At 70.4% G+C, this 922746-nt stretch carries 779 protein-coding genes, 1 tRNA gene, 50 pseudogenes and 1 riboswitch (2 of these 831 only partly in view); of the genes and pseudogenes, 380 read left to right on the top strand and 450 right to left on the bottom strand.

What is annotated here, in order from left to right; genetic code table 11:
* Positions 1 to 1416, bottom strand: partial view of an ISL3 family transposase gene (locus OG485_RS43450; protein ID WP_443048633.1) — the 5' portion only. 117 nt of this gene lie to the left of the window's left edge; the window shows 1416 of its 1533 coding nt (coding positions 1-1416); it begins with the start codon at positions 1414 to 1416; its stop codon lies beyond the left edge, outside the window.
* Positions 1417 to 1474: 58 nt separating this feature from the next.
* On the opposite strand from OG485_RS43450, the gene OG485_RS43445 reads away from it, so the two are divergent.
* Positions 1475 to 1774, top strand: a complete 300-nt coding sequence (locus OG485_RS43445; RefSeq protein WP_328663302.1) for a hypothetical protein — start codon at positions 1475 to 1477, stop codon at positions 1772 to 1774.
* Positions 1771 to 2082, top strand: coding sequence for a hypothetical protein (locus OG485_RS43440; protein WP_328663304.1), 312 nt, complete (start codon positions 1771 to 1773; stop codon positions 2080 to 2082). The genes OG485_RS43445 and OG485_RS43440 overlap by 4 nt, the downstream gene beginning before the upstream one ends.
* A 504-nt stretch (positions 2083 to 2586) precedes the next feature.
* Here the strand turns inward: OG485_RS43440 and OG485_RS43435 are convergent.
* The 9 genes from OG485_RS43435 to OG485_RS43395 all read right to left on the bottom strand — a co-directional run bounded on the left by OG485_RS43435 (position 2587) and on the right by OG485_RS43395 (position 13662).
* Positions 2587 to 2886: a hypothetical protein gene (locus tag OG485_RS43435; protein WP_328663306.1), complete on the bottom strand. Its 300-nt coding sequence runs from the start codon at positions 2884 to 2886 to the stop codon at positions 2587 to 2589.
* Positions 2887 to 3072: 186 nt separating this feature from the next.
* Positions 3073 to 3786 (bottom strand): ATP-binding protein, encoded by a 714-nt coding sequence (locus OG485_RS43430; RefSeq protein ID WP_328663308.1) that lies wholly within the window; start codon positions 3784 to 3786, stop codon positions 3073 to 3075.
* 83 nt (positions 3787 to 3869) lie between these two features.
* On the bottom strand, positions 3870 to 5429 hold the full coding sequence (locus OG485_RS43425) for a Mu transposase C-terminal domain-containing protein (RefSeq protein WP_328663310.1): 1560 nt from the start codon (positions 5427 to 5429) through the stop codon (positions 3870 to 3872).
* 24 nt (positions 5430 to 5453) lie between these two features.
* Complete coding sequence (gene cas6e / locus OG485_RS43420) at positions 5454 to 6092, bottom strand: type I-E CRISPR-associated protein Cas6/Cse3/CasE (protein ID WP_328663312.1); 639 nt, start codon at positions 6090 to 6092, stop codon at positions 5454 to 5456.
* Positions 6089 to 6898, bottom strand: a complete 810-nt coding sequence (cas5e, locus tag OG485_RS43415; RefSeq protein ID WP_328663314.1) for a type I-E CRISPR-associated protein Cas5/CasD — start codon at positions 6896 to 6898, stop codon at positions 6089 to 6091. Before cas5e ends, cas6e begins: the two co-directional genes overlap by 4 nt.
* Positions 6895 to 8049: a type I-E CRISPR-associated protein Cas7/Cse4/CasC gene (gene cas7e / locus OG485_RS43410; protein ID WP_328663315.1), complete on the bottom strand. Its 1155-nt coding sequence runs from the start codon at positions 8047 to 8049 to the stop codon at positions 6895 to 6897. Before cas7e ends, cas5e begins: the two co-directional genes overlap by 4 nt.
* Before the next feature lie 258 nt (positions 8050 to 8307).
* Positions 8308 to 8952 carry a type I-E CRISPR-associated protein Cse2/CasB gene (casB, locus tag OG485_RS43405; RefSeq protein WP_328663318.1) on the bottom strand — a complete coding sequence of 215 codons (645 nt, stop codon included), beginning with the start codon at positions 8950 to 8952 and terminating at the stop codon, positions 8308 to 8310.
* Positions 8952 to 10487: a type I-E CRISPR-associated protein Cse1/CasA gene (gene casA / locus OG485_RS43400; RefSeq protein WP_328663320.1), complete on the bottom strand. Its 1536-nt coding sequence runs from the start codon at positions 10485 to 10487 to the stop codon at positions 8952 to 8954. Before casA ends, casB begins: the two co-directional genes overlap by 1 nt.
* 304 nt (positions 10488 to 10791) lie before the next feature.
* The gene (locus OG485_RS43395) at positions 10792 to 13662 is read right to left on the bottom strand and encodes a CRISPR-associated endonuclease Cas3'' (protein ID WP_328663322.1); all 2871 of its coding nucleotides are present in this window, start codon (positions 13660 to 13662) and stop codon (positions 10792 to 10794) included.
* Between the two features lie 1521 nt (positions 13663 to 15183).
* On the opposite strand from OG485_RS43395, the gene OG485_RS43390 reads away from it, so the two are divergent.
* From OG485_RS43390 to OG485_RS43380, 3 genes are read left to right on the top strand one after another with little or no spacing between them, the layout of a single operon-like run.
* Positions 15184 to 15360 carry a hypothetical protein gene (locus OG485_RS43390; RefSeq protein ID WP_328663323.1) on the top strand — a complete coding sequence of 59 codons (177 nt, stop codon included), beginning with the start codon at positions 15184 to 15186 and terminating at the stop codon, positions 15358 to 15360.
* Positions 15357 to 16388, top strand: coding sequence for a TniB family NTP-binding protein (locus tag OG485_RS43385; RefSeq protein WP_328663325.1), 1032 nt, complete (start codon positions 15357 to 15359; stop codon positions 16386 to 16388). The genes OG485_RS43390 and OG485_RS43385 overlap by 4 nt, the downstream gene beginning before the upstream one ends.
* On the top strand, positions 16385 to 16855 hold the full coding sequence (locus OG485_RS43380) for a TniQ family protein (protein ID WP_328674188.1): 471 nt from the start codon (positions 16385 to 16387) through the stop codon (positions 16853 to 16855). The genes OG485_RS43385 and OG485_RS43380 overlap by 4 nt, the downstream gene beginning before the upstream one ends.
* 747 nt (positions 16856 to 17602) lie before the next feature.
* Here the strand turns inward: OG485_RS43380 and OG485_RS43375 are convergent.
* The 5 genes from OG485_RS43375 to OG485_RS43355 all read right to left on the bottom strand — a co-directional run bounded on the left by OG485_RS43375 (position 17603) and on the right by OG485_RS43355 (position 22952).
* A complete protein-coding gene (locus OG485_RS43375; RefSeq protein ID WP_328663328.1) occupies positions 17603 to 18097 on the bottom strand; it encodes a TIGR03668 family PPOX class F420-dependent oxidoreductase in 495 nt (164 codons plus the stop codon).
* An 85-nt stretch (positions 18098 to 18182) separates the two neighbouring features.
* A complete protein-coding gene (locus OG485_RS43370; RefSeq protein ID WP_326782937.1) occupies positions 18183 to 19463 on the bottom strand; it encodes an MFS transporter in 1281 nt (426 codons plus the stop codon).
* Positions 19460 to 20827, bottom strand: a complete 1368-nt coding sequence (locus tag OG485_RS43365) for an SUMF1/EgtB/PvdO family nonheme iron enzyme (protein WP_328663337.1) — start codon at positions 20825 to 20827, stop codon at positions 19460 to 19462. The genes OG485_RS43370 and OG485_RS43365 overlap by 4 nt, the downstream gene beginning before the upstream one ends.
* Positions 20824 to 21603: a phytanoyl-CoA dioxygenase family protein gene (locus OG485_RS43360; RefSeq protein ID WP_328663339.1), complete on the bottom strand. Its 780-nt coding sequence runs from the start codon at positions 21601 to 21603 to the stop codon at positions 20824 to 20826. Before OG485_RS43360 ends, OG485_RS43365 begins: the two co-directional genes overlap by 4 nt.
* Positions 21600 to 22952: a formylglycine-generating enzyme family protein gene (locus OG485_RS43355; RefSeq protein WP_328663340.1), complete on the bottom strand. Its 1353-nt coding sequence runs from the start codon at positions 22950 to 22952 to the stop codon at positions 21600 to 21602. Before OG485_RS43355 ends, OG485_RS43360 begins: the two co-directional genes overlap by 4 nt.
* Before the next feature lie 757 nt (positions 22953 to 23709).
* Here OG485_RS43355 and OG485_RS44185 point away from each other — a divergent pair.
* A pseudogene (locus OG485_RS44185) lies at positions 23710 to 23958 on the top strand (hypothetical protein); the annotation flags it as partial.
* A gap of 17 nt (positions 23959 to 23975) precedes the next feature.
* Here the strand turns inward: OG485_RS44185 and OG485_RS43345 are convergent.
* The 3 genes from OG485_RS43345 to OG485_RS43335 all read right to left on the bottom strand — a co-directional run bounded on the left by OG485_RS43345 (position 23976) and on the right by OG485_RS43335 (position 26356).
* Positions 23976 to 24383 carry a hypothetical protein gene (locus OG485_RS43345; RefSeq protein ID WP_328663343.1) on the bottom strand — a complete coding sequence of 136 codons (408 nt, stop codon included), beginning with the start codon at positions 24381 to 24383 and terminating at the stop codon, positions 23976 to 23978.
* Between the two features lie 249 nt (positions 24384 to 24632).
* On the bottom strand, positions 24633 to 25814 hold the full coding sequence (locus OG485_RS43340; protein WP_328663345.1) for an ISAs1 family transposase: 1182 nt from the start codon (positions 25812 to 25814) through the stop codon (positions 24633 to 24635).
* A 149-nt stretch (positions 25815 to 25963) separates the two neighbouring features.
* Positions 25964 to 26356, bottom strand: a complete 393-nt coding sequence (locus OG485_RS43335) for a hypothetical protein (protein WP_328663347.1) — start codon at positions 26354 to 26356, stop codon at positions 25964 to 25966.
* Positions 26357 to 26770: 414 nt separating this feature from the next.
* On the opposite strand from OG485_RS43335, the gene OG485_RS43330 reads away from it, so the two are divergent.
* The 3 genes from OG485_RS43330 (at position 26771) to OG485_RS43320 (ending at position 30548) form a co-directional block, all read left to right on the top strand.
* On the top strand, positions 26771 to 27280 hold the full coding sequence (locus OG485_RS43330) for an ISAs1 family transposase (protein ID WP_328674200.1): 510 nt from the start codon (positions 26771 to 26773) through the stop codon (positions 27278 to 27280).
* A 437-nt stretch (positions 27281 to 27717) separates the two neighbouring features.
* Entirely contained in the window at positions 27718 to 27867 is a 150-nt protein-coding gene (locus tag OG485_RS43325) for a hypothetical protein (RefSeq protein WP_328663349.1), read from the top strand.
* Positions 27867 to 30548 (top strand): FAD/NAD(P)-binding protein, encoded by a 2682-nt coding sequence (locus OG485_RS43320; protein ID WP_328663351.1) that lies wholly within the window; start codon positions 27867 to 27869, stop codon positions 30546 to 30548. The genes OG485_RS43325 and OG485_RS43320 overlap by 1 nt, the downstream gene beginning before the upstream one ends.
* A gap of 25 nt (positions 30549 to 30573) precedes the next feature.
* Here OG485_RS43320 and OG485_RS43315 read toward each other — a convergent pair.
* Positions 30574 to 31647, bottom strand: a pseudogene (locus OG485_RS43315) (RNA-guided endonuclease InsQ/TnpB family protein); the annotation flags it as partial.
* A gap of 69 nt (positions 31648 to 31716) precedes the next feature.
* Entirely contained in the window at positions 31717 to 31866 is a 150-nt protein-coding gene (locus OG485_RS43310) for a helix-turn-helix domain-containing protein (protein WP_328663352.1), read from the bottom strand.
* Positions 31867 to 31894: 28 nt separating this feature from the next.
* Between OG485_RS43310 and OG485_RS43305 the strand changes: the two genes are divergently transcribed.
* From OG485_RS43305 to OG485_RS43295, 3 genes and pseudogenes are all read left to right on the top strand, one after another.
* Positions 31895 to 32047: a YlcI/YnfO family protein gene (locus tag OG485_RS43305; protein WP_328663354.1), complete on the top strand. Its 153-nt coding sequence runs from the start codon at positions 31895 to 31897 to the stop codon at positions 32045 to 32047.
* A 78-nt stretch (positions 32048 to 32125) separates the two neighbouring features.
* A pseudogene (locus tag OG485_RS43300) lies at positions 32126 to 32398 on the top strand (zinc ribbon domain-containing protein); the annotation flags it as partial.
* Between the two features lie 499 nt (positions 32399 to 32897).
* On the top strand, positions 32898 to 33071 hold the full coding sequence (locus OG485_RS43295; RefSeq protein WP_326782971.1) for a DUF6059 family protein: 174 nt from the start codon (positions 32898 to 32900) through the stop codon (positions 33069 to 33071).
* Here OG485_RS43295 and OG485_RS43290 read toward each other — a convergent pair.
* Positions 33049 to 33846 (bottom strand): SDR family oxidoreductase, encoded by a 798-nt coding sequence (locus OG485_RS43290; RefSeq protein WP_328663359.1) that lies wholly within the window; start codon positions 33844 to 33846, stop codon positions 33049 to 33051. The genes OG485_RS43295 and OG485_RS43290 overlap by 23 nt on opposite strands.
* A gap of 143 nt (positions 33847 to 33989) precedes the next feature.
* Positions 33990 to 34699 (bottom strand): annotated as a pseudogene (locus OG485_RS43285) (FAD-dependent monooxygenase).
* Positions 34700 to 34767: 68 nt separating this feature from the next.
* On the opposite strand from OG485_RS43285, the gene OG485_RS43275 reads away from it, so the two are divergent.
* Entirely contained in the window at positions 34768 to 35466 is a 699-nt protein-coding gene (locus tag OG485_RS43275; protein WP_443048885.1) for an RNA-guided endonuclease InsQ/TnpB family protein, read from the top strand.
* Between the two features lie 76 nt (positions 35467 to 35542).
* On the opposite strand, the gene OG485_RS43270 is transcribed toward OG485_RS43275, so the two are convergent.
* Positions 35543 to 37660 (bottom strand): MMPL family transporter, encoded by a 2118-nt coding sequence (locus OG485_RS43270; protein WP_328663364.1) that lies wholly within the window; start codon positions 37658 to 37660, stop codon positions 35543 to 35545.
* Positions 37661 to 38122: 462 nt separating this feature from the next.
* Positions 38123 to 38458, bottom strand: a complete 336-nt coding sequence (locus tag OG485_RS43265; protein ID WP_328663366.1) for a hypothetical protein — start codon at positions 38456 to 38458, stop codon at positions 38123 to 38125.
* Between the two features lie 165 nt (positions 38459 to 38623).
* Here OG485_RS43265 and OG485_RS43260 point away from each other — a divergent pair, with 165 nt between their 5' ends.
* The 17 genes from OG485_RS43260 (at position 38624) to OG485_RS43180 (ending at position 55767) form a co-directional block, all read left to right on the top strand.
* Positions 38624 to 39085: a carboxymuconolactone decarboxylase family protein gene (locus tag OG485_RS43260; protein WP_326782977.1), complete on the top strand. Its 462-nt coding sequence runs from the start codon at positions 38624 to 38626 to the stop codon at positions 39083 to 39085.
* Between the two features lie 461 nt (positions 39086 to 39546).
* Positions 39547 to 40122 carry an IS607 family transposase gene (locus tag OG485_RS43255; RefSeq protein WP_328663368.1) on the top strand — a complete coding sequence of 192 codons (576 nt, stop codon included), beginning with the start codon at positions 39547 to 39549 and terminating at the stop codon, positions 40120 to 40122.
* Complete coding sequence (gene tnpB / locus OG485_RS43250; RefSeq protein ID WP_328663370.1) at positions 40119 to 41576, top strand: IS607 family element RNA-guided endonuclease TnpB; 1458 nt, start codon at positions 40119 to 40121, stop codon at positions 41574 to 41576. The genes OG485_RS43255 and tnpB (OG485_RS43250) overlap by 4 nt, the downstream gene beginning before the upstream one ends.
* Positions 41577 to 41756: 180 nt before the next feature.
* A complete protein-coding gene (locus tag OG485_RS43245) occupies positions 41757 to 42167 on the top strand; it encodes a VOC family protein (RefSeq protein WP_328663373.1) in 411 nt (136 codons plus the stop codon).
* Between the two features lie 131 nt (positions 42168 to 42298).
* Complete coding sequence (locus tag OG485_RS43240) at positions 42299 to 42820, top strand: helix-turn-helix transcriptional regulator (RefSeq protein WP_328674201.1); 522 nt, start codon at positions 42299 to 42301, stop codon at positions 42818 to 42820.
* Entirely contained in the window at positions 42820 to 43476 is a 657-nt protein-coding gene (locus tag OG485_RS43235; RefSeq protein ID WP_328663375.1) for a glyoxalase, read from the top strand. Before OG485_RS43240 ends, OG485_RS43235 begins: the two co-directional genes overlap by 1 nt.
* Before the next feature lie 74 nt (positions 43477 to 43550).
* The gene (locus tag OG485_RS43230; RefSeq protein ID WP_328663377.1) at positions 43551 to 43964 is read left to right on the top strand and encodes a VOC family protein; all 414 of its coding nucleotides are present in this window, start codon (positions 43551 to 43553) and stop codon (positions 43962 to 43964) included.
* A 172-nt stretch (positions 43965 to 44136) separates the two neighbouring features.
* Entirely contained in the window at positions 44137 to 44571 is a 435-nt protein-coding gene (locus OG485_RS43225) for a YdeI/OmpD-associated family protein (RefSeq protein ID WP_326782981.1), read from the top strand.
* Between the two features lie 253 nt (positions 44572 to 44824).
* On the top strand, positions 44825 to 45604 hold the full coding sequence (locus OG485_RS43220; protein WP_328663380.1) for an alpha/beta fold hydrolase: 780 nt from the start codon (positions 44825 to 44827) through the stop codon (positions 45602 to 45604).
* Positions 45605 to 45702: 98 nt separating this feature from the next.
* Positions 45703 to 46293, top strand: a complete 591-nt coding sequence (gene cysC, locus OG485_RS43215) for an adenylyl-sulfate kinase (RefSeq protein ID WP_442813916.1) — start codon at positions 45703 to 45705, stop codon at positions 46291 to 46293.
* A gap of 5 nt (positions 46294 to 46298) precedes the next feature.
* The gene (cysD, locus tag OG485_RS43210; protein WP_326790619.1) at positions 46299 to 47228 is read left to right on the top strand and encodes a sulfate adenylyltransferase subunit CysD; all 930 of its coding nucleotides are present in this window, start codon (positions 46299 to 46301) and stop codon (positions 47226 to 47228) included.
* A 2-nt stretch (positions 47229 to 47230) separates the two neighbouring features.
* Positions 47231 to 48559, top strand: a complete 1329-nt coding sequence (locus OG485_RS43205; RefSeq protein ID WP_328663382.1) for a sulfate adenylyltransferase subunit 1 — start codon at positions 47231 to 47233, stop codon at positions 48557 to 48559.
* Positions 48559 to 49665 carry an aliphatic sulfonate ABC transporter substrate-binding protein gene (locus tag OG485_RS43200; RefSeq protein ID WP_442813917.1) on the top strand — a complete coding sequence of 369 codons (1107 nt, stop codon included), beginning with the start codon at positions 48559 to 48561 and terminating at the stop codon, positions 49663 to 49665. Before OG485_RS43205 ends, OG485_RS43200 begins: the two co-directional genes overlap by 1 nt.
* Before the next feature lie 60 nt (positions 49666 to 49725).
* Positions 49726 to 50529, top strand: a complete 804-nt coding sequence (locus tag OG485_RS43195) for an ABC transporter ATP-binding protein (protein ID WP_328663385.1) — start codon at positions 49726 to 49728, stop codon at positions 50527 to 50529.
* A complete protein-coding gene (locus OG485_RS43190; RefSeq protein WP_326782985.1) occupies positions 50516 to 51454 on the top strand; it encodes an ABC transporter permease in 939 nt (312 codons plus the stop codon). Before OG485_RS43195 ends, OG485_RS43190 begins: the two co-directional genes overlap by 14 nt.
* Positions 51455 to 51945: 491 nt before the next feature.
* Positions 51946 to 53697: an ABC transporter ATP-binding protein gene (locus tag OG485_RS43185; RefSeq protein WP_328674202.1), complete on the top strand. Its 1752-nt coding sequence runs from the start codon at positions 51946 to 51948 to the stop codon at positions 53695 to 53697.
* 126 nt (positions 53698 to 53823) lie between these two features.
* On the top strand, positions 53824 to 55767 hold the full coding sequence (locus tag OG485_RS43180; protein WP_328663387.1) for a multicopper oxidase family protein: 1944 nt from the start codon (positions 53824 to 53826) through the stop codon (positions 55765 to 55767).
* Between the two features lie 113 nt (positions 55768 to 55880).
* Here the strand turns inward: OG485_RS43180 and OG485_RS43175 are convergent, their stop codons facing one another.
* The 3 genes from OG485_RS43175 to OG485_RS43165 are packed head-to-tail and all read right to left on the bottom strand — an operon-like array spanning position 55881 to position 58082.
* Positions 55881 to 56543 (bottom strand): sulfotransferase family protein, encoded by a 663-nt coding sequence (locus OG485_RS43175; RefSeq protein WP_328663390.1) that lies wholly within the window; start codon positions 56541 to 56543, stop codon positions 55881 to 55883.
* 18 nt (positions 56544 to 56561) lie between these two features.
* On the bottom strand, positions 56562 to 56993 hold the full coding sequence (locus tag OG485_RS43170; protein ID WP_326782988.1) for a carboxymuconolactone decarboxylase family protein: 432 nt from the start codon (positions 56991 to 56993) through the stop codon (positions 56562 to 56564).
* Between the two features lie 60 nt (positions 56994 to 57053).
* A complete protein-coding gene (locus OG485_RS43165; protein WP_328663392.1) occupies positions 57054 to 58082 on the bottom strand; it encodes a methyltransferase in 1029 nt (342 codons plus the stop codon).
* Between the two features lie 221 nt (positions 58083 to 58303).
* Here OG485_RS43165 and OG485_RS43160 point away from each other — a divergent pair, with 221 nt between their 5' ends.
* Complete coding sequence (locus tag OG485_RS43160) at positions 58304 to 58921, top strand: mycothiol-dependent nitroreductase Rv2466c family protein (protein ID WP_326782990.1); 618 nt, start codon at positions 58304 to 58306, stop codon at positions 58919 to 58921.
* A gap of 31 nt (positions 58922 to 58952) precedes the next feature.
* Here OG485_RS43160 and OG485_RS43155 read toward each other — a convergent pair whose 3' ends face one another.
* Both OG485_RS43155 and OG485_RS43150 read right to left on the bottom strand, forming a co-directional pair.
* Entirely contained in the window at positions 58953 to 59831 is an 879-nt protein-coding gene (locus OG485_RS43155; RefSeq protein WP_326782991.1) for an NmrA/HSCARG family protein, read from the bottom strand.
* A 104-nt stretch (positions 59832 to 59935) separates the two neighbouring features.
* Positions 59936 to 60664, bottom strand: coding sequence for an SDR family oxidoreductase (locus tag OG485_RS43150; RefSeq protein ID WP_328663395.1), 729 nt, complete (start codon positions 60662 to 60664; stop codon positions 59936 to 59938).
* A 352-nt stretch (positions 60665 to 61016) separates the two neighbouring features.
* Here OG485_RS43150 and hemG point away from each other — a divergent pair, with 352 nt between their 5' ends.
* Positions 61017 to 62498, top strand: a complete 1482-nt coding sequence (gene hemG, locus OG485_RS43145; protein WP_328663397.1) for a protoporphyrinogen oxidase — start codon at positions 61017 to 61019, stop codon at positions 62496 to 62498.
* Between the two features lie 151 nt (positions 62499 to 62649).
* Complete coding sequence (locus tag OG485_RS43140) at positions 62650 to 63516, top strand: RNA-guided endonuclease InsQ/TnpB family protein (RefSeq protein ID WP_328663399.1); 867 nt, start codon at positions 62650 to 62652, stop codon at positions 63514 to 63516.
* Between the two features lie 207 nt (positions 63517 to 63723).
* Here the strand turns inward: OG485_RS43140 and OG485_RS43135 are convergent, their stop codons facing one another.
* From OG485_RS43135 to OG485_RS43110, 6 genes are all read right to left on the bottom strand, one after another.
* Positions 63724 to 65475 carry an FAD-dependent monooxygenase gene (locus OG485_RS43135; RefSeq protein ID WP_326782995.1) on the bottom strand — a complete coding sequence of 584 codons (1752 nt, stop codon included), beginning with the start codon at positions 65473 to 65475 and terminating at the stop codon, positions 63724 to 63726.
* A 168-nt stretch (positions 65476 to 65643) separates the two neighbouring features.
* Positions 65644 to 65919, bottom strand: coding sequence for a hypothetical protein (locus OG485_RS43130; protein WP_328663401.1), 276 nt, complete (start codon positions 65917 to 65919; stop codon positions 65644 to 65646).
* Positions 65916 to 67358, bottom strand: coding sequence for an IS607 family element RNA-guided endonuclease TnpB (tnpB, locus tag OG485_RS43125; protein WP_328663402.1), 1443 nt, complete (start codon positions 67356 to 67358; stop codon positions 65916 to 65918). The genes OG485_RS43130 and tnpB (OG485_RS43125) overlap by 4 nt, the downstream gene beginning before the upstream one ends.
* On the bottom strand, positions 67355 to 67930 hold the full coding sequence (locus OG485_RS43120) for an IS607 family transposase (RefSeq protein WP_328663405.1): 576 nt from the start codon (positions 67928 to 67930) through the stop codon (positions 67355 to 67357). The genes tnpB (OG485_RS43125) and OG485_RS43120 overlap by 4 nt, the downstream gene beginning before the upstream one ends.
* Positions 67931 to 68040: 110 nt before the next feature.
* Positions 68041 to 69582 carry an alpha/beta fold hydrolase gene (locus tag OG485_RS43115; RefSeq protein WP_328663407.1) on the bottom strand — a complete coding sequence of 514 codons (1542 nt, stop codon included), beginning with the start codon at positions 69580 to 69582 and terminating at the stop codon, positions 68041 to 68043.
* 453 nt (positions 69583 to 70035) lie between these two features.
* Positions 70036 to 70767 carry a gamma-glutamyl-gamma-aminobutyrate hydrolase family protein gene (locus tag OG485_RS43110; protein WP_328663410.1) on the bottom strand — a complete coding sequence of 244 codons (732 nt, stop codon included), beginning with the start codon at positions 70765 to 70767 and terminating at the stop codon, positions 70036 to 70038.
* A gap of 471 nt (positions 70768 to 71238) precedes the next feature.
* Here OG485_RS43110 and OG485_RS43105 point away from each other — a divergent pair, with 471 nt between their 5' ends.
* Entirely contained in the window at positions 71239 to 72444 is a 1206-nt protein-coding gene (locus OG485_RS43105; RefSeq protein ID WP_328663412.1) for a ParB/RepB/Spo0J family partition protein, read from the top strand.
* Between the two features lie 35 nt (positions 72445 to 72479).
* Here OG485_RS43105 and OG485_RS43100 read toward each other — a convergent pair whose 3' ends face one another.
* A complete protein-coding gene (locus OG485_RS43100) occupies positions 72480 to 73424 on the bottom strand; it encodes an RNA-guided endonuclease InsQ/TnpB family protein (protein ID WP_443048887.1) in 945 nt (314 codons plus the stop codon).
* A 6-nt stretch (positions 73425 to 73430) separates the two neighbouring features.
* Positions 73431 to 73622: a hypothetical protein gene (locus tag OG485_RS44180; RefSeq protein ID WP_443048635.1), complete on the bottom strand. Its 192-nt coding sequence runs from the start codon at positions 73620 to 73622 to the stop codon at positions 73431 to 73433.
* Positions 73623 to 74303: 681 nt separating this feature from the next.
* Between OG485_RS44180 and OG485_RS43095 the strand changes: the two genes are divergently transcribed.
* The 7 genes from OG485_RS43095 to OG485_RS43065 all read left to right on the top strand — a co-directional run bounded on the left by OG485_RS43095 (position 74304) and on the right by OG485_RS43065 (position 82318).
* On the top strand, positions 74304 to 74633 hold the full coding sequence (locus OG485_RS43095; RefSeq protein ID WP_326783006.1) for a 4Fe-4S dicluster-binding protein: 330 nt from the start codon (positions 74304 to 74306) through the stop codon (positions 74631 to 74633).
* Positions 74630 to 76558, top strand: coding sequence for a hypothetical protein (locus OG485_RS43090; RefSeq protein ID WP_328663414.1), 1929 nt, complete (start codon positions 74630 to 74632; stop codon positions 76556 to 76558). The genes OG485_RS43095 and OG485_RS43090 overlap by 4 nt, the downstream gene beginning before the upstream one ends.
* 94 nt (positions 76559 to 76652) lie before the next feature.
* On the top strand, positions 76653 to 78155 hold the full coding sequence (locus OG485_RS43085; RefSeq protein ID WP_328663416.1) for a glutamine synthetase family protein: 1503 nt from the start codon (positions 76653 to 76655) through the stop codon (positions 78153 to 78155).
* Between the two features lie 72 nt (positions 78156 to 78227).
* On the top strand, positions 78228 to 79514 hold the full coding sequence (gene purB, locus OG485_RS43080) for an adenylosuccinate lyase (protein ID WP_328663418.1): 1287 nt from the start codon (positions 78228 to 78230) through the stop codon (positions 79512 to 79514).
* Positions 79515 to 79607: 93 nt separating this feature from the next.
* The gene (locus OG485_RS43075; RefSeq protein WP_328663420.1) at positions 79608 to 80216 is read left to right on the top strand and encodes a GNAT family N-acetyltransferase; all 609 of its coding nucleotides are present in this window, start codon (positions 79608 to 79610) and stop codon (positions 80214 to 80216) included.
* Positions 80213 to 81256 (top strand): C45 family peptidase, encoded by a 1044-nt coding sequence (locus OG485_RS43070; RefSeq protein WP_328663422.1) that lies wholly within the window; start codon positions 80213 to 80215, stop codon positions 81254 to 81256. Before OG485_RS43075 ends, OG485_RS43070 begins: the two co-directional genes overlap by 4 nt.
* Positions 81257 to 81394: 138 nt before the next feature.
* The gene (locus OG485_RS43065) at positions 81395 to 82318 is read left to right on the top strand and encodes a response regulator transcription factor (RefSeq protein ID WP_389287053.1); all 924 of its coding nucleotides are present in this window, start codon (positions 81395 to 81397) and stop codon (positions 82316 to 82318) included.
* 132 nt (positions 82319 to 82450) lie between these two features.
* Here OG485_RS43065 and pcaB read toward each other — a convergent pair whose 3' ends face one another.
* The 6 genes from pcaB to OG485_RS43035 all read right to left on the bottom strand — a co-directional run bounded on the left by pcaB (position 82451) and on the right by OG485_RS43035 (position 91703).
* Positions 82451 to 83866 carry a 3-carboxy-cis,cis-muconate cycloisomerase gene (pcaB, locus tag OG485_RS43060; RefSeq protein WP_328663425.1) on the bottom strand — a complete coding sequence of 472 codons (1416 nt, stop codon included), beginning with the start codon at positions 83864 to 83866 and terminating at the stop codon, positions 82451 to 82453.
* The gene (locus OG485_RS43055; RefSeq protein WP_443048636.1) at positions 83863 to 85890 is read right to left on the bottom strand and encodes an FAD/NAD(P)-binding protein; all 2028 of its coding nucleotides are present in this window, start codon (positions 85888 to 85890) and stop codon (positions 83863 to 83865) included. The genes pcaB and OG485_RS43055 overlap by 4 nt, the downstream gene beginning before the upstream one ends.
* Positions 85891 to 86126: 236 nt before the next feature.
* Complete coding sequence (locus OG485_RS43050; RefSeq protein ID WP_328674204.1) at positions 86127 to 87755, bottom strand: IS200/IS605 family accessory protein TnpB-related protein; 1629 nt, start codon at positions 87753 to 87755, stop codon at positions 86127 to 86129.
* Between the two features lie 365 nt (positions 87756 to 88120).
* Complete coding sequence (locus OG485_RS43045) at positions 88121 to 89593, bottom strand: FAD-dependent monooxygenase (RefSeq protein ID WP_328663427.1); 1473 nt, start codon at positions 89591 to 89593, stop codon at positions 88121 to 88123.
* A gap of 148 nt (positions 89594 to 89741) precedes the next feature.
* A complete protein-coding gene (locus OG485_RS43040; RefSeq protein ID WP_328663430.1) occupies positions 89742 to 91220 on the bottom strand; it encodes an FAD-dependent monooxygenase in 1479 nt (492 codons plus the stop codon).
* Between the two features lie 279 nt (positions 91221 to 91499).
* Positions 91500 to 91703: a hypothetical protein gene (locus tag OG485_RS43035; protein ID WP_328674851.1), complete on the bottom strand. Its 204-nt coding sequence runs from the start codon at positions 91701 to 91703 to the stop codon at positions 91500 to 91502.
* Positions 91704 to 91760: 57 nt separating this feature from the next.
* Here OG485_RS43035 and OG485_RS43030 point away from each other — a divergent pair, with 57 nt between their 5' ends.
* The 3 genes from OG485_RS43030 (at position 91761) to OG485_RS43020 (ending at position 95203) form a co-directional block, all read left to right on the top strand.
* Complete coding sequence (locus OG485_RS43030; RefSeq protein WP_328663405.1) at positions 91761 to 92336, top strand: IS607 family transposase; 576 nt, start codon at positions 91761 to 91763, stop codon at positions 92334 to 92336.
* Positions 92333 to 93748, top strand: coding sequence for an IS607 family element RNA-guided endonuclease TnpB (gene tnpB, locus OG485_RS43025; protein ID WP_328663432.1), 1416 nt, complete (start codon positions 92333 to 92335; stop codon positions 93746 to 93748). Before OG485_RS43030 ends, tnpB (OG485_RS43025) begins: the two co-directional genes overlap by 4 nt.
* Positions 93749 to 94120: 372 nt before the next feature.
* Positions 94121 to 95203 carry a methyltransferase gene (locus OG485_RS43020; protein ID WP_328663433.1) on the top strand — a complete coding sequence of 361 codons (1083 nt, stop codon included), beginning with the start codon at positions 94121 to 94123 and terminating at the stop codon, positions 95201 to 95203.
* A 150-nt stretch (positions 95204 to 95353) separates the two neighbouring features.
* Here the strand turns inward: OG485_RS43020 and OG485_RS43015 are convergent, their stop codons facing one another.
* From OG485_RS43015 to OG485_RS42970, 10 genes are all read right to left on the bottom strand, one after another.
* Positions 95354 to 96874, bottom strand: a complete 1521-nt coding sequence (locus OG485_RS43015; RefSeq protein WP_326783017.1) for an FAD-dependent monooxygenase — start codon at positions 96872 to 96874, stop codon at positions 95354 to 95356.
* A 129-nt stretch (positions 96875 to 97003) separates the two neighbouring features.
* Entirely contained in the window at positions 97004 to 98530 is a 1527-nt protein-coding gene (locus OG485_RS43010) for an FAD-dependent oxidoreductase (RefSeq protein ID WP_328663436.1), read from the bottom strand.
* 2 nt (positions 98531 to 98532) lie between these two features.
* Complete coding sequence (locus OG485_RS43005; RefSeq protein ID WP_328663438.1) at positions 98533 to 99477, bottom strand: aromatase/cyclase; 945 nt, start codon at positions 99475 to 99477, stop codon at positions 98533 to 98535.
* Between the two features lie 50 nt (positions 99478 to 99527).
* Entirely contained in the window at positions 99528 to 100316 is a 789-nt protein-coding gene (gene fabG / locus OG485_RS43000) for a 3-oxoacyl-ACP reductase FabG (RefSeq protein ID WP_328663440.1), read from the bottom strand.
* Positions 100317 to 100328: 12 nt separating this feature from the next.
* On the bottom strand, positions 100329 to 100598 hold the full coding sequence (locus tag OG485_RS42995) for an acyl carrier protein (RefSeq protein WP_326783021.1): 270 nt from the start codon (positions 100596 to 100598) through the stop codon (positions 100329 to 100331).
* Positions 100599 to 100659: 61 nt separating this feature from the next.
* Positions 100660 to 101874 (bottom strand): ketosynthase chain-length factor, encoded by a 1215-nt coding sequence (locus OG485_RS42990; RefSeq protein WP_328663442.1) that lies wholly within the window; start codon positions 101872 to 101874, stop codon positions 100660 to 100662.
* Positions 101871 to 103142, bottom strand: coding sequence for a beta-ketoacyl-[acyl-carrier-protein] synthase family protein (locus OG485_RS42985; RefSeq protein WP_328663444.1), 1272 nt, complete (start codon positions 103140 to 103142; stop codon positions 101871 to 101873). The genes OG485_RS42990 and OG485_RS42985 overlap by 4 nt, the downstream gene beginning before the upstream one ends.
* Positions 103139 to 103468 carry a TcmI family type II polyketide cyclase gene (locus tag OG485_RS42980; RefSeq protein WP_326783024.1) on the bottom strand — a complete coding sequence of 110 codons (330 nt, stop codon included), beginning with the start codon at positions 103466 to 103468 and terminating at the stop codon, positions 103139 to 103141. Before OG485_RS42980 ends, OG485_RS42985 begins: the two co-directional genes overlap by 4 nt.
* A 258-nt stretch (positions 103469 to 103726) precedes the next feature.
* Positions 103727 to 104425 carry an antibiotic biosynthesis monooxygenase family protein gene (locus OG485_RS42975; protein ID WP_326783025.1) on the bottom strand — a complete coding sequence of 233 codons (699 nt, stop codon included), beginning with the start codon at positions 104423 to 104425 and terminating at the stop codon, positions 103727 to 103729.
* A gap of 50 nt (positions 104426 to 104475) precedes the next feature.
* A complete protein-coding gene (locus tag OG485_RS42970) occupies positions 104476 to 105948 on the bottom strand; it encodes an FAD-dependent monooxygenase (RefSeq protein WP_328663448.1) in 1473 nt (490 codons plus the stop codon).
* Between the two features lie 166 nt (positions 105949 to 106114).
* Between OG485_RS42970 and OG485_RS42965 the strand changes: the two genes are divergently transcribed.
* Positions 106115 to 106585 carry a nuclear transport factor 2 family protein gene (locus tag OG485_RS42965; protein ID WP_326783027.1) on the top strand — a complete coding sequence of 157 codons (471 nt, stop codon included), beginning with the start codon at positions 106115 to 106117 and terminating at the stop codon, positions 106583 to 106585.
* Positions 106586 to 106676: 91 nt separating this feature from the next.
* Here the strand turns inward: OG485_RS42965 and OG485_RS42960 are convergent, their stop codons facing one another.
* The 6 genes from OG485_RS42960 to OG485_RS42935 all read right to left on the bottom strand — a co-directional run bounded on the left by OG485_RS42960 (position 106677) and on the right by OG485_RS42935 (position 113051).
* Positions 106677 to 107096 (bottom strand): pyridoxamine 5'-phosphate oxidase family protein, encoded by a 420-nt coding sequence (locus OG485_RS42960; protein WP_326783028.1) that lies wholly within the window; start codon positions 107094 to 107096, stop codon positions 106677 to 106679.
* Positions 107097 to 107488: 392 nt separating this feature from the next.
* Positions 107489 to 107647 carry a hypothetical protein gene (locus OG485_RS42955; RefSeq protein ID WP_326783029.1) on the bottom strand — a complete coding sequence of 53 codons (159 nt, stop codon included), beginning with the start codon at positions 107645 to 107647 and terminating at the stop codon, positions 107489 to 107491.
* Positions 107648 to 107681: 34 nt separating this feature from the next.
* Positions 107682 to 109160, bottom strand: a complete 1479-nt coding sequence (locus OG485_RS42950; protein ID WP_326783030.1) for a condensation domain-containing protein — start codon at positions 109158 to 109160, stop codon at positions 107682 to 107684.
* Positions 109161 to 109370: 210 nt separating this feature from the next.
* Entirely contained in the window at positions 109371 to 110192 is an 822-nt protein-coding gene (locus tag OG485_RS42945; RefSeq protein ID WP_328663453.1) for a 4'-phosphopantetheinyl transferase family protein, read from the bottom strand.
* Between the two features lie 136 nt (positions 110193 to 110328).
* A complete protein-coding gene (locus OG485_RS42940; protein ID WP_328663455.1) occupies positions 110329 to 112098 on the bottom strand; it encodes an acyl-CoA dehydrogenase in 1770 nt (589 codons plus the stop codon).
* Positions 112095 to 113051: an aromatase/cyclase gene (locus tag OG485_RS42935; protein WP_328663457.1), complete on the bottom strand. Its 957-nt coding sequence runs from the start codon at positions 113049 to 113051 to the stop codon at positions 112095 to 112097. The genes OG485_RS42940 and OG485_RS42935 overlap by 4 nt, the downstream gene beginning before the upstream one ends.
* A gap of 618 nt (positions 113052 to 113669) precedes the next feature.
* Here OG485_RS42935 and OG485_RS42930 point away from each other — a divergent pair.
* Both OG485_RS42930 and tnpB (OG485_RS42925) read left to right on the top strand, forming a co-directional pair.
* Positions 113670 to 114245, top strand: a complete 576-nt coding sequence (locus OG485_RS42930) for an IS607 family transposase (RefSeq protein WP_328663459.1) — start codon at positions 113670 to 113672, stop codon at positions 114243 to 114245.
* Complete coding sequence (tnpB, locus tag OG485_RS42925; protein WP_328663461.1) at positions 114242 to 115702, top strand: IS607 family element RNA-guided endonuclease TnpB; 1461 nt, start codon at positions 114242 to 114244, stop codon at positions 115700 to 115702. Before OG485_RS42930 ends, tnpB (OG485_RS42925) begins: the two co-directional genes overlap by 4 nt.
* Before the next feature lie 46 nt (positions 115703 to 115748).
* On the opposite strand, the gene OG485_RS42920 is transcribed toward tnpB (OG485_RS42925), so the two are convergent.
* The 5 genes from OG485_RS42920 to OG485_RS42900 form a co-directional block, all read right to left on the bottom strand.
* Positions 115749 to 116078: a toxin-antitoxin system HicB family antitoxin gene (locus tag OG485_RS42920; protein ID WP_328674205.1), complete on the bottom strand. Its 330-nt coding sequence runs from the start codon at positions 116076 to 116078 to the stop codon at positions 115749 to 115751.
* A gap of 123 nt (positions 116079 to 116201) precedes the next feature.
* Positions 116202 to 117452, bottom strand: a complete 1251-nt coding sequence (locus tag OG485_RS42915; protein ID WP_328663463.1) for a ketosynthase chain-length factor — start codon at positions 117450 to 117452, stop codon at positions 116202 to 116204.
* Positions 117449 to 118723: a beta-ketoacyl-[acyl-carrier-protein] synthase family protein gene (locus OG485_RS42910; protein ID WP_328663465.1), complete on the bottom strand. Its 1275-nt coding sequence runs from the start codon at positions 118721 to 118723 to the stop codon at positions 117449 to 117451. Before OG485_RS42910 ends, OG485_RS42915 begins: the two co-directional genes overlap by 4 nt.
* Positions 118720 to 119526 (bottom strand): thioesterase II family protein, encoded by an 807-nt coding sequence (locus OG485_RS42905; protein ID WP_328663467.1) that lies wholly within the window; start codon positions 119524 to 119526, stop codon positions 118720 to 118722. The genes OG485_RS42910 and OG485_RS42905 overlap by 4 nt, the downstream gene beginning before the upstream one ends.
* A gap of 94 nt (positions 119527 to 119620) precedes the next feature.
* A complete protein-coding gene (locus tag OG485_RS42900) occupies positions 119621 to 120442 on the bottom strand; it encodes an AfsR/SARP family transcriptional regulator (protein ID WP_326783038.1) in 822 nt (273 codons plus the stop codon).
* A 305-nt stretch (positions 120443 to 120747) separates the two neighbouring features.
* Between OG485_RS42900 and OG485_RS42895 the strand changes: the two genes are divergently transcribed.
* Positions 120748 to 120966 (top strand): hypothetical protein, encoded by a 219-nt coding sequence (locus OG485_RS42895; RefSeq protein WP_328663469.1) that lies wholly within the window; start codon positions 120748 to 120750, stop codon positions 120964 to 120966.
* 195 nt (positions 120967 to 121161) lie between these two features.
* Positions 121162 to 122100 (top strand): AfsR/SARP family transcriptional regulator, encoded by a 939-nt coding sequence (locus tag OG485_RS42890; protein WP_326783040.1) that lies wholly within the window; start codon positions 121162 to 121164, stop codon positions 122098 to 122100.
* A 116-nt stretch (positions 122101 to 122216) separates the two neighbouring features.
* Here OG485_RS42890 and OG485_RS42885 read toward each other — a convergent pair whose 3' ends face one another.
* The 4 genes from OG485_RS42885 to OG485_RS42870 form a co-directional block, all read right to left on the bottom strand.
* Positions 122217 to 123071 carry an AfsR/SARP family transcriptional regulator gene (locus tag OG485_RS42885; RefSeq protein WP_326783041.1) on the bottom strand — a complete coding sequence of 285 codons (855 nt, stop codon included), beginning with the start codon at positions 123069 to 123071 and terminating at the stop codon, positions 122217 to 122219.
* A gap of 450 nt (positions 123072 to 123521) precedes the next feature.
* Positions 123522 to 124139, bottom strand: coding sequence for a ScbR family autoregulator-binding transcription factor (locus OG485_RS42880; protein WP_328663473.1), 618 nt, complete (start codon positions 124137 to 124139; stop codon positions 123522 to 123524).
* 11 nt (positions 124140 to 124150) lie between these two features.
* Complete coding sequence (locus OG485_RS42875; protein ID WP_443048637.1) at positions 124151 to 125761, bottom strand: acyl-CoA carboxylase subunit beta; 1611 nt, start codon at positions 125759 to 125761, stop codon at positions 124151 to 124153.
* A 123-nt stretch (positions 125762 to 125884) separates the two neighbouring features.
* On the bottom strand, positions 125885 to 126097 hold the full coding sequence (locus tag OG485_RS42870) for an acyl-CoA carboxylase subunit epsilon (protein WP_326783044.1): 213 nt from the start codon (positions 126095 to 126097) through the stop codon (positions 125885 to 125887).
* A 262-nt stretch (positions 126098 to 126359) separates the two neighbouring features.
* Between OG485_RS42870 and OG485_RS42865 the strand changes: the two genes are divergently transcribed.
* A complete protein-coding gene (locus OG485_RS42865) occupies positions 126360 to 127355 on the top strand; it encodes a ScbA/BarX family gamma-butyrolactone biosynthesis protein (RefSeq protein ID WP_328663478.1) in 996 nt (331 codons plus the stop codon).
* A 658-nt stretch (positions 127356 to 128013) separates the two neighbouring features.
* On the opposite strand, the gene OG485_RS42860 is transcribed toward OG485_RS42865, so the two are convergent.
* Positions 128014 to 128652: a ScbR family autoregulator-binding transcription factor gene (locus tag OG485_RS42860; protein WP_326783046.1), complete on the bottom strand. Its 639-nt coding sequence runs from the start codon at positions 128650 to 128652 to the stop codon at positions 128014 to 128016.
* An 829-nt stretch (positions 128653 to 129481) separates the two neighbouring features.
* Here OG485_RS42860 and OG485_RS42855 point away from each other — a divergent pair.
* Positions 129482 to 130471 carry a ScbA/BarX family gamma-butyrolactone biosynthesis protein gene (locus OG485_RS42855; protein ID WP_328663480.1) on the top strand — a complete coding sequence of 330 codons (990 nt, stop codon included), beginning with the start codon at positions 129482 to 129484 and terminating at the stop codon, positions 130469 to 130471.
* A 79-nt stretch (positions 130472 to 130550) separates the two neighbouring features.
* Here OG485_RS42855 and OG485_RS42850 read toward each other — a convergent pair whose 3' ends face one another.
* The gene (locus tag OG485_RS42850) at positions 130551 to 131402 is read right to left on the bottom strand and encodes an NAD(P)H-binding protein (protein WP_328663482.1); all 852 of its coding nucleotides are present in this window, start codon (positions 131400 to 131402) and stop codon (positions 130551 to 130553) included.
* 198 nt (positions 131403 to 131600) lie between these two features.
* On the opposite strand from OG485_RS42850, the gene OG485_RS42845 reads away from it, so the two are divergent.
* Positions 131601 to 132269 (top strand): ScbR family autoregulator-binding transcription factor, encoded by a 669-nt coding sequence (locus OG485_RS42845; RefSeq protein WP_328663484.1) that lies wholly within the window; start codon positions 131601 to 131603, stop codon positions 132267 to 132269.
* On the opposite strand, the gene OG485_RS42840 is transcribed toward OG485_RS42845, so the two are convergent.
* The 4 genes and pseudogenes from OG485_RS42840 to mftG form a co-directional block, all read right to left on the bottom strand.
* On the bottom strand, positions 132262 to 133797 hold the full coding sequence (locus OG485_RS42840; RefSeq protein ID WP_328663485.1) for an FAD-dependent monooxygenase: 1536 nt from the start codon (positions 133795 to 133797) through the stop codon (positions 132262 to 132264). The two genes, OG485_RS42845 and OG485_RS42840, sit on opposite strands and share 8 nt — an antisense overlap.
* 264 nt (positions 133798 to 134061) lie before the next feature.
* Complete coding sequence (locus tag OG485_RS42835; RefSeq protein WP_328663487.1) at positions 134062 to 134463, bottom strand: DUF6009 family protein; 402 nt, start codon at positions 134461 to 134463, stop codon at positions 134062 to 134064.
* A 389-nt stretch (positions 134464 to 134852) separates the two neighbouring features.
* Positions 134853 to 136384 (bottom strand): annotated as a pseudogene (locus OG485_RS42830) (ISL3 family transposase).
* Positions 136385 to 136533: 149 nt separating this feature from the next.
* Positions 136534 to 138102, bottom strand: a complete 1569-nt coding sequence (gene mftG, locus OG485_RS42825) for a mycofactocin dehydrogenase MftG (protein WP_328663489.1) — start codon at positions 138100 to 138102, stop codon at positions 136534 to 136536.
* A gap of 176 nt (positions 138103 to 138278) precedes the next feature.
* Here mftG and mftA point away from each other — a divergent pair, with 176 nt between their 5' ends.
* The 6 genes from mftA to mftF are packed head-to-tail and all read left to right on the top strand — an operon-like array spanning position 138279 to position 143337.
* A complete protein-coding gene (mftA, locus tag OG485_RS42820; RefSeq protein ID WP_328663491.1) occupies positions 138279 to 138407 on the top strand; it encodes a mycofactocin precursor MftA in 129 nt (42 codons plus the stop codon).
* Between the two features lie 9 nt (positions 138408 to 138416).
* On the top strand, positions 138417 to 138698 hold the full coding sequence (gene mftB / locus OG485_RS42815) for a mycofactocin biosynthesis chaperone MftB (RefSeq protein WP_328663494.1): 282 nt from the start codon (positions 138417 to 138419) through the stop codon (positions 138696 to 138698).
* Positions 138695 to 139894 carry a mycofactocin radical SAM maturase gene (gene mftC / locus OG485_RS42810; protein ID WP_328663496.1) on the top strand — a complete coding sequence of 400 codons (1200 nt, stop codon included), beginning with the start codon at positions 138695 to 138697 and terminating at the stop codon, positions 139892 to 139894. Before mftB ends, mftC begins: the two co-directional genes overlap by 4 nt.
* A 48-nt stretch (positions 139895 to 139942) precedes the next feature.
* A complete protein-coding gene (mftD, locus tag OG485_RS42805) occupies positions 139943 to 141121 on the top strand; it encodes a pre-mycofactocin synthase MftD (RefSeq protein WP_328663498.1) in 1179 nt (392 codons plus the stop codon).
* A gap of 3 nt (positions 141122 to 141124) precedes the next feature.
* The gene (gene mftE, locus OG485_RS42800) at positions 141125 to 141856 is read left to right on the top strand and encodes a mycofactocin biosynthesis peptidyl-dipeptidase MftE (protein WP_328663500.1); all 732 of its coding nucleotides are present in this window, start codon (positions 141125 to 141127) and stop codon (positions 141854 to 141856) included.
* The gene (mftF, locus tag OG485_RS42795; protein ID WP_328663502.1) at positions 141853 to 143337 is read left to right on the top strand and encodes a mycofactocin biosynthesis glycosyltransferase MftF; all 1485 of its coding nucleotides are present in this window, start codon (positions 141853 to 141855) and stop codon (positions 143335 to 143337) included. The genes mftE and mftF overlap by 4 nt, the downstream gene beginning before the upstream one ends.
* On the opposite strand, the gene mftR is transcribed toward mftF, so the two are convergent.
* Genes mftR through OG485_RS42780 form a run of 3 tightly spaced genes read right to left on the bottom strand, consistent with a single transcriptional unit; the run spans position 143253 to position 144958 of the window.
* Complete coding sequence (gene mftR / locus OG485_RS42790) at positions 143253 to 143849, bottom strand: mycofactocin system transcriptional regulator (protein WP_328663504.1); 597 nt, start codon at positions 143847 to 143849, stop codon at positions 143253 to 143255. The genes mftF and mftR overlap by 85 nt on opposite strands.
* 24 nt (positions 143850 to 143873) lie before the next feature.
* Complete coding sequence (locus OG485_RS42785; RefSeq protein ID WP_328663506.1) at positions 143874 to 144536, bottom strand: 4'-phosphopantetheinyl transferase family protein; 663 nt, start codon at positions 144534 to 144536, stop codon at positions 143874 to 143876.
* On the bottom strand, positions 144533 to 144958 hold the full coding sequence (locus OG485_RS42780) for a hypothetical protein (protein ID WP_443048639.1): 426 nt from the start codon (positions 144956 to 144958) through the stop codon (positions 144533 to 144535). Before OG485_RS42780 ends, OG485_RS42785 begins: the two co-directional genes overlap by 4 nt.
* Positions 144959 to 145075: 117 nt before the next feature.
* On the opposite strand from OG485_RS42780, the gene OG485_RS42775 reads away from it, so the two are divergent.
* Both OG485_RS42775 and OG485_RS42770 read left to right on the top strand, forming a co-directional pair.
* The gene (locus OG485_RS42775) at positions 145076 to 146026 is read left to right on the top strand and encodes an ACP S-malonyltransferase (protein ID WP_328663507.1); all 951 of its coding nucleotides are present in this window, start codon (positions 145076 to 145078) and stop codon (positions 146024 to 146026) included.
* A 38-nt stretch (positions 146027 to 146064) separates the two neighbouring features.
* On the top strand, positions 146065 to 147549 hold the full coding sequence (locus OG485_RS42770) for an amino acid adenylation domain-containing protein (RefSeq protein ID WP_328663510.1): 1485 nt from the start codon (positions 146065 to 146067) through the stop codon (positions 147547 to 147549).
* 62 nt (positions 147550 to 147611) lie between these two features.
* Here the strand turns inward: OG485_RS42770 and OG485_RS42765 are convergent, their stop codons facing one another.
* The 7 genes and pseudogenes from OG485_RS42765 to OG485_RS42735 form a co-directional block, all read right to left on the bottom strand.
* Positions 147612 to 148508: a proline iminopeptidase-family hydrolase gene (locus OG485_RS42765; protein WP_328663512.1), complete on the bottom strand. Its 897-nt coding sequence runs from the start codon at positions 148506 to 148508 to the stop codon at positions 147612 to 147614.
* Positions 148509 to 148602: 94 nt separating this feature from the next.
* Positions 148603 to 154680, bottom strand: coding sequence for a type I polyketide synthase (locus tag OG485_RS42760; RefSeq protein WP_328663514.1), 6078 nt, complete (start codon positions 154678 to 154680; stop codon positions 148603 to 148605).
* Positions 154680 to 170108, bottom strand: coding sequence for an SDR family NAD(P)-dependent oxidoreductase (locus OG485_RS42755; protein ID WP_443048640.1), 15429 nt, complete (start codon positions 170106 to 170108; stop codon positions 154680 to 154682). Before OG485_RS42755 ends, OG485_RS42760 begins: the two co-directional genes overlap by 1 nt.
* 121 nt (positions 170109 to 170229) lie before the next feature.
* Positions 170230 to 175068 carry a type I polyketide synthase gene (locus tag OG485_RS42750; RefSeq protein ID WP_328663517.1) on the bottom strand — a complete coding sequence of 1613 codons (4839 nt, stop codon included), beginning with the start codon at positions 175066 to 175068 and terminating at the stop codon, positions 170230 to 170232.
* A 255-nt stretch (positions 175069 to 175323) separates the two neighbouring features.
* Positions 175324 to 182124, bottom strand: a pseudogene (locus OG485_RS42745) (SDR family NAD(P)-dependent oxidoreductase); the annotation flags it as partial.
* A gap of 54 nt (positions 182125 to 182178) precedes the next feature.
* On the bottom strand, positions 182179 to 183591 hold the full coding sequence (locus tag OG485_RS42740) for an FAD-dependent oxidoreductase (RefSeq protein WP_328663521.1): 1413 nt from the start codon (positions 183589 to 183591) through the stop codon (positions 182179 to 182181).
* Positions 183592 to 183632: 41 nt separating this feature from the next.
* Positions 183633 to 184823, bottom strand: a complete 1191-nt coding sequence (locus OG485_RS42735; RefSeq protein ID WP_328663523.1) for a DUF993 family protein — start codon at positions 184821 to 184823, stop codon at positions 183633 to 183635.
* A gap of 274 nt (positions 184824 to 185097) precedes the next feature.
* Between OG485_RS42735 and OG485_RS42730 the strand changes: the two genes are divergently transcribed.
* The gene (locus OG485_RS42730) at positions 185098 to 185553 is read left to right on the top strand and encodes an SRPBCC family protein (RefSeq protein WP_328674206.1); all 456 of its coding nucleotides are present in this window, start codon (positions 185098 to 185100) and stop codon (positions 185551 to 185553) included.
* Between the two features lie 107 nt (positions 185554 to 185660).
* Here the strand turns inward: OG485_RS42730 and OG485_RS42725 are convergent, their stop codons facing one another.
* The 12 genes and pseudogenes from OG485_RS42725 to OG485_RS42670 form a co-directional block, all read right to left on the bottom strand.
* Positions 185661 to 185858, bottom strand: coding sequence for a ferredoxin (locus OG485_RS42725; protein WP_328663525.1), 198 nt, complete (start codon positions 185856 to 185858; stop codon positions 185661 to 185663).
* 11 nt (positions 185859 to 185869) lie between these two features.
* On the bottom strand, positions 185870 to 187120 hold the full coding sequence (locus tag OG485_RS42720; protein WP_328663527.1) for a cytochrome P450: 1251 nt from the start codon (positions 187118 to 187120) through the stop codon (positions 185870 to 185872).
* Positions 187121 to 187157: 37 nt separating this feature from the next.
* The gene (locus OG485_RS42715; RefSeq protein ID WP_328663529.1) at positions 187158 to 188279 is read right to left on the bottom strand and encodes an NADH:flavin oxidoreductase; all 1122 of its coding nucleotides are present in this window, start codon (positions 188277 to 188279) and stop codon (positions 187158 to 187160) included.
* A 97-nt stretch (positions 188280 to 188376) separates the two neighbouring features.
* Positions 188377 to 189132, bottom strand: coding sequence for a thioesterase II family protein (locus tag OG485_RS42710; RefSeq protein WP_328663530.1), 756 nt, complete (start codon positions 189130 to 189132; stop codon positions 188377 to 188379).
* Position 189133: 1 nt separating this feature from the next.
* Positions 189134 to 190396, bottom strand: coding sequence for an LLM class flavin-dependent oxidoreductase (locus OG485_RS42705; RefSeq protein WP_328663533.1), 1263 nt, complete (start codon positions 190394 to 190396; stop codon positions 189134 to 189136).
* A gap of 24 nt (positions 190397 to 190420) precedes the next feature.
* On the bottom strand, positions 190421 to 190942 hold the full coding sequence (locus tag OG485_RS42700; protein ID WP_328663535.1) for a flavin reductase family protein: 522 nt from the start codon (positions 190940 to 190942) through the stop codon (positions 190421 to 190423).
* A gap of 5 nt (positions 190943 to 190947) precedes the next feature.
* Positions 190948 to 192264: pseudogene (locus OG485_RS42695) on the bottom strand (type I polyketide synthase); the annotation flags it as partial.
* 37 nt (positions 192265 to 192301) lie between these two features.
* Positions 192302 to 208333 (bottom strand): type I polyketide synthase, encoded by a 16032-nt coding sequence (locus tag OG485_RS42690; protein WP_328674186.1) that lies wholly within the window; start codon positions 208331 to 208333, stop codon positions 192302 to 192304.
* A 121-nt stretch (positions 208334 to 208454) separates the two neighbouring features.
* The gene (locus tag OG485_RS42685; protein ID WP_328663537.1) at positions 208455 to 209795 is read right to left on the bottom strand and encodes a methylaspartate mutase; all 1341 of its coding nucleotides are present in this window, start codon (positions 209793 to 209795) and stop codon (positions 208455 to 208457) included.
* Complete coding sequence (locus OG485_RS42680) at positions 209792 to 210292, bottom strand: cobalamin B12-binding domain-containing protein (RefSeq protein ID WP_328663539.1); 501 nt, start codon at positions 210290 to 210292, stop codon at positions 209792 to 209794. Before OG485_RS42680 ends, OG485_RS42685 begins: the two co-directional genes overlap by 4 nt.
* On the bottom strand, positions 210289 to 211536 hold the full coding sequence (locus tag OG485_RS42675; protein WP_328663540.1) for a type III PLP-dependent enzyme: 1248 nt from the start codon (positions 211534 to 211536) through the stop codon (positions 210289 to 210291). Before OG485_RS42675 ends, OG485_RS42680 begins: the two co-directional genes overlap by 4 nt.
* Positions 211533 to 213080 carry an AMP-binding protein gene (locus tag OG485_RS42670; RefSeq protein WP_443048889.1) on the bottom strand — a complete coding sequence of 516 codons (1548 nt, stop codon included), beginning with the start codon at positions 213078 to 213080 and terminating at the stop codon, positions 211533 to 211535. The genes OG485_RS42675 and OG485_RS42670 overlap by 4 nt, the downstream gene beginning before the upstream one ends.
* A 246-nt stretch (positions 213081 to 213326) precedes the next feature.
* Between OG485_RS42670 and OG485_RS42665 the strand changes: the two genes are divergently transcribed.
* Both OG485_RS42665 and OG485_RS42660 read left to right on the top strand, forming a co-directional pair.
* On the top strand, positions 213327 to 214175 hold the full coding sequence (locus OG485_RS42665) for a mycofactocin-coupled SDR family oxidoreductase (protein WP_328663542.1): 849 nt from the start codon (positions 213327 to 213329) through the stop codon (positions 214173 to 214175).
* A 53-nt stretch (positions 214176 to 214228) separates the two neighbouring features.
* Positions 214229 to 215002, top strand: a complete 774-nt coding sequence (locus OG485_RS42660; RefSeq protein ID WP_328663543.1) for a class I SAM-dependent methyltransferase — start codon at positions 214229 to 214231, stop codon at positions 215000 to 215002.
* Positions 215003 to 215076: 74 nt separating this feature from the next.
* On the opposite strand, the gene OG485_RS42655 is transcribed toward OG485_RS42660, so the two are convergent.
* The 3 genes from OG485_RS42655 to OG485_RS42645 all read right to left on the bottom strand — a co-directional run bounded on the left by OG485_RS42655 (position 215077) and on the right by OG485_RS42645 (position 219080).
* Positions 215077 to 215742 carry a DUF1707 SHOCT-like domain-containing protein gene (locus OG485_RS42655; RefSeq protein WP_328663545.1) on the bottom strand — a complete coding sequence of 222 codons (666 nt, stop codon included), beginning with the start codon at positions 215740 to 215742 and terminating at the stop codon, positions 215077 to 215079.
* A 76-nt stretch (positions 215743 to 215818) separates the two neighbouring features.
* Positions 215819 to 218452, bottom strand: a complete 2634-nt coding sequence (locus tag OG485_RS42650) for a helix-turn-helix transcriptional regulator (protein ID WP_328663547.1) — start codon at positions 218450 to 218452, stop codon at positions 215819 to 215821.
* Between the two features lie 340 nt (positions 218453 to 218792).
* Positions 218793 to 219080 carry a hypothetical protein gene (locus OG485_RS42645; protein WP_328663549.1) on the bottom strand — a complete coding sequence of 96 codons (288 nt, stop codon included), beginning with the start codon at positions 219078 to 219080 and terminating at the stop codon, positions 218793 to 218795.
* Positions 219081 to 219488: 408 nt separating this feature from the next.
* On the opposite strand from OG485_RS42645, the gene OG485_RS42640 reads away from it, so the two are divergent.
* The gene (locus OG485_RS42640; RefSeq protein WP_328663550.1) at positions 219489 to 220688 is read left to right on the top strand and encodes a macrolide family glycosyltransferase; all 1200 of its coding nucleotides are present in this window, start codon (positions 219489 to 219491) and stop codon (positions 220686 to 220688) included.
* A gap of 111 nt (positions 220689 to 220799) precedes the next feature.
* Here the strand turns inward: OG485_RS42640 and OG485_RS42635 are convergent, their stop codons facing one another.
* The 12 genes from OG485_RS42635 to OG485_RS42580 form a co-directional block, all read right to left on the bottom strand.
* On the bottom strand, positions 220800 to 221480 hold the full coding sequence (locus tag OG485_RS42635; RefSeq protein ID WP_328663552.1) for an NAD-dependent epimerase/dehydratase family protein: 681 nt from the start codon (positions 221478 to 221480) through the stop codon (positions 220800 to 220802).
* Positions 221481 to 221533: 53 nt separating this feature from the next.
* Positions 221534 to 222604 carry a Gfo/Idh/MocA family protein gene (locus tag OG485_RS42630; protein WP_328663554.1) on the bottom strand — a complete coding sequence of 357 codons (1071 nt, stop codon included), beginning with the start codon at positions 222602 to 222604 and terminating at the stop codon, positions 221534 to 221536.
* The gene (locus OG485_RS42625; RefSeq protein ID WP_328663556.1) at positions 222571 to 223947 is read right to left on the bottom strand and encodes an NDP-hexose 2,3-dehydratase family protein; all 1377 of its coding nucleotides are present in this window, start codon (positions 223945 to 223947) and stop codon (positions 222571 to 222573) included. The genes OG485_RS42630 and OG485_RS42625 overlap by 34 nt, the downstream gene beginning before the upstream one ends.
* A complete protein-coding gene (rfbB, locus tag OG485_RS42620) occupies positions 223947 to 224936 on the bottom strand; it encodes a dTDP-glucose 4,6-dehydratase (RefSeq protein ID WP_328663558.1) in 990 nt (329 codons plus the stop codon). Before rfbB ends, OG485_RS42625 begins: the two co-directional genes overlap by 1 nt.
* Entirely contained in the window at positions 224936 to 225817 is an 882-nt protein-coding gene (gene rfbA / locus OG485_RS42615) for a glucose-1-phosphate thymidylyltransferase RfbA (protein WP_328663560.1), read from the bottom strand. The genes rfbB and rfbA overlap by 1 nt, the downstream gene beginning before the upstream one ends.
* 2 nt (positions 225818 to 225819) lie before the next feature.
* The gene (locus tag OG485_RS42610; protein WP_328663562.1) at positions 225820 to 226764 is read right to left on the bottom strand and encodes an NAD-dependent epimerase/dehydratase family protein; all 945 of its coding nucleotides are present in this window, start codon (positions 226762 to 226764) and stop codon (positions 225820 to 225822) included.
* A gap of 2 nt (positions 226765 to 226766) precedes the next feature.
* Complete coding sequence (locus OG485_RS42605; protein WP_328663564.1) at positions 226767 to 227354, bottom strand: dTDP-4-dehydrorhamnose 3,5-epimerase family protein; 588 nt, start codon at positions 227352 to 227354, stop codon at positions 226767 to 226769.
* Positions 227341 to 228585: a macrolide family glycosyltransferase gene (locus OG485_RS42600; RefSeq protein ID WP_328663566.1), complete on the bottom strand. Its 1245-nt coding sequence runs from the start codon at positions 228583 to 228585 to the stop codon at positions 227341 to 227343. Before OG485_RS42600 ends, OG485_RS42605 begins: the two co-directional genes overlap by 14 nt.
* 98 nt (positions 228586 to 228683) lie before the next feature.
* Positions 228684 to 229910 (bottom strand): macrolide family glycosyltransferase, encoded by a 1227-nt coding sequence (locus OG485_RS42595; protein WP_328663568.1) that lies wholly within the window; start codon positions 229908 to 229910, stop codon positions 228684 to 228686.
* Positions 229911 to 230101: 191 nt separating this feature from the next.
* Entirely contained in the window at positions 230102 to 230842 is a 741-nt protein-coding gene (locus OG485_RS42590) for a TetR/AcrR family transcriptional regulator (RefSeq protein ID WP_328663570.1), read from the bottom strand.
* Between the two features lie 213 nt (positions 230843 to 231055).
* Positions 231056 to 231865, bottom strand: a complete 810-nt coding sequence (locus OG485_RS42585; RefSeq protein ID WP_443048641.1) for an ABC transporter permease — start codon at positions 231863 to 231865, stop codon at positions 231056 to 231058.
* Positions 231858 to 232847, bottom strand: coding sequence for an ATP-binding cassette domain-containing protein (locus tag OG485_RS42580; RefSeq protein WP_328663572.1), 990 nt, complete (start codon positions 232845 to 232847; stop codon positions 231858 to 231860). The genes OG485_RS42585 and OG485_RS42580 overlap by 8 nt, the downstream gene beginning before the upstream one ends.
* A gap of 318 nt (positions 232848 to 233165) precedes the next feature.
* Between OG485_RS42580 and OG485_RS42575 the strand changes: the two genes are divergently transcribed.
* The 3 genes and pseudogenes from OG485_RS42575 (at position 233166) to OG485_RS42565 (ending at position 235466) form a co-directional block, all read left to right on the top strand.
* A complete protein-coding gene (locus OG485_RS42575) occupies positions 233166 to 233423 on the top strand; it encodes a phosphopantetheine-binding protein (RefSeq protein ID WP_328663574.1) in 258 nt (85 codons plus the stop codon).
* A gap of 624 nt (positions 233424 to 234047) precedes the next feature.
* A pseudogene (locus OG485_RS42570) lies at positions 234048 to 234653 on the top strand (IS110 family transposase); the annotation flags it as partial.
* Between the two features lie 231 nt (positions 234654 to 234884).
* A complete protein-coding gene (locus tag OG485_RS42565; RefSeq protein WP_328663575.1) occupies positions 234885 to 235466 on the top strand; it encodes a TetR/AcrR family transcriptional regulator in 582 nt (193 codons plus the stop codon).
* Between the two features lie 360 nt (positions 235467 to 235826).
* Here the strand turns inward: OG485_RS42565 and OG485_RS42560 are convergent.
* A pseudogene (locus OG485_RS42560) lies at positions 235827 to 236259 on the bottom strand (transposase family protein); the annotation flags it as partial.
* A gap of 104 nt (positions 236260 to 236363) precedes the next feature.
* Here OG485_RS42560 and OG485_RS42555 point away from each other — a divergent pair.
* Positions 236364 to 237900, top strand: a pseudogene (locus OG485_RS42555) (ISL3 family transposase).
* A gap of 162 nt (positions 237901 to 238062) precedes the next feature.
* On the top strand, positions 238063 to 238833 hold the full coding sequence (locus tag OG485_RS42550; protein WP_328663578.1) for a polysaccharide deacetylase family protein: 771 nt from the start codon (positions 238063 to 238065) through the stop codon (positions 238831 to 238833).
* Positions 238834 to 239513: 680 nt separating this feature from the next.
* On the opposite strand, the gene OG485_RS42545 is transcribed toward OG485_RS42550, so the two are convergent.
* The 5 genes from OG485_RS42545 to OG485_RS42525 form a co-directional block, all read right to left on the bottom strand.
* Complete coding sequence (locus OG485_RS42545) at positions 239514 to 240263, bottom strand: transposase family protein (RefSeq protein ID WP_328663580.1); 750 nt, start codon at positions 240261 to 240263, stop codon at positions 239514 to 239516.
* Positions 240264 to 240377: 114 nt separating this feature from the next.
* On the bottom strand, positions 240378 to 241541 hold the full coding sequence (locus tag OG485_RS42540; protein ID WP_328663582.1) for a caspase family protein: 1164 nt from the start codon (positions 241539 to 241541) through the stop codon (positions 240378 to 240380).
* Positions 241541 to 241927 (bottom strand): effector-associated constant component EACC1, encoded by a 387-nt coding sequence (locus OG485_RS42535; RefSeq protein WP_443048884.1) that lies wholly within the window; start codon positions 241925 to 241927, stop codon positions 241541 to 241543. Before OG485_RS42535 ends, OG485_RS42540 begins: the two co-directional genes overlap by 1 nt.
* Positions 241928 to 242372: 445 nt before the next feature.
* The gene (locus tag OG485_RS42530; RefSeq protein WP_328663586.1) at positions 242373 to 242591 is read right to left on the bottom strand and encodes a hypothetical protein; all 219 of its coding nucleotides are present in this window, start codon (positions 242589 to 242591) and stop codon (positions 242373 to 242375) included.
* Entirely contained in the window at positions 242588 to 242791 is a 204-nt protein-coding gene (locus tag OG485_RS42525; RefSeq protein WP_328663588.1) for a hypothetical protein, read from the bottom strand. Before OG485_RS42525 ends, OG485_RS42530 begins: the two co-directional genes overlap by 4 nt.
* Before the next feature lie 377 nt (positions 242792 to 243168).
* On the opposite strand from OG485_RS42525, the gene OG485_RS42520 reads away from it, so the two are divergent.
* Positions 243169 to 243810: a uridine kinase family protein gene (locus OG485_RS42520; protein WP_328674184.1), complete on the top strand. Its 642-nt coding sequence runs from the start codon at positions 243169 to 243171 to the stop codon at positions 243808 to 243810.
* Between the two features lie 230 nt (positions 243811 to 244040).
* On the opposite strand, the pseudogene OG485_RS42515 reads toward OG485_RS42520, so the two are convergent.
* Positions 244041 to 245254, bottom strand: a pseudogene (locus OG485_RS42515) (RNA-guided endonuclease InsQ/TnpB family protein).
* Between the two features lie 248 nt (positions 245255 to 245502).
* Here OG485_RS42515 and OG485_RS42510 point away from each other — a divergent pair.
* Positions 245503 to 245970: a hypothetical protein gene (locus OG485_RS42510; RefSeq protein ID WP_328663590.1), complete on the top strand. Its 468-nt coding sequence runs from the start codon at positions 245503 to 245505 to the stop codon at positions 245968 to 245970.
* 444 nt (positions 245971 to 246414) lie between these two features.
* Here OG485_RS42510 and OG485_RS42505 read toward each other — a convergent pair whose 3' ends face one another.
* Positions 246415 to 247281, bottom strand: a complete 867-nt coding sequence (locus OG485_RS42505) for a bifunctional 5,10-methylenetetrahydrofolate dehydrogenase/5,10-methenyltetrahydrofolate cyclohydrolase (protein ID WP_328663592.1) — start codon at positions 247279 to 247281, stop codon at positions 246415 to 246417.
* A 21-nt stretch (positions 247282 to 247302) separates the two neighbouring features.
* Positions 247303 to 247388, bottom strand: a riboswitch (ZMP/ZTP riboswitch).
* Positions 247389 to 247671: 283 nt separating this feature from the next.
* On the opposite strand from OG485_RS42505, the gene OG485_RS42500 reads away from it, so the two are divergent.
* Positions 247672 to 248178: a hypothetical protein gene (locus OG485_RS42500; RefSeq protein ID WP_328674192.1), complete on the top strand. Its 507-nt coding sequence runs from the start codon at positions 247672 to 247674 to the stop codon at positions 248176 to 248178.
* Here OG485_RS42500 and OG485_RS42495 read toward each other — a convergent pair.
* From OG485_RS42495 to OG485_RS42485, 3 genes are all read right to left on the bottom strand, one after another.
* Positions 248120 to 248926, bottom strand: coding sequence for an IS5 family transposase (locus OG485_RS42495; RefSeq protein ID WP_328663239.1), 807 nt, complete (start codon positions 248924 to 248926; stop codon positions 248120 to 248122). The genes OG485_RS42500 and OG485_RS42495 overlap by 59 nt on opposite strands.
* A 969-nt stretch (positions 248927 to 249895) precedes the next feature.
* A complete protein-coding gene (locus OG485_RS42490; RefSeq protein ID WP_328674183.1) occupies positions 249896 to 250417 on the bottom strand; it encodes a hypothetical protein in 522 nt (173 codons plus the stop codon).
* On the bottom strand, positions 250398 to 251654 hold the full coding sequence (locus tag OG485_RS42485; protein WP_328674182.1) for a pentapeptide repeat-containing protein: 1257 nt from the start codon (positions 251652 to 251654) through the stop codon (positions 250398 to 250400). The genes OG485_RS42490 and OG485_RS42485 overlap by 20 nt, the downstream gene beginning before the upstream one ends.
* Positions 251655 to 251958: 304 nt before the next feature.
* On the opposite strand from OG485_RS42485, the gene OG485_RS42480 reads away from it, so the two are divergent.
* Positions 251959 to 252936: a hypothetical protein gene (locus tag OG485_RS42480; RefSeq protein ID WP_328674181.1), complete on the top strand. Its 978-nt coding sequence runs from the start codon at positions 251959 to 251961 to the stop codon at positions 252934 to 252936.
* A gap of 432 nt (positions 252937 to 253368) precedes the next feature.
* Positions 253369 to 254163, top strand: a complete 795-nt coding sequence (locus OG485_RS42475; RefSeq protein WP_443048883.1) for a helix-turn-helix domain-containing protein — start codon at positions 253369 to 253371, stop codon at positions 254161 to 254163.
* Here OG485_RS42475 and OG485_RS42470 read toward each other — a convergent pair.
* On the bottom strand, positions 254131 to 254643 hold the full coding sequence (locus OG485_RS42470) for a hypothetical protein (RefSeq protein WP_328674179.1): 513 nt from the start codon (positions 254641 to 254643) through the stop codon (positions 254131 to 254133). The genes OG485_RS42475 and OG485_RS42470 overlap by 33 nt on opposite strands.
* Positions 254644 to 254851: 208 nt before the next feature.
* Positions 254852 to 255562, bottom strand: coding sequence for a DUF4232 domain-containing protein (locus tag OG485_RS42465; RefSeq protein ID WP_328674178.1), 711 nt, complete (start codon positions 255560 to 255562; stop codon positions 254852 to 254854).
* Positions 255563 to 255897: 335 nt separating this feature from the next.
* Here OG485_RS42465 and OG485_RS42460 point away from each other — a divergent pair, with 335 nt between their 5' ends.
* The gene (locus OG485_RS42460; RefSeq protein ID WP_328674177.1) at positions 255898 to 256188 is read left to right on the top strand and encodes a hypothetical protein; all 291 of its coding nucleotides are present in this window, start codon (positions 255898 to 255900) and stop codon (positions 256186 to 256188) included.
* Positions 256189 to 256381: 193 nt separating this feature from the next.
* Here the strand turns inward: OG485_RS42460 and OG485_RS42455 are convergent, their stop codons facing one another.
* Positions 256382 to 256780, bottom strand: coding sequence for a hypothetical protein (locus tag OG485_RS42455; protein ID WP_328674176.1), 399 nt, complete (start codon positions 256778 to 256780; stop codon positions 256382 to 256384).
* Positions 256781 to 257314: 534 nt separating this feature from the next.
* Between OG485_RS42455 and OG485_RS42450 the strand changes: the two genes are divergently transcribed.
* Positions 257315 to 258238, top strand: a complete 924-nt coding sequence (locus OG485_RS42450; protein ID WP_328674175.1) for an immunity 49 family protein — start codon at positions 257315 to 257317, stop codon at positions 258236 to 258238.
* Between the two features lie 54 nt (positions 258239 to 258292).
* Here the strand turns inward: OG485_RS42450 and OG485_RS42445 are convergent, their stop codons facing one another.
* Entirely contained in the window at positions 258293 to 258724 is a 432-nt protein-coding gene (locus tag OG485_RS42445; protein ID WP_328674174.1) for a hypothetical protein, read from the bottom strand.
* Positions 258725 to 258777: 53 nt separating this feature from the next.
* Complete coding sequence (locus OG485_RS42440) at positions 258778 to 259410, bottom strand: hypothetical protein (protein ID WP_328674173.1); 633 nt, start codon at positions 259408 to 259410, stop codon at positions 258778 to 258780.
* 244 nt (positions 259411 to 259654) lie between these two features.
* Between OG485_RS42440 and OG485_RS42435 the strand changes: the two genes are divergently transcribed.
* Together OG485_RS42435 and OG485_RS42430 are read left to right on the top strand one after the other, a co-directional pair.
* The gene (locus OG485_RS42435) at positions 259655 to 260446 is read left to right on the top strand and encodes a PIG-L deacetylase family protein (RefSeq protein WP_328674172.1); all 792 of its coding nucleotides are present in this window, start codon (positions 259655 to 259657) and stop codon (positions 260444 to 260446) included.
* 74 nt (positions 260447 to 260520) lie between these two features.
* Positions 260521 to 260691 carry a hypothetical protein gene (locus OG485_RS42430; protein ID WP_328674171.1) on the top strand — a complete coding sequence of 57 codons (171 nt, stop codon included), beginning with the start codon at positions 260521 to 260523 and terminating at the stop codon, positions 260689 to 260691.
* A gap of 211 nt (positions 260692 to 260902) precedes the next feature.
* On the opposite strand, the gene OG485_RS42425 is transcribed toward OG485_RS42430, so the two are convergent.
* Together OG485_RS42425 and OG485_RS42420 are read right to left on the bottom strand one after the other, a co-directional pair.
* The gene (locus OG485_RS42425; protein ID WP_328674170.1) at positions 260903 to 261250 is read right to left on the bottom strand and encodes a hypothetical protein; all 348 of its coding nucleotides are present in this window, start codon (positions 261248 to 261250) and stop codon (positions 260903 to 260905) included.
* Positions 261251 to 261323: 73 nt separating this feature from the next.
* Complete coding sequence (locus OG485_RS42420) at positions 261324 to 262151, bottom strand: restriction endonuclease (protein ID WP_328674169.1); 828 nt, start codon at positions 262149 to 262151, stop codon at positions 261324 to 261326.
* 288 nt (positions 262152 to 262439) lie between these two features.
* Between OG485_RS42420 and OG485_RS42415 the strand changes: the two are divergent.
* The 3 genes and pseudogenes from OG485_RS42415 to OG485_RS42405 form a co-directional block, all read left to right on the top strand.
* A pseudogene (locus OG485_RS42415) lies at positions 262440 to 262613 on the top strand (IS5/IS1182 family transposase); the annotation flags it as partial.
* Positions 262614 to 262775: 162 nt separating this feature from the next.
* Positions 262776 to 263606 (top strand): annotated as a pseudogene (locus OG485_RS42410) (IS5 family transposase).
* Positions 263603 to 263950 (top strand): hypothetical protein, encoded by a 348-nt coding sequence (locus OG485_RS42405; RefSeq protein WP_328674870.1) that lies wholly within the window; start codon positions 263603 to 263605, stop codon positions 263948 to 263950. Before OG485_RS42410 ends, OG485_RS42405 begins: the two are co-directional and overlap by 4 nt.
* 460 nt (positions 263951 to 264410) lie before the next feature.
* Here the strand turns inward: OG485_RS42405 and OG485_RS42400 are convergent, their stop codons facing one another.
* The gene (locus tag OG485_RS42400) at positions 264411 to 265079 is read right to left on the bottom strand and encodes a Type 1 glutamine amidotransferase-like domain-containing protein (RefSeq protein WP_328674168.1); all 669 of its coding nucleotides are present in this window, start codon (positions 265077 to 265079) and stop codon (positions 264411 to 264413) included.
* A 568-nt stretch (positions 265080 to 265647) separates the two neighbouring features.
* Here OG485_RS42400 and OG485_RS42395 point away from each other — a divergent pair.
* Positions 265648 to 267474 carry an NUDIX domain-containing protein gene (locus tag OG485_RS42395; RefSeq protein ID WP_328674167.1) on the top strand — a complete coding sequence of 609 codons (1827 nt, stop codon included), beginning with the start codon at positions 265648 to 265650 and terminating at the stop codon, positions 267472 to 267474.
* A gap of 44 nt (positions 267475 to 267518) precedes the next feature.
* Here the strand turns inward: OG485_RS42395 and OG485_RS42390 are convergent, their stop codons facing one another.
* Positions 267519 to 268079 carry a hypothetical protein gene (locus tag OG485_RS42390; RefSeq protein ID WP_328674166.1) on the bottom strand — a complete coding sequence of 187 codons (561 nt, stop codon included), beginning with the start codon at positions 268077 to 268079 and terminating at the stop codon, positions 267519 to 267521.
* 102 nt (positions 268080 to 268181) lie between these two features.
* Positions 268182 to 269219, bottom strand: coding sequence for a LysR family transcriptional regulator (locus OG485_RS42385; RefSeq protein ID WP_328674165.1), 1038 nt, complete (start codon positions 269217 to 269219; stop codon positions 268182 to 268184).
* A gap of 187 nt (positions 269220 to 269406) precedes the next feature.
* On the opposite strand from OG485_RS42385, the gene snpA reads away from it, so the two are divergent.
* Positions 269407 to 270102 (top strand): snapalysin, encoded by a 696-nt coding sequence (gene snpA / locus OG485_RS42380; RefSeq protein WP_328674164.1) that lies wholly within the window; start codon positions 269407 to 269409, stop codon positions 270100 to 270102.
* Positions 270103 to 270266: 164 nt separating this feature from the next.
* Here the strand turns inward: snpA and OG485_RS42375 are convergent, their stop codons facing one another.
* The 4 genes and pseudogenes from OG485_RS42375 to OG485_RS42360 all read right to left on the bottom strand — a co-directional run bounded on the left by OG485_RS42375 (position 270267) and on the right by OG485_RS42360 (position 271395).
* Positions 270267 to 270419, bottom strand: a complete 153-nt coding sequence (locus OG485_RS42375) for a hypothetical protein (protein ID WP_328674163.1) — start codon at positions 270417 to 270419, stop codon at positions 270267 to 270269.
* Positions 270420 to 270536: 117 nt separating this feature from the next.
* A pseudogene (locus OG485_RS42370) lies at positions 270537 to 270917 on the bottom strand (integrase core domain-containing protein); the annotation flags it as partial.
* A pseudogene (locus OG485_RS42365) lies at positions 270886 to 271077 on the bottom strand (zinc ribbon domain-containing protein); the annotation flags it as partial. The pseudogenes OG485_RS42365 and OG485_RS42370, both read right to left, overlap by 32 nt.
* The gene (locus OG485_RS42360; RefSeq protein WP_328674850.1) at positions 271078 to 271395 is read right to left on the bottom strand and encodes a MerR family transcriptional regulator; all 318 of its coding nucleotides are present in this window, start codon (positions 271393 to 271395) and stop codon (positions 271078 to 271080) included.
* 60 nt (positions 271396 to 271455) lie between these two features.
* Between OG485_RS42360 and OG485_RS42355 the strand changes: the two genes are divergently transcribed.
* From OG485_RS42355 to OG485_RS42330, 6 genes and pseudogenes are all read left to right on the top strand, one after another.
* Complete coding sequence (locus OG485_RS42355; protein WP_328674162.1) at positions 271456 to 273141, top strand: ribonuclease J; 1686 nt, start codon at positions 271456 to 271458, stop codon at positions 273139 to 273141.
* Positions 273142 to 273666: 525 nt separating this feature from the next.
* Positions 273667 to 274021, top strand: a pseudogene (locus tag OG485_RS44175) (ISL3 family transposase); the annotation flags it as partial.
* Between the two features lie 1017 nt (positions 274022 to 275038).
* Positions 275039 to 275233, top strand: a pseudogene (locus tag OG485_RS42345) (ISL3 family transposase); the annotation flags it as partial.
* 184 nt (positions 275234 to 275417) lie between these two features.
* Positions 275418 to 275792 carry a transposase gene (locus tag OG485_RS42340; RefSeq protein ID WP_328674160.1) on the top strand — a complete coding sequence of 125 codons (375 nt, stop codon included), beginning with the start codon at positions 275418 to 275420 and terminating at the stop codon, positions 275790 to 275792.
* 118 nt (positions 275793 to 275910) lie between these two features.
* Positions 275911 to 276552 carry a DUF6461 domain-containing protein gene (locus OG485_RS42335; protein ID WP_328674159.1) on the top strand — a complete coding sequence of 214 codons (642 nt, stop codon included), beginning with the start codon at positions 275911 to 275913 and terminating at the stop codon, positions 276550 to 276552.
* A gap of 764 nt (positions 276553 to 277316) precedes the next feature.
* Positions 277317 to 277568 carry a transposase gene (locus tag OG485_RS42330; RefSeq protein WP_328674158.1) on the top strand — a complete coding sequence of 84 codons (252 nt, stop codon included), beginning with the start codon at positions 277317 to 277319 and terminating at the stop codon, positions 277566 to 277568.
* Between the two features lie 22 nt (positions 277569 to 277590).
* Here the strand turns inward: OG485_RS42330 and OG485_RS42325 are convergent, their stop codons facing one another.
* Positions 277591 to 278115 (bottom strand): SUKH-3 domain-containing protein, encoded by a 525-nt coding sequence (locus OG485_RS42325; RefSeq protein ID WP_328674157.1) that lies wholly within the window; start codon positions 278113 to 278115, stop codon positions 277591 to 277593.
* A gap of 30 nt (positions 278116 to 278145) precedes the next feature.
* Positions 278146 to 279051: a LysR family transcriptional regulator gene (locus tag OG485_RS42320; protein WP_328674156.1), complete on the bottom strand. Its 906-nt coding sequence runs from the start codon at positions 279049 to 279051 to the stop codon at positions 278146 to 278148.
* A gap of 137 nt (positions 279052 to 279188) precedes the next feature.
* On the opposite strand from OG485_RS42320, the gene OG485_RS42315 reads away from it, so the two are divergent.
* The 6 genes and pseudogenes from OG485_RS42315 (at position 279189) to ppk2 (ending at position 284435) form a co-directional block, all read left to right on the top strand.
* Positions 279189 to 280007: an inositol monophosphatase family protein gene (locus OG485_RS42315; RefSeq protein ID WP_328674155.1), complete on the top strand. Its 819-nt coding sequence runs from the start codon at positions 279189 to 279191 to the stop codon at positions 280005 to 280007.
* A 42-nt stretch (positions 280008 to 280049) separates the two neighbouring features.
* Positions 280050 to 280646, top strand: coding sequence for an NADPH-dependent F420 reductase (locus OG485_RS42310; protein WP_328674154.1), 597 nt, complete (start codon positions 280050 to 280052; stop codon positions 280644 to 280646).
* Positions 280647 to 280954: 308 nt separating this feature from the next.
* Positions 280955 to 282023 (top strand): annotated as a pseudogene (locus OG485_RS44170) (IS701 family transposase).
* Positions 282020 to 282256, top strand: coding sequence for a hypothetical protein (locus OG485_RS42295; RefSeq protein WP_328674153.1), 237 nt, complete (start codon positions 282020 to 282022; stop codon positions 282254 to 282256). Before OG485_RS44170 ends, OG485_RS42295 begins: the two are co-directional and overlap by 4 nt.
* Positions 282257 to 282333: 77 nt before the next feature.
* Positions 282334 to 283395: an outer membrane protein assembly factor BamB family protein gene (locus tag OG485_RS42290; RefSeq protein ID WP_328674152.1), complete on the top strand. Its 1062-nt coding sequence runs from the start codon at positions 282334 to 282336 to the stop codon at positions 283393 to 283395.
* A gap of 89 nt (positions 283396 to 283484) precedes the next feature.
* Positions 283485 to 284435, top strand: coding sequence for a polyphosphate kinase 2 (ppk2, locus tag OG485_RS42285; RefSeq protein WP_328674151.1), 951 nt, complete (start codon positions 283485 to 283487; stop codon positions 284433 to 284435).
* Between the two features lie 75 nt (positions 284436 to 284510).
* On the opposite strand, the gene OG485_RS42280 is transcribed toward ppk2, so the two are convergent.
* From OG485_RS42280 to OG485_RS42265, 4 genes and pseudogenes are all read right to left on the bottom strand, one after another.
* Positions 284511 to 284783, bottom strand: coding sequence for a hypothetical protein (locus tag OG485_RS42280; protein WP_328674150.1), 273 nt, complete (start codon positions 284781 to 284783; stop codon positions 284511 to 284513).
* 103 nt (positions 284784 to 284886) lie between these two features.
* A pseudogene (locus OG485_RS42275) lies at positions 284887 to 285012 on the bottom strand (kinase); the annotation flags it as partial.
* A gap of 142 nt (positions 285013 to 285154) precedes the next feature.
* Positions 285155 to 285997 carry a CAP domain-containing protein gene (locus tag OG485_RS42270; protein ID WP_328674149.1) on the bottom strand — a complete coding sequence of 281 codons (843 nt, stop codon included), beginning with the start codon at positions 285995 to 285997 and terminating at the stop codon, positions 285155 to 285157.
* A gap of 396 nt (positions 285998 to 286393) precedes the next feature.
* Positions 286394 to 286672 carry a hypothetical protein gene (locus OG485_RS42265; RefSeq protein WP_328674148.1) on the bottom strand — a complete coding sequence of 93 codons (279 nt, stop codon included), beginning with the start codon at positions 286670 to 286672 and terminating at the stop codon, positions 286394 to 286396.
* Between the two features lie 226 nt (positions 286673 to 286898).
* On the opposite strand from OG485_RS42265, the gene OG485_RS42260 reads away from it, so the two are divergent.
* On the top strand, positions 286899 to 288698 hold the full coding sequence (locus tag OG485_RS42260) for a S8 family peptidase (RefSeq protein ID WP_328674147.1): 1800 nt from the start codon (positions 286899 to 286901) through the stop codon (positions 288696 to 288698).
* 524 nt (positions 288699 to 289222) lie between these two features.
* On the opposite strand, the gene OG485_RS42255 is transcribed toward OG485_RS42260, so the two are convergent.
* Positions 289223 to 289558 carry a hypothetical protein gene (locus OG485_RS42255; protein ID WP_328674146.1) on the bottom strand — a complete coding sequence of 112 codons (336 nt, stop codon included), beginning with the start codon at positions 289556 to 289558 and terminating at the stop codon, positions 289223 to 289225.
* Between the two features lie 158 nt (positions 289559 to 289716).
* Here OG485_RS42255 and OG485_RS42250 point away from each other — a divergent pair, with 158 nt between their 5' ends.
* Complete coding sequence (locus OG485_RS42250) at positions 289717 to 291015, top strand: DNA/RNA helicase domain-containing protein (protein WP_328674145.1); 1299 nt, start codon at positions 289717 to 289719, stop codon at positions 291013 to 291015.
* A gap of 50 nt (positions 291016 to 291065) precedes the next feature.
* Here the strand turns inward: OG485_RS42250 and OG485_RS42245 are convergent, their stop codons facing one another.
* From OG485_RS42245 to OG485_RS42230, 4 genes and pseudogenes are all read right to left on the bottom strand, one after another.
* On the bottom strand, positions 291066 to 291704 hold the full coding sequence (locus OG485_RS42245; protein WP_328674144.1) for a hypothetical protein: 639 nt from the start codon (positions 291702 to 291704) through the stop codon (positions 291066 to 291068).
* A gap of 384 nt (positions 291705 to 292088) precedes the next feature.
* Positions 292089 to 292814, bottom strand: a pseudogene (locus OG485_RS42240) (class I SAM-dependent methyltransferase).
* 34 nt (positions 292815 to 292848) lie between these two features.
* Positions 292849 to 293193 carry a hypothetical protein gene (locus tag OG485_RS42235; RefSeq protein WP_328674143.1) on the bottom strand — a complete coding sequence of 115 codons (345 nt, stop codon included), beginning with the start codon at positions 293191 to 293193 and terminating at the stop codon, positions 292849 to 292851.
* A gap of 75 nt (positions 293194 to 293268) precedes the next feature.
* The gene (locus tag OG485_RS42230) at positions 293269 to 293934 is read right to left on the bottom strand and encodes a hypothetical protein (RefSeq protein ID WP_328674142.1); all 666 of its coding nucleotides are present in this window, start codon (positions 293932 to 293934) and stop codon (positions 293269 to 293271) included.
* Positions 293935 to 294164: 230 nt separating this feature from the next.
* Between OG485_RS42230 and OG485_RS42225 the strand changes: the two genes are divergently transcribed.
* Entirely contained in the window at positions 294165 to 294542 is a 378-nt protein-coding gene (locus tag OG485_RS42225; RefSeq protein ID WP_328674141.1) for a hypothetical protein, read from the top strand.
* A 109-nt stretch (positions 294543 to 294651) separates the two neighbouring features.
* Here the strand turns inward: OG485_RS42225 and OG485_RS42220 are convergent, their stop codons facing one another.
* Positions 294652 to 296304 (bottom strand): hypothetical protein, encoded by a 1653-nt coding sequence (locus OG485_RS42220; RefSeq protein WP_328674140.1) that lies wholly within the window; start codon positions 296302 to 296304, stop codon positions 294652 to 294654.
* Between the two features lie 517 nt (positions 296305 to 296821).
* Between OG485_RS42220 and OG485_RS42210 the strand changes: the two genes are divergently transcribed.
* The 5 genes and pseudogenes from OG485_RS42210 to OG485_RS42190 form a co-directional block, all read left to right on the top strand.
* Positions 296822 to 297661 carry an SMI1/KNR4 family protein gene (locus OG485_RS42210; RefSeq protein ID WP_328674139.1) on the top strand — a complete coding sequence of 280 codons (840 nt, stop codon included), beginning with the start codon at positions 296822 to 296824 and terminating at the stop codon, positions 297659 to 297661.
* 242 nt (positions 297662 to 297903) lie between these two features.
* Positions 297904 to 298203 (top strand): hypothetical protein, encoded by a 300-nt coding sequence (locus tag OG485_RS42205; RefSeq protein WP_328674138.1) that lies wholly within the window; start codon positions 297904 to 297906, stop codon positions 298201 to 298203.
* Positions 298204 to 298216: 13 nt separating this feature from the next.
* Complete coding sequence (locus OG485_RS42200; RefSeq protein ID WP_328674137.1) at positions 298217 to 298387, top strand: hypothetical protein; 171 nt, start codon at positions 298217 to 298219, stop codon at positions 298385 to 298387.
* A 66-nt stretch (positions 298388 to 298453) separates the two neighbouring features.
* Positions 298454 to 298930: a hypothetical protein gene (locus OG485_RS42195; protein WP_328674136.1), complete on the top strand. Its 477-nt coding sequence runs from the start codon at positions 298454 to 298456 to the stop codon at positions 298928 to 298930.
* A 194-nt stretch (positions 298931 to 299124) separates the two neighbouring features.
* Positions 299125 to 299289: pseudogene (locus tag OG485_RS42190) on the top strand (hypothetical protein); the annotation flags it as partial.
* Positions 299290 to 299373: 84 nt separating this feature from the next.
* Here OG485_RS42190 and OG485_RS42185 read toward each other — a convergent pair.
* Together OG485_RS42185 and OG485_RS42180 are read right to left on the bottom strand one after the other, a co-directional pair.
* On the bottom strand, positions 299374 to 300351 hold the full coding sequence (locus tag OG485_RS42185) for a hypothetical protein (protein WP_328674135.1): 978 nt from the start codon (positions 300349 to 300351) through the stop codon (positions 299374 to 299376).
* 950 nt (positions 300352 to 301301) lie between these two features.
* Positions 301302 to 301493: a hypothetical protein gene (locus tag OG485_RS42180; protein WP_328674134.1), complete on the bottom strand. Its 192-nt coding sequence runs from the start codon at positions 301491 to 301493 to the stop codon at positions 301302 to 301304.
* Positions 301494 to 301981: 488 nt separating this feature from the next.
* On the opposite strand from OG485_RS42180, the gene OG485_RS42175 reads away from it, so the two are divergent.
* The gene (locus OG485_RS42175; RefSeq protein ID WP_328674133.1) at positions 301982 to 302527 is read left to right on the top strand and encodes an RICIN domain-containing protein; all 546 of its coding nucleotides are present in this window, start codon (positions 301982 to 301984) and stop codon (positions 302525 to 302527) included.
* Between the two features lie 548 nt (positions 302528 to 303075).
* On the top strand, positions 303076 to 303525 hold the full coding sequence (locus OG485_RS42170) for a transposase family protein (RefSeq protein ID WP_328674132.1): 450 nt from the start codon (positions 303076 to 303078) through the stop codon (positions 303523 to 303525).
* On the opposite strand, the gene OG485_RS42165 is transcribed toward OG485_RS42170, so the two are convergent.
* Positions 303506 to 303799, bottom strand: coding sequence for a DUF1330 domain-containing protein (locus OG485_RS42165; protein WP_328674131.1), 294 nt, complete (start codon positions 303797 to 303799; stop codon positions 303506 to 303508). The two genes, OG485_RS42170 and OG485_RS42165, sit on opposite strands and share 20 nt — an antisense overlap.
* A gap of 188 nt (positions 303800 to 303987) precedes the next feature.
* On the opposite strand from OG485_RS42165, the gene OG485_RS42160 reads away from it, so the two are divergent.
* Positions 303988 to 304890 carry a LysR family transcriptional regulator gene (locus OG485_RS42160; RefSeq protein WP_328674130.1) on the top strand — a complete coding sequence of 301 codons (903 nt, stop codon included), beginning with the start codon at positions 303988 to 303990 and terminating at the stop codon, positions 304888 to 304890.
* A gap of 969 nt (positions 304891 to 305859) precedes the next feature.
* Here the strand turns inward: OG485_RS42160 and OG485_RS42155 are convergent.
* Positions 305860 to 306045 (bottom strand): annotated as a pseudogene (locus OG485_RS42155) (ISL3 family transposase); the annotation flags it as partial.
* Between OG485_RS42155 and OG485_RS44165 the strand changes: the two are divergent.
* A complete protein-coding gene (locus tag OG485_RS44165) occupies positions 305978 to 306307 on the top strand; it encodes a CPCC family cysteine-rich protein (protein WP_443048882.1) in 330 nt (109 codons plus the stop codon). The pseudogene OG485_RS42155 and the gene OG485_RS44165 overlap by 68 nt on opposite strands.
* A 262-nt stretch (positions 306308 to 306569) precedes the next feature.
* On the top strand, positions 306570 to 306926 hold the full coding sequence (locus tag OG485_RS42150) for a hypothetical protein (protein ID WP_328674129.1): 357 nt from the start codon (positions 306570 to 306572) through the stop codon (positions 306924 to 306926).
* Positions 306927 to 307173: 247 nt separating this feature from the next.
* Here OG485_RS42150 and OG485_RS42145 read toward each other — a convergent pair whose 3' ends face one another.
* The gene (locus tag OG485_RS42145) at positions 307174 to 307788 is read right to left on the bottom strand and encodes a PadR family transcriptional regulator (protein ID WP_328674128.1); all 615 of its coding nucleotides are present in this window, start codon (positions 307786 to 307788) and stop codon (positions 307174 to 307176) included.
* Positions 307789 to 307888: 100 nt separating this feature from the next.
* On the opposite strand from OG485_RS42145, the gene OG485_RS42140 reads away from it, so the two are divergent.
* Positions 307889 to 308350, top strand: a complete 462-nt coding sequence (locus OG485_RS42140) for a hypothetical protein (protein ID WP_328674127.1) — start codon at positions 307889 to 307891, stop codon at positions 308348 to 308350.
* On the top strand, positions 308347 to 309555 hold the full coding sequence (locus tag OG485_RS42135) for an FAD-dependent oxidoreductase (RefSeq protein ID WP_328674126.1): 1209 nt from the start codon (positions 308347 to 308349) through the stop codon (positions 309553 to 309555). The genes OG485_RS42140 and OG485_RS42135 overlap by 4 nt, the downstream gene beginning before the upstream one ends.
* A gap of 256 nt (positions 309556 to 309811) precedes the next feature.
* Here OG485_RS42135 and OG485_RS42130 read toward each other — a convergent pair whose 3' ends face one another.
* From OG485_RS42130 to OG485_RS42110, 5 genes and pseudogenes are all read right to left on the bottom strand, one after another.
* The gene (locus OG485_RS42130; protein WP_328674125.1) at positions 309812 to 309982 is read right to left on the bottom strand and encodes a hypothetical protein; all 171 of its coding nucleotides are present in this window, start codon (positions 309980 to 309982) and stop codon (positions 309812 to 309814) included.
* A 15-nt stretch (positions 309983 to 309997) separates the two neighbouring features.
* A complete protein-coding gene (locus OG485_RS42125; RefSeq protein WP_328674847.1) occupies positions 309998 to 310567 on the bottom strand; it encodes a tyrosine-type recombinase/integrase in 570 nt (189 codons plus the stop codon).
* A gap of 58 nt (positions 310568 to 310625) precedes the next feature.
* Positions 310626 to 311063, bottom strand: a pseudogene (locus tag OG485_RS42120) (transposase); the annotation flags it as partial.
* Between the two features lie 217 nt (positions 311064 to 311280).
* Positions 311281 to 315111, bottom strand: coding sequence for a tetratricopeptide repeat protein (locus tag OG485_RS42115; protein ID WP_328674124.1), 3831 nt, complete (start codon positions 315109 to 315111; stop codon positions 311281 to 311283).
* Positions 315108 to 315548, bottom strand: a complete 441-nt coding sequence (locus OG485_RS42110) for a hypothetical protein (protein WP_328674123.1) — start codon at positions 315546 to 315548, stop codon at positions 315108 to 315110. Before OG485_RS42110 ends, OG485_RS42115 begins: the two co-directional genes overlap by 4 nt.
* A 152-nt stretch (positions 315549 to 315700) precedes the next feature.
* Between OG485_RS42110 and OG485_RS42105 the strand changes: the two genes are divergently transcribed.
* Positions 315701 to 316285: a tetratricopeptide repeat protein gene (locus OG485_RS42105; protein WP_328674122.1), complete on the top strand. Its 585-nt coding sequence runs from the start codon at positions 315701 to 315703 to the stop codon at positions 316283 to 316285.
* Positions 316286 to 316387: 102 nt separating this feature from the next.
* Here the strand turns inward: OG485_RS42105 and OG485_RS42100 are convergent, their stop codons facing one another.
* Complete coding sequence (locus tag OG485_RS42100) at positions 316388 to 316978, bottom strand: HalD/BesD family halogenase (RefSeq protein WP_328674121.1); 591 nt, start codon at positions 316976 to 316978, stop codon at positions 316388 to 316390.
* Positions 316979 to 317389: 411 nt separating this feature from the next.
* On the opposite strand from OG485_RS42100, the gene OG485_RS42095 reads away from it, so the two are divergent.
* Both OG485_RS42095 and OG485_RS42090 read left to right on the top strand, forming a co-directional pair.
* The gene (locus tag OG485_RS42095) at positions 317390 to 319009 is read left to right on the top strand and encodes an endo-1,4-beta-xylanase (protein WP_328674120.1); all 1620 of its coding nucleotides are present in this window, start codon (positions 317390 to 317392) and stop codon (positions 319007 to 319009) included.
* Positions 319010 to 319600: 591 nt separating this feature from the next.
* Entirely contained in the window at positions 319601 to 320803 is a 1203-nt protein-coding gene (locus OG485_RS42090; RefSeq protein ID WP_328674119.1) for an IS110 family transposase, read from the top strand.
* Here the strand turns inward: OG485_RS42090 and OG485_RS42085 are convergent.
* The gene (locus tag OG485_RS42085) at positions 320795 to 321118 is read right to left on the bottom strand and encodes a hypothetical protein (RefSeq protein ID WP_328674118.1); all 324 of its coding nucleotides are present in this window, start codon (positions 321116 to 321118) and stop codon (positions 320795 to 320797) included. The genes OG485_RS42090 and OG485_RS42085 overlap by 9 nt on opposite strands.
* Before the next feature lie 321 nt (positions 321119 to 321439).
* On the opposite strand from OG485_RS42085, the gene OG485_RS42080 reads away from it, so the two are divergent.
* Together OG485_RS42080 and OG485_RS42075 are read left to right on the top strand one after the other, a co-directional pair.
* Positions 321440 to 322309, top strand: a complete 870-nt coding sequence (locus tag OG485_RS42080) for an IS5 family transposase (protein WP_328671395.1) — start codon at positions 321440 to 321442, stop codon at positions 322307 to 322309.
* A 75-nt stretch (positions 322310 to 322384) separates the two neighbouring features.
* Positions 322385 to 322714, top strand: a complete 330-nt coding sequence (locus tag OG485_RS42075; protein ID WP_328671396.1) for a hypothetical protein — start codon at positions 322385 to 322387, stop codon at positions 322712 to 322714.
* Positions 322715 to 322888: 174 nt separating this feature from the next.
* Here the strand turns inward: OG485_RS42075 and OG485_RS42070 are convergent.
* Positions 322889 to 323416 (bottom strand): annotated as a pseudogene (locus tag OG485_RS42070) (IS701 family transposase); the annotation flags it as partial.
* On the opposite strand from OG485_RS42070, the pseudogene OG485_RS42065 reads away from it, so the two are divergent.
* Positions 323410 to 323685 (top strand): annotated as a pseudogene (locus OG485_RS42065) (pyridoxal-phosphate dependent enzyme); the annotation flags it as partial. The pseudogenes OG485_RS42070 and OG485_RS42065 overlap by 7 nt on opposite strands.
* Positions 323686 to 323761: 76 nt before the next feature.
* Here OG485_RS42065 and OG485_RS42060 read toward each other — a convergent pair.
* The 4 genes from OG485_RS42060 to OG485_RS42045 all read right to left on the bottom strand — a co-directional run bounded on the left by OG485_RS42060 (position 323762) and on the right by OG485_RS42045 (position 326242).
* On the bottom strand, positions 323762 to 324523 hold the full coding sequence (locus OG485_RS42060) for an isocitrate lyase/PEP mutase family protein (protein ID WP_328674117.1): 762 nt from the start codon (positions 324521 to 324523) through the stop codon (positions 323762 to 323764).
* 7 nt (positions 324524 to 324530) lie between these two features.
* On the bottom strand, positions 324531 to 325343 hold the full coding sequence (locus OG485_RS42055) for an SDR family NAD(P)-dependent oxidoreductase (RefSeq protein WP_326790556.1): 813 nt from the start codon (positions 325341 to 325343) through the stop codon (positions 324531 to 324533).
* Between the two features lie 123 nt (positions 325344 to 325466).
* Positions 325467 to 325811, bottom strand: coding sequence for an ArsR/SmtB family transcription factor (locus OG485_RS42050; protein ID WP_328674116.1), 345 nt, complete (start codon positions 325809 to 325811; stop codon positions 325467 to 325469).
* A complete protein-coding gene (locus OG485_RS42045) occupies positions 325808 to 326242 on the bottom strand; it encodes an SRPBCC domain-containing protein (protein ID WP_328674115.1) in 435 nt (144 codons plus the stop codon). Before OG485_RS42045 ends, OG485_RS42050 begins: the two co-directional genes overlap by 4 nt.
* A gap of 307 nt (positions 326243 to 326549) precedes the next feature.
* Between OG485_RS42045 and OG485_RS42040 the strand changes: the two genes are divergently transcribed.
* Together OG485_RS42040 and OG485_RS42035 are read left to right on the top strand one after the other, a co-directional pair.
* The gene (locus tag OG485_RS42040) at positions 326550 to 327437 is read left to right on the top strand and encodes an SMI1/KNR4 family protein (RefSeq protein ID WP_328674114.1); all 888 of its coding nucleotides are present in this window, start codon (positions 326550 to 326552) and stop codon (positions 327435 to 327437) included.
* A gap of 178 nt (positions 327438 to 327615) precedes the next feature.
* A complete protein-coding gene (locus OG485_RS42035) occupies positions 327616 to 328011 on the top strand; it encodes a hypothetical protein (RefSeq protein WP_328674113.1) in 396 nt (131 codons plus the stop codon).
* Between the two features lie 25 nt (positions 328012 to 328036).
* On the opposite strand, the gene OG485_RS42030 is transcribed toward OG485_RS42035, so the two are convergent.
* The 14 genes from OG485_RS42030 to OG485_RS41965 form a co-directional block, all read right to left on the bottom strand.
* On the bottom strand, positions 328037 to 328909 hold the full coding sequence (locus OG485_RS42030) for an alpha/beta fold hydrolase (RefSeq protein WP_328674112.1): 873 nt from the start codon (positions 328907 to 328909) through the stop codon (positions 328037 to 328039).
* A gap of 87 nt (positions 328910 to 328996) precedes the next feature.
* Positions 328997 to 329476, bottom strand: coding sequence for a cupin domain-containing protein (locus tag OG485_RS42025; protein ID WP_328674111.1), 480 nt, complete (start codon positions 329474 to 329476; stop codon positions 328997 to 328999).
* Entirely contained in the window at positions 329473 to 330477 is a 1005-nt protein-coding gene (locus tag OG485_RS42020; RefSeq protein WP_328674110.1) for an alpha/beta fold hydrolase, read from the bottom strand. The genes OG485_RS42025 and OG485_RS42020 overlap by 4 nt, the downstream gene beginning before the upstream one ends.
* 65 nt (positions 330478 to 330542) lie before the next feature.
* Positions 330543 to 331331 (bottom strand): SDR family NAD(P)-dependent oxidoreductase, encoded by a 789-nt coding sequence (locus tag OG485_RS42015; RefSeq protein WP_328674109.1) that lies wholly within the window; start codon positions 331329 to 331331, stop codon positions 330543 to 330545.
* Positions 331332 to 331439: 108 nt separating this feature from the next.
* The gene (locus OG485_RS42010; RefSeq protein ID WP_328674108.1) at positions 331440 to 332243 is read right to left on the bottom strand and encodes an alpha/beta hydrolase; all 804 of its coding nucleotides are present in this window, start codon (positions 332241 to 332243) and stop codon (positions 331440 to 331442) included.
* Positions 332244 to 332472: 229 nt separating this feature from the next.
* Positions 332473 to 333570 carry an MBL fold metallo-hydrolase gene (locus tag OG485_RS42005; RefSeq protein WP_328674107.1) on the bottom strand — a complete coding sequence of 366 codons (1098 nt, stop codon included), beginning with the start codon at positions 333568 to 333570 and terminating at the stop codon, positions 332473 to 332475.
* A 167-nt stretch (positions 333571 to 333737) separates the two neighbouring features.
* Positions 333738 to 336857: an AAA family ATPase gene (locus OG485_RS42000; RefSeq protein ID WP_328674106.1), complete on the bottom strand. Its 3120-nt coding sequence runs from the start codon at positions 336855 to 336857 to the stop codon at positions 333738 to 333740.
* 114 nt (positions 336858 to 336971) lie between these two features.
* Entirely contained in the window at positions 336972 to 339869 is a 2898-nt protein-coding gene (locus OG485_RS41995) for a helix-turn-helix transcriptional regulator (RefSeq protein ID WP_328674105.1), read from the bottom strand.
* A 146-nt stretch (positions 339870 to 340015) separates the two neighbouring features.
* A complete protein-coding gene (locus OG485_RS41990) occupies positions 340016 to 340333 on the bottom strand; it encodes a hypothetical protein (protein WP_328674104.1) in 318 nt (105 codons plus the stop codon).
* 122 nt (positions 340334 to 340455) lie between these two features.
* Entirely contained in the window at positions 340456 to 341820 is a 1365-nt protein-coding gene (locus OG485_RS41985) for a hypothetical protein (RefSeq protein ID WP_328674103.1), read from the bottom strand.
* 11 nt (positions 341821 to 341831) lie between these two features.
* Positions 341832 to 341996 carry a hypothetical protein gene (locus OG485_RS41980; protein ID WP_328674102.1) on the bottom strand — a complete coding sequence of 55 codons (165 nt, stop codon included), beginning with the start codon at positions 341994 to 341996 and terminating at the stop codon, positions 341832 to 341834.
* Between the two features lie 488 nt (positions 341997 to 342484).
* Entirely contained in the window at positions 342485 to 343483 is a 999-nt protein-coding gene (locus OG485_RS41975) for a hypothetical protein (RefSeq protein WP_328674101.1), read from the bottom strand.
* On the bottom strand, positions 343480 to 344061 hold the full coding sequence (locus OG485_RS41970) for an RNA polymerase sigma factor (RefSeq protein ID WP_328674100.1): 582 nt from the start codon (positions 344059 to 344061) through the stop codon (positions 343480 to 343482). Before OG485_RS41970 ends, OG485_RS41975 begins: the two co-directional genes overlap by 4 nt.
* Positions 344062 to 345073: 1012 nt before the next feature.
* Positions 345074 to 346213, bottom strand: coding sequence for a PucR family transcriptional regulator (locus OG485_RS41965; RefSeq protein ID WP_328674099.1), 1140 nt, complete (start codon positions 346211 to 346213; stop codon positions 345074 to 345076).
* Positions 346214 to 346300: 87 nt separating this feature from the next.
* Here OG485_RS41965 and OG485_RS41960 point away from each other — a divergent pair, with 87 nt between their 5' ends.
* Both OG485_RS41960 and OG485_RS41955 read left to right on the top strand, forming a co-directional pair.
* Entirely contained in the window at positions 346301 to 347356 is a 1056-nt protein-coding gene (locus tag OG485_RS41960) for a ferredoxin reductase (RefSeq protein ID WP_328674098.1), read from the top strand.
* Between the two features lie 7 nt (positions 347357 to 347363).
* On the top strand, positions 347364 to 348482 hold the full coding sequence (locus OG485_RS41955) for a fatty acid desaturase family protein (protein WP_328674097.1): 1119 nt from the start codon (positions 347364 to 347366) through the stop codon (positions 348480 to 348482).
* Between the two features lie 252 nt (positions 348483 to 348734).
* On the opposite strand, the pseudogene OG485_RS41950 reads toward OG485_RS41955, so the two are convergent.
* The 9 genes and pseudogenes from OG485_RS41950 to OG485_RS41910 form a co-directional block, all read right to left on the bottom strand.
* Positions 348735 to 348908 (bottom strand): annotated as a pseudogene (locus OG485_RS41950) (SMI1/KNR4 family protein); the annotation flags it as partial.
* Between the two features lie 149 nt (positions 348909 to 349057).
* Positions 349058 to 349660, bottom strand: coding sequence for a sarcosine oxidase subunit gamma (locus OG485_RS41945; protein ID WP_328674096.1), 603 nt, complete (start codon positions 349658 to 349660; stop codon positions 349058 to 349060).
* Positions 349653 to 352910: a sarcosine oxidase subunit delta family protein gene (locus tag OG485_RS41940; protein ID WP_328674095.1), complete on the bottom strand. Its 3258-nt coding sequence runs from the start codon at positions 352908 to 352910 to the stop codon at positions 349653 to 349655. Before OG485_RS41940 ends, OG485_RS41945 begins: the two co-directional genes overlap by 8 nt.
* Positions 352911 to 352921: 11 nt before the next feature.
* Positions 352922 to 354154 carry a sarcosine oxidase subunit beta family protein gene (locus OG485_RS41935; protein ID WP_328674094.1) on the bottom strand — a complete coding sequence of 411 codons (1233 nt, stop codon included), beginning with the start codon at positions 354152 to 354154 and terminating at the stop codon, positions 352922 to 352924.
* A 209-nt stretch (positions 354155 to 354363) separates the two neighbouring features.
* Entirely contained in the window at positions 354364 to 356811 is a 2448-nt protein-coding gene (locus tag OG485_RS41930; protein ID WP_328674093.1) for a GcvT family protein, read from the bottom strand.
* A 216-nt stretch (positions 356812 to 357027) separates the two neighbouring features.
* A complete protein-coding gene (locus OG485_RS41925) occupies positions 357028 to 357996 on the bottom strand; it encodes an ABC transporter substrate-binding protein (RefSeq protein ID WP_328674092.1) in 969 nt (322 codons plus the stop codon).
* Between the two features lie 13 nt (positions 357997 to 358009).
* Positions 358010 to 360019 (bottom strand): ABC transporter permease, encoded by a 2010-nt coding sequence (locus tag OG485_RS41920; RefSeq protein WP_328674091.1) that lies wholly within the window; start codon positions 360017 to 360019, stop codon positions 358010 to 358012.
* A complete protein-coding gene (locus OG485_RS41915; RefSeq protein ID WP_328674090.1) occupies positions 360019 to 361107 on the bottom strand; it encodes a quaternary amine ABC transporter ATP-binding protein in 1089 nt (362 codons plus the stop codon). Before OG485_RS41915 ends, OG485_RS41920 begins: the two co-directional genes overlap by 1 nt.
* Positions 361108 to 361127: 20 nt before the next feature.
* Positions 361128 to 362597 carry an aldehyde dehydrogenase family protein gene (locus OG485_RS41910; protein ID WP_328674089.1) on the bottom strand — a complete coding sequence of 490 codons (1470 nt, stop codon included), beginning with the start codon at positions 362595 to 362597 and terminating at the stop codon, positions 361128 to 361130.
* 219 nt (positions 362598 to 362816) lie between these two features.
* On the opposite strand from OG485_RS41910, the gene purU reads away from it, so the two are divergent.
* Positions 362817 to 363689 (top strand): formyltetrahydrofolate deformylase, encoded by an 873-nt coding sequence (purU, locus tag OG485_RS41905; protein ID WP_328674088.1) that lies wholly within the window; start codon positions 362817 to 362819, stop codon positions 363687 to 363689.
* A 107-nt stretch (positions 363690 to 363796) separates the two neighbouring features.
* Here purU and OG485_RS41900 read toward each other — a convergent pair.
* Positions 363797 to 363913 (bottom strand): annotated as a pseudogene (locus OG485_RS41900) (5,10-methylenetetrahydrofolate reductase); the annotation flags it as partial.
* A 240-nt stretch (positions 363914 to 364153) separates the two neighbouring features.
* Positions 364154 to 365812, bottom strand: coding sequence for a choline dehydrogenase (gene betA, locus OG485_RS41895; protein WP_328674087.1), 1659 nt, complete (start codon positions 365810 to 365812; stop codon positions 364154 to 364156).
* A 151-nt stretch (positions 365813 to 365963) separates the two neighbouring features.
* On the opposite strand from betA, the gene OG485_RS41890 reads away from it, so the two are divergent.
* The gene (locus OG485_RS41890) at positions 365964 to 366761 is read left to right on the top strand and encodes an IclR family transcriptional regulator (protein ID WP_328674086.1); all 798 of its coding nucleotides are present in this window, start codon (positions 365964 to 365966) and stop codon (positions 366759 to 366761) included.
* A 9-nt stretch (positions 366762 to 366770) separates the two neighbouring features.
* Here the strand turns inward: OG485_RS41890 and OG485_RS41885 are convergent, their stop codons facing one another.
* The 6 genes and pseudogenes from OG485_RS41885 to OG485_RS41860 form a co-directional block, all read right to left on the bottom strand.
* On the bottom strand, positions 366771 to 367901 hold the full coding sequence (locus OG485_RS41885) for an aromatic ring-hydroxylating oxygenase subunit alpha (RefSeq protein ID WP_328674085.1): 1131 nt from the start codon (positions 367899 to 367901) through the stop codon (positions 366771 to 366773).
* A 130-nt stretch (positions 367902 to 368031) separates the two neighbouring features.
* On the bottom strand, positions 368032 to 369234 hold the full coding sequence (locus tag OG485_RS41880) for an NAD(P)/FAD-dependent oxidoreductase (RefSeq protein WP_328674084.1): 1203 nt from the start codon (positions 369232 to 369234) through the stop codon (positions 368032 to 368034).
* Positions 369231 to 369593: a bifunctional 3-phenylpropionate/cinnamic acid dioxygenase ferredoxin subunit gene (locus tag OG485_RS41875; RefSeq protein WP_328674083.1), complete on the bottom strand. Its 363-nt coding sequence runs from the start codon at positions 369591 to 369593 to the stop codon at positions 369231 to 369233. Before OG485_RS41875 ends, OG485_RS41880 begins: the two co-directional genes overlap by 4 nt.
* A 214-nt stretch (positions 369594 to 369807) precedes the next feature.
* Positions 369808 to 370004: pseudogene (locus OG485_RS41870) on the bottom strand (MBL fold metallo-hydrolase); the annotation flags it as partial.
* 108 nt (positions 370005 to 370112) lie between these two features.
* On the bottom strand, positions 370113 to 371075 hold the full coding sequence (locus tag OG485_RS41865; protein WP_328674082.1) for a hypothetical protein: 963 nt from the start codon (positions 371073 to 371075) through the stop codon (positions 370113 to 370115).
* A 106-nt stretch (positions 371076 to 371181) separates the two neighbouring features.
* Entirely contained in the window at positions 371182 to 372480 is a 1299-nt protein-coding gene (locus OG485_RS41860; RefSeq protein WP_328674081.1) for a hypothetical protein, read from the bottom strand.
* Between the two features lie 154 nt (positions 372481 to 372634).
* On the opposite strand from OG485_RS41860, the gene OG485_RS41855 reads away from it, so the two are divergent.
* A protein-coding gene (locus OG485_RS41855; RefSeq protein WP_328664961.1) for an IS3 family transposase occupies positions 372635 to 373797 on the top strand; the annotation gives its coding sequence in 2 pieces (ribosomal slippage) (positions 372635 to 372919 and positions 372922 to 373797; 1161 coding nt in all).
* A 655-nt stretch (positions 373798 to 374452) separates the two neighbouring features.
* Here OG485_RS41855 and OG485_RS41850 read toward each other — a convergent pair.
* Together OG485_RS41850 and OG485_RS41845 are read right to left on the bottom strand one after the other, a co-directional pair.
* The gene (locus OG485_RS41850; RefSeq protein WP_328674080.1) at positions 374453 to 375973 is read right to left on the bottom strand and encodes an FAD-dependent oxidoreductase; all 1521 of its coding nucleotides are present in this window, start codon (positions 375971 to 375973) and stop codon (positions 374453 to 374455) included.
* Between the two features lie 55 nt (positions 375974 to 376028).
* Positions 376029 to 376739 (bottom strand): TetR/AcrR family transcriptional regulator, encoded by a 711-nt coding sequence (locus OG485_RS41845; RefSeq protein WP_328674079.1) that lies wholly within the window; start codon positions 376737 to 376739, stop codon positions 376029 to 376031.
* Positions 376740 to 377128: 389 nt separating this feature from the next.
* Between OG485_RS41845 and OG485_RS41840 the strand changes: the two genes are divergently transcribed.
* From OG485_RS41840 to OG485_RS41815, 6 genes are all read left to right on the top strand, one after another.
* A complete protein-coding gene (locus tag OG485_RS41840) occupies positions 377129 to 378052 on the top strand; it encodes a TauD/TfdA dioxygenase family protein (RefSeq protein ID WP_328674078.1) in 924 nt (307 codons plus the stop codon).
* A 302-nt stretch (positions 378053 to 378354) separates the two neighbouring features.
* Positions 378355 to 379830 (top strand): MFS transporter, encoded by a 1476-nt coding sequence (locus tag OG485_RS41835; RefSeq protein ID WP_328674077.1) that lies wholly within the window; start codon positions 378355 to 378357, stop codon positions 379828 to 379830.
* 290 nt (positions 379831 to 380120) lie between these two features.
* Positions 380121 to 381833 (top strand): aldehyde dehydrogenase family protein, encoded by a 1713-nt coding sequence (locus OG485_RS41830; protein WP_328674076.1) that lies wholly within the window; start codon positions 380121 to 380123, stop codon positions 381831 to 381833.
* A gap of 55 nt (positions 381834 to 381888) precedes the next feature.
* Positions 381889 to 383451 (top strand): long-chain-fatty-acid--CoA ligase, encoded by a 1563-nt coding sequence (locus OG485_RS41825; RefSeq protein ID WP_328674075.1) that lies wholly within the window; start codon positions 381889 to 381891, stop codon positions 383449 to 383451.
* Positions 383452 to 383635: 184 nt separating this feature from the next.
* Positions 383636 to 383824 carry a hypothetical protein gene (locus OG485_RS41820; protein ID WP_328674074.1) on the top strand — a complete coding sequence of 63 codons (189 nt, stop codon included), beginning with the start codon at positions 383636 to 383638 and terminating at the stop codon, positions 383822 to 383824.
* Positions 383821 to 385410, top strand: a complete 1590-nt coding sequence (locus OG485_RS41815; RefSeq protein ID WP_328674073.1) for a GMC family oxidoreductase — start codon at positions 383821 to 383823, stop codon at positions 385408 to 385410. Before OG485_RS41820 ends, OG485_RS41815 begins: the two co-directional genes overlap by 4 nt.
* A gap of 246 nt (positions 385411 to 385656) precedes the next feature.
* On the opposite strand, the gene OG485_RS41810 is transcribed toward OG485_RS41815, so the two are convergent.
* Together OG485_RS41810 and OG485_RS41805 are read right to left on the bottom strand one after the other, a co-directional pair.
* Positions 385657 to 385890 carry a DUF5302 domain-containing protein gene (locus tag OG485_RS41810; RefSeq protein ID WP_328674072.1) on the bottom strand — a complete coding sequence of 78 codons (234 nt, stop codon included), beginning with the start codon at positions 385888 to 385890 and terminating at the stop codon, positions 385657 to 385659.
* Between the two features lie 162 nt (positions 385891 to 386052).
* Positions 386053 to 386291, bottom strand: a pseudogene (locus OG485_RS41805) (Type 1 glutamine amidotransferase-like domain-containing protein); the annotation flags it as partial.
* Between the two features lie 107 nt (positions 386292 to 386398).
* Here OG485_RS41805 and OG485_RS41800 point away from each other — a divergent pair.
* The 5 genes and pseudogenes from OG485_RS41800 to OG485_RS41780 all read left to right on the top strand — a co-directional run.
* Positions 386399 to 386722: pseudogene (locus OG485_RS41800) on the top strand (DUF4291 family protein); the annotation flags it as partial.
* 175 nt (positions 386723 to 386897) lie between these two features.
* Positions 386898 to 387536 (top strand): hypothetical protein, encoded by a 639-nt coding sequence (locus tag OG485_RS41795; RefSeq protein ID WP_328674071.1) that lies wholly within the window; start codon positions 386898 to 386900, stop codon positions 387534 to 387536.
* A 167-nt stretch (positions 387537 to 387703) separates the two neighbouring features.
* Positions 387704 to 387937, top strand: coding sequence for a hypothetical protein (locus tag OG485_RS41790; protein ID WP_328674070.1), 234 nt, complete (start codon positions 387704 to 387706; stop codon positions 387935 to 387937).
* 449 nt (positions 387938 to 388386) lie between these two features.
* Positions 388387 to 388671 carry a hypothetical protein gene (locus OG485_RS41785; RefSeq protein ID WP_328674069.1) on the top strand — a complete coding sequence of 95 codons (285 nt, stop codon included), beginning with the start codon at positions 388387 to 388389 and terminating at the stop codon, positions 388669 to 388671.
* A gap of 41 nt (positions 388672 to 388712) precedes the next feature.
* Positions 388713 to 389420 carry a hypothetical protein gene (locus tag OG485_RS41780; protein WP_328674068.1) on the top strand — a complete coding sequence of 236 codons (708 nt, stop codon included), beginning with the start codon at positions 388713 to 388715 and terminating at the stop codon, positions 389418 to 389420.
* Positions 389421 to 389789: 369 nt separating this feature from the next.
* Here OG485_RS41780 and OG485_RS41775 read toward each other — a convergent pair whose 3' ends face one another.
* Positions 389790 to 390518: a hypothetical protein gene (locus OG485_RS41775; protein WP_328674067.1), complete on the bottom strand. Its 729-nt coding sequence runs from the start codon at positions 390516 to 390518 to the stop codon at positions 389790 to 389792.
* 598 nt (positions 390519 to 391116) lie between these two features.
* On the opposite strand from OG485_RS41775, the gene OG485_RS41770 reads away from it, so the two are divergent.
* A complete protein-coding gene (locus OG485_RS41770; protein WP_328674066.1) occupies positions 391117 to 391482 on the top strand; it encodes a signal peptidase I in 366 nt (121 codons plus the stop codon).
* 254 nt (positions 391483 to 391736) lie between these two features.
* Here the strand turns inward: OG485_RS41770 and OG485_RS41765 are convergent, their stop codons facing one another.
* The 4 genes from OG485_RS41765 to OG485_RS41750 all read right to left on the bottom strand — a co-directional run bounded on the left by OG485_RS41765 (position 391737) and on the right by OG485_RS41750 (position 393869).
* Positions 391737 to 392144: a DUF3224 domain-containing protein gene (locus OG485_RS41765; protein ID WP_328674065.1), complete on the bottom strand. Its 408-nt coding sequence runs from the start codon at positions 392142 to 392144 to the stop codon at positions 391737 to 391739.
* Positions 392145 to 392349: 205 nt separating this feature from the next.
* Positions 392350 to 393018, bottom strand: coding sequence for a dihydrofolate reductase family protein (locus OG485_RS41760; RefSeq protein ID WP_328674064.1), 669 nt, complete (start codon positions 393016 to 393018; stop codon positions 392350 to 392352).
* Positions 393018 to 393524 carry an SRPBCC family protein gene (locus tag OG485_RS41755; RefSeq protein WP_328674063.1) on the bottom strand — a complete coding sequence of 169 codons (507 nt, stop codon included), beginning with the start codon at positions 393522 to 393524 and terminating at the stop codon, positions 393018 to 393020. The genes OG485_RS41760 and OG485_RS41755 overlap by 1 nt, the downstream gene beginning before the upstream one ends.
* A gap of 3 nt (positions 393525 to 393527) precedes the next feature.
* The gene (locus OG485_RS41750) at positions 393528 to 393869 is read right to left on the bottom strand and encodes an ArsR/SmtB family transcription factor (protein ID WP_326783178.1); all 342 of its coding nucleotides are present in this window, start codon (positions 393867 to 393869) and stop codon (positions 393528 to 393530) included.
* 333 nt (positions 393870 to 394202) lie between these two features.
* Between OG485_RS41750 and OG485_RS41745 the strand changes: the two genes are divergently transcribed.
* Positions 394203 to 395288 carry a phosphatidylinositol-specific phospholipase C domain-containing protein gene (locus OG485_RS41745; RefSeq protein WP_328674062.1) on the top strand — a complete coding sequence of 362 codons (1086 nt, stop codon included), beginning with the start codon at positions 394203 to 394205 and terminating at the stop codon, positions 395286 to 395288.
* 236 nt (positions 395289 to 395524) lie between these two features.
* Here the strand turns inward: OG485_RS41745 and OG485_RS41740 are convergent, their stop codons facing one another.
* From OG485_RS41740 to OG485_RS41710, 7 genes are all read right to left on the bottom strand, one after another.
* Positions 395525 to 396064, bottom strand: coding sequence for a GNAT family N-acetyltransferase (locus tag OG485_RS41740; RefSeq protein WP_328674061.1), 540 nt, complete (start codon positions 396062 to 396064; stop codon positions 395525 to 395527).
* A 129-nt stretch (positions 396065 to 396193) separates the two neighbouring features.
* A complete protein-coding gene (locus OG485_RS41735; protein ID WP_328674060.1) occupies positions 396194 to 396511 on the bottom strand; it encodes an SCO5918 family protein in 318 nt (105 codons plus the stop codon).
* A 94-nt stretch (positions 396512 to 396605) separates the two neighbouring features.
* Positions 396606 to 396809: a hypothetical protein gene (locus OG485_RS41730; protein WP_328674846.1), complete on the bottom strand. Its 204-nt coding sequence runs from the start codon at positions 396807 to 396809 to the stop codon at positions 396606 to 396608.
* A gap of 359 nt (positions 396810 to 397168) precedes the next feature.
* Positions 397169 to 398668, bottom strand: coding sequence for a DEAD/DEAH box helicase (locus OG485_RS41725; protein ID WP_328674059.1), 1500 nt, complete (start codon positions 398666 to 398668; stop codon positions 397169 to 397171).
* A 475-nt stretch (positions 398669 to 399143) separates the two neighbouring features.
* On the bottom strand, positions 399144 to 399347 hold the full coding sequence (locus OG485_RS41720) for a cold-shock protein (protein WP_103550103.1): 204 nt from the start codon (positions 399345 to 399347) through the stop codon (positions 399144 to 399146).
* Between the two features lie 445 nt (positions 399348 to 399792).
* Positions 399793 to 401139: an RNA-guided endonuclease InsQ/TnpB family protein gene (locus OG485_RS41715; protein WP_328674058.1), complete on the bottom strand. Its 1347-nt coding sequence runs from the start codon at positions 401137 to 401139 to the stop codon at positions 399793 to 399795.
* A gap of 244 nt (positions 401140 to 401383) precedes the next feature.
* A complete protein-coding gene (locus OG485_RS41710) occupies positions 401384 to 401773 on the bottom strand; it encodes a hypothetical protein (RefSeq protein ID WP_328674057.1) in 390 nt (129 codons plus the stop codon).
* Positions 401774 to 401954: 181 nt separating this feature from the next.
* On the opposite strand from OG485_RS41710, the gene OG485_RS41705 reads away from it, so the two are divergent.
* Positions 401955 to 402932 carry a threonine ammonia-lyase gene (locus tag OG485_RS41705; RefSeq protein WP_443048881.1) on the top strand — a complete coding sequence of 326 codons (978 nt, stop codon included), beginning with the start codon at positions 401955 to 401957 and terminating at the stop codon, positions 402930 to 402932.
* Positions 402933 to 402987: 55 nt separating this feature from the next.
* On the opposite strand, the gene OG485_RS41700 is transcribed toward OG485_RS41705, so the two are convergent.
* The 3 genes from OG485_RS41700 to OG485_RS41690 all read right to left on the bottom strand — a co-directional run bounded on the left by OG485_RS41700 (position 402988) and on the right by OG485_RS41690 (position 407735).
* The gene (locus tag OG485_RS41700; RefSeq protein ID WP_328674056.1) at positions 402988 to 404889 is read right to left on the bottom strand and encodes a glycoside hydrolase family 76 protein; all 1902 of its coding nucleotides are present in this window, start codon (positions 404887 to 404889) and stop codon (positions 402988 to 402990) included.
* Between the two features lie 297 nt (positions 404890 to 405186).
* A complete protein-coding gene (gene dacB, locus OG485_RS41695) occupies positions 405187 to 406794 on the bottom strand; it encodes a D-alanyl-D-alanine carboxypeptidase/D-alanyl-D-alanine endopeptidase (RefSeq protein WP_328674055.1) in 1608 nt (535 codons plus the stop codon).
* A gap of 314 nt (positions 406795 to 407108) precedes the next feature.
* Complete coding sequence (locus OG485_RS41690; RefSeq protein WP_328674054.1) at positions 407109 to 407735, bottom strand: SMI1/KNR4 family protein; 627 nt, start codon at positions 407733 to 407735, stop codon at positions 407109 to 407111.
* Positions 407736 to 407915: 180 nt separating this feature from the next.
* Between OG485_RS41690 and OG485_RS41685 the strand changes: the two genes are divergently transcribed.
* Complete coding sequence (locus OG485_RS41685) at positions 407916 to 408476, top strand: YceI family protein (RefSeq protein WP_328674053.1); 561 nt, start codon at positions 407916 to 407918, stop codon at positions 408474 to 408476.
* Positions 408477 to 408893: 417 nt separating this feature from the next.
* Positions 408894 to 409883: an ornithine cyclodeaminase family protein gene (locus OG485_RS41680; RefSeq protein ID WP_328674052.1), complete on the top strand. Its 990-nt coding sequence runs from the start codon at positions 408894 to 408896 to the stop codon at positions 409881 to 409883.
* Between the two features lie 162 nt (positions 409884 to 410045).
* On the opposite strand, the gene OG485_RS41675 is transcribed toward OG485_RS41680, so the two are convergent.
* The 3 genes from OG485_RS41675 to OG485_RS41665 all read right to left on the bottom strand — a co-directional run bounded on the left by OG485_RS41675 (position 410046) and on the right by OG485_RS41665 (position 411393).
* Complete coding sequence (locus tag OG485_RS41675) at positions 410046 to 410594, bottom strand: GNAT family N-acetyltransferase (protein WP_328674051.1); 549 nt, start codon at positions 410592 to 410594, stop codon at positions 410046 to 410048.
* A 123-nt stretch (positions 410595 to 410717) separates the two neighbouring features.
* A complete protein-coding gene (locus OG485_RS41670; RefSeq protein ID WP_328674050.1) occupies positions 410718 to 411155 on the bottom strand; it encodes a glutaredoxin domain-containing protein in 438 nt (145 codons plus the stop codon).
* A 22-nt stretch (positions 411156 to 411177) separates the two neighbouring features.
* Entirely contained in the window at positions 411178 to 411393 is a 216-nt protein-coding gene (locus OG485_RS41665; protein WP_328674049.1) for a hypothetical protein, read from the bottom strand.
* A gap of 141 nt (positions 411394 to 411534) precedes the next feature.
* Between OG485_RS41665 and OG485_RS41660 the strand changes: the two genes are divergently transcribed.
* Positions 411535 to 412329, top strand: a complete 795-nt coding sequence (locus tag OG485_RS41660) for an NAD-dependent epimerase/dehydratase family protein (RefSeq protein WP_328674844.1) — start codon at positions 411535 to 411537, stop codon at positions 412327 to 412329.
* A gap of 3 nt (positions 412330 to 412332) precedes the next feature.
* A complete protein-coding gene (locus OG485_RS41655) occupies positions 412333 to 412605 on the top strand; it encodes a hypothetical protein (protein WP_443048880.1) in 273 nt (90 codons plus the stop codon).
* Between the two features lie 51 nt (positions 412606 to 412656).
* Here the strand turns inward: OG485_RS41655 and OG485_RS41650 are convergent.
* The 3 genes and pseudogenes from OG485_RS41650 to OG485_RS41640 form a co-directional block, all read right to left on the bottom strand.
* Positions 412657 to 412779, bottom strand: a pseudogene (locus OG485_RS41650) (alpha/beta hydrolase); the annotation flags it as partial.
* A gap of 45 nt (positions 412780 to 412824) precedes the next feature.
* Positions 412825 to 413040, bottom strand: a pseudogene (locus OG485_RS41645) (transposase); the annotation flags it as partial.
* Between the two features lie 161 nt (positions 413041 to 413201).
* Positions 413202 to 413432 carry a hypothetical protein gene (locus tag OG485_RS41640; RefSeq protein ID WP_328674048.1) on the bottom strand — a complete coding sequence of 77 codons (231 nt, stop codon included), beginning with the start codon at positions 413430 to 413432 and terminating at the stop codon, positions 413202 to 413204.
* Positions 413433 to 413770: 338 nt separating this feature from the next.
* Here OG485_RS41640 and OG485_RS41635 point away from each other — a divergent pair, with 338 nt between their 5' ends.
* From OG485_RS41635 to OG485_RS41625, 3 genes are all read left to right on the top strand, one after another.
* A complete protein-coding gene (locus OG485_RS41635) occupies positions 413771 to 414349 on the top strand; it encodes a MarR family winged helix-turn-helix transcriptional regulator (protein ID WP_328674047.1) in 579 nt (192 codons plus the stop codon).
* Positions 414350 to 414371: 22 nt separating this feature from the next.
* Positions 414372 to 414785 carry a hypothetical protein gene (locus OG485_RS41630; RefSeq protein WP_328674046.1) on the top strand — a complete coding sequence of 138 codons (414 nt, stop codon included), beginning with the start codon at positions 414372 to 414374 and terminating at the stop codon, positions 414783 to 414785.
* Between the two features lie 1030 nt (positions 414786 to 415815).
* Entirely contained in the window at positions 415816 to 416196 is a 381-nt protein-coding gene (locus OG485_RS41625; protein WP_328674045.1) for an AfsA-related hotdog domain-containing protein, read from the top strand.
* 37 nt (positions 416197 to 416233) lie between these two features.
* Here OG485_RS41625 and OG485_RS41620 read toward each other — a convergent pair whose 3' ends face one another.
* The 5 genes from OG485_RS41620 to OG485_RS41600 all read right to left on the bottom strand — a co-directional run bounded on the left by OG485_RS41620 (position 416234) and on the right by OG485_RS41600 (position 419793).
* Positions 416234 to 416587 (bottom strand): hypothetical protein, encoded by a 354-nt coding sequence (locus OG485_RS41620; protein WP_328674044.1) that lies wholly within the window; start codon positions 416585 to 416587, stop codon positions 416234 to 416236.
* Between the two features lie 93 nt (positions 416588 to 416680).
* Positions 416681 to 417196 carry a GNAT family N-acetyltransferase gene (locus tag OG485_RS41615; RefSeq protein ID WP_328674043.1) on the bottom strand — a complete coding sequence of 172 codons (516 nt, stop codon included), beginning with the start codon at positions 417194 to 417196 and terminating at the stop codon, positions 416681 to 416683.
* Positions 417197 to 417329: 133 nt separating this feature from the next.
* The gene (locus OG485_RS41610; RefSeq protein WP_328674042.1) at positions 417330 to 418106 is read right to left on the bottom strand and encodes an ABC transporter permease; all 777 of its coding nucleotides are present in this window, start codon (positions 418104 to 418106) and stop codon (positions 417330 to 417332) included.
* On the bottom strand, positions 418103 to 419098 hold the full coding sequence (locus tag OG485_RS41605) for an ATP-binding cassette domain-containing protein (protein ID WP_328674041.1): 996 nt from the start codon (positions 419096 to 419098) through the stop codon (positions 418103 to 418105). Before OG485_RS41605 ends, OG485_RS41610 begins: the two co-directional genes overlap by 4 nt.
* 26 nt (positions 419099 to 419124) lie before the next feature.
* On the bottom strand, positions 419125 to 419793 hold the full coding sequence (locus OG485_RS41600) for a hypothetical protein (RefSeq protein ID WP_328674040.1): 669 nt from the start codon (positions 419791 to 419793) through the stop codon (positions 419125 to 419127).
* Between the two features lie 493 nt (positions 419794 to 420286).
* Between OG485_RS41600 and OG485_RS41595 the strand changes: the two genes are divergently transcribed.
* A complete protein-coding gene (locus tag OG485_RS41595; protein WP_328674039.1) occupies positions 420287 to 421069 on the top strand; it encodes a VOC family protein in 783 nt (260 codons plus the stop codon).
* Between the two features lie 245 nt (positions 421070 to 421314).
* Here the strand turns inward: OG485_RS41595 and OG485_RS41590 are convergent.
* A pseudogene (locus tag OG485_RS41590) lies at positions 421315 to 421761 on the bottom strand (hypothetical protein); the annotation flags it as partial.
* Between the two features lie 278 nt (positions 421762 to 422039).
* Between OG485_RS41590 and OG485_RS44160 the strand changes: the two are divergent.
* Complete coding sequence (locus tag OG485_RS44160; RefSeq protein ID WP_443048879.1) at positions 422040 to 422795, top strand: helix-turn-helix domain-containing protein; 756 nt, start codon at positions 422040 to 422042, stop codon at positions 422793 to 422795.
* 119 nt (positions 422796 to 422914) lie between these two features.
* Here OG485_RS44160 and OG485_RS41575 read toward each other — a convergent pair whose 3' ends face one another.
* Both OG485_RS41575 and OG485_RS41570 read right to left on the bottom strand, forming a co-directional pair.
* Complete coding sequence (locus OG485_RS41575; protein WP_328674038.1) at positions 422915 to 423547, bottom strand: response regulator transcription factor; 633 nt, start codon at positions 423545 to 423547, stop codon at positions 422915 to 422917.
* Positions 423547 to 424818, bottom strand: a complete 1272-nt coding sequence (locus OG485_RS41570) for a sensor histidine kinase (RefSeq protein WP_328674842.1) — start codon at positions 424816 to 424818, stop codon at positions 423547 to 423549. The genes OG485_RS41575 and OG485_RS41570 overlap by 1 nt, the downstream gene beginning before the upstream one ends.
* A gap of 197 nt (positions 424819 to 425015) precedes the next feature.
* Between OG485_RS41570 and OG485_RS41565 the strand changes: the two genes are divergently transcribed.
* Positions 425016 to 425753 (top strand): ABC transporter ATP-binding protein, encoded by a 738-nt coding sequence (locus OG485_RS41565; protein WP_328674037.1) that lies wholly within the window; start codon positions 425016 to 425018, stop codon positions 425751 to 425753.
* Complete coding sequence (locus OG485_RS41560; RefSeq protein WP_328674036.1) at positions 425747 to 428203, top strand: ABC transporter permease; 2457 nt, start codon at positions 425747 to 425749, stop codon at positions 428201 to 428203. Before OG485_RS41565 ends, OG485_RS41560 begins: the two co-directional genes overlap by 7 nt.
* A 61-nt stretch (positions 428204 to 428264) precedes the next feature.
* Here OG485_RS41560 and OG485_RS41555 read toward each other — a convergent pair whose 3' ends face one another.
* Entirely contained in the window at positions 428265 to 429122 is an 858-nt protein-coding gene (locus tag OG485_RS41555) for an oxygenase MpaB family protein (RefSeq protein ID WP_328674035.1), read from the bottom strand.
* Between the two features lie 422 nt (positions 429123 to 429544).
* On the opposite strand from OG485_RS41555, the gene OG485_RS41550 reads away from it, so the two are divergent.
* Together OG485_RS41550 and OG485_RS41545 are read left to right on the top strand one after the other, a co-directional pair.
* Complete coding sequence (locus OG485_RS41550) at positions 429545 to 430684, top strand: acyl-CoA dehydrogenase family protein (protein ID WP_328674034.1); 1140 nt, start codon at positions 429545 to 429547, stop codon at positions 430682 to 430684.
* A gap of 53 nt (positions 430685 to 430737) precedes the next feature.
* Positions 430738 to 431328, top strand: coding sequence for a hypothetical protein (locus tag OG485_RS41545; RefSeq protein ID WP_328674033.1), 591 nt, complete (start codon positions 430738 to 430740; stop codon positions 431326 to 431328).
* 95 nt (positions 431329 to 431423) lie between these two features.
* On the opposite strand, the gene OG485_RS41540 is transcribed toward OG485_RS41545, so the two are convergent.
* The 4 genes and pseudogenes from OG485_RS41540 to OG485_RS41525 form a co-directional block, all read right to left on the bottom strand.
* Positions 431424 to 432677, bottom strand: coding sequence for a MalY/PatB family protein (locus tag OG485_RS41540; RefSeq protein WP_328674032.1), 1254 nt, complete (start codon positions 432675 to 432677; stop codon positions 431424 to 431426).
* Positions 432678 to 432862: 185 nt separating this feature from the next.
* Positions 432863 to 434023: an NAD-dependent formate dehydrogenase gene (locus OG485_RS41535; RefSeq protein WP_328674031.1), complete on the bottom strand. Its 1161-nt coding sequence runs from the start codon at positions 434021 to 434023 to the stop codon at positions 432863 to 432865.
* A 104-nt stretch (positions 434024 to 434127) separates the two neighbouring features.
* Positions 434128 to 435060, bottom strand: coding sequence for a LysR family transcriptional regulator (locus OG485_RS41530; RefSeq protein ID WP_328674030.1), 933 nt, complete (start codon positions 435058 to 435060; stop codon positions 434128 to 434130).
* Positions 435061 to 435178: 118 nt separating this feature from the next.
* Positions 435179 to 435409: pseudogene (locus OG485_RS41525) on the bottom strand (M24 family metallopeptidase); the annotation flags it as partial.
* A 314-nt stretch (positions 435410 to 435723) separates the two neighbouring features.
* Between OG485_RS41525 and OG485_RS41520 the strand changes: the two are divergent.
* From OG485_RS41520 to OG485_RS41505, 4 genes are read left to right on the top strand one after another with little or no spacing between them, the layout of a single operon-like run.
* Positions 435724 to 436995, top strand: a complete 1272-nt coding sequence (locus OG485_RS41520; protein WP_328674029.1) for an ABC transporter substrate-binding protein — start codon at positions 435724 to 435726, stop codon at positions 436993 to 436995.
* Positions 436992 to 437933 carry a carbohydrate ABC transporter permease gene (locus tag OG485_RS41515; RefSeq protein WP_328674028.1) on the top strand — a complete coding sequence of 314 codons (942 nt, stop codon included), beginning with the start codon at positions 436992 to 436994 and terminating at the stop codon, positions 437931 to 437933. Before OG485_RS41520 ends, OG485_RS41515 begins: the two co-directional genes overlap by 4 nt.
* A complete protein-coding gene (locus OG485_RS41510) occupies positions 437933 to 438766 on the top strand; it encodes a carbohydrate ABC transporter permease (protein ID WP_328674027.1) in 834 nt (277 codons plus the stop codon). The genes OG485_RS41515 and OG485_RS41510 overlap by 1 nt, the downstream gene beginning before the upstream one ends.
* A 38-nt stretch (positions 438767 to 438804) precedes the next feature.
* Positions 438805 to 440001: an ABC transporter ATP-binding protein gene (locus OG485_RS41505; protein ID WP_328674026.1), complete on the top strand. Its 1197-nt coding sequence runs from the start codon at positions 438805 to 438807 to the stop codon at positions 439999 to 440001.
* Between the two features lie 70 nt (positions 440002 to 440071).
* On the opposite strand, the gene OG485_RS41500 is transcribed toward OG485_RS41505, so the two are convergent.
* On the bottom strand, positions 440072 to 440701 hold the full coding sequence (locus tag OG485_RS41500; protein WP_328674841.1) for a hypothetical protein: 630 nt from the start codon (positions 440699 to 440701) through the stop codon (positions 440072 to 440074).
* A 371-nt stretch (positions 440702 to 441072) separates the two neighbouring features.
* Between OG485_RS41500 and OG485_RS41495 the strand changes: the two genes are divergently transcribed.
* Positions 441073 to 441657, top strand: a complete 585-nt coding sequence (locus OG485_RS41495) for a TerD family protein (protein WP_328674025.1) — start codon at positions 441073 to 441075, stop codon at positions 441655 to 441657.
* A 172-nt stretch (positions 441658 to 441829) separates the two neighbouring features.
* Here OG485_RS41495 and OG485_RS41490 read toward each other — a convergent pair whose 3' ends face one another.
* Positions 441830 to 442732 carry a hypothetical protein gene (locus OG485_RS41490; RefSeq protein ID WP_328674024.1) on the bottom strand — a complete coding sequence of 301 codons (903 nt, stop codon included), beginning with the start codon at positions 442730 to 442732 and terminating at the stop codon, positions 441830 to 441832.
* 284 nt (positions 442733 to 443016) lie between these two features.
* Between OG485_RS41490 and pnuC the strand changes: the two genes are divergently transcribed.
* The 3 genes and pseudogenes from pnuC to OG485_RS41475 form a co-directional block, all read left to right on the top strand.
* Positions 443017 to 443625: a nicotinamide riboside transporter PnuC gene (gene pnuC, locus OG485_RS41485; RefSeq protein WP_328674023.1), complete on the top strand. Its 609-nt coding sequence runs from the start codon at positions 443017 to 443019 to the stop codon at positions 443623 to 443625.
* Positions 443622 to 444713, top strand: a complete 1092-nt coding sequence (locus tag OG485_RS41480) for an AAA family ATPase (RefSeq protein ID WP_328674022.1) — start codon at positions 443622 to 443624, stop codon at positions 444711 to 444713. Before pnuC ends, OG485_RS41480 begins: the two co-directional genes overlap by 4 nt.
* Positions 444710 to 444942: pseudogene (locus OG485_RS41475) on the top strand (NUDIX domain-containing protein); the annotation flags it as partial. The gene OG485_RS41480 and the pseudogene OG485_RS41475, both read left to right, overlap by 4 nt.
* A gap of 14 nt (positions 444943 to 444956) precedes the next feature.
* Here OG485_RS41475 and OG485_RS41470 read toward each other — a convergent pair.
* From OG485_RS41470 to OG485_RS41450, 5 genes are read right to left on the bottom strand one after another with little or no spacing between them, the layout of a single operon-like run.
* Positions 444957 to 446285, bottom strand: coding sequence for an LLM class flavin-dependent oxidoreductase (locus OG485_RS41470; protein ID WP_328674021.1), 1329 nt, complete (start codon positions 446283 to 446285; stop codon positions 444957 to 444959).
* A 37-nt stretch (positions 446286 to 446322) separates the two neighbouring features.
* Positions 446323 to 447375: an aliphatic sulfonate ABC transporter substrate-binding protein gene (locus OG485_RS41465; protein WP_328674020.1), complete on the bottom strand. Its 1053-nt coding sequence runs from the start codon at positions 447373 to 447375 to the stop codon at positions 446323 to 446325.
* 54 nt (positions 447376 to 447429) lie between these two features.
* The gene (locus tag OG485_RS41460; RefSeq protein WP_328674019.1) at positions 447430 to 448161 is read right to left on the bottom strand and encodes an ABC transporter ATP-binding protein; all 732 of its coding nucleotides are present in this window, start codon (positions 448159 to 448161) and stop codon (positions 447430 to 447432) included.
* Positions 448158 to 449051: an ABC transporter permease gene (locus OG485_RS41455; RefSeq protein WP_328674018.1), complete on the bottom strand. Its 894-nt coding sequence runs from the start codon at positions 449049 to 449051 to the stop codon at positions 448158 to 448160. Before OG485_RS41455 ends, OG485_RS41460 begins: the two co-directional genes overlap by 4 nt.
* The gene (locus OG485_RS41450; protein ID WP_328674017.1) at positions 449048 to 449944 is read right to left on the bottom strand and encodes a TauD/TfdA dioxygenase family protein; all 897 of its coding nucleotides are present in this window, start codon (positions 449942 to 449944) and stop codon (positions 449048 to 449050) included. The genes OG485_RS41455 and OG485_RS41450 overlap by 4 nt, the downstream gene beginning before the upstream one ends.
* A gap of 1197 nt (positions 449945 to 451141) precedes the next feature.
* On the opposite strand from OG485_RS41450, the gene OG485_RS41445 reads away from it, so the two are divergent.
* Together OG485_RS41445 and metX are read left to right on the top strand one after the other, a co-directional pair.
* The gene (locus OG485_RS41445; RefSeq protein WP_328674016.1) at positions 451142 to 452503 is read left to right on the top strand and encodes a bifunctional o-acetylhomoserine/o-acetylserine sulfhydrylase; all 1362 of its coding nucleotides are present in this window, start codon (positions 451142 to 451144) and stop codon (positions 452501 to 452503) included.
* Complete coding sequence (gene metX, locus OG485_RS41440) at positions 452500 to 453672, top strand: homoserine O-acetyltransferase MetX (RefSeq protein ID WP_328674840.1); 1173 nt, start codon at positions 452500 to 452502, stop codon at positions 453670 to 453672. Before OG485_RS41445 ends, metX begins: the two co-directional genes overlap by 4 nt.
* Before the next feature lie 356 nt (positions 453673 to 454028).
* Here metX and OG485_RS41435 read toward each other — a convergent pair whose 3' ends face one another.
* Positions 454029 to 455330 (bottom strand): RNA-guided endonuclease InsQ/TnpB family protein, encoded by a 1302-nt coding sequence (locus OG485_RS41435; RefSeq protein WP_328674015.1) that lies wholly within the window; start codon positions 455328 to 455330, stop codon positions 454029 to 454031.
* 28 nt (positions 455331 to 455358) lie between these two features.
* Here OG485_RS41435 and OG485_RS41430 point away from each other — a divergent pair, with 28 nt between their 5' ends.
* The 3 genes from OG485_RS41430 to OG485_RS41420 all read left to right on the top strand — a co-directional run bounded on the left by OG485_RS41430 (position 455359) and on the right by OG485_RS41420 (position 457867).
* Entirely contained in the window at positions 455359 to 456201 is an 843-nt protein-coding gene (locus tag OG485_RS41430; protein ID WP_328674839.1) for an NAD-dependent epimerase/dehydratase family protein, read from the top strand.
* A gap of 98 nt (positions 456202 to 456299) precedes the next feature.
* A complete protein-coding gene (locus tag OG485_RS41425; RefSeq protein WP_328674014.1) occupies positions 456300 to 456605 on the top strand; it encodes a hypothetical protein in 306 nt (101 codons plus the stop codon).
* Between the two features lie 158 nt (positions 456606 to 456763).
* Positions 456764 to 457867 carry a S8 family peptidase gene (locus OG485_RS41420; RefSeq protein ID WP_328674013.1) on the top strand — a complete coding sequence of 368 codons (1104 nt, stop codon included), beginning with the start codon at positions 456764 to 456766 and terminating at the stop codon, positions 457865 to 457867.
* A gap of 88 nt (positions 457868 to 457955) precedes the next feature.
* Here OG485_RS41420 and OG485_RS41415 read toward each other — a convergent pair whose 3' ends face one another.
* A complete protein-coding gene (locus tag OG485_RS41415; RefSeq protein ID WP_328674012.1) occupies positions 457956 to 458870 on the bottom strand; it encodes a helix-turn-helix transcriptional regulator in 915 nt (304 codons plus the stop codon).
* A 218-nt stretch (positions 458871 to 459088) separates the two neighbouring features.
* On the opposite strand from OG485_RS41415, the gene OG485_RS41410 reads away from it, so the two are divergent.
* From OG485_RS41410 to ku, 4 genes are all read left to right on the top strand, one after another.
* Positions 459089 to 460066 (top strand): aldo/keto reductase, encoded by a 978-nt coding sequence (locus tag OG485_RS41410; protein WP_328674011.1) that lies wholly within the window; start codon positions 459089 to 459091, stop codon positions 460064 to 460066.
* A gap of 49 nt (positions 460067 to 460115) precedes the next feature.
* The gene (locus OG485_RS41405) at positions 460116 to 461144 is read left to right on the top strand and encodes a zinc-binding dehydrogenase (RefSeq protein ID WP_328674010.1); all 1029 of its coding nucleotides are present in this window, start codon (positions 460116 to 460118) and stop codon (positions 461142 to 461144) included.
* 41 nt (positions 461145 to 461185) lie between these two features.
* On the top strand, positions 461186 to 462037 hold the full coding sequence (locus OG485_RS41400; RefSeq protein WP_328674009.1) for an aldo/keto reductase: 852 nt from the start codon (positions 461186 to 461188) through the stop codon (positions 462035 to 462037).
* A gap of 317 nt (positions 462038 to 462354) precedes the next feature.
* Entirely contained in the window at positions 462355 to 463113 is a 759-nt protein-coding gene (ku, locus tag OG485_RS41395) for a non-homologous end joining protein Ku (protein WP_328674008.1), read from the top strand.
* 121 nt (positions 463114 to 463234) lie between these two features.
* Here ku and OG485_RS41390 read toward each other — a convergent pair whose 3' ends face one another.
* The gene (locus OG485_RS41390; RefSeq protein ID WP_328674007.1) at positions 463235 to 463819 is read right to left on the bottom strand and encodes a helix-turn-helix domain-containing protein; all 585 of its coding nucleotides are present in this window, start codon (positions 463817 to 463819) and stop codon (positions 463235 to 463237) included.
* 115 nt (positions 463820 to 463934) lie between these two features.
* Between OG485_RS41390 and OG485_RS41385 the strand changes: the two genes are divergently transcribed.
* Entirely contained in the window at positions 463935 to 464771 is an 837-nt protein-coding gene (locus OG485_RS41385) for a DMT family transporter (protein WP_328674006.1), read from the top strand.
* Positions 464772 to 465013: 242 nt separating this feature from the next.
* On the top strand, positions 465014 to 465712 hold the full coding sequence (locus OG485_RS41380; protein ID WP_328674005.1) for a B3/B4 domain-containing protein: 699 nt from the start codon (positions 465014 to 465016) through the stop codon (positions 465710 to 465712).
* Between the two features lie 70 nt (positions 465713 to 465782).
* On the opposite strand, the gene OG485_RS41375 is transcribed toward OG485_RS41380, so the two are convergent.
* The gene (locus OG485_RS41375) at positions 465783 to 465968 is read right to left on the bottom strand and encodes a hypothetical protein (RefSeq protein ID WP_326783281.1); all 186 of its coding nucleotides are present in this window, start codon (positions 465966 to 465968) and stop codon (positions 465783 to 465785) included.
* Positions 465969 to 466307: 339 nt separating this feature from the next.
* On the opposite strand from OG485_RS41375, the gene OG485_RS41370 reads away from it, so the two are divergent.
* The 5 genes from OG485_RS41370 (at position 466308) to OG485_RS41350 (ending at position 471875) form a co-directional block, all read left to right on the top strand.
* Positions 466308 to 468884 (top strand): bifunctional serine/threonine-protein kinase/ABC transporter substrate-binding protein, encoded by a 2577-nt coding sequence (locus OG485_RS41370; RefSeq protein ID WP_328674004.1) that lies wholly within the window; start codon positions 466308 to 466310, stop codon positions 468882 to 468884.
* Between the two features lie 368 nt (positions 468885 to 469252).
* Positions 469253 to 469846, top strand: a complete 594-nt coding sequence (locus OG485_RS41365; protein ID WP_328674003.1) for a TetR/AcrR family transcriptional regulator — start codon at positions 469253 to 469255, stop codon at positions 469844 to 469846.
* Positions 469843 to 470679 (top strand): alpha/beta fold hydrolase, encoded by an 837-nt coding sequence (locus OG485_RS41360; RefSeq protein ID WP_328674002.1) that lies wholly within the window; start codon positions 469843 to 469845, stop codon positions 470677 to 470679. Before OG485_RS41365 ends, OG485_RS41360 begins: the two co-directional genes overlap by 4 nt.
* A gap of 133 nt (positions 470680 to 470812) precedes the next feature.
* Positions 470813 to 471385, top strand: coding sequence for a dihydrofolate reductase family protein (locus OG485_RS41355; RefSeq protein WP_328674001.1), 573 nt, complete (start codon positions 470813 to 470815; stop codon positions 471383 to 471385).
* A 313-nt stretch (positions 471386 to 471698) separates the two neighbouring features.
* On the top strand, positions 471699 to 471875 hold the full coding sequence (locus OG485_RS41350; RefSeq protein WP_328674868.1) for a hypothetical protein: 177 nt from the start codon (positions 471699 to 471701) through the stop codon (positions 471873 to 471875).
* 99 nt (positions 471876 to 471974) lie between these two features.
* On the opposite strand, the gene OG485_RS41345 is transcribed toward OG485_RS41350, so the two are convergent.
* Entirely contained in the window at positions 471975 to 472676 is a 702-nt protein-coding gene (locus tag OG485_RS41345; protein ID WP_328674000.1) for a Clp protease N-terminal domain-containing protein, read from the bottom strand.
* A 477-nt stretch (positions 472677 to 473153) separates the two neighbouring features.
* Positions 473154 to 473507: a hypothetical protein gene (locus tag OG485_RS41340; protein WP_328673999.1), complete on the bottom strand. Its 354-nt coding sequence runs from the start codon at positions 473505 to 473507 to the stop codon at positions 473154 to 473156.
* Between the two features lie 171 nt (positions 473508 to 473678).
* Here OG485_RS41340 and OG485_RS41335 point away from each other — a divergent pair, with 171 nt between their 5' ends.
* A complete protein-coding gene (locus tag OG485_RS41335) occupies positions 473679 to 475835 on the top strand; it encodes a hypothetical protein (RefSeq protein WP_328673998.1) in 2157 nt (718 codons plus the stop codon).
* Positions 475836 to 475906: 71 nt separating this feature from the next.
* Here the strand turns inward: OG485_RS41335 and OG485_RS41330 are convergent, their stop codons facing one another.
* Entirely contained in the window at positions 475907 to 476917 is a 1011-nt protein-coding gene (locus OG485_RS41330) for a sigma-70 family RNA polymerase sigma factor (RefSeq protein ID WP_328673997.1), read from the bottom strand.
* A 159-nt stretch (positions 476918 to 477076) separates the two neighbouring features.
* On the opposite strand from OG485_RS41330, the gene OG485_RS41325 reads away from it, so the two are divergent.
* Positions 477077 to 477661 carry a dihydrofolate reductase family protein gene (locus OG485_RS41325; RefSeq protein WP_328673996.1) on the top strand — a complete coding sequence of 195 codons (585 nt, stop codon included), beginning with the start codon at positions 477077 to 477079 and terminating at the stop codon, positions 477659 to 477661.
* Between the two features lie 39 nt (positions 477662 to 477700).
* Here OG485_RS41325 and OG485_RS41320 read toward each other — a convergent pair whose 3' ends face one another.
* Together OG485_RS41320 and OG485_RS41315 are read right to left on the bottom strand one after the other, a co-directional pair.
* Positions 477701 to 477886 (bottom strand): hypothetical protein, encoded by a 186-nt coding sequence (locus tag OG485_RS41320; RefSeq protein ID WP_328444084.1) that lies wholly within the window; start codon positions 477884 to 477886, stop codon positions 477701 to 477703.
* A 144-nt stretch (positions 477887 to 478030) separates the two neighbouring features.
* Entirely contained in the window at positions 478031 to 478363 is a 333-nt protein-coding gene (locus OG485_RS41315; protein ID WP_328673995.1) for an ANTAR domain-containing protein, read from the bottom strand.
* Positions 478364 to 478699: 336 nt separating this feature from the next.
* Between OG485_RS41315 and OG485_RS41310 the strand changes: the two genes are divergently transcribed.
* Positions 478700 to 479428, top strand: coding sequence for a hypothetical protein (locus OG485_RS41310; RefSeq protein ID WP_328673994.1), 729 nt, complete (start codon positions 478700 to 478702; stop codon positions 479426 to 479428).
* Positions 479429 to 479912: 484 nt separating this feature from the next.
* Positions 479913 to 480812, top strand: a complete 900-nt coding sequence (locus OG485_RS41305; RefSeq protein ID WP_328673993.1) for a hypothetical protein — start codon at positions 479913 to 479915, stop codon at positions 480810 to 480812.
* A 112-nt stretch (positions 480813 to 480924) separates the two neighbouring features.
* Here the strand turns inward: OG485_RS41305 and OG485_RS41300 are convergent, their stop codons facing one another.
* On the bottom strand, positions 480925 to 481830 hold the full coding sequence (locus OG485_RS41300) for a LysR family transcriptional regulator (protein ID WP_328673992.1): 906 nt from the start codon (positions 481828 to 481830) through the stop codon (positions 480925 to 480927).
* Between the two features lie 291 nt (positions 481831 to 482121).
* Here OG485_RS41300 and OG485_RS41295 point away from each other — a divergent pair, with 291 nt between their 5' ends.
* A complete protein-coding gene (locus tag OG485_RS41295) occupies positions 482122 to 482826 on the top strand; it encodes a type 1 glutamine amidotransferase domain-containing protein (protein WP_328673991.1) in 705 nt (234 codons plus the stop codon).
* Positions 482827 to 483054: 228 nt separating this feature from the next.
* Positions 483055 to 483822 (top strand): hypothetical protein, encoded by a 768-nt coding sequence (locus OG485_RS41290; protein ID WP_328673990.1) that lies wholly within the window; start codon positions 483055 to 483057, stop codon positions 483820 to 483822.
* Between the two features lie 140 nt (positions 483823 to 483962).
* Here the strand turns inward: OG485_RS41290 and OG485_RS41285 are convergent, their stop codons facing one another.
* On the bottom strand, positions 483963 to 484661 hold the full coding sequence (locus tag OG485_RS41285) for an HAD family hydrolase (RefSeq protein WP_328673989.1): 699 nt from the start codon (positions 484659 to 484661) through the stop codon (positions 483963 to 483965).
* 5 nt (positions 484662 to 484666) lie between these two features.
* A pseudogene (gene ribB, locus OG485_RS41280) lies at positions 484667 to 485275 on the bottom strand (3,4-dihydroxy-2-butanone-4-phosphate synthase); the annotation flags it as partial.
* A gap of 357 nt (positions 485276 to 485632) precedes the next feature.
* On the opposite strand from ribB, the gene OG485_RS41275 reads away from it, so the two are divergent.
* Positions 485633 to 486190 carry a hypothetical protein gene (locus OG485_RS41275; protein ID WP_328673988.1) on the top strand — a complete coding sequence of 186 codons (558 nt, stop codon included), beginning with the start codon at positions 485633 to 485635 and terminating at the stop codon, positions 486188 to 486190.
* 243 nt (positions 486191 to 486433) lie between these two features.
* Here OG485_RS41275 and OG485_RS41270 read toward each other — a convergent pair whose 3' ends face one another.
* Complete coding sequence (locus tag OG485_RS41270) at positions 486434 to 486952, bottom strand: ArsR/SmtB family transcription factor (RefSeq protein WP_328673987.1); 519 nt, start codon at positions 486950 to 486952, stop codon at positions 486434 to 486436.
* 99 nt (positions 486953 to 487051) lie between these two features.
* On the opposite strand from OG485_RS41270, the gene OG485_RS41265 reads away from it, so the two are divergent.
* Positions 487052 to 488293 (top strand): MFS transporter, encoded by a 1242-nt coding sequence (locus OG485_RS41265; RefSeq protein WP_328673986.1) that lies wholly within the window; start codon positions 487052 to 487054, stop codon positions 488291 to 488293.
* Between the two features lie 224 nt (positions 488294 to 488517).
* A complete protein-coding gene (locus tag OG485_RS41260) occupies positions 488518 to 490182 on the top strand; it encodes a beta-1,3-glucanase family protein (RefSeq protein WP_328673985.1) in 1665 nt (554 codons plus the stop codon).
* A gap of 118 nt (positions 490183 to 490300) precedes the next feature.
* Here OG485_RS41260 and hemC read toward each other — a convergent pair whose 3' ends face one another.
* Positions 490301 to 491233: a hydroxymethylbilane synthase gene (hemC, locus tag OG485_RS41255; protein WP_328673984.1), complete on the bottom strand. Its 933-nt coding sequence runs from the start codon at positions 491231 to 491233 to the stop codon at positions 490301 to 490303.
* A 283-nt stretch (positions 491234 to 491516) separates the two neighbouring features.
* Positions 491517 to 492107 carry a PepSY domain-containing protein gene (locus OG485_RS41250; protein WP_328673983.1) on the bottom strand — a complete coding sequence of 197 codons (591 nt, stop codon included), beginning with the start codon at positions 492105 to 492107 and terminating at the stop codon, positions 491517 to 491519.
* Between the two features lie 146 nt (positions 492108 to 492253).
* Here OG485_RS41250 and OG485_RS41245 point away from each other — a divergent pair, with 146 nt between their 5' ends.
* The 4 genes from OG485_RS41245 (at position 492254) to pntB (ending at position 497993) form a co-directional block, all read left to right on the top strand.
* Positions 492254 to 492916 carry a response regulator transcription factor gene (locus tag OG485_RS41245; protein ID WP_328673982.1) on the top strand — a complete coding sequence of 221 codons (663 nt, stop codon included), beginning with the start codon at positions 492254 to 492256 and terminating at the stop codon, positions 492914 to 492916.
* A gap of 32 nt (positions 492917 to 492948) precedes the next feature.
* Positions 492949 to 494640, top strand: coding sequence for a sensor histidine kinase (locus OG485_RS41240; RefSeq protein WP_328674838.1), 1692 nt, complete (start codon positions 492949 to 492951; stop codon positions 494638 to 494640).
* Positions 494641 to 494975: 335 nt separating this feature from the next.
* Positions 494976 to 496532 carry a Re/Si-specific NAD(P)(+) transhydrogenase subunit alpha gene (locus OG485_RS41235; protein ID WP_328673981.1) on the top strand — a complete coding sequence of 519 codons (1557 nt, stop codon included), beginning with the start codon at positions 494976 to 494978 and terminating at the stop codon, positions 496530 to 496532.
* A gap of 6 nt (positions 496533 to 496538) precedes the next feature.
* On the top strand, positions 496539 to 497993 hold the full coding sequence (pntB, locus tag OG485_RS41230; protein ID WP_328673980.1) for a Re/Si-specific NAD(P)(+) transhydrogenase subunit beta: 1455 nt from the start codon (positions 496539 to 496541) through the stop codon (positions 497991 to 497993).
* Between the two features lie 237 nt (positions 497994 to 498230).
* On the opposite strand, the gene OG485_RS41225 is transcribed toward pntB, so the two are convergent.
* The 3 genes from OG485_RS41225 to OG485_RS41215 all read right to left on the bottom strand — a co-directional run bounded on the left by OG485_RS41225 (position 498231) and on the right by OG485_RS41215 (position 501443).
* Positions 498231 to 499106 (bottom strand): PhzF family phenazine biosynthesis protein, encoded by an 876-nt coding sequence (locus tag OG485_RS41225; RefSeq protein ID WP_328673979.1) that lies wholly within the window; start codon positions 499104 to 499106, stop codon positions 498231 to 498233.
* 103 nt (positions 499107 to 499209) lie between these two features.
* A complete protein-coding gene (locus tag OG485_RS41220) occupies positions 499210 to 500619 on the bottom strand; it encodes a hypothetical protein (RefSeq protein WP_328673978.1) in 1410 nt (469 codons plus the stop codon).
* 233 nt (positions 500620 to 500852) lie between these two features.
* A complete protein-coding gene (locus tag OG485_RS41215; RefSeq protein WP_328673977.1) occupies positions 500853 to 501443 on the bottom strand; it encodes a chloramphenicol phosphotransferase CPT family protein in 591 nt (196 codons plus the stop codon).
* Positions 501444 to 501497: 54 nt separating this feature from the next.
* On the opposite strand from OG485_RS41215, the gene OG485_RS41210 reads away from it, so the two are divergent.
* The 9 genes from OG485_RS41210 (at position 501498) to OG485_RS41170 (ending at position 508330) form a co-directional block, all read left to right on the top strand.
* Positions 501498 to 502136, top strand: coding sequence for a TetR/AcrR family transcriptional regulator (locus OG485_RS41210; RefSeq protein ID WP_328673976.1), 639 nt, complete (start codon positions 501498 to 501500; stop codon positions 502134 to 502136).
* Positions 502137 to 502223: 87 nt separating this feature from the next.
* Positions 502224 to 502832, top strand: coding sequence for a TIGR03086 family metal-binding protein (locus tag OG485_RS41205; RefSeq protein WP_328673975.1), 609 nt, complete (start codon positions 502224 to 502226; stop codon positions 502830 to 502832).
* 226 nt (positions 502833 to 503058) lie between these two features.
* Positions 503059 to 503730, top strand: a complete 672-nt coding sequence (locus OG485_RS41200) for a HEAT repeat domain-containing protein (protein WP_328673974.1) — start codon at positions 503059 to 503061, stop codon at positions 503728 to 503730.
* Between the two features lie 3 nt (positions 503731 to 503733).
* A complete protein-coding gene (locus tag OG485_RS41195) occupies positions 503734 to 504738 on the top strand; it encodes a HEAT repeat domain-containing protein (protein ID WP_328673973.1) in 1005 nt (334 codons plus the stop codon).
* Positions 504739 to 504974: 236 nt separating this feature from the next.
* Complete coding sequence (locus OG485_RS41190; RefSeq protein WP_328673972.1) at positions 504975 to 505343, top strand: VOC family protein; 369 nt, start codon at positions 504975 to 504977, stop codon at positions 505341 to 505343.
* A gap of 489 nt (positions 505344 to 505832) precedes the next feature.
* Positions 505833 to 506408 (top strand): TetR/AcrR family transcriptional regulator, encoded by a 576-nt coding sequence (locus OG485_RS41185; RefSeq protein WP_328673971.1) that lies wholly within the window; start codon positions 505833 to 505835, stop codon positions 506406 to 506408.
* A 16-nt stretch (positions 506409 to 506424) separates the two neighbouring features.
* Entirely contained in the window at positions 506425 to 506835 is a 411-nt protein-coding gene (locus OG485_RS41180; protein WP_328673970.1) for a (R)-mandelonitrile lyase, read from the top strand.
* A 28-nt stretch (positions 506836 to 506863) separates the two neighbouring features.
* The gene (locus tag OG485_RS41175) at positions 506864 to 507478 is read left to right on the top strand and encodes a DUF4865 family protein (RefSeq protein ID WP_328673969.1); all 615 of its coding nucleotides are present in this window, start codon (positions 506864 to 506866) and stop codon (positions 507476 to 507478) included.
* Between the two features lie 153 nt (positions 507479 to 507631).
* Positions 507632 to 508330 (top strand): hypothetical protein, encoded by a 699-nt coding sequence (locus tag OG485_RS41170; RefSeq protein WP_328673968.1) that lies wholly within the window; start codon positions 507632 to 507634, stop codon positions 508328 to 508330.
* A 260-nt stretch (positions 508331 to 508590) separates the two neighbouring features.
* Here the strand turns inward: OG485_RS41170 and OG485_RS41165 are convergent, their stop codons facing one another.
* Entirely contained in the window at positions 508591 to 509328 is a 738-nt protein-coding gene (locus OG485_RS41165; protein WP_328673967.1) for a dienelactone hydrolase family protein, read from the bottom strand.
* 364 nt (positions 509329 to 509692) lie between these two features.
* A complete protein-coding gene (locus OG485_RS41155) occupies positions 509693 to 510673 on the bottom strand; it encodes an ArsR/SmtB family transcription factor (protein WP_328673966.1) in 981 nt (326 codons plus the stop codon).
* An 89-nt stretch (positions 510674 to 510762) separates the two neighbouring features.
* On the opposite strand from OG485_RS41155, the gene OG485_RS41150 reads away from it, so the two are divergent.
* Positions 510763 to 512079, top strand: a complete 1317-nt coding sequence (locus OG485_RS41150; protein WP_328673965.1) for an MFS transporter — start codon at positions 510763 to 510765, stop codon at positions 512077 to 512079.
* A gap of 134 nt (positions 512080 to 512213) precedes the next feature.
* Here the strand turns inward: OG485_RS41150 and OG485_RS44155 are convergent, their stop codons facing one another.
* Entirely contained in the window at positions 512214 to 513179 is a 966-nt protein-coding gene (locus OG485_RS44155; RefSeq protein WP_443048878.1) for an NUDIX hydrolase, read from the bottom strand.
* Here OG485_RS44155 and OG485_RS41135 point away from each other — a divergent pair.
* Entirely contained in the window at positions 513090 to 514058 is a 969-nt protein-coding gene (locus tag OG485_RS41135) for a helix-turn-helix domain-containing protein (RefSeq protein ID WP_443048877.1), read from the top strand. The genes OG485_RS44155 and OG485_RS41135 overlap by 90 nt on opposite strands.
* Here the strand turns inward: OG485_RS41135 and OG485_RS41130 are convergent.
* Positions 514010 to 514411, bottom strand: a complete 402-nt coding sequence (locus OG485_RS41130) for a hypothetical protein (RefSeq protein WP_328674836.1) — start codon at positions 514409 to 514411, stop codon at positions 514010 to 514012. The genes OG485_RS41135 and OG485_RS41130 overlap by 49 nt on opposite strands.
* A 133-nt stretch (positions 514412 to 514544) precedes the next feature.
* Between OG485_RS41130 and OG485_RS41125 the strand changes: the two genes are divergently transcribed.
* From OG485_RS41125 to OG485_RS41110, 4 genes are all read left to right on the top strand, one after another.
* Positions 514545 to 515462 (top strand): ADP-ribosylglycohydrolase family protein, encoded by a 918-nt coding sequence (locus tag OG485_RS41125; RefSeq protein WP_328673963.1) that lies wholly within the window; start codon positions 514545 to 514547, stop codon positions 515460 to 515462.
* Positions 515463 to 515611: 149 nt separating this feature from the next.
* The gene (locus OG485_RS41120) at positions 515612 to 516304 is read left to right on the top strand and encodes a DUF4232 domain-containing protein (RefSeq protein ID WP_328673962.1); all 693 of its coding nucleotides are present in this window, start codon (positions 515612 to 515614) and stop codon (positions 516302 to 516304) included.
* 145 nt (positions 516305 to 516449) lie between these two features.
* Positions 516450 to 517424 (top strand): NAD(P)-dependent alcohol dehydrogenase, encoded by a 975-nt coding sequence (locus OG485_RS41115; RefSeq protein WP_328673961.1) that lies wholly within the window; start codon positions 516450 to 516452, stop codon positions 517422 to 517424.
* Positions 517425 to 518162: 738 nt separating this feature from the next.
* Positions 518163 to 519641 (top strand): glutamate--cysteine ligase, encoded by a 1479-nt coding sequence (locus OG485_RS41110; protein WP_328674835.1) that lies wholly within the window; start codon positions 518163 to 518165, stop codon positions 519639 to 519641.
* A 76-nt stretch (positions 519642 to 519717) separates the two neighbouring features.
* On the opposite strand, the gene ltaE is transcribed toward OG485_RS41110, so the two are convergent.
* Positions 519718 to 520845 (bottom strand): low-specificity L-threonine aldolase, encoded by a 1128-nt coding sequence (gene ltaE, locus OG485_RS41105; protein ID WP_328673960.1) that lies wholly within the window; start codon positions 520843 to 520845, stop codon positions 519718 to 519720.
* A gap of 747 nt (positions 520846 to 521592) precedes the next feature.
* Here ltaE and OG485_RS41100 point away from each other — a divergent pair.
* The 4 genes from OG485_RS41100 to OG485_RS41085 all read left to right on the top strand — a co-directional run bounded on the left by OG485_RS41100 (position 521593) and on the right by OG485_RS41085 (position 531666).
* Positions 521593 to 522609, top strand: a complete 1017-nt coding sequence (locus OG485_RS41100; RefSeq protein ID WP_328673959.1) for an ArsR/SmtB family transcription factor — start codon at positions 521593 to 521595, stop codon at positions 522607 to 522609.
* A gap of 207 nt (positions 522610 to 522816) precedes the next feature.
* Complete coding sequence (locus tag OG485_RS41095; protein ID WP_328673958.1) at positions 522817 to 523248, top strand: hypothetical protein; 432 nt, start codon at positions 522817 to 522819, stop codon at positions 523246 to 523248.
* Positions 523249 to 523325: 77 nt separating this feature from the next.
* Positions 523326 to 524189, top strand: coding sequence for a hypothetical protein (locus tag OG485_RS41090; protein ID WP_328673957.1), 864 nt, complete (start codon positions 523326 to 523328; stop codon positions 524187 to 524189).
* A gap of 394 nt (positions 524190 to 524583) precedes the next feature.
* On the top strand, positions 524584 to 531666 hold the full coding sequence (locus OG485_RS41085; RefSeq protein WP_443048876.1) for a glycoside hydrolase domain-containing protein: 7083 nt from the start codon (positions 524584 to 524586) through the stop codon (positions 531664 to 531666).
* 158 nt (positions 531667 to 531824) lie between these two features.
* On the opposite strand, the gene OG485_RS41080 is transcribed toward OG485_RS41085, so the two are convergent.
* Entirely contained in the window at positions 531825 to 532508 is a 684-nt protein-coding gene (locus tag OG485_RS41080) for an LUD domain-containing protein (protein WP_328673955.1), read from the bottom strand.
* Positions 532509 to 532686: 178 nt separating this feature from the next.
* Here OG485_RS41080 and sigJ point away from each other — a divergent pair, with 178 nt between their 5' ends.
* A complete protein-coding gene (sigJ, locus tag OG485_RS41075) occupies positions 532687 to 533625 on the top strand; it encodes an RNA polymerase sigma factor SigJ (protein WP_328673954.1) in 939 nt (312 codons plus the stop codon).
* A gap of 84 nt (positions 533626 to 533709) precedes the next feature.
* On the opposite strand, the gene OG485_RS41070 is transcribed toward sigJ, so the two are convergent.
* Entirely contained in the window at positions 533710 to 536403 is a 2694-nt protein-coding gene (locus OG485_RS41070; protein ID WP_328673953.1) for a glycoside hydrolase family 5 protein, read from the bottom strand.
* A 503-nt stretch (positions 536404 to 536906) separates the two neighbouring features.
* Positions 536907 to 537341, bottom strand: a complete 435-nt coding sequence (locus tag OG485_RS41065) for a VOC family protein (RefSeq protein WP_328673952.1) — start codon at positions 537339 to 537341, stop codon at positions 536907 to 536909.
* A 208-nt stretch (positions 537342 to 537549) separates the two neighbouring features.
* Here OG485_RS41065 and OG485_RS41060 point away from each other — a divergent pair, with 208 nt between their 5' ends.
* On the top strand, positions 537550 to 538320 hold the full coding sequence (locus tag OG485_RS41060; protein WP_328674834.1) for a polysaccharide deacetylase family protein: 771 nt from the start codon (positions 537550 to 537552) through the stop codon (positions 538318 to 538320).
* 209 nt (positions 538321 to 538529) lie between these two features.
* Here OG485_RS41060 and OG485_RS41055 read toward each other — a convergent pair whose 3' ends face one another.
* Together OG485_RS41055 and OG485_RS41050 are read right to left on the bottom strand one after the other, a co-directional pair.
* Entirely contained in the window at positions 538530 to 538772 is a 243-nt protein-coding gene (locus OG485_RS41055; protein ID WP_328673951.1) for a hypothetical protein, read from the bottom strand.
* Between the two features lie 357 nt (positions 538773 to 539129).
* The gene (locus OG485_RS41050; protein WP_328673950.1) at positions 539130 to 540071 is read right to left on the bottom strand and encodes an alpha/beta hydrolase family protein; all 942 of its coding nucleotides are present in this window, start codon (positions 540069 to 540071) and stop codon (positions 539130 to 539132) included.
* Positions 540072 to 540255: 184 nt separating this feature from the next.
* Here OG485_RS41050 and OG485_RS41045 point away from each other — a divergent pair, with 184 nt between their 5' ends.
* Positions 540256 to 541860, top strand: coding sequence for a class I adenylate-forming enzyme family protein (locus tag OG485_RS41045; protein ID WP_328673949.1), 1605 nt, complete (start codon positions 540256 to 540258; stop codon positions 541858 to 541860).
* Positions 541861 to 541937: 77 nt separating this feature from the next.
* The gene (locus OG485_RS41040) at positions 541938 to 542780 is read left to right on the top strand and encodes a DUF4437 domain-containing protein (protein ID WP_328673948.1); all 843 of its coding nucleotides are present in this window, start codon (positions 541938 to 541940) and stop codon (positions 542778 to 542780) included.
* 57 nt (positions 542781 to 542837) lie between these two features.
* On the opposite strand, the gene OG485_RS41035 is transcribed toward OG485_RS41040, so the two are convergent.
* Positions 542838 to 544283, bottom strand: coding sequence for a dihydroorotase (locus OG485_RS41035; RefSeq protein ID WP_328673947.1), 1446 nt, complete (start codon positions 544281 to 544283; stop codon positions 542838 to 542840).
* Between the two features lie 224 nt (positions 544284 to 544507).
* On the opposite strand from OG485_RS41035, the gene OG485_RS41030 reads away from it, so the two are divergent.
* Genes OG485_RS41030 through OG485_RS41020 form a run of 3 tightly spaced genes read left to right on the top strand, consistent with a single transcriptional unit; the run spans position 544508 to position 548351 of the window.
* Positions 544508 to 545734, top strand: coding sequence for a CaiB/BaiF CoA transferase family protein (locus tag OG485_RS41030; protein WP_328673946.1), 1227 nt, complete (start codon positions 544508 to 544510; stop codon positions 545732 to 545734).
* Complete coding sequence (locus OG485_RS41025) at positions 545731 to 546555, top strand: cyclase family protein (protein WP_328673945.1); 825 nt, start codon at positions 545731 to 545733, stop codon at positions 546553 to 546555. Before OG485_RS41030 ends, OG485_RS41025 begins: the two co-directional genes overlap by 4 nt.
* The gene (locus OG485_RS41020) at positions 546552 to 548351 is read left to right on the top strand and encodes an MmgE/PrpD family protein (protein ID WP_328673944.1); all 1800 of its coding nucleotides are present in this window, start codon (positions 546552 to 546554) and stop codon (positions 548349 to 548351) included. Before OG485_RS41025 ends, OG485_RS41020 begins: the two co-directional genes overlap by 4 nt.
* Before the next feature lie 40 nt (positions 548352 to 548391).
* On the opposite strand, the gene OG485_RS41015 is transcribed toward OG485_RS41020, so the two are convergent.
* The 10 genes from OG485_RS41015 to OG485_RS40970 are packed head-to-tail and all read right to left on the bottom strand — an operon-like array spanning position 548392 to position 558614.
* Positions 548392 to 549285, bottom strand: a complete 894-nt coding sequence (locus OG485_RS41015; RefSeq protein WP_328673943.1) for an HpcH/HpaI aldolase/citrate lyase family protein — start codon at positions 549283 to 549285, stop codon at positions 548392 to 548394.
* Between the two features lie 7 nt (positions 549286 to 549292).
* Positions 549293 to 550456 carry an acyl-CoA dehydrogenase family protein gene (locus OG485_RS41010; protein WP_328673942.1) on the bottom strand — a complete coding sequence of 388 codons (1164 nt, stop codon included), beginning with the start codon at positions 550454 to 550456 and terminating at the stop codon, positions 549293 to 549295.
* Between the two features lie 3 nt (positions 550457 to 550459).
* Complete coding sequence (locus OG485_RS41005) at positions 550460 to 552286, bottom strand: acetyl-CoA acetyltransferase (protein WP_328673941.1); 1827 nt, start codon at positions 552284 to 552286, stop codon at positions 550460 to 550462.
* Positions 552283 to 552708 carry a MaoC/PaaZ C-terminal domain-containing protein gene (locus tag OG485_RS41000; protein WP_328673940.1) on the bottom strand — a complete coding sequence of 142 codons (426 nt, stop codon included), beginning with the start codon at positions 552706 to 552708 and terminating at the stop codon, positions 552283 to 552285. The genes OG485_RS41005 and OG485_RS41000 overlap by 4 nt, the downstream gene beginning before the upstream one ends.
* On the bottom strand, positions 552705 to 553217 hold the full coding sequence (locus OG485_RS40995) for a MaoC family dehydratase (RefSeq protein ID WP_328673939.1): 513 nt from the start codon (positions 553215 to 553217) through the stop codon (positions 552705 to 552707). The genes OG485_RS41000 and OG485_RS40995 overlap by 4 nt, the downstream gene beginning before the upstream one ends.
* Complete coding sequence (locus OG485_RS40990) at positions 553214 to 554311, bottom strand: RidA family protein (protein WP_328673938.1); 1098 nt, start codon at positions 554309 to 554311, stop codon at positions 553214 to 553216. The genes OG485_RS40995 and OG485_RS40990 overlap by 4 nt, the downstream gene beginning before the upstream one ends.
* Positions 554308 to 555744, bottom strand: coding sequence for an MmgE/PrpD family protein (locus OG485_RS40985; RefSeq protein WP_328673937.1), 1437 nt, complete (start codon positions 555742 to 555744; stop codon positions 554308 to 554310). The genes OG485_RS40990 and OG485_RS40985 overlap by 4 nt, the downstream gene beginning before the upstream one ends.
* Positions 555737 to 556969: a CaiB/BaiF CoA transferase family protein gene (locus OG485_RS40980; RefSeq protein ID WP_328673936.1), complete on the bottom strand. Its 1233-nt coding sequence runs from the start codon at positions 556967 to 556969 to the stop codon at positions 555737 to 555739. Before OG485_RS40980 ends, OG485_RS40985 begins: the two co-directional genes overlap by 8 nt.
* Complete coding sequence (locus OG485_RS40975) at positions 556966 to 558057, bottom strand: LLM class flavin-dependent oxidoreductase (RefSeq protein ID WP_328673935.1); 1092 nt, start codon at positions 558055 to 558057, stop codon at positions 556966 to 556968. Before OG485_RS40975 ends, OG485_RS40980 begins: the two co-directional genes overlap by 4 nt.
* Positions 558054 to 558614 carry a MaoC family dehydratase gene (locus OG485_RS40970; RefSeq protein ID WP_328673934.1) on the bottom strand — a complete coding sequence of 187 codons (561 nt, stop codon included), beginning with the start codon at positions 558612 to 558614 and terminating at the stop codon, positions 558054 to 558056. Before OG485_RS40970 ends, OG485_RS40975 begins: the two co-directional genes overlap by 4 nt.
* Before the next feature lie 498 nt (positions 558615 to 559112).
* Between OG485_RS40970 and OG485_RS40965 the strand changes: the two genes are divergently transcribed.
* The 6 genes from OG485_RS40965 to OG485_RS40940 all read left to right on the top strand — a co-directional run bounded on the left by OG485_RS40965 (position 559113) and on the right by OG485_RS40940 (position 566667).
* Positions 559113 to 560732: a hypothetical protein gene (locus OG485_RS40965; RefSeq protein WP_328673933.1), complete on the top strand. Its 1620-nt coding sequence runs from the start codon at positions 559113 to 559115 to the stop codon at positions 560730 to 560732.
* Positions 560733 to 560978: 246 nt separating this feature from the next.
* On the top strand, positions 560979 to 561986 hold the full coding sequence (locus OG485_RS40960) for a WxL protein peptidoglycan domain-containing protein (protein WP_328673932.1): 1008 nt from the start codon (positions 560979 to 560981) through the stop codon (positions 561984 to 561986).
* Positions 561983 to 563137 carry a hypothetical protein gene (locus OG485_RS40955; protein WP_328673931.1) on the top strand — a complete coding sequence of 385 codons (1155 nt, stop codon included), beginning with the start codon at positions 561983 to 561985 and terminating at the stop codon, positions 563135 to 563137. Before OG485_RS40960 ends, OG485_RS40955 begins: the two co-directional genes overlap by 4 nt.
* A 4-nt stretch (positions 563138 to 563141) precedes the next feature.
* Positions 563142 to 565292, top strand: a complete 2151-nt coding sequence (locus OG485_RS40950; protein WP_328673930.1) for a hypothetical protein — start codon at positions 563142 to 563144, stop codon at positions 565290 to 565292.
* Positions 565289 to 565978 carry a neocarzinostatin apoprotein domain-containing protein gene (locus OG485_RS40945; RefSeq protein WP_328673929.1) on the top strand — a complete coding sequence of 230 codons (690 nt, stop codon included), beginning with the start codon at positions 565289 to 565291 and terminating at the stop codon, positions 565976 to 565978. The genes OG485_RS40950 and OG485_RS40945 overlap by 4 nt, the downstream gene beginning before the upstream one ends.
* Positions 565975 to 566667 (top strand): neocarzinostatin apoprotein domain-containing protein, encoded by a 693-nt coding sequence (locus OG485_RS40940; RefSeq protein WP_328673928.1) that lies wholly within the window; start codon positions 565975 to 565977, stop codon positions 566665 to 566667. The genes OG485_RS40945 and OG485_RS40940 overlap by 4 nt, the downstream gene beginning before the upstream one ends.
* A 50-nt stretch (positions 566668 to 566717) precedes the next feature.
* Here the strand turns inward: OG485_RS40940 and OG485_RS40935 are convergent, their stop codons facing one another.
* A complete protein-coding gene (locus OG485_RS40935; protein ID WP_328673927.1) occupies positions 566718 to 567362 on the bottom strand; it encodes an isochorismatase family protein in 645 nt (214 codons plus the stop codon).
* Between the two features lie 175 nt (positions 567363 to 567537).
* Here OG485_RS40935 and OG485_RS40930 point away from each other — a divergent pair, with 175 nt between their 5' ends.
* Together OG485_RS40930 and OG485_RS40925 are read left to right on the top strand one after the other, a co-directional pair.
* On the top strand, positions 567538 to 567720 hold the full coding sequence (locus OG485_RS40930; protein WP_328673926.1) for a hypothetical protein: 183 nt from the start codon (positions 567538 to 567540) through the stop codon (positions 567718 to 567720).
* 16 nt (positions 567721 to 567736) lie between these two features.
* Positions 567737 to 568432, top strand: a complete 696-nt coding sequence (locus OG485_RS40925; RefSeq protein ID WP_328673925.1) for a hypothetical protein — start codon at positions 567737 to 567739, stop codon at positions 568430 to 568432.
* A gap of 12 nt (positions 568433 to 568444) precedes the next feature.
* Here the strand turns inward: OG485_RS40925 and OG485_RS40920 are convergent, their stop codons facing one another.
* On the bottom strand, positions 568445 to 569230 hold the full coding sequence (locus OG485_RS40920) for an IclR family transcriptional regulator (protein WP_328673924.1): 786 nt from the start codon (positions 569228 to 569230) through the stop codon (positions 568445 to 568447).
* Positions 569231 to 569491: 261 nt separating this feature from the next.
* On the opposite strand from OG485_RS40920, the gene OG485_RS40915 reads away from it, so the two are divergent.
* The 5 genes from OG485_RS40915 (at position 569492) to OG485_RS40895 (ending at position 576482) form a co-directional block, all read left to right on the top strand.
* Positions 569492 to 570856 carry a flavin reductase gene (locus OG485_RS40915; RefSeq protein ID WP_328673923.1) on the top strand — a complete coding sequence of 455 codons (1365 nt, stop codon included), beginning with the start codon at positions 569492 to 569494 and terminating at the stop codon, positions 570854 to 570856.
* 41 nt (positions 570857 to 570897) lie between these two features.
* Positions 570898 to 572181, top strand: a complete 1284-nt coding sequence (locus tag OG485_RS40910; protein WP_328673922.1) for an acyl-CoA dehydrogenase family protein — start codon at positions 570898 to 570900, stop codon at positions 572179 to 572181.
* Entirely contained in the window at positions 572178 to 573722 is a 1545-nt protein-coding gene (locus tag OG485_RS40905; RefSeq protein WP_328673921.1) for an aldehyde dehydrogenase family protein, read from the top strand. The genes OG485_RS40910 and OG485_RS40905 overlap by 4 nt, the downstream gene beginning before the upstream one ends.
* The gene (locus OG485_RS40900) at positions 573719 to 574921 is read left to right on the top strand and encodes an FAD-dependent oxidoreductase (RefSeq protein ID WP_328673920.1); all 1203 of its coding nucleotides are present in this window, start codon (positions 573719 to 573721) and stop codon (positions 574919 to 574921) included. The genes OG485_RS40905 and OG485_RS40900 overlap by 4 nt, the downstream gene beginning before the upstream one ends.
* Positions 574922 to 574997: 76 nt before the next feature.
* Positions 574998 to 576482, top strand: a complete 1485-nt coding sequence (locus OG485_RS40895) for an aldehyde dehydrogenase family protein (RefSeq protein WP_328673919.1) — start codon at positions 574998 to 575000, stop codon at positions 576480 to 576482.
* 232 nt (positions 576483 to 576714) lie between these two features.
* On the opposite strand, the gene OG485_RS40890 is transcribed toward OG485_RS40895, so the two are convergent.
* Positions 576715 to 577026, bottom strand: a complete 312-nt coding sequence (locus tag OG485_RS40890; protein WP_328673918.1) for a Dabb family protein — start codon at positions 577024 to 577026, stop codon at positions 576715 to 576717.
* 107 nt (positions 577027 to 577133) lie between these two features.
* On the opposite strand from OG485_RS40890, the gene OG485_RS40885 reads away from it, so the two are divergent.
* The 9 genes from OG485_RS40885 (at position 577134) to OG485_RS40845 (ending at position 586154) form a co-directional block, all read left to right on the top strand.
* Complete coding sequence (locus OG485_RS40885; RefSeq protein WP_328673917.1) at positions 577134 to 578888, top strand: nitrilase-related carbon-nitrogen hydrolase; 1755 nt, start codon at positions 577134 to 577136, stop codon at positions 578886 to 578888.
* Positions 578889 to 578954: 66 nt separating this feature from the next.
* Positions 578955 to 579761, top strand: a complete 807-nt coding sequence (locus OG485_RS40880) for a hypothetical protein (RefSeq protein ID WP_328673916.1) — start codon at positions 578955 to 578957, stop codon at positions 579759 to 579761.
* On the top strand, positions 579758 to 580744 hold the full coding sequence (locus OG485_RS40875; protein ID WP_328673915.1) for an alpha/beta hydrolase family protein: 987 nt from the start codon (positions 579758 to 579760) through the stop codon (positions 580742 to 580744). Before OG485_RS40880 ends, OG485_RS40875 begins: the two co-directional genes overlap by 4 nt.
* Before the next feature lie 84 nt (positions 580745 to 580828).
* Entirely contained in the window at positions 580829 to 582046 is a 1218-nt protein-coding gene (locus OG485_RS40870) for an aromatic ring-hydroxylating dioxygenase subunit alpha (protein WP_328673914.1), read from the top strand.
* A gap of 8 nt (positions 582047 to 582054) precedes the next feature.
* Positions 582055 to 582858, top strand: a complete 804-nt coding sequence (locus OG485_RS40865) for a hypothetical protein (RefSeq protein ID WP_328673913.1) — start codon at positions 582055 to 582057, stop codon at positions 582856 to 582858.
* Positions 582855 to 583820: a hypothetical protein gene (locus OG485_RS40860; protein ID WP_328673912.1), complete on the top strand. Its 966-nt coding sequence runs from the start codon at positions 582855 to 582857 to the stop codon at positions 583818 to 583820. Before OG485_RS40865 ends, OG485_RS40860 begins: the two co-directional genes overlap by 4 nt.
* Positions 583817 to 584716 (top strand): SDR family oxidoreductase, encoded by a 900-nt coding sequence (locus OG485_RS40855; RefSeq protein ID WP_328673911.1) that lies wholly within the window; start codon positions 583817 to 583819, stop codon positions 584714 to 584716. Before OG485_RS40860 ends, OG485_RS40855 begins: the two co-directional genes overlap by 4 nt.
* Positions 584713 to 585411, top strand: a complete 699-nt coding sequence (locus OG485_RS40850; protein WP_328673910.1) for a hypothetical protein — start codon at positions 584713 to 584715, stop codon at positions 585409 to 585411. The genes OG485_RS40855 and OG485_RS40850 overlap by 4 nt, the downstream gene beginning before the upstream one ends.
* Positions 585408 to 586154, top strand: a complete 747-nt coding sequence (locus OG485_RS40845; RefSeq protein WP_328673909.1) for a maleate cis-trans isomerase family protein — start codon at positions 585408 to 585410, stop codon at positions 586152 to 586154. Before OG485_RS40850 ends, OG485_RS40845 begins: the two co-directional genes overlap by 4 nt.
* 61 nt (positions 586155 to 586215) lie before the next feature.
* On the opposite strand, the gene OG485_RS40840 is transcribed toward OG485_RS40845, so the two are convergent.
* Positions 586216 to 586860, bottom strand: coding sequence for a hypothetical protein (locus OG485_RS40840; RefSeq protein WP_328673908.1), 645 nt, complete (start codon positions 586858 to 586860; stop codon positions 586216 to 586218).
* A gap of 60 nt (positions 586861 to 586920) precedes the next feature.
* A complete protein-coding gene (locus OG485_RS40835; RefSeq protein WP_328673907.1) occupies positions 586921 to 587886 on the bottom strand; it encodes a poly(ethylene terephthalate) hydrolase family protein in 966 nt (321 codons plus the stop codon).
* Between the two features lie 376 nt (positions 587887 to 588262).
* Here OG485_RS40835 and OG485_RS40830 point away from each other — a divergent pair, with 376 nt between their 5' ends.
* Both OG485_RS40830 and OG485_RS40825 read left to right on the top strand, forming a co-directional pair.
* Positions 588263 to 588550 carry a hypothetical protein gene (locus OG485_RS40830; RefSeq protein WP_328673906.1) on the top strand — a complete coding sequence of 96 codons (288 nt, stop codon included), beginning with the start codon at positions 588263 to 588265 and terminating at the stop codon, positions 588548 to 588550.
* A 180-nt stretch (positions 588551 to 588730) separates the two neighbouring features.
* The gene (locus OG485_RS40825; RefSeq protein ID WP_328673905.1) at positions 588731 to 589945 is read left to right on the top strand and encodes a glycoside hydrolase family 3 N-terminal domain-containing protein; all 1215 of its coding nucleotides are present in this window, start codon (positions 588731 to 588733) and stop codon (positions 589943 to 589945) included.
* A 185-nt stretch (positions 589946 to 590130) separates the two neighbouring features.
* Here the strand turns inward: OG485_RS40825 and OG485_RS40820 are convergent, their stop codons facing one another.
* A complete protein-coding gene (locus tag OG485_RS40820) occupies positions 590131 to 592548 on the bottom strand; it encodes an ABC transporter permease (RefSeq protein WP_328673904.1) in 2418 nt (805 codons plus the stop codon).
* Entirely contained in the window at positions 592545 to 593237 is a 693-nt protein-coding gene (locus tag OG485_RS40815; protein ID WP_328673903.1) for an ABC transporter ATP-binding protein, read from the bottom strand. Before OG485_RS40815 ends, OG485_RS40820 begins: the two co-directional genes overlap by 4 nt.
* A gap of 422 nt (positions 593238 to 593659) precedes the next feature.
* On the opposite strand from OG485_RS40815, the gene OG485_RS40810 reads away from it, so the two are divergent.
* Together OG485_RS40810 and OG485_RS40805 are read left to right on the top strand one after the other, a co-directional pair.
* A complete protein-coding gene (locus OG485_RS40810; RefSeq protein WP_443048979.1) occupies positions 593660 to 594922 on the top strand; it encodes a sensor histidine kinase in 1263 nt (420 codons plus the stop codon).
* Positions 594919 to 595632 carry a response regulator transcription factor gene (locus OG485_RS40805; RefSeq protein ID WP_328673901.1) on the top strand — a complete coding sequence of 238 codons (714 nt, stop codon included), beginning with the start codon at positions 594919 to 594921 and terminating at the stop codon, positions 595630 to 595632. Before OG485_RS40810 ends, OG485_RS40805 begins: the two co-directional genes overlap by 4 nt.
* A gap of 320 nt (positions 595633 to 595952) precedes the next feature.
* On the opposite strand, the gene OG485_RS40800 is transcribed toward OG485_RS40805, so the two are convergent.
* Positions 595953 to 597095, bottom strand: coding sequence for a winged helix DNA-binding domain-containing protein (locus tag OG485_RS40800; protein ID WP_328673900.1), 1143 nt, complete (start codon positions 597093 to 597095; stop codon positions 595953 to 595955).
* A gap of 325 nt (positions 597096 to 597420) precedes the next feature.
* Positions 597421 to 598878, bottom strand: coding sequence for a hypothetical protein (locus OG485_RS40795; RefSeq protein WP_328673899.1), 1458 nt, complete (start codon positions 598876 to 598878; stop codon positions 597421 to 597423).
* 188 nt (positions 598879 to 599066) lie between these two features.
* Between OG485_RS40795 and OG485_RS40790 the strand changes: the two genes are divergently transcribed.
* The 3 genes from OG485_RS40790 (at position 599067) to OG485_RS40780 (ending at position 601819) form a co-directional block, all read left to right on the top strand.
* Positions 599067 to 599717, top strand: a complete 651-nt coding sequence (locus OG485_RS40790; protein ID WP_328673898.1) for a hypothetical protein — start codon at positions 599067 to 599069, stop codon at positions 599715 to 599717.
* A 226-nt stretch (positions 599718 to 599943) separates the two neighbouring features.
* On the top strand, positions 599944 to 600759 hold the full coding sequence (locus tag OG485_RS40785) for a bestrophin-like domain (RefSeq protein WP_328673897.1): 816 nt from the start codon (positions 599944 to 599946) through the stop codon (positions 600757 to 600759).
* 142 nt (positions 600760 to 600901) lie between these two features.
* Positions 600902 to 601819, top strand: a complete 918-nt coding sequence (locus tag OG485_RS40780; protein WP_328673896.1) for an aminoglycoside phosphotransferase family protein — start codon at positions 600902 to 600904, stop codon at positions 601817 to 601819.
* Here the strand turns inward: OG485_RS40780 and OG485_RS40775 are convergent.
* Positions 601805 to 602599: a hypothetical protein gene (locus OG485_RS40775; RefSeq protein ID WP_328673895.1), complete on the bottom strand. Its 795-nt coding sequence runs from the start codon at positions 602597 to 602599 to the stop codon at positions 601805 to 601807. The two genes, OG485_RS40780 and OG485_RS40775, sit on opposite strands and share 15 nt — an antisense overlap.
* A gap of 227 nt (positions 602600 to 602826) precedes the next feature.
* On the opposite strand from OG485_RS40775, the gene OG485_RS40770 reads away from it, so the two are divergent.
* The gene (locus OG485_RS40770) at positions 602827 to 603549 is read left to right on the top strand and encodes a VOC family protein (RefSeq protein ID WP_328673894.1); all 723 of its coding nucleotides are present in this window, start codon (positions 602827 to 602829) and stop codon (positions 603547 to 603549) included.
* A 43-nt stretch (positions 603550 to 603592) separates the two neighbouring features.
* Here the strand turns inward: OG485_RS40770 and OG485_RS40765 are convergent, their stop codons facing one another.
* Positions 603593 to 604501 (bottom strand): EamA family transporter, encoded by a 909-nt coding sequence (locus OG485_RS40765; RefSeq protein ID WP_328673893.1) that lies wholly within the window; start codon positions 604499 to 604501, stop codon positions 603593 to 603595.
* 39 nt (positions 604502 to 604540) lie between these two features.
* On the opposite strand from OG485_RS40765, the gene OG485_RS40760 reads away from it, so the two are divergent.
* The 4 genes from OG485_RS40760 (at position 604541) to OG485_RS40745 (ending at position 606357) form a co-directional block, all read left to right on the top strand.
* Positions 604541 to 605065, top strand: a complete 525-nt coding sequence (locus tag OG485_RS40760) for a MarR family winged helix-turn-helix transcriptional regulator (protein WP_328673892.1) — start codon at positions 604541 to 604543, stop codon at positions 605063 to 605065.
* Positions 605066 to 605264: 199 nt separating this feature from the next.
* Positions 605265 to 605573: a hypothetical protein gene (locus tag OG485_RS40755; RefSeq protein WP_328673891.1), complete on the top strand. Its 309-nt coding sequence runs from the start codon at positions 605265 to 605267 to the stop codon at positions 605571 to 605573.
* A 149-nt stretch (positions 605574 to 605722) separates the two neighbouring features.
* A complete protein-coding gene (locus OG485_RS40750; protein ID WP_328444324.1) occupies positions 605723 to 605974 on the top strand; it encodes a hypothetical protein in 252 nt (83 codons plus the stop codon).
* 5 nt (positions 605975 to 605979) lie between these two features.
* Positions 605980 to 606357: a toxin Doc gene (locus OG485_RS40745; RefSeq protein WP_328673890.1), complete on the top strand. Its 378-nt coding sequence runs from the start codon at positions 605980 to 605982 to the stop codon at positions 606355 to 606357.
* Between the two features lie 84 nt (positions 606358 to 606441).
* Here OG485_RS40745 and OG485_RS40740 read toward each other — a convergent pair whose 3' ends face one another.
* On the bottom strand, positions 606442 to 606879 hold the full coding sequence (locus OG485_RS40740; protein WP_328673889.1) for a hypothetical protein: 438 nt from the start codon (positions 606877 to 606879) through the stop codon (positions 606442 to 606444).
* A gap of 181 nt (positions 606880 to 607060) precedes the next feature.
* Between OG485_RS40740 and OG485_RS40735 the strand changes: the two genes are divergently transcribed.
* From OG485_RS40735 to OG485_RS40720, 4 genes are all read left to right on the top strand, one after another.
* A complete protein-coding gene (locus tag OG485_RS40735) occupies positions 607061 to 608188 on the top strand; it encodes a MerR family transcriptional regulator (protein WP_328673888.1) in 1128 nt (375 codons plus the stop codon).
* Positions 608189 to 608489: 301 nt separating this feature from the next.
* Positions 608490 to 611087, top strand: coding sequence for a rifamycin-inactivating phosphotransferase (gene rph, locus OG485_RS40730; protein ID WP_328673887.1), 2598 nt, complete (start codon positions 608490 to 608492; stop codon positions 611085 to 611087).
* A 133-nt stretch (positions 611088 to 611220) separates the two neighbouring features.
* On the top strand, positions 611221 to 611751 hold the full coding sequence (locus tag OG485_RS40725) for a hypothetical protein (RefSeq protein WP_328673886.1): 531 nt from the start codon (positions 611221 to 611223) through the stop codon (positions 611749 to 611751).
* Positions 611752 to 611834: 83 nt separating this feature from the next.
* Entirely contained in the window at positions 611835 to 611966 is a 132-nt protein-coding gene (locus OG485_RS40720) for a hypothetical protein (protein WP_328673885.1), read from the top strand.
* A gap of 32 nt (positions 611967 to 611998) precedes the next feature.
* Here OG485_RS40720 and OG485_RS40715 read toward each other — a convergent pair whose 3' ends face one another.
* Positions 611999 to 612730 (bottom strand): ferritin-like domain-containing protein, encoded by a 732-nt coding sequence (locus OG485_RS40715; protein WP_328673884.1) that lies wholly within the window; start codon positions 612728 to 612730, stop codon positions 611999 to 612001.
* Between the two features lie 180 nt (positions 612731 to 612910).
* A complete protein-coding gene (locus OG485_RS40710) occupies positions 612911 to 613453 on the bottom strand; it encodes a nuclear transport factor 2 family protein (RefSeq protein ID WP_328673883.1) in 543 nt (180 codons plus the stop codon).
* Positions 613454 to 613470: 17 nt separating this feature from the next.
* Between OG485_RS40710 and OG485_RS40705 the strand changes: the two genes are divergently transcribed.
* Together OG485_RS40705 and OG485_RS40700 are read left to right on the top strand one after the other, a co-directional pair.
* Complete coding sequence (locus OG485_RS40705) at positions 613471 to 613713, top strand: DUF1398 family protein (RefSeq protein WP_328673881.1); 243 nt, start codon at positions 613471 to 613473, stop codon at positions 613711 to 613713.
* Between the two features lie 287 nt (positions 613714 to 614000).
* Positions 614001 to 614873 (top strand): SDR family oxidoreductase, encoded by an 873-nt coding sequence (locus OG485_RS40700; protein WP_328673879.1) that lies wholly within the window; start codon positions 614001 to 614003, stop codon positions 614871 to 614873.
* 95 nt (positions 614874 to 614968) lie between these two features.
* On the opposite strand, the gene OG485_RS40695 is transcribed toward OG485_RS40700, so the two are convergent.
* Positions 614969 to 615928 carry a LysR family transcriptional regulator gene (locus tag OG485_RS40695; protein WP_328673877.1) on the bottom strand — a complete coding sequence of 320 codons (960 nt, stop codon included), beginning with the start codon at positions 615926 to 615928 and terminating at the stop codon, positions 614969 to 614971.
* A 141-nt stretch (positions 615929 to 616069) separates the two neighbouring features.
* Between OG485_RS40695 and OG485_RS40690 the strand changes: the two genes are divergently transcribed.
* On the top strand, positions 616070 to 617314 hold the full coding sequence (locus OG485_RS40690) for an MFS transporter (protein ID WP_328673875.1): 1245 nt from the start codon (positions 616070 to 616072) through the stop codon (positions 617312 to 617314).
* A gap of 13 nt (positions 617315 to 617327) precedes the next feature.
* On the opposite strand, the gene OG485_RS40685 is transcribed toward OG485_RS40690, so the two are convergent.
* The 4 genes from OG485_RS40685 to OG485_RS40670 all read right to left on the bottom strand — a co-directional run bounded on the left by OG485_RS40685 (position 617328) and on the right by OG485_RS40670 (position 622973).
* Positions 617328 to 618806 carry a serine/threonine-protein kinase gene (locus OG485_RS40685; protein ID WP_328673874.1) on the bottom strand — a complete coding sequence of 493 codons (1479 nt, stop codon included), beginning with the start codon at positions 618804 to 618806 and terminating at the stop codon, positions 617328 to 617330.
* A gap of 46 nt (positions 618807 to 618852) precedes the next feature.
* Positions 618853 to 620376 carry a tannase/feruloyl esterase family alpha/beta hydrolase gene (locus OG485_RS40680; RefSeq protein WP_328673872.1) on the bottom strand — a complete coding sequence of 508 codons (1524 nt, stop codon included), beginning with the start codon at positions 620374 to 620376 and terminating at the stop codon, positions 618853 to 618855.
* Positions 620377 to 620597: 221 nt separating this feature from the next.
* The gene (locus OG485_RS40675) at positions 620598 to 622079 is read right to left on the bottom strand and encodes an extracellular catalytic domain type 1 short-chain-length polyhydroxyalkanoate depolymerase (protein ID WP_328673870.1); all 1482 of its coding nucleotides are present in this window, start codon (positions 622077 to 622079) and stop codon (positions 620598 to 620600) included.
* A gap of 183 nt (positions 622080 to 622262) precedes the next feature.
* Positions 622263 to 622973, bottom strand: coding sequence for a TetR/AcrR family transcriptional regulator (locus tag OG485_RS40670; protein ID WP_328673868.1), 711 nt, complete (start codon positions 622971 to 622973; stop codon positions 622263 to 622265).
* A 71-nt stretch (positions 622974 to 623044) separates the two neighbouring features.
* On the opposite strand from OG485_RS40670, the gene OG485_RS40665 reads away from it, so the two are divergent.
* The gene (locus OG485_RS40665) at positions 623045 to 624652 is read left to right on the top strand and encodes an FAD-binding oxidoreductase (protein ID WP_328673866.1); all 1608 of its coding nucleotides are present in this window, start codon (positions 623045 to 623047) and stop codon (positions 624650 to 624652) included.
* 26 nt (positions 624653 to 624678) lie between these two features.
* Here OG485_RS40665 and OG485_RS40660 read toward each other — a convergent pair.
* The 3 genes and pseudogenes from OG485_RS40660 to OG485_RS40650 form a co-directional block, all read right to left on the bottom strand.
* Positions 624679 to 624885 (bottom strand): annotated as a pseudogene (locus tag OG485_RS40660) (beta-1,3-glucanase family protein); the annotation flags it as partial.
* Between the two features lie 25 nt (positions 624886 to 624910).
* Positions 624911 to 625679 (bottom strand): annotated as a pseudogene (locus tag OG485_RS40655) (phosphotransferase).
* Positions 625680 to 625877: 198 nt separating this feature from the next.
* Positions 625878 to 626486 (bottom strand): hypothetical protein, encoded by a 609-nt coding sequence (locus OG485_RS40650; protein WP_328673864.1) that lies wholly within the window; start codon positions 626484 to 626486, stop codon positions 625878 to 625880.
* 428 nt (positions 626487 to 626914) lie between these two features.
* Between OG485_RS40650 and OG485_RS40645 the strand changes: the two genes are divergently transcribed.
* The gene (locus tag OG485_RS40645) at positions 626915 to 627223 is read left to right on the top strand and encodes a transposase family protein (protein WP_443048874.1); all 309 of its coding nucleotides are present in this window, start codon (positions 626915 to 626917) and stop codon (positions 627221 to 627223) included.
* A 30-nt stretch (positions 627224 to 627253) separates the two neighbouring features.
* A complete protein-coding gene (locus tag OG485_RS40640; protein WP_443048978.1) occupies positions 627254 to 627751 on the top strand; it encodes an ISAs1 family transposase in 498 nt (165 codons plus the stop codon).
* A gap of 159 nt (positions 627752 to 627910) precedes the next feature.
* Here OG485_RS40640 and OG485_RS40635 read toward each other — a convergent pair whose 3' ends face one another.
* The 3 genes from OG485_RS40635 to OG485_RS40625 all read right to left on the bottom strand — a co-directional run bounded on the left by OG485_RS40635 (position 627911) and on the right by OG485_RS40625 (position 631515).
* Complete coding sequence (locus OG485_RS40635; protein ID WP_328673858.1) at positions 627911 to 628780, bottom strand: class I SAM-dependent methyltransferase; 870 nt, start codon at positions 628778 to 628780, stop codon at positions 627911 to 627913.
* A 71-nt stretch (positions 628781 to 628851) separates the two neighbouring features.
* Positions 628852 to 629685, bottom strand: coding sequence for a PIG-L family deacetylase (locus tag OG485_RS40630; RefSeq protein ID WP_328673856.1), 834 nt, complete (start codon positions 629683 to 629685; stop codon positions 628852 to 628854).
* Positions 629686 to 630159: 474 nt separating this feature from the next.
* A complete protein-coding gene (locus OG485_RS40625; RefSeq protein WP_328673855.1) occupies positions 630160 to 631515 on the bottom strand; it encodes a beta-1,3-glucanase family protein in 1356 nt (451 codons plus the stop codon).
* Between the two features lie 275 nt (positions 631516 to 631790).
* Between OG485_RS40625 and OG485_RS40620 the strand changes: the two genes are divergently transcribed.
* On the top strand, positions 631791 to 632237 hold the full coding sequence (locus tag OG485_RS40620) for a hypothetical protein (RefSeq protein WP_328673852.1): 447 nt from the start codon (positions 631791 to 631793) through the stop codon (positions 632235 to 632237).
* 114 nt (positions 632238 to 632351) lie between these two features.
* Here the strand turns inward: OG485_RS40620 and OG485_RS40615 are convergent, their stop codons facing one another.
* Positions 632352 to 633746, bottom strand: a complete 1395-nt coding sequence (locus tag OG485_RS40615; protein ID WP_328673850.1) for an MFS transporter — start codon at positions 633744 to 633746, stop codon at positions 632352 to 632354.
* Positions 633747 to 634230: 484 nt separating this feature from the next.
* Here OG485_RS40615 and OG485_RS40610 point away from each other — a divergent pair, with 484 nt between their 5' ends.
* Positions 634231 to 634611, top strand: a complete 381-nt coding sequence (locus tag OG485_RS40610; RefSeq protein ID WP_328673849.1) for a hypothetical protein — start codon at positions 634231 to 634233, stop codon at positions 634609 to 634611.
* Between the two features lie 193 nt (positions 634612 to 634804).
* Positions 634805 to 635839 carry a helix-turn-helix transcriptional regulator gene (locus OG485_RS40605; RefSeq protein ID WP_328673847.1) on the top strand — a complete coding sequence of 345 codons (1035 nt, stop codon included), beginning with the start codon at positions 634805 to 634807 and terminating at the stop codon, positions 635837 to 635839.
* Between the two features lie 28 nt (positions 635840 to 635867).
* Here OG485_RS40605 and OG485_RS40600 read toward each other — a convergent pair whose 3' ends face one another.
* A complete protein-coding gene (locus OG485_RS40600; protein ID WP_328673845.1) occupies positions 635868 to 637235 on the bottom strand; it encodes an MFS transporter in 1368 nt (455 codons plus the stop codon).
* A 354-nt stretch (positions 637236 to 637589) separates the two neighbouring features.
* Here OG485_RS40600 and OG485_RS40595 point away from each other — a divergent pair, with 354 nt between their 5' ends.
* Both OG485_RS40595 and OG485_RS40590 read left to right on the top strand, forming a co-directional pair.
* Positions 637590 to 638531 carry a helix-turn-helix domain-containing protein gene (locus OG485_RS40595; protein ID WP_328673843.1) on the top strand — a complete coding sequence of 314 codons (942 nt, stop codon included), beginning with the start codon at positions 637590 to 637592 and terminating at the stop codon, positions 638529 to 638531.
* A gap of 427 nt (positions 638532 to 638958) precedes the next feature.
* Positions 638959 to 639306, top strand: coding sequence for a VOC family protein (locus OG485_RS40590; RefSeq protein WP_328673841.1), 348 nt, complete (start codon positions 638959 to 638961; stop codon positions 639304 to 639306).
* A 206-nt stretch (positions 639307 to 639512) separates the two neighbouring features.
* Here the strand turns inward: OG485_RS40590 and OG485_RS40585 are convergent, their stop codons facing one another.
* Positions 639513 to 640844, bottom strand: a complete 1332-nt coding sequence (locus tag OG485_RS40585; RefSeq protein WP_328673838.1) for a lanthionine synthetase LanC family protein — start codon at positions 640842 to 640844, stop codon at positions 639513 to 639515.
* Between the two features lie 237 nt (positions 640845 to 641081).
* Here OG485_RS40585 and OG485_RS40580 point away from each other — a divergent pair.
* Positions 641082 to 641420, top strand: a pseudogene (locus OG485_RS40580) (transposase); the annotation flags it as partial.
* A 264-nt stretch (positions 641421 to 641684) separates the two neighbouring features.
* The gene (locus OG485_RS40575; protein WP_328673837.1) at positions 641685 to 642926 is read left to right on the top strand and encodes an MFS transporter; all 1242 of its coding nucleotides are present in this window, start codon (positions 641685 to 641687) and stop codon (positions 642924 to 642926) included.
* Between the two features lie 113 nt (positions 642927 to 643039).
* Here the strand turns inward: OG485_RS40575 and OG485_RS40570 are convergent, their stop codons facing one another.
* Both OG485_RS40570 and OG485_RS40565 read right to left on the bottom strand, forming a co-directional pair.
* Positions 643040 to 644227 (bottom strand): cytochrome P450, encoded by a 1188-nt coding sequence (locus tag OG485_RS40570; protein ID WP_328673835.1) that lies wholly within the window; start codon positions 644225 to 644227, stop codon positions 643040 to 643042.
* The gene (locus OG485_RS40565; protein ID WP_328673833.1) at positions 644224 to 647343 is read right to left on the bottom strand and encodes an amino acid adenylation domain-containing protein; all 3120 of its coding nucleotides are present in this window, start codon (positions 647341 to 647343) and stop codon (positions 644224 to 644226) included. The genes OG485_RS40570 and OG485_RS40565 overlap by 4 nt, the downstream gene beginning before the upstream one ends.
* A 177-nt stretch (positions 647344 to 647520) precedes the next feature.
* Here OG485_RS40565 and OG485_RS40560 point away from each other — a divergent pair, with 177 nt between their 5' ends.
* The 3 genes from OG485_RS40560 (at position 647521) to OG485_RS40550 (ending at position 654032) form a co-directional block, all read left to right on the top strand.
* A complete protein-coding gene (locus OG485_RS40560; protein ID WP_328673831.1) occupies positions 647521 to 650667 on the top strand; it encodes a type I polyketide synthase in 3147 nt (1048 codons plus the stop codon).
* 582 nt (positions 650668 to 651249) lie between these two features.
* Positions 651250 to 653220, top strand: coding sequence for a non-ribosomal peptide synthetase (locus OG485_RS40555; protein WP_328673829.1), 1971 nt, complete (start codon positions 651250 to 651252; stop codon positions 653218 to 653220).
* Positions 653217 to 654032: a thioesterase II family protein gene (locus OG485_RS40550; RefSeq protein WP_328673827.1), complete on the top strand. Its 816-nt coding sequence runs from the start codon at positions 653217 to 653219 to the stop codon at positions 654030 to 654032. Before OG485_RS40555 ends, OG485_RS40550 begins: the two co-directional genes overlap by 4 nt.
* Before the next feature lie 295 nt (positions 654033 to 654327).
* Here OG485_RS40550 and OG485_RS40545 read toward each other — a convergent pair whose 3' ends face one another.
* The 3 genes and pseudogenes from OG485_RS40545 to OG485_RS44150 all read right to left on the bottom strand — a co-directional run.
* Positions 654328 to 655830 (bottom strand): SDR family NAD(P)-dependent oxidoreductase, encoded by a 1503-nt coding sequence (locus OG485_RS40545; protein ID WP_328673825.1) that lies wholly within the window; start codon positions 655828 to 655830, stop codon positions 654328 to 654330.
* 52 nt (positions 655831 to 655882) lie between these two features.
* Positions 655883 to 656360: pseudogene (locus OG485_RS40540) on the bottom strand (DUF2201 family putative metallopeptidase); the annotation flags it as partial.
* A 257-nt stretch (positions 656361 to 656617) separates the two neighbouring features.
* Positions 656618 to 656867 (bottom strand): annotated as a pseudogene (locus OG485_RS44150) (IS701 family transposase); the annotation flags it as partial.
* 289 nt (positions 656868 to 657156) lie between these two features.
* On the opposite strand from OG485_RS44150, the gene OG485_RS40535 reads away from it, so the two are divergent.
* The 4 genes from OG485_RS40535 (at position 657157) to OG485_RS40520 (ending at position 661947) form a co-directional block, all read left to right on the top strand.
* A complete protein-coding gene (locus OG485_RS40535; protein ID WP_328673823.1) occupies positions 657157 to 658764 on the top strand; it encodes a glycosyltransferase family 2 protein in 1608 nt (535 codons plus the stop codon).
* On the top strand, positions 658761 to 659741 hold the full coding sequence (locus OG485_RS40530; RefSeq protein WP_328673820.1) for a glycoside hydrolase family 26 protein: 981 nt from the start codon (positions 658761 to 658763) through the stop codon (positions 659739 to 659741). The genes OG485_RS40535 and OG485_RS40530 overlap by 4 nt, the downstream gene beginning before the upstream one ends.
* Complete coding sequence (locus tag OG485_RS40525) at positions 659738 to 661390, top strand: ArnT family glycosyltransferase (protein WP_328673818.1); 1653 nt, start codon at positions 659738 to 659740, stop codon at positions 661388 to 661390. Before OG485_RS40530 ends, OG485_RS40525 begins: the two co-directional genes overlap by 4 nt.
* A gap of 389 nt (positions 661391 to 661779) precedes the next feature.
* Complete coding sequence (locus OG485_RS40520) at positions 661780 to 661947, top strand: hypothetical protein (protein WP_328673816.1); 168 nt, start codon at positions 661780 to 661782, stop codon at positions 661945 to 661947.
* 59 nt (positions 661948 to 662006) lie between these two features.
* Here the strand turns inward: OG485_RS40520 and OG485_RS40515 are convergent, their stop codons facing one another.
* Positions 662007 to 662906 (bottom strand): LysR substrate-binding domain-containing protein, encoded by a 900-nt coding sequence (locus tag OG485_RS40515; protein ID WP_328673814.1) that lies wholly within the window; start codon positions 662904 to 662906, stop codon positions 662007 to 662009.
* Between the two features lie 140 nt (positions 662907 to 663046).
* On the opposite strand from OG485_RS40515, the gene OG485_RS40510 reads away from it, so the two are divergent.
* The gene (locus OG485_RS40510; RefSeq protein ID WP_328457500.1) at positions 663047 to 664057 is read left to right on the top strand and encodes an aldo/keto reductase; all 1011 of its coding nucleotides are present in this window, start codon (positions 663047 to 663049) and stop codon (positions 664055 to 664057) included.
* Between the two features lie 46 nt (positions 664058 to 664103).
* The gene (locus tag OG485_RS40505) at positions 664104 to 664535 is read left to right on the top strand and encodes an SRPBCC family protein (protein ID WP_328673810.1); all 432 of its coding nucleotides are present in this window, start codon (positions 664104 to 664106) and stop codon (positions 664533 to 664535) included.
* Positions 664536 to 664669: 134 nt separating this feature from the next.
* On the opposite strand, the pseudogene OG485_RS40500 reads toward OG485_RS40505, so the two are convergent.
* Positions 664670 to 665248 (bottom strand): annotated as a pseudogene (locus tag OG485_RS40500) (transposase family protein); the annotation flags it as partial.
* A 263-nt stretch (positions 665249 to 665511) separates the two neighbouring features.
* Between OG485_RS40500 and OG485_RS40495 the strand changes: the two are divergent.
* From OG485_RS40495 to OG485_RS40485, 3 genes are all read left to right on the top strand, one after another.
* Positions 665512 to 665970 (top strand): hypothetical protein, encoded by a 459-nt coding sequence (locus OG485_RS40495; RefSeq protein WP_328673807.1) that lies wholly within the window; start codon positions 665512 to 665514, stop codon positions 665968 to 665970.
* A gap of 605 nt (positions 665971 to 666575) precedes the next feature.
* Positions 666576 to 666719 carry a hypothetical protein gene (locus OG485_RS40490; protein ID WP_328673805.1) on the top strand — a complete coding sequence of 48 codons (144 nt, stop codon included), beginning with the start codon at positions 666576 to 666578 and terminating at the stop codon, positions 666717 to 666719.
* 213 nt (positions 666720 to 666932) lie between these two features.
* Positions 666933 to 667307 carry a hypothetical protein gene (locus OG485_RS40485; RefSeq protein WP_328673803.1) on the top strand — a complete coding sequence of 125 codons (375 nt, stop codon included), beginning with the start codon at positions 666933 to 666935 and terminating at the stop codon, positions 667305 to 667307.
* A gap of 88 nt (positions 667308 to 667395) precedes the next feature.
* On the opposite strand, the gene OG485_RS40480 is transcribed toward OG485_RS40485, so the two are convergent.
* Positions 667396 to 668064, bottom strand: a complete 669-nt coding sequence (locus tag OG485_RS40480) for a class I SAM-dependent DNA methyltransferase (RefSeq protein WP_328673801.1) — start codon at positions 668062 to 668064, stop codon at positions 667396 to 667398.
* A 207-nt stretch (positions 668065 to 668271) separates the two neighbouring features.
* Here OG485_RS40480 and OG485_RS40475 point away from each other — a divergent pair, with 207 nt between their 5' ends.
* A complete protein-coding gene (locus OG485_RS40475) occupies positions 668272 to 668664 on the top strand; it encodes a hypothetical protein (protein ID WP_328673799.1) in 393 nt (130 codons plus the stop codon).
* A 392-nt stretch (positions 668665 to 669056) separates the two neighbouring features.
* On the top strand, positions 669057 to 670820 hold the full coding sequence (locus OG485_RS40470; RefSeq protein WP_328673797.1) for an amidohydrolase: 1764 nt from the start codon (positions 669057 to 669059) through the stop codon (positions 670818 to 670820).
* A gap of 191 nt (positions 670821 to 671011) precedes the next feature.
* On the opposite strand, the gene OG485_RS40465 is transcribed toward OG485_RS40470, so the two are convergent.
* Genes OG485_RS40465 through OG485_RS40455 form a run of 3 tightly spaced genes read right to left on the bottom strand, consistent with a single transcriptional unit; the run spans position 671012 to position 672524 of the window.
* A complete protein-coding gene (locus OG485_RS40465; protein ID WP_328673795.1) occupies positions 671012 to 671281 on the bottom strand; it encodes a hypothetical protein in 270 nt (89 codons plus the stop codon).
* The gene (locus OG485_RS40460) at positions 671278 to 671778 is read right to left on the bottom strand and encodes a GntR family transcriptional regulator (RefSeq protein ID WP_328673793.1); all 501 of its coding nucleotides are present in this window, start codon (positions 671776 to 671778) and stop codon (positions 671278 to 671280) included. The genes OG485_RS40465 and OG485_RS40460 overlap by 4 nt, the downstream gene beginning before the upstream one ends.
* Entirely contained in the window at positions 671775 to 672524 is a 750-nt protein-coding gene (locus OG485_RS40455; protein ID WP_328673791.1) for a hypothetical protein, read from the bottom strand. Before OG485_RS40455 ends, OG485_RS40460 begins: the two co-directional genes overlap by 4 nt.
* A gap of 79 nt (positions 672525 to 672603) precedes the next feature.
* On the opposite strand from OG485_RS40455, the gene OG485_RS40450 reads away from it, so the two are divergent.
* Entirely contained in the window at positions 672604 to 673032 is a 429-nt protein-coding gene (locus tag OG485_RS40450) for a transposase family protein (RefSeq protein WP_328673789.1), read from the top strand.
* Between the two features lie 219 nt (positions 673033 to 673251).
* Here OG485_RS40450 and OG485_RS40445 read toward each other — a convergent pair whose 3' ends face one another.
* Positions 673252 to 674031: a hypothetical protein gene (locus OG485_RS40445; RefSeq protein ID WP_328673787.1), complete on the bottom strand. Its 780-nt coding sequence runs from the start codon at positions 674029 to 674031 to the stop codon at positions 673252 to 673254.
* A 50-nt stretch (positions 674032 to 674081) separates the two neighbouring features.
* Complete coding sequence (locus tag OG485_RS40440; RefSeq protein WP_328673785.1) at positions 674082 to 674720, bottom strand: hypothetical protein; 639 nt, start codon at positions 674718 to 674720, stop codon at positions 674082 to 674084.
* Between the two features lie 52 nt (positions 674721 to 674772).
* Between OG485_RS40440 and OG485_RS40435 the strand changes: the two genes are divergently transcribed.
* The 11 genes and pseudogenes from OG485_RS40435 to OG485_RS40385 all read left to right on the top strand — a co-directional run bounded on the left by OG485_RS40435 (position 674773) and on the right by OG485_RS40385 (position 685022).
* Positions 674773 to 675519, top strand: coding sequence for a hypothetical protein (locus OG485_RS40435; protein WP_328673783.1), 747 nt, complete (start codon positions 674773 to 674775; stop codon positions 675517 to 675519).
* Positions 675520 to 675534: 15 nt separating this feature from the next.
* Positions 675535 to 675990: pseudogene (locus OG485_RS40430) on the top strand (tyrosine-type recombinase/integrase); the annotation flags it as partial.
* A 13-nt stretch (positions 675991 to 676003) separates the two neighbouring features.
* On the top strand, positions 676004 to 676927 hold the full coding sequence (locus tag OG485_RS40425; RefSeq protein WP_328673781.1) for a hypothetical protein: 924 nt from the start codon (positions 676004 to 676006) through the stop codon (positions 676925 to 676927).
* Positions 676928 to 677002: 75 nt separating this feature from the next.
* A pseudogene (locus tag OG485_RS40420) lies at positions 677003 to 678124 on the top strand (IS630 family transposase).
* A 22-nt stretch (positions 678125 to 678146) separates the two neighbouring features.
* Positions 678147 to 678707, top strand: coding sequence for a histidine phosphatase family protein (locus tag OG485_RS40415; protein WP_328673779.1), 561 nt, complete (start codon positions 678147 to 678149; stop codon positions 678705 to 678707).
* 309 nt (positions 678708 to 679016) lie between these two features.
* Positions 679017 to 679751: pseudogene (locus OG485_RS40410) on the top strand (tyrosine-type recombinase/integrase); the annotation flags it as partial.
* Between the two features lie 385 nt (positions 679752 to 680136).
* Positions 680137 to 681318, top strand: coding sequence for a tyrosine-type recombinase/integrase (locus OG485_RS40405; protein ID WP_328673777.1), 1182 nt, complete (start codon positions 680137 to 680139; stop codon positions 681316 to 681318).
* Positions 681319 to 681506: 188 nt separating this feature from the next.
* Positions 681507 to 683840: a site-specific integrase gene (locus OG485_RS40400; RefSeq protein WP_328673775.1), complete on the top strand. Its 2334-nt coding sequence runs from the start codon at positions 681507 to 681509 to the stop codon at positions 683838 to 683840.
* Positions 683841 to 683859: 19 nt separating this feature from the next.
* Positions 683860 to 684285: a hypothetical protein gene (locus OG485_RS40395; protein ID WP_328673773.1), complete on the top strand. Its 426-nt coding sequence runs from the start codon at positions 683860 to 683862 to the stop codon at positions 684283 to 684285.
* A gap of 52 nt (positions 684286 to 684337) precedes the next feature.
* Positions 684338 to 684574 (top strand): hypothetical protein, encoded by a 237-nt coding sequence (locus OG485_RS40390; protein ID WP_064751485.1) that lies wholly within the window; start codon positions 684338 to 684340, stop codon positions 684572 to 684574.
* Positions 684561 to 685022, top strand: a complete 462-nt coding sequence (locus tag OG485_RS40385; protein ID WP_328673767.1) for a hypothetical protein — start codon at positions 684561 to 684563, stop codon at positions 685020 to 685022. The genes OG485_RS40390 and OG485_RS40385 overlap by 14 nt, the downstream gene beginning before the upstream one ends.
* Positions 685023 to 685091: 69 nt before the next feature.
* On the opposite strand, the gene OG485_RS40380 is transcribed toward OG485_RS40385, so the two are convergent.
* Positions 685092 to 685493: a DUF5958 family protein gene (locus OG485_RS40380; RefSeq protein WP_328673766.1), complete on the bottom strand. Its 402-nt coding sequence runs from the start codon at positions 685491 to 685493 to the stop codon at positions 685092 to 685094.
* 2 nt (positions 685494 to 685495) lie between these two features.
* Positions 685496 to 686122: a DUF6000 family protein gene (locus OG485_RS40375; RefSeq protein WP_024887607.1), complete on the bottom strand. Its 627-nt coding sequence runs from the start codon at positions 686120 to 686122 to the stop codon at positions 685496 to 685498.
* A gap of 101 nt (positions 686123 to 686223) precedes the next feature.
* On the opposite strand from OG485_RS40375, the gene OG485_RS40370 reads away from it, so the two are divergent.
* Complete coding sequence (locus tag OG485_RS40370) at positions 686224 to 686460, top strand: recombinase (RefSeq protein WP_328673763.1); 237 nt, start codon at positions 686224 to 686226, stop codon at positions 686458 to 686460.
* Between the two features lie 78 nt (positions 686461 to 686538).
* Here OG485_RS40370 and OG485_RS40365 read toward each other — a convergent pair whose 3' ends face one another.
* Complete coding sequence (locus OG485_RS40365; RefSeq protein ID WP_326783549.1) at positions 686539 to 687258, bottom strand: response regulator transcription factor; 720 nt, start codon at positions 687256 to 687258, stop codon at positions 686539 to 686541.
* Positions 687255 to 688076 carry a sensor histidine kinase gene (locus OG485_RS40360; protein WP_328673761.1) on the bottom strand — a complete coding sequence of 274 codons (822 nt, stop codon included), beginning with the start codon at positions 688074 to 688076 and terminating at the stop codon, positions 687255 to 687257. The genes OG485_RS40365 and OG485_RS40360 overlap by 4 nt, the downstream gene beginning before the upstream one ends.
* Before the next feature lie 156 nt (positions 688077 to 688232).
* Here OG485_RS40360 and OG485_RS40355 point away from each other — a divergent pair, with 156 nt between their 5' ends.
* Positions 688233 to 688943 (top strand): ABC transporter ATP-binding protein, encoded by a 711-nt coding sequence (locus OG485_RS40355; protein WP_328673759.1) that lies wholly within the window; start codon positions 688233 to 688235, stop codon positions 688941 to 688943.
* Positions 688940 to 691249, top strand: coding sequence for an FtsX-like permease family protein (locus OG485_RS40350; protein ID WP_328673757.1), 2310 nt, complete (start codon positions 688940 to 688942; stop codon positions 691247 to 691249). Before OG485_RS40355 ends, OG485_RS40350 begins: the two co-directional genes overlap by 4 nt.
* A gap of 909 nt (positions 691250 to 692158) precedes the next feature.
* Here OG485_RS40350 and OG485_RS40345 read toward each other — a convergent pair.
* The 5 genes from OG485_RS40345 to OG485_RS40325 form a co-directional block, all read right to left on the bottom strand.
* Positions 692159 to 693394 carry a DUF2716 domain-containing protein gene (locus OG485_RS40345; protein ID WP_328673756.1) on the bottom strand — a complete coding sequence of 412 codons (1236 nt, stop codon included), beginning with the start codon at positions 693392 to 693394 and terminating at the stop codon, positions 692159 to 692161.
* 970 nt (positions 693395 to 694364) lie between these two features.
* Positions 694365 to 695111, bottom strand: coding sequence for a phosphotransferase family protein (locus OG485_RS40340; protein WP_328673754.1), 747 nt, complete (start codon positions 695109 to 695111; stop codon positions 694365 to 694367).
* A 67-nt stretch (positions 695112 to 695178) separates the two neighbouring features.
* Entirely contained in the window at positions 695179 to 696132 is a 954-nt protein-coding gene (locus OG485_RS40335; RefSeq protein ID WP_328673753.1) for a phytoene/squalene synthase family protein, read from the bottom strand.
* 92 nt (positions 696133 to 696224) lie between these two features.
* The gene (locus tag OG485_RS40330; RefSeq protein ID WP_328673751.1) at positions 696225 to 697475 is read right to left on the bottom strand and encodes an RNA polymerase sigma factor; all 1251 of its coding nucleotides are present in this window, start codon (positions 697473 to 697475) and stop codon (positions 696225 to 696227) included.
* Positions 697472 to 697873, bottom strand: coding sequence for a YciI family protein (locus OG485_RS40325; RefSeq protein ID WP_328673749.1), 402 nt, complete (start codon positions 697871 to 697873; stop codon positions 697472 to 697474). The genes OG485_RS40330 and OG485_RS40325 overlap by 4 nt, the downstream gene beginning before the upstream one ends.
* 239 nt (positions 697874 to 698112) lie before the next feature.
* Between OG485_RS40325 and OG485_RS40320 the strand changes: the two genes are divergently transcribed.
* Positions 698113 to 698685 carry a MarR family winged helix-turn-helix transcriptional regulator gene (locus OG485_RS40320; protein WP_328673746.1) on the top strand — a complete coding sequence of 191 codons (573 nt, stop codon included), beginning with the start codon at positions 698113 to 698115 and terminating at the stop codon, positions 698683 to 698685.
* Between the two features lie 61 nt (positions 698686 to 698746).
* Here the strand turns inward: OG485_RS40320 and OG485_RS40315 are convergent, their stop codons facing one another.
* Complete coding sequence (locus tag OG485_RS40315; protein WP_328673744.1) at positions 698747 to 699457, bottom strand: gamma-glutamyl-gamma-aminobutyrate hydrolase family protein; 711 nt, start codon at positions 699455 to 699457, stop codon at positions 698747 to 698749.
* Between the two features lie 308 nt (positions 699458 to 699765).
* Here OG485_RS40315 and OG485_RS40310 point away from each other — a divergent pair, with 308 nt between their 5' ends.
* On the top strand, positions 699766 to 700968 hold the full coding sequence (locus OG485_RS40310; protein ID WP_328673742.1) for an RNA-guided endonuclease InsQ/TnpB family protein: 1203 nt from the start codon (positions 699766 to 699768) through the stop codon (positions 700966 to 700968).
* 50 nt (positions 700969 to 701018) lie between these two features.
* Here OG485_RS40310 and OG485_RS40305 read toward each other — a convergent pair whose 3' ends face one another.
* The gene (locus tag OG485_RS40305; RefSeq protein ID WP_328673740.1) at positions 701019 to 702509 is read right to left on the bottom strand and encodes an aldehyde dehydrogenase; all 1491 of its coding nucleotides are present in this window, start codon (positions 702507 to 702509) and stop codon (positions 701019 to 701021) included.
* Positions 702510 to 702626: 117 nt separating this feature from the next.
* On the opposite strand from OG485_RS40305, the gene OG485_RS40300 reads away from it, so the two are divergent.
* Complete coding sequence (locus OG485_RS40300) at positions 702627 to 702992, top strand: hypothetical protein (protein ID WP_328673739.1); 366 nt, start codon at positions 702627 to 702629, stop codon at positions 702990 to 702992.
* Between the two features lie 15 nt (positions 702993 to 703007).
* On the opposite strand, the gene OG485_RS40295 is transcribed toward OG485_RS40300, so the two are convergent.
* The 8 genes from OG485_RS40295 to OG485_RS40260 form a co-directional block, all read right to left on the bottom strand.
* Complete coding sequence (locus tag OG485_RS40295; protein ID WP_328673738.1) at positions 703008 to 704468, bottom strand: APC family permease; 1461 nt, start codon at positions 704466 to 704468, stop codon at positions 703008 to 703010.
* A 169-nt stretch (positions 704469 to 704637) separates the two neighbouring features.
* Positions 704638 to 705264, bottom strand: a complete 627-nt coding sequence (locus OG485_RS40290) for a TetR/AcrR family transcriptional regulator (RefSeq protein ID WP_326783580.1) — start codon at positions 705262 to 705264, stop codon at positions 704638 to 704640.
* A gap of 155 nt (positions 705265 to 705419) precedes the next feature.
* Positions 705420 to 706265 (bottom strand): fumarylacetoacetate hydrolase family protein, encoded by an 846-nt coding sequence (locus OG485_RS40285; RefSeq protein WP_328673735.1) that lies wholly within the window; start codon positions 706263 to 706265, stop codon positions 705420 to 705422.
* Between the two features lie 9 nt (positions 706266 to 706274).
* Positions 706275 to 707210: a 3,4-dihydroxyphenylacetate 2,3-dioxygenase gene (locus tag OG485_RS40280; protein WP_328673732.1), complete on the bottom strand. Its 936-nt coding sequence runs from the start codon at positions 707208 to 707210 to the stop codon at positions 706275 to 706277.
* Entirely contained in the window at positions 707203 to 708666 is a 1464-nt protein-coding gene (locus OG485_RS40275; protein ID WP_328673730.1) for an aldehyde dehydrogenase, read from the bottom strand. Before OG485_RS40275 ends, OG485_RS40280 begins: the two co-directional genes overlap by 8 nt.
* Before the next feature lie 34 nt (positions 708667 to 708700).
* The gene (locus tag OG485_RS40270; protein WP_328673728.1) at positions 708701 to 709507 is read right to left on the bottom strand and encodes an acetoacetate decarboxylase family protein; all 807 of its coding nucleotides are present in this window, start codon (positions 709505 to 709507) and stop codon (positions 708701 to 708703) included.
* A 22-nt stretch (positions 709508 to 709529) separates the two neighbouring features.
* Positions 709530 to 710738, bottom strand: coding sequence for an NAD(P)/FAD-dependent oxidoreductase (locus OG485_RS40265; RefSeq protein WP_328673726.1), 1209 nt, complete (start codon positions 710736 to 710738; stop codon positions 709530 to 709532).
* Positions 710739 to 710743: 5 nt separating this feature from the next.
* Complete coding sequence (locus OG485_RS40260; protein ID WP_326783586.1) at positions 710744 to 710932, bottom strand: ferredoxin; 189 nt, start codon at positions 710930 to 710932, stop codon at positions 710744 to 710746.
* A gap of 562 nt (positions 710933 to 711494) precedes the next feature.
* On the opposite strand from OG485_RS40260, the gene OG485_RS40255 reads away from it, so the two are divergent.
* Positions 711495 to 712850, top strand: coding sequence for a glutamine synthetase family protein (locus OG485_RS40255; RefSeq protein WP_328673722.1), 1356 nt, complete (start codon positions 711495 to 711497; stop codon positions 712848 to 712850).
* Positions 712851 to 712880: 30 nt separating this feature from the next.
* A complete protein-coding gene (locus OG485_RS40250; protein ID WP_328673721.1) occupies positions 712881 to 714197 on the top strand; it encodes a cytochrome P450 in 1317 nt (438 codons plus the stop codon).
* A 208-nt stretch (positions 714198 to 714405) separates the two neighbouring features.
* On the opposite strand, the pseudogene OG485_RS40245 reads toward OG485_RS40250, so the two are convergent.
* A pseudogene (locus OG485_RS40245) lies at positions 714406 to 715005 on the bottom strand (GNAT family N-acetyltransferase); the annotation flags it as partial.
* Positions 715006 to 715141: 136 nt separating this feature from the next.
* On the opposite strand from OG485_RS40245, the gene OG485_RS40240 reads away from it, so the two are divergent.
* Positions 715142 to 715867 (top strand): siderophore-interacting protein, encoded by a 726-nt coding sequence (locus OG485_RS40240; protein WP_328673720.1) that lies wholly within the window; start codon positions 715142 to 715144, stop codon positions 715865 to 715867.
* 221 nt (positions 715868 to 716088) lie between these two features.
* Positions 716089 to 716700 (top strand): DUF6197 family protein, encoded by a 612-nt coding sequence (locus OG485_RS40235; protein WP_328673718.1) that lies wholly within the window; start codon positions 716089 to 716091, stop codon positions 716698 to 716700.
* 105 nt (positions 716701 to 716805) lie between these two features.
* On the opposite strand, the gene OG485_RS40230 is transcribed toward OG485_RS40235, so the two are convergent.
* Positions 716806 to 717651 carry an NAD(P)H-binding protein gene (locus OG485_RS40230; protein WP_328673716.1) on the bottom strand — a complete coding sequence of 282 codons (846 nt, stop codon included), beginning with the start codon at positions 717649 to 717651 and terminating at the stop codon, positions 716806 to 716808.
* A gap of 146 nt (positions 717652 to 717797) precedes the next feature.
* On the opposite strand from OG485_RS40230, the gene OG485_RS40225 reads away from it, so the two are divergent.
* Positions 717798 to 718190 carry a winged helix-turn-helix transcriptional regulator gene (locus tag OG485_RS40225; RefSeq protein WP_328673714.1) on the top strand — a complete coding sequence of 131 codons (393 nt, stop codon included), beginning with the start codon at positions 717798 to 717800 and terminating at the stop codon, positions 718188 to 718190.
* 445 nt (positions 718191 to 718635) lie between these two features.
* Positions 718636 to 719292 (top strand): annotated as a pseudogene (locus OG485_RS40220) (IS5 family transposase); the annotation flags it as partial.
* Between the two features lie 226 nt (positions 719293 to 719518).
* Here OG485_RS40220 and OG485_RS40215 read toward each other — a convergent pair.
* Complete coding sequence (locus tag OG485_RS40215; protein ID WP_328673709.1) at positions 719519 to 719809, bottom strand: hypothetical protein; 291 nt, start codon at positions 719807 to 719809, stop codon at positions 719519 to 719521.
* 312 nt (positions 719810 to 720121) lie between these two features.
* Here OG485_RS40215 and OG485_RS40210 point away from each other — a divergent pair, with 312 nt between their 5' ends.
* Both OG485_RS40210 and OG485_RS40205 read left to right on the top strand, forming a co-directional pair.
* Positions 720122 to 720445, top strand: a complete 324-nt coding sequence (locus OG485_RS40210) for a DUF6191 domain-containing protein (protein WP_328673707.1) — start codon at positions 720122 to 720124, stop codon at positions 720443 to 720445.
* A 96-nt stretch (positions 720446 to 720541) separates the two neighbouring features.
* Positions 720542 to 721282: a VOC family protein gene (locus tag OG485_RS40205; protein WP_328673705.1), complete on the top strand. Its 741-nt coding sequence runs from the start codon at positions 720542 to 720544 to the stop codon at positions 721280 to 721282.
* Between the two features lie 146 nt (positions 721283 to 721428).
* On the opposite strand, the gene OG485_RS40200 is transcribed toward OG485_RS40205, so the two are convergent.
* From OG485_RS40200 to OG485_RS40190, 3 genes are all read right to left on the bottom strand, one after another.
* Positions 721429 to 721995 carry an AMIN-like domain-containing (lipo)protein gene (locus OG485_RS40200; RefSeq protein WP_328673702.1) on the bottom strand — a complete coding sequence of 189 codons (567 nt, stop codon included), beginning with the start codon at positions 721993 to 721995 and terminating at the stop codon, positions 721429 to 721431.
* 145 nt (positions 721996 to 722140) lie between these two features.
* A complete protein-coding gene (locus tag OG485_RS40195; protein WP_328673700.1) occupies positions 722141 to 722932 on the bottom strand; it encodes a maleylpyruvate isomerase family mycothiol-dependent enzyme in 792 nt (263 codons plus the stop codon).
* A 115-nt stretch (positions 722933 to 723047) separates the two neighbouring features.
* Complete coding sequence (locus OG485_RS40190; RefSeq protein WP_328673698.1) at positions 723048 to 724556, bottom strand: MFS transporter; 1509 nt, start codon at positions 724554 to 724556, stop codon at positions 723048 to 723050.
* A 113-nt stretch (positions 724557 to 724669) separates the two neighbouring features.
* Here OG485_RS40190 and OG485_RS40185 point away from each other — a divergent pair, with 113 nt between their 5' ends.
* The 4 genes from OG485_RS40185 to OG485_RS40170 all read left to right on the top strand — a co-directional run bounded on the left by OG485_RS40185 (position 724670) and on the right by OG485_RS40170 (position 727639).
* Positions 724670 to 725119: a MarR family winged helix-turn-helix transcriptional regulator gene (locus OG485_RS40185; RefSeq protein WP_328673697.1), complete on the top strand. Its 450-nt coding sequence runs from the start codon at positions 724670 to 724672 to the stop codon at positions 725117 to 725119.
* A 257-nt stretch (positions 725120 to 725376) separates the two neighbouring features.
* Entirely contained in the window at positions 725377 to 725544 is a 168-nt protein-coding gene (locus tag OG485_RS40180) for a hypothetical protein (protein ID WP_328673694.1), read from the top strand.
* Between the two features lie 281 nt (positions 725545 to 725825).
* Entirely contained in the window at positions 725826 to 726899 is a 1074-nt protein-coding gene (locus tag OG485_RS40175; RefSeq protein WP_328673692.1) for a glycoside hydrolase family 19 protein, read from the top strand.
* A gap of 203 nt (positions 726900 to 727102) precedes the next feature.
* Positions 727103 to 727639: a DUF2231 domain-containing protein gene (locus OG485_RS40170; RefSeq protein ID WP_328673690.1), complete on the top strand. Its 537-nt coding sequence runs from the start codon at positions 727103 to 727105 to the stop codon at positions 727637 to 727639.
* A gap of 170 nt (positions 727640 to 727809) precedes the next feature.
* On the opposite strand, the gene OG485_RS40165 is transcribed toward OG485_RS40170, so the two are convergent.
* Positions 727810 to 728628 (bottom strand): RNA polymerase sigma factor SigF, encoded by an 819-nt coding sequence (locus OG485_RS40165; protein WP_328673688.1) that lies wholly within the window; start codon positions 728626 to 728628, stop codon positions 727810 to 727812.
* Between the two features lie 410 nt (positions 728629 to 729038).
* Between OG485_RS40165 and OG485_RS40160 the strand changes: the two genes are divergently transcribed.
* The 3 genes from OG485_RS40160 (at position 729039) to OG485_RS40150 (ending at position 734217) form a co-directional block, all read left to right on the top strand.
* Entirely contained in the window at positions 729039 to 730535 is a 1497-nt protein-coding gene (locus tag OG485_RS40160) for a PepSY-associated TM helix domain-containing protein (protein ID WP_443048871.1), read from the top strand.
* A 326-nt stretch (positions 730536 to 730861) separates the two neighbouring features.
* Positions 730862 to 732733, top strand: a complete 1872-nt coding sequence (locus tag OG485_RS40155) for a GAF domain-containing SpoIIE family protein phosphatase (protein ID WP_328673686.1) — start codon at positions 730862 to 730864, stop codon at positions 732731 to 732733.
* Positions 732734 to 732924: 191 nt separating this feature from the next.
* On the top strand, positions 732925 to 734217 hold the full coding sequence (locus tag OG485_RS40150) for an aromatic ring-hydroxylating dioxygenase subunit alpha (protein ID WP_328673684.1): 1293 nt from the start codon (positions 732925 to 732927) through the stop codon (positions 734215 to 734217).
* Between the two features lie 53 nt (positions 734218 to 734270).
* Here the strand turns inward: OG485_RS40150 and OG485_RS40145 are convergent, their stop codons facing one another.
* The 6 genes and pseudogenes from OG485_RS40145 to OG485_RS40120 all read right to left on the bottom strand — a co-directional run bounded on the left by OG485_RS40145 (position 734271) and on the right by OG485_RS40120 (position 742524).
* Positions 734271 to 735485: an MFS transporter gene (locus OG485_RS40145; protein ID WP_328673681.1), complete on the bottom strand. Its 1215-nt coding sequence runs from the start codon at positions 735483 to 735485 to the stop codon at positions 734271 to 734273.
* Between the two features lie 408 nt (positions 735486 to 735893).
* Positions 735894 to 736466, bottom strand: coding sequence for a transcriptional regulator (locus OG485_RS40140; RefSeq protein WP_328673679.1), 573 nt, complete (start codon positions 736464 to 736466; stop codon positions 735894 to 735896).
* Between the two features lie 79 nt (positions 736467 to 736545).
* Positions 736546 to 738188, bottom strand: a pseudogene (locus OG485_RS40135) (helix-turn-helix domain-containing protein).
* Between the two features lie 109 nt (positions 738189 to 738297).
* A pseudogene (locus OG485_RS40130) lies at positions 738298 to 738495 on the bottom strand (helix-turn-helix domain-containing protein); the annotation flags it as partial.
* Between the two features lie 160 nt (positions 738496 to 738655).
* On the bottom strand, positions 738656 to 740719 hold the full coding sequence (locus OG485_RS40125) for a glycosyl hydrolase family 28-related protein (RefSeq protein WP_328673675.1): 2064 nt from the start codon (positions 740717 to 740719) through the stop codon (positions 738656 to 738658).
* Between the two features lie 215 nt (positions 740720 to 740934).
* Positions 740935 to 742524 carry an outer membrane protein assembly factor BamB family protein gene (locus tag OG485_RS40120; RefSeq protein ID WP_328673673.1) on the bottom strand — a complete coding sequence of 530 codons (1590 nt, stop codon included), beginning with the start codon at positions 742522 to 742524 and terminating at the stop codon, positions 740935 to 740937.
* Positions 742525 to 742718: 194 nt separating this feature from the next.
* Here OG485_RS40120 and OG485_RS40115 point away from each other — a divergent pair.
* A tRNA-Met gene (locus tag OG485_RS40115) sits at positions 742719 to 742792 on the top strand.
* A 279-nt stretch (positions 742793 to 743071) separates the two neighbouring features.
* Positions 743072 to 744061, top strand: a complete 990-nt coding sequence (locus OG485_RS40110; protein ID WP_328444456.1) for an aldo/keto reductase — start codon at positions 743072 to 743074, stop codon at positions 744059 to 744061.
* Positions 744062 to 744264: 203 nt separating this feature from the next.
* Here OG485_RS40110 and OG485_RS40105 read toward each other — a convergent pair whose 3' ends face one another.
* Positions 744265 to 747624 (bottom strand): S8 family peptidase, encoded by a 3360-nt coding sequence (locus OG485_RS40105; RefSeq protein WP_443048870.1) that lies wholly within the window; start codon positions 747622 to 747624, stop codon positions 744265 to 744267.
* Between the two features lie 433 nt (positions 747625 to 748057).
* Here OG485_RS40105 and OG485_RS40100 point away from each other — a divergent pair, with 433 nt between their 5' ends.
* Positions 748058 to 750358 (top strand): helix-turn-helix domain-containing protein, encoded by a 2301-nt coding sequence (locus tag OG485_RS40100; protein WP_328673671.1) that lies wholly within the window; start codon positions 748058 to 748060, stop codon positions 750356 to 750358.
* 145 nt (positions 750359 to 750503) lie between these two features.
* Here the strand turns inward: OG485_RS40100 and OG485_RS40095 are convergent, their stop codons facing one another.
* The 11 genes from OG485_RS40095 to OG485_RS40045 form a co-directional block, all read right to left on the bottom strand.
* On the bottom strand, positions 750504 to 751046 hold the full coding sequence (locus OG485_RS40095; protein ID WP_328673669.1) for a GNAT family N-acetyltransferase: 543 nt from the start codon (positions 751044 to 751046) through the stop codon (positions 750504 to 750506).
* Between the two features lie 106 nt (positions 751047 to 751152).
* Positions 751153 to 752016 carry a GNAT family N-acetyltransferase gene (locus OG485_RS40090; RefSeq protein ID WP_328673668.1) on the bottom strand — a complete coding sequence of 288 codons (864 nt, stop codon included), beginning with the start codon at positions 752014 to 752016 and terminating at the stop codon, positions 751153 to 751155.
* A 71-nt stretch (positions 752017 to 752087) separates the two neighbouring features.
* The gene (locus OG485_RS40085; protein WP_328673666.1) at positions 752088 to 752405 is read right to left on the bottom strand and encodes a hypothetical protein; all 318 of its coding nucleotides are present in this window, start codon (positions 752403 to 752405) and stop codon (positions 752088 to 752090) included.
* Positions 752406 to 752563: 158 nt separating this feature from the next.
* Positions 752564 to 753598 (bottom strand): 3-oxoacyl-ACP synthase III family protein, encoded by a 1035-nt coding sequence (locus OG485_RS40080; RefSeq protein ID WP_328673664.1) that lies wholly within the window; start codon positions 753596 to 753598, stop codon positions 752564 to 752566.
* Positions 753595 to 754248, bottom strand: coding sequence for an SRPBCC family protein (locus tag OG485_RS40075; protein ID WP_328673662.1), 654 nt, complete (start codon positions 754246 to 754248; stop codon positions 753595 to 753597). Before OG485_RS40075 ends, OG485_RS40080 begins: the two co-directional genes overlap by 4 nt.
* Complete coding sequence (locus tag OG485_RS40070) at positions 754220 to 756010, bottom strand: thiamine pyrophosphate-binding protein (RefSeq protein ID WP_328673660.1); 1791 nt, start codon at positions 756008 to 756010, stop codon at positions 754220 to 754222. Before OG485_RS40070 ends, OG485_RS40075 begins: the two co-directional genes overlap by 29 nt.
* Positions 756007 to 757023, bottom strand: a complete 1017-nt coding sequence (locus OG485_RS40065; protein WP_328673659.1) for a GlxA family transcriptional regulator — start codon at positions 757021 to 757023, stop codon at positions 756007 to 756009. Before OG485_RS40065 ends, OG485_RS40070 begins: the two co-directional genes overlap by 4 nt.
* A 203-nt stretch (positions 757024 to 757226) precedes the next feature.
* Positions 757227 to 757868 (bottom strand): class I SAM-dependent methyltransferase, encoded by a 642-nt coding sequence (locus OG485_RS40060; RefSeq protein WP_443048869.1) that lies wholly within the window; start codon positions 757866 to 757868, stop codon positions 757227 to 757229.
* A 68-nt stretch (positions 757869 to 757936) separates the two neighbouring features.
* Positions 757937 to 759145, bottom strand: a complete 1209-nt coding sequence (locus OG485_RS40055; protein WP_328673654.1) for a globin domain-containing protein — start codon at positions 759143 to 759145, stop codon at positions 757937 to 757939.
* A 318-nt stretch (positions 759146 to 759463) separates the two neighbouring features.
* Complete coding sequence (locus tag OG485_RS40050) at positions 759464 to 760021, bottom strand: hypothetical protein (RefSeq protein WP_328673653.1); 558 nt, start codon at positions 760019 to 760021, stop codon at positions 759464 to 759466.
* A gap of 4 nt (positions 760022 to 760025) precedes the next feature.
* Positions 760026 to 760640 carry a DUF4240 domain-containing protein gene (locus OG485_RS40045; protein ID WP_328673651.1) on the bottom strand — a complete coding sequence of 205 codons (615 nt, stop codon included), beginning with the start codon at positions 760638 to 760640 and terminating at the stop codon, positions 760026 to 760028.
* 262 nt (positions 760641 to 760902) lie between these two features.
* Here OG485_RS40045 and OG485_RS40040 point away from each other — a divergent pair, with 262 nt between their 5' ends.
* The 4 genes and pseudogenes from OG485_RS40040 to OG485_RS40025 all read left to right on the top strand — a co-directional run bounded on the left by OG485_RS40040 (position 760903) and on the right by OG485_RS40025 (position 762903).
* Entirely contained in the window at positions 760903 to 761199 is a 297-nt protein-coding gene (locus OG485_RS40040; protein WP_328673649.1) for a hypothetical protein, read from the top strand.
* Between the two features lie 135 nt (positions 761200 to 761334).
* Positions 761335 to 761586 (top strand): annotated as a pseudogene (locus OG485_RS40035) (maleylpyruvate isomerase N-terminal domain-containing protein); the annotation flags it as partial.
* On the top strand, positions 761528 to 761818 hold the full coding sequence (locus OG485_RS40030; protein WP_328674831.1) for a hypothetical protein: 291 nt from the start codon (positions 761528 to 761530) through the stop codon (positions 761816 to 761818). The pseudogene OG485_RS40035 and the gene OG485_RS40030, both read left to right, overlap by 59 nt.
* Positions 761819 to 762147: 329 nt before the next feature.
* Positions 762148 to 762903: a tetratricopeptide repeat protein gene (locus OG485_RS40025; RefSeq protein WP_328673647.1), complete on the top strand. Its 756-nt coding sequence runs from the start codon at positions 762148 to 762150 to the stop codon at positions 762901 to 762903.
* A gap of 64 nt (positions 762904 to 762967) precedes the next feature.
* On the opposite strand, the gene OG485_RS40020 is transcribed toward OG485_RS40025, so the two are convergent.
* Complete coding sequence (locus OG485_RS40020; protein ID WP_328673645.1) at positions 762968 to 763972, bottom strand: hypothetical protein; 1005 nt, start codon at positions 763970 to 763972, stop codon at positions 762968 to 762970.
* A gap of 183 nt (positions 763973 to 764155) precedes the next feature.
* Here OG485_RS40020 and OG485_RS40015 point away from each other — a divergent pair, with 183 nt between their 5' ends.
* Positions 764156 to 764506 (top strand): PRC-barrel domain containing protein, encoded by a 351-nt coding sequence (locus tag OG485_RS40015; protein WP_328673644.1) that lies wholly within the window; start codon positions 764156 to 764158, stop codon positions 764504 to 764506.
* Between the two features lie 114 nt (positions 764507 to 764620).
* Here the strand turns inward: OG485_RS40015 and OG485_RS40010 are convergent, their stop codons facing one another.
* On the bottom strand, positions 764621 to 765445 hold the full coding sequence (locus OG485_RS40010; protein ID WP_328673641.1) for an SDR family oxidoreductase: 825 nt from the start codon (positions 765443 to 765445) through the stop codon (positions 764621 to 764623).
* A gap of 157 nt (positions 765446 to 765602) precedes the next feature.
* Entirely contained in the window at positions 765603 to 766874 is a 1272-nt protein-coding gene (locus OG485_RS40005; protein WP_328674830.1) for a phosphatase PAP2 family protein, read from the bottom strand.
* Between the two features lie 380 nt (positions 766875 to 767254).
* On the opposite strand from OG485_RS40005, the gene OG485_RS40000 reads away from it, so the two are divergent.
* Complete coding sequence (locus OG485_RS40000; RefSeq protein ID WP_328673639.1) at positions 767255 to 768055, top strand: class I SAM-dependent methyltransferase; 801 nt, start codon at positions 767255 to 767257, stop codon at positions 768053 to 768055.
* Between the two features lie 35 nt (positions 768056 to 768090).
* On the opposite strand, the gene OG485_RS39995 is transcribed toward OG485_RS40000, so the two are convergent.
* Positions 768091 to 769119 carry a DUF6745 domain-containing protein gene (locus OG485_RS39995; RefSeq protein WP_443048868.1) on the bottom strand — a complete coding sequence of 343 codons (1029 nt, stop codon included), beginning with the start codon at positions 769117 to 769119 and terminating at the stop codon, positions 768091 to 768093.
* Between the two features lie 138 nt (positions 769120 to 769257).
* Entirely contained in the window at positions 769258 to 769584 is a 327-nt protein-coding gene (locus OG485_RS39990; RefSeq protein ID WP_328673636.1) for a hypothetical protein, read from the bottom strand.
* A 324-nt stretch (positions 769585 to 769908) separates the two neighbouring features.
* On the opposite strand from OG485_RS39990, the gene OG485_RS39985 reads away from it, so the two are divergent.
* Genes OG485_RS39985 through OG485_RS39965 form a run of 5 tightly spaced genes read left to right on the top strand, consistent with a single transcriptional unit; the run spans position 769909 to position 775196 of the window.
* On the top strand, positions 769909 to 770877 hold the full coding sequence (locus OG485_RS39985; protein WP_328673634.1) for an STM4015 family protein: 969 nt from the start codon (positions 769909 to 769911) through the stop codon (positions 770875 to 770877).
* Between the two features lie 37 nt (positions 770878 to 770914).
* Entirely contained in the window at positions 770915 to 772078 is a 1164-nt protein-coding gene (locus tag OG485_RS39980; RefSeq protein ID WP_328673632.1) for an STM4014 family protein, read from the top strand.
* Between the two features lie 58 nt (positions 772079 to 772136).
* The gene (locus OG485_RS39975; protein ID WP_328674829.1) at positions 772137 to 772943 is read left to right on the top strand and encodes an STM4013/SEN3800 family hydrolase; all 807 of its coding nucleotides are present in this window, start codon (positions 772137 to 772139) and stop codon (positions 772941 to 772943) included.
* Entirely contained in the window at positions 772940 to 774292 is a 1353-nt protein-coding gene (locus tag OG485_RS39970; protein WP_328673631.1) for an STM4012 family radical SAM protein, read from the top strand. The genes OG485_RS39975 and OG485_RS39970 overlap by 4 nt, the downstream gene beginning before the upstream one ends.
* Positions 774293 to 774299: 7 nt before the next feature.
* Positions 774300 to 775196: an STM4011 family radical SAM protein gene (locus OG485_RS39965; RefSeq protein ID WP_328673630.1), complete on the top strand. Its 897-nt coding sequence runs from the start codon at positions 774300 to 774302 to the stop codon at positions 775194 to 775196.
* A gap of 40 nt (positions 775197 to 775236) precedes the next feature.
* Here the strand turns inward: OG485_RS39965 and OG485_RS39960 are convergent, their stop codons facing one another.
* From OG485_RS39960 to OG485_RS39945, 4 genes are all read right to left on the bottom strand, one after another.
* A complete protein-coding gene (locus OG485_RS39960) occupies positions 775237 to 775962 on the bottom strand; it encodes a spermidine synthase (RefSeq protein ID WP_328673629.1) in 726 nt (241 codons plus the stop codon).
* Positions 775963 to 776131: 169 nt separating this feature from the next.
* Positions 776132 to 776929, bottom strand: coding sequence for a hypothetical protein (locus OG485_RS39955; protein ID WP_328673627.1), 798 nt, complete (start codon positions 776927 to 776929; stop codon positions 776132 to 776134).
* 39 nt (positions 776930 to 776968) lie between these two features.
* Positions 776969 to 777148 carry a hypothetical protein gene (locus OG485_RS39950; protein WP_328673625.1) on the bottom strand — a complete coding sequence of 60 codons (180 nt, stop codon included), beginning with the start codon at positions 777146 to 777148 and terminating at the stop codon, positions 776969 to 776971.
* A 307-nt stretch (positions 777149 to 777455) separates the two neighbouring features.
* Positions 777456 to 778199: a class I SAM-dependent methyltransferase gene (locus tag OG485_RS39945; protein ID WP_328673624.1), complete on the bottom strand. Its 744-nt coding sequence runs from the start codon at positions 778197 to 778199 to the stop codon at positions 777456 to 777458.
* 210 nt (positions 778200 to 778409) lie between these two features.
* Between OG485_RS39945 and OG485_RS39940 the strand changes: the two genes are divergently transcribed.
* Positions 778410 to 778940 carry a hypothetical protein gene (locus OG485_RS39940; RefSeq protein WP_328673623.1) on the top strand — a complete coding sequence of 177 codons (531 nt, stop codon included), beginning with the start codon at positions 778410 to 778412 and terminating at the stop codon, positions 778938 to 778940.
* A gap of 111 nt (positions 778941 to 779051) precedes the next feature.
* Here the strand turns inward: OG485_RS39940 and OG485_RS39935 are convergent, their stop codons facing one another.
* The 13 genes from OG485_RS39935 to OG485_RS39875 form a co-directional block, all read right to left on the bottom strand.
* Positions 779052 to 780056 carry a patatin-like phospholipase family protein gene (locus tag OG485_RS39935; RefSeq protein ID WP_328673622.1) on the bottom strand — a complete coding sequence of 335 codons (1005 nt, stop codon included), beginning with the start codon at positions 780054 to 780056 and terminating at the stop codon, positions 779052 to 779054.
* Between the two features lie 264 nt (positions 780057 to 780320).
* Positions 780321 to 780947, bottom strand: a complete 627-nt coding sequence (locus OG485_RS39930; protein WP_328673620.1) for a TetR/AcrR family transcriptional regulator — start codon at positions 780945 to 780947, stop codon at positions 780321 to 780323.
* A gap of 282 nt (positions 780948 to 781229) precedes the next feature.
* Entirely contained in the window at positions 781230 to 783149 is a 1920-nt protein-coding gene (locus OG485_RS39925; protein ID WP_328673618.1) for an FHA domain-containing protein, read from the bottom strand.
* A 469-nt stretch (positions 783150 to 783618) separates the two neighbouring features.
* Positions 783619 to 784422 carry an SAM-dependent methyltransferase gene (locus tag OG485_RS39920; RefSeq protein WP_328673616.1) on the bottom strand — a complete coding sequence of 268 codons (804 nt, stop codon included), beginning with the start codon at positions 784420 to 784422 and terminating at the stop codon, positions 783619 to 783621.
* Between the two features lie 79 nt (positions 784423 to 784501).
* Positions 784502 to 784732, bottom strand: coding sequence for a DUF397 domain-containing protein (locus tag OG485_RS39915; protein WP_328674828.1), 231 nt, complete (start codon positions 784730 to 784732; stop codon positions 784502 to 784504).
* A gap of 572 nt (positions 784733 to 785304) precedes the next feature.
* Positions 785305 to 786306, bottom strand: coding sequence for an ACP S-malonyltransferase (locus OG485_RS39910; RefSeq protein WP_328673614.1), 1002 nt, complete (start codon positions 786304 to 786306; stop codon positions 785305 to 785307).
* Between the two features lie 114 nt (positions 786307 to 786420).
* Complete coding sequence (locus OG485_RS39905; RefSeq protein WP_328674827.1) at positions 786421 to 787134, bottom strand: alpha/beta hydrolase; 714 nt, start codon at positions 787132 to 787134, stop codon at positions 786421 to 786423.
* A gap of 5 nt (positions 787135 to 787139) precedes the next feature.
* A complete protein-coding gene (locus OG485_RS39900) occupies positions 787140 to 788453 on the bottom strand; it encodes a beta-ketoacyl-[acyl-carrier-protein] synthase family protein (protein ID WP_328673612.1) in 1314 nt (437 codons plus the stop codon).
* Positions 788450 to 789778, bottom strand: coding sequence for a beta-ketoacyl synthase N-terminal-like domain-containing protein (locus OG485_RS39895; RefSeq protein WP_328673610.1), 1329 nt, complete (start codon positions 789776 to 789778; stop codon positions 788450 to 788452). The genes OG485_RS39900 and OG485_RS39895 overlap by 4 nt, the downstream gene beginning before the upstream one ends.
* Positions 789768 to 790574, bottom strand: a complete 807-nt coding sequence (locus OG485_RS39890) for an SDR family NAD(P)-dependent oxidoreductase (protein ID WP_328673609.1) — start codon at positions 790572 to 790574, stop codon at positions 789768 to 789770. Before OG485_RS39890 ends, OG485_RS39895 begins: the two co-directional genes overlap by 11 nt.
* Positions 790574 to 791044, bottom strand: coding sequence for a MaoC family dehydratase (locus tag OG485_RS39885; protein WP_328673608.1), 471 nt, complete (start codon positions 791042 to 791044; stop codon positions 790574 to 790576). Before OG485_RS39885 ends, OG485_RS39890 begins: the two co-directional genes overlap by 1 nt.
* 25 nt (positions 791045 to 791069) lie before the next feature.
* Positions 791070 to 791837 carry an SDR family NAD(P)-dependent oxidoreductase gene (locus OG485_RS39880; protein ID WP_328673607.1) on the bottom strand — a complete coding sequence of 256 codons (768 nt, stop codon included), beginning with the start codon at positions 791835 to 791837 and terminating at the stop codon, positions 791070 to 791072.
* A complete protein-coding gene (locus tag OG485_RS39875; protein ID WP_328673605.1) occupies positions 791830 to 792099 on the bottom strand; it encodes a phosphopantetheine-binding protein in 270 nt (89 codons plus the stop codon). The genes OG485_RS39880 and OG485_RS39875 overlap by 8 nt, the downstream gene beginning before the upstream one ends.
* Before the next feature lie 441 nt (positions 792100 to 792540).
* On the opposite strand from OG485_RS39875, the gene OG485_RS39870 reads away from it, so the two are divergent.
* Positions 792541 to 793155 carry a helix-turn-helix domain-containing protein gene (locus OG485_RS39870; RefSeq protein WP_328673603.1) on the top strand — a complete coding sequence of 205 codons (615 nt, stop codon included), beginning with the start codon at positions 792541 to 792543 and terminating at the stop codon, positions 793153 to 793155.
* A 198-nt stretch (positions 793156 to 793353) separates the two neighbouring features.
* On the opposite strand, the gene OG485_RS39865 is transcribed toward OG485_RS39870, so the two are convergent.
* Positions 793354 to 794670: an alpha-amylase family glycosyl hydrolase gene (locus OG485_RS39865; protein ID WP_328673602.1), complete on the bottom strand. Its 1317-nt coding sequence runs from the start codon at positions 794668 to 794670 to the stop codon at positions 793354 to 793356.
* An 11-nt stretch (positions 794671 to 794681) separates the two neighbouring features.
* Entirely contained in the window at positions 794682 to 795239 is a 558-nt protein-coding gene (locus OG485_RS39860; RefSeq protein ID WP_328673600.1) for a MarR family winged helix-turn-helix transcriptional regulator, read from the bottom strand.
* Between the two features lie 103 nt (positions 795240 to 795342).
* Between OG485_RS39860 and OG485_RS39855 the strand changes: the two genes are divergently transcribed.
* The 4 genes from OG485_RS39855 (at position 795343) to OG485_RS39840 (ending at position 799106) form a co-directional block, all read left to right on the top strand.
* Positions 795343 to 796962 carry an FUSC family protein gene (locus OG485_RS39855; RefSeq protein ID WP_328673598.1) on the top strand — a complete coding sequence of 540 codons (1620 nt, stop codon included), beginning with the start codon at positions 795343 to 795345 and terminating at the stop codon, positions 796960 to 796962.
* 119 nt (positions 796963 to 797081) lie between these two features.
* A complete protein-coding gene (locus OG485_RS39850; protein ID WP_328673596.1) occupies positions 797082 to 797663 on the top strand; it encodes a hypothetical protein in 582 nt (193 codons plus the stop codon).
* Positions 797660 to 798355: an alpha/beta fold hydrolase gene (locus OG485_RS39845; RefSeq protein ID WP_328673594.1), complete on the top strand. Its 696-nt coding sequence runs from the start codon at positions 797660 to 797662 to the stop codon at positions 798353 to 798355. Before OG485_RS39850 ends, OG485_RS39845 begins: the two co-directional genes overlap by 4 nt.
* Positions 798356 to 798506: 151 nt before the next feature.
* Positions 798507 to 799106: a maltokinase N-terminal cap-like domain-containing protein gene (locus tag OG485_RS39840; protein WP_328673592.1), complete on the top strand. Its 600-nt coding sequence runs from the start codon at positions 798507 to 798509 to the stop codon at positions 799104 to 799106.
* 441 nt (positions 799107 to 799547) lie between these two features.
* Here OG485_RS39840 and OG485_RS39835 read toward each other — a convergent pair whose 3' ends face one another.
* A complete protein-coding gene (locus OG485_RS39835; protein WP_328444570.1) occupies positions 799548 to 800042 on the bottom strand; it encodes a DUF4188 domain-containing protein in 495 nt (164 codons plus the stop codon).
* 79 nt (positions 800043 to 800121) lie between these two features.
* Between OG485_RS39835 and OG485_RS39830 the strand changes: the two genes are divergently transcribed.
* Positions 800122 to 800757 (top strand): MerR family transcriptional regulator, encoded by a 636-nt coding sequence (locus tag OG485_RS39830; RefSeq protein WP_328673590.1) that lies wholly within the window; start codon positions 800122 to 800124, stop codon positions 800755 to 800757.
* Positions 800758 to 800944: 187 nt separating this feature from the next.
* Here OG485_RS39830 and OG485_RS39825 read toward each other — a convergent pair whose 3' ends face one another.
* The gene (locus OG485_RS39825) at positions 800945 to 804697 is read right to left on the bottom strand and encodes an nSTAND1 domain-containing NTPase (protein WP_328673589.1); all 3753 of its coding nucleotides are present in this window, start codon (positions 804695 to 804697) and stop codon (positions 800945 to 800947) included.
* Positions 804698 to 804871: 174 nt separating this feature from the next.
* Here OG485_RS39825 and OG485_RS39820 point away from each other — a divergent pair, with 174 nt between their 5' ends.
* Positions 804872 to 806161 carry an acyltransferase family protein gene (locus OG485_RS39820; protein ID WP_328673586.1) on the top strand — a complete coding sequence of 430 codons (1290 nt, stop codon included), beginning with the start codon at positions 804872 to 804874 and terminating at the stop codon, positions 806159 to 806161.
* Between the two features lie 240 nt (positions 806162 to 806401).
* Here the strand turns inward: OG485_RS39820 and OG485_RS39815 are convergent, their stop codons facing one another.
* The 5 genes from OG485_RS39815 to OG485_RS39795 all read right to left on the bottom strand — a co-directional run bounded on the left by OG485_RS39815 (position 806402) and on the right by OG485_RS39795 (position 812690).
* The gene (locus tag OG485_RS39815; RefSeq protein WP_328673585.1) at positions 806402 to 808327 is read right to left on the bottom strand and encodes a glycoside hydrolase family 5 protein; all 1926 of its coding nucleotides are present in this window, start codon (positions 808325 to 808327) and stop codon (positions 806402 to 806404) included.
* Between the two features lie 553 nt (positions 808328 to 808880).
* Positions 808881 to 810527, bottom strand: a complete 1647-nt coding sequence (locus OG485_RS39810) for a peptidoglycan-binding protein (protein WP_328673584.1) — start codon at positions 810525 to 810527, stop codon at positions 808881 to 808883.
* A 639-nt stretch (positions 810528 to 811166) separates the two neighbouring features.
* Positions 811167 to 811769: a GNAT family N-acetyltransferase gene (locus OG485_RS39805; protein ID WP_328673583.1), complete on the bottom strand. Its 603-nt coding sequence runs from the start codon at positions 811767 to 811769 to the stop codon at positions 811167 to 811169.
* Positions 811770 to 811918: 149 nt separating this feature from the next.
* Positions 811919 to 812278, bottom strand: a complete 360-nt coding sequence (locus tag OG485_RS39800; RefSeq protein ID WP_328673581.1) for a hypothetical protein — start codon at positions 812276 to 812278, stop codon at positions 811919 to 811921.
* A gap of 100 nt (positions 812279 to 812378) precedes the next feature.
* Positions 812379 to 812690: a WhiB family transcriptional regulator gene (locus OG485_RS39795; RefSeq protein ID WP_328673579.1), complete on the bottom strand. Its 312-nt coding sequence runs from the start codon at positions 812688 to 812690 to the stop codon at positions 812379 to 812381.
* Between the two features lie 253 nt (positions 812691 to 812943).
* Between OG485_RS39795 and OG485_RS39790 the strand changes: the two genes are divergently transcribed.
* Positions 812944 to 813309: a nuclear transport factor 2 family protein gene (locus tag OG485_RS39790; protein WP_328673577.1), complete on the top strand. Its 366-nt coding sequence runs from the start codon at positions 812944 to 812946 to the stop codon at positions 813307 to 813309.
* Positions 813310 to 813418: 109 nt separating this feature from the next.
* On the opposite strand, the gene OG485_RS39785 is transcribed toward OG485_RS39790, so the two are convergent.
* Complete coding sequence (locus OG485_RS39785) at positions 813419 to 814411, bottom strand: Lrp/AsnC family transcriptional regulator (RefSeq protein WP_328673576.1); 993 nt, start codon at positions 814409 to 814411, stop codon at positions 813419 to 813421.
* A 171-nt stretch (positions 814412 to 814582) separates the two neighbouring features.
* Between OG485_RS39785 and OG485_RS39780 the strand changes: the two genes are divergently transcribed.
* Complete coding sequence (locus OG485_RS39780; RefSeq protein WP_328673574.1) at positions 814583 to 816025, top strand: MFS transporter; 1443 nt, start codon at positions 814583 to 814585, stop codon at positions 816023 to 816025.
* Between the two features lie 253 nt (positions 816026 to 816278).
* Here OG485_RS39780 and msrA read toward each other — a convergent pair whose 3' ends face one another.
* A complete protein-coding gene (gene msrA / locus OG485_RS39775; RefSeq protein WP_328673573.1) occupies positions 816279 to 816791 on the bottom strand; it encodes a peptide-methionine (S)-S-oxide reductase MsrA in 513 nt (170 codons plus the stop codon).
* A 323-nt stretch (positions 816792 to 817114) separates the two neighbouring features.
* On the opposite strand from msrA, the gene OG485_RS39770 reads away from it, so the two are divergent.
* Together OG485_RS39770 and OG485_RS39765 are read left to right on the top strand one after the other, a co-directional pair.
* On the top strand, positions 817115 to 818077 hold the full coding sequence (locus OG485_RS39770) for an MHYT domain-containing protein (RefSeq protein WP_328673571.1): 963 nt from the start codon (positions 817115 to 817117) through the stop codon (positions 818075 to 818077).
* 212 nt (positions 818078 to 818289) lie between these two features.
* Positions 818290 to 819105 (top strand): alpha/beta fold hydrolase, encoded by an 816-nt coding sequence (locus tag OG485_RS39765; RefSeq protein ID WP_328673569.1) that lies wholly within the window; start codon positions 818290 to 818292, stop codon positions 819103 to 819105.
* A gap of 56 nt (positions 819106 to 819161) precedes the next feature.
* On the opposite strand, the gene OG485_RS39760 is transcribed toward OG485_RS39765, so the two are convergent.
* Entirely contained in the window at positions 819162 to 819770 is a 609-nt protein-coding gene (locus OG485_RS39760; RefSeq protein ID WP_328673566.1) for an ATP-binding protein, read from the bottom strand.
* Between the two features lie 235 nt (positions 819771 to 820005).
* On the opposite strand from OG485_RS39760, the gene OG485_RS39755 reads away from it, so the two are divergent.
* Positions 820006 to 820602, top strand: a complete 597-nt coding sequence (locus OG485_RS39755; RefSeq protein WP_328673564.1) for a TetR/AcrR family transcriptional regulator — start codon at positions 820006 to 820008, stop codon at positions 820600 to 820602.
* A 75-nt stretch (positions 820603 to 820677) separates the two neighbouring features.
* Here OG485_RS39755 and OG485_RS39750 read toward each other — a convergent pair whose 3' ends face one another.
* Positions 820678 to 822339 carry a sigma-70 family RNA polymerase sigma factor gene (locus OG485_RS39750; RefSeq protein WP_328673563.1) on the bottom strand — a complete coding sequence of 554 codons (1662 nt, stop codon included), beginning with the start codon at positions 822337 to 822339 and terminating at the stop codon, positions 820678 to 820680.
* A 392-nt stretch (positions 822340 to 822731) separates the two neighbouring features.
* Between OG485_RS39750 and OG485_RS39745 the strand changes: the two genes are divergently transcribed.
* Positions 822732 to 824144 carry a DEAD/DEAH box helicase gene (locus OG485_RS39745; protein WP_328673561.1) on the top strand — a complete coding sequence of 471 codons (1413 nt, stop codon included), beginning with the start codon at positions 822732 to 822734 and terminating at the stop codon, positions 824142 to 824144.
* A gap of 138 nt (positions 824145 to 824282) precedes the next feature.
* On the opposite strand, the gene OG485_RS39740 is transcribed toward OG485_RS39745, so the two are convergent.
* The gene (locus tag OG485_RS39740) at positions 824283 to 824735 is read right to left on the bottom strand and encodes an iron chaperone (protein ID WP_328673559.1); all 453 of its coding nucleotides are present in this window, start codon (positions 824733 to 824735) and stop codon (positions 824283 to 824285) included.
* Between the two features lie 164 nt (positions 824736 to 824899).
* On the opposite strand from OG485_RS39740, the gene OG485_RS39735 reads away from it, so the two are divergent.
* Positions 824900 to 825490: a TetR/AcrR family transcriptional regulator gene (locus OG485_RS39735; RefSeq protein ID WP_328673557.1), complete on the top strand. Its 591-nt coding sequence runs from the start codon at positions 824900 to 824902 to the stop codon at positions 825488 to 825490.
* A gap of 40 nt (positions 825491 to 825530) precedes the next feature.
* Here OG485_RS39735 and OG485_RS39730 read toward each other — a convergent pair whose 3' ends face one another.
* From OG485_RS39730 to OG485_RS39720, 3 genes are all read right to left on the bottom strand, one after another.
* The gene (locus OG485_RS39730; protein WP_328673556.1) at positions 825531 to 826634 is read right to left on the bottom strand and encodes a sensor histidine kinase; all 1104 of its coding nucleotides are present in this window, start codon (positions 826632 to 826634) and stop codon (positions 825531 to 825533) included.
* Positions 826627 to 827391 (bottom strand): response regulator transcription factor, encoded by a 765-nt coding sequence (locus OG485_RS39725; RefSeq protein ID WP_328673555.1) that lies wholly within the window; start codon positions 827389 to 827391, stop codon positions 826627 to 826629. The genes OG485_RS39730 and OG485_RS39725 overlap by 8 nt, the downstream gene beginning before the upstream one ends.
* Positions 827392 to 827459: 68 nt before the next feature.
* On the bottom strand, positions 827460 to 828170 hold the full coding sequence (locus OG485_RS39720; protein WP_328673553.1) for a VanZ family protein: 711 nt from the start codon (positions 828168 to 828170) through the stop codon (positions 827460 to 827462).
* Positions 828171 to 828372: 202 nt separating this feature from the next.
* On the opposite strand from OG485_RS39720, the gene OG485_RS39715 reads away from it, so the two are divergent.
* Positions 828373 to 830724 (top strand): galactose-binding domain-containing protein, encoded by a 2352-nt coding sequence (locus tag OG485_RS39715; protein ID WP_328673551.1) that lies wholly within the window; start codon positions 828373 to 828375, stop codon positions 830722 to 830724.
* 87 nt (positions 830725 to 830811) lie between these two features.
* On the opposite strand, the gene OG485_RS39710 is transcribed toward OG485_RS39715, so the two are convergent.
* Positions 830812 to 831831, bottom strand: coding sequence for an aldo/keto reductase (locus tag OG485_RS39710; RefSeq protein WP_328673548.1), 1020 nt, complete (start codon positions 831829 to 831831; stop codon positions 830812 to 830814).
* A gap of 186 nt (positions 831832 to 832017) precedes the next feature.
* On the opposite strand from OG485_RS39710, the gene OG485_RS39705 reads away from it, so the two are divergent.
* Complete coding sequence (locus tag OG485_RS39705) at positions 832018 to 832611, top strand: TetR/AcrR family transcriptional regulator (RefSeq protein ID WP_328673547.1); 594 nt, start codon at positions 832018 to 832020, stop codon at positions 832609 to 832611.
* Between the two features lie 127 nt (positions 832612 to 832738).
* Here OG485_RS39705 and OG485_RS39700 read toward each other — a convergent pair whose 3' ends face one another.
* Entirely contained in the window at positions 832739 to 834196 is a 1458-nt protein-coding gene (locus OG485_RS39700; protein ID WP_328673545.1) for a PucR family transcriptional regulator, read from the bottom strand.
* A gap of 100 nt (positions 834197 to 834296) precedes the next feature.
* Between OG485_RS39700 and OG485_RS39695 the strand changes: the two genes are divergently transcribed.
* The 3 genes from OG485_RS39695 (at position 834297) to OG485_RS39685 (ending at position 837764) form a co-directional block, all read left to right on the top strand.
* On the top strand, positions 834297 to 835832 hold the full coding sequence (locus tag OG485_RS39695; protein ID WP_328673543.1) for a purine-cytosine permease family protein: 1536 nt from the start codon (positions 834297 to 834299) through the stop codon (positions 835830 to 835832).
* A 74-nt stretch (positions 835833 to 835906) separates the two neighbouring features.
* Positions 835907 to 836308, top strand: coding sequence for a YybH family protein (locus OG485_RS39690; protein WP_326783693.1), 402 nt, complete (start codon positions 835907 to 835909; stop codon positions 836306 to 836308).
* A gap of 16 nt (positions 836309 to 836324) precedes the next feature.
* Positions 836325 to 837764, top strand: coding sequence for a gamma-aminobutyraldehyde dehydrogenase (locus tag OG485_RS39685; RefSeq protein ID WP_328673539.1), 1440 nt, complete (start codon positions 836325 to 836327; stop codon positions 837762 to 837764).
* Between the two features lie 73 nt (positions 837765 to 837837).
* Here the strand turns inward: OG485_RS39685 and OG485_RS39680 are convergent, their stop codons facing one another.
* Together OG485_RS39680 and OG485_RS39675 are read right to left on the bottom strand one after the other, a co-directional pair.
* Positions 837838 to 838734 (bottom strand): polysaccharide lyase family 7 protein, encoded by an 897-nt coding sequence (locus tag OG485_RS39680; protein WP_328673537.1) that lies wholly within the window; start codon positions 838732 to 838734, stop codon positions 837838 to 837840.
* 33 nt (positions 838735 to 838767) lie between these two features.
* Positions 838768 to 840381, bottom strand: a complete 1614-nt coding sequence (locus OG485_RS39675; protein ID WP_328673536.1) for a sodium/solute symporter — start codon at positions 840379 to 840381, stop codon at positions 838768 to 838770.
* Between the two features lie 374 nt (positions 840382 to 840755).
* Here OG485_RS39675 and OG485_RS39670 point away from each other — a divergent pair, with 374 nt between their 5' ends.
* On the top strand, positions 840756 to 841385 hold the full coding sequence (locus OG485_RS39670; protein ID WP_328673534.1) for a ParA family protein: 630 nt from the start codon (positions 840756 to 840758) through the stop codon (positions 841383 to 841385).
* On the top strand, positions 841382 to 841606 hold the full coding sequence (locus OG485_RS39665) for a hypothetical protein (protein ID WP_328673532.1): 225 nt from the start codon (positions 841382 to 841384) through the stop codon (positions 841604 to 841606). Before OG485_RS39670 ends, OG485_RS39665 begins: the two co-directional genes overlap by 4 nt.
* Positions 841607 to 841715: 109 nt before the next feature.
* Here OG485_RS39665 and OG485_RS39660 read toward each other — a convergent pair whose 3' ends face one another.
* On the bottom strand, positions 841716 to 841976 hold the full coding sequence (locus tag OG485_RS39660; RefSeq protein ID WP_326783698.1) for a hypothetical protein: 261 nt from the start codon (positions 841974 to 841976) through the stop codon (positions 841716 to 841718).
* Positions 841977 to 842067: 91 nt separating this feature from the next.
* On the opposite strand from OG485_RS39660, the gene OG485_RS39655 reads away from it, so the two are divergent.
* Complete coding sequence (locus OG485_RS39655) at positions 842068 to 842601, top strand: GNAT family N-acetyltransferase (RefSeq protein ID WP_328673529.1); 534 nt, start codon at positions 842068 to 842070, stop codon at positions 842599 to 842601.
* Positions 842602 to 842749: 148 nt separating this feature from the next.
* Positions 842750 to 843664 (top strand): NADP-dependent oxidoreductase, encoded by a 915-nt coding sequence (locus OG485_RS39650; RefSeq protein WP_328673527.1) that lies wholly within the window; start codon positions 842750 to 842752, stop codon positions 843662 to 843664.
* Positions 843665 to 843699: 35 nt separating this feature from the next.
* On the opposite strand, the gene OG485_RS39645 is transcribed toward OG485_RS39650, so the two are convergent.
* Both OG485_RS39645 and OG485_RS39640 read right to left on the bottom strand, forming a co-directional pair.
* Positions 843700 to 844440: a class I SAM-dependent DNA methyltransferase gene (locus tag OG485_RS39645; RefSeq protein WP_328673525.1), complete on the bottom strand. Its 741-nt coding sequence runs from the start codon at positions 844438 to 844440 to the stop codon at positions 843700 to 843702.
* Between the two features lie 173 nt (positions 844441 to 844613).
* Positions 844614 to 845180: a TetR family transcriptional regulator gene (locus tag OG485_RS39640; RefSeq protein WP_328673523.1), complete on the bottom strand. Its 567-nt coding sequence runs from the start codon at positions 845178 to 845180 to the stop codon at positions 844614 to 844616.
* Between the two features lie 129 nt (positions 845181 to 845309).
* On the opposite strand from OG485_RS39640, the gene OG485_RS39635 reads away from it, so the two are divergent.
* Positions 845310 to 846245, top strand: coding sequence for an SDR family oxidoreductase (locus tag OG485_RS39635; protein ID WP_328673521.1), 936 nt, complete (start codon positions 845310 to 845312; stop codon positions 846243 to 846245).
* Between the two features lie 198 nt (positions 846246 to 846443).
* On the top strand, positions 846444 to 846815 hold the full coding sequence (locus tag OG485_RS39630) for a VOC family protein (RefSeq protein WP_328673519.1): 372 nt from the start codon (positions 846444 to 846446) through the stop codon (positions 846813 to 846815).
* 46 nt (positions 846816 to 846861) lie between these two features.
* On the opposite strand, the gene OG485_RS39625 is transcribed toward OG485_RS39630, so the two are convergent.
* Positions 846862 to 847638, bottom strand: a complete 777-nt coding sequence (locus OG485_RS39625; RefSeq protein ID WP_328673517.1) for a hypothetical protein — start codon at positions 847636 to 847638, stop codon at positions 846862 to 846864.
* Between the two features lie 279 nt (positions 847639 to 847917).
* Here OG485_RS39625 and OG485_RS39620 point away from each other — a divergent pair, with 279 nt between their 5' ends.
* Complete coding sequence (locus OG485_RS39620) at positions 847918 to 849009, top strand: PP2C family protein-serine/threonine phosphatase (RefSeq protein ID WP_328673515.1); 1092 nt, start codon at positions 847918 to 847920, stop codon at positions 849007 to 849009.
* Positions 849010 to 849330: 321 nt separating this feature from the next.
* Here OG485_RS39620 and OG485_RS39615 read toward each other — a convergent pair whose 3' ends face one another.
* The 3 genes from OG485_RS39615 to OG485_RS39605 all read right to left on the bottom strand — a co-directional run bounded on the left by OG485_RS39615 (position 849331) and on the right by OG485_RS39605 (position 853966).
* Positions 849331 to 849627 (bottom strand): hypothetical protein, encoded by a 297-nt coding sequence (locus tag OG485_RS39615; RefSeq protein WP_328673514.1) that lies wholly within the window; start codon positions 849625 to 849627, stop codon positions 849331 to 849333.
* A gap of 112 nt (positions 849628 to 849739) precedes the next feature.
* On the bottom strand, positions 849740 to 850156 hold the full coding sequence (locus OG485_RS39610) for a hypothetical protein (protein ID WP_328673512.1): 417 nt from the start codon (positions 850154 to 850156) through the stop codon (positions 849740 to 849742).
* 204 nt (positions 850157 to 850360) lie between these two features.
* Entirely contained in the window at positions 850361 to 853966 is a 3606-nt protein-coding gene (locus OG485_RS39605; RefSeq protein WP_328673511.1) for an NB-ARC domain-containing protein, read from the bottom strand.
* Between the two features lie 120 nt (positions 853967 to 854086).
* On the opposite strand from OG485_RS39605, the gene OG485_RS39600 reads away from it, so the two are divergent.
* A complete protein-coding gene (locus OG485_RS39600; RefSeq protein ID WP_328673509.1) occupies positions 854087 to 854689 on the top strand; it encodes a hypothetical protein in 603 nt (200 codons plus the stop codon).
* A gap of 128 nt (positions 854690 to 854817) precedes the next feature.
* Here OG485_RS39600 and OG485_RS39595 read toward each other — a convergent pair whose 3' ends face one another.
* Together OG485_RS39595 and OG485_RS39590 are read right to left on the bottom strand one after the other, a co-directional pair.
* Complete coding sequence (locus OG485_RS39595; RefSeq protein WP_328673508.1) at positions 854818 to 856008, bottom strand: MFS transporter; 1191 nt, start codon at positions 856006 to 856008, stop codon at positions 854818 to 854820.
* A gap of 241 nt (positions 856009 to 856249) precedes the next feature.
* Positions 856250 to 858853, bottom strand: a complete 2604-nt coding sequence (locus OG485_RS39590) for a PA14 domain-containing protein (RefSeq protein ID WP_328673507.1) — start codon at positions 858851 to 858853, stop codon at positions 856250 to 856252.
* A 159-nt stretch (positions 858854 to 859012) separates the two neighbouring features.
* Here OG485_RS39590 and OG485_RS39585 point away from each other — a divergent pair, with 159 nt between their 5' ends.
* The 5 genes from OG485_RS39585 to OG485_RS39565 all read left to right on the top strand — a co-directional run bounded on the left by OG485_RS39585 (position 859013) and on the right by OG485_RS39565 (position 864829).
* Positions 859013 to 860026 carry a LacI family DNA-binding transcriptional regulator gene (locus OG485_RS39585; protein WP_328444680.1) on the top strand — a complete coding sequence of 338 codons (1014 nt, stop codon included), beginning with the start codon at positions 859013 to 859015 and terminating at the stop codon, positions 860024 to 860026.
* 143 nt (positions 860027 to 860169) lie between these two features.
* Positions 860170 to 861270, top strand: coding sequence for an ABC transporter substrate-binding protein (locus tag OG485_RS39580; protein WP_328673506.1), 1101 nt, complete (start codon positions 860170 to 860172; stop codon positions 861268 to 861270).
* A gap of 1 nt (position 861271) precedes the next feature.
* Positions 861272 to 862855, top strand: coding sequence for a sugar ABC transporter ATP-binding protein (locus OG485_RS39575; protein ID WP_328673504.1), 1584 nt, complete (start codon positions 861272 to 861274; stop codon positions 862853 to 862855).
* Positions 862848 to 863810, top strand: a complete 963-nt coding sequence (locus OG485_RS39570; protein ID WP_328673502.1) for an ABC transporter permease — start codon at positions 862848 to 862850, stop codon at positions 863808 to 863810. Before OG485_RS39575 ends, OG485_RS39570 begins: the two co-directional genes overlap by 8 nt.
* The gene (locus OG485_RS39565; RefSeq protein ID WP_328673500.1) at positions 863807 to 864829 is read left to right on the top strand and encodes an ABC transporter permease; all 1023 of its coding nucleotides are present in this window, start codon (positions 863807 to 863809) and stop codon (positions 864827 to 864829) included. The genes OG485_RS39570 and OG485_RS39565 overlap by 4 nt, the downstream gene beginning before the upstream one ends.
* A gap of 184 nt (positions 864830 to 865013) precedes the next feature.
* Here OG485_RS39565 and OG485_RS39560 read toward each other — a convergent pair whose 3' ends face one another.
* Positions 865014 to 865883 carry a lamin tail domain-containing protein gene (locus OG485_RS39560; RefSeq protein WP_328673498.1) on the bottom strand — a complete coding sequence of 290 codons (870 nt, stop codon included), beginning with the start codon at positions 865881 to 865883 and terminating at the stop codon, positions 865014 to 865016.
* 450 nt (positions 865884 to 866333) lie between these two features.
* Between OG485_RS39560 and OG485_RS39555 the strand changes: the two genes are divergently transcribed.
* Positions 866334 to 866666 carry a deoxyxylulose-5-phosphate synthase gene (locus tag OG485_RS39555; RefSeq protein ID WP_328673496.1) on the top strand — a complete coding sequence of 111 codons (333 nt, stop codon included), beginning with the start codon at positions 866334 to 866336 and terminating at the stop codon, positions 866664 to 866666.
* Between the two features lie 53 nt (positions 866667 to 866719).
* On the opposite strand, the gene OG485_RS39550 is transcribed toward OG485_RS39555, so the two are convergent.
* Positions 866720 to 867802, bottom strand: coding sequence for a DNA polymerase III subunit beta family protein (locus OG485_RS39550; protein ID WP_328673494.1), 1083 nt, complete (start codon positions 867800 to 867802; stop codon positions 866720 to 866722).
* 101 nt (positions 867803 to 867903) lie between these two features.
* Positions 867904 to 869952 carry a serine/threonine-protein kinase gene (locus OG485_RS39545; protein ID WP_328673493.1) on the bottom strand — a complete coding sequence of 683 codons (2049 nt, stop codon included), beginning with the start codon at positions 869950 to 869952 and terminating at the stop codon, positions 867904 to 867906.
* 628 nt (positions 869953 to 870580) lie between these two features.
* Between OG485_RS39545 and OG485_RS39540 the strand changes: the two genes are divergently transcribed.
* Entirely contained in the window at positions 870581 to 872851 is a 2271-nt protein-coding gene (locus OG485_RS39540) for an FUSC family protein (RefSeq protein WP_328673491.1), read from the top strand.
* A gap of 160 nt (positions 872852 to 873011) precedes the next feature.
* Here OG485_RS39540 and OG485_RS39535 read toward each other — a convergent pair whose 3' ends face one another.
* The 4 genes from OG485_RS39535 to OG485_RS39520 form a co-directional block, all read right to left on the bottom strand.
* Positions 873012 to 873566, bottom strand: coding sequence for a TIGR03086 family metal-binding protein (locus OG485_RS39535; protein WP_328673488.1), 555 nt, complete (start codon positions 873564 to 873566; stop codon positions 873012 to 873014).
* Positions 873567 to 873595: 29 nt separating this feature from the next.
* Positions 873596 to 874105, bottom strand: coding sequence for an SRPBCC family protein (locus tag OG485_RS39530; protein WP_328673487.1), 510 nt, complete (start codon positions 874103 to 874105; stop codon positions 873596 to 873598).
* Positions 874102 to 874464 (bottom strand): ArsR/SmtB family transcription factor, encoded by a 363-nt coding sequence (locus tag OG485_RS39525; RefSeq protein ID WP_328673484.1) that lies wholly within the window; start codon positions 874462 to 874464, stop codon positions 874102 to 874104. Before OG485_RS39525 ends, OG485_RS39530 begins: the two co-directional genes overlap by 4 nt.
* 126 nt (positions 874465 to 874590) lie before the next feature.
* Positions 874591 to 875100 (bottom strand): molybdenum cofactor biosysynthesis protein, encoded by a 510-nt coding sequence (locus tag OG485_RS39520; RefSeq protein WP_328673483.1) that lies wholly within the window; start codon positions 875098 to 875100, stop codon positions 874591 to 874593.
* A 156-nt stretch (positions 875101 to 875256) separates the two neighbouring features.
* On the opposite strand from OG485_RS39520, the gene OG485_RS39515 reads away from it, so the two are divergent.
* Positions 875257 to 875835: a hypothetical protein gene (locus tag OG485_RS39515; RefSeq protein WP_328673481.1), complete on the top strand. Its 579-nt coding sequence runs from the start codon at positions 875257 to 875259 to the stop codon at positions 875833 to 875835.
* Positions 875836 to 875939: 104 nt separating this feature from the next.
* The gene (locus OG485_RS39510; RefSeq protein WP_328673479.1) at positions 875940 to 876386 is read left to right on the top strand and encodes an SRPBCC family protein; all 447 of its coding nucleotides are present in this window, start codon (positions 875940 to 875942) and stop codon (positions 876384 to 876386) included.
* A 126-nt stretch (positions 876387 to 876512) separates the two neighbouring features.
* Here the strand turns inward: OG485_RS39510 and OG485_RS39505 are convergent, their stop codons facing one another.
* Positions 876513 to 877817, bottom strand: a complete 1305-nt coding sequence (locus OG485_RS39505; protein ID WP_443048867.1) for an AI-2E family transporter — start codon at positions 877815 to 877817, stop codon at positions 876513 to 876515.
* 105 nt (positions 877818 to 877922) lie between these two features.
* Entirely contained in the window at positions 877923 to 878081 is a 159-nt protein-coding gene (locus OG485_RS39500; RefSeq protein ID WP_328673477.1) for a hypothetical protein, read from the bottom strand.
* A 53-nt stretch (positions 878082 to 878134) separates the two neighbouring features.
* Between OG485_RS39500 and OG485_RS39495 the strand changes: the two genes are divergently transcribed.
* Entirely contained in the window at positions 878135 to 880978 is a 2844-nt protein-coding gene (locus OG485_RS39495; RefSeq protein ID WP_328673475.1) for a SpoIIE family protein phosphatase, read from the top strand.
* A 133-nt stretch (positions 880979 to 881111) separates the two neighbouring features.
* Here OG485_RS39495 and OG485_RS39490 read toward each other — a convergent pair whose 3' ends face one another.
* A complete protein-coding gene (locus tag OG485_RS39490) occupies positions 881112 to 881939 on the bottom strand; it encodes an alpha/beta fold hydrolase (protein WP_328673473.1) in 828 nt (275 codons plus the stop codon).
* 377 nt (positions 881940 to 882316) lie between these two features.
* Positions 882317 to 883204 (bottom strand): GntR family transcriptional regulator, encoded by an 888-nt coding sequence (locus tag OG485_RS39485; protein WP_328673471.1) that lies wholly within the window; start codon positions 883202 to 883204, stop codon positions 882317 to 882319.
* 297 nt (positions 883205 to 883501) lie between these two features.
* Here OG485_RS39485 and OG485_RS39480 point away from each other — a divergent pair, with 297 nt between their 5' ends.
* Complete coding sequence (locus OG485_RS39480) at positions 883502 to 884935, top strand: cellulose binding domain-containing protein (protein ID WP_328673470.1); 1434 nt, start codon at positions 883502 to 883504, stop codon at positions 884933 to 884935.
* 87 nt (positions 884936 to 885022) lie between these two features.
* Here the strand turns inward: OG485_RS39480 and OG485_RS39475 are convergent, their stop codons facing one another.
* The 4 genes from OG485_RS39475 to OG485_RS39460 form a co-directional block, all read right to left on the bottom strand.
* Positions 885023 to 885949 (bottom strand): SGNH/GDSL hydrolase family protein, encoded by a 927-nt coding sequence (locus OG485_RS39475; RefSeq protein ID WP_328673467.1) that lies wholly within the window; start codon positions 885947 to 885949, stop codon positions 885023 to 885025.
* Positions 885950 to 886226: 277 nt separating this feature from the next.
* A complete protein-coding gene (locus OG485_RS39470) occupies positions 886227 to 886877 on the bottom strand; it encodes an acetoacetate decarboxylase family protein (protein WP_328673465.1) in 651 nt (216 codons plus the stop codon).
* Positions 886874 to 888586: a GMC family oxidoreductase gene (locus OG485_RS39465; protein WP_328673463.1), complete on the bottom strand. Its 1713-nt coding sequence runs from the start codon at positions 888584 to 888586 to the stop codon at positions 886874 to 886876. Before OG485_RS39465 ends, OG485_RS39470 begins: the two co-directional genes overlap by 4 nt.
* Positions 888586 to 889236: a TetR/AcrR family transcriptional regulator gene (locus OG485_RS39460; protein WP_328444730.1), complete on the bottom strand. Its 651-nt coding sequence runs from the start codon at positions 889234 to 889236 to the stop codon at positions 888586 to 888588. Before OG485_RS39460 ends, OG485_RS39465 begins: the two co-directional genes overlap by 1 nt.
* Positions 889237 to 889492: 256 nt before the next feature.
* On the opposite strand from OG485_RS39460, the gene OG485_RS39455 reads away from it, so the two are divergent.
* The 5 genes from OG485_RS39455 (at position 889493) to OG485_RS39435 (ending at position 895001) form a co-directional block, all read left to right on the top strand.
* Positions 889493 to 890830 carry a flavin-containing monooxygenase gene (locus tag OG485_RS39455; protein ID WP_328673460.1) on the top strand — a complete coding sequence of 446 codons (1338 nt, stop codon included), beginning with the start codon at positions 889493 to 889495 and terminating at the stop codon, positions 890828 to 890830.
* Between the two features lie 184 nt (positions 890831 to 891014).
* A complete protein-coding gene (locus tag OG485_RS39450; RefSeq protein WP_328673458.1) occupies positions 891015 to 891530 on the top strand; it encodes a SigE family RNA polymerase sigma factor in 516 nt (171 codons plus the stop codon).
* A gap of 8 nt (positions 891531 to 891538) precedes the next feature.
* Positions 891539 to 892066, top strand: coding sequence for a hypothetical protein (locus OG485_RS39445; RefSeq protein WP_328673456.1), 528 nt, complete (start codon positions 891539 to 891541; stop codon positions 892064 to 892066).
* Positions 892067 to 892371: 305 nt separating this feature from the next.
* Complete coding sequence (locus OG485_RS39440; protein WP_328674825.1) at positions 892372 to 893598, top strand: bifunctional glycosyltransferase family 2/GtrA family protein; 1227 nt, start codon at positions 892372 to 892374, stop codon at positions 893596 to 893598.
* 221 nt (positions 893599 to 893819) lie between these two features.
* Positions 893820 to 895001, top strand: a complete 1182-nt coding sequence (locus tag OG485_RS39435; protein ID WP_328674824.1) for a hypothetical protein — start codon at positions 893820 to 893822, stop codon at positions 894999 to 895001.
* Between the two features lie 57 nt (positions 895002 to 895058).
* On the opposite strand, the gene OG485_RS39430 is transcribed toward OG485_RS39435, so the two are convergent.
* The 3 genes from OG485_RS39430 to OG485_RS39420 all read right to left on the bottom strand — a co-directional run bounded on the left by OG485_RS39430 (position 895059) and on the right by OG485_RS39420 (position 897534).
* Positions 895059 to 895376: an antibiotic biosynthesis monooxygenase family protein gene (locus OG485_RS39430; protein ID WP_326783741.1), complete on the bottom strand. Its 318-nt coding sequence runs from the start codon at positions 895374 to 895376 to the stop codon at positions 895059 to 895061.
* Between the two features lie 85 nt (positions 895377 to 895461).
* Complete coding sequence (gene gap, locus OG485_RS39425) at positions 895462 to 896460, bottom strand: type I glyceraldehyde-3-phosphate dehydrogenase (protein ID WP_328673453.1); 999 nt, start codon at positions 896458 to 896460, stop codon at positions 895462 to 895464.
* Positions 896461 to 896577: 117 nt separating this feature from the next.
* Positions 896578 to 897534 carry a GlxA family transcriptional regulator gene (locus OG485_RS39420; RefSeq protein WP_328673452.1) on the bottom strand — a complete coding sequence of 319 codons (957 nt, stop codon included), beginning with the start codon at positions 897532 to 897534 and terminating at the stop codon, positions 896578 to 896580.
* Between the two features lie 405 nt (positions 897535 to 897939).
* Between OG485_RS39420 and OG485_RS39415 the strand changes: the two genes are divergently transcribed.
* Positions 897940 to 899112 (top strand): amidase domain-containing protein, encoded by a 1173-nt coding sequence (locus OG485_RS39415; protein WP_328673450.1) that lies wholly within the window; start codon positions 897940 to 897942, stop codon positions 899110 to 899112.
* 102 nt (positions 899113 to 899214) lie between these two features.
* Here the strand turns inward: OG485_RS39415 and OG485_RS39410 are convergent, their stop codons facing one another.
* Positions 899215 to 899580 (bottom strand): DoxX family protein, encoded by a 366-nt coding sequence (locus OG485_RS39410; protein ID WP_328673447.1) that lies wholly within the window; start codon positions 899578 to 899580, stop codon positions 899215 to 899217.
* Between the two features lie 106 nt (positions 899581 to 899686).
* Between OG485_RS39410 and OG485_RS39405 the strand changes: the two genes are divergently transcribed.
* Positions 899687 to 900064: a winged helix-turn-helix transcriptional regulator gene (locus tag OG485_RS39405; protein WP_326783746.1), complete on the top strand. Its 378-nt coding sequence runs from the start codon at positions 899687 to 899689 to the stop codon at positions 900062 to 900064.
* A 33-nt stretch (positions 900065 to 900097) separates the two neighbouring features.
* Here OG485_RS39405 and OG485_RS39400 read toward each other — a convergent pair whose 3' ends face one another.
* Positions 900098 to 901504 (bottom strand): FG-GAP-like repeat-containing protein, encoded by a 1407-nt coding sequence (locus tag OG485_RS39400; protein WP_328673444.1) that lies wholly within the window; start codon positions 901502 to 901504, stop codon positions 900098 to 900100.
* Positions 901505 to 901685: 181 nt separating this feature from the next.
* Entirely contained in the window at positions 901686 to 902303 is a 618-nt protein-coding gene (locus OG485_RS39395; protein WP_328673442.1) for a TetR/AcrR family transcriptional regulator, read from the bottom strand.
* Positions 902304 to 902553: 250 nt separating this feature from the next.
* Here OG485_RS39395 and OG485_RS39390 point away from each other — a divergent pair, with 250 nt between their 5' ends.
* Together OG485_RS39390 and OG485_RS39385 are read left to right on the top strand one after the other, a co-directional pair.
* On the top strand, positions 902554 to 904014 hold the full coding sequence (locus OG485_RS39390; protein ID WP_328673440.1) for a DHA2 family efflux MFS transporter permease subunit: 1461 nt from the start codon (positions 902554 to 902556) through the stop codon (positions 904012 to 904014).
* A 92-nt stretch (positions 904015 to 904106) separates the two neighbouring features.
* A complete protein-coding gene (locus OG485_RS39385) occupies positions 904107 to 904532 on the top strand; it encodes an organic hydroperoxide resistance protein (protein WP_328673437.1) in 426 nt (141 codons plus the stop codon).
* On the opposite strand, the gene OG485_RS39380 is transcribed toward OG485_RS39385, so the two are convergent.
* The 5 genes from OG485_RS39380 to OG485_RS39360 all read right to left on the bottom strand — a co-directional run bounded on the left by OG485_RS39380 (position 904519) and on the right by OG485_RS39360 (position 907636).
* Complete coding sequence (locus OG485_RS39380; protein ID WP_328673436.1) at positions 904519 to 905298, bottom strand: hypothetical protein; 780 nt, start codon at positions 905296 to 905298, stop codon at positions 904519 to 904521. The genes OG485_RS39385 and OG485_RS39380 overlap by 14 nt on opposite strands.
* Before the next feature lie 24 nt (positions 905299 to 905322).
* Positions 905323 to 905853 carry a chloramphenicol phosphotransferase CPT gene (gene cpt / locus OG485_RS39375; protein ID WP_443048866.1) on the bottom strand — a complete coding sequence of 177 codons (531 nt, stop codon included), beginning with the start codon at positions 905851 to 905853 and terminating at the stop codon, positions 905323 to 905325.
* Between the two features lie 65 nt (positions 905854 to 905918).
* Complete coding sequence (locus tag OG485_RS39370; RefSeq protein WP_328673430.1) at positions 905919 to 906089, bottom strand: hypothetical protein; 171 nt, start codon at positions 906087 to 906089, stop codon at positions 905919 to 905921.
* Between the two features lie 156 nt (positions 906090 to 906245).
* A complete protein-coding gene (locus OG485_RS39365; protein ID WP_328673428.1) occupies positions 906246 to 906866 on the bottom strand; it encodes a LysE family translocator in 621 nt (206 codons plus the stop codon).
* Positions 906867 to 906892: 26 nt separating this feature from the next.
* The gene (locus OG485_RS39360) at positions 906893 to 907636 is read right to left on the bottom strand and encodes a metallophosphoesterase (RefSeq protein ID WP_328673427.1); all 744 of its coding nucleotides are present in this window, start codon (positions 907634 to 907636) and stop codon (positions 906893 to 906895) included.
* Positions 907637 to 907800: 164 nt separating this feature from the next.
* Between OG485_RS39360 and OG485_RS39355 the strand changes: the two genes are divergently transcribed.
* Positions 907801 to 908421 (top strand): CGNR zinc finger domain-containing protein, encoded by a 621-nt coding sequence (locus OG485_RS39355; RefSeq protein ID WP_328673426.1) that lies wholly within the window; start codon positions 907801 to 907803, stop codon positions 908419 to 908421.
* Positions 908422 to 908488: 67 nt separating this feature from the next.
* Here OG485_RS39355 and OG485_RS39350 read toward each other — a convergent pair whose 3' ends face one another.
* The 3 genes from OG485_RS39350 to OG485_RS39340 form a co-directional block, all read right to left on the bottom strand.
* Positions 908489 to 908689, bottom strand: coding sequence for a type II toxin-antitoxin system VapB family antitoxin (locus OG485_RS39350; RefSeq protein ID WP_328674823.1), 201 nt, complete (start codon positions 908687 to 908689; stop codon positions 908489 to 908491).
* A 263-nt stretch (positions 908690 to 908952) separates the two neighbouring features.
* Positions 908953 to 909279 (bottom strand): carboxymuconolactone decarboxylase, encoded by a 327-nt coding sequence (locus OG485_RS39345; RefSeq protein WP_328673425.1) that lies wholly within the window; start codon positions 909277 to 909279, stop codon positions 908953 to 908955.
* A 342-nt stretch (positions 909280 to 909621) separates the two neighbouring features.
* Positions 909622 to 912009, bottom strand: coding sequence for an excinuclease ABC subunit UvrA (locus OG485_RS39340; RefSeq protein WP_328673424.1), 2388 nt, complete (start codon positions 912007 to 912009; stop codon positions 909622 to 909624).
* Between the two features lie 293 nt (positions 912010 to 912302).
* Here OG485_RS39340 and nhaA point away from each other — a divergent pair, with 293 nt between their 5' ends.
* Positions 912303 to 914204 (top strand): Na+/H+ antiporter NhaA, encoded by a 1902-nt coding sequence (gene nhaA / locus OG485_RS39335; RefSeq protein WP_328673423.1) that lies wholly within the window; start codon positions 912303 to 912305, stop codon positions 914202 to 914204.
* A gap of 17 nt (positions 914205 to 914221) precedes the next feature.
* On the opposite strand, the gene OG485_RS39330 is transcribed toward nhaA, so the two are convergent.
* The 4 genes from OG485_RS39330 to OG485_RS39315 form a co-directional block, all read right to left on the bottom strand.
* Positions 914222 to 915133, bottom strand: coding sequence for a GlxA family transcriptional regulator (locus OG485_RS39330; RefSeq protein ID WP_328673420.1), 912 nt, complete (start codon positions 915131 to 915133; stop codon positions 914222 to 914224).
* 10 nt (positions 915134 to 915143) lie between these two features.
* Positions 915144 to 915743 (bottom strand): cysteine hydrolase family protein, encoded by a 600-nt coding sequence (locus OG485_RS39325; protein WP_328673418.1) that lies wholly within the window; start codon positions 915741 to 915743, stop codon positions 915144 to 915146.
* A 303-nt stretch (positions 915744 to 916046) separates the two neighbouring features.
* Positions 916047 to 916400: an ArsR/SmtB family transcription factor gene (locus OG485_RS39320; protein ID WP_328673416.1), complete on the bottom strand. Its 354-nt coding sequence runs from the start codon at positions 916398 to 916400 to the stop codon at positions 916047 to 916049.
* Entirely contained in the window at positions 916397 to 916843 is a 447-nt protein-coding gene (locus tag OG485_RS39315; protein WP_328673414.1) for an SRPBCC domain-containing protein, read from the bottom strand. Before OG485_RS39315 ends, OG485_RS39320 begins: the two co-directional genes overlap by 4 nt.
* A gap of 341 nt (positions 916844 to 917184) precedes the next feature.
* Here OG485_RS39315 and OG485_RS39310 point away from each other — a divergent pair, with 341 nt between their 5' ends.
* The 5 genes from OG485_RS39310 to OG485_RS39290 form a co-directional block, all read left to right on the top strand.
* Complete coding sequence (locus tag OG485_RS39310) at positions 917185 to 917637, top strand: phospholipase (protein ID WP_328673412.1); 453 nt, start codon at positions 917185 to 917187, stop codon at positions 917635 to 917637.
* A gap of 245 nt (positions 917638 to 917882) precedes the next feature.
* Positions 917883 to 918563, top strand: a complete 681-nt coding sequence (locus tag OG485_RS39305) for a lipoprotein (protein WP_328673410.1) — start codon at positions 917883 to 917885, stop codon at positions 918561 to 918563.
* Between the two features lie 254 nt (positions 918564 to 918817).
* On the top strand, positions 918818 to 919318 hold the full coding sequence (locus OG485_RS39300; protein WP_328673408.1) for a three-helix bundle dimerization domain-containing protein: 501 nt from the start codon (positions 918818 to 918820) through the stop codon (positions 919316 to 919318).
* Positions 919319 to 919359: 41 nt separating this feature from the next.
* Positions 919360 to 920397 (top strand): polyphosphate kinase 2 family protein, encoded by a 1038-nt coding sequence (locus OG485_RS39295; protein ID WP_328673406.1) that lies wholly within the window; start codon positions 919360 to 919362, stop codon positions 920395 to 920397.
* Positions 920398 to 920475: 78 nt separating this feature from the next.
* Positions 920476 to 922746: the 5' portion of a cation-translocating P-type ATPase gene (locus OG485_RS39290; protein WP_328673404.1), read on the top strand. 453 nt of this gene lie beyond the right edge of the window; the window shows 2271 of its 2724 coding nt (coding positions 1-2271); the start codon lies at positions 920476 to 920478; the stop codon falls past the right edge of the window.

Here is a 922746-nt window from a genome sequence, read left to right as displayed (position 1 = left end):
GGTGAGGCCGGCGTTAACGGCGAGCAGGTCATTTTCGAGGCCGTTGGTGAAGCTGTGCAGGTGGGGCAGTGCTGCGGCGCGGGCGGTCGTGATCCACTCGGTGAGCTTCAGGTCGTTTCCCTTGGCTGGTTTCAGCAGGGTGGCGAAGACGTGTATGAGATCGGCGAGTTGGGTCATCTCCGGGCAGGCTGCGGTGATCTTCTCCAGCAGGGCCGTTTCCTTCGGGCGCAGGTTTTCGGGGTCGGTGAGCAGGAGGCGGCCGGCGTGACGTGGCGTGGTGACTGGTCGGTCGCCTTCGGCGCGGCCTTGGCTGAGGTAGCGGACCAGCAGATTGGCGCTGCCGGTGTAGCCCAGGTCTTGGATCTCGCGCAGCAGGTGGGTGACGGGGACGGCGGGGTCGGCCCGGCGTCGTTCGCGAAGGTGGTCGCGGTAGGGGTCGACGAGGGTCGGTCGGTAAGCGGGGGTGAGGCGCAGGGCCTGGGGTTCGGGCAGGCGGGCGTAGCGTTTGACGGTGTTCAGGGCCAGGCTGAGGCGGCGGGCGCATTCGAGCAGGCCGACGCCCTGGCCGAGGAGATCGTGGATCTTGTTCCAGCGTTCGCGGGTGGTCTGCTCGCGTATGCCGCCGGGGCGGGGCGGGTTGATGGTGGCCCAGCAGCCGGCATGCGCGCGGATTTCGAGCAGGGCCTTGTCGCAGAGATTCCGCCAGAGGTGCCAGCGGTCGCTGACCTGCACTGCGTCGGGCAGAGCACGGCGGATGGCCTCGGCGTAGGTGGCTGATCCATCCCGGCACACGACCTCGGCACCAGGATGTTTGCGCAGCCACTTCTCCAGGGTGTCCGCGGTGCGGTCGGGCAGCACGTCGATCCGCTCGCCGGTCTCGGCGTTGGTCACGATGGTGGCGTAGCGGTGACGTCGCTTGAGCGCGAAGTCATCCACTCCGATCACCCGTGGGACCGCCCGCCGGGGCAGCGGCAGGCGCCGCAGATGGTGCAGCGCGGTACTGCGGGAAACGGGCATGGCCAGCAGGCCGGCCAGGCGGGTCGCCGCCCGGCCGCATAACTCCCGTGCCACCTGGGCAATCTGCCCAGCCAGCCGTACCGTGCGGCGCTGATGGCGCTCCAGCAGTCCGGGAATCTGCTCGCGGAAGGTCTGCCGTCGGCAGCCCAGGATCGGGCAGGCCAGCCGTCGTACGCGCAGGTGAACGACGACCTGGCGGCCGTCGACCGGCACGTCCGCCACCGTCCGGAGGTGATACCCATGGGCCTTCGCCGTCGGCGATCCGCACACCGGACACGGCACCGCCACATCCCGAGTGCGGGCCGTGACCACTATCGCGTCACCGTCATCCGTCACGTTCTCGACGAGCAGCGCCGAAAGCCCGGAAAACACCGTCCCCACAAGGGAGTTGACATCCATCACAAGATCATGGACGGCTACTCGGCGTCACCACCGACTACGGGCCAGAGCCGCTCGTTTGACAGACCCCGACATGGCCCCGCAGGGGCGGCTGAACTGCATCCTGACCGAGGGAAAGCTGCGTGGGTTCGCTCCGTTCGGCGCGAAGACCCCGGTCCTGTGCTTCTCCGAGAGCCCGCCCGACCACCTCGCCCACCTCATCGCGGATAAGGGTTTCGCGCCTTGGGGGATTGTGACGACGCGCAGCAAGATCCTCGCCCGGGGAGGAGGCGCCGTCGCCTACCTGCCCAGGTCGGTCGCCGAAGACTTTCCCGCTCCCATCGCCATTGGGTGGTCTCAGTTCAAACGGACGGGGTGAACCGCGAGGACTGGATGCACGAGCGGGAGTGGCGAATCCCGGCAGGCGGCCAGGACGACATCAGCAACTACAGATACCACTCTCCGGGGTCGGTTCCCGGCATCCTGGTCGGGTCACCGGACTGGGAGCCTGACCGAGTGGCCAGCGAAACGCAGACAAACCACGAAACCGGTGAGCTCTACCCCTCCGGCGACCTGGTCCTTCCGGAAGCCTGGCTCACAGCGGAACGGTGGGTATGGGATGTCGGCACCAAGACGATCCAACGCCTCGAACCCCTGAAGAAGGTTGCGGCACCATGGCTGCCGTAGGAATCCGTCTTGGGTGCGGTTCCTCTTGAGGGATGTCTCACCTGCATAAACTGCAGCTCTGTCCGCGGCTAGAAGGTCGACCTGAGCGCTGGGTAGGACATCGCCGGGGGCTGCGGCATCCTCCGTTTCGATCATGAGCCAACACCTGAGCGTGACCTGCCGATTCCGAAATGATCTATACAGTCATCGGTTCGGTTGAGCTGGCAAACGCCCGGCTCAACCTGTCCCTTGGAAGGAGCTGCACCCTGCTCTCATCGGGTCCTGGCAGTGCGGCGGCGGCGCCTGCGGCTGGGAGTAGGTGACTTCGTCTGCGTCGGGACACGATTACAAACTCTGGATCCCCTGCTCCACCGCTTCGACGGCACGGCGCTGAACGTCGGGCGAGTGAGCGAGGCTGCGGATGGTGGATAGGACTCCACCCGCAATGCGCTGCACCAGCCCGCGGTCCGGTGTCGGGGCTGCGGCAGCCGTCTCAAGTTCTGCAACCCTGGCGAGCAGTTCCTGCTATTCGCCGGCGTCCGGGGTCAGGGCCGGCGTCATCTGCTGAACGAGGCTGACTGCGGCCAGGATCTTCGCCGGATCGACTTCGGTCTGGGTTGCCGCGTTCTGGGTGAAGGCACTGCTGTTGGCTGCGATGTTGCCGCTGTTCTCCTGGATGTGGAAGGTGACATTGCCGCTCAGGCGCGCCTGGTTGAGGTGGTCTTGCACGCTTCCTCCTGCCAGGGCGCAGCTGACGCCCTGGGTTGTGATCACGACCGTTGCAGGGTCGGTGCCGAGTGTTTCGATGAGGCCGTACTCTGCCAAATAGGCCAGGGTTTGCTGCAGTTCGGCGCCGGGGATCGCCGCTCCTGCAAAGAACGAACCGGGCGTCGCGAGGAACAGTCTCAGACCGTGTTCGGACCGGCACCGCCATTCTCACAGTCCCAAACGAGAACGATCGGGGCCTTGAGCTGGACGTGCACGCACCGCCGGGCGGTTCGGTCAGCTGCGTTACGGCGTGTGGCGGGTGGTGGGGTCGATGCGGCTGAGTACCCAGCGGATGAGGTCCTTGCTGAGGGCGAGGTCGGGGTTCTCCTCGAGTGCGTCGTGGAGGAGGACGGTGATTCTTGCCCAGTTCCGAAACGATCCGTGGCCGGCCATGTCATCGGCATAGAGGATCAGTTCGGGCTGCGTACCGGCCCAGGTCTGCTGGTAGGCGGGAATGACGGCCTGGACTTCGGTCGGCGTGAGGGGGCTGAACTGATACCAGTCGAGGATTCGGGAGTGCAGGGCCGGGTTGTTGAGGATCTTCTGCCGGGCGTTGCCGCTGCCGACGAAGATGACGGCCGCTCGGCGGGCGTCGTCGCCCCACAGGTTGCGGAAGTATTCCAATGCCTTCGTCCCGAGTCCTTGCACTTCATCGATGAGCAGGACGCGTGGCTCTGCTTCGAGTGCGTCTTGGATCTGCTGGTCGCAGGGACCGACGGACTGCGGTGGTTCTCCCGGCAGGTCGAGACGGCGCCAGAGCTGGGTTCGGATTTCGTTCATGTTGGCGCCGTTGTTGTAGCGCAGCCGGACGGTGGTTTCGGGGGCGCGGCGGCGTAGGACGGTGTGGACGGCGAAGGTTTTACCGAGGCCGACGTGTCCGTGGATGCAGACCATGGCGTTGTGCTTGATGGCCTTGAGGATGCGGGCTTCGGTTTCGGCTACGGCTTTGGTGGCCATGGCGTTGGCTCCGGTGAGACCCAGATAGTGGTCCTGGCTGGGTGGGGGGAGCTGGCTGGGGCGGGGCGAGGTCGTGGGGGTGCTCACGGCTGGTCCTCGGGGGGTGTCGGCGGCTGGGGTGGGCGTGCGGTGTTGGGGTTGAGGGGAAGGGTCCATGCGGCGTCTGGTTCGGGCAGTTGGATGAGGTCGGGCAGTGCCTCTGCTGCCGGGTCGAAGCCGTCGAGGGCCCGCAGGTGCTCGATGGCCTCTTCCTCGGGCATCACGTCCAGGGGCACGGGCGGGGCAGGGCGGGTTGCGGCTGCGTAGCGGGTGTTGCGGTTCTTTTCGGCCTTCTTCAGCTGGGCGCGCAGGCGGTCGGCTTCGCGTCGCCGGGCTCGTTTGAGGCTGAGTGTCTGTTCACGGGTCGCTTGTCCGGCCATGACGGCGGCGCCGAGGTGGCGGCCGGTTTGCGGGTCGTAGAGCTCGATGCGGTGGTCGTGGTGGGGGAGGTAGCGCAGGTCTACCTTTTCGCCGACGCGGCCGTGCATCCAGTCGGCGATGTAGTTGCGTTTGTGCCAGCGGACGCCACCGTTGTTGATGGTCAGGGGCTTGCCGTGGCGTTCGAGGGTGTAGGTGTGGAGGTCTTCGGCGGTGACGGTGTCGATGAGTGCGGGGTCGGCGTCCCACGCTTGGCGGGGAGTCTTGCCTTTCAGGCTTCTGGGGGTGTTCTCGTGGTTCCAGCGGTGGACCCATTCGAGGACCCGGCCGACGAACGCTTCGAAGTGGAGCAGTGGTTGGTCGGGGTCGACGGGTTTTCCGCCGAGGAGGGTGGGGGCGTGGGTGTAGCCGGGCATGCCGGCGAACAGTGTCTTTTTGATGGCTCCGTTGACTGCTTCGACGTTGCCTTTGCCCTCGGGGCTGAAGGGGGGCAGGGCGATGATTTCGGATCCCAGGACGCCGAGTGCTTCCTTGACTGTGGCGCACAGGAATTCTCTGCCGCCGTCGACGCGCACGTACGTGGGGATGCCGCCGAACGGCCCGTGGTGTTCGTCGATGAGGACGGCGTCGCGGATGGCGACGAGGACGCCTTCGCGGCTGGGGCGTTGCGGGCTGATGGCGAGTCCGCAGATGGCTGAGGTGGCGCAGTCGACGAAGAAGGTGATCCATGGTTTGCGGATGTGGCCGTCGATGCGGACTTTGACGCTGGCTTCGACGTGGTCGGTTTCCCAGGCGTAGTTGCGGTGGTGGCGGTCGCGTTCACCGGACACGTCATAGCCTCGGCGGGCCTTTTCGCCGCCGCGGAGGCCGGCGCGTATTCCGGGTGTGAGGGCTCTGTTCGCGGCGCGGTGGAAGGTGGGCAGGGACGGGACGAGGTGGCCGTCGGCGCGTAGTTCCCTCCATGCGGCGGTGGCGTTGCCGCGCCAGCGGGCAACCGCGTCGAGCATGAGCGGGGTGAGGACGAAGCAGGGGCGGTTTTGGGGTTGGTAGGTGCCGTTGTTGGCGCGGGCGTTGGCGAGCCAGCGGTCGACGGTGCGGGGGGCGACGCCGAAGGCGTCGGCAACACCGATGAGCCGGGAGCGGGTGAGCCGTTCTGACTGCTCGAGGGTGTAGAGCCGGTGGATGGCGGCAGCGCGCAGGGCGTTCTGGTCAGGGATTTTTGGCATGACGGATGTGATTTCTGGTTGGGGTCAGGCGGGGACGAGTGAGAGAAGGCCGGCTCCGTAGGTCTTTGCCCTGCCGATGCCGTTCTTCAGTGCGTGGGTGAGGAGGCCGGTGTCGGTGATGCAGGCGAAGCCGTCGAACTGGGTCAGCTTGAAGTAGGGGGCCGATCGTGCGAGGTGGGTGCGGGGAAAGGGCCTGGGGAGGGAGGAGATGGTGAGGGGTTCGAGTCCGGCGTCTGTGGCGCGGCGTTGCCACCAGGCGATGGCGTCGTCGCCGGTGAGGTGGGTGATTTTGCCGCGGCGTTTCCCGGTGACGGGGTGGCGGGTGGGGTTGCCTGCGGAGAGTGCGGTGGTGGGGGCGGCGGTGATGCGGTAGCGCATGGTGCGCCCGGGGATGAGGGAGTTCAGCAGGGGGGTGAGGTCGAGGGTGCGGGCTGTGCCGTAGCTGGTGGGCAGGGCGGTGAGGTCGGGTGTGTGGGCTGTTTGCACGAGAAGAGTGGGTCCGGGTTCTGCGCGGAAGAGCAGGCCGCCTGTGGCCCGGGGGGTGGGGCCAGCCTGGTCGGGGACCATGCGCATGAGGGTCTTGTGGAGGCTGTTGACGTCGGCGAGGTCGGCTCTGGCCGCTGGGTGGTGGGGGTCGATGGTGATGCGGGTGAGGCTGGTCATGCGGGTTCTCCGTGCACGTACGTGGTGAGGGCGTCGATCGGTCGGGGTCCTGTGCAGAGGTGGGCGGGCAGGTGCTCGGTGGTCATCCACAGGGGGCGTGGCAGGTGGCGTCGGGCATGGCGGGTGAGGTTGGTGGGTTCGCTGGTGCTTTCGCGGTCGGGTGGGGTGGTGGGGTCGGTTCCGGGGGGCGGGTGTTCCCAGACGAACGTGGTGGGCACATGGGTGTCGGTGGGGCCGGGGGGCGGGTTACGGGTGAGGGGGGTGCGGGTGAGGAGTTCGTCGACGGGGTCGGGGGTGCCTGCGTTGAGGACGAGGGGTTCGTCGGGCAGGCAGACGCGGCGGCCGAGGAACAGTCCGAAGCGGGGCCGTTCGAGGGTTTCGGCGATGTGGCTGATGAGGAGTTCGGGGCCTTCGACGGCGACGGTGAAGACGGCGCCGGTGAGGTAGTCGCGGTGGGAGACGAGTGTGGAGGCGGTGAGCTTGCGCCGGGTGCCGTCACCGGTAAGGAGGCTCTGGTCTTTGGGGTGGCCGCCGCCGACGGTGTGGAAGTCGCGGTACAGGGTGCCGGGCTGGTCGATGCGGATGGTGAGGGTCAGGTCGCGGTGGCTCGGGGAGGTGGTGTCGCCCGGTACCTGCAGGTGGGGGTAGGGGGCGAGGGCGTGTTCGCGGGGGCGGCCCTGGGCCGCGGCGAACATGCCGATGAGTGAGGAGCGGGTGGGGAAGGCGCACGTGTCGCGGTAGTGGAAGACGCCGCGTTCGCCGGAGGACTGCAGCAGGCCTGCCAGGCGCAGGACAAGGCCGGTCACGGCCGGTCTGCGGGGGTGAGAGCGGCGGTGGCGCAGGCGGCGGCGAGGTCATCGAAGGACGTGTGGTGGGTGCCGAGGTCCTTGATGGGCTTGGCGGAGGTGCCGGTATGTCCGTGGGCGACGAGGTGGCGGGTGCCGAGCAGGCGGGTGATGGTGGCGGCGTAGTCGGTGAGCGTCTGGCGGGCGGGGGCGGTGTAGCCGCCTTGAGGGGCGGCTTTGACTGGCTGTTCGAAGGCGGCGCCGTAGGACACGGAGCGGCGGTCGCGGACGGCGTAATAGACGAGGTCGGGGACGGTGTGCGGTGCGGTGGACGTTTTCTTGCCGCCCGGCATGCTCAGGATGAAGTGCCGGACGAAGAGCTCGACGAGGTTGTTGACCGTGTCGGCGGGGGCGCCGGATCCGAGGTTGTGGTGGAGGTCGGTGATGTTGATGGTCGCGAAGCGGTAGAAGAGGCTGGTGGTCAGGAACGCGGTCTGGAGATGGGCGCTGCCGGGGTCTCCGTCCTGGGGCAGGTCTTCCACTGTCGTGAAGAAGTCTGGCTGCGGGTCACTTTGGTGCACGGAGAAGGCGGGGGCCATCTGTACGGCTGCTTCGACGTGGCCGGCGGACAGCTCGGCGAGCATCCGCCCGAACAGGTTGATGCTCGCGGTGCGGCGAGTGAGGTGCGCGGCGAGGTCTTTGGCGGGCAGGACCGCGTCGATCTTCTTCTTGGGGGTGTGGTCGGCGAAAGCTTCTTCGAGTTCGGTGCGGTGCTTTTCGCACAGGGCGACAATGTCGTCGATGACGTCCGTGGGGAGGTAGAGCATGGCCTGGGTGCGGTAGCCCTCCTTCTCGTTGTGCTTCAGGCCGCCCTTCTTGGCCGAGTGGACGATCTGCGCCGAGGCGAACGCGGCGAGGTCCTCGGGCCACTGGGCTTCCTGCAGTTTCCGGGCGACGAGAGGCGGCACCATGCGGGTGCGGGCGGCGTGCTCGCCCAGGTCCTGTTCGACGTTGAGGCGGATGGGGCGCTTCCATGCCTGTGGCGAGACGAGGGCCCGGATCGCGTTCCCGAAGGAGATGGTCTTGGGGTCGCCGTCCGCGTCGCGGTTGAGGTTCGCCGCGGTCACGGGGTGGAGGATGTGCAGGTCGAGAAATCGTGCCGGGGTGTACATGGGTGTGCTTCTTTCACTGGGGTGGCGGGCATGGCGCTGATACGGCCCGCGGGGTACGGGGGTGCCGTGGGGTGCGTGAAGGGCCGGGACCGGTCTGTGTGGTGCCGGCCGGTCTGGGGGTTGGGCGGCCTGGGCGGTCGGGCGGGGCTGGAGGGGCACCGGACGGTTCCTCGGCGTGGACCGCCGGGCGGCCTGCACCGGGATGGTCCCGGTGGGGAGCGTCCGCCCGGAGGGGCGGGGCCGGTTGGGGCGGAGGTGTCAGGAGCGCCGGGGTTCGGGGGTGGCGAGGTAGAAGGCGTCGCGCCAGCGCAATCCGACCTGGTCACGCTGGTGGGGGCGTTGCACCAGGTCATGGAGGAGGACACCCCAGTCGGGGGTGATGCCGTCCTTCAGCAGCTGTGTGACAGGTGCGGACAGGCGGCGGTGCAACTGGTCGTCGCTGAGGCGGGTCAGGACGCTCAGGAGATCCTCGGTGCGCTCCGCTCCGTGGCCGGCTCGGTGTACGGCGGTGGCGAGGGTGGCGCCGAAGTTCGGCCTGGCGAACCAGGCCGCCGGATCCGGCGGCGATGACGCGGGGGCTGGTTCGACGGGGGCGACGAGGCGGACTTCAGGATCGTCTCCCAGGGTCGTGAGGCCGGCGTCGTCGTCCGGGTCGGGGCGCACGCCCGGGGTGTGGGCCTGGGGCCCGGCTGTCGCGATGAGGCTCGCGACGGTGTAGTAGGCGCGGCGCCCGGTGCGGTGTGCGGTGCGCCGGGCCAGGTAGCGGTCCATGGGGGCGCATTCCTCGACGGGCCGGCCCCTCCCTCTGCTGAGGCGGACGCGGACGCCGGGCTCGGTGCACAGGATGTGGACGTGGGCGACGAACGCGTCGCAGGAGGCGCGGTGTTCGGCTGCGGTGGGCATCAGGCAGCCTTCCGGGGTGTCAAGGGCTGGCGGTAGAGGTCCCTGATGGCATGGGCCACGGCGCGGCCCGCGGAGGCGTGACGGATCCGGGCGGCTTCGGTGACCTCGCGCAGGGCGGCCGCGGCCGCGGCCGCGAAGGCGGTGGGTGCCCCGGTGCCGGGCTCGTCCAGAAGCCGCCAGAACACCGTCTCGGCCCTCGGCCAGTACCGGGTCAGAGCCTTGCCCGCCCAGGGGGGCTGCGTGGTGCGGCTGCGGGTGACGGTGTCCCAGGCCTGTTTGGCGACGGTCGCCAGCCGGTGCGCTGCGTGTTCGGCCTCACGGCAGCACTCAGCGATGCGCTGGGCTTTGACCGGGTCGTGTTCCTGGGTCCAGTTCAGCAGGGGCCGGGTGAGGGCGGTGTACCACTGCCGGTCGATGACCTTGCCGTCCTGGTCGAATCCGTGGACGCGGATCCGCAGGCTGCGCCGCACGGGTTCGGGAAGGTCGTTGAGGGTATCGAAGATGGCCGGCCGGCGGTGCGTGCCGTGTTCATCCGGAGCCAGGAGCAGTGTCTCCAGGTCGCGCCACCAGGCGCGGGACGCGTCGGCGCGGCGGACGGTGCGGCGCCGGGCGACGTTCTTGCGTTCGGGGATGAAGCGGTAGGCGAGGTAGGGGTCGGTGGTGATCTGCTTGGGCTGCTGGGTGGCCCAGGTGATGTAGGCGTCGGTGACGGTGGTGCCGCCCTGGCTCGGCACGAGGAGGATCGCGTGCCGGCTCAGTCCGGTCAGTTGCCGGCCGGGCCAGGTCGGCGTGCGGGGTGACACCCCCGGGTCGGGCGGGGCGGGTTCTTCCCACGGGCAGGCGTCGGCGCCGGGTGGCTGCTCGTCGCCGGTGAAGGCGGGGACACCGGTGAGGAGCGTTTCGTGCAGGGTGCGGCCCAGGGGGTGGAAGGAGACGCTGGAGCGCAGGGGCCCGCTGGTCTGCTTCATGCTGGTGGCACCGTCCAGAGTGCGGGGGGTGCCTTTGCCGGAACGCCCGTAGTAGTGGTGGATGAGCAGGATCTGCAGGGCCTCGGCGGTGGGAACGGGTTCGGCGGTGTGGTGGCTGTGCGAGCTGAACCAGGACAGGTTGTTGCCGGCGGGACGCCCGGGCACGAAGACGTTGATGCCGGTGCTGTGGGGGCACTGGGTGCGCAGCGAAATGTCCTGGAGCCAGGGCCTGGCCTGGTCGAAGACGTCCCAGCCGTGCTGGTCGAAGTAGGCGTGGACGGCGTCCGGGTCGAAGCGGCCCTGGACCAGGCAGCGGCGGCGCAGAGCGTTCCACTGAGAGGCTGTGAGTTCGGGGTCGTCCAGGCCGGTGATCCGGGCGGTGATGGCGACCGCGACACGCAGCAGCGCTGAGGCTGCCGGCGGGTGGGGCAGGGCGAGATCGTCGATGCGGTGGGCGTCCAGGAACAGGGCCCGCAGGCCTACTTGGTCGTACTGGTGACCGGCGCGGACGTCGATCCAGGGGCTGTCGGCTGCGCTGAACGTGGCGGGCGGGGATAACGAGGGCAAGGGGGTGTCTTCCGGAAAGAGGGAGGACCGCGAGGAGGCGTGCGGGCCGCCGGGGCCAGGGCATGTTCTCGGCTGGTTTGCTGCTGCGGGGCAACGCGGCGGCCGGGCTGGCCAGCCGCGGCCGGTGCTGTGCAGGGGACATCGCAGCGCCCTTGTGGGGCGGAACGGTGTGCGATGAGCGACCGGGCGTTCGGTGATATGCGGCACAGCGAATCATGTCGCCACAGCGCTTCGCGACCGGTGAGAAAATCCGACTATCGAAGGGTGGCGTGATGCTTTCAGCCCCGAGTATTACGTGCAGTGATCATTGATGGTCTTTGCGGTGAAGGAGGCCGAGTTCTTCGTCCATGCGGAGCCAGTGATGGCCGAAACGCTGTTCACTCTCCCGTGTTGAAGAATCAGTGGGCAGCAGCACGGTGTCAGCGAGAAGAGGATGCTGCTTCCAGCTTTCGGGCGGCTGGTGCTGGGCGGAAGCACGGGTGACCCAGGCGGCCGGGACAGGCACTGTGTGTTCCAGGATGCTGCGCAGGTGGCTTCGGCTGAGGTGTTCCTGGTCCGGGAGCGGGAGAAGGCCGGCTGCGTCGAGAGTCAGGGTGCCGTCGGGGCTGCGGTAGCAGGGCAGCAGGCGGCGGGGCAGAATGCCGGGCCGGGTGGCCGCCTGGGCGGTGGTCAGGTGCTGACGGTGCAGGTCGGCCAGGGAAGAGACCCGTATCGCTGGGGGCGCCAGGTGGATCGCGCTGAGCTGCTGCTGACCACGGGTGCGGGTCTGGTGGGTGGCGGCCATCTGCCGCAGACGCGTCGTTTCCCCCGCGAAACCGGAGGTGACACCGTGGACCTGCTCGACGAGGGCCTGGACGTCGTCGGGTATGACGAGGGGTTCTTTCTCCAGGGTGAGGAGGAGCCGGGCGGTTTCGTGGAGGGTGACGGCGGGCTCGACCGTGCCCCATCCGGGCGGCAGAGCGGTCGCGCCGCGTGAGTTGACCGGGTTCAGCACCGTCAGCGTCGGGCTGTTGTCACGGTCCCACCAGGCGGGGTGGCGGTCCTGCCCGGCCCACAGACGGGTGAAGCGGCCCAGGCGCCCCAGGCGCTGCAACAGGCGTGCCAGAGAAGCGAGATCGCTGACCATCAGGTCGACATCAAGGTCCAGGCTCATGTCGAGGAGGCTGGTGGTGACGAAGACAAGGCGCGCCGGGCGCGGACCGGCGGGCCCCAGCCGGGTCCGGAGGTCCCGCAGCGTGCTCTGCCGTCGCCACCCCCGGACCCGGGCGTGGACGAGGACCAGGTCGTGCGGTGGGCCGGTCCATGTGCGGCGCAGGTACTGGTAGGTGTCCTGCGCGTCGGCGACGGTCGCGCACACCACGGCCGCGCATCCGCCGTGGCGGGTCACCGGCTGGAGCGTGTCTGCGATCACGTCCAGGCGCTCCCCCGGGTCGACGGTGCGGCCGGCCTGTTCCAGGCGCCGGTAAGTGACCGGTCGGGTGCGGATGTGAGCGGTCCTGCGCTGGGCGGCCCTTTGCCGGTCCTGGGCCGGTTCGGACATGCGGTGGGCGGTGGCGGTTGCCGCGTCCGCGAACAGCCACCCGGGGTAGCGGGGGGCGAACGAGGCGCCGTGGAGACCAGTTTGGCCGGCTCCGGACAGGTAGGCCCGTACCAGCTCGGTGGCGGTGGACGCAGGCATCGTCGCCGACAGCAGGACAACCGGGCAGTTCAGGGCTCCCAGCCAGTGCAGCAGGCGCAGCAACTGGAGCTGGCTGAACGGGTCCAGCGCGTGGGCTTCGTCGACCACGACGGTCTTGCCCGACAGGGCCAGCATGCGCAGCGCACTGTAGCGGACGGGCAGGACAGCCATCTGCGCCTGGTCGGTGGTGGAGACGGTGTACTGGGCCAAGAGCGCGTTGTCCGCTCCCCGCAGCCATCGGTCAGGACCGGCGGTGCCTGGGCCGGACTCTGTCTCGTCGCCGGCCGCAAAATCGTCCGGGCCGTCGGTGAACGGGGTGTCGGGTGGTCCGTCCAGAACGGACATGTCCGCCGGGGCCAGGCTTCGGCCGGTGTAGGCCTCGTTGAGGTCGCTGTGGTGGTGCACCAGCGTCACGGGAGCGTACTCGGGCCGGTGGGCGCGCACGTACCGGTCCAGGACCTCGTAGGCCTGGTCGGCGGCGGCCGTGGCCGGGAGCAGCCACATCACCCCCTGAGTGCCACAGTGCTCGTTGAAGATCCGCGCCATCTCCAGGGCGGTCACGCTCTTTCCCGCCCCCATGGCATCGGTGACCACCGCGATGCCACTCCCCCGCTCGGCGACCAGCCGCGGCAACTCCTCTATCACGGAAGCCTGAAGAGCGTTGGGTTCCTCAAGTCCCGGGTGGGCGGTGGTGAACGGGACCCGGTCCAATGCGAAGCGTGTAAGGCCAAGCCGCTCGACCTCCTCCTCGGCCTGCTGGCGGGCGTGACTGTAGTGCTCGGCAGCCCCGAAGGACGGAGTGTCCGCGTTGGGCACCCAATAGCGGCGCTGGCTCGCGACCCGGTCGGCCACCATCGTCAGACCCGTGCTCAGCACTGCGGCCTCGACCGACATCCGATCCGGAGCCTCGTCGACACCGAACAGGTGCCACAGCAGCCGGGTGTAGCGGCGGCGCAGGTCCTGCCACACCGGCCCACCTAGGGTGGCCTGCACCCGGTGGGCGGATGCCGCCCCGTCCACGTCGAGTTGCAGGAACCGGCCGTGGTGCCCGCCCAAAGACTGAGCAGCACGGACGGCGGGACTGTCGTTGCCGCCGACGGCGAATCCCAGCTCGCCCAGCAGATGCAGCCCCGCATGCATTGACGCGCGCGCGTGCGGCACGTGCACCACTGGCCCCATGTCCGCCAGCAGGTCCTCCCCCAGCCTTATGCGTACTGAGGACTCAAAGGACTGCCAACTCGGAATCAGCTTTCCGATGTCGTGCATGGCGGCCAGGAAAGACACCAGTGAACGCGCATGCTCCTGCGAGACGTTGTGCCCGGCGCCGATGACCTTACGTTGGCTCGGGGTCAGGAACCGGTCCCACAGCACCGCGGCCACCACACCCACATCGATCAAGTGGAACAGCAGCGAATACACCCTCAGCGTCGCACGATCGAACTTCCCGCAGGGACGACGGTTAATACCGTCGTACCGGGCATCCTCAGCAGCTCCCATCTCCACACGCTGCCGTCTCCCCGAACCCACAACAATATGATCACGCAAAATCGGAGCAACCAGCCTCGCGTCCACTACAATCCACGCTCCACCCGTACATCTCCTACGGGCTCAACCTCAGATGTGGCATCATTTCCTTTGCCGGTCGCGAGCAAATGACGGAAAAGTGCCCCAGATTACCCAGGCCAAGGAGGGTAGAGCCCGCGCAAGCGGGAATGACTCCTGCGGGTCACCCTCGACCGGGTCAAGGATCCCGTAGAGCCCGCGCGAGCGGGAATGACTCGGCCATATACTCCAAGTTCACTTCGACGCTGGGGTAGAGCCTGCGTGAGCGGGAGTGACCCAGACTTCCTGTCCAGGACGGTGACCGCCGCGCTGCAGATCCCACGCAAGTAGGAATGACCGGCCGGGAGCAAGTCCCTGAACCGGGGTGAAGTTGGAGCCCGCGCGAGCGGGAGTGACGCGCGGTCGCGCAGCTCAGGCGGTAGCGCATGGCGGTAGAGCCCGCATGGGCGGGCCTGACCCATAGGCCAAAGCCGTTGCGCCGGGCGAACTTGGGGTAAATCCCGCGCGAGCGGGAGCAACTCCGCTCCCTGGCTTCTGTCTTCAGACGCAAGGGCACAGCCCGCACACGGCTGGAGTAGCCTCGAAGTCGGGACTCGGTTGGCAACACCACCCCATCAAGCCCGCGCAAGCGGGGATGACTCGATCGCCGCCCTCTGGGAGGCAATCGGCTTCCGTTAGAGCCCGCGCGAGCGGGGATGACTCGATCTGGCGGACCTTGTGGGGGTTGAGGTGGACGTAGAGCCTGCGCGAGCAGGAGTGACGCGTGGTACCAGTCTTCGGTGGTGTGTTCGAGGACGTAGAGCCCGCGCAAGCGGGAGTGCCTCGCCCTCCAGCCACACCAGTGACTCCGGCCGATAGTAGAGCCCGCGCGATCGGGAGTGACGCGCCATCTGGGCGTACGCCCCGCCCGACATTCCGGTAGCGCCTACGGCGAGCGGGAGTGACCCAGACTTCCTGTCCAGGACGGTGACCGCCACGTTGCAGAACCCGCGCGAGCGGGAGTAACTCGCGCATGAGGCCGATCTTCTCGGCTGCCGGCCTCCGCCTCGTAAAGCCCGCGCGAGCGGGGGACACGGAACTCCAATCTTCGTCGTCGCAGGACTAGCACGCGAGGCTAACGCGGGTTCGGCAACAACCTGACCAAGTTCGCCGAGGCCATCCCTATCCGCCAGCCCAGCATGCCGGCCGATAGGGAGCCGTCGCGGCGGAACGGCACCCACAGTCCGGCGCGAAATCGAGTGGAGGCCATACTTGAAGACCACCTATAGAGCAAAGAGGCAGGTCACAGCCACCCTCGTATTGTGATTCTCGTGGAGCTGAACAGGCAATTCTCATAGCCATGCGTCAGCCATTCTCGTCCAATGTCAGGAGCAATTTCCCCACTTCCCCTGTATACAGACGCTCCTGGTACTCATCGAGAATGACACCTGGGTGAGAACTTCACGAGACAGGACCGTGAGAGTCAGCAGTGACGACGCACAGACCGGAGGCAATAAGGACGCCGAGGACAGTCTCGACGCCGTCGACGCCCGCACCCCTGTCGATGACGACAGCCACGCCGGTGGCGACGAGCCCCCGGCGCCGGCCCGATTCGCGCTGTACGACGCCTTCGAGGAGGCCGAGCACTGGTGACCAGCCCCGACACCACGCCCCCCGTCGAGGAAACGTCCGCGCAGGCAGTCACCACCTTCGATGCCTTCGCCCGCTTCGCCCACGCCGCCCCGCCCGCGCCGCCGCAGCCCGGCCAGAAACCGCGCTCGCTGGAGGAGCGCCTGGCCTACCACTCGCGGTTCGTCACCGTGCGCACCCCGGCCATCGAGACCCTGGCACGCCAGGTACGCACACTGATGATCCTCGGACGGCACCAGCACATCACCGCCCGGCCATCACTGATCGTCACCGGGCCGGCCACCACCGGCAAGACCACCGCGCTGCTGCAGGTCGGCCGGACCTGCCACCTCGCCCACACCCGCCGTGCCGCCCCGGGCGACGACAGTGTGCCGGTGGCCTATGTGCTGGTGCCGCCCGGCGCCACCGCCAAGACACTGGCCGGGGAGTTCGCCCGCTACCTCGGCATCCCCGTCACCACGCGCATGACCACCGCGCAGATCACCACGGCTGTCTGCCACACCTACACCGCGGCCGGGGTCAAGCTCGTGCTGATCGACGAGATCCACCGCCTCAACCCGCGCACCTCCACCGGCGCCGAGGCCGCCGACTGGCTCAAAGACCTCACCGAACGCGTCCCCGCCACGTTCGTCTACGCGGGCATCGACGTCACCGCCAGCGCAGTATTCTCCGGGGTGCGCGGGGCGCAACTGGCTGGGCGGGCCTCCCTGATCGACTGCGGGGCACTGCCCGCGCGGACCGGCGGCCGGGAGCCGTTCCGCGAACTGATCGCCGCTCTGGAAGCTGCCCTTGACCTGAGCGCGCACCGGCCGGGCAGCCTGCCCAGGCTGGCTCCCTACCTGCACGAGCGGACCGCCGGACGGATCGGCAGCCTGGCCCGCCTGATCCGCCAGGCCGCCATCGAAGCCATCCTGGACAGCAGCGAACGCATCACCAGAACACTGCTGGACTCCATTGCCCTGGACCACCTCGCCGAGGAGCACTACCGGCCCCGCACCTCCGCCCGCCGCGCCCGGCCCGGCAGCCGGTGACCACCCCCACCGCGCCCCGCCCCGCCGTGCGAGCCGCAACCATGTGGCCCACCCCGCCCGGCGCACTGCGCGTGAGGCCGCTGCCCCGCGAGGCCACCGCCTCCTACCTCACCCGCCTCGCAGCCGCCTACCACCTCAGTGCCGCCCAGCTCCTGGACGGCCTGCACATCACCACCACCGGCACCCCCGCCGCCCCGCCCGCCACCGAAATCCACCTCAGCAACGAAGCCGCCCGCCGCCTGTCCGGCTTCACCCGCATCCCGCCCGCACACCTCGCCCGCGCCCTGGCCCGCCGGCCCCCGCCCGCCGCCATCGGCACGGCCCGCGCCGCCACCGCCCGCTGGCAGCCCGCCCAGCCCGCGGTGCAGCCGCTGCCTGCGTGCACCGCCTGCACCGCTCACCGCAGCCCGCACAAAGCCGTCCCCGCATGGACCCACCCGGCACCCAGCCTGCCCCCACACCCCTGACACCCACCCAGCAGACCGCCTTCCTCCACGACCTCGCCAGCCGCCTCCAACTGCCCCGCCTCGCACCCGCCGACCACGACCTGCTCCACCAACGCCTCACCGCCCGCTGAACGGCCCACACCCCTTGCCGCCCCGACCCTCACACAACCGGCCGGCACCGGTACCTATAGGCGCGCCAACCACACTGAGCAACAACCGCCGCCCCACCCAGCTCACTGCGCAACACCAAACAGCCAGCTCAGCCCACGTACCACCCGTCACCGACCCCGCAGCCCCGCAACGACCGCCCCCGCAAAGCGAACACACGGCTCAGTACAACTGAACAACAGCACGTCACCATCAAGATCAATAAGCAAAAGCGTCAGCTACGCCACAGCCGCTGGCAGGCCATCACGAACAATGCCACCGATGTGTAGTCCGGTCAGGGAGACGGCCAGGCGGGCGTCTCGGGCTCGCTCCACCCTTCATCGAAGTGGTCCGCGTCTACCCGGAGGAGACGACAGCAGCGGGCCACCGGGTCAGGACAGGCGCCGGCCGCCGGAGGTGATCCAGGCGTGCGGCAGCCGGTGTCCGGGGCGGGAGGTGGGCCGGTGCTCGTTGCGCATGGGAACGCGGGCCGGCGGCTCGCTGCCGTCCGCAACGAGCGCGCCGTCCTCGTAGTGGAAGCCGACCTCCTTGTCGAGCCGAGCGGCGAGGGGTCGAAGTACGCCTCGAGTCGCAGCCTGGCAAAGCCGTCTTCAGCACCGGTCAAGCACGGCTGGACCGCAGCCATGACCGGTCGCGCCACGGGCGCCGTCGGCCGGCTTCCGCGGATCGCTCGCTGTACGCCCAGCCGAGCCAGTCCTTGATGTCGATGGCCACCACGGGTCCGCCGTCCTGGAGGTAGCGGGGGCCGTCGAACGACTCGTACTTCCGGTCCAGCAGGCCGAGCGCACGCGTGCGCTCCGGGCCCTCCTCGATCACCCGGGCGGTGCCGCGCAGCCGTACCCACCACGCCTTCAGCCAGTCCTCGTCGTAGCAGTCGGCCAGGACCGTGACCCGCTGGTCGCGGTCGAGGTTGCGCAGCCGCTTGGGCCGCGGGTTCCCGCTCTTCGGCTTGTCGGTCGGTGAGTAGAAGACGTCGCCGTCGACCACGAAGATGACGGGCACGACATGGGCGCGCCCGCGCTCGTCGACCGTGGCCAGCCGGACGGCCCGCTCGCCCTCGAACCGGCTGCGCATCTCTTCCTGCCCGAGTTTCATCGGAACTCCTTGTGTCTGGGTCCCTGGCGCTGGGAATGACGAAGTGGCTCACGGCGCCGGTCTGTCGCGCAGGTCCTGGGAGGGCTTATCGCCGCTCGATGCTCAGGAGCGGTTCCTGCCGCTCCCCGCGGTGCCGACGCCGTCGTACCAGCAGGATCAGGACCGTGCCGAGGACGGCGAGGCCGACGGTGGTCTGGCCGGACAGTTTGATGGTGTCCGACGCGCCGAGCGTGTCGACCAGGGGGCCGCCGAGCACCGCGCCCAGCGGGGTCGCGATCACGAGGATCGCGCTGCGGAAGGCGCTGAGGCTCACCAACTCCTCGATGGGTGCCTTCTGTTGCAGCAGGGTGATGGTCACCGGTCCGTAGGGTGCGTAGATCAGCCCGCCGAGGCCGAAGCCCGCGATGCCCGCGGCGAGCGTGCCGAACTGGGCGAAGGGGAGGATCGCCAGCCCCCAGCCGGCCACGATGCCCAGTACGGTCGGCCACAGCGGGAGCCGCCGCAGCGTTCCGGTGACCCAGGTCCCGATCACCGCGCCGACGCCGAACGCGCCCCAGATCCATCCGAGGGCGGTGGGGTCCCCGCCCATCCGCTCGGCCACGACAACCGGGACCGCCACCTCGATCGGCCCGTACAGCAGGTAGAAGACGAACGAGAGCGCGAGCAGGCCCATCAGCTCCGGGTGGCGGGCGAGGGTCCTGCCGCTGCGCCGCAACGGCACCGCGGGACGGCGCTCGAGGGTGCCGTCGCCGCGCACCCGGGCCGTCACGAGGGCGAGGTACAGATAGCTGACCGCGTCAGCGGCCAGCACCGCGGCCGGCCCGAACGCGACCGTGACCAGACCGGCCAGCGGCGGTCCGGTGATGAACGACAGCTGTTCCTGGCTGCCCACCAGCGCGTGGCCGGCCAGCCGGTCCTTGGCCGGCAGGGTCTCGGCGACGAACGTCTGACGGCCGGCGATCCCCCAGGCGTGCAGGACCGAGGAGATGGCGAGCAGGGCGATGTAGGTCGCGGTGTCCAGCAGCCCCGTCCAGTACAACGCCGGGATCAGTGCGAACAGGGCGCCGCGAAGGAGCGCGTTCACCAGGATCAGGCTCCTGGCGTTGCGCCCGCTCAGCCAGCGTCCCAGCGTGAGGGAGCCGATCGCGGCGGGCAGACTGTAGGCGGCGACGGCGAGCCCCACCACGAGGGACCGGTCGGCCGGAGCGGCCAGTTCGACGGCCAGCCACGCCACACCGACGAAGCTCATGCCGTCGCCGAGGAAGGAGACCAGAAATCCGGGCTGCAGCCGGCGGAAGTCGGGGTTGGCGAGACAGCGGGTGTAGCCCTCGGGCAGCACCCGCTGGATTCGCCGTACTGCGGTCATCGAACAGGCACCTCGGATTCGCTCGCCGCGCAGCGGAACCCGATCTCCGGGCTCCTGGTCACCAGCGCCTTGCCCGCCCGGCTGACCGCGGTGAGCAGCGCGGGGGGCGAACTCCACGCCCCGCCGCGGACACTGACCTCGGCCGACCACTCACCCCACAGGTCGCCCGGGTCCATGGTGCCGAAGCGTGGCTGGAGCGGGAGGCCGTCCAGGAACCGGGTGGACGTCCACTCCCACACGTTGCCGCACATGTCCCGGACGCCGAAGGGGGATTCGCCGCCCGGCAGGTTCACCGGACCGGTCAGCGCGGGCAGTTCGGCGAAGGACAGATCCGCGAGCCGGCGCAGCCACGCCCGGCGGTCCAGGACCGTCCCGGCGTCCTGTCCGAGTACCGAGTGCAGGCCCCGCACCAGCTCGGGCCGGAACTCGGCACCCCAGGGGTGGTGCCGGTGGTCGTCTCCCCGGGCGGCCCGCTCCCACTCGTCCTCGGTGGGCAGCCGCTTGCCGCACCAGGCGGCGTAGGCCACCGCGTCGTACCAGCTGACCCCGGTCACCGGGTGGTCGCCGGCGCAGCGGGGGTCGTCGGCGGTGGAGCGTGTGTGGTCGGTGTTCCTCGGCTCGTCCGGGTGGCACCACAGGTGGCCCTGGGCACCGACGTCGGCGACGAACGCGTCGTACTCGTCGTTGGTGACCGGGCAGGTGTCCAGGTAGAACCCCTCGACCGTGACCTCGTCCACCGCGGGCTCGCCCGGGTCGCCGAAGGAGTGTTCCCCGCCGGGGTGCGTCCCGCGGCGCAGCCGTCCGGCCGGGACGTGTCGCATCCCGTCCGGGGAGAGCCGGCTGGGCAGCCGGTCGGCCGACAGCGGGACGGGGAGGTCCTCCAGGACCGTGCCGGCCAGTGCCGTGTCGGCGAGCAGTGTCTGTGCCGAGGCGAGTGCGTGCGCGTCCGCCACCGTCACGTAGTTCCCGACGCCCGCGGCGATCTGGTCCGGTGACCGGCCGAGGACGGCCAGCAGGGCGTGCAGCGCGGAGGGGCCGCCTGCCGAGCGCAGGGCCGGTGTTGTGGCCAGGGAGGCGAGTGCGGGTCCGCGCACGGTCTCGTCCGGGTCGGCCAGTGCCCAGCCGACGGCCTCCGCCGCCAGTTCCGGGGCGAGCCGTACGGCGGCGGCCAGGGCCTGGCGCCGTATCCCGGGCGTGTCGTGCAGCAGGCCGACCGCGAGGCATTCTTCGAGCAGGTGCGGGTCGGCGAGCTGCTCCAGGGTGCGCAGGTAGCCGTCGAGCAGGGCGTCGCGTTCCGCCGTGGGCCCGTCGGCCCAGGCGGCGATCTGCAGGACTTCGGACGGAACGTCCGGGGTGGTGGTCATCGCGCGTCGGCCTCCGCTCCGGTGATCATCTTGGCGAAATCCTCGCCCGCCCGGTGGCTGTACGCCGTGCCCGCCGAGGGCTTTTGTCCCGCGGAGTAGTACACGTACAGCGTCGCCCGGCTGGTGTCGTCGAGCACCGGGCCGGAGTGGTGGAGGATGTTGTAGGTGTGGCAGATGACGTCGCCCGCCTCGGCTTCGAGCGGAAGTCCCAAGGTCTCCAGTCGCCGCGGCGGATACCGGTGGGATCCGGGCACGAGGATCAGGCAGCCGTTGCGGACGGTGGCGTCGTCCAGGTAGATGCCCACGTTCACCAGGGGGGTCAGCGGGAGGTCGTGCGGGAAGTCGAGGTGCCAGTCCAGCGCGCTGTAGGAGCTTCGCTTGCCCCGTTTCATCTGCCACACGGCTCCGTCGACGGCGTCCTCGAACCGCCATGTCGGGCTTCCCAGCAGGCCGGGGCCGAGCGCATCGAGTTTCCGGCGCTCGATCAGTTCCCGGGTGTCCGCGCAGTGCAGGGTGAAGTAGGGCAGCCGGTGCAGGGTCGCCCGGCCGTTCTCATCGTACGAGGGCTTGATCACCTGGTCGCGGTGCTCGGCCGGTACTTTCCCGTCGAGTGTGTCGCGCTCCAGGCGTTCGGCGTCGCGTTGGATGACCTCCACGTCCTGCGCGTCGAACACGCCGCGGTAGATGACGAACCCGTACTGCTCGTAGAAGGCGCGTTGTTCCGCCGTGACCGTGCCGTCGTAACGGAACCGCGGAATGCGCTGCGGCGAACTCACCGGATCACCCCTCGGAACCCGATCTCGTTGTGCCGGTCCGTGAAGAGGTCCTTGCCGCGGAAGTACGCCGTGACCTGCTCCCGCATGGAGGTCCACGCGCCACCCCGGATGACCACCGAGGTCTCCTCGGCCGTCGCCCATTCGGTGCGGGGCCTGCCGGAGATCATCGGCTTCATCCGGTCACGGGTGAAGAAGTTGGTGTCCGTCCATTCCCAGCAGTTCCCGACCAGGTCCGCGACGCCGTAGGGGCTGACGTTCCTGGGGTGGGAGCCGACCGGCACCGTGGTGACCGCGGGAGTTGTCTCGTCGAAGGTGCTCAGGGTGTCGCGCCAGTGCTCCAGGCTCTGCGCTTCGCCGAAGGAGGCACCGAACCAGCGCAGCGCGTCCGGGTCGAATTCGTCGCCCCACGGATAGAGGGATCCACTCTCGCCCCGTGCGGCCTTCTCCCATTCCAGTTCGGTCGGCAGCCGCTTGCCGACGTGAGCGAGGTAGGCGTAGGCGTCGAACCAGTCGACACCGGTCGCGGGGTGGTCGGGGCCGAACCGGGCGTCGCCGACGATCCCGCGGCGGTGGTCCTTGTCCTCGGGCTCATCGGGGTGGCACAGCGCGTGCTCGGCGGCCTGCGGGCTCTGCGCCCACTGGTCGTACTCCCGGTTGGTCACCGGGTACCGGTCGATGAGGAAGTCGGGCAGGTAGCGGGTCTGCCGGGGGGCCGCGTCGTCCACGTCGTAGAGCGGATGGACGACGTCGTCCATGCCGATTCCGGCGACGAACTCGGACGCGGGGACGAGCACCATGCCCTCGGGAACGGGACGGGGCAGGTTCTGCGGGTCGTAGTCCCAGTGTTCGCCCAGTGCGGTTCCCTGCGGCAACTGGCCGGTCCTGGTGTGCTCCCGCTCGATCTCCAGCCTGGCCGCGCGGTCTTTTGCGCCGAGGATCTCGTCCATCGCCTTGGCCACGACGGCGGCGCCGATGCCCACCGGCTTGGTGCTGCGGAACAGGCCGGCCTCGGCCGGTCCGGTGATGTGCAGCAGCTCCTCGTAGGCCTCGCCGATGCGGTTCCGGCCGGCGATCTTCGCGGCGGAGAACACGATGAAGTCCTCGTCGTCGCCGAGCAGCCAGACCAGGAATTCCCGCGCCGCGGGAAGAGTGGCCGTGAACGGCCCGACACCTTCGAGAACCGTCAGGCGGACATCCGCACGGGGGTGGGTCGCCGCCATCGCGCAGAGTTCTTCGATGACCTGGGGGTGCCGAAGTCCGGCGATCGTCTCACGCAGTTCGGCGCGTTCTTCGCCGGTCAGCGGTTCGTGCGATTTCTGCCATGCTTCCGGGGCCAGAAAACGATCCACCAGCCCGTTCAAAGTCTTCTGCTCGACGGCAAAACGTTCGTAACTCCACCTGTGCACTGATCCCACCTCGATTGCCACGGTCAGATATCCCTGAGGCCGAGAACCCTGGCCTGTGGAGGGTGCCAGCACCCTCCACAGGCCACAAGACCGCCCTGATCAGGCCGCCCACTTGAAGTACTTACCGGCCGGGCGGACACCGCCCTTTCGCTGCGAGCGCAGAGCGTTCCACTGACGAAGCGTCTTCATCTGATTCACCTCCTCGGATGGATCGGCAATCGAGTGGATCGACCATCCCGTCGAATGCTCGGCTCTGTCAAGTTCACGGTTTTTTCCGCGTTGTTGACGGGCTGAACATCTTGTTCAACTGCCGAGTCCCCACGGTTGAACAAGCAGGCCTGAACAAGCAGGACGGCGAACAGAATTCAATGGCCCACGATTTGAAAGGAGTGCGTTGTGCGAGTTCTCGTCGTGCCGTTTCCCTGGAAGGCGCATGTGTTCAACCTGGTGCCGCTCGCGTGGTCGCTGCGGACGGCCGGGCACGAGGTGCAGGTGGCCTGCTGACCGGATCTGCTCGACGCCGTCACCTCGGCCGGGCTGACGGCAGTGGGCGTCGGTCCCGGCGAGACGTCGAAGGTGCGCAGGCAGCGGGACCGGCGCCAGACGTCCGAGCGTGCCGCCGCGGCGAAACGGTCCCCGCAGTCTCGGACAGGTGCGCAGCTCTTGGTGCGAACATCCCGCGGACAGTCATCTCTAACATCGAGAACGGCAGGCGAACAAACGTGTCCGTGGCGGAGGTTCTCGTCCTCGCCAGTGCCCCAGGACAGGCGCCGGCCGCCCTCGTGTTCCCAGCCGGGTATGTATCCGAGGTGGAAAGCGCAACACCGTCGAGCGGGCTATCGACAAGTTGAAGAACTACCGGGCCGTGGCAACGCGTTACGACAAGCGTGGCCATGTGTTCCTCGGCACCGTCACAGCAGCCGCCCTGGCCCTCTGGATTCGCTCGTAAGGCCCGGTCGCGGCAGGTTACCCCTGTCCGTCTTCGGCCTCCCTGGCCTGGATGAGGGCTCTCAGACGTTCGTCTTCCGTCTGTGGCCAGGCCAGCGGATCCGCGTCGTGGGGTTCGCATCTCGCCTGCCAACGGGCCAGTCCACTGGCGATGTCGTCGAGCGAATGAATCCATTTGCCCTCGTCCGATATGCCGTGCCAGACGACTCCCGGACGATTCGGATCCTGGCACAGGTCGAAACCATGCAGATACTGCAGGGCCCCGAAGACCAAAGGAGCGAAACCGCGTTCTACCTCGTCTTCTACCCATGAGGCTGCCCATGAATGGACGGCCTCACGGATCACCTCACCCGCGGCCAGTGCTTGCCATCGAGCAGCCGCCTCCTCACGACTGGGCGGGGGTGGCGGCACCTTGAGATCGCTCATGCGTCCACAATCGCACCCCAGGTAGGCCAGCTGGATCGATCTGTTTCTTGATCGGCCGGACAGTTCTAGTTGAAGTTGCGGCGAGTGCCTTCTCGTAGCCGATGGGACTGTGTTGTCCGGGTCGGGAGTGACGCCGCCGGGTGTTGTAGCGATGAAGCCACCGGAACGCCGCCGGGCGGGCCTCGCGCTCGCTGGTCCAGCCCTTGGCGCCCAGGGCTTCGGCGTAGTCGCGTGATGCCCGGTTTGTGATCATCCGAGGCCGAGGAGCATGAGCGGGCGATGAGGGTTACGGGCGTTGTGGCGGAGGCCGGCCGCGATGTTCTTCGCTCCGGCTGTTCGGAGGGCTCCGATGGCGAGGTTGCGCCAGGTGGCCATGGCGCGGGGCGTGTTGCCGGTGCGCACTTGTGAGGCGTCCTCGGCGAAGGTGGTGTCGCGGACGTGGTGCAGGGCTTCGATCTTCCAGTGGTCCCGGACGAGTTGGGCGAACTCGGCCGGGGTGGCCTGCTCGGCGGTCAGGCTGGTGACGGCGTAGACGGTCTTGATGGTGGTCCTGCCGGTCTTGCGGTCGGTGCGTCGGCGCTTGATCTGGACGGCCTGGCGGGCTCCGGGGAAACGGAGGCTGTTCACGGTGGCGACCTTGATGCGGCGGATCTCCGAGCGCCCGTGGCCGATGCCCCGGGTGCGGCCCTGAAGCGGGATGTCCTTCCAGGGAAGGGACTTGAGCTGTCTTCGGAGCTTCTTCTGGTTGCCCTTGACGATCGCGATGTAGTGGGCTGCGCGGGCGAGGAGGTATGCGGCGTGCTCGTGCTGGGTGTGCATCGCGTCGCTGGTAACGACGGTTCCTGTCAGGTCGGCGACGCTGTCCAGCATGGGCTGGAAGCAGGTGATCTCGTTGGTCCTCTCCCCGACGTCCAGTTGAGCCAGGACCAGGCCGGTGGTGTGGTCGAGTGCGGCGAGCAGGTGGATCTTCCGGCCCTTCGCCCTGGCCGCGCCCCGCAGGCTCTTGCCGTCCACCGCGAGGCCGCGCAGCCCGGCCGGCTTCGGGCATCGGTCCGCGAGCCAGTGTCCGACGGCCCGGTCCAGCGCGTCGGCGTCGATGCGGCCCAGCAGTCGACGGACCGTTGTCTCGGAGGGCAGGACCCGCCGGGGCTGGAGCGGATCGGTGCGGGCGCCGACCCGCTCCAGCACGCGCGGCGGGGCATCGGCGATCCACTCGCCAACCGCCAGCAGCGAGGTTGCTCCGGCCAGCACAGCACACGCGGTGAGTGCGAGCACGACAGCCAGATGATGACGCACCCCGCGCGAATCACGCGGGTCCGGCACCTCGGCCAGCCGCTCCAGCAGGCCCGGGACCTCCTCTGATACGACCTCGGGATGCTCCCGGAGTTGGTCAAGGGCAGGCGAAATCAGCGATGATGTGTCGGCAGGCATGATCTTCCACTCGGATCACGGGGCGTATAGAACTCCATGATCTTGGAAGGCGTGCCTGTACTATTTCCCGCCCCACCGGAGCTGGCAGGCCACCACGAACCGGACGTCAGACGACTACCCCGAAACCCTGAGCGGATGATGGCGGGCGTTCAGAGATTCAGTGCGACCACGATCAGGATCACAGCTGGAATGATTCCGTAAATCAGTAGGCCGACCTCGCTCCAGTCAATGGGATGAACCCTCGCCCTGGCAGGTCTCCGTCTATCGTAGATCACTTGAACTTCGTCCCATCGCGTCAGGGGGACCTTCTTTCCTTCGCGAATAATGGTCGAGGCGCTGATCGCCTGGAATTCACCCTCGTGATCCACGAATATGAGCATGTAGCTGAAACTTCCCCCGGCCCAGCTCTCGCCGCGCCGCACCACCTCCGCCAGCTCCCCACGTCGTTTCAGCGTCCAAAGCGCCCACGGCCAGTAGAGCCCGAACACAAGGCATCCTGCCGCCACAGTGAGCAGGATTGACTGAACAATCAGGGTGTCCATGTCGTGAGCCTAGCGCCGTACAACACCGCGTGAGAAGCATGGAGGCACAGTGGCTGACCTCACAGGCCGGGGCAAAATACTTCAACGTGAAGCAGAAATAGCGGCCTTGTAGCCGACCCAGAAGGGTTGGCTACCCAAGTGGCTCGACGAACAGCTGAAGAAATAGGCGGCTGCGAACAACCGGCTCATCTATGAGAGCACGCAAGCTTTCAATACCGCCCCGAGCGCCCTCAACATCTCTCCCGAGATGATTACGGTGACGGTGCACGGGGTGAGCTTCCCCGGTGTCGAAATCTATAAGTTCCCGATCATCGGAAAGCTAGACAACAGCCCGCTCAGCAATAGAGTCTCGCGAACGTCGACAGCAGAATCTCGCCGATCAGCGCCAACTGACCGAGCGCCTGCAGCACCTCAATCGTCAAGGGCAACCAGAAGAAGCTCCGAAGACAGCTCAAGTCCCTTCCCTGGAAGGACATCCCGCTTCAGGGCCGCACCCGGGGCATCGGCCACGGGCGCTCGGAGATCCGCCGCATCAAGGTCGCCACCGTGAACAGCCTCCGTTTCCCCGGAGCCCGCCAGGCCGTCCAGATCAAGCGCCGACGCACCGACCGCAAGACCGGCAGGACCACCATCAAGACCGTCTACGCCGTCACCAGCCTGACCGCCGAGCAGGCCACCCCGGCCGAGTTCGCCCAACTCGTCCGGGACCACTGGAAGATCGAAGCCCTGCACCACGTCCGCGACACCACCTTCGCCGAGGACGCCTCACAAGTGCGCACCGGCAACACGCCCCGCGCCATGGCCACCTGGCGCAACCTCGCCATCGGAGCCCTCCGAACAGCCGGAGCGAAGAACATCGCGGCCGGCCTCCGCCACAACGCCCGTAACCCTCATCGCCCGCTCATGCTCCTCGGCCTCGGATGATCACAAACCGGGCATCACGCGACTACGCCGAAGCCCTGCCTTGGCGCCCTGCAGTGTTTCGCGTTTGAACGTTGCGTTGGACGACTCCGCGAGTGCGTTGTCGGGTGGGCGGCATGGAGCCGGGTGAGCAGGACGCGGGCGGCGGCGCATTCCTGGACGTCGGCGGGGGGTGACGAGCAGGTCGACCGACAGGCCGTCCTGATCAACGATCAGATGCCGTCTCCGGCCGTTGGCGAACTTTCCGCCGTCCCGTCCCGGCTGCTGCCCCACCGCGGCCCGCAGGCCGGGACCTCCTCTCCCCCCTCTTGCGGATACGGAGTTGCGTATGACCGGGGTTCACCTGCCTCGCGACCGTTCCTCGACCCGTGGTCGAGCGAGGTGCCCAAAGATGCCTCCGGGTGGGGGTGAGAGACCTCCGTTCGGCGTGAGGAGTGCATATGCGCAAGGTCGTTTCCCGTGACGGCAGCACGACCCCCTGCGAGAAGACGGGGGACGGCCCCGCGACCGCCCCGGCCGGCGGCACGGCGGGCGGGGGCTTCACCGGCGTCCGCACGGACGACGCCACGGGCGCGGGAAGTCGGCTCTGATGCGCCGCGTCGCAGTCGTCGGAGCCGGCGCGGCGGGGTCGCTCACGGCGGTCCAGCTGATGCGGCAGGCCGACAGGCTCGGCCAAACGGTCGGGATATGGCTGATCGACCCGGCCGGGCGAACCGGGCCGGGTGTCGCCTACGGCACGTCCGATCCGCGCCATCTCCTCAACGTGCCCGCCGGCCGCATGAGTGCCTTCCCCGACGACCCCGGGCACTTCCTGCGCTGGCTGACGGACCGGAACCCGCACGCCGCGCCCGGTGACTTCGTCCCCCGCCAGGTGTACGGGCAGTACCTGACCGACATCGTCGAGCGCACCGCCGACGCCTGCGGGCACGCCCGCCTGCACCGGGTGCGGGACGAAGTCGTCGCCGTACGCGAGCAGGGATCCGGGCCGGCTCTGCGGCTCGCCGGCGGCGGTGAGCTGCGGGTGGACGCGGCCGTACTGGCGCTGGGCAGCCTCGCCCCGGCACAGGACTGGGCCGGCGCCGAACTCAGGGAATCCGGGCGCTTCGTCGCCGACCCCTGGGCGCCGGGCGCTCTCGAGGGCCCCGCCGGGAAGGGGGACGTCCTGCTCGTCGGCACCGGTCTGACCATGGTCGACCTGGCCGCCACGCTGGCCCGCCCGGACCGTGTGGTGTACGCGGTGTCCCGCCACGGGCTCCTTCCCCAGGAGCACCTGCCCTCCGCGGCCCCGCCGGCCGAGGCGCCGCCGGACCTGGACGGTACACGCGGTCTCGACGCGCTGCGCCGCAGCGTGCGACGGCACCTGTCCGCCACCCGACGCGCCTGCGGGGACTGGCGCCCCGCCCTGGACGGGCTGCGCCCGTTGACGGCGGCGCTGTGGCAGCAACTGCCCGCGGCCGACCGGGCCCGCTTCCTCGACGAGGACCTGCGGACCTGGGAGGTGCACCGCCACCGCATGGCACCCGCGACCGCGGCCACGCTCCGCGGACTGCTGACGTCGGGCCTGCTGCGAACCGGCGCCGGGAAGGTGGCCGGTGCCGTGCCGGTCGACGGCGCGGTGGAGGTCGCCCTCAGCGACGGCACACGGCTGCGGGTCGGTGCGGTGGTCAACTGCACCGGCGCTCGGACGGGCCCGCGCGCCACGATGGATCCCCTGGTGCGCTCCGTACTGGAACGCGGATACGGCCGCACCGGCCCCGCCGGTCTGGGGCTGGACACCGCCGGCGACGGGCGGCTGGTGCCCGCGGCCGGCGCCCCGGCCCTGCGGCTGTGGACGATCGGGGCCGCGCGGCGCGGGAACCTGCTGGAGACCACCGCCGTTCCGGAGATCCGCGCACAGGCCGCCGAGGTCGCCGGCAACCTGCTGGACGTGCTCACCGACCGCCGTACCCCCGCACCGACCGACCACTACGGGCAGCGCCTGAGCACGTCGCCCGAGGCAGCGGAGCTGTACGACCGGGCCCTGAAACGCATCCTGGCGGGCAGCCTCGGCGCCGAGGAACTGCTGACCGAAGCCGTCGCCGTCGACCCGGACTTCGCCGTCGGCCACGCGGCTCTGGCACTGCTCAGCCACGAGCCCGGAGGCGCCGGGCAGACGCCCCCGGCGCTCACGTCCGCCCGACGGGCCGCAGCCGTACGGGCAAACGACCGCGAACGCAGCCTGGTCGCCGCGGTGGACGCCTGCCTGACCGGTACCGAGGAGCGGGGCAAAGCAGCCCTGTTGAGCCACATCGCCGACCATCCCCGGGACGCACTGGCGGTCAGCGCGGCTGTACCGACCGTCTCCTTCAACGGTGTGACCCACGCCGAGGAGGCATGGGCACTGGTCGAGGGGCTGTCGGGAACCTACGGGGACGACTGGTGGTATCTGGGGCAACTGGCCTTCGTCCGGCAGGAACAGGAGCGCTGGGAAGAGGCCGAGACCCTGGCCTCCCGGGCACTCGCCGCACAGCCCCGTGCAGGGCACGCCGTCCACGCCCGGGCCCACGTGTACTACGAGACCGGCGAGCACCGTGCCGGCCTGGCCTGGCTGGACGAGTGGCTACGCCGGCACGGAGACGGAGCGGGTCACCGTTCCCACGTCTCCTGGCACGCCGCCCTGCACGAGCTGTCCCTCGACAACCGGCCCGCACTGCTGCGCCGCTACCGCCGGGAACTCATCGCCTGCCAGGTGAGCGGGGGCCGACTGCTGGTCGACTCCGCCTCGATGCTGTGGCGGGCGCGCATGACGGACAGCTGGAGTGGCGATCTGCCCGTCGCCGAACTGCTGCACGCCGCTCCACAGCACTGGCTGGACGCACCGGCGACGAGCTTCGCAGCCCTGCACAGCGCGCTGGCCCTCGCCGCGGCCGGGAACCTCGACGCCCTCGGGCAGTTACGGGCCCACGCGCTGGCCCACCACCAGGCGGTGTTCGCGCTGGTGGTCGCTCCGCTGTGCGACGCACTGTCGGCCGTCGTCCGGGAGGACTGGCGGCAGGCGGTACGGCAGCTTCCGCCGCTGCTTCCCCTGCTGGCGCGCACCGGTGCCAGCAAGGCCCAGCAGGAGGTGGTGGAGGAGACCCTGCTGCACGCCCTGATCGCGGGAGGCGAGTACGATCGGGCGGCGCGGCTGCTCGCGGCCCGGCTGGACCGCCGCGCGTCGCCGCTCGACCGGCGGCGGCTGGACGCGGTGCGCGGACGGCGTGCGGGGTGGCGTGCTCCCGCGGTCATCTGAACTCCTCCTTGACATCCTCCCCCTCTTAAAAGAGGGGGATTCCAACCGAGGTGGGTTGGGGTTCACGGACGCTCGACCGCTGTTCGGGCGGTGTCGTCCCTCCGGAACCGGCTGAGCGCCGGGGGCGGGGAATCCCGCCCTGTCCTGCCGCGACGTTGATGGCTGCGTTGGTGTCCGCGTTGCAGGTGAAGCCGCAGAAGGAGCAGACGAACTCGGCTTGGCTCTTGCGCGAGTTCTTGTCGATCCAACCGCAGACACTGCATCGCAGGCTGGTGTAGGGGGCGGGGACGTCTTCGACCCGGCCCAGGGCCTTGTGCCCGGTGCGTTGGCGCAGCAGGCCCCAGCCCTGCGCGAGGATGGCCCGGTTCAGCCCGGCTTTCTGCCTGACCTGCTTGCCGGGCTGCTCGGTGGTTCCGCTGGCCGAGCGGGTCATGTTCTTGATGTTCAGCTTCTCGAACCGCACCAGACGGTAGGTGCGGGCCAGCATCGTGCTGGTCTTCTCGCACCAGTCCTTGCGCCGGTCGGCCTCACGGGCCTTGATACGGGCGGCCTTGGCGTACTCGGCGCTCTTGCGCTCGCTTTCCTTCAAGGCGCGTGCGGCACGTCGCTGGTGTTTGCGGACCTGCGCGCGTTCCTTCACGGTGAGCTGCGGGCAGTTCAGCTTCCGCCCGTCGGAGAGGGCGGCGGTGATGGTCACGCCCCGGTCGACACCGATGACCTCGCCCGTACCGGGCGGTGCGGCGACCGGTGCGGGGACGACCGCGAAGGCGATGTGCCACCGGCCGTTGCGCAAGGTGACACGGAACGTCTTCGCGGCGGGCAGGTCGGTCCGGGTGAGGCGGAAGCGGACCCAGCCGCAGCCGGGCACCTTGACCCGAGCCCCCCGCCGGTTCAGCTGGTGCACCACCACGGACCGGCCCATGACCTGCCTGCCGGTCTTCGCGTTCAGCTTCGGCGAGCCGTCCTCGGCCAACTCCCCCACCCGGTCGGTGCCGATGACACGAAAGCCCTCGTGCCGGTACTTCTTGCGCCAGGTCGGCTCACCGAACCCTGACATAAAGCGGGCACTCTTGGCCCGGGCGAAATCCTTCAGCGCCTGCTGCTGAACATCCGCGTTCCCACTGCCGAGCCACTCGCTCTCGCGCCGGGCCTCGGTGAGCTGACGGCACTACCCGGCGAAACCCGGCGCCGCCCTGCGGCCCGGATACCAGTGCGCGTGCTGCTCGACCGCCAGGTTCCACACGTACCGGGCGTGCGCACAGTGCAGCAACATCTGCTGCTCCTGCCGCGGCATCGGGTACATACGGAAACGTGACATGGGACCATTCTAGCTTCATCATGGTCCCATGAAGCATGTGAACCTGAGACTCCCCGACGATCTGCACGAGCAGGCCAAGACCGCCGCCGAGGCCGACGACCGCTCCCTGAACTCATGGCTCGTATCGCTCGTACGCCGCGCCGTCGCGGATGGTGAACGCCGTTCTGCCCAGGAGGCATAACGGCCGCCCCTGCCCCGCTACGCGGGAGCGGGCATTCACCCCGGCCCTAAAGGACCGGGCACCCCGCCCGGACCCCGGTGGTACGGACGTGGGGTGATCGCCGTCGACCGGTGGTTCCCCTCCTCCAGGCTGTGCTCCGCCTGCGGCACCCTCCAGGAGCGGATGCCGTTGAATGTCCGCACCTGGACATGCGGCTGCGGCACGGTCCACGGCCGGGACGTGAACGCGGCGAAGAACCTGCTGGCCGCCAAGCTGGCGGTGACAGCCTGTGGAGCTGGCGTAAGACCTCAACGGAGCACTCCGGGCGGGCAGTCGGCGACGAACCAGGAAACCCCACAGGGCGAGCCCTAGGAATCCCCCTCCCTCAGGAGGGAGAGGAAGTCAAGGCGTCCTCTCTTCGGCGGGTCGGCGGCCTTTTCGGCGTGTTTTCGATCTAACCGGCACGTGCCGCGTGCGACTGCGGACGCGGGAACGCAGTTGAACGCTTCCCGGGCGGCTCCGGCCGGCCCGTCCGGGGAGCTCGCCCGGCGTCGCCGCAAGCGTGGCGCGGCAGGGCCCGCCGGGTGGTCCGGGCCGTCCGGCGTGCGGTTGCGCGCGGCTGGTCCGCGCCTGGCCACCGGCCGCGCCGTCAGCCGACGGGTAAGGGCCTGCCCGGGCGGGACACCGGCGGAAGCCGGTTGCGGGCCGAGGCGGGCACGGACGGCGGTGGAGCGGTTCTCGACCGTGCTTGAGGCGGCTGTCCAGTGTTTCTCGGCCGCACCCCCGGAAGGTGGGCTGAACGGCCCGTCACCACGGCCCTGAAGTGAGGTCGGACATGATGCGTTCATTTGCCCGCCGTTGCCTGAGTGAGGTGTACAGCGCCTTGAAGGCATACGGCAGCTACTACACGGGGGTGGATCCCGAACACCCGGAGCGGTTCCTGCGGCTGGAGGACCCCGTGCCCGGACACCCGGAGCGGCTGTGCTGGGAGGTGCCGCTCACACCGGTGGAGCGGGCGCTCGTCAAGGAGCTGGAGCCGCGCTGAGCCCGTCTGCACCTGCGGATGAACGCCGCTGCCGGGGCTCTTGGGAGCCCCGGCAGCGGCGTTTGGGATACGGGCAGGCGCTCAGGCCGCCGAGCGCTCGGCGACGAACGCCTCCCAGGTGCGCTTGCCGATGTCGTTGTTCTTCAGTGCCAGGTTCTCGCCCGCGCGGTAGGCGTTGCCCGCCTTGCCGGGCATCCGCATGGGCATCAGCGGACGCCACTTGCCCTGGGAGTGCAGGTAGCTGCGCAGCAGGTCGCCCAGCGGCCAGTGCGGGGACCAGCCCGGCGGGCCGGCCGAGCGTCAGCTCCACGAGACGGGCCGCCACCTCACGCGAGTCGACCGGCTGGAACTGCAGACCGGGGACGGGCACGACCGGCATCTTCGACATCTTCTCGGCCATGGACCAGACAATGTCGTGGAACTGGGCGGCACGCAGCATGGTCCACGGGATGCCGGATTCGGTGATGGCCTTCTCGGCCTCCAGCTGGACCCGGAACCATCCGAGCGGCATGGTGTACGTGCCGATGACCGAGATGTGCACGATGTGCTGGACGCCGCCGGCCTTCTTCGCCGCGCGGACCAGGTTCTGGGTGATCTTGTCGTCGCCCTTGGGGCCGCCCGCCAGGTGCAGGATGGTGTCGACGCCGCGGATGGTGTCCTGGAGCCTGTCGCTGTTGTTGAGGTCGACCGCGTAGTGCTCGATGCCTTCACTGTTGTCGTGGAGGTGGCGGCTCAGAACCCGGACGTCGCGGCCCGCGGCGTGCAGCAGCGGCACGACGTGCCGTCCTAGGTCGCCCGTGCCACCGGTGACCAGAATGGGGGAGGTCATCGCTGCCTTGTCTCCTTCTTTGAGGGCAAGGTGTCCCTGCCGTTTCCTGAAATCGGTGCTCCGGCGCCCCGCAGGGCGCCGGAGCGGGACTAGACCTTCGCGGCGCTGCGGGCCGGACCGAACCATCGGCCGAGTGCCTGGGCGAGGTCTCCCCCGCCGTGCGCGGCCCAGGCGATGTGCCCGTCGGGCCTGATCAGCAGGGAACCGTCCGTGGCGGACTCCTTGGCCAGCTGCCGGTGAAGGTGTCAACCCGGTCCGCCCAGGCGGCGGCCGGCTCGGGGGCCGCGGCGGAGCCGTCGGCGCCGATGAGCACCCCCCGTGCCGGGCGCAGCAGTTCGGCCACCCGAACCCGGGTGCCGTCGGCCCGTTCCAGTTCACGGTCCGGGTTCAGCCTCAGGCCCAGCGGTCCGGCGGTGCCGGGTCCCATGTCGTAGCGGACGCCGAGTCCGCTCACCATGCCCGCGAAGTGCCCCGCGGCGGAGCCGTCGGTGACCAGTTCGCGCACGAGTGCGCGCAGCGGGTCCATCTCGGGACCGCTGAGGTAGAACATGGTCGCGGCGTGCGTGTTGCGCATCAACTGCTCGCCGAGCGGGTGCCGTTCGGCGTGGTAGGTGTCGAGCAGGCTGTCGGGGGCCGTGCCGTTCGCCACGGCGGCCGGCTTCCAGCCGAGGTTGGCCGCGTCCTGGATGCCCGTGCTCACTCCCCAGCCGGCGAGCGGGGGCGTGTCGTGGGCGGCGTCACCCGCGAGCAGGACCCGGCCGCTGCGGTAGGTGTCGGCTGGGCCACGGCCGTGGCCCAGCCGAGATCGACCTTGAGCTGCGCCGGGGTGCCCTGCGCGATGACGCTGCCGCGGTCCAGCACCACGAGGTGATCGGCCAGGTGGTCGGCCTCTTCCAGGTACTGGGTGGTCAGCAGGACCGTGGTGCCGTCGGCGACCAGTTGCTCCAGGACGCCGACCGGCGCAAGGACTGGTGCGAGAAGACCAGCACGATGCTGGCCCGCACCTACCGTCTGGTGCGGTTCGAGAAGCTGAACATCAAGAACATGACCCGCTCGGCCAGCGGAACCACCGAGCAGCCCGGCAAGCAGGTCAGGCAGAAAGCCGGGCTGAACCGGGCCATCCTCGCGCAGGGCTGGGGCCTGCTGCGCCAACGCACCGGGCACAAGGCCCTGGGCCGGGTCGAAGACGTCCCCGCCCCCTACACCAGCCTGCGATGCAGTGCCTGCGGATGGATCGACAAGAACTCGCGCAAGAGCCAAGCCGAGTTCGTCTGCTCCTTCTGCGGCTTCACCTGCAACGCGGACACCAACGCAGCCATCAACGTCGCGGCAGGACAGGGCGGGATCCCCCGCCCCCGGCGCTCAGCCGGTTCCGGAGGGACGACACCGCCCGAACAGCGGTCGAGCGTCCGTGAACCCCAACCCACCTCGGTTGGAATCCCCCTACTTTTAAGAGGGGGAGGATGTCAAGCAGACGAGCAGGCCGTCGCGTCAGGTCAGGGGAAGGGGCACACAAACGCAGCGGCCGTTCCTCAGCGCTTCGTTGGTCGACACCTCGAAGCGTGAGGAACGGCCGCCTGCGTCGTCCCGGGAAGAACCGCGGATCAGCTCGTCGAGTGACCCGCGACGTCACACCGCAAACTCAGACGGTGGACGGCGCTTCGGCCCGGCTCTTCGCGGACTCGTGCGGCGCCGTCTCCTGTGGCGTCAGGCCCGGCCGCCAGAAGCGCGGCCCCAGGTCCAGGGCCAGCGCCGGAACCAGCAGACTGCGTACCAGGAACGTGTCGAGGAGGATGCCGACCGCTACGAGCAGCCCCTGCTGCAGTGCGCTCACCGTGGGGATGGCCGCAAGGACGCAGAACGTGGCAGCCAGCACCACACCCGCCGACGTGATGACACCGCCGGTCACCGTTACCGCGGTGAGGATTCCCTCGCGGTGCCCGCGCAGCCGCACCTCTTCCTTTGCGCGTGTCATCAGGAAGATGGTGTAGTCGACGCCCAGCGCGACGAGGAAGATGAAGCCGAACAGCACCAGCCCGCGGTCGATCTTCGCGTGGTCGAGTGCGTGGAACAGCAGCGAGGCCGTGCCGACGGCCGCCGCGAACGACAGCACCACGGACCCGAGCAGCACCGCGGATGCGATGCTCGCCCGCAGCAGGATGAAGAGCATCACCAGCACCACCGCGAGGATCAGCGGGATCAGCAGCGTCTCCTCGTCACCCTGCGCCTCGGAGACGTCGAGCGCCACCGCGCTCTGGCCCCCGACGACCGCGTCGGCTGCCGGCCCGGTCGATCCGTCCAGCGCCGTCCTGATGTCCCGGACGGTGTCCTTGGCGGCCGCGGAGTCCGGAGCGTCGCGGAGCACTGCTGTCAGGTGCGTCCAGCCGCCCTTGGCCACCTGGGCGCTGACGGAGGACACACCGGGCACCTTGGCGACGACGGCCGTCGCGGATTCGGCCCCGGCGTCGCGGACGTACACATCCGCAGGAGCAGACGAGCCTGCGGGGAAGTGCTTGGCCAGAACCTGCTGGCCGGTGACCGAGTCGACCTTGCCGGTGAACTGCTCCGCCTGCGTCTGGCCGGTCTGTACGCCGGCGATGCCCAGCGCCATGACGCCCAGCACCAGCGCCGTGCCGATCCACACCGCGCGCGGGCGCCGTCCCACGGCCTCGGCGATCTTTGCCCAGGTGCCGTGCCCCTGCGCCGAGTTCGGGTCGTATCCCGCAGTGACGCGCGGCTTCACGGGCCAGAACACCCAGCGGCCCAGGATCACCAGCAGCGCCGGCAGCAGCGAGGTCATGGCGAAGAACACCAGGACCACACCGATGGCGACGACCGGTCCCAGACCCTGGGTGCTGTTCATGCTGCCGAACACCAGGCACAGCGACGCGATCGTCACCGTCGCGGCGGAGGCGGCCAGGGCCGGCAGCGAGCCGTGCACGGCCAGCGACATCGCCGTGTGGCGGTCTTCGTGCCGGTGCAGCTCTTCCCGGTAGCGGGAGATGAGCAGCAGGGCGTAGTCGGTGCCCACGCCTACCGAGAGCACCATGAGTACGTAGGCGCTCTGACCGTTGACCATCAGCCCCGCATGCTTGGCGAGGAGGTAGACCACGCCGCTCGCCACCTGGCTGGCCAGCCCCACGGTGATCAGCGGAATCAGCCACAGCACCGGGCTGCGGTAGGTCACGAGCAGCAGCAGCGCCACCACGCCGAGCGCGACACCCAGCAGCGCGCCGTCCATGCCGGAGTAGACCTCGGCGAAGTCGGCGATGCTCCCGGCCTCGCCGGTGATCTTGATGTCGAGACCAGCGGGGGCGCCGTCGGAGGTGAGCTTGCCGGCTTCGGTCACCTTGTCGGTGAGCACCTTGTTGTCGCTGGGCGAGGTGCGCAGCGGAACGCTCACGAAGGCCGCGACCTTGTCCTCGGAGACCACGGCAGGGGAGACCTTGCCGATGGCCACCTTGTCGGCGAGCCGGGCACGATCGCCGTCGATCCGGGACAGGTCGGCCTGGGTGAGGCCTCCCTCGCGGGCGTAGACGACGACTGCGGTGCTGGAGTCCTTGTCGGCGAAGTACTGCTCCGCGAGCTGCACCGCCTTGGTCGACTGGGCGCTCGACGGCAGCCATGCCTCAGGGTCGTTGTCCTGTACGTCTGCCAGGCCGGCGGCCAGCGAGCCACCGATACCCATGAGCAGGAACCACAGCACAAGCACGACCCACTTGGAGCGCCGGCCGGCGACGAAGGCAGCGTATCGGCTCACAACGGTGGGGGAAGGAACGGGCGGTGGAACCGTTTCTGTGGGGGATGGTGCCGGGGTCTGGATCGTCATGTGACGCTCACCGAGGGTCAGGAGCCGTGGAGCGGGGGCTCGTACGGAACTGGGTACACAAAGGTTCTTCACCAGAGGGATGGAGTCCTGGTGGAGCGTCCCTGGAGTTGGCTTGAACTCGGATTCCCTCGCCCGATGGCGGTCCGTTTCCGGCCGAATTCCTGACCTCAGCCTTATGCGGTCGAGCAGGGGGCGCGCTATGCGGGAGCTCAGCCCGGGAAGGGGCCCGGGGCGGCGCGGGGAGGATGGGGGCGGGGCGGTCGGACGAGAAGGATGGCGGCCGCGGAGCCGACGGGCCAGGTGGTCAGCGGTCTCCTGCCGAGGTGATGCGCCGGCGCCCCGGCCACCCACGGATGCACGGACGGACGGCCGGGCGCGGGTACGGACGGCGCGTCAGGCGGACGGTGTGCAGTCAGGGCTCGCGGCGGAACGTGGAGACCTGGATGCCCTGGGGGCGGCCGCGATCGCGGAGTGCACCGCGCGCAGGCCCCGCTCCGCGCCCTCCTTGGCGGCGGCGCGGACGAGGCGGCGGGCGGTGGCCCGGGCCCGGTCGCGCACCTCGCCGCTGCTGCCGATCCCGTCGAGCAGCACGTACGACCGGGTGCCGCGATAGGGGAACGTCGGGGTGAAATCGCACTGTTGGACCTGCCACCCGTCAGCTGTGCGGTCGCACAGGAACGCATGAGGTTCCTTGGAGCGGTGGCACAGGCACGCATGAGGCTCGCTCAAGCAGTGATACAGACGCGCATGAGGCTCCCTAATCGCCGCTGGTCACTGGAGGGGGCGTGCCGCCGCTCGAAAGGTTTGCCTCGTTCGCCGGTCCCCCCCGTAGGGCGGGATCCGTCAGTGTTGTGACGGACGGAAGAACGAAGAACACCACTGAGGGAGCACCCGATGAAGGCTCGTATGACGAACGCCGCCAAGGTTCTGCCGGACGCCATGAAGGGCATTCAGAACCTCTACAAGGCCATTCACCAGGGCGGGGTCGACCAACACACGCTGGACCTGGTGCACCTGCGCGCGAGCCAGATCAACGGCTGCAGCTCCTGTGTCCACGCCGGCGTCACGGGCGCCAAGAAGGCCGGGGAGACCGACGAGCGCCTGCACGCCGTCGCTGCCTGGCGCGAGGCGCCGTTCTTCTCGGACGCCGAGCGCGCCGCCCTGGCACTGACCGAGGCCGCCACCCGGCTGGCCGACCACAGCGGGCAGGCCGTGCCGGACGCGGTCTGGGACGAGGCCGCCGACCATTTCACGGAGCAGCAGCTCGCCGCGATCATCCTCATGATCGCGACGACGAACTTCTTCAACCGGCTGAACGCCACCGTCCAGGAGCCCGCGGGCGCCGCCTGGAGCTAGGCACTCCCCAGAGGCCGACAGGACGGCCGCGAGGCCGTCCTGTCGGCCGGTGCGCGGGGACGGGAAGGCGGGATCACGAGGGCCTCACGGATCGCGGCCGCCAGCGGTACGGAAGGCCTTCACCAGGAGCGCGGACGGGTGCTCGGGACCGCCCGCGACGAAGCTGCCGAAGCCCGCGAACACCGGAGGCGGGCCCGCCCCGAGAAACTCCGCCGGGCGTGCGCCGGGTTCCCAGGACGGCGGGGGGACGGCCGCCGGCAGCCGCACATCTCGTGTCCCTGGGGCCGGTCCGCGGGGCGGGGCACCACCGTGGAGTTGCAGCCGCGCGGGACCTAGGCGGCGGGGAGTCCGAGGAGCTGCCCCTGGAGAGCGGCTGACGGGGCCTCGGGGGCGACAACTGCCATGGATTTCCTAATCATTCATAGTCGTCTCTGGTCAGGCATCTCACGTAGCTTGGTTTTGTGAGGCTGTCGGAGTGGGCGCGTCAGCAGGGCGTGAGCTACCAGACCGCATGGCGGTGGGTGAGGGACGGGAAGATGGCCGTGCCGGTCCGTCAGGCGCCGTCCGGGACGTGGTTGGTCGACGAGGTTGCCGCCCCGTCGTCCGGGCGCGTGGTGGCGTACTGCCGTGTGTCGTCAGCCGATCAGAGGGCCGACCTGGATCGGCAGGCTGCGCGGGTGGTGTCCGGCGCGAATGGACTGGGCCTGGCTGTCGCGGAGGTCGTGGCCGAGGTCGGGTCGGGGTTGAACGGGCGCCGCCGCAAGTTGCACCGGCTTCTTGCCGACCCGGGTACGGCTGTGATCGTGGTTGAGCACCGTGACCGGCTGGCCCGGTTCGGTGTCGAGCACCTGGAGGCCGCGCTGTCGGCGTCCGGCCGGCGCATGGTCGTCCTCGACCCTGCCGAGACCGCGGACGACCTGGTGCGGGACGTCACCGAGGTGCTCACCTCGATGTGCGCCCGCCTGTACGGGCAGCGGGCGGCGAAGACCCGGGCCGCCCGCGCTGTGGCCGTGGCGACCGGCGAGGCCGCCGAGTGAAGAAGTTCCGGCCGCAGCCCGGGTTCGTGGTGCAGGCGTACCGCTTCGCGCTGGACCCGAACGCCGCCCAGGAGCACGCGTTGCGCTCGCACTGCGGTGCGGCGCGCGCGGCGTACAACTGGGCTGTCGGCTGGGTGACCGCGTCCTGGTGGCAGCGCCGGGCCGAGGAGACATACGGCGTCCCCGAGGGCACGCTGACCGAGTGGCGGCCGTGGTCGCTGCCATCGCTGCGCAAGGAGTTCAACGCCGCCAAGCACACGGACCCCCGGTTCGCCTCCTGGTGGGAGGAGAACTCCAAGGAGGCGTACTCCACCGGTCTGGCGAACGCGTCGGCCGCGTTCGACAACTACGCCAAGTCCAAGCAGGGCAAGCGGCGGGGCAAGCAGCTCGGGATGCCCCGGTTCAAGTCGAAGCACAAGACACGCCTGTCCTGCCGGTTCACCACCGGCACCATCCGCCTCGACGCCGACGGCCGGCACGTCACCCTGCCGAGGCTCGGAACCCTCCGCGTCCACGAGCCCACCGCCAAGCTCCTGCACCGCGTCCAGGCCGGCAGGGCGCGGATCCTGTCCGCGACCGTCCGCCACGAACGCGGACGCTGGCTCGTCGCCTTCCAGGTCGAGACCGCGCGGGACATCCGCCGCGTCGCACGCCCCGACGTCGCGGTCGGCATCGACCTCGGTATCAAGACCCTGGCCGTCATGGCCGACAGTGCAGGCGAGATCCGTGAGGTCCCCAACCCGCGGCACCTGAGCACCGCGCTGAAGCAGCTGCGCCGGGCCTCCCGCACCGTCTCCCGGCGCCGGGGCCCCGACCGCCGCACCGGGCGGAAGGCCTCCCGCAGGTGGGAAAAAGCCAACGCCCAGCGCAACCGCGTGCACCACCGGGTCGCGAACCTCCGCGCGCACGCCCTGCACAAGCTCACCACAAGCGTCGCTGGCGAGTACGGCACCGTCGTGATCGAGGACCTCAACGTCGCCGGCATGATGAAGAACCGGCGCCTGGCCCGGCACATCGCCGACGCCGGATTCGGCGAGATCCGCCGCCGGCTCACCTACAAGACCCGCCAGCGCCACGCCACCCGCATCATCGCGGCCGACCGCTGGTTCCCCTCCTCCAAGACCTGCTCCGGGTGCGGCGCGGTGAAAGCCAAACTGCCGCTGCACATCCGGACCTACGAATGCGACGCCTGTGGCCTGGTCATCGACCGGGACGACAACGCAGCCCGCAACCTCGCCGCCCTCGCGGCAATCGCAGCAACAGGTACCGGAGTGGCCGGAGACCTGGACACCCCCAAGGTGTCGAAGCCTCGTGGAGCCGACCACAAGACCCGCACCACCCGCCCCCGTCGCAAGGCAGGGACGGGGCGGGCAGGTGGCGCAACCCTGCCGCAGCAGCAGCAGCAGACGGAAACGGGAGACCGTACTCAAGCCGAAGCCCTGACGCTTTGGTGATGTGACGGACCTTCCGGGCCGAAATGCCCGGAATGCTGAGACCTGACTACGGACTCAGCAACGGCTCTGTCGCGGGGAGCGAGTGCGCTCCGCGTGACATGCTCGCGAACGTCCGGGCGTGTCCGGATCGGTCAGGAATCGAGAAGCTCGGTTCACGGAGCCGCCTCTAGCCTGCTCGCCATGGACATCACCATTCACACGGCTTCTCTGCCGCATGACGACCCGGACGCTTCGCTCGCCTTCTATCGCGACGTCCTCGGTTTCGAGGTCCGCAGCGATGTCGGCCAGGGCAGGATGCGCTGGATCACGGTAGGCCCGGCCGGTCAGCCGGGCACCTCGATCCTGCTGACACCGCCTGCCGCCGATCCCGGCATCACCGAGGACGAGCGCCGCATGATCACGGAGATGATGGCCAAGGGCACCTACGGATGGATCCTGCTGGCCACCCCGGACGTCGACGCCGCGTTCGAGAAGGTGCAGGCCGGTGACACCGAGGTCGTCCAGGAGCCGACCGAGCAGCCGTACGGCATCCGCGACTGCGCCTTCCGCGACCCAGCGGGCAACCTGGTCCGCATCCAGGAGCTTCGCTGAGCAGTGCGGGTACCGATGCAGCCGTGCGGGCCGACATCGCCACCGCCCATAAGGAACGCGGCGGCGCACCAGAGTGGGCACCCCGACACGTCGAAGGAAAACGAAGACGAAAGACGAAGGAGAGGGTTCTCATGTGCAAGCCTGAATGGCGGCGTGCACGCATCCAGGCGCAGCGCCTGGCTGATCTCGCGCGGCTGCGCCGCGTCCGCGACCGGATCGACAGGGAATACGCGCAGCCACTGGACGTGGAGGCGCTCGCCCGTGATGTGGACGTGTCCGCCGGGCACCTGAGTCGGCAGTTCCGGGCCGCCTACGGTGAGTCGCCGTACGCGTACCTGATGACGCGTCGCATCGAGCGGGCGACAGCGCTGCTGCGGCGGGGCGACGTCAGCGTCACCGAGGTCTGCTTCGCGGTCGGCTGCGCGTCGCTGGGCACGTTCACCACCCGCTTCACCGAGCTGGTCGGCATGCCGCCCGGGGCCTTCCGGCGCCAGGCGGCGGAAGCGGCGGCCGACCATGCCGATGCTGCGGGTGCCCCCCGCGATGCCGGGTCGGCGATCAAGGTGGAGGGGATGCCGGCGTGCGTGGCGAAGCAGGTCTCAAGACCGGTCAGGAATCGAGAAGCCCCGGCCGCCGCACGGCCCCTACGGTGATGGTCATGGCAACCACCACTTCCACCCCAGTTACCACGTCCATCGCGGCCGTCACCCTTGAGGTGGCCGACCTCGAGGCCGCCCGGCACTTCTACAGCGCCTTCGGCGTGGACACGTACCTGCACCTGCGGGCGTCCCAGGCGCACTCCACCGGATTCCGCGGCTTCACCCTGGCGCTCACGGTGTCCGGGCCGGCCACCGTCGACGGCTTCATCGGTGCCGCCGTGGACGCCGGCGCCACGGTCCTGAAGCCCGCCGCGAAGTCGCTGTGGGGCTACAGCGGCGTCCTCCAGGCCCCGGACGGGACGATCTGGAAGATCGCGACCTCGGCGAAGAAGGACACCGGCCCCGACACCCGCGAGATCGACGAGGTCGTCCTGCTGATCGGCGTCGAGGCGGTGAGGGCCACCAAGCAGTTCTACGTCGGCCGGGGCATGACCGTGACCAAGAGCGTCGGCAGCATGTACGTCGAGTTCGCCCCCGGTCAGTCCCACCCCGTCAAAATGGCGCTGTACAAGCGCCGCGCCCTGGCCAAGGAGGTCGGCGTCCCCGCCGACGGCACGGGCTCGCACCGCATCGTCCTCGGCAGCACCGCCGACGCCTTCACCGACCTGGACGGGTTCGTCTGGGAGGCTGCCGCCCCCACACCGTCCTGACCTTTGTCCCTGTGACAGCCGGGCCCCGGCCCGGATGTCCGACAGGTATACCTCTACAGCTCAAGGAGTACGACATGAAGGCACACGTCAGCTCGATCCTTCTCGGCGTTCGGGACATGGACCGGGCCAAGCAGTTCTACACCGAGGGGCTCGGCTGGAAGGTCCAGAGTGACTACGGCATCTCGGTGTTCTTCGAATCGGACGGCGCCTCGCCCGTCGGCTTCTACAGCCGCGAAGGACTGGCCGACCAGGTGGGCACGGACCATGAGGGCAGCGGCTTCAGCGGACTGGTCCTGACCTACGTCGTCCGCAGCGAGGCACGGGTCGACGAGATCATGGCGGAGGCCGCGAAGGCCGGCGCCACGGTCCTCAAGCCCGCCGGCGCTCTGCCGTGGGGCGGGTACGGCGGCACCTTCGCCGACCCGGACGGCTACGTCTGGAGTCTCGGCTTCAGCGCCCAGGGAACCGACCAGCCCTACGCCGAGTAGCCGCGGTTCCCTGCCTCACAGCCGTCCCGGACACGGCGATGGGCCGTGCGGGAAGCGGGAGCGGCCACCGGAGCCGGGCGGGCCGGATCCGCGGCGAGCCGGCAGAACAACAGGAGTTGACATCCTCCCGGGCCTAAAGGCCGGGGCACTCTCGCAAGATCAGAGGTAGATCATGAAGTTTCTGTCCCACGTCGAGCCGCCCGAGCCCATGCGGGGCCTGCTGGTTCCGCCCGAGGTGGTGGAAGCTCTCGGCGAGGGCTCGCGGCCACCGGTGACGATCACGCTCAACGGGCATTCCTGGAAGAGCCGGGTCGCCTTCCTGCGCGGCCGCCACCTGATCGGCCTCAGCCACGCCAACCGGCAGGCCGCGGGTGTCGAGATCGGCGAGGAGGTCGAGGTCGAGTTGGAGCTCGACACCGAGCCGCGCGTCGTCGTCGAGCCGGAGGATTTCGCCCGGGCCCTGGACGACGACCCGGTCGCCCGCGCCGCGTACGACCACCTCACGTACAGCCGCAAGCGCGAGCACGTGCGTGCCGTCGAGAGCGCGAAGATGCCCGAGACGCGCCGGCGGCGCATCGAGAAGGCCATCGCCACCCTGCGGGGCTGACCCGGGAGCAGGCCTCCGACGCCCTACGCACCAGCCGTTCCTCAGCGCTTCGTTGGTCGACACCTCGAAGCGTGAAGAACGGCTGTTTGCGTTCTCCCGGGAAGAACCGCAGGTCAGCTACTGGGCGCCGCCGGGGGCAGCAGGCGGTGCAAGCGGGCCGCTATCGGTTCTCGACCGGTTATGCACCGGCGCATTCGAAGCTGCAGACACAGGGCGAGGTGAGAGCACCTCCGGTCGGCACGAGGAGTGCGTGATGCGCAAGGTCGTTTCCCGGGACGGCACGACGATCGCCTACGACAAGTCGGGCGAGGGCCCCCCACTCGTGCTGCTCAACGGTGCGTTCCGCGATCACACGATCTTCGACGAGCTCGTTCCCGAGCTGGCGCAGCACTGCACCGTGTATGCCTACGACCGCCGCGGGCGCGGCCAGAGCGGTGACGCTCCCGAGTACGCCGTCGAGCGGGAGATCGAGGATCTCCAGGCGGTGATCGAGGAGGCGGGCGGCTCAGCGGCCGTGTTCGCCGGGTCCACGGGCGCGAACGTGGCGCTCCAGGCGGCGCTCGCGGGCACGTCGATCGCCAAGCTGGCTCTCCACGAGCCGTTCTTCCGGGTCGAGGGGTTCCCGAAGCCCCCGTCGAACTCCGCGGAGACGCTCCGGGCCATCCTGGAGGAAGGCGACCGGCGCGACGAGGCGGCCGAGTACTTCCTCGGCCCCGTCCTGGGCCTCACCCCCGACGATGTCGCGCAGTGGCGCAGGAGCCCGATCTGGGCGATGAACGAGGCGAACGCTCACACGCTGCTGTACGACGTCAAGATCTGCGGCGACTTCACCGTCCCGGCCGGCCAACTCGCCGGATTCCGGACGGAGACGCTGGTCCTCAACAGCGACAGCACCAGCGCCTGGCTGCGTGCGGCGGCTGCGGCGACCGCGGCGGCCCTGCCCAACGGCCGGGGCCTCGAGCTGCCCGGATCCTGGCACCGGATCGACATGGACGTGCTCGGCCGGACGCTGGTCGAGTTCGCCACCGCCTGAAAGGTCCCGCCGCCCCTGCCCGCGCCGACGCCCTGCAGCGCGGGGGACGTACGACCCATCCCTGAAGTACGCCATCTACCTCCCGGGAGAACATCACCGTGACCACGGCTCACACCCTGGCCGCCGGGGACACCGCGGAGGCGGCCCCGGCCGCTGCGCGCGGCGCCACCGTGTGGCTGACCGGGCTGCCCAGCGCGGGCAAGACCACTCTCGCCCGCACCCTCGCCGAGCGCCTGCGCGCCCAGGGACACGAGGTCGAGGTGCTCGACGGCGACGAGATCCGCGCGTTCCTCTCTGCGGGCCTGGGCTTCACCCGTGAGGACCGGCACACCAACGTGCAGCGGATCGGCTTCGTGGCCGGGCTGCTGTCCTCCCACGGCGTCAAGACGCTGGTTCCGGTCATCGCCCCGTACGCCGACTCCCGCGCCGCCGTCCGTGCCCGGCACGCCGCCCGCGCCACACCGTTCCTGGAGATCCACGTGGCCACCCCGGTCACGCTCTGTTCCCAGCGCGACGTGAAGGGCCTGTACGCCAAGCAGGCGGCCGGCGAGATCTCCGGTCTCACGGGCGTCGACGACCCGTACGAGGCACCTGAGAGCCCGGAGCTGCGCATCCAGACGCAGGGCCGCTCGGTGGCCGATTCCGCAGCCGAGCTACACACCTTCCTGACCGAGAGGGGCCTGGCATGACGACCATGACCCATCGCCTGATCGAGGCGTCGGGGAACCCCTTCGCGCTGACGCACCTGGACTCGCTGGAGTCCGAGGCGGTCCACATCTTCCGCGAGGTGGCGGGCGAGTTCGAGAAGCCGGTGATCCTCTTCTCCGGCGGCAAGGACTCGATCGTCATGCTGCACCTGGCGCTCAAGGCGTTCGCACCGGCACCGGTGCCGTTCGTGCTGCTGCACGTCGACACCGGTCACAACTTCCGCGAGGCCATCGACTACCGGGACCGCACGGTGGCGCAGCACAACCTGCGCCTGCACGTGGCCTCGGTCCAGGACTACATCGACGCCGGCAAGCTCAAGGAGCGCCCCGACGGTACCCGCAACCCGCTGCAGACCGTCCCGCTGACCGAGGCGATCCAGCAGCACAAGTTCGACGCCGTCTTCGGCGGCGGCCGCCGCGACGAGGAGAAGGCCCGCGCCAAGGAGCGCGTCTTCTCCCTGCGCAACGAGTTCTCCCAGTGGGACCCGCGCCGCCAGCGCCCCGAGCTGTGGCAGCTCTACAACGGCCGCCACGCGCCGGGCGAGCACGTGCGCGTCTTCCCGCTCTCCAACTGGACCGAGCTGGACGTGTGGCAGTACATCGCCCGCGAGAAGATCGAACTGCCGGAGATCTACTTCGCCCACGAACGGGACGTCTTCCTGCGGGGCGGCATGTGGCTGACCGCCGGCGAGTGGGGCGGCCCGAAGGACGGCGAGACGGTCGAGAAACGGCTCGTCCGCTACCGCACCGTGGGCGACATGTCCTGCACCGGCGCCGTCGACTCCGACGCCGCCACGCTCGACGCGGTGATCGCCGAGATCGCCGTCTCCCGCCTCACCGAGCGGGGCGCGACCCGGGCCGACGACAAGATGTCCGAGGCCGCGATGGAAGACCGCAAGCGCGAAGGGTACTTCTAGCGATGACCACCACCACCGAGCAGCTCAGCGCCACCACGCTGCTGCGCTTCGCCACCGCGGGTTCCGTGGACGACGGCAAGTCCACCCTGGTCGGCCGCCTGCTGCACGACTCCAAGTCGGTCCTCACCGACCAGCTGGAGGCCGTCGCACAGGTCTCGGCCGGCCGCGGACAGGACACCCCCGACCTGGCCCTGCTCACCGACGGCCTGCGGGCCGAGCGGGAGCAGGGCATCACCATCGACGTCGCCTACCGCTACTTCGCCACCGCCCGCCGCCGGTTCATCCTCGCCGACACCCCCGGGCACGTGCAGTACACCCGCAACATGGTCACCGGCGCCTCCACCGCCGACCTCGCGGTCGTACTCGTCGACGCCCGCAACGGCATGGTCGAGCAGACCCGCCGGCACACCGCGGTCGCCGCCCTGCTGCGGGTGCCCCACGTGGTCCTGGCCGTCAACAAGATGGACCTCGTCGGCTACGAGGAGTGCGTCTTCGCGAAGATCGCCGAGGAGTTCACCTCGTACGCCGCCACGCTCGGGGTCAAGAACGTCGTGGCGATCCCGCTCTCCGCGCTGGCCGGCGACAACGTCGTCGAGCACTCCGCCACCATGGACTGGTACGGCGGCCGGACCCTGCTGGAGCACCTGGAGACCGTCCCGGTCGGCAGCAACCCGAGAGAGGAGCCCGCCCGCTTACCGGTCCAGTACGTGATCCGCCCGCAGACTGCCGAGCACCTCGACTACCGGGGCTACGCCGGCCAGATCGCCTCCGGCGTGCTGCGGGTCGGGGACGCCGTCACCGTCCTGCCCTCCGGCCACACCACTGCCGTCGCGGCCATCGACGCGCTCGGCACGCAGACGGACGTCGCCTGGGCGCCCCAGTCCGTCACCGTCCGGCTCACCGACGACGTCGACGTCTCGCGCGGCGACCTGATCGCGGCCGGGGGCACGGCCGGGGCGCCCACCAAGGACATCGAGGCCAGCGTCTGTCACCTCAACGAGCGCCCCCTGCACGTCGGCGCCAAGGTCCTGCTCAAGCACACCACCCGCACCGTGCGCGCCGTGGTCAAGGACATCTCGTACCGGATCGACATCAGCACGCTCGAACGGCGTCCCGGTGCCGAGGGCCTGCAGGTCAACGACATCGGCCACGTCGTGCTGCGCACGGCCGAGCCGCTCGCGCTCGACCCCTACGCCGACAACCGCCGGACGGGCTCGTTCCTGCTGATCGACCCGGCCGACGGCACCACCCTCGCAGCCGGCATGGCGGATGAGCCCTTCGAGACCGTACGGCGCGCAGCCGAAGCAACCAACGAGGAGGACTGGGTCTGATGCACTACCAGACGATCGGGCGCGTGGCCATGGCGGCCGTAGCGGTGACCGCGGCTGCCGGACTGCTGTCGGGCTGCGGCTACGGCTCCAGTGCCGAGGCAGCCCCGGCGAAGCAGACCGACGGCGCCTCGGGTGCGAAGCTCTCCGCCGACACCGTGAAGATCGGCTACTTCCCGAACCTCACGCACGGGACCGCCCTGGTGGGCCTGCAGGACGGCCTGTTCCAGAAGGAGCTGGGGTCGACCCGGATCAAGTCCCAGTTCTTCAACGCCGGTCCAGCCGAAATCGAGGCGCTCAACGCCGGTTCGGTCGACATCGGCTGGATCGGCCCGAGCTCGGCGATCAACGGCTACGTCAAGTCGCACGGCACGTCCTTGCGGGTCATCGGCGGCGCAGCCTCCGGCGGTGTCAAGCTGGTGGTCAACCCGGCGAAGATCAGCTCGCTGGACGACCTCCGGGGCAAGAAGCTCGCCACCCCGCAGCTGGGCGGTACCCAGGACGTCGCCCTGCTCAACTATCTGGCGGGCAAGGGCTACAAGGTGGACGCGGCCTCCGGCTCGGGCGACGTCAGTGTGCTCCGTACGGAGAACAAGGTGGTGCCGGAGGCGTACAAGTCCGGCTCCATCGACGGCGCCTGGGTGCCCGAGCCGACCGCCTCCAGGCTGGTCACGCTCGGCGCGAAGGTCCTGCTGGACGAGAAGTCGCTGTGGCCGGACGGCAAGTTCGTGACCACCGACATCATCGTCTCGCAGAAGTTCCTGACCGCGCACCCCGACGTGGTCGAGGCCGTGCTGCGCGGCTCGCTGGCGGCCAACGCCTTCATCAAGGCCGACCCGGAGAAGGCGAAGGCCGACGCCAACCTGCAGATCAAGGCCGACACGGGCAATGCGCTGCCGCCCGCCATCCTCGACCCCGCGTGGGCAAGCATCGACTTCATCGACGACCCGCTGGCCGGCACCCTGCAGACCGGGGCCGACCACGCGGTCGCCGCGGGCCTGCTCGACAAGCCCGAACTCTCCGGGATCGTCGACCTGACCCTGCTCAACAAGGTACTCACGGCGGCGGGCCGGCCCGCCGTGGCGGACGCCGGGCTCGGCGTCAAGTGACGACCCGCACCCCGTAGCTCCGCGCAGTGCCCCCGTCCACGCCCGCAGGAGGTTTCCGCAATGACCACGGCACTGACCATCCCGAAGTGCGTCCCCGTCGTCGAGACCACGGACGACTACCCAGCGGTCCGGCTCTCGCACGTCTCCAAGGCCTTCGGCCGCCCCGGTGCGGGCTCCGTCGTGCTCGACGACATCAACCTGGACGTGGCCCCGGGCGAGTTCGTCACCCTGCTCGGCGCTTCCGGCTGCGGCAAATCCACCCTGTTGAACCTGGTGGCGGGGCTCGACGAGCCCAGCGCCGGAACCATCGACGTACCCGGCACCCGGCCGTCGCTGATGTTCCAGGACCACGCGCTGTTCCCGTGGCTGAGCGCGGGTCGGAACATCGAGCTGGCGCTGCGCCTGGCGGGCGTGCCGCGCGAGAACCGCAGGCCCGAGGCCGAGCGACTGCTGGAGCTGGTCCGCCTCGGCGGCGCGTACCGCAAGCGGGTGCACGAGCTCTCCGGCGGCATGCGCCAGCGCGTGGCCATGGCGCGCGCGCTCGCCCAGGGCAGCACCGTACTGCTGATGGACGAGCCGTTCGCCGCACTCGACGCCATCACCCGGGACGTCCTGCACGAGGAGATCACCCGGATCTGGAACAAGCGCAAGCTCACCGTCCTGTTCGTCACCCACAACGTCAGAGAGGCCGTGCGCCTCGCCCAGCGCGTCGTCCTGCTGTCGTCCCGGCCCGGCCGGATCGCCCGGGAGTGGCGCGTCGACCTGCCGCATTCGCTGCGGGGCGAATCCGCCGAGGTCGCGGCGCTGTCCATCGAAATCACCGAGCACCTGCGTGGGGAGATACGCCGCCATGTCCAGCACTGACACCCGGCCCGCGGCGAGCGGCCGCGCCGCCCGCCGCGACGGCGCGGGGGCCGGCCTCAACACGCTGGGGGCCGGCCTCGACGCACTGGGGGCCGGCCTGGACGCACTGGAGGCCGGCCACGCGCAGCGCGCCTCGTTCAGCCAGGTACTGAGGGCGAAAGTGCTGCCGCCGATCCTGGGCGTCGTGCTGGTCGCCGGTCTCTGGCAGCTCGCCTACAGCCTGCACCTGGCCAGCCCCGAGAAGCTGTCGAGTCCGGCCGACGTGTGGCACGCGCTCACGCTCCTCTGGAGCGACGGCACCCTGTTCTCCGTCATCTGGACCAGCCTCTGGCGCGGCGTCACAGGCTTCGTGGCGGCCGTCGCGATCGGTACGCCGATCGGCCTGCTCGTCGCCCGGGTCAAGCCGATACGGGCCGCCATCGGGCCGGTGCTGACGGGCCTGCAGTCGCTGCCTTCGGTCGCCTGGGTGCCGGCCGCCGTCATCTGGCTCGGCATCAACAACTCGGCCATGTACGCCGTGATTCTGCTGGGTGCGGCGCCCTCGATCGCCAACGGCCTGATCGCCGGGGTCGACCAGGTGCCGCCTCTGTTCCTACGGGCCGGTCGTACGCTCGGTGCGAACGGTCTGCGCGGCGCCCGGCACGTGCTGCTGCCCGCCGCCCTGCCCGGGTACCTGGCCGGTCTGAAGCAGGGCTGGGCGTTCTCCTGGCGGTCGCTGATGGCCGCCGAGCTCATCGCCTCCTCCCCCGATCTGGGGATCGGCCTCGGCCGCTACCTGCAGAACCAGCGGGAGTTCTCCGACATGCCGGGTGTGCTGCTCGGCATCATCCTGATCTTCGTCGTCGGCGTCGCCATCGACCTGCTGTTCTTCAGCCCGCTGGAGCGCCGGGTGCTGCGCAGCCGCGGACTGCTGGCAGCGCGCTGAGGCGCCCGTCCTCCAGCGGAACTCGACACGGTCCCGACGTCCTGTTGAGCACCGTTGCACAAGATGACCTCGGGCGGTTCCCCTACGAACGGAGATCGATATGGGCGCGAGGCCCAGGTCCGCTATGCGATTTCCATGGAAGACATTGGGCGAAGGCCTGATGTGGACGGGGTTTGCGCGGGGCGACATGTGTCCCCCCTGCGCATGGAAGGAATCCGCCGCCCTGCCTGCCGACCAGCCGTGCGTGCCACCGCTGCCAGAAGCGGAGCTCGCCCCATGGACGGCACTGGTCAGACAGCTGGGATAGGCACGACCTGGATCTGGTGACCACGCCGCGGCACATGCCCGTGTCCACGGCTCTCGTTCCGGCGCGGGGCCCCGGCGGCTTCAACTCCGCGGTCTCCTGCGTTTTGTCGACTGGAACTGACCAACAAGAGAAGGAGGCCAGGGTGAGCAGCGCCGGCTCGGGCACCACGCGTCCCCAGGCACTGATGAAAGACGGCCAGTTGCGACGCATCCTCGGGCTGTTCCGCCCGTACCGGAGGCAGCTGCTGTCCGTCGTATTGCTGGTCGCGGGCTCCTCCCTGGTCGCCCTCGTCAACCCGTTCCTGATCCGCGAGATCATGGACACGGCGCTGCCGCAGGACAGGCTGGGGCTGCTGTCCCTGCTCTCCCTCGGCATGATCATGGTGTCGGTCACCACCAGCTCGTTCAACGTCTGGCAGACGCACGTGTCGGCCACGGTGGGCCAGCTCGTCATGCACGACCTGCGCACGGCGGTGTACTCCCACCTCCAGCGGATGTCGCTGGCCTTCTTCGCGCGCACCCGTACCGGCGAGGTGCAGTCGCGCATCTCCAACGACATCGGCGGGATGCAGGTCACCATTACGACCACCGCCACGGCGCTGCTGTCCGACGTGACGGTCGTCATCGCCGCGACCACCGCCATGTTCCTGCTCGACTGGCGGTTGACGCTCGCATCCATGCTCATGCTTCCGGCATTCGCCTTGGTGAGCCGTCGCGTCGGGAACCAGCGGCGGAACATCACCCGTGACCGGCAGAGGCAGCTCGCCGAGCTGTCGTCGACCATGCAGGAGTCGCTGTCGATCAGCGGGATCCTGCTCAGCCACACCATGGGCCGTTCGCACTCCCTGACCGACAACTTCGCGCGGCAGTCGCGCAAGCTCACCGACGTCGAGGTGCGCGTCACCACCGCGGGCCTGTGGTACCAGTCCACGATCTGGATCGTCATAGCCTCCATGCCGGCGATGATCTACTGGGTCTCGGGGCTGACCTCGGACAACGGCCACATGGCCATCTCCATCGGCTCCCTGGTCGCGTTCACGTCCCTCCAGCAGAGCCTGTTCCGCCCGGCGCAGCGGCTGCTGACCGTCGGGATCGAGATCCAGGGCTCTCTCGAGCTGTTCGGCCGCATCTTCGAGTACCTCGACCTGCCCGTTGACATCGCCGAGCCCGAGCGGCCGGTCGAGCCGGCCGCCTTGCGGGGGGAGGTGCGCATGCGGGGGATCGGCTTCTCCTATGCGGGAACGGAGCAGCCGACGCTGGTCGGCGTCGACGTGACCGTCCCCGCGGGCCGCAGCCTCGCGATCGTCGGAGAGACCGGCTCGGGAAAGACCACGCTCAGCTACCTCATCCCGCGGCTGTACGACGTCACGGCCGGTTCCGTCACGATCGACGGGGTCGACGTACGCGACCTGTCCTTCGACACGCTCACGGCCGCGGTCGGCGTCGTCTCCCAGGAGACGTACCTGTTCCACGCCACGGTCGCGGACAACCTGCGGTTCGCCAAGCCCGACGCGACCGACGAGGAGCTGTTCGCGGCGGCGCGGATCGCCCACATCCACGACTATCTGATGTTGCTGCCCGACGGCTACGACACGGTGGTCGGCGAGCGCGGGTACCGGTTCTCCGGCGGCGAGAAGCAGCGGCTGGCGATCGCCCGCACCATCCTGCGCGACCCGCCGATCCTGGTGCTCGACGAGGCCACCAGCGCCCTGGACACCCATACCGAGCAGGCCGTACAGAAGGCCATCGACGCGGCCAGCGTGGGCCGTACCACCATCACGGTCGCCCACCGGCTGTCGACCGTCCGCAACGCCGACGAGATCATCGTGCTGGACCGGGGCCGGGTCTCCGAGCGCGGCACCCACGACGAGCTGCTCCTGCGCGGTGGCCACTACGCGACGCTCATCAACCGGGACACCGAGCCTGTAGCGGTCTGAAATCCGCCTCCCGGACGGCCTTGCCGAAGTGGCAGGGCCGTCCACCGGCGCCGGGCCCTGCCGGAAAGGCACGTCCTGGAGCCGAGCTCGAGTTCGACGAGAGCGGCCGCCCCTACCGTCGGGCGCATGGATCCCACAGCTTCCGAAACATTCGAGCCATCCGGGCCGAACCGCCGCACGCTGCTGCGTTACGGCGCCATGGCCGGGCTGGGCGCCCTGGTGACCGCCGCCCCCTTCTTCAAGTCAGATGGTGCGGCCGCCCTGACGGCCGGCGGGCCCGAGCCGACGGCGCCCGAGCTGAAGCTGACGAAGTTCAGGGATCCGCTGCGGGTCCCGCCGGTGCTGCGCCCCCGCGACCGCGGCGACCATGACGAGCTGACCGTCCGCATGCGCACCGCCGACGTCACCGTGCACTCGGAGATGCCGCCGGTGACGATGTGGACGTACGAGGGCGTCTACCCGGGCCCGACGATCCAGACGGTCAGCGGCCGTCCGCTGCGGATCGTCTGGGAGAACCAGCTGACGGGCAACATCCCCGTCAAGGCCGTCGACTTCGGCTCGACCACGGGCCGCTCACCCGACCCGCTCTCCAACTACCCTGGCACGTCGGGAACCCAAGTGGTCCCCGACGTGTCGGACCTGGCGCCGTGGGCCGCGGTGCACCTGCACGGCATGCTGACCGGCGGCGGCAACGACGGCTGGATGGAGAATCTCATAGGCCCGGGCGACGTGCAGTTGTCGGCCTATCCGAACAACCAGGCCGCGACCACGCTCTGGTACCACGACCACACCCACCACGTGAGCCGCTTCAGCGTCTACGCCGGGCTCGCGGGCCTGTTCCTCTCCCGCAACGAGGAGGAGGAGGCGCTCGACCTGCCCGACGGTGCCCGCGACGTGCCGCTGATCCTCAGCGACCGCAACTTCGACGTGGACGAGTCCGGTGCCCTCGCCGGCCGGCTGGTCCACAAGGTGGAGATGATCGGCCCGCAGCGGCTCATGCGTACCCACGCGGCCCCATACACCCTGGTCAACGGGGTGGTCTGGCCGTACCTGGAGGTCGCGCCGCGCTGGTACCGGTTCCGGATCGTCAACGCCGCGAACTCCCGGATATACCGGCTGATGCTGCTGTCGGACGGCCGGCCCGTCCCGGGTGCGCTGCGGGTGATCGGGACCGACCAGGGCCTGATCGACAAGCCGCTGACCGTCGAGGGGGCGCTCAACCTCTCCCCCGGCGAGCGCGCCGACGTACTGATCGACTTCAGCGCGTTCCGGGGGCAGGCCCTGAAGCTGGTCAACACGCTGGAGGGCATCGCGCCCGGTGCCTCCGACAAGCCCAACGACCTGCTGGAGCCCGACGTGATGCAGTTCCGCGTCGCGGACCAGCGCCCGTCCAACCGGTTTGTGCTGCCGGAGGTCATCTCGCCCACGTTCAAGCGGCTCACCCACCACGACCTGCCCCACGACGTCGCCCCCCGGTGGGTGGTCGTGGTCGGTCCCGGCTCGACGAACATTCCCGAGCTGTGGGAGATGGAGGAGATCGACCCGGCGGGGATCACGTTCCCGTCCCCCGGGACCATCCAGGTCCGGGACGCCGAGGGCACCGTCAAGACGCTGCGCAGGACGGCGATGGCGTACGACGACGGCAGGACGTTCACCGCCGCGCTCGGCAGCGTGGAGATCTGGAAGTACCTCAACCTCGCCGCGTCCCCGCACCCCATGCACATCCATCTGTCGCACTTCCAGGTGCAGTCCCGCGAGAACTACGACATCACCGGGTTCGACCGCGCCACCCGCGGCTCGGCCAGGCCCATCGCGTTCAAGGCCGCGGGGGTGCTGGAAGCGCACGAGCTCGGAGAGAAGGACGTCATCCGGGTGGGTACGGCGGGCCAGATCACGCCGAACGCCACGCTGGGCGAGCTGGTCACCGTGGCGGTCCGGTTCCCCGTCGTCGGCAGGGGCGTCCACCACTGCCACATGCTGGAGCACGAGCAGCACATGATGCGGCCCCTCGTGGTGTCGCCGGCCATCCATCTGCACGCGGGCGGCAACCACACACACGCAATGCCGTGAGCCCGCGCCGGTGATCGGCGCGGGCCCACGGGGCGCGCCCAGAACCCGAGAACGGCAGCCGGCGTCCGAGGACGCCGGCTGCCGTTCTCGTCGTGATGCCGGGACTCGCTGACTCAACCGGCAGGAACCGGGCCGGCGCCGGCTGCCTGGGCTATCCGCTGACGCATCTCCTCGGAGCTGTTGGCGCGCGGGAACTCCTCGTCGGGAACCTCGACCCCGAGGAACGCGCACAGCGGCTCCCACCCCTGCTGCACGTCGTACACGAGGACGTTGTCCGCGCCGAGGGCGCGCACGACGTCTTCGGTGTGCCGGTGGTAGACCTCGATGGCGTGGTCCTTGTCCGAGAACCGGCCGTCGAAGAGGCCCTCCCAGACCAGGGCGTTGACGACGCGGAACAGCCGGGCCTGCCGGGAGCCCGGCTCGGGCGGGTGCTCCATGGTCCGCAGCGCGAACTGGTACAGCGTGTCGTAGGTGCTCTTGTACCAGCCCTCGGCGTCGCGCACGGTGAGGACCACCCTGGTCCCGGGGAGCGCCTCGCTGATCTGCTGGTAGTAGACGGTGGAGGGACCGTCCACCGCGGAGGTGTAGCCGTCGTAGAGCGCGGCCCAGTCGGGGCGCTCGCCGTCGCAGATGATCCGCTCCCACCGGGCGAGGCGCTGTTCGTCGTCGACGATCTCGAACATGTGGAAGCAGGGCCCGAGGCCGAGCCGCTCCAGGGCCACCTGGAGTGATGTCGTGCCGGTCCGGCCCAGGCCGGCGTTGATGAGCTTCAACACGGTGATGTCTCCTCTTCCTCAGCGCCAGACCGCGTCGTCCTGGTGGGTGGCGACGTTCACCCTGTTCCAGAAGTTGACCAGACTGATGTGCATGATCAGGGCGCCGAGCTGCACGTCGGTGTAGTGCTTGGAGGAGTTCGCCCAGACCTCGTCCGACGGCGCGCTCCGGGCGTCGGTCTGCACGGTGACGGCCTCGGCCAGCTCCAGGGCGGCGCGCTCGGCGTCGGTGAAGGAGGGCTCGGTCCGCCACGTGTCCACCAGGGGCAGGCGCTTGTCCGCGGGCTCGGCCGGGAAGGTGTAGACCCGGCCGTTGAGCGCGGCGACGCGCAGCCGGATGAAGTCGAGGGTCGACTGCGGCACGCCAACCTTGCCGATGACCTCGGACAGGTCGAGCAGGGGCTGCAGGGCGCCGGGAACGACCAGGGAGGGGTTGCCCATCCGTTGAGCCATCGGGAGTTCTCCTGTGTGATAGCGGTGCGCTGGAAGGTGAGAGGACGCCGGACAGGGCCGTCAGACCGGGATCGCCTCGATGATCGAGATCGGTGACGCGGTGGGAATCACCCTGCTGATCTTGAAGCCCGCCCTGGCGAACAGCTCGGTGTACTGCGCGAGGGTGCGGTCCTGGGAACCGATCATCAGCATCAGCCAGAGGTCGATGGTGTGGCCGATGTGGCGCTCGTTGTTCTCGGGGAGCAGGTACTCGATGCAGAGCAGCTTGCCGTCGGGGCCGATCGCCTCGCGTGCGTTGCGCAGGGCGGTCAAAGCGTCTTCCTCGGAGAAGTTGTGGATGATGCGCTTGAACAGGTACGCATCACCGCCCTTGGGCAGCTTGCCGAGGTAGCCGCCGTGCTCGACGGTGCAGCGGTCCGCGACGCCGGCCTCCTCGAAGAGCGAGGCCGAGTCCACGGTCGCGATCTCGAAGTCGTACAGCACGCCCTTGGCGTTCGGCGCCTGCTGGAGGACCCCCGCCAGGAGGTAGCCGCGGCCGCCGATGACGTCCACGACGGTGCGGAACCGGGAGAAGTCGTAGGCGGCCAGGACCGGGTCGGTCTCCGACTCCGAGACCTTGCCGAACGCCTGGAAGAACGCGGCGGCGTAGGCGTGGTTCGCGTGGAAGAAGTCCAGCGTGCTCATGCCGCGCAGCTTGGGCAGGTTGGCCTCGCCGGTCTGCACGGTGGTGAGCAGGTGGCCCCACTCCTCGTGCAGCAGGGGGTGGCTCATCAGCTGGGCGAACTTCCGCATCGAGTCCTGCGCGTCCTCGCGGAGCTTGTTGGACAGCGCCGTGTTCTCGTACCGGCCGTCCGGACGGACCGCGAAGACTCCGTGGCCGGACAGCGCGCGCAGGATCCGGTGGGTCGCCCGCGGGTCGGCTTCGACCCGCAGTGCGATGTCCTCGGCGGAAAGCGGCGCGTCGGCGAGCACGTCGGCGATGCCGAGCCGGGCTGCGACGGAGATCGCCTGGGTGATGACGGCACCCTGAATCAATTCGAGCAGCGCGTAGGAATCCGACTGGTCGCGGACCTCGGCCGATGCGGACATCGCTTTCCCCTCAGAGTGTCTTTTCTCGGATTCCAGACGATAAGTCGACGCTTCTCTCCGCCGCAACCGGCCAAGTTTCTCACGTCATTGACAAGAATGTTCAACCGGGGAATTCTCGCGTTTGAACGGAGCCCACCTCTACTAACACTCAACCGGGAATCCGACCCCGCTTGTCAGGCTGTGCCGACCGCGAACTCGCAATCGCCTTGAGGAGGCCGACGTTGGCACACGACACCCCGACCCCGGTGGATTTCTGGTTCGACCCGAGCTGCCCCTGGGCGTGGATGACATCCCGGTGGGTCCTTGAGGTCGCAGAGCGACGGCCCCTGGAGATCCGCTGGCACATCATGAGCCTGACGCTGCTCAACGAGGGACGCGCGGACCTGGACGAGCGCTGGCACCGTGACCTGGCCCTGCGAATGGAGCCGGTACGGGTCTGCGCCGCCGCCGAGCACACGTACGGACCCGGGGCGCTGCGCCGGCTCTACACCGAACTCGGCACCCGGTTCCACCTCGACAAGGCGCCCAAGGAGCGGGCCACTTACGAGGCGGCCCTGGCCGCCTCGGGCTTCGATCCCGCCCTGGCCGACGCGGCCGGGTCCGACGCGTTCGACAGCGCGGTGCGTGCTTCGCACCACGACGGCATCGCCCGCGTCGGCACCGATGTGGGCACCCCCGTCATCGCCGTGGGGGGGGTGGCCTTCTTCGGACCCGTGGTGACGCCCACACCGCGGGGGGAGGCCGCGGTGAAGCTCTGGGACGGCGTGCTCGCGGTGGCCGAGACCGACGGGTTCTTCGAGCTCAAGCGCACCCGGACCCGGAACCCGATCTTCGCCTGAGCCCCGGCGTCCACCACGGCCGGCTCGGGCGTCAGCCGCGGGCCGCGACCGCCGGGGCGGTCCAGTTGTCCTTCAGCCACGCCTCCACGGAGACCAGGTTCGGCCTGTTCTTGCGCAGTTCGGTCAGGTCTGCCTGGAAACCGTCACGCTCGAACCAGTCGAACATGTTGGCCAGGTCCGGGCGACCCGCGCGCAGCGGCTCGATGGGCAGCTGCTGGAAGCGGGTCGGGATGCCGGAGACGGCCTCGAACGCCGCAGCCATCTGCGGCCCGGTCAGCTCGTCGCTGGCGATGTCGACCGTCCGGCCGATCCATTCCTGCGGGTTCTCGAAGGCGTCCGCGGCGAAGGCGCCGATGTCGCTCGTCGCCATGATCTGCACCGAGGTCTCGGGGTCGAGCCACATGGCCAGGACGAGCTCGCCCTGCCTCGCGCGGGGGGCGATGTCGAGGAGGATGTCGTGGAACATCGCCGGCCGCAGCACCGTGGTCGGCAGGTCGAGCGTCGCCAGGTACTGCTCACCCACCAGCTTGCTCTCGAAGTGCGGGACGCGGGTGTCCCGGTCCGCACCGCCGACCGAGCTGTAGACGAAGTGCTTCACCCCGGCCCGCACCGCGGCGTCGGCCACCGCCTTGCCCTGGCGGATCTCGGCCTCGACGCCGCCGGCGCCCCGGAAGGTCTGCACGCTGAAGACCCCGTACACACCCTCCGTCGCCGCCGCCAGCGACGCCTCGTCGTCCATGTCACCGCGGACGAGGACCGCGCCCGCCTCCTCCAGCGCCCGCGCCTGCGCCTTCTGCGGGTCGCGGACCAGGGCGCGCACGGAGAAACCCCGCCGCAGCAGCTCGCGGGCGACCGCCCCACCCTGCCGGCCGGTGCCGCCTGTCACCAGGATCGTCTCTGCAACCGCCACTGTCTGCCTCCATGTTGTGTGCCCGCCGGTCCTTGCCCGGCCCGGCTGTCAGGTGTGATGGCCGCGAACGGCCGAGGTCCCTCGCGGGATGGTGACGTTGCGCGCTACCACGGAACGGGGCCGTCGTCGGACAGGCACTGGCCCGACGGGCCGGCCTCGTCCAGCGTGGCGAGCCGGACGGCGATCTCCGCGCCCTCGGCGGGGGACCGGAACCCGCGGTTCTGGTTGATGTCGGTCGCCACCACTCCGGGGAGCGCCGCGTTGACCTTGATCGGGGTCTCCCGCAGCTCCTTCGCGTACGCGAACGTCACCGCGTTCAGAGCGGTCTTCGAGGACTGGTAGGCGATCATGTTGAGGCCCGCCAGAGGGCCGCTCGGAGCCGAGGCCAGGGTCAGCGAGCCCACGTGACTGGACAGGTTGACGATGCGGCCGGCCGGAGAACGGCGCAGCAGCGGCAGCATCGTGTGGGTCACGGTGACCACCCCGAACACATTGGTCTCGAAGACCTCCCGCAGGTCGACGGCGGTCGCCTCACTGGGCGTCCCGGTAAAGCCGCCCGCGATGCCGGCGTTGTTCACCAGGATGTCCAGGCGCCCGAACCGCCGCTCGATCTCGCGGGCCGCCTCCCCCACGGAGGCCGGGTCCGTCACGTCGAGCCGGAGCGGCACGGCCGTGACGCCTTCGTCTGCCAGCGCGTCGGCGGCCTGCTTGCCGAGCACCTCGTCCCGGGCGCCGATGAGAACGATGATCCCCTGCTCGCCGAGTTGCCTCGCAATGGCGAATCCGATGCCCTTGTTGGCGCCCGTGATGAGCGCGACCTTCTCGAACGGCACGTTTTTCCCTTTCGTGAGGTCCAGGTTCCAATGCCTCCGGAACGCCAATTCGCCGGATACGCGGAGGCGGCGAGCGGAACATCCTGCGCCCGGTTTTTAAGCAATGAATTAATACGTTCACGGTACGAAACGCAAATGCCCGGGCACCTCCGATGCTGCCGTCGAACCACCCTGTTCAAATGCCGAAAGCCCGCGGTCGAACAGCCGACCGGCGAGCAATCGCGAAAGATTCGGCCCGCCTTCAAGGCGCCCTCCACCCGGGGTCCGGGGCGCTCGGCCAGACTGCCCACGGCCTGTCTCGGCGCCGACCGTACGGGCCTTACGACACCGTAACCATGAAGGAGCTGGTGGAATGACTGGGAGCGAACAGGCTCAGGCGAGCGGCAAGCCCCACGTGGTCATCGTCGGTGGCGGGATCTCGGGACTGGCGGCGGCGTTCCACCTGCGGAACGAGCCGGTGCGCGTGACGCTCCTTGAGGCCTCGTCCCGGCTGGGCGGAAAGCTGCTGGTCTCCGACGTGGCAGGAGTCGCGGTCGACGAGGGCGCCGAGTCGCTGTACGCCAACCGCAAGAAGACCACCGGCCTGATCAAGGAGGCGGGACTCGGCGAGCAGATCATGTCGGCGGGCCCCGTCACCGCGTCGGCGATCTGGACCGGGGGCACGATCAGGCACCAGCCCGACCGTCAGTTCATGGGTGTGCCCTGCGACATGGACGACCTCGCCCGGTCCGGGGTGCTGTCCGCCGAGGGCGTGGAGCGGGCGCAGCAGGACCTCGTGCTGCCCTCGTTCGACCTGAAGGGCGACATCTCGGTCGCGTCCTTCGTCGGCGGGCGGTTCGGCCAGGAGGTCGTGGACCGCCTCGTCGAGCCGTTCCTCGCCGGTGTGTTCGCCGGGCGTGCCTCGGACCTCTCGTTCGAAGCCACCCTGACCCCGCTGGCGAGGGCGTCCCGCGATCACATCTCGCTCGCGGACGCGGCCGGCTCGCTGGTGCCGCACCTGCAAGAGGGCGAGAAGCCCCCGCCGGTGAGCGTCGCCACCCTCGAGGGCGGCTTCGGCACGCTGCCCGCGGCGATCGTCCAGCAGGTGCTGGACGCCGCGCCGGACACGGCCCTGCGCACCGGCACCCCCGTCCGGGACCTGACACGCAAGGGTGACCGCTGGCAGGTGACCGTGGGGTCGGCCACCGACTCGGAGGTCATCGACGCCGACGCGGTCATCATCGCCACCCCGGCCGGCCCGACGGGCAGCCTGCTCGCCGGGGTCCCGGGTACGTCCTCCGCTGTCTCGGCGCTCTCCGAGGTGCCGTACGCCAGCGTGGCCATGGTGACGCTCGCCTACCCGCGCACGGCGTTCCCGAGCGGGCTCTCGGGCCGCGGCTACGCCGGTTACCGGGTGCCGGCGGAGGAGGGGAAGGCCGTCAAGGAGGTCACGTTCACCACGGTGAAGTGGCCGCACCTGGCGGGCGAGGTGGAGATCGTGCGCTGCTCGCTCGGACGGTTCGGCGAGGAGCACCTGCTCCAGCTCGACGACGCCGACCTGGTCGCGCTGGCGACGGCCGAGCTCGCCGAGGCCACCGGCGTGACCGGTGTCCCGGTGGCGTCCCGCGTGAGCCGCTGGGAGAGCGCCCTGCCGCAGTACACCGTCGGCCACGTGGACCGGGTGCGGCGGATCCGTGAGACCGTGGCGACCCAGCCCGGACTCGCGGTCTGCGGTGCGGTGTACGACGGCGTGGGCGTCGGTGTCTGCATGATGACCTCGCGGAGGGCCGTCGACCAGATCCTCCCCGTCGTGAAGAAGGCTGCTGTAGCTGACTCGGTCGCAGTCGGGGTGTGAGCCCGAATCCACCTCGTTTCCTTCTCGTTTCCTTGCAGGGTGCCCCGGCCTTCAGGCCGGGGGTGAATGCGAGCCCCTGCGGAGCAGGGCAGAGGAATCGCCGTCAGGGCGATTCCTCTGCCCTGCTGGCGTCGAGGGCGATCTCGAGCAGGTGCAGGATCTCGGCGTTGAGCGTGTCATCGGCACCGACCGGGTGCCGGAGTTGACCGAGGACGGCTCACCGAAGCTGAACGCGAAGACCGGCAGGCAGGTCATGGGCCGCTCCGTGGTGGTGCACCAGCTCAACCGGCGGTGGGCTCGGGTCAAGGTGCCCGGCTGCGGCTGGGTCCGCTTCCGCCTCACCCGGACCGACCTGCCCGCCGCGAAGACGTTCCGTGTCACCTTGCGCAACGGCCGGTGGCACATCGCCTTCGCGGTCGTCCCCGCACCGGTCGCCGCACCGCCCGGTACGGGCGAGGTCATCGGTATCGACCGGGGCGTGACCATCACCGCCGCCCTCTCCGACGGGCGGAAGCTGAACTGCCCGCAGCTCACCGTGAAGGAACGCGCGCAGGTCCGCAAACACCAGCGACGTGCCGCACGCGCCTTGAAGGAAAGCGAGCGCAAGAGCGCCGAGTACGCCAAGGCCGCCCGTATCAAGGCCCGTGAAGCAGACCGGCGCAAGGACTGGTGCGAGAAGACCAGCACGATGCTCGCCCGCACCTACCGTCTGGTGCGGTTCGAGAAGCTGAACATCAAGAACATGACCCGCTCGGCCAGCGGAACCACCGAGCAGCCCGGCAGACAGGTCAGGCAGAAAGCCGGGCTGAACCGGGCCATCCTCGCGCAGGGCTGGGGCCTGCTGCGCCAACGCACCGGGCACAAGGCCCCGGGCCGGGTCGAAGACGTCCCCGCCCCCGGCGATCAGCCGGTGCCGGAGGGACGACACCGCCCGAACAGCGGTCGAGCGTCCGTGAACCTCAACCCACCTGGATTGGAATCCCCCTCTTTTAAGAGGGGGAGGATGCCACTGGAGTGATCCCGAAGTGATCACTCCAGTGGATTCGGCATGCGTGCGCCGGCTTACGGGCAGGACGAGAAGGGCCGTGCCCGGGCACGGCCCTTCTCGTCCTGCCCGTTCCGCGTCGCGGAAGCGGCGGTCTTCGTCGCGGCACCAGAAGATCCGGTCAGCGCTCGGATCGCTGACCGGATCTCTGATCGGATCCTGATCGGATCCCTGACCGCATCAGCGGTCCAGGATCGTGGCGAAGACCTCCGTCAGCGCCTGCTCCGCGTCCTTGCCGGCGCCGGTGCTGCGCCAGGCCACGTGCTGGTCGGGACGGATCAGGAGCGCGCCGGCACCAGTGATCTGCCGGACGGCCTCCCACCCGCCGTCCACGTCGGCGTACTCGGCGCCGTCGCCGATGCGGACCGCGTTGACCTGGACGGAGAACTTCTCCGCCACGCGTGCGGCCGCCTCGCTCCACGCCGTCCCCTCCGGGCCGGTGATCAGCGTGAAGCCGGTCCTGCCCGTCAGGTCGAGGGTGGACAGGCGCTCGCCGTCCCGGGTGATCCAGGCGTGCGGCAACCGGTGGCCGGGGCGCGACGTCGGCGTGTGCTCGTCGCGCATGGGGACGCGGGCCGGGCGCTCGGTGCCGTCGGAGACGACCGCTCCCTCCTCGTAGGCGAAGCCGATCTCCATCTCGAACGACTGGCAGCCGCCGCGGTGGGTGTCGAATATTTCCAGGGCCCGCGCCCGCACAGTGTCGCCGAGCGGGGACGGGTCGAAGTACGCCGCCAGACGCTGCCCGCGGCGCCCCGCCGGGATGTTGTGGCCGCCGCCGATGGCGTCGATGACCGCCTGGTGGTGCTGAGCGGCGGAGACCGCCCAGTCGACGTTCTCGCGGCCTACAGGCCGGCGCTCGGCCTCGTAGGTGTCGATCAGGCTCTCGGGCGCGCTGCCGTTCAGTACCGCAGCCAGCTTCCAGGCGATGTTGTGCGCGTCCTGGATGCCGGTGTTGAGGCCGAGGCCCACGGCGGGCGGCTGCTTGTGCGCGGCGTCGCCCGCGATCAGCACCCGGCCGACCCGGTACTTGTCGGCGAGGACCGCGTTCACGATCCAGTCCGTGATCTTGTGCACGGTCACTTCCAGATCCGGCACCTTCAGCACTTCACGGATGCGGTCGACGACCGTCTCGTTGTCCCAGCGGCCGGCCGGGCCGGGGGCCATGTGCAGGCCCCACTGCTCGCAGGCCTTGCCCCAGCTCGGACCCATCTCGATGAGGTTGACGGAGAGGTCGGGGTCCTCCGGGCTGAGGTAGTGCGTGATGAGCGTGCCCTCCTCCCACCACTGCGACAGGTCCGCGGAGAAGTACACGGTCGTCGTGTTGACGTTGCTGGGCGGGCCCTGCAACTCGATGCCGACCTTGGAGCCGACGAAGCGGCCGCCGTCGGCGCCGAGGAGGTACTGCGCCTTGACCGTGATGACCTCGCCGGTCTCGACGTTGCGCACCTCGGCGACGACGTGGTCGCCCTCGTCGGAGAAGTCGATCACCTCGTGGCTGAAGAGGATCCGCCCCGGACTGCGCTGCTCCGCGTGACGACGCAGGATCGGCTCCAGCCACATCTGCGGCAGCTTCGAGGGCAGTTCCGGCCCGGCCGCCCCGTAGCGCTCCGTCAGTTCGCCACCGCCGAAGGCGTCCATCTCATGGATCCGGCGAGCGTCGATCGGCCCGTCACCAGCGAACGTGGTCGCCCAGCGCACCTTGCCGAACTTGTCCAGCGGCGCCGCCTCCGCGAGGACGTCATCGCGGATCCCGTGCTGGCGGAAGATCTCCATCGTGCGCTGATTGAGGTAGTGCGCCTTCGGCACCCTCGACGTGTCCGCGTGCCGCTCCACGAGCAGGTGGTCGATGCCCTGGTCAGAGAGAAAGACGGAGGCGGACAGGCCACACCCGCCGCCGCCCACGATCAGGACCGGAACCTCGATTGACGTCATGTTCGCCCTTCCAGAATTCAGATGGCTTTTCCCGCACAGCCTGACAACGTCATCCGCAACCCTGGTCAAGAACGACTGGACTCCGAAAAGCCGCCGGCCGGTCACGCGGGTGACCGGCCGACTACGTGCCTCGGGGGAAGGGGTTCCTCCGGGGTTCCTCCCAGGTACTCAGCCGAGCCAGACGCCGTCGCTCATCAGCGTGCGTCCGGCCAGCTCGTTGGCCTCCCGCCAGGCCTGGATGCGCCGGGGCCGTACGCGGAAGTACTGGTAGGGCTGGTCGAGTTCGCGCGGGTCGAACCCGGTCTTGGCCGCGAAGGCGTCGGCCGTCCCGCCGAGTTCGGCGACGTCCACCGGCTCCGCGTCGCCGTCGACGATCACGACGTCGCGCGTCAGGCCGAGGCCGACGCGCACCCGGCCGTCCGCCAGCAGGTTGCGACCGGTCACGGAACCGCGCGGGGTCGAGATGAGGATGGCGGTCCCGTCCCAGAAGAACGAGAGTGGGATGAGGTGGGCACCGCCCGCCCCGTCCCTGTCTTGCGATGGGGGCGGGTGGTGCGGGTCTTGTGGTCGGCTCCACGAGGCTTCGACACCTTGGGGGTGTCCAGGTCTGCGGCCACTCCGGTACCTGTTGCTGCGATTGCCGCGAGTGCGGCGAGTGCGGTGTTGTCGTCCCGGTCGATGACCAGGCCGCAGGCGTCGCATTCGTAGGTCCGCACGTGCAGCGGCAGCTTGGCTTTCACCGCGCCGCACCCGGAACAGGTCTTGGAGGAGGGGTACCAGCGGTCGGCGGCCAGGATGCGGCAGCCGTTGCGCTGGGTCTTGTAGGTGAGCCGGCGGCGGATCTCCCCGAATCCGGCGTCGGCGATCCTGCGGGCCAGGCGCCGGTTGCGGAGCATCCCGGCGACGTTCAGGTCCTCCACCACGACGGTGCCGTATTTGGCAGCCACGGCGGTGGTGAGCTTGTGCAGGGCGTTGGCGCGGAGGTTCGCGATGCGGTGGTGCACCTTGTTGCGGACGGAGTCGGCCTTCTTCCACGGGGAGGAGGGCCGCTGTCCGGTCCGGCGGTCCGGACCGCGGCGGCGGGAGACGGTGCGGGAGGCGCGGCGCAGCTCCTTCAGGGCGCTGTCCAGACGCCTGGGGTTGGACACTTCGCGGATCTCACCGGTGCTGTCGGCCATGACCGCGAGAGTCTTCACGCCCAGGTCGATGCCGACCGCGGCTTCGGGCCGTGCGACGCGGACGAGGTCGCGTTTGACCTCGATCTGGAAGGACACGAACCAGCGTCCGCGTTCGTGACGGACGGTCGCGGACAGGATCCGCGCCCTGTCGGCCTGGACGCGGTGCAGGAGCTTGGCGGTGGGCTCGTGGACGCGGATGGTTCCGAGCCTCGGCAGGGTGACGTGCCGTCCGTCGGCGTCGAGGCGGATGGTGCCGGTGGTGAACCGGCAGGACAGGCGCGCCTTGTGCTTCGACTTGAAGCGCGGCGTCCCCATCCGCCGGCCGCGCCGCTTGCCGTTCTTCGACTTCGCGTAGTTGTCGAACGCGGCCGACGCGTTCGCCAGACCGGTGGAGTACGCCTCCTTGGAGTTCTCCTCCCACCAGGAGGCGAACCGGGGGTCCGTGTGCTTGGCGGCGTTGAACTCCTTGCGCAGCGATGGCAGCGACCACGGCCGCCACTCGGTCAGCGTGCCCTCGGGGACGCCGTATGTCTCCTCGGTCCGGCGCTGCCACCAGGATGCGGTCACCCAGCCGACAGCCCAGTTGTATGCCGCGCGCGCCGCACCGCAGTGCGAGCGCAGTGCGGCCTCCTGGGCGGCGTTCGGGTCCAGCGCGAAGCGGTACGCCTGCACCACGAACCCGGGCTGCGGCCGGAACTTCTTCACTCGGCGGCCTCGCCGGTCGCCACGGCCACCGCGCGGGCGGCCCGGGTCTTCGCCGCCCGCTGCCCGTACAGGCGGGCGCACATCGAGGTGAGCACCTCGGTGACGTCCCGCACCAGGTCGTCCGCGGTCTCGGCAGGGTCGAGGACGACCAGGCGCCTGCCGGACGCCGACAGCGCGGCCTCGAGGTGCTCGACGCCGAACCGGGTCAGCCGGTCACGGTGCTCGACCACGATCACAGCCGTACCCGGGTCGGCGAGAAGCCGATGCAGTTTGCGACGGCGCCCGTCCGGCCCTGACCCGACCTCGGTCACGACTTCCGCGACGGCCAGGACCAGTCCATTCGCGCCGGACACCACCCGCGCAGCCTGCCGATCCAAGTCGACCTTCTGGTCTGCTGACGACACGCGGCAGTACGCCACCACGCGTCCGGACGGCTGGACGGCCACCTCATCGACCAGCCACGTCCCGGACGGCGCCTGGCGGACCGGCACGGGCATCTTCCCGTCCTTCACCCACCGCCAGGCGGTCTGGTAGCTCACGCCCTGCTGACGCGCCCACTCCGACAGCCTCACAAAACCAAGCTACGTGAGATGTCTGACCAGAGACGACTATGAATGATCAGGAAATCCATGGCAGTTGTCGCCCCCGCATGGTGATCATGCGGGGCCCGGCTGACGACGGATCAGGCCGTCGGCGGCACCGGGTCCTCGGGCGCCTGGCAGGTGGCGTCGATGCCCCACGACGAGGTGGGACGAGTGCCGTCCCTCAGGTAGTCGCTGACGTAGGTGTTGAGGCAGGGGTTGTTGTTCGCCGACAGCGCCGAGCCGACGTTGTGGCCGCCCAACTCCATGATGAGACGGGAGTTGGGGAACCGGATACGCATGTCGAGAGCGCCGAACATCCCGTGTGCGCTGTCGTACTGCGGCTGCACCAGCAGGACGTTGGCGCTGCCGTTGCCGACCTGCGCCGGAGCCTGGGTCTGCACCGGCCAGAACGCGCACGGCGCGCTGTACCAGCCGTTGCTCCAGGTCAGGAGGTGGTTCCCGGCGGCGTACTGGCTGGCGAGGGTGGCGCTCCACACCTTCCAGTCCTTCGGCCACCGGCCGTCGGTGCAGTTGACCGCGTTGGTCATCGCGACGCGGTTCTGCTGAGGGAAGCCCGGGGTCGGGGAGTCGGCGCGCAGCGCCGTCGCGTCACCGCGCACCACGAAGTCGGAGAGTATCTTCGCGCGGCTCACCCAGGTCCAGCTGCGGTAGACGACCTGCTCGAAGACGTTCGCCCACTCGCCCGGTCCGATCTTGCCGTCGACCGGCGCCGCACGGAGGGCGTCCTGGCCCTTGTAGTAGTTCGCCTCGACCTCGTCGGCGGTCGTGCCGAGGTGGTAGACGGAGTCGTACTTGGCGACCCAGGCGAAGAAGATCCCGCCGTTGTACTCGGACGTGATGTTCTTGAACATCTGGTTCTGGTACCCCACGCCGCTGGGGCTGGGCACGCTGTCGAGCACCATGCGCTTCACCCGGGTCGGGTACATCGTCGCGTAGACCGAGCCGAGGTAGCCGCCCCAGTCGATGCCGTAGTAGGTGATCTGCTCCTGGCCGAGCGCGATCCGCATCTGGTCGAGGTCGCGCGCGGAGTCCTTGGTGGTGAAGTGGTTGAGCAGGTCGCCGTACTTGTCACCACAGCTCTTGGCGTACGCCTCGGCCTTGGACACGGCGTTCTGCTCGTCCTCGGCCGTCTTCGGCACGGGGTCGGCCAGCACCGGGTTGATGTAGGACGGGTCGCACACGATCGCCGGCTCGCTGGCCCCGACGCCGCGCGGGTCGAAGCCGATCCAGTCGTAAGCGGCGCCAACGTCCTTCGCCAGCCCGGTCGTGCCCTTGGCGTACCGGGTGGGCATGTCGCGGCTGATCGGGCCGGGCCACTGGCCGCGGTGCAGCAGCACGACGCCCTTGTACTGGTCGTCGATGACGGTGTGCTTGGCGCGGGTCAGCGCCAGCTTGATCTTCTGACCGCCGGGCTGGGCGTAGTCGAGCGGGACCTCCACCGAGCCGCACTCCAGGCCCTTGAGCAACGCACCGAGGTTCGGGTCGATGTCAGGACACGGCGACCAGGCGATTGTTCCCGTGGTCGGCGCGGCAGCCCCCTCGGCCGCCGCCACGGGCGTGACGGCCGGAACCGACAGGCCGATCACGATCACCGCATTTACCAATCCGAGCTTTTTCATGGATACCCCTTCTGGATGCACGGCGCACACAGCGTGGCAAGGGGGTCCTTGAAGCGGCTCGAAACCTGCTGGAGTCAGAATGAACCGATGAGCGAGCCGCAGACCGACGGGGACCACTACGTCGGCGGCGGCCGGCTGGTGGCCACCTTCACCGACCTCGACGGCGACGTCCTCGGGCTCATCCAGGGCTGATGCGGGGCTGATCCCGGGGCGCCTGCGAAACGGCCCGACCACTCACCACGCTGTCGGGCGGCGGCGCCGGCAACGAGGGCGGCCGGGTGGTGCCGGGACAAGGCCCGCCTCCGCCCTTCCGGCTTTTCTCAGCACGCGAACCGGAAACCCTGAGGGGAAATACGGCATTCCCGTCACCGGCGCCGCCGGGTTCATCGGATCACATGACTGAGAGGTTCGCCCGGGGCGGGGCACGTTCGGTGATCACCGAAGACCTGCGGGTCAGCGTCCGGCAGCGTGCACGAGTGCGTGATGAAGTCGTTGGTCGGGTGTGAATCCTGCTTCCCATTGCACGCCGACGGCGAAGGGGCGATCCGTGACTTCGACGGCCTCGACGGTACCGTCCTCCGCCCAGCCGGTGGCGGTGAGGCCGGCACCGAGCCGGTTGACGGCCTGGTGGTGATGGCAGGCCGTCACCGGCACGTCCTCGTCGAGGACACCGGCGATCCGGCTGCCCGGCTCCAGCTTCAACGGGTGGGAGCCGAGGGTGAAGGACGGCGTGTTCGGGCGGTGGCCATCGTGGCCCGTGACTTCGGGCAGGTGCTGGTGCAGCGTGCCTCCGTGCAGCACGTTGAGCAGCTGCATGCCGCGGCAGATGCCCAGCACGGGCAGCTCGGCGTCAAGTGCCGCCCGGATCAACACCAGTTCGGCGCGGTCGGCTTCCGGGGTCATCGCCCGCGTGCCGGAGTGCGGGTTCTCTCCGTACAGCGCCGGATCCACATCGGGGCCACCCGGGATCAGCAGGCCGTCGATCCGGTCCGCCATGGCCTCGACGCCGGGCAGCAGCGGAAGCAGCAGGGGCGTGCAGCCCGCCGCGGTCAGGAAGGCCAGGTGAGACTGGAGCGCGAAGCTGACGACCATCTCGCTGCCCTGGAACGTGACCGGCGCGGTCCGCGCACAGATCCCGATCACTGGCCGCCCCGTGCTCGCCGAACCATTCACGAATGATTTCATAGCCACCTTCATGGATTTCCGGGTTCAACTGAGGAAAGTAGGCAGATGCAACATCCGCTTCCGCGGAGAGCCATAACGGAAATAAAATAGCCGTTTACGTAAAGCGGCGGCCATCGTTCAAAACCGGGCAGGCCGACGCCTACTGAACGGAATGACCTTCCTGATATCACAGACGGGGACCCCTTTACCCGCGCTGTGGTTCACCGTCTCCCCCGGCACGCTCACCGCGAAGGTATTCGACCGCCTCGCCACACAGCCCGCCGCACGGTCCGCCTCGTGGCCCGCAGGGATGCTCGCACTCCGGGCGGCCGCCCTGCCGGCCGTCGCCGCGGTGCTGCCGCGGCGGGTGTCCGCCGGTCCGGCGGACACCCGCTGTCCTGCATTTCCAGGAAACTTCAATCTCCCCTCAACTGCAGCTGGAGCCCCTCCTGCGATGCTCATCGGCAGCGGCAGCAGAGAGGAAGTGAAGGAATGGCTCAGAGCAGCGCGCAGGCCATCTTGATCACGAACGCGTTCGGCTCCGTCAGGACGGAAGGCGTCGACGCGTCGGCCCGCAGCGAATTCGATCTGAAGAACCTCGAGCAGCTTCCCGCCTGCGACATCCTCGTCAACGCGCTGTCGGCGGGCGTGTCTCTGCGCCGGAGCGGCACGGACGCCGCGCACATCCAGCTTCTCGTCGACGCGGCCGGCTCGGCGGAGCTGCCGCCCGTTCTGGTCCAGATCGACGGCTACCGCATCATCGACGGCCTGCACCGGCTGGAAGCCGCCAAGCTGCGCGGCGACAGCAGCATCAAGGCGCGCTTCGTCGACTGTTCGAACTCCGAGGCGCTCGTCATCGCCATGAAGGCGAACGTCTCGCACGGACTGCCGCTGTCGAAGACCGACCGCGTGTCCGGAGCCCAGCGTGTCCTGAGTTCCCACCCGGACTGGTCCGACCGTGCCGTCGCCCGCATCACCGGGCTGAGCGCGAAGACGATCGCGTCGCTGCGCGAGAAGTCGAGTGAGGGAACACCGCTCGACGGCAAGCGCATCGGCCGGGACGGCAGGCGGCGTCCGGTGGGCCCGGGCGAGGGCCGGCTGCGGGCCGCCGAGTACATCGCCGAGCACCCGAACGCCCCGCTCCGTCAGGTCGCCCGGGAGACCGACGTGTCGCTCGGCACGGTCCACGACGTGAGCGCCCGGCTGCGGCGTGGCGAAAGCCCCGAGCGCAGCGGCCGCCGGACACCCGACGCGGCGGCGCAGCCCCTGCGATCCGTCCACCCCGCCCACCCCGTCCACCCCGTGCGGTCCGTACAGCTGTCCGGGGAACCGTCGCGGCCCGTCTCGGCAGTTCCCGGCGGCGCGGATTCCGGTGGCGCAGCCCATGTGCCGCTGCAGGTGGCACCGAGCATCGACAGCGCGCCGCAGCGTAGGGACCGCACCGACGAGATTCCGGCCTGGACGACGGTGGCGGCGAAGATGGCCGCCGATCCCACCATCCGCTACACCGCGGGCGGCCGGGAGTTCCTCCGCTGGATGCAGCTGCACGCCGCCGAGCCGGACGACGGCTGGCGGGAGCTGATCGACGTGGTTCCGGCCCACTGGCTCGGCGTCATCGCCCCGATCGCCGAGCGCATCGGCAAGGAATGGAGCCTGCTCGCCGAGGGGCTCAAGACCAGGCAGGACATGATGCCTTGAAACCTCCCCTTCCCTGAAGGGAGGGGATTCCTGGCTCAGGCCGCCTCCTGGAGCAGCGCTCCAGGAGGTCTTGCGCCCTCGACGCCAGTCGGGTCGAGACCGGCCCGGAGCAGCATCACGCGTGCGGAGTTCTTGTCCCTGGGGGACACGGTTTTGCACGCGGTGCAGGTGTAGGTGCGTTGTGACAGCGGCAGTGCGTGCTTGGTTCTCGCTCCGCACTGTGCGCAGTCCATGGTGGTGTGCGCGGGGTGCACGAGGCGGATGTCCCGCCCGTGCTTGCGGCCCATCTCCAGCAGGGCTTTCTTGGTGGCGCCGATGGCGGCGTCGGCGGCCTTGCGGGCCATGGTCGACTTGGCGAGGAACTTCGGCCGGAAATCCTCCACCGCGATGGCGTCGTGGTCGTGCACGACCTTCTTCGCCCATTTGCGTCCGGTGTCCTGCCGCTGCCGGGCGACCTTCTTGTGCGCCTTGGCGCGCAGGTGCTTCGCCTCGCGGTAGCCCTTCGACGCAGCCTGCCCCTTCTCGGGCCTGCGGCGGGCCGTCATCCGGTCGTACCGGGTCAGTTTCGCCCGGGCTTTCCTGCCGTGTTCGGGGTGGGGGAGGTCGTGGGCGTCCGAGGTGGTGGTGGCGGTCTGCTTCACACCCCAGTCGATCCCGATCACCCGGCCGGTGGCGGGCAGCGGCCGGACTTCGGCGGGGACGACGAACGAGGCGTACCAGTGGCCGAGGCTGTCGCGGTACACGCGCACGCTGGACGGCTCGGCGGGCAGGTCCCGCGACCACACCACCGTCAGGACGGTCCCGCCCGCGAGGTGCAGGCGCCCGTCCTTGAGCCGAAAACCCCGCCGCGTGTAGTTCAGCGTCGGATCACAGCCGTGCTTCTTCTTGTGCCCGGGCATCCCGGCCCGCTGCCTGACGGGCAGCCGATCCCTGATGTCCTTGAGCACCTTGGCGCGGGACCTGCCGAAGTCCCGGACGATCTGCTGCTACGGCACCGACGAACCCGCCGCCAGCCACGGCGTCATGGCACGGGCCCCGGTCAGCATCCTGTCCAGCACGGCGGGACCGCACTTCTCCCCCTCACGGTGGGCCTTCCTGGAACGCGCGACGCACTCGTTCCAGATCCACCGGCACCGGTCCCACTCCGCCAGCAGCGCCGTACGAGCCGTCGACGACACGCGAAGCCGGTACGTGTACCGGGCATGCCCGCCCTCACCGGCCCCCTTCACCCCCGACACCACGCCCCCTCCCACACATCCCGACTCCCGCTCACCCGGCTTCCACCACGAGACCGTACGTGCGGCACACGCACACCCGTACCCTCCTCACGACACAGCCACCACAACCAGCGAACGAGGGCACACATGTTCGCCTTCTCCGCCCGCGGCGGCCCCGCGGGCCCTCCGCGCCCCAGACACCGCACACGGCGACGCTCCACACTGCCGTAAGCAGGATGCGATTCCTCCCCGGCGTGAACGCCGGGGCATCCTCGCAAGAGTCAGGTGAAATGGAACCGGCTGAGCAGAGCGCTTTCTGCGATCCGTGCAAGGGCCAGGGGCTCACCGTAACGCTCCCGAATGCACTCAACGGCCCTTTCTGCTGCTGTGTCATACGCACCTCACAACGTGTAGATCCATCAGCAGCCTGCCGTGTACGCATCGCGCTCAGCTTGAGTGACGCCAGCGATCCGGGGCCGTCAGTTCTAAGAAACGCTCCTGCCCGGCCGGCGTGACGGCGTCCCGGGTGTGACGCTCCAGCACGCCCCGACCGGGGTTCAGGAGTTGGTCCAGAGGAACCCCGGATGCTCGAAGCGTCCGTTCGAGCCGTCATCGACACGACGCCTAAGGGGTCTCATGCCCGTGGAAAACAACGCTTCTTCAGATGTGCCGTCCGGGCGAGACCTGCGGATCGCCACGCGCAGCCGCGCCGGCAACTGGACCAAGCCCCCGCGCCGCATCGAGACGTCCGAGTGCATCACCTGCGACAGCTGCCTGCGCAGCTGCCCGGAACAATTCGGCGCGATCTTCGACCGCGGGCTCGACGTCGTGATCATCTCCGAGCTGTGCTCGGGCTGCCCCGTCTGCGTCCTGGAGTGCCCGGTCGACTGCATCTACGTCGACGAGGACTGGACGCCCACCGACGACGCGATGTGGAGCCACATCGCACTCACCGGGAAAGGCACCGCATGACCGCGCCCGTAGACCGCGAAGGATCCCGTCGAGCCGCCAACTCCCGCAAGCGCCAGAGCCGGCGGCCCAGCCGCCTGGGCCTGGCGGCGGGCGCCACGCCCAAGCCGGACCGGGTACGCGAGGAGGACGCCGGGTTCCCCGGGCTGCTGGCCCGGGTGTGGCGGAAGGCCTCGGCCGCCGCCGACATACGCGCGGCCCTGGACACCCTGCTCACGCTCGACGGACACGTGCCCGCGGAGGTCCAGGAGGGCGCCCTGCGCACCGCGGACGCCGCCGCGCTGAAGGTCGTCGCCGGCCTGTCCGGAGCCGCACGCGAACCGGCCGGGGCCGTCGCGGACCCCGCGGAGCGCACCGTGTTCCTCGGTGAGATCGGCCTGACCACCGGCGGCCGGGTCGTCGTCCGCGTTCCCTCCCAGCAGCCGCTCGCCAAGCAGCACACGCTGGTCGCCGGCGTGCTGCGGGTTCCGTGGACCCTGCGGCACCTGGACGACTACCAGCGCGAGGTGACGACGGCTCAGGAGCGGTTCGACCGCGACGCGGCCGACAGCCGCCGCTGGCTGGCGGAGCAGGGCCGCGAGGGTCGCGAGGCGCTGCTGGCGCAGCTGACCGAGGGTGCGCGGCGCACCGCCCCCTTCATGCTCTACGTCGAGGACAAGCAGTACACGAACTTCCGCGACACCAACACGGTCGTGGGCAAGACGCTGTGGCCGGGCCACCCGGACTGCGTGTTCGCCAGCCTGGCCGGCCTGCCGCTGGAGCTGTGGTCGGACCACGACGCCCTGCTGGTCGTGGGCATCAGCCTGCTCATCCGCTCGGCCGGGTACGGCCGCATCGAAGAAGTCAACGGCTCGCAGCTCACCCCGGAGAACGTGGGCCGGCTGCTGGAGCGCACCCGCCGCAACTACAACGGAGCCCTGGGCGGGGAGCGGATCCCCGCGGCCGGTCCCGACGCCGGCATCGACGCGCTGATGGCCCTGGCCACGGGGCTGGGCGCGCACCGCCCGGAGGTGACCCGCACCGTCCAGCTGTACCGCGAGATCCACGGCGCCCTGATCCACAAGGTGGAGAAGGTAGCGGCCCCGCACGGCAAGGTGGCCGCGGACCGGGACCGGCAGGTCACCGACCACCTGCGCGCCACGCTGCCCGTGGTCGGCGACCAGCTGGCCGAGCTGCGGCTCGCCGACGACGCCGACCCGGCCTGGCTGGCCCGCCCCTACGGCGAGTTCGGCACCGGTCTGGAGGCGGTCGTGTACGAGGCGGTCGCCGCCACCACCGCCGCGTTCAGGGCCGACTTCTCGATGAGCCGCGGCATCCGGTCGCTGCCGGAGCTGGTCCGCGCGCTGCGCGCGGAGGCCTGGGACGAGATCAGCGCCTGGGGCATCACGGACTTCTTCTGCTGCGTGGTCCCCGCGCAGGAGGCCCGGCGGCACTACGGCGACTCGCTCGCCACGCTCGCCGACACCGCCTGGGCGATGTCCTCGCGCATGCAGTACAACTCCTGGCACTTCATCGCCGGCAACCTGCCGCGGACCTCAAAGGTCCTGGAGCGCGACCACTTCGTGCCGCCCACCATCCCCGACATCGCCCACTTCTCCGACCAGCACCACCACGGGCACGTCAACAACATGGTGCGCTTCACGATCCGCAGCCCCCAGTCGGTCGAGGTGTGCGGCCGACCCTTCAACGGATTCATGGACCTGCGTATCGTCCGCGCCGACGGGGAGCCGTACACCGAGCAGGAGATGCTCGCGGCGCACCGGGTGGCCGCCTTCATCGCCCGGATGACGCAGCAGGCGGCCGCGCTCGCCGAGCAGGGGGAGCAGGCCGATGTGACGGCCTTCGACTCGGCCTGGCACTGGAGGTCCATCACCGGCACCCCGGTCGAGGGGGCCGCCCCGGAGCCGCCCCGGTCCCGGGTCGGCTAGCCGACTCCCCGCGGGCCGGCCGCCGGCCTGCGGGGACCTCCGTCGCCCCTGACACGCCCCCTGTCGACCTCCTGACGAAAGGACGCTCCCCGTCATGTATTCCAGATCATGGTCGACCCCTGCCACGGAGGGCAGCGTCGGGAGCCACGCGTTCGTCGCCGAACACGGGCTGTGGGACGACGCCCGGCTGGCGGCCGCCGAGCGGATCGGGGCGGGGCTGGACGGGATCGACTTCGTCCGTCTGGTGTGGGGTGACCCGCACGGCCTGGTGCGCTCCAAGACACTGACCGCCCGCACCTTCCGCGGGGTGCTGCGCAACGGCATGAACTACAGCCCCGGCCCGTTCCTGAAGGACACAGCCTGCACCACGGCGGTGGACTACCGGGGCGAGCACGGCATCGGCGTCGACGAGATCGCCGGCCTGGGCAACTTCGTGCTCGTGCCCGACCCGCTGACCTTCCTGGTGCTGCCTGGCGAGGGGGCGCGCACGGCCTGGGTGATCGGCGACGAGTACCTGCGCGACGGCCGCCCCCACCCGCTGTCCTCGCGGCACGTGCTGCACCGGGTGCTGGACCGCTACGCCGGCCGCGGGCTGACGCCCGTACTCGGCCTGGAGGTCGAGTGGTACCTGGCGCGCCGCCTGGACGACGAGCCGGGCAACGAGGGGAACGGCTTCGGCCTGCAGGGCCCGGCCCCGCGGGTGGCCGCGATGAACGCGGGCTACCAGTTCAACCTGGACGCCGCGTACGACACGGTCGCCCCGGTCACCGACCCGCTGGCCCTCGCCCTGCTCGGCCTGGGGCTGCCGGTGCGGTCGATGGAGCACGAGATGGGCCCCGGGCAGGTGGAGACCACGTTCGACCCCATGTCGGCGCTGGACACGGCGGACGCGATGCTCTTCTTCCGCGTCTTCACCAAGCGCTGGTGCGCGGCCCGGGGCCTGCATGCCTCGTTCATGTCGCAACCGGCGATCGCCGGGGCGGACCCGAGCGGCTGGCACCTGAACCAGTCCGTCCTGGAGACCGCCACCGGCCGCAACGTCTTCAGCTCCGAGGGCCTCTCGGTGGGGCTCTCCCCCACGAGCAAGGCGTACGCAGAGGGCCTGCGGGACTGGCTGCGCGACCTGTTCCTGCTGTCGGTGCCCACGGTCAACGGCTACCAGCGCCTGGGCACGCAGCACGCCCTGTCCCCGACCCGGGTGAGCCTGAGCCTGGAGTCGCGCACGGCCATGCTGCGCGTGGTCGGCTCGGGGGCCGGCGCGCACATCGAGAACCGCGTCGGCGAGCCGAGCGCGAACCCGTACCTGAACATCGCCGCCCAGCTCTTCGCCGGCATCGAGGGCCTCGACGGGCTCGCCGGGGGCTCGGCCGACGGGCCCCGCGAGGGCTCGGACGCCGTCCCGCAGTCCCTGCGCGAGGCACTGGAGGCGTTCACGGCGGGCCGGGCCGCCCGGCTGCTGGGCGACCCGCTGGCCGCCTGTCTGGCCAGGCTCAAGGAAAGCGAGGTGCGCCGGTACGAGGCCTGGGCCCTGCAGGCCGCCCCGGTGCCGGGCCAGGTCACCGAGTGGGAGCAGCGCGAGTACTTCGCGGCCTTCTGACGCCCGGGAGGCCCGACCACGACCACCGCAACCGCAACCGCAACCGCAACCGCAACCGACGAAGGCTGTCCCATGATTCCTCGTTTCACCCTGCCTGAGATGGCGCACCTCTTCTCGGACGAGTACCGGTACGAGACCTACGTCCGCGTGGAGATCCTCGCGACCGAGGCACAGGTGCGGCTCGGCCGCGTACCGGCCGCGGTCCTCGACGACATGCGCGCGGCCACGGCCCCGCTGCCGTCCCGGGTCGTGGAGATCCAGAAGGAACGCGACCACGAGGTGATCTCCTTCCTGACCGCGTACACCGAGCAGATGCCGGAGTCCTCCGCTCGCTGGGTGCACCTGGGCATGACCAGCTACGACCTGGTCGACACGGCCCTCGGCCTCACCCTGGCCCGCGCCACGGACGTGCTCACCTCCGCCGCCCAGCGGCTGCGCAAGGTGCTCGTCGACCGGGCCTTCGAGCACTGGGACACGGTGATGGTGGGCCGCACCCACGGCGTACACGCCGAGCCCACCACGCTCGGCCACAAGCTGGGCGGCTACGCCTTCGCCGTCGAGCGGTCCCTGCAGCGGCTGGCCGCCGCCCGCGAGGCCGTCGCCGTGGGCACCGTGTCGGGCGCGGTCGGCACGTACTCGCTGATCGACCCGGCCGTAGAGACGTACGTGTGCGAGCAGCTGGGGCTGGGCGTCGAGCCCTCCCCCAGCCAGGTCGTGGCCCGCGACCGGCACGCCCAGCTGATCCAGGCGGTGGCCGTGCTGGGTGCCTGCATCGAGCAGATCGCCCTGGAGCTGCGGCTGCTGCAGCGTACCGAGGTGCGCGAGGTCGAGGAGCAGCGCGTCGAGGCCTACCAGGGCTCCAGCGCGATGCCTCACAAGGCCAACCCGACGGGCAGCGAGCTGCTGTGCGGACTGGCTCGGCTGCTGCGCGGGTACGCCAACACGGCGCTCGAGAACGTGGCGCTGTGGCACGAGCGGGACCTGGCCCACCAGGCGGTCGAGAAGGTGCTGCTGCCGGACGCGCTGATGGTCGCGCACTTCCAGACGGTCAGGGCCGCGGACCTGCTGGAGAACCTGCGTATCGACACGGACCGCATGCGGGACTCGATCGCCGCCACGAACGGGCTGGTGTGCTCGTCGTCGGTGCTGGTGGAGCTGCTGGAGGCCGGCGTCGAACGCGACCAGGCCTACCGGGCGGTGCAGGCGGCGGCCAAGCGCACCGCGGAGTACGGGCAGAACTTCGGCGAGGCCCTGGCCGAGGAGGGTGTGCGGAGCAGCCCGCGCGAGCCCGAGGACTTCCTCGTCCACCACGACGTGGTGCACAGCCGGTTGGAGAAACTCCGTGTGCTGACGGACTGATCCGGACTGATCCCGGAAAAGCCCGACCCGGCTGTCCGGACTCGCCCCACCATCCTCTTGCCATCCCCTCTTCGCCCTATGGAGTCCCTCACCATGAGCTGGTCCGAGAAAGCCGCCACCACGCTGGAGAACGAGCACGTCCTGTTGACCCCGCTCAGCGAGGCGGACCGCGAGGGCATCCGCGCCGTGGCCCTCGACCCCGAGATCTGGCGCTACTTCACGGTCGTCGTCGGCGACGACGCGGACTTCGAGGCGTTCTTCGACTCGAACCTCGCCGAGCACACCGCCGGCCGCCGCGCCGTCTACGTGATCACCGACAGGAAGAGCGGCCGGATCGCGGGCAGCATGAGCCTGCTGAGCTTCGCCGAGAAGGACCGCCGACTGGAGATCGGGGCCTCCTGGCTGGGCCACGACTTCCGCGGCAAGGGCATCAACCACTGGTCGAAGCTGCTGCTGCTCCAGCACTCCTTCGAGGTGCTGGAGGCCGAGCGGGTGGAGTTCAAGACGGACGAGCTCAACGTCCAGGCCCGCAAGGGCCTGCGCAACATCGGCGCCACCGAGGAGGGCACCCTGCGCTCCTTCAACTACATGCCGGGCGGACGCCGCCGCGACGCGGTCTTCTACAGCATCCTGCGCGCCGAGTGGCCGCAGGTGCTCGACGCCCTCTCCCAGGGCCCGAAGAAGGCGGCCGCCTCCGCATGAGCGTCGCGTACGTCAAGGCCGCCGGCACCCCCTTCGAACTGGGCCGCACCCACGGGGCGGCACTCGCCGGCCCGCTGCGCGGCTTCCTCCGCGACGGCCTGGCGCGGCTGGAGCCCCTCACCGACCGGCCGCTGACGTTCGCCGGGCTGCTGCCGTCGATCACCACGTACCGCGCGGAGATCACGGCGGCGGTCCCGGACCTCGCCGAGGAGGTCGCGGGGCTGGCGGCGGGGGCCGGGATTTCCGAGGACGAGGCGTGGCTGCTGCAGCTGCGCCGCGAGGTCATGGGTTACACCGGGGTGCCGAGCGCTGGGGACTGCACGGCGTACGCGCGCACCGGGCCGGCCGCCCGGCCGGTGCTGGCGCAGACGGTGGACCTCAACGCGGACATCGACAGCCACATCGCGGTGCTGTCGCTGGCCCGGGCGGGCGGGCCGCGCCGGGTGACGGTGCTCAGCTTCGCGGGCCTGCTCGGGTATCTCGGCATGAACAGCGACGGGCTCGCAATCGGGCTGAACCTGGTGACCGACGGCCTGTGGCGGCCCGGCGTCACGCCGTACCTGACCATCCGCCACCTGCTGGACCGTGCCGGGAGCGTGGACGAGGCCCTGGAGATACTGGCCGGGCTCACCCTGTCCAGCTCGCGCAACCTGGTGCTGTGCGACCGGCGGCGCGCGGTGTACGCCGAGGTGTGCGGGACCGGGCTGCGGGTGACCGAGCCCGCCTCGCGGGAGGCCGTGCACACCAACCATTACCTGCACGAGGACTTCACCCCGCTCGACCGGCAGTCGGCCCCCGACCGCGTCAACTCCGACGACCGGCTGGAGGCCGTGACGAAGGGGCTGGCCGGACTCGACCCACAGGCCCCTGCGGAGGAGCACTTCGCGGTGCTGTGCCGGCCACCGGTATGCATCGCCGACCACGGGATCTACCGCCTGGAGAGGACGGTGGCCTCGGTGGTCATGCTGCCCGGGGCGGGCGAGCTGCACCTGCGGGCGGGCGACCCGAACCACGGCGCCACCGAGGTGTTCGCGGTGTAGGGGGCGGGCCGGCCGCGGACGGCGAGCGGCCGGGCGGACCCTGGACCGGCCCTGCACCAGGATTCGACCGCACACCGCTAGCGTCGGCGCGGGCGGCGGCCGAACCGGTCCGGCCTCGCCACGACCCCCGGGGGAGGCATGAGTCAGGTTCAGGCACAGGCACTGCCGGAGCACCAGACGTCCGCTCCACACCCCGAGCACGATGAGCCGCGGGCCCGCGCGCTGGTACGGGAGGCGTGGCCGCCGCGCCCCGGATCCTCTGGCGCGTGGCCCCCCGGCCAGCACGCGCCCGGCCAGAGGAGCCCCGTCCAGAGCGTGCCCGGACCGGGCGCCCTCGGTCAGACGTCGCCCCGCGACGGACTGGGCAGGGCCGCACCCCGGCCGGCGCCCGCGGTCTCCGGTCGGCACATCCTGGTCGTGGGCGCCGACGCCGGGGACGGGCTGTCGCACCAGCTGCGCCGACACGGCCACACCTGTACCAGGGCGGCCCACGGCGGCGCGGCCCTGCAGGCCTACGGCAGCGCCGACCTCGTCCTGCTCGACCTCGAACTGCCGGACCTGGACGGGCTGGAGGTGTGCCGGGCGATCCGGTCGGTCAGCCGGGTGCCGCTCATCATCGTCACCTCCCGCGAGTCCGAGATCGACTGCGTGCTCGGACTCCAAGCGGGCGCGGACGACTACGTCACCAGGCCCTTCGGGATCCGCGAGCTGCTGGCCCGGATCGAGGCCGTCATGCGCCGCACGCAGTGGCAGCCGACGGCGGCCGCGGGCCCGGCCCAGGAGATCCGGCACGGCCGGCTGCGCATCGAGGTCGGCTCCCGCGAGGTGACCGTCGACGGCGCGCCGGTCACCCTCACGCGCAAGGAGTTCGACCTGCTGTGCCTGCTGGCGCAGCATCCCGACACCGTCGTCCCGCGCAGGCAGCTGCTCCAGCAGGTGTGGGGCAACTCCTGGTCGCGCCGCACCGTGGACACCCACGTCAGCAGCGTTCGCGGCAAGCTGGGCAACCCCGGCTGGATCGTCACCGTCCGCGGCGTCGGCTTCCGCCTCGGCACCGTCTGACGCCTCGCCCCCGCGCCCGTGGACCGAATTCCTCCGGTACCGGAGGTCCGAGATCCACGCTGCTCCTGCGTCGTTTCGACCGTCCAGGAGGAACAGCCGGGCGCGGGGCAGGCGGGACTCTGCGGACAGCCCTCAGGTATCGGCGTCGAAGCGGCCGACGGCCAGCGCCCGGTCGACCAGCGGCCCGGCCGCACCGGTGTAACCGGCCGGGTCGAGCAGCGCGGTCAGCTCCGCGGGCGTGAGCACCCCCCGCAGCGCGTCGGACTCCGCCAGCACGGCGGCCAGCGGGCGGGCCGTCTCGGCCGACTGCAGCGACGCCCGCGTCAGCAGTTCCTTCGCGGCCACCTTGCCCAGCCTCGGGGCGAGCACGGCGGAGACCCGCTCGGAGACGAGCTGCCCGCCAGTGACCTCCAGGTTGACCGCCATCCGCTCGGGGCACACGGTGAGCCCGCGGACCAGCTCCACGGCGGTGTGCGCGGCCCCGCCGGTCAGCCGCAGCGCCTCGCGCAGCGGCTGCCACTCGGCGTGCCAGACCCCCGCCGACCGCTCGTCCTCGTGCGGCAGGCACTGCACGAGGACGGCGGCCAGCGCCGGGACCTGGAGGGCGGCGGAGCGGATCAGCGTCGAGAGCACCGGGTTGCGCTTGTGCGGCATCGCCGAGGAGGCGCCCCGCCCGGCCACCGCCGGCTCGGCCAGCTCCCCGATCTCGGTGCGGGCCAGAACCAGCACGTCGACGGCGATCTTCCCCAGTGCCCCGGTGGTGTGCGCGAGGGCCGCACCCAGGTCGGCGACCGGCGTGCGCAGCGCGTGCCAGGGGAGCACCGGTGCGGCCAGCCCGGTCTCGTCCGCGAAGGCGTCCACCAGCTCGGCCAGGACGGTCGCCGGGTCGGCGCCGTCGCCCGCGTACTGGAGGTAGCCGGCCAGTGTGCCGGCCGCGCCGCCCAAGGAGACCGGCAGGCCGCCCTCGGCCAGCCGCTCCAGCCGCTCGATGGATTCCAGGACCAGCTGGCGCCAGCCCGCCGCCTTCAGCCCGAAGGTGGTGGGTACGGCGTGCAGGGCGAGGGTGCGTCCCGCCATCGCCGTGTCCCGGTGGTCGGCCGCCAGGCCGGCGAGGGCGTCGGCCACCGCCCTGAGGTCCGCGACGATCAGCCGCAGGGCCCGGGTCGCCACCAGCATCGCGCCGGTGTCGAAGATGTCCTGGCTGGTGGAGCCGCGGTGCACGTACTCGGCCGCCTCCGGCGAGCGGGCCGCGACCCGCGCGGTGAGCGCCGCGACCAGGCCCACCACCGGATTGGCGGTCTCCCGCGAGGCCAGCGCCAGCTCCCTGGTGTCGAAGTCCGAGGCCCGGGCGGCGGCGGTGATCGCGGCGGCCGCCGCCGGTGGGACCGTGCCGCACCGCGCCTGGGCGCGGGCCAGCGCAGCCTCGGCGTCGAGCATCGCCTGGACCCAGCCGTCGTCGGCGACGGCGGCCTCGACGGGCGTGCCGGCCCGGACCGGGGACAGCAGCCCCGTGTCCGGGCCCGCGGTGCGGACGGCGGCCTGGCTCACGCAACCGCTCCCGCACCCGCGTTGCCGGACATCGCCGGCCCCGCCGCGACCGCCGGCGTCCCGGGCAGCCGCAGCGCGGGGCGCGGCTCCGGCAGCGCCAGCACCGCCGCCGCGATGGCGTCGGAGTCCTCCAGCGTCACCGAGCCCACGCCCGGCCGGATGCCAGCCGCGGTCACCCAGTGCACGGCCTCGGTGGGCACCCCGTACGCGAACCGTCTGAGGTGCGGCACCCCCTGCCCCTGGAGCAGGTGGTACGGGCGCTGCGAGACGGCCAGGCCTCCGGTCTCGTAGGACGAGCCGTCCGCGCCCGCGATGCGGTGGGTCCGGGCCTGACCGGTGCTCAGCAGCCGGTCCATGAGCGGATCGGCGGTGCGCCGCACGTCGATCTCCGGCAGTCGGGCCTCGATCAGCACTGTGGCCCGCACCCGCAGGTCGGCTATGTCCGGGGAGGTGCCGACGAAGGCCGCGCCCGCGGGGTCGAGGGGGTCGGTGGCCACCCGCAGCCCCGGACCGGTTACGTCGAGGATGCCCGCGTCGATCAGGGCGGCCATCTCGTCGATGCGGGAGGCCGGCGGACCGATCGACAGGAAGGCGTTGAGCGGCGTGTACCAGCGGTCGAGCTCGTCGCGGTGCGAGTGGGCGTCGAGGCCGCCGTGGTCGATCGCCAGACGCAGCTCGTTGCGCAGGTCCCGCAGCAGGTCCAGGGCTGCCTTGAACGGGCCGCTGACGTTGCCCTCCCGGGCCCGGCGCACGTCCTCGTCGAGGTAGCCGCGCAGCCAGCTGCGGAAGGAGGCCAGGTCCCGGAAGACCTGCCCGTCGTACGGCCGGGCGACCGTGTCCCAGTCCCAGCGCTCGTCGTTGCCGATACCGGCCGCGCTGAGCAGCAGGTCCTCGGCCTCGTCATCCCCTGCCTGCAGGAGCGCCTCCCCGAAGGCGGCCACCGCGGCCGGCTCCGCGCGCTGCGCGAGGAGCGTCTCGTAGTAGAGGGTGCGCACTTCCTTGGATATCAGCGGCCACAGTTCGGTGCCGAAGCGGATCGGCTCCCCGCCCCGTACCCGGGCGCGCAGGGACGCCACGAAATCGGTGGTCAGCAGCCGCGGGTGGTAGCGGCCGTGCGCGCCCTTCTCGTTCTCGCCGCGCGCCTGGTACGGCACGCCGCGGCGGGAGCCCGCGTACAGCCGCGGCTCGCGGCCCGAGGGGCGGTACACCAGGCGGCCGTCGACGCGTTCGAACAGCCCGCCGCGAGCGTGCGTGAACAGCGCCATGTAGTCGAAGAAGTTCAGGCCCAGGCCGCGCAGCAGCACCGTCTCGCCGGGGGCGACGGTGGACAGGTCGACGTCCGCAGGGTTGCTCGGCGCGATGTAGGTCAGCCCGTGCCGGGCGGCGTACGCGGCGAACTCCCGCTCCACGTCGGTCGGCCGCACCTGCACGTGGCCCTGCGCGAGCACCACCGCGCCCAGGCCCGTCAGCCGGGTGCCGTCCTCCAGGAGCACGGTCTGCGCCCCGCTGGGGCCCGTGCCGGGCTCGGCGTCCTCCAGGGCCACGGCGCGCGAGGCGTGCACACGGACGGTGGTGTTCGCGGACGCGCTCGCGGTCACCCGGCCGAACACCCAGGTCAGGTACTGGCCGTACAAGGCGCGGGTGGGGTATGTGTCCGGCCCGAGGTCCCGGGCCTCGGCGAGGGTCTCGTCGTCGTACGGCGTGCCCGCTCCGGGCGTCAGAGCGCTGGGGCCCAGCGCCTTGGCCCACTGGTACAGGCTCGGACCCTCCTCCAGCGGCCCTTCGATGGCCACACTGGTGTCGGTGTAGACCGTGACCTGACAGGAGACGGTGTTCATCAGGAGGTGCCGGGACTGGGAGGGCCGCCAGACCCGGCCGGAGCCCGGTGGGTCCGGTTCCACGATGTGCACGGTCAGCTGGTCCCAGCGGGGGGACTTCCGCTCCTGCGCACAGAGCCGTTCCAGTACGGACAGCCCGCGGGGTCCGGCGCCGACAAGGCACACTTCCATACGTCCGCTAGTCACGAAGCACTCCGCTCAGGAGACGGGGGACGGCTGGACCGCGGGGCCGACGCGTCGGCCCCGCCGGTGTGCCTGCCCGGCCTGCCCCCGGGGGTCAGGGTGGTGTCCGCCAACGGTCGGTCCCGCCGCTCAACCAGTGCTCGGATCCGAGTGGAAGACCGGTCCTGGACCGGTCTCGGGCGCCGTCCGGGCCGGTCGGGCACGCGTACGGGCCCCGTGACACGCGAAGAGCACCGTTCCTAGAGACTGAGCGGGAGTGAGTCCTGTTGCCAGGACTCATGCTCAGTCGAACGCCCCGGACGGTGTTGGGCGTTCTGGTTGACCGCGTTCGCTGCGCGTCCGGGCGGCACGGATCGTGTCCGTGGTCCGGGGATGCGGGGGCGGGTTTCCTCACGCCCCGGGGTGGCCGGTCGGGCCTGGACGGTCCGATGCCCGTACCCATCGCTCTGGTGGGTACGGGGCGGTGCCGTCCGACGCCGGATCGGATGCCCCAGGGCGCGCCTTCCGATGGCCACAGCGGCCGCGCCGTGGCGGGTGGTGTTCCTGGTGGTGCTGGTGAGGGGTTTCTGCCAGTGCTGGGCGCCCCACTTGCTGGTGTAGGCGGGGTCGACGGCGACCAGCGGGATGCCGAGGTCGGCGGCCATGGACACCAGGCGGGCGCGCAGCCGGGCCACGGGCATGTCGGAGATCAGTTTGCGGAACTTCTTTCGGCGGCCGTGTTTCTCCCGGCTGGTCTCGGCGGTGAAGTCGAGATCTTCCACCGCGATCGCCAGGCGGTGACGGGTGGCCCAGTGCAGCAGGCGGGTCAGGGCGTGGCGCACCTGGGCGTCGCGGTGGTCGGCGGTGCCGGACAGGTCGTAGTCGAAGCGGCGCGGGGCGCCGACCGGATTGCCGTGCTGGTCCAGCCGCCAGGCCGCGAGGTGGTCGGCGTTGGTGTCCACGCCGATCAGGCCGCCCGCCCGGACAGCGGCCAGGGGCATGCTGGGGGTGGGTGGGATGGTCCAGGAGGCGGTCAGGTACCAGCGTTGGCGCTGGACGTCTTCGTGGATGCGGTAGGCCACCGCCCGGTTGGTCCCGACCCGGTCCCGCCATGTCGCACCCCGGTGCGCGAACGACACCCTGGCCGCCAGGACGTAGCGGCCGTGCGGAGCGTTGGCCAGGGGGGCGAGCGGGGCCGGGAGCCGAATGCTCACCTGGCCGTCGGGGCTGACCCGGATCGTTTCGTTGCCGTACCGCTTGCCGGACTCACCGTCCGCCTGCAAAAACCGGCGCGACGCCTCCCACCGCGCACGCCATTGCGGCTCGGTGAGCTGCGCCTGCTCCAGGTGCTGGCGGCTGGTCAGCAGCCGCTTCCCGCCCCGCACCACCCGCACCCGCCCGGCCGCCCAGTCGGCCCTGGCCACAGCCAGCCGGTCCTCCAGCACCCGCAGCCGACGCGTCTTGGCATGCCACTCCCGCCGACTCCGATAACCACCAGCAGCCCGCTTACTGCCCTTCTCCCCGAGAGGCAATGACAGCCGGTGCCGGATCGTCTTCACCCCGACCTCGAGCTGCCGGATGTGCGCGGCCTGGCCACGCCGGGCCAACGCCCACAGGTCATGCGTGGCCTTCGTCAACGACCCCGCCCACCGCGACGACGACAGCCCGGTCAGCTCCCGCTTGCGCGACGCCCACGACTCGTTGTCGTGCTCCAGACCGGCCGCACACCGCAACTTGAGGTCCCCCGACGCCAGCGAACCCAGATGGCCGCCGACCAGCCGAAGCACCCTCTCGTCCCCGACCGTCAGCCCCTTGAGCCGGTCCCGGACCGCCACACCCGAGGGACCGGGCACCACGAACGACGCCCTCACCACCCGCAACCCACCCAACCCGCTCACCGCCAGCCCAGACCGGCCCAAACACCCCGTCACCCCACCCAACGATCACCACCCGCAAAAGGTCACCCATTCGAGACAAGAACCTCCGTTCCCCCTCGGACTTCGCGCGGACAGAGGTCGCCGACACTCACCCACTCACGCCAGAACATGCTTGCGCACAGTCAACGAGCAGCAGTTGCCAACCCCTCGCGTGGAGCGGGGGGTGCTCTCGGGCCGGTCCCGCGCAGCGCGGGCGCCGCCTGGGTGTTGGGGCCGCGCTCCGGACGCTGCCTCAAGCGTGCAATCTGCCGACAGCTCTTCACATTCCTCGAACGGGGAGATCAGCCCACACAGCAGATCAGCGCTGAAGAACTCGCTCAGACGGCTCCGAACCAGCGCTCCAACGCCTCATGCGGGCCGGCCTCGTCCGGGGCGGCCCAGGCGATGTAGCCATCGGGGCGGACCAGCAGCGCGTGCGGGGCGTCCGACACGGCCCCCTCGCCCTCGGCCCAGTCGCCGGTGACCGTGTCCACCCGGTCACCCCAGCGCGCCGCGGTGGCGCGCAGTGCGTCGGAGTCGGCCGCCGCGGGGGTCACGAACAGCACGCCGCGGGCCGGCTTGAGCAGGTCCCGCACGGTGGCGGGGCTACCGTCGGTGAGCTTGAGCGGGGTGTCGGGGCGCAGCCGCAGGCCGAGCTGCGGATGGCTGCCTGAGCCGATGTCGTAGCGCACGTCGAGGCCGGAGACCTGGCCGGCCAGGTGGCGGGCCACCGCGACGTCCTGGACGAGTTCCTGCATGACCGCGCGCAGCGGCTCCATCTCCTCGCCGGAGAGGTAGAGCTTGGTCTGGGCGCGGGTGTTGCGCATGAGCAGTTCCCCGACCGGGTGCCGCTCGGACTGGAAGGTGTCGAGCAGGCCCTCGGGCGCCCAACCGTTGATGGTGGCCGCCAGCTTCCAGCCGAGGTTGACCGCGTCCTGCACGCCCACGCTCATGCCCTGCGCGCCGGCCGGCATGTGGATGTGGGTGGCGTCGCCGGCCAGGAAGATCCGGCCCTTGCGGTACTGGGCGGCCTGGCGGGTGGTGTCGGTGAAGGAGCTGATCCAGCGGACCTCGGCGTCGTGCAGGCGCTCGCCGGTCATGTCCTGCCAGGCGTCGGCGATGGTCTCGAACGTGAGGCCGCTCTTGTCCTCCGGCGGCCGCAGCGACTCGTTGTGGATGACGATCCGGTGGACGCCGTCCTCCAGGTTGAAGGCCATGACCATGCCGCCGGGCACGCGCTCGCCGATGGGGCGCTGGCGTACGTCCGCCCCGACGATGTCGGCCATGTACATCCCGCGGGTGGGCTCCCAGCCGGGGAAGTCGATGCCGGCGAGCCGGCGGACGATGCTGCGCGCCCCGTCGCAGCCGACCAGGTAGCCGGCGCTCTCCTCGCCGCGGCCGGCGGGGCCCTCGTACTCGACAACGACGCCGTCCTCGGTCTCGCGGAAGCCGAGCACCTCGTGTTCGCGGCGGATCTCGACGCCCAGCTCCTTCAGCCAGCCTTCGAGGATCTCCTCGGTGCGGAACTGCGGGATGCCGCGGACGCTGAAGTGGTTGTCGTCCAGCTTGGAGAAGTCGATGTGGACCCCGCCGAAGTGGCCCTGGGCCCATTCGACGTCGCCGAAGCGCTCCAGCAGGCCGCGCTGGTCGAAGACCTCGGCCGCGCGGCGGGTGAAGCCCACGCCGCGGGACTCGCCGCTGGGCGCGGGGAGCTTCTCGAGGACGACGACGTCCACGCCGCCCAATTTCAGTTCGCCGGCGAGCGTCAGCCCGACCGGCCCGGCGCCGACGATGATCGCGCCCTTTGCCATGTCTTACTCCTCAAACATCAGAGCTGCCGCGCATGGGGCAGCGCCAGGTCGGCGGTGGTCAGGCGAAGAAGACCAGCAGGTACCGGCCGATCAGCTCCGGCCCCTCCTCGGGGGCGCGGGCGGCCGGGGGGTGTCATGCGGCGGGCCGTCAGACAGCCGCGGGCGCCCCGAACCAACGGGTGAGGGCGGCTTCGAGGTCGCCGCCTGCCGGCGCCACCCAGGCGATGTAGCCGTCGGGGCGGACCAGCACGGCCTGTGGGGCGCCCGGGTGGTCGGCCTCCTGGTCGGCCCAGGCGCCGGTGATGACGTCCACGCGGTCGGCCCAGCGGGCGGCGAGTTCGGCCGGGCCGCCGTCCCCGTCCGAGACGATGAGCACGCCGCGGCCTGCGTGCAGGAGCTCGGCGACCTTCGTACGGCTGCCGTCGGCGCGCTCGACGGCTCGGTGCGGGGCCAGCCGCAGCCCCAGGAAGGGGTGTCCCTCGGCGCCCACGTCGTACTTGATGTGCAGGCCGGAGACGCGGCCCGCGAGCCGCCGGGCGGCCTCGGGCAGGGTGACGAGTTCGCGCACGACGGCGCGCAGCGGCTCCATCTCCTCGCCGGCGAGGTACAGCATCGACATGGAGTGCACGTCCCGCATCAGCTGCTCACCGATCGGGTGGCGCTCGGCGTGGTAGGTGTCGAGCAGGGACTCGGGCGCCCGGTCCCCGAGCACGGCGGCGAGCTTCCACCCGAGGTTGACGGCGTCCTGGAGACCGACGCTGACGCCTTGGGCGCCGAGCGGGGCGTGGTCGTGGGCGGAGTCGCCGGCGAGGAAGACGCGGCCCTTGCGGTACTGGGCGGCCAGGCCGGTGGCGTTGGTCAGGGCGCACATCCAGGAGGCGGAGGCGCCGTGGATGTCCTCGCCGGTCATGCGCTGCCAGGCGTCGGCGAGCTCCGAGAACTCCAGCTCGCCCTCGCCGTGGTGCGGGCGGACGCCGGGCTCGTGGATGACGATGCGGTCCACACCCGGCTCCAGGGTGACGGACAGCACCATGCCGCCGCCCTCGATGCGCTCGCCGATGGGCCTCATGCGCACGTCCGCGCCGACGACGTCGGCCAGGTACATGCCGCGGGTGGCCTCGTCGCCGGGGAAGTCGATGTCGGCCAGGATGCGCACGGTGGACTTGCCGCCGTCGCAGCCGATGACGTACGTGCCGGTGGCCTCGGTGTACCCGTCGGGGCCCTGGAAGCCGAGGACCACGCCGTCCTCGGTCTCGGTCAGGGTGGTCAGGTCGTAGCCGCGGCGCACCTCGACGCCGAGCTCGTCGACCCAGCGGCCGAGCATGTCCTCGGTGACGGACTGGGCCAGGCCCATGATGCCGAAGTGGCTCTCGTCCAGGAGGGAGAAGTCGATGCGGACACCGCCGTAGTGGCCCTGCTTGCCCCAGCGGATGTCGCCGAGCCTGCCGAGCAGCCCGCGCTGGTCGAAGACCTCCGCGGTACGGCTGGTGAACCCAAGGCCGCGCGACTCGCCGCTGGGAGCGGGCAGCTTGTCGTAGACGACGACGTCCGCGCCGCCGAGCCGCAGCTCGCCCGCGAGCATCAGACCGACCGGCCCAGCGCCCACGATGATCGCGCTCTTTGCCATTTTCGATTCCTCCATACAGACGGTTGATCCTCAGAAAAGACCAGGGGGGTCGAGGGGCGGTGCAGCGGGACCGCAGGATCGCTCAGGCGATCCTTGAGGTCCGTTCCTCACCCGCGCGAGGCAACTGCCGGTGCGCGGTGTGCGGCGGGGCCGCAGCCGCGGCGGTGGAGAGGGTGGTCACGGCAGCTCCTTCAGGCCGTGCTCCGTCAGCAGGTCGCGGGCGAACGCGGGTTCGGCGGCCATGCCGTCGACGAGCTACGCAGGTGGGCGGGGAGCCCGTCAGGGGTCTCGGCCGGGTGCACGCCGGTCGAGTACGAGAGATGGACGCTGATGCCGTCTCGGTGGCGGAAGCGCATGGGCCTGCACCTCGGCGGGAGCGGTGGCCCGCTCGGGCGCGGCGCCGGCCGGGGTGCCGAGGAGGGCGTCCCCGGGCAGGGTGCACACGGCGCGCCGGTCTCCGGCGAGGGGGGCGACAACTGCCATGGATTTCCTGATCATTCATAGTCGTCTCTGGTCAGACATCTCACGTAGCTTGGTTTTGTGAGGCTGTCGGAGTGGGCGCGTCAGCAGGGCGTGAGCTACCAGACCGCCTGGCGGTGGGTGAAGGACGGGAAGATGCCCGTGCCGGTCCGCCAGGCGCCGTCCGGGACGTGGCTGGTCGATGAGGTGGCCGTCCAGCCGTCCGGACGCGTGGTGGCGTACTGCCGCGTGTCGTCAGCAGACCAGAAGGTCGACTTGGATCGGCAGGCTGCGCGGGTGGTGTCCGGCGCGAATGGACTGGTCCTGGCCGTCGCGGAAGTCGTGACCGAGGTCGGGTCAGGGCCGGACGGGCGCCGTCGCAAACTGCATCGGCTTCTCGCCGACCCGGGTACGGCTGTGATCGTGGTCGAGCACCGTGACCGGCTGACCCGGTTCGGCGTCGAGCACCTCGAGGCCGCGCTGTCGGCGTCCGGCAGGCGCCTGGTCGTCCTCGACCCTGCCGAGACCGCGGACGACCTGGTGCGGGACGTCACCGAGGTGCTCACCTCGATGTGCGCCCGCCTGTACGGGCAGCGGGCGGCGAAGACCCGGGCCGCCCGCGCGGTGGCCGTGGCGACCGGCGAGGCCGCCGAGTGAAGAAGTTCCGGCCGCAGCCCGGGTTCGTGGTGCAGGCGTACCGCTTCGCGCTGGACCCGAACGCCGCCCAGGAGCACGCGTTGCGCTCGCACTGCGGTGCGGCGCGCGCGGCGTACAACTGGGCTGTCGGCTGGGTGACCGCGTCCTGGTGGCAGCGCCGGACCGAGGAGACGTACGGCGTCGCCGGGGCGGAGCTGACCGAGTGGCGGCCGTGGTCGCTGCCATCGCTGCGCAAGGAGTTCAACCAGGCCAAAAAGACTGATCCGCGCTTCGCTGCATGGTGGGAGGAGAACTCCAAGGAGGCGTACAACACCGGTCTCGCCAACGCGTCGGCCGCGTTCGACAACTACGCCAAGTCGAAGAACGGCAAGCGCAAGGGCGCCCGGATGGGTGCGCCCCGGTTCAAGTCGAAGCACAAGGCGCGCCTGTCCTGCCGGTTCACCACCGGCACCATCCGCCTCGACGCCGACGGACGGCACGTCACACTGCCCAGGCTCGGCACGATCCGTACGCACGAGCCCGTGGCCGGGCTCCTCGCCCGTGTCCAGGCTGGGACCGCGCGCATCCTGTCCGCGACCGTCCGCCACGAACGCGGACGCTGGCTCGTCGCCTTCCAGGTCGAGACCGCGCGGGACATCCGCCGCGTCGCACGCCCCGACGTCGCGGTCGGCAGCACCGGCGAGATCCGCACCGTGCCCAACCCGCGGCACCTGAACAGCGCCCTGAAACGGCTCCGCCGGGCCTCCCGCACGGTCTCCCGCCGACGCGGCCCCGACCGCCGCACCGGGCGGAAGCCCTCCCGCAGGTGGGAGAAGGCCAACGCCCAGCGCAACCGCGTGCACCACCGGGTCGCGAACCTCCGCGCGGACGCCCTGCACAAGCTCACCACAAGCGTTGCCGGCGAGTACGGCACCGTCGTGATCGAGGACCTCAACGTCGTCGGCATGGTGAAGAACCGGCGCCTGGCCCGGCACATCGCCGACGCCGGATTCGGCGAGATCCGCCGCCGGCTCACCTACAAGACCCGCCAGCGCCACGCCACCCGCATCATCGCGGCAGACCGCTGGTTCCCCTCCTCCAAGACCTGCTCCGGGTGCGGCACAGTGAAAGCCAAACTGCCGCTGCACATCCGGACCTACGAATGCGACGCCTGTGGCCTGGTCATCGACCGGGACGACAACGCAGCCCGCAACCTCGCCGCCCTCGCAGCAACCGCAGTCACTGGTACCGGAGTGGCCGGAGACCAGGACACCCCCCGGGTGTCGAAACCCCGTGGAGCCGACCGGAAGACCCGCACCACCCGCCCCCGTCGCAAGGCAGGGACGGGGCGGGCAGGTGGCACAACACTGCCGCACCAGCAGCAGACAGAAACGGGAGACCGTACTCAAGCCGAGCCCCTAACGCTCTGGTGATGTGACGGACCTTCCTGGCCGAAATGCCCGGAATGCTGAGACCTGACTACGGACTCAGCAACGGCTCGGTACGAACGGACACGGACGACCTCCAGGGGCGTCGGACTGCGCAACGCGATGCCGGGCCAAGGATGCCCAGTACTTCGTCCCGAACGAACCGGTCTCCGGCCCACGTCGAGTGGCCGCCGAGCAGTTCTGGGCCGGCCGTCCGGCGGCCGCGGCGAAACTCCTGGGGCGTGCGAGGCGTCCGCCCCGCTCCAGATATGTACAAGTCGCTTTCCAGGGCGGGTCTATCCCTCTTCCTTACCGTGGCGGGACGGGTCCCTTCCGGCGGTTGGGACAGAGTTCTCGCTCTTGCCATGGAGGAACCACATGCCCGCTGTGCCGCCCCCCGAAGTCGTCCGCGCCGCGGAGAAGACCCGGGCGGACCTGCAGAAGCAGGTCCGGGAGTTGGCCCCGCCCCCGTTCGCCCTGCTCGAACTGGCCATGGGCTCCATGGTGACCCAGGCCCTGTACGCCGCCGCCGAACTGTGCGTGGCCGAGGCCCTGCAGGCCGGTCCGCGACCGATCGAAGACCTGGCCGCTGAGGTCGGCGCGGATGCCGAGGCGCTGGGCCGGGTGCTGCGCCTGCTCGCCTCCCAGGGCGTGTTCACGCGCCAGGACGACGGCCTCTGGGCGCTGACTCCGATGGCCGACGCGCTGCGCGCCGACCACCCGGTGACGATGCGCGACCTCTGTGTGCTGATGGGCCACCCGACGCACTGGGACGACTGGAACGGTTTCCTGGACTCGGTGCGAACCGGCGAGCCGAGCCTGCCGAAGCGGCGCGGAATGGGCGCCTTCGAATACCTCATGCAGAATCCGGAATACGGTGCGGTGTTCATCGGCGGGATGGGCAACATGTCCTCCACCGAGACCGCACCGGTCGTGGCCGCGTACGACTTCTCGCAGTTCGGCACGGTCCTGGACTTCTGTGGAGCCAACGGCGGGCTGCTGGCCGGCATCCTCGACAGCGCGCCCGGTACCAAGGGCATCCTCTCGGACCCGCGCATCGCCGCGAACGGCGCTGCGGAGTTCCTGGCGGCGCAGGGTGTCGCGGACCGCGTGGCCCTGGCCGACGGCGATCTGTTCGACCCGATGCCGTCGGGTGCGGACGCGTACGTCCTCAAGCACATCGTGCACGACTGGCCGGAGGAGCAGGCTCTGCAGATCCTCCGCAACGTGCGCGCCGCGATCAAGCCGGGCGGCAAGCTGCTGCTGGTGGAGATGGTGGTCCCGGAGGGCGACGGGCCGCACTCCGGCAAGCTCGTCGACCTGTGGCTGCTGCTGCTCGTGGGCGGCAAGGAGCGTACCCGGTCGCAGTACGCGGAGCTGGTGGCGAAGGCCGGCTTCAAGCTGGAGCGGGTCGTGGAGACCGCTGCGGCCGTCTCGGTCGTGGAGGCCATCGCGGTCTGACGCGCCGCCCTGAGCTGCCCCGGTTCCGCGTTTCCCCCGACGCGGAACCGGGGCTTTCCGCGTGCCCGCCCCGTACGTCGCCCCCCGCACGCCGGAGCCCCCGCCCCGCCGGTCGGACGGCGGGGCGGGGGCTGCGGCGCCCTGAGGTGGTCAGGCGGAAGCGGCTCCCAGCCACCGCTCCAGTGCGGCCGCGAGCCCTTGCGCGGGCTCGCCGGCCCAGGCCACGTACCCGTCGGGACGGAGCAGCAGCGCGGGGACGCCGACCAGTACGTCCGGGCCGTCAACCGGCTTGGCGGACACGGTGTGAACGTTGAGGCGGCCCTGCCAGCCGGCTGCCGTACGGCGCGCCCCGGCATCGTCGGCGAAGTCGAGCAGTACGGCCCGGCCCAGGTGCAGCAGTCGCGTGGTGCGCTGCTCGCCGTCGGCGCCGACCAGCAGCCGCGCCGGCATCCGGCGGCCGACCAGCGGGTGGGCGTCCTCACCTGCGCCGAGGTCGTAGCGGATGTCGAGGTGGCTGACCGCTCCGGCCAGGTGCCGCTTGACGTCGTCGTACCGGACCAGCTCGCCGAACAGCTCGCGCAGCGGGTCCGACTCCGCGCCGCCGAGGAAGACGATCCCCTGGGCACGGGTGTTGGCCAGCAGGCGGCGGCCGACCGGCCACCGCTCGGCGTGGTAGGTGTCCAGCAGCGCCGCGGGGGCGTCGCCGCGGACCACGGCGACCAGCTTCCAGCCGAGGTTGGCCGCGTCCTGCACGCCGGTGCTCAGGCCCTGGCCGCCGGCCGGCAGGTGGATGTGCGCCGCGTCGCCGGCCACGAACACCCGGCCCCGCCGGTACTCGGAGGCCTGGCGGGTGGCGTTGGTGAAGGAGGACACCCAGTCGGCGCCACCGTGCGAGATGTCCTCGCCGGTGATGCTCTGCCAGGCTTCCGCGACCTCCTCGAAGGTGACGGTCCGCTCGCGGTCGTGCGCCGGCCGGCCGTCGGGGCAGACAATGATCCGGTCCACGCCCTCGGCGAGCGGGGCCGCCATCACCATGCCGTTGCTCAGGCGCTCGCCGAGGAACCGCGGCCGCAGCGAGCAGCCGGTGACGTCGGCGAGGTACATGCCCTGGGTGGCGTCGGTGCCCGGGAACTCGAAGCCGGCCGCCTTGCGGACGCGGCTGGAGCCGCCGTCGGCGCCCACCAGGTACGCGGCGCGCAGCCGCTGCTCGTCGCCCTCGGGCGTACGGACGGTGATCTCGACGTGGTCCCCGTCGAGGAAGCCGCCGGCGAGCGAGACGAACTCCCAGCCGCGCCGGATGTCGGCGCCGAGTTCGGCGGCCCAGCCCTCCAGCACGGCCTCGGTCTGCCCCTGCGGGATGCCGCGGGCGCCGAAGTGGGCGTCCTCAAGGACGGTGAAGTCGAACTGGGCCCCGCCGAAGTGTCCTACGGGGCTGGTGGCGAGGGTCTCGCCCTGGCCGAACCGGGGCAGCAGCCCGCGCTCGTCGAACACCTCCATGGCACGGGCTGTGAAGCCCAGGCCACGGGACTGCCCGGTAGGCGCCGCCAGCTTCTCGATCACGACGACGCGAGCTCCGCCCAGGCGCAGTTCGCCTGCGAGCATCAGTCCGGTCGGGCCGGCGCCGACGACGATGACGTCGGTGTCCGCCGCTGTCCCTTCGCTCCCTTGCATGGGCTGTCCTTCCTGACAGTGGGGATCACTGGTGACTGGGTTGTGCGTGGGTGTGCGGCGGGGTGCGGACGTACATGTGGGGACGCAATCGTGGGGGGGATTGCGGACGTGCCCCCGCTCCGGGGACGCTCAGGGGGTCGGTGGGCGGGCCGGGCCGAACCAGCGGTCGAGCGCCTCGGCCAGCCCGACCTCGTCCCGGCCCACCCACGCCACGTGGCCGTCGGGCCGTACGAGAACGGCCCCCGGCTCACCGGGGAGCGAGCCGGGCTCCGGGTCGCCGGCGACCGCGGTGACCCGGTCGGCCCAGCCGGCGGGCACCCGTACGCCGGTCCCGTCCACGTCGAGCAGCAGACCGCCGCGGGCGCGCAGCAGCTCGGCAGTGCTGCCGCGCTCGCGCCCGCCGGACCGCACGACGGTGTGCGGCAGCCGGGCGCCGAGCAGCGGGTGCGCGGGGCCGGGCACCGGGTAGCGCACGTCGAGTGCGCTGATCATCCCGGCCAGGTGGGCCCGTGCCTCCTCCAGGCCGGTCAGCTCGACCACCAGCGCGCGCAGCGGCTCCACCTCGGGGCCGCCGAGCAGCAGCAGGGCCTGGGCCCGGATGTTCGCCAGGACCCGGCGGCCGACCGCGTGCCGCTCCTCGTGGTAGGTGTCGAGGAGGCCCTCGGGAGCCAGCCCGCGCACGGTGAGCGCGAGCTTCCAGCCGAGGTTGAAGGCGTCCTGCAGACCGAGGTTGAGGGCCTGGCCACCGACCGGCATCTGCCGGTGGGCGGCGTCCCCCGCGAACAGGACGCGCCCGTGCCGGTAGGAGGCGAGCTGCCGGGAGGCGTCGCCGAAGGAGTTCACCCACAGCGGGGTACCGCCGCTGATGTCCTCTCCGGTGACCCGCTTCCAGACGGTGGCGACCTCCTCGAACGGAGCGTCCGCGGTGCGCGGGCCGGCCGTCGAGCCGAACTCGTGGACCATGACGCGGGTGACGCCCTTGTCGTTGCGCCAGGCGATGGCCAGCCCCCGCTCCAGGCGCTGGAAACGCCGGTTGGGGATGTCGATGCCCTCGATGTCGGCGCGCAGCAGTTCCCGGCCGGCGTCGTGGCCGGGGAAGTCCACCCCGGTCAGCCGCCGTACGGTGCTGTCCTCGCCGTCGCAGGCGACCAGGTAGCGGGCACGCAGCCGCAGGACTCCGTCCCGTCCGACGGCCTCGGCCTCGACGTACTCGCCGACCTCGCCGGCAGCGACCAGTTCGTGGCCGCACCGGATGTTGACGCCGTGCGAGATCGCCCACTCCTCCAGGACCGCCTCGGTCTTGGTCTGCGGCACCTTCCACTGGCCCGGGTGGGTGCTGGGCAGGGTGAGGTCGAGCGGGAGGCCGCCGAAGTGGCCGCGCGGCTCGTGGGGCGGCGTGCCGACGTCGGGCAGCAGTTTCCGCGCGTCGAGGATCTCCATGGTACGGGCGTGCAGCGTGGAGGCCCGGGACTCGGTGGACGGGGCCTTGCGCTTCTCGACCACGACCACGTCCACGCCGCCGCGTGCGAGTTCGGCAGCGAGCATCAGCCCGACGGGTCCGGCACCGACGACCAGGACCTCGGTGCCGAGCCGGTCCGGGCGGCCCGCGCCGCCCGGTGCCGGTTCGGCACCGCCCGTTGCAAGGTCGGGCGCCATGCTCAGGAGGCCTTCGACTCGGCGTAGGCCTTCGCGTGCGCGAGGGTGGCGCAGCTGTTGGTGGACAGCGCCGTGTGCACGTACGCGCGGGCGTCGGCGACGGTGGCTTCGTCTCCGAGGATGCGCGCGATGTTCTCCGTGTTGAGGCTGACGGTGTGCTGCGAGGATGCGGCGGTGCCCTCGTCGGTCTCGACGAACGTCCACTCGCCGGTGTGCAGGGTCATCAGCGCCGGCAGGGTGACCTGCTTGTAGGCGATCTTGTCGTGGGGGAAGACCACCCGGTACGACTTGGTGGTGTGCACCGAGCCGTCCTTGGCGCGGGTGTCCATCTCCAGCTCCTGCAGGCCCGGGGTGTCCTCCTCGAGGCGCACCACGGCCACGTGCGGGAGCCGCTCGGCCCACAGCTGGGCCTCGTTGATGAAGTCGAACACGTCCTTGGCGGAGCCCGCGACCTGGACGGTGTCGGTGAAGGAGAAGGTCAGCTCCTCGGTCTCCGCGGCGTGCGCCGCCTCGACGTTGACCTTGAGCGCGGCCAGCTCGGAGGTGCTGTTCTTGTCTACCGCCTGCGCGATCCACAGCAGGTCGTGCGCGTCGTCGTTGATGGCGCTGTAGTCGTGCAACAGCCGGACGCGGGACTCCGCCTCGCCGAGCGGCTCGATGATCCAGGTACCGCCCATGTGCTTGACGGGCTCCGCCGGGACCTCCTGGCGGAAGGTGATGCGCAGGCCCGCCGGGTCCAGGGTGCGGCGCGAGGTCCAGTTCTTCGGCCGGCCGTTGGCGGTCGCCCAGATCCGGATCTTCTCCTCGGCGCCCCCGGCCTCGACCTGGTCCACGTGGATGGTGGGCGGGAAGATGCGCGGCCAGTTGCTCACGTCCGCGAGCAACTGGTACACGGCGGCGGCCGGGGCGCCGACGGTGATCTCGTGCTCGACCTCACGCGTGGTCATGACGGGTTCTCCTCAGGTGGTGTTCGGGGGGTGCGTGGGGGCGGGCCCTGCTAGAAGTTGCCCAGGCCGCCGCAGACGTTGAGCGCCTGCGAGGTGATGGAGGCGGCGGTGTCCGAGGCCAGGTAGCCGACCAGGCCGGCGACCTCCTCCGGGGTGGAGTAGCGGCCGAGCGGGATCTTCGCCTGGAACTTCTCGAGGATGGCGTCCTCGGAGGTGTCGTAGGCGGCCGCGTAGCCCTGGCGGACCTTCTGGGCCATCGGGGTCTCGACGTACCCGGGGCAGACCGCGTTGACGGTGATGCCGGTGGGGGCCAGCTCGTTGCCCAGCGCCTTGGTGAAACCGACGACGCCGTGCTTGGAGGCGGAGTACGGAGCGCCGAGGACGACGCCCTGCTTGCCCGCGGTGGAGGCGATGTTGATGATCCGGCCGCGGTCCTTGTGCCGCATGCCGCCGGTGCTGAGCACGGCGCGGGTGACGCGGAAGACGCTGTTGAGGTTCGTCTCGATGACGTCCTGCCACAGCTCGTCGGTGATGTCGGCGGTCGGTCCGCCGCCGGACCGGCCGGCGTTGTTGACCACGACGTCGACGGTGCCGAAGCGGTCGACGGCGGCCTGGACGAAGGCGTCCACCGAGGCGGTGTCGCGGACGTCGACGACCGCGCCGTCCACGTCCAGGCCCTCGGCCTGGAGCTCCTTGACGGTGGCGGCGATGTTGTCGGCGTTGCGGGCGCCGATGAACACCTTGTGGTTCTGCGAGGCGAGCAGACGCGCCGAGGCGAGGCCGATGCCGCTGGTGGCGCCGGTGACGACGGCGACCTTGGGGGTGGCGTGCTGGGTCATGTCCGGATCCCTTCAGGCAGCCGTGGCAGGCGCGAGCTGCATGTTGACGACGTCGATGAAGGTCCGCGGCGTGTGCGCGTCGTTGACGGCCTCCTCGTCGAGGGAGATGCCGCACTCGCGCTCGATGAGGCTGCCGGCCTCCAGCAGGGCGAGAGACTCGTAGCCGAGCACGTCGAACTCGGTGTCGAGGATGTCGCCGTCCAGGTCGACGCCCTCGGCCACGCCCGCGGCCTCCTTCAGGATGCGCTTGAGGTCGTCGAGGGTGAACGCCTTGGTGGCCATGGTGGAGTCCCTTTCATCATGATGCTGCGTGGGTGGTGGCGTACGTGCGGACGAGGCCGCCCTACTCGGCGGCGCGCACGACCATGGCGGAGTTGAACCCGCCGCTGCCGCGGGCCAGGACCAGCGCGCTGCGCACCGGTGCCGGGCGCGGCTGGCCCAGGACCAGGTCGAGCAAGTAGTCCGGGCACGGGTCGACGTGCACGGTGGGCGGGATGATCCCGTCGCGGATGGAGAGGAAGGCGGCGACCAGGTCCAGCGGGGCCGCGCCCGAGTACAGGCGTCCGGTCATTGTCTTGGGCACGGTCACCGGGACGGCCCGGGCTCCGAAGACGGCGGTGATCGCCTCGGCCTCGATGCGGTCCGGCTCGGGGTCGCCGGCGCCGTCGGCGAAGACGACGTCGATGTCGCCGGAGTCGACGCCCGCGTCGGCGAGGGCGAGCTCGATGGCCTTGCGCAGGCCCGGCTCGCGGCCGCTGCCGGGCCTGGGGTCCATCGTCGAGCCGTGGCCGGCGATCTCGCCGTAGATGCGGGCGCCGCGGGCGCGCGCCGCGTCGGCGTCCTCGGTGATGAGGATCGCGCCGCCCTCGCCGGGCACATAACCGCGGGAGTCGCGGTCGAAGGGCAGGTAGGCGCGGGCGGGCTCGTCGCTGGTGGACAGCTTGCCGGTGGACAGCTGGGCCACCCAGCCCCACGGGCAGATGGAGGCGTCGACGGCTCCGGTGACGATCAGCGAGGTGCCCTTGCGGATCTGGCGGCGGGCGTGGGCGACGGCGTCGAGGCCGCCGGCTCCCTCGCTGACCACGACGCCGGCCGGGCCCTTCATGCCGTTGCGGATCGAGATCTGGCCGCTGTTGACGGCGTAGAACCAGGCGAAGGACTGGTACGCCGAGACGTACTGGCTGCCCCGGCCCCACAGGCTCTGCAGCTCACCCTGGCCGAACTCGAAGCCGCCCGCGGCCGAGGCCGTGATGACGCCCATGTCGAACCCGGACATCTCCGCGGGGTCGACGCCCGCGTCCTGCAGCGCCCAGTCCGTGGCCACCAGCGCGAGCCGGGTGACCCGGTCGGTCTGCGGCAGGATGCGTGAGGGCAGGTGGTCCTCGGCGACGAAGCCGGGGACCTCACCCGCCAGGCGGGCGGGGTAACTTGACGGGTCGAAGCGGGTGATCCGGCCGATGCCGTTCTTTCCGCCAAGAGTCGCCGACCAGTAGTCCTTGACACCCAGCCCGTTGGGGGAGGCGATGCCGAGGCCGGTGACCACTACCGACGCGGTCATACGAGGTTCCTTTCAGGGCTGGCCAGCACCATGGCGCTCTGGAAGCCGCCGAATCCGCTGCCGACCGTGAGGACCGCGTCGACCAGCTGTTCCCGCGCGGTGACGGGGACGTAGTCGAGGTCGCACTCGGGGTCGGGCGTCGTCAGGTTGGCCGTGGGCGGTACGAGGTCGTACTCCATGGCCAGGGCGGACGCGGCGATCTCGATGGAGCCGATCGCGCCGAGCGAGTGCCCGACCATCGACTTGATGGAGCTGACCGGCGTGCGGTAGGCGTGGTCGCCGAGACTGCGCTTGAAGGCGGCCGTCTCGTGCCGGTCGTTCTGCTTGGTGCCCGAGCCGTGCGCGTTGATGTAGTCGATCGCCTCGGGGTTCATGCGGGCCTCGCCGAGGGCGACGTTGATGGCCTCGGACATTTCCAGGCCATCGGGGCGCAGGCCCGTCATGTGGTACGCGTTGGAGCGCGTGGCATAGCCGGCGATCTCGGCGTAGATGTGCGCGCCGCGCTTCTTGGCGCTCTCCAGCTCCTCCAGCACGAAGAAGGCGGTGCCCTCGCCCAGCACGAACCCGTTGCGGGTGCCGTCGAAGGGGCGCGAGGCGCTGTGCGGATCGTCATGGCGGGGGGTGGTGGCCTTGATGGCATCGAAGCAGGCCATCGTGATCGGGGAGATCGGGGCGTCCGAGGAGCCTGCGATCATCACGTCCGCCGACCCCTCGCGGACCAGCTCGACGGCGTAGCCGACCGAGTCGAGGCCGGAGGTACAGCCGGTGGAGACCACGGTGGAGGGGCCCTCGGCGCCCACGGCCCAGGCGACCTCGGAGGCGAAGGAGCTCGGCACCATGTGGTTGTAGAGGTGCGGGACCGCGTAGGCGTGGTCGACCAGGTCGAGCCGGCCGCCGTCACTGACGACCCGGTACTCCTCGTCGAGGCTCATCGTGGCGCCGACCGCGGAGCCCACGGTGACACCGATGCGGTGCGGGTCGATCCCGCCCAGCTCGATGCCGCTGTCGGCGACCGCGCCGCGCGAGGCGACCACCGCGAACTGCGCGGTCCGGTCCAGGCGGCGCACCTCCTGCGCGGTCAGCCCGTGGGCGTACGGGTCGAAGTCGATCTCGGCGGCCACCCGGGAGCGGAAGGGCGCGGGGTCGAAGAAGGTGATCCCGCGGGTGGCGGTGCGGCCCTCGCTCAGCAGGTTCCAGAACCTCTCCTTGCCGACACCACCGGGGGCGAGCACCTCGATTCCGGTGATGACGACGCGTCGGCGGGTCATGCGGACGCTTCCCAGTTGTAGAAGCGCGCGGCCATCGCGTCGGCCGGTGAGCGCCAGGTCTTGGGGTCGTAGGCCTCGATGAAGGGCTTGAGGTCCTGGCTGATCCCGACGAAGCGCGGGTCGCCCTTCGCCTGCTCGATCAGCTCGCCTCCGTTGTCCTCGTCGAAGTCCTGGAGGTGGAAGTACAGGCCCCGGTACGAGAACAACTGGCGGCGCCGCGTTCCCATGCGCTGGGGCATGTCCGTCGCGTCGAATTCGGAGAACAGCTTTGCCACATCGACGGACGAGGCTGCTGCCATCCGGGCGACAATCAACGTGCTGTGCATAAGGTTTGGCTCCTCAGCGTGTGCGCGGGAGAGCGCGGTGCAAACGCGGCCTGTGTGGCGGCCTGAATTCGCCACTGGCTTGACGGTCCCGCCTGGCGATAGCGCGCCGCACGGGGGATTCTCGAATTCCGCCGGAGCGGGTGCACAGTGCGCCTTCTCATGGATGGGGGGCACGTACGCGGGACGCCCGGCGCCCTGAGCGGGGTGCCGGGCGTCCAGGGCATTGCGGTCCCGTCGCGCCGTGGAAAGCGCGCCGGTTCACTCGCCGGCAGAGCGGGAGTGCACCACGGTGTACGAGTTGATGTACGGGGCGCCGGTGGAGACGGCGCGGACGCGGTTCTGGGCCTCCTGGCGCGCGGCGGACTGCTGCTCCGGGGCCTGGTCGCGGTAGGAGTCGTAGGCCTCCTTGCTGTCCCACTGCGAGTAGGAGACGACGAACTTGCCGTCCAGGCCGCGGGCGCGCAGGCCCTTGAGGACCACGTGCGAGCGGAAGCCGGGGACCTCGGCGAAGAAGTCCTGACCCTTGCCGAGGGCGTCGATGGCCTCGTCCTGGCCGTCGTCGGTCACGGAGAAGACGCCGAGGACGGTGTAGTCGTCGCGGTGCGGGCCGACCTCGACCTTGCCGTCGAGGGCGCCCGAGGTCAGCGTGTAGGCGACCTCGTTCTGCAGCAGCTTGATCGAGGTGGTGATCTCGCCGAAGACGGGGAGGGTGCGGTGCTTGAACTCCTCGCCCTCGTATCGCCGCTCCAGGTCCTCGCCGCTGCGCCACTGGATGAAGTTGGCGGTGCCCAGGCTGTCGACGCCCGCGTGCACGGTGCTGTTCATCCAGCCGTCGTACGTCGCCGCGTCGACGATCTTCCGCATCTCCTCGATCAGGCTGTCCTGCTTCTCAGGCGCGTCGGTGGTGAAGAGGTTGAGGACGGTCAGGTGCTTGTCCTCAAGGGAGATGAAAGGCATTCTTCTTCGCTTCCTGTGGAGGGTACGGACGGAGCGGGACGGAAAAGCGCTCAGCCGGCGGGACCGAACCAGCGGGTGAGAGCGTCGGTGAGGCCTTCGGAGCCGGCGCCTTCGGGCGCGAGCCAGGCGACGTAGCCGTCGGGGCGGACGAGGATGCCGTCCACCGGGGCGTCGCAGTCGGGCTGGTCGGCGCGGACCACCTCGACGCGGTCGGCCCAGCCAGCGGCCGCCTCGCGCAGGCCGTGGTCGCCGCCGAGTTCGAGGAGCACGGCGCGGCCGGCGTTCAGCAGCGCGAAGACCGAGGTCTTTTCGCCGTCGACGACGAGTTCCCGGTCGGGCAGGCGCCGGCCGAGCAGCGGGTGGTCGCCCGCGCCGACGTCGTGGCGGATGTCGAGGCCGGTGACCATGCCGACGAGGTGGCGGCGGACCGATTCGTGGTTCTCCACCAGCTCGGTGAAGACCTCGCGCATCGGGGTGATGTCGTCGCCGCCGAGGTAGAGGATGCGCTGGGCGAGCGTGTTGGTCAGGATCCGGGCCCCGACCGGGTGCCGCTCGGCGTGGTAGGTGTCGAGCAGGCCCTCGGGCGTCCGGCCCTGGATGTCCAGGGCGAGCTTCCAGCCGAGGTTCACCGCGTCCTGGATGCCCGCGCTCATGCCCTGCGCGCCGATGGGCAGGTGGATGTGCGCGGCGTCACCGGCCAGGAAGACCCGGCCGCGCCGGTACTCGGCGGCCTGGCGGCTGTTGTCGGTGGTGGAGCTGACCCACAGCGGCGTGGCGCCACTGATGTCCTCGCCCGTCAGGCGCTGCCAGGATGCGGCCACCTCCTCGAAGGTGATCGCCTCGGGGCTCTTGCGCAGAGGCTCGGCGCTGTCGAAGTAGATGACGCGGCTGCGGTCCGGGCCGATGGGAATGACCATCACCATGCCGCCGGGGACGCGCTCGCCGCTGAAGCGCGGGCGCAGCGGTACGCCGGCCACGTCCGCGAAGCGCAGCTCGACGGCCGGCTCGGTACCGGGGAAGTCGATGCCGGCGAGCTTGCGCACGATGCTGCGGGCGCCGTCGCAGCCCACCACGTGACGGGCGCGCAGGGTGAGGGTGCCGTCCGCGCCCTGCGCGGTGAGCGTCACGCCCTCGGCGTCCTGGGCCAGGCCGGTGGCCTCGACGCCGCGGCGGATCTCGGCGCCCAGTTCGCGCGCCCAGCCGCCGAGGACGCCCTCGGTACGGGCCTGCGGGATGCCGCGGGCGCCGTACGAGCCGCCTTCGAGCACCTGGTAGTCGAGCGGGACGCCGCCGAAGTGGCCGACCGGAATGACGCCGACCTCGCCGAAGCGGGCGATCAGGCCGCGCTGGGCGAATTCCTCGATGGTCCGCGCAGAAAAGCCGAGCGCCCGGGATTCCATAATCGGCTCGGCAAGTTTGTCAAGGACTATCACCGAGGCTCCATTGAGCCTCAACTCGCCCGCGAGCATGAGTCCGGTGGGCCCGGCTCCCACGACAATGGCATCTACATCAAAGGTGCTCATCCCGCCTCTTCCCACTGGTGTTCGGCCAGTATCACGAGGGCCCGGGCGGGGCGTAAAGACGGATTGATACAGACCTTCGACAATCAATGACAGAAAAGCGTCAGCAATGTCAGATCTTTGTCAGGCGGGGTTGCCCGGACGGGACGGGCCAGGCGCATTCTCAAGGATGACCTCCACCAAAATCCTCGAGGAATCCGGCACCGCAAGCCTTCTTGTGGCGGCCCTTTTGAACCGCTATCTGGTCTCCCTCGACGACGAAGAACTCGACGACGCCTGGGCGGCGGAGCTGTTCACCCCGGACGCGGTGGTGGCCTTCCCGCCGATGAGCCGGCACGAGGGCACCGAGGGCATGGCCGGGTTCCACCGCAAGGCCCTGTCGTCCTTCGCCGCCACCCAGCACCTGGGCTCCCCGGCCGTGGTCGTCCTGGACGGGGACCGGGCCACCCTCCGCGCCAACCTGATCTCCACCCAGGTGCACCACCCGCGCCACGTCCCGCCGCAGGGCGTGCTCGCGCCGCTGTTCACCACCGGCACCTTCGTCAACGGCGAGGCCCTGCGCACCCCCGTCGGATGGCGGCTGACCCTGCTGTCCTTCCGCCTGCTGTGGGCGGACGGCACTCCTCCGCCGGTCGCGTAGGCGCGCGCGATACGGGTGAGCGCGCGGCGCAGCCGGGAAGGCTGCCGCCGCGCGCTCGGGTGCCGGGGCTGCGGTGGTGCGCAGGTACTGCTCAGGTGTTGAGGGTCAGTACCCGGTCGACCTCGATCTCGATCACCACCCGGCCGGGCGGGTTCGGCGGCGCCGACCGGTACCGCTTGGCGTACCGCTTGACTCCCTCGGCCACCCGCTCAGGTTCGCGCACCACCGTGCCGGAGCCCTCCAGCGTGACCCAGGTGAAGCCCTGCACCTGGCAGATCGCCACCCGGCCGCCGGGGTCGGACAGCAGGTTGCGCGCCTTGCGCGAGGAGGCGACGGTCATGACCCGGACAAGGCCGGCCGTCCCGTCCCAGGTGAACCGTACGGGCGCCGTGTGCAGTGTCCCGTCGGGCCTGACGGTGGTGAGCACGCCCGCGTGCTCGGGGTCGTTGAGAAACGCCTCGACCGAGGGCGACACCTGCGGTGCGCCGGCGCGCTGCTTCGACAGCGACATCGGGTGATTCCTTTCTTTCGCTGGTGCTCGACGGCCGCGGCGAGGCCGGCGGCGCCGTCCCGCACGGGGGCGGACCCGGCGGTGGCCGACCCGGTCCGCCAGGCGGCCCGGGTCCAGGCAGGCAGCGTGCAAAAGACCGCTCGGCCGGGGCTGGAGCGGCGCTACGCGATGGATCGAGTTCCACTCGGAACCGTCTGGTTTCGGCCATGGGCCACCCAGAGGGCCGGGCCGACGGGGCGGCCGACGGCCGGATCCGCACCCCTCACGGCGAGCCGGACAACACGGCGCAGCCGCGCGACGCGAATGGTCGGGTGAGCGCAGAGGCGGGTGGAGAGCCGAGCGGAGAGAGGGCCGGCAAGCCGGTCGGCCGGTGGTGTCCCGTACGACACGGGCTAGTCGATACCGCGGACGATGGTGGACTCCTCGAGGAACTCCGTGTCGTCCTCGTCCACGCCGGCCAGCCGCAGCGGCGGCGCGACCCCCACCGGGACCAAGCCGAAGAAGAACATCTCGACCTCCCGGAAATCTTGCCTGATGTCGTAGGTGAACATGGGCGGCTCCTTCACGATGAGTCGTCCCACGGTGTCAAGACCCGCTAGGGATCCACTCGACGTCGGATCGCTCACCGATCGAGTGAAGGCGGAAGCGTGCCGCCCGCTGAGCGGCCGAGCCGCGCCGCTGGGCGATCCGCGGCGGCTCGTCCCCTTCGAGGACGGCGAGCACCTGGGCGAGCGTCGTCTCGGCGCTGGTGGCGGGCAGTTCGCGCAGCAGCCGCGCGCAGTGGCCGACCAGACGGACCGCATCGGCTCCGGACATCCGGGACCGGTCGTGTGCGGCGGTCAGCGTCAGCGAGCCGTCGGGGCCGCGCTGCGTGAGCAGGGCCACGGGGAAGGCGGTGTGCGCACCGCTCGCGTACAGCGGCTCGATCCGCACGCCGTGGTCGGCCAGCCCGGCGCGCAGCTCCCGCGGCGGGCGCGGCACGCTTCCGACGGCTACCAGGCTCGCCAGCAGCGGCCCGCCGCCCGTGGCCCGGCCGGTCCACTCGTGGATCTGCCCGGCGGAGACCCACTCGTACGCCGCCATGTCCAGCGCGCGGTCGCGCAGCACCGTCAGCAGCCGCCCCAGCCGGTGCGCCGGATCGACCTGGACGGACATCGGAAGGCAGTTGCGCATCGGCGCGGGCAGCCGCTCAACGGCCTCCAGGGCGATGCCGCGCCCTGAAACGGTGACGCCGAATCCGACCTGCGCGGGGCCGCTCAGGCCCGCGCCGCGATACAGCAGCATCGCCCAGACCGCCTGCAGTGCACTGGATTCGGGCACCGCCTGGGCCGCGGCCCAGCGGTACAGCCGCTCGGCCTCCTGGGCCGACAAGCGCGCCTCGGCGCGGCCGCAGCCGCTCTCCAGGGTGTCCGGGCCGGGCGCGGCGGGCAGCACGGCAGGCGCGCCCTCGGGTACCGTCCGGGTCCAGAACTCCCGTGCCGGGCCCGGGTCCTGGTGCTCCAGCCAGCGCGCCCAGTCGCGGATGTCGGGCCGCCTCTCCCCTCCGGGCAGCGCGCCGCCGGCCAGATAGGCCCGGTAGAACTCGTCCAGGAGGACGAACACGCTCCAGGCGTCCAGCAGTGCGTGGTGGAAGGTGAGCAGCACGCGCGCGGCGGGCGCCGGGTCGTCGACCAGGGTGACCCGCAGCGGTCCGGGGCCGCGCAGGTCGAAGCCGCGCAGCCGGTCGCGTTCCACCAGCTCGTCCCAGTCGACGGCGCCGGCCCGGTGGCGTACGACCTCGACGGCGGCCCGGTCGTGCAGGACCACGCGCGGCCACGGCTCCCAGTCGACGGCGGCGCGCAGCACCGTCTCCCGGTCGGTGACGGACTGCCAGGCTGCGGTGAACCGCTCGGTGTCCAGCGGTCCGCACCAGCGCCAGGACAGCTGCTCGACGTGGCGGCCGGTGCCGCGGTGCTCCAGTGAGTCCAGCAGCAGGTCGTGCTGCCACCAGGTCAGCGGCAGGGCGGAGCCTGCCTGGCGACCGCCTCGTCCCCGGCCCGCGCGCGGGCGGCTCGGCCTGGCCATGTGGTCGCCCTCCTCCGGTCCAGATCATCCCGTACGGGGCGCCCGGAACGCCGGGGGACCCGGAGAGCGGGGCGCCCGAGGGCGCGGCACTCCCGGGTCCACTGTGGAGCAACCCGCTGCCGGGGACCTGGCAGAGCGCTGGCGCGCCTCGAAGTCCGCCGCAGAGCGCCTCAAGCCCCGGACCCTCAAGCCCCGGACCCAGGCCGCAGGTCAGCTCGCGCTCTGGTTCATCGCCGACAGGAACCCCTGGTCGAGCATGGTCCCCACCGACGTGTCGTTGGCGGTGTACAGCCCCGCGTCGTGGCAGGCCGTGCTCAGCAGGTAGCGGCCCATCACCGGGTGCGTGGCGAAGCCCCACTCCCCCCGGGTCGCCGCGCTGCCGTCCGCGGCGTGCAGCCGCGCGCCCGTCAAGCCGGACTCCTTGAAGCCGAACTCCTTGAAGCCCAGCCGCAGCCCCTGCCCGAGCGCCTTGCTGTACGCCTCTTTGAGGGTCCACAGCTTCAGCGCGTACGGGACCCGCTCCGCCTCCGGCAACCCGGCGATCTCCGCCGCCTCGGCCGGGGTCAGGATCTGCGCCTCCAGCAGGTCCAGCCGTACGTTGCGGCCGGCCAGCTCCACGTCCACGCCGATCCGGCCCGTGCGGCTCAGCCCGACGGCCATCAGGTCGCCGGTGTGGGACAGGCTCAGCTCGATCTGGTCGAAGCCGCGCAGATAGGGGCGCCCTCCCAGCCGGTAGGCCAGGTCGAGGTACTCCGGCGGGATGCCGAGCGCCGCCGCCGCCGTGTACTTGATGAGCAGCCGGGCGGCCGCGAAGCGGTAGCGCACGGTGGCGTCGGGGGTACGCCGGTAGCGGTCCCAGTCCGGCCCGAGCAGCTCGCGCAGCCGGGGTGTGGTCAGCACGCTGGGCAGCCATTCGCTCCAGGTCGTGTGGACCACCGCGTTGCCGAGCCCGGTCAGGTTCTCCTTCACCCCGTGCCACGGACCGTGCGGCCGCGGCACACGAAGGGGGGCGGCGCATCTCACCTGGTCCATCGTCGTCTCCTGCGTGTAGTGCCGTCCGTCCCGGTCCCGCGGGGCGGACGGCGATCTGGCCGAGGCGTTCGTCCACCGCCCCGACACGTCTCCGGTGCCGTGACCCGAAGGCGGGCGGGCGAGGTCACCGCACGCCTCAGCCCGCCAGCGCCGTCCCGTACAGGTCGAGGCTCCGCCCCTCCCGGCACCGCTCCAGCACCTCACCGAGCACCGAGCCCACCACGCTCTCGGGAAGGTTCGGCACCACCGCCCCCAGCCGCCGCGCGATCCGGCTCAGCGCGAGCAGGGCCCAGGCGGGCTCCTCCAGGAACGATCCGGTCCCGGCCTGCCCCTCCCACATGCCGAGTACCGCCGCCGCCGCGAGCACCAGCGCGTACCGGTCGGCCAGCGCGCAGGCCTGCGCATCGAATCCGGTGCCGCCGACCGGCGCGCTCAACGCGGCGCACCGCGCCCTCAGCACCCTCAGCTCCGCCACGAACGCCTGCGCGAGCCCCGCCAGCACCGCGTGCGGCGACCCGTCGGCGTACCCGGAGCGCCCCTTCGCCAGCCGGCCCGCCGCGCCGACCAGAGTCGCCGTCAGCAGGTCGTCCGTACCGGAGTGCGCGAGGCGCCGGTGGTCGAACGGGGGCAACGGCGCCCCCGGTTCGAACAGCCCCGCCGGCGGCTCCGGTGTACGGAACCACGCCGTGCGCGCCAGCGCCGGCAGCTGCGGCACCAGCACCGCCTGGCATACGGCCGTCCCCGCGTGTCCGAGACCGGCCACCGGCAGGTCCCGTACGAGCTTCTGAAAGCCGCCGTGCAGCGGCCCGCGGTCGTACCCGCGGGCGCCGAGCACGGTCGCCAGCTCCTCCAGGTCCTCACGCAGCAGGTCCGGCATCGTGTACTTGACCGCGGCGGCCAGCAGGTACGAGTCCTCCGGCAGCAGGCTCATCGCCCGCAGCCCGGTGACGGCCATGCTGTCGCAGGCCAGCAGGTCCGCGAAGACCCCGGCGAGCACCTTTTGCCACCGCCGGGCAGGCCATCCGTCGGGCCGGTTCTCCACGGCCGCGCGCACCGCCTGGCGCAGCACGCTGTCCACGCCGGCCAGCACCACGCCCGGAATCAGACAGTGGCTGATCTGGAAGCTGCGCAGCGCCAGCGACACCCCTTCGCCGACCTCGCCGACCAGCGCCTCGGGTCCCGCGGCCACATCGGCGAATTCGAGTCCGGAGAAGTGAGCGCCGCGCATGCCCGGCATCTCGACCCTGCCCAGCCTGCGCACCTCGCCGGAGGCGGGCGGCTCGGGGCCGAGCAGCAGCACGGAGTGGCTGCGCGGACCCTCCTCGCGCGCGGTGCGCGCGTACACGACGAAGGCCTGGGCGCGGTGGGCGTTGATGACCGTGTCCTTGTGCCCGTTGAGCACCCAGCCGCCGTCCGGACCGGGCTCCGCCTCGACCTCGTTGCGCAGGATCGCGTTGGCGTGCGCCACCTCGCGGTGCACGATCGTGACCCGGCCTCCGTCGAGGAGGTGCGCGGCCAGCGCCCGGCGCTGCGGCTCGTCCCCCGCGGTCCACACCGCGCAGGCGGCGAAGAGCGAGGTGATGCCGAATCCGTAGCCGAGCGCGAGATCGCGGCGGAACAACGGGCGCAGTACCCGCGCGAGTTCCTCCAGATCGGTGAGCCGGCCGCCGAGGTCGTACGGGACGAACTCGGCGCCCAGGCCCGCCTCGGCGAGCAGTGCCTCGGTGGCCGCCGGCGCGTCGCGGGCCTCGTCGGCGCGCAGCAGCGCCAGGTGTCCGTGCGGGTTGTCCGGATCAAGGGGGTCGCCGAGGGCCGCCTCCAGCCGGGCGGCGCGCTCGGACGCGGTGGCGGGCGCCGCCTCACCTTCGTCCCGTGCGGGGACCATGGTGTCCTGGACCGCGGTCACAGGACGCGGATCGAGTCGATGGCGTACTGCGCGGCGTGGCGCAGTACGGACAGGCCTGCCTGGCCCATCGCCTCGCGCACGTGCCGGCCGGCGGCCACCGCGTCGGTGCCCTCGCCCAGCACGCTCTCCATGTTCTCCTCGCACAGCAGCACGCTGTGCCGGGCCGTCAGGTTCACCCCGGACTCGTCGGGCTCGATCGACCACTCGCCGGTGTGCGCGGTCAGCAGGGGCGAGGTCCGGGTCTGCTTGTAGCAGATGCGCTGGGTGCCCGGGAAGCAGATGCGCACCGATTCGGTGCTGTGCGCGCCGCCGTCGACGGACAGGCTGCCCATGGACATCAGCTGTACTCCCGGCTCGTCCTCGACCAGGTCGACCCGGTTGACGTGCGGGAGGCCGGCGGGCCAGTCCCGCGCCCGGTACAGGAAGTCGAACACCGGCTCGCCGGGGGCGTCGACCCGTACGGTGTCCTCGAAGGACCACACCAGGTCGTCCAGACGCGTCCAGCGCTCGGCGAGCTCGGCCAGCCGGTCCAGCTGGGCGCGGCTGTTGTCGCGGGTGACTTGCTCGACCCAGGCCACGTCCGCCGGCACGTCCCGGGCGACGGTGAAGGAGTGCTCCAGGGTCACCTTGGCGGCGTACTCACCCAGCGGCACCACCGTCCACACGCCGCTCATGGACCGCGTGGGCGCGGCGGGCAGGTCATGGGTGAACTCCACGCGCAGCCGCTCCACGTCCAGGTGCCGGCTGGACACCCAGGACTTGACGGTCTCGCCCGCGGTGACCCACATGCGCAACCGCTCCCGCTTCCCGTCGAAGTCGAGCTGCTCGACATGGACACAGGGCTGGAAGAACAACGGCCACCGGGTGGCGTCCGCGATCAGCCCGTACATCACTCCGGCCGGGGCCGCCGCGATCACTTCGTGGACCGTGCGGTGCACACGCGCATCCGACATCTTCCACACCCTCCTCATTCGTACGCCGGCCGGCTCCGACCGGCGGCGTCCGGGCTGCGGCGGGACTCCGACCTCCGCCCGGCACGGTGCCATCACTGCGCCGGTGACCTCGCACCGGCGAACCCGTCCGCCTGCCGCTGAGGGCCGCCGACAGACCTTGTCGTGCGGCGCTGGGCTGACGGCCGTACCCACGACACTGTCCGGAACCGCTCGCAGACCGCATGGGCTTGACTGGAGCGCGGCTCCAGCCACCCGCTGCGTCCGCCTCGATCCGAAGGCCCGGCCTCCCTTTTGGACGTACGCCGGTCTCGCGGGAGGGTTCGAGCCCCCGCCGCTTGAGCCGTCCTCGAGCCCGGCCGCCGAGACTCTCCGGGCGGAAGCTCAGGCGGCGTCGACCTGACGGACGACGCCTCCGGCGTCCCGGGCAGCTCCCCTTCCCCGGCCCGGCTCGTGACCGCCGCCCACCCGGCCACCCCCGTCCTGGTGGGCGGCTTCGGGCTGCGCGCCGCCGGGGTGTCCAAGACTTCCGCGGCACGGCGCAACAGGGGTGACAGCTGCTATGGATTTTCTAATCATTCATAGTCGTCTCTGGTCAGACATCTCACGTAGCTTGGTTTTGTGAGGCTGTCGGAGTGGGCGCGTCAGCAGGGCGTGAGCTACCAGACCGCCTGGCGGTGGGTGAAGGACGGGAAGATGCCCGTGCCGGTCCGCCAGGCGCCGTCCGGGACGTGGCTGGTCGACGAGGTTGCCGCCCAGCCGTCCGGACGCGTGGTGGCGTACTGCCGCGTGTCGTCAGCAGACCAGAGGGCCGACCTGGATCGGCAGGCCGCGCGGGTGGTGTCCGGCGCGAACGGACTGGTCCTGGCCGTCGCGGAGGTCATGACCGAGGTCGGGTCGGGGCTGAACGGGCGCCGCCGCAAGCTGCACCTGCTCCTCTCCGACCCGGGCACGGCTGTGATCGTGGTCGAGCACCGTGACCGGCTGACCCGGTTCGGCGTCGAGCACCTCGAGGCCGCGCTGTCGGCGTCCGGCAGGCGCCTGGTCGTCCTCGACCCTGCCGAGACAGCAGACGACCTGGTGCGGGACGTCACCGAGGTGCTCACCTCGATGTGCGCCCGCCTGTACGGGCAGCGGGCGGCGAAGACCCGGGCCGCCCGCGCGGTGGCCGTGGCGACCGGCGAGGCCCTCGAGTGAAGAAGTTCCGGCCGCAGCCCGGGTTCGTGGTGCAGGCGTACCGCTTCGCGCTGGACCCGAACGCCGCCCAGGAGCACGCGTTGCGCTCGCACTGCGGTGCGGCGCGCGCGGCGTACAACTGGGCTGTCGGCTGGGTGACCGCATCCTGGTGGCAACGCCGCGCGGAGGAGTCCTACGGCATCCCCGCCGACCGGCTCACCGAGTGGCGGCCGTGGTCGCTGCCCGCGCTGCGCAAGGAGTTCAACCAGGCCAAGAAGACTGATCCGCGCTTCGCTGCCTGGTGGGAGGAGAACTCCAAGGAGGCGTACAACACCGGCCTCGCCAACGCGTCGGCCGCGTTCGACAACTACGCCAAGTCGAAGAACGGCAAGCGCAAGGGCGTCCGGATGGGTGCGCCGCGGTTCAAGTCGAAGCGGAAGGCGCGTCTGTCCTGCCGGTTCACCACCGGCACCATCCGTGTCGACGCCGACGGCCGGCACGTCACCCTGCCCCGCCTCGGGGCGATCCGCACGCGCGAGTCCACTGGCGGCCTCCTCGCCCGCATCATGGCCGGGACCGCGCGCATCCTGTCGGCGACCGTCCGCCACGAGTGCGGACGCTGGTTCGCCTCGTTCCAGGTGGAGGTGAAGCGCGACCTCGTCCGAGTCACCCGCCCCCAGGTCGCGGTAGGCATCGACCTCGGTATCAAGACCCTGGCCGTCATGGCCGACAGTGCAGGCGAGATCCGTGAGGTCCCCAACCCGCGGCACCTGAGCACCGCGCTGAAGCAGCTGCGCCGCGCCTCCCGCACCGTCTCCCGGCGCCGGGGCCCGGACCAGCGCACCGGACAGAAACCCTCCCGCAGGTGGGAAAAAGCCAACGCCCAGCGCAACCGCGTGCACCACCGGGTCGCGAACCTCCGCGCGCACGCCCTGCACAAGCTCACCACGAGCGTTGCCGGCGAGTACGGCACCGTCGTGATCGAGGACCTCAACGTCGCCGGCATGGTGAAGAACCGGCGCCTGGCCCGGCACATCGCCGACGCCGGATTCGGCGAAATCCGCCGCCAGCTCACCTACAAGACCCGCCAGCGCCACGCCACCCGCATCATCGCGGCCGACCGCTGGTTCCCCTCCTCCAAGACCTGCTCCGGGTGCGGCACAGTGAAAGCCAAACTGCCGCTGCACGTGCGGACCTACGCATGCGACGCGTGCGGCCTGGTCATCGACCGGGACACGAACGCGGCACGAAACCTCGCTGCCCTCGCAGCAACAGCCTGCACGACTGGTACCGGAGTGGCCGGAGACCAGGACACCGCCCCGGCGGTGTCGAAGCCCCGTGGAGCCGACCACAAGACCCGCACCACCCGCCCCCGCCGCAAGACGGGGACGGGGCGGGCAGGTGGCGCAACCCTGCCGCACCAGCAGCAGACAGAAACGGGAGACCGTCCTCAAGCCGAGCCCCTGAAGCTCTGGTGACGTGACGGACCTTCCAGGCAGAAATGCCCGGAAGGCTGAGACCTGACTACGGGCTCAGCAACGGCTCACGCTTCCTCCTGGTACGCCCAGCCGGCCCCGAAGCCCGCGGCCGGCGCGCCCTCCACCTCGTTTCCTTGCGGGGTGCCCCGGCCTTCAGGCCGGGGGGTGAATGCGAGCTGCTGCGGAGCAGGGCAGGGGCAGAGGAATCGCCGTCAGGGCGATTCGTCGTCGCCTTGACGGCTTCGAGGGCGATCTCGAGCAGGTGCAGGATCTCGGCGTTGAGGGGCCGCCGGTCAGCGGGGGCCCGGGCGGTGAGCCGGGCGTGGAGTTCTTTGGGGATGCGAAGCGTGAGACTCGTCCGCGCCCTCCTCGTCAGCGCTCAGCCGGTCCGAAGCGGTCCGTGCGATCTCCCTCTCCGGCGCGTGCGGTCCCCGCGGCGCCGGTCCGTCGAGCCGCCGGTCTGCGAACAACCGGCCTGCCCATCCTTCCGCAGGCCGGCTCAGGCATCGGCCGCCCGCAACACCGCGGCCGAGTTGAAGCCGCCCCTGCCCCGCGCCAGCACCAGCACGGTCCGCAGCCCGGGCAGCTCCCGCGCCGCGCCCGTCACCAGATCCAGCGGGCAGTCCGCGGCGACCCGCCGCGTCCCGGTGGTCGGGGGCACCACCTTGTCGCGCAGCGCGAGCGCCGCCGCCGCCAGGTCCAGTGAGGAACCCCCGGCGCCCAGCCGGCCCGTCATCGACTTCGGCGCGGTCACCGGCACCCCGTGCGGCCCGAACAGCGCGGCCAGCGCCTCGGCCTCGGCCCGGTCGGCGGCCCGCTCCCCGGCTCCGTCGGCGAACACCACGTCCACCTGGTCCAGTCCCACCCGGGCATCAACCAGAGCGAGTTCGGCCGCCTCCTTGAGCCGCTCCTCCCCAGGCTCGCCGTCGAAGGTCGCCGCGTACCCGGCCACCACGGCGTACCCGCTGACGCCGCGCGCGGTGGCGGCCGCCGCGTCCTCCAGCACCAGCAGCGCGCCGCCCTCACCCACGACATGGCCGCGGGCCTCCGCGTCGAAGGGCCGGTAGGCCCGCGCCGGATCGGGGTCGGTGCTCAGCCGGCCGTCTGCCAGGTGCGCGGCCCAGCCCCAGGGGCACAGCGCCGAGTCGACGCCTCCGGTCACCATGAGGCCCACGCCCTTGCGGATCTCGCGCCGGGCGCGGGCGAGCGTGTCGATCCCGCCCGCCTGCTCGCTGACCATGGCGGAGGCGGGGCCGCGCAGCGTGTGCCGGATGGAGATCTCGGCGGTTCCCGCCGCGTGGAACCAGGCGAAGGACTGGTACGCGCTGACGTACTGGGCGCCCTTGCCCCACAATGCCTCCAGCCCTCGCTGGCCGAACTCGGTGCCGCCTGCGGAGCTGGCCGTGATCACGCCCGCCCGGTAGCCGGGCAGCGCGGCCGGGTCGGCACCCGAGTCCTCCAGGGCCTCCTTGGCCGCGACCAGGCTCAGGCGGGTCACCCGGTCGGTGGAGGGGAGCAGGCGGCTGGGGATGTGGTCCTCGTCGACGAAGCCGCGGATCTCGCCCGCGATCCGCACCGGGTAGCCGGAGGCGTCGAAGCGGGTGATCGGGACGATGCCGCTGCGGCCCTCCAGCATGGCGCTCCACCAGGCCTCGGTACCCAGCCCGTTGGGCGCGGCCACGCCGATGCCGGTGACCAGCACCCGGGCCCGGCTGCGCACGCCCCCGCTCGCGCCGTTGACGCCGCTCATGCCGTCTCCCGCAGCCGGGGCCGGGTCAGCACGGTGGCGGCGTGAAAGCCGCCGAAGCCGCTGGCGACGCTGAGCACCGTACTGGTGCGCTGCTCGCGGGCGAACAGCGGTGTGTAGTCCAGGTCGCAGGTCGGGTCGGGCTGGTGCAGGTTGGCGGTCGGCGGCACCGTACTGTGCTCGATGGCCAGCACGCTGGCCACCACGTCCAGGGCTCCGGCGGCGCCGAGCGCGTGTCCGATCATCGATTTGATGGAGCTGACCGGGACGCGCCGGGCGTGGTCGCCCAGTCCCTGCTTGAAGGCGTGCGTCTCATGCCGGTCGTTGTGCAGGGTGCCGGCCCCGTGCGCGTTGATGTAGTCCACGTCGACCGGGTTCAGCCGCGCCTCGTCGAGTGCCGCCCGGATGGCGTCGGCCATTTCCTGGCCGCCCGGCCGCAGCCCCGTCATGTGGTGCGCGCTGCTGTACGAGGCGAAGCCGGACAGCTCCGCGTACGCGTGGGCGCCCCGGCGGCGCGCGTGCTCCAACTCCTCCAGGATCACCACGGCCGCGCCCTCGCCGAGCACGAAGCCGTCGCGGGTGCGGTCGAAGGGGCGCGAGGCGGTGGCGGGGTCCTCGTTGCGGGGGCTGGTGAGGCGGATGCGGTCGAAGCAGGCCATGGCGATGGGAGAGATCGGTGCCTCCGCCCCGCCCGCGATCATCATGTCGGCGCTGCCCTCGCGGATCAGCTCGGCGGCGTGCCCGATCGCGTCCAGGCCCGAGGTGCAGCCGCTGGAGACCAGGCTGACCGGGCCCTGCGCGCCGCTGTCGCGGGCCACGGCGGCCGCCAGCGAGCTGGGCACGAAGTAGTCGTAGAGGCACTCGGCGGCCCGGGAGTGGTCGACGGTCCAGGTGCTGCCGAAGTCGCTCAGCAGCGCGTACTGGGTGGCGAGCCCGGTGGTGCAGCCTGCCGCGTTGCCCAGACTGACCCCGGTGCGCAGCCGGTTCCCTGCGGCCAGTACGGCGTGCAGGCCGCTGTCGGCCATCGCCTCCCGGGCGCTGACCAGCGCGAACTGGGCGGCCCGGTCCATGCGTTCGGTGTCGGCGAGGGTGAAGCCGTGCGCGGCGGCGTCGAAGTCGACCTCGGCGGCGACCTGCGAGCGGTAGCTGGCGGCGTCGAAGAGGGTGACGCCCCGGGTGGCGGTACGGCCCGAGGTCAGCAGGGACCAGAAGTTGGCGGTGCCGACGGCTCCGGGGGCCACCACGCCGACCCCGGTGATGACCACGCGCTTCACCGCACACCCCCCGCGCTCGCGCTCGCCGCGGTCCCGGCGGCATCCGCCGCCTCGTACTCGCGGCAGGCCTCGCCGACCAGGGCCGGCAGTACGTCCGCGCCCGCGAAGAAGTGGTCGCCGTCGACGGTGCGTACGGTGATCGGCCCGGTGGTCCACTGCCGCCACTCTTCAAGGGCGGCGGGCACGGCGAGCGGATCGTCACTGCCCGCGAAGACGAGCAGGGGCAGGTCCACGGATCCGCCGGTGACGGGGTCCAGGGCCGCCTGGCGCAGGGCTCGGGCCAGGCGCAGGTCGTCGCGCAGGACAGGCAGCACACTGCGGTGCCATAGCCCGCCGGGGTGGGCGGCTGCTCCCTTGGGCAGCGAGCCGAGCTCACCCAGGAGGGGCAGCAGCAGTTCGTCGGAGTGTTCCGCCGCGGCCACCAAGGCGGCACTGGCGTGCGGGGGCAGGCAGGCGCCCACCGCGAGGAACAGGGGCGGCGGCACCCCGGCGTCCGCCAGCGCCCGGGTGAGCGTGTACGCCACCAGGGCGCCCAGACTGTGGCCGTACAGCGCGTACGGTCCGGACCGGGCCGCCTCCAGCAGCGGAGGCAGCAGATCCGCCAGGAGTCCTGCGCGCTCGGTGATGCGCGGCTCCCGCCGCCGGCTGTCACGGCCCGGCAGCACCAGCGCCGCGACGTCCACGCCCGGCCCGGCCGCGCCGGGCCAGCGACGGTAGCTGGCCACCCCCGCGCCCGCGTGGGCAAGGCAGTGGAGTCGTACCCGCCGCCCCACCGCCCCCTCTACCGCCGTCAGCGAAGCCATCGGTCGCCCTCCTCAGGGAAGCTGTGCGGAAACGTTCGTCGTACGGCGCCGCCGCGGCCCGAGCCTCACCTGTGTGGCTTGAGTGGTGCTCGATTCAGGCTGCGTACAGATCGAAGGTCGAGGTGCGCCGCGGCCCGCTGGCCACGTCCAGGCGCGGGTCGACGGCGAGCATCGCCTGGTGCAGCCGCTGGAGTTGCGGCGAGGGCTCCACGCCGAGCTCGGCGATCAGCCGCTGGCGCATCCGGCGGTAGACGTCGAGCGCGCTGGCCTGCCGGCCCGACCGGTAGAGCGCGACCATCGCCTGCGAGTGCAGCCCTTCGTGCTGGGGGTGGCGGGCGATCAGGTCGGTGAGCTCGGCGATGAGTTCGATGTGCCGGCCCAGCCGCAGGTCGGCGTCGATGCGGCGCTCGCGGGCCACGAGGCGGCTCTCCTCCAGCCGCATCACCTCGATGTCGAGGATCGGGCCGACGCGTACGTCCACCAGCGCGGGCCCCTCCCACAGGTCCAGTGCCGCGCGCAGACACTTGGCCACCCGGGCGTCCTCGCCGTCCTCGTGCGCCTGCTGCCCCTCCGCCACCAGGCACTCGTACGCGCGCACGTCGACCGCCTCGGCCGGGATCTGGAGCAGGTAGCCGCCGTACCGGGTGGCGAGCACGTCCTTGGCCGAGCCGGGCGCGTCCGGGCCCATGGCGGTGCCCAGTCGGCGACGCAGCTGGAGGATGTAGGTCTGAAGCGTGGTCAGCGCGCTCTGTGGCAGGTGGGTGCCCCAGATCTCTTCCATCAGCGTGGACACGGGCACCACCCTGCCCGGGTAGAGCGCGAGCAGCGCCAGGATCTGGCGCGGCTTGCCCGCAGTCGGGACGACCGATATACCGTTGACTTCGACATTCAACGGACCCAGGACCTTGATCTTCATTATTCCCCTCCGCACTTTGCCGGCCGACTTCGGCAACAAGTCGGTGTTCGAGTTTTCAATAGTGTCGCCTTCCGGCCCTTCTTGTCTTTTCCGTCGACGGCGGACGAGTGGCACCATATCCTCCCCCGACCGTCGCATATGCAGAAATTGAGTGCGTCTTGAGCGACCTTCCAATGGGGCCGCCGGACCCGGCGCACAGGCAGCCGACACAGCGCCGAGAAAACACCGGCGTGTCATGTAAAGGCCCATATCGGCCGACCGAGTTCTCTTCCGGCGCCCTAGGCGGCGCTGTTAGGTTTCCGGCCATGGCAACGGATTCGACGGCGCGCAGCGCCGACCCGCTCACCCGCGGGCTGCTGAACCGACTCGCCCGGGACCAGGCCGCAGGCCCTGCAGCCCGGGCTGCAGGCCCGCCCGGGCTGCAGGGCCTGCCCGATCCGAAGACCCTGCTGCGACTGCTGAGCGCCTGGCATCGGCGCGGGGTGCAGGTAGGCTTTCCGGACCTGACCGGCGACCAGCCGTGAAAACGCGAGGCACCTGAATCCCCCTCAAGGAACACTCCACGACTCCCCGCGTACGGCTGACAAATCCTCCGCTGGCGCCGAGAAGCGCCTAGAGTCCGGTAAGAGCGAAAGGATCTGTCCGCGGCCATTTCTGAGTGAATGCCGAATACGGATCTACGGCCGCGTACTTGCCGACTCTCCCCGTGCGAGGATGAGATGGAGTTTGGGATCCTGGGTCCCGTCCAGGTCTTCGGCGAGCGCGCCGATATGCGGATCACGCCGGCCGGCGCCAAGCAGCGCGCCCTTTTGGGTACGCTCGTCGTGAAGGCCGGCCAGGTCGTTTCCCCGGACCGGCTCGTCGACGAATTGTGGGGTGAACATCCGCCCGCCAACGCCGCCAATGCCCTCCAGACCCATATCGCCCGGCTGCGCCGGCTGCTGCCCGTCCCCGCACCCGGTTCCGGTTCCGGTTCCGGCGAGAGCCACCACGAGTGGCTCGTGACCCGCCCGCTGGGCTACGTACTGCGCCTGGGCCGGGCCGGCACCGACGCCCAGCGCTTCCACCACCTCACGGCCCGGGGCCGCTCGCTGGCCGCCACCGACCCGGCCCGTTCGGCCGAGGTCCTGCGCGAGGCGCTGGCGCTGTGGCGCGGCCCCGCGCTGGAGGGCGCGGGCCGCGGCACCATCTGCTCGACCGAGGCATCGCTGCTGGAGGAGAGCCGGCTGATCACCCTGGAGACGCTGTACGACGCCTGCCTGCGGGCCGGCCGGGCCGGGGAGGTCGCCGGCGAGCTGGCGGAGCTGACGGCCTCTCACCCGCTACGTGAACGGTTCTACGAGCTGCTCATGACCGCGCTGTACCAGTGCGGGCGCCAGGCCGAGGCACTGGGCGTCTACGACCGGGCGCGACGCCGGCTCGTGCACGACCTCGGAGTGGAGCCAGGGCCCGTACTGCGCGGCCGTATGGAGTCGATCCGCCACCGGCAGGACCCGGCACTCGGAGAAACCGGAGAAACGGAGGGGGCGGCGGGCCTGCACCCGCTGGGCGCCGAGGTGGCCCGGCTGCGCCACCAGATCGAGGTCCTGAGCCGGCAGCAGCGAGAACTGACCGACCGCTTCGAGCAGCTGGCCACGGACCGCGCGGCGAGCCGCTGACGGCCGCCCTCGACGCCCCGCGCACAGCACTGAAGCCCTTCTCCCGACCCCCCGTTCGAGGGGTCGGGAGAAGGGCTTCAGTGGTCATGCCGCCGGCTGCCGCGAGGCCAGGGCGGTCAGTTCGTCCGCGCCACGAGCCGCCCGCCGCCGGCCCCCGCCGGAGCGGTCACCGGGAGAGTCGCCTTGGGCGGGGCCGCACTCTCGGGGTGCGCCATCAGGATGGAGCGCTGCAGCCTGCTCAGCGCGGCCGAGGGCTCAAGGCCCAGCTCGGAGACGAGCATGGTGCGCAGCCGCTGGTAGACGTTGAGCGCCTCGCCGCGTCGGCCCGAGCGGTGCAGCGCCAGCATGAACTGACCGTGCAGGCTCTCGTGCAGGCGGTACTGCTTGACCAGGACGGTCAGCTCCGACAGCAGCTCGCGGTGGCGGCCCAGGCGCAGATCCGCCTCGATGCGCTGGTCGAGCGCGCACAGGCGCAGCTCCTCCAGGCGCCTGACCTCCGTCTCGATCCGGCTCCCGGCCTGTACGTCGGTGAGCGCGGGACCGGTCCACAGCGAGAGCGCGTCCGCCAGCCGGCGCGCGGCGCCCTGGTAGTCGTCGGCGTCCATCGCCCGGTAGCCGGCACCGGCCCTGCGCTCGAACTCCCGGTAGTCGACGCTTCCGCCACGGGTCTCCAGGCGGTAGCCGCCGGGGAGAGTGGCCAGAATGTCCTTCGGGGTGCAGCGCTCGTTCTCGCCGTACGCCAGTGCCACGCCGATGAGCTCGCGCAGTTGCAGGACGTACGTCTGCAACGTGGTGCGCGCACTGCGCGGCGGGTTCTGCTCCCACAACTCCTCGATCAGCGTGGCCACAGGGACCGCATGGTCGGCGTGGAGCGCGAGCAGGGCCAGGACCTGCCGCGGCTTGGGTGCCGTCAGCGTGATCGACACCCCGTTTTCATGAACGGACAGCGCACCAAGCACTTCGATGTCCACGTTTTCCCCAAAGGTCGCCTGGAGCCGTTCCCGGCCTGCGCGTTTCCCGCGTTTCCCGCTGCCGGGGCCCGGGTGTGCAGCCAACCGGACCCCTTGATAAAAAAACAGCACGGTCGGTTTGTCAATCCCAGATGCCCATCTGGGGGGTCTGGCAGACTATTTCCAGCCACTCATTGACTCCATGACCACCCCAGCTGCTCCCATCCGGGCGCCAATTGACCTGTATTTCCAGGCAAGTCGGCGCACCGATCCAGCCGAACACCGGCGAAAGAGGGTCACCACGACATGTCCGAAACCTTCCCCACTGCCGCACGCAAGCGGCCCCGGCCCCTGCTCTTCGCGAAGAGCAGGGGCCATCTGCCGCACCTGCCCTCACCTGATGAAACGCGGTACATGGGCAGCCGGGGTCGAGATTTCATCAGCGAGCGGAAACAAACCGCCTGGTCTTTCCTAGTCGCCGGATGATCCTTCCGGTTCCAACGCCGCGAGGCGGTCCCCTGCCGCCAGCGCCGGCAGCAGCTCCCAGAAGCGGGCGATCGTACGCGGCATGAGCCAGACCTCTTCCCGGGAGCCGAGCGCCTCGAAGCCCGCGGTCGCGGCCACCACCGCGGTCACGGCGTTCTCCGGCGCCACCCCCGGCCGCAGCTCCCGCGCCTTCCCGGCCTCCGCCACGGCCTCCTCGACGCAGCACCGCCAGTGCTCACGCAGACCGCCGGGCGTCACACGGGCCGTGTCGCGGCCCAGCCCGAAACCCGCCCGCAGCACCACGTCCCCGCGCAGCCCGAGGGCGAGCCCGTGGGTCACATCGACCAGGCACTGGAGCCGGCCCGCCCCCTCCCGCGACGCCACCCCGGCGATGATCCGCAACCGGTCCAGCGCGGCGCTCTCCACGGCGTCGGCCAGGGCCGCCTTGCCGGCGAAGTGGAAGTGCAGCGCTCCGCTGCCCACTCCGGCCTGTGCGCTGATCACGAAGAGGGACGCCACCGCGAAGCCCTCGCGGCAGAAGGTCTCGGCGGCGGATCCGATCAGCCTCTCCCGCGTTCGCACCGCACGTTCTTGTTCGGCCATCGAGTGCTCCGTCACTGCGGGGGATTGCCGTGCTTGCGAGAGGGCAGGTCCGCGTGTTTGCTGCGGAGCATCGCCAGCGAGTTGATGAGGACCTCGCGGGTCTGGGCCGGGTCGATGACATCGTCGACCAGGCCGCGCTCAGCGGCGTAATAGGGGTGCATCAGCTCGGCCTTGTACTCCTTGACCATGCGCTCGCGCATGGCCTCGGGGTCTTCGGCCTCGGCGATCTGCTTGCGGAAGATGACGTTGGCGGCACCCTCGGCGCCCATCACCGCGATCTCGTTGGTGGGCCACGCGTAGGTCAGGTCGGCGCCGATGGACTGGGAGTCCATGACGATGTAGGCGCCGCCGTAGGCCTTGCGCAGGATCAGCGATATCCGCGGGACGGTGGCGTTGCAGTACGCGTACAGCAGTTTGGCGCCGTGGCGGATGATGCCGCCGTGCTCCTGTCCGACACCGGGCAGGAAGCCGGGCACGTCCAGCAGCGTGATGATCGGGATGTTGAAGGCGTCGCACATCTGGACGAACCGCGCGGCCTTCTCCGAGGCCTCGATGTCGAGCACACCGGCCAGCGACTGCGGCTGATTGGCCACCAGGGCGACCACCTGGCCGCCCAGCCGCCCCAGGGCGCAGATGATGTTGCGCGCCCAGCGCTCGTGGACCTCCAGGTAGTCGCCGTCGTCGACGAGCTCCTCGATCACCTTGGCCATGTCGTACGGGCGGTTGCCATCGGCCGGAACCAGGTCCAGCAGCACCTCGCTGCGGCGGTCGGCCGGGTCCGCGGACTCCGCGCGCGGCGGGTACTCGCGGTTGTTCTGCGGAAGCATGGAGAGCAGGTAGCGGACCTCAAGGATGCAGGTCTCCTCGTCGTCGTACGCGAAGTGCGCCACGCCCGAGGTGCCGGCGTGCACGTCGGCGCCGCCGAGGCCGTTCTGGGTGATCTCCTCGCCGGTCACCGCACGGACCACGTCCGGGCCCGTGATGAACATCTGCGAGGTCTCCCGGACCATGAACACGAAGTCCGTCAGCGCCGGGGAGTAGGCCGCGCCGCCGGCGCACGGGCCCAGCATCACCGAGATCTGCGGGATGACCCCGGAGGCCTTGGTGTTGCGCTGGAAGATGCCGCCGTAGCCGGCCAGCGCGGAGACGCCCTCCTGGATACGGGCGCCCGCGCCGTCGTTCAGGGACACCAGCGGCGCGCCGGCCGCGATGGCCATGTCCATGATCTTGTGGATCTTCGTGGCGTGCGCCTCACCCAGCGCGCCGCCGAAGATCCGGAAGTCATGGGCGTACACGAAGACCGTACGGCCCTCGACCGTGCCCCAGCCGGTGATCACACCGTCCGTGTACGGCCTCTTGGCCTCCAGGCCGAAACCCGTCGCCCGGTGCCGGCGCAGCTGCTCGACCTCCCGGAACGAGCCCGCGTCCAGCAGCAGCTCGATGCGCTCCCGGGCGGTCAGCTTGCCCTTGGCGTGCTGCGCCTCGGTCGCCTTCTCACTGGGGCCGCGCAGCGCCTCCGCACGGATCGCGTGCAGTTCCGCCACCCGGCCGCGCGCGTCCGAAGGCTCGGCGGTCACTTGGAGAATGTCATTGAGGACTGTCACTGTGCCTGCCTCCCTCATGAGCGCGGCCGGACTGCACCCAGTCGACAAACCGCTATGCGGTTTACATGAGGTGAGGGCTGGCACGCGCGTGAATCAGCGTTGGAAAAAGCGCCTGCCGATTCGCGGCCGGCGCTCATGGCTCTATCGCCAGCCGTACGGGGAACGCCACTCGCCGCCGGGGTCCTCGGGACGGCGCCACGACGGGACGGCGGGAAGCGGCTCCTGCTCACAGGTCACCGCCGTCCGCCCGGCCAGCAGTGAGCACAGCACGACGGCCACCGCGGCGAGTTCGTCATCGTCGGCCCGTCCGCGCTCGACCCGCAGCGCGAGGGGTGTGACGTCCGCTTCACCCATGTCCGCTCCTCTCGGTTCCGGCCACCGTCCGGTACCGCGCTACAGAGGCACTTCAGTGCCGCTCAAGAGGCGCCGGAGCAGGCGGCCCGAACCGCCACCCACGCTGTGAGCCGGAGAAGGGGCGGGCTGCGCACAGCGGTGCCACCGACCGCGGGCGGCGACGGCGAACGATCCCGTACGGAGGCTCCGATTCCTCTGGAAACCAAACCGGTTGCCCCCTATTTTCCTCCACAGCCATCTCCGTCTCGTTTCAGGGGGAGCGATGAACGCGAGCACGTTCCGGTTCGAAGGTCCGTCGATCGAGCACACGACGACGCAAGCCGCTCAGTCACCTTTCCGGTCGACCGAACCGCTTCACGGGCACCTGACCACCACGGTCCCCAGGGAACTGGTGCACCGGGCAGCCGTCGCCGAGGTCGTGCTCACCGGCTGGCAGCGCCTGGGCGACGCCCACTTCGCGATGACCGCCCAATGGCCGCGGGGCCACAGCTTCTTCACTCCCGTGAACGGAACCCACCACGACCCGCTGATCGCCGCTGAAACGATCTGCCAGGCCGGTGCCCTGCTCGCCCACGCCGAGTTCGGCGTTCCCTTCGCCCACCAGTTCCTGCTGGACGAGCTGGCCTTCACCGTGCGTCCCGAGGAGATACGGGTCGGCGGGACGCCCGCCGCACTGGACCTCGACGTCACCTGTTCGAAGATCAAAAAGCGAGGCCACCGGCTGGCCGGCATGTGTGTCGAGACCAGGGTGCTGCGCGAGAGGCGGCTCGCCGCGTCGGGACGGATCTCCTTCAGCACCATCACTCCGGCCGTGTACCGGCGGCTGCGTCCGCAGCGCGTCCTCGACGCCGGGGACCGCCCCCTCCCGCCGACGGCTCCGGTGGCCCCGGCCGCCGTGGGGCGCTTCTCACCCACCGACGTGGTCCTCTCCCCCACCGGCGAGCCGGACCGCTGGCAACTGCGCGTGGACACCTGCCACCCCACCCTCTTCGACCACCAGGCCGACCACGCTCCGGGCATGGTGCTCCTCGAGGCCGCCCGCCAGGCGGCGACCGCGGTCCTGGACAGACCCTCGATCCTGCCGCTCGGCCTCGACTGCGCCTTCATGAGGTACGTGGAGCTGGACCTGCCCTGCCTGATCGAGGCCCTGCGCCTGCCCAAGGCCGCGCCCGAGGACCCGGAGACGGTTCTCGTCACGGGCCGCCAGGAGGGCCGGCCCGTGTTCACCTCGACCCTGCGGGCCGCCCCGTTCGACTGACCGCGCGAAGAAATCGACAAGAACTCGCGCAATAGCCAAGCCGAGTCCGTCTGTTCCTCCTGCGGCTTCACCTGCAACGCCGACAAGAACGCATCAGTCAACGTCGCGGCAGGACAGGGCGGGATCCCCCGCCCCCGGCGCACAGCCGGTGCCGGAGGGGCGACAACGGCCACCGGCCGTCCGAACGCCCGTGAACCTCAACCCCTTTGGGTTGGAATCCCCCTCTTTCAAGAGGGGGAGGATGTCAACGAGACTCAATCCCTTGAGGCCTGCTACAGGATGGCTGGACCGCACGTCTGTCCGTGCGTCGCGATGTCCAGCGCGGCTGGTGGCCGGGTTTTGTTCGACGCGTTCGGGAGAGCGTTGCGGCTCTGCTGCGCTGATTGCCGAGCCGCCTCCTCAGCCGGAGCTCTCGCCCCTCCCGGTCCTCGCCAACGCCCGTCTCGATGCGTTTGCGGGGTGTCCGGAGGCGTCCCTCGCGTTGGCGACGCTCGCCGCAGCCGAGGGACTCGGCGGGCGAGGCAGTGCCGTGCCGCAGCCGGCCGAACGCGGCGGCGAGCACCGGCAGTACCTCGTCGCGCAGCAGTTTGTCCCGGCACAGGACCGCCGCGTCGAGGGAGCGGTCCCGGCCGGGTCCGGGCGGGACTGCACGCGCCGTCTATCCCGGGCGGGACGCCGCGGCCGTCGCACCACCGGGCTTCAGCCCGCTCAGGACGTCGGCCGAGGCCAGCCGGGGCAGCAACAGATCCCAGAACTGCACCAGCGTCTGCGCCGACGTCCACGTACGGTCGTCCGCGCCGAGCTGCTCGAAACCGACGGTCGCCGCCACCACCGTGACCGAGGCATCGGCGGCGGACACCCCCTGGGCGAGGACGCCTTCGCGCTCGGCGTCCTCGAGCACCTCCTCGACCCAGCTCTGCCACTGTCCGCGCAGATCCACGGCCCTGTCGCGGCGCGGCGGGCCGCTGCCCAACTCGAAGCCGGCCCGGACCACGACGTCCTGGTCCAGCCGCTCCATCAGGGCATGGGTGGCGTCGATGAGCCGCTGCAGCGGATCGGGGCTGCCCGTCTGCGCCGAGGCGGCGATCGCACGGACCACGGCGGCCGCCTCGTCCTCGACCCCGCGCGCCAGGGCCTGCTTGCTCTCGAAGTGGAAGTGCAGCGCACCATTGCTCACTCCGGCCCTCCTGCTGATGGAGGTGAGCGAGGCCACAGCGAAGCCGTCTCGTGCGAACACCTCGGCCGCCGCTCGCACCAAGGACTCGCGCGTGCGCGCGGCACGCTCCTGCTTCACCATCGACGGATCTCCCCTGACTGCGGTCGGCCGGCCGCACAGCGGACCGGCTCTCACGTTCGTGCCTGCTCGTGCGGCGCCTGCCGGGGGCGGGTTGCCGCGCCCGCGCGTGCACACGGGAAGACAGACCGGCGCGGTTCGCACGAGGCCCCGCGAGGGACCGGGCGCGTACCCGCAGGCGTGTCCGGGTGGTCGGCGCGGCCGCCCACCGAGCCGCGCGACACGGGCCCATGGGATCGGACTTGCGCTCCTCACTCATGGACCTTCGCGGCCCGGCCGACGAGGACGATGATAACAAACCGCACACGCGGTCTCTATTTTACCTGCGAAGATACAGCGAAGCCAGTGCCGCTTCGGCGCTGTTTTCCGATGCGCCGGGACGCGGATCCAGCCGTCGACGAAATCCGGCCACCGGCGCCTCCCCACCCACGGCCACCGCGCCTTCCCGCGGCGGGGCAACACCCGGACCACGGCCGGTTCGCTTCGCCCGGCCGCCGACGACCTGCCTTGATCAGGGTCTTTCCCTTTCCCCGAAAGACACCGTCGGACAGTCCGCTCGAGGGCGACTCGAGGGGCGGGCGGGTGACGCCTCCCGCACACCCCGTGGACCGCAGGTGGTCCACGGCGCCGCGACCGCGGACGGCTTGCCCGTTTCGGGTCGACATGAAGGGATACGGGCACTCCTCTGCATATTTGGAACTACTCGGTCCACATATTGCACATTGGAACTTCGCATTCCTTCTAGAAATTAAACCGGGTGGTATGTATCTTCCATGTCCTCGGGGATCCAGCACCCACATTCAGGCCAAGGCCTAGGCGGCTCGGGGGAACCATGTCTACGAGTACGTACCGCATGAACCGCGTGATACCCGGCATGACGGGTCTGGGGGGCCATGCAGCCCCCGCAGGAGGCGGCGTCCTCGCCCTCCAGCCTCTGACCAGTACTGTTCCCAAGGAACTCGTTCACCGCGCGAGCGTCGCCGAGGTCATGCTGACCGACTGGGCGCGCAGGGGCGATCACCACTTCGCCCTGGCCGCCCAGTGGCCTCGCGGGCACAGCTTCTTCACGAACGTCGACGGCTGCCACGACCCGTTGATCGCCGCCGAGACGATCCGCCAGAGCGGCTTGCTCCTGGCGCACGCCGAGTACGGGGTCCCGTTCGGCCACCACTTCCTCGTGAGCGATCTCAGCGTGGCGGTACGGCCTGCGCATCTGCGCGTCAACGGAACTCCCGCCTCGCTCGAACTCGACGTCAGGTGCCGTGACGTGAAGGAGCGCCGCGGCGAGGTGACGGGGTTCCGCATCGAGGTGGAGATCTACCGCGACGGCGACCTCGTCGCGACCGGAGGCGGCACGCTGACGTGCATCGCCCCCCGGATCCACCAGCGGCTGCGTGCCGTCCGCGACCCCGGCTGCGCGCGCGTCCTCCCGCTGACGGCCCCGGAGCCACCGCAGACCGTCGGGCGCATGTCCCCCATGGACGTGGTCCTCTCCCCCGTCGGCGAGCCGGACCGGTGGCAGCTGAGGGTGGACACCCGCCACCCCGTGCTCTTCGACCACATGGTCGACCACGTGCCCGGCATGCTGCTCCTCGAGGCCGCCCGCCAGGCCGCGGCGGCGACCCTGGGACACGCCCGCCTGCCGCTCGCCGTCGCCAGCGAGTTCCTGCGGTACGTCGAGCTGGACGCCCCCTGTGCGATCGAGGCGTGCCTGGTTTCGGGGACGGGCGAGGAGGGCGCGAGGACCGTGCTCGTCACCGGCCGGCAGGGCGGGGCGACCGTGTTCCGGTGCACCGTGACCATGGCCCCGCCCCTCCGGTGACCGCCCTCGGGCATCCGCTTCCCCCGGGGAGGCCGCAGCTCTTTGGGGGAAGCGGATGCCACTCGGGTCCGCCCGCCGGTCACCCGCCCGGTGCGAAAGCCGCCAGATGGTCCTCGGCCCACGCACCGAACGTGCCCGCCGGGCGGCCGGTCAGTGTGCCGACGGTGTCCTCCACCCCGGCCTTCGCGCCTGCGCGCTGGCGTTCCGCGCTCTCCAGCAGCGCTTCGACCACCGGCGCCGGATAACGGCGTGCGAGTGCGGCGCGCGCGTCGTCCGGGGTGAGTTCCTCGAAACGCAGCGGGACGCCCAGCAGCCGGCCGAGCTGCTGCGTCTGCCCGACCGCGGTGACGGCCTCGGGTCCGGTCAGCGTGTAGGCGCGGCCGGCGTGCCCCTCCTCGGTCAGGACGCGTGCGGCGACCTCCGCGACGTCCCTCGGGTCCACACAGGCGTTGCCCGAGGTCCCGTGCAGCGCGCGAACGGTGCGCGCGGACCGGACGGACGGCGCCCACGACAGGGCGTTGGAGGTGAACGCGCGCGGGCGCAGCAGGGTCCACTCCAGGCCGGAGGCGCGCAGCAGATCCTCGTTGGCGCGCTGCCAACGGGTGATGAGATCATCGGCCTGCTCGTCCAGCACCGTGGCGGCGGAGAGCTTCACCACCCGTTGCACTTTGGCCGTTCGTGCCGCGCGGACGAACCGGTCGTCGTCGTCACCGGCGACGCTGGTCGTGACGAGGAACGCCGTCCGTATGCCGTCCAGCGCCCTGGCCAACGATCGCGGATCCCTGTAGTCCCCGGCGACCGTCTCCGCCGTCGCGGCCGCCCCGGCCACCTTCGCGGGATGCCTGGCCATGATGCGGACACGCCGGCCGGGCGCAAGCCGCCCGAGCAGTTCCCGGCCCACCGTCCCCGTCGCCCCGGTCACCAGGATCACCGGGGGTCTCCTTCGCCCGCCGAGGCCACGCCGTCATGCGATCCGTCCATGGACTCCTGCTCCTCCGGCGATGCTTTTCCACAACTGATTGAATGTCGTACGGCTGGAAGGGGGTACGCAAACACCAAACAGCTGTAATATACAAACTGGACGGTTTTTTTATTGGGTCTCCGGGCTCATCGACAGGAGGAGGCCGGCATGGCGAAGCAGGAGCGGGCGGTCCGGACCCGGCACGCGATCCTCTCGTCGGCAGCCAGGATCTTCGAGGAACGCGGCTACCAGGCGGCGACCGTCAGCGAGATCCTCGCCAGCGCCGGAGTGACCAAGGGAGCCCTGTACTTCCACTTCCCCTCGAAGGAACACCTCGCCGAGGGCGTCCTGCACGCCCAGGACCTCAACGTGCCCATCCCCGAGCGCGCCTGCATGGTGCAGCAGCTGGTGGACACCGTGGTCCTGCACGCCTACCGCCTGCAGACGGACCCCATGGTCCGGGCGGGCGTCCGCCTGTCGCTCGACCAGCAGGCCCAGGGGCTCGACCGCAGCGGACCTTTCCTGCGCTGGAGCGAAGTGGGGGTCGAACTGCTGGACAAGGCCAAGGCCCAGGGCGAGCTGCTGCCCCATGTGGTGTCGGGCGAGACCGCCGACGTCCTGGTGGCAGCCTTCGCCGGCGTCCAGGCCATGTCCCAGGCTGTGTGCAATTACCAGGACCTGCCCCCCAGGGTCAGCGCCTTGCTGCGCCATGTGCTGCCCAGTGTGGTCCTTCCGTCCGTCCTCGCCTCGGTGGACCTCACCGCGACCAGGGGGGCCGCGGTCTACGCCGAGCTGCAGGCTCTGCACCCCGAGCTCGAGCCGGCACCCGTCAGCTGACCGCCCCGGCGAGGACACCGGCGGCCTGCGCTCCCGCGCCCCGGCCGAAGTACGCCGTCAGGGCGGCGGCCGGCCCGTCGGCCCCCGACGCCCAGGCGATGTAGCCGTCGGGCCGCACCAGCAGGGCGTCGCAGGGCAGTTGAGGCACCGGCTCGGCATGCACCACCCGCACCAGCCCGGCCCAGCCCCGGGCCTGCTCGGCATAGCCGCCGCTGCCGCCCCTGTCGCCGAAGAGCAGCAGCAGCGGGGACCCCTCGCGCAGCAGGCCGATCACATCGGCCGTGCCTTCCCGGGTCCGCAGGACGGCGTTGCGCAGAAACGTCCCTTCCCAGGGAGAGGAGTCCGCGGCGCGCGCGGGCAGCACGGTGTCCTGGGCACTGACCATGGAGGCCAGCACACCGCTCTCCCCTCCCCCGGCCAGCAGCTCGCCGAACAGGGCGCGCAGCGGGTCGAGTTCGGGGCCGGGCCGCATCAGGGCGAGCTGGGCGCGCGTGTTGTCGATCACCCGCTGGGCTGCGGGCCGGCGCTCCCGGTCGTAGGTGTCGAGCAGCCCCGCGCCCGCCCTGCCGCGTACCGTGAGCGCGAGCTTCCAGCCGAGGTTGACGGCGTCGAGCAGTCCGGTGCTCAGCCCCTGGCCACCGATCGGGAAGTGCACGTGCGCGGCGTCCCCGGCCAGCAGGATGCGCCCCTTGCGGTAGGAGGCGACCAGCCGGGAGAAGTCGCTGAACCTGCTCAGCCACCTGGGATCGCGCATCGCGATGCCCCCTCCGGTGATCCAGTTGACCTCGCGGTGCAGCTCTTCCAGCAGGAGCGGCAGATCGCGCCGGGTATGCGCGCCCTGGCAGTTGAGAGTCCGCAGGCGGACCGTTCCGCCTCCCACGTGCTTGGCGACGACCCAGCCACGCTCGGTGCGGTGCCACCCCGCCTCCAGGCCCACGCCCTCCCCGACGCGGACGTCGCCCGCCATCGCCGAGATGGTGGCGGGGTAGGTGCGGGAGGCGAAGCCCGCCTGACGGCGTACGAGGCTGCGCGCCCCGTCGGCTCCCACGAGGTAGCTGCCCGTGCAGAGCACCGCGCCGCCCGGCCCCTGCGCGGTGACGCTCACGCCGCCCGGCCCCTGCCGTACCTCCGCCACCCGGTGTCCGCGCAGGATCCGCGCGCCGGCGGCCCGGGCCCGCCCCTCGAAGTGGCGCTCGAGTTCTTCCTGTGAGCACTTCAGGATCGGCTGCGGCTCGGCGGGCGGGGCCGAGATGGCCAGCCCCGGGATGCCGGCGAAGTGGAACGGGCTGCTGACCGGCGCCGGGCCGTCGCCCTCCCCTTCGGTCACGAGCCCGGTGAGATGTCCGCGCCGCACGAGACTCTGCACCGCGCGGGCGTGCAGTGTGCTCGCTTTGGGGCACCGGGAGACGGCGGTCCGCGACTCGACCACCACGGTGCGCACTCCCTGCCCCGCCAGTTCACAGGCGAGGAGCATCCCCACGGGCCCCCCGCCGACGATCACCACTTGCCCTTGTACGCAGCGCACCATCCCGGACCTCCCCCAGTCGTGGACCAGTACACGAGCGGCGAGGCGAAGGAGGCTCAGCGCACCGGGCCTCGGCGTCCACCCCGTCCGAACAACGTCCCTCCTCCCCGCAGGAGTTGAGCTGCCCAGCTCACTCGTTCGTACGAGCGAAGAAAAATATACCGGGTGAGCGGTTTCTTTGCAACGGCGGTGCCGGTCCTGCTTCCCCTCACTGGAGGCGGCAGGCGCACACGGCCCCCGGGAGAACAGATCACCCGGGTCCCGCTGCTACAACGGCAGCGCGACGCCCGGCTCCCGCATCGCCGACGACGGCGGCCCGCCCTGCGAACGCCCGGTCCTGCACCCCTTGCCGCCCGGCGCCGGTGTCCGCGGACCGACGGCCTCGGCCGGCACCCCGGCCGCGTACAGGCCCTCGGGGCCGGTGTCGCGGTCGTGCGGCAGCAGCCAGAACACCCGGCGGCGGAAGGTGCCCGAAAAGCGGGACGGTTTGGCGCCGGGGCCCAGCAGCACGCAGCCGACCATGCGTCCGCCGCGGCGGCAGAGCGGCTCGCCGCGCCGCGTCGGCAACAGGTCCAGGCTCCACCGTACGCAGTCGAGCGTGCCGATACCCTCGAGCCGGACCAAGTCGGCCTCGGGAACGAGCTCGTCCTCAGCGATGAGAGCGCTCATACCGTCTCCTCGTCGGCGACCGGTCCGACGCCCGGGCAGTACGTGCGCCGGCCGGACAGGACCATCTCCTCGGGCGACGCCAGTCCCACCACCTCGCGGACCCGGGCCGCGAAGGCGCGTGACGAGACGACCGGGGCCCCTCATTCTGACACCACGCCTTGCAGGCAGCGTAGAGCCGCGCCCGTTCCGCTCGCAGGTCACCCTCCAGCCGGCAGGACCCGGCGAGAAAACGGCCGGTGCGGTCCTCGGCGTCGCCGGACCGATCTCCGCACTGCCCCACCCGCCCCCTCCACGCCCCACCGTCAACTCCTGCAAGCGCCAGCCCCGCTCCTTCGCCCCCACCCGCCACAAGGCTCTGGCCCGTAGTCGGTGGTGACGGTGGGTGTCTGTCAGGCGAGCAGGATGCGGTGGCGGAGGAGGTCGAATTCCGCGCGTCCGTGCATCTGCCTCATGATCCGTTTGGTGCGGGTGTTGACGCCTTCGGTGCGGCCGTTGTGGTAGGGCAGGGTGAGGCCGGCGTTGACGGCGAGCAGGTCATTTTCGAGGCCGTTGGTGAAGCTGTGCAGGTGGGGCAGTGCTGCGGCGCGGGCGGTCGTGATCCACTCGGTGAGCTTCAGGTCGTTTCCCTTGGCTGGTTTCAGCAGGGTGGCGAAGACGTGTATGAGATCGGCGAGTTGGGTCATCTCCGGGCAGGCTGCGGGGGTCTTCTCCAGCAGGGCCGTTTCCTTCGGGCGCAGGTTTTCGGGGTCGGTGAGCAGGAGACGGCCGGCGTGACGTGGCGTGGTGACTGGTCGGTCGCCTTCGGCGCGGCCTTGGCTGAGGTAGCGGACCAGCAGATTGGCGCTGCCGGTGTAGCCCAGGTCTTGAATCTCGCGCAGCAGGTGGGTGACGGGGACGGCGGGGTCGGCCCGGCGTCGTTCGCGAAGGTGGTCGCGGTAGGGGTCGACGAGGGTCGGTCGGTAAGCGGGGGTGAGGCGCAGGGCCTGGGGTTCGGGCAGGCGGGCGTAGCGTTTGACGGTGTTCAGGGCCAGGCTGAGGCGGCGGGCGCATTCGAGCAGGCCGACGCCCTGGCCGAGGAGATCGTGGATCTTGTTCCAGCGTTCGCGGGTGGTCTGCTCGCGTATGCCGCCGGGGCGGGGCGGGTTGATGGTGGCCCAGCAGCCGGCATGCGCGCGGATTTCGAGCAGGGCCTTGTCGCAGAGATTCCGCCAGAGGTGCCAGCGGTCGCTGACCTGCACTGCGTCGGGCAGAGCACGGCGGATGGCCTCGGCGTAGGTGCCTGATCCATCCCGGCACACGACCTCGGCACCAGGATGTTCGCGCAGCCACTTCTCCAGGGTGTCCGCGGTGCGGTCGGACAGCACGTCGATCCGCTCGCCGGTCTCGGCGTTGGTCACGATGGTGGCGTAGCGGTGACGTCGCTTGAGCGCGAAGTCATCCACTCCGATCACCCGTGGGACCGCCCGCCGGGGCAGCGGCAGGCGCCGCAGATGGTGCAGCGCGGTACTGCGGGAAACGGGCATGGCCAGCAGGCCGGCCAGGCGGGTCGCCGCCCGGCCGCACAACTCCCGTGCCACCTGGGCAATCTGCCCAGCCAGCCGTACCGTGCGGCGCTGATGGCGCTCCAGCAGTCCGGGAATCTGCTCGCGGAAGGTCTGCCGTCGGCAGCCCAGGATCGGGCAGGCCAGCCGTCGTACGCGCAGGTGAACGACGACCTGGCGGCCGTCGACCGGCACGTCCACCACCGTCCGGCGGTGATACCCATGGGCCTCGCCGTCGGCGATCCGCACACCGGACACGGCACCGCCACATCCCGAGTGCGGGCCGTGACCACTATCGCGTCACCGCCATCCGTCACGTCCTCGACGAGCAGCGCCGAAAGCCCGGAAAACACCGTCCCCACAAGGGAGTTGACATCCATCACAAGATCATGATCATGGACGGCTACTCGACGTCACCACCGACTACGGGCCAGAGCCGTTGAAATGGACACTCCCATCAACAGCGGATTCGCCAGATGAGCCAGTCAGCTTTTGATCCTCCACGCCTGACGGCTGCGGAGCTCCTTCGTCAGGAGCCCCGCCGTATCGCATGGGCGATGACCTCACCGATGAGAACTGCGGTCGCCGCGGGTCCACGGTGAGGGGCATCCGGGAGGATCGAGGTGTCCGCGATACGCAGTGCGCGGATGCCGTGGACGCGGCCGAACTGGTCGACCGCGGCGTGCTCGGCGTCGTCCGCCGGGCCCATCGGCACAGTGCCGCAGGTGTGTTGGGCAGTGCCGACCCGGTCACGGATCCAGTGGTCGAGGGCCTGATCGTCGGCGAGGACGCGCGGGGACGGGCCGAGCAGTCCGGATGAGAGGTCGGCCAAGGCAGGGGCGTCGAGGAGGGCAGCGGTGACCCGCACGGCCTCGCGCAGGCGTCGGCGGTCGTCTGGCGTGGCCAGGTAGCCGTAGTTGATGCACGGGGGCACGTCCGGATCCACGGACTGGATGCGCACGGTTCCCGTCGGCCGAGGGGTCAGGTCGGACACCAGGAACGGCAGCGGCGCGCCAGGGGCCCCGGTGGCTCCGGCGACGAGCCCGGCGATCGGGGTCAGGGACTGGAGGACCTCCAGGTCTCCCGGGCCTTCGCTCGCACGGCTGGTGGAGGTCAGGTGGAGGCAGCCACCGAGCCATGAGTCGGCTGGCTCGCCAAGGTCGTGGTGGGGGAGCCAGTCCAGGGCGAGTTGAGGGTGGTCGCTGAATCGGGCGCCCACGGCGGGAGCGTCGCGGACGACGGGGATGCCGGCGCGTTCCAGGCAGGCGCGTGGCCCGATTCCGGAGAGTTGCAGCAGCTGTGCCGTTGCGAAGGCTCCGGCGCTCAGGACGACGGAGCCGGCACCCATCGTGGTGTGCGCCTGATCGTGTTCGACGACGACGCCGGTGGCCCGGCCGTGCTCGACGACGACCCGGCGCACCCTGCAGCCGCCCAGAAGGGTGAGGTTGGGGCGGTCGAGGACGTCGGGCGTCAGATAGCTCAGTGCGGTGTTGTGGCGCACTGCGTCGACGGAGTTGGAGGGAACGGGGCCGAAGCCGGGCGGTCCCTGGTCGTTCTTGTCGGGGTCGGACGGAAAGCCGAGGGCGTACGCGGCGTCGCGGAAGGCAGCCGCGGCGGGGTGCCGCAGCGTGCCACGCCTGATCCTCATCGGGCCCCGGCCGCCGTGCAGTTCACTCGGGTCGTGGTCGAGGTCGGTCTCGAGTGCCCGCAGGTGGGGCAGCACGTTGTCGTAGGACCAGGCGGGATTGCCCGCAGCGGCCCATCGGTCGAAGTCCTCGCGCCGGGCTCGGACGAAGTAGCCCCCGTTGACCGTCGTAGAGCCGCCGAGGATCCTGCCCCTCGGGACTGACCACGGCCGCTCCGGCATGAGGTGCACGGGGGTGGCGCTGACGGCCGGATGGCCGGGCTGTGCGCCAGGGACCAGCCGTGCATCCAGCAGCGCCGGCCCGAATCCGGACGGGCCACGGGGCGTCTGCCCGGCCTCCAGCACCAGCACCCTGCGGTCAAGATCCTCGCTCAACCGCGCCGCGAGCACCGCGCCGGCGGCGCCTGTTCCCACGACGATGACGTCGGGGCGAGGGAACTCTTCCAGGGGCATGGGCGTGATCCAAGCCGAAGCCAACTGCCCCTCGCAAGAGATCAGTTCACCGTGGCGGAGCAAAATTCACAGGCGGCACACCTTCCCTTTCGGCACCGAATGCCAATATTCTCACGGGAGCCGACGGCTGCACGCACGTATTCCATACTCATGTCCCATGACTCAGGAAGAAGCGCATGCACGAGACCGAACCCGTCCCAGCGGCACCGGCCGACACCGGGGAACCGACGTCACCTGACACTCTGATCGAGGCCGACGACCTGGTCGAAGAGGTCTCGATCGACGGCATGTGCGGCGTCTACTAGTCCGCGTTCATGACTACCCTCGACCTCGATCGCGCCTGGAGCCTGCATCCACAGGTCTCGATACGGCCGGAACCCTTCGGCGCGCTGCTCTACCACTTCGGCACGCGCAAGCTGTCCTTTCTCAAGGACCGCGGACTGCTCGCGGTCGTCCAGGCGCTCGCGACGGCGCCCACCGCACGGGCGGCCTGCAAGGCCGCCGACATCGCCGACGGGGACATCCCCCGGTACGGGCGCGCCCTGGGCGTGCTGGCACAGTCGTCGATGCTGGTCGAAAGGACACCGGCCCAATGACCTCGACTCTCCCGAAAAACCAGCCCGGTTTACGTCTGGTGGACCTCTTCGAGCACGGCCTCGATGCCCCGATATGCCTGACCTGGGAGCTCACGTACGCCTGCAATCTGTCCTGCACCCACTGCCTGTCCAGCTCCGGCCGGCGCGACCCCCGCGAGCTGACCACCGACGAGGCCAAGGCCGTCATCGACGAGCTGGAGACCATGCAGGTCTTCTACGTCAACATCGGCGGTGGCGAGCCGACCGTGCGGCCCGACTTCTGGGAACTGCTCGACTACGCCACCGCCCACCGCGTGGGCGTCAAGTTCTCCACGAACGGCGTGCGCATCACCCCGGAGGTCGCGCGCCGGCTGGCCGGCAACGACTACATCGACGTACAGATATCGCTCGACGGCGCGACCGCCGAGGTGAACGACGCGGTGCGCGGGACCGGTTCGTACGACACGGCAATGCGCGCGATGCGCAACCTGTCCGATGCAGGGATGAAGAACTTCAAAGTGTCGGTGGTGTGCACCCGGCACAACATCCCGCAACTGGACGACTTCAAGGAGATCGCCGACCGGTACGGCGCGCAGCTCCGGCTGACGCGGCTGCGCCCGTCCGGACGCGGCGCGGACGTGTGGGACGAGCTGCACCCCAGGCCCTCACAGCAACGACAGCTGTACGACTGGCTGTTGGCCCACGGCGAGCAGGTGCTCACCGGCGACTCCTTCTTCCATCTGTCCGCGTACGGGCAGGCGTTGCCGGGGCTGAATCTGTGCGGCGCGGGACGGGTGGTGTGCCTGATCGACCCAGTCGGGGACGTGTACGCCTGCCCGTTCGCCATCCATGACGAGTTCCTGGCCGGGAACGTGCGCGGGCAGGGAGGGTTTGCGCGGGTGTGGCGCGACTCCGAGCTGTTCCACCGGCTGCGCCGGCCGCAGCAGGGCGGGGCGTGTGCTTCCTGCGCGTTCTACGACACCTGCAAGGGCGGCTGTATGGCCGCCAAGTTCTTCACCGGACTGCCGCTGGACGGGCCGGACCCGGAGTGTGTCCAGGGGTATGGCGAACCGCTGCTCGCCATCCGCGGGGCCGTACCGAAGCCGTCCGGCGACCATTCCCGCCGCCCTGTCGCCGTCGTCCGACGCCCGGACCTCGACCGGCCACCGGTCGGTCCCTGCGCCGAAAACCCGCTGGCGCGTACCCCGTTGGCCTGAGACCGGGCTCGCCCAGCCCTGCGGCCGCATCGGACAAGAGAAGGTTCCATGAGTAGAAATCCCTGGTTCGAGACGGTCGCCGAGGCTCAGCGGCGCGCCCGACGGCGTCTGCCGAACATGGTCTACGGAGCGCTGGTCGCCGGATCCGAGCGCGGCCGTACCCTGCACGACAACGCCGGGGCCTTCGCCGAGCTCGGCTTCGCGCCGCGCGTCGTCGGCCACCACGCCGAGCGTGATCTCACCACCACGGTTCTGGGCATGGAGTCGGCGTTCCCCGTCGTCATCTCGCCGACCGGGGTGCAGGGCGTCCACCCGGACGGCGAGATCGCCGTCGCCCGCGCGGCCGCGAACCGGGGCGTGGTGATGGGGCTGAGCTCGTTCGCCAGCAAGCCTGTGGAGGAGGTCACCGCGGCCAACCCCAACACCGCCTTCCAGATGTACTGGTCCGGCAGCCGCGACGCGATGGTGCAGCGTATGGAGCGGGCAAGGGCTGCGGGCTGCACGGCGCTCATCGTCACCCTGGACTGGTCGTTCTCCCACGGGCGGGACTGGGGCAGCCCCACCATCCCCGAGAGGGTCGACCTCAAGACGATGCTGAAACTCGCCCCGGACGTGCTGCCGCACCCCGGCTGGCTGTGGAAGTTCGCCCGGGCCGGGCGTCTGCCCGACCTGACCACTCCGAACCTGGCATCGCCGGGGGGTACGGCGCCCACGTTCTTCGGGGCGTACGGGGAGTGGATGCAGACGGCGCCGCCCACCTGGGACGACGTCAGCTGGCTGGCGAAGGAGTGGGACGGTCCGTTTCTGCTCAAGGGGGTCACCCGGGTCGACGACGCCAAGCGTGCTGTCGACGCCGGTGTCACCGCTCTGTCGGTGTCCAACCACGGCGGCAACAACCTCGACACCACCCCGGCCACCATCCGTGTCCTGCCCTCGATCGCCGAGGCCGTCGGCAATCGAATCGAGGTGCTGCTCGACGGTGGCGTGCGACGCGGCGGCGACGTCGCCAAGGCGCTCGCGCTCGGCGCTCGCGCGGTGCTGATCGGCCGCGCGTACCTGTGGGGTCTCGCCGCGAACGGGCAGGCGGGCGTCGAGAACGTCCTGGACATCCTGCGCGGCGGTCTCGACTCCGCGGTCCTCGGCCTCGGGCATGCCTCCGTGGGCGAGCTGGGCCCGGACGACCTGGTGATACCCGACGGTTTCGAACGCGTTCTGGGTGCAGGCTGAACCATGGCCACCGAACTGGTCCGCACCGCCTGGCCCGCGGTCCCCGCCGACGGTGCGCTCGTCCTCGTCCCGGTCGGCTCCACCGAGCAGCACGGCCCGCACCTGCCGCTGAGCACCGACAGCGTGATCGCCGAGGCCGTGGCCACCCGCGCCGCGGCACGTCTGCCCGGCCCGGTGCTGGTCGCGCCCACGATCTCGTACGGCAACAGCGGCGAGCACGCGGGCTTTCCCGGCACGCTCTCCATCGGGCACGAGGCACTGAAGCTCGTCCTGACCGAGACCGTGCGGTCGCTCGCGCTGTGGGCGTCGCGCACCGTCTTCGTCAACGGCCACGGCGGCAATGTCCGTGCGCTCGACGAGGCCGTCGGCCAGTTGCGGGCAGAAGGCCACGATGTCGCGTGGGCGGGGTGCGTCTTTCCCGGCGGCGACGCCCACGCGGGCCGTTCGGAGACCTCCGTCATGCTCCATCTCGCCCCCGGCGACGTGGATCCGGCCGCCGCTGCCGCCGGTGACACCCGGCCGATCGCGGAACTCATGCCCGAACTGATCGCCGGCGGCGTCCGCTCCGTCGCCCCCAACGGGGTGCTCGGCGATCCCGCCGGGTCGTCCGCGCGGGAGGGCCGCGAGCTCATCGACGCCCTGGTCGCCGCCACCGTCCGCCGTGTTGTCGCCGCGGCCCCCGACCGGCGCGGCCGGCTGACGGACCCGGCCCCGGCCGCGGCGGCGAGCCGATGAGCCCGCTCCCGCACGGATTCACCGTCGCGCTCGACCGTCACACGCTCGTCGTCGACGACGGCCGCGCCCTGCTCGGCGGCTCCCCTACCCGCCTGGTGCGCCTGACCCCGCGTGCCCGGGCGTTGCTGACGGGCCGCACGCTGCGGGTGCGCGACGCGGCCGGCGCCGCCCTCGCCGACCTGCTTCTGGAGCGCGGTCTCGCCCACCCGCTTGTCGATGCGCTGTCGCCGCACCCGGACCCGCGCTGCACTTATGTCGTCCCGGTCCGCGACCGACTGCGCCAACTCGACCGCCTGCTGGGCAGCATCGGCCCGGGCAGCGAGGTGATCGTCGTCGACGACGCCTCACGCGACCGGACCGCCATCGCGGCCGTCGCCGTCCGGCACGGTGCCCGGTTCGTGCCGCTGCCCGTGAACGTGGGTCCGGCAGGGGCCCGTAATGCCGGACTGCGGCTGGTCCGCACCCCGTTCGTGGTCTTCGTGGATTCCGACATCGTCCTCGCCCCGGACACCGTGAAAACGCTGCTCAAGCACTTCACGGACACGCGCGTCGCGATCGCCGTGCCGCGCATCGTCGGTCTGCGCACCCCTCGCTCGTCCCGCTGGATCGGCCGTTACGAGCAGGCCCGATCCTCCCTCGACCTCGGCGCGCACCCGGCGTCCGTGCGGCCCGGTTCCTTCGTCTCCTGGGCCAGCACCGCCTGCATGGTCGCCCGTGTGGACGCCGTAGCCGACGGCTTCGACGCGCGGATGCGGGTCGGCGAGGATGTCGACTTCGGCTGGCGGGCCGTCGCCCGTGGCTGGCGGCTGCGGTACGAGCCCGCAGCCGTCGCCGCCCACGAGCATCGCGTCTTGCTCGGCGACTGGTTCGTCCGCAAGGCCGTGTACGGGTCCGGCGCGCAGCCGCTGGCCGAACGGCATCCTCGGGCCATCGCCCCGGCGGTGCTGGCCCCGTGGAGCACCGCGTTGGTCATCGCCCTGCTGGCGCAGCGCCGGTGGTCGGTGCCCGCGGCCGCCGCGGTCTGCGGAGTGACCACACTGCGCATCGCCCGCAAGCTGGAGGGCACCGACCACCCCGTGTGGCTGGGGGCGCGGCTCACCGCCAACGGCGCGGTCGCCGCGCTCAGCCAGACGGGAGCGCTGCTCACCCGGCACTGGTGGCCCCTCACCGCTCTCGGCTGCGTGGTGTCCAGGCGGGTACGCCGTGCCGCGTCGGTGGCCGCGGTCGCCGACATCGTGCTGGAGCTCGGCCGGGGACGGGTGGGTCTCGACCCCGTCCGCTACGGTGTCGCCCGCCGCCTCGACGACCTCGCATACGGGGCGGGCGTCTGGTTCTCCGCCGCCCGGGGCCGCTCCCTCGCCGCGCTGCGGCCCCGGCTACTCCTCGGCGGCCGCGGTCAGAGGCCGGCCGCGAGCCGACGCAGCGTCGCGTCCAGCAGTGCGGGGAGATCCGAGCCGGGGTCGTCCAGCCACATCTCGTAGGCGGTGACGGCCGCCGCCAGGGCCGCGGCACCGATCAGCCGCGGCTCCAGCGCGGTGGGCGGCAGTCCGGCGCGGGCGGCCGCAAACTCCGTGACGACGGCCCGCCAGGAACGGAACCTCAGCGTGGAATCGGCCTGCAGCGCGGGTACCCGCAGGATCAGGTCCATGCGTCGGCGGTGCCACGGCACCGTGCCCTCGTCGAAGCTGTTGAACTCGATGATCATCGTGCGCAGCGCGTCCATGGCCGGCACGTGTGCGGGCACTGCCGCCAGCAGCTCCCGCAACCGGTCCAGCTGTCCTTCGAAGTCGCCCCAGACGAGATCGTTCTTGGAGGCGAAATACCGGAAGAACGTGCGGCGGCCGATGCCCGCAGCGGCCGCGATGTCGTCGACGGTGGTGTCGTCGAAGCCCTTCTGCTCGAACAGCTCGAACCCGAGCCGCTCCAGCTCGGCGCGCGATGTGACCCGCGGCCGCCCCGCACGCACCAGCCGTGCGGCTCGCGTCTCTGCCATGCCCGCAGGCTATCGGCCCGACCGTCAGATTCCGGCACCGATGGGGTGCCCGATCACGACCGACGTGAGCAGCAGGCCGGCGGTGGCGGCCCAACGCCCATGGAACATCTGCAGTCTGCCGCCGGCGTGCTCGGGGCCCGGCACCAGCAGGTGTGCGGCGAACGTGCCGTCGCAGGTGAAGACCAGGCTCGCCTCGGAGAAGTCGAGCGGGCGGCGGGTCAGCGGGAACCATGCCTTGTAGACGCTCTCCTTGGCGCTGAACAGCAGGCGGTCCGGGTGGGCCGCGCCGCTCATGCGCGCCATCCGTGCCCGTTCCTCGGAGCAGGCGATCGCATCGAAGACACCGTCCGGCAGCGGCAGGTCCGGTTCCGCGTCGATGCCGAGCGAACGCAGTTCGGCCGCGGGGGCGACAGCGGCGGCGCGGTAGCCGGCGCAGTGGGTCATGCTGCCCACCACGCCGTCGGGCCAGCGTGGTTCGCCCTGCGGTCCCGGCAGGAGGGCGACGGGCGCAACGCCCAGGATCCCCAGTGCCTCGCGGGCGCAGTGACGCACGGTGGCGAACTCACGCCGCCGTTCTACGACGGCACCGCTGATCCGCGCGGCCTCCTCGGGCAGCAGCACGGACTCCGGAGCGTCCTCGACGCTCCACGACACGGCGGCCTTGTCCGGCAGAATGCGCTCGATCACGAGACCTCCCGCGCCGCGCGAGCCGACCGGACCCGGCGCAGGACACCGTCCGGCATACCGTGCCTGCGCCACTCCCGCTGATATCCCAACGACACCTCCTGGAACGGCACCCCGTTGTGCGCGGTGGTGCGGAGGAGGCGCAGATGACCGTGGACGACGCCTTCGACGCGATGGCGCCGGTGCCACCCGGCGGTGGCTTCCGTGCCGCACCACTGGGCGGCCTCGGGGAAGCGGAGGATGTCTGTTGGGTGCCGGACCAGCGGGTAGTGGTTGACCAGCAGCAGCGGTACGTCCGGCGGGTAGGCGCCCTCGGGGGCAGGAGGACGCAGCCGCTCGGCGATGCGCCGGTTGTTCTCATGGCCGACATGCGGATCGCTGATCGCCCACAGAGTGCCGTGCTCCGTACCGTTCGCCTGGTTCACGGAACCGATAATGTTCACGGGCCCGGCGGCCCGACCACCCCTATCCGGGTCAACTACCGCCCCGACAAGGGCAACTAGGGGTTATTGGCACGCTCACCGCGACCGCAGACTGGCCTCATGAAGACTGAGAACCGGGAGAAGAGTGCCCTGGTGTTCCCTGGAATGGGGCCTTCCGCCTTCGGCGAAGCCGGCAGGTTCATGCTGGTGAATCCCTTCGCCCGGAGGCTCGTCGCAGCAGCGGACGACGTCCTCGGCCACTCCCTCTTCGACCGGTTCCGGGAGGCGGAGGGCGACTACTCCGTGCCCGCCCAGATCGCCTTCTTCGTGAACTGCGTGGCCCTCGCCGAGTGGGCCGAGGAGGAGACGGGCCTCGAACCCTCCTACGTCACGGGGCCGAGCTTCGGCGGCAAGGCCACCGCCGTGCGCTCCGGCGCGCTGTCGTTCGCCGACGGCGTCCGGCTGACCGAACGGTTCGCCCACTGCCTCGACGAGTTCTTCGCACGGGAGTACCCCGAAGAGGTCGCGACCCAGTCCTTCGCCCGCACCCCAGCCGCCGTGCTGGAGGAGATCCTCGCCGAACTCACCGCGCAGGGCGAGGAGTTCGAGGTCACCTGTGTGGTCGACGAGGACTTCCGCATGCTCACGCTGCGCGCGGACCGGCTGGAGTGGCTGCAGCAACGGCTGCGCGCGGTCGGCGGCCTGCCGCTGTACGTCATGCGGCCGCCCATGCACGCGTCGGCCTTCACCGCGTTGCGGGCCAAGGCCGACGAGGAGGTCATGGCGAGCCTGACGTTCCGGGACCCGACGCTGCCGGTCGTCTCCGACCAGGACGGCACACTGCTGACCACCGGCGAACAGATCAGGGACCTGCTGCTCGACTGCTGCACCCGCCCGGTCGCCTGGCCCACCGCGCTCGGCTCACTGCGCCGCCTGGGCGTCGGCACGCTGTGCGTCGCGGGCCAGGACGCCCTGTTCGGGCGCGTCGGCGCAGCGACCGAGAACTTCACCGTCGTCCCCGCCAACCCGCGGCTCGCGCTGCGCCCCAGACGCCGTCCCGCGGCGGCCTGAGCACGCCCCCCGGCTGCCCGTCACCTTCCGGAGGAACCATGACCCAGCAGCATTCCGGCGGCCTGCACCACCGCTTCCTGCGCGGGCTCGCCCACTCCGCCGACCGCCCCGCACTGCGCATCGGCTCCGAGAGAGTCACCTACCGGGAACTGCACGAGCGTGCCCTCGTCCAGGCCGGCTCGCTCGTCGGTGCAAAGGCGGTCGGCGTCCTCGCCGACAAGAGCGTCACCGCGTACGTGGGCGTGCTCGGCGCCCTGTACGCGGGGGCCACCGTCGTCCCCCTGCACCCCGACTTCCCGCCGCACCGCACCCGGCACATGCTCGAACTGTCCGGGGCCACGGCCGTCGTCGCCGACGAACGAGGACGTGGCGTCCTGGCCGGGCTCGGCGACGGCCTGCCCGTCCCGGCCGGCACCGACCCCTCCCGCGCGCTGACCGCACCGCTTCAAGCCGGGCCGGACGACACCGCGTACATACTGTTCACTTCCGGCTCCACCGGCCGCCCCAAGGGGGTGCCTCTCAGCCACGGAAGCACCTGTCACTACTTCCAACTCATGGACGAACGCTACGACTTCACGTCCGACGACGTGTTCTCCCAGACGTTCGACCTCAACTTCGACTGCTCCGTGTTCGACCTGTTCTGCGCCTGGGGCTGCGGCGCCACCGTCGACGTCGTCCCGCAGACCGCCTATCTCGATCTGCCCGGATACCTGGACCGGCGCGGGATCACCGTGTGGTTCGCCACACCCAGCGCCATCTCCCTCGTACGTCGCATGGGCGGCCTCGCGCCCGGAGCACTGTCCTCGCTGCGCTGGAGCTTCTTCGCCGGTGAGGCTCTGCGCACTCACGACGCCACGGCCTGGCAGAGTGCCGCACCCGGCTCGACGCTGGAGAACATCTACGGGCCGACCGAGCTGACCGTCACCATCACGCGCCACCGCTGGGACCCGGAGATCTCGCCACACCACAGCGTCAACGGGCTGGTCCCGATCGGCGCCGTGCACCCCGGCCACGACCATCTGCTCGTCGACGAGAACGACGCCGAGTCCCCTGACGAGGGCGAACTCCTTGTCACCGGACCACAAATGACCGCGGGCTATCTCGACCCCAGGGACGACGCGGGCCGCTTCGTGCACCGCGACGGCCGCCGCTGGTACCGCACCGGCGACCGGGTGCGCCGCCTGCCCGACGGTGAACTCGTCTACCTCGGCCGCCTCGACTCCCAGGTGCAGATCCAGGGCTGGCGCGTCGAACTGGCCGAGGTGGAGCACGTCCTGGGTGCGTGCGACGGCGTGGCGGAGGCGGTGGCGGTCGGTGCGAGCACCCAGGCCGGCACCGAACTCGTCGTCTTTTACACGGGGGATGTCCGCCCGGCGTCCCACCTCACGCGCTCGCTGAGGGAGTCGCTCCCCAAGGGAATGCTGCCGCGCCGCTTCGAGCACCTGCCCGAGCTCCCGCTCAACTCCAACCGCAAGGTCGACCGCAAGGAACTGGCCCGCCGGGCCGGCGAGTTGCTGGCGTGATGCCGTAGGCCGGCCGGCGGGTGGTCACAGGTTTGACCGACGAGCTTGGTTCAGCGGTGTGTTCACAGTCCCTTGAGGTACTCCGTCAGGACGTCGTGGAAGGTATCCGGCTCCTCCAGATGCGGCAGGTGGCTGGACTCCTCGAAGATCACCCAGCGCGCGTCGGGGATCAGTTCCTGGTACGGCCGCACCGCCCTGGGCGTGGCCTCGTCATGGCGTCCGGACAGAACCAGCGTCGGTACGACGATGTCCGGCAGGCAGTCCTCCACCCCCCAGTCCCGCAGGGTGCCGATCACATGGAACTCACTCGGCCCGTTCATGGCGTAGTACACCGTCGGGTCGTTGTAGACCTCGTAGAACGACGCCCGGTACTCACGCGGCCACGGCTTGAGCCGGCACACGTGCTTCTCGTAGAAGGGTGTCATGGCCTCGTAGTACTCCTCGCTGCTCGTGGTCCCGGCGGCCTCGTGGCGCAGCAGCGTCTCGTTGACGCCGGGCGGCAGCTGTGAGCGCAGCACTGCCATCTCCTCGAGCCACAGCGGGTACGAGGCAGGGGAGTTGGCGACGACGAGACCGCGCAGCCCCTTCGGGCGGGCGGCGGCGTGCCGGGCGGCGAGCAGGCCGCCCCACGACTGCCCATAGAGGATGTAGCCGTCGGCTATGCCCAAAGACCGCAGCAGGTTGTCCAGTTCGGTCAAGAACAGGTCCACGGTCCAGAAGTCCGGCCCGCGGCCGGGCAGATGGGTGGAACCGCCGTTGCCGATCTGGTCGTAGTGGACCACCGGCCGGCCGTCCTCGGCCAGCCGGGCCAGCGGCAGCAGGTAGTCGTGGGTGGAGCCCGGTCCGCCGTGCACGACGACCACGGGTGGCATCCCGCTGCCGAGGTTCCCGGTCACGCGATACCACGTCTTGTACTCGCCGAACGCGACCGTTCCCTTGGCGCTGGGGGTCAGTGACATGTCCCTCATCCACTCCGCGTGTTCCGATGGTCAGGCCCGTGCCGGGCAGCACTGCCACACGACCCTAGCCAGGCGCATGAGGCCGGGGCCGCCCCTAGAGCACCCCTGAAATCCACTCCTCGACCGTGTGAGCGGTGGCCTCCGCGGCCGCTTCGACAATGGTGAAGTGATCGGCGGGTACGGAGCGGTAGGTGTGTCCGGTGTGCCAGGGGCGGGCTTGCCATGCGTTCCCGGATTCAGGTTCGGGTTCGGTCCCGGCAGCGGATTCAGTCTCGGATGGGGATTCGGGGAGGAAGCTGTGCTCGGCTCCGACGAACAAGACCGGTGACTCGACAGCGTCGAGCGGGAACTGGGGCAGCAGGTCGAAGTAGGCCCGCATTGCGGACAGGCCCGTCGTGTTGAACAGGCCGTACTCCTCGTCGCGCGCCACCATCGCCGCCGACATCTGCCGGAACACCTGGGCCTGCATGCCTCCGCCGGCTTCCTGGGTGACGCGGTAGGTGTCCACGAGGACCACCCCCGCCGCCGGGGTCCGCAGTTCGCTCTCCAGACGAGCCGCGGTGCCGTAGGCGAGGAGGCCGCCGGAGGAGTAGCCGAGCAGGACGAACGGCTCGCCTTGCGCTGCTTCCAGCACGGACCGGGCGAGGGCCGCGGTCAGGGCGCCTACGGAGCCGGGCAGACGCTCCCCCCGCCGGAAACCGGGCGACGGCAGCGTGGCCACGAACCGTATATCTCTGAAGTGCGCGGCCAGCCGGGCGTGCTGGTGCACACCACCGGTCGCCATCGGTGTGCTCAGGCAGATCAGCCGTGGCCGGGCGGGCCCGTCGGCCAGCTTCACCGGCTCCAGCGGTGCGGTCAGCTCCTCGTACGTGTCGAACGTGGGGCGCAGGTCTGCCACGGCGCGCAGCAGGTTGAACGCCTTGGTGGTCTCGCCGGCGGCCACGGTGCCGCGGAACAGCCCGCTGACGGTGTCGGCGCTGTCGCCGCCTTCACCGTCACCATCGCCGGCCGGGGCGGCATATCCGTCACCCGCCCCTCTCTGATCAGTGACGTCCATCAGGGCCGTCAGCATTCGCGCCAGACCCGTCGGCGTCTTGGTGTCGAAGACTGCCATCGGTGGCAGGTCGAGTCCGGTGGCCTTGTTCAGGGCGCCGCGCAGTTCCATGGCGCTGAGCGAGTCGACACCCGCCTCGAGGAAGTCCCTCTCCGGGTCGATGGCATCCGCTCCATCCGGGCCGCGGTACCCGAGCACGTCGGCGGCGGTCTTCAGAACGAGGTGCAGCAGCGCGCGTTCCCGCTCCTGCGGTTCCAGCCGCGCCAGTTCGGCGCGGACCGCCGCCGCGTCGGTCCTGGTGCTCACGGTGCGGCGAACCGGGCTGCGGACCAGGCCGCGGAAGAGGTCGGGGAGTTCGGCGGCGTCGCCCGCCGCGTGAAGTGCCTTGACGTCGAGGTGGATGGGGACGAGGGCGGGCGTGTCCGGGAGGGTCGCCGCCGCGTCGAACAGAGTCAGCCCCTGCTCGGGGGTGAGCGCGTGCACGCCGGTGCTGTTCATCCGGTCGATGTCGGCCCGGCTCAGCTCGCCCGCCATGCCGTCGGCCCACAGCCCCCAGGCCAGGGACTGCGCAGGCAGACCCTGCGCCTGCCGGTGGGTCGCCAGGGCGTCCAGGAACGTATTGGCCGCGGCGTAGTTGCCCTGCCCCGGATTGCCCAGTGTGCCGGCCGCCGAGGAGAAGAGGACGAACGCGGTCAGGTTCTTGTCCGCGGTCAGCTCATGCAGATTCCACGCCCCGTCCGCCTTCGGCCGCAGCACCCGGTCCACCCGCTCCGGCGTCAGCGAAGCGATCACACCGTCATCCAGCACACCAGCCACATGCACCACACCGGAAACATCCACATCCGCGATCAACTCCGCCAACGCCTCACGGTCCGCCACATCACACGCCGCCACCGCCACCTCGGCCCCAAGGGAGGACAGCTCTGCCACCAACTCCCCTACCCCTGGAGCCTGTTCACCCCGGCGACTGACCAGCAACAGACGTCGCACCCCGTGCCTCGACACCAAGTGCCGGGCGAACAACCCACCCAACGCACCACTCGCACCCGTCACCAACACGGTGCCCCCAGACGAGAACACCGATGCGGACACCGTTTCCTCCTCCCGCGCCCCCGAGGTGCGCACAAGCCGCGCACCGTAGGCGACCCCGTCCCGCACCACGACCTGCGGCTCACCGGCCGCCAGAGCGAGAGCCACGGATACAGCAGTGTCACCGCCCTCGCCGACATCGACCAGCACGAAACGGCCCGGATCCTCCGACTGCGCCGAACGCACCAACCCCCACACCGCAGCCCCGGCCAGATCGCAGACACCCTCCCCCGGCAATCCCACCGCACCGCGCGTAACGAACACCAACCGCCCATCCACAGACTGCAGTTGCGCAAGCGCCCGACACACCGCCGTCCGTGCAGCCTCCGCGTCCACACCTGCCTCAGGGCGCAGCACCGTCACATCACCCGGCACCGCCCCATCGCCCCGCACACCCGCCAACCGCACCCAGTCCACCTGGAACAACGACTCATGAACCGTCGGCCGGGCCACCGCCAACTGATCTGGCGCGACCTCCCTGAGGACCAGCGAACCGACCGTAGCAACCGGACGGCCCTGCTCATCGGCAGCCTCCAACGCGATGCCTTCGGCACCTCGGCGCGACAGCCGCACCCGCAGCCGAGAGGCACCCGTGGCATGCAGCGACACACCGGTCCACGCGAACGGCAGGCGCGTAGCCTCAGCGCCGTCCGCCAGCAACCCCGTCGCATGCAGGGCCGCGTCCAGCAGAGCAGGGTGCACCCCGAACCCGTCGACGCTCGTCTCCTCGGGCAGTGCGACCTCCGCGTACACGTCCTCACCACAGCTCCAAGCGGCCCTCAGCCCTTGGAACACCGGCCCATACTCCAGACCAGCCTCCGCCAGCCCCTCGTACAGGCCCCCCACATCCACCGGCACCGCACCCGCTGGCGGCCACTGCAGCAGATCGAAGGCACCCTCGAGCACTGCCGTGGAGAGGGTTCCTGTGGCGTGCAGAGTCCACTGGACGTCGTGGGCGTCGTCAGCGCGACTGTAGAGGCGTACCGCACGGCGCGCACCGGATTCGTCGGGCTCGTCCACGACGACGTGGATGACGATGCCACCGTTCTCGGGCAGCACGAGCGGCGCTTGGAGCGTCAGGTCTTCCAGCCGCTCGCAGCCGACCCGGTCGCCCGCGGCGATCGCCAGTTCCACCAGGCCCGTGCCCGGGAAGAGGACCGTGCCGCCGACCGCGTGATCCGCCAGCCACGGTTGGGATGCCAGTTCGAGGCGGCCGGTCAGCACCACACTGTCGGTGCCGGCCAGTGACACGGCCGCGCCCAGCAGCGCGTGCCCGGCGGGCTCCAGACCGGCCTCGGACATTCCGCCCAACTTGGCCGCGACCCAGGACTCGGACAAGTAGTCCAGGGTGTGGAACCAGTAGCGTTGCCTCTGGAAGGCGTAGGTGGGCAGGTCTACGCGGCGTGCTCCGGTGCCCGCGTAGAACGCCGCCCAGTCGACCGACCCGCCCCGCACGGCGATCCGAGCCAGCGCCGAGACCACCTCAGTGGCTTCCGGCCGGTCGCGGCGCAGCGCGGGCACGAACTCCGCGTCCTCGGCGGACTGCTGTGCCATCGCGGACAGGACGGCGTCCGGGCCGATCTCCAGGAACGTGGTAACACCCCTCGCCGCCAACTCCCGCACGGCGTCGGCGAACCGGACCGTTTCGCGGACATGCCGCACCCAGTACTCCGGATCCGCCAACTCGGCCCCACCCACCTCAGCACCGGTCAGCGTCGAGACGATCGGGATGACAGGCTCACCGAACTCCACCTCCCGCGCCACCGCCCGGAAATCATCGAGCATCGGCTCCATCAACGGCGAATGAAACGCATGCGACACCTTCAACCGGCTCGCCTTACGCCCCAAACCCTCGAAGTACTCCTGGACCCGCAGAACTTCCGACTCGACACCCGAAACAACCACCGCCGTCGGACCGTTCACCGCCGCGATACCGACACCGCCGACACCGACCAGCAGCGGACGCACCTCATCCTCCGCCGCCTGCACGGCGACCATCGCCCCGCCCTCGTCCAACACCTGCATCAACCGGCCCCGCGCCACAACCAACCGCGCCGCATCGACAAGTGACAGAACACCCGCCACATGCGCCGCCGCGAACTCACCGACCGAATGCCCCGCCAGATAATCCGGCCTGACACCCCACGACTCAAACAACCGGTACAGAGCGACCTCGATCGCGAACAACGCCGGCTGCGCGAACTCCGTACGACTCAGAACAAGCTCATCCGCACCCCACATCACCTCCCGCAACGGCACATCGATGACACCCAGCACCGCATCGAAAGCCTCCGCGAACACCGGAAACGCCTCATAAAGCTCCCGCCCCATACCAACCCGCTGCGCACCCTGCCCCGCAAACAAGAACGCCACCAGACCCCTGGAGCCCCGCACGCTCCCCTGCACCACACCGGCCGACGCCCGGCCCTCCGCCAACGCACCCAAACCCGCCAGCAACTCATCCCGACCCGCACCCACCACCGCAGCCCGGACATCCAGCACCGCCCGCGAACCCACCAGCGAGTACGCGACATCGAGCGGGCTCAGGCCAGGGGCTGATTCGAGGTGCGCCTTGAGGCGTCGGGCCTGACCCTGCAGGGCCTCCGGGGTCTTGCCAGAGATGAGAAGGGACACGGCGGGGAGGATGCTGTGTTCGCCCGGGGCTTCCTCGGGGCCCTCCGCCGGGGCCTGTTCAAGGATGACGTGGGCATTGGTGCCACTGATCCCGAACGACGACACACCCGCACGCCGCGGACGACCCGTCTCCGGCCACGGCCGCGACTCCGTCAACAAACGGACATGCCCCTGCGACCAATCCACCTGACGGGTCGGCTCATCCACATGAAGCGTCGCCGGCAGCACACCACGCCGGATCGCCTCCACCATCTTGATGATCCCCGAAACCCCCGCCGCCGCCTGCGTATGCCCCATGTTCGACTTGATCGAACCCAGCCACAACGGCCGCTCCACCGGACGATCCTGCCCATACGTCGCCAACAACGCCTGCGCCTCAATCGGATCACCCAACGTCGTCCCCGTCCCATGCGCCTCCACCGCATCGACGTGATCCGCAGCCAACTGGGCATTCGCCAACGCCTGACGAATCACACGAACCTGAGAAGGACCGTTCGGCGCCGTCAAACCATTACTCGCACCATCCTGATTCACCGCAATACCACGCACCACCGCCAGGACCGGATGCCCATTGGCACGCGCATCGGACAACCGCTCCACAAGCAGCATGCCCACACCCTCACCCCACGCCGTCCCGTCCGCCCCGGCGGCGAAGGACTTGCAGCGACCGCTGCGCGACAGGCCCCGCTGCCGGCTGAACTCCACGAAGGTCTCCGGCGTCGCCATCACGCAGACGCCTCCAACCAGGGCGAGGGTGCAGTCCCCCGAACGCAGCGCGTGCGCGGCGGAGTTGAGCGCGACCAGGGACGACGAGCAGGCCGTGTCCATGGTCACGGACGGGCCCTCGAGTCCCAGGGCGTAGGAGACGCGGCCGGAGGCGATGGAGCCGGTGTTCGCGTTGGCTGCGTAGTCGTGGTACATCATTCCGGCGAAGACGCCGGTGGACGAACCCTTCAACGTGGTCGGGTTGATCCCGGCCTGCTCGATCGCCTCCCAGGCGGTCTCCAACAGCAACCGCTGCTGCGGATCCATGACCAGCGCCTCGTTCGGCGCGATACCGAAGAGCGACGGGTCGAAAAGAGCGGCTTCGTGCAGGAAGCCTCCCTCGCGGACGTACGTCGTACCCGAGCGCTGCGCCTCTGGGTCGAAGAGTTGCTCGGCGTCCCAGCCGCGGTCGGCGGGGAAGCCGGTGACCGCGTCCACGCCGTCGGCCACCAGCTGCCACAGATCCTCCGGCGACTCCACCCCACCCGGATAACGGCAGCTCATCCCGATGATGGCGATGGGTTCACGGAGCGTGGCAGCGAGCTTCTTGTTCTGGGCACGCAGCCGCTCGCCCTCCTTCAACGCCGATCGGAGCGCGTCGACGAGCTTGTTCTGATCAGAGCCGACCATTACAGATCTCCCGTTTCCCCGCTGCCGAGCGCCAGGCTGATGAGGCTTTCGGCGTCCATGTCGTCGATCGAGTCCTCCCAGGCGACGTCGGCCTCGTCCGACCCTGTGTGTACGTCGCCGACGCCGCCGAGTTCGAGCAGGACGTCCAGCAGTCCCGCATGCCGCAGCCTGGTAAGTGGGATGGCCTGCAGTACCGCGCGGATCTCGGCCTCGCCCGCCCCCTCGGCGTTGCCGTTGTCGCCCACGTCCGGGATCAGTTCCGCTCGCACGTGTTCGGCGAGCGCCCGGGCGTTGGGGTAGTCGAAGACGAGCGTGGGCTGAAGCCGCAGGCCGGTGAGACCACCCAGTACGTTGCGGAACTCGACCGCGCTGAGCGAGTCGAAGCCCAGCTCGCTGAAGGCCCGGTCCGGGTCGATGGCGTCGGCGCCCACGTGGCCGAGGATCGTCGCGGCGTTCGTCCGGACGAGGTCCAGTAGCAGGGCTTCCTGTTCCTCAGCGGCGTGGCCGGTGAGCCGCTGCTCAAGGGTCGCCTCGGCAGCTTGCCCGCCGCCCGCCGTCGCGGCGCGCCGGGCGGGCGCGCGGACCAATCCCTGGAACAGGGCGGGTAGTTCATCGCCGACCGCGGCGAGTGCCTTGACGTTCAGGTTCATCGGGACCAGTGAGGGTGTGTCCGGCAGGGTTGTCGCCGCGTCGAACAATTCCAGGCCCTGCTCCGCGGTGAGGAGATGCACCCCAGTGCTACGCATCCGGTCGCTGTCGGCCTGGCTCAGCTCTCCCGCCATGCCGTCGGCCCACAGCCCCCAGGCCAGGGACTGTGCAGGCAGACCCTGCGCCCGGCGGTGGGCAGCGAGGCCGTCGAGGAAGGCGTTCGCTGCCGCGTAGTTGCCCTGGCCCGGATTGCCGAGCGTGCCCGCAGCTGAGGAGAAGAGAACGAACGCGGTCAGGTCCCTGTCCGCGGTCAGCTCATGCAGATTCCATGCCGCATCCGCCTTCGGCCGCAGCACCCGGTCCACCCGCTCCGGAGTGAGGGAGGCGATGACGCCGTCGTCCAGCACGCCGGCCGCATGCACCACCGCCGACAACTCCACATCCGCGATCAACGCAGCCAACGCCTCACGGTCCGCCACATCACACGCGGCCACCACCGCTTCAGCACCCAGGGCGGACAGCTCCCCCACCAACTCACTGATCCCTGGGGCCTTTTCACCCCGACGGCTGACCAGTAGCAGACGCCGCACCCCGTATCCGGTCACCAGGTGCCGGGCACACAACCCACCCAACGCACCACTCGCACCCGTCAGCAACACCACGCCCTCGGACGAGAAGACGGCCGGAGCCTGCTCGGCCACCACCACCGGCGTACGTACCAGCCGCGCACCATAGGCGAGACCATCACGCACCACGACCTGGGACTCACCTGAAGCAAGCGCCAACGCCACCGCGGCGTCGCCGGCTACATCGGTGTCCACATCGACGAGGACGAACCGGCCCGGATCCTCCGACTGCGCCGAACGCACCAACCCCCACACCGCAGCCCCGGCCAGATCACGAACATCCTCACCCGCCAGCCCCACCGCGCCTCGCGTGACAAGTACCAACTTGCCATCAGTGGACTGGAGTTGGCCGAGCGCCTGGTGCAAAGCCGAACGAACCTCACCCGTGCCGACGCCAGGAGCGGAACGCAGCACCGTCACATCACCCGGCATCGCCCCATCGCCCCGCACACCCGCCAGCCGCACCCAGTCCACCTGGAACAGCGACTCATGAACCACCGACCGGCCCACCGCCAATTGACCCGGGGGAACCTCCCGCAGGGAAAGCGCGTCGACGCTCGCCACCGCGCGGCCGGCGCCATCGGCGACCTGTAGCGCGACCGACTCTCCCGCAAAGGTGAGTCTCAACCGCACCCGAGTGGCAGCCACCGCGTGGAAGGACACCCCCGTCCATGCGAACGGCAGCCGAGCGGAACCACCGTCGCTGCCCTCGCGCAGCCCGATCGCGTGCAGACACGCATCCAACAGGGCCGGGTGCACCCCGAACCCGTCGACGCCCGTCTCTTCGGTCAGTGCGACCTCCGCGTACACCTCTTCACCACAACGCCACGCCGCCGTCAGTCCCTGGAACACCGGCCCATACTCCAGACCAGCCTCCGCCAGCCCTTCGTACAAACCCTGCACATCCACCGGCACCGCACCCGCTGGCGGCCACTGCACCAGATCGAAGTCCGGCCGTGGACCGGCATGGGTGAGCAGGCCCACGCCGTGGCGCACCCACTGCTCGTCCTGGCCCTCGGCACGCGAGTGAATGCCTACATGTCGGGAGCCCGTATCGTCGGATGCTCCGACGGACACCTGGACCTGGACTCCGCCACGCTCCGGAAGCATCAGCGGCGCCTCGAGCGTCAGCTCCTCCAGTCGGCTGCAGCCGACCTCGTCGCCAGCACGGATCGCCAGTTCCACCAGGCCCGTGCCCGGGAAGAGGACCGTGCCGCCGACCGCATGGTCCGCCAGCCACGGTTGCGCGGAGGTCGACAGACGCCCCGTCAGCACCACACCGTCGCTGTCAGCCAGCGTCATGGCCGCGCCCAGCAGCGCATGTCCGGAGGCCCCGATCCCCATCTCGGACAGGGCGGTGCCCGTCTCGACAGTGCTCTCCTGCCAGTAGCGTTGCCTCTGGAAGGCGTAGGTGGGCAGGTCTACGCGGCGTGCTCCGGTGCCCGCGTAGAACGCCGCCCAGTCGACCGACCCGCCCCGCACGGCGATCCGAGCCAGCGCCGAGACCACCTCAGTGGCTTCCGGCCGGTCGCGGCGCAGCGCGGGCACGAACTCCGCGTCCTCGGCGGACTGCTGTGCCATCGCGGACAGGACGGCGTCCGGGCCGATCTCCAGGAACGTGGTAACACCCCTCGCCGCCAACTCCCGCACGGCGTCGGCGAACCGGACCGTTTCGCGGACATGCCGCACCCAGTACTCCGGATCCGCCAACTCGGCCCCACCCACCTCAGCACCGGTCAGCGTCGAGACGATCGGGATGACAGGCTCACCGAACTCCACCTCCCGCGCCACCGCCCGGAAATCATCGAGCATCGGCTCCATCAACGGCGAATGAAACGCATGCGACACCCTCAACCGGCTCGCCTTACGCCCCAAACCCTCGAAGTACGCCTGGATCCGCAAGACTTCCGACTCGACACCCGAAACAACCACCGCCGTCGGACCGTTCACCGCCGCGATACCGACACCGCCGACACCGACCAGCAGCGGACGCACCTCATCCTCCGCCGCCTGCACGGCGACCATCGCCCCGCCCTCGTCCAACACCTGCATCAACCGGCCCCGCGCCACAACCAACCGCGCCGCATCGACAAGTGACAGAACACCCGCCACATGCGCCGCCGCGAACTCACCGACCGAATGCCCCGCCAGATAATCCGGCCTGACACCCCACGACTCAAACAACCGGTACAGAGCGACCTCGATCGCGAACAACGCCGGCTGCGCAAACTCCGTACGACTCAGAACAAGCTCATCCGCACCCCACATCACCTCCCGCAACGGCACATCGATGACATCCAGCACCGCATCGAAAGCCTCCGCGAACACCGGAAACGCCTCATAAAGCTCCCGCCCCATACCAACCCGCTGCGCACCCTGCCCCGCAAACAAGAACGCCGCCAGACCCCTGGAGCCCCGCACGCTCCCCTGCACCACACCGGCCGACGCCCGGCCCTCCGCCAACGCACCCAAACCCGCCAGCAACTCATCCCGACCCGCACCCACCACCGCGAGACGGTGGTCCATGGTGGATCGGGCGGTGGACAGTGAGTAGGCGACGTCCACTGGTCGCACGGCCGGGTCGCTCTCCACGTAGTCGCGCAGGCGTTCGGCCTGAGCCCGCAGGGCCTCGTCCGTCTTCGCCGACAACAGCCACGACACGGCGGGGAGGATGCTGTGTTCGCCCGGGGCTTCCTCGGGGCCCTCCGCCGGGGCCTGTTCAAGGATGACGTGGGCATTGGTGCCACTGATCCCGAACGACGACACACCCGCACGCCGCGGACGACCCGTCTCCGGCCACGGCCGCGACTCCGTCAACAAACGGACATGCCCCTGCGACCAATCCACCTGACGGGTCGGCTCATCCACATGAAGCGTCGCCGGCAGCACACCACGCCGGATCGCCTCCACCATCTTGATGATCCCCGAAACCCCCGCCGCCGCCTGCGTATGCCCCATGTTCGACTTGATCGAACCCAGCCACAACGGCCGCTCCACCGGACGATCCTGCCCATACGTCGCCAACAACGCCTGCGCCTCAATCGGATCACCCAACGTCGTCCCCGTCCCATGCGCCTCCACCGCATCGACGTGATCCGCAGCCAACTGGGCATTCGCCAACGCCTGACGAATCACACGAACCTGAGAAGGACCGTTCGGCGCCGTCAAACCATTACTCGCACCATCCTGATTCACCGCAATACCACGCACCACCGCCAGGACCGGATGCCCATTGGCACGCGCATCGGACAACCGCTCCACAAGCAGCATGCCCACACCCTCACCCCACGCCGTCCCGTCCGTCGACGCCGCGAACGACTTGCACCGCCCGTCAGGAGCAAGCCCCCGCTGCCGGCTGAACTCCACGAACGCTTCCGGCGTCGCCATCACCGCGACACCACCGGCCAACGCCAGCGAACACTCCCCCGACCGCAACGCCTGCACCGCCAAATGCAACGCCACCAACGACGACGAACACGCCGTATCGATCGTGACGGCAGGACCTTCCAGACCAAAGACATAGGACACACGGCCGGAGGCAACGGATCCGGCATTCGTGTTGTCCTGATAATCGTGGTACATCATTCCGGCGAAGACGCCGGTGGACGAACCCTTCAACGTGGCAGGGTCGATACCCGCCCGCTCGAACGCCTCCCACGACGCCTCCAACAGCAACCGCTGCTGCGGATCCATACCAAGTGCCTCATTCGGGGAAATACCGAAGAAGGCCGGATCGAAGTCACCAGCACCGTGCAGGAATCCACCGTGCCTGACGTAACTCGTGTTCGGACGCTCGGAGTTGGGATCGTACAGCTCGTCGATATTCCAGCCACGGTTCGTCGGGAACTCCGACACCGCATCCACGCCGTCGGCCACCAGCCGCCACAGATCCTCCGACGACTCCACCCCACCCGGATAACGGCAGCTCATCCCGACGATCACCACCGGATCGTCGTCGGTGACAGCCACGTTGGTGACGCCGCCAGCGGTGTCGCCGCCGGTGCCGGTGACCTCTTGGAGCAGGTGCCGGGCGAGCACGACAGGGCTGGGGTAGTCGAAGACGAGGGTGGCGGGTAGGCGCCGGCCGACGGCCTCGCCCAGACCGTTGCGGAACTCGACCGCGCTGAGCGAGTCGAAGCCCAGCTCGCTGAAGGCCCGGTCCGGGTCGATGGCGTCCGGGCCCGCGTGGCCAAGAGTAGCCGCGGCCGCAGCCCGGACGAGGCCGAGGATCTCGACCTCCTGCGCCTCTGGGGACATCCCTGCGAGCCCCTGGGCCAGGGCGCTCACGGTGCCCGTCATACCACTGACGACACGACGGACCGGGCGGTGGACCAGGCCGCGGAAGAGTTCGGGCAGTTCGGCGCCACCACCCGCGCCGTTAAGTGCCTTGACATCCAGGTGGATGGGAAGGAGGGCGGGCGTGTCCGGCACGGTTACCGCCGCGTCGAACAGCTCCAGGCCGCGCTCCGGGGTGAGCGCGTGAACGCCGGCGCTGTTCATCCGGTCGATGTCGACCTGGCTCAGCTCGCCCGCCATGCCGACGGCCCACAGCCCCCAGGCCAGGGACTGCGCAGGCAGACCCTGCGCCTGCCGGTGGGTCGCCAGGGCGTCCAGGAACGTATTGGCGGCGGCATAGTTGCCCTGCCCCGGATTCCCCAGCGTTCCAGCAGCCGACGAGAACAACACGAACGCCCTCAGATCCTTCTCCGCAGTCAACTCGTGCAGGTTGAGGGCCGCGTCCACCTTCGGACGCAACACCCCATCCACCCGCTCCGGAGTCAGCGAAGCAATCATCCCGTCGTCCAGGACACCGGCCGCATGCACCACACCCGACAGGTCGACGTCCGCGATGAGCGCCGCCAGCGCCTCGCGATCGGCGGCGTCACAGGCGGCCACCCTCACCTCCGCGCCCAGAGCCCGCAGCTCCGACGCCAACTCCACTATGCCCGGGGCCCGTTCACCCCGACGGCTGACCAGCAACAGACGACGCACACCATGCCCGGACACCAGATGCCGGGCGAACAAACCGCCCAACACACCACTCGCACCCGTCAGCAACACCACGCCCTCGGACGAGAAGACGGCCGGAGCCTGCTCGGCCACCACCACCGGCGTACGCACCAGCCGCGCACCATAGGCGAGACCATCACGCACCACGACCTGGGACTCACCTGAAGCAAGCGCCAACGCCACCGCGGCGTCGCCGGCTACATCGGTGTCCACATCGACGAGGACGAACCGGCCCGGATCCTCCGACTGCGCCGAACGCACCAACCCCCACACCGCAGCCCCGGCCAGATCGCAGACACCCTCCCCCGGCAATCCCACCGCACCGCGCGTAACGAACACCAACCGCCCATCCACAGACTGCAGTACGGCGAGCGCACGGTGCACCGCCGAACGCACCGCCGCAGCGTCCGTGCCAGGGGCGACAGGCAGCACCGTCACATCACCCGGCACCAATCCGCCCTGCGGATTCTCGGGCAGTCGTACCCAGTCCACCTGGAACAGCGACTCATGGAACGCCGACCGGGCCACCGCCAACTGATCCGCCGATACCTCCCTAAGAACCAGCAAGCCGACCGTGGCCACCGGACGGCCCTGTTCGTCGGCGACCTCGAGGGAGACACCCTCGTCGCCCTCAGGGGAGAGCCGTACCCGAAGCCGGGCGGCGCCGGTGGCGTGCAGGGAGACCCCGGCCCATGCGAAGGGCAGGCGCACTGCCTCGGTAGCTCCCGCCAGCAGCCCGGTCGCGTGCAGGCACGCATCCAGCAGCGCCGGATGCACCCCGAACCCGTCGACACTCGTCTGCTCGGGCAGCTCGACCTCGGCATACACGTCCGCACCGGAGCGCCAAGCGGCCGTCAGCCCTTGGAACACCGGCCCATACTCCAGACCGGCCTCCGCGAGGGTGTCGTACATCCCGGCCAGATCGACCTTCTCGGCACCGTGCGGCGGCCATTGGGCCAGGTCGAAGGCGGGCGCCTGGGCTCCGGCGGACAAAAGACCGGTTGCGTGGTGCGCCCAGGGCTGCTCCTCGCCATCGGGGCGGGCGTGCACCTGCACCGAACGCGTGCCGTCCTCGGCGGCGTTGCCCACCACCACCTGTACGGCGGCCCCGCCCCGCTCCGGCAGTACCAGCGGCGCCTGGAGCGTCAGTTCCTCCAGTCGGTCGCAGCCGACCCGGTCGCCCGCGGCGATCGCCAGTTCCACCAGGCCCGTGCCCGGGAAGAGGACCGTGCCGCCGACCGCGTGATCGGCCAGCCACGGTTGCGCGGAGGTCGACAACCGGCCGGTCAGCACCACACCGTCAGTGACCGGCGAAGCCAGCACGGCACCGAGCAGTGGGTGCGCAGCCCGGTCCAGGCCGGCCGACGTGACTCCGCCGGCGTCCGCTCCCGCCCAGGCATCGGCCCAGTAGTCCAGGGTGTGGAACCAGTAGCGTTGCCTCTGGAAGGCGTAGGTGGGCAGGTCTACGCGGCGTGCTCCGGTGCCCGCGTAGAACGCCGCCCAGTCGACCGACCCGCCCCGCACGGCGATCCGAGCCAGCGCCGAGACCACCTCAGTGGCTTCCGGCCGGTCGCGGCGCAGCGCGGGCACGAACTCCGCGTCCTCGGCGGACTGCTGTGCCATCGCGGACAGGACGGCGTCCGGGCCGATCTCCAGGAACGTGGTAACACCCCTCGCCGCCAACTCCCGCACGGCGTCGGCGAACCGGACCGTTTCGCGGACATGCCGCACCCAGTACTCCGGATCCGCCAACTCGGCCCCACCCACCTCAGCACCGGTCAGCGTCGAGACGATCGGGATGACAGGCTCACCGAACTCCACCTCCCGCGCCACCGCCCGGAAATCATCGAGCATCGGCTCCATCAACGGCGAATGAAACGCATGCGACACCTTCAACCGGCTCGCCTTACGCCCCAAACCCTCGAAGTACTCCTGGACCCGCAGAACTTCCGACTCGACACCCGAAACAACCACCGCCGTCGGACCGTTCACCGCCGCGATACCGACACCGCCGACACCGACCAGCAGCGGACGCACCTCATCCTCCGCCGCCTGCACGGCGACCATCGCCCCGCCCTCGTCCAACACCTGCATCAACCGGCCCCGCGCCACAACCAACCGCGCCGCATCGACAAGTGACAGAACACCCGCCACATGCGCCGCCGCGAACTCACCGACCGAATGCCCCGCCAGATAATCCGGCCTGACACCCCACGACTCAAACAACCGGTACAGAGCGACCTCGATCGCGAACAACGCCGGCTGCGCGAACTCCGTACGACTCAGAACAAGCTCATCCGCACCCCACATCACCTCCCGCAACGGCACATCGATGACACCCAGCACCGCATCGAAAGCCTCCGCGAACACCGGAAACGCCTCATAAAGCTCCCGCCCCATACCAACCCGCTGCGCACCCTGCCCCGCAAACAAGAACGCCACCAGACCCCTGGAGCCCCGCACGCTCCCCTGCACCACACCGGCCGACGCCCGGCCCTCCGCCAACGCACCCAAACCCGCCAGCAACTCATCCCGACCCGCACCCACCACCGCAGCCCGGACATCCAGCACCGCCCGCGAACCCACCAGCGAGTACGCGACATCGAGCGGGCTCAGGCCAGGGGCTGATTCGAGGTGCGCCTTGAGGCGTCGGGCCTGACCCTGCAGGGCCTCCGGGGTCTTGCCAGAGATGAGAAGGGACACGGCGGGGAGGATGCTGTGTTCGCCCGGGGCTTCCTCGGGGCCCTCCGCCGGGGCCTGTTCAAGGATGACGTGGGCATTGGTGCCACTGATCCCGAACGACGACACACCCGCACGCCGCGGACGACCCGTCTCCGGCCACGGCCGCGACTCCGTCAACAAACGGACATGCCCCTGCGACCAATCCACCTGACGGGTCGGCTCATCCACATGAAGCGTCGCCGGCAGCACACCACGCCGGATCGCCTCCACCATCTTGATGATCCCCGAAACCCCCGCCGCCGCCTGCGTATGCCCCATGTTCGACTTGATCGAACCCAGCCACAACGGCCGCTCCACCGGACGATCCTGCCCATACGTCGCCAACAACGCCTGCGCCTCAATCGGATCACCCAACGTCGTCCCCGTCCCATGCGCCTCCACCGCATCGACGTGATCCGCAGCCAACTGGGCATTCGCCAACGCCTGACGAATCACACGAACCTGAGAAGGACCGTTCGGCGCCGTCAAACCATTACTCGCACCATCCTGATTCACCGCAATACCACGCACCACCGCCAGGACCGGATGCCCATTGGCACGCGCATCGGACAACCGCTCCACAAGCAGCATGCCCACACCCTCACCCCACGCCGTCCCGTCCGTCGACGCCGCGAACGACTTGCACCGCCCGTCAGGAGCAAGCCCCCGCTGCCGGCTGAACTCCACGAACGCTTCCGGCGTCGCCATCACCGCGACACCACCGGCCAACGCCAGCGAACACTCCCCCGACCGCAACGCCTGCACCGCCAAATGCAACGCCACCAACGACGACGAACACGCCGTATCGATCGTGACGGCAGGACCTTCCAGACCAAAGACATAGGACACACGGCCGGACGCGATGGCGCCGGTACCGCTGTTCGCGGCGTAGTCGTGGTACATCATTCCGGCGAAGACGCCGGTGGACGAACCCTTCAACGTGGCAGGGTCGATACCCGCCCGCTCGAACGCCTCCCACGACGCCTCCAACAGCAACCGCTGCTGCGGATCCATACCAAGCGCCTCGTTCGGGGAAATACCGAAGAAGGCCGGATCGAAGTCACCAGCACCGTGCAGGAATCCACCGTGCCTGACGTAACTCGTGTTCGGACGCTCGGAGTTGGGATCGTACAGCTCGTCGATATTCCAGCCACGGTTCGTCGGGAACTCCGACACCGCATCCACGCCGTCGGCCACCAGCCGCCACAGATCCTCCGACGACTCCACCCCACCCGGATAACGGCAGCTCATCCCGACGATCACCACCGGATCGTCGTCGAGGGCGGTGGCCGGTGCCGTCGCGGGCGCGTCCGTGTCCTGGCCAGAGAGCTCCTCCAGGATGTGGCGGGCTGCGTCGGCCGGGCTCGGGTGGTCGAAGACGAGGGTGGCGGGCAGCCGCAGACCGGTGTCCTCGTTGAGGCCGTTGCGCAGTTCGACGGCGGCCAGGGAGTCCACGCCGAGTTCCCGGAAGGCGCGCTCAGGCTCGATCGCCCGGGCGTCGGGGAAGCCGAGGACAACGGCCGCCCGGTTGAGGACCAGGTCGAGCAGTACCTGCGGGTGCTCTTCCTCCGGCAGCGCGCCGAGCCGCCGCTTCAGCGTGCCGACCTCGGCCCCGGGTGCGCCCGTGCTGCGACGCCGCCGGGCGCCTGCGGGGACGAGCCCGCGCAGCAGAGCAAGCATGTCCTCGCCCTGGGAACGCAGGGCGGCCATGTCGAACTTGACAGGGACGAGGGTGGTTTCGGTGGTGTGCCGCGCAGCGTCGAACAGCGCGAGGCCCTCCTCGGGGGTGAGCGCTTGGATGCCGCCCTTGGATATCCGCCCGCGCTCCGCCTCATCGAGGGTGTCGGCCATGCCGACGGCCCACAGCCCCCAGGCCAGGGACTGAGCAGGCAGACCGACCGACCCGCGGTGGGCGGCCAGGGCGTCAAGGAAGGTGTTGGCGGCGGCGTAGTTGCCCTGGCCAGGGGCGCCCAGGGTGCCGGATCCGGAGGAGAAGAGGACGAAGGCGGACAGGTTCTTTCCGACCGTCAACTCGTGCAGGTTGAGGGCCGCGTCCACCTTTGGACGCAGCACCCGGTCCACTCGCTCGGGAGTGAGGGAGGCGATGACGCCGTCGTCGAGTACACCGGCCGCATGGACCACTGCGGACAGGTCGACGTCCGCGATGAGCGCCGCCAGCGCCTCGCGATCGGCGGCGTCACAGGCGGCCACCCTCACCTCCGCGCCCAGAGCCCGCAGTTCCGACGCCAACTTCGCCATGCCCGGGGCTCGTTCACCCCGACGGCTGACCAGCAACAGACGACGCACACCATGCCCGGACACCAGATGCCGCGCGAACAAACCGCCCAACACACCACTCGCACCCGTCACCAACACCGTCCCCCCGGCCGAGAAGGCCGGGGCCCGCTCGTTCACCTCCAGGGGCATACGCGCCAGCCGGGCACCATACGCCTTGCCATCACGCACGACGACCTGCGGTTCGCCCGTCGCCAGTGCGAGGGGGACAGCAGCGTCCTCGCCCTCGCCGACATCGACCAGCACGAAACGGCCCGGATCCTCCACCTGCGCCGAACGCACCAACCCCCATACGGCAGCCCCGGCCAAATCCGTGACATCCTCACCCGGCAACGCCACCGCCCCCCGGGTAACGAACACCAACCGCCCCTCAGCCGACTGCAGTACGGCGAGCGCACGGTGCACCGCCGAACGCACCGCCGCAGCGTCCGTGCCAGGGGTGCTGGTGAAGACCGCGGCGGGCGGCTGAGCCTCGGACGCGCCCGCCGGGAGGGGGGTCCACTCGACGTGATACAGGGAGTCGTGGAAACCGCTCCCGGTGGCGGCCAGTTGCTCCTCAGAGATCGGCCGCAGCACCAAGGACTCGACGGTGGCCACCGGGCGCCCGTCGGAGTCGGCCAGGTCCAGGGCGACACCCGTACCTGTCGGCGTCAGCCGTGCCCGTACGGCGGTGGCTCCCGCCGCGTGCAGGGTGACCCCGGACCAGGCGAAGGGCAGCGCCGCCTGCCCACCGGTGATCCCGGTGAAGCCGACGGCGTGCAGGACCGCGTCGAGGACGGCCGGGTGCAGGCCCAGCCGCTCCGCGTCCTTGTGCCCCTGTTCGGGCAGGGCGACCTCGGCGTACACCGTGTCGCCGTCCCGCCAGGCTGCTTTCAGGCCCTGGAACACCGGGCCGTACTGGAGACCGAGGCCAGCGAGGTCCGGGTAGAGGCCGGTCGCGTCGAGCGGTTGCGCACCGGGGGGCGGCCACTGGGTCAGGTCGGCGCGTTCGCGGGCCGCGCCACGCGTCAGGACACCGGCAGCGTGGCGGGTCCACGGGGCCTCAGCGGAGGGGCGACCGTGTACGGTCAGCGATCGGGTACCGGAGGCGTCGGCCGCCGCGACGGCGACCTGTACCTGCACGGCACCGTGCTCGGGCAGGGCGAGCGGCGCCTCCAGGGTCAGCTCCTCGAGGACGTCGCAGCCGACCTGGTCGCCGGCGCGTACGGCCAGTTCGACGAAGCCTGTGCCGGGGAACAGCACGGTGCCACCGACCACGTGGTCGGCCAGCCACGGTTGCGCGGACGTCGACAGCCGACCCGTCAGCAGCACACCGTCGCTGTCGGCCAGCGTCACCGCGGCACCGAGCAGCGGATGGTCGGCGGCGTCGAGGCCGACGGAGGCGACGTCTCCGGCGCCGTTCTCGGGCGTGATCCAGTAGTGGCCGCGCTGGAAGACGTAGGTCGGCAGGTCGACCCGGCCCGCCCCGCGCCCGGCGAACACGCCCGCCCAGTCCACGGCCGCACCGCGCACGTGCAACTGTCCGACTGCCGCGAGAACGGCGCCCGCTTCCGGCCGGTTGCGGCGCAGCGCGGGCACGAACTCAGCGTCCTCGGCGGACTGCTGTGCCATCGCGGACAGGACGGCGTCCGGGCCGATCTCCAGGAAACGGGTGACGCCCTCCGCCTCCAGGACACCTACGGCGTCGGCGAACCGGACCGTTTCGCGGACATGCCGCACCCAGTACTCCGGATCCGCCAACTCGGCCCCGCCCACCTCAGCACCGGTCAGCGTCGAGACGATCGGGATGACAGGCTCACCGAACTCCACCTCCCGCGCCACCGCCCGGAAATCATCGAGCATCGGCTCCATCAACGGCGAATGAAACGCATGCGACACCTTCAACCGGCTCGCCTTACGCCCCAGACCCTCGAAGTACGCCTGGATCCGCAAGACTTCCGCCTCGACACCCGAAACAACCACCGCCGTCGGACCGTTCACCGCCGCGATACCGACACCGCCGACGCCGACCAGCAGCGGACGCACCTCATCCTCCGCCGCCTGCACGGCGACCATCGCCCCGCCCTCGTCCAACACCTGCATCAACCGGCCCCGCGCCACAACCAACCGCGCCGCATCGACAAGTGACAGAACACCCGCCACATGCGCCGCCGCGAACTCACCGACCGAATGCCCCGCCAGATAATCCGGCCTGACACCCCACGACTCAACGAGCCGATACAACGCCACCTCAACCGCGAACAACGCCGGCTGCGCAAACTCCGTACGACTCAGAACAAGCTCATCCGCACCCCACATCACCTCCCGCAACGGCACATCGATGACACCCAGCACCGCATCGAAAGCCTCCGCGAACACCGGAAACGCCTCATAAAGCTCCCGCCCCATACCAACCCGCTGCGCACCCTGCCCCGCAAACAAGAACGCCACCAGACCGTCGGAAACGGTGCCACGCAGGATCTCGGTGCGGGTCTCGTCGGCGGCGAGGGCGGTCAGCGCGGTCACGGCCGCGTCCCGGTCCGCGGCGAGGACGACCGCGCGGTGTTCCAGCGCGGTACGGGTGGTCGCGAGGGAGTGGCTCAGGTCGAGTGGGGCCAGGTCGGTGCGCTCGGCGACGTGGGCGCCGACGCGGTCGGCCTGGGCGCGCAGGGCGTCGGCGCTGCGGGCGGAGACGAGCCACGGCAGCGGGACGTCGGCCGGCCAGGCGAGCGGGGCCGGTGCGGGGGGCTCGGTGTCGTCCTGGGCGGGCGCGGGCGGCTCCTCCAGTACGAGATGCGCGTTGGTGCCGCTGACGCCGAACGCCGAGACGGCGGCCCGGCGGGGCTGCTCGCCGCGCGGCCAGGGGCGGGACTCGGTGAGCAGCTCGACGTTGCCCGCGTGCCAGTCGACGTGGGTGGACGGCCGGTCGATGTGCAGGGTGCGCGGCATGGTCTCGTGCCGCATCGCCATGACCAGCTTGATGATGCCGCCGACGCCGGCCGCGGCCTGGGCGTGGCCGATGTTCGACTTCAAAGAGCCCAGCCACAACGGCCGGTCCTCGGGCCGGTTCTGCCCGTACGTGGCGAGCAGCGCCTGCGCCTCGATCGGGTCACCGAGGGTGGTGCCCGTGCCGTGGCCCTCGGCCAGGTCGATTTGAGTGGCGGAGACGCCGGCGGCGCTGAGCGCCTCGCGGATGACACGCTGCTGGGAGGGGCCGTTGGGGGCGGTCAGGCCGTTGCTGGCGCCGTCCTGGTTGACGGCCGTGCCCTTGACCACGGCGAGCACCGGGTGGCCGTTGGCGCGGGCGTCGGAGAGGCGTTCGAGCACAAGGATGCCGGCGCCCTCGGCCCAGCCGGTGCCGTCGGCGGCATCGGCGTAGGCCTTGGCGCGGCCGTCGGCGGCCAGTCCGCCCTGCCGGGCCATGCCGATGAAGGGGCCCGGGGTGGACATCACCATGACGCCGCCGGCCAGTGCGAGGCTGCACTCGCGTTCGCGCAGTGCCTGGGCGGCAAGGTGGACGGCCACCAGCGACGACGAGCAGGCCGTGTCCACGGTCACCGACGGGCCTTCCAGTCCCAGGGCGTAGGAGACGCGGCCGGCGATGACAGCGGCGACGGCGGCCGTGCCCATGAAGGGGCCGGCCGCTTCGGGGGCGGCGTTGAGCAGGTCTCCGTAGTCCTGGAAACCGGATCCCGCGAAGACGGCGACCTGGCCGCCGCGCACCGAGTCGGCGGGGATACCGGCTCGCTCCAGGGCTTCCCAGGACAGCTCCAGCATCAGCCGCTGCTGCGGGTCCATGGCCACGGCCTCACGCGGCGAGATACCGAAGAAAGCGGGGTCGAACTCGGCCGCCCCGTCGATGAATCCGCCGCGCCGGGCGAAATCGAGGTCGGCGACGGAGTCCAGGTTCCAGCCGCGGTCGGCCGGGAAGGGGCCGACCGCGTCGACACCGTCGGCCACCAGCCGCCACAGCTCCTCGGGGGAGGTCACTCCGCCCGGGTAGCGGCAGCTCATGGCCACGATCGCGATCGGGTCCTGCTCCCTGGCCTCGTACTCCTGGAGCCTGCGACGGGTCTGGGCCAGGTCGGCGGTGACCCGCTTGAGGTACCCGAGGAGTTTCTGATCGTCAGCCATCTGCCCGCCTCGCAACGTCCTTGGGAATACGCACGGTTCCGGTGGTTCGCATGGATCCAGCCGTTTGCATGGATCCGGTGGTTCGAACGGTTCTCGTCATGACCGGTCGGGGCCGGTCCTGGTGGAGCGGGGCTGCTCAGGCAAGGCCGAGCTCCTTGTCGATGAAGGCGAGTACGTCGTCGGCGCTCGCGTCATCGGCGAGCTGCCCGTCCGGCGACGAACCCGCACCGCTCCCGGTGAGCCGGGCAGTGAGGACCTGCAGCCGGCCGGGTATGCGGTGCCGATCGACGTCCTCGGACGGCAGGGCGGCCAGGGTCTCCTCAAGCCGGTCGAGGTCCGCGAGGACGGCGAGGACGCCGCCGTCGGCGTGCGGACACAGCTCGCCGTGCAGGTGGGCGGCGAGCGCGTCCGGGGTCGCGTGGTCGAAGACCAGCGTGGCCGACAACCGCAGCCCGGTCGTTGCCGACAGCGCCTGTACGAGGCTGGTGGCGGCCACCGAGTCGAAGCCCAGGTCGGTGAAGGGCCGGGCCGGGTCAAGGGCGGCAGGTTCGTCGTAGCCGAGCAGGGCTGCCACGTGGGTGTGCACGAGGTCCAGGACCGCCCGGCCCTGCTGCCCTTCGGACAGCTCCTTCAGCCGCGCGGCGAAGTCCGCCCCGTCGCGGCCGGTGCCGCCCTGTGCCGGGCCCGCGTCGCGGGCGTCCCGGGCCTCGGGCACCGCGTCGACCAGCGGACGGGGGTGGGCCAGGGTGTAGACGGGGGTGAAGCGCGCCCAGTCCAGATCGGCGACAACGAGGTGCGCCAGGTCGCGGTCGAGGATGCGGCCGAGCGCGGCGGTGGCGAGGCCGGGGTCCATCGGCGGGGTGCCGATCCGGCTGAGCGCGGCGCCGAGTTCGGCGTCGACCATGCCCCCGTCCCAGGCGCCCCAGGCGACGGAGGTCGCGGTGGCGCCGCGGGCGCGGCGGGCACGGGCGAGAGCGTCGAGGCAGGCGTTGGCACTGCCGTATGCGGCCTGTCCGGTGCTGCCCCAGACCGCCGATCCGGAGGAGAACAGCACGAAGGCGTCCAGCGGGCGGTCACCGATGAGTTCGTCGAGGTGGTGTGCGCCGCCCGCCTTGGCGTCGGCGACGGCGGCGAACTCCTCCAGGCTCACGTCGGACAGTGGGGCGATGCGCTGCATGACGCCAGCCGCGTGCACTACCGCGGTCAGTGGCTGGTCGTCGGGGATGTCGGCAAGCAGGCGACGTACGGCCTCGCGGTCGCCGACGTCGCACGCCACAACGGTGGCCCGGGTGCCGCACGCGGCCAGCTCGTCGACCAGGTCGGCGACACCGTCGGCGTCCGGTCCGCGTCGGCTGGTCAGCAGCAGGTGTTCGGCGCCGCGGTCAGCGAGCAGCCGGGCCACGTGGGCGCCGAGTCCGCCGGTGCCGCCGGTGATCAGGGTCGTACCGCGTGGAGCCCAGGCACGGACGGCGGGCAGCTCGGCGAGCGGGGTCCGGACCATACGGCGGCCAAACACCCGGCCGCCGCGCAGGGCGAGTTGGTCCTCGTCGCCGGGCGCGGCCAACACCCGGCACAGCTGCGCCACGGTCTCGGCGTCGACGTCGGTCGGCAGATCGATCAGCCCGCCCCAGCGCTCGGGCAGGTCGAGGGCGAGCGAGGAGCCGAGGCCCCACACGGCCGCCTGCGCGGGGTCGGCGCTCTCGCCCGCAGGGGCGGCGGCGACCGCCTGGGCGGTGACGCACCACAGCGGGGCGTCGAGTGCGGCGTCCTCGAGAGCCTGCACGAGGGTGACGGTGGCCGCGGTGCCGCGCGACAGTGAACGGTGGCGTGGGTGGGGGCGCGCGTCGAGGCCAAGCAGCGAGAGGACTCCGGCCGGATTCGTGCAGGCGCGCAGCCGACCGGCGAGCTCCGGTCGCCCCTGGTCGCCGATCTCGAGCCGTACGGTCCGCACACCCTGCGCGGCGAGCCCCTCGGAGACGGCGCGGACGCGCGGATCGTCGGTGCGTCCTTCGGGCACGGCGAGCAGCCAGGTGCCGTCCGGTGCGGTGCGCTCGCCGGCGGGCGGCGTAACGGGCTGCCAGTCGACGCGGTAGCACCAGGAGTCCGTACGGGCCTCGTCGCGCTGTCGGCGTCGCCAGTCCTTCAGCGCGGGCAGCACCTCGCCCAGCGCCAGTGCCGGTACGCCCATCCGGTCGGCCAGCGTGACCGTGTCCGTCCGTTCCAGTGTGTTCCAGACGGCCGTGTCCACGGCGTCCGCGGAGACGGGCGTGGCACCGGCTGCCTCCGGGTCCCGCCAGAACCAGCGGCGCTGGAAGGCGTACGTGGGCAGGTCGACGACCCCGGCGCCACGCCCGGCGAAGAAGGCTCGCCAGTCGACGGTGACGCCTCGGCAGTGGGCCAGTGCGACGGCGGCGACCAACTCGGCCTCCTCCGGCCGGTCGCGGCGCAGTACCGGTACGAACTCAGCGTCCTCGGCGGACTGCTGTGCCATCGCGGACAGGACGGCGTCCGGGCCGATCTCCAGGAACGTGGTAACACCCCTCGCCGCCAACTCCCGCACGGCGTCGGCGAACCGGACCGTTTCGCGGACATGCCGCACCCAGTACTCCGGATCCGCCAACTCGGCTCCACCCACCTCAGCACCGGTCAGCGTCGAGACGATCGGGATGACAGGCTCACCGAACTCCACCTCCCGCGCCACCGCCCGGAAATCATCGAGCATCGGCTCCATCAACGGCGAATGAAACGCATGCGACACCCTCAACCGGCTCGCCTTACGCCCCAAACCCTCGAAGTACGCCTGGACCCGCAAGACTTCCGCCTCGACACCCGAAACAACCACCGCCGTCGGACCGTTCACCGCCGCGATACCGACACCGCCGACGCCGACCAGCAGCGGACGCACCTCATCCTCCGCCGCCTGCACGGCGACCATCGCCCCGCCCTCGTCCAACACCTGCATCAACCGGCCCCGCGCCACAACCAACCGCGCCGCATCGACAAGCGACAGAACACCCGCCACATGCGCCGCCGCGAACTCACCGACCGAATGCCCCGCCAGATAATCCGGCCTGACACCCCACGACTCAACGAGCCGATACAACGCCACCTCGATCGCGAACAACGCCGGCTGCGCAAACTCCGTACGACTCAGAACGAGTTCATCCGCACCCCACACCACCTCCCGCAACGGCACATCGACGACACCCAGCACCGCATCGAAAGCCTCCGCGAACACCGGAAACGCCTCATAAAGCTCCCGCCCCATACCAACCCGCTGCGCACCCTGCCCCGCAAACAAGAACGCCACCAGACCGTCGGAGCGGGACGCGTCGCTCCGTACGACGCCGGATGACGGCCGGCCCTCCGCCAGGGCGGTGAGCCTGCGGAGCAGTTCGGTGCGGTCGGTGGCGATGACGGCCGCCCGGTCCTGGAGGGCCGTACGGGTCGTGGCCAGGGAGTGGCCGAGGTCGAGAAGGGTCGGCCGGTCATCGGCTTCGGCACGGGCGATCAGGCGGCGCGCCTGATCGCGCAGGGCGTCTGGGCCCTTGCCGGAGAGGACGACGGGGACGATCTCGGCGGCGCCGGCGGTCGGCTCGTCCGGCGTAGGCTCCTCGGCGGGCGGCGCCTCCTCGATGATGACGTGACCGTTCGTTCCGCTGAAACCGAACGACGAGACCCCGGCACGACGCGGGCGCCCAGGGGTGGCGGGCCACTTCCTCGACTCGGTGAGGAGCTGGATCGCGCCTGCGGACCAGTCGACCTTGGCGCTGGGCTCGTCCACGTGCAGGGTCTTGGGCAGAACGCCGTGCCGCAGCGCCTCGACGACCTTGATGATGCCGCCGACGCCGGCCGCGGCCTGGGCGTGGCCGATGTTCGACTTCAAAGAGCCCAGCCACAACGGCCGGTCCTCGGGCCGGTTCTGCCCGTACGTGGCGAGCAGCGCCTGCGCCTCGATCGGGTCACCGAGGGTGGTGCCCGTGCCGTGCGCCTCCACCGCATCGACCTGGTCGGCGGTCAACTGTGCTGAGGCGAGGGCCTGTTGGACGACGCGGCGCTGGGAGGGCCCGTTGGGGGCGGAGATGCCGTTGCTGGCGCCGTCCTGGTTGACGGCGGAGCCGCGGACCACGGCCAGGACCGGGTGGCCGTTGGCGCGGGCGTCGGAGAGACGCTCGACGAGGAGCATGCCCACGCCCTCGCCCCAGCCGGTGCCGTCGGCGGCCTGGGCGAATGACTTGCAGCGGCCGTCGGGGGAAAGCCCGCGGTCCTGGCTGAAGCCCACGAAGGAGTGGGGGTGGGCCATCACGGTGGCGCCGCCCGCGAACGCGAGCGTGCACTCGCCCGAGCGCAGCGCCTGCACCGCAAGGTGCAGGGCGACCAGGGAGGAGGAGCAGGCCGTGTCGACCGTGACGGCCGGGCCCTCCAGACCGAGGGTGTACGCGATGCGGCCGGAGGCGACGCTGGCCAGGCTGCCGGTACCACCGCCGACGAGGTAGTCGTGGTAGACGGCACCGACGAAGACGCCGGTCCGGCTCTCCTTGAGCGTGACCGGGTTGATGCCCGCCCGCTCCAGGGCCTCCCAGGCGGTCTCCAGGAGCAGCCGCTGCTGCGGGTCGGTCTCCTTGGCCTCCTTGGGGCTCATCTTGAAGAAGTCGGCGTCGAAGTACCCGGCGTCGTGCAGGAATCCGCCCTCGCGGCTGTACGTCCTGCCGGGCTTGGCGGGCTCCGGGTCGTAGAGCGCCTCGGTGTCCCAGCCGCGGTTGTCCGGGAAGTACGAGATGGCGTCCCGGCCCGAGTCCACGAGTTCCCACAGTTCCTCGGGCGAGGTGATGCCGCCCGGGTAGCGGCAGCTCATGGCCACGATGGCGATCGGCTCGTGGTCCTTGGCCTCGGCCTCGCGCAGGCGGCGCCTGGTTTGCTGGAGATCGGCCGTGGCGCGCCTGAGGTAGTCACGAAGTTTGTCGTCGGTCCCCATCGTCCCCATCGCTCATGAACCAATCTCGAGGTTGTCCAGTGCCTGGAAGAGCTCGTCATCGCTGGCCGTGGTGTAGTCGTCGTCCGGCTGCCGTTCCTCGGCCGTGCTCCCCCGGGTGTCGCGCCAGGCGCGCAGCAGGGCCTCGATCCGGCTGGTGATCCGGTCGGTGTCCCCGTTCAGTTCAGGTGCGGCGGTCAGGACCGCTTCGACGCGGTCGAGTTCCGCGAGGAGCGGCTGGACCGGTCCGGCCTGTACCGGCGTGCCCTCCTGGAGCAGCAGGGTCGCAACCGCCTGAGTGTTGGGGTGGTCGAAGGCCAGGGTCGCCGGGAGGACGGTACCGGTGCGTTCCATGAGCCTCTTGCGCAGTTCCATGGCGGCGACGGAGTCGAAGCCAAGTTCCGTGAAAGCCCTGTCGGGCGCCACCGCGTCGGCCGACTCGTGTCCGAGCACGGCGGCGGCCTGTGCGCGGACCAGAGCGAGCGCGGCCCGCTCGCGTTCGCCGTCGGGCAGGGCGAGGATCTGCTGCCAGCGTCCGGCCTCCACGGCGACGTCGTCCGTCCCTGTGTCGACACCGTGGACGACCATGTCGGTGCCGGTGGTCTCGGCCAGCCAGTACGGGCGTCGTTGGAAGGCGTACGTGGGCAGGTCGACGCGGCGGCCGTGGGCGCCGGCGAAGAAGGCTCGCCAGTCGACGGTGACGCCTCGGCAGTGGGCCAGTGCGACGGCGGCGACCAACTCGGCCTCCTCCGGCCGGTCGCGGCGCAGTACCGGTACGAACTCAGCGTCCTCGGCGGACTGCTGTGCCATCGCGGACAGGACGGCGTCCGGGCCGATCTCCAGGAACGTGGTAACACCCCTTGCCGCCAACTCCCGCACGGCGTCGGCGAACCGGACCGTTTCGCGGACATGCCGCACCCAGTACTCCGGATCCGCCAACTCGGCCCCGCCCACCTCAGCACCGGTCAGCGTCGAGACGATCGGGATGACAGGCTCACCGAACTCCACCTCCCGCGCCACCGCCCGGAAATCATCGAGCATCGGCTCCATCAACGGCGAATGAAACGCATGCGACACCTTCAACCGGCTCGCCTTACGCCCCAGACCCTCGAAGTACTCCTGGATCCGCAGAACTTCCGACTCGACACCCGAAACCACCACCGCCGTCGGACCGTTCACCGCCGCGATACCGACACCGCCGACACCAACCAGCAGCGAACGCACCTCGTCCTCCGCCGCCTGCACGGCGACCATCGCCCCGCCCTCGTCCAACACCTGCATCAACCGGCCCCGCGCCACAACCAACCGCGCCGCATCGGCAAGCGACAGAACACCCGCCACATGCGCCGCCGCGAACTCACCGACCGAATGCCCCGCCAGATAATCCGGCCTGACACCCCACGACTCAAACAACCGGTACAGAGCGACCTCGATCGCGAACAACGCCGGCTGCGCGAACTCCGTACGACTCAGAACGAGTTCATCCGCACCCCACATCACCTCCCGCAACGGCACATCGATGACATCCAGCACCGCATCGAAAGCCCCCGCGAACACCGGAAACGCCTCGTAAAGCTCCCGCCCCATACCAACCCGCTGCGCACCCTGCCCCGCAAACAAGAACGCCGGCCCACGGCCGGTGGCCCGAGCGGCGTCGCGGACAGCGGTGGCGGGCAGGTCCCCTTCGGCCAGAGCGGTCAATGCGCGCAGGTACCCGTCCCGATCGGGGGCGAGGACCGCGGCGCGGTGCTCGAACGTGGTGCGCTCAACAGCAAGGGCGCGGGCGATGTCGCGGTCGTGCGCCGACGGCGCCGTGCCGAGCCACGCGGCGAGTTCCGCGGCCTGGGCGCGCAGGGCCTGCGGGGTGCGGCCGGACAGCAGCCAGGGGCGGCCATGGGTCGCGGGGTCAGGGTCGGTCTGCGTGGTGTCGGGTGCTGTCGGCGGTGCCTGTTCCACCACGACGTGGGCATTGGTGCCGCTGATGCCGAACGAGGAGACGGCGGCGCGGCGCGGGCTGCCGGTCTCGGGCCAGTCGCGGGCCTCGGTGAGCAGCCGCAGGTTGCCCGCCGTCCAGTCCACCTTGGTCGACGGGGTGTCCGCGTGCAGGGTGGGCGGCAGGATGCGGTGGTGTATCGCCTGGATCGTTTTGATGAGCCCGGCGACGCCGGCCGCGGCCTGTGTGTGGCCGATGTTGGACTTGACCGAGCCGAGCCAGACGGGCCGGTCCTCGGGCCGGTTCTGCCCGTACGTGGCGAGCAGTGCCTGCGCCTCGATCGGGTCGCCCAGGGTGGTGGCGGTGCCGTGTGCCTCGACGAGGTCGATGTCGGCGGGGGTCAGGCCCGCGTCGGCCAGGGCCTGGTGGATGACGCGCTGCTGTGCGGGGCCGTTGGGAGCCGACAGGCCGTTGCTCGCGCCGTCCTGGTTCACGGCCGAGCCGCGCACGACGGCGAGCACCGGGTGGCCGTTGGCCCGGGCGTCCGAGAGCCGCTCCACGAGCAGCAGGCCCACGCCCTCGGAGAAGCCGGTCCCATCGGCGTCGTCGGAGAAGGAACGGCAGCGACCATCGGCGGACAGGCCTTGCTGCAGACCGAATTCGACGAGGACTTCAGTGGTGGCCATCACGGTGACACCGCCGGCGAGGGCCAGTGTGCACTCGCCGGAGCGCAGCGCCCGGACGGCCAGGTGCAGGGCGACGAGCGACGAGGAGCACGCGGTGTCGACCGTGACGGCGGGCCCTTCCAGGCCGTATGTGTACGAGATGCGGCCGGAGTTGATGGAGCCGGTGGCTCGGGAGCGTGTGTAGTCGTGGTACATCACCCCGGTGTAGACGCCGGTGCGGCTGCCCTTGAGCGTGGCGGGGTCGATGCCGGCGCGTTCGAAGACCTCCCAGGAGGTCTCCAGCAGGAGCCGCTGCTGGGGGTCCATGGTGAGCGCTTCGTTGGGGCTGATCCCGAAGAACTCGGCGTCGAACTCGGCTGCGTCATGCAGGAATCCGCCGTTCCGGGTGTACGTCCGGCCAGGTGTCCCCGGTTCCGGGTCGTAGACGCCGTCGAGATCCCAGCCGCGGTCGGTGGGGAACGCGGAGACGGTCTCGGTGCCGTCGACGACGATCCGCCACAGGTCGCCGGGGGTCCGTACGCCGCCGGGGAAGCGGCAGGCCATGGCCACGACCGCGATGGGATCGTCGTCGGCGGTGGCTGTGGTGATGGGTGCCGCGGCGGTGGCCGGACCGCCGAGGGCGGACTCCTCGAGGTGCCGGGCGGCGGCGCGCACGCTGGGATGGTCGAAGACGAGCGTGGCGGGCAGGCGCAGTCCGGTCGCCGCGGCGAGCCTGTTGCGCAGTTCGACGGCGGTGAGCGAGTCGAAGCCGAGTTCTTTGAAGGCCCGGTCCGCCGCCACGGCGTCCGGCGAGTCGTGGCCGAGGACGTCGGCGACGTGGCCGCGCACCAGGTCCAGCAGGAATGCGTCGCGCCGGTCCTCCGGCAGGCGGGCCAGGCGGTCGGCCAGTGAGATGCCGTCCGTGCCCGTCCCGGCAGCCCGGCGGGCGGGAGCGCGTACCAGGTCGCGCAGTGGACCGTGCACGATGCCTTCGGCGGCGCGGGCCCGCAGTGCGGCCAGGTCGAGGACGAGCAGCAGGAGCAGCGGGTCGTCGAGAGCCAGCGCCTGGTCGAACAGGGCGAGTCCCGTGGCCGTCGTCATGGCGGGGAAGCCCTGGCGGCGCAGGCGTCCGATGTCGCTCTCGGCGAGGCCGCCGGTCATGCCGGTGGCCTCGGCCCACAGCCCCCAGGCCATGGAGGTGGCAGACAGACCGATGGCGCGGCGATGGGCGGCGAGGGCGTCGAGGAAGACGTTGGCGACGGCGTAGTTGGCCTGGCCGGCGGCGCCCAGGGTGCCGGCGGTCGAGGAGAAGAGTGCGAACAGGGCCAGGTTGTGACCGGCGGTGAGTTCGTGCAGGTGCCAGGCGGCGTCGGCCTTGGGGGCGAGGACCGTGTCCAGGCGTTCGGGGGTGAGGGCTGCGACGACGCCGTCGTCGAGGAGTCCGGCGGCGTGCACCACGGCGGTGAGGGGGTGGGCGTCGGGGACGGCCTCCACGAGTGCTGCCAGTGCGGCGCGGTCGGTGACGTCGCAGGCCGCGAGGGTCACGGTGACGCCGGCGGCGGCGAGTTCGTCGCGCAGCGCGGCGGCGCCGGGGGTGTCGGGGCCGCGGCGGCTGGTCAGCAGCAGGTGCCGGATGCCGTGTTCGGCAACCAGGTGCCTGGCGACGAGAGCGCCGAGGCCGCTGGTGCCGCCGGTGATCAGTGCGGTGCCGTTCGGGGCGAGCACGGGCGGCGCGGGGACCTGGCCGGTGTCGGCGGTGCGGACGAGCCGGGGGGTGTACAACATGCCTTTGCGCAGGGCGAGTTCGGGCTCCCCGGAGGCCACGGCCGCGCTCAGCGCTTGGCGGGAGGCGTCGGTGGCGTCCAGGTCGGCGAGGGTGATCCGGTCCGGGTTCTCGGCCTGGGCTGCGCGCAGCAGGCCCCAGGCGGGGGCGAGGGCAAGCGCGGGGGCGCTGTCGCCGGATACGGCGACGGCACCGCGGGTGACGACGACGAGGCGCGCGTCGGCGTACCGGTCCTGCTCGAGCCAGGTCTGGACGAGGTCGAGGGCGCGGCGGGCCGTGGCGCGGACGGCGGACGGCACGTCGGTGTCGGCGGGCTCGTCGAGCTGTACGTACACCGTGTCGGGGACGGGCTGTCCGCTGTCGAACTGGTCGAGGCCAGTGAGCGGTTCGGGGTGCGCGGGGCCGGTGGGCCCGGGGGCGGTCCGGTCGAGGGGCTGTTCGCTCCAGGTCAGGCGGTACGGCAGGGCGCGGCGTCCGGCCGCGCTGTCCAGCTGGCCGGCCGACACGGGGCGGGCGGTGATGGAGTCGACGCCGAGGACGGGGCTGCCGGTCGGGTCGGCGGCGTCAAGGGTGGTGTGGCCGTGGGCGTCGCGGACCAGGCGGACGCGCAGCGCGGTGGCGCCGACCGCGTGCAGCCGCACCCCGCTCCAGGAGAAGGGGAGAAGGGCCTCGCCCGCGGTGTCCTGGTCGGCCGCGACGAGTTCGGTGTGCAGGGCCGCGTCGAGGAGGGCCGGGTGCAGGCCGAAGGTCTGGGCGTCGGCGTGCGCCCGCTCGGGCAGGGTCACCTCGGCGAAGAGTTCGTCGTCGCGCCGCCAGGCCGCTGTCAGCCCCTGGAAGACAGGGCCGTAGGCATAACCGCGGCCGAACAGGCGCTCGTACGCGCCGTCCAGGTCGATCGGTTCGGCGCCGGTGGGCGGCCACTGCGTCAGGTCGGCCCGCTCCCGTCCGGCGTCCTGGGCGGAGCGTGCCGAAAGGGTGCCGGTGGCGTGCCGTGTCCAGGGCTGTTCGTCGCCGTCGGCGCGCGAGTGGATGCCGACGACGCGTCCGCCCGACGCGTCGGGGGCGTCGAGCAGGACCTGTACGGAGACTCCGCCGCGTTCGGGCAGGACGAGCGGTGCGTGCAGCGTCAGTTCGTCAAGGGTGGCGCAGCCGGCCCGCTCGCCGGCGTGAACGGCCAGTTCCACGAAGGCCGTTGCGGGCAGCAGCACGGTGCCGAGCGCCTCGTGGTCGGCGAGCCAGGGGTGGGTGTGCAGCGACAGTCGTCCGGTCAGCACGTGCCGGTCGGCCTCGGCGGTCTCGACAGCGGCGGCCAGCAGCGGGTGCTCGACGCCGGTCTGGCCGAGGTCGGTCACGCCGCCGCCGACGGTGGGGACCTTGCGCCAGTAACGCTTTCGCCGGAAGGCGTAGCCGGGCAGGTCGGTGGTGCGGGCGTCGGTGCCGTCGAAGAAGGCGGCCCAGTCCACGGGGGCACCGTGCACCCACGCCTCGGCCAGCGAGGTGGCGAACCGGGGCAGGCCGCCCTCGCCGCGGCGCAGCGAGCCGACCGCCGCGGCGGGCTTGTCCGCGGCGTCGATCGACTCCTGGACGCCGGTTCTGAGGATGTGGTGCGCGGTGGGCTCGACGAACAGGGTGCATCCGTCGCGCAGCAGCGCGCGCGTGGCCTCGTCGAAGCGGACGGTGCGGCGCAGGTTGGAGTACCAGTACTCCGCGTCGAGCCCGGCGGTGTCCAGGATGTCGCCGGTGACTGTGGAGTAGAACGGCAGCCGGGCGCTCTGGGGCGCGACGGGTGCGAGGAGGTGGATGAGTTCCTCACGGATCTCGGCCACGAAGTGCGAATGGGAGGCGTAGTCCACGGGGATGCGGCGGACCCGCACCTCTTCGTCGGTGAGTTCGGTGAAGAGCTCGTCCAGCGCAGTGTTCTCCCCGCACACGACTGCGGTGGACGTGCCGTTGACGGCGGCCAGTTGGAGCTGTCCGTCCCAGCGCTCCAGGCGGGCGGTGAGCTGCTCGGCGGGGATCGGCACGGACACCATGCCGCCCTTGCCTGCAAGGCGTTCCTTGATCAGACGGCTGCGCAGGGCCACGACGCGTGCGCCGTCCTGGAGGGAGAGCGCCCCGGCGACAGTGGCCGCGGCGATCTCGCCCTGGGAGTGCCCGACGACTGCGGCGGGTTCGACTCCATAGGAGCGCCACAGCGCGGCGAGCGAGACCATCACGGCCCACAGCACCGGCTGGACGACGTCCACGGCTTCCGGGTTGGGGCGGCCGGCCTCACCGCGCAGGACGCCGATGAGGTCCCAGTCCGTGAACGGCGCGAGGGCCGTGGCGCACTCCGTCATCCGGGCGGCGAACACGGGTGACTGGTCGAGCAGTTCGACGGCCATGCCCTCCCACTGGGAGCCCTGCCCGGGGAAGACGAAGACCGTTCTGGGTTCGCCGCCCGGGGCGGCGCCGGTCACCAGAGCGGAACTGGTGCCGCCCTCGGCGAGCTGTGCGAGCAGTGTGTCGCGGTCGGTGCCGAGGACGACAGCCCGGTGCCCGAGCCGGGCCCGGGTGGTGGCGAGCGACAGGCCGATGTCGGCGGGACGTTCGCCGGGCCGGTCCGCCAGGTACGTCCGCAGTTTCGCGGCCTGTGCCCGCAGCGCCTCCGCGCTCTTCCCCGAGACGATCCACGGGATCACCTCAGCGCCCACCCCGGACACCCCCCTTTGTTTCCACGTCGGATGCTCGCGTCAGTTCCCGGAACCAACGTGATCGTTCTTCTGTGCCTGTGCGAGTACGTCGCCGAACTCGGGGAACTGGGCCATGGCCTGATCAGCCGTCAGTTGTGGCAGACGCGGCCCCCGCAGGATCGCCAGTAGGTTGGCGGGGGCGAAGATCGCCAGGGGCGAGCCGGAGAGCGCCGCCGCGTTGAACACGGCCTCCGCAACCCGGCCGTTCTCCGCCGCGACCCTGGTGACCCGCTCACTGAGGCGCAGTTGGGCGGGGCCGGGGCGGCGCTTGGCGTTGGACTGGACGTCCGGGAAGAAGTGGTCCTGGGTGACGGCGGCCTGCCAGGGGGCGGTGGCGATCCTGGCCAGCGCCTTCTGCGCCTTGCGCGCGAGGCCGGGGCGCACTCCGTGGTGGCGGCGCACGGTGTCGCGCAGGGCAAGGGCCTGGAGTGCGGCCTGGGACATGCCGGTGCCGTAGTTCGGGTTGGGTGCCATGAGAGAGTCGCCGGTGGCGACGAAGCCCTCGGGCACCGGCAGTTTCTCGTAGTAACGTCGGCGGTTGGCCATGCCGCGGTAGGGGTGGATGGGGGAGTCGGGGCGGGCCGCGGCGATGAGGTCGGCGATGACGGGGTGGCGGGTCTCACGGGCGAACCGGGCGAAACCCTCCTCGTCGGTGGGCGGTACGGCGCCGCGGGTGCCGAAGAGGGTGACGATCCAGCGACGCCCTTCATTGGGCAGCAGCGCCGCGCCCCGCCCCGGCAGCCCGGTGCCCGCCTGGGCCTGGATGAGTACGCCGGGAAAGTCCTCGCGCAACCCGGCCGGCGCCTCGAAGACCCGGCTGGCGTAGGCGAATCCGCCGTCCACGACCTCCTCGTGGACCGGGGCGGCGCCGAGCTCGGTGAGCCAGGTCGGTGCCTGGGAGCGGCGCCCGGTGGCGTCGACGACGAGATCGGCGGCGAGGGTCTGCTCGGTGTCGGCCTCGCCGCGCACACGGACCCCGGTGACGCGGTCGGCGTCGCCGGTCAGTCCGGTGACGCGGGTGCCCTGCAGGACGGTGATCCGCCTGTCGGCGAGTGCCGTCCGGCGCAGCACGTGGTCGGTGAGGTCCCGGCTGCACAGCAGGACGTAGGCGGAGCTGGGGCGCCTGCGGAACCAGCCCTCGCCGGAGCGGGTCAGGTTGCCCGAGGGCAGCTCGCGCCGTTTGGCGCCGGCCTCGTGCAACTGGTCGGTGATGCCGGGCAGCAGCTTCTCCAGCGCTTCGACGCCGCCCCGCATGAACATGTGGTTGTGGTGTCCCTGCGGCAATCCGCGGCGGGGGGCCGGGGTGTCGGGGTACTGGTCGCTCTCCACGACGGTGACATCGGCATGCTCGCTCAGTGCGACCGCGGCGAGCACCCCCGCCATTCCGCCACCGAGCACTATTGCCCTGGTCATAGCCCGCTTCCTTCCTGAGCTGCCGATGGTCTCGATGGCTGTCAGTGCTCGATGCCGCAGGTGGCGAGGTAGGTCTTCATGCGCCGTTCGGCCAGCGGGGGGTCGGGGAACAGGCCGAGGGCGTCGGCGAGCCGGTAGGCGGTGGCCAGGTGCGGTACGGATCGGGCCGACTGTTCACCCCACACCATCCGGAAGTGGTCGGCGTGCCCGGCGAGCCAGCCGAGGAAGACCAGGCCCGTCTTGAAGAAGAGGGTGCTGCGCAGCGGTCCCGCGAAGACGTGCCGGTTCAGTTGGAGTGTCTCGTCGAGCAGGGTGCGGGCGGCGGCGGTGTCCCCGTCGTCCAGGGCCCGCAGCGCCTGGGCGGCGAGCGGCGCCACCGGGTCGAAGACGGGCGAGAGGGCGTCGCTGAAGCCCTGGTCGTCGCCGAGGATCAGCTCGGGGTAGCGGTCGGTGTCGCTGGTGTAGAAGCGGATGCCCTCGGGAAGGCGGCGGCGCAGTTCGATCTGGCGCTCCACGGTCAGGGGGGCCAGTTTGACGCCGTCGACCTTGTCCCGGTTGGCCTCGACCAGGGCGATGAGCGCTTCGTAGGCGGCGTCGGTGTCCTGGTGGCCGAAGTAGCCGGCGTGCTGCGGGATCCACTCCGGCAGGATCCAGTGGATGACCGCGGGGAGGCTCGACTGGCTCAGCAGGTTCCCGTAGACCTCGGCGTAGTCGTCGGCTCCGCGGGCGACGGCGGCGAGTTGGGGGCTGCACATGATGATGGGCTGTGCGCCGGCGGCCTCGGTGACCTCCAGCTGCTGCTCGAAGGCGGTGACGATGTCCTTGAGGGTGTGCTCGGCGAACGGGTCGAGCTGATCGGTCGTGATGGCAGCCGCCAGCCGTCCGCCGACGGCGCGCGCCTCGGCGCCGCTGCGCCGGATGAGTTCGGCGGCGCCGGGCCAGTCCAGGCCCATGCCGCGGTGGGCGGTGTCGAGCGCCTCCGCCACGGTGTAGCCGTGGTTCCACAGGTGGCGGCGGAAGGCGAGGGTGGCGTCCCAGTCGAGGCGCTGCTCGGGCGGCGGGCCGACCGGCGGTCCGAAGGGCTCGTTGGCTGCCAGGGGATCGCCGACCACGTGTGCGGTCGCCAGGACGGAGCGCTTCTTGAACGGGGCGCGAAGCGCGGTGAATTCACGCGGGGACACATTCGGCTGATACGGCGTGAGCGTACCGTCCGACTCCGGCAGATTAATCATCGCTTCAGCTCCGATACCTCACGGGAATCCACTGGCGATTCATTAGATCCAGTCGGGTGTCCGCCGCTCCAGCCGGTCGACCCCCTAAGTCCCTCACGTCTCCCCCTAGTTCGGGACTTCGTCTGCGGGCCCGGTACGAACAGGGGGCCGCCCGCCGCCGCATAGGGGGCTCTTCGTGTGGATCGGGACGCAAGGTGTGTGACTACATGGGGGTGCGGTCGGCCGGCTCGTCGCGTGCCGATTTCTCACTGACCGTCAGATGTGGAGGGTGACCATGTGGAAGTTCGAGCACAGCGTGGAGGCCAAGGCCGCCCCGGAGGCGGTGTGGGCCCGCTACACCGATCTGCCGTCCTGGCGTGAGTGGTACAACGACGTCAGCACGATTCGCGTCGAGGGCCCCTTCGTGTCGGGTGCCAAGGGTGTGATCGAGCAGGACCCGGAGCAGGGCCATCACCCTCAGCCGGTGCCGTTCACGCTCGTCGACGTGGTGGAGAACGAGGGTTTCACCCTGGAGTGCATGGCCCCCACCCCCGAGTCGAACATTCGTGACGAGACGTTCCTGCGCACCAGCCTGCGCGCCGTCGCCAACGGCACGGACGGCGTGACGATCACGCACTCGATCGTCCTCGACGGCCCGCAGAGCGCAGAAGTCGGCGAGGCCATCGGCAACTTCCTCACCACGAACCTCGTCCTGGGCCTGGAGCGCCTGGCCAAGGTGCTCGAGTCCTGACCCCTCGGCTCCGGCCGGCCGTACATCCCCCGCGGCCGGGCGGGTACGCCGACGGCCCGCACTCTCTCCCTCACAGGGGTGCGGGCCGTCGGCGTACGCGCCTGCGTTCACCTCTCGCCGACGGTGATGGCGGACACGGGGCAGAAGTCCGCCGCCGCCTCGGTGGCCTCATGCAGATGCGGGTCCGGCGTCTGCATGACCAGCACGACCCGGCCGTCCCGGGGGCTCTGGTCGAAGACGTCCGGGACGGCGAGGGCGCAGGATCCGGACCCCACGCACCTGCCGCGGTCCACGGTGACGCGCATCGTGCCCGGATTCACCAGGTCACGGGCAGCTGGTGCAGCCCGTAGATGTGACCGCCGTGCATGAACGACAGTTCCTCGAGCGGGGCGGCCAGGCGCAGCGTCGGAATCCTGGCCAGCAGGGCGTCGAAGACGATCTCCAGCTGAACGCGGGCCAGGTTCGCGCCGAGGCACTGGTGGGCGCCGTAGCTGAACGCGAGGTGGTTCTTGGCGTCGCGGTGGATATCGAAGACGTGCGGGTTCTCGAAGACGGCGCCGTCCCAGTTGGCGGCCCCGTTGCTGGCGATGACGCCCTCGCCGGCGCGAATGGTGATGCCGCCGACCTCGACGTCGTCGGTGGCCACGCGGACGGTCGCCGAGTCCGCGATGGACAGGAAGCGCAGCAGTTCGTCGACGGCCTTGCGGGTCAGGGACGGGTCGGCACGCAGCTCGTCGGCCGCTTCGGGGTTCTGCAGCAGGACGAGCGTGCCCAGGCCGATCATGTTGGCGGTCGTGTCGAAGCCCGCGACGACGAGAAGCCGGGCGATGGAGACCAGGTCGGCCAGTTCGAGTCCTGCGTCCTCCTCACGGTTCTTGGCGGCGAGGCGGCTGAGCAGGTCGTCGCCGGGGTTTTTCTCCTTCTCGGTGATGAGCCGCCCCAGGAAACCGTCCATCTCGGCGTACAGGGCAATGACGTCCTCCTGCGTGGACTCCCGGTTCATGGTGACCTCGGAGTACCGCCGGAAGTAGTCGATGTCCGCCGGATCGGCGCCCAGCATCTCGCAGAACAGCAGCGAGGGGACCGGTGCGGCCAGCTCCTTGACGAGGTCCGCGGGGCCCTCGCCGGCCAGCAGCGCGTCGATCCGTTCGTCGACGATCTCCTGGATGCGGGGGCGCAGGTCCTGGATGCGCCGGGCGGTGAACTCGGGTATCACCAGACGCCGTTGGACCGTGTGCTCGGGGGCGTCGAGCGCGGAGAACGGGAACTTGATGAACTGCAGGACCTCTTCGGGCACCGGGAACTGCAGCGGGTAGCCGGGGCGTTTGGCGTCGGAGCTCATCGCCGGGTCGCCCAGCACCTTCTTGACGTCCTCGTGCCGCGTGAGCAGCCAGGCCTCCTTGCCCGAGAGCTGCAGGCGGACCTTGGTCGCAGGGCTGTGCGTGCGCAGTTCGGCGTACTCGTGGGGTGTGCTCAGGGGGCACTTGCGCGTGAAGGGGAAGGGGAGCGCGGAGCTGCCCTCCCCGGCGGATGTCGGGCCGGTCTCGGCCTGGGCGACGTCGGTCATGGTGTGCGGTGTCCTCTCGGGCAAGGGGCCGGTTCGGTCAGGCGAGTGTGGCCAGGGACTGCGGGCTGAAGGAGGCCAGTTCGTCGGTGCGGCCGTCGCGAACCTTGGCGACCCATTCCGCGTCGCCGAGGAGGGCGCGGCCCACCGCGACGATGTCGAACTCGCCGCGTTCGAGGCGGTCCAGGACGCCGCCGATGCCCTCGGTGCCGGCACCGGTGCCCTCCGCGAACATCGTGACGTAGTCGCTGTCGAGGCCCACGGAGCCGACCGTGATGACCGGCTTGCCGGTCATCTTCTTCGTCCAGCCGGCCAGGGTGAGGTCGGACCCCTCGAACTCGGGGGTCCAAAAGCGCCGGGTCGAGCAGTGGAACGCGGTGACTCCGGCGTCGGTGAGAGGAGCGAGGAACGCCTCCAGCTCCTGCGGGTCGGCGGCGAGCTTCACGGTGAAGTCCGCGGTCTTCCACTGCGAGAAGCGCAGCACCACGGGGAAGTCGGCGCTGACGCGAGCCCGTACGGCCTCGATGATCTCCACCGCGAACCGGGTGCGGGCCGCCACGTCGCCGCCGTAGGCATCGGTGCGCTGGTTGGTGGCCTCCCAGAAGAACTGGTCGATCAAGTAGCCGTGGCCGCCGTGCAGTTCGACACCGTCGAAGCCCAGACGCTCGGCTTCGGCAGCAGCGGTGGCAAACGCCGCGACGACATCGTCGATCTGCCGCTGGGTCATCGGCTCGGTGATCTGCTGCCCCGGAGCGACGAGTCCGGAGGGCCCGATCAGGGAGGTGCCGGGGCCCAGTGCCTCCCCGGCAAGCGGGTCGAGGCCCACGTGCCACAGCTGGGCAAAGATCTTTCCGTCCTCGGCGTGCACCCGCCCTACGACCTCGGCCCAGCCCGCGAGAGCCTTGTCCCCGTAGAAGTGCGGCACGCAGGGGCTGTGCGTGGAGCCGGGGTGGTCGATGACAGTGCCCTCCGTGATGACGAGGCCGACACCGTGCCGCGCCCGGCGGGCGTAGTACTCCGCCACATCGGGCCCGGGAATTCCGTCGGGGGAGAAATTCCGTGTCATCGGGGCCATGGCGAATCGGTTCTTGATCCGCACCCCACCGAGGGTGACAGGCGTGAATATCGAATCCACGGAATAGCTGGCGGGCGCAGTGGACATGAATGAATTCCCTTCAGCACAGGCGGTCTTCCGATTGAAGCCAGGAAAGGAATGGCGCGGCCACGCGTTCGACCCCCTAAACGGCGTGGCCGCCCCCCTATCTCGCGCGCAGTGCGGTCTCGATGAGCGACATCACCGCCGGGGCATGGGAGTTGAGGAAGAAATGCCCGCCGGGGAAGACCTTCAGCTCGAACGCTCCGCTGGTGTGCCGCCGCCAGGCGTGCGCCTCCTCCGCGGTGACGTGCGGATCCGCGTCACCGGTCAGGACCGTGACCGGGCAGGTGAGTGCGGGGCCCGGCAGGTAGCGGTAGGTCTCCGCCGCCCGGTAGTCGGCGCGGATCGCCGGAAGGATCATGCGCATGATCTCCTCGTCGCCGAGCACTTGGGTGTCGGTGCCGTCGAGGCGGGCGATGTCGGCGATCAGCGCGTCGTCGTCCTTCAGGTGCACGCGCTCGTCGCGCACGGTCGAGGGGGCCCGGCGACCGGAGGCGAACAGGGCCCGTGGCGGGGCATCTTCGGCCTCCAGGCGTCGCGCGACCTCGAAAGCCACGGTGGCTCCGAGGCTGTGCCCGAACAGGACGAGCGGCCGCCCGCGCAGGGGCAGCAGCTCCCCGGCCAGCGCGTCGGCGAGTGTGGCGACGGAGTCGACGCACGGCTCGTGGCGACGGTCCTGGCGGCCCGGGTACTGGACCGCCAGGACGTCGGCCATGGACGACAACCGCCGCGACACCGGGAAGAAGTATGATGCCGAACCGCCGGCATGCGGCAGGCACACCAGGGTGGGGGCGCCCTGGGGGCCGGGGTGGAAACGCCGGATCCAGTCGCTGGTCCCCACGGTCGTGTCCGCGGTCATGTCAGGCCCTCAGCTCCGGTGCGATGACATAGTCCGCGACGTCCTCGGTGTGCTGCTTGCGGCGTGCGAGGGCGGCCTCGACAGCGGGGGCGAGCCGCTCGCGCCGGGCCTCGTCGACGGCGTCTCGGTGCGGCGCGAACTCCGGGAGCACCTCGGCACCGAAGAGCTCGAGCGACTCCATGATGTGCTCGTGCCGGTTCTTGCCGATCTGCACGGAGAAGATGATCTGGTCGACGCCGGCGGCCTCGTAACGGCGGATCATGTCGGTGATCTGCTCGGGTGTGCCGATTCCCCGGCGCAGCGAGGTGATCTGCTCCAGCATGTTCTTGACGTCCTCGGACTGCTCGGCGTCATCCCCTGCGGGCGCCACGGGTTCGCGGACGAGACCGACGCTCGCGCGGTTCTTCTGGAACTCTTCCCACACGCTGGTGCGGCCCGGCTTGTGCTCGCCGGAGATGTAGTAGTGCATCAGCGCGTACGAGAAGAAGTGGGCGCCCTCGAGGCCGCGGTCCAGGGCCGTCTCCTCGTCCTGGTGGCACATGAAGGGCAGCACGACGGAGAAGTTGGGGTTGACGGCACGTCCGATCGGCAGGCACTGCTCGGACTGGAGGGTGTCGTAATAGGTATCGACCCAGCCCTTGGCCTCCTCGGGAGAGACGAAGGAGAAGGAGAGCGCGCCCAGGCCCGCGCGGGCGGCGTCCTCGATGGTGGTGCGGGCGGAGCACGCGAGCCACAGCGGCGGGTGCGGGGTCTGCTTCGGCTTGGGCAGCAGGTTGCGCGGCGGCACCTCGGTGAACCGGCCCTTGTGCCCGGCGAACGGCTCCTCGGACAGCAGCCGGGTGACGACCTCGAGCGACTCGGCCCACTCGTCCTTCTTGGTCGCCCGGTCCACGCCGAAGGCGGCGAGCTCCAGCTGCGAACTGCCCGCGCCAGAACCGAAGTCGACGCGGCCGCCGGAGATCAGGTCGAGCGTCGCGAGGCGCTCGGCGACCCGCACCGGGTGATTCACTGCCGACGGGAGCTGGACGATGCCGTGGGCGAGGCGGATGCTGCGGGTGCGGGCGGCGGCCGCCCCGAGGAACACCTCGGGGGCACCGGAGTGCGAGTACTCCTCCAGGAAGTGGTGCTCGGTGGCCCAGGCGTAGTCCAGGCCGAGCCGGTCGGCCAGTTCGATCTGGTCCAGGGCCTCGTTGAACATCCGCTCCTCGCTGTCCTGCTGCCAGGGGCGCGGAAGCTGGTGGTGGTATATCAGTCCGAATCGCATGTCGTCTCCTGGGAATTGGATGGGTCAGACCACGGCCGGCCTGCGGAAGGCGGCGCGGTAGAACAACAGGGGGTCGGCCTCGTAGTCGCACGCCGCGAGATGCCGGACCCGGCCGATCACCAGCCAGTGGTCGCCGCCGGGATGCACCGCCTCCACGACGCAGTCGATCCAGGCGAGCGAGCCGGGCAGCGCGGGTGATCCGGTGACCGGCGCCGGGGTCCATTCCTGCCCCGCGAACTTGTCGGTCCCGCGCGCAGCGAACGATCGGGACAGTTGCTGCTGTGCGGTGCTGAGGACGTTGACGCAGAACGCCTTCGAGGGCGCGATCCGCGGCCAGGTCCCGGAGGTGCGGGAGACCGAGAAGGCCACCAGCGGCGGGTCGAGCGAGAGCGAGAAGAAGGACTGGCACGTGAGCCCGGCGGGTGCGCCGCCGTCGGCGACGCCGGTGATGATGGTGACGCCGCTGCAGAACCGCCCCAGTACCTGGCGGAACTGCGCGGAGTCGACACGGGGTTCGTGGAAGCCGATTCCGGCCGGGGCGGTCATGCGGCCGCCGGGGCCGGCGCCTGCTCGAGGATCACATGGGCGTTGGTGCCGCTGATGCCGAAGGAGGAGACACCCGCGCGGCGCGGCCGACCGGTGTCCGGCCAGGGGCGTTGTTCGGTCAGCAGTCGCACGGCGCCGGCCTCCCAGTCGACGTGCGGGGTCGGCTCGTCGACGTGCAGGGTCCTGGGCAGCACGCCCTCGCGCAGGGCCAGGATCATCTTGATCAGCGACGCGGCGCCGGCCGCGCCCTGGGTGTGCCCGAGGTTCGACTTGACCGAGCCGAGCCACAGCGGGCGGTCCGCAGGCCGGTCCTGTCCGTACGTCGCGAGCAGCGCCTGCACTTCGATCGGGTCGCCGAGCCTGGTGGCCGTGCCGTGTCCGTCGACCGCATCCACGTCCTGGTGGCCGAGTCCGGCCTGTTCGAGCGCCTTGCGGATGACGCGCTGCTGCGCGGGCCCGTTGGGGGCGGTGATGCCGCTGGAGGCGCCGTCCTGGTTGAGCGCCGCGGAGCGGATGACGGCGTGGATGCGCCGCCCGTTGCGGCGGGCGTCCGAGAGACGCTCGAGGAGCAGCATCGCGGTGCCCTCGCCCCAGCCGGTGCCCTCGGCGGCCGCCGCGTAGGACCGGCAGCGGCCGTCCCTGGAGAGGCCCTTCTGCTGGGTAAAGTACTGGAACGTCTCGGGGGCGGCCATCACCGTGACCCCGCCGGCCAGCGCGAGAGCGCATTCACGCTGGCGCAGGGAGCGAGCGGCCAGGTGGACGGCGACAAGGGAGGAGGAGCAGGCCGTGTCGACGGTGACCGCCGGCCCCTCGAGCCCGAGCGTGAAGGCAATCCGCCCGCTCACCAGGCTGCCGCCGGTGCTGGCGCCCTCGTACTCGTGGTACATGAGCCCGGCGAAGACCCCGGTGTCGCTTCCGTGCACCGACAGCGGGTCGATCCGGGCGTTCTCCAGGGTCTCCCACGCCGTCTCGAGGAGCAGGCGCTGCTGCGGATCCATCTCCTCGGCCTCGCGCGGCGAGATGCCAAACAGGTCGGCGTCGAAGTCGGCGGCGTCGTGCAGAAAGGAGCCCTGGCGGGTGACGGACGTCTTGGGCCCGCCCTCGGGGTCGTAGAGCGCCTCCACGTCCCAGCCCCGGTCGGTGGGGAAGTCGGTGACACCGTCACGACCGTCGAGGAGCATCTGCCACAGGTCCTCGGGGCACTCCACACCACCCGCGAAGCGGCAGGCCATGCCGATGACGGCAAGCGGTTCGACGGCCGCCTGTTCGAATTCGTCCCTCTGTCTGCGCAGCTCTTCGTTGTCGATCATGGAGGCGCGCAGCGCCGCCACTATCTGGTCGACTTCCATCGTGTCCGCCTCAGCCTTCGTCGCCATTGGAGTCGGCGGCTCCCAGAGCCGCCCGGACCAGGTCCTCCACCGCCATGTCCTTGAGGGCTCCCGCGTCGGGCCTGTCGTCGTCCGGCGCGGGTCCGCCCCGGTCCGGCACCCGGGCCGCCGGACCGGGGCTGGGCGGCGCCAGTTCCTCCAGCAGGAAACGCGCCAGGGCCTCGGAGTTGGGGTAGTCGAACATCAACGTGGCGGGCAGCCGGATGCCGCTGGCCTCGGCGAGGCCGTTGCGCAGTTCGATGGCAGCCAGCGAGTCGAGGCCCAGTTCGGTGAAGCCCCGTCGGACGTCGATCGCGGCAGGCTCGTCGTGCCGGACCAGTGCGACATGGACGCGTACGAGATCCAGTACGGTGCGCAGCCGCTCCGTCTCGTCGAGGCCGGCCAGGGTCTCGGCCAGGCCCGGCTTCGGCTCCGCCTGTGGCGCCTGCCCGGCCTGCGGGGCGGGCCGGGCCGGGCCGCCCGCGGGGCGCGGGGCGATGCTCGTGATGTCGCGCAGCAGGGCGGGCGGTTCGGCGGTCCGCAGGGTGCCGCGGTCGAGCCCGAGGGGGGCGAGCAGCGCCTCGTCGACGGTGAGGGCCAGGTCGAACAGGGCGAGGCCGTCGCGAGGGTCCATCGCCGGGATGCCGAGCCGGCGCTGTCGTTCGACGACGGCGTCGCCGAGTGCGGCGGCCATGCCGTCACCGGCCCACAGGTGCCAGGTCAGCGCGGTGGCGGGCAGTCCCTGGGCCCGACGGTGCCGGGCGAGCGCGTCGAGGAACACATTGCCCGCGGCGTAGGAGGCCTGGCCGCCGTTGTCGAAGTACCCGGTGGTGGAGGAGAACAGCACGAAGGCCTTCAGGTCCAGGTCCCGGGTGAGTTCGTGCAGATGCCAGGCCGCGTCGGTCTTCGGCCGCAGAACGGCGGCGACGCGATCGGCGGTCAGCGAGGTGACGAGGCCGTCGTCGACGACGCCTGCGGCGTGCACGACAGCGGTGAGCGGGTGCGCGGCGGGCACGGCGGCAAGGACGTCGGCGAGCGCGCCGCGGTCAGCCACGTCGCAGGCGGTGACGGTGACCTGGGTGCCCAGCGCGGCCAGTTCGTCACGCAGTGCCGCGGCGCCAGGTGCCGTCGGACCTCGGCGGCTGGCCAGCACCAGGTGCCGTACGCCGTGTTCGGTCACCAGATGCCGGGCGACCAGTGCGCTCAGACCGCCGGTGCCGCCGGTGATCAGCACGGTCCCTGTGGCGTCCCACGGCAGCGGGACGGCGTGGCCCGGCTGTGGCGCGGCCAGCCGCTGGACGTGCGATCGGCCCGCTCGCAGGGCGAGTTCGCTCTCCCCGGCGGCGGCCGCGGCGGCGACGACCCGCGCCGTGGCCTCGGTGCCGTCGGTGTCCAGGAGTACGAACCGGCCGGGGTTCTCCGCCTGGGCGGCGCGGACCAGGCCCCACACCGGTGCCTGTGTGACATCCGGGTCCTCGCCTTCGAGGACCACGACCGCGCCGCGGGTGGCGATCACCAGCGTGGAGTCGGCGAACCGCGGTTCGGCGAGCCACTGTTGGACCGCAGCGAGCACCTCCAGGGTGACCTTGCGGCTGCCTTCGCCCGCAGGGCCGGAGCCGGTCTCGACGGTGAGCAGGACGTACGGCGGGACGGGCGCCGCGGTGGTGTCGCGCACCGCGTCGAACGGCGGCAATGTCACGCCGTCCGGGGTGAGCGCGGGGCCCTGAGGCCAGGTGAACCGGAACACCGAGGCCTCGGTGTCCTCGGCCGGCGCCGCTAGGGCCTGCGGGGCGGCGGGCCGGGAGATCAGCTTCTCGACGGTGGCGACCGGCTGCCCGGCGGCGTCGGCGAGGTGCAGCCGGGTGACGTCGTCGCCGCCAAGTCGGCGCAGGTGGACGCGGAGGGCGGTGGCACCGGCGGTGTGCAGGGTGATGCCGCTCCAGACGAACGGCATCACCGTGTCGGCGGAGCCGTCCAGCAGGTCGACGTGGCTGGCCGCGTCGAGCAGTGCCGGGTGCAGCCCGAACCGGGCGGCGTCGGCGTGCTCGGACGGCGCAAGGGCCACCTCGGCGAACACGTCCGCACCGCGGCGCCAGGCCGCCTTCAAACCCTGGAAGGCCGGTCCGTAGCCGTAGCCTCGGGCGGCGAGTTCCGCGTAGGCGCCCGCCGCCTCCAGCGGTTCGGCGCCGGGCGGCGGCCACTGCGCCAGATCGAACTCCGCCGCGGCCTTGTCCGGCCGCACGGAACCGGACGCGTGCCGCACCCACACCCCGCAGGAGCCCTCCTCGCGGGAGTGGATGGTCACCGGACGCGTTCCGGAGGCGTCGGGGCCGCCCAGGACCACCTGGAGCTGGACGCCGCCGCGCGCGGGCAGCTCCAGCGGCGTCTCCATCGTCAGCTCGTCCAGCCGGCCGCAGTCGGCCTCGCCGCCGGCCCGGAGCGCGAGTTCCACGAACGCGGTGCCCGGCAGCAGCCTCCTGCCGCGTACCACATGGTCGGCGAGCCACGAGCCCGCTGCCGCCAGCCGACCGGTCAGTACCGCGCCGCCGTCCGGCAGCGACAGGACCGCGCCGAGCAGAGGGTGTCCGGCGTCGGCGAGACCGAGTCCGGCCGCGTCGGTGTCCGCGGGCTCCTGCGGTGTGAGCCAGAAGTGGCGCTTGTCGAAGGTGTACGGCGGCAGGTCGACCCGCCGCGCCCCCGGATACACGGCGGCCGGGTCGGGCCGCGCGCCGAGTGCCTGCAGCCGGGCCAGCGCGGCCGTGATCTCGCGGGCCTCGGGCCGACCGCGTCGCAGGGTGGGCACGAACTCCGCGTCCGGGGCGGACTGCTGCCCCATCGCGGTCAGCACCGCGTCCGGGCCCAGCTCTACGAACGTGCCGACCCCCGCGGACTCCAGGGCCCGCACGGCGTCGGCGAAGCGGACGCCTTCGCGGACGTGGCGGACCCAGTACTCCGGGTCGGCCAGCTCCTGTCCGGTGACCGGGGCTCCCGTCAGGGCGGAGACGACCGGGATCGACGGCTCGCCGTACGACAGGTCCTGCGCGACCGCACGGAAGGCGTCCAGCATCGGCTCCATCAGCGGCGAGTGGAAGGCGTGCGAGACCTTCAGACGGGTCGTCCTGCGGCCCAGTGCGGCGAACCGGTCCTTGATGCGCAGGACTTCGGCCTCGGCGCCGGAGACGACCACCGCGGTGGGGCCGTTGACCGCGGCGACACCGACCCCGCCGGTCAGCAGCGGACGTATCTCCTCCTCGGTGGCCTGCACGGCGACCATCGCCCCGCCCTCCGGCAACGCCTGCATCAGCCGGCCCCGTGCGACGACCAGCCGCGCCGCGTCCGCCAGGGACAGCACGCCGGCCACGTGGGCGGCCGCGATCTCCCCGATCGAGTGCCCGGCCAGCCAGTCCGGTCCGATCCCCCACGACTCCACGAGGCGGTACAGCGCCACCCCCACGGCGAACAGGGCGGGCTGCGCGAACTCGGTCCGGTTCAGGTCCAGTTCGCCCGAACCCCACATCACCTCGCGCAGCGGCAGATCCAGTTCGGCGAGGACGGCGTCGAATGCCTCCGCGAAGACCGGGAACGCCTCGTACAGTTCCCGGCCCATGCCCGTCCGCTGCGCGCCCTGCCCGGTGAACAGGAACGCCATCAGGCCGTCGGAGCGGTCCCGGGCGGTGGTGCTGCCGGGCCACGGGCCGCCCTGTGCCATGGCCAGCAGGGCGCGCAGCACCTCGTCGCGGTCCGCGGCGGTCAGGGCGACCCGGTGGTCGAGCGCCGCGCGTGAGGTCATCAGGGAGGCGGCGACGTCGATCAGGCGCAGTTCGGGGTCGGCCTCCAGGTGGGCGCGCAGTCGCTCCGCCTGGGCGGGCAGGCTCTGCGCGTTCTTGGCAGTGAGCAGGAGCGGGAGTACAGGCGGAACGGTGCCGCCCGCTCCCTCGTCCGGGGCGGCCTGCGGCGTCGGGGCCTGCTCCAGGATGACGTGGGCGTTGGTGCCGCTCAGGCCGAAGGAGGAGACGGCCGCCCGGCGCGGTCCCGTGCGCTCGGGCCAGGGCCTGCCCTCGGTGAGCAGCCGCACCGCACCGGCCGACCAGTCCACGTGCGGCGACGGCTCGTCGACGTGCAGGGTCCTGGGCAGATAGGCGTGGTGCAGGGACATGACCGCCTTGATCACGCCGCTGACGCCTGCCGCGGCCTGCGCGTGCCCGATGTTGGACTTGATCGAGCCGAGCCACACCGGCCGGTCTGCGGGCCGGTCCTGTCCGTACGTCGCAAGCAGCGCCTGCGCCTCGATCGGGTCGCCGAGCCGGGTCCCCGTGCCGTGCCCCTCGATCAGGTCGATGTCGGCTGGGCCGAGCCCGGCGGCGCGCAGCGCCTCTTCGATGACGCGTTCTTGGGAGGGGCCGTTGGGCGCGGTCAGGCCGTTGCTCGCACCGTCCTGGTTGATGGCCGAGCCCCTGATGACGGCGAGCACCCGGTGGCCCTTGGCCCGCGCGTCGGAGAGGCGCTCCACGGCGAGCAGTCCGATGCCCTCGGACCATCCGGTGCCGTCGGCCGCGGCGGCGAACGACTTGCAGCGTGCGTCGGGCGCCAGGCCGCGCTGCCGGCTGAAGTCCACGAAGATGTCCGGGGTGGGCATCACGGTGACGCCGCCCGCGAGCGCCATGTCGATCTCGCCGTGGCGCAGCGCCTGGCACGCCATGTGCAGGGCGACCAGCGACGAGGAGCAGGCCGTGTCGACGGTGATCGCGGGGCCCTCGAGTCCGAGCGTGTAGGCGATGCGCCCCGAGGCGATGCTGCCGGCGCTGCCGTTGCCGACGTAGCCGGCCAGGTCGTCGGGTATCGGCCCGGCCTGGGTGCCGTACTCGTGGTACATCGACCCGACGTACACGCCGGTGCGGGTGCCGCGCATCGTGGTGGGGTCGGCGCCGGTCCGTTCAAGGACCTCCCACGCGGCTTGGAGGAGCAGCCGCTGCTGCGGGTCCATCGCGAGCGCCTCGCGCGGCATGATGCCGAAGAACTCCGGGTCGAACTCGCCCGCGTCGTGCAGGAATCCGCCCTCGACGGTGTAGGTGCGTCCGGGGGTGCCGGGGTTGGGGTCGTAGAGGCGTTCCGGGTCCCAGCCGCGGTCCTGCGGGAACGGGGTGACGGCGGTGCGCTCCTCACGGAGCAGGCGCCACAGGTCGTCGCTGTCCCGTACGCCGCCAGGGAAACGACAACTGATGCCGACGATGACGACGGGGTCGTCGTCGGTGCCGGGAGCCGCCTCAGGCACGGTCCGGCCGAGTGCCGGGCGCGGGTCAGCCGCGACCCCGGCTCTGTCCTTGATGAGGGCGGCGACGGCACGGCAGTTGGGGTGGTCGAAGACGAGCGTGGCGGGCAGCCGCAGACCGGTGGCATCGCTCAGGGCGTTGCGCAGCTCGACGGCGGCGAGGGAGTCGAAGCCCAGCTCACGGAACGCCTTGTCGGGGCTGACCGCGTCGACACCGCTGTGTCCGAGGACGGCGGCGACCCTGGTGCGGACCAGCACCAAGACGGCACGGTCGCGTTCGGCCTCCCCCAGTCGGGCGAGGCGGGCGGCGTACGTGTCACCTGTGCCGTCGCTGCCGGTGCGGGCCGCGCGGCGCCCGGCGCCGCGGACGAGGCCGCGCAGCAGCGCGGGCAGCGCGTCGGTCCTGGCGTTCAGTGCGGCGCGGTCGATGCGGAGCGGGCTGAGCTGATGGGCACCGGTGACGAGGGCCGCGTCGAACAGGGCGAGGGCATCGTCGGCGGCGAGGGCGGGCAGGCCGAGTCGGCGCATCCGCTCCCGGTCGGCGTCGGTGACGGCGCCCATGCCCGTGTCGACGTCCCACATACCGAACGCCAGCGCAGTGGCCGGCAGTCCGGCGGACGCGCGGTGGTGGGCGAGGGCGTCGAGGAAGACGTTCGCCGCCGCGTAGCTGCCCTGCCCTGCGGCGAGTACGGTGCCGCCCGCCGACGAGAGCAGGACGAAGGCCTTCAGGTCCAGGTCGCGGGTGAGCTCGTGCAGGTGCCAGGCGGCGTCCGCCTTGGGCCGCAGCACAGTGTCGAAGCGGTCAGCCGTCAGGGACGTGACCAGGCCGTCGTCGACGACTCCGGCGGCGTGCACCACAGCCGTCAACGGATACTCGGCCGGCACACCGGCCAGCACCCGCGCCACCTGCCCACGATCCGACACATCGGCCGCCACGACCGAGACCTCGGCCCCCAGACCCTGCAACTCACCAACCAGCTCCGCCACACCCGGCGCATCCCCACCCCGCCGACCCACCAGAACCAGACGCCGCACCCCGTGCACCACCACCAGATGCCGCGCCACCAACGAACCCAGACCACCCGTACCACCCGTCACCAGCACCGACCCCTCACCACCCCACAGCGGCCCCCCGCTCTCCCCGGGGACCTCGGGAACCAGCCGGGGTACGGCCAAGGAGCCGCCGTGGACGGCGAGTTCCGGCTCGGGCACGGCAGCGGCCGCGGCCAGGACGGCGAGGGACTCGTCCTGTCCGTCGGTGTCGAGGAGCGCGAAGCGGCCCGGGTTCTCAGCCTCGGCGGCCCGCACCAGACCCCACACTGGGGCCTGCGCCAGGTCGAGGGTGTCTCCGAGGCGGGCCGCGACACCGTGCCGGGTGACGATGACGAGCCGGGCGCGGGCGAACCGCTCGTCCGCCAGCCATGCCCGCGCCATCGCCAGGGCGCGGGCGAACTGGGCGCGCGCACCAGACAGGACGTCCTCTTCGGCGAGCGTGCGCAGCGGCACGAGCACCGCGTCGGGCACCTGTGCGCCCTGGTCGACCCAGGCGCCGAGCGCGGCGAGATCAGCGAACTCCGGTACGTCGTCGCCGAGTTCGGGAAGTCCCGGCAGTCGCACGACGGATCCGGCGGCGTCCGGGAGCGGCATCCGCGTCCACGACGTGCGAAACACGGCCGCGTCGCGGCGGCCTCCGGCCGCGGTGAGCTGCTCGGAAGTGACGGGGCGCGAGACCAGTTCCTCGATGGCGGCGACGGGCTGCCCGGTGGTGTCGGCCACCCACATCGCGGACCGTTCGTCGCCCCTCAACCGGCTGATGCGGACGCGTAGTTCGGTGGCCCCTGCGGTGTACAGCGTGACCCCGTTCCAGACAAACGGAAGCAGCGTGTCGCCGTCCGCCGCGCCGTCGGCGCCGAGCAGGTCGACGTGCATGGCGGCGTCGAGGAGAGCGGGGTGCAGCCCGAAGCGGGCAGCCTCCTCCCGCGCCCGCGGCTCGAGGGCCACCTCGGCGAAGACCTCGTCGCCGCGCCGCCAGGCCGCCTTCAGCCCGCGAAACGCCGGCCCGTAGCCGTATCCACGACCCGCGAGCGCCTCGTACGCACCTGCCACGTCCAGCGGCTCGGCACCAGTTGGCGGCCACTGTTCCAGATCGAACCCGGCGGCCGGTGCGGTACTCGGCGTCACCGAACCCGAGGCGTGCCGCACCCAGGAACCGGAGTCGCCCTCGGCCCGCGAGTGAACACTCACCGATCGGGCATCGGCCGCGTCCGGGCCGCCCACCACGACCTGTATCTGGACCGCGGCGCGTTCCGGCACCACGAGTGGCGCCTCGAGCGTCAGCTCCTCCAGTCGGCCGCACCCAACCTCGTCGCCCGCCCGCACGGCCAACTCCACGAAGGCCGTGCCCGGTAGCAGCACGCTGCCCAGCACCACATGGTCGGCCACCCAGGAACCGTCGGCCGACAGCCGTCCCGTCAGGACGACTCCCCCGTCGGATTCGGGTGCGCCGACCAGAGCGCCGAGTACCGGATGGTCCACCGGGGTCAGACCAGCGGCACCGACATCGCCCGCTGCCGGGCCGGTGGCGTCCAGCCAGAAACGGCTGCGCTGAAAGGCATAGGTCGGCAGGTCGGTGTCGAGCACGACGGCGGCGGAGCTGCCGAAGTAGCCCGCCCAGTCGACCGAGGCGCCCAGTGCGTCCAACTGCCTGAGCGCCGAGGTGACTTCACGTGTCTCGGGCCGGTTGCGGCGCAGCACCGGCACGAACTCAGCGTCCTCGGCGGACTGCTGTGCCATCGCGGACAGGACGGCGTCCGGGCCGATCTCCAGGAACGTGGTAACACCCCTCGCCGCCAACTCCCGCACGGCGTCGGCGAACCGGACCGTTTCGCGGACATGCCGCACCCAGTACTCCGGATCCGCCAACTCGGCCCCACCCACCTCAGCACCGGTCAGCGTCGAGACAATCGGGATGACAGGCTCACCGAACTCCACCTCCCGCGCCACCGCCCGGAAATCATCGAGCATCGGCTCCATCAACGGCGAATGAAACGCATGCGACACCCTCAACCGGCTCGCCTTACGCCCCAAACCCTCGAAGTACGCCTGGACCCGCAAGACTTCCGCCTCGACACCCGAAACAACCACCGCCGTCGGACCGTTCACCGCCGCGATACCGACACCGCCGACACCAACCAGCAGCGAACGCACCTCATCCTCCGCCGCCTGCACGGCGACCATCGCCCCGCCCTCGTCCAACACCTGCATCAACCGGCCCCGCGCCACAACCAACCGCGCCGCATCGACAAGTGACAGAACACCCGCCACATGCGCCGCCGCGAACTCACCGACCGAATGCCCCGCCAGATAATCCGGCCTGACACCCCACGACTCAAACAACCGGTACAGAGCGACCTCGATCGCGAACAACGCCGGCTGCGCAAACTCCGTACGACTCAGAACAAGCTCATCCGCACCCCACATCACCTCCCGCAACGGCACATCGATGACACCCAGCACCGCATCGAAAGCCCCCGCGAACACCGGAAACGCCTCATAAAGCTCCCGCCCCATACCAACCCGCTGCGCACCCTGCCCCGCAAACAAGAACGCCTGTTTCCCCGTGACCGCCTCCGTGATCCCGTCTCCCGCCGCGATCGCCTCCAGGGCGCGGCCCAGCTCCGCCCGGTCGGCGCCGAGGGCCACGGCGCTGTGGTCAAGGGATGCGCGTGAGGTCACCAAGGCCCTTGCGATGATGGCGAGTTCGTCGTCGGGGACGGTGTCGAGGTAGGAGCGCAGACGCTGTGCCTGTGCGACCACCGTCTGCGGAGTCTTGCCCGAGATCCGCCACGGCAGCACCGGCACGGAGGTGTGGGGGGGCTTGGGTCGCTGCTCTTCGCCGGCCTCCTCGATGATGACGTGGGCGTTGGTGCCGCTGATCCCGAAGGCGGAGACACCGGCACGGCGCGGCCGGTCCGGGTCGGCGGGCCATTCCCGGGTGTGGGTGAGCAGTTCCACCGCTCCGTCGGACCAGTCGACCTTGGAGGTGGGCTCGTCGACGTGCAGGGTCCGGGGCAGGGTGCTTTCGCGCATCGCCATGACCATCTTGATGATTCCGGCGACGCCCGCGGCGGCCTGGGTGTGACCGATGTTCGACTTGATGGACCCGAGGAACAACGGGGTGCCGCTCTCCGGGCGCGTCCTGCCGTACGTGTTGAGGAGGGCCTGAGCCTCGATCGGGTCGCCGAGGGTGGTGCCCGTGCCGTGCGCCTCCACCACGTCGACCTGATCGGGCGTCATATCGGCGGCTGCCAGGGCCTGTTCGATGACGCGTTCCTGGGATGGGCCGTTGGGTGCGGTCAGGCCGTTGCTCGCACCGTCCTGGTTGATCGCGGATCCCTTGATGAGGGCGAGCACCCGGTGGCCGTTGCGGCGAGCGTCCGAAAGGCGCTCCAGGAGCAGCATGCCCGCACCTTCGCCCCAGCCGGTGCCGTCGGCGGCCTCGGCGAACGACTTGCAGCGGCCGTCCGTCGCCAGGCCCCGCTGGCGGCTCATGTCGAGGAACGTGTCCGGGGTCGACATCACGCTGACGCCGCCCGCGAGGGCGAGCGAGCACTCGGAGCCGCGCAGCGCCTGGATCGCCCAGTGCAGGGCGACCAGCGACGACGAGCACGCCGTGTCGACGGACACCGCGGCGCCTTCGAGGCCGAAGACGTAGGAGAGCCTGCCGGAGAGAACGCTGGCGAGACTGCCGTTGCCGAGATACCCGGCCACCTCCTCCGGTATCTCCGTCATGCGGGTGGCCCAGTCGTGGTACATGACGCCGGCGAAAACGCTGGTGTCGGTACCGCGTACAGAACGGGGGTCGATGCCGGCGCGCTCGAACACCTCCCAGGTGATCTCGAGGAGAAGGCGCTGCTGCGGGTCCATGGCCAGGGCCTCGCGCGGGCTGACGCCGAACGGCTCGGGGTCGAAGTCGGCGGCGTCGTGCAGGAATCCGCCCTTGTTGCTGGAACTCTTGCCGGAGACGCCCGGCTCGGGGTCGTAAAGGCTCTGGTCCCAGCCGCGGTCGGTGGGCCAGGGGGTGACGGCGTCGCGCCCCTGGGCGACCAGCTGCCAGAGTTCCTCGGGCGTGCTGACGCCGCCGGGAAAGCGGCAGCTCATGGCGATGACGGCGATCGGCTCGTCGTCGCGGGCGGGGGCGGCGGGCCGGGTGGGCCGGCGGGTGGCCGTGGTGCCGTCGTCGGTGAGCCGGGCGGCGAGGTGCTCCGCGAGCGCCTTCGGGTTGGGGTGGTCGAAGATCAGGGTGGCGGGGAGCCGAAGACCGGTGGCTGCCTTGAGCTGGTTGCGCAGCTCCACGGCGGCCAGGGAGTCGAACCCGGTCTCTCCGAAGGCGCGGGTCGCGGCCACGTCGGCGGCGCTGTCGTGCCCGAGCACGGCGGCCGCCTGACGGCGGACCAGGTCGAGGAGTGCCTCGGTACGTTCGGTGGCGGAGAGCCCGGCGAGGCTGTGGGCGAGGGCGTCGGCAACGGGGACGCTCTGCGCGGTGGCGGCGAGGGGTCGTGCCGGTGTGCGCACGAGGCGGGACAGCAGCGGGGGCACCCCGTCGGGGCGGGCGGCCAGGGTCTGCCGGTCGACACGGACGGGCACGTGCGTGGGGTGGTCGCTCGTCAGGGCCGCGTCGAGGAGGGCGAGGTTGTCGTCGGGCCCGAGGGGTTCGAGGCCGAGCCGGGTGATGCGCCGCAGGGCGGCCCGGTCGAGACGGGCGCCCATGCCCCGATCGCCGGTCCACAGTCCCCAGGCGAGCGAGGTGGCGGTGAGGCCCTGGGATCTGCGGTGGTGGGCGAGGGCGTCGAGGAAGACGTTCGCCGCCGCGTAGTTGCCCTGCCCTGCGCCGTCGAGGTATCCGGCGGAGGAGGAGAAGAGGACGAAGGCCTTCAGGTCCAGGTCGCGGGTGAGCTCGTGCAGGTGCCAGGCGGCGTCCGCCTTGGGCCGCAGCACAGTGTCGAAGCGGTCAGCCGTCAGGGACGTGACCAGGCCGTCGTCGACGACTCCGGCGGCGTGCACCACAGCCGTCAACGGATACTCGGCCGGCACACCGGCCAGCACCCGCGCCACCTGCCCACGATCCGACACATCGGCCGCCACGACCGAGACCTCGGCCCCCAGACCCTGCAACTCACCAACCAGCTCCGCCACACCCGGCGCATCCCCACCCCGCCGACCCACCAGAACCAGACGCCGCACCCCGTGCACCACCACCAGATGCCGCGCCACCAACGAACCCAGACCACCCGTACCACCCGTCACCAGCACCGACCCCTCACCACCCCACAGCGGCCCCCCGCTCTCCCCGGGGACCTCGGGAACCAGCCGGGGGGCGAGCAGGCGACCGTCCCTGACGGCGAGTTCGGGTTCGCCCGCGGCAGCCAGGGAGGCCAGCAGGGCCGGGTCGTCGTGGCGGGCGCCGGCGTCCAGGTCCGCCAGCACGATCCGGCCGGGATGCTCGGACTGCGCGGCGCGGACCAGTCCGGACACCGGGGCCTGGGCCAGGTCCACGATGTCCGCCGTGGACGTGGCCGCGGCGCCACGGGTCAGGACGAGGATCGGGGACTCGGTGTCGTCGTCGGCGAGGCGTTCGCGCAGCTGGTCGAGGACCTGGCCGAGGACGGCGCGCACCGCTTCGGGCAGGTCGGCCGCTCGCGTGGGTGTCATGACGGGGGCGACGACGGCGGGCGGGCGGCGGTCGTCGCGCTGGCCGGTCGGCCCCACCTCGTACCAGTCGAGGCGCATCGGCAGTTCGGTGTGCACGCGGCCGGAGCGCAGCGCGTCCTCGTCCAGCGGACGCGAGACGACCGCGTCGACGCGGGCGACGGGCGCACCGGTGCCGTCGTACAGGTGCAGCGCGGCGGCGTCGGGGCCGTCGGGCAGGATCCGTACGCGTACGGAAGACGCCCCGCGCGCGTACAGGGATACTCCGGTCCAGCTGAACGGTACCCGGGTGGCGGCGACGGCGGGCTGGTCGACGGCGAGGTCGGTGGAGTGCAGTACCGCGTCGAGGAGCGCGGGGTGGAGGGTGAACGCGGCCGCGTCGGCGGCCACGTCGGCGGGCAGCTCCACCTCGGCGTAGGCCGCGTCACCCGCGCGCCACACGGCACGCAGTCCGCGGAAGGCGGGGCCGTACTCGTAGCCCTGACCGGCCATCCGCTCGTACAGGCCAGTGAGGTCGACGGGCCGAGCCCCGGCCGGCGGCCACTGGCCGTGGCCGGGCAGCGGGGCCGGGGCGACGGCCGCGTCGGGACCGGCGACGGCGGTGGCATGCCGGGTCCAGGGCGCGTCGTCCGGGGCCGACTCGGGGCGGGAGTAGAACGTCAGGTCACGGCGGCCGGTGGCGTCGGGTGCGGAGACGACGACTTGGAGCAGCACGGCGCCCGTCCGGTCGAGGACGAGCGGAGCCAGCAGGTTCATTTCGTCGATCTGCTCGCAGCCGACCTGGTCCGCGGCCTGCACGGCGAGTTCGACGAAGGCGGTACCGGGCAGCAGGGTCGCGGCGGCGATGCGGTGGTCGGCCAGCCAGGGCTGGGCGGGGACGGACAGGCGGCCCGTGAGCACGGTGCCGCCGTCGCCGGCCAGCGGGACGGCCGCGGCGAGCAGCGGGTGGTCGAGTGCGAGCTGCCCGTGCGCGGTGGCGTCACCCGCCGGGGCGGGGGCAGCGAGCCAGAAGCGGCGGCCCTGGAAGGGGTAGGTGGGCAGGTCGACGTGGTGCGGGCTTATGGGGTACAGGGCGGCGAAGTCGACCGCAGCGCCCCGTACGTGTGCCTGGGCGAGAGCCGACAGCAGTTCGTGGACGGCGTCTTTTCCGCGCCGCTGCGCGGCGAGGAAGGCGAGGTCGTCGCCGCCGTTCTCGTCGGCGACGGCGGCGCGGGCCATCGCCGACAGCACGGCGTCCGGGCCGAGTTCGAGGAACGTGGTGACACCGGCGTCGCGCAGGGCACGCGTCCCGTCGGCGAAGCGTACGCTCTCGCGGACGTGGCGGACCCAGTACTCGGGGGAGCAGAGTTCATCGGCGGTGGCGATACGGCCAGTCACGTGGGAGACGACGGGGATCGTGGGCGGCCGGTAGTCGACGACGCCGGCCACCCGGCGGAACTCGACGAGCATGGGCTCCATGAGCGGGGAGTGGAAGGCGTGCGAGACTCGCAGCCGCTTCGTGCGGCGTCCCAGGTTCTCGAAGTGGGCCTGGACGCACGCCACTTCGGTGTGGTCGCCGGAGACGACGACGGCGTCGGGACCGTTGACCGCGGCGATGCTCACCCGCTCGCCGAGCAGCTCACGTGCCTCGTCCTCCGTGGCCTGCAGGGCGACCATGGCGCCGTCGGCGGGCAGGGCCTGCATAAGGCGTCCGCGCGCGGCGACGAGGATGGCCGCGTCCGCCAGGGACAGGACACCGGCGGCGTGCGCGGCGCTCAGCTCGCCCAGGGAGTGCCCGGCCAGGAAGTCGGGGCGCAGGCCCCACGACTCCACCAGCCGGAACAGGGCGACCTCGAGGGCGAACAACGCGCACTGTGCGTACTCCGTGCGGTCGAGCAGCGCGGCGTCGGCGGAGCCCTCGGGCGCGAACATCACGTGCCACAGGGAGCGTTCGAGCTGCAGGTCGAGATGGCCGATGGCGGCGTCCAGGGCCCGCCCGAACACGGGGTAGGTGTCGTAAAGCTCCTGGGCCATGGCCGGGAACTGGCTGCCCTGGCCCGTGAAGAGGAAGGCGAGCAGGCCGGGCCCGGCCGTCCCTCGGGTGACCGTCCGGTCGGGGGTGTCGTCGGCGACGGCGGTCAGGGCACGCAGCAGGTCGTCGCGGTTCTCCAGGACGACGACGGCGCGGTGCCGGTGCACGGCCCGGGTAGTGGCCAGGGCCCGGCCGAGCGCGGCGGGAGAGACGTCGGTCCGTGCGTGCAGCAGGTCCGCGAGGCGGTGGGCCTGGGCGCGCAGGGCGTCCTCGCTGCGGGCGGAGAACGCCAGGGCCGCCACAGGCCCGGGCGTCTCGTCCGCGGCGGGTCCCTCGGGGATTTGGGTGGCCGTCGGGTCTTCCCGAGGCGCCTCCTCCAGGATGACGTGGGCGTTGGTGCCGCTGATGCCGAACGAGGAGACACCGGCCCGGCGGGAGCCGGACGCGTCGGGCCACGGCATCTCTTCGGTGAGCAGCCGGACGGTGCCCGCCGACCAGTCGACGTTGGGCGTGGGCTGGTCCACGTGCAGGGTGCGGGGCATGACCCCGGCCCGTATCGCCATGATCGCCTTGATCACGCCGGCCACGCCCGCGGCGGCCTGGGTGTGGCCGATGTTCGACTTCACCGAGCCCAGACGCAAAGGCCGTTCGGCGTCGCGGCCCTGTCCGTACACGGCGATGAGGGCGCTCGCCTCGATCGGGTCACCCAGCGTGGTGCCGGTGCCGTGCGCCTCGACCAGGTCGACATCACCGGCGCCCAGACCCGCGTCGGCGAGGGCGGCGCGCACCACCTGCTGTTGGGCGCGGCCGCTCGGCGCGGTGATGCCGTTGCTGGCGCCGTCCTGGTTGACGGCCGTGCCCTTGACGACGGCGAGGACCCGATGGCCGTTGCGGCGGGCGTCGCGGAGCCTTTCGAGGACGAGGATGCCGACGCCCTCGGCGAAGCCGGTGCCGTCGGCGGCGGCCGCGAACGGCTTGCAGACTCCGTCGGGAGCCAGGCCGCGCTGGCGGCTGAAGGCGCTGAACGTGCCGGGGCCGCCCATGATGGCGACGCCGCCGGCCAGGGCGAGGTCGGACTCGCCGGCGCTCAGCGAGCGCACGGCCAGGTGCAGGGCGACCAGGGAGGACGAGCAGGCGGTGTCGACGGTGAGCGTCGGGCCCTCCAGGCCGAGGGTGTAGGCGACGCGGCCGGAAATGACACTGGGGGCGTTGCCGGTCAGCAGATAGCCGTCGAGTCCGTCGGGCGCCTCATGCAGCCTGGGGCCGTACTCCTGCGGCTCGGCGCCGATGAACACGCCGGTGCGGCTGCCGTGCAGGCGGTCGGGGATGACACCCGTGCGCTCCAGCGCCTCCCACACCGTCTCCAGAACGAGGCGCTGCTGGGGGTCCATGGCCAGCGCTTCGCGCGGTGAGATACCGAAGAAGTCGGCGTCGAAGTCACCGGCGTCGGCGAGGAATCCGCCGTGCCGTACGTAAGTGCTGGCAGGGGTCTGCGGGTCCGGGTCGTAGAGCCCTTCGAGGTCCCAGCCCCGGTCGGTGGGGAAAGGGTCGACGACGTGCCGGCCGTCGGCGACCAGCCGCCACAGCTGCTGCGGTGAGCGGACGCCGCCGGGATAGCGGCAGCCGATGCCGACGACGGCGATGGGCTCGTCGGCATCGGCCCGGCGGGCGACGGGCATGGTGCCGTGATCGGCCGGAGCGTCAAGTCCGAGCAGTTCGGTGCGCAGGTGGTCGGCGAGGGCGGCCGGGGTGACGTGGTCGAAGCCGACAGTGGGCGGCAGGGCGAGGCCGGTGGCGGCGCTCAGCCGCTGCTGCAGCGCGACCAGGGCGAGAGAGTCCAGGCCCTGTTCGCGCAGCGCCCGGTCCGCGGAGAACGGCTCAGTCCGCTCCGGGCCGGCCGGCCCCGCAGCGTCCTGGAGGACCTGCGCGGCGACAGTGCACACCAGGTCGAGCAGGTGGCGTACTTGCTCGCTCGGGGGCAGCGACTCGAATCGGGCACGCTCTAGGTGAGAAACAGGGCTTCCGTGCCCGCTCATCCGCATACTCCACACCCTGTTCTGGTGACATCGCAGAAGACTGGATCAGTGAATGGCCGGTGACAGAACCGGACTTGCGACTCTAGGTCGACGCAAAGGGCTCCCCCACCCCTATCCGCCCCTACCCCGGCCCTTCATTCAGGGCGAGTTCAGCAGAGCGCGGGTGGGTGGGGTCGTCGTAGACGGAGCGCAGGTGGAAGAGGTCCTCGAGCAGCTCAGCCGAGCCGGTCCTGCGGGCCGTGGCACGCTCGGCGATGCCCCGCAGCGGCAGGTTGCCGAGTTCGCTCCAGCGCAGCCGGCCGTCGGTGTCGATGCGGCTGCGGGCCCGGCCCGCGTTGTCGGGGTGGACGCAGTAGGGGATGTCGAGGAGTCCGCGGCGGAACGCGGCGAGCAGTGCCGCGCCGACGTCGTCGTGCAGGTCGAGGACCGTGTCGACCAGGGCGCGGGCCTCGGTGTAGACCTGGGACTCGGCGGGCTCGTGGCCGGCCGCGGCGTCCAGGGCCACGGCCCGCGCCACCGCGCCCGCGTGCTCCAGCGCCTGCACGTTCTCGGCGATGGTGGGAATGCGGTGTGCCTCGGCGACCGTCTTGACGATCAGGCGCGGCGCACCGCTGGTGACGGCGAGCGCGGCGGCCTGTCCGAGCAGGCGCCGGGCGCCCTGGGGGGTCTGCGGGTAGACCCCCATGTACGCGTAGACGACGATGTGCCAGTTCGGTGTGGGCAGCAGCTCGGCGCACAGCCGGCGCAGCGCCAGTACGGCTTCGTGGTCCTGTCCGATGTCGGTCTGCTGGGCGTAGCTCAAGGACAGCGAGCGGATGCCGTGCTGGGCGAAGAAGAGCGCTTCGAGCAGGCTGATCGCCACGAGCTGCGAGGGCGGGCACAGCTGGCCCAGCATGCAGCCGCCGAAGGTCTCCAGGTGCGGCTCGACGCCGGTCTCGCGCAGCCGGGAGTACATCTCGCAGCACTGGCGCCAGTTGCGTACGGATTCGTCCAGGGGCGTGCGCCCGTACGGCAGGCAGTACGACACCGGACCGCCCTCGGTCGCGTTCAGGCCCAGTCGGATCAGAGCGCGGAAGATGTCGATGGGGACGGCGGAGCCGTGGCGCACCTGGACCGGGAAGCCGTCGTCGCGGACGCCGCCGAGCAGTGCGGCCGTGGTGGCCACGGGGTGGCTGACCAGGGGGTACCCGTTGAGGTCTGTGCCCTCGCGCAGCGCGGTCCGCACCGCGGCCAGGTCGCCCACCCTCGTGTAACTGTCGAGTGTGAGCGTGCCGACGGTGGTGGCGGCGGCTCGCTTGGTGGCGAGGAGCCCGCGGCGCATCCCTGCCGGATCGCCGAAGCCCATGCGCGGTTGGACGACGAGGCGGTCGCGGGCTCCCCTGTGGCGTACGAACGCGCCGAAGTCCGGCGGGGCCTGGAGGGCGGCGGCGCCCAGCCCCGGCAGGGGCAGACCGTGCGTCATACGCCGATCCTGAGCGGGCCCGGTTCGGGCACTGCGGTCAGTTCGGCCCGCTGGACGGTGGTCAGGAAGCCGCGGAAGGAGGCGCTGGGGTCCTGGCCGTCCTCGAAGACCGCGTCGAATCCGGCGCGGGTCAGTTCACGCACCCGGCCGGCGCAGTCCGGTCCGTCGGTGCCGAGTTTGCCGCCGATCACGACAGGTGTCCGCGCGAGCGGTGCCTGGGAGCGCAGCGCCCGGATCGCGCGGATGCCGTCCTGGTAGCCGTGCCCGTTCACGCTGCTGATCACCACCATGTCGGGGGCGATGGCGGCGCATTCGGCGACCAGCAGCTCGTCGGACACGCACGGGCCGAGGTTGACCACGTCGTATCCGCATTCCTCGATGAGCAGTTGCAGGTAGACGAGATTCCAGGTGTGCGCGTCGGAGGCCAGTGAGGAGACGATCACGGTTCCTCGACTGCGCTGGGGTGTGCCGTGGGCAGGCACCGCTTCCGTGCTCACGGGGCCGCTCCTGTCGCGGGGTTGCGCACGTGCTCGATGCGCGTCGCGGACACCACCTCGCCACCGCTGACGGCGACCTCGACCGGCGCCGGACGCCCCAGGAACATCAGGAGGCTGGCGGTCGGACCGTAGGCGCCGGCGTTGGCCACCTGCACCAGGTCACCCGCCGTCAGGCCGGCCGGGACATCGATCTGCCGGCCCAGGACGTCGCCGGGGGTACACAGCGGTCCGGCCAGCGTGGCCTTCTCCGTGGTCGTGCCGACGGCGACATCGACCGAGACGGGGAGGAGGCGGCCGAGCCCGGACATGCCGCCGAAGGTGTTGATGCCCGCGTCGAGGACGACGAACTTCATGCCGCGGCTGACCTTGACGTTGCTGACGCGGGCGACGAGCGTCCCGCTGTCGCCGGACAGGTAGCGGCCCGATTCCACGGCCAGCCGGGGGCTGCCGGAGCGCCAGTTCGGGAAGTGCAGATCGAGGGCGGCTTCGAGTTCGCCTCTCAGCTTCGGGTAGCGGGCCCGCTCGCCGTGCTGGGCGTAGGGCGCGGAGAACCCGCCCCCGATGTCGAGGAGTTGCAGGGGGATGCCGAGGTCGTCCTGCACAGCCGCCGCCACGGCGAGGGTGTGGGAGAGCTCGTCGATCAGCGCGGCCTCGTCGCGGGCGTTGCTCTGGGAGAACAGGTGCAGGCCCCGCACGCGGGTGCCGGGGGTGGCGCGCAGTGCGTCGGCGAGGTCGCCGACGGTCTCGCTGTCGATGCCGAACTGCGTGGGAGTACCGGTCATCCGGATGCTGGTGGTGGCGCTCGCCGAGGCGCTGTTGATGCGCAGCAGGCAGTCGGCGACCGTTCCTTGGGCCCGTGCGGCGGCGCCGATGTGCCGCAGGTCGGACAGGGACTCCGCGGAGAAGGTGCCCACGCCCGCGGCGACGACCTCGGCCAGCTCGCCGGGGGTCTTTCCCGGGCCGGTGTAGAGGATGTCGGCGCCCGCGAAGCCCGCGGCCCGGGCGGCGGCCAGCTCGCCGGTCGAACTGATCTCGGCCTTACAGGCGGGGCCGTCGCCGTCGCGCAGGGCACGGGCCAGGTCGGGATGCGGATTGGCCTTGAAGGCGTAGAACACCTCGAAGCCGTTTGGCAGCCAGCCGAACAGGTCCCGCCGTGCGGCGCGGACCCGGTCGAGGTCGTACACGTACAGCGGGGTTCCGTACTGAGCGGCCAGTCGGCCCGGATCGGTGGAGGCGGCGCTCATTTCGCTCCTCCGTCGGGCAGGTCGAGCAGTCGGGCGAGTTCCTGGCGGGAGTTCTTGCCGTGCTGGGTGAGCGGGAAGGTGTCGAGGACCCGGCAGACGGCTGGCACCTTGGCCGGCTCCAGGCGCCGGGCCATTTCCTTGCGCAGCACGCCGGGTGTCAGGTCGCCCTCGACGAACAGCGCCAGGTCGTGCGTGTCGCCGGGGGGAACCGCGGCCGCCGCGCGGACACCGGGCACGTCCAGCGCGGCGGCCTCGATCTCCAGTGTGCTCATGCGGATTCCCTTGCGTTTGAACATGTCGTCGCGGCGCCCCTCGAAGTAGAGGTAGCCGTCGGCGTCGAGTCGGCCGTAGTCACCGGTGTGCAGGCGGGGCGCGCCCGTGACGGGATCGGAGCGGAAGGCGGCCGCGGTGACCTCGGGGGTCTTCCAGTAGCCGCGCATCACGTGCGGGCCGACGGCGACGATCTCGCCCACCTTGCCGACGGGGACCGGGCGCCCCTCGGCGTCCATGATCAGCACCTGCGTTCCCGGCAGTGGAAGTCCCACGGATCCGGGGCGTTCCGTGTCCGCCTCGGGCGGCATGACGGTGATGCGTTTGGCCTCCGTCTGGCCGTACTGGCGCACCACCTTGGCACCGGGGAAGTGGGCGCGCAGGGCTTCGATGGTGGCCTGGGGCAGGGCCGCGCCGGTGTTGGTGAACATCCGCACCGGGGCCTGCTCGGCCCCGTCCCGCGCGGCCAGGGTGACGATCATCGTGGCGAACGAGGGGACGAGCGGAACGACGGTGACGCCGGTCTCCCGCATCCAGCGCAGGATCGTCAGGTCCGACTCCCGCTCGGCGAGGACGACTTCGCACTGGACGGCGCAGGTCATCAGGACCTTGTAGAGCCCGTAGTCCCACGACATGGGGAACCGGCACAGCACCACGTCGTCACCGCGGTAGCCAAGGGCTTGGGTCAACGCCCGCGAAGCGAAGGTCACTTGGGCGTGAGGGCAGACGACGGCCTTGGGTACCGCCGTCGAGCCGGAGGTGTAGACGAGGGTCGCCACGTCGTCGGGACGCACCTGGGGGTCGGTGAAGTCGGCGCCCTGGGTGCGGAGTTCCTCGACGCGGGCCCACAGGACGCTCACCGGTTCCACGGCTGCGGCGCCCGCCTCGGCGAGCGTTCCGGCGCTCGTCTCGTCCCCGATGACCAGGACTGGCTGGGCGTTGTCCAGCACGTGGCGCAGGTGGAACGCCTTCATGGCCGGATTGAGCGGGACGAAGACCGCTCCGCACCGGGAGGCGCCGTAGAACATGGCGGCCAGCTCCCGGCCGGTCGGCACCTGCAGCGCGACGCGGTCGCCGCGGCGTACCCCGTGCTCCCGGAGCCACCGGGCGAACGCCCGGCTGTAGGAGGCCAGTTCGCGGTAGCTCCAGACGCCGTTCGCGTCACGGACCGCGGCGGCATCCGGCGCCTTCGCCTCGGCGTCGTTGAGGAGTTGGTGCACGAGTTCGCCCCGCGCCGACGACTCGACGCGTATTTCGTCATTCTCATCTGTCAGTTGCACGTGGCCGACCAACTCCGCGCCCTCCGCCTCATTGAAATCTGTGGGCCGGTACTGGGAAACAAAGGTCCGTAAACCCCCGGCGTCACGGTATGCGAGTCCCGGTGCAATCCCCACCCCTATCTCCCGCTCAGGGGGCGGCCGGCTCATGCTTAGGGGTGAGAGGCGTGTTGCGATCCCTGCCAACGCCTCAATAATGAGAACGTATTTGATTCCACGGACCGTGCCGAAAAAGGAGGGCCGATGGGCCGACTGACAGGAAAAGTAGCAGTAATAACCGGGGCGGGGCGAGGTCAGGGGCGCAGCCACGCGGTGCGGCTCGCCGAGGAAGGCGCGGACATCATCGCGATCGACCTGTGCGAGGACATTCCCATCGTGGAATACCCGCTGGCGAGCGCCGAGGATCTGCAGGAGACCGTCCGTCTCGTGCAGAAGACGGGGCGCCGCGTGGCCGCGCACCGGGCCGATGTCCGTGACCGTGCCGCGCTGCGGGCCGCGATCGACGCGGGGGTGGCGGAGCTCGGCCGGCTCGACGTCGTGGTCCCCAACGCCGGCATCCTGCCCATCGGCGCGGGCCGCCCCATCGCCGCGTGGGCCGAGACCGTCGACATCAACCTGTCCGGTGCTGTCAACACCGTGCATGCGGCGTTGCCGCACCTGGGCGAGGGCGCGTCCGTCGTCGTCATCGGCTCGATCGTCGGACTCCAGCCGGGGCACGGCGACGTGTCGCAGGCCGGGCCCGGCTTCGCCGGCTACCGCTTCGCGAAGCACTCGCTCGTCGAGTACGTCAACACGCTCTCCCAGCTGCTGGCCGCCCAGCACATCCGGGTCAACGCCGTGCACCCGACGAACGTCGACACACAGATGCTCCTCAACGACGCGGTGTACCAGGCGTTCCTGCCCGACAAGGAGTCCCCGACGCTCCAGGACGCCATGCCGATCTTCACCGGTATCCAGGCGATGCCGATCCCCTACGTCACCCCGGACGACGTCTCGCACGCCGTCGTGTACCTGGCCTCGGACGAGTCTCGCTATGTCACCGGCCTGCACCTCAAGATCGACGGCGGAGCCCAGGTCAAGCTCGGTCTGTAACATCGCGCCGCGTCAACAGCCTCCGGGCCGAGCCGAATTGAGGAAAGGACCTCATGAGCGAGAAGAAATTCACCGACCCGAAAATTGTGCCGCACGAGTCGGAGCAGGAGCGCTATGTACGTGAGCAGCTCACCAAGCTCTTCGTGGAAAGCCCGATACCCCCGAAATATTTGATCGACAATTTGCCGGTGTACCTTCGACGCCACCAACTCGCCGACTTGCTCAGCATGGACGCCCTGTACCGGATGCTGCCAGAAATTCCGGGAACCATCATGGAATTCGGTGTCCTGCACGGCCGGCATCTGGCCACGCTTACCGCGCTGCGCGCCATCTACGAGCCGTACAACTCTCTGCGGCGCATTGTCGGCTTCGACACGTTCACCGGATTCCCCGACGTCGAGGACGTGGACCGGGTCAGCACCAGTGCGACGCCGGGCCGGTTCGCGGTGCCCGACGGCGAGGTGGAGCACCTGCGCGAAGTACTGGCCGCCCACGAGGCCGGCGAGGTCTTCGGTCACACCCAGCGTTCCTTCGTGGTGCAGGGCGACGTACGGGAGACCGTGCCCCGGTACCTGGCCGAGAACCCGGAGACCGTCATCGCGATGGCCTACTTCGACCTGGACCTCTACCAGCCGACCAAGGAGCTGCTCGAGGCCATCAAGCCGTATCTGACCAAGGGCAGCATCCTGGCCTTCGACGAACTGGCCCATCCCAAGTGGCCGGGTGAGACCACCGCGCTGCGCGAGGTGTTCGGCCTGGACCACGCCCCGCTGCGGCAGCTGTCCACCCGCGAGTCGCCGGTGATCTACATGAAGTGGGGTGAGTGAGGCCGCACCACCGCGGGCCTCGGCATACCGACGGGCGCGGGCTCGGGCTGTACCGGCCGTGCGCCCGCCCCGGCTCAAGCCTCGAGCGTCGGCTGTTGCGTACGGGGATCGGCCGGAAGCTCCTGCGGTGCCCGGCGCGCGATCCCCACGCCACCCCAGAACGTGAACCCGGTGACGATCACGCGGGGTGCCGAAGGGTCGACGGTGCTGCGCACCGGGGTGCCGAAGCCGCCCATCAGCGCGAACCCGCGGGACACCACGTCCACTCCCGGCGGGACGATGACCTGCATGCCTCCCATGATCGCGAAGCAGCGCACCACGGTCTCCCGGCTCTCGAAGTCGGCGTCCCGCAGGTCGATCTGGCCGCCGCCCCAGAACGCCAGGGCCCGAAAGCGCCGTCCCACGGTCCACCGTCCGGTGCGGCGGAACCCGCCGAGGAAGCCGACGGCACCGGACGAGGTGCGCCGGCCGCCGATGCGGGAGCGCCAGTCGGTCACCGGGCCGCCGTCCTTGCGACGGGCCACCGCGCTGTCGCCCCGCAGGGGCAGATCGCCGGTGAGGGGGGCGAGGTCGGCGTGGACCCGGGCCCGGTAGGCTTGTTCGAGCCGCTCCTCGAACTCGTCCATGTCAAGGCGTCCTTCGGCGACGGCCTCCCGCAATTCCTCCGCTACCCGCTCCCGGTCGGCATCCGACACCCGCAGGGCCCGCGGCTCCCGCGGCTGTGACGACTCCACCGTCATGTCCACACCTCAATCGCTCAGATAGGTCGTCGCCGCACCTGTCCGGACTACGGAGACTGCTCCCGGGGCGCCTGCCTCAGGCGCCTTCCACGCACTTCAACTGCAGGTCGGCCGGCAGGTCCTGCCTCCTGCTGATGCTCAACTTCCGGTACACCCGCGTCAGATGCTGCTCCACCGTGCTCACGGTCACCCACAGTTGGGTTGATATCTCCCGGTTGGTGTAGCCCTGTGCGGCGAGCGTCGCCACGCGCTGCTCGGACTCGCTCAACTTGCCTCCCCTGTCGTCGTGTTGAGCCTGCCGGGGCACGAGGGTGCCGGCTTGGGGCGCGACAGTCAGGCCGGGCAGGATCTCTTCCTGCAGGCCCTGGGCACCACATGCCTGGGCGACGTTCCAGGCCCTGCGGTTGAGGGAACCGGCACTGCCCGCGTCCCCCTGGGACTGCAAGAGCCGCCCCAGGTCGGTCATGGCCTTGGCTTGCTGCAGCCGGTTTCCCCCGCGCCGCAGTTCCTCGACGGCCTGCTCCAGCAGCGTCTGCCCCTGCTCCGGGGTGGCGGCCATGGCCGCTCGCAGCCGCAGGGCCTCCCCGCGCAGTCGGGGGTGCCGGCCGTCGGGCAGGGCGAGCTGCTGTTCGATCAGCCGCTCGGCCTGCTGGGTCTCGCCCAGCCGCAGCAGCGCCTCGGCCGCGTCGGTGCGCCAGGGCAGGGCGAGCGGCCGGTCCATGGCCCAGGCGGTAAGCAGGCGGCCGGCGTCGAGGAACTCGTGCAGCGCCGCCGCGGCCTGCCCCAGCGCCATCAGGTGCTGTCCGTGGGCATACAGGTAGCCGGGCCGGAAGACCGTGTCGCACAGTAGCTCCGGTGCGAGCGTGTCGAGCATCTGGGCGACGTCGCCGTGCCTGCCCATGGCGGTGCGGGTCCCGATGAGGAGCGTGTGCGCGGCACCGGCGAGCACCGAACGGCAGCCGTCGGACAGCGCCCCCTTGGCCTGCAGTCCGCACCGTTCGGCCCCAGGCAGGTCGCCCAGGCGCAGCAGTGCCTCGCCGTGCAGCGTGGCGAAGAGCGAGACCCAGCCCGGGGCGTCGCGTTGCATGGCCGCCTCGGAAAGCCGCGCGCACCAGACGGGCACCTGGTCCAGCCGGTCCGACAGGGTGAGGGCGCGCAGCGCCCGGACGATGGACAGCACCGTTCCCTCCGACAGGGTGCTGTCCGCGAGGAAGTGTTCGTGTGCGGCGAGGTCCGCGCCGGTCTGCTCGGGCATGTCCCACAGGACGGCTCCGCCGTGGCGTGCCGCGATGTCGAAGGCGCCGTCCACGTCGCCGAGTTGTCCGGCCAGCCGGGCACTCACGTGGCGCGCCTCGGAGATCCGTCCCTGCGCTCTCAGCAGGCGGGCCAGCACGTCCATACGGCCGGTCGACAGCCCGCCCTCCTCCACCATGCGCAGCGGCACGGCCAGGTGGCGCTCGGCCGTATCGGGAGCGAACCGCCAGGTGATGGCGGCGAACCGGAGATCGATTGCCGCGCGTAGACCCGGGTCCTGGCAGGCCGCCCGCGCCAGTTCGAGGTAGCGGGCCGCCTCCCGGTGCTGCTCCCCGCCGATGAGCCGCTCCGCGTGCTCCCACAGTAGGTCCGCTGCCCAGGGCAGGTCCGTCCAGGACTCGTCCGACGTGTGGGAGGTCTCTAAGTGCCGTACGACCTCGGCGATGGGGGCGCCGGTGCGGTGCAGCAGCGCGGCGTAGCGTCGGTGCAGCCGGGCCTGGGCCACGGGATCCATGCCTTCGAGGACCAGCCGGGCCAGGCGCGGGTGGCGGTAGCGAAGGCCCGCGAAGATGCCGCTCGCGCGCAGCGCGGCGAGCGCCTGGGTGACCGTGGTGACCGGCAGCGCCAGCAGCTGGGCCACGTCCTCCGGCGGCGGGCCGCTCTGCAGGACGGCGTAGGCGCAGGCGACGTCGTTCGCCGCGTGGCCGCTGCGCCGCAGACAGGTCAGCACGGCCCGCGCGAACCTGGCCCCGGACACCGGGTCGGCGGGGGCCACCGGGTCTCTGTCGTGCAGTTCGTCGACGAGGGTCCTGACCAGAAGCGGGTTGCCGCCGACGGCGTCGCGCAGTTCCTGCGGCGTGGCGCCGTGCCTGGCGAGACCGGACTGGCGCCGCAGCAGGCTGTCGACCTCTTCGACGTCCATCTGCTTCAGGGTGATCCGCTCGACCCCGCCCCCGGGCGACACTCCGTCCAGCGATGCCGGGTAGGACCGGTCGAAGTAGGGAGACCTGGTCACGACCAGGAGCACCTGCTCCCGCGCGCCGTGCGCCAGGGTGCCGAGGTACTGGAGCGACGCCTCGTCGGCGTGGTGAACATCGTCGACGCACAGGACCACGGGCCGCTGTCGGCTCAGGGCGTCGATCTGTGCGCAGAACTCGTGGACGCCCGCCGGGGCCTGCGGTCCGAGGGCCGGGAAGCCGGCCGGCAGGCCCTCGCGCACACCGGCCAGCAGTTGCCGCAGTGCGCCCAGCGGGGTCCCCCGTTCGGCGGCCGAGCAGACTCCCGAGAGGACCAGGGCGCCCAGGGATGCGGCCGCGTTCTCCGTCTGCCTCAGCAGCGCGCTCTTGCCGTGCCCGGCGGGCCCTTCGATCAGGACGACTCCCGACCGTCGCTCCAGGAAACCAGCGATAACTGTCTCAAATATCTTGCGTCCAGCCTGAAATTCGGAAATTGCCATACCGTTCCCCCGTGACATTTCGATTCAGAACATCGCGAGTACAGCACCATTCGGCGAATTCATCAGAATGCGGCACGACGGCAGACCCGTGCCCGCCCAAACCTCACAGTCATCCCACAGCCCCCTGCAGATGCAAATGAGACACCACGCGCGCCGACCGGCACCATAGCTCCAGCGATGCTATAGCGCACCCCCGATCACTTCAACCATTGACCTGAACAAGAAGCCTTCAAGCCATCGGAGGGCGTGGAGTATACACCACACGCAGATAGTTTATGGCGCACTCAAAGCTGCTCAAGGGAAGGCCGGACGACGCCTCCCTCCAAGGAGAAGAAGCGGCTCAGACCTCCATGACGAGCCCTTCTTCCAGCAGGTTCTCCAGCCAGCAGCCGAGCACGACACGGACCCAGAGCGCGTCCATCGACCACAGCCGGCCCAGCTCCTGCGCGGCAGCCCCGAGCCGCCAGCCATGGCGCTGCAAAGTGATCCACATCACCGCCCCGGCGGGACCGCACACAAAGGCCTCCTGCCCGGACTCGTGGCGCAGTGTCAGCGAGCCATCACTCTCGATAGCGGCAACGACGTCATGAACGGGTCGCATGTTCCGCCACAGATCGTCGCTTTCCATATCCAATCTTTCATCGAGGTGACAGCGTCGACGGCGTCGACCCCAAGGGGCTCCCGGTCACGCCACCGACCGTCATGGTCACCGTGAGCATCCAACACATCACTCACCGAATGGCCGGACGTCAAGCGATCTCCCCGAAAGGCACCAGATTCAGCGGTTCGCCCGACATAAACGATCGATTTCCAGACAATGCCCCCAGGTAATCCGCCACTGACTTCATGTCCCCCGCTCCATCCCATAGGGGGTGCTAGGGGTGTGGCAACCGCCTCCCGCGCCGGTAGCTTCACTGTGGGTTCATCTTGATACTCCGCGTCCAGGCCCATGCAAAGCCGGCGCAAGCAAAACGGCGCGCCTTTGAATGGTTTATGCGCCGCACGCCAGTTCCCGATCCAAAAGATTGGACACCGCATGCCGCAGCACTTTCTCTTCCTGGTCATTCCCGACCACGGGCACATCCTTCCCAATCTGGCCGTCGTGGAGGAACTGACGCGTCGCGGCCACCGCGTCACCTTCGTCACCGGGGAGGAGGTGTCCGAGCCGGTCGGTGCCGCCGGGGCCACGGTGCTGCCGTACGCGTCCGAATACCGCTCGCTGAGTCACTTCGAGAGCGTCAACGAGGATCTGGGCTCCCGGATGCTCACGCTACTGATCGACGAGAGCGCCTCCATGCTCCGCACTGTCGATGCGGCGCTGGGCGACGACCGGCCCGACGTGGTCGTCTACGACTTCGCCACCTCGCACGCCGGCCGCATCCTGGAGCGGAAGTGGGGGCTGCCGGCCGTCCAGCTGTGCCCCGCGTTCGCACAGAACGAGAAGTTCTCCTTCGCCTCCGGTTTCGACGAGTCGGACAAGGGCGGTGTCGCCGACTACGCCGCTCCGCCGGTCATGGTGGAGGCGATCAACCAACTGGTGGCCGAGCACGGACTGGACGTTCCGTTCCACGAGTTCTTCCTCAGCATCGCCCAATCGAACCTAGTTTTCCTGCCGAAGGAATTCCAGATCCACGGCGAGAGCTTCGACGAGCGGTTCTCCTTCGTCGGACCGTGCATCAGCGACCGGAGCTTCCTGGGTGAGTGGCAGCCGCCGGCCAGCGGGCTGCCCGTCGTCCTGGTGTCGCTCGGGGCCACCTTCAGCGATGTCACCGGGTTCTTCGACGCCGGCATGAAGGCGTTCGCCGACGCGCCCTTCCACGTGGTCCTCACCCTGGGCAGCAGCATGGACCCGGCAGAACTGGGCGAGCTGCCCGCCAACATCGAGGCGCACCGCTGGATATCGCACGTCGCCGTGCTCGAACACGCCAAGGCGTTCGTCACCCACGGAGGCATGGGCAGTGTGATGGACTCGCTCAGCGCCGGCGTACCGATGGTCATGGTGCCGCACAGCCCCCTCGACCGTCCGACCGGCCGCCGGGTGATCGAGCTCGGTCTCGGCGAGGTGATCGCGCCGGAGGAGCTCACCGACCAAAAGCTCCGTGCCGCCGTGGACACGCTGCTCTCCGACGAGGAGACCGCGGCCCGGGCGCGCGCCATGCAGGAGCCCGTCCGCCGGGCGGGCGGCGCCACGCGCGCGGCCGATGCCCTGGAGCGCTCCGCGGCGTCCTGGGCCTGAAGCCTCCGCTCGCACGAGAGGGCCTGCGGCCGCTGCCCTTCGCACAGGCGGCGGCCGCAGGCCCTCTACCGTGAGCACGGCGCGACCCGGCGACGGGCAGGGCCAGCCGGATCAGTAGCAGGACACATACCGATCGAGCAGGCGGTCGAGGTGGCCCTCGCCGCCCAGTCTTTCGGCCACGGACGCCTCGGGCAGCAACTTGCGCAGCTTGTCGACGGAGACCAGGGTGCGCTGGCGGACGCCGTCGGCGGTCTCGTGCACGGCGGTGCGGCCCAGCCGCCGCTCGATGCCCCGCACGATGTCCTCGGCCGCGCAGGGTGTGCCACTGGCCACGTTGACGATCTCGTCCCGCACATCGGCGGTCAGCAGGCCGTCGAGTACGGCCACGAGATCCATCACGTCCAGCAGATCGCGGTGCGCGCCCCGGTGGACCCGGACGCGACCGGACCGGATCTGGCCCACCAGTGACGGCAGCAGCTGGTGCGCACGCTGGCCGGCGCCCATCAGATGGCTGGGCCGCAGCACCAGCCAGTGGGCGCCGGACTCGCCGACGACCTCCTCGACCCGGCGCTTGTGCCGGCCGTAACGGGAGGCGGACAGCGCGACGGTGTCCTCGCTCGCCGGGGCCTCCGTCGTCCCGTACATCGCCGAGGACGCGGTGGAGAAGAGCACCACGGTCCGTCCCGTCCGGTGGCAGCGGCGCGCCGTCTCGCGCACCAGGTCCAGCTCGCGCTCGAATTCCCCTTCCGCGGTGGCGTGGGTGGTGGACACCCCGGCAGCCAGGACAGTCACGGACGCGTGCCGGTTCCTGACGGAGGCGAGATTGCGTGCGAGAAACCCACGGCCTACGACCTCCATCGGTCCCCCGCTCTCCCTGCCCCGGCCGGCTCGCGCGTCGGCTCCTCGGTCACGGTGCGCGCCAGGTCGGCGATCCGTGCGACGAGCTCCGCCGTACGCCGCGCCCTGGCCGCCGTGACCTCGTGGCCCGGGTCCGCTCCGGACGCCTGCGCCCCACGCACCGCCGCGGCGAACGCGGCCACGACGGCCAGGTACTGGTCCTGCGGATCGAGCGCGGTGCGCCGAACCCCGTCCTCGTCCTCCACCCGCAGGAGCGGCACGTCGTCGGCGCCCACCGCGAAGGCGTGCTGCGTGTCCAGCCGCCCGGCGCTGCCCCACAGCTCGTACTCGGCTCCGTACCGGTTCCCGAACCCGAACGTCAGCGCAGCGGTGACACCGTCCGCACAGCGCAGCAGCGCGCTGCCGCCGATGTCGACACCGTAGTCCGGATCCCACCGCAGCACGGCACCGGCCACGGTCAGTTCGTCTCCCAGGAAGTACTGGGCCGCCCGTACCGGATACACCCCGGCGTCCAGGAGCGCCCCTCCCCCGAGGTCCGGACGGTGACGGATGTTGTCCGCGGGCAGCGAGGGGATGCAGAACGAACTGCTGAAGTGGCGGATCTGCCCGATGCCTCCCTGCTCGACGAGGGCCCTGGCCGCCCGGTGACGGTCGTGGTGCTCGAAGGCGTAGTTCTCCCGCAGCACGAGCCCGCGCTCGGCGGCGAGGGCGAACAGCTCCGTGGTCGTGTGGACTTCGGTGGTCAGCGGCTTCTCGGCCAGCACGTGTTTGCCGCTGTGCAGAGCGCGCCGGACCCAGGTGTGGTGCAGGGAGTTGGGCAGGGGTACGTAGACGGCGTCGATGTCCGGGCGGCTCAGGATCTCCTCGTAGCCGGCGTGGGACGAGCAGCCCCACTGTGCGGCGGTCCGCCGCGCACGCGCGGCGTCCCGGCCCGCGACCGCGGCGAGCCGGGTGTCGGGGCAGCCGTGGAGCGCGGGCACCATCCGCCGGCCGGCGAAGGAGGACGTCCCAAGGACGCCGACGGTCAGAGGTCGTACTGCGGCGGAGTCGGCGAGCACGTGAGCACCTTCTGTAGGCAGGTGATGAGGGTGCGGGCCTCGACGTTGAGGTAGTGGCTGTGCCGGATCAGTCCGGCCAGCTCGCTCACCGCGACCCAGCGGTGGTCGGGGGACGCGTGGCGTTCCGTGTCCGGGGGTGCCTCCACGAGCATGTACCGGTTGCGGGCGTGGTGGAAGCGGCCGCCCTCCTCGGACAGCACCGTGTCGAAGAGGATCCGGTCTTTCGGGGCTTGCACCAAACAGTCCAGGAACGGTATCTCGGGAGCAGCGGGCAGGGCCGCGTAGTTCTCAGGCGTGCACTGCACGGTGGGCCCCAGCTCCAGGACGTCGGCGGAGCCGGCCTCGACGCGCGTGCCGACCAGCACATCCGGGCCGTCCTCGGTTCGCCGGACCAGGAAGCCGGCGACGCCCACACCTCGGGGCGACAGCAAGGGCTGGGTCCAGCTGCGGACCTCGCGACCCTCCGTGGTGACATCGACGGCGATGATGTCGAAGAAGGCGCCGCCGTCGTGCGTGACGCGGTCGGGCAGCGTCTTCCACCCGGTCACCTGCGACAGCGCGATCCGCTCCGCAGTCACGTCGTGGCGGGTGCGCGCGTCGGTGATCCAGCTGAGCAGTTCGGTGCTCACCTCCCCGGGCCCGTCCGCCGTGCCGCCGAAGGCGAAGGGCAGACAGGCCAGCACACTGCGTGAGTCCATGTTGACGAGGTCGTCGAACTCCAGCAGGTGGTGCAACTGCCCGAGCGTGAGCCAGCGGAAGCCGTCGAGGACGTCGACATCGCCGGTGGCCTCGACGACGACATTGCGGTTGCGTTTGCGGTAGAACCACGAGCCCTGCTCCGACTGGCGGGCGTCCGCCAGTACGCGGGGGCGGCGCGGGCCGGTGAAGTAGTCGACGTACGAGACGGCTCTCCCGCTGTGCACCCGGCGGTAGTTGCTGCGGGTGGCCTGCACGGTCGGGGACAGCTGCAGCCCGCCGAAGTTGCCCGGCTCCATCTTGGCCTGCATCAGGAAGTGCAGGACGCCGTCGAACTCCTTGGCGACCAGGCCCAGTATCCCGATCTCCGGCTGGTGGATGATGGGCTGCGTCCAGGCCGGCACGGGACCGGAGTCCCGGTGCACGCGCAGGCCCTCGATGGTGTAGAAACTCCCGCTGTCATGAACGAGGTTGCCCGTCTGCCTCTCGAACGCCCACGAGCGCAGTTCGTCGAACGGGATCCGCTCCACGCGCGTGGTGTCGGCGGCCTGCTGCCGCTGCCACCACGCGCGGAACCCGTCCAGGGTAGAGGTCGGCGTGGCGAGGGTCGCGGCGGAGCGCGCGACGCGCTGCGCGAGCTGCAGCATCAGGCAGCCGCCTCCGCCCGATCGAGCAGCGGCTCCCACCAGTCGCGGCGGTCGGCGTACCAGCGCACGGTCCGGGCGAGACCTTCCTCGAAGGGGACGGCGGGGGCGTAGCCGAACTGCTCGGAGATCTTGGTGATGTCGACGCAGTAACGCCGGTCGTGACCCTGCCGGTCGGGCACCCGCTCGATCCGGCTCGGGTCGGCGCCGAACAGCTCCAGCAGCCGCTCGACCAGGACGCGGTTGGTCAGCTCGGTACCGCCGCCGATGTTGTAGACCTCGCCGGGCTTTCCGCCCCGGGCGACCAGGGCGATGCCCCGGCAGTGGTCGTCGACGTGCAGCCAGTCCCGTACGTGCAGGCCGTCCCCGTACAGCGGGACGGACTGTCCGGACATCAGGCGCGTGATGAACCGGGGGATGGCCTTCTCCGGAAACTGGTACGGGCCGTAGTTGTTGGAGCAGCGCGTTACGCACACCGGGAGCCCGTACGTGCGGTGGAAGGCGAGGCTCAGCAGGTCCGACGACGCCTTGGACGCCGCGTACGGGGAGTTGGGCAGCAGCGGCTCGTCCTCGGTCCATGAGCCCTGCTCGATGGTGCCGTACACCTCGTCGGTCGAGACGTGGACGAAGCGCCCGACGCCGCTGCCGAGCGCGGCCTGCAGCAGGGTCTGGGTTCCCAGGACATTGGTGCGCACGAACTCCGCGGCGCTGGCGATGGACCGGTCGACGTGCGATTCCGCGGCGAAGTGGACCACCAGGTCGGTGTCCGCCATCAGGCCTTCCACCAGCGGGCCGTCGCAGATGTCGCCGCGCACCACCGTGAGCTGAGGATGACCGGCCACAGGCGTGAGGTTGTCCTCGTTGCCGGCGTAGGTGAACTTGTCCAGGACCGCCACCTGGGCGCCCGCGAGTTCGGGGTAGCCGCCGCTCATCAGGCGGCGTACGAAGTTGGAGCCGATGAAGCCGGCTCCCCCGGTCACCAGAATTCTCATCACTCCCCCTGCTCCCGGCCGGACGCCAGGTCCATCAGATAGACGCCGTAATCGGACTTGCCCATGGCGACGCCCATGCGGTAGCACGCCCCCGCGTCGATGTAGCCCATGCGCAGGGCGATCTCCTCCACGCAGGCGATCCGGACGCCCTGGCGCTGCTCGAGCACCTGGACGTACTGACCCGCCTGCAGGAGCGACTCCGGGGTGCCGGTGTCGAGCCAGGCGAAACCGCGGCCGAGGTCCACCAGACGGGCGCGGCCCTGTTCCAGGTAGGCCGTGTTGACGTCCGTGATCTCGAGTTCCCCGCGCGGGGACGGAGCGAGGTTCTTGGTGATGTCCACGACGTCGTTGTCGTAGATGTAGAGGCCTGTGATCGCGAGGTTGGAGCGCGGCCGGGCCGGCTTCTCCTCGATGTGCAACAGACGCCCTTCGGTGTCGACCTCACCGACGCCGTAGCGTTCGGGGTCCTTGACGCTGTAGCCGAACAGCACGCACCCCGAGACGTCGCGCGTGGCCTCGGCGAGCAGCGCCGAGAAGTTGGGGCCGTGAAAGACGTTGTCGCCCAGGATGAGGGTGACGCTGTCGTTCCCGATGTAGTCGGCGCCGATGATGAACGCGTCGGCGATGCCCCGGGGTTCGTCCTGCTCGACGTAGTCGATGCTGATGCCGAGCCGCTCGCCGTCGCCGAGCAGGGCGCGGTAGATGCCGATCTGGTCCGGCGCAGAGATCACCAGGACGTCGCGGATACCCGCCAGCATGAGCACGGACAGCGGGTAGTAGATCATGGGCTTGTTGTAGACGGGCAACAGCTGCTTGGAGAGGGCGTGGGTCAGCGGGTGCAGCCGTGTTCCGCTGCCGCCTGCGAGGATGATTCCCTTCATCTTCACCAACCACCTAGATCCAGCATCGCTTTGAGCGATTCTTCGACGGTGTGGAGGGGCGACCAGCCGAGCAGGGTCCGGGCGCGGCGGACGTCGGCGCTAGTCCAGTCGCCGCCTCCGGCGCTCGACAGCGGCGTGCCGCCTTCCTTGACGGCCTCCGGCGGCAGACCGGCGGCGGCCACCATGCCGTAGACAAGGTCCCTCAGGTCGAGGGCCTCGCCGCGGCCTATGTTGACGGCTTGTCCGCTGGTGTCCGCGCGGCAGCGCACGGCCCGGCCCACGGCGTCGGCGACGTCGCGGGTGTCGACGTGGTCGCGGTGCGCGGGAGCGAGGGTCAGCTCGATGGTCTCCCCGGGCCCGGTGGTGCGGAGCCGGGCCGCCAGGGTGCCGAGGAAACTCTTGGGTGACGGGAACGGGCCGAAGACGTTCGCGACCCGCAGGGTGACCGCGTCGATACGGCCGGCCGCGGCGGCCTCGAGCACGGTGCGCGTTCCGATGAGTTTGGCGCGCGCGTAGGGCGTTTCAGGCCGGGTGTCGCGCCGTTCGTCGATGACGGTGCCCGGCGGCACCGGCCCGTACTCGTGGATGGTGCCGATGTGGACGAGCCGCGGGCGGCCGGCGGCGGCCGCCACTCCTTCGGTGACCAGACGGGGGATCGTGACATGGGCGTAGTCGAGTTCCTCGGCGGAGCGTTCCCAGGTGCCGCTGGCGTTGACCACGGCGCCGGCCCGCTCCTCGGTCAGCAGCGCCCCGATCTCGGGGCCGGTCATGCGCCCCAGGTCACGGGCGAGGAACCGGTGCTCGGCGACCTGCGGTGCGAAGGTCCGGGCGACAGCAACGACGTCGTGGCCCTGCTGTGCCAGCGTCGCGCAGATCTGCCGGCCCAGGCAGCCGGTCGCCCCGAGGACCACCACGCGCACACGCGGCGCGCTGCCGGTGGTGGACACCGCTACGCCTCCTCTTGCCGGACGCAGTCCTCGTAGCGCGGCAGCAGGCCCTGCGCGGTGATCTCCGCAAAGCTCGCCGCCGCGCGGTCACGGGGGGACAGGATGGGGTCGGACTGCGGCCAGGGCAGTCCCAGTTCGGGATCCAGCGGGTCGATGGCCAGCTCCTGGTCGGGCACGTAGCTGCTGCTGACCATGTATGCGAGGACCGTGTCGTCCTCCAGGACCGCGAAGCTGTGGGCAACGCCCAGCGGGAAGTAGACGCCGCCGAAGGACTCCGCGTCGAGCTCGACGGCGTCCCACTTGCCGAAGGTCGGCGAGCCGACCCGTACGTCGACCATGACGTCCAGGGCCCGCCCGGCCGCGCAGTAGACGTACTTGCTCTGCCCCGGGGGTGTCCGGGTGAAGTGCAGTCCCCGGATGACGCCCCGGGCAGAGCGGCTGTAGTTGATCTGGGCGACGGAGAACCGTTCGCCCACCGCTTGGAGGAAAGCGGGTTCCTGGAAGGGCGCGACGAACAGGCCCCGCTCGTCGGTGTGGACGTCGGGGGTGAAGGTGAACGCCCCCGCCACCGCCAGCTCACGCACCTGCATGGGCGTTGCCCCCCTTCCCCGGCTCGGCAACGACGCGCCGCAGGTGTGCCTCGAGCGCGTCGGCGGCGCGCGCGGTGCCGCCCGCGGTGCGCATGTGCTCCTTCATCCGGTCGACGTTGGCGCGGATTTCACCGTCGGCCGCGACGTCCTCCACGGTCTTGATCAGGAGCTCCGGGCCCAGTTCGGTGTGGTCCAGGCGACGGCCCAGCCCCAGCTCCTCGACCCGGCGGGCGGTGGGGCGGGTGTCGGAGGACTGGGGTATCACCACCATCGGAACACCGAGGCTCAGCGATTCGGTGACACTGCCGGTGCCGCCGTGGCTGACCAGGAGCCGGGCGTGTTCGAGCACCGTGCTGTGCGACACCCAGCGGTGCACCTCGATGTTGGCCGGCAGCGGGCCCAGTTCGTCCGGGTCGATGCCGTTGCCCACGGTGATCACGGCGTGCCACGGCTTGTCCGTGAAGGCGCGGACGATGGTGTGGAAGAAGTCCGGAAGTTCGTTGAAGATGCCGCCGAGCGAGACCAGTACCACGGGAAGGCCGTCGGCAGGGGGCTGCCATATGTCCATGAACATCCGGTTGTTGACGCATGGACCGGCGAAGACGAAGGTCTCGTCGAAGGTGTCGCCCTCGTACTGGAACTCCCGCGGCAGGTACACCAGCGTCAGCTCCTCGGTGGCCGTGAGGAATTCACCGGGCGGGGTGTCCACACCGTGCGAGGCGAGCAGTCCCGCGAGCGCCGCGAACCACTCCCCCATGCCGGCCGAGAGGGCTTGCGGCTTCTGCTCCTCCTGCCCGCCGTCGGCCGCCGGCGGCGCGTCGTGCATGGCCCTGTGCAGCGAGAAGTGCTCGTTGCTTGCGAACATGGGGTTGAGCTGCACGGCCGGCACGCCCCAGGTGCGGGCCAGTACGCGGCCGACGTGGAAGGCGAGCATGTCGTAGAGGACAAGGTCCGGCCGGTCGTCGGCCAGCCGGGCCTTGACCTCCTCCAGCATCGCGGTGCCGTCCTTGAGCACGGTCAGGGGGGTGTTGGCTCCGTCCCGGTCCTGGGTGAGGTTCAGCTTCTTGACGTCGTCGAAGGAGGAGCCGTACGTGATGACGTCGGCACCGGTGTGCCGGACGGCCTCGGCCTGGCTCTCCCCGGTCGCGAAGCTGACCCGGTGCCCCCGGCGGATCAGTTCCTCGACCACGGCCAGGTTCGGGAAGAGGTGCCCGGCGATGGGCATGCTCATGAACAGAACGTGCTGTCCCATGCGTCAGTGATCCAATCTGGGTGTGTTCCATGGCCGACGGGCACATGGCTGACGGGCAGGTGGGTGCCGCGGACCGGTCAGGCGAGGACCCGGCGCAGGTGGTTCTCGATCTCCCGGGCGGCACGGCGCGCGCCGCCCGCCTCCTGGATGTGGCGCTGCATGTCCCGCACAGCGGCGCGGATCCGTTCGTCCGCGGCAGTCTCCTCGACGGCCTTGCGCAGGGACTCGGGGGTGAGGTCGGCAGCGTCCAGGACGCGGGCGAGGCCGAGCTGGTCGACCCGGTGGACGATGGCTGCCGAGGCGTAGGACTGCGGGACCACCACCAGCGGGACCGCCTGGGTCAGCGCCTCCAGGACCCCGCCCATGCCGCCGTGGGTGACACACACCCGGGCGTGCTCCAGGACGGCGAGGTGCGGGACGAAGGTGTGGGCCTCGACGTTCTCGGGCAGCGGCCCCAGGGTGGCCGGGTCGACCCCCTTGCCGACGGTGATGACCACGTGGAACGGGGCGCCGGTGAACGCCTCCACCACCGACTTGAAGAAGTCGGGGCGGTCGTTGACGACGGTGCCCAGGGAGACCAGGACCACCGGCAGGCCGGTGTCCGGCACCTGCCAGGTCCCGAGGAAGCCGCGGTCGCTGACGCAGGGGCCGACGAAGGCGAAGCGGTCGTCGAAGAGCTCACCCGAGTACTGGAAGGCCTGGGGCAGGTAGACGACACCGAAGTCGGGCACGCGCGCGATCCATTCGCCGACCGGGGTGTCGATGCCGTTGTCCACAAGCATCGCGGTCGTCTTCGCGAACCACTGCTGCATCTCGGGCGGCATCGCGGCGGCGACGCTCTCGGTGGTGTCGACCGGGGCGTCCGACTCCTCCTGCGTGAACATGGCACGCATCATGTTGAATTTCTCGTTCGACGCGAACATCGGGTTCAGCTGGATCGACGGAAGCCCCCACTTCTCCGCGAGGACCCGGCCAACCTGCGCCGTCATGGTGTCGTAGAGAACCGCGTCGGGCCGGTCGTCCGTGAGCACCGACTCGGCCGCGGCGAGCATGGCCAGACCGTCGTCGTGAACGACCAGGGCCATGTCCGACTGCTCCGACCCCATCTCGAGCTGCTCCGGCCGGTCGAAGACGGAGTCGTAGGGCACGGCCGTGGCGCCGGCCGCGCCGACGGCGTCCGCCAGACTCGCACCCGTCGCGAAGGTCACGCGGTGCCCTTCGCGCACCAGTTCCTCGATGACCGCGAGATTGGGAAAGACATGGCCGGGCTGAGGCATGCTCATGAACAGGAGGTGCAGGCTCATGGGATCGGCTCCGTTGGCTGGGGGCAATGGAAAAAAGCCGACAGAAGGAGCACGCAATGCCCCTCACACAAGGTCAGGCTGTCTTCTTCTTTTCTACCCTGCATTGCCAACGCGAAGGGATACCCGCAGCCCCCTAATCATCACCCCCTCACCTCACCCCGAACCCCTATCAACCCCTTTTTGAGCCAGACTCACGCACGTGACTGGGCACGCTCACGAATAAGTACGTCCACACCGTCGAGAACCCGTTTGAGCGCGAAGATGAATTCGGTGTCCTGGTCGTCGGCGCTGTCGAACACGCCCGCCTTGATGGCCTTGTTGATCGCCGGGAAATGCTCCTTGTCGGCAAGCCTCTCGATCAGCCTGCGGTAGTCCATCATGATCTCGCCACCCGAGGCGCCCGCCTTCGCGAAGGCCTCGTACGTGCTGGCGAGCATGGCATCATTCCGGACGATTCCCGCCAGCAACAGAATCGTCGACAGTTTCTCCGCCTCGCGCAGGTTCACGTCGGCGAGGAAGGAAAGCCCCTGCTCGGTCCACGCGACCTGGTTGGGCGTGGACGGCGGGCCGCCGGTGGGGACATGGATCACCCAGGAGTGACGCCGCAGCACAGCCAGATAGGACCAACTCCAGTGCTCGAGACCGGCCCGCCAGCCGGCACACTCCTCCTCCGGCGCGACCGGGGGTCCGAACGCCTGGTCGACCATGAGCGGAAGCAATTCGTCCTTCGCCGACACATACCGGTAGAGGGACATCGTCGAGGAATTCAGTTCTCCGGCAATACGATTCATCGAAACAGCGCCGAGACCTGATTCTTCGGCGATCGTCACTGCGGTTCCGACGATCCGCTCAAGACTCAGAACACGTTTTGGACCCTTGGTGACCGGTTCACGCAGCCCCCAGGCCACTTCAATACTCGTCGGCAGGTTCACTCCGGTCTCCTTACCCATCATCCCTACTTTCTCGTTTCATGATGTCAATCGGAACCAGTCACAACGTCCTCAATCTATCCCGAGGCGAGTGGTCAGGGATACACGTGCCGGATCTGCAAACTACAGCACCGGTCGTCCGCGACGGGGGGCGCGGACGACCGGTGGTCTATGGACGGGGCGGACTTACCTACAGCGCACCGCACAGGACATGTGTTACGCGACCCGCTTCCGGAAGAGCCGGTCGGCGAGGACCGCCGACACCAGCAGGATGCCGGCGCACCAGGCGAGGGCCAGCCAGCCGTTGTTGCCGAGCGGCTGGTCGTTCAGCAGTCGCCGCAGGCACTCGATGACCGGGGTGACCGGTTGGTGCTCCGCGACCCCGCGCAGCCAGGACGGCAGGGTGGAGACGGGGACGAACGCGCTGCTCACGTAGGGGACGAACATCATGATGAAGGAGAACCCGCCGGCCGCCTCGGCCGTTTTGACCAGGAGTCCGAAGACGGAGGCGAGCCACGAGACTGCCAGCATGAACATCAACAGCACGCCCACCGCCTCGATCCAGCCCACCGCGTCGGCATCGGCACGGAACCCGATGAGCAGGGCGACGCCGAAGACGATCAGGGTCGAGACGACGTTGCGCGCGACGCTGGCCACCACGTGTCCGCCGAGGACAGCGGTGCCGCCGACGTCCATCGACCGCAGCCGGTCGACGATACCGCCGTTCATGTCGATGTTGACGTTCACGGCGGTGGCCGCCCCGCCCCAGCCGGCGCAGAGCAGGAGCACGCCGGGGACGACGTAGTTGACGTAGTCGCCTCCGGTGGTGTTCTTGATCGCGCCGCCGAAGAGGTAGACGAAGACCAGCATCAGCATGACCGGCATCATCACCGAGGTGATGATGGCGTCCAGGGCGCGCGAGGTCAGGCGGATGCACCGGCCGCTCATGGTGATCGCGTTCTGGACGGCGGCCGCCGGCCTGCCGGGGTGCCGCAACGCGCCTGCGGAAAGGGCCAGTTCAGACACCGGCGGTCTCCTTGTCGTTCTCGTTGGTGTTCTCGTTCTGGTGGCGCTGCGCGGGGCGGCCCGTCAGCGCGAGGAAGACGTCGTCGAGCGTGGCCGTGTGCACCGAGAAGCGGCTGACAAGGCGGGCCTGCGGGTCGATCTCGTCGAGCAGCGACCGCACGTGCGCCGCGCTGCCGTCTGTGGGCACGCCGATCGTCAGGCGGGAGCGGTCCTCGGTGGAGACCCGGCCGGCCAGCAGGCGCTGCCCCTCGTCGTAACCGGAGTCGTCGCCGAAGACGAGGTCGAGCCGCTGCCCGGCCACCCTCTGCTTGAGCTCGGCGGGGGCGCCCTCGGCGACCACGCGCCCGCCGTCGATCACGGCGACCGAATCGGCGAGCTGATCGGCCTCTTCCAGGTACTGCGTGGTGAGAAAGATGGTGACGCCCTCCCCCAGCAGACCCGTGATGACATCCCACATCGCCCGGCGGCTGCGCGGGTCGAGCCCGGTCGTGGGCTCGTCCAGGAAGATGACCGACGGGCGGCCGACGAGCCCCGCCGCAAGGTCGAGGCGGCGGCGCATGCCTCCGGAGTAGGTCGCGACCCGGCGGCGCGCAGCGTCCACGAGGTCGAAGCGTTCCAGCAGCTCCTGGGCGCGGCGGCGGGCGTCGCGCCGCGAGATGCCCGCCAGCCGGGCCGTCATCCAGAGGTTCTCCTCCCCCGTCTGCAACTGGTCCACGGCCGCGTACTGCCCGGTGAGACTGATGACGCGCCGCACCTCCCGCTGCTGCCGGCCGACGTCGAACCCCGCCACGCGGGCCTGCCCGCCGTCGGGGCGCAGCAGCGTGGACAGGATCCGTACGATCGTCGTCTTCCCTGCGCCGTTCGGGCCGAGCAGCGAGAAGACGCTGGCTTCCGGGACCTTCAGATCGACGCCGGTCAGGACATCCACTTTTCCGTACGACTTCCTGAGCCCAGCCGCCTCAACAGCCCAGTTACCGCCCATTCTCCGCCTCCATGACGCAGGTCCCGCACTGTTGCGTACGGGGCACGCACGTTCGTACTGTATACACAGTCTCCCCTTCGCGTACACGGTACGCTTCTAGCGTGCCTCATACGCAGTAACGCGTACAAGGTACACAGTACCGTCGGGGGCCGTCAAGCAACGCTGCCGCAGGGGCAGTTCACGTCAGGGGCACCAGGCCATGGATAGGGGTGCCCAGGGGCGCGCACGGCATGGATGAGGGGTTACGCGACATCCCCCACGGCCGTAGCGTCGGCATCCGGCGACCGATCGCTGCATGAATGGGTGGAGGCGAAACGTATGAGCACGGACTGGGGACCGGACTTCGAAGCGGTCCTGCGCGGCTTCCTGCCGTTTCTGGGCGAGGACGAACCACTGACCCCGCAGACCGATCTGCGCGACACGGGCCTTGACTCGCTCGGCACCGTGGAACTGCTCGGCAAGCTGGAGGCGCAGTACGAGGTGCGCTTCGTCGACGAGGCGCTCAGCCGGGAAACGTTCGCCACTCCTGGCACGCTGTGGGCCGCAGTGGCCCGGCTGAGCGATCCGGGCGCCTGAGCACCATGGATACCGCTCCCGAGGCCCAGTGGACCGCAACCGGCGGCCTCCGCTCACCCGGCGGTTCACCGACAACCAAGATCCCGTTTTCCATCTTGGCTGTGCCCGGAGCGACATCGGATCCGATCCCGGAACGGGTCCGGCCCCACCGCGGCCCAGCCACAGCAGTGGCCGGCGGACAAACGGTCCGCCCCGTCCCGGCGGGTCACCGTGCCCCATGGAGCAATCGCGCTCAGGACCGAAAAGTCACCCACCCCCGCGGCTACCGCGGCCTGAGACCCGATCGGCGCCGCGCAGACGGGGCACCCGCGCAGATTCACCCTCGCCTCCGCGGACCCGGAGGGAATGGCGCTGCTCGCCGTCGGTCCGGCCTGCAATGCCGTGCGGGACGACGTGCTCCACGTGTCGGCGGACTACGACAGCGTCCCCCCATTTACCTTCTTGGTAGCCCCGCAATGGGGCGCCCGGCCCTCGGAGTTGGCATGACTTTCTCCCCCTGCCGATCGCATGTCTTGGGGGGGTGGTGTCACCGGCTCCGGAGGCATCGACAGACCGCCGATCAGGGGCATGACCACCGGCTTCTTCGCAGGTCGGGAGGCTCTTCGTAATGTGGATGTGGCGCATGTGATCGACGTCAGTGACATCGGCGCTTTCCTCGGCCTGGACGTCGGCAAGGGCGAGCACCACGCCACCGCCGTCATCCCGGCCGGGAAGAAGGCCTTCGATAAGCGGCTGCCCAACAGCGAGCCGAAGCTCCGCGAAGTGTTCGGCAAACTGCAGGCCAAGCACGGCACCGTGCTCGTGGTGGTCGACCAACCAGCTTCGATCGGGGCTCTGCCGCTGGCAGTGGCCCGGAACATGGGCTGCCCGCTCGCCTATCTGCCCGGCCTGACGATGAGAAGGATCGCCGACCTCTATTCCGGCGAGGCCAAGACAGATGCCCGCGACGCGTTCGTCATCGCGGACACGGCCCGCGTCATGCCTCACACGCTCCGCTCGGTCGGCCTCCAGGACGAGACCATCGCCGAGCTGGAGATAATCACCGGCTTCGACGACGACCTGGCCGGCGAAGCAACCCGCATCAGCAACCGCCTGCGGGGCGTGCTGACGCAGATCCACCCGTCCCTGGACCGGGTCCTGGGCCCGCGCGTCCAACACCCGGCCGTGCTCAAACTCCTCGGGCCAGCGAGCACGAACGCGCAGATGCCGAAGACCCACAGCCGGCGGATGCCGCACGGCTCCAGGTCCGCGCCGATCGCGGGGACGACGAAGCAGAGGACCGAGACGTCCGCCGAGACGAGGAGCAGCGGCATCATGACGGCCATCGCGGTCCGTCCCTTGTGCTCCGCACGGGAGTCGGCGCCGCCCGGCGCCGGCTGGACGGTGCTCGCCGGGTTCGCCACGGGCCGGACCGTACGGGTGCCTTAAACGCTTGCAGGGATCAGGAGTTCGGTGAACGGCATGGGACATCGCGAGGCTCTGCTCGAAGGTGCCAAGCGCTGCCTTCTGGAGAAGGGCTTCGTGCGCACGACCGCACGCGACATCGTCAAGGAGTCGGGGACGAACCTGGCGTCCATCGGCTACCACTACGGTTCGAAGGACGCGCTGCTCGCGCAGGCATACGTCTCGCTCTCCGAAGGCACCTCCGACGCTTTCGACGCAGGCTCGGGACTCGCGACGCCGCCAGGGTCGCTGGAGCGGTTCCAGGAGGTGTGGGCGAACATCATCGGCACGCTGGGCAAGCCCGGTTCCATCTGGCCTCTGAGCATGGAGCTGGTGGTGATGGGCGACACGATGCCAACCGTGCGCGACTACGTGGCGGCGGCCCAGGGCGAGGGCGCCAGGGGTGTCATCCCGATGTTCATGGGGGGCAAGGAGCCGCCGGCCGACGACCCGTCCGTCGACACCCTGGGCAAGCTGTACATGACGCTGATGCTGGGTGTCATCGCGCGGTACACCTTTGACGCCGACTCGGCGGCCACCGCCGAGGAACTCACCCAGGGGATGCGCCAGTTGCTGGAGGCAGCCCGCAGGGCCGGGTAGATCCGGCGGGCCGCCCGCACATCACGCGGCCCCCTCGCGAACGAACCCTTCACACCCGCGACCGCGTCCAGGAGGTGGCCCCTCCTCGCACCGGCCGGGTTCGGACACCGGGTCTCACGCGACGAGCCACACCGCACGTGACGTGATCAGCCGCTGTCAGGACCCGGCCGGTGCGAGCCGGCCGAGCGCCACCTGCAGACGGCGCCGGCCGTAGCACGCCGGCCGGCGGAACAGCTCCAGCCGAGCCCGTGCCCTCGAGGCCCGACGCCTCCCGCGGAACAACCCGCGCTCGAGGCCCTGGAAGAACGACTCGGCGAGGGCAATGCCATGGCTCGAACCGACTCGGCGGGACACCGTCTCTGCTGAGGTGGGGGCAGCGAGGATGCCGTGTTCGCGTGCGGCGCGGATGTCATGGACGGCTCCGGGCAAGGCGGGTGAGGCTCATGGGAGACGTCCGGCCGGATCGGTGCGTGCCTGGACGTTTATGCCGTGATTTTTTGTGTTTGCCCGAGTGGAACGGCCGGTCGGCCGCGATCCGGTCGATGGGCAGGAGAGTGCCGTCGAGCAGGACGAACGCTTTCCTCGTCGCTTCGCGGACGGCTTGTTCGAACGTGGGTGCCAGGGCGGCCAGGAGGTCGACGGCTTCGGTGATGTACCGGTAGGCCGTGGTCGTGCCGATGCCGAACCCGGCTGCGAGCTGGGCGTAGGGCTGCCCGTTGCGCAGGTGAGCGAGGGTGAGCAGGGCTTGCCGGCCGACGCTCGACCGGCGCCGCCGGCTGCCTTCGGCGACACGAACGTGATCGAGCACTGGGTCTGTACGGTCAACGGCTCTGTCATGTAATCGGCTCTGTCATGTAATCGGCGGTGACGAAGCGTGATCAGCATCGTTGACATCGCATGCGAGACGTCAACTCCCTTGTGGAGACTGTGTTTTCAGGGTTGTCGGCGCTGGTTGTCGAGGACGTGGTGGACGAGGACGAGGTGATCCACGTGTCGGCGCGGACCCGCCAGGAGTCAGTACCGTGCCCGATGTGCGGGACGCCGACTGTGAAAGTGCATGGCTTTCATGGACGTACGGTGGCCGACGTACCGATGGACGGCCGTCGGGTGGTGGTGTCGGTGCAGGTGCGGCGCCTGGTCTGTACTGTGCTGGGCTGCCCTCGGCAGACCTTCCGCGAGCAGGTCCCCGGACTGTTGGAGCGGTACCAGCGCCGCACGACCCGCTTGGCTGGCCAACTCGGCTTCATAGTCAAGGAGTTAGCGGGCCGGGCGGGCGCCCGCCTGTCGCGATGCCTTGCTGTCGCGATCTCCCGCTCGTCCGCACTGCGGATACTGACGCGGCTGCCCCTGCCGCCGCTGCGCGTGCCAAGAGTGCTCGGCGTCGACGACTTCGCTCTGAAGCGGCGCCATCGCTATGCCACCATCCTCATCGACGTCGAGACCGGCGAACGGATCGACGTACTGCCCGACCGCAGCGCTGACACACTCGAGCGATGGCTGCGCGAGCATTCCGGCGTCGAGATCATCTGCCGCGACGGCTCGGGGGCCTACGGCGAGGCGATCCGCCGGGCTTTGCCCGGGCGCGGTGCAGGTCAGCGACCGCTGGCACATCTGGAAGAACCGCTGTGACAAGGCCCTGGCCACCGTCCGTTCCCACAGCTCGTGCTGGGCCACCGCCAACACGCCGCGTCCCGCGGGCGCGCACGAGCAGACCACCCGCGAGCGCTGGCACCAGGTCCACGACCTGCTCCGCAGGGGTGTCGGCCTGCTCGAATGCGCCCGCCGCCTCAACCTGGCCCTCAACACGGTCAAGCGCTACGCGCGGACCCGGGAACCCGAAAACTTGCGCCGAGCCCCTCGCTACCGGCCCACCCTGGTCGACCCCTACCGGGAACATCTTCGCCGGCGCCGTTTGGAAGACCCGGCCGTCCCCGTCAAGCAGTTGTTCCGCGAAATCAAGGAACTGGGTTACACCGGCAGCCTCAATCTCCTCTACCGCTACATCACCCAGGGCCGGGCCGAGGGCCACCGGCCCGTCACCACCCCACAGCGCCTGACCCGCCTTCTACTCACCCGCCCCGGCAGCCTGCGGGACAAGGACGCCGCGCTCCTTGGCGAACTCACTGCCGCCTGCCCCGAGATGACCGCCCTCGCCAAGCTGGTCCGCGAGTTCGCCGCACTCCTGTCCCCGGCCTCAGGCAACAAGACGGCGCTCACGAAGTGGATCACCGACGTGCGTGCCGCCGACCTGCCCTACCTGCACGCCTTCACCAACGGCCTCGAACTCGACCGCGCCGCCGTCGACGCCGGCCTCACCACCCCGCACCACAACGGCCGCACCGAAGGCGTCAATACACGGACCAAGAGAATCATGCGGCAGATGCACGGCCGAGCCGGGTTCCCTCTCCTCCGCCACCGCATCCTCCTCCAGTGATCGCCACGGAGTGCAACCACCGATTACATGACAGAGCCACTCGTTTGACAGTCCCAGCCGAGGTGGCGCCGCAGCTCACTTGAAACGTGCTGCACACACGTGTCCTGCCTCACTGTTGAGGCCGCTGGGCAACGCTTCCGGCGTCGAAATCTTCTCCTTTAGATGAAGATCCTTAAGAGGCGGCCTCACTTACTGATACTCCTGGCCGTGGTGGCGGCCGTGACGGTGATCGCCGTCATGGTCATCCAGGCGAACAAGATGGAGACTCTCTCCCCGCGTGAGGAGCGTGACCGTGCCGCGTCTGGAACAGCCGTACCGTCGGGGCAGGTGGACTGCCGGAAGGTCAAGTGCATAGCGCTCACCTTCGACGGCAACCCGGGCCAACCCACCGACCGGCTGATGGACCTCCTGAAGGAGTACAAGGCGTCGTCGACGTTCTTCCTTGAGGGCCGGCGCATCCATGAGTTCCCGGATGTGGTGCGCCGGATCGCCAAGGAGGGCCACGAGATCGGGGACCACACCTGGACGCATGCAGTGCTGACTGATGTCTCTGATACGCAGATCCGCGACGAGCTGCGCCGCACGGCACGCGCCATCTCCCGTATCACCGGCAGCGAGCCGACCCTGATGCGCCCACCCCAGGGCCGCACCGACAACCGCGTCTCCAAGGTCTCGAAAGAATTGGGGATGGCTCAGGTGCTGTGGACGGTGACCGCGAAGGACTACGAAACGAACGACACTACGCTGATCACCAAGCGCGTGCTCGCGGGCGCCGGCCGCGACGGGATCGTCCTGCTCCACCCGCTGCACAAGGGCACCGTGCCGGCCATGCCTTCCATTCTGAAGACGCTCAGCAAGCAGGGCTACACCTTCGTGACCGTCTCTCAGCTGCTCGCTCCGGCCAAGGCCGAGCCCGGCAAGATCTACAAGTGACTGACTGACGTGCGAAGCGTCCACCACCGGGAGACTTCAGTGCGGGTTGGGACGAGCAGGGCCCGCCGTAGTGCGGTGGCGTGACGGGCGCGGACCAGAGCCCGGTGAGCACGCGCCAGTTCTTGAAGTCAGCGAAGCCGTACTCGTTCGCCGGCCACGAGCTTGTTCGCCTCCTTCTGCGCGCGGCCAGCCGTCGGCCGCAAGCGGATCGGCTGTTGTCCGTGGGAGCGCGTGCTCATGGACTCTCAGACTTAAGCGGGCGCTCCAGGCCAGGCTGACTTCTGTCTATGGCTCCCGGCACTACACGCGGCGCGAACCGGGCAGACCGCACCGTCTGTTCAATTCGCAAGAGTGCGGAATCGGCCGTGCTCAGCCGTTCGGGATCCGACCTGGTCCGATCACGGGAAGACTCAGCCCCATAGGCAGTCTCGCGGAGCCGGGGGTGTGTAACTGTGGCCAAGAGTCGCAAGGGGTACTATCGAGCAGGGCACCACGTGAAGCCTTCCTCCCCCGCCAGCCGGTGGAAGAAGCCGTCCATGACCCTTGTCCTGGTGGTTGCTGTGCTGGTCATCGCGGGATGGAACACACTGTTCGGAAATGACTCCGACGGTTCCACTAACACACCCCGCCCCAACCCCTCCGGTGCTTCGGCATCTGCGGATCTTGGTCAGTGAGGTCTTTCAGCGTTGCCGCTCCAGGGTGAGGATGGCTGCGGCGATTGACGTCATTCGATTCGGGCTGCATCGGGATCGGCGGAAGATGCGCCAGGACTTCAGGCGTGCGATGCCGCGCTCGACCAGGGCCCGCGCCCTCGACAGCGCGCGGTTGACGGTCTGTTGGGTGAGCGTCAGTTCGCCTCCCGCAGGCCGTCTGGCCGGTGTGGTCACCCACGCGCCGGCACCGATGTAGGCGCGATCGGCGAGGATCGGCACTCCTTGGCGCTCGCAGATCCTGATGATCCGGTGGGCGCGGGCCGCGGTCAGGTCGTGGCAGCGCCCCGGCAGGGCCGGAGACAGCCACAGCACCTCGCCATGGAGGTCGGTGACCACCTGCACGTTCACCCCGTGCCGACGGTGCTTGGCCGAGTAGTCGGCCCGGCCGTCACCGAGGCGGTCGCACTCGGCCAGGGTGCCGTCCAGCAGGACGAACTCGGGGTCCGTCTCCCGCAGAGCACACAACAGGCCCGGGGCACGGGCGGCCAGCAGCTCGATGACCGCGCTGGTGTAGGCGTGCGCGGTGCCGACCGAGATGCCGAACCCGGCAGCGATCTGTGCGAGGGGCTCGTGCTTGCGCAGGTACACCAGAGCGACCAGGGCACGCTGGTGCGGTGGGAGCTTGCATCGGCGGTCACCCTCGCGGGTGACGATGAGCATGGTGACCCACTCGATGAGCGCATGGGGCAGGTCGAGTGCGGCAGGATGAGGGACCAACAGGGCTCCTCCGCCCATGGGTTGAGACTTCGAACACCTCCCTCAACGGCACGGGAGCCTTGTGCGTTGTGGCCAAGGTCGCTGTCACCCGATCGGTGCCCTCACTGAAAGACCTCAGTGAGTCCCGCCGCGTCGGAAGACTGAGAAGGGCCGCCGCCTCTTCCCCTTCCCGGGCCCGCTTGTGATGCTGGGAGGAGCTGCGGAGTCCTGCGGTTCGGCCGTGGCGGCCTGCTCTGAACGCAGCCGCTGCCAGACGTCCTGCCAGAGCAAGACCTGCTCGTCTGTAAGGCCGCAGGCCGAGAGGTAGGCGGACGTCGTGGCAAAGGTAGTGGGAAGGGCGGAGGCGTTGACCAGCCGGCCGACTGTGCTGGCCGAGGAAATGCGTCCCTCAGAGCGCTGGATAACTGCCTGCTGCGTCAGTCCGCTGACCTCGCGGACGGCCGCCAGGCTTGTGAAGTACCCGGTGACGGTACAGATCGAGCGTGGATCGGGCCACGGTCGCGAAGGAGCCGGCACGTCGGCTATCGCGGTCACGGGTGAGGCGGGCAGATCCGCACGGTTGCGCCCGAGGGCCACCTGAGCGCCGCTATTACGGTCTCTCGCCTGCGGAACGGGGTGCCCGCGGGCCTCCAGCGTCCGGCGCAAGTGCCGGTAGACGGCTCCGAGATCGAGCAGCGCTGGACCGCCAGGTATACCGAGGCGCAGTGTGTCGAGCAGGGCGCCGGTGAAGGCGGTGTGGGTGTCGCCGACGGGGGCCAGAGCGGTGCGGGTCTCGGCGGCGGCCGCCAGGAGGAAGCTGCCCTCCACCGCGGCTTGGTCGGCGAGTCCGGGTGCGGCGTTCATCCGCCCTAGAGCCCGGCCGCTGTAGCAGCAGTCCAGGATCACGACATGGCGCTCGGCCCGAGATTCCTCCAGCAGAACGCGGCGTAGCCAGTCGTAGGGCAGGACGGTTTCGATCCGGCCGGCCTGCGTGTGGGGCAGGGCCAGGCCGAGTTCGTCCTGCCCGTCGACCAGGCCGTGGCCAGCGAAGTAGACGATCAGTGTGTCGGTGGCGTCATGGGCTGCTTGGCGCACCGCGTCCATCACCGCGGACGCAGTCTCCGCGTTCTCGACGACACTCGCGTGCTGCGGCGACAGGTGCAGGGACAGCGGGCCGCACAGGAGCTCGGCCAGGGCCTTGAGGTTGTTGGAGACGGCAGGCAGCTGCTCGAGGTGCTGGTAGCGGCTTGTTCCCACCAGGACTGCACGCGATGCACCCGGGTCGGGCAGGACACTCATCACTCAGCGGCTCCGTCGGCCTGCGCCGCTTCAAGCGCTCGGGTCGCCCGCTCGATCTCTTCCTCGGAACAGTCGGTAAGGACGATGACCGTGCCGGCGCGGCGGATCTCCACGCGGGGGCGTTGTGGCTGGGTCCGGCGCCATGCCACCACGGCCATCACGAAGGAGGCCGCGCTCCACCCGTTGCCTGTCACCAGCTCAAGCACGTCAAGCGCCGTGCCCATCTCCCCCGGCCGCGGGACGCTGCCGTGCAGCTCAACCACAGCGGACCTGCGCGCTTCGGGATCCGACCTCAACCAACTCTGCAGCGAACGTAGTTCCCGCTCAGCGGACTCGACCCGCACCTCTAACCGCACCCCAGACCTCCCCGACTCCCCACGCCCCATCCGGACGACACTGCAGACCTGTCCACCTGCGGGCCCAGAGAATCCAACCCTGCCCACCGACGACCGTCGGACGTCACGTCTACACAGGCGGGCGGGACGTACAGTGCTGAGTGGCCAAGGCGATGCCCGCAACGTGTTGGGCCACTGTGATCCGGAGGGCATCTGGAGGGAGCTACCGGGTCAGCAGCGTGGCCGGGTGCGTGGTTTGGTCTGCACCTGCGGCAACAGTGCAGACGCCGACGCCGATGCCGATGCCGAACAGTCCCGGGTGACAGCAGATCAAGAAGTCCCGGCCGCACTGAAATAGACGGCGGCGCTGGCGGGGAAACTGCTGCCTGATCGTGCCATCCGGGGCCCCGGGCCCCGGATTTGTCTTTCGGAAGGGCCGCCCATGACGGACGGCCCTTCCGCGTTACCGGACATCCTGTGCGGGGCGCGCCGTGTGTCACGCACCGGGCACGTCGCGCAGCAGTTGGCGGAGGGCCAGGCGGTGGGCGAGGCGGGGTGCTGCGTAGGCGGTGACGACGGGGACGGCCACGGCGACGGACGGGGTGAGCGGGCCTATCCAGCAGGACATCAGCAGCATGCTGCTGGTCAGAACGGCGAGGGTGAGTGTGAGGGCCGGGTCGTGGTCGCGGTGCACAGGGTCTGCTTGTCTGCTCATGCTCGGCGCAGGCATCCGGACGGTACCTGGCCTCCGGGTACGACCCGCCGCAGGCTTCCGCCGCCGCACTCGTGGTACTGCGACGAGTCCCGGCCGACGGTGACGATGCACGACCGCACCCGCTCGCCCCGGCGCAGGTAGCGCACGATCGGCGAACGTGTCGTCGCGACCGGTCCCTCGTTCCACGCCTGCTTGCGCACGGCCACCTTCTGGACGGCCGGCCATGTCGATGTGCACGGTGCGAAAGCGGCAGCGGTCGGCGCAGCAGCGGACAGGGTGGTCGCGAGGAGGGCGGTGACGGCGGCCGCCGTGGTGAGCAGACGTCGGTCAGGTGCATAACTACTCGTTCCCGCGCGTTGACGTCACGCCCGCGCCCAAGGGCCGTTACGCCGCGCTGAAGGTCCGCGGCATCGCCGAGACCGGTGCGCAGCTCGACCGAAGGTCGCGGCCCCGGGTCTCCGCTGAACCGGGCCGCGTTTCCCTGCTTGCCATAGGCGATCACGCCGCCGTACATTCCCTGCACCCGGCTTGTCCGGCCGCTTCGTCTATCCCCTTTGAGCACATGAGGAGCGCCCGTATGACGGGTGTACTGGCGGTCGCAGGCGGCACCGCATCCGGCAAGTCCACCCTTGCCGAAGCCCTGTCGCTACAGTGTCCCGAGAGCGTGGCGCTGGTCCATCTGGACGACTACTACGTGCCCGCGCACGACCCCCTGATGGGTGTGTGGACGGTCAGTGCCGACGGGCACGCCGTCCTCGACTGGAACCATCCGGGGTCGATCGACGAGACAGCGGTGGCACACGCCATCGACGCGGCGCTGCTGCGCCCCGGCGTGCTGCTGGTGGTGGTCGAGGGCCTGTTCGCGCTGTCACTGCCGTCCGTGGTCCGGCGGGCGGCGTGGCGGGTGTACGTCGACACCCCCGACGACATACGCCTGGCCCGCAAGATCCTCCGGAAGATCGAGGTGCAGCGGCAGGACCCCCGGCTGTCCCTGCGCAACTATCTGCAGACCGGCAGGGACCGCCACGCAGCCCATGTCGCGCCCTCCCGGGCAGCGGCCGATCTGGTCGTGGACGGGACCGCGAGCGAGGCGGAGATGCTGGCGGCCGTCATGCCGCTGATCGGGCCGGCCCTCGCGCCGCCGTCCGCGGCGCCCTCGTGGGCACGGGGGGTGTGCGGTGTGACCCGTACCCCCGGGGTCCCGGTGTTCGCGCTGTGACGTGTCCCGGGGACACCGGCCCCGGCGAGGGACGCCGCGTGATCATCCTTGCGGCAACACAGCCCAACCCCCGGCGAGCTCTCAGATGGATCACGACCGATCCAGTTCACCTGCAGCCAGGCGAACTGCAGCGGCGACATAGCCCCGGCAGAGGGCGAGCCGATACCGGACGCGCCCCGGTCACAGGACTCCCGGTGACTCCTCCCCCGGCTGAAGCCGGAGGCTTCTCGTTACGCCGGGTTGGCGTTGCGACGGACCAGCCCGGCCCGTAGAACGTTGAGTGCTCCCACTGTGTCGGCGTGCGCTATATGTCCGCAGGCGACGCAGTGGAACTTCTCCTGTGTGGGCCGGTTCTCCTTGGCGGTGTGCCCGCAGTGGGGGCAGGTGCGGGAGGTGTCGCGGGGGTCCACGGCGATCACTTCCCGTCCGGCGCTTTCAGCCTTGGCGTGCAGAATCGTCAAGAACACCCCCCATCCGGCATCGTTGATCGACTTGTTGAGCCCGGCTTTGGCGGCCGCCCCGTTGGGCAGGAAGGTGCCCGGCCGGTCGGGGTCGGGCTTCGGGGCGGGGGCCTTGCTCATGTTGCGGATCTTGAGGTCTTCGTGCGCGATGACGTCGTATGCGCGGACCAGGTCGAGCGCGGTCTTGTGTGCGTGGTCGAGGCGCTGGCGGCGCACCTTGCCGTGGAGCTGGGCGACCTTGTCCACCGCGCGCCGGTGGTTGCCGGTGCGGTTCCCGGCCTTGCAGCGGGGGAACCGGGACAGGGCCTGCTGCGCAGCTTCGAGCTTGGCGGCCGCGCGGCGGCCGTGGCGCGGGTTGGCCACGAAGGCGCCGTTCGAGTCGGCGAGGAAGTTCGCGATGCCCAGGTCGATCCCGACCACGCTGCCGGTCGCGGGCAGTGGCTCCGGCTGGTCTTGTTCGACGCTGAGCACGACGAACCACTTACGGCCCTCACGCTTGACCGAGACGGTCTTGACCCTGCCGGGCACCGGGCGGTGCTGGTTGACCTTGACGTGGCCGATGCCCTGGAGGCGGACGCGGGTGACCGGGTCATGCGGAGTGGAGTTCCACCGGCAGCCGTCCCCGTCCTTCGGAAAGTCCACCGTGTCGAACCAGTTCACCCCGCGAAAACGCGGGTACCCCGGGATCTCTCCGGACTTGACCCGCCGGAAGAACGCCTGCATCGCCTTGTCCAGGCGGCGCAACGTCGCCTGCTGCGAGCTGAACGACCAGCGGCCCTGACGTTCAGGGTCGAACGCCGGATCTCCTTGAGCTGCGCGGACTGCATCCCGTACTTGACGGTGCTCTTCGAGACGTGCCGCCAGGCGTCACGGCGTTCCTGTAAGGCCCCGTTGTAGAGAGAGCAGTGATCGCGCAGCATCTCGGCGAGCGCCTGGGCCTGACGGACGGTGGGCCGCAGCAGGAACTTGTACGCACGGATCATCCAGCCCACCCCCTCCGGTCAGGCTGACTTGATCCTACTGTCTTGGCGTTTGTCACCACATCGGGAACCAGAAGCGCCCGGCATGACCGTCACCACACAAGCGCAGTGATCTCCGGCGCTTCGCGCCTCCAGACCGAGGATCGCATTCCCGTCCGACCTGAAGGCCGGGATTCCCTGCGAGAACAAGGGATGGCACGGGCCTACGATCTCGGGGATGGCCGGCCGTGTGTGATGTCGAGGGGGCGCTCATGGCAGAGCTTGTGCGGCAGCAGGATGTGGATGCCTACGTGGGCTTTCACGCCTTCGGGTTGCAGGAGTCCGGCGACGCGGATCTGCCGGTCCCCTTCCCGGACGACTTCAACCGGCGTGCGTTCCTCAGCACTCACCCGGGACGTCTGGACATCACCAGCGGTGGCCATACCCATACCGCCGTGGTCGGCGTCGAAGTGTGGGACGGGCCTCCGCCCCAGCAGGAACGGGCCGACTGGGATGAGGTGGCCGAGGCCGACTTCGAGTCGGCCAGTGGTCAGGTAGCCGTGTGGTCCATGCACACGGGCCGGATGGACGACCTGATCACGCTGGCGGATTCGGGCGGTTCGTGGCGCGTCCGGGTCCACTGTGCGGGCCGGGCCGAGGCCGCAGCCCTGTCGGAAGGCGAGGGCACCGGCCACGGTGTGGAGCGCTACCTCGTGCAGTTCTGGCCCGCCGAATCGTGAACCGGCTGCAGCGGGAGCGGCCGGTGCCAGGGTCGCTCCCGCCGCAGCGCAGGTCAGGTCAGGTCAGGTCAGGTCAGGTCAGGTGGCGATCTTCACGATGAAGCCGTCATCCATTCCGTCGATGATGCGGTTCTTGGCGTAGAAGCTCTTCAGGATGTTGCCGCCCCGTCTGGTTGTCGTCGCCCGGGATCGGCTTCGCGGAGAAGTTGAACTCTCTTGCCTCCGGGTCGTAGTAGTGCTCAGCAGCCCCTGCCCGCACCGGGCACGAGCCGAGGCACCCGCCTAGGCCGGCTGACACTCGGCGGATCCGCGTCCTCGGCGGCTCACCGCCCTCACGGGTGGCGAGCCGCTGTCAGAACGAACTGTCAGCCAGCCCGATTACGAGGTCTTCCATTCCGAGCGGGACCCTTCTGGCCTGGTGCCAAGGGGCTGCTGGTCAGGAGGTCATCGGTGCTGGATTCCGAGCTGGTTCGCGGCGGCGTCCACGGTCTGCGCCAGCAGGACGGCGATGGTCATCGGCCCGACGCCGCCGGGCACCGGAGTGATCAGACAGGCGCGGGTGCGGGCGGTGTCGAAGTCCACGTCGCCGACGTTGCCCGGGTTGTATCCGGCGTCGATCACCACCGCGCCGGGCTTGATGTCCTCACCCCGGATCAACCGGGGCCGTCCCACGGCCGCTACCACGACGTCTGCTTCCCGGACGATCGCCGACAGGTCCGCTGTGCGGGAGTGGCAGTACGTCACCGTTGCGTTCTTGGCGAGCAGGAGCATCCCGGCCGGCTTGCCAAGAATCGGGCTGCGGCCCACCACGACGGCGTGCTTGCCGGCGAGGTCGACGTCGTACGCCTCCAGCAGTCGCATGATTCCGCCTGGAGTGCAGGACATAAAGCCCGGCAGCGCGAAGCTCATCGCGGCGAACGAATGCATGGTGACCCCGTCGACATCCTTCTCCGGGGCGATGGCCTCGAACGCCGCTCGCTCGTCGATGTGTGGGCCGCAAGGGTGCTGGAGCAGGATGCCGTGCACGTCCGGATCGCCGGACAGGCCGGCGAGGGTGTCGATCAGTTCGGCGGTCGTGGTGGTGGCGGGCAAAGCGATGTGCCGGGACTGGATGCCCGCCTTCGCGCACCGCGCCCGTTTCATGCGGACGTAGGTGGCCGACGCGGGGTCCTCCCCCACCAGCACCGTCGCGAGACAGGGGCTGGTTCCCCCACGCCGTGAGATCTCTGCCGCCTTGACAGCAGCCTCTTCGATGATGCGTTCGGCGAGGTTGGTGCCGTCCATGAGCTGGGCCGTCCGAGTCGCGGACATCGTTGCCTCCAGGCGTTGCTGACCACTCGCCCAGGCGCACGGCAACGACGTCTCGTCAGACCGCTCCCCGGTGGTGCTCCACCTCAGCGCCAGTCACGGCCCACGCCACACTGTAGTAGACGCAGCATGCTCACACCGGTCAGCGTTCTCTTCCCAGTTGGGGAGCGACTCGCCACGGTCCGTCCCCTTTCCGGACCGACGTCCATTCTCGTCAGCGTTCCCGTGCCGCTTGCGCTCGACGATGGCCACTTGACATCCTCCCCCTCTTAGAGGTCGTTCTCTTTCCGAACCTTGTGTGCGGATTCCGCTGGTCAGACATGGGATGGCATCTGTCGCGGAAGTCTCGGCTTGTTGCCGGTCGAGATGTTGCGGGGGTGGCGGATGCCGTCGATGCGGGCGGTTCTGGAAGCGCGGCGGAAGGCCGCGGTGGTGCGGGTGGAGGAGCTCGAAGCCGAACTGGAGCGGGTGCGGGCGGACTTGGCGGACGCCGAAGAAGTCCTCAGGCGTCGGGTGATCGGGCTCGAGCAGTATCTGGAGGCGCTGGCCGAGGAGGAAGCGCCGGCCGTGGTGGTCGGCGGGCCGTCGCGGAAGAAGCCGGTGGGTCCGCGCCGTGCGGTGCCGCATCGGGAGAACGCGGTCGGGGTCGAGGATCTGTCGGTGGACTACCGGGCGGTGATGGCTGCCGCGGCGGAGGCCGGAGTCGAGGGGTTGGGTGCCCGGCGGACAGCGGTGGTACTCGGCTGGGACAGTGCCTCCGTCTCACGCGTCGAGGGTGCGAGAGCACGGTTGAAGAGGCTGGTGGAACGGGGCTGGCTGGTGGAGGCGAAGCCGGGAAGGTTCACGACGCCGCCGTCGGAACAGGTTGATCATGTCGGGCGGCCAGACGGCGGCTCATGAGTGCGATCATCGACCAGCGGATGACGGCTTCGCTGGTGTCGGTGCGTCGCTCGTAGTCCCGGACCAGACGCCGGCTGCGCAGGAGCCAGGCGAAGGATCTTTCGACGACCCAGCGGCGGGGCAGTGCCTGGAAACCTTGGACGTCCTCATGACGGCGGACGACGTCGAGGACGAGCCCGAGATGCCGGCTGGTCCAGTCGGTGAGGTGGCCGGTGTAGCCGCCGTCGGCCCAGACCCGCGTCAGCCGCCGAAAGCCCTCCTTTGCCGCGGGCAGAAGGATCCGGGCGGCGTCCCGGTCGGTCGTGGACGCCGGTGTGACCAGCACGTTCAGCAGAAGTCCGAGCGTGTCGGTGAGCAGATGCCGCTTGCGCCCGTTGATCTTCTTGCCCGCGTCGAACCCGCGTGAGGCGTGGGCGACGGTGGCGTCCGCCTTCACCGACTGCGAGTCCACGACCGCGGCACTGGGTTCCGGGCCGCGGCCCTCGCTGGTGCGGACGGCCTCACGGAGCCGTTCGTGCAACTCGGTCACGAGGCCGGCGTCCCGCCAGCGGGCGAAGAAGGCGTAGACACGCGGCCAGGGCGGGAAGTCGGACGGCATCGCCCGCCACTTGATGCCGTTGTCGACGAGGTAGCGCACCGCGTCGATCATCTGCCGGTGGCAGTAGCCCTCCGGTCGGCCGCCCCGGCCTGCCAGCCAGCCCGGAACTGGCAGCAGATCCTTCACCAGAGCCCACTCGGAATCGCTCATGTCCGAGCCGTACCGGGGCCGGCGATCCGGCCGGTCGGCCGCGTTCCCGAACCTGTGGGCGAGGCAGTCACACCCACGAGTGGACCAACTGGACTCGGCAACCGTGACCACGCGACACTTCGACAACAGGGCCTCTTGCTTCTCGCTGGACTCGACATCCGCGAGCTACCAAGAGGCCCTTCTTCCATGCCTGCACACAGAACAACTCACCCGAACCAGGCCCCTGTTCGAACCCCACCGATCACACGGCCGGATAGAGAACAGCCAGTTAAACGAGGGGGATTCCAACCCGGCTGGGTTGGGGTTCACGGACGCTCGACCGCTGTTCGGGCGGTGTCGTCCCTCCGGCACCGGCTGAGCGCCGGGGGCGGGGAATCCCGCCCTGTCCTGCCGCGACGTTGACTGCTGCGTTCTCATCGGCGTTGCACCCCCACCACCCGGTACCCCCGCAGCACCCGGGCCCCCACAGACCGCGCCCGCGCACATCCTGCCCAGCCTCGCCATCCCCCCTCCGTCCTCGCCTCCGTCGACCTCACCGAAACCAGAGGAGCCACCGTCCTCACCGAACTACAAACCCCCCACCCCACCCCCTAACCACCAACCCCACCAGCAACTCCCAGACGTACGGCGCCACGACGCCGCCGGCAGCCTGGGGAGGCCAAGCGCGTCGCCGAACTCGAAACGCCGCTCACACACGTCCGAGCCGGCAAAACCCTGCCGGTACCGGCGGGCGACATGATCGTGCAAGGCGAAGACCTCGGCACCTGGATCCGACGCAGCGGCTCGAGGAGGGCCGGGAGGTCGTGGGTCTGCGACTGGGTGGGGGTTGGACAACACCCGACGCAGAGCCGACAAGCTCACCCCCGAACGCCGTGCAAAACTCGACGAACTCGGCATGCCCTGGTGACGAGGCATTGGTCAGGCTGTTGGGGCAGGGGGTGCCTGTCGCATCCCTGACGGGTAATGGGGTCAGCGTTTGACGCGATTGCGGACGGCCAGAACCGCCAGGCCCAAAAGGATGGGCTCTGTCAGCCGGGAGGTCATCTCGATGTAGGTGCCGGTGGTGGTCAGCTCCTGGTCGGCGGAGCGGAACACGACCGAGTTCAGGACAACGTTCAGGGCCTTCTCGAAGCGCTCACCGGTGAACCGGTTCCCGGTGGGGTTACGCGGATCGTCCTTGCCGATCTCGAAAGTCACACGGCCGCCGCCCGACGGCACGATGCCGGTCGCTTCCTGCTTCGGGTCGTCGCGGGGGAGCCCGAAGCCCATGAGGAGCACGATCGTGGCCAGCATGGCCGCGGCGAGCCAGAGAAGGGCGCGGGAGGCGCGCAGGCCGTAGCCGGACAGCATCCAATAAGCGGCGAGTAGGCGCCTCTCGGCTGGAGGGATGTCATCGGCGTTGCGGCGCATCTCCATCTCGCCGTAGTAGAAGTCGGCTGCACCGGGCTCGTGCTTGCCGTCCTCGAACGCTTTACGCAGTGCCCGGTACACCGGGGCCAGCTGCAGCGGCCCGACGTGTGCGGTGTCGGTACCACCTGGTGTCCAGCCCGGGACGGCTCGCGGCCTGCGCGCGCCAGTGATGCTCTTCAGCGAGCAGACGACGACGAGTAAATCGCACGGGACGCCAGCGCTGCCAATGGAGGCCGGACGGGACTTCGGCGAACAGGCAGGCGCCCTCCAGTCGTACCTGGTCCAAATGCACCGTCCCGGTGAACAAGCATTCCGACAAGTCGACGTCGGCCAGCACCAGGTGCGCGGCGTCAACCCCGCGCAGCGACGCCATCCGCACCGCCGCATCGGGCCCATCCCCAAGGAGGGCCTCCGGCAACTGCGTGCCGCCGGCGAGTACGAAGGGATCCTGCTCTGCGGCGATCGTGAGCGGGTACTCGAAGACCGCGTGAGAGAAATCGACTGTGGCGTAGCGAAGACGCACCTCCGCCGTCGACGACCAGCGCGTCCGTCGGCATTCCAGGTGGCGGGCGGCGAACGAGAGATTCACCGGTCCGCTGAACACTGCCCCGGACAACACCAGCTTCGCGGCACAGACCAACGGTCCGAGTCTGGCCAACCGCTCGAAGACCGCCCGCTCGAATCCCGCATGACTCGCGAAGGCCGCCAGCTGGAACCATGCGGCGCTCTTGAAGGTCGCCGACCCGAAATGGGCATCGCCCCCGAAAGCCGCCGACCGGAACCAGGCATCGCCCCGGAAGGTCGCCAGGCGGAACCAGGCGTTGCCCCGGAAGGTCACTGACGCGAACCCGGCGTAGCCACCGAAGTTCGCCGAGCTGAATACGGCGCTGTTTTGGAAGGTCGCCGACCGGAACCAGGCGGCGCTCTCAAAGGTCGCTGACTCGAACCTGGCCTCACCATGGAAATTCACCGACTCGAACCCGGCATCACCCTGGAAAATCGCGGACCTGAACAGGGGGGCTCTCTCGAAGATCGCCGACTCGAACCTGGCCTCACCATGGAAGATCGCCGACCCGAACTGGGCATCACCCTCGAAAGTTGCTGACTCGAACCTGGCGGAGCCGAGACGGGGGTGTCCGGTTGCCGGGTCGCGGAGGGAGTCAAGGAGCGCATTGAGAAGAGGTTCGGTGAAGGAGGTGCCGCGATGGTCGACGTCGGAATCGGGGGCCAGGCTGGCCAGGTAGGCGTCGCGGTCGGAGTCATCCAGGTGGGCGAGGCATGCCGTGTGGCCGGGAATGTGGATGCCGCGACAACCCACCGGGTCCCCCGGAGTCGTACCGTGGCCACAGTGCGGCCAGTCAGGCGGAGTTGGAGACAGTGCGGGGTTCGGGTTCGGCATACCCGAAGGACGATCGAGCACAGTGAAGCAGTTGCAAGTCTTGCCCTCAGAGTGGCCCCCTGGTCCACTCTTCAGCCGTCGCCGACACTTGGCTGCTGTTTCCGGCGCATCAGATTCTCTGCGATTGCACGCAAGCCAGGCAAAGGGCTGGAAACCATCGCGTCAGCGGATGCCTGTTTGGGGAGGGATGGGCTGGTTGACCGGTCAACTGCGAGGGGGCTGTGTGGCACGGCGAGATTTCGAGAAGATCCTGGGCGAACTGGGCGAGATACGACGGGTAGTAAACGACTCTTCCAGCGGACTCGCAGGATTACGCAAGGACCAGGAAGACCTGCGCCGCAAGGTTCTGGAGACGGTCCAGCAGGGCACCACAGGACTGCGCGAGGAGAACCGGGAGCTGCGGCGCCGCCAGGAGAAGATGCTCACCGACCTGGCGGATGCGCGTACCGGGGTTGAGGCGTTGCGGCGGGAGCTCGCGCAGGCGTTCTCGCACATCGTTGGTACACCGGACCCGGCGGGCGCCGCAGAGCGCGGGTCGTCTTTGGAGCTTGAGCAGCGCGAACCGCGGCCGCTGGATGTGACGGACGTCGAGACCGGTAACGGGTGGAGGGAAGAGGCAGTGAACGAGATCCCTGGCCCGGTCAGTGACGGCGAGGAAGAACAGCGGGACCGGAACGGACTGCCGGAGGTCGTCACCGTGCCGGCAGCCGCTACACAGGTATCTCCGGCGGTTGGCGCCGCCCCGGCAGAGCCTTCGGTGGACCCAGCGGCCCCAGCCTCGGGGGATGCCGAACAGCAGCGCAAGGAGGACCACGCTCAGCACCTGGAGAGCGTGCTGCGGGCCGCAGCCATCGCTTCGGCCCGCGTGATCTGCCATCGGGACACGTGGTCGTTCCTGATCGAGCAGACCTCCCAGCACCCCCACTTCCGCCTCCCCGAACGCATCAACGACCTTGACGACGGAATGATCGAGACGTCTCTGTCCGGCCGCTCTGTCCTGGCTGTCCTGGTCACCATGCGCAAAGTCAGCGACGACTACGCCTCCGTCGACGAAGATATGGCCACCTGGGCCCTGGCCTGCGCGGTCTACCAACGCACCCAGCTCGCCGTCACCGACACCACCCACACCCGGCCCGACGGCGCCCAGGTCACCACCATTGTCCTCGACGACCGCCCCACAGCCACCAATCAGGCAGCCTGACCGGCCAGTCCAGGCCCCTGTTCGCTACCGGCCGCACGCGAGAGCAGCAGCCTCGCCGGGCGGCGGGTGTCAGGCGGAGCCACATCGCGTGATCGGCTGGCCGATTGCAGGAACGAGCAGAGCGCGTTGATTGTGGCCTTCACCCACTCCGAGCGTGTCCGTCAGCTCTGGAGATCGTTTCACCAGAGATCGCGTACACGGGCCCGAACCTGAAACGCGAGCGCTGAGGACTCTGGCTTCCGCTGCCCGATCCAGAGTCCTCAGCCGTAGCCCGGTCCCGTAACCGCTCTCACGGGACCGGACTACGTCCTCCGCGGGCGATGGGCGAAGAAGGTCTCGCACAGCGCCAGTACTAGTGCTGGATTCCTCTTTGACTGGGTATATGTCCTGGTGGCGGGGTAGTTGAGGGTGCCCGGGGGCGGGTGCCGGCCGATGGTTTCATGGGCACGACCGGGGCGTGACGGGGACGAGCGGGCCGTCGTTCGCAGGCTGTCGCGGGCACGGAAGGCTCCTCGGGATGTGGTGACGCGGGCCCGGATGATCGAGCTGAGCCGGTCGGGGCTGCGGGTCCCTGCGATCGCCGTGGAGCTGGACTGCAGCCAGAAAACGGTCCGCTGCCGGCTGCACCGCTTCAACCGCCTGGGCCTGCAGGGACTGGATGATCTGGGCGGGCAGGGCCGCAAGCGACGCATCACCGAGCAGGAACGATCCCGGATCATCTCCCTGGTCAAGACCGTCCCGCCGGGACGACTGCGGCGGGAGCCCGTCGGGGAACTGTGGGCCTTCGACGAGTCAGGACCGCCCGAGTGGACGCTGGATTCCCTGGCCGCAGCAGCACGGGCCGAAGGCACCGAGGTGGGTCGCTCACAGGTCAGACTCATCCTGCTCGCCGAGGGCGTGCGCTGGCGCCGCACCCGGTCCTGGATGCGCTCGAAGGACCCGGACTTCGTCCCAAAAGGACACGGATCATCGGCCTCTACACCCACCCGCCCGCCCGACGGTGATCTGCGCCGACGAGCTGGGGCCGGTGATCCCGCGGACCTTTCCGCCCGCACCCGCCTGGTCACCGGACGGACACCGGATCAAAGCGGAGCTCGACCACAGCCGCGGACCGGAGAAAACCTGGGTCTACGGCGGCCTGCGGCCGGCCGACGGCCAGGCCCTGACCATTGCGAGTCCTGCTTACGTGACGACCTATACCGACTCCTCGTACACATCGATCTCTGAGGGCCCACGAGCAAGCAACGGTCCGAGGTGCCCCTCCATGGCGGCGAGCCACTCGTCGAGGTCCGCATTGGCGTCGTGAAAGAACCAGGAGTCGAAGCTTCCCAGGGCGTCCAGGGCGGGTTCACACTCGTAGCGGAGTTCGCAGTGAACCTGTACGTAGTGGTCGTGCTCACCGTCGCCGTCACTGATGTCGAACTGTCGCGTGAGGTCCACAGTGAACATCGGTCGCCCGCTGAAGGCGTACGTGCCGTACTGGAAGAGCAAGCCGTCTGAGTCGGGTGCGGGCGCGGTGGCAAAGCGCTGCCGCCCGAATCGTATGAAGGCCAGCCATGCAGCTCGAGTGGTCAACTCGGTCTTCGTGGATCGCTCGACCTCCAGCTCGGCACGCATGAGATCGAGGGCTTCCTCCATCCGCGGTCTGTCGTGCACGCCGGCTCTCCTCGTTCTGTGAATCAGCACCTTAACCTCGTAGGGCCGCATCAAATCCAGCCCGGACCAGCGAGGCAGCCGCCTCCCGGCTTGCAACGCTCAGTCACGGCTGCACGGAACCTGCGCCAGAACCATTCTTGGTGAACAAAGCCAGCCTCCGGTGATCTCGCCGAGTCACTGGTCCGCTGACCGCCCGGGAGCCTTGCGAGTTGCCGGCCGTGGACGTGCGGGAAGGCGGTGACGCGTCACCAGCGGACCGTCAGAAGTCGTACGGCTTCTTGGCGTTCCAGTTCAGCACGTCGGCCTCGTTCCAGGTGAACTTCTGGTTCTGACCCTTGCTGACGACGGAGTAGGAGGGGCCGGGGCGACCGTCCTCGCCGCGCAGCGCGAAGGCGAGTGACTGCGCCGTGTGGTTCTTGGAGCCGTAGTCGAAGAGGTTCACCGCGCTGTATACCTTGCCTCCGGGCTGGAGCGTGATGTGCTTGTCGCCGCCCGGGGTGTCCTTCGTGGAGTGCGGCAGCGCGACGTTGTTGGTGTTCCAGTCGAGTACCACGGCCGGGTAGGAGGTGACCCAGCAGGGCTTGGTGCCCTCGTTCACCGCGGTGAGCAGCAGGTGGTCACCCTGCTGGCCGGCGAACCTGTGCACCGCGGTGACCAGCATCTCGTCTCCGCGGCACTGCTGGGCGCCGGCCGTTGTGCCCTTGCTCGCGATCTCCTGCGCCCCGCCCGCGGCGGTCGCCGAGGGCGCCCCTTCCTTGGTGTCACCACTGCTGTTGGCCTGCGCCGCGCTGCCCTTGGCGTCCCCGTCGGATGCGGACCGGCTCTGGGCGGTCCCCGCGCTGTGGTCGCGGCCCGCCGCCTTCGAGCCGCCGTCGGCGCCGCCACAGGCGGTCAGGCCCAGCGCCAGCGCGGCGGTGACGGTGGCCAGAGCGGCGGTACGGGCGGTACGACGGGCACGGTACGTGGTCATGATGAAAGATCCCCCGTGATCTGTCAGGACACGGCGCCTTCCCTTGCTTTCGCAGGGCGGCTGTCCGCATCGGCTGTTTCGCTACACCCCATGAGATGACGCCGGGACAAGCATCGTTCACCCGGTTCTGTCCGCATTCGGTAACAAGGCAACTGGGCCCAGACACACCGGTGTTCACGCCGTGCCCGTCAGTGGTGCAGCGCCTTCGGCTGCTGCGGCACAGAGCAGGGCCACCAGGCGCCCCCGCCCATCCGCGAAACGGTTCACCAGCGGTCCACCGCGCACGTGACCCCCGCGAAACCCAGACCGCTGCCGGGCGCGGCCACGTCTTCGGCGTGACCGAGGGGCCTGGATGCAGGACCGTCCTGGCGTTCACGCCCAGCCAGCCCGAGGAAGGCGTCGGCACGCCGGCCCGGGTCCGTACCAGCGAAGGCCCCGACGGCGACGTCGCCTTCGAGCGGAGCGCGGAACGACCGATAGGGCTGTGGGCCGAAGCCGGGGAGAACCTCCTGCGGATCGTGCCGCTGCTCGGTCCGGACGCGCCGCCGGCGGACGAACTCGAGGACTGCCGGTTGCGCCCCGGCTGCTACCGGCCCGTCTACGAGAGCTCTATCTCGCACACCTGATCGGGGCCGGTCCGATGCCGGTGATCGGGCTGTGCCGGCTGTGCGTCGAAGGCACCACGCTTCGCTCGTTGCGCCAGATCGACGTCCCTATGGACCCGCGGCAGCGTGCCGTCCTTGAGACGGTGGCCGCCGCCATGGCGTAGGCGGGTCGCCCTGCCGCCGCTCTGGAAAGGCCGTGAGAGTGAAGGCGGGGTCAGGACGCCAGGTCGAGTACAGCCCACACCTGACGGCCCTCGCCGGTCATCTCCGTCCCGCAGCTGGCCGCGCCGAGTTCACGCAGACGGGTCAGGACATCGTCGTCCCACGGCTGCGACGGATGGGGCTGGTGGCTGAAGGCCAGAACGAGTGCCTGATTGTTCTGCTCGGCGAGGTGGAGGCTGATGTGCCGGCCACCGTCCGCCACGACCGTGGTCACCAGGTGGCGTACCAGTGCTTCCAGCGCGTCCGGCGCCTTCAGGCCCCATTTGCCGAGCCGTCCGGTCACTTCGGTGAAGGCCTTTCCCGGCGCCCAGGGCTGCGCCTCCAGGGACCATGAGGCGCCCTGACGGTTCTTCATCACCGGTCGGCCCACGCGGCCGGACCGCTGAGACATGGGGAGCCCGGTCTGCGGCGGTGGCGGCGACGGCGGCTTCTTCGGAGGCGGAGGCGTCCTCGGCGGGTAGTCGGGGCGTGGCTTGATGGCCTCAGGCCCGGTATCCGGCTCCACGGCCACCCCCTTGCGCTCCCGCGTATGTGGTTACCCATCGTAGAGGCCCCATCAGCTCTCTGGCACGGTTCCACTCACATCCGCTGCAGGTCCTCGGCTGTTCCCGCGGCCGCACCTATGGTCAGCGGCGCCACAAAGGAGTCTGGTCCGTCACCACGGGGGGAGTGACGGACCAGACGTGGAGCCCACGATGACACAAGTCGCCTTCGGACGGCGCGCGTTCACTCTCAGCGGTAGGGGCTGCTCAAGCAGGGCGGCCGCCCGCCAGTAGGCGTCAGGCTCGCCCGTCCCACAGACGGCGCGGGCCGCCCTGGTGGACCAATGGTGACTGGCGTGGGCCGTCCGTGTGGGCCCGGGCCAGGAGGATCCGACGACTTGCTGGGGACTGCACTGTCGGTGGGCACTGCCAGGATGGCAGGCATGACGATCAAAGAAGTAGCACGTCACACCGTCGCAAAAGAGCGGATCGAGCAGGCCCTCGAGGACATGTGGGGTCGGGCCTTCGGCCGGTGGCACGAGATGCGCTACGGCGACATGCCGCTGCGGCGAGGGCTCAGGGAACTCGGCGAAGAGCTAGCCGACCACGTCGCCGTGCGCAGCGTCCGCGACCCGGCCCTGTGTACGCCCGACTCGCGCACCGCGCTGATCACAGCGGCGGAGTGCGCCCTGGGCGTGCTGAGCCTCGCGTGTTTCCCCGACGGCGACTTCTCGGTCCCTCTCCCGCTCGTGACGAAGACCCTCAGCAGCGAGGAGCTTCACTACGAGGAGGAGTGGGAGCCGGACCACCCGGTGACCACGGCACGGACGTGGACCGATGCGTTCACGTGGGCCGTGATCAGCGGCCTGATATGGGACCGGGACCGGGTGATCGGCCCCCTGCTGCGCGAGGACTATGCGCCCGCCATCCGTGACGGCGTTCCGTACTCGAAGCGGGAGTCGGTGTCGTACCCGGCCGATCTCGCCGAGATGGACGCCCTGTGCGACTACCTGAATGTCGTCCAGGGACGCTATCCCGGCGCACTTCCGGGGCCGGTGCCGCTGGGCAAGCCGGATGCTGCCGAGCGGGCGCGCGCGGCCGAACAGCTCGATGCGGCTGGGACACTGACTGGGGACCAGCGGCTGTTGCGCGTTCTCCTCGACGACGATCAGGACGCGTTCGAGCGGGCCCTTGAGGAACGGCTCGTGGCGCATCGCGAGAGCGTCGGGGCCGACCCGGCTGCCCGCAGCCTGCTTCCGGTGGGTGCCGTCACGCTGGCCGCCCTCGCCTGTCTTGCGCACGGCTGGCAATTGGGCATCCGGTCCGCCTATCTGCCCGAAGCGCTGGTGAGTGCCCCGCAGCAGTAGGCGGACGGCGCCGCGATGACGACCACGTTGACCGATCCCGTCGAACGGTCAGGCTCAGCCCTGTGGTGCCGGCTCGCGGTGCCCGACAGCGGAGTAGGCCTTGCCCAGCACTCCCGCGAGCTGCACGGCCGTCAAGGACGACTCGGCATACCGCTGGACTTCGTCGTCGCTCTGAAGCACCTCCCCGGAGACCTCGAGCAGGGCCAAAGCGGTCCGCATCTCCCCCGCGCAGCGGGTGAGGAAGCTGTAGATCCGATACGCCTCCAGCGGATACTCGATCCCCCGGTGCTGGAGGTCTGCAGCGAGCACAGCCAAGAAGTGGTCCGAAGCCGTCGCCCCGCTCCCGCCGGGCACCTCGCTGTACGTCTGGTACTCGATGACGGAACCAGCCTCGCCCAGCACTCCCGCGAGTTGCTCCGCCGCGGCGGAGGACTCGGCATAGCGCTGGAGCACACCGCCGAGAGGCTCACCCCGGTAGTCGGTCATCAGGAGACCCTGGTCCCTAAGACGTCAATTTCGCAGTCGTGCTCGAGCGCTGATCAAGAGCTGCTGTTGCGGGGCTCTGAAGGTCGGCGGTGCGTAATCTCGCGGACGGCCTGGCGAACTGCGCCTGGGCTGTCGCACCGGAGGACCCGGTCGCTGACCGGCTGGAGGAAGGCTGCCAGCGTTCGGCTGCTGTTGGCGCCGTCTCGCTCACGAAGCTGATCGGCAGTCCCCTCCGGCCGACGCCGGTAGCTGAGTGCGCCCCGGGCAACACGGCGAACGGAACGCAGATCCCAGTCCTGCCCACCGCGGCGCCGGTCTTCGGCCGCTCGTCCCAATACGCGCCATGCCGTGATGCGGGCCGGCAGGTCAAGCCAAAGGATCACGTCAGCGGCATCACGCAGGGGCGCGGTCCAGCCGGCGTAGAGACCATCGGCCACCCATCCGCCGGTCGCCGCGAGGCAAGCGGCCCGTTCCCTGCGCTGATCGTCAGAAGCCCGGACCCACTGCCAGAACGGCGCATTCTGCCCATCGGGAGGTGGGCTGTAGGCCACTCGGTCAAGGTCGTGATGTGGCAGTCCCAGCGCAGCCGCCAAGGAGCGCGCCAAGGTGGTCTTGCCGCTTCCAGGCCCGCCCACCACCAATAGCCGTTGCACCACGGCGTCGGTGGCCCTGTCCTCTGCCAGCATGCACGCACCCTACTGACCGAACCAAGAGCCCACGAAGTGATCGAACGAAAACCTTCGTTCGCGAGACACTCCGAACGTCCCCGCCGCCGATCCGGATCGGTGCAGCTCACCCGACGAGAAAGCCACCACGACGGCGAGGTCCGGCGAGGAGGGCAAGCCGTGTACTGGCTGGTTGCCCCTGTGTCGCACACCCGCCCGAGCCCGTATCGTCGATCCGCTCACGACAAGGAACGAGGTTTCTGCTTTGGCGACGTCTGCTTCCACGACCAGGTCTGCTCTGCCGTCGCTGCTCGGCGTTTTCGCCCACCCTGACGACGAAAGTCTGCTCGCTGGCGGTGTGCTCGCCCAGCATGCCGCCGCCGGTGCCCGCACGGCCGTCGTCACCGCGACCTGGGCCCAAGGCACCGCGCGGGCCGCCGAGCTCGCCGCGGCATTGACCGTTCTGGACGCGGGCGAGCCGCGCATGCTCGGATACGGCGATGCCCGTAACCCGTCCTCGGCGCCCGGCCGGCCCCGTTGGTGCGAGGTGAACCTGGACGACGCCGTCGCTCAGATCGTGGCGCACATCCGGCAGTTCCGTCCCGATGTCGTCGTCACACATGACGCGCTCGGCCAGCTCACCGGCCACCCGGATCACCGTCGAACCCACCAAGTGGTTCTGCTTGCCGTGGAGGCTGCTGGAATCGGCCGGATTCACCATGGGGCGGGTGAGCCATGGCGGACCCGAGCTCTGTACGGGGCCACGCACCCGCACTCCGCAATCGGCGACCTCGGGCCACTACTGACAGGCGTCGGCAAGACACTGCTCAGCATGGAGGACAAGGACGTGGCCGCGACCGTGGACGTGACACCCTGGCTGGCGCAGAAGTGGACCGCGATCTGCTCACACACCAGCCAGCTCGAAGGCCAACGCCCCCTGCCTGCACTGCTGGCCCGCCTCGATGAGGCAACCCGCGACCGAATCCTGGCCACCGAATACTTCACCCGTGCCAGCGCCGTCCCCGCTCCGGCAGTCTCGCACGTACTGTCACTGTGATCCCCGCGCCCGATCCCCATCCACGCTCCTGGGGTGCGCGGATGGAGTGAGCCCGCGCCGTCCACCGCGCCTCCATGGCTGACTGCCTCGCCCAGCGCGGCGACCTCGCCGCCGGCGCCGGAGAGCTGGCCGGCCTCTTCGGCGAGCCCACCCTCCAGGAGCAGTTCGACCAGGCCGGGGAACAGCTGCTGCTCGTCCTGGGGATGGAGCTGCTCCGCCGCCGTACCCGCCCGGCCGGACGGTAGAGGCCGCGTACCTTGTCTGGTCCTCCGGGGGGCGACGACCATCATCGGCTCAGCCGGTCGCATCCTCGGGCTCGGCGCCGGTTGCTCGCGGCTGTGGTGTCACCGGGAAAGCCGCGGGGCTGGCCGGGCCGTGGCTGTGCCACGGTCTACCGCGCCGGCCTCCTCGTCGCGGGTATCTGCCTCTGGTCCGCCCGCTGAACGAACAGGCAGATCACGGTCGGAGGCATTCTCCCTGCGGGTCGAAGCAGACGAGTGCGTGCTCACGAGCCAGCGCAGCGGCGTACTCGGACACCTCCTCCGCCTTGCCGTAGGACATGAGCAGGTACACCATCGGCCCCGATGCCTCCTCGATGACCGGCGGGGACGCCCATACGCTGCGAGCGACGTCGTCCGGATATCGCTCGACGAGCGCTTCCACGTAGGCCCTGATGCGCGGCACCGGAGGCACGGCAACGTCGTCCGACTCCAGGTAGCGCTCGTAGAGCTCGTCGTAGGTCGAGCCCGCTTGGTCGTCGTCGAGTGGACGGTCGCCGTCCCACACCGCAAGGTCATGGCTCACCAGCGCATCGTCGCAGGCAGCAGTTCCTTCGGACTCAGCAGGCCCTGAGATCGAACCGTCAACGCGACCCGCCTCAGGCCGCCAGCGGCTGCGCCTCCCACGGCCGCGGTCCCGCACCTTCCTGCCAGCGGCGCAGTTGCGGACCGTCGACGCACACGATGCCGCACTGCTCTGCGTAGTCGAGCGCGGGGGCGGTGAAGTCGCTGGTGGTGACCACGACGGCGACATCGGCGCCGTGAACGGTGAAGCAGGTGCCGCCGAAGCGCTGCAGGTCCTGCGAGCCGACCCGGTTGCCGTCGCAGTACCGCTTGCACTGGATGACGACCGAGCGCCCGTCGGGCGTCCTCGCCACGACGTCGGCGCCCAGGTCCCCGGCCCCGCCCACGACGTCCACGTCGAGACAGCCGTCGCGCCGACACAGTTCGGCCACCGCCTGTTCGAACTCGTCCGGGTCCAGGGCCTCATAGGCGATCTCCACCGTGTCCGCGGGCGCCTCGGGCACGGTCTCGGGAAGCAGGACGGTGGGGTCCGTGCCGAAGCGGCCGCCGCAGGCGCTGGCCCCGGCGGGGACCAGGCCGACGGCGGGATCCGGTGACGCCGCGTCAAGCGCTTCGACCGCCGTCTGCGTGGCTTCGTCCAGGGCTTCGGCCGCGCGGCGCGCAATCCTGGCCGCCGATATGCGGCGCTTCCCGCGGCAGCCGACCATGACGGCGCCGACGCCCATGAGGGCGAGCGCCACAGCCCAGGCGGGACGGTGCACCGCGGCCGCAGCCGCGGTGCGGGCGGCCGCGCCCACCAGAGCGAGGATGGCGGCGAGGAGGGCGAAGTAGAGGGCCGTCGCCCGGAGTTCGAACCGGTGGGAGCGGCGCGCGGTACTCCGGGCGCGTGCGGGAACGGCCATGGTGATGTTTCCTCCCCTGGGATGTCAACGAAGATCAATTCGCGTCTTCCCAGGCAGCGGCCGTTCTATCGGATTCCGTCGTGCACGCCTCTTGCGGCCCGAGGACAGGTACGGGCTCGCCGCCATCGGCAGGCACGTCGGGGTGGACCTGCGCGCCGGCATTCCGCGCCCGCCGGCACCGAGCGGAGCCACCGCGTCCCAGGCGGCCCCCGGAAGTCGACCGGCCGGCCAGGTCGCGGACGAGGCGATGTGCCCGATCACAAACTTCACCCCGTCGTTGACAACCTTGGTGGCAGACCGCCTGCCTTCAATCGAGAGGCGTACAAGGGGCGCAACACCGTCGAGCGGTGCATCAACCGCTTGAAGCAGTGGCGCGGAATCGCCACCCGCTACGAGAAGACCGCGACCACCTACCTGGCCGGACTCCATATCGCTGGCATCTTCCTCTGGTCAGCATCATGATCAGAACCTTGCAGCCAGCCCGAGGGATAAGCCGTGCGCGACAACTACCCGAACTTCTTAGAGGACGGTATGTGAGCGCAGAGGTGATTTGTCGTCACCTGAACGTGTGGCAGGACGGCATCCCGGTCGGTCGGCGGCCATGGGCGTGCTGGGCTGGTCGTCGTGAGCGAGCGCAAGCCCTACAAGACCGACCTGTCCGACGAGCAGTGGGCGCTGATCGGGCCGGTGATCGCCGCGTGCAAGGCCGCACACCCCTCGGTCAGCGGCCACCAGGGCCGGTAGGAGATGCGGGAGATCGTCAACGCGCTCCTCTACCAGGGCCGCACCGGCTGCCAGTGGGACCTGCTTCCGCACGACCTGCCGCCGCGCGGCGCGGTGATGTACTACTTCACCAAGTGGCGCGACGACGGCACAGACCAGACCATCCACGACCTGCTGCGCTGGCAGGTGCGGGAGAAGGCGCGGCGGAAGGCGGACCCGAGCCTGGTAGTGCTCGACACCCAGAACGTGCACGCGGCGGCCGGGGTTCCCGCGGGGTCGACGGGGCGTGATGCGGCAAAAAAAGTACCGGGCCGCAAGCGCGGCCTGGCCGTTGACGTGTTGGGCCTGGTGATCGCGGTGGTGGTGCTCACCGCGTCCGCGCACGACAACGCCGCCGGCATCGCGCTGCTGGACAAGGTCGCCGCCGACACCGACACCGTGGAGAAGGCCCTGGTCGACCAGGGCTTCAAGAACGCCGTCGTCGCGCATGGGGAGATGGTGGGCATCGAGGTGGAGATCGTCGAGCGCAACCCGGCCCAGACCGGGTTCGTGCCGATCCCCAAACGGTGGATCGTGGAGCGCGCTCTACGGGATCTTGATGCTGCACCGCAGGCTGGTGCGCGACTACGAGCACCTGCCGCGCAGTTCGGAGTCGCGGGTGTACTGGGCGATGACCGCAGTGATACTGCGCCGGCTGACCAGGCCACCGCTGCGGCCTGGCGCAGCACATGACCGGCGGGGAGCTGACCCTCGGGGCGGTGCTGGCGCGGCTGGAAGAGCGGGAACGGGAGATCGCCGCGCAGGCCGAGACGACGAGGGAGCAGATCGCGCAGCGGACCGTACGGCTGGACGAACTCGGCCGGACTGCCGAGGATGTCCGGATCACCCGCAAGACACTCCTGGAGCTGCCCGATCCGCAGCCGCCCGCGCCGCCGGCCCCGAAGCTGCCGGACCATCCGGCCTACCAGCAGATCATGGCGGTGTTCACCGCGGCCGACCACCCGCTGCGGGCACGCAGGTGTGCGAGGCGATGGACCTGGAGATCGCACCCAACAACATCAACAACACCCGCCTGAAGCTCAAGCGTCTGACCGAGCGCGAATCCTGGTCGAGGCCGAGCAAGGCTTGTTCACCCAGCCACGGCCGTAGCCGCCCGGCGACACCGCGGCCAGCCCGCTTACCCCTCCCGGAAGAGCGAAACGAACAATCAACTCACGTACCACCCTCTGGCAGCGGGCAAGCCGGCCATTTCTCGTCCCCTCGATCGAGCTGTTCGTCTTGGGCCCTCGTTCGCCCTGTGTGCGGCATGAACGGGTGCTTGCCGATCGCTACTGTCGGCAGCTAGTGCCCCGGCAGGCAACGTTTGCCCGTCAAGGAGCGGCGTCCGGTGCGTGCTCTCGGCGTGCCGGGTGCAAGCCCTCGTACTGGACGTACTTGGGCTTGTGCCCGGTGCGACGAGTGGGGGTCCCCCCTGCTCGAAGAGCTTGGGGGAGCGTGCCGGGCGTCGCGACGGGGCGAACGTTGCCTGCCGGGGCACTAGGAGGAGAACAGCTTCCAGTGCCCTTCGGAGACGACGTCGACGGTGCCGTCGGTCACTGTGATGGCGGTCTCGTCGTCGATCGCGTACGCCGGACCCGGGATCTCGGCCGCCCATCTCTCGGCGTCGGCCATGGAGTTCTCCGGCAGGAGCTCGTGATCCAGGTGCGGGAAGATCGAGAAGTCGACGATGCCCAGTGTGCTGTCGCCACCGGCGGGCGGCTTCCACTCGACGAAGTCCTCCCCGATACGGGGGGTCATCACCATGCTCCCGGCGCTCAGCCCCACCCAGACGGTCTCGCGCAGCGACGGCAGGAGATCCGCCAGCCCGGACTGCCGCATCCAGTGACACAGGTAAAGGGCGTCGCCGCCATTCACCAGCAGGACGTCTGCCTCTCGGACCCAGGAGACCCAGCGTTCCTCGTCGATGCTGGGCAGCGCGGTCAGCTCCAGCACTCCCAAGGACTTCCAACCCAGCTCACACATGGGTGTGGAGGACCGACCGGTGATGAAACGCCATGCCCCAGCAGGACTGCCCTGGGGGTGCCCGTACCCCGCAGTGGGGATACAGAGGGCGTTGGAGTCGGCGATCGGTTTGCCCAGTAGGTCGACCAGCGCATTGTGGATGCTCGTATTCTTGATGCCGGCGGAAGTAAGAAGAAGCCGCACGCTGCCCCCAGGTTTCGTTGGCGGGGCCAGACTACCTGCGACGGCCGCTCTTGTAGGGCTTGCGCTCGCTTACGGTGTTCAGCCCAGCACGCCCGAGCCCGCCGACCTGCTGGGATGCCGCAGTCCCATACGTTCAGATGACGACGAATCACCTGCCAGCCCACATACCGTCCTCTGAGAGCCCCGTTGACAAGACGAGGTGGGCTCGCGCCCAGCACTTTGGGCATGAAGTGTTCAAGACCCGGTGCATATCCGTCTGCACGGGTATCGAAGCGGTCTGTCGGTATGTGCAGGTCTGCCTGCGGCCACTGAGCGTCAGTCAGCGACATACCCAGATCAACGTCCCGTTGATCCAAACGAAACTGCCTAGGTTCGTTGAGACAGGACAGCCGCCAGGGCGAGCCGGTCAAGGATCAGTGAGACCGGACAGAGTTTTACGCGGTAAAACCTGCCTGGGTCGACTGGGCTTCCTGAGGCAGCAGCGCACGGACGTGTCTCGTCTCAACGAGCCGAGTCGGCGGCCGATTCGTCTCAACGAACCCTGACCCGCTCGACCGAAAGGCCCGCCGTGACGACACCCCCCACCACCGACCTCGACGAAGCCAGTGCCCTGCGCCACCAGCTCGCCGACCAGCTCGCCGAATCCGGCCACATCCGAACCCCCGCGGTCGACGAGGCCCTGCGCACCGTGCCCAGGCACGCGTTCGCCCCCGAAGTACCGGTCCAGAAGGCATACGCCAACGACATCGTCGCCACCCGCCACAGCGACGACGGCAGCACCATCAGCTCCATCTCCGCGCCCTGGCTGCAGGCCGACATGCTCGAAGCCGCCCGCATCCGGCCCGGCCACCGCGTCCTGGAGATCGGCTCCGGCGGCTACAACGCCGCCCTCGTCGCAGAACTCGTCGGCCCGGCCGGCACAGTCACCACCCTGGACATCGACCCGGTCGTCACCGACCGCGCCACCAGCTTCCTCGCCCAGACCGGATACGACCACGTCCAGGTGGTCACCGCGGACGCCGAGCACCTGCCCGTCGGCATCGTGCCGGACGGCGGCTTCGACGCCATCCTGGTCACCGTCGACACCTGGGACCTGACCTGGATCGACGCTCTCGCCGAGGGCGGACGCCTCGTCGCGCCGCTCCGTCTGCACGGATACCACTGGTCCATCGGCTTCACCAAGCGCGACGGGGTTCTGCACAGCGACGAGCCACTCATCGTCTGCGGCTTCGTCGCCATACAGGGCGACGGTGCCGGACCGGGCGACGACGTCCTCGGCCCGCTCACCGGACGCCGGATCCTGGACATCGGATCCGGAGCCGGCCACTACGCCGTCCACCTCGCCCGGACCCACGGTGCACTCGTCGACGCGGTCGAACTCTCACCCACCCAGCATCGACGCGCCACCGGACACTTCGGCGACGTGCCCGGCGTCCGGTTCCTGCACGCGGACGTGATCGAGCACCTTCAGCAGGCTCAGCCGTACGACGCCGCGTACGGCATCTGCACCCTCGCCGGAATCGACCCACACATCGCACTGCCCGCGCTGCGCGACGGGCTGCTCCCCGGCGCCCCGCTCGTCTTCTCCGCGCTGCACACCAACTGGCACGGCCATGGTCCCTCCGCCACCGTGACCCCGCGCCAGGAGACAGTCGGTCTCAAGGGAATGGAGCCGCTTCCGCTGCAGACCTGGGTGCTGACCGCGCAGGTGTGGGAAGACCTTCTGGCGGACTACGGATTCACCGTGGAGGCGATCACCCAGCTCCATGCGCCCGAGCCTGACAACCCCGTGATCTGCCAGCTCATCCAGGCCCGCCGCAGGACCGTCCTGCCCGCGCAGATCACCAGCCGTCCCCGCAGTCGTCGCCCGCCCGTCCCCCACGCGGCGATCGGGGTGGGCGCCATCGTCTACGGCGAGCGCGGTCTGCTCCTGGGCCGCCACCATCGCGGCACTCTTGAGCTGCCCGGCGGATCCGTCGAGGCCGGTGAACCCTTTGAACAGACGGCCGTGCGCGAACTGGCCGAGGAGACCGACCTGTCCGCACGTCCGGAGGACGTCACCCTCCTGGGCACCCTCGTCGATCACGTCGGCGACGTCGTACGCGTCACAGTGGGCGCCCTCGTCACCGCCTGGCAGGGCGAACCCGCCACCCAGCCCGACGAGAGCGTCGGCGACTGGGCCTGGTGGCCGCTCGATGACCTGCCCGACGGGCTGTTCGAGTGCAGCGCCCAGATCCTCACCGCCCGGCGCCCCGACCTTCCCATCGACCACCCCCCGGCGCACTTCAGCCCCTACGCCCGCCGTACAACACCGTCGTCCGACCTTGACGTGAATGTCCGTCCCCGCCAAGGCAGTTGGCCATCTCGCCAGCAAGAACGGCATCTCGGGCAGTGACAGGAGCGCCTTGGCCTCCACCGCCTCGAAGACCGACAACGGCTTCACACCGCCCAGCGGCCGGCACTTGCCGCGGTGACATCTGTGTCCTGCATGGTCTCTCGCGCAATACGCACAAACGCTAAAACGGCCTGCCAGAACGGGTCGTAGCAGTCGTTGAACTGCTGTCCGGCGTCAGATTCGCTCCGGATCATGGCCTCAAGGGCCCGATAGTTTCCCGATGTCGCCCGCCGCAGCCGATCCGCTGCCGTGGCCACCTCCTGTGGCCCCTCCAGTTCCACCACCCACACCCGATGCCGCAGGACGGCGTATTCATCGCGGAGCCTCAGGCGCAGGTCACGCAGAACGCGAAGCCGTTCGCGCTCGTCAGGACCTGCCTGGGCGTCGGTGATCTTCCAGTAGAGGTCCGCCATTTGCTGCGCCTGCTCGATGACATCCACGTATGCGGCCCGGCGCGCCGCCCGCGTGCGATCCGTCTGTTGGCTGCGCGCAGCCAACTCCGCTTGTATTCGAGCCGCCCTGGCCGTTCCCCGGCCCGTCACCCAGCTCGCAACGACAGCAGTGCCTGCCGTGAGCACTCCGACCCACAGTGTGTTGTCAGCCATCCGCACATTGTCCGCAGCCGAGCCGACCGCAAGACCACGTATCAGACCCGTCGGGCCATCTCCTGATGCGCAAAGACTGATCACGAGCCCGGATCTACCCAGTCACCGCACGGCTTTGCCCGTGCCGGTACCGTCCGTCGTGAGCACCCGCTCGGGCGTCTCCCGCGTGTCGGCGGTCCCGGGTTCACACAGGACTCGCGCGGCCTCCGGAGTACCCGAACGCTTCAACCATTCACGGTAGGCCGGTGCCTGACGGGCCGCCTCCCAGTAGGCGTCCACCAACTCGTCGTATCCGAGATCGAGTTCGGCCTCCGAGCGGGCGGCGAGCAGCAGTCGTACTCCTATCGGGTCGCCCTGCAGGGACCGGACGACGACATCGGATCGCGGGCGGGCGGTGGGCTGGCTGACCGTGACGACTTCGCCGGTGGCGGCCAGCGAGTACGCCGTGAGGTAGTCGCCGTGCAGCATGTCGGGCTCGAGCCCCGCGTCCCGCAGGACACGGCAGAGCGCGTCCCACTCGCCGTCGACCGTGGAGTCCACCATCCAGTGGTCGTCGGCCAGGTCGGCGAGCCGCACCTCGGAACGTTCCGCAGCCGGGTGGTCGGCGGCGAGCGTGACGAACTGCGGTTCGCGTTCGACCAGGACGCGTAGACAGAGCCCGGACGGGATGCACAAGGGACTGCCCTCGACCTCATGCACGAAGGCCAGTTCGAGCCACCCCCCGGCGACCATGCGCAGCAGGGAGTTCGCGGAGACATCCATCCGGAGTGTGGGTTCGGTGCGGGGAACACGGGCGCGCAGTCGGCGCAGCCAGCCGGGCAGGGCACGGCTGGCCGTGGCACCGATCCGCAGTGTGTACTCATCCGTGGCCCGGGCCACCGCCGCCCTCGTCTCCGTGACGATCGCGGCGAGTTCGGCGACGAGAGGCCTGGCGCGGCTCAGCACCGCGTGGCCCAGTGGTGTGGGACGGCAGCCCGTGCCCGCGCGGACGAAGAGCTGCGCGCCGAGTGCCTGCTCGATGCGGCGCAGTTGGGTGCTCAACGAGGGCTGTGCCACCCCGAGCTCACGGGCCGCCTTGTGCAGGCTGCCCGTGTCGGCGATGGCGCACAGGGCGCGTAAATGCCTCACCTCGAGCTCCATGCCGGAAGGGTAGGGCGACGCGGAGCGGCGCACCAGATGTTCAAAACGCGACGAAGCCTGACGAGTCGGCTCCCCGATAGCTCCGCGCTATCCCCGAATGCCATCATCCGCCACCCCCTTGGCCTCCCCGAGACTCCTGCTGAACCAATCGTTCACCACCCCACACGAACGAGTAGGAGCACCCCACATGCTGTCCTCCCGTATGAAGTCGAAGGCCTCCAGGAGACTTCTGGCTCTCACGCTCGGCCTCGGTCTGGCATCCGCAGCGCTGGGCACCGCGGTCCCGGCGAGCGCCAAGTCGGCGGACTCCGCCCCGGCCGGTTCCGCCTCCGCCGCGACGGCCCGGTACGCCGGCTCGGCCGAAGACACCGCCGGCAACAAGGCGTTCTTCGACGCCGTCCTGAAGTCGGTCGCCAAGAAGCAGGCGGCCAACCCCTCCGTGCAGTCGGTGACCGTCTACTACAACGCCTCCCAGGCGCCGACTTTCCGCTCCCAGATATCGAGTTCCGCCTCGATCTGGAACAGCTCCGTGTCGAACGTCAAGCTCCAGGCGGCCTCGAGCGGTGCGGACTTCACCTACTACGAGGGCAACGACTCGCGCGGGTCGTACGCCTCCACGAACGGCCACGGCAGCGGCTACATCTTCCTCGACTACGCGCAGAACCGGCAGTACGACTCGATCCGCGTCACCGCCCACGAGACCGGTCACGTGCTGGGCCTGCCGGACCACTACAGCGGTCCGTGCAGCGAGCTGATGTCGGGCGGCGGCCCGGGCACGTCCTGCACCAACCGCTACCCGAACACGGCCGAGCGCTCCCGCGTGAACCAGCTCTGGGCCAACGGCCTCGCGAAGGCCCTCGCCAAGCTGGAGAAGGCGCGCTGACCCAGCGTCCTGCACGTGTGTCGAGCGCTGCGCGCCGCACACTCGAGTCGAGCCGGTATGGGCCGTGGTGTGCCGCCACGGCCCATACCGGGTTCGTCCGGGTGCGGGCCGTGGCCCGACCGGGACACGACCCGGCCGGGCGGTGATCCGGCCGGACGCGTCGCTCAGGGCTGACGTCCGATGAAGGCGAGCAGACGAGTCTGTACGTCAGCGCTCTCGGGGACCTCGACCCGCGGCCCGTACTGCCCGCTCTTGCGCAGCACCTCGTTAGCGCCGAAGTAACGGGCGAGCGCGCCGACACCCTCCAGGAGTGCCACCTCGTTTTCGTTTTCCCGTGTCCAGGAAGGGCGGCAGACGAAGTACGCCCACGCCTGGCCCTCGCCGAAGGGCCGGCCGCCGTACTGAGGTTGGTCCCAGGGGGTGGACACCGCGTTTCACGCGACGAGTGACAGCGTACGTGACGTGATCAATTGCTGTTCGTACTCGGCTGGCGTGAGGTAGCCGAGGGCGGAGTGGCGGCGGCGCCGGTTGTCGTACGACGGCCACCTGAACAGCTCCAGCCGTGTCTGCGCCTTCGAGGTCCAGCGCCTTCCGTGCAGCAACTCGCGCTTGAGACCCTGGAAGAACAATTCGGCGAGGGCGTTGTCGTAGCGTGAGCCGACCCGGCCCATGCTGCGGCGGATGGCGTGCCGGCGGAAGACCTCGGCGAAGGCGGCCGAAAGCACACCCAGTACGTGTCTGCAGGCGGTGACTCCTCCCCTGGCTGAAGCCGGGGGCTTCTCGTTACGCCGGGTTGGCGTTGCGACGGACCAGCCCGGCCTGTAGAACGTTGAGTGCTGCCACCGTGTCGGCGTGCGCAATATGTCCGCAGGCGACGCAGTGGAACTTCTCCTGTGTGGGCCGGTTCTCCTTGGCGGTGTGCCCGCATTCGGGGCAGGTGCGGGAGGTATTGCGGGGGTCCACGGCGATCACTTCTTAAACAGCGCTCCTCGAGTCCGCCGTTCCGGTCTCGCGGCGGTATGCGGCGTTCAGCTGCTGGGCCTCTTCGAGCTGGTCCTCGAGGATGACGATGCGGCACGCGGCCTCGATCGGAGTGCCCCGGTCCACGAGCTCACGGGCCCGGGCCGCGATGCGCAGCCGGCAGCGGGAGTAGCGGCGGTGGCCGCCCGCGGAGCGCAGTGGGATGATCAGGCGGGCTTCGCCGATCGCGCGGAGGAAGCCCTGGGTGGTGCCGCAGGCGGCTGGTGAGACGGTCGTTGGCCTGCTGCCGGCACCGCTCGATCCGCTCGGCAGGAGGAAGAGATCGCCCAGGCAATGGATCACCCCGTTCCACTCTCCAGGTAACGTCCAGGTATGAGTCATCCGCACCCCGAGCTGAAAGCCGCTCCGCCCCTTCCTGAAGGAGGGCTGCGGGTCATCGCCCTGGGCGGCCTGGGCGAGATCGGCCGCAACATGACCGTCTTCGAGCACGCCGGCAAACTGCTCATCGTCGACTGCGGCGTGCTGTTCCCCGAAGAGACCCAGCCCGGCGTAGACGTAATCCTTCCGGACTTCACCTCCATCCGGGACCGGCTGGACGACATCGTGGCCGTGGTCCTCACCCACGGCCACGAGGACCACATCGGCGGCGTGCCCTACCTGCTGCGCGAGCGGTCCGACATTCCCATCGTCGCCTCCAAGCTGACGCTGGCGTTCCTGGAGGCCAAGCTCAAGGAACACGGCATCCGGCCGCGCACGGTGCGCGTGCGGGAGGGCGACCGGCGCAGCTTCGGTCCCTTCGACTGCGAGTTCGTGGCGGTCAACCACTCCATCCCGGACGGCCTCGCGGTCGCGATCCGCACCGGCGCCGGGATGGTGCTGCACACCGGCGACTTCAAGATGGACCAGTTCCCTCTCGACGACCGCATCACCGATCTGCGTGCCTTCGCCCGCCTCGGCGAGGAGGGCGTGGACCTGTTCCTCACCGACTCCACCAACGCCGAAGTACCCGGCTTCACCACCTCCGAGCGTGAGCTGAACCCGGCGATCGAGCAGGTGCTGCGCACCGCGCCGCGCCGGGTCATCGTCTCCAGCTTCGCCAGCCATGTGCACCGCATCCAACAGGTCCTGGACGCCGCCCACCAGCACGGCCGCAAGGTCGCCTTCGTCGGCCGGTCGATGGTCCGCAACATGGGAATCGCCCGTGACCTGGGCTATCTGAAGGTCCCCTCCGGTCTGGTCATGAACACGAAGGAGCTGGAGAAGCTCCCGGACCACAAGATCACTCTGGTGTGCACCGGCTCCCAGGGCGAACCAATGGCCGCGCTGTCACGGATGGCCAACCGCGACCACCAGATCCGTATCGGCAAGGGCGACACCGTCCTGCTCGCCAGCTCCCTCATCCCCGGCAACGAGAGCGCCATCTACCGCGTCATCAACGGGCTTACCCGGTGGGGCGCCCACGTGGTCCACAAGGGCAACGCCAAGGTCCACGTCTCCGGGCACGCCAGCGCCGGCGAACTCGTCTACTGCTACAACATCGTCAAACCCCGCAATGTCATGCCTGTGCACGGCGAATGGCGCCACCTGCAGGCCAACGGCGACCTCGCCATCCGTACCGGTGTCGACCCGGACCGGGTCATCATCGCCGAGGACGGCGTCGTGGTTGACCTCGTCGACGGCCGCGCGTCCATCACCGGGAAGGTCCCCGCAGGCTACGTCTACGTGGACGGGATGGAGGTCGGCGGCGTCACCGAAGCCTCCCTCAAGGACCGCCGCACGCTTGGGGAAGAGGGGGTAGTCACGGTGGTGGCGATCGTCGACGCCGACACCGGCGCCCTCGCCGAAGCCCCCGATTTCCTGGCCCGCGGCTTCGCCCATGACGACACCACCTTCGAGCCGGTCATCCCCGTCATCGAGAAGACCCTGGCCACCGCCGCCGACGAAGGCATCGGGGACGCGATCCAACTCGAACAGCTCATCGCCCGCGCCGTGGCGAACTGGGCGTTTCGCACCTACCGCCGCAGGCCCCTCATCATCCCCGTCATCATCGACGCCTGAGCCCCGGCAGCACGGCCCCCTGCCTGCCGTGCCCGGCCTCGCGAGTATCGAAGCCGGGCACGGGAGTCAGCAGCCGCCCTAGGAGTCGCCACGCAGTCGGTCGCAGCCGATGGCGCTTGGGCAGCGAAAGGGTGACATTGCCACCCGCTCCAATCCTGGCGGGCGCGGCACGGCGGCGGAACTCGTTCGTACGGATCTCACTCGAGTGTGTGCCGGGTCCCGGTGGGCCCGGCACATCTATTCGCTCAGTGGGAGTCGTTAACGGAGTGGCACGGGCCGCACTCGGCAGCATCCGCCCACAGCCCAACTTCTGGGCCGGGGGGAGCGGACGAGGGGTGTTTCGAGCCGGGTTCACAGCAGATCGCTCGTGTCGTACAGGCGTGCATACCACCAGGCGCCCCTGCGCCAGTCGACCAGGTGCAGGCGTTGCTGGCTGCGTAGGTGAGAACTGGCTCTGGTCCACTTCTTGTGGTCGCGTACGCAGCGTGGCTGTTGACCATCGTGCAAGGGCGGTCGATGTCGCCCGCGGGACGGGCCGGCGCCCGGATGGCTGATGCCTTCGGCGTGCACGTCAGCCGGAACACCCTCCTGAGGCTGATCACCTCACTGCCGGATCCATCTGTGGCCACGCCACGTGTGGTCGGCGTCGACGAATACGCCCAGCGCAAGGGCCCGGATCTATGGAACCGTGCTCGTCGACGTCGAAACACGCCGCCCGGTGGACCTCCTGCCAGACCGGGAAGCGGACACGCTCGCGGCCTGGCTACCCGAACGGCCCGAAATCGAGATCATCTGCCGGGACCGTGCCCTCTTCTACGCCGAAGGCGCCACCCGCGGCACCCCGCAAGCCCTCCAGGTCGCTGACAGATGGCACCTCTGGTTCTGTGCACGCGTTTGGACAGTAGTTGTTCAGCACTTCGGGCAGCACCCTGCTACAAGCCCAATTCGAACAGTCAGCAATCCGGCGGTGCGACAGGTCGTCGCGGGCGGGACGGTGACGCGCCCGCTATCGCACCGGAGCGGCGAGCACAACCCTGGCCTCCTGGATGAAGTTGCGCTGAGCCTGTTCCAGTGCCGTGCTGTGCTCTCCGAACATGCGGGCCCGCTGCGCGAAGTCCGCCGCGGGAAGACGCATTGCGTTCGCCTTCGCCGAGACTTCTTCGTGGATGTCAGAAGCCAAAGCAACCATGGAGTCGGGGCCGGTGATGGCCACCGCAGTCACCGCTCGCTTCAGTGCTTCCAGGGCAGCGTTGGTGGGAAGCCACAACTCCCGGTGGTCGGCATCGTCATCCCAGCCAGGCTGGACACGAGCAGCGATGATCGGGCTGAAGGTGGCCTCTACCTCGCCGCACCGATCAAGGACAGCCGCGAATGCCGCCTGCTGCTCCTCCCGTAGCCGGTGCCTTACATCGACGGCTTCTTGGTCACGCACCTGCCGCCGGACCAGCCGGCCTTGGACGAGCGCGCCTCCTAGTGCGCCCGCCAGCGTTCCAACAATCCCCAGTCCAGCAGCCCATACGGCTGCATCCCCCTGATCCATGCCATGCATCATGCCGCCCCAGCGGACAACGAGATGCCGCATCACACCGAGTGATGCAGCCTCCACTCGGATCGTGCAGGAGAGGCGGTGACGCGCATCACCGGTCTTCATCGGCCCGGATCGTGAATCGAACAACCACGGCTCCGGGTGCTGTTCATTTCGCCGAACAACTGCTGTCCAAACTCGGTTCTGGCACAGATCTTGGGGAGCGGTCGCGGAGAGTTGTCTTGGTGTTCGATTGTGAGGGGTCCGGTTCACGACCGCGTACGCCTTGCCGTCCAGCAGGCGGAAGTGACGCTCCATCAGGTCTCCGTTTTTCTCCGCCGCGGTCGGCCGTATCCGGTGACGGTGCTGGTCATGGAGACCGATGCGGTGTTCTGGGACTCGCTGGTGTTCGACGGGATCGACGACGTGGACGTCGAGGCGGTGACCGTTGCCTTCGGCACGGTCGACGTGGTGGCCAGAGGCCGGGCGGCCGGGGCGGCGTGTCCGGACTGTGATCGCTTCTCGGGCCGGGTGCACGACTGCTACCAGCGAAGGTTGAAGGATCTCCCGCTCGGTGGGCAGAGCGTCGCGATCATGTTGAAGGTCCGGCGTTTCATCTGCGATGCGGACAACTGCCCGCGCCGCACGTTCGCCGAACCGTTCAACCAGTTGGCCGCCCCGTACGCGCGGTTCACCACACGGCTCAGCCACGTCCTGGAGCGTGTCGGGCTCGCGCTGGCCGGGAGGGCCGGTGCCCGGCTGGCTCACACGTCACCCCACGGCCCTGAGCGAGGAGGACCGCGCCGATCTGAAGAACGTCCTGGCGCGCTGCCCGGAGCTGGCTGCCGCCGCCGGGCATGTCCGCGACTTCGGCGAGATCCTCACCAGCCGCCTCGGCGCAACGCTCCCGACCTGGATCGGCGCCGTCGAGGCCAGCCAACTGCCCGGCCTCACCAACTTCGCACTCCACTTACTCCGAGACCTCGACGCCGTGACAGCCGGACTCACCCTGGAATGGAGCTCCGGCAGCGTCGAGGGTGCCGTAAACCGCATCAAGAAGATCAAGAGGCAGCTCTACGGACGGGCCGGATTCGAACTGCTCCGCAAGATGATCCTGCTGCAATAGCCTCCGCGGCCATCAGGCAGCATGAGCCTGGCTCCCCCTCACGCCACGCGCATGGCCGGGAACACGGCGGCCCGGCAGGGACGACGAGCGGTACCGAAGTGAACGACGGAGGCAAGACATGAGGACAGACGCGGACATGGATTCGCTCCGCTGGGCGGTGGCCTGGATGTGCGTCACCTTTACCCGCGACCTGAGCCCCGAGGAGGTCTTCACCCGGTACGGGGCCGACCCGGACCAGGCACGCCTGCTCGACTGGGACACGGCCTCGGCCCTGGTCTCGGGCGACTCCGACGACGAGATGGTCTCGCTGCTGCGGTCCGGGAGGATCGGTGAATGGGCCTTCTGCGTCGAGGAGGAAGGTGGCATCGGCTTTAGGGAAAAATCGCTCGCGGAGTTGTCTCGCGGCACTGAGACGTACAGCCTGGCGACGACCGACGGAATCGACGTCTTCCAGTACTGGCGTGACGGCGAGTGCGTCGAGTACTTCGAGCCCGGCATGGAGCACACCCGGTCCGAACCGCTCGGCCCCTGGTGGGATCGGGTGGAAACGGCGCTCGCCGCGCACGAGCGCGAGGATGCCGGCATGGCACCTGCGGTGGCCCTCGTGCTGGACCACCTCGGCATCACACTGGACGACGCCACCCTCGCCGGGCCCTGGCCCAGCCTGACGCACGCCGAGGACGACGCGCCATCGGCGCCACTCGGCGACACCTACGCGGGCGAGGGACCGGTTCCGCCCGGGACTGTCGAGGTCTGGTAGGACCCCACAACCCTCCGATCACGGCGCTTGAGTTTTAAGATCGTCGATCTTAAAACTCAAGCGTCAGTGGTCACCCTCCGCGTTCGCTCCCCAAGATCTGTGCCAGAACCCCAAACTCGTGGACAAAGCCACACCTCTGGCAAACCTCGGCGAGGCCGTCGAGAAGTGTGTCTACCGGCACCGCGCCTGCCTGCGTCCTGCGCCTGAGCCACCAGAGGAGCCGCACCAGGCGCCGGAGTCGCCCGCGTCCTCGCCGTGGCCAACCGGCCACCGGTTCGCCGAGCGCACCCGTGCCAAGCACGCCACCGTCCACGCCCTGCTGGCCGCCGGACACAGCAAGCGGTCCATCGTCCGGCAGCTCGGCATGGGCCTCAACACCGTTCTCCGCTTCTCCCGCGCCACCGAGCCGGAGCGGTTGTTCACCGGCCAGTGGCAATGTCGCCCCGCCAAGCCCGACGCCTGCAAGCCCTGTCTCGACCAGCGATGGCAGGAAGGCTGCACCAACGCCTGGAAACTGTGGGAGGAGATCAAGGCACAGGGCTCCCCAGACGGCTACGGCAACGTTCGCGCCTACGTCAGCCGGAACCTACGCGGCAAGCCCCAGCCGGTCGGGCCCCGGCCGCCATCCGCCCGTGCGGTCAGCCGCTGGATCCTCACCCACCCCGACGCCCCGGCCGAGAGCGACCGGCTTCAGCTCAAGGCAGTACTGGCCGGCTGCTCCCGGCCTCGAAAGCCTTGCCAGCCATGTCCGTGCCTTCGCGGACATGCTCACGCAACTGCGAGGCGAACGACTGTCGGAATGGATCGCGTCCGCGACTGCCACCGATCTACCCAGCCTTCAGCGATGCGCCCGGCACCTCGAACGCGACCTGGACGCTGTCACTGCCGGCCTCTCCCATCCCTGGAACTCAGGCGTTGTTGAAGGCCACGTGAACCGGATCAAGATGCTGAAGCGGCAGATGCTCGGCCGCGCGGGATTCGAGCTCCCCCGCAAACGCGTTTTGCTCGCCAAGTGAGCTGTCACCAGGCCTGATCCGGCTACCTGTGTCCCTCGTCGATCCTGCGGGGCCTCACGCCGAGGATCAGATCCTCAAGGGCGTGCGGCATTGCCCCGAAGCTAGCGACCCAGCCCGCGACCAGGTAGATCTCACTGCGCTCATCGATACCGAGAAAGAATCGGCCGTGATCGAGCTCACCGAGCGGGAAGAGCTCTCTCCCCAAGGCGTCGCTCCACTCGGAGAACCGGTCATCCTCTCCCCACGCCAGCTCAGGGTCCAGTTCGAATGGCTCGCGGGCGCGGTTGATTCCCGGGCCACCGATGCTGACGGTCAGCCCCCCGAACTCCTGGAGAAACGTCTCCGCAGCATCGTGCATGCGGACGCCGACTCCTTCGAACATGGACCGCCAGCCGGCCGTGTCGACGCGCCTGCCAGCCGTCCACCCCGAAGCCTCCAGGACCTCAAGCACCTCCGGCGACCATTCGCTCATGACAGACCCAACTCCCGCCAACTTGAAATAGGAGGCGATCCCCGAGTGCGGCCCGTCGTTGATCTGATCGCTCACGAGGTCGGACGGCCGTGCTGACGGCGCCGACTACGACGCTCCGCACACGGCCAGCGCGGTTCGCGCCAGCCCGCGCAGCCAGACGTGGGCTGGGTCGGTGTCGTAGCGCTGATGCCACGACAGGTATACCGGTGCCGACGGCAGTTCGAGCGGGAGGGGGAGCACGACCAGGCCGAGGTCGGCGACCGCTGACCGCGTGGTGGCTTCGGGGACGCTGATCAGGAGATCGGAGCCGCGCGCGAACTCCAGCGCGGCCGCTTCCGTGGGCGCGGTCGCCACTACGCGGCGAGTGAGGTCGAGCCGTGTGAGGGCGTCGTCGAGGGCGTTGCTGAGGTTTCCACGTCGCGAGACGGTGACGTGTTCAGCGGCGGCGTATTGCTTTGCCGTGAGGGTCCTGACGCGGGTGAGGGGGTGCCCTTGCCTCACGACGATGACGAGGGGGGTCTCGCCCACGTTCTCGGCACGGATGTCCGGTGCGCTCGGGCGGTTGGCGTTCGCCTCCAGGTCGACCTCGCCGCGCCGCAACTCAGGTGTGTCGATGCTCGATTCCGCGACGAAGCGCAAGCGCACGCCTGGAGCCTGTCCGCGAACGGCCGCGAGGAGTGAGGGGCCGCTCAAGGCGACCAGGGAATCGTGCCAGCGGAGGGTGAAAGTGCGCTCCAGCGTTGCCAGGTCGAGTTCACTGCTCGGTGCCAGCACCCCCTGGACCTGGTGCAGCAGCTCGTGCACCTGTTCCCGGACGGCGATCGCATACGGCGTCGGGGTCATCGTGCGCCCCGTGCGCACCAGGATCTGATCCCCGGTCGCGTGCCGGATTCGGCCCAGACTCCGGCTCATCGCGGGGGCGGTGACGTGCAGGCGTGCGGCCGCCCCGGTCACACTCCCCTCCTCCAGCAGCGCGTCGAGGGCGGTGAGCAGGTTCAAATCCAATTGCATGCGAGTAATCCTAGCTGTGCTTGACATGCATTTGAAGTTAATGAAGGGGCTCTATACCTTCGAGGTGAGAGCGCAAGACGGAACGCACCGCCTGACCCGACCAGCCTCATCACCCCTCCTCACACGGGAGTACCGCCATGTCCGAAACGCTTCAGACCACCGACGTCGCCGCCTCCGACGCCGACCTGCTCAGCCAGACCGCGATCGCCGTGCGAGCGGCCGGATCGGCGCTGCGCGAGCGCTTCGGCGAGGTGGTCCGCTACCAGACCCGCGAAGAGCTGATGCACGCCCTCGCCGCCAACGACGACACGGCGCTCGACATCCTGCGCCCCGGCCTCACGCGCCTGCGCCCGGACGCCGGCTGGGTGGAGGACGAGCTGGACGGCGGGGCGCTGCCGCCCGGTGAATGGTGGGTCGTGGATCCGGCCGAAGGAAACGTCAACCACCTGCACGCCCTGCCGGAGTGGGCGGTGACCGCCACCCTCGTGCGCGAGAACCAGCCGGTGCTCACCGCGGTCCATCTGCCGCTGACCGGAGAGACCTACACCGCGCTCACCGGTGCGGGCGCCCACCTCGACGGCCGGCCGCTGCAGGTCTCGCGGACCGCGGACCTCGGCCTGAGCATCGTGGCCACCAGCCAGGCCCGGCCGGACGAGGACGAGAAGGTCGTGCGGCGCGTCGGCTCCTCGATCACCGCGATGCTCTTCGACGCGCTCGTCGTCCGCACCGCCGTACCCGCGACCCTGCACCTTCTGAACGTGGCCGCCGGCCGGATCGACGCCTTCTGGCAGTACTCCGGCGCCCGCGCGGACCTGCTGCCCGGGGCGCTGCTCGTCACCGAGGCCGGCGGGCAGATCTCCGACGCCGAGGGCCGCACCTGGACCCCCGAGAGCGAGAGCTTCCTGGCCGCCGCGCCCGGCGTCCACGCCGAGGCCATCGCCACGCTTTCACGCTGACCACGCACCACAACCTGCACGCACGAAAGGACCAAGTTCATCGTGACCACGATCGCAGTCCTCGGAAACGGCCGCGTCGGCGGCAACCTCGCCACAGCCCTCACCCGGGCAGGACATGAGGTGACCGTGGCGAACCGCGCTCCAGGCACCGCCGCCGACGCTGCCCGGACAGCCCAGATCGTCATCAACGCCACCCCTGGCGCGGGCTCGCTGGAACGGCTCGTCGCCCTGCGCGAGGAACTGCGCGGCAAGATCCTCGTCGACGTCTCCAACGCCACCGCCGCCGGCCCCGACGGACTGCCCGCCGACCTGCTCTACCCCGGCTCAAGCCTCGCCGAGCAACTCCAGGAAGCGCTCCCCGAAACGCACGTCGTCAAGACACTCAACACCATGCTCTTCCCGGTGATGACCGCGCCGGCCAACCTCACCCAGGCGCCCGACGCCTTCCTCTCCGGCGAGGACCCGCAGGCCAAGCAGACCGTCCGCGAACTGCTCATCAACCTCGGCTGGCGCAAGGAGTGGATCACCGACCTCGGCGGGATCCGGACCGCCCGCGCCACGGAGGCCGCGATACTGTTCGTACCGCACGTGATTCGATCCAGCGGATTCACACCCTTCGCGATCTCGATCGCCCGCTGATCCGCACGCAGTGCGCCGCCCCCTGCGGCCCCACACAGCGGTACACGGAGGCGGTACAGGAACCAGCGGGCCGCACCCGAAGGGCGTGCCACTTCGTATCGCGAGGCTAGCGGTGGTTTGTTGACGGCGGGTCATAGCTGCAGTAGGCCGGTAGCAAAGGAACGTCGTCTCGCCGCCAGGGGGCTCGTGATGACCCGTCGTGTGCCGTGTCCGCCCGCGCCTGGCCCGCTGGAAGCCTACGCCGCGCGCTTTGACGACCTGTTCTCCACGTTGGCACAGCGGCGTGGGTTCCGCGAGTACTTGACGGTCTGCTCCCGCCGCGGGACCGGAACAAGACGCTGACCTGTTTGGTCGGCACGGAGCCGGTGGTCGGCGCCCAGCACCGGTCGGTGCAGCGGCTGCAGTTCTTCTTGTCCGAGTCGACGTGGGACCACGAGAAGATCAACGCCCGGCGGGTCGAGATGCTGCTGGCCGATCCGGAGACCGCCCCGCACCCGGGCGGCGTGCTGGTGATCGACGACTCCGGCGGCCGCAAGGACGGGAGTGCGACGGCGCACGTGGGCAAGCAGTACCTGGGATCGGTCGGGAAGATCGACCGTGGCGTGGTCACGGTGACCACCTGCTGGGCGGACGAGCGCGTCTGCTACCCGCTGCACGCCGTGCCCTACCCCCCCCGCCCACCACTTCCCGAACGGGAAGAACGACCCGGGCTTCCGTACGAAGCTGCAGATCGGAGCCGCTCTGGCCCGGCAGGCGAAGGAAGCGGGAGTGGTCCTGCGGGCGGTGGCCGCCGACTGCGCCTACGGCGACCAGGACGGCTTCCGCCGTGAACTGGCCGATGCCGGACTGCCGTTCGTCATGGCGATCAAGCCCCGCCACGGCGCCTGGGCCTACGGCGACCAGGCGTACACTCCCGTCGATGCCGCCCGCGCCCTGGCCTGGCACGACCCGGACGAGCCAGGCGACTGGAGCGCGGTCACCCGCACCTTCCGCGACGGGCACACCACCACCTGGTGGGCCGCAGACGCGCACCTGGGCTGGTGGGGCCCCGACGGAAACGTCCGCCTGGTCGTGGCCACCACCGACCAGGCCACCCTGCCCGCACAGTCCACCTGGTATCTGGCCACCCGACCTGCCCAGGCCCGGCGGACCACGTGCGGCCGAGAGCCCGATCCAGCCGGCCGACCTGACCGAGATCGTGCGGATCTACGGTCTCCGGGACTGGATCGAGCAGAGCTGCAAACAAGTCAAGGACGAACTCGGATGGGCCGACTTCCAGGTTCGCTCCGACAGCGCCATCCGCCGTCACCAGACCCTCGTCACCTGCGCGTTCTCCTTCTGCTGGGACACCTGGTTCGCCCCACCTCCACGCGTTGACGACCAGGAACCGACCGCCGGTCGGGCAGAGAGGGGGCCGTCCGCCGTCCCATCAGCCCCACCCGGCCAGCTGGCCCAAGGCGATCCGGGCCGTCCGTGGCTGGCTGACGCCCTGGACCACGCTGCAACGCTACTGGCGAGCCTGGACAGCCAAGCCCCCGCCCACCGAACTCCAGAACCTGATCAACGCCGTCAGCACCGGAAGACCCATCGACCTCTACACCCCGGTCTAACAAACCACCGCTAGGCGGCCGTCCCGGCCCTGGGGCACCGTCGTCGGGGGGCGGGCCGCCCGTGGTGGGATGGCCCGATGATCCCCACAGTGCTCTGGGAGCGCGAACTGCACCAGCGGGGCGGCGTTTCCGTTTTCGTCGTGGGGCCGGACTGTGTCGTCCTGCACGAGCGGCACACCCGGCTGGTCTGCCTGGAGCGCGTCGACGGCGCTGTGCGCTGGGACGTCCCGCTCGGTACCTGGCCGCGCGGGATCGTCCTCGCGGGGGACCGCGTGCTGGTGTTGCCGCAAGCGCCGAACCTGCTGTCCTGCATCGATCTGCGGACGGGTGCGTCGCTGTGGAGCGCCCCGACACCGAGGTGGACGGGGAACCTCGCGGTCCACTCGGACACCGTGGTGATAGGCGGTTGGCGCGGCTACACCCCGATGAGTGGCCTGGACCTCGCCGACGGGGGCGTGCGGTGGACGACACCGTCGCCGGTGACGTCCGTACGGACCCTCGCGTGGGCCGGCGGGGTGCTGACCGGCAGCGGCTACGAGGCGGTTCTCCTCGATCCGGCCGACGGGAGCGACCTGGCTCGGTGGCGGCTGCCGCACCCGCTCGCGGGACCCGACGCGAAAGCGTTCGTCCCGGTGGATGCGGAACGGGTGGTGGCGGTCTGCGAGGCCTCGTCACTGGTGACCTTCGGGATCGGCGCGGACGAGCCCACCCGACTCGGATCCTACGATCCGTTCGGGGCGGTCGGGTACATCCACGGGTCGGTCTGGATGCTGCGGTCAGGCAGGGGGTTCCTCGCGGTGGATCCCGCCGACGGGACGTCGACGTGGTCGGTCGAGGCGGATCGGCGGATTGTGGTCGACCCTCTGCCGTACGCCGACGGCGTCCTGGTGGGGGATGCCAACGGCGGCATCCGGCGGTTGGGGCCCGACGGCCGGACCGTGGAGGGGTGTTCCCTGCCGGGTCGGCGCCTGGACGCGCTGGCCGCCGCCGGCGACGGCGGGCTGTTCTTCGCGGCGAAGGGCACCTTCGGCTCCTTCACCTTCAGCCCGAAAGCCCGGCGGCCGACCACATCCGCAGCCAGCGCGGGAGCCCTCTCCGTCCGCGAGTCCACTCGGCAAGATCCGAAAGAGACAGCCTAGGACTGACCTGCGGTTTCCTGGGAACCGCAGAGGACATATGCCGCGCTCCGGCGCGCAGGGATCACAGGTGCCGTGAAAGAGGTGGAGCGGTGGACGAGGCTCAAAGGGCGTTGCTGGACGGACTCACCGTGGACGAGAGCAGCCCGGAGCAGCCGGTGCTGCTGGACGGGGCCGGCCGGCCGATCGCGACGTGGCGGGAGAACTATCCCTACGACCGCAAGGTCCAGCGCAAGGAGTACGAGCGGCAAAAGCGGGTCCTGCAGATCGAGATGCTCAAGCTGCAGCGCTGGGCGAAGGACACGGGTGCCCGCCTGATCGTCGTCTGCGAAGGACGTGACGCCGCGGGCAAGGGCGGCACGATCCACCGGTTCACCGAACGGCTCAATCCCCGCAGCGCCCGCATCGTCGCCCTGGACAAGCCCACCGAACGAGAAGCGGGTCAGTGGTACTTCCAGCGCTACACCGTGCACCTGCCCTCACCGGGCGAGATCGTGTTCTTCGACCGCTCCTGGTACAACCGGGCGGGTGTGGAGCGCGTCATGAACTACTGCACAAAGGCAGAGTACGAACTGTTCCTCCAACAGTGCCCCCGCTTCGAGGAGATGCTCATCGAAGCGGGCATCGTGCTGGTGAAGTTCTGGTTCTCCGTCTCGCGAAGCGAGCAGCGCACCCGCTTCGCCATCCGCCGGGTCGACCCCGTACGGCAGTGGAAACTCTCCCCCACCGACCTCGACTCACTGGATCGCTGGGACGACTACACCATCGCGAAGATCGAGATGTTCCGTGCCACCGATACCGAACACGCGCCCTGGACCGTCGTGAAGAGCAACGACAAGCGCCGGGCCCGTCTCGAAGCCATGCGCAGTCTCCTCGCCCGCCTCGACTACACCAGCAAGAACACCGAAGCCGTCGGAACGCCGGACCCGCTCATCGTCGGCCCGGCCGACACCCTCCTCGAGCCGGGAGAGGAAGAGTCGGCCCTCTCCCCCACCCCTCTCGCGCCCCACGCCGAAGGCCCCGGACAACACCCTGGGCGATGACCCGCCCCGTTCACCGCCGTCGCGTGCGAGACACCCGAACCAACCACCCCCTCGCCGCACCGAGCTCCACCTTCATCAGCGCTCGGCGATGCCCCGGGCCCGCGCCCGGTGGAAGCTGCCCGGACGTTCCGGCTCGCCGCGCAGCACCGCGGCCTGGTGGTAGGTCGGCAGCACCCGCCCGGTCCGGCTCCAGCATCCCGTACGGGCCACCCAGCCCCGTTCGATGTCCTCGCCGGAGCAGTCGAAGTCACCGACCACGACAAGAACGGCTTCGCGCGGCCCCTGGGTGACGCGGTCGCGGACGACGTCGGCGTACGACTGGGAGCTGAAGCCGCGGACCACGAGCACCGGGACGCCCGCCTCGGCGAGCCAGCCGGTGAGCTGCTGGCGCAGGGTGTCCTTTCTCCACGGCTACGTACAGGGCGTGCTCCTGGCCCTCGGTGCGGTCGAGGCGGTACCAGTCGCGCAGCTGCGTCTCGTTGACGTCGTCGGCGATCGGCTTGGTGGCGTGCCGGGCGAGGGTTTCACCGAACGGCACGTCCAGGTAGTAGCCGTGGGTCGGGCGTTTGTTCGGTGCCCACCATTAGGGCCCTCACGTCTAATTCTTCTTTGGTGCCCCGGACTCGCGCAGTACCTGCGCCCTGGACAGAACGGCACCCACGCCGGCTGCGGCCTGCGTGATGGTCGGCGGGCCGTGACGGGCGTGGGTCCCGTGAGCGTCAGCGGGCCGTGCCGAAGTCCTGCGTCCAGTAGTTGCCGGGCTGCGCCACCCCCACACCGATCTCCTTGAAGCCGCAGTCCAGGATGTTGCGCTTGTGGCCGGCGCTGGCCATCCAGCCCGCCATGACCTGCTCGGGCGTGGAGTACCCGTACGCGACGTTCTCGCCGTAGGTGCTCCAGAGGTAGCCCGCGCGCGTGATCCGCTGTCCCGGGTCGGACCCGTCGGAACCGGTGTGCGACATGGTGTTGTGGCTCGCCATGTCCGCGCTGTGGGCCTGGGCGGCCTGCGAGAGCTTCGCGTTCAGGGCGAGCGGGGAGCAACCGACCTTGGCGCGCTCGCTGTTGACCAGGGCGACCACGCGGGCGACGGCGGGGGTCGCCGTGCCTGCGGCGGGAGCCGTGATGGTGGGCGGCTTCGGTGAGGCGGTCGTCGAGGGGGGCACGGCGGTCGGCTTCGGCGTGGCGGCGGTCCTCGTCGGGGCGGGCGGGGTGGTCGCCTTCGAAACGGGCGCCTTGGACTTCTCCGGGGCGGGCGCCTCAGTCCTGGGAGAGGTCGTCGGCGAGGCCGAGGGCGAAGCCGTCGCCGTGGCCTTCGCGGTCTGGACGTCCCGCCCCCGGTGCCTGTCCCAGGACTCCTTCCTCCCGTCCGTCCGGTGTCCGTCCCAGGACACTTTCCTCCCGTCCGTCCAGGGACCTCTGGACGTGGCGGTGACGGCCTCGGCTCCTTCGTCGCCCATGCACGCCATGGCGGCCGACGGCACCGCCACCGCGCCCATCGCCAGGACGGCGACGACTATGGGCCGGCGGCGCGTCTTCCTGCCGTGCTTCCGGTGGTTCCTCATGCGGACCTCGTTCGGTCGACTCTCCTTGCGCCTCCGGCGGGCTCGGTTTCGCACAGACACTGCGCTTGACCTGCGGGGACGCCTTGCGGGGCCGTCATTGTTAAAAGCCGCGGGAGGGCACGACAACGGGGGCTTCCACTACCTCGCCTAGTAGGCGAGGGCACCCTTGAATCCGGCCCGGGATTGTGCCGGGCCGCCGCGCCGGACGCCGACGGCGCCTCACACTCCGTCAGAAGGACGGCAGAGGCGGTCCGGCGGCTCGAGGCCGGTGACCCGGGCCGGTGACCCCGGCCGAGATGCCGCGTATGCCCGCTTCCGTATGCCAGATCCGCCTATATCGGCCACATGCCACGTACTATCGCGGCACGTTGATGGGGACCGGGCACGTGAGGGATGTCACTGACTCTCCCCACAACCCCTTCGGTACCCGGCGTGCGGGTGCCCGAGCCCGATCCACGGCCGGGCTGCGCTGCGGAGCCCAAGTGGGACGGGTTCCGGACGCTGGTCTCCGTCGCGCAGGGTGACCGCGCAGGCCGGATGCCGCCCGCCCTCGAGGGTGTGCCGGCGGCTGGGCAGCAGCACGGCCTGCCCGCCGGCGGGCTCGTCACCGAACTGCGGGCGCACCTCGGTCAGCCACCACGCCGGCAGCCGGTCCACCCCGTCGATGGCCGGCACCAGGTCGGCGGCGTACGCCAGGGCGCGGTCGACGTCGCCGAGCTCCCGGTGGATCCCGGCCCTCCGATGCCCGGAGTACGTCTTTTTTCAGCCATTCCCCTATAACGCCCCTGTACGGAAAGGTACTTCCGTACAGGAGCATGCGCCTGACATCTTGCATCCACCACTCGTTTCGTACGGCCCCGCCGGTGCCCTCAGCACGGCCGGGCCGTCTCCGGAGGACGCATTGATACCCCACATATCCAGCCGGACTAGACGCACGCTGGTCCTGGCGGCCACGCTCGGCGCCGCCCTCGCGTTCGGCGCCCCGGGCGCCCTCGCGGGCACGCTCCCCGTCGACCCCTCCCCCGCGCCGGCCGCCAAGGCCCACGCTCCGGTCGCCGTGCCGACTTCCCAGAGTGCGACCTGGGTGGCCGGCACGCGTGCCTACCTCGTGATCACCGCCCCCGGTGACAGTTCGGCGGTCCGCTCCGCGATCGCGGCCAACGGCGGCACCGTCTTCTCGAACTTCGACGCCATCGGCGTGATCGTCGCCCACTCGGCGTCCAGCGAATTCGCCGCCACCATGCGCGGCGTCGCCGGCGTGCAGCAGGTCGGCGCCACGCGCACCTCGGACGTCCCGGCCGACGCCTACAACCCGGCGCTCCCGGCCAATCCGGCCCAGGCCTCGACCCCGGCCGGAGAACCGGTCCGGGCCGACATGAGCCAGATCAAGGCCGACCAGGCCTGGGCCGTGAACCCGGGCTCCGCCTCCGTCACGGTCGGCATCCTGGACACCGGTGTGGACGACCAGCACCAGGACCTGGCGCCCAACTTCAACGCGGCCGACTCGGTCTCCTGCGCCTACGGCAAGCCCGACACCCGTGTCGGCGCCTGGCGGGACGTCGACACGCACGGCACCCACGTAGCGGGCACCATCGCCGCGGCCAAGAACGGCAAGGGCGTCGTCGGCGTGGCCCCCGGGGTGAAGATCTCCGCGGTCCGGGTCGCTGAGCCGGGCAACTCCTTCTTCTTCGCCGAGAACACCATCTGCGGCTTCGTCTGGGCCGGTGACCACGGCTTCAAGGTCACCAACAACAGCTACTACACGGACCCGTGGCAGTTCAACTGCCCGGACAACATCGACCAGGCCGCCATCATCGAGGGCGTCAAGCGCGCCCAGGAGTACGCCGAGGGCAAGGGCTCCCTCCAGATCGCCGCCGCGGGCAACGAGAACTACGACCTCGCCCACAAGACGACCGACTCCGCGAGCCCGAACGACTCGACGCCGGTCACCCGCACGATCACCAACGCCTGCCTCGACATCCCGACCGAGCTGCCGGGTGTGGTCACGGTCGCGGCCAACGGCACGGGTGTCACCAAGGCCTCGTTCTCCAACTACGGGCAGGGCGTCATCGACGTCGCGGCGCCGGGCAGCAACGTGTACTCCACCGTCCCCGGCGGCGGCTACGGCAGCAAGAGCGGCACCTCGATGGCCACCCCGCACGTGGTCGGCGTGGCGGCACTCATCGCCAGCGCCAACCCGGGCATCACCCCGGCGCAGATCCGCGCCAAGCTGGCCGCCCAGGCCAACGACATCGCCTGCCCCTCGGACAGCCGCTGCACGGGCACGACGGCCAACAATTCGTTCTTCGGCGAAGGACAAGTCGACGCCCTCAAGGCCGTCGGGACCACCCCGCCGCCCGGTAAGTACTTCGAGAACCTCGCGGACTTCGCCATCAACGACAACGCGACCGTGGAGAGCCCCATCGCCATAACCGGCGTGACCGGCAACGCCCCGGCCACCCTCAAGGTGGGTGTGGACATCAAGCACACCTACATCGGTGACCTGAAGGTCGACCTGGTGGCGCCGGACGGCACCGTCTACACGCTGCACAACCACGCCGGCGGCAGCGCCGACAACATCGCCCAGACCTACACCGTAAACGCCTCCTCGGAGGTCGCGAACGGCACCTGGAAGCTGCGCGTCAACGACAACGCCGCCTCCGACACAGGCACGATCGACGCCTGGAACCTGACCTTCTAGCGCAGGGCCCGGCAACGCCCACGTTCAACACGCACTGCGCCGGCGACAGCTCCTTGCCCGCGGCCACGGACAAGGCGGGCTGCGGTCTGTTCGGCCAGGGCTGCGAACTGCTGGGTGGCAGAGGGCATATGGGCCTCGGCAGCGGTGAACGCCGAGGTCGGGGCCCATATGCCGGAGACGTCCAGGAAGGCCGCGAACGGCCTGGGGCCGGCGTCCAGCTCACCGTGCGCCTCCCTGAGGAGCTGCAGGGCCGTGTCCGCGCTGACCGTACGGGCAGCGGGGCCGCGGCTGCGCGCGCCGCGGCCCCGAGGAGTGCCGGCCGACTCGACCTGCTGACACCCGCGCGGCTACGCAGAGGGCGCGGCCGAGGGTCTGACCGGCACCCCGAAGGTCTGTCCGGCCGCATCGAACCGCGGCAGGATCACCCGGCGACCTGATGGAAGCGCTCGCGGGCGCACCACCCCATCAGCCGTACGTGGCCCCAGCCCCAGGGTCTTTGAGAAGTGATCTTGCGTCTGGGTTTGTCAGGTTAGTCCGAGGGCGGTGAGGGGCCGCTGGGGATCGCGGCTGGTGTGGCGGAGGGCGGCGGCGATGTTGGTGCGGCCGTCTTGGCGGTGGACGCCGATGGCGAGGTTGCGTAAGCCGGCCATGATGCGGGGCAGGTGCCGGGTGCGGATCTTCGAGGCGTCTTCACCGAAGGTGCGGTCGCGGACATGGTGGAGCTGGTTTTCAATCTTCCAGTGGCCGCGGATCCAGGCCGCGAGTTCGCTGCCGCTGGCGGCTCCGGGCGGCAGGCTGGTGACCAGGTGGATCCGCTCGATCGAGAGCTTGCCCGAGCCCGGGTCCCGTCTCCAGCGCACGACCTGGAGGGCCTGGCGGGCGTGCGGGTGGTCCAGGTGCGCGGCTGCCCGAACCCCAGCTCACCAACGAGGCCGCCCCGGCACTCACGACCTCCCGCCGGCCCACCCTGGTCAGCCTGCTGCGCTGCGAGGGCCTGGGCGCGCCGGACACCGTACAGGTGGATGCCTTCGAAGGCATCCGGTGGGAGCCCTCCAGCCGGCTGCTCAACCATGTCGGATCAGAGTTGGAAGGCGCCAACACCTTCGCTCTGGTGGGCGACCAACAGGACGCGTTCGTACGGATCCGCGCCGTGGCCGCCCACCATCTGCCCGCCCGCGGCGAAAAACCCGTGCGCAAGGGAGACGGTGCGATCATCACCGTGAGCGGCGGCCCGGGCAGCGGCAAGACCGCCCTCGCCGTACGACTGCTCGGCCGCCTCATGCGCGACCACCCCGCGACGCGTCCCCGCTTCATCACACCATCCGGGACCCTGCGCGCCCACCTCCAAGAAGCCGTGCGCGGCCATAGCGCAGCCCGCGAACTATTCCCCGGCATCGGCGCCCTGCGCAGCACCGCACAGCAGGCAGGTGCCCTCGTCATCGACGAGGTACAACGCATCAAACGCAACGGCGCCGACGGGCTGCCACCGGATTTGACCGCAGTGATGAAACACGTCCCACTTGCCGTCATCTTCCTCGACGAACGCCAAATCATCCGGCCCGACGAGGGCACCACGGTCGACGAGATCCACACGGCCGCCCAGCGCCTCGGCCGAACGCACCACCACCACCTGGAACTCACCGGATCATTCCGCTGCGCCAGCTCAGCTGCCTACACCGCATGGGTCGACGCGCTCTTGTACGGCACACCTGTCCCCTGGACGAGACACACCAGCTACGACCTCAACCTCGCCGACGGCCCCTTCGTCCTCCAGCAACGGATCGATCGGGCTACCACCGCCGGGCGCAGCGCGCGTACCACCGCCGGATTCTGCTGGCCCTGGCCGCGCAACCGCCCCCGCACCCCCACGCTCCCCCTCGATATCCAGATCGATGTTCCTTCCCCCACCGGCCAGACACGCGTCTGGAAAGCCACGTGGAACGCCCGCGAAACCCTCACCGACACCAACGGCAACCCGCTCGCTCCGCGTAGCCAACTGTGGGCCACCCACACCGGAGGCCACCAGCAAATCGGCTGCATCTACACCGCCCAAGGCCTCGAATACCAGGACGCCGGCGTCATCATCGGCCCCGACCTCACCTGGGACCACGACCGCTGGAAAGCCCACCCCGACCAAAGTCACGACGAAGCCCTCCGCGACCTGCCCCCACAGCAGTACCTGCGCTACGCCCTCAACATCTACCGCGTCCTACTCACCCGCGGCACCCACACCACCCGTATCCCCGCCACCGACCCCACCACCCAGCGCTTCCTCGACCACCTCATCACCCAAGCCCCCGCTCACTCAGTCACATAACGGCAGGCGGGTCGTCACGTGGGCCACGTACCGGTGCAGCGGCAGAACAGCTAGTGAGGGTCAGCGACGGTGACGTTGTATGCGAGCGTCCACGGCTGGTATCCCTCGCGTCGGCACCGCACCCACAGCCGGACCGGCTCACCGTCATACCGGTCGCGCCAATACGTCCTGTCGGTCCAGGAAGGAGGAAGAGAATACTCCAGCGCCCGCTTGATCCACTCGCCCAGCTCCAGCGGGACGCCGGGGGACAGACGTCCGTCGCTCGTCGTGTTGTTAATTCCCGGACAGAAGCGGTACGGCCCCCAGATAGTCTCGACGATCCTCTGCTCCTCCATGCCGGCAAGGCCCACACCATGAACATAGCCGTCGTCGCGGATCTCGATCTCGACCGAGTCGAGACGCCCCAACGCAGGCGGCCCCTCGAACGTCAGCAGCAGACTCGCCCGACCACTGGCCGGTCCGAAACGTGTGATCGTGACGTCGAACTGCGGCGTCATCTCGTAGTGCCAGCGCTCCCGTTCGACCTCCGCCACCGAGTCCGCGGTCGCGTTCGCCCGCTCTGCGGCCCGATTGGATTGGTGAGCTGCCTCGTTCGCCGTACGCGAGATCATCAATGCGATCACTGCCGTGACGACACCGCCGACCGCGGAGACCGCGCTGAGGGCATCGGCCCAGGACACACCTGCCATAGCCCGGCACAGTATCCGGCTGCTGGGGCGCGCACATCGCATTCCGCGCCAGGCTCCTAGCTAGGCAATAGGCGGTCGGCGATCAGATGTCGGCAGGCGCCCTCGACCGCGCCGGTGGCGATCGGTGTCGGCGGCCGCTTGCTCTGCGCGTTCATCCGTACGCGGCTCTGTACGTTCACGTGTACGCCGACACCTAATTGGCAGCCGAGTCGTCGTGGGGCGCCGGGCGGCCAATCGATGGAGGCCACAAGCGGCAGAAGTTTGAAAGCCACGCCCAGCACCCCTGAGCGGGTAAACCATACGAAGGGCTCACCGCCTCCCGCAGAACAACGTAGTGAACTTTGAGCGTGTGCCATTGAAGTTTAAGTGGCGTGGATCACTGGATCAGGGGCGTCGTGCGAGGAAGACGAACTCTCTGCCTGGCCGGTCAGGCGCATCGCGCACGTCTTGCACCACTTAGCCGTGCGTAACCAGGTCCGTCTTGATCTCGTCTCGCTCTCGGAAGCGCAGCGTCGAATCCGAGATCAGCACCTGTCCGTCTGCTGCGAAGCCGTAGGTCCACCGGAAGGTGACCAGGGGCCAGTTCACGTCGATCAGCTGGACCCAGCTCTCGACGGAGCCGACCCCCGGGGTCTCCGTCACCCGGCAGGAGTTCTCGCGGGTCCACTCTTCCCAAGCGCATCTGGCCGGATCGCGGGTCTCGAAGACCAGGTGCCCGCCAGGCCGTAGCGCCTCGTAGGCTCCGCGCAGCGTCTTCTGCCAGGTGTCCGGATCAACGATTTCCTGGGCGACATTCGCTGTCATCGTCGCGAGATCGACCTGCAGTAGCGGGAGGGGTGTCGCGTCGCCGCTGATCCAGCGCACTCGCTCACTGCCCGGTTTGCCCCGGGCGACGTCGATGGATGCCTGGGCGGGATCGATGCCGACGACGTCGACCCCGTGGTCGGCCAGGAGGAGAGCGAACACCCCTGTGCCGCAGCCGATGTCCAGAACTTGGCGCGCCCCGAACTCTTCCACCATGCGGAGGTAGGCATCGAGATCGCTGCGGTCGGGGTCGAGGGGATCGTGGATCGCGGCGAGTCGTGGATGCCCGAAGCAGTCGTCAGCCATGCGGCCGAACGTATGCAGAGCCGGGCCCGAAGAGCTACTGAGATTCCCGGGACTCGGCTGGCTGAGGTTCTCGGGCGAGGGTGATGTAGAGCGCGGTGATGATGGTCAGGGGGATCCAGGTGTCGTGGTGGTCGAGGAAGTAGCGCCATGTCTCCGTGGGGGTCAGGCCCTGTAAGTAGTGGGTCTTGATCCTGCGGTAGTTGCCCTCCGTCATGAAGGCCCGCTCTGCGGGGTTGGGATCGGGGAAGCGCGGGCTGAGGATCCTTTTCAGGAGCCAGAGCGGGATGTTCCACTTGCCGGCGATCTGCCGCAGGCTGCCCTTGTTCCAGCGTGCGTCCCGTTTGATCAGCCCGGTCGCGTCGAAGCCGTTGTTCCTCAAAGCGACTTGGGCGGTCGAAGGACTACTTCCCGCTGTCGGTCTAAAACTGACGATCGCCGTTGACACCTGTCGGGGTCACGACGAGCGGACCGGGTATCCCGTCGCGCGGATCTCGTCACGGACGTCGGCGAGGGAGATCTTCGGGTTCAGGCGTCTGACGATGTCCTCGTCCAGCGGGCGCTGCTCGTAGATGTCCCGCACCGCGTCGAGGTCCACGGGCCGTTCGTAGTAGTCCTTCGCCCATGATCGGAACGCCTGCGGTGTGCGCTCGGTGAGCATCGCGAACATCCATCCGGAGCCGTCGGGATCCCTCTCCCCCTCGGGAAAGTCGATCCGGCCCGTGCGCCACCGGTCGTCCTCCTTCTCGCGCCACAGACAGCAGGTGACCATGGGCATGTCCTCGTCCTGGAAGGCCGGTTCCTCAACGGCGGAGCGGAACACCTCGGGCACCGTGTCCAGGACGCCGGGCCACACCTCGTCGTCCGCGTACGGGCTCATCGCCGACTCATGGTCGAAGCCCCGGATGTACGCACCGGCCGCCGAGAAGACCACGTCGTACTCGTCGCCGCCGCCGTTGCGCATCGAGAACCACTTCTCGCCCTCCCGTCCCTGCGCGCCGAAGGTGTAGTACCGATAGGCGCCGCCGTGATTGAGCACGGCCTCCGCGACGGCAATCGAGAGGCACAGGTCGTGCAACTCGGGCAGGTCAGGCAGCGAGGCCGCCACGTCATGAACAGTCATGACGTCATCCAAGCGCACACCACCGACAGCGCTGCCAGCGCCGTCGCGCGCCACCCCCAGCGCGGCGGACGGCAGGTCCGGTCGACCTGGGCTCGGTGCACGCGCGTCTCTGGCGACTGGAGCCCGACCCGCATTGTCTGGGCGGCTAGCGCGTACTCGCCAATGGCGCCGACGTCGGCGCCATCGCCCCGGTCCACCACCGCAAGACGGAGACTGTCCGCTGGACGGCCGTGCATTGGCGGCGCACCCTCGGACGCGGCCCGTCCCACACGGACCGGGACATCGCCGCCCGGGTCGCCATCGAGGCCGAAGAGACCTGGGTCCCGCTGCCCGACTTGGACGACGAGGCCTTCGCCCGGATCCCGGCCGGCTTGCGCAGCAACCTCTACGGCACGGCCAGCCAAGTCGACCTGCGGCGCGGACGGCTCGCCCAGGTCCAGCCCGGCGCCTACCGCCAGCAGCACGCCGCGATCGTCCAGGCGCGGCGTACCGCCACCGGCCGGATCCGCGGCCAGCACCTGGCCATCCTGCTCGACGCCGCGCGCGAGGATCTCGGCGCCCGGAACAGCACGCCGACTACCCAGTTGCCGCACCCGGCAGCGGTGTGACTCGACTGCGACACCCCCCCACATGGTTTGACCTGAATCGGCCCCGGGCCGCGTGCGTCCATACCGGCGCCCGACAAACACGCTGGCGCCAGGGACAGTGGCCCGTGCCTCAGGCCAGCAGGGCCAGCGCCGCGACCCACAGCACGGCCAGCGCCAGGGCCGCGGGCCAGAGCGGCCGCCCGCGCTCGGCCCCGCTGCTCTCCCCCGTCGGTCTGAGCCCGGGGTCGTCGCGCATGACCGTGAGCTCGGCCGCTAGCGTGTCGTAGGGATGGGTCAGGCCGCGCCGCCGCTCCAGCCACGTCCACTTCGGCGCCCTGACCGACCAGTCGTCGTCCCGCCAGCGCAGTTTCAGCTCGAAGGACTGACGGCGCACGGAGCGGAAGTCGTCCCACGGGATGTGCCGGGGACCGCGCAGCCCGGTGATCCACAGGCCCGTGCTGTCGGCCGTGATGCGCCAGGCGAGCTTCTGGGGGACGCGCACGGCGCCGTAGAGGCCGATCGCGGCGGCGAGGGCCAGCTCCCACGGGGACGGGCCCCAGTCGGTGAACCAGGCCCCGCAGAGCCAGCCGCCCCACTGCACCAGCAGCGCCGCCGCGAGCCAGTCGAGCCAGCCCGCCTGCCAGCGGCGCACCGGTACGGCGGGCCGCCCCGCGTGGCGCTCCCTGACCTGCTGCTCCAGACGGCGGCCGCGGGCCTCGCGGGCTTTCTGCCGGGTGATGCGCCGCAGGCCCGCGCCCGGGGTGAGCGGGCGGACCGGCCCCGCCGACCACTCTGTGAGCGGGGGCTGGGCCGGATCCTCGTCGGCGCTCACGACCACGACCTCGGCTCCGTCGAAGGGAGCTCCGTAGAGGACGGCCTCACGGACCGGGCCCGGGGTGTCGTCGTCCACCGCGTCGAACAGCCGCTCCAGTTCCTCGTCGGCCTCGTCGGCCTCGTCCGGCTCGTCGTCGGCCTCCTCGGTGTCGCCGTCGTACGACGTCAGTTCCACCGTGAACAGGGGGCGCCCCGCCGCGAGGTCGTCTGCCGCGTACACCTCCGTGGTGCCCTGCGCGTCGTCGCGCACGAGGACCCGCAGGACGGGCGCGGGGTCCCGGCGCAGCGCGACGGCGCGGTGGCGGCCCAGCCAGGCGGAGGCCAGCGCGGTGGCGGCAAGGCCGGCCAGGTAGCAGGCCACGATCCGGGAGCCGTCGCGGTCCTCGACCGTGCCCCACATGTCCGCGGTGGCGCCGGTGACGACGGCGAGGCCGAGCACGACGAGGCCGAGCGGGCACAGGAACCGGCCACGGCGCACCGGTGCGTCGGCGTCCGGGACGCGTGCCGTGCCGTCGGCCGCGGCCCGCAGCGCCCGTTCGAGCTGGGTGCTCCTGGCCCGCAGGCGCACGGCGACGGCGGTCCAGGACACGAGGACGACCAGTGCTCCGGCCAGGGTCACGGCCCAGGGCAGCGAGGGGGCCTCCACGGCGAGCCCGACGAGCAGCGCGGGCGCCCCCACCCAGACGAGCTCGGGCCGCGCGAGCACCCACAGGGTGTACGCGGCGAACCCGGCCGCGACGAGCGGCCACAGTCCGCCGAGCATCACGGCCCAGGCGCCCGCGCAGAGCGCGAAGGTGGTCGCCGCGGCGGCGACGGACCTGCGCACGGCCGGGAGGGTCCAGCGCGGCGCCAGTGCCGCCGACCAGTCGGCCGCCGGACCGGCCGTCCAGTCGCGGCAGCCGTCGGGTATCGCGGCCGCGGGCAGGCGCAGCGGCTCGTCGTAGGACACATGCACTCCTGGATCAGGTGGGAACACCGGCGGTGGCGGTGGCGGCCGGAGCCCGGCCGCCGGACGCCTCCGCCCGCGCTGAAGGGTGCCACCCTCTCGTACGGCCGCGCGGGTCGATCGCCTCAAGCCGTTGCGCAGGTGTACGGGAAGAGCGGGGTGCCGCCTCAGCCGACGGTCAGTAGCACCGCCGGCAGGACACCCCGGCGAGCGGGACCCATGATCTCGTACGTCCAGCGTACGGTCACCTCGCCCTGGGCCAGGGGATCCTTGGTTCCGACTGGGCCAGTTCACGCAGCTGCCGTCTAGAGACCTTCAATCGCTGAGGTCACGGCGCTTGGAGGTCGTGGCGGGTCTTGGCGATGAGGCCGTTGATGAGGCCGGGCCGGTACTGCCTCCGTCACCCGGAGTTTGCCGACCACCCGAAGCCAACGCTCCGTCGCCAGCGGTTCGTCGACATCCGACCCCGGTCCGGCACGGACCTGCGAATCCTGAGGTCCACTGTCGACGATGGCTGGTGGTGCATTGCACGGTCACTCCGCGCTACTCCGGTCCTCGTACGGTTCCTGCCTTCTTCGAGATCACCGCGACGGGCACCAACCCGGACGGTTCGCCCGGCCTGTCGTTCAGCCAGGCGGTTCCCGCCTCGGTCTACAGCCCCCGGCCGGGCTGGAAGAACCTGGGTACGGCCACGGACAGCCGCAATGGAAAGATCCGGTGCGACCCGTTGATTTCGATGAGAGGCAGAGACGCCATGAGTTGGTTGGACACTCTCAGGCAGCTCATGCCCTCCCATCCGGGAGCAGGGGATGTTGTTGATTGGACCGCGGTGGAGCGCAGTTGGGGGACAGGCTTCCCGAGCGACTACCAGGAATTCATCACGCTCTACGGAGAGGGGGCCGTTGACGACTACCTCAGCTTCCTCCTCCCGGAGTCCCGGGCGGCGGAGGGTGTCAAACCCACCTTCCAGGGAATGGAGGCGGAGACGCTCAACGCGCTGCATTTCTGGCAGTACAAGGCCCCCGAGGGAAGCCGGCAGAGCGGTTTGATCGCCTGGGGCGTCGACTCCAGTGCCGACATCCTGTGCTGGCGAGTGACCGGCAGCGATCCGGACGCCTGGCCGGTCGTCGTGTGGAACGAGGACGACGGAGTCTGGCTGGAGTATCCGTGCGGTCTTGTCGAATTCCTGTGCCGGGTTTTCCGCGCAGAGTTCGACGAGTGTCCGCTCGGTTCTGTCAACCTCTGGGGCAACGCGTCGCCCCCTTTCCTCCACCGCGACGAGGAGGCACGCCTGCGGAGTCAAGGTCTTGACCCGTGGACTGGGGAATCCGACCCGTTCGCCGACATGTTCAGCGACTGAGACGACTCGCACAGGATGGGGCGATGACCGTCTTCGGTCCACTGGCTTCTAGGGATCTTCAATGAGGACCCGCCATCCTGATTTCTGCTGGTCGGCGGGGCTGGTGTGCCGTCTCGGTGGGGTACTCGTGCTGGTCAGGGTGGAGATCGATAGCACGTGATCATCCGTCAAGGGCGTCTTCTGCGCTTCCCGGGTGCGGGCCCCGGCTGCTGCGTAGCTTCTGCGCGGGAGGGATCTTCATCGTGGACGTGCTGACGTGGACGGTCGAGCGGCGGGTGCGGCTGGCGGAACGCGCCGAGCTGCTGCGCAAGGAACTGGCGGGGATCGAGGCGGAGGTGGCCCGGCTGGAGGCCGCCGAGGTGGTGTTCGGGCAGTGGGCCGAGGCGACCGACGGTGGTGGGCGACGGCCGTCGGGCATCGTGTCGCCGGAGCCGGAGCCGGAGCGGGAGCCGGAGCCGGAGCGGGTGGTGGCCGGGCCGGGTGCGGGCGGAATGCGGCTGGTGCCGGACCGGGGGCATGGGGGCGGAGGTCCTGCCTCCTGAGTACCGGCGAATCATGGAGATCGTGGCCGGTGCGGGTGGGCCGGTGATGGCCAGGGACGTCGCGATCGCGCTGGGCCGGGACACGACGCCGGCGAAGGTGGAACCGGTCCGGGGGCAACTGCGCAAGCTCGCCGACCGGGGCTGGATCTCCCGGACCGGCGCGGGCCGTTATCTCCCGTGCTGACCGGCCAGGACGGCGGCGGACCGGCCGATTCCGGCCGTAACAGGAGCTCCCCCGGCGGGAGTTGGCGTGTGTGTGAAGACCCACCGCCCCGCCGAGGGCTCTGAGGAAGCTGTCTATCAGGTTCGCCTCCCGCTGTCGAAGCGAACCATTGATCTCGTCGCCGGCCTGATACGCAAGCGGCGCAAGGCGCTGGGCTCCCGCTGGCGCAAGCTCGCCCCGGGCGCCCAGGCGGTCGTCGTACTCGCCGTACTCCGCCACGACCAGCGCCTTGCCGACATGGCCGGCGGCAACGCCGTCGCCGCCTCCACCGTGCGTCGCTGGGTGAAGGAAGCGATCGAGCTCCTGGCTGTGCGGGCCCCGCGTCTGGACCGGGCACTGAGGAAGATCGCCCGCAGCGGCGGAGCCGTGGTCCTGCTGGACGGCACCCTCGTCCGCACCCGCCGTCGCACCGGGGTGGACAACCGGAAGAACTTCTCCGGCAAGCACAAAGCCCATGGCCTGCTGTTTCTCGCTCTGACCGATGAGAAGGGCAACCTGATCTAGATCTCCGCGGCCAGACCCGGCCGGTCCAGCGAGATCACCGCCGCCCGCCACAACAAGATCACCGGCCATCTGCGCGAGGCCGGACTCGGAGCCCTGGCCGACCTCGGCTTCGTCGGCCTGGACGACGACCCCGACGACCCGGTGATCATCACCGGCCGCAAGGCCCCCGCAACCACCGCCTCACCGACTCCGAGAAGGAAGCGAACCGCCTGCTCAACCGCGAACGCGCCGCCGTCGAGCACGGCTTCGCGAACCTGAAGTCCTGGCGCTTGCTCACCAAGGTCCGCATGAACGCCCGGCACGCGACCACCCTCCTGCGGGCCCTGCTCGTTCTGGCGAACACCGAAGTCCACAGGTGACAGGCGATCTCCCGCGGAAGATCACGCCCTTGACCGGCACGAGCACGTCACCGCGGGCCCACGCCAGCCCCGTGACCTGCAGAATCAGGATGAAAACATCTCTGTGACCGCCCCGAGGCGGCGCCGGGGCACAGGGTCCTGCGGGTTGTCCGGGACAACTCTCTCAGCAGGCAGGACGTCTCGGACAAGGTCGTGGGTGATGCGCTGGAGCATCTGGTCGTCGTGCTCGTTGACGGCCGCAACCTGATCCAAAGCCTGATCGATGTCGTCACCTACCGGATCACCGGACGAGACGGGTTCGGCGCGCCGACCGGCCGGCATCTCATCCTCGCCGACTGCGGCGGGGACGGTCGCGGCAGTACGCAGCCGGTCGAGTTCGTCGGTGAGCTGATCGGCACGGGCTTGCACCTGGGTGGCAAGCTCTTCGGCCTGGCGCTGCTTGTCTTGGGCGAACTTGAGTTCCTGCCGGGCGCGCGCGTCTTGCTCGCGGGCGCGGGCGAGCTGCTGCTGCGTCTGCTGCAGGGTATCGGGGGTGGCGCGCGCAGCACGGAGCTGATCACGCTCACTGGTCAGATCGGTGATCGTCCGTTTCAGGCTGCTGATCATCGAAAGGAGGACCATGACGAGTTTGGCGGAGTTTCCGGCTGCCTCGCGTAGCTCGTTCTGCTGTTCCAGGGAACGGGTGAGCCGGTCATAGACCTCGACCTGCTGGGTTCGGACCTCGGCAAGCTCCAGGGCCGTGGCAGATGGAGGCGGTGCTCGCCGTGGGGAGGGGTGGGCGGCTGCCTGCAGCAGCTCGCGGGCTTCGGTCAGGCGCCGATTGCGCAGCTGCGGTTCGGGGATCGTCGCGCGGATCAACGCGGTCACGAACGCCAGGTCGGGAACTCTTCCGCCCAGGTGCTCGCTGATTTTCGCCTTGGAATGGAGGATTTCACCTTCCAGTACCTTCAGGGTCTTGCCGCTGAAGTCGACTTGGGCGCGCAGGAAGACCGCCAGCGCCTCCGCCTCGGTGCTCTCGGCTCGAACCGGTCCCCAGGGTCTGCCTCCCCGCTGCCTCGCCACCCATACCCCCTTCCCTGAAGCCCAGTTGTCCACTCCGGTCCGGGACAACCGCCAGTTTTCCGGACCTTACCTGCGACAACGCCTCGGACGAGGGTGAACTACCCCAATGAGCGGCACAGTTTCCGCATCAGACCCGAGCGACCAGCCGGGCCCCTAGACCGAGGAGTCTTCTGTGCTGCCGCCTTGGCTTTCATTCCCCCGCGACGTGGGCGCGCTGCAACGTGTCCTGCTCGTCGCATTGCTCGCCCCTGCCGTGCTCGTTGCCCTCGCCGCGGCAGTTCCAGCCCTGGCCCTGTTGCCGTTCTTCCCTCGAGGCACCGACCGCGCCACCAAGCTCCTGAGCGCACACACTCGGTACCTGAGCACCCTGCTGACCGAAAGCCGGCCCGGCCCGTAGGCCGCACACGAGTGCGCCCGGGGAAACGCCGGTGAGCGCGCCCGGTCCCCGGCCGCGTCCGCGCCGCCCGCCCTTCCTCACCTCTCAACTCCGGCCAGGGACATGGGCAGAGCAACCGCAACGGGGACGTCGGCGGGCCGACCACGCAAAACCGCGTGGTGACCTGTGCGGACACGGGAACGGCCCTGTGGGCCGTTCAACAGTAGGCGCAGCCCCAGTCGCAACAGATAGGTGCAACACTTGCCGCAACCGCTGTTCTGAAGTTGATCTCTCCGGCTCTGCCTGGGCGTCTTCCGGCCCCACATGGTCCATCGAGCTCAATCGGGCGCGTTGCCTCGCAGAGCCCTTGGGCACGACTGGCTGGTGGCGCATCTTCCGAAAGGCCGCCCTCGCCGGCCGGTCATTCGCCAACCGCGACAACATCGAATACGCCACCACTCTTGCGACCGACCAGCTCAACTCCCGGGCCCAGCCCCTGGATCTGAGGCAGACCCGCACCGCCAACCCGACGACTACGACGCCGATACACGTACACCGTTTGAGGAATCCAGCACTAGCGGGGCAGACGGCCCACTGCGGCACGGAACCTCTCTCGTCCTGCCGTGACGCTCGCGTCCCACAGACCTGCGGCGCCACTGCTGAGCGAGAGCGACTGGAGCCGCCGTTCCTCGGAGAGAAGGCTGGCCCCCACCACGTTCTGGTCCAGCATCCCCATCGCGGTGAGCGCCGTATGGCCACAGGACACAGCGTCATCAACGCTTCCTGAGCTGTGGGCTAGCAGGGCATACCTCAGACTGAGGACAGCGAGGAAGGCGTAGGTGTCGGCGACATCGGTCCTGAACACCCAAGCTTGACGAGTTAAAGCCCTGAGATGTCTACCGCCTGGCCAGCACCCGAGGCCGTGCCGAACGCGCAGAAGCGGGCTGACCAACCGCTCCACCGCCTGGTCGGTAACCGCTGAAGGCCGGCCAGGCCAAGGAAGCCGAAAGGCGCCCCTTTGGGTGCGGTCCGCCCCAACCCGGACGGCGTGGACGAAGGCTTTGATCAGGGTCGCCCCTGAGTGCTCGCCGGGGGGAGGAGCGGAGGAATTGGTTCCGTCAACCCGGCGGGCCCGCTCGACGTGTCACGGCTCAAGTGGGCGGTGCAGGAGATCAGTTGCGTCCAAACTTATGCGATCATGAGCGGCGATTTCCGGCTGCTCGCCGGATTCTCCCTATTCGATTGCAGAGGACCATGAAGCCCACCGCGTTCGTCCGTGCCCGGCACGGCCTGCTTGTTCTTGCCGCCTCCCTCGGTCTCGTCTTCGGCCTCTCGGCCGTTCCGGCCCAAGCCGCGTCGTCTCTCTATTACCTGTCCACCGTCGAGATCCGCGTGGAGCACTCTGGCCAGTGTCTTGAGGTGGCGGACTGGAGCACGGCGAACGGCGCTGCCGTCCGCCAGTGGCCCTGCACCGGTGGCGCCAACCAGAAATGGCACCGCTACTCCTCGACGGACGTGCCCGTCGGGTCGTACTTCTACGTGAATGCCAACAGCGGCAAGTGCCTGGAGATCGGCGGCTGGGGGCGCAACAACGGTGCGACCGCCAACCAGTGGGACTGCCACTACGGCCTGAACCAGCTCTTCTACGGCCAGTCCGGTTTCGTCATGGACTACACGTACGTTCAGAACAAGTGCCTGGAGATAGCCGACTGGAGCACGCAGGCGGGAGCCCCCGCGCGGCTGTGGACGTGCACCCAGGGTGCCAACCAGAGCTTCGGCATCAAGGCCGTGGACTGGTAAGCCCCTGGGCGGGCGTCGGGCAGCCGCCCGACGCCCGTCCGTTCACGCGGATGAACAAGCCTGCCGCGCCGGGCAGGCACCTGTCAGACTCCGGGGAACCGACGCTCATCCAGCAGCCGTTCGTAGATCCTCTTCGCCGTATGGCGCCGCTTTCGCGGTGCGGTCAGATCGACCGTGAGGATGCCGTCGATCGCCAGCCTGAAGGGGCCAGTCGCGTTTCCTGTGGCTGCATCTTCTTCCGCGGTTTCGGCAGCGCCGACACCAGTGCCCTCTGCACGGTGTCGTAGCCGACGCCGTACTCCGTATGACCGCACGCAGCGGCAGGCCGGCCTTCGCACCACGGCGGATCGCAGTGTACAGATCGACCTTGGGCTTCGGCAGCACCCCGGCGTCTTGTCGTGCAGAACGCAACCACGGTCCCGAAGCAAGCACTCAAGTATTTCCAGAACTCGGTTCTGGCACACATTCTGTGAGGACGATCACCGGGCTTCTGCCACGGTGACGTACAGTCATCTGGAACCGTGGTGCGGTGTGATGACCTCATAGCGGTGCTGTTCCCGCACTTCAAAGCGGTTCTGGTAGAGCGGGTGTTCACGGAGTGCGGTGTGGTGCACATCGTTGTGAGAACCCTCGATGACGCTGCTCCGTGCCCGGACTGTGAACTTCCGTCGAATCGTGTGCACAGCTGCTACGAGCGTCGCCTGGCCGATAGTCCAATCGGCGACCAGCCGGTGCTGATCGAGCTGACCGTGCGGCGCTTGTACTACGGCAACGGCCTGTGCGAGCGTCGTACGTTCGTCGAGCAGGTCGCGGGGCTGACCTTCCGGTACGGGAGACGGACGCCTGCTTCGCGCCGGGTTCTGGAGGCCCTGGCCGTCGCGCTCGCAGGCCGTGCTGGCGCCCGGCTGGCCGTGAGCCGTCGTTCAGCACCGTGTGCGTATCAGGTGACGGATGTTCAGCGATGGCTGGGCCCGCCGGTCAGTCGATGCCTTCGATGATGCGGAAGTCGCGCTCGACGCCGTCGGGGAGGGTCACCAGCGCCTTCTGGTATGCCTCGCTCTCGTATGCCGCGACGGCCTGTTCAAAGCTGTCGAACTCGATCAGAACGACGCGTTGCGTGATTCCGGCCTCGTGGGCGACGACTCGACCGCCACGGGACAGGAGGCGCCCGCCCCCAGCCTGGACAGCCGGACGGGCCAGCTTGTCGTAGGCAGTCAGCCTCTCAGGGTCGGAAATGGCGGGGTAGACACTGACCCAGTAGCCCTTAGCCATGGAAACCTCCTGTGTTGGGCCGGACACGTCCGACTTCGAATTGACACTCAGATCGATCGATCCTGGCGACGGGTACTGCGGTCAGTTGAATCGTCATATGCGCAGGTTAGGGCTTGATGTGCGGTCGAGGGAAAGACCGGTACGGGATAGACTCAGAACGGTTCGTTATCAATCGGCAGGGAGGGCACGTGGCGCCGGATACGGTGAGCCTGCGGTACTTCCTGGTGCTGGCGCAGGAGTTGAACTTCACCCGCGCGGCCGCACGGATTGGTATCGCACAGCCCGCACTCAGCGCCCGGATGCGCCGATTGGAGGCGGAACTCGGTACGGCCCTGCTGGTCCGCAACACGCGTAGCGTCGTATTGACCACAGCCGGTGCGGCTTTGGCGGAGTCCGCGCCGCCCGCGCTGGCGGCGCTGGACCGGGCATGGGACACCGCCCGGAGCGCGGCGGCCGGTGAACTGGGCACGCTGCGCATCGGATACAGCCTCAGCGCCGGGGCCGAGACGGCACCGGCCCTGGTGAACAGGCTGATTCGCGGCAACAGCGGACTCGAGGTCGGCGCGGTCCCGATGGCGACACCGGAGATCTCCCCCGCGGTCGCCGACGGCCGCATCGATGCCGGGATCACCCGCGGTGAACAGCCGGGCCGTGGCGTGCGCCGGTTCCTGCTGCGGCGTGAGCGCGTCGGAATCCAGCTGGCGCAGCACCATCCGCTGGCCGAACACCCGGAGATCGAGATCGCCGACGCGGCCGCGTATCCGCTGCGACTCCCGGACCGTGTGGCCAACCCCGTGATCCACGATCAGCTGTCCGCACTGTTCCAAGACACCCGACCACACCCCCGATTCCACACGCCCGCAGTCGCTTTCGACATGTCTCAGCGCGACCTGCGCAACGGGGTCACCCTCGCCCCGGCCGGAGAAGCCGCGGCCACGGCACAACCGGCCGGTCTCACCTGGCGACCGCTGCGAGGCGCGCCCAGCCTGACGATCCACCTGGTCCTCCCACGCGAGCAGTCGCCGCTACACCGCCGCATCCGTGCCGTCGCCAAAACCCTGGCGCACGAGCTGCACTGGCTGCCGGACTGACGCGCAAGAGGTCAAGCGAGACGGACGCCTGCAATGGCGAGGCCGAAGACCTTGCGCCCGGCGGACTTCGCGGTGATGACGACGGCGGTCCTGCTGAATGTCCGACACGACCTCGCTACGCCGGCGGATCAGCATCCGATGACGGCCCCGGGTCCGGTCCGAGTCGGACACCGCGGCGATGTCCTCGCCCAGCCCGAGATCTCGGCGGATACCGCGCCTTCGCCGACGCCGAACCGGACAAGCACGGGTAACCGGCGGGAACGCCCGCCGTCAACGGCGTCCATGACGTCGGTCAATGCTTAGCGCCAACCACTGTTCCATTGCTTGGCTGCATAGGTGAAAACGAGGTTCTGGCACAGATCTTGGGGAGCGAACGCGGAGGGTGACACTTCGTTCGATTGCAGCGAGGGGCGGCGATCTCGGAGATCGTCAACGTTCACGCATTCTGGTCCACCACCAGCGCGCCGTCGCCCATTCGTTGTAGTTGGGTTCCGGCAAGGTGCGGCGCTCGAATTCCTCATCGATACGCGTGATCAATCGGCCCAAGTCCCGTTTAGCTCCGGGCGGAAGGTACAGCATCGCCCACTCCAGGTCATCACGGGCATCTCCCACCCCTGGCGAGTCAAACGCGGAGGCGTCCAGATAGCGTCCGGGCTCCTTGAAAACCCACTCGAAACACGAGAGTGCCTTGGCGACTGCGTTGGGCCACATCTCGTGGTCTTCGACCCGGCGGATCGCTGCACGAGTCCGCGCGGAGACCCCGGGGACCCTCAGAACCGGATACTGCCATCGTGGCCGCCACCGCTCTGCGCGGACGGCCTTGGGACGCCTACGCGGCATCGCCCTTTCGGATCAACATGAGGCCATCCTGCCACGGCTGGGCACCTGCGTGCGCGGGCTATATGCCGGCCGCATCAGGGGTTTCTACTATCCGGTTCTCGCGCAGCTCTTGTGGAACATCGCGGTGTGTTACTGGAGAAGGATCATCTTGCGGAGCAGTTCGAAGCCGGCGCGGCCGTAGAGCTGCCGTTTGATCTTCTTGATGCGGTTGACAGCGCCCTCGATGCTGCCGGAGCTCCAGTCGAGAGTGAGCCCTGCTGTCACGGCGGCGAGGTCTCGGAGCAGGTGGAGTGCGAAGCCGGTGAGGCCCGGTAGCTGGGCTGGCGGAGCGAACCGGCCGTCGTTGATCGAGGCCCGGGCGAACTTCAAGGAGTTCGGGGCCTCCGAGCAACGATTCGTGACCAAGGTCCGGACGCCTCTGGACGACGTGCCGCTGGATCAGAATTGGCGCCCCATCGCCCCGGACCGGGACCACTTCGAACCTCGCGGCAGGCAGGGGGCACTGCGGCCCGTCGACTGCACGGTCCTGTACTGGTGGTGCCATCGCGATACCGGATTCTGGCGCCGCAGCAGCTGAGGCGGTCAGCTGTAGGTTCGCATTCTCGGTGTCCTATTCTCACAGGCGGTGCCCCTTGCCCGGCCCAAAGGACACGGAAGTGAGACAAACGTGTCCTGTCGCAGTGCAGCTGGCGGATTCTCACTCGGTCTCATCCGAGCTGCCAGGTTCTCACTGCGTCGCGGTTGACCGCTGGATGTTCGTCTCCTCGAACCTTGGCTGGCCCGGCACCAGCAACTGGGGCCGCGCATGGACGCATCTGGGCAGGGAATACGGTGACGACGTGACGGAGACACTGCCCGCTGATGTGGCCCTCGTACTGGAGGCCGTTCTCGGCGAGGAAGATCCGGTCCACCTCGCACTTCGCCAGCAGGTGTCGCACATCCGTGTGCGAGAACGCTGCACGTGTGGGTGCGGCACCGCGTACTTCGATCTCGATACAGAAGCGGTGGAGCCAGCGCCGTCCGGGCCGGGCACTGTGGTGGCGGCCGAGGTCCAGATCTTCACGGAAGACGGAGAGTGCCCCGGCGAGGTGCTGGTCTTCGCGCAGGGCGGCTACCTCTCGTGGCTGGAGGTCTGCTCCTGGAGCGACGACATCGAGGTAACCCTGGCCACCGCTCAACGCTCGCTGCGTCCTTGAAGCGGGAGCCCTTCATCGAGGGCTGGCTCCGTTTCTGACCTGGGGCGGTCGGCTCGCAACCCACGCGGGATTCCGTAGAAGCCAGATGCACCGAGAATCCCGAACCGGGAGTTCTCATCCGACCTGGCAACCCCGCAGCTCAGCGCAAGATCCACAGACAAGCTCAATTCGACGGGACAAACGACTGGGGTTTGACCCCGCGAGAACTCAACGCTTCAGGCCGTCCCCGGACGCGCCGGGGGCGGGCTCACTGTTGCACCGGCCCCGCAGCGACGGCGTCCAGCTGTCCCTTCGACCACGAGAGCCTGCCGGCTCGCAGGTCTTCGACCACCGTGCGCACCCACTCCAGCTCCGCGGCCGTCACGGCCCGCAGGTACTCGGTCTCCAGGCGGGTGATGCGCGGCAGCCCCTGCTCCGCCTCAGCAGCCAAGGCCACGTCCAGTCCGTCGAGCTTCTCCGAGAGTGCGCTGACCCGCCGCTCCAGTACGCCCGCCATCTCTTCCGGCATGAGCAGCAGCAGATTCGACAGGGCGGCCGGGAACTCCGGGAACTCCTGCTTGGGCGCGGAGAGCATCTCCTCCAGCCAGGCGCGGGCGGTCTCGCGCCCCACCTCGGTGACCTCGTACACGGTCCGCTCGGGGTACTGCTGATCGCGCCCGGTCTCGCGGACGGCGATCAGCCCGTCGCCATTGAGTCGCTCGATCGTGCGGTAGAGGCTCGCACGCTGTCTGACGTTGACGACCTGCTCCTTGCCCCAGTCCTTGACCAGCCGCTGGATGCCGTACGGGTGCAGCGGTTTGTAGTGCAGCAGGGCCAGGACGGTCAGGGCGAGGGGGGAGCTGCGGGGAGCGGATGTGGTCATGGACTCGATTTTAGCCCCGGAATGACTAGTTGACGAGATACTAGTTTCAGTGCAACTATCAAATCGTCAACGCGACACCACCCCGAGAGGAACCACCGAGATGTCCCTCACCGAGCGCATCCACTCCGACCACGACCTCGTCAAGCACCTCGGCAACTGGACCGAGGCCGGCCACTTCGAGATCAAGGCCCGCCATGGCACCGCTGTCCTCGACCTCCGCTCCCCCGACCTCCCCGACGACGTCGAGATCCACCTCGACATGGACCGGGCCACGGTCAAGCTGCTCGTCGACGACGGCACCGCCGTCGACCACTGGAACCTGAGGTGGACCGCCCGCGGCAAGGTCAAGGACTCCCAGTCCTCATCCACCCACGACACGACGGCCGGCCGCCGTGTCCGCCTGTCCGGCTCCGCGACGAACAGCGAGATCCGCATCCACCGCGGTGGCATCGCGATCCTGTCGGCGATGTTCTCCCGTGCGTACGTCCAGGATGTGCGCCGCGCACACAAGAGCGGCGGCGTACCGACGATCAACGACCCTGCGAGGGGGCACCAGTCATGACCCGCATCGGCAAAGCCCGCACCGCGCTCGTCATCGGCGGCGGTATCGCGGGCCCGGTCGCCGCGATGGCCCTCCGCCAGGCAGGTATCGAGGCCACCGTCCACGAGGCGTACGACTCCACGGCCGATGGAGCCGGAGGCGGCATGACCATCGCCCCGAACGGCCAGAACGCCCTCGACACGATCGGCGCGGGCGACCTCGTCCGCACCATCGGCACACCGGTCACCGCCATGGGGCTACGGAGCTGGACGGGTAAGCACCTCGCGCAGTTCGCCCCGCCCTCCCGCCTCCCGTCCCCGCAGTTCGTCTGGCGCGCCGATCTCTACCGTGCGATCTACGACGAGGCGGAGCGCCGCTCCGTCCCCATCCACCACGGCAAGCGGCTGACCGGCACGACGGACACCGCCTCCGGCATCACCGCGCACTTCGCGGACGGTACGGAGGCGAGCGCCGATGTCCTCATCGGCGCCGACGGCATCCGCTCCACGGTCCGCTCCCTGATCGACCCGGCCGCAGCACAGCCGAACTACGCTGGCCTGGTCTGCTTCGGAGCGCGGATGCACCAGTCAGGGATGCCCTCCACCGACGGCGTCATGTACCTGTGCTTCGGCAAGCGCGCGTTCTTCGGCTACCAGGTCTTCGACGACTCCTCGGCGGTGTGGTTCGTGAACCTGCCCCACCGCGCCCCGATGACAGTCGCCGAGGCCCAGGCGATCGGCGCCAAGGAGTGGATGCGCATCCTGCGGACCGCCTTCGCCGACGACCGCACCCCGGCCCTCGAAATGATCAGCCGTACCGACGCCGACCAACTCCTCATCACCGGCCCGATGGAGAACATGCCGAGGGTCGCGAACTGGACCCACGGCCGTATGACCCTGATCGGCGACGCCGCCCACGCCGCCTCGTCCAGCTCCGGGCAGGGCGCCTCCATCGCCGCCGAAAGCGCCGTCGAACTGGCGCGCTGTATGCGGGACCTGCCCTACGACCAGGCTTTCGCGGCGTACGAACAACTGCGCCGCCCCCGCGTCGAACGCATCATCAAGCTCGGCGCCCGCACGAACAGCAACAAGACCGCGGGCCCGGTCGGCCGCGTACTGCGCGACCTCGTGATACCGGCGACCATGAAGCTGATCAACCCGGAGAAGATGGCCTGGCAGTTCGACCACCACATCGACTGGGACGCGAAGGCAGCCCCGCTCACGTGAACTCCAGCCCGTCCGCCGGGAACCGGCTGGTGCCCGTGCACAGCTCCAGCACCGCGCCTGGCGCCTGCCAGGTGGGGATCCGATCGGTCACCCCGGGCTATGGCCGCGGCCAGCTCCCCGTCGTTCGTCCAGACTCCTGCCGGACAGCTCGCAAGAGGACACGGAAGTGAGACGAACACGCGGCGACCGCCCGTGAGACGCAAGCATCGGTGCTGGTCAGTGTCACGCTATGGGCCAACAGAAACGAGAACCTACATCAGTCGGCTTGCTCGTCGAGGCGGGTCAGTAGCCCGTCGAAGATCTGCTCGCGTGCGACCTGCCCCTTGGCCACCGCGTCGTCCCGCTGGCGCTCGAGGGTCGGGCGGAACTCGATCGTGGTGACGAAGAACGTGCACGACTCGCAGATCGACTCGAAGTGGCAGTCCATCTCGACCGGGCGAGCTCAGTAGCCGTTGCCGAGCATCCGACGGTGCATTTCCCGGCGGAGCTTGCCCATCTCCGAACCCTCGGCGTCGGCCGGCAGTTGGCGCGGAGCGTCGTAGAGGGCCTCGGCCTTCTCCGAGACGGCGAAGTACTCGTCCGCGACCGTCCGGTCGGCGATCCGCGCGTAAACACGCGTCATGGACAACGACCGGTGATCGAGCAGTGCGGCGATGGCCTCCAGGGACATGCCTCGGTTGATCGCCTGGGTGGCCAGAGTGTGTCTGAGCTGGTGCGGGGTGACCCGGCCGAGACCGGCCCGCTCTGCGGCCCTGCGGACGGCCGTCTCGATGCGAGTTGCGTTGACCGGACGGCCGTGATCGGTGAACAGCAGGTTCGAACGCAGGCCCTCGGGCCGGTGCAGCAGCCAGTCATCCAGTAGCGTCTTCAGCTGTGGATGCAAGAGGACGTAGCGGTCGGTGTGCATCTTGCCAACCGGGACGCGAAGCCAGTAGGCGGAGCCGATCTGCACTACCGCGTCGACGGTGAGGCCGAGCATTTCGCTGCGGCGCATCCCGGTGCGAGCGAGGATCTCGATCGCGAGCCAGGCGAACGGATGGGTCTGATGCAGGTTCGGGTGACAGGTTCGGTCACGCGGCCTTGAGGGCCGGTGTGGTCATGACGGTTTCGTATTCGACGGGGGTCAGCCGGCCGAGTGAGGCTTGTCTGCGGCGTCGGTGGTAGGTCCGCTCGATCCAGGTCACGATCGCGATCCGCAGTTCCTCGCGGGTGGTCCAGCTCCGTCGGTCGAGGACGTTCTTCTGCAGCAGGCTGAAGAACGACTCCATGGCGGCGTTGTCGCCTGCGGCCCCGACTCTCCCTATCGAGCCGGCCATCCGGTGGCGGTCGAGCGCACGGACGAATTTCCGGGACCGGAACTGCGACCCGCGATCGCTGTGCAGAACACAACCGGCGACGTGTCCACGTCGGGCAACGGCGTTGTTCAGGGCTGTGGCGGCCAGACGGGACTTCATCCGCGAGTCGATGGAATAGCCGACGATCCGCTTGCTGAAGACGTCACGGACACTTCGACGTTCGGAAAAGATCACCTACCGACGGGGCCACTTCTCGGGGTGCCCGCCTCACCCGAGGAGAGGCCATGCCCGACTCCGCCTTCCCGCCCTACGTCGCGCCGGTTCTCGCCCGGCACGGTTCCTACTCCCCCGGTACGGATGGCTGCTCAAAACCCACCTCGCCGTGCGGAACAACCCGCACGTCTTCGCGACGCTCACGCTCCCTGGGTCGTCAGAGGCGGGTGGCCATCACGTGCGCGAGGCGCAACAGGTCGCGCACGCCCGGATTATCCCCGTCAGCCCGCACCAAAGCCGCGCGCTCGGCGTCGCCCAAACCGGCCGGCGACCGCCGCAACAGCGAACCGGGATGGTGCAGATCGTGCACCCGGGTCACGAACGCGAAGGAGCGGCGCCGCGGCGGCGCGTCCACGTCGAGCTGCCCGGAGTAGATGACGTGACGTCCGCCCGGCGCCGCAAGCACCGCGCGCAGGCGACGGGCGGAGCCGACGATCGCGGGCGGGGCGTCGACCGGGGCGAGACCCCGCCACGGGTCGAAGAAGCGGACCCGGCCCTCGGAGCCGGCGTGACCGCCGACCACGTCCCAGGCCGGGACCGCGCACAGCTGCGACAGCATCGGGGTGTCGCGGGACGCCACCGGCCGCATCCCGTCGGCGTCCAGCCGCCACAGCACCAGCCCGCCGTGCCGCCCCGCCGTCACGAGCGCGTCCTCCCCGGCGAAGACCAGCTCTCGTACCGGCGCGTGCTCCGCCGGTACAGGGGCCGCGTCCAGCGCGTGGCCGAGTGCGGCGTGGACGGCGATCAGGCGGTAGCCGTCGCACAGCACCATGCGGTCGCCCCTGGGGGTCACCGCCATCGGACCTCCGGTGCTCAGCGCCCACTGCCCGAGGTCGACCTGGCGCAACTCCCCGGTCGTCTTCAGGACCAGGACCTGCGGCGTGAGGGGCAGCGAGACCACGCATCCGTACGCCGTGGCCGCCAGGTGCGCCCCGGTCAACGTGCGGCTCTGCGCCAGCACCCGCGTCTCGAACGACGTGTGCCGGACCAGTTCCGCCCGGGCCGCGTACCCCTCGCTGCGGCGCAGCGCGACCACGTCCCCGGGGCCCAGGACGGCGAGCGACTTGTGGCACACGGGGCCGCGGTGGAGCACCGTCCGTGTGCCGGACTCCGGCTCAAGGGTCTCGATCACCTCGCGCGACTGCTCGTCCGGGTCGTCCGTCACGTGCGCGGTGGCCAGCACCTCGCCGCCGTGCCCGAACGCGCTGTGCGCCGCGGAGAACACGCCGAAGTCCTCGGGCAGCGTCCGGGTGGCCGCGCCGGCCGCCCCGTCTACGAGGGCCCGGGCGCGGCGCGGGGAGAGGGACCGCAGCCAGCCGAACAGTTCCGCGTCCAGCGGATGGTCCGGTGCCCCGGCGCGCCGCGGGATCCGGTGCGCGAGGTGCACCGCGTCGGTGAGGGGAGCGGAGCGGACGAGCTCCCAGTACGCCGGCCAGTCCCGCCGACGCGCGAGCCCGCTCGCCGTGTCCTCCAGTACCGCCGCCGACACGTGTGGCACGGGCAGCAGCTCCGGAAGCCACCCGTCCACCGCGATCCGGGCCTCCGGCACCTGCCGGCCCAGGGAGTCGGGGTCGAGCACCCGCCGCGGAACGTCGGCCTCCGGCTCCGGCGGCAGGCCCGCCGCCCGCAGCGCGCTGTTCTGCCGCGACACCGCGTCGCCCAGGGACGACATGTAGGTGGCGGGCGCGCGGTCGGCCAGCCGGCGCAGCCACGTCACCGCCTCCTCGCCGACCTCCACGGCCTCCCGGGGACGGTCTGCGTCGAGCAGGATCCCGTGCAGGCTCATCAGTGCCGTCGTCCACGCAGAGGTGTACCGGTGCGGATCGGCCTCGGCGAGGCGCCGGTTGAGCTCGGCCACCTCCCGCGCCGGCTCGACGGCCTCCACGTGGCGGCCGCGCGCGGACAGGTGCTCGCGCAACCGCTCCAGCGACGCGACGAGCGGCGTGTCCTCGACCAGCGCCCCCTCGCGCACCAACTCCCGGCCCAACTCCACCGCTTCGCGCAGGGCGACGTCCTCCGCAGGCGGACGGAACGTGAGGGCCGCCCCGTTGGACAGCGTGATCGCCAACCCCCGCCGCTGCCCCGGATCGTGGACGGCTGCCCTGCGGTACGCGCTCGCCGCCTCCTGGTTGGCCCGGTACGCCTCCTCCCACCGACCGGCCGACTCCAGATGCACACTGGCATTGGCCAGCGCGGTCGCCCGGTACGGTTCGTACCGGCGCAGATCGTCCCGGGCGAGACGGGTGAAGAGGTCCACCACGCGCTGCTGCGTCGCCACCGCTTCGTCGACCTCGCCGGTGCGGTGCAGCAGACCGGCGACGTTGGTCAAGGTGCGGCCGACGTGCTCCTCGTACGTCTCCGGATCGTCGGCGACCAGCTCCTGGAAAAGCTCGGCCCCGCGCCGCGCCGCCCGCAGCGCCTCCTCCGTGCGCCCCAGTTCGTGCAGGTCGTTGCCGTGTCCGGCGTGCAGCCAGGCGCGTTCGTGCCGGTCCGGTGCCGCCGCGATCCGGGACGCGAACAGCCGGACGTCGACGGCTGCCCGTCCCACCACGAGGTTCGCGGGGGTCGGGTGCGGCACGGCGTCCACCACGTCCTCCAAGAGCGCCGTCGTGATGTCGGGCAGTTCGGCCAGAGCGGTGAGCGCAGCGCCCCCGGCGGCCACGCCGAGGCCGGGATCGACGGCCAGCAGCGGATACAGGCAGGCGGGCCCGAGGTGCGGCCAGCGGCCCGCCGCCGCGATCAGCGTCGACACCCCCCGGGCGGGGCCGGAGCCGTACCGCAGCACGGCGCCCGCGGTGTCCGCCGCCCACGCCTGCGCCGGGTAGTCGGCCGCGTGGCCCGGCACGGTCAGCGCGACGAAGTCCTCCGCCAACCGGTCCGGATAGAGCGGTTCCAGGACCGTGCCGGCCACGCCCTCGGGCGGCGGATAGCAGACGCCGTGGTCCGCCAGCACGGTGGGCGTCGGCTGCCCGACCTCCAGCGCGTCCACCAGCAATGCTCCCTGCTCTCGCGGCTGCGCGCCGCTCAGGGAGGCGGCGAAGACCACCCGGTTCATGACCGCCGGGGACAGGGTGATCCGTCCCGCGCCCCGCCGGTCGTGCAGCAGCACCCAGCCCAGGTGCTCGCGGTCGAGGAGGTAGAGGGTGAGCCCCGCCAGATCGGGCGGGGCACGCCGACCCGAGGCCGCGGCGTCGATGGCGACCAGGGCGGCCATGTGCACGGCGAGCACCAGCCTGAAGTCGTCGTCGGCGAGATCGGGTTCGCCCGCCGGCGCTACGATCCCGTACCGCTCGGCGAAGGCGGCGCGTGCCGCACGGAACATCACCCCCCGCTCGCCCTGCCCGGCCGCCGGGCCGCTCGGCTCGTCCAAAGGCCCGAGGGCCTGTGCCGACACGTCGATCTGCTCACTGGCGAGCGCCCCGCGCAGCGCCGGCCACGAATCAGTGCCGCGCGCCAGCAGCAGGACGCGGGCGCGCACGTCCGGCCGGTGCAGCAGGGCGTTGCTGAACAGCCAGGTGAGGGTGGTCAGCGGCCAGCGATCCGCGTAGTCGACCAAGAGCAGGAGCCCGGCCGCACTGTCCGGCGTCAGGTCCTGGCTGCCGGGCGGCGGCAGCACGGTCCCGGGCCCCTCGACCGCGGTGACCACCTTCCAGCCCTGCCCGGACAACTCGGCGGCCAGCTGCTGGGCCAGCCGGGTCTTGCCCTGCCCGCCCGGCGCGTGCAGCCAGCGCGCCGCCCGCTGCGGACCGCCGGCGCACCAGGCGTGCAGCGCTCCCAGCTCGTCCTCCCGCCCGGTGAACGGCGCCACGGCGAACCGCGCGTGGAGCATCCGACTGGGCTGCTGCCGCAGCCACTGCGGATCCGCCTCGGGGGTCGGCGCCCACCGGCGCAGCACGTACAACGGCGTGCCGTCGCCGAACACATGGATGTCCGCGCCGACGACACCGTAGGCGAACCCGCCCGTCGCGCTGACGTGCTGCTCGCTCACGTCGCGCGGTCACCGCGGCCGGCGCCGGGCTCCTGATGGACGATCACGTTCCCACCCTGCGCGCCGAACGCCTGCCCGTGGTCGCGCGCCTCGACGTGCTGCACCCAGTGGCGCTGCTGGGCGGGCAGTTCGTCCTGCAGCCGCCGGGTCAGCTCACGCACGTCGTCGGCCACCTCCGGGTGCGCGCGAAGGAACTGCTCGAGCCGCAACTGCCACGCCGGTGCCAACTGCCGGCGCGCCGCCTCCGGATCCTCCGCCTCGGACACCAGCGCGGCCTCGCTCTCCAACAGCGCGACCAGCGCACCCTGTTCGGGTGCGTCATCCCGCCCGAACAGCCGCAGCAACCCGGAACGCGCGGCGCCCCAGGCGTCCGTCGCCATCGCGGCGACGAGCGTCGTCGAAGCGGCCGTCGCGACCGCCGCCAGGGATTCGATCATGGGTGTCCTCCCGTTGCCGTGCCCGCCCCATCGTGCCACCACGGCGCGGCCCGCGCCCGCGCCCTCCCCGATCAACGTGCCGCGGTTATATGGTGGTCGGCCGCACCACCGGGACAACGACACGGCGACGACGCCGTGGGCGAGGGGGCGTCGTGTGGCGTCGCAAGGGCCCGAACCGCACCGGCCTGCGCCGGCAGCTCCGCACGGCGCGCGTCCTGTTCGACACCGGCGACTTCGCCGCGGCGGAGGTGCTCCTGCGCCGCCTGCTGCCCGACTGCGAGGCGGAGCTGGGAGCGAACCACGGGGAGACCATCGGCCTGCTCAACCTGCTCGGCTCCACCCTCTACCAGCAGCGCAAGGCGACTGCGTCCGCGCAGATCGCCCGCGAGGCCACCGACCGTGCGGCCCGCGCCTGGGGCCCCGACGACCCCGCGACCCTCGACTGCGCTCACAACCTCGGCGCGGCCCTGGCCATCCAGGGCGACGTCTCCGCGTCCGTCGCGGTTCTCGACGACACCTGGCAGCGCCGCGCCCGCCGCCTCGGAGCCGCCCACGAATCCACCCTCACCACCGCCAACACCCTCGGCGCGACCCTCTTCGCCGCAGGCCTCCGCCGCGACGGCCTCACGGTCCTGCGCCGCGCCCACGCCCAGAGCACGGGCCTGCCGGCCGGGCATCCGGTGCGTGTGGACATCGCCGGCAATCTGCGGATCGCGGAACGGAACGCGGGCGGCTAAGACCGGGCGCCGCGCCCACCTCGTGGTCCGCAGCGGCACCCCGTCACCCGCTACATGGCAAGCAGCAGCCGATGCCAGGTCGGGCAGGCGGCGGCGCGGTCGTCACTCGTACATGCGTTGGGCGGAGCCGGTGGCCAGGGGCTGGTGGCCGGGCGTGGTGTAGGCGAAGTTCAAGACGGTTCGGCGCGTTCCGGGGCGACGCAGGCGGGTGACGCGGTGGGCGGTGCGATCGCTGCGCAGCAGGTAGGCATCGCCCGCGCGGTGGTGCAGCCGACGAGTGCCGGGGCGGTCCAGTGCCGCCAGGTCGGCATGTCCGGGGTGGATTTCGAGCAGTCCGCCGTCGGCCGGCTCCGGTGGCGCTTCGATGAACAGCACCACGGCGAACGGGTGGTCGTCCGTGTGTGCCCTGTGGGTGTCACCCGGGCGGTGCAGGATGTTCAGGACGTGCCGTTCGACGGGGTCGCAGACCGGCAGCACGTCGCCGCCGTGGACGCAGGACAAGGCAGCCAGCAGTGCGCTGTTGCGGTACAGGCCGGAGATGAGTGTGGATTGCGCGGCGATCTGTCGGCCTCCCAGAGTGGTCATGTGACGCGGGCTGTCGTCCATGCACGCCATGCGGAAGTCGCGGCGTACCGCGGCGGCCCCTAGCCTGGCGGTCTCCTCGCGCAGGACGCGCAGTCCCTCGGCGCTCACCAGGCCCATCGTTGGCCGTCACCTGCGGAAGAAGAAGAAGAAGAAGCAGACGACAATCGCGGACAGGACCGCACCGCCCACGCCGGACCTGGTGATGCGCGACTTCACCGCGGACACGCTGAACACTGAGGATCAGCCTCAGTTCATCCACCCACCCGCACCTGAGACAATGGCGATCAGTCACAGCGGGGCGGCGCGATCGGTCGCACACCGTTCTTGCCGCGGCTGGGGAGGGATGGTGCTCGGCGACGGTGTGGCCGAGGGGGGCGATGCCTTCGGAAAACAGACTGGGGATACGGAGCGTTGCTGTTCATGCGGTTACGGAAGAGTGCTGTCGCTGCGGTTGTGTGCGCCTTGCTCGCTGGTGTCTCGGGGGATTGCGCCGGCGCTTCCGCGCCCGCTCGGGGGCCTGTGGCGGACCTCCTGAACGGCCGGGACTGGGCCCACTTCGCTGGCGGGAAGCCCACCCGCGCAGGGGTACGCGTCACACACCTCGACCGGCGCATCACACGCCAGGACGGCACCGGTGGGCAGCCGAACCCGCCGGTGAACCTGCGCGGTCCCCACATGGTGTTCCGCGGGGACGTCCGGATCGAAGCGAGCCTGCGACGCACGGATGACACGGACGCCTACCTGCATCTGTACGGGGAGACGCCGGTCATCTACGACGAATGGCGCTACGAGCGGCGCGGCGTACGCATCGGCGTGGTCGGCGGGAGGCTCCGGATCGACCGCTGGGACGGGGACTCCGACAGACCTGCGGTGACCCGGACCCTCGGGGGCGGTCTGGGGCACGAAGTCCGCCTCGCCCTCGAAGTCCGCGGAAGCAGACTCGTGGTGGAGACCGACGGAAGGGTCGTGGGAACCGTTCCCGCGCGGGACGTCTTCGGCCGTGGCCGCATCTGGTTCGGCGCGGATGCGGGAGCCCACGGGAAGGGCTGGACCCTCAGCGATCTCCACGCGCAGTCACTGGGCCGGGGCCGGATGTCCGTCGTGGACGCGCCCGGCCTGCGAGTGCCCCGGTCCACCGACGCGATGCGTGATCTGGCGGCGGGGCTCCCCCGCCCGATCCATATGGGAACCGCCTTGGCCACAGGCCCCTTGCTGACTGACAGCGCCTACCGCCGGACGGCGGGTGAGGAGTTCTCCATGCTCACACCGGAGAACGACTTCAAGCCGCAGTTCGTCCAGCCCCGACGCGGCGTGTTCGCGTTCGCGGAGGGCGACACCTTGGTGGACTTCGCCAAGGCCAACAAGATGAAGGTGCACGCCCACACCCTCGTCTGGTTCGAAGCCCTGCCCGCATGGATGCGCGCCGAGATGACGCACGAGCAACGCAGGCGCGTCATGGCGGAGCACATACGGGCGGTCGCGGGCCACTTCCGGGGGAAGGTGGCGGAATGGGACGTGGTGAACGAGCCCATGTCCGACGAGGATGAGGACTACTCCACCGGCAACCGGGGCGTGCGGCCACAACTGTGGTTCGAAGCGATGGGTGAGCAGTACATCGACATCGCCTTCCGGACGGCCCGCGAGGCTGACCCGCACGCGGTGCTGTACCTCAACGAGTACGGGGTGGAGGAGGACGGTCCACGCTGGGATGCCCTCTACGCGCTGCTGATCCGGCTGAAGAAGCGGGGCGTTCCGATCGATGGCGTCGGTTTCCAGGACCACGAATACGCCGTCGGCGACCGTACCGACCCCGAGGTCTTCCGACGCAAGGTCCGGGCTTTGGCCGGGCTCGGCCTGAAGGCCCGGGTCTCGGAGGCGGACGTCCTCGTCGACGAGGACGAGGAGGACGTCCAGGCCCGCCAGTTGGCAGGGAAACTCGCCGTCTGCAGCGAAGAACCCAACTGCACCTCGTTCTCGACCTGGGGCTTCACCGACAGGTACGGCTCCACGGCCGACCTCCGGAACTATCCCCCGAGTCCGGGAAACGCCCTTCCCTGGGACACGACGTACGAGGCGAAACCTGCCTACTGGGCATTGCGTGACGTCCTGGACGACGCTCGCCGCTCAGGTACTGGGTAGGTACGGCGAACGCCCTTGAACGGCCAGTCGGAAAGCCACCGGTGAGATCGAGAACAGTCGCCTGGCCGCGACCGACCGGCACTGGGCGTTCGCCGCGCCGACCGCCTCACCCGCCGCGCGAGCGGCCCGGGTTCTCACCCTCCTGCACCACTTCCACCAGTCGGTCGAGCATGCTCTGCCACAGCGTTTTGCCCTGGTGTTCCGTCGTTTCAGCCCCCGTGGCGCCTGTGCGGGCAGCCGATCAGTACAGGCGCCGGTCGCATGCTGGTGGGCACGCACGATGGTGGAGTCCACCGAGTGTCCCAGTCGATCTCACCGGCAGCACAGGCATATCGGTCTGGCCGGAACGCCCCCCGTTACCGTCTTCGTGGCTCCGCAATGGGGCCTCCGGCCTTCGGGTCCGGTATGACTTCCCCCTCCTGTTGTTGATGATCCGGGGGGTGGTGTCACCGGGCCCGGAGGCATCGACGGACCGCTGATGAGGGGCTTGAGCACCGGCTTCACCCGAGCCGGAAGAGCTCTCCGTAACGTGGGTGTGGCAGCTCGGTGCCAAGGCAAGGCCGGACGAAAGCGTGATGGAGGGGCTCGCACGTGATCGACACGAGTGACATCGACGTCTTCCTCGGCCTGGACGTCGGCAAGGGCGAACACCACGCGACCGCCGTCACCCCGGCCGGGAAGAAGGCGTTCGACAAGCGACTGCCCAACACCGAGCCCAAGCTCCGCGAGCTGTTCGCCAAGCTGAAGGCCAAGCACGGAACGGTGCTGGTCGTCGTCGACCAGCCAGCCTCGATCGGTGCCCTGCCGCTGGCCGTTGCGAGGGACATGGGCTGCCCCGTGGCCTACCTTCCGGGCCTGACGATGCGGCGGATCGCCGACCTCTACCTGGGCGAGGCCAAAACGGACGCGAAGGACGCGTTCATCATCGCGGACACGGCCCGCGCGATGCCTTACACGCTGCGGGCGATCGACGGCGAGGACGAGACCATCGCCGAGCTGGAGATGATCGTCGGGTTCGACGACGACCTGGCCGGAGAGGCCACCAGGGTCGCGAACCGCCTCCACGGCCTGCTGACCCAAATCCACCCTTCGCTGGAGCGTGTGCTGGGTCCACGGTTGCAGCACCCGGCGGTGCTGGCCTTGCTGGAGCGGTTCGGTTCACCGTCCCAGATCCGCAAGGCCGGACGGCGGCGGGTGGTCACGCTGTTACGGCCGAAGGCCCCGCGGATGGCCGAGCGACTGGTCGAGGACATCTTCACCGCCTTGGACGAGCAGACCGTCACCGTTCCGGGCACCGAGGCAGCCGCGTTGATCGTCCCGAGCCTGGCCGGATCCCTGACCGCACTCATTGACCAGCGCAAACTCCTGGCCGGGCAGATCGAGGAACTCCTGGAGGCCCACCCTCTTTCGAAGGTCCTGAGGTCGATGCCGGGAGTCGGCGTCAGGACCGGAGCCCGCATCCTGATCGAGGTCGGCGACGGCAGCACTTTCCCGACCGCCGGCCACCTCGCCGCCTACGCCGGCCTCGCACCCGCGACCCGCAGTTCCGGGTCCTCGATCCGCGGCGAACAGCCCTCGAGACGGGGAAACAAGCAGCTCAAACGGGCCTTCTTCCTCTCCGCGTTCGCCGCCCTGGCCGACCCCGCATCGCGGACCTACTACGACAAGAAGATCGCCCAGAGCAAGCACCACACCCAGGCCCTGCTCTGCCTCGCCAGACGACGGGCAGACGTCCTCTTTGCGATGCTCCGCGACGGAACCTTCTACGAACCTCAGCCCGCCAGGTCAGGCTGAATCGCCGAGAGCCCGCCGTGCTTCAGTCCACAGCCGCTCGAACTCCTCCGCGGTGATCTCGGCCGCCTGCGGCTGGTCCTGCCAGCCGTCCATGAGACCTTCGGCGAGAACGCCGTACTGCCGTTCATAGCGGAACATCGCCGCGAGATCGGCATGATCACGCAAGTGCAGCACCTCTTCCAAGGAGGCCGCCATCACCGGACGCGAGTCCTGCCCCCGGACCTCAACCTGCCGCGCGGCCCAGCCCTCGTCATCGGCCTCGAAATACAGCCACAGATCTTCGTCCTCGTAGTAGGTGCGGAACCACGTCGTCATGCCGCAATCCTGACCCACGACCTTGACCAAAGAGATAGGGGCCCCCGCGATCCCGAACCGGCAACAGCCCACGTCAGGGCAGACGGAAGCACCTCCGGCGCGCACCGAAGGTGCGCTGGATCGCTGACCAGCCGAAACGCAGCTATCGCCCTCGGAAAGACAGCAGCTTCTGATGGTCACAGGTGCATGGTGTTGGTGTGACTGGGCGCTTCAACTGGCGGGTGAGCGCCTGTGTTGGCGGGGCTGAGCGACCCGCGTCTTGAGCTAGGCCGTGTTTTGGAAGTTGGATCGGTCCTCGCTTCACGCTGTGATGATCGCAGGGTGGGGCGAGGAGATCTTTCTGACGAGCAGTGGGCGGTGTTGGAACCGTTGTTGCCGATCACGGCTCTGGGACGACCGATGGTGGGTCGACGGAGACTGATCGACGGGGTCCGCTGGAGGGTACGGACTGGAGCTCCGTGGCGGGACCTGCCGCGGGAATACGGGCCGTGGCAGACGGTCTACGGATTCTTCCGGCGCTGGCAACGTGACGGAACCTGGGCGGCGCTGTTGACGAGGTTGCAGAGCCGTGCCGATGCGGCGGGGCTGATCATCTGGGAGGTCAACGTCGACTCCACGATCTGCCGGGCCCATCAGCACGCGGCGGGCGCCCGCCGCAACGGCAATGCTCAAAACGAATCGCCGGGAGGGTCACGCACGGAACCCCACGACCATGGTCTGGGCCGATCTCGTGGCGGTTGGACCACCAAGATTCATATTGCATGCGAGCAGGGACAACGGCCTCTGTCTGTGCTGGTCACCGCCGGGCAGCGAGGTGACAGTCCGCAGTTCAAGGCTGTTCTGGAGGGCATACGGATTCCTCGCCCCGGGCCAGGCCGGCCTCGAGTTCGTCCACTGCGGGTGCGGGGCGACAGGGCTTATTCGTCTCGCGCCAACCGGGCCTATCTTCGCAAGCGTGGTATCCGCTGCACGATTCCGGAGCGTGCTGACCAGGTCGGTCACCGCAAGCGGCGTGGCTCGGCCGGCGGGCGGCCTCCGGTCTTCGACCGGGAGGACTACAAGGCCCGGCACGCGGTCGAGTGCGGGATCAACCGGCTCAAGCGCAACAGGGCAGTGGCCACGCGGTTCGACAAGCTCTCGGTCCGCTTCGAGGCCACTGTGCTGATCGCAACGATCGGCGAATGGCTGTGACAAGGCCGGGGTGTCGGTACCGCATGCCATGCTGACGGCCGACAAGTTGAGCAGCGTGACGGGAGGGGATTGCCGATGGGGGCTCGCTTCTACGGCGCTGACAGCGAGAACGGTGACCGTATCGACGACCCGTCCGAGGATGCGCTGTTCATGATGATCAGCGACCTCAACGACACCGACAACACCTTCATCGTCGTCCAGCCCGACGCAGAAGACTCCGTCTGGTTCGCCTCAGTGGCCGTCCTCGACGAAGGAGGCTACGAAGTCGTCCTCCGTGATGCCAGTCGCCGCGAGCATGAGGTCACCACGTCGACCAGGATCGGCGACATTGCCCGCGACCTGACCTTCTGGTTGGCCATCCGCTCTCATCCCGGACGGCCAACCCCACCAATCTTCGACTTCTAAAACACGCCCTAGTACTGCAACGGTGTTTGTTCTGAGTGCTGGGCAGTTTTCAGGGGCTGTGTCCGCGTCGTTTGTAGTGACTGACGCGGGCTTGATGCTGGCGTCGTCGGCGCCATGTTGACCAGTGCAGGATGTGGTCGATGGGGGTGGGGCGGCGGTCGGTGAGGCGGGTGATCAGCCGTCGGATCTCGGCGAGGCTGAGGTGGATGAGCTGGGAGGATCCGTTTCTGCTTTCTCCGTGTCCAGCTGGCGGGCCCGCAGAACGGTGAGGCAGGCGTGGGCGGCCATCGCGAGGGTCATATGGCAGTGCCAGCCGGGGTAGCGGCGGACCTGGTAGTCGTCCAGGCCGCACTCCTGCTTCGCGGTCTGGAAGCATTCCTCGACCGCCCAGCGGCTGCCGGCGATGCGGATCAGCTGGTCCAGGGTGGTGTCGGCGGGGCAGTAGGCGATGTAGTAGGAGATCTCCTCGGGCCGGCTGACGCTGCGGCGGGCAATCACCCAGTGCCGGCGGTCTTCGCGGTGCCATGGGCGGACTTCGACGCGGGTCCAGTCGTAGATCCGCCGGCCATGTGCTCCCTCGCCGCAGGAACGGCGCTTCCACTTCTGCCGGGGCAGGCCGGGAAACAGGTCGTGGACGGGGTGGTCGAGTGCCCAGCGGGTGACGACGGTGTCGTGCCGGGTGGTGGCCATGACGTGGAAGACACCCCATCCCGGCCGTCCTGGACGACCTCCTCCAGGTCGCTGACGACGCCGTCCTGGTCAAGGAGGCTTCGATCATCGCCGGCATGAGGTTGCTGTTCGACCACGCCGGCCTCGTGGTCGAACCCTCGGCGGCACCGGGCGTCGCGGCGATCCTCGAAGACCGTGACCGGTTCGCCGGTCGCCGTGTAGTCACCATCGTCCGCGGAAGCAATGTCGATGTGGACACCTATCGACGCTGGGTCGGTGGGATGTCCGTCCACAGATCCTGACCATCGCTCCGAGGCACACGGCCACCGGCATCCGCAGGGGTGGTGACCTGCACCGGCCTGCGACGGTCGAGTGGTCCTACTTTCGTGTCTCGAGGAGGGGCTGGAGGTCGGTGTGCAGGTGATCGAGTGCGCTGCGGTACAGCTGGGGCCCGACGGAGACCCGGGCCACGCCGATGGCACCGAGTTCCTCCAGCGACCCGCGCTCGAGCGGAAAGCCGGCGTTCACCGGTGCGCCGACCTCCGCGACGATGGCCCGGAGGTCGTCCGGACCGGCTCCGGGAGGGAACACACAATCAGCGCCGGCCGACCAGTACGCCTCGGCCCTGCTGATCGCATCGGCACGCTTTCGGTTCTCGGCCAGAGGTGAGGTGGGGAAGAAGGAGTCGATCCGGGCGTTGATGACGAGCGGCACTCCGATACGGTCGGCGGCCGCGCGCATCCGGGCGATGTAGGCGGCGCGGACATCGACGTCGATCAGGCCTCCGCCGGCATGATCACTGTCCTCGATGTTGCAGCCGGCGACTCCGATCCCCTGCAGCAGCTCGACCAGTTCCTCCGGCGCCATCCCGTAGCCGGCCTCGGCGTCGACGGTGACCGGCACGTCGACGGAGGCTGCGATGCGTCGGGCGACGAACATCATCTCCTCCCTCGGAGCGCCCTCACCGTCGTCGTAGCCCAGAGCGGCGGCGATCGCGTTGCTGGCGGTCGCGACCACCGGGAACCCCGCCTTGACGACGGCGCGGGCGCTGCCCACGTCCCAGGCGTTCGGCAGTACCAGCGGAGCGCCCGGGATGTGCAGGGACCTGAGCAGCCTGGCCTTGTCGGCTTGATCGGACATGACGGGCTCAGTCGACCAGCGCGCCGGCGGAGAGATTGGCGACGGTGCCGGTCATGGCTCCCGCTCGATCCGACGCCAGGAACGCGGCTGTCTCTGCGATTTCCGACAGCGTAGGAAGCCTCTTCAGAAGCGTCCCTTGCACCATCCCCCCGCCTTCGAGCATCTCCTGGACCGACTGCCCGCCCGCTGCCGCCATCTGCTGGAAGAGGTCCTTGGTGTACGAACCCGCTGCCGGTGCATCGACGACAGCGTGTGGACGGATGCAGACCACCCGGATGTTGTCGGGTGCCAGCTCCGCGGCCAGAACCCGCGAGAAGGCCTCCTTGCCCGCCGCGCTCACGCTGTGTCCCAGGATGCCGCCCACAGCCAGTTTGGAACCCGGCTCGGACAACGTCAGGATGACGCCAGGACGCTCGCGGCCCATGTGGCGCGCCACAGCCTTGCTTGTGATGAACAGCGTCTGCAGGAAGCCGTCGATGGGCCGCATGAACTCCTCGAGCGAGAGATCCGCCAGCGAGGTCCCCTGGTCGTGCATGACACTCACGGCGCTGAGTGCGACGTCGATGCTGCCGGCCGTCGCCGCGACGTCTTCGGCGTGCTTTTCGACGGCCTGTTGGTCGAAGACGTCGACTTGCGCGGTCTCGACCTTCCCGCCGGTGGCGGCGATGTCGCGCGCCACGGCGTCGAGCTTCTCCTGTGTCCGCCCGGCGATGAAGACCCTTGCACCTTCCCGGGCGAATACCCGTGCGATTGCGCCGCCGATCGCGCCCCCGCCTCCGTAGATCACAGCGTTCTTGTCAGCAAGCAGCAATCCACTCATTGTGTCCTCCAAAGGTGACGGGTTCATTCACAGATGATGGGTTCATTGCGCGCGACGCAGCCAGGGGCGCCGACCTTGATCGAAGGGGTGGGCCAGAACTCTCTTCCGGGGGGGGCCGGACGGTCAGTCTCGGTCGTGCTTCTGTCGCTGGATCTGTTCCGCGATGCGCTTGATGCGGTTCAATCGCGCATCCCACGCCCTGCCGACCTCATTCAGTTGGCGGACCGCACGGGCGAGCTGCGCCTCGTCGACGTTGTAGCGCCGCTCGCGGCCCATCGGTGTCGCGTGCACGAGGCCGGCGCGATCGAGGACGGCCAGGTGCTTGGTGACCGCTTGGCGCGTGATCGGGAGACGATCGCTCAGACTGGTCGGCGTACCGACTCCTTCCGCGAGCAACAGGTCGAGCAGGCGGCGCCTGATCGGGTCGCCTATCGCCGACCAGAGTTCGTCGTCGACGGCGGCGGTCATTGCGCCTCCACGGAAGGGGCGTAGCCCTGCAGCTTGGGCAGGAACATGTCCCAACCGCGCTCGTGGTCGTGGAAGGCTTCCTCGAGCACGGCGGCTTCCCACCCCTTCTCTCGCCAGCCGCTCTCGGTGAGGCGCAGAATCGTGCCGTCACCGGAGGGCTCGAGCTCGATGGTGACCAGGAGGGAGTTGTCGGCAGCGGGCAGTTGCCCGTCTTCGGCGACCCAGCGGAAGGCGAACTTGCGCGGCGGATCCACGTCGACGACGACGATCCGCTCCACCGCGGCGCGGTCGCCCCAGACCAGTTCGCCGACCGCGCCCGGCGCGGGATCGAACGACGCGTCGTCGGACCACCACATCTTGATGTGCTCGGGACGACTCACGACATCGAACACGATCTCCGGTGCGGCATCGATCTGGATCTCGCGTTCCAATTTTCCGAACTCCACCACATACCTCCAATAAGCAACCATCGGTTGCGTATCACCCTAGCCCTCGCACTAGGGATACGCAACCTTGCGTTGCGCAAGGACCGCGAGGTCGGCGTAATAGAGCGCTGACCAGGCGACGGCGGAGTTCGACGTGCAGCGGCGCAGCGCGATGAGCCGCAAGGTCAGAACACGCCCGTTCGCTCTCCCTCACCACTCCGGACGGACTGCCGCGAACGGATCCGGACGAACGCTCCACCACCAGCCTGAAATCTCTTCGATCTCATCGCCGGGGGATGCCTATGCTCCCGCCATGGCCAATGCGAAGCCCAGCGCGGCGAACTGCGACCGGTTGGTCCGGCTCGTGCCGCCGCCGGCCGCGCCCGTGGACGCACACGGGGACTGGATCACCGTCGAGACCGTGATCGGTACCCGGCTGCCGAAAGACTACAAGCGACTTGTCGAAGCCTACGGCTGGGGCGAGTTCTGCGATTTCCTCTACCTCCGGACTCCGTTCGGAACCAACAAGCACAACGGTATCCAGTGGCAGATTCCCCGCCCCACGGGATCTCCGGAAGGGGACCCTGAGCGCTACCCGTATCCACTGCACCCCGCTCCGGGTGGGCTGCTGATCTGGGGCACCACCATGGACGCCGACCGACTCTGCTGGCTCACCGACGGGGTTCCGGAGCAGTGGCCTGTGGTGGTGTGGAGCAGCGAGGGCTGGTACGAGACCCATCGGATGGGCGCGGCCGAGTTTCTCGAGAGCTGGGCCGGCGGACGCGTGAGCTCCGGCTTACTCGGAAGCATGGAGCCGAACCTGGCGCCGTGGTTCAACGCCTTCCGTACCCGCACCCACCGGTGCCTGCGGCTGTCCGAAGGCCCCTTGTCCCACCCCGATCGGCTACGGATCCTGCGCGAGACGCTGGCTCCCACCACGGACCGGGGCTCGTGGCGCTCCGAGCACGACGAGGCGAGACAAGACCACTTCGCGATGGTCGATGCCGACTGGCTGCTGACCTACGACGCGTCCCGGCCTCACCAGATCCGAATCAACTTCCCACCCGAGGACGGCAAACAGGTTCGCCGGCGTCTCGTCGCCGCTGTTCGGCTCATGGGATGTGAGGTGCTTCGGATAACGACGGCGACCGGAACGACCCTGCCGTCCTGGGACGCGGCCACGGACGAGGACGAGGAGTAGCGGTCGAGCCGAGCCCGTGAGGGACAGAGGACGATCTCGGTTCCGCCCTCGTGACGATCGCGCGTCATCGACGGCTGGGCCGGGGCCGCCGAACAGGAGGACCCCAGGCCTGGCAGGAGGCCCCGGCCTGGGCCCCACGGACCGATCAGCGGGGCCGTGGCGCGGCGGGCGCGGCTGCGTGATCGGCGGGTACGTCCTCGACGCCGGAGCGATCCGGCAGCTCGTACAGGGCCGGCCGGCCATGGTCGCCCGCGTGGTCGTCTCGGTCGAGCGGATCCAGATCCTCCTGGTCCCGACCACAGCGCTGGCCGCCGGCCTGGTCGGCGGTGACATCTCGCCCCGCCGGCGCGGGCAGGCCGACGACGCCCTCGCCGCACCCGTCTTCGACTTCCACGACCTGGACCGCCCCACCGCGCCGGCGGTCTTGGAACTGGCGACCATGGCCGGCGTCGACCTCGCCACCGCCCACGCCGCCCACCTCGCCCTCCGCCGCCCCGGCCGGCCGGTGCTCACCGCCCACCCGGCCGAACCGCACAAGGTCCACCCCGGGATCGAGACCGTCGAACTCCCCTGAGGTCAGCCTCATCCGAACTCGACGGTCAGTCGGTCGCCTTGGCGGCCTGGACTATCAGGTTCTCGACCCGGCCGGGGTGGGAAAGCATGACCAGGTGGGACGCGCCGTCGACCACGACGGTGTGAGCGCCGGCCCTCCGGGCCATGAACTTCTCGGTCGCGGCCGGGATCGCCCGGTCGGCCCCGGCGACCAGGTACCAGGACGGGATCGTCTTCCAGGCCGGCACGCCGCTCGGCGCCTGGAGGGCGGCCAGGTCCACCGGGCGCTGCTGGGCGGCCAGCAGCTCGGCGTCGGATCCTCGCAGGTCGGCCGCCATGACGGTGCGGAACTTCGCCGGGTCGACGTATCCGTCCGCGCCGCCGCCGCCGGCGACCGCGTAGGGCCGGACGACGAGCGCCTCGCCGAGCTGGCTTCCGGGGTTGAGACCGACCAGCGCCAGACCGCTCTCGCCCTGGTCGGGAGCGAAGGCCGCGATGTACACCAGGGCCTTGACGTTGGCGTGCCCCACCGCGGCGTTGGTGATCACCTCACCGCCGTACGAGTGGCCGACCAGGACCACCGGCCCGGGGACGGATTCGAGGAGGCTGCTGACATAGGCCGCGTCGGAGTCCAGGCCCCGCAGCGGATTGGCCGCGGCGATGACCGGATAGCCGTCGTGCCGGAGCCGGGCGACGACCCCGCTCCAGCCGGAGGAGTCGGCGAAGGCGCCGTGGACCAGGACGACGGTGGGCTTGGGGGCGTGCCGGGCCTGCGCGGCCACCGCCGACGGAGCCGGTGCCGAGGAGGCCGGGGAGACGGCCGACACGGTGAGGACGGTGACGGCCAGGGCGGCCGGGATGGCCACGCGCCGGTGGAACCAGCGGTTTCCGTGCGGCGGGACTGACGGGGTTCCGGGCATGGCGGAGTCCTTCTCTTGGTAGGGCCGCCGGCAGGGCTGCGGCAGTGCGCGGCGTACGGGATCGCACGTCGCAGGGGTGGACGGCGGTCAGGCGGTCGGCGGCGGGCCCGCGACGCTCACGCGGAAGGACTCCGCGGAGGCGAGGATGTTCCCGATGTCGAAGGCGGGGGCCACGTCGTCGAGGCGGGTGGCGGGAGTGCCGTTCGCGCTGAACCACTCCTCGACCCGTGACGGTGTGAAGGCCACGGCGAGACGTGCGGTCTCCGAGCGGACCAGGTAGCTGTGGGGCACCCCGCGCGGTCCGAACGCGATCTGGCCGGGCTCGAGTTCGTGCCGCTGGTCGCCGACGAAGAACGAGACCTCTCCGTCGAGGACGATCCAGACCTCGTCCTCGTCCGCGTGGATGTGGCGCGGGGGCGCGTGGCCGGCGGTGTCGAAGAACTCCATGACGCTGAGGGCTCCGCCGGTCCTGCTGCCGGGGACCAGGATCCGGGCCCGGCCGCCGAGGAACCAGAAGGGTTCGCTGCCTGCTCCGGCGAAGGTGTTGTCGGGAAAGGGCGCGATCACGACGTGCGCCCGAGGAAGGAGAGCAGGAGTGCGGTCATCTTCACGGGGTGCTCCTCGTAGATCCAGTGGCCGGAGTCGGGGACGACGACACCGGTGACCTTCTTCGCGTACCGGCGGACCTGGTCGGGTACGGCCTCGCCGAGGCTGCCCGAGGCGCCGATCGCCAGGACCGGCATGGTCAGCTTCGTCCGCCGGTTGACGGCGTTGTCCTCGACGTCCTGAGGGAAGGTCCGGAACCACTTGAAGCTCGCCGACAGGTGGGCCGGGTCCTTCAGGGCCTCGGCGAACACGGCTGTGTCGTCGTCGGTGACGGAGCCCTTGCGGACTTCGAGGCTGTCGACGAACCCGCCCACCCACTGCTCTTCGCGGCCGGCCACGACCTTTTCGGGAAGGCCGTTGGCGAGGGAGAAGAAGCCGAAGTTCCAGGCGGCCGGGCCGGCGGCGGTCAGGGACGGGAACTCGTAGAGGCTCGCGTCCGGGATCGGGGCCTCGCTGAGGACGAGCTTCTTCACGTCGCGGGGGTGCGCGGCGGCGTAGGAGTAGGCGACCATCGAACCGATGTCGTGGCCGACCAGCCGGATGTCGTCGGCGCGCCCGATCCTGCGGAGCAGTGTGTGGACGGCTGCGGCCATCGACTTCTTGTCGTAGCCGTCGGCCGGGGCGTCGCTCTTGCCGGCGCCGGGCAGGCTGGGCGCGATGACGGTGTAGTGCTGGGAGAGCTCCGGCAGGAGGGCGCGCCACTCGTACCAGGTCTCCGGGTAGCCGTGGAGCAGGACGAGGGTCGGACCGTGGCCGCCGATCACGTAGTCGAGGCCGGCGGCCTTGTGCTCGGTGAACCCGGCCGGTACCAGGGGGGCGGCGGACGGGGTCGCGGTCTTGGTGTGCGGGGTCGCGGCGGAGACGGTGGCGGCGGAGAGGGTGGCGGTGCCGAGGCCGAACGCCGCGGCGATCGCGAGCGGTGCCAGGACGCGTGGCCGGAAGAAGGCATGACGGTGCTTCACAGGTGCTCCAGTTCAAGGGGAAGGCGTGGCTGTGGCGATGAGAGTGCTTGCGGCTGGGGCTGGGGTTACAGGGTGCTGACGAGACCGCCGTCGACGACGAAGTCGGAGCCGGTGATGTTCGCGGCCCGGTCGCCGGCGAGGAACACGACGAGGTCGGCGACCTCGTCGGGGCGGGTGAACCGGCCGGTGGCGGCGTCGGCGGCGGCCCGCTCGGCCACGGCGTCGGCGGAGCCGCCGGTGGCGGCGGCGACCGTCGCGGCGACCCCGTCGCGCGCCAGCCACAGACCGGTGGTGACGGGGCCGGGGCTCACGGTGTTGACGCGGACGCCCCGCGGGCCCACCTGCTTGGACAGGGACTTGCAGAAGTTCGACAGTGCGGCTTTCGACGCGCTGTAGTCGATCACGAGCGGGTCGGGCAGGAACGCGTTGACGGAGCTGACCGTCACGATGCTCCCCGCTCCGCGCTCCAGCAGGTGGGGAAGCGCGGCCCGGGTGGTGCGTACGGGGGCCAGGAGGTTGACGGACAGCGTCGCGGCCCAGTCGTCGTCGGTCACCGCGAGGAAGCCGTCGGTGCGGGGCCGGACGGCACCCACGTTGTTCACGAGAATGTCCAGGCCGCCGTAGGCGAAGGTCGCGGCGGCGACCAGCTCGGCCGGTCCTTCGGGCGCGGTCAGGTCCACCGCGACCGTGAGGACGTCGCCTTCGGCGGCCAGCGCCCGCAGCTCGGGGGTGATCTCCCGCGAACCGGTCACGACCCGGGCACCCTCACGCAGAAGTGCCCCGGCCACGGCGAGTCCGATGCCGCGGCTCGCGCCGGTGACGACCGCGGTCCTGCCGGTCAGGTACAGATCCATGCCAGGGCCCTTCGACGGTGCCGGTGCTGTCGGTGGAGTGCGGTTCGGAGGAAGCGCCGTTCAACGGAGGCTTCGTTCAACGGAGTTGCCGTTCAACGGAAGCGCCGTTCAGAGGGAGTGCCGCCGCAGCCAGTCCAGTGCGGTGTCGGCGACCTCGCGCCAGCCGCCGTCGATCGTCAGCGAGTGTCCGCGGTCGGGGAAGTCGGTGATGTCGGTGACGGCGTCGGAGTGCCGGTACTGCTTGAGGGTGGCCCGGACGACGGCCTCCGGCACCGTGTGGTCCTTGCCGCCGGTCATCAGCAGCAGCGGTCCGCGCGAGCCGTTGGCGGTGTCGACCTTGGCCGGCGAGTGCGGGTTGAAGTTGGCGGCGGCGGCCTCGAACAGGGGCTTGCCCGGGGCGGGGATCGCCCATCGCTCGAACAGCTCTACCGATTCCTCCTCGGACACGGCGTTGCCGAACGCGAAGCGGAACTGGTCGGCCGTGAGGGAGACCGCGCGGTGCTTGTTGCCAGGGTTCTTGAACACCGGCAGCGTCGCGCGCAGCGCGGACAGCGGCAGCGGGAGCACTCCCTTGATCTGGGCGGCGTCGATCGCGACGGCGGCGGCCGCCAGGTTCTGCCCGAGGAGCTTCTGCGCGATCATGCCGCCGAACGAGTGCCCGATCACGATGGGCTGGGCCGGCAGCTCCCGGATGATCGCCGCGTAGTGGTTCACCACCTCGTCGATTCCGTGGTCGGCGATGCTCTCGGGGTTGGCACGGGCCTCCTCGACGGTGCCGGGGTCGCCGGGCCAGCCCGGTGCGACCGGGGCGTAACCCTCCCGCTGGAACAGGTCGAGCCAGGGGGCCCACGAGCTGGCGTGCAGCCACAGGCCGTGGATGAAGATGACGGGGACGGGGGTCGGTGGCGTCATGACGACCTCTCGGTTCGGTCGGTGCGGTGGGTACAGCGATGTGATCGATACGGCGGTGCGGCCGGTACGGCCAGGTGTCCGGCGCCGGGCCAGCACACCACGGGGGCGAAGGCGTTCGTACCGGGGAAAGACCCCAGTGCGTCCGTGCCGGAATCGGGGGTGGACTCCGGAGTGGGGCCGGGGTGACGCGTCTGTTCCCACCCCCACCCCCGTCCCCCGGGAGCTGCGGCTACGGACGGGTGCCGAAGGGGCCCAGGAGCCCGGCGTCGATCCGCAGCGATTCGAGCATGGTGGCCGCGTTGTCGAGGGTGAAGACGTCGGCCGCGGCGAGGACGCCGGTGTACTTGGCGATCACCGGACCGGCCGCCTGCTGAGCGACGGCGTCCAGGTAGGTCTTGAAGATCGCCCAGGAGTTCCCGGACGGGCCGTACTTCTGGAAGAACGGCGTCGGGTCCAGGGACATCGCGGCCTTCACGCTGTCGGTGAGGTCGGCGATGTACCGCTTCTGCACGTCGCCGTCGGCGCGCACCCCGAGCCGGCCGAGGTGTCCGCCGACCAGGGTCGTCCAGGGGTAGCTCATCGCCGTGTCCTGGGCCTTCACCCAGGCGGGGATGTCCTGCGAGACGGCCAGGTTCTTGAACGGCACCCAGCCGGGATAGAGGACGTCCACCACCATCAGCGTCGCGTGGTCGGGCGCGTAGACGAAGATGTTGTCCGGGGAGTGGTTGGGGCCGTGGTGGGCGAGCTCCAGGCGTTCCCCGCCGACGCGCAGGTCGAAGTGGTCGTCGAAGGTCACGGTCGGGAGCGGCCGGTTGGGGTCGGCCTCCAGCCGGAGTAGCCGGCGGGTCTCGCTGTGCGCGATGCGCACGACGTGCTTGCCGAAGAGGTGGGCGGCGCCGATGTGGTCGGCGTGGGTGTGGGTGTACACCAGGTGGGTGACCTTCGGCGGCCGGCCGTTGGCCCGGGTGACCTCGGCGATGGCGCGCAGCAGGTTGTTCCCGATGGTCGGCGGCGCGTCGACGAGCACCACCCCTTCGCGGGTGCTCAGGAACATCGCCTGGTAGTAGGCGTCGGTCACCCAGTACAGGTTGCCCTTGATACGGCCGACGAAGTAGCCCTGCTCGTTGAGCGCGGGACCGGTCGCGGCGGTGGGGACCGGGGCGAAGTCGGGGAGATCCGTCGAAGCGGTGGAGGTGGCGGCGTGTGCCGTGCCCGGCAGTGCCTCGCCGACGAGGACGGCCGCGGTGGGGACCGCCAGCGCGGCCGTCGCGGTCCTGAGGAACGCGCGGCGGTTCGCGGTCGTGGTGGGGCGGGATTCCGGTGTCATGGGTCGGGGCCTTCCAGGGGGCCGGCGGAGTCGTCGGCGGCGGGTGCGGCGACCGCAGGACATCACCCGCGTTTCCTGGTTCGTATCGGGGAGAACCCCCAGTCCTGGCGCGCGCGCCCGGCCCCCGACCGGACTGGGGTGCCATCCGCCAGTGGCGGGCGACAGGCTCAGTTCTCGCTGGTCAGCAAGGAGTTGAGCTGTCGCCGGGAGGTGATGTCGAGTTTCCGGAAGATCTTGTTGAGGTGGTACTCGACGGTCGACTGCGTGATGAAGAGCCGGGTCGCGATCTCGGTGTTGGTGCTTCCGTGCGCGGCGAGGGTGGCGATGCGCCGTTCCTGCGGAGTGAGGTCGTGCTCGGTGAGGTCGTGCGGGGAGCGGCCGGCCCGCTTGCGGGGGTGCGCGCCGGTGGCGAGGAGCTCGGTCCGGGCCCGCTCGGCGAAGGCGGCTGCCCCCATGTCGGTGAACATCCGGTACGCGTGGCCGAGTTGGGTCCGGGCGTCGGTGCGGCGTTTGCGCCTGCGGAGCCATTCACCGTAGAGGAGGTGGGTGCGGGCCAGTTCGGTGCGTACCTGGGTGCGGTCGAGGAGGGTCAGGGACTGGGCGAAGTGGCGTTCGGTCCGGTCGTGGTCGGCCGAGACCAGGGCCCGGCAGCGTTCCAGGAGTCCCAGGGCCCAGGGCGTGCCGGCCGGCAGGGCGCGTTCCTCGAGGCGGGTGAGGGCCTGTCGGGCCGTGGGCCGGTCGCCAGAGCGGGTGGAGGCCTCGATGAGATCGGGCAGGGCGCGGGGGGCGCCTCCGGGGTTGTCGGCGTCGAAGGTGACGCGCGCGTGGGCGGCGGCCTGGACGTAGTGCCCCAGGCTGAGTTCGAGGACGGTCAGGCTGTTCCGGGCCCAGTCGGCCAGACCGCCGTGCGCGTGCCGGCTGGCGAAGTCGCGTACGAGGAGGTCCGCGGCCGTGCGGGCCGCCGATTCCTGGCCGCTCCAGGCCAGGAGCTCCACACGGTAGGCCAGGCCGGGGGAGGGCTGGCCGATGACGGCGGCGAGGTCCTGTGCCTCGTCCAGGCACGCGGTGGCGGTGGCGAACCGGCCGGCCCGGAGTTCCCAGGTGGACCGGACCAGCAGGGTGGAGCGCAGTGCTCCCAGCGCGCCGATGGCGCGCTCGTGTGCCTCCACGAGCCGGGCTGCCTCCGCGCCGCCGGTCTCGTCCCAGACCTCCTCGGCGGCGTAGAGGGCCAGGGTCGCCGCGCGTAGGCCGTGTCCGACCACGTCGGTGTCGCGTTCCAGGGCGGCGAGTGCGGCCTGGAGGAGAGGCAGGGCGGCCTGGTAGCCGCCGTGCATCCGCAGGGCGAAGCCTTCGAGGAGGAGGTCGGCGCTGCTGGGGAGGGCGGCCGGCTCAGGTGCCGCGGGCACGACCGCCGTGGTGACGGCCGGCGGGGCGGCAACTGGCGGGGCGGCGGCTCGCGGGGCGGCGAACGGTGAGGCCACGGTCAGCGTGGTCACGGCCGAGGCCTCGGCCGACGGGGCGACGACCGCTGGTGCCAGGGCCGCCGGCGCCGGAGCCGCCGGTACCAGGGCACGTGGGGTCACGGTCTGCGCGAACAGGGCGGGCGGTGCCAGAGTTGGCGGGGTCGCGGCCGGCAGGTTCGTGGCCACGGCCGGTGGGGTCGGGACCACGACCGGAGCAGGCAGCGCCGACGGGCTCGGGGCCAGCGGGCTCAGGGCGGGTGAGGTCAGGATCGTCACGCCGAGTTCCTCGCGGGTCGTCGCGTCGTGTACACCGCACAGCACGGCCAGGAGTCCTTCCAGCAGGATGGACCGGGCCAGAGCGCGGTCCGTGTCCGCGACCACGCCGGCCGCGGCCAGCAGCGGCGATCCCAGGCCCGCGAGCCGCCCGAAGTAGATGTCGGTGGTGGCCTGGGTGAGCAGGGCACGGGCCCGCAGGACGGTGTCGCCGCCGGCCAGGAGCGGCTGGGCCTGCGCGAGGAGGGACTGGGCGGTAGCGGGATCGCCCATCACGAGATGGGCTCGAGCGGCCTCGACGAGCCGCACCGCCCGGTTGGCCTGGGAGAGCTGTGCCGCTCGGGCCAGGAGGGCGGCCCGTTCGGCATAGCCGCCGCGCCCGCGGGCCAGTTCCGCCGCCGCGACCAGTTCGTCGGCCACCTCGTCGTCGAGCCCGACAGTCGCCTCGGCGCGGTGCCAGGCCCGCCGCTCGGGGTTGCGCAGTGCATCGCTGACAGCGGCGAGCGCGGCGTGGACGCGCCTGCGCTCACCGGCCGGGGCGCTGCGGTAGACGGCCGAGCGGATCAGCGGGTGCCGGAACTCCAGCAGCCGCCCGCCGGTGAGCACGCCCGCGGATACCGCCGCGTCCGCGGCCTGCGCGAAGACGCCCAGTTCCGCCGCCGCCCGCCACAGCAGCAGCGCGTCCTCGGGCGGCGCGGCCGACAGCAGTACCAGGAAGGTCCGGGTCTCCGGAGGCAGGCCCCGCACCAGACGTCCGAAGTGGTTCTCCAGCCGGGCTCCCACCGGCAGCGGTTCGAGCAGCGGGGCCGTCCCGGCCAGGTGCGCGGGGCTCAGCGCCTGGGCGCTCTCCATCAGTGCCAGGGGGTTGCCGCCGGCGTCGGCCACGATGCGCGCGGCCACCGCCGCGTCCACCCGCCCCTCCACGCTGTGCCCGAGCAGCTCGTGCGCCTGGGCGCCGGCCAGTCCGCCGACCGTCAGAGTCTCCAGCCCCTCGAACGCGCCTGGTCCGCCAGGTTCCTCGCGGCCCGCGACCACCAGGCCCAGAGCCTCCGCGCCCAGCCGCCGGGCCACGAACGCCAGCGCGTCGCGGGACTCGCGGTCCAGCCACTGCACGTCGTCGACCAAGCACAGCAGCGGCCGTGCCGAGGCGGCGTCGGCCAGCAGCGTCAGGGCGGCCATACCCACCAGGTAGCGATCGGCCCGAGGCGCGGCCAGCATCCCGAACGCGGAGGCCAGCGCCTCGTGCTGGGGAGCCGGCAGCGACTCCAGACCGTCCAGGAAGGGCCGCAGCAGACGGTGCAGGCCCGCGAATCCGAGCCGCGCCTCGGACTCCGTCCCGGCGGTGCGTACGACCCGCAGGTCGTTCGAGGTCTCAGCGAGGTGGTCCAGCAGCGTGGTCTTGCCGATACCGGCCTCGCCGACGACGACGAGCGCCGCGCTCATACCGTCACGCACGCCCGCGACCAGGTCGGACAGGACCCGCAGTTCCTCGTGTCGACCGGTGAGCGGAACCCGGCGGGTGCGGGCTCCGGCCCGGGAGCGTCCAGTCATTCCCCCAGCAGACCACCCCGGGGGCCCCGGGACCCTGGGGGCCGACCCTAGTGTGACCCCGACGTGCCGCCGAGACGCCGCCGACGTGCCGCTGCCTCCGCCGCTGCGATGCCGTCAGGGCTGCGGGGTCCGGAGCGCCTGTGCGAGGTGGCGGCGTGAGGTGATGCCGAGCTTGGCGTAGATGTTCGACAAGTGGTACTCGACGGTCTTGTGGGTGACGTAGAGCTCCGTCGCGGCCTCCTGGTTCGTCTTTCCGCCGGCGATGAGGTGGGCGACCGACAACTCCCGCTCGGTCAGAGCGAGTACGTGCTGCCGGGCGTGGGCGGGAGCGGTGAGTCCCATGGCGGCGAGGTCCGTCTCGCAGCGCCGCAGGAACGGTTCTGCCCGCAGGGCGTCGAATCGGTCGTGGGCCGACTTGAACCACCGTGCGGCCTCCCGCCGGGAGCCGGTCCTGGTCGCCACCAGGAGCCTGCCGTAACCGTGTTCCAGCATCGCGCGGAACAGCGGGGCGTCCTCGCCGGCGTCACCGGCCCCGCCGGTCTCGACGGGGCTCCCGGCGGCGTCGGGTCCCTCGGTGCCGTCCGTCTTCCCGCCCAGAGCCTGGGCGTAGATCGCCAGCGCCTCACGCGGCCGCCCCTGGGCTTCAGCGAGTTGGCCGCTGAGCCGGGCTCCCACGACCCGCAGATATCCACTGCCGTCGTAACCGCGCCAGAAGTCGTCGAGGGCCCAGGCGGCGGCCGCCAACCGTCCCGTCCCGGTGAGCGCTTCGACCAGCAGGGACTGCTGCCACAACCACAGGGGCTTGAACCGCAGGCGTACCCGATCACTCTCGGCCCCGGCCTCGGCTCCGGTCACCGGCTCGACCAGCGGAGCCAACGACCTCACCATGGCGGCGTGGTCACCCCGGGCCTGCGCCAGCACCGCCCCCGCCAGTCCGGCGTACACACGCTCCGCCGGTGGATCTCCCAGCATCCGGTTGATCCGCTCCAGGGCCTCGACGGACTCCTGGGCCGCCTCCCAGTGCCCGCGCCCCGCCTGTACGCACACGGCCGCGAACCACGTGGCCGCGTCGCCGAGGACGTGGTCGTGGGCCGCGGCGATCGCGAGCGCCCGGTCCGCCGCGCTCTCACTGGCACTCCAGTCACCCGCGAGGTACTCCACCACCGCCAGCAGCGACGACGACAGATGGCTGAGCTTGGACCCCGCGCCCAGCCGGTCGCGGTGCGCCACGGTGACCAGATCGGCCCGCGCCGCGGCCAGCCGGCCCAGGAACAGGTGCATGACACCACGGGTGGCCAGCGTCGCGAGCTGGTCGTTCGACGCCTCGGCGGCCTCGACGGGAAGGTGCGCCAGGTCCAGCAGCGCCGCACCGGGCCCCTGGTCCCACATCCGGCCCGTGGCCAGCACCGCGCGGATGAAATCGGACGTGCCCGCGTCGAGGTCACCGATCGCCAGCGTCTTGCCCGCGATGTCGGCCGTCCGCGCGCCCCGGCACTGCCGGATCGTGATGACGGTCAGAAACGTACCGGCCAGGAGCGCCACCCAGCTCGCGTCCGGATCGGCGAGCGCCTCCTGCCAGGCCTCGGTCAACCGAGCCTCGGCCACGGCCAGCCGGCCCTCCAGGAGGTCCATGACCCCCAGCACACAACTGCGCAGCGTTCCCTCCGCGCACTCCTCCACCTGCGTCCTCAACCGCACGGCGGCCCACGGCTGCAAGGTCAGCAGCCACTGCGCACAGGCCGTGAGCAGACGCCGCTCCCGTTCCAGGCGGTCGTCGGACAACGACGATGCCCACAGCAACCGGGTGGCGGCCAGGGCGTTGCGGCCGGCGAGGGCCTCGGCGTTCGCCGAACGCTCCAGGTCGGCCGCCAGAGCAGGGTCATCGGACGTGGCCGCGGCCACACGATGAGCCCAGGCCGCCCCCGAACCCACCACCTCGGCCGCGGCGGTGTGCAGCGCGCGCCGTCGCTCGGGACCGATCCCCGCGTAGACCGCGTCCCGCTGCAACCCGTGCACCAAGGCCACCGGCCCCACGGAATCCGCCGGCCACCACCGCACCAGACCCGCCGCCAGCGCCGGTTCGAGCGCCCGCACGGCGTCGTCCACCCCGGCCACCCGCGCCACACCCACCAGGGGGAACTTGCCGTCCAGCACCGCCAGCGCCTCCACCAGGGCCACCGAATCGGCGGGAAGGCGCCCCAGTGCGGCCCCGATCCCCGCCCGCAGCGACTGGTGGACCGGCCACCGCCGTACCGACTCGTCGCCCAGCACCTGAAGCGGTACCTCCGCCAGGACCGTGCGGACGTAGAGGGGATGGCCCTTCGTGTAGCCGTGCAGCCGTGTCACCAGCTCCGGTGTCACACGCACCGCCAACAGGCGCCGGGCCAACTGGTCGACCTCGTCCTGTCCGAGTCCGCCGACCTCGACCCGCGCCGCCCGGTCGACGGACCGCACCAGCCGTTCCAGCGCCTCCACGCTCTGCTCGCTGTCCGTACGGGTCGCCATCAGCACCAGCACCCGGTCGGCCCAGAGCCGGCGCACCACGAATCCCAGCACCTGCGAGGACAGCGGATCGGCCCAGTGCGCGTCGTCGACGACGACCGCGACCCCGCCCCCGGACTCCTGCAGCGCACCCAGCAGCAGCAACAACTGCCCGCCCAGGGCGTGGGGCGACACCCCCGCCGCGTCCGGCCGCGCCAGCAGCGGGAACCGGGCCGCCAGATCCCTGTCCACCCGCCTCGCCAGCTGGCTCAGCACACCACCGGGCAGATCGGTCTCCGAGGGATCGCCCACCGCCCACAGCACCGTGAAGTCCTCCAGCGAGGAGACCACCCGGCGTATCAGAGCGCTCTTGCCGATCCCCGCCTCACCCTCGACGACCGCCAGCCACGCCTCACCGCCGCGCACCTTGTCCACACACGCCGCGAGCCGCTCGGACTCGGACCGCCGCCCGACGAAAACCTCACGTTCATCGTTCGCGCTCGCGTCGGACGCACTGCCGGCCACGCTCATGCCTTGGTCTCCCAGAGAGGTCGGATCGGTGCGTGCGCCGCAGGTGCGAGCGAGATCATCTTATCGTCGACGCCATTGTCGGGGCGGGGAGTTGAGGAGTGATCCCACCGGTCGGACGCGTGCTCGTCCAGAGCTGAGCTTGCTGTTCAACCACCGGCGTTTGGCGGGGTCACGGCAACGGTGACCTGGGCGGTCCAGGACCCGGGTTCCCGGGGCGGATCCCAGGTCACGTCGACGCGTACTTCGTGGAAGTCGTGTGCGAGTCCCACCACCACGGCCACCGCGGCGGCCCGTGCCTTGGCTGGGCCGGCGTTGACCGGAACGTCGGCGAGGCGCCCGCAGAGCATCCCGCCTTCCAGGGTGAGGACACTGTGACGCCGGCCTTCCGGCGTCGCGAGCAGGACGATGCCCTTCGGCATACCGAAGGGCGGTCGTCTCTTCGTCTCCCGCTTTCGCCTCGCCATGGAGCCATCCAACCTCGTCGGGTTCCTGGCGGTTCAGGCGGGCGGGGCTCCTGATGAGTCGGTGATCCTTCTCGTCGGCAATGGCTCTACCGGTAAAGGCCGGTGCTCGCGCTGACCGGCCGTCACTCGGCAGCCGAGTTCTCCTTCCGCCACCTCCACCGCCAGAGCTCGTCGGCCCGGTGGTCGTGCTCGAATCCGTCACCGAGAGGCCCCACCCGCTCGATCGCCTCGGCAGTGCGCGGGTCGTCGCGCAGGGCGAGACCGTAGGCGGCTTCCAGACGCACGAGTTGGCTGTCCTCGCCGAGCAGCCCGGCCAGGACGTCGGCGACTGCGGACGTACGGTCCCGGGAGCCGGCCAGTGCCGCCACGGCCGCACCCCGTGAATCGGCATCCGGCTCCTCGGTCAGCAGGAGCAGCGCTCGGGTGATCTCCGAGAGGAGGTCGTCGTCTCGCATGCTCGCCGTACACGCCCTGAGCCGCACCTCGGCGTCCGGGTCGCGCATGAGGGTGAGCAGGGCGGCCCTGGCCGCCGGGGTGCGGGGAACGTCGTCCGCAGAGAGGGCGTAGGGCACTTCGCGGCGTACGCGCGGGTCGGGATGGTCGCAGTAGCGCAGGCCGATGGCTTCCTGGCCCGGATGGTCGCGGCCGGTGAAGGCGTCGAGCACCTTCGCGAGCATCTCGCCGTCCGTTTCCTCGGCCGCCCATGCGGCCAGGAGTTCGCTCTCCTTCTTCTCGTAGTAGGGGCTGGTGTCGAGCAACCCCCGCATCCGAAGGTAATCCACCACGAACCGGCGATGCGCCGGGTCACGGTCGTGACGATGGGCCACCACGGCCGACCAGGTCTCAAGGCTGCGGCGCTGGGTGAGGATCCAGCAGACCGTCGACCAGTTCACATGGTCCTCGTCATGCCGGCCGACAGCACGGGCGATCAGTTCGTCGACGGGGGTCAGGATGCGGAAGGCCCACTCCAGCGACGTCAGGATGGCCCCGTGGCCAGCTCGTACGTTCAGGCCGCCGAGTGAGACCAGATCGACCCAGTCGTACTCGCCGTCCTGAACGCGGACCGTCGTGGCCGGACCCGGCGCGCCCGTCCTGCGCCGCAGTTCCTCGACCGCGCCCGTCTCGTACCAGTCCCGGGCCAAGGCGAGCAGCCGTTCACGGGCGGCTTCCGAAAGTCGCAGCCGGGGCTCCTTGCCCAGCACCGCCGAGAAAACCGCCGGAGAGCCACTGTCGACGGCGCGCCACAGCGGCGTGGTCCCGTCTGGCAACACCCGGTCAGCATCCGCACCGCCCTCCATCAACGCCTCGGCCACCGGCGCGTCGCTAGCCGCCACGGCCCCGCACAGCACCGGCAGTTCGCCCACGTCGACCGCGTCCGGATCCGCGCCCCTGTCCAACAGATCCCGCACCGCCTCAGCGTCCCCCGCCCGAACCGCCGACCTCAGCCGACCGTCGAATTCCGTCTCGCCCACGCTTCCGTCCCCCATTCCGAATCACATCACCAGCCCGCCGAGGAGAGCCCGCGAGGCGGGCGGCGTACTGTGGCGGGAGCGACGATCAGGTGCCGGATGCGGTCCTGGTCCGTCGACCCGGCCCGCCAGCCCGGCACCGGCACCGGCACCGGCAGCAGATCCTTCACCAGAGCCCACTCGGTATCGCTCATGTCCGAGCCGTACCGGGGCCGACGATCCGGCCGGTCGGCCGCGTTAGCGAACCTGTGGGCGAGACAGTCACACCCACGAGTGGACGAACTGGACTCGGCAACCGCGCCCACGCGACACTTCGACAACAGGGCCTCTTGCTTCTCGCTGGACTCGACATCCGCGAGCTACCAAGAGGCCCTTCTTCCATGCCCGCACACAGAACAACTCACCCGAATCAGGGCCCTGTTCGAACCCTGCCGATCACACGGCCGGATAGAGAACAGCCAATCAGACGTAGCCCGGTCCCTGTAACGCTCTGGCAGGGACCGGGTTTCCTGTTTGTACGCCCGCTTCCACACCCCAAGAGATACGGTGGCCGGCGCAGAACGGACGGTCCCAGGCACGGTCGTCGTCCAGCTGCTCCCCCACAATGTCCTGCACCAGCCCTCCGCAGGGCACTGCGCCATGGCCTCATGTGGGACCCTTCACACCCGCTGGGTGAGGCTTGCTACGCCTCGGCGTGAACGATGGTGTCAGACCCTTCCGCGGCAACAACGCGGATCCCTTCCTCTTCATCGCAGAGCAGTGACGCGTGGCGCACACGCATCTCCCATTCCGGCGGCCAGCAGGTCGTGTCGTCCCAGAGGATTCCGTCCAGCAGCAGCCCTTCCAGCTGGGCGTTCGTGAGATCCGCGCCGACGAAGTCGTTGCTGGCCTGCTCAACTTCGGCGACAGCCTTCGCCAGAGCAGTCGCCTCTTCGCAGCCGCGTGCCAGATCGTCCATCAGGTCCTGGGCGATTGCGTTGACCCCGAACAGGTATGAGCGGCCAGCGGTTTCAAGCGCCTCGATGGTTGGGGCGAGTTCTTCGTCCAACAGTTCCCGGATGCTGTGGAGTTCACCGCTGAGCCGTTCGGCAGGGCTGGCAAGTGTTTCCTCCACAGCGCCGAGGTAGTCCGGGCGGTCAGGAAACTGCAGGCGCCGGTTCGACTCCGGCAGTTGAGAGATGCCTTCGAGATGGCCCCGCAGGTTGTCCAGCACGGTGTCCACGTGGCCCATCGGTTGTGCGGTGTCACTCAGAAGGTCACACAAGTCCTGGACGATGCGGACTGCGGCCCGCATGGCCTCGGCCAGGTCACGAGGCCAGTAGAGGCGCACCAGCCGCAACGCTTCCTCACGGTGCTTGACGCGAATGGCGGCGGGGCGGTGCGACAAGGCTCCCCGCTCGGTCAGATGGGCTTGGAGCGCGGTGTTGCGCTGGGCCAGGGCGTCGCAGACGTCCCTGGAGAGGCGGCGGTTGACGCTGGTCCCCAGAGTGCGGTGCGTCGCTGCCAGGAGGCGGTCCAAGACGAGATCCGGAGAGCGCAGTTCGGGCGGCCCCCCGAGAGCATTGAGACGGTCGTTCACGGCGACGCCGAGATCGTCGTGGACTGCTGTCAGCAAGGCTTCGAGGTCGTCGGTGTGGCGACGGTCGGCCCCGTCAGTACCGCGGGACTCGTTGCCGGTCATGCCTTCCCCCTCTCGTTGACGAAACGTCCTTCCAGGTGCAGGCCCTGCTTCAGGGCCGCTCGAGCGCGCGCAAGGTTTTGGCGGACGGCTGCCTGCGTGGTGCCCATGGCGCGCGCACTCTCCGCCGTGGTGAAGCCGTCCAGGTGCCAGGCCATCGCGGCGCGCTGCTTGGCCGGCAACTGCAGCAGTAAGGAGATCACTCGGCGTTGTTCTTCTCCGAGTTCGGCGGCGTGGGTCGGGGTGTCCCAACGCAGGCTCGTCTGCGGTTCCGGCAGATCCGCGCAGGTTTCTTCAAGTTTCACCTGCTGGCTCACCCAGGACCGCCAGGCGACGGTACGCAGCCAGGCACGGGGGTAGCTGATGGAGACGCCGGGGGCGCACATCTGGGTGAAGGCATCCTGGGCTGCGTCCTGGGCTTCGGTCCAGGACGCCCCGTGCAGGAGCAAGAAGCGGACGAGTGCCGGGTACTGCTCGTCATGCAGTACGCCGGCGAGATGGATGCCTGGTTGCGGGTCCGCAGTCCTCTCGAGGGGCTCGGCCAGATGGAGGTCAGTGCTGAGGGCGTCCTCCACGGTCATCACCCCCGGCACAGCCGTGTGGAACCGCGCCGGAACAGCGGTGAGCGGGGTGGGAAGCCAGAGCGGCCGATGAGGTCAGGCAGCGAAGCCGGTCAGTGTGCGCGGCCTCCGCGATGAGCGTCCTCTCCACGGACGCCTTCACCCTCCCCTGAGCGATCCCCACTATGCCCTTGACGACACTGACTGCCACGGTTACCACCGCTCCCACTATCACAGGCTCCATGCCGCACTCTTCCCTTTGCCAACGAGCACCCGGTTCTGCCGCGTGCACCACAACAGTGCTGATTTCTGGGCCAGTTGTGACATCCGGCTGGTCACGCGGGTGGAGCGCAGCATCGAGGGCTCCCCGACGCGTCACGCGTCCCGTACGAACGGCCCCGTACTCCCCGTTCCGGCCCGACCTCGATATAGCCCTGGCGGGTTGAGCTACCTGCTGTTGCCGGCGCCGCCCGAAGGCGCCTCCCAGGGTCGGTAGGCGCGCATGTCAGCACGCAGCCCGGGCGGTGCCCGCGGTCTCGGTCAGCCTCCCCGGTGCATTGTGAGCGCCGGCGATGAACGGCTCCGTGACCGCCGTCGTCCCAGTCCGTCGCAGCCGCACCCGCTTGTTGGGCCGCACCGGGAAGGGAGTGCCGCTCCTCACTCGTGCTCTGTCGGTATCGGCCGGACCGACGCGGGGCATGGCTGGAGTGCGGCTGTGTCCCGGTAGGAGCGGGTGCAGCGGGTGGCGGCGTCGAAGGTGAGGCCGAACCTGGTGGTCAGGGCGGTGTGGTGGGTGAGGAAGAGGTGAGGGTTGGCAGGGTGCGGCCAGCGGTGGCTGCGGTCGGCAAGGCAGGCGGCCAGGCGTAGGCGTACCGGTTCGGCCAGGCGGATGGTGCGGCCGGGCAGGGACAGCCGGCCGTCGTCGAGGCGGCGGGCGTCGTCCAGGGGCGGACGGCGGATCTCGCCGGGCGCAGGGCGTGGAAGGCAAGCAGGGCGGTGATCGCTGCGCGGTCGTGGACGGTCGGAGTACGCGTCAGCTGACCCGAAGACCGACCGCCAGCGTCAGTTCAAGAACCCGGTGTGGCGATGCGAGATCCGGGAACAGCTCCCGCAGCTGCGACATCCGGTACCGGACTGTCTGGGGATGGACGAACAACGCCGCCGCCACCTCGTCCCGCCTGCCCTGGTGCAGCAGCCACGCCCGCAGCGTCTCCTCCAGCCGCTGTGCGGTCGAGGCAGGCAAGGTCCGCAACGGTGCCAGGGCTCGGGCACGCAGGTCTGCGAACGCGTCCATGTCGGCGCTCAGCACCAGCTCGGGCAGGTGGTCCTCGGTGTCGCGAATATCAGAGGAGAGGGAACGCGCGCGTACGGCTCGTGCGTACGAGTCGGACGCACGAGTCCATGGCCGGGCCGGGCCGACCACGGCGGTGCGGTCGGTCAGCTGCCGCAAGAGACGTGATCGGTCGGCATCGGGGACGAGCAGCACACCGGTGGCGTCCGGCAGATCGTCGAGGACGAGGGTGCTCGGGTCGAGCGCGCGGTAGGCGGGCCGGGCCTGGGCGGCGGGCAGCAGGACCGCGGTCAGCGAAACCGGAGGCTGCCACCCGGCCCGTTGAACAGAGGCCAGCAGCACGTCCTGGCTCGCGCCGGCGAGGAGGTCGCGGGCCAGGTGTTCCAGGTGGCGCTCGTGGTCCCTGCCCCGGGCGGCCAGTTCGTCGGCGTGGCCCGCGGCGCTCGCGGCGGAGAGCTCGTCGATGTAGGCGAAGGTCAGCTCGGCGAACTTGGCGACCTCGGCGGCGGGCAGACCTGCGGGTACGGCACCCGCTGCCAGGCATCGCCAGGCCACGCGGGCGCCGACGCGGTAGGCGCTGAGCAGGGCGTCCATCGAACGGCCGTCGCGCACCTCGCCGCGGCCCAGCTCGTAGGCCGCGTCACCGGCGTCGCCGCCTGTGGCGTTCCCGCTCGCGCGGTCCAGGTAGTGCCCCAGGGCGGTGCGGACGGCTCGGCGGATGGTGGCGCCCATGTGACCCGAAAGGGCGTTGGCGTAGGGAGGGACCTCGTCGATGATCGCCTGGACGACCTCGTCGGCGGTGCTCTTCAGCGCGGCCCGAAGGGCGGTGACCGTCGTCTCATCCAGGGCCAGTTCGCTGGCCCTCCGGATTGCATGGCTCACGTTTCTATTCCCTGCGAACAATTCAGCCGACCAGATTTACGTCCTGCGGTCAGGACTTTACGCCTTGAGGCGCAGCAAGCTGGAGTCATGACGAGTACAGCCCTTCGCAGCAGGGCGTGGAAACTGCTGGAGATGGTCACGACGCCGCTGCTGCCGTCGGACTACCTCGACCTGGTCAGCCCGCTGCGTGCGGGCGCCGACCTGCGGGGGCGCATCGAGGCCGTGCACCCCGAGACGAGTGACGCCGCGACCATCGTGATCAAGCCGGGGCGGGGCTGGCGCGGCCACACGGCCGGTCAGTACGTGCGGATCGGGGTCGACGTCGACGGGGTGCGCCTGTGGCGCGCCTACTCCCTCACCTCGCCGACAGACCGCCAGGACGGCCGCGTCACGATCACCGTGAAGGCGATCCCGGACGGCAAGGTCAGCAACCACCTGGTCCGCAGGGCGAAACCGGGCACGCTGATCCAGCTCGACCAGCCGACCGGTGACTTCGTGCTGCCGCAGGCCAAGCCCGCCAAGGTGCTCTACCTGACGGCCGGCAGCGGCATCACGCCCGTGATGGGCATGCTGCGCGACACCGAGTTCGACGACGTCGTCATGGTCCACTGCGCGCCGCAGCCGCAAGACGTGATCTTCCGCAACGAACTGCACGACCTGGTCGCGGACAAGAAACTGCGGCTCACCGAGGTGCACACCGACACGGACGGCATGCTCGACATCGCCCGCCTCGACGAACTCGTGCCCGACTGGGCCGAGCGCGAGACCTGGGCCTGCGGGCCCGCGGGCCTGCTCGACGCCGCCGAAGAGCACTGGGCCGAGCACGGCGTCCAAGAGCGCCTGCACACCGAACGCTTCCGCCCCGGCATCGTCGTCGCCGGCGACGGCGGCGAGGTCACGTTCAGCGCCACCGGCAAGACCGTCGACGCGGACGGCGCCACGCCGTTGCTGGACATCGGCGAGGAGGCCGGCGTGCTCATGCCCTCCGGGTGCCGCATGGGCATCTGCTTCGGCTGCGTCACGCCGCTCAAGGCGGGCGCCGTCCGCGACCTGCGCACCGGCGAGATCACCGAGGCCGAGCCGGGCGTCCTCATCCAGACCTGCGTGTCCGCCGCGGCGGGCCCCTGCGACATCGAACGGTAGGAGCACCTTGACCGCCATCGACCCCACCGCCCACCTGACCGCGGAGCAGATCGAGGAGCTGGGCCGCGAGCTGGACGCGATCCGCGACGAGGTGATCGCCGGCCGCGGCGAGAAGGACGCCGCCTACATCCGCAAGGTCATCTCGGCGCAGCGCAAGCTCGAGCTGGTCAGCAGGGGCGTGCTGCTGTTCTCGATCTTCCCGCCCGCGTGGCTGCTCGGCACCGCCGGGCTGTCCGTGGCGAAGATCATGGACAACATGGAGATCGGCCACAACATCCTGCACGGCCAGTGGGACTGGATGCGGGACCCGAAGATCCACTCCACCACCTGGGAGTGGGATCACGTCTCGCCGTCCGAGCAGTGGAAGCACTCGCACAACGAGCTGCACCACACGTACACCAACGTGATCGGCAAGGACAACGACCTCGGCTACGGCATCATGCGCGTCGACGAGGACCAGAGGTGGCACCCGTTCCACCTCGGCCAGCCGCTGTGGAACTTCATCAACGCCTGCTTCTTCGAGTACGGCATCGCAGCGTACGACCTGGAGCTCGGCAAGAACCTGCACAAGCGCCGCCGCAAGAACCCGGAGTTCCGCGCGCGGGCCAAGGCCGTGGGCCGCAAGATCCGCAAGCAGGTGCTCAAGGACTACGTGATCCACCCGCTGCTGTCGGGCCCGTCGTTCCTCCCCACGCTCGCCGCCACGTTCACCGCGAACCTGGTCCGCAACGTCTGGACCCACTCGGTGATCATGTGCGGGCACTTCCCCGAGGGCGTACAGGTCTTCGAGCGCCGGTCGATCAGGGGCGAGACGCGCGGCCAGTGGTACCTGCGCCAGATGATGGGCTCGGCGAACATCAGCGGCAGCAAGGCCATGCACTTCATGACCGGCAACCTGTCGCACCAGATCGAGCACCACCTGTTCCCGGACCTGCCGAGCAACCGGTACGCCGAGGTCGCGGTGAAGGTGCGCGCGCTGTTCGAGAAGTACGAGCTGGAGTACATCACCGGCCCGCTGCCCAAGCAGGTGTTCTCCGCGTGGCACAAGGTCTTCCGGCTCTCGCTGCCGAACAAGAAGCCCAAGGTCAAAACGCCGGACCGCGAGCAGGAGCTCGTCGCCGCCTGATTCCCGGTATCGGTTCAGATCTCTCGGCCGTACCGGCGGCACCGCCGGGTCCGGTGAGATCCGTTGCGGACGGTGGGCGGCCGCGACGCCAGACCGTACGACACGGGATCCGGGGCAGTCGGTGCTCCGCGACGTCGGCACCACCACCGTGCACCCCTCGGCCGGTGTCCGCTCGCCCGCTGACCCGGATGAGTGGAATACCAGGTGGCCCTGCTCACGAGAACGGGTTCTGACTCGGGTTCTGTGGAGGGGTCACGGTGAGTGGGCGAGCCGCTGCCGCATCGGATGCGCTCGGAGCCGGGGTGAGGTGAGCTCCAGGGCCCGGTTGTCCTGTCCGGAAGCCATGCGGTCGAGCCATCGTTCCTACCAGGCCAGAAAGTCCGGGGCGGAGAAGACGTACGGGCCCCAGAAGCCGTCTGCGTTGCCTGGAGCCGCTGTTCATGGCCGACAGCGGTCACGGATACGTCAGGAACCCGCGCGGGTGCCGTCATTGAGGGCCGCGCGGTGTGGCGGGACCGCTCCTGCCCCAGGAGCCGGACTCGACGCAGCGGCATCGCCCACCCCGCCGAGGTCGCTCAGACGTACTCCGTCGCCGCGTCCAGCAACCAGTCCGCCAGATAGCCTGCGAAGGACGAACGGACCAGTACCCAGAACCCGGCCCTGGGTTCGTCCCGGGCGACCAGGACGACCTGCGTGCGGCCCAGGGTCGTCTGGGCGCAACGGCCGGAGCCGAAGGCCCTCGGATGCAGATCCAGCGCACAGCCGTGCGCCAGCAGATCGCGGGCGCGGGGACCTGCCACGAGGATCGTGGTGCGCTGGGCGGAGACGTCGGTGACGGAGACGGGCTCGTCTCCCGCTGCCTCCCGGATCCGGTGCTCCAGGTCCCGTTCGCTGCCGGTCGGGCCGGTCACCAGCCATTCGTCCGGACCGAGCCACAGCACGGTCGGTTCCCCGGCGCGTACGACGGTGTTGGGTTCGAGGGGCAGTTGCAGGCCCAGTGCGAGCCCGACGGCGTCCGCCGCCGCTCCCTTGGCGTCGAGGCGCAGGTTGATCTGGGCCAGGAACGGCAGTTCGGCCAGCCGGATCGCGCCTCCCGACGTGCGGGTCACGGCGGCCAGGCGGTCCGCGGCCTGCGACAAGGGGCTGCGGAGCGGGGCGGTCAGGGCGGTGTCAGCCATCGCGGCGGGCTCCCTCGGGGTCGTAGAGGACGGGGCTTGCGACGGTCACCGGGACCAGCCGGTCACCGACGGGGGCGTACAGCCGCTCGCCGATGCGGTCACGGCCGCCCTTGATCAGGGCGAGCGCGAAGGTCCGGCCGAGGGCGGCACTGCGGTAGCTGGAGGTGACGTGGCCGAGCATCGGGACGGGCGGTGCGGGCAGCTCGCTGTCGGCGACCAGGTGAGTGCCCTCGGGGAGGAAGACGGCCGGGTCCACAGGGAGCAGGCCGACGAGGTGCTTCCTGTCGGGGCGGACGGTGTCGGCGCGGGCGTAGGAGCGCTTGCCGATGAAGTCGGGCTTCTTCTTCGACACCGCCCAGCTCATGCCCAGGTCCTGCGGGGTGACCGTGCCGTCGGTGTCCTGACCGATGATCGGGTAGCCCTTCTCGGCACGCAGGACGTGCATGGTCTCGGTGCCGTACGGGGTGATGCCGTGCGGGGAACCGGCCTCGTGCAGTGCCTGCCACAGGGTGAGTGCTTCCCAGGGTGACACGTTGATCTCGTAGGCGAGTTCGCCGGAGAAACTGATCCGGCACACCCTGGCCCCGATGCCCGCGACGGTGGTCTCCCGCCATGCCATGAACGGGAAGTCGTCGTTGGCCACGGCCAGTTGGGGTGCCAGCGCGCCGAGGACGTCGCGGGAGCGGGGGCCGACGAGGGCGACAGTGGCCCACTGTTCGGTCACGGATGTGCAGTGGACCTTCAGTTCGGGCCACTCGGTCTGCAGCCACTCCTCCATCCAGTCCAGTACGACGGCCGCGTTTCCGGTCGTGGTGGTGACCAGGAAGCGGTCCTGGGTGAGGCGGATGACGGTGCCGTCGTCGAAGACCATGCCGTCCGGGCGGCACATCACGCCGTAGCGGATCATGCCGACCTTCAGGGTGCTCATCATGTTGGTGTAGAGCAGGTCGAGGAAGACGCCCGCGTCCGGGCCCTGTACGTCGATCTTGCCGAGGGTGGAGGCGTCCATGAAGGCCACGCCGTCGCGGGCGGCGGCGCACTCGCGCAGGACCGCGGCTTCCCTGTCCTCGCCGTCCTGCGGGTAGTACCAGGGGCGCTTCCACTGGCCGACGTTCTCGAAGAGGGCGCCGTGCGCGACATGCCACTCGTGGATGGCGGTCGTGCGGACCGGGTCGCTCAGGACGCCGCGGTCACGGCCGGCGAGCGCCGCGAAGGAGACCGGCGTGTACGGCGGCCGGAACGTGGTCGTGCCGAGCGCGGAGATGTCCACACCGAGCAGCTCGGCGACGACGCCGCCGGCCAGGAACCCGGAGGTCTTGCCCTGGTCGTTGGCGGTGCCCGCCGTCGTGTAGCGCTTGGTGTGCTCGACCGAGCGCAGACCGGCGCCGGCCGCCCGGGCCAGGTCGTCGACGGCGACGTCGCGTTGGAGGTCGACGAAGCGGGGCGAGCCCGGAGCACCGGGGACGACGTACACGTGCATCGCCGGCGTCTGCCGCGGCCGTGCGGCCACCGCCGGCAGGCTGGGCGCCTGCGGGGTGTAGCCCTCGGCCTCGATCGCGCGGGCACCGGCGGCGGCGCCCTGGGCCAGGACCTCGGCCGGATCCAGGGCACCGCTCGCGCTGCCCGCGACCTCGACCGCCTGCCGGCAGGTGTCCGGCACGAAGAAGCCCAGTGCCTCGTCGTACCGCAGCTTGCCGCCCGACTGGCTGAACAGGTGGGCCACCGGGTTCCAGCCGCCGGAGACCAGCAGCAGGTCGGCAGTGAACTCCCGCTGTCCTTCGGACTCTCCGTACGGGGCGACGGTCACCGCGGTCAGCCGCGCGTCGCCCTTCGTGCCGGTGACGGCGTGCCCGGCCATCACCTCGATACCCGCGTGCCGAGCGCGCTGCGCCCACTCTCCCGGTGCGGGGCGGGTGTCGACGATCGCCGCGATGTCCACGCCCGCGGCGGTGAGGTCCAGCGCTGCGTCGTAGGCACTGTCGTTGGTGGTGAGGACGACTGCACGGCGGCCGGGCAGCACACCGTGACGGTTGACGTAGGTGCGGGCCGAGGCGGCGAGCATCACACCGGGGCGGTCGTTGTCCGCGAACGCCAGCGAGCGCTCGTGGGCGCCGGTGGCCAGGACGACGCGACGCGCCCGGATGCGCCAGACGCGCTCGCGGGAGACGTGCTCGGGGGCGTCGGCCCCGAGGTGGTTGGTACGGCGTTCGACGGCGAGGAGATGGTTGTCGTCGTAGTAGCCGAAGACGGTGGTACGGCGCAGGATTCGCACCTCGGGGGCGTTGTCGAGCTGCCCGGTGACATCCGCCACCCAGTCGAGGTGTTCGGCCGTGCCCAGAAAGCTGCCGCCCGGCTCCGGTTGGTCGTCGGCGAGGATGACACGGGCTCCGCTGCGGACGGCGGCCGCCGCCGCAGCAAGGCCGGCCGGTCCCGCGCCGACGATCAGCAGGTCGCAGTGGGCGTGTACGGCGTCGTAGCGGGCGGGGTCCGGTTCGCCGGCGAGGCGGCCCTGGCCGGAAAGGCTGCTCGCGACCAGGCCGTCGTAGAGCTCGACGGTGGTCGCGGGGAGCATCGGCTCGGGGAAGGGCGCCTGGATCTGGACGACCGCGTTGGGCTCCTCCACACCGGCCGAGAAGATGCCGCGGGGGCGGCCGAGTCTGATGCTGGTTCCGGCCTCGATGACGCCGTTGGCGAGGAGGGCGGAGGCGAGGGTGTCGCCTCGGACGCCCTGGTACTCGGTGCCGTCGAAGGTGAAGGTGAGGGGGGTGTCTCGGTGGATGCGGCCGCGGGTGGGGTGACGGAACGGCTGGCCTGGGGCGGAGCCGCTGATGGAGGCAGCACCGCCACCGCTCCCGCCCGTCCCGTCCTGAAGGGGCTCCGTCCCCTGGACCGCCGTCGGCGGTGAAGGGGTCTTGTCCTCGGACTCCACCAGAGGTGGTGCCCCCGGACAGGCTGAGCGCACCGGGCGGGGCCCGGGCGCCGCCGGGCGTTCCTCACCCGCCAGGTACACCGCCAGGATCTCGTTCGTGGCCGTGTCCCGTACCGCGTTGAACCATTTGCGGCAGCCCGCCGCGTGACTCCAGCGCTCGGCGAACGGGCCCTTCGGGTTGTCGCGGAAGAACAGATAGCGGGCCCACTCCTCGTCGGTGAGGGCCGAGGGGTCCTCGGGGTAGGGCACGTGGGCCTGGCCGCCGTAGTGGAACTCGGCCTCGTCGCGGGGCCCGCACCACGGGCAGGGGATGAGCAGCATGGTCGGGCTCCCTAGTGGGCCACCGCGGCAGCGCCGTGCTCGTCGACGAGCGCGCCGGTGGTGAAACGGTCGAGCGAGAAGGGGGCGTTGAGGGTGTGCGGGGCGTCGTGGGCGATGGTGTGGGCGTAGACCCAGCCCACGCCCGGCGTGGCCTTGAAGCCACCCGTGCCCCAGCCGCAGTTGAGGTAGAGATTGTCGACGGGGCTGAGCCCGACGATCGGTGAGGCGTCGGGGCTGACGTCGACGATGCCGCCCCAGGTGCGCAGCACGTGGGCGCGGGCGAAGACCGGGAAGAGCTCGAGGGCCGCGGACATCTGCTCTTCGATGATGTGGAAGGCGCCGCGCTGGGTGTAGGAGTTGTACGCGTCGATGCCCGCGCCCATCACCAGCTCGCCCTTGTGGGCCTGGCTGACGTACACGTGGACCGCGTTGGACATGACGACCGTCGGGTGCACCGGCTCCAGCAGCTCCGACACGAGCGCCTGCAACGGGTGGCTCTGGACGGGGAGTTCGATGCCGGCCATGGCGGCGAGAACCGAGGTGTGGCCCGCCGAGCAGAGCGCGACCTTGCCCGCCGCGATGGGGCCGAGGTTCGTCTGGACACCGACCACGCGGTTGCCGACCAGCTCCAGGCCGGTGACCTCGCAGTTCTGGATGATGTCGATGCCGACGGCGTCCGCCGAGCGGGCCAGGCCCCAGGCCACGTAGTCGTGTTTGGCGATGCCGGCGCGCGGCTGGTAGGTGGCGCCCAGGACCGGGTAGCGCACGTCCGGTGAGATGTTGACGATCGGGCAGATTTCCTTGACGCCGTCCGCGTCGAGCCACTCCGCGTCCACGCCGTTGAGGCGGTTCGCCTCGACGCGGCGCACGCTGTCGCGGACGTCCTGGAGGCTGTGGGCGAGGTTCAGTACACCACGCTGGGAGAAGAGGATCGGGTAGTCGAGCTCCTCCGCGAGTCCCTCCCACAGCTTGAGCGCGTGCTCGTAGATGCCGGCGCTCTCGTCCCACAGGTAGTTGGAGCGGATGATGGTGGTGTTGCGGGCCGTGTTGCCGCCGGCCAGCCAGCCCTTCTCCAGCACGGCGACGTTGGTGATGCCGTGGTTCTTCGCCAGGTAGTGGGCGGTGGCGAGGCCGTGGCCGCCGCCGCCCACGATCACCACGTCGTACGAACGCTTCGGCTCGGGTGTGCGCCAGAGGAAATCCGGGTGGTCCGGGAGGTCGGTGCCTGGGGTGAGGGGGCTCATCGGACGTCTCCGTCTTCTGAAAGGAACGGATACAGCGGGTGCTCGGGGGCCGTCACGTTCATACGGCGTTCGCGTTCCTCTCGGCGGCTTCGACGACATTGGCGAGCAGCACGGCGAGTTCGCGGCTCGCGGCGGATCGCGGTGGTGGTCGTCTTGCCGTCCAGCACCTGAGCGGTCACCGACAGTGCTCCTTGTCTCGGAGTCGGCACTCAGCCACGGAGGCGGGACATGGTCGGGTCGAACAGGGGCTCCTCGGCGACGACCGCCTCGACGCGCCGGTCGAAGTAGCCGATGTGCACGGTGGTGCCGGGGATGGCGAGTTCCGCCGGGAGCCAGGCGTACGCGATGCCCTTGCCGATCGTGTAGCCGTAGGCGGCGCTGGTGACGTAGCCGACGGCGCGGTCACCGTCGTACACCGGTTCCTTGCCCATGACGACGGACTGCGGGTCGTCGATGGTGAGGCAGGTCAGCCTGCGGCGGACTTCGGTCCTACGGTGCTCAAGGGCGGCCTTGCCGATGAAGTCGCCCTTGTCGAGCCTGACGGCGAAGCCCAGGCCGGCTTCGTAGGGGTCGTGCTCGTAGGTCATGTCGGCGCCGAAGGACCGGTAGCCCTTCTCCAGCCGGAGGCTGTTGAAGGCGCCGCGCCCGGCGATGATGCCGCCCAGCGGCTTGGCCGCCTGCCACAGGGTGTCCCACAGCTTCTGGCCCAGGTCGGCGGTGGTGTACAGCTCCCAGCCCAGCTCGCCGACGTAGGAGAGGCGCATCGCGGTGACGGGGACGGAGCCGATGTGGGCGCGCTTGGCGCGGAAGTACTTCAGGCCGTCGTTCGAGAAGTCCGTGTCGGTGAGGGGCTGCAGGACCTTGCGGGCGAGCGGGCCCCACAGGCCGATGCAGCAGGTGCCCGGGGTGATGTCACGGACCTGGACCGTGCCTCCCCCGGCTACCGCTGGGAGGTGGCGGGTGAACCAGTCGAGGTCCAGGTTGCCGTTGGCGCCGACCTGGAAGAGGTCGCGGGCCAGCCGGGCGACGGTGACATCGCTGCGGATGCCGCCGTCCTCGTCCAGCAGGAGGGTGTACGTGACGGAGCCGACGGACTTGTCGATCTTGCTGGTGGACAGCCTCTCCAGGAAGGCGGCGGCACCGGGACCTGTGACCTCAAGGCGCTTGAGGGCCGTCATGTCGTACATCGCGACGCTCTCGCGGGTGGCCTGCGCCTCGGCGCCGACGATCGGGGACCAGTGGCGCGCGGCCCAGTCGTTCGGGGCCGGAATGGAACGGCCCTCCAGCAGGGTCGCGTTGGCCTCGTACCACTGGGGGCGCTCCCAGCCGTTCGCCTCCAGGAAGAAGGCGCCCAGCTCCTGCTGGCGGGCGTGGAAGGGGCTCGTGCGGATCGGGCGCGGGTCCCCGGACGGTTGGAGCGGGTGGAGTATGTCGTAGACCTCGACGAAGTTCTGGCAGCCGCGGGCCAGGACGTACTCGGGGGCGAGCTGGTGCGGTTCGAAGCGGTTGACGTCGCACTCGTGCAGGTCGAAGGACGAGCAGTAGCCGTCGACCAGCCATTCGGCCATGGCCCGGCCGACACCGGCGGAGTGGGTGACCCAGACGGCCTCGGCGACCCAGAAGCCCTTGACGTCCGGGGACTCGCCGAGGAGCGGCTGGCCGTCGGTGGTGAAGGAGAACAGGCCGTTGATGCCCTCCTCGACCTTGGCCTCGCGCGTCGCGGGGAGCAGGGACCGGGTCTCGGTCCAGGCGTCCTCGAAGTCGTCCTCGGTGAACTTCAGGACCGACGGCATCTCGTCGGCCTCGTCCACGGACAGGATGTCGTCGGCGGAGACCGGCATCGGGCGGTGACCGTAGTAGCCGATGCCGATGCCGTCGAAGCGGTCGCGGTAGTAGAGGTCGGCGTCCTGGTGGCGCAGGATCGGGCGCACCGCCTCCTCGGTCTGGCCCGCGAGCGCCGGCACCGGGCCGGTCCAGGCGAGTTGGTGGCCGAGCGGGGTGAGCGGAAGGTTCATGCCGACCATGCGGGCGATCTTCGGGCCCCAGATACCGGCGCAGCACACGACGAAGTCGGCGGGGATCTCCCCCTGGTCGGTGAGGACGCCGGTGACGCGGCCCCCGCTCTGCCGGACGTCGAGGACCTCGTGGCGGGCGAGGAAGCGTACGCCGCGCTCGGTGGCCCGGCGGATCTGCGCCTCTACCGCGAGGACGGCCTTGGCGAGGCCGTCGGTCGGGACGAGGAGGCCGCCGAGGACCTTGTCCGGGTTGACGAGCGGGTGCTGCTCGACGCACTCCTCGGGGCTCAGCAGCCGGGCCTCGATGCCCCAGGCGGTGATCCAGCCGTGCCGGCGGTGCAGCTCGGCGACGCGCTCGGGGGTGGTCGCCACTTCGAGGCCGCCGACCTGCAGGAAGCAGGGCTTGCCGTCGACGTCGAGGGAACAGAACTTCTCGACCGTGTAGCGGGCCAACTCGGTCATGGTCTTGGAAGAGTTCGTCTGGAAGACCAGGCCCGGGGCGTGCGACGACGATCCCCCGGTGGCCGGCAGCGGGCCCTGGTCGACCACGGTCACCTCGGTCCAGCCGCGCGCGGAGATCTCGTCGGCGAGGGCCGCTCCCACGACGCCTGCTCCGATGATCACCACTCGGGGTCCCGCCATCGCCGCACCTCCGAATCAAAACCGTCGAGTTGCTGTCTGCGCAACACCGTTCAGGTTGCGCAACTCAATGTGCCCGCCGCGGGGAGGGGGTGTCAAGGGGGCCGTGACGTCGGAAAACAGCCCGAAATACCGCCCTGAACACGGCAATGCCCGGCGGGCGGCGCGCACCTGCACGCACCGCCCGCCGGGCATGTCCGACCGGCTTGTGGCCTCGGCCTACTTGATCCAGGCGTCCACCTTGTCCTTGTTGGCGTCCACCCACTTCTTCGCCGCCGCCTCGTCGGACAGCTTGTCCTGGGCGATGTACTTGGCGACCGTGTTCTGGTCCTCGTTCGTCCAGTTGAAGTTCTTCACCAGGTTGTGTGCGGGGCTGCCCGACTTGGCGAACTTCGAGCTGACGATCTTGTCCAGGTTGTAGACGGGATAGTCGCAGGCGACCTTCTCCGCGACGGCGTCACAGCCGCTCGTGTACTTCGGCAGGGAGACCTTCTTCAGCGGCACCTCGGACAGGAACCACTGCGGCTCGTAGAAGTAGCCGATCACCCACTTCTTGTTCTTCTCGGCGTCCCGGAAGGACTGGATGAGCGCGGTCTCGCTGCCCGCGTACACCACCTTGAAGTCCAGCTTCAGGTTCTTCACCAGCGCCTCGTCGTTGGTGACGTACGACGGGTCGCCGTCGAGGAGCTGTCCCTTGCCGCCCGACTCGGACGTCTTGAACTCGGACGCGTACTTGTTCAGGTTCTTGTGGTCGAGGATGTCGGGGTGCGCCTTGGCCAGCCACGGCGGCACGTACCAGCCGATGATGCCCTTGTTGCCGGTCTCGCCGGCCTCGACCGCGGTCTTCTGCTGGGTGATGTACTTCTTCTTCAGGTCGTCGTGGCCCCAGTTCTCCAGGACGGCGTCGACCTCGCCGGTGCCGAAGCCCTGCCAGGCGATCTCTTCCTTCAGGTTCTTCTTGTCGACCTTGCAGCCGAGGTTGTGCTCGGCGACGTACGCGACGACCGCCGCGTCGGCCTCGTAACCCACCCAGGGATTGACCGCGAGGTTGAACGTGCCGCACTTGCCCGAGCTGCCCGCGCTGTTCGAACCCGAGGAGGAGTCGCCGACCTTCGCCCCGCCGCACGCGGTGAGGGTGAGGCCGAGGACGGCCAGGCCGGCCGCGCCGGCTCGCCAGTATCTTGCCATGGTGTCGTGCTCCTTAAGCGCCCGCGCGACGCGCCGCTGCCTGAGTGATCCGGTCGAACATGACTCCGAGCAGTACGATGGCGAATCCCGCCGCAAGCCCCTTGCCGTACAGCTCTCCCTGCGAGAATCCGGCCACGACGTCGTAGCCGAGGGCCCCTGCTCCTACCAGGCCGCCCACAACAACCATCGACAGCACGTAGATCAGGCCCTGGTTGGTCGCGAGCGTCAGGGCACTGCGTGACATCGGCAGTTGGACCTTGGTGATGATCTGCCAGGTGTTGCACCCGGCGGAGGTGGCTGCCTCCACGGTGGTCTCGGGCACGGCCCGGATCCCGTCGGCGATGATCTTCATGGCGACCGGCGCACCGTAGACGATCGCGGCGACGATGGCCGTGAAACGGGTGGCGCCGAACAGCGCGAGGAACGGCACGAGATAGACGAACGGCGGCATGACCTGGGCCGCGTCCAGGGTGGGCCGGATCAGCCGGTCCACGAGCGTGCTGCGCCCCATCCACACGCCGAAGACGACGCCGAGCACCATCACCAGCACCGTGGCGACGAGCGTCGAGGCCAGCGTCGTCATGCCGTCCGACCACACACCCGTACCGACCAGCAGGCCCACGCACACGGCCGTGGTGACCCCGGCCTTCCAACTGCCGAACACCACGCCCAGTGCGACCAGCACCGTGCCGACGAGCCACCACGGGGAGTCGGTGAGCAGCGTCTGGAACGGGTTGAGCAGGCCGTTGGTGACGGCGTCGCGGAAGGCGTTGGTCAGACCCGACAGGTTGTCCTGCGCCCAGTTGGTCGCGGTGTCCGCCGCACTCGCGATGTGGTGGCCGATCGTGCCGTCGCCGGGGAAGTCCGCCGCCCACAGATAGGTGTGCGACAGGTGGATCAGGACCGCCGTGACCACCGCGCCCGCGCCCAGCAGTGGCCGCCGCCACTTCACGAAGCGGTTCTTGGAACGCCGCGCGCTCTCCTCGCGGGCGCTGGCCGCGGTCGTGACCCGGTCCAGGACGATCGCCATGACCACGATGGCGAGACCCGCGTTGAAGGCCGTGCCGACGTCGAGCGACTGCAGTGCCTGGAGGACGTTCACACCGAGACCCGGCGCGTTGATCAGGGCCGCGATGGTCACCATGGCCAGGGCGGCCATGATGGTCTGGTTGACACCCATCACCACGGTCCGCCTGGACATCGGCAGCAGGACTTTGAGCAGGGACTGACGGCGGGTGGCGCCCAGGGACTCGGCCGCCTCGACGGTCGTCTTCGACACGTTGCGGATGGCGTGCGCGGTGATGCGGATCGTCGGCGGGGCCGCGTAGATCACGGTGGCGATGGTGGCGGACGCTCCGCCGATGAGGAAGAACAGGGTCAGCGGTGCCAGGTAGACGAAGGTCGGCATCGTCTGCATGAAGTCCAGGAAGGGCGTCATGATCCGGTTGAACCGGTCCGACAGCCCGGCCCACACCCCGAGCGGGATCGCGAACAGCAGGGCCACGAACACCGCGGAGAGGGTCAGGGCGAGGGTGTCCATGCTCTCCTGCCACAGCCCCTGCAGCCCGAAGAAGGTGAAGCCCGCCACGGCCAGCAGCGCGACCCGCCAGTTCCCCACGGCCCAGGAGACGTACCCGGCGATGCCGACGACGCCGAGCCAGCCGACCTGCGGGACCGGGCGGGCCCCCGACGGCTGGGAGATCAGGTGCTGGATGAAGGTCACCAGGTTGTCGATGACCAGCCGGATCTCGTTGAAGAAGTACAGGAAGAGCGGGTTGGAGTTGCGATGGGCGCCGACGGAGTCGTTGAAGTCGTTGATCCACCGGTGCAGACCGGTCAGATCCGCCGCCGCCAGCGGCAGGGTCTGCTTTCCGCGCAGGACGGCGAACAGCACCAGCCAGACGACGAGGATCGCGCCGATCACCATGGGCCGGCTGACCTTGCGCGCGCCCTCGGCGGGCGCGGCCGACTCCGCGACCTCCGTTTTTTCGGGTTTCTGGGATTTCTCGATGGCGACGGTCATCACGCGCCGCCTTCCGGCCCGGTGACCACCGCGAGGATCTCCTCGTCGCCGACGATGCCGAGCAGCTTGCCGTTCTCGACGACCTTGACGGGCTTGTCGGCCGTGAGCACCGCCCGGATGGCCTCCTTCACCACGACGTCCGGGCCCAGCTCGGGGCCGTCCAGTTCGTCGCCGTCCTCCCGCGCGCGCATGATCCAGCGCAGGGTGAGTACGTCGCCGCGCGGCACGTCCTTGACGAACTCGCGTACGTAGTCGTCGGCGGGGGCGCCGACCAGCTCGTCACCGGTGCCGCACTGGACCGTCCTGCCGTCGCGCATGATGAGGATGCGGTCACCCAGCTTGAGCGCCTCGGAGAGGTCGTGGGTGATGAACACCATCGTCTTGCCGACCTCGTGGTGCAGCCGGATGACCTCGTTCTGCATGTCCCGGCGGATCAGCGGGTCGAGCGCCGAGAACGGTTCGTCGAAGAGGAGTACGTCCGGGTCGCCGGCCAGCGCCCGGGCAAGGCCGACGCGCTGCTGCATACCGCCGGAGAGCTGGTCGGGGTAGGAGTTCTCGTAGCCGGAGAGGCCGACCAGTTCGACGACCTCGAGCGCCCGCCTGGTGCGCTCGGCCTTGCTCATGCCGCGGATCTCCAGGCCGAACGACACGTTGTCGACGACCCTTCGGTGCGGCAGCAGCCCGAAGTGCTGGAAGACCATGGAGAACTTGCGGCGGCGCAGTTCGCGCAGGCGCTTGTCGTCCGCGTCGCGGATGTCCTCGCCCTCGAAGACGATCTCCCCTGCGGTGGGTTCGATCAGCCGGGTCAGACATCGCACCAGGGTGGACTTCCCGGAGCCGGACAGGCCCATGACGACGAAGACCTCGCCGGGCGAGACCTCGAAGTTCACATCGCGTACGGCAGCGGTGCATCCGGTACGGTCCATCAGCTCGCGACGGGTGAGCCCGCACAGCTCCTCGGAGTTCGGTACCTGGTCCGCCTTCGGCCCGAACACCTTCCACAGCTTGCGCACGGATATGACCGGCGTGGGGGCCGAGTCCTGGGGCGTGCCGCGCCGCTGCGGCGCCTCAGCCTGTGCTGGGGTCACGATCGGCCTCTCTTCGGCGTTCAGCCGCGGAACCAGTGCTGCGGCCGGGGTTGGATGTTCTGCCAGATGTGCTTGGGCTCCCGGTACTCGTCAAGGCCGGTCGGTCCCAGCTCCCTGCCCACGCCCGAGTGCCCGAAGCCACCCCATTCCGCTTGCGGCACGTAGGGGTGGTAGTCGTTGATCCACACCGTGCCGTGGCGCAGTCGCCGGGCGACCCGCTGGGCCTTCCCGGCATCCTGGGTCCAGACGGCTCCGGCGAGTCCGTACTCGGTGTCGTTGGCGATGCGTACGGCGTCGTCCTCGTCGGTGAAGCGCTCGACGGTCAGCACGGGTCCGAAGGACTCCTCGTGCACCACCCTCATGTCCTGGGTGCACGCGTCGAGCACGGTCGGCGGGTAGTAGTAACCGTCCGCGAGGGCGGGATCGCCCGGCCGTTCGCCGCCGCAGCGCAGTACGGCACCCTCCGCGAGGCCGGCCGCGACATACGCCTCGACCTTCTCCCGGTGCTGCGCGGAGATCAGCGCGCCGGTCTCGGCCTCGGGGTCGAAGGGCCCGCCCAGTCGGATCCGCCGGGCGCGACGGACGACCTCGTCGACCAGGGCGTCATGGATCGAGTCCTCGACGATCAGCCGGGCGCCGGCCGAGCAGACCTGGCCCGAGTGCAGGAAGACGGCCGTGAGGGCGAAGTCGACGGCCGTCTCGAAGTCGGCGTCGGCGAAGACCACGTTGGGGTTCTTGCCGCCGAGCTCCAGCGCGACCTTCTTCACGGTCGCGGCGGCGGTGGCCATGATGCGCTTGCCGGTCTCCAGGCCTCCGGTGAAGGAGACCATGTCGACGGCCGGGTCCTCGCAGAGCGGTGCGCCCGCCTCGGGGCCCGTGCCCAGGACGAGATTGGCGGCGCCGGCCGGGAGCCCGGCCTCCTCCAGTGCCCGCATCAGCAGGATCGAGGTGGAGGGGGTGAGCTCACTGGGCTTGAGGACGATCGTGTTGCCCGCGAGAAGCGCCGGGGCGACCTTCCAACTGGCCTGCAGCAGAGGGTAGTTCCAAGGGGTGATGAGCCCGCACACGCCGATCGGTTCATAGACGACACGGCTGACGGCGTCATCACGACCGGTGTCGATCACCCGGCCGGCGTCCGTGCCCCCGATCCCGCCGTAGTAGCGAAAACAGGAGACGACGTCGGCGATGTCGTACTCGCTCTCCACCAGCCGCTTGCCGGTGTCCAGCGACTCGGCGCGGGCGAACTCCTTGGCGTCGCGCCCGATGAGGTCGGCGGTGCGCAGCAGCAGCACACCGCGCTCCCGCTCGGGGGTGCGCGGCCAGGGACCTTCGTCGAAGGCCCGGCGGGCCGCCGCGATCGCCGCCTCGGTATCCGGACGCGTCGCCTCGGACACGGTCGCGGCAAGCGCACCATCAGCGGGACAGCGGATCTCCCGGCGCCCACCGGCCACCGCGTCGCGCCATTCCCCAGCCACGTACAGGTCTGCCACTCGCCAAGCCCTTCAGCCGTTACGCGTTGCGCATCGTGCATTCAATTGCTTGTGGTGGAACACCATGGCGAACGCCACAGACCTACGTCAAGGGGTTGGCGGATGACGATTTCGCAAGGGGCCCATCGACCCTCCTCTCTTGACCGATGACCCCATCCACCCCAACCATGTTGCGCATCGCTCACCGAGTTGTGCAATACGCACCGACGGAGGCTGCACATGTCCCCTCGCCCGCAACCTGGCCGTGAGTACGTCCTCACCCTCTCGTGTCCTGACAGCGCCGGCCTGGTCCACGCCGTGAGCGGCTTCCTCGTCAGGAACTCGGGAAACATCCTGGAGAGCCGGCAGTTCGACGATCGACTCCAGGGCCGTTTCTTCATGAGGGTTCACTTCGACGTCTCCGACCCTGACGCGAATGCGAAAACTCTGCGTTACCGATTCGGTCCCGTCGCCGAGGCCTACCGCATCGCCTGGACCCTGAGCGAAGCGTCGACCCCGACCCGGACGCTGATCATGGTGTCCAAGTTCGGCCACTGCCTGAACGATCTGCTCTTCCGCCGGCACACCGGCGCCCTCAACATCGAGATCCCGGCGATCGTCTCCAATCACCGGGACTTCGAGAGCCTGGCGGAGACGTACGGCGTCCCGTTTCACCACATCCCGGTCACCAAGGACACCAGGGCCGAGGCCGAGGCGCGCCTGCTGGAGCTGGTCCACGACCTGGAGATCGACCTCGTGGTGCTGGCCCGCTACATGCAGATCCTCTCCGACGACCTGTGCAAGCAGTTCGAGGGCCGCGCCATCAACATCCACCACTCGTTCCTGCCCAGCTTCAAGGGCGCGCGCCCGTACGAGCAGGCCTACGCCCGCGGCGTGAAGCTCGTGGGGGCGACGGCGCACTACGTGACACCGGACCTGGACGAAGGGCAGATCATCGAGCAGGACGTGGTCCGGGTGGACCACTCGCTCGACGCCGGGGACCTGGTCACGGTCGGGCGGGACGTGGAGGCACAGGTACTCGCGCACGCGGTGAAGTGGCACAGCGAGAGCCGCGTCATGGTGGACGGCCACCGCACGGTGGTCTTCCGCTGAGCGGTACGGCATGAGGGGGCGGGGCCGGATTCCGGCCCCGCCATCGTCGTATACGAACCCGGGCGTCCTCCTGGACGAGGTGACCCGCTCCGGCGATCGGTTCGGTCGCCCGGCCGGTCCAGCAGCGCGCGGCGCCACCGTTCGGTCTCGGCGATCTGGTTGAACGTGAACACGTGCAGGCCCGCCACCCCGGCCGAGGGCGCGGTCAGCGCCTTCCCACTGCGGGCCGCGCGAGCAGCCGGTCGGGCGATTGACATGCTCCTCGCCCTGAAGGGCGAGGATTCTGGCCTCCTTGGCTGGTTGCCGTGCCGCTACGCGGCACGGTTTCCGGTCGGGAATCCGTGGCTTCCTGTTTCTTCGCGCTGTGCCGGGATCGCTGCTGGGTCGTCCTCGCGGGCAGCACCTCGCAGCGGACACTCGACAGCAGTGCCCGGAACCCTGTGGCGTCCAACGTCCGCCCGGCCCTACTTCCGGGCATCCCGGTATCGGTAGTACGCGGCCTTGGAGGCGGGCAGCGGCTCCTTGCCGAGGATGAGGTCGGCCGCCTTCTCCGCGATCATCATCACCGGCGCGTAGATGTTGCCGTTGGTGACGTAGGGCATCACCGACGCGTCGACGACGCGCAGTCCCTCCACGCCGTGCACACGCATGCTGGTGGGGTCGACGACGGACATCTCGTCAGTGCCCATCTTGCAGGTGCAGGAAGGATGCAGGGCGGTCTCGCCCTCCTTGGCGACCCAGGCGAGGATCTCCTCATCGCTCGCCACGGCCGGGCCGGGTGAGATCTCGCCGTCGTTGTACGGGGCCAGGGCCGGCCGGTTGAGGAGCTCGCGGGCGACCCGGATCGATTCGACCCACTCGCGGCGGTCCTGCTCGGTGGAGAGGTAGTTGAAGCGCAGCGCCGGGTGCTCCTGCGGGTCCTTGCTCTTGATCTTCACCGAGCCGATGGCGTCGGAGTACATGGGCCCGACGTGCACCTGGTAGCCATGGCCGCCGGCCGGCGAGGAGCCGTCGTAGCGGACCGCGATCGGCAGGAAGTGGAACATCAGGTTGGGGTAGTCCACGTCCTCGTTGCTGCGGGCAAAGCCGCCGGCCTCGAAGTGGTTGGTCGCGGCAGGGCCCTTGCGGAAGAGCCATTGCAGGCCGATGAAGGGCGCTCGCCACTTCGCCATGTACGGCTGCATGGAGACGGGCTGCTTGCAGGCGTACTGGATGTAGACCTCCAGGTGGTCCTGCATGTTCTCGCCGACGCCGGGCAGGTCGTGGACGACGTCGATGCCCAGGGCGGACAGTTCGGCGGCGTTGCCGACTCCGGAGAGCTGGAGCAGCTGCGGGGAGTTGATGGCGCCGCCGCAGAGGATGACCTCGCGGGCACGCACCTGTCGGACCTTGCCGCGGCGCCGGTACTCGACACCGACGGCCTTCTTGCCCTCGAAGAGGACGCGGGTGACCAGGGCCCGGGTGGTGACGGTGAGGTTGGGCCGCTTCTTCACGGGCTTGAGGTACGCCTTCGAGGCCGACAGCCGGCGGCCGCGGCTGACGTTGCGGTCGAACTGCGCGAAACCTTCCTGCCGGTAGCCGTTGACGTCGTCGGTGGGGGCGTGACCCGCCTCCTGGGTGGCCTTGAGGAAGGCGCCGAACAGCGGGTTCGTGGCGGGGCCGCGCTCAAGGACGAGGGGACCGTCGTGGCCGCGGAACTCGTCGTCGGGTTCGGCCGCGAGACAGTTCTCCATCCGCTTGAAGTACGGCAGACAGTGCGCGTAGTCCCAGGACTCCATGCCGGCCTCGGCCGCCCAGCGCTCGTAGTCCATGGGGTTGCCGCGCTGGAAGATCATGCCGTTGATACTGCTGGAACCGCCCAGCACCTTGCCGCGCGCGTGATAGATGCGCCGGCCGCCCATGTGCGGCTCGGGTTCCGACGCGTACTTCCAGTCGTAGAACCGGCTGCCGATCGGATACGTCAGCGCCGCGGGCATGTGGATGAAGACGTCCCACGGGTAGTCGGGCCGGCCCGCCTCCAGGACCAGCACCTGGCTGGCCGGGTCGGCGGAGAGCCGGTTCGCCAGTGCGCTGCCGGCGGATCCACCGCCGACGATGACGAAGTCGTATTGCAAGGGAGCCATGGTGCCTCGTCTCGCTCGCGCCGTAGATACGCGGGGCATGCTAGTACGGGTATCGCCATACGCACCAGGTTGCGAGCAACGCAACTTGCAAGGTCCACGTTTCCATGCCGTTGCTTGCGCCGCTGTTGTTTACTACGCGTATAGTTTCGCTATGAGCAACTACGGTCCCGACATGGAAACGACAGGTTCGCAGTCCGGCGGTGTGCAGTCCGTCGACCGCGCCATCAGCGTGCTGGAGATCCTGGCCCAGCGCGGCGAGGCCGGCGTCAGCGAGGTGGCCGCCGAGATCGATGTCCACAAGTCGACCGCGTTCCGGCTGCTCGGCGCCCTGGAGGCGCGCGGCCTGGTGGAGCAGGCGGGTGAGCGCGGCAAGTACCGCCTCGGCTTCGGCATCGTACGGCTGGCAGGCGCGGTCACGGGGCGCATCGACATCACCCAGCAGGGCCGCCAGGTCTGCGAGCGGCTCGCCGAGGAGATCGGTGAGACCGTCAACATCGCCGTGATGCAGGAGCGCTACGCGATCAACCTCTACCAGGTACGCGGCCCGGGGGCCGTCACCGCGCACAACTGGGTCGGCCAGCTGACCCCGCTGCACGCCACCTCCAGCGGCAAGGTCCTGCTGGCGCATCTGCCCGCCAAGGAGCGCACCGCGCTGCTGGCCGAGGCCGGCCTGAAGAAGGTGACCCCGCACACCCTGACCTCGAAGACGAAGCTGGAGAAGAACCTCGCCGAGGCCCGGGAGCGCGGCTACGCCTGGACCCTGGAGGAGCTGGAGGTCGGGCTCCACGCCATGGCCGCGCCGGTGCGCGACCGCAACGGCGAGGTCATCGCGGCACTCAGTGCCTCCGGACCCGCGTACCGGTTCACCGAGGAGCGCCTGCACGAACTCGCTCCGGTGCTGGTCAAGGGCGCGGAGGAGATCAGCCACCGGATGGGTTACCTGGGCTGACCCGCCCCACTACGGCCGGGGAGTACCGAGGCGCCCGTTCACCCAGTCGTGGAAGGCACCGATGTGGTGTTCGCTGGGCACCAGCACCCCGCCCTTGGCGTACATCCGGGAGCTCATCCCGGGCTGCGTGCGCTCGCACGCGTCGAAGTCCTGGCGGTTGACCCGGTCGAAGAGCTCCACGGACCGGCTGACGTCCTTGCCGCTCTCGACGACGTGCGGAAGATAGAGCCAGTCGCACTCGACGATCGTGCGGTCGACGGCCACCGGGTACATCCGGTGGAAGATCACGTGATCGGGGACGAGGTTGATGAAGACCTGCGGTTTGACGGTGATCGCGTAGTAGCGGCGGTCCTGGTCGTCGGACACGCCGGGTATGCGGTCCAGGCCCTCGGAGCCGTCGACGGTGAAGCCCTGGACCTCCTCACCGAACTCGGCGCCGTGGCCGACGTAGTACTGAGCGGCGTAGCCGTCGGCGAACTCGGGGAGCACCTCGGTGAGTTCGGGGTGGATCGTGGCGCAGTGGTAGCACTCCATGAAGTTCTCGACGATGAGCTTCCAGTTCGCCTTGACGTCGTAGACGATCCGCTTGCCGACCGCGAGGTTGTCGATGTCGTAGTGCTCGATCGACTCCACGTCGCCGAGCCGGCCGACGGCCTCGCCGATGACGTCGTCCTCGAAGGAGGGCGGGTTCTCCGCCAGGCAGACCCAGACGTAGCCGAGCCATTCGCGGGTGGCCACGCCGACCAGGCCGAACTCCGTGCGGCCGACGTCGGGCATCTTCATGAGGTTGGGCGCCGCGACGAGCTTGCCGTTCAAGTCGTAGGTCCAGGCGTGGTACGGGCACTGGAAAGCCCGCTTGACCTCACCGGACTCCTCCGTGCACAGCTTGGCACCGCGGTGCCGGCAGACGTTGAAGAAGGCCCGTACGGAGTTGTCCCGCGCTCGCGTCATCAGGATGCTCTCGCGGCCCACCTCCACGGTCCGGAAGGCGCCGGGCTTTGCCAGCTCCGAGGAACGCACGGCGCAGAACCACATCGTTTCGAAGATGCGCTCCTGCTCCTGGGCGAAGATCCCCGGATCCGTGTAGGAGGAGCCGGGGAGGGTGGCGATCAGGCTGTCCGGCAGGCTGGTCGAGGTCACGGTGCACTCCTCGGGAAGCGTCGTGGAGGGGCCATTCACGCGCCAGGAGGAAGGACTCCGGGCGGTGTTGTATATGGAGCAACGCTGCACACCATGCGCAACCGCAGCATGAAAGGACTCGAGGGCCGTGTCAAGAGCTCGCGGCGGCGAGCTGCTTGCGCCAGCGGGTGAACAACCGAGGCTGGTTCATCCCGAGCACGGCGACCGGAACTCCGGCACGCCGGTAGACGGCCAGGACGTCACGGTCGTCCGCGGCGCCCGCCTCGATGGTCACGCTGTCGGCGGCTGCCGCGTGACCGGCGAACTGGATCTTCACGCCGTACTGGTCGGACCAGAAGTACGGCGGCCGGGGCACGCCCGGTTCCACCGCACCGCCCGCCAGCAGCGTGGCGATGGCGGCATCGGGACGCTCGCGCGCACCGGTCCAGTGCTCGACGCGACGGTGGGCGCCCGCGCGCGGGTCGTACCAGTTGGCGCAGTCGCCGACCGCGACCACGCCAGCCAGGCTGGTGCGGCCGTCGGGACCGCACTTGACGCCGTTGTCGAGGTCGACGCCGGATCCGTCCAGCCACTCGACGCACGGACGCGCGCCGACACCGACGACGACGATATCGGCGGGGATGCTGCGGCCGTCCTCCAGCAGGACGGCGTCCACCCTCCCCCGGACTCCGTCCGGGGAGACCCCCATCCCGCTTCGCTCGTCCCCGCTCAGCCTCTTGACCACCACGCCGCACAACAGTCTTACGCCGTGGTCCACATGGAGGGCGGAGACGATGCCGCCCATTCGCGCGCCGAGGGGTCCGGCCAGCGGCGTCGGGGCCGCCTCGACGACCGTCACGTCCAGCCCGAGGGTGTATGCGGTGGAGGCGACCTCCGCACCGATGAAGCCGCCACCGATCACCACCAGCCGTCCGCCCCGGGCCAGTTCGTCCCGCAGGGCGCGGGCGTCGTCCAGGGTACGCAGGGTGTGCACTCCGGCCGGACCTTCGGACCCCGGCAGCGTGCGCGCCGCGGCGCCGGTCGCAATGACGATGCCGTCGGCGCGGACCTCCCGCCCGTCGGCGAGCCGGACGGCTCGCTCGGTGCGGTCGAGTCCGGTGGCACGAGCGCCGAGCAGCCACTCCGCCCGCAGGTCCTCGTCGTCCGTCTCCAGCGAGAGTTCCGCCTCACCCAGGGTGCCGGCCAGGAACTCCTTGGACAGCGGAGGCCTGTCGTACGGGCGGTGGAGTTCGTCACCGATGACGACCAGCCGCCCGTCATAGCCCTGCTTCCGCAGCGAGCGCGCCGCCGACAGACCGGCCAGCGAGGCGCCGACCACGGCGACGGTCCTCACGCGGAACCCCCGGCGAGCCGGGCTGCGACGCAGGGCGGCAGGTTGGGGGCAACTGCGGACAACCGGACGTGGATCACGCCGTCCTCGACGACGACCTCGTGCGTCCGGACCGGGAGCTTGGCCGGCGGTGAGTCGACCGCGCCGGTCCTCAGGTCGAACTTCGAAGCGTGCAGCGGGCATTCCACCTCACAGCCCTCCAGCCAGCCGTCGGCGAGCGAGGCGTCCTGGTGGGTGCAGGTGTCGTCGATGGCGAAGAGCTCGCCGTCCTCGGTGTGGAAGACCGAGACCGGCGGATCGATGTCGAGCCGGTGAGCCTCACCTCGCGGGAGATCCGCGAGACGGCACGCGGGAATCATCATGACACCTCGGTGCGTATAGCGAAACGGATTGCAGTGAGCGCAACGATAGTTTGGGGTCGGCCAGAACCCTTGTCAAGGCGTCCACAGGGCACTCCGAGACGTCCCTCAGGGTGCGCAACACGGAACTCGATCCATATGGAACAACAACAGCCCGCCATATCGGCTCGCGACGGACGCGAGCCGAGAGCGGGCGGTCGAAGGGTGCGAGTGGGCGTCAGAAACCGCGCCCGATCCACTCCTGGAGGTGCGGGGCCTCGGCGGCGACGGTGGCCTTCCCTCCGTGTCCGGTGTGCACGACGGTGTCGCCCGGCAGTGTCAGCGGCCGGTCCCGGATCGACTCGATGACGGTCGGGAAGTGACTGTACGACCGCCCCGTCGCCCCGGCCCACCGGCGAACAGGGTGTCGCCGCTGACCGCCGGTCGCCTTCGAACAGAGATCAACTACGCTGGCCGTCGCTGCATGACAACCGGTGTCCACGATCAAGGTGGAAGCCTCCCTGCGCTCAGGCACCGTCGGCGTTACGGGTTCCTCTGCTGGAGTAGGGCTGCCTGCGCCAGGGCCGCGGCTGTCCGTGTCCTGCCGAAGCGGAAGAGCATGGTGAGCAGCAGCCGATACCGGGAGGTCGGATGCCAGGAAAGGGGCTCGTGGCTCCGCCCGGTGTCGGACCGCTCCGGGCTGGTGTCGCCCCGCGGGCGTGCGGCGCCCAGCAGCAGTCCCGCCAGCGTTTCCGGGCAAGCGGGTAGCAGGGCGTATCTGGTGTGCTCCCAGGCATCGGGGGCTTGGGCGGCCTTCGGCCCGATGTACAGCCTCTCCGCCGGGACGGGAATACGGCAGTGCACCACCGCTGCGACACTCATCGCCGCTGTATCACCCAGCAGTCCCAGCACCGTGAGTCCATCACGGTCGGCTTTCAGGCCGAACTCCTCGGTGATCCCCCTGCGCGTGGCCCGGTGGAAGGCGTTGGACCCGACCTCGGCGACATCGCCCGGCTCCATTCCCTCCTCGAACGAGCAACTCCAGGTGAGTGGGTAGTACTTCACGAGGTGGCTGCGCCGGTTCACCAGGATCATGTTGTCCGCAGTCTCGATGACTCCATGCACCGTGGCGATATTGGGCACGGGAGCACGACTGCCGCTCAGCAGTGCGGACAGGAACGAGGCGCGTCCTCGGGAATCGCCGTGCAAGGCCAGGAACCCGGCCTGCACTCCTTGCACCTGGCCCCAGTCGGTCTGTGCCAGCTCGATCTCGGCCTGTCCTCGGGCTCCGGTTCGCAGGCGGTGTACCGCCACCTTGGGGTCGCTGCGCTCGCCGGGATGCCGCCCGCGCCATTCGGCCTGCCAGCGCGCCGTGAGCGTGTCCGCAGGCCAGCGGACCGTTCCGTTGTGCCGCACGGTGACCGACGGTGTCCGGCCCAGGTCGCAGGTGAGCAGGGAGTCGCACAGGTCGACTGCGCCGTCGATGACGGTCTTCGCGCTCCGCATGCCGACTGGACCTGCTGCTGCGCGGGCGAAGGGCGTACTCAAAAGGGTCGGGGGAAGGAACTCCGTCTTGTTGTAGATGTCCATTCTGCTTGAGCCTCCGGCCTGTTCATGTGGTGCCGCGTTGTGTCCAGGAGCCTCGTCTGCCTGCCTTCATCAGCGTGTTGACGATATGCGACCGATTGCGACCGCCTCTGATCAGTCGCTCGGCTGCCAGTCCGAATGCCAGGGCGGGTGCGGCAAACCCGAAGGTGTCTGCCGCACCGATGGCCAGCCCGGCTCCTGCCAGCCCGGCTTCGACAGCAGCCCAGCCAAGATGCCCGGACCCGTGCGCGGAGGCTGGGAGCTTCTTCCTGACAGCCCGTAGCAACGTGGCGAGGGCGTCGTCCGCCGCCGCCGCGTCAGCGGCCCGCAGCGCCGTCTGATACTCGTTGCGCCGGCGGGTCACGGCGTCGTCCCGCTGGATTTTCCCCATGTCCTGCCAGCTCAGTGCTCCGACTGCCGCCAGGTGATTCGACGCCAGGCCGGGGCCGGCGGGCGATGTGGACGCGGGATCCGATGGCTCGAAGAGAGCGTCCGTGGGACTCCCGAGGTACAGCCCTACGTCGGCCGCTTCGGGCAGGGACCGTGGGGATGCCCCGTCGGTGCCGAGCGTACGCTGCACCGCAGCGTTCCACGCCTGGGTCGCGGTGTTCCAGATCGCGGTCCTGTGCGGCGGGTTCGTCGCGTCGAGGTGGGCCATGAGCAGAGCTCTGCGGTGACGGTCCCACTCTCCCAGGTGGCCCTCCAGGTAGGCGAGCGTGCGTTCCACCGGGGCGTAGTCGTGGCCGGGGAGGCCCGGCAGCTCCGCTACTTCTTCGAGCACGTCGCAGTAGGAGCTGGGGCGGGCCATCGTACTGGTGCCCAGTGGCACCCCGGGTTCGCGGGAGAAGTGGTGCAGCGTCCATGCCACGGCCTGGAGCCTCTGCCGTAATGGACTGCTTTCCTGGTACAGCGCTCCCAGGGCGGTGCCCCGGGCGAACAGCGGCCCCGGATTGGCGTCCCCTCGTTCCAAGACCGCTTCCGACAGCCGGACCAGGGGCTCAGCAGTGTCGAACGACGAGGAGAGCCAGCCGGGCTCCAAGGCGCGCTGCAACCCGGTGGTGACCAGTGTGAACGGGTCGCTCCCAGACGGGGCGGCAGTTGTACAGCGCAGGAATTCGGGGCAGCCGCGCACGAAAGATCTGAAGTCATCGGTCTCGAAAAGTGTCTGCACCACAGGGCTGTCGATGAGCTGGACGTCGCTCAGCACCACCGTGTGCCCCAGCAGAGCCTGGATCTTCAGCATGACGGACAGCGAAAGATCCTGCGGTCCCCACTCGGACAACCGCAGATGCTCACCGTCAAGCCAGTAGGCGTAGATCTCCATGACTTCCCTTCCCAGCTGTACAAGTGAGCTACTTGCCGAATTTGATGACATGTCACTACGTGGCTGCGGTCAAGCCGCTACGGTTGGGTCTGCTGCACGATCGGGTGACATCTGAAGTGGCTTGCCCTGTGGGGCGGGTGGGAAGGATGTCGCTGTGCCCAAGCCTTATCCGGAAGAATTCCGCCAGGACGTCGTGCGGGTCGCGAGGAACCGCGGCCCGGGCGTGACGGTGGAGCAGGTGGCCGCCGACTTCGGAGTCCACGCGATGACGCTGTGGAAATGGATGCGCCGCGCGGACATCGACGACGGGACAAAGCCCGGGACGACCAGCCAGGAGAGCGCAGAACTGCGGGAAGCACGTCGGCGGATCAAGCTGCTGGAGCAGGAGAACGAGGTCCTGCGCCGGGCCGCGGCCTACCTGTCGCAGGCACATCTGCCGGGAAAAGGATCTACCCGCTCGTGAAAGAGCTGGCCGGGGACGGTGTGCCCGTCACGGTGACGTGCCGGGTCCTGAAGCTCGCCAGACAGCCCTACTACCGCTGGCTGGAGCGGCCGGTGACCGATGCCGAGTTCGAGCAGGCCGCTCGCGCGAACGCGCTGTTCGACGCCCACCGTGAGGATCCGGAGTTCGGCTACCGCTTCCTGGCCGACGAAGCCCGCAGCGCGGGATCCGGCATGGCGGACCGGACCGCCTGGCGGATCTGCCGGGACAACCGCTGGTGGAGCGTGTTCGGCAAGAAGCGCGGCCGGACCAAGAAGGCCGGCCCGCCGGTCCACGACGACCTCGTCCGCCGGGACTTCACCACCGACGGCCCGAACCGGCTGTGGCTCACCGATATCACCGAACACGCCACGGGTGAGGGGAAGTTGTACCTCTGCGCGGTCAAGGATGTCTTCAGCAAGAGGATCGTGGGCTACTCCATCGACGCACGGATGAAGTCCCGCCTGGCCGTCGCAGCCTTGAACAACGCCGTGGCCCGCCGAGAGAACGTCGCCGGGTGTGTTCTGCACAGCGATCGTGGATCGCAGTTCCGGTCACGGAAGTTCGTCCAGGCGCTCGACCGGCACCAGATCACCGGTTCGATAGGGAGAGTCGGGGCGGCAGGCGACAACGCGGCTATGGAGTCGTTCTTCAGTCTGCTGCAGAAGAACGTCCTCGACCGCCGGGCGTGGGCCACCCGCGAGGAACTGCGGATCGCGATCGTGACCTGGATCGAGCGGACCTACCACCGACGCCGCAGACAAGCCTCCCTCGGCCGGCTGACCCCCGTCGAATTCGAGACCGTCATGACCACACCGGCCCTCCAGGCCGCGTGACCCAACCTGTCACCCAACCCTGCATCAGACCCGTTCCCGCTCTCGAGTTCTCCGTCTGCCGGACGACCGCCGATGCCTTACGAGGCAGCGAACATCGGCTGTCGGACGTCCAGTTGGCTGATCCGACTCGCGAGGTCGATAGGACACGTGGCTTTCGCACCGGTCCGTTCAGTGTGTGACGCGCTCGCCCGGGCTGTGCGAGGAGGCTTGACAAGGCTGATTCCACAGAAGATGCCGATGCCGGCACTCGTACGCCGACAGCGTTCTCCTGGAGGGAAGTGGGCCTGAGTGGGGAATCAGACGGCGATCGCGGTCGTGACCACGGTCACGGTCACGACCGCGATCGGAATGACGATGGAGATGACCACGGCCATGGTGAACGAGGCGAACAGCCCGAACGCTTCGCGATCGGGGGCGTGTTCACTCGGCCCCGCCCGCTCCCCCCGTCCGCGGTGACCCGCTAGTGCCCCGGCAGGCAACGTTTGCCCGTCAAGGAGCGGCGTCCGGTGCGTGCTCTCGGCGTGCCGGGTGCAAGCCCTCGTACTGGACGTACTTGGGCTTGTGCCCGGTGCGGCGAGTGGGGGTCCCCCCTGCTCGAAGAGCTTGGGGGAGCGTGCCGGGCGTCGCGACGGGGCGAACGTTGCCTGCCGGGGCACTAGTTCTGGGGGTGGCCGAGCCAGCGGGTCGCGGCCTGCTGGAACGCCTCAGGGTTGGCGTCGGTATCCGCCCACGCCACGATGCCGTCCGGCCGGATGAACAGGGCGGTGAATCCGAGGTCGTTGCGCACCGGTCCGGCCGCGTACCGGATCCGCCCGTCCCAGCCCTTGGCCACGCTCTGCAGCGCGCGGTCGGCGGTGAAGTCGAGGACCACGCCCTCACCCCTGCTCAGCAGTTCACCGAGGCGGGTGCCGTCCGTGAAGCGGAAGTCGGGGGCGGTGCGGCCGACCAGCGGCTGCTCGCTGCCCAGGTCGTAGCGGTGGAACAGTCCCGACGTCTGCCGGTAGACGTGGGTCACCCCGTCGCGGGTGCTCATCAGGTCGAACACAAGCTTGCGCAGCGCGGGGGCGTTGGGACCCGGTTTCATGGCCGCCACCTGGGCTCGCGACCAGTCCAGGATCGCGGCGCCGACGGGATGGCGCTCGTCGGTGTAGGTGTCGAGCAGTCCGTGGGGCGCGGTGCCGTGCACGGTCGCGGCGAGCTTCCAGCCGAGGTTGACGGCGTCGCCGATACCGAGGTTGAGGCCCTGGCCCCCGAGTGGGGAGTGGATGTGCGCGGCGTCCCCGGCGAGCAGCACGCGGCCCTTGCGGTAGCTGGTCGCCTGCATCGCCCGGTCGGTGAAGCTGGAGGCGAGCTGCACGTCGGTGAGCGTCACGTCGGTGCCGGAGATGCGGCGCAGGACCGTCTGGAGGTGCTCGCGCGTCAGCGGCTGCGAGCGGTCGAAGGTGCCGCCGTCGAAGTCGTTCATGCCCAGGTGGCCTTCGAAGGGCGTGCGCAGATACATGCCGTTCGGTGTCAGGTTGAAGCCAAGCGGCAACTGCTGGGCATCGGCGAAGGTGACCTTGGCGACGTACCCGGTGAACAGCGGCTCGGTGCCGACGAAGTCGAAGCCCACGAGCTCGCGCACGGCACTGCGCCCGCCGTCGCATCCCACCAGCCAGCGACCCCGGTGTTCCTGGCCGCCGGCGGTGGCGGCGACGCCTTCGTCGTCCTGTGTCACAGCGGTGACGGGAACGCCGCGGATGATCTCCACGCCGAGGGCCGCAGCCCGCTCGGCCACCACTGTCGCGACCGCTTCCAGGCTCGTCATGAAGCCTTCCATCGCCGGGCTGGGCAGCCGGAACGGAAGTGCGGACGCGTCGATGCCGGCCGCGTCCAGGCCCATGCCCGCGAAATGAGACACGTCGCGGGGAGCGGGTGCCTCGCTCGCGTGGGGGTCGGCGCCGACCTCCTTCTCGTCGGCTCCCGAGGCGTCCATGATCGCTTCGAGCAGGCCGCGGCGGTAGAACGTTTCGGCAGAGCCGGCGTTCAGACCGCGCAGGCCGAACGGCAGCGCCTTCAGAGGCGAGGACGGTTCCTGGTCGCGTTCAAGGACCAGGACCGAGCAGCCGGACAGGGCCAGTTCACCGGCCAGGAACAGGCCGACCGGGCCACCGCCCGCGATTACCACGTCATGCATGAGAGTTTCCCGTCTGAAACGAAACAGGGGGCTGCCCGGCCGGATTTCGGGTGGGTCAGCGCAGGTTGGTCAGGCCGTCGAGGACGACGGCGATGCCGGTGAGGAACTGCTCGCGGTCGTCGTGCTCTCCCATCTGGCCGGCGATGGCGTGCATGAACGGGTGGGACTGGGGGTCGAGTTCCTGCCACGCCTGTGACGTGGCGTCGAAGAACTCCTCGCGGTCCGCCTCAGGGTCGATTCCTGAGGTGTCTCCCTCGATGCGGGCGTTCTGGCTGACCGCTCCGAGGATGTAGTGCACGAGCGTCGAGGCCGCGTCGAACCAGCGGACTTGCGGTACGCCCAGGGCGCCCACCTGCTGACCGAGCCTTTCGAAGATCCCCACAGTCACCGGGCCGGCGGGGTTGCGGATGATCTGGAGGGTCAGCCGCGTGGCGAGCCACTGGTGTTCGGCGACGGCATCGAACAAGGCCAGTGCGACGGCTCGGATCTCGTCCTCGGGCGAGGCCGCGGGCGAGGCCGCGGCCCGGGCGGGCTTGGCGGCCAGAGCGGCGGTGATGACGGTTTCCGTCGCCGTGTCCAGCAGCTCGTCCCGGTTGCCGACGTGGTAGTAGATCGCTCCCGACCCGGTGGCCAGGCGATCGGTCATCGCCCGGACGGTCAGCGCGCCCTCACCGCCTGCGTCGAGCAGGTCGATCGCGGTGTCGACGATCTGCTCCCGAGAGAGCACCTGGTTACGCCGCCGAGTGTGGCGTGCTCGTGTTGGCATGTCCCCAAATATGACACACTTGGAGCGTCGTACCAAATTAGATCAGTGAACCATTTTGGAGTGTCGTTCTATTTTGGAACGATGCACCAAATGGCCTGGCGGACTACGCCGCCCCTACTGGACGACAGTCCCGGGACGGTCGATGACGACCTCTACGACGACCTCCACGACGACGGCCGACCGGTGGAGATCACCGTGAACCCGCCGACCGGGCCTCGCGGCCGGCTCGCACCCGCATCACTCCGACAGCCGTCGGCAGCCGGCGCGACCGACGGCCCCGGCCCCGCGCGAAAGGCCCCTTCACAACGATCGCTCCAGGCCCTTGCCACCTCGCACCTCAATAACGATACTCCAGGTAACGAAATCCCGGTTGTCGTTCTGGAGAGCCCATGGACAGCGTCGTCACCCCTCCCGCGCCCACCCTCGGCAAGCCCCTGATGCACTACGGAAAGCGGGTGCTGGAGCGCACCGCGCCCGGTGCCGCCCCGACCGAGTACCGGCTGATGGGCATCCGCCCGCTCACCCCGCACATCGGTGCGGAGATCGCCGGCGTCGATCTGTCGCTCCCGATCGGCGAGGACCTCGCCGCGGAGCTGAAGCAGGCCCTGCTGGAGTGGAAGGTGATCTTCTTCCGCGACCAGCACGCCTTCGACCCGAGCTCCCAGCTCACGCTCTCCGCCCTGTGGGGCGCGCCGGAGCCCAACCCGTTCTTCCCCGCCGGCGACACCGCCGGTGTCTCGCGCCTGGCCAAGGACGCCATGGCCGTGGGCACGGAGAACATCTGGCACAGCGACCACTCCTTCATGGCCGCACCGGCCCTCGGCTCGGTCCTGCGGGCCGTCGAGGTCCCCGCCGCGGGAGGCGACACCCTCTGGGCGGACATGGGCGCCGCGTACGACAACCTCTCCGAACGGACGAAGGCCCGGATCGAGGGGCTCACCGCGGTGCACGACTGGGTGCCCAGCTGGGGCCTCACGATGACGGAGAGCCAGATCGCGGCGCACCGGGAGGCCCTGCCGCCCGTCGAGCACCCCGTGGTCGTACGGCACCCGCGCACCGGCCGCAAGCTGCTCTACGTCAACGAGCCCTTCACCACCCGGATCACCGGTCTGCCGGAGTCCGAGAGCCATGAGCTGCTCGGCGAACTGGTCCTGCAGGCCCGTATCCCCGAGTACCAGGTCCGCTTCCGCTGGCAGCCCGGCTCCGTCGCGATCTGGGACAACATCGCCACGCAGCACTACGCGATCAACGACTACTACCCGCAGCGCCGCGTCATGGAGCGCATCGCGATCGCCGGCGAGCCCCTGTCCTGAGACCCGTCGCCGGGGGCTCCCTGCCCGGACGCCCCGCTGCCAGGACGGGCACCCGCCCGCTTCCGCAGGCTTCCGCCCGGCCGGCCCACACCTACCTCGTCGGCCGGGCGGGCACACACGCGGCGGACGGCCCTCCGCGGCGGCCGGGCATGGCGTCCCGTCGCCGACCGCGTCCGGGCTGTCCTCCGGTCGGGTACCGGCCCGGATTCCCCGGCCGGCGTCCCCGGGGTGCCCCCGCCCCGCCTCCGTCCCGTGCCCCTCCCTCCGTCTCCCCATCCCGACCCGTCCCCCGCGGAGCCCCTGTGACCGACACCGACGTCGTACCCGCTGTGCCCGCCGCCCCTGTGAAGACACCACCCGACCAGCGCCGCCGCGCGTGGACCGTCACCGCGCTCCTGGTCGTCTTCATGATGGTCAATTTCGCCGACAAGTCCGTACTGGGCCTGGCGGCCGACCCCGTCCGCGAGGACCTCGGCCTGTCCGCGTCCGCCTTCGGACTCGCCAACAGCGCGTTCTTCCTGCTGTTCTCGATCTGCGGCGCCGCGGTGGGACTGCTCGCGGACCGCGTACGGCCCAAGTGGCTGCTGCTCACGATGGCCGTCCTGTGGTCCCTCTCCCAGGCACCGCTGATCCTGGGCGGAGGGCTCGCCGTGCTCGTCGCCTCGCGCGTTCTCCTGGGCGCCGCCGAGGGGCCGGCGTTCCCGGTGGCCCAGCAGACCACGCTGTCCTGGTTCCCCGACCACCGTCGTAACCTGCCCGGCGCGCTGATCGTGCTGGGGATCACCCTCGGAGTCCTGGTCGCCGCCCCGGTGCTGACCTGGGTCATCCACGAACACGGCTGGCGCACCGCGGTGGCGGTGGTCGCGGTCGCCGGCGCGGTGTGGGCGCTGCTGTGGATCCCCTTCGGCGGAGAGGGGCCCCACGCGGGGATACGAGGCAGCAGGACCCCGGAGCCGGTCCCGGCCGACGGCCCTGGTGCCGGTGCCGATCGGGAGGGCCATGGCTCCGATGCCGACCCGGCGGCCGACAGCCGCGAAGCGGACCGCGTGGCCGAGGCGGCGGAGGACGTGGCCGGGGCGGGCGGCGCCGCGAGCGGGACGCCGTACCGCCGGATCCTCGCGACCCGTACCTGGATCGGGGCCACGGCCGCCTACTTCGGCACCTACTGGGTGATCGCCTTCTGCCTGGTCTGGCTCCCCTCCTATCTCCATGACGGTCTCGGGTACTCCTCGGTCGTCTCCGCCCGGCTCCTCATGCTGGTCTGGGGGCTGAGCGGTGTCGTGGTGCTCGGCCAGGCCGGCCTGACCGGATGGCTGCTGCGTCGCGGGTCCTCGAGCCGACGGGCGCGCGGCGGGGTCGGCGGCGTCCTGCTGCTCGTCGGCGCGGGGGCGTGCCTCGCCCTGCCGGCGGCACCGGCCGGTGCCGCGACCGTCGTGCTCCTGGTCGCCGGATTCGGCTGCGCGGGGGCGATGGGCAGCGTCGCCGCCACCACCGTCGCCGAACTGGCGCCGGCCGACCGCCGCGGCGGGGCGCTGGGCATCATGAACGCCGTGGTGACCACCGCGGGTCTGATCGCCCCGACCCTGGTCGGGCATCTCGTGGACACCCACGGGACCGCGGGCTACCGGCAAGCGCTCCTGATCACCGGGGTACTGCTCCTGCTGGGCGGAATCGCCGCCCTCACGCTGATCGACCCGGCCCGCGACGCCCGGCTGCTGTCGGCACGCCGCGCCGACCCTCTCGCCCCGGACCACGACGCCCAGCGGCAGCTCGCCTGACGACCACTCCCGCGTGCCTCCACGGGCCCAGAGGAGAACACGGGAGGGGGCTCCGCGCCGCGAGCCGAATCCCATCCCGGATTCCCTGTCTCCCAGCGGCGCAGGCCTCTCCCGTCTCCCCGGCTCCCCGTCTCCTCATCTCCCCGGCTCCCCGGCTCCCCGGCTCCCCGTGAGCCGACCTCCCGGCCGGCGACGCGACACCTCCGCCACCGCTTCACCCTGCTTCCCACTCCCCCGCCCACCGATTCCCCCACCGCCTCCCCCGCTCCTTCCCTACCGCGAGGAATGACGTGAACCCCAGCGCCCTCGACACCTCCTGCCTGGACCGGGCCGTCGCCGAGTTGCGCGGCAGTGCCGCGTCCTGGTCCGCCGTCCCGCTCACCGAACGCATCGCGCTCCTCGAACGGCTGCTGCGCCGGGTGGACTCCGGCGCGGCCGAACTGGCCGCGGCCGGCGCCCGCGCCAAGGGCTACGCTCCTGACTCCCCGTGGGCCGCCGAGGACTGGATCGGCGGTCCGTGGGCCCTCGCGCAGAACGCCGCGGCGTATCTGCACGTGCTGCGGCGCGTCGCCGCGGGCCGCGAGCCGCTCGAGGCGAAGGCCGTGCGGGAGACGGCCGGCCGCACCCGCGTCGACGTGTTCCCCGCGACCGCCTGGGACCGGCTGCTGCTCAACGGCTTCAGCGCCCAGGTGTGGATGCGGCCGGGCGTCACCGCCGACGAGACGCGCGACCGCGCGGCAGGCCCGTACCGGGGCCGGCCGGAGCCCTCGGCCGTGGCCCTGGTACTCGGCGCCGGGAACGTCGCCTCCATCACCGCGCTCGACATCCTGCACAAGCTCTACGCCGAGGGCCAGGTCGTCGTCGCCAAGATGAACCCCGTCAACGCCTATCTGCGCCCCCACTTCGAGCACGTCTTCGCGGAGTTCGTCAGCCGCGGCTGGGTCCGCTTCGTCGACGGCGGCGCGGCCGAGGGCGGATACCTCGCCCACCACGAGGGCGTCGACGCGATCCACGTCACCGGCAGTGACCGCACGCACGACGCGATCGTCTGGGGGACGGACGAGGACGCCGGGCGCCGCCGACTCGAGGACCGGCCACTGATCGGCAAGCCCTTCAGCAGTGAACTCGGCGGGATCAGCCCGTGCGTCGTCGCCCCCGGCCCGTGGAGCGACGCCGACTTCCGCTTCCAGGCCGAACACATCGTCACCAGCAAGATGAACAACTCCGGCCACAACTGCATCGCCGGCCAGATCCTCGTCGTACCGCGCGACTGGGACGGCACCGAGAGGCTGCTGAACGAGATCCGCCGGGTGCTGCGCGCGCTGCCGTCCCGCGCCGACTACTACCCCGGGGCCCGCGAGCGCCTCGACGCCGTACTCGCCGCACACCCGCGGGCGGAGCGGTACGGCGACGGGTGCCGCTTCCTCGTCCCCGACGTCACCGACTCCGACGACGTCCTGGTCACCGACGAGGTCTTCGCCAGCGCGCTGGGCGTCGTACGGCTGCCGGGCGCGACCACGGCGGCGTTTCTCCGCAACGCCGTCGACTTCGCCAACGACCGTCTCCCCGGCACCCTCGGGGCGACCCTCATCGTGCATCCGAGGACCGCGCGACAGGACCGCGCGGCGGTGGACGCCGCCGTCGCCGACCTGCGCTACGGCACCCTGGGCGTCAACTGCTGGTCCGCGGTGGGCTTCCTGCTCGGCTTCACCCCCTGGGGCGCCTTCCCCGGCCACACCCGCCAGGACATCGGCAGCGGCGTCGGCTTCGTGCACAACGCGTTCATGCTCCGGGGCGAGGACATCGAGAAGACCGTGCTGCGTGCCCCGTTCACGCCAGCACCCCGCGGGCTCGTCACGGGCGACCCTTCGCTGTCCCCTCGCCCGCCGTACTTCGTCACCAACCGCACCGCGCTGACCACCGTGGAGCGCCTCACCCGCTTCACCACGGCGCCCAGTCCGCTGCGGCTGCCCGCCCTCTTCGCCTCCGCGCTGCGCGGCTGAGCCGAGCCCGACAGCCCGCACCGACTCCCGCCGACACCCCTACGGAGAACAGCCCATGCTCAACCTCGCCGTCATGCTGGAGAACAGCGCCCACGCCGTGCCCGACCGTACGGCGGTCGTCCTGGGCGACCGGCGGACGACCTACGCGGAGCTGGACACCGCCGCCCGCCAGGTGGCCGGCCTGCTGCGCTCGCGCGGCATCGAGCCCGGCGACAAGGTGGCGCTGTCCTGTCCGAACCTCCCCTGGTTCCCGGTGGTCTACTACGGCATCCTGAAGGCCGGCGCGGTGGTCGTACCGCTCAACGTTCTCCTGAAGGGCCGTGAGATCGCCTATCACCTGGCCGACTCCGACGCCAAGGCGTACTTCTGCTTCGAGGGCACCTCCGAACTCCGGACGGGCCAGGAGGGATGGGACGGGTTCAACGAGATCGAGAGCTGCGACCACTTCTTCCTGCTCACCGCGGCCCCGACCGAGACCTCCCCGATCCCGGGCACGCGGACCCTGACGTCGGCGCTGGCCGGACAAAGCACCGAGTTCGAGACGGTCGCCACCGAGGCGGACGACACGGCGGTCATCCTCTACACCTCCGGCACGACCGGCCGGCCCAAGGGCGCCGAACTCACCCACTCCAACCTGGTGCTGAACGCGCTGACCTGCCACAAGATGTTCGGTGAGGTCGGGCACGACGTCCATCTGATCGCCCTGCCGCTGTTCCACTCCTTCGGCCAGGTCGTGCAGATGAACGCCGGCCTCGCCGCCCGCGCGACGCTGGTCCTGCTGCCGCGCTTCCACGCCGGCTCGGCCCTCGCCCTGATGCGGCATCACGCCGTCACCTTCTTCGCGGGCGTCCCCACCATGTACGCGGCACTGCTCGCCGAGGACGTGCCCGAGGCGGATCGGGCGGAGATCGCCGCCAATCTACGGATCGCGGGTTCCGGGGGCTCGGCGCTGCCGGTCGAGACGCACCGCCGGTTCGAGGAGCGCTTCGGGGTCACCGTCCTGGAGGGCTACGGCCTGTCGGAGACGAGCCCCGCGGTGACGTTCACACCGCGCGGCGAGCCGGCGCGCCCGGGCTCCGTCGGCCGTCCGGTCTGGGGCGTGGAAGTGGACCTGATCGCCGAGGACGGCACGCCGGTGAAGGGTCCGGACGCCATCGGCGAGATCGTCGTGCGCGGGCACAACGTCATGAAGGGCTACTACGACCGGCCCGAGGCGACCTCCGAGGTGCTGCGCGACGGCTGGTTCCGCACCGGGGACCTGGCCCGCCGGGACGCCGACGGATGGCTCTACGTCGTCGACCGCACCAAGGACCTGATCATCCGCGGGGGCTTCAACGTCTACCCGCGGGAGATCGAGGAGGTCCTGCTCACCCACCCCGCCGTGAGCACGGCGGCCGTCCTCGGCGTGCCCCACGCCACCCATGGCGAGGAGGTCAAGGCCTGCGTGGTCCTCGCCCCGGGCGCCGAACTCACCGGGGAGGAGCTGATCGCGTGGTGCAGGGAGCGGATGGCCGGATACAAGTACCCGCGCCTGGTCGAGTTCCGCGAGGGGCTGCCCACCAACGCCACGGGAAAGATCCTCAAGCGCGAACTGCGGGACGCGCCCACGCCCCCCTGAGGGGCCCGCAGCACCTCGCTTCCCTGACGGCGGCCCAGCCGCGCGGCGGCCGGCCCCGGTACCCGCTCGGCGGCCGTCGGGGCCCGTTCGCCGGCCGATTCCGTGAACCCATCACCTCCAGGGGCCACCCCGTGGCACCGGCCCGGCCGGAAGCTCTGGAGCGAACCTCGACGAGGAGGACGTCATGACGTACACCGCACCACGCTCCGCGCCACCGTTCGGGCCCCGCAGGAGGGCGAGGTGGGTCACCTCTCCCGGCGCCGCCTCCCCCGGCCTCGCCGCCCGGCCGACGGCGGGAACGCTCGACCGTACGGACCGGAACAGCACGCCGCCCGGCCGCACGGACCGGGGCACGACCGGGGTGACCCGGTGAGCGCCCCGGAAAGCGCCGACTACGTCGTCGTCGGAGCGGGATCGGCCGGGGCGGCCCTCGCCGGCCGGCTGACCGGGAGCGGCCCGGCCTCGGTCGTCCTCCTCGAAGCCGGCGGCCGGGACCGGAAGGCGGCCGTGCACATACCCGCCGCCTTCTCCCAGCTGTTCAGGACCGAGCTCGACTGGGACTACTCGACCGCCCCGCAGCCCGAGCTCTCCGGGCGCCCCGTCTACTGGCCCAGGGGCCGGATGCTCGGCGGCTCCTCCTCGATGAACGCCATGATGTGGGTACGCGGATTCGCCGCCGACTACGACGAGTGGGGCGACCTGTGCGGCGCCGACTGGTCGTGGAAGGGCCTGCTGCCGTACTTCCGCCGCGCGGAAGGGGTCCTCGGCGCCACCGACCCCGACCACGGCCGTACCGGCCCCATGCGGGTCGAGCCGCAGCGCGACCCGAACCCGCACACGGCGGCCTTCCTCGACGCCGTCCGGGCACTCGGCCACACCGTCGAACCCGCCAACACCGCGACGCCCGACGGGTTCTCGCAGACCATGGTGAGCCAGCGGCGCGGCGCGCGGTGCAGCACCGCGGACGGCTATCTCAAGCCGGCCCGCCGCCGCCCGAACCTGCGGGTCGTCACGGACGCGCAGGCCACCCGCGTGCTCTTCGAGGACCGCCGCGCGATCGGCGTCGAGTACGTCACCGGGGGCGTCACGCGCACGGTGCTGGCCCGCCGCGAGGTCGTCCTGAGCGCGGGCGCGGTCAACACGCCCCAGCTGCTCATGCTGTCCGGCATCGGCGACGCCGGACACCTGCGCGAGCGGGGCATCGAGGTGCTGGTGGACGCCCCGCAGGTCGGCGCCAACCTCACCGACCATCTCATCAGCGGCCTCGCCGTCGACGCCGCAGACCGGACCCTGGTCGCCGCCGAGCGGCCCTCCGAACTGCTGAAGTACCTCACCCGCCGCCGGGGGATGCTCACGTCGAACATCGGCGAGGCGTACGGATTCGTCCGCAGCCGGCCCGACCTCGAGCTGCCCGACATCGAGATCATCTTCGCTCCGGTGCCCTTCCTCGGCGAGGGTCTCGTCAAGCCGCCGGAGCACGGGCTGACCGTGGGGGCGATCCTGCTGCGCCCCGAGAGCGCCGGTTCGGTCACCCTGGCCTCGGCGGACCCCTTCGCCAAGCCGGTCATCGACCCGCGCTATCTGACGGACCCGGACGGCGCCGACCGCGCGGCCCTGCTGGCCGGACTCGACGTCTGCGAGGAGATCATCGGCCGGCTCGCCGACCGCGGCCTGTCCAAGGGCCGCTTCCTCATGCCGCCCGGGGCCGAGGACATGCCACGGGACCGGCGCGACGCGCTCGCCCTGGCCGACCACGCCCACACGCTCTACCACCCCGTCGGAACGGCCCGGATGGGCCGCCACGACGCCTCCGTCGTGGACCCGCGTCTGCGGGTACGGGGAGTGCGGGGCCTGCGGGTGGCGGATGCCTCGATCATGCCGACGATCATCCGGGGTCACACCAACGCCCCGTCCATCGTGATCGGGGAACGAGCCGCGGATCTGCTCACGGCGGACTGAGGCCGACGAACCGGTCCTGAGCACCACGTGCTCACGGATGTCGAACTCAGCGTGGAGGCAGTCAGGACTTCGACATCAGCTGAAGGACGGAGGCGCCAAGGCGCTTGGCGGCCTCCGGCTTCGGGGGGACGAGGTCCACGGTGAAGATCTTCTCGACCGCTCGATGTCGCGGTTGGTCGCGGCGCAACCGGCCAGCGCCAGAAATCGCCTGACGCTGCCGAGTCCCGTCTTTAAGGCCGTTACGACTCAGCCACCGCTCTTTCGACGGAACGACCGCTGACTCGCGGCCGGGCCGTGCGCGCCGTGGACCTTCGACGTGTTGGTGCTCGTCGTGAGGGCGGCGTCCGCCTGCATACCACGCTTGCGTGCCAGAGCCTCCCGGAACTTGCGCTTCAAGTCGTCCTGGGCATCATCGTCGGGCGAGAGGGAACGGTCCTCGCCGTCTACCGGCTCTTCGGGCAATGGAGACTCTGCAGCCATGGTGACCTCCTGGTACCGGGCAGTGGGAACCACAGCTTGTCACGTCGGACACCGCACCCCGGTCCCCGGGGCGTCCGCGCCGCCCATCCCGCCCTCCCTCTCACGGTGAACAGCCGCAGCCGGAACGTCCCAGCCCAGCCTGCTGGAAGGCGCCGAGGAGGATCACTGCGCTTCAGGGAGCAAGCGGCACGGCAGGGCTCGCTCCGTGACTCCGTTCTCCCCATCCGGCTCGACCCGAAACAGCTGGGCCTGCGGCGTGCGGGTCACCGTTTCCGGCTGTCGTAGTGCGGGCAGACCGAGCCGGGCAGCAGGCCCAGTCCGTCCGGCAGAAACATCAGCGGTCCGAAGGAGTCGGTATGCGAACCTTCGGCCCAGCAGTTGGCGCCTGCAGACCGGCGGCACGTCGATCCTGATGCCGTGCCCGGTGACGAACGACCGCGCCCGCCGCGTCAGCCCTCGAGTACGGCATTGCTGAGCTGTCGCTCCATGAGACAGACGCTGCACGAGCGCCGGGCAGGAGACCGTTCTTGCCGTCGAGATCGATCGCGACGGCTTCGACTGGGCGCTGCGGCACGCCTGCCTGTCGAGCTACGTTCGCGGGCTTCATCCCGATCGCAGTACCTGGCAGCGTGACCTCAAGCGCGCACCGTCCCGCGGCCAGTGGGATCCCGAACGCGATCTGAACCTGCGTCCCTTGCCGTACCGCTCGCTGTAACTGGGGCTCTCGGGCAAGGCATAGTCGCGTTACGCGGACGAGTGGACCGTGTCCATCAGCGACGTGACTCCGCTCGCCCGCGAAATCCGCGCGCTCGTCAGCCGCGGCGATCCTGACCTCGTACGAGAACCATCACCAGGTCGTGGCCGCTGTCGGGATGCGACGCGAAGTCGATCCCTGGGAGTCCGCCCCCATTCGTGCCGCTCTCGCCGTTTCAACCGCAGTTCAGTCCATGTCTGGCATGAGCATGCTGGTGTGGCAGACTGCCTGATCGCGTGTGAGGAGGCGATCGGTGAGTAACCGGCATGTGCAAAAGATGCTGCGGCAGATGGCGAGCGGGGAGCCCGTTCAGGTCACCAGCGCCACGGCGTCCATGAAGAAGCTCGCCCGACTCGCTTTCATCGCCCAGCAGTTCGGGTACGAGTACGCGGACGCAAGGCAGGGCGGTGGGTCACAGGGCAACGGGTTCGTGATGCTGATCGTGCCCGACCCCAGCCCGCAGGCCCGGGCGCGTGCCGAGCAGAACCGGGCACGGTATCCGAACGCGAGCAGCGGGGGCGCACTGCCGGAGCTCGTGCCCGACGAGGTCGAGCTCCTCAAGGCGCGCATCGCGTTCGATCTTGCCGCCAGGTACACCGAGAAGCAGCTGACGGTCATCCTGGGTGTCGGCTTCAGCACGTTGGCCGTGTGCCTCGGCCTTCAACTCGGTGCGGACACCACCGCCGTGGTCGTCGCCGGGATCGCCTGGGCAGTGCTGATGGCCTTCGTACCCGTCGGGCTCGTCGTCAACCGGCGCTACAGAGCCAAGCACGTCGCCCGGCTGCAGGCCGCCGGGTTCACACCGGTGACCGAGCAGAGCGGGCGGCTTCGGTACGTTCCTCGGGGCGGGCAGCTTCCCGGGCACGGCAATCCGTTCGCCGGAGGGGCGTAGGGTTTCCGCCCACCGCCTGCCCGCGCGCGGGCAGGCGGTGGCCAGGCGGCAGGAGCCGGCGCGGGCCTCGATGCCGGTTTCTGGCGGCCCTGGCGATGAGTGCAGGTCTGCGGAGTGGTGCCCTGTTCACGCGGCCAGGCCAGGAATCGGTGTGCTGAGGTGATCCCGTGCCGCGGGCGGTCAGGCCCGGGGCGAGGTCCTCGCGGGCCGCGCGCTGCCGGAGTTGCCGCAGGCCGTGCCAGGTCGCGAAGCGGCGGGACGAGCTGCTGGTCCTCGTCCGGCTCGATGGCGTCCAGGGTGCGGCGGAGCCCGTTCTCGAAGAGCACCAGGTAGTGGTCCCGGTGTTCGAGAACCTGGTGCTGGACGAGCAAGTCGCGCAGGTGCGTGATGGACTGCGGTGATGGGTGGTCGCCGAGTGTCTTGAGATGCGGTGGCGTGGTCTCAGGGAATGCCGCAGCTAGTGGCTCCGCCGGGGCAGGTGACGCTGTCGTTGGACGCCGAGCCCGCGATCATCAGCACCAGGACGATGAGAGCCAGGATGATCACAGGTACGTTGTCTGCAGCCCAACCGCCGTTCTCGCGCGGAGGTTTCGGAGCGCTGGGCCGTGGGCTCGCAGTATCGCGTGCGGGCTCGGCACCAGGCCCGTCGTGCCCCTCTGTCACCATCAAGTCACCCGCCGTCGTTGTCCCTTTTACGATGACACGGCATCGGAGCTCACCCGTCAAGCCCCGTGCCGTGCGGGCTCTCCGGGAAGGTGGGCATCGATGGGTCGAACTGGTCAACTGCCTCTTCGTCCAGATAAAAAAGGGCCGCCGGTGGGAGACGAGGCGCGTGCGGGAGAATGAGGCCATGCTGGCCTACGTCTACCGCGTGACGAAGTACGATCCCGCCGACCGTGACGAACACGGGCACTACACCGGCCTGGAGGGCACCGGCAGCGACCACGGTGAGGTCGAGGCGGCGTATCTTCAGGCGGTCGCAGCGTTCGCCACGGAAACCGGCGTCGATCACCTGGCCATCCGTGAGCCGGGGTACCTTCCATCGCGCACTTCGGGCTCGAACCTCCGGTGGACGGCTACGGGCTCGACGGACTCTTCCCGCCTGCTCCCGACGCGCCTGCTCCCGACGCCGTAACTGGCCCGAGTCTTCCGCCCGGCTTCCACGACGGCGCGCAGGTGCCGCTCCGCACCGCGCTCGAACTGGTCAGGGCCATGCTCCGCGACAACGGGGCATGGTGCCGACTCGAAGTCGAGGACGTGTTCGCGGTGCACGTGGGCTGGGACCAGTACCTCTACATCGGCACCAACCGCCCTTGCGAGGAAGCCCTCGTCCGGATTCGTGCGACCGGATTGTTCCCTGAGCGCCTGACCTCTTCTCCGTACGACTTCGACCCCGAAGATGAGGGGGCAGGATTTCTGCGGCCGGGGGACGACGCCTTCTGGGACGGTCTGGGCGCGGCGGTTGCCTCAGGCCGCGCCGGGGTCCTGGAAGAGACGTTCGTCGAGGGTGCGACACGCTGGCACTCCCTCACCCTCGGCATCCTCGGTTCGGTTCGCGCCGGCCTTGCTCCGCGTGCCCGTCTGGCTGTGCGGCCGCCTTTGTCGTCCGACATCGACGCAGTTCTCGCTTCCTTCCCCGCAGACGGTCTCGTTGAGGGCGTCTGGCAGGACAAGGACGGCCGTCTCCACAGCGCCACCTGCGACGAGACCGGGTTCCCCGAACTGGCCTCCCGAATATCCGCGGCCTCCGCTGCCGTACTCCTCTGCGGGTATGAGGGCGAGGACCTGCCGCTGTATACCGCTGTCATGCCCGACAACGACGGCGTGGTACGGGCGCGTTGGCGGCCCGCACCCGCAGCGGACGACCAGAGCCGCAAACTCTGAGCCAGTCGCATTCCGGAGCATCCGGCCAGCCCGCCCGAGCCGCGCAGCGAGACCGAAATCCCGTGCCGATCACTGCGTTCCGAGATGATCGCTGAACCTGCGGCCCAACGGCCCATCAGCTTCTCGAGCTCCCTGGAACCCCGGTTCAGAGACACGCCAGATCCTGAAACAGGTCAGCCGCTCGGCAAGCGGCGCGTTCCTCGCGGGCGGTACCTCATTACCAGGCACGTAGCTGTGCCGAAGGACTCCCAGTCAGGCGCCGGACACCGCCGCACGGCGCCTCGCGGAGACGGCGCGTACCCGCCCCGGCTCCGACACCCTCGTCCCCGGCGCTCTTGGAGCGCTCCGGCGTACTGGTCCCCGCGCCGGTCAGGCGACGCGTTCCAGCCCTGCCCTCACCGACTGCCGGGTACCGTCCCGTTTGGTCGACTCGTAGGCGAAGTCCACCGTGTCGCCGGGGCGCAGCGTCAGGGTGATGCGGCCGTTCGGGACGCAGTTGCCGGACTGGATGCTCTCCCCGAGGGTCACCTGGTCCGTGCCGCCGACCGCGGTCAGGGTCACGGTGCCGTAGCAGTCGGAGGACTCCATCGAGTACTGGACGCTGCCGACCTGCTCTCGCAGTGTGCCCTGGTCGAGCTCCACGGTGACGCGGTAGTGGTCGGTGCTGGTGGCGTCGAGCTCCTCGGCGTAGCCCTGCCAGCGTCCGAGGAACTCCTCGGGCAGGCCGACGGGCGTCGGAGTGGTGGGGGTCGGAGTGGTGGGGGTCGGAGTGGTGGGGGTCGAGGCGGCCGGGATCCCGTCGGCTCCGCCGGACGCCGCGGGTGTGGTCGGCGGGACCGAGCTGCGGGGAGCGACGGAGGTGTCGGGTACGCCGGGCGCGTCGGGGGCGGGTGGCGCGTCGCCGAGCGACGGACCGGAGGCGCGTTGCTCCACATCGCCGCTCAGCTGTACGAACAGTCCGATCAGGGCCGCGACGATCGTGGCCGCGGCGCCGATCAGGGCCACGACGAGCGCGCTCCGGTGGGAGTCACCGCGGGCCTGACGGACCGGGCGCTGCGGCCTCGCGTAGGGATCCGGCGGGGACTGCGGTCTGGTCATGGCGCGCCCTCTGATGCGTGGTTCAGGGAAGATCAGGCCATATTGCCGTCCAGGCACCGCACTTGTGCGACTTTCAGGCAAATCTGATGAATAGATCATGTCGAATCGATTCGCCTCGCTCGCCGTTCCGCTGCGGTGCGCTCACCGGGTTCACGGACACCAGCCCCACCCCCTGGTCCGCCCGGAACGTGGTGGCGGCCGCCGCCTCGGTCACGACGGGTCCCGCCGGGATGTACGAGGTGGGTGTGGGCGGACGGCGCCCGGGGCCGCGCATGGAGCGCTTCCCGGTGATCGCCGGGCTTCGAACCGTCCCGAACCTCCACGGCGAGAGCAGCGAGAGCAGCGTGGCGGTGGGCCAGCTCGGCGGCGGTGGGTCGGCCGCCGTTGATCCGCCGCTACGTGAGGTTTCGCGTCATGATCAGCCGATTGGTCGGCTCCACCATGGCGAGGTATCGCCAGAAGATCCAGTTCTCCGAGATTTCGGCGCCCTGACCCTCCGCGACACAGCAAGCCCAGCCGCCTTCGGAAGGCTTTCCGGGGCACGGTGCCAAAGTTACGCCTGTGAGGGCCGACGTGGTCGGCTGCTACCTTCCGAGCCATGAACGACAGCGTGCATGTGGGCAATGCGGGCAGGGACGCGGCACTGGACCGGGGGTGGCTGCTGGGGCACTTCAAGGACGTCTCCGACCCTCGGCACAGCGAGGCGGTGGAGATCAAATGGGGCGTCCACCCGCAGGGCGATGAGCGGGCTCAGTGGGTGACGGGCGAAGGGCGCACCGCCCTGCTGGTCCTCATCAGCGGGCGCTTCCGGGTGGAACTGCCCGGACGCAGCGTTCTCTTGGCCCAGCAGGGGGACTACGTCGTGTGGGGCCGGGGCGTTGACCACTCCTGGTTCGCGGAGGAAGAGTCCGTGGTTCTGACCGTCCGGTGGCCCTCAGTCCCCGGCTACAAGGCGACCGATTAGGGCGATTCCGCCGCTATTCAAGTCCCCCATCGGTCCCCCTCCCCCGTCAGTCGGACGTCAGGACCGGTACCAGTCGTCTCCGCCGGCGCTCACCGCCCGGCCGCCGGGCCCGCCGTCCGTATGCCGAGGTCGGCATATCGAGCAGCAGAGTGGTCGCAGCGAACCATCAGCGGTTCGACCAACGCGTCTGCGTCTTCCATGGCACCGTCACCATCGCCTCGATGCGGCGTCGACTCCGTTCGTGACGCGTCGTCCTAGTGGCCGAGCTCGTAGTCGAACCAGATCCGGTGGGTGCCGTCCGTGTCGACAGCGATTCCGCCGGTCCCAGTGATCCTGGCCAGCGCACCCGTTCCGCTGGCCGGCACGATGACGAAGAACTCGCCCTCTCTCCCTTCGCCCAGGGTCGTCGCGGAGTGCGCAAAGTTGAAGGCGCCCGCCTGCTCATGGAGTGTCCCCTCGAAGGACTCCATGGCGACATACGTCCCCACCCCGTTGGACTGATCGAAGGCGGCGGTGAACAACGTGGTGGAGCGCCCGGCGACCTCGCCTTCGTAACGCTTCTCCATCGTGGCGACACCGACGGGGAGCGCCGTCTCGATTGCGGGGCTCGGTACCGGTGCCGGGGTGAAGTCGGCGACTGTGAACGTTCCTGAAGCTCGCATCCCCGGATCGTATGCCGCGCCACTGACATCGCCACTGCATAGCGACCAAGGCCACCGCCTCGTTCGACTACTCCCAAATCGGTCCGCTCACCGGCCTGGAGTCCGCCCAGCCGAGGGATGCGGCTGTACGCAGTGGCCGTGGTGGCCGGCCGATTCAAGCGTGTGCGCCGTCGGCGCTCGGTCGCCAGGGTGACCGGTGGCGCGGCTACCGCGGGTGCACGGCGTAGGTCAGGTGTGTCACCCGCGACGACGGCTCCGAACGGACCGGCTCCAGCGCGACCCTGGACGCGTCCACGCCGTCGAACAGACGGGTACCGGCGCCGAAAAGCACCGGTGACAGGGCGATCGAGAACTCGTCCACCAGGCCGGCGTTCAGGTGCTCCAGGATCGTCGCGCCGCCGCCGGCGATGCGGACGTCGCGGTCGCCGGCGGCCTCGCGGGCCTGGTCGAGGGCCTGCTCGATACCGTCGTTGACGAAGTGGAACGTGGTGCCTCCGGGCCGCTCCCACGGGTCACGCTCGGTGTGCGTCACGACGAAGACCGGGGTGTGGAAGGGCGCCTCCTCCGGCCATGAATGCTCGCCGAGGTCGAACATGCGCTTACCCATGACGCTCGCGCCGGTGCGCTCGAACGTCTCCCGCGCGATGTCGTTGTCGCGGCCCTCCTCGCCGCCCTCGCCGAACTTCAGGTTCTCCCGGAAGAACCGCAGCGGGAAGACCCACTGCTGCAGTTCCGTCCACTGCGCCATCCAGCGCTGCACGTCGGGGTCGTCCTGCTTGTCGGGCGCGAAGAGCTCGTCCTCGACGGGCACGGGCTCGGGCGCGATGAAACCGTCCAGCGACATCGACACGCTGAAGAAGACCTTCCCGGCCATCAGCCCTCCGCCCCCTTCCGAATGATCTCGGTGACGTAGGCCGCCAGGTTGCTCAGGGTCTGCCGGCCGCCCTCGATCGCGTGGTACTTCTCGACCGCCTCGTCGCGCAGTTCCTTGGTGGGGAACACCGTGTGCATCACGATCCGGGTCGCCGCGCCGACCGGGACGAACGTCAGGACCGACTCGAAGGCGTTCGGGTCGTCGCGGGACTCACCGTGCAGCAGCGCGATCCGCTCCGGCGGGGCGATCCGCAGCCAGCGGATCCACTCGGAGTAGTCGGTCCCGTCCGGCCCGTGCAGTACGAACACCCACTCGCCGCCCTCGCGGAACTCGAAGGACCGCGTGGTGGTGGTGAACCCCTCCGGACCCCACCACCGCGACAGATGCCGGACCTCGGTGAACGCCTCGAACACCAGCTCCCGCGGGGCGTCGATGACCCGGGAGATCACGATCTCCCGGTCGGCCGTCTCCGGCTCCGCCCGTGTTTCCTGCCTTGCCTCTGCCATCGGTCAGTCCTCCTGCCGTGTCTGCTTGAGGTCCTGCACGTAGGTGTCCAGCCGGTCGAAACTCTCGTTCCAGAACCGCTCGAATCCGCCGACCCATTCGTGGACCGGCCGCAGCCCCCGGGCGTCCAGGCCGTAGAGGCGCTGCTTGCCCACCCCGCGGACCCGCACCAGCCCCACCTCCCGGAGCACCCGCAGGTGCTTGGACGCCCCCGGCTGGCTCATCCCCAGCTCCTGGGCCAACTCGGTCACCGGCCGCTCACCCGCCCGCAGCAGCGCCAGGATGTCCCGGCGCTGCGGCTCGGCGATCGCGTTGAACGCGTCCGAGGTCGTCGCTGCTCGTGCCATGGCACCATCATATTCCTATATCGGAATACATCAAGCGGGCCACCATTCCCGTGTCCCGTCCATCGCCTGCCGTGAGGACGTCGAAGGCGCTCGGACCCTCTCCATCAGGCGCGGATGCCACCCACACACGAAGACCCACTGGGTCGCTTTTCAGCAAGTCTCATGCGCAGTCGCCCTGTTGTGGCACATTCCGCTCCGACAAGATCGGCCGGATTCGTAGCTGACAGCAGGATTCTCGATCGCGTTACGTGTCATGTCTCCGTCGATTCATGCACAGCCGTCACCGTCCGGACGGAGAGTCACCCCCACGAAGAAGGAGCCGTGACCGGTTCGATGAACCGCCGTAGATTTTCCTTGCGCCCGCTCGCCGCGCCGCGTACTGCGCTGATCGGCGTGCTGAGCCTGTTCCTGGCGTTCGGCGCCGCCGGAGGCGCCACCGCCTTCGCCGGGGACACGAACTCCTTACAGGTGTCCGGCACCACCACGTCCGGAATCCACAACACCTACGACCCCAGCGCGTTCACCTACCTCGCCCAGGGCCTCGACACCGGCACCTCGATGATCGAACTGGACGTCTGGGACGACTTCTTCACCCAGGAGTGGAAGGTCAGTCACAGCAGCCTGACCAGCAACGGCAACAACTGCGTCAACGCCTCCTCGGCCGCCGACCTGTACACCGGCAGTGCCAACAAGAACCTGGAGAGCTGCCTGGACGACGTCCGGGTGTGGCTCGGTGCGCACCCCGGCCACGGGCCGCTGATCATCAAGCTGGAGATGAAGGCCGGCTTCCAGGCCAGCCTCGGAATGAGCCCGGCCAAGCTGGACCAGTCGATCACCGCACACCTGGGCGGCCTGGTCTACAAGCCGAACGACCTGCTGAACAAGCCCGGCGGCGGCCAGTACGCCACCCTGGACGACGCGGCCAAGGCCGGAAACTGGCCCACCCGGGCGCAGTTGGCGGGCAAGGTACTGCTGGAGATCATCCCCGGCACGGTCGAGGAGAACAACCCGACCGACACCCTGTGGACGGACAAGGAGTACGCGACCTACCTGCGTGACCTGCACACCGCGGGCACCACCGCGCAGGCGAACATCTTCCCCTCGGTCCACAACTCCGCGTCGGGCGACCCGCGCAGCCGTTACTCCGACACGACGCTGCGGCCCTGGTTCGTGGCATTCGACGGCGACGCGGCCGGCTACATCAACAACGGCATCGACACGAGTTGGTACGACACCAACCACTACCTGCTGTTCATGACGGACTCGCAGAACGTGTCGCCGGCTCTCGACGACGTGAGCCCGTCGGCGTCCGACGCGTCGGCACGCGTCGCGCTGCTGGCGAAGGCGCATGCCACGGTCGCGTCGAACGACTGGCGGGGGCTGCCGGACGTGCAGTCACTGGTCCTGCCACGCGGCTGATCCAGGGCTGATCCAGGGCCGGCCCACGACTGATCTACGGTTCTGCCGCCACATCGCTCCGCCGCTCAACCCGCCGGGTGTCTCGGCCGGTCGGAAACACCGATCGGGGCACCCGGCTCGACGCCTGCTCCGAAGCCAGAGGTGACGCCCGGCATGCGCGCGGGCAAGTCGCGGTTACGGGCCGCTCGCGCTCGCGCATCAATGGGGAGGTGCTCCCCGGCAGTTGCGTCGCGAACTCAATCGGACGGCGTGGCCGGGGACCGCATGCCGAGCCACTGCTCGGCGCCCCAAGCCTCGAACCGCTCCACCTCGATGAAGCCCAGCTTCGCCGCGAGACGCATCGAGCGGACGTTGGCGGTCTGGGTGGTGAGCACCACCGGCTCGCCGGGAAGCGCGTCGGCTAGCCAGCCGAGTGCCGCCGCGCAGGCCTCGGCGGCGAACCCGGATCCCCACGCCCGCGGCAGGAACAGGTAGCCGAGATCGGTCTTCCCCGCGGCGGCCGGGCGACGGTCCGCTCCATTTCTCCTGAGCAGGATCTGACCGATCATCGACCCGTCGAGATCAACGACGAAACTCCCGGGCCACCGCTCGGGCACCCCGGACATCTCACGCTCGAGCTCGTCACGCGGCCGGGGGCCGCCGAGGTAGGTGTGCACCTCCGGCGAGGCGAGCAACTCGACGAACGCCGCACGGTCCCGGGGCTCGGGCTCACGAAGCACGAGCCTCTCGGTCGTGATCGGCTCAGGCGGCCATGCCATGGGTCCCAGATCTTCCATCCGCGCACGCTAACAGGTGGTCGAACGGCCCGACGGGAGGGACAGCCGTGACGAGGTAACGCCCGCTTGCGGCCGCCCGGTTGACGGGGTCGCCGGGCTACTTGCCTGGGCCGGGCTCGTGACGGTCTCTCAAGCCTGGGCGGGGAGGTGCTCGCCGCCGAGCAGCGCGGAGGCGTTCTGGAGCGGACTGAGAGCGACCGGGGGCGCGGCCACCTGCGGAGTGCGGCAGGTGAAGCCGAGGCGGGTCATGGCCCGGGTCACTTCCCCGCTCGTGAAATCGCGGCGGTCCTGACGGGTGATGACCTCGCCCACCTGCTTGACGGGGTAGTGGCAGCGACCGATGATCACGGACTCGCCCGTGATCGGCTCGGGCTTGATCCCCTTCATCGAGGCCAGCACTCCACTCTTGGAGAGGTCGAACGGGAAGCGGGCGATGACGCAGCGCATGGTGCCTCACAGGTAGCGGGAGAACGGGCCGGGTGGGGTCGAGCGTGAGTGGGCGCCGGGAACGGGCGGAACGTTCGAGGGGCCGGGTCGAGGGTCAGACCGGGGCGAGCACGTCCGGGTTGCGGCGGAGGCGGAGGACATCGCGTACGCGGAGCCGGTCCGAGTACGCGGACCCGTCGCGGACGGCGGTGAGCTGGGCCTCGGTGACCGAGTCCGTGCACTGGTCGTCCGCGTCAATGACGAGGAGATACCCGACACGGGCGCCCGCCATGACGGACAGGGCCACCTCGACGGTCATGTCCGCCCGTACCCGCGGTCCGGAGGCGTCCGCGTGTTCCGCGACGCCGGTGGGGAGGACATCTGCGGGGACGACACCAGCGGGGATGACACCACTGGGGACGACGACGGCGGGGATGGATCCCTCGGAACACAGCTGCATCCGAACGAGCGGCAAAGGTGACTCCTGCTGGGTGAGTATGGCGGGACATGCGGCGACCGACCGACGGCATCGTTCTCAGGAACGGGCCGTCGGCGTCATTCGTCGGCACAGGGCTTGGTTCGTCGGTTCCGGTCGCCCATGAACGGGCGACCGGGGACCGGTGGTGCCGGAGGTCGCCGCGGCGCCCGGACGGTGGTCCGGGCGCTGCGGCTTCCGCTCTAGGCCTGGGGGGTGCGACGCGCGGCGGTACCGGTGGGCCGGCCCTGACCGGAGCGGCCACGCCGGCCCCGGGAGGAGGCGGAAGCGGCACGGCGCGGACGCTCCGTGACCGGCGCGCGGATGACGACCGGCACGCCCGAGGGCGCCTGGGCGCCTGTGATGCGGCTCAGTTCCGCTTCTCCTGAACGCACCTGGCTGGTCTGCGGAGTGATGCCCGCGGCAGCCATCAGCCGAGTCATGTCGCGGCGCTGGTTCGGCATCACCAGGGTCACGACGCTTCCGGACTCACCGGCACGGGCCGTACGGCCGCCGCGGTGAAGATAGTCCTTGGGATCGGTCGGCGGATCGACGTTGACCACGAGGTCCAGCTGGTCGACGTGGATGCCGCGTGCCGCGACGTTGGTCGCCACCAGAACCGTCACGTGCCCGGTCTTGAACTGGGCCAGGGTCCGGGTGCGCTGCGGCTGGGACTTGCCGCCGTGCAGGGACGCGGCGCGGACGCCGCTGCTCAGCAGGTGCTCGGTCAGCCGGTCCACCGCGTGCTTGGTGTCCAGGAACATGATCACCCGGCCGTCGCGTGCCGCGATCTCGGTGGTCGTGCGGCTCTTGTCCGCCGCGTGCACGTGGAGGACGTGGTGCTCCATCGTGGTGACCGCGCCCGCGGACGGGTCGACCGAGTGGACCACCGGGTCGGTCAGGTAGCGGCGGACCAGCAGGTCGACGTTGCGGTCCAGGGTGGCGGAGAAGAGCATCCGCTGGCCCTCGGGACGCACCTGGTCGAGCAGTGCGGTCACCTGCGGCATGAAGCCCATGTCGGCCATCTGGTCGGCCTCGTCGAGGACGGTGATGGCGACCTGGTTCAGCCGGCAGTCGCCCCGCTCGATGAGGTCCTTGAGCCTGCCCGGAGTCGCGACGACGACTTCCGCCCCGCCGCGCAAGGCACCGGCCTGCCGGCCGATCGACATCCCGCCGACCACGGTGGCCATCCGCAGCCGCACGGAGCGGGCGTACGGGGTGAGCGCGTCGGTGACCTGCTGGGCCAGTTCGCGGGTGGGTACGAGGACCAGGGCCAGCGGCTGGCGGGGCTCGGCGCGCTGTCCGGCGGTACGGGCCAGCAGCGCGAGGCCGAAGGCGAGGGTCTTTCCGGAACCGGTGCGGCCCCGGCCGAGTACGTCACGGCCCGCGAGGGAGTTCGGCAGCGTCGCCCCCTGGATCGGGAAGGGGACGGACACGCCTTCGTGGCCGAGCGCCGCGAGCAGCGGCGCCGGCAGGGCGAGATCGGCGAACTCCTGCACGGCCGGCAGGGCGGGGGTGATCGTCTCCGGCAACGCGAACTCGCCCCGGGGTGCGGCCGGTTGACGTCCGTAGCTCTTCGGCCTGCCGGAGGAGCCGGAACGGCCGCCGGCGGAGGTGGCGCCGAAGCGGCTGCCGCCCCTTCTGGAGCCGCCGCCCTCGGTGCGAGTTCGGGCGAAACGATCGTTCGTACGTGTGCGGTTCATGCGGAACCTTCCTTGACCTGGCGCGTATCAAGGAATTCCCGCAGCCGATGAGCGGCGCAGAGAATCGCGAGAACGAGCCGACCGAAATTCGGCACCGAATCGTAGGACCGGTGAAGAATTCTCACGGGATGTCCTGCCGGATCGGCAGCGATGTCCCGAAAAACTGAAGAAATACGGAGTGAAGCGAAATGGCGTTCGTACGCGGACCTGGAATGAGGTCGGCAGCTGGCCCGAGGTGGGCCTGCGGCGGGAACGGGCCGGGCGCGGATCGGCAGCGAGTGAGACGCGGACCGGGATCAGTGCGGCGGCAGGAGGTCGGCGAGGACCCGAGCGGCGGCTCCGGAACCTCGCGGGCGCGGCGGCGGGGCGAACTCACCGCTGACTGCCGGGACGCTCGCGACCGTGCGACGGAAACGCGGCGAGCTGGGGCCCGCACCCCAAGGTGCGGGCCCCAGCTTCGCCGTGCGTGCCGGTGTCAGGCGGAAACGATGTTCTCCGCCGTCGGGCCCTTCTGGCCCTGCGCGATGTCGAAGGAGACCTTCTGGCCTTCCTGGAGCTCACGGAAACCGGAGCTGGCGATGTTCGAGTAGTGGGCGAAGACGTCGGCGCCGCCGCCGTCCTGCTCGATGAAGCCGAAGCCCTTTTCCGCGTTGAACCACTTCACGGTGCCAGTAGCCATGTCAATTCTCCTTCGGGACGGTGCTCGGGATCCGCACTGTGCGGACTCCGCGTCGCCGCGATGATTAACCCGCCGGAAATGACCGGATACACAGAAGAACACCACCCTGCAAGAACAGGGTGGATGCTCACAAGTTTTTGGGAACCACAACTGCAACTGGTCTCGACACTAGCACGGAACAGTAGATTGCGCGCTGTCAGCTATTTCACTCCGCCAGCTGATCAAGAAATCCTCATCGCGCCTGGAGCCGATTTCTCACGTCGCCGCCACAGATATTGGTTCACCGGGGTCACAGCGTTTCCGTTCAGGGACCATGCGGTGGAGCGCGGAAAATCTGACGAAAATCCAGTCCGCGCACCAGGCCCGGGTCGCGGGCGGCTCCTGGCGGCCAGGGGGCCATCTCGGCCAGACGAGAGATGACGCTCGAACCGCGTAGGTGTCCGCGTCACTCGATCCACCGCGCAGCGGCCTCATAGTTGACATCCTCCCCCTCTTGAAAGAGGGGGATTCCAGCCCGTGCGGGTTGGGGTTCACGGGTGTTCGAATGGCCGGTGGCCGTTGTCACCCCTCCGGCACCGGCTGTTCGCCGGGGGCGGGGAATCCCGCCCTGTCCTGCCGCGACGTTGGCTGCTGCGTTGGTGTCCGCGTTGCAGGTGAAGCCGCAGGAGGAGCAGACGAACTCGGCTTGGCTCTTGCGCGAGTTCTTGTCGATCCAACCGCAGACGCTGCAGCGCAGACTGGTGTACGGAGCGGGGACGTCCTCGACCCGGCCCGGGGCCTTGTGTCCGGTGCGCCGGCGGAGCAGGCCCCAGCCCTGGGCGAGGATCGCCCGGTTCAGCCCGGCCTTCTGCCTGACCTGCCTGCCGGGCCGCTCGGTGGTTCCCCTGGCCGAGCGGGTCATGTTCTTGATGTCCAGCTTCTCGAACCGCACCAGGCCGTAGGTGCGGGCCAGCATCGTGCTGGTCTTCTCGCACCAGTCCTTGCGCCGGTCGGCTTCACGCGCTTTGAGCCTGGCCGCCTTGGCGTACTCGGCGGTCTTTTGCTCGCTTCCCTTCGGGGCGCGAGCGGCACGTCGCTGGTGTTTACGGACCTGCGCGCGTTCCTTCACGGTGAGCTGCGGGCAGTTCAGTTTCCGCCCGTCCGAGAGGGCAGCGGTGATGTTCACGCCCCGGTCGATACCGATGACCCCGCCGGTGCCAGGCCCGTCGATGGGGGCGGGGACGACCGCGAACGCGATGTGCCACCGGCCGTTACGGAAGGTGACACGGAACGTCTTCGCCTTCGGCAGCTCAGAGCCCTTGCCCTTGCGGCTGAGCCGGAAGCGGACCCAGCCGCAGCCGGGCACCTTCACCCGCGCCCACCGCCGACTGAGCTTCTGCATCACCACCGAGCGGCCCATGACCTGCCTGCCCCTGGCGTTCAGCTTCGGTGAACCGTCCGCCTCGAACTCCCCGATACGGTCCGTGCCGATCACGCGGAAACCCTCGTGCACGTGCTTCCTGCGCCAGGTCGGCTCACCAAAACCGGAGGCGAACATGGCGTTCTTGGCTTTGGCGAAGTCCTTCAGTGCCTGCTGCTGCACATCGGCATTGCCAGCGGCCAGCCATGCGTTGTCACGCCGGGCCTCGGTGAGCTGACGGCACTGCTCGGCGAAACCGGGCGCCGCCCCACGGCCCTTGTACCAGTGCGCGTGCTGCTCGACAGCGAGGTTGTAGACGTACCGGGCATGCGCGCAGTGGCCGAGCATGACGCCCGCCTGCTCGCTCGTCGGGTACATCCGAAACCGTGCCATGACCGTGAACCTAGCCAACACGTTCCCCGACCGCCCACACCATCGACCGGCATCACCCGTGCGAGTGACCACCCCGGCCACCGACCCGCCCGACCACCGATCGCCAGCCACCGTCAAGCGACCACCGTCGACTCGGAGTTGCCGCACCTGCTCGAGATCCGTCTCGCCGCCGTCTCGTCCGAGACGCCGAATCGTCCTGCCAGCGATTCGGCTTCCCCCCGACCCGCTCCGCGGGAGCGGGCATTCACCCCGGCCCTGAAGGACCGGGCACCCTGCCCGAAAGCAAGGTGGTGGCTGGGCCGCTGTTGAACGCGATGGCCGCATCGGGTGCGTGCCGCCGAACCAGGTTGACCACTTGCTCAAGGAGTTCGACCTGATCGTCCGAGTGCCGCAGGCCACCGCCGACGGTGACGCACTCCCACGGATGCGCTCGCAGCGTGTCCGTGACGATGGTTTCCACGTCGTCACTTCCGTCAAGGCCGATGAGGCAGGTCTCCACGCCCACACCGTGTTCGGCGAACTTGGCCATTCCCGCCTCGATGGCCTTGGCCACCGGCCCGGAATCCCACGGCCCTGGTACCCGATACGGATCCAGCCCGATGACGAGGACGCGAGGGGAAGCAGCGGTGTCCATGTCCGGACGATACGCGTCGAACGACCCGCACATCAGGGGGCGACGTTCAAGCCGTATGACATGCCGACCCACAGGTCTTGACTCTTCCTGGCTCCGTCGAGTGCCCCCGAAGCTCAGGCAGCCTGGACTGCCGCGTCGAACCGCAGGATATGGACTGTCGCTCGCGCTACGCTTCCGCGTCGTGCAGACGCGCCTCGACATTGCCCGGATCCGGGCGGCCCGCCGGGTCATCGACCCGGTCTTCCTCGACACCCCGCTGTACCGCTGCGAGGCGCTGGAGCCCGGCCTCGGATGCGCCGTGAGCATCAAGCTCGAAACGGCGAACCCGGTACGCAGCTTCAAGGCCCGCGGCACCGAGGTGGTCGCGAGCCTGCTCGCCGAGGACGGCTCGCGCGCGGCGGTTTGTGCCAGCGCGGGAAATCTCGGCCAGGCCCTCGCGTGGTCCGGTCGCGGCCGGGGGCTCGAGGTGACGGTCGTAGCGTCACGCTTCGCGACGGTGGCCAAGCTTGACCGCATCCGCGCGCTGGGCGCCGGGCTGGAGCTGGTGGACGGCGATCACGAGATGGCGCGGGAGCGGGCGGCGGCCATCGCGCGCCGCGAGGGAATCCGGCTGGTCGAGGACAGCCTGGACATCGAGACCTGCGAGGGTGCGGCGACCATCGGTCTGGAACTGGTGGACACCGTGCCGTCGTTCGACACCGTCCTGATCGCACTGGGCGGCGGGGCGCTGGCCACCGGTGTGGGTCATGTGCTGAAGGCCCTGGCACCCGAGGTCGAGGTGATCTGCGTCCAGCCGCTGGGCGCACCGGCGATGACACACTCGTGGCGCGGGCGGCGCGTCGTCACCACCGACTCGACCAGCACGATCGCCGACGGCGTCGCCGGCCGGCATCCCATCCCGGCCGTCCTGGACGACCTCCTCCAGGTCGCCGACGACGCCGTTCTGGTCCAGGAGGAATCGATCATCGCCGGTATGCGGATGCTCCTCGACCACGCCGGCCTCGTCGTCGAGCCGTCGGCCGCGCTGGGCATCGCGGCGATCCTCGAGGACCGTGACCGGTTCGCCGGCCGGCATGTGGTCACCATCGTGTGCGGGAGCAACGTCGACGTGGACGCCTATCACCGCTGGATCGCCGCGGCTCCCGTCCACCGGTCCTGACCCACGCGGTTTTGAGTTCCGCCCAACGGTGGCACCGCCGGGCCGCGCGTGGCCCTCAACTCGACTGAGCCGGCGCCCCGTTGCTGTCGCCCTCCGGTCCTGCGCACGCCGTGAGCGCTCCGAGGGCGCCGGCCTGAGTGCGCCAGTCGGTCTGGTTGGGGAGGGTGCCGGCCCAGCGTTCGCCGAGGGCGTTGAGGGAGCTGCGGTCCCGGGCCCACAACGTGTCCGCCTGCTTCTGGAGATAGCCCTGGTAGGTGCTGGAGCCGGTCGCCTTCGCGAGGTCGGCGAGGTTCCGCACGAAGATGCCCTTGAACTGCTTCTGGTTGTCGTCGCAGGACGCCGGGCCGACGTCGCAGGACTCGGTGAGCACGCCGTCGCGGGTCAGCGCCGGGCTGCTGACGGCGGCGTCGGCCAGGGTCCGCGCGGTGGCCAGCAGTGAACCGTCCCCGGTCGACTTCCACAGCTCGGTGAAACCGCCGATGGCCAGCCCTTGGTTGTAACTCCACACGGTGCCGCCGTTGTTGGCGCAGGCAGAGGTCAGCCCGTCGTTCACCAGGCCGGAGGAGTTGATCATCCCGCTCGTCCTGAACCAGGCGGCGGCGGTTCTCGCCCGCTGGAGCCACACCGTGTCGCCCGGGATGCGCTGGTGCAGCGCGGTGGTCAGCCAGAGGTACTGGCCGTTCGTGACGGCGTTCTTGTAGGTGCGCTCCCGGTCCCACCACACCCCGCCTCCGCAGGTCCCGGGGTCCCAGTACTGCTGGACGTAGCCGGAGATGGTGACGGCCTCGTCGAGATAGCGGGAGTCGCCGGTGTAGTCGTACGCGTCGATCCAGGCGATCGCCCACCAGCCCGAGTCGTCGATGGACCGGCTGATGAAGTGGCCCTCGATCGCGTCGGAACCGCGCACGCCTGCGGCGAAGGTGCCCTTGTTACGGTCGTAGGTGCGCGCGACGGCCCAGTCGTAGTCGTGCGTGCCGGTCGTCCTGGCGAAGTCGACGAGCGAGGTGAGTGTGGCGGCGGAGTTCCACCAACTGCTGGGCCACCAGCCGTTGTAGGGGTCGTACGACGACATGAGCGCGTCCGCCGCGGCGCGTGTCCGGGTCGGCACGGGCCTGGCCCACACGGTGCAGCTGCCCTCCTGGTGGCCGGCCTCGCGGCCGCACGCGCGGACCGCACCACCGTAGAGGAGGCCGCGCGGATCGCGGGTCGCGTACATCGTCGTACGGCTGCCGGTGGCTCCCTGCGGGACGGCGGTGCGGCCGAGGGAGGAGCCGTCCGGCCAGGTCGAGCCGCCGTCCCAGGAACGGTCCAGCCAGACTTCGTCACCGCCGGCACCAGATTCGATACTGGCCCAGGCCATGGAGTTCTTCTGGTCGACGTGCAGCCGGATCGTGCGGCCGTAGAGCGTGGCGGACGGTACCGGCTGGTCGTCGCCGGACGCCCGGCCGGCGTCGGTGCGGTCGCAGAGTGTGTCGCAGACGGTGGGGTAGGTCCAGTCGGTGCAGCCGACGGCGGCGGCGTCGCCGCAGGCCCGGACCAGCCCGCGTCGGTGGTTGCGGGGATCGGTGATGTTGTACATCAGCGTTCTGGTGCCGGTCCAGGTGCCCGGGACGGCGGCCTTGCCGAGCAGCCCGTCCCAGGTGGCACCGCCGTCCCAGGAACGGTCGAGCCACACCGAGTCGCCCGTCACGCCGCCGTCGATGCTGGCCCACGCCATGTCGTCCGCGTCGGAGACGTGCAGTTCGAGGCGACGTCCGTTGAGTACCTTCGCCGGTACCGGAAAGCTCTCCTGCCGCGCCAGCGAGGGGTCCAGCGTGTCGCAGGCCAGTACGCACACCTGGGTGGCGGCGGCCGCGGGCGTCGCGGCCGGGAGGACAGCCGCACACGCGAGCACGCCCGCCGACAAGAAACTGAGGAACCGTGATCCGACAACGATGTCGGCGCTGCGCAAGGACACCGGAACTCGCCTCGATTTCACGATGGAGGATGCCGGGGCGGCGGGCGCGGCCGGGACCGACGGCGCTGTGGCGAGCCGAGCGGACAGCGGCCGAGCCTGGTCCGTACCTTCCTTCGAGGCAGTGAACTGGCTTGACGCATCCCTGTCAATGTCGCCAACAAGGGTTTCCCGTAAGGCAGTTCATGGTGTCAGTGACGGCGACCCGGTTGGTGCCAGGGTGCTGAGCGCACAGGGATCGCCTCCCTTTCGGACGGACCCCTGTGCGCTCGGCGGTCGTGCGGTGGTTTCGGCGGTGGGCTAGTGGTGCGCTTCGTCCGCCGAGGCCTGCTCCTGGAGGAGCGCGGTGATCTGGTTCACGTCGTTGAAGATGCCGATGAAGCTCTGGAGGTCCGGGGTGGAGGCGCCGTTGACGCCGACGAAGAAGGTCAGCAGGCGGCCGTCGTCGGTCTGCAGATAGCCCGCCTCGTTCTGCGCCGTGGCCGCGAGCTCCTGGTTCAGGTAGTCGTCACCGATGATCGTGCCGGGCTTGGCGAAGACCTTGCCCTTGGCCGGGCAGTCGGTGGTGCAGGAGATGCCGTTCGAGCCGTCGACGCCGAGGATCGGGAGCAGACTACGGAAGGCCTCGGCGTCGGGGGTGTGCAGCCAGTAGGCGAGGAGCTCGACGAGGCCGTTCGGGGTGACCCGCTCGGCCGGCACGCCGCCACGCCCGTCGGCGAGCTGGAACTGTTTCGGGTCGATCTGCGCGACGTTGGTGAGGAAGTCGTGCTCGATCGGGAACGCGTCGAAGCAGTTCTTGCTGCCGCGCGCGACGGCCATGTTGCACAGGGCCAGGTTGGCGCCGAGGTTGTGGCTGACCTTGAGGATCAGCTTGGCGTACTGGCTGTAGGGCGGGGAGACGTACGCGGCGACGCGGGGGGTGTTGCGGTAGGAGGCGGGCAGCTCCTTCTGCGGGTTGGGGCCGGTGGGCGGCGCGGTGACGGTGACACCGGCACGGGCCAGGGCCTCGATCAGCGCGGTGCGGCCGAAGGCGTTGGGGTCCTGGATGTTGGAGACCCGCAGCAGCGGCTGTGAACCGGCGGCGATGGTGCCCGAGAGGTGGATCTGGGTGCCGTCGGGCGAAGCGGTCACGTTGACGGAGGTGGTCCCCCCGCTGGAGACCGTCCGGACCGTGGAGGTGACGTGGTACGGCGAGACCTGCGGGCGCCAGAACAGCTTTGCCGGCTGCCCCGGCTTGGTCGGGGTCGTCAGCAGGTCGATCAGGTTGTCGTTGAGGATCAGCGGGGTGGGCTGCGGGCTCAACGCGGGAGGAGTGAACAGACGGGGGTCGATGATGACGTTGCCGTCGACCCTGGTGATGCCGGCGTCGCGGATCTGCCGGGCGATCTTGTTGATGCCGGCGAGCGGGTTCTCCGGGGTGAGGGTCGCGCCGGGGATCGCGGCCTCGGTGTGGTCGATGTCGGTGTAGTCGACCGACCCGTCGGGCTTGGTGCGCCCGCCCATGGTCAGGTCGCCCTGGGCGACCAGTGCCAGGTTCCCGTGCAGCGTCGACCCGGTGCGGGTGCCGGTCGCCATCACAGGGGTGGTGAAACGGTGGTTCGGGCCGAGGGTGTGCCAGGCGGTCGAGATGGTGACCAGCTTGACCGTCGAGCCGGGGACGAAGAACTGGTTCGGGAACTGGGAGTGGATCACCCGGCCGGTCTCCGGGTCCGTCTCCAGCACGCCCCACTGCGCGTGCTCGTAACCGGGCTTGTGCATGATCGCCTCGATGGCGGGCCCGAGGTCGTCGTCGTGCGCCGCCGCCGGGGTGCCGGCGGCTGCCGCCCCCGCCAGAAGCGCGAGTGTCGCACCGGCACCGGCCCAGGTCCGGAGCCGGCCACAGATCATCGGTCTCATGCGTTCCGCCATTTCTGGAGTCGAAGAAGCCGAGTCGAGGAAACCCGCATCGCACGGGCCCGACCCGCCCGGGCCCTGCTCGCCGGGACGCTCCTGCGGCATCGTAGGAACACGGACCGCGCACGTTTCCCCTGCTCGACGCCGCGCCGACAGCTTGGGGGAGAACTTCATCCGGTCGGTCGATCACCGAAGGCGACGGCACGGGGAGCCCTCGCGAGTGCCGTGCGCGGCGCGCTTGGTGCCGGGTCCGGTGACACGGCTGCCATCCGCAAACCTTGAGTGGCGTCGGCTGCTTCGTCGCGTCCGTGGCATCGGCCCGGTCGCGCTCACCAGCAGACCAGGTCCATGGACCGTCGAGCGAGCCGGTCCGTGAACGAGACGGGCCGACCGTCCAGGTTCAGAGGGAGGATCAGGTCGCAGGTGGCCCGGCCGTCGAACCACAGTGAGCCGCGGTGCGGACCGGTGACGACGAGCAGGGTCGAGAAGCCGCAGCCGTTCTCCTGGATGAATGCGGCGCCGGACGTCTTGCGCTCCTGGAACACCTCGTACTCTGCGTCCCACTGTTCCCAAGCCTCTTGGTAGGCGTCCTGGTCCTGTGCCGGCGGCTCGCGCGCGTCCAGCTCGTCTTCGTCCGCGCGGTAGGAGTCGGGATGAGGGAAGTCGGTGGTGAGCAAGCCGTAGTTGGTCCTCGAGTCCCCGTGCCAGCCCCATCCTGCCGAGGATCGGCACAGAGGGTTGACCGTGCCGCCGACGCTCCGCCGGAGCAGATACTCGCGGTACTGGTCCGGGAACGCGATGCCCAGCTCCGCCTCCGCTTCGCGGATCTCCGCTTCGGACAGCGGCATCGGCATCCGCATCGGGGAGGCGGCCTGTCTCGCGGATGGACTGCTGAACTCGTCGAAGCGCCTCCCCCGAGCAATGCGCCGGGCTTCCGCTGTCCAATCGGTCGTCACGCAGGTGAGGGTAATTGCCAGGGCAGTGCGGCGGGCCCGCTGGTGCTTACGGCCGGGCAGCCACGCCACGCCGTGGTGGCGGACACGCGCACAGCATGACCGATAGATTACGCATGTCCGTTATCTTCCTTCATTGCACGTATCTACTTTCCCGGCGCGCCGACCCGAGGAGCCCCCGCGATGACCGCGTTCCCCACCGACCTGTCCCCCCTGACCGGGCAGTACACCATCGACGTCTCGCACAGCCGGATCGGCTTCGTGGCCCGGCACGCGATGGTCACCAAGGTCCGCGGCGCGTTCAGCGAGTTCGAGGGCAGCGCGTCCTTCGACGGCGCCGACCCGTCGAAGTCGAGCGGCACGGTGACCATCGAGGCCAAAAGCGTGGACACCCGCAACGCCGATCGCGACAAGCACCTGCGCAGCAACGACTTCCTCAACATGGACGAGTACCCGCAGATCACGTTCGTCTCCACGGCCGTACACCGCAGCGGCGACAGCAGTTTCGACGTCACCGGAGATCTCACCATCAAGGGCGTCACCAAGCCGGTGACCATCCCCTTCAGCTACGAGGGCACCGCCACCGACCCGTTCGGCAACATTCGCGTCGGCCTGGAAGGCTCGGTCACCATCAACCGCAAGGACTACGGCGTCATCTGGAACGCCGCGCTGGAGACCGGCGGCGTCCTGGTGAGCGAGAAGATCCAGCTGGAGTTCGAGATCTCCGCGATCAAGGACGCCTGACAGGTCCCCGGCCCGCCGCCCCGGCGGAAGTTCGTCACCGCCGGTGGCCCGACGATTCCGCGGGCCGCCGTTCGCCGCTCGTCACGGGCCCGCACGCCGGTGACGAGCCCGCGACCCCGATCCAGCACCTTCCGGCGGCACACCGAGCCGATCTCGTACGATCCAGGTGGCCGGCGTACTCCCCGGATGGACCCCTCAGGCGTGAGGGCCGATGCGTGCGTGGATGGCCGAGCGGGAGCGGCGCTTGCCGGGCTGCTTCCCTCCTGTCGCACCCGCGGGTGGGCGACGTGTGCGCGTGGCGCGGAGGTCCGTGCTCAGGAAGGACCGCGTGTCGCAGCGGGGCGGCGGCGGGGCTGAGGCCGACGCTTGGGCGGTGCGGTCGTCGGCCGGATGACCGGCGTCAGGAGGCTGAAGCGCATGCTTGTTCTGGGCCGCTCGCAGGTCGAGTCACTGCTCAGCGTGGACGCGCTGATCGATGCCCTGGCTGCGGCGATGGCCGACTTCAGTGCGGGCCGCGCCTCGGTCCCCGACCGCGTCGCCGCCCTGGTGCCCGAACGCGATGGATTCCTGGCGGCCATGCCGGGCTTCCTGCCCTCGGCCGGGGTGCTCATGACCAAGCTGGTGTCCCTCTTCCCGCACAACGACGGGGTACGGCTGCCGACACATCAGGCGCTGATCGTGGCGTTCGATCCGGATACCGGCGAGCCTGCCGCACTGCTGGACGGTACGGCCATCACCGCGGCGCGAACCGGTGCCTGCTCCGCGCTGTCGGCGCGGCTGCTGGCCCGCGAGGACGCGACAGTGCTGGCCGTACTGGGCACCGGCGTGCAGGCCAGGTCCCACGCCCGTGCGATCTGCCGGGTCCGCCCGATCAGGGAGATCCGCGTGGCCGGCCGGGACCCGGCGAAGGCCGCCGCTCTGGCCGAGGAACTCTCCGCCGTACTGGAGGCCGAGGTCCGGGCCGTGGCCGGCTATGCCGAGGCGCTCGACGGCGCCGACATCGCCGCGGCGACGACGCACGCCGTCGAACCCGTGATCCGTCGTCCCTGGCTGACACCCGGCGTACACATCACCTCCGTCGGATTCAACCCGGCCGGACGCGAGGTCGACGACGCCACGGTCGCCGAGGCGCTGGTGTGCGTCGAATCGCGCCAAGCCGTGCTCGCCCCGTATCCCGCGGGCAGCAACGACCTGCTCACGCCGATCCGCGACGGCCTCATCACAGCCGATCACGTACACGCCGAACTGGGCGAGCTCATCGCCGGCAGCAAACCGGGGCGCACATCGCCGGACCAGATCACCCTCTACAAGTCGGTCGGCACGGCGGTGCAGGACGCCGCGGCCACGGCCCTGGTCGTCGCGTCCGCCCGCGAGCGGTCGATCGGCGAGCAGATCACGTTGCGGTGATGCCGCCGGACGGCCTTACCGGCCTTCACCGGCTTCCCGGATCCGCCACTGAAGAGCAGCCCAAGTCGCCACATTGGTCACTGCGCCGTGGGGAGAGCGGATCCACGGAGCTCCGTCCAGGTAGTGCTGTCGAGTTGCGCATCCGCGCTGTCGAGCACGAGCTCAATCGGACGGCGTGACCGAGAACCACACGCCGAACCACTGCTCGGCGCCCCACTCCTCAAACCGTTGTACCTCGGCGAACCCCAGCTTCGCCGCGAGGCGCATGGAGCGGTCGTTGGCAGTCTGGGTGCAGAGCACCACCGGCTCGCCGGGAAGCACGTCGGCGAACCAGCCGAGCGCCGCCGCGCACGCCTCGGCGGCGTACCCGTATCCCCACGCCTCCGGCAAGAAGAGGTAACCGAGATCGGCCTCCCCGGCATTCGGACGGGCCTGACTCCGATGCTCCGCGTCACGCCGGTTGAACTCGATGGTGCCGATCATCGCTCCGTCGAGCTCAACCACGAAAAAGCCGGGGCGCCACCCGGGCACCTCAGGCATCGCGCGCTCCAGCTCATCACGCGGTCGAGGGCCACCGATGTAGGTGCCCACCTCTGGCGAGGCGTTCAGCTCGATGAACGCGGCACGGTCCCTGGACTCGGACGCGCGGAGCACGAGCCTGTCGGTCCTGATCGGGGCAGGTGGCCAGGATATGGATCCGAGCTCAGTCATGCCGGCCAACCCAACCAGCAGGCTCGACAGCGATCAAGACGCGGCGACCGATCAAGCCACCGGCCCGGGCCCGGCCCTCACCAACGGGGTCGGGCCCTACAAGCTGACATCTCGAGCGTCTGATCACGTGGAAGGAGAGAGCTGTTCGCGCACCCATCGGGGATCGGGGTTGGTGTGTGGCCGGCCCGCCACGACGACGGTCGGGACGGTCTCGTTGCCGTCGTTGGCCGCCCGGACCGCCGCGGCGCCCGCCGGGTCCTGCCAGATGTTCACCCAGTGCAGCCGGCGTGCCCTGCGGCCCAGCCGGATGCGCAGTCGTATGCAGTACGTGCAGCCCGGACGCCAGAAGACGACCGGCCGGCCGTCGACCACGCTGCGGCGTTGTGCCTCCCGCGCACCGATCGACGTCGGGAAGATCAGGGGCGAGTTCACGGCCGCGAGCGCCAGGAACGCCGGCAGGAGTGCCGCGGCTGTACCGGGGTTCCCCTTGAGGATCAGCGCGGTCGCGACGACTGAGCCGCAGAGCACCAGCAGCGTCGGCAGGATCCAAACACGCATCATGATGACGAGACTATCGACGTTGTCACCCCGCCTTCGCCGGGTCGATCCCGTACAAGGTGGCTGCCATGGGCTCGCTCACGTCACACGCCTTCTGCCGGTCGGCCGGGACGGCCCACAGGGGTATCAAGCGTGACGCGGCTGACGAGGGGTCCATTCGCAGGTGGTGGCAGACATCGTTGATACGCAGGGCCAGGAGGTAGGCGTCACCGTTCTCGGTCCTTCCGGAGACCGCGGTCACCGTGTCCTTGGCGGCGACCAGCCGCTTGTCCTTGAGGAAGTCCAGGGCGCCCTGCGTCGTATGCGCACAACAAGCCCGCGTTCAAGTCTCCGCGCAGGTCATCGGCCGCCCGACGGTCCGGACACGCCCGGCTTGTCCTGGGTGTCCGGAGACCTGTCCGACCCGTCGTCCCTGCGTGGCACGGCATGCGAAACGGACGTCCTGATCCACCTCGCCTCCCGGGTCTCCGACAGCCCGGAGGCGTGCGAGGCCGTCAACGTGCACGGCACCCGGGCTCTCCTCGCCGAGGCCCGGCGCGCCGGTGTCGCGCGGATCGTGCACCTGTCCACCGCCGCGGTCTACGGGCCTGGCCCGCACCGTGGGATCGCGGTGGACGAGGTCTCCCCCGCCCCCGTCTCCCCGGCCGGCGTCACCCGGCTCGCCGGGGAGCGTCTCGCCCTGGACGCGGGGGCGGTCGTGCTGCGGCCCGGACTCGTCCTCGGCGCCGGTGACCGCTGGGTTGTGCCGGCACTGTCTGAGCTGCGCTCCAGGGTCCCGGCCCACTGGGACGAGGGCAGCGGGCTGCTGTCGGTGGTCGACGTCTCGGACCTGGCCCGGCTGATCGTCACGCTCGCCGGAACCGGCACCCCGGCGGGTCCCGCGGTGCACCACGCGAGCCATCCGGTGCCCGTCAGCAACCGCGACCTGATGGCCGCGCTCACGGAGGGCGGCCTGCTGGACCCGGTCACCGCCGACTGGCCCTGGGAGAGCTGCCTGCGGCGGCTGCGGGAGGTACCGGGAAGCATGAGCGAACGTCAGTTCTCGCTGCTGGCCCGCGACCACTGGTGCCGCAGCGAGGAGATCTGGCGGATCACCGGCTGCCCAGCGGGACCCGGACCATTGACCCGTCTCGCCGAGTCCGCGTCCTGGTACCGCGTTCATACGGCGGCCGGTTGAGGGATGCGCCGGTGTCGTACGGCGGTTGCCCGGCACCGGCGCGGGATCCGCTGCACCATCCCGGACAAGGCCGATCAGGCGCGCAACCGCAGAAAGCTCGGCTCCCGCGGCGGACGGCCGCCGCGTTTCGACCCGGCCGACTACCGCGAGCGCCGCGCGGTCGAGTGCGGGATCAACCGCCTCAAGAGGCATCGGGCCGTGGCCACGCGGTACGACAAACTCGCGGTCCGCTACGAGGCGACCGTCCTCGTAGCGGCCGTCAACGAGTGGCTGTGATCAGCGCAGTTGATACGAGGCGGCAAGGAATCCGCAAGCATGGAACTGCGGTCACACACCGGCTATGTCGAGGAGGATCTGCGCCAGTTCGCGTGGCTGGGAGAACATCGGCCAGTGGCCGGTGTCCATCTCGATCAGCCGCCAGCGCCCGGTGGTCAGCAGCTTGGCTACGTCGTCGGAGGAGATCTCGACGATCTCGATGCCAGGCCGCTCGGCGAGCCAGGCCGCGAGGGTGTCTGCCTCCCGGTCGGGCAGGAGGTCGATCGGACGACGTGTCTCGACGTCGACTAGCACGGTTCCGTAGATCTGTCCCTTGCGCTGGGCGTATTCGTCCACGCCGACCACGCGGGGCGTGACGGTGGGCGGGTCCGGGAGCGAGGCGATCAGCCGCAGCAGGGTGTTCCGGCTGACGGGCACTCCGGAGGCGTACGACATGCGGGCACCGGCCCGGCCAGCGAGCGCGACCACACCAAGTGGACCAGAACCGCCGGTGGGTGTGGGGCCTGCGGCGTACGCGGCCGTGGCGACGAGAGCGTCGTAGTCGGTCACGGTCCCGTCATGGTCGGGGCCGCTCGCAGTTCAATCGAAACGCCCCCTCATGGGAATACGGGCGTCATCGCCGGCTCGCAGTCAGCACCGCAGCCGGAGTCGAGCCACAGCGCTAGGCCGATCACCAGGAAGAGTACGGCGAGGATCGACACAAAACCGAGGCGCCAAGGCAGTTCCAGCGCTTCGGGGCCCCAGAGCCACCGTCTACCGATGACCAGCATGAGGACGGCGACGGGCAGGAGCAGACCTGCCAGGACATCCAGGAGCGCCGAAAGCACAGACAGCCTCCCTCGGGGAGCGCGGTGAACGACCGACAGTTGAGAGCGGCAACACCACGAGACTACGGCCGAGTCACTCCTTCCGGAAGAGATCAAAAAAGCACGCACTCAGAACTCCTGTCGGAATGGCTTCAGGCGTCGCCGGCAGGCGAGGGCGCATCCGAGGGTTCGGTCGGGAGAGCGGCTGCCGAGTCCAGGGTCGAGGAATGGTGGTCAGAACCAAGAGCAGTGCGCGGCGACATCGCCTGCTTCTCGTCCCGCGAGGGTGTGATCTTCGGGTTTGCGCGGCGGCAGTCTCTGGTGGTGTCGGCCCTGACAAAGTAGAGTGCGGCTTCATTATGAAGCAGGTACATAACTCTGGCAGCCTGGCCCGTGACCCCGATGGCCTCCTCTACGACCCTGGTGTCCGGGACTCCATGCAGGCGTTCGTGGCGGGGGACGACACTCTCGCGCTGGAGACGGCTGCGGCCGTCCGGTCGGCCTCGCAGGCGGTCGACCGGCTGCGTTCGCAAGGTGCGGGGGGACGTGGGCTCAGCGCGGGGGCGCTCGACGTCCTCGCACGACTGAGTACGGCCACGGACCAGGGGCTGAGCATCGGCGAACTGGCCCGCGCGGCAGGGGTGAGTTCCCGCAATGTCACCGGCCTGGTCGACACGCTCGAGCGTGACGGGCTGGCGCAGCGGGTCCAGGACCAGCACGACCGCCGGTCGGTACGAGCCAGGATCGCACCAGCCGGCCTCGACTGGCTGGACAACTTCCGCCAGCCGACACAGCGCGCCATGTCCGCCGTCTTCCAGGGCTTCACCGAAGACGAACTCGCCCGGTTCCGTGATCTGTGCCTGCGCATGGTCGAGAACCAGCAACGCATCGAGCAGTACCTGAACACGGCCCGGCGCGACGAGCCGCCGACCTCCTGAACCGACACCGACGGAGCACCGCATGACCACCGACTCCCGCAACACAGCCGCCCGACGTACGGTCAGGGCCTACCACGAGGCCCGGTTCCGGGGAGACGTCACCACGGCCGCCGCCCAGATCGGCGAAGGCTTCAGCTTCCGCAGCCCGTTCATCACCTCCGACAGTCCGACCGGTCACCTCGACGGCCTGGACGGGCTCCTGGGCATCGTCACCGGCGTGGAGCTGATCAGCGAGCTGTACAGCGAGACCGAGGCCACCCTGCTCTACGACGTCCACACCGCCCAGGCCGTCGGCATCACCCAGCACACGGCCGAGCACTTCCGCCTCCACGACGGCCAGATCACCTCGATCACGCTCATCTTCGACTCCGCCCCCTGGCAGGCCATCATGTCCGCGGCCGGCCCGTCCCACGAGGAGGCCGTCCCCACGGCGTGACCGGCCGCCTGTCATCACGACGGAAGGAATCGGCAACGGCAACGGCAACACCGAAGCAAGTACCAGACGCTCTCGCGACTCGGCTCCGGCAGCGATCACGGGGAGTCGTCACTGCGGGTCATGCCAGCAGGATCATCTTCCGTGGGCCGAGTCTTGGCCTGCTGCAGGGGATTGGTGCCCGTCTTGAGGCGGGCGGGCGCAGCGAGCAATGTGCCCGTGTCGTGTCCGGACTTCGTTCAGCCGTTGCTCGCGCCCACCGGGAGCGTTGCTTCGTCGAGCGCGGCACGGGCTGCCGTAGTGAAAATGCTGAGGCGCTCGGACACCAACCCCGTTGGCTGCTTGTTCCACGGACTCGGGCCCTTCGACTGCAAGAGCAGCCCAGGCTGCCTGGACTTCTCCCAGTCTGTCGTGTGCGGCTTGGAGCTGATGGCCGGCTTCCTCAACATCCGCGTTACCGATAAGAGCACGTGCAACGCCTTTCAGAGCGTTACGCGTCTCATGGGCGGGAGCGAGGAAGGCGCTGTAAGCGTCGCGCCGGGCCTGTCTGCGCCACTGTGCGTGGTCAACTCTGGCCTGGGCTCGTATCTGCTGACGGCTCGACCACCCGGATATGGCTGATGCAGAGACGGTTCCGAGGACGCCAACAGTGGCCCCCAGCAGTGCTGCGATTCCCTGGTCCACAGAGGGATTGTGCACTCTCCGGTTGCAGGCAGGAGCGGTGGGCGCCGAGCCGGGAGCCCTCCGCGTAAGCCCCGGCCCGGTCCCGGCAGATGATATGAACCAGTCCGTGCCCACCAGATCATCCGGGTCTGCCACCCGCTGCTGATGCCGTCCACCAGCACCACGTACGACCGTCAGCTGCGAACGGTGCCCCGAGCGCTCCGCAGTCAATCCCCCAATTGAGCAATCTCCGCGGTTTCCCCCGCAAGGTGCCAAAGTCGTTCGCCAGGTGCGCGAGCGGAGCGGCACCGGACACCTCGGGCCACTCCGGCCCGACCGGCGCAACGCCTTCTAGCAGCCCGGAGGAACCGTGCAGTCCGGTCGACAACAGCGGACCCCTCAGCCACCCCCGCCGGCCGCGCGCTCCGGCCGGGGCGGTCACACCTGGCAGTTGCGGGTCGACCCCAGCCACCCGGCGCTCTTCGACCATCCCGTGGACCATGTGCCCGCCATGCTGCTCCTCGAGGCCGCCCGCCAGGCCGCCCAGGCGGTGTGCGCCCCGTACCGTGTTCTGCCCATCGAGGTGCGCAGCGCCTTCCACCGCCCCGTGGAACCGGACCTCGCGTGTCACATCGCCGCGACCCCGCTGCCCCAGCAGGACGCGGCCGAGGACACGGCGATCCGGGTGACCGCCTCCCAGGACGGCACCCTGGTCTTCGACAGCCTGGTGGTGGCGGCCCTGTGCGACTGACCCCGGCGCGATGGGGCGCCTGAGCGTGGGGGCGGCCTCACCCGCGGGTGACGGTGACTCCGCCGAGCAGGCCCCAGGCGTCGACGCGGACCGTCGGGCCGCCCGGTTCGCTCGGGCCGTCGTCCTTGACCCCGCCGAGGCGGATGCCGTGCACCTTCACGGCGACGTCGGGGCGGACCCTGAGGCTGACGCCTCCGATCAGGCTCAGTTTGGTGATGCGCAGTTCGGCGCCGTCGGGGATGTCGATGCCGGTGAGGTCGACGTCGGCCCCTCCGACGAGCGACACGGTGAGAGTGCGCTCGTGCAGTGTCTCGCCCTCGAGTCGGTGACCGCCGATCAGGCTCACCTTGACGTCGGTCTTCCGCTGGTCGGTCCCACCCGTTTTCGTCATGGAAAGAAGGTAGGACCGGGGCATGGCGTTCCCCCAGTGCCCGGTGTCCGCCCTTTCGTATGACAGGTGTCATGCCGCCGCGGTTCGGGTGGGTCAGAGATCGTTGAAGGGAGCGGCGTAGGTGAAGGCACCGCGCAGGGTCGGCTCGTACGCCGCGAGGGGGCGCACCTGGAAGTGCTCGCCGTAGCCGGGGTCCGGTGGGGTGATGCCGTACCGCGTGCTGATGCGGAAGCCGTAGCGGCTGTAGTAGGCCGGGCTGCCGAGCAGCGCGACGAGTGGTTCCCCGAGCGCGTCCGCCGCGCCGAGCATGGTGTGGACGAGTGCGAGGCCGACGCCTCGGCGCTGGTGGTCGGGGTGCACGCTGAGCGGGCCGAGTGCCAGGACCGGGGCTGCGCCGACGTGTGCGCGGGTGCCGAGCACATGCCCGACGGCCTCGTCCCGATCGTTCACCGCCACGAGCGACAGTTGCGGCAACCAGCCGTCGCAGTCGCGCAGTTCGTCCAGCAAGGTGGTCTCGACGGGGGTCGTCGTCCCCTGCTTGGCGAACGCGGCCGAGGTGAGGGCGCGTACGGCGGGGATGTCGGTGGGCGCTTCGCGTCGGATCAGCACCGGCACAGTGTGGGTGTCGTGGTGGCGCGGGCGCAAAGGAATAACGGGCAGGGCGGCGCACTCCGGCGGGGTGCCGGGGTACGCCGCCCTGGGGTGGGACGGGGTCGTGTCGCCACGTCCGTGTGGGGCGGGGCTACTTGGGGTCGCGGTCGAACTGGGCCTTCGACCAGCGGTGTCCGAGGACGCTCAGGCCCAGGCACCAGGCCAGGGCGATCCAGCCGTTGTTGCCGATCTCGGTGCCCAGGAGGAGTCCGCGCAGGGTCTCGATGGCGGGGGTGAAGGGCTGGTACTGGGCGATCGGCTGGAACCAGCCGGGCATGGAGTGCAGGGGGACGAAGGCGCTGGAGATGAGGGGCAGCAGGATCAGCGGCATGGCGTTGTTGCTGGCGGCTTCGGCGTTGGGGCTGCCCATGCCCATGCCGACCGCGATCCAGGTGAAGGCCAGGGCGAACAGGGCGAGCAGTCCGAAGGCCGCCAGCCATTCCACGACGGTGGCGTCGGTGGAACGGAAGCCCATGGCAACGCCGACGGCGCCGACCAGGACGACGCTGACGACCGCCTGCAGCACGCTGCCGACAACATGTCCGAACAGGATGGAGCCTCTGTGGACGGCCATGGTGCGGAAGCGGGCGATGATGCCCTCGTTCATGTCGGTGGAAACGGATACGGCGGTGCCGACGACGGTGGAGCCGATGGTCATCAGCAGGATGCCGGGGACGATGTAGGCGATGTAGGCGGAGCGGCCCGCGCCGCCGCTCATGGTGTCGCCGAAGATGTAGACGAACAGCAGCAGGAGCATCACGGGGGTGAGCAGCAGGTTCAGGGTGAGCGAGGGGTAGCGGCGGGCGTGCAGGAGGTTGCGGCGCAGCATCGTGGACGAGTCGCGCACGGCGAGGGAGAAGGAGCTCATCGGACAGCCTCCTCAGGCTGGTCGGACTTGTTCGGCTGGTTCGACTTGTTCGGCTGGTTCGGTACGGTGCCGCCGGTCAGGGCGAAGAAGACGTCGTCGAGGTCGGGCGTGTGCACGGTCAGTTCGTCGGCCTCGACGCCGGCCGCGTCGAGCCGGTCGAGGACGGCGCGCAGTTCGCGCTGGCTGCCGTCGCTGGGCAGGTGCAGGGCGAGGGCCTCGTCGTCATGGGATGCGTCTCCCAGTGAGGCGGCGGCGGACCGGTAGGCGACCGGGTCGGTGAAGCGCAGCCGGACGTGTCCGCCGGGGACGAGCCGCTTGAGCTCCTCCGCGGTGCCCTCGGCGGCGATCCTGCCGTTGTTCAGCACGGCGATGCGGTCGGCGAGTTCGTCGGCCTCCTCCAGGTACTGGGTGGTGAGGAAGACCGTGGTGCCGCCGGCGACGAGCTCGCGGATGATCTGCCACATGTTGTGGCGGGAGCGGGGGTCCAGGCCGGTGGTCGGTTCGTCGAGGAAGATGATGCGGGGGCTGCCGACCAGGGTCATGGCGATGTCCAGGCGGCGCTTCATGCCGCCGGAGTAGGTGGAGGCGGGCTTCTTCGCGGCCTCGGTGAGGTCGAAGCGCTCCAGGAGCGCGGCGGCGACCCGCCGCCCCTCGGACCTGGAGAGATGGTGCAGGTCCGCCATGAGGAGCATGTTCTCCTCGCCGGTGATCAGGCCGTCGACGGCGGAGAACTGGCCGGTGACCCCGATCGCGGCGCGTGCGGCCTGTGCCTCGGTGGCCAGGTCGTGGCCGCCGACGCGAATCGGGCCGGAGCCGGGGTCGGGGGAGATCAGCGTGGAGAGGATCTTGACGGCGGTGGTCTTGCCGGCGCCGTTCGGGCCCAGCAGGGAGAAGACGGTCGCCTCGGGGACGGTCAGGTCGATGCCGTCGAGGACGGTCTTGTCGCCGTAGGACTTGCGCAGCCCGTGTGCGGCGATGGCCGGGTCGGTCATGGAGTGCTCCTTCGTCGAGGCGGCGGTCAGAGGCTGCGGGCGGTGATGTCGCCGTGGGCGGTGGTCGCGTGGATGGTCAGGCCGGGAGTCGCGTCGGCGTTCCTGAGCGTGTTGCTGACCCGGCCGAAGGTGGTGCCCGCGTCCAGCACCGCGGAGACGCCGGGGGCGGCGCCGACGGTGATGTTCCCCATCTGCGTGCTCAGCGTGAGCGTTCCGCGGGCGGCCTCGACGACGTTCAGGTCGCCCTTCTGGGTGCTGATCTCGGCGGGGCCGTTCAGGCGGCCGACGGTGATGTCGGCGTCGAGGCCGGTCAGGCGGACACTGTCGGCCTCGTCGAGCTTGACCGAGCGGTGGCCGCCCTCGAAGGTGACCTCGCCGAGCCGTCCCACGCCGCGGAACTCGGCGGCGGCCGCCTTCGCCTCGACCTGGGAGCCGGCCGGCAGCCGCACGGTCACCTCGACGGACCCGGACGGGCCGAGCAGCCGGTTCTTCGCCTCCGGGGCCTCGACGCGCAGGACACCGTCGGCGTAGTCGATCCGGACCTGTCCGGCCGCCTTCACGTCGCGGCTCTTGGCACGGTCGGCGGGCAGGACCTCGACAGTGGTGTCGGCGCGGTCGGCGGCGATGAACTGGATGCGTCCCGCGGGGATGTCGACGATCGCGGAGACGGGGGCGGGAGTCTCGAACTTCTGCATGATGCTCTCCTTGTCCGGCGTCGCGCGCCTTGGTCGGCCCGCTGTTTTCCGATGACAGAAACGCTACGTTGCATTCACTGATCCGGCAACATGCTTGTTGCGCCAAATGCCGATAACCGCAGGTGAATACTCGAAATTTGTTGCAACGACCCCAGACTTAACGCAACACCCCCTCACATGGCGCGTTGCAATGAATGAAGGTGAACGCTATGGCCGCGGGGTGTCGGCACGATCGGGGGCCCTTGGATCAGTTCTCGCACCCGGCCGCACTGCAGGGCCACCGGCCGCGACCGGTGGAGCTGTCGCTCGTCCCGGCCGCCGGGGCCAGGAAGGACCATGGGGCGCGGGTCGCGCTTTCGGCGCCGCAGTGGACCGCGGGTTGCTCCGTACGAGTGAAGCCCGCGGGGCCGCCGGTGGTTACGGGTGGCCCACCGCGGGCCGGGTCGGCATCGTTGCCCCCGCCCGTTCGACCGACGCCCCCGGAGGACTCCTCATGCTCGGCACAGACTTCAGCATCGGATCGCCCAACTGGCTCGACCTCGGCAGTACCGACACCGAGGCAGCCGCCGCGTTCTACGGCGCCGTCTTCGGCTGGCAGTTCGTCTCCGCAGGACCGGAAGCGGGCGGGTACGGGTTCTTCCAGATCGAGGGGAAGACCGTCGCCGCGCTCGGACCGCTCACCCAGGAGGGCGCGAAGTCCGCCTGGATGATCCACTTCAAGGCCGACGACATCCAGGCCACCGTCTCGGCCGTCACGGCCGGCGGCGGGACCGTCCGGATGGAGCCCATGGACGTCATGGGCGAGGGCCATCTGGCACAGGCCACCGACCCGCAGGGCGCCGAGTTCGCGCTCTGGCAGCCCGGCAAGACCACCGGACTCGATATCGCCTCCGCCCCGAACACACTGCTCTGGGCAGAGCTGCACACCCCCGACCCGCTCGCCGCCATCGCCTTCTACGAGGGCCTGTTCGGCTGGCGCAGCCAGGACATGCAGGCGCCCGGCATGACGTACCGGGTACTGAGCACCAAGGACGGCGACCAGCAGGACGCCTCCTTCGGCGGGGTCGCGCCGATCGGTGGCGGCGAAGGCGAACGGCCCCGCTGGGTGCCCTACTTCCACGCGGAGGACGCCGACGCCACGGCCACGGCGGCCACGGCGAACGGCGGGTCCGTCCTGATGCCGGCGGCGGACGTCCCGGACGTCGGCCGCATCGCCTGGCTCGCGGACCCGTTCGGCGCCGAGTTCGCCCTGCTGAAGCCCGACCCTCGGATGTGACACCCCGGCCCCGGCCGGCAGCCCTCTCGGCGGAGCGGTCAGGCGGCGCGACAGAGCGCCGCCTGACCCGCCGACGCCGTGACGCGGGCCGCGGGTACGGGGCGGGTGGCGCCGACGGAGGCCACGTCCGGCGCGAGGGCGTGGTGGACGGAGACCGCGTCCGACACGGAGTCACAGCGGACGGAGGCCATGTCCGACGCGGAGTCGCGGTGAATCGAGGCCGTTCCCGACGCGAGGTCGCAGCCGACGGAGGCCGCGTCCTGTGCGTGGCCACGTGTGAAGACGACCAGGCGCAGCGCCACGAACCGTGCGACACCGGCGAGCGCGGAGGCGGACAGATAGACGGCCTGCTCGAGCACCGCGCCGGGCGCCGCCACCAGCTGGTGCAGGACGAGCATCGCCGCACAGGTCACCGCGTAGGTGGCCGCGGCGGACCCGGCCGACTGCACATGCTGGCGCCAGGTCGCGTGCCCGCCCGCACCGAAGGTGAAGCGGGCGTGCAGTTCGGTGGCCAGGAGGGTGGAGGCCGCGGTGATCAGGGCATTGGCCGCGCCCCAGGGAATCCAGGCGGCGAGGGCCGCCACGGCGAAGCTGGAGGCGAGCCCCACTCCCCCGCCGCAGAGCACGAAGCGGGCGAAGGCGGTTAAGGCGCCGGGAGCGGCGGCCTGCCGCCGGCTCGGTGCTGTTTCCATGATCCCCACCCCTTTGTCCGTCCGCCCGACCCGCGAGACCCGCCCCGGCGCCGCTTCCCATCATTGTTTCCTACATCGGAAACGCTACGTTGCGTTCATGGATGCAGCAACTCATTAATTGCGAGTCTCCCTTATATTTACAGGTAAGAGGCATGAAATCGTTGCAATGGTTTGACTCTAACGCAACGACCCTCTCTCCATTTGTTGCAATGAGTGAGCCGTGAACGCTACAGTGAGGGGTACAGAGACCGCCGCGAGAAATCACCGAGGAGACCGCGATGCCGGGAGGCAGACTCACCCAGCAGGAACGCCAGCAGATCGCGCTGGGACTGGCCGATAGCCTCCCCTACGCCGAGATCGCCCGGAGCCTGGGCCGTCCCACCTCGACGGTCACACGTGAGGTGATGCGCAACGGCGGTCCCACCGCCTACCGCGCCAATCTGGCCCACCGCGCCACCGAACGCCGCGCCCACCGGCGCAGGACCGCCACCTCTCGCGGGCCGGAGTCGGTTCCCCAGCCGCACGGACGCGACGCCGAGGCCGTGGCCGAGTACGAGGAGACGTTCACCACCGTCCTCATGGGCTCCGGCCTGCCCAAGATCCCGGCCCGGGTGCTGACCTGTCTGTTCACCGCGGACACGGGCAGCCTCACCGCGTCCGAGCTCGCCCAGCGCCTCCAGGTCAGCCCGGCGTCCATCTCCAAGGCCATCACGTTCCTGGAGAGCCAGAGCCTCGTGCGCCGGGAACGCGACGAGGGCCGCCGCGACCGCTACGTCGTCGACGGCGAGCTCTTCTACCAGGCGACGATCGCCAGCGCCCGGGCCAACGACGAACTCGTCAAGACCGCCCGCCAGGGCGTCGCCGTCCTCGGCCGCGACACCCCTGCCGCCGCCCGTCTGGAGAACGTCGCCCGCTTCCTCGACTTCATCAGCGAAAGCATCACCCGCGCCGCCGAACAGGCCCGCGAAGTCCTCCACACCGGCCCTGGAACAACCCCGGACGACACCCCCCGGCCAAGTCCGGACCACGGATAGGCCACCGCCTCCATCCGCCACGGCCACGCGTCCGGGACGGGCGGGAGGCAGGCGGCCACGATTGATCCTGCTCGCGCAAAGGGCCGTTTGCGCGAGTCGCGGTCGGGTGGTGCGCGGGGTCAGGCCCGCAGGTAGGTGAGGACGGCCAGGACCCTGCGGTGGGTCCTGGCCGTCGGAGGCAGGTCCAACTTGGTGAGGATGCTGCCGATGTGCTTGCCGATCGCTGCTTCCGAAACCACCAGCTCCGTGGCGATCGCGCCATTGGACTTGCCTTCGGCGACCAGTGCCAGCACCTCGCGCTCGCGCGGGGTGAGCTGCTCCAGCGGATCGCGCCGACGGCGCAGCAACTGGCGCACCACCTCGGGGTCGATCACCGTCCCGCCGTCCGCCACCTTGTGCAGCGCTTCCACGAATTCCTCGACCTGGCCGACACGGTCCTTGAGCAGATAGCCGACACCCGATCCGTCTCCGGAGTCCAGGAGTTCCGCGGCGTACGTCCGTTGCACGTACTGGCTGAGGACCAGGACCGGCAGTGTGGGGCGCTTCGCGCGCAGCCGCACTGCCGCATGCAGCCCCTCGTCCTGGAAACCGGGCGGCATGCGTACGTCCGTCACCACGATGTCGGGGGCATGCTCCTCGACTGCGGCGACCAGCGCCCGCGCGTCCCCGACGGCTGACACCACCGTGTGACCGCAGCGGCTGAGCAGGCCGATGAGCCCTTCCCGCAGCAGCACGCTGTCTTCGGCCAGCACTACGCGAAGTGATCGGCCGACTTGGTCAACTGGCAAGGAAACTCCACACGCAACAGAGTCGGTCCACCCGGCGGACTGGTGAGGGCAAGTCTGCCATCCAGGACGGACACCCGGTCCGCGAGACCGGTGAGGCCGCTGCCCGCCGAGGCGTCCGCACCGCCGCAGCCGTCGTCGCGTACCTCAAGGAACAGGCGTCCGTCGCGATGACCGCCGCTCACCCGCGCGCGGTCGGCCCCGCTGTGTCTGGCGACGTTGGCCAGCGCCTCGCAGACCACGAAATAAGCCGCGGATTCGACCGCCCGGGCCGGTCGGCCCGGCAGCTGGAGGTCGACGTCGACGGGGACCACGCAGCGATCGGCGGCGTCGGCGACCGCGGCTTGAAGGCCGTAGTCCGTGAGGACCTTGGGGTGGATGCCGTGGATGAGCTCGCGCAGCTCCGCGAGCGCCATGCCCGCCTCCTCGTGGGCCTTGGTGAGCTGGTCGGCGAGCGGGCCGGGCGGGGCATCGAGGCGGGCCAGCCCGAGGGTCATCGTCAGGGCCACAAGGCGCACTTGGGCGCCGTCGTGCAGATCACGCTCGATACGGCGCCGCTCGGCCTCGAACGCCTCGACCAACCGGACGCGGGAGCGGGCCAGTTCGACAACCTCGGCGCCGAGCTCGCCCTCACGGGAAACGATCAGCAGCCGGGCCAGCTCGGCGCGGGCGCCCGCCGCGGCGCCGAGCACGTACGCGCACAGGGCCATCAGGAGCAGGCCCAGCACGGCGACACCGAACGCGGTTGGCCAGGTGGTGACCGTCCACTGCTTGAGCACCTTCGCCTCGCGCCCGTCGCCGACCGTGGCCATCAGCAGCGGGGTGGCGACCATGGACAGCGGGAAGATCAGGGCGACCGTGATCACCAGGGCGTCGACCGGCCACAGCAGCACGGCGAACAACAGAGCGTAACCGAGCTCCCGCCAGGTCGCCTGTTCGCGCAGCCGGGTGGTCAGCCAGGCCCATGGTCCCGGCGCGGCCGGCACCTGGTGCCGGCCGGGCACCGGGTCACGGTCGATCAGGCGCAGCCTGCGCCGCTCCACCTCGGCCACCGGGATCCCGCCGAGGGCGGCCAGGACGAGCAGCGGCAGCCCCACCAGGACGATGGCGAGCGCACCGCAGACCGCGGCCACGGTCACGATCCCCACCAGGACGGCGGCGCCGGTCATCACGCCGGTGAGCAGATACGCGGCTGAGCGCCAGGGCCAGGCCGACAACAGGAAGCCCGGCCGGGACATCGCCTGCCACACATTTCGATGGTGCATGTGCATGACCGTAAGTGGTCTCATCGGCCGGTTCCATCGGCCCGGTATCCGTATCGGGGGTAGGCCTGGCCCTACCCCCGGTCTCGTTCTGGCCTTACTGCGTCACGAGGGGCTTCCGGGGTTTCGTAAAGGCATCGACGAGCCGAGCAGCAGGTGCTGTGGGGGGACACATGACCAACGACGCGATCCGGTTGCGCTCCGTGACCAAGAGGTACAGCTCGGGCGGCACGTCCGTCACCGCCCTCGACCAGGTGTCGCTCGCCTTCCTGAGGGGGACGTTCACCGCCGTGATGGGCCCGTCCGGGTCCGGCAAGTCGACCCTGCTGCAGTGCGCCGCGGGCCTGGACCGGCCCACGTCGGGCTCGGTCGCCATGGGCGACACGGAGCTGACCGGCCTGAGCGAGACCAAGCTGACCCTGCTGCGCCGCGAGCGCATCGGCTTTGTGTTCCAGGCGTTCAACCTGCTGCCTTCGCTGACCGCCGAGCAGAACGTGGCCCTGCCGCTGAGGCTGGCCGGCCGCCGTCCGGGGAAGGCACAGGTGCGCGAGGCGCTTCAGCAGGTCGGACTCGGCGACCGGGCGCGGCACCGGCCCACGGAGATGTCCGGCGGACAGCAGCAGCGGGTCGCCCTGGCCCGCGCCCTGGTCACCCGGCCCGAAGCGCTGTTCGGTGACGAGCCGACCGGCGCGCTGGACTCGCGGACCGGCCGCGAGGTGCTGGCCCTGCTGCGCGGCCTGGTCGACCGGGACGGCCAGACGGTCATCATGGTCACCCACGACCCCGTCGCCGCCTCCTACGCCGACCGCGTCGTCTTCCTTGTCGACGGCCATGTCAACGGCGAGCTGATCGGCTCCTCCGCCGAGGACATCGCGGCGCGCATGACCAAGCTCGAGGCGGCGCCGTGCTGAGCACCACGCTGCGCACCCTGCGCACCCGCTGGGTCACCTTCGTCGGCAGTTTCGTCGCCCTCTCCCTGGGCGTGGCACTGATCGCCGTGATGGGGCTGGCCCTGGCCTCCTCTCTGGACGCACCTGACCGACGGCCGGAGCGGTTCGCCGCCGCCCCGGTGGTGGTCAGGGGCCAGGACACCCTCGAGGTTCCCGCCTCGATCGGCGACCGCGCCCAGAAGCTCGCACAGCCGCGTCCCGTGCCCGACGACGCGGTCGCGAAGCTGCGGCGCCTCGGGGCCGTCGTCGAGGACCGTTCGTTCACCGTTCGGCCCGAGCACGGACCCGCCGATCTGGTGGGCCACCCCTGGTCCACCGCGGCCTTCGCGCCGTACACACTCGACGGGGGACGCGCGCCCGAGGCCGCCGACGAGGTCGTCATCAGCGGTGACTGGGCCCGCCCGGGCACCCGGGTGCGGACCGACGGCGGAACCGTGCGCGTCGTCGGCACCGTGGCCGGGCCGGGCTTCGAGAACGCCGTGTTCACCACCGACGCCCGGGCCGCCGAACTGTCGCCGCGCAGCCTCCAGCTCGTGGTCGACGCCGACGCGGCGGCCGTGCGCGAGGCCCTGCGCGGCACCGAGGGCGTCCAGGTCCTGACCGGGGACGCGCGCCGGTACGCCGATGCCGACCCCGACCGGGACAGTGAGGCACTCACCGCGATGAACGCCATGTTCGGCACGGCCGGCGGCGTCACCGCATTCGTGTCGGTGTTCGTGGTGGCCTCGACCTTCGCGTTCGCGGTGGCCCAGCGGCGCCGCGAGTTCGGACTGCTGCGCACCGCCGGGGCGACCCCGGGGCAGATCCGCCGCATGGTCGTCTCCGAGGCGCTCGTGGTGGGTGTGCTCGCTTCGGCCGCCGGCTGTGTGCTCGGTTCCTACGGAGCTCCGAGGCTCGCCGAGTGGACGGTCGACGAGAGTCTCGCGCCCCGCTGGTTCACCCTCGGCGACTACACCTGGCCCTACCACATGGCCTTCTGCACGGGCCTGTTCGTGGCCCTGTGCGGCGTGCTGGCAGCATCCTGGCAGGCCGGTCGCACCGGTCCCACCGAGGCATTGCGCGAGGCGTCCGTGGACACCCGGGCGATGACGTGGGGCCGCCTGCTGTCCGGCGCGGCTTTGCTGATCACCGCCGCGGTGACGCTGGCCCTGGCCCTGGTGACGGACCCGGGCGACCTGCTGCGGCGCAAGACCTACGTCAGCCGGCCCATGCTGCTGATCACCGCGGGCGCGCTGCTCGCGCCGGTGCTGGTGCGGCCACTGACCAGGCTGATCGGCTGGCTGCCGGCCCAACTGCCGGGCGCAGGCGGGATGCTGGTGCGGGAGAACGCCGCCGCGGGGGTGCGCCGCACCGCCGCCGTCGCGGCGCCCGTGCTGGTCACGGTCGCGCTGGCGGGCTCGCTGCTGGGCGCCACCGCGACCCTCGCCGGGGCGAAGGCCACCGAGGTGCGCGAGCTGACGGCCGCCGACTTCGTCGTCACTCCGGCGGGCGACGCCGGCTTCGACAAGGCGACGCTGAGGCGGCTTCGGGCCGTGTCCGGTGCCGAGGTCTCGGCGAGCTCGTCGAGCGCCGTGTACGTCCTGGAGGACGGCGTGGCGCTCACCAGGTCCGACGCCAGGGCCGTCGAGCCGGGACCGCTCGCGGCGACGGCGCGTCTCCCGCTCGCGGCGGGGAAGGTCAGCGACCTGGACGACGGCTCGATCATCGTCAACGAGGAGTGGGAGAAACACACCGTGGGCCGGCGGGTGGACGTGTGGCTCGGAGACGGCACGAGGAAGTCCTTGAAGATCGCCGCGGTCATGACCGTCGGCACCGGCGACAACGGCGTCTACGTCACCCCGCGCAACGCCCCCGCCGCGCCCGTCGACCGGGTCGACGTACGCCTCGCGGACGGCGCCGACCGGGCCGTCGTGGCCACCGGTCTGCGTCAGGCGGTGCGGGCGTCGGGCGGGCAGGTCCTCACCAGGGACACCTGGGTGCGGGCGACGTACCCCGAGACCAACCGGACGACCCGGACGGGCTTGTTCCTGGTCCTCGGGATCGCTCTCCTCTACACCGGCATCTCGCTGGCCAACACGATGGTCATGGCGACCTCCGACCGGGTCCGCGAGCTGGCTGTGCTGCGGCTGGCCGGCGCTACCGGGTGGCAGGTGCTGCGGCTGGTGGGCGCCGAGGCGCTGATGGTGGTCGCGGTGGGCGGACTACTGGGAGCGCTGGTCGCCGGGATCAACCTGGTGAGCATGTGGAGCGCGCTGGGCCTGCTCTCCGTACAGGCGTCCATCGAGATCCCGTGGGCGGCGCTCGCAGCGGCCCTGGGTACCTGCGCGGTGCTCGCCGTGATCTCGGCGGTCGCTCCGGCCGTCCTCTCCCTGCGCCGCCCGGCGGTGGAGCTCGCGGTCGTACGCGAGTGACCTCCGGCCTGCGTCGGCCTGCCCGGGGGCGAGCCGGACGGGCTCGGTGGTGGACCCCATGTCACCTCGCCCCCAGCGGGCGGCGCGCGGCGGGATCGGTGCCCGGCCGGTGGGTGGCCCAGTAGGCGATGGCGAGCGTGCCGCTGATGCGGAGCGGGGGCGGGACGAGCAGCATCACGAACCTCACGGCGCGGGCGAAGCGCCGCAGTGCGCGTTGCTGCCGCGGGCTCCAGCCGAGGTGGAGCCGGTCGCGCAGGCGGGGTGGCATGGTGCCGACGGTGACCAGCAGCGCGTAGTGGGCGGCGATCCGGGCGAACGGCCGCCAGAGCGGGTCCGGGAGCAGGCGGAACGGCTTGGCGGGGTGGGTGAGTTCGTCGACGACGTCCCGAACGGACTGGTTGTACTCCAGCCGGTTGTCGACCATGTCGTCGTAGTAGGCGCTGAACGCCGCCCAGTCCGGGGGCAGATGGTGGTCCTTGAGGCCCCAGACCCGTCCGACGTCCCGCATCTCGCGGTAGTACTCCTCCGTTTCCTGTGCGGTCATTCCCTTGCCGAACAGGTTCTGTGCGTCGACGGGCCCTTTGACGAGGGTCGCGTGCACCCAGTGATAGGCCTCCGGATCGAGTGCGCGGTAGCGGCGGCCCGCGGAGTCGGTCCCCTTCATTCCGGCGTGCACCCTGATCAGGCGCCGCGCCTCTTCGGTGGCTGCGCGCTGCCCTCCGTAGATCACGATGCTCAGCGAGAACAGGGTGCGCATCAGCCGGGGCCAGGGTTCGGCGCGGAAGTTGCTGTGGTCCTCGACGCCGGCGCCGACGACGGGGTGTGCGACCTGGAGCAGGAGCAGTTGGGGCGCCATGAGCGTGGCGCGGGCGTCCCCGAAATATCGCCAGGCCGTTCCGCCCCGACGCGGTGCCCTCACTGTGGAGGACGTCTCAACTCCCTTGGATTGTACGGGGTTCGGCTGGGTGGGCAGGTGTGGCAGAGGAGCCATGACGCTTCCGTTTCTCCGTTGTGTCCGGAGTATTGACGCGCCCCGTGAAACAAGTCAATAGTTTTTGTATCTTCGACTCATCGACGACCTCCGAGAGCTCGCAGCCATCGCCCCCAGCCCTGCGAAAGGGACTCCTCATGAGTGACAGATGCGTCCATACCGGACCCATACCCAGGGGGCGGGTCGTCCGCACGGGAAACGCGGAGCCGTCCTGTTCGTCCCGTGCACCCTGGCCCACGGGCACCTTCGCGTCCAGGCGGGACGGCGACGAGGGACGGGTTCGGTCACGCTCAAGAAACCATGAGACACGCCGCACTTCTTGGTAACCCACCCGGAACCCGGAGGACCCCATGGGCACTCGACTCACCCTGGAGCAGGCCGACTTCGTCGCCGCCGTCCGCGACTTCGCCAAGCGCGAATGCGGCACGCGTGAACAGCGCGACGCACTGACCGGGCACGGCCGTGATCCGCACAACGCCGACGTCTACGCCAGGCTCGCCGACTTCGGCTGGCTCGGTGTGTGCCTGCCGGAGGAGTACGGAGGGGCGGGCGGCGGACTGGCCGACGCCTGCCTCTTCCTGGAGGAGACGTCCTACGGAATGGTCCCCGCGGGCGGTTTCACCACCACCGTGATCACCGCCAAGGCGTACGAGCGGTTCGGTACCGAGCGGCAGAAGGCCGAGGTGCTCGCCGGCGCCGTGCGGGGCGCGGTCCTCTCCATCGCGATGTCGGAGCCGGCGGCGGGCTCCGACGTGGGCGCGCTGAGCTGCCGGGCGCGACGAGGACCGGACGGCGACTGGCTGATCGACGGGCAGAAGACCTGGATCTCCAACGCCCATCTGGCCGACAGCATCCTGCTCGTGGCGCGCACCGGCGCGGCCAAGCACGCCGGCCTGACCATGTTCCACGTTCCCGCCGGCACGCCCGGGATGGAGATCCGGGGCATCGGCACCATGGGCGGCAGGGAGGTCAACGACGTCTTCCTCAGCGGCGTGCGACTGCCCGCGGACGCCGTCGTCGGCGAGGTCGACAACGGCTGGCGGCAGCTCATGGCCGGACTGAACCACGAGCGGCTCTTCCTCGCCGCCAACATGCTCGGCCTGGCCCGCCGGGCCTTCGACGACGCCGTCGCCTACGTCCGTGAGCGCGAACAGTTCGGCCGGCCCGTCGGCTCGTTCCAGGCGCTGCGGCACCGGATCGCCGACCTCGCCACCGAGATCGAGTGCACCCGGCTGCTGGTCCGGGAGGTGGCCGCGGACTGCGACGCCGAACCGGACCGGCTCTTCCCCCGCGAGGCGTCCATGGCCAAACTCAAGGCCACCGAGACCGCGAAGCGGGCCGCCCTCGAGGGCATGCAGATGATGGGCGGCTACGGCTACTCCACCGAGTACGACATGGAACGCCATCTGCGGGCGGCGGTCGTCTCCACCGTCTACGGCGGGACGAGCGAGATCCAGCGGGACGTGATCGGCAAGAGCTACGGACTCTGACGGACGATCCGCCCGGCGTCCGGAGTGTCAGTGGCGCGCTGTACGTTGCGGCCATGGGTGTCTATCTGGTCAGTGTCTGCGCGGAGGACTGGTCTACCGAGGGCGAGGACGGGTGGGGGGACATCGCCACGGCGCTGAACGACGAGCTGCGGCAGCAGGGGCTGCCGCCCTACGAGTCCGTACCCGAGGCGGCGGATTTCGTTCGCGGTTCGGGGCAGGCCTTCGAGGAGAAGATGAGTCCTTCGATGGACGGGTTCGTGGCGCTGTGCCGGGCTCACCTGTCCCGCGAGGACGAGGAGACCATCTGCGGCTGGACCGTACTGGTGCCGTTCCCGCTCGACGAGACGATCCGGCTGCCCCTCGGCTCCGGCTACACGGAGGCGTCGACCGTGGTCGCCGGCGCTCCCCAGGTACTGGCGATAGCCGAAAGGCTGGCGGCGGCCGTCGGCCTCCCGGCCGAGACACCACACATGTGCGACAACCTCGATCTGACCATGTGGTTCAGGGAAGGAGCCGCGGAGCGACTGGCCGCCGCCCGGCCGGGCCCCTGGAGCGATGACCTGGACGCGGCCTTCTACGTCGCCGTGTTTCTGCGCGCCGCCCAGCACTCGTTGCGGCGCGGCTGCCCCATGACCTACTCCTGACCTCTGCGCAGCGTTCCTCCACCCGCACGACGTGCGGGCCCTTGGCGATGGTCACGGCGTCCCGGAAGGCCCGGGCCACGGCTCGCGCACCGTACTCACAGCTTCTCGACGGCCGTGAGCAGGCGGTCCACGGCCTCGTCGACCGTGGAGCGGGGGCAGCCCAGGTTCACCCGCATGTAGCCGTGGCCCTCGGTCCCGAACTTCTGCCCCTTGTCCAGCCACAACCGGGCCCTGGTGAGCATGAACCTGTCCAGCGACTCGGCGTCCATCCCCAGTCCCCGGCAGTCCAGCCACGCCAGATACAGGGAGTCGGCCGGCAGGACCCGCACCTTGGAGGTCGCGGAGTTGACCGCCTGGGCGAAGTGCGCGTGATTGCCGCGCAGATAGGTGAGCAACTCCTCCAGCCACGGCTCACCGTGCGCGTAGGCCGCCTCGGCCGCGACCATGCCCAGCACGTTGACCAGCGGGAACACATTGCGGTCGTACTGGCGCTCCAGCTCTGCCCGCAGCCTGGGATCCGGCACGAGGACGTTGGCGCTCTGGAGACCGGGAAGGTTGAACGTCTTGCTGGGAGACGTGCAGGTGATGCTGTTGCGTGCGAACTCCTCGCCGAGCGAGGCGAACGGAATGTGTCTGCGGTCCGGGTTGAGGACGAGGTCCTGGTGGACCTCGTCGGAGATGACCAGGACGTCATGCCGGGCGCAGATCTCGCCCATGGTCCGCAGCTCGCCCTCGGTCCACACGTTCCCGGTCGGGTTGTGCGGATGGCTGAGGATGAACAGCCTGGTGTCGGGACGGATGGCGGCCTCGAACACCCGGGCGTCGAACCGGTAGCCGTCATCGGTCCGCCGCAGCGGCGCGAACGCGAGGTGACGGCCGTTCAACAGGACGTCCTCATGGAAATGTACGTAGACCGGGGGCTGGATGAGGACCGAGTCGCCCGGTGCGGAGAACGCCTGCACGACCGTCTTGAGCGTGGTGATGATCCCCGCGGTCTGCACCACCCACTCCCGGGGCACCTCCCAGCCGAACCGCTTGGCCTGCCAGCCGGTCACGGCGTCGAGGTAGCTGTCGGTCGCGCCCCCCGGATAACCGAAGACGCCGTGGTCCACGGCCTCGTGGAGCGCGTCGATCACCGCCTGGGGTGCCTTGAAGTCGGTGTCCGCGACCCACATGGGCAGCGGGTCGGCCGCGATCTCGTCGGGCGTCAGGAACTCGTGGGCACGGGCCCACTTCATGGAGTTGCTGCTCCTTCGGTCGACGACGACGTCGAAGATCGACCCTGTACCGGCCGCGGGGGTGCTCGGGGCTGTTCGCTCACGTCCGTACGGGCTGGTGTCAGGTGCCATGGCTGGATGCTAACCAAGGCGAGCGGCTCGTCGGACGACGCGCCACGACCCGCCACCCGCGCCCGGACACGGTCGCGGCCCCCGGCCCGCGAAGCCGGAACGGAGGCCGCCACCAGGGTGAAGTCACCGCCAGGTGCGCAGCGCCCGCACCGTGCCGGGACCGGTCCCACCGCGACCTCCGGGAGTCACTCGCTCACCGAGTAGGAGTGGGCACCCGTTCCGGCCAGCGCGCCGCCGTCGACGATCAGGTATTCGTCGCGGATCGGCCGGCCCGCGAACCAGCACTCCAGGATCTCCCGGGTGCCGGCCGCGTAGCGTGCCTGCGCGGAGAGGGAGGAACCTGAGATGTGCGGGGTCATGCCGTGGTGCGGCATCGTTCGCCAGGGGTGGTCGGCGGGGGCCGGCTGCGGGTACCAGACGTCGCCCGCGTAGCCCGCCAACCGGCCGCCGCGCAGAGCACGGTCGACGGCGTCCCGGTCGACGATCCTCGCCCGGGCGGTGTTGATGAGGTACGCGCCGCGCTTCATCGTGGCGAGCAGATCGTCGCCGAACAGACCCTCGGTCTCCGGGTGGAGCGGTGCGTTGACGGTGACGACGTCGCAGTGGGGCACCATGTCGGCCGCGCTCTCGTGGAAGACCAGGCCCAGTTCCGTCTCCACTTCGCGCGGCAGCCTGTGCCGGTCGGTGTAGTGCAACGTCACGTCGAAGGGCGCGAGGCGGCGCAGGACCGCGAGCCCGATACGGCCGGCGGCGACCGTGCCGACGTGCATGCCCTCCAGGTCGTACGAGCGGGCCACGCAGTCGGCGATGTTCCAGCCGCCGTCGAGGACGACCTGGTGGGAGGGAAGGTAGTTGCGTACGAGGGACAGCGTCGTCATCACCACGTGTTCGGCGACGCTGACGCTGTTGCTGAAGGTCACCTCGGCCACCGTCATGCCGTGGGCGACGGCGGCATCGAGATCGACGTGGTCGGAGCCGATGCCCGCGGTGACGGCGAGCTTGAGGTTCTTGGCGGCGGCGATGCGCTCCGGTGTGAGGTACGCCGGCCAGAACGGCTGGGAGATCACGACGTCCGCGTCGGCGAGCTCACGGTCGAAGACCGAGCCGTCGCCGTCCTTGTCGGAGGTGACGACGAGGGTGTGACCGGCTTTCTCCAGGAAGCCGCGCAGGCCGAGTTCACCGGAGACGCTGCCCAGCAGATGACCGGGGATGAAGTCGATCGCCTCGGGGGTCGGAGCGGTCTGGCCACCGGGGTAGCCGGCGATCGCGGGGACGCCGTCGCGGGCGTACTCGGTGGGGTATCCGTCGGTGGGGTCGTCGTACAGGACGCAGAGCACCTTGGCCATGTCGCGGCTCCTCAACTGGCATACAGGAAGGTGAAGTTCACGATCCCTGGCCTCGAACGGCCTGGTCAAAGCGATCCTCGCTATACCCGTATAGGCGGCGGCTATCAGGGGTGTCCGCCGAGGTAGGTACGCAGGAGTGCGTCCAGGGCACCCCGCACCCCCGCCTCGCGGGCCACCGCCAGCAGCGCTCCGGCGAGCACGGACGGTGGTTCGTCGGGGCCGACGACCAGGCCCACGCGCGGGCCGTGCGCGGGACCTTCCAGCGGCACCACCCGCATCCCGTCCGGCACACCGAACATGTGCAGCCACGCGTGCGAGATCACGCTGGACCAGCGTCCGCCGGGCAGGTGCGCGTACAGCCCGGCGACGGTGTCCGACTCGATCGCGGGAGCGGCCGTGGTTCCTTCGGCCGCGAAGCACTCGTCGATGATGCGGCGGTTGCGCATCCGGGACCCGAGCAGACACAGCGGGAGGTTCGCGGCCTGCGCCCAGCGGACGGTGGACAGCCCCGCGACCGGGCTGTCGACGGGAGTGAGCAGGACGTAGCGCTCCTCGTACAGCGGCAGCCGACCCAGGCCGGCCAGAGCCTCGTCGTCGAGATAGGTCATGGCCGCGTCCAGTTCGAACTCCGTCAGACCGTGTCTGATCTCCGCGGAGGACAGGGACTCGATGCTCACCCTGGCGAGCGGATGACTCTCGCAGAACGGGTTCGTCAGCAAAGACGCGGTGGGCAGCGCCGTCGGGATGACGCCCAGCCGCAGGGTGCCCGTCAGCCCGTCCCGCAGGGCCGACAGCTCCTGCCGCAGACCGTCACGTTCGGCGAGGATGCGGTGCGCCCACGCGAGCACCACCTCGCCCTCCGGGGTGAGGCCCTCATACTTGCGGCCCCGGCGCACGATCGGGACGCCCAGCTCGTGTTCGAGTCGGCGGATCGCGGCGGACAGCGACGGCTGGGAGACGAAGCAGGCCGCCGCCGCGCGGACGAAGTGACGCTCGCGGGCGAGCGCGACCAGGTATTCCAACTGACGCAGCAGCATGCGCGCCCCCTCAGGGTTCCGGTGCGCCGACGTACAGCTTCGGGCGGGCCGTGCCCGCCGCCGTCCCCGTGCATCACGCAGGGGGCGGCGAACCGGCCGCGCCACGAGCCTTTTGATCTCAGAGAGTGAGAAGTTCCTCGCAGAACCCGCCGAACCGGTGCTCCCGGTCGACGAGACGGATCTCCAGGATCCAGTGGCAGGTGCGGCCGGCCTTGCCGGTGCGGCGCAGCGGGGTGTCGTTGGCGGCGGTGATGTACGACTCCGTGTCGGCGCCGTCGATCACCTCGTGCGGGAACTCCCCGACCAGGTGTCCGGCGTGCCGGCCGCCCAACTCCCACCCGGCCTCGGCGCGCCTCGATCTCGGTGAAGAGCCGCACAGCCTTGGCCTGGGCGGCCGGCAGACGTGCCGCACGTGTGGGTTCGTCATCAGCCACACCAGCGAACGTACGTTCCACTGAACTGCGAAGTCAATCACATTGCACCGACGCGGGGCCGAACGCGTCGGCGAGCGAACGCCCGCCCCGGAAGGCCTTCTCCGCGGCCGATCGGATGACGGGTCGGTGAGGCGCGAGGGGTGATGCCGGTCACGGGCCTAGCCTGTCGCCCGTCCGGTCTTCCTCTGTCTGTCCGGATTTCTCGTAGTGGTCCGGAAGGAGTGTGGGCGTGGCGCTGTCGTCCGGCATCCGTGGCCTTCTACGGGTTCTGCTCGCTCTGTGCCTGGCGGCGGTTCTGCTCGCCGGCTGCGGGAGCGGAGGCGGCGGGCCGGTGACCCTCAACTGGTACAACTTCCCGGATGATTCCGGTGCGCTGGCCAGTGCGGCGAGCGCCTGTTCCAAGCAGTCCGGTGGGCGCTACCGGATCAGTTACAACAAACTGCCCCGTACGGCGGACGGGCAGCGCCAGCAATTGGTGCGCCGGCTGGCCGCCAAGGACGACACGGTCGACATCATCGGGCTGGACGTCACCTGGCCCGCCGAGTTCGCGGAAGCCAAGTGGATCCTGCCGTGGACCGGGAGCAACCGCGCCGCGGCCACCCGGGACACCCTGGAGGTCCCGCTGCAGACGGCTACGTGGAAGGGCCGGCTGTACGCCGTCCCGTACAACACGAACACCCAACTGCTCTGGTATCGCAAGGATCTGGTCCCCACGCCGCCCAGGACCTGGGCCGAGATGATCCTGATGGCCGGCCGCCTGGCGAAGCAGGGCAAGCCGCACTACGTGGAGATCCAGGGCGCGCAGTACGAAGGACTCACGGTCTGGTTCAACACGCTGGTGGAGAGCGCCGGCGGCTCCATCCTGAACGCGACCGCCACGGCTCCCAGGCTGGGCCCACCCGCCGTACGCGCGGCCTCCGTCATGAAGACCCTGGCCACCTCGGCGGCAGCCGACCCCTCCCTGTCCAATCAGATGGAGGACCAGAACCGGCTGGCCATGGAGTCCGGCAGCGCGGCCTTCGAGATCAACTATCCCTTCGTGTATCCCTCGATGAAGGCCAACAACCCCAAGCTCTTCGAGCAGTTCCGGTGGGCGCCCTACCCGGGGGTCGAGAAGGGCCGGCCGGCCAAGCCCACCATCGGCGGCATCGACCTGGCCATCGGCGCCTACACCCGCCACTCCGCGTTCGCCTTCGAGGCGGCGCTGTGCCTGCGGAACCGGCAGAACCAGTTGACCGCGGCGCTCGACGGCGGGCTCCCGCCCACGCTCCGCCCGCTCTACTCGGACCCTGCCCTGGTCAAGAACTACCCCTTCGCCTCCACCGTTCTGGCGGCCCTGGAGAACGCCAGCATCCGGCCCAAGACCCCCGCCTACCAGAACGTGTCCATCGCGATCTCGCACACACTGTCGCCGCCGAACGGGATCGAGCCGAGACCGGACGTGCAGAAGATCAGCGGCCAGATCAAGGACGCCCTCAACTCGAAGGGGCTGATCCCGTGACCCCGTCGGCTCCGACCTCCCCCAAGAAGGCAACGGGACCCAAGGACGGCCGTGCCCTGTCCGAAGGGGCCCGGCAGGAGCGCCGGTTGGGCTGGCTGCTGTGCGCACCGGCCGTGATCGTCATGCTCGCCGTCACCGCCTACCCCATCGTCTACGCGATCTACCTATCGCTCCAGCGCTATGACCTGCGCTTCCCGCAACAAGCGGAGTTCGTCGGCCTCAGCAACTACGGCGCCGTACTGTCCTCGGAGTTCTGGTGGCAGGCCCTGTGGGTGACGGTGTTCATCACCGTGGTCTCCGTGCTCGTGGAACTCGTCCTCGGATTCGCCCTGGCGCTGGTGATGCACCGCACCATCTTCGGCCGCGGGACGGTTCGCACCGCCATCCTGATCCCGTACGGCATCGTCACCGTGGTCGCCGCCTACTCCTGGCAGTACGCCTGGACCCCGGAAACCGGCTACCTGGCCAATCTCCTGCCCTCCGGTGACGCTCCCCTCACCGAGCAGTGGCCCGCCATCGGCCTGATCATCCTGGCCGAGGTGTGGAAGACCACCCCGTTCATGGCCCTGCTGCTGCTCGCCGGCCTCGCCCTGGTGCCGGAGGAGACGCTACGCGCGGCCCAGGTGGACGGCGCCGGAGCCTGGCAGCGCTTCTTCCTGGTGACCGTCCCCCTGATGAAGCCGGCCATCCTGGTCGCCCTGCTCTTCCGTACCCTGGACGCCTTCCGGATCTTCGACAACATCTACATCCTCACGTCCGGCGCGCACAACACCGGCTCGGTGTCCATCCTGGGCTACGACAACCTGTTCACCGCGCTCAACCTCGGCATCGGCTCTGCCATCTCCGTACTCATCTTCCTGTGCGTGGCGTTGATCGCCTTCGCCTTCATCAAACTGTTCGGGGCGGCCGCTCCCGGCTCTCAGGAAGGGGGACGCTGATGTCCGCCGCCGGACGACGACGGATGACGGGGTGGGCCCTGGTCAACATCATCGTGATCGTCTATGCCCTGTTCCCGGTCTGCTGGATCATCTCTCTGTCCTTCAAGGCCCCCAGCACCCTCACCGACGGCAGCTTCATCCCGACCAAGTGGACCTGGGAGAACTACCACGGGATCTTCCAGACCTCCGAGTTCACCCGCGCCCTGATCAATTCCATCGGCATCGCCCTGATCTCCACGGTGATCGCGGTGGTGCTGGGCACCATGGCGGCGTATGCCGTCGCCCGGCTCCGCTTCCCCGGCAAGAGCCTGCTGATCGGCATGTCGCTGCTGATCGCCATGTTCCCGCCCATCTCGCTGGTCTCGCCGCTGTTCAACATCGAGCGGATCATCGGCATCTTCGACACCTGGACCGGTCTGATCATCCCGTACATGACCTTCTCCCTGCCGCTCGCCATCTACACCCTGTCGGCCTTCTTCCGGGAGATCCCCTGGGACTTGGAGAAGGCGGCCAAGGTGGACGGGGCCACCCCGGCGCAGGCGTTCCGGCTGGTGATCGCTCCGCTCGCGGCGCCGGGCGTGTTCACCACCGCGATCCTGGTGTTCATCTTCTGCTGGAACGACTTCCTCTTCGCGATCTCGCTGACCTCGACCTCGGCGGCCCGGACCGTGCCGGCGGCCATCGCCTTCTTCACCGGGAGCAGTCAGTTCGCCCAGCCCACCGGTTCGATCGCCGCCGCCGCCGTGGTGATCACCATCCCCATCATCATCTTCGTGCTGCTCTTCCAGCGGCGCATCGTGGCCGGGCTCACCTCCGGAGCCGTCAAGGGCTGACCGGCGGCAGCCGTTCGTCAGGACAAGAAGGACCGACCGTGGCAGAGATCGTTCTCGAAGGCATCACCAAGCGCTACCCCGATGGTGCGGTGGCGGTGAAGGACGTCAACCTCACTGTGGGGGACGGCGAGTTCGTCATCCTCGTCGGCCCGTCCGGCTGCGGTAAGTCCACCACCCTCAACATGATCGCCGGGCTGGAGGACATCACCGAGGGCAACCTCCTGATCGACGGGCAGGTCGTCAACGACAGAAGCCCGAAGGACCGCGACATCGCCATGGTCTTCCAGAGCTACGCCCTCTACCCGCACATGAGCGTGCGCGACAACATGGGTTTCGCACTCCGGCTGGCCAAGGTGGACAAGGCGACCATCCGCGAGAAGGTCGAAGAGGCCGCCCGCATCCTCGACCTGACGGAGCATCTGGACCGCAAGCCCGCCAACCTCTCCGGCGGTCAGCGCCAACGGGTGGCGATGGGGCGGGCCATCGTGCGCGACCCGAAGGCGTTCCTGATGGACGAGCCGCTCTCCAACCTGGACGCGAAGCTCCGCGTCCAGATGCGCACCCAGATCTCCCGCCTCCAGCAACGCCTGGGGAGCACCACGGTCTACGTCACCCATGACCAGACCGAAGCCATGACGCTGGGCGACCGGGTGGTGGTGCTGCGCGGCGGATTGGTGCAGCAGATCGGTACCCCGCAGCACCTCTACGAGCAGCCCAAGAACCTCTTCGTCGCGGGGTTCATCGGTTCGCCCTCGATGAACTTCCTGCACGCCACCGCGGAGGGCGGACGCCTGCGCACTTCGGTGGGCGACCTCGAACTCGGCGACCGGCTGCGCCGCGCCCTCGAACGGCACGACGCCCCCAGGGACCTGATCGTGGGACTGCGTCCGGAAGCCTTCGAGGACGCCAACCTGGTGGACCAGGGCAAGGCCGGATCGGGGACGACCTTCAGCGTGGACATCGACGTGATCGAATCCCTGGGATCCGATGTCTACGCCTACTTCACCGAGGACGAATGGCAGCCCACCGAAACCTCCGAACTCGCCGAGCTCGCGGCCGACTCGGGAATCACCGACACCGGCGCGGGCGGGCACCAGATCGTCGCCCGCCTCAACGCCGCCACGCGGGTGCGCGAGGGCGGCCGAGCCCAACTCTGGGTGGACACCGCCCACATGCACGTCTTCGACCCGGCCTCCGGGGCCAGCCTGACCCGGTCCGACGAAGCTGCCGACTGACCCGGCGGGAAACACGTTTCGGCGCCGTGGACTTCGGACGGGGCTTCCGAAGCCCACCGCGCCACGAGGGTCAACGCAGCCAGCCGTGGTCGCGGACGATCGGCAGCCTCGCCCAGAGCCTGCCCAGGCCCAGTACGTCACCGGCGGCGACGGCGGCCAGCACGATCAGGGCGATGGCGTAGACGACGTGGTAGTCGACGAACGGGTTGGTGGACATGCTCGGCGAGCCGTCCGCGAGGTGCCTGGCGGGGGGCCATTCGGCGATCCACATCAGCCCCATCATCGCGGTGCCCGCGACGGCGGCGATCCGCAGCGCGACGCCCGCGACCAGAGCGAGGCCGATGGCGAGCAGGCCGAGCATGAACAGCCAGTCGGCCCAGGTGTCCCCCGCCCAGGAGTGGAAGGTGGACTTCATCGGTCCCGCCGCGACGGAGCCGAGGAAGCCCTTGGTCGGCGATCCGCCGTCGGTCCACCCCTTGCCGGACGGGGTGGCGTAGCCGAGGCCGAAGGTCTTGTCGAGGAAGGCCCACAGGAAGACGAACCCGGTGAGCAGACGCAGGGACGCGAGGGCGTAGGCCCGCGCGGTGCTCGTGTCGGTGCCTGCCGACACGTCCGACCCGGACGCGGCGGTGGTCCGGTTCCCGCGGGACGACCGCAGGTGGAAGCCGGAGCTCCGGCGAGGCTGCTCGTGCACGGCCATGGTGATGGTTCCCTTCGGGGCAGTGGGTTCCTTGTCTGACATCGCTCACTCTCGTCCCGGACGCCGGGCGGTACCGGATGCCGAAGGTCTGCGGCCGTTGGGCTGAACGGCCCTGTTTTCGGAGCCTGTTGGGCACTGTCCGACACAGCGGGCGGCCGGGCCGAAGCCGTTGGGCTCGGCACGTCGCCCAGCGGTGGACCAGAAGGCCGGACGACGGAAGGCCGGACGACGGAAAGCGGCACACGGGCAGGTGCTCTCGGACGCCCCGGAACTCCAGCGCGGCACAACTCGGGCCCCCAAGCGGGGAACCGATCGAGGACAAGGCACACTCTGCGAGGTGTAGTCCCTTTTCACCGGAGGATGGCCCACCCATGATCACGCTCACCAAGGAAGACGGACCCGCCGACCTGGACGGAGTCACTCGCCTGTCCATCGGGGTGTCCTGGGACGCCACGGCAGGCAGCAGCGGAGGAGTCGTGGGAATGCTCCGCCGCAAGAGCGGCACCGACCTGGATCTGATCGCCGTCGCCATGCACGGCCCGGACCCGGTACGCCTGGCCGGCCTCGATTCACTCGACCCCATGGGCAACGGCTCCCTGGTACACAGCGGCGACAACCAGACCGGGCACGGCGACGGCGACGACGAAACCGTCTCGGTGGAGTTCGCACGCGTCCCCGCGCACATCACGTCCATAGTGTTCGTCGCCGCCGCCTTCAAGAAGGGAAGCTCCTTCCAGAAGGCACGCAACATCAGTTTCAAGGTCTACGACGCGACCGGCGGCAGCACCCAGCAGGTCGCGGACGTCTGGCCCAGCCTGCTCACCCAGGACAACGCCTGCGCCGTGGCCAAGGCCGTGCGGGTCGACGGTGCCTGGAAGCTCGAAGTGATCAACGTGACGGGAAAGATCAAGCAGGGTGACGAAAGCGCCCTGATGCGCTTCGCGTTGAGCAAGTAGGCCTCGCACCGAGGCCGGTGCCGTACGGGCGCTCGCGTCAGCACCGAAGGGTCCGCGCTGTCGGCTGAGGCCGGCCGAAGAACGGAGCTTCGGCCATGACCCGCAAGCGAACCCCGGTCCGTGACGGCACGGACCGGGGGTGCGGGAGCCGGAAACCGAGGCGTCCGATGCTTCAGCCGTGCCGTGAACTCCTGCGACGCCCGGCAGGTGACGGAGGCCAGCTCAGGTGTGCGCCTGTCACCCGGGCGATGAACCGCAGGTGAGCGCCCGTGTTGCCGACGTACCAGAGCGGTCGCTCCGCCGCGGTCCAGACGTAGGCCGGCACACCCGCGTCCAGGAAGGCCATCAGCCGGGGTTCTTCGAGTGCGGCGGCCGAGAACGCGTACAGCGCCGGCAGCCGGGGGGCGATGACGCCGTAGTCGAGCATCCGGGCGACGGCGTGCTCGTCGAGGATCGTGTCCGCGGTGGGCAGGGTGACGGGGTACACCGCCGGAAAGGACCGGCCGAGGTCGAGAAACCACTTCACGGTCCGGTAGCGAGGATCCACCAGCCGTGGCCCGAGCGGGCCCAGCCACCCGAGCGCGAGGCGCGGCCGCACCAGCATGGCGTGGGTGAACAGCACCCGCAGCAGAGCGACGTTCATCATGAACCGCTCCACCTGCGACTCCGGAACGGCCAGGTCTTCATGGCGCAGATATCCGGCGACGATGCTGGCGTTGTGGGCGCGGTACCAGGCTGCGGGCGACGGGTCCCGCACGCAGTCCACCCAGTACTCGACGCTTTTGGCGCTCGCCTGCCCCGGGGCACCGGCACACAGGAGGCCCGCCTCCACCTTGTCCCTGAGGAGCCCCTCGTTCACGGAACGCCACCATGCGCTGCCCGGACGGTCACCGGTCCGCGGCGCGAGCACCCCGCGCGCCGCGGACCAGCGCAGAAAGCTCAGCTCGGCGTGACCGTACCGGCGCAGGGGCTCGGAGGAATGCGTGTAGAACTCCTGCGCCAGCGCCAGACGTCCGGGCACATCGTCCCGGACCAGCGCGACCCGCCGCTCCGCGCGCGCGGCTGCATCAGACATGACGATCCCATCGGGCCGGAGTCTCCCCCCACAGGATCGGTGACAACGGCGGATCCCGCTCCCCGTACGACGGCCGAGCCGCCCGCTCACGCCCCGGACGGAGTCGGGTTTCACTCGGTCAGAAGCCCCGGGGGCCGAGGTCGACGGGCCACGGCCACGACCGCGAGGGCGACCCGGCCGATTCCCCCGAGAGGCCCTCGCCGCCTCAGGCGTCGCGAGCCAAATCCCTTGCCCTCCACCCGTCCCGCTATTTATAGTCATGGCGACCATTAAGGAGTCGCCCCGTGAACTGGAACCTCAGCTGGACCGAAGCGCTCGGCTTCGCCACCGGCGCCGTCTGTGTCTGGCTGGTGGCCCGCCAGCACATCGCCAACTGGCCCGTGGGCATTGCCAACAACGTCTTCTTCATCGTGCTCTTCCTCCAGGCCGGCCTGTACGCCGACGCCGGTCTCCAGGTCGTCTTCATCGCGCTGGCCGCCTACGGCTGGTGGACCTGGGCCCGCGGCGGCGGACCGGCCACCGCCGACGCCCTGCCGGTGCGCCGTACGACGGGTGCCGAATGGATCTGGCTCGCCGCCGCCGGAGTGCTGGGCACCGCCGCCCTCACGCTGCTGCTGGACCGCGCCACCGACTCCACCGTCCCCTTCTGGGACGCGCTCACCACCGCCCTCTCCCTGGCGGCCACCTACGGCCAGTGCCGCAAGCTGCTGGAGTCCTGGTGGCTGTGGATCGCCGCCGACCTGGTCTACATCCCGCTGTACGCCTACAAGGGCCTCTACCTGACCTCCGTGCTGTACGTCGGCTTCCTCGCCCTGTGCGTGGCCGGCCTCGTCGGCTGGCGGCGCACCCTCGTGGCCGCCGCCCCCCGGCCCACGACGGCGGTGACCGCGTGAGTACCGCAGCCCGCCCGTACCGGCACGGCCTGGTGCTCGGCAAGTTCTATCCGCCGCACGCGGGCCACCACCACCTCGTCCGCACCGCCCAGGCGCAGTGCGACCGGCTGACCGTTCTGGTCTGCGCGGCCTCCGTGGAATCGGTGCCGCTCGCCGACCGGGTGGCGTGGATGCGCGAGGCCCACCCGGGGGCCGTGGTCGTCGGCGCCGTCGACGACCACGCGGTCGACCTGCACGACCCCGCGGTGTGGGACGCCCACATGGCGGTCTTCCGTACGGCCGTCCCGGATCCGGTGGACGCCGTGTTCACCTCCGAGTCCTACGGGACCGAGCTGGCCCGCCGGTTCGGTGCGGCCGAGGTCGGCGTGGACCTGGACCGCACCACGTACCCCGTCTCCGGCACGGCCGTACGCAAGGATCCGGTGGGCAGCTGGGCGTTCCTCGGCCCGGGCGTGCGCGCCGCCCTCGCCCGGCGCGTGGTCGTCCTCGGCGCCGAGTCCACCGGCACGACCACCCTTTCCCTGGCGCTGGCAGCCCACTACCGGGCGCGCGGCGGCGTCTGGACGGACACCGGCTGGGTGCCCGAGTACGGGCGCGCGTACAGCGAGGAGAAGCTCGCCGCCCTGCGGGCCACCGACCCCGGAGCCGACTGGGCCCAAGTGGAGTTCACCTCCGAGGAGTTCCCCGTCATCGCCCGCCGCCAGGACGACGACGAACAGCGGGCTGCCCGCCGCGGCTCCCCCGTACTCGTCTGCGACACCGACTCCTTCGCCACCGCGATCTGGCACGAGCGCTACCTCGGCTCGCCCAGCCCCGAGGTGGCGGCGGTCGCCGCCCGCACCCCGCGCCACCTGTACCTGCTCACCGACCACGAGGGTGTGCCCTTCGAGGACGACGGCCTGCGCGACGAGCCCCACCTGCGCCCGTGGATGACCGGCCGGTTCCGTGAGGAACTGGAGCGCACCGGCCGCCGGTTCCTGCTGGTCACCGGCAGCCCCGAGGAGCGGTTGCGCACGGCCGTGGCGGCGGTGGACGGCCTGCTCGCCGAGGGCTGGCACTTCGCCGACCCGCTCCCGGAGAACCGGTGACGGCCACTGCTCCGTACGACCCGTCGGCGCACGACCCTTCCGCGCACGAGCCCTTCGCGGTGACCGTCGACCTCGCCGTGCTCACCGTACGCGCGTCCGCCCGCACGTGCTGCTGATCCGGCGCGGCCAGGAGCCGTACGCGGGCGCCTGGGCGCTGCCCGGTGGCTTCCTGCTGCCCCGGGAGTCGGCCGAGGAGGCCGCCCGCCGGTGCTGGGCTGCCCCACCGGGCAGCCCAGCGGTCGGTCAGGCCCGGAACTGGTTCCCCGGGACCGGTAGGCCGTAGTGCTCGCGCAGGGTCGTGCCCTCGTACTCCTCGCGGAACAGGCCCTTGCCGCGCAGGATCGGCAGGACGTGCTCGGTGAAGGCCGCGAGGCCCGAGGGCAGGGCGGGCGCCATGATGTTGAACCCGTCCGCGGCCCCACCCTCGAACCAGGCGATGATCGTGTCCGCGACCTGCTCGGGCGTGCCGATGAACTCGAAGTGGCCGCGCCCACCGCCGAGTCGGGAGATGACCTGACGGACCGTGAGCTTTTCACGGACCGCGAGGTCGATGATCAGGTCGGCACGGCTCTGTGCGCCCTCCAGCTTCGGCCTGGCGAGGATGAAGTCCGGCAGGGGCTTGTCGAGTTCGAAGGCCGAGGGCTCGGTCTCGAACACGGCGGCCAGCTGGCGCAGCCCGTACTCCGGGACACGCAGTTCGTCGAACTGCCGGGCCAGCGCGCGGGCTTCGGACTCGGTCGAGCCGATGTACGGGACGATGCCGGGCAGGACGATCACGCCGTCCGGGTCGCGGCCCGCAGCCCTGGTCCGTGCCTTGATGTCCGCGTAGAAGGCGGCCGCGCGCTCGTAGGTCGTGTGAGCGGTGAAGATGGCCTCGGCGTGGCGGGCCGCGAAGTCCCTGCCGTCCTCGGACGAGCCGGCCTGGACGAGCAGCGGGTAACCCTGCGGCGGGCGCCGCACGTTGAGGGGGCCGGCCACCTTGAAGTATCTGCCCTGGTGGCCGAGCCGGTGCAGTCGGTCGGGGTCGGCGTAGCGTCCGCCGGCCTTGTCCGCGACGACGGCGTCGGACTCCCAACTGTCCCACAGGGCCTTGGCGACCTTGAGGAACTCGTCCGCGCGGGCGTAGCGCTCGGCGTGGCCGGGGCGGTCGTCGAGTCCGAAGTTGGCCGCCTCGTCCGCCCCTGCCGAGGTGACGATGTTCCAGCCGGCGCGGCCGCCGCTGACGTGGTCGACTGAGGCGAGCCGGCGGGCGAGGTTGTAGGGCTCGTTGTAGGTCGAGGAGACGGTCGCGATGAGGCCGATGCGGCTGGTCGCCTGGGACAGGGCGGTCAGCAGTGTGAGTGGTTCGAGCTGGCCCGGCGGCCGGAATTCGCCGGTTCCCATGAGTGCCGGGCCGTCCGCGAGGAACAGTGAGTCGAACTTGGCGCTCTCGGCGAGTTGCGCCAGCTCGATCCAGTGCCGCAGGTCGAAGTCCGCCCGGGGGTTGCTGTGCGGGAGCCGCCACGCCGCCTCGTGGTGGCCCGCTTCCATGAGGAAGGCGTTGAGGTGGAGCCTGCGCTGTGTCTGGGTCACGGGTTGTCTCCTTCGCTTGTCGAGGTGGATGGCGGGGTCAGTTGAAGGTCAGCTTGGAGCTGTCGTAGCCGGCGGGAAGGAGGTTGTCGGTGATGGACTCGAGGTCGACCTTCTTGGTGATCTGGCCTGCTTCCAGGAAGGCGTCCGCGAGCTTCTGCTCCAGTTCGATGTCCGACTTCTCGACCGGGGTCACTCTGTTGGAGTAGGCGGCCAGGGAGGCCTTGGCGTCGGCCAGCGGGATGCCCTGCTCCTGCGAAAGCGCCTGGGCGTATTTCTCCGGGTGCTTGATGGCCCAGGCGTACTCCCGGGAGAGCCTCTTCAGGGCGTCCGTGAGGGCCGCGCGCCTGGTCCTGTCCTTCAGCGACGTGTCACTCGCGACGTAGTAGCTGCTCGTCTGGTCGATCGGCGGGAGGCCCTTGACCAGGATCCGCGCGCCGTTCTTGACCGCGATCGCCGACTGCGGGTTCCAGATCGACCAGGCGTCGACCTTCCCGGTGTTGAACGCCGTGGCGGCGGCCGCCGGGTCGAGGAACACCAGTTTCGCGTCCTTGGGGCCGAGGCCGACGCTCTTCAGTGCGTTCAGGGCCAGTCCGTGGGCGGAACTGCCCTGCGGGACGGCGATCCGCTTGCCCTTGAGGTCGGCGGCCGTCCGCAGCTTCGAGCCCTTCGGCACGATGATGTTCTCCAACGCCTGGTCGGGCGTGAGCGAGCGGTTCACGGCGACGATCTTGAAGCCGTACTCCTTCGCCGCGCCGGTGATCGGGGGCACGTCACCGACGCTGCCCAGGTCTATGTCTCCCGACGCGGCGGCTTGCACGAGTGGTGGGCCGTAGGTGAAGCGGGCGAACTTCACCTTGTAGGGCGCGTTGTCGAAGACGCCGGTCAGTTTCGCCAGGGCCTGGCTGCCGTCACCGCCGTTGTCCCCGATGGTGAAGGTGTACTTGCTCCACTCGGGGTGCTTCTCGCTGCTCGCGTTGCCGGCGTTGCTCAGCGGCGCGGTGGTGTCGGAGGACGATCCGCAGGCGACGAGGGTGCTTGCGAGGGCGAGCGGAGCGGCCGCGGCGATGAGTCGGGAAGTCGTCTTGCGCATGGGATGTCCTGTGCTTTCTCTGCTGGGTAAGGGTGTCGGGGGATCTTGGGAGGGTCAGTGCTGCCCGGCGAGGCCGAGGTCTTCCAGGAGCCGGGCGCGGAGTTCCTCTCGCGCCACACTCGCTTCGCGGTCCGCGGCGGAGAGGTGAACGGTGTGTGCGGCGCCGATGCCGCCGTTGCTCATGACGAGGATGCGGTCCGCCAGAGCGATCGCCTCGTCGATGTCGTGGGTGACGAGCAGCATGGCGGCATGGTGTCTGGTGCGCAGGGCGCGCACGAGGTCGTGCATGCGCAGCCGCGTGATGGCGTCGAGGGCGGCGAACGGCTCGTCGAGCAGGACGAGTTCGGGCTCCGAGACCAGGGCCCTTGCCAGCGAGACCCGTTGGGCCTCGCCGCCGGAGAGCTCCTTGGGCCATGCCTTCTCGCGGCCCGAGAGTCCGACCTCGGCGAGCACGTCGCGGGCACGCTGGTCCGCGTCGGGTCCGTGCAGGCCGAGTGTGATGTTCCGCAGGACGCGCTGCCACGGCAGCAGCCGGTCGGCCTGGAAGACGATCGCCCGCTTCGCCGGGACCTCCACACGTCCTCCGTCGGGCCGGTCCAGTCCGGCGAGCAGCCGCAGAAGGGTGCTCTTTCCGCAGCCCGAGGGGCCGAGCAGGATCACCAACTCCCCGTCCTCGATGGTGAGATCGAGTCGGTCGAGTACGACCCGGTCACCGAACTTCCGGACGACCCGCTCCACGACGACGCCGGTCTGCCTGCGGAGGTCGGTCGCGACTGCGCTGCTCATGACGCCTCATAACTCGGGCGCCACCGCAGCAGCACCCGTTCGAGAGCCCGGACGAACTGATCGGCGAGCAGGCCGAGGAGCGAGTAGATCACCAGCCCCACGAAGACCTGGTTGGTCTGGAGATACGTCTGTCCCTGCGTGATGAGGAAGCCGAGTCCCTTGTCGGCGTTGACCGTCTCCGCGGCGACGAGTCCGAGGACGCTGTACGCGAGGGAGAAGCGCAGGCCGACCAGGAAACCCGGCAGCGATCCGGGCACCAGCACCCGCGTCACCAGACGCCAGGTGCCCGCTCCGGTCGTGCGTGCCATCTCGATGAGCCGCTGGTCGACGCCGCGGATCGCGGCGAACAGGTTGAGGTACATCGGCACGCCGGCGCCGAAGGAGATCAGCAGCACCTTGGTGAGCTCGTCGATGCCGAACCACACGATCATCAGGGGCAGTACCGCGAGCAGGGGGATCGTGTTGAGCACCTGTACAAGGCCGTTGAACAGATACTCGCCGCTGCGCAGCAGTCCGCCGAGGACTCCGGTGACGATGCCGACCGACAGGCCGATCGCGAGGCCGATACCGGCCCGCTGCAGGGAGACGGCCACATCCGGACCGAGCACGCCCTGCTGCCACAGATCGACGGCGGACCGCACGATCGAGGTCGGCGCCGGAGCGTAGGTCTTCGTCACCACGCCGGCCCGGGCGAGAACCTCCCAGAGCACGAGGATCGCGACCGGAGTCGTATAGATGCCCAGCGGCCAGCGCAGCCGGTCACGGAGTGCCGCGAGCGACGTCCGGCGGCGCGCGTCGCGCGGAAGGAACACCTCGCGTTCCGGCACTTTGCCGGTCGCGGCGTCCGGGCCCTTGAGAACGGCCGGCGCCGGAATGCGGACCTCGGTCATGCCGCCACCGCCGGCACACTGGTGTAGTGCGAGGCGTCACCGACGAGCTGTTCGCTACGGCGTCCGTCGACGCCGACCGGCACCTCTCCCGCGACGGTCACCCGGTTCAGGAGTCGCGGGTGGTCGTCGTAGTTGTCGACCGCGTAGTGCTGGGTGATCCGGTTGTCGAAAACGAGCAGTTGGCCGGGCGACCAGGTCCAGCGCAGGATGTTCTCCGGACGCGTCACGTACGACTGGAAGATGCGCAGCAGATCCGCCGAGTCGCTGTTCGGCAGACCGACGATCCGCTTGGCGAACCCGCCGATGAACAGGCCCCGTTCGCCGGTCAGCGGATGGACGCGTACGACCGGGTGCTCGGCCTCGTACGGCGTCGAGACGAAGGTCCGGTCGTACTCCCGCTGCTGTGCCGTCGCCCCCGCGGGGCGCGCGTAGTCGTACTGGTTGGTGTGCACGACGCGCAGCGAGTCCGCGAGGACACGCAGCGGTCGAGGCAGGTCGCGGTAGGCAGCGGCGGCGTTGGCGATGAGTGTCTCGCCGCCGTAGGGAGTGGTCACCAGGGACCTCAGTGTGGTGACCTGCGGTGGGTTGACGACGAAGGTGACGTCGGTGTGCCACTCGTTGGCCTTGGAGGTCTCGCTGTCGACGGCGAGCACGTTGGTCGTGCCGTCGGCGGCCGCCACGTTCGGGTGGGCGGTGGTGAGTTCGCCGAACCAGCGGGCCACGCGCTCCTGGCCGGAGTCGTCAAGGCCGACGTGGTCGAAGACGAGCGCCTTGTGCTCGTTGAGGGCGTCACGGAGTGCCGTGAGCGTGGATTCGGCCGGCGGCGCAGTGAGGTCGACGCCCTCGACCACCGCGCCGATACGGCCGGTGAGTTTTCGGATGGACACGGGCATGAGGTGGTCCTTCTCGGGGAGGTGGGCACGCCACCGGGTGCTGGGGATGGAAAACGGCAGCGACTGATCGCCTCGCGGACCGAACGGCCGGAGACGGGGCAGGTGTCGTGGTCACGACGCGGGGGCCGACGGCCCGTGGTCACCAGGAAGGGCGACCGTGCAGTACGAGCCGTTCGAGGGGCTGATGTCGGCTCGCCGGACCCGGGCGAGCCCCGTCACCGACCGCGGTCGGACCGACGGCTCACCCGTGCTTCAACGACTGGGAGGACCGTGTCGGCCCGCTCGTACAGCCTCCGCGCCCACGCGGGCCCCGCACTGCGGACGGTTCAGCCCGCAGCCGGGAAGGAGAGGAGGACGTGAGGTCGTGAAGCAGTCGCTCAGACGTCGGATGCGACGATCCCGCGCAACAGCAGCGCGGCACGGGCGGTTCGGTACCGCCTCGGTCAGACGCGCACCGTCGGTGCGTACCGACGGCTGCCGGGGACGATCAGCCGGGTCAGCGACAACAGAACGTACTGGCGACGTGCGCCAGATCGATGTGGCGCCGCCTGGTGAGGTCCACACGCGGGTTCATGAGACGGGAGTTCAGCAGACGGCCACCACGGTGGTCAAGAAAATCAGGGCGGGTCTTGCATGGCGGACACGGAGGGTTTCTCCGGTTGTTCGGCGGTGAAGTCGCGACGGGCGGCGCTTGCCCTTGACGCGTACGGCAGGAAATAGCGTGTGCGCGCCCGTTCGGCCCGTCGCCACCGCCGGGCCTTGCCCATCGACGCGGAGACCGGCCGCCTGACGTGTCTGCGCGCCCGCCTGGCACACCGGACCGGGCGGGCCTGAGCCTCTGCACGCCCAGAGGAGCGCGTCCGGCAGCCCTCGACCGCATGAAACACCGTCGTCCGGCTGGTTCCTGACGCTCCCGTGTGGTTACCTGGGCTCATGACCGTGCTCGTGACCCGCCGCCACGTCGATTACGTGCGTGTCACCACCACTGGTTGTCGCGCCGCGAGCTGACATCGCGCTCCGGCTTCTGACCAGCCTCTTCTTCACCGCCCAGCGCTGACCGCCGCCGCCGTACCGGCAGTGGTCCGAAGCGCCGCGGGTCCTTCACACGTCCACGGCACCGTCGGTCCCTCGCGCGTCCACGGCGCCGTGGGTCCCTCACGCCTTCCCGTTCTCACCCTCCGTACAGGGAGCAGCACCATGAGCCAGCCCATCGACTCCGTCACCGCCGGCCACACCCCCGAGGACGCACCCGCCGGACCTGACACCTCGGCATGGTCCTTCGAGACCAAGCAGATCCACGCCGGAGCCACGCCCGACCCGACGACCGGCGCCCGGGCGACGCCGATCTACCAGACGACGTCGTTCGTGTTCCGGGACACCCAGCACGCGGCCGATCTCTTCTCGCTGGCCGAACCGGGCAACATCTACACCCGCATCCACAACCCCACCCAGGACGTCTTCGAGCAGCGGATCGCCGCGCTGGAAGGCGGTGTCGCGGCCGTCGCGCTCTCCTCCGGGCAGGCGGCGGAGACACTGGCGATCCTGACGCTCGCGAGTGCGGGCGATCACATCGTCTCCAGTACGTCGCTGTACGGCGGTACGTACAACCTCTTCCGGCACACGCTCCCCAAGTTCGGTATCGACGTGTCGTTCGTCGACGACCCCGACGACGTCGAGGCATGGCGGGCGGCGATCCGGCCGAACACCAAGGCGCTGTTCGCTGAGACGCTGGGCAACCCGCGCGGCAACGTGCTGGACGTACGGGCGGTCGCGGACGTCGCACATGCCGAGGGTGTACCGCTGATCGTGGACAACACCGTCCCGACTCCGTATCTGCTGCGGCCCCTTGAGCACGGTGCGGACATCGTCGTCCACTCGGCCACCAAGTTCCTGGGCGGGCACGGCACGACCATCGCGGGTGTGGTCGTCGACGGGGGAACCTTCGACTTCGGCGCGCACGCCGAGCGGTTCCCGGACTTCACCGAGCCGGACCCGAGCTATCACGGACTGCGGTACTGGCCGGCCCTCGGCCCGGGTGCCTTCGCGGTCAAGCTTCGGGTGCAGCTGTTGCGCGACCTCGGCCCTGCGCTCTCCCCGCACTCCTCGTTCCTGCTGCTGCAGGGCGTGGAGACACTGAGCCTGCGCATCGAACGGCACTCGGCGAACGCCCAGGCACTCGCCGAATGGCTGGAGCAGCGCGACGAGGTGGCCGCGGTCCACTACCCGGGGCTCGAGTCCAGCAAGTGGTACGAGGCGGGCCGGAGGTATCTGCCGCGCGGCGCCGGTGCCGTGGTCTCCTTCGAGCTGCGGGACGGGGTGGAGGCGGGCAAGCGGTTCGTGGACGCTGTCGAACTGTTCAGCCATCTCGCCAACATCGGCGACGTACGCAGCCTGATCATCCACCCGGCGTCCACCACCCACAGTCAGCTGAACGACGAGCAGCTCGCCGCGACCGGCGCCTCACCGGGTCTGGTGCGTCTGTCGGTCGGCATCGAGAACCTCGCCGACCTCAAGGCGGACCTGGAGGCAGGCTTCCGCGCGGCCAAGGGCGCGTCCTGAACACCGTACTGACACCTCATCAGGAACCTCTCCCGCCGGCCACCGGTGCCTGGCGGGAGGGGGACCCGCCGGGGCGTCGCCGGTGGTACCGCCGCGAGCAGCCCCTTCCGCTGGAGGCGGGCGGCGAACTGCCGGGTGTGCGGCTGGCGTTCGAGACGTGGGGACGACTCGCGCCGGACGCCTCCAACGCCGTCCTCGTCCTGCACGCGCTCACCGGGGACAGTCACGTCGCCGGACCGGCAGGACCCGGGCACCCCACCCCCGGCTGGTGGGACGGGCTCGTCGGACAGGGGCGGGCCCTGGACCCGGACCGCTGGTTCGTCGTGGCCCCGAACGTCCTCGGAGGCTGCCAAGGCAGTACCGGGCCCTCGTCCCTCACGCCGGGCGGACGCCGCTGGGGCGGTGACTTTCCCTTTCTGACGCAACGTGACCAGGTGGCGGCCGAGGCCGGCCTGGCCGGCATGCTCGGCATCGACCGCTGGGCGCTGGTGGTCGGCGGTTCGATGGGCGGGATGCGGGCTCTGGAATGGGCCGTGTCGTATCCCGAACGAACCGGTGCGCTCCTGCTGCTCGCCACGAGCTCCTCGGCGAGTGCCGAGCAGATCGCCTGGGCCGACATCCAGCTGCGTGCCATCCGCTCCGACCGGGACTGGCTCGAAGGCAACTACCACGACACCGGCCGTGGCCCCCACACAGGTCTTGGCCTGGCCCGACGGATCGCCCATGTCACCTACCGCAGCGAGCCGGAACTCCATGTCCGCTTCGGACGTACGCCCCAGGGCGCGGAGGACCCCTGGAACGGCGGCCGGTACCAGGTCGAGTCCTACCTCGGCCACCACGCGGCCAAGCTGGTGAGGCGCTTCGACGCGGGCAGCTACGTCGTGCTGTCCGAGGCCATGAACAGCCACGACATCGGCCGGGGCCGTGGTGGGGTGCGCGCCGCTCTGCGGCGGGTGACCGCGCGCACCCTCGTGGCCGGAGTCGGCTCCGACCGCCTCTACCCACCGGCCCAGCAGGCGGAACTGGCGGGAGGCATCTCCACGGCTGACGGTCTCCGGCTGATCGAATCCCCCTACGGCCACGACGGCTTCCTCATCGAGGTGGAACAGGTAGCAGCACTCGTGGGTGAACTCCTTCCCCCGGAACGCGCCGATCGGGAACGGATCTGACGGTTCGTCGACTGGTTCGGCGAGGGTGCGCGAGGTGTGCGAGAAGCGGCCCGGTCCGCGGTGGACAGCCTGCTCAGATCGCGTCCGCGCGCGAGTGAGTGAGTGAGTGAGTGACAGAATCAGCAGGTGCGCTCGGAGCGGAGCAAAAGAGACCCTGCCGGGGTGGTTGCGGTCACCGGAAGTTCGGGCCGGGTCGGATCGGCTCTGGCAGCGGCTTTCGACGCGGCCGGCTGGGTGGTCCGAGGCCTGGACCGAGTGCCCGGACCTTGGACAAGTGCCGCCGCGCTCCACGCCCCGCACGTCGGGCGCGTGGCCGATGAGGAGTTCCGCGCCGTGAATTTGACATCCTCCCCCTCTTAAACGAGGGGGATTCCAACCCGGCTGGGTTGGGGTTCACGGACGCTCGACCGCTGTTCGGGCGGTGTCGTCCCTCCGGCACCGGCTGAGCGCCGGGGGCGGGGGATCCCGCCCTGTCCTGCCGCGACGTTGATGGCTGTGTTGGTGTCCGCGTTGCAGGTGAAGCCGCAGAAGGAGCAGACGAACTCGGCTTGGCTCTTGCGCGAGTTCTTGTCGATCCAACCGCAGGCACTGCAGCGCAGACTGGTGTAGGGGGCGGGGACGTCTTCGACCCGGCCCGGGGCCTTGTGCCCGGTACGCCGGCGGAGCAGGCCCCAGCCCTGAGCCAGGATCGCCCGGTTCAGCCCGGCCTTCTGCCTGACCTGCTTGCCGGGCTGCTCGGTGGTTCCCCTGGCCGAGCGGGTCATGTTCTTGATGTTCAGCTTCTCGAACCGCACCAGGGCGTAGCTGCGGGCCAGCATCGTCGAGGTCTTCTCGCACCAGTCCTTGCGCCGGTCGGCCTCACGCGCTTTGAGCCTGGCCACCTTGGCGTACTCGGCGGTCTTCTGCTCGCTTGCCTTCGGGGCACGTGCGGCACGCCGCTGGTGTTTACGGACCTGCGCGCGTTCCTTCACGGTGAGCTGCGGGCAGTTCAACTTCCGCCCGTCGGAGAGAGCGGCCGTGATCTTCACGCCCCGGTCGATACCGATGATCTCGCCCGTGCCGGGCGCCTCGATGGGGGCGGGGATGACGGCGAACGCGATGTGCCACCGGCCGTTGCGGCAGGTAACACGGAACGTCTTCGCCTTCGGCAGTTCAGAGCCCTTGCCGTTGCGGCTGGGCCGGAACCGGACCCAGCCACAGCCGGGCACCTTCACCCGAGCCCACCGGCGGTTGAGCTTGCGCACCACCACCGAGCGGCCCATGACCTGCTTGCCGGTCTTCGCGTTGAGCTTCGGCGAGCCGTCCTCGGTCAACTCCGCCACGCGGTCGGTGCCGATGACCCGGAAGCCCTCATGCCGGTACTTCTTGCGCCAGGTCGGCTCACCGAACCCGGACATGAAGCGGGCGTTCTTCGCTGTAGCGAAGTCCTTCAGCGCCTGTTGCTGCACGTCCGCGTTCCCAGCACCGAGCCACTCATTGTCGCGCCGGGCCTCGGTGAGCTGGCGACACTGCTCGGCGAAACCGGGCGCCGACCTGCGCCACCTGCGCCAGTGCGCATGCTGTTCGACCGCCAGGTTCCACACGTACCGGGCATGCGCGCAGTGCAGCAACATCTGCTGCTCCTGCGCGCACGTGGGGTACATACGGAACTTCGCCACGCCGTCACCGTAGTGACGCAATAACGCCATAACAGCGGAATGCTCACATTCACGCTTCACATCCCCGAAGAACTCCACACCCGGCCCACCGCTCAAGCGGCCGCCGACCGGCGGCCCCTCAACGCCGAGATCCTGCACCTACTCGAGATCGCCCTCGACGCCGTCAGGGCGACGACGAATCACCCTGACGGCGATTCCTCTGCCCCTGCCCTGGCTCCACAGGGCTCGCATTCACACCCGACCTGAAGACCGGGGCACCCTGCAAGGAAACGAGGTGGGTGTGACCGCAGAACTGCTCGACGACGCCGCCCGGTTCGACGTACGGCGTGTCCTCTACATCAGCAGCACGAGTGTCTACGGACACGCCCTGGTACCCACCGACCGCGCGGTCTGGGTGGACGAGCGGCTCATGCCGCTTCCCCGGGACATCTACGACGAGACCAAACTGGCCGCCGAGGACCTGGTCGCCGCCTGCGGCGTTTCCTCGGTCACGCTGCGCATAGCGCGATGCTTTCCCGAGCCGCTGCCCGTACGGGCCCGCCACCTGCTGCACCGGGCGGTCGACGTGGCCGACGTCGCGGCGGCGGGGGTGCTGGCCGTGACGCACTCCTCGGTGACCGGCAGGTTCAACATCTCCGGGCCGCACCCGTTTCGTCGAGAGGACTGCCTCGCCCTTCACCATGACGCGGGCGCGGTCCTCGCCGGCCGGGCTCCGGACGTCTTCGAGGCATTCCGCGACCGGGGATGGCGTGTACCGGACCGTCTGGACCGGGTCTACGACCCGACCGCCGCGGAGAACGCCTTCGGATACCGCCCTGTTCGCGGAGTCCGGCAACTGCTGCGCGATGCCGCCGACGGGCAGAGCCCATGAGCGGCCCGCGAGGCCGCGCGGCAAGACGGCGCCCGCAGCGGACGTCATAGAATTCAGGCGATCAAATCTCTGGCACGAGCGAACTGGTGGACATTGCCGTGACAGCATCAATGGCGTGCAGGAGGATCCTTTCTTTCGAAGCGGGATCCGTCTACGCGTGGGAAACCATTGAGGGCGCCACCGGGAACGTCCTGATCGATCCGGAGGCATCGGTCGCCCGCGCCTGCACGCCGGAGGGAACATCCCTCGGCGGGATGATCCTCGACAAGAACGTCGGGAACGTGGAGTACCCCGACCCGGACCCGGCACTCCGCCGTGCGTTCCTGATCGTCGCATCGGCGATCCTCCGGGAGGCGGAGCGGCAGGGGCGGCTGCCCGACAAGGTCACGCGTACCTACTGGTAGGCGTCACGTCACGACCCGGGAGGCCGCGCACTCCGGGATCGGCCGCGGGCACGGGACGGACCCGTCCCACGCCCCGCCGGAACCGCCCGCCCGCTGTGGTCGTCTTGTGCGCTGACTGTGTACGTGGCGGGGACATGGGGGAAGTTGTGACGCGGAACGTGACGAAGGCTGGTCTCCTGGTGGTGGCCATGGCAACGGTGTTCGGGGCCTCCGCCTGCGGCGGGGACGCCGGCGCGGCGGCAGGCGGGACGCCCTCCTCGCGCAAGGAGGGGGCGGCCGTGACGCCCTTCGGGGACAAGGCGTCCTCCGGCTGGGCGCCGACGTCGCACGGCACCGTGGGGACGTCGTCCGGGACCGGGCCGGCCGCGGCGAGGGCCACGACTCGGCAGGTGCCGTGGAATCTCGACATTCTCGACCAGCGGTCGCGGCCGCTCAACGGGAAGTTCACCACCACGGCCACGGGCAAGGGCGTTCACGTCTATGTGATCGACACCGGAATGGACATCGCCCACAAGGAGTTCGGCGGACGCGCCCGTCTCGGCGCCGACTTCGTGGGCCCGAAGGACTCCGGTGACTGCTTCAGCGAGGCAGGCACCGGCCACGGCACGTTCGTCGCGGGCGTCATCGGCGGGGCGAAGTACGGGGTGGCCCCCAAGGCGGAGCTCGTACGGGTCCAGGGCATCGTGTGCGAGAGCGAGGGCGGCGGCTCCCCCGCGGCGGCGGAAGCGGCCCTGGTGAAGTCGGTCAAGTGGGTCACCGCGCACGCGCAGAAGCCCGCGGTGGTGAACATGTCGCTCAACCTCGACCACCGGTCGACGGCTCTGGAGTCCGCCGTGAAGAAGATGGTCGACGCGGGGATCCCGACGGTGGTGTCGGCCGGCAACTTCCACGACGACGCCTGCAAGCACTCTCCGGCCGGTGTACCCGGCACGATCGTCGTGGCGGCCTCCACCTCGAACGACCGCGCGTGGACCGACAGCGGTTCCTACGGATCGGGCTACGGACGGTGCGTGGACCTGTACGCCCCCGGCCAGAAGGTGACCGCCGCCCTCGCCGGCGGCGGTACGACCACGGAGAACGACGGCGCGACGTCCTGGGCCGCACCGCACGCGACCGGCGTGATCGCGCTGTATCTGTCGGCACACCCCCACGCCACGGCTCACGAGGTTCACGTCTGGCTCGACCACACGGCCACCCGCGGTGTCGTCCGTGGCGTGCGCTCCGACACTCCCAACAGGCTGCTCAACGCGGGCGGCCTCTGACCGGTATTTCCGTCGCCCGTCTCACGCCGTGGCCTGGCAGCGCTGTCCCAGGAGCGTGGCATTTCCCTCAGGGGTATGAGGACTTCGACTACGTTCCAGTGGTCGTTCCAGTGGTTCTTGGAGCGGGAGCAGGTCGTTCCGCAGGCCGTGGTGCGGTCATGTCGAGGAGGAGCACGGCGTCGTGGTCGGGGCTGCCGGGTTCAGCGGTGTAGACGCCGATGCGCTGGCCGGGGGTCCCTTCCACGTGCAACGACTGAGACGTGAGGGTGAGCGTGCCGACCTGGGGGTGCCGGAACGTCTTGTGGGCGGGTTTGCGTCCGGTGACCTCGTAGCGTTCCCACAGTCCGGCGAAGTCGGGGCTTTTGAGGAGGAGTTCACCAACGAGGTTGGTGAGGTCGGGGGCGTCGGGGGCGGTGCCCGCGACGGCGCGCAGGCGGGCGACGCAGGCGGTGATCTGCCGGTCCCAGTCGGGGAACAGGTCGCGGGCCGCCGGGTGCAGGAACAGGTAGCGGGCGAGGTTGCGGTGCTTAACGGACCAGTCGTCCAGGCCCGCGTACAGGGCGAGGCCGCCGGGGTTCCAGGCGAGCAGTTCCATGCTGCGGCTGATGACGTACGCCGGGTTTGGGCGCAGCGACTCGAGCAGCAGTTTGAGATGCGGGCGAACGGTGCGGCTGGGTGCGGGCGGTGGTTCTGCGACGTAGCGGGCGGCCCGGGCGGCGAGCTCGCGCAGGTGCTGGTGCTCCTGATCGTCCATGCGCAACGCGCGGGCGAGGGAGTCGAGGACGGCGGGGCTGGGGCGGGTCTCCCTGCCACGTTCTAGGCGTACGTAGTAGTCGATGCTGATGCCGGCAAGGGTGGCCAGCTCCTCGCGGCGCAGGCCGGGAGTGCGGCGGATGCCGGCGCCGACGGTCAGGCCGGCGTGCTCGGGGCTGGTCTGGGTCCGGCGGGCACGCAGGTAGCGGCCCAGCTCGGCGCCCTCGCTGTGCGCGTTCTGGGATGCCATGACTCCAGTTTCACGCGCCGCGCATCCGCCGTGCAGCCGGGAAGGGGGCCCTGTCATTACCCCCGAAGAGCACGCCCTGCCACACCGGCGCGATCCGGGCCAAGGTGAAGGGGTAAGACGCCGACACCCCGAATGACGCGAGTGGTCGACGCGGGCACAGCCTGTCGGCCCGGACGACCATGAGATGTCGGGCGACACCACGATGCGAAGAGGGCGAGATGCGGTACATCAAGCTGCGTGACCTGGAGGTTTCCCGGATCGGGCTGGGCGCGATGGGCATGTCCCATGGCTACACCGGCTCCGGCACCGACGACGCGGAGTCGATCAGGACCGTGCACCGGGCGCTGGAGCTGGGCGTCACGCTCATCGACACGGCCGAGATCTACGGCCCCTACACGAACGAGGAACTGCTTGGACGGGCGCTCAAGGGTCGGCGGAACCAGGTGGTGTTGGCCACGAAGTTCGGACTGGTCTCGCACGGCGGAGAGGGCGCCTGGAATCTGGACTCCAGCCCGGCCAACATCCGCACCGCGGTCGAGGGCTCCCTGAAGCGGCTCGGCACCGACCACATCGACCTGTACTACCAGCACCGGGTCGACCCGAACACGCCGATCGAGGAAACCGCCGGTGCTGTCGGAGAGCTGATCGCCGAGGGCAAGGTGCGCGCTTTCGGGCTCTCGGAGGCCGGCCCGGACACGATCCGCCGCGCCCACGCGGTCCAGCCGGTGACTGCGGTCCAGTCCGAATACTCCCTGTTCACCCGCGGTATCGAGGAGCGCATCCTGCCCGTGCTGCGGGAGCTGAATATCGGCCTGGTGCCGTTCTCCCCGCTCGGCCGCGGTTTCCTGACCGGCACCGTCCGCTCCACCGACCAGTTCGACGAGAACGATTTCCGCCGCGACAACCCCCGCTTCACCGGCGAGAACTTCCAGCGCAACCTCGTACTCGCCGACCAGGTCAAGGCCCTGGCCGATGAGGCCGGTGCCACGCCCGGGCAGGTGGCGCTGTCCTGGCTGCTTGCCCAGGGCGACGGCATCGCCCCGATCCCCGGCACCAAGCGCGTCAGCCGGGTCGAGGAGAACACCGCCGCCGACGCCGTCACCCTGACCGCCGAGCAGCTCGACAGGCTCTCCAGCCTGCCGCCCGCCGCTGGCGACACCCACACCGAGGCCCAGGCCAGGATGCTCGAACGCTGACGCCGCCTCGACGCGACCACAGCCCACCGCCTGTTTGGAGCAACCCCTCATGCGTGCAGCAGTGTTGTACGGCGCCGGCGACGTCCGCGTCGAGGACCGGCCCGACCCGAAGATCGTCCAGCCGACCGATGCGGTGATCCGCGTGGTCGCCTCCTGCGTGTGCGGCAGCGACCTGTGGCCCTACGCGTCCATGCCCGCCACCGACACCGGCCGCCCCATGGGCCATGAGTTCCTCGGCGTCGTCGAGGACATAGGCACGGACGTGACCCGCCTCAAGACGGGTGACCTGGTCGTCGCTCCGTTCACGTACAGCGACAACACCTGCGACTACTGCGCCAAGGGCCTGCACATCTCGTGCCGCAACGGCGGCCGGTACGGATTCGACGGTGTCGACGGCGGGCAGGGCGAAGCCGTCCGCGTCCCCTACGCCGAGGGCACCGTGGTTCAGCTGCCGGTGGCCGCCGACTCCGCGCTGCTGCCCTCTTTGCTGGCGCTGTCCGATGTGATGACCACCGGCCACCACGGCGCCGTCACCGCCGGCGTCACCCACGGCGACGCGGTGCTCGTGGTGGGCGACGGCGCGGTCGGCCTGTGCGCCGTCATCGCCGCCAAGCGGCTCGGCGCCGAACGGATCGTGCTCGCCGGCCGCCACGAAACCCGCACCGACTTGGGCCGCGAGTTCGGCGCCACCGATGTGGTCGCCGAGCGCGGGGAAGAGGGCATCGCACGTATCCGCGAGCTGACCGGCGGCGTGGACAAGGTGATCGAGGCCGTCGGCACCCGCCCGGCCCTCGACACCGCGCTCGGTGCGGTCCTGGACGGCGGAACCATCAGCCGCCTGGGAGTCCCCCAGTACGAGCGGGGTCCGATCGGCCCGGCCGAGTTCATGCGCAACATCACCCTGGCCGGCGGCGCCAGCCCCGCACGCGCCTACGTCGAGCAACTGCTGCTCGACGTCCTGGACGGCACCATCGCCCCCGGCCGCGTCTTCGATCACACCTTCACCCTCGATCGGACACCGGATGCCTACCGGACCATGGCCGACCGCCAGGTCCTGAAGGCCCTCATCCGCCCCTGACCACCCGCTCCCACCCGCACAGCGCGAAGGATGTTCCGCTCATGCAGACCGTCACCCTCAACAACGCCGTCGAGATGCCGCTCCTCGGCTTCGGCGTCTATCAGATTCCCGCCGAGGACACCGAGCGCGCCGTCTCCGAGGCGCTCGCCGTCGGCTACCGACTGCTGGACACCGCCGCCGCCTATGGCAACGAGGAAGCCGTGGGCCGCGCCATCAAGTCCAGTGGTATTCCCCGTGAGGACCTGTTCGTCACCACCAAGCTGTGGGTCCAGGACGCCCCCGCGCAGGACAACACCAAGCGCGCGTTCGATACGTCCCTGAACAAGCTGGGCCTGGACTACCTCGACCTGTATCTGATGCACCAGCCCTTCGGCGACGTCTACGGCCAGTGGCGCGCCATGGAGGCCATCAACCGCGAGGGCTCGGCCAAGGCGATCGGCGTCGCCAACTTCTACCCCGACCGCCTGATCGACCTGATCGTCAACAACGAGATCGCCCCGGCCGTCAACCAGATCGAGACGCACCCCTTCTTCCAGCGCGCTGGCTACCAGGAACTCCTGCGCGGGCACGGGGTGCAGATCCAGTCCTGGGGCGGCTTCGCCGAAGGCAGGAACGACCTGTTCACCAACCCGCTGCTCGCCGAGATCGGCGAGGAGTACGGCAAGTCGGTCGCCCAGGTGGTGCTGCGGTGGCTGACCCAGCGCGGAGTCATCGCCATTCCGAAGTCCGTACGTGCTGAGCGGATGGCCGAGAACATCGACGTCTTCGACTTCCAGCTCACCGGTGAGCAGATGGCCCGGATCGCCACGCTCGACACCGGCAGCTCGCTGTTCTTCGACCACCACGACCCCGAGATCGTCACCTGGCTCGCCGAGCGCCGCCTGGACGTCTGACCCGCGCGTCCATTCGAGGGTCGAGCGACAGGCCGGGCAGAGGGCCGTTACTCGTCCCTTCCAGCGAACACTGAGAGTGACGTCTGGGCTGGTGATCGTTGTCCCCATGGCGGCCGGTGGCTGACGAGGCGCGGTGCTAGGAGACTGTCTATGGGAGATCTGCGTCACGTCTGAGCACTCGAAAGAGCGAACAGGCCGACCAGCCCGTCTCAGGTTTACGGCCGATCGGCCACCGGGTGCCCATCGGTCGTGAGATGTGGCCACGGAATCCGAGATCCCACAGTTGAAGTCCTCCGGGTCTGTCGCGGAGGTCTTCCATGCCCCGAACCGTCTGGTCCGGCGCCATCTCGTTCGGCCCGGTCACCGTGCCCATCCACGTGGTCAACGCCCGGGAGGACCACAGCATCCACTTCCACCAGGTACACCTGGAGGACATGGGCCGGGTCCGGATCCGCAAGATCTGCGAGATCGAGGCGTTCGTGCCGCTGGACTCCATCGACCCGATCCAGATCGGCGACGGCTACTACCTCCAGCCCGACGGCAAGGTGGCCGCCAAGCCCTACACGCTTCTGCGGAAGGCGCTGGAGCGTTCCTCGAAGGTGGCCGTGGCGAAGTACGCCTGGAGCGGCCGCGAGCGCCTCGGCCTTCTCCGGGTCCGCGACGACGTCATCGTCCTGCACGCGATGCGCTGGTCCGACGAGATCCGCGACCCCGCCGAACTGAAACCGGACGAGGTCGAGCTCACCGACGCGGAGATCGCCCAGGCGGAGCAGCTCATCGACCGGCTGACCCGGGACGACCTGGAAGGTGAGGAGTTCACCGACCGGTACACCGAGGCGGTGGAGCAGCTCATCGAAGCGAAACGGGAGCACCGCGAACCGCCCGCGGCCGAGGAGCCCGAGGAGGCGCCGGGGCAGATCGTCGATCTCATGGCCGCGCTCAAGGAATCCGTGGCCAAGGCCCGCAAGTCCCGGGGCGACGACGCCACGGTCCAGGACCTGCCCAGGAAGAAGACCACGGCCAAGAAGGCCGCGGCCAAGAAGACGGCGGCGCGAAAGCCGCGGCGCAGCGCCTGATACCTGGCCGGTGCCTGCCCGACACGTGGCCCATGCCTGAGGAGCGGGGGTGCCGGCTCTGGCGCCCCCGGTGGCGCGTCGGGCCAGTGCCACCGCCCTGTCGGGGCGTGCGGAACGCCGGTCAGGCCGTGGCGGCGGGACCGGGCGGGATGTGAACGGTCATGATCAGGTGGCAGGTCTGATCTCCTGAGCCGCGGTAGGTGTGGGGGGTGTCGCCCTCGAAGGTGGCGGTCTGCCCGGTCTCCATGGCGTACTCGGTGCCGTCGACGACGAGCACCATCTGTCCGGCGGTGACGCTGACGGTCTCCACGACACCGGCTTGATGCGGATGGCTGGGGTATTCCTCGCCCGGTTCCAGTTTCCAGCGCCAGACCTCGACCGGAGCCGGTCCCGAGGTGGTCAGCATCAGCCGCGCCTCGCTTCCCTTCTCCCCGGCCCACAAGGGCATGACGGCATCGGCGGTCACCACCCGGACGCGGCCTTCGGCAGGGCCCTCCATGAGTGCGGACACCGAGACGCCCAGGGTATCGGCGAGGCGGACCAGGGTGGCGAAGTTCGGGTTGCCCTGGGCCTTCTCCAGTCCGACCAGGGCGCCCTTGCTGACCTTGGCGCGGCGGCCGAGTTCGTCCAGGGACAGGCCGGCGCGGGTGCGGGCGGCTCTGACGTTGTGCGCGAGCGTCCGCAGTGCCGCTTCGGTCTCGGCCATCGGTCTCCCCTCCTGGCAGCGTTCATCGCACTGCACCACACAGTCGTTCGGTTGACCAGCTCCGGTCGGTGCGTTGTACGGTGTAGTCGTTCCATTGATAGTAAGGGATGTCCCCGTGATCGCTCTGCTGCTGGCCCTGGGCAGCTCTCTGGCCTACGGATGCGCCGACTTCCTCGGCGGCCTCGGCGCCCGCAAGGCCCATGTCCTGCGCACGGTGATGATCGCCGCGCCGGCCTCGCTCACCGTCGAGCTGCTGCTGTGGCCCTTCCTCGGCGCCTCCTTCTCACCGGCGACCCTCGCCTGGGGCGCTGCGTCCGGTGTCGCCTCGGCCGCGGCGTTCGCCCTGCTCTACCGAACGCTGGCGATCGGCCCGATGAACGTCCTCTCGCCCCTCACCGCTCTGATCTCGGCCATGCTGCCGGTGGGTGTCGGTCTGGTGCAGGGTGAGCAGCTGGGTCCGGCCGGGCTGGTCGGCCTGCCGCTGGCACTGGCGGCGGTGGTACTGGTCAGCGCCGGAGGCGGAGCCGGTACCGCGCGCCCGTCGCGTACCGCGCTGCTGCTGGCCTTCGGCGCCGGGGCCGCCATCGCGCTGCAGCTGATCTTCCTGCACCAGGCGCCCACGGACAGCGGCGTCGGACCCCTGATCGTCGGCCGTGCGGTCTCCTCCGCCGTCACCCTCGCCGCGGCAGGGCTGATGTACCGCCGCCTGGGCTCGGAGAAGCCCGCGTACGCGATGTCGGCGGCGGCCGGTGTGCTGGACTCGGTGGCCAATCTGCTGTTCCTGCTCGCCGCCCGGAGCGGCGACCTGGCCGTCGTCGCCGTGATCACCGCCCTGTACCCGGCCGGCACCGTCCTGCTCGCCCGCGGCATGCTCGCCGAGCGGATCCACCGCGGGCAGCTGATCGGCCTGGGCACCGCCGCCGTCGCCGTCGGCCTCCTCGCCGTCACCTGACCCCGTACACGCCCGGAAGGGATCCCGCATGTGCATCCAGCCCTGAGGCGCCGCCCTCGACGACGCCGAACGGCGGATCCGGATCGCCGACGGCCACGACTTCGGCATCCGTCGGCTCACCGAACGCGACACCGGCCTGGAGCCGCCCACCGCGGCCCGGCAGCCGCGCCGTCCGGACCGCGTCGGCCCCTGGAAACCCTGACCGCGCCCCTCATCCACCCCCACCCGGAACGGACCCCCGGATGACCACCTTCCGTATCGACCCCTCCGTCGCCGACGCCTTCCCCGGCACTCTCATCGCCGTCGTCACCGCCTCCGGCCTGCGCGGCGACGAACCCTGGCCCGCCACCGCCACCGCCCTTCAGGACCTGGAGCAGCGGCTCGCCGACGCCACCTGGCAGCCCGCGGACGAGAACGATCCGCGCATCGAGGCCTGGCACACCGCCTACCGGTCCTTCGGCACCAACCCCCGTCGCACCCGGCCCAGCGTCGACGCCCTCGGCCGTCGTCTCGCCAAGAAGGGAGCCCTCCCGCGCATCAACGCGGCCGTCGACTCCTACAACGCCGTCTCCGTGCGCCATGGCCTGCCCGCCGGCGCCTTCGACCTCGACCACGTCACCGGGGACGTCGAGATCCGCTACGCCGACGGCAGCGAGACCTTCACCCCGCTCGGCGAACCCGACGCCGTCGAGAACCCCCGCCCCGGAGAGGTCATCTACGCCGACACCACCGACGTGCTCACCCGGCACTGGAACCACCGCGACGCCCACCGCACCCGCGTCACCCCCGGCTCCACCCACGTGGCCTTCATCCTCGAAACCGTCCACGCCACCCGCGACGGACACCTTCTCAAGACGGCGGCCGAGGAGCTCCAGGATCTGCTCGCCCCGCACGCCGCGCGGACGACGGTGCACTACCTCAGCCCCGACACCGCCGCCTGAACGGGCGGGAGACGTGCCCGGTCCCGCGATGCCCCCGCACCTCGCGGTCAAGGCGGCGGAGTCCGAGTGCTCAGAGTGCCGGTTCGGGAAGCTCTCCGGGCTCGACCACGACGACCTCGACACGGGTGCAGCCGACCGCCTCCAGCGCACGCCGACGCCGCGTGGCGGAACGCTTGTCGTAACGGCCCGCGGACGCCTGCGACGCACCGTCCGGGTCGGTCCACGTCAGGCTGTACCGGCGCTTCGCAGTCGACATGCAGCCATTCCTCTCTGGCATCACCGGCTCACACGGGCGCACCCGGACCGGTTCACGGTTCATACGATCAAGCAGCTTCACATGCCGGGGACCTCACCGGAAGAACCATCGGGTGTGGCGGAAGTCATCGCTTCGCAAGAGAGCCCACTCCGCCGGCGCGTCCCGGGCCGACTGGTCCCGGTCCGGTGTCAGGGGCAGGAATTGGGGTGCCTCGCCGTGGACGCGGGAGGGGGCGCCGTCGCGGTCTACCGACAGGCGATCCCGACCCTCCCTCCCAGGAACACGATCAAGCCATTTCTTCCTTCACACGAACGGCACAACAGGACCTAGAGTGTGCGCGTGACCGAGCAGAACCCCGAACTCATCGCCGGCCGCTACCAGCTGGTCGAACGCATCGGCCAAGGCGGCATGGGCCGGGTCTGGCGTGGCGTGGACCAGCAACTCTTCGGACGGGAGGTCGCCGTCAAGGAGATCCTCTTCCCGCCGGGGATGGAGGACGCCGACCGCGCGACGCTGCTCGGGCGTTTCGCCGCCGAGGCTCGTGCGGCAGTCACTCTCAGCCACCCAGGAATCATCACGATCCATGACGTCGTGGAGCACCAGGGCGCCCCGGTGATCGTCATGGAGTTCATCCGCGGGCAGTCCCTGGCGGACGCCATCCGCGGGCGGGGCCGGCTGCCCGTGCAGCGAGTGGCCGAGATCGGGGCCGCCATGCTCGACGCGCTCGCCGAGGCGCACGAGGGGCGGATCGTCCATCGCGACATCAAGCCGGACAACGTGCTCCTGACCAAGGACCGGGTGGTCCTCACCGACTTCGGCATCGCGCACCTCGCGGACGCCACGACCAAGCTGAGCCACAGCGGGATCGTCATCGGCACGCCGCAGTACATGTCCCCGGAGCAGTTGGAGGGCAAGCGCCCGACCCCCGCCAACGACCTGTGGGCGCTCGGCGCCACCCTGTACCACGCCGTCGAGGGGCAGCCGCCGTTCGAGGCGGAAGGTCTCCACGCCCTGGCCGTGGCCGTCTTCACCCGCCCGCACCGGCCGCCGGTCCACGCCGGGCCGCTCGCGCCCGTACTGGAGGCGCTGCTCACGAAGGATCCTGAGCAGCGGATGGGCGCCACCGAGGCCGCCGGGCTGCTGGCGTCGGTGCTGCGCTCCTTCCCGGCCCGGGACGACGCGGCCGCCGAACCGGGGCCGGAGCACGAGCGCAAGCCCGAGCCCGGGCGCGGTCCCGCCCCGGACGCCGCGACGGAACACGCACCGCCTTCTGTGCCCCCGAAGCCCCGCAAGCCTCCCAAGGCCTCGACGCCGGGTACGCCGCATGAGCCCACGGTCCTGGACTCCGGGGCGACCCCGGCCGACTCCTGGCCCCGTATTCCGGACCAGGACCCCGTTCGGGACCATCACCCTGTCCCGGACCCGGACCTGGTTCCGGACGAGCCCCCCGTCCCGAACCAGGACTCACTCCCGAACCAGGATTCTGTCCGGGACCAATCACGCGTTCCGGATCGGGACCCCGTTCGGGACCTGCCTCCCGCCCCGGACCGGCCGACCGACCCGCCGTCGGTCCCCGTACCCACGCCCCCGACCGAGGACTTGGTCTGGCCGGGAACGACGGCCGAGATGGAGACGGGCGAGCCGAAGCCGGTACGGTCCCACGCTCTCACCCGGCGTTCCGTGGTTCTGGGCGCGGCACTCGCCACGCTCGCGGCCGGTTCCGCTCTGACCTGGACCCTCTCGGGTGATGACAAGACATCCGGCGGTGGCGGAGCTGCCGGCGGCGCCGCGGGTTCCGCCGTGACGGTGGTGATCGGAGTGGACGCACCGCTCACCGGCGGTATGTCCTCGATGGGCCTCGGCATCCGGAACTCCGCCGACCTCGCGGTCAAGACCGCCAACAAGAAGAAGCTCGTCCCCGGCGTCAAGTTCGAGATCAAGTCCCTCGACGACGCGTCCGACCCCGCCAAGGGCCAGGAGAACGCCGCCGGTTTCGTCTCCGACGCGAAGGTGCTGGGGGTCGTCGGACCGTTGAACTCCAGCGTGGCCCGGACCCTGGTGGCGCCCCTGGCCCAGGCGGACCTGGTCAACATCTCACCGGGCAACACCGCTCCCGAGACGACACTGGGCCCCGACTGGGCGGCGGGCACCAAGTCCCGTCCGTACGACACGTACTTCCGCACCGTGGCCACGGACGTGGACCAGGGTCCGTTCGCCGCCCGCTACCTCCACGCCGAGGGCGGCAAGAGCAAGGTGTACGTCATCGACGACAAGAGCCCCTACGGCACCGGCCTCACCGCCGGTTTCACGGCCGAGTTCAAGAAGCTCGGCGGAACCGTGGTCGGCGCGGAGCAGGTCGATGACGGCCAGACCGATTTCTCCGATCTCGCCGCGAGCGTCCGGGCCTCGGGCGCCGACGCCGTCTACTTCGGCGGCTACTACGACACCGCGGGACCGCTCTCCAAGCAGCTCAAGGAGGCTGGGGCCGACATCCCCCTCATGGGCGGCGACGGCATGTTCACCGAGGCGTTCCTCACGTCCGGCCCGAAGGCCGACGGCGACCTCGCCGTCAACATCGGCGTGCCCGCCGAGGAACTGGCGGGCGGGGCGGACTTCCTCGCCCGGTACCGCGAGGCCGGGTACACGGACGACGCCGGCTGGTACGGACCGTACGCCTACGACGCGACCTGGAGCATCGTCGAGGCCGTGAAGGCCCTCGTGAAGGCCAACGGCGGCGAGCTCCCCCGGGACGCCCGCGCGAAGATGCAACAGGCCGTGTCCCGGCTCGCCTTCGACGGGGTCACCGGCCGCGTCGCCTTCGACGAGTACGGCGACACCCGCAACCGGGCTCTGACGGTGTGCTCGGTGACCGGCGGCCGCTGGACCACCGTGACCAGCGGAGCCGCGCCCTCTTGAGTCCGACAGGCCCAAGGACCGGTACGAGTCCCTGTTCTCGTACAGCTACCGCCAGGTGGCGTGTAGCACCGAGCAACTACTCGGGGCCGCGGTCGCGTTGCTGGAGGCCGGCGAAGTCGGCGTGCGCGGTCTCGACGGCTTCCGGGTACGCCTGGGTCTTCTCGTGCTCGGCCGGCGCCCGGTAGATGCTGGAGAGGCTGTGGCACTGTCCCTAGCGGCGACCAGCGGGCATCCGCACGTACAGGTGTTGGTGCCCAGCCCTGATTCCCCGTCATCCGCAGCGGTACCTGTATGAATGCGCCCCTCCGCTTGGTATCCCTAGGACCCCTAGTTTATATCTAGATACCCTAGGATCTTGGGGGGGGCGCATGGCGCGGGCCGGGCTGACGGCGGAGCGGGTGACGGTCGCGGGCACCGAGCTGGCAGACGAGGTCGGGCTCGACCAAGTGACCATGTCACAGGTGGCGCGACGGCTCGGCGTGAAGGACGCGAGCCTCTACACGCACGTCCACAGCCTGGAGGATCTGCGCGGACGGATCGCGCTCCTTGCGGCGGACGAGAAGACCATCCGTATCGCGGAGGCGACCGCCGGGCGGGCGCACAAGGACGCGCTGGTCGCGTCTGCGAACGCCTGGCGGGAGTACGCCCACAGGCATCCGGTCCGCTACATGGCGACGCAGGCCCCGATCCGGATCGACCCTGAGCTGGCCGCAAAAGCGCCCGGACCACGGCGCGCGGTCGAGCGGACCCACGGCATGCTGCGCGGCTACGGACTGGCCGAGCCGGACCTGACCGACGCGGTCCGGTTGCTGCGCAGCACATTCCACGGGTTCGTCGCCTTGGAGGCCGCGGGCGGGTTCGCGCACCAGCGTTCGCCGCAACACTCCTGGGTCCGCGCCCTCGACGCCCTGCACACCCTCCTGGAGCACTGGCCCCCGTCCCGAGAAGGAGACTCCTCATGACCGACCCGACCATCGGCAGCCTGCGCGTGACCGGTGCGACGCTGCACTACGAAGTGCGCGGCCAGGGACCGCTCCTGCTGCTGATCCCCGGAGGGACGGGCGGCACGGCCTCCTTCGACGCCATCGCCGACGACCTGGCCGCCGAATACACCGTCGCGACCTACGACCCACGCGGCATGTCCCGCAGCACGCTGGACGACACGGAGGCCGAGCAGCGAGTGACCGAGCACGCCGATGACGCGTTCCGGATACTGGAACTGCTGTCGCCCGATGAGCCCGCCCGGGTGTTCGGCGCCAGCTCGGGCGCGATCGCCGCCCTGCATCTGCTCACCACCCGTCCCCAACGCCTCGAACGTGTCGTGGCGCACGAGCCGCCGGTGGTGGAGGTCCTGCCGGACGCCGCCGAGCACCGCGCGCTCATCGCACGCGTGCAGGCGACGTTCCACGCTCAGGGGCTCACGCCGGCGATGGCCGTGTTCGCTGCGGGTCTGAAGAAGGACGTCGACACCACCGAGCCGAAGGCCGAGACCAAGCTTCCGCCACAGGCGGCGGCGCGGGCTGAGCAAACGATGGCCGACCTGCCGTACTTCGTCGGGCGCATCGTGCCCGGCTTCATGTCCTACGCCCCGGACATCCCCCAGCTGGAGGCGCTGTCGGACCGGCTTGTGCTCGCCTGCGGCCAGGATTCACGCGGCGAGCTGCTCTACCGTCCTGCCGCTTTCCTGGCCGAGCGCCTCGGCACGGAACTCCAGCACTTTCCAGGCGGGCACACCGGCCTGACCACGCATCCCGCCGAGTTCGGCGAACTCCTTCGGAAGGCCTTCCGCGCCTAGCCCGTTTCGTGATGAGTTTCTGCGTGATCCGCAGTCAGAGGTCATGATTGGTGCGCTGCAGCCGAGAATGTGGTCGAAGCGCGCACCGACCGAATCCGCTGAGAACCGGACACGAGACACCGAGGAACCAGAGATGCGTACCCTGATCAGCACCGCTTTCATCTCGCTCGACGGCGTCGTGGAGGCCCCGGGCGGCGAGCCCGGTTACCGGAACGCCGGGTGGACCTTCAAGGACATCGATTTCCTCCCCGAGGCTTACGAGATCAAGGGCCGGGAGCAGAAGGAAGCCACCGCGATGTTGATGGGCCGGATCAGCTACGAGGCGTTCAGCCCGGTATGGCCCGGCATGGAGGACTTCGCCGACTACAAGGTGATGCCGAAGTACGTCGTCTCCAGCACCCTCGCCGAGGACGACCTGGTGTCGAACTGGGGCGAGACGACGATCCTGCGCTCGCTCGACGACGTCGCCGCGCTGAAGGACACCGAGGGCGGCCCGATCATCGTCCACGGCAGCGCCTCCCTGAGCCAGGCCCTTTCGGACGTCGGCCTGATCGACCGTTACCACCTGCTCGTCTTCCCGATCCTGCTCGGGGCGGGCAAGCGGCTCTTCAGCGCCACGGACAAGGACGCCCAGAAGCTCAAGCTCGTCGAGCACGAGGTCTACGCCAACGGTCTGCAGAAGAACGTCTTCGACGTTGTCCGCTGACAGGGTTCTCCCATTCGCTCTGCCGTCGCGTCCCCGGACGTGGCACTCGTGGGACAGGCCTGCTCAGCGGGCGTTGGATCAGCGCGCGGACCAGAGGAGGATGCCCGCGATGTGGAGCCCTGCCAGGTAGATGGTCGCGGTCTTTTCGTAGCGGGTAGCAATGCCGCGCCACTGCCCTTTTCCGCACGACCCCCCTCCGAACCCGCCGTACGAGTTTCCCGTAACGGGCTCTCCAGTGACCTATTTCGTGACGCTGCTGGTTGGCTTTCCTGAGCGGATCGTGTCATGGCAACGGGTGCAGACAACCAGAGTCTTGCGCCGTTTCTGCAGCACCGCCTACACCACTCTGAAGACCGTCACCAGTGGCGGCAAGGGGACGCTGAAGACCACCACCACGGCCAAGGCGGACGGCTACTACCGCTTCCTCTTCACCGGCACCTCCACCACCGGCCCGGCCACGGCGACGGGCGACTTCGTCGACGTCAGGTGACGATGCCGGACCGTTGCCGTTGCGGGGGCGGACCGACCCGCCCCCGCAACGGCACGGCAACGGCAACGGCAACGGCAACGGCAACGGCTGAGCGTGTCGCTACTGCGGGTCGCGCGGGGCGAGCCGTTCGACCTCGGTCCTGACCGTCTCGCGCAGTTCGTCCGGCGTGAAGCCGAGTCCGCGCAGGACCTGCGCCGCCGTGCTCTCCTCGGCGCGGATCAGGCCCAGCAGCATGTGTTCCGTGCCGACCCAGTCGTGGCCGAGGTCCACCGACGCCTGGCGCGCCTGTTCGATGGCCTCCTTGCTCTCCGGACGGAACGCGATGTGACCCCGCAGCGCCTTCTCCCCGGCCGGCGGCATCGCCTCCTCGATCACGTCGCGGACACGCTGCTCCGACTCGGCTTTCGCGAGCAGCAACTCGTACGCCATGCCCTGCGGTTCACCGAGCAGGCCGAGCAGGAGGTGTCCGGTGCCGATGAAGTCGTGCTTGTACGTCCGGGCGGCTTCCTGCGCCAGCACGATGCTGTGCCGGTTCAGGTTGGTGAACCGCTCGAACGGTGCGGGCGCGTGGCGTTGCTGGGCGGCCTGCTTGGACACCCCGATGGCGTCGCCGATCTGCGTCCACGACGCGCCGGTCCGCTTGGCCTTGCTGACGTAGTGGTCGATGAGCTGGTCACCGAGGTCGGACAGTGTCTGGGCGCGAAGTCGCGCTTCGCTGATGCGGGACAGTTCGTCGGCTTCGGGAAGTTCCTCGTCGAGTCGGGCGATCAGGTCGGCGAGGCTGATGTCGAGTGGACTCATGCGTCAATCTTAAGTTGACGATGCGGCATCGTCAACTTGTAATTGACGATGATCTCGGTTCTGCGCGGAGACCGCCGATCCGGCAGAGCGGTTCGCCCGCCGCGCACCGCGCGCGCCCACGAACGGGTCCAAGCCCGCAGACCACACCGCCCGCGGACCGCACCCGCCGACGCGACGCCACCGAACGCCCTCGCGCGCGACGAGCTCCCCTGATCCGACCGGTCGTCGGCGCCACGCCCTCCAGGCCGAACACCGCCCCAGGGGTGTAGAGAAGAACGCGTCCGGATGTCACCCCCAAGATCCTTGCCTTACCGGACCGATGCGCGGCGACCCACGGCATAGCGACTTCGTTCAAGCCATTCCGGTCCGGTGTTTCCGAATTTCGGTCAGGAGTTTCCGCATTCTGGTGCGCCGTGAACGGAATCGCGCGGGACTATCGCGGACGGCGACTCCGTGCCCATTTCCCGTACACCCGCGTCACGGTGTCCAGATGGCGAGCAGAGCCCCGCTCAGCGCTCCCGCGAGCGCGCCTTCCAGGGTCGCGCGCAGGCTCTGGCCGAGCGCACGCAGTCTGCCGTGATCGGCGCCCGGTTCGTCGGCCTCCCGCAGGATCCGACCGGCGATATCCCAGGCCAGCCGCCGCTGTTCGTCGTGCAGGCCCAGAGCGGGGAGGGCTTCGCCCACCGCCCGTGCGAACTCCGCGAGCCGGGTGATGTCCAGCGCCACCACCGGCTGATGCTGCACGACGGTGTTGTTGTCCCCGATCGTGAACGGCGCGGAATTGTCGCCTCCGATCTCCACGTGACAACCGGCATCGTTCTGCCCTGTCATGCGCATATCTCCATTGATGGTGAGGGCCGTGTGACGTCCCTGCCTATCAGTTGATCTCCGCCGCACGGAGTGAGACCGGGAATATTTCTCCGCCCTGTCCTGACCCCGTTATTCTCCTGGACCCGGGAGCCGAATTCCTCGGCGGAAACGTTCGACACGGAGAGTGGCGCGTTGGGCAAGGCCGAGAAGGATCAGCGCCCCTCGGGTGTCACGGTGCACGGCGACAACTCGGGCCCTGTCACGGTGGGGACGAACAACCTCGTCGTCGTCGGCGACCACTGCACGGTGACGAAGTACGGCGTACGGGAGCCCGTGGTCCGTCGGCGCAGCCGGCCCTCCGGCGGTGCCCCGCAGGCCGGTGAACCCGGCGAACTGCTGGCCAGGGACGGCGAACTGGCGGAGCTCGAGGACATGGCCGCCGCCGGGGTGCCCGTGCAGCTCGTGGGCGCGGCGGGTATCGGCAAGACCGCCTTGCTGGAGCGATTCGCCGCCGACCGTGTCGCGGCGGGCAGGGACGTGGTGTTCCTCGACGGCGTCGACTGTCATCCCGAGGACATCCGGCAGAAGTTGTTCGAGGCCTGCTACGACGCGGGGACGGACTACCGGCCGGCTCCCGAGCGCCTGGCGAAGCTGATGCGGTCGGTGCGCGTGCTGGTGATCGTGGACGGCTTCACCGGCACCTCCGCGGACCTGCACACACTGGTGCGCCTCCTGCCCTCCGCTTCTCTGATCGTCTCCTCGACCGCCCGAAAGGCGTGGAGTCATGGCCGGACCCTCCGGCTGTCCGGGCTGGGCCCCGGCCCGGCCCGCGCCCTCGTGGAGCGCGAACTGGGCCGGTCGCTGAGCGAGCACGAGGGCGTTGCCGTCGAGGAGTTCCGCGAGGTGGTGGACGGTCATCCGCTCGCTCTGATCCAGGCGGCCGCCGCGATGGGCGTCGCGGACCAGGGGGTGCCGGGCGATCCGCGCGAACTGGCCCTCGCCCTGGCGACGGGGCTCGGTCCGCAGGATCACGCCGTCCTCGGCGTCCTGCTCTGCCTGGAGGGAATCGCCGTACCCGCGGATGTGGTCGAACTCCTCTCCGGCACGGCAGCCCTGGCGGAGTCCGTCGACCGGCTTCGCCGGGCTCATCTGGTGGAGCAGCGGCCGCGTGGGCTTCGGGCGCTCCTGCCGGCCGCCCGGCTCGTGGCCGAGTCCGCGCGGCCACGGGACGGTGGCTTCGACGCCGGCGCGGCGGCGGGGGGACTCGCCGACTGGGCGTCCGGTTCGGAGGCACGGGCGATCGGCGATCTGGCAGCCGTCGCGGTACGGATCCTCGACTCCGCGGTGGCGTGCGGCGAGCACGCCGCCGCGATCGGCCTGGCTCGCTCCGTCGCACCGGCCCTGTGCCGGACGCTGCGGTGGGGAGCCTGGCGGCAGGTCCTGGCTCTGGGGCGGGCGGCCGCCGAGGCGGCGGGCGCGGCCGGGGACCTCGTGTACTTCGAGCGCGCCGAGGCGGAACGCAAGAGAGCCCTGGGGGCGGTCGCCGGCACGGTACTCGGGATTCTCGGCGGTGGCAGCTTCCTCGTCGGCCGTGGTCTCGCCACGAAGAAGCCCGTGGCCTCGGGCGCCAAGGGCTGTCTGCTGTCTCCCGCGGTTCTGGCGGGCGCCGTGGCCGTCACGATCGCCACGCTCATGGGCCTGCTCGGCTACAACAGCGGCTCGCCGTCGGCTCCCGTCTCCGGGCACGAACAGCCCCGCGCCGTCGAACTGCCCACCTTCGGGCAGCCGCCCACAGCCGCGACGGCCTCCGCGCGCCCCTCTCCCCCGCCCTCCACGGTCCCCGGCCGGCGCACTCGGCCGTCCCTCGACACGACCACCTGGCACCCCGCTCCCGTCGCCTCCTCCCCCGCACGCCCGCCGTCCCCGTCCAGGCCCGCCTCCCGTCGTACCCCCACGACGCCCGGAACCCCCAGGACCCCCACGCCCCATGTGCCGCCGTCCCCGAAGAACCCGCCCACCACATCACCGTCACCGCCCCGGCCGCCGAGCGTCGCGGGGTTCTGGGGCAGGGGCCGGTACCGGATCGAGTTCCCGCTGGACGCGGAAGACTCGACGTGGAACAACATCGAGGTCTCCTACGCCCAGGGCGACGGGACGTGGATCTGGCTGTACGACTGCTGGCCCGACGCCCCGGTCTCCGGTACAGGCCTCGGTTCCGTCGCCATGATGTGCGACATCGTCAACGAGGGTTCGCCCGGCGGGGCCCGGGTCACACACACCGCGGACGACACGGTCGAACTGGTCGTCGACGAACACCCGGATGACTCCGGCACCTACCACCGTATGTAGGCACCTACCACCGTATGCAGCGGGCTCCGACCGGCCACGAACCCCGTCCCCTCGCCCTCCGAGGGCTCCGGTCACCGGCTCGGGAGAGAGCGGGGCAGCCCGAACCACGGGAGCACACTGTTGTCGAATCGGGTCATGGCGCAGATCCGGTCACCGGCGAGCGTGAGGACGTAGAGGCCGACCCCGTGACTGATGCCGTTGGGGGCGCGCAGGTAGGCCCCGAAGGCCGGCTGGCCGTTGGCCCGCGACGGGACGAGGTCGAACCTGCGGCCGGCGTCGAACAGACCGGCGCAGAAGCGGGCCACGATGTCCCGGCCCTGGTATTCGAAGGGCATCGGTGGCATCGACATGAAGACGTCGTCGGTCAGGAGGGCCACCAGTGCCTCGACATCCGCGGACTCCCACGCGCGGACGAACCTCCCGACGATTCCTTCCTCGGCGGGTGAGCCGGCGGCGGGAGGCGGTTGGTGTCCGACGGCCGACGGCCGGCTGCGTCGCAGGCCGGCGCGGGCGCGCTTGAGGGCGCTGTTGACCGAGTCGACGGTCGAATCCAGCATGTCGGCCACTTCGCTCGCCCTGAACCCCAGGACGTCGCGCAGGACGAGGACGGCGAGCTGGCGGGGCGGCAGGGCCTGAAGTGCGGTCACGAAGGCCAGCGAGACGGATTCGGTCTGCTCGTAGCGGGCCTCCGGGCCGAGCGGCGCCTCGGCCGCATCCTCCAGGAGGGCGCCGGGAAACGGCTGCAGCCATACGATCTCGCCGAGCCGGGTCGGCTCGGGCGGTTCAACCCCTGGCACATTCCACTCCTTGGCCGGGCGCCGGGCGGCCGCGCGGCGCGCGTCGAGACACCGATGGGTGGCGATCCGGTAGAGCCAGGTGCGCAGCGAGGCACGCCCTTCGAACCCGGCAAGGCTCTGCCAGGCGGTCAGCAGTGTGTTCTGGAGAGCGTCCTCGGCGTCCTCGAAGGATCCGAGCATGCGATAGCAGTGCACCTGGAGCTCTCGAAGGTGTGGCTCGGTCAGCTCCCTGAACGCGTCACCGTCCCCGGCCCGCGCCCTTTCGATCAGTTCGGCTGCCGCCATCGTCACCGTCTCCTTCTTTCCGCGCCCTGCCGCGCCTCCATCCTGTACAGGCGCCGGCCGGGTGGAGAACTGGGCGGTCGGGCGGCGCCCAGTTCTCCACCCGGCCGGCGCCTGTACCTACGTGGCCGACGACAACGTCGGCGCGAGGAGGGATCGGACATGGGAAAGATCGTGATGAGCGGGCCGCAGAACGTCTCGCTCGACGGAGTGGTCCAGGACCCGGACGGCAAGGAGGGCTTCGAGCTGGGCGGCTGGTTCACCCGGTTCGGCGGTGAGGATCTCGCCGAGTGGAGCAAGATCGCGCTCGAGGAGGCGCTGGGCGCCGAGGCCTGGCTGCTGGGCCGCAAGAGCTACGAGTTCTTCGGGGAGCGGTGGCGGCCCCGGGGCGGCGAGCTGGCGGACCGGTTGAACAGCATGCCCAAGTACGTGGTGTCCTCGACGCTCGAAGAACCCGGCTGGGACAACTCGACGGTTCTGAAGGGCGACGTGGTGACCGAGGTCGCGAAGCTGAAGCGGGAGCTGGACGGGGAGATCGTCGTCCCGGCCAGCTACCGGCTCGGTCGTACGCTGATCGAGCACGACCTCGTCGACGAGGTGCGGATGGTCGTCTTCCCGGTCGTGCTCGGGGCCGGCGAACGGTTCTTCGGCGAGGCCCCCGGCACGAAGCCCCTGCGTTTGGTGGAAGCCAGGACCATCGGTGACGGCCTGGCCTTCCTCACCTACGAGTTCGTCCGAAACTCCTAGCCACCGAGCTGCCGGTGGGTGAGTCGGGCCCGGGGGGGGTCAGAGTGCCGGTTCGGGAAGCTCTCCGGGCTCGACCACGACGACCTCGACACGGGTGCAGCCGACCGCCTCCAGCGCACGCCGACGCCGCGTGGCGGAACGCTTGTCGTAACGGCCGGCCGAAGCCTGCGACGCACCGTCCGGGTCGGTCCACATCAGGCTGTACCGACGTTTCGCAGTCGACATGCAGCCGTCCTCTCTGGCATCACCGGCTCATGGAGGCGCGCCCCGGCCGGTTCATGGTCCATCCGGTCGAGCAGCTTCACATACCCGGAGCCGTACCGGAAGGACTGGCAGAAATTGATACCTCATGGCGCGGTCGGCGGGATGTCATTCCGAGGGCGCTTCGGGGATCTGGGTGGGGCCGTGGCGGTCGAGGGCGTCTTCCAGTTCGGCGCGGATGTCCGGGGGGATGTCGCCTTCGCGTCCCCAGACCAGGATCAGTTCGGCGACGTTGCGGAGCTTGATGTTGGTGTGCTGCGAGACGTCCTTCAGTACGGCCCAGCCCTGGTCCGGGGACACCCGGCCGAGAGCGACCACCATCCCGATGGCCTGGTCCACGACAGCGTGCGATGTGACGGCCTCCTTCAACTGCTGGACTTCCGCCTCAAGTTCGACAACGCGGTCACTGTCGTCGTGCGATGCACTGGATCCCGGTTCCATGAGCCCATCCTCCTGACTCGACCGGCGCGATGCCACCAAGGGCATGACGGCGGCGGCGCATGTCCGGGAACCCTCCCGGGAGTTGTGGACCAGCCTGCCTGTCGGCCCGACGCACGGTGTGACGGGGCCATGCCGTCGGCTCTCGCTTCCCCCGCAGCGCGAGCCCCAACCGTGGCGAGAACCACTGCCGCGGCGTACAACCATGTCGCCGATCTCTGATCGTTACGTCAAGCGACTCTAACGGGCTGGCAAAGTCCGCTGGTTGTGGGCTTGAATGCGGCTCGGCGCGATCGTTGTCGTGGACGCGCCCATGAAGACATGAGGGTGGGAACGAACGTGAAGTCAGTTCCGGGGCGAGTCCTGGTGGGTATCGGCGTGATGACGGCGCTCGCCGCGACGGCCGCGTGCGGCGGGCAGGACACCGACAGCAAGGGCAAGAGCGACAGCGGCAGCTCGAAGAAGCCGGCCGCCACGGCGAAGCCCGCCGCCGAGGAGGGGCTGAAGCCCCTCACCGAGGCGCAGTTGACGAAGGCCGTGATCACCAAGGCGGACCTCAAGGGATACCGCGTCGGCGACACTCCCGACGACGAGATCCCGGAGGTGAGCGTTCCCGCGAATCCCGCCAAGTGCCAGGCTCTCGCCGACATGTTCCTGCTGGGCACCGAGCCCGACGCGACGGCCCGTGTGTCCCGCTCGGTGACCAGCCTGACGGCGACGGATGCCACGGTGCTGCGCGTCGGTCTGCTCGCGCAGAAGGAAGCGGACGCCAAGAAGGTGGTCGCGGACCTGCGCACCCAGAGCGGGACGTGCAGCTCCTACGAGCACACCGACTACCACTACACCGGGGTCAAGCCCGCGAAGGCCCCCGCCCTCGGTGACGAGGCGGTGTCGTACACGATGACCAGCGACATCGACGGAACCAAGATCCCGGTGACCTACACGGTCGTCCGGAGTGGTTCGACCCTGGCCGTCTTCTACGCGATGAACGTCCTGGGCGAGAAGGCCCCCGAGGTGCCGACCAGTGTCGTCGAGGCACAGGTCACGAAGATCAAGAAGACCGTCTGACGGTCCCTGCCCCACACCCGCGAAGGGCCCCGCAGCATGGCTGCGGGGCCCTTCGCCGCAGGCACGCCCATCGCGTCGCGGCGGTCCGGCCCGAGGAAGCCGCGGGCGAAACCGTCCTGCCGATCATCACCGCCCCGTGCACGCGCGGGTTCTCGCACTGCGATCCGGTGGCTTCCCTCGAAGTGCGCGCGGCGCGCCGTACCGAGGAGACCGGCAACCGGGCAACGGCCGATACGACAAGGCCATTTCTGCCGAACCGGCCTTTAGAATCTGCCTGTTGATTCCCTCACGCGCCCCGGCATCCTGGCCCCTACGTCCCGACCCGACGTCCGCTCACGACGGCCGAGCACCTCGTCGGCTCCTGCCCCGCCCGCTCATGGCGTCCCTACGACCGCGCCACCCGTCGACGCCGCCACCGGTCGGCGTCGAGCCCAGCCGTCCCTTCCGCCATCTGACCGCACTCCCTACGACCAAGGAGCACAGGATGCAGGATCGGCCCGAGGATGTGCCTGCGCAGCCCCAGGCGCAGCCGTCACCTCAACCCGGCTCCACCACGCAGCCCGCGCCCGTCCCCGCACCTCAACCGCAGGCGCAGCAGCAGCCGTTACCCCAGCCAAGACCCGAACCCGTGCCGGGCCCGAACCAGAGCGCGACGCCGACGGTCACCTACGGGGCTCCTCTCGCCTACCCTCCGGCCCAGCAGTACGCGTACGGGCAACCGCTCGGTTCTCCCCCGCCGCCCGGCGGCAAGGGCACCGCGGGGCGCGCGGTGCTGTGGGCGGCGGTCGGTGCGGTGGCCGCCTCCGCGCTGTGGGCCGGAGGAATCCTCGTTCTCGGCCCGTTGGGCGACAACGCCGATCTCGCGGGCTACCGGGCCAAGGCCAATCTCTGCTCCGCGGTCGACTACACCGCCTTGAGGACCGAATACGCCGAGGAGGACAACCTCCCCACGCACAGCGCGCTGAAGCACAAGGCGCTCGATCAGAGTTACTGCAGCATCTCCCTGAAGACGTCGTCCAGTTCCTCCTACGCCGATGCGTACCTCTCGGTGGAGATGGACCTGCACAAGAAGACCGACCCGGCCCCCGAGTTCACGGCTGTGTGGTCCGAGTACGCCCAGCGGTACGAGGACTACGAGGTCGAGGAGGTTTCCGGTTTCGGTGACGAGGCGTATCTCGTGACCGAGGACACCACGTCCGGCTCGGGAACCAGCGGCAGCCGGGCGGTGACCCTCGCGGTGCGCGACGGCTGGATGACCTACCAGATGAGCTGGAGCACCTATTCGTCCTCCTACGAGACGACCACCCCGCCCGAGATCAGCGAGGTCTCACGGTGGGTGAAGACCGACACCCGCTCGACCTTGGAGAACCTCCGGCCGGAATGACCGGACATCCGGAGGAGACCCCTGTCCCGCGCGAAACGGGACAGGGCCCTCCCGTACGACCGCACGCGTGCGAGAAGCGTGGTCCGGCGTTCCGTCGGCGGGCCGCGAGGGATCAGAGGCTCTTCCATTCCTGTGCCGCCCGGGCCAGGTGTTCCCACACGGCGGCGAGAGCGGGGCTCGCCGGCATGTCGCGCCGGGACGCCAGGTACAGGGTGTTCAACGGCTCGACCTCCGGCCGGTGCATCTGCACCACCTGACCCGCGGCCAGCGCCGGAGCGGCCAGGTAGCGGGGCAGCACGGAGATGCCCATGCCGGACACCACCGCGGCCAGCACGGCGCGCAGGTCCGGGACGACGACGGCGACCTGATTGGGCGGCCGGCGCCCGAACTCGCTGCGCCAGTACCGCCGGATGATCGGAAGATCGGCCGCGTAGGCCACCAGCGGCATGGGGGCCAGTGCGGCGACCGGGTCCGCCGCCAGCCGCTCCCGGTCCACGGCGTGCGCCAGCGCGGGCGGCCCCACCAGGAGGAACTCCTCGTCCACCAGCGGTGCCACCGACAGCCCCTCCTGCCGGGGGCGGACCGCGGAGACGACCAGGTCGAGCCTTGCCGCCGTCAGTGCCGCCAGCAGTTCCCCGGCCAGGCCCAGCGTCACCCGGATCCGTAGGCCGCGGGCGGAGAGCGGCGCCAGGGCGGGAAGCACCTGAAGAGCCATCACCTCGGCTGCTCCGCCGAGGTGAATCGTGCCCTCCAGCATGCTGTCCTCCCCCGAAGGGGCCAGGGCGGTACGCAGTCCGTCGACATGCAGGCCGACGCGGGCGGCCAGCGCCGCCGCCCGGGGCGTCGGCCGGGCTCCTTTGCTCGACCGCACGAACAGCGGCTCGCCCAGCTGCTCCTCGAGACGGGCGAGCTGTCCGGTGACCGCCGGCTGGCTCACGCCCAGCCGCGCGGCCGCCGCGGAGAGCGAACCGGTGCGGTAGATCTCGAGGAACGTCGCCAGTAGGTCCAGGCCGGGCATGGGCACCTCCGTCCATCACTTCATCCATCACTGAGCTTATGAAAGGCCCCGGTCGATCCAATCCTAGTGATGGACTCGGCGCCCGGGCACGGCCACCGGCCGTGCGACGCCTTACGGCACATCCGCGGGAAACGGGCCACCCATGGTCCATAACTCTTCTTATGGCGCGGCGGAGGCGGCAGGGCATTTCCGTGATGAATGCTGGGGTTGTCCTGAGCACCGCGGTACTGCGGTCCGCAGGGTCCAGGTACCGCCTCCAGAGTCGCCCCACAGATAAGAGCAGGTATTCCGATGTCGAAGATCCTCATGATCGTCTCAGCCGCCGACAGCTTGGTCCTGGCCGACGGATCCACCCATCCGACGGGCTTCTGGGCCGAAGAGGTCGCCGCCTCCCACAAGGTGCTGCGCGCCGCCGGAGCACAGGTGGACATCGCCACCCCCGGGGCTGTCCGCCCGACGGTCGACGCCCTCAGCCTCGACTCCCGCGGCGGTGTGTCCGAGGCCGACGCCCAGGAGTTCCGCGCCTACCTCGACACCATCGCCGACCAGCTCTCCAGCCCGCTGAAGCTGGCCGACGTACGCCTGAGCGACTACGACGCGCTCTACATTCCCGGCGGTCACGCGCCGATGGCGGACCTCGCTCACGACACCGATCTCGGTCGGCTCCTCAACGAGGCCGACGCCCAGGGCACGATCGTCGCCGCCCTGTGCCACGGCGTCGCCGCCCTGCTCAGCGCCACCACGCCGGACGGCGGCTTCACGTACGCGGGCCGCGCCCTCACCTCCTTCGCCGACGAGGAGGAGCGCCAGGGAGGCCTCGGCGACAACACCCCCTTCTACCTGGAGAGCGTGCTGCGCGAGCGTGGTGCCACGGTCGAGACCGGGGCGCCGTGGAGCAACAAGGTCGTCGTGGACGGCAAGCTGATCACCGGCCAGAACCCCCAGTCCAGCACCGGTACGGCCGAGGCCACCCTGAAGGCCCTGGCCGGCCGCTGAGTCGTGCCCGGGCTCGGCCCGGGCTGACAGCCGCGGAGGCGTGACACGCCTCCGCGGCGCTCGCCGTGCCTCGTCGGCGGTTCCCGGAACCAGATGGCCCGATGGGCGGAAGCCCCACCAAGTTCCCTTCCATGGGAGGCTGTTGGCGGTCGTTCGCAGTGGAGCAGCGGACCGCGAGGGGGATCGTCAGGTGTCATGTCCGACGAGCGGGGCAGCGGAGGCACTGTCATGAGCGGCGCGACGGCGTGGATCGCCGGCGGCTGGCTGCTCGGTTTCGGCGCGGTCCACGCCTGGCTGTACGCGGCATGGTGGCGACGTACACGGCATGAGCGGAAGTTCCTGCGTGGCATCCGGGCAGCGGATGTGGAGCCGATACAAGCGGCATGGTGGCTCGGCGCCTCGTGGAAGGGCGCACCACCCCAGCAGGAAGGGTACGCGGCAGAGGTGGCCGCGAGCCTGCTGATCCTGGCCGGGGACGCCGAGATCGACCGCGACGGTCGGATCACCGTGCCGCACAGGCGGTTCCGCGGTCAGAAGGATCCGGTCCTCGCCGCGCTCATGAGACTCGTGCACCTCCACAAGGGGGCCACGGTGGACGTACTGCTCACCGACCCTCGTTTCCGGAAGGTTCTCCAGACCCGTCGTGCGCCCCTGCGCAGCAGGTTCGGCTCCTACCGCTTCTCTGCCCTGACCGCTGCCTTCGTCACGGCGTTCGGCATGTCCATGCATGCGATGATCATGCGCTGCGCCGTCCCCGGGCTGCCCGATCGGGACCCTGGCTGGTGGACCATGGCATGGATGCCGCTGTGGGCCGTGCTGGCCGCCGTCTCGGCGATCTGGCCCCAGGAGCTGGCCCGTCCCTGGCCCCGGTTCACCCGCCGCTGCCGTACCGCCGTCACCCGGGCTCTGGCCGGCCAGAGCCCGGACACACGCTTCCGGGTGTCCATCAGTGCGTCCGGCCGGCGCCCGTCCATGAACTCCCGGGAAGCCGGCTGACCGGGCCTCGCCGCGGACAGCGTCCGCGGCGAGGCCCGTCGACGCCTACGGGAGTCGAAGGACCTCCCGCCCGCCGCCTGTGCTCTCGTGAAGCCGGATTCGGATCGCGGTGGGCGACGGGGCCGTCGCGCAGTCCGGAATCATCCGGCTGCGCCGACCGGCCGCCCCGGGACGGCCGGTTCGGGCCGGCGGGCGAGCAGTCGGGTCAGCAGCGGCACGGCGTGTGCCGCGTCGGGGGCCTGGGCCAGGGGCAAATGGGCGATGTCCCCGGGGAGTTCCATGCGGTCGCGCGGAATGGCGAGGACGGGCATACCGGCGGCGGTCGCGGAGCGGATGCCGTTCGGGGAGTCCTCGACGGCCAGGCAGCACGACGGCGGGACGCCGATGGCGGCCGCCGCGCGCAGGTAGGGGTCGGGGGCGGGTTTGGCCCGGGCGACGTCCTCGCCGCACACCACGGCGCTCACGTCCCGGGCGAGTCCGAGGTGTTCGAGTGCGGCCAGGACGAAGCGGCGCGGGCTGGCGGTGGCCACCCCGACGGGCCCGTGCCGGACGGCCTCGCGGAACAGCTCCACGGCTCCGGGCAGGGCCTGGATGCGGCCGGCCGCGCAGGCGTCGGCCATCACGTCCGTGCATGCCTCGACGACCTCGGCGGTGTCCACCGGGCCGCCGCACAGTCCGGCGACGTAGGACGCCCAGTGGCCGTTGCCGTGCAGTGCGGTGCCGTCCCGCGGCCGCCAGCGGTGACCGTGGCGGGCGGTGAAATCGGCGCAGACACGTTCCCAGGCGTCGCCGGTGTCGATGAGGGTGTCGTCGAGATCGAAGACCGTCGCGCTCAGCACGCCGTTCACACCGCGGCCGGAGCGGGGTCCGCATCACGCAGATGCTGGGAGAGCTGCTCGATGGAGACGAGTGCCAGCCCGTGCCGGTCGGCGAAAGCACGCAGCCGTTCGAAACGTGCGAGGGAGCCGTCGTCCTCGCAGACCTCGCTGAGTACGCCGACCGGTGCCAGCCCGGCCAGGCGCAGCAGGTCCACGGTGGCCTCGGTGTGGCCGCGCCGTTCGGCGACCCCGCCGGGCCGGGCCCGTAGCGGGAACATGTGCCCGGGGCGGACCAGTTGTCCGGGCAGGGTCGAGGCGTCGGCCAGCGTCCGCGCCGTCGCCGCCCGGTCGGCGGCCGAGATCCCCGACCCGGTGCCCGCCGCGTCCGCGGAGACGGTGTAGGCGGTCGTGCTGATCGGATCCGTGCCCGGGGCGGGCTCCACCATGAGCGGCAACCGGAGCCGGTCGGCGATCTCGCCCGTCCTCGGGACGCAGATCAGCCCGCTGGTGAAGCGGACGAAGAAGCCCATGGTCTCCGCGGTGGCGAACTGGGCTGCCATGACCAGGTCGCCCTCGTTCTCCCGGTCCTCGTCGTCGACCACGACGACCGGGCGCCCGGCCCGCAGTTCGCCGACGGCGACGGCGACGGCGAGGGGGTCAAGCGTCCGTCACTTCCCAACTGATGTCACTCTGTCCAGCCCTTCTCGATCTTGATCTTCCGGCGTTGGCATCGGCCGGCCGGTGGTCCGGCTTGAGAAGCGGCACTCCAACAGGTGAGTCGGCAGATGAACGGCCCCTGCTGGTAAGGGTTGAGAGCCATCCGCACGCCCCCTTTGACCGCCGGGGCACACCCTGGCGCACGGACGATGGCTGCGGGTGTTCTCGTACACCGGGCAGGAGCGGATGTCTCTCGCGAGCCCGCTCTTGATCCCTCCCGTTCGGCTTCGGCCGGTGATCAGTTACGCTGCGGCCCGTCGATCACGAGGGAAAACATGTTCAAGCGACTTGCCACGGCCGCGGTGACGGCTGTTCTGATAGCCGGGCTGGGTGCGTGCGGCAACGGGACTGACGTCCACGACGAGGGATCGGACCACTCGGCCGGCGTCGGCCAGGACAGCGGGAACGCCGCCGGGGAGCGCCGGCCGGACACGGCCGCCCCGGCCGACGCGAGCGTCTTCGGCCTCCGTGACGAGGTCCGCCACCGCGCGGCCCTGACCACCCGGGGCAAGCGGCCGCACACGACGAAGAAGTGCACCACGGCCACCCGGCGGGTCAAGCACACGACGAGCACCGGCTCGGGCGCCAAGCGGCGTACCCGCACCTGGTATTCGACCGAGCACTCCAAGAGCTGCAAGCAGGTCCGCAGCGGAACCGAGACCTACACGCGTGTCGTCCGGCGGGAACAGTGGTGTGTCAGCCTGGACGACGTGAGCGGCGACAGGAACAAGGACGACGTCTGGTACCAGGTCAGCAGAACGACCTACGACGCGGCCATCGGCACGGACGAGCACGCGCGTATGGACTTCACCCCCAAGGACACCGGCTGCTGACCCGGAATCACACGCCGGGCCGGCCGAACCGGGCCTGAAGAAGGACGAGTACGAGCGCGCCCGGACCAGGGTCCCGGCGCCGCTCGTACCCGCCGCCCGGCGAAACTGTCATGATCCGCGTCGCCCGAGGCGAAACCGGTCCGCCGGCGCCCGGCGACAGCCCCGGACCCCCGAGCGGCCCCGGACGGCACAGGTAACGAGACACACCGAGGACGGGCGCCCCACCGGCCCCGCCCGGGCGGTTCATCCGTCCGGACGCGTCCCGTCCCGCAACGGGAAGGCCATCACGCTCACGCCCAGCGGGACAGTGCCCGGCGTGTGCGGCGGCCGGGCCGCTTCGTGGAGCTCGGTGGCGAGCTCGGCGAGTCGCTGCCGGACGTTCTGCCAGGTTTGGGGATCCACCCACAGCTCGGCGTCCACGGTGACGCCCTCACCTCCCTCCGCACGTCGCCGGGCACGTTCCCGAAGGGTGTGCGCCATGGTCTCGGCCAGCATCGGGGTTCCCTCGTGCTGGTCGGAGAGTGGCGTGCCCTGGACGGTGCGGTAGCGGCGCTCCCTGCCGCCGCGGCGGGTGCGTTCCTCCGCCAGCTCGACCAGACCCACCGCGTCCAGGCGCCGCAGGTGCTGGCTGGCCAGCGCGTGAGAGATGTCCAACTCGCGGGCGAGCTCGGCGGCCGACATCGGCCCCGGCCACATGAGGCTGAGCATCCGCAGCCGCAAGGGGTGGGCGAGCGCGCGCAGCACGGGATCGGTTTCGGTCACGCGGGCCAGTAAAGCGCATGCCTGGCGCCCGTGAACCCTTACCACCAAGCAAATGATTGGGGGTAGGTTGTGCGGCCTGACGCACTGAAGGGCGAGGGAATGAGCTGGAACACGCCGAAGGTCTTCCGGGACCGCAACGCGCGTCTCTATCTGGGCGGAGTGATCGTCTCCGGTTTCGGCAACTCGGCCATGGCGCTGGCCGCCGGAATCTGGGTCAAGACGCTCACCGGTTCCAGCAGCCTCGCCGCGCTCGTCGGCTTCTGCATGTGGCCGCCGACCTTCGCGGGACCCGTGCTCGGCACCGTGGCGGACCGGGTGCGCCGACGTCCGCTCCTGGTCACGACCAACCTGGCCCTGGCCGCCGTCATGACCGCGCCGCTCTTCGTGCGTTCACAGGAACAGGTCTGGCTGCTGTTCGCCGTGCCGACCCTGGTCGGAGCGGGCATGGTGCTCACTGACGCGGCCGAGACCGCCCTGGTGGCGGCCGCCGTGCCGGACGAACTGCGCGGGGACTTCAACGGCCTGGTGCTCACCGCCCTCGAGGGCATGAAGCTGCTCGCTCCGCTGGCCGGCGCGAGCCTGTTCACCTCGTTCGGCGGCCGGACCGTGGCACTGCTGGACGCGGCCAGCTTCGTCCTGGCCGCGGCCGCCTTCGGGCTGATCCGGGTACGGGAAGCCTCGCCCGCACCGCGCACCGGGCGGGCGTGGACCGCCGGGACCGCCGAAGGCGCCCGCTACCTGCGGCGGCACCCGGCACTGCGTTCGCTGGTCATCACCAGCGGCACGACCATGATGCTGGCCGGCGTCAGCAGCACGGCCACGTACGCGATGCTCGATGCCGGGCTCCACCGGTCCCCGGCCTTCGCGGGCGTGCTCACCTCGCTCCAGGGGCTCGGCTCGGTGGTCAGCGGGCTGGCGGCCGGTGCGCTGATGCGCCGGATTCCTGAACGCACCTTCTCGGCCGCCGGACTCGCCCTCTTCGCGCTCGGCGTGCTGGCGCGGGCGACTCCCTGGCTGCCCGTCACGCTCTGCGGCAGTCTGCTCATCGGCCTGGGCATGCCCTGCCCGCTCATCGCGGCACTGACAGCCGTCCAGAAGTACACCCCGTCCGAGTTGCTCGGCAGGGTCGCGGCGACGGCCAACACCGTGATGTACGCGCCCACCGGGCTCGCCCTGCTCCTGGGCTCGGGCATGGTGGCCGTCTTCGACTACCGGGTGCAGCTCCTCGCCGCCGGCATGTCCGGCCTGGCCGCGGCATCCGTGCTCACGGTGAAAGGCCGCGCAGATCGGGCCACGGCATCAGCCGGCACCCGGGCCATGCCCGAAGTCCAGGAAGGGTGACACCGCGCGGCGGCGCCCGGACCGCGTGGCCCTCAGGTGCGGAGATCAGGTGCGGAGATTCCTGGTGGGGGTGCGAATGCCGTTACTTGGACGTAACGGTTCCGCAACCTTGACTGTATTGGTCCAGTCCAATAACGTCACCCCCGCACAGAACCCCACAGTATTCAACTCCCCCCAACCGTCACTTTGTTGACGGACCATCACCCCCTCCCGGGAGGGCCCCCGTGGTTTCCCGACGTTCCTTCCTGACCGGAGCCGCTGCCGTCACCGGCACAGCCGCGCTCAGCCCGTTCTCACCGGTCTCGCCGTTGACGTCCACTGCGGCGGCGGCAGGAGTCTCACTCCCCGTGAAACTGGCGAACAACTCCGGCCACGACACCGTCTACGCCTACATATCCGGCACCGACAGCAGCGGCTGGCCGGTCTTCGTCTCGGCGAGCGGCGCCCTGAACCGGCTGCCCAACCCGTCGTCCGCGGTGACCCCCATCGCCGACTACTCCATCCCGCTGGGCGCCTCCGGCTCGGCCGCCACCACCGTCAACCTGACCAACTACATCATCAGCGGCCGCGTCTACTTCTCGGTCGGGAAGAAGCTCCAGTTCTTCGTCAACCCGGGCGCCGTGCCCGGCGTGGTGCAGCCCGCCCTGGTCAGTGCCGACCCCAACTGGTCGACCAACTGGACGTTCTGCGAGTTCACCTTCAACAGCGCCAACCTCTACGCGAACATCTCCTACGTGGACATGGTGGCGCTGCCGATCTCGATGTCCAGCACCGGCAGCGGGGGCAACCAGTCGGTCAGCCCGCTGCCCTCCGGCGCCCTCGCCTCCATCGCCTCGGGTCTGCAGGCCCAGCACGCCGCCGACGGAGCCCCCTGGGACAGGCTGGTGGCCACCGACTCCTCCGGTGGTGTGCTGCGTGTCATGGCGCCGGCGCACTCGCCGGTGGACTTCGGCGGCTACTGGGACGACTACCTCAACCGGGTCTGGAGCCACTACACCTCCAACCCGCTGACCATCAACGGCCAGGGCAGCATCGGTTCCTACACCGGCAAGGTCTCCGGCAACGCCATCGTCTTCTCCGGTCTCAACACCAACGGCGTGCCCTTCACCAAGCCGAGCGCCACCGACATCTTCGGCTGCGCGTCCGGTCCCCTCTACAACTCCGGCGGGGACGCCCGCGGGGCGATCGCCGCCCGCCTCTCCGCCGCACTCAACCGCAGCTCACTGCTGGTCACGGGCGGAAACAACAACCCCGACGGCGTGACGCCCGCCCAGTACTACACGGACGCGATCACCAACCACTACGCACGGCTGGTCCACAAGTACGCCAGCATCGGCTACGCCTTCCCCTACGACGACGTCGGCCCCACCGGCTCGGCCCCCGTCGACGGACACATCCAGGACGGGGCGCCCACCTCGTGGAGCATCACCCTGGGCGCCGGGGGCTCCGGGGGAGGATCGGGGGGCGGCTCGGGCAACGTCAGCGCCTACAGCACCATCCAGGCCGAGTCCTACTCGGCGCAGAGCGGGACCACCACCGAGGCCTGCTCCGACTCCGGCGGCGGCAGCGACGTGGGCTACATCGCGAACGGCGACTGGCTCAAGTTCTCGTCCGTCGACTTCGGTTCGGCCTCCCCGAACCAGTTCAAGGCCCGGCTGGCATCCGGCGCCGCCGCCGGCGTCAGCGGTGCCGTCCAGGTACGGCTCGACAGCACCGGCGGCACGAAGATCGCCGAGATCAACTTCGCCAACAACGGCGGCTGGCAGAACTGGCAGACCGTTCCCGCGAACATCGTCGCCTCCGCCACCGGAGTCCACGACGTGTACCTGGTCTTCTCCGGCAGCAGTTCCGACTTCACCAACATCAACTGGTTCACCTTCACCAGCTGACCCGCACGTTTCAGCGGTGCGACCGCCCCACAAGGGCGGTCGCACCGTCGTCTCGCCGTGTTGTCGCCCCGTTCCCGCGCCGCATGGACCGACCTCGCTCGCGGCCCGGGCCCCGGCGTCAGTGGGCGATGCCGTCGATCAGTTCACGGGCGCCCTGTCGCAGCAGAGCCAGCGCGACGGAAGCACCGAGGTCCGACGGGCTGAGCCGCCCGGCCCATTCGTGGGCGTTCAGGACGGTCTTTCCGTCCGGGCTGAACACGCAGGCCCGCAGCGACAGATCGCCCCGGGACGCCTTCGCGTATCCGGCGATCGGGCTGTTGCAGTGGCCTTGGAGGACGTGCAGGAACATCCGCTCCGCCGTGGTCTCCCGATAAGTGCCGGGATCGTTCAGTCCGCTGACGATGCCGATCGTGGAAATATCCGCCTCACGGCACTGAAGAGCCAGGACGCCGGCCCCGATCGGCGGGCACATCGTCTCGGTCGACAGCACCTCGGTGATCATGTCCGGCCGGCCGATGCGCTCCAGTCCAGAGGCCGCCAGCAGCAGTGCGTCGACCTCGCCCGCGGCGAGCTTGTCCAGGCGGCGGTTGGCGTTGCCGCGAAACGGAACGCATTCCAGATGCGGGTGGGAGGCGGCGAGTTGAGCGACCCTGCGCACCGAGGACGTTCCGATCCGGGTCCCCGCGGGGAGCTCGTCGAGGAGCAGACCGCCGGGATGGACGAGGGCGTCACGGATGTCGTCACGCTTGAGGAACGCCGCGAAGGTCGTCCCGGCGGGCAGCGGCCTGTCCGCGGGCACGTCCTTGACGCAGTGCACCGCGAGGTCCGCCTCCCCGGCGACGAGAGCGGCGTCGACCTCCTTGGTGAACGCCCCCTTGCCCTCGACCTGGGAGAGATCTCCCATCCATTTGTCGCCGGTCGTCTTGACCGGGATCACCACCGTGCGGAGTTCAGGATGAAGCACGCCGAGCTCGGCGCGGACGCGCTCCACCTGGGCCAGGGCCATGGGCGAGTCACGGGAGACGATGCGGATCAGCTCAGGAGCGGACATGTCGTACACAATAGTGCGTCGGAGCCGGACTCCTCCCGTCAATCCGGAGGTCCACACCGACGGCGTACCAAGGACGTTGGGGGCGCGCGGACAGCCGCCTCAGCTCGGTGCGGCGCCGCGGCGTCGTACCGCGGAACGTGCCACCGGACAGCGATGAGCGGATGCCAGCCTGTCCAACTCCTCCGATCCCCGGCAGCCTTGTCTTGGGCACCCGCCCACTCCCCAATCTGGAGGGGTCCGCGATCTGGAGGGGTCCGCGCCGTGCGGGGCGCCCGGCCTTCCGTCAGTGGTCGTCGCCGCCGTGGCCGCCACGATGCCGGCCGCGGCCACGTCCACCGTCGTCACCGGCGTGGTCGTCCCCCACGTTCAGGTGGTCGTCGCCGGTGGCGTGGACACCGTGGTCGTCACCAGGAGCGTCGTCCTGTCCGCCGGTTCCGCGACCGCGGTCGTCCCCCGCGTCATGGCCGACGCGGTCGTCTCCGCCGGTGTGCACGCCGTGGTCGTCACCCGGGCCGTCGTCGCCGCCGCGACGGTCCAGGGTGACGGCGCCCGTGCGGCTGTCGACGCGCACTTCGCGGCGGACGCCGTCGGCGCCGACGATGTGCACCTCCCAGAGACCCGGGTGGTCCCCGTCGAGTTCGACCTCGACGACGGTACCCGGGTACGCCTTCCGCGCGGCGGCAGCCACCTGGGCGGCCGTCAGGGAGGCCGACGACGGGGACGATGCGGGCGCCGGCGACGCCGTGGCGGACGGCCGGTACTCGGGACCGCCACCGTGCCGGTCGGTGCCTCCCGTCGCGAGCGCCGAGTACCCACCGCCGCCGATGAGCACGGCGGCCACGAAGACGGTGGCGATGGAAGCGGTGCGCTTCATGGCGAACCTCCCCGGCCGGAGAACCACCCGGCCTGTGTCGTATCTGTGTCATGCCTGTTGGATGTCGCCAATGTGCCTGGGGAAAGCTGAAGGGCACCTGAAGCCACCTGAAGATCCCTTCAGGTTCTGTTTGGGAGGCTGGGCACATGCGCCTGTTGATCGTGGAGGACGAGATGCGGCTCGCCGTCTCGTTGGCCAAGGGCCTGCGGGCCGAGGGCTTCGCCGTGGACGTCGTCCATGACGGGACCGAGGGACTCCACCTGGCCTCGGAAGGCGTTCACGACCTGGTGCTGCTCGACATCATGCTGCCGGGCCTCAACGGCTATCGCGTCTGCGCGGCCCTGCGCGCGGCGGGCCACAACATGCCGATCCTGATGCTCACGGCCAAGGACGGCGAGTACGACGAGGCCGAGGGCCTGGACACCGGCGCCGACGACTACCTCACGAAACCGTTCTCGTACGTCGTGCTGGTGGCGCGGGTGAAGGCGCTGCTGCGCCGCAGCGGCACCGCCGGCGCCTCGCCCGTCCTGCGGGTCGGGGGGCTCGTCGTCGACACCGCCACTCGCCGCGTGTGCCGGGACGAGACGGAAGTGACGCTCACCGCCAAGGAGTTCGCCGTGCTGGAACAACTCGCGACACGGGCCGGGCAGGTGGTCGGCAAGCCCGAGATCCTGGAGCACGTCTGGGACTTCGCCTACGACGGCGACCCGAACATCGTCGAGGTGTACGTCAGCACGCTGCGCCGCAAACTCGGCACCGACGCGATCCAGACCGTACGCGGCGCCGGCTACCGGATGGCAGCCTCGTGAAGCGGCGGCTGTTCGGTTCCGTGAAGGCCACGATGGTCCTGTGGGCCACGGCCGTGGTGGCGGTCGCGCTGGTGGCCGCCGGGATCGCGGTGCTGATGTCCCTGCGCATGAACCTCACCGAGCAGGCACAGGGCGAGGCCAACGACACGGCCCGCAGGATCGCCCTCGGGGTCGCCACCTGGCGCGGGGGTGACGCCCGGCTGCCGCTGCCGGAGGGCGCGCGGGAGGGAATCCCGGTTCAGGTGACGGACGAGAACGGTCATCTGCTGGCCGTCGGCGACGGGCTGGAGAGCATCAGCGGCACCGGCGTCACAGCCGTTCGCGTGCCGCGGGCCGCCGCCTCCCCCGCCACTCCCTCCCCGTCCCCGTCCTTGTCTCCGTCCGCGACCCCGACGCCCGCCCCGGCCCCCGCCACCCAGCTCGGCACCGAAGCGGCCGACGACCATGGCGGCGGCCGCGGCCGGGACAGGGACCGCGGCGACGACGACGGCGCGGACGACAGCGGATCGGGCGGCCACGGCTCCGACGACGGTGGATCCGACGACAGTGGATCGGGCAGCCACGGCTCGGACGACCACGGTGCCGTCGGGGGCCCGACGCCCCAGGCGAACGACCCGGCCATCGGCACCATCGGCGACACCGTCCAGGAGGGCTCCGGGCACGCGGTGGTCGACGGGCGCGGTGCCCCGTACCGGTTCGCCACCATCAAGGCCACGGATCTCGGCGGCCGCACGGTGCTGGTCCACGCGGGCGCCTCGTTGTCGGCCCGCGAGAGCGCCGTCCGCAGCGCCGCGGTGGCGATGCTGGCGGGACTGCCGCTGATCCTGCTCGTCGTCGGCGGTGTGACCTGGCTGGTGACACGGCGTGCCCTCGCGCCCGTGGAGGGCATCCGGCGGGAGATGGCGGCGATCACCGCCTCCGAGGACCTGTCCCGACGCGTACCGGAGCCCCCCTCGCACGACGAGGTGGCCCGGCTGGCCCGCACCACCAACGAGACACTCACCGCGCTGGAGGCCGCCGTCGACCGGCAGCGCCGCTTCGTCGCCGACGCCTCCCACGAACTGCGCAGCCCCATCGCCTCGCTGCGCACCCAGCTCGAAGTCGGCTCCGCGTACCCACAGTTGCTGGACGTGCCCAGCGCGGTCAAGGACACCGAGCGGTTGCAGCACCTCGCGGCCGATCTGCTACTGCTCGCCCGGCTCGACGCCGGGGAGCGGCCGGGGCAGGCACCGGTCGATCTCGGTGAGCTCGTCCGCGAGGAGGCGGGGCACCGTCCGTCCGACCGCACGCCGGTGTCCTTCCACGCCGACGACGAACTCCACGTGACTGGCTCGCGTGGTCAGTTGGCCCGCGTGATCGGCAACCTCCTGGACAACGCCCAGCGGCACGCGCAGGACGGGGTCGTCGTGCGGGTGAAGAGACGGGGCGACCGGATCGTGCTCACCGTCGCGGACGACGGCAGCGGTGTGCCGGCCGCCGAACGTGAGCGGATCTTCGAGCGGTTCGTACGGCTGGACGACGCGCGCGCCCGCGACGAAGGCGGCGCCGGTCTGGGCCTGGCCATCGCGCGCGACGTGGCGCGCCGTCACGGGGGCACACTCACCGCGGGCGAGGCGCCGTCCGGAGGCGCGCTGTTCGAACTGAGCCTGCCCGCGACGCCCGTCCCCCTCACGCACCTGCGACGCCAAAGCGGGCTCAGGAGTCCGGACATGACCGGCATCTGACCGGCGTCTGACCGCCACCGTGCGCGGCGGAGCCCGGCCTCGGTCGGCCCACATGCCGGGGTTCCGCCGCCCACGCCGGAACGGCCGCAGCGCGATCAGGAGACGGACCGCGCCCGTCCCTGACCCGTCGAAAAGGTGGGGAACATGTCCGGAACGCCGTACCACGACGCCCTCCACGTGTTGTCGGCAACAGACCTCGCGTGAAACAAGTCACGGCTGCGCGCTGTGCCGAACAGCCTGCTCCACCATGTAAGTTCCTGCGTCCAAGGGGCGTGGACTCCCCCTGATCACACATTCGTGCCAGCACATCTGCGCCCCCTGAGGGAGACATCACCATGCCCGCAGAAGAATCGGCCCACCACCCGCCCCAGCGCATCGGAGTCGTGGCCGAGTCCACTTCCGGGGAGACCCGTGTCGCGGCGACGCCCGCCACAGTGCGCCAGTTGGTGGGACTGGGCTACGAGGTCGTCGTCGAGTCGGACGCCGGGACGGCGTCGGGCTTCACGGACGACGCCTACGGTGACGCGGGCGCACGGATCGGCGACGCCTGGCAGACGGACGTCGTGCTCAAGGTCAACTCCCCTTCGACGGGCGAGATCGCGCGCGTGCCCGACGGCTCGACCCTGATCGGTCTGATCAGTCCGGCCCAGCGGGCGGACCTGCTCGCGGAGCTCGCGAGCCGTCCCATCACCGTGCTGGCCCTGGACGCGGTACCGCGGATCTCGCGGGCGCAGTCCATGGACGTGCTCAGTTCCATGGCCAACATCGCCGGCTACCGGGCCGTGATCGAGGCGGCGCACGTGTTCGGGCGCTTCTTCACCGGCCAGGTGACGGCCGCGGGCAAGGTCCCGCCGGCGAAGGTGCTGGTGGCCGGCGCCGGTGTGGCCGGTCTGGCCGCCATCGGCGCCGCCTCCAGCCTCGGCGCGATCGTCCGGGCGACCGATCCACGGCCGGAAGTGGCCGACCAGGTGAAGTCGTTGGGCGGCGAGTACCTCGCGGTGAACGTCGCGCAGGAGGCGAGCACCGACGGCTACGCCAAGGCGACCTCCGCCGACTACGACCGCGCCGCGGCCGAGCTGTACCACGGGCAGGCGAAGGACGTGGACATCGTCGTCACGACCGCGCTGATCCCTGGCCGCCCCGCCCCGCGCCTGCTCACGGCGGAGGACGTGGCGGCGATGAAGCCCGGCAGCGTCATCGTCGACATGGCCGCCTCCCAGGGCGGCAACGTGGCGGGAACCGTCGCCGGCCGCACCGTGGTCACCGACAACGACGTGACCATCATCGGCTACACCGATCTGGCGTCCCGGCTGCCCACCCAGGCCTCGCAGTTGTTCGGCACCAACCTGGTGAACCTGATCAAGCTGCTGACGCCCGGCAAGGACGGCCGGCTGGTCATCGACTTCGACGACGTGGTCCAGCGGGCGGTGACCGTGGTGCGCGAGGGTGAGGTCACCTGGCCGCCGCCGCCCGTCGCCGTCTCGGCCCCGGCCGCCCCCCAGCCCGCCCCCGCGGCGGCTGCCGCACAGCCGAAGGAGCCGCGGCTCACCCCGGCGGCCCGGTTCGCCCTGTTCGGCGCCGGCATGCTGGCGATGTTCGCCCTCGTCGCCTTCGCCCCCGCCCAACTCGCCGCGAACTTCACGGTCTTCACGCTGGCGGTGGTGATCGGCTACTACGTGATCGGCAAGGTGCACCACGCTTTGCACACGCCGCTGATGTCCGTCACCAACGCGATCTCCGGGATCGTGGTGATCGGAGCGCTGCTCCAGATCGGGCACGAGAGCGCGGTCGTCACGACGCTCTCGTTCGTGGCGATCCTGCTGACGAGCGTCAACATCTTCGGCGGCTTCGCCGTCACCCGCCGCATGCTGTCCATGTTCTCGAAGGGCTGAGCCGCCATGACTACCACTACAGCGTCCCACGCTGCGGACCTGGTCGCCGCCCTGCTGTTCATCCTCAGCCTGGCGGGACTGTCCCAGCACCGCACCTCCCGTGCCGGCGTCGTGTACGGCATCGCCGGCATGGCCCTCGCCCTGGTCGCCACCGTCGTGCTCGCGGCACAGAGCATCAGCGCGGGCGCGGTCACGCTGATCGTCGTCGCGATGGTGCTCGGCGCGGCGATCGGCATCTGGCGGGCGCGGCAGGTCGAGATGACCGAGATGCCCGAACTCATCGCCGTGCTGCACAGCTTCGTCGGCCTCGCCGCGGTGCTGGTCGGGTGGAACAGTTACCTGGAGGTCGAGGCGCACGGCGCCGCGCAGAGGCACGTCACGGCCGATCTGCTGGAGATCCACCACGCCGAGGTGTTCATCGGCATCTTCATCGGCGCGGTCACCTTCACCGGCTCGATCGTCGCCTTCCTCAAGCTGTCGGGGCGCGCGAAGTCCCGTCCGCTGGTCCTGCCGGGCAAGAACGCGCTCAACGTCGCGGCGCTGGTGGCGTTCGTGGCGCTGACGGTCTGGTTCACGATCAGCCCCGGCCTCGGTCTGATGATCGCCGTGACCGTGCTCGCGCTCGTCCTCGGCTGGCATCTCGTGGCCTCGATCGGCGGCGGCGACATGCCCGTCGTCGTCTCGATGCTCAACAGCTACTCCGGCTGGGCCGCGGCGGCGGCGGGATTCCTGCTCGACAACAACCTGCTGATCGTCACGGGCGCGCTGGTCGGATCCTCGGGCGCCTACCTGTCATACATCATGTGCAAGGCCATGAACCGGTCCTTCATCTCGGTCATCGCGGGCGGCTTCGGCATCGAGGCTCCCACCGGCGGGGACGAGGAACAGGGTGAGCACCGCGAGATCCAGGCCCGGGAGGTGGCCGAGCTTCTGACCCAGGCCCGGTCCGTCGTCATCACCCCCGGCTACGGCATGGCCGTGGCCCAGGCGCAGCACCCAGTCGCCGAGCTCACGCGTCAGCTGCGCGAGCGCGGCGTGGAGGTCCGCTTCGGCGTCCACCCCGTGGCCGGCCGTCTGCCCGGACACATGAACGTGCTGCTGGCCGAGGCCAAGGTGCCGTACGACATCGTCCTGGAGATGGACGAGATCAACGACGACCTCGCCGACACTTCCGTCGTCCTGGTCATCGGCGCCAACGACACCGTCAATCCGGCCGCGGAGGAGGACCCCACCAGCCCGATCGCGGGTATGCCGGTCCTGCGGGTGTGGGAGGCGGAGCAGGTCGTCGTCTTCAAGCGCTCCATGGCGTCCGGCTACGCGGGCGTGCAGAACCCGCTGTTCTTCCGCGAGAACAGCAGCATGCTCTTCGGTGATGCCAAGCAGAGCGTCGAGGAGATCCTTCGCGCTCTCCCCTCCGACCCCCGCGCCCAGGCGTCGAGCGAAGCCGCTCTCGCCCGCTGAGGCCCCGGCGCCCCGGCGCCCCGCCTCCACGTCACGCACGGCCGCGTCACCGACTGCGCCCGGTTCCGGGCACGGCCCCGCGCGGCCATGGACCCGGCTGCCACCTCAGGCAGCCGGGTCCGTCGTGCACGGACACCGGGGTTTTCGCACGCCGCCGTCCGGGACGTGTCCGGCTGACGGGCAGCTACGGTCGCAGCCGTGTGATCGGCCGGACGGCTCCCAACTCCTGGTTCGTTCCTAGCTGATGCGCGTTCCCGCGCCGCCCACGCGGACGCGGGGGTCGCCCGCGCGCAGCGTCACGGTGAGCCGGCCGGGGCGGCCCAGGTCCTCGCCCTGGTGCAGGGTGAGCACGGTGTCCTCGGGGACGAGGCCGAACTCACGGGCGTACGCACCGAACGCGGCGGCCGCGGCGCCGGTCGCGGGGTCCTCGACGACACCGCCGACGGGGAAGGGGTCGCGGACGTGGAAGACGGTGTCCGTCTCTCGCCAGACCAGCTGGATGGTCGTCAGGTCCAGGCGGTGCATGAGGGCTTCGAGGCGCGCGAAGTCGTACGCGAGATCGGCGAGGCGAGCGCGCGTCGCCGCCGCGAGTACGAGGTGGCGGGCGCCGGCGAACGCGATGCGGGGCGGGAAAGCCGGGTCGAGGTCGGCGGCCGGCCAGTCCAGCGCGGCGAGCGCCTCCGTGAGGTCGGCGTCGGCGATCTCCTCGATGTGCGGCTCCACGCTGGTGAGCGTGGCCCGGATCGTCCCGCCCTCCTGGGCCACCTCCACCGGCACGACGCCGGCGCGCGTCGAGAACACCAGCTCCCCGGGCCCGATTCGCTCGGCCAGTGCCACGGCCGCCGCGACGGTGGCATGCCCGCAGAACGGTACCTCCGCCTTCGGGCTGAAGTAGCGGACGCTGTAGGTGCGTCCCTCCCGGCCTTCGAGTCCCTCCGGGGCCGGGGTCAGGAACGCGGACTCCGAGTATCCGAGTTCGGCGGCGACGGCCAGCATGTCGCTGTCGTCGAGGGCGGTGGCGTCCAGAACGAGGCCGGCGGGGTTTCCGCCGTCCGGGGTGTCGGAAAAGGCGGTGTATCGCAGTACATCGGGCCGCGGCGCATTCGTCGTCATGATCGCCGGAACGCGGGACACCCGCCGGATATTCCGAGTCCAGTCAGTTCCAGGGCCTGTCCAAACTCTATACAGGGACGGCAAGTTGCCCGTCCCCGGATGATCACTGCGTGATCGGCTTCCTGGAGGACTTTCGGCGCCGCAGGTACAGGGCCATGGCGAGGCCGAGCGGCGGGACGACGACAGCGGCGCCGAGGTAGAAGCCGGGGGTGGCCCAGGCCGGGCCCGGCCATACCGACACGGCGACGTCCGCCGTGTCGTCAGCCGGCTCGGTGTCACGGCTGGGACGTCCCGGGTCGCCGTCCGAGACCGTGACGTGGCCGTTGTGTCCAGCCCTGTCCTTGTCGATGCGGAGGGTGAAGGGGAAGGTCGTCGTGGCCCCCACCGAGCCGACGCGAGCCGTGCACACGTACCGTCGGGCACTCGGCTGCTTCTCGGCTGCCTCGGCCAGTGGTGCGTCATCGGCGGCTACGGCACGGCAGGCCTGGTCGATGACCTCCTCGTCGCGCTCGAAGCTGTACGGCGACGCCATGACGGTGGTGCCCTCCGGCACCGTGAAGACGACTTCCGCCGTGGCCGGCAGCGCACCGGGGCCGTTGTTCCGCACGCCGATCCGCACCGTGGTGAGGCCCCCGACGGGGCCCCGGGCCGTGTCGCCGATCGCTGCGAGCCCGCTCCGGTTGTGCACGCTCAGGTGGAGCACGTCGCGGCCGTCGTCGCCCTTACCGGTCACAGCGGGGTCGGTCCCGGACGCGGGGGCGAAACGCAGTGGAGGCCCGCTGCCCGGCCGGTACCCCGACGCGACCTCGGCCGGGGGCACGTAGTCGGTACCGATGGCAGCGGCAGCGAACTCGACGGTCGGATAGGTGGCGTCCCGCGCGGTTCGCAGATGTTCGGGAGCGTCCAGGCTGTACGACCGACCGGGCGCGATGGTCACGTCGTCGGCGAGGAGCCGGCACCACGCCGAAGTAGCGCCTCGATAGCGGCAGTTGCGGTGCCGGTCGCCGAGCGTGATGCCGTCCTGCCCTTCCATGCGCAGCGCCACTCCGCGGGCGGGCACGTCACCGACATTGCGTACGGTCAGACGGACCGCGAGGCTCTCGCCGGGTTCCACAGGACCTGGATCGGGGTGCAGGGCGACCCGGAGCTCCGGTCTGCCGACCACGATGCGGGAGTGACCGGTGACGGGCTTCAGGCCGGGCGCGGTCACGCGATAGCGCAGCACCCCGGAGTCGCCCGCCTTCGCGCCTTTCGCGGGGCTCAGGTGGAAGGCCTGGATGCCCCCTCCGTCTGTCGGACCCACCTGGGTGTCGCAGTGGAAGACGGGCAGGTGGACGACGCATATGTCCAGCGCCCGTTTCACGGTGACGACATCCTTCAGATCGCCGGCGTCGAAGGTGATCCTCAGTCCGACCGTCGCTCCGCCGGCTTTCTCCACGACCCGCAGGTCGTCGGATGCGGCTCGCTGCTGATCCCGTGAGACGTAGAAGACCGACGGAGCCACCAGTGTCACGCCGGCTCCCCCGTTTGAGGAGCACCCTGAAAGGCACGTAGTCATGGCTGCCAGCATGAGCAGGAGGACGACAGCAGCCCTGCGCCCACGCATGAGGAGGCCCGCTTCCCGGCCCGACTCCCCGCGGGGGCGACCGTCCCGCCGTAACGTGTGCATGATCACCAGACTGCCGAGTCCAGATCACGTTCACGCCTCGCTCCGGTCACGGGGTGTCCTGGCCGCCTCGGAAGCAGTCACACCTGACCGGCGGTCGTGTCCGGTTCATCGCCCGACGACAAGTAGCGATCACGCAGGCGGGCGAAGGCAGCGGGGCTGGGACGAAGAGGAAGGAAGTCCTTGATTCTTTCAGCGCATTCGCGCGGGCTCGACGTGCTGGTGTCGCACTCCAGGTCGTAGTCGCCATGACGGTGGACGAGGTCGTACTGGTGCGCGGCCAGGCCCGACGGGCGGTCTCCGCGCACCTGTTCCCGGCGCAGGAGTTCCTCCAACGGACAGTGGACGCCTACGAACAACACGTCCTCGGCACGAAGAACCGACAGACAGTCGAGCAACCGCCACGGCTCGCTGAGCACATGGTCCACGACGATGTCGTTGCCGGTCTCGGCCATCGCCGCGATCGAGCGGTGGAAACCCATCCTGGTCCACCGCAGCGCGCTTTCGAGTTCCGCCGCTCCGAGGGCCCGTTTGGTGCGCATCGCGTTGAAGCCGTCCACCGCCAAGTGGAAGAAGACACCGTCGTCGAGAACGTCGAGCAACTCGCGGGCGACACTCGACTTTCCTGAACTGGACGTACCGTTGAGGAAGATGATGCGACCGGCCGCCATACGGGCATGATCACACGGGTGATCCCACTCGGTGCCAGGACAGGGAGGGCGTAGATGACCCGGCTCGACGGGCGGATCGAACGGGGCAACCGCACACGGCAGTTGGTGCTTCACCGAACGGTCGACATCGCGTCGGTCGAGGGGCTTGAGGCGCTGTCCGCGGGACGGCTCGCGACCGAGCTGGGCCTCAGCAAGAGCGGGGTGTTCGCACTCTTCGGGTCCAAGCAGGAGCTTCAACTCGCGACCGTGCGCGAAGCTGGGCGGATCTTCGGCGAGCAGGTGATCCGGCCCTCGGAACAGGTCCCTGCGGGCGTCGGACGGGTTGGGCGGCTGTGCGAGTTGTGGCTCGAGTACTCGCGCGGGCGAGTCTTCCCGGGCGGCTGCTTCTTCTACGGGGTCATCGCCGAGTTCGACGCCCGGTCGGGGCCGGTCCATGACGCGGTGGTGTCGGCCCACCGGGCCTGGACGGCGCTGATGGAGCGCACGATCGATGAGGCCCGTACGGGCGGCGAGCTGCGATCTGACACCGACGTTCCTCAACTCGCCTTTGAAATCGTCGCATTGATGGAAGCCGCCAACGCCGTCTCCGTCCTGCACGCCGAGGAAAACGCTTATCGGCGTGCCCGGTTGGGCATCGCGAACCGGTTGCGGAACGCCTCGACGGAAGGGACGCCCGCGCCCAAGGGGAGCTGAACCCACGGGGCGCCCCTCTCCACCCGAGGAACTCCTTTGGCTGGAAAACAAATTGAACGACCGGTCGCACAGTTTTATGGTCGGACCATGACTGTCACCGGAGCGGACATCGTGGAGCTCGACAGGATCGCCGTGGACGAGGCCCTGCGGGTGGTGGAACTGGCGGAGAGCGCGCACTGGGACCGGGACACCCCCTGCGCGGGCTGGAACCTTCGACGGCTCGTGGCGCACATGACCGCGCAGCACCTCGGATTCGCGGCGGCGGCACGCGGAGCGGGCCTGGAAACAGTCCATTGGCAGGAGCCGCAGGACATGGACGATCCGGCCCTCGTCCACCGGGTGGCCGCGACAGCCGTGCTCGCGGCCTTCGCCGAACCCAGCGCGACGGAAAGGGAGTTCGCACTCCCGGAGCTGGGCGGGAGCTTTCCCGGACACCAGGCCGTCCGCTTCCACTTCATCGACTACGTGGTTCACGCCTGGGACGTCGCCGCAGCTCTGGGAGTGGACCTGGAGCTCTCCGACGACGTCCTCGGCGCGGCACTCGCCACAGCCCGACGGGTACCGGCCGATCCGGCCGTCCGCGGCCCTGGAAACGCCTTCGCCCCGGCACTGGACGTGCCCGGCGGGTCCGGACCCCTGGACGAGACGCTGCGCCTGTTGGGCCGGGAGCCGCACCGGTGGCCCGCAACCGCCTGACCCCACGGATCTCGTCGGCCCCGGGTCGCCGCCGCCGACCGCGGTGCCCGGCCGGGGCGTGGCCCCCAGGGGCCGGTCGGATCTCGGTACGGCCGGGAGCCGAGCCAGAGACCGCGCGGTCCGGACGGGGGTCCGCTCACGACGGCGGTACGCGGCCCCGCGCGCGGTCCCGCTTGACCTTGACACGGTGGCAAGGCCTTCACTGCGTGCCGAGGAGGTGATCTCGATGACGATCACGAAACGGGACGCCGATGCGGTACGCGTGCTCCGGGGGCTGGAGGACGACAGCTCATCCGTGCGGCTGCGGGCCGCTCTGGCGGCCGGCACGACGCCCGACCCGCGCTTCGTCGCCGGCCTCGTCCGGCGATCCGCGGTCGAGCCGGAGTTCTTCGTCCGCGACATGCTGACCTGGGCGCTCACCCGCCACCCGGTGTCCATGACGCTTCCCGCGCTGCTCCGCGAAGTCCGCTCGGACCACGCGCAGGCACGGAGCCAGGCGCTGCACACACTGTCCAAAATCAAGGACCGACGGGCGTGGCCGGCGGTCACACCGAGCCTGCTGTCCGACGCCGACGACGAGGTCGCGCGGAGCGCCTGGCGCGCCGCGGTCGTGCTCGTGCCCGCGGGCGAGGAAGCGTCCCTGGCCGCGGAGTTGGCGACTCAGCTCGGGCGCGGCGAGCGGGAGACGCAGCTCAGTCTCAGCCAGGCCCTGATCGCGCTGGGAGACGTGATCGTGCCGGTCCTGCTCGCCGCGACGACGGCGCCCGCCCCGCGCGTACGTACGCACGCGCTCGCCACCCGGCGACTGCTGCGCGATCCCGACGCCGGATTCGAGGGGGCGATCGAGGAGGCGAAGCGCGTCGCGGTTCTCGGCGGGCAGGGTCAGGAGGGACGATAGGGCGTGTTGATCGGTGAGGTGGCGCGACGGTCCGGTGTCAGTGCCCGCATGCTGCGGCATTACGAGTCGCTCGGTCTGGTGCGTCCCTCGGGGCGTACCGGCTCCGGCTACCGGGAGTACTCCGGGGACGACATCAGTCGGATCTTCCATATCGAGAGCCTGCGGTCGCTTGGTCTGTCTCTGCGTGAGATCGGGCGCGCTCTCGACGATCCCGGCTTCACACCCTCGTCGCTCGTCGAGGGCCTTGTCCACCGGACGCGCGAACGCATCGCGGCCGAGACCGAGTTGCTCACGCGGCTGCGCAGGATCCACGCCGCGGAACCCGCCGACTGGGAAGACGTCCTCCAAGTTGTCGCGCTCCTCCAGGCGTTGGCCTCGAAGAGCGCCGACGCACGGCAGCGCGCCGCCCTGTCCTCGGCCGGCGAGGTTCCGGTGCCGGTGGAGGCCTTGGTCGAGGCAGTGCTGAGCGAGACGGAGCCGAACGTCGCCGGGGCCCTTCGATGGGCACTGGCGCGCTCCGGCGACCGCGGACCGGAGCTGCTCGCGGAGGGCCTGACCTCGCCGTCGGCCGCGGTACGGGAACGCGCCGTCCTGTCACTCGCCGAGATGCCCGGTGACGAGGCCGCCGCGCATCTGCGGGCCGCCCTCGCGCACCCGGACGCCGTGGTCCGCGGGCACGCGGCTCTGGCGCTCGGGGCACGGGGCGTGGCCGACGCGGTCCCGACGCTCGTCGACATGATCGTGGAAGGACGCAACGACACCGACGCGGCGGACGCGCTGAGCGTGCTGGCGAGCGACACCGCGACGGCGGACGATCTCGCGAACAGGCTCCTCGACCGTCTCGCCCGCCCCACCGCGGAAGCGCCCGCGCGCGGACGGCTGACCCAGGCGCTGGCGGGCATCCCGGGGACGAGGACGTACGACGCCCTCGTGGAACTGTCGAAGGACGCGGACCGTGCCGTCGCCCTGACCGCGGCGTATCTTCTGCACCTGCGCGACGCACGGTGACACAGGTTCCCGCAGGGTTGTCTCGGCGGTGCCTCAGCGGTGCCTCGAACCGCCGCTGCTCGTCGTGGGCGGGTCTCCGCGACCGCCGGGGCGGGAAACCTGGGTACACCACCGCCCGGCGGTCGCGGAGACCCCGACGCCCGCGTACACACATCCGTACACGCAACCCGTAGAAACGCCCGAAAGCCCCGTCCGCCCGGGCTTGTTCACTCGGGTCTGTCCGCCAGAATCAGCGCATGCTGAAAGTCGGTTCCGTCGTCGTTGGTGTCTCGGATGTGCCGCGCGCGGCCGCGTTCTGGACGGAGGCTCTGGGCTACGTCCCCCGCGACGAGTTGGAGGACGACTGGGTGGTGCTGGTGCCGGCGGACGGAACCGGAGTGCGGCTGTCACTCGGCCTCAGCGAGACGCCGGTGCAGGAGCATCCGCGGATCCACCTGGATCTGTACGCCGGGGACGCTGCCGACCAGGCTGCGGAAGTCGAGCGCCTGGTGTCTCTGGGGGCGCGGCGCGTCGACTGGGACCTCTATCCGGACGACGCCGACTTCGTCGTACTCGCCGATCCCGACGGCAACCGCTTCTGCGTCATCGACACCGGTCACCACTGACGGGATGCCCTCTTGGGCGGATCGGCTACTGCGGGGACCCTCCAGCCCCAGGGGCGTTCCCCTCACTGCAACGGGCGCAAGACGAAATGCTGTTGGGCGTTGCGGGGACGCATCCACGCCGAACAGAACGCCACCATCGCCACCTACGTCCGCCGGCGCAACGCACGCGCCACACCGAAGACCGACTTCGCCCCCGACTCACCCATCCGCACGTGGACTCAGGACCCAGCCAAGGCTGCATGAAGGGCCGGCCGGGGCTCTGCCCCTGCGGATACGGCGGCATCATCGTTGCGGGCACCGATCCGGTCTGCGCCGTCACCCCGAGACGGGCATGACCAGCGTCTTCACGAAGTCGACGGCCCCTTCCTTCTACCGATTACCTGGTCAACCAGTTGTGCAGAACCACTGGAGCCGCGAGGTCGGCGAGGTCGCGGCTGCGCTGCCAAGGATTCGAGGTCTTCTGTACCTACTAGTATGTACACTTCTTGCATGAGCACTGCGGAACGCCTTATCGAGAGCACCCGCGAGCTGCTGTGGGAACGCGGTTACACCGGCACCAGCCCGAAGGCGATCCAGCAGCGGGCCGGTGCCGGGCAAGGAAGCATGTACCACCACTTCGCCGGAAAACCGGACTTGGCGCTCGCCGCGATCCGGCGCACCGCCGAGGAGATGCGCGCCAGGGCCGAGGAGCAGTTCTCCACGCCGGGGACCGCGGTGGATCGCATCACCGCGTACCTGCGCCGGGAGCGGGACGTCCTCAAGGGCTGCCCGATAGGGCGCCTCACCCAGGACCCGGATGTCATGGCCGACCCCGCGCTGCGGGCCCCCGTCGACGAAACCCTCGCCTGGCTGCGGGAACGCCTCGCCGACTTGCTGGCCGAGGGGCGCGAGCGCGGCGAACTGGGTGCCGCGCTGGACCCGCAGGTGACCGCCGCGACTGTCGTCGCGGTGCTGCAGGGCGGCTACGTCCTGGCTCGCGCTGCCGACTCGGTGCAGCCATTCGACCAGGCGGTCACCGGGGTGCTGGGTCTCCTGGCCGCATATGTCTCCACCACCCACGAGTAGAGAGGTCCTGCCTTTCATGCGTGTCTCCCGTACGCCGCAGCCCACCGTCGCCGCACCACCCGAATGGGTTTCCGGCGCGGCGTGGGTCGACGAGCTCGCCGCGCCCGAGGAATCCTCGCGCTTCCGGGTTGACAGCGTTCACTTCGCGCCGGGCGCCCGCACCGCGTGGCATCGCCACCCCCTCGGCCAGGTTCTGCACGTCACCGAGGGGACCGGGCTCGTCCAGTGCCGCGGCGGAGAGGTGCACACCCTTCGCGCCGGAGACAGTGTGCGCGTCGCGCCAGGCGAGTGGCATTGGCACGGCGCCTCTCCCAGCACCTTCATGACGCATCTGGCCGTCCAGGAAGTCGCCGAGGACGGCACCGAAGCCGAACGCGGCCCCCACGTCACCGAGGCCGAATACCTCAACGGCCCGCTTGCCCACTGATTGCCCATGAAGAGGGGCGGCATCGTCCGTGTACGCAAAGCAGTACGAGATCACCCTGCCCGCCGACTACGACATGAAGATCATCCGCAAGCGGGTCGCCGAGGGCGGCCACGTCCTCGACGACCGGGCCGGACTGGGCCTGAAGGCGTATGTCATCCGCGAACGCGGCATCGACGGCTCGCCGGTCAACCAGTACGCCCCCTTCTACCTGTGGAACGACACCGGCGCGATGGCCCACTTCCTCGTGGGTGGCGGAGGATTCCAGAACATCGTTCGGGACTTCGGCCGCCCCGTCGTCCGGCATTGGGCCGGCATCGCCTGCCATGCCGGCCCGGCCCGCACGACACCTCCCGAGGCGGCCTCGCGCCGCCTCATCCCGATACCTTCCGACGTGGACCTGGACGGCACCGGACTGGGCCTGTCCGCGCTGATCGAACGGGAGGCCGAACAACTACGACGGCTCTCCAGCCATGACGGCGTACACACCGCTGTACTGGCCGTCGACCCCCACCATTGGCAGCTGCTGCGGTTCGTGGTGTGGGCGGACTCCTCCGCACCGGACGAGGAGGCGACCGAGCGCTACGAGGTGCTGCACCTGTCCGCCCCCGGCCTGGGTGACCTGCCGGAGGGACAGGGCTGGTAGCGCCCCTGCGCCCGCGATCGCCGCCGTCCGCTACGCCATTTCCTCGTCCTCGTCCAGCTCGGGGGCGTCCGGGTCGCGCAGCGGACGCAGGCCCTGGCACGGGGTGGAGGGGGTGAAGCTGTAGCGGCCCAGGACGCTGAAGAACATGGATCGTTGACCGAAGGGCCCCAGGAAGCAGACCACCCGTGCTGGAAGTTCACCGGCTCACTGCTCAAGATCATTGTCAGCGCCAACCGCTGTACCGATGTTCCTACCGACGCCAGAGGCTCGCGGGTTCAGGGAAACCGAAGTCTGTTCAGCGGGAACCCGCGGTTCGGTCCGCGTGCATCAGCTGAGCGAATCCGTGGGTTCGGCGGGAACTGTGGGGTGGTTCGCGAGGCGGCGGGCCTCGGCCGTGACCTCGGCATCGACCTGGTCCAAGGTTTTGTCGCCGTATTCGAGGATGTCGTACTCGTCGTCGAGTTCAGCGAGGCGCTCGGTCAGAGGCAGCTCATGTCCGTGGCGCTGGTGCATCCGGAAGGTGAACTCCCGAGGCGTGAGTTCTCCGGCGAGCATGCGGCGTGCGAGGGCTCGGGCAGCGGCTTCCTGACCGGCCTCGCTGTTGACCGGATAGAAGGTGAGGCCGAGTTCGGCGAGCGCTGCGGGAAGCAGGCCGTGGGCGTCGTAGTCCGCCTCAGCGCGCGAGCAGGCGGCGAGGATCCGAAGACCGGGGGCGTCGAGTCCTGCGACGAGCGCATCACAGGCGGCATTGACGACCTCGCTCGCGCGGACTTCCCCATGCTCCAGAGGGCGGCATGGTCATGTAGGAGTTCAGCCGAGATACGCGTCAAGGGGGCAATGAGTAGATCCTGATGCGGCTTTACGCGCGGTCAGCACAGTGACGCCGCGGTAAATGCGTACATCTCGCCCTGGAAGCCGGAACGGTCCGCCACAGGTCGCGACGATCACGGCCAGGGCTCCGTCGCAGTAAATCCGGTATTTACTGCGGTAGTTGCGAACGCGTCTCCGCGGTCGAGCATCCGCCCGAATGTGGTTCTGCTATGGGAACTTGAGGGGAGGGGACTGTGAGTGCCCGACGCGGACCACGCCTGGCGCCAGGCTGTTTGCCTGGGTCATGCCCGCAGATCTTCCGTCACGGGCAGGCACTCGGCGAGCAGGTCGACGACGTCGCGCCAGGCTCGCTGCGCGTGCTGCGGGTGGTAGCCGACGCCGGGGACCGTGGGGTGGTCGACCGGCGGATGGTGGAAGGCGTGCAAGGCGCCGCCGTAGACCGCGAGGCGCCAATCGACGCCTGCGGCCTGCATCTCGGCGGTGAACGCGTTCCGTTGTGCGGGCGGCATGATCGGGTCTTCCGACCCGACGCCGACCCACACCGGGCAGCGAATGCGCGCTGCCTCGCCCGGTCGGCCCGTGGTCAGTGCGTTGACTGTCCCGATCGCGCGCAGGTTGACGCCGTCGCGCCCGAGTTCCAGCCCGACGGCGCCTCCGGTGCCGTAGCCGATGGCGGCGATCCGGTCGGGTTCGGTCCGCGATTCGGTGCGCAACACGTCGAGCGCCGCATGGCCGATGCCCCGCATCCGGTCGGGATCAGCGAGCAGCGGCAGGCAACGGGCCAGCATCTCCTCGGGGTCGCCCAAATAGCGCCCGCCGTGAAGGTCGAAGGCCAGCGCTACGTATCCCAGCTCGGCGAGAGCATCGGCCCGGCGGCGCTCGACGTCGCTGAGCCCCATGCCCTCTGGTCCGAGCAGCACCGCGGGCCGGCGGCCGACACCGGCCGGGAGCGCGAGGTGCCCGATCATCGTCAAACCGTCGGCCGGGTACTCGACCGTACGCGTCGTAATCGTCGTCATGAGACTGGACTGTAGTGATCGTCGAGCCCGGTCCGGCCGGTGTTCTGCCGCTGGCAGAGCAAGTGCGCGTGTCCCTCTGAAATACGGGGGCCGAGCGCTCAGGGCTTCAAGATCATCTCGTTGCCCCTTTGGCGCGTACCTCGGCCACACCCCAGCGTGGTTCAGAGCAGGATCGGCTTTGGCATCAGCGCGGGTCGCGTGATCCATTGCGCGCCCAGACCCGGATTTGCGCGTCGAGTGCGCATCCTCAGCCGACTGTGTATCCGGTGGGAAATCCGTGCCGCCATCCACCATGCCTTCCTCACCCTCGGCTGCGCAATCATCTGCTGGCGAGGCCTCAAAAAAACAGTGCTGATCTGAGCCCTCAGCCCGAACCGCCGACCAGCGCCTCGCCGAGCGGGGTGCGCCGGTAGAGCACCGACCGTCCGGACCGGGCGCGGACGAGCAGCCCCGCGCCTCGCAGGATGGCGAGGTGGTCTCCTACCGCGCCGGGTGCCATGGCGAGGCTTCGGGCGAGGTGGCTGGTACTGGCCGGGGCGTCCAGCGCCAATAGCAGCCGGGCTCGGGACCGGCCGATCAGAGCGGTCAGGGCGTCCGGTTGGGGGACGGTCTCCTGTTCGCCCCACAGGGCTGCGGTGCCGCGGGCGCGATAGATCAAGGTCCTGGGCCAGGGGTCTTCCAGGTGGGCGGCGATATTCGCGACGAAGACCGAAGGGATCAGCAGGAGCCCGTCGCCGACGAGGCGGACTGTTCCGACTTGGGGGAAGTGGCCGATCTCGATACCGCCGGCTTGCCAGGCGATGCTCGGGTGCAGGCTCTCGATGGTCGTGGCCCATCCGTGTTCGCCGATCACACCCACCCGGTGCACGACATCGCGCTCACAGATCGCGCGCAGTTGCGGCCAGTCCGTGGCGAGCAGTTCGTGCCACGCCTGGTCCATCGCCTCGGCGATCCTGGAGACGGCGTCCGTCGAGTCCAGCACTGCGCGTACGCGGGGATCACGGGCGGACGAGCCGGTCGCGTTGGTGGCGATTTCGTGGCGGGCCGCTTCCAGCGGTGTGGCCCGGATAATGGCCAGGTCGTCTGCCCAGGTCTGGTTGAGGCCGCGCGGGGGCGGGGCGACGAAGTTCGGTCCGGATTGCGGGGTGTGCAGGGCGAGGGCGGCGTTCAGTTCGCTCTCGCAGCGAAGCCGTTCAAAGGCCGGCAGGAGCCGGGTGGCCCAGGCTCGCGGCAGCGGCATGTCTTGGCCGGCGAGCGAGCGCAGCAGGAAGCAGAGGTCCATCGCGGGCGACAGTGCGAAGCGGCTGCGCAGCAGGTCCTCGACGGAGACTTCGAAGCGCAGCACCCTGTGAGGCTACCGCGGGACGTCTGTTCCGATTCGTCGAGCGACGAATCATTGGTGAGTGGTGTGGGCGCACGGCAAGGCTGGGCGTCATGACCCCAACCGCCGAACCCGCGCAGGGCAACCACCGTGCCACCTACCGGGAGGTGCTGGCCGAGCCGCGATTCCGGCTGCTCTTCTCAACCCGCACCGTCGCGATCACTGCGGACGCGCTGCGGATCACCACGTTCTCGGTTCTGGTCTTCTCGGCCACCGGCTCCGCGCTGCTGAGCGCACTGGCCTTCGGCATCGGCTTCATCCCGCAGCTGTTCGGCTCGCTGCTGCTGGGCTCACTGGCCGACCGACTGCCGCCCCGCGCGCTCATCACCGGCGGCTACGCCTTGACGTGCACCGCCGCCCTGCTGCTCGCCCTGGTGCGGATGCCGATCGCGGCAAGCCTCGGTGTCGTGGCGCTGGTCGCCCTCGCCACACCAGTGTTTCACGGCGCGTCGAGTCGGCTGGCCGCGCAGTCGCTGGAGGGCGACGCCTATGTACTTGGCCGTTCACTGGACAACATCGCTGCCTCCGGCGCGCAATTGTTCGGTCTGGCACTGGGAGGTGCGACCGTCGCGGCACTCGGCCCGCACCGGGCGCTCGCGGTAAGCGCCGCCCTCTACCTCGGCTGCGCTCTCGCTATCCGCATCCGGCTACCCCGGCTGCAGCCCGGAGAGTTCGGCGGCACACCCGGCAGCACTCGGGGCGATGGCGGGGCCGTCCGGGCAAGCCTGCACGGTGCCGGCCTGCTGCTGCGCAAACACACGGTGCGACGACTGATGCTGGCCCAGTGGCTACCGCCCGCGTTCGTAGCGGGCGCGGAAGGCCTGATCGTCGCCTACGCGGGAGGACGCCACTTCGCGCCCGGCTGGTACGCGGTGCTGATGGGCTGCCTGCCGGTCGGCATGCTCGTCGGTGACCTGCTGGTGGGCCGACTCCTCCTACCACCCACCCGGGAGCGACTGGTAGTCCCGTTGATCGCGCTGATGGGACTGCCGCTGCTCGGCTTCGCCGCCGAACCCGGAGTGGGCGTCTCGTCCTGTCTGCTGCTGCTCTGCGGCTTCGGATTCGCCTACGGTCTCGGCCTGCAGAGGCCGTTCCTGGACGCCCTGCCGCAAGATGGCCAGGGCCAAGCCTTCGGCCTGCTCGGCTCCGGCAGCATGACGCTGCAAGGCGTCGGGCCGGCCTGCTTCGGCTCGGTGGCCGCAGGCATCGGAACAGGCGGCGCAATCGCCCTGGCAGGCGGCGCGGCGGCACTTACCGCCGGCTGGATTCTCACCTGGCACCCGCCCACCTCCCCGGTCCCCATCCCGAACTGCTCAACGGGATCAGAGAACGGCACCGAACAGCATGCCTGTAGTTCTCCTGCGCAGTAACCGTCGCAGGTCGGGTCGGCCGCGAGCCGTCACGCACCCCACCCCCACGCCGCCGGGGCCAGCCAGGTCAGCCGCCCTCCCGCACCACGAACCACCGTGATCGGGACGTGCAGTTGAAGCACGATCTCCGCGGGTCAGGCAGCAGGCTCGGGGAGGTGACCGAGGCGCTCGATGACGCGCTCGCGCAGAAGGAGATACTCCTCCCAGCGCCGAGGAAGAGGCCCAGGTGGACGTTTGACGACTCGGGCTGCGGTCACGGTCTGGCCATCCCGGAACTGCTCGTGCGTCAGGTCGAGGTCCACACCGCTGGGCAACCGATTCCACCAGTGAAATCCGTGCTGTTCCCCGCCGCAGTGGACCTCCCCGACCATGAGGTCGCCACCGAAGATGTCGTTCACTATCAAAGCGGTGATGTCACAGTGACCCCACGCCGGGTTGTCGGGCTGCCAGCCAGCGCGGGCGAGGTCGTCCGGGGAACAGGTGTCGGCGGCCCAACTGGCCCGCAGAGCCTTGTCGATGACCAGCAGGTTCCAAGGGATCATGCCGACAGCATCGCAGTCGCCACTGACATCGGCGGATCGCCGGGGAGACGCCTCTTCAGCTGCCGGCCCGGACTCGGACTGCAGGTACCGGCGCAGAGCTTTCCGTCCTCCCGGAACGAAGAGCCGTTGATCGACGACCTCGCACAATTCGGCCTCTGTCAGCCAGCCCTGCCAGGCGATCTCGCCCGGGTCCGGGATCAGGGGTTCAGTCACGACAGCCTCATGCACCCCAAACCACACGGGGCTGATCCCCTCCCGGCAAAGGAACTTGAACATGAAGCGCACGGGCACACGAACGCCCAGCTCTTCGGACAGTTCCCGGGCCGCGGCTTCCTCATACGACTCACCCACGTCCACGGCGCCACCGACCATCACGTCGTAGTAGCCAGGGAACCGGGAATGAGTCTCGGACCGTCGCAGCACCAAGATCCGCCCTGCCCGATCACGGCAGATCGTCGTCGCAATGCGATGCGGCCAGTGCTGACGCACCGCCTCGCCTCGTTCGACGACTCCCAACACGCGGTCCTGCTCATCTACATGCTCCACCAATTCGCTCACGGAGGCACGATCTCAGTCCCCACTGACAGCGCGGCCCCAGGAACACGAAAGAGGGTGACCTGCACCACAGGAGGTCCTGCGGAATACAACACAGCCGACCACCTGCGTCGCGAAAGCCGCCTCTGCGATCGGACCTGCTCAAATCGCCACACGGAGTCATCCGCACACGGCCTCTGCGGACACAAGCCGGCCCTACATCACCCACCTGATCGAGGACGGCCACCACCCGCTGTTCGTCCAGCACCAGGTCGGCCACGACCAAGCCTCCACCACCGCGATCTACACCTGCGTCTCCTCCGACTTCCGCACCCGCTCCCTGCGACGCGTCCTGGACGCCACCATCGAGGCCGCTCTGCGGCCGTGAAGGACCTCCTGATGCCACGCCAGGTCAGCTACCGGTGGCGCCTGCGCGAGCTGATGGCCGCCCGCGGCATGTTCACCGTCGCCGAGCTCATGCCGCACCTGACCGAACGCGGCATCACGCTGTCCTCCTCCCAGGTCCACCGCCTGGTCTCCGAAACCCCGGAACGGCTGTCCGTGCCGGTGCCGGCCACCCTCTGCGACATCCTCGACTGCACGCCCACCGACCTGATCGCCACCTCGGCCCAGAACCTCCCGGCCCGCCGGGCGGCCGGCGAAGAGACACTGATCAACCTGGCCGCCCGGCGACCCACACGGGTCCGGCTGACAACTCGTCCTCCAGGCCCCGGCCCCCGTCATCGCGAAAGCGCTCGGCTACCACGACAAGACGGCCACCCGTCTGGTCACCGAGGCCGGAGGAACCTGGAGCCGATACGCCCCCGGCGACCACCAGCGATGAAGCGCGGTACTCACGCTGGGTCCGCTGAGCCCCGTTTGTCCTCAACGTGGACGACGTGAAGCTCGGTGCCGTCTCGGTGGCGCTTAGAACGTCCGAACAGCCCGACAGCGATCTGCGACTGATCCTGAGGCTCATCGGGGCCGACATAGGTAAGAACGTCGTTGTGATGCCCCGTGACGACCCATCCCTCGACGTCCTTGAGGTCGATCACCCCAAAGTCTCCTGCCGAAGATCCGGCATGCGCCGGGCCGAACTTCTTCAGGAGGTCGGTTGCTTGTTCAGCAAGTTCCCCGTCCGGAGCGGTCAGCACGACACAAGTGCCATGCTCGAACAGCACCCACGACTTGCGGGGTGCGGCGAGAAGGCGCTGCCAGACGTCTATCAGCATCTCGGTGTTCACGCCGGTCATCATGCCGCAGAGCACCGACACAGGGTGACGATCGGCCGACGGCTACAGCGAATACGCGACTCCTGAACATGCGGGCCTACCAGTCCAAGCCCGAAAACGGAGTGCCGGAGTGCCGTCGCGCGGTGATACTGCTCCGATGATCAACGTGCCTGCCGCCGCTCTGGACTCGCTGAACGGGCTTGCCTTCGGTGACGCTTTTGGTGACCGTTGGTTCGGCGTCCTGCGCCGGAACGGTCCCGCAGCCCTGGAAGCGCGGACGCTGCCCCCGGAGGCGCTGTGGCGGTGGAGTGACGACACGGCCCAGGCCCTCGTCCTCGTCCGCGAACTCGCCGAGGGCGGCGGCACCATCGACCAGGACCGCCTCGCTCTGCGCTTCGCGGCCGCCTACACCGAGGACACGCACCGCGGTTACGGAGCCTCGATGCATGACGTGCTCCGTCGGATCGGCGCGGGCGAACCCTGGCGGGAGGTGGTCGCCGGGCAGTTCGGCGGCCTGGGTTCCTGGGGCAACGGCGCGGCGATGCGCGCCGCCCCGCTCGGCGCCTGGCACGCCACCGACCTCGACGCGGTCGCCGAGGAGGCCGCCCGCCAGGGCGCGGTCTCGCACCACCACCCGGAGGCGGTGACCGGGGCGGTGGCGGTGGCCCTCGCCGCTGCGCTGGCAACGCGCAGCCGGGGCGGGAGCGCTCCGGCGCGGCCGGACTTCCTCCAGGCCGTCGCCGAACGACTCCCCGACAGCGACGTCCGGTCGGGGGTGCGGATCGCGGCCCGGATGCCGGAGCGCACCTCGGTGCGGCACGCCGCGGAGGTCCTGGGCTCCGGCTACAGGATGTCCGGGCCCGACACCGTGCCCTACGCGCTGTGGTGCGCGGCGGGGCACCTCGACGACCTGCACGAGGGCCTGTGGTTCACGGTCGCCGGGCGCGGTGACATCGACACCACCTGCGCCATCGCGGGCGGCGTCATCGCCGCTCGCACGGGAGTCGCCGCACTTCCCCCGGCCTGGCACACGGCCAGGGAACCGCTGCCCCCGGTCGCGTCAGAGCCGGAGTAATCGACGGTGTTCGGTACCTCGCGTGTAACAGGCGTGTATTACACGGTGGTTGGGCGGAACGCGTGCCGCGTCGGACCGGCTCTTGGGGTTCGGAAACGCTCGCTCGTACCGAGCAAACGGCACTACCGACCGATACCGAGGATGAAACGATGCGTGTTCACAGGCTCACCTTCGCCGCCCTGGCCATCGCCGCAGGTCTCTCGCTCACGGCCTGCCAGAACGGGGATGACGGTACGGGGCAGAGCGCACCGTCCGCCACCTCCCATGAGTCCGCCCCGGGCGGCGGTTCGAGCTCGAACGGTACGGATCAGGGCGGGGGTTCGAACTCGGGCGGTTCGGATCAGAGCGGCGGGGCGGGCACCGGGAAGGGCTCGGCCGGAAAGGGCTCGACCGCCGGCACCGGCTCCGACGCAAGCGGCAAGGTCGACCGGTGCCACACCGACGAGCTGGAGATCACCGCGAAGGACAACACCATTGACGGCGACCCCGACGGCACCGTCGCGGTGCAGCTGAAGAACGGCGGCGGCCGGGACTGCACGATTTCCGGGTACGCGGGCGTCGACCTGAAGACCGGTTCGGGCTCGCTCTCCGCGAAGCGCACCGGTGCGCCGGCCGACAAGACCGTCCTCAAGAGCGGGCAGTCGACAGCCTTCGGCATCACTTACCCGCTCAACAAGTCGGGCGGCTCCGGCGTCCGCATCACCGGCCTGCTGGTGACCCCGCCGAACGAGACGAAGACGGTCACCCTCGCCTGGCCGGGCGGCCCCACGCTGCCCGTCACGGACGGCGCCGGCGCCCCGGTGAAGGTCGGCCCGGTCGGAAGCGCCGGCCAGGGCGGCTGAACCGTACTCCCGGGAACCGCCTCCGCGTCACCTAGGGATTCGCCCCGATACCCATGCCGCCGTCGCCTGCCTACCATCGTGAGTGGTGCTGAACATCCGGTCAGCCGTTCCATCCCGCACCGAACTCGTGCGTCACGGAGGCCCGATGAAGGCGATCGCCCAGGACCGGTACGGCTCACCCGACGTCCTGGAGCTCAGAGAGGTCGACACGCCGGCCGTGGCCGACGGGGAGGTACTGGTCCGCGTCCACGCGGCCTCGGTCAACGCCCGCGACTGGCACCTCATGCGGGGCGACCCGTACCTGGCGCGCCTGGCGCTCGGGGTGAGGGGTCCGAAGACGAAGATCAGGGGCACGGACTTCGCGGGCCGGGTGGAGGCGGTGGGCAGAGCCGTGAAGCGGTTCCGTCCCGGCGACGAGGTGTTCGGCGAGACCGAGGGCGCGTTCGCCGAGTTCGTGTGCGCCTCGGACGACGTGGTGGAGCCGAAACCGGAAGCGCTGTCGTTCGAGCAGGCGGCCGCCTTGCCGCTGGCGGGGAACACCGCGCTGATGGGCCTGCGGGACCTGGCACGGGTGCAGCCGGGGCAGGCGGTACTGATCAATGGGGCGTCAGGCGGTGTGGGCACCTTCGCGGTGCAGATCGCCAAGTCGTTCGGCGCGGAAGTGACGGGCGTGTGCAGTGCGAGAAACGGCGAACTGGTCCGGTCACTGGGCGCGGATCACCTCATCGACTACGCCCAGGAGGACTTCACCCGGAACGGACAGCGGTACGACGTCGTCTTCGACCTGGTGGGGAACCACTCGTTGGCCGGGTTCCGCCGCGCCCTGAAACCCGCGGGGACGATCGTTCTCTCCGGTGGGGGCGTATTCGAAGGCGGGAGTGTCATCGGACCGATGGGGCTCCTCATCAGGGGGCAGGTGATGTCACGCTTCGCCCGCCACCGGCTGCTCGTCCTCACGGCGACACCGAGCAAGGAGAACCTGGCGACCCTGAGGGAACTCGCCGACTCCGGGAAACTCACCCCTGTCATCGACCGCACCTACCCCTTGAGCGAAGCTCCCGGGGCCATCCGGTACCTCGAAGGGGAGCACGCGCGCTCGAAGGTCGTCATCACCGTCTGACGGAGAGCTACTGACGGAGAGCTCTGTCCATCCGGTCCGGATCCAGGGCGCCGTCCCGCATCGGGAGCGCGGCCACCGGGTGCACCGCGGCAATCGTGCTGCTCGCGACCGGCCTGGCGGTAGAAGAGTCCGTCTGTGCGTTGATCTTCCAGGTGACCGCCCCGTGCGGCCGCGGACGGTACGGGGCGCCTCGTAACGGGGTGGCCCCCGGCAGGCACACCCGTCGTCACCTCACCGGAGATCCGCACCATGCGTGCTCAACAACCCCTCGCCTACGACGCGTTCGTCGAACTCGCCACCGCCGACCCAGCCGTCGTCGGGCTCGTCCTCAAAGGGTCCCGAGCCCATGACGGCATGATCACCCCGTACTCCGACCACGATCTCTACGTCGTCGTCGCCGACGGCACCAGCACCGGTCCGACCCGGTTCCCGAGCCGTCGCGGCACCGGACTCGACCTCGTCGTCGTCACGCTCACCGAGTTGGGCGGAACCGGGATTCCGGGGTGGGAACGCTACGCCCTCGCCCGTGCCCGGATCGTGCTCGACCGGCTCGACGGAGGCATCGCCGGACCTGCCGGACCACCCCACCCTCCTTCACCTTCCGAAGCGGACCGGACACCACAGGTGACCGCCGTCCCCGGCTCCGGCCCGGGATGCACGGGCGTCCCGCATGGTCAGACCCGCCCCATGGTGCGACGCTGGAGGGGAGAGGTATCCGTGGGGCCACCGGGAGGACCGATGGGACGCGATGTTCCGGCGCTGGTCTTCACCCGCGAGGACCGTCGCCGGTACCGGATCAAGATGCAGGAGTGTCTCGACGCCTTCTCGCAGATGCTGCGGGAGTCACGGTTCGACGTGGAGCGCCCTCGGGTGGGCCTGGAGATCGAGCTGAACCTGACCGACACCGAGGGCGAGCCGACGATGCGGAACGCCGACGTGCTGGATGCCATCGCGGACCCCGCCTGGGACACCGAGCTGGGCCGGTTCAACCTGGAGATCAACGTTCCGCCCAGGCGGCTGATCGCGGGCGGCCCCGATGCCTGGGAGGAAGAGATCCGCGCCGCCCTGAACCACGCGGACGAGCGCGCCAGGACGATCGGTGTCCACCTGATCATGATCGGCATCCTGCCCACCCTGCGGGAGACGGACGTCGGACCGGACGCGCTGTCGGAGAACGCCCGCTATCAGCTGATCAACGAGCAGGTCTTCGCGGCGCGCGGCGAGGATCTGCTCATCGAGGTGGACGGCGTCGACCGGCTGCGGACCTACGCGGACACCATCACGCCGGAGGCCGCGTGCACGAGCACGCAGTTCCATCTCCAGGTGTCACCGGAGGAGTTCGCCGACTACTGGAACGCGGCGCAGGCGATCGCCGGGGTCCAGGTCGCCCTGGCGGCCAACTCGCCCTTCCTGTTCGGCAAGGAGCTGGCGCACGAGACCCGTATCCCGCTGTTCGAGCAGGCGACGGACACCCGCCCCCAGGAGATCAAGGCGCAGGGCGTACGGCCCCGGGTCTGGTTCGGGGAGCGGTGGATCACCAGCGTCTTCGATCTCTTCGAGGAGAACCTGCGCTACTTTCCCGCGCTGCTGCCCCTGTGCGAGGACCAGGACCCCACACAGACGCTGGACCGCGGGGACACACCGGAGCTGTCCGAACTCACCCTGCACAACGGGACGATCTACCGGTGGAACCGTCCGGTCTACGCGGTCGCCGAGGGCAGGCCGCACCTGAGAGTGGAGAACCGCGTGCTGCCCGCGGGCCCGACGGTCGCCGACACCCTCGCCAACGGCGCCTTCTACTACGGTCTCACCCGCGCCCTGGTGGAGGAGGACCGGCCGGTGTGGTCGCGGATGTCCTTCTCGGCCGCCGAGGACAACCTGCACGCCGCGGCCCGGAACGGCATCGACGCCCGGCTCTACTGGCCGGGAACGGGTGAGGTACCGGTGCCCGAACTCGTCCTGCGGCGGCTGCTGCCGCTGGCGCACCGGGGCCTGGAGCGCTCGGGCATGGACGAGGCCTGGCGGGAGCCGCTGCTCGGCATCATCGAGCAGCGGTGCGTCACCGCGCGCAACGGAGCGGTCTGGCAGAAGGAGATGCTGCACCGCTTCGAATCGTCGGACCACTGCGGCCGTCACGAGGCCCTGCGACGCATGACCCGGCAGTACATCGACTACATGCACCTCAACGCACCGGTCCACACCTGGCCGGTGGACTGACGCCCACCGGGCGCGCGTTCACGGGGACCGGCTTCGGCCCTTCCCCGCGAACGCGAGGGACGACAGCCCTACAGGATCAGCCTGTTGCCGTCTCGGCCAAGGTCTCGCGCACGATCCGCACCGCGCGTTCCGTGTCGGCGCGCGTCACGTCCAGGTGGAACACGAAGCGCAACTGGCCCGGGTATCCCGCGCACAGCAGCCCACGACGCGCCAGCCGGTCGCGCACCTCGTCGGTCTCGAGGCCGGGGGCGGAACTCGCGAAGACCATGTTGGTCCCGCTGGGTTCCATGGTCAGGCCCGGCACGTCCTTCAGGCTCTCCGCGAACAGCGCGGCGTGCGCATGGTCGTCGGCGAGCCGCGTCACATGGTGGTCGAGCGCGTGGAGTGCCGCGGCCGCCAGCACGCCGGCCTGCCGCATCCCGCCGCCCAGGACCTTGCGCCAGCGCCGTGCCTCGGCCACGAACTCCCGCGATCCCACGAGCGCCGAGCCGACCGGCGCGCCCAGGCCCTTGCTGAAGCAGACCGACACGCTGTCGAAGTGGCCGGCGATCAGCCGTGCCCGCTCGTACGGATCGCCCCCGCCGGCCACCGCCGCGTTGAACAGCCGTGCCCCGTCCAGGTGCGTGGCGAGTCCGTGGTCGCGGGCCACGTGCGTGGCGGTCTTCAGGTAGTCCATCGACACGGCTCGGCCACCGATGGTGTTCTCCAGGCAGAGCAGCCGCGTGCGCGCGAAGTGCGAGTCGTCCGGTTTCACGGCCGCCGCGATGTCCAGCGGGTCCAGCGTCCCGTCCGCCCGGTGCGGCAGCGGCTGGGGCTGAATGCCTCCGAGCACGGCGGCGCCACCGCCCTCCCACCGGTACATGTGGGCCATCTGCCCGGCGATGTACTCGTCGCCGCGGCCACAGTGGGTCAGCAGAGCGCACAGGTTGCTCTGTGTCCCCGAGGAGACGAACAGCGCGGACTCGAATCCGAGCAGCCCGGCGATCCGCTCCTGGAGCGCGTTGACGGTGGGATCGTCACCGAAAACGTCGTCACCGACCTCGGCCTCGGCCATCGCCCGGCGCATCGCCTCGCCGGGCCGGGTGACGGTGTCGCTGCGCAGATCGATGAGGCGGCCGGACTCGCCGAGGGCGGCATCGGCCGCGTTCACGGCGCGGGAGACATCGGCGGCGTCGGTGGCACGGGCGGAATCAGTGGTGGGCACACGCACACTCTGCCACGCCGCAAGCGGCCCCTCGTGCCGGGGTTCCCGGCGAGCCTCCTAGTAGTGCCTGGTCAGGTCGGTTGTTGTGGTGCGTGTCCTTCGGGACTCGACATCTCGAAGATCAGCCGGTGGCCGTTCATCTATGCGGGCACCATCCCGATGCCGGAGCAAACCCCCGGATCAGGTCGAACCCGTACACCACTTCCCTGGACGCAACCCCTGCCGCTCGCCGATGTCGCAGCGATGGACCCTCTGCTTCCCTCGGCCCCGAGAACGTCCACGCCCGATGGGACGGTCGAAGGTGGTGCCGAACCGCGTGGCCGAATGGAGTCACCGGGCATGTCGACATCGCGAAAGGATCTCGGGCTGTCGCGCAACCGTTCTCCAGCCCAGCGGGTCCTACTTGGCGTCAGAACTTCTCGGCGGGATCCGGGGGCTCTCGGAAGGGATCCAGGCCCGTGGGGTTCTGATACGGAGGGGCAAGCCGAGGAGCCGGGTAGGACAGGTCGGTTCCTCGAAGTTCATGCCCCCTGCGCGGGCCGCGCTCAGCCCTTGACCCCGGCTTCCTGCCTCCGCCTGGGCGACAGTGACGTGTCCGCAGTGACAGAGGGAAGAGGCAGCCGGTACCCGCGCAGCCCCGTGACGGCGCGGCTCCGGGCTGCTCCTGCGCCTGCTGCCCTGGGACGCGGAGCCACAGGACCGACCGGCAGCTCGAGCAGGACGACTACCGAATCGGGGAGACCGTTCTTGCTGCGTATCCATTTCACGCCCGAAGACCTGACCCGCATCCAGGTGGCGAGCACACCCGACCCCCTGTGGGAGATCACCTTCAGCCTCCAGAGGCTCCAGACCTCGCAGGGCCGCTGGGCCTACGCCGACTGGCACCGGAGCACCCGCGCCACACTCGCCGGGACCCGGCTCGGCGCCGCCGTGCGCCGGCTGCTCACCCCGGTGCTGCCCAGGGCCGCCTACCTGCCCGACTTCCTCACCCCGCCCGAGTCCGCAGACGGACTGGAGCGGGGGCTCACCGCGATCCTCGACACCCCTCCCGCCCGCGTCACCCACGAGATGGACCTGCTGGCCCGGATCAGCGGCGCCCCCGACTGGGTGCCCAGGCTGGCGGAACGCGACAGCCGGGACGAACTGGTCCGGGTCCTGCGGGCCTACCACGAAGCCGTCGTCGCACCCCACTACGACCGCATGTGCGAGTCGCTCGCCGGCGAGCGCGGCCTGCTCGCCCGCTCGACCCTCGACAGCGGCGTCGGCGGACTGCTCTCCGGACTCTCGCCCGCCATGCGCTGGCTCCCACCGGTGCTGCACGTCGACTACATCGAGGACCGCGATCTGCGCCTCGGCGGGCGCGGGCTGCGCCTGGTGCCCTCCTATTTCTGCTGGCAGTTACCGATGTCCCTGGCCGACGACACCTTGCGGCCGGTTCTGGTCTACCCCGTGCACGGCGCCCGGGTCCCCGAACCCGCCCGTCCAGATGTCGCCCTGCGTGCCCTGCTGGGCAGAACCCGGGCCACCGCGCTGCGCGCACTCGCCCTCGGCGCGACGACCTCGGAGCTCGCCCGCACCCTGGGCGTGTCTCCCGCCACGGCCACGCACCACACGACAGTCCTGCGCGACGCCGGACTCATCACGAGCCGACGCGTGCAGAACACCGTCCTGCACATCCTCACTCCCCTCGGGGCGACGATGCTCCGCAGGCCCGCGCCGGGGCCCTTCGCGGCGACATCCGGTCAAGGGCAAGCACTTCCCTGACAGTCCAGGGCGGCACCCGCTGCCTCAGGGACCCCAGTCGTCGCCACAGCACCGCTGGAATAGGGCATTCCACCGCCTGGCGCACCACTTTCGACCGTGCTCGAAGGTCGTGGTGCAAGCGGGACCCGCGATGCGACTGTTCCCGCGGCACCACTCGGGCCGGCGAACGCCGACAGCCCGACCACGACCGAATCAGGGGAGACAGACATGCTGAAGAGGCCTGGCATCAACCGGACCTTCGCAGCCGGAGCACTCGCGCTCGTCACCGCCGCGACCGGTGTGGCCTTCGCCCCCGTCGCGTCCGCCGCCCCGCAGGCCTGCGTCGGCTCGTCGCTGACCACGGGCGGCTACGAAGGGGTCGGCACGATCCGCAACAAGTCCGCCAGCAGCACCTGCGGCGACCTCAACCTGACCTACTCCTACAACAGCACGTCCGCCATCTACGACTACTACGCGGGCCGCCTGCGCCGCTCCAACGGCACCTGGTTCACCTGCTCCGCGGGGTACGTCTACGCCCAGGACGGCTACCACAGCATCAACGACGACGACTACTGGCTGTGCACCGACGTCGGCGACAACACGCCGTTCACCGTGGCCAGTTGGAGCGCCGGCGGCGACACCGTCACGATCACCCACTGACCGCGCCCCGAGTTACCGGGGTGCCGCCGGTGCACGACGGCCGGCGGTACCCCGGGCCGGTCCCAGGAAGGACGGACGTGACCCGCAGGACCCTCGCGCGCACAGCCGCCGCCGCTGCCGCCGCGCTGCTCACCGCCGCGTGCAGCACGGCCGTCGGCGCGCCCGGCGCGCAGCACCCCGGCCCGGAGGCACCCGGACGCCTCACCCACTCCCTGCCGGACGACCCGGTACGCATGGCCCTGCCAGCGACCGGTGCCGAGACCCGGTGGACCCAGGGCCTGAACGTCTTCGGACAACAGGTGGCCCGGACTGCCGCCGCCGAGTGCGCCCGCGAGAACGGATTCCGCCTGACCGAGGAGGTCCCTCTCGCGTACATCCCGTTCGGCGACCTGCCCGACCTCGACTTCCTCGGCCGGCACGGATTCGGGCAGAGCTCCGAGGTCCCCACCGTCGCGACAGAGCCCGCCCCGGCCCGGTCCGGCGGCACCGCCGAGATCCGCCGCTGCCGCGCGGCGGGGGCGACCGCCGCCGAACAGGTGACGAAGGTCTACCAGCCCCTGCAGCAAGCGTGGTTCGGTGCCCTGGCCACCGCTGCGAAACGGGACTCCGCCGCCGCCCGGGCCCTGCGCGACCTGCCCGGCTGCCTCACCGAACAGGGCTACGCCGTCACTGACCAGAAGGCCTTCTTCGCGCTCGCCGACCGCCGCCTGATGAACGCCCCCGCCGCCGACCTCTCCCGCGTGAACAGCGAACTCGGCCACGCCTACGCGACCTGCATGCGCCCCGTCGAGGCCATCCGCGAACCGGCCCGCCGACACCTGCGGGAACGCTTCCTCACCGACCACGCCGAGGAGATCCGTAACCTGCGCTCCGCCCTCGTCCCGGCCCTCCACCACGCCGAGAAGCGCTACGGCGTGCCTCTCGCCTTCCCGGCACCCTGACCCGGGGCGCCCGCCCACCCCAGCACCGGAGCGGCCGACAGCTCCGGAGCATGTCCCCTCACAACCCGGGCGGCCAGGCGTGCGGGCCGTCGGCGGGCCGGATGAGCATTCCGCTGCGCGGGCGCGTGGGAATGCGGCTCAACCCTTGAAGACTGCCCAGCAATCAGAGCAAGCACCGTTGCGGTGCTAGGCCTCGTACGTCGCCGTCGTGGCGCCCGGTACGCGCCCGTCGTACGCATGTCGTTCGCCCGCCGTATGCCTTCTCCGTGTCTCATTGCGGACGGTCGTGAACACGGAGGGGTGCAATCCGCTACACGGATGGCATCCTGTGTGTCACTTCCGCCCCACCCCGAGTTGCACGCCTGGCGCCCCGGGCCGACAACGTTGTCTTCCGATGAGCCGGACCGTGCGCGCGTATGAGCGACGCTGGAGAGGTCACGTGCCCATCAGATCCCGTCCCCCCGTGTTTCACGCCATTCTTTTAGGGGCGGCCCGGCGCAGTCACCGGCCGCTGCGCGCGGCGGCCGTCGCGCTGCTCACCGGAGCGCTCGCCCTGGCCGCACCGGCCGGTGCCGGCACGGCCGCGGCAGTGCCCTTCCCCACCATGTCCGCAGCGTCCGTCGGGACATCAGGCGGCACATCAGGCGCAACGTCCGGCGGGACCTCCGACGGGACCGACTACACGAGGCTCGTCGACCCGTTCGTGTCGACCGCGGGCGACGACGGCAACGACCTGCCGGGCGCCCAGGCGCCGCACGGTCTGGCCAAGGTCAACCCGATGACCACGCCGAACCGCAACCACTCCGGGTACGACTACGACGAGGACCACATAGCCGGGTTCACCGCCACGGACCTCGACGGCGTCGGCGGCTCGGGAGGCGGTGGCGACCTGCTCGTCGTCCCGACCTCCGTCCGGTACGACAAGCGCCCCTCCCCCAGCACCTACGCCCACGCGTACGGCCACGACGACGAGACCGCGACGCCCGGGTCCTACCAGGTGGGGCTCGGTTCCGTCTCCGGAGCCGCTTCGTCGGTGACGCAGGACTCCGGCAGCGTCCAGGCCGAGGTGACCGCGACGACGCGCACGGCGCTGGAGCGGTACGACTTCCCCTCCGGGTCGGACCCCGAGCTCGTCCTGGACCTGGCGAACAACTTCACCAGCCGCACCCGTTCGACCCTGAAGGCGACGACGCTCCCGGACGGGACCACCTCGATCGGCGGGCTCATCGCCGGGTCGTTCAACGGCGCCTCGTACAAGCTGTATTACGCCGCCACCACGAACGTCCCCGTGACCTCCCTGAAGAGCTGGGGCAACGACGGCAGGCTGAGTGACGCATCCACGCAGGACGGGTCCGACACCGGCGCCGTCCTCGGGTTCGACCGGTCCGCCGGGGAGGACATCGAACTGCGCATCACGCTGTCGCCGATCAGCGCCGAACAGGCCGCGACCGACCAGCGGAACGAGGTGGGCGACCTCACCTTCGACCAGGCCCGCGAGCGGACCCGGGCGGACTGGAACCACGCGCTCGGCGCCGTCGACGTACGCGCCTCCGCGACGTCCGACCCCGGGTCGACGCTCACCCGGGAGTTCTACACGCACCTGTACCGCATGTACGCGCTGCCGGTGAACGCCACCAGCACCAGCGGGACGTACCGCGGCGTGGACGGAGCGGTGCACAAGGCGAACGGCTATACGTACTACGACGGTTGGTCCACCTGGGACGACTTCCGCAAGTACTCCGTCGAGGCGTACATCGACCCGACCACCTACCGGGACATGGTGCAGTCGCTCATCGAGCTCTTCGCCGACGCGCACACCGCAGGCAAGAGCCTCGGCAGCCTCACCCACTCGGTCCCGACCGTGCGTTGGGAGCGCTCGGCCGTCCTGGTCGCCGACGCGCTGTCCAAGGGCTACAAGAACTTCGACCGGCTCGACGAGGCCTACCCCGCGCTGATGTCGTACTCCGGGTACTACACGGGGGCGCAGCTGCGGCAGGGTTACGTCGCCGGTGATCCCGGTACGACCGTCCAGCGCGGCTACGACCAGTGGGCGCTCTCCGTCATCGCCGGCGCGCTCGGCAAGAAGGCGGACGCGCAGAAGCTGCGTACGCAGTCGACCATGGCGATCGACAACCTCGTGAAGTCCGGCGCCTGGACGGCCGGCGACGGCACCGAGGTCGGGCTGCTCACCCCGCGCGCCGCGAGCGGTGACTGGCAGAGCGCGGACTACGAGAAGTTCGAGGCGGCCGGCCTCTACCAGGGCACGCTCTGGCAGTACCACTGGTACGACGCGTACGACATGGGCGGCCTCATCAAGGCCATGGGCGGCGCGAAAGCGGGCAAGGCCGCCGTGGAGCACATGTTCGGCGAGGACTCCGGCGCCGACGACGGCTCGGCCATGCTGCACTCCAACGCCAACGAGATCGACCTCCAGGCCCCGTACCTCTTCAACTACGTCGGTGAGCCGGGCCTGACGCAGAAGTGGGTGCGGGCCGTCTACACGGGCACGACCTGGAACCGCTACATCGCGACGGGCTCCTCGAACGAAGTCCCCAGCTCCGGCGGCGAGTTCCGCCCGCCGGTCAAGACCCAGGTCTACAAGCTCTCCCCCCGGGGTTTCCTGCCGACCATGGACAATGACGCCGGCACCATGTCGACGATGTTCGTCGGCGCGGCCCTTGGCCTGTTCCCGGTGACCGCCGGTTCCAGCCAGTTCCAGATCGGCAGTCCGTTCTTCGACTCCACGACGATCCGCTACGCGAACGGCGCCCGGTTCACGGTGAAGGCCGAGGGTGTGTCGCCGAGCAACTACTACGTGCAGAGCGCGACCCTCAACGGTTCGCGGTTCGACAACACGTGGCTCGACTACTCGCAGATCGTCTCGGGCGGGACCCTGGACTTCACGATGGGCTCCAAGCCCTCCCGGTGGGGCGCGCACACCAAGCCCGCGTACTCGCTCGACACCGACTCGGGCGGCACCGGTGGCGGCACGGGAACGGACCGGGGCGACACCGTCGTCTCCGCGGCCCCGGGCTCGGTCGGCACCGGGTCGGACGGCGGCGTCGACGGCGCCCTGAAGCTCACCCTGTCCGGACCGGCGGAGTTCGCCGCCCGCAAGGGCACCAGCCTGACCAGGTCGGGGGCGGCGACCGTGACCGGCCTGCCGGGCGGGGTCACGGCGGACCTCCGCGTCAGCGGCTCGCGTACGGCGACGCTGTCGCTCACCGGCAGCGCGCGGGCCGACGCGCGCTTCGGCATCACCTTCCAGGACGCTGCCTTCGCCCACGGCGTGCGGGCCTCGACGGTGCACGGCACCGGGGTGTCCCCGACGGACCCGCTCGTCCTGTCCGCCGCCGCGGTGCATCGCGAGGCGCTCGGCGCACTCGTCGACCAGGCCGTGCTGGTGCGCGAAGGCAACTACTCCGACGGCTCGTGGAGTGTGTTCCGGTCGGCGCTCGACCGCGCGCGGACCGTCCTCGCGGACACCACTTCCGCGACGGGCACGATCATGGCCGCGGACGACGCGCTGCGGTCCGCCGTCGACGCGCTCACCATCGACGAGGGCGGCTTCGCCGTCCTCCAGGCCGAGGACCCCGACCAGAAGGAGGGCCCCGGCCTCGTGAGCGAGGCGTACTACTCGGACGGCGACCTCGGCGGCGTCACCGAGGGATCCTGGGAGCGCTTCACGAAGCTGGACTTCGGCGGGGTCGCCCCGCGCAGCGTCTCGGTCCGGTACGCCAACTCGCAGGCGGCGAACGCGAGACCGAGCAGCGTCGACATCCACGCCGGGGCGGCCGACGGTCCGCTCGTCGCCACCGTCCAGCTCCCCGGAACCGGCGGATGGCAGTACTACAGCACGGTGCGGGCGGCCGTCACCGACCCGGACGCCCTGCTGGGCGCGTCGAGCGCGACGTTCGTCTTCCACGCCCCGTCCGGGCAGCAGTGGGTGTCGAACTTCGACCGGTACCAGTTCTCTCCGTACGAGGTGTCCTCGTCCCCCTCGACCACGCTCGCCACGCTGACCGCGGCCGGCAGCACCGCGACCGGCGGCGGTTCACTCCCTCTCGACCTCGCGAACGGCATCTTCGAGAACACGACGAACGGGGCGTGGGCCGAGTGGAAGGACACCGACCTCCGCGACGGCGCCGACACGGTCACCGTCCGCTATGACAAGCCCCGGTCCCGTGCGGCGGCGGACTCGCACCTCGAACTGCGCCTCGGCTCGAAGGACGGGCCGAAGAGAGTCGACATCCCGCTCGACTACAGCGGATCGGGCTGGGGAACCGTCGCCACCACGACCGTCCAGCTCGATCCGGGCGTCTTCAGCGGCGTCCAGGACGTGTACGCCGCCTTCGTCTCCAGCACGCAGACGGCCTCCCAGCCCTACGTGGCCAACGTCTACTCACTGACACTGACTCAGGAAGACGGCGCCCCCGTGGCGTTCGATGCCACGGCGTTCCGCTCGCACAGCGGCGGCGGGCTCAAGAGCGAGCCGGTCGGCTGGAGCGGTTCGGGGTCCACCACCGACCTCGGCGGCACCTACGACGGGGCCTGGCTCGACTACGGGGACATCGGCTTCGGCGGCTCCCCGAAGAGCACCGTCACGATCACCTACGTCAACAACTCCGCCCGCTGCGGCACCGGTTCCGCCGTCCAGCTCTACCTGGACTCCTTCGACGCGGGCAGCCCCGGGACGCCGTACGCGACCGTACCGTTGCCCGTCACGGGAGCCGCGTGGTCCTCGGGAGGGACGACGAGCCTGACGCTGCCCGAGGCGATCACCGGCACGCACGGCGTCCACCTTCGGCTGGTGACGACCCCGGACGCCTCGCACCCGTACGTCGCGAACCTGGGCCGGATCACCTTCACCCACGTCGAGACGCCCGCCGTCACGGACAGGTCCGCCCTGCGCAAGGCGATCGACCGGTACGCGGGGCTCTCCGGCGACGCGGAGCGCTACGACACGATCGACTTCGGTGTGTACCGGCGCGAACTGGCCGCCGCGCGCACCCTCGCCGACGCCGACGCCGTGTCCCAGCTCGAAGTCGACACCCGGACCCGCGGCCTCACCCTCGCCGCCAAGCAGCTGATCCCGCTCCCGCGGCTGAGACTGGAGGACCTGGTCGCGACCGCGTCGGCCCTCGACGACGCCCGCTACACGGACACGTCGTGGACGGCCTTCACCGAGGCGCTCACCGAGGCGAGGACCGCGGTCGCGGACACCTCGGCCACGGACGAGACACTGACCGCGCGGTACGGCGCGCTCGACCACGCCCGGGCCGCGCTCACCACCAGGCCCAAGGCGGTACCGGCCGCGCCCGACGCCGTGTCGGCGCTCTCGTCCGGCACGAGCGTGACCGTCGCCTGGTCCGCGCCCGGGGACACCGGCGGCTCACCGGTCACCGGCTACGAGGTCACCCTCGACGACGGCCACCAGGTCGAGATCCACGATCCGGACAGCCGGCGCACGACGTTCACCCGGCTGCGGGCGGGCAGGTCGTACACGGCGCGCGTCCGCGCGGTGAACGCCGTCGGCACCTCGCGCCCGAGCCCGGCCACGGCACCCGTGGTGACCAGCGGCGGCAAGCCGCAGACGCCGGCCGTGACGGGAGTGATCACCGACGGCCGACAGGTCCGCGTGACCTGGCGGGCCGGCGGCGACGGCGGATTCCCGATCATCGGCTACACCGTGGCCCTCGACGACGGAACCACCGCACACGTTCCCGCCTCCACGGCCACCACGCTCCTCACGGCCGCCGGCAGGGCGAAGGCACACACGGCGACCGTCACCGCGGTCACCCTGGCCGGAACCTCCGCCGACAGTGCCGCGCCCGCCTCGGGAACCACAGCGGCCACGTCGGACTCCTCCGACCCGGCCTATGAGCCGTCCCCCTTCCCGGACGACGCACTGAACGCGGCCTACCCGTCGGACAGCTGGCCGACGACCGGCGACGGAAGCGACTACTTCGACGGCCTTCTCAGTGGTGCCGACGACCTGCGCACCGACATCCTCGGCGCCAACACCAAGGTGCCGAACGGCACTTCACCCACCACGGAGAACGACAGGACCGCCGTGGCCATCAACAACGCGGCCACACAGAAGGAGGTGGACCGCGCCGAGGTGGACGCGACGCACAGCGCCACCGTCACGCTGGCCGACGGACTCGGCTCCCGGCTCGGCCGGATCTACAGCGACGCCCTGAGCGGCGGCCGGCTGCCCAAGACGAGCGCTCTGTTCTCCCGGGTCACGAAGGGCCTCGACGAGGTCGACACGGCGAAGAACCACTACGGCTACCAACGCCCTTACGTGCGGCTCGGGTTCGTCGGCGCCGGCGGTGAGATCTACGAGTCGCAGGACGGCTCCTACGGCAGCCTCGCCACCAGCGGCTCGTACCCGAGCGGCCACACGTACGGCGGCTACGAAGCCGGGACCGTCCTCGCCACGCTCCTGCCGGAACTGGCACCGTCGATCCTCGCGCGCACCTCGGAGTACGGGGACAACCGCGTCGTCCTCGGATTCCACTACCCGCTGGACGTCATGGGCGGCCGCATCACCGGACAGGCCACCGTGGCACACCGGTGGGCGGACCCCGACTTCCGGAAGCTGCTGATGCAGGCCCACACCGAGATCGAGAACGTGCTGCTCGCGCAGTGCGGGACGGAGGGGTACGGGGACACGCTCGCGGCCTGCGCGGGCGACCCCTACTCCGGCCTGAGCACGACGCAGGACGTCGACCTGTACACACGGCGCCTCACCTACGGGTTCTCCCAGGTGGCGAAGGCGGGGCAGACGCTCAGGACGCCGGCCGACGCGGCGGCCCTGCTCATCACGGCCTTCCCGGACCTGACCACCGAGCAGCGCACTCAGGTCCTGGAACAGACCGCGACGGACTCCGGGTACCCGCTCGACCTCACCGCGGACGGCGGAGCGGGCTGGCAGCGGATCAACCTGGCGGCCGCGATGACGGCGCGCGTGGCCGTGGGCGCCGACGGTTCGGTCACGGTGACGAACTCCTCCGACGCCACCAGGGCGAGCGTCGCCGACGCCGACTCGATCACGGTGGGGGGCGTCGCGATCGACGGCTTCGATCCGGAGGTGTCCACGTATGTCGTCGACTGGCCGAGGAACAAGAGGATCCCGGCCGTCTCCGCCGTACCGGCCCGGTCCGGCGCCCGGGTGAGGGTCACTGTGGGCGGTTCGGTCCTGACGTCGGCCGGATCCCGGTTCACCACCCGCACCGTCCGGGTGACCTCGGCCAACGGTTCGGTCACCCGCACCTACACGGTCGGGTTCCGGCTCACCGCCCGGGACGACCGGCCGGCCGCGGCCGGCGGCGGTGACCGCGAAACCACAGGACCCGGATCGTGGTCCACCGGAGGCGGCGGAGCAGGATCCGCCGACGGCGCCCTGCTCTGGTCGCCGGAGGCGGAGTGGGCGGAGCGCGTGGGCGTCCCCGGGGCGAACGGCACGTCGTGACCGCCCGGCGAACCGTGCCCGGCACTGCCACGGCGCAGCCCCGCTGACGCTCGCCGGGCGGCGCCGAGGACGGACGGCCCCTCGGGAAGAACCCCCTGTTCTTCCCGAGGGGCCGTCCGCATACCTGCGCGGTCACGGGACAGGTGGCCCCTGGCCGTTCAGAAGCCGATGGCCTCGCGGAGCAGCAGGACGGTGCAACGCCCTGGGTGGGGTTCCGCGTTGAGGACGAGAAGGCGGTTGAGAGCGCTGGGCACCCCGTACACCTTCCTGGCGCGCTCGTCCTCCAGCGGGACGCAGTACTCGTCGACGCGGCGCAGGGCGGTGTCCAGGTCGGGCACCACCTTCTGCGCGCCGACCACCAGGATCACACGGGGCGCGGCGCCCGCGTAGGCGGGCAGTTGGCTTCCGCTGGCCGAGGCGGCGACGAGGGAGCCGGTCTCGGTGACGGCGGCGACACTGCCCACCACGACGTCGGGGCAGGCGAGCATCCGCCAGATCTCCGCCATCTGCGTCGCGCGGTCCATGGCCGTTCCGCGTTCTTTGACGGAGTCGTACCGTCCGCTGCTGTTGATGTCCTCGTCGATGCCGGACAGGCGGAGGGTCTCGCTGGCCACGGTGAACACCGTGGCGCCCTCGGGAACCAGGTCCTCGACGCGGGCGCGCGCCGCGGCGGCGTCGTCGAGGATCTCGACGTCGAAGTGCTTCTCCTTCAGTGCGGCGGCCACCCGCTCCAGTCGCTCGCCGGTCACCGGGGCGGTGAAGGGGGTCTCCGGGGTCTCCGGGCTCTCCGGTGTCGCCGGGGCCTCCGATGTCGCCGGGCTCTCCGGGTTCGAGGCAGTCATGATGTCTCCGGCCTTCCTGTCCGCTGGATGATGTGTCGGTCTCACCGCTTCGACAAGACAGCCCCGCGGAATGTGAGGCGCCGCTCCGGCCTCACATTCCGGCGCGCTGTTCTGTCGTACAGGTGAGAGCGGATGCGACCCGGTGAAAGCGGATGCGACCGAGGGAGTTGTCGACACCATGACCACCCGATCCGAGCCAGGACACGGCCGGCCCGATCCGGGCCTGGACGCGATCATGAGCGAGCGGCGTCACCTGATCAATCTCGCCTACCGGCTGCTGGGCTCCCTGACCGAGGCCGAGGACGCCGTCCAGGAGACGTACACCCGTTGGTACGCCATGTCCCGGCAGGAGCAGGACGCCATCGAGTCCCCCGGTGCCTGGCTGACGACGGTGGCCAGTCGCGTCTGCCTGAACGTGCTCGGCTCGGCACGGGCCCGGCGGGAGACGTACGTGGGCGAATGGATCCCCGAGCCGCTGCCCGGGCGCGCCGAGTGGATCAGCGGGCGGCCGGGCGGTGCGGCCGTCGACCCGGCCGATCGCGTCACCCTGGACGAGTCGGTCGGCCTGGCGTTCCTGGTCGTTCTCGAATCGATGACCCCGGCCGAGCGCGTGGCGTTCATCCTGCACGACGTCTTCTGCCACTCCTTCGCCGAAGTGGCCGGGATCGTCGGCCGTACGCCGGCCGCTTGCCGCCAGCTGGCCTCCTCGGCCCGCCGCCGTGTCCGGGCCGCGCGGCCTTCCGTCACGGCGGCGCCCCGGCGCACCGGCGTGGTCAGCGCCTTCAAGGAGGCGTGGGAGGCCAAGGACATCGACGCCCTCATCGGCCTGCTCGACCCGGACGCCGTCGCGACCGCCGACGGCGGCGGTCTCGCCCGGAGCTTCCTGGACCCCATCGAGGGCGGCGAGCGGATCGCGCACGCCTGGGCCGGGCTCGCGCACCGGAGGCCGGACGGCATGACGCTCCTGGAACGTACCGTCAACGGTCAGCCGGGCCTGGTGGCCCAGCAGGACGGTGTCATCGTGACGGTGCTGGCGTTCGAGGTCGTGGGCGACCGGATCAAACACATCTGGGTCGTACGCAACCCCGAGAAGCTGCGTCGCTGGACCACGGGCTGACTCGCCTCCCGCCCGCGACGCACGCGCGTCGCCCCGGTGCCGTCGGCCGGCCCCCCCCCGAGGCGGACCGGCCGACGGCCGCCGCTACGCCACGTGGAGGGTGTAGCGACCGGAGGTGTGCGCGGTGAGCCGCCAGCCACCGGGCCGTTCCGCCAGCCGGATGCCGGTGAGACCGCTGCCCTTGGCCTCGGGGCGGCCCCGGCCGGGAACCCACACGTCCAGCGTGCCCTCCCCGGAGCCGGTCAGCCGCAGATCCCGCTCGGTGAGCGAGGACCGCAGGGAGCTCAGATGGCCGGGAGCGCTGCGCGGGTACGCCTGGGACAGCGCCGTGGTCTCGAAGGCCGGGCTCGGCAGCGGCTTGCCGTCGGGGCAGGTGTACAACACGACGCCGCCGCCCGAGGTGGTGGCCTCGGGGTCGTTCTGCGGATCGCCGCAGGCCTTCTTCCACACCCAGATCGCCGAGCCCAGCATTTCGGTGTTCTGCCGTTCCAGGAATCGTTCGAACCGGGAGCGGAAGTCGCCGGGTTCCCCGAACCATCCCCACTCGCCCGACCACAGCGGCGCCCCGTACGCCCGGGCGGTGCGCTCGGCGGTGGCGTAGCCCTGCTCGATCGAGGTCAGGGTGATGCCCAGGCCCTGGTCCATGGTGATCGACTCGCTGTACAGGTGGGGCGAGAAGACGAGCTGCGGGTCGTCGGCGAACCCGACCGGCGGGGTGGTGTCGAAGCCGAGCCCCGACCACAGGATCGAGGGCTCGAAGAACACCAGGTGGTGGAAGCCGCCGGCCACCTTCGACTCCGCGGCCCGGATCGAGGTGATCGCCTGCTGGTAGAGGCGTCCGAGCAGGATCGAGGAGGTCACGCCCGGGGCGTCACCGGGGCCGGGCTCGTTGAGGAGGTCGTAGCCGGCGACCGCGGGGTCGTCCGCGAAGGTCTTGGCGAGGCGGCCCCACATACGGGCGAACTCGGCGCCGATGCCGTCGGTGTCGTTGTAGAGGTTGGTGAACGCCTGCTGCACATTGGGCGCCAGGTCGCGTCCGAGGAAGCCGCAGGCCTTGGCGCCGTCGGTGCGGGTCGCCCACTTCGGGGCGCCGTCGTTGCCGAACTCCGGTGAGGCGTTGGCCCTGCACCGTGTTCCCGGCGCCGCGCCGACGTACTTCGAGAAGGTGTCCTGGTGGATGTCCAGGACGGTGTGGATGCCGTGGGCGGCGGCCTGGTCGACCGCGGTGCGCACCCGCGCCAGATACGCCTCGTCGAAGACGCCCCGCTTCGGCTCCAGGGCCGACCAGGACAGGGCCAGACGCTGGACGTCGAACCCGTACCGTTCCATCCGGGCGTAGTCGGAGTCCTCCAGCGGCCACACCGTGGCCTTGGCCGGGTCGGGCTGTCCGTAGTCGATGAGCTGATTGACGTTCACGCCGCGGAGCAGCACCTGCCGCCCCTCGCTGTCTCCGATGACCGGGGCCTGTCCGTCGCGGCGCAGCACGCTCAGCGGCAGCAGCTCGTTCCGGTCGCGGCCCGCGGCCTGCGCCTGCGCGCCGACGGGGGCCACCGCCGGTCCCGGGGCCAGGGTGCCCGCGGCGAGCGCCAGTACGGCGGCCACCGCGACGGGTGGCGCCCACCGGACGGCCCAGGCGAGGCCGCCGCGCTCGGCCGAGGGCTCCGTCCGGCGCCGCCACGCCAGCTCCGCGACCCAGGGCACGCACACGACGCCCGCGCACACGCCCGCGGTCACACCCTCCGCGACCCGAACGAGCACGGACGCGACCGGGAACAGCGCCCCGCCGAAACCGTTCAGGCACCCGTCGAGAATCCACAGGGGGGCGAACCCGAGAACGCCCGCCGCGGTGAGAGTCGTCGCGATCGACCAGAGCGTCACCCCGGTACGGGCACGGGTCAGCCCGGGCGCCACCACGCGGCGCCAGAGCGCGACACCGGCGAACACCGCCGCGACGCCGGTGACCAGCGTCGCCGCCACGCGGCCGCCGGGTATCGGTCCCGCGGCCCAGGCGAACGCGCCGGTCCCCGCCTGGAGCGCGACGGCGGCACCGGCAGGCAGCCAGGCGAACCCGGCGACCGAGTCGAGACGGGCGCGCGATGCCCCCGCGGCACGCTCGGTGCGCCGGCCGCGCTCACCGGCCTCGGCGACCTCGACGGCCTTGCCACCTATGTCGGCCTTGGCACCCTCTTCGGCCTTGGCACCCTCTTCGGCTTTGCGAGCCTCGGCGCCCTCGCCGGCCTCGTTGCCCCTGTCACCCTCGCCGGCCTTGCGGCGCAGGCGCCACACGCCGATCCGGTACGCCGACGCCGTCAGGCCCGCGACCAGCGGCCCGAACACGGCGTACTTCGCGCCGGTCAGACCGCACTCGGCGAGCAGTGCCCCGACCGTCGGGAAGATGTGCAGCCCGGCCGGTCCGGCGATCGCCAGCAGCAGCACGCTGTAGGCCAGTTTGGCCAGGAACGCCACCAGGATCAGACTCGACCAGACGGCGCCGAAGACCCATCGTGCCCTCGCTCCGGGGGCCGCGGCGCGCACCAACCCGTGGACGGCCGCCGCGCCGCCTCCGATCAGCAGGGGCAGGAACACCACGGTGGCCCAGGCAGGGCTCGTGGCGTTGCCGGGTACGAAACCCGCGTCCAGCCAGTTCTCCGGAGCGAACAGTCCGGTCCCGTCGGCATAGCCGAGGGCGGCACAGAGCACCACGAGTACGACCGCGGTGGTGAGGGACGCGATGCGGGCAAGCCGACGGCCGCCGCGCTGATCATCGGCAAGGAGCATGGATGGAGAACATAGGGCAGTCCGAAGGTCGCACGGAAGGCCTGTGAGCAGGAATTTCTCCGGAACCGCGGGGCGCGGACGGGTCCGGACGGCGCGGTGACGCCGGGCTGCTCGACCGAGGTGTTCCGCCGGGAGCGATACGAAGATCCGAACTCCCGCCGTGGGCCTGGGAGTCATCGGACCGGGGCTCGTCCTTTCCCGGAGCCGATGCCTCGCGGGCGGCCCGCGCCGTCCGTCCGAACGTCGCATCACCCACGCCACCGCCGCTGGTCACGATTTGGCTGCGACGCTCGACGGGCGGGCCCCGTGCGCCGTCCGTCCGCCGGTTCTCGGCGTCCCCGCCAGGTCACGGGCGGGGACGCCGCCGGGCCACCTGCCCCGAACCGTCGCAGCGTCCAGGTCGGGGACAGCGGGTGGGGAGTCCCTCACCCGCCCCGTCGCGGTAGGTGTTCCAGTCGCTGGGGTATTTCAGCCGCGGGGGTGTTCCAGCCGCGGGGGGTGTCTCAGTCGAGACAGAACTCGTTGCCCTCGATGTCCTGCATCCCGATGCAGGACTCGTTCTTGTCATCGGCAAGGAGTGTTCGCACGTGTACCGCGCCGAGCGCGATCAGACGTGCGCATTCGGCCTCGAGGACGGCCAGCCGCTCATCACCCACGAGGCCGGTCCCGACCCGCACGTCGAGATGCACCCGGTTCTTGACGACCCTGCCCTCGGGAACGCGCTGGAAGTACAGGCGCGGGCCGACGCCGGTGGGATCGGCGCACGCGAACCAGGAGCCCTGCTCCTCCGGTGGCAGCGAGCGACCGTAGTCGTCCCACGTGGCGAACCCCGCCGGCGGCGGCGGTACGACGTAGCCCAACACCTCGCACCAAAAACGGGCGACGCGCTCGGGTTGCTCACAATCGAAGGTGACCTGGAACTGCTTGACGGAAGACATCGGCACACCGTAACAGGGCACATCGATGGCTCAAGTCCCGCCAGGAACCGACACGTTGACACGACGACGGGGCCAACTCACGGAGTTGTGTCCCCATTCCCTCCCGGAATTGTCCGTGATCCGTAACAGACGCATCCTCCGGCCCTCGCCGCTCGTCCTGCCAAGTGGTCGGAAGGCGGCCGAGGAACTGCGGGAGAGCGGGGCGGACATGGCACGGCACGGCAGCAGGCGGGGCTGGTACGGCAAGGTGGCCGGGGCGGCACTCGGGGTGACGTTGCTGGCCGCCGGCGCCTCGGTGTGGACCGCGCAGGCCGGTGCGGTGCGCGACACGACGCCCCGGCCGGCCGCGTCGGCCGAGCAGGCCGCGGTCAAGCCGGTGGCGGTGACCATCGTGCACGCCTCGGACAAGGGCGCGCGCGGGGTCAACATCACCATCGACGACGGTCCCGACCCGGTGTGGACCCCTCAAGTGCTGGACGTGCTGCGCGAGTACGGAGTGAAGGCCACCTTCTGCATGGTGGGGACCCAGGCGCAGGCCCATCCGGACCTCGTGAAGAAGGTGGTCGCGGCCGGACACCGGCTGTGCGACCACTCGGTGTCGCACGACACCACCATGGACGCCAAGTCCCAGGCCTACCAGTCGCAGCAGATACTCGACGCCGAACGCATGATCACCAAGGCGTCCGGGGGCGTACGGCCGATGTACTACCGGGCGCCCGGCGGGGCCTTCACCCCGTACAGCCGCAAGCTGGCCGCCACCCGGGGCATGCGGCCGCTGGGCTGGAACGTGGACTCCAAGGACTTCGAACGACCGGGCACGGACGCCGTCGTCGCCACCGTCGAGCGGGAACTGCCCAACGGACCGACGATCCTCTTCCACGACGCAGGGGGCGACCGCTCCCAGACCGTCGAGGCCCTGCGCCGGATCCTCCCCTGGCTGAAGGAGCAGGCCCACACCTTCGGCTTCCCGGTGCGCTGACCCGGGGCCGTGGAGGGTTGCACGACCTCCAGTTCGCCCGGACAGCCCCATTCACCCTCACCACTCAGGGCCCGGGGCCGGGGCCGGCCGTCATGGTCCGACCGGCCGCGGCCGGTCACCCACCCCGGCCATCACAGCAGCCGCCCGGAAGCCGTCGGCTTCCGGGCGGTCGAGTCGGTCAGGGGCGCGGCCGGGCCGTGCACGGCGGATCAGCCCCGCTGCGTCCCCGGCGGGAGGGCCAGGCCGGCGGGTGCGCCGGACCAGGCGTGCTCGGCCGCGGCGGGCGGGCCGGGCTGCCAGGCGTGCTCGGCCGCGGCGGGCGCCGAGGCCTTGAGGGGCGGCATCACCCGCTGCAGGTCGCTGCGAATCCGCTCGGCCTCACCTCGGACCTGCGCGGGGACGTCACCGCGCTCCGCGACGAGCTGGCGGTAGATCGGGGCTTCCTGGAACACGGACAACGCGTCCTTCCTCTCGGGGCCTCGCGCCGGACACGGAGGCGGTTGCCGAGTGTACGGGCCTCACGGCACCCTCCTGGCCGACACGGGACGCCTACGGCCCCACCGCACCCTTGGCGGGGCGTTCCCGAACGGTCCCGGGGCTGTTCCTCGCACCCCTTCCGCTCCCAACAGGCCGCACCGGAGCGCCCCTTCGGCCCCGCCCGATTTCTCCTCCGGCGGCGAATGTGCATCCGGCCACACCGGTGCCGGCACGAGCCCGATCCGGACCGTCACCGCGGGGGTGACGGTCCGGGTCCCGCGGGTGCTGTCGCGCGGATCACGGAACGCGTCAGCCCGTGTTCACGGCGCCGGTCAGGGCTTGGCCGAGTACACGACCCCGGCCAGGTTCCGGGCGGCGGAGCCCCAGACCTGGTCGTAGTACGAGGTGTCGCCGCCCAGGGTGTAGAGCAGATAGGCGGTGGTGACGCCCTGGGTGAGCTTCTGCTGTGCGGCGCGGGTGATCGATCCGCTGTCGCAGCCGATCCCCCAGCTGTCGACGAAGCCGCAGTGGAAGCCGCCGGTGATGACACGCAGTTGGGTGGGGGTGGGCTTCGCGTCGTACATCTTCTGCTGGTTGTCGGCGACCCCCGCGATGCCGTCCTGGCTGCCGCCCACGTACTGGGCGGGAATGCGCAGGGTGCCGGAGGCCGTGACCGCCGACGGGTTGGTCTCGGCGGCCGCCAGGGTGGAGACACTCTTGACCGCCGTGCTGCGGCTCGCGGCCAGCAGTGCGGCGCCGCCGCCCATGGAGTGTCCGGAGAGCCCGAGGCGGGCCGTGTCGACCGTGCCGGCGAAGCGGGAGCCGGTCGTGGCGTTCTGGGCGGTGAGCCAGGTCAGGGACGCGTTCAGATCGTCGGCGAAGTCCGAGTGGCTCGGGAAGAGGCCGCCCTGGGACTTCGGCGTGACGGTGATGAACCCCCAGGACGCGTAGTGCCGCAGCAGTGACTCGTATTTGGAGACGTCCTGGAAGAAGCCGTGCCCGAAGGCCAGGCCCGGGTGGGCTCCGGCGGCGACGGGCGCGTTGGCACCGGCGGTGGTGCCCGGGTACCAGACCCGCGCGCTGAAGGAACGGCCCGACGCCGACACGGTCACATCGGTGTACGCGACGGCTTGGGTACCGGGCGCCGAGGGGTCCGCCGCGGCGGCGGGCAGGGGCGCGGCCGCAGGTGCGGCGGCCGCGGCGGGGACGACGGCGAAGGCGGCCGCCGCGGTCAGCAGCAGCGCCGGCACGGCCCGTAACAGTCCACGGAACACGAGTTCACCTTCTCTTGTGGGGGGAAACATTGTTTCCCCAACAGAGCAGAAATGCGCGTACATGACAAGACCTTCGCACCCTTGGGGTTGTTTCGCTCCATGGAACAGCGTTGACATCAATGAAACGAGAGGAGTATCAAAAGGGTGGGACTCCCGCTCGCCCGACGCCTTCGGAGGACAGGTAGTGGAAGATCTCCCGGCACATCTGCGGTCCGTCCCGGACGGCCGGCACTCCGCGCGCTCCATGGTCGCGGGGCTGCGCCACTGGGCGGTCGCCGCGCCCACGCGGACGGCCGTCGTGGACGGCACCCGGCGTCTGAGCTTCGCCGCCGTGCACAGCCGCTCCAACCGGCTGGCGAGCTCACTCCTCGCCGCCGGCCTGAACCCCGGCGACCGCGTCGCCGTCCTGCTCGGCAACCGGCTCGAGTACCCCGAGATCGCGGCGGCCCTCGGCAAGGCGGGCCTGGCGATGGTGCCGATCGGTGTGCGCCAGACGGTCCCGGAGATCGCGTTCATCACCGGGCACAGCGGCGCCCGCGCACTCGTCGTGCAGCACGACCGCTCCGAGGAGGTGTGCGCGGCCGTCTCCGTGGACGTCGTTGTGCGGGTCGGAGGGCCGGGACCGGGGCGCGCCTACGAGGAAGTCCTCACACGGGGCCGTGACGTGGATCCCCGCATCGCGGTCGCCGGGGACGACACGTTCTGTGTGCAGTACACGTCGGGGACGACCGGGCGGCCCAAGGGCGCGCTCCTCACCCACGCGGCCCGCGCGCTGACGGCCGAACTGTCGGCGTACGAATGGGGCTTGGGCGAGGCACGGGTCAGCGTCGCCGTGGCGCCCATGAGCCACGGCGCCGGATTCATGTTCGGCTACGCTCCCCTGCTCACCGGCGGAACGGTGGTGATGCTCCCCCGCTGGGACCCCGGGCATCTGCTGGACCTCGTCTCGCGAGAGCGCGCCCAGTCCGTCTTCCTGGTGCCGACCCACGCCCAGGCCGTACGGGACCTGGGCAGTGAGGGACCGCAGGCCCGGGACCTGTCGTCCCTGGACACCCTGTACTTCAACGCGGCCGCGCTCCCCGTCCCGCTCAAGGAATGGGTGCTGGACTCCTTCCCGCAATGCGGTGTGCACGAGTTGTACGGGTCGACCGAGGGCGGTGTGGTGACCGACCTGCGCCCCGCGGACGCGCGCCGCAAGGCCGGTTCGGTGGGCCGGGCCTGGTTCCGCACCCGGCTCAGGATCCTCGGCGACGACGGTGCCGAGGTCCCAGCAGGCGTACCCGGCGAACTCTTCAGTCACTCGCCGTTCCTGATGAAGGGCTACCTGGACGACCCCGGGGCGAGCGCGGCCTGCCGCACCGCCGACGGCTTCCTGAGCGTCGGCGATGTCGCGACGATGGACGAGGAGGGCTATGTCCGTATCGTCGACCGCAAGAAGGACGTGATCATCTCGGGCGGGCTCAACGTCTATCCGCGCGAGGTGGAAGAGGCCTCCCTCGCGCATCCGGGCGTGGCCCAGTGCGCTGTGGTCGGGGTGCCCGACCCCCTCTGGGGCGAGGTGGTCACCGCGTACGTCGTTGCGCCGGCCGGCGCCGCGCCCATCGGCGTCGATGAACTCGCCCTGTTCCTGCGACCGTTGCTCGCCGGCTACAAACTGCCGCGGCAGGTGCGCACGGTGGCGGCGTTGCCGCGCAACTCCGCCGGCAAGGTCCTCAAGCGCGAACTGCGCGCGGCCGCCGTCCCGCGGACGCCGTCACCGCGGCACCCGCCACCCGTTCCTCCCCGGTGACCCCCGTTCCCGTCGGCAATCACACCCGACCCGCCCGGGGACAGCCCCCGCGGCGCCAAGCGAAAGGCGGTGGCGCGGTGCGCCCGCACGTCGAGCTGATCCACGAGGACGACTACGTCTGGCATCCGGCCGAACTCCCGCACACCGTCGGCGAGGTGCGCGAGCGGCGGCTCAGCAGTGACGAGGAGGACGGCTCGGCCGCCCTGTCGCTGGCCTTCGACTCCGCGGCGCACCGTCCGGCCGGGGTGCCGTCCGCGGACACCGAGTTCTTCGTCCTCGAAGGGCGGTTGCGGCACGGCGCCACGGACCTCGGGCCCGGGGGCTATCTGCACGTACCCAAGGGCGTCCCCATGCGGGAGTTGTCGGCCGAGGCGGGCAGCCGGGTGCTTCACTGGCGGGAGTACGGCCCTTCGGACTTCGAGCCCGGCGGCGCGCGGTGGGCGGATTCGTCCGGCGACGTGACCGAGTGGGACTCGGCGGCCATGGAGTGGGTCACGGCGCCGACCGACGGCCCGCTGACCCCGCTGTACATCAAGCTGCTGCACCGCGACGAGAAGACCGGCTTCTACACCCGCCTCGTCCTGGCTCCGAAGGGCTGGACGGACCACCGGCTCGCGCACCACCCGTGCTACGAGGAGTTCTACACACTGTCCGGACGGATGGCCTACAACTTCGGGGACATCGACCCGGGGACCTACTGCTTCCGCCCGGCCTTCGTGAAGCACGGTCATTTCGTGGCGGAGGAGGACACGACGTGGATCATCCGCTCCGACGGCGAGCTCATCAACTGGTACACGACCGACGAGTGGATCAAGTGGGGCGGCGACGCCGAGAACTACGAGCCGCACCAGGCGCCGGTGCCCTCGACCCTGCCGATACGGTCCCGCTCGCGGGGCGTATGGGACAACGACGGCATGTGAGCGCGTGAGCGATGCGGGGCCGCGCCCGAATCGGTTCCGGACGCGGCCCCCACGCTCTCACCTGGGGAGGTACCGGCCCGACGGGGTTCCTTGGACACGGCCGTCCCGGTAGGCGATCCGGCCGCCGACCACCGTGGCCCTGGGCCAGCCGCGGAGTTCGACGCCGTCGAAGGGGCAGTGGTCCTGTCCCGAGAGCAGCAGGTCGGCGCTGACCGTGCGGGTCTCGTCGAGGTCCACGACGACGAGGTCGGCGTCGGAGCCGACCATGAGGGACCCCTTGCGGGCGAGGCCGTAGGCCGCCGCCGGGCCGGCCGAGGCCAGTTCGGTGATCCTGCGCAGCGGGATCCCGCGCCGGTGGTGGCCCTCCGAGAGGAGGACCGGGTAGAGCAGCGCCGTACCGCCGAAGCCGGGCAGTGCGGGCCACAGCGCGTCGCCCTTGTTCTCCTCCATGCAGCAGGCGTGGTCGGAGGCCACCCAGTCGACGGTGCCGTCCACGACCCCCGCCCACAGGGCCTCGTTGTCGGCCCGGGTGCGCACCGGCGGGTTGACCTTGGCCCCGAGGCCACGGCCCGCCGCGTCCAGACTCTCGTGGTCCAGGCAGAGGTGGTGCAGCGTGACCTCCGTCCGCAGGTCGCCGCCGGGCGCCGCCGCGCGGGCGGCCCGGGCCGCGTCCAGGGCCGCCGCGCTCGACAGGTGCAGCAGATTCACGGGGCAGCCGGTGGCCCGGGCCAGGGTCGCCGCCTCCGCGATGGCCACCTGCTCGGTCAGCGGCGGACGGCCCTCGCTGTACGCCCGGAGGGTCTGGGGATCACCGTCGCGGCGCACCCGGTCGATGAACAGGCGCATCAGCTCGGACTGTTCGCAGTGCAGGGAGAGGGAGACCCGGCCGTCGGGGCGGGCGGCCCCGACGGCGGCGACGGCCTCCATGAGCTGGTAGAGGTGACCGAGGTCGTACTCCTCGCCCTCCCCCGTCATTCGAAAGCCGCGCGCGTCGCGTGAGTCGGCGGAGAGGTTGAACCCCTTGTAGAACATGTAGTACTTGAATGAGGCGACCCCGTGACCGTCCAGCAGGGCGGGGACTTCGCGCACCTGCGCCGTGTCCATCGGAGCGAGGTGGAAGCCGTAGTCGGTGTGACACTGCCCCTCGACGGCTTCGAGGACCTCGGGGAAGATCTCCGCGTACGGGCCCGTGCGGTTGAGATAGTGCTCGCCGGTGCGGAAGTACGACAGCACGGTGGTGGCGCCTCCGACGAGGGAGGACCGTGTCTCCTCGAACGCGTCCTGGGCCAACGGACGGTAGATGCCCAGATGGAAGTGGGCGTCGACCGCGCCCGGCAGGACCACCCGGCCGGCCGCGTCGAGCACTTCCTCGGCCTCCGCCGTGGGCAGGTCGTCGGCGAGCGCCGTGATCACGCCGTCCCGGACGCCCAAGTCGGCGCGTATCTCGCCCACATGGGGCTGGACGAGCGTCCCGTTCCTCACGATCAGGTCGTAGCGTGCCATGTCGGCCGGACGGTCTCCGTGTACCGGACCGCTTCCGTGGAGCGCGGACGGCGGACCGCGGCGCTTCCCCGGTTCGCCCGGGAGCCGTCCGCACCCCCTTTCCCGGATAGAGGAACCGATGGGGAAACACTGTTTCTCTTTCGTGGGTCTGGGTCGCATGCTAACTTTTCGAAACGGCGTTCCACAAGGAGAAACATCCGTCGATCCGAAGGGTGTGAGCCACAGTGCCGTTCCCCTCCCCCGATCCTGGCGGCGCACCGCCCGGCCCACTGCACGGGATCACCGTCCTGGACTGCGCGACGCTGTTCGCCGGTCCGCTGGCGGCCACCGTTCTCGGAGACTTCGGCGCCGACGTGATCAAGATCGAACACCCTTCCCGGCCCGATCCCTCCCGTACCCACGGTCCGTCCCGCGACGGCACCGGGCTGTGGTGGAAGATGCTCGGCCGCAACAAACACACCGTCACCCTCGACCTGTCCCGAGCACGTGGCGCCCGGATCCTGCTGCGGCTGGTCCGTGAAGCGGACGTCCTCATCGAGAACTTCCGGCCCGGGACGCTCGAACGCTGGGGCCTGTCGCCCACCGCCCTGCATGCCGCGAACCCCGGCCTGGTGATCGCCCGCGTCACCGGCTTCGGCCAGTTCGGCCCCTACGCGGCACGGCCCGGCTTCGGAACCCTCGCCGAATCGATGAGCGGACTGGCCGCCGTCACCGGGCAGCCGGACGGCCCGCCCACCCTCCCGCCGTTCGGACTCGCCGACGGTGTCACCGCCCTCGTGACCGCGGCGGCGGTACAGACCGCGCTCTACCACCGCGATGTGCACGGCGGCGGCGGACAGGTCGTCGATCTCGCCATCATCGAGCCGCTGCTCACCCTGCTCGGCCCGGCGCCCCTCGCCTACGACCAGCTGGGCACCGTGCCACGGCGCACCGGGAACCGCTCCGCGCACAACGCCCCCCGCAACATCTACCGCACCCGGGACGGCGGTTGGGTGGCGGTCAGCACCTCGGCGCAGGCGGTCGCCGAGCGGGTGATGCGGCTCGTGGGACACGGCGAGGTCGTGCGCGAGCCCTGGTTCGGCTCCGGGGCCGGCCGGGCCGCCCACGCCGACCTGCTCGACTCCCAGGTCGCCGGCTGGATCGGCGGACGGGACCGGGCCGAGGTGCTCAAGGCGTTCGAGGCCGCCGACGCCGCCGTCTCCCCCGTGTACGACATCGCCGACGTCTTCGCCGATCCGCAGTACCGCGCCCTCGACACCCTCACCACGGTCCAGGACCCGGAGCTGGGTCCGCTGCGTATGCAGAACGTCCTGTTCCGGCTCTCCGCCACCCCCGGCAGCATCCGCTGGACCGGCAGACCGCACGGCCAGGACACCGACCGTGTCTACGGCACCCGGCTGGGACTCACCGCGGCCGAGCTCGACACCTTGCGAAGGGAGCGGGTCATTTGACCGTCCATCAGCCCTGGGACGCCCTGTCCGGCACACGGGTCCTCGATCTGGCCCATCCGATGCGCCGGGGCATGCCGCAGTCCCCCAACCACCCTCCGTACCGGATGCTCCTGGAGCGCCGTCACGGTGATCTGGTACGGCCCGACGGCGGATCGGCGGCCAACGAGATCGTCATCACCGGCGGACACGTCGGTACGCACATCGACGCGCTGGCCCATGTGTCACGGGACGGACGGCTGCACGACGGGTCCGAGGCCGCGACCGCCCAGTCCGCGACGGGGTTCTCCCGGCTCGGCATCGAGGAGTTCACCCCCTACGTCGGGCGGGCCGTCTTCCTCGACATCGCCCGGCTGCACGGGGTCCCCGTCCTGCCGCCCGCCCACGAAGTCACCGTCGGGGAGCTGGAGGACGCCGTGAAGGAGGCACGGACCGAACCTCGGCCGGGTGAGGCCGTGCTGATCGGCACGGGGTGGTCGCGGCACTGGGACGATCCCGAGGTATTCACCGGCCAACTGGGCGGAGCTCCGGGGCCGGGTCCGGCGGCCGGGGAATGGCTGGCCGAGCGCGGACCGCGTCTCGTGGGCGGGGAGACGCTCGCCTTCGAGCACATCCCGGCGGGGAGCGGACACGCCGTACTGCCCGTGCACGGGCGCCTCCTCATGGACGCCGGCATCCACATCGTGGAGACCATGCGGCTGACCGGTCTCGCGGAGTCGCGGACCACGGAGTTCCTGCTGGTGCTCGCCCCACTGCCCCTGGCGGGCGCCACCGGCTCCCCGGTACGGCCGCTGGCCGTCCTGGCCGCGGAGGACACCGCATGACGGGCACGGAACACGGACCCGGCGTCCGGCGGACCTCCGGTACACGCCGGCCGGACGCCAGGGCCGATACAGGCCTCGGGCGAGCCGTCGCCGGCACGGACGACGACGCGCCCCAGGGTTCGGCGACCGCTTCGGGGGACGCGTACCCCACGTCGACCGGCTCGGACGACGCCCTCCTCACGCACCGGGGAACCGGCGAAGGCAGCGGATCCGGAAGGGAGTTCGTCGGGCCAAACGACAGACTCCACCAGGCATCGCCGACCGGCTCGGACGACGCGTGCCCCACCTCGACCGGCTCGAGCGACCGGCACCTCACACACCGGGGAACCGGCCAACACGCCGGATCCGGAACGGGGTTCGCCGCGCGGCTCGCCGACTTCGCCGCGCGGTGCCGCGACGGGATCCCGCCGGCCGTGGCCGAGGACGCCACGGCCCGGATCACCGACGCGCTCGGCAACTGCCTGGCCGCGCTGGGCCCTTACGTGGGCGACGAGACGTCCGGAGGCCCGCACGAGGCCGCGCTGACCGCGGCCCGGCGGGCCGGTGGAAACCCGGAGTCCACCGCCATCGGCAGCGGGGCACGACTTCCCGCCGACCGCGCGGCACTGGTCAACGGGACCCTGGCGCACGCGCTGGACTTCGACGACACGCACCTGCCCTCCGTGCTCCACCCCACCGCGGCGGTCCTGCCCGCCGCGCTGGCCGCCGCCGAGGCGAGCGGCGCGGACGGGCCGCTGGCGGTGGCCGCCCTGGCCGCGGGCGGTGAGATCTGTGTACGGCTCGGCATGGCGTCCTACGATCCCCGGCTGCGCAACTCGGTCTTCTTCGAGAAGGGCCTGCACGCCACGTCCATCTGCGGAACCGTGGGCGCCGCCGTAGCCGCCGGCCTCGCCCTCGGACTGACCTCGGCGCAGCTCGCCGACGCGATCGGCATCGCCTGTTCGATGGGCGCGGGTGTCATCGAGGCCAACCGCACCGGCGGGACGGTGAAGCGGATCCACTGCGGCTGGGCGGCGCACTGCGGTGTGAGTGCCGCGCAGCTGGCCGTCGGCGGCGTGACCGGCCCGCCCACCGTGCTGGAGGGGCGGTTCGGCTTCCTCACGGCGTTTCTCGGCGACCGCTGGGACGCGGGCCCGCTGCTCACCGGTCTGGACGCGATGGACGACGCCGCGCGGTGGGAGTACCCGCGCACGGTCTACAAGCCGTACCCCTCCAACCACTTCACCCATCCCGGGATCGACTGCGCCCTGGCGCTGCGCGCCGACGGACTCGATCCGGCGGACGTGGTGGCGGTGGAACTCGGCGTGGCCGCGGCTCCGCGCCGCACGATCGGGGAGCCCCGTGAGCAGAAGGTCCGGCCCTCCTCGCCGTACCACGCGAAGTTCTCGGGCCCCTACACCGTCGCCTCGGCGCTGCTCGCCGACTGGGACCGAGGCCCGGGGGTCCAGCTGCGGGACTTCACCCCGGAGGCGTTCACCGACCCTCGGCGGCTGGCGCTGGCCGCACGGGTGGAGGTGGTGTCCGACGCGCGGTGCGACGCCGAGTTCCCCCACGCCCTCGGTGCCGTGCTGCGGGTGCGGACGCGCGGCGGGGCCACGCTTGAACACCGGGTGGCCTCCTCCCGAGGCGGACCCGGAAGCCCCCTGACCGCGGCGGAGCTCGCCGAGAAGTTCCGGACCGGCGCGGAGCCGTCACTGGGCGCGGAGCGAAGCGGCCGACTCGCGGCGATGGCGGCCGCGTTGCCGGGCGCCGGACCGGGCTGTGTGACGGATCTGCTGAGCCTGACAAGGATCTGACCGGGGCTCCCCCGGCGCCGCGGGCCTGAACCGGCCCGCTTCAGGCCCGCTGTTCGGGCACCGCGGCCAGCACCCGGCGTGCGGCGCGCACGACCGCCTCGTCGACCATCCGTCCGTCGGCTCCGGTGACGACGGCGAGGCCCGAGCGCGCCGCTTCCTCGAAGCGGTCGACCAGAGCCCGGGCCGCCGACACCTCCTCGGCGGACGGAGTGAACACCTCGTGCACGACGGGGATTTGATCGGGGTGGATGCATGCCCTGGACCGGTAGCCGAGGCGGCGCAGTGCGCGTGTCGAGGCCAGCAGCGCCTGCGTGTCACGGAAGACCGTGCTCACCGGGCCGACGGGCGGCGCGATCCCGGCCGCCGCACTGGCGAGGACGAGGGTGGTCCGCACGACCAGCAGTTCCGACCGGTCCTCGGAAGACGGTTCCATGCCGAGTTCGGCGCACAGATCGGCCTCACCGGCCTGGAGGTGGGCGACGCGCGGCGCGGCGGCCAGGGCGGGCGCGTTCAGGACGGCGGCCGCCGTCTCCAGCAGGGGTGAGAGCGCGATCCGGCCCACCGTGAGACCGAGTTGCGCCTCCCGCTCGGTGAGGACGTCGTGGAACGCCGATACGGCGCCGGGGTGCGGGCATTTGGCGAGGCACAGGCCGCGCAGCGCCGGGCAGACGAGGGCGGCGGCCTCGCGCAGTCCGTCGGGGCCGGGGTTCACCCGCACCCAGACGCTGGTGGCACCGTCCGGCGGCAGTGCCTCCAGCCAGGTGCGTACGGCGCGCAGCGCGGCCCTCTTGGCCGCGGGGGCGACCGCGTCCTCGAGGTCGACGATGAGCGCGTCGGCGCCCCGGCCGAGCGCCTTGGCGAGCATGCGGGGGCGGTCGCCGGGGACGTACAGATAGGAGCGGGGCGCGCGGTCCGACGGCGTGGGGCCGGTCATGCCGGAGTCAGCCGATCGTGGTGGTGTGCGCGGACAGACCGCGGGCGACGACCGTGCGCATGATGTCGTTGGTCCCCTCGCCGATCGCCATCAGTGCGGCGTCGCGGTAGAGGCGTTCGACGACGAACTCCTTGGAATAGCCGTAGCCGCCGTGCAGGCGCATGGCGTCGAGCGAGGCGCGGATCGCGGTCTCCGAGGCGAACAGTTTCGCCATGCCCGCTTCCGTGTCGACCCGCCGGCCCTCGTCCGCCCGGCAGGCCGCCCAGTACACCAGGAGGCGGGCGGCCTGGAGTTCGGTGGCCATGTCGGCGAGGCGCAACTGCACGGCCTGGAAGTCGTGCACGGGCCGTCCGAAGGCGTGCCGCTGCGCGGTGTACGCGAGGGCGGCGTCGTAGGCGGCCTGCGCGATGCCGACCGAGCGGGCGGCGACGTTGATACGGCCGGTCTCCAGCCCCGACAGGGCCTGTTGCATGCCCCGGCCCTCGACTCCGCCGAGCAGCGCGGTGGCGGGGACACGCACCCCGTCCAGGCGCAGTTCGCAGGACTCGGTGCCTTTGTAGCCGAGCTTGGGAAGGTCTCGTTCCACCGTGAAGCCGGGGGTCGCGGTGTCGACGAGCAGCAGGCTCATGCCCCGGTGGGCGGGCTCGGCGTCGGGGTCGGTCTTCACGAGTACGGGCAGCACGTGGGCGTGCCGTGCGTTGGTGATCCAGGTCTTGGATCCGTGGACGACGTAGTCGTCGCCGTCGCGGCGGGCCGTGGTGCGGATGCCCTGGAGATCGGTGCCGGCGTCGGGTTCGGTCAGGGCGATGCCGCTGCGCCACTCGCCGTCGGCCAGCCGGGGAAGGTAGTGCTCCTTCTGCTCCGGCGTCCCGTGCCGGGCCAGGATCCAGCAGGCCAGGGAGTGGGAGCCGAGGATTCCGGCGATGCCCATCCAGCCCCGGGAGATCTCCTCGAAGACGAGGGCGAACGACACCATGTCGGCGGCGAGTCCGCCGTACTCCGCCGGGACGGTCAGGCCGAACAGGCCCATCTCCCGCATGCGGGCGACGATTTCGGTGGGATACCGTCCGGAGTCCTCCCACTCCTGGGCCACGGGTTCGATCTCCTTGGCGACGAAGTCGCGCAGGGTCCGGCGGAACAGCTTCTGCTCGGGCGTCAGGGTGAAGTCCACGGCTCAGGGCTCCGGTTCGGCGGGCGGCGGTGGCGCCGCGTGCGGCGGGTCGGTGAACGGCGTGCCGGGCACGGCGGCCCAGGAGGCCGCCGGGTCCCCGGTGGGACGGAACACGGGCAGCATCCTGCCGTCGGGCAACGCCCGCCAGGTCAGCCGCAGCGACTGACCGCACAGCAGGGCCTCGTGGTCCCCCACCAGCGGGGCGAGGAGCACCGGGCCCTCGGTCAGCCGGGTCCGCCCGAGCGCGTACGGCACCGGGCGGCCGGGCGGCGCGCGGTGCACGACGGTGAAGGTGTCGAGGACCGCGGTTCCGGCGACCGGGACGAGCCGGAGCCCGCGGGTGGCTCCGCAGGCGGTGCACAGGACGCGGGGCGGATGCTGTGCGTGACGGCAGTCGTCGCAGCGCTGGACGGTGAGCCGTCCGGTCCGCGTGGCGTCCCACCAGGCCCGGGTGACGGCGTCGGCGGGCGCGGGAAGGGGTCCGTCCCACGGCGGGGTTTGCGTCCCGCGGTGAGTCCCGCCGGTGAGCCCGGAGGGCGGCCTCGTCCCCGGCCGCGGGGGGTCCGGGGTCCGCGGAGGCTCGGGTGAACCGGGTCGGCGTTCGGGTGCGCCGGGCGGGAGCTCGGCCACGCCGGTCCACGGCTCGGAAGTGCCGGGCGGGCTCGATCCGGCGCCGCCCGTGTCCTCGCGGGCGAGGACGACCGTGGCGTGGGTGGACAGGATGCCGCCGGTGCCGTGGGCCACGGCCGTCCGCGCTCCCGGGATCTGGCGCGCGCCGCACTCGCCGCGCAGCTGTCGTACCGCCTCGATCAGGAGGAACACCCCGAACATGCCGGGATGCCCGTACGACAGTCCCCCGCCGCTGGTGTTCAGGGGGAGGGCACCGCCGGGGCGGATGCGGCCGTCCGCGACGAGGTCCGCCGCCTCCCCGGGGCCGCACAGGCCAAGGGCTTCCAGCGACAGGAGCGTGGTGATCGTGAACGAGTCGTAGACCTGGACGACGTCGATGTCCGCCGGTCTCACCCCGGCGTGCCGGTAGGCGCGGGCGGCGCTCGCGTACGCGCCCGGGTTGGCCAACAGGTCGTCCGGCCCCGCCGAGCCGGTGTGGGTGGTGGCCTCCCCGTACCCGAGGACGCGCACCGGAGTGCGGCGCAGGTCCCGGGCCCGGTCGAGGGAGGTGAGGACGATCGCGCCGCCCCCGTCGGTGACGAGGCAGCAGTCCGCCTTGGTGAGGGGGCTGGAGATCATCGGGGAGGCCAGCACCTCGTCGACGGTCAGGGGTCCGGCGCCGTGACGGTGGGCGGCCGGGTTGAGCAGCGCCCACGCACGGGCGGCGACGGCGACCTCGGCGAGCGCGCGCCGGGAGTGGCCGTGGACGTGGAGGTAGCGCCGGGCGGTCATGGCGTAGTGGGAGAGCGGGTACAGCGGTCCGGCCGGTGCCTCGAACTGGGTCTCGGGAGAGGCGGGGTCCAGGGGCCCGGTGAGGCTGCGGGAGCGGCCCGAGCGCTGGTCGGAGCCGTAGGCGATGACGGCCGTGGTGCACTGTCCGGCCGCGATGGCCTGGGCGGCGCGCGCCACGTACATCTCGAAGGCGCTGCCGCCCGCGAAGGTGGAGTCCGTCCAGGCCGGTGTGATCCCGAGGTAGTCGGCGGCCTGGGTGGCGGGGAAGCGGCCGGTGCCGGAGGTCGCCAGACCGTCGACCTGGGCGAGGGTGAGACCGGCGTCGTCCAGGGCCCGGGTGACGCCCTGGGCGAGGAGGGCGAGGGCGGGCAGGTCACTGACGCCGAGGTCTGCCTCGGCCACGCCCACCACGGCGACCCCGGTGGTCACGGGCCGTCCGCCGGTTCGCGGAGTTCCACGAGCGCTCCGGCGGGGGCGACCGCGGTACGGGCTCGGGGGCCCAGGACCTCGACGGTCTGCTCGACGGTCACCAGGCGGCGGTCGACGGCGGTGACCCGGCCGACGCAGCGCACACTCTCTCCGGCGAACACCGGCCGTGCGAAACGGAAGTGCAGGCTTCGCAGGAAGCAGGCCGGGCCGAGCCAGTCGAGGAGTTGCTCGGCGAGGAGTGCCCCGAAGACCTGTCCGTCCACGACGGGGGCCGCGAGGTCTCTGGCGCCCGCGTAGGCGGTGTCGTAGTGCAGGCGGTGCCAGTCCCAGGTGGCGCCGGCGTAGGCGACCAGGCGGGTGATGGGGAAGGACCGCTCCAGGGGTGGTACGACGGCCCCGGGCAGCAGTTGGGGGCCGGTCACCGGGGTTCCTCGGCGGTGAGTGCGACGTGCAGGACGGTCTCCTCGTTCTCGGCGAGCAGGGTGCCGTGCTGGTCGGTGTAGACGCAGTGCGAGGTGACGGTGAGCAGCGGGCGGCCGTCGCCGGTGGTGCGTTCGTCGAGTGAGACGAGGGTCCAATGGGCGGTGACGCGGACGTCGGGTCCGGCCGGGCGGTGGAAGGTGTACGCGTGCGATCCGCGGACGGTGGCGGTGTGCGGGACGCGGATGCCCCAGGTGTGGCCCGCGTAGCCGTCCTCGTCCGGTGGCAGGCCGGTATACTGGTTGGTCTCGCAGATCAGGGTCGGTGGTGCGATCACATCGGGGTGGCCGTGCGCGCGGGCGTAACCGGGGTCCGTGTAGAGGGGGTTGGAGTCGCCGACGGCCGTCGCGAAGTAGCGCAGGGCGGCGCGGCCGAGTGGTTCGGGCGCCGTGTAGACGGTCGTACGGCCGACGAGGGCGCGCAGTTCGTCGGTGAGCAGGGTGCGGGTCACGTGCCTCCTTCGGGCAGGTCCGCGGGATCGGGCAGGACCGCGGTCGGGAACACCTCGACGAGGAACTCCCGGCGGAGCAGGGCGGCGCAGCCGGCGGTGGTGACGGCCGGATGGGCTCCGGGTCCCAGCGCGCCCGCACGGGATGCGGCCAGCGGGTCGGCCGGGGCGAAGGCGGGCGGGCAGAGGAACTCCTGGGTGTGCACGAGGTGTTCGGGTCCCCCTCCCGCCGCCTCGATCACGGTGCGCACCGCGCGGTAGATCTCGGCGGTCTGGGCGGCCGGGTCACCGGCGTGCAGGGCCTGCTGGGTGTCCATGTCGAGAGCGGCGAAGCCGGACATGTGGAGGGTGCGGCCCGCGCGCACGCCGGGGCTGTAGGTGAGGGTGTCGTAGCGCTGCCAGCCGGGGTTGACGGCGGTGAGGGGATGCCGGGAGGCCGTGACATCGAGCGCGACCAGGATGCCCGGGGCGTGCAGCCGGGACATGAGGATGCCGCCCGCGCCGGGGAACACCCCCGCCCCGCCCAGCAGTTCGCGGCGTGGACCGGCGCAGAGCGGATAGGCGCGGCGGGTCGCGGGAGTGGAGTAGTCGTAGGTGGTCACCGCGTGGTCGAGGCTGAGGCCCGCGCCGCGCAGCAGGCGGTCGGCGGTACGCAGGCAGTGGGCGTACTGGCGCGGGAAGTCGCCGGGGTGGGCGATGTCCCCGCGCGGGTCGAGCGGCAGGACGGTGGGAAGGAAGACCGTTCCGTCGGTCGCTTCGCGCAGACCCGCCGGCAGGGCCCGGCCGCCGCCGGGATCGAGCCGGACGGCGAGGGCGAAGCGGGCGCCGACGGGCAAGGTGTCGCTGATGACGGTGGTCCGCGCCGGGCGGTGCGGGCCCAGCAACTCCGCGAGCGCGTAGCCGAGTTCGTCCCGTGCTTCCAGTGCCGCGACGCCGGTGAACTCCGTGAGGTGGACGATGTCGCCCGGCGCGGCGGAGTGTTCCTGGAGCAGCCGCGCCAGCCGGTCGCACACGGCTCGGGCTTCCACGCCCGGTCTGTGGTCCGCGGACGGCACGACGGCGGTGAAGCGGGCGGCGGGGCGGACCGGGGCGCTCATGGTGTCCTCCGCGCGACGAAGGCGCCGATGCGCGCGGTGAGTTCGAGGACCCGGTCGAGCGTCGGCTCCCGGTCGATGCTCAGGACGCGTTCGCCGAGTTCACGCGAAAGGGCGCTCTCTCCACCGGCGTTGGCATGGAATTTCACCAGCACCTCCTCGGTCGAGGGCGGGGGACGGTAGCCGCCGGGGATCTCGGCCGCGAGTTCGCGTCCGTCCGTGGTGCGCACCCGGATGCGGCCGGGTGCCTCCGCGTCGGGTCCCTGCCAGGGGTGTTCCCGGTGGGTGACGCGGGAGGCCAGCGCGGTGGCGTCCGGGCGGGCGCGAGCCTCCCGGTCGTAGGAGTCGAGGGTGATCCGGCCGTCGAGCAGCATCAGGGCGGTGGAGTACGGGAGGGCGAACTTCGCCTCGTACGGAGTGCGCGGCGCCCGGCGCGGCTCGACGGGCTCGCACACGATGGGCACCGCACCGGGGGGTACGTCGACGACGGCGGAGGCCACTTCGGCGCCGGCCAGTTCGCCGTGCAGGACGCGTGCGGCGTCGAGGGCGGGATGCATGAGCCGGCAGCACGGGTGCCGCTTGGCGGCGACGGCGGGCGCGTGCCACATCTCACCGAGGTCGCCCGCGACCCGGGCGGCCGTGACGGGATGTCCGGCGAGCGCCGCGTACACACCGTAGCGGCCTTCCAGGACGGTGTCCGGCCCCTCGGCGCCGGCGGTGGCGAGGCGGAGCGCGAGGAGTCCGGCGTGGGCGGCGAGGCCGGGGTGCAGGGTCTTGGTGTCGCTGCCCGCGTCGAGGAATTCGAGGAGTCCGCCGGCGCTGCTGCCCGCGAGGCCGAGGGCGTGGGTGAGCACGGGAACGGAGGTGCCGTGCAGGACCGCGGCGGTGACGGGGGCGGCGAAGACGCTCGCGACCTGGGTGGCGTGCAGGCCTCGGGCGTGGAAGCGGTAGGGGGCGGCCAGGCCCACCCGGACCGCGGTCTCGTATCCCGCGACGGCGGCGGTGAGGACGTGCGCGCCGGTCGCGGCGGTGTGCTGGGCGGTGGTCAGCAGTGCGGGGAGCACGGCGGCCGTGGCGTGGACGAGTGCGCCGGGGTGGGTGTCGTCGAAGTCGAGGGCGTGGACGAGTGCGCCGGTGGCCAGTGCGGCGGCGGGCGCGCCGATCAGCTCCGTGGTACCGGGTACCGCGGCTTCCCGCGGGCCGCCGAGTCCCCGGGCGGCGGCCAGTGCGGGAGCGGCCGCGCCCTTCCGCAGGGCGGCGAGCAGGCATCCGATGCCGTCCAGCAACTGTCTGCGCGCGGCTCGGCGCACGACGCTGGGCACCTGCTCCAGAGTGAGCCGGCCCGCCCAGCGGGCGATCAGTGCGGCGGCCGGAACCCCTTCGTCGTCCGTGTGACCGTGCGGGTGAGGGTGGCCGTGCGGGGTGGTCTCAGGCACCGAAGGCCCCCTGCGCGCGAAGGTCGGCGATGCGCGTCTCCTCGTATCCGAGGATCTCGGTCAGGACCGTGTCGGTGTGTTCGCCGCGCAGCGGTGCCCGTCGGTGGGCCGGGGCGGGCGGGCCGGTGCGCACCGGGCTGAGCAGGTTGCGGACGGTGCCGAAACGCGGGTGGCTGGTCTCCACGACGAGTCCGCGGGCCTCGGTGTGGGGGTCGGCGAGCGCTTCGGCGACGGAGTTGACGGGCCCGCAGGGGACCCCGGCTTCGGTGAGCCGCCGGATCCAGGCGGCGGCCGGCTGTTCGGCGAAAAGCTTCTCCAGCCGGGGTATCAGTTCCTCGCGGTGGGTACGGCGGCCTTCGAAGGAGCCGTACGCGTGGTCGGCGCGCGCCCATTCGGGATGGCCGAGCAGGCCCGCGAGGCGCTGCCAGAACTTCTCCTTGGGGCAGCCCACGACGATCCAGGCGTCATGGGCCCGGAACGCCTGGAACGGAACGAGGGAGGGGTGGGCGGAGTGCCGGGTCCTGGTCGGGGTGAAGCCGCCGTTGAGATGCCAGAGGCCCGGGTAGGTGAGCATGCTCAGCGCCGTGTCGTACAGGGAGACGTCGCAGTCGAGGCCCCGGCCGTCGCGGCGGGCGGCGTGCAGGCCGGCCAGCAGGGCGAGCGCGGCGGCGAAGCCGCCGGAGTAGTCGACCAGGGAGAGACCGGACTTGGCGGGCGGTCCCCCGGGTTCGCCGGTGAGGTCCATCCAGCCGGCGAGGCCCTGGAGGATGTAGTCGTAACCGGGCTGCGCGGACCGGGGTCCGGTCATGCCGAAGCCGGTGAGCGAGCAGCAGACGATCGCCGGGTTCAGATGCTTGAGGATGTCGTACGTGATGCCGAGGCGCTCGGGGACGTCGCCCCGCAGGTTGGAGTAGACGGCGTCGCTGTGCCGGACGAGGTCCTCGAACACCTCCCGGCCTGCGGGATGGCCGAGGTCGAGGGAGACGCTTCGTTTGTTGCGGTTGAACGCCTCGAAGAACAGCGAGTCCTCACCGTGCTGGTGGGGTGGCACATAGCGGCCCACGTCGCCGCCGGCGCCCGGATCCTCGATCTTGATGACGTCGGCGCCCAGGTCGGCGAGGTGCAGTGAGCCGAACGGGCCGGCCCCGTACTGCTCGACCGCGAGAACACGCACGTCCGCCAGCGGGCGCGGGACCGGCGCCGCTCGATCCGTCGGCGCTGTCATGCGCGTACCTCCTTGATGAGGGCGATGACGGCCGCCTGGGCCGCGCGGATCTCCTCGGGTTCCAGCCCGTGGACGGGCGGGCCGAGCTTGACGGAGTCGGCCACGGCCGCGTACTCCGTGAGCCGCCGCGCGACCTCGTCGGGGGTACCGGTGAGGGTCAGGGCCCGGGTCATGGAGGGGTCGACGACATGACCGAGCCGGTCCGCGCGGGCGCCCGCGGAGCGGAACTCCTCGAGGACACGCTGCTGCGCGGCTTCGAGTCCGTGCTCGGCGAACAGCGGGCCGTAGGTGCGGACCGAGGCGTAGAAGCCGAGGCCGCCCGCGGCCAGACGGTGGGCGCGCCGGGGATCGGGGTCGATCGCGCAGCAGGCGGAGGCGGTGACCTCGAACCCGTCGAGGCCGTGGCCGGGTGCCGGTCCGCTGTCCGGGCGAGAGGCGGCCGGGGCGGATGCCCGACGGGCGTGTCCTTCGGCGAGCCCGGGCAGGACGGTGTCCTCGAGGTGGGCCGGTGAACCCAGTTCGTGGCCGATCCAGCCGTCCGCGATCTCGCCCGCGAGGCGGGTCATCACGGGGCCGACGGCGGCGAGATGGACGGGGATGCGCGCACGCACCGGCGGGAAGGGGCGCCGATAGCCGCGGATGCGGAATCCGGTGACCTCGCCGCCCGCCTCGATCGTGGCACCGTCCGCGCAGGCGGCCGTGAAGGCCCGGACACAGGCGACCGTCTCGCGCAGGCGCCGCACGGGCGGGTCGAAGTCGGCGTGGTGCCAGTCCTCGTTGAGCCGCCGGACCCCGCTGCCGAGGCCGAGGACGAAGCGGCCCGCGCTGAGTTCGTCGAGGTCGAGGGCTTCCAGCGCGGTGGTGAGCGGACTGCGGACGAAGGCGAGCGCGACGGCGGTCCCGACGCGGGCCGGGCCGGCGACGGGGGCGAGCGCGGCGGCCGTGATCGTGGCGCTGCGGTGGAGCTCGGCCGCCCAGAGGGTGTCGGCGCCCGCCTCGCGCGCGGCCCGTCCGGCGGCCACGAGTTCGTCGAGGGTCTCGCCCCAGGGTGCGTAGCCGATCCGTGGCAGTGCCCGGGTCGCGCTCACGGGGTGTCGTCCAGCCCGAGCGGCGCGGCGGGCCGGGGGCGGTGCCGGTCGGCGGGGAGCACGCCACGTCGGTGGACGTAGAAGGTGCGGCGGAACGAACACACCTGCTCGCCACGCTGGTTGAGGGTCCGGGTGCGGACGGTGACGAGGCCGGCCGCCGGGCGTGAGGCGGACGTGCGGACCGCCAGGACGATCGACTCGGACCACAGGGTGTCCCCCGCGAACACCGGGGCCGTCATCCTCACGTCGTCCCATCCGAGATTGGCGAAGGCGTTCTGGGTGAGGTCGGTGACGCTCTGTCCGACCGCGACGGCCAGGGTCAGGGTGGAGACGACGAGCGGCCGGCCGAACTCGCTGTGCCCGGCGTACACCTCGTTGAAGTGCATCTCGTTGGTGTTCATCGTCAGCAGCGTGAACCAGGTGTTGTCCGCGTCGCTGACGGTGCGGCCCAGCGGATGCTCGTAGATGTCGCCGACCGTGAAGTCCTCGTAGAAGCGTCCGCTCCAGCCGGGGCGAACGGTGCCGGTGGCCCGGCCGGTGCCCGACGACGGGCTCATACGGATCCTCCCCTGGGCCTGCTGCGGCCCGGACTCGGTGACCGTGGCGGGCCCGTGAACTCCGCCTGTGCGCAGGGGGTTTCGGGCCGCTCGCCGCGGCCAACCCTAGGATCTCCCCCGAGAGAGCGTCAAGGGTTCTGTTTCCCTATGCGTTCCATTGTTTCCCCAACCGCATCCACCTCGCCCCGCCCGGCGGACCGCCGCCGCCCCGTGCGCGCACTCACGGTTTAACGGGAGCGAAACCCCGCGCCTCTTGACATCCGGACGGGCCTGGCGCTGTATTTGGACGACGTTTTCGAAACGTCGTTTCACTCTAGGAAACGAGCGGCCGACTGTCGGACACCTCGCCGAACCCGGCGCCCCCGACCCGGCGACGGCCCGCTCGGCGAGCGCCCCGCCGGAACGGATGTCCGCCCCCACGGGACATCCGGTCCGACGGCGGTGCTGCCCGACACCCAGACGCGCCAGCGCGCACCCGCTCCACGAAAGGAGCGCCCCATGAAACACCCGCACCCCGGCCTCGTCCCGGGACGAGGCGGGGCCGCCCTCGCCGCACTCGTCGTCGCGGCGGCCGGTTCCCTCGTCCTCGGCGGGTCGTCCCCCGCGTCCGCCGGCAGCGCCTCCGTGTCGTACGACTGCGTCTTCAGCACGTCGCACTCGCAGTTCACCACGACGGCGACGCTCACGGCTCCCGCCACCGCGACCGCAGGACAGAGCGTCGACGTCACCCTCGACCTGGACGACGCGGGTCCCGCGAACGGACCCGTACCGCTGCCCGCGAACAGTGTCGCCGCCTCGGCCCAGGTCCTCGTCTCCGGACAGGACCCCATCACCCTCGGCGCACCCGCCTCCCATCCGGCCATCCCGGCCAAGGGGACGATCCCGATCCCCGATCTGAGCGGCAAGCTCACCGTCGCCCAGCCCGGGAGCGTCACCCTGACGCCCGGTCAGATCACGCTGGACATCCCGAGTTACGGCCTGTCGCTGGCCTGTACGTTGCAGGGCGACGCCCCGGTGCTGCACACCATGACCGTCACCGCCGGCGGGGGATCCGGCACGCTGTCGGTCTCGAAGATCTCCGGCCGGCCTGCGGCCGACACGACGGGCGCCCGCCCGGGTGACACCGTGACCCTCGGCGGCAGCGGCTGGACGCCGTCGGCGGCCGTCGACACCGTGGAGCTGTGCTCGCTCACCGGAACAGGCTGCTCCGGCGCGGACCTGACCCCCGATCTCACCGTGGACAGCGCCGGAAAGCTCACCGGAACCGTGCTGGTCAAGGCGTCCGCGGCACCGGGACCGCACACCCTCAAGATCACCCAGGGCGGCACCACCGCCACCCTGGTCCTGGGCGTCCTCGGCACCAGGACCCTCCAGCTCAGTCCCTCCGGAGGCGGACCGGGCACGGCCACCACCGTCACCGGCGCGAGCTTCGACCCCGGCGACGAGGTCACCGTCACGCCCGTCGACGACTCCGGCACACCCACCACGGACCTCGCGGTGACGGCTCCGGTCGACGCCCGCGGATCCTTCACGGCCACGGTCACACCCGCCACGGGCACCGTGAAGATCGTCGCGGCCGAGAAGGACGGCACCGCCGAGGACTCCGCCGAGGCGGCCTGGGCGGCTGCGGCGAACGGCGGGTCGAGCGAGCAGAACCTCAAGATCGTGGTCGCGGGCGGGGCGCTGACGATGGCGCAGGAGCCCGGCGACGTGACCTTCGAACCGGTCACCGTCGACGGCACCGAGCACACGTCGGGCGGCACCCTGCGATCGGTCCAGGTCAAGGACTTCCGAGGCGGAACCCAGGGCTGGTCGCTGGTCGGCACGGTCAGCGACTTCCGCACCGCGTCGGGCGCGGTCATTCCGGGCGGGCGGCTGTCGTGGACACCGGCGTGCGGGGTGCACACGGGAGCGGCGGCCGCCTCGACGGTGACGGCCGGCTCACCGGGGCCGCTCGGCACGACCATCGCGGCCCCGCTCTGCACCCAGTCGGCGAGCACCGATCCGGCATCCGTGACCGGCGGCCACTTCGACGCGGGCGCGGGACTCTCCCTCGACGTGCCGGCCATCGCCCAGAGCGGTGCCTACGAAGCCGTGCTCCGCCTGACACTCTCCTGACCGTTCATCAAAGTCACCACTGGACCTGCCGGTTGGGCGAGGTGCGTGACCGGCCGCACGCCTCGTGCCTAACGGCCGTCGGGCCACGGACCTGGTACCTCCCGGCCATCGACCACGGACCTCGCCCCTCGCGGACGGCCGGCCACGCACCTCGAACCATCCGCCATGACACGCCCCGAGCCCCGCACTTCGACCCGACCGTCGCCGACCCTCCGCCCACCCGCCGCCGGAGCAGGAGCACACCCCATGCCCGTCCGAAGCCACGGCCCGTTCCGGCCGATCCGCCCGACGGTGTCGTGCGCCCTGCTCGCTCTCCTTCTGACGCTGCTCATGAGTCCCGCGCCCGCCTCGGCCGCGGGGAGCGGGCCGAACGCCTGGTCCGTGCGGCCCGCGGGCGCGGCCACCGACGGAGTGCGGCGCGGCGCCTTCTCACTGGACGCCGCGCCGGGCTCGAAGATCAAGGACGCGGTGCTCGTCAGCAACCTCTCCAAGGTCCCGATCTCCTTCCAGGTGTACGGGACCGACGCGTACAACACACCGCGCGACGGGGCGCTCGCCTACCGGGAGGCGGGGCAGGCCCAACAGGGGATCGGACGCTGGGTGAAGCTCGCCACCAACGCCCTCGTGATCCCCGCGGGCCGCAGCGCGGAGATCCCCTTCACCCTGACCGTGCCTGCGGACGCGACGCCCGGCGCCCATGTCGGAGGCATCGTCGCCCTCGACAACGCGGTGGAACAGGCCGGCCGGGACAACGGCGTCGACCTCGGCATCCAGCGGGCCATCGCCGTGCGGATGCAGCTCACCGTGGCCGGCCCGCTCACCCCCGGAATGACGGTGCGCGACGTACGGCTGACGCACCGGCCCTCCGGAGTGCCGTTCCGCTCCGGATCCGCGACCGTCCGCTACACGGTCGTCAACACCGGCAACACCGTCATCCAGCCGACCGCCCGCCCCCGCGCCACCGGGCTCTTCGGCCGCACCCTCAAGACCTTCCGCACCGCCCGGCTGCCGGTCCTGCTGCCAGGCCAGAGCACGGTCATGACCGCCGCCTGGGACGGAGCACCCCCGCTGGACTTCGTCCACGCCTCCGTACGCGTGAGCGCGCAGGGCGTGCCCGAGGCGTCCGCCGAATCCGGTTCCGTCCTGCTGTCCTGGACCACCGTCGCCGTACTTCTCGCCCTGTCGGCACTGCTGGCCCTGGCCCTCTCACAGGGGCGCCGGCGGCGCCATGCCCGCCTGGAGGAGTTGCCATGAACCTCGGGGTCCCCACGGCGGCGCTCGCGGCGGTGTTCCTGGCCGGTCCCGCTCCGCCCGCCGCATCGGCCCGGGCGGACGTCGCGGCCGCATCGGCCCGGGCGGACGCCCCGCAGCCCTCGATCGGCGTCGGCTCCACACGGTTGAGCCCGGGGCGGCCCGCCACGGTCACCGGCGCCGGCTGGCCCTCGGGTGCCACGGTGCAGGCGGAGGTGTGCGGCGCCCGCGCGCTGCGGGGCAGCGCCGACTGCGACACGCTGCGCGCCGCCGTGGCCCTGGTGGCGGCCGACGGGACCTTCCGGGTGACGCTCATCGCGGGCGCGCCGCCCTCCCGCTGTCCCTGTGTGATCCGCGTGACGGCCCAGCCCGGCACGAGCAGTGCCCAGTTGGACGTCGAACTCGCCGGGCAGCGGGAGGCTCCCCTGCCCTCGCTCGCCCCGGCGCCGCGTGTCGACGTGGTCCGTACGCGTCTGTCCGGCTCGCCGGGACTGGCGGAGCTGTTCGGCGCCTCGCCGCACCGCACGCTCACGGTCACGGTCCGCAATCCCGGGACGACCGCCCTCGGCCGGGCCCCGCTGATCGTCGCCTGGGGTACGGGCGGTACGGCGGACATCCCCGTCTCGGCCCCACTGACCAAGGACCTTCCGGCGGGCGCCACCCGCACCTACCGCGTCCGCGTCACCCTGCCGGCCGCCGCCTTCGGCAGGTACTCCGTGGGCGGCGCGTACGGGCCCGCGAAGTTCTCCTCGGCCACCGACGTCTATCCCTGGGGACTGATCACGACCGCGGTTCTCTCGGCTCTGCTCCTGGTCCACGCCATCGGTGTCGCGGCCCGCCGCCGCTTCCGGGAGCGTCCGGGGCGCGCCGGAGTCCCGGCCCCGGACGCGACCGTGACCGCACCCGTGCCCCCGACCGACGTCGAACTCGCCGGCCTGCGTACGTTCCTGGCCCGCGCGGGAAACGGGGGCGACCGGACGATCGCCCTGCACACGCTGCTGCGTCACGTCTCGGGACAGCCGGAGCTGACCGACCGCCAGGGTCTGGACGACCTCGTACGGCTGCTCGCTCCGCCGCTGCCGACACGTTCTGGCGACACCGAGCGGGCGGGGTCCGACGAACCGCGCGACGCCCGTTCGCGAGAGGCGAGGTGAGGACATGACGCCGTCGCGTGAGCGATGGGCCGACGACGTACGGACCGGTACCGCGGCCGGGCTGCTCCCCGGCGCCCTGGTGCTCGGCGCACCGTTGCTCGGTGCGGTCGTGGGCATGCCCGGCGCGGCGGTGCGCTACGTGCTGCTCACCGCCGCGCTCCTGTGCGGCCTCGGCGCGGGAGTCACCCGTGGGCTTCGCCGACGACGGCCCGTCACCGCGCGTACGGGGGCACGGTGCGCGCTGCTCGCCTGCCTCCTCGTCGCGGTGGCGGGGCTGTGGCCCTCGGTCCCGGTGTACTGCGGGGCCGTGCTCGCGGGCGCCCTGCTCGGCGCGCCGGGGCTGTGCCTCTTCCGCGCCACGCCCGCCTGGTGCGTGGGCGGGCTCGCCGGGCTGGGTGCGGCGGGCGGCCTCACCGGGTGGGCGGCGGAGCACGCCGGTATGGCGCTCACCGTGTGCGGGGTGGCGGGGTCGGCCCTGCTGACACCGCTCGCGGTGAGGCACCCGGGCCTCCCACCGGACAACGCGCCCAGCGGGCAAGGCGGTTCGCCCGCCACGACAGACAGTCCGGCGGCGCGGACGACGGCTCCTCACCGGGCGGGGGGCCCGATCGGTGACGGCCCGTCCGCGCCTGGGGCCGGTTTCGGGCACTCCGCACCGGCCCCAGGCGCGGCGCCCTCCGCACAGGGCGCCGGTGACGGGCCGCCCGTACACGGCACCAGTGCCGAACCGTCCACGCGGGTCTCCGGTGCCAGGCCGCCGATGCCAGGCGCCGACAACGAACCTCCCGCGCAAGGCGCCCGTGCCACGGCACGCGTGCCTGCGGCGCGTTCGGAGCGGGGTGCCGAAGGGACGCGTACCGGATCCGCCGCGCGCAGCGCCACGGTGGACGTCGTGGTTCTCTCGGCAGCCGCCTCGGCCGCCTTCTTCGCGGCGCAGGACCTGCTGGTGTTCCGGCACCTGGAACTCGGCGGAGCGCCCGCCACACTGACGGGAACCGCGGCGCTGGCCGCGGCGATCGTGCCCGCAGCCCTCCTGCGGCGCACCGGCGGCGGCGGGGCGCGCGGACCGGTTGCCGACGACGCGGTAGGCGGACCGGCGTTCCTCCCCCGGGACCCGTCCCTGCCCTTGCTGTTGCTCGCCGTGGCGGCGGCGACGGCAGCGTTGGCGGCGGCGGCCGACACGGGGCAGCTCGTGGCCGCCCTGGCGCTGGCGCTGGGCAGCGCGGCCGCGGGCGTGTCGACACTGCGGGCCTCCTTCCATGGCACCGCCCTGCCCGCGCTGCTCGGAGGTCTGGCGGGAATCGGCGCTCTGGCACTGACCGGGCGTCTCCTCGACGCCGGGGACGCGCTCGTCCTGGCCTCGGCCCTGCCCCTGAGCCGCGCCGCGCTGCTCCTGCGCGCCGGCCGGGCCGCACGCCGTGTCGCGGTCCCCGGGGCGGCGCCGCCCGCGCTGGAGGTGCGGCGCCTGACGATGCGTCACAAGAACCGGCCCCGAGTGACCCGGCTGCGGCTGTCCGTCGCCCCTGGGGAACTGGTCGTCCTGCACGACGGGCTGCCGGGCCGCAGGGCCGGATCGGCCCTGCGCGCGATCGCCGGCATCCCACGCCCGTCCTTTGGCCGCCGCACGATCCTCGGCCACGATGTGACGCGACCCGACGCGGCGACACGCTGGCGGCTGGGGCTCTGCGCGCTGCTGGACCCGCAGGACGGCGCCGTGCCCGGCGCTCTGCCGCAACTCGCCTCGCCCACCAGTGTGTCCGGCGCACTGCGGACCACCGTGGCACCCCTGGAGGCGGAAAGGGCCGACGAGGTGTGCCGGGCCGCGCACGCCGCGTTCCCGTTTCTGGCGGCCCGCGGCGACGACCCGCCCGCCGCCCTCGAACCGGTCGAGCGCTGCGTGCTCGGCCTCGCCCTGACCCTGATCGCCCGGCCTCGGCTCCTCCTGCTGGACCTCACCGGTCCCGGCACGCGGCATCTCGCGGCCGACCCGGACGTGGCCGACCTGCTGCGCCGCATCACCGGCCAGGGAACCGCCGTCCTGGTCGCCGCAAGGGAACCGTCACCCGTCCTCGGAGGCCGCGCGGTCGGCTTCCCGACCGGCCGCCGGGCACCACGCCCCCCGCTGGTCCCCCGTACGAGAAAGGCATCGGCATGAGGTGGTGGTCCTCCCCCGGCCGGGCCCCGGCAACGGCGGTCCGTGTCCTGGCCGCCTGCGTCCTGGCGTTCTCCGCCACCGGAGCGGCCTCGGCCGCCGACCCGCCGGGCGCCACGGCCAGGCTGTCGGCCGCCGTCGATCTCACCGAGGGCCAGAAGATCACCGTCACCGGGGAGGGCTTCCGCGGCGGACTCACCTCGGTGGCGGTCGGACTGTGCAAGAAGGGATACACCGGCAACACGGACTGCGACCTGGCGGGCGGGGCCGTACTGGTGAACATCGGCGGCTCCGGCAGGCTCCCCCGGATCACCCTCACCGCGCACGCCCGCTTCGCGGGCATCGACTGCCGCACCGTCCCGTGCGTGGTGGGCATCTCCCCGCTGCCGACCGGCACTCCGGCCGCGCTGCGGCCCGCCAACACCGTCGACATCCCGGTCGGCTTCCGGGGCGGAACTCCCCGGGGTGAGTCCTCGGGCGTGGGGCGTGCCGTCACCGCGACGACGCCCGGAGGCACCGTCGCGTCGTCGGGCTCCCGCTGGCGCGGGCCCTCGACCCTCCTGTGGGGTGCTTCGACGGCGCTCGCCGCGCTGTGCGCGGGAGCGGCCCTGTTCAGCCTCCGCCGCGTCCGGCACGACGGCGGAACCCCTCTTCCCGACACCCTTCCCGACACCGGAGGTACCTTGTGAACCGCGTCCTCTCCCGCACCGGCACCGGGGCCGCGGCCCTGGCCGCGGTGGCGGCGGTCTGTTCGGCGGCGACACCCGCCGCGGCCGCCGGGACCCTGACCGTGAGCAGGACCACCGGGCTCGCGCCCGGTGACACCGTCACCGTCTCCGCCAAGGGCCTGAGTCCGGGTCAGGCGTTCGTCCCGCTCGGCCTGTGCAAGCCTGACCCGACGGGTCCGACCGACTGCGACACGACGACCGCGCTGGTCGGCAAGACGGACGGTTCGGGTGTCTGGCACCTGTCGTCCGGCAACGCGACCTCCGCGGCCCTGAAGATCTCCGCGAAGGCGGGCGGCGCGGACTGCACGTCCAAGGCGGGCGCCTGCGTGGTCGCGGTGTTCATCTCCGCCACCGACGAACTCGTCCAGGTGCCGCTGACCGTGAGCGCCGCCGGGTCCGGTTCGCCCTCGCCCAGTTCGTCGGCCAGTCCTTCGGCGTCCGGCACCACGGGCGCTTCCAGCGGCGGCACCGCCGGGACCTCGTCGGGGGACTCCGGATCCGGCTCGACGTCGGGATCGGGGTCCGAAAGCCTTCCGCAGACGGGTTCCGTGGACGGTGTCGCGGTGGGTCTGCTGGCCGGCGGGACGCTGCTCATGGGCGGCGCCGCGTTTCTGATCCTGGTGCGGCGCAAGGGTGACGAAGCGGCGTGACCGAACGCACGTGTTCCGGTCCGAGGCAGCCGGGCGCCTTCGGGCCGGGTTCACGCGCCCGCGTACCGGGCGAGGGCGGCGCAGGCGTCGTCGAGCGCGATCACGTCCGCGTACTTGGAGTCCAGGTCGAAGAGGTTGGCCTCGTGCGGCCCGGGATCCCGGTCGGCCACGGCTTCCCGGACCACCAGCGGCCGGAATCCGTACTGAAGGCCGTCCAGCGCGCTGGCCCGGACGCAGCCGCTGGTCGAGAAGCCGCCCAGGACCAGGGTGTCCACGCCCCAGGAACGAAGGGTCCCGTCCAGGCCGGTACCGAAGAACGCGCTCGGGTAGTGCTTGTACACGACGGAGTCGCTCGTGCCGGGCGGGCAGGCCGTGGTGAATCCGGCGTGTGGGGCGCCCGCCCGGAAGGCGGCGAGTCCGGGTACCTTGCGGGCGAAGTGCGGTACGTCGCCCGCGGGTTCGCCGGTGTAGCGCACGGCCGTGAAGACCACCGGCAGCCCTGCGGCGCGGGCGGTGTCCGCCAGCCGGCGCATGGCCGCGAGGGCGTCGGCCGCGGCGTCCAGGAAGAGCGCGGCACCGGGGTCCGCGTACGCCCGTACGGGGTCCACGAGAACCACTGCGGGCCGCTCGCCCCAGCCGACGCGGCGGCCGAACCCGGCCGCGCGGTAGTCCTCCTGGAGAGGGTCCGAGGCCATCTCAGATCACCCCCTGGGCCGGCCGCGGATCGATCGCGGCGAGCCGGTCGGGGCCGAAGTCCCGGCGTTCGAGGGTTCCGGGCGCGAGGAGGTCTGACAGGGGTCCGGTCATGACCGCAGTGTAAAATTGGGAAACATTGTTTCGCTAGTGGAATCGACGCGGCAGAATGCCGGCATGGAGACCTCACCGGGGGCCATACCCCCGCAGGCCGTGGAGACGACCGGACCGGCACCGTGGGACGGGCTGGAGAACGAGACCGCGACGCCCCGGCCGGGGACACCCGTCGGAAGCGTCGCGCCCGCCTCCCCAGGACATGCCTGGGACCCGTCCGCCGGGCCGCGGCCCGGCACCGCGTGACGGGGGCCGGGACGCCATGGGAGCGCATCCGCACGGCTGGTGGATCCTGCTCCACCTGGTGCTGTTCGTCTTCTGGCTGGGCGGCGACCTGGGGGTGTACGTCTCCAGCCGCTTCGTCCTGCGGGCGGACCTGCCGTTCGCCGCCCGGTCGACCGCACTGCAGATCATGGGCGTGCTCGATCTCGGCCCGAAGATCTGTCTGGTCCTCTTCCTCCCGAGCGGCATCACGCTGATGGCCCTGGACCCGCACGGCGCCCCCGGCCTGCTCAACGGCTGGACGGCGGCGGCCGCGTGGGCCGCGTCCGGCTGCTGGCTCGGGCTCACGGTGGCGGACCATCACCACCCCGGCCGCAGGCCCTGGGTCCGGCGCACGGACTGGACCGTGCGGATCGCCCTGACCGGGGCGCTGCTGGCCACCGGCGTGTACACGCTCCTGGCGCCGGAACCGTTCGGCGTGGACACCCATCCGAAGTGGCTGGGCGCCAAGGTGGCGCTGTACGCGCTGGCCATCACCTGCGGCCTCGGCATCCGGCTCAGGCTGCGGCCCTTCGGCCCGGCGTTCACCGCGCTGGCCAAGGACGGCTCGACACCCGCGACCGAGCGCGCGCTGCGCGCGGCGGTCAACGGGTGCGTCCCCTACGTGGCGGGCATCTGGTCCTGCGTCCTGGCCGCCGCCGCGCTGGGCGTACTGAAGCCCGGGGCCCGGCTGTGAACCGGTTCCGGGTCAGTTCACGCCGGGCCGGTAGCCGAACTCCGCGGACAGCCGTTCCACGGCGGCCAGCAGCAGCGGGGCGCACTCGGCCATGCGCGGCTTGAAGCGGGTCTGGGGCCCGGCGATGCTCACCACGGCGATCACATGGCCGTCGTGTCCGAGTACCGGAGCGGCGACCGACGCGGATCCGGCCTCGCGCTCGCCGACGGAAGTGGCATAGCCGCGGCGCCGCACCGCCGCGAGTTCCTTGCGCAGCTTGTCGGGGTCGGTGATGGTCCGCTCGGTGAGCTGGTCGAGGGCGTGCCGTTCCAGGTAGCCGTCGACCTCGACGTCGGGCAGGAAGGCGAGCATCGCCTTGGAGGAACTGCCCGCGTGCAGCGGGAGGGGGATGCCCAGCGCGACCTCCATGCGCAACTCCCGGTCGGGGACGACCTGATCGACGTAGAGGCGGGTGTCACCACGGCGGATCGACAGGGTGACGGTCTCCTCGCACTGCCCGGCCAGCCGGCGCAGTTCGGGTGCGGCGAGGATACGGAGGTCCGTACGGGCCAGATAGGCGCGGCCGAGCGAGATGGCCGCGGGCCCGAGCGCGTACCGCCGGGTGACGGGGTCGGCGATGATCAGGTCGCGGTTGCGCAGGGCGGTCAGAATGCGGTGCACGGCGGCCTTGGTGATGCCGAGCTGCTGGGCGATCTCGGTGATGCCCAGGTCGGGGCGGCCGCTGCGGCCGAAGAGCAGGAGCACGTCCATGGCGCGCTCGACTGCGGCGATCGACCTGCTGGTGTTCTCCTCGGTCACAGCGTCCTCGGTACTTTTCGGGTGCGTGGAACCACCCCCGGAGAAGCCCCGGGGGATGCCCGACAGCATAGGCGTGGATTTCCCTCTGGGAAACACCGTTCAGTGGGTGCCCCGGACGGCCACCGTCCAGCGGGCCCGGCGAACGGCGTTCAGCGGGCACCCGGCCGTCATTGACACCCCTTCGGACCCGTCGTTACGCTCTTCGTTACGACGTTCCACTGAGGGAAACTCTCTGGAGACTCGACGAGAACGGGGGTGGCGATGACAACCGCCGTGGACGGGAGCACCTTTCGGCAGGTACTGGCCCGCTGGCCGAGCGGTGTCGGGATAGTCACCACAGCCGGCGCGGCCGGCCGCCACGGCATGACGGCGAGTTCCTTCAGCAGCGTCAGCCTGGATCCGCCCCTGGTGCTGGTCTGCGTCGACCGGCGGCTGCGCTCCCACGAACTGCTGGACCGCAACGGCGTGTTCGCCGTCAACGTGCTCGGCCGCGACCACATCGGCCTCGGCCGCCGGTTCGCCGGAATGGAACCCGAGGTGACCGACCGTTTCGCGGAGGGAGACTGGCTGCCCGGCGCCACCGGCAGCCCGGTCCTGACCGACGCCGCCGCCTGGGTCGACTGCCGGGTGCGCAACGGCTACCCGGGCGGCGACCACACCATCTTCGTGGGCGACGTGGTGGCCGCGTGCGTTCCGCGCATCACCTCGCCGCTGCTGTTCCACTCCCGGGCCTGGGGCCAGCTCGCCGACCCGCTGCCCCAGAGCGTCGGCATCACGGACACCGGCCTGGCCCGCACCCTGCACGAGCAGGGCGCGCCTCCCCGGCGGGGCGCCCGGCTGGTGGCGACGGTCCGCGCGGCGGGCATCCCGGTCGTCGTCCCCCACGGCACGCTGCGCACCACCCGGTCAGCGCCCCGCTGGTCCGACGCGGCCGGCACCGAACCCCGTACGCCCGCGGGCGGGCCCGGCGCACCGGTGTACGCCACCGCCCTCACCGCGCCGGGCCCGCCCGCGGTGCACGTGCGCAGCGCTGCCCAGGCCGCCGAAGCCGCCGAAGCCGGCTGCCCCCGGGTGGAGGTGACCGTCCCCGCCGACGGGACGGGCACAGCGGCGCGGGCCGTGATCCGGGCCGTCGCGGGATCGGCGACGACGGTCGTCGCCCGGGTCCGCGACGCCATGGCCCCAGGCGTCGCCCGGACCGTCCTGCACACGGTCGCCGCGCTCAAGGCCGCGGGCTGCGCGGAGATCTCGCTCGTCGAGGCCCGCCCCGGTCCGGGGGCCGCGGGCGCGCCCGGCGCGCTGGACGGATCGCCGCTCCATCTGCGCGCCCTGCTCCAGGACGTGGTGCCCGAGGCCGACGGACTGCCGGTCCGGCTCGCGCTGCGCGACCATCACGGGCTGGGTCTGGTCAACGCCCTGACCGCCATGAAGAGCGGGGTCCGCCACTTCGAGGCCGGACTCGGCGGCTGCGGCGGCCTGCTGCCCACCGAGCGCCTGGTCCTGCTGTGCTCCCGCATGGGGGTGTCCACTCCGGTGGGCCCCGAAGTCCCGCGCTCCTGGGTGAACGAGCTGGAGCGGATGCGCTACGGCCGCCCGCTGCCCGCACGTGTCGCCCCCGACCAGTGAACCTCCCCACCCCACGCGCCCCATCCGAGGAGCCGCCGCCGATGACCGGACCACGCCTGACCGGAGAACTTCTCGTCGACGCCATGACGCCGGACGAACACGCCCGAGCACAGCGCGTCGAGAAGGTACTGCCGGCGCTGCGCGCCAGTGCCGCCGAAGCGGATGCCAAGGCCGAGTTCCCGGCCGGACATGTCGCGCTCCTGCGGGACGCGGGACTGCTGGGGCTCGTCGTACCGCGGAAGTACGGGGGGCTCGGGGGCACTCTGCGCGACCTCGCCGCGGCCACCTTCGCCATGGGCACGGCCTGCCCCTCCACCGCGCTCGCCTACTTCTTCCACAACACCAGCGCCTCCCGCGGGCTGCTGCCTCTGGAGGCCGTCCGCGCGGGGCTCTTCCACGAGGACGAGACCGCGGAGGTCACCGCTTTCGCCGAGCGGGTGCTGACCACGATGGCCGCCGGCACGTGGCTCGGGAACTTCGCCAGCGAGTCGGTCAAGAGCTCGACGGCGAACATCGCCATCACCACCACAGCCGAACAGGCCCCCGGGGGCTGGCTGTTGACGGGCGAGAAGTCCTTCGGCTGCGCGACCGGCGTCGCCGACACGTATCTGGTCACGGCACGGCTGGCGGGCACCGAGGGACCGGACGGTCTGGCCCTGTTCCTGGTGCCGAGGTCCGCGCCGGGGGTCGGTTCGCGCGAGCCCTGGAACGGGCTCGGCATGCGCGGCAGCGCCAATCACGGCATCCGGCTGAGCAACGTGTTCGTCCCGAGCGCGGAGGCACTGACCGTGCCGGGCGCCTTCACCCGCATGCTCCGGGTCAGCCGGGGCAGTTTCGTCGGCAATCAACTCGCCATCGCCGCCGTGTACACGGGCGCCGCGCAGGCGGTGTACGACCACACGCTGGAGCGTCTCACCCGCGCGACCTTCGCCGACACGGGCCGCCCCATCGCCTCCAGCCCCATGCACCAGGTGCTCATCGGCGACATGACCCAGCGGCTGGAGACCGCGTATCTGTGGCTGCGGCGGCAGTTGGAGCTGGAGACGTCCGAGCCGCCGCTGCGCGGCAAGTCCGAGGTCTTCACCCAGTGGCGGCTGGGCAAGGGCTCCGTGACCGAGGCATGCTTCGACGTGGCCGTCGCGGCCCTCAAGGCCTGCGGCACGTCCGGCGCCACCATGGACGGCACGATCGGCCGCACGGTCCGGGACCTCGCGATGGGTCTGGTGATGACCTTCCCCGCCGAACGGGGCCGGCTGGAGGCCGCGAAGATGGCGACCGACTCCCTGGAGAACGCTCTCTTCGCCAACCTGGAGGCAGGCCGGTGAACACACCCGCGACGGCAGGCGCCCCGCAGAACACGGGGGATGTGGACCTGGAGGAGACCGCGGACCTCGTGGACGGCCGCTGGGAGGCCTGCCGCGACCGGCTCGGGCCGCTGCTGGAGAATCCCGCCACCGGCGCGAGCGTGCGTCCCGCGCTGGCCAGTTCGGCCGCGCGCGCCGAACAGGCCCTGGCGGCGGCCGACTCCCTGCACTCCGCCGGCACCTGGGCGTCGCTCGCCGACACCGTACGCGCCGACGCCCTGGAGTCGGCGGCGGCCGCCGTCGAGGAACGCGTGGAAACCATCGTGCGGGCCGAGTCCTTCGCCACCGGCGTACCGCTGGCCCAGACCTCCGGCCTGGGTGTCATCGTCGGCGGCGCGTTCCGGCTCGCCGCGGCCCGGCTGCGCGCCGGTGTGCTGCGCTCCGAGGTGCTGCGGCCGGACGGGCGCGCCGTCGAGGTGCGCCGGGCACCACTGGGACCCGCCCTGTGTGTCGTGCCGTACAACGCGCCCGCGCCGATGGCCGCGCACAAGGCGGCGAGCGCGCTGGCGGCGGGCTGCCCCGTCATCGTCAAGGCGCCGGAACTGGCGCCGTACGGAACGCAGTTGCTCGTCCGTGCCGCCGCCGAGGGGCTGGCGGCCGCGGGGGCTCCCCCGGGCGTGCTCCAACTCCTGCACGGCGACGGGCGCATCGGCGCCCGGCTGGTGGCCGACGACCGCGTGCGCGTGGTGTCGTTCACGGGCGGCACGGCGGCGGGCAGGGCGGTCGGCGCCGTCTGCGGCCAGGGACTGAAGCCCGTCCAGCTCGAACTCGGCGGGAACAACCCGCTCGTCGTGATGCCGGACGCGAACCCGGCGGTGGCGGCCCGGCTGGCCGCCGAACTCCTGACGACACTCAACGGCCAGTGGTGCCGCGCCCTGGGCCGGCTGATCGTGCCCTCCGCGATGCTGTCCGCACTGCTGACGGACATCGGCGCCGCTCTGGCCGACGTGAAGGCCGGCGCGCCCTTCGACGCCGCCACCGGGTTCGGGCCCCTCGCCCATTCGAGCCATCACCGGCGCGTCACGGCGGCAGTCGACGCGCTCGTCGCGGCGGGCGGTACACCGCACACCTTCACCGAGATCCCCGGGACGGGCAGTTTCCTCGCGCCGGTCCTGCTGACCGGCGTCCCCGAACGGGCGGCCCGCGAGGAGGTGTTCGGCCCGGTGGCCACCGTCCACGTCTACGACGGCGAGGACGAGGCGGTCGCCCTGGCCAACAGCACCGGGTACGGGCTGGAGGGCTATGTGGCCGGGACGGACGAGGAGGCCGCCCTCACGGTGGCACGCCGGATCAGGGCGGGCGAGGTGAAGGTCAACGGCTCGTCGCTGATGAGCCTGCACCTGGACACCCCGCGCCCCGCCTGGGGGCTGTCGGGTCTGGTCGACGAGGGCACCGACGAGACGCTGCTGCACTTCACGGGCAGCCGGGTCACGGGCATCGAGGCGGCCTTCGCGCTGCACACCGGACAGGGCCCCGGCCCCGCCACGGAGAGATCCCGGTGACGGGCACGTCGGCCGAGGGCCGCGTCCTGGTCGCCGGGGCGGGCCCGGTGGGGCTGACAGCCGCGCTGGTGCTCGCCCGGCGCGGGGCGCCCGTCACCGTACTGGAGGCGGGTCCCGGGCTCTCCTCGGAGTCGAGGGCCTCGACCTTCCACCCGCCGACCCTGGAGATGCTGGAGGACCTCGGTGTGCTCGGCCCGGTGCTCGAACAGGGCCTGATCGTGCGGACCTTCCAGTACCGCGACCGGCGCACGGGTCCCGTCGCGGAGCTCGACCTGGCCGTGCTCGCGCCGGACACCCGACACCCCTACCGCGTGCAGCTGGAACAGGGCAAGCTCACTCCTCTGCTGCTGCGCGCGCTGTCCCGACTGCCGGGGAGCGAGGTGCGTTTCGGCACCCGGGTGACCGCCGTCCGCCAGGATCCGCACGGGGTGGACGCCGTCCTGAGCGACGGGACGACGGCACGCGGATCCCACCTGGTCGCCGCCGACGGCGCCCATTCGGCGGTGCGCCGCTCGCTGGAGGTCGGATTCCACGGCATGACCTACCCGGAACGCTTCCTCGTCGCGTCCGTCGAGGACGACCTGACGGCCGAGCTTCCTGGTCTCGCCCCCATCGCCTACGTCATGGACCCCGACGAATGGCTGGTCCTGCTGCGCACCCCCGACCACTGGCGCATCCTGCTGCCGACCCCCGGCGACACCACGGACGCGGCCGAACTCGCCCGGCTGCCAGGCCGGTTGCGCGCCCTGCGCGCGGCCTCCGCAGGCCGGACCGGTCCGCCGTGGCGGGTCGTCCAAGCCGGCCTCTACCGTGTGCACCAGCGCGTCGCCGACACCTTCCGGCTGGGCCGGATCCTGCTGTGCGGGGACGCGGCCCACGTCAACAACCCGCTCGGCGGCATGGGCATGAACAGCGGCATCCACGACGCGGTGCTGATGGGCGCCGCACTCCATGCCGTCGCAGACGGTCGGACCGGCGCGGACGAGGCGCTGGACCGTGTCGCGGCGGCCCGGCGGGACTGCGCGCTGACGTACGTCGGAGCCCAGACGCACCGCAACTGGGAACGCCTCAGAGTCCGCGACCCGGCGCTGCGCTCCGCGCTCGCGGACGAACTGCGGGCCACGGCGGCCGATCCGGCCCGTGCCCGGCAGGCGCTGCTGCGCAGTTCGATGATCGCGTCGCTGCGGATGTCCGTGTGACACCACGGCGGTGAGGCGGCCGACGGCCCCGGCACCGCCGAACGAACGCTCACCGACGACCGGGGCGAGGAGTGCCATGCCCGTCGACGACCTGATCAGCATTCACAACCCTGCCAGGAGCGCCGAGATCGTCGGCCACGTGGCGCCCGCGACACCCCGCGGGGTGGACCGTGCCGTGGCCGCCGCCGGACGGGCCGCCCCGGACTGGGCGCGGACGGCCGTGTCCGACCGAGCGGCCGCGCTGTTCTCCGCCGCGGCGAGCCTGGAGGCGGCGGCGACGACGCAGGCGCCGCTGCTCGCACGGGAGTCGGGCAAACCGCTGGCCGACTGCCACGGGGAGATCCTCTTCTCCGCCGCGGTGCTGCGCTGGTACGCCGACGCGGCCCCCGGCCTGCTCGCGGACCGCCACATCGACGACATACAGGGAAGATTGACGGTTCGTCAGCGACCGTACGGGCCGGTCGCCGCCCTCACTCCCTGGAACGCGCCGGTGGTACTGACCGCGCTGAAACTCGCCCCCGCCCTGGTCGCGGGCAACGCGCTGCTGGTCAAGCCCTCCCCGCTCGCCCCGCTGGCCGTCGGCGCCCTCCTGACGGGCCTGGCGGAGCATTTCCCGCCCGGGCTGCTGCACGTCCTGCACGGGCACGCCCCAGTGGCCACCCACCTGGCCGGACATCCCGGCGTCTACAAGGTGGCCTTCACGGGCGGCGCGACAGCCGCCCGCGCCATCGGGGCGGCCGCCGCCGCGGCGCTGACCCCGACGGTGATGGAACTCGGCGGGAACGACGCGGCCGTCCTCCTCGACGACGCCCCGCTGGACGACTCCGCCATGGACCGTCTGGTGCTCGCGGCGATGGCCACGGCCGGTCAGGTGTGCATGGCGGTCAAACGGATCTACGTGCCGCGGGCCCGGCACGAGCGCTTCGTGGAGGCCTTCACGGCCGCCGCCGCGCGTGTCGTACGGCTGGGCGATCCCCTCGTGCCCGGGGTGAGTGTGGGGCCCGTGATCTCGGCGGAGTCGGCGACGCGACTGCGCGCCCTCACCGACGACGGCCTGCGCCGCGGCGGCCGGGCGGTCCCGCTCGGCGAGCTGTGCCCGTCGGCCGACGCGTCGGCCGGGCACTTCGTGCGGCCCACGGCGCTGCTCGGTCTGGACGACCGGGCCCCGGTGGTACGGGAGGAGCAGTTCGGCCCGGTGGTACCGGTGCTCGCCTACGACGCCGAGGACGAGGTGATCGCACGGGCGGGCGCGGGTGAACTCGGCCTGGGCGCCTCGGTCTGGAGCTCGGACGAGGAGCGGGCCTTCAGCGTCGCGGGCCGTCTCGACGCGGGCTTCTGCTTCGTCAACACCCACAACCGGACGGGCATGTCCCTGCGCGCGCCGTTCGGCGGGGTCAAGCGCAGCGGCCACGGGCGCGAGTACGGCGCGGAGGGCCTGCTGGAGTACGTACAGCCGTGCGTGACGCACGCACCGGCCGCGTTCCGCGGGGGTGGTGCCGGGATGGCGCCCGGCGCCTACCCGGTCCCCGCCGGCCCGCCCGGGCCTCCGTCCAGGGAGTGACCAGCCGCCGAGTCCGGCCCTCCGTCGCCGGAGTGCCCTGCCGTCCTGCCCGGCCTCGCCACGGCGTGGGCGTCGGACGCCTTCACCGGCCGCACCACGGCGGCCTGGTACCCGGGAGGCGCGTCCTACGACGCGCTGCTGGCCGCCGGGACCATCAGCACCCTGGCCGGGGCAGGTGTCTGAACGGCCGGCCGCCCTTGCCGAGAACGGGCCCCGGGTGAAGCCGACTTGATCAGTCGTCGTCCGCTCCCTGGCGCGGGTCGTCGTCGACGCTGTCGACGACGGCCCGGTCCGCGAGCCGGGGGCGCAGCCATCGCGCGAGCAGCAGGTGCTCCGGATGCCGCTGATAGGCGGCGAGTTCGTCCGGCCCGGAATGCCTGGTGATCATGCTCAGGTGGTAGGAGACGGGCGTGTCCAGGACGTCGAGCCCGAGCGTCATGGAGCGTATCTCCCTTACGAGCGGGGCCAGTTGTTCCAGTCTGTCGCGGGCCTCGGGTACGTCGGCCGGATCCTTGAACCTCATCAGCACGACATGGGTGAGCACAGGGGTCCTTCCGCTGGGCGACAAGGGAATTCCCCTCTGTCGCGAGGCTGGCGGCGAGTGTATGTTCAGGAAACAGTGTTCCGCCAGGGGAACCAAGGGAGAGTGTGATGCCCCCTGTCTCCGTGCGCGTCGCGGCGGCCCAGTTCGCCGTGGGGATCGACCGGTCGGCCAACCTCGCCGCGGTACTGCGCGCCGTCGAGGCGGCGGCGGCCCGGAAGGCCCGCCTGGTCGTCCTGCCCGAGTTCTGCAATCACCTGTCCTGGTACGAGGACAGGGAGCACGCGCTGCGCGAGGCCTGCGTCCCCGGAGACACCTTCCTCACCGAGGTGGCGGCCGCCGCCGCGCGGCACGGGCTGTACGTCAAGCTGCACGTCACCCTCGCCGCACCCGCCACGCCTCCCGTCCCCGGCCGGGCCGACGGCATGCGGATCACGGCGACGAGCCTGCTCTTCGCCCCGGACGGAACGCTCGTGGGACGGGCCGACAAACAGACGCTGATGGGCAGCGAGAACGACCATCTCGACCCCGCCGACGCCGAGGGCCCGGTGGTGGAGACCGGACTCGGGCCGGTCGGCCTCTACTCCTGCATGGAAGGGGTGATCAACGAGGTGTGCCGCTCCCTGTCCCTGCGCGGGGCGCGGTTACTTCTCAACAGCCTCAACTCCTTCGCGCTGGACGAGGCGTCGCTGCACATTCCCGTCCGGGCCGCGGAGAACAAGGTGTGGGTGGTGGCCGCGAACAAGGTCGGTCCCCTCATCCCCGAAGCCCGGCTCGCCGCCGTCGCGGAGGGGCTGGGCATTCCGCCCGAGGCGCTCCACGGCGCCGGCGAGAGTCAGATCGTCGCGCCCGACGGCACGGTGGCCGCCAAGGCTCCGCGCACCGGCGAGGCGCTCGCGGTGGCCGACATCGATCCGCTCGGCGCGCTCGACAAGCACCGGCCGGACGGCACCGACGTGTTCGCGGCCCGCCGTCCCGACCTGTACGGCCCGATCGCGCGTTCGCCGCGCCCGGTGCCCGCCTTCGGCGGACGGCGCGCCGAGAGTGTCACGGCCGCGGTGCTGCTGCCCGCGGGTACCGGACGGGCGGCCGTCGAGGACGCGGCTCGGCTGGCGGCCGACGCCGCCGCGCGAGGCGCCCGCCTGCTGGTCCTTCCCGAGCTGTTCCTCTTTCCCTCGGGCCGCGTCCCCGCGCACCTGACGGGGACCGAGGCCGGCGCTCTGGCCGCCGGGGCGCTGCGAACGCTGGCGGACGCGCTGAGCGGCACCGACGCCCTGCTCGCCTGCACCGTGCCGGCGGGAGACGTACACCTGGGCGTGCTGACCGGAGCGGGCGGGCCGGTGCTGCGCGTCCCCCAACTCCATCCGAGCGCCCGCCATGCCTCGTGGGCGACCGGGCGGGCGGGCCCGCCCGAGGTCCATGACGCCGCGTGGGGACGGATCGCCCTGGTCGCCGGGGACGACAGTGTCCACCCGGAGACCTTCCGGCTCGCCGCACTGGCCGGCGCCGACACCGTGGCCGTCTGCTTCACCGGCCTGGAGCCCTGGGAGAGCGCCCTGGGCCTGCCCGAGCGCTCGGCGGAGAACCGGCTCAACCTCGTCGCGGCCGGCCACGGCCAGGGCGCGGTGCACGCGCTCCCGTCCGACTTCGGACTCTGGCAGAACCACGGGGGCGGCTTCACCGGCCGCATCAGTCATCCCCGTACCACCACCGCGACAGGCCCCCTCACCCTGGCCGAGATCCACCCCGCCCAGGCCCTGCGCCGGATGCTGTCCCGCTCCACCGACCTGGTCGACGGACGGCCCTGGCGGCTGTCCGGCGCACTGGTCGCCACGGCCGGCGCGCCGGCCCCCCGTCCGGCCTGACCGCTCCGGACCCTTGCCCCGCCCGGCCCTTCGACGCCGGCACCGCGAACCCCGAGGAGCTGCTCCGTGGCCGAGACCCTCAAGGCCGTGCAGGACATGACGGACGACGCGCCCGTCACCGACGTGACCGAGACCTTCGAGCAGTGGCGGGAACTGCTCGCGGAACTCAAGTCCAAGATCGACGCCCGCTTCGAACTGCGCCGCGACCCCTCCACGCTCGGACTCGACTCCTACGGCGCGCCCCCGCGAAGCCCGGGCGGTTCACTGGCCGCCTACAGCGGGCCCGAGGTCGACTGGATGGTGCACTCCTGGCTCGGCAACCCGACCCGCGGCTTCGCCAACCTGCACCTGACGGTGTGGCTGGGCCCGCACATCCGGGTGCCGCACCTGGGCATCGCCCTGCTGTGCTGGCCGGGAGGCTGGTTCTATCTCGACTCAGTGCCCCGCGCGAACCTGGTCGCCGACGGCGCGTACTACGACCGCTACTACGCCCCGCTCGACGAGGAGTGGCTCGCCACCCGGGAACAGCACCCGTCCCTGGACTGGTTCACCAGCCGGGCGGGGTTCATCCGGGCGAGTCTGTCCCCGACCGCGTACTGCTACTCGATGCCCCGCGACCAGGAGCACGTCGGCCTGGTCCGCTCGCTCACCCACGCGCACGTGGACCGCTGGCTCGGATGGGTGGACGCGGCAGAGGCCGTGCCCCCGGACGAGCGGGACATCCTGGCCGCCGCGGACCTGGCCACCCGGCGCAACATCGCGGAGCGGGACCCCGCCAACGTCATGGGGGTGCGCTACTTCGGCGAGGAGACGACCGACCGCTTGGTCCGTGCCCTGTGGGGCGGGGACCGGGAACTGCCGAGGCCGAGATGACCGCCGGCGTACGGGCCCTGTGGTGGGCCTGCCGGGTACCGGGCCTCAAGGAGCCGTTCGACACCGCGCACCTGCGGGTGTTCTATCCGGCTCGGCCCACCGGCTCCGACGCCGAGCGGCTCTCGGGCGAGATCCCGGCCGACCCGGAGGGAGCCCCGTACCCGGTGGCGCTGCTCCTTCCGGGCATCAACGTCGGTCAGGACGCCTACCGTTGGCTGGCCGTCGCGCTCGCGTCGGCGGGCGTGGTCACCGTGACCACGGACCTGGTGGGCGAGCTGTTCGCCGGGAGTCACGGCCTCACCCCGGCGGTGGACCTCGAAGCGGCGGCCCCGGCCGGGTACGGCACCCGTCCGACCAGCCCGCTCATCGGCGCACTGCTGGCAGCCGTACGGGAACTCGGCACCAGGCCGCCGCTGGCCGGGCTGCTCGACACCGACCGGGTCGCCCTCGGCGGGCACTCGGCGGGTGGCACGGTGGCGCTCCAGTCGGCCGGTCTGACCCCGGGTGTACGGGCGGTGTTCGCCTACGGAGCCCACACGGTCGTCGCCGACCTGCTCGGCTGGCCACCGGGGACCGTCCTGCCGGCGGGCGGGGGCGCGCCGGTACTGCTGCTGTCCGGCGAGCACGACGGTGTGATCGCCGCGAGCGCGGACCGCTACACCGGACCGCCCGGCGGGGCGCCGCCGGATCCGGTGGCCCGTACGTTCGACGAGGCCGTCCCCGACGCGGCGGGCGGCAACGTCCTGGCCACCCTGGCGGGCGCGAACCACTTCACCGCCTGCCACCCCCAGGACCCCACCGGTGCGCGCGGGTTCCTGGAACGGACGGTCCCGGACGACGGCGGTGCCGCCAGAGACCTGCTGTCCCGTCTGATCACCCTGTTCTGCACCGCCCACCTGCGCGACGACGACGCCGCTCGGTCCCGGCTCGACGAACTGCTGGCGCCCCCGCACCCCGGGCTCGTCGCGGTGCGACGCCGCTGAACTCCCCGCGTACGAAAGCCCCGCACGGCTCCGCGGGCCCAAGTCCCGCACCCCAGCAGAGAACGACGCCGAGGAGCGCCACGGATGCTCAAGAACTTCTGGTACGCGGTCGAGTTCGCCGGCCGTGTGGGACGCCGGCCCCTGAAAGTGACCTGTCTGGGCCAGAGTCTGGTGCTGTACCGCACCGAGGACGGGCGCCCGGTGGCCCTGTCCGACCTCTGCGCGCACCGGGGCGCGGCCCTGTCCGGCGGCAGCGTCGCCGGGGACTGCGTGGTGTGCCCCTACCACGGCTGGCGTTTCGAGCCCGACGGGGCGTGCACCAGGATCCCCGCCAATCTGCCCGGCCGCGGCATCCCCAGGAAGGCCCGGGTCGACGCGTACCCGGCGCGCGAACGGTACGGGTTCGTCTGGGTGTTCCTCGGCGACCTGCTCGAGGAGGAACGGCCGCCCATCCCCAAGTGGCCCGAGTTCGATGAGCTGTTGGAGGACGGCGGCCGCTTCAGGGCGGTGACCGGCGAGTACCTCTGGCACTCCAACTACGAGCGGGTGCTGGAGAACGGCTGCGACATCGCGCACACCCCGTTCGTGCACGCGGGTTCGTTCGGCAACCCGGAGCGTCCGGAGGTCGAGGAGTACACCCTCGACCAGCCCGACGAGTGGTCGGCGTTCGCCACCGTCTCCATGCACCCGCCGACCGCCAAGGGACTGTGGTCGAGGCTCTACCAGGACCGGCGTTCGCAGGGCCGGGACCGGCCACCGGTGGTGAGTACCGCGGGCTGGATGCTGCCGAACCTCGTCAAACTGCATGTGCGGCTGCCGTTCGGCAACATGATCATCTACGACACGAACATCCCGGTCGACGAGACCACCACCCTCGTCAAGTGGGTCGCCCTGCGGGACTTCTTCACCGGTTCCTGGGCCGACGCCAACACGCGCAAGCGGGTGTACCGGATCTTCGGGCAGGACGCCCCGGTGGTGGACGGGACCCGGCCGGAGCTGCTCCCCGCCGACCTGGGCGCGGAACTCCACCTGCGTTCGGACCTGATCTCTGTCGCCTACCGGCGCAAGAGGCAGGAACTCGCCGCCAAGGGCTGGACGGTGGGCGCCGGTGACCGCGTCACGGGGGACGTGCCCGAGCGCACCTCGACGGTGATCGCCTCCCCCGGCCGCCGCGAGGTTCCCGAGTTCGCCCGCGCCTGGGAGCAGAAGGCGCACGGCCTCCACCCCACGGTCGACGGCGCCCAGTCCGCGTCCGGCCCCGACAAGGACGACGCCCCCGAACAGCGTCCGTCCGGAGAGTGAACCCCGAGATGCCGGATCAGACAGCGGCCCGTCCCCCGTCCGTCCCACCGGCCCGCGCGGCGGCGCAGTCCCCGCCCGCCGCGCTGTCCGCGCGCGTCCTCGACCGTCTCACAGCCGTCACGGACGTCACCGAATCCCCCACGCCCTGGGGGCGGTTGACGAGTGCGGCCTTCCCCGGCGAGGTCGGCTCCGTCCGGTATTTCACCGGGAGCGGCGCCGTCGCGTCCGTCGTGCACATCTCGCTGGTGGTCCCGGCCATCGGCCTCGACAGCCACATGGTGTTCGCGTTCGGCGCGGCCGAGGGCCCGCTGCCGCACTTCACCCTCGACTCCGTGCACGCCGGGGAGGGTTACGCCTTTCACCTCGACCTGGTGCAGCGGGCGGACCTGGCCTCCCATCCCGCGTACACCGACGCCGTGTACGGCCCCCTGACCCCGGCGCACGGCAGCGCGGCGGAGATCCCGGGGCTGGCCCCCGCGGCGATCGGTCCGCGCCAGCGCGCCCTGATGTCGCCGTGGATGCTCGTGCACCGTGCCGACGAGGCGGCACTGCGGGCCGTGGGACCGATCGCCGAAAACTACCTGGAGCACTGGCTGGCCCTGGCCGGGGACTTCCCTCCGGCAGCGGCCGACGAGGTGAAGGACACGGACCTCGCCGACCGCGACCGGCGGCTGCGGGCCGCGCTGTTCAGCCGGGAGATCGATCCGGTGTGGGCGCAGGTCGACCGGCTCCTCGGCCCGGCCACGACCGACGCACTGCGCGGCCTGCTGATCACCGGCAGCCCGGGCGGCGCGGAGGGGGACGCCTCGTGAGCGCCCCGGAGCCCAGCGCCTGGCAGCGTCGCATCACCGGTGAATGGCACGGCCGGCCCTCGCTGTTCGACGCGACGGGCACGTGGTGCGGATTCGAGGACATCCGCCGTTCCTCGGCGTTCGAGGACGGAGGCACGGTCTACCGCATGGACGGCGGTCTTGAGGGCGGCGGCCCGCTGGCCGGCCGGTTCCGGCTCGCCGCGCCCTTCGCCTTCGCCGTGACCGACGCCGACGACAACCGGATCTACCACGGTCCCGACTTCCACGGAACGGGCCAGCCGTACGGCTCGTTCGTGGACGCCCACTACTACGGACCCGGCTGGCAGGTCGACCTCAACACCTGGAACCACGTCCTGCCCGACGGCGAGACCCAGGTCTACTCGTCCGTCCTCTACCAGGGATGGACGGTGGTGGGCTGCTTCAACGGCCTCTACCGGCGCACCATCGGCGCCGGGGCCGACGATCCGGCGACCCGCGCCGCGATCGACGCCCATCTCGCCGCGGAGACCCGGTCCGGTCCCGTGCCGTGGATCCTGCCCACCAAGCGGTCCGGCGCCTTCCGGGGAACGTGCGAGGTGTGGGGCGCCGACCAGAAGCCGCGGGGAACGGTCGAGGTGGAGGACCGGCTCACCCCGCTGGACCTGCTGCGCACCGAACACCGGGTCCGCTGGACGGGCGCCGGCGTGGACCGCGCCTTCACCGTCGTACGCCGCCGGGACGGCACCCGGGAGTTCTGGGAGGGGCCGGGGGCCTGGGGCAACGCCCAGGCGTTCGGGCGGGCCAACTACCCGGTCTGGCACTTCACCGACGGGGACGTGCACAAGGTCAAGGGACGCGAGTTCGCCCTGGACGCCACCCCCGGCATGACCGCGGGCGGGCAGCTGGCCGTCACCTGGGAACTGTTCGACGGCAACGTCCTGGCCGCCGTCGTGCACGGCGTCCTCGGCTGGGAGGAGACATGAGAACGCGGGCGCCCGTCGTGGTGGTCACGGGCAGCACCCGCGGCATCGGCCACGGACTGGCCCGCTCCTTCCTCGACCGGGGCTGCCGCGTCGTGGTGTCCGGTCGCGGACCACGAACCGTGAAGGAGGCCGCCGCGGTCCTGGACGCCCCGGCGGACCGGCTGCTCGGACGGGCGGCGGACGTCACCGACCGGGGTCAGGTGCAGGACCTGTGGGACGCGGCCCTCGACACCTTCGGCGGCGTCGACGTATGGATCAACAACGCCGGGGCGGCCACCGTCCGACGGCCGCTCTGGGAGCTGCCGGACGGTGACCTGGAAGCCGTCGTCGCCACGAACCTGGTGGGCACCGCCCATGGTTCGGCCGTCGCGCTGAACGGGTTCCTCGCCCAAGGCCACGGACGCCTGTGGAACATGGAGGGCCTCGGCTCCGACGGCCGCGTCCTGCCGGGCCTCGGCGCGTACGGCACCACCAAGCGCGCCGTCACCTACCTCACCCACGCCCTGGCCGCGGACCTGCGCGAACGGGCGGTGACCGCACCGCACGACGTACGGGCGCTGCGTCTGTCGCCGGGCATGGTCGTGACCGACCTCCTGTTGCACGACTACGGCCCGGCGGAGTACGCGAAGGTCCGCAAGGTGCTGAACATCCTGGCGGACCGGGTGGAGACCGTGGCGCCCTGGCTGACCGACCGGATCCTGGCGGACCGGACCCGCAACGGCGGCCGGGTCGCCTGGCTGACCCGGCGCAGGGCGGCGGCGCGGTTCGCGACCGCCGGATTCCGCACCCGCGACGTCCTGCCGTCCGCACCGCCCCGACCACCGGCGCCACCGGGACCGGCAGGGTCGGCGGCCCCGGAGCGCGGGACCGGACACGGCGGGGAGGCGGAGCTGTGAGCACGCCGGTGGACTATCCCGTCGCGCTCGCGCTCCAGGACTTCGTGCCGGTCGCCCTGACCGGCATAGGGGCGGCCTGTCTGATCCGGCCGGTCGCACGGGCCGTACCCCGGGCCGGGACCACGGCGGTCACGGCGACCGCGCTGATCCTGGCGGGCGGGCTGTCCAAGGCGGTGTGGAAACTCGTCGTGTCCCTCGACGGGCCGGACGTCCAGCCCCTGAACAAGGCGCTGTTCCCGCTGCTCGCCGCGGGCTTCCTGCTGCTCGCCCACGCCCTGCTGTCCCTGCCGTCCCCGGTCCCCTCGCCACGGGGAACGGGCCGGGTCCCCCCGCTGTGGGGGTTCGCCGCGACCTGGACGCTGCTGGGCGGGCTGTCCCTGCTCCTGGGCTCGACCCTGCCCGTCATGGTGCTGACCATCGCCGCGGTCACCGTGTGCGGGGTCCGTCTCATCCTGCTCGCACGGGCCGCCGGGGACACTCCGGCAGCTTCGGCGGCGGGCCTGTGGCTGCTCGGCATGTACGTGCTGGGGCCGCTGGCCGCCCGCCCCGACCAGAGCGTCACCCTGCAATGGACCGAGCAGGGCTGCAACACGCTCACCCAGGCGGCCCTCCTGATCGCCGCCCTCAGGCTCGCCCGCTCACTGTCCCACTCCGCGCCGCACCCGGCCGGCCTGTCCAGAACGGTGAACCCATGACCGACGCCCTCGGCTGGCGCCACAAGTTCGGCGTCATCGCCCCCAGTACCAACACCATCGTGGAGCCGGACTTCCACCGGATGACCGTGCCCGGAGTGACCTCGCACTTCTCGCGCATCCACATCCGGGACCAGGACATGTCCGGCGACGCCGGGATGGAGCGGTTGCTGGACCAGATCCGCGACGAGATCGGCGCGGCCTGCGAGCGGGTGCTCACCTGCGAACCCGACTACATGGTGATGGGCATGTCGGCCGAGACGTTCTGGGGCGGTGTCGAGGGCAACCGCGTGTTCATCCGCCAGATCCACGAGGCCACCGGTCTGCGGGTCGCCACCGGCGCCGAGGCCTGCGACCGGGCGCTGCGTCTGTTCGACGTGCGGCGCATCGGCGTACTGACCCCTTATCAGCCGGTCGGCGATGCCAACGTGCGGCAGTTCTTCACCGAGTTGGGCTTCGAGGTCGCCGGTGTCACCGGACTGCGCTGTCCGACGGCCGTGTCCATCGCCCACGTCGAAGAGCGGCGGCTGCGCGAGGCCCTGACGGAACTCGCCCTCCTGGACGGGGTCGAGGCGATCGTGCAGTGCGGGACCAACCTGTCCATGGTCGCCCTGGCCGACGAGGCGGAGCGCTGGCTCGGGCTCCCGGTCATCGCCATCAACGCCGCCACGTGGTGGATGGCACTGCGCGACAACGGGGTCGACGACCAGGTGCGGGGCGTGGGTTCACTGTTGCGCGAGCACTGAGAACCACACCGGTGCGGATCGGGCCGGACGGGCCGGGCTCGTGGGAGCCCGGCCGGCCCGGTCACAGCGCGGCCGGTGCGGGCGTGGCTTCTTGGCGCCTGTCGATACGCCGGTCGCACAGGGCGGCCAGCAGACCGGCCAGCATGAGACCCTCGCCGGCGTTGCCCAGCGGTGGCACCTTGAACGCGAAGGCCGAGGCGGCGAAGACGGCGAACGCGCCCAGCGCGATCCAGGGCACGCATCGCCGCTTCCACGCCACGACGCCGATCGCCAGCAGCGCCAGGACGGAGAGAACCGCCGCGACGGGCGCGCCCCCGCCACCGGCGTCCGTGTAGCGCAGGGTTCCGGCCCAGGAGCGGGGCTCCAGTTCGAGGCCCGGCAGCGTGGTGGCCACCCCGAGTACCGACAGGGCCGCGGCGCACGCCCAGGCCCACCGGACCGTGCGCCGCCCTCGGTCGAGCAGCAGGGCGCCGCACACCACGGAGAGCGGCGTCAGCACGGCGTGCACCACGAAACGGCCGGTGTTGAGCCACTCCAGCGGTGCACCCGCCCCCACCATCGCCCCGGCCGCGACGACGAGCGAGTCGTACGCCAGCGCGCACCCGAGGACACCGATCCACAGCCCGGGGGCACGGCCCTTGCGGAACGCGGTGAAGGCGAGCAGGAGTTGGAGAACGCCTATCAGGAACAGGGCCGCCGAGACCATGACACTCCTCCACTTGAGAAACCCTGCCTGTGCGTGCGGTCGCCGGACCGGAGCAGTCGGTCAGTAGGCCTGTTGGACGGTCACCGCGTTGTCGACGCCGTCTCCCCACTGACGTACGTAGGCGGCGGCCAGCCCGTCACCCAGGCTCGCCCTCAGGAACAGCGCGGACCAGCGGGCCGAGGTACGGATGCTCTCGGTCTGATCGAGCGTCTGAACCGACGTGTCCGGGAGCGCCCCGGTCGGGTTCTGCGCGTCGGTGATGCCGTAGTGGTTGGCCCCGGTGACGGTGACGAGTGCCTTCGGCGTGGCGGTCAGTGCCTCGTAGGTCGCCTGGGCCGCGGCGGGTGCGGCGACGCCGTCGACGCTCCCCTGGACAAGCGCCAGGGGCACTCCGGTGTTGTCGACGGCCGGGGCGGCCCCGCCGCCGGGGGGCACGTTGTTCGTGCCGAAGAACGCGGCGGCCTTCAGCTGGGCCGGCTTGACGGCGCCGGCGGGCAGGCCGAAGCAGAACGGCGGGGCGCACTGCCCCTGCACGGTGCCGAGCCCCGCGGCGCCACCGAAGGAGTGTCCGAGCAGAACCAGGGTGCCGGCGTCGATACGTCCTGCCAGGGGGCTGTCGGCGTCGGCGTTCTCGGCAGCGGCCCATGTCACCGCGGCGAGCCCCTCGTCGGAAGAGGCCCACAGTCCGGGCACGCCGTACAGGGTCCTGGTGTGGTTGGGCACCACCACGACGAAGCCGAAAGCCGCGACCGTACGGGCGTACCCCTCGTAGGCCGACTTGTCGACGTTCGCGCCCTGGAGCAGCAGCGCCACCGGCAGTCGGCGGGTGGTGGTCGCGGGGTAGTAGATGTCGGCCGGGTCCTGGCCGACCGTGGTGGCGTAGGCGGCCGTCGGGTAGACGGTCGGACTTTCCGCGGCTTCCGCCCGGGTCAGGCCGCCGGACCCCGCCAGGAGGGCGAGCCCCAGGAGGAAGGCGGTCACCGCCCGTCTCGCGCCTGATCCGAGGAGATGTGTGGGATGCACCATGAGGACTCCGGTTCTTCGCCATGTCATTGCGGACGACGTACGAGGAGCAGCCCCTCACAGACCTCGCGGCCTGACCAGGAGACGACGCGCATGGTTTCCATAAGAGAAACTTCGTTTCACATCGACACCAGTAAACTGACCGTCCCTCGCCACCGTCAACAGGGGAAGCCCACGACTTCGAACGGATCCCCGCCATGAACCGACGGCCGGATCTTCGTCGGGTGCGCGGACCTTGCGGGCAGGCAGGTGGATCATCGCCCGGTCCAAGCTCTCTGGCGCACGCCACGAACGGCGTCGACTGCGATGCGGCGTTCCCGCCACCGCACATGCCCCAGCCCCGTGCTACGCCCCGCACCGTAGGAGCCGACGGGCTCCCTTGGTCCGATCCCGTACCTGGCCTGCCGCCGAACTCGCCACCTTGCTGCGCGGATTGGGTGACGGGACGGGTCTCGCCGGACACTCGCGCGACGTTTCCGGTCTGGTCGAGGGCCGGGCGGCGGACTGCCGGTGCGTCGACGCGAAGGCGGACGCCGGGCGGGCCCTGGCCGTTCGGTTCCAGGGCCTGCCGGAAGGTCTCGGCGCCGCGAAGCCGGAGGCCTACCGGGGATCGGTGGAAGTCCCTCACCGCCCCTACTACGCTTATGAGGAGATACCTGGCTCATAAGGAGATACTCACCGTCTTCGGGGACGCCCCGTAGACGCGCGAGCAGGCGTCGAGACCCTCGGAAAGGCAGCGCCGCACGCTCGGACCCGGCCCAAGGGCTCGGAGGTACGCTGGACAAGGCAACTGACTTCCCGCTCAAGATACAAGCGGGCCCCCGGCAGGCACCCTCGGAGTATCTTCATGGCATCACACCAGTCGCCCACCCATCGCTCCGCCGTCAGCCGACGCGTCCTGCTCGCCTCCGCGCTGGCGGTGTCCCTCGCGGCGGCGGGTGTGGGAGGTGTCCAGGTCTCACGGGCCGCCACGATCGACCCGCCCCTGAGAACCTCGAAGCTCGCGGCGGCCACCTGCGCCGACAAGACCTATTCGGCGATGACGGCTTCGCAGCGGGTCGGCCAGCTCTTCATGGGATCGGTCACGCCGTCCGCTCCTGACAGCAAGCGCATAGATGTCATGCGTCAGTACCACGTCGGCTCGGTGTTCCTCGCCGGGCGCAGCAACGCCGGGACGACGGCGACCAAGTCCCTTGCCGACAGTCTTCAGGCGAAGGCGGACACGGTGGCCGGGCATCGTGTGGGCCTCCTGATCTCGACCGACCAGGAGGGCGGACAGGTGCAGGTGCTGAGGGGCCCCGGCTTCTCGACCATCCCGAGCGCGCTGACTCAGGGAACGTGGACCACGACGAGACTACGGAGCGAGGCGGCCGTGTGGGCCAAGGAGCTCAAGACGGCCGGTGTGAACCTGAACCTGGCGCCCGTCGCGGATGTCGTACCCGCGAGCCTCGGCACGGCCAACGCTCCGATCGGCCGGTACGACCGCGAGTTCGGTCACACGGCCGCGACGGTGGCCCCGCACAGCAACGCGTTCCTCGCGGGTTCCACCCAGTCCGGCGTGCTGGCCACGCTCAAGCACTTCCCCGGACTCGGCTACGTCCGCGGCAACACGGACACCACGGCCAACGTCGTGGACACCGTGACGACGAGCACGAGCCCGAGCGTCACCACCTTCAAGTCCGGCATCGATGCCGGGGCGCCGTTCGTCATGATCTCCTCCGCGACGTACAGCAAGATCGACCCGAACAACCGGGCCGCGTTCTCCTCGACGGTGATCCAGACCATGCTCCGCAAGAACATGGGGTTCAAGGGCGTGGTCATCTCGGACGACCTCGGGAACGCGGTGGCGGTGAAGTCCGTGGCCCCGGGAGACCGCGCGGTCAAGTTCCTCTCGGCCGGCGGTGACTTGGTCCTGACCGTCGAACCGAATCTGATCCCGGCCATGACCAAGGCGGTGCAGAGCCGGATGGCGCAGAGCGCGGCCTTCCGCACGCAGGTGAGCCAGAGCGTCCATCGCATCCTGGACGCCAAGCAGAAGGCAGGCCTCCTCTCCTGCGGCTGACGGGGTCGCACCGAGGCCGAGCACGGCAGACCCGGGGTCGGTCCGCGGGTCCCGGCCGCCAGGATCGACGGCCGGGGAGTGTCCCGGGAGGTGCTGGTGTTCAACCCGGGACGGCTACCTCTCGTGGCTGGAGGGCTGCTCCTGGAGTGACCGCATCGCGGTGACGCCGACCGCCGCGCGGCGGATCACTCGGTGCGCAGCGCCGTGGCCGTACGGACCTTGGCCGCCCATCCCGCGGGGACCATCGCGCCGGACAGGGCGACGAGCACCCCGGCCAGGCCCAGCAGCACCAGTTGCGAGCCGTCGTACACATCGAGGACCGAGGGCGGAAGGCGGGTGCCCGCGGCCTCTCCCATGACCGGCAGGACATAGCCGTGCAGCGCGAACCCGGCCGGGACCCCGATCAGCCCGCCGACCACGCCGATCCCGGCCACCGAGGCGAGTACGAGACTCACGGTCTGCCGCGGGGACATGCCGAGCGCCTTGCACACTCCCAGGTCGTGGACGCGCTCGCGGGTGTCGAGGACGACGGAGTTGAGGACGCCGAGGCCCGCCACGGAAACCAGCATCAGGGTGAGGAGCGCCGCCATCGCCTCCAGCAGGACGATCATGTTCTCGCCCTCCGGGGCGGATTCGGCGAAGGCGTCGCCGCCCAACGGCTTGAGCACCGCACCGAGCTTCTGCGCGTAATCGGCCGGGGAAACCCCCGACTTGACCTCGATGCGGAATGCCTCCGGCTCCGCCTTGGCGAAGCTGTCGAGATCCGCGTGGACCCGCATGCCGTCGTCCGACGTGTCGAAGGCCTCGCCGACGATGCGCAGGCTCACCGTCTCCTTCTGGAACGTCACCCGCACGGAATCGCCGATCCTGGTTCCCGTCCGCTCCAGGAAGCCGGTGGGCACCACGACCTGGCCCCGCCCGGAGATCCAGTGCCCCGCGATCATCTCGTAGCTGCCGGGGCGGGAATCACCCTGGTAGAGGGTGGCCCGGACGGTGCCGGAGATGCCGGACACCGTGGCGTCGCCCGTCGCCGTGCCGTAGTACGTGGCGGTGCCGGACTGCGCCGCGATCGCGGCCCGCACCGCGTCCGGATCCGCCGGCTCCTGCTGGTCCGGCCCTGAGCCACCGGACGCCTGCCGGGAACCGGCCGTGGGCGGCTTCTGCTTCTTCTCCGGCACGCCGGGCCCGGAGCCGCCCGGCCCACCGGTGACGGCGGTGACATCGGCGCTGTTCTCGGGATCCTGCGCACTCGCCACCGCGTTGAGGGACTGCGTCAGTCCCACCGCGAACGTCGCGGCGACCGTCCCGAAGGTCACCGCCAGCACCATCGCGATCGCCCGTACGGGGTGCGCGAAGGGACTCGCGAGGCCGTACGTCACCGGACGTGGCAGCGGCAGCCGCCCCGCCGCGCGGTGCGCCCACTGACCGCGTGTGGTGCGCGGCGCCCTGCCGACGGCGATGGCCTCGACCGTACGCAGCCTGCCGGCCCGGAGCGCGGGCACCAGCGCCGCGATCATCACCACGAGCAGCGCACCGGCCGGCACCACGACGTCCACCCACCAGGCCACCGAGAGCGACACGGTGCCGTACACGGACTCGGTGTCCGCCAGCAGCGGCACCGCCAGCAGGTTCCCCAGGACGACCCCGAGCGCGATGCCGACCGTCGCGGGGATCAACGCCTGGGCCACATAGGCCCGTACGACCTCGCGCGGAGTGAATCCGATGGCCTTGAGGATGCCGATCCGGCGCAGCCCCGTGCCGACGGCGCCGCTGATCACGCTGCCGATGATGATCACCGACATGACGATGCCGAGCACGCCGAACGCGAACAGGAACGGGATCGTGGCCGCCGCGCCCTGGTCGACGGCGTGTTTGGTGTCCAGCCACGACTGGGTACCGACGAGTGCCCCGGAGGGAAGGGCGGCGGCGAGCTTCTTCCGGTCGGCCGCGATCTGTGACTTCGTCGCCGCGGAGTCGAAGCGGTAGAGCATCTGGCTCGCCAGGACGCTCTCCCCGGTGGCGAGGGACCTGACCTGGGCGGGGGTCGCCCAGACGTCGGCGCTCCCGCTCGTGGACAGCGCGAAGCCGACGACGGTCAGCGTCTGCGCGTCCGCGGCCTCGGAACTCATCAGGGTCGCGCCGAGCACGAGATCCGGGCCCTGGAACGAGGCGGACAGCACGATCTCACCCGACTTGCGCGGCCACCGGCCCGACTTCAGGTCGAGTGCGTCGACGTCCTTGCCGGGACCGGACCGTCCTACGAGCGTCAACGCGGGCAGGTGTCCGCCGTCCTGGCCGATCGGGTTGATCGTCGTGGACGGGAACGGACCCGCGCTCGCCGTCACCCCCTCCAGGCCGCGGGTGCTCGCCAGTTGGGCCGCGCTCGCCCGGTGCGGGTCGAGCTGCGCGGTGAGGTGCGCCCCGTGCTGCCGCGCGAAGGCGTGGTCGAAGGGTGCGTTCGTGGCGACCATGAGGGACCCGGCGACCACGGCCGAGGCCACGGCCATCATGGTGGCCACGGCGATCACCAGCGTCTGGACACGTCGTCTGCCGACCCCGGAGCGCACGACCCGGCCGAGGGCACCGCCGCCGAACCGGATCATCGGACGGCCTCCGCGCGCGTGTCGACGGCGACCTTGCCGTCGACCAGATGGATCGTGCGCTGCGCGCAGGCCCGGGCCAGTTCCAGGTCGTGCGTGACCAGGACGACGGTCTGCCCGCCGCGGTGCAGATCCACTAGCAGCTCGCGGACCTCCTGCCCCGACGCGGTGTCCAGCGCGCCGGTCGGCTCGTCGGCGAGCAGCAGCGCGGGCTTGTTCACCAAGGCCCGTGCCACCGCGACGCGTTGGCGTTCGCCGCCGGACAAACGCCCGGGGTAGGCGCGGGCGTGCTTCTGGATTCCCAGCACCTCCATCAGCTCCTCGGCACGGGTCGCCGCCGCCCGCCGGGCGGTCCCGGTCAGCTGGGCGGGGAGCTGGATGTTGTCGGCGACGGTGAGGTCGTCGAGCAGGTTGAAGAACTGGAAGACCATGCCGATCCGTTCACGGCGGAACCGGGCCAGCGCGTGCTCGCTCAGCCGGTCGATGCGCTGCCCGGCCACGGTCACGGTGCCCTCGCTGGACCGGTCCAGACCGGCGATGAGATTGAGCAGCGTGGACTTTCCGCTGCCGGACGGCCCCGTCACGGCCAGGGCCTCGCCCTGGGCCACGCCGAGATCGACCGGTCCGAGCGCCGGGGCGTCGGCGCCCCCGTACCGCTTGGCGACGCCCTCCAGTTCGATCACGTGATTCATGGGTGTGTCCGTCCTTCACGGTCGATGAGCCGATGCCCTGTACAAGTCCGGCGAACGTACGGGCGGAGGCGGCGGCGGCGCGTCGGCCGGGGCACCGACATACGGCCCTCCCCGCGGAGGACCCGGCGGCGGGGTCATCCTCGAGGAGTACTCCTGGCGGACAGGTGCGCCGGTCACGCAGGTGGACGTGGAACCGTGCCGCCGGGCCGCACAATGTGCGGATGGAGAAGGAGGACCCGCACGGGCGGCCGCACGACGCGTCGTGGTCAGGCACAGAGCGAGAACAGGCCGGCCCCGCGCGGGAGCGGGTCGCAGACCGGCGGGAGCGCACCGGCGACCGGCCGGAGCGGGCAAGCGACTGGCGGGTGCGAACCGGCGACGTGCTGCGGCCCGGGACGTGGTGGGCGCGCCTCCGCGAGGCGATGCGGCCGGAGGGTGAGCCCGCCCCGCTGTCCCGGCGGGCGCTGCGTCTGGACGTGGTGCTGGCGGTCGTCCTGACCGTCGTCGCGCTCGTCGTGGCGGCGCGCTACCCCGGGGACGGGCCGGTACGGATCAGCTCCCGGGCCGTGACCGCGAACCGGCCCGAGTTCCCGTACCCGGTACCGCCTCAGCCCCCGGCCCCGGGGGCCGAGTACCCGTCGGAGTCCTCCGCGCCCTGGGTCCTGGTCGTGCTCTCGGCGCTGCCGCTCGCGGCCCGGCGCAGGTATCCGCTGCTCGCGCTCGCGATGGTCACCGCCGCGGCGCTGGCCATAGCGGATCGCGTCTCCTGGATCAATGTGCTGACCTGCAGCATCGGCGCGTACGGAGCCGTCGTGCACAGCCGCTACCGCGCGCGGGCCATGGTCGCGCTGATCGTCGCCGCCGTGCTGGCGGGTCTCGCGTTCCGGGATGCGGACCCCATGCTTCCCGGCTGGTCCAGTCCCGCCGTGGTACTCCTCCTGGTCGGGGTGCTGGCGAGCCTCGTCCGGTTCGGGCGCCTGCGGCTGGAAGCGAGCCGCAAGCGGTTCACCGACCTTCAGCAGACTCAGGAGAAGGCCATGCGCAGGGCCGTCGAGGAGGAGCGGGCCCGGATAGCCGCGGAGCTCCATGACGTCGTCACCCACAATGTGAGCGTGATGGTCATTCAGGCGGGAGCGGCGCGCAAGGTGATGGACACCGCCCCGGAGCGGTCCAAGGAAGCACTGCTCGCGGTGGAGGCAGGGGGCCGCGCCGCCATGGCCGAACTCCGCCATGTGATGGGCCTGCTGGCGGGCCCGGACGCGAGCGCCGACACCCCCGCCGACGGCCTGGAACCGCAGCCCGGCCTCGGACAGCTCGACGCCCTCACCGAAAGGGTGCGGGCCGCCGGGACATCGGTGGCCCTGACCGTCTCGCTGCCTCCAGGACCGCTGCCGCCCGGGGTGGAGCTCACGGCGTACCGCGTCGTCCAGGAGGCGCTCACCAACACCATCAAGCACGCGGCGGGCGCCGGTGCGACGGTGGAGATCGGCTTCTCCGGATCCTGGCTGGAGATAGCGGTCACCGACACGGGAGCGGTCCGCGACTCGCCCCCGGTGGACGGCAACGGCCGCGGGCTGATCGGGCTGCGCGAACGGCTCGCGGTCTACGGCGGCAGGCTCACCGCCGGGCCCACGCTCACCGGCGGATACCGGGTCACGGCCCGCATCCCGTGGGAGGCGGTGTGAACGGGCCCGCTCTGCGCGCCGTCATCGCGGACGACCAGGCCCTGGTGCGTACCGGCTTCGGGATGATCCTCGCCGCCGACGGCATCGAGGTGACGGCCGAGGCGGCGGACGGCGCCGAAGCCGTCGACGCCGTCAGACGCACCCGGCCCGACGTCGTCCTCATGGACATCCGGATGCCGCGGATGGACGGCATCGAGGCCACCCGGCGCATTCTCGGCGGCGGCCTCGAAGGCGCCGACGGCTCCGAGGGCTACCAGGGCACCCGGGTCATCATCCTCACGACGTACGACCTCGACCACTACGTCTACGCGGCGCTCACCGCCGGAGCGAGCGGGTTCCTGCTCAAGGACGTCACCCCCGAGCACCTCGTGGCAGCCGTACGCCTCGTACGCTCCGGCGACGCGCTGCTCGCACCCACGATCACCCGTCGGCTGATCGAGCGCTTCGCACACCGCCAGGAGTCCCCGCGGACCGGCCTCCACCGTGATCTGTCCGGGCTGACCCCGCGCGAACTGGAGGTGCTCCGCCTGCTGGCGACCGGCCTCAGCAACGCCGAACTCGCGGACCGCCTGTTCCTCAGCCCGACCACGGTCAAGACGCACGTGGGCCGCATCCTGTCGAAGCTCGACCTGAGGGACCGGGTACAGGCCGTGGTCCTCGCCTACGAGAGCGGTCTGATCTCCCCGCAGGGCCCGCCCGGCACCGGCTGACGTCCTACGGCGGGGGCGGGGCACTGGGGACCGGAGGCCGATGTCGGGATCGGGAAGCCGAGCCCGGTCCCCGGCCGGGACCCTGACCGGGGACCAGGGCCGTGGGACGCCTCGGCGGAGAGAGGCAGACCGGTCCGCTCGATGCTCAGGTCGCCCGCCAGTCCGCAGTGTCCCCGGTCAGGACGAGCAACACCTTCCGCCTCGGGAGCAGTTGAGCAACACCCGCCATCTCGGCCCGGGTTGAGCCACGCCCCCACCTCGGCACCGGTTGAACCACGCCCGCTCTCCCTCGGGGACCGGTTCAGCAGCGCTTGACCGGTTCAGCAGCCCTTGACCGTCCTGGTCTCGACTGCCGGAATTCCCTTGTCCCACCAGTGGTTGTAGCGGCGGTACGGGGCCGGGTCCCGGTCGGCGAGCAGTGCCGCCAGCTTCTCCGCCTCCTCGGTCAGTCCGCGCCAAGCCGCCTTGTCGAGCTTGCGGAACGTGGTGAGTTCCAGGCCCGCGTTCGTTGTGCGCCACACCCCGGCGACCTGGCCGTCGACGAGCAGGGTGGGCAGGATGTCGCCGTTGCGCCGGACGACGAGCGGCCGGTGTTCCTGGGGCATGACCCGCCCGGGCAGGGCGTGGGCGAGCAGCGTGCTGTCCCACATCGGCAGCAGCCTCGGCGGCGCGGGGGTGTCCTCCGCGGGCACGGTGGCACCCGGCAGGTCGTACAGGGCGGCGCGGGCCGGTCCGGGAACCCGCACCACCTCGTCACCGAGCTCGCTCAGCGCCTGGGTGATCACGGGGCGGCCCAGCAGGGTGAACCGCGCGAAGTCCTGGGCCGACGCCGGTCCGAACGCCCGGAGGTAGGAGAGCAGGAGCCGCCGTACTCCCGCCGCCGCGTCCTGTGCCTCGGCCCCCGGGGCGACGGGCGAGGCGAGGTAGGTGTTCGGCAGTCCGAAGGACCACGGACCGCCGGTCGGCGCGTGATGGATCGGCGCGTACGTCCTCAAGGCCCACCACAAACGGTGCGCGTGTTCGCCGAAGTGCGCGGTGACCTCCCCCTCCACGTCGGCTCCGGTGTGAGGGTGCGCCAGGAACTCGGCGAGCCGCGGGAGCAGCGCGTCGGCGTCGGCGTCGGTCAGTTCGGACGAGGTGAAGCGGCGGTCGTACAGGCGCGATGCCCGCAGGCTCCGGGCCATGGCGGCGTGGTACGGCGCGTAGTCGTCGGCGTGGACGGCGTGCAGGGTGATCCGCATGAGGGTCGCCTTCACGATCCGGCGCTCCGTGAACGCCTCGTCGAGATCCTCGGGCACGAAGCCCTCCACGCGGTTCCACAGGGCCACGTACGGCGACGCGGGTGCCTGTGCCTGAACGGCGCAGACCTGGCGGACCGCCTCCGCCACGTCGAGGCGCCTGCGCTCCAGGAGGAGCTGACGGTCCAGGGTCGCCAGGGTGAGCTGCCGCGCGGTGAGGGTCACGCCCGGATTATCCCGCCCGGCCGGCATCGGCGGCACCATCAGCACATCGTGAACCGCTACGCGACCCGGCAGCAGACGGCTCGGCCCTGGAGCCGGGCGGGTCTTACGCGTTCTCTGTCCAAGGCGCCAGGTCCCCGAGCACACGTCGAGCGACAGCGCGGAGTTCCATGTCGTCGTGAATGATCTCGGTATGGCTGCCCGACCCCACGACGCGGCGATCCCCGTCGGCGAGCAGCCGGACACGGTCGAGTTGGGCGGAGCTGTCAGCCTGGTCTGACAGCGCTGCACGCCCGCCCGATGTTGTCCGACCGACGGCGCCGCGTCGTCACAGTCCTGCCCGGTCGAGGATCCGATGCATCGCGGTCAGGGGAAGCGACGGGTTCGCGGCGGCTCCAGCCGCGACCGAACGGTCCGCGGCCCCGAGCAGTTCGGTCAGCCGGTCGGCCGGAATGGCGGGGTTGGTCGCGGCCCAGCGCCGTACGGCGTCGTTCTCGTCGGTGAGCAGAGCCTCGATCGTATCGGCCGGCAATCCGGGATGTGCCGCGGCGACCGCGCGGTCCTGGACATCATCGGAGCGGGCCAGACGAGTGGCGGCGTCGGCGGGGAAGTTCTTGTGGCCGAGCATGTCCCACCGGCTGTAGCTGGTCCACTTCTCGGCGATCTGCGCCAGCAGCCGGCCGGGGGCGTTCGGCTGTCGCTCACACACGAAGAGACGCACCGCGAAGCTCTCGTCGTCGGCGAGGATCCCGACGACGTCGTCCGGCAGATCGGGGCGCATTGCCAGGGTCTTGCGGAATATCTGGTGACGGCTTCGGGCGAACGCCATCCGATCCGCCGCGGACAGGTCCTCGGTCCGCAGCCAGCCGACGACTCTGCTGCTCCGGTCGTCGTAGTCCACCGGGATCGACTCGCGCAGCACCGGGTCGAGGCCGCGCCGGGCGGCGACGGCCGCGCGGACCCGGTTGTCCGGATCGCGGGCCAGGTCCGCGACGTGCTCGGGCGGCAGGGTCGGGTTGGCCGCGACCGCCGCGCGAAGGTCGGGAGTCGCCAGGAACCGGTCGGTCAGACCGGTGTCCAAGTCGGCGACTTCGGCGACCTGCGAGAGCAGACCTTCGCTGCGCGAAGTCCCGTCCACCGCGGAGTCGATCTCGGCGACCAGGGCGTATGCCGCCTCGACGGGAAGCGGGCCGTCCAGGCGAAGCAGAAGCAGCTCCCGGCCGAAGGAGCCGGTCACCCGTGCCAGGAGTTCCTGGATGCGGCCGGCCGACGCCGAGGGCCATTGGGAGGCTGCGATCGCGGCCGTCCGCGGGTCCGGGTCATCGAGCATCCTGACCCGCAGATCCTCCGGCAGCCGGTGGTTGAAGGCCAGCGCGCGACGGACTTTCGGTTCCGGGTCGCACGTCAGCAGCTCGTAGACCTCGTACGTCAGCGGGTCCGGAAGGAGGCGCCCGTGTACACCGGCTGTGGTGAAATACTCCGCCCCTTCGGCCAGTCGGCCCCGCACCCCCGGGTCGGCGTCGCCGGCGAGAGCGAGCTGGACCGCCGGGGGGAGATGCGGATGGGCGGCGAGATCCGATCGCACCGCAGCGTCGGGGTCGGTGGCGAGCACCGCCGCGGCTTCCGGGGGCAGGTCCCGGCGCCGGGCCAGACCGGACCGGTCGATGTTCGCGGCAGTCAGGCGGATGAGGACCTCCGGCGGCGCGGAGGGGTTGCCGCCCAGGCCAGGCAGCAGCACGTCGAGGTCCGGTTGTGCGGCGGCGGGAGGTTCGGTGGAAGGGGACACCGTGCCATCGTGTCAGGTGTGCCAGACGTGCAGACGTGCCGGTGAGGGTGCCGTGCCCCTACAAGCGCCCTCGGAACCCCGCAGACAAGACACCGCACCACCCCTGACAGATCATCAGGGTCGGCTCAGGGTTGAGGCGGGGACGTCACGGATAGCCGTTGCCCGGTCACGACCCACACGCCGTAATCATGTCGAACACGACTCCCGATGACCGCCGCCCGTCACTCGCCCGCCGCGCCGCGCTGGCGCTCGCCGGCGCCGCCGCCCTGACAGGGCTCGTGGGGGCGTACACGCCTAGCCTCGCGCACGCGGCACCGAGTTCCACCCCGCGGTACTCAAGCGACTTCAGCGACTGCCCCGCCCTTCCGGCCGGGGCCGACCCGGCCCGCTGGCGCTGCGAAGTCCACACAGCGGCACCCCTGTTGACGATAGGGAAGGTCGATGTGACTCTCGATCCGATCATCATGACGCACGCCGAGGGGCAGATGCCGGACGGCACCTGGGGACAGGTATGGGGTGCGATGCACAGCACGCCCACCACCGTTCCCGGCGGGCTCACCGGCACCGCGGCGGGTGAGCGCACACGACAGCTTCGACTGGCGATCAAGCCGGAGTACGGTGGCCGATCCGACTTCTACACCGGGCGGCTCAGCCTGCGCTTCCGCCTGTCGAGTCCGCTGCTGCCGCACGGATGCACCATCGGAGCGAGCGCGCCGGTCGATTTCCAGGTGAAGCGGTCGGGCCCCTCGAAGTGGGTGTCACAGGATCCGCCGGTCATCGAGTTCTCGGCCTACGACGACACCTTCACCGCCCCGCGGCCGAGCACTGCGGGCCCCTGACCGGGCCGCTCGACCGGCGACTGGGGCTGCCGGCACCGAGCGGAAATCTGATGACCTACGACGCGACCTACACGTTCCGGACGTACGACCAACTGCCCTCGGCGTAAGGCCGGCGGCCTGCCCCTCGCCCCACCGGGCCACCGCGCCACCGGGATCTCTCACTCGGTGGTGTGAACTTACCGACCCCACCCGTAGCGGCTCATGAACACCGTGCGTTTGGGCAGTCGTGTCCCCCCTCGACTCCGCACATCTCTCGCTCTGGCTGCTCAACCACTTCAGCACGTCGACCCTGGCCGTCGTCATCGTCGGAGGAACCGTCCTCCTCGCTGCCGGCGGCAGTGTCCTGCTGCGCCGCCGGTACCCCTCGGTGGCCCGCGGTGAACACAACGAGATGGTCGGCGTGACCCTCGGCATGTTCGGCGCGATCTACGGGATCATCCTCGCCTTCGTCATCGTCACCCTCTGGACCCAACTGGAGGACACCCAGACCATCGTCGCTTCCGAGGCCACCGACGCGGCGCTCATCACCCGGGACGCCGCCGCGTTCCCGGAACCGGTACGCGCACGTCTCGACGCCTCGATGAGCGGCTACGTCCACGCGGTCGTCGAGGACCAGTGGCCCCGGATGCGTGCGGGAAACCCCAGCTACGGAACCACGGAATCCCACCTGCGAGCCGCGTTCCAGGCACTCCAGGAGTACGACCCGAAGAGCCAGAGCGAGCAGGTCTTCTACGAGGAGGCCGTCGCCCATCTCGACGACGTGGTGACCCAGCGCCGCGCCCGCATCACCATGGCACGCCAGGAACTTCCCCCGCTGCTGCAGGTGTTGGCCTTCGGCGGCGCACTCGTCCTCATCCCTCTCACGTTCCTGTACGGCATGCGCAAACTGAGGGTCCAGATCCTCTTCGTCGCCTCGGTCGCCGGTCTCGTCGGCTTCAGCCTGCTCCTGGTCTTCGTCCTGGACCGCCCGTTCGCCGGCGAACTCAGCGTCAGCCCCGCCCCGTACAGAGAAGGAGCCCTCGCCCAGTACTGGCCCCGGTGAGCCGCCGGATACGTCGGCCGTGAAGTGAGCCCCGCCTGTCACGTTCGAGGTGCCGTCCCGTCGACGTCGTCGGCCCCGACACGGTCCGCCGAGATCGGATCGGAACCCCTCGCGGCCTACGGCCCAACTACCGTTGTCCCACATGACCATCACCGAGTCGGACATCACGGAGGACTTGATCCGGGACCTGCTGCGCGAGCAGTGCCCCGACCTGGCGGATCTCCCCCTGAGACTCGGAGCGCTCGGCTGGGACAATCAGGTGTGGAGGCTCGGCGACGGCCTAGCCGTCCGCTTGCCCTGGGCCACACAGTCCGCGGACGCTCTGCTCCGCAAAGAGCACACCTGGGTGCCCCCTCTCGCCCCGCGCCTCCCGCTGCCGGTTCCCGTCCCGCAGCGCCTTGGTGAGCCCTGCGAGCGCTTCCCCCGCCCCTGGCTCGTCACCACCTGGGTGCCGGGCGAGCCCGCCGACCGCGTCCCCGCGACACGCCCCGCGGAGGCGGCCGACACGCTGGCCGCCTTCCTGACCGCCCTTCACCGACCCGCCCCCGACGGGGCACCGACGGGCCGAGACCGCGGGGGCCGGCTCGCCGACACCGCCGAATACCTCACCAGGGCCCTCGCCTCGGCCACCGACCTGGGGCTGATTCACGACCCGGACGCCGTCCGCGCGGTCTGGGAGGACGCGGCCGCCGCACCCGACTGGGCCGGCCCACGGCTCTGGCTCCACGGCGACCTGCATCCGGCCAACGTCCTCACCACGGACGGCACCTTCTCCGGCGTGATCGACTTCGGCGACCTCTTCGCCGGCGACCCGGCCTTCGACCTCGCCGCCGCGTGGATCCTGCTGCCGGACGGCGCCGTCGACCGCTTCCACGAGGCCTACCGGCCGAGCCCGGACTCCGCGACGCTTCGGCGAGCCCGCGGCTGGGCGGTGCTGCGCGCTCTGAGCTGCCTCCACATCGGGGACGCCGGCGTTCGCGGCCGCCCCGGAGGCAAGCCCAGTTGGGGCCCACCCGCCCGAGCTTCACTGCTCCGCCTCACCGCGTCAGCCGACCAGTGATCCATACGGCCTGGACTGGAACTGAAGCGGCGGAGCCATGTCGCCGAAGGACTCGATGAACGCGCGTGGCGAGCCGGCCGGTCCCAGCCGCACCCGCTCCGCCGTGTCGTCGCCGGTTAGGCCGGGAGCGAGGGCGGCGCAGCCCCGTACACCCGCGTGCGGGTCGGTGAGCCAGGGGCGGGTGTCGCCGCCGAGGTGGCCGATGGCGATCAGGATCGTCGCCAGGTCGTACGACGACTCGGCGGCCCGTGCCATCGACGTCAACCGGTCCAGCAGCACCGGACGTTGCGCGGACGCCGAGGGATGCCGGGCCAGTGACCCGACGGCCGCGGCGGCACACGTCCTGCGTCGGGCACGTTCCGACGCGAGGTGCGGCAGCACGCGCCGCAGGAGAGCGGGCACCAGGTCGAAGCAGGCGAGCGCCGCCTGATCGAGGACGAGTTCACCCAGCCCCGTACCGTCCTGCCACATGCGGGCCCGACCGTCGGCATCGGCCGACAGATGGCTGTCGGTCCAGGCTCTCAGCTCCCTTGCCCGGTCCTCGACCCGGGCACGGACCTCAGCGGCCCCTTCGCCGAGGTCGGCGGCGACGCCGACCACGTACAGATAGACGAGCATCGCGTCCGGCAGTGAGGGATCGTCGGGCCCCAGCAGCGGATCGTCCAGGAGCTCGGCGACCAGCAGCGCGGTGGGCGCCGTCGCGGGCCAGGCCTTGCCCTCCCGGCGAAGCGTCGTCGACCACGTCTTCCCTGCGATCGGCCACGGTGGGGATGGTGTCACACCGTTCCGGCTGGCTCGCTTCGACCAGGACATGCCGGGATCGGCTGCGCACGGGGCCGGGTTGCACCAGGTGGCTCCGGGGTGGGGGCGTACGTCCCGGCGAAGGCGATCAGGGCTCCCTCGCGGCGAAAACTCGGATGCGGTTCCCGCGCATTCCTCCCTAGGCTGCACGCGCGCGGAAGGCACGACGTCGAAGCGACCGTCAGTGGATCGGAGCTGCACAGGGTATGACCAGTCAACTGTTCGCGATCTGCTTCAATGCCACCCGGCCGTCGGACCTGGCGCGGTTCTGGTCCGGTGTCCTGGGCTGGGAACGGGCCGACGGCCCGAACGACGACGTCGCGATCCTGCCCCGGGACACGGCCGGGTTCCGCATCCGTTTCCTGCCGAGCCAGGAACCGAGGACCGGCCGGAACCGGGCGCACTTCGACCTGACGAGCGCCGCCCCGGAGGATCAACGGGAGACGGTCGCCAGGGCCCTGGAACTCGGCGGCGAGCACATCGACGTGGGCCAGCTCCCGGAAGAGGGACATGTGGTGCTCGCCGATCCGGACGGCAACGAGTTCTGCGTCATCGAGGCAGGCAACAAGTTCCTCGCCGACACCGGAGTCATCGGAGCGCTGGCCTGCGACGGTACGCAGGAGGTCGGCTACTTCTGGAGCAAGGCGCTGGGATGGCCGCTGGTCTGGGACCAGGACCAGGAGACCGCGATCCAGTCGCCGAACGGCGGCACCAAGATCACCTGGGGCGGTCCCCCGGTGGCGCCGAAAACGGGAACGAACAGGCTGTATCTGGAGCTGGCACTCCCCGCCGACGCCGACCGGGAGGCCGAGGTGGAGCGCCTGGTCTCGCTCGGCGCGACGCGTACGTCCACCGGCGAGGACCGCAGCGACCGCGTCCTGCTGCTCGATCCCGACGGCAACGAGTTCTCCGTACAGAAGCATCCATAGCAGCGCAGCCCCCAGCGTCCGCATACGCCGACCCCCGCGAAGATCACTCGTTACGGACACCCGCCGGATATCCGCGGTGGACCGTCCGACCGGTGTCGCGCCGGCCCGCGCGCCTTGGCCGGCCGAGGACGACCCCGGCCAGGACCAGGACCAGGCCGCCCAGTTGCTGAAGGGTCAGCACCTCTTTCGCGACCACGGTGCCGAGCAGTACGCCGGTCACAGGATTGAGCAGACCGATCAGTCCGACGGTCCCGGTGGGCAGATGCCGCAGCCCGGTGAACCAGGCGGCGAAGGCCAGCGCGGTCGCGATCAGGGTGACGAAGCCGAACGCGAGGAGCGTCTGCCCGGAGAGTGCGGGCGGACGGCCTTCCACGGCCGCGGCGACCGGAAGCAGGAACAGACCTCCGGCGGTGAGCTGCCAGGCGGTCGAGGCGAGCACGTCGGCACCGGCGTTCCACCGTTTGGCCAGGATGTACCCGAAGGACGACACCAGCATCGCGGCGGCCGAGGCGAGGATTCCCGGGACGCTCACCGTCCCCACTCCGGAGAGCAGCATGAGGCAGACCCCGCCGAGTCCGATCGCGGCGCCGGTCAGGTGGGCGGGACGGGGCCGCTCGGACACCAGGGGCCAGGCGATGAGCATCATCGTCAGCGGCGCCACCGCCATCACGGTCGAGGCCACGCTCGTCGGAAGCAGCTGGGAAGCGGCGTAGACGAGAACGAAGAACACGCTCATGTTGAGCAGCCCGAGCACCGCGGACCGCCACCACCACGCGCCGCGCGGCAGCTGTCTGCACAGGGCGAGCAGGACAAGGCCTGCGGGCAGTGCCCGCAGGGCGGCCCCGTAGAGCGGCCGGTCGGCCGGCAGGAACTCGTGGGTCACAAAGTAGTTGGTGCCCCAGGCCACCGGCGCGACCGCGGTCAGGGCCACCCACCGCAAATTAGCTTCCATGGAAGCCACTATAGCTTCCCGGGAAGCTATAGTGGAGTCATGGAGCACGACGAATCTCTGGACCGCGTGGCCCGCATCCAGGCGGAGTGGCGCCGCGAGCGCCCCGACGTCGACACGAGCCCGCAAGGTGTGATCGGCCGATTGCACCGCCTGGCCGACCGGCTCAGCGAGGAACTGCGCCTCGTCTACGACCGCTACGGCCTGAGCGAGGGCGAGTTCGACGTCCTGTGCGCACTGCGCCGCGCCGGTGAACCCTACGAACGGGCCCCCGGCGAACTCGCCGCCCACACCATGGTCACCACCGGCGCGATGACGAAGAGGATCGACCGTCTGGAGCGGGCCGGGCTCGTCACCCGCCGCCGTTCCGACGACGACCAACGCGGCCGGATCGTCGCGCTCACCAGGCCCGGACGCGAACTGATCGACCGGGCGTTCACCGACCACATGCGCAACGAACGCCACCTGCTGGATCTGCTTCCGCCGGCCGAGGCCGCGTCACTGGAGACGCTGCTGGCCACCTGGCTCTCCCGCATGGAACATCCGCGCGCCACCGGCGAAGAGTGACCTGCGGCCCGGCACCGGCACGCCCCCTGCCCCGGAGCGCCCGGGCCGTCCGGTGAACGACGCCGACACCCCGTCCAACCGGGTACCGGCCGGCCCCGGGGGCGACAAGGCCCACGTCGGCGTGGCCGGTCCCCCGAAGCCGGTCGCCGAGCACCGGTAGGCTCGCGCGAACGGACCCGGAGCAGAGGTGGGCGAAGCGGTGACACGAGATCTGTACAACGTACGGACGCGGCCCGCGGAGGACGCGCCCGAACCGCTCTCCGCCGAGGAAGAGGCACGCTTCCGGGCCCTGCTGTTCACCGAGCTCGGCAACAGGATCGCCGACGGGGGATGGGCCCGGTTCCCCGCGTACACCCGGGAGGACCGCCGACGGCTGGTCGACATCGCGCACCGGCTCTCCGCCCACTGGGGACGGCAGGTGGGCGTCGAGGCGGAGGACGAGTGCCGCCTCAGGCTCTTCCTCGTCGGCGACGAGACGCCCGGCGCCGCACTGCCGGCCCGTTCCTGACCCGTCTCCACCGCGTCCACCCGAACAGGGCCCGGCCGGGCAGGTCCCGGCCGGGCCCTGGGTCGGCCGGGTATCTCTGGAGGTACCGGAAACACAGACCCTGACCTGGGGTAATTGAGCTCGGGGTACCTCAGCGGTACCCTGCCGTCATGGCAGCACTCAACGTGGAATTCTCCGACGCGGAGCTCGCGGACCTGCGGGCGATCGCTCAGGAGCAGAACATGCCGATGAAAGCCTTCGTGAGGGCGTCCACCGCCAACGCGATCGCCCACCACCGGGCGCTCCAGGAGGGCGCGGCGGTCTTCCAGAGCGTCTTCCACGATCCCGCGCTGGCCGATGCCATCGCCGCCGCGGGCATCGACGACGGTCCGGTGACCCGCACGACAGGCAGGGCTGCCTGAAACCCATGGCTCCCGTCGTACACATCGACGTGCGCTGGCTCCTGCGGCAGCACGAAGCGGCACTCCCCGACCAACCCCACATCAGCGACTTCTCCGCGCTGGTCGCGGCGGTGGCGCGGCACCGCGTGGATCCGCCTCGCCTGGGCATCGACCCCGACGCGTCATGGCGCGCGGCGGCGCTGCTGCACACGCTGCTCCTGCTGCGGCCGCTTCCCTCGCTGAACGTCCGCTTCGCGTGCGCCGTGGCCATCGCCTACATGCACGCCAGCGGCGAAGGACTCGACAGCCCGTACGGGGAACTCGTCGAGCTGTGCAAGGACCTCATAGCAGGCAAGAACGACGTGTTCGGCGCCGCCGACGTGATCCGGTCCCGGCGCATCTGACGAACGCGCGTATCCGACGGACTCGCGTATCCGACGGGCCGCAGGAGAGGAAGAGGAACGGGCGCCGGCACGCGGACGACGGGCTCATCGCTCCGGGCGCAGCCCTCCTGACTCCGACGCCCGCTGCAGGGCCGGCACGAACTCCGGTTTCGCCTGCAGGACAAGGATCGCCACGGTCCTGGCGTCGCGCCGCACCAGCTCGAACCGGTGGAAGGTGAGCAGGGGTGACAGGTTCGACACGTGCCTCAGTTCGGTGATCGTGTCCCACGGAATGGAGTGCTTCACCTGGCCGAACAGTCCGGTGACGGCGAGACCGCCGGTGTGGATGTGACACAGGCGCGCCCCGACCCGCACGGACACCCATCCCCACGCGGCCCGCAGCCCGACCAGGCCGAGGATCACGGCCACCGAGACCAGGCACTTGAAGAGCGCGCCGTGGGGTCTCTTGATGATCATGAATCCCAGCAGGATGAGACAGAAGAACACGACGAAGCGCCGGAACATCTGAAGAACGCCACCCATGGCGCCCGCTATCGGGTAACTCCCGCGTCTCTCACCGAGCTCCGTCTCACTCCCAGTACGCCGCACCGCTGTCCCCCAAGTCATCGGCCCCATCGAACGGATCAACTATCAAGGGCCCCTTGCGCGTTGACAAGGCCACGGCCGTGACGGGCGCCTTGACCCTCACGCGGCGTCATGCGGCATGGTCGGTGGCGTGGAGGAACACCTGACCGTGGGACGCGTGGCAGAGCTGGCCGGCGTGAGCGTCCGCACGCTGCATCACTACGACGAGATCGGCCTCGTACGGCCGTCCGCGCGGACCAGGGCCGGATACCGGGCCTACTCGGCCGGCGACGTGGAGCGGCTGCGGAGGGTCCTCGCCTACCGGCGGCTGGGCTTCGGACTACGTGAGATCGCGCGTCTGGTCGACGACCCGGCCACCGACGCGGTCGCGCACCTGCACCGGTTGCGCGGCCTGCTGCTGGAACAACGCGACCGCGCGGCGGCCATGGTGACGGCGGTAGACAGGGAACTGGAGGCACGGTCCATGGGGATCAGGACGACACCCGAGGAGCAACTGACCATGTTCGGAGCGAAGTTGTACGACGCCATCGGGTCCGCCTACCCGGCGACACGGCGGACCGAGCCACGGATCGCCGCGCGGGTCTGGGATGCGCTCGGGGACGCCCGCACGGTCCTGAACGTCGGCGCGGGCACCGGCTCCTACGAGCCCCCGGACCGCGACGTGACCGCGGTGGAACCGTCGGCCGTCATGCGGGCACAGCGTCCCGCGGGCGCGGCGCCGTGCGTGGCCGCCGCTGCGGAGAGCCTTCCGTTCGAGGACGGGGCCTTCGACGCGGCGATGGCCTTCAGCACCGTTCATCACTGGCAGGACCCGATCGCGGGCCTGCGCGAGATGCGGCGCGTGGCCCGGCGCGTGGTGGTGTTCACGTACGACGCCAGTGCCCCCGGCTGGCTTCAGAGGTTCTGGCTCACCCGCGACTACCTGCCTGAATTCGCCGGCCTTCTCGTCGACTGGCCTTCACTGGCCGACCTGACCCACGCGATCGGGGGTCGCGCGGAGCCGGTGCTTGTCCCGTGGGACTGCGCTGACGGCTTCTTCGAGGCCCACTGGCGCCGGCCCGAGGCGTACCTGGAGGAACATGTGCGCCGCGCGGTGTCGGTATGGACCAGGGTCGGGCCGGAGGCCGAACTGCGGGCGGTGAACCGGCTCCGCGACGATCTGTCCTCGGGCCGGTGGGCCGAGCGCAACCGCGACCTCGTCGCCCTCGACGCGGCGGAACTCGGACTCCGCCTGCTCGTGGCCTGAGAAACCCTCGGGGCCTGAAAAACCAAAGGGCAAGGAGAGCCCTCTCCTTGCCTCTCCCAACTTATAGCGCACTGGGGGGCTTGCCGCAAGGCCCTGGTCACGGCGCACAATCGTCGGTCTGTGCCCCGGCCCGCGGCGGTGCGGGGTGCGCGCCGCCCGATCGGCGGAGCGACCGGACGACGCGTCAGCGGGAAGGCAACCAGGGACGAGGACGTGCTCGACAAGAGGTTCGACAGAGTGGGAGGCGCCGGTGATCGGACATCGCGGTACGACGGAACACGGCCGCCTCGGAGGCATCGCAATGACTGAGCAGTACGTGCTGGATCTTCAAGAGGTCGATCGGACGCGGGTCGCGGTCGTCGGCGGCAAGGGCGCGCATCTGGGCGGGCTGTCGCGGATCGAAGGCGTCCGTGTACCGGCCGGCTTCTGTGTGACGACGGACGCCTTCCGGCGGATCATGGCGGAGGTGCCGTCGGTCGACGGCCTGATCGACGAGCTGTCGCACGTGAACCCGGACGACCGGGACGCGATCCGCACGCTCAGCGCGCGGATCCGCCGGACCGTCGAAGAGATCACCGTCCCGGACGATCTCGCGGCGGCGGTCACGCGCTCCCTCGCCCGGCTCGGCGAGGGAGCCGCCTACGCCGTCCGGTCCAGCGCGACGGCGGAGGACCTGCCGACGGCCTCCTTCGCCGGCCAGCAGGACACGTATCTGAACATCGTGGGGCCGACGGAGATCCTCCGGCACATCAGCCGCTGCTGGGCGTCGCTGTTCACCGAGCGGGCCGTGACCTACCGCCGGCGCAACGGCATCGACCACCGTACGGTCCACATGGCGGTCGTCGTACAGCGGATGGTCTTCCCGCACGCGGCCGGCATCCTGTTCACGGCCGACCCCGTCACCGGCAACCGGAAGGTGTCCACCGTGGACGCCGGCTTCGGTCTCGGCGAGGCCCTGGTCTCCGGACTGGTGAACCCCGACGTCTTCACCGTGCGGGACGACGAAATCGTCGCCAGGACGATCGCCGCCAAACAGCGTGCCGTTCAGGCCCTGCCGGCCGGTGGTACGCGGGAAGTGGCGATCGACGCAGGGCGGCAGGAGCAGCCGTCACTGACGGATGAACAGGTTCTGCGGCTCGTGCGGCTGGGCCGGCGGATCGAAGCGCATTTCGGGCGTCCTCAGGACATCGAGTGGTGCCTGGCCGACGACGGCTTCAGGATCGTACAGAGCCGTCCGATCACCACGCTGTTCCCCGTTCCCGAGGCCGGCGACCGGGAGAACCACGTCTACGTCTCCGTCGGCCATCAGCAGATGATGACCGACGCCATGAAGCCGCTGGGCTGCTCCATGTGGCAGCTGACGGCGATGGTGCCGATGCACGAGGCCGGCGGGAGACTGTTCGTCGACGTCGCCCGGCGCCTGGCCTCCCCCGCGAGCCGCGCCGCCCTCCTGGACGTCATGGGAAAGGGAGATCCGCTGGTCAGAAACGCTCTGGAGACCGTCCTCGACCGCGACGGCTTCGTCCCCTCGCTCCCGGACACGGGTCCCGGCGGGCCGCCGGCAAGCGGTGCGTCCACCCCGGCCGAGGCCGATCCCGCCATCGTCACCGAGCTGATCGAGCGCAGCCGGGCGTCCATCGCCGCCCTGGAGAGCGGCATCCGGACGAAGAGCGGACCGGCGCTGTTCGACTTCCTCCTGGAGGCGTTCGAGGAGCACAAGCGGGTCCTCGGTGATCCGCTGAACATGCGGGCGATCATGGCGGGGATGGAGGCCACCTGGTGGCTGAACGACAGGCTCGGGGAGTGGCTGGGCGAGAAGAACGCGGCCGACACGCTGACGCTGTCCGCTCCCGACAACATCACGTCGGAGATGGGCCTGGAGCTGCTCGACGTCGCGGACGTGATCCGCTCCCGACCGGAGGTGGTGGCGTTCCTCCAGGATGTCGAGGACGACGACTTCCTGGACGAACTGGCGAAGCTCGCGGGCGGGACAGAAGCCCGCGACGCCATCGAGGCCTACCTCGACCGCTACGGCATGCGCTGCGTCGGCGAGATCGACATCACGCGGCCACGGTGGCGTGAGCAGCCCAGCACCCTCGTGCCCGTGATCCTCGACAACGTCAGGAACTTCGAGCCGGGCGCCGCCGAACGACGCTTCGAGCAGGGGCGGTTGAGAGCGTGGGAGAAGGAACAGGACGTTCTGTCACGCTTGCGGGCCCTGCCGGACGGTGACCGCAGAGCCGACGAGACCAAGCGGATGATCGACCAGGTCAGGGCCTTCGCCGGGTACCGGGAGTACCCGAAGTACGGCATCGTCAGCCGCTCCTTCGTCTACAAGCGGGCCCTGCTGGAGGAGGCCGGGCGCCTCGCGCGGGCCGGCGTGCTTCACGAGAAGGAGGACGTCTTCTACCTCACGTTCCAGGAGTTCCACGACGTCGTACGCACGAACCGGGTGGACGACCGGCTCATCCAGCGGCGCAAGGACGCGTTCCGCTCGTACCAGGCGCTCACGCCGCCCCGGGTGCTCACCTCGGACGGTGAGGCCGTCACCGGGTCCTACCGGCGCGACGACGTGCCGGACGGCGCCCTGGTCGGGCTGCCCGTTTCCGCCGGGACGATCGAGGGAAGGGCCCGCGTCATCCTCGACATGGCGGACGCCGATCTCGAACCGGGCGACATCCTGGTCACGCCGTTCACGGACCCCAGTTGGTCCCCGCTGTTCGTCGCGGTGGCGGGCCTGGTGACGGAGGTGGGCGGTCTGATGACGCACGGCGCGGTGATCGCCCGGGAGTACGGCCTGCCGGCCGTCGTGGGCGTGGAGCGGGCCACCCGGCTGATCCGGGACGGGCAGCGGATCCGTGTGCACGGCACCGACGGGTACGTCGAGATCCTGTCCTGACCGAGCGAGCCGACCGAACCGACCGAGTCGGCCGCAGTCCCGTCCGCGGCTGCGGCCCACTCCGTCGGTGCTCGGCGGTCCACGCGGTCGTGAAGTCGCCCGTCCCGGACACCGCGGTCGGTACGGTGCGATCATGTCCGCTTTCCTTCAGCAACTCCCCGCGCTCGTAGGCGTCGTGATCGGCGCCCTGGGTTCGTATCTGGCTCTCGTCCGCAGCGACCGCGAGCGCTTCAAACGGGATCGGGCGGAGCGGTGGGAAGAACGGCGCCTCGCCGTGTACTCCGAGTACGCGCGGTCGCTGAAGAAGTCGGTGACCCTCACCTACCGTGTCGCCGCCCACATAGGCAACGACCCGCATCCGCACCCGTTGCCCCTGGCCGAGGCCGAACCGCTCATGGCCCGGGCCACCGACGACCGCGATCCTCCAGGGGAGGCCCTGCTCATGCTGGGCAGCCGCGAGGTGGTGGACCGGGCCCGGGTATGGGTGACGGTGGTGATGGAGATGGAGGGCTTCCAACGCGCGGGCACCCGCGATCCAGGGGCATGGCAAGCACTCCTGGAACGCCAGCGCCTGGGCCGCGAAGGTTTCTACGCGGCCGTACGCGAAGACCTCCAACTGCCTCCCGGACACCCGGGCCGATGGCTGACGACCCCGGAGACGTGACACAGACATGAGACCCGGGCCGCGCTCGGCCCAGGTCTCGGCCCGCCTCAGCCGGCCGTCGGCAGGAAGAGCAGACTGTGCACATGCAGCTCCCCGCCGAAGCCGTTGCGTCCACCGCGCTGATCGAGGTCGTGAGGATCTCCGCCCTGCCGGCCCAGGCCCTCCTGCACCTCTTCCGCGCGGCCACGCCGGTGATGGCCCAACCTCGCTCCTGAAGAGGTCGTAGAAGCGGTGGAGCTGTCTGTTGTCAGCTCGCGCCCGTCCATGCGTCCGGGCGGGGCACCAGCACGTCGGAGACCACCTCGCGGGACAAGGTCATGACATCGACCACGAATCGCAGGCGCCCGATGCCGAGTCGGCGCAGTGCCGGGCCGTGGTCGGCGGCGACGACGAGAGAGACCGCGAGCAGAAGAAGACGCCACAGGGCCATCACCGGGCGGCGCGTCGCGTGGGGCAGCTCCGCCAGGGAGGCGTGCAGTCGCTCGCAGTGGAAGGGGACATGGCGCTGCTCGTCGGACAGGATCCGTCCCGCCACCTCCGTGGTGAGCGAGTCGTCGGTGCCATCGCGCAAGGCCCGGTAGTAACGCAGCGCCACCACTTCCGCGATCATCAGCACCAGCAGTTCCATGCGCAGGCCCATGAGACGCCGCAGCCGTACGAAGGCCGCGTCGCTCCAGTGCCCGGTCAACGTCGGTATACCCCCCGCGGTCAGCAGACGGGCAAGCAGACGGGCATGGTTCTGTTCCTCGGCGACGAAGAGCCGGACCGCCTGCGCGTAGTCGGCGTCGCCGGCCTGATCCGCTTTGCCGACGAGGTTGGCGCCGTCACCGTCCTCGCCGACCTGGAAGCGCTGGATGCCGGCCCACACCGCCGGATGCAGCGTCGCGCTTCGCCCCCAGTCCGGATCACCCTGGGCGCGCCTGCGCTCGCGCTCGTCCTCGAACCGCCTTGTCCACTTGGCGAAGTCGCCCCTGTGCACCCGGTCTCCCCTCCCCGGGGCACAGCCGCCGTGCCCCGAAGAGGGACGACGCAGGCGGACACCGAACCGTTCCGCTTCTTGCCTTCGCCTGCCGGCTTCCGTCAGGGCGTCAGGGCGTCAGGGCGTCAGGGCGTCAGGGCGTCAGGGCCACCGAAATGGCCTTGTCGGTGAAACGCGAGACTAGGGCCTTGAGGAAACGTCCTTCCGCAACGATGCGATGAGTCGGTCGAGGTCCCCGCGCGCCGTGTACGTACGAATCGGGTCGATGTAGTCGCGTGATTCGATGATCTGGCCGTCCCGGACACGCATGACGAAGACGCAGGGCACCTTGGCCGTGGAGTCGTCCGGCAACGTGAACTCGTAGGCGAACTCGGCGACGATCACTTCAGGATCGGCGGTCTCGTGAACGACGACCTCGACGACCCGCCTCTTCGGCAAGGACTCCCGGGCTTCCGGCGGCACCGTGAAGTGCTCCTGGAGCGCACGCCGACTCGTCAACGGCTCCGACTCCTGCGCCGCCATCGGATGCCGGACATCGGTGACCTCGCCATACAGGTCGGGCAACTCGTCGAAGTTCCCGTCGGCAACCCCATGAACAAGCTGGAGAAACACCTCGCGCGGACTCGGACTCACAAGACCTCCCCTAAGTAGTGCGCACAGGTGACCAGTGATCATTATCGCCTGATCCAGGCCGGTCTTGCGGACTGTTTCGACCAGCAGCACCCCACCCGCTGACGCACGTGCATGATGACGCAGAGCCGCTGATCACCGGCACGGTCGATATCCCGCCGCTCGACCGCGAAGCGCTGGTCGAGGCGCTGCGCGCCGACCAGGCGGGCCGGACGGCGTTCCCCGAGTTCGTCCAGGGCTGCTGGAAGGCGGGAGTCGTCCGGTACGACGTCGACCTGGCGGCACGCACCTGCACGTACTACGGCGCCGACGGTGACTCCTACGTCGAGTCGTACGCGGCGGTCGAGATCTGAACCGGGCCGAACACCGCCATCCTGTACGGGAGTTGGCGAGCAGACTGGGCACAGGCTCGGTCGACGACGCCATTCCCTCACGGACAACCGCGACATCGCCGACGGGACCGCCGAGCCCGTCCGGCGAGCCCATCCACCGAACCACCGTCACACTCGTCCGGTAGCCCCTTCACCCGCATCCGCCACCCCGCGGACCGGCCGACCACCGGCCGACCCGCTGCCCGCCGCCACGACCACCGTGGCGAAACCGACGCCCGGCGCCCTGCGCCCGCTCAAGGAGGAGAACGTTGGCTCCCACCGATGCCACCTACGCGATCACCGGAGCCTCCGGCCGCCTGGGCGGGCGTATCGCGCGCAGGCTGGCCGCCGCCGGAATCGCGCAGACCCTCCTGGCCCGCACCCCCGCCCGCGCTCCGCAACTGACCGGCGCGATCGCGGTGTCCGGCGCGTACGACGACCGCGAAGCCCTCCTGCGCGCCCTGCGCGGCACCGACCGCGTCCTGATGGTCTCGGCCTCGGAGTCCCCCGACCGGCTCCGGGACCACCGCACCTTCATCGATGCCGCGGCACAGGCCGGTGTCGCTCACCTCGTCTACATCTCCTTCTACGGGGCCGCACCCGACGCGACCTTCACCCTGGCCCGGGACCACTGGCACACCGAACAGCACATCCGTGCCGCCGGCATCCCCTTCACCTTCCTGCGTGACAACCTCTACGCCGACTTCATGCCCGCTCTCGTGGGCGCCGACGGCGTCATCCGCGGGCCGGCCGGTGACGGCAGAGCGGCATTGGTCGCCCAGGACGACATCGCCGACGCCGCGGTGGCGGTACTGCTCGATCCGTATCCGCACACCGGCCGCACGTACGAGCTCACAGGACCGCAGTCCCTCACCCTCACCGAAGTGGCCCGGATCCTCACCGCCGTCAGCGGCCCACCGGTTTCCTACGTCCCGGAGACGACCGAGGAGGCGTACGCCTCCCGCGCGCGATACGGGGCGCCTGACTGGCAGCTCGACGCATGGGTGTCCACGTACGCGGCGATCGCCGACGGGTCTCTCGCCACCGTGACCACCGCCGTCGAGGACCTCACCGGACACCGGGCGACTTCACTGGACGAGGTTCTGCGGGCAGGGACCGAAGGGCGGCCCTCTTCTCCGTGAGGACGGCGGATGCCGCTCGCGCCGCCCCCGCGCGGGGGCGGCGCGAGGTGACGCCTGTCCAGCCCTGCGACGGCAAGGCGATCGATCCGCCGCGATCAGCGGGTCACCCAGCCCGGGGTCCAGGTCCCGGCCGTGTCGTGACCGGCCGCCGCGGCGGCGAGGTAGGCGCGGAGCGTGGCCAGCGCCGGGCTCGGATTGTCCCGGTGCCACAGAAGCGAGTGCGGGTACACGGGGGTCGGATCGGTCACCGGGATCAGCCGCAGACCGCGCTCGTCGCGCCAGACGTTGGGGGCACCTCCCTGCGACAGCCTCGGGAGGGTCCGCTCACCCATGAACGTGGCGAGCGCCGGGGTGTCGGCGACGGTGTCGAGGAGCGCGTCGGAGCCGAAGTTCGGGCCGGTCGCCTCGATGGTGAGTCCGAACTCGGCGGCGAGGTCGTCGTAGTACGCGGCCCACTCGGTCCCGGGCACGATGCCCGGCATCCAGATCCGGTGACCGACGAGCTCGGCGACGGTCACCGACCGGGCTTCCGCCAGCGCGTGGGCGGCGCCGGTGAGGAGCTGGAGCGGCTCGTCGAGCACCCGTACGGCCTCGATGTCCTCGGGCAGGGGCCGGCCCGGCACGGCGACCGCACGGAAGGTCACGTCGATCGCACCGGACCGGACGGCGGCGACGGCCGTCTCGATGTCGAACAGCATCACCACGTCGAGGTCGACCTCGGGGTACGTACGGTGGAAGCCGCGCATCAGGCCCGACGCCGCGCCGCGCGAGGCGATGATGTCGACGCGCAACGGGCGGCGGCCGGTGCGCACGGACGCGACCGCGCGTTCGGACACGCGCAGCAGCTCACGCGCGTGGGGCAGGAATGCCTGGCCGTCGATGGTGAGCTCGGCGCCTCGCGGTGTACGGGTGAACAGCCGCACGCCGAGGGTGCGCTCCAGCACCGCGACGCGTTTGGAGACGGCCTGCTGGGTGACCGCCAGCTCGGCGGCGGCCTCCTGGAACTGCCCCGCGTCGGCGACGGCGACGAACGTCCGGACAGCGTCGAGGTCCACATGGCCACCCTAGCGCCACAACCGATGGTTGTGGCGCGCGCTCATGCGGTTGTTTGATCCCCGGCCGCGGTGCTCGCTTTGATGGCTTCGGACGCGGATAGGCCGTGCGGGACGAGGGGCGAGGTGCGAGGGGTGTCGGGCATGAGGAGCGGGTACCGGCTGGGGCGGCGGTTCGGGTGGCTCTGGGGGGCGTACGGGGCGAGCGCGCTCGGCACCTGGCTCGCCTTCGGCTCGTTCGAGCTGATCGCCATCCGGGTGCTGCACTCCGGACCGGCCGAGGTCGCCGTGCTCTCCTCCGTGGGGGCCGCGGTGGGCGCCGCCGTGGCGGTGCCGCTGGGCCCGTGGGTGGAGTTCCGCCGCAAGCGGCCGGTGCTCGTGGCGATGGACCTGGTGCGGTTCGCCGCGCTGCTGACGATCCCCGCCGCCTTCGCGCTCGGTGCGCTCACCTTCGTTCAGCTCCTGCTCGTCTCGGTGGTCGTCGCGGCGGCCGACATCACCTTCCGCGCCGCCTCCGGCGCGTATCTGAAGACGCTCGTGCCGGCCGAGCACCTGCTCGTCGCGGGCGCCCGGTTCGAGTCGACGGCCTGGACCACCACGATCATCGGACCGCCGCTGGGCGGCGCGGCGATCGGGCTTCTGGGTCCGGTGGCGACGGTGGTGGCGGACGGGGTCAGCTATCTGCTCTCCGCCCTGGGTATCCGCGCGACGGGTGGGCACGAACCGCCGCCCGAACGCCGGGAGGCCGCGCGCATGCGGGCCTCGGACCTGCTCGACGGCTGGCGGTACATCCTCGCCGACCGCACCCTGCGTCCGCTGTTCTTCAACACAGCCGTGTTCAACGGCCTGGTGATGGCCGCCCAGCCGCTGCTGGCCGTCCTGATGCTCGGCAGACTCGGGTTCACGCCGTGGCAGTACGGCCTGGCCTTCGCCGCGCCCTCGATCGGCGGGCTGCTCGGTTCACGGCTGGCCCGACCCCTGGTCACCCGGTTCGGGCAGCATCGGGTCCTGGTCGGGTCCGGGGCGCTGCGCGCTCTCTGGCCGCTCGGCCTCGCCTTCCTGGGGCCGGGCACCGGAGGGCTGCTGCTGGTGATGGGCGTCGAGCTCGGGCTCATCTTCTGCTGCGGGGTCTTCAACCCCGTCTGTTCCACCTACCGTCTCGAACGCACCGCGAACGACCGGGTCGCCCGCACGCTGACGGCCTGGGCGGTGACGACCAAGGGCTCGACCGCACTCCTGACGGCACTGTGGGGCGTACTGGGTGCCCTGCTCGGCCCGCGTACGGCCATCGCCCTGGCCGGCGTGCTCCTGCTGGCGACCCCGCTGCTCCTCCCCCGGCACACCCAAGCGAACCCCACGACCACGGAGGCTGCACCGGGGCACGTCTGAGGCGGGTGTCGGCTCAGCCACGCCCCTTGATGTAACGGCCGATGCAGCTGTTGGTGGTCGTGCGGCCGCGTTCAGCGCAGAACGCGAGGGCCGCGCGGTTGTCGGCGAACGGACCGGGCGCGTAGATCACCCAGTAGCCGGGGCGCAGGGGCGCGTAGTCGTCGCTGCGCAGCACGAGCGCTTCCGGCACAGAGAGACGAATGTCCGCGAGATGCCGGTCGCGGGCCACGGTACCCGAGGAGACGGGTTCGGAGGACAGCTGGGCGATCCAGCGACCGGATCCCGCCGGAGCGGGCGACGACTCGGAACGGGCGGGGGCGGACACCACCGCATCACTACGGGCGGGACTGGACACCACCGGATCACTGGGCGCGGCGGCGGGACTCGCACTCCGCTGCGGCGGCGAACTCCGAGCTGTGGTGGCGGGTACGGCGGATGTGCTCGGCGCGGCACCTCCTGCCCGGGCGGACGGCTTGTCGTCGCCGAACGGGGCCAGGGTGAGAACCAGTGCGGTGACCACGATGACGGTCAGGGTGAGCGCAACAGCGAGGACGGCTCCGCGGTGCCGGTGCGGATGTCCAGGGACCGGGGAATCCGGCCGGGTGGGCGGTGCCAGGAAGGACGGTGCCGGGACGGGCGGGGCCGGGATCGACGCCGCCGTCAGCGTCGGCGGGTCCCACCGTGGTGAGGCGCCCGACTCGACCTGGGCCAGCAGCGCGTCCAGTCGCACGCCGTCGGGGCGGGCGGCCGGGTCGCGTACGAGGAGGGACTGCAGGACCTCGGAGAGGAGGCCGGAGCGCACGGGCGGTGGAACCGGGTCGTCGAGGACAGCGGCCAGGGTGGCGAGTGTGGTCACACGGCGGAGCGGGCTCACACCCTCCACGCACACGTACAAGAGCAGTCCGAGGGACCACAGGTCGGAGGCCGGATCGTCGCCGTGACCGCGAATGCGCTCAGGGGCGATGTACTCGGGAGAGCCGACGAGTTCGCCGGTGACCGTGAGTGCGGTCGCGCCCTGGAGAGCGGCGATACCGAAGTCCGTGAGCACGGCCTGGCCGTCGGGACGGAGCAGGACGTTGGCCGGCTTGACGTCCCGGTGCTGAATACCTGCCGCGTGGGCGACTCGCAGGGCGGCGAGCACCTGCCGGCCGATGCGCGCGGCCTCCGCCGGGCTCAACACTCCTTCGGACAAGCGTTGTTGTAATGACTGGCCGGGCACCAGCTCCATCACGATCCACGGGTGGGTGGGTGTGTCGACGATCTGGTGGACGGTCACCACGTGCGGATCGTTGAGCCGTGCCAGGGCCCTCGCCTCGCGCATGACCCGTTCGCGGACTGCCTGGGACGCCTCCGCCTCGGGGTGTACGGCTTTGAGGGCGACGTCCCGGTCCAGCACGGTGTCGCGAGCCCGCCACACCGTGCCCATACCCCCGCTGCCCAGCCGATCGATCAACTCGAAGCGTCCGTCGATCATGTCCCCCGGTGCGTTCATACGCGTCAGATTAAGGCAGGAGCCGAAGGCCGGGACACGGTTGCCGTCACCGGTACGACCGACAGCGTGTGGGGGTGCCGGTGCCGAGGCTCGCCATGAGGCGGTACCGCACCACCGCGCCCCACGCGGCAGCGTCTCCCGCCGGGCCGCTGCGGACGCGGCCGGGCGGGCGGCTGTCAGGGCGCTGTTCCAAGGGGCATTCCGTCAGCAGTGTCGAAGCGTCCGCGTCGGCCGGGCGCGGCACGGTGTGGTCGGCCGGAGGGCGTCCGTCGCCGGCCAGCCAGCGCTCCAGCGCCGTGAAGGCCGAGCGGTGACAAGGTGTCATCGGGCGGAGCCGGTCCGGGAAGGCGTCGACGAGCGAGTCGGTGTGGGTCCCGTCCGCGATGCGGTAATACCGCAGCAACGCGCCCCGCCCTGCCTCGCGCACCATGCGGGCGTAGACGTCCCCGTCGCGGCTGATCGGCAGCAGCACGTCGAGAGTGCCCTGAAGGGTGATCAGCGGTTTGCGGATGCGCCCGGTCAGCGCGACGCGGTCGACGGCGCGGTGCACGGACCGCGGTCTCGCGCCGTAGTCGTAGTCGGCGTCGCAGCCGGGGGTTCCGGAGGCGCAGAACGGGGTTCCTGCCTCGGTCGCCCCGTCGTAACCGGGGTCCAGTTCCTCACGGTAGATGCGCTGGGTCAGATCCCAATAGGTCTTGTAGTGGTACGGCCACAGGAACTCCGACCCGGCCGGATAGCCGGCCGCGTGCAGGGCGTCCTGAGCCTCGTCGGCGCCGGGTCCGCCTGCCGCGTAGTCCGGGTACGCGCGCAGCGCGGGCGGCAGGAAGGTGAGCAGGCCGCCGTCGGAGTTCCAGAGCGTGCCCTCCCAGTCGACTCCCCCGTCGTAGAGCTCGGGGTGGTTCTCCAGTTGCCAGCGGACCAGGTAGCCGCCGTTGGACATGCCCGTGGCGATGGTGCGGGACGGGGACTTCCCGTAGCGCTCCTTGACGACGGCGCGGGCTGCCCGGGTGAGCTGGGTGAGCCGTGTGTTCCACTCGGCCACGGCGTCGCCTGGCCTGCGGCCGTCGCGGTAGAAGCCGAGACCGGTGTTGCCCTTGTCGGTGGCGGCGTAGGCGTAGCCGCGTGAGAGCACCCAGTCGGAGATCGCGCGGTCGTTGGCGTACTGCTCGCGGTTGCCCGGTGTTCCGGCGACGACGAGTCCGCCGTTCCAGCGATCGGGCAGCCGGATCACGAACTGCGCGTCGTGATTCCAGCCATGGTTGGTGTTGGCGGTGGACGTGTCGGGGAAGTAGCCGTCGATCTGGGTCCCGGGCACTCCGCTGGGCGTCGGCAGGTCCTTGGGCGTCAGGCCCGCGTAGTCGGCGGGGTCGGTGTGGCCTGAGGCCACGGTCCCGGCGGTGGTCAATTCGTCCAGGCAGAAAGCCTGTTGGTAGGCGGCGCCGGGTACCCGCGGCCGATCGTCCATGGAACAGGTCCCGGTGTGCGGGCCGTGGCCGCCGACGGCGGGTGACGGGCCGGCCGACGCGAGGACGCCCGAACCGGCGGTCGCGAGCACCAGCGCGCACAGCATGGCCCGCCATCGGCGCCGTCGCCCTCCGGGTGGGGTGACGTCTGTACTGGGGTGGAGCATCCGGGACCTCGAATCCGAGTGGGGTGGAGTGGACGCGCCGGAGGTTAGTAAGAGGGAACCCATAGGGACATGTGCCGGACCGCCATGATGGCGGTGGAGGGAGCAGCGTCGGCCACCATGGCGGCCCAAGTCCCCGTGTGTGGACGAAACCTGAGGTGCAGTCAGGGGCAGCCGCCGTCGGCGATGGTGTAGATGCCGACAGGTGACTCCTTCAGGGTGTGGGTGACGAAGGTGTTGTACAGCCCCATGTTCTGGTTCGAGCCCTTGGCGTAGGTGTAGCCGCCGCTGGTGACGGCACGGCCGGCCTGGACGTGGGTGTAGTTGCTGCTCATCCAGCAGGCGGCGGTGCCACTGCCGGTGGTCGTGGCGGTGACCGTTCCCGAACGGGGGCCCGCCGTACCGGCGTTGTCGCGCGCGGCGACCGCGTAGGTGTGTGTGGTGCCCGCCGTCAGTCCGGTGTCCGTGTACGACGTACCGCTCGCCGTCCCGACCGGGGCGCCGTCGCGGAACACGGTGTAGTCGGCGGCGCCGCTCACCGCCTCCCAGGTCAGGCTGACGCTGGTGCCGGTGACCGCGCTCGTGGCCAGTCCGGTGGGTGCGGGCAGGGAGCCCCCGCCGGATCCGGTGTCCTCGAGGCCGAAGAAGCGGGCGATCCAGTAGCTGGAGCAGATCGAGTCGAGGAAGTACGGGGCACCGGTGGCACCGCACTGCTGGGCACCGCTGCCCGGCTCGACCGGGGCGCCGTGCCCGATGCCGGGTACCGCGTCGACCTCGACGGCGACCGTGCCGTCCGCCGCCAGGTATTCGTCGTGCCGGGTGGAGTCGGGTCCGATGACGGAGCTGCGGGTGGGGGTCTGGGACAGCCCCTGGACCGCTGTCCATTGGTCGCGCAGCTCGGTGGCATTGAGCGGCACGACGGTGGTGTCCTGCTCGCCGTACCAGATCGCCGTACGGGGCCAGGGACCGTCGTACGACGGGTAGGCGTCGCGGACGCGCTGGGCCCAGGCGCTCGGGGCGAGGTCGACTCCGGGGTTCATGCAGGTGTACGGGCTGTTGTCGCGGGTGCAGTCGTAGGGCAGACCGGCGACGACCGCGCCGGCGGCGAAGACGTCGGGGTAGGCGGCCAGCATGACCGAGGTCATGGCGCCGCCCGCGGACAGGCCGGTGACGTACACGCGCCCGGGGTCGGCCCCGTAGGCGGAGACGGCGTGGCTCACCATCTGGCGGATGGAGAGGGCCTCGCCCTGGCCACGTCGGTTGTCCGTCGTCTGGAACCAGTTGAAGCATTTGTTGATGTTGTTCGAGGAGGTCGTCTCCGCGAGCACGAGGACGAAGCCGTCCCGGTCGGCGAGCCTGGGCAGTCCGGAGTTGTCGGCGTAGACCTGGGCACTCTGTGTGCACCCGTGCAGGGCGACGACCACGGGCGGGTTCGCGGGCAGGGACGCCGGACGGTACACGTACATGTTCAACTGGCCCGGATTCGAGCCGAAGCCGATGACCCGGGTGACCGGCACGGCGGCCTGGGCGGCGGGCGCCGGGCCGGTCAGGGCCGTCCCCAGGGCCAGGGCCACGATGGTGAGGAGGCGGCTCAGCAGGTGGACCGGCCGGTTCCGGTGCCTTCGGGACGGTGAGGGGCGTTGCATGGGCGGCTCCTTCTGGGGATGTCCGGCCCCCGCACGTCCGGAGCCGTCCCTGGCTCCCCGCATGCGGGGCGTTGCGGAACCCCAGAGTCGACCGCCTGTGACCGCCATGACATGGCGTCCGGCACCACAACCGTCCGTGCGTCAGTCGGCATCGCACGGATTGCGGGAGCGCCGCCCGGTCTGCTAGGCCGGGCGGTTGTCGGATGATCCTCCGGGCATGCTGGAGGACCCTCCCTTCATCCCGGATGCGCCTCCGGTCGCGTCGGATGTCGCCCACAGGTCCGGGCAGAGCACCGCGACGACGCGTTCGAAGCGCGCGGCCATCTCGTCGGCCGTCTGCTCGGGGTGATGCCGCCACCAGGCGACGGCGGCGCTCACGGTCCCGTACCAGAGATGGGTGACGAGGTCGGCGTCGAGGGAATCCACGGCCGGGGAGGTGCGCAGGAACTCGGACACGCCGACCGCGCCCATCCGGTTGAGTTCCCTCCGGTACACGGCCGCGGTGTCGTGCAGCGGGCCCTCGGCCGGAAGCGTCCCGTCGTAGACGAGTTCCCAGTCGTGCAAGCGCGATTCGAGCGCGCGGAAGACGGCTTCCAGGGTGCGAACGGCGCGCGAGAGATCGGACGGCCCCCGCTGGGCGGACCCGACGGCCTCGACGAGTCGGGTGCCGGCCTGCTCGAGGCAGATCAGATAGAGGCTGTCCTTCGATCCGAAGTACTCGTAGATCATGGGTTTGGTGATGCCGGCCCGCGCCGCCACGTGCGCGGTCGACCCGCGCGCGTAGCCCTTCGCGCCGAACTCCTCGGCGGCCGCCTCCAGGATCAGCCGCTCCCGGTCCTTACGTGGCATCCCCTTGGTTCCCACGCCCTGCGTCGCCCTCGGCTGCTTGCTCATGTCCTCACCCTATGCCAAAGTGACCGAGCGGTAAGTTACCCAACGTTCAATTCAAGGCGCCCGGGGAGACGATGAGCGGCAAGACGCGTTCGTGGTGGGGTTGGGGAAACGTCGAGGACGCGGTGACCGGCGCGGAGCGGGCGGAACTCACCCGGCGCACCGCCGAGTTACTTCCGGGCGCGGACCTGACCGTGCACTCGGCGCCTCCGGTGGAGTCGTTCGAGGTGGCCCCGAGCCGGGTCACGGCTCCGCCCGCGCTGGCCCAACTGATGTCGTACGACATCCGTGACCGGCTGGCGCACAGTCACGGCCAGGCGTTCCGCGACGTCGTCCGCGCGCTGCTCGGGAAACTGCCCCATGTGCCGGACCTCGTCGCGCGGCCCACGTCGGAGGCCGAGGTGGTACGGACGCTGGAGTGGTGCGACGGCGACGGTATCGCGGTCGTCCCGTTCGGCGGCGGCACCTCGGTCGTGGGAGGCGTCGAAGCCCGTACGGGTGCGGAGTACGCCGGAGTGGTGAGCCTGGATCTCGGCTCCATGGACCGGGTTCTGGAGGTCGACAGGACCAGTCGGGCCGCGCTCGTACAGGCCGGCGTCCTCGGCCCGCACCTGGAGGAGCAGCTCAGGCCCCATGGCCACACGCTCCGGTTCTTCCCCCAGTCCTTCGAGTTCTCCACGCTCGGCGGCTGGCTGGCGACCCGGGCCGGCGGTCACTTCGCGACCCGCCTCACCCACATCGACGACCTCACCGAGTCGCTGCGGGTGGTAACCCCCGCCGGTGTCGTGGAAAGCCGCCGCCTCCCGGGTTCCGGTGCCGGCCCCTCGCCCGACCGCATGTTCCTCGGTTCCGAGGGTGCGCTCGGTGTCATCACCCAGGCCTGGGTACGACTTCAGGACCGGCCGCGCTGGCGGACGGGAGCGTCGGTCGCCTTCGCGGACCACGAGGCGGGGGTCAGGGCTGTACGAGCGCTGGCGCAGTCCGGACTCGATCCGGCCAACTGCCGTCTGCTGGACCCGATGGAGGCGTTCATCAACGCGGGCAGTCCGACCGCGGTCCTCGTGCTCGGCTTCGAGTCCGCCGATCATCCCGTCACCGTCTGGATGGAACGCGCCCTGGAGCTCTGCCGCGACCACGGGGGCACGCTGTCGGAGCCGCCGCGATACACCGACACCGCGGACACCGCCGCGCGGACCTCGGCCGCCGACACCTGGCGCTCCTCCTTCCTGCGGATGCCCTACCAGCGGGACGCCCTCGCGGCTCAGGGCATGATCGTGGAGACGTTCGAGACGGCCTGCACCTGGGACCGGTTCGCCGGGCTCCGCGCGGCCGTCGACGCGGCGGCCCAGGACGCCATGCGCCAGGTCGGCGCCACGGGTGTCGTGACCTGCCGGTTCACCCACGTCTACCCCGACGGCCCCGCCCCGTACTTCGGGGTCTACGCCGCGGGCGCGTGGGGCAGGACCGTCGAGCAGTGGGACGAGATCAAGCAGGCGGTCTCCGAGGCTCTGATCGCGCACGGCGCCACCATCACCCATCATCATGCGGTGGGCCGGGACCACCGGCCGTGGTACGACCGGCAGCGCCCGAACCTCTTCGCCGCGGCCCTGCGGGCGGGCAAGGCCGTGCTGGACCCGTCCGGGATCCTCAATCCCGGAGTCGTGATCGACCCCCTTCGCTGATCGACTCCCTTCGCCGCGACCGCCGGCTACCAGCCGACGGCCACCAGCAGCCACTGCGGGCTGCCGTGCGAGACGAAGGAGGACTGGCCCGCCACGTCGTCGTAGGGGAGGCCGTAGGCGAGGTTGTTGATGGCGTTGTCGTGCCAGAACCTGGCGTAGTACTGGGCGGGATCGCCCTGTTGGGAGGCCGGCAGGATCGCCACATGACGGTTGAGCGCGGCGCACATGTCGGGATGGCCAGGGCTGCATCGATTCCTGTCAGCGAGTGCATGGCCGCCGGGGAAGCCCAGTCGATCCATGCCGACGCCAAAGGCCCTTCAGGACACGATCAAGTGCGGACCGGCCTGCGGGCCCCCAGTTCGGTTTGCCGCCAGGCAGGCCGCGGTCCCCGTTCTGGCCCATCAACATCAAGAACAGGCTCTTCATCGCGGCCAGTCCGCCCGCCCGTCGCACCGCTGCCTCGTCCGCCTGTACGCAGCTGTCGAAAAACCGTGAGGCGCCGCCCGCAGGAAGTACCAGCCAGGCGGCCACGAGGTCCCACGCCGGGTCGCCGGCGAAGAGTGCGCCGAAGTCGACGACACCCGCCAATGTCCCGTCCGCGACAACGACGGGGCCGGTGCGTCGGCGGGCGCCTCCACGTGCAGCGCCCGGAGGAAGCCCGACAGCGTCTCGGCTGCGTGGTCGCCGTGAGTGATCGAGCCGTGGTCCAGCGGCGTACCCCAGGCCCATGTCATGACGGTCCAGATCTTGGGGAAGCGCTCGGACGGTGCACCGTTCCGTAGTGGGACGGAATCGGCAGTGGCAGGCGCGCGGCCAGAATCGGAAGCCACCGGCGCTCCTTGAGCTGCAGATCGGGGCTCGTGTCCATCCGCTGCATCCTGATGGCCAACTCGTCACCGAAGCGCCACATTTGGTTGCCCCAGCCGCCCGCCACTTCACGGATTGGCAGTTCGGCCAGGTCCGGATGCTGTTCTCGAGGCAGGTCGCGGACCAGATCCTCGCTGATCTCAAACTCGGATTCGATCATGCCGAGTCACCGTACTTGAGGTAGGCGAAAGCCACCTTGCGCTTTGGGAGATCCAGCTCCCCGGCCGGATCTCCCAAGCTCTCTGAAGAGCCCACAGGCAAGCGCTGCTAGTCGTACTCGCCCGCCAACTGATGCGCTCGGCTCCGCCAACTGGAGCGTAAAGTCACAGCGCCATCTACAAAGATCTCAAACGCGGTCTCAGATAGTCGGGGTGTCGTCAACAACCGGCCTGTGAATCTCAACGACCGGCTTCCACCCCGCGGAGAACTCGATGAAGTCCGCACGGGTGGGGTAGGTGTCGATCGCGCGACGGTCACGCTTGGGGCTGTCGCCCGCCTTGCGCCCCCGGGGAATCTGCTCCTCGAAGATGTCGACCTTCACGTCGGGAACCTCCTTGAGGCCCTGGCGCCAGATCTGCACGATGTCGGCGCCGAACGCCTGCCGGGCCGCAGCGTAAAGGGCCGTGAGGGCCCCCTTGTCCCCACCAGGGACGAAAAGCGCCAGGTCCAGCACGACACCGGCGGACTGGAGGACCTCGATGGTCACCGAGCCGTTCTCGTCGGCCAAGTAGATTCCGGCTTCATTCTCGTCGTCGGGAAGGCAGGAGACCTCTTCCTGGAATACGGTTCTCGCCGTAATCGAGCCGCCTTCGAAATGCTCACCGGACTTGGTCAGAAAAGCAGGGACATAGCAGTCGGGAAGCTTGAGTTCTGCCGTGTCGGCGGAAATGAAGAGCCTGTCCTTCACGCCGAGCTTCGCCACTTCTCTCAGCGAGAGGCGGCGAGCGGCGATCTTCTCCGTGTTCACGATTTCCCTTTCAGGTTGCACTGTCCCTCCGAACAAGGACGCTACCACGAAACCCTGAGGTCAACTGCCCAGTAACCTTTGGGTAAATGACCTCCGATGACCTGCACGGGAGGATACCGAAGCGAGTGCCACTCGGTCGGGAACACGCACCCGCCAGGTAGTGGCCCTCGCCATGGCGCTGGGGATCAACTGGCGGTTGCATTTCGGTGCTTTGGGTAGCGCGGAGGAAGTAAAAGAGAGCTTACGGTAGATATCACCCATATCGCCTTCGGGGAGGTGGCGATGAGGTAAGGCGATCCATTCGTCGTGCATCTCGAAGAGCGCAGCGGAAACCAACCGGATGGTCCGACAACGCAACAACAGAGACCCCCACCGGCAACATCTGGATGGAGCGCGAACCGGAAGTCGCGTATTGACCGCATCCGGAAGTGTCCGGGAGCGATCTTCCGGATCTGCTGGAACGCCTCGCGCAGGTCCCGGACCCGCGGGATCCGCGGGGAGTACGGCACCCTCTCGTGACGCTCCTGGCACTGACGGCCTGCGCGGTCCTCGCCGGAGCGCGATCCCTGCTCGCGGTGAGTGAACGGGTGGCCGACGCGCCGTCGGCCCTGCTCGAACGGCTCGGCACGGCCGCCGACCCGCTGGTCCCGAAACGGTCCTGGCCCGCGGAATCCACGATCCGGCGACTGCTCGCCAGAATCGACGCGGACGCCCTGGACCGGGCGGTCGGAGCCTGACTCGCGGACCGGCAGACCAGGGGGCAAGGGCTGCGTGGGCTCGCGGTTGACGGGGAGTTGCTGCGGGGTGCGGCCCGCGCGAAGGGACGGAAGATCCACCTCCTGGCTGCCTGCGACCACGTGAACGCACTGGTCCTCGCCCAGATGGACGTCGGTGAGAAGGCCAACGAGATCACCCGCTTCCGGCCTCTGCTCGACACCTTCGAGGATCTGACCGGCACAGTCGTCACCAACGACGCGATGCACACTCAGCATGACCACGCCGTCTACCTGCTCGACCGGCAGGCCCACTACATCGTGATCGCCAAGCGCGACACGAAGAAGCTCCGTCTGCAGCTCAAGTCCCTTCCCTGGAAGCAGATCCCACTGCAGGAAAGGACCCGTCCGACCGGTCACGCTGGACCGTCGAGGCCCTGCACCACGTCAGGGACGTCACCTTCGCCGGGGACGCCTCCCAGCTGCGGACCGGAAACACCCCCAGAGCGATGGCCACCTGCAGAAACCTCACGATCGGAGCTCTCCGCCTGACCAGTGCCCGCAACATCGCCCGGCCTCCGACCGGCAGCCCGAGACCAAACCCGGCCCCTTGCCCTTCTCGACCTCACATGATCAAAAGGGGCCCCGCACGTGCGTATCGCGAGCGATGATGTTCACAGAGCGACTGAGCTGACCGGTCGATTCCTCAGGTCATCGGCTCTCCGCGACGGCTACACGCCCTGACCGCAAGGATGTCCGCCCACGTGTCGGGATGCCGAGGGTGTCCGCGAGGGCGAGGAGGTTGTCGTCCGACACCACCCGCAGGCCGAACTCCGCCAGCAGTTCGGCCATCTGCTGCGGTCGCCACAGCGAGCGCCACGGCTCGCCCGAGGTGATCGAACTGCCGAGCACGCGTGTCAGCAGTCGTCCTACGGCCGCCTTCGCCGACGGTGCCTGGTAGTTGACGACGAGTGCGCTGCCCGGGACCGTCCGGGCGGCGAGGGCGGCCGCTGTGGTACGCACCTCGTTCCGTGTGAGGTAGGGGACGACGCCCTCCCAGAGCCATGTCGTCGGCGCGGACGGATCGTGACCCGAGGCATCCAACGCCGCACCGAGATCATCGACGGCGAAATCGACCGGTGTGAACCGCACAGAACGGGCGGTGGCCGACAGCCCCGCGGCGAGACGCGCGCGCTTGTCCTTCTGGGAGGCCGGATGGTCGACCTCCCACACATCGGTCCGCGCGAGCTCGGGCAGACGCCACGCTCGCGTGTCCAGACCGGCGCCGAGAATCACCAGCTGGCCGGTCGCACGGGCGCGCAGTGCCTCGTCGATCGCTACGGTCCGCGGCACGACCACCTCGGCGCACGCCCGCACACTCTCGTACGCGGTGCGCTCCCGCCAGCCCCTCGGCGGAGTGTTCGAGCGCACTTCGTCCACGGGCGTACGTTCCGCGGCGCGCAGCAGCCGCACCGCCACCGGATCCGCGAACCGGCCTGGAGCGGCCAGTCCGTCCGAGGCCGCCCGCCCCTGACAGACCAGCACCGCCGTCCGGCTCGCCGCACGTCCACGCTCACTCATGGAGCCACATTCAACACCACCCCGGCGGTCTGCCCCGATCGGAGCAGACCGCCGGGTTCGTGACGGGCGGATCAGCGCAGTCCGGCGAAGAGATCGTTCTCGGGTACGGCCGCGCCGGTGGCGTCCTGGACACGTACGAAGGTCTCCATGCCCATCAACTCGCCGAACCTCTCCTTGCCCATCTTGAGGAAGAAGATGTTCTCTCCCTGGCTGGCGTGCGCGGCCAGCGCGTCGAACTTCTGACCGCTGAACGCGGTGGCGTCCACCCACGTGGTGATCTCGTCGTCGGGGAGGCCGATCTCGGCCAGCGCGGCGGCCTCGGCGGGATCCGGCTCCGGCATGTCCTCATGGAACTCGCGCATGATCTCGCCGAACCGCTGCATCATCGAGCGGGGCATCGTGGTCCAGTACACCTTCGGTGTCAGCTCGGTCATCTCCAGCGCCGCCATCGTGATGCGGTGGGCCTGGATGTGGTCGGGGTGGCCGTAGAAGCCGTTCTCGTCATAGGTGACGACCACATCGGGCTGGTAGTGCCGCATGAGTTCGGCGAGTCGGGCGGCGCCTTCCCGCACGGGGGTCCCCCAGAAGGCTCCGGGGGCGTCGTTGCTCGCCCAGCCCATCATCCCGGAGTCGGCATAGTCCAGCGTCTCCAGATCGCTGATCTTCAGGACGTCACAGCTCGCCTCGAGTTCTTCACGACGCATCGAGGCGACGGCCGCCGGATCGTGCCCGGGATCGCCCGGCTTGACACCCCCCGGTCCGTCACCGCAACGGCCGTCGGTACACGTCACGAGAACCGTGCGGATGCCTTCCGCCGCGTACCGCGCGAGGACCCCTCCGGTTCCGGTGGCCTCGTCGTCGGGGTGGGCGTGTACTGCCATGAGCGTCAAGGGCCGGTCAGTCATGAAACAGTCCTCCTGCAGAAAATACGTCTTGGTCCGAATGCGCGGCGGGCGTACCGCGATCCCGGGGCCCGGATCCTGGCGGGGCGGACGACCTCCTGGTCTCCGTGGTCCCCGCCCGCGCGGCGTCGGTCCCCTCGGTCGATGCAACCGTGCAGGCGGCACCGCCTGTTCCCGGCGCGGCCCACGAGATCCGCGACCCGTCCAAGCTACGGCCCGACGAGGTGGAACTCACCGAAGGTGAGATCGGGCGCGTTCGGTCTGCTTCCGGAGGTGGGCGGCGGCGTTGACGCAGAGCAGGGCCGGGACCACCGGCCGTGGTACGACCGGTGGTCCCGGCCTCTTCGCCACCGCCCCGCGGGGCGGGCAAGGCCGTGCCGGACCCGTCCGGGATCCTCGGCCCCGGCGTCGTGATCGAGCCCTTCGCCGACACGACGGCGCCGAGCCGGCACGGCCCGCCCCGTGGTGGCGGACCAACTACCAGCCGACGGCGACCAGCAGCCACTGCGGGCTGCCGTGCGAGACGAAGGAGGACTGGCCCGCCACGTCGTCGTAGGGGAAGCCGTAGGCGAGGTTGTTGATGGCGTTGTCGTGCCAGAACCTGGCGTAATAGTTCGCCGGAGCCGCCTTGTAGTACTGGGCGGGATCGCCCTGTTGCGAGGCCGGCAGGGTCGCCACATGGCGGTTGAGGGCGGCGCACATATTGGGGTTGCTCGCGAGGGCCGCCGCGCAGCCGAAGATGTCGGAGGTGGCCGCGTTCACGCCCACGGACTGGGCGTAGGAGGTGAAGTAGCTGGCGTTGGCGCCGCCCGCCCGGAAGCTCGGGTCGCTGCCGGGCGCGATGATCCGGTACGGGGACTGGGTCTGGGCCAGCACCTTGAACTGGTCGGGAACGGCGGCCGTGAACCGCTGGAAGGTCGTCGCGCGGTCCTCGGCGAAGGTCTGCCGGTTCTCACCGACCTCGACGTCGTACCCGTCCTTGGAGTGCAGGCGCATGGCCAGTTTGAGTCCGAAGGCGTCGACCCTGGTGGTGTTGCCGTTGAACACGTTGTTGCCGACGGTGAACTCGATGAAGTCGTAGTACGGACCGTTCGGCGAACCCAGGTAGAAGTACATGCGGCCCGCGGAGTTGGCCGGCATGTCGAGGTAGGGCTGCTCGGCGATGGAGTGGACCTGGCCGTTGAAGCTCCAGTACACCTGGCTGTCGGGGTACTTGCCGTTGGTGCGGTTGAGGACTTTCACCTCGACGGCGTTGTTCGCGGCGGGTATGTCGCCGGTGCTGCCCCAGAAGTCGTCCGGCGGGGTGGTGCTTCCGGGCCCGTACACCTGGAACTCCCACAGGGAGTAGCCGTACGGGGTGGCTCGCGCCGTTCCGAGGACGCGCACGTATCTGCCGCTGCCGGTGACGTTGATGTTCTGCACGCCACCGGTGCCGGTCGTCGTGGAGTACACGGTGGCCCAGGTGTTCGCGTCGGTGGAGGTCTGGATCTGGAATGCCTTGCCGTAGGCGGCCTCCCAGTTCAGGGTGACGCGGGTGATCTGCTGGACCGACCCGAGATCGACGCGCAGCCACTGGGGGTCGGAGAAGGCCGAGGACCACCGGGTGCCGGTGTTCCCGTCGACCGCGGCCCCGGCGGGGAAGGACCCGTTCTCGACCGACGAGGCCGCGGCGGGCCGTCCCTGGGACAGCAGTTGGTCGGCGGCGTGCGCGGAGGACGGGCTCAGGAAGGCGACGCAGGCGGCAAGCAGGACGACGACGAGACCGAGAGCCGTACGGGCCCGTGCGGTTCTGCTCGACGGCCGGTGGGGAAAGGCGCTGGCTAAGAACTGCATGCGGGATCTCCTCATGCCGGGTCGGCGTGTGTGGGGGCGGAGCAACAGCAGACGGAGAGCGCTCTCTCCGGGTTGTATCCCCGCATGTTCCGGACGTCAACAACTGAAGCCGAAATGAAGGGAGTTCGCGTGCCGGGCCCAGCAAACCGCCATCTGTCACCGCTTGAACCGCGTCCGGCGCACCAACGCGTTCGAACCCCGACGACGCGGCCGGCAGGCGTCGGGCCGCGCATTCAAGAGTTGGCCTCTTCGAAGGGACGCTACGCGGCCGGGACATGGGCGGACCGCTCGGCGCCGGGTTGCTCGCGCGGTACCCGACGGCGGTGCTCGCCGCCCGTGACGCCACCGGCGCGTCGGTACTGGCACGCACTCGGCCCGTGCCCGCGGACGGCGGCTTCGCCGTGGACGTGCCGGCCGACTGCGCGGCCATACCGAGCCCCGCCTCCCTGCTGGTGCACCGGCACGACGAGCGTCTCGACAACATGCACAACGCGCTCGTACGCGGCGAACTGCGCGCGGCGGACGGCCGGTTGCTGCTGGTCCCGGCGGGCGTGGTGGAGCCGATGGGCTCGGGCCGCACGAGCGGGGCGGTGTCCGTGCCGCGCACGACCCGACGGGCCACCCCCCGCTATCTGCACCACCGCGGGCTTGAGCGGCCTCAGGTGCGCCGGCAGGACTTCCGGGCCCTCGCCCCGCCAGGCACGCCGGGCGACGGGGGCTGACCGACGCGTCCGCGCGGTGAGCGCCGGTCCGCTCCGGTCTCGGGCAGCCCCCGGGAGGCAGCCTCCACGGCTGCCTCCCGAGAGCGGGGCGGGGAGGGGCGATGCCCGTCTCCCTCAAGTTCCTTCCGGAGCCGTCGCGGGCGACGGTGTCGTGCTGTCCGTGCCGCGGCAGGCCCGCGCAATGCCCCATCCCACCAGCGCCGCGGTCAGGAGCGTGAGAGCGAGGCCGGCCCAGGTGATCGCGTCGCGGAACTGCGTGGTCTGGTGCGTGCTCCAGTTCGACGTGGCGATGTCGCCGGTGAAGAGTGCCGCGAGGATGGTCCCGCCGACCGCGATGCCGATGCCGGTGGTCACTTCGCCCACGGTGTCCACCAGCGCCGATCCGATGGTGGTGCGGTTGGCCGGGAGGCCGCGCATCACGTTCGTCCCGGCGACGACACCCACGACGCGCATACCGGCGGCGACGAGCATGAGTGCGAGAGCGATCCACCCGTAGCCGAAGCGGCCCAGGAGCCCGTAGACGGCGAGCCCGCATACGACGGCTCCCGCGCTGAGCCAGGCGGCCTTGTCGAGGCCGACGCGCGTGACCAGCGGACCGATGACCGCACCGCCCGCGATGAGCACGACGACCTGCGGCAGCATGCCCAGGGCCGCCTGGGCGGGTGTCCAGCCCAGGTCGAGCTGGAGCTGCAGGGTCACGAGGTAGCCGAGTCCGGCGGTCGCGAGGCTCGCGGCGGCCTTGAAGGCCAGGCCGCTCGACACGAGGGGGCGGGCGACGAGTTCGAGGTCGAGCAGCGGATGGCGGGCGACACGCTGGCGGGCGACGAACAGCACGGCCGTCAGGACGGCCCCCGCCGTGGTCAGCCACGGGAGAAGCGACGCGGTACCCGCGTCGACGAACAGCGTGGGCGCGACGAGCGTCAGCACGATCGCGGCCGTGCCGAGCAGGGCACCCGTACCGTCGATCGGGTCCCTGTGCAGCTCGTCCGCCTTGTCGGCGGGGATACCGTGCCGGATGCCGATGAACGCGAGTGCGGCGATCGGCACGTTCACCAACAGCAGCATCTGCCACGGAGCGAACGCGAGCACGAAGCCGCCGACCGTGGGTCCGATCGCGAGTCCGACCAGGCCGACGGTCGAGATCAGCGTGGTCGCACGGACGCGGAGCGTGTCCTCGTCGAACAGGCGGAACGCCAGCGCGAGGGAACCCGGTGTCGTCATCGCGGCCGCGACGCCCATGGCCGCCCGGACGGCGATGAGTTGCTCCGCCGTCGTGACGAACGCGGTCGCCAGACTTGCCCCACCCAGCAGCACCAGCCCGACCAGCATGACCTTGCGGCGGCCGACCCGGTCGGCCAGCGCGCCGAGGGCCAGCATCAGTCCGCCGAACACGACGGCGTACACGCCCGTGACCCACTGCAGAACAGTCGTCGACGCCGACAGCTCACGGCCGATGGTCGGCAAGGCGACGTTGAGGATCGAGTTGTCGAGCATCTCGAACAGGAACACCGCCGACAGCCCGGCGAGGGCTGCTCCCGCTTCACGGAGGGAACGTGGCGAGGCAGGACGGGGGGAATCTGGCGACGGTTCGCGGAGGGATCGTGGTGAGCGAGAGGCTTCGGTGGGAGCACCGGCCTTCTCGACGGCTCCAGGACGACGGACATTCACTGCGCACTCCTTCGATGTGAAGAAGTGGCGGCCCGTCCGGTACCGCGTATGCGCGTGTGTCCCCCGCTCCGTCGACTCGCGTCGATGTCCTGCGGTGAACACACGTTTCTACTTCCAGTGCTTTGACAGTACACCCCCACCCGGACATCACGTCGCCGCTCGCTTCGGGCCGGGTTCGGGCCGACAGGCTCACCGGCGTCCTCTTGTCACCCCCCCCTGTTCTGGGGGATTCACTCGGCTTTCCGGCCAGGGCATCGTCCTGGGTGTGCTCCGGACCACGGTGCATCCGCCCGGCAGCGCATTGCCGGCAAACAATCAGGGGGAAATGATGATGAAGAGTGTCCTGCCGCGTCGCAGCGCCATCGTCGCGGTACTGAGCGCCGGTGCGCTGGCTCTGGGGGTCGGGAGCGCGTCCGCCGCGAACGCGTTGATCCCCGTCACTGGTGCCAGTGCGGGCGTCTTCAACACCCCGCACACCCGCGACGGCAAGGTGGGAGTGCCGGACCTGAGGTTCGGCGACGCCATCGTCGCCGACTGCTGGGACCGCGGTGACAACATCGGCAACCACGGGAATGTCTGGTACCACACGGTGTCCGAGCGGTACACCGCCACCACCGGCCAGGAATTCTTCGTCACGGGGTGGACCTACGGGGCGTACGTGGACGACAACGAGGCATTCCACGACAGGGCCGTTCCGGAGTGCTGACGGAATGAACCCGGTCGCCCGGTCCTTGACCACTCGGGACCGGGCGACCGCGCGGAAAAGCGGAAAGGACGGGAATAGAAAGTTCCAATTCCGATTTCTCGGCGGCTGCCGTATACGCGCCAAGGAGTGTCACCTCTCGGCCAACGTGCCGCGAATCCATGCCCGTCGAGCGGTGCAGATCCACACTCCTTCCATGAATCCGGACGTGGAACAGACAGCCCGCACGCTGGTGCCTGCGGCGACGGAGGCCACGACAATCCCTGAACTGGGTTCGGTGATCTCACGGCAGATCGCGGAACTCGTACCGCACGACGGATACATGCTGAGAGGAGTCGACCCGATCACGGGCGCGGCATGTTTCCTCACCAAGGAACATGGTTATGCGGCAGACTTCTACCGCGAACTGGAATCCGCGGAAATCCTCGGCCACGGGCAGCACACCTTGACCGCGCTGGTCGGACGTGGCCGTCCTGTCGCGGTCCTCGCGTCCGCCCCATCGGGCGGACGGCACCCCGTCCGGCACCAGGAGATCATGAACACGACCGACGTCGGCAGCGAGATGCGGGCCGCCCTGACCCTCAAAGGGCTGACCTGGGGTTTGCTGGTACTGCTGAGAGCAAGAGGCTGCAGACCCTTCTCGACGGCCGACGCGGTGAACGTCGGCCGACTCGCCGGCCCAATGGCGGAGGCGCTGAAGCGGTATGTCGCCGGTCGTTTTCTGCGTCCCGTTCGCAGCGCGCCCCCACCCGGAATTGTGGTGATCGACGGCAGCGACACGATAAGGGCGGTGACCCGAACCGGCCATGAATGGGTGAGCAAACTCGTGCAGGACGCCGAGACCGCTGACGAAAGCGAGATATTCGCGCACGTGTGGAACATAGCCCTCATGGCACGGCAGCCGGGCCGTCAAGCACTGAGCCGTATCCCCGGGCCCGACAGGTGGATCGTGCTGGAGGCCCAGCGGCTCGACGATTCGGATCTCGGCGGTGTCGCGGTGACCATCCAATCCGCCTCCTCCGACGTACTGCTGCCCGCCGCGGCCGTTCTGTACGGAATCACCTCGCGGGAACAGGAGGTGATCAGGCGTGCTCTCGACGGACTGGCCGTCAAGCAGATCGCGCGCAGCCTGAATCTTTCTCTGCACACCGTCAACGATCATTTCAAGGCGATCTATCGAAAGACGGGTGTCAATAGCCGCGAGGAACTCTTGTCGAGCCTCTCGCGATGATCCGGCCGTCCCGCGTCTCCCCCTCCGGTCAGGCGCGGGGCAGGAGGAGGCGGGACAGCCCGGCGGTGGCGATGAGGAGGGCGGCGACGGCGAGCAGGCCAATGCGCATGCCCGGCAGGGAGAAGTCCGCGCCGGAGCCGGAGAGCAGGCCGCCGAAGAGGGCGACCGCGAGCGCACCGCCGGTCTGGCGGAAGGAGTTGAGCAGCCCCGACGCCGTCCCCGCGCGTTCTCCCGGGACGGCGTCCATCAGCAGCGCGGTCAACGCGGGCACCACGAGCGCCCCGCCGATGCTCAGCGGCAGCAACAGGACCAGTACCAGCCATACGGGGGTGTGCGCGGCGAGCGGCAGCAAGGCCAGCATCGCTCCCGTGAAGATCAACTGACCGGCGACGATCACCAGCCGCCGTCCGACGCGCTCCGCCAGTCGCGGTGAGACGAGGTTGGTCGCCGTCACCACCGCGGACATCGGGACGAACATCAGCCCCGCCTCGATCGCCGACATTCCGCGCAACTGCTGGTAGTACAGGCCGAGAAGGAAGATCCCGCCGTAGAAGGCGGCGTTGACGGCGAAGCCGACCGCCAGCGGGACGGCCACCCTCCGGTCCGTCAGCATGCCCAGCGGGACCATGGGCCGACGGTGCCGGGCCTCCACCATGACGAAGGCGCACCCGGAGGCGACGGCGAGCGCGGCGGCCGCCGCCACGGGGCCGCTGGTCCAGCCCAGGTGGCCGCCTTCGATCACCGCGAAGGCCAGCCCGGCGAGGGCCAGTACGGCGGCGAGTTGTCCGCCGGCGTCCACCGCTGCGGGCCGGCGCGCGGAACGAGGCACCCGGACCAGCAGGCCGAGGATCACCGCGCCCACGGGGAGGTTGAGGAGGAAGACCGCTCGCCAGCCGGCCGAGTCGGTGAGCAGCCCGCCCAGGACCGGACCCGCGGCCATCGCCACCGAACCGCCGACGGTCCACAGCGCGATGGCGCGGGCGCGCGCCCTGGCGTCGTCGTACGCCTGGCGGATCAGTGCCAGCGAGGCCGGCATCACGATCGCGGCGGCGCCGCCCTGCGCCACGCGCGCGGCGACCAGCACGCCGATGCCGGGTGCCAGTGCGCAGCCGAGGGAGGCGAGGGTGAACAGGGCCACGCCCCAGGCGTAGGCGCGACGGGCGCCCGCACGGTCGGCGAGGGCGCCGGCGGAGATCATCAGGGCCGCGAACATCAGGGTGTACGCGTCCACCACCCATTGCAGTCCGGTCATCCCGCCGCTGAGGGAGGTACCGATGGCGGGCAGGGCGATGTTGACGGCCGAGACGTCGATGGTGATCACGGTGAAGCCGAGCAGCGCGGCGATCAGGGCGACGCCGCCCTGCGGCGGCGCGGTGGCCACGCCGACGGCCGGCATCGCTGGTCGGGACCCGTGCGGCCCCTCTCGCCGGAGCGTGGACGTCGACGACCGCTGACGGTGGCCACGGGCCGTCGCGGTGGCCACTGAAGGACCAGGGGTGCGCATGATGAACTCCTCGGCAGGCAAAAGGAATCGACGGTGGTCAGGGAGAGTCGGCGGGCGGCTCCGGACTGCCGGGGCCGCGGTCCTGTGCCTCGCACGCCCTGGGCCTCAACGGTCGGGCCGCCCGCTTCGGGATCAACTGTCTGCCTCCGCGCGGCGATCCGGCAGACCGGCCTGTTCCCGGGGTGCGGCGTTCCAGGGTCTGACAGGGCCCCCCACGTTCCCGGCCGGCCTGCCAGAATGGGCCGAATGGCAGCGACAGACGCGCGGGGAACCGAACTCGGCAGATATCTGAAGGCCCGCAGGGCACAGGTCCGGCCGGAGGACGTCGGCCTGCCGGCAGGCGCGGGGCTCCGTCGCACCCCCGGGCTGCGCCGGGAGGAGCTGGCCGCGCTGGCCGGAGTGAGCGTCGACTACTACATCCGCCTGGAGCGCGGCCGGGAGACCAATCCCTCCCCCGCCGTCGTGGACGGCCTCGGCCGTGCCCTGCGGCTGCGCGGCGACGGTTACGAACGCCTCCATGAGCTGGTGGAGTTGGCGTCCGGGCGGGTCGGCGAGCTGCCCGCTTCCGCCGACCACACGGTTCGTGATTCGGTGCTGCGGATGCTGGAGTCGGTGCGTCCGCTCCCCGCCTACGTGGTGAGCCGCTACAACCGTGTCCTGGCCGCGAATCCGCCCGGCCGGCGGCTGCTGCCCGGACTCTGGGACTGGCCCCAGGAGCAGCGCAATCTGACCCGCTACCTCTTTCTCCACCCGGTCGGCCGGACGCTGTACGAGCCGTGGGAGGAGACGGTCGCCCTCTCGGTGGCTCATCTGCGGGCGGTCGCCGGAGCGGACCCGGACGACCCCGAGCTGACCACCCTCGTCGGTGAACTGGTCTTGAAGTCACCGGAGTTCGCGCGGCTCTGGGAGCGGTACGACGTCTGCGAACGCGGGGGCGGGCAGAAGTCCTTCCGGCATCCGCGGGTCGGAGCGATGACGCTGACCTACGAGGTCATGCGTCTGGCCCGGACGGGCGGCCAGCGGATGGTGGTGTACCAGGCGGCGCCCGGCACCCTGGACGAGACCGCCATGCTCCGCCTCGACTTCACGGACGCGCGACCGCGGTCGGCGCGCTCGGACCATCCGGAGCCGGCCGGTGAACCGTGCCCCGCCGGCACGCTGGCCCCGGCCCACGCCTCGGCCGGCTGAATCTGCCTCAGCGCGACTTCGCCTCCAAGGGCACGTGGGCCGTGCGGGCCCGTTCCGGTCAGGGGCCGGTCAGGTGCCGGTGAAGGCGGTCTGGAGGAGGGCCGCGCAGGTGCGTCCTGGTCGAGATCGGGGTCGTAGATGGTGAGGTCAAGTCACCCAGCCGTCCATGTTGATCCGGACCGGCGCTGTCGACGAGGAGGTGTGGAGCACATGCGCAGGAGTGCCCAGCAGTTGAGCCCGCGTACTGACCTTTGCCACCTCCTCACTACGGAGACACCTTGTCGTTTCACATCACCCCACTGACCGACCCTGCTCGCGGGGCACACAGCCCTGCTGGGGCCTGTTGCGAATGTGTGTGCGGCGGCGGACGTGCCGTAGTACTCCTGGGGATACATAAAGACACGCTTGTTCTCACTGGGAGTCGTCGATGGCCGTTCGTCGTGTCGTGCCCAACATCCGGTCGGAGGCCGCGCAGGAGAGCCGGGAGTTCTATGGCCTGCTGGGCTTCGAGGAGGTCATGAACCACGGCTGGATCATGACGCTCGCCTCCCCGTCCAGCCCGGCAGCGCAGATCAGCGTCATGACCAGCGACAAGACCGCGCCGGTCACCCCCGACATGAGCGTCGAGGTGGACGACGTGGATGCGGCTTACGCGGTCATGCGGGAGAGCGGTGCGGAGATCGTTCACCCCTTGCAGGACGAGGAGTGGGGCGTGCGGCGGTTCTTCGTCCGCGACCCCAGCGGACGGGTGGTCAACGTGCTGGGCCACCGCTGACGCCCTCCCGCACCTGTGGTGAAGGTGCTGGTCACAGCCACTCGTTGACGGCAGCGACGAGGACGGTCGCTTCGTAGCGGACCGCGAGGTTGCCGTAGCGCGTGGCCACGGCCCTGTGGCGTTTGAGGCGATCAATCCCGCACTCGACCGCGTGGCGCTCGCGATGTCCGGCCTTGTCGAATCACATGGTCGTCCACCGGTCGGCCTCAGATCTCTTGAGCGGTCAAGCGCACCTCGTCGGGCACGGCCCACCACTGATCCGGCCGGTCCACCACAAGAGCTTTCGGGCCTGTCTCGATGAACCGGGCGAGGCGCAAAAGAAAGGCCGCGATGCCCGACGCGCCCTGCATCCACGCGGTGCCGGGCGGCAGCAGGGGCTCGTCGCTCCGGTACTCCACAAAGCGCCAGCGGGCACCCGACTCGTCCTGGACCGCCCGCTCCACAAGCGCGTCACCCATCTTGCGGGCCCCGCGCAGAAGCGTCTCCGCCCAGTCCGTGTCAGCGGAGTCCTGTGCGGCGTCCAGGAGCACGTCGCCGACCCCCGCCGTGCCGCAGCACCGGCCGTCGTTGTCCCAGAATCCAGGGCGCAGCCGCTCGGGAATGCCCGACGTGAGGAGCGAGGTCAGACAACGCCGACGCAGCTCGTCGACCTGGAATCCGGCCACCTCCGTGACGCCGGCGTGCGACAACGCCGAGAACAGATGAGAGGTTCCCGCCGGGCCGTGACACCAGGTGTAGGTGAGAGGCTCCACCTCTCGCTTCGACGGCGGGATGGTGTGCGGTACGACGAACCCGCCGTTGTCGAGCACACCCACCGACAGGACGTGCCGAGCGCCTGCGACCGCCGCCTCGACGAAGTCGCCGCGGTCGAGCGCCGCGCCCGCCACGGCCAGCGCGGCGGCCACCCCGGCGGTGCCGTGGGAGTAGTTGGGCGCCCGCCATTGCGTACTCGCCGCGATGCCCCAGTCCAGGCCCGCTTCCGTGCGGTCCGCCGCGCCCAGCAGTGCCTCACAGCCCGTTGTGGCGATCGCGTCCGCGAACTCTCCCCCGGCCCAGACCGCCGTCATGACCACGCCTGCGGTACCCATGATGATGTCGTTCAGCGGGGCGTCGGAGTCCGGTTCGAACTCGAGGGTCGTCCTCCAGCCGTCGGACGTCGTCAGATCGTCCAACCGCCGCAGGGCGACGGACTCCACGCCCGGTGCGAGCAGACGCAGTGCCGTGCCGTCACCGGCGAGCCCGTCGTACAACGACGGCTCGACACGCCCTTCGGCCTCTGCCGACAACCTGGTCACGATCCCGTCGGCCAGGGCCCGCTCCCGTTCGGTCAGCTCACGGTGTTGCGCGATCTCCACCAGTACCGGTGCCAGGCCCGCGATCCCCGAGTACAGCGAGTCGCGGTCCTTCGCCGGTGTCACGTCCTGGCCGTCACCGGGCACCGTCTCCGGGAGCCACGGGCCCTCGTCCTCGCGTACCTGGTCCAGCACCCACGACCATGCAGCCTCGCCCAGCTGCTTGTATGTTTTGCTCGTCGCCACCCAGCGACGATACATCCACCCGAAAAGGCCAGGCGATCGCGAGTGCGGGGACCGTGGCGTCCTGATCGCTTCAGAATGAAGCTCGTTGTCGGGCACGGCAGTTGGGTGTTGCGCCTGGTGATCTTGTGCCTGATGGTCTGTGGCAACGCGCAATGCCGTTCTCACCCCAGGCGGCAACGGGACCGCGGCCTGCGCTGACGCCAGGGCCAACGGCGATGCCGGTGACTTGACCGTGTCGGGGCGAACTGTCACGACTCACCACTGCTGGCGCCGACTCTCGACCTCTGAAAGACCTTGGCCCGTTGCCCGACGAGGTCACCGTGCACCTCGACGCCGGCTACGACTCCGCCAAGACCCGCGCCCGACTCGACGCCCGTGGCCTTCTCTGCCAGATCGCGCACAAGGGCGAGAAGGCACCCATCCAGGCCAGCCGACGCCGCCACGTCGAGCGAACCCCTGCCTGGGCAGAACACCTTCCACCGGCTTGCCCGCTGTTACGAGCGCCGTGGCAGTGTGAACGACGCTTTCTTTGACCTCGCCGATGTCATCATCACCATCCGCAGTCTGATCCGCCGGCTGCCCGGCGCGTCCCTCCCCGACGCCGCACTCGGCGACAACCTCATCCCGCACGCACTCGCTTACGGAACCTTCACGGCCAGGTCGGCCCCACTGGCTCCCGGCGGACACGGCGCTCCTTCGGTCGGGCTCGGGACCTCACCGTGGCCGCGGGCACCGACAGCCCGGGGAGTCCCGCCGAAGTGAGGCTCTTGCTAGGGCGAGTGACGCCACAACAGACTTGCGGGGCCCCTTACTTCCCATCTGCCACGTGGAGTCGTGTCCATGCCCCGCCTGATTCCGGATACCCGGCCGCAGCGTGTCCTCGCGGCTTCGGAGTTCGTCCACACCATCGGTACCGGCCTCTATCTGACCGCCGGAGTGCTGTACTTCACCGAGGCGGTCCACCTTCCGGCGGGCCAGGTGGGACTCGGTCTCGGCTCGGCCGGGCTCGTCGCGCTGGCTCTGGGGGTCACGGTCGGTCATCTGGCGGACCGGTACGGAGCACGCGGCGTCTACCGGGCCACGCTCGTGGTGCAGGCGCTGGCCACGGCCGGTTTCGTGCTGGCGGACAGCTTCTGGCCGTTCGTGTTCGCGGTCTGCGCGGCCGCCGGGGCGAAGACGGCCGGAGTCGCCGCCCACAGCCCGCTCATCCGGCATTACGGAGGGGACCGGCCGCAGGAGTTCCGGGCCTATCTCCGTGCGGTGACCAACGTCGGCATCTCCCTCGGCGCGGTGCTGGCGGGCTGGGTGGTCCAGGTCGGCACCCTCACCGCGTACCAGCTGATGGTCCTGGGCAACGCGTTCGCCTTCGTGGTCTGCGCGGTGCTCCTGGCCCTGCTCCCGCCGGTCGCGCCGGTCCCCACCGACGGCGGCCCCCGCTGGATCGCCCTCCGTGACCACCCCTACCTGCTGCTCACCGCCCTCGACGGCGTCATGGCCGTCCAGTTCAAGGTCCTCACCGTGGGCATCCCGCTCTGGCTCGTCGGTGCCACCGCCGCCCCGCACTGGCTCATCTCGGGCACGATCCTCACCAGCACCGTCATCGTCATCGCGTTCCAGGTGCGAGCGAGCCGCAGCATAGTCTCCGCCTCGGCCGGCGGAAGCGCCTACCGCCGGGCGGGCCTGGCCTTCCTCGTCTCCTGCTCGCTGATCTCGCTGTCCGCCGGAACACCGGCGTGGGCCGCCGCGACGCTGCTCCTGGTCGCGGCGGTGATCCACACCGTCGGCGAACTGTGGTACTCCGCCGCCGGTTTCGAGGTGTCCTTCGCCTTCGCCCCGCGGCACGCCACCGGCCAGTACCTGGGTGTGTTCGGTCTGGGCGCGGGGCTGGCCGAGGCCTTCGGGCCGGGTCTGCTGATCGCGCTCTGCATCACCTGGGGCCGCCCCGGGTGGTACGTCGTGGGAGCCATGTTCGCGCTGACCGGCCTGGCGGCACCGCTCGCCGTCCGCCGGGCGCAACGCCGGCAGGACGCTGTGCGGACCCCGCCCGAGCCTGCCGGGACCGAGAACGTGTCAGCCGCCTGACCGAAGGACGGGAAGACTGAAAAGACCGGGAAGACCGGGAAGACCGGGAAGGGCGGCCGGGTCCGGGGTCCGGGCATCCACGACGACCGGACCCCGGGCGCCGGCCGTCCCGCTCAGCGGGCGACCAGGCGCACGGCGGCGTGCGCCGGGCCGTTCACCGCGATCGAACGCAGCGGTTCCACGTCTCCGGCCGGTTCGACGACGGCGACCGACTCCACGAGCGTCTCCAGGAGCATCCGCATCTGGTGGCGGGCCATGGTGCTCCCGATGCAGACGTGTTCACCCGTGCCCAGGGCCAGATGGCGGTTGGGCTGCCGACCGAGGTCGAACCGTTCGGGTTCGGTGAACACCGACTCGTCCCGGTTGGCCGAGGGGATCCACAGCACCACCCGGTCCCCGGCGGCGATGCGCCTGCCCTCGACGAGGGTGTCCGTCGTGGCCGTCCTCATGCTGTGCGTGGCGCTGCTCGTCCACCGCAGCACCTCCTCCGCCGCGGCCCTGAGGAGTTCCTCGTCCCGCCCCCGTACCAGCCGCTGCCACTGCTGCGGATGCTCGGCGAGGGCGAGGATCCCCGAGGCCATCGACAGCCCCGCGTTCTCCGACGCCCCGACGAGGTTCTCGCAGCTCAGCAGGATCTCGGTCTCGGTCAGCAGCTCGCCCTGGACCTCGTTGTTCACGAACATGCCCATCGCGTCGTCGGCGGGCTCCTCCATCCGCGCGTACATCATGTCGATGAAGTAGCGCATCAGCGCGAGATGGCTGGTGAGGGGTTTGCCGGACTCGAACGCCTCCGTCGTCCAGGTCAGCAGTTGCCCGCGGTCCTCCGGCGGCACCCCGAGCAGCCTGCTGATGTTGTAGCTGGAGAGGCGGGCCCCGATGTCGTGGACCACGTCGCAGGTGCCCGCCTCTACGGCCCGGGTCACCACCGAGCGGATCTCGGCGCGCATCTCGTCCGCCAGGGACCGGGCGCAGCGTTCGCTGAACCGGTCGGCCACCTGCCCGCGCAGGGCGCGGTGCCTGGGCGGGTCGGTGAGGGCCATGGTCCGGCCGCTGCCGGGGTCCTCCCCCAGGTCCGCCGGCCGCAGCAGGACGCCCCGGGCCGAACTGAAGACGGCCGGGTTCTGGTACACCTGCCGGATGTCGTCGTAGCGGGTGAGCGACCAGAAACCCGGCAGGTCGCCCGGTTCGTGCCAGTGGACCGGGGCGTGCTGTCTCATCCAGCGCCACAGACCGAACACCTCGCCGGAGGCGTGCAGGTCAGGGTCGACTACATCGGCAGGGGAATAAGTGATCACGGTCATTTCGCGGCTCCCGCGGCGATCAGGGCAAGACGGTCGTGGTAGCCCTTGAGCAGATTCAGTGCGGTGGTCCCGGTGACGGCCGCACGCCGGAACGAGAGCACCACGTCGAGCGCGCCGTTCTCGTCCGGCCACACCTCGAGGTGCAGTTCCACGGGAAGGGCGGCGTACGGCTGGCGCAGATGCGCGGCGGTCACACCGGGCAGGTCGAGCCGGGGCGGAGGGTTGTCCTGGAGGGCGAAGAGGCACTGGAACACCGGCGGGCGCCCGGACGTCGTCCCGGCGCCCTGCGCGAGGGCCGTGAAGGGGACGTCGCTGCGGGTGAAGGCGCGGTGGACCACCGCACCGGTCTCCCGGACGCCGTTCTCGCCGCCGTTCACCGCGTCGCCGCGCAGCCGCACCGGCATCATGTTGATCAGGCAGCCAACGGTCTGCTCCAGCTCCGGAACGGTGCGCTCGGCGACGGGCACGCCCACGGCGAAGTCCCGCTGGCCGCAGACCTCGGCCAGGATGTCCGCCCAGGCCGACAGGAGCACCACGAACCTGCTCGCACCGAGCGCCGTGCCCGTCGCGTCGAGGCTCGCCGTGAGGTCCGCGGGTACGGACACATCGAGGTGTCCCACCCCGGTCTCCCCGGGGCCGGGCCGTTCGGGCCAGCGGATCGGGGGTACGTCCCGGAGCTCCTCCCGTGCCCGCTGGGCGCGCCCCGCCCGGTCCGTGAGGGCCGTGGTCACCGTCGTCAGCCGGGCCCGCTCGGCCAGGGTGGGCGGGGCGGGCCGGGGCTCACGCCCGGCGTAGGCGTCGGACAGGTCGCGCGCCAGGACGGACTCCGACCGGCCGTCGAAACCGATGTGGTGGACCAGCAGCCCGAACAGCCGGCCCCGGGTCTCGGTCACCGGCACCAGCGCGGCGCGCCACAGGTCTGCGTCCTGGGGTTCGAGGGGCTCGTCGAAGAGCCGCCGCAGCGCGGTGACCGCCTCGTCGGTGGTCGGCCGGGCGTCCAGGACTTCCAGGGGCGGGGCACAGATGTCGGTGACCTCGGCGTGGGGGCGGGGATCGGCCCGGAAGGCGGTGCGCAGCACCTGGTGCCGTTCGTGGACGGCTGCGACGGCGTCCTCCAGCCGGTCCTGGTCGAGCGGACCGTCCAGATGCCAGACCATCAGGCAGTATCCGGAACGGTCCTGGGGTGCCGTCAGGTGCCGGGTCAGGAAGACCAGCTCCATGGCGGTCAGCGGGATACCGCCGTCGGGCGGCGGTACGGCGTCCGTGCCCTGCGCCGGAACACCCGTGCCCCGCGCCGAGCGGAGCCAGGATCCGAGGCGTTCGGCCGACGCGTGCTCGTAGAGGCTCGACAGCGGTACGGGCTGCCCCGTCCGCCTGCGGATACGGGTGCAGGCGCGGGCGGCCTGGAGCGAGGAGCCGTCCAGGTCGAAGAAGGGGGTGCGGGCCGGTACGGCCGCTCTGCCCAGCACCTCGGCGAACGCCTCCGCCACCAGGCGGACCAGCGGGTCGCCGACCGGACCGTGGTGGTCCTCGGCCGGGCCGTGGTGGTCCTCGGCCGGTGTGCCGGGCACGCTCGCCAGTAGGGCCCGGTCGTCCAGCTTGCCCCTGTCGGTCAGCGGGAACGAGTCCACGAAGGCGATGTGGGCGGGGCGCTGGTAGGCGGGCAGGTGGCGGGCGAGGATCGCCGGTACGTCCGGCGGCGCGCCCTCGACCGGGCCCGGTACGCAGAAGGCCACCAGTTCGAAGGCGCCCGCGGGTTCGTTCCAGCGGGGGACCACCCGGCAGTCGGCGACGTACGGGACCAGGCGCTCGATCTGCCGCTCCACCTCGGCGGGTTCGACACGGTTGCCGCGGATCTTCACCTGCCGGTCGATCCGCCCGCGGAACTCCACGGTCCCGTTCTCGTCCCGGGTACCCAGGTCCCCGGTGCGATACAGCCGGACCTGGTCGCCGTCGATGTCGACGCTGATGAACTTCTCGGCGGTGAGGGCGGGTTCGTCGAGGTAGCCGTGGGCCAGCCCGTCGCCCGCGACACAGATCTCTCCCGGTTCCCCGGCCGCGAGGGGACTGCCGTCCCGGAGGATGAAGACGGAGGTGCCGGGCACCGGACGCCCCAGCGGGATGCCGTCGGGCCGGGCACAGTCCGCGGCGGTGATCCGGTGCGTGGTGGTGAACACCGTGCTCTCGACCGGGCCGTAGCCGTTGATGAGGGCCGTACCGGGGAACCGGTCGAGGAAGCGGCCGACGTGCCGCACGGACAGGCGCTCACCGCCGATGATCACCTGGGACAGGCCGCTCAGCGCGGTCAGGTCCTCGTCGACCATCAGGTTGAACAGGCTGCTGGTCAGCCACACCGTGTTCACACCGTGGTCGGTGACCATCGCGCGCAGGGCCTCGGCCGTCAGGAACGGCTCGTCGATCAGGACGCCGGTGCCGCCGTTGTACAGCGCGGCCCACAGTTCGAGGGAGAAGGCGTCCCACGGCAGTGCCGCCGCGAGGGGGACGACCGTGTCCTGGTCGAAACGCGCGAAGGTGTCCGGCCGGAAGAGCCGTGCCGTCGCCCGGTGCGGGGTGATCACCCCTTTGGGCCGCCCCGTGGTGCCCGAGGTGAAGAACACACAGCACGCGTCCCGGCCCCGTACGGCCACCACGGGGCGGCGGGCGGGACGTTCCCCTTCACCGTCGCCGCCCGTACCGTCGTCGGCCGGTGTCCACAGCGGTGCGGACAGTCCCTCCGCCGCGCCGGGCCCGCCGACGACAAGAGGGGGCCGGAGCTGTTCCACCACCGCGTCGAGACGGGTGGGCGGCCAGTCCGGATCGAGCAGCGCGTACGCGGCGCCGAGTTTGAGCACGGCCAGCAGGGTGGCCACCAGGTCGACGGACCGGTGCATCAGGATCGGCACGACATGCCCCCGGCCGACACCGGCGGCGGCGAGCCGGTCGGCCAACTCCTCCGCGCGGGCGTCTAATTCCCCGTACGACACCCGGGCGTTCCGGGCGATGAGGGCTGTGCGCCGTGGCCGGGCGCATGCCTGTGCGGCGAAGACGTCATGCAGGCCTTCCCCCGGCAATTCCCCGGCAACTCCCGCAGTCCACAGGGCATTCGACTGCAACACATCAACTCCCTTCGCAACCCCGCGCAATGAGGGGTTTGAGAGCACATCATCAGGACCGTACGACGTTGTCACGTCCGTTCATTACCTGCCAACCCCCCTTTCACAGAACATGGTTGAAACAGACATCACACGAATACGGCTGGACCGATCCCTCGTTCACCGGCGGTGAGCTGTGCCATGATCGCAGCGCGGTCCGAGGAACCCGGTCCCGCCTACCGCCGAAGGCCGCCCATTTCACACGAGAACAACGCGACAGCAGCACAACATCAGACCGAATATCCGATTTCTTACGGCATGATGGGGGACGTTGTGACGAGTCGGGATCGCTCCTTGGACATCGCGGTCACTGGCATGGCAGCACGATTACCGGGCCCTCGCGGAATCGACGACTGGTGGGATTCCCAGCTTCACGGGAGCGTGCACAGCAGGAGATACACCGGGGAGGAGTCGGTCGCGTCCGGAGTGCCCGCCGCACTGGCCGCCGACCCGGACTACGTGCCCGTACGCGGCCATCTCGACGACTGGGACCGCTTCGACCACGAATTCTTCCAGATCCGCAAACGCGAGGCGGAACTGATGGACCCCCAGCATCGCTGGATGCTGGAGGTGGCCTGGAACGCCCTCGAGGACGCGGGGTCCCCGCCCCGCGAGGGCACGCCGGTGACCGGCGTCTACGCGTCCATGACGGGCAGCGGCTATCTGCGCGCGATGATCCGCGGCGGGAACGTCGATCCGGGTCTGCTGGACGACCTGATCCACGGCACCGAGCCGGACTTCATGGCGAGCCGCGTGGCCTACAAACTCGGCCTGACCGGGCCGGCCTTCGCCGTGCAGACGGCCTGTTCCTCCTCACTGGTCGCCGTGCACCTGGCGGTGCAGGCACTGCTGGGAGGCGACTGCGACCAGGCCCTCGTGGTGGGGGCCGGGTTCGGCTATCCCCAGGCGGGTTATCTGCACCAGCCGGGCGGCGTGCTGTCCGCCACGGGTGCGTGCCGGCCGTTCGACCGGCACGCGGACGGGGTGATCGCCGGTTCCGGCGCGGGCGCCGTGGTGTTGCGCCGTCTGTCGGACGTCACCGAGGACGACCCCGTTCCGTACGGCGTCATCCTGGGCACCGCGATCAACAACGACGGGAACGCCAAGGCCGGTTACTACGCGCCGTCCTCCGCGGGGCAGGAGCGGGTCATCGGCGCGGCGCTGAGCGCGGCCGAGGTCGACGGCGGGTCCATCGGCTATCTGGAGGCCCACGGCACCGGCACCCGGATCGGCGACCCGATCGAGTGGGCGGCGGCCGACGCCGCGCTGCGCAGGGCGGGAGCACGGCCGGGCAGTGTGGCGGTGGGCGCCCTGAAGGCCAGCGTCGGCCATCTGGACGCCGCCGCGGGAGTCGCCGCGCTGATCAGAGCCCTGCTCGTGGTGCGCAGCGGTGTGATCCCGCCCGTCGCGGGGTTCACCGAGCGCAATCCCCTGCTGGAGGGGACCGAGGACTGCCCCCTCTACCTACCCACCGAGGCCGTCCCCTGGCCCGGGGACCGTCCGCGGCGCGCCGGGGTGAGCGCGTTCGGGATCGGCGGGACCAACGCGCACGTGGTGATCGAGCAGGCGCCGCCGCGCGAGCCGGCCGCGTCCGTCGCGGTCGCCGCCCCCACCTCCGCATCCGCATCCGCATCCGCGTCCGTGGAGGTGCCGGTGCCGGTGCCGGTGCCGCGTGAGCGTCTGGTGCTGCTCTCGGCGGCGGATCCCGAGGCACTCGACCGGGTGGCCGACGGCCTGGCTGCCCATCTGAAAGCCCACGACCCGGATCTCGGCGAGGTCTGCGACACCCTGGCCGACGGCCGGCGGGCCCTGGGCGAGCGTCTCGCGGTCACGGGCCGCACGAGTGCCGAGGTCGCCGAGCGCCTGGCCGGCCGGTCGGGGGTGTACCGGGGCACCGCGCCGGTGACGGGTCCCGCCCCGGTGGTCTTCCTCTTCCCCGGCGGGGGCACCCAACGCCCGGCCATGGCCGGGCCCTTCACCGCTCTTCCCGCCTTCGGCCGGGCGCTCGACCGGTGCCTGGCGGCCTTCGCCTCCCCGCTGGCGGAGCGGATCCGGCAGGCGCTGTTCGACCCGGACTTCCCCATCGACGAGCTGAACCGGCCCGGACTGGCACAGCCGGCCCTCTTCGCCGTCGGCCACGCGGCGGCGACCGCGCTCGTGGAACTGGGAGTCCGGCCGGCCGCGGTGTGCGGACACAGTTCCGGCGAGATCGCCGCGGCCGCCGTCGCCGGGGTCTTCAGCCTGGAGGACGCGGCCGCGTTCATCACCGCGCGCGGCCAGGCCATGCAGGACTGCCCTGAGGGCGCGATGCTGGCCATCGGGGCGGATGTGAAGCGGGCCCTCGCACTCGCCGAGGAGTGGGGTCTCGGCCTCGACGTGGCCGCGGTCAACGGCCCCGACTCCTGTGTGCTGGGCGGGCCGGTCGAGGAGGTGGACGAATACCTCCGGCGTATCGGCGGCACCTTCTTCGTACGGCGCCTGCGCTACACCCATGCGGGCCACTCCCGTCTGATCGAGCCCGCGCTGCCCACGCTCACCCGGGTGATGGCGGGGATCGAGCTCCGTCCGTCCGCCCTCCCGATCGCGCTCAACGTGTCCGGCCGGGTCGTCGCGGCCGGTACCGTCCTCCCGCGCGACATGTTCGTCACCCAGGTCCGGCAGTCCGTGCTGTTCGGCACCGCCCTCGACTCACTGGCCACGCACCTTCCGGGTGCCCTGGCCGTGGAGATCGGTCCGGGGCGCCCCCTCTCCCCGATGGCGGAGGCGGCCGGCCTCCCCGCGGTCGCCCTGGACCAGGCCAGGGACCTGCCGGGGTCGGCCGTGCTCGGTGGCGTCGGCGCCCTGTGGACCAGGGGGCAGCCGGTCGGACCGGCCGGCGGCGGCCGCCGGACCAGGCTGCCCGGCTACCCCTTCGCGGGACCGCGCTCGGTGGCCCCGGAAGCACTCGCCTCACCCGGACCGGAGCCGAGCCGCTCCCCGGTCCCCGCGCCCCTGCCGGAACAGCGGAGCGAGCAGCCGGAACCCGAGAGCCCGGCGACCCCGGTCGACCCGGCGGAGGGAGTGACACGGATCTGGGCGGAACTGCTCGGCCGTGACGAATTCCCGGCGGATACCGACTTCTTCGAGCAGGGCGGCGACTCCCTGCTGATCATCCGGCTCATCCGCAGGGTGAACGACGAGTTCGGCATCCGTGTCCCCGTGCGCGAGATGCTGGCCCGGCGGACGCTGAACGGTCATATCGCGCTGGCCCGCCGTGTCCTGGAGGAGGCGGACGGGCAGGGCGCGTAGAGCGGCGCGGGGCGCCCGGGCGGGTACGGAGAGGGGCCGGAGGACGCGGCCCCCCGACCGCCCCGGGCGCGCCCCGCTCGACGGGGCCCCGCGGCTTCCGCACCCGGGGCGGCGGGGCGACGTCGCCGCACTTCGACAGTCGGCCCAATTCACGCATCGACGACCCACGACTTCGAAGGAGTCGAAACACCCACACCCTCCGGCCGTCGAACACGAGTCAATTCATGCATCGGCGTGCATAACTCGCCCGCGCAACACGGATCACACAATTCCGCTTTCGACTGGACCGCATGCGACGAACCGCACAACCCGATTCCAACCGGGACAACCAATGCCCCGCCCACACCGGTCCATTGCACAGACCAAGCCGCCCTCCTATGATCGCATCACGATGTCGCGGTCATCCGTGACAGAAAAGACCGCGCTCGCGCTTCTCATCTCGAATCCGAACCGAACCATAAGCGAACCCACGCCGTCGGCTGTCATCGAGTTCGTCGGCGAAGTGCTGGTGAGGCCTGTTGGAGCGCATACATCGCACGCAAGCCCCCAGTAATCCCGCTGATATTTTTGGGGAGTTTTCTCATGTCGGCCTTACCACCCGTGAAATCCTCTCCGTCCGGGCCGAAGGACAACGACGAAACGACACAGGAGTGGACGGCCCCGGAACCCGGCGGACCTCTGCCCCGAAACGCGTTCGTCCCCGCACACGAAATGGTGGCCCGCCTGGCCGCCGACCGCCCCGCGGCGGTCGCCGTACGCTGCGAAGACACCGCCGTCACCTACGGCGAGCTGATCTCCTGGTCCCGGCAGCTGTCCCACCGGCTCGCTGCGGCCGGAGTGGCCGCCGGTGACCGGGTCGCCGTGCTCGCCGAGCCCTCCGCCGCGATGATCGCCGCCGTGCTCGGCACCCTCGGCGCGGGCGCCGCCTACGTCCCCGTCGATCTGGCCCAGCCGGACGGCCGGGTCGCCACGATCCTCCAGGACGCGCAGGTGAAGGCCGTCGTCACGACGGCGCACACCCTGGACCGGGCGGCCGGTGCCCAGGTGCCCGTCGTCACGGTCCCGGGCACCCCCGGCGAGGACCCGGACACCACGGCCCCCGACTCCTTCGCGACGACGGTCGGCCCGGCCGATCCGGCCTACCTCATCTACACCTCGGGCAGCACGGGGGAGCCCAAGGGCGTCGTCGTCGAGCACCGCAGTCTCACCGCCTCGACCCGGGCCCGTCTCGCGGTCTACCCAGGAAACGCGACCTTCCTCCTGGTGTCACCGCTGGCCTTCGACTCGTCGGTCGCCGGGATATGGGGGACGCTCCTGTCGGGAGGCTGCCTGGTCGTGGCTTCCGCGGACGAACTGCGCGACACCGACCGGCTGGTCTCGCTCGTCAGCCGCCACCGCGTGAGCCGCACCCTGTGCGTGCCCACGCTGTACGGGCTGCTGCTCGACGCCGCCGAACGCGCCGGGACGGGTCCGCTGGCCTGTCTGCGGCAGGTGATCGTGGCGGGCGAGTCCCTGCCCCGGTCACTGGTCGAACGGCACTTCGCCGTCCACTCCTCCGCGGTGGAGCTAGTCAACGAGTACGGACCGACCGAGGCGACCGTCTGGACCACCTACCACCGCTTCACCGGTGTCGAACCGGTCAGCATCGGCGGCCCGGTCCCCGGTGCCCGGCTCTACATCCTCGACGGCGAGCTCCGGCCCGTACCACCGGGCACGGAGGGCGAGTTGTTCATCGGCGGGACCGGAGTGGCACGGGGCTACTTCGGCCGTCCCGAGGCCACCGCGGCGGTCTTCCTCGACGACCCCTTCGTCACCGAGCCCGGCGCGCGGATGTACCGGACCGGCGACATCGTCCGCCAGAACGCGGGCCACGGCCTGGACTTCGTCGGCCGCAGGGACGACCAGGTCAAGGTCCGCGGCCACCGTGTGGAGCTCGGTGCGGTCGAGTCGGCACTGCGCGCGCTGGACGGCGTCCGGGACACGGTCGTGCTGCCCGACAGGCAGCGATCGGGCCTGATCGGCTTCGTCGCGTCCCCAAAGGGCGCGGACCCGGTCGTACTGCGCCGCGCCCTCACCGAGAAGCTGCCCCCCGCGATGGTGCCCGGCGAGTTGCGGGTCCTGCCGGAACTGCCGCGCAACCTCAACGGCAAGCTCGACCGCGCGCTGCTGCGGACACTCGCCGCAGAGCCGCCGGCCGCCGCCCGCCCGGCGGCCGCTCCGCTCACCGACGATCCGCTCGCCGCCCAGGTGACCGCCGCCTGGTCGGAGGTGCTCGGTGTGGCCACGGTGCCGCCGGACGTCAACTTCTTCGATCTCGGCGGCCATTCACTGGCCATGTTCAATCTCCAGGACGCGCTGGAGCGACGCTGCGGGATGCGGCCGTCGATCGTCTCCCTGTTCCAGGAAACCACCGTGGCAGCACAGATCGCGCTCATCCGCACCAGTCGCGACCAGGGGGAGGACACTGCGCCGTCCTCCTCCGCCGACGCCGCCCGCAGTGCCCGTACGGCCAGACTTCGCCAGCAGCGCGCCCGGAAGGAGGCCCGCCAGTGACCGCAGACGCGTCAAGTGCCCCAGAGACCTCGGAGGACTCGGAGAACGTCGAGAACTCGGAGAACTCAGGGATCCCAGCGACCTCGGACGCCTCGCGCTGGCTCGTGTGCGAGATCCCTCGGCCCGAAGCGCGCAGACGTCTGGTGTGCTTCGCGCACGCCGGGGCGTCGGCGTCCTTCTACCGTTCCTGGGGCCGGTCGCTGACCGAGATCGAGGTGCACGCCGTCCAGTACCCGGGGCGTGCCAACCGGTTCGACGAGGAACCACCGGACGATCTCCTCCGTCTCGCCGCCGGTATCGCCGACGCGCTCGAACCGCTGGGGGATCTCCCGCTCTCCCTCTTCGGGCACAGCCTGGGCGCCCCGGTGGCCCTGGAGACGGCACGCGAGCTTCAGCGCCGGGGCATCAAGATCGAGCACCTGTTCGCTTCCGGCTCCTGCGACGCCCCGCTGCCCGCTCCCTTCGTCGGCGACGAGGACCCCGACGAAATCCTCAAGGACCTGGTCAGGATGGGCGGCACCGAGGCGGAGGTGGTCGCCGACCCGATCTTCCAGGAGGTGGTCCTGCCGTATCTGATCGCCGACAACCGCATGTTCCACACCTACGAGATGGCGCCCGAGCCGCTGCTCGGGTGTCCGGTCACCATCATCGTCGGCGACCTGGACGAGGACGCGGACCGCCGACCGTGGAGCGCGTTGACCACGGCGCCCGTCCATGAGGCCGGCGTCTCCGGGAACCACTTCTACCTCGTGGCCGACCCGCCGTACTCGATCCTGCGGGAGGCCCTCTCCGCCCCGCGGCCCGGCTCCTGAGGAACTCCGGGTGCGGGGCCACGGGGTGAGCGCCACCACCGCGGGCCCGCACCCGGCCTTGCCGGCCTTCCCGCTGCCGTGCGGACCACCACCCACCGAACGCCCGTTCACTGTTTCGCGTACCGGACCCCGCGTCCGCGGCATGATCCGCCGGATAGGCCTTGACCGGGCGTTCCGGTCGGGGTGTTGGCCCTGCCGGGTCAGTTCCGCTGCCAGGTTCCGGGTCGACTCGCATCCAGCTCGCTCGCCATCGTTTTCCGACACCCAGGGTCGCTGCTACGGCTGTTGGAGAAGGTCACCATGAGACGCACTGGTAGTCCTTGAGGAGGGCGCCGTGAATAGGTGTGCCGGCCTGTCCTTGCACGATGGGGTGGTAGACGCGAGCGGCGCCGTCGACGATGTCCAGTGGCGGGCGCCATCCAGTGGAGGCGTGCCGGTCCCGGGCGGGGAGGGGTTTTTCGTCGGTGACCCAGCCGGTGTCGACGCTGCAGGTGTGGATGCCGCGGGTGGCCAGGTCGGCGGCGCTGGTGCGGGTGAGCATGTTCAGCGCGGCTTTGGCCATGTTGGTGTGTGGGTGGTCGCTGGTCTTGTTGCGGACGGTGAACTGGCCTTCGACGGCGGAGACGTTGATCAGGTAGCGGTGCGGGTGGGGGGAAGCGTCCAGCAGGGGGAGCAAGCGGTCGGCGAGCAGGAATGGTGCGATGGCGTTGACCAGCTGGACCTCCAGCAGTTCCACGGGATCGACCTGTCCCAGCCGTAGCGTCCAGGAGTTGGTGGTTGCCGTCTCGGGGAGCAGACCTGCCTCGTCGACTGTTTCCTGCGGCAGCGGGGCTGCCGCAGGTCCGGTGGCCGTGTGTGCGGCGTCGGCCAGGGCATGTGGTGCTTGGGGAGATGGGGTGAGTCCTGCCGTCCATGGCAGGGGTGTGGTGCGGGGGCCGGGCGCGGTGAAGCTTGGAGCGGTCCAGATCTGAGCGGCGGGAAGTGAGGTCTGGATGGTCTCGGCGGTGGCCAGCGCGGTGTAGGTGTGAGGGGAGCGGCGCAGGGTCTGGGCCGCGTTGTTGATCAGAATGTCCAGGGGCAGGCCCTGGGAGAGCAGATGGTCGGTGAAGGCGAGGACCTGCCGGGGATCGCGCAGGTCCAGGGCGGCGATGTGCAGCCGGTGCCACCAGTCGGCGGCTCCGGGCGCTGCGGCGAAGCGGCGCACCGCGTCGCGGGGGAAGCGGGTGGTGACGGTGAGTTCGGCCCCGTCGCGCAGGAGCATCAGAGCGGCCTGGAAGCCGATCTTGACACGTCCGCCGGTCAGTAGTGCGCGCCGGCCGGTCAGGTCGGTGCCGGCCGTGCGGCGGGCGAGATTCTCGTCGGCGCACCGCGGACACAACTGGTGGTAGAAGTGGTGAACTTGATGGTAGTGGTTCTTGCATACATAGCAGCGTTGCGGGCGATTCAGCAGCCTGCGCGACTCGCCTTTGCCCGGGGCGCTGTTCGGAGGCTGGCCCGTTGCACCGAGGTCGGGCTGAAGTTGGAGCGAGTCCCGGATGGTCAGGCCTCGTCCGGGCGGGGTGTCGGTGGGCAGCGCGGCGTCCATGATGCGGTCGGGGGCGCCGGTCGCGGTGGCGGCCAGCAGTTTCGCGTCGGCCGCGGCGCGATCTGCGCGTGCCTGGGCACGGCGTCGATGGCGTCCGTCGCGGACGAGGTCGCCGGCAGCCTGTTCCAGCAGCCAGCGCTGAGCGTCGTCTACCGGTAGTTGCCGTGCCTGGTGCAGCAGGTCCAGGCAGGTCTGTATGAGTTTGCTGTCCATGAAATGTCCTACGTGTGTCATGTCGTTCGCAGATTTCCCCGCCTGATGACGCTCATCGGACGTGGAAGACCGGGCCGTGCGGGGTGAAGGACAGTTGGGCGTCGGCAGGGACGAGGAAGGCGTGCTCGTGGCGGACACGCAGTACGTCACAGCGTCCGTCGGTGATGATCAGGATCGGGCCGTCGGCGCGGAAGTCGGGTGCCTGTTCCAGCAGCCGTACGGCCGGCTGAAGGACGGTGCCGCCGCGGCCTCGCACCCGGACCCCCTCCGTCACGGTTCCCACGGGCAGGCAGCCGGCGTCGTAGGCGGCGGCGTCGTCGCAGAAGAACGACACGGGCGGCGGGAACGTCACGGGCGATGGCGTAGGAAGCGATCGAGCCCAGTGCCTTGCCCAGGAGGACGGCGTCCATGGACCCGGAGGCGTCCAGGACGACACCGAAAGTGCAGCGCCGTTCGATGTTTTCAGGACGTATCCGGCCCGGGCGGGGAACATCCGGGCAGGAGGCCTGGCGGCGTGAGGCACGGGCGTGCAGCAACGCCTCGGGCAGCGCCGCGGGAGCAACCGAAACAACTGCCTGCACCAGGAATCCTTACCGAACATGCGAGCGCGTCCATGCGCAGTGACCGCCCATGATGCAGGACCACTACGCCATCCGTCACTCACATTTCATCCGATGTGACCCCAGGCGGACTCCTTGGGGCGTTCCCCGGCCGGGCCTGTCGGAGTGCCGTCCGCCTGGCCGTGCCCGCCCTCGTGTGGATGCGCCCTGCAACCCTGCACGGCGGCTCCGCCCAGGCGGGCGTCAGCGGCCCACCGGGTCTCACTGCGGTCGTCGCGGAAGTGACGCTCCACGGGTGTCCAGTCGCCTGGATGTCTGACACCACGCCAGGTCAGGGCATGTGCAGCTTCGGTGGGGTGTGCGGCTGACCGACCGGGACCCAGATGCCGTTGCGCGGCTGAGCGCCACCAGGTAGGCCAGGCCGGCTTCACGTGGCGCGAGATACCAGGTGTCGCTGACGGAGTAGGCGCAGTCGGCTCGCTCCACCCGACGGAGCGGGGAGACGCAAGGACTCCCGGGCGCAACGGACGTGAGCAGAAACCGCCCGCCCTCCTTCTCTTCATCTCAAGTGATTATGAAACGGACGCCCGCCGACTACGCCGAAACCCTGGTCCTCACCCTGGAGGGACAACGCTGAAGACGCTCATTATTTCGAGTTAACCATCACTGCCTTCGACCGCGTTATCCGTGGTGACCGCAGGTCTCATCCTATGGTTCCGGCATATTGACCTCGACCCCTACGAGGCGGTTGGTACAGGAGACTTGCATGAGTTCAGTTGAAGCCGTCCGTGCCGTACGGTCGGCCGCACAAAATCGACAGTCCCTTGAGCGACATCCCTGCGGATCAAGCAACTCGGACCTGTTGCCGGCGCCGCCGTCGGATTTCGAGAAGTATTCCTATGTCGGCCGCCGCCTACGGGTGTTGACAGTTGCGTCGCTGGTGAGCATCAGCTGCCTCGCCTTGAGCCAGTTCCGACTCTTCTCCTCGGCGCCACTGCTACGGTTCTTCTATCCGCTTCTGGCATTCACCGTCCTCTACTACTTGATCTCGCTTTGGGTGAACCTGTTCAGCCGCGATTTCGACCTCTCACGCCACCAAAAGCTCGTGGGTGCCTGGCGCCCCGAGGTCTACCCGTCGGTCGATGTCTTCCTGCCGGTGTGCGGCGAGCCGGTCGAGATCCTGCACAACACCTGGACCCATGTCCGTGCGCTGGCAGCCCACTACCCGGGGGTCTGCGAGCCGTTCGTCCTGGATGACTCGGCCAGTCCTGAACTGCAGTCCATGGCTGATGAGTTCGGATTCCGCTATGCCACCCGCAGCAACCTGGGCTGGTTCAAGAAGGCCGGCAATCTGCACTTCGGGTTCGAGCGGACCCACGGCACGTACATCCTTATTCTCGACGCCGATTTCGCCCCGCGCGCGGATCTGCTCCACGAACTTCTTCCGTATCTGGCGGAAGACGAGCGTCTCGCCATCGTCCAGTCCCCTCAGTACTTCCGTGTGCTGGACGCCCAGAACTGGATCGAACGGGGTGCCGGCGCCGTCCAGGAGCTTTTCTACCGGGCTGTCCAAGTCTCCCGGCAGAGCAACGACGGGGCTATCTGCGTCGGAAGCTGCGCCGTCTATCGACGGGAGGCACTGCATGAAAACGGCGGCACTACGCTCATCGAGCACTCGGAGGATGTCCACACAGGCTTCGACCTGCGGAGTCTCGGGTGGGATCTGCGCTACGTCCCGATCGCACTGTCGGCAGGCGTGTGCCCCGATAACGCGGATTCCTTCTTCCGTCAGCAATACCGCTGGTGCGCCGGCTCGATGAGCATGCTGTGCAGCTCCAAGTTCTGGCGGGCAAAGATGCGGATCTCAAGCAGGCTTTGCTACCTGTCGGGCTTCCTCTACTACATCCACACGGCCCTGTTCACATTCGTCGCTCCCCTCATTCCGATTCTGCTCCTGCTGGCGTTCCCGGAGAAACCCACCGCGGAGACCCTGTGGCTGGTCTTGCCCAGCGTCTTGTACACGACCACTGTTTTCCCTCTGTGGCACAAGGTTCCCTACCGCCTCGAGGCCTGGGCCGCGCGGATGATGTACGGCTGGGCGCACACCTTCGCGATCTGGGACACCCTGCGTGGGCGGCATGTGGGCTGGCAGGCAACCGGTTCCTGCGCCGCGAAGCTCAGCGGCACCGAGCGGCATCGGATCGGCATGTGGTCGTGGGGCGGTGGGACCGCCCTGCTGTGGGTCGGATCAGCCGCATGGCGCACACTCACCCTCGACCCCGTCGACTTCGTCATGCTCCTCTCGTCCGGACTCTTCTACGCTGTGGTCGTCGCGAGAGCCCTGCTGCAGCCTCGTGCGATGGGAACCCCATGACACGCGCCCTTGCCGTCGTCGCGCTGATGTCTCTCACAGCCTTCGTGCCCGCAGCGTCCGCCTGCGCCCCAACCGCGGCAGGCCGCCATGGCGGTGCCGTGGCGGCTGCCGATGCCTCGCCCTACGACGTAGGCCCGCTGTTGCACCCGTCGAAGAAATACTTCGGAGTGTCCCGGCTCAAAGCCCCACATTCCATGGAGCCAGTGCTCGACTGGGCTCGGAAGGTCGGCAAACAGCCAAACCTGATCGTCTATTACGCGGGCTGGGGCGACAGGTTCGATGCCTCGGGCACGCGCGACGCCTGGAACTCGGGGGCGATGACAGTCGCCTCCTGGGAGCCGCACGGCACGACGCTCAGCCGCATTGCCGACGGTGCGTCCGACAGCTATCTCCGGGAATACGCGAAGGCGGTCCGGAGACTGAACATCCCGATCGCCATCAGCTTCGCGGACGAGATGAACGGCGACTGGGAGGAGTGGGGGACCACCGAGACCACGCCACAGGAGTACGTCAGGGCCTGGCGTCACGTCCACGATGTCTTCGAGGCTGCCGGGGCCACCAACGTGATCTGGACCTGGTCACCGAACATCGTTCAGCCAGGCACACACAAGGATTTGAGCCCCCTTTACCCCGGCGACGCGTACGTCGACTGGGTCGGTCTGATCGGCTACTTCACCGACTGGGACCCTCACTCCTTCGACGGCCTGTTCGGAACGACCCTGACGGAGATCGCACGCTTCAGCCGAAAGCCGCAGCTCCTCCTGGAGACCGCCGCCATGCCTGGCCGACACCGCGCTCAAGACACGCGTGCCCTGTTCCACGGAGTCACCGCCTCCCCCGGCCTCGTCGGGTTCGCCTGGTTCGACCACAAGGCGCGCGCAGACTGGCGGCTGGACGCGAGCCCGGAGGGCGCCGCAGAGTTCCGGCGTCTGAGCGCCGATGACCTCTACGGCTTCGACGTGCGGAGGGTCCGATGACACCCACGCAGCACGGTTCCCAAACCTTCTCCCCCACCCCCGCACAGGTCGACGACCACCACGCGCCGGCTCACCACCTGCCGAAGGCGCCCACGGTCGCATGGAGCTCGGCCGGACGCCGACGGCGCACCTGGATCAGCCGGACCGTCCTGCTGACGATCCTGGCTTTCCAAGCGGCACTCTCACTGAGACTGTCGAACACGGCGTTCCAGGACGAGGCTCTCTACCTCACAGCCGGTCGTGCCGAAGTGAGCCACCTGCTCCACGGGACAGCGGTGCAGACCAACTACGCCACGTACTTCTCCGGCTCGCCACGTCTGTACCCGGTACTCGCGGCCGTCGTGGACAGCCGATTCGGACTGTCCGGCGCGCGCATGCTCAGCCTGCTCTTCATGCTGGGCACCACTGCGCTGCTGTACTCGTTCACGCGGCGGCTCTTCAATGAGCGGGCGGGGCTGGCCGCCGCAGGTCTGTTCTCCGTGCTGCAGTCGACCATCGTCATGGGGCACCTCGCCACCTACGACGCACCCGCCGTGTTCCTCCTGGCATCGGCCACCTGGATCGTCGTGCGCACCGCTGGGATGTCCGCTCCGAGTGTGCTCCTCGCCGCGCCCGTCGCCGTCCTGGCTGTCGGTGTGAAGTACGCGGCCGGCCTCTACCTGCCCACCATCGTCGCACTGGCCCTGCTCACCGCACTGCCGCATCGGCGCCGCAGCGTGTTCCTTCGGGCTTTGCTGCTCGGCCTCGGTATGAGTGCTCTGCTTGTGCTCGGCATGTACAGCACCGATCTGTCGGCAGGAGTGAGCCAGACCACGACCAACCGTGAACATGGTTCCGACGGGGCCATGTTCCTGCTTGAGCAGTCGATCGCGTGGGGCGGACCACTGTTCCTCGCAGCAGTCGCGGGCGGGATCTCGTACGCCCGGCGCTATCGCCTGCACGAGTCACCGCTCGCTCCTGGGTCGAGCGGCCCGGGACGCGTACAGCGGTCGTTGCTCGGGGCGCTGATGTGCACCACAGCGCTGCTCGCGCCCGCGTATCAAATGCACCTGGGGACGGTCGTATCGCTGTTCAAGCATGTCGGCTTCGGTCTCCTCTTCGCCGCCCCGATGGCGGGCGTGGGCCTGACGCGACTGGTGGGCGCGCACTTTCGCCACACCCACCTCGGCATTGCCCTGTGGTCGGCAATGCTGTGCATCGGTATCTCGCAGGCAGACTGGCGCTTCGCAAGCTGGCCCGACTCCTCGACGATGATCCGAACGATCTCCTCTCACGTGAACCGCAAGGGCCACTACCTCAGCTCAACGCCCGAGGTACCCGTCTACTACCTGCGTGACAGGACGACCCACCGCCAGTGGCAGAGCGTCTTCGGTATGGAGTACACGGACGGGCACGGCGTCCGCCACACCGGCACCGATGCCTACTGGAAGGCGCTGCGAAACGGCGAATTCGACCTGGTCGTCCTCGACGGGTTCACCAACCCACGGGTGAACGGCGTCATCACGGACGCGCTGAAAGGGAATCCGCACTACCGTCTTCTCGCCGCCCTGCCTTTTCACAGCGCCAGTAACGACGTCCGGCCCCACCTGCTGCGAACCGTGCCTTTCGTCGAGCACAACGGCCACTACCGGATCTGGTTGAAGCGATGAGTCACTTGACCTGGCACTGAAGGGCCGGGTTCGGCGACAGCACTCCCGACCATGGCAGTGAACGCAACGGCACCGCCGACGGTGGACGGGTTCGGCGACGACGCCAAGGTCGTGGCCGACGCGGGCTTGATCACGGTGCCGACCGTGACAGCCACGGGATCACCGTCCGTCGGGGCCGCGGTGAGGACCGCATCGGTCGCTGTATCGATCACCGACACGGAATCGGAGCCGCTGCGCGGGGGACGGATGGACGAGAAGTCCGGCCAGAGCTACAGCGCGTCCCAACGGGCAGCCTGGCCTGATCAGCATCACCCCACACGCGATAACACCCCGCGACAGCAACACCCATGCACTTCGGGCAGGAGCTACCCCGCGGGCGGGGACGACGCATGGCCGAGGAGGACGACGTGGTCATGGCCGAGCTCGGCGGAACGGTGAAGCGCGAGACAGGAGAGGTGATGCGCATGTCGATGGCCGAGGTGTTCCGTATGCGCGACGGAAAGATCTGCGAACGCCGTGCATGGGTGATCGAGCTCAAGGAGAACGACTTCCGCTGAGGTCGTGGGCGGCGGCCTGCGGAGCCCTCCGCGTCCGTTCGCCGACCCGCGGCCTCCCCTCACCCGGCGGTCCGGTCCGCGAGCACCGTTTCGCGGAAGGCGGCCACCACGGGGCGCAGATCGATCCGGTGCCAGGCCGCCCACAGCTGAACGGACCCCTCGTACCAGGGAAGTTCACGTACCGCGACGCCGTCGGACATGCCTCGCACCATGCTCCTCTGAATGAGCGCGAGGCCCAGGCCGGACGCGACCAGACCCAGCGCGGTGAGGGGGTCGGCCGCGTCGAGACGGATGTCCGGCGTGAAACCGGAGGCGACGCACGACGCGACGAACGTGTCACGCCACGCAGGATCCTGGGCGTCGCCCACCGCGATCCACGGCTGCCCGTCGAGGACGCCGGGTGTCAACTCCTCCGCCAGGGCGAGGGGATGCCGCTCGGGCAGCACGAGCAGCAGCGGGTCCCGCAGCAACGGCGCCGCGTCCAGGTCCGGGTCGCCCTCGGGCGGCGGTGTGCGCACCAGCGCGATGTCAAGGCTCCGCTGGCGCAGCCCCTCGAACTGCTCGGCCGACTCCTGGTCGTACAGCGCGACGTGGATGCCGGGGCGCTGGTCACGCAGGGTGCGCAGGGCTGAGGGCAGGACGCCGGTGTGCATGGCATCGGCCACGTAGCCGATGCACAGGCCGCCCTCCTCCCCCCGGCCGAGCCGTCGGCCGAGGTTCTCCAGCCGGTCGGCGTGGCGCAGGAGGGCGTGCGCCTCGGTCAGAAAGACTCTGCCGTCGGAGGTCAGCCGGATGCGTTGCTGGCTGCGTTCGAAGAGCGTGAGGCCCAGGTTCTTCTCGAGCTGGGCGATCTGCCGGCTGAGGGGTGACTGGGAGATGTGCAGCCGCTCGGCGGCGCGGCCGACGTGTTCGGCCTCGGCGACGGCGACGAAGTAGCGGAGTTGTCGCAGGTCAAGCATGTAGGACCTCGGAGGTCTCAAGTTTGTCCGAGCAAGTCTTGGACAGTCTCATGTAGGGATCCTAGCCTCGAAGACGTAAGGCCGACGGATCGCACATCCGGTGATGTATCCGTCCGAATCACCATCGCGAGGACCCCTTCATGAGCATCAAGTCCCTCCTGCCCGGCGCGCTCGGCTTCGGCACCGCACCGCTCGGCAACATGTTCCGCGCCATCCCCGACGAGGAGGCCGCGGCCACCGTCGAGGCGGCCTGGGACCAGGGCATCCGCTACTTCGACACCGCGCCCTTCTACGGCGCGGGACTCTCCGAGATCCGGCTCGGCGACGTACTGGCACAGCACCCGCGCGAGGAGTTCGTCCTCAGCACGAAGGTCGGCCGTGTCGTCCTCGACGAGATCGAGGACCCTGCCGCCCGCGACCTCGGCGAGAAGGGTGGCCTGTTCGAACACGGCCGCCCGAACAAGATGGTCAACGACTACACCGCCGATGCCACCCTGCGCTCCATCGAGGACAGCCTCGAGCGGCTGCGCACGGACCGCCTCGACATCGTGTGGGTGCACGACGTCGCGCAGGACTTCTACGGAGACGAGTGGCTGGCCGCCTACGAGAGCGCCCGCACCGGCGCCTTCCGGGTCCTGCAGCGGCTGCGCGAGGAAGGGGTCATCAAGGCCTGGGGCCTCGGCGTCAACCGCGTGGAACCCCTGGAGCTCACCCTGGACCTGGACGAGCCGAAGCCCGACGCCTTCCTCCTCGCGGGCCGCTACACCCTTCTCGACCACGGCCGCGCCCTGCAGCGCCTGCTGCCGGCCGCCGCGGCCCAGGACGTGGACATCGTGGTCGGCGGCCCGTACAGCTCGGGCATCCTCGCCGGAGGTACGCACTTCGAGTACCAGAAGGCGCCCGCACACATCATCGACAAGGTGGAGCGGATCAAGGCACTCGCCGAGCGGCACGGAGTCGGCATCAAGTCCGCCGCGCTCCAGTTCTCCCTCGCCCATCCGGCGACGGCGGCCGCGATCCCCGGCGCCACCAAGCCCGGTCGCATCGCCGAGGACACCGCCGCTCTCGGCGAGAGGATCCCGGCCGAGTTCTGGACCGACCTGCGCGAGGAGCGACTGATAGCGCAGGACGCCCCCGTCCCCGCCGCCTGACCTTTCCCACCCCGCACACGTACACGTACACCTACAGGAGAAACCCGTGGCCACGACCACCGCGTCCATCGACATCACCGCATCGCCCGACCGCGTCTGGCAGCTCATCGGGGGCTTCGACTCGCTGCCCGACTGGCTCCCCTACATCCCCACCAGCGAACTCGGTGAAGGCGGACGCCTGCGCCGCCTGGAGAACGAGGAGGGCGAGGTGATCGTCGAACGGCTCGAAGCCTTCGACAACGAGGCCCGGACGTACAGCTACTCGATCCTCCGGGCCCCGTTCCCCGTCACCGGCTACCGCTCCACGCTCACGGTGCACGAGACGCCCCGCCGGGACACGGCCCGTGTGGAATGGTCCGGCGTCTTCACACCGGACGGCATCAGCGACCACGACGCCGTCGCCCTGTTCCACGGCATCTACACGCAGGGCCTGGCCGCGCTGAACCAGACCCTCACCGCACCCCCGGCCTCGGTCTAGGTCCGGAGAACCCGCAGATGCCCCTGTTCGGCCACGAGCTCGGCTGGGGCACACGGCACCAGGGCAGCAGTGCACTAAAGGGTGTTGCACAAGGTCCTTCTCGGGCGGGTCGGAGTGGTGCTTGACCTGGTGTTTCACCCGGCGAGGGCGAGGTTGTGCATGGTGGCGACGGCCTGGACGGCGTGGTGGAGGCTGTCGCCTTTCTGACGGCAGTCGCGGAGGATCTTCCAGTTCTTCATGCGGGCGAAGGTGTGCTCGACGCGGGCCCTCACCCGTCGGTGTTCGGCGTTGTCCTCCTCCTGCCCGCTCAGGAGGGGCCGTCCGGCCCTTCTGCGGTGCGGGACGATCAGTCCGGTGCCCAGGTAGGCGCCGTCCGCGATCACCGTCACTCCGGCCGCCGCCACCGGCAGATCCGACTCGCGCCAGATGTGGGCGTCGGCCTTGTTGCCCGGCGCGGGCGGGCCGAGGCGATGACCCAGGCGCGTGTCGGCGTCGATGATGACCTGCACGTTCGCCGAGAACCGGTAGTTCCGGCTCGAGGCGCCGATCTTCCGGTCACGGACCGGGATCAGGGTGCCGTCCACGATCCACAAGCGTTCGATGTCCGCCGTCGGCCGTGGCGCCGGCTCCAGGGCGAGCAGCGGGCCAAGCCGCTGGACGACCCGGCAGACCGTCGCCGAGGAGATGCCGAACAGCGGGGCGAGCTGGCGCATGGGCCTTGACCCGGAATCTTGGACACGGGTTATGCGGCTGGGGCCAGGTTGTGTCGGCTCTGCCAGTAATCCAGTGACGAGCTGTCAGTGCCCACTGATAGAGAAGGGCCATGGATACCGACGCTCTTCCGCCGTCTGCAGATCACTCTTCCGAGGCCTTGTTCAGGCGTGGGTGCCTGGCCCGGGAGTCAGGACAGTGGGAGCACGCCCAGGAACTGTTCGAGGAGGCGGTTCGTGGTTCGGGCCCGCAGATGCTCTGGCGCGTGACAGAGGCCTGCCTGTACAGCGACGAGGCGGCGTTGTGGATGCGGCGGGCCGTGGTCACGGAGAGCGAGCCGGGCGGTATCACGGTCGCCCCCGAGACATTCGGGATCCTTGGGGGCAATGGCGATGCACCGGTGCAGAACTGGGAGATCGTCGTCGAGTCGGACGAACCGGCCCGCGCGGTCGCCGCACTCACCGCTGCGGAACCTCGACTGATGCGCGTGTTCGAGGACGGCCGCGAACTCTCTCCGGAGGAGGCCGAGAACCTCTGGGACGAAGCCTTACCTCCCTACAGTCCCAACTACGCCGCCGTCGACGCCACGGTGCCCCGCATCTGGATGGACTGCAAGGACGGGATCTACCCGCACATGGCCCGCACCGCACTGCGCATCGTGACGGACGAACTCCGCAAAGCCGGGGTACGGCAGGCACACCTGTTCAGCCGTTCCCACCGCTAGCGAACCACGGCCCACACCGGCCCATTCATCACAGAAGATCCGACGGTCAAGATCAAGTGACAGAAACCTGCTGGCTGTCAAAGCGAATCAAACCCACTCCCTGCTATGAGCCCGTTTCTGAACCCATTAGCGTCACACGGTGACACCTTCTGAACACAAACGCTTCCGTAAGGCGCCAACGATGGGTCGCCCGTGACTGTGGGGGAGCTGTAGGTCTGGCCAGATAGCAGGTTCCGCGTTTCGTGAAACCCGTGGAGCAGTCACCACTTGTCATTGACCGTTCAACTCGACTTGCCGGGCCGATCCGGCGAGCGGCCGCGACGTATCGGGGGCCGGGATGTCTGTTGCACCTGAGTCGATTGATCGTGCGTCATTCGGACGGTTCCGCCGTGCCTGGTGCACTGCTTGCGCTTCTGGCAGCCGCAGTGCTCACGGCATCGGGTTGCAGTGGGCCCGAGAACAGCCCGAGTGATGCGAAGGCGACGAAGTCGACTCACGCCGTCGTCGGGTCGAATACGGGTGGCCGCTGTCAGCCCGTGATGGAGCAGGGCCCTCTTCCCGCTTGGGCGCGGAAGGGATTCCTGCGAGGCAGTTCCCAGCGCCATGTGATCGGCGACAAGGGTGAGATCGCTGCCGTGCTCTTCGGCTACCCCTACCACGCGCCGGCCGCCAAGGGCCGGGCGAACAAGATCCTTTGGGTGGCGAAGGACGCCCAAGGCGCCGCCGATCTGGGCCTGATGACCGGTTGACCATCAAGGTTGACCATCAAAGCGAGCCTTGCCGGCACGAACGAAGTGGCTACTCGTTCGGTTGCAGGAGGTCCTGGCCCTTCTGACATCGATATGCCGAAGCCGGGATGCTGAAAGTTCTCCCTCTCCTGGCCCGGGCATTCGGACAGCCTTGACATCGAGTATCTCGTCGGCTGAGTTCATGCTGCCTGAGCCGCTTGGGATCATGGAGCGGTGAACATCCCGAACGATCCCGATAGCCCGATCCAGCAACTGGTGGGCCTGGACGTCAGGTCCGTGTGCTTCGTAGCCGACTACGTCGAACTGCACTTCGACCCCAACGGAGAGGTCCTGCGCGCCGTCAGCGACCCCTTCGGCGTGCAGGACGGCCGTGAATGGCGCTTCCCCCAGCCCGGATCAATGGATCTGCTGCACCGCTACATCGGCAAGACCGTCGACGACTACGAACTCGACCCCGACCGGCTCCTCGCACTCCATTTCGGCAAGGACCGATTCGTCATCCCCCTCGACGACGCCACGCGCGTGGGCCCCGAAGCAGCCCACTACCTCGGCCCCGACGGCGTCCCAGGAGGAATGTGGATCTGGTGACCGCAGAGGAACGCACCGACGAAACCCGCTGCAGGCGCAAGGTGACGGGTCCCGGCACGGGACTTGTGCCGCCTCCGGCGCCTTGTCCTCAGTCGGGGCGCTTGGCCATGACGACCACGCCCGGCCCGCTCCACTCGTCCGCGGGGAGCCGGAGTTCGGCCACCGGGTGCAGTCCGGCCTGCTCGATCAGGTCCACGAGCTGCTCCGGCTGCCACTTGTGCGTGGTCCAACGAACCGGCACTCCTCCGTAAGCCTCGGTGCGCACCGCGTCCTCGTCGCCGACGTGTGTGCCGGCGATGAAGTACCCGCCCGGCTTCAGGGCGTGCGCGAAATGAGCGAGGACCTGAGGAAGGACATCGCGGGGGAGGTTGAACAGCGACCACCACCCGAGCACGCCGCCGAGCGACGCTTCACCAAGGTCGAGCTCGGTGGCGGAGGCGACGCTGAAGCGGCAATGCGGATGAAGACGACGCGCGTTCTCGATCATGCGGGGAGAGAGATCCACCCCGGAAACGTCGAGTCCACGTTCGGCGAGGTAGCCAGTCACCGTGCCAGGGCCGCAGCCGACGTCGAGGACGGGCCCGAGCTCACCCACGCTGTCGGCGAAGGCGTCAATCGACGCCTTGAGCCAGGGATGACGACGGATGTCACCCATGCCCGTCGTCACCACCATGTGGGCGTAGTTGTCGGCCACCTGGTCATAGGACTCACGGACCACATCGAGATCGGCCGGGCGGTCAATACGGTGTGCGCGCATCAGCCAACAATAGGACCGCGGCCGGGGAGAGCAGGCGCCCTTGACCACTCGGCATGACCCGACTCCACGAACGGGCAGCCCCACCCCTCAGGGACTGTGCCGAGTTGAGATCACGGGTTTGGCTGCCCGGTCCCGGTGATGCGTAGGCAGCCCCGCGCTTCTGTAGGCAAGTGCGGGATGATCACAGTCATGTCTTGAGGGGGACTGATGAGCGCCTACATAGCCGCGGCTGTCTTTTTCGGCCTGCTGGGCTTGATCCCGGTCAGGAAGGCGAGAGGGGTTCGTCGCCTCATAGCCCATGGAGAGCGCGCACCCGGTGTGTGTGACTACGTCACCTGGGACGACGGCAACGCGAGCGCCTGGTGTTCGTTCGTCACTCCAGACGGCAAGAGCAGACGGGTTGCGGTTCAGGGGTATGGATCTCCACGCTTCGAGGCCGGTGACGTGGTGGAGATCGCCTACTGGAAGGGCAGGCCGCGTACCGCGGTGGTGGTGCAAGACGAGGAGAACCACTGGCGCACCCACCTCGTCGCTGCGATCGTCTGCTCCGTACTGGCCGGCGTTTTCGCGCTGGCCGCGGTCCTGGCCTCAGCGCTCTAGGAGCTTCGGCAGCGCGACAAGATGTCCACAGTTCTCCGAGACGGTTTGCGCTCTCGTGTCTCACCTAAGCGTGAGCACGGCAGGTCAGAGCTTCGTTCTGCCCGCACTTACCTGAGAGAGGACATTGGCTGTTCCGTTGTCCGGGCGGGGCTGGGTGTTCTGTCTCTGTCGATCTGGTGCAGATCTCAGGTGAACGGGTCCGATTCGCTCGCGTCTCAGATGATCCGGCCCGCTGGTGTCCCGTCCCGATGAAGGTCCGTGAGTCTCGTGCGCGTGTGCCGAGTCGGCCTCATCCTGCGCTACTGATCGGCGCCGCTCGCTCGCGATTCGTACGCAAACGACTACCTTTCGTAATGAAGGCTGGTCATCCGCAGGAGAACAGGTGGTGTGTGATGTCTCAGGCAATCTCACCGGGAGCGCGGTCTGGAGATGCCGACGCCATCTTCTCCGGCGGTTCCATCGTGACGGTCGCCGACGACAAGTCGGCAGCGCCTGAGGCGGTGGCGGTCAAGGACGGCCGGATCGTCTTCGTCGGCAACCTGTCCCGGGCACAGGCCGCGTGGCAGGGACCAGAGACGCGGATGCACGCCCTGCTGCCCGATCAGGCCCTGCTGCCGGGTTTCATCGATGCGCACGGCCACGTCACCGGCACCGGCTTGCAGGCCACGATCGCCAATCTCCTGGCCGCTCCCGACGGCGACGTCACCGACATCGCGTCCCTCCATGACAAACTGCGCGAGTTCGCCGAGAGCGAGGCGGGGAAACGCTCGGATTGGATCATCGGTTTCGGTTACGACGACTCCATGCTCGCCGAGGGCAAGCACCCCACCCGCCACGACCTGGACGTGGTGTCCACCGAGAAGCCCGTGCTGGCGATCCACCAGTCCTTCCATCTGGGAGCGGTCAACAGCCTGGGGCTCGAACGACTCGGGTACACCGCCATGACGCCGGACCCGGAGGGCGGGGTGATCCGGCGGAGGCTGGAGCGCGCAACCGAATCCGGGCCCGTGTACGGGGAGCCGAACGGGGTGCTGGAAGAGACCGCGTTCAACCCCGCCGCCGACCTGGCCGTCGCCGGGATGGACCCCGTCGACAGCGGGCAGTTCCTGCCCGTGGGCCTCCTGTCGGCGGCGAGCTTCGGCTTCACGACCGTGCAGGAGGGGGCAGCGAGCCTGGAGGTCCTGGGCCTCATGCGGCAGGTCGCGGACGCCTACCCCGCCGGCCTGCCCACCGACGTGGTCGTCTACGTGAAGGCCGACCAGGCCATGAAATCCCCTGCCACGGTCCAAGCCAGCCGGGAGTACGCCAAGGGCCTGCGCGCGGCCGGGGTGAAGCTGGTCCTGGACGGCTCGCCCCAGGGGCGCACCGCCTGGCTCACCGAGCCCTACCTCACACCGCCCGAGGACCAGGACGAGGAATACTGCGGCTATGCGACCCTGCCGGACGAGGACGTCCTGGCCCAGGTCCAGGCGGGTTTCGCCAACAACTGGCACGTCATCGCGCATGTGAACGGCGACGCCGCCATCGACCAGCTCATCCGGTGCGTGCGCTCGGCCACCAAAGAAGCCGGACAGGACCGGCGTACGACGGCGATCCACTGCCAGACGGCCCGCGAGGACCAGATCGAGGCGTTCCGGGAACTCGGGATCATCCCGTCGTTCTTCTCCATGCACACCTACTACTGGGGCGACTGGTACCGCAAGACCGTGCTCGGCCCCGAACGCGCTGTCGACATCTCGCCGGCCCGGTGGGCAGTGGACCGCGGCATGGCCTACACCTCGCACCACGACGCACCCGTCGCCCTGCCCAACTCGATCGCCATCCTGTCCAGCCAGGTCACCCGCGTCACCCGCACCTCAGGAAGCGTCTTGGGCCCGGACCAATGCGTGTCGGCCCTGGACGCGGTGAAGTCCATCACCATCAACGCCGCCCGCCAGTACTTCGAAGAGGACACCAAGGGCAGCATCGAGGTTGGCAAGCTCGCCGACTTCGTGATCCTCAGCAACAACCCGCTCACGATCCCCGAGCGGAAGATCAAGGACATCACCGTCGTGGAAACCATCAAGGAGGGCAGGACCGTCTACCCGCCCTCTCCCACGCGCCCCGCCCCCGTCCTGCGAAAGGCCATGCCCGCAGCCTTTGCCCACCACTGCTGACGCCCCGAAGGTCACCCAGTCGAGGGGACGGGTACGGGCCTGCCGGCTGCGAACACTGTGCGGGAAGCGCACCGCTGGACCCCGAAGCGTGCGCGGCCGAGATCCGCACGCACGGCTTCGAACCGCTGGAGCCCTATCCCGGAAGCGATAAGCGCTGGCTCTGCCACTGCCCCAACGGCCACCAAGTGCACCTACGGCTGACCGGCGTCCGTACTGGCAAGGGGTGCCGGATGTGCGCCACCTTCGGTATCGACCTGGCCTGACCGGCAAAGGTCTACGTGATGATTCACCAGGACTGGAACGCGATCAAAGTCGGCATCGGTGCCTGCACCGGCTACGGTCAGCTCGGCGATCAGCTTGCCCAGGTGCTTGCGGGAGATGCCGGTGCAGATCCGATGCGACAAGGCCGTGCGGGTGAGGAGTTGTCTCACAACAGCCCCAACCCGCATGGCTGTTGTCATCTTCCCAGGCCGACTCCGCGACTATCGCGCACAACGTCGTAAGCGGGACGAGGGCCGCGGCGGCACCGTCGTCCCTCCGCGCGGCGGTTGCAGGGCCCGCCCCCCGTACAGCCGCTACTCGTCCAGCGCGTCCCGTACCGCCCGCTGCACCGGCTCCCCGTCCGCGCCGCGCCCAGGCCCCGGGCCTCGGTCACGAAGCGGAGGGCCAGTTCCGCCAGTTTGGCCGGGTCTGGTGTCCGGGTCGGTGCCGGAAGCGGGGCCACCCGTGTCCCCGCCCCACGGCGGGTGCGGATCAGGGACGCCGCCTCCAGTTCGCGGTAGGCCCTCGCCACCGTGCCCGCCGCCAGGCCCAGGTCGGCCGCCAGCTGGCGCACCGTCGGCAGGCGTTCCCCCTCCGGCATGCGACCCGTGGTGATGAGTGCGGCCAGCTGGGCGCGGATCTGTTCGTAGGGCGGGGCGGGGCTCGCGGTGTCGACGTGGACGGCGGGACCGTTCACCGGCGCACCCCGGCCTTGGGCACGATCACCGTGAACAGACACCACGGCACGGTGACGAGGGCGACCAGGGCCGTGGGCCACAGTGCCCAGTTCGCAAGGCGCCCCACCGTGCCGTCGCAGCCGATGTCCATCAGCGCGCCCGACGCCGTCGAGGCGGCGCCGAGAAGGGGCGCGGAGACCAGCAGCCCCCATGCGGCGACGATCGCCAGCGACCGGTCGCGGCGGGTCTGCTCGTCGCCGGGACGGCGGGCGATCCGGGTCAGGGACCAGACGCACGCGGTGGTGGAGACGGCGAGGGCGGCGAGGATGGGCAGGCCGTAGAAGAGGCCCGGCCAGGGACTTGTGCTCGCCGTGCTTCCGTCCGGGCAGGTCACGGTCAGGGAGCGCCCGGCGCGGCCCATGTCGTCGGGCGAGGCGACCACGGCGGCCACCGCCAGCAGGACGACGAGGACGGCGGCCTCGGCGAGGAGCAGCAGGGTCATGCGCGGTGGCACGTAGTCGCGAATGTGGCGCGGCGCGAGACCGGCCGTGCGGACGGTTCCCCGCGGCGGCGGTGTCAGCGCGTCGCCCACCAGGACGCCGGCGACCGCGCAGAGTCCGAACACCGGGATGGCGTACAGGATGCCGACGCCGAGGCCGTCGTTCGAGCCGACCAGGCGGGCGGCGACGAGTCCGACGAGCAGCCCGGCCCAGCGCGCATAGCGGTCGGTGGCGGTCGGGCGTGGGACGGTGCCGAGTTCGCGCATGAGAAACCCCCGTGTGCTCGCACTTGTACTCACCGCTTGTATCAAGCGGTGAGTACAAGATGCGGCCCAGTGGGGGTTTGTGTCAAACGGTTGGTACAACTTGCGTGTCCGGCATCACCCGGCCGGTCACCTCTCCGAGCCCGACCCGTGTCCCGGCCGGATGCACGACCAGAGTGCCGTAAGAACGGAAGGGATCGCCGACCTGTTCGAACAGTTCCCCGACGTCAAGGCCAAGGTCGACTCCGGCTACCGAGGCCTGGCCAAGCAGTTCCCCGACCAGGTCAGCGCCCCGCCGCTGAAGCCGAAGAAGAACGCCCCGGCCCAGGAGTGGGCAGCGTACGAGAAGGAACGCCACCGGCAGTCCTCCGAGCGTATCTGCGTGGAGCACGCGAACGCCGAGCACAAGCAGTGGCGCCCCCTCCAGCGCTACCTCGGCCGCCGCGAGTACTACGACCAGACCCGCCTCGCCATCGCCGGCCTGGTCTCCGACCGCAGCGCCGAGAGGTGACCACCCCAAGCCGAACCGCCAGGCCAGCACGCCCCACCCTCAATCGCGCACCACGTCGTAAGCGGGAAAAGAGCTCTCGCTGCACCTGGGTCTGGTTCTCCAGCCAGCGTTCCGCATCTGCGACGGCGGCCGCCAGCTGGTTCTGGAGCTCCCCCTCCACGCCGGTCAGACGGGCGATGTCGCGGCGCACCTGGGTGACCACGAAGACGGATTCCACCCTCATGGCGTCGGCCAACTTGCGCAGCAGCACCTGTGCTCGCGCGCGGGGGTCCGGGACCTTCCTGGCCTTGGCCACGCCCCATCGGGTGACGGGACGTGTGTGCGGGACCGCACGATCTGCTCCACTGCCGGCGTCGACAGACCTCGCTCCGTCATCTCGCAGTCGTCCAGCGCGAACCACTCGGTTTCCCGGGCGAACACTTCGGTGCCGATACTGACCTTGCGGGCGGTGCCGTCGCTGTCCAGCCGGATGCGGTGGACGTACCAGCGGTTGATCAGTGTGTCCCGGTCCACCGGTACCGACACCTCGAGCACCAGCTCACAGCCCCGGTGGTCCCACGACGGCTCCACCGCCTGGTCCAAGTGCACGCGCAGCCCGCCGCGGGGGAACTGGATGTCCACCACCGAGCCGATCGGCGCCCCGTCCGACTGGACGAACTCGAAGTCAGCCTTCACGTCCCGGTCACGGAGCCAGGCGGCGGCCGCCGACTTCACATAAAGGTGGTCGGCGCTGTTGACTCCGCGGGCACGTCGGCTGCACAGGTGCGGGTGCCCGTCGGGGCCCGGGTGGTGGGCGAAGTGGCAGACTCGGTCGGTGTACAGCTTGGTGGTCAGCTGAAGGCCGCAGCCGCCGAGCAGCAGCCAGCACCAGAACGTGTCGTGCTCGTGCTGGCGACGGAAGGCGTCCAGCTCGATCGCCTCCAGCGGCAGTATCAGCGGCTCCTCCGAGTCCGCGCCGCCCAGGACCGCCGTCTGGATCTGCCGCTTGTCACCACGCACGAAACCCCCGCCTTTCGTCCCAACTCATCGTGCCACCCAGACTGTTGACCTCACAGATCATGACCGTGCTCACGCCGTCGTACGCAGCGGGGCAGGATCGGCAGCAGCGGCTGGCGTACCAGCCTGCCTGGTGGCGCATTCCGCCCGGGCACGGTGCAGCGCCAGGGCACGGGTGGCCTCGGATTCGCGGCGATGCTGAACACGGGCTGCGGTGATCGAGGCTGGCTCACCGTCCGGCGCTGACTCCGGCTCGGGAACGCACGGGCGCTGAGCTCGCGCATCGCCTTCGTCTGCCGCTCCACCGCCGCCCTGATCGACGGGTTGACGCGGCTCGGGTACGCGGCGGACTGGTGAGCAGCGAGCGCCTGGCGGTAGCCCTCGGACGCCGACTCGCGGGTCTTCACCGGTGCTTCGGGGATGGCCGCGGGGGCTGGCTCCATGACGCGGGGTGCGGGCGAGGTGCCGACGGGCAGGACCCGCACTGTGCGCATGACGTCGGTGCCGGCCGACTCGTTCGCTGCGGCGACGATGCGTGGGGTGATCAGCCTCAACTGGGTGGCGTACACAGGCGAGTCGGGGCGCAGATCCAGTTGCCCGGTCGCAGGATGGAAGGTTACGGCCTGGACGTGGTCGAGCAGCTTCGGCGAGAGGCCAACCGCGATGCCGGGCCACCGGTCTGTTGACTGCACTATCGAAGGGTGTGAATCGACTCGGCGGTGATTCCCCGTCGAAGATCGCTGCATGTTTGTAAACGAAGCATCCCGGGTGCACCGGGACGTGATGGATGGGCGGGTTCGGCTGCCGCAGATCGGGGCGGTGCTTGCTGGTGACAACCCGTCGCTTCCGTGGGTTGTGGTGGATGGTGCGCGTCAGGAGATCGTGCCGGTCAGCGGCTACTTGTTGGACCGGATGCTCGGTGATGTGAGCCCGCTGACCTGCCGGAGCTATGCGTATGACCTGTTGCGCTGGTACCGGGTGCTGTGGGCTGTGGATGTGGGGTGGGAGCGGGCTACCGAGTCGGAGACGGCTGCCCTGGTGGGCTGGCTGCGATCGGCCCGGAACCCGCAGCGGGAGCGTAAACGCGGTGCTTACCGGCCCGGTACGGTGAATGCGATCACAGGAAAGCCGGCGCTGCGATCTGGGTACGCGCCTGCCAGCATCGCGCACAATCTGTCGGTGCTGCACGGCTTCTACGCGTTTCACCTGCACTATGGCCGGGGTCCGGTAGTCAATCCGGTCCCTGCGAATCCTGCCCGCCGTGCCGCGCTCGCGCACCGGTCGCCGGTCGAGGAACGAGTCCGGTATCGGCGCGGTCGGATGCGGCCGAAGATCCCAGCTCGTCAGCCGCGAGCGATTCCCGACGATCAGTGGAACGCACTGTTCCAGCAGATGCGCTGTACCCGTGACCGGGCCCTGCTGGCGTGCTACATCTCCTCCGCCTGCCGTGCATCGGAACTGCTGGGTGTACAGCTCGGCGACATCGAGTGACAAAAAGGACAGCTTTGGGTGATTTCCAAGGGCACCCGAGCGCGCGAACCCGTCCCGCTGTCGCCGGAGGCACTGGCGTATCTGGCTGCCTATCTTGACGAGGCCGGGCTACCCGGTGACGGCGAGCCGGTCTGGCGCACGCGCCGTGGTCAGGTACGTCCGCTGACCTACTGGGCGGCCCGCCGTATTCTCCAGCGGGCAACCGAACATCTGGGCATGAACTGGACTCTCCATGATGCGAGGCACACCGCAGCCACCAGGATGGCCCGCGACCCGAATCTCACCCTGGTGGAGGTGCAGTCGATTCTGCGGCATGTGCATATCAGCACCACCACTCTGTACACCGCTGTGGGTCTGGACGATCTGGTCGACAAACTCGCCGCGCACTACAGCCGGCCACCTGAGCGAGCGACGTGGGCAGAGAGTTACACAGCAGACGATGGAGAGGCGGTGTTCGGTGCCGGGCAATAGGGTCGGCGACAGCATGCGGATGAAGGGCCCCACGACCAACCGGGTCCAGCGCCACGAGATTGAACCGGCCGAAGTTCGCCTCGTCCTGGAGCCGACTGCGCTCCTTCCTGCGCCGCCGGTCCCGTCGCGGCCGCCGCGCTCCTTGGGCGACTTCTCGCGAGCTCCAGCCACGGACATCGTGGACGCTGTCGGCAAGCACTTCGGCTGCTCGGTCGGCAAGAAGCAGCGTGCCTTCCTGCGCGGCGCGATAGGTGCCCTCCTCGAGGACTTGGAGCAGGCTGGCGGTCAGACATGGCAGGAGCGCTGGGAGGCGGCTGGGCTCAACGAGCGCGGCAGGCTGGTCGGCGATGCAGCCGGTGAGGACATGAGGCTGCGTAAGCAATTGACGAGCGCCGCCTCACTCGCCTTCGCCATGCGGTTGATCCGCCCGAGTCTGTTCGCTTTCCGGTCCTACAAGTTCGTGCGCTTCAGCGCCTGGTTCCGCAGCGTCGCGAACGATCCGCTCCTGGAAGAGTTCTGCGCACGGAGCGAACGGCTGCCCGTCGGCGAAGACCGTCAGGCCAAGGCACGCTCGCAGTTGTTCGCCGCTCTGACGGTCTTCGGCATCGACCTGGCAGACCTCACTCCTGAGGCGCTGCTCTACTACGCCGTCGAATGCCGCGACCATGGCCTGTCCTTCGAGGACATTCAGTCACGGACGTTCGCGGGAACCCTGGCCTGGACCGTTCTGCATGACATGGGCCGCTTTACCGACGTCGTGCCGCGCACCTTGCGAGGCGCGGTCACCCGGGGCCAGATGTCGGTCGAGGAGGCCGTCGATCGCTATCACCTGGACAACCAGGCTGTGCGTGATCTGCTGGTTGCGTACATCAGGCAGCGTGCCGTGGTGTTGGACTACTCGACGCGCGGCAACCTGATCCACCAGCTAGTGCTCTGACCACATTGGTTCGCCGGGTTGGTGGTCGGGGCGGTTGGATGTGCGGTGACGTCCGATCGGAGTGCTGGGGGTGCGGTGGCTGAGCCTGTCCGCGTGCGCAGGTTGACTGACCAGGAGGGGCAGAAGCTGCAGCAGATCGTGCGCCGGGGCAGCACCAGTTCGGTGCGCTTCCGACGCGCGATGATGCTGCTGGCGTCTGCCGGCGGGAACCGGGTCCCGGTAATCGCCCAACTGGTGCAGGCCGACGAGGACACCGTCCGGGATGTGATCCACCGGTTCAATGAGATCGGCCTGGCCTGCCTGGACCCTCGATGGGCGGGAGGCCGTCCCCGCCTTCTCAGTACTAACGACGAGGACTTCGTCGTCCAGACGGCCACCACCCGCCCGACCAAGCTTGGCCAGCCCTTCACCCGCTGGTCCATCCGCAAACTCGCCGCCTACCTGCGGAAATTCCATGGCAGGGTCATCCGCATCGGCCGCGAGGCCTTACGCCGCCTGCTGGCCCGCCGCGGCATCACCTTCCAGCGCACCAAGACGTGGAAGGAGTCCCCGGACCCCGCCCGTGAGGCGAAGCTGGACCGCATCGAGCATGTTCTGGAGCGCTTCCCGGACCGGGTCTTCGCGTTCGACGAGTTCGGCCCGCTCGGCATCCGCCCCACCGGCGGTGCGGGCTGGGCCCCCGCCAGTCACCCCGAGCGGCACCCGGCGACCTACCATCGCACCCACGGCATCAGGTACTTCCACGGGTGCTACTCGATCGGCGACGACACGCTCTGGGGCATCAACCGCCGGAAGAAGGGTGCCGCGAACACGCTGGCCGCGCTCAGGTCGATCCGAGCCGCCCGCCCGGACGGCGCCCCCATCTACGTCATCCTGGACAACCTGTCTGCCCACAAGGGTGAGACGATCCGCCGCTGGGCGAAGAAGAACCGCGTCGAGCTGTGCTTCACGCCGACCTACGCGTCCTGGGCTAACCCGATCGAGGCGCACTTCGGGCCGCTGCGGCAGTTCACCATCGCGAACTCCGACCACCGCAACCACACCGTGCAGACCCGGGCCCTGCAGTCCTATCTGCGCTAGCGCAATATGAATGCCCGTCACCCCGACGTGCTGGCAGCCCAGCGCCGCGAGCGGGCCCGTATCCGAAGCGAGAAGGGCATCCGCTGGGGAGGCCGCCCACTCGCCGAAGCGGCCTGACCCACCGAGAAGAGAGCCTCCGATGGCAGTAGAGATCATCTACGAGACTCACGCCACCACCACCGACAACCAGGCGGGCATCGCTACCGGCTGGCTCCCGGGCCGGCTCTCGGAATTGGGCCGTCGCCAGGCCGGGGAACTGGGCGAGCGCCGACGCGGCGACGCGCTCGCGGCCGTGTTCACCTCCGACCTTCACCGCGCCGTGGAAACCGCCCGGATCGCGTTCCCCTGCGGCAAGCCCGCGATCCATCAGGACATCCGACTACGCGAGTGCAACTACGGCGACCTCAACGGAACATCCGCCATCCTCATCGCCGCCCAACGGGCCCGCTGGATCGACGAGCCCTTCCCAGGCGGACAGAGCTACCGCCAGGTCCTGGCGGCCACCGACGCATTCCTCCATGACCTGGCCACTGACTGGGACGGCTGCCGGATCCTGCTGATCGCCCACTCGGCCAACCGATGGGCTCTGGACTGTCTGCTCACCGGAGCATCGCTGGATGACCTGCTCGAAGCCCCACCTGCGTGGCGCCCGGGCTGGCGCTATACGCTTCCCGCCGACTGGCCTGCCCCAACCCGGTGAACCTTCTGAGTCACGGCACTAGTGAAGCTGTTCTGGAAGACGATCGAGGAGATCAACCCGGAGCAGGCAGACCTGCGGTTGGCCGAGGAGACCGTCCGGCAGTGGAAGGAACGGCTGAAGGTTCTTCCCAGCGGGGAACCCCGCATCGATGTCGAAGCCACGCTTCTCTCGGTCCGGGCTCTCTATCTTGACCTGCACACCTGGGCGGTCGCCGAACCAGAACGCTGGGGCATCCGGGCCGCTCCCAATCCCATCCGGGATGAGGATGTGCGCTGGTTCAACCAGCGCCGCAGGAAGATCCACGAGCGGATGGCCGGCCGCACCCGGGACCGCCAGCCGCTGCTGCCGATCCTCTCCCGGCATGTCAACGAACAGTGGCAGCGGCACAGTGCCTTGCTGGACACCGCTGCGGCGGCCGCTCCGGGCGGGGACTTCACCTTCGAGGGAACCGCATGGCTGCGCGTTTCCTCTGCCAGGGAGAAAAACCGAGGACGCCTGATCCGCGCGGTGAACCGCGCAACGGGTGAACTCGTGCGGGTGTCTGTACTGGAGAACCGGGCTTTTTGGCAGTGGGCCGCCGTGGAGACCCTGCGGCTGGCTGGCCTGCGTGCCGAGGAACTGGCAGAGCTGACTCACCTGAGTATCCGGCAGTACCAGCGGACCAGCGGGGAGGTAGTCGCGCTGCTGGTCATCAGCCCGTCCAAGAGCGACCGGGAACGTGTCATCCCTATGTCGGCGGAGCTGTTCCATGTCATCGCGCAGATCATCCGTCGGCACCGCGCCGCACACGGCACTGTCCCGGTCTGCCAGCGATACGACCGCCACGAGCGGATCTGGAGTGAGGACCTGCCCTACCTGTTTCAGACCGTCCAAGGTGGTACGCAGCGGGCTATGTCTTCCACGACGCTTGCCAAACTGGTCCGCCAGGCAGCCAACGAGCTCGTCCCGCAGCACCCGGAGTTCGCTCACATCAGGTTCTCGCCGCAGGACTTCCGAAGGCTCTTCGCCACCGAGCTGATGAATAACGGACTGCCCATCCACATCGGCGCGGCCCTGCTCGGGCACTTGAACGTCCAGACCACCCGCGGTTATGTCGCCGTCTTCGCGGAAGACGTCATCACCCAGTACCAGCAGTTCCTCGCCCGCCGCAGAGCCGAACGCCCCGCAGGGGAATATCGCGAACCCATCACCCGTGAGTGGAATGAGTTCCAGGACCACTTCGACAAGCGCCGGGTCGAACTGGGTTCCTGCGGCCGTCCTTACGGCACTCCGTGCGCTCATGAGCACGCCCCGTTGACTGAACGAAGCCTGGAGATTGCCCAGTTCAGTGGGCGGATGGAGTCATTGGGCACTACGTTCACCGGTCGTGATGAAGGATGCTCCCCGACGAGATTTGGCAGCCCTGGCGGTTCCCCAGTGGGGTCGGCTGATGGAGACCGGCAACCGGTACGAGCCGTACCGGTTGATCGATCCCGACGGAGCGGCCGTCGAGCCGGTCGCCGTCTACTTCCAGGAGTTGCTGGCGGCCGGGAAAGCGCCGTCAACGGTTCGCTCCTACGGGATGGATCTGTTGCGGTGGTGGCGGTTCCTGCAGGCCGTGGATGTTCCCTGGGATCGGGCAACCCGCCGGGAAGCCCGGGATTTCAGCTGCTGGATCCAGCAGACCGTCAAACCCAGGAAGGTCAAGGCCCAGGGGCCGCGGGCGGTAGGGGAAGCCGGTGCCGCGAACCCGGTGACCGGGAAGCCGTCGACCGGATCCGGGTACGCTCCGGCCACCGTCATGCACAGCGAGACGGTCCTGCGCCGGTTCTACGACGTGCACCGCGATGCGGGGAGCGGCCCGCTGCTCAACCCGTTCCCGCTGGATCTTGCCCGCCGCTCTGGACGGGCTCACGCGCACCACAATCCGATGGCTGGCTGGAAGCTTGAGCGCGTGGGCCGGTACCGGCCGAGCCTGCCGCGGCGAATCCCGCGTTCGATTCCGGAAGCATGGTTCAACAAACTGTTCGCGGCGCTGCCCTCCAACCGCGACCGGGCCTTGGTCGCCTTCTGGATCTCCACCGGGGTGCGGGCTTCGGAACTGATCGGCATGCGTCAGCGCGATGTCGACCCTGGCCAGCAGTTGATCAGCGTGGTGCGCAAGGGCTCGCGGGCGGTCCAGCAGGTGCCGGCATCTGCGGACGCTTTCGTATGGCTGCGCCTCTACCAGCAGGAGGTACAAGGCCAGGTTGTGCGAGGACGCACCCAGCCGGTGTGGTGGACACGCCGAGATCCGATCCGACCCCTGACCTACCACGGCGCCCACCGGATGTTCGAGCGTGTCAACGCCTCGCTCGGCGCCGACTGGACCCTTCATGACCTGCGGCACAGCGCGGCCGCCCGGATGGTGCGCGACCCGAAGCTGACGCTGTCCGACGTGCAGTGGGTGCTCGGACACGCTCACCTGTCCGCCACGGAGGTTTATCTGACGCCGCACAAGGACGAGGTCGTGGCCGGCGTGCTGGCGCATCACGCACGCCAGGCCCGCACGAGCATCCAGCCGGTGCCACCGCCGCCAGCACCAGGCTACGATCCGGCGTCGCTGGAGGTCTTGTTCGGGCGCTCGTCATGACGGCCGTCGCCAAGCACACGACGCGCAAGCCGTTGGAGATCACGAACCCGAGCGCGGAGCAGGCCCAGGCGCGCAACAGCCGACTGCGGGAGCAGTTCCCGGCCCGGACCGCGGAACGGTGGTGGCCCCAGACCGCGCAGTCGTCTGAGGAGACATTGCGACACCTGACGATGGCGCCGTTCCTTCCGGTGGCGAACGGCACCCGAGCGGGACGCCGCCGCGGGGTGATCAAGTTGCTGCGCTGGCTGTCGAGCCGGCCCGGGGATACCTGGCAGCAGCGCTGGATGGCCACGGGAGCCGAGGAGTTGTCCGGAGCCTCCTGGGTGGAGATCCCCAAGCGGTGGCTGAGCGAGCACGGGCCCTCACCGTCGCATGACCGGGAGGACCTGGCCTCTGGGCTGCTCATGCTGATCTGCGGAGACGTCATTCGTCCGGCTCTGCCGTGGATGCTCACCCGCTCGCACCGATATCTCGCTTCTGTGATGGCCGAGACCCGGGACCCGGATGGATTCGCGCGCCTGCGCCAGCTGGCCGCCGCCGGGCCGGCGAGCGCGCGCCAGGATGCGCAGACCGCCGCGACGCGGATCGCCATCCTGCTGGCCTGCAAGGGCGGGCGGATCGACGACATCACTGTCGGCGACTGCGTGGAGCTCATCGATACCCAGCGCCGGGTGCACGCCCGCGGCGGACAGAAGAAGGTCGACTTCTACCTGCGGCTGCGGGCTATGGGCATCTTCCCCGAGGACGCCCCGGCCACGATCCGCGCCTTCGGGCTCGCCCTGGGCCAGTCGAGCATCGAAGAGCTGGTGGACCGCTACCAGGTCCGCTGCCAACCGGTACGCGACGTGATCGTGGACTATCTGCGCGAACGCCAGCCGTCGCTGGACTCCACCAGCCTGGACGCGATCTCCCGTACGCTCGCGGGCCTGTTCTGGGCCCGCATCGAAGATCTGGCACCAGGAATCGACTCTCTGCGGCTACCCCCGGCGGTGGCTCGCGCCTGGAAAGACGACCTGAAGGTCAAAAGGCGCAACGTCGTCGGCCCCGACGGCAAGAGCATTGAAGTCACCAGCCCACGGCTCAACGCCAAAGACGAACTCATGCGCGTCCGAGCGTTCTACCTCGACATCGCGCAATGGGCGGCCGAGGAACCGGCCCGCTGGGGGCCATGGGCCGTGCCCTGCCCGATCAGCGACGACGAGATCCACAAGGCAAAGGAACGCAAGCGGCGCAAAGCCCGGATGGACCAGCGCACCCGCGAGCGGCTTCCCGTCCTCCCCATCTTGGTCAGCGCCACCGACCGGCGGCGCCGCGAAGCCGCCAGCCTGCTCCAGGCTGCGCGAGACACCGAGCCCGGGGAGCTGATCCCAGGCACGGACGGCGCCCTGCGCAGAACCATTGCCCCGAAGGCTGCGGGCCACCTCACCTGGGCCGAGGAGAGCTCCAGTGGGCGTCGGCGGAATCTTTCGTACGAGGAAGAGGAGGCGTTCTGGGCGTTCGCCGTGATCGAAGTCCTGCGTCTGACCGGTGTTCGCAACGAGGAGCTTCTGGAACTCACTCACCACAGCGTCACCCAGTACCGGCTCCCGTCCACCGGCGAGGTCGTCCCGCTGCTGCAGATCGCTCCGTCCAAGACCGACACCGAGCGACTTCTGCTGGTCAGCCCGGAACTCGCCGACGTTCTCAGCGCCATCATCAGTCGGCTGCGGGGCCCTAGCGGGATGGTTCCGCTGGTGGCCGCCTACGACGTCCGTGAGAAAGTTTGGAACCCGCCGATGCCACTGCTGTTCCAGCGTGGCGTCGGCTCCGAGCATCGCGCTTTCACACCGACCGCGATCCGCAAACTGCTGATCAATGCGCTGGCCGCGACCGGGCTGACCAACGCCGACGGTGAGGCACTGTTCTTCTCTCCCCACGACTTCCGGAGGATCTTCGTCACTGACGCCATCATGAACGGACTGCCCCCGCACATTGCCCAGGTCATCTGCGGTCACAAGAACATCGACACCACAATCGGATACAAGGCGGTCTACCCTGCCGAGACGATCGAGGCCCACCGAGCCTTCATCGCCCGCCGACGAGCCTCCCGCCCCGGGGAGGAGTACCGCATCCCGACAGAGGAGGAGTGGGACGCCTTCCTCTCCCACTTCGAGAAGCGGAAGGTGTCCATCGGTACATGCGCACGCGCCTTCGGATCCCCTTGCATCCATGAGCACGCTTGTGTCAGATGCTCGCTCCTCCGGCCTGATCCAGCCCAACGGTCACGGCTGACTGACATCCGTGACAACCTGATCGCCCGGATCGCTGAGGCAGAGCGGGAAGGATGGCTGGGCGAAGTCGAGGGCCTCCAGGTCAGCCTCACCGGCGCGCAAGGCAAGCTGGACCAGCTCGATGCCGAAGCAGCCCGCCGACCCTCCACAGTCGATCTCGGCATGCCGACCTTCGCCGACGTCGCCATCCGCACCACCACTACGTCGACGGACCAGCACCGTCCCTGGAATCCATGGTCGCCACGAAGCTGAACTGCCTACGCTCCAACCCATGCGAACTGTTTTCGTGTTTCCCGCAGGTGAGCGAGCTGCGACCGTCGCCTTGCTCGATCGGCATCTGCCCGGGCAGCGCGATCCGTGGACTCTGGACGGCAACCTCTACATCGACATCGACGATGAGCAGATCGGCTACCTCTTCTCCGATTGGGATCCTGAGGATGTGGCGATCCTCGAAGCGGCCGTCGGACATCACCCCACTTGGGCGGTGCAGATCGACATCTCCGGGCGGATCGACGGCACCGCAGAGGTTCACCGAATGATCGCGCTGCTGCTTGAGCATGGAGGCGTGGCAACGGACGACTACACCCCCCACCCTTGGACCCTGCCGGAAATCCTGTCTGGAGCGGTGATCGACGGCCTGCGGTTCTTCGACTTCCGCGGCTACCACGAGCTCAACCGCGAGCACGGGCGCTCCTGACTCTGTCCGCTGCTCCCTCCTGCGCCCCGACCCCGCCCAGCGCGGCCGCCTGGTGGAGATCCGCGACAACCTCCTCGACCGGATCGCCGAAGCCGAGAAAGAGGGCTGGCTCGGCAAAATCGAGGGCCTGCGCGTCAGCCTCGCCAGCGCCGAATCCAGAATCGACCAGATCGACTCCGCGCCCGGCAGCGTGGCAATCAACCTCGGCATGTCGCGCAAGGCCCCGGCTCACCCCGCCCAGAAGGAGGGAGCAGCGTCGCTGAGACAATCGCGGGATGATCAGCAATGAGATCCGGTTCGATTGCCAGCACCGGGACGACAGGGGTCTGCTCGTGGTCGTCCCTCACATCGACGGAGCACCACTCACCGAGCTGATCGATGAATACGAGATCGCGGCCGGGATGCAGCCTGCAGGTGATGCCTACGGTGGTCTGATTCCGGAGTCCTTCCGGTTCGGCCCGATGCAGGACCACTTCCTCGGACTGTCCACTAGCGCGATGGGGCCGAAGACCCCCGTCCTCGGTTGTGAATGCGGTGAGTGGGGGTGCTGGCCGCTCATGGCCCGCATCACCGCGACAGCGGATCTCGTAACCTGGGACGCCTTCGAGCAACCCCACCGCAAGACCCGCGACTACGTGGCATTCGGTCCGTTCCAGTTCGACCGCCACCAATACGATGGCGCCTTGCAGGCCCTGAGCGCGGTGATCGACTCCGCCGCCGACGACACGAGCGCATGAACACTGCCGTCAGTCCGTCTTGCCGCACATGGAGTCCAGGGGCGGAGGCCAGCGGCGGGGGACTCGTCCTCACCCGTCGGCGACGGGCAGGTTGTGCCACCAGTGACCGCATCCGCCGGAGCAGAAGCGTTCGCGGCGCCGTTCGTCTGCGACCGCGAGGACCTCGACCAGTAGCCGGAACGCCTTGCGTCGTTCGTCGACAGGGGTGAGGCTGGCGATCTTCCCCAGTTGCTGGTCGATCGGGCCGCAGGTGATCAAGACCGCCGGGGTGTGCGTCGGGCGCAGCCCGGCACGTCGGATGCTCTCCGGTCCGTCTTCGGTGACGGCGCGCGCCTGCACGCAGTGGTGGCGCAGGAACAGGAGTATCTCGGCCTGCTCCTCCGGGCTGTGGGTGTCGAACCACTCGATGCCCTGTGACATCGGGCGCAGTCCTTGGGCGAGTTCGTTGAGGATGATGTCCCGCTCGGTCATGATCAGCTCCCGCAGGCCAACGAGGCGAAGACCTCAGCGGTCTCGTCGACGAAAGCGCACAGTTGCTGCACGGCCTGCCGACAGTCATGCGGGTCGAGAGCCGCCACGGCCCGGACTTCGAGCCATCGGTCCCAGGGACCGGCCGGGGCAAGGAACCGTGTCGTGTACTCGGAGCCGAGAATCTCATCGAGGTACAGAAGCGTCCCAAGGACGGCTGCCTGGTCGTAGTCGAGATCGGGACGCGACAAGTAGTGATCAAGGTATGCGCTGAGCAGTTCGGCATCCGCTGCAGTACCGAACTTCGCAAGGGCGACGCAGTATGCCGCGCCCGCATACGGCCCCTCGCTGGCCAGCAGGAGCCGACCTATGAGCTCGCGGAACTCGGACCTGTGGGCCACAGCAACCAGCCAGGCGGCAGTCTTGCGCTCGCGCCATCCACCCTCGAAGAGGACGCCGAGCTCCGCCGGAGTGATTTCGTACGCAGCCTGAGCCAGATCCCGCACAAACGCGGAGCGCTCAACCGGGCTCAACCGGAAAACGCTCCCGCCCAACCGAAGGTATCGCCGATCAGGCGTGACGAACCGCCGAACCAGATCCTGCAACTCGGGATCGCTCTGGACATCACGCATAGCCGCATCCTGGCCCGGGACGGTACTCATGTGCCACAGGTTTGCCGACTGCCTCAACGGACCGTAGTTACTGGTTCAGAGAAGCCTGCATCCGCTGCCCCATGTTGAGCATCAACCCGAAAATGGTCCCCCGCCTCGACGAACTGGAGGAAGACCTGATTGCACGCCGCCAACGGGCTGTCCAGGAGGACTGGCGAGGCGAGATCGAAGGGCTCGACCTCACGCTCGCTTTTCTACGGGGCAAGCGCGAGCAGGCCCGCCGTATCGCGCGAAGCGGCCCGGTCTCCCTCGGCCTTCCCGTAGTTCCTCACCAGAAGCCTCAGGTCGCACCAGGGTGATCAGCGCCAAGCTGAACTGGTTTTCACGTCTGGTACAGGAGGGCCGGCATCGAGCATGACTGGCTCCAAAATTGCCGGCTATCGGCAGGGGTTGGCGGTGTCAGCGGACTCGCCCGGTGAGACGAGTCCTGTCTCGTAGGCGAGGACGACGGCCTGGGCCCGGTCGCGCAGGGTCAGCTTGGCGAAGATCCGGGCCACGTGGGTCTTCACGGTCGCCTCGCTGAGCGTCAGTTCCCGCGCCAGTTCGGAATTGGAAAGACCCCGGCCCATGAGCGTCAGCACCTCGCGCTCGCGCGGCGTCAGCGCGGCCAGGTCTCGGTGGACGGCCGGGGTTGCGAGACCTGAACCGGTTCTGGGGGCGCTGGGGGCGAAGCGCTCCACCAGGCGGCGGGTGATCGAGGGTGCGAGCAGGGCGTCACCGGTGTCGACCAGGCGTACGGCGGCGGCCAGATGCGCGGGGGTGACGTCCTTGAGCAGGAATCCGCTGGCTCCGGCGGCGAGGGCGGCGTAGACGTAGTGGTCGAGGTCGAAGGTGGTCAGCATGATCACCCGGCAGTCCGGGGCCTGTGCGAGTATCCGGCGGGCGGCTTCCAGGCCGTCCATGGCGGGCATCCGGATGTCCATCAGTACGACGTCGGGCCGCAGCCTCCGTACGGCGGCCACGGCTTCGGCTCCGTCGCCAGCTTCGCCCACCACGTCGATGCCGCGGGCGGTCAGGATCAGGCGGAAGCCGGTGCGGACCAGCTCCTGGTCGTCGGCGATCACGACGCGAGGGGCGGATTCGGTGTGCGTCGTCATGGCCGGTCCAGCGGGATCCGGGCACGGACGCGGTAGCCGCCGCCGAGGCGGCGGCGGGCGTCCAGGTCGCCGCCGTAGAGGGCGACCCGCTCCCGCAGGCCGAGCAGCCCGCGTCCCGTTCCGTCCGCCTGGCCCGGGACCGGCTCTCTTCGCGCGGGCCGGCTGCCCGACAGGATGCTCGGTCCGCTGTTCAGCACCTCGACTCGCAGGTAGTGGTCCGCGTATCGCACCGTCACCTCGGCTTTCGCTCCGTCCCCGTGTTTGAGGGCATTGGTCAGGGCCTCCTGGATGATCCGGTAGGCGGTGACATCGATCCCGGTCGGCAGCGGGCGCGGCTCACCCGAGATGCGCATCTCCACGGGCAGGCCGGCAAAGGCAATCCGGTCGATCAGCGGGCTGAGCCGGCTCAAGCTCGGCTGCGGTGACAGGTCCACACCGTAGGGCTCGTTGTCGCCATTCTGCGCGGGTGCGAGCAGGCCGAGCAGGTGCCGCAGCTCGGTCATCGTGTTCCGCCCGGCGCTCTCGACGGCGCTCATCGCCGCCGCAGCCTCGTCCGGCATCGTGGCCAGCACCTCGCGGGCGGCCCCGGCCTGGACCACCATGAGGCTCACGTTGTGACTGACGATGTCGTGGAGCTCGGCGGCGATCCTGGCCCGCTCGGCGTCAACCGCGGTCCGCGCCGCGCTCTCGCGCTCCCGCTCCAGCAGCCAGCCACGCTCCTCGATGGCCGCCTGGTACAGCCGCCGCGCCCGGACCACCGCCACGCACAGACACCCAGCGGCGCCAACTGCCGCCGCCAGGGCGATGACCAGCCACATCGTCCCGGATCCCCACACCGGACCATCTTCGCAGCTGCACGACACGCCCCGCATCAGCCCCCGGATGCAGCTCCGTACATCCCCGGGATGACCTGCCCGGACGGATACATCCGGGGAGTGACGCCCCCTCCGCAGACTCCGTCTTAAGTTCGAGCCATGACAACTGATCACGGCAGTGCCCGGCAAATGGTGGTGCGGCTGGACGGCGTGCACAAGGAGTACGGCGATGCGAAGGCCCTAGACGGCCTGTCGCTGGAGATCAGGGCGGGCGACGCGGTCGCCGTCATGGGCCCCTCCGGCTGCGGCAAGTCCACCTTGCTCAACATGGTGGCCGGCCTGGACCGACCGACCTCGGGCACAGTCGAGGTGCAGGGTCACGACCTCGGGAAACTGAACGAGACCGGCTTGGCGCTGTTCCGGCGGCGGAACGTCGGCATGATCTTCCAGTTCTTCAACCTCATCGACGATCTGCCCGCCCTGGACAATGTGGCGCTGGCCGCGCAGCTGACCGGCACCCCGGCCCGACAGGCGCGCCGCCGTGCCCTGGAGCTCCTGGACGAACTCGGTGTCGCCGAACGCCGGAACAACTATCCGGCGACGCTCAGCGGAGGCGAGCGCCAACGCGTCGCCGTCGCACGGGCGTTGATGAACCGCCCGGCCCTGCTGCTTGCCGACGAGCCGACCGGCGCCCTCGACAGCCGGTCCGGCGAGCAGGTGATGGATCTGCTGATCGACCTCAACCAGATCGGCCAGACCCTGTTGATCGTCACCCACGACCCGCAACTGGCCACCCTCTGCGCCAGCCGGCTGATCGAAGTCGCCGACGGCCGGGTCGCCCGCGAGAGCACGCTGGAGGCGACCGCGTGAGCGCCGTATGGAGAGCCTCGCGCGCGGCCGTGAAGCGCCGCCGACTCCAGACCTTCGTCATCGGGCTCGTCGTGCTCTGCTCCACCACGACCGTCCTGCTCGCGCTGGCGCTGCTGAGCGCCGCCTCGGGCCCGTTCGACAAGGCCTACGCCGCACAGCGCGGTGCTCATACGGTGGCGGCCTTCGACACCACGAAGGTCTCGCAGGAGCAGTTGGCGCGGACCGCCCGGCAGCCCGGGGTGGAGGCCGCGGCCGGGCCGTTCGGGCAGGCCGTCGTCGACATCCCCAAGGACTGGCTCTGGATGGCGGGCGGCACCCTCACGGTGGTGGGCCGGGCCGATCCGGCGGGCCCCGTGGACCGGATCGAACTCCTTGAGGGCCACTGGGCCACCGCACCCGGCGAGATCGTCGTCAACTGGTCCGTCCAGGGCTCCCCCGGCCCCGAGCTGCTCGGCACCAAGCTGGAGACCCCCGGCGGAGCGACGCTGACCGTCGTTGGATTCGCCGCCAGCATGAGCAAGTCGGGGAGCGCCTGGGTCTCGCCCGAGCAGATGGCCGCACTGCACCCGACCTCCGCCCAGATGCTCTACCGCTTCACGGACTCCTCGACGGAGGACCGGCTGAGCGCCTCGCTGGCACGGGCCACCACGGGACTGCCCAAGGAATCGCTGACCGGCGCACAGACCTACCTCACCCTCAAGCAGGCCTTCTCCGCGCTGGCCGACTCCTACCTCCCGTTCATCACACTCTTCGGCATCCTCGGCCTGCTCGTCTCCACCCTGATCGTCGGCAACGTGGTCAGCGGGGCAGTCGTCTCCGGGTACCGGCACATCGGGGTGCTCAAGGCCCTGGGCTTCACCCCCAACCAGGTCGTCGCCGTCTACCTGACGATGCTCTTTGTACCGGCGGTTGTGGGCTGCGTGCTGGGCACTCTGGCCGGCAACGCGCTGGCCGGGCCGATCCTGAAGGTCGCGTTCACCGGCATCGACGTGGGACGGGCCTCGGTCGGCGGCATCAGCCCGTGGTTGTCCGTGGCCTGCCTCGTGGGCATGCCCGCCCTCGTCCTGCTGGCCGCGCTGGTTCCCGCCCTGCGAGCCCACCGGCTGCCCGCCGCGGAGGCGATCAGCGCGGGCGGCGCGCCGCGGACCGGGCGCGGGCTGCGCGTCCAGCGGATGCTCGGCGCCACCCGGCTGCCGCGCCCGGTCAGTCTGGGCCTCGGCCAGCCGTTCGCCCGCCCCGGCCGCACCCTGCTGACCATGGCGGCCATCGTCCTCGGGGTCACCACGGTGACCCTGTCGACCGGACTGACCAGCACCATGGTGGCGTACGGCAATGTCGGGCGGGAGGACGGAGGCGCCAGGATCCACGTGACGACCGGGGGGTCGGGTAACGACCGGACCCCGCACCGGCTCAGTGACCCGCAGATCGAGAAACGTCTGCGGTCCCTGCCGGGTGCGGAGGGGGTACGGGCCCGCGCGCTGTTCCAGGTGAACATGACCGGGCAGACCCAGCCCGTCTTCGCCGACTTCTACCGCGGCGACGATTCCTTGTACGAGCACACCATCGTCAAGGGCCGCGCGCCGGCTGCGGCGGGCGAGATCGTGGCCGGGCCGGCGTTCCTGACCCAGCGCGGGCTGAAGCTCGGTGACCGGGTCACGCTGGAGCTGAACGGCAGGAAGATCACCGCGACCGTCGTGGGTCAGCTCATGGAGGGCAACGCCCGGGCCCTGGAGGCTGCTTGGGATAGTTTCGCCCAACTCACACCGGACGCCCACGCCACCGAGTACACGGTGCGGCTCGCCCCCGGCGCCGACGCGCGCGCCTACGCCGAGGCGGTCGCGGCGCTCGACCCAGGCCTGCACGCGTCGGTGATGGGCTCCGGCAACGCCGGCACCGCCACCGTCATCACCTTCGCGACGGTATTCACGGTGCTGCTGACGCTCGTCGCGTCGCTCGGTGTCTTCAACACCGTTCTCCTGAACACCCGTGAGCGGCGCCGGGATCTGGGCATGCTCAAGTCGATCGGGATGACCCCCCGGCAGGTGGTGGTGATGACGGTGACCTCGGTCGCCGGGCTGGGCGCGGTCGGCGGGCTGCTCGGCATCCCGCTCGGGATCGTGGCGCACCGCCTCGTCGTGGACCATGTCGGGGTGGTCGACTTCCCCGCGTACATGAAGGACGTGTGGCACGCGCCGCAGCTGACTGCGATGCTCCTGGCGGGTGTGGCGATCGCAGTCCTCGGCGCCCTGGTCCCGGCCCGGTCTGCGGCCCGGATGACCATCGCCTCGGTGCTGCACACCGAGTAGATCACCTGTCGGCATGGTGCAGAGAAGGTCCAACACGGTTCCGCCGGCGGCCGGAACGTCCCAGGCCCGCTCAGTCACCAGCGCGCCGATCGCCGCACCCAGCCCCATAGGCTCGAGCCCGTCACGCCGGACCACCGACATCGTCCGCAGCTTCGGCTTTGACGTACGGGTGCTGCCGCCGTTTCTGCATGCCGCCTCCAGCGCGGCCCGCAGCGCCACCCGAGCCAAGTCGACGCCCGACACCTCGACACCGCTCACGACCGCTCCCAGGTGTGTGCCGAGGTTCAGGTGCCCCAGGCGGGACAGGCGCTGCACGTCCGCGACGAAGGCCCTGGTGAACAGCCGCTGTGCCGACGTCTCGCTGTCTCGGTCGATGTGGGCGAACACGACCTGGTAGTCACGGACGGCGCGGGTGCACCAGTCCAGGACCTGCTCGGGGGTCAGGTCCTCGAGGACCAGCTCCTGGCGAACGTCCTCACCCTCCGGCTCCGGCGTGGGTGCAGCGGGCACCGCACGCGGGGCGGGCAGCACGACCGGGGCCATCAGCGAGGTCGGGACGTCGGCGGCCGGCTGCGCGGCGGCGGCTTCAGCGCGGGCCTTGGCAGCAGCCTGCTGCGAGCTACCCCCGCGGGCGCGGGGACGACACGACCGCGAGCGCACGGAGCGGGTAGTCCTCGGAGCTACCCCTGCGAACGCGGGGACGGCGGAATCGGCTCACATTTCAAGCGTCGCCGACACCTACGTGCGCGGGGAGCAGCTTGGTTGATCTGTCTGCCCTGCGCTTCGGTGGGTGAGGGTGTCTCGCAACTGGGGGCTGTCGGGAATACTGAGTGGGAGCCTCGGCTGGAGATGGCCGCGCACCGTCACTTGGTTTGGCAGACCGGCTGTGAGGCTGTCCGCGGCTTTTTTCTACGGGCTGCCTTTTGATTCGTAAGTCCAGACGTTGCCTACGTTGCGTCCGCCCCGGCGCATTACGGTGCCGAGGACGGCTGTGAGATCGTCCTCGACCTCGGCAAGGAGCTCTGTGCCGAAGACGCACAGGGACTCCTCCCATGGGTGCCAGAAAGTACCCATGCGCAGGTCGCGGGTGAGGAGCATGTAGTAGTCGCCTTCCCAGCACGCGGTGCCCGGCCAGGTCGGCTGCCCCGGCGCGCCGACGCGTGCGGGGTCGAAACGGTATCCCTTATGCCACCAGTCGACCGAGTAGAGCTGCTCGCCGGGGCGGACGTGGACGCGCAGGCCCCGCTCGACGATGTCCTGGAGGCGTGCCACCCGATGGTCGTCCGGGAGGTCTCGCCTCAGGCGGTAGGTGTGACGAGTGTCGGTGACGTCCCCGACATGCCAGGTGACGGAGTCGGGCGGCTCCTCAATGGCCGGGTAGTAGGTGTGACTGGGCTTGAAAGCGAAGCGGGCCTTGAATTCGTCGCACAGCGCATCGTGATCCCGATCGTCGAACAGCATGGATACCGGGCGGGAGTCAGCGGGTGGCGTGCCGTTCGGCGACCATACGTAGACGCGTACCGTCGAGACTGCTCGGAAGCCGGCCGCGAGAAGGGCGTCCAAGACCGGCCCTGTCGGTGCCTCGGCCGTGAGATAGCGGCGGTCCGGTGCCGGACCGGGGCCGAGGTGGAGGCTGCGGCTGTTGCGGGCCCAGCGGACCCAGTGGTGTACGAACTCCGCGTGGGGGCCGGTCAAACCGCGAACGGCCGCGAACTCTGTCGCCCCGACGGCCTCTGCCCAGCCTGCGCCGACGATCCTGGTCTCTGCCTCCAGGAGCTGGACGTTCAGGCCCCAGTTCAGCAAGTTCCCGTGGTCCTCGCGGATGTCCGCCAGGCCGCGCGTGTACGGACCGCAGGCCTCGACCAGATGGTCCAGCTCCCGAAGTCGGCGGTAGCCGTAGTCGAGCCTGCGCACACGCATGCCCTTCGCCGGTGCCACCTCACCCGCCAGATCGTCGAGCTCGGCCATGAGTAGCGTGCGCGTCGGTCCGACGGCCGTGAAACCGGCGGTGCGCAGCGGTCCGTCCACCTGGATCGGGTCGTGGTTGTATGTCCGCCACTCGGCGGGCTCGCACCGGGCGGCGAAAGCCTCTTGCTGCCGACGGATCAGCCCGGTGACTTCAGCCGGGTCGGTCCCGGCGGTCAAGGGAGGGTGTCGAATGGTGCCGTGCGTGCCGTAGTGAGTCCGAATCACCGGTCCGTCCCGCTCGACCACGGCTCCTATCGGAGCCCGCTCCGGGACATGCCCTCGCACCTGCTCGTCATACGCTGCCAGCAGCGAGCCCACCCCATTCATCAAGTCCCTGGCCTGGCGGACACCTGTCCTCGGGCATGGCGATTATCTGGACCGTCGTCAACGCCGGCCACTCATTAACGGTCACGCTGTGGCGTGAGGCACGCCGCGCCTACAAGGGCGTCGTCCCCGCGCCTGTGGGGGTAGTTCAGACAAGAACCATGGCGGCCGCGGCGATCTTCTCACCCGCCGCCCGGTTCCCGAGGTAGTCCTGGGCCTCGTTCAGCACACTCCCGCCCGGGACCAGATCAGGAACCGGCGATGCGCGGTCGACTTCGGTGAGCAGCGCATCGACCAGGCCGTGGCAGTGCTTTTCTCGTCAGTCATGCCGCCGAGGCGAGCATGTCGCCGCGGCTTGCGGCGGTCTCGTCGGAAAAGGTGCGGGTGACGAAGTGGCCGGACCCACTCCATCGTGGTCACCATCGACGGTAACGACCCAGCCGACGGTGGGCTGATGGGAGGACGCGGTCGCCCGGTGGACGGTGCCGCCGACGATCCGTCCAGCGAAGCTGCGGAGTCGGAGTCAGGCCAACTGACTCGCCTGGGCCAGGCCCGATCAGCCCTAGCAGGCCGGCGTGGACACTCCTGGCCGGAAAGCTGCACGTCAGACGGCCTGGCGTGGGCAGCCGTCGAGAGGCCCGAGCAGGTCCGGAGCGATAGTCCATCGACAAGATCGTCTGTCAGCCCTCCCAGGAAGACTTCCTGGTTGCCGGCTCGCCGTTCCCACCGGATCCGCAGGCGTCGGAAGCCGTGCGACCGGTCGGGAGTATGGGAGGCGCTCGATGCGTCAGACCGCGCTCACAGCAGTCGGGCGCGCGCAGCCTCACATCCGGGATCTCAGCACGTCGACCTCACAGCCCGGCGCGAACGGGTCGAAGCCGTGCTCGGTCAGCCAGCGAACCACCAGCAGGCTGCGCAACGACCACCACGCCTGGATCACGTCGAGGTCGACGTCGGTGCCATAGCCGGCGACGACGTCGTCGAGGTGCTCCTCGTGTCCGAGCGTGAAGGTGGCGAGGTCGTACAGGGCGTCACCCTGGCCCGCCTCGGACCAGTCGATGATGCCGGTGACCTCGTCGCCGTCGACGAAGACGTGCGCGATCTGCAGGTCGCCGTGCGTGAACGCCGGAGTCCACGGCCGCAGCGCGGCCTCGGCGACCTGACGGTTGCGGGTGACCAGGCCGGCCGGCAGGACGCCGTTCGTCACGAGCGACTCGCACTCGTCGTCGAGTTCCGCCGCCAGCGCGCCGACGCTCCGGCCGGCCCGGCCCGGCAGGGGCGGCAGGGGCGCGTCGTGCAGCTTCCGGATGGCGGCACCCGCCGCGGCCCACGCCTTCGGCGACCCGGTCGACGGCCCGCCGAGGCGCCCGAGCGTCGCCCCCGGGAGTGCGGCGAGCGCGAGTACGGGCGGCTTGCGCCACAGGACCTTTGGGGTCGGGACCGGCGCGAGGGCCATCGCCTCGACCTCGACGTCGATGCGCGCCTGATCGGCGTCCACCTTCAGGAACACGTCGCCGACGCGCAGAGTCGCGCGCTCGGAATGGGCGACGACGACTTCGACCTCATCCATGGGCGACCAGTATCCCGGGGCTGATCGCCGACGTCGCCGGGTTTGTCGCGTGCGATGACGCTCGTGATCATTGGGGGGCAGGGCTGGGACGGAGCGATGTCTGGCGCGTTCGCCGAACGGCCCGGTACTGACGTGCCAGCACGCCCAGCAGCGCCGGTACGGAAGGGCGCGCGCCGCCGTCGGCGAGTTCGCCGCCCTTCCGGCTGAGCGCGACCAACCGGAGTTCCTGCACCTGCAGCAGGGCGGTGACGAAGGGGCGTGTCCCCGGTGGCACCAAGCTCACCAGTTGTCCGCTTGCCGACAGACGTGGGCGAGCCAATTCGATCTGTTCCTGGACCAGTTGGCCCAGTCGCGCGCGGACGGCGTCCGTGGGGCCCCGCAGAGCCGCGACGGACAGACCGTGTCGTTCCAGATCCTCGCCCGGGATGCCGACCTGCCCCTGTGCCGCGTCCTCGGCGAGGTCGTCGAGGAAGTCGATGCGCTGCATCGCCTCGATCAGGTCACGGCAGCGCCGCACGAACACCTCGTCCTCCGTGGCGTCCCCACGCTCCAAGAGGCAGACCAGGAGCATGAAGGCGGGTAGTGCGTACCCGTCGACGTAGGACTGCAGTTCGTCCTCGGTGTCGAAGCCCGTGTACTCGACCTCGTGCCGTGCCCCGCGCAGGAAGGCTTCGACGTACTGCCGCAGCTCAGGGCGTCGCGTGGCCGCGTCCCCGAGTGCCCTGAGCGTCGCATCGGTGGTGGTCGCGCCGTCGAGTACCGCACGTGTGGCGGACGTCCACGACTCCAGCGCCGTGCCGCGCGCTTCGCGTGTGCCCGTATCGATGCGCTCGTCCGTCTCGTGCATGAAGGCGACCGCGGCGATGACCGGTGGGTGCAGGCGTATCGGAAGCAGGAGGCGGACGGTCAGGTACTCCGCGGTTCTGAATCGCCTGACGAACGTGCGCTGTTGACGGTACGCGATCCGTAGGTCCGGCTCGGTGATGCCGGTCTCGCGCAGTGTGCGGGCCCACGTGGGCATGTCGCATTCCCTACTCTGTCTCTGACTTCCGGGTCGGAAGTGTCCTGGTGAAGATGACGAGTTCGCCCACGGAGGACGTGGGTGGCCGTTCGTCAGCCGGTCGGCGGAGGCGAACTCTGGTGCAGCCGGGCCGCCTTGGTCGTGAGGTAGCGCTGCTCGGGGATGCTGGTGGTGAGAGCGGCCGCCAGGCGGTAGTGGCGCAGGGCCGGTGTCGGCTCTCCCGCCATCTCCAGCAGGTGGCCCCGTACCGCGTGCGTCCGGTGGTGGCTGGCGAGGGGGCCTCGGCCGTCGGCGTCGAGTCGGTCGAGCAGCGCCAGGGCGGCGGCCGGACCGTCGACCATCGCGAGGGCCACCGCGCGGTTGAGGGTGACCAACGGGCTGCCCGTCACGTGTTCGAGCAACTCGTACAGGCCGTGGATCTGCGGCCAGTCGGTGTCCTGAGCGCGAACGGCGGCGTCGTGCACGGCCGCGACGGCGGCCTGCAACCGGTACGCGCCGGGCCGCCCTCTCTTCGCGAACGTGCCGATGACCAGCGCGGAACCCTCCTGGATCAGGCGGCGGTTCCACAGCGTGCGGTCCTGCTCGGCCAAGGGGACCAGCTCGCCGTGCGGGCCGGTGCGCGCCGGGCGGCGGGCCTCGGTCAGCAGCATCAGGGCCAGCAGCCCGGCCACCTCACCCTCGTCCGGCAGGATCCGGTGCACCTGCCGGGCCAGCCGGACGGCCTCGCCGGACAGGTCGGCACGGTGCAGGACCGAGCCGCCCGAGGCGGTGTAACCCTCGTTGAACAGCAGGTACAGCACGTGCAGTACGGAGCCGAGCCGCGCGGGCCAGTCCGGCGCACCCGGTACGGGCACCCCGAACGGCACCGAGGACGCCTTCAGGCGCTGCTTGGCCCGGCTGATGCGCTGCGCCATCGTCGCCTCGGGGACCAGGTAGGCGGCCGCGATCTGGGCGGTCGTCAGCCCGCCGACGGCCCGCAGGGTCAGGGCGATCGCCGAGGCGGGCGTGAGCGTGGGATGACAGCTCATGAACAGCACCGCGAGAGTGTCGTCGTCGGCCGGGCCCGCAGCGGGAGCCTGCTCCCTCGCGACACGTTCCTCGCGTCGCCGTCGTGCCGTCTCGCCGCGCATCTGGTCGGTGTAGCGGCGCGTGGCGGTCCGCAGCAGCCAGCCGCGCGGGTTGCCCGGCACCCCATGGGCGGGCCAATGCCGGGCCGCGGCGATCAGTGCTTCCTGGACGGCGTCCTCACACGTGTCGAAGTCCCCCAGGCGTTGCGCGAGCGTGCCGAGAACCTGCGGCGCCAGCTCGCGCAGCAGGTCCTCGACTATCGGGCCGTCCGTCACAGGTCGAACGCGATGTCGTTCATGACCTGGCGCACCTCGACCGGCTGCCGCGTCGGAACCCCGCCGGGTCCGGGCACCGCCGAAATCCTGGCGGCTATCTCCAAAGCCCGGGCCTCGGACTCCACGTCGATGACATTGAAGCCGGCCAGAACCTCCTTGGACTCCGGGAACGGCCCATCGGTCACCACCGGCGCCGAAGCTCCGTCCGAGCGCACGATCCTGGCGAGACGCGGGTCGGCGAGCCCGGTGAACTGCACCATCTCACCGCTCGCGACCAGTTCCTTGGTCAACGCCTCGTAGTAGTCGAAGTGTGCCGTGACATCGTCCGGAGCCCACTCGTCCATGGGCTGCTCGAACTCTCCACCGTCGTGGTTGACCAACAACAGGAACTTCGGCACATGAACTCCTCGATCTTCGGCCCGCCCAGTCTGGCGCACTCCCCCTATGAACGGAGCCGCCCACGGGTTCTCTACATCGCCGGAAGAAGATCTTGGGAAGAATCCGGTTCCGCGTCGGGCCGAGCCGCGAACCCGCCGCGTCGCGGCCGCGGTCCGCCGGTCCGCGGGCGTTGTCCGACGGTCCGAGGGCGCGGTCCGTCCCGTACAATTTGGGTCCGAACGATCAACGGAGCGTGCCTGTGCCCGGCCATCGGTCCATCACTGAAGCGGAGAAGCTGGCAGCCGCGAAACTGGGCGGTATTCCGATACACCGCGAGCAGATGGCGGTGGTCGCCAACATCTACCGTGCCGCCTCGGCGGTCCGGCAGCACCTGGAGAACTCGGTGCTGCGCGACGCGGATCTGACCTGGACGTCCTTCGTCGTGCTCTGGGTGGTCTGGGTCTGGGGCGAGTCGGAGACCCGGCACGTCGCCGAGGAGGCCGGGATCTCCAAGGGCACGCTCACCGGTGTCTCACGGACCCTGGAGGGGCGGGGGCTGATGACACGCGCCGGTCATCCCTCCGACGGCCGGCTGAAGCTGCTCAGTCTGACCGACGAGGGCGAAGCGCTCATGGAGCGCCTGTTCCCGCGGTTCAACCAGGAGGAGGCGTTCGTCGCCTCGCGGCTCAGCGACGACGAGTGCCACACCGTCGCCGAAGGGCTGCGGCAGGTCGTGCGCCAGGTCGAGGAGGAGGGCGAGGAACGCCGTCTCACCCTCCTCGACGGTGCCGAACCGGCCCGCCGCCGCAGCGGCCGACGGGCGAAGGGCTGAGGGCCGGGGGGCCGAGGTCCAGGAGCCCCTCGCCCCCACAACCCCGCAACCCCCAGCAGGATCAGCGCCCCTCACCGGCCGCGCCGACCAGCGCGTCGAACAGTGCCTGCTGGACAGGATCCTCGTGCGCGGTGTCCTCCGGATGCCACTGCACCGCGGTGAACCACCCTTCGGCGTCCGGGAGTTCAAGTCCCTCCACGGTCCCGTCCGCGGCGCGTGCGGTGACCGTCAGACCTGAGCCGAGGCGCTCGACCCGCTGGTGGTGATAGCAGGACGCCTCCGTCTTCTGTGCGCCGGTGGCCCGCTCCAGCAGGGTTCCGCGCTCGATGGCCACCGGGTGCACGACGTGCCGGTGTTCGCGCTCGGGGCCGCCCATGTCCTGTTCCAGGGTGCCGCCGAGGGCCACGTTGACGACCTGGAGGCCGCGGCACACGGCCAGCAGGGGGATGCCCAAGTCCATTGTCCGGCGAGCGACTTCGAGGTCGAAGGTGTCCTGGAGGTCATCGACGTCGTAGACGCTGTCGTGGGTGTCGGCGGCTCCGTAGCGGTGGGGAGCAAGGTCGCCGCCGCCGGGGAGCAGAACCCCGTCGAAGCGGGCGAGGCGTGCGGTCACGTCCGTGACGGCGGGATCGGCCGGGTGGATGGTCACCGGTTCGCCGCCGGCCCGCCACAACGCCTCGATCAGGGCGCGGGCGTTGACCTCGGCGGCGTACCGCAGGGCTGAGGTCGTCGCGGAGAAACGGGCCGGAACGGCGATCAAGGGGCGTATCAACGAAGTCCTCCGAGGTTGCCCCAGCCTTCAGGCCGGGTTGGGGATACCTCCCGCTTGTGGGGGAGATTCGGGCTCCTGCGGAGCCGGGCAAGGGAAGTTGAATCGCCGACAGGGCGATTCAGTGTCCGTCGCGGCGGTGCGGTACTCGCCCTTGCCGCGATGGACCATCTCTGAGTTGGGTGACCGCCGACTGGCCCTCGCCTGAAACGTGAGTCAGGCAGCGGCTTCGACAGGCAGGGTGAACGTGATGCAGGCTTTTTTTACGATTCATCCCTCCCGGCACGGTGCCGCGCTGGCAGCATGACGACATGACGACGCCAGATGGTGCGGGAGATACCGTGCACGCCCGGTACACCTATCGCCTTCGCGTGTCGTCCACCGCGCTTGCCCGCCTGGATGCCGAGTGGGCGCGGTGCCGGTGGGTGTGGAACGAGTGCGTGGCCATGTCCCGCAAGGTCCACGGTCTGAACAGGAACGCCGCCGAGAGGGTGACCTGCGGTCCGGCACAGCTCGACAAGATGCTCACCCAGGCTCGTGGTGCGATGGCGTGGCTGCGCGAGGGCAGCTCGGTGCCGCAGCAGCAGATGATCCGGGACTTCGCCACGTCCCGTGCGAAGGCGCTGGGGGACATCAAGGCCCGGCTGCCGATGCGGCAGCGGGCCGGGATGCCCCGGATCAAGCGCAAGCGCGAGGTGTTGGTGTCGCTGAACTACACGCGGCGCGGCTTCCGGGTCAGGGACGGCCGTCTGTACCTGGCTGGCAACATCGCCCTGAGCGTGGTGTGGTCCCGCGACCTGCCCGCCTACCCGACGTCGGTGCGCGTGTACCAGGACAGCCTCGGCCACTGGTACGCCTCGTTCGTCGTGCAGGCCGGCATCGACCCGCTGCCCGCCACGGGACGCACGATCGGCATCGACTGGGGCGTGAAGGAGACCGCCACCACGACCAGCGACGCCCACGACCTCCCGCACCCGCAGCACGGCAGGACCTCCGCGGCGAAACTGGCCCGCTACCAGCGGCAGATGGCCCGCCGCCGGACGCCGAAGAACAGGCCCGACTCCGGCGGCTACCGCAAAGCCCGCAACGCGGCGGCGAAGGTCTCCAAGAAGATTGCCCGACAACGCCAGGACACCGGCCGCAAATGGGCCAAGGCCGTAGTCCGCGACCACGACACCCTGGCCGTCGAGGACTTCCGCCCGAAGTTCCTCGCTAAGTCCACCATGGCCCGCAAGGCTGCCGACGCCGCCATCGGTGCCACCAAGAACGCGCTGATCGAGATGGCCCGCAAGCACGGGCGCATCGTGCACCTGGTCAACCCCGCGCACACCACGATGGATTGCGCACAGTGCGGAGCGAGAGCCAAGCACGCACTGCCCCTTTCTGAACGAACGTATACGTGTACCGCGTGCGGAGCCGCGTCCCCCAGGGACAAGAACTCCGCTCGCGTGATGCTCGTCCGGGCTGGTCTCAACCCGGCTGGTGCTGATCTTGTAAGCCCCGCCACCTGCTAGGTGCCAGGCGAAGTGAGCCAGGAATCCCCCTCCTCAGGGAAGGGGAGGAGTCAAAGCTGGATCCAGGTGGTCTTGAGTTCGGTGTACTTCTCCAGGGCGTGGGCCGACTTGTCGCGGCCGTTGCCCGACTGCTTCATGCCTCCGAAGGGGACGGTCAGGTCGCCCTCCTCGTAGCAGTTGACCCAGACCGTTCCGGCCTTCAGGGCGCGGGAGACCCGGTGCGCGGTCGACAGGTCGGAGGTCCACAGGCCCGCGGCGAGCCCGTACTCGGTGTCGTTGGCCAGCCGTACGGCCTCGTCCAGGTCGTCGAACGCGAGGACCGACAGGACCGGGCCGAAGATCTCCTCCCGGGAGAGCCTCATGCCGGGGTCCACCCGGTCGAAGACGGTCGGTTCCAGGAAGCTGCCGCCGGTGTCGGTGAGGGTGCGGGATCCGCCGGTGCGCAGCCGGGCGCCCTCGGCCAGGCCGGTGGAGATGTGGTCCTGTACGCGGCCCAGGTGCGCTTCGCCGACCAGGGCGCCCATCTCGGTGGACGGGTCGAGGGGGTCGCCGATCCGCAGTTCACGTGCCCGTCGTACGACGGACTCGGTGACCTGTTCCGCGATCGAGGCGTGTACGAGCAGCCGGGAGGGGGCCGTGCACATCTCGCCCTGGTTGAAGAAGATGCCCCAGGCCGCGGTGGCGGCCGCCTTCTCCAGGTCGGGAGCGTCGGGAAGGATGATGTTCGGGGACTTGCCGCCCAGTTCGAGCCATACGCGCTTGAGGTTGGAGTCGGCGGCGTAGTGCAGGAAGTGGCGGCCGACGGCGGTGGAGCCGGTGAAGGCGAGGACGTCGACGTCCGGGTGGAGGCCGATCGCCCGGCCGGCCACCGGGCCGGTGCCTCCCACGACGTTGAGGACGCCCGGCGGCAGTCCGGCCTCGGTGGCGATCCGGCCCAGGAGGAGCGCGGACAGGGGCGAGTTCTCCGAGGGCTTCAGGACGACCGTGCAGCCGGCGGCGAGCGCGGGGGCGACCTTCCAGCCGGCGAGCGTCAGGGGGAAGTTCCACGGCACGACGGCGCCGACGACTCCGGCCGGTTCCCGGGTGACCAGGGCGAGCGCGTCCGCGGGGGTGTGCGGGGACTCGTCGGTGAGTTTGTCGGCGAGCTGTCCGTACCAGCGGAAGGTGTTGATCAGGGCGCGCAGTTCGATGGCGTACGCGTCGGTGATGGGCTTTCCCATCTCCAGGCTGACGGTGAGCGCGAGGTCGGCCCGGCGCTCCTGGAGGAGGTCGGCGATGCGCAGCAGCATGGTGCCGCGTTCGGCGGGCGCGAGGCGCGGCCAGGGGCCGGTGTCGAAGGCGCGGCGGGCGGCGGCGACGGCGGCGTCGACCTCGGCGGTGCCCGCGTCGGCGACGCGGGTGAGCACCTGGCCGTCACGGGGCGAGACGGCGTCGAAGGCGGCTCCCCCGCCGTCCTCGTCGGCGCCGTCGATGTGATGGGCGCCGGAAAGGTCCAGGGACTTGGCTCGGAGCAGCCACTCCGCGTGGGTGACGTCCGTCATGCGGGGCCTCCAGAAAGTTATTTGAACCCAAACGATAAGGTGGGCGCGGAGCCTGGGCAAGGGCTCCTTGCACCGATCCGGCAGGTCCGCGGGCACCGCGGGGAAGGGAGCCTCACCGTGCGAGCGCTCGTCGTCCAGCACGACCACGTGACGGAACCGGGGCTGGTCGGAGCCCGGCTGGAGGAGCGCGGTTACGACCTCACGGTCATGACGGTCGTGCCCGAGCACCGGCATCACGCGCCGGACGTCGAGTTCGACTTCTTCGGGACGGAGACCGGCCTGGGTGTGCAGTTCCATCCGGGGATCACCACGGCGATGGTGCGCGGCCGGATCGAGGCCGGCGGAGCGGAGCAGCGCGTACGCCACGGTGTGGACCCCGGCGGACTGCCGGCGCGGAGCCGGGCCATGGAACCCATGGCCCGGGCGAACGCCCGCCGGCTGGTCGACGGTTTCCTCGGCCGGGCGGCGGACCGGGCCGGCTGACCGGCCCGGCGTGTGTCAGCCGCCGGCGGCACCGGCCTTGTCACGGGTGAGCCGTGCCGCCATGAGGCCCAGGACGAGGACGGCCGGGACGGTCAGCTCGAGCACGAGGGCGGTGCTGCCCTCACCCCCGATGAGCGTGGTGAAGTTCTGGACGATCAGCCAGATCGCCCCGGCCACGCCGAGGGCTCCCAGGGAGGGAGCGATCAGGGTGTTCCAGGGCCGGGTGTCCAGGCGTTCGCGGCGGAAGAAGGCCACCACGGAGACCGACGTCAGCAGGTACAGCGCCATGATGCCGAGGACGGCCACGCCGCTGCCCCAGGAGAACAGGGTCACCACGGGGTCCTTGCCGGCCAGCGCGAACGGGACCACCAGCAGGACCGCGATGGCCGTCTGGACCCAGCCGGCCGCGCTGGGCGAGTGCCGGTGGTTGATCGACGACAGCTTGCGGGGCAGCAGTCCGTCGCGGCTGAGCGAGAACAGGTAGCGGTTGGCGGAGTTGTGGAAGGCGAGGATGCCGGCGAAGAGGGAAGTCGCCAGCAGGACGGGCAGGACGTCGTTGACCCAGGTGCCGAGCAGGTCGGCGATGGGCGCGAAGACGAAGCTCGTCGAGTCGCCGCTCTCCAGGGCCTTGCCGGCGGCCCCGGACACCTTCGAGGGTCCGTAGGAGGAGACCAGCATCCAGGAGGCGAACCCGAAGAAGCCGGTGACGAAGGCGACGGCCGCGTAGGTGGCCCGCGGGACGGTCTTGCGGGGTTCGCGCGCCTCCTCGCCGTAGATCGCGGTGGCCTCGAAGCCGATCATCGACGCCACGGCGAACATCAGGGCCACGCCCGGGGCGCCGTCGAACGCCGCGCTCGGCGAGAAGGACTGTGTGAAGGCCAGGCCCTCGGGCCCGCCGCCCTTGAAGAAGGTGACCAGCGCGAAGACGCTGAGGATGCTGAACTCGGCCAGGACGAAGACGGCCAGCACCTTCGCGCCCATCTCGATGCCCGCACTGCCGAGCACCTGGACGATCACCATCGTGACCAGGGCGCACGCCCACCAGGGCACGTCCACCCCTGTGTAGTGGGCGAGCAGGCCGTTGACGGTCGCCCCGTACAGGCCGTACATGGCGGCCTGGATCGCGCAGTAGGCGAACAGCGCGATCCCCGCGCTGCCGGTCCCGACGGTCCGGCCGAGCCCCTTGCCGATGTACGTGTAGAAGGCGCCGGCGTCCACGACGTGCCGGCCCATCGCCACGAAGCCGACGGAGAAGAGCAGGGTGATCAGACCCGCCACCACGTAGGCGGCCGGTGCCCCCGCGCCGTTTCCGATGCCGACGGCGATGGGAACGGCGCCCGCGACACCGGTCAGCGGTGCCTGGGCGGAGAGGACGAAGAAGAGGATGCCCAGAACGCCGAGCGAGTTGGGCTTGAGCTTGCCTGCTGTGGGGGCGTCGGGCGCGGTCTGGTTCACGACCGCCGTCTGACTGTCCACTCGGATCACCTGCCAGTGAGGAAAGAGGGATTCGTTTCAGGCCAAACGAGTTGCCTCATACTGAGCTGGAACTATCCGTTTGACAAGGGGTTGCGGCCGGTTTCCTGCCCGAACGCGACAGGCCCCGGACGACAGGCGTCCGGGGCCTTGGAACACGCGGGTCGCAACGTCAGTCGCGGCCCTCGGCGTCGGTGTGCCGCCGGGCCTCCAGCAGCCGGAGCAGCGAGCGCAGTTCCTCGATGGCGGCGTCGGTGACCTCGGGGCCGCCGAAGACGAGCTGGTGCAGGACCAGGCCGTCGAGGGCGGCGAAGACGAGCCTGGTGAGCGGCTGGCCGGCACCGTCGGGCAGCATGCGGGACAGCTCGCGTCCGGTGGCGTCGAAGTACTCGTCGTACAACGCGCGCAGATGCGGGAGCAGTTCGGGGCGGCGCCTGGCTTCCAGGAGCAGCTCGTACTGGAACGACTGGATGTCCGGATCGGCCGTGACCATCTCGGACACTCCGACCGAGAAGTCCTCGACCTTGCCGGTGCCGGGCTCCAGCGCGCTGGTGTTCAGGGAGGTGCGGATCGCGTGCGCGACCGCCTCCTCGATGAGCGCGTCGCGCGAACCGAAGTGGTGCACGACCAGCCCGTGCGTGGTGCCCGCCTCCTCCGCCACGGCCCGGTAGGTGAGCCGTCGCAGCCCGCCCCTGGCCACGACGCGTACGGCGGCATTGAGCAGGGCTTCGCGGCCCTCTCCGTAGTTCATGCGCCGACGCGGCTTGCGGCCCTCAGGCGTCTCGGCGGTTTCGGTCATGGTCCCGACCCTACCCGCCTGCTCAAGGGGCCCGGGGCGGACCGGCGCGGGCCCTTTGGTGGTGCCCGCGCCGGACTCCGCGCGCCGCGCGCCGGAGCGGTCCGCCGGGCGGCTCACGCCGTCCTGGCCTGCGCCGCGCCCTCGTGCGGCGGGCATCAGCGCCGGGGCGGACGGATGCCGCGGAACTCCCAGTCCCCGCCGAGCGCGGTGGACAGCACCTCTTCGGACTCGGTGGGCTGGGCGCCCACGTCGGTGCGGATGGGGGTCGGGCCGGTCACGATGTGGTTGGTGAGCCGTCCCAGGCCCTCGACCTCGACCTCGACGACGTCACCGGGCTGTACGGGGCGGGAGTTGGCCGGGGTGCCGGACAGCAGGACGTCGCCGGGGTAGAGGGTGATGGTGCGGGCGATGTCGGCGACGAGGTAGTGCATGTCCCACTGCATCTCGTCGGTCGAACCGTCCTGCACCACCTCGCCGTTGACGTACGTGCGCAGGCTCTTGCCGCGGAAGTCCCAGTCGGTGACCAGGCCGGGGCCGAGCGGGCACAGGGTGTCGGAGCCCTTGACGCGGAGCATGGACCCGGCGTCGGTGTCCCGGAAGTCGTGCAGGCCGTAGTCGTTGGCGACGGTGTAGCCGGCGATGTACTCCCCCGCCTCGGCCGCGGAGATGTTGCGTGCCGTCCTCCCGATGACGATGGCCACCTCGCCCTCGTAGTTGAGCCACTTGCAGCCCTCGGGGCGGACGATGGCGCCCTTGTGGGAGTTGAGGGCCGAGGTCGGCTTGTGGAAGTACGTGGGAGTGGGCGGGAGTTCGATCCCGAACTCGTCCACGCGGCTGCGGTGGTTGAGGTGGACGGCGATCACCTTGGAGGGCACGACCGGGGGCAGGTGCTGTGCCTCCTCGGTCCTGACGCGGCGGCCGTCACCGGCGACGAGTTCGTCCCCGTCGACGGTGACCTGGACGGCGGCGCCGTCGAGGAGGATGCGGCGGTATTCGGGCATGGCGGCTTCCTAGGAACGTCGGTGCGGGTTGTGGGGTGCGACGGCCGCGGGTGTTCCCGCGCCGGTCCAGCCGTCGGCCGGGCGGTCGAACCAGAGGTGGACCTGGCCGGTGCCGATCGAGTTCTCGTACTCGCCGTACTGGCGGGCCGTGGCGACGCAGGCCTGTTCGCCGAGGGCGCCGGCCATCATCAGGTAGTGGAAGAACTTGGCCTCGGGCTTGTACTTCCAGAACTCGTCCATGGTGTCGAGGACCTTGTCGTGGCGGCCCTCCTTGAACCAGGCGATGCGCTCCTCGTCGGCCGCGCGCGCCTCGGGGGTGAAGATGTGCGCCGGGTCGCCGGACTCGTGGTCCCGCAGTTCGCGCAGCGGCCAGAAGGTGTGCGAGAGGGCGCCCGAGGCGATGAGCAGCACCCGGCGGCCAGGGGTGGCGGCGATGCCGTCGGCGAGGGCCCGGCCCAGCCGCAGATGGTCCTCCATGTCGCCGGTCTGGCACACCCCGATGGTCACCCACCGCTTGTCGGGCAGCCCCTCCCCGAGGAACTTCCAGAGGTTGATGGTGGCGTAGTAGACCGGCAGGTACTCGTCGTCGATCGCGGTGATCCAGGTACCGTGCTTGTCCGCGAACCTGGCGATGTTGTGGGCGAGTTCGGGGTCTCCGGGGTAGTCGTACGGCATCCGGCACATGCCGCGCGGCAGTTCCTCGGAGGTGAACAGGCCGGCCCGGCGCGGCTGGGCGGTGGCGACGAACTCGACGGTGGTCGCCCAGTGCGAGTCGAGCACCACGACGGTGTCGTAGTCGTCGCGTTCGAAGACCTCCCGGCGAAGCTGTTCCAGACCGGTGACGAGGGTGATCTCCTTGCCCTCGTTCAGCTCCAGCCGGATCTCCTCGGGGAGCACGATGGTGGGGACGTGGGCGAGCAGCCCCGCCCCGACGATCTCACCCATGGTTCTTCCATCCCTTCGGCGCGGTCACGGTGTTCTTCAGGTCGCAGTAGAAGTCGAAGCTCCAGGTGCCGCCTTCCCGGCCGACGCCGGAGTGGCGGGAGCCGCCGAAAGGCGCCTGGAGGTCGCGTACGAAGAAGCAGTTGACCCAGACCGTTCCCGCGACGAGCCGTTCGGTGACGCGTGCGGCGCGTTCCCGGTCGCCGGTGGCGAGGGTGGCGGCGAGCCCGAAGCGGGTGTCGTTGGCGAGCTGGACCGCCTCGTCCTCGGTGGTGAAGGTCTGGAGGGTCAGGATGGGTCCGAAGACCTCCTCCTGGACGATCTCGGAGTCCTGGGCGACGTCGGCGAGGAGGGTCGGCGCGTAGTACTGGCCTTCTCCGCGGTGGCCGCCTATGACCGCGCGGGCGCCCGCGTCGACCGCGCGCCGCACGAAGCCGTCGATCTTCTCCAGCTGACGCTCGTGGATGTTCGGGCCGATGTCGGTGGCCTCGTCGCGCGGGTCCCCCTGCACGATGGCCGCGGCCTTCTCCGCGAACCGGCGGGTGAACTCCTCGGCGACGGTCTCCTCGACCAGGATGCGGGTGGCTGCGAGACAGACCTGGCCCGCGTTGTCGTACTGCTCGACGGCGAGGTCGACGGCAAGGTCGAGGTCGGCGTCCGCGAAGACCAACAGGGGCGACTTGCCGCCGAGTTCGAGGCTGAGCGGGGTGAGGTTCACGGCCGCCGACTGCGTGATCCGCTGGGCCGTCGGCACGGAACCGGTGAAGCTGATGCGGCGCACGTCGGGGTGCGAGGTGAGGGCGTCGCCGATCTCGGAGCCGTAGCCCTGGACGATGTTGAGGACGCCGGCGGGCAGTCCGGCCTCGGCGGCGATGTCCGCGAGCAGGGAGGCGGTCAGCGGGGTCCACTCGGCGGGCTTGAGGACGACCGTGTTGCCGGCGGCGAGGGCCGGGGCGACCTTCCAGGTCGACAGCATCAGCGGGGCGTTCCAGGGGGTGATCAGCACCGAGGGGCCGGCCGGGTCCCAGCTGACGTGGTTGGTGTGGCCGCGGGTCTCGAAGTCCTCGTGGTCCAGCTCCAGGAGCCAGTCGGCGAAGAAGCGGAAGTTGTGGGCGACGCGCGGCATCACGCCCCGGCGGTGCGAGCGCAGCAGAGCGCCGTTGTCGGTGGTCTCGACGATCGCCAGGTCCTCGATCCGCTTCTCCACGCCGTCGGCGACGGCGTGCAGGATGCGGGCGCGTTCGGCGCGGGAGGTGGCGGCCCAGGCGGGAAAGGCGGCCTTCGCGGCGGCCACGGCCGCGTCGACCTCCACCTCGGTGCCCCGGGAGATCTCGCCGAGGACGCTTCCGTCGATCGGCGAGACGTCGGTGAACGTCTCGGCGGAGGCGACGCGTTCGCCGCCGATCCAGTGCCGGGTGTCGACGGCGACCCCGGCCACCGTGAGGGTGTGCTCGGTCATGTCCGGACTCCAAGTCCTGTGGTGGGTAGGGGGGTCACTCGGCGCCGGAGGTGCCGGACTCCAGAAGTCGTCCGCCGTCCCAGACGACACCGACCTGCCGGTAGTAGGCGGCGATCGGCTCGCGGATCTCCAGTCGGGCCAGCTCCTCGGTGGGCGCCTCGAACAGCTCCAGATCGGCGTCGCCGACCCAGGCCTGTCCGCCCTCGAAGGAGGCCGCGCCCGTCTCGATCAGTTCGTCGAGCGCGAGGCCCTTGCCCTTCTCGACGGAGGGCAGCCAGCGGTGGTGGGCCATGGGGTGGGCGTTGACGAAGCCGTTGGTCTCGGACGGCTCCCTCAGGGTGACCACGGCCTGGGCCAGGCGCCGGTCGGCGGCGGCGAGGGTGGCGCCGAAGCGGGCGCCGGCCTCGATGCGCGGGGCCGGGCCGTAGGGGTGCGGGCGGGTCTGGTGGATCGAGCCGAGCTTCTTCGGGTAGCCCTGGTGCAGTCCGCGGGCGATGGCGAAGTCCTTGTCGACCCAGATGTACACGCAGCGGGTGTAGGTCTGCCCCCGGTACTTGCAGCGGACGACCGCGAACGCCTCCTTGTACTGGGCGAGGACCGGGTCGAGCAGTTCGTCGCCGGAGCCGGAGCAGGACTGCCAGTCGGCCCAGATCATCGCGACCGCGCCCGGGTCCTCGTCGGCCAACTCCAGTGGTTCGGGCAGCAGTTCGCGCACCCGTGCGGGATCGGTGCGGTACTCGACGGTGAGCAGGTCGCCGGAGTAGCGCCACGGCGGGGACGGGACGAGCGACGAGGTGCCGCCGGCCGTCTTGGGGTGGAAGAAACCACGGACAGGGGACATAGCGGGGATTCCTAACGCTTCGTTACGCGGTGAGGGCAGGCTGCTTGAGCAGCTGGGCGCGGTAGCGGGCCGCGCGCATCGCGGCGGACTGGCCGCCGAGCGCCACGACGCCGACCAGCAGGCCGCCGGCGTGGTAGCCGACCACGACGTCGCCGTCCGGGTCGCCTTCGAGGATCCGCACGTCGTCCTTGCCGAGCAGCGGCGAGCCGAAGGACTGGAGCCGGAAGTCGTGCTGGTCGCTCCAGAACGTGGGCAGCGGCGCGAAGGGGGTCAACTCGGCTTCCGTGCCGCCGAGATGGGCGGCGAGGACCTTCGCGGCGTGCTTGGCGGTGTCCGTCGGGATGGACCAGTGCTCGACGCGGCGGGGTACGCCGTCGTAGCGGGCGTTGGGGAAGCGGGCGACGTCGCCGACCGCGACGGCCTCGGAGCGTCCGCCGACCCGCAGGTGCTCGTCCGTGAGGACTCCGTCGGACAGGTCGAGTCCGTTGCCGTTCAGCCACTCGGTGTTGGCGACCGAGCCGACCGACTCCACGACCACGTCGGCCGCGAGGACCGTTCCGTCGCCGAGGACTACTCCGGTGACCCGCTGGTCGCCCTGGAACCCGGCGACTCCGGTGCCGAGCGCGAAGCGTACTCCGCGCTCCTCGTGCCGCTTGAGCAGCGCACCGCCCAGCAGGTCGCCGAGCGGACCGGCCATGGGCAGCGGCAGGGGGTCGACGACCGTGACCTCCGCCGCGCCGAGTCCTACGGCGGTGGCGGCGACCTCGCAGCCGATGAATCCGGCACCGACGACCACCACCCGTGCTCCGGGCCGGATCAGCGCGTCGCGCAGGATCTGGGCATCGGCGAGGGTGCGGACCGTGTGGCGCCCGATGAGCGGGCCGGGGCAGCGCAGCCGGCGGGGGCGCATTCCGGTGGCGACGACCAGTCCGTCGTACGAAAGCCGTTCGCCGTCGGCGAGTTCGACCACGCGCTCGTCGAGGCGGGCCGTCGCGATCCGCGTTCCGAGCCGCCATTCGACATCGGCGGCGGCCGCCTTCGGGGTGAAGGCGAGGGACTCGAACGAGGCCTTGCCCGCGAGGACTTCCTTGGACAGCGGAGGCCGGTTGTAGGGCATGTGCGGCTCGTCGCCGACGACGGTGACCTCGCCGGTCCAGCCCGCCGCGCGCAGTTGTTCGGCGGCGCGCAGGCCGCCCATGGAGGCGCCCGCGACGACTACGCGTGCGGTCATCGGGATCAGCCCTCGATCCGGATGGCCTGGAGCGGGCACACGTCGGCGGCTTCCTCGACCTCGTCGCGCAGCGCCTCGTCCACGTCGGAGACGTAGGCGAGGTGGCCGTCGTCGTCCATCGAGAAGACGTCGGGGGCCGCGAAGACGCACTGGCCGTGGTCCTGGCACTTGATCATGTCGACGACGACCTTCATGGCCGGTCCTCCTGTGGATACGGGCGTCGGAGCAGGGAGGGAAGGGAAAGTGAGGGGCCCGACCGATGCCGGACCGGGCCCCTCGGCCAAAGGGAAGCGAAGCCGCCTCCCTGACTCGTTTGGCTTCAAACAACATAGGAAGCCGTTCGACCCTGGTCAATACCTGTCCAGGTGGATAAATTCTTACCGCCACCCTCTTGCGGGACCGCAACCCGCCTCATACCGTTCGGACTCAAACGACCGACTCGGGGTTCGACGGGGTTCGACCTGAGGATGTCGTTCGGAGCAGTTCGGATCAGGCCGCGGGGTCTGGTGCCCGGGGTGCCTCCCACGCCTTCCGGCCTGTGGGAACGCCTCTCCACGGCGCATCCTCATCCGCCTACGGGACGTACTCGGATGAGGCCACGACGCCACGAGGTGCCGCCGCCCCGGGCGCCGCGGAGCCGGACTGTTCCGAGCGGCACCCCCGCCTCCCCCGCACCCCGGCTCCCGTTCTCTGCACACCACGCGTCCCCGGCCTCAGGCCACCGGGACATCCCACCCTTCCGCCAAGGAGACAACGGTGAGCGCATCCGACACCCCAGACGTCCGCCGGCACATGGAGCGGCTCGCCGCCGAGGGCGTCGACGTGGTCAGGGTCGTCTATCCCGACCTGATCGGCACCGACCGCGCCCGTGACGTCCTGCTCGGCCACCTGCCCTCGGCCTGCGAGCACGGACTGGCCTTCTGCCGCGCCGTCTACCACACCACGCCCCAGGGCGACGTGGTCCCCGTCGCGGGCGGCCTGGACGCCGGCCTGCCCGACGTGTCCGTACGCCCCGACCTGTCCACGGCGGCCGTACTGCCGTGGGAGCCCGGGGTCGCGACCTGCCTCGGCGAGGTCACCGACCCGGCGACCGGGGGCCCCGCCCCGGAATCACCGCGCGACCTGCTGCGGACCGTCCTGGCCCGGTGCGCCGAGCAGGGTCTGCGCCCGGTCGTCGGCCCCGAGCTGGAGTACTTCCTGCTGGAGCCCGCCCCCGGCACCCCCACCGGCTGGCGCCGCTCCCCCGAGGCCACCGGAGCCGTCTACACCGCCGGGCTGCGGGCCGACCCGGGCAACCACCTGCTGCGCACCCTGCGCCGGCTGCGCGACCTGGGCCTCGGCGTCGTCACCGGCAACCACGAGTTCGACGGCGGCCAGTACGAGATCAACCTGACCCACTCGGCGGCCCTGGACGCGGCCGACCGCGCCTTCCGCTTCAAGGCCGCCGTCAAGGAACTCGCCCGTCTGGAGGGCAACCTCGCCACCTTCATGGCCAAGCCCTTCGGCGACGCCGGCGGCTCCGGCTTCCACCTCCACCTGTCCTGCGACGACGCCGAGGGCCGCAACGCCTTCGACGACCCGTCGGGCGCGTACGGCCTCTCGGCCACGGCCCGCCACGCCATCGCGGGCATCCTCGCCCACGCCCCCGCGCTCGCCGCGCTCGCCAACCCGACCGTGAACTCGTACAAGCGCTTCGGACCCGACACCCTCGCGCCCTGGCTGATCGACTGGGGGCTCGACAACCGCAGCGCCATGGTGCGCATCCCGCCCGAGCGCGGCTCGGGCGCCCGCCTGGAGCTGCGGCTCGGCGACGCCAGCGCCAACCCCTACCTGCTGGTCGCCGGGACCATCGCCGCCGCGCTCCTCGGCGTCCTGGCGGGCGAGGAGCCGGAGGCGCCCCTGGAGGGCTACGGCTACGACACCGCGCGCTCCGCCCTGCTGCCCACGAGCCTGGCCGCCGCGCTGGACGCGCTGGAGGCGGACACCGCCCTGACCGACATCCTCGGCAAGGACTTCACCTCCTCCTTCCTCACCTACAAGCGGGACGAGGTCGAGCGCTTCGGGCGGCACGTCACCGACTGGGAGTTCACCGAGTACGCCTACCACCTGTAAACCCTCGAAGCCCGGCCCAGGAGAACCACCATGACCAGCCCCACCGTTCCCGCCACGCCCACCACCCAGGCCGAACTGCGCGCCGCCCTCGCCGAGCCGCTGCCGCTCGAAGAGGTCGACCTCGCGAACCTCGACAACTTCGCCGACGGCATCAAGCCCTGGCGCATGTTCCACACCCTGCGCCACGAGGACCCGGTGCACTGGCAGCCCGAGGAGGCCCCCAACTCCGGCTTCTGGGCGGTCACCCGGCACGCGGACATCGCCACCGTGGACCGCGACGCGGAGACCTTCACCTCTTCGAGGTTCGTCAATCTCGAAGAGGTCGACGACGACCAGATCAAGAAGCGGGCGTCCATCCTGGAGCTGGACGGTGTCCGGCACCGCGCGATGCGCAGCGTCATCCAGCGCCAGTTCGGCGCGAGCGTCATCAACAGCTACGGCGACTTCCTGCGCGGTCTGACGGCGCAGACCCTGGACGCCGCCCTGGCCAAGGGCACCTTCGACTTCGTCGCCGACGTCTCCGCCGACTTCCCCATCAACGTCCTCGCCCGCCTCCTCGACGTGCCGCCGGAGGACAACCAGCAGCTCATCGACTGGGGCAACCGCATCATCGGCAACACCGACCCCGACTACGCGGACGTGCTGCTGCACAGCGCGGAGAGCGACAAGTACCGCGATCTGCCGTTCCGTTCGCCCGCCTCCCTCGAAGTCTTCGAGTACGGGCGCGAACTGGCCCGGCAGCGCCGCGGCGGCAACGGTACGGACCTGGTCTCCCAGCTGGTCAACACCGTTCCGCGCGACGGGATCCCGCTCTCCGCGCAGGACTTCGACAACTACTTCCTGCTTCTGGTCGTCGCCGGCAACGAGACCACCCGCCACACCATCTCGCACTCGATGCTGGCGCTCCTCCAGCACCCCGAGCAACTGGCCCGCCTCAAGGACGACCCGTCCCTCATCCCGGGCGCGGTCGAGGAGTTCCTGCGCTGGGCCTCCCCCGTCTACCACTTCCGCCGCACCGCCACCCGCGACGTCGAGCTCGGCGGCAAGCAGGTCAAGGAGGGCGACAAGGTGGTGATGTGGTTCGCCTCCGGCAACCGTGACGAGGAGGTCTTCGGCAACCCGTACGACTTCGACGTCACGCGCACGAACAACGATCACATCACCTTCGGCAAGGGCAGCCCGCACCTGTGCCTGGGCAACCTGCTCGCCCGCACCGAGATCCGCATCATGTTCGAGGAGCTGATCCCGAGGATCGCCGACATCAAGCTGGCCGGCGACGCGCCCCGCGTCCTGTCCAACTTCGTCAACGGCATCAAGAAACTGCCGGTCGAGGTCACGCTCGCCTGACGGAAGTGGCCCGCGGACGCACTCCGCGACACGCGCCACGGCTGTCCCCCGCCCAGCCGGGCGGGGGACAGCCTCCGGAGACCCGAACTCGTCGTCAGTGGTCCGTAACCAGGTGGAGCCGGCCGAAGCCACCGCCGGGCGGCGGGCCCGACGGGGAGGCACTCGCCGTGGCGTCCGCCGGACCTGTCTGTTCCGCCACCCGGTCCGGGAACACCGTCTCCCGGGCGAGGAAGGCGAGTTGGGCACGCTTCTCGGGGAGGTGGACGTCGGGAAGGTCGACCTCCGGCAGAACGACCACCGGGCCCGGGGTGAAGCCCTGGCGGCGGAAGCGGGCGATGGCTCTCTCGTTGCGTACGTCGGGGTCGACCACGACGCGGTCGCGGTCCAGGCCCAGCAGGACGTACGACGCCGCCGCGCTCAGCAGTGCCGTGGTCCAGCCGGGACGCCCGCCTCCGGGTCCGGCCGGCGCCATCAGCAGATGGACGCCGATGTCACCGGGTTCGACCGGGTAGCACGCGCCGACCCGGTCGGCCGCCGGTTCGTACGTCTGCAGCAGCGCGACCGGCTCGCCGTCCTTCACGAGCAGGTGGGCGTGGTGGGTGTCGAGTGTTTCCATGTGGGCGTATATCGCGATGACCTGATCCTCGGCCAGGTCTCTCATGCCCCAGAAGGCCGCCCTGTCCGCGTTCACCCAGCCGTGGATCACCGGGCCGTCGAGCCGCGCGTCCAGGGCCAGGACACGGACGGCGCCGTAGCCGTCGACGAACTGCTCGTGCAGGGCCGCTCGCGTGGCGTATGTGTCGGACATCGGTCTCCCTCGTTCAGCCGGCGACAGTCGTGACCCGGCGGTTTCCTGTGACCCTCCTGTGCGCCACTCGGTCATATTAGGTTAGGCTCACCTAATTAAACGCCAGGGTGAAGTCGTACCGGAAGGTGAGCAGGCAATGGGGCAGGCACAGGGGCGGGGTTGGGAAGGCGCGGTTCTCAAACTGCTGCGTGCGAAGGACTACGTGTTCACCGTGACGGGCTCGGAGGACGTCACCGCGGAGTACCGCCGGCTGCACTTCACCGACGGAGGCATGCTCGCGGTGACCGGCGTCCACCCGACGATGTGGGTGCGGCTGTGGTTCGACAACGCGGGCCGGCCCCACCAGCGGGCGTACACCCTGGTCGACCCGGATCCGGCGGCCGGCACCTTCAGTCTGGAGTTCGCCCTGCACGAGGGATGCGCGAGCGACTGGGCCAGGGCGGCGAAGCCCGGGGACACCATCGAGGCGACAATCCAGGGCACCGGCTTCGAGCACCCCGAACCCGCGCCCTCACACGTCATCGCCGTGGCCGACCCCGCCTCCCTGCCCGCCCTCAACTCCCTGCTCACAGCACTGGGCCCGGTCCCCGCGACGATCTGGTTCGAGGGCAGCCTGGAGGGCCTGCCGTACCGGGCCGCCACGCACCACGACGTACGGCAGGTGGCGCGCCGGGACGCCGGGCGCGGGCTGGTCGACGAGGTGAAGGTGGCCCTTCCCGAGCTGCTGAAGGACAGTCCTCAGCCGTATGTGTGGATCGCGTGCGACACGGCGACCACGCGCGCGCTGTCGGCACATGTCCGCAAGGAGTTGTCGGTACCCAAGCAGCGGGTCAGCGCGCTCGGCTACTGGCGGGCGAGCTGAGCGCACCCGCGTGACCAGGCACGGCGGGTACGGCGGGTACGGCCAGTACAGCGGGTACCGCAGGTACGGCAACCGGGTCCGCCGTCCGCGCAACCGCCCGGCCGCGACCTGACCGAGCCGTGGGCCGCCCGGCCACCCGCTCCACTGTCCTGGCGCGCCCCGCGCCCGGTACCGCCCGTTCGGCGGCGCTGAACTCGGGGCGTGCCAGGAATCCATCCTTCATGCAGTCCCCCACACGCACCCTCGCCGCCGATCAAGCCGCCGCATCCGGACCCGTCGGCATCGCCCCGCCGGTAGCCGCACAGCCCGCGCCCGAGCGACAGCCGGGCGACGGTCTGGAGGCCCGCCTGGCCGCGGTCAAAACGGAGATGGACGCCCGTCTCGCACAGGCGGCCGTCGCCTACGAGGTCAACACCGCGCACATCGAGACGACCCCGGTCGACTGGTCCCGGATCGGAGCCCCGACGGCTCCCACCGCACCCCTCCCGGCCCCTCCCGTCCCCAGCGCTCCCCCGGGGCTCGCCCCGCACGCCACCCCCGTCGCGGGCCTCCTGCACCGCGCTTCACTGCGGCTGCGGACGGACGGCTGGTGCGCGGGAGCCCTGACCGACGACGACGGCCGCCTGTGTTCGCTGGGCGCGATCCTCAGGGAGTCGGGCGGTGACCGCCCTGTCGAGGCACAGGCCATGGCCGTGCTGCTGGAGGCGATCCGCAGACAGTTCGGCCCGCACGTGGAGTCCGTACCGTCCTTCAACGACGCCTGGGGCAACGGCCGCGAGCCGACCCGCATGCTGGAGCAGGCCGCGGTCCTGGCCGACGCACGCGGCCTCTGAAACGCGGACCGACCCGGCGAGGCAGAGCCGCGGTCGCCGTCAGCGAGGGCCGGGGCTGCCCCGAGGTCCTCGGTCATGCCCGAGGCGTAGCCGGCCCCAGCACTCTCACCGGAAAGCGGCGATGTGACGGCGGGCCCAGTCGGCGAAGGCACCCGGTTCGCGGCCGAGGATCCGCTCGACGTCGGGGCTGATGCGCACTTCGGCCGGGGTGGGCTCACCGAGGATCGCCAGCGTGGTCTCGACCACGGGCTCGGGCATGAACCCGAGCATCTGCGCGCGGGCCTCCTCGCGGGACAGTTCGATGAACCGGACGGGTTCGCCGAGCGCGTCGGCGATCGCCTCGGCCTGCCGGCGGGGGGTGTCGAGAGCGGGCCCGGTCAGCTCGTAGATCCGTCCGGCGTGGCCGTCCTCGCGCAGGGTGACCGCGGCGACCTCGGCGATGTCGTCCGGGTCGACGGTCGGCAGGCCGATGTCGGCGAACGGAGCCGCGACGGCCCTCCGGGCGCGGACCGACTCGGCCCACGCGTACGCGTTGGAGTCGAAGCCTCCGGGCCGCAGGATCGTCCAGGCCAGTCCTGATTCCCGGACCGCGTCCTCGATGGAGCGCCCCGTCTCCCCGTGCGAGGCCGACCCGGGTCGGGTCGCGACTCCCTGGGAGGACAGCAGGACGACCCGCCCGACCCCGCCGGCCTTGGCGACGTCGAGGATGTCCCGTGGGCTCAGCAGGTGCGCGCCGGGTCCCCCGTTCTGCAGGAACAGCGCGTCGGCTCCGTCGAACACGGGCCGAAGGCTCTCAGGATCGGCCAGGTCGGCCCGCGCGTACCCGACGCCCTCCGGCACATCCGCGTCCGAGATTCCCCGGGATGTCGCGGTCACCCGCACACCGTTTGCCGCAAGGGTCCGGACGAGCGATCGGCCGACGTTGCCGGTTGCCCCCGTCACTACGAACATGAACAACTCCCGTGTCGATTCAGCATGGTTGTCGCGCCCGAGTGGGCGGGACCGTCGCGGAGAGCTGTTCTCCGGGCGACACGGGGACGCTAACAGCGTGGATATAGTAGGTACCTAGAGGAAAGCGACTATCCCTAGGGGTGCTCATGGCCGGCAACACCGACTGGGTGGCAGCCGATGCGGCCGACCCTCAACTCGCCTGTCCGACCAGTGCGGTTGTGGACATCGTGTTCAGCCGGTGGACCACACCGATCCTGTGGACCCTCAACTCGCACGGCCGACTGCGTTTCGTGGAGCTGGAACGACGGATCGGCACGATCACGCCGAAGGTGCTGACCCAGCGGCTGCGGCAACTGGAACGCGACGGCATGGTCGTCCGTACGTACCACCCGGAAGTCCCTCCTCGGGTCGAGTACGACATCACCGAGCTTGGCCGCAGCCTGGCCCCGCTCTTCGCCCACCTCGCCGGATGGGCCGCCGCCAACCTGGACAAGGTCGAACAGGCCCGGAACGACTACGACACCGACCCACCCCGCTAGTGCCTGTCTGACAAATGATCAACGTCGTGCTGGTTTCGAGCAGCAGGAAATGGCCTTGCTGCGATGGTGGGGGTCAGCGATGCTGGACTGGTGCCAGGGCAGAGGAAGAGGAAACGTCAGAGGCAACGTCAGCAGCAGGACGAGGCGCGACGGGCGGCCGCTCGCTTCGCGCCTGACGCGGGTCGCTGGGAGGTGCTCTTCGAGACTCAGGACGAGTCGCAATGGCGTGCTCACATCCACCGTCTCCGAGCCTCGGACACGCAAATCGACTGGACGGCGGTGCGGGCGGACATGTTCTGTGGGCGCCTGGTGCAGGCGACTACCTTCCGGCTGAGCCTCTTCGTGCCGAACTTCGCGCCTGATTCAGGCCAGGGATCGCCCGATAATTGATCTTGTGGCTGGTAGGGCTGAGTTGACTGACGCGGCGTGGGAGCGAATAGAACCGCTGGAGCAGGTCCAGGTCCGCGACGATGCCGTGGGCCTGGTGGAGTGGACCGTCGCCGTCGACTCCACGATCAACCGTGCTCACCAGCACGCCGCCGGCGCCCGCGAAAAGGGGCCACAGACGGGGATGAACTGGAAGATCCGGGCAGCTCACGGGCGCGTCAGGCCCTCGGCCGGTCCCTCGGCGGACTGACCACCAAGGTCCACCCCGGCCGTCGACGGCCGGGGTCCGCCGCTGTCCATCGTGCTCACGCCCGGCAACGTCAACGACGCCACCACGTTCGTCCAGGTCCTCAACGGGATCCGCATCCCGCGCGCCACAACGGGCCGGCCGCGCACGACACCAGACCGCGTGCTGGGCGACAAGGCCTACTCCAGCCGGGCGATCCGCCACCTGCTACGGCGCCGGGGCATCGTCGCCACGATCCCCGAGCGCCGGGACCAGGCCGCCAACCGCCGACGGCGCGGAACCTCCGGTGGTCGGCCACCCGCCTTCGACCGGACCGCCTACCGCGATCGCAACGTGGTCGAACGATGCTTTGCTCGCTTGAAGCAGTTCCGCGCGACCGCCACCAGATTCGACAAACTCGGCGACCGCTACCGCGCCGGACTCGTCCTGACCTCCCTTGTCCTCTGGCTCCGTGAACCCGCCAGGTGATCATTTGTCAGACACGGCTTAGTGCCCCGGCAGCGGGAGAGTTCGACCCGGGTACGTCCTTCGTCGGCGGGCCGCGTCGGCGGATGGGTCCGGGAGCACTGAGCCCCGCCCCCGGAAGCCGACCTGCACTGCCGCCCCGGAACGCGCGTTCCGGGGCGGCAGCAGGGCTCCAACGAGCCGACGGGTTACGGGACTTGACTGATCGTCCAGCCCCTCGCGAGCTCCGCTACGACACCGAAGGCCCCTCGACTTCGCGCCGCCTGGCGGTCAGCGCCCTTGCCAGCACCTTGTCCCGGAACGGGTTCGCGGGACTCAGGGCCGTCGCCACCTCCACCGCCTCGTCCAGCAGAGCCATCCGCTGCTCAGGCAGGTCCCGCACCAGCGGCGAGGCGCAGGCCTCCACCAGCACGTACGCCAGCTTCGACCCGTACACCTCCGGCTCGACCGGTGTCAGGGTCCGGTAGATCCACAGCCCCGCGACCCCTCGCACCACCCGCTTGTTGGCACTCAGCAACATGACCCTCGCCCGCATAACCATGTCCTGATCCATCAATCCCCCTCGCTCCACCACTCCCGGGCCGCCCCGGCACACGACGGGACAGCACAACGAACGCGCCGGCAGCCCGACATGGGCGCCGGCACGCATGCCGGTGAGTGGATGACGACGAGTCTGCGGGCAGTCCGGTACCTGTGCCAAGACCGAACGGACGTGCGCTCCGTCCTACCGCGAACGCCCCCCGAGCAGGCATGATGGACCTGACACTCTTCCGGGTGGGCCGACCCCCAGGCCGACGGTGACACCGCCGGGTACCGAGGGAATACTCAGGGCATGGCATTCCTCGTCTTCATGACCTTGCCCGGGCTGGTCATCCTGCTGACCGCTCTGTCCTTCGTCGATCAGCTCCTGCTGCGAGCGAGCAAGGCCGGACTGCTGCCGTGGCGCAACGCGGCACGGCAGGGTCAGATATCGGCGACCGGGTTCGAGCAGTTGCACGCGAGCCTTTCACCGGGCAAACAGACCGAGCTGAAGGAACTCCAGTCGGCTCTGCTGCTGCGCGACGACGAGGAGGACGGGGCACCGCCGAACCGGACGACGGTGGATCTGGACGGAGGAACGGCGGTCATCCGGATGCCCGTCGCCGGCCGGCGGTAGCCCCGCCGCACCGTGCCGGCGTGCTGACCCGCGCCCCGGCGAGCCTTGATGCCGCTGAAGCGGGCCGACGCAGAGCGCGTGCATAGGATCGGCGGCATGGCACTGCGACCTGTTCACGTGATCGTCAAGGCTCTCGACAGCTCGGCGGTCGGCCGCTTCTGGGCGGAGGCGCTCGGCTGGACCGCGTACGACCCCGGTGTGACCACCTATGTCGGACCTCCCGGCGGCCCCGTGTGGCCGGACCCGGTCGTCCTCGGCATCGACGTCGTTCCGGTGCCGGAGCCCAGGACGCCGACGAAGAACCGTGTGCACCTCGATCTCGCCACCACCTCCGCGGCCCAGCAGGCAGAGCTGGTCGAGCGCTTGAGGACGCTCGGCGCGACGCCCGTCGACGTGGGCCAGGGGGACGTGCCGTGGACGGTCCTCGCCGACCCGGAAGGCAACGAGTTCTGCGTGCTGGAGCCTCGGCAGGTCTACCTGGACACCGGGCCGATCGCCGCGGTGGTGGTCGACTGCGTGGATCCGCGGGCCATGGCCCGGTTCTGGAGTGAGGCGACGGACTGGACCCTGCACGAGGTCGCCGACGATCATGCGACGCTGCGGTCAGCCAAGGGCGTCGGCCCGTATCTCGAGTTCGTCCGCACGCCCGACGTGAAGAGCGTGCCGGACCGCGTCCACATCGACCTGTTGCCGTATCCCGGCGACGACAAGGAGGCCGAGGTGGCGCGGCTGCGGGCCCTCGGCGCCACCGATCTGGACGTCGGCCAGGGCGAGGTGCCGTGGACGTGCCTCACCGACCCGGAGGGCCACGAGTTCTGCGTCCTCGCCCTGTCCTGACGCGGCGCGTCGACGGCGCCCGGCATCGGGCCGGGCGGGCATCGAACGAGTCGGACGCGAGCGGGCCGCCGGGCGCCGGTGCTCGCCGGACGCCCACGCCCCACTCGCGTCTCGTCACCGGCCCGGACGCGGCCGACGACGACTCCTCACCAAGTGTGCGCGACGTCGATCACCAGGCGATCGGAGAGCTGCGTCACCCGGAACGGCAGCCGGGCCCGAAGACCGAGTCCCACCTGCGTGACTCCCTCGAAGCTGGCTCCGAACTTCGCGTCCCGGAAGGTCCGGTAGCCGGTCAGGTCGACGCCCGGAAGGGGCTGGCCGCCTCGGCCGGGGTAGGTCACGGTGCCGGTCTCCGGGTTGTACGAAGGTGCGGACACCAGGATCTCGAGGATCGCCCCGCCGGAGACCGGAATGCGAACGCCGGACGGGTCCTGGATGAAGGCGTCGACGTAGTGCACGGTGTACCCGATCGGCGTGGTGCCGGCGGTGGGTACGTCGAAGACCACGCGGTCGTAGCAGTCGTGCTGACCGGTCCTGATGTCGGTCAGTGACCCGTTGTCGGCGTCCGCCGCGGTCTTCGGAAGGCTGCCCCAGCCGGTCGGACACGCGACCGCCGCCGTGGCCGCGCCCGCCGGCGTGGGCGCGGCCACGACCGCACCCACCCCGGCCATCGTCAGGGCGGCCAGCACCGCCATGGATCGTCTCGTACGCATGGTTCCCCCTTGTGGTTGGGGCTCTCGATTCCCTGCCATGTACGACATGACGGTCACGGTTTTGGTTGTACGGACCGCCCCGAAACGAGTGGCTCGCTTCCGCACCCGGAGCCTGTTTCACCGGCCGCCCGCCCCAACCGGCCTTTCAGAAGGCCGAGTTGTCGAACCAGAGGGTCAGCAGGCCCTCGTCCCCGTCGCAGGTGATGACCTCCGCTTCATAGGGGAGGCGGCCGTAGACGAGGAGCAGCAGGTCGGCCGCGGTTCCCCGAACGGTCGCGTCGGCGGATCCGGCTGCCGCCCCGGACGCGTCGAGCCCGAAGCCGTCGGACCGCAGGCGCACCAGCCAGTCGCCGTCACCGTCGGCCGCCTGGAAGCGGATGGTCCTGTCGGGACCGCGCAGGTTGGCGACCGTGGGTGCGAAGGAAGCGGCGAACGGCAGGTTGACGAGGAATTCGTCGATGCCGTCGACCGCCGACGGGCGGTCGATCGTGGGCGGCAGGCCGAGCGCCAGTTCGGCGTCGACCCTGTGCATCAGGGTCTCGAAGAGCATCCGGCGCGCCCAGAAGCGGGCGTGCTGATCCACACCCCATGCCCACATGGGAAGGTCCGGGTCGGTGGCCGCGAAGGCCTCCGCGGCCACCGTCGCGCTCTCGGCCAGCCAGTCGGCGTAGCCGTCCCACCGGTCGGGAAGTCGCAGGTCCACGTCGCGACTTCGCGGGGGCTCCTGGACGCGGGCGTGCAGGAGAGCCGAGAACCAGCGCTGGGCGCTGCCGGTGTGCCGGACCAGGTCCGCCAGCGTCCAGCCGGGGCAACTCGGCACCTCGGTGGCCGGATCGGCGTTCTTGAGCGCCGCGACGAACCGGGCGGTCTGCGCTGTGATCGCGGCGCGGTGGTCGACCGGAGTCGCCCCGCGTTCACGGCTGTCCGAGGGCATCATCGCTGGAGTGCCTTTCTACGAGGGGAAGTTCGGTTCCGCCGAGCAGCCGACGGCGCGGTCGTGACCCTGCCCGAACCGGCTGATACGCGCGGGGCGTTGAGCGGCGAGGGGCAGATCACACGGACGTGGCCTCGGCCCCGGCCGCCGCGAGCTCCGTGGTCTCGGGGGCGGCAGCCTTGCGCACCACGGGTGTGCGCGGCGCGTGTGCCGCCTTGAGACCGACGAGGGCGACGACGACGACCAGGACGAACGCCCCTCCGGCGATGGCGAAGCTCAGCGTGAACTGGCTCTCCTGGGGCAGGACGGGCATGCCGGCCGGCAGTGGTACGGACTTCGACGCCAGGAGCGATGTGATCACCGCGCTCGCGACGGCGCTGCCGACGGAGCGGGAGATGGAGTTGATGCCGTTGGCGATACCGGTCTGGTGGGCCGGGACGCCGGCGACGATGAGGGCGGGCATGGAGGCGTAACCGAAGCTGATCGCCAGACCGATGAGCATGCCCGCTCCGATGACCGAGGCGCTGGTGTCGTGCGCGGCGGTCAGCCAGGTGAAGCCGAGCACTCCGAAGCAGGCCCCGGCGGCCAGCGTGACGCGGGCGCCGAGCCTGCGCACCAGCACCCCGCCGAACTGGGCGCCGACCAGGGAGACGAGCGTGGTCGGCAGCAGATAGACGACGGACGCGGCGAGCACCGAGGCGCCGAAGCCGTAGCCGACCAGGTCATCGGGCATCTGCACGAGGTAGGAGACGCCGATGAACTGGGTGAACATCGCGAATCCCAGCAGCAGCCCCGCCAGGTTGGTGAAGAGAACGGGCCGGTGGACGAACATCTTCATGTCCACCATCGGTTCCTTGACCCGGTTCTCGGTGAACACCCACACGCCCGCCATGACGACCGCCGCGGCGAACGTGCCGAGCGTACGGCCGGACGTCCAGCCCCACTCGTGCCCCTGCGAGATGGGCAGCAGGAGGAGCACCAGCAGCATGCCGAGGGTCAGCGCGCCCAGCCAGTCCGTCCGTCCACCCGTCTTCGTCCGGGAAGCGGGCACCATGAACAGCACGCCCACCAGCGCCACCACGGCGAGGACGACCGCCAGCCAGAAGGGCCGGTGGTAGTCGGGGTGGGAACCCTGGGTGAGGAGGCCCGCGCCGACCAGGGCGAGTCCGCTGCCGAACGCGAGTGTGCCGCTGACCAGGGCCATCGCTCCGTGCAGCTTCTCCGGCGCGATCTCCTCACGCAGCACGGAGAGGGCGAGCGGGAAGATCGCGGTGGCCGCCCCCTGCATCACCCGCCCGACGATCAGCCAGGTCAGCGAGGTCGTCGTGGCGGCGAGCACCGACCCGGCGATCATCACGACCAGCACACCGACGAGCGTGGGCTTCTTGCCGTGCTGGTCACCGAAGCGGCCGAGGAGCGGGGTGAACACGGCGGCGGACAGCAGGGTGGCGGTGGTCACCCAGCTGACACTCGCCGTGCCGGCGTTCAGGTCGCTCTGGATCATCCCCAGGATCGGGACGACCAGGGTCTGCATCATCGAGACGACCATGGCGGCGAGCCCGAGCACCAGGACGATCCCGGTGTGCCCGGAGGACCTCGTCGACGCCGCTTGCTGTGTGTGAGACACGGAAAGTCTGCCCTAACTACTTAACAACCTCGATGCTTGAGAACTTCAAGCAATAGCTGACCGTAGCCGTCAATATTTGAGATGGTCAAACTTCCTGGCGTAAGGTGACCCACATGACAGGAACCAGCGGCGTGAACACGGACCAGCTCATGGAGCTCCTGTCGGTGTCGCTCGGGGCCTACTACGGCGACTTCACGGTGGCCGCGGCGAGCGAGAACCTCACCGCCAGCCAGGGCAAGACGCTCAACGTGCTGCGCCGGGGTCCGGCCGCGATGCGCGCCCTCGCCACCATCCTGACCTGCGACGCCTCCAACATGACGGGGATCATCGACCGGTTGGAGAAGCGCGGTCTGGTACGGCGCGAGCCCAGCCCCACCGACCGGCGCGTCAAGAACGTCGTCCTCACCGCCGAGGGCGAACGCGTCATCGATGTGATCCGCGCGAAGATGGACACCACGCGCGCCGGCCTGGACAGGCTCAGCGAGGAGGAGCGGGACACCCTCTACGCCCTCCTGGAACGCGCCTTCACCACACAGCCCGCCCCTCTCCGACCGAGCGCCTGAGCGTCCGAGGTTTCCCGTGCGGGCCGGGGTGAACCCGCTCGCGTTCCGGCAGCCTTCGCCGGCCGGTGAACGGCCGACGCCCGTCGGGGACGTAGCCCTGGGCCCCGTACTCGAAATCGCACGCGCGTGCGGCGGTCGGACTCTATGATCACTCCGCCCCAGCGACCGCTGTACCAGCACCCGCTCCTTCGAGGCAGCGAGACGTCCGGCTGGTGACTCCATGGCGGGCCGCCCGGATCGGGCACGGGCCGGCGGTCATGACGACGACCTACGTGGCCCAGGGGTCGATGGCCCTGCTCGTGACGGCCGGGTCCCTCATGATCGCGGCGGCCGTACTGCCGGGACTCGTCATCGAGCGCATCACGGCACTGCAGAGCGCCGCACTCCGTGCCACCGCTCCCGTCGAACCCCTCCCCCCGGGGTGACGCGGCGGGAACCGCCGGACGTCAGGGCCGCATCCACCACTGGGGTCAACCACCGCGGCCCTCAAGGCAGTTGGTCACATTCCGGTTGTGCGGTGCCTTTTCGCCAACAGTTTTGGGCGCCATCGTTCGTCGTCTTGACTGGTACAGACCAAAGCGGTTGAGTGTGGCTCCACACCCCCCACCACGGTCGCCCCGGACCGCGCGGCGTCGGCTCTCGTCGGCGTGCGCCCACGGCTCCGCCCTGTCCGCGTCGCGGCCTTGCTCCACGAAGGACTGATCCCGTGTCACAACGCCGCATGCCTGCCGTCCTGGCCGCGCTCCTGATCGGAACCACCGCACCGCTGCTGCTGCCGGCTACGAGCGCCTCCGCCGCCTCCTGTGCGAGTTACCCGAGTTGGGCCGCCGGCACGTCCTACGCCACCGGCAACATCGTCCGGTACACCGACGGCAAGACCTACATCGCCGAACACGACAACCCCGGCTACGACCCCACCATCAGCACCTGGTACTGGGACCCCTACTCCTGCGACAGCGGCCCGACGAACCCGTCCGGCGGGTCCTGTTCGAGCTACCCGGACTGGGTCGCCGGCAGGTCCTACGTCACCGGCAACATCGTCCGGTACACCGACGGAAAGGCCTACATCGCGGAGCACGACAACCCGGGGTACGACCCGGTCATCAGCACCTGGTTCTGGGAGCCGTACTCCTGTGACGGCGGCTCGACCAATCCCTCCGACGGCTTCGTCGTGAGCGAGGCGCAGTTCAACCAGATGTTCCCGAGCCGGAATTCCTTCTACACCTACAACGGCCTCAAGGCCGCCCTGAGTTCGTTCCCCGGCTTCGCCAACAGCGGCAGTGACACCGTCAAGAAGCAGGAAGCGGCGGCGTTCCTCGCCAACGTGAACCACGAGACCGGCGGCCTGGTCTACGTGGTGGAGCAGAACACCGCCAACTACTCGCACTACTGCGACTGGAGCCAGCCCTACGGCTGCCCGGCCGGCCAGTCGGCGTACTACGGACGCGGGCCGATCCAGCTCAGCTGGAACTTCAACTACAAGGCCGCGGGTGACGCGCTCGGCATCGACCTGCTGGGCAACCCCAACCTCGTCCAGACCGACGCCGCCGTCGCCTGGAAGACCGGCCTCTGGTACTGGAACACGCAGTCGGGCCCCGGCACCATGACCCCCCACAACGCGATGGTCAACAGCGCCGGATTCGGCCAGACCATCCGCAGCATCAACGGCTCGCTGGAGTGCGACGGCAAGAACCCCGCGCAGGTGCAGAGCCGCGTCGACGCGTACCAGCGCTTCACATCGATCCTCGGCGTCACGCCCGGAGCCAACCTCTCCTGCTGACAGACCGAGGGATGAGCGCGTAGAGCAGGAGGTGCGTCGCCGCCGCGGCGCACCTTCTGCCTGCCGGGCCCTTCCCGACCGCAGCACTACCCGGAAACACCCCCACGCCACACGAGCGGCGGGTGGGAGAGTGCCCTCGCGCCGGGTAGTCGTCTGGTATGAACGCATACGATCCGGACATTTCTCTGGATACTCGGACGATTTTGGCGTCGGACGGCGTCTCGGCCCGATGGCTGACCGGACTGGCCCGCATCGAGCGGTCGGAGGCGGCGGACCCCGTGATCCAGAAGTTGCAGCGGGGGATCCGCTCGCTGCCGCTGGGCGCGGCCCGCGATCTGCTGCACGGCAGGCCACTGGGCCATCCCGTGCATCCGGTCCTGGTGCAGGTCCCGATCGGCTGCTGGCTGTCGGCCGCCGTCATGGACGTCATGCCGGCGGGGCAGCGCGCCGCGACGACTCTGACGGCCGTCGGGCTGGCCGGGGTCGCCCCGGCGGCGATCAGCGGGTGGGTCGACTGGGCGGACCTGCCGCCCGAGCAGGCGCGCGTCGGACTGGCCCACGCCGCCGCGAACGTGGCCACGGTGGTCCTCTTCGCCGCGTCCCTGACGGCACGGCTCCGCCACCGCACGGCGAGGGGGAGGCTGTGGTCGCTGGGCGGGCTGGCGGCGGTCGCCGTCACCGGCGCGCTGGGCAGGCACGTGGCCTACCGGCAGGCCGTGGGTGCGTGGCCGGCGGCGTAGGCCCCGCCGTTCGGATCACGCGGCGGGACGCGGGGCGCCTCATGCGGCGGGACGCGGGGCACCTCGACGCCACCTGACCCGAACGACAGGCCCTGGCCGCCCCCCGTTCAGTGGCGGAAGTCGCGGCGCCCCGGTGGTGACGGTTCGTCAGGACGCCCGTGGGCGACGGTTCACGGGCGGGGGGAATCTCCGGCCCCGGACGCGTCCGCGAGCACCTCCTCGCGCAGGGAGGCGCAGCAGCTGCTGAGCAGGCGCGAGACGTGCATCTGCGAGACGCCCAGCCGCTCGGCGATACAGCTCTGCGTCATGTCACGGAAGAACCGCAGGTAGAGGATCGTCCGCTCGCGCTCGGGCAGCCTGGCCAGGGCGGGCTTCAGAGCCTCTCGGTCCACGACGAGGTCGAACCCGGTGTCGGGCTCCCCCAGCGCGTCCGCCAGGGAGTATCCGTGGTCGCCGTCGGTGAGCCGGGCGTCCAGTGACAGGGTCGCGAAACTGTCCAGGGCCTCCAGGCCCGCGCGCACGTCGTCCTCGCTCAGCTGCGCGTACTCGGCTATCTCGACGACGCCGGGCTGTCGGTCCGAGTTCGTCGGCGCCAGGTCCTTCACGGCCCCCCGGACCTTGTTGCGCGCCTCCTGGACCCGGCGTGGCACGTGCACGGCCCACATGTGGTCGCGGAAGTGGCGCTTGATCTCACCGACGATGGTCGGGACCGCGTAGCTCTCGAAGGCGTTGCCCCGCCCGGGGTCGTACCGGTCCACGGACTTCACCAGGCCCAGAGCGGCGACCTGGGTCAGATCCTCGACGGATTCACCCCTGCCGCGGTACTTGCCGGCGATACGCTCCGCCATCGGCATCCAGGCTTCGACGATCTCGTCGCGCAGGGCCTGCCGCTCGCGCCCGTCGGGGAGTCCCGAGAGGTGCGAGAAGGCCGCGTCGGTTTCCGGGGAGTCGTCGTGCCGACGACGTTGCGTGGTCACAGTGCAGGTCATGTGCTGACAGCTCCCTCAAGGGCCGCTGACCGGACAGAAACACCGTGGGGCGCACCCGAGTTCAAGACACAGCCGTGCGCTGGAGCGCGCGCTCTCACGGACGTGCCTTTTATCCGAAGCACTCCTCTTCCCGTCCCCTGCCATCGGAACGATAAACCCATATCAGGACAATGTGACACGGAGGAGCCGGCTGGCCGTGAAGCGTGACGGCGGGGCCCGCGCTGTCCGGCTATTTCTGGCGCACATTCCGGATCGTCACGGGAACTGGAGGGCTCACCCGTCCGACTGCTTCATCACACGGCCACGACAGGCCGCTGGAGGGACGCCGCGGCTCGGTCGTCTGCCGGGCGCCCGCCGTCTCGGACCGAGGAGCGGCGTCGCGCGTGGTCGACACAGAACGAGGTGGGATTTTGTCCGTCAACTCCGATGCCCCCGACCTGCCCGCCCCGAGCGAGGAGGTCACCGACATACCCGAGCGCGAAGACACCGCGGCCGTTGTATCGAGACAGGCGCGACAGCCCTCGGGCTTCGGGCCGCTGATGGCGCGACTGCATTTCTACGCCGGAGTCCTGGTGGCACCTTTCCTCCTCGTCGCGGCGGTGACCGGTCTGCTCTACACCTTCACCCCCCAACTGGACTCGCTCGTCTACGACAAGGAGCTCACCGTCGCGCACACGGCCGACACCTCCCGGCCCCTGGCCGAGCAGGTGGACGCGGCGCGGGCCAGTCACCCGAAGGGCACGCTCGTCGCCGTCCGCCCGGGAGCCGGGGAGGAGACCACGCAGGTGGACTTCGCGCTGCCCGGACTGGGCGAGCGGGCGCACACCGTCTACGTCGACCCGTACACGGGCAAGGTCACCGGACAGCTGACCACCTGGTACGGATCCACGCCCCTGAAGACATGGCTGGACGACCTGCACCGCAACCTGCACCTGGGCACGGCCGGCCGGTACTACTCGGAGATCGCGGCGAGTTGGCTGTGGGTCCTCGTCCTCGGCGGCCTGGTCCTCTGGTGGCGCCGACAGCGCCGCAACCGGACCGCGCGACGTCTGCTGCTGCCCGACCTCGCCGCCAAGAAGGGCGTACGCCGCACCCGTAGCTGGCACGCGGCGACGGGTGTGTGGCTCGCCGTAGGTCTGCTGGCCCTCTCCGCGACCGGCCTGACCTGGTCCCGTTTCGCGGGCACCCACTTCGGTGAGGCCCTGGACGCGCTGCGTTCCGGCACGCCCGGTGTGTCCACCGCTCTGCCCGGCGCGTCCGCCGACGAGCAGGGCGGCCACCACCACGGCGGCGGGACGGGCTCGCACGCCACGCAGGGTGGGGACCCGAAGGCGATCGACGGGGTTCTTGCCGCGGCCCGGCGCGACGGCCTCTCGGGCCCCGTGGCCATCGGCGTGCCGCAGGACCACACGACCGCCTGGACCGTGTCGCAGACCCGCAATCTCTGGCCGGTCGGACGCGACAGCGTCGCCGTCGACGCCTCGAGCGAGAAGGTGGTCGACCGGGTGGACTTCGCCGACTGGCCCGTCCTGGCCAAGCTGACGCGTTGGGGCATCGGCGCCCACATGGGCACCCTGTTCGGCCTCGTCAACCAGATCCTGCTGGCGGTACTGGCCATCGGCCTGACCTGCATGATCGTCTGGGGCTACCGCATGTGGTGGCAGCGCCGTCCCGTCCGCGACGGCCACCGTGCCCTGCTCGGCACCCCGCCGGCCCGCGGTGCCTGGCGCGGAATTCCGTACGGGGCCCTGGCGGCCGGCGTCGTGGCCGTCATCGCGCTCGGCTGGGCGCTCCCTCTCTTCGGCGTACCCCTCGCCGTGTTCCTGGCCGCCGACCTCGTCGTGGGTGCCGTGCGGCGCCGCCGGCCGGTGACACCGCCCACGGCCGGATCCGGCGCCGAGGGCTGACCCGGACGACGGGCATCGGTCACCCCTCCCCCGCCCCCGCGGACGGCCCCCACCGACGCCCGGACCTCGCTCCCGACCCGGACGGCGTCCTCGTACCAGGACCGTTCCGGGAGACGGCGCGCCCGGACCACTCACGGAGTCTGCCTCCGCCCGGCCTCCTGAACGGCGATACTGGACAGGTCCTGGCGACGATTGCCCTTCCCGGCCGGGGGATGGGCACGTTTCGGGAGCGGGAGATCCATCGTTGCCGTCAGTCGATCGTCTTGACGTCCGCGAGAAAGCTTCGGGAGCGAACTGTGGCAACGGCGGGAGAGCCGTCTGGGGTCGTGACCGGGGGGCGGCTGGCGGCTCTTCGGGAGACCGGGCTGTCGGCTGTGGCGGACGCGGGAATGGACCGGTTCGCCCGGCTCGTGGCCGGCGTGATCGGTGTGCCCATCGCGCTGGTGTCCCTGGTGGAGACCTCGCGGCAGGTGCTGCCGGGCATGGTGGGGCTCTCCGAGCCGTGGGCTGACACCCGCCAGACACCCTTGTCCCATGCGCTGTGCCGGCACGTCGTGACCAGCGGCCGGCCGCTGGTCCTGACCGACGTCCGCCAGGATCCCCTGACCTGCGCGAGCCCGGCCGTCCCCGACCTCGGGGTCATCGGCTACGCGGGGATGCCGCTGACCGACGGGGCCGGGCATGTGCTGGGCTCGCTGTGCGCGATCGACACCCGTCCGCGGAAATGGACCGCGCGGGAACTGGAACTGCTCCAGGACCTGGCTGCGGCGTGCAGCGCGGAGCTGCGGCTGCGGATCGTCTCGCGCCACCATGAGCAGGCCCGCGCCGACGAGGCGAAGGCGCGGGCCGAGGCGGACGACGCGACCAGGCGGCACCGCGCCGCGCTGGAGCGTTCCCGGCTGCTGCTGCGGGCCGCGGACGCGCTGGCCGACACCACCGGCCTCGCCGACGTCCGCGAGCAGGTGCGGGACCTGGTCAGCAGCGACCTCAAGCCCGTGTACGTAGGGCTGGTGCTGGTGGAGGGAGGCACCACGAAGCGGCTGCGGCGCATGGTCGACGTGCTGGGCAGCACGTCGATGGAGCGCACGTACGAGACGTACACGCTCGATGCCGCCTGGCCGACCGCGCGGGCTGCCCGGGAGAACCGGATGATCACCGTCACGGACACGGCGCAGCTGGAGCGTGACTACGCGCCGGAGGCGGTCGCGACGTTCACGGCTCTGGGGCTGCGGACCGCGGTGTGCGTGCCGCTGCCGGGTACGGTTCTCCCGCTCGGCACACTGGTACTGGGCTGGGACCACCCGCACGAGATCGACATCGTGGAACAGGCGGTGCTCTCCTCGTTGGCCGGTTACACCGCGCGGGCCGTGGAACGGGCGCTGTTCGTGGACAGCCGCGTCGACGTGGCCCGGGAGATGCAGAAGGCCCTGCTCACCGATGTGCCCTCGGTGCCGCGTCTGGACCTGGCCGCGCTGTACCGGGCGGCCGCGCGCACGGATCTGGTCGGTGGCGACTGGTACGACGCCTTCCTGCTGCCCGACACGGCCCGGGGCGGGGAGGACTCCGCCGAACCGGCCGTACTGGTCCTGTCCATCGGCGACATCACCGGCCACGACATGCGGGCGGCCGCCCAGATGGGTCAGGTTCGCAGCATGCTCCGCCAGGCCGACCTCGACCACGCGGGCGGCGGGCCCGCGCAGGCGGTCAGCGCGCTGGAACACGCCAACGCCGCCCTGGGTCTCGACGCGAGCGGCACCCTCGTCCACGCCCACCTCCGCCCCTGCCGTTCGGCCGAGGCGGGCAGCTGGGAGCTGACCTGGACCAACGCCGGACACCCGCCCCCGCTCGCCGTCCGGCCCGATGGTTCGGTCCACCGGCTGACCCGGCACGACATCATGCTCTTCACCGGCCTGGACGCGCCGCCCCGCAGTGAGCAGCGGTTGCTCCTGCCGCCCGGCAGCCTGCTCATGTTCTACACCGACGGCCTGGTCGAACGCCCCGACGAGGACATGGACCTGGCCATCGACGCGGCCGGCCGCATGCTGGCCGCCCACGCCGGCCGTCCCCTGGACGTTCTGCTGAACGAGATCACGGACGAGATCGCCGGTCCCGACGCCGTCGACGACATCGCCCTGCTCGCGTTGCGCGTCCCCGCCGTCCAAGCGGCGCGCGTAACACCAACGCACCCCCGCGGTTGACGGCCGTCGCGCACGCGGTGACGGTGGTCAGGTGGAGCCTCGCCACGGCGGGGCTGAACCGCCTACTGCCGCGGGGTGAGTTCCCTGGACGGGGTGGCGACGTGGCGGGTCGCGGAACGTGAGCGCGCCGCGCGGTCTCCCCGCTGCCGCACGACGCGAACTCGCGCCCCGAGTGCAAGGGAGCACCGCACATGACCGAGGCCCGGCACGACCGCCCCGGACCGGACCGCCCTTCCGCCGCCCGCCCGGGGGCCTCGGTGCCGCACCACTCGGACAGCCGTCCGGCGGCCCGGCCCGGAAGGGTCTCCGACCTCCGCCGTGTCGGCATCTCCCCCGACCACTGGTACCCGGTGGCGACCTCGCGGAAAGTGCGGCGCAACCGGACGTTCGCGGCCGTTTTCGCCGGTGAGCGGATCGTGCTGTACCGGGGGCGCAGCGGTGTCGTCCACGCCCTGGAGGACCGCTGCGCGCACCGTCAGGTACCACTGAGCATGGGTGTGGTCGAGGGTGACCTGCTGCGCTGCTGCTACCACGCGTGGGCGTACCGGGGCGACGGACGTATCTCGCAGATCCCCTACCTGCCCAAGGGCTGCGAGCGGCCGCCGCGCGGGGTGCGCTCGTATCCGGTCCGCGAGGCCTACGGCCTGGTCTTCGTGTTCCCCGGTGACCCGGCGCTCGCCGAGGAGGCGCCGTTCCCGTTCCTGCCCGAGTACCACTCCGCGGCCCACCGCACCATGACGTTCTCCCGCACCGTGCGCTGCCACTACTCGTTCATGCACGAGAATCTGCTCGACATGAACCATCAGTTCCTGCACCGCAGTGTGCTCGGCCGGATCCGGCCGGAACTGCTGGGGTACGACGCCGGGCCACGGCACGTGGAGGCCCGCTACCTCTTCGTCCCCGCCGGAGGCCGCAAGGACCGGGGCGCGGGGCTGCTGTCGGCGGAGGGGATCGGGGGCCAGGACCGGCCCGATGTCATCACGATCCGCACCGAGTACCCCTACCAGACCCTGCGGGACGTCCCCGAGGGCAGCGACCTTCCGGTTTTCTCGCTGTGGGCCGCCTACGTTCCGAAGGACGCGGAGCAGCGGATCAATCACGCCTACGGCCTGCTCACGATCGCGAAGCCGTCGGTCCCCGGGGCGCTCCATCTCGCCTGGCCGCTCATCCGCCGTTTCACCGAGCGGGTCTTCGCCCAGGACCGGATGGCGGTCGAGGCCGAGCAGCGCGCCTGGGACGAGCAGGGCGAGGACCACAACCACGAGGTGTTCCCGCTCATCCTCGACCTCCGCGACGTACTGCGTGACAACGGCGTGCCGCTGCGTCCGGAGCGGGCGTCCGGCTGTACGCCGTGCGGGATGGCCGCCCCGGCGCACCACGCCGCCGCCGGTGCGGGCAATGCGGGCGCCGCCGGTGCGCCGGGCCATGCCGGACCGGCACCGTCCGCGGGCCCGGCCGTGGAGGGCGCCGGCAGGTCCGAGTAGTCCCGCCGGGCCGGATGCGCTGCCGGGGAGGGCACCACGTCCCGGTCGACGGGTCAGTCCGCGGCGGGGACCGGCGTCTCCTGTCCGGCCACGGGCGACGCCTGCGTGATCACTTCGGAGCGCTTGTGGCCCCTCTCCATGAATCCGCCCGTGAAGGCGAGGCCCAGACCGGCCACGGCGAGGGCCGCGCCGACCAGGTTGGGCGCGGCCCAGCCCCAGCCCGCCGAGATGACCAGGCCGCCGAGCCAGGCGCCACCCGCGTTGGCCAGGTTGAAGGCCGAGTGGTTGGAGGCCGCCGCCATCGTCGGGGCGTTCTTCGCCTTGGCCATGAGCAGCATCTGGATGGGGGTGGTGATGAGGGACCCCATCGCGCCGATGAACGTGATCGTCACCAGTGCGGGCACGGTGCTGTGGACCGCGAAGTAGAACGTCACCAGCGCGGCGGCGAGCAGGATGAGCCCCCAGTACATCGTCGGGCGCAGGGCTCGGTCCGTGAGCGGTCCGGCGAGCAGGGTGCCGAGCGTCATGCCGACGCCGTACAGCGCGAGGACCCAGGTGGTCGAGGAACCGGAGAGGCCGGTCACGTGGGTGAGCATCGGTACGAGGTAGCTGTAGACGGCGAAGAATCCGCCGAAGCCCACCACCGCCGTGGCCAGACCGATGGTGACCTGCTTGTTGCCCATGGCCCGCAGCTCGTGCCCGATGCCGGACTGTTCCCCGCGCGGCTGGTGCGGGACGAAGGCGGCCAGTGCGGCCAGGGCGACGAGTCCGATGACGGCGACCGCGCCGTAGGCGGAGCGCCAGCCCAGGTGCTGGCCGAGGGCGGTGGCGGCCGGAACGCCGATGATGTTGGCGATGGTGAGGCCGAGGAACATCTTCGAGACGGCGCGGGCCGCCCTGTCCGGTGCGACCAGGCGCGAGGCGACGACGGCGCCGACGCCGAACAGCGCGCCGTGCGGCAGGCCGGCCAGGAAGCGGGCGGCGAAGAGGGTGCCGAAATCGGGGGCGACGGCGGACGCCATGTTGCCGATCACGAACAGCCCGGTCAGGAGCAGCAGCAGCCGCTTGTGCGGGACACGCGCGCATATACCCGTCAGCAGCGGCGCGCCGACGACGACACCGAGCGCGTAGGCCGACACGACGTTGCCGGCGTGCGGCACGGACACACCGATCCCGTCGGCGATCTGGGGCAGCAGCCCCATCGTGGCGAACTCGGTCGTGCCGATGCCGAACGCGACGACAGCCAGGGCCAGCAGAGCCAAGGGCATGGTGCAGGGGAACCTTTCGAAGACAACGGGCCGGGGACCAGGGAGCGGGGCGATGCGAGCTCGCCCGCGGTATCCACGTCCCGTCGCGCCGGTCATCGAGACCCGGAGCACCCCGGGAAGAGGGTGAGCCCGTAGGGAGTGCAGCAACGACGCGGGGGCGTCCATTCCAAGATCGCCCCGCGGTCTGCGGCATCGGGCCTGGCCCCGTCCCCCGGCTGCGGCGGTCGGCCCCGGCCGGTGAGCAAGGAGCAAGAATAGCCGCTGCCGCCACGGCCTCGTCCGGGCAGGGGCGAGGTCAGGCAGGCGCGGGCGGGGCCACGGCTCGGATGCGCTACGGCGTGCTCGGACGGGCTCTCGACGGTCCGTGTCGTCCGTGCGCGGCGCCGGGCCCTCGGTGCGCGGACCCTGTCAGGCGGCGAAGCCGACGTTGGTGACGTACTCGTACTGGCCCCACTGGCTGCCGAGGTCGACGACCTGGTCCACCCACGCGTCGTCGAGCTCCTGCTCGTCCCCGGCGGCCCAGGCCGCGACGATGCGGTCCCAGCGGCGCACATTGAGGGTGCGGAACTCCACCACCCGCTGGCGCGGCCGGTCGACCTGGGACTGGTTGAGCGGGTGGATCTCGACCCGGGTGCCCCGGCCCGCACGGTTGAGGCGGGCGGTCAGATAGCGGGCGACGTTCTCGCGCCGCACCGTCCGGTACGCCCGCTCGATCCACTCCAGGTTCTTCTTCGACGGCGAGCGCGTGCCGTCGAGCCAGGCGCGCAGGGTGCGGCCGGTGACGGTCAGGCCGGCCGCGCGGGCCGCGGTGCGGGCGTGGTCGGTGCGGGTGAGGTAGTGCAGGCGGGCGAGCAGGCCGCGGCGTGCGGTGACGGGGGTCGCGATGTAGCCGGCCAGGTCGTCCAGCCGGCGGGCGACGGCTTCGTGACCCCTGAGGCCGCGGGCGCCGTACTTGCCGAACTCGATGTTCCGCTCTGGCATCGTCCCTTCCGGTCCTCGGGTAGGTGGATCACTGTACGGGCCGACGCGGGCCGTGCGCCGCCGAGGGCGGGCACAGGCCTCAGGGACGGTCTTCAGGGGGCTGCGCGGCCTCGGGCCGCTCGGTGCCGACGGTGTAGACGTCCTTGACCTTCACCTCGGTGACGCCCCGGCCCTCGGCGAACACCGCGCGCCAGTCACCGACGACGTGCAGTTCGTCGGTGCCCATGGCGCGGACCACCATGAGGCCTTCGTCGTAGGCGCGGTGGGCCTTCCACCACAGGTTCGTGAAGGCCTGGGAGCGGATGGTGTGCATCCAGTCGGTGCGGTACAGCTCCCGGTTGTAGTTCGACTCTCCCAGTGTGGAGACGAACTTGGAGTACATCTGCTTGACGTACTCCAGCGTCACGTCGTCGTCCTCGGCGATCGCCCGGTCGCGGGCGTCCTTCAGCACGACCCGGAACTTCTCCAGCAGGCCTTCCGTGGCTCCCGAGGTCCAGGACTCGTGGATCTCCGGCGGGTCGCACAGCGCGTACTTCGGGCCGGACAGGCGCAGCAGCAGACGCACGGTGGGCTCGGTGACCACAGGGGGCCGGGTTCGTCGCGGTTGCCGACCGGGTTGGGCAGGACCGCGTCGTGGTCCCAGTCGGACGGGGTGATCAGGTGGACGCCGGCGCGGCGGCGGTCATGGTGGTTGCCGGTGGAGTGTTCGAGCTGCCCGATCGGCAGGTGGGTCTTCAGTGCCGACAGGTAGGCGCCGTTGATGTCGAGGGCCGTCACCTCGTGCGCGCCCGCGGGCAGCTCCGGGCGGGTCCACTTCGGGCGGGCCTCCCAGATCAGGTCGGCGCCTCGCGCGGTCTGCTTGCGCAGGATGTCCGGGAGCCACGGGTGAGCCACGATGTCGTACCGGCCGCCCCTGCGGGTCTGGTCCAGCAGCGCCATCGCGTCCGGGATCGCCCGCTTGACCAACGCGGCCGTCGCCGCCTCGGCGTCGCCCGCGTGCTGGGCGAGGACGGCCGCGACCGCGGAGCCGATCGGGTCGGGCACGTCGGAAGCCGCCTGCACCCGACGGCCGACGGGCACGACTCTCACGCCGGACGGCGCCTGGTCATGCCGTCCGCCGCGTGCTGGCTGCCGTGCGGCCTGCCGAGACACGGGCTTCTCCGGCTTGGCCGGCTCCGTGGCCCGTACGGGCTGCACGGGCTCGGGGTCCTGTACGGGCCCGGCGCTCCGGACAGGCTGCGCGGGCTCGGGCGTGCCGCATTCGGCGGGGTCCAGATGCTGGGGAAATCCCGCGAGCTGGTGGCGGGCGGGCTGCCCGCACAACACGCACGGCCGGGGTGCGGCGAGCACACCGTCGTCGTCCTGCCCGGAGTCCTCGCGGGTCCCCACGGGAACCTCGGCCTGGCCCGGATCCTCCCCGTCGTCCTCCGCCCCGGTGTCGTCCGGCGGCTCTTCGTCCGGGGCATCGTGTGCCGTCGATCCGGCCAGCCTGTCCCTCGCTCCCTCGATGAAGTACGCGTACTTCTCCCGGACTTCGCCGCTCGGGTCGCGTCCGGACTCCCAGCCTCCGACGGTGGAGGCCGCGACGCCGAGGGCGCGCGCGAGCTGGGCGCGCGACAGGTTCAGCGCTTCGCGCAGCGCGCGCCGTTCCCCGGCGGGCGGAAGCGGTACCTCTTCCTTCACTCCTGCGAGCAGGGCGTCGATCGCGTCGAAGCCGTTCATCGCGCGCCCCTCTCGCGCGCCACGGCCGCACGGGGGGGGCGCCGGCGCGGCGGCGGGGAGCACGGCGGCGGCCGACGGGCAGCGCCTCCGTGGCCCTGGTCGGTCCCGCCAGGAGCTCCAGTACGTCGATTCCGTAGTGAGCGGCGACCGCCTCGCAGTCGGCCAGACTCCAGGCCGCGGTACCGGACTGACGCCTGCTCACCTGAGCCTGGCTCACCCCCAGAGCGGCGGCGAGGTCGGTCTGCGACTCGCCGGACGCGTGCAGGAGTGCCGCCAGCGCGGCCCGCACCCGCTCCTCGAGGCTCATACTCATGACGTCGAGCTAGCCTGCCCAGCTCATCTCTGATGCGTCATACGCATGAGGACACGCACCGACGCACACGGGCGGCGGCCGATGGACATCGGCCGCCGCCCGGTCCGTCAGTGCTTCCGGCGAGGCGGTGCGACACCGAAGGGGCGGACGCTCCTCACCAGGGCGCCGGGGCCGGTGGCTGGACCACGGGCGGCCGGTCGTCGCAGGTGATGGTGTTCGGCAGCTCCCAGGGCGCCAGCCAGGGGCCGGTCGCGCCGCCTCCGTCGCTGCCGCCGAGGTCGCTCACCGCGAACTCGGATCCGGAGGAAGGGAAGTTGAAGGCTCCGCAGTTGTTGATGCCGACCGCGCCGACGTTACGGGCGTCCACGTTCTCGAAGGACGCCGAGCCGGCGGAGCGGGCGCTGAGCACGGAGGTGCCGGTGCCGTCCACGCGGATGTCCTTGAAGCGGACGCCTCGGATCGCGTACTTGTCCTTCACCGGGAAGTCGGAGACGAGCATGACCGCGTTGTAGGTGCTGTCGAGGAAATGGTCGCCGGTGACCTCGATGTCGGCGTCGATGTCCCGTTCCAGCGCGTAGAACCAGATGGCGCCGAGGCCGATCTTCCAGTTCAGCTCGAACGGCCCCGATCGGACTGTGGTGTTGTCCGTGATCGACAGATGTCCGGTGAACGGCTCGGCACCGAAGCGGGAGCCGACCTGGATGGCGCTGCCCTCCCTGACGGGGTCGGCGATCAGGTTGCCGGTGACCGTGTTGTCGGTGCCGCCGTACAGCGCGATGCCGTTGGCGAGGACGGGGCTCTGCACGGTGTTGTGGGCGAAGACGTTGCGCGCGTCGCCCTTCTTCTCCGACCACATGGCCAGACCGTCGTCGCCGGTGTTGCGGACGAAGGTGTCCGAGACGCTCGAATCGGTGACGCCGGTATGGAAGTTGAGTCCGTCGGCGATCTGGTCGGCGATCACGGTGCGGGTGACCCGCAGGCCCGTCATCGGGCCGTCGAACCACATGCCGACCTTGGTGTGGTGGAGGTAGAGGCCGTCGATCGTCGAGTCGCCGAGCGCGCCCCCGACGGCGTTGACCTGGTCGGTGTCGATGCGTTCGCGTACGTCGCCCTCCACGGCGAAGCCGGACAGGTGGACGTTGCGGCTGCCGCCGTCCGCCGCGTCCTTGCCGTAGAAGCCGACGCCGGTATGGACCGAGCCGTCGGGCGCGGGGGTGCCGAGGGTGACCTGGTGGCCCTTGACGATCGTGTACCAGCTTCCCGCCCCGGCGATCGTCACGTCGTCCACGATGATGTGCCGGTTCACCTGGTACGTGCCCGGCGGCAGGTACACGTTGAGGTGCCGCTTCTTGGCGTAGGCGATGGCCCGGTCGAGGGCGTCGCCCGCGTCACGGCGGCCGGTGGGGTCGGCGCCGAACGCGAGGACGTTCGCGGCCTTCTTCTCGACGTGCGGCGCGGCGACGAGTTGTGTGTCGAGCAGGTCGATCACGGTCCAGGCGGCGGTGCTGCCCTTGGGCGCGGTGAGGCGGACGGTGTCACCGGCCGCGTACCGCTTGCCGAGCAGGAGTCGCTGTTCGTCGTAGAAGTGACTGGGCCTGAACGGCTTGTCGATGGCGGGCGCCGGGGTGGTGGCGGCCGGGACGCAGCCGCATTCGGTGATCCACCAGTCGGGGTGCAGCAGGTCGCCCTGGGGGTCGTTGCTGAACGGGTACTGGTTGTAGAGCCAGGAGTACCGCGAGGTGAGGGTCATCGTGGTGCGGTGCCGGCCCTCCACGGAGACGTCGAGGGGCGCGGTGACGCCGCCGCCCTCGGGTGCGTCGGGAATGCTGTAGCGCACGGTGAGAGCGTTGGTCGCGCGCGGCAGTGTGAACTCGACGTACTGGCCCGGCTTCAGGCGCACCGCCGAGCGGCCGGACGCCTCGGAGGGCAGGGTGTAGGCGGTGCGGTCGGGGCCGATGACGGTTCCGTTCGTCGACGCGTTCTCCGCCTCCTGTTCGGCGAAGTCCACCCTCGCGCCGCGCCCCGCGACGAGGGCGGGATCGAGGGCGGCCCGGGTCACCGCCGAGGCGCCGCCGCGCCCGGAGGCCGCCGGGGCCGGGGCCCCGAGTACGAGCACGAGTCCGGCAGCCGCGGCGGTCACCGCCGCGACCGTTCGGACCGGTCTTCGCGTGCGGCTGCCGACCCGCTCCGCAGCCGTGTGGGTGGTGTACCGCGCCATCGGATTCTCGATTCTCTGGAAGCGGAGGACACCGAGGACCGCTCGGTGCGCGGCGGCACGGAGGGAACGGGCCGTGCCCTGCGTACCGGGACATTAGGGCGCGACGGGACACCCGGACAAGACGTCGGACACGTCTTTCCATCTATCAGTAGAGATCCTGCAAGTCATAGTCGATTTCTTGCGCGCGGATCTCATTCTCCGGAGCAACACCGTCCTCACCGCCGGACCGAGCACTCCAGAATCCGGCCGTCGACCGTTCCGATGAGCAGGTGCCCGTGGGGCGTCACGGCGAGGGAGAGTGCCGTGGTCGGGGTTCCGTCGACCTCGAGTTCGGTGTGCCATCGGACCGTGCCGTCCTCGGCGTCCAGTGCGGTCAGGGCACCCGAGTTGTAGGCGACGTAGACCGTGTCCTCGTCGACGTCGAGCGCTGTGGCCGGATGATCGGTCCGGTGCTGCCACCTCACCGCGCCGTCGAGCGAGCGCCGTACGACGTAAGCGCCACCGGGCTGGAGTCCGGCACCGTCATGGACGGTTCCCGCGTACACCAGACACCGCCCGAACTCGGCCGCCGGACCGCCGAAGTGGTGCTCCTGCGGCGCCCAGGAGTGCGGGAAGAGCCGCCGCGCCGTCCCGTCGGCACCCACGGCCACGATCCACTTGTCCTTGTGCGGCGCCTCAGGTCGCGCGCCCACCAGGATGTACGCACGGCCGGCACGCCTGACCGGGAACGCGTGGTTCAACAGGTCGAAGGAGCCGGCCTCCGGGCCCTCCTCCCGGGCGTCGAGGTCGAACATCGTCAGCCGTTCCGGATGCCTGCGCGCCCGGTCCGTCGGCCTCAGAACCACCCGGCCGCCGCCGGAGACCAGAGCACCGGACCGGACCGGGTCCAGCGTCTCCAGCACCTCCCCGGTGCCGACCGCCACACGTGCGATCCGGGGCGCGTCCCGCTGCCACTGTCCGTCCCGCCATCGCAGGCGGCGTTCGGCGTTGGTCCACACGGATGTCCCGTCGGAGGCGGGAACGAGCTGGCGGCCGCCCTGCTCGTCCTCGACCACCCAGTCCCGTTCTCCCGACGGCAGCCACGACTCCGCCAGGACCCCGTCCAGGGCGGCCAGCACACGGCCGTCCTCCCCGCTCTCGACGGCCCACACCCGTCGCCGGGGGGACCACTGCCGGCCGGCCGCCGCGGCGAGGTCCGCGAGGAAGCGTCGGGTCCGCGCTCGGTGATCAGGGCGCGCGGCCGGCCGCGGGGGCGCCGCGAGCTCCTCCGGTTCGACGGCCCTCGGCCCCACCGCTCCCCAGTCGTCGCGGGAGACCACGACCGTGTGCCCCTGCTCGTGCGCTTCCGGGTTCTCCCAGTCGTCACAGGGAGCCAGGACGAGACGCAGTTCCCGCTCGCCGCGCCACGCGACGTCCAGTACCTCGCGCCCGTGCGGCAGCGCGGACACCACCGCGCCGGAGTCCAGGTGGAGCAGAAGGAGTTCGCCTTCGAACGAGTAGCCCCCGTCGTAGGAACCCGTGCCGACGGCCAGAAGAGGAAGGGCGGGGTGGAAGGCGAACGAGAGCACCGGGTACCTGGATCTGACCAGGTGTTCGCACCGCAGGGTGTCCTGGTCGTAGACGCCGACGCGGTGCCCCGTCCAGCGGGAGTCCGCCGTCCCGGCGCCGCTCCACTGGAGCCATCCGACGTCCCCGGCCACGGCGACCCTCCGCGAACGATCGTCGGCGACGGCCAGACTCGGCAATCCGGTCTCGGTGAAGGGCCCGTCGCCCAGCACACGCCGGATCAGCGGCAGAACAGTCATGCAGGAGGCCTCCAAGGGGTGCGATGACGACCGCCGCCCCTCGCACGGGACGGCGGTCGTTCATGATCCCGCCCAGTCGCCCCGCGCACCATCGGATAAGCCCGGCCGACCAGGTCCCGGGTCGCCCCCGCTGTCACTCCATCGTCGGGGTGGTACTTCCGGCCCCCGCCGATGCCATAGGATGAGTCTGTCGACGCGGGGTGGAGCAGCTCGGTAGCTCGCTGGGCTCATAACCCAGAGGTCGCAGGTTCAAATCCTGTCCCCGCTACGAAGATCCTGGCCCCTTGGGGTGGCGTGATGCCATCCCAAGGGGCCGGATTCGTTTACGGACCTCATGAGCCGGGCGCGACCCGGCGGGCGGCGCGGTGCGATCGACTTGCGCTGGAGTGCGCTCGAACTCGTAGCGTTGCAGACATCACGGCGCACACAGCCCGTGTCGCCGGCCGCCTCTCACGAGATGCCGGCGTGGGAATTCGCCGCTGGGCCGACGAGCGGCTTCGTGCGCTCGAACGACGGACGAGCGTGCAGGAAAGGCTTGGGACACGACATGCAGAAGCGCAGTCTACGAGACCTTCAGGTATCGTCCATCGGCCTTGGATGTATGGGTATGTCCGCCTTCTATGGATCCACTGATCAGCAGGAGGGCATCGCGACCATCCGGCGCGCCCTCGACCTCGGGGTGAACTTCCTCGACACCGCGCAGATGTACGGGCCGCTCACCAACGAGTCGCTCGTCGGCGAGGCGATCCGGGGGCATCGCGAGGAGTACGTGATCGCGACGAAGTTCAACTACCGGATGGACAACGCCGTACCGGGCGACATCAGCACGGTCGGCCCGCAGGACGGCTCGGCCGAGCACGTTCGGAGTTCCGTCCACGGCTCCCTGGAACGCCTGGGGACCGACCACATCGACCTGTACTACCAGCACCGGGTCGACCCGAACGTACCCATCGAGGAGACGGTCGGCGCCCTGGGCGAACTGGTGGCCGAGGGCACGGTGCGGTACATCGGCCTGAGCGAGGCGAGCGCGGAGACCATCCGGCGCGCCCACGCCGTACACCCGATCACCGCGGTGCAGAGCGAGTACTCGCTGTGGTCACGGGACGTGGAGGCCGAGGTGCTGCCCGCCTGCCGTGAGCTGGGCATCGGCTTCGTGCCGTACTCGCCGCTCGGCCGCGGCTTCCTCGCCGGGCGGTTCACCTCGCCCGACGAGCTGGAGACGAACGACTGGCGCCGCGAGAACCCGCGTTTCCAGGACGGCAACCTGGAGGCGAACCTGCGGCTGGCGGCAAAGGTGAAGGAGATCGCCGCCGAGAAGGGCGTGACCCCGGCCCAGCTGGCGATCGCCTGGGTGCTGGCCCAGGGCGAGGACCTGGTACCGATCCCGGGCACCAAGCGCCGCACCTACTTGGAGCAGAACGCCGGCGCGGTCGCCATCGAACTGACCAAGGAGGATCTGGCCCGCATCGACGCGGAGCTGCCCGAGGCGGCGGGCGAGCGCTACGACGAGGCAGGGATGCGATCCGTCAATCGCTAGTGGCGCGTGAATGAAGTCGCCGGACGCCGGGGTGCGGCCTGTTCGTGCCGGCTCGCCGACCCGCTTCCCCGTGCGGCCGGTTCTCCCGACCCTGGACCGGCCTGTGACCGGTGGATCCGGGGCGGTGAACGAGCGTGCTGGAAAACGTCCTTGAACGTTTTCCAGCACGTCGTCGTCACGCGAACTTCGTCACCGGGGTGACATCACTTGCCGTAGTACGCGTTGTGGATCGCCAGTGTCGACTTGTTGCCCTGCTTGTCCGAGACCTCGGCGAGGAACGAGATGCCCTTGTCCTTCGCCGGGTTCTTCACGGAGATCCTGCCGCTCTCGACCTCCACGGGCTGCCAGGTCGTCCCGTCGTCGTAACTCACGGACACGGTGAGCGACTTGAGGTTCTTCCCGGCCGCCGAACCCTGCACGGTCACCGGGATCCGGACCGACGTGTCCGCCGGGGCTCGCGAGGCGAGGTCGACGGGGGCCGCGAAGCGGACCGTGGACACCGGCAGCGCCGTGGTGGCCGAGACCTCCTTGGAGCGGAACGTGAAGCCGGCGTCGATGCGGGTGGAGGCCGCGGCGACCTTCGCCGAGCGCTCGACGGAGGTCGTCAGCCGGTATTCGGCGTCGGTGGAGTCGACGGTGAAGGGCCTCGCGCCGCTCAGCGGGTCGTCGTTCTCGCCGACCTTGACGCCGTCGCGGTACAGCGCCGACGTGGCCGAGGTGTACGTCGAGCCTCCCACGTGGCCCTTGCCGTCGGCGAACAGCGGCAGGGAGCCGATGAGTTGCTGCTCTCCCGTGGCCGGGTCCGGTGCGGTGCGGAAGACACCCATGTTCTCGCCCAGAAGCGGGCCGAACACGCCGGTGTTGAACTTCTCGCGGTACGTCCTGCCGGCCTCGTAGCGCTTCGGCTCGGACATCGCGTAGTCCCCGTCGAAGGCCGGGTAGCCCCACTCGTCCGGCTCGCCCAGCTGACTGACTCTGGTCAGCCACTTGACGCCGTCGGCAGTGGAGACGTAGAAGGTGCGCGTGCTCGGCGCCGCCTGCGCCGCCGAGAACGCGTTGCCCTCCGGCGCACCCGGCAGACGGGGGTACGGGAAGGCGAGAGCGGTCTTCCCGGCGGCGGAGGCACCGACGCCGACCTTGAGCGTCGCCAGCTCGTCCGCCTTCACGTGCTTGGTGTAGCCGGTCGCGACCTTCTGTGTCCCGCCGCCGTAGGCCACCGAGTACTGAGCGGTGGCGTCCTTGATGAAGTGCGCGTCCCAGGTCTGCAGGAGCGAGCCGTCCGTGACGGCCGGACCCATGTGCGCGGTGCGGAAGCCGGTGAAGCCCCTGAGGACCCAACCGTTGCCGACGGAGCCGATCTCGGTCGCGCGCTCGTAGTAGGTCCCCCCGAAGTCCGCCGTGTCGAGGCCGGGCACGGTGATGTCCACCGGCTCGGTGGTACGCGCGTCGGCGGTGACCGTGGTGTCGCCGGAGACGTCCAGTTTCGGCTGGGAGATCCAGTCGGTGCCCTTGGTGAAGTCCGACGGGTCCTGGTAGACGGCCGTGTCGAACGTGTACGAGCCCTTGGGCACGCGGATCGTGTGCGTGCCCGGCTCGTTGCCGATACGGGCCTGGAAGCCCTTGGCGGGGCCGGCGACACCGATCAGGCTGCTGGAGAAGTTCTGTGCGTCGGTGCCGTCGCGGTCGATGGTCCTGAGCGTGACGTCGTAGGACTCCGCCTCGCGGACGGCCGCCACGGCCGTGCGGACGGACTGGCCCGCGCCGGTGGCGGTGACGTAGCCCGAATAGGTGCCGTCGGCGTCACCGATCCTGGTGTCGGCGGTCAGATCGACGTCGGTCCTGCCGCCGGCGGGCACGGTCACCCGGGTGGTGCCGAGCGCGAAGAAACCGGCCGGGGCCGGCTTTCCCGCCGGGTCCAGCGCGGACACCGACAGATCGAGGGTGACGTCGCTGCTCCCGAGGTTGCGGTAGCCGATCTTCCTGGTGAGGGGCTGGTCGTCGGTGTGCGGCCACTGTGCGACGCCGAAGGTCGACGAGACCGGATCGGCGATCACGCTCTGGGCCAGTGCCTTGTCGACCTGGACGCGGCCCGAGCCCTGCTGGAAGACGGTGTAGTCGCCGCCCTTGGCGGACGCGATCAGCGCGCCCTTGAGCTCGGCCGCCTTCCAGGTCGGGTGCTGCTGCTTGAGGATCGCCGCAGCGCCCGCGACGTGCGGGGTGGCCATGGAGGTGCCGTCGAGCCGCAGGTAGCCGGGGGCCGGGTGCGGGATACCGGGGTCGGTGTCGAACACGCTGCCGGAGGCGGCGGCCGCGGTGATGGCGACGCCGGGGGCGGTCACGTCCGGCTTCACGGCGCCGTCACCGACGCGCGGCCCGGTGCTGGAGAAGGACGCCAACTTGTCGTCCTTGTCGACGGCGCCGACGGTCAGCGCGGCGTCCGCGCTGCCCGGCGAGCCCACCGTCGACTCGCCGTACTCGCCTTCGTTGCCCGCCGCGACGGCGAACAGGATCCCCTTCTCGGCGGACAGCCTGTCGACCGCCTCCTCCAGCGGGTCGACGCCCGGGGAGTCCGGGCCGCCCAGGCTGAGGTTGACGACGTCCGCGCCCTCGTCGGCGGCCCACTCCATGCCCGCGATGATGGCGGAGTCGTCCCCGTATCCCTCGTCGTTGAGCACCTTGCCGCTGATCACCTCGGCACCCGGTGCGACGCCCTTGTACTTGCCGCCCGACCTGGCACCGGTTCCGGCGGCGATCGAGGCGACGTGCGTGCCGTGCCCGACGTGGTCCACGGTGTCGGGCGAGCCGGAGAAGTTCTTCTCCTCGACGACCTGGGTCTTCAGGTCGTCGTGGGTCTTGTCGACGCCGGTGTCGAGGACGGCGATCTTGACGCCGGTTCCGTCGTACCCGGCCTCCCACGCCTTGTCGGCGCCGATCTGCTTGACACTGCGGTCCAGGCTCGCCCTGCGCACCCCGTCCAGCCACACCTTGCCGATGCCGGAGGCAGTGACGCGCAGGCCGCTCTTCCGCTGGTCGGTCAGCGCCTCCCACACCTTGGCCACGTCATCCTGCGGCGTACGGATGGCGTCGGCGTCGAGGGCGGGGAACGTGCGCCGCAGCCGGGTGTCACCGGCCGAACGCACTTCGGCCCGTACGGTGCCTGCGCCCCCCTCGTACTGCACGATCAGCTTGAGCCCGTCGCCCTGGCTCTTGCGCAGCTGAGGGTCGGTGAGTTCGGCGACATCGAAGAGCCGCTGGTCCAGCTTCCCCGTGGCGATCAGGCGCTGCGCGTCGCTGGGCACCACCAGCGTGTGATCGTTGATGCGCTGCACCTGTACGGGTATGCGCTCACGGCCCTTGGCGGCCTCGAAGCCCACCACGTGGCCCTTGGCGCCGACCACCACACGGTCGCCCGTGATGAGCCGGATCCGCTGGTTGCCGTCGAAGCTCGTGGTGTGCGGTGTGGTCGTCGTGTTCGCGGTGATCGCTGTCGTGGGGCCGGTCATACCTGCCACGAGGGCCACCGACGTGGCCAGTGTGACGGTGAAGGCGCGTGTTCTCTTCACGGTTAAGCGCAAGTCTCCCCCAGAAGTTCGGGTTGAAGGCGAGTGGTCGTCGCACGTGGGTGGCGGGCGCCCGGTCGCGGGAACGACGTGGCGGCCGAGAACCGGCGGGGCGGTCGCAGAGCGGCACGCCCTCCCGGCAGCAGGCGAGGGGGCTGGGCCGCTCCACGAATTCCACTCCCTGAAGAGAGCACCGACGGCATGATCCGCATCACATCGTTTCGGTGCTCGACCCGCCGGGCTCGGCGCTGCCGCAGACTCCGCGCCCGGACCGTGCCGGGAATCCGAAGGTCCGGCCCTCTCGTGCGAACAGGTCAAGTTGATCAGTCGGACTCCGAGAGGCACCAGGCACTTCCTCCGGCGGGATTACGACCCGTCATACTTCTGCCGGGAAGGGGAGTTCGTGGCCGGACAGCGCTGAACAGGGAGACTCGACATGGGCACTGCCGTACCGGTCACGGAGTTCGGGCGGCTGCTGCTGACCCTGCGCACACGCGCCGGGCTCAGCCAGGAGCGGCTGTCCCACGCCGCCGGGGTGAGCGTCCGCGCGCTGGCGGATCTGGAACGCGGTCGCTCCCGAGGACCGCAGCGGCGCACCGTTCAAGCCCTGGCCGCCGGGCTGGGCCTGGACGACGACACCGCCGCGGAGCTGGAGCGGGCCGCCGGCCGAGGACGGACGCGCCCGCGACCGGCCGCCGGACCGCGCGCCCACGGCCCGCTGGCCCTGCCGCGTGACGTCGGCGACTTCGTCTCGCGTGGTCCGGCCCTGGCCCGGCTGCTCGCCCTGGCCGAGCGCACCGGCGCCGGCCGTTCCGCGGTCAGTGTGGTGTCGGGACAGCCCGGCCTCGGCAAGACCGCTTTCGCGGTACACGCCGCATACGCTCTCGCGCCGCACTTCCCGGACGGACAGGTGGTCCTCGACCTGCACGGCATGGACCCGGAGCCCACCTCCGCGCGCGACGCTCTCGCGTCCCTGCTCCGGGCCGTCGGCGTGGCCGAGCACGCGATCCCGGCCGCGACCGACGACCGGTCAGGGCTCCTGCGGTCCGTGCTCCGCGACCGGCGACTGCTGCTGGTACTGGACAACGCGGCAGGCGAGGACCAGGTCCGTCCCTTGCTCCCCGGCGCCGGGCGCTGCCTGACGATCATCACCAGCCGTCACGCCCTGGCCGGTCTCGAATCGGCCCACCGCAGCGACCTCGCGCTGTTTCGCCGGGAAGAGGCGGTCGAACTGCTGAGCCGTATCATCGGCCCCGAGCGGATACGGCAGGAGGCCCAGGCCGCCCGCGACCTCGCGGACCTGTGCGGACTCCTGCCCCTGGCCGTACGGATCGCCGGACAACGCCTCGCCGGCCGGCCCCACGAGCGCATCGGCAAGCTGACCGCCCAACTGGCCCAGGAAGGCCGTCGTCTGGACACACTTCAGGTCGGCGACCTTCAGGTACGAGCCGCTTTCGCCTTGTCCTACCGGCAGTTGACCTCGTCCGCCAGAACCGTACTGCGGCGGGCCTCCCTGGCCGCCGGAGGCGACTTCAGCCCGGAGAGCGCCGCTCTCCTGGCCGACCTGCCGGTCAACGAGGTGGCCCGGTGCGCCGAGGAACTGACGGACGCCGGGCTGCTGCAGTCCGACGCCTCGGCAGAGCGTTACCGCTTCCACGACCTCCTGAAGATCTTCGCCACCGAACAACTGACCACCGAGGACGGCACCGAGGTGTCCCGAGCCTCGCTGGACCGGACGGCACAGTGGATGCTGCGCCGGGCCACGGCAGCCGCGCTGCGCTTCGACGCCGAACCCCACGAAGACTCACCTCACGGCGATCCCGACCCCGTCGGCGCACCCGCCGACCGTGACCAGGCCCGCGTCTGGCTGGAGGCCGAGCGGGCCCAATGGCTCGCGGCCGTGCGGCACGCGCAGGCCAGGGGACACCACCGGCAAGTGATCGACACGGCCCGGGCCATGCACTGGTTCTCCGAGTTCAACCAGCACTGGGAGCTGTGGGTGGAGCTGTTCCAGCACGGGGTCGAGGCGGCCCGCGCGTTGGGCAGCAGGCAGGAGGAGGCCGTCCAGCTGAACTTCCTGGCCTGGTCGTACAACGTCTGCGTCCACGAACCCGCCGCCGCCCTCGTCACCGCGGACGCCGCCCTGGAGGTGGCCCGTGAGATCGGGGACCGGCTCCAGATGGGCTGGGCGCTGGGCTACGGGGCATCGGCGCTGCAGCGCACCGGCCGGGCCGGGGAATCCATAGCCCGGCTGCGCGACGCCGCCGTCTGCCTTGCCGACCAGACCTCCGTGCAGGGCCGCCTCGCCGAACTCACCGTCCTGAACACGCTGGGAAGCTATCTACGTCAGTCGGGCAGCGTCGAGGAGGCTCTGGCCATCCACCTGCGCAGCGAGGCGATCTGCCTGACGGAGGTGCCTGGACGGCCGACCGAGCTGATCACCGTGTACCTGGCTGCGATCCGGCAGCAGATCGGCAACGACCTCGCGGCGCTGGGACGCTGGCCGGAGGCCGAACGACCGCTCCAGCAGGCGCTGGACGTCTTCGAGACCACGAGCATGGCTGGCTGGGCCGAACCCACCCGCCTCGACCTCGGCATCGTGCTGCGCCACCTGGCCCGGTACGACGAGGCTCGCCGAACCCTGCTCGCCGCCCACGAAGGACTTCGCCGGCTCAACAGCCCCCGGCAGGCGGAGGCCACGGCCGAACTGCGTGAACTGGAGGTACGGACGCCGTGAAGTCTCCGGGTCCGCGGCCCGGACAAGCGGCTGGGGGCAGACCGTGGAAAGCAGCCGACGACACAGCCCGTACGTCCGGAGTCGCCCTGGGACCGAGCCGTCGCCTCCCGTCGGCGACCGACCACTCGGTGGGGAGGCCTGCCGGTCAAGGGCGGTTCAGACCCCACGTCTGCAGGGTGAAGGGCCGCCCCTTCTCCTCACCCGTGATCAGCGGTACGTCGAGCAGTGTGAAGCCCGCCTTGGTGGCCACGGCGACGCTGGCCGCGTTCTCGGCCTCCAGTTCCAGGATCACCTGCTCGGCGCCCATCTGCTCGAAGGCGTACGCGGCCATCACCCGTACCGCCCGCACCGCCAGCCCCTGACCGCGGTGCGCGGGGCCCACCGCGTAGCCGATCTCCGTGCCCTCGGGCGCGCGCCGCAGCATCACCTCGCCGAGCGGTGCTCCGCCGTCGACGGTGATCGCGAGCAGAATGACCGTGCCCTCCGCGCGGAACTGGCGGTCCCGGTCCAGTCGCGCGCGGGCGGCGGCCGCGTCGAAGGGGGAGACGAGCGGTGTCCAGTAGGCGATGTCGGGGTGATCGAACAGCTCCGGCATCGCCGTCAGGTCCGCCTCCGTCCAGTCACGAAGGACGAGCCCCTCCCCCGTGAGCTCGATCCGCTCGGGAAACGACGACGCGCTACTGCTCATGGTGCTGAACCTCCTGGCTCGTTCGGAACGAGCCAGGATAGCCGGGACGGACGGAAGCACGTCCGGTCGGGCAGCCGCTCAATCGTCAGCCCTCAGCCGTCAGCCGTCAGCCGGAGAAGGCGTAACCGACGAAGTCGGTGACCGGGACGTATCCGATGCGTCGGTAGAGGGCGTTGCTGGTCGCGTTGGCCGGGTTGGTGAACAGCACGACCTCCTTCGCGCCCGCGGCCAGCGCGGCCCTGCTCACCTCGACCGTCACGGCACCCGCGTAGCCGCGCCCCCTGAAGCCGGCCGGGGTGTAGACGGGGTCCACCCGGACCTGGCCGCCGACCAGCGGGTTCGCGCCCGCCATGGAGACGGGCGTGCCGTCCGGGGTCTCCCAGAAGGTGTAGCGCTTCTCGGCGAAGCGTGTGCCGGCCCAGGACTCGGCGGTCATGGAGACGGCTTCCCCGACGTCCGCGGCGAACTCACGGCACCAGCGCATCACTTGCTCGTGTTCCCGCTCGCCCACCGGTCGGCCCCGGCCCGCCGGGACCGGCTCCGGCGGGGTGAGCGTGCCGAGCCGATGCAGACGGCCCCACCAGTCGCGTACGGGCGCCGCGCCACCCCTGTGCCGCCGCCACGCCTCCGCGAGAGCGGTGGCGGTGTCCTGGTCCGCGGTGACGCCCGAAACGCGGTGTCCGAGGCCGGTCAGACGGGGGACGAGGGTGTCGGCCTGGTCGGGGGCGAGCGCCGTGACGGTCAGGCGGCCGCGCGCGGTGCGGTACAGGATGGCCCGGACCTCGCCCCCTGACTCCAGCCGGCCGAAGACGGTGGTTCCGCCGCCGTGTGTGCCCGCGCCCTGTGCCCGCATTTTCGCGAGCGTCGTCAGGGGCGTGTTGTGCATGACGGGGCGCGAGCACAGGAAGTCTCCCGCTCGGGCGAGGAAGTCGTCGATGTCTTCGGTGAAGTACCAGTCGTCGAGGCCCATGGTTCATGATCTCCGACCGCCTCTCCGCCGGGAAGTACGGGCCCGGGACGACGACTCCGCCCTGACCGGTGTCACAGGGTGTGGTGCAGCCAGCGCTGAAGCACCTCGTTGACGTCCGCCGGAAGCGCGCTGATCTGGTCGATGACCGCACGGTCCTCGGGCATCGGCGGAATGCCGGCGGCGGTGAGGGTCGCGTGCAGGGCCAGGCGCCGCTCGTCCTGCGGGTCGATGGTGAAGCCGAGGCGGTGGACGGGGTTGGGGGGCGGCAGAAGGAAGTCGCCGTCGTCGAGGGGCTGTGCCTGGGCCGGCACGGTGGTGTCACGGGGGTGTACGGCATAGGGGTCGGCGAACGCGCAGGAACCGAGGCTCTCACTGCTCCAGGGGGTCATCTCTGTCTCCTCACCGATGTGTTGTGAATCACTTGTCCAGATCTCCGTGAGGGCCCCTTCGGTTGCGTTCGCGGCCGAACGTCACGCTGACGGCGTCATCGGCGGGTGATCACCTCGTACGACGGGCAGATGTCCGCCGCCGCTTCGAGGCACCGCGGTCACCGGCCGCGGAGTCGGCCTCGCCCGCCGGACCAGCGCACGGCGGCGGCTCCCGCGAAGTCGCCTGCGTGGGCGAACCCGCCCAGCACCACGAGGTCACCGTCCTTCACCCGGCCCGAGGTGATCGCGTGGTCCAGGGTGACCGGGATGGCCGCTCCGAAGAGGTTGCCGTACTGGTCGAAGGTGTTCAGATGCCGTTCGGCGGGCAGTTGCAGCGCCTCCGTCCAGTTGCGCAGGAAGGTGCGGTTCGGCTGATTGGTGACGAGGACGTCGATGTCCGCGGTCGCAACCCGAAGCCGTCGGCACAGGTCCGTGATCACCTCCGGGACCAGACGGTTGCCGCGTGCGAGAACCTTGGCGACGCTCGCGTCGGTGAACCCGATCCGCAGCTGGGACTCCCCCGGTTCCCAGTACTTGCGACCGTCGTCGAGAGCCAAGGTCATGTCGCCGGCGTGATCGCCGATGTGCCGGGTCTCCACGTCGAGGACCGGGGCGCCGGCTGACGTCGTCACCCATCCCACTCCGCAGCCGTCGCCCGGGATCGCGGCCTGCGCGAGCCGGCGTACCTCGGACTGGGTGAAGCACTGGCCGGCGGCGCTCTGCGCGTTGCAGATCAGCGCGGTCCGAGCGTCGGTGGTGGTGAGGATCTGCCGGGCCAGCTTCAACATGTACACGAAGGAGGCGCAGCCCGCGTTGGCCACGTCGACGAGCCACTCCGGGTTCAGGCCCAGTCGGCGCGCCACTTCGGTGCCCGCGCCGACGAACGGCAGATCCGGCAGCTGACTGTGCACCAGCAGTACGTCGACGCCACGGATCTCGTCCCTGCCGTGCCGTTCGATCAGGGGCTGTACGGCGCGTTCGATCATGTCCGTGTTGGTCTCGTCCGCGGCTACGTGGTGCCGTGACCGCGGGACCTTGAACATGGGGTGGCCGCGGAGCTTGTCCTCCGCTCCCGGGTACTCGGTGTAGTACCGCGCCGGGACCGGATCGCCCGGAAGGTAGCCCGCCACGTCGGTGAGGCTGACCGTGGTCACCGGACCACCGCCCTCGCGGGCTCCACGCTGACCGGCTGACCGTTGCGGTGACGATGTTCCAGGATCGCCTTGAGGTTGTTCATCTCCACGGTGTGCCCCGCGTAGAACAGGTCCCAGTAGTCGCCCACCCAGGGCCGGCCGGCGCGGGGAGCGAGGCCGGGGTGCGGGTTCGTGTCGTAGTAGGGATGACGGCAGTTGGTCCAGGTGATCACCGACCCCGGCTTGTCGAGCACGAGCGAGGCCGGTACGACGCGCATCAGGTAGATCATCCACAGCTTGTCGCCCTGGTCCCACGAGCAGTGGTAATCCACGGTCATGGCCTCGGGGTTGGCGACCACCTTGCAGTAGATCCTGGTGTCGTCCTCGAGCCGGTCACGCCCGACCCACAGTCCGGGCGTGCCGGAGGGAGCGAAGTCCCGCAGGCTGCAGGTCCACTCCTCCAGGTGATGGCCCTGGCGGAGGTAGTCGTAGGTCAGTTCCGGCGGGCAGTCGACGTACTCGTGGATGGTGCAGTACTGCCCGTAGACCTGATGGTGGGGGTAGACGGAGTGTGTCAACTCCACGCAATGGGCGGCCAGTTCGTCCTTGCCCGGGTTCTCGATCCGCATCAGGCCCGGGATGTCAGCCGGCGCGGACGGCTCGTCGCTCATCTGCATTCTCCTTGTTGTCGGTGTGTTCGGCACGGTCGGCGTCGCCGGTGGCTTCGGCGAAGGGCTGGAAAGGCAGGAACGGAGGGATCTCCTTCGGGTCGCAGTCCAGCGCCACGAAGGCAGGGCCGACGCCCGTGTTTCCGCGCAGCAGCGCCTCACGCAGGTGCGCCGCGCTCTCGGCACCGGTGACGTCGAGGGACGGGAACGCGGCGGCCACCCCGGCGGCGATGTCGGTCCGGCCGAACACGTCGTCGTCGCGGACGCCGCCCTGGAGGAACTCCTCGCGCAGCGCGCACATGGCGTGGGCGTTGTTGTTGAAGACGACGAAGGTGACGGGCGCGGAGTGCTCCACGGCGGTGTGCACTTCCGCCCCGTGCATGAAGAAGGCCCCGTCGCCGGCGAGGACGTAGGTGCGTCGCCCGGTGGCGAGCGCGGCGCCGATGCCCGCGCCGAAGGTGTAGCCCATGCCTCCCATGCCGAGCGCCACCACGAAACGGCCGTGGCGCGGAGCCGGGAGGAGATGAACCGCGCTGGCACCGGTGTTGCCGGCGTCCACGAAGACGTGCGCGTCCTCGGGCAGCGCCGCCTCCACCGCGGCGAGGGCCTGGGCGTACGGGACGATCCGCCCGGGACCGGCCGGAGCGTCCGGGCCCGCCACGGGGGTGGGGACCGGACCGGGGTGCCGGGGGCAGGCACGTGGGCCTGACACGATCCGCCCGGTCACGGCGCGCAGCGCCTCCCGCAGATCCCCGACCAGCGCCGTACCCGCCACGAACGGCTTCTCGGAGTCCAGGCATACGACGTCGGTGGCGGCCAGCGCCCGCTCCAGGCCGCCGCGCGCCAGGAGCGGCAGCCTGGTGCCGACCAGCAGGCACACGTCGGCCCGCCGCAGACAGTGTTCGACGTTGGCATGGCCCATCACCCCGGCCACCCCCGCGAACCGTGGATCACGGTTGTCGAAGACGTCCTTGGCGTCCGGGGTGACCGCGACCCACGCCCCGAGGTTCCGGGCCAGCCGGGACAGTTCCGCACGTGCGTCCGCCGCGGCGACGCCCTCACCGGCGATGACCAGGACGGTGTCCGCACCGCGAAGGATGTCCGACACCTCGGCCAGAGCGGCCTTGTCGAGCTGTGCTCCCCCTGCCGGCAGGGCCCCTGTCGGTATGACCCCTGTCGGCGCCGGACCGTGGCCGACGGGCAGACGCATCCGGGCCTGCTGCACGTCCTTGGGCAGCAGCAGCACCGCCGGACCGCACGGCTCGGTCCGCGCCGCCGCCATCGCCCGCGGCAACAGCTCGACGAGCGAGTCCGCGTCCTGGACCCGGGCACAGAAGCGGGAGATCGGGGTGAAGACCTCGCCCGCGTCGAAGGAGTCCCCCTTGCCGCTGGTGTCCTGGAATGCGCCTTGGCCCTCCTGGGCCGTCGGCGGCTGGCCCACCAGGGCGAGCAGCGGCACCCGGGAGGCGTACGCCTCCGCGAGGCCCGGTACCAGGTTCATCGCGCCACCGCCCGAGGTGGCGGCGACAACCCCGAGACGCCTGGTGGTTCGGGCGTATCCATCGGCCATGGTGACGGCCGAGAACTCGTGCTTGGCGACCACACCGCGGACGGTTCCGCCTCGGTGCACGGCGTCGTACAGGTCCTCGATGTTCGCGCCGCCGACACCGAACATGTGGGTGACTCCGGCCCTGGCGAGCTCGCCGGCCAGGTAGTCGGCCATCCGTACCGTGCCGGCTTCGGGTCCGTCCGCCGCGGTGGTCATACGGGGCTCCCGTCCCTCTCGTGGCGCCGGTCGACGAGGCCGGACGACGTGATGACCTGGAAGCGGTGCCGGTACTCCTTCGGGGTGAGTCCCAGGGTTCGCCCGAAGGAACGGAAGAAGGTCTCGGGGGCGCCGAATCCACAGCGGCCGGCTATCTGACCGATCGGCAGATCGGTCGTCTCCAGCAGCTCGCGGGCTCGGGCTATCCGTGTGCGCTGGACGTACTGGCCGGGAGTCGTGCCCACCTCGCGGCGGAAGACCCGGGCGAAGTTGCGCGGACTCATGTTGGCCCGCTCGGCCATCTCGGCCACGGGTAACGGGTTGTGGAGGTTCTCCAGAATCCACTCCTGCGCCGTCCGGATCGGCGGATGGTCGGCCAACTGGGCGTCCAGCATCGCGCTGAACTGGGACTGGCCTCCGTGCCGCTTGAGGAACAGCACCAGAAACCGTGCCGTCTCCAAGGCGAGTGCCGCCCCGTGATCGGCCTCCACCAGGGCCAGCGCCATGTCGATCCCGGTCGACACGCCCGCCGAGGTGACGAAAGGGCCGTCCCAGACGAAGATCGGCTCGGCGTCCACGGTCACCGCCGGATAGCGGCGGGCCATCGTCTCGCTGTACGCCCAGTGCGTGGTGGCGCGTCTGCCGTCCAACAGGCCCGCCTCGGCCAGCAGAAAGGATCCGCCACATACGGAGGCGACCCTGCGCGACCGGGCCGCCGCGGCGCCGATCCACGAGACCAGTGCCTGATCCCGAAGCGCCTCGCCGACACTCCACCCCCCTGGCACGAGGAGCGTGTCGACGGATCCTTGTCCCGCCTCCAGCGGCTGGGCCCCCACGCTCACGCCTGAACTCGTACGCACCAGTGGCGCGTCGGCGGAGACCAGCTCGATCCGATAGGGGACGGCCCCCGGATCGAGGAGCCTGTTGGCGATGTCTAACACTTCAATCGGTCCGGTGATGTCCAGCGCCATGGCACCCGCGTACACCACCACAACAACACGTCGCTCTGACACGGTCACAGCCTGTATCGGATCTCCGACTGACTGCAATGACAGATAACTGACGCATCCGGCCAACAGGCTTTCACCCGAGGGGAGTTACGGGCTGCTGACCAGGTACTTCGCATACGGCCGACGGCCATGGCGGGTGAGGTAACTCACAGGCGGTCGGACGGGCGGGGCATAGCGGGAGGAGACCGGAGTCGCCATGGACCGCTCTAGGGGAGGCGGGCCATCAAGTGGGCGTCGAGGAAGCCACGTTCGGAGGCCGGGTCGTGGAGAAGCCGGGCGACCGTGACGAGCCCGGCCCCGACCAGCAGCTCGGCGAACCGGTCAACCGGCCAGCTGTAGGCGGGCGTTACTTTGTGATCGAAGCGGACCGGCTCGGTCCCCTCGGTCGCGAAGAACGAGACCATGAGCAGGCCCCCTGGCGCCAGGACACGCACCTGTTCGGCCAGCAGCGCGGGCAATTCCTCAGGCGGGGTATGGATCATCGAGTAGTGGGCCAACACCCCGCCGAGCGCGCGGTCCTCGACGGGCAGAGCCTCCATTCGCGCCTGGTCGAACCGCAGGGCGGGATGGGACTTCCGGGCGTGGTCGACCATGGCCGGGGACAGGTCGATCCCGAAGGCGTCCAGACCCAAGTCGTGCAGCATGGCCGTCAGATGTCCTGGACCGCACCCGACATCGGCTGCCCGCAGGTTCCCCGTCTCGCGCACCAGCTCGGCGAAGGTACCGAGCATGGCCCGCGTGAACGGCCGTGTCTCCAGCCGATCGGCGAACATCGACGCATAGAGCTCGACGATCCCGTCGTAGGCCGTCCTGGTCTCGTCCTGGTGTTCCGTCTGGTGTTCCGTCACGGGCAAGAAGCTAACACCCGTGCCGTACAAGGCCGTTCAGCCTTTGTGGTGGTGGCGCGGCGCGCTCGTCAGTCGAGGTCCGCCTGCCAGAGGTCCGGGCCGAACACCTCGTACTGGATGTCCTGCGGTGCGACGCCCCGTCCGAGGAGCGCGCTCCGCAGCGGTTGCATGAACACCAGCGGCCCGCACATGTAGTACACCGCGTTGTCCGGCAGATCGACGTGGGAGAGGTCCATCAGCCCGTCGAAGACGCCCTTGACCGGCTCGTTGGTCTGCGCGCCCTTCTCGTACCAGAGGTACATCTCGGCGTTCCGCAGTTCGAGTACATCGCTGACCACCTGGCGACGCAGCGCGAACGACGCCTCGTCGAGGTCGGCGTGCAGCACGGTGATCGGCAGCCGGGACTCGGCCTCGACGAGGTGGGAGAGCATTCCGGCCATGGGGGTGATCCCGATGCCCGCCGTGGCGAACACCACCGGCCGTCCCGAGTCGTCGAGCACGACATCGCCGTAGGGCAGCGACAGGGTGAGGACGTCACCCACGTCGACCGTGTCGTGCAGGAGAGCGGACACCTCTCCCTCGGGCTCGCCGTTGCCGCGTACCCGCTTGACCGAGAACTGGCGGTGTTCGCCGTCGTCGGCCCGGGTCAGGCTGTACTGGCGAGGCTGGCGCACGCCGTCGGGCATGTCGATCAGCACGGTGACGTACTGGCCGGGGAGCGAGGTCGTCACGAGGCGGTCGTCGACCCGCTTGACGACGAAAGTCACGACGTCCGGGGTCTCCTTGATCTTCTTCTCGACCTCCCATTTGCGCCAAACCGTCTCGGGTGTGACCCCCCGCGCGCTGTAGAGACCGCGTTCCTGGTTGATCAGGGCGTTCGCCATCAGCCAGTAGACCTCGTCCCAGGCCGCGGCCACCTCCGGGGTGACCGCGTCGCCCAGTACGTCGACGATCGCCCACATCAGGTTGTCGTGGACGGTCTGATACTGGTCCGGACGGATCCCGAGAGACGCGTGCTTGTGCGCGATGCGCTTCAGCAGGTGTTCGGGGGTGCGCTGCGGAGTGCTCACCAGGCCGCCGGCGAACGCCGCCACGGATCCGGCGAGCGCCTGCTGCTGTTCTCCGTGCGCCTGGTTCCCGCGGTTGAAGACCCCGTCCAAAAGCTCGGGATGGTTGGCGAACATGTGACGGTAGAAGCGTCGGGCGATCTCACCGATGTGCTCCCCGACGACGGGCAACGTGGCCGTGATGACGGGTCGGGACGTGTTCGAAAGCATGATGTGCATCTCCAGCGCAGGCGAAGTGCGGGGCAGACATCGGGCAACCACGGAATCGCTCGTACGGCGGTCGGAGCCGGGGCGGGGCCGACTGACCCGCGCGCATACCGCGGCCGTCCTCGGAGACCGGATCCCCGGGACGCGCGGCGCCGCGCCCGCCCTCCACGCTAGAAGGGCACCGCCTACTTCGCACTCCCTGTGCCTGCATTGGTGGACTTCCCACGGACGGCCGGATGACGTGGAGTCCGATGCGCCCGTCCGGCGATCGGTGACGGCGCACTCCGCGCTCGCTGCGCCGCAGCGCGCACGACGCTGCTGTCACGGCAAGGTGGCAGCCAACTCGCCGACCGGACATACGTCGTGGCACGCGCCGGACCGGCCGCCCCGGCACCACCACACCGGCGGGCCGGCCGCGTCCGTCGCACCCGGGTACCAGTCGGCAGAGGTGCCGGCCGGACGGGGATGCATTCCGGTCTTGTGTTCCCGGCAGACCGGCCAGACCTGCCACAGGAGCTCCATGACGGTCGCCTGTGCCGCGTCGGCGACCACGCTCAGGACCGTCATGGCGTCGTCCGGCTCCGGAGGATCGCCGTCCTCCAGGTCGGTCGCGTTCACCGCGTTGCCGTGCCAGCGGCCGTCGGGCAGCGCCACATGGATCTGCTCCCCGTCGGCCGCTTCCCCGGGCGCGGCCTCCCAGGACGGGTCGAGCATCAGCACCAGCGCTTCCTGACCCGGCAGGGTCGCCGTCAGGTCGCGATTGACCACGGCGAGTGCCGCCTCCGCCTTCGGCCACTGCCCGGGTTCGGGCCGCCGAGACTGCGGCCGGTCCTGCCCGCCCTGTTGCGGGCTGATGATGTGCGACGAGAAGTAGTTCACCAGGTCATCGTTCCAGCCGTGGCGGGCGAGGGACTTCGCCCTTGTCGCCCGTGGGGCCGACGGGTCCCGCTTTGGGACCCGTGGGCTCCAGATAGAGAGCTGCCAAGCGGGGCAGTCGGCGAGTCAGTTCGCTGTGGTCGCCGAAGTCGAAGTTCCAGGTGGGGTCCAGCTCCGGGTACCGGATGGTGAACGCGTCGTCAGGAAGATGCTTGCCGGTCGCACTGATGTGTGCGTTCCAGACGATGCTCAGCGCCTCCTCGCATTCGAGATCGTGTCCGTCGCCCGCTGAGGCTCGCACGACGGCCAGTTCTGCCAGGGCATCCGGGTCAGCGACTACGCGTTCGAAGGCGTCGCGTCCCTGCGCGATCAACCAGCCACGGAAGTAGTCGAAGCCGTCGTCGGAGCATCCACCGTTGATCACGTAGGCAGCGGCCCACAAAGGGTTCGTGTAGGAGTCTGCCATCAGGCCCCACAGCACCTGCTGAGCGGCGACGATCTCCTCGGCCGGGTACGTGGCGAGCTGCGAGGTTGCCCGGCGGGCGACATCCTCGCCGTCATTCGGGTTGGACGCCTGATTGCGGGCTGCCTCGATGAGCTGCCAGAACTGCTCTCGGTTCATGGCGGCAGAGCATGCCATCTGGTACTGACATCGGTCCGGTCCCGGGAGCTTGGTCCGACAAGTCGCCCTCGGTCGCCCCGCTCCACCGGACGCTCGCGGAAGCCGAGGAGGCTGGGCACGTTGTTAACGTGATGGCATGGGACGTCGTCGGCATCGGCACTTGGTCATGGGCTCCGAGCGATTCCGGTGGTGGGTCAGCCACCGCCATGTGCTGGATTCGGACCCCGGCGGTGCGGTCGGACACTCATGCCAGGAGGTTCTCGTGATCGCATGTGAGGGCACTCCGGGCGTGATCCGCGTCGTCTTCGACTCGGGTCCCGATCGCGTGGTGGGCGGCGGTGGTTGGGGAGCTCACGAGGGTGGCGTCAGCCGCGTACACGGCGGATATCTCAATCTCCACCGGCCCGCGACCGTGCGGGCGTTGATCGAGGAGGCTCTGGCGGACGGCCAGCGCTTCGGGCACGCCGGCCAAGTCGACGGGTGGCGGTTCTTCGATGCCGTGGCCGCGCGTGTGCCGCCGGAACGCCGGGAAGCACCGAGCGAGCAGCTGGTGGAGTAATTGCCTTCGGGCTGAGCGGGCATCCGGAGGTGCAACTGACTTCGGTCTGAGACTCGGCCGGCTCGCCTGCCTGCCGGTCGGTCGGTAGACGCCGGCAGCGCACCTCGGTCCGGGTGAGGCGCACCTGTGCGTCCGATGGTTCGGCTCAGCTCCGTCCCGAACCGAGACCTCGGACCTACTCCAAGTCCCGCCCCAGGCACACGCGATACGGCCCGCACACCGCGTCGTCCCGAAGCACGCGGACCACGTCGGGTGCACAGGCTGACGGTAGTAAAAATCGCCGGCCTCGACGTGCAGGTGCCGACCTGCCCCGAGTGGACACTGTTCGATCTGGTGCAGCATCTGGGCCAGGTGCACCGGCGCTGGGCCACCATCCGAGGGACGCTCCTGGCGCCTGTCGCTCTCCGCCGACGGCGTACGGCTCACACACCTCCCCCGTCCCGGCGCACCGTCCACCGACCCTGCCGACGAGGCCCCGGATCAGGTCCACGTCTCCGCCCGAGGCACGGCCGGCGAGCTGGTCCTCGTCCTGTACGGCCGCGTTCCGGTGGACTCCGTGAAGGTCGACGGTGAAAGCCGCGTCCTGGACCTGCTCAAGGACTGGGACCCGAACGAGTAGAACGACAGGTTCCGGTCCGAGGGCGACCTCCGGGCCGGACACACCCGGCCATCAACACCCGGACCTCTGCCTCTGCCTCTGCCTCTGCCTCTGCCTCTGCCTCTGCCTCTGCCACCGAAAACGGGCCATATTGGCGATCCACTCCGTACAACGGGCGGATCTTCGGACAACCAGGCCTACGATTGTGTGCCGGTTGACGAGCCGTACCATCTGTTGAGGCCCCGACGCACCGGGACGAGGTACGGGAACGGCCGGAACGACTGGCCAACTGGGTTGCCCCCGTGGTCGGTCCCGGCCTCCTCGCGAGGCCGCGGAGCGAAGAGCCGCACGTGTCCGCCGGGGCAGGCCACGACGCGAAAGGCAGCGACATGGTGCAGTGGCACGGGACCAACTTCACCGTGGACGGACACGAGCCGACCAGTTCCGAGGAGTACTACCGGATCGGCCTGCACTGCTGGAACAGCGGGCAGCACCCCGGCGCGGAGGTCTACTTCCTGGAAACCGCGGCGTCCACCGGACACAGCGCCGCGATCGAGCTGCTGGGGCACATCGACTACACGCAGGGGCGGTACGCGAGCGCGGTGCCACGGCTGCGGCACAGCAGCGGTTCACCGCGAGCGGCCTTCTACCTCGCCTCGCTCTATCACCACGGCTGCCCTCAAGCGGGCATCGTCGAGTCGCTGGACGAGGCGGCCCGCTGGTATCGCACCTCGGCCGAACTGGGCGAGCCCGAAGCGATGCTCGTACTGGGCGACCTGTACCTGGAGCGGCTGATTCCGGCCACCCGGACCCCGGCGGAACACGCACTGGAGCAGTTCCTCGCGGCCGCCGCACGCAACCACCCCTACGCCCAGTACCGCGCCGCGGAGATCTACCGCACGCTCTACCAGGACAACGAGCGAGCCGCCGTGATGTACCAGTCCTGTGTGGACAACCCGATGACCGAGCGCCACGCCCTGGGGTCGATGATGACGCTTCAGAGCCAGGCGCACCTGCGGGAGATATCTGCCTTCAGGGCAGCCCGCCGGTTGCAGCAGCGGCGTGACACCGTCAATCCCGCGCAGCGCCGAGGCGACTTCTACTGAACCTGGACGGGCCGCTGACCCTGGGCCGGTCTACTGCCCCTGGGCAGTGCGCCGTGCTCCTCGATCAGCGAACGGCCAGGACCCACAGAAAGACGGCCAGCGCCCGCACCAGGTGTTCCGTTTCCTCGGTCTGCTCCAGCAGCGCGCCCGGTACGTGGGACAGTTCCCAGGCCACTTCCCAGGCAGCTCGGTCCGAGGGCTCACGCGGCGCCTCGGCCGCCCAGAGCCGCCCGGTCTCCTCGGTGTCGGCCTTCAGCCTGGCGCACGCGTCGGCCGTGGTGCCGAGGACCGTCACCAGTGGGCTCGCGTCGTCCCGCCCGGCGCCGAGCAGAGTGTCGGCGGCGGCGGTCAGCATGTCGGCCGTGGCGGTCAGGCGTGATGCCCGCTCCAGCCAACTCGGTGCCGGGTGCCCGGAAGCGGCGGCTGGGCGGGCCGGCTGTTCCAGGCCATGGCCGATGCGTGCGCCGGTGGACCGTTCGTGGTCCGTTGGCTTCCATGTCCCCCGCTCCCGCAGATCGTCGGCCCGGCCCATGGCCTGGCGGGCCTGCCTGAGAGGCGTCGGCCAGTCGCCGAGATCCCAGTCCGGCGTCGCCCGCGACTCCCGTACGCGGTAGCCGAGGGTCAGTCGCACCCCGGCAGGGCGCGGGCGTGGAAGGCCGGCCTCGACGTGCGCCTGGAGTACGTGTCTGATTCCGGCCACCGATGCCGCGCTGCCGACTCCGATTCCGGCGGTGCGGGCAGCCTCGGGCATGGGACCGGTGTCCAAGGGCTCGGCTCCCGGGGCGCAGTAGCGCAGGGCGTCGGCCAGGAGGACCTGGTCGACCAGGATCCCCCGGTCGCAGGCCGCTCGCCACAGCAGCAGACCGAGCGTGTCGTGCCTGGTGCTCCCCCACGGCCACTTCACCCGCGCACCGGGGTCCGTGGAGAACCGCGGGGACATCCGTGGTCCCAGGCCGCCGTCGCGCTCGTCGTACCAGGCGACCAGCAGGTGCGCCTGGTGACGGGCGCGCTCCCACGCCCCGCAGTTGTAGGCGACCCGGTGCCCCGGCTCCCACTCGTTCCTGTCCACGGCGCGAACCGTACCGGGCCCGGCCTGCGCGGGACGTCCGGGAGGCATCCGGGAGGCATCCGGGAGGCATCCGGGAGGCAGCATCCGGCATCGCGCGCGGGCTTCGTCTAACGTGGATGGCGCCTGCGCGACTCCCCGGTTCCGCTGCGGGACGAGCGCGGATTCTCGATGAGGGAGCCGTTCATGACTGACAGCATCTGGGGCTACCACCCGGCCGCCGGGCACGTCACGGGCACGGATCTGGTCGGGTTCAAGGTCGAGGCCGTCGACGGCGCCATCGGCAAGGTCGACAAGCATGCGGACGACGTCGACTCCGCGTATCTCGTGGTCGACATCGGCGTATGGATCTTCGGCAGGCATGTCCTGCTGCCCGCGGGCACGGTGAGGCGGGTCGACCGGGACGAGCGGAAGATCTACGTCTCGCTCACTCAGGAGCAGATCAGGGAATCCCCCGAGTTCGACCGGGTCAAGCACGTCGGCGATGTCGACTACCACGAACTGGTCGGCGGCTACTACCAGAGCCACCGCGCCTGACCCACCGTCGCGCCGGTGGGCCAGGGGCGCCGGCGGTCCGGTCGCTGACGAGCGTCTCGGACCCACCGTCGCGCCGGTGGGCCAGGGGCCGAGTCTCCCGCGTGCCGCCGACGCTCAGCCCTGAGCCAGCTCCGCCACGGGCTGCCACTTCTCCCAGGACGCCAGGCGCTTCTCGTAGTCCGCCTTCGCGATGCCCAGCGGCGCCGAACCGAAGAAGCAGCGCAGCGGCGGCTCCTCCGCGTCCACGATCTCCAGCACGGCCGCGGCGGACGCGCGCGGGTCGCCCGGGGTGCCGACGCGCTTGCGCCGCTGTTCCTGTACTTCCTTGTGGAACTCGGCATACGCCGGCGACTGCTCGGACGTGCTCGACGAAGAACCGGCCCAGTCGGTCGCGAACCCGCCGGGCTCGATCAGCGTGACCTTGATGCCGAACGGCGCCACTTCCTGCGCCAGCGCCTGGCTCATTCCCTCGAGCGCCCATTTCGAGGCGTGATAGATGCCGACCAGCGGGAAGGCGCTGATCCCGCCGATGGAGGAAACCTGCAGAATGTGGCCGCTGCCCTGCTCGCGCAGGAAGGGCAGTGCCGCCTGGGTGACCCACAGGGCCCCGAAGAGATTGGTCTCCAACTGCGCGCGAGCCTCGGCTTCGGTGATCTCCTCGATCATCCCGAAGTGTCCGTAGCCGGCGTTGTTGACCACCACGTCGAGCCGTCCGAACCGCTCGTGCGCCAGCCGCACGGCGGCGAAATCGGCGTCGCGGTCCGTCACGTCGAGCTGAAGCGGCAGCAGCCGCTCTCCGTAGGTCTCCCGAAGATCGCCCAGCGTGGACAGGTCGCGCGCCGTCGCGGCCACCGAGTCGCCGCGCTCCAGCGCGGCGATCGCCCACTCCCGCCCGAAGCCGCGGGAGGCGCCGGTGATGAACCAGATCTTCTGTGTCATGGAGTGCTCCTCGTGGAACGTGTCGTCCGCTCGGTCACCACGTCGCCGCGGTGCCACTCCTGCCACCCAACACCTTCGAGTGCGCTCCAGCGCAAATCCGGCTTCCGGGCGCGCCCCGGCTCCGGCTCCGGCCCCCGCTCCGGTGGGGCCGGAGCGGTCACACCTGTACGAGTTGCGGTTCCGGCTGCTGCACGGGCGCGGTCTGCGGATTCCACAGTCTGGTGGTCCACAGATATCCGTAGATCACGGACGCCATCGCCAGGAGGAGGGCCGGTCCGAACACCCAGGGATACCTGGCCATCTCCACCGGCAGATAGCGGTACGACACCACGAGCACGGTGAACACCACGGAGCCGTAGGCGACCAGCGTGACTCCCGCCCGGTCCCATCCTCGGGCGAAAGCGCGCATGGTCGCCTCGACCGTGAGCGCGAACACCACACCGGCGACGAGATCCGCGCCGTAGTGGTACCCGAATCCGAGCGTCGCCGTGAGCGTGCCGATCAGCCAGAACGTGCCCGCGTTGCGCAGGAGCCGCGAGCCCTCGCGGGTGTGGATGAAGAGCGTGGTGGCCCAGGCCGTGTGGAGGCTGGGCATGCAGTTGCGCGGGGTGATCTCGTCGAACGGAAACGCCTGCGGGGCACCGGTCGACAGCGGGGTCTGCGGCCACAGGTTGGCCGCCGCCCACTGCCCGCCTTCGGCGCCGTAGGCGAACACCGGCCCGACCACGGGGAAGATCATGTAGACGATGGGCCCGACCAGGCCTATGGCCAGGAAGGTACGCACCAGATGATGGGCCGGGAAGCGGTGCTCCCGCGCCACGTTGCGCAGTTGGTAGAGCGCGAAGACGGCCGCGGCGAGCGGGAGCTGGCCGTAGACGAGATGGAGGGCGTGGTAGCCGATGGGGCCGGTGGCCTCGACGAACCGGCCCATGACCCAGGACGGGTCGCCCAGCGCGTGATCGGCCGTGGCCACGTACGCGTCGAGCACGGACGGACGGGTCTCCGATGTGATCATCAGCCAGGTGTCGCCCGTCTTGTGACCGGCCACCAGGAGCAGGCCCAGTCCGACGCCCTTCAGGAGCAGGACGCGCTCCTTGCCCGTTCGACGGGTGACGGCGATGAACGCATAGCCCAGAATCACCCACAATGCGCCGTTGCCGAACATCATCTTGACATCGGCCACCCAACGAACAAGGAAGAAAACGACGTCGATACCGGCCGCGATTCCCAGCGAGACGAACCGCTGCCGCCAAGGGAGGACGACCATCATCAACGCCAGGCCGGCGTACAGCAGAGGTCCTGAGGTGGGAGTGAATATCACCTCCCTGGCCTGGCTGGTGATCGGGCCCGGCATGCCGTAGTGACGGGCGACGATCTCCATCGCGACGAGGAAGCCGAAGGTCACGACCCCCGCGATGGCCCACAGAATCACCCGTGGCCGACGCCGCTCATCCAATTCAATTGTGTCGTTTATTCGTGAAATTACTCGGGATGCTATAGATATCAACTGTTCGGCCGATTTGTTTAGGTATTGGTCATCTGACTCACCCTTCGCGCTAGACAGCGTGTTCTTCTAGTGAAGGACGGACGATCAGGGCAATCGTCGTGAGTTCGATCATGCTATGGGCGTTACAGGCGGGTTTCAAGGGTCACAGCAGGTGCAAAGGTCGGCGGATCCTGCGCCTGACGAACTGCCGAGGCGACCGAAAGCTGCCACTCTGTCTGTAAATCGCCCTTCGATGCACAGGGGCTTTTCATGGCGCGGACAGACAGGAGACCCATCGCGGGACCGAGGCCGTGGAGCGGCTCATGACCCGCTCCACGGCCTCCGGCGGCCATTACGGAGAAGATCTGTTCGAGCCGGAACACCCGCAGGAGGCCGAGCGTATCGACGCGGCGGCACTGGTCTACGACCCTGTCACCACAAGCCGTCTGCGCGCGCTGGGCTCCGGATCGGGCGGCCGCTGCCTGGAGGTGGGAGCCGGGACCGGGACCGTGGTCCGCTGGCTGCTGGAGAAGGCGGGAGCCGCCGAGGTGGTCGCGCTGGACCGGGACACCGGCGGCTTGGAAACCCTCGCGGGCCCGCGTGTGCAATTGGTCACCGCCGATCTCCGGGACGAGAACCTGGACCTGGGCGGCTTCGACCTCATCCATGCCCGGTTCGTGCTCATGCACCTGCCCGAACGCCGTCAACTCGTCTCCCGTCTCGCCCGATGGCTGAACCCGGGCGGCTGGCTGGTACTCGGCGATGCCGTGGAGGTGCCGAATCCACTCGACTCCTCGTCTGCCTACCGGCGGACCATGGACGCCATGTGGCAGGCCCTGCGGACGACCATCGGCACCGACACCTCCGACATCCCGGCCTATCCCCACTTCCTGAGAGAGGAAGGGCTCCAGAACGTCGGCGGTGAACTGCACTGCCCACCGCTGGTCGCGGACAGCCCGCTGGCTCGCTTCTGGTCCGAGACCTGGAACCGGATGCGCCCCGCCCTCGAGGAAACCGGACGCGTCGACTCCGCCGCCATCGACGAGGCGGTGGCCTACCTGGCCTCACCCCGGCTCGCCGAACTCGGACCCGGCATGATGATCGCCTGGGGGCAGCGGCCCTGAGCCCGGCCAGGGCCTCGCGCGAGCGTCGGTCCTCCTCACGTCTGCCGGGACGGCTCGTACACCTCGGCGGCGAGGCCGAACGTCCACGCCACCCCCTCACGAGCCGTACGCGTCGTCGGCGGGACGCGCAGCCAGTACGTCCGGTTCGTACCGTCCGGCTCGGGGGTCGAGTTCACCACCTCCACCATGACCACGTCCTCGTCCCCGACCAGCTCGACCCGCCACAGCACACCCGTCTCGTCGCGGTGCACGGGAACGGCCCCCGACTCGTCCAGGTACCGGTCGTAGCCGTAGTACTCCAGCATCACCCGGCGCAGTTCGGCGTTCTCCTCATCACGTATCCGCTCGGGCGTCAGCGCGGTGAGTTCGTCGAGGAAGGTGCGGGGGACCGGCATCCCGCGCCATGCGTACAGCTCGAAGCCGTCCGCGTAGCGCAGCGCCGGGCCGTCCCCCCGGTCCAGGCGACCGGCTTCGTCGCGGTGCAGACTCAACGGCCGCTCGCTGATGACCGCCGCCTTCTCGTACGGCCACCACCAGCCGGCGTCGCGCGCCACCGCCGCGATCCCGGCCAGCGCGCTCGCCCCGTCGGGATCGAAGGCGCACAGCCATGCCGCGTCATGCTGACCCAGCGTCGCGTCCAGGAGCAGCAACCGCACCCGGCTCTCCTCGTCCCGGTCGGCGACGAGGTCCTCGACGATGCCCGCACGCACCCGGTCGGCCAGAGTGCGGACCGATTCCCACAGGGCCGCCCCCGTGGCCCGCCAGTGTCCGCTCCACCCCTCGGGTCCCAGCCGTTCGTGCGCTCGCGCGCGTTCCGCCGCCCAGGGTCCGGCGACGACGGCACTGCGGACGCTGGGGCCGGTGTCCCCGAGGACCGCGCCGTCGACGGGCGCCGTACCCATGAGCACGCGTACGGCCTCATGCGGTGACCGCGCCCAGACGATGCGCTCGGGCTCGTCCAGCCCCGCGTTTCGATAGGCGAGCCTGACACCCTCCTCGGCCGCCGCCCGGTCACCCGCCCCCGTCCGGGTCGCGGTGGCACGCCAACTGCCCTGTTCCATCACACCGTTCCTCTCCGATTGCCTCCGTGCCCGAGCGGCACGGCACCCGCGACGCCACCCGGTCCCGCCGTCGAACGCCCCGTCCACGCCCCCGGTGCGCACCGCTCCGCGCCCCCGGGGCCGGGACCACGGGCAAACCCGTCAGTCGGCGACGATCCGCACCGAGCCCGGCACGTACTCACGCTGGCGGATCACCCGGTACCAGCCCTTGTGGAGCGGGATCGCCCCGTGCTCCTCGTGCACGACCCGCGCCCCGTCGGGAACGTGCAGGAGCATCGGGCCGAACACCCCGCCGTCCCGTATCAGCCGCCCCGGACCGACCACTGCGTGGGCGTGCCCGGTGACTTCGCCGAGGGCCAGCACGAGTCGTCCGCGGCCGTCGCGGGGTTCGGACGCCGCGTCGAGGGCGTGGTCCGGCACCGCTTTCTCGTCCAACGGCACGATCAGCACGTCTCCTTGGCGGAACATGGGTCTCCCTCCCGGCACGGCACGGGATGTGCCATGGGAAAAACCGTAGAGGCGACCACTGACAATCGGCCTCCGGACCTGGCGCGCACCCTTGGTGACCAGGCGTCATGTCCTCGAAGTCAGGGTCGCCGGACTCCGGTCGGACCGCTCGGGGCCGTACGGCCACCGACCGTTCCCCCGCGTCCCGTCCACAGGTGCCGACCCGGCTCGCCGCGATGTCAGTGGGGCTTGGTAGAACTCGTCTGTCTGGGTGCGGACGGCTCGCTCCGGACTCTCCGCCACGACCGTCGATCCACCGCAATGAGCACGAAGGAGCGGGCGCGCATGACCATCAACAGGCACCTCGAGGAGTTCCACGGCCTGCCGGCCTTCACCTTCCCGGACGCCGACGACAAGTCGCCCCGGGCCACCTCGCTTCCCTCGCCCGAATCCGTCGCCTGGCGCATCGCCGTGGACGCCTACGAGAGCGAGGAGGCGTGGGAGGACGCCTTCGCGCGTTTCCTGGCCGCCGTGGACACACAGCAAGTGCGGGCGCTGATCGTCGGCGCGTGGAGCGATGTCTACGACTCGTCTCCCCATGCGGTGATCGAAGCGCTGGTCGCCGCGCGTGACCGGCTGCCCGCGCTGCGGGCCCTGTTCCTCGGCGACATCGTGATGGAGGAGTGCGAGATCTCCTGGATCGTCCAGGGTGACGTGTCGCCCCTTCTGGAAGCCTTCCCCTCCCTGGTCGAATTCGGCGTCCGCGGCGGCAACGGCCTGGTCTTCCCCGCGGTCCGACACGAGCGGTTGCGCACGCTGACCGTCGAGAGCGGCGGTCTGCCAGCCGAAGCGGTGCGCGGCATCGCCGCCTGCGACCTGCCCTCCCTGGTGGGACTCGACCTGTGGCTCGGCACCTCCGAGTACGGCGGCGACGCCGATGTCGCCGACCTGGAGCCGTTCTTCGCGGGCACCCGGCTGCCCAGCCTGACCCGTCTCGCTCTGCGCAACAGCGAGATCCAGGACGCCATCTGCACGGCGCTCGCCTCGGCCCCCGTCGTGGCGCGCCTCACGCACCTCGACGTCTCCATGGGCGTACTCACCGACGACGGTGCCACGGCCCTGCTGTCGGGCCAGCCGCTGACCCATCTCAAGGTGCTCGACCTGCACCACAACTACCTCGGCGCAGGCGTACGGACGCGCCTGCTGGAGACGCTGGAGCCCGCCGGTGTCGCGGTCGACGCCGACCGGGACGACGCGGACTCCGACGAGGAGGAGGACGGCACGGTCTGGCGTTTCGTCGCGGTCGGCGAGTAGCCGCGGCCGGTATCGGAAGAAGGAACGAGGAGGCGGGATGGGCGGGTTTCGGCCGAACGGCGTACCGGTGAAGTGGGCGGTCGTCGCCAACGGGGAGAACCGCCGGGTGGCTCTGTTCAGGACAGCGGCCGAGGAGGCGGGCTGCGGCACGCCCCGCGTGGTCGAGTGGCGGGACGTGCTGCGGGACGGCGGGCACGACTTCGCGGACGACGAGGTCGTGCGGCTGGACTCCCCCGGCGAGAACGCCGAGGTGGACCGGCTGTTGCGCGGCATCGACGAGCCGACCAGGGTGGAGGGTTCAGCGCGCTGGTACGCGGGTTTCCTGGACGGTGTGGGTTCGCTGCGCGGGGGCCGGCGGCTCGACGACCCGGCTGATCTGGCCGTGCTCTTCGACAAGAGGCTGTGCCACGCCCGTCTCTACGCGGCGGGTGTGCCGGTGCCGCAGTCCCCCACGTCCGGAACCCTGCGTGCCGTGGAGGGTTGGAGCGACGTCCGCGATCTCTTGGCGGAGGCCGCGCTGCGGCGGGTCTTCGTCAAGCTCGCGCACGGTTCGTCCGCGTCGGGTGTGCTGGCCGTCGAGACGACCGCCTCCGGCCGGATCCGGGCCACCACCTCGGTCGAACGCACGGCGGCCGGCGACCTGCACAACTCCCTGCGGATCCGCCGCTACACGGACGAGGCGCAGATCGCCGCGATCGTGGACACGCTCGCGCCGGACGGACTGCACATCGAGCGCTGGCTGCCGAAGGCCTCGCTCGGCAGCAGGTCGGCCGACCTGCGTGTCGTGGTCGTGGCCGGGCGCGCGACCCACGCCGTGGTGCGTACGAGCCGCTCACCTCTGACCAATCTGCATCTGGGCGGGGCGCGCGGCGATCTCGCGGCCGTCCGCGCGCTGGCCGGTGACCGGTGGGCGGAGGCCCTCTCCATCTGCGAACGGGCCGCCGCCTGCTTCCCCGGCACCCTGTGCGTGGGCGTCGATCTGCTGCCCGCCGTCGGCTGGCGCCGGTTCGCGGTCGGGGAGGTCAATGCCTTCGGTGACCTGCTCCCCCGCCTGACCGGCCTGCCGGGCAGCGGCGCGGAAGGCCTCGACACGTACGCCGCCCAGGTCGCGGCGATCCGCTCCCTCTCCCCCGAACACTTCCCCGTACGACCGGCGCCCCCGCTCGACACACCTGCCAGGACACCACATGCATCAGCCTGATCCCGACCGCACACCGGCCATGCCGCCTTCCGCCCCGGAACCGGCCGGGACGCCGGACATGAACGAAGTGGTGGGCCGGGACGACCTGCTCCTGCTCACCCTCGACACCCTGCGCCACGACGTGGCCGTCGAACTCGCGGCGGCCGGCCGTCTGCCGAACCTGACCGCGCATCTGCCCGGCGGCACCTGGGAGCGGCGCCACGCGCCCGGGAACTTCACCTACGCCTCCCACCAGGCCATGTTCGCGGGCTTCCTGCCCACCCCTGCGGCACCGGGACCGCACCCGCGGCTGTTCGCGGCACGGTTCGCGGGCAGCGAGACGACGGCGGACCGCACGTTCGTCTTCGACACCCCGGACCTCGTGTCCGGCCTCGCCGCGCACGGCTATCGCACGGTGTGCATCGGGGGCGTCGGCTTCTTCAACAAGCAGGGCGCACTGGGCGGCGTACTGCCCGGACTCTTCCAGGAGAGCCACTGGGAGCCGGAGTTCGGAGTGGCCTCGCCCACCTCTTTCGAGGCCCAGGTCGCACGGGCGGAGAAGGTCGTGGCCGAACTTCCCGCGGAGCAGCGGCTGTTCCTGTTCCTGAACGCGTCGGCGCTGCACCAGCCGAACTGGTTCCACCTGCCCGGTGCCACCCGCGAGACCGGGGACAGCCGGGTCACCCACGCAGCGGCCCTCGAGTACATCGACGCTCATGTCGGACGGCTCTTCAGCGCGATGAGCTCACGCCGGCGCTGCTTCGCCATCGTCTGCTCCGATCACGGCACCGCCTACGGGGACGACGGCTACACCGGCCACCGTCTCGGTCACGACTGCGTGTGGACCGTGCCCTACAGCCACTTCTTCCTGGAGCCGACCGTATGACGCTCGCCCTCGCCGCCCCGACCGGCGTGCCACGCCCGTACCAGAGCTACACCTACGCCTATCCGCACAAGACCGCCTACCGGCCCCTCGCCCCGCGCCCCGCGCTGAAGGACCTGTGGACGGGCGAGTCCCGGCGGTCGCTGTCGCTGTATCTGCACATCCCGTTCTGCGAAATCCGCTGCGGCTTCTGCAACCTGTTCACCCGGATCGGCGCTCCCGGTGACCTGACGGGACGCTATCTGGACGCCGTGCGGCGCCAGGCCGCCGCGATGCGCGAGGCACTCGGCGACGAGGAGACGCCCCGTTTCGCCAACGCCGCGTTCGGGGGCGGCACGCCGACGTTCCTGGAGGCTTCCGAGCTGGAGCGGCTGTGTGACATCGCCGAGCAGGAGATGGGCGCGGATCTCCGCGCGATCCCGCTGTCCGTGGAGGCCTCGCCGTCCACGGCCACGGCCGAGCGGCTGGCCGTGCTGGTGGAGCGGGGCACCACACGTCTCAGCCTCGGGGTGCAGAGCTTCGTCGAGGAGGAGTCCCGTGCCGCCGTACGGCCGCAGCGGCGCTCCGAGGTGGAGGCGGCGCTCGGACGGATCCGCGAGGCGGCCGTCCCGGTCCTCAACATCGACCTGATCTACGGCATCGACGGTCAGACCGCGGCCAGCTGGCGCCACTCTCTGGACGCGGCCCTGGCCTGGCGGCCCGAGGAGATCTACCTGTACCCCCTCTACATCCGTCCCCTCACCGGCCTCGGCCGGCACACCGACGCGCGGACGGCCGACCTGGACTGGGACGAACAGCGGCTGCGCCGGTGCCGGGAGGGCCGCGACCACCTGCTGGCACACGGCTACGAGCAGGTGTCGATGCGCATGTTCCGGCGCGCGGACGCCCCACCGCAGGGACCGGACGACTACGCCTGCCAGACCGACGGCATGATCGGCCTCGGCTGCGGTGCCCGTTCGTACACCTCCACGCTGCACTACTCCTTCGACTACGCGGTGTCGATGCGGGAGATCCGCGGCATCATCGACGACTACACCGCCACCGAGGACTTCTCGCACGCGCTGCACGGCCGCCGTGTCGACGAGGACGAGGCACGGCGCCGGCATCTGCTCCAGTCCCTCCTCCAGGCCGAGGGCCTGCCCGTAGCGGACTACCGGCAGCGCTTCGGATCGGATCCGTACGACGACTTCCGGTCCGAGATCGGCACACTCGCCGCACGGGGATGGCTCGCGGACCGGGACGAGGACCGGCTGCGTCTCTCGGCGGAAGGACTCGCCCACTCGGACGCGATAGGCCCCGAGTTCTTCTCCCCGGCCGTTCGGGACGCCATGGCCGCCTACGAGACGAAGTGAGGCTCCGGTGGACCTGACGATCCTGTACCGCGGCCCGCTCGCCTCCTGCGACTACGACTGTCCGTACTGTCCGTTCGCGAAGCGCCGCGACACCCCCGCACAACTGCGGGCCGACCGCGCGGCGCTGGAACGGTTCACCGCGTGGGCGGGCGAGCAGCGCGAGGACCGGCTGTCGGTGCTGTTCACCCCGTGGGGCGAGGGGCTGGTCCGCTCCTGGTACCGCCGCGCCCTCGTGGAACTGTCGCACCAGCCTCACATCAGGCGTGTGGCCATCCAGACGAACCTCAGTTGCCGCACCGACTGGCTGGAGGCGGCGGACCGGGAGACGGTGGCGTTGTGGTGCACCTACCACCCGGGGCAGACGCCGCACGAGCGGTTCGTCGCCAAGACCCGGCGGCTCGGTGAGCTGGGCGTCCGTTTCAGTGTCGGCGTCGTCGGTCTGCCCGAGCACGCGGAACCCGCGCGCAGACTGCGCGCGGAACTCCCGGAGCACGTGTACCTGTGGGTGAACGCCGCCGAAGGACACACCTATACGGACGGACAGGCAGCCGAGTGGACCGCGCTCGACCCGCTCTTCCCCTTCAGCCGCCACCCGCACCGGTCGGCCGGCCTGCCCTGCCGCACCGGCGAGTCGGTCATCTCGGTGGACGGCGACGGGAAGGTGAGCCGCTGCCACTTCGTCCGGACCGAACTGGGACGGCTGTACGACGGCTCCTTCCGTGCGGCGCTCGCCCCGCGCCCCTGCCCCCTGACCGCGTGCGACTGCCACATCGGCTACGTGCACCTGGAGACTCTGCCGTTGTACGACGTCTTCGCGGGCGGCGTCCTGGAACGCGTGCCGCGGGCGCTGCCGGACCGGGACCGGGTGCTGCTTCCGGTCCTCCCCGCGACCGGCTCGCTCTGAGAGCCGGGCTCGCGGTGGCGGTCGTCCGGTCCGGTTGGTGTCAGCCGTCGCGCCTTCGGGCGACGTAGACGGTGTTGGCGGCGGTCCCGCCTTGAAGCGGATTGTCGAAGTCCACGACGTGTGCCGCGGTGTCCGTGAAGACCTCCGCGAGCACCGAGCCGAACTCCTGGTCCGGCGGGTCGTTCGACCACAGTGCGAACACGCCGCCGGGTTGGAGCAGTTCGGCCAGTGCGGTCAGACCGGTCCGGGTGTAGAGGACGGCGTGGTCGGGGTGCAGCACATGGCGGGGCGAGTGGTCGACGTCCAGGAGGATCGCGTGGAAACGGCGGCCGGGGGTGTCGGGGTCAAGGCCTCGCGGCTCGCCGGTGGTCATGGCGAAGAAGTCTCCACGCACCAGCCGGCACCGGGGGTCGGACGCCAGGCCCGCGCCCAGGGGTACGAGCCCGCGCCGGTGCCAGTCGATCACTTCGGCCAGGGTGTCGACGACGATCAGCGAGCGTACGCGCGGATCGTCCAGGGCCGTCCTGGCCGTGTACCCGAGGCCGAGTCCGCCCACCACGACGTCGAGCGGGGCCTCGGGCAGTTCCGCCAGACCGATCCGGGTCAGCTCGACCTCCCCCGTGGTGAAGAGGCTGGACATCAGGTACTCGTCGCCGAGCTTCACCTCGTACACGTCGTCGCCCGACAGCGGATCCCTCCGGCGGCGCAGGCTGATCTCGCCCATGGGCGTCGGCCGCCAGTCGATCTCCTCGAAGCGTGCGCTCATCCGCTGCTGCTCTCCCCGGTCTCGTCCCGCCGCACCGTCCGGCTCGGGTCCGATGCTTGGGAGGATCTTCACACGGAGCGCTTCCGACAGGGGGTCAAACGGTCGCACCACACCGGAACGAGTCTGTCCGCTCCGTCGTGCACGTCCAGGTCCGGGACCTGCGGGGCCCTCAGAGGGTCAGCACGGGGCGGACGGAGAAGTCCTCGCAAAGGTCCTCGCCCTCGGGGCCGTAGACGAATTCGACCATGGTGGGGTTGCGGTTGGCGGTGGCCAGGGGCAGCCAGGCCAGCAGGGTGCCGTAGCCGCCGCACACCGACTCGCCGCCGTCACCGCCGTGGACAGCGGTGACGTCGCTCGTCAGTTCCGTGCTGTACGTGTCATAGGCGATGCGCAGGCCGAAGGCGTTCGGCTCATGGTGCGGCCCTGTGCGGTCCCCGTACGGAATGCGGTCCAGCGGGCACTCGTCGCCCCATCGGAACAGCGTGCCGGCGCCGGCGCCACAGGCGTGTTCCCACTCGTCGGACGTGGGCATACGCAGGCCACGAGCCGCGAGTTCCGCCGGCGTGTCGGCCGGAAGCCCGGTCAGCTTCTCGTCCTCCACGGCCATGAGCACGGTGGCCAGTGTGACGCTTCTCCGGGGGCTGAGAGTCCGCGCGAGGTAGGCCCGCAGATCGGGGCCGACACCGAATCCGGTCTCAAGGCTCCGCGCGTAGTCGGCGGTCTGGTCGGCCGTCGGCTGCCACGAGTCGAGGTCGAAACCGACCTCGACCGTGCCGCCCGGTATCAGTGCGAAGTCCTGGGCGTTCCGCTCGATCCGGACACGATGGAACGGGGATCCGAGGTGCTCGGCGGTCTCGACCACGGTCACACGACCACCCACCAGGTCGGCTGCTTCTTGGGCGACTCCCCGCGCGGTCCGCAGGTCGAACGAGCGCCAGTGGTCAAGTGTGAGATCGGCGAGAGACATGCACCGGAGTGTGCCACGGGGGTCTGACACCGCTCGGGGTCAGGCAAAGGGGCTGCTGGTGTGCGAGAGCGCGTACTCACCAACAGCCTGGCGAACGAGGGCGGCAGGGCTTCCACGCAGTTCGCCGGGCTCGGACAGCAGGCCCGCGCCGTCGAACGAGGTCTGGATCCAGGCAGCCACGGACTGGTACGACAGGACCACCCGCGACAGTGCGATCACCGCCGTTCCCGCGCTCGCGGCCAGGCCGGGCGGCGCGCGGGGGCACACTCTGCCTGGGCGACGGCTCGTCACCCTTGGCGGTGACCCGCGTGACGAGCACGGTAAGGAGTGCGGTTCCCAGGCCCGCGAGCACGCTGACCGGCCCACTCGACCCGATCACGGACGCCAGTCGCGGCAGCATCCGGAAGCTGCCGTGCCCGTACGACGCGTCGGAAAGACCGAGAACGGGTGAACAAGTCATACGGCAGGAACGGTAGTTGTCAGAGGCAGAGTGGGGCAGGCACGTGACCTGGAGTCCGCGCGAAGGTCAGACGTCCGCCACCAGGAGTCGATAGCCGACGTCGATGGTGTCGAGCGCGAGCAGATCGGCTTGACGCCGGTGCCAGTCACCCGTCGCGAGGTCGTCGGTGAGCGCGGCCAGGCCCGGAGCGAGAACGTCCTGTCCGGTCTGGGCGAACATGGAGATACCGGCGCGCACTTGGGGGTCGAGGTAGGCGTGGGGGCGGCGCCAGTACGCCGCGCCGAACCCGTCCGTGCAGTCGTGCGGGACATGGACGGGCTCCTGACGTGCCCCGCCCAGCAGTGTGGCCAGCCGGTCGATCGGGACGGCTCTGGTGTCGTCGAACGCCGCGGCCTGCGGGAGGTATTCGCGTACGAGCCAGAACTTCTCGCGAAAGATCTCCTGGTCCCAGGTCAGGATGACGATACGGCGGCGCGCGACCCGGCGGAGTTCGGCGATCCCGGCCGCGAGGTCGCTCCAGTGGTGGACGGTCAGCAGCGCCATGACGGCATCGGCGGCGTTGTCGCGCAGCGGAAGACGCTCGGCGACCGCGCACACGGCGGGCGCGGACCTTCCCGGGCGCTGGGCGATCATGATCTGGCTGGGCTCGACGGCGAGAACCGTCTGCCCCGGCTCGTAGGAACCGGTGCCCGCTCCTACGTTGATCACCGTCCTGGCGTCCCCGAGCGCGGCATGCACCTGCGTGGCGATCCGTGGATCCGGCTGCCGGGTCCGGCCGTAGGTCGCGCCGAGCGTGTCATAGATGGCCATGCCCCTCAGTATGCGAAGAAGCCCCCCTCACCGGGCCGCCGCCCGGGGAACTGGCGGTCTTGCGGAAACGGGGATCAGCGCTACGGTCCGCGCCCGCCCTCCGGGGAGGGACGGGCACCGGTCGCGGCATCGAAAGCCTCGAAAGATATCTTGTGCGGGCCCGGCCCCGAGCAGACGAACCCGTGTTGCCGGGACGGCCCAGGAGGTCGCATGAGCGAGCCGTACTCGCCCGTCCCCGAACTGAACCTGCTCAAGGAGTTCGAGGACCGGCTCGGTCCCGTGTACTACTCGGAAGGCTTCGAACTGTGCGAGTACGGCGGGGACGCCGGACTCCACACCTGGTCGGAGGATGCCGAGTTCCTCAGCCGGTTCGTCCCCTTCGCGCAGGCCAACGGCACCGGCTCCCACTACGCCCTGTGGCGGTGCGACGATCGCGCCGAACTCGCCGCCTCGCCCGTCGTCCTCGTCGGCGACGAGGGCGACCTCTACGTGATCGCGCGGGACCTCAGGGAGCTGTTCCGGCTACTCGCCATCGACAGCGAGCCGGTCTCGGAAGGATTCCTCGATCCGGACATCGTCGAGGAACACAGCGAGGGCCACACCGAGTTCCTCGCCTGGCTGGACCGGACGTTCGGGCTCGGACCGCCGGAGGATCCGAACGCGCTCTGGGAAGCGCGCAAGGAGCATGACGATCGGTTCCGGGCCTGGGCAGGTCGCTTCGTCGAGTTGGGCGACGGCTGACGGACGCCCACGGCCGGCGGGCTCCGGGCTCCGGGCTCCGGGCTCCGGGCAGACCTTGTCGGGATCTTGCCCGGCGGCAAGGCCTGCTGCGTACGGCGGGGGCTCCGCGCGTCAGTCGGTGGCCGCCGGGCGTTCGCGAGCGCCGAACAGGCGACCGTAGGTGTCGTGTACCGCGGTACGGCCGGCTTCCAGCGCGGTTTCCAGCAGGTCACCCTCGCTCGCCAGCCGGCCGACGGTCGGCGAGTCCGGGGCGGGACGGATCGAGACGACGGCCTCGTGGTCGGTCAGGCGGGCATCGTCCTCGGCCAGGCGCGTTTCGCGGTCGAGGAACACCTGCCGCAAAGCCGCGGGTTCACGCCGCAGCACCGTCTTCGCGATCCATGGAGCGGAGCGGGACGGCCGGGCCACATCGATCGCACGCCGCGATCGCAGCACCATGACGTGGGTCGCCCCCTGAGCCAGCGCGGTTCGGTAGGGCACGGATTCGGAGACGCCCGCGTCGTAGAACCGGCGTCCGCGCAGGGTCACCGGTTCTCCCGCCAGGAGTGGCAGGGACGCACTCGCCCGCAGTGCGAGGCGCAGTTCCGCGGCGTCGCCTATGAAGGGCCGCAGGTCGGTTGACTCCCCGGTCCCGGCGTCGGTGGCCAGTGGGTGGTACTCGATGTCGCTCGCGAGGATCGAGGCGAAGTCCATCGGTGCGCAGTCCTGGTCGCCGTAGCGGTAGAGCACCTCGTAGAAGGCGTGCAGGTCCACGAGCGGCCTGCCGCGCAGCGGGTTCGAGCGCCGGATGAGCGTCCGGGCGTACTTGGGAACAGCCCAGAAGCGCAGCGACTCCGGACTCGTGCTCAGCAGCCACGCGGCGGAGGCGGCACCGGCGGAGGCGCCGTACACGGCGTCGAAACTGTTGGTCAGTCCGAGTTCGTGGAGGGCCAGGGCCATCCCGCCGGCGATGATGCCGCGCATCCCGCCGCCCTCGATGGCCAGAGCGACGCGGTGCCCGTCGGCGCGCGCGCCGGGGCGGCTGCCGGTTCGCGCGCGCTCGGTGAGCACGCCCCAGACCGGGTGCGGCTCCTCGGGCTCGGACGTGGCGGCAGAGGTCGTGGCGGTCGTCGTCATCGCGGTCAGGGCTCCAGGGGACAGCTCGGGGGGTGGTTTCTGCACGCAGCGCCCGGGGACGGCACAGCACGAGCGCGCCCGCCCCCGGGGATCATGGCCTGGCTGCCGCTGGGCGGCCGACCGCCGCTCGGCCGTGCGGGCGGCGACAGTCCCGGCCGCTGCCACAGGGTGTGGCAGCACCGTCCGCCCAGGCAATCACTTTACCAGTCAACAGCCACTCACTAGCCGATGGCTAGCCAAACGGGGCACCTCGCAGGCCTCGCCTCATGCCTCGCCGGACTCCGCGGACCCTCCGGGCCCGGAGCCCGCGGCACCCGGCACCGCGAGGAGGCCCCGGACGGTCAGGAGCAGGGTGGCCCTCAGGTCGTCGTCCGGGAGATCGGACAGTTCACCGAGGCCCTCCAGCATCCACACGCACATCACGTAGGCCATGCGCTCCGCGGGCGTGGGCGAGCCGCCGAACAGCACCCGCAGAATGCGTCGCCTGCGCCCGTCGTTCTCGGCGAAGACGCTGGCGGCCCGGATCTCGGGATCGTGCAGGAGCATGGTTCCGAGTTCGCGGTTGCGGACCAGGAAATCGACCCAGCCGACCGCGTACGCGTCCAGCCTCGCCTGCCGTGACGCCATGCCCGCCAACTCGTCCAGGAGCACGGTCATTTCCTCCACCGCCGGATCGAGCGAGGCCTGGAGGATCTGCGCCTTGGTCCGGAAGTGGTAATAGACCGCGGCCTTGGTGAGTCCCATCTCGTCCGCGATGGCCTGCAACGAGGTCGTTTGGTAGCCGCGGCCGGCGAAGAGCCCCTTGGCCGTCTCGACGATCTGCTGTCTCGTCGCCGCGGCCTGGGCGGATCGACCGACCACCGGGACGCCCGGCTCTCGCTCGCTGGGCACGCTCGTTCGCTCCCGCATGGGTCTTGCCTTCATGAGCCGCTGGTGACAAGGGACTGAACGCCCCACTTTACCCTCACGGTCCGCCGGCCAGCGAGCGGCCGGCCGGCCGGAGCGCCGTGGCCAGTCGGTCCGGAGCGCCGTGGTCATCCGCTGCGGACGGCCCGTGGTCATCGGGTCCGGACGGCCCGTGGTCATCCGGACCGGACGCCCGTCGCCGGCCGGGCCCGACCAGCGATCGTCAGTCGGCCCGGGCCCGGTCGTCAGCCGGCCCGGGTCCGGTCGTCAGCCGGCGGCCACGGCCGGATCGGAGGCGGCGGCCGGCTCGAGCGCCTCGACGGCCGCCGCCGCGGCCGCGGAGTCCGGGCCGTAGAAGATGTCGATGTCGACCTCCTCGCCGCCCATGGTGAGGGTGTCCCAGGCACCGCTGAGCACCAGCATGCGGAGCGTCCTGTCCTCCAGGGTCCCCAGTCGTTCCAGGATCGCCTCGTCGTCCGGCATGCCGGTCATGCGCTTCGCCAGCCGGGAACGGATGCCCCGCAGCCGCTCCAGCAGCGTCGCGGTGTCGGCCTCGCGATCCGGGTCCTCGGCGATTCCGTCGATGCCGTGCGCGATGATGTCCTTGATAGCCCAGGTCGCCCCCTGGTCGTCCGTGGTCACCATCGCCTTCCAGGCGCGGCTCTTGTGGCGATACTGGAGCATCGACATGGCGGCCTCGTGGCGCAGGAAGTCCGCGTCCCGGAAAGGCTTGCCGTTCCACGCGCCGTTGAGGGACCGTGCGAGCGAGACGGCCGAGGCCAGGCCGCTGTTGAGTCCCCGGCCCGGCCAGAAGTGGATGGCGTTGGCGGCGTCGCCCAGCAGGAAGCCGTACGTGCCTGTGGAGTTGGCCGTGGGCGGCAGCAACTCGGCCGTGAACCGGGGGCGTTGCACCATACTGAGGCGGAACGAGGTGACGGCACGCAGTTCACCGGGCTCGACACCGAACAGACGCAGCCCTTCGCCCACCCGCTTCCACAGAGCGGAGCCCTTGATGAGGGCCGGCAGGAACAGCGTGCTGTGCGTGGAGCACCGGAAGTCGCCGTGCTCGTCGCGTCCCATCAGACAGGGCCGAGAGGCGATGCACTCCTCGAAGACGCGGCGGACCGGGTCGATGCCGACGACCTCCGCGGCCTCCGCGTCCGTCAGGCGCATGTTGAGAAAGCCCTCGCCGCGCAGGGAGTTGAGCAGGAAGCGGTTCTGCCCGACGGTCAGAAGAACGGCCATGGGGTCGGCCAGACCCGATTTCACACGCAGACCGAGGACCACATCCTGGAGATGACGGCCGCCCAGCGAGTAGATCGATTCGTCCGCCTTGCCGAACTTGGCGGCGAAGTGCTCTCGCGTGTGCGACCGCCCGCCGTCACAGATCGCCAGTACGTGCTGGGTGGCCAGCGCCTCCTGCTGCTCGTCGACGTCGAACCGGGCCGGAACGAGTTGGATGCGACTCCGCTTCTCGTTCGCCACCTCAAGGAGCCGGTCCTCGATGTAGGCGATGCGCATGTTGCGCGGGTGGTGATCGCCGATGGAGTCGGGACCCGACGGCCACATCTCGGTGTAGCTGTCCGGGTCGAAGAGCCGGGCCTGCACCTCATCGGGCAGGCTGAGGTACTGGCGGCTCTGCACGGTCACCACCTGCTGGCGCCGCACATTGCCCTGGCTCTCGTCCTTCCAGACGATCTTGCGGCCCTGCTTGTGCCAACGGCCGTCATAGATGGTGATGTTCACCTGGGCGCCGAGGAAGTGCTCCAGCAGCAACGCGAGTGACAGGCCGACGGGGCCGCCGCCCGCGATGGTGACCCGCAGCACCGGCCCACGCTCGATCTCCTCGTCACCACAGGTCAGCGACCTGGGCAAGGAGAGTGCCATGATCGTCTCCATGGCGTCCGCGACCTCGAAGCGGAACTCCTGGTCGCCGATGGTGATGTCGTCCCCGGGTTCGAGGAGCCGGGAGTCGATCTCCTCGCCGTTGACCAGCGTGCCGTTGCTGCTGCCGCAGTCACGCAGAACGTAGCCCTGGGTGTCGTCCAGGACGATCTCCGCGTGGAAGCGCGAGACGCTCGGACTGGAGACGACGACGGTGTTCTCGGGGTTGCGTCCGAACGTGACCCGGGTGCCGATCACCGGTATCCGTTCTCCGGCCAGTAGTCCTTCGCGTCCAACAAGCACCGGCGCCACTGGACTTCCTCCCAGGTTGACGACATTGCCGCTGTCGCGGTGCCCCCGTACACACGTCAGGGCGGCGTGACCGGGGAGCGTGCGACGGGTAGGGCGGCGCGACATTCACTCGACGTACGGGAACGGTGAACGGTTCAGTCCGACAACTGCGTAGAGTCGCTTGACCGGTACGGATGCCCCATCATGCCCGAGTCCGGAGCCTTTCGGGAGAGGCTGTCCGGCGTCGGCGGAACGGACCACGCCAGGGCCGGCACGGCCGCGCCTCACGGACGGCTCGATGTCAGCCGAGCGGCGCCGCAGGGGAGTTGCCGTGCGCGTCGCCGTGCGCGCCCCCGCTTCGCGGACCCGGGCGCCCCGGACCGGCTCGGGTCGTCAGGGCTCGGCCGCGACAGACGTGTCCGGCTTCTCCACGTCTGCCGCGGACCCGGTCACCGCCGGGCCCGGTGGCCGGATGCGGCTCCTACGGTTTCCGGGCGACGCCCACATACAGCGGGATCTGTTCGCCCTCGGTGTGCGCGCGCCCTCCCTCGGGATCCCACTCGGCGGCGAGTTCGATGCCGGGGTCGAGGAGCTCAAGTCCGGTGAAGAACCTGGCGAATTCGGCGCGCGATCGGACCTGCGCCGTAGTTCCCCCCTTGCGGTAGACCTCCACGACCCGCTCCCATGCCTCGGGGTCGAAGTCCCCTGTCGCGTGGGACAGGGCCAAGTAGCTGCCGGGAGCGAGGGAGTCGAGGAGTTCCGCCACGATGCCGTACGGGTCGTCCTCGTCCCCCACCAGGTGCAGGAGGGCCATCATGGACAGGGCGACCGGCTGATCGAAGTCGAGGGTCTGCCGTGCCGCCGCCAGGATCTTCTGCGGCTCCTGCGCATCCGCCTGGATGTAGGCGGTACGTCCCTGCGGGTCGCTGTGCAGGAGCGCCTCCGCGTGCCGCAGGACGATCGGGTCGTTGTCGGCGTACACCACGCGTGCGGCGGGGGTGATGGCCTGGACGATCTGGTGAAGGTTCGGCGCGGTCGGGATTCCGGTGCCGATGTCCAGGAACTGGCGGATGCCCCGCCGTGCCAGCAGTCGGGCAGCACGATGCATGAAGTCCCGGTTGGTCCGGGCCATTTCCTTGACCGCGGGGAAGAAGGAGATGACCTGCTCGGCAGCCTCCCAGTCGACGGGATAGTTGTCCTTGCCGTCCAGGAAGTAGTCGTACATGCGCGCCGACTGGGGTTTGCTGGTGTCGATCTCTTCCGCGCGTGTTCCTGCGTCTGTCACTTCGGTCCTCCGCCGTTACGGGCGTGATCGTAGGAATTGATCGGGTCGTGGCCGGGCACTGCCGTCAGAGGGACGTGTGTCAGACGACGAGGAAGTCCGCTCGTCCCTCCTTGGCACCGCCGACGAACTCGGCGATGACCGACGAGGCACAGATGAGGGCAGGGCCGTCCGGGTCCGTCGCCTGCCTGACCGCCACGATGCCGCCGCCGAGCTTCTTGATCTCGACGCAACCGCCGTCGCTGCCGGCGCTCCAGGGTCTGCTCCACCCTTGGGTTCCCAGCTCTTCGGCGGCGTTCACGGCGTGCTTCATCGTCTCTGTCTCCTTGCGGACGTCCACCAGGAACTCCCTGGTACGTCGTGTGGGCATGGCTTGGGCAGTCGTCCGGCCGGACAGCGCGCGGTGCGGGCGGACTTCGTCGCGGTGCGACGAGAGTCCGCGCCGCGCAGGGCGACTCGCTCCCGGTCCTCGCCGTACCGGCATCGTCGAGGCCGGTGTGGTGCCGACGGTGTCCGGGAGATCCGGGGGCGGCAGGCGGGAGAGGGACCCGGACCGTCTCGGGAGCGGCAGTGTGACGCAAGCCCGGCTCACCTGTAAGACGAGGAGGTTCGGCCGCTCATTCGGCTGCTCATCCATCGCGGACGGCGCGGTGGTACGCCCAGCACCGCATCGCGAACGGTCGGAGCAGACCGCGGTGGGCTCACGTCTCACGCCTCATCGACCCCCTGGACGCCGAGCAGTCTGCCATGACCTTCCCCCTCACGGACAGGTCTGCTGATCCCCGCGCCACCGCACAGCGACCGAACTCCCCTTCCTGCCCCGGATGTTGTCGGCGCGGACCACGCGGTCGCAGGCGTCGGTCGGCGCGCGTCAGGTGGCGTCGGTCACCGCCACCACTCGGCGGCGAGGGTCTCCACCTGTGCCGGAGTGGCCACGGAACGGACCGGGACCCCGTCGGGCAGGGCTCTGCGCGCGAGGTTGGCGAGTGTGGTGCCGGGGCCGACCTCGATGAGGCGGAGACGGCCGCGGCCCGTGGCTGCGAGCGTGCGCATGGAGCCCGCCCAGCGCACGGGCATGACGACCTGACGAAGCATCATCGTCCGCCATCGTTCCTGATCGTGGAGGTGAGCGCGGGCGTCGACGTTCGCGATCACCGAACAGCGCGCGGGGTGGAGGTGAGTGCGGTCGACGGCTTCGGCCAGGCGGGGGACGGCCGGAGCCATCAAGGGGGTGTGGAACGCGCCGCCGACCGGGATACGGATGGCGCGGGCGCCGTCGCGCGCGGCCTCGTCGGCCAGCGCCGCCACCGCTTCGACGGTGCCGGAGATCACGACCTGTTCGGCGCCGTTGATGTTGGCGACCCACACCCGCGCCCGGTGCGCGGCACGCATCCTGGCGGCGAGTCTCCGCGTTCTGGGCACGATGTCGGTGCCCATGAGTACCGCCATGGTGCCGGGCGTGAGCCGGTTGGCTTCTTCCATGGCGGCCCCGCGCTCGGCGACCAGTCGCATGGCGTCCTCCGGGTCGAGCACCCCGGCGGCGGTCAGGGCGGCGTACTCGCCGAGGCTGTGTCCGGCGCACACCGCGGGACGCAGGTCGCCCACCGCTGTGCGCAGCGCGTCGAGCACCACCATCTCCAGGGTGAAGGTGGCGAGTTGGGCGTTGTCCGTGCGGGTCAGCTGCTCGGCTCCGGCGTCGAGCAGCAGTCGGCCGAGATCCCGTCCGCAGACCTCGGAGAGACGCGCGACGACCTTCCAGTGCGGGGTGCCGCGCCAGGGCTCACCCATGCCGGGGCGCTGGGCTCCCTGACCGGGGAAGAGCAGGCCGACACCGAACGGCACGGTCTCCGGACGCTGAGCCGTTCTCAGGGATGACTCCTGTGACATCGGTGCGGACGCCTTTCCGGTCGGCGTGCGGGTGGCCCGGGCTTCCGGAACCGGCAGGGGGAGGCCGGTTCCGGAAGTCCGGGCGGTGCGAGGAGAGCGTGCCGGTGACCCCGGTCAGCGGGCGCGTGCCGCCGGTCCCGCCCCGGGGACCCGCGGCACGTGGACGTCCAGGACCTCACTCAGGTAGACGGGAAGCGATGCCCGTACTCCGGCGAACGGTTCGTGTCCGCCGGGGTAGCGCTGCCATGTCACCGGGTGTCCCCAGCTGGTGAGCAGGTCTCTCAGCCCGGCACCGCTGCGTTCGGGGACGACCCAGTCCCGTGCCCCGTGGCCGATCCAGACCGGCAGGCCGCTGTTGGCGGGCGACGGACGGCCGGTCGGAAGCAGTGCGGGCAGATCGGGGGGCATGAAGGGCGCGTAGAGTGCCACGCCCGCCAGCCGTCGGGTGTAGGTGAGGGCCATGGTCAGAGCGACCGTGGCGCCCTGGGAGAAGCCCGCGAGCACGATCCGCCCGGCATCGATCCGGTCGGCCTCCGCCTCCAGCAGCTTCGAGAGCGGCCGGTGCGCCGCCAGCAGGCCCTCGACGTCCATCCGGTCGAGCGTGAGGAGGTTCTGCGGGAACCAGCAGGGCACCGCCAGCCCGCTCAGCAGGCTGGGAGCCGCGACGGGCGCGCGCGGGAACACCCCGCGCACTCCCGCCTCGGCCAGCCGGAACCGCTGGGTCACGGCCATCAGGTCGCCCGGTGCCTGGCCGATGCCGTGCAGCCACACGACGGTGCCGCGGTGCGGTCGGGTGGGGTCGGCCGTCTCGTAGTGCAGCCGGTCCATCGTGCTCACACCGGCTGGGGTGCCGGCCGTGGCGTGGCCGGCCGGCGGAAGAGCATCGACGCGTACTGGCCGCCGAAACCGAAGGAGTTCTTCAGCACGGTTGCGACCGGTCGCCGTACCGGGGTGAGGGAGGTGCGCACGGCACAGGCGGGGTCGGGCTCGGTGGAGGTCGTGACGGGCGGGATGATCCCCCGGCACATCGTGAGGGCCGCCGCCGCGGTCTCCACCACGCCGGAGGCCGCGGAGCCGTGCCCGGTCAGTGACTTGACGGCGCTGACATCGAGGTCGGCCGTCCGTTCGCCGAAGAGCCGGTGCAGCGCGCGGGCTTCGGTGACGTCGTTGAGGCGGGTGGAGGTGCCGTGGGCGTTGATGGTGTCGACATCGTCCGGGTGCGCGCCGGCCTGTTCGAGGGCGGTCCGCATGACGCGTTCGATCATGTCCACGCTGGGAGCGGTCATGTGGCGGGTGTCCACCGCGAGCCCCCAGCCACCGATGACGGCGTACGGCCGGGTCATCCCGCGTCGGGCGGCGTGCCCGGCCGTCTCCAGGACGAGCGCGCCCGCCGACTCGTTGATGACCATGCCCGTGCGGCGCCTGTCGAAGGGCATGGAGGCCAGCGCGGGGTCGCCCTTCCAGCGCGAGAGCGCCATGAGCTGGCCGTACTGGGAGAGTACGTACGGTGTGTTGCGGGAGACGGCCGCCGACACCACCGCGTACCGCGCGCGTCCCGAGCGCAGCAGCCGGGCGGCTTCGGCGATGGCGCGCAGGCCGCCGGAGCAGGTGGCTTCCAGTCGTACGGGGATGACGGCCGTCCCGAGCCGCTCGGTGATCTCGGTCGGATACGCCGACAAGTCCCGTGTCTCGGGCGGGAGATGCCTGGCGCGCAGGGATTCGAGGACGGCCGCGGGTTCGTTGCCGATCCGGTCGTAGCGTTCGGCGAGGTCTTCCATATGGGTGACGTAGTCCTGCGGGAACGAGCCGGTGGGGCCCGGCCACACGCGCGCGTAGACCAGGGCGGCCGGACCGGCCTGTGCGGGCAGTTCGCCGAGACGGGCGTCGCCGAGCGCCTGGTCCACCGAGGCGAGCATGAGGGAGTCGCCCCAGGACCTGTCGGGGGCGCCGTAGTCCGCGGCGACCTTCGCCTTGACGTCCTCCGGGATCAGCCCTGCCGTCCAGCCGCAGGGCAGTCCGCTGGTGTCCATCCGCTCTTCCCGGACCACTCCGGAGCGGCCTTCGAGGTTGGCCGACCAGAACGTCTCGACGTCCCCGCCGATGGGGGTGATCACCCCCATGCCGGTGATGACGATGTCGTCGCTCATGTCCGTGCCTTCCCGTCGTCGGCCGGGGTCCCGTGCGTCGATGCGATGACCAGGGCTCCCGCCGCTGTCGAGTGCTGTCCCTGGTTGAACGCCGTGATCAGCGCTGTCGGAGCCGGCCCCAGGGGGCGGGTCTCCCCCATGACCGGATCCAGACCGCCGAGTCCGGGGTCGGGGCGGCGCAGCAGGCCCACGGGGGGAAGTGCTCCGCGTCCGAGGCTCTCCACGACCAGCGCGGTGTCGATGAGTGCCGAGCATTCGAAGGCGTTGCCGATGGTGCCCTTCGAGCCGGTGACGGGCAGGCTGCCCGCGCGGGGCAGTACGGCCCGGGTCTCCACGCGGTCGAGGCGGGCGGAACCCGCGCCGTGTGCCCACCAGACGGTGGGTGTGGTGTCCGCGTCGGCGAGTACGGTGTCGACGACGAGTTCGGCGGAGGCCGTGACGTCGGCGGCGGCCAGCACCTCGCAGCCGGCGAGCCGGGCGCGGGCCGTGCCGCGCGCGGCGTCGGCACGCTCCAGGAGGACCGCGGCGGCGCCCTGGCCGAGCAGGGTCCCCGACCTGTCGGCGTCGAAGGGCCCGGCGCCGGCCGTGGCGCGGGTACCGAGGGGCTCGTCCTGGTCGAAGGCGGCCATCGCGGTGGTCGTCAGCGGCGCTCCGACGCCCACGACGAGCATCCGGTCGAGTTCGCCGCACTCCAACAGCCTTACGGCCAGGGCGAGCGCGCCGGTGCCGCCGGCCGCGGCCTCGCCGTAGACCGCGACGTTCGAACCCCGGAATCCGCTGGCCATGGAGACGAACTGGCCCAGCTGGGAGGGGATGCCGCGTATGTAGGAGTAGTCAGGCACCTCGTCGTGGAGGAACTTCGCGAGGGGCCTCGGGTCGTTGCGGAAACGGGAGGCGAGTTGCGGGATGACGTCGCTCAGTTCGTCGCTGCTGCTGCCGACGGCCATCACGGTACCGCCGCGTACGTCCTCCGTGTCACCGGTGATCCCGGCCTGCTCCAGGGCCTGACCCGCGACGGCGACGGCCCAACGGGCCGACTGGTTGGCGTACTTGCCCGCGTTGGCCCAGTCGCGGCCGGCGGGCCAGGTGATCTCCGTGGTGTCGACCGAGGCCGACGGCCACGGCAGTGCGGGGGCGGGCCCGTCGTGGCCCCCGGTGTCGAAGAAGGTCTTGCCCGCCGCCATGGCCTCCCACAGCCGGGCCGCACCGATGCCCGCCGGGGAGATCACGCCGATGCCGGTGACCACGATGCCGGGACGGTCCTGCCGTCCGGCGTGTTCTCCCGTCACGCCGACGGCCTCCGCGGCTGCGCGTTCACTCGGCACGTCGGCCTCCGCCGCTGATGCCGCCCCACAGGCGGTATCCACCGTCCACCGTGATGGTCTGTCCGGCGATCCAGGACGCCTCTTCCAGGCAGAGCAGGGCGACCACGTCCGCGCTGTTCTCCGGCGTGGTCATGCGGTCACCCGGCCACGGCGAGACGGACAGTTCCTTGGTGACACCGTGGGCGAAGTCGGGGCGGACCTTGAAGACCCCGGTCTGGACGAGCCCGGGACGTACGCAGTTGGCGACGATGCCGTAGGGCGCCAGCTCGTAGGAGAGGTAGTCGGTCAGCGCCTCGAGTCCCGCCTTGGCCGCGGCGAACAGTCCGGCGCGCGGGATGATGCGCGTGGTCGTGGAGTTGGTGATCGTGATGAACCGGGCTCCCTCGCGCTCACGCATCAGCGGAAGCGCGTGCTTGGCGAGCAGCCAGGTGGCCCGCGAGTTGGTGTCCTGGACGAACTGCCAGTCGCCGAGGGAGGCTTCCGCGAGCCGGGCGAACTTGGTGGCGGCAGCGTTCTGGACGAGGATGTGGAGGTCCTGGTGGATCTCGCCGATCTCCGCGATCAGGTTCTCGATCTCGGCGGGCTCGCTCAGATCGGCGCGGTGCAGTGTCACTTCCGTACCCTGCTCGCCGAGTTCTTCGGCGAGTTCCTTGGCCGGGCCCTCCCGGTCGACAAAGTTGACGGCCAGGGTCGCTCCCCAGGCCGCGAGTTTGCGGCTGATGCCCGCGCCGATGCCGCGCGAGCCGCCGGTCACCAGGGCCACCCGCCCCTTGAGGGGCTGATACTGACTGTCCATCACTGAACCCTTTCTGCCGTCGCGGTCCGCGCGGCGTGCCGCAGCAGTACGACGCTCATGTGTCCGATGGCGTACGTCCGGTCGTTCTCGTCGAACACCCGGCGGGTGGTCTCGACCAGGCCGATCCGGTCGTCGATCTCCTCCGCCCTGTCGGTGGCGGTGGTGAACCAGAACGGGGTGTCGGGGTAGAGCGGCCTGACGAAGTCCCAGCTCAGCCTCCGCATTCCGACGATGGCGGCCGGGGAGCCGTGCTGGACCACCCAGCCCGAGGTGATGGAGTGGATGAAGCCTCCGGGCACGATGCGCCGCCGGCGGTCCGTGCCCCGGGCGAAGTCGTCGCTGTCGTGCACCGGGTGCTTCTCCCCCATCAGGTCGAGGAGCTGGTCAAGGAGCGCGCCGCCGAAAACCACCGGTCCGAACCGGCGCACCGGCGCGTGCGCCAGGTCCTCCCAGTACTTCACAGCCCCCACGGCTGTTCCTCCGTTCTCCGCCGGTTCACCGGGATCGCCGGCCCGGGCTGCGCATGACCATGCGGCCGCCGTCCACCGTGAACGTCTGGCCCTGGATGTAGTCCGCCTCGTCACGGGCGAGGAAGGCGATGAGTCCGCTGATGTCCTCGGGCAGCCCCCAGCGGGTGCCGTCACTGTCCGGGCCCAGCTGGTCGGCGACGGCCGCGGTCATCTCGGTGCGGACCTTGCCGGGCGCCACGCAGTTGACCCGGATGCCTTTGCGACCGACCTCCACGGCCAGGGCGCGGGTGAGGGCTTCGAGGCCGCCCTTGGACGCCGCGTAGGCGCTCTGCCCCGGTCCCGGGGTACGCGCGGAGTTGGAGGAGATGTTGATGATCCGCCCCCAGCCCTGGTCCAGCATCGTCGGCAGAACCGCCCTGCTGGTGAGGAAGGGACCGGTGAGATTGGTCCGCAGAACGTTCTCCCAGCGGTCGGTGCGGGTCACCGCGAGGAGCTGGTCGTCGATCACGGCCGCGTTGTTGACCAGCACGTGCAGTGCGCCCTCCTGGGCGGTCACCCGCTCGACCAGGCCCTCGACGTCGGCCTCGTCGCCGATGTCCGCCTGGTGCAGGACCGCGCGGCCGCCTGCGGCCTCGATCTCCTTCACCACACGGCGTCCGGCGTCCAGGGCACTGCGGCAGACGAGGTGCACGGTGTGTCCGTCGGCGGCGAGGCGGTACGAGACGGCGGCGCCGATCCCCCGTGAACCACCCGTGACGAGGGCGACGCGGGTGGCCGCGGCCGGCTCAGGCACGTTCGCCGGCGGCCACGACGGCCACGATCGAGGCGATGCTGCGGTGGTGCTCGTCGGCTTCGGCGTTCCACTGGTCGAGGTCGAACTCGATGCCGAAGCGGCGGTTGATGCGGCGGGCGAGCTGGAGCAGGTCCAGCGAGTCGAGGCCCAGGTCCTCGACCACGGAGAGTCCGGGCTCGATCGCCTGGTCGGCTATGCCCGGCTTGACCTCCTTGAGCAACTCGATGATTTCGGCCTGGGCAGCATGGGACACGGTGGTCATCGCATTCCTCCGCAGATTTGGCAGGGGCAGGACCGGCCGGCACCTCCAGCCGGGCAAATCCATGTCAGCAGAGCGGTGAATGAGCCAGCAAGGCCGTTATGCAGCAGGATTCGGGACACCCACTGGGCCGCCGGACCGACGCTCGCACAAAACCCCATGTGGACGCACGGATCCCATCACTCCACTTCCCGGACAAAATGAACCAAAGATCCACCGAAAGGAAAAGGATCCCCATGCAGAGTAAAGTAAGTTAAAGCCTCCTTGACTCTTCATCGAGGCCATCCATAGCGTCGATCTATGTGAGCCCAAGTAAAGACAAAAACGGGCCCTCCTAGTGGTACGCAATGCCTGGGCCCCGGCATCGACCGAATCAGTGGGCGTCGTCGATCGACATACCATCGAACGCGTCACGCGTCCGGCAGTCTCGACATCCAGGGGGCAGTGGTGGGGCGGAGCAGAACACCCATCCCGCAATCCGCGCAGTGTTATGAACTGGCTCAATGGCTACGCTCACTGCGTCAACGATCCGGGCTCACCTACCGGCAGATGGCGGAGCGGACGGAGAGTCCGCGGATCGCGGATCCCGCCTGTTCCGCCGTCACCCTGTCCCGGGCCGACCGCGGCACCTTCCTGCCCCGCCGCCATGTCGTGGAAGCGTATGCGCAGGTCTGCGGGGCCACGCGGCGCGAGGCCCGAATGCGCTGGGAGCAGGCTGCGCGGCAATCCGGCCACACTCCCGACGGCCGCGAGGTCGCGCCCGCGCCACGCGGCGAACGGAAACTGGAACTCGTGTACCACCCGGCCCATCTCCTCGAAGCGATGCACCAGGCACGGCTCGCCGCAGGCCAGCCGTCGCTGCGCGAAATGGAGAAGAAGGCCCGCGACCTCGGCGCCGGACCATTGCCGCGCAGTACGGTCGCCGACATTCTGGCCGGTTTTCGCATGCCGTCGGAGGAACTGCTCGTCGCCTATGTCCAGGCATGCGGACAACGAGGGCGCCGGCTCACGCTCTGGCGCAATGCATGGGCTCGCGCATTCGGTGCGGACGCTGCGTGATGCAGGTGTCCGGAATCGACTTGCGCGAGCGTTTCAACGATATGAAATCGACGGTTCACTAACACGGCTGAAACGATTTCCGCCAGGACGGATTCGGCACGTCGGCGTTTTCTGTGCGCCCTGATGTCGCGACGGGCGCACTACCACTGATTCCTCGCCATGGCCGCTGCCGGAAAATCAGCGCCGTCCGGCCCGGGATCAGTTGTGGATTCCCGATGTCGTGGCGATGAACCAGCCAGTCGCGGGAAGCGACACGGTACCCGTGGCGGAATCGACGGACGCGTCGCCCGCGACCGGCGTCCACTCGGCGGCCGGAATGCCGGCGGTGGCCGGAGCGGGGCCGAAGTTGAGGGCGACCGCGAGAGTGGAGCCGGCGTCGGGCGCCGCCAGGGTGTAGCTGAGGACGGTGTTGTCGAGGGTGTGGACCCGGGTCTGGGCACGTACCAGCCAGGGGTGGCGGCGACGCACGCCCACCAGGGTCTGGTGCAGTCGCTGCACGGCCAGTCCGTCGGCGCCGAGTTCCGACGGCGAGGCGGGAAACGCGGGACGGATGGCGTCGTCCCCGCCCACCCGGTCTTCCTTGACTCCCGTGCGGGCCCGTTCGTCTCCCGCGTAGACGGACGGTGTCCCCCCGACGGTGAAGAGCACGGTGAGCGCGTGCGCCAGATGACCGGGCTCCTCCAGCCTGCTGGCGACGCGGGTGACGTCGTGGTTGCCGACGAACGTCTGCGGCGCGAAGGTGTCGAGCATGGCGTTGTGACGCTTGAGCGCCCAGGCCAGTTCGTGCGGATTGCGGTCGTTGAGCGAACTCCAGATCGCCTTCCACAGTTCGTACTGCGTCACGGTGTCGAGTCCGCCCTCGACGACGTACGCCGCGTAGTCGCCGTGGATCACCTCGCCGCTGAACCACGCGCCCGGGTGACGCGACCTGACCCGGTCCGTGACGGTCCGCCAGAAGGGCCGCGGAACCGCGTAGGCCGCGTCGAGCCGCCAGCCGGCGACGCCCCGGTCGAGCCAGTGGCCGAGGACTTCAACGACATGGTCGGCGACCGCGGGGGACGCGTGGTTCAGCGTGACGAGATGACGATGCCCCTCGAAGGTCCGGAAGTCGTCGCCCTCGGGGACGAACCAGTCGGCGTACGGGGAGTCGGTACCGCGCCGCGCCACGTCGGCGAAGGGCGCGAAGGACCTTCCGACGTGGTTGAACACGCCGTCGAGCAGGACGCGGACCCCGCGCGACGCGGCACGGTCGATCAGTTCGACCAGATCGGCCTCGGTGCCCAGGCGGGGATCGACGCGGAAGTGGTCGGTCGTGTCGTAGCCGTGGGTCTCGGCGGCGAAGACCGGCCCCAGGGCGAGGCCGTTGCAGCCGAGCCCGACCAAATGGTCCAGCCAGTCGGCGAGGACCGGCAGCCGGTGCCGCACCGGCGCGCCGGCGGACAGGGCGTCCGCCTCCGCGCCGAGGAAACTCAAGGGGTGGACATGCCACCAGATGGCGTGGTCGGGCCAGGACACGGGAGCCTCCGTCAGTGGGGTCGGGTCATGGAGCCGGGCACGGCGGCCGGGGAGTCGGCGAGGCGGTTCATCAGGCGGGCGGCGAGCAGGAGGACCTGACGCTCCGTCTCGGTGAGGTCGACGAGGGCGACTTCGAGCCAGGCATCGCGCTGCGCCATGTCGCGGGCGAGGGCCGCACGGCCCGCTTCGGTCAGCTCCACCACACGCTGTCGCCCGTCCTGCGCGTCGCGCGTGCGGCTGATCAGACCTTCCTGTTCGAGGTCGGCGAAGACCCGTGTCAGGGACTGCGGCTGCTGATGGTCGGCGGCGGCCAGCGCGCCGGCCGACATCGGGCCGTTGCGGCGCAGGTGGCCGAGGACGCTGCTCTTGTTGAGGCTGAGCCCGTCCATGGGCCGCTCCGCGCTCAGCCTGCGGGCGAGCCGGATGACGCCCTGCCGGATCTCGGCGGAGGCCCGGCCGTCCCGCCGCTCGGACCCGGCCCGCTCCGCGTCACCCTCGGACCCGGCCCGCTCCGCGTCACCCTCGGGCCCGACGCGTTCCGCGTCCTCGCGTTCTGTTCGCTCTCCCATCACATTGCTAAGGTATCACTTACGATATCGCTCGAAGGTGAGTCTCCAGATGGCTGGTTCCAGCGGGATTTCTTGGCGGTGACCCTACGTGTTGCGTAGCTTCATGAAGTCGACGCGTCGTGCGCTGCACTTCGATCCGCGAGGGGCACACCTGCGGACGACGGCCGTGACCATGGCGACCGTCCTGGGCACGTACGGCTGGGCCCTGCTCGTCGAGCACGAGGCGGGACTGCGCGTGGACAGTGTGGTGCAGGCGGTGGTGATCGCCTCGGCGCTCGGTCGCGTGCAACGCCTCTTCGACCGGACGGACCGGCTGTCGGCCTGCGTCGTGCTGCCCTGCGCGGCTGCGGCCGGCACGGAGCTGAGCACCCTGATCCAGCAGCACCCCCTCACGGGTGACGCGGCGTTCGTCGTGGGGGTCGCGGGGGCGATCTGGGTGCGCCGGTTCGGTGCCCGCGCCACGCGAGCGGGCACGCTCGTCGTTCTTCCGTTGATAGCGGTCCTGGTGGTACCCGCCGGGGCGGTTCCCGCGGACGGGCACGAGAACACCGCCTGGGCGGCGGTGACCGCGCTGGCGGCGGTCGCCTGGGGAACCGTGGTGACGTGGACCGCGCAGCGCACCGGTCTCGTACCACGGCCGCCGTCCGCCAAGGTGACCACGGTGCCCCGCGCCCCGCGCCGCCGCCTGACCGCGAGCACCCGGATGGCCCTGCAGATGGCGGCGGCGCTCACCGCCGCGTTCGCGATCGGCCGGAACCTGTGGCCGGACCACTGGGCCTGGGTGGTCCTCACGGCTTTCCTGGTGTGCAGCGGTGCGCGCAGCCGCGGCGACGTCCTGGTCAAAGGGGCCTGGCGCACGCTCGGCGCCGCGGCCGGCACGCTGGCGGCGACCGCCGCCTCCGGAGAGTTCGGACCTCGGTCGAACACCGCGGTCGTCGTCATCTTCGTCGTGCTCGCCGTGGCCACATGGCTGCGTGAACTCAGTTACGCGTACTGGGCGGGCTGCGTCACCGCCGTACTCTCGCTGCTCTACGACTGGTTCGGGCAGAGTCCCGGCGACCTGCTGCACACCCGGCTGGCCGGGATCGCGGTCGGCGCGGTTCTCGGCATCGCCGCTTCCTGGCTCGTGCTGCCCATCCGGACCGAGGCGGTGATACGGGCCCGGACCGCGGCGGCGCTGTCGAGTCTGGGCGAATTGCTGGAGACGGACTGGCGCGACGGCCGGGCCGTCCGCCTGGCGCAGGCCCGATTCGCCTACCGGGTGGAGCAGTTGGCGATCGTGACGGCTCCGATGCGGATCCTTGCCGCTGCGCCCCTCCCCCGGGCCGTGTCCGCGCGATGGCACCCGGACCGCTTCACGCTCCGGTCCGTGACGGCACTGCGGCGCTGCGCCGACCCCGTCGACGACCTCACCGACGCCGCCGGGTCGGCACCGGACACGCTGACCGCCGACCCCGCCGTGGCACAGCGGCGCGCTCGGGTCGCGGCGCACGCGCTGACCGTACGCCGGGCGATCGGACGGCGCCCGGCCCCGCCCTCCGCCGCGGAAGCGGCCCCCCAGGAGTTGTCGCGGGCACCCGGGGCAACGGCTCCCGCCGACGGTTCTGTCCCCGCCGTCCTCACCGCCCTTGAGACGATCGACGCCCAACTCGACGTCCTCAGCGCGCTGTTCGGTCCGCCGCCGGTCCTCACATCCGACGCGACCGCGACGGCGACCGGCTGACGGCGAAGCGCGCGGGGTCGAGGCCGGGCCCATGGAAAGCGGTCCTGGCCGACGCGGTTCGGGACAGCCGGTGCCGTACGGGACAGCCGGCGCCGTGGATTTCGTCTACCTTGGCCTGCATGCACGCGCCGCGCCCCGGTTACCGCTATGTCGGGCCCACGGAACTCAGGGACCTCGTCCGGCCGGGCAAAGAGGGTGCCCGCATCCGTTCGGCCGCGGACTTCACCCGGTGGCTGTCCGCCCGCGGCGTCGAGGAACGGGCCGAGCCCTTCACCTTCGTGGTCGACCTCGAAGGGGCGCTGCGCCTGGCACCGCGCCGCAGTGAGCACGTGGTGTGCGCGGGCGGAGAAGCGGTGCTCAGCGCGGGCGAGGTCAGCTTCCGTGAGGAGCGCGGACGCTGGGTCGTCGACGGGGTCAGCAACCAGTCGACCGGATACTGCCCGGACGTCGACTCGTGGCCGGCCGTCGCGGATGCCCTGGACCGCGCCGGGTTCGAGCGTCCCGACGGGTTCACCCACCAGGTGGTGTTCCGGCGTTGTGTGTCGTGCCAACAGGTCAATGTCGTGCGCGAGGACGACTTCGTCTGCGTGTTCTGCGGCGAAGCCCTGCCGTCCGGCTGGAACATCGATCAAGAAGGCTGCCAGGCCGTCACCGCCACCGATGACTTTCGTCGCTCCCGGCGGTCTACGTCGTCAGGGTGAAGCGGACGGAAGCGAGGGCGAGCGTGTTTGTTTTGGTTCCCGGGGCCGGGGGTTCGGCCTGGTTCTGGCATCGCGTGGTGTCCGAGTTGCGGTCGAGGGGGCACGAAGCGGTCGCGGTCGGCCTGCCGGGCGCCGACGAGTCCTCGGGACTGCCCCAGTACACCGACGCCGTGACCGAGGCGATCGGCGATCGCACCGATACGGTGCTGGTCGCGCAGTCGATGGGCGGTTTCACGGCGCCGATGGTCTGCACCCGTGTTCCGGTCGGACTGCTGGTGCTCGTCAACGCGATGGTGCCCCTGCCGGGCGAGACGCCCGGACAGTGGTGGGGCAACACCGGTTCGGAACCGGCCCGCCTCGCCGCCGCCGAAGCGGGCGGATACGGCGCCGAATTCGACCTGGACACCTACTTCCTGCACGACGTCCCGGCCGAGGTCGCCGCCGCCATGGCGGGCCAGGAGCAGCCGGAGGCCGACATCGCCTTCAATCAGCCCTGCGACATCGAGCGATGGCCCGACACCACCACACGGGTGCTGGCCGCGACCGGGGACCGGTTCTTCCCGGTGGACTTCCAGCGCCGAGTGGCCCGCGACCGCCTCGGAATCGAGGCCGAGACCATTCCCGGCGGACACCTGGCCGCGCTGTCACACCCGTCGCCACTCGTCGACAGGCTGGTCGAGCGGCTGCCGTGAGGCGTTCCCCGACTTCTCCTGTTGCCCCGCCGATTGGACAACAGACGGACCCACGAGGGCAGTTGGGACCTTCTGTTGTCCACAGCGACCTCCTGTAGATTCGATCATCTTCGGCCGGAAGGCGGGCCGGACTCACGCGCAGGGAGCTCGCATGGCCTTTATCCACCACACCACCATGACGCCCACCAAGCTCGAACTCCTCACCGACTGGCTGCCGAAGCAGAGTTGGTACGCGGGCTCCCCGAAAGGACCGGAACTCGTCAAGGCCGGGGGCTTTCGGCTGGACGATCCGGAGGGCGCGGTCGGGATCGAGTTCATGGTCGTGGTGGACACCGGCACACCGGAGCCGGTGGCGTACCTGGTCCCGATGGGCTACCGCGGTGCGGAACTGGAAGGCGCCCCCGGCGAGGCGCTGATCGGGCCCTCCGAACACGGGGTGCTGGGTACCCGGTGGATCTACGACGGCGTCCACGACCCGGTGGTGACCGCGCAGTTGCACGCGCTCCTGCGCGGTGAGGCGACGCCGCAGCGCCAGTCCGAGAACAACACCCCCGACCCGACGGTCACGGTGTACAGAACCGGCCACGGCAGCGGACTCGACGTTCAGCTCAACCGTGTCCTGCGGCAGGCGGAGGGCTCGCAGCAGCAGTCCGGGTGCCTCGTCGCCGGATGGACCTGGCCCGACGGGACCTCGGCGCGCGGAGTGTTCGCGACCGTCGCACCGCAGCACGAGGTCGTACGGCCGGCGTAGCCGGACGGTCTCGGTAGCCGAGCGGTCGCGGTAGCCGAGCCGTCGCGGGAAAGGTGTGGCCGTGGTCGGCGGGTTCGCGCGTCTGTCCGGTCGGGGCGTGGCCCGGACCGCCGGAACGGGCCCGGCTGCGAAGGAAACGTATCCCCCGGAGACGAAGCTCGTTGAAGTGGACAGCGCGCAAACGCCCCCGACGGATGCGCGACGTGAGGGCCCGAATCCCTGCCCGGTCTCGGGCCCTCACCCCCTCCACCGCTCTCCATCGCCCTCCGGGCGAGGTGTCCGCCGGAGGGACGGATCCGGGGTGTCACTGGATCCACCCTGGACGTGACTGATCCTGACGGAACCGACTCGGGCAGGACCGACCGGGCATGTCGGTCCAGCGCTCGGTCCCGATCCGATGCCGGTCGCCGGGCTCCTGGCTCCGGCTCGGCACCGGGTCCCTCAAGACGCCCGGCTCTCCAGCCGCTGCGCCGCTCGCTCCCCGCGTCGTTCCACGGGCTCGACTCCCCATGCCGCGGCCAGACCGGTCGGCGGCATGTCGACGTAGATCGACTCGTACGAACCCGCCGGGACGATGTACGTCTCGTGCCAGACCCCCACGCTGCCCTTGCTGCTGCGCAGACGGCGGTTGAACGCCGCCCACGCGGGACGATGCTCCCCCGCCTGGTCGGAGGCATAGGCGAGCAGCTTCTCGCGCGACTCCCAGTACTGCGCGACAGTGAACACGCGGGGCCCGCCACTCAGACTCCGGTGGCCCAGCAGCCCGCTGTCGCTGTCCTGCGTGAGCTCCTTCAGCATGCGCGGCATCGCCGTCAGGGCCGGCAGCCAGTGCCGGACGGCCCGCCAGCGGTTGATGCGCATGCCGATGAGGAAGACGACCACGTCTCCCTCGGCGGCGGCCGTGACCCGTCGCCCAGATGTCGGTGCATTACCCATGAGATTCCCCGTTCTCGTGTTGGATAGTGACACGATCCATGCTTGGATAGTGCCACTGTCCGATGAAGGGTGCAAGAGCATGCGGCTGGCGGAGCTGAGCGAGCGCAGCGGTGTATCGACCGCCACGATCAAGTACTACCTGCGCGAAGGACTGCTCCAGCCGGGCCGCCGCATCTCCGCCACGCAGGCCGAGTACGGGGAGGACCACCTGCGGCGGCTGCGCCTCGTGCGGGCGCTGATCCAGATCGGCGGGGTCTCGGTGGCCGACGCGCGCGAGGTGATCTCCGCCGCGGAGGACGAGTCGCTGGACCACCATCTGCGGCTGGGCGCGGCGACCCGGGCGCTGCCCTGCGCCGAGAAGCCCGCCGAGGACGATCCGGCGGTGGCGACCGCCTGCCGCTCGGTCGAGGCGCTGCTGGAGCGGCTGGGCTGGTCCTGCGACCCCGGCGTGGACATGCTCAATCCCGCCCACCGGCGGCTCATCGACTCGGTCGCCGCGCTGGTCCGGCTCGGCTACCCGTGCGACACCGAGCAGTTGCTGCCGTACGGGCGGCTGGCGGCGCAACTGGCGGTCACCGACCTGGACTTGGTCGAGGAACAGCCGACGCCGTCCGAACAGATCGAGGCGGCCGTCGCGTTGACGGTGCTCTACGAACCGGTACTGCTGAGCCTGCGGCGCATGGCCCACGCGGAGGAGTCCGCCCGGCGGTTCTGAGCTTTTGCCACGCCTTCGGCCGGGGCGAGGGCAAGCACCAGAATGGCTGCGTCAACTCCGTTCGAAGTCAGGCCAGTTACTGTCGCCTCTTGCTGATCTCTCGTGTCTGGGTTGACGGTGTGCGGGTGCGGGCCGAGCAGGGGACGCGGTGTTGAGGAGTCCGTGCCCCGGCCCGCAGGGGTCGTTGCTATGCCCGGGGCCGATGGTCCTGTCGCACGGCTGGACGGCAGTCGTCTTGAGCGGACTGGTTGTGCAGGTAGCGGGACTGTTCCAGAGAGGTGAGAACGGTGTCGACAGCGTCGCAAATCTTGCGGATTGCGCGGGCCGGGTCGGGCAGGTCAACGCTCCACAACTCGGCGGAGCCGCCCGTGCCGATGGCCAGGGTCCGTCCGTCCGGGCTGAACGCCACCGTTCCGGGCGAGCGGGTCGGCAGGGCGAGCCTGGTCTGACTGGTGGCGAGGTCCCACAACTGGACTCCTCTCGCGCTGCTCGCGGCCAGGGTGCGCGCATCGGGGCTGAAAGCCAGCGACGCCACCTCACCGCCGACACGGAAGCTGTCTTGGAGCCGACCGGTGCGCGCGTCCCACGTCTTCACGGATCCGCTACTGCCGCCTGCGGTGGCCAGGGTGTGCCCGTCCGGGGTGAACGCGAGGGACAGCGGGCTCCCGGTGCTCGGCTTGACGGTGCGCTGTGCGCGGCCGGTCCCGGCGTCGAGCAGCCTGACCTGGTCGCCGTCGGCCTCGATGTCCACGACGGCGAGTGTGCGGCCGTCCGGGGTGAACGCCACCGCCCTGACGGTCTGGCCGTGGCCGGTGCGGACGGTGTGCAGCACGCCGGTCGAAAGGTTCCACATCCGCACCGATCCCTCGCTGTCGACGATGGCGAGCCGTGTCCCGTCGGGACTACCGAAGACCGCAGTGTCGACGGCGCCCAGGGCACGGCTTCGGCGAAGGCGGCCCGTGGCAACCTCCCGGACCTCGATCACCCTGTTCTTGGTGGCCCTGTCCTTGACGACCCTGGCAGCCAGGGCGCGCCCGGTCGGGTCGAACCCCACGACCCCGAGGCGGAGAACCGTGACGGGCAGTTGCTTTCCTCCGGGTGCCAAGTCGGTGTCGAGCGCCAGGGCTGTTTCGCGGTCGCCGGTCCCGGCATCCCAGAGCTGTACCGACCCACGGCCGGGCGGCCCTTGGCGGACCGTGGCCACCGTGCGTCCGTCCGGACTGAAGGCCAAGTCGCCGATGTACGTGCCGGCTGGGCCGGGCAGAGTGGTCTGCGGGGGATCGGCGGGCAGGCGGTAGACCCGGATGGCGGGGCCCGAGTTGCTGCTGGTCACCAGGGTGCGGCCGTCAGAGCTCAGGGCCACTTTCATGCCCCGTCCGTGGTGACCGGCGGTCACGGCGGCCCGCTCCGCGCCGGAGACGGTGTCCCACAGTCGGACCGTGTCCTCGGGGCCCGGGACGGCCAGGGTCCGCCCGTCCGGGGCGAAGGCCACCTCGTCCAACCCGGCGGAAACGTCCTTGAAGGTGTGCCGGACGGTGCCGGTGGCCACCTCCCGCAGTTGCACCGAACCGTCGGTGCGGACCACCGCGTAGGTCCGGCGGTCTGGGCTGAACCTCACCGCGACGCCCTCGACCTGGCTGTCGTGGGTGGTCCGGACACGGCCGGTGGCCACGTCCCACACCCGCACCAGTCCGTCCCGGCCCGCCGCGGCGACGGTACGTCCGTCGGGGCCGAAGGTGACCGCCTGCGGGTCGGGGTGGCTGGTGAAGCGGTGCCGCGTCCGGCCGGTGGCCACGTCCCACACGCGTACGGCCTCCGCTGAGGCAGCGGCAACGGTGCGGCCGTCAGGGCTGAAGGCCATCCCACGTACCGAGCCGTCGGGGATGGCGAAGGTTCTGAGTTTTCTGCCGGAAGCCGGATCCCACAGAACCAACTCGCCCCGGTCACCGGCCGTGGCGACGGCGAGGGTGTGGCCGTCGGGGCTGAACGTCACGACCTCGCTGACGCCGTATTCGGTGAACGTGTGCCGGAGCCGGCCTCCGGGCAGCTCCCAGATCCGCAACTTACCGTCTCTACTGTGGGTGGCGAGGGTGCTCCCGTCCGGGCTGAGGGCGAGGGAATCCACCGGTGCGGTGCCGCCGATGAGGCGCTTGCGCAGCGGTAGTGCCGCGGCGGCGTACACGGCGGCGGTGGCTTCGCGGGTCGGGCTGGTTCGGTAGGCACGGACAGCGAGCAGGGCGGCGAGGTCTGGTTGGGAGTCCAGCAGTGCACCGGACTGGGCGGCAAGTTGCCGGGACTGGGCCAGGTGCTGGGCGGTGACCGCGCTCTGCCACTGCCCCACGGCGAGGCCGGCGGCGGCGAGAGCGAGGCACAGGGCGGCGGTGACCGCGGTGAGCACCAGCCGGTACCGGCGGCGGCCCTTCTGCTCGTGGTTCCGGCTGGCGTCGAGGAACGCGTGCTCCAAGCCGGTCAGTTCCTCGCGCGATGCCCCGCCGAAGTGCTCCTGGGCGGCGGTGAGCCTGCTTCCCCTGCACAAAGCGCCCTCTTCGCGCCCCAGTTCCTGCCAGGCGTGGGCCGCCTCGGTCAGGCTCCGGTGCACACGCAGCCGTTCGCGGTCTTCCTCGATCCAGCCGCGCAGCCGGGGCCAGGCCGTGATCAGGGCCTCGTGGGCCATCTCGACCGTGTCACCGTCCAGGGTGAGCAGCCGGGCGCCGGCCAGTGCCTCCACCACCCGGGCGGTGTCGTCTCGGCCGGTGCCGGGCAGTTCCTCGCGCTCGACGGGACGGCGGGTGTCTGGGGTGCCGTCACCGGGGGCGACCAGGCGCAGCAACACCCGGCGGGCGGCAGCCGCCTGGTTCTCGGTGAACCGGCCGTATACCTCCTCAGCCGTCCTGGCGACCGCGCCGTCCAGGCAACCCGCCGCCTCGTACCCCGCCATGGTCAGTGTCTTGCCACGGCGGCGGCGCCAGGTCTCCAGCAGCGCGTGGGACAGCAGCGGCAGCCCGCCGGGCTCGTCGGCGACCTCCTCGACCAGCCGGGCGGTCAGGGCGCGTTCCACGCTCAGTCCGGCGGCCGTGGCCGGCTTGACGACGGCCTCGCGCAGTTCCGCCTGGCTCATCGCTCCGGTCAGGAGGTTCGCGTCGCGCAGTGCGTCGGCCAGGTCGCGGTGTTCGGCACAGCGGCCGTAGAAGTCGCCGCGCACCGCCAGCAACACCCGCAGGCGGCTTTCGGGCTGCCGGGCTGTCAGCAACAGATCGATGAAGCGAGCGCGCTCGGCTGCGTCGTGACAGAGGGTGAAGACCTCCTCGAACTGGTCGACGATCACGAACGTGTCCGCCTCGGCGCTGCCGTCGCGGGGAATCGCGGGTGTGAGGAGGGGCGCGTGGCTGCGGGCGGGGTGTTCACCCGGTGTGAGGATCCGGATCGCGGCCGGGCGCGGGCCCGGATTCTGAGCGTGTTGGAGGACGGGTATCAGGCCGGCCCGCAGCAGGGAGGACTTGCCGCTGCCGGAGGGGCCGAAAACCGCGGCGAACCGCCGACGGCGCAGGAGGTCGACCAGGTCGGCGGTGAGCCGTTCCCGGCCGAAGAACAGGCCGCTGTCCCCGGTCTCGAACCGTGCCAGGCCCCGGTACGGCGCGAGGGTTCCGTCCTCGTCCCGGGAGCCGTCACCGGCGGACTCCTCCACCGCCGCCTTCCACCGGGCCTCCCATTCGGCCAAGTCTCCACCGCACGCCCCCGCATAGGCCAGGGCCACCGGCAGCGTCGGCAACTGCTCGCCGGCCGCCGCCTGCGAGAGCGTGGTCACCGAGTAGCCCGCCCGCTGGGCCAGCGACCGGTAGGTGATCCCGTCCGCCTCCGCCCGCAGCTCGCGTAACTCGGACGCGAACCGCTGCACCGGTCCCGCCGCCGGATCCACCGGCACCTCACGACGCCCCGCCACACCTTCCCCCGTTCATTGTTCGACCGCCAGAACGGTACTGCCGAACAATGCTCCAGCCGGTGAACTCGGTGATCAGCGCACCCCGCCCAGGGCCTGCCTGATCGAAGAGGACTCTGCTCACGCATGGAATCCCCACCCCTCGCCACCGCTGCACCAAAACAGCCACTGTCTGTTATGTCGCGACTGCTTGCCGCCTTCTCGGTGGCCGGCCGGTCGCGGTTGGGCTGGCTGGACGCCTTGCGCGGTATCGCCGCGCTCGTCGTGGTGTTCGACCACTCGTCGTATACCTTCATGGCGGACTTCCGGCGAGAGCTGATGCCGTACTTCAACACGAGCCGCTACGGCATCATGGTGTTCTTCCTGGTGAGCGGGTACATCATCCCCGGCTCGCTGGAGCGCCGGGGCTGCGTCCGGACGTTCTGGATCGGACGGATCTTCCGTGTCTACCCGCTGTGGGCGGCTGTCGTCGCCGTGCTCCTGACGCTCAACGCCCTGGGCATCGCGGAGATACGTGACTTCGGTCCGCAGAGCGCCACCACCGTGGCTGTCGCCCACGTCACCATGCTTCAGGAGCTGCTGGGGACACCCAATCTCCTGCTCGTCCTGTGGACGCTCTCCTACGAGATGTCCTTCTACCTGCTGGTCGTCGCCCTCTTCACGGTCCGCCTCCACCGGCGGTCCGCGGCGGTCGCGGTCGTCCTGGCCATGCTCGCCGCCGGGAGTGCGGCGGCAGGGGTGGTGGTGCCGCCCTCCGCTCTGTCCGGCCTCTTCGGCACCGGCCCAGTGATCGCGTTCGCCTCGATCGCCATGGGGGTCGCCCTCTGCTGTGCGAGTGCCGGGTCAGCCGTGCTCCGGGGGTTCGGTGGTGTGCTGGGCGGGGTGCTGGCGCTCGCACTGGTCCCGTTCAACGGCACTGTGCCCTTGTGGGAGGGCCTGGTGATCCTCGCCGTGATGTTCCTCGGCACCACCGTCCACCGTGCCGAGAACGGTCAGTGCACCTGGCACTTCGCGGCCGGAACCGCCGTCATCGTGGCCGCCTGTGCCGTGGGGAGCGCGTACTGGCGGGGCCATGGCGACCACTTCACGAGGCGCGGCTGGATTGCCGCATTCCTGCTGGCTGCGGTTACCTTCGGCGCCGGACTGGCTTTGCGCGGACGGTCCCTGCCACGCGTCCTGACCGGACTGGGAACGATCAGCTACTCGGTCTATCTGATGCATCCGGTACTGCTGACGGTCATCGACAGCACAGTCGGTCGACGTCGGCAGGACAGTCTCGCGCTCGAAGTGGCGTTCTTCACCGTGCTACTGCCCCTGTGTCTGCTGACCTACCGTTACATCGAAGCTCCGAGCCAGACCTGGGGCCGCAGGCTGGCGCGCCGCGTGCAGCCGTCGCATTCCGGACAGCGAACTTCCGCGCCTGCACGGACTCCCGGCACACGCTCCGGCCCGCCACCCCCATCCTGATCGCCCGCATTCACCTGCGAGAGGTCGTCGGAGAGGGCGATCCACCCTGCGGGGGCGACGCTCGGGAACTCGCGGAAACGCTACGGGAGACACCGCCGGGACCCGGCCGGACCGTGCGTATGGGCTCGGTCCGCTGGGTCCCGGCGGTTCTGGGACCGCCGTACGTCCGTCACGGCCCGGCGCGGGTCCGGCGCCGTTCGCCCCGGTCCGCGCAACGCTTCGACGGCGGTCGGGTCGTGATCAGTTCAGTTTGCGGCAGAGCAGTGCGGCCGGGCCCTGGGCGGCGCCGAAGCGGGTCGTGTAGGCGATTCCGGCGGCGTACTCGTCATCGGCGCACTGGCCCTTGTAGTCACCGTTCGCGAAGTCCCCTCCGGCCGCGCCGGCGGGCCGGTTGTCGGAGCGGTCGAACCACACGGTTCGCCCGGTTCCCGCCAGTGAGGTGCCGGCCGGAACGCACAGAGCGGCGGAGGTGCGGCCACCGCGGCGGCTGTAGCCGATGAGGAAGTTCCCCGCGGGGCACTGCAACTTGGTGTACCCGGAGGCCCAGTCGCCGCCCGCGGGAACATGGCGCTCGTCGGTGACGACCGTCTGGGTGCCGGCCGCGGAGCGGAGGTCGCCGGTGGAGACGTCGGTGCACAGCGCGCGAACACCGCTGTGGCCGAGGCCGATCAGCCGTTCACCGTCGGGACACGTGGCCTTGGACGCACCCGAGTTCCAGTCGCCGCCCGCGCGCACCCGCAACGACTGCACTTGGTCGCCGTGATCGGTGGCGAGCATCTGCCAGCCGGGGACCGCGGCGACGGACCCGGTGCGGGTCGGGGCGGTCATGAGCCGGTTCCACGCGGTGCCGCGCCAGTCGGACTGGTCGAGGATGCCGTACCGGTTGCCCGAGGTGTCGTAGCGCAGCAGGGACCAGTCGTCGTGGCCTTCCCAGCCGACCAGCGGCCAGTAGGCGAAATCGACGTCGTGGTCGGCGAAGTAGTCGGTGATGTTGCCGAACCAGGTCCGGGCTGCCGCGCCGGTCTCGCCTGCGCCGATGCCGAACTCGCTGATCCACACGGGGGCGGTGAAGTGCTGGTTCGCTTCGGAGGAGACGAAGAAGGCCTGGTCGACCAGGACTTGGTAGAGCTGGTCGCGGGTGAGGTCCTGGTAGCGGGCGTCGTGGGTTTCGCCGATTCCGGTCGCCCCGCTGTGGTTGGGGCCGGTGTATCCGTAGAAGTGGGCCGAGTACACCAGCTTGTGCGAGGCGACGAGGGTGTGCGAGAGGTTGCGCACGGGGGTGAGGGTGGGACGGCCGTGCGGCAGGCCGTCGACCGGCAGACCGGTCCAGTTGATCCCCTCGATGACGACGAGGAGGTTGGCGTTGGCCTCGGAGAGGATGCGGTCCGCGGCGAGCTGGGCGGCCGCGTACCAGTCGTGGGCGTCGCCCAGGCCCCAGTTGGGGTCGTCCAGCACGTCACGGCGTACTTCGTTGTAGAGGTCGGCGCCCACCACGCGCGGGTCACCGGCGTAGCGGCGGGCCATGAAGACCCAGTCGTCCGCCCACTGCTGGGTGGACTGACTGCTGTTCCAGCGCTCGTTGCCGTCGACTCCGCAGCACCAACGCGAGGTGTTGGTGTGGTTGTTGAGGATGACGGCGAACCCGCTCCGGGTGAGGGCGGCGACCACGGCGTCGTAGACCTGGAGGGGCGTTCTGCCGCGCAGCTCCGGGTTGGCCGTGACGGCCACGTCCGGCACCGGGGTCGTCGAGTGGATCATCTCGTCGGAGAAGGGCAGCCGGATGCTGTTGATGCCCAGCCGGTGGAAGTCGTCGAGCAGTTGGGGCAGCGACGCGCGGTCCAGGCCGAGGGGGATGCCGTAGGAGTCCTGGCCCGCGTGGTGGTTGGCCGGGTCGTCGGCGCTGCCGCTGCCCGTCCAGGAGCCTTGCGCGCCGTCCCAGTTCGCCGACTTCAGCCGGAAACGGTTGCCGTCGGCGTCCACGATGTACCGTCCGCGGGTGGAGAGCGGCGCTTGCCACGTCTCGGCGGCCGCCGGAGCGGCGGCGGAGGTCACCCGCGCGCGGTCCCCGGGATCCGAGGTGGCGGCGATCGCCCCGGGAGCCGTGGCCAGCAGCAGGAGGGCTGCCGCCGCTAATGTCAGGTACTTGCCAAATCTGAGGGTGGGCATCGGACCTCTGTGAGGGGTGTCGGTACGCGGACGTGAGTGTCGGTGCCCACCGGCACCCGTGGAGGGACGCCGGTCGCCGTGTTCCGGCGTCACGGGGCGAGTCGGGCTCATGTCCGGGCCGGCGGCTCCCGGTCTGCGGAAGTCCGGATGCCGCCGCCGCGGACGAATCACGGTGCCGTGCTCTGAACGGGGTGGACCTGGCGCTCATGACCAGTGCGACGGCTACGTCACGGGCGCTTCACCCTTCCCGCTGACCACAGGTACGGACCTGAGCGTAGCGGGGGAGCCGAACCCGGGCGACAGTTCCGGTCAGGCGTGACAACCGGCACACGGAGCCCCGCTCCCCTGCCTGTGACGCGGACCGCCGGGCATGGACCGCGCCCCGCTCACCGGCGCGGCTCAGCGGTCCGACTCGGCCCGTCGGCTCGGCTTGGCTCGGCTCGGCTCGGCTCGGTGATTCATGCGGAGCCTCCCGGACGGCACTCCTTCACTGGGGCCGAGCCATGAACCATCCTGTGAGGAAAGGTGGTTCATGGCTCGCCCCGTCAGCCGGTCAGCGGACGCGGATGAACATGACGTCGTATCCGCTGTTCGTGCTGCGCGTCTTGACGTAGACGCCGTCCGACCCGCCGTTGGGGTTACCGGTGTTGCCTTCGACGGTGGTGAAGCCGGACCCGCCGCTCACCGTTCGCACGATGCCTATGTGCTCCTGCCCACCGGTGTAGTTGTTGCCCCCGTTCCAGTCGAAGGCCACGATGTCGCCCGGCTGCGGGTTCGTGGTCACCGAGAGGTGGTAGTTGCCGGCCCGCGCCTGCTTGACCCAGCCCGAGACGTAGCTGCTGCGGTAGGAACTGGCCCCGGTCTGCTTGGCGACCCAGCTCACGAAGGTCGCGCACCATGCGTAGTTGCTGGTGGACAGCGACAGGCCCACGGCCGATCCGTAGCTGTTCGCCCGAGCGCTTCCCTCGACCGTCCCCACCTCGGCGGCGGCCACACCGAGGATCTTGCTGTACCCGCCGCCGGACGGGGGCGAGGAGGGCGGGGTGACAGCACCGTACAGAGCGGCCTTGGTGTTCGGACCGACCTGGCCGTCGGCCGACAGCCCCTTCTCGGCCTGGAAGTCCCGCACCGCGCTGTCGGTCAACGGTCCGAAGTCGCCGTCGACGGCGAGATCGGCTCCGTGGTGGTTGAGCAGGCTCTGCAACTCGGTCACACAGCCGCTGCGCTGGCCCTTCACGATGTTGCCCGGGCACGAGCCGGAGTTCAGGTTGACCGGGGCCGGTGCGCCGCTGCCGCCGCCCGTGCTGATGTTCGCGTACAGGGCGGCCTTGGTGTTCGGACCGACTTCCCCGTCGACGGAGAGGCCCGCGGAGGACTGGTACGACTTCACGGCAGTCAGGGTCAGCGGCCCGAACTCGCCGTCCACGTCCAGGTGTTGCCCCTTGCCGTTGAGCAGGGCCTGAAGCGTCGCGACACAACCGCCGCTCTGCCCCTCCACGATGTTCGAGGGACAGGAGCCCGATCGCAGGTCCAGCGCGGTGGACGGCGACTCGTCGGTGTCGTAGAGCTCGCGCTTGGTGTTCGTTCCGACCTGGCCGTCGACGGAGAGACCGTGCGCGGACTGGAAGCTGCGGACCGCGCTGTCCGTCGCCGTCCCGAAATCGCCGTCCACGTCGATCGAGTAGCCGAAGTGGCGGAGCAGCCGCTGCAGTTCGGTGACGCAGCCCCCCTTGTTGCCCTGGACGATGTTCGCCGGGCACGAGGAGGACGTGAGATTGATCGGTGCCGGGGACGAGCCGCCGGTCGCGTACAGCTTGGACTTGGTCTGGGGGCCGACCTGTCCGTCCACGGCGATCGCGGTGGAGGCCTGGTACTCGCGCACCGCGTAGAGGGTGTTGGCCCCGAAGATGCCGTCCACCAGCAGCCCGGCCCCGTGGGCGTTGAGCAGGTTCTGCAGCTCCGTGACGCAGCCGCTCGTCTGACCCTTCTGGATCACGCCGGGGCAGGACGAGGAAGTCAGCCTGACCGCCGCGGGTGCCGCCGAGGCAGGACCGGCGCCGAGCAGGGTGCCGGCCGAGAGGAGCGCCGTCGTAGCGGCGAACACCCCGGCCCTGACTCGCCAGCCAGGTCTCGCGCTCTTGGCGCCCCGGTGCCGGATGGATGTTTTGCCGTCGTGCGCACGCAAGGGACTCGTCTTCATGACTGCGAAACGTCTCCTTCGCTGGATATGCGGATTCCCGTCGGAGATCGTCCGAGCCGAAACCGCACACTGTCGTGATGTGTTGTCTATGGAAGGGGTCGCCCGCCCGGCAGACGCTCACCTCGGGGCTGCAGCCGGTAAAGGGAGGAGAAATTGGCATTTTTGCCGGGTCGGCACTCTTGGGGACCAACGTCCCTACGTGGCACCGGAGTTGAGGTTCTCGAAAGTCATGATCGGGCTGTCATTCCGCGCACGACGGTGACAGTTCACACCGCTGCGCACAATGTCAGGTCGCACAACTGGCTCGATTTAACCGATCCGAGCGGCCGGAAAAAATGCATGTGTGACGGCCTTTGAATATTTGGCCCTTTTCAGCGGTCTGTCTCGTTGCGGCGTTTCCAGCCTCATTTTGTGCGGGCCAAGCGAAAGGTGACGTTCGCGGCGTGCGCGGGTGAGGATCGCAACGTGGGAGACGACCAGGATCGCGATGCGGGAGTCCACCCAGGGTCGCGGCACAGGGGACGGCGAAGGCACGCGGCACAGGGGACGGCGTGGGCACCGCGGGCGGGAGGGACAGCGGGACAGGACCCCGTGTCGGTTTCGCAGCGAGGCCCTCTTGATCCCGCGTTCCGAGTCCGGTCAGGCGTCCCAGGCGCGAGGGCGGTTCAACGCTTCCCATTCGGGGCGAAGAAGCGAGAACACCGCGAGGTCGTGGCGCCGGCCACGGTGGAAGCAGGCGGCGCGGCTGACGCCCTCCTGGACGAAGCCGGACCTGGCGAGGACCGTCAGGGCGGGGGTGTTCCCGGTGTGGGTCTCCGCCGTGAGCCGATACAGCGGGAGTTCACCGAACGCGAGGTCCACCAGGGCGTCGAGGGCGTCCATGCCGTGCCCGTGGCCTCGATACCGCGGGTCCAGCATCAGCTCGACCTCCGCGGTGCCGTCGGCCATGTTCTGGCCGCTGAGTGCGATCTGGCCGATGGGGGTGCCGTCCGGGAGCAGGACGAGGAAATCGTCGCGATCGTCGTCGTCACTGTCCCGCTCGATGCGCTCACGCAGTGCCGCGAGGGAGCGCGGCCAGGTGCCGAACTCATGGGCGTTCACCGGGTCGGATCGCCAGCCGTGCATAAGCTCGGCGTCGTCCACCTCGACCACCGCGAGCCCGACAGACGCGGCGCGCCAGGCGAGTTGCCTCTCCGGCTCCGCGTCGTGCTCGTCGTCCGTGGTCCCCGCGCCCTCGATCATGATCAGATGCTACGGATGTCTCCGGCCCGGGGCCAGTGGATTCCGGCGGGTGGGCCATGCGGGACTTCGCCGCGCCGCTATGAGTTCGCTCACCGTCCGCAGCCGGCCGTCATACGAACGGTGAACCGAACGGCATACGCAATTCCCGCTCAGCCGGCGTCGATGATCTCGGCGAGACTCATCGCTGGGCGGTCGAATATCCCCGTCAACACGTTTTGCTGTCGATCTGTCAGAGAAGTGACGAAGACGACCAGGTCGGCATCGGTATCTTCACGGAGCGCGGCGACTTCAAGAACTTTCCCGGAACTCAGCAGCGTGCGCGAGGAATACGGCAGGCTCATCTTCCGGACCCCGCCGTCCGAGACACCACGCCGTTGCGTGATCCGCCCGACGACCCGGGCACCGCGCGCTGTCAGTTCAGCCGCCGCGGCATCCATGAGCGCGACGAAGTTCTTCTCCTTGGCGGAGAACTGGCCGACGAGCACGACATCGGCGCCCGTCACGCCCACGGGCACGACCCGGCGCCCGGCGGCCCCCGCTCCCCCGCGACGAGCAGGGCGCCGGGCGCGCCCTCGGAACCGGTGCATGCTCCCGAGGGTAAGGCCGTGTTCAACTCGCCGTCTGTGCGACAGCCGTGGTGTCCTGCGAGCGTTCGTGCTCCACTCGGGCCGTTTCCAGGAGATTCAGCCAGGAAGTGACCGTGGGCCGGCGGCGCAACAGGGCACGGCGCTCCCGCTCGGTCATGCCGCCCCAGACGCCGTGCTCGATGCGATGGTCCAGCGCGTAGGCGAGGCATTCGGTGAGCACGGGGCAGCCGATGCACAGCATTTTGGCCCGGTTCTGCGCCGCGCCCTCGACGAACAGGTCGTCAGGATCGGCCGTACGGCACAATCCTCGATCGCTCCAGTCGGTGCTCGTCATCTCGTGATGCCGTCCTCTCCCCTGGCCCCCGCCTGCAAGTTGCCCGACTGCCCTGGGCAACAGGCATATGACACTACGCCTTTCGAGGGCCGCAACTCTATCTGCCGTACGTCACCACACCTTCGAGTGAGCCCAGCTTGCCTCCCGCTCGCGTGAGCGCTATGGAGGTGCCTCGACGGTTCGCGGTCCGGATCAGCGCCTCCGAAGCGGTACAGCCGTCATTCGCCCTTCCTCGCGATGGAAAGCAGGAGTCATGTCCGAGAACAAGCGGACCGTCGAGACCTACTTGAACGGTTTCCGGAAGAACGATCACGCACAGATTCTGAGCTGCCTCACCGATGACATCGAGTGGACGGTTTTCGGCGGTTTCCATCTGACCGGCAAGGAGGCGTACGACGCCGCGATCGAGGGTCCCGGCTTCGTCCCGCCTCCCCGGCTGGAGGTCGTCCGCATGGTCGAGGAGGACGACGTGGTCATGGCCGAGCTCACCGGAACGGTGATGCGGGAAACGGGAGAGCCGATGCGCATGTCGATGGCCGAGGTGTTCCGCATGCGCGACGGGAAGATCTGTGAACGCCGCGCTTGGGTGATCGAGCTCAAACGCAACGAATACGTCTGAACGGCGGGGTCGGTTCGGGGCCGGCCCGCACCGCCGGGGCGGTATGCGCTCGGCCCGGACCGGCTTGAGCAGTTCGCGTTCGCCCCGCATCCGCCGGGGTGGTTCGCGTTCAGCCCACGCGGAGCGTCGCTGCCGCCTTGTAGGTACGCAGCACAGGCGCCGTCTCGATCCGCGTGACGGCGTCCCAGGCCACCCGCCGTGTCAGGTAGTGGTGCAGGGCCTCCGCGTCGCGGCACAGCGCGTGGGCGACGAGGTTCGTCGGACCGGTCGTCGCCGCGACCACCGCGAGCTCGTCGTGTCCGGCCAGCGCTGTCGCCACCGTGTCCAGGTGTGCGGGGGCCACCTGCATCCAGAGCAGCGCGGACACCGCCCCGCCCAGCAGCGCCGGATCGATGTCGACGTCGAAGAACAGCGCGCCGCGCGCCCGCAGTCCGGTCAGCCGGCGGGCCACGGTGTTCGCGGTGGTGCCGGTGACGGCGGCCAGTTCCGCGTAGCTGAGGCGTGCGTCCTCACGCAGCGCGGACAGCAGCAGACGGTCCGCGTCCGTGAGGAGGTGGGCGGAGTCCGCCGCGCCGGCGGGGTCCCGCGTGTCCGAGGTGGGAGACGCGGCGCGCAGCCGCGCCTCCTGGTCCGCGTCCAGGGCATCGACCCGTCCGCGCCACGCTGTCGGACCCCCCAGATAGGTGTGCAGGAGGTAGTGCGCTGACACGTCGGTGATCCCGGCGGTGCGGGGGATGTCCCGCAGCAGCAGCGCGTGCGCGTCCGGACCGGTGGGCGCGGTGTGGATGATCGCGACGATCTCCGTACCGCCGGAGGTCAGTCGCACCCAGGAGGTGTCGGGGCGTCGGGCGAGCGCCACCGCGATGTCATGTGCGCTGCGGGTCGCCGCGGTCAGGCGTACGAACCACTGGTGGGTTCCGGAGCTTCGCGGTGTGGGCAGGGCGGCGATACGCAGCCCCGCCTGCGCGTACAGCCGGCGGTATCGGCGGACCACTGTCTGCGTAGAGGAGCCGAGTACATCGGCGACGAGAGTGAACGGCGCCCGCGCGTCCACGTGCAAGGCATGGATCAGACACCGGTCCAGCTCATCGAGTTCGAGCACACTCGCCAAAATAGCCGACCCTCATGGAAGAAATCACCGAAGTCGACCGAGGAAATGGAAGTGACGAAGGCCCCGGCGGCACGGTGGTCACCGGCCCTGTGCGCGCCGGCTCCGCCGTCCGCCGCCCGGCCGCCACTGACACGACATCCGCGCACTCCCCGGGGGAGACCCATGTCCCGCGTCACGAACCACACCGCCGGTCGCGTACGGCCCGGCACCGCTGTCCCGCCGGCCTCGGACCGCCGCCGGCTCGCCCTCGCGGCGGTGCTGACGGCGGAGGCGATGAACCTGCTCGACGCCACGATCGTCCAGGTCGCCGGACCCGTCGTCCACACCGACCTGGGGGGTGCGCGGGCGACGATCCCGTGGTTCAGCGCCGCCTACACTCTCGCGTTCGCCCTCGGCCTGTTGACCGGCGCCCGGCTCGGCGACATGGCGGGCCGCAGGCGGGTCTTCCGCGTCGGCGTCGTCGTGTTCGCCGCCACCTCCCTGGCCTGCGCCCTCGCGCCGGGCGCCGGGACCCTGATCGCGCTGCGTGCCGTGCAGGGTGCGGCGGCGGCCGCCATCATCCCGCAGACCTTCGGGCTCATCCGCGCCATGTACGAGGGCGACGAACTCACCCGGGCCCTCGGCATGATCGGTCCGGTCATGGGCCTGTCCGCGGTCCTCGGGCCGGTTCTCGGCGGTGTCCTGACCCATGCCGACGTGTTCGGCTCCTCCTGGCGCGCGGTCTTCCTCGTCAATCTCCCGCCGGCCGCCGCCGTCCTGGCCGCGTCCGTGTTCCTGACCGAGGACCGCGCTCCGATACGGCCCCGGATCGACCCGGCGGGCACCGTCCTCGCCATGCTCGGCACCGCGCTGGTCGTCTGCCCCCTGGCCTCCGGGAGCTCCGGGAGCTCCGGACCGGCCAGGTGGGCCGTCGCCGCCGCGGGAGCCGTGGTCCTGGGCGTGTTCGTCGCCCATCAGCGCCGCTCCGGCCGCCGCGGCCACGCTCCACTGATCGAGCCGGCCCTGCTGCGTGGCCGGGCGTTCCCCGCGGCCCTGGTCACGTCGGCCCTGTTCTTCGCGGTCATGAACGCCGTCATGATCACCGTCGTTCTGCACCTCGAACTCGGCCTCCACGACGGTCCGCTCACCGCGGGCCTCACCCTGCTGCCGTGGTCGGTCGGCCTCGCGGCCGGCTCCTGGGCCGCCGGCACCCAGCTGGTCACGCGGTACGGGACGCGCATCCTGCACGCCGGCCTCGTCGTCCTGGCGATCGGCCTCGCGGCCGCGGTTCTCGCGTACCGCGCTGCGGACCCCGGCGCGTATCCGGCCGTGCTGCCCGCCGCCCTCGCCGTCGCCGGGCTCGGCACCGGTCTGTTCGCCCCGCCGTTCTTCAGCTCGGCGCTCAGCGGCGTCGGCCCGCAGGAGACCGGCTCGGCCGCCGGTCTGCTCAACGCCGTGCAGCAACTCGGCGGCACGCTAGGGGTCGCGGTCGTCGGCGGCATCTACCTGGGTGCGGCGGACGACGCCCGCACGGCGGCCCAGCACGCGCTGGGCGCCACCTCGGTGGTCCTGGCCGCCACGGCGGTGGCGGCCACGGTCATGACCACACGCCGCGCCACCCACTGACCACCGGTTGCCCCCTGCTCACCTCCGACCCCGCGGGCCCGGGGGCAGCCGCCGCCACCGGCACGATCGCAAGATCGCATCCGCAACGGCCCGGACCAGGACACCGGCCCGCAGCCCAGGCAGCCTGTGCGACCACCTGCGGCCCGGCGGCCTCGCCGGGACCGCCTGCGGCCCGGCGGCCTCGTGGCACCGGCCCGCGGCCCGCGCGGGCCGTCAGGCCCCGCTCGGGACTACGCGGGCCGTCAGGCACCGCTCAGGACTCCGCGCGCCTCGGCAGCCGCCAGTTCGGACGGACGAAGTGGCAGGTGTAGCCGTCGGGGTAGCGCTGGAGGTAGTCCTGGTGCTCCGGCTCCGCATTCCAGAACGGACCGGCCGGCGCGACCTCGGTCACGACCTTCCCCGGCCACAGTCCGGAGGCGTCGACATCAGCGATGGTGTCCTCGGCGACCCGCTTCTGCTCGTCGTCGACGTAGAAGATGGCGGACCGGTAGCTGAGACCGATGTCGTTGCCCTGCCGGTTCTTCGTCGACGGGTCGTGGATCTGGAAGAAGTACTCCAGGATCGTCCGGTAGTCGGTCTTCGTGGGATCGAAGGTGATCTCGATCGCCTCGGCATGCGTTCCATGATTGCGATACGTCGCGTTGGCCACGTCGCCGCCGCTGTATCCCACCCGCGTGTCCAGAACACCCGGGAACGTCCTGATCAGATCCTGCATGCCCCAGAAACAGCCGCCGGCCAGCAGCGCCTTCTCCTCGTTCCGGCTCATCGCACGCACCCCTTCTTCCTAGTCCTCGTCGGACTCGCACAGGCGCGGTCTCACGCGCCGCCGGCCGTCCGTCCGCCCCGCCCTCACAACGACGTGGCATCGCACTGCACAAGGCCGAAAGGGCCGGTCGAAATTCCCGGCCGGGCACCTGGCACGCGACAAAGGTTCGGACGCCTCGGGGCCCGCGCGTGCGAGTGAACGCGGGAGATCGATAACGATCCCGCAAGTTTCAATCAACATCGGCTCGAGAATTTGCTATCGCTACCGGAAAAAGGGCTCAATGTCCTTCGTATGTCAGCGGTACAGAGTTAGTTAGGGAGCGGATGAACGGCACGATCGACGGCTTCAGCTACGGGCTGGTCACACCGGTGGCCGCCTACGTCATGGCCTGTGTGGGCTCGGCGTTGGGGCTGCGCTGTGTGGTGCGCACGGTGCACCACGAGCCCGGCTGGAGGCTCGGCTGGCTCGCCCTCGGGGCCAGCGCCCTGGGCTGCGGCATCTGGACGATGCACTTCATCGCCATGACGGGCTTCTCCGTGGCGGAGACGCCCGTCACCTACGACGTCCCGCTGACCGTGCTCAGTCTCGCCGTGGCGATCGTGGTGGTGTCCGCGGGCGTCTTCATCGTCGGGCATCGCGGTGCCACGCGAGCGGCCCTCACCGTGGGCGGCTCCATCACCGGTCTCGGCGTCGCGACCATGCACTACCTCGGCATGTTCGCGATGCAGCTCAACGGAGAGCTCAGCTACAACGCGTTCACCGTGACCCTGTCCGTGATCATCGCCCTCGTGGCGGCGACCGCCGCGCTGTGGGCCGCCGTCTCCGTACAGGGCTTCGTCCGCACGCTCGCCGCCAGCCTCGTCATGGGCCTGGCCGTCACCGGCATGCACTACACGGGCATGGCCGCCGTGAACGTCCATCTCCACAACGGCATCGAGTCGTCCGTGAGCGGCCAGGAGAGCACCTCGCTCCTGCTGCCGATGCTCCTGGGCCCGATCATCTTCCTCATCCTCGCCGCGGCCATCGTCATGTTCGACCCGGTCCTCATCCTCGGCGACGGCGGTTGGGACAAGCCGGCCAAGAAGCGCTCCAAGGTCGTCGCACGCGGAAACTCCATGCCGGTGCAGGTGTCGGGCATCCAGGACGCTCCGGCACCGATGGCCCACAGCGCCCCGCAGGCCGGCCACTGGTCGTCGGCACCGCCCCAGTGGCCCGCCGAGGAGCACGCCCAGTACGGCGGCACGGGCGCCGGTGCCCCCTACGGAACCCGGCACGAGGCGGAGTAACCCTCCCTGTGCATCTCGATGGTCCGGCCGACGCGATCGACCTCGCGCTCGTGCCGGGCCATCGGCGTCCGTGCCGGACGGCTTGGACACGGGACCCGCCCGGCCGCGTGGAGTGAGAGCGACGCCCGCACCCGGTACGCACGGTGGCAGGCGGTGACCCACTTCGGCCATCGCGATGATCTTGTGACCGGACAGGCCCTAGGGTGCCTGGCATGACCTCCATAGCCTTGCGCGGTACGACGATCCACTACGACGACACCGGCTCCTCGGCCGGGCTGCCCGTCCTGCTGATCCACGGGCATCCCTTCGACCGGACCCTGTGGGCCCCTCAGGCCGAAGCGCTCGTCGCGGCCGGGCACCGGGTCATCACCCCGGATCTGCGCGGCTACGGCGCCAGCGGGGTGGAGACCGGCCCCGTGTACCTCTCCGACTTCGCCGACGACCTCGCCGCGCTGCTGGACCACCTCGACATCGACAGGGCGGTGGTGGGCGGCGTCTCGATGGGCGGGCAGATCGCCCTGGAAATCCAACGCGCCCACACCCACCGCGTCCGCGCGCTCGTCCTGTCGGACACCTCCGCCCCGGCCGAGACGGACGAGGGCAAGGCCTTCCGCAACCGGCTGGCCGACCGCCTCCTGGCGGAGGGGATGAACGGCTACGCGGACGAGGTCATCGGCAAGATGCTCGCCGACTACAACGTCACCGCGCTGCCCGACGTCGCCGAGCACGTCCTGAGCATGATGCGCGCCACCGATCCCCGTGGTGCCGCGGCAGCCCTGCGCGGCCGGGCCGAGCGCCCCGACTACCGGGACACACTCGCCGCCGTGCAGTCCCCCGTACTGATCGTCGTCGGCGCCGACGACGTCTACACACCGGTCAGCGACGCCGAGGCCATCCACGCGCTCGTCCCGCACGCGGTCCTGACCGTCGTCGAGGGCGCCGGCCACCTTCCCGGCGCGGAACAGCCCGGACGGTTCAACGCCGCGCTCCTCGACTTCCTGGCCACTCAGGTGATCACCGTCGCCTGAGCGATCCGGCCATTGAGGTCGGCGGCTTTCAGCGCCCGAGGAGGGCGCGGCGGGTGCTACGACGGGGTCTGTGCGGGCACTACGAACCACATGGTCTTGCCGGTGGGCGTGCAGGTGCTGCCCCAGCTCTCGGCGAGCAGGTCGAGCAGTTCGGTGCCGCGACCGCCCTCCGCGTCGGCGTCGACCTCGCGCCGTACGGGACATTCGGGCTCCGTGTCCTCGACCTCGCACAGCAGGCGGTCGCCGCGCAGGCACAGGTTGAGCCGCAGCGGGCCGCGCGTATGGCACAGAGCGTTGGTGACCAGCTCGCTGACCAGGAGCTCCGCGGTGTCGGCCACGTCCTCCAGATTCCACTCGTCCAGCTGTGCCGTCACCAGACGGCGGGCCCGGCGGGCCGAGGTCAGCTCCCGCGACAGAGGCCAGGAGGCCTCCCAGGGGGTCACCCGGGCGCGGGGCGCGTCGAACGGACGGATGGGCTGCAGCGCACGCGACCAAAGGGCCCGGTTCCGGGCCAGCCACGAGGTGGGCGCGACTTCCGCGGATGCCTCCTCCTGCTGATCACGTGTCGTGGCGTCCTCACGCTGCGATCCCTCGGGCCGGCGGTAGAGCCGGGCAAAGCGCCCCCGGCGAGGTGTCGCCAGGAGGTCGATGGCCCCAGGGGCCATGGGAATCAGTCCCTTCTGCACTGCCGGCGACCACACCGCCCGAGCGGCACGGACCCGTCGACGACCGGTCCGGACATTGTCAGGTCACGCGTTCACGTAACGCCCGTCACGATAACAAATATGCATGTAGCGCTCGCTACGGTAAAAATCCTTTCCAAGAGTACTGACCGACACATATGGAATGTGTCTGGTGTCACACGACCACGCAGAGACACCGCGGCCGCCGGGAGCCCTCATGCCACGACCCTCCGACCAGGCCAAACGACGCGAGCTGACCGACCGGGTCCGCGCGTACCTGGTGCGCAACGGCCTCGCGGGACTCTCCCTGCGCCCGCTCGCCCGAGCCCTGGGCACCAGCGACCGCATGCTCCTGTACTACTTCGGGACCAAGGAGGGCATGGTCGCCGAGGCGCTCGCCCTGGACGAGAGGCGACCGCTCCTGCGGGCCCGGGAGACGCTCGCCTCCGCGGAGTCCCCGCGGGACCCGGCGGGCCTCCGCCGTTTCATGGAGGAGATCTGGCGGCGGTTCGGCGCCCCCGACCTGCGCCCCGCCCTCCCCCTCTACCTCGAGATCATGACCGCCAGCCTGATCGACCCCGACCGGTACGGACCCGTCCTGAGTGACGTGCTGACCGAGTGGACGGAGCTGCTCACCTCCGTCTTCCGGGACCTCGGCATGCCGCGGGTCCGAGCCCGGACGGAGGCCGCCCTGCTGGTCGACGCGACCTTCGGCCTGGTCGTCGCCGCCCAGGCCGAAGGCGGACGGGAGCCGGCGGACACGGCCTTCCGCGCGCTCCTCGACCGCCTCGAACCCGGCTGGCACGTCAGCTGAGGCGCGTTCGGTCCCGTGGTGGGTCCGGCAGGGCCATGACCAGCGGACCTCCCGCCCGGGAAGGAGCGCCGGCCATCACAGCTTCGCCCCGAAGTCCTGTGTCCACCAGGGACCGCCCGACCCCTTGTGCACGCCCACCCCGATGTTCTTGAACGAACAGTTGAGAATGTTCGCGCGATGTCCCGGGCTGTTCATCCACGAGTCCATCACCGCCGAAGGGGTCTGCTGACCCGCGGCTATGTTCTCGCCGTACGTGGACCAGCGGTAGCCCGCGGCGGTGATGCGCTCACCGGGGTCGACGCCGTCGGGGTTGGTGTGTTCGAAGAAGTCGCGTGCGGCCATGTCCTCGGAGTGGGCCTGGGCCGCGTCCTCCAGCTGCGGGTCCTCGGTGAGCGGTCCGCAGCCGGCGGCCGCCCGCTCCTTGTTCACCAGCGCGACCACCTGGGCCACGGTGGTCGTCGGCGCCGACTGCGCCTGGGCCAGGCCGGACGCCCTCCGGGTCGGCGCGGCCGAGGAGGCGGCGGCCGACGTGCTCGGCTCGGCGGGACGGGGTGTCCCGGAGGCCTTCGCCCTCGCCTTCTTCGACGCGGACGCCGACGGCGAGGCCGATGCCGTGGCGCTTGCCGACGGCGAGGCGGAGGCGGCCGAGGCGTCCGGCGCGGAGAGGTCCATGACGGGGTCGCCCGCGGTCCGCGAGGGGGCCGCCTCGTCGGTTCGTGCTCCGGGACCTGTCTCCAGGTACCAGAAACCGCCGCCCGCCACGCAGACCGCCACGAGGGCGCCGCCCAGCGCCCGGCGCCGTACGCGTCGGCGCCGGCGAGCCTCACCGCGCGAGGCCGCCCTTCCGCCGGGAGCCCGGTGCCCGGCGGCCCCCGACGAGCCCGCTTCCCCGTGCCCCGCGGCGGCCGGGGCCCGTGACGCCGAGCCCGTGGCGGCCATCCCGCCGGTAGCGTCGTGCAGCGCGGCCGTCAGCCCGGGCGACACGGCGATCAGCGCCAGACCGGCCAGCAGTCCCTCCGCGGGCATCAGTCCGCTCCACAGGCCGGAGCAGCGGACACAGTCGCGGGCGTGCCGGGCGATGCGCTTGCGCCACAGTGCCGAGGGCCGGCCGTCCCAGGAGGCGAGGACACCCCGCAGCTCCTCGCAGGCCGGGCGGGCGCCGAGTGCCCGTACCACCACACGAGCGGTTTCCAACTGCGCCTTCATACGCTGCACTTGGACCGCCGCGTGCTGCGGCGACACCTCCAGTGCCTCGGCCACCTCGGTACGGGTCACCTCACCGGCGCATTCCAGCCACCACAGCGAGAGCACGCCTCGGTCGTCGGGTTCGAGCCAGCGGGTCGCCAGCGCGGTCTCCCGCCGCTGACCGGAGAGCTGGAGCCTCATCAGGGTCAGGTCCACGAAGTCGGCGCCGGGGTCGGCGAGTTCCTCCGCCTCCTCCACACCGTCCGGGGCCAGCTGCCGGTCCCGCCAGTGCGCCCGGACCTGGTTCATCGCGATCGCCACGAGCCAGGAGCGGAAGCTCTCCGGCGTACGCAGGCCGTCCAGGCCGTCCAGGGCGCGGAGCATGGTGTTCTGCACGACGTCGTCGACGTCGACGGAGCCGTTCAGCGCGCGCCCGACGATGTTGTAGACCAAGGGGAGATAGGCGCTGACCAGGGCGTCCTGAGCCGCCGAGTCGCCCGCCCGGGCGGCAGTCACCAGTGCCGCCGGCTCCACCGCGTGCTGTCTCCTCATGAAAGCTTTCCTGTCCTCGACTCCGAACGATGCTGCCGTTGCCTGGGAGACCGCCCGCGGAACCTCGAATAACAGTTCTTCGGACACTCGTTGCGCAGATGCTTCCCACACCGGGGCACCGATGGCAAGGAAGAGGGAAGAAGGTCACGTCGAGGGACGAAGGGATTCCGCGGACGACCGGGCCACCGCGAGGACGCCGACGACCGGGTGACCAGGACCCCGGTCACCGCACACCTGTCACCCGTCGCCCCTCACCTGTCTCCTGTCACCGGCCCGGCCGGTGCCCGGCGGCCCGCTGGTAAAATGGGGAACACGCTTCGAAGTCGCCGGGGCCCGTGCCGAGTGGCACGGGCCCCGGGGCGTTCCGGGCGTCAGACTGAGGAAGGTTCCCCATGAACGCGAAGCCGCCGGCCCCTGGACTCTCCGACGCTGGCGAGCACCAGCCGGCGCCGCGGGACGACGTCACGGCACCACCGTCCCACTCCACGGGCCTGCCTCCCGCCGCGTCGTTCGACGCCCTCGGCCTGCCGGCGGCACTGGTGGCCCGGATGACCGGGCTCGGAGTGACGGAGCCCTTCCCGATCCAGGCCGCGACGCTGCCGAACGCGCTGGCCGGACACGATGTCCTCGGCCGGGCACGGACCGGCTCCGGCAAGACGCTGGCCTTCGGACTGGCCCTGCTCGCCCGGACCGCGGGCCGCCGCGCGGAGGCGAAGCGGCCGCTGGCGCTGGTCCTGGTGCCGACCCGGGAGCTCGCGCAGCAGGTGAGCGACGCGCTGGAACCGTACGCGCAGACCTTGGACGTACGACTGGGGACGGTGGTGGGCGGGCTGTCGATCAACCGGCAGCAGGCTCAGCTGCGGAGCGGCGTCGAGGTGCTCATCGCGACGCCGGGGCGGCTGACCGACCTGGTGTCACGCCGGGACTGCCTCCTGAACCAGGTGCGGATCACGGTGCTGGACGAGGCCGACCAGATGTGCGACCTGGGCTTCCTGCCGCAGGTCTCGGACCTCATGGAACAGGTGCGCGCCGACGGTCAGCGGCTGCTGTTCTCGGCAACGCTCGACCGCAACGTCGATGAGCTCGTACAGAAGTACCTCCACGACCCGGTTCACGCCTCGGTCGACCGGGTGGCGGGCTCGGTCACCACGATGGAACACCACGTGCTGAACATCCACGGCGCCGACAAGTACGCGACGGCGACCGAGATCGCCGCCCGGGACGGCCGGGTGCTGATGTTCCTGGACACCAAGGCGGGCGTGGACCAGTTCACCCGTCATCTGCGGGCCAGCGGCATCCGTGCCTCCGCCCTGCACAGCGGGAAGTCGCAGCCGCAGCGCACGCACACGCTCGCCCAGTTCAAGAACGGGGAGATCAACGTGCTGGTGGCCACCAACGTCGCCGCCCGGGGCATCCACATCGACGCGCTCGACCTCGTCGTCAACGTCGACCCGCCCGCGGACGCCAAGGACTACCTGCACCGTGGCGGCCGCACCGCGCGCGCCGGGGAGTCGGGGAAGGTGGTCACCCTGGTCACCCCCAACCAGCGGCGCGATGTGAACCGTCTGATGTCCGATGCCGGCATCCGGCCGACCGTCACCCAGGTGCGTTCGGGCGAGGCCTCGCTGACCGCCATCACCGGGGCCAAGCGCCCGCCCACCGGGCCGAGCACGAGCACCGGCAACGCGCCCTTCCGGGGCATCGGCACGCGTCCCGGGCGCGCCGCCAAGGAGTCGCGCAAGACCGCGGACGCCCGCAAGGCCGCGGAGGCCCGCGCGGCCGCCCGAGTACGCAAGGGCCGCTGAGGCCGGGCTCAACCGCCCTGGATCACCCGCGCCTCGCGTGCCCGACCGACCTCGCGCGCCTCGCCCGGTGCTGTCCGGGCGAGGCACACGCGTCCCGGGCTCCGTCCGGGCGCCGCGCGGGCTCCGTCGCGCGGTGCCTCAGCTCACCGCCTGCTTCACCAGCGCGCCGATCTTCGCCTCGACCTCGGCCGTGAGCTCGGTCAGGGCGAACGCGGTGGCCCACATCGCGCCCTCGTCCAGGTTCGCCTGGTCACTGAACCCGAGCGTCGCATACCGCGCCTTGAACTTCTCCGCGCTCTGGAAGAAGCACACGACCTTTCCGTCCAGCGCGTAGGCGGGCATGCCGTACCAGAGCTTCGGCGCGAGGACCGGGGCGCAGGCCGTGACGACGGCGTGGACGCGCTCGGCCATGATCCGGTCGGACTCCCCCATCTCGGCGATCTTCGCGAGGACGTCCCGTTCCGCCTCGGCCGCCTTGTCCGCGCGCGAACCGCGGCGGGCCTCCTTCTTCAGTTCCTTGGCATGGTCCTTCATCGCGGCCCGCTCTTCGGCCGTGAACCCCTCGTGCCGACCGCTTTCCTTGCTGCTCATGACAGAACTCCCCCTTGAGGTCCGTTGTCCCCACTCTCGGGCACGCGGGTGACGGCACGCCACCCGCGTGCCCATCATCGACACGCACCGTGCCGATGGCACCCGAATATTCCGCGCGGACCTGACATTGTCAACGGCACGGCACGTGCCGATAATATGGACTCATGACCGAACCGCCCGCCGCGCCTCGGCGTCGAGGTGCCGAGCGCACCGAGGAGTTGTTGCAGGCGACCCTCGATCTGGCCGCGGAGGTCGGGTACGCGGGCCTGAGCATCGAGGCCGTCGGCCGCCGGGCCGGAGTCGGGAAGCACACGATCTACCGGCGCTGGCCCTCCAAGGCGGCGCTGCTGCTCGACGCGCTCAGCCGCGTGTGGACCAGCGACCTGGACTATCGCGACACGGGGAACGTCCGCGAGGATCTGCGCGAGCAGTTCCTCCGTTCCGGCGCGGCCCTCTCCACCCCGCCGATCGGCCCCGTCTACCGCGCGGTCATCGCCGAGGCACAAGGGGATCCCGCGCTCCGGGCGACGCTGCACGAACGCTTCCTGTCCACCGTCGAGCAGAGCACCCTCGACCGGATCACACGCGCCCAGCGCGCCGGCGAACTGACCGCGGACGCGAACCTGGAGTTCGCCGCCGAGGTGTTGTGCGGTGCCCTGTACTACCGCAGCCTGATGTCCACCCGCCCGATCGACGCGGACGCGGTCGACGGACTCGTGGACATGTTCATGGCCGCCTACGGAACCGCCGGCTGAACGGCGTCACCCGGCGGTGGGCCCCGCCCGGAAACGCCGCCTACGGCGTGCCGGGCAGCCGGACCGTGACCAGCAGACCACCGTCGGGGCGGGGGTCGAGTTCGAGGGTCCCGTCGTGGGCGCGGACGATGCCGGCCACGATGGCCAGGCCCAGGCCGACGCCCGCGTGCTCGTCGGTGCGTACGCGTTCCGTTCCGCGCCGGAACGGTTCGGTGAGGGTCGGCACCAGTTCCGGCGGGAGCCGGCGGCCGGTGTTCTCGACCCGCAGCACGCTCGCGCGGCCGTCCGTCCCGGTGTGGACCGTCACGGTGCCGCCATCGGGGAGGTTGTGGACGACGGCGTTCTGGACGAGGTTCGTCGCCATCCGCAGCAGAAGCTCCGCGGAGCCGCTGGTCCGGGCCGCCCCGCCGGTGACATCGAGCGTGATCCGGCGCTCTTCGGCGAAGGGGAGCAGCGTTTCGGCGGCTTCCTCGGCGATGAGGGAGAGGTCGACGCTCTCGCGGGGAAGGTTTCCGCGGTCGCTGCGGCTGAGCAGCAGGAGCGCCTCGGTGAGGTCGATCGCCCGCGTATTGACGGCGTGCAGGCGTTCGATGAGTTTCTCCCGGTCCTGGGTGGGATCCTTGCGGGCGACGTCCAGGAGTGTCCGCGAGATCGCCAGCGGGGTGCGCAGTTCGTGGGAGGCGTTCGCGGCGAACCGCTGCTGCTCGGCGACCTGGGACTCGAGTTGTTCGAGCATCGAGTCGAAGGCGTCGGAGAGTTCGCGGAACTCGTCCTGGCGGCCCTTCATACGGATCCGGTGGGACAGCGACCCGCTCCCGGCCGTCCGTACCGCGTCCGTGATCCGGGTGAGGGGTGAGAGCATCCGGCCGGCGAGGATCCATCCCCCGAGGAGGCCGAACACCAGGAGGAAGGCCAGCGCGACGCCCGCGGCGGGGGCGAAGCCCCGCAGCAGTTCGGAGCGGCTGGGCCCGACGATGATCACGGCGCCGTACGTCTTCTGGATGAGCCGGGGGTCGTTCGTCGGAAGCCAGCGCAGCACGAACACCCACATGACGACCAGCAGGAGCGTGCCGGCGACGAAGAGGAATCCGGCGTAGCTGAGGGTGAGTTTCAGCCGGGCGCTGTGCCCTGGGTGTCTATCCATGAGTGCCGCCGGCATGGGTGGCGTCCGTCCCCGCGTCCGTCGTTCCCGTCCCCGGGTCCGTGCCCGGGTCCGTGTCCGTGTCCGTGATGGTGTCCGTCGCGGTGTCGATCTGGTAGCCGACGCCGGGCACGGTGGCGATGATCCATGGTTCGCCGAGTCGTTTGCGCAGGGCGGACACGGTGATGCGGACGGCGTTGGTGAAAGGGTTGGCGTTCTCGTCCCAGGCCCGCTGCAACAGCTCTTCGGCGCTGATGACACCGCCCTCGGCGGCGACGAGGACTTCCAGCACGGCGAACTGCTTCCGGGTGAGCGCGACATGGCGTCCGTCGCGGAAGACCTCCCGGCGGAAGGGGTCCAGCCGCAGGCCCGCGATCTCGCGGACCGGCGGCCTGGCGTACGCGCGCCTGCGATCGAGCGCCCTCAGCCGCATCACGAGTTCCCGCAGCTCGAACGGTTTGGTGAGGTAGTCGTCGGCGCCGAGTTCGAACCCGGAAGCCTTGTCCTCGATCCGGTCGGCGGCGGTGAGCATGAGGATCGGGATGCCGCTGCCGGAGGCGACGATACGCCGGGCGACCTCGTCGCCGGAGGGGCCGGGGATGTCACGGTCGAGGACGGCGAGATCGTAGGAGTTGACGCCGAGCAGTTCGAGGGCGGAGTCGCCGTCGGCGGCGATGTCGGCGGCGATCGCCTCCAGCCGCAGACCGTCACGGACGGCCTCGGCCAGGTAGGGCTCGTCCTCCACGATCAGTACACGCATGTCCGAAGCCTAAGCAGTGCGCCGTATCGCCGACGTATCGCGACGAGGTGTGCGTACCGGCCCACGATTCAGCCCACCGGCGCCGGCGTGGGGCGAGGCCGGTCCGACGGCGCTTCCGCCGGGGTGCGCCACCAGCGGCGCGAGGCCAGAGCGGCCAGCACGGCGCCGGTGGCGTTGACCAGGACGTCGTCCACGGAGGACACCCGGTCCAGCCACAGGACGTACTGGGCGACCTCGACCAGGACCGAGCAGCCCGCCCCGAGCGCCAGGATCCGCGGCACGGACGCCAGCGCCGCGACCCGGACGGGGGCGAAGAATCCCAGCGCCGCGAAGACCAGCAGGTTGCCGATGATCCCTCCCGTCCCCATCGTGACCAGGTCCCGCAGTGGCACCAGGCTCACACGGCGAGGGGCGACGCCCGGCGCGAGGCCCGGCATCATGGTCAGCCACAGGAACGGCACCGTCCCGTGGACCATGCCCACCTCGGCCAGCGACTTGCGCCACGCCCACGTCGAACCGAGGCCGGTGGCATGCCGCCGGTACGCGAGTGCCCACACCACCAGCACGGCCATCGGCACCGCGACCAGCGTCATGAGCACCACACCGTTGAACGTGTCGTAGCAGCCGTGCCAGCGCCCGGCCATGCATCTCGGGGCGGACATCATGAGCGGCCGCCGTATGACGAACAGGGCGCTCGCCAGGCCGAGGACCGCCAGGCTGACGAACACGATCCCGCGGGTGCGGCGGGGAGGTGCTGACAAGGGTGCGTCATAGCTCATGGTGCAAGTGAAGGGGAAGGCCGGTTGCGGTGACGTATGCGGTTTTCGATATGCCCGCGATACACGCGGTCCCCGGCATCACGCGGTCGTCGATTAATTGCGATCCCCTGTATCAATCTTGCGCACGTTCATAGACTTCCCTTGCCCTCACTCCTAGCCTTCTTGCGTCCGCTCACCCCACGAGCCCTAAGGACGCACACCTGTGACTCCCTCTCCCCAAGGCAGACCCCTGCGCCGCGGCACGGCGGTGTCCGTGTCGCTGGCACTCGCCGCGGCCGGCACCGTCGTCGCGGTGGCCCTGGCCCCCCACGCGGCCGCCGCAGGGGTACCCGCCCCTTCCCCCGTCGGGATCTCCGGCCGGGGCGCGGCCGTTCCGTTCAAGGAACAGGAAGCCGAGTACGCCGCCACGGACGGCACCCTCATCGGCCCGGACCGGCTCTACGGCCATCTCCCCTCCGAGGCGTCCGGACGCCAGGCCGTGACGCTGGACGCGACGGGCGAGTACGTCGAGTTCACGCTGACCGCGCCGGCCAACGCGATGTCGTTCCGGTACTCGCTGCCCGACAACGCCGCGGGCAGCGGCCGCGAGGCGAGCCTCGATCTCAAGGTCGACGGCAACCGGCTCAAGAGTGTCCCGGTGACCTCCAAGTACGGCTGGTACTACGGCGGTTATCCGTTCAACAACAACCCCGGCGACACCAACCCGCATCACTTCTACGACGAGACCCGCACCCTGTTCGGCTCCACGCTGCCGGCCGGCAGCAAGGTGCGCCTCCAGGTCTCCTCCACGAGCGAGTCGCCCTCGTTCACCATCGACCTCGCCGACTTCGAGCAGGTGGGCGCGCCGGTCGGCAGACCGTCCGGAGCCCTCGACGTCGTCGGCGACTTCGGCGCGGATCCGACCGGCGCGGCGGATTCCACCGCGAAGATCCAGGCGGCCGTCGACGCGGGCAAGGCACAGGGCAGGACCGTGTACATCCCGCAGGGCACCTTCCAGGTCCGCGATCACATCGTCGTCGACCAGGTGACACTGGCCGGGGCGGGCCCCTGGTACAGCGTCCTCACCGGCCGCGACCCGGTGGACCGGTCGAAGGCCGTCGGCGTCTACGGCAAGTACGCCGGCCAGGGCGGCAGCAAGAACGTCACGCTCAAGGACTTCGCCATCATCGGCGACATCCGCGAACGCGTGGACAACGACCAGGTCAACGCCATCGGCGGTGCGCTGTCCGACTCCACGGTCGACAACGTGTGGATGCAGCACACCAAATGCGGGGCCTGGATGGACGGGCCGATGAACAACTTCACCATCAAGAACAGCCGCATCCTCGATCAGACCGCGGACGGCGTGAACTTCCACATGGGCGTCACCAACTCCACCGTCACCAACACGTTCGTACGGAACACCGGTGACGACGGCCTCGCGATGTGGGCGGAGAGCGTCCCGAACGTCAGGAACAAGTTCACCTTCGACACGGTGGTCCTGCCGATCCTCGCGAACAACATCGTCACCTACGGCGGCAAGGACATCACGCTCTCCGACAACGTCATGGCGGACACCGTCACCAACGGTGGCGGCCTGCATGTCGCGAACCGCTATCCCGGGGTCAACTCCGGTCAGGGAACGGCCGTCTCCGGCACCATCACGGCCGCCCGCAACACCCTGATACGGGCCGGGAACAACGACTACAACTGGCAGTTCGGGGTCGGCGCGGTCTGGTTCAGCGGACTCAACGAGCCCCTGAACGCGACCGTCGACATCACCGACAGCGAGATCCTCGACAGCTCCTACGCCGCGATCATGAACATCGAGGGGGCGACCAACGGCCTGCGCTTCGACCATGTGCGGATCGACGGAGCCGGTACCTACGCACTCCAGATCCAGGCGCCGGGGACGGCTTCCTTCAGCAATGTCACGGCCACGAACATCGGCCAGTCCAACCCGATCCACAACTGCGTCGGCTCCGGCTTCCAGATCACCCGGGGTACGGGCAACAGCGGCTGGTACGCCGACCCGCCGGCCTGCACGGGGACCTGGCCGGCCCCGAAGTGGACCAATGGCGGAGTACCCGGCGGCGGCACCCCTCCGCCGACCGACCCGCCCACCGATCCTCCGACCGACCCGCCCACGGACCCCACCGTGAACCTCGCCAGGAACCGGCCGGTCACCGAGTCGAGCCACACGGACGTCTACCCCGGGGCCAACGCGGTCGACGGCAACGCGAACAGCTACTGGGAGAGCGCCAACAACGCCTTCCCGCAGTCCCTGACCGTCGACCTGGGCGCCGCGAAAGCGGTCAAGCGCGTCGTCCTCAGACTTCCTCCGGCAACCGCGTGGGCCACGCGCACCCAGACCCTGAGCATCCAGGGCAGCACCGACAACACCACGTTCACCACCCTCAAGGCGTCGGCCGGATACGCCTTCGACCCGTCGAGCGGCAACACCGCGACCCTCACCCTGTCCGGAACCCCCACCCGCTATCTGCGCGTGCTCATCACGGGCAACACCGGCTGGCCCGCCGGGCAGTTGTCCGAGTTCGAGGCCTACACCGGCTGACAGCCGGCGTTCGGCCCACGGACTCCTGGCGGCCCCGCTCCGGAACTCTGACCCGGGCGGGGTCGTCAGGACCGTTCCACCGGGCCGTCAGCGGCGGCGCAGTGCCGGGTCGAGCAGGGCGGGCGGGGTGTCGAACTTCTCGTGCGCGGCGAGGTCGGTCCCCGGGGACACGACGGCGTCGATCGCGTCAAGCACGTCGGCCGGGAGCACGGTGTCCGCGGCGGCGAGCTGGGTGCGCAGGTGCTCCGGTGTCCGGGGGCCGATCAGCGCGCTGGTCACGGCGGGATGCGCGGTGACGAAGCCGAGGGCGAGCTGGATCAGCGTCAGTCCGGCCTCCTCGGCGATGACCGCCAGACGCTCCACGGCATCCAGCCGGGCCTGGTTGGAGGGGACGGAGAGGTCGAAACGCTGCGGCAGGAACGCCGAGCGGCTGGTGGTGATCTCCCGGCCCTTCCTGACCGCGCCGGACAGCCAGCCCGAGGCCAGCGGGCTCCAGGCCAGGACACCGAGCCCGTACTCCTCGGTCACGGGCAGGACATGGGCCTCGATACCCCGTTGCAGAATGGAGTAGCTGGGCTGTTCGGTGACGTAGGGCCTCACATGGTGCTCGCGGGCGGCCCATTGGGCCTGCACGATGCGGTGGGCGGGGAAGGTCGAGGAGCCGAAGTAGCGGATCTTTCCCGCGCGTTGCAGGTCGGTCAGGGCCGACAGGGTCTCCTCGTCGCCGGTGGCCGGGTCCCACCGGTGGATCTGGTAGAGATCGACGTGGTCGACACCGAGCCTGCGCAGACTGTTGTCCAGCTCGGTGATCAGCCAACGGCGTGAGGAGCCCCGGTGGTTGCGCTCCTCCCCCATCGGCATGCCCGCCTTCGTGGCCAGCACGATGTCGTCGCGGCGGCCGGCGATGGCCTTGCCGACCATCTCCTCCGACTCGCCGTCGCCGTACATGTCGGCGGTGTCGATGAGATTGATCCCGCCCTCCAGGGCGGCATCGACGATGGCGGTGGCCTCGTCCTGGCTGGTGCGCCCGATCCTGCCGAAGTTCATCGCGCCGAGCGCGAGCGAGCCGACCTGTACACCGGTGCGACCCAAAGTGCGGTACTGCATGCCCCTGCCTCCTTCGATACGGGTAAGCGTGAGGACGGCGGCGAGATTGGTCGCCTGGTCCCCGGTCTGCCATCATGAACAAACGGAACACCGTCCCGTTTGACGATACGGAACACTGTCCCGCTTAGCAAGGCGATACGGAACATCGTTCCGTTTGGCTGTCCGGGCCGTACAGGGAAGGGCGCGATGAACGACAGCGAAGACACCACGGGGAAGGCGTCGGCACGGCCCAGACGGGCCGACGCCCGGCGCAATCAGGAGACGCTGCTCGACGCGGCCGCCGCGATCTTCGCCACGTCCGGTGTGGAGGCACCCGTGCGCGACATCGCGGCCAGGGCCGGCGTCGGTACGGCCACGATCTACCGCCACTTCCCGACGCGGGCGGATCTCATCGTCGCCGTCTACCGGCACCAGGTCGAGGCCTGCGCCGAGGCGGGGCCGGTCCTGCTGAGGGACTGCGCCTCCCCTCATGCCGCGCTGGCCCGGTGGATCGACCTCTTCGTCGACTTCCTCGTCACGAAGCACGGGCTCGCCGCCGTCCTGCAGCCCGACAACACGGCGTTCGACGCCCTGCACACGTACTTCATCGACCGCCTCGTCCCCGTGTGCGCCCAACTCCTCGGCGCCGCGGCCGACTCCGGCGAGATTCGCCCCGGCCTGACGGCGTACGAACTGATGCGAGGCGTCGGCAATCTCTGCATCGGCGCCCACAACGACCCTCGCTATGACGCGCGGCGCCTGGTCGAACTCCTCATCGCGGGCCTGCGCCGACCCGAGTGACTGTTCGGCCGCCCGGACCTCGCCTTTCGATCCGAACTCGCCTTTCGAACAGGTCAGTTCAAGGAAACGCCCCGCCAGGGCACCGCGCCCGGCAGCCAGTCGGGCCCGGGCGTACTCCCGGCCCGGATCAGTCGGTGAGGCCCAGCGCTCCCGCCGCCTGGATCGCCAGCCAGACCTCGGCCAGCGCCGCCGTCGACGTCAGATCACGGTCGGTGAGCGCGCCGAAGCGGCGCAGCCGGTAGGCGAGGGTGTTGGGGTGGATGTGAAGTGCCGCGGCCGCCGTCTCGGTGCGGCGGTCGCGCTCCATCCAGGTGCGGGCCGAGACCAGCAACCGCGAGTCGTGGCTCTCGTCGTAACGCAGTACGCCGCCGAGCACATGCTCCACCAGTGCGGCCAGGACGGCGGGATCGTCGGGCAGCCACCGGCCCGCCCCGTCGTCGCCGTAGTGAACGACGGCACGGCCCGACTCGACGGCCTTGGACACCGCCCACAGAGCCTCGCGCTGCGCGACCTTCAGCGCGTCCCCCGGCAGGAAGGGGCGGCTGGCCCCGGCCGCCACGCCGGGCAGCTCACCGACGGCCGCCGCCAGCTCGGGCGCCCCGAGGACATAGCGGTCCTCGCCCCGGGTCAGCAGCAGATGGGGCCGGTCCTCCAGGAAGCGCAGCAGCGCCTCGTCGGTGGTGCGGCGCACGATCAGCAGCACGGTGTCGCCCTCGATCGCGTGCCGGGCGAGCCGACGCCGTGCCGCCTCCGGGTCGAGCACCTCCTGAAGCAGTTCGGCGAACGTCTCCGCTCCCTCGCGGCGCAGTGTCTCGCGCTCGTTGCGCACCATCGCCAGCCGCAGCGCCGCGACGGTGGCGATGTGCTGGACGACGGCGAGCCCCGCGGGCCGGGCGCCCTCACGCTCGTACGCGACGAGGAAGCCCGCCGGGCCGCCGGGCGCGGGCACCGGGAGGACGAATCCGCCGGGGATGGTCGGCGGGGCGTCGACGGACGCCGGCAGGACGGCCGGGTCCGGCACCGGGACCCCGGGCAGGAGCGGGCGCCCGTGAGGAGTGCAGAGGAAGACGTCGTAGCCCGACAGGCCTTCGAGACGGCGCAGCAGTGTCGGTGTGTCGAGATCCTCCGTGACCAGCCAGCGCAGCGCGCCGAAGACCTGGAGCTGCGCGCCCAGCCGGTGCCGCGCCTCCTCCTGGGCCGAGGCCGCGACTTCCTGGGCGACGGCGATGAAGGGAACGGCGAGCGGCACTTCGAGGACCGGGAAGTCCCGCTCCCGCGCGGCCTGGAAGAACGCGTCGTGCAGCGGTGGCATGTGCAGCTGCGCCGAGAGCGCGAGCCCGGACGCCCCGGCGTCGTCCAGCCGCTCCAGGTAGGCGCGCTGTTCCGGCGCGGTACGGGGGATCGCCAGGCCCGCGGTCATGATCAGCTCGGCTCCCAGGAGCCAGGGCGTGGGGTCGACGAGCTCGCTGGCGTGCGCCCAGGAGACCGACCGTTCCAGACCGCCGCCGGCCTTCAGCGAGAGCTGGAGCGCCGGAGAGGAGAGCAGGTCCTGGACGGTGAGTTTGTTGCTGGCCACAAATGACATCGTACGCATCTGTGATGGAGACCATTGCCGCAGGTCACAGGGGGCCGCACACTGTGGATGCCACCGATTGAACGGTGCACTAACGGACACTGGAGGGCCCGTGACGAGCTCGGTCACCGAAATCGAGACATACGGCGTCGAGCGAATCCCGGACGAGGACCGCACGGCCCGGCCGATCGACCTGTTCCGGCTCGCCTTCGGCGGCGCCAACACCTTCGCGACCTGTGTGCTGGGCGCGTTCCCGATCCTCTTCGGGCTCTCCTTCTGGCAGGGGCTCGCGGCGACCGTCCTCGGACTGGTCGCGGGTGCGCTGCTGCTGGCCCCGATGTCGCTGTTCGGCCCCGCCAACGGCACGAACAACGCCGTCTCCTCCTCGGCGCACCTGGGCGTGCACGGCCGGGTCGTCGGGTCCTTCCTCTCCCTGCTCACCGCCATCGCGTTCTTCTCGATCTCGGTGTGGTCCTCGGGAGACGCGCTCGTCGGCGGCGCGCACCGGCTCGTGAACGTCCCCGAGTCGGACGTCACCTACGGCATCGCGTACGCGATCTTCGGCGGACTCGTGCTCGTCGTGTGCATCTACGGCTTCCGCTTCATGCTGCTGGTCAACAAGATCGCGGTGCTGGCTGCCTCGGCCCTCTTCGTGCTCGGCGCCTTCGCCTTCGCCGGTGACTTCGACCCCGGATACGCGGGTGCCTTCGCCTCGACCGCCGACCCGCTGTTCTGGCCGTCGTTCATCGGCGCCGCGCTGATCGTGCTCTCCAACCCGGTCTCCTTCGGCGCGTTCCTCGGTGACTGGTCCCGCTACATCCCCGCGAACACCCCGCGCCGCCGGGTGATGGGCGCCGCGTTCCTCGCACAGATCGCCACCCTGCTGCCCTTCGTCTTCGGCCTGGCCACGGCGTCGATCATCGCGACGAAGGCCGCGAAGTACGTCGACCCGGCCGCCCCGAACTACGTGGGCGGACTGCTGGCCATCTCCCCCGGCTGGTACTTCCTGCCGCTCTGCCTGATCGCCCTGATCGGTGGCCTGTCGACCGGCACGACGTCCCTCTACGGAACGGGGCTGGACTTCGCCAGCGTCTTCCCGCGCTTCAACCGCGTCCAGGCCACCTTCTTCATCGGTGTCCTGTCCATCGGGTTCATCTTCCTCGGCCGCTTCGCGCTCAACCTCACGCAGTCCATCTCCACCTTCGCGACGCTGATCATCACCTGCACCGCGCCGTGGATGGTCGTCATGGCGCTCGGCTACGTCACCCGGCGCGGCTGGTACGACGCCGAGGCGCTGCAGGTCTTCAACCGGCGTCAGCGCGGTGGCCGCTACTGGTTCGCGCACGGCTGGAACTGGCGCGGCATGGGCACCTGGCTCGTCAGCGCCGTCGTGGCGCTCCTCTTCACCAACCTGCCGGGCCAGTTCGTCGGCCCGCTGGGCAACCTCGCGAACGGCGCGGACATCTCGCTGCCGGTCGGCCTCGGTCTGGCGGTCGTGCTCTACCTCGCCGCGCTCGCCCTGTTCCCCGAGCCGCGCGCCGTGTACGGGCCCGACGGACCCCGCTTCGTCGGGGCGTCCGACGCCGACATCGCGCCGATCACCGGTGGCACCGAGGAGAAGACCCCCGAGCCCGCCGCGGCTCTCTGAGCCCTCGGCGCCACCGACACCACCGACTGGGCGCCCGGTCCTGACCGCCGGGCGCCCCTGACCAGGAGCCGCGCATGAGCACCACCACCGTGCAGGAAGTCCGGGCCGCCGCGGACGCGCTCGTCGCCGCCTTCGCCGAGGGCCGCCTCGACGACTACTTCGGTGCCTTCGCACCGGACGCGACGTTCGTCTTCCACACCACGCCGCAGCGCCTCGGCTCCACGGCCGAGTACCGCGCCCTGTGGCAGCGGTGGGTGGAGCAGGACGGTTTCCGCGTCCTCGGCTGCACCTCGTCGGCACAGCTCGTCCAGCCCTTCGGTGACACGGCTGTCTTCAGTCATGACGTGGAGACCCGCGTCGCCACCAACGCCGGCGAGGAGACGGTGCACGAGCGGGAGACCATCGTCCTCGCCCGCTCCGCGGACGGCGCCTGGCTCGCCGTGCACGAGCACCTGTCCCCCCGCACCACCGCCTGACCAGGAGAGACGTTCCATGAGCAGCACGTTCCGCAACTACATCGACGGTACGTTCGCGGATGCCGTCGACGGCCGGACTCTCGATGTGGTGGACCCGACCACCGGTGACGTCTACGCGACCTCCCCGCTGTCCGGGGCGGCCGATGTCGACGCGGCGATGGCGGCCGCGGCCGCGGCGTTCCCCGTCTGGCGCGACGCGACACCGTCCGTGCGGCAGCGCGCGCTGCTGAAGATCGCCGACGCGATGGAGGCACGGGCCGGGGAACTGGTCGCCGCGGAGAGCCGCGACACCGGCAAGCCGCTGCACCTCACCCTCAGCGAGGAACTCGCCCCGGCGATCGACCAGGTCCGCTTCTTCGCGGGCGCGGCGCGCATGCTGGAGGGCCGCTCGGCCGGCGAGTACATGGAGGGCATGACCTCGATCATCCGCCGCGAGCCGGTCGGCGTGTGCGCCCAGGTCGCGCCGTGGAACTACCCCCTGCTGATGGCGGTGTGGAAGTTCGCCCCGGCCCTCGCGGCGGGCAACGCGGTGGTGCTCAAGCCCTCGGACACCACGCCGGCCTCCACGGTGCTGATCGCGGAGATCATCGGCGGTGTCCTGGAGGAGCTCGGCCTGCCCCAGGGGATCTTCAACGTGGTCTGCGGCGACCGCGAGACCGGCCGGCTGATGGTGGAGCACCCGACCCCGGCGATGGCCTCCATCACCGGCTCGGTGCGCGCCGGCATCCAGGTCGCCCAGAGTGCGGCCAAGGACGTCAAGCGGGTCCACCTGGAGCTCGGCGGCAAGGCCCCGGCCGTGGTCTTCGAGGACGCCGACCTGGCCAAGGCGGTCGAGGACCTGGTGGTCGGCGGCTTCTTCAACGCCGGTCAGGACTGCACGGCGGCCACCCGCGTCCTGGTCCACGCGTCGGTGCACGACGAGTTCGTCGCCGCCCTCGCCAAGGCCGCGGCCGGGACGAAGACCGGGCAGCCGGACGACGAGGACGTGCTGTACGGGCCGCTCAACAACGCGAACCAGCTCGCCCAGGTCAGCGGTTTCATCGAGCGGCTGCCCGAACACGCGAAGGTCGAGGCGGGCGGCCACCGGGTCGGCGACAAGGGCTACTTCTACGCCCCGACCGTGGTCTCGGGTCTGAGGCAGGACGACGAGATCATCCAGAACGAGGTCTTCGGCCCGGTCATGACCGTCCAGTCGTTCACGGACGAGGACCAGGCCGTCGTGTACGCCAACGGCGTGGACTACGCGCTGGCCTCCTCGGTGTGGACCAAGGACCACGCGCGGGCGATGCGGATGTCGAAGAGGCTCGACTTCGGCTGTGTGTGGATCAACACCCACATGGCACTCGTCGCCGAGATGCCGCACGGCGGGTTCAAGCAGTCCGGCTACGGCAAGGACCTCTCCGCCTACGGCTTCGAGGACTACACCCGGATCAAGCACGTGATGACGTCGCTCTGAGCGGACGTCCCCACGGCCATGGGGTGAGCCCGGCATCGCGCCGGACTCACCCCATCGCCGTGTCCGACGCCCGTCAGCCGTGCGAGACCGTCAGGCCGTAGAAGGCGACCCTCGCCCCCTTCGTCGTGCTCTCGGAGGACGACTGGTTGTACGAGCCGGCCTTGAAGTACTGCTTGTAGGGGAAGAACGACGACGGGATCGCGTAGTGCGTGGTGCTGCCGTTGACGGTCAGGTCGATGGTGTCGCCGCCGGAGACGGCGATCGTGTACGTCCACGTCTTGCCGACCGCCACGTGTCCGACCGTGTGGGTCGTCTGGCCGCCCGAGGGCGAGTTCTCGGTGCCGACGACGATGTCACCGCTCGCGCGGTAGTACAGCTCCACCAGCGGTTTGGTGGACGATCCGCCGGAGCCGAGGTGGATCTGGCCGACGCACACGTTGGAGGTGACCGACACCACCCGAAGTGTCGCGCTCAGCCGGTGGCTGCCGCCGAGCGACCAGTTCGCCGCGCTGCCGCTGCGGTTCATCTCCCGCAGTTCGGAGCGGGCGTAGTTGGAGTTCGGCGTCGTGACGCCCTTCTCGGGCGCCCAGAAGGTCATCGCGCCGTCGCGGGTGTCGGTGTAGAAGTACGCGTCCTGGTAACCGTTCGCGCCCTGCAGCCGGGCGGAGGAGATGGTGGTGGGCGAACCCGGGGAGCCCACGGGCTCCTGGAGTTGCCACACCGACAGGTCGAAGTTGCCGCCGGGCGCGACGTTCGGGTCGGCGGCGCCGGCGCTGGACGTGCCCAGGACGGTGACCACGGCGACGACGCCCGCGACGGTGGCCGTCGTCAGGAGCCGAGGGGCGGCACATCCGATGAAGAAGGAGGGGGTTCGGGTATGTGGTCGTTTGTTCACCATGACGGTCAGAGCCTTTCGTCTGGTCGGATGGAGCAGACGGTGGGGAAAGGCGAGGTTCACATGGATGAACATTGAATTCACCTGTGAACCTCATGTGCCGTGACGCTAAAGGTCTGCACCAACTCCGTCAAGAGGTCCCGCACCCACGTCGGTTGAGGACCTCGGCCAGGACGTCCGAAGAGCGCGGGTGCGCGTGGGTGTGCGGCCGACGAGACCGAGAAGGAAGCCGGCCGGAACGGTGACCAGCCCCGGTGTCTGGAGCGGGAACCAGCGGACGTCGTGCTCGGGGAAGACCGCGAACGGGGTGCCCGACACCGCTGGGGATCCCGCGAGCAGCAGCACGACGAGCGGAAGGGTCCCGTAGACGGTCCAGCGCACCCCGGTGGCGGAGTGACCGGGCAGGAAGAGCGCGTACAGCAGAACCGGGGCGAGCACCGAGGCCGCGACGGTGAACGGCAAGGAGATCAGCGTGAGTCTGCCGCGGTCCCCGAGGACCGCCGACACGACGACGGCGACCGCTCCGACCAGGACGATCCCCAGCCGTGCCCGGCGGATCTCCCCGGCGGGCGAACGGCCCCCGCCCCCGTGCGCGGGCCGCCCGCCGAAGTCACGGGCGAGACTGGAGGCGGCCGCCAGCGTGATGCCCGCGACGGCCGCGAGGGTGGTCGCGAAGACGGCGCAGGCGACGATCGCGAACAGCATGCTGTGCCGGGCGCCCCCGGCGACCGGGTCGAGCGCGCCCGTCACCATCAGCAGGGCGGTCGCTCCCCCGGGGTCGGCGGCCCGCACCGGACCCCGGCCCATCAGGGCGCAGGCACCCAGCCCGGCCACCACGACCCCGGCGCACACCACCGCCACCGGTCCGACCGCCCAGCCGACGGCGCGCCTCGCGGTGCGGGCCTCCCGGACCGGGTGCAGCCGCATGGTGATGTGCGGCAGACAGGCGGCTCCGACCAGGAGGGTGGCCTCGAAGCCGATCAGGTCGAGGCGCCCGGCGACGGAGTGACCGAAGTGGAGTCCGGGCCGCGCGTAGGCGGCGCCCGCTCCGGAATGCTCCCGGGCGGCACCGAACAGGGCCGGCGGTGACCATCCGAACCGGGCGAGCACGACCCCGGCCAGCAGCAGCATGGCGGTGAGCACCACACCGACCTTCAGGATCTGTACGTACCCGACGCCGCGCATCCCGCCGAACGCGGCGTAACAGACCATCAGGGCCCCTCCGGCGACGGTGCACCCGGTGAGCGCGCCGTCCGGGAGCCCGAACATGGCGGCCATGATGCGTCCGGCGGTGGAGAGCTGTACCAGGAGCAGCGGGGTGAGGACGACGAGAGAGGCGACGCCGAGCGCCCGGCGCACGGAGGGGGCGCCGAGGCGGTCGGCGACGAAGTCACCCAGGGTGAACACCCCTTTCCTGCGCAGGGGTTCACCCAGGAACCGCATCATCAGATAGAGGGAGCCGACGGTGGCGCAGGCGAACAGGATGCCGTCCGCGCCGTCGAGGGCGACCGCGCCGGTGGTGCTGAGCAGGGTGGCCGCGGAGATGTAGTCACCGGCGATGGCCAGCCCGCCTCCGACCGGCCCGAAGGCCGCCCCGCCGCCCGCGTAGAAGTGCTCGGGGTCGTCCAGATCGGCCGCCGCCAGACCGCACAGCAGCAGGGACACGGCGACGAAGCCGAGGAAGACCATGACGGCGAGCGACTCTCCGTCGCCGGAGCTCATCGGCGGTCCTCCGACGCCGCTGCCGCGCACGGCCTCGCCCCTGCGCCCGGGAGCGGAGCGGACGGAGATGCGGGAGATGTAGGAGATGTAGGAGATGTAGGAGATGCGCGACGTGAGGGCGATACGGAGGATGCGGGAGGCGCGGAAGCTGCGGGAGACATGCCGGGCATGGCATCAACCGCGCCGGGGCGCGTACAGGGGACGGCGCGTTCGGGCGGCGGGTGCACAGCGGCCGCGGTGCGGGTCTGTGCGACGGCACAGCACGTTGATCCATTGGGATGATTCACGGGCGCGGCGGGGTGAACGACGGGACGGTACCCGCCGCTTGGGCGACCGCCGGTCCCCCGTGGTCACTAGCGTGGCTCCCTGTGTCGATGAGCTATGCCTTTGTGAACCTGAAACCCGGAGTGGGCAAGACGACGAGCGCGGTGTGGCTGGCCCACGCGTTGCACGAGTCGGGCTTCTCACCCCTGTTGGTGGACAGTGACCCCGCGTCCTCGGCGCTGCGGTGGAGCGAACTGGCGGGAGGTTTCCCCTTCCCCGTGTTCTCCCTCCCCGTGGGCGACGTGCACCGGCGCGTGAACGACTTCCTCGGCGACCGGCAGGCCGTGGTGTTCGACGCCCCGCAGATGGAGGATCACGCCCACATCGCCCGGAGCGTCATGCGGTACGCGAGCGAGTGGATCGTGCCGGTGACACCGTCCCCCATCGAACTGGACCGCATGGCGCCCATCGGCCGCGAGATGGGCGACGTCCAGTCCCTGCGGGCCCGGCCGGCCCGCTCCGCCGTACTGCTGAACCGTACGAACCGTCCGGACGCCACCCGTACCGGTCCGGACGCCGATGCCCGCGAAGCGCTCACGGAACGCGGCTTCGACGTGCTGTCCACCCACATTCCCCGACTCGACCTGTACTCCCAGTCGTTCGGCAGCCCTGTCACGGTCAAGGGATCGGCGTACATGGATCTCGCGGACGAACTCATCAAGCGTCAGGACGCGATGTGAACCAGCGCAAGGACACCTACCGGGCCGCCCTGCAAAGGGAACCCGATGCCGCCGCGCCCCGTCACACCAAGGTCGCGCGGCTGCACACGCGATACGTCCGGGTGACGATCGAACTGGACCCCGCGCTGCCGGACGGACTGACCCGCTGGGTGGGACCGCCCGTGTCCGCGATCCTGCGTGTCGGTGCCGCCGCCCTGCGGCCTCTGACGGGTACCCCGTAGGCACGGCGGGGGACCACGTCCCTCGACGCCGGCACGGTCCAGGGTGTCCGTTCGTCCGGGCTCGGAGCGTGTCGCTCGAACCAGCCGGGCACGGCGCCGCGACGAGGGCTCAGGTCTCCAACGGGTGGCCGCCGTCGCCCTCGACGACGACCCGGTCGACGCCGGGCTCGTCGCCCCGTTCGACCATCGTCAGGTCGATCCGCCCGTCACCGCTGGTGTCGAACTGGTAGAGATCTGCCTTGCCGTCGCCTGTGGTGTCGGTCATCCAGACGTCGGTCTTTCCGTCGCCGTTGGTGTCGGCGCTGAGGACGACGTGATGCTCGTCGCCCTGGGTCTCGATCACTTCGTCCGTGCCGTCGTTGGTCTCCATGACGGCCGGTTGCCCCGGTCGGCCCGTGCAAAACAATGACCCACTCAGCCTGCGGCGGGTGTGGGCTCACCTGTAAGGCAGGATGGACGCCATGACCGAGATCCGCACCCCCCGCCTCCTCCTCCGCCGCTGGTACGACGACGACCTCGCCCCCATGGCGGACATCAACGCGGACCCCGAGGTCATGCGCTGGATCGGCGACGGTTCGGTCCGCGACCTCGACGCCACCGCCGAGGAGATCGAGCGGTGGGAGGACGAATGGGACGAGGAGGGCTTCGGCGTCTTCGCCGTCGAACTGCTGGCCTCGGGAGAGCTGGCCGGCGTCGCGGGGCTGTCGGTACCCGAGTACCTGCCCGAGGTCATGCCCGCCGTGGAGATCAGCTGGCGGTTCGGCTCACCGTTCTGGGGCCAGGGCTACGCGTCCGAAGCCGCCCACGCCACACTGGAGTTCGCCCTCCAGGACCGCGGCCTCGACCGTGTGATCAGCGTCGACCGGATCAGCAACGAGGCCTCGCTGAACGTCGTCCGCAAGCTCGGTATGAAGCCCGAGAGGGAGACTTCCCACCCCGTGTACGACTTCCCCCTGACCATCCACGCGATCGACCTCACCGAGTTCCAGGCGTGATCCGCTTCGCGGCGTGAGCCCGCTGGTCCTGGGAACACAACTGCCCTGCCGCTCGGTTGAGTTCGACGTCACGGGCGCTGCGCGGCCCTTCCAGGGGCCCGCACCCCAGGCCCAGGCCTGTCCGAGCGAAGAAAACGGTGATCACGGGATGAAGGCGGTCCGGTTCCACACGTACGGCGGGATCGATGTGCTGCGGGTGGAGGAGGCGGAGCGTCCGACGCCCGGCCCCGGGGAGGTGCTCGTCGAGGTCCGCGCGGCCGGGATCCAGCCCGGCGAGGCGATGATCCGCGAGGGAGCGCGGCACGGTCGCTGGCCGGCGGCCTTTCCCTCCGGGCAGGGCAGCGATCTGGCCGGTGTCGTGGTGGAGACCGGCCCGCAGGTGCGCGGCTTCGCCGTGGGCGACGAGGTCCTGGTCACGCACGACAGGGCGAGCCACGCGGAGTTCGTCGTGGTGGAGGACGTGAAACTGGCCTCGCGTCCGAAGGGGCTCTCCTGGGAGGTGGCCGGCTCGTTGTACGTGGCCGGCACGACCGCGTACGCCTCCGTGTTCGCCGTGGACCCCGGCCCGACCGATACCGTCGTGGTGTCCGGTGCGGCCGGCGGTGTCGGATCACTCGCCGTGCAGCTCGCGCGGCGGCGCGGTGCCACGGTGATCGGGCTGGCGAGCGAGCGGAACCACGCCTGGCTGAAGGAGCGGGGGGTCGTTCCGGTCCACTACGGCGAGGGCGCGGCCGAACGGATCCGGCGGGCTTCTGGCGGGACGGTCGACGCGTTCATCGACACCTTCGGCGACGGGTATGTGGATCTGGCCGTGGAGTTGGGCGTGCGGCCCGAGCGGATCAACACGATCCGCGACTGGGAGGCGGCTGCCCGGGTGGGCGCGCACACGTACGGCGAGGGCGCGGCGGCCTGCGCGGTGGTGGTCGGCGAACTGGCCCGGCTCGCCGCGCGCGGAGAGCTGGACGTACCGATCGCCCGCACCTACCCGCTGGAGCGGGTCCGGGACGCGTTCCGCGAGCTGGAACTGCGGAAGACCCACGGCAAGATCGTGCTCCGGCCCTGAGAACACGTCCCTCGGACCGACCGGCCTGTTCAGGGTCAGTCGGCGGGCTTCTCCCAGACCGAGACATGCTTTCGGCTCTCGCTCGTGAAGGGGTCCCGTGTCCAGCCGTCCCATCGCTCGCGCAGTCGCAGGCCGGCGAGCTGAGCCATCAGGTCGAGTTCCGACGGCCACACATATCTGAAGGGGATCGATCGGTACTCGCCGCGGCCGTCGACGACCTCGATGTAGTTCGAACTCGTCGCCTGGGTGGCGACGTCGTAGATGTCGAACGCCCATCGCGTGGGGCTCACTTGGAAGGGCACGACGTTCTGGCCCGCCGGAAGTCTGCGCAGTTCGGGGATCAGAACCTCGATGACGAAGCAGCCCCCGGGCTCCAGGTGGGCCGCCGCGTTGCGGAAGCACGCCACCTGCTCCGCCTGCGTGGTGAGGTTCATGATCGTGTTGAAGACCAGGTAGGCGACGGAGAAGGTCCCGTCCACCTTCGTCGTCGCGAAGTCACCGATCGTGACGTCGATCGCGTCACCGTCCGGCTTGGCGCGCAGCCGGGCGACCATCGCTCGTGACAGGTCGATGCCGTGAACCGGGACTTTGCGTCGCGCCAGTGGCAACGCGACGCGTCCCGTCCCGATGCCCAGCTCAAGAGCCCTGCCTCCGGCGGCCAGTTCCGCCAGGAAGTCGGCCGTCGCGTCGATGACGCCGGGCTCGAACATGTCCCCTGACGACTCGTCGTAGGCCGCCGCGACGCGCTCGCCGAAGTATCCATCCGCTTCGTCCATCGCCAGACCGTACTGCGGGAGCTCTTCGCGGCGCGCGCCAATTTGTGCGGCGTTCACGGTCGCGGGCTCACGGCCCTTCCCGGCACGCACGCGGCGTGAGGTGGCGGTCCCGTCGGAACAGGACTGAACTGCCCGTCCCCGGGACCGACTTCGAAAAGTCCCGGGCGAGGGCGTCACGCGTCCGCGGTGACTGCCCTCAGGCCGGCCAGTGACTCCCGTATGAACCGGACCAGTTCCTTGTCCTCGGTCCGCTCGACCCAGCGCCGGAAAGCGAACTTGAAGACGGCGATCCCCACCTCCGCGGCAAGGCCCGCGGAGGCCTCGTCGACACCACGCAGCCGCAAGGCGTCCGCGAGCGTCGCGGACATCGACGCGAGTTTGATCAGCTCGCGTTCCTGAAGGTCGGAGTTGGCGTCGATGACGGACTGCCGCTGCCGAGCGTGCTCCCGGCGCGCCTCCAGCACAGCCGCGGCACCTTCGAGGGCCGCCGCCACGGCATCCAGCGGGGTGGCGGACTCGGGAGCCTGCGCGACGGCACGCGCGAGCACGTCGTTCAGCTCGCCCGAACCCGCGAACAGCACCTCGCGCTTGTCCGCGTAGTGCCGGAAGAACGTCCGCTCCGTCAGCCCCGCCCGTTCGGCGATCTCCGCCACCGAGGTGCGGTCGAAGCCGCGCTCGACGTAGAGCTCCAGTGCCGCCCGTGCCAGGCGGCCGCGCGCGTCCGGCTCCCATCGACCCATGCCCGGCATCGTACTCGATGACAGTCCCTGACATCGAGTGCTACGTTTGATGACAGTCACTGACATCACGTGGTGGCCTCTTGCGTGCCCTGGGTGCGTGGACGGCCACCCCAGGCTGGAGGCTTTCTCATGCGTGTTTTCGTCACCGGAGCATCCGGATGGATCGGCTCCGCACTTGTTCCCGAACTCATCGGAGCGGGGCACGAGGTCGTCGGGCTCGCCCGCTCGGACGCCTCGGCCGCGGCCCTGAAGAGGGCCGGGGCGGACACGGTGTCCGGCACCCTCGACGACCTCGACGTCCTGCGCGAGGCCGCCGAGGCGTCGGACGGCGTGATCCACCTCGCGTTCAAGCACGACCTCGCGTTCTCCGGCGGTTTCCAGGACGCCGCCGACGCGGACCGCCGCACCGTCGAGCTCTTCGGCGAGTCACTCGCGGGTTCCGGGCGACCGCTGCTCATCGCGTCGGGGCTGATCGGAGTGGCCTCGGGCCGCCCGAGCACGGAAGCGGACGGACGGACCCCGGACGATCAGTCCGCGCATCTGCCGGGCGGCCCGCGCACCCGGATGGGCACCGCCCACGTGGCCCTCGCCCTCGCCGACCGGAACATCCGCTCCTCCGTCGTACGGCTCCCCCCGACCGTGCACGGCGAGGGCGACAACGGATTCATGGCGGCCCTGATCGGCATCGCCCGCGACAAGGGCGTCGCCGGGTACATCGGCGACGGCACCCAGCGCTGGCCGGCCACGCACCGCGTGGACGCCGCCCGTCTCTTCCGTCTCGCCCTGGAAGGCGCACCGGCGGGATCGGTCCTCCACGCGAGCGCCGAGGACGGCGTTCCGATCCGTTCGGTCGCCGAGGTCATCGGCCGACACCTCGACGTACCCACCCGCTCCGTCCCCGCCGAGGAGGCGGCCGAGCACTTCACGTGGCTGTCGGGATTCCTCGGCCTCGACAGCCCGGCATCCAGCGAGCGGACCCGCGACCTGCTGGACTGGCACCCGACCGGGCCGGGCCTGATCGAGGACCTCGACAAGGGTCACTACTTCGGGGCCGACGGGCAGTAGAGCCGCGCCCGCCACGACCGGCTCCGGACACCGGGACAACAGGACACCGGGACCGCCGGTCGTACCTCCGGCTCACGCAACGCCGTCGGCCGACGCCATGCCGGTGGGCCGGTGGGCCGGTGCTGACAGTGGGCCGGTGCTGACGGTGTGCCGAGGCTGGCGGTGTGCCGAGGCCGGCGCCAGGGCACAGTAGCGAATATGCCCCTTTCCTTGCATCACATCGTCATCGACGCGCACGACCTCCCCTCCCTGGCGCGGTTCTGGGCCGCGGTCCTGGGCTGGCGGATCCTCTCCGAGCGGGAGCGGGAGGTCGTGATCGGGCCGGACGAGACGGCCCCGGTGGGCATCTGTTTCATGCCAGTCACGGACCGGAAGGCCGTCAAGAACCGTCTGCACCTCGATCTGACCTCCCCGGCCGAGGACCGGGAGGCGGAGATCGAGCGCGTCCTCGCGCTCGGGGCGCGCAGGGCGGACGTGGGGCAGAGCGGCGAGGAGTCGTGGACCGTGCTGACCGATCCGGAGGGGAACGAGTTCTGCGTGGTACGCCCGAAGGCGACCCTCATCGGCTAGGGCCGGCGTCGTGACGGGCGAACGCTGCCCGCGGCTGCGCCGGCCCTCACGCCCGGGACGCCGTGGGTGCCGGGTGCTGGGCCTGCAACCGCCGCCAGACCGATCGGGGGCAACGGCCCTTGGGGCGGCCGTCGGTGAAATCCTGGTAGGGAACTCTGAGCGGCTGAAGGCCGATCTCGACCCAGTGGCCCTTGCCCGAGGTGAGGTCCCAGCCGTCGCTGGGCATTCGGATGTGGTCGTGGCGGTGGTCCTTGTTCTGGCTGGTGATCTTGAGGACTTCCGCGTAGTGGGGACGGCTCCGCATGACCACGCAGTAGCGTTCCTTGCTGCCCTCGGTGTCCCGGAACGGAACCGCCGCGTGCCAGATCTCACCCGGACCGGGGCGACGGCCTCCCGAGGTGAGGCCGCCGTTGTCCCACCAGCGCACCGCCACCCGGCACAGGTACGCGGTGAGACCGGCGGCACCGCACTGCGCCATCGCGCGCGCACTCCACTCGGGTGCGTCGAACCGGGCCGCGGCCCAGTGGACGGCGAGCTGGCCGAGGACGAGCACCCCTGCCGCGCGAGCGCCGACGACCCATCGGGCGACGGGATGCCGTCGGCTCGCGAACAAGGCCACGCCCACGGCGGCGGCGACGGGTATGCCGTAGACGACCGCGTGCTGCACCGGGCCCTGCACGTGCAGGGATGGATCCTGAGACGCCATCAGGTCGGGCAGGGTGACCGGCAGGGCCAGGGCGTAGCCGACGGCGACCCACAGGTTCAGCAGCAGATAGCCCTTGACGGCCATGCCCAGGCAGGACGTGTTGGTGCGACGAGCCACCGGATCCCCTCTTCGTCTGTACCGGGTGCCGGATTATTCAGCCAGTCGGAACGCCGAGGAGCACGAAATCGGGAGTTGCCGGGCGGACCGCAGCCCGTGTGCTACGGACTCGCGCCAGCGGGACCCGCTTCGGGACCGCCCGCGGTGTGTCCCCGGTGTGCGGCGTTCGGGTCATAGCCGTGGCGTCGCGTGCGAGCCGAAGCACGATGCGGCGGCGGGGCAGACGGGCGGACCATAGCCTGAGCCGACCGGGAGAGCAGTCGACGTCTGGAGCAGCGCGTGGCCGGGCTGGATGTGTGGCAGCGGCTGGGAAAGTGGAGACCCCTGCTGCCGGCGGTCCTGCTCCTCGCAGCCGTGGTGATCGACTTCGTCACGCCGCCCACGGTCAGCGCCGCCGCTCTCTACGCGGCCGCGATCCTGACGTCCGCTGCTCTGCTGCCCCTGAGCGGGACCGTCATCACCGGGGCGGCGGCGTTCCTCCTCGACCTGGCCATGTTCGGGTACTTCGGCTTCCACGGAACCCCGACCGAGTTCAGCGAACTGTCCATGGTCGCGACGGTGGCCGTGATCGCGATCTTCCTCAATCGCCTTCTGTATCACCTGCACACCCAACTGCGGTCGGCGCGTGACATCGCCGCCGCCGTCCAGCGGGCCGTCCTGCGGGACCCGCCGGAAGCGAGCGGTCCTCTGCGGTTCGCCGCTCGCTATCAGGCCGCGCAGTCGGATGCGCAGATCGGCGGAGATCTCTACGCGGTGGTCGATACGCCGTTCGGCGTGCGGTGTCTGATCGGCGATGTGCGCGGCAAGGGGTTGAAGGCGGTCAGGGCGGTCGCGGGCAGCATCGGCACCTTCCGTGAGGCGGCCCTGCAAGAACTCAGTCTCACCGCGCTCGCGGAACGGCTGGAGCGAGCCGTCACCCTCGAGATCCAGCAGTACGGGGGTGCGACCGAACTCGAAGGGTTCATCACGTGCGTCCTGGCGGAGTTTCCCCGGCACGGCAACGAGGTCCGCATGATCAACCGCGGCCACCCCGCACCCATGCTGGTCCTTCCGGACGCCGTACGGTATGTCGAACCCAGCCGGCCGGCCCTGCCCCTGGGCCTGACCGCGCTGGCCACCGGCCCGGAGCACGTCGACACGGTGACGTTCCCGCAGGGCGCCACTCTGCTCCTGTACACCGACGGACTCACGGAGGCCCGGAACTCGAAGGGCGACTTCTACGACCCTCTCGGCAGGTTCGACCGGCTTCGGCATACCCGCCCGGACGCCTTCCTCGACGCCCTGCTGTCCGACGTGCACAAACACACCGGCGGCCGCAGAGCCGACGACTTGGCACTGCTGGCGATCACCCATGCGTACGACACCGCGTGACGCTGCTCGCGGAAGGGTCCGGGACAGCGCTCAGGCCGCTCCCCGCCGGTCAGCGTTCCTGGTCGCGCCTCGCCGCTCAAAGCGACCCGGCCGCGGGAGCGCTCGTTCTGTGCGAGGCAGAATCGGACAACGCGGTGGAATCGGTGCCGCAGCCGGGTCGTACTGAAAGCTCGACGCGCCGAAAGGAAGACCCAGGCAGGGAGGGAGTGTCAGCCTCACCGGAGGCCGTTTACGACCCGGACCGAAGGGGTCTTCCACAGGCCGCCCCATATTGAAGCCGGGCCCACGCTCTCCCGCGAGGGCCCGCTACGAACGCCGGGTTCAGGATCCGACGACGGACTCGACGACGTTGCCGGTGTCGGCCACCTCGTCCTGCGCGATGCCGAGGAAGCGCTGGACCGTCTGGACCGGCATGTCGAGCCCCTCGGACGCCTCCTGCACGCCGCCGAACACCTGCACCGCCTCGGTGACCGCCATGGCCACTTCGACCTCGGCCTTGCGGACCTTGGCCTCGGCCTTGTCCACGGTGTCGACCACCGCCAACTGACGGCGCTGCTTCTCCTGGAGGCGCTGCTTGCGCGAAAGGGCTCTGTCGGAGTTCGAGTTCTGCACAGACATGGCCAAGATCATAATCAGTTGCCCGCGCACCCGTGAAATCCGCAACTTGCCTGCATCACGTGGACGTTCAGGGCTCGGGGCCGGACCGTCGGTACCGGCTCCGGACGACCTTTCAGGCCCCTCGCATGAGCTCCGCGTTGACCGCGTCGACCATGGCGTACAAGGGCCCCTCGACAACGACGTCCTGGCCCCTTCCCCGCCGCCACGGGTCCACGTCGATCACGGTGATGAGCGCGTTGCCCAGTCCGACCACGACCCACCAGTCCCGCCCGTCCGCCCGCACCCGCCAGGTCGACTTCACCCACTTGCCGGTGTCCGTACGCACCTCGGCCGACACCAGTTCCCGGCTCTGCGGGTCGAAGGACACCAACTCCTCCACGGGAGCCTCCCGTTGGCGGATCCGCTCGGTGACATGACCGCCGCGGGCCGTCAGCCGTACCGGCTCGCGCAGGATGTGGCGGACGCGTACGAAGAGGGAATCGGGGCCCGACTCGACGTGGAAGCGGGCGGTCTCGAAGCGGGGTGGCACGGCGAACTCCTCTTGACCGGGCGGGTGTGCCCGAGACCGACACGGACCACCTCGTCAACGAGCTCCTGCACACCGGAGACGGGGGAAAACCCACCTTATGACCACCGCGGACGGGAGGATTCACCGGTACTCGGTCCGTCCACCCGGCCGGATCTCCGATACGTCGTGGACGACCCGCCCGGCAGGACCTGTCTCGGCGTCACCTCAGGGCCCCAGGTGAAGTCTGTAGGCGAACAGCCCCGCGTTCCCGCCGGCTATGAGCCCGTTGCCATCGGGATCCCAGGCACAGGTGAGCAGGGCGCTGTCGGTGCGCATCATGGTCAGCACCCGGCCGGTCATGGGGCTCCGGATGAGCAGCGTCCCCTCGTCGTCCACGCCGGCGAGCCAGGCGCCGTCGGGACTGATCGCCACTGCGGTCACTGAACCCTTGTGGCCCTCGAAGGTACGAAGTTGCTGCCCGGTGGCTGGGTCCCAGATCCCCACGGTCCCCCGGCTGCCCCCGCCGACGAGCCAGGTGCCGTCAGGACTGATCGCCACCGTGTGGCCTGGACGGTCGTCGAGCACACGAAGTTGTTGCCCGGTGACGGGGTCCCAGATCCCCACGGTCCCCCGGCTGTCCGCGCGGGCGAGCCAGGTGCCGTCTGGGCTGATCGCCACCGCGGTGACCGAACCCGTGGGGCAGGTGAAGGCACGCAGTTGTTCCCCGGTGATGGGGTCCCAGATCCCCACGGTCCCCCGGCTGCCCGCACCGGCGAGCCAGGCACCGTCAGCGCTGATCGCCACCGCGGTGATCTCATCGCTGTGGGTGGCGATGGTGCGCAGCTTTTCGCCTGTGGCGCAGTCCCAGATCCCCACACCTCCGCCGAAGCCGGCCGTGGTGAACCACTGGCCGTCCGGACTCACCGCCACACGGTCCGCCATCTCGGTCACCACAAGGGGGTGTCCGGTGCGGGCACGCATGCGTCGGCCGGTGCCGGTGTCCATGATCCGCACAGCCTCGTCGCTCGCGGTCGCGACCCAGGCGCCGTTGGGACCGACCGCCACCGAAGTCACCCGGCCGACGCGGGTGCTGGGCCTCTGAGGCACCTGGCGGGGCGCGGTGTCCCAGATCCGCAAGGTCCCTTCGGACGTGGTGGTGGCGAGCCAGGCGCCGTGGGGGCCCACGGTCATCAGGGGTACTCCCACGGCAAGTTCGGCATTCAGGACAAGCCGTTCCTGTCCGGTCGCCACGTCCCAGAGCCGGACGGCCCCGTCGTGACCGGTAGTGGCGAGCCACGACGCGTCCGGACTCACCTCCACCTCGGTCACCCCGTGGGTGACCGAGGAAGGGAGGGCGAGCCGTTCCTGTCCGGTCGCCACGTCCCAGACCCGCAGGGCGTCGTCGTTGCCGACCGTGGCAAGCCACGCTCTCCCCGAACCCTTCACCACCCAGCGGATGTTGACGACGGGCAGGGTGTGCAGGACGCGCCCGGTCGCTACGTCCCAGATCTGCGCGGTTCCGTCGTCGCTCGCGGTGGCGAGCCAGGCGCCGTCCGGACTCGCCGCCATCGAGGTCACCGCGCGTATGCAGCGGGCGGTGAGAGCACGCAGCATGCTTCCGGTCGCGACGTCCCAGATCAGTACGGTCCTGTCGTCGCTCGCGGTGGCAAGCCACGCGCCGTCCGGACTCGCCTCCACCCGCATCCCGGCGGAGGCTGTGCCGGCGCGCAGGGTTCGCAGCACGCTCCCGGCGAACGGGTCCCAGATCCGCACGATCCCCTCACTGCCGGCGGTGGCGAACCAGGTGCCGTCCGGCCCCACCACCAGCGAGATGAGATCGTCCGCCCTGTTGGTGTGGCCGACAAGGCGGTGAAGCTGTCGTCCTGCGGCCGGGTCCCAGATCCGCAGGGTTCCGTCGTAGCTGGTGGTCGCGAGCCAGGCGCCGTCCGGACTGACGACCATCGAGGTCACCGAGGCCGTGTGCCCCGAGAGAGTGCGAAGCGCGTGTCCTGCGGTGGGATCCCAGATCCGGACGGTCTCGTGGCGCCGGGTGGCCAGCCACGCCCCGTCCCGGCTCGCGACCACGGGTCCGGCGTCGTCGGTGAGCCGGCGCAGCAGGGCGGGGTCGGGCAGGTCGGGTGGCATCCACCGGTCGATGAACGCCGGGGGATCTGTGGGCCGAGGGCTGGTCGGCCGGTTGAGTGCGTCGGGGACACGGCTCAGCAGAATGGCGTCGAGGGCGTCCGGTGGCGTCGTGGGGGTGAGCAGGTGGGCGGCACTGGCCAGTTGGCGGGCCAGAGTTCCGGCGGGGGCGCCGACGCGGTCGAGGTCACGCCATGGCGCGGTGGGACCGCGTTGATGCAGACGGGCGCGCATCCACCGGAAATCTCCCGCCACAGCCATCGCCTGAGTGGTGCGCCGGGCATCGAGCAGGTGCTCGATGAGGTGGTCCTGGAGGTATCCGGTGGCGGTCTGCCACCATGCCACGCCGCCGTCCTCGGCCGAGGGCAGGGTGGCCGCCGTGGCATCGAGCAGGGCGGTGCCGGCGGCCGCCAGGCCGGTGGTGCCCAACTCGGCGCGCAGGTAGTCGCGCACCACGTCGTGAAGCGTGATGGCCCCGCCGGGCAGCGTCGTGTCGATGGCGAGCAGGGACAGGTCGGCCATCTGTTTGCACAGCGAGCGGGCGGCTGTCTCGTCCAGAGCGTCGGTCGCCTGCCAAAGCGCCGTCACCAGGGCCATGGGCACGGCTTCGTCCTCGGCGAAGATGCCGAGTTCGTTGAAGCGCTGCTCGGCATCGTCGGACCGCAGAAGGGTGGTCGCCGCCTGGATGCTGGCGCGTACGGCGGTGTTGCGGCGATCCGGGTCGTTGAGGTCGAGTGTGCCGTCGGGGTCCTGGACAGCCGGACCGCCAGCGCTCAGTCGGTGCAGGAGCGTTGCCGCCGTCTCCGTCGGATCGGCACCGGTGGCCACCTGGTCCCCGATGAACTTGTTGGCGATACCCAGTAACAGCGCCCATCGTCCGGTGGCCTTCACCAACGCCTCCGCGACATCGGGGCGGGGCGGAACGGTCAGTCGCCGGGTGAGCAGCGCGTGGGCCTGCCGCCCGGTCATGCGGTCCACATGGATGGTGGTGGTTCGCGTCGCCGGAAGTACGTCGGGCCTGCGGGTGGTGACCAGCCGAACGCAGGACTTCTCCGCTCCGCGGAGGAACGGGGTGAGCTGTTCGCGCTCCCACACATCGTCGATGATCAGGAGGGTGCGGGGCATCTGCTCGAGCAGGCCGCCGAGGTGGCTTCCGGCGCGCTCGGGGTCCGAACCGGTCTCGGTGGTGTCGCCGGTGATCAAGCGGGTCTCCACAGCGACCTTCGCGGCGACGGCCGCGGGACCGCGAACGTCCCGCCCGATCGTGATCCAGTGAACGCCACCCGGGAACTGACGCTGCACCGACCGCCGGGACGCGACGTATTTGGCCAGGGTGGTCTTGCCGAACCCTCCGGCCCCGTGCAAGCCGGCCGTGATGCCGACCGGCCCCCTGTCCCGCCACCCGCGGGTGTTTCGGAGTACGGCCCTCATGACTTCATCGGCTTCGTCCCGGTCCACCCATCCCTCCGGGATCACCGGAGGCGTCGGCCTGGCAACGGCGGGGCGCGGCTCGGGCACCGGACGCAGGGACACCACCAAGGACGCCAGTCCGGCGACCGATCCCCACACGCTCGCCACCGGGTCCGCGGCACCGGATCCGTGCCGAAGGGTCACCACCAGCAGCCACACGCCACCCGCCGCACACAGCGTGATCGCGGCCCGCACACCCCAGCGCCTCCATGTCCCCATAACCGTGCATCATCCAGCGCGGCGCCTGCCTCCGAGACCTTTTCTCCCGACTTGACCGCTGGTGGCCTCGCCGCTTATCTCGGTCGCCGGGGACGGGCCGGGCCTGGCAGGGTGTGCGTCATGAGCTCCGAGCCCGCGCGCCCCGACCCGGTCCGTCACCGCGACGACGGCACGTGGCTCGTCCGGTTCACCGGCCGGATGCTCGTGGTCTGCCCGAGGTGCGGTGGCCGCGCGGTCGTCGTCCCTGTGCCCGGCATGGCGGCGTCGGGGAACTTCGGCGACTTGCTCTTCCGGCCCCGCCGCCTCGCCTGCGCCGGCTGCGGCGCCGTCGCCGACTGGACGGCCGAGGAGCGGGGCGGGGGGCTGGTCGGCGCGGTGCCCGGCGGCACCGAGGACCCCTTCTTCCGGCGGCCGCTCTGGCTTCAGACCCGCTGTGCGGGACGGATTCTGTGGGCCTACGACGAGGAGCACGTCGACGCCCTCGCCGCCTACGTGGGCGCCCGGCTGCGCGAGCGTCGCGCCTCCCCGACGAGGGCGATGTTCGCCCGGCTGCCGGCCTGGATGAAGTCCGCCGGACATCGTGACGAGGTGCAGGCCGGCCTGGCGACCCTCCGGGGCCTTGCGGTGCTCTCGGCCCCGGCGGACCGTTCCGACACAGCCCACGAACGCGGCGACCGCCCGCGCCACCACGGCAGTCTGTACTTCCGAAGCAGCCCCTACTAGGACCTGTCCGGGCCCGGCCGTCGAACCCTCCGGCGGAACGTCGATCGAGTCCGCGCCGCCCCGGCGGGAGAGCGTGAGGCGAGGACCTCCCACGACGGCTTCCTACGACGGCTGCCTATGGCGGCTTCCTACGACTTGAGCGCGACCGGCCGCCGGAGCAGGTAGACGCCCGCGACCGACACCAGTACGGCCATGCAGGCGATGAAGACGAGCCCGGCGCCCTCCAGGCCGATCGGGCCCACCAGTACGCCGACCCCGATCACCGGCACCGAGATGCCCGCGTAGGCGACCACGAACAGGGTGGAGATCACCGCCGCGCGCTGATGCTCGGGAGAGGCCTGTGCGATGGTGGCCAGGGCCCCGCGGAACGCCAGACCCTGGCCGGCGCCGCCGACGATCGCGCTCAGCACCACCAGGACCAGGAGGTCCCATCGGAGCGCGCCCGCGAGCAGTGCCAGGCCGCCGAGGAGCGCGGCGCACCCCAGGGGCAGGGACCGTCCCACTCCGACCCGGCCGACGGCGAGCTGCCCGGCGGTCGAGGCGAAGAAGGCGAGTGCGACGACCAGTCCGCTCACCGCGTGGTTGGTCACGTCCAGGGACTCGGCGAGGAACGCGGGGCTGACGGAGGTGAACACCCCGAACAGGGCGAACCCCACGAACGCGGCGATCGCGGGCGGCGCGAACACCGGCCGCACCTGTGGGGGCAGGCCCGGCCGTTGCGGTCGTACGGTGCTCAGTGGCCGGCGTTCGCGCACGGTCTCCGGAAGCCGCAGCAGCACGGCGGCGGAGAGTGCCACCAGGGTGAGGTGGACGGCGAACGGCAGGTACAGCGGCCAGGGGGCGTACTGCGCGAGAAGGCCCGCGAGCAGCGGACCGCAGCCGAGTCCGCCCATGTTGGCGGCCGTCGCGACGAAGGTGGCCCGGGCGGCGCCGCCCGGCGGTGCCAGCTCCATCACGTAGGCGGTGGCGGCCCCGGTGAACAGGCCCGCGGACAGGCCCGACATCAGCCGCCCCACGTACAGCCAGCCCAGACCGGTGGCGGCCAGGAAGCAGACGGCGCTCGCCGCCGCGAAGCCGAGGCCCCACAGGAGCACCGGACGCCGGCCCACCGTGTCCGAGGCGTTGCCCGCGAGCAGCAGCACGCCCATGACCCCGAAGGCGTACACGGCGTACACGACGGTGACGGTCAGCTCGGAGAAGCCGAACTTCTCCTGGTAGAGGCCGTAGAGGGGGGTCGGCAGCGTGGTGCCGGCCATGCAGACGGCGAACACCGCCCCGCTGAGCAAACACTCGCGCCACCCTCGGCGATCACCGTCCATGGCGCCGACAGTAGCGTCGTGGCCGCCGCGATCCGGCCCGACGTGCCGCCGGACGGAACCGGCGGAGGCCGTGGAGCGGCGTGAGCGTTTCCCGATGCTCGTTCCTCGTGGGTGAGCGGTGCGGCTGTGCGCGGTCCGCCCTCCTCGGCGGGAGGGCGGACCGCGCCGACGACCCGTCAGGGGGCAGGTGCGAGGCGCGTACGGAGCGACGGGGAGGCGTGCGCCGGGCGGCGCCTCGTCGTCAGGAGCAGCCGGCCGGTGCGGCCTGTGACGCGTCGTGGATCAGCGCGTCGTGGGCGGCCTTCAGCCGGGCCACGTCGGGCTTGACCACCGTGCGGTCGTAGGTGATCAGGCCGTTCAGTTCTCCTTCCACGTCCGAGATCTGGGTGTAGACGGCGCCGTTGCCGCCCTTGCAGGCGAGCTTGTGCACCTCGGCGAGGCGGGCCAGGTAGTCGTCGGTGTACGCCGAGGGGTCGACGTCGACGTAGGACTGCTGGACGGACCAGGCGTGTCCGGGCACCGCGAGTCCGAGACCGCCGTACTCGCCGCTGACCAGGGCCCGTTTCCCGTCCGGGTTCGGTGGCAGCGCGGGGCTCGGGTAGCCGTGCTCGTCGATGATGTCGCCGGTGCCGCCGTCCACGCCGAGGTTGATGCCCGACATGGAGTTGACGAGGCGCGTCGGGTCCCAGGCCTTGGCCTGGTCGGCGATGCGGGCCTCGTCGTACTGGCCCCAGCCCTCGTTGAAGGTCACCCACATGACGACCGACGGGCTGCTGATGTGCTCGTCGATCATCTGCTTCATCTCGCGCTCGTACTCGGCGCGGGACGCGGCGTTCGGGTTGACCCCGGCGGTCATGGCGGGCATGTCCTGCCAGACCATCAGGCCGAGGCGGTCGGCCCAGTAGAACCAGCGGTCGGGTTCCACCTTGATGTGTTTGCGGACCGCGTTGAAGCCCATTTCCTTGTGCATCTTCAGGTCGTACGCCAGGGCCTCGTCGGTCGGTGCGGTGTGCAGGCCGTCGGGCCAGAAGCCCTGGTCGAGGGTGGCCATCATGAAGACGGGTTTGCCGTTGAGGACGGTGCGCGGGGTTCCGTTCACCTGTTCCACGGCGATGGACCTCATGCCGAAGTAGCTTCCGACGCGGTCGGCACCGACCCTGACCTTCAGGTCGTAGAGGAAGGGGTCGTCGGGTGACCACAGGTGCGGGTCGGTGATCTTCAGGACGAGCGGCTGCCCGGTACGGCCCTTGACCGTGGCGACCTCGCGGTGTCCGGCGTACGCGGTCGCGGTGACCGGCACTCCGTCCCTCACTCCCTTCGGCTCGACGGTGAGCCGGCTGTTCCCGACGTCGGGCGTCAGCTTGAGGGAGTCGACGTGGTCGGAGGCCACGGGCTCCATCCACACCGTCTGCCAGATACCGGAGGACGGGGTGTACCAGATGCCGCTGGGGTCCAGGCGCTGCTTGCCGACCGGCGGGTTCTCGCCGCCCTGCGCGTCGGTCGGGTCGTAGACGCCGACGATGAGTTCCTGAGTGCGGCCGGGCTTCAGCGCGGCGGTGATGTCGGCGCTGAACTTGTCGTAGCCGCCCTGGTGTTCGGCGACCTTGGTGCCGTTGACATAGACCTCGGCCCGCCAGTCGACGGCGCCGAAATTGAGCTGGAGGCGCTTGCCGGAGCCGACCTTCCAGCCGGCGGGAACGGTGAAGGTCCGGCGGTACCACATGCGGTCCTCGTGCCGTTCGATGCCGGAGAGCTGGGACTCCACGGGGTAGGGCACGCGGATCTTCTCGGCGAGTTTCTTTCCGACCGGGGGCTGTTCGCCGGCCTTGGCGGGGGCGAACTGCCAGGAGCCGTTCAGGTCACGCCAGTCGGCCCGGGTGAGCTGGGGCCGTGGGTACTCGGTGCGGGCCTTGCCCGCCTCCACCTCGTCGGCCCACTTCGTCCGCAGCTCATGGGTGGAGTGGTTGGGTCCGCTGCTCCAGAAGGCGCTGACAACGTTGCCGTTCGTCCCGGAGAGGCCACCCTGGCCGTCGTAGCGCAGGTCGGCGGTGCCCTTGGCCGTGCCGGTCTTGTTGCCGACGACGGGTTCCTTCAGGCCGACGATCAGGGACTTGGGGTCGGCGGGGTCCAACTTCGCTGTGGCCAGGGGCCACTTGGCGCCGCCGATGACGGCTTCGACGTGGTCGGTCAGGCCCACCGGGGGTGCGGTCAGCGGCTGGGCGAAGTCGAGGCGCAGGCTGCGGCCGTCGTTCTGGACGGTGGTCGCGATGGCGCCGTCGTAGGCGTATCCGTCGGGCAGCCGGAGGGCCGACTGCGGGACGGCCGTCCTGGTGCCGCCGGGCGGGGTCCAGCGCAGATGGAGGTTGGATCCGCCGAAGTGCTCGAAGTACTCGACCTTGATGTCGTAGGCCTGTCCGGCGGTCAGGTCGATGGGCTGGGCGGTCTGTTCGCGGTCCCAGTCGTCGACCCAGTGGTCGATGGCGAGGTGTCCGTCGACCCACAGCCTGAAGCCGTTGTCCCCGATGATCGAGAACGTGTGCGGGCCGGTCTTCTCGGGGACGATCCGGCCGGTCCAGCGGACGTTGACGTCGTCCGACCGTCCGGTGGCGAAGGCGAGCCGGGGCTCCAGGTTGTCGAAGTCGAGGTTGGTGTCCAATCCGGTGGCTTTGAGCTGGTGGAAGTCGAAGGCGCCGGGGGCGGACTGGGTGTAGTACTCGCCCTTCAGACCGTGGACTTCCACGGGGTCGTCGGCCGCTGTGGCGGCCGGGGCTCCCGTGAGGCCCGTCAGGCCGAGTAACGCGACGACCAGGACGGCCAGTCGGGGTCGGAGTCTGCTGATGCGCACGGATCCTCCTTGGCTGAGGAAGGGTGGCGGCTCGTTGCTTCAGTCTGTACAACGTTGGAAGTAGCGGGAGTGGGCATCACAGCACGGGTCCCGGTCTCTGTCCAGGCTCATGACAAACGCCCAGGTGACAGAGGCGCACATCGATGAAGAGGAGATCCCTTGCGGGTCAGCCTGAAGGACGTCGCGGAGCACGCCGGCGTCTCGATCAAGACGGTTTCGAACGTCGTGAACAACTATCCGCACGTCACCCCGGCCATGCGGGCCCGGGTGCAGGAGGCCATCGACGAGCTGGGCTACCGGCCGAACCTCACGGCACGCCACCTGCGCAAGGGACGCACGGGCATCATCGCCCTCGCCGTCCCCGAGCTGGGCAACCCGTACTTCGCGGAGCTGGCGGGAGCCGTCATCGACGCCGCCGCCGAGCACGAGTTCACCGTCCTGCTCGACCACACCCGCGGCGACCGCGAGCAGGAAGTACTGGTGAGCCAGGGTTTCCGGGCCAATGTCATCGACGGTCTGATCCTCAGTCCGCTGGAGCTCGAGGACGAGGACCTGCGCTCCCGCACCGACGACGTACCGCTCGTGCTGCTCGGCGAGCGGCAGTACGAACTGCCCTACGACCACATCGCGATCGACAACGTGTCGGCCGCGCGCAGTGCGGTACGCCATCTGTTGAGCCGCGGACGCTCGCGGATCGCCTACCTGGGGGCCCGCACGGATTCGGCCAACCGGCCCGCGCATCTGCGACTGGCGGGCTGGCGCGCGGAGTTGACGGAGGCCGGGGTGCCGGCGCCCGACGAACTCGTGGTTCCGGTCGGTGGCTGGGACCGCGACGAGGGCGCGCGGGCGATGGCCTGGCTGCTGGACTCCGGGGTGCGTCCGGACGCCGTCTTCGCCTACAACGACCTGGTCGCGATCGGTGCGATGCGGGTGCTGCACGAACGGGGTCTGCGGGTGCCGTGGGACGTGGCGGTGGTGGGTTTCGACGACATCGAGGAGGGGCGGTTCGGGGCGGTGACCCTGACGACGATCTCGCCGGACAAGCAGGCCATCGCGCGGATGGCCGTGGCCTCCCTGCTGCGGAGCCTGTCGGGCCGGACCGAACCCGGCGGACGTGAACTGACCGCTGATTTCAAGCTGGTTGAGCGCGAGAGCACGCTGGGTCGGCGCTGACGGGATTTCGGACGGAGGGGTTTACAGGCCTCTTCCAACGATGTAAAAACCTCCCCGGAAAGACGAGTACACCGAGTTGACCGCAAGAGCCGATCTTCCCCGGGAGCGCTCTCAGCGCCGGGGCCGCGCCGTTTGGGGACTCCATGAAGCCGCTCGCACCACGTCACCGCACCTCCGCCAGGACCCTCCTCGCCACCGGCCTCATCACGAGCCTCGCGCTCGTCTCCGGATGCGCGAAGTCCGAGGACGACACCGCAGACAAGGACAAGAGCTCCGCGAGCCAGGGCGACCAGGGGCAGGTCGTCGCCTCACCGTCCTCGGGCTCGGGACCGGCCTGCGCCATCGACGCCTACGGTGCCAAGAAGATCGACCTGAAGTCGGCCACCGTCGGCTTCTCCCAGTCCGAGAAGGAGGCCAACCCCTTCCGGATCGCCGAGACCGCGTCGATCAAGGCCGAGGCGGACAAGCTGGGCGTGAAACTGCTGACGGCCAACGCCCAGTCGCAGTTCTCCAAGCAGATCAGCGATGTCCAGGACCTCATCGCCAAGGGCGCCGACCTCCTCGTGATCGCGCCGCTCAACTCCGACGGCTGGGAACCGGTCCTGCGCTCGGCGTCCGCCAAGCACATCCCGATCATCACCATCGACCGCAAGATCAACGCCACCGCCTGCAAGGACTATGTGAGCTTCATCGGCTCCGACTTCGTGGAGCAGGGCAAGCGGGCCGCGGACCAGATGATCGAATCGACCGGCGGCAAGGGCGAGATCGCCATCCTGCTCGGCGCCGCCGGCAACAACGTGACGACCGAACGCACCCAGGGCTTCGAGGACCGCATCAAGGAGAAGGCCCCCGGCCTCAAGATCGTCTTCAAGCAGACCGGTGAATTCGCCCGGGAGAAGGGCCAGTCGGTCACCGAGAACCTCATCCAGTCCAAGCCCGGCATCACCGGGATCTACGCCGAGAACGACGAGATGGGCCTCGGCGCGGTGAACGCCCTCAAGGGGGCCGGCAAGCAGCCCGGCGCGGTGAAGATCGTGACGATCGACGGCACCCGCAACGCCGTCCAGGGCATCGTCGACGGCTGGATCGACGGGGTCGTCGAGTCCAACCCGCGCTTCGGGCCGCTCGCCTTCCAGACCCTGGACACCTTCACCAAGGGCGAGAAGGTCTCCCAGGACATCGTCATCCAGGACAGCGCCTACACCAAGAGCAACGCCAAGGCCGACCTGGGCAAGGCCTTCTGACATGTTGTCGGTGACCGGCCTGTCGAAGACCTTCCCCGGCGTGAAGGCCCTGTCCCTCGTGGACTTCACGGCCCGCGCCGGGGAGGTGCACGCCCTCATCGGTGAGAACGGCGCGGGCAAGTCGACCCTCATCAAGGTTCTCACCGGCGTCTACCAGCCCGACGAGGGCGAGGTGACGTACGACGGCGCCCCGGTCCGCTTCGCCACCCCGCTCCAGGCGCAGCACGCGGGAATCTCCACCATCTACCAGGAGGTCAACCTGGTCCCGCTGATGAGCGTGGCCCGCAACCTCTTCCTCGGCCGTGAACCCCGCGGCCGCCTCGGCCTGATCGACTTCCGGAGCATGCACCGGCAGGCAGAGGAGGCACTGCGCGACCTGGGCCTGCGGGTCGACGTACGTCGGCCACTGCGTGAACTGGGCCTCGGCGCACAGCAGATGGTGGCTCTCGCCCGAGCCGTCTCGGTCGACGCCCGGGTGGTCGTCATGGACGAACCGACCTCCTCGCTCGAACCGCGCGAGGTGCGGACCCTGTTCGGGGTGATCCGGATGCTGCGCGAGCGGGGCATCGCGGTGATCTACGTCAGCCACCGGCTCGACGAGTTGTACGAGATCTGCGACGCGGTCACCGTGCTGCGCGACGGAAAGGTCGTACACACGGGCAGGATCGCCGAACTCGACCGGCTCAGGCTCGTGGGGCTGATGCTGGGGCGGGAGATCGCGGACGTACGGCAGGAGGGCCTGACCAAGTTCTCGGGCGGTCACGACTCCGAGGCCGAACCCGTCCTGGACGCAAGGGAACTGACCGTACGTCACCAGCTGCACGGCGTGTCCGTCTCCGTACGGCCCGGTGAGGTGGTGGGACTGGGCGGGCTGCTCGGTTCGGGGCGTACCGAGACCGCCAAGGCCATCGCGGGCGCGCTCCCCACCGACTCCGGGCGGGTCGTGGTGGCGGGTGTGCGCGTACGCACGGGATCGACGCCCGCCGCGATCCGGGCCGGCATCAGCCTGCTGCCCGAGGACCGCAAGGCCGAGGGGATCGTGCCGGGCCTCTCGGTCCGGGAGAACATCGCGCTCGCCGCGCTGCCGGGGCTCTCACGCTTCGGTCTGGTCGACGAGGCACGCATCGACCGGATCGTGGAGACGTTCATGAAGCGGCTGCGGATCAAGGCCGCGAGCCCCCACCAGAAGGTGGGCGAACTGTCCGGCGGCAACCAGCAGAAGGTGCTGCTGGCCCGCTGGCTGGCCATGCAGCCCAAGGTCCTGCTTCTCGACGAGCCGACCCGGGGCATCGACGTCGGCGCCAAGGCGGAGGTGCAGAAACTGATCGACGAACTGGCCGGCGACGGGCTGGGCGTCCTGCTCATCTCCTCCGACCCCGAGGAACTGATCGAGGGCAGCGACCGGGTGATCGTCCTCAAGGACGGCGCGGTCGTGGAGGAACTGACGGGCGACGCCGTCACCGAGGACCGGCTGATGCGCGCGATCGCCGCCGCACCCGCCGCACCCGCCGTCACGGCCGCCGCCACCGCCGTCACAGCCGCGGCCACCGACAAGGGCACCGGACCGGGAGGCCACGATGACTGACCTGACCCTCGGCCGGGTCTCCGCCGACCGCGACCGTCTGCTGGCCCTGCTCCAGGAGTACGGCGTCTACCTGGGCGTCGTGGTCCTCTTCCTGGTGAACACCGTCTTCACCCCGCACTTCCTGTCCACGGAGAACTTCCGCACCCAGGCGGTCCAGGTCGCCCCGGTCCTCATCGTGGCGCTCGGCATGGCACTGGCGATCGGCAGCGAGGGCGTCGACCTGGCGGTGGGCTCGGTGATGGCCCTGTCCACCTCGCTCCTGTCCCTCTATCTCGGCTACGGACCCGGGGCCGCCGTCCTGATCGCGCTCGTGGGCGGTGCCGTGGTGGGGGTCGCGAACGGATCGCTCATCGCGTTCGTCGGCGTCCAGCCGATCGTGGCGACACTCGCCCTGATGGTCGCCGGGCGCGGGCTGGCCCTGGTACTCCTCCCCCAGCTCAAGGACGTCCACGACCCGGCCATGGCGGAACTCGGCTCCGGCGACGTCCTGGGCGTCCCGTACGTCGTACTGATCGCCGCGGCCCTCGCCCTGCTCGTCGGCTTCGTCGTACGCCGCACGACCTTCGGCCGCAGCCTCCTCGCCATCGGGGACAGCCGCCCCGCGGCCCGGCTCGCCGGACTGCCGGTACGCCGCGTCCTCATCCTCGTGTACGTGTGCTCGGGCGTCCTCGCGGCCGTCGCGGGCGTCCTGGCCACCGCCCGCCTCACCGCGAGCGACCCGTCCTCGCTCGGCAACCTGATGGAACTGTCCGCCATCACCGCCGTCGTGGTCGGCGGGACACCGCTGAGCGGTGGCCGTATCCGGATCGGCGGCACGGTCGCCGGCGCCGTCCTCATCCAGTTGCTCACCACCACGCTCATCAAGCACGATCTGCCGCCGTCGTGGACCCAGATCGCCCAGGCCGTGGTGATCGTCCTCGCCGTCTACGCGGCCCGGGAACGAGGAAAACGATGACGACCGACGTGGACATCCCGGTGCGCGCGAAGAACACGGCCGAGGAGGAACCGACCGGCGCCGGCCGCTCCGAACGGCTCAGCGCCCTCGCCCAGCAGCACGGCGCGCTGGTCACGCTGATCGTCGCGATGACCGCGGCGTCCCTCAGCTTCGGCACCTTCCTGACGGGCGACAACCTGGAGAACATGGCGCTCTCCTCGGCGTTCCTCGCCGTGGTCGCGCTCGGCATGACCTTCGTCATCATCACCGGCGGCATCGATCTGTCGGTGGGCTCGCTGTTCGCGCTCGGCGGTGTGCTCGCGGCCTGGGGATCGCGGTACGGGGTGGTCGTCGCGCTGCTGCTTCCCCTGGCCGTCTGCGGACTGATCGGCCTCGTCAACGGACTGCTGATCGCCCGTTCGCGCCTCGCTCCGTTCATCGTCACGCTTGCCTCGATGCTGGGTGCCCGGGGCATTCTGCTCTCCGTCACCGACGAGGGCTCGAAGACGTATCTCGTGGACAAGGGGTCGTTCTTCGCAGAGCTCGGACAAGGCTCGCTGCTCGGCGTCGGCCTGCCCGTGTGGATCACCGGCGCGCTGTTCGTCCTCGGTGCGGTGGTCCTGCGGCGCACCCGGTTCGGGCAGTACGTGTACGCGGTCGGCGGGAACGAGGACGCGGCGGCGCTGATGGGCGCCCCCGTGGCCCGTACGAAGATCTCCGTCTACACGCTGTCCGGGCTGTGCGCGGGACTCGCCGGAGCGCTCAACGCGGCATGGCTCGCGTCCGGCGTCACGATCCTGGGCTCGGGCATGGAGCTGGAGGCGATCTCCGCCGTCGTCATCGGCGGCACCCTGCTCAGCGGCGGGTTCGGTTTCATCAGCGGCTCAGTCGTCGGAGTGCTGCTCCTGAAGGTCATCCAGAACGTCATCAACCAGATCGGCTCCCTGGACTCCGCCTACCAACAGGTCGTCAGCGGTGCCTTCCTCGCCGTCGTCGTCATCGCGCAGACGTGGCTCGGACGCAGACGCCGGGTGCTGTGAGGGCCGCGCCGCCGGTGCGGAACAGAAGACCCGCACCGGTCGGTGCGGGTCTTCTGCGGTGATGCCGTCCTGCGGGTCCGTGCCTCGTCGGGTCCGACCGGGCCCGGACTACAGCCGGTCATCTCCACGTTCTGACCGGACGCCACCCGCGTACACCCCGGGTGGGTGAGCCTGCGGTCGCTGTTCAGTGACCGAGGAGGTGGACCGGCCCCTGGCCCTGCTGTCCCTGGCGCGGACCCTGACCCTGCTGACCCTGCTGACCCTGCTGTCCCTGCTGTCCCTGCTGGCCCTGGCGCGGACCCTGACCCTGCTGGCCCTGGCGCGGACCCTGGCCCTGCTGGCCCTGGCGCGGACCCTGGCCCTGCTGGCCCTGGCGCGGACCCTGCTGGCCCCGGTGGTCGCCGTGCCCACGGTGGTCGCCGTGGCCGCGGTTGTCGCCGTGGTCGCCGTGGCCGCGGTTGTCGCCGTGCCCTCGGTGGTCGTCACGGCCGTGGTTGCGGTGGTCGCCGTGGCCGCGGTGGTCGTCACGGCCGTGGCCGCGGTGGTCGTCACGGCCGTGGCCGCGGTGGTCGTCACGGCCGTGGCCGCGGTGGTCGTACCGGTCCCACGAGACGCTGTCGACGAAGCGTCCGCGCGCGGTCCGCAGCGTGGCTTCGTCGGAACGGTTGTCCCAGACCTCGTTGCGACGGTCCTGGAAGAGGTCACGGCTGGTGTCACGTCCGTAGCCGGTGTGGACACGGACGGTGGCACGGCCGGCCAGGGTGAAGTGCCTGAAGCTGTAGCGGTTGCCGTCCTCGTCCGACAGCGTCCACCCGTTCAGGTTCACCCCGTGGCGACCGGAGTTGGTGATTTCCACCCACTCCGCGTTCAGAGAACGCGCGGAGCGGTCGTCAAAGCCCGGCGCGTCGCTCTGGACCCTGCTGATGGCGACATACGAGCGGTCGAAGCGCGGCTCGGCGGCCGAGGCCGACACGGACGCCGAGCCGACCAGCGCGCCGGCCGCGATGACCGCGGCCGCCACGCGGCGGGCAGTGACAGACGTGGAAACGGACATGAATGCTCCTCAAGGTTCGAGAGCCGGCACACCCCGTGCGGGCCCCCTCTCGGGGAACCCGCACGGTGCGACCCTGTGCGAGTCCCGGCCCGGTGGCCGAGGACTCATAACTTGCTGCACATCCCCACCCAGGACGGGTGACACCCGACCCCTGTTACCAATTACGGACATATCAGTTACAGGCGTCTGTATATGGCCTTTAACTACGGAAAGCTGAAAAGTGATGGACTGTCATCTCCAACTCCCTTACGGGGACAACAACTAGGACGTATCAGGCCATGCCGCCCGTCAGCACAGGCCACCCACAGGTCACCCAAAAGTGAGTAACACCCCTCCGCTCCGATCCGGGCACGGAGCAACGTGTCGCGTCCCCCGCGACGCTCATCGGCCGGGTCGTACCGGGCGAGTAAATCCGTCGCGTGCGCAACGTGTGCCGTCTAGCCTCGGAGCATGCCTGCCGGAAAGACGTCGTACGTGTGCCTGCCCTGCCGGGCGTCGTACAAGCAGCCGTACGACGGGGACCGTCCTGTGCGGATCTGTCCCCGGTGCGCCTCGCCGCTCATCCACGTGGGGTCCGCCTTCGCAGCGCCCAGGCGTCGGGACACCGCGGCCTGGAGGACACTCTCCGTCCTGCTCCACGCGGGCGTCCGCTTCCACAAGAGTTGCTGCGGCGGACCCGGTTACCGCCCCCGGACCCTGCGCGAAGTCCGTGAGCGGATGGCGTACGCACGACGCACCGGCGAGCCCTTCGCCCGGGCGCTCAGGCGTTACGACGTGCCCTGACAGGGGCCGCCGGATCCGCGACGGGCAGCGGTGGCGCGAGGCCGTCCCCGCACTCAGTCCTCCAGACGGACCGGCATCAGCATGGAGAACGTGTGCTCGTCGTCGGGCCGTCGGATCGCGATGGGCGCGGTGGGGGCGCCGATCTCCAGGGCCAGCTGGTCGCGGGCCGCCGCGGCGAGCGCGTCGAGCAGGTACTCACGGTTGACGGCGACGTGATTCTGATCGCTCCAGCGGTCTTCGCCGACGGTCACCGTTCCGTCGCCCGTCACCTTGAGCAGGGTGAGGTCGGCGGGGGTTCCACCCGGTCCGCTCGCTTCGCTCGTCACGACGGGACCGGTCTCCACCGCTTCGCGGAAGGTCCCGGCATCGACCAGGGCCCGGTGGCCGTCCGGCACCCGGACGAGACGGCGGTAGTCGGGGAAGTCGTGGTCGAGGCAAGGACCGGCCGTCTGCCCGTCCCCGCTCTCCAGCGTCACGCGGCCACCGTCGACGGCGAGCCGGACAGGCTCCTCGCCGCTCAGCAAGGCCCGCATCGCGTCCACGAGCGGGGTCGGAACGATGATCTGCACACGGGTGTCGTCATGGCCGCTGGTGCCCGCCCGTGCGACGGCCATCCGGTACCGGTCCGTGGCCACGACGTCGAGTGTCCCGCCCTCGATGTCGAACAGGACACCGGCGAGCATCGGCAGCTCCGGGTCCCGGCCGGCGGCGAAGCGGACCGCGTCCAGCGCGCCGGCGAGTTCCGGCGCGGCGACGGACAGACGGACGACGGCGGTACGGGGCGGTGTCATGGGTTTCTCCCTGCTTTCGAGAAGTGCTCGGAGCGTGGAGAACTCGTCGCGGGCATCGGCCAGACCCGCCTCCAGGCGACGCACATGCGTCTCCAGCAGCTTGCGCACCAGATCGGTGTCCGCGCTGGACCAGCCCGCGAGCACCAGGCGGATGTCCGCCAACGGCATGGCGGCCCGGCGCAACCGGGCCAGCAACCGTGCCTCGTCCAGCTGCCCGGGGCCGTACCAGCGGTAGCCGCTCACCGGATCCACCCAGGCGGGGACCAGCACCCCACCGCGGTCGTAGAACCGCAGGGCGCTCACGCTCAGTCCGCTGTCCCGGGCCATCTCGCCAATGCTGCGCATCTCGCTCTCCACACCCACGACCCTGCGCCCTCGACCATGTCGAGGGTCAACCCCGTTCATGCTCGGAGACCCGGCCGGGCCCGGGGCGGGGCGGGGCAGGGTCAGGCCGGACAGTCGGCCAGGGTTGCGGCCGTGCCCCAGCGGATCATCAGATAGCCGGAGCCGCCTCTCTTCGCCACGGCGTAACGGGAGTACGGCCACGCGTCGCCCGCGCTGTCCCGCTGCCGCACCAGAGCCCGGCACGCCTCGCCCGCAGCCATGCCCGCCCAGTCCGCGGCCTGCTGCTCATTCCACGTCCCGTAGTCCGACCACACATACATCGCCGAGCGACTCGGATCGAAGCCCACCTTGAGCTCCGCGTTGCCGAGCGCGCGATCCGTACCGAGCGCCGTACGCATCCCGTTGGTCCGCTCGATGATCCTGCGGGTGGCGCGGCCCGCGACGCCGATCTCGTCGCGGTCGGTGCTGGGAATCATGGCCTGGCCAAGGCCCTGTTCGTCCGGCTCCCAGCCCGGTCCGGCGCCGGCAGGGCTCACGTCGTCGTCGGCCGATGTGCATCGGGCATCGGTGAGGAAGTCGTCGTCCCAGGTCACCAGCGGGTCATGACCGGTCGCTTCCCTCACCATGACAAAGGCGCGGTACGGCAGTTCCGGGTGCAGACGCAGAACGGACTCCCGCAGCGTCCGGCACATCAGACCGGCGACCTCCGTCTCCGCGTACAGCGTTCCCGCCTCGTCGGAGGTGAGCCGGTACGACAGGTAGACCTCCCCGCGCGACGCGTGGAACCTCACGGTGTTCGGGACGAGGTCGATGGCGTCGCCGAGTTCCCGGACGAGAACACCCTGGTCGCGCAGGACGGCACGGGCCACGTCGTGTTCGCCCTCGCCCCGTGCCGACCTCGCGTCGGCCCAGCTCTCCACACTCGCCGGACGGCCGCTCGTGGCCTGCTCGAGCTTCACCGACGTGCTCGCCCCGGTGCCCGTCCCGGACGGCTGCGGAATGCCGGCCGGGGAGGAGACGGCAGCCGAGGAAGCAGGAGTGGAGGCGCCGGGAGCGGAGGAAGCGGGGACGGAGGAGGCGTTCGACGTCGGGTGGCGGCCGCTCTCCGGCTTGCCGGGCATCAGGGCGACCACTCCGCCCGCCAGGCCCCCGATGACCGCGGCCGCGACAACGAGCACGCCCGCCCATGGTCTTCGCCCGCGTCTCGCGGGCCGTGGCCACGCCGGATCGTCCACGTGAGGCATGTCCCAGACCGCGGTGATCATGTCCTCCGCCCGCGTGAACAACGTGTCGGCCCGCATCGCCTGGATGAGCTGCGCGGCCAGGAGTTCGAAACACTCCTCGGCGGCGTCGGCGGCCGAGGGACGGTCCCCCGGTTCCTTGGCCAGTGCCCGTAGCACGATCTCCCGCAGGGGCGCGGGGACACCGTCCAGGTCGGGTTCACCCGACATCACGCGGAACGCGACCACGTCGGGCGCGCCCGTCCCGAACGGGGACTTCCCGGTGGCCGCGTAGGCCACGAGCGCTCCCCAGGCGAACACATCGCTCTCGGACCCGGCGGCTCCCGTCCGGTACTGCTCGGGACCGATCCAGCCCGGGGTACCGGTGGTGGCTCCGGGACGGGTGACTCTGGTGTCGTCGTCGCCGTGCGCGATGCCGAAATCCAGGACGCGGGGACCGGAGGGCGTGAGGATGACGTTCTGCGGTTTCACATCACGGTGCACCACGCCGGCGGTGTGCACGGCGGCCAGTGCCTGCGCGGTGGCGGCCGCGAAAGCGTACAGACTGGGTCCGGTGACCCGTCCTTGGGCGAGCACGTGCTCGTGCAGCGTCGGCCCGGCGACGTACTCGGTGGCGAGCCACGGCTGCGTGGCGTTCGCGTCGGCGGTGAGCAGCGGGACCAGGTACGGGCCGGTGACACGGGAGGACATGTCGACTTCACGCCTGAACCGGGCCCTGAATTCCGGTTCTTGGGCCTGCGAGGGCTGAATCACCTTCACCGCCACACGCGTTCCGTCGGAGGCCACGCCCGCGTGGACGGTACCCATGCCACCGGCACCGAGACGACCGACGATCCGGTACGGACCTATTCGGGAGGGATCGCCGGCCTGAGCCGGCTGGACTCTTCCGGAGGATCCGGATTCGCTCACTGATGGTTCCTTCGTGCGGGACTGAACAGGTGCGCAGGCGGAGATGTGACGGGTGGTCGGGGTCGGGGGCGGTAACGAGTCGGGGGCGGGCCCGCGTCCCGGCAGGTTGCCCCGACATGCCTTCCGGGTGACTTCCCGTCCGGATGTTATGCGCTCACCCGCCTCCTGGGTAGAGAAACCCCTGATCAGACGGCGCGCTCCCGACCGCCGGGTGACGAGACGCTTGCGGACCGTGTCGCGGGCCCGGACACCGACCGGCCGCCCGTCGGGGCCTGTCCCTTCAACTGCCTTACGAGAGAACCCTGTTGTCGTCTCAACCGACGCGGATTCCTGTCCGCGCGGATCCGATCCGCCGGACAGCCGAGGCGAAGCCGAAGCTTGGCCTCGGGCGAAGCCGAAAGCCGGCCTCGGGCGAAGCCGGCCGACGGGCGGCCTCGGCTCCCCCCGCGTCACAGGAACTCGGCCGACCGACTCGGCCGACCGACTCGGGCGGACGGCCGAGCGGGTCCCGTCCCGCCACGGATCCGGACCCGCGGCGCTGGCGCTGCCCGTGCCTCCCACCCGGTCCCGGTCGACAATGGGCGTACGGCGGGGACGGGCCCGGGGAGGCGCCGGGGAAGGAACGTCCATGCCGAAGCGGCCCCCCTCCCCCGGTCGCGCACGGGCCGCGCGGCAGTCCGCACGGGTCACGGTCGCGTCCGCCACGGGCTTCTACTCGGCTCTCTACGCGCTGGACCAGCCGGTCGTCGCCGTCTACGCCCTCTTCGCGCCGATCGCGCTCGGGGTCCTGTCCCCGATTCCGGGCGGCGGCCGGGACCGGGCGCGGACCATGCTGACCGTGCTGCCGGTGGCCTTGGCGCTGACGGCCCTCGGCACCGCTCTCGCCGTGACGACGGCCTCCGCCGTCGCGGGGATGCTGGTGGTCGGCTTCGCCATCTCCTTCGCCTCCGCGTACGGACCGGCCGCGGCCGGCGCTGTCCCGGGGCTGCTGCTCTTCTACGTGCTCGCGTGCTTCCCGCCGTACGCGCCGGACACCCTTCCGCAGCGCCTCGGCGGCCTGCTGGCCGGTGTCGTCCTGCTGGTCGTGTGCGAGCTGCTGCTCCTGCCCGCCCCGCCCGTCCAGCCGTATCGGGCACGGATCGCCGCCGCCCTGGATCTCGCGGCCGCTTCGGCGTTCGCGTCCGCCCAGGGCCACCGTCGCTCTCCCGAGCGGGCCCGGCGTCTGCGTGAGGAAGGGCTGGCGCTGCGGCTGTCACAGGCGCCACCGGGCTCACGTCCGACGGGAGCGGGCCGCACCGACCGGGGACTGGCGCAGGCCGGAGCCGCGACACGGCGGGTACTGGACCAGCTCGCCCGGATGGCCGAGCGGCCGGACTCCGCCACGGCCGCCGATCCGCCCTCCGAGGAGCTGCTGCGCGGTGTCGCGGCCGGCTGCACCGCGACGGCGGACGCTCTGCGTGGTGCCCGCGCCGTCCCGGGGCCCGAGGCCCTGGAAGAGATGGTCGCCGACTTCGTCGCCGTCCGCGGACGTCCGTCCGGCAGCGGGCTCGACACGGACGCCAAAGCGTCGCAGCGACTGCTGGAGTGCCGGTCCGACCTGCTGGTCACGGCGGCCTCGGCCCTGACCGCCCAGGCGGCGGTGGCCGTGGCGATCGGCGGGCGCCGCGACGCGGCCGGTCTGCCGCCCGAACAGTTCTGGTACGCGGGGCCCTCCACGGCGCGGCTCCTCGCGCTGCGTCTGACCGGCAACCTCACCCTGCGCTCGGTCCTGTTCCAGAACGCCGTACGCACGGCCCTGGGCCTCGGCGCCGCCCGTCTGGTGGCCGGGGCCCTGGACCTCTCGCACGGTTTCTGGGTACTGCTGGCCGTGCTGACGCTGGGGCGCACGACCGCGGGAGCGACCTGGTCCACGGTGCGCTCGGCGGCGGTCGGCACGCTGGTGGGCGCTCTGGCCGCCGGGGTGCTGATCTTCGAGGCCGGCGGCACCGTCGAGGTGTACGCCGCCGTGCTGGTGCCGGCCATGTTCGTGGCGTTCTCGGTGGGGCCGATCGCGGGACCGGCCTGGGCGCAGGGTCTGTTCACCCTGGTCGTCGCCGCCGCCTTCAGCCAGCTCGCCCCGGCCGACTGGCAGCTGGCGGGGACGCGGCTGCTCGACGTCCTGGCGGGCTGCACGATCGGGCTGGTGTGCGGGGTGCTCGCCTGGCCCGCCGGGGCCCACGCCGAGGTTCGGCGCGGTGTGGCGGACATGCTGCGTTCCGCGGCACCCCTGGTGCGGGTCACCGTGTCCGCCGTGGTCCGCGCGTCCGGGACGTCCGGCGCACCCGGGGCGTCCGGGACGCCCGGCGATCCACGGTCTCGGCACGGCGGCACCGATGAGGCGCTCCGGCTGACCCGGCACCGGCTCCGCATCGCCGAGGGTGCCTACGCGCAGTACCGGACCGAGGGAGGCAGGGACGCCGTCGACAGCGGACCGGACTGGCACCTGGCGCTCAACTGCGTGTCCCACGCGGTGATCGGATCCCATTGGCTGCCCCGGCAGGCGTACGGCCCGGCGCCGCCCGAAGCGGTCCGGTGGGCGCGCGAGTCCGCGGGGCGACTGGCCTCGGCGATGGACAGCGCGGCGGCCTTCCCGCCCGGTGGCGTCCGGGCGGCGCCGGTGCCCCTTCCGCACGAGGTCGTCTCCGCCGCCCCGGCCCCCGTCCTGCCCGCGCTGGTCGACATCGACACCTGGCTGCGGACGCTCGCGGCGGAGCTGACGGCGATCGGCGGGAGCCGTCCGGACGGGCCGCCGCCTCCGGTCCGAGGCGACGGAACGCCACCGGCGACCAGCGGCGATGCCACGGCCGGTACAGCCGCGATGCCACGGCCCGTACAGGAGGGTGACGGCGCCGGTAAGTGAGCGCGCCCACGGCCGGCACGGCGACTCGTCCGGAAAGGTTCCCCTCCGGGACGGTGCTCCTTCCCTGACGACACCCCTTCCCGGAGGGCACCCGTCTCTGACGGTTCCCCGTCCGGGAACGGCGCCCGTTCCCGGACGGTGCCCCTCCCCGGAGGGTTCCTCAGGGATTGCGTCCGATGAAGGCGAGCAGGCGCGTCTGTACGTCGGCGGTCTCCGGGACCTCGACCCGTGGCCCGTACTGCCCGCTCCCGCGCAGCACGTCGTCGAGGGGCAGCATGCCGTCGAGCATCCGGGCGCACCTGCCGGGGTCGAGGTGCTCGTCCTGGCCGCTGGCGCGTGCCAGGTCCCAGGTGTGCATGAAGACGTCGGCGGTGTAGAAGCGGTCGACCGCCTGGTCCAGCGGGACCTCGCCGATGTGCGGGTTCGACAGCGTTCTGTGCGCCGTGGCCGGATCGTCGAGGAGTGCCTGCACTCCGTCGCTGTGCACCGTCCAGGCCTTCACCGGGTCGTCGTCCACCGACGGCCCCTTCGGCAGTTCGACCCCGGCGCCCGCCTTCAGGAAGTCGGGGAACCACTCGACCAGGTGACGCACCACGTCCCGGGCGACCCAGCCGTCGCAGGGCGCGGGGTTCTCCCAGGTCCCGGGGCGCACTCCGCGCACCCGTTCGGTGAAGACCTCGGCGACAGTGCGGTGCTCGTCGGCTGCGCTCGTCATGATCTCAAGCCTTCCGTCTCGGTTCTTCTTCAGGCGTTCCCGCTCCGGCGGCCGCCGAGCAGTTCGTCGAGGCGCTCATGCCCCTCGCGGACACCGCGTTGCATACCGCTTCTGATCATCGCGTCGCGGGCCTCGACGGACGCCATGAGCGAGGTGGTGGTGACCCGGGTCCGGCCGCCGAGGTCCTCGAAGAGGGTGGTCTCCAGGCTGACGCCGTCCGGGAAACCGTCGTAGGCGAAGGTCTGCACGATGCGCTCGTCGCGGCGCACCTCGTGGAACACGCCGCGGAAGCCGTACTCCGTCCCGTCCGCCTCGCGATGCGCATAGCGGTACGAGCCACCGGTACGCGCCTCGTACACGTCGATCCGCATGGTCAGCCGACGCGGGCCGAGCCACTGCACGACGAGATCGGGGTCGGTGTACGCCCTGAACACACGCTCCGCGGGGGCGTCGAACTCCCGGGTGATGAGGATGGTGGGCAGCGCCGGGTCGGCCACGATCCGCGTCTCGTGCCGGTCGCTCCGGTGCGCGGTGCTCATGATGCCGCCTCGTTGCCTGAGGTGCCTTCGCCCTGCTGGTCCCCCATCTGTTCGAGGACGGCGTCGAGCCGGCGGAAACGGTCCTCCGCCTCGCGGCGGTAGCGTTCGATCCATCGCGTCATCAGGTCGAAGACCTCGCCTTCGAGGTGGCAGGGCCGACGCTGGGCGTCTCTGCTGCGGCTGACCAGACCGGCGTCCTCCAGCACCCGGATGTGCTTGGACACGGCCTGCACCGTCACGTCGTAGGGCTCGGCCAGTTCGTTGACCGTGGCGTCCCCCGCGGCCAGCCTCGCCACGATGTCGCGCCGCGTCGGGTCGGCCAGGGCCGAGAACACCCGGGACAGCCTCTCGTCGGACACCTCTCACCTCACGTAATCAACCAGTCGGTTGAATAACCGTATGCCCACCCCCCGTCTTAGTCAACCAACTGGTTGGGTACACCTCGCCGGGTCGGCGCTTCGCGCTCCAGCCTCGGCACCCTCGGGTCAGTCCTTCGCGGGTGCCGGCTCCACCACCGTGAACTCGGCGGGCCCTACCGCGAGAGTGCCGTCGGTCAGCGGGCGGCAGCGGATTCCCCCGCCCTCGCGCAGCGCCCGTCGTGAGCCGGGGCCGAGCGTGGTGTCCATCCAGGCGCAGGGCCTGGCCGCGCCGCGCACCGCGAGCAGCACGGGCCCGGTGCCGCAGTCCAGGGAGATCGTCGCCCCGACACAGGCGTCGATGTCCACCCCCCGGAGCAGAACGTTGCGCCGGGTCAGCCGGAGGTCCGCCTCCGCGGCCGCCCCCTGCGGAAAGCGCTCGGCCGCCATGAGGGTGATCGACGCGTTGCGATGGGCCGGACGGTTGAAGTAGCGGTCGCCGACGATCCCGAGTCCGGCACGCACCTGAGCGGTCGCCACCAGTTCCGCGTCGGGCAGCGGGGGCACCCCGTCGCCCGGTCGGCCCTCGAACCGGTGCACGGCCGAGACCAGCAGCTGAAGGACTTCCACACGCACCATCCCGTCGACCCTAAGGGACGTCCGCGTGCGCGGTCCGCGCCGCCGTACGGACGAAGGGCACCGAAGGGGTCGCCTGCCGGACATCCCGCTGACACGGGGACACCCCGCGTGACAGGGTCGGCGGTGATCGAAGACAACAGCGGCAAAGGGGCTTCCGTGGACACGCGAACGTGGGACACGCTGGTCGGCTCGATGAAAAGCGCCTACGTCAAGGGCGTGCGCGAGGGTGCGGCACCCCGGCCGGTCATCATGCCGCTCGTGCGGGGCGAGCTGGTCGGTCTGGTCTGGGTCCGCCCGACCGAGCCCGGGGCCGACGCGCTCACCGGCATCGCGGCGCTGTCGAACATCGCGGCGGCGGCCGGCGCGGACGAGGTCGTGCTGGCCTGGGAGACCCAGGAGGTCGCCACCGCCTGCGAGCTGCCCGTATCCGGCCCCTCCCCGTGCCTGAACATGGTCCGCGCCACCCCGGACGGGCATGTGCTGCACCAGTTCCCCTACACCGAGAAGTCCTCGTCCGCCGGCTCCGGGAACGCGGACGAGGCCGCGACCGCCCTCGACTGGGACCAGGCCCCCGCGCCGCGGCCGGACGGCGAGCTTCCGCCGCCGGTCGAGGCCGCCGTCGCGTACGCGTTCACCCCGATGGAGCTGGACCATCCCAACCCCTTCGGCGTCACCGTCGTCCTGATGGAGGAGGACGGCTACACCGTGCGCCTGTCCGACGGCTTCGACCACTGAGCCCGCACGCCGCGCCCGCAGCGCTCCTGCCCCCTAGGCTGATCGGGCGCGGCACGGCCGCGCGCCCTCAGCGGGCGGTCCGTGATCGCAGCACAGGAGGAACCGTGTCCGGTCAGTTCGAGGCGACAACCGAGATCAACCGCCCCGTCGAGGAGGTGTTCGCCTACCTCGCCGCCGGCACGAACGACCCCAAGTTCAGCCCCAGGGTGCAGGCGATCACGAAGACTCCGGAGGGCCCGACGGCCGTGGGTACCGTCTTCACCAGCACCGTCAAGGACGCCGGGATGAAGACGGGCCGGGAATTCCGCATCACCGAATTCGAACCGTCCCGCCGGATCCGCTGGGCCGAGGTCTCGAAGAACACCGTCATGGCGAAGGAGGGCGGCTACGACCTCGAGTCCACCGGCCCCCGGACCACCCGGGTACGGATCTTCAACGTCCTTGAGGGCCATGGCATCGGCAAACTCCTGGTGGGCTTCGCGCTGAGCGCGGCCCGCAAGGACGCGGACGCCTTCGGCAAGCGGATCAAGGCAGCCGTCGAGGCCTCCTGATCCTGAGGCACAGCGGGAGCGGGGGACGGGGCTACGGGCCACAGGGCCACGGCGCTACGGCACCACGGGGCTACAGGGCTACAGGGCTACAGGGCTACGACGTAGCGGCGCCGCCGACCGGCGCCGCTACGGTTTTCCGGCCCCGGCCCCGGCGTCCCCCGTCGGCCCGGGACGCCGCTCGGCCGAGGCGGACCGGTGGTCCGGGGAGCGCCCGGCGGGTTCCGGCTCGGGGCGTGCCCGCAGCTCGGTGATCACGGACCAGGCGACCGACACCATCGGTACCGCCACGACGGCGCCGGTCACACCGGCCAGGAGGCTCCCCGCGATGACGGAGAGGGCCACGACGACGGGGTGCAGCCGGACGGCCCAGCTCAGGACGAGCGGGTGCAGGACGTGCCCCTCCAGCTGGCCGATGACGACGATCAGGGCGAGCACGATGAGCGCGACGACCGGCCCCCGGGTGGCCAGCGCGACGATGGTGGCCACGGCGAGCGCGACGGGCGAGCCCACCAGGGGGATGAACGCGGCGAAGAACTCCAGCAAGGTGAGCGGCAGCGCGAGTGGTACGCCCAGGAGGTACAGGGCGATGCCGACGAGGATGGCGTTGGTGGCCGCCACGATGATGATGCCGCGCGTGTAGCCGGCGAAGGTCCGCCAGGCCGCGCGCCCGCCGCGGTCCCACGGGTCCCGCGCGCTCTCCGGCATCAGCTCCTGGAACCAGCGCCAGAACCGGTCCCCGGAGCGGATGAAGAACAGCGAGCAGAACAGCGCGAGCACCAGGCCGGTGACGAACTCCACCGCGCGGCCGGCGCCGCTGAGGGCGCTGCTGATCAGTACGGAACGGTGCTCGGAGACGAACGTGGCCACCTTGCCCTGGAGGTTCGACATCACCGCGTGGCTCACATGGAACGGTGAGCCCTCCAGCCAGCGTTCGATCCGCCCCAGACCCCCGGCGAACTCATGGCCCAGCTTGCCGGACTCGCCCGCCACGACACGACCGACCAGCGCCATCACGCCGAGCACCAGCAGGATGCTCACCAGGATGCTGACGATCACCGCCACGGTCCTCGGCATGCGCCGCGCCAGCAGGTCGGCCAGGGGGCGCAGGACCGCCGTCACGACCAGCGCGAGGAACAGGGCCACGGCGACCAGCTGGAGCTTGCCCAGGAGGGCGAAGACCGTATAGGCGACCACACCGATCACGAGCAGCCGCCACGCGTAGGCCGCGGCCACCCGCAGGCCGTGACGCACCAGGGGGCCCTGGTCGTCTCCGGTGCCGTGCCGCCCGTAGGCACCGGCCGTTCGCGCCCGCGTGACCGTCCAGACGCCACGGGAGGAGCGATTCCCCACGACATAGCGCGTCCGGCGCCCGCCGCGGCCCGTGCCGGGCGCGCCGGGCCGCCGGTGAGGACGACGCGATCCGGCGTTCACCTGTGTGCCACCGTTCTCCCGTCGTCGCGCCCACCCGCCACGCGTGCCCGGACGCGCGCCGGCGCCCGACCTCGGGGAAGCGGCCGACCGGTCCCGGGCCGTCGATCACACGGGCGTCCTGGCCAGCCTGGTGTCGCCCACCGCACCCCGCAACCCGAAGGACACCCGGTCCTCGGCCGCGACCGCCACGCCGACGGCGCGGCGCTTCCGGAGACGGCGGCGGCCCGACCGGCCGCCGCCGTCTCCGGCCCGGGGCACTCCCATCAGCCCGCCATCCCTTTAATGTGATTTACGGTATTGCCCCCTATATTGGGTCTGTGATCAGGCGGCTGGACCTACTCGACACCGCTGACGACGGCATCACGGAAAGCGAGGTCTTCCGGCTCGCCCTTCAGCAGTCCATCGCGGAGCTGGGCTGTGTCGGCGGGGCCGTCTACCTGCGGGGCCCCATGTCGGCCCTGCGTCTGGTGTCCTCCACCGGACTGCCGTCGTCGGTCACGCGCGCATGGGAGATCGTCGACCAGGACGGGCCCACGGCGACCGCCCAGGCCGTACGTTCCGGTGAGCGTGTGTGGGTGGCCGCGCTCCCCGGCGACGTGGCCGAACCCAGCGCGCCGCTGCTGTCGCGGTCCGGCTGGTTCTCCGTACCCCTGGCCTACGAGGGCCGTGTCATCGGTGCGATCACCTGTCTCACCGGTGACAACGAGGAGCCCACGTCCGAGCAGTGGACGTTCCTCACCTCGGTGGCCGACTGGACGACGAACCGGCTGAAGAAGATGCCGGCGCCCGAGCGTCTGCGCACCGACCTCGACGCCACCCCGGTCGGCTCGTGGGAGTGGGACGTGCGCACCGGCGAACTGAAGTGGGACCAGGCGGCCATGAAGGTCTACCAGACCGGGCCGGGGGACTTCGCGCCCGGTGTCGAGACCTGGATGAGGGTGGTGCACCCCGACGACCTCGCGACCACCCTGGCCGCCGTCGAACGCACCGTCCGCACCCACGCGCCGTTCGAGGCCGAGTACCGGGTCCGGCGCGGCGACGGGGGCTACACCTGGACCCGCGCGTCCGGTCACGTCGTGCTCGACGACGAGGGCCAGGTCGTGCGCGTCGTCGGCAAGGGCTGGGCGAGCGACGCAGCGCGCTCCACCCGGGACACGCTCAGCCGTGCCCTGCGGCACATGAGCGACGCCTTCCTGTCCGTGGACGACGACTGGCGGATCACCTTCGCCAATCTGGAGGCGGAGCGCATTCTCGGTTCGGCCGACGAGCAGCTCTTCGGCCGGAACCTGTGGCACCTGCCCGCCCTGCGCCATGTGCCCGACCTGGAGGAGCGGTGCCGGCGCGGCGCCGCGCAGTCCACGGCAGCCGGCTTCGACATCACACTGGCCGACACCGGACGCCGCTACGACCTGCGGATCGTCCCCGTCCCCGGCGGCCTCACGGTGTACTTCACCGATGTCACCGATCGCCGCCGCCGTGAGGCCGAGGAGGCGGCGGCCGTCCGAGCCGCCGCCGAGCGCGCGAGCCGGACGGCGGAGCTGACCACACAGCTCGCGGCGGCGACCACCTCCGCGGACGTGGTGACGGCCGTCGCCCAGCGTGTCCTGCCCCCGTTCGGCGCCCAGGGCCTGCTCGTTCTGGTCCTCGAGGACCAGAGGCTGGTGCACATCGGATCCGTCGGCTATCCGGCCCCCTTCCTGCAGCACATGCAAGGAGCCCACGGCAGGGACCTGTCGGACGCCGGTGCCGCCGGGCAGGCGATCCTGACCGGCGAACCCGTCTTCTGCGCGTCGCGCGAGGAATGGGTCACGGCCTTCCCCGACGCCGGCAGCCTGCCTCCGACCGACAAAGAGGCCTGGGCTTTCCTCCCCCTGACGACCTCCGGCCACACCTTCGGCGTGTGTGTCATCGCCTTCGACACCGCCCGGCACCTCACGGCCGAGGAACGCACGCTCCTCATCACCATCAGCGCCCTGGTGGCGCACGCGCTGGAGCGGGCCCGGCTCTACGAGGCCGAGCTCACCCGCTCCGAGGAACTCCAGCAGGCGCTGCTGCCCCGTGAGCTCCCCACCGTGCCCGAGGCGACCGTGACGGCGCGCTATCTGCCGGCCGGGGAGACCTCCGACGTGGGCGGGGACTGGTACGACCTGATCCCGCTGTCCGCGGGGCAGGTGGCCCTGGTCGTCGGTGACGTGATGGGCCACGGGCTGTCCGAGGCCGCGACCATGGGGCGCCTGCGCACCGCGCTGCACACGCTCGCGGCCCTGGAACTGCCTCCCGACGAGATCATGGGCCACCTCAACGACATCGTGGGCGGCCTGGGCGACCACGCGTACGCGACCTGCCTGTACGCGCTGTACGACTCCACCGACGGATCGTGCACCATGGTGCGGGCGGGCCATCCGCCGCCGCTCGTCGTCCGGCCGGACGGAAGCGCCCACTTTCCCGAGGTCGCCGTCAACCCTCCCCTGGGCGCCGCGTTCCCGCCGTTCGAGACGACACAGCTGCAACTGCCGGCGGAGAGCCTTCTGGTCCTCTACACCGACGGGCTCGTGGAGTCACCGCAGCGGGAGATCGACCAGGGCATGGCCCAGCTCGCCGGTCTGCTCGGGGGTGAAGCCGGTTCTCCCGATCTGGAGGTCCTGTGCGACTCCGTGACCGCGGGGCTGCTCCCGGGTGGGCCCACGGCCGACGACGCCGCCCTGCTGATCGCGCGCCTGCACCACGTGGCCGACCGGCAGGTGGCGTCCTGGGCGCTGTCGGAGGGCCCGGAGGCCGCGGGTGAGGCCCGTCGCCATGTACGGGAGCAGCTCGCCCGATGGCATCTGGACGACCTGGTCATGACGACGGAACTGCTGGCCAGCGAGCTCGTCGGGAACGTCATCCGGCACGCCGGCGGCCCCATCGGTCTTCGCCTCCTGTGCAGCGGAACGCTCGTCTGCGAGGTGTCCGACGCGAGTCTGACGATGCCCCGTATCCGGCGGGCCACGGACACCGACGAGGGGGGCCGCGGGCTCCAGCTCATCAACGCCCTCTGCGAGCGCTGGGGCAGCCGCTACACCCCGGAGGGCAAGGCCATCTGGACCGAGCAGGCCCTTCCCGACGCGGCGGAACCGGCGGACGAGGACCGGCCGGCCGGGTCCTCGGGCCCTCCGTCCTGAGACGCCGGACCTGGACGGTCTCGGCTCCGGGAAACGGCCGGTGCGGCCCGTGAACGCCCCTCGCCCGCATGGTTGTTGCCCCCGTGGGCAGCGCATCGGCCGCGCCACGGGGGCAACTACGGATGTGCCGCGCTCAACTGCGCGCGAAGGCCAGCAGGTCGGCGTTGAACACCTCGGCGAACTTCGGCACCATGGCGAGGCCGTGGGGAGCGCCCGGGTACACCTTGTAGACCGCGTCCTTGACGAGCTTCGAGGACTTGTCCCCGGAGGCCACGATGGGAACGATCTGGTCGTCGTCGCCGTGCACGATGAGGGTGGGGACGTCGATCTTCTTGAGGTCCTCGGTGAGATCGGTCTCGGAGAACGCCTTGACGCAGTCGTAGGCGCCCTTGATGCCCACGGTCATGCCCCACAGCCAGAACTCGTCGCGCGTTCCCTGGGTGACGGTCGATCCGTCACGGTTGGCGCCGTAGAACGCGGCGCTGAGGTCCTTGTAGTACTGCGACCGGTCGGTCTCGACGCCCTTGCGGATCTCGTCGAACACCTCGACCGGCAGACCTTCGGGATTCTCCGCCGTCTTGAGCATGAGCGGTGGGATCGCGCCGACCAGGACCGCCTTGGCCACCCGGCGGGTGCCGTGCCGGCCGATGTAGCGGGTGACCTCGCCACCGCCGGTCGAATGACCGACCAGGATGACGTCCCGGAGGTCGAGTGCTTCGATGACCGCCGCCAGGTCGTCGGCGTAGGTGTCGAGGTTGTTGCCGTCCCAGGGCTGGCCGGAGCGTCCGCCACCGCGCCGGTCGTGGGCGATGGCCCGGAAGCCGTTGTCCGCCATCACCTTCATCTGGGCGTCCCAGGCGTCCGCGGTCAGTGGCCAGCCGTGCGAGAAGACGACCGGCTGACCCGATCCCCAGTCCTTGTAGAAGATCTGCGTGCCGTCCTCGGCCGTGGCGAAGGGCATGTACGGGTCCTCTCGAATCTGGTCCGGAATTCCGCGCTTCGGGCGCTGTCGCTTCGGTTCCGCCGCCGACGCCGTCGGCGTCGCGCGCGGCCGGCCCCTGTCCTGTCGGGCCATGTGGCATCGGCGGCATCGGTGACGCGTACGGCGGAGACTCCCCCGCGACAGCCCTCGGGTCCTGCCCGCCACCAGCTTCCGTGCCAGGCCGCACCGAGCGGCGGACGCACGAGGGTGACAGGACGATCGGCAGCACGAAATGACTGGAATGAGCATGTTGTCCAGATCACACTAGCCCAGGCGCCACACCGCGTCGCGGCGGACGGACACCGGGGCCGAGCCCCCGCACGCCGCTGCGACGGGAGCAGGACCCCCGCTCGCCGTCACGTCGCGGCTCCGCCCTCGCCGGGTCCGCCGCCCTGCCCGAAGAGGCCGCGGGCCACCACGCCCCGGGTGGAGAAGGTGACGGGTTCACCCGGCAGGAAGTCTCCCGGCGGGATCCCGGGGTGATGTCCGTCGCGGGGTGACGACTGCCCGGAGCGGGGACCGAGGGCCAGCCGGGAGACGATGCGGTAGCGGTCCCCGCGGTAGATCGAGTGGACGTACTCCACCGGCCGGCCCGAGGCGTCCGAGGTGAGGCGCTCGAACAGCAGCGCCGGGGACAGCTCCGGCACGTCGAGCAGGCCCGCCTCGTCGCGGGTCAGGACCGTGGGCTCGATCGACTGGACCGCCTCGCCGACCTGGATCCCGTGCCGTTCGCCGAGGTGCTCGTACAGGTCGCCGTTCTCCAGTTCGTCACTGGTCAGGTCGGGCACGAGGCCGGCGGGGACGTGCAGGTACTCGATGGCCATGGGCGAGCCGTCGACGAGGCGGAGCCGTGCCACGTACCGGATGTCGGCAGCGGGAGAGACGCGCAGCCTGCGGCCCACCCGGGCACCGGCGGACACCGTGCTGAACTCCAGGATCCTGCTGGTCCATGTACCCGCGGCCCGGGGCAGGCTGAACGTCCGCCGGTCCGGGACGAGTTCCTGCGTGATCTTCTCAGCGGCCACGAACATGCCCCGTCCGTGTTCACGCACCAGGAGCCCGGCCACCACGAGTTGGTCCACGGCCGCCCGCAAGGTGGGTCGGGACACCCCGAGTTGGGCGCAGAGCGTGCGCTCGGAGGGGATGGCGTCGCCGGGACGGCGTTCCTCGATGAGTTCGAGGATCGTGTCCCGGACCCTTTCCCGCTTGAGTACCGCGCGGGAGGCGGCGGAATCGATCTCCATGCGGGACCTCTCTCGTCGTCGGTGCCGGCCAACTGGTATGGCCCCTGACCCTAACTGGTCCGCCGATTCCCGTGAATTGGTTCCGGCCCGTTTGACCCAACGGTGACGCACACCGCCCTCTTCAGCCAACTTCCCTTGAATACAAGGGGGTTGACGGACGCATTGGTCTATGCCACTTTTCAGGCGACGTCAACTGGTAAGGCCGACCGGCCAACTGGTCAAGCACGGCATGACTCCACGTGTTCCTGAGCACCCCCACCTCCCGCGCCCCGCGGGAGCCCACCGGAAGGAACTCACATGAGAAACCGCCCGTCCACAGGCCGCCGCCGCGTGGCCCTCGCCCTGTCGGCCCTCCTGGGCGGCACCGCCCTGGTGGCCGTTCCGATGTCCGCCCCCGCCGCCGCGGCCGGAGGCCTCGCCGTCCAGTACCGCACCAGCGCGAGCGGTGCCACCGCCGACCAGAGCGAGCCCTGGTTCAAGGTGCGCAACACCGGCTCGGCGTCGGTGCAGTTGAGCCAGGTGAGGATCCGCTACTACTTCAAGGCGGACTCGGCGGGCGCCGCCTACCGCTTCGCCTGTTCCTGGGCCGTCAAGGGATGCGCGAACATCACCGGCACGTTCGGCACACTGGCCCACCCCACCGGAACCGCGGACAGGTACCTGGAGATCGGCTTCACCTCCACGGCCGGCGCGCTGGCTCCGGGTGCCGACACCGGCGACATGCAACTGCGCTTCTACCAGTCCAGCTGGCAGTCCGTGAACCAGGCGGACGACTACTCCTTCAACGGGGCGCAGACCTCGTACGCGGACTGGAGCAAGGTCACCGCCCAGCTCGCCGGAACCACCGTGTGGGGCACGGCGCCCGCGGGCAACGACCCCACGGATCCGACCGACCCCACCGATCCGACCGACCCGCCCGGCGGCGGCCAGGCGCTGTTCGACGACTTCACCTACTCGTCGTACACCGACCCCGCGATCTCCGCGCACGGCTGGAACGTCCGCTCGAACTCCGGCGGTCCCGGGGTTCCCGGCGCGACCTGGGACCCCTCCAAGGTGACGTTCCCCGTCGTGTCGGGCAACACGGTGATGAACCTCCGGACGTCGACCTCGGGCACCGCCGAGTCCACCCGGCAGACCGAGGTCGTCTCCAGGAGCACGAAGTTCAGGAACGGCACCTACGCGGCGCGGGTGAGGTTCTCCGACGCTCCCGAGTCCGGCCCCGACGGCGATCACCTCGTGCAGACGTTCTTCACCATCAACGACCTCACGGCGCCGATGGCCGACGACTACGCCGAGTACGACTTCGAGTATCTGCCCAACGGCGGCTGGGGCGAGCCGGGCAACATCCTCTACACGACCTCCTGGGAGACGTACAACCCCGATCCCTGGCAGGCCGTCAACCAGCACACCGAGGCGCGCCAGAGCTACGCCGGCTGGCACGACCTGGTCCTGACCATCGACAGCGGCAGCATCAAGTACTACATCGACGGACAGCTGTTCGGCACCCACGACGCCCAGTACCTGCCCGAGCGGCCCATGTCGATCAACTTCAACCAGTGGCTGATCGACCTCGCCGGGCAGACCTCGACCGGGGCCCGCGCCTACAACGAACAGGTCGACTACGTCCTGCACGTCAAGGACCAGGTCCTCTCCCCGGCCCAGGCCGCCTCGAAGGTGGCCGCCTACCGCGGTGCCGGAACCGCGTTCGTGGACGAGGTACCGGCTCCCTGACGCGGCCTGTCCGCAGGGCCTGTCGGCGAGCGTACGGGCGCTCGCCGACAGGGAGGTTCACACGGCGGGTGCGCCGACCGGAACCGGTCAGCCGCGGTGGCCCGCTCCCCGGCTCAGCCCGGCCAGCACCGCGCGCGCCATGGCCTCCTGGCCCTTGGCGTTGGGGTGGGCCGGAGCCGCGGGCGAGGTCGGGCGCAGCGGCTCGATCCAGCGGTCGGCGGGCGCCTTGCACATGTCGTGGCCCACGGTGGGCCTGTAGGTGTCCACGTACTCGGCCCGGTTCAGGAAGGCCACGGTGCGGAGCATCAGGTTGAGCCGCTTGCCGGTGTCGCGCAGATAGGGGAAGTCCTTGGCGGCGAACGGCACCGTCGGGTAGCAGCCGCTGCCGTCGTCGGGCAGCAGGTCGGGGTAGCCGACGACGACCACGCGGGCGTGCGGCGCCCTGGCGTGTATCTCCCGCAGCACCCGGGCGACCTTGGGAGCCGTCTGGAGGATGTTCACGGTGAGCTGGTCGTAGCCCGCGGCGCCGTAGTACTGCTGACAGGGGTTGCCCGCGAGGTCCTTCGAACTGAGCCCGGCACAGGTGGAGATGATCGGGCCGAAGCCCATGTCGTTGCCGCCGATCTGCAGGGTCACCAGGTCGGTGCCGTGCTTCACCGCGTCGAGCTGGGGTCCGTTGGTCCCCTGCGCCTTCCACATCTCGTCGGTCTTCGCGCCGGAGCAACTGACGTCCGTGAACGAGGCGACCTTGCGGGCGGCCGCGGTGATCGAGGGGTAGTTGTGGTCGGAGCGCGCGCAGTTCGCGTCGACCTGCTGAGGGATCAGGGGCCCGGAGGTGTACGAGTCGCCGAGCGCGACGTAGTCCACGCCATGCGCCGTGTGCCCTTCGCCCGCTTCGGCGGGGGCCGCCGCCGCGACGCCGGCGACGAGCGCGCAGCTGCTCAGCGCGGCCCCCAGCGCCAGGGCGCCCCGTCGCCTGGGACCGGCGTTTTCCGGACGCGTGTGATCGTTCATCGTGCCCCTCCCCTGAAGCCATGACAGCCTGCTGAACGGGTACCGGCGTGCCGCGGCGCACGGGTTTCGCGGCGCCGCGGCAGGCCGGACGGCTCCTGCCCGGCAGACCCAACCTGGTCTGTATACCGGCCGGTAGGCCGCCGGAACAGGGGTTGATCGCCCTCCACTTGTCCAACTCTCGTCCCCCGCGCACCGGTTCACCGTGTGTGCGTACGCTCGATGAGCACGGGGTGACGCTGGGCGACGGATCGCGCCGGCCGGGATGGTCCCGCGCGGCCTACGGCGTGGGTGCCTGCCGCGCGGACGCGCCGGGGGCGGCGTCGCCGAACCGGATGGTGAAGTCGTCCAGGGTCAGGCTGAGCAGGGGCGGGCGGCGGCCCAACTCCCCCAGCGGGCCGTCCTCTTGCGCGCTCCAGCGGGCCCGTGCCGTTCGGACGGCGGAGCGCGAGCGGACGGAGCTGGTCTTCAGCGTGCCGTCGAGGGTCTGCGTGACGCGATAGGTGAGGGGCCAGCGGCCCGGCAGCCGGCGGCCGGGTTCGAAGGACGCGGTGGCCAGGACGCCCTTGTCCGTCGACGCGCCGGCCCGGACGCCGGCGGCCCGGTCGATGTCGAAGTCCGCCATCTCCTTGGGGATGCCCCACAGTTCCCTGCCGCCGGCCATCGAGGCGGCGCTGTCCACCCAGATGTCGGTGACGCAGACCCGCGGGCGGCGGCCGTCCCGTACGAGGACGGCCCGGAGCAGTTCGTTGTAGTGCAGGACGCTGTCGTTCTCGTAGACGACCCAGGCGGCGCCGACCGCACCGCGCCCGGCGATGGTGACCGGCCGGGTGCCGTCCGCCACCGGGGGCAGTTCGCGGGCCGGCACCAGCCACAGCGACAGATACATCTGGCCCGCCAGGTGCCAGGGTTCCTCGGGGTAGGGCGTCACGGGGTGTCCTTTCCGGTGGGGGGTTCCAGCGGCAGTGCCGCCGGTGCGCCCGTGGGCACGGCGGGGTTCCTCGGCGCTACCGGCCGCACCCGGCGGTAGGGCAGACCGGGTTCGGGCCGGGGGTCCGCCTCGCCCTGGTTGGGCCACAGGGCGACGGCCCGCTCGGCCAGGGCGGTGATGGTGAGGGAGGGGTTCACACCGAGGTTCGCCGAGATCGTGGAGCCGTCGATGACGTGCAGGCCCGGATGCCCGTGCAGCCGGTGGTAGGGGTCGACGACACCGGTCTCGGGGTTCTCGCCGACGGTGCATCCGCCGATGAGGTGTCCGGTGGTGGGGATGTCGAACAGATCACCCCAGGTGCCGCAGGCCTGGCCGCCGATGCGCTCGGCCGCCGTGCGGGCCGCCCGGTGTCCGGCGGGTATCCAGGACGGGTTGGGGGTGCCCTCGCCGGGGCGGCTGGTCAGCCGCCTGCGCCCGGTCAGGGTGCGGCGGAGGTACGTCGTCACGGAGTTGTCGAGGGTCTGCATGACCAGCAGGACGACGGTCTGCTGGGACCAGCGGCGCGGGTTGTGCAGGCTGGGCAGGTCGCGCAGGTTGCGTGCCATCGCGACCAGTCCGGTGAGCAGCCGGGAGCGGCCGCGGACGGGGTCGACGAGCAGGGCGCCGAGCAGCCCGAGCAGATTGCTCCCGCGGCCGTAGCGGACGGCCTCGACGTGTGTGTTCTCGTCGAGGTGCACGGAGGAGGTGATGGCGACGCCGCGGCTGAAGTCCGCGGCCTTGTCCCTCGACCGGACGCCGAGGATGGCCTCGGAGTTGGTGCGGGTCAGCCGGCCGAGGCGGGGCGACACCCGCGGCAGGGAACCGCCCTCCCGCAGCCGGTGCAGCAGCCGCTGGGTGCCGAGGGCGCCCGCCGCGAAGACGACGTGCCGGGCGGTCAGGGTCCGTACGCGGCGACGCGGGCCTGCGCCGGTGCGTACCGAGGTGACGGCCCAGCCCTCACCGTGCGGGGTGACGTCGGTGACCGTGCGCAGGGCCAGCACCTCGGCGCCGGCGCGTTCGGCCAGGCCCAGGTAGTTCTTGGGCAGGGTGTTCTTCGCGTTGTGCCGGCAGCCCGTCATGCACGCGCCGCAGTGCAGACAGGCGTTGCGGTCCGGCCCCGCGCCGCCGAACCAGGGGTCCGCGACGCGGGCGCCGGGTGCCGTGCCGGGCGGCCCGAAGTACACGCCGACCGGCACGGTCCTGAAGGTGTCCGCGCGGCCGAGGTCGTCCGCGGTGTCCTTCAGGAGCCGGTCGGCTTCGGTGAACAGGGGGTTGTCGGTGACGCCGAGCATGCGGCGGGCCTGGGCGTAGTAGGGCGCGAGTTCGCCGCGCCAGTCGGTGATGGCGGCCCACGGCGAGCCCTCGTAGAAGGCCTCGGGCGGCTCGTAGAGCGTGTTGGCGTAGCCGAGGGAGCCGCCGCCGACGCCCGCGCCGGTGAGGACGAGGACATCGCCGAGCAGCGTCATGCGCAGGATGCCCGTGCAGCCGAGGCGGGGGGCGAAGAGGTAGTCGCGCACGTGCCAGGAGGTTCGGGGGAAGTCGCCGTCGGCGAAGCGGCGTCCGGCCTCCAGGATCCCGACGCGGTACCCCTTCTCGGTGAGGCGCAGCGCGGTGACGCTGCCGCCGAATCCGGAGCCGATGACGAGTACGTCGTAGTCGGGTGTGTCCATCAGGGCCCCTTCGGTACGAAGTCGGCGAGGACCGGGCCGATCAGGCGGGTGATGTTCGCCCGGCGGACTTCCGGGTGTTCGCCCGCGAGGCGCACCGGTCCTTCGAGGCCCAGGGTGTGGGCCGCGAGCGCGAGGTGCGGCAGGAGGACGAGCAGCAGGGACAGCAGGGCGTCGACGTCGGCCCCCTTGCGCAGGTCGCCGGTCTCGACGGCCCGCTCGACCAGGGGGCGCAGACCGGCGAGGTACATGTCCTGCACCGGGGCGCGTACGGCGTTGCGGACGGCCGGGTCGAGCTCCATGTTGGTGGCCGCGGTGACCCCTCGTTCCAGCGGGTGGCCGGCGAAGTAGTCGAACCACGCCTCCAGGGCGTCGGTGAGATGGCGGGAGAACTCCGTGGAGCCGTCGTATCCGTCGAGCCAGGGCCGCATGGCGGCGTAGACGCGCAGGGAGGTCTGCTCGGCGACGTAGGCGAACAGGTCGAGCTTGCCCTCGAAGTACTGGAACAGCGAGCCCTTGGCCACGCCGGCCTCGCGGGCGATGACGTTGAGGCTCCCGGTGGAGTAGCCGTGGGTGCCGAACTCGTCCATCGCGGCGACCAGGACCCGTTCGCGCCGTACGGGTGACAGCCGGGTCCAGGTGGAAGTGGGCATGCGTGCTCCTGCGTATGACCGGGCGGTCATGTGACCGCCCGGTCATCGTCGGCGCGGTGGACGCGCCCTGTCAACGAGTCCGGCAGGAAAGGGAGTCGGCGGGCAAGGATCGCGGGGCCGGCACCGTCGGTCCTTCGCATGCCCGAACTCCCGCTCTCGTCAGGGTCATTGACACGGCGGCCCGACGGACAGCAGCCTGTGACCGCCCGGTCATGTGACCGGGTGGTCACCGATGTGGGGTCAGGAAGGGGCGGCCATGGACAGGGTCTGTGTGATCGGGGCGGGCTCGTCCGGGATCGCCGCCTGCCAGGTGCTGGCGGAGCGCGGGATCGCGTACGACTGCTACGAGACCGGCTCGGAGGTCGGCGGCAACTGGCGTTATCTGAACGACAACGGGATGTCGTCCGCGTACCGCTCGCTGCACATCAACACCTCGCGCCAGATCATGGAGTACGCGAGCCTCCCCATGCCGGAGGACTGTCCGGTCTATCCCAGCCACTTCCACATCGCCCGGTACTTCGACACCTTCGTGGACCACTTCGGGCTGCGGGCGTCGATCGCGTTCCGCACCGAGGTGGTGCGCGCCGAACCGCTGCCCGGCGGAAAGTGGGGCGTCACGACCCGCCGCCTGGACTCGGGTGAGACCGCCGAACGGGTCTACGGTGCCGTCCTGGTCGCCAACGGTCATCACTGGAAGGCCCGTTGGCCCCGGCCGTCCCTTCCTGGAGCCGAGGAGTTCACCGGCTCGCAGACGCACTCGCACGACTACCGGACACCGGAGCCCTTCGCCGACAAGCGCGTCCTCGTCCTCGGCATCGGCAACTCGGCCTGCGACATCGCGGTGGAGACCTCACGGGTGTCCCGGCGTACGGTCCTCGCCATGCGCCGCGGTGCGCACATCCTGCCCAAATACCTCTTCGGCGTACCCACCGACCATCTCACCGGCTCCTGGCTGTCACGGGCCCCGCTGTCCGTTCAGGAACAAGGCCTGCGGCTTCTGCTGCGGCTCAGCCGGGGCCGGCTGAAGGACTACGGGCTGCCGACGCCCCGGCACCGCGTGCTGGGCGCCCACCCCACCATCTCCGACGACCTGCTCTCGCGCCTCGGCCACGGCGACCTCACGGTGAGACCCGCTCCCGTGCGGCTGGAGGGCGACCGGGTGACGTTCGAGGACGGAAGCGAGGAGGTGATCGACGCGATCGTCTACTGCACGGGCTACGACATCGCGTTCCCGTTCCTCAAGGACGAGGTGATCGATCCGTCCGGCAACGACATCGAGCTCTACCACCGGGTGGTCGCGCCGGACCGTCCCGGCCTCTACTTCATCGGACTGGTCCAGCCCCTCGGAGCGATCATGCCGCTCGCGGAGGCGCAGGCGCACTGGGTGGCCGATCTCCTTCAGGGCCGCTGCGCGCTGCCCGGACCCGAGCGGATGCGCCAGGAGGCCGGCGCGTACCGCGCGAGGCTGGCACACCGCTACGTCACCTCGACCCGGCACACCATCCAGGTGGACGCGCAGGCCTATCTCCGGGAACTGCGGACGGAACGGCGCAGGGGCGCGGCCCGGGTCCGGCGGGGGACCACCGGCCGCTGAGAGAGCCACGCGCCAAGCAGCCCACAACCCCGTCCACGTCCCCGCCCGGCGAGGCATCGTCGACGCACGCCCACACCTCGGCCTCACCCCGCGTGATCCAGATCACGTGACATCGGTGCATAGCAGGGCGCCCCCCAGCGTCTTTCCCCAGGTGTACGAGCCGGCAAGTGCGGGGACGGTGCGGATGGAACAGGCAAGAGCCGAAGGGACCGACGGCTTCGACGGGTTCGTCGCGGCCCGTTGGTCGGCGTTGTTCCACCTCGCGCGCCTATTCTGCGCCGGCGACCGGCACCGCGCCGAGGATCTGCTCCAGGAGGCCCTGGTCAAACTCTGGTTCGCCTGGCCGAAGGTGGCCGACGAGGCGCCCGAGGCGTACGTACGGAAAGTCCTGGCCCGCGCCGCCGCCCGCTCCGCACGGCGGCGGTGGTGGGGCGAACGCCCCGTGGAGGCGCTGCCGGACGTCGCGCTCACCGGCGACGAGTCCGCGGCCGTGGTGGAGCGCTCGCGCCTCGAAGCGGCCCTCGCCCAACTGCCGCCCCGGCAACGGGCGGCCGTGGTACTGCGCTACTACCAGGACCTGCCCGAGAAACAGGTCGCGGAGGTCCTGGGCTGCCCGCTGGGCACCGCCCGTTCCCACGCGTCACGCGGTGTGGCGCGACTGCGCCAGATCCTGGCGGATGTCATCGAGCCGGTGGGGTGAAGAGAAGAATGGACCAATTCGAGCGGGAGTTGGCGCGGATGATGCGCGACGCCCAGGAACAGACCCCCTTCGAGCCCGCACAGCAGAACAGCCTCCGGGAGGGCGTCCGCGTCCGCCGCCGGATCCGCGCGGCGCAGAAGGCGGCGAGCTGCGTCCTGGCCGCCGCCGGGATCTGCGTCGGCGTGTTCCTGCTGCCGCACGCCCCGGACCGCGACCGCCCCCTGGGTCCCGTGCCGCGGCCCACGACCACCCCCACCTCCCCGTACGTGACCCCGTCACCGACCCCGTCGTCCAGCGGGACACCCAGCGAGTCGGCCACCGGCACGGCCGAGAACACCACCGGGACCTCCGGTCCTCCCGAGACGCCCACCACGACGGAGAGTTCGACCTCGGTCGCCTCCGAACCCGGCGACACGGCCACAGCCACGACCCGCGCGCCCGCCACCCAGCCGGCGACGCCGAGCCGGACCCCGACGTCCTCGCCGCCTCCGTCGCACCTCGAACCCTCGTCGTCGGACGGGACAAACACCGGTTAGTCCCGGCACCAGCTCCGCCGGCGCAGTCCCCGGCCGCACAACTCCCCATCCGCACCCCCGTCGACGCGGTTCGGCCGCGAGCGTCTCCGACCTGCCCCACGACAGCACACAGAACAGGACACACCATGACGAAGGCATTGCGGTCCGCACCCACGGGCTTCCAGGGTTTCGCGGATTCCGAAGGCCGCGAGAGCGTGGAGAACTTCGGGGAACACGACAGCGGGCCGCCCTGGGAACGACGGCCGGGCGAGCGAAGGTCCGCGGAAGGGATTCCCCTCGACCGCCCGCCCGCCGACCGCGTGCTCGTGGACCGCCTGCCCGTCCGGCTTCCCCTGCCGGCGGACCACACCGAACCCGTTCTCGACGTGGTCGTCCCCGTGTTCAACGAGGAGACCGACCTGGAACCGAGCGTGCGTCGCCTGCACGCCCATCTGCGCGAGACGTTCCCGTACCCGTTCCGCATCACCGTCGCCGACAACGCGAGCACCGACGCCACCCCGCGGATAGCCGCCCGGCTGGCCGCCGACCTGCCCGAGGCGACGTGGATACGCCTCGACGAGAAGGGGCGCGGCCGGGCTCTGCGCGCCGCGTGGTCGGGCTCGAACGCGCCGGTGCTCGCCTATCTGGACGTCGACCTGTCCACCGAGCTGAACGCGCTCCTGCCGCTCGTCGCCCCGCTGATATCCGGGCACTCCGACATCGCCATCGGCACCCGGCTGGCCCGCGGCTCCCGGGTGACCCGCGGCCCCCGACGAGAGATCATCTCCCGCTGCTACAACGCCCTGCTGCGCTCCGCCCTCGCCGTCGGCTTCTCCGACGCGCAGTGCGGCTTCAAGGCCGTCCGCCGCGATGTCGCCGAGCGCCTGCTGCCGCTGGTGGAGGACTCGGGCTGGTTCTTCGACACCGAGCTGCTGGTGATCGCCGAGCGCGCCGGGCTGCGGATCCACGAGGTACCCGTCGACTGGGTGGACGACCCCGACAGCCGGGTCGATCTGTTCTCGACCGCCATCGCCGACCTGCGGGGCATCGCGAGGATCGGCCGTGCGCTGGCCCGTGGCACGCTGCCCATGGCGCGGCTCGGACGCGACTCCGAGAGCGCGCCGCGGACCTCCCTGACCGCTCAGCTGCTGCGGTTCGCCGCGGTGGGCGCGGTCAGCACGATCGGGTACGTCCTCCTGTACGCGGCTCTGCGCCCGGTGACGGACCCTCAGTCCGCCAACGCCTGGGCGCTGCTGGTCTGCGCCGTCGCCAACACGGCCGCCAACCGCCGGCTCACCTTCGGTCTGCGCGGCCGGGGCGGAGCCCTGCGCCACCAGGCCAAGGGGCTGGCCGTCTTCGGCCTCGGACTCGCGCTCACCAGCGGCTCACTGGCCGCGCTGCACCACTGGACGCACACACCGGGACGCTCCACCGAGGTCGTGGTCCTCGTCACCGCCAACCTGGCGGCGACACTGCTGCGGTTCCTGCTCCTGCGCACCTGGGTGTTCGCCACCGCCGCCCAGGGCGACGGCACGGGAAGCGGGCCGCGATGAACGGGCCCGGTCTCACGGCCGCCTCGGCACCCCAGGGCAACAGGCCCCGCAGCGCGGTCCGTTGGCCCACGATCACACGGCCGGACGGCACGGACCGGGACAGTACGACCCCGGACGGCACGAGCCGGGGCGGCACCGGCCCGGACGGCGGCCCCGCCCGGCGGCAGCGGCTGTGCCGGGCGGCGAAGCGGTACGGTCCGGTCCTCGCCCTGTACGGCACGATGAAACTCGTCGGCTTCTGCGTCTTCATGTACCTGCTCGACTCCTCCGGCGACTTCCGCCGGAAGAACCCCCGCTTCGGGGGCGGCGCCCACGCCTGGGACGTCCTGGCCACCTGGGACGGCTGGTGGTACCAGCAGATCGCCGCGCACGGCTACCACCCCGCCCTCGTACCGGTGCGCGGCGCCACCGGCCTGATCACCCTCGAAGGCAACTCCGCCGCGTTCTTCCCCCTGTACCCCGCCCTGATGCGCCTGGTCTCCTCCTGCACCGGGCTCGGTCTGCTCGGCGCGGGCCTGGTGGTCTCCGTCGCCGCCTCGTTCCTGGCCGCCCTGGCCATCTACGCCGTGACCGCCCACATCAGCGGGCGGCGCGCCGGGCTGGCCGCCGCCGGGCTGTGGGCCGTGTGGCCCGGATCCGGTGTGGAGTGGTCCGGCTACTCGGAGTCCCTCTACGTCGCCCTCGCCGCCTGGGCCTGCTACGCCGTCATGCGCCGCAACTGGCTCACCGCGGGCCTGCTGACCTGCGCCGCGGGCCTCACCCGGCCGACGGCCACCGCGCTGATCGGGGCACTCGCCCTGGTCGCGCTCGTGGACCTGGTCCGGCACCGGCGCGCGCTGCGCCGCCTGGGCGACCGCCCCGTCCCGCAATGGGCGCGGCCCCGGGACGCGGTCCTGCGCCCGGTGGCGGCCGTCCTGATCGCCCCCATCGGTCTGGCCGGCTACCTCGGCTGGGTGGGACACCGGATGGGCGACTACGGCGGGTACTTCACGCTCCAGGACAAGGCCTGGGCCCACTCGTTCGACTACGGCCGCCACACCGTCAAGGTGCTCTCGTCCCTGATGGTCGGCCACTACGACTACCTCTTCGCCTACCCCCACGAAGACGTCATCGCCGCCGGCACCGTCCTGCTGGCCCTGATCACCCTGCCCCTACTGTTCCGGCTGCGCCCACCGCTCGTGCTGACCGTCAGCACCCTGCTGACCATGGCACTCGTCCTGGGCAGCCAGCAGATCTTCGGCAACGTGTCCCGCTACCTGCTCCCGGCCTTCCCGCTCCTCATCCCCTGCGCCACCGCCATGCGCCGGCTCAGCCTTCCGGTCCTGTGCGCGATCCTCACGATCGCGGCACTCGCCTCGGGCTCCTACGCCGGGTACGTCCTGTTCGAGGTCGGCATTCCATGACGGAACGTGCCCCGCACCGGATCCTCGGCGCGGGGCACGTTCCCGGCGTGGCGGGTGTCAGGCGTTCTTGGGCGCCGCCTGCTGCACGACCTCGAACGACCAGACGGAGGATCCGCTCGCGGCGGGCTTCGGACGGTCGCCGCCGCCCTGGTGGGCCGCCTTCATGGGGCCCTCCATCCACGCCTGGAACGAGGCCTCGTCACGCCAGCGCGTGTACACCAGGTAGTCGTCGGTGCCCTCGACGGGGCGGAGAAGCTCGAACCACTCGAAGCCGTCGGAACTCTCCACGGCGCCGGCGCGCGAGGCGAAGCGCTTCTCGAGGGTTTCCCGCTGTTCGGCTGGGACGGTCAGGACGTTGATCTTGACTACGCTCATGCGTCCATCCTGCCGCACCGCGGTCGGCGCACGGGTCAGGGGCCGCCCGGTGCCCCGATCGGACGGCCCCTGCCTCGGCTCCGGCTCAGCCGGCCGTGAGAAGCCCGAGTGTGTCGATGACGCGGTTGGAGAAGCCCCACTCGTTGTCGTACCAGGCGACCACCTTGATGTGGCGGCCGTCGACGCGGGTGAGGGCCGAGTCGAAGATCGACGAGGCCGGGTTGCCCGTGATGTCGGACGAGACGAGCGCGTCCTCCGAGTATTCGAGGACGCCGGCGAGCGGGCCCTCGGCCGCGGCGCGGTAGGCCGCGAGGACCTCGTCGCGGGTCACGTCACGGGCCACGGTGGTGTTGAGCTCGACGATCGAGCCCACCGGCACCGGCACCCGGATCGAGTCGCCCGACAGCTTGCCGTCGAGGTTCGGCAGCACCAGGCCGATCGCCTTGGCGGCACCGGTCGTGGTCGGCACGATGTTGACGGCGGCGGCACGGGCCCGCCGGGCGTCGCGGTGCGGGCCGTCCTGAAGGTTCTGCTCCTGGGTATACGCGTGCACCGTCGTCATGAAGCCGTGCTCGATGCCGGCGAGATCGTCGAGCACGGCGGCCAGCGGGGCGAGCGCGTTGGTCGTGCACGACGCGTTCGAGACGATCGTGTGCAGGGCCGGGTCGTAGGCGTCGTTGTTGACACCGAACGCGAGCGTCACATCGGCGCCCTCCGCCGGCGCGCTGACGAGCACCTTCCTCGCACCGGCGTCGAGGTGCGCCCCGGCCGCCTTGGCCGAGGTGAAACGACCGGTGGCCTCCAGGACGACGTCGACGGCGAGCTCGGCCCAGGGCAGCTGCGCCGGATCACGCTCGGCCAGCACCTTGATGCGCTTGCCGTCCACGACAAGGGTGTCCCCGTCGACGGTCACCGGGCGGCCGAGCCGGCCGGACGTCGAGTCGTAGGCGAGCAGCCGCGCGAGGGCGGCGGGCTCCGTCAGATCGTTCACCGCGACGACTTCCAGGTCCGTGTCGCGTTCCAGCAACGCGCGCAGAACGTTGCGTCCGATGCGGCCAAATCCATTGATGGCGATACGAGTCATGAGTGATGTCCCTTCGGCTCACTCCCAGGTTCGCGCGCCGTGCGGGGCGGTGACAGCGGCGAGATCGCCATGGTCCGCAAGGATCGCGCCAGCCCGCCGCGGCCGGCCCGCGGCGGGCTATTCGCCCTGGGTGAAGGTGCGCCGGTACTCGCTCGGGGAGGTGCCGAGGATCCGGTGGAAGTGCAGCCGCAGGTTGGCGCCGGTGCCGAGGCCCACGCCCGCGGCGATCTGCTCGACGCTCCATTGCGAACGCTCCAGGAGTTCGCGGGCCATGTCGATGCGGGCCCGCATGACCCATTGCATCGGCGTGTACCCGGTGTCCTGCGCGAAGCGCCGCGAGAAGGTGCGCGGCGAGACGGCCGCGTGCTGGGCGAGTGCCTCCAGGGAAAGGGGTTCGCCGAGCCGGTGCAGTGCCCATTCGCGGGTGGCGGCGAACCGCTCGCCCAGCGGTTCGGGGACGCTGCGCGGGACGTACTGTGCCTGGCCGCCGCTGCGGTAGGGGGCCGCGACCAGTCGGCGGGCAGCGTGGTTCGACGCGGCGACTCCGAGGTCGCCGCGCAGGATGTGGAGGCACAGGTCGATCCCGGAGGCGGCGCCGGCCGACGTGAGCACACTCCCCTCGTCGACGAACAGGACGTTCTCGTCGACGTTGATGAGCGGGTGTTTCGCCGCGAGCGCCCGTGTGTAGTGCCAGTGCGTCGTGGCCCGCCTGCCGTCGAGCAGCCCCGTGGCGGCGAGCGCGAACGCGCCCGTCGAGATGGCCGCGAGCCGGGCGCCCCGCCCATGGGCCTCGATCAGCGCGTCGACGACGGCGGGCGGCGGGTCCTCGCGGTCCGGGGACCGGTAGCCGGGGACGAAGACGAGTTCGGCCCACGCGAGTTGTTCGAGCCCGTGGGCCACGTGGTACGACAGTCCGTCGCCGCCGGTCACGAGGCCGGGTTCCGCGCCGCACACTCTCACCTCGTACGGCATGCTCGCCCGGGTTGTGAACACCTGCGCGGCAATACCGACATCGAGTGGTTTGGCACCCTCGAGGACGAGAACGGCGACGCGACGCAAGGGGGATGCCGGCACGGTGAAGAGGGTACGCGAGCGGGCGGATCCTGCCTGTCCGACGTGCTCACGCGCGCCGTTCACGCGGGCCCTTCGCACCAGCCGTTTCACGCGGGCCGTCCGCACCGGCCGTTCGCGAGGGGCCGTTCGCGCGCACGCTCCTCCAGTACCTCTTCTCACACCCGTATGTGACGCCCCGGCACCACAACCGGCGTAGGTCCGGCGCAACCGGTCCCCGAGTCCCCTCGCGGGGCCAACGACCGTCGGCAGGACCGGTGGGCCGCCGGTATTGCCCTCGCGAGCGCGGAGCTGCGGCTTTCCGTCTCCGCGGCCTGGTACCGCTTCGGCAACCCCCTTCACAGGAGACACACACGCCGTGCGAGGATGCGGCTCCGGTATCGAATACCGGTGTAGAGGGGATCCCCATTGAAATCAAGGAAACTGAGCCGTAAGCGGCAACGCGCGACCATAGTCACCGCGGCGGCCGCCTCGGTCGTCGCCGGCGCAGCCCTGCTGCCCAACTGGTCCGCGGGCGCCGCGAGTGTCAACGCCGACCCCAAGGTGGACGCGGCCACGAAGGCGACCTTCCAGCGCCTGGCGGACGCGGTCTTCACCGACCGTACCGACGCCCTGGTGGGCGACGACGGAACGAAGCAGAAGACGTCCCGGTTCTCCGGCGAGGTCCGCCTGTCCTCGGCCCAGTCGCGTGCCGAGAAGTCCGCGCTGACGAAGCTGGAGAGCCGCAAGGCCCGTCTGGCGGAGCTCGGCGAGAAGTACCGTTCGGCCAACACCACGGTGTCGCTGGACCGTACTCGGGTGAAGGGCCGTCACGCCACGGTCGACGTCACCGAGACGACGACGCTGGCCTACGACAAGGCCACGGGCACCGAGCCGAAGACCACCGGCTTCGAGGCCCATCACACGCTGACGTTCAAGGCCGACCGCGACGGCGACTGGCAGCTCACGGGCGTCCGTGACACGGACGCCGGGGTCGCGGTCAACCAGGTCGAGGCCACGACGTTCGTCGCCACGCCCATGACCGGTGACAGCACGCCGCCCTCGGCGACCCGTGCCGCCATCACGAAGCCGGCGCCAGCCAAGCCGAAGAACTTCTCGGCCACCGGCTACGACTACAAGGCCATGGCCGCGTACGCCGCGAAGTACTGGAAGAACTACAACCCGGCGTACCCGGACTTCAACGGGGAGGGCGCCGGCGGGGACTGCACGAACTTCGTCAGCCAGTCCCTGAAGGCGGGCGGCTGGAAGCACGTTCCCGGTTACGTGTACGACTTCCACAAGTGGTTCGGCAACGCCGACATCCAGTCGGACTCGTTCGTCGGCGTCAACGAGTTCTCGTGGTTCGCCCTGTCCTCGAAGCGGACGACCAGCCTCGCGAACGTCTATCAGGCCGACATCGGTGACGTCATCCAGATGGACTTCAACAAGGACGGGTCCAAGGACCACACGATGATCGTCACGTACCGCAGCCCGCAGGGTGTGCCGTACGTGTCGTACCACTCGACCAACACCTACAACCGGTCGTTGGCGAGCATCATCGCGTCGTACCCGAACGCCGCGTACTACGCCTACCGCACCTGAGCGGTCGCGTTCCCGGGGCGGGAGCCCGGCACCATGTGCCGGGCTCCCGCCCTTTGCGTTCGGCGGGTGCCGCGCAGGGCGGTCCGGTCCGGTCCGGTCCGGTCAGAGCCAGGTGGTCCCCAGCCAGAGTGCCGCCACCGCGGCGGCCAGCAGGGCGATGTTGAGTCCGATCAGCCGTGCCTCGCCGCGCGAGAGGTGGAGGGATATCCCGCCGACCTGGATCAGGACGAGACCCGTCGCGGCGGCGACGGCGAGCCAGGGCGCGATCCCGGTGAGCGGCGGCAGGATCAGGCCCGCGGCGCCGAGGACCTCCAGCGTCCCGATGAGCCTCACCACCGGCATGGGCACGCGGTCGACCCATCCCATCATCGGCCGCAACTGCTCCTGGCTCCGCAGGACCTTGATGCCTCCGGCATAGAGGTAGAAGGCCGCCAGCAGCGCTGCGACGATCCAGTAGGCGACGTTCATGGCGGGCCCCTCACAATGGTTACCAGGCGTAAGTTGCCCCATGATGAGTCACCGGCGGGGGGCCCGCAAAAGGCACATGGATGTGCGCTACCCACAGGGAGCTGTCGTGTCGCAGTACGAGCACACCTGCATGATCCGCGGGGACGGCGGTCGGACGATCCGCACCGTCCTCGACCGGATCTGCGACAAGTGGACGCTGCTGATCGTGACGACCCTCGAACGGGGCCGGCTGCGCTTCACGGATCTGCAGCGGCAGATTCCCGGCATCTCTCAGCGGATGCTGACGCTGACCCTGCGGAACCTGGAGCGCGACGGCCTGGTGTCGAGGACGGTGTACGCGGAGGTCCCGCCCCGCGTCGAGTACGCGCTGACCCCCACCGGAGAGAGCCTCATTCCGCCGGCCCTCGCGCTGGCCGGCTGGGCGATCGAGCACATCGGCGAGATCGAGGCCAGCAGGGCCGCTTACGGGGACGGGGCGGGCTGATGCCGGTGGGGGCCGGGAACGGCGCGGGCGGAATCAGCGCTGGAAGGCGGCCCCCAGCTGTGCGCCGGCCTCGGGCGCGGCGAGGGTGTGCGGTCCGTAACTCACCGATCCGGTCGCGGTGATGCCCGAGGCGGTGCCCGCGAAGACCCAGACGCCCCCGGAACCGGCGTTCTCCTTCGGCGCCGACACGACCACGTGGCCGCCGACGACGGCGGTGCGGCCGCCGAACGCGTCGCCGTTCTCCGCCGTGCCGGGCACCCCCGCCGTGTTCTGGCTGAAGACCTGGACCGCGCTGCCCGAAAGGCCCGTCCGGCTCCCGCGCAGGACGGCGAAGGTGCCGGCGTCGGTCCGCCCGGCGTGGTCCTCGCCGGGCAGCCCGGCGACGACGTCGGCGTATCCGTCACCGGTGACGTCGCCGACGGAGACGTCGGTGCCGAAGCGGTCGCCGCTCTCCCCCGTGCCGGGGACTCCGGGAGTGTCCTGGCCGATCAGGGTGGCCCGCGCCGCGAATCCGTCCGCCGTGCCCCGCACCACGCCGACGAGACCGCCGCCGGTGGCTGTACTGCGGCCGAAGACGACGTCCTGGTGTCCGTCGTGGTCGACGTCCCCGAGGGCGATGCTGTCCGCGGACACGGTGTCGGCGGCGGCGATGAGCGGGCCCGCCACGAGGCCGTCCCCGGTGCCCCGCAGCAGTTGCAGGCGGGGCGGCGGGACCGTTCCTCCGTCGTCGGAGTCCCACGACCCGCTGCTGACGACGAGGTCGGTCCTGCCGTCGCCGTCCACGTCGCCCGCCGCCATCGCGTAGACACGGACGTCCAGGTCCACGAGGGGGCCGGTGCGGGCCGGGACACCGGTGCGGCTGATGGGCCCGTACCGCGTCTCGTACGCCGTCGCGAGGTCCAGGTGGCCGTCCCCGTCGAAGTCACCGGCCCGGGTCGCCGCCCGTCCCTCGCCGACGACGGCGGCGTCGATGAGCCCGCCCACGCTGCCCCACAGCACGGTCCGCCGTCCGACGTCACGGGCGCTGCCGACGTCCTCGCCGGGAGATCCGACAACGAGGTCGGTGTAACCGTCACCGTCCAGGTCCGCCGCGGTGAGGTCGCTGCCGAAGCGGTCACCTGCCTCCGCCGTACCGGGGATTCCGTAGCGGTTCTGGCTGATCACCTGGCGCTTGACGCCGTCGGGGCCCTGGCCCATGCCGTAGACGACGGTGAAGTATCCCGCGCCGGCCCGGCCGTTGACGGTGCCGCCGGGGGCGCCGATCGCCACGTCGGGGTATCCGTCACCGTCGAAGTCGGCCCGCGCCGACCCCGGTACGGAGGCGGTGGGGGCACCCGAGGGCGCGTTCCCCGGGGAGGCCACGACGGGGGCGGCGCCCGTGGCGGACAGGACGACGGCGGCCGCTGCGGCCACCGGCAGGCGGAGCTTTCGCGAGGACAAGGCAGACCCCTTAAGGACGGTGATCGCGCGACGGGCGTCCCGACGCCCGGTGCCCCACAAGACCCGCGCCTGGCGCCAATGGTTGTACGCCGTCCCGTCACCCGGGATTCACCGTGACGCGACCGTCCGGGTCCGGCGGGCTGGAAGGTTCTCCCACCCGGCCCGACGGGCGGGAGTGTCTTCAGGCCTTGTCGATGGAAGAGGCGACGGAAGAGAAGAGCCGGCGGAACTGGCGCAGCGTGGCTTCGAGCAGTTCGTCCGCGTCACCGTCGGCGTGGGCCAGCGCGACCGCGCTCTCGCAGGCGGCGCCGTGCACCATCGAGGCGACGGCGGTCACGTCGGCGCGGGAACGGTCCCTGCCGAGGAGCTGACCGAGACCGTAGGCGATCATGCGCCGGCAGTCCGAGCGGACCGCCCGCATCTCCGCCCAGCCCAGTGCCCCCGGCGCGTCGATGAGGGTGATGCGCTGCGTGCTCGGCTCCATCGACATGACCAGGAATTCACGCATGCCCTCGTACAGACCGTCCCAGGGGTCCTCGTGGAGGGTGAACGTCTGCGCGATCGCGCTCGACAGCCGGTTCTCCTCCGCCTCGTAGACGGCGCGGAACAGGTCCCGCTTGTTCTTGAAGTGGTGGTAGAGCGCGCCTTTGCTCGCCCCGATCTCCTCGCAGATCGCGTCGAGCGAGGTAGCGGTGTACCCGTCCCTGGCGAAGAGCTTACGAGCGGCGGAGAGGAGTTCGTTCGTCGTCGTCCGCGAACGCTCTTCCTGCGATCGGCGCACTCGCTGCTGACTGCCCATGGATCCGGCCCGCCCTCCTGCCCCCGCGAAAACATCCACTGTTCGATCTTAGCGTCTCCCCCTCGTACCGAGAGTTCACCGAGCCGGGACTCATTAACATACCAGCGGTTGGAATGCGGCATCGGCCGCAGGGGCGCCAACCCCGATTGGAGATTGCGCGACGAGTCGACCGCGCGCGGCGACAACCCGATTGACGGTCGAGAACCCACACGGATACATTCCAACCATCGGTATGTTGGAGGTGTAAGCGATGAGTGCTGGGCCCGCCGAAGGGGCTGCCGGGCGGGGGTACATGCCCCTGCTGCTCCTCGCGTCGAGTGCGACCTTCCTGGCCGTCCTCGACGTGACGATCGTCAATCTGGCCATCCCGGATCTGCACAAGGACTTCGAGGGTTCCGCCCTCGCGGACCTGTCCTGGGTGATCACCGTGTACGCCACGGTGTTCGCCGCCCTGCTGGCGCCGGCGGGCCGACTCGCGGACGTGATCGGCCGGCGTTCCCTGTTCACCGCGGGGATCGCCGTCTTCACCGCGATGTCCCTGATGTGCGCGCTGGCTCCGAATCTCCCCGTCCTGCTGACCGCCCGGGCCTTCCAGGGCGCCGGAGCCGCCGCGATGATCCCGGCGTCTCTCGCCATCGTCCTGATGGACACACCGCCCGAGGAGCGCCGGGCCGCGATCGGCAAGTGGAGCGCGGCCTCCGCGTTCGCCGCCGCGGTGGGCCCGTCGATCGGCGGAGTCCTGGTCGACACCCTCGGCTGGCGGTCGCTGTTCCTGATCAACGTGCCGTTCGGCCTGCTGCTCCTGCTCCGCGCGCACATCATTCCCCGGACTTCCCGCCCGGAGGGCAGCAAGGTTCCGGACCTGATCGGGACCGTCCTGCTCGGGCTCGGCATCGGCCTGCTCAGCCTCGGCATCTCCAAGGGCGAGGACTGGGGCTGGGGCGACGCGGCGACGGTGGGCTGCCTGGCCGGAGGCGTCGTCGCCATGGCGATCACCCTGCTGCGCTCGCGGACCCACGAGGCCCCCGCCGTGGAGACCGGCCTCTGGCGCAGCCGGACCTTCGCCCTGGCGAACCTGTCGGTCTTCTTCTACGGTGCCTGCCTGTTCGCCTGGCTCCTGGTCGGCGTCCTGTACGTCACCTCGGTCTGGCACTGGTCGGAACTGAAGGCGGGCCTGGCGGTGACCCCGGGCGCCTTCGCGGCGACACTGGTGGCTCTGTACTCGGGCAGGATCCAGACCAAGTACGGCCCGCGGGCCGTAGTGGTGGCCGGCGCGGTCGTCCTCGCGGGCACCGGCTTCTTCCTCGCCTTCACCCTGCCCGACGAGCCGAACTTCCTCGGCTACTGGCTGCCCACCGGCATCCTGGCGGGCGCGGGCATGGGCGCGATCACCACGGGCACGTCGACCGCCGCCGCGCTCTCGGTCTCCCCGCTGCGCTTCGCGGCGGCGACCGGGCTCAACCAGACGGCCCGTCAGGTCGGCGGCGCCTTCGGTATCGCGACGCTGGCCACGTTGCTCGGCAAGGCGAGCACCGACGCGTCCGACTACGGGCACGTCCTGCTCTTCTGCTCCATCGTCACGGCCCTGTCCGGGCTCGCGGGCCTCGGGCTCGTCATCAAGGCTCCGCCCGCCGCGGCCCAGGCGCAGGCCGCCCAGAGCGCCGCGGCCGGTGCCACGCAGCCGGCCGAGGCGAAGCCGGGCACCCACTGACCCCCGAGGGGCGGCACGCACCGGTCACCGCCCCTCGGGTCGCCGTCCATCCGATCCCGGCACACGTAAAACCGACGGAAGGTACGCAAGAAATGCCCATCAGGACCAGTGAGGCTCTCTACACCGCAGTCGCCACCGCCGAGGGCGGTCGAGAGGGCCGTGTCTCGACCGAGGACGGCAAGCTCGACATCGTCGTCAGCCAGCCCAAGGAACTGGGCGGCACGGGCGGCGGCACCAACCCCGAGCAGCTCTTCGCCGCCTGTTACAGCGCGTGTTTCCACGCCTCGATCGGGATCATCGCCCAGCTGCAGAAGATCGACATCACCGGCTCCAGTGTGACGGCCCGCGTCGGCATCGGCCGCGACGACGCCGGATTCGGCATCGTCGCCGAGCTCACCGCCCACCTCCCCTCGGTCGACGAGGACACCGCCAAGACCCTGGTGGAGAAGGCGGACGAGATCTGCCCCTACTCCAAGGTGACCCGGGGCGACATCGAGGTCACGATCAGGACGGCCTGACCCGCGCGACGAAGACCCCGCCCCGGCGCCACTGCCGACGGCGGGGCCTTCGCCCGTCCCGGCCCCCGGACCGGACGGCCGACGACCCCGGCCACGACCACGACCACGGCAGACCGAAGCTGCCGCAACCGCCGCGGGCGGGTCCCGACGCCTCTCGGCCCGCGTGCCTCCTGCCTACGCTTTGAGTCGGGGCGAAGACGGGTCGCCCACAGGGACCGACGAGGACTGCCATGAGGACGTCGCGGCCCTGCTCGACGCCACGACGGACGGCACTCCCGAGCCGTCGGCCGCGCACGCCCTGGCCCGGTACACGGGCGGTGACGCGTTCTTCGTGACCGAGCTCCTCCGGTCGGGCGGCGGACTCGAAGGGCCCGGTTCCGAGGCCCCGACGACCGCCGTGTCCGTCCGGATCCGCGACGCGGTCCGCGCCCGTACCGCCGAACTGTCGCCCCGTACCGCGCTGTTGCTGGACCTCGCCGCCCTGCTGGGGACACGGTTCCGGCTCGACGTGCTCGCCGACGCCGCCGCCGTGCCCCTCGACGAGGTGCGTGCGCTGCTCGGGGAGGCGGCCGGGGCCGGACTGCTCGCGGAGGCCGGGGCCGGCGAAGGCCGTTTCCGGCACGGCCTTCTGCGCGAAGCGCTGTCCGGGAGACCGGAACCCGCCGAGCGGACCGGACTGCACCGCGCGCTCACGGGTGTACTGGTTGACCACGCCCGGCGCGGCCGCGAAACCGGCCCCGCCGAGGTCGCCCACCACTGCGGTCACGACGCCGGACAGCCGGGCCGTCGATCACTTGACATGTACGGCGATGATCCGTGCGCACTCCATCGACTCGGCATGCGCGGTGTCCACCTCCAGGTCATAGGCCACGCCCTGGTGGACCACATCCGCCTGGGACGCGGCCATCCCGGTGATCCGATCGCCTCGTGCGACCTCACGGCCTGCGGCAACCGCACCGTCACACCTGACGCCGACCCACAGCACCCGCAGTTCGCCCAAAGCCTTCTGCCATCGCTGCTGTGAGTCCGCTCCACCGAGGAAGACCTCATCGACGATGACCCGGGCACCCGCACGGGCCATCGCGGCGACCCCTTCGATCCATGCCGCTTCCAGCGTTCGGAACTCCGGCCCGACGATCACCTCTCCGTCCGGAGCGAACTCGATCCCGCCATCCGACGCCTGCATCGACGCCGGCATCGCGTCAACCAGCGTGTCTGTCCCGAAGGCCAGCCACGGATCCGGGAGGACTGCCTGCAGACACCGAACGATCCCGGACTTCCCCGAGCTCGAACCACCGTTGAGAACGATCACCTGAGTCATCACCGCGCCACAGTAGAGGCACCGCAGCAACCCCCGAAACGGATTTCCGCGAACGCTGCCGCCTCCTACAACCCGGTGAACCTTCCCGGTCGGAGCACTACCCGCCGCCTTCCCGGTGAGGTGCGGCCGAAGCCCGCCGACCGGCCGCGGGTCCGTACGGAGGCGAGCCCGTCGCCGGTGTTCGCCACGATCAGCTCCCGCTGGAGCTCTGCGAGTACGGACAGCATCCCGAACATGGCTCGGCCCTCCATGGTGGCGGGTCGATGTCCTGCCCGATCATGCGCAGGCCGATGCCGCGCTCGCGCAGTTCGGCGCTGAGGGCCGTTGCCGGAAAAGGCCCCGAAGGACCACTCTCGCCACTGTTTACCGACACTCGGGAGGTGACTGCCGGCCTACGTCGCGGCGGTTCGGATCCCGAGGGCGACAAACACCACGGCCGTGATCTTGGCAGCCGTGCGCTTGAAGCGGGGCTTCTGCAGGCTTCGTGAGGCACGCCGGATGATAACGGTCCAGGCGAGGAGCCAGAGCGTCATCAGCAGCGCGTGGGCAGTGGCCAGGGTAAGGATCTGACCGTCGAAGGAGTGATCGGCTTCGATGAACTGGGGAACGAGAGTCAAGTAGATGGAGGCCGCCTTCGGGTTGAGGACGTTGGCGAGCAAGGCTTGGGTGTAGACGGAGTCCGACCGCACTGGCAGATGCCGACGGGCGGGAGCACGCGCCGGTGCCGTGGCGGATCGCCATGTCCATATGCCCAGCCCGACGAGGTAGGCCGCGCCGATGACCTTGACGGCGGTGAAGGCCTGGCTGGAGTGCATGACCAGAGCCGACAGGCCGGCTATGGCGAAGGTGGCGTGGATGTACAGGCCGGTGGCTGTGCCGAGGATGACGGGAAGGGCCTGGCGGCGGCCGTTGTCGGTGACGTGCTGGACCAGAAGGGCCAGGCTGGCTCCGGGGGTGGCAACCAGGGGAAGGACCGCCGCCAGGAACCCGAGGATGGCGTAGGGGTGGACCATTGGGTCTCCGGGTCGGGCAGGCGGGGTCAGAGCACGACGCGGTAGTGGGTGGTCAGGCGCTGGTCGTTGCCCAGGACGTGGAAGGCGAGGCCGGGCGGTTGGTCGCGGTCTGCAGGGCGGTCGCCTTCCCAGGGCATGCGCAGGGTCCAGGTCACGGCCGGCCCGACGATCAGGGGACGGGCGGCGAAGGTCGAGGCGGCCGCGGTGTGGGCGTGTCCGGTCAGGACAGCGACAACCTGCGGGTGTGCCTCCAGCAGGGCGGCCAACTGTCCGGGCTGATCGAGCATTCCGGAGTCGGGCAGGGGGTGGTGGAGTTCGACCGGCGGCTGGTGGAACGCGATCAGCGCCGGGGTGTCCTGCGGTAGCCCGGTGAGTTGGGTGTCGATCCAGTCGAGCGTCTGGGCGTCGAGGCGCCCCTCGTCGCGGCCGGGGATGGTGGAGTCGCACATCAGGATGGCGGTCCCGGCGATGTGGTGGATCCGGTTGACGGGCCCGTGGCCGGGTGCCTCTCCGAGCAGGGCCTTGCGGTAGGCCGGACGCGCGTCGTGGTTGCCGGGGCAGGTGAACACTGGGAAGGGGGCCGACAGGATGCGGGCCGCTTCCTCGTATTCGGCTTCCTCACCGTGATCGGCGATGTCCCCGGTGACCAGGACCGCATCGACCGGGTGCGGCAGGGCTCGCAGGTAGTCCATGACGCGGCTGGCGCGCCGTGTGGCCCTCTCACTGCCGTCCAGGTGCAGGTCACTGATCTGGGCAAGCAGAACCGTCATTCTCTGTCCCCTCCCATGGCGGCTCCGGCCGCCGGTGCACATCGAGGCGGGATGTCACCCCCCACCCGACATCTAACGGAAGTTTTTGTTTTTCCGTTAGAGACTCTAGGCTGTGCGTGGGAATGTGATCAAGTGGTTGACGACCGGGCGGAGGGGGAGGACTGATGGAGCGCCTGCTGGCACTGGAACTGGCGAGTACAATCCGCCACGACGGGGGCGGTGGCGTCACCGACGACCTCAGCACGGCACACGAAGCAACCCGCTGGATTCAGGCGCAGGCCGACCTGCTGGCCTGCCATGTCCCGGCCGGGGAAATGGCAGCGGACGACGACCTCAGGGTTGAGATCATCGAACTACGGCGGGCTGTCCGGGCACTGTTCGCCCGGGCGGTCAGTCCCGCTCCCCCCAGCTCGGCGGACGCCCGCCGACTGATGTCAGCCGACCAGGCATTGGCCCACCTCAACACGGTTGCCGCCCGTGATGCGGTCGTCCCGCAGATGGACTGGCCACCGGACGGTGGTGCCCCCACAGCCCGCCTGCTGTCGGCGGAGAACGATCCGAAGGTTCGACTCGTGGCAGCCCTGGCCCGCGCCGCCATCGACTTCCTGAGCGGCCCGCAGCGCATGCAACTGCGAGCCTGCTCCGCGCCACGCTGCGTGCGCTACTTCGTCAAGAGCCACGGCCGGCAGGAATGGTGCAAACCGTCGTGCGGAAACCGTGCCCGAGCAGCTCGCCACTACCGGCGTCAACGCGTGGCCACCGATGGTGGTTCCACCCCGTCCTGACCGCCACCTGCCCTGATGCCTGGACGCGTGCCGACGGAGCTGGAGCGACGTCACGCGATCGCAGTGGTCAGCCTTGAGGCTCCTGCGGTCTGGCCTCGGCCTCGCGCAGGCTCTGGTCTTTGAGCTCGGTGCGTGCCTCGGTGCGGTGCCCCCGGGCGATGTAGTCACGCACGACCGCTTCGACGGCGTCCTGGGGCGAGCCGACCCCGGCCAGGACCATGACTTCCACCACCAGTTCGGCATCGAGACTGATGTTGACCTTGGCCACGAGCGGCCCCCCTTCGTCGGTCCAGGACTCGAACTGTCGCACAGCGGCGACTCGAGACGCACGGCCATCCCGGTGACCGCGTGGTGTCCCGGTGCCGCGGGGCACCCGCGGCACCGGGAAGGATCGGCGTAGGCCGCCCGGCTCCTCGTGTCGGCGGTCCAGCAGGGCAGACTCCAGCAGAGCTCATCGGGGCGTGGCGCGGAGGGCAACGGGCTCCCGCGGGAAGGGTGATCCGGGGGTCCGCAGCCGTTGCGGGACAGCTCTTAGCCCTTGGCCTCGATCTCCTGTTCGGCCACCGCGATCGCGAGGCCGAACGCGGCGGCGATGTTGCCGGCCGCCGTCATGACACGGGCCGTGCCCACGATGGGCGCGATGGCCACCAGGACGTCCTGGACCTGAGTCATGGTCAGATCGGCCTGGATGGCGGGCTCGATGTGCGCGAGGTAGGAGATCGGAGGCGCGTCCGAGGCCGCGAGCGCGGCGATGCGCGTGAGGAGGAGCTGGTCCGGGGGCAGTTCGCACCGCTCGAGGGAGTCGACGGTCATGGCGGCGATGGTGTCCAGGACGGGGGTGTCGGATGCTGTGCTCATGGGGGCCGGCCTCCTGATGCGGTGACGGGGCGCCGAGGGCCGAGGGAGTCGTTGTCCCCCGGGCACGCGGTGTGCGTCAACCGTAGGTGCGATCCGGGCAGGGCGCGCGCGGAGCCGCCGGGCAGGGCGCGCCCGTCATGACCGGACCGGCGCCCGTCCCTGCTCCGTACGTTCCCGGCCGGGCGGGTCGCCACCTGCGGTCGGGGCAGGTCCTGTTCGGCGTCCGGCGCTCATCGGATCACCCTCGGCACGCCGTCGTGCGTCCCTGGCCGAGGGTGCCGCGTGGGACGGGTTCCGGCAGCAGCGGCCGGGAACCCGTCCCACGCGTCGGTGCGGGCCGCGTCAGGCGCCGACGTACGCCGCCAGGTGCTCGCCGGTGAGGGTGGAGCGGGCGGCGACGAGGTCGGCCGGGGTGCCCTCGAACACGAGCCGGCCGCCGTCGTGGCCCGCTCCGGGGCCGAGGTCGATGATCCAGTCGGCGTGTGCCATGACCGCCTGGTGGTGCTCGACGACGATGACCGACTTGCCCGAGTCGACGATCCGGTCGAGCAGTCCGAGCAACTGCTCCACATCGGCCAGGTGCAGGCCCGTGGTCGGCTCGTCGAGGACGTACACACCGCCCTTGTCGGCCATGTGCGTGGCGAGCTTGAGCCGCTGCCGCTCGCCGCCGGACAGGGTGGTGAGCGGCTGGCCGAGGGTGAGATAGCCGAGTCCGACGTCGGCGAGCCGCGAGAGGATCCGCTGCGCGGCCGGCGTGTGCGCCTCACCGGCGCCGAAGAACTCCCCGGCCTCGTCCACCGACATGGCGAGGACCTCGCTGATGTCACGGCCACCGAGGTGGTACTCCAGGACCGAGGCGTCGAACCGCTTGCCCTCGCAGTCCTCGCAGGTGGTGGCGACGCCGGCCATCATGGCCAGGTCCGTGTAGATGACACCGGCGCCGTTGCAGGTGGGGCAGGCACCCTCGGAGTTGGCGCTGAACAGCGCCGGCTTCACGTCGTTGGCCTTCGCGAAGGCCTTGCGGATCGGGTCGAGCAGACCGGTGTACGTCGCCGGGTTGCTCCGCCGGGAACCGCGGATCGGCGCCTGGTCGACCGACACCACGCCCTCGCCGGCCGGGATGGACCCGTGCACCAGGGAACTCTTGCCGGAGCCCGCGACCCCGGTGATGACGACCAGCACTCCGAGCGGGATGTCGACGTCCACGTCCCGCAGGTTGTTCGCCGACGCGCCGCGGATCTCCAGCGTGCCGGTGGGCTCGCGCCATGTCTCCTTGACCTGGGCCCGGTCGTCGAAGTGGCGGCCGGTGACGGTGTCGCCCTTGCGCAGTTCCTCCACCGTGCCCTCGAAGCAGACGGAACCGCCGCCCGTACCGGCTCCGGGGCCGAGGTCGACGACGTGGTCGGCGATCACTATGGTCTCCGGCTTGTGCTCCACGACGAGCACGGTGTTCCCCTTGTCCCGCAGCCGCAGCAGGAGGTCGTTCATCCGCTGGATGTCATGGGGGTGCAGACCGGCGGTGGGCTCGTCGAAGACGTAGGTGACGTCGGTGAGCGAGGAGCCGAGGTGGCGGATCATCTTGACGCGCTGCGCCTCACCACCGGACAGCGTGCCCGCCGGGCGGTCCAGCGCGAGGTAGCCGAGGCCGATCTCCACGAACGAGTCGAGGGTCTGCTGGAGCGCGGAGAGCAGCGGCGCGACCGAGGGCTCGTCGAGGCCGCGGACCCATTCGGCCAGGTCGCTGATCTGCATCGCGCAGGCGTCCGCGATGCTGATCCGCTTGATCTTCGACGAACGGGCGCCCTCGCTGAGCCTGGTGCCCTCGCACTCGGGGCAGGCGGTGAAGGCGACGGCCCGGTCCACGAACGCCCGGATGTGCGGCTGCATCGCCTCCTTGTCCTTGGAGAGCATCGACTTCTGGATTCGCGGGATCAGCCCCTCGTAGGTCATGTTGATGCCCGCGATCTTCATCCGGGTCGGCTCGTGATGGAGGAAGTCGTGCAGCTCCCTCTTCGTGTACTTGCGGATCGGCTTGTCCGGGTCGACGAGGCCCGACTCCTTGTAGAGGCGCATGTTCCAGCCGTCCGAGCCGTAGCCGGGGATGGTGATCGCACCCTCGTTGAGGGACTTGGAGTCGTCGTAGAGCTGGGTGAGGTCGATGTCCGAGACCGCGCCCCGGCCCTCACAGCGCACGCACATGCCGCCGGTGCGGTTGAAGGTCGCCTTCACCGCCTTCTGGGCACCGCGCTCGACGGTGATGGCACCGCTCGCCTTGACCGAGGGGACATTGAAGGCGTACGCGCTGGGCGGGCCGATGTGCGGCTTGCCGAGCCTGCTGAACAGGATGCGCAGCATCGCGTTGGCGTCGGTGGCGGTACCGACCGTGGAGCGGGGGTCGGCGCCCATCCGCTGCTGGTCGACGATGATCGCGGTGGTGAGACCTTCGAGGACGTCGACCTCGGGCCGGGCGAGCGGGGGCATGAAACCCTGCACGAAGCTGCTGTAGGTCTCGTTGATCAGCCGCTGCGACTCGGCGGCGATCGTGTTGAACACCAGGGAGCTCTTGCCCGAGCCGGACACGCCGGTGAACACCGTCAGCCGGCGCTTCGGGATCTCGATGCTGACGTCCTTGAGATTGTTCTCGCGCGCGCCGAGCACGCGGATCAGATCGTGGCTGTCGGCACCATGCGGCGCGGACGGCCGCGGGTCCGTCCTCGTGGCCTTGCTCATCGTGTCTCCATCTGTCGGGCGGGGCCGCCTTCGCGGTCTCCGCCGGCATCGCCTGCCTCGATCCAACCAGCTTCGCGCGGCGCGCCGGGTTCGCCTTCGCCTGCTCCGTCCCCACGGTCGGCGGGCACCGCCGACGGCGTACGCCGTCGGCGGTGCCCGCCGACCGTGGGGTGACGGCCTCCGCGCGCCACGCTAGGCGAGGCGGGGCCCTGGGCGCTTCTCGAATCCTGACCGGTCGGATCGGCGGTCGTCTGGGGAAGTTCCGGGTCCGGGGCGAGAATCGGAGAGTGACCATGCCTTCCGACACGTCGCCCATGTCCGGCCGGACGCAGTGCGGCAACCGCGCTCGCAGTCCGCTGCACGCGTTCCTGCGGACGGAGACCGGCAGCGCGGCCGTGCTGCTCGCCGCCGCCCTGCTGGCGCTGGCCTGGGCCAACATCGGTCCTGCCGCGTACGAGGCGGTGTGGAGCACGGAGCTGTCGATCCGCGTCGGGTCGAGCGGAGTGTCGCTGGACCTGCGCGAGTGGGTGAACAGCGGACTGATGACGCTGTTCTTCTTCGTCGTCGGTCTGGAGGCACGGCGCGAGTTCGACCTGGGCGAGCTGCGCGAGCGGCGCCGGGTCACCCTGCCCCTCCTGGCGGGACTCTGCGGCATGATCGTCCCCGTCGTCGTGTACCTGGCCATCACCTCCGGCCATGGCTCGGCGGCGCACGGCTGGGGTGCCGCCATGTCGACGGACACCGCCTTCGCCCTGGGCATGCTCGCCGTCTTCGGTTCCCGTCTGCCCGGCACTCTTCGGGTCTTCATGCTCGCCATCGCCGTCGTGGACGACTTCCTGGCCCTGGCCATCGTCGTCTTCGCCTACAGCGACACCATCAAGGTGCCCGCGCTGCTGACGGCGCTTGCCCTGTTCGTGGTCGTCCTGCTGCTGCGGCGCACGATCGGCGCCCGGATTCCGTCCCTGTACGGCGTCCTGGGCGTGGCGATCTGGGTGGCGCTCCTGAAGTCGGGCGTCGACCCCGTGGTGACGGGGCTCGCGATGGGCATGCTGACCTACGCGTACGCGGCCGGGCGCAGCGATCTGGAGCACGCCAGCCGGCTGTTCCGGCGTTTTCGCGAACAGCCGACGCCGGAACTGGAGCGCACGGTGCGCCGTGGTCTCGCCTCGACGCTCTCGCCGAACGAGCGGCTCCAGCAGATGTTCCATCCCTGGACCAGTTACGTGATCGTGCCGCTCTTCGCCCTGGCCAACGCCGGCATCACCCTGAGCGCCGGTCAGCTGGCCGACGCCTTCACCTCGCCGGTCACCCTCGGCATCTTCTTCGGCTACCTGCTCGGCAAGCCCGTCGGCATCATCGGCGGCACCTGGCTCACCACGCGCGCCGGCCGGGGACGACTTCACCCTCCCGTGGGCTGGGGCGCCATCACCGCGGGCGGCACCCTGGCCGGCGTGGGCTTCACCGTGGCGCTGCTGATCGCGTCGCTGGCCTTCGACGGCGACCGGCTGGAGCAGGCGAAGATCGGCATTCTGGCCGCGGTCGCGGGCTCGTTCCTCCTCACCTGGGTCGTCACCCTGGTGATCGGCAGGCTCACCGCGCGCTCGCGCGCGCAGGCCCTCCTCGGCACCGGCCAGACGATCGTCGATCTGAGCGAGCCCGTCGACGTGGAGCGCGACCATGTGCGCGGGCCGCTCGACGCGCCGGTGACTCTCGTGGAGTACGGGGACTTCGAGTGTCCCTACTGCGGTCTGGCCGAGTCCGTGGTGCGCGAACTGCTCTCCGACTTCGGGGACGTCCGCTATGTGTGGCGCCATCTGCCGCTCACCGATGTGCACCCCAACGCCCAGCTCGCCGCACAGGCCGCCGAGGCCGCGGCCCGCCAGAACCGCTACTGGGAGATGCACGACCTCCTCATGGGGCACCAGGGCGACCTGGGGCCGAAGGACCTGTTCCGGTACGCCGCCCGGCTCCGCCTCGACAGCGGCCGCTTCCGCGAGGACCTGCGGGGCGGAACGGGCGCGGCCCGGGTGGCCATGGACGTCGAGTCGGCCGATCTCAGCGGCGTCTCGGGCACGCCGACGTTCTTCGTCAACGGCCGCCGTCACTACGGCGCCTACGACATCGCCTCCTTGACGGCGGCCGTGCGCGCCGCCCGCCAGCGGACGACGCTCACCGGAGCGGGCCAGGAGACCTGAGGGCGGCCGGACCCGGCTCAGGCCGCGCGGGCTCGCAGGCGGCGCAGCATGCGGGCGTCCTCGAAGCCCACGGCGCGGGCGGCGGCGTCGAGGGTGGCGCCGTGGCTGATGAGGTGCTCGGCACGCTCCAGACGCAGGGACTGCTGGTAGCGCAGCGGTGTGAGGCCCTGCGTCGCACGGGCGAAGAGGCGGGTGAGGGTGCGTTCGCTGACGCCGACGGCCGCGGCCAGTTCGGGCAGGGGCACCGGCCGGTCGAAGCGGGCGTCGAGCAGGTCCTGGGCACGGTGGACGGTGTCGTCGAGGTGGGACCGGTGCCGGAGCATCGCGCTGGCCTGGGGTTCGTGGCCGTTGCGCCGTGCGTAGACCACCATGTCCCGGGCCACCTGCGCGCCGACCGCCGGGCCGTGCCGGGTGGCGATCAGGTGCAGGGCGAGATCGATCCCGCTGGCGATGCCCGCCGAGGTGACGACCCGGTCGTCCTCCGTGTACAGGACGTCGCGGACGACGGCCGCCCGGGGGTAGCGGCGGGCGAGTTCGTCCTGGACGTCGTGGTGGGTGGTGCAGCGTCGTCCGTCGAGCAGTCCGGCCCGGCCGAGCGCGTCGGCTCCCGCGCAGACACTGGCCACGGTGCCGCCGCGCGCATGGTGGTCCCGCAGGACCCGCAGGGCCGCCTTACCGATGGAAGGGCCGTCGCCGAGGGTGAGCGCGCGCCAGCCGGGCACGACGATCAGGTCCTCGGGGCCGAGTTCGGGCCAGTCGGGCGTGGTCACCAGCGGCAGCCCCTGGGCGGTGACGATCCGCGGCCCCTCGGCGACGTAGCCGAGGGTGTAGGGGTGCCCGAAGTCGCCGGCCGTGGAGAAGACCTGCGCGGGGCCGGCCAGGTCCAGCAGATGGACTCCGGGCACCAGGAAGAAGACGATGTGGCTCACGATCCGGTCATCATGCCCGAGACGCGGCGGCGGTCTCCAGCTCATCGACGGTGGCAATGGTGGCGAAGCGTCCGGCCAGGGCGTACTCGGTGCGCCTGATGACGTCCTCGGCGCCGAGGGTGCGGGGGTCCGCGAGGAGTTCCGCCACGCTCTGCCCGGCGGGGGCGTCGCGGTGCGGGACGGGATTGGTGGCGGTGGCGTCGGAGACGAAGGTGACCTGGTAGCCGAGGTCACTGGCGAGGCGGGTGGTGGTCTCCACACACTGTTCCGTCCGGATGCCGCAGACCGTGAGCTCGCGGACACCGCGTTCGGTGAGAAGCTGCTGGAGGTTGGTGGTGGTGAAGGCGTTGTGCGAGGTCTTGTGGATCAGCGGCTCCCCGTCCTGGCGCTCGAGCTCGTCCATCAGCCGGACATGGCCGAGGGCGGGGTCGAAGACGTCGCCGCTGCCGGGCTCCGTGTGCAGCACCCACACCACCGTGTCGCCGGCACGGCGGGCGAGCCGGACGAGCCGGTCCACCTGGTCGGTGATCTTCGGGTTGGAGATGGTGTCCCACAGGGGGTGGGCACGGAAGGATTCCTGGACGTCGATGACGATCAGTGCTCGGGTCATGTCCCCACTCTGGCCGGGCACGCGCCACGGGGACAGGCCTCATCGGGTCCGGGAGCGGACCGATCCGGTCACGCCCGTCCGGAGGGACGGACACATGACTGGATTCATGACTGAGTCCATGAACCGGACCCATGAACCGGACGAATGAACCGGACCCATGAACATGAGGTCGCCGGACACATGAACAGGGACGGACATGAACAGAGGACGGCCTGAACACCCGAGAACACGGCCCATGGACATGGGACATGCAGCCGTTCCCCGCCGCCCGGAGTCGGGCGGAGGGGAACCGCCGCAGGGCGATCACCCGCGCGTAGCGCGCTCCGCGGCCTCGGCGACGCGCTTGATGTGCGCGAGGCGCCGGTCCCAGTCGGCGGCGAGGGCGGACATCCACCGGGCGGTGGCGTTCAGCGCGGCCGGCCGTACCGCGTACCGCACCTCCCGCCCCACCCGGCTCCCGGTGACGAGCCCGGCGGCGTCCAGCACGGCGAGGTGCTTGACCACCGCCTGCCGCGAAACGGGCAGTTCCTCGGCCAGTCTCGTGGCCGTGACCTCGCCCCTGGCCGCCAGCAGATCGAGCAGTTGACGCCGCGTCGGGTCGGCCAGCGCGGCGAGGACGCTGTCGACCTCCTCGGCCTCGCCTCGTTCCTCGGTCACACCGACGACTGGGCGGCGCGCTTCTTGAACGCGTCCAGGACCTGGGGCCAGCCGTTGCTGTTGTCCTCGTGGGCCTTGTGCCGCAGCTCGGCGGAGCCGGCCAGCGCCGCGAAGCCGCTCTCGACGACCCGCAGCCGCGTGCTCGCACCCTCCGGGATCAGGGTGAACTCGACCAGCGTGCTGTTGCCGTCGCTCAGCGGGGCCCCAGAGAACGCGCTGGTCCAGCGGTAGGCGACGTACGTGGGCGGCTCGACCTTCTCCACCCGCACCGGGAACTCGCCGTACTGGGCGTTCTTGACCACGGTCGACTCACCCGCCCTGCCCTCCGTGGTGGGCAGGCTCTCCTCGTCGGCGACCCAGAACCCGGGCACGGCCACCAGCGGCCAGACCCGCTCCAGGGGCGCTTCGATCAGGGTTTCACGTTCGATCCGGTCCTCGGACATGAGGGACTCCTTCACAGCGGCCAATGATGCAACTCCAGGGTTGCACGTCCCGTCTTTCATCGCAACCCTGCGGTTGCACGTCCGGGAACGGGCGTGAGCGACGGGCGAGGCGGGGCGAGGGAGGCGCCAATGGGATCCGACCAGGACACCCCTAACCCCAAGTAACACATCCAGCCATAGTCGGCCATGGTGGTCGCAGGCATGAAACATGCCCCCTCAACTCCCCCAAGTTAATTGATTGTTGGGGTCACAGCTCTATGCAAGGGGGGTCGCGATGCCGATCATTCGTGTCATGAACCTGCAGCCCGACGGGCGGGTCGCAGCCTCATGGAGGTGTTGGGATGCACCAAAGACTCGCCACCGGCCTCGCCGCCTCGGCCATGGCCCTCGTGGCCGTCACGGCGACCGCTACAGCCGCTAGCGCCGCCCCGGCCGACAAGCCCCAAGTCCTGTCCAACTGGACCCAGACCAGCGCGTCGAGCTACAACACCTGGGTCGCCGCCCGCTCCAACCAGTCGGCCTGGTCGGCGTATGCCTTCGACTGGTCCACCGACTACTGCTCCACGTCGCCGGACAACCCGTTCGGCTTCCCCTTCGCCACTTCATGTGCCCGCCACGACTTCGGCTATCGCAACTACAAGGCCGCCGGCTCCTTCGATGCCAACAAGTCCCGGCTCGACAGCATGCTCTACGCGGACCTGGGCCGAGTCTGCGCCAACTACAGCGGCGCGACGAAGGTCTCTTGCGACAGCACCGCGTGGACCTACTACCAGGCGGTCAAGGCCTTCGGCTGACCCTCCGCCCACCCACCGGGAGCCTCAACAACGCGCAGACATACTTGCCATGTGTCTGCCAGCGCCTCGGTGTGATGCCAACCAACTGTATTACGTACGAACACTGATGACGGATTGTCAGTCCTCAGCTCATCACGGGGAGCGCTGCCTTCCCGGTCCGCAGTTGGACCCGTACCCCCGCCCCGCACCCACCGGCCGTGCCTCGGTTACCTTGTGTGTCCACTGGACCATAGGGGGAACACATCATGGCTGCAGGGATACGGGGCGGGTGGCGGGGGGCGGTGTACGTGGCCCTGTCGACCGTCGTGGCGACGGGCTGCTCGACCACCGCCGACGAGAGTCCGAAGGCGGGCACGAGCGCGACGTCCACGGACCAGGCTGCCGGTGCCACCGGCACAACGGCCAAGAGCGGTGCCGCACTCGGTCCCGCCGGCTCGGCCTGCGAACTGCCGGTCAGCTTCGACACGGCCGAGGACTGGAAGCCGCAGTCCATCGACGCGGCGACACAGGCCCCGATCGGAACGGACGGCACCAGGGACGTCACGGATCCGCTGTTCCGGCAGGGACCGGTCAGCCTCGTCTGCGAGATCGACGCCAAGCCCGCCGGGAACATCGGCTACCTCCGGGTCTGGACCGGAAAACCGGGCGCCGACGACGCCACCAAGGTGCTCAAGGCCTTCGTGGCCGCCGAGCACGGCGCGGGCAAGGCGGTCTACCGCACGTTCGACGCGGACGGCCTGTCCGGCGCCGAGGTGGAGTACGTCTACACCAGTGAGGCCCTCCAGGAGTCGTCGAAGGAGTCCGCCTTCGCCGTCACCACCGATGACGGCCCGGTCGTCGTGCACCTCGACGGACTGGACACCGGGGAGTACACGGAGATGCTTCCCGCGTACCGGCTCGCCCAGCGGACTCTGCGCACCACCTGACCTCCGCGAGCGATCAGGCCTCCGCGAGCGATCAGGCGGCGGACCGCCACCCGCCTCACCGGACCGGCCGCTACGCGGGCACCTCACGCGCGGATCGCCCGTGAGGCGGTTTCGACCGACCGGACTCAGAATGAGTGGGACGGCCTCGTGGACCCGGCCGTCGAGCCGTCTCTGGGCAGCCGGATCGTGACCGTTGGCCTTGCGGTCTCCGCCCCTTGAGGCTCGGGACTTGCGAGCGCGCGGGTGGTCGAACGATGAAGACGGACGAACCGGAAGCCACGGCCGACGAGAGCGGAGCGTCACGCGGGGCGAGTCGCGCTCCCGCCCCGCCCGCGGACCCTGTCACGACAGCGGCCCCGGCGGCTCCCGAGGACGCCCGCCTGGACGAGGCGGTCGCCCTCCGTCGTCTGACCGCGAGCCTGAAGGCCGCGTACCCCTCGGTGGACCCGTCCGTCGTCGACCAGGGGGTCGCGACGGCCCGCGGGTCCTTCCGGCAGGCGAAGGTCAGGACGTACGTCCCCATTCTGGTCGAGCGCCGGGTCCGCGCGCTGCTCGCCGGTCTCGCGGCGGAAGAGGCCCCCGATCCGACCGCCGTCGGCGACGCGGGTGCCGGGGGGCCGGGGGCGGCGGGGACGGTGAGGCGGTCCGCCGAGAGCCCGCGGCGCTCTCCCCTGCCGGGCCGGCTGATACCCGCCAGGCTGCGGCCCGCGCCCGCCTCCGCGTCCGACCTGGGCGGTGTCGGTGAGGGCCCATGACCGCGCGGTGCTCACCGTGACAGAAGAAGAGGCGGGTCGTCATGACGGATGCCAGGGCCGAACGCGTCGCGAGGCTCATCGAGCCGCTGCGGGTCGAGCCGGGGTCACGGGTGGACCTGGGCGAGGACTTCGACCCCCGGTACAAGGGCGGCCTGAAGAAGAAGCAGGGGGTGGAGCTGCTGCGCACGGGCGTGTCGCTGCTCGCCGAGTACCAGGAACGGCTGGCGGCCCAGGACACGTACGGCGTCCTGTTGTGTCTGCAGGCACTCGACGCCGGGGGCAAGGACGGCACGATCCGGCACGTCATGAGCGGGGTGAACCCGCAGGGCGTCAAGGTGAGCAGCTTCAAACAGCCCTCCGCCGAGGAGCTCGACCACGACTACCTGTGGCGGTACGCGGCCAGGCTGCCCGCCCGCGGCGACATCGCGATCTTCAACCGTTCGCACTACGAGGAGGTCCTCGTCGTCCGGGTCCATCCGGAGGTCCTCGACCGGCAGCGGCTGCCGGCGGACGCGCGCGGAGCGGACATCTGGGACCGCCGCTACCGGGCCGTCAACGACTGGGAGCGCTACCTCACCGACAACGGGTTCAAGGTCGTGAAGATCTTCCTGAACCTGTCCAAGGAGGAACAGCGCACCCGTTTCATGAAGCGGCTCGACCTGCCGGAGCGGAACTGGAAGTTCTCCGCCGCCGATGTCCGGGAGCGCCGGCGGTGGGACGAGTACCAGCAGGCGTTCTCCGAGATGCTCTCGCGTACCAGTACGCCGTGGGCGCCCTGGTACGTCGTCCCTGCGGACCGGAAGTGGTTCGCGCGCATCTGCACGGCGGCGGTACTGGTTCACACGCTCATGGACATCGACCCCGCTTACCCGGTGGTCGGCAAGGAGGCCCGCAAGGATCTCCGGGCCGCGAGGCGGGAACTGGAGGCCGACGCTCCCAAGGGTGCGCCGGCCGATCCGTACGCGGCCCGTCACCCGGTTCCCGGGTCGGGCGGGGGACAGCGACGTGACGGCCGTGGCGCGAAGGGGCGGCACGCATCCGGCGCGGACTCGCGGACCGGGAAGCACAAGCGGAAGTAGGTCCCTGCGTCCCGGGACAGGGGCATCGGCAGGGACAGGGGCAGGGACGGCGGACCGGATCCAGATCGGAGTGCTGAGATGGCGATGCAGTCGAGCGGCCCGAAGGCTCCGGAGCGTGTCGCTCCGGAGCTCTGGTACGCGCGTGATCCACAGGACGTCGCGTCGGCTTTCGGTGTCGACCCCACGTCCGGACTCACCGCCGCCCGGGTCACCGAACTGCTGGCCGAGAACGGGCCGAACGCGCTGCCGGAGGAGAAGCCGAAGCCGGCGTGGCGGCGGTTCGCCGAGCAGTACCGCAGCTACATGCAGATCGTCCTCGTAGTGGCGGCGGTCGTCTCGCTGGCGATCGCCGAGTGGAGCACCGCCATCCTGCTCGTCCTGCTGACCCTGCTGAACGCGGTCGTGGGACTGCGGCAGGAGGGAAAGGCCGAGAGCGCGATGAACGCGCTCCAGTCCATGCTCACGGCGACGGCCCGGGTGAGGCGTGACGGGACCGAGTCGGAGATCCCGGCGGAGCAGGTGGTCGTGGGTGACGTCCTGCACATCTCCGCCGGGGACCAGGTTCCGGCGGACGGGCGGATCATCGAGGCGCACGCGCTCCAGATCGACGAGTCGGCCCTCACCGGTGAGAGCGTCCCCGCGTCGAAGGACGCCACGACCCTGCCGAAGGTGATGCTGGGGCCGGGGGATCAGTCGAACATGGCGTTCATGCACACCCCGGTCACCCACGGCAGCGGTCTGGTGATCGTCACCGGGACGGGTGAGGGCACCGAGCTGGGCAAGATCTCGGAGATGCTGTCGGCGACCGAGAAGGAGGAGGCGCCGCTCACCAAGGAACTCGACACGCTGACGCTGTGGATCACGGCCGCGGCGGGCCTGACCATGATCGTGATGTTCGCGCTGGGGCGCAGCCGCGACCAGGCGTGGGACGCCCTGTTCGTCAGCGCGGTCTCGCTGGCCATCGCCGCCATTCCCGAGGCACTGCCCACGGTGACCCAGGCGATCCTGTCCGTCGGCAGCCTCAATCTGGCGAAGCGCAACGCGATCGTGAAGGAGCTGCCGTCCGTCGAGACCCTGGCGTTCACGTCGGCGATCAACTCGGACAAGACCGGCACCCTGACCATGAACCAGATGACGGCGGTGGAGGTGGTGACGCCCACCGACCGCTACACCGTCTCGGGCACGGGTTACGGACTCGAAGGCAGGATCCACCATGCCGCGGGCTCCTCCGCGGGCATCGAGGAGGCGATCCTCCCGTACCTCGTGGCGAACGACGGCAAGCTGGTGGACGGCGAGGTCGTGGGCGATCCCACCGAGGGCGCGTTCCTGGTGCTGGCCCACAAGGCCGGGCTGGACATCGAGGGCACCCGCGAGCGGCTCCCCCGGCTCGCCACGCTGCCCTTCGACCCCGGCTACAAGCTCATGGCCACCTTCAACTCCACGGTGGACCCGTCCGGGCGTCCGGTGGTGCGCTGCTTCGTCAAGGGCGCGGCTCCTGCGGTGCAGGCCCGCGCGACGACCGCGCTGTCGGGCGGCGCGACCGTCCCGTGGGACGAGGAGCTCGGCCGGCGCGCCGACCAGCAGGGCGAGCGCATGGGCGGGGAGGGACGGCGGGTGATGGCGGCGGCCACCCGGGACCTGGACCCGGCCGACTTCGATCCCGGCGGCGACCTGCTCGGTTACGTCACCGGACTGCGGATGACGAGCCTGGTCGGGATGGTCGACCCGCCGCGTGAGGAGTCCAAGGCCGCCGTGGCCAGTGCCCAGGCGGCTCACATCCGGGTCCGCATGGTGACCGGGGACGACGTCACCACGGGTGCCGCCATCGCCCGGCAGCTCGGGATTCCCGGCGAGGCCGTCCTCGGAGCCGACTTCGCCGCGCTGCCGGAGAACGAGCGACTGGCCCGGATCGACGACATCGGTGTGGTGGGACGGGTCGCCCCCGAACACAAGGTGATGCTCGCGGACACGCTCAAGAAGAAGGGCGCCGTCGTCGCGATGACCGGCGACGGGGTCAACGACGCCCCCGCGATCAAGTCCGCCGACATCGGCATCGCCATGGGCAGCGGTACGGACGTGGCGAAGAACGCGGCACGGATGATCCTGTCCGACGACAACTTCACGACGATCGTCTACGCGGTGGAACAGGGCCGCAAGCTCTACGACAACCTCACCAAGTACATCCGCTTCGTGCTGCTGTTGCTGGTCACGTTCGTCCTGACCTTCCTCGGGGCGACCATCTTCAACATCGCGGCCGGTGAACCCTTCACCCCGCCGCAGGTGCTGTGGATCCACTTCGTGGTCAACGCCTCGTTCGGCTTCGCGCTGGGCTTCGACAAGGAGAGCGAG

The organism is Streptomyces sp. NBC_00328, assembly GCF_036139655.1.
Taxonomy (GTDB): Bacteria; Actinomycetota; Actinomycetes; order Streptomycetales; family Streptomycetaceae; genus Streptomyces.
This window is presented reverse-complemented; position numbering and strand designations above follow the sequence as displayed.

Coding starts and splice junctions, on each gene's coding strand:
- OG485_RS43430 (WP_328663308.1), bottom strand. CDS start 3,786: ATGGCCACCAAAGCCGTAGCCGAAACCGAAGCCCGCATCCTCAAGGCC.
- OG485_RS43425 (WP_328663310.1), bottom strand. CDS start 5,429: ATGCCAAAAATCCCTGACCAGAACGCCCTGCGCGCTGCCGCCATCCAC.
- cas6e (WP_328663312.1), bottom strand. CDS start 6,092: ATGACCAGCCTCACCCGCATCACCATCGACCCCCACCACCCAGCGGCC.
- cas7e (WP_328663315.1), bottom strand. CDS start 8,049: ATGTACACCCCGGCACGATTTCTCGACCTGCACATCCTCCACCCCGTG.
- casB (WP_328663318.1), bottom strand. CDS start 8,952: ATGCCCACCGCAGCCGAACACCGCGCCTCCTGCGACGCGTTCGTCGCC.
- OG485_RS43395 (WP_328663322.1), bottom strand. CDS start 13,662: ATGGGAGCTGCTGAGGATGCCCGGTACGACGGTATTAACCGTCGTCCC.
- OG485_RS43375 (WP_328663328.1), bottom strand. CDS start 18,097: ATGAAACTCGGGCAGGAAGAGATGCGCAGCCGGTTCGAGGGCGAGCGG.
- OG485_RS43370 (WP_326782937.1), bottom strand. CDS start 19,463: ATGACCGCAGTACGGCGAATCCAGCGGGTGCTGCCCGAGGGCTACACC.
- OG485_RS43365 (WP_328663337.1), bottom strand. CDS start 20,827: ATGACCACCACCCCGGACGTTCCGTCCGAAGTCCTGCAGATCGCCGCC.
- OG485_RS43345 (WP_328663343.1), bottom strand. CDS start 24,383: ATGAGCGATCTCAAGGTGCCGCCACCCCCGCCCAGTCGTGAGGAGGCG.
- OG485_RS43340 (WP_328663345.1), bottom strand. CDS start 25,814: ATGCCTGCCGACACATCATCGCTGATTTCGCCTGCCCTTGACCAACTC.
- OG485_RS43335 (WP_328663347.1), bottom strand. CDS start 26,356: ATGGACACCCTGATTGTTCAGTCAATCCTGCTCACTGTGGCGGCAGGA.
- OG485_RS43325 (WP_328663349.1), top strand. CDS start 27,718: ATGCGCAAGGTCGTTTCCCGTGACGGCAGCACGACCCCCTGCGAGAAG.
- OG485_RS43320 (WP_328663351.1), top strand. CDS start 27,867: ATGCGCCGCGTCGCAGTCGTCGGAGCCGGCGCGGCGGGGTCGCTCACG.
- OG485_RS43310 (WP_328663352.1), bottom strand. CDS start 31,866: ATGTCACGTTTCCGTATGTACCCGATGCCGCGGCAGGAGCAGCAGATG.
- OG485_RS43305 (WP_328663354.1), top strand. CDS start 31,895: ATGAAGCATGTGAACCTGAGACTCCCCGACGATCTGCACGAGCAGGCC.
- OG485_RS43260 (WP_326782977.1), top strand. CDS start 38,624: ATGAAGGCTCGTATGACGAACGCCGCCAAGGTTCTGCCGGACGCCATG.
- OG485_RS43245 (WP_328663373.1), top strand. CDS start 41,757: ATGGACATCACCATTCACACGGCTTCTCTGCCGCATGACGACCCGGAC.
- OG485_RS43240 (WP_328674201.1), top strand. CDS start 42,299: ATGTGCAAGCCTGAATGGCGGCGTGCACGCATCCAGGCGCAGCGCCTG.
- OG485_RS43235 (WP_328663375.1), top strand. CDS start 42,820: ATGGTCATGGCAACCACCACTTCCACCCCAGTTACCACGTCCATCGCG.
- OG485_RS43230 (WP_328663377.1), top strand. CDS start 43,551: ATGAAGGCACACGTCAGCTCGATCCTTCTCGGCGTTCGGGACATGGAC.
- OG485_RS43225 (WP_326782981.1), top strand. CDS start 44,137: ATGAAGTTTCTGTCCCACGTCGAGCCGCCCGAGCCCATGCGGGGCCTG.
- OG485_RS43220 (WP_328663380.1), top strand. CDS start 44,825: ATGCGCAAGGTCGTTTCCCGGGACGGCACGACGATCGCCTACGACAAG.
- cysD (WP_326790619.1), top strand. CDS start 46,299: ATGACCCATCGCCTGATCGAGGCGTCGGGGAACCCCTTCGCGCTGACG.
- OG485_RS43205 (WP_328663382.1), top strand. CDS start 47,231: ATGACCACCACCACCGAGCAGCTCAGCGCCACCACGCTGCTGCGCTTC.
- OG485_RS43200 (WP_442813917.1), top strand. CDS start 48,559: ATGCACTACCAGACGATCGGGCGCGTGGCCATGGCGGCCGTAGCGGTG.
- OG485_RS43195 (WP_328663385.1), top strand. CDS start 49,726: ATGACCACGGCACTGACCATCCCGAAGTGCGTCCCCGTCGTCGAGACC.
- OG485_RS43190 (WP_326782985.1), top strand. CDS start 50,516: ATGTCCAGCACTGACACCCGGCCCGCGGCGAGCGGCCGCGCCGCCCGC.
- OG485_RS43185 (WP_328674202.1), top strand. CDS start 51,946: ATGAAAGACGGCCAGTTGCGACGCATCCTCGGGCTGTTCCGCCCGTAC.
- OG485_RS43180 (WP_328663387.1), top strand. CDS start 53,824: ATGGATCCCACAGCTTCCGAAACATTCGAGCCATCCGGGCCGAACCGC.
- OG485_RS43170 (WP_326782988.1), bottom strand. CDS start 56,993: ATGGCTCAACGGATGGGCAACCCCTCCCTGGTCGTTCCCGGCGCCCTG.
- OG485_RS43165 (WP_328663392.1), bottom strand. CDS start 58,082: ATGTCCGCATCGGCCGAGGTCCGCGACCAGTCGGATTCCTACGCGCTG.
- hemG (WP_328663397.1), top strand. CDS start 61,017: ATGACTGGGAGCGAACAGGCTCAGGCGAGCGGCAAGCCCCACGTGGTC.
- OG485_RS43135 (WP_326782995.1), bottom strand. CDS start 65,475: ATGACGTCAATCGAGGTTCCGGTCCTGATCGTGGGCGGCGGCGGGTGT.
- OG485_RS43115 (WP_328663407.1), bottom strand. CDS start 69,582: ATGAAAAAGCTCGGATTGGTAAATGCGGTGATCGTGATCGGCCTGTCG.
- OG485_RS43110 (WP_328663410.1), bottom strand. CDS start 70,767: ATGAAATCATTCGTGAATGGTTCGGCGAGCACGGGGCGGCCAGTGATC.
- OG485_RS43105 (WP_328663412.1), top strand. CDS start 71,239: ATGGCTCAGAGCAGCGCGCAGGCCATCTTGATCACGAACGCGTTCGGC.
- OG485_RS43090 (WP_328663414.1), top strand. CDS start 74,630: ATGACCGCGCCCGTAGACCGCGAAGGATCCCGTCGAGCCGCCAACTCC.
- OG485_RS43085 (WP_328663416.1), top strand. CDS start 76,653: ATGTATTCCAGATCATGGTCGACCCCTGCCACGGAGGGCAGCGTCGGG.
- purB (WP_328663418.1), top strand. CDS start 78,228: ATGATTCCTCGTTTCACCCTGCCTGAGATGGCGCACCTCTTCTCGGAC.
- OG485_RS43075 (WP_328663420.1), top strand. CDS start 79,608: ATGAGCTGGTCCGAGAAAGCCGCCACCACGCTGGAGAACGAGCACGTC.
- OG485_RS43070 (WP_328663422.1), top strand. CDS start 80,213: ATGAGCGTCGCGTACGTCAAGGCCGCCGGCACCCCCTTCGAACTGGGC.
- OG485_RS43065 (WP_389287053.1), top strand. CDS start 81,395: ATGAGTCAGGTTCAGGCACAGGCACTGCCGGAGCACCAGACGTCCGCT.
- OG485_RS43045 (WP_328663427.1), bottom strand. CDS start 89,593: ATGGCAAAGGGCGCGATCATCGTCGGCGCCGGGCCGGTCGGGCTGACG.
- OG485_RS43040 (WP_328663430.1), bottom strand. CDS start 91,220: ATGGCAAAGAGCGCGATCATCGTGGGCGCTGGGCCGGTCGGTCTGATG.
- OG485_RS43035 (WP_328674851.1), bottom strand. CDS start 91,703: ATGGCAGTTGTCGCCCCCCTCGCCGGAGACCGGCGCGCCGTGTGCACC.
- OG485_RS43020 (WP_328663433.1), top strand. CDS start 94,121: ATGCCCGCTGTGCCGCCCCCCGAAGTCGTCCGCGCCGCGGAGAAGACC.
- OG485_RS43015 (WP_326783017.1), bottom strand. CDS start 96,874: ATGCAAGGGAGCGAAGGGACAGCGGCGGACACCGACGTCATCGTCGTC.
- OG485_RS43010 (WP_328663436.1), bottom strand. CDS start 98,530: ATGGCGCCCGACCTTGCAACGGGCGGTGCCGAACCGGCACCGGGCGGC.
- OG485_RS43005 (WP_328663438.1), bottom strand. CDS start 99,477: ATGACCACGCGTGAGGTCGAGCACGAGATCACCGTCGGCGCCCCGGCC.
- fabG (WP_328663440.1), bottom strand. CDS start 100,316: ATGACCCAGCACGCCACCCCCAAGGTCGCCGTCGTCACCGGCGCCACC.
- OG485_RS42995 (WP_326783021.1), bottom strand. CDS start 100,598: ATGGCCACCAAGGCGTTCACCCTCGACGACCTCAAGCGCATCCTGAAG.
- OG485_RS42990 (WP_328663442.1), bottom strand. CDS start 101,874: ATGACCGCGTCGGTAGTGGTCACCGGCCTCGGCATCGCCTCCCCCAAC.
- OG485_RS42985 (WP_328663444.1), bottom strand. CDS start 103,142: ATGACCCGCCGACGCGTCGTCATCACCGGAATCGAGGTGCTCGCCCCC.
- OG485_RS42980 (WP_326783024.1), bottom strand. CDS start 103,468: ATGCACAGCACGTTGATTGTCGCCCGGATGGCAGCAGCCTCGTCCGTC.
- OG485_RS42975 (WP_326783025.1), bottom strand. CDS start 104,425: ATGCCTTTCATCTCCCTTGAGGACAAGCACCTGACCGTCCTCAACCTC.
- OG485_RS42970 (WP_328663448.1), bottom strand. CDS start 105,948: ATGAGCACCTTTGATGTAGATGCCATTGTCGTGGGAGCCGGGCCCACC.
- OG485_RS42965 (WP_326783027.1), top strand. CDS start 106,115: ATGACCTCCACCAAAATCCTCGAGGAATCCGGCACCGCAAGCCTTCTT.
- OG485_RS42960 (WP_326783028.1), bottom strand. CDS start 107,096: ATGTCGCTGTCGAAGCAGCGCGCCGGCGCACCGCAGGTGTCGCCCTCG.
- OG485_RS42955 (WP_326783029.1), bottom strand. CDS start 107,647: ATGTTCACCTACGACATCAGGCAAGATTTCCGGGAGGTCGAGATGTTC.
- OG485_RS42950 (WP_326783030.1), bottom strand. CDS start 109,160: ATGGCCAGGCCGAGCCGCCCGCGCGCGGGCCGGGGACGAGGCGGTCGC.
- OG485_RS42945 (WP_328663453.1), bottom strand. CDS start 110,192: ATGGACCAGGTGAGATGCGCCGCCCCCCTTCGTGTGCCGCGGCCGCAC.
- OG485_RS42935 (WP_328663457.1), bottom strand. CDS start 113,051: ATGTCGGATGCGCGTGTGCACCGCACGGTCCACGAAGTGATCGCGGCG.
- OG485_RS42915 (WP_328663463.1), bottom strand. CDS start 117,452: ATGAGCGGCGTCAACGGCGCGAGCGGGGGCGTGCGCAGCCGGGCCCGG.
- OG485_RS42905 (WP_328663467.1), bottom strand. CDS start 119,526: ATGGCTTCGCTGACGGCGGTAGAGGGGGCGGTGGGGCGGCGGGTACGA.
- OG485_RS42900 (WP_326783038.1), bottom strand. CDS start 120,442: ATGAAGATCAAGGTCCTGGGTCCGTTGAATGTCGAAGTCAACGGTATA.
- OG485_RS42895 (WP_328663469.1), top strand. CDS start 120,748: ATGGCAACGGATTCGACGGCGCGCAGCGCCGACCCGCTCACCCGCGGG.
- OG485_RS42890 (WP_326783040.1), top strand. CDS start 121,162: ATGGAGTTTGGGATCCTGGGTCCCGTCCAGGTCTTCGGCGAGCGCGCC.
- OG485_RS42880 (WP_328663473.1), bottom strand. CDS start 124,139: ATGGCCGAACAAGAACGTGCGGTGCGAACGCGGGAGAGGCTGATCGGA.
- OG485_RS42875 (WP_443048637.1), bottom strand. CDS start 125,761: ATGAGGGAGGCAGGCACAGTGACAGTCCTCAATGACATTCTCCAAGTG.
- OG485_RS42870 (WP_326783044.1), bottom strand. CDS start 126,097: ATGGGTGAAGCGGACGTCACACCCCTCGCGCTGCGGGTCGAGCGCGGA.
- OG485_RS42865 (WP_328663478.1), top strand. CDS start 126,360: ATGAACGCGAGCACGTTCCGGTTCGAAGGTCCGTCGATCGAGCACACG.
- OG485_RS42860 (WP_326783046.1), bottom strand. CDS start 128,652: ATGGTGAAGCAGGAGCGTGCCGCGCGCACGCGCGAGTCCTTGGTGCGA.
- OG485_RS42855 (WP_328663480.1), top strand. CDS start 129,482: ATGTCTACGAGTACGTACCGCATGAACCGCGTGATACCCGGCATGACG.
- OG485_RS42845 (WP_328663484.1), top strand. CDS start 131,601: ATGGCGAAGCAGGAGCGGGCGGTCCGGACCCGGCACGCGATCCTCTCG.
- OG485_RS42840 (WP_328663485.1), bottom strand. CDS start 133,797: ATGGTGCGCTGCGTACAAGGGCAAGTGGTGATCGTCGGCGGGGGGCCC.
- OG485_RS42835 (WP_328663487.1), bottom strand. CDS start 134,463: ATGAGCGCTCTCATCGCTGAGGACGAGCTCGTTCCCGAGGCCGACTTG.
- mftG (WP_328663489.1), bottom strand. CDS start 138,102: ATGCCCCTGGAAGAGTTCCCTCGCCCCGACGTCATCGTCGTGGGAACA.
- mftA (WP_328663491.1), top strand. CDS start 138,279: ATGCACGAGACCGAACCCGTCCCAGCGGCACCGGCCGACACCGGGGAA.
- mftB (WP_328663494.1), top strand. CDS start 138,417: ATGACTACCCTCGACCTCGATCGCGCCTGGAGCCTGCATCCACAGGTC.
- mftC (WP_328663496.1), top strand. CDS start 138,695: ATGACCTCGACTCTCCCGAAAAACCAGCCCGGTTTACGTCTGGTGGAC.
- mftD (WP_328663498.1), top strand. CDS start 139,943: ATGAGTAGAAATCCCTGGTTCGAGACGGTCGCCGAGGCTCAGCGGCGC.
- mftE (WP_328663500.1), top strand. CDS start 141,125: ATGGCCACCGAACTGGTCCGCACCGCCTGGCCCGCGGTCCCCGCCGAC.
- mftF (WP_328663502.1), top strand. CDS start 141,853: ATGAGCCCGCTCCCGCACGGATTCACCGTCGCGCTCGACCGTCACACG.
- mftR (WP_328663504.1), bottom strand. CDS start 143,849: ATGGCAGAGACGCGAGCCGCACGGCTGGTGCGTGCGGGGCGGCCGCGG.
- OG485_RS42775 (WP_328663507.1), top strand. CDS start 145,076: ATGAAGACTGAGAACCGGGAGAAGAGTGCCCTGGTGTTCCCTGGAATG.
- OG485_RS42770 (WP_328663510.1), top strand. CDS start 146,065: ATGACCCAGCAGCATTCCGGCGGCCTGCACCACCGCTTCCTGCGCGGG.
- OG485_RS42765 (WP_328663512.1), bottom strand. CDS start 148,508: ATGTCACTGACCCCCAGCGCCAAGGGAACGGTCGCGTTCGGCGAGTAC.
- OG485_RS42760 (WP_328663514.1), bottom strand. CDS start 154,680: ATGGTCGGCTCTGATCAGAACAAGCTCGTCGACGCGCTCCGATCGGCG.
- OG485_RS42750 (WP_328663517.1), bottom strand. CDS start 175,068: ATGGGGACCGACGACAAACTTCGTGACTACCTCAGGCGCGCCACGGCC.
- OG485_RS42740 (WP_328663521.1), bottom strand. CDS start 183,591: ATGACCAGGGCAATAGTGCTCGGTGGCGGAATGGCGGGGGTGCTCGCC.
- OG485_RS42735 (WP_328663523.1), bottom strand. CDS start 184,823: ATGATTAATCTGCCGGAGTCGGACGGTACGCTCACGCCGTATCAGCCG.
- OG485_RS42730 (WP_328674206.1), top strand. CDS start 185,098: ATGTGGAAGTTCGAGCACAGCGTGGAGGCCAAGGCCGCCCCGGAGGCG.
- OG485_RS42725 (WP_328663525.1), bottom strand. CDS start 185,858: ATGCGCGTCACCGTGGACCGCGGCAGGTGCGTGGGGTCCGGATCCTGC.
- OG485_RS42720 (WP_328663527.1), bottom strand. CDS start 187,120: ATGACCGACGTCGCCCAGGCCGAGACCGGCCCGACATCCGCCGGGGAG.
- OG485_RS42715 (WP_328663529.1), bottom strand. CDS start 188,279: ATGTCCACTGCGCCCGCCAGCTATTCCGTGGATTCGATATTCACGCCT.
- OG485_RS42710 (WP_328663530.1), bottom strand. CDS start 189,132: ATGACCGCGGACACGACCGTGGGGACCAGCGACTGGATCCGGCGTTTC.
- OG485_RS42705 (WP_328663533.1), bottom strand. CDS start 190,396: ATGCGATTCGGACTGATATACCACCACCAGCTTCCGCGCCCCTGGCAG.
- OG485_RS42700 (WP_328663535.1), bottom strand. CDS start 190,942: ATGACCGCCCCGGCCGGAATCGGCTTCCACGAACCCCGTGTCGACTCC.
- OG485_RS42690 (WP_328674186.1), bottom strand. CDS start 208,333: ATGAGCGGGCACGGAAGCCCTGTTTCTCACCTAGAGCGTGCCCGATTC.
- OG485_RS42685 (WP_328663537.1), bottom strand. CDS start 209,795: ATGACGCACGGTCTGCCCCTGCCGGGGCTGGGCGCCGCCGCCCTCCAG.
- OG485_RS42675 (WP_328663540.1), bottom strand. CDS start 211,536: ATGAGCGCCGCCTCCACCGATCCGGGCCGACTGGCCGCTCAGTACGGA.
- OG485_RS42665 (WP_328663542.1), top strand. CDS start 213,327: ATGGGCCGACTGACAGGAAAAGTAGCAGTAATAACCGGGGCGGGGCGA.
- OG485_RS42660 (WP_328663543.1), top strand. CDS start 214,229: ATGAGCGAGAAGAAATTCACCGACCCGAAAATTGTGCCGCACGAGTCG.
- OG485_RS42655 (WP_328663545.1), bottom strand. CDS start 215,742: ATGACGGTGGAGTCGTCACAGCCGCGGGAGCCGCGGGCCCTGCGGGTG.
- OG485_RS42650 (WP_328663547.1), bottom strand. CDS start 218,452: ATGGCAATTTCCGAATTTCAGGCTGGACGCAAGATATTTGAGACAGTT.
- OG485_RS42645 (WP_328663549.1), bottom strand. CDS start 219,080: ATGGAAAGCGACGATCTGTGGCGGAACATGCGACCCGTTCATGACGTC.
- OG485_RS42640 (WP_328663550.1), top strand. CDS start 219,489: ATGCCGCAGCACTTTCTCTTCCTGGTCATTCCCGACCACGGGCACATC.
- OG485_RS42625 (WP_328663556.1), bottom strand. CDS start 223,947: ATGCTGCAGCTCGCGCAGCGCGTCGCGCGCTCCGCCGCGACCCTCGCC.
- rfbB (WP_328663558.1), bottom strand. CDS start 224,936: ATGAGAATTCTGGTGACCGGGGGAGCCGGCTTCATCGGCTCCAACTTC.
- rfbA (WP_328663560.1), bottom strand. CDS start 225,817: ATGAAGGGAATCATCCTCGCAGGCGGCAGCGGAACACGGCTGCACCCG.
- OG485_RS42605 (WP_328663564.1), bottom strand. CDS start 227,354: ATGCAGGTGCGTGAGCTGGCGGTGGCGGGGGCGTTCACCTTCACCCCC.
- OG485_RS42600 (WP_328663566.1), bottom strand. CDS start 228,585: ATGAGCATGCCCATCGCCGGGCACCTCTTCCCGAACCTGGCCGTGGTC.
- OG485_RS42595 (WP_328663568.1), bottom strand. CDS start 229,910: ATGAGCCTGCACCTCCTGTTCATGAGCATGCCTCAGCCCGGCCATGTC.
- OG485_RS42580 (WP_328663572.1), bottom strand. CDS start 232,847: ATGGGCGGTAACTGGGCTGTTGAGGCGGCTGGGCTCAGGAAGTCGTAC.
- OG485_RS42575 (WP_328663574.1), top strand. CDS start 233,166: ATGAGCACGGACTGGGGACCGGACTTCGAAGCGGTCCTGCGCGGCTTC.
- OG485_RS42565 (WP_328663575.1), top strand. CDS start 234,885: ATGGGACATCGCGAGGCTCTGCTCGAAGGTGCCAAGCGCTGCCTTCTG.
- OG485_RS42550 (WP_328663578.1), top strand. CDS start 238,063: ATGAAGATCCTTAAGAGGCGGCCTCACTTACTGATACTCCTGGCCGTG.
- OG485_RS42540 (WP_328663582.1), bottom strand. CDS start 241,541: ATGAGTGTCCTGCCCGACCCGGGTGCATCGCGTGCAGTCCTGGTGGGA.
- OG485_RS42535 (WP_443048884.1), bottom strand. CDS start 241,927: ATGGGGCGTGGGGAGTCGGGGAGGTCTGGGGTGCGGTTAGAGGTGCGG.
- OG485_RS42530 (WP_328663586.1), bottom strand. CDS start 242,591: ATGAGCAGACAAGCAGACCCTGTGCACCGCGACCACGACCCGGCCCTC.
- OG485_RS42520 (WP_328674184.1), top strand. CDS start 243,169: ATGACGGGTGTACTGGCGGTCGCAGGCGGCACCGCATCCGGCAAGTCC.
- OG485_RS42510 (WP_328663590.1), top strand. CDS start 245,503: ATGGCAGAGCTTGTGCGGCAGCAGGATGTGGATGCCTACGTGGGCTTT.
- OG485_RS42505 (WP_328663592.1), bottom strand. CDS start 247,281: ATGTCCGCGACTCGGACGGCCCAGCTCATGGACGGCACCAACCTCGCC.
- OG485_RS42500 (WP_328674192.1), top strand. CDS start 247,672: ATGCGGGCGGTTCTGGAAGCGCGGCGGAAGGCCGCGGTGGTGCGGGTG.
- OG485_RS42495 (WP_328663239.1), bottom strand. CDS start 248,926: ATGAGCGATTCCGAGTGGGCTCTGGTGAAGGATCTGCTGCCAGTTCCG.
- OG485_RS42475 (WP_443048883.1), top strand. CDS start 253,369: ATGGTTTCATGGGCACGACCGGGGCGTGACGGGGACGAGCGGGCCGTC.
- OG485_RS42470 (WP_328674179.1), bottom strand. CDS start 254,643: ATGCGGCCCTACGAGGTTAAGGTGCTGATTCACAGAACGAGGAGAGCC.
- OG485_RS42465 (WP_328674178.1), bottom strand. CDS start 255,562: ATGACCACGTACCGTGCCCGTCGTACCGCCCGTACCGCCGCTCTGGCC.
- OG485_RS42455 (WP_328674176.1), bottom strand. CDS start 256,780: ATGTCTCAGCGGTCCGGCCGCGTGGGCCGACCGGTGATGAAGAACCGT.
- OG485_RS42450 (WP_328674175.1), top strand. CDS start 257,315: ATGACGATCAAAGAAGTAGCACGTCACACCGTCGCAAAAGAGCGGATC.
- OG485_RS42445 (WP_328674174.1), bottom strand. CDS start 258,724: ATGACCGACTACCGGGGTGAGCCTCTCGGCGGTGTGCTCCAGCGCTAT.
- OG485_RS42440 (WP_328674173.1), bottom strand. CDS start 259,410: ATGCTGGCAGAGGACAGGGCCACCGACGCCGTGGTGCAACGGCTATTG.
- OG485_RS42430 (WP_328674171.1), top strand. CDS start 260,521: ATGGCTGACTGCCTCGCCCAGCGCGGCGACCTCGCCGCCGGCGCCGGA.
- OG485_RS42420 (WP_328674169.1), bottom strand. CDS start 262,151: ATGGCCGTTCCCGCACGCGCCCGGAGTACCGCGCGCCGCTCCCACCGG.
- OG485_RS42405 (WP_328674870.1), top strand. CDS start 263,603: ATGACCGGCGGGGAGCTGACCCTCGGGGCGGTGCTGGCGCGGCTGGAA.
- OG485_RS42390 (WP_328674166.1), bottom strand. CDS start 268,079: ATGGCTGACAACACACTGTGGGTCGGAGTGCTCACGGCAGGCACTGCT.
- OG485_RS42385 (WP_328674165.1), bottom strand. CDS start 269,219: ATGGAGCTCGAGGTGAGGCATTTACGCGCCCTGTGCGCCATCGCCGAC.
- snpA (WP_328674164.1), top strand. CDS start 269,407: ATGCTGTCCTCCCGTATGAAGTCGAAGGCCTCCAGGAGACTTCTGGCT.
- OG485_RS42355 (WP_328674162.1), top strand. CDS start 271,456: ATGAGTCATCCGCACCCCGAGCTGAAAGCCGCTCCGCCCCTTCCTGAA.
- OG485_RS42335 (WP_328674159.1), top strand. CDS start 275,911: ATGAGGACAGACGCGGACATGGATTCGCTCCGCTGGGCGGTGGCCTGG.
- OG485_RS42330 (WP_328674158.1), top strand. CDS start 277,317: ATGCTCACGCAACTGCGAGGCGAACGACTGTCGGAATGGATCGCGTCC.
- OG485_RS42320 (WP_328674156.1), bottom strand. CDS start 279,051: ATGCAATTGGATTTGAACCTGCTCACCGCCCTCGACGCGCTGCTGGAG.
- OG485_RS42315 (WP_328674155.1), top strand. CDS start 279,189: ATGTCCGAAACGCTTCAGACCACCGACGTCGCCGCCTCCGACGCCGAC.
- OG485_RS42290 (WP_328674152.1), top strand. CDS start 282,334: ATGATCCCCACAGTGCTCTGGGAGCGCGAACTGCACCAGCGGGGCGGC.
- OG485_RS42270 (WP_328674149.1), bottom strand. CDS start 285,997: ATGAGGAACCACCGGAAGCACGGCAGGAAGACGCGCCGCCGGCCCATA.
- OG485_RS42245 (WP_328674144.1), bottom strand. CDS start 291,704: ATGGCAGGTGTGTCCTGGGCCGATGCCCTCAGCGCGGTCTCCGCGGTC.
- OG485_RS42230 (WP_328674142.1), bottom strand. CDS start 293,934: ATGACTGTTCATGACGTGGCGGCCTCGCTGCCTGACCTGCCCGAGTTG.
- OG485_RS42200 (WP_328674137.1), top strand. CDS start 298,217: ATGGAGATCGTGGCCGGTGCGGGTGGGCCGGTGATGGCCAGGGACGTC.
- OG485_RS42175 (WP_328674133.1), top strand. CDS start 301,982: ATGAAGCCCACCGCGTTCGTCCGTGCCCGGCACGGCCTGCTTGTTCTT.
- OG485_RS42165 (WP_328674131.1), bottom strand. CDS start 303,799: ATGGCTAAGGGCTACTGGGTCAGTGTCTACCCCGCCATTTCCGACCCT.
- OG485_RS42145 (WP_328674128.1), bottom strand. CDS start 307,788: ATGACCACATCCGCTCCCCGCAGCTCCCCCCTCGCCCTGACCGTCCTG.
- OG485_RS42140 (WP_328674127.1), top strand. CDS start 307,889: ATGTCCCTCACCGAGCGCATCCACTCCGACCACGACCTCGTCAAGCAC.
- OG485_RS42135 (WP_328674126.1), top strand. CDS start 308,347: ATGACCCGCATCGGCAAAGCCCGCACCGCGCTCGTCATCGGCGGCGGT.
- OG485_RS42130 (WP_328674125.1), bottom strand. CDS start 309,982: ATGGACTGCCACTTCGAGTCGATCTGCGAGTCGTGCACGTTCTTCGTC.
- OG485_RS42110 (WP_328674123.1), bottom strand. CDS start 315,548: ATGATCGAATCCCTGGCGGCGGTCGCGACGGCCGCTTCGACGACGCTC.
- OG485_RS42085 (WP_328674118.1), bottom strand. CDS start 321,118: ATGACGACGTGGTTCCGCACCTACTACGAGGACGAAGATCTGTGGCTG.
- OG485_RS42075 (WP_328671396.1), top strand. CDS start 322,385: ATGGGGGCTCGCTTCTACGGCGCTGACAGCGAGAACGGTGACCGTATC.
- OG485_RS42060 (WP_328674117.1), bottom strand. CDS start 324,523: ATGTCCGATCAAGCCGACAAGGCCAGGCTGCTCAGGTCCCTGCACATC.
- OG485_RS42055 (WP_326790556.1), bottom strand. CDS start 325,343: ATGAGTGGATTGCTGCTTGCTGACAAGAACGCTGTGATCTACGGAGGC.
- OG485_RS42050 (WP_328674116.1), bottom strand. CDS start 325,811: ATGACCGCCGCCGTCGACGACGAACTCTGGTCGGCGATAGGCGACCCG.
- OG485_RS42040 (WP_328674114.1), top strand. CDS start 326,550: ATGGCCAATGCGAAGCCCAGCGCGGCGAACTGCGACCGGTTGGTCCGG.
- OG485_RS42030 (WP_328674112.1), bottom strand. CDS start 328,909: ATGCCCGGAACCCCGTCAGTCCCGCCGCACGGAAACCGCTGGTTCCAC.
- OG485_RS42015 (WP_328674109.1), bottom strand. CDS start 331,331: ATGGATCTGTACCTGACCGGCAGGACCGCGGTCGTCACCGGCGCGAGC.
- OG485_RS42010 (WP_328674108.1), bottom strand. CDS start 332,243: ATGACGCCACCGACCCCCGTCCCCGTCATCTTCATCCACGGCCTGTGG.
- OG485_RS42005 (WP_328674107.1), bottom strand. CDS start 333,570: ATGACACCGGAATCCCGCCCCACCACGACCGCGAACCGCCGCGCGTTC.
- OG485_RS42000 (WP_328674106.1), bottom strand. CDS start 336,857: ATGACTGGACGCTCCCGGGCCGGAGCCCGCACCCGCCGGGTTCCGCTC.
- OG485_RS41995 (WP_328674105.1), bottom strand. CDS start 339,869: ATGAGCGTGGCCGGCAGTGCGTCCGACGCGAGCGCGAACGATGAACGT.
- OG485_RS41990 (WP_328674104.1), bottom strand. CDS start 340,333: ATGGCGAGGCGAAAGCGGGAGACGAAGAGACGACCGCCCTTCGGTATG.
- OG485_RS41985 (WP_328674103.1), bottom strand. CDS start 341,820: ATGGGGGACGGAAGCGTGGGCGAGACGGAATTCGACGGTCGGCTGAGG.
- OG485_RS41980 (WP_328674102.1), bottom strand. CDS start 341,996: ATGAGCGATACCGAGTGGGCTCTGGTGAAGGATCTGCTGCCGGTGCCG.
- OG485_RS41975 (WP_328674101.1), bottom strand. CDS start 343,483: ATGACCGGCAACGAGTCCCGCGGTACTGACGGGGCCGACCGTCGCCAC.
- OG485_RS41970 (WP_328674100.1), bottom strand. CDS start 344,061: ATGACCGTGGAGGACGCCCTCAGCACTGACCTCCATCTGGCCGAGCCC.
- OG485_RS41960 (WP_328674098.1), top strand. CDS start 346,301: ATGACGAGTACAGCCCTTCGCAGCAGGGCGTGGAAACTGCTGGAGATG.
- OG485_RS41945 (WP_328674096.1), bottom strand. CDS start 349,660: ATGGCTGACACCGCCCTGACCGCCCCGCTCCGCAGCCCCTTGTCGCAG.
- OG485_RS41940 (WP_328674095.1), bottom strand. CDS start 352,910: ATGCTGCTCATCCCCTGCCCGTGGTGCGGGCCCCGCGACGAGGCCGAG.
- OG485_RS41935 (WP_328674094.1), bottom strand. CDS start 354,154: ATGAGCCCCCTCACCCCAGGCACCGACCTCCCGGACCACCCGGATTTC.
- OG485_RS41930 (WP_328674093.1), bottom strand. CDS start 356,811: ATGGCGGGACCCCGAGTGGTGATCATCGGAGCAGGCGTCGTGGGAGCG.
- OG485_RS41925 (WP_328674092.1), bottom strand. CDS start 357,996: ATGGCAAGATACTGGCGAGCCGGCGCGGCCGGCCTGGCCGTCCTCGGC.
- OG485_RS41920 (WP_328674091.1), bottom strand. CDS start 360,019: ATGACCGTCGCCATCGAGAAATCCCAGAAACCCGAAAAAACGGAGGTC.
- purU (WP_328674088.1), top strand. CDS start 362,817: ATGTCCCCTCGCCCGCAACCTGGCCGTGAGTACGTCCTCACCCTCTCG.
- betA (WP_328674087.1), bottom strand. CDS start 365,812: ATGGCTCCCTTGCAATACGACTTCGTCATCGTCGGCGGTGGATCCGCC.
- OG485_RS41890 (WP_328674086.1), top strand. CDS start 365,964: ATGAGCAACTACGGTCCCGACATGGAAACGACAGGTTCGCAGTCCGGC.
- OG485_RS41875 (WP_328674083.1), bottom strand. CDS start 369,593: ATGATGATTCCCGCGTGCCGTCTCGCGGATCTCCCGCGAGGTGAGGCT.
- OG485_RS41865 (WP_328674082.1), bottom strand. CDS start 371,075: ATGCGGAGCGCGAAGACCGTCATCGACGGCGCAGTCGACCTGTGCGAC.
- OG485_RS41860 (WP_328674081.1), bottom strand. CDS start 372,480: ATGGAGATCTACGCCTACTGGCTTGACGGTGAGCATCTGCGGTTGTCC.
- OG485_RS41850 (WP_328674080.1), bottom strand. CDS start 375,973: ATGCATGACGTGGTAATCGCGGGCGGTGGCCCGGTCGGCCTGTTCCTG.
- OG485_RS41845 (WP_328674079.1), bottom strand. CDS start 376,739: ATGCCAACACGAGCACGCCACACTCGGCGGCGTAACCAGGTGCTCTCT.
- OG485_RS41840 (WP_328674078.1), top strand. CDS start 377,129: ATGGACAGCGTCGTCACCCCTCCCGCGCCCACCCTCGGCAAGCCCCTG.
- OG485_RS41825 (WP_328674075.1), top strand. CDS start 381,889: ATGCTCAACCTCGCCGTCATGCTGGAGAACAGCGCCCACGCCGTGCCC.
- OG485_RS41820 (WP_328674074.1), top strand. CDS start 383,636: ATGACGTACACCGCACCACGCTCCGCGCCACCGTTCGGGCCCCGCAGG.
- OG485_RS41810 (WP_328674072.1), bottom strand. CDS start 385,890: ATGGCTGCAGAGTCTCCATTGCCCGAAGAGCCGGTAGACGGCGAGGAC.
- OG485_RS41785 (WP_328674069.1), top strand. CDS start 388,387: ATGCTGGCCTACGTCTACCGCGTGACGAAGTACGATCCCGCCGACCGT.
- OG485_RS41775 (WP_328674067.1), bottom strand. CDS start 390,518: ATGACCAGACCGCAGTCCCCGCCGGATCCCTACGCGAGGCCGCAGCGC.
- OG485_RS41770 (WP_328674066.1), top strand. CDS start 391,117: ATGAACGACAGCGTGCATGTGGGCAATGCGGGCAGGGACGCGGCACTG.
- OG485_RS41765 (WP_328674065.1), bottom strand. CDS start 392,144: ATGCGAGCTTCAGGAACGTTCACAGTCGCCGACTTCACCCCGGCACCG.
- OG485_RS41760 (WP_328674064.1), bottom strand. CDS start 393,018: ATGGCCGGGAAGGTCTTCTTCAGCGTGTCGATGTCGCTGGACGGTTTC.
- OG485_RS41755 (WP_328674063.1), bottom strand. CDS start 393,524: ATGGCAGAGGCAAGGCAGGAAACACGGGCGGAGCCGGAGACGGCCGAC.
- OG485_RS41750 (WP_326783178.1), bottom strand. CDS start 393,869: ATGGCACGAGCAGCGACGACCTCGGACGCGTTCAACGCGATCGCCGAG.
- OG485_RS41745 (WP_328674062.1), top strand. CDS start 394,203: ATGAACCGCCGTAGATTTTCCTTGCGCCCGCTCGCCGCGCCGCGTACT.
- OG485_RS41740 (WP_328674061.1), bottom strand. CDS start 396,064: ATGGAAGATCTGGGACCCATGGCATGGCCGCCTGAGCCGATCACGACC.
- OG485_RS41735 (WP_328674060.1), bottom strand. CDS start 396,511: ATGCGCTGCGTCATCGCCCGCTTCCCGTTCGACCTCTCCAAGAGTGGA.
- OG485_RS41730 (WP_328674846.1), bottom strand. CDS start 396,809: ATGACCGTCGAGGTGGCCCTGTCCGTCATGGCGGGCGCCCGTGTCGGG.
- OG485_RS41725 (WP_328674059.1), bottom strand. CDS start 398,668: ATGAACCGCACACGTACGAACGATCGTTTCGCCCGAACTCGCACCGAG.
- OG485_RS41720 (WP_103550103.1), bottom strand. CDS start 399,347: ATGGCTACTGGCACCGTGAAGTGGTTCAACGCGGAAAAGGGCTTCGGC.
- OG485_RS41715 (WP_328674058.1), bottom strand. CDS start 401,139: ATGGCACGGTTTCGGATGTACCCGACGAGCGAGCAGGCGGGCGTCATG.
- OG485_RS41710 (WP_328674057.1), bottom strand. CDS start 401,773: ATGGACACCGCTGCTTCCCCTCGCGTCCTCGTCATCGGGCTGGATCCG.
- dacB (WP_328674055.1), bottom strand. CDS start 406,794: ATGGCGGAACGCATGAGACCGATGATCTGTGGCCGGCTCCGGACCTGG.
- OG485_RS41685 (WP_328674053.1), top strand. CDS start 407,916: ATGACCGCGTTCCCCACCGACCTGTCCCCCCTGACCGGGCAGTACACC.
- OG485_RS41680 (WP_328674052.1), top strand. CDS start 408,894: ATGCTTGTTCTGGGCCGCTCGCAGGTCGAGTCACTGCTCAGCGTGGAC.
- OG485_RS41675 (WP_328674051.1), bottom strand. CDS start 410,594: ATGACTGAGCTCGGATCCATATCCTGGCCACCTGCCCCGATCAGGACC.
- OG485_RS41670 (WP_328674050.1), bottom strand. CDS start 411,155: ATGATGCGTGTTTGGATCCTGCCGACGCTGCTGGTGCTCTGCGGCTCA.
- OG485_RS41655 (WP_443048880.1), top strand. CDS start 412,333: ATGCGCCGGTGTCGTACGGCGGTTGCCCGGCACCGGCGCGGGATCCGC.
- OG485_RS41635 (WP_328674047.1), top strand. CDS start 413,771: ATGAAGCAGGTACATAACTCTGGCAGCCTGGCCCGTGACCCCGATGGC.
- OG485_RS41630 (WP_328674046.1), top strand. CDS start 414,372: ATGACCACCGACTCCCGCAACACAGCCGCCCGACGTACGGTCAGGGCC.
- OG485_RS41620 (WP_328674044.1), bottom strand. CDS start 416,587: ATGACGAAAACGGGTGGGACCGACCAGCGGAAGACCGACGTCAAGGTG.
- OG485_RS41610 (WP_328674042.1), bottom strand. CDS start 418,106: ATGAGCTCCTTCTCCCTCGCCGTGCGCGACTCGTCCACGATGCTGCGC.
- OG485_RS41605 (WP_328674041.1), bottom strand. CDS start 419,098: ATGACCGACCCGGCCATCGCCGCACACGGGCTGCGCAAGTCCTACGGC.
- OG485_RS41600 (WP_328674040.1), bottom strand. CDS start 419,793: ATGCAGAAGTTCGAGACTCCCGCCCCCGTCTCCGCGATCGTCGACATC.
- OG485_RS41595 (WP_328674039.1), top strand. CDS start 420,287: ATGCTCGGCACAGACTTCAGCATCGGATCGCCCAACTGGCTCGACCTC.
- OG485_RS44160 (WP_443048879.1), top strand. CDS start 422,040: ATGCCGGGAGGCAGACTCACCCAGCAGGAACGCCAGCAGATCGCGCTG.
- OG485_RS41570 (WP_328674842.1), bottom strand. CDS start 424,818: ATGTCCCGGCCGGGCTTCCTGTTGTCGGCCTGGCCCTGGCGCTCAGCC.
- OG485_RS41565 (WP_328674037.1), top strand. CDS start 425,016: ATGACCAACGACGCGATCCGGTTGCGCTCCGTGACCAAGAGGTACAGC.
- OG485_RS41550 (WP_328674034.1), top strand. CDS start 429,545: ATGGGCACTCGACTCACCCTGGAGCAGGCCGACTTCGTCGCCGCCGTC.
- OG485_RS41545 (WP_328674033.1), top strand. CDS start 430,738: ATGGGTGTCTATCTGGTCAGTGTCTGCGCGGAGGACTGGTCTACCGAG.
- OG485_RS41540 (WP_328674032.1), bottom strand. CDS start 432,677: ATGGCACCTGACACCAGCCCGTACGGACGTGAGCGAACAGCCCCGAGC.
- OG485_RS41535 (WP_328674031.1), bottom strand. CDS start 434,023: ATGGCCAAGGTGCTCTGCGTCCTGTACGACGACCCCACCGACGGATAC.
- OG485_RS41530 (WP_328674030.1), bottom strand. CDS start 435,060: ATGCTGCTGCGTCAGTTGGAATACCTGGTCGCGCTCGCCCGCGAGCGT.
- OG485_RS41510 (WP_328674027.1), top strand. CDS start 437,933: ATGTCCGCCGCCGGACGACGACGGATGACGGGGTGGGCCCTGGTCAAC.
- OG485_RS41500 (WP_328674841.1), bottom strand. CDS start 440,701: ATGGCCGTGCACGAGCAGCCTCGCCGGAGCTCCGGCTTCCACCTGCGG.
- OG485_RS41495 (WP_328674025.1), top strand. CDS start 441,073: ATGATCACGCTCACCAAGGAAGACGGACCCGCCGACCTGGACGGAGTC.
- OG485_RS41490 (WP_328674024.1), bottom strand. CDS start 442,732: ATGTCTGATGCAGCCGCGCGCGCGGAGCGGCGGGTCGCGCTGGTCCGG.
- OG485_RS41465 (WP_328674020.1), bottom strand. CDS start 447,375: ATGCGCAAGACGACTTCCCGACTCATCGCCGCGGCCGCTCCGCTCGCC.
- OG485_RS41460 (WP_328674019.1), bottom strand. CDS start 448,161: ATGAGCAGCGCAGTCGCGACCGACCTCCGCAGGCAGACCGGCGTCGTC.
- OG485_RS41455 (WP_328674018.1), bottom strand. CDS start 449,051: ATGACCGAGGTCCGCATTCCGGCGCCGGCCGTTCTCAAGGGCCCGGAC.
- OG485_RS41450 (WP_328674017.1), bottom strand. CDS start 449,944: ATGCCCGTGTCCATCCGAAAACTCACCGGCCGTATCGGCGCGGTGGTC.
- OG485_RS41445 (WP_328674016.1), top strand. CDS start 451,142: ATGAGCCAGCCCATCGACTCCGTCACCGCCGGCCACACCCCCGAGGAC.
- OG485_RS41415 (WP_328674012.1), bottom strand. CDS start 458,870: ATGGCATCCCAGAACGCGCACAGCGAGGGCGCCGAGCTGGGCCGCTAC.
- OG485_RS41410 (WP_328674011.1), top strand. CDS start 459,089: ATGCGGTACATCAAGCTGCGTGACCTGGAGGTTTCCCGGATCGGGCTG.
- OG485_RS41405 (WP_328674010.1), top strand. CDS start 460,116: ATGCGTGCAGCAGTGTTGTACGGCGCCGGCGACGTCCGCGTCGAGGAC.
- OG485_RS41400 (WP_328674009.1), top strand. CDS start 461,186: ATGCAGACCGTCACCCTCAACAACGCCGTCGAGATGCCGCTCCTCGGC.
- ku (WP_328674008.1), top strand. CDS start 462,355: ATGCCCCGAACCGTCTGGTCCGGCGCCATCTCGTTCGGCCCGGTCACC.
- OG485_RS41390 (WP_328674007.1), bottom strand. CDS start 463,819: ATGGCCGAGACCGAAGCGGCACTGCGGACGCTCGCGCACAACGTCAGA.
- OG485_RS41380 (WP_328674005.1), top strand. CDS start 465,014: ATGACCACCTTCCGTATCGACCCCTCCGTCGCCGACGCCTTCCCCGGC.
- OG485_RS41375 (WP_326783281.1), bottom strand. CDS start 465,968: ATGTCGACTGCGAAGCGCCGGTACAGCCTGACGTGGACCGACCCGGAC.
- OG485_RS41365 (WP_328674003.1), top strand. CDS start 469,253: ATGGCGCGGGCCGGGCTGACGGCGGAGCGGGTGACGGTCGCGGGCACC.
- OG485_RS41360 (WP_328674002.1), top strand. CDS start 469,843: ATGACCGACCCGACCATCGGCAGCCTGCGCGTGACCGGTGCGACGCTG.
- OG485_RS41355 (WP_328674001.1), top strand. CDS start 470,813: ATGCGTACCCTGATCAGCACCGCTTTCATCTCGCTCGACGGCGTCGTG.
- OG485_RS41345 (WP_328674000.1), bottom strand. CDS start 472,676: ATGAGTCCACTCGACATCAGCCTCGCCGACCTGATCGCCCGACTCGAC.
- OG485_RS41340 (WP_328673999.1), bottom strand. CDS start 473,507: ATGACAGGGCAGAACGATGCCGGTTGTCACGTGGAGATCGGAGGCGAC.
- OG485_RS41330 (WP_328673997.1), bottom strand. CDS start 476,917: ATGGCGGCAGCCGAACTGATCGAAAGGGCGCGGGCCGGGGACGGTGAC.
- OG485_RS41325 (WP_328673996.1), top strand. CDS start 477,077: ATGGGAAAGATCGTGATGAGCGGGCCGCAGAACGTCTCGCTCGACGGA.
- OG485_RS41320 (WP_328444084.1), bottom strand. CDS start 477,886: ATGTCGACTGCGAAACGTCGGTACAGCCTGATGTGGACCGACCCGGAC.
- OG485_RS41315 (WP_328673995.1), bottom strand. CDS start 478,363: ATGGAACCGGGATCCAGTGCATCGCACGACGACAGTGACCGCGTTGTC.
- OG485_RS41305 (WP_328673993.1), top strand. CDS start 479,913: ATGCAGGATCGGCCCGAGGATGTGCCTGCGCAGCCCCAGGCGCAGCCG.
- OG485_RS41300 (WP_328673992.1), bottom strand. CDS start 481,830: ATGCCCGGCCTGGACCTACTGGCGACGTTCCTCGAGATCTACCGCACC.
- OG485_RS41295 (WP_328673991.1), top strand. CDS start 482,122: ATGTCGAAGATCCTCATGATCGTCTCAGCCGCCGACAGCTTGGTCCTG.
- OG485_RS41290 (WP_328673990.1), top strand. CDS start 483,055: ATGAGCGGCGCGACGGCGTGGATCGCCGGCGGCTGGCTGCTCGGTTTC.
- OG485_RS41275 (WP_328673988.1), top strand. CDS start 485,633: ATGTTCAAGCGACTTGCCACGGCCGCGGTGACGGCTGTTCTGATAGCC.
- OG485_RS41265 (WP_328673986.1), top strand. CDS start 487,052: ATGAGCTGGAACACGCCGAAGGTCTTCCGGGACCGCAACGCGCGTCTC.
- hemC (WP_328673984.1), bottom strand. CDS start 491,233: ATGTCCGCTCCTGAGCTGATCCGCATCGTCTCCCGTGACTCGCCCATG.
- OG485_RS41250 (WP_328673983.1), bottom strand. CDS start 492,107: ATGAAGCGCACCGCTTCCATCGCCACCGTCTTCGTGGCCGCCGTGCTC.
- OG485_RS41245 (WP_328673982.1), top strand. CDS start 492,254: ATGCGCCTGTTGATCGTGGAGGACGAGATGCGGCTCGCCGTCTCGTTG.
- OG485_RS41240 (WP_328674838.1), top strand. CDS start 492,949: ATGGTCCTGTGGGCCACGGCCGTGGTGGCGGTCGCGCTGGTGGCCGCC.
- OG485_RS41235 (WP_328673981.1), top strand. CDS start 494,976: ATGCCCGCAGAAGAATCGGCCCACCACCCGCCCCAGCGCATCGGAGTC.
- pntB (WP_328673980.1), top strand. CDS start 496,539: ATGACTACCACTACAGCGTCCCACGCTGCGGACCTGGTCGCCGCCCTG.
- OG485_RS41225 (WP_328673979.1), bottom strand. CDS start 499,106: ATGACGACGAATGCGCCGCGGCCCGATGTACTGCGATACACCGCCTTT.
- OG485_RS41215 (WP_328673977.1), bottom strand. CDS start 501,443: ATGGCGGCCGGTCGCATCATCTTCCTCAACGGTACGTCCAGTTCAGGA.
- OG485_RS41210 (WP_328673976.1), top strand. CDS start 501,498: ATGACCCGGCTCGACGGGCGGATCGAACGGGGCAACCGCACACGGCAG.
- OG485_RS41205 (WP_328673975.1), top strand. CDS start 502,224: ATGACTGTCACCGGAGCGGACATCGTGGAGCTCGACAGGATCGCCGTG.
- OG485_RS41200 (WP_328673974.1), top strand. CDS start 503,059: ATGACGATCACGAAACGGGACGCCGATGCGGTACGCGTGCTCCGGGGG.
- OG485_RS41190 (WP_328673972.1), top strand. CDS start 504,975: ATGCTGAAAGTCGGTTCCGTCGTCGTTGGTGTCTCGGATGTGCCGCGC.
- OG485_RS41185 (WP_328673971.1), top strand. CDS start 505,833: ATGAGCACTGCGGAACGCCTTATCGAGAGCACCCGCGAGCTGCTGTGG.
- OG485_RS41180 (WP_328673970.1), top strand. CDS start 506,425: ATGCGTGTCTCCCGTACGCCGCAGCCCACCGTCGCCGCACCACCCGAA.
- OG485_RS41165 (WP_328673967.1), bottom strand. CDS start 509,328: ATGACGACGATTACGACGCGTACGGTCGAGTACCCGGCCGACGGTTTG.
- OG485_RS41150 (WP_328673965.1), top strand. CDS start 510,763: ATGACCCCAACCGCCGAACCCGCGCAGGGCAACCACCGTGCCACCTAC.
- OG485_RS41135 (WP_443048877.1), top strand. CDS start 513,090: ATGCGGCCAGTGCTGACGCACCGCCTCGCCTCGTTCGACGACTCCCAA.
- OG485_RS41130 (WP_328674836.1), bottom strand. CDS start 514,411: ATGATGACCGGCGTGAACACCGAGATGCTGATAGACGTCTGGCAGCGC.
- OG485_RS41125 (WP_328673963.1), top strand. CDS start 514,545: ATGATCAACGTGCCTGCCGCCGCTCTGGACTCGCTGAACGGGCTTGCC.
- OG485_RS41120 (WP_328673962.1), top strand. CDS start 515,612: ATGCGTGTTCACAGGCTCACCTTCGCCGCCCTGGCCATCGCCGCAGGT.
- OG485_RS41115 (WP_328673961.1), top strand. CDS start 516,450: ATGAAGGCGATCGCCCAGGACCGGTACGGCTCACCCGACGTCCTGGAG.
- OG485_RS41110 (WP_328674835.1), top strand. CDS start 518,163: ATGGGACGCGATGTTCCGGCGCTGGTCTTCACCCGCGAGGACCGTCGC.
- OG485_RS41095 (WP_328673958.1), top strand. CDS start 522,817: ATGCTGAAGAGGCCTGGCATCAACCGGACCTTCGCAGCCGGAGCACTC.
- OG485_RS41085 (WP_443048876.1), top strand. CDS start 524,584: ATGAGCCGGACCGTGCGCGCGTATGAGCGACGCTGGAGAGGTCACGTG.
- OG485_RS41080 (WP_328673955.1), bottom strand. CDS start 532,508: ATGACTGCCTCGAACCCGGAGAGCCCGGCGACATCGGAGGCCCCGGCG.
- sigJ (WP_328673954.1), top strand. CDS start 532,687: ATGACCACCCGATCCGAGCCAGGACACGGCCGGCCCGATCCGGGCCTG.
- OG485_RS41070 (WP_328673953.1), bottom strand. CDS start 536,403: ATGCTCCTTGCCGATGATCAGCGCGGCGGCCGTCGGCTTGCCCGCATC.
- OG485_RS41065 (WP_328673952.1), bottom strand. CDS start 537,341: ATGTCTTCCGTCAAGCAGTTCCAGGTCACCTTCGATTGTGAGCAACCC.
- OG485_RS41060 (WP_328674834.1), top strand. CDS start 537,550: ATGGCACGGCACGGCAGCAGGCGGGGCTGGTACGGCAAGGTGGCCGGG.
- OG485_RS41035 (WP_328673947.1), bottom strand. CDS start 544,283: ATGGCACGCTACGACCTGATCGTGAGGAACGGGACGCTCGTCCAGCCC.
- OG485_RS41020 (WP_328673944.1), top strand. CDS start 546,552: ATGACGGGCACGGAACACGGACCCGGCGTCCGGCGGACCTCCGGTACA.
- OG485_RS41015 (WP_328673943.1), bottom strand. CDS start 549,285: ATGACCGGCCCCACGCCGTCGGACCGCGCGCCCCGCTCCTATCTGTAC.
- OG485_RS40990 (WP_328673938.1), bottom strand. CDS start 554,311: ATGAGCGCCCCGGTCCGCCCCGCCGCCCGCTTCACCGCCGTCGTGCCG.
- OG485_RS40980 (WP_328673936.1), bottom strand. CDS start 556,969: ATGACAGCGCCGACGGATCGAGCGGCGCCGGTCCCGCGCCCGCTGGCG.
- OG485_RS40970 (WP_328673934.1), bottom strand. CDS start 558,614: ATGAGCCCGTCGTCGGGCACCGGCCGGGCCACCGGCACCGTTCGCCCC.
- OG485_RS40965 (WP_328673933.1), top strand. CDS start 559,113: ATGAAACACCCGCACCCCGGCCTCGTCCCGGGACGAGGCGGGGCCGCC.
- OG485_RS40960 (WP_328673932.1), top strand. CDS start 560,979: ATGCCCGTCCGAAGCCACGGCCCGTTCCGGCCGATCCGCCCGACGGTG.
- OG485_RS40955 (WP_328673931.1), top strand. CDS start 561,983: ATGAACCTCGGGGTCCCCACGGCGGCGCTCGCGGCGGTGTTCCTGGCC.
- OG485_RS40950 (WP_328673930.1), top strand. CDS start 563,142: ATGACGCCGTCGCGTGAGCGATGGGCCGACGACGTACGGACCGGTACC.
- OG485_RS40945 (WP_328673929.1), top strand. CDS start 565,289: ATGAGGTGGTGGTCCTCCCCCGGCCGGGCCCCGGCAACGGCGGTCCGT.
- OG485_RS40935 (WP_328673927.1), bottom strand. CDS start 567,362: ATGGCCTCGGACCCTCTCCAGGAGGACTACCGCGCGGCCGGGTTCGGC.
- OG485_RS40930 (WP_328673926.1), top strand. CDS start 567,538: ATGGAGACCTCACCGGGGGCCATACCCCCGCAGGCCGTGGAGACGACC.
- OG485_RS40925 (WP_328673925.1), top strand. CDS start 567,737: ATGGGAGCGCATCCGCACGGCTGGTGGATCCTGCTCCACCTGGTGCTG.
- OG485_RS40915 (WP_328673923.1), top strand. CDS start 569,492: ATGACAACCGCCGTGGACGGGAGCACCTTTCGGCAGGTACTGGCCCGC.
- OG485_RS40910 (WP_328673922.1), top strand. CDS start 570,898: ATGACCGGACCACGCCTGACCGGAGAACTTCTCGTCGACGCCATGACG.
- OG485_RS40895 (WP_328673919.1), top strand. CDS start 574,998: ATGCCCGTCGACGACCTGATCAGCATTCACAACCCTGCCAGGAGCGCC.
- OG485_RS40885 (WP_328673917.1), top strand. CDS start 577,134: ATGCCCCCTGTCTCCGTGCGCGTCGCGGCGGCCCAGTTCGCCGTGGGG.
- OG485_RS40875 (WP_328673915.1), top strand. CDS start 579,758: ATGACCGCCGGCGTACGGGCCCTGTGGTGGGCCTGCCGGGTACCGGGC.
- OG485_RS40870 (WP_328673914.1), top strand. CDS start 580,829: ATGCTCAAGAACTTCTGGTACGCGGTCGAGTTCGCCGGCCGTGTGGGA.
- OG485_RS40865 (WP_328673913.1), top strand. CDS start 582,055: ATGCCGGATCAGACAGCGGCCCGTCCCCCGTCCGTCCCACCGGCCCGC.
- OG485_RS40855 (WP_328673911.1), top strand. CDS start 583,817: ATGAGAACGCGGGCGCCCGTCGTGGTGGTCACGGGCAGCACCCGCGGC.
- OG485_RS40845 (WP_328673909.1), top strand. CDS start 585,408: ATGACCGACGCCCTCGGCTGGCGCCACAAGTTCGGCGTCATCGCCCCC.
- OG485_RS40840 (WP_328673908.1), bottom strand. CDS start 586,860: ATGGTCTCGGCGGCCCTGTTCCTGATAGGCGTTCTCCAACTCCTGCTC.
- OG485_RS40835 (WP_328673907.1), bottom strand. CDS start 587,886: ATGGTGCATCCCACACATCTCCTCGGATCAGGCGCGAGACGGGCGGTG.
- OG485_RS40825 (WP_328673905.1), top strand. CDS start 588,731: ATGGCATCACACCAGTCGCCCACCCATCGCTCCGCCGTCAGCCGACGC.
- OG485_RS40820 (WP_328673904.1), bottom strand. CDS start 592,548: ATGATCCGGTTCGGCGGCGGTGCCCTCGGCCGGGTCGTGCGCTCCGGG.
- OG485_RS40815 (WP_328673903.1), bottom strand. CDS start 593,237: ATGAATCACGTGATCGAACTGGAGGGCGTCGCCAAGCGGTACGGGGGC.
- OG485_RS40810 (WP_443048979.1), top strand. CDS start 593,660: ATGCGGCCGGAGGGTGAGCCCGCCCCGCTGTCCCGGCGGGCGCTGCGT.
- OG485_RS40790 (WP_328673898.1), top strand. CDS start 599,067: ATGTCGAACACGACTCCCGATGACCGCCGCCCGTCACTCGCCCGCCGC.
- OG485_RS40780 (WP_328673896.1), top strand. CDS start 600,902: ATGACCATCACCGAGTCGGACATCACGGAGGACTTGATCCGGGACCTG.
- OG485_RS40770 (WP_328673894.1), top strand. CDS start 602,827: ATGACCAGTCAACTGTTCGCGATCTGCTTCAATGCCACCCGGCCGTCG.
- OG485_RS40765 (WP_328673893.1), bottom strand. CDS start 604,501: ATGGAAGCTAATTTGCGGTGGGTGGCCCTGACCGCGGTCGCGCCGGTG.
- OG485_RS40760 (WP_328673892.1), top strand. CDS start 604,541: ATGGAGCACGACGAATCTCTGGACCGCGTGGCCCGCATCCAGGCGGAG.
- OG485_RS40750 (WP_328444324.1), top strand. CDS start 605,723: ATGGCAGCACTCAACGTGGAATTCTCCGACGCGGAGCTCGCGGACCTG.
- OG485_RS40745 (WP_328673890.1), top strand. CDS start 605,980: ATGGCTCCCGTCGTACACATCGACGTGCGCTGGCTCCTGCGGCAGCAC.
- OG485_RS40740 (WP_328673889.1), bottom strand. CDS start 606,879: ATGGGTGGCGTTCTTCAGATGTTCCGGCGCTTCGTCGTGTTCTTCTGT.
- OG485_RS40735 (WP_328673888.1), top strand. CDS start 607,061: ATGGTCGGTGGCGTGGAGGAACACCTGACCGTGGGACGCGTGGCAGAG.
- rph (WP_328673887.1), top strand. CDS start 608,490: ATGACTGAGCAGTACGTGCTGGATCTTCAAGAGGTCGATCGGACGCGG.
- OG485_RS40725 (WP_328673886.1), top strand. CDS start 611,221: ATGTCCGCTTTCCTTCAGCAACTCCCCGCGCTCGTAGGCGTCGTGATC.
- OG485_RS40720 (WP_328673885.1), top strand. CDS start 611,835: ATGCAGCTCCCCGCCGAAGCCGTTGCGTCCACCGCGCTGATCGAGGTC.
- OG485_RS40690 (WP_328673875.1), top strand. CDS start 616,070: ATGAGGAGCGGGTACCGGCTGGGGCGGCGGTTCGGGTGGCTCTGGGGG.
- OG485_RS40685 (WP_328673874.1), bottom strand. CDS start 618,806: ATGAACGCACCGGGGGACATGATCGACGGACGCTTCGAGTTGATCGAT.
- OG485_RS40680 (WP_328673872.1), bottom strand. CDS start 620,376: ATGCTGTGCGCGCTGGTGCTCGCGACCGCCGGTTCGGGCGTCCTCGCG.
- OG485_RS40675 (WP_328673870.1), bottom strand. CDS start 622,079: ATGCAACGCCCCTCACCGTCCCGAAGGCACCGGAACCGGCCGGTCCAC.
- OG485_RS40670 (WP_328673868.1), bottom strand. CDS start 622,973: ATGAGCAAGCAGCCGAGGGCGACGCAGGGCGTGGGAACCAAGGGGATG.
- OG485_RS40665 (WP_328673866.1), top strand. CDS start 623,045: ATGAGCGGCAAGACGCGTTCGTGGTGGGGTTGGGGAAACGTCGAGGAC.
- OG485_RS40635 (WP_328673858.1), bottom strand. CDS start 628,780: ATGAGTGAGCGTGGACGTGCGGCGAGCCGGACGGCGGTGCTGGTCTGT.
- OG485_RS40630 (WP_328673856.1), bottom strand. CDS start 629,685: ATGACTGACCGGCCCTTGACGCTCATGGCAGTACACGCCCACCCCGAC.
- OG485_RS40625 (WP_328673855.1), bottom strand. CDS start 631,515: ATGCAGTTCTTAGCCAGCGCCTTTCCCCACCGGCCGTCGAGCAGAACC.
- OG485_RS40620 (WP_328673852.1), top strand. CDS start 631,791: ATGGGCGGACCGCTCGGCGCCGGGTTGCTCGCGCGGTACCCGACGGCG.
- OG485_RS40610 (WP_328673849.1), top strand. CDS start 634,231: ATGATGATGAAGAGTGTCCTGCCGCGTCGCAGCGCCATCGTCGCGGTA.
- OG485_RS40605 (WP_328673847.1), top strand. CDS start 634,805: ATGAATCCGGACGTGGAACAGACAGCCCGCACGCTGGTGCCTGCGGCG.
- OG485_RS40600 (WP_328673845.1), bottom strand. CDS start 637,235: ATGCCGGCCGTCGGCGTGGCCACCGCGCCGCCGCAGGGCGGCGTCGCC.
- OG485_RS40595 (WP_328673843.1), top strand. CDS start 637,590: ATGGCAGCGACAGACGCGCGGGGAACCGAACTCGGCAGATATCTGAAG.
- OG485_RS40590 (WP_328673841.1), top strand. CDS start 638,959: ATGGCCGTTCGTCGTGTCGTGCCCAACATCCGGTCGGAGGCCGCGCAG.
- OG485_RS40575 (WP_328673837.1), top strand. CDS start 641,685: ATGCCCCGCCTGATTCCGGATACCCGGCCGCAGCGTGTCCTCGCGGCT.
- OG485_RS40570 (WP_328673835.1), bottom strand. CDS start 644,227: ATGACCGTGATCACTTATTCCCCTGCCGATGTAGTCGACCCTGACCTG.
- OG485_RS40560 (WP_328673831.1), top strand. CDS start 647,521: ATGATCGCAGCGCGGTCCGAGGAACCCGGTCCCGCCTACCGCCGAAGG.
- OG485_RS40555 (WP_328673829.1), top strand. CDS start 651,250: ATGTCGGCCTTACCACCCGTGAAATCCTCTCCGTCCGGGCCGAAGGAC.
- OG485_RS40545 (WP_328673825.1), bottom strand. CDS start 655,830: ATGGACAGCAAACTCATACAGACCTGCCTGGACCTGCTGCACCAGGCA.
- OG485_RS40535 (WP_328673823.1), top strand. CDS start 657,157: ATGAGTTCAGTTGAAGCCGTCCGTGCCGTACGGTCGGCCGCACAAAAT.
- OG485_RS40530 (WP_328673820.1), top strand. CDS start 658,761: ATGACACGCGCCCTTGCCGTCGTCGCGCTGATGTCTCTCACAGCCTTC.
- OG485_RS40525 (WP_328673818.1), top strand. CDS start 659,738: ATGACACCCACGCAGCACGGTTCCCAAACCTTCTCCCCCACCCCCGCA.
- OG485_RS40520 (WP_328673816.1), top strand. CDS start 661,780: ATGGCCGAGGAGGACGACGTGGTCATGGCCGAGCTCGGCGGAACGGTG.
- OG485_RS40515 (WP_328673814.1), bottom strand. CDS start 662,906: ATGCTTGACCTGCGACAACTCCGCTACTTCGTCGCCGTCGCCGAGGCC.
- OG485_RS40510 (WP_328457500.1), top strand. CDS start 663,047: ATGAGCATCAAGTCCCTCCTGCCCGGCGCGCTCGGCTTCGGCACCGCA.
- OG485_RS40480 (WP_328673801.1), bottom strand. CDS start 668,064: ATGCGCGCACACCGTATTGACCGCCCGGCCGATCTCGATGTGGTCCGT.
- OG485_RS40475 (WP_328673799.1), top strand. CDS start 668,272: ATGAGCGCCTACATAGCCGCGGCTGTCTTTTTCGGCCTGCTGGGCTTG.
- OG485_RS40470 (WP_328673797.1), top strand. CDS start 669,057: ATGTCTCAGGCAATCTCACCGGGAGCGCGGTCTGGAGATGCCGACGCC.
- OG485_RS40465 (WP_328673795.1), bottom strand. CDS start 671,281: ATGACAACAGCCATGCGGGTTGGGGCTGTTGTGAGACAACTCCTCACC.
- OG485_RS40455 (WP_328673791.1), bottom strand. CDS start 672,524: ATGCGCGAACTCGGCACCGTCCCACGCCCGACCGCCACCGACCGCTAT.
- OG485_RS40435 (WP_328673783.1), top strand. CDS start 674,773: ATGTTTGTAAACGAAGCATCCCGGGTGCACCGGGACGTGATGGATGGG.
- OG485_RS40425 (WP_328673781.1), top strand. CDS start 676,004: ATGCGGATGAAGGGCCCCACGACCAACCGGGTCCAGCGCCACGAGATT.
- OG485_RS40415 (WP_328673779.1), top strand. CDS start 678,147: ATGGCAGTAGAGATCATCTACGAGACTCACGCCACCACCACCGACAAC.
- OG485_RS40405 (WP_328673777.1), top strand. CDS start 680,137: ATGGAGACCGGCAACCGGTACGAGCCGTACCGGTTGATCGATCCCGAC.
- OG485_RS40395 (WP_328673773.1), top strand. CDS start 683,860: ATGCGAACTGTTTTCGTGTTTCCCGCAGGTGAGCGAGCTGCGACCGTC.
- OG485_RS40385 (WP_328673767.1), top strand. CDS start 684,561: ATGATCAGCAATGAGATCCGGTTCGATTGCCAGCACCGGGACGACAGG.
- OG485_RS40380 (WP_328673766.1), bottom strand. CDS start 685,493: ATGACCGAGCGGGACATCATCCTCAACGAACTCGCCCAAGGACTGCGC.
- OG485_RS40375 (WP_024887607.1), bottom strand. CDS start 686,122: ATGCGTGATGTCCAGAGCGATCCCGAGTTGCAGGATCTGGTTCGGCGG.
- OG485_RS40370 (WP_328673763.1), top strand. CDS start 686,224: ATGTTGAGCATCAACCCGAAAATGGTCCCCCGCCTCGACGAACTGGAG.
- OG485_RS40365 (WP_326783549.1), bottom strand. CDS start 687,258: ATGACGACGCACACCGAATCCGCCCCTCGCGTCGTGATCGCCGACGAC.
- OG485_RS40360 (WP_328673761.1), bottom strand. CDS start 688,076: ATGTGGCTGGTCATCGCCCTGGCGGCGGCAGTTGGCGCCGCTGGGTGT.
- OG485_RS40355 (WP_328673759.1), top strand. CDS start 688,233: ATGACAACTGATCACGGCAGTGCCCGGCAAATGGTGGTGCGGCTGGAC.
- OG485_RS40340 (WP_328673754.1), bottom strand. CDS start 695,111: ATGGATGAGGTCGAAGTCGTCGTCGCCCATTCCGAGCGCGCGACTCTG.
- OG485_RS40335 (WP_328673753.1), bottom strand. CDS start 696,132: ATGCCCACGTGGGCCCGCACACTGCGCGAGACCGGCATCACCGAGCCG.
- OG485_RS40310 (WP_328673742.1), top strand. CDS start 699,766: ATGACGACGCCAGATGGTGCGGGAGATACCGTGCACGCCCGGTACACC.
- OG485_RS40305 (WP_328673740.1), bottom strand. CDS start 702,509: ATGACGGACGTCACCCACGCGGAGTGGCTGCTCCGAGCCAAGTCCCTG.
- OG485_RS40290 (WP_326783580.1), bottom strand. CDS start 705,264: ATGACCGAAACCGCCGAGACGCCTGAGGGCCGCAAGCCGCGTCGGCGC.
- OG485_RS40285 (WP_328673735.1), bottom strand. CDS start 706,265: ATGCCCGAATACCGCCGCATCCTCCTCGACGGCGCCGCCGTCCAGGTC.
- OG485_RS40280 (WP_328673732.1), bottom strand. CDS start 707,210: ATGGGTGAGATCGTCGGGGCGGGGCTGCTCGCCCACGTCCCCACCATC.
- OG485_RS40275 (WP_328673730.1), bottom strand. CDS start 708,666: ATGACCGAGCACACCCTCACGGTGGCCGGGGTCGCCGTCGACACCCGG.
- OG485_RS40270 (WP_328673728.1), bottom strand. CDS start 709,507: ATGTCCCCTGTCCGTGGTTTCTTCCACCCCAAGACGGCCGGCGGCACC.
- OG485_RS40265 (WP_328673726.1), bottom strand. CDS start 710,738: ATGACCGCACGCGTAGTCGTCGCGGGCGCCTCCATGGGCGGCCTGCGC.
- OG485_RS40260 (WP_326783586.1), bottom strand. CDS start 710,932: ATGAAGGTCGTCGTCGACATGATCAAGTGCCAGGACCACGGCCAGTGC.
- OG485_RS40250 (WP_328673721.1), top strand. CDS start 712,881: ATGACCAGCCCCACCGTTCCCGCCACGCCCACCACCCAGGCCGAACTG.
- OG485_RS40240 (WP_328673720.1), top strand. CDS start 715,142: ATGGGGCAGGCACAGGGGCGGGGTTGGGAAGGCGCGGTTCTCAAACTG.
- OG485_RS40235 (WP_328673718.1), top strand. CDS start 716,089: ATGCAGTCCCCCACACGCACCCTCGCCGCCGATCAAGCCGCCGCATCC.
- OG485_RS40230 (WP_328673716.1), bottom strand. CDS start 717,651: ATGTTCGTAGTGACGGGGGCAACCGGCAACGTCGGCCGATCGCTCGTC.
- OG485_RS40225 (WP_328673714.1), top strand. CDS start 717,798: ATGGCCGGCAACACCGACTGGGTGGCAGCCGATGCGGCCGACCCTCAA.
- OG485_RS40215 (WP_328673709.1), bottom strand. CDS start 719,809: ATGTTGCTGAGTGCCAACAAGCGGGTGGTGCGAGGGGTCGCGGGGCTG.
- OG485_RS40210 (WP_328673707.1), top strand. CDS start 720,122: ATGGCATTCCTCGTCTTCATGACCTTGCCCGGGCTGGTCATCCTGCTG.
- OG485_RS40205 (WP_328673705.1), top strand. CDS start 720,542: ATGGCACTGCGACCTGTTCACGTGATCGTCAAGGCTCTCGACAGCTCG.
- OG485_RS40200 (WP_328673702.1), bottom strand. CDS start 721,995: ATGCGTACGAGACGATCCATGGCGGTGCTGGCCGCCCTGACGATGGCC.
- OG485_RS40195 (WP_328673700.1), bottom strand. CDS start 722,932: ATGATGCCCTCGGACAGCCGTGAACGCGGGGCGACTCCGGTCGACCAC.
- OG485_RS40185 (WP_328673697.1), top strand. CDS start 724,670: ATGACAGGAACCAGCGGCGTGAACACGGACCAGCTCATGGAGCTCCTG.
- OG485_RS40180 (WP_328673694.1), top strand. CDS start 725,377: ATGACGACGACCTACGTGGCCCAGGGGTCGATGGCCCTGCTCGTGACG.
- OG485_RS40165 (WP_328673688.1), bottom strand. CDS start 728,628: ATGACCTGCACTGTGACCACGCAACGTCGTCGGCACGACGACTCCCCG.
- OG485_RS40150 (WP_328673684.1), top strand. CDS start 732,925: ATGACCGAGGCCCGGCACGACCGCCCCGGACCGGACCGCCCTTCCGCC.
- OG485_RS40145 (WP_328673681.1), bottom strand. CDS start 735,485: ATGCCCTTGGCTCTGCTGGCCCTGGCTGTCGTCGCGTTCGGCATCGGC.
- OG485_RS40140 (WP_328673679.1), bottom strand. CDS start 736,466: ATGCCAGAGCGGAACATCGAGTTCGGCAAGTACGGCGCCCGCGGCCTC.
- OG485_RS40125 (WP_328673675.1), bottom strand. CDS start 740,719: ATGGCGCGGTACACCACCCACACGGCTGCGGAGCGGGTCGGCAGCCGC.
- OG485_RS40120 (WP_328673673.1), bottom strand. CDS start 742,524: ATGACTGTTCTGCCGCTGATCCGGCGTGTGCTGGGCGACGGGCCCTTC.
- OG485_RS40110 (WP_328444456.1), top strand. CDS start 743,072: ATGCAGAAGCGCAGTCTACGAGACCTTCAGGTATCGTCCATCGGCCTT.
- OG485_RS40100 (WP_328673671.1), top strand. CDS start 748,058: ATGGGCACTGCCGTACCGGTCACGGAGTTCGGGCGGCTGCTGCTGACC.
- OG485_RS40095 (WP_328673669.1), bottom strand. CDS start 751,046: ATGAGCAGTAGCGCGTCGTCGTTTCCCGAGCGGATCGAGCTCACGGGG.
- OG485_RS40090 (WP_328673668.1), bottom strand. CDS start 752,016: ATGGGCCTCGACGACTGGTACTTCACCGAAGACATCGACGACTTCCTC.
- OG485_RS40085 (WP_328673666.1), bottom strand. CDS start 752,405: ATGACCCCCTGGAGCAGTGAGAGCCTCGGTTCCTGCGCGTTCGCCGAC.
- OG485_RS40075 (WP_328673662.1), bottom strand. CDS start 754,248: ATGAGCGACGAGCCGTCCGCGCCGGCTGACATCCCGGGCCTGATGCGG.
- OG485_RS40070 (WP_328673660.1), bottom strand. CDS start 756,010: ATGACCACCGCGGCGGACGGACCCGAAGCCGGCACGGTACGGATGGCC.
- OG485_RS40055 (WP_328673654.1), bottom strand. CDS start 759,145: ATGCTTTCGAACACGTCCCGACCCGTCATCACGGCCACGTTGCCCGTC.
- OG485_RS40045 (WP_328673651.1), bottom strand. CDS start 760,640: ATGAACCGAGAGCAGTTCTGGCAGCTCATCGAGGCAGCCCGCAATCAG.
- OG485_RS40015 (WP_328673644.1), top strand. CDS start 764,156: ATGACTGACAGCATCTGGGGCTACCACCCGGCCGCCGGGCACGTCACG.
- OG485_RS40010 (WP_328673641.1), bottom strand. CDS start 765,445: ATGACACAGAAGATCTGGTTCATCACCGGCGCCTCCCGCGGCTTCGGG.
- OG485_RS40000 (WP_328673639.1), top strand. CDS start 767,255: ATGACCCGCTCCACGGCCTCCGGCGGCCATTACGGAGAAGATCTGTTC.
- OG485_RS39990 (WP_328673636.1), bottom strand. CDS start 769,584: ATGTTCCGCCAAGGAGACGTGCTGATCGTGCCGTTGGACGAGAAAGCG.
- OG485_RS39985 (WP_328673634.1), top strand. CDS start 769,909: ATGACCATCAACAGGCACCTCGAGGAGTTCCACGGCCTGCCGGCCTTC.
- OG485_RS39980 (WP_328673632.1), top strand. CDS start 770,915: ATGGGCGGGTTTCGGCCGAACGGCGTACCGGTGAAGTGGGCGGTCGTC.
- OG485_RS39975 (WP_328674829.1), top strand. CDS start 772,137: ATGAACGAAGTGGTGGGCCGGGACGACCTGCTCCTGCTCACCCTCGAC.
- OG485_RS39970 (WP_328673631.1), top strand. CDS start 772,940: ATGACGCTCGCCCTCGCCGCCCCGACCGGCGTGCCACGCCCGTACCAG.
- OG485_RS39960 (WP_328673629.1), bottom strand. CDS start 775,962: ATGAGCGCACGCTTCGAGGAGATCGACTGGCGGCCGACGCCCATGGGC.
- OG485_RS39955 (WP_328673627.1), bottom strand. CDS start 776,929: ATGTCTCTCGCCGATCTCACACTTGACCACTGGCGCTCGTTCGACCTG.
- OG485_RS39945 (WP_328673624.1), bottom strand. CDS start 778,199: ATGGCCATCTATGACACGCTCGGCGCGACCTACGGCCGGACCCGGCAG.
- OG485_RS39940 (WP_328673623.1), top strand. CDS start 778,410: ATGAGCGAGCCGTACTCGCCCGTCCCCGAACTGAACCTGCTCAAGGAG.
- OG485_RS39935 (WP_328673622.1), bottom strand. CDS start 780,056: ATGACGACGACCGCCACGACCTCTGCCGCCACGTCCGAGCCCGAGGAG.
- OG485_RS39915 (WP_328674828.1), bottom strand. CDS start 784,732: ATGAAGCACGCCGTGAACGCCGCCGAAGAGCTGGGAACCCAAGGGTGG.
- OG485_RS39910 (WP_328673614.1), bottom strand. CDS start 786,306: ATGTCACAGGAGTCATCCCTGAGAACGGCTCAGCGTCCGGAGACCGTG.
- OG485_RS39905 (WP_328674827.1), bottom strand. CDS start 787,134: ATGGACCGGCTGCACTACGAGACGGCCGACCCCACCCGACCGCACCGC.
- OG485_RS39900 (WP_328673612.1), bottom strand. CDS start 788,453: ATGAGCGACGACATCGTCATCACCGGCATGGGGGTGATCACCCCCATC.
- OG485_RS39890 (WP_328673609.1), bottom strand. CDS start 790,574: ATGGACAGTCAGTATCAGCCCCTCAAGGGGCGGGTGGCCCTGGTGACC.
- OG485_RS39875 (WP_328673605.1), bottom strand. CDS start 792,099: ATGACCACCGTGTCCCATGCTGCCCAGGCCGAAATCATCGAGTTGCTC.
- OG485_RS39860 (WP_328673600.1), bottom strand. CDS start 795,239: ATGGGAGAGCGAACAGAACGCGAGGACGCGGAACGCGTCGGGCCCGAG.
- OG485_RS39855 (WP_328673598.1), top strand. CDS start 795,343: ATGAAGTCGACGCGTCGTGCGCTGCACTTCGATCCGCGAGGGGCACAC.
- OG485_RS39850 (WP_328673596.1), top strand. CDS start 797,082: ATGCACGCGCCGCGCCCCGGTTACCGCTATGTCGGGCCCACGGAACTC.
- OG485_RS39840 (WP_328673592.1), top strand. CDS start 798,507: ATGGCCTTTATCCACCACACCACCATGACGCCCACCAAGCTCGAACTC.
- OG485_RS39835 (WP_328444570.1), bottom strand. CDS start 800,042: ATGGGTAATGCACCGACATCTGGGCGACGGGTCACGGCCGCCGCCGAG.
- OG485_RS39830 (WP_328673590.1), top strand. CDS start 800,122: ATGCGGCTGGCGGAGCTGAGCGAGCGCAGCGGTGTATCGACCGCCACG.
- OG485_RS39820 (WP_328673586.1), top strand. CDS start 804,872: ATGTCGCGACTGCTTGCCGCCTTCTCGGTGGCCGGCCGGTCGCGGTTG.
- OG485_RS39815 (WP_328673585.1), bottom strand. CDS start 808,327: ATGCCCACCCTCAGATTTGGCAAGTACCTGACATTAGCGGCGGCAGCC.
- OG485_RS39810 (WP_328673584.1), bottom strand. CDS start 810,527: ATGAAGACGAGTCCCTTGCGTGCGCACGACGGCAAAACATCCATCCGG.
- OG485_RS39805 (WP_328673583.1), bottom strand. CDS start 811,769: ATGATCGAGGGCGCGGGGACCACGGACGACGAGCACGACGCGGAGCCG.
- OG485_RS39795 (WP_328673579.1), bottom strand. CDS start 812,690: ATGACGAGCACCGACTGGAGCGATCGAGGATTGTGCCGTACGGCCGAT.
- OG485_RS39790 (WP_328673577.1), top strand. CDS start 812,944: ATGTCCGAGAACAAGCGGACCGTCGAGACCTACTTGAACGGTTTCCGG.
- OG485_RS39780 (WP_328673574.1), top strand. CDS start 814,583: ATGTCCCGCGTCACGAACCACACCGCCGGTCGCGTACGGCCCGGCACC.
- msrA (WP_328673573.1), bottom strand. CDS start 816,791: ATGAGCCGGAACGAGGAGAAGGCGCTGCTGGCCGGCGGCTGTTTCTGG.
- OG485_RS39770 (WP_328673571.1), top strand. CDS start 817,115: ATGAACGGCACGATCGACGGCTTCAGCTACGGGCTGGTCACACCGGTG.
- OG485_RS39765 (WP_328673569.1), top strand. CDS start 818,290: ATGACCTCCATAGCCTTGCGCGGTACGACGATCCACTACGACGACACC.
- OG485_RS39760 (WP_328673566.1), bottom strand. CDS start 819,770: ATGGCCCCTGGGGCCATCGACCTCCTGGCGACACCTCGCCGGGGGCGC.
- OG485_RS39755 (WP_328673564.1), top strand. CDS start 820,006: ATGCCACGACCCTCCGACCAGGCCAAACGACGCGAGCTGACCGACCGG.
- OG485_RS39750 (WP_328673563.1), bottom strand. CDS start 822,339: ATGAGGAGACAGCACGCGGTGGAGCCGGCGGCACTGGTGACTGCCGCC.
- OG485_RS39745 (WP_328673561.1), top strand. CDS start 822,732: ATGAACGCGAAGCCGCCGGCCCCTGGACTCTCCGACGCTGGCGAGCAC.
- OG485_RS39740 (WP_328673559.1), bottom strand. CDS start 824,735: ATGAGCAGCAAGGAAAGCGGTCGGCACGAGGGGTTCACGGCCGAAGAG.
- OG485_RS39735 (WP_328673557.1), top strand. CDS start 824,900: ATGACCGAACCGCCCGCCGCGCCTCGGCGTCGAGGTGCCGAGCGCACC.
- OG485_RS39730 (WP_328673556.1), bottom strand. CDS start 826,634: ATGGATAGACACCCAGGGCACAGCGCCCGGCTGAAACTCACCCTCAGC.
- OG485_RS39725 (WP_328673555.1), bottom strand. CDS start 827,391: ATGCGTGTACTGATCGTGGAGGACGAGCCCTACCTGGCCGAGGCCGTC.
- OG485_RS39720 (WP_328673553.1), bottom strand. CDS start 828,170: ATGAGCTATGACGCACCCTTGTCAGCACCTCCCCGCCGCACCCGCGGG.
- OG485_RS39710 (WP_328673548.1), bottom strand. CDS start 831,831: ATGCAGTACCGCACTTTGGGTCGCACCGGTGTACAGGTCGGCTCGCTC.
- OG485_RS39705 (WP_328673547.1), top strand. CDS start 832,018: ATGAACGACAGCGAAGACACCACGGGGAAGGCGTCGGCACGGCCCAGA.
- OG485_RS39700 (WP_328673545.1), bottom strand. CDS start 834,196: ATGTCATTTGTGGCCAGCAACAAACTCACCGTCCAGGACCTGCTCTCC.
- OG485_RS39690 (WP_326783693.1), top strand. CDS start 835,907: ATGAGCACCACCACCGTGCAGGAAGTCCGGGCCGCCGCGGACGCGCTC.
- OG485_RS39685 (WP_328673539.1), top strand. CDS start 836,325: ATGAGCAGCACGTTCCGCAACTACATCGACGGTACGTTCGCGGATGCC.
- OG485_RS39680 (WP_328673537.1), bottom strand. CDS start 838,734: ATGTTCATCCATGTGAACCTCGCCTTTCCCCACCGTCTGCTCCATCCG.
- OG485_RS39675 (WP_328673536.1), bottom strand. CDS start 840,381: ATGAGCTCCGGCGACGGAGAGTCGCTCGCCGTCATGGTCTTCCTCGGC.
- OG485_RS39670 (WP_328673534.1), top strand. CDS start 840,756: ATGAGCTATGCCTTTGTGAACCTGAAACCCGGAGTGGGCAAGACGACG.
- OG485_RS39660 (WP_326783698.1), bottom strand. CDS start 841,976: ATGGAGACCAACGACGGCACGGACGAAGTGATCGAGACCCAGGGCGAC.
- OG485_RS39655 (WP_328673529.1), top strand. CDS start 842,068: ATGACCGAGATCCGCACCCCCCGCCTCCTCCTCCGCCGCTGGTACGAC.
- OG485_RS39650 (WP_328673527.1), top strand. CDS start 842,750: ATGAAGGCGGTCCGGTTCCACACGTACGGCGGGATCGATGTGCTGCGG.
- OG485_RS39645 (WP_328673525.1), bottom strand. CDS start 844,440: ATGGACGAAGCGGATGGATACTTCGGCGAGCGCGTCGCGGCGGCCTAC.
- OG485_RS39640 (WP_328673523.1), bottom strand. CDS start 845,180: ATGGGTCGATGGGAGCCGGACGCGCGCGGCCGCCTGGCACGGGCGGCA.
- OG485_RS39635 (WP_328673521.1), top strand. CDS start 845,310: ATGCGTGTTTTCGTCACCGGAGCATCCGGATGGATCGGCTCCGCACTT.
- OG485_RS39630 (WP_328673519.1), top strand. CDS start 846,444: ATGCCCCTTTCCTTGCATCACATCGTCATCGACGCGCACGACCTCCCC.
- OG485_RS39615 (WP_328673514.1), bottom strand. CDS start 849,627: ATGTCTGTGCAGAACTCGAACTCCGACAGAGCCCTTTCGCGCAAGCAG.
- OG485_RS39605 (WP_328673511.1), bottom strand. CDS start 853,966: ATGGGGACATGGAGGCGCTGGGGTGTGCGGGCCGCGATCACGCTGTGT.
- OG485_RS39600 (WP_328673509.1), top strand. CDS start 854,087: ATGAGCTCCGAGCCCGCGCGCCCCGACCCGGTCCGTCACCGCGACGAC.
- OG485_RS39595 (WP_328673508.1), bottom strand. CDS start 856,008: ATGGACGGTGATCGCCGAGGGTGGCGCGAGTGTTTGCTCAGCGGGGCG.
- OG485_RS39580 (WP_328673506.1), top strand. CDS start 860,170: ATGAAGCCGCTCGCACCACGTCACCGCACCTCCGCCAGGACCCTCCTC.
- OG485_RS39575 (WP_328673504.1), top strand. CDS start 861,272: ATGTTGTCGGTGACCGGCCTGTCGAAGACCTTCCCCGGCGTGAAGGCC.
- OG485_RS39570 (WP_328673502.1), top strand. CDS start 862,848: ATGACTGACCTGACCCTCGGCCGGGTCTCCGCCGACCGCGACCGTCTG.
- OG485_RS39565 (WP_328673500.1), top strand. CDS start 863,807: ATGACGACCGACGTGGACATCCCGGTGCGCGCGAAGAACACGGCCGAG.
- OG485_RS39560 (WP_328673498.1), bottom strand. CDS start 865,883: ATGTCCGTTTCCACGTCTGTCACTGCCCGCCGCGTGGCGGCCGCGGTC.
- OG485_RS39555 (WP_328673496.1), top strand. CDS start 866,334: ATGCCTGCCGGAAAGACGTCGTACGTGTGCCTGCCCTGCCGGGCGTCG.
- OG485_RS39550 (WP_328673494.1), bottom strand. CDS start 867,802: ATGCGCAGCATTGGCGAGATGGCCCGGGACAGCGGACTGAGCGTGAGC.
- OG485_RS39540 (WP_328673491.1), top strand. CDS start 870,581: ATGCCGAAGCGGCCCCCCTCCCCCGGTCGCGCACGGGCCGCGCGGCAG.
- OG485_RS39535 (WP_328673488.1), bottom strand. CDS start 873,566: ATGACGAGCGCAGCCGACGAGCACCGCACTGTCGCCGAGGTCTTCACC.
- OG485_RS39530 (WP_328673487.1), bottom strand. CDS start 874,105: ATGAGCACCGCGCACCGGAGCGACCGGCACGAGACGCGGATCGTGGCC.
- OG485_RS39520 (WP_328673483.1), bottom strand. CDS start 875,100: ATGGTGCGTGTGGAAGTCCTTCAGCTGCTGGTCTCGGCCGTGCACCGG.
- OG485_RS39500 (WP_328673477.1), bottom strand. CDS start 878,081: ATGGGAGTGCCCCGGGCCGGAGACGGCGGCGGCCGGTCGGGCCGCCGC.
- OG485_RS39490 (WP_328673473.1), bottom strand. CDS start 881,939: ATGCCCTTCGCCACGGCCGAGGACGGCACGCAGATCTTCTACAAGGAC.
- OG485_RS39485 (WP_328673471.1), bottom strand. CDS start 883,204: ATGGAGATCGATTCCGCCGCCTCCCGCGCGGTACTCAAGCGGGAAAGG.
- OG485_RS39480 (WP_328673470.1), top strand. CDS start 883,502: ATGAGAAACCGCCCGTCCACAGGCCGCCGCCGCGTGGCCCTCGCCCTG.
- OG485_RS39475 (WP_328673467.1), bottom strand. CDS start 885,949: ATGAACGATCACACGCGTCCGGAAAACGCCGGTCCCAGGCGACGGGGC.
- OG485_RS39465 (WP_328673463.1), bottom strand. CDS start 888,586: ATGGACACACCCGACTACGACGTACTCGTCATCGGCTCCGGATTCGGC.
- OG485_RS39460 (WP_328444730.1), bottom strand. CDS start 889,236: ATGCCCACTTCCACCTGGACCCGGCTGTCACCCGTACGGCGCGAACGG.
- OG485_RS39455 (WP_328673460.1), top strand. CDS start 889,493: ATGGACAGGGTCTGTGTGATCGGGGCGGGCTCGTCCGGGATCGCCGCC.
- OG485_RS39450 (WP_328673458.1), top strand. CDS start 891,015: ATGGAACAGGCAAGAGCCGAAGGGACCGACGGCTTCGACGGGTTCGTC.
- OG485_RS39445 (WP_328673456.1), top strand. CDS start 891,539: ATGGACCAATTCGAGCGGGAGTTGGCGCGGATGATGCGCGACGCCCAG.
- OG485_RS39435 (WP_328674824.1), top strand. CDS start 893,820: ATGAAACTCGTCGGCTTCTGCGTCTTCATGTACCTGCTCGACTCCTCC.
- OG485_RS39430 (WP_326783741.1), bottom strand. CDS start 895,376: ATGAGCGTAGTCAAGATCAACGTCCTGACCGTCCCAGCCGAACAGCGG.
- gap (WP_328673453.1), bottom strand. CDS start 896,460: ATGACTCGTATCGCCATCAATGGATTTGGCCGCATCGGACGCAACGTT.
- OG485_RS39410 (WP_328673447.1), bottom strand. CDS start 899,580: ATGAACGTCGCCTACTGGATCGTCGCAGCGCTGCTGGCGGCCTTCTAC.
- OG485_RS39395 (WP_328673442.1), bottom strand. CDS start 902,303: ATGGGCAGTCAGCAGCGAGTGCGCCGATCGCAGGAAGAGCGTTCGCGG.
- OG485_RS39390 (WP_328673440.1), top strand. CDS start 902,554: ATGAGTGCTGGGCCCGCCGAAGGGGCTGCCGGGCGGGGGTACATGCCC.
- OG485_RS39385 (WP_328673437.1), top strand. CDS start 904,107: ATGCCCATCAGGACCAGTGAGGCTCTCTACACCGCAGTCGCCACCGCC.
- cpt (WP_443048866.1), bottom strand. CDS start 905,853: ATGACTCAGGTGATCGTTCTCAACGGTGGTTCGAGCTCGGGGAAGTCC.
- OG485_RS39370 (WP_328673430.1), bottom strand. CDS start 906,089: ATGTTCGGGATGCTGTCCGTACTCGCAGAGCTCCAGCGGGAGCTGATC.
- OG485_RS39365 (WP_328673428.1), bottom strand. CDS start 906,866: ATGGTCCACCCCTACGCCATCCTCGGGTTCCTGGCGGCGGTCCTTCCC.
- OG485_RS39360 (WP_328673427.1), bottom strand. CDS start 907,636: ATGACGGTTCTGCTTGCCCAGATCAGTGACCTGCACCTGGACGGCAGT.
- OG485_RS39355 (WP_328673426.1), top strand. CDS start 907,801: ATGGAGCGCCTGCTGGCACTGGAACTGGCGAGTACAATCCGCCACGAC.
- OG485_RS39345 (WP_328673425.1), bottom strand. CDS start 909,279: ATGAGCACAGCATCCGACACCCCCGTCCTGGACACCATCGCCGCCATG.
- OG485_RS39340 (WP_328673424.1), bottom strand. CDS start 912,009: ATGAGCAAGGCCACGAGGACGGACCCGCGGCCGTCCGCGCCGCATGGT.
- nhaA (WP_328673423.1), top strand. CDS start 912,303: ATGCCTTCCGACACGTCGCCCATGTCCGGCCGGACGCAGTGCGGCAAC.
- OG485_RS39325 (WP_328673418.1), bottom strand. CDS start 915,743: ATGACCCGAGCACTGATCGTCATCGACGTCCAGGAATCCTTCCGTGCC.
- OG485_RS39315 (WP_328673414.1), bottom strand. CDS start 916,843: ATGTCCGAGGACCGGATCGAACGTGAAACCCTGATCGAAGCGCCCCTG.
- OG485_RS39310 (WP_328673412.1), top strand. CDS start 917,185: ATGCACCAAAGACTCGCCACCGGCCTCGCCGCCTCGGCCATGGCCCTC.
- OG485_RS39305 (WP_328673410.1), top strand. CDS start 917,883: ATGGCTGCAGGGATACGGGGCGGGTGGCGGGGGGCGGTGTACGTGGCC.
- OG485_RS39300 (WP_328673408.1), top strand. CDS start 918,818: ATGAAGACGGACGAACCGGAAGCCACGGCCGACGAGAGCGGAGCGTCA.
- OG485_RS39295 (WP_328673406.1), top strand. CDS start 919,360: ATGACGGATGCCAGGGCCGAACGCGTCGCGAGGCTCATCGAGCCGCTG.